This window comes from Haloarcula halophila, assembly GCF_029278565.1.
Lineage (GTDB): Archaea > Halobacteriota > Halobacteria > Halobacteriales > Haloarculaceae > Haloarcula > Haloarcula halophila.
Genome location: NZ_CP119559.1, coordinates 1,615,229 through 2,513,303, shown reverse-complemented (window position 1 = coordinate 2,513,303; position 898,075 = coordinate 1,615,229). Strand labels below are relative to the sequence as shown.

Sequence of the window (898,075 nt, the reverse complement as noted above, 5' to 3'; positions counted from 1 at the left end):
ACTGCCGGTTGCCAAGCCGGTCGCCCGCGGCGGCCCGGCAGGTTTGTGTTCGTGGCTCCCCTCGACCCGGCAATGCGAGTCCCTGCGGTCGTCTGCTGTCTCCTGCTCGTCGTCGCCGGCTGTAGCGGCCTCTCGACACCGGCCAGCCCAGCAGTCGATTCCACCACGACCGGCGAGCGAGCGACGGCGACGAGTTCGGCGACGGGGACGGCCGCCGACATCTCCGTCCCCGAGGCCGCCGTCAGGGTGTCCGTGACCGCCGTCGTCGACGGGGATACGATCCGGATCGAGTACGCGAACGGGACGACCGACACCGTCAGACTCGTCGGCGTCGACACCCCGGAAGTCCACGCCGAGAACGACCCGCCGGAGTTCGAGGGCGTCCCGGACACGACGGCGGGGGCGACCTGCCTCCGCGAGGCCGGCGTCGACGCCTCGAACCTGGCCAAGGACCGCCTCCTCGGCCGGACGGTGGGGCTGGCGTTCGACCCGAACCTCGACCGGCGGGGCTACTACGACCGGTTGCTCGCCTACGTCGTCGTCGAGGACCGCCTGTTCAACTACCGGCTGGTCCGGAGCGGGCACGCGCGGGTCTACGAGAGCGACTTCACCCGGAGAGCGGCCTTCGACCGGGCCGAAGCGAGCGCCAGAGGAGCGGGACGGGGGCTGTGGCAGTGTGCCGACGGCGGGACACCCGTCGCCGACGGGGGGACCGTCACCGCCGGCGAGTCGGAGCTGGCGATCACCGCCCTGGCGTACGACGCGCCCGGTAACGACAACGAGAACCTGAACGCCGAGTCGGTGACGGTCACCAACCGTGGGGACGAGTCGCTCTCGCTCGACGGCTGGACGGTCAGCGACGAGGCGGCCCACCGTTACACGTTCGCGGACCTGACGCTCGCGCCCGGCGCGTCGGTCACGCTCCACACCGGCAGCGGGACCGACACGGAGACCGACCGCTACTGGGGGCGTGACGGCGCGGTCTGGAACAACGGCGGCGATACGGTCACCGTGCGGGACGCGTCGGGGACGGTCGTGCTGGAACGGTCGTACTGAGCGAGGCGACGAGCCAGTGGTATCCTCTGGCGGGGAAGACAGGGGGACGCAGTACTGCGCGCTCGCCCGGCAGTATTTGTCCGTCCGGCGCCAACGACAGGTATGGACTACCGGCGGTTGACCCCCTCGCCGCGGGCCGTCGACTGGGGCCTGCTGGTCTCGGTCGCGACGTTGCTTGCGACCGGCGTCGCGACGATGTTCACCGGAACCCCCGCGACCGCCTGGGTCGTCGACCTCCACGCCGTCGCCGGCGTCGTCCTCGTCGTTCTCCTCCCGATGAAACTCTGGCGGGTCCGCCACCGCGTGACGCCCGACCGGCTGACCGCGCCGCGGGTACTCTCGGTACTGCTTGCGGTCGACGCCACGGCGGCCCTGGCCACGGGGGCCTGGTGGATCTTCGGCGGAACGCTGGATCTGGGTCCGTGGGGACTCTTCCACCTCCACGTCGGCCTGGGCCTGCTCGTCCCGCCGCTGTTGCTGTGGCACCTTCGCTACCGGTTCCACACCCCCACCCGACGGACCGTCGGCGGCCGGCGCAACGTCGTCGCCTACGCCGGCGTGCTCACCGCGGGGGCACTGACCTGGCGCGTCCAGCAGCCGATCAACGACCTGCTGGGGACCGCCGGCGCGGATCGGCGGTTCACCGGCTCCCGCGAGGACGGCAGCGGCGACGGCAACCAGTTCCCGGTGACCAGTTGGGTCGCCGACGACCCCGACCCAGTCGATCCACGGGAGTGGTCACTGGCGGTCACGGGTCGGGTCCGTACTCCGAGCGAGTACGCCGCCGACGAGGTCGGCCCCGCCGCCAGCGAGGACGCATTGCTGGACTGTACGAGCGGTTGGTACTCCGAACACGAGTGGCGCGGCGTCCGGGTGGGGGACCTGCTGGACGCCGCCGACGCCGACGAGGCCGCCGCCTGGGTGCAGTTCCGCTCGGTGACGGGCTACCGCTGGAGCCTCCCCATCGAGGAAGCCCGGGAGGCGCTGCTGGCCACCCACGTCGACGACGAACGCCTCTCCCACGGCCACGGCTTCCCACTGCGGCTCGTTGCGCCGGACCGCCGCGGGTTCCAGTGGGTGAAGTGGGTCACCGAGATCAGGGTGAGCAAGCGCCGCGAGGTCGGCGAGTGGCTGGCGATCTTCGTCAGCGGCCTCTAGACCATCGCCCGCAGCGTCGCCCAGAACGAGGGGCCGTCGGTTTCCTCGTAGTGGATCGGGACGAACCCGGCCCCGCGGGCGCCCACCACGTCGGCCTCGGAGTCGTCACCGACCATCACGTACTCGTCGGCGGGCAGCCGCTCGCGGAGAAGATCGAACGGGGCCGAGTCAGGCTTGTGGGCACCGGCCTCGTAAGACGTGACGACGGCGTCGAAGGACTCCGCCAGGCCGTGGTGGGCGAGTTTGCCGAGCTGCCAGTCCCGGGTCCCGTTGGTGACGAGACCCAGCGGGCCGTCGGCGGCGAGCGCGTCGAGGCAGTCGGCGGCGGCTTCGGGGACCGTCGTCGTCGCGTAGGCCCGTTCCCGGAGCGTCTCGACCATCGCCTCGGGGTCGCCGTCCCGCCCGGTCTCGTCGAGGACGGCCCGCATCGACCGTTCGAACGGGTTCGGTTCGAGGGCGTTCTGGGCCGCCCGGAACCGCTCCTGGGCTGTCGTCACGATCGCGTCGTCGGCCTCGATTCCGTGGTCCGCGAGGACGGCCCGGGTGACCGTCTCGTGGGGTGCTGTGCGATGGACCAGCGTCCCGTCGAGGTCGAAACAGACCGCGGTAGTCATTCAGTGTCGACAGGGGTGCCGTCCTCGGTCGGCGGCGCGACGTAGTCGATGTACGATTCCGCGTCTGGCTCCCGGACGATCACTTCGACGTGGATGTCGCCCAACTCGGAGGGGTCGCCGACGGCGAAGTTCACCCGGCCCTCGAAGGCCGCCTGCTTCTTCAGGTCGAAGGCGAAGCGATCCCCCGAAAGCGAGTCGAAGAACACGGAGCGGGCGGTGTCGAGGATCTCGTACTCGTGGAGTAACTGCGAGAAGCCGTCCATCGTGTGGACCTCGGCGGCCAACTCGCCGGGCCGTTGCTCGGGGTCGGCTTCGGGGAAGAGGGTCCGGACGGCGTCGGCGACCCGGTCAGTCACTTCGGTGTCGTTGACCGGGGCGGCGATGCGGACGTCGACGCTGTAGACGGCGCTCATGCCAGTCCCTCCGGCCCCTCACGTAAGAGCGTGCGGACCTTCCGCTGGAAGGCCGTCAGCGTCTCCGTGTTCTCGATGGTGAGATCGGCCATCTCGATCGCCTCGCCCATCCCGAAGCCCAGTTCCCGGTCGTCGCGCTCTTCCAAGGACTCGCCGCCGTCGTCGGCACCGGCGTCACGACCACGCAGGTCCAACCGCTCGGCGCGCAACTCGAAGGGGGCGTCGATCTCGACGAGGACGAACGCCTCGCCGAAGGCTTCCCGGAACGCCTCGACCTCGGTGTCCGACCGGATACCGTCGACCAGCACCGTCTCGGCGTCGTCGAGGTTGTCCTCTATGATCGGCAGGGAGCGTTCGGCGATGGCACCCGGGCCGTTCTCCTCGCGCAGGGCCTTCGCGACCGTCCCGTGTTCGGTGGCCGGGTCGAGGCCACGTTCGCGACACTCCGCACGGATCACGTCGCCCATAGTCACGACGGGGACCCCCCGGTCGGCGGCGACGTTTGCCGCCTCGCTCTTGCCGCTGCCCGGCAGCCCGACGATACCGATGACTGTCATTGGCGTGGGTTGGCCAGCGGCGGGCAAAAGCCCTACCGTTCGCGTACGACGACGAACTCCGCGAGGTCCTTCAGGTACTCCAGAGACTGGGAGTCGGGCGCGTCGACCGTCGCCAGAGCCTCCAGAGCCGCGTCGGATTCGTCGCGAGCCCGCTGGTTTGCCTCCTCGGGGGTGAGCTCCGTCACCTCGACGAGCGAGGGGCGTTCCATCTCAGCGTCGTGGCCCGTGGGCTTGCCCAGCGTCTCCGCGTCGGCGGTGGCGTCCAACACGTCGTCTCGCATCTGGAAGGCGACCCCGACACGCTCGGCGTAGGTCCCGACCGCCTCGACCGTGTACGGGTCGGCGTCGGCGGCGATCGCACCCAGTTCCGCGGCCGCCCGGAACAGCGCGCCGGTCTTGCGCCGGGCGAGTTCCATGTACTCGGTCTCGTTAGCGGGCTGGGCGATCAGTTCGGTCGCCTCCCCTTCGCCGAGTTCGACCATCGACTCCGCGACGGTCTGCATCGCCCGCTCGTCGGCCGAAAACAGGGCGAAGGCCTCCCCGAGTAGCCCGTCGGAGGCGATGATCGCCGGACCGTGGCCGTACTCGGCCCACGCGGCCGGGGTGCCACGCCGGAGTTCGGACTCGTCGATGATGTCGTCGATGACCAGCGAGGCGTTGTGGACGAGTTCGATGCCCACGGCGTAGTCGACGGCGTCGGCCGGATCACCACCCAGACTCTCACAGACCAGCACCGCGACCGTCGGTCGGACGCGCTTCCCGCCTGAGAGCGCGACGTGACGGATCTGCGCTGCTAGCTCCGTCGGCTCGACATCGTCGAGGACGTCTCGCAACCGCTCCTCGACGCGGTCACGTCGCTGCTCTAGATACTCCATCACCTCCCGGTTAGGACCACCCCGAAAAGTACCTGACGACACATGACGCCGGCGGCCTCCCCGAGGCCATCCGTGACCGGTCCGCGCTTCGCCGATCTCGCCTCGATGCTCACTATCGGCGTCTCGCCGAGCACCAGACGAGTGACGCGAGAGCGGGAGAGCGCGGTAACGACCGCTTACTCGTCGAAGTCGGTGATATCCTCGTCGGGGAACGAGATGAGGTTCTCGCGGCCGATCCGGAGCTTGTCGATCCGACCCTCCTCGTCCATCGACGAGAGGAGTTGGGAGACTTTCGCGTTCGACCAGCCGGTCTCCTTGACGATTCGGGCCTGTTTCATCCGGCCGCCGTTTTGCTCCAGCAGGCGCTCGACCCGTTCCTCGTCGCTCAGCAGTTCGGTGTCGATCCGCTCGGTCGAGTCCTCGCTCTCGTCGTCGGTATCGGCCGTCGGCGGCTGTCCATCGTCGTCGGGACCGGACGGCTCCGTAGCGGGTTCGTCGCCGGTCCCCTGCCGGGTCATGTATCCGACGACGGCCACGACACCGACGACGATGATCGCGATGCCGAGCCACAGCGGGACGCCGCCGGCGAAGGGGCCATCCGGATTCGCTGTCGGTGTTGCCGTCGGTGTCGCCTGATCGCCGGTGTAGACTATTCTGAGCGTCCCGGGGTCGAACGTCCGTGGCCCCTCGAACCGGAGCTGTCCGTTCTCGACTCCGACGGGGGCGCTGTCGACGCCGTAGCCCGTCGGCGGCGAGATGATGAACGTGTCGTTCTCCCCGAGACTGCGGAACCAGGTCCCTTCGGTCGTGTTGAACGCGTCGTCGATGACGAGCCGGTCGTTCTCACTGGTCGCGAAGTTCGTCCAGGTGAACGACAGCGTGAGCGTCCCCCGGTTCCCGTCGACGTCGTAGGATCGATCGACACCGGTGATGTTCATCTGCCGGCCGGTGGCGTCCGTCGCCGCGCGGTTCGCCCGACGAAACGCCACTAGTTGCCCGGTTCCGGTCTCGCCCGCGGCGTAGTCCTCACCGAGCGACCGGAAGGTCTCGACTTCCGTTGAACTCTCCAGGGCGTAGGTCTGCGTTACGGTCCACTGTGCGTCCCCGTTCGGTCTGAGCTGGAGTTCGATGACCGTCGACTCGGAGATCACCTCGTCCGTCGGTGTTGGCGTCGACTGTTGGGGGGCGATCGGCGCCGGGCTTGCAGCCATCGCTGTCGCCGCCGGTGCGAGCAACAGTGGCGCAAGCAGGAGGGCAAGGAGAGGACCGGATAGCCGCAGGGACATTTTCCAGACGTGAGTCCACAGCCCGTGGGGAAAACCCTTTCCATCCGGGAATAAAACATCAACGCCCCTTGTGAAACGTCTCGGCGCCTCTCAAGCACGGATATCCAGTATGTGAATGTGGGGAATTTTTGTATTCCGGCGCTCTATCCGGCACCGATGCGACGCCTCCCCGCTCTCCTGGGTATCCTCCTCGTGGTGGTCGCCCTCGCCGCCCCGACCACACAGGGAGTGGTACCCACACAGACGGCGACTGCTGCCGACGGAGACAGTCTGCCCCGTGTGACGACGGTCGACAACCTCACTAACCATCTCACGATCCCCGACGAAGACATCGAGCAATCCGAGTACGGGACGACCGGGATCGACGTCGGTGCGGCCGTCTCGCTCACCTCACAGCGGCTCCACCGTGAACATGATGCGCGCACGTTCGAGCAGCGGTTCTTCAGGGCCAACAACGAATCGGCTCGAACTCGGCTGGTCCGGTCGGAGCTAGACAGCATCGAACAGCGTCAACAGACGCTTCAACAACGCCAACAGCAGCAACTCCAGCAGTACGCTGACGGCTCGGCATCCGTCGAATCGGTCATGCGAACGCGTGCGCTGATCGACGCCGAAGCGCGAGAACTGGCCCGGACGCTCGATACGATCGACCGGGTCGAACGGACCGAACCGACCTTTACGATGACGAGCGGGCAACAGACCCGCCTGGAGAACATCAGAGGGGAGATCCGCGTCCTTCGGGGCCCGGTTGGCGAGCGGCTCGGCCAAACGTTCACCGGCGAAACCCAACCGAACGCCGTGTACGTGATGGCATCCACACAGGATTACATGTTTGCGACGACAACCGGCCAGTCGTACATCCGGGAGACACATCTGGCGAGCGCACGCGATCCGACGGCGGACGATCAGTTCGTCACGAGTAACTCCGATCCACTCCGAGCGGCTAACACCCGCGCTGAGGTCCTCTATCCGTGGCTCTACTCCCAGCAGCTCCCCAGCGTCAACACCTTCGGCACCAGCAGCATATATCGGTTGACCGCCAATCACCCCAGCGGCCAACTGACGACCTATATCGACGGCGGGACGACGGACGTGTTCCACGAGTCCCAGCAGTTGCAACTGTCGACGATCAGGACCAGCGAGACGCGGGTGACAGTCAACGAGTCGGTCCGCCTCGAAGTGACACGGACCTACGAGACCGGACCGATCCACGTCGCCGTCCAGAACAACGACACGGGCGAGCCAGTGACCGGAACGGTCGCCGTCGGCGACCACCAGGTCGGAACGACCGACAACAGCGGGACCCTATGGACAGTCGAACCTCGCGGCAGTTACTCCGTGACTGTACAGACCCAGAGCGGGACAAACGTCTCCGTCGCGGTCCTGCAGAACTGAGCCCCGACCTCGTGGCTTTTTGAGGCGGCCGGACGATACTCCGGATACCGGTGGGGCCGGATCACTCGTGGATCGACGGTGTCGGACGGGTACCCAGCAAGCGACAGCTCTCGGAGAACCACGCCGTCCTCTGGACGGTCGTCATCCTGGCCTCGCTGTTCGACGTGGTCACCACGATGGTCGGCCTGGGAGTGGGGCTGGCCGAGGGGAACGCCGTCGCCCGCGCGTTCATCGATACCTACGGAGCGCCGGGGATCGGCCTCCTGAAGTTCAGTGCGCTGGTGCTGGTCGTCACACTGTGGGCGCTCTTCGACGACAACCGGGCGACCGTCGTCCTCGCCGTCTTCGCCGTCGTCTCGCTGGTGGTCGTGGCGCTGAACGCGCTGACACTCGCCAGCGCGTAGCTACTCGGCGGCCGGGTTGGCGATGATGTCCCCGCCGCATTCGGGACAGAACGCCCGCAGTACGTCTGTTCCGTAGTCACACTTCCGGCAAACGAACGGGTGCTGGGCCGTCTGTGCCATATCGAACCTTGCTCCTCACTACTGTTAACTATTGTCACTATACCGGGTCGGTTTTAGCGGTCCCGAAACAAACCCATCGCATGGCTGCCACACACCAGTGTATCTGCGGGAAGGCCATCCGGTACCGGCAGGATCTCACCGTCGACCGGAGCGGGACCACACGGACCTGGGCGTGTGTCGACTGCGGGACGCCGGTGCCCAGCGGCGTTGCGGAACGGATCGGTCACCAATATCCGTCCTGAACGGGGCGATCCGCTGGGAGCGAGAGCGCGCCAGCAGTCGCAACCGAGTGCCGAGGGTAGCGCAGTGCTCTGTGGAGTCCGCGTACGCTGTTCACAGGGATGAGGAAAGGTGGGGTGCGAATGGAGCGGAGGGGACACCACGACGCCGTTTCCCCGCGAGTGCGGCGAAGCCAGGTCTCCCGGCCGATATCGCTCGATTCTTGCAGTTTCGGGTCGCACCGCGACCTCCGCAACAAAAAGGCGGAAGGGGAAGATACTTCCCTACCCTGCCCACACCAGAAGGTATGAGCACGTACACTGTTCGCGGCAGTTTCCCGGCCCGAGACGGGCCTCAGGAGTTCGAGAAGGAGGTCGAGGCACCCAACGAGGATGTCGCCCAGGAGCGCGTCTACAGCGACTTCGGCTCCCAGCACAACCTCAAGCGTACACAGATCACCATCGACGAGGTGGCAGCATGATGGGTGGCGGCGGCGGTGGCGGCGGCGGCGGCCAGATGCAGCAGCTCTCCCAGGAGATCGAGCAGATCGAACAGGAAGTCCAGGCCATCGACGACGAGATCGAGCGCCTGCGCGAGAAGCAGACCGACATCGACGACGCCGTCGAGGCCATCGAGACCCTCGAAACCGGCTCGACGGTCCAGGTCCCGGTCGGCGGCGACGCCTACATCCGCGCGACGGTCGACGACATCGACCAGATCGTCGTCTCCCTGGGTGGCGGCTACGCCGCCGAGCGCGACCAAGACGGCGCTATCAGCACGCTAGAGACTAAAAAGGAGACCCTGGACGACCAGATCGAGGAGCTCCAGTCCGACAAGGCCGAAGTCGAGACCGAGAAAGAGGAACTCGAACAGCAGGCCCAGCAGATGCAACAACAGCAGATGCAGCAGATGATGCAACAGCAACAACAGCAGGAAGGCGCCGACGACGAGTAAGGCCGCCATGTTCGACGGACTGAAAGACAAGCTCAGTAGCTTCACCGACGACGTCGAGGAAGACGTCGACGAGGAAGCCGACGAGGAGGGGCTCCCAGAGGAACCCTCCGACGCCGATGTCGAGGCAGAAACCGACAACGGAGTCCCTACTGCGGCCGACGAGACGGCGAGCGCGGACGCCGCCGCGACGACGGACACGGCAGAGACGGCAGCCGTCGAGGGGTCTGTAGCTGACTCCGACGAGGCGCCTCAGCCGACCGAGACAGCCGCAAGCGAGTCGTCAGTGCCCGAGTCCGAAGCAGCCGAGACTGCCGAGACTGACGAAGCTGATTCCGGGACCGGGGACGACGACAGCAGCCGAAGCCTCACGGAGAAGGCCAAGATCGTGGCCACCGGAAAGACGGTCATCGAGGAGGAGGACCTACAGGGCCACCTCGACGACCTGGAACTGGCGCTGCTGTCCAGCGACGTGGAGATGGGCGTCGCCAACGAGATTCTGGAAGGCGTCAAGTCGAACCTCACCGGCGAGACCCGACGACGCCTCTCCAGTACGGGCAACATGGTCCAGGACGCGGTGCGAGAGGCGCTGTACGACGTCATCAGCGTCGGTCAGTTCGACTTCGACGAGCGCGTGGCGGCGGCCGACAAGCCCGTCGTCATCGTCTTCACCGGCGTCAACGGTGTCGGCAAGACTACGACGATCGCCAAACTCGCCCAGTACTTCGAGGACCGCGGGCTCTCGGCGGTGCTGGCAAACGGCGACACGTACCGGGCCGGCGCCAACGAGCAACTCCAGAAACACGCCGAGAACTTGGACAAGAAGGTCATCGCCCACGAACAGGGCTCGGACCCGACGGCGGTCATCTACGACGCCGTCGAGTACGCCAACGCCAACGATATCGACGTGGTGCTTGGCGATACAGCGGGTCGGCTCCACACGTCCGACGACCTGATGGCCCAACTGGGGAAGATCGATCGGAACATCGACCCCGACATGACGCTGTTCGTCGACGAGGCCGTCGCCGGCCAGGACGCGGTCAACCGCGCCCGGGAGTTCGACGACGCCGCCGAGATCGACGGCGCCGTGTTGACGAAAGCCGACGCCGATCCACAGGGCGGAGCGGCGATCTCGATCGCCCACGTGACCGGGAAGCCGATCCTCTTTCTGGGGACCGGCCAGGACTACGACGACATCGAGCAGTTCGATCCCGAAGCGATCGTCGACCGACTGCTCGGAGAGTAAGAACGGTCCTGTCGGTAGCTATCGGTCACGTTCGATAGCCGGCGAAAACGACTTCGACAGGGGAAGCGGTCGGTTTTAGCTGTTGTACGTATCCGGGATCAGTACGACGCCGTGGGTTTCGAAGAGGTCGCTCACGACGGCTTCGATCCGGTCCAGGTTCGGGGGAACCGCGACCGCTGGGAGGTAGAAGTCGTGCTCGTCAAACTCGTCTTGGTTCGTCTCTGTGTGCTCTGTGACGCTCATCGTATCTCTCCGTTGTACCCGACCACGCATCACGGTTGGGGCGTACAACTGCGGGTATTTATTACGCAGAATTATACACGATCGTTAATGGATTTCGATGGGGCGACGGGCGGCGCCGTACCCGCCCGGACGGTACCGGCTCTGCCGATAATCGTTAAATGCGTACGTGGAAAATTCAACGTGTTTAACTTTGATCCGACTGACCAAACGGACACGATAGCTTCGCTGGGCCGATAGGTAGAAGACGCAACTGCGCGGCTCGCACCGAAACGCACTAGACGAGGACGATGACAGCAGTGTATTACTGTATTCTCCGCCAACACCGCTGCCCCGAGGAAGGCAAGCGGCCCGCTCCGAGAACTACTCCCAAGTGTGACACGCGACTACAACGATGACCGAACAGGAAATCGACCAAGTGTACGACACCGGAACCACACCACGATTGACGATTCGCAACGTCGGGGGAATCTCCGCGGCGACGGTCACGCTCGGACCGGGAATCACCCTGGTTGCCGGCCGGAACGCGACCAACAAGTCGTCGCTTCTCAGATCGCTCGCCGGCGTCCTCGGCGGTCCCGTGCCACCGGTCAAGAGCGACACTGACACCGGCTCCGTCGAGATGACGCTGGGGTCCGAGACGTACCATCTCGAACTGGCTCGCGACGGACGGGAGACGAGAGTGACCAGTGCGAAGCCGTACTCCGAGGCGGCCGACCGGTGTGAACTCTTCGTCACGCTGACCGAGACGAACCCGATCCGGCAGGCTGTCCTCGCCGGCGACGACCTCTACGACTTGCTCATGCGGCCTGTCGACACCGACGAGATAGCGGCCGAGATACGGCGGCTGCAGGCCGAGAAAGACCGGCTCGACGACAGATTGGACGAACTCGACGCCATGGAGGCCCGGCGCTCCGAGCTCCGCGAACGGCGGACCACACTCGAAGCCGACCTCGACGAGGTCGAAACCGTACTCGACCGGAAACGGGAGACCGTCGCCGACATCGAGACGGACCTCGGAGGGCAAAGCGACGGAACCGAGGAGTCGGACGAGCGACGCGCCGAACGGACCCAGATCAGGAACCGGCTGGAGACCACCGCCGACGCCATCACCTCCCTCGAAGCGGAACTGGAGACGGTGACGGCGGAGTTGGAGGAGATCGGACCGGACGACACGGACACCACGGTCGCGGAACTGGAAGCCGACCTCGAAACCCTCCACCAGCGGAAACAAGAACTCACGTCGACGGTCAACGCGCTAGCCCCGCTCGTGGAGCTGAACACCCGACTGCTCGACGACGGACAGCGGGTCCCCGAGGCTCTCCAGTCAGACGACATCACGGCCGATCTCGATCCATCGACGCGGACAGTGTCGTGTTGGACCTGCGGGAGTTCGGTCGAGCGGTCACAGATCGAAACGCAGGTCGAGACCGTTCGGGAACTCCTTCAGGACAAACGCAACCAGCGTGACACCGTCACGGAGCGCATCCAGCTACTGACAGAGCGGAAACGCGAGCTCGAACGGCAGCGAACGGAGCGCGAGGAGCTACGCGACCGGCGCGCAGAGCTACGCCAGGAACTCGCCGAGCGCCGGGAGACGCGGTCGGAACTGGAGACGGAACTCGCCGAACTCGAACAGGAGATCGAGGCGTCACGGACGGACGACCCCGCATCCGGTCGGGAGGCGAAACTGTCCGAGTACTACGACGAGATCACCGATCTGGAGTACGAACGTGGCCGGCTCACGACGGATCTCGACGACGTCGAGGCGGAACTCGACGACATCGAGAGGGCGCTCTCGGAGCGACCGACCGTCGAACCCCGGCGCGAGACGGTCGCGGCGGAGCTCACCGACCAGCGCGAGCGCATCGTGCGCCTCGAACGCGACCTCGTCGACAGGTTCAACGAGGAGATGCAGGCGGTTCTCGACACGCTCGGCTACGGGGCCGTAGAGCGGATCTGGTTGGAACGCCGTGGCGGTGACACGGACGAGGTGACGGCCGACGCGACGTTCGACCTCCACGTCGTGCGCTCGACCGACGAGGGGGCCGCCTACGACGACACGGTCGAGAACCTGAGCAAGAGCGAACGGGAAGTGATCGGACTGGTCGTCGGTCTCGCGGGGTATCTGGCCCACGACGTCGGCGAGGAAATCCCGTTCATCGTCGTCGACGCCGTCGAGATGTTCGACGCCGAGCGCATCCGCGGGCTGGTGGAACAGTTCAGCGACCACGCCGAGTACGTCGTCGCGACCGTCCTCCCGGAGGAACACGAGCGACTGAACGGGGCGTACGACAGCATCTCGACGGCCACACTCGACAACTAGTCCCGGCTCGGTTCGCCGCCACAGGAACAGCCACCGCGATCCAGCAGGCGGGTGAACGAGTACTCGTCGTTACACTCGGAACACGTGACCCGGAGGCTCACGGTGACGGAGGGAGCCGGGATCGTCAGCGCTCCCGAACGCACGAGGCGTTCGATCGTCCGGTGTGCGACCGACTCGGTGCGTGAGACGAGTTTGAGGACGGTGGTCCGGGCGTCGTCGACCGTGAGCGTCGTCTCGCGCTCGGTCGGCGTCTCCAGGCAGTCGTTGAAGTGGGTCCGGACCGTCTGGTAGCTCACGAAGTCGTCTGCGAGGGATTCCGGATCGATACCGTTGCGTCTGAGCTTCGACTCCGCGTCGACGCGCTTGCCGGCGCTCACGTCTGTCCCGGTCAACAACCGATAGAGGTTCGCCGCTTCGCCGTCGACCGTCTCGGCCTGTGCCCGGTCGAGGGCCGCGGCGACGACGGATTCGTTGAAGTAGGTTTCGAGGTCGCGGAGACTGTCACCGGCCGCCCGTCGCGCCCGCAGTCGTCGGTCGATCCCCTCCAGGTCCCACTTCGCCGCGACCCGGTCGATCTTACAGGTCGGCTCCGACTCCGCTGTCATCCCGGGCAGATAGCTGCGGTCTGGCATTATAGCTTTCGTGACAGGTGAGTGCGTCCGACCCGCCGACTGGATCGACGAATGCTTTTATGGGTCGGCTGTGACCATTTACCAACGACTCGATCGGGTTCCCACACGCGGAACGTACATTATCTCGAAACGCATAGGAACGAGACAACGACCCAGCCACACCGTATGTCGATCACAGCCAAAATACACATCCAGCACGAACGCCTCTCGCTCGTCCCGACGCTCCGGACACTCGACGACATAAGCATCAGGGTCATCACACAGGGGACGACGAACCCCGGCGTCCAGGTGTTCCCATACCTCATCGAACACGAGGACCGGACTCTCCTCGAACGGATGCTCGACGACGACCCGACCGTCGAGAGCTACGAACTTATCGACTGGACCGAAAACACGGGAATCTACTACATCGAGAACACGCCCGAGACGAAGCTGATCAGCTCCGTGGTCACGGACGTCAACGGGTTCCTCGCCCACACGGAGACGAAAGGTGAGGGATGGCTCGTCAGTCTGCTGTTGCCCGACAGGGACGCACTCAACACCATCTGGGAGTTCTCGAACGAGAACGGGATCTCTCTCGACATCATCGAGATCTACGGGAACAACGACACCGGCGGAACCTCGTCGTACGGGCTAACGGACGAACAGAAGGCGGCGCTGACACTCGCACACGAGAAGGGGTACTTCGGCGAGCCGCGCGAGGTTTCGCTGAACGAGGTGGCAGACGAACTCGGCTTGTCGTCGACCGCGATGAGCGGTCGCCTCCGGCGCGGGATGCGCAACCTCATCGGCGCGACGCTCGTCGAGGCCGAGACCGAAGACTGAGCCGTCGTTACTCCAACTTGTTGTTCCGGGTCACCCGACGCAGCGACGCCGGACCTTTGTCGTATCCCAGCCACACGCTGAGGAGACACGCGACGATCACCAGGTAGGTCGGGAAGAGCAGAACCAGCGTGTAGCCGAGCGAGAGCACCTGGAGGACACCGATCCAGTACAGTAAACCGATCACGGTGAGTCCAAGCAGTCCCCCGACGATCATTCCCAGCCGGAACGCGTGGGCGGCCGACGGCCCGGGCGAAACTCGAACTGTAGCCATACACACACTACGTGTCCGAATCGAATAAGTGACACGCGAGGTTCGGTACCGGGTCGTCCGGTAGCGTATCGCACTCACCCAGTCGTCGGATGCTGTCGTGACCGCGTAGCCAGGCATAAAAAATACTAGTAGAAAAGATACGATATGTTTTCGTACCTAGCTTTCGAAGTATTGGACATTCGAAAATACGCCAGCGTGTTTCCGTTTTCCTCTCAGATCGTCTCTTTCATCGTTTCAGCGGTTTTCGTCGTTTTTGCTCCCGCCTCGTTCCTTTCTTCGATATTGAGGTCGTATAAAAGTCTCCGGATAATCTGTATGAATGCGTTCTTTTGTGCCTGTCCTCGGCGTTTGTTCTGTGTCAGTTTTAGTCTACAATTCGGTAGCTACCATTTTGTATATATTTCAGAACCGCGGCTACCCGGCGGCGTCGACACAGGTCGGTACCTGCGTACCCACACGATTTATTCCGAGCAGACGCCGAACGTAGATGGTGAAACTCTCGCTCGTCGCTGCCGTCGCCGCCAACGGCGTCATCGGTGCCGACGGCACGGTCCCCTGGGAACACCCCGAGGATCTGCGACACTTCAGACGGACGACGACGGGACACCCCGTCATCGTGGGACGACGGACCTTCGAGGCTATTACGGAGGCGGTCGGCGGGCCGCTCCCGGACCGTGACAACATCGTCCTCACGCGCCGGCCCGAGACGATCACGGACCGCGTCACGGTCGTCGGGTCGGTCGACGGGGCCGTCGATGCCGCCGCACGTACGGGAGCCCGAACGGCCTACGTCGCCGGTGGTGGCACCGTCTACGAGCAGTTCCTCCCGCTGGCCGACGAACTACTGCTGACCGAACTCGACGCGGCTCACGCGGGCGACACGACGTTCCCGACGGTGACGTGGGACGACTGGACCGAGACAGCGCGGGAGCAATACGACGAGTTCGACATCGTCCGCTACGCCCGGGCCGAGAACATCCGGGAGTGAGGGTCGTCGTCGGCTCCCCCACCGGAGACGGTCTCGGCTGAAAACCCCCCGTAATATAAACGGATGGTGTGGTGAACGTTATCTTTTATTTGTATTTGCAATCTTGATCCACAGGCATGACCGAAGACCAAGAGCATCCAAACCATCCCAGTGTCGACCAGTCAGATCGGACGGTCCCGCGGAACCTCCGCCAGACGGGGGACCCGAACATCGAAATGCTGGTCTCGACCCGGGTTCGAAAGTCTCCGTTCTTCCACAAGTCGTTCAACGAAGAGGGGGCCTGGCGAGCTACCGTCTACAACCGCCTCTATCACCCTCGTGGCCTCATCGAACCGGAAGACGGCGGCGTGATGAAAGAGTACGACGCGCTGACCAACGCCGTGACGCTGTGGGACGTGGCCGTCGAGCGGCAGATCCGCGTCAAAGGCCCCGACGCCGAGGAGTTGACGAACTACGTTGTCACACGTGACGTGACGGGCATGGACGCCATGGACGGCAAGTACGTCATCCTCTGTAACGAGGACGGCGGCGTCCTGAACGACCCGGTCCTCCTGCGTCCCGAGGAGGACGAGTTCTGGTTCTCCATCTCCGACTCGACGCTCATGCAGTGGCTCCAGGGCGTCAACGTCGACAACGACTTCGACGTGGAGATCGACGAGATCGACGTCGCCCCGATGCAGATTCAGGGGCCCAAGTCCGAGGACGTCATGGTCGACGTCGTCGGTGACGAGGTCAAAGACGTGCCGTACTACGGCCTGATGGACGCCGAGATCAACGGTGCCGAAGTCCTCATCAGCCAGACCGGGTTCTCCGGTGAGGCTGGCTTCGAGATCTACGTCAAGGACGCCCACAAGAAAGCCGAGAAGGTCTGGGACCCCGTCATGGAGTCCGTCAAAGACCACGGCGGTCGTCAGATCGCGCCGGGCCACCACCGCCGCATCGCGGCCGGTATCATGTCCTGGGGCCAGGACCTCGACCACGAGACCTCGCCGTTCCAGGTCAACCTCGGCTACCACGTGCCCGACGACAAGGAGGCCGACTACATCGGCAAAGAGGTTCTCGAGGAGCAGAAAGAGCAGATCGAGAACGGCAACTACCCGTTCGAGCACAAGCTCATCGGTCTGAAGATGGCCGGCGAGCCGATCCGGGACTACGCGCCTGACTTCTGGCTCATCTCCGACCCCGAGACGGGCGAAGAGTGCGGGTACATCACCTCGCCGTGGTGGAACCCGGACCTCGAGACGAACATCGCCATGGGCTTCGTCCCGGCGGACAAGATCCAGGAAGTGACGGACACGCCGCTCAACGACGATATCTACGACGAGGATCTCGACCTAGAGTTCCAGGTTCACCTCCCCGACGAGTACGCAGAGGAGCCCGGTGAGCCGGTGTTCGCGACGACCGCGAAGGTTCCGTTCAAGGAGTCTGTCAACCCGAGCGCACGCGAGCAAGCCAAACTCAACGCTCGCAAGGAAGCGGAGAGCAGCGACGACTAACGACCCAAGGGCCTCATACCACCCTTTTTCGCTGCGTCGTGCTACCGATTGCGGCTGCTCCACAGCAGGCCACAGACGTTGCCGACGAAGAGCGCGCCCGCAGTCGCGGAGAGACCGACCCGGAACCCGACCGTACGGAGGACGACGGACCCGACGGTGAGCGCGACGATCAGGCCGCCGACCAGGAGCAGTCCCGCGATCAGTTCCGCTTTCATCTCGTCGGAGACGTGGTGTGGTCTCAGCTCGCGGTCCGGCTCCGACTCCTCCCGGCCGAGTAGCGTCTCGAACCGCTCCCGTACCGCGTCCCAGGCGTAGATGGAGAGCCCGTTCAGCGAGACGCCAGTGGCGACGACGACACAGACGGCGGCGAAGCCCCAGCGGTCGGCCAGCAGGAGCCCGCCGGCCGGGACGAGAAAGAGCGTGCTCACGACCGCGTGCCCGGTGGCCCCCTCCAGATAGTGGACGCTCTCGACGCGGGTTACCTCGTCCTCCATAGCGACCACGTGGAGACGTTCCGGAACTACCGAGATAAATGTTCGCTCGATCGACAGGTACGGAGTCGCGTTCGGGTAGCTCCTCGGCACGACCCGACCGTCGCCGTCGGAGGAAAGTAAGCCCGGCCCACGTCGCCTCAGGTGTCGAATATCTTCCGCTGGATCGTCCGGGCGACGCTCTGTTCGGTTTCCGACTCCCACTCCGTCTCGACGGACACCGACAGTTCCGAGCAGACCGCGGCGACGTCTTCGAGGACGGTGGCGAAGCGGCCGGCCTGTCCGACCGACTCCTCCCCTTTGAGCAGGCGTCGGGGCGAAAGCTCTTCGAGTTTGAACGGTCCCTCCCCGCCCCCGCCGACGAACACGACGACGGTCGCCGTCTCGTCGTCGACCTCCTCGACGAGCAGCGAGATGACGACCCACGAGCTTTCGTAGGCCGCCGCCCGTTCGTAGGTGATCTGTGTGAAGCCGTCTCCCCGGTAGCGATGGATGTTCCGAGCGCCGCGCTTGTTGAGCGACCGTCTCGCCGCTTCGGCCTTCGAGTCGAGGAACGCGTCGGCGAAGCGGTCGGCGTCCGGACCGTGGAGGGTCAGGTTAGCCGCTTCCATGGTCGTCACACGGCCACCGGAGACAAAAAATCCCGAGCCCCGGTCAGACCGAGCGTGGGCGACTCAGTCGTAGAGGGGGTAGTCGTCGGTGAGTTCGTCGACGCGGTCGCTGACTTCGGCGACGACGCTCTCGTCGTGGGGCGCGTCGACGACTTCGGCGATCAGGTCCGCGACCTCCCGGCAGGCGGCCTCGTCAAACCCACGCGTCGTCAGCGCGGGCGTGCCTGCTCGGATACCCGAGGGGTTGAACGCCGACCGCGTCTCTCCCGGGACGGTGTTCGCGTTCAGTACGATCCCGGCGTCTTCTAATGCTTCTTCGACCTCTTTGCCTGTCGTGTCCGGATGTGACGGCCGGAGGTCGATCAGGACGAGGTGGTTGTCCGTCCCCCCGGAGACCAGTTCGAGCCCGTGGTCCTGGAGTTGGTCGCCCAGCGCTTTCGCGTTCTGGACGGTCTGGTCGGCGTAGGCCTCGAACTCGGGGTTCAATGCCTCCCCGAAGCCCACTGCCTTGCCCGCCACGTTGTGCATCAGCGGCCCGCCTTGGGACCCGGGGAACACCGCGTTGTCGATGTCCTCGGCGTATTCCTCCTCGCACATGATGATCCCACCCCGGCCCGCCCGGATCGTCTTGTGGGTCGACCCCGTCACGAAGTCCGCGACGCCGACCGGCGACTCGTGCACTCCGGCGGCGACCAGCCCCGTGATGTGAGCGATGTCCGCGAGGTGGTACGCCCCGACGGAATCGGCTGCTTCCTGGATCCGCTCGAACTCGACCTCTCGCGGATACGCCGAGTAGCCCGAAACGATGATATCCGGCTCGAAAGACTCCGCCGTCGCGGCCAACGCCTCGTAGTCGACGTAGCCCGTCTCCTCGTCGACCTCGTACTGCTCGACCTCGTAGACCTGGCCCGCGAAGTTCGCTGGGTGGCCGTGCGAGAGGTGCCCCCCGTGGGTCAGATCCAGCGAGAGGATCTTGTCGCCCGGGTCCAACACGGCGAGGTAGACGCCCATGTTGGCCTGGGACCCCGAGTGGGGCTGGACGTTGACGTGCTCGGCACCCCACAGTTCCTTGGCGCGCTCGATCGCCAACTCCTCGACGTCGTCAGCGAACTCACAACCGCCGTAGTACCGCTCGCCCGGATAGCCCTCGGCGTACTTGTTCGTCAACTCGGAACGCTGGGCCTCCATGACCGCCTCCGAAACGTGGTTCTCGCTGGCGATCATCGCTAGCGTCTCGTTCTGCCGCTGTCGCTCGCCCTCCAGGGCGTCTGCGACTGCCGGGTCCGCCTCCCGTACTTTCTCGTAGGTCATACCATACCTCAGGGGCGGACCGTTGAATAATTCAGGGACCGGCACAACCTGTCCGGGAAATGAGGTGATATGTCTCCCGTAATCTGGCGGGGACGGACCCGTGTCGAGCGCACTGGCTCACGCCGGATCGGCGGGTTCGATAGAGACGGTAGTCGTCCCGGCGCGGACGAACGGGTCGGCGAGTACCGCGTGGAGGAAGGCCGTCCCCCGGCGAACGGACGGGTCGGGCGAAACGCGCGTCCGGACCGTCAGGTCGCCGTCCGAGACGGTCACGGCGTCGTCGGCCCCGACGCCGGCCTGGTCGGCCTCGCTCGGGTGGAGGCGTAGACGACTGTCGGCGTCCTCGTCACGCCCGCCGGTACGCCCGCCCACGACGAGTCGGAGGCCCGCCACGCAGTCGGTCCGACTCGCCGGGGCCGACGGCGGTCGGACGAACGGTACACGCCCGTCGGGCGTCCGGAACCGCTCGCGGTAGAGGGTCGAGCCGGTATCGGCCGGCCACCGCTGTCCGCCCGCGACGACCTGGTCGATCGAGAGGCCGGCATAGGGCGGCGCGACGCGGGTCAGTTCGACGAACGCCTCGGCCGGTCGGTCGTAGTCGAACCCCCCGCTCGCACACGAGAGCCGGCGGCCCAGTTCACTGATGACCTCGAAGTCTGTCCGAACGTCCCCGGGCGGCTGGGCGACCGGGCGCAGTGCCTGTACCTGACGGTCCAGATTCGTGACCGTCCCGCGCTTCTCGGTGCCGGCCGCCGCGGGCAACACGACGTCGGCGTGGGCCGTCGTCTCGCTCTCGGTGAGTTCGAGGACGACGAGATGGTCGAGTGCGTCGAGTTGCCGCCGGACCCAGTCGGGATCTCGCTTCGCTATCGCCGGGTTCTCGCCGACGACGACTGCGGCCCGGACCGTCTCGCCGAACGCCGACAGGAGGTCCGGCGCGGGGAGCCCCGGAGTCGCCGGCGGGTCGACGCCCCACTCGGCGGCGACCCGGGCGCGGGCCTCGGGATCGGTCACCGGTTGGTGGCCCGGCAGACGGTCGGGGACACAGCCGGCGTCGACCGCCCCCTGTTCGTTGGGCGGCCCGCGGAACACGTGGATGCCGGTCCCCGGCCGGCCGAGGTTCCCGGTGAGCGCCAGGAGGTTCAACAGCGCGTTCGGGGCCGCGGCCGTCCCCGCCGCCGGGTCCCCGTCGTCGCCTTCGAGCCCGGTGCCCACGACGGCAGCGACTCGGTCGGCGGAACCGACGAGCGCCGCGACGCGGTCAAGCGTAGTCGGGTCGACGCCGGCGGCGTCGACGCCCGCCCCGTCGTCGAGGTGTCTGGCGCTGGCGGCGAAGGAGGCGAACTCCCGGGTCCGGTCGGCGACGAACGCCCGGTCGGCGTCCCCGGCAGCGAGGACGCGCCGGCAGAGCAGGTCGAGGACCAGCGCGTCCCGGCCGGGGCGGGGAGCGACGTGGAGGTCGGCCAGTCGCGTCGTCCGGTTGCCGGCCGGGTCGACGTGGACGAGCGTCGCCCCGTCGTCGACGGCCGGCCGGACGAAGGAGTTGAACGCCACCGGCTGACGCGCCGCCGGGTTGGCGCCGACGACCAGGACGACGTCGGCCTCGGTCAGGTCGTCGAGCCCGTTCGTCGTCGCGGGCCACCCCAGGCGCGCGTCGAGCGCCCGGGCGGTCGAGACGTGGCAGTGGCGCGCCCGGTTGTCGACGTTGTTCGTCCCGACAGTCCGGGCGAGCTTTTCGAGCAGGTAGTTCTCCTCGGTGGTCGAGTGGGGCGCACCGAGGAACGCCAGCGCGTCCGGACCGTGGGCCTCGACCGTCGTCTCGACGGCGTCGACGACGCGACTGGTCGCCTCGGCCCACGACACCGGAACCAGCGTCCCGTCCTCGCGGACCTGCGGTTCGGTCAGCCGTCCGCTGATTCCTTCGAGGGCGTTTATTCCCTCCGGGCAGAGCCGTCCGTTCGGGTTCGCCGGTCCGGTCCGGCCGGTTGCGCGGCCGTCTGCGCCGGCCGGGGCGAGGCGACAGCCCACCCCACAGCGGGGGCAGACCGTCGATCGGTCGGGGTCGCCGTCGCTCATCGCACCACGGAGCTAGCGCCCCGTGAGCCGCCGGCCCAGTGCCCTGAGGACGCCGACGGCGTAGCCGAGTCCGGCCCGCCCTTCGCTGCTCCGGAGCGCGCCGACCGCACCAAACAGTGACACCGGTTCGCTCTCTCGCTGTGCCTCGCCGACCGCGCCAAGCACCGCGTTCAGCCCCGCGACGGCGTCGTCGTCGAGGTCGAGCGCCGCGGCAGTTCCCGCGAGGTCGACCAGCGCGTCCAGATCGCCCTCCCGCTGGAGCGCCAGCACGGTGTCCAGCGCGTCGATGAGGTCGGCACCGTCGGCCTCCAGCATCGACGCCAGTCGGTTGCGCTCCGCCTCGGAGAGCCCGTCGGTCAGCGCCGTCGCGATGTCGAGCAGGGCATCCAGATCACCCGACCGCTGGAGTTGGACGACCGCATCGAGCGTGTCGGCGAGGTCCTCGGCGTCGGTGCCGACCTGCTCGGCGAGGGCAGCCGTCTCCGCCGTCGAGAGCCCGTCGGCCGCGGCGACGAGGTTGGCAGTCGAGTCGGTGACGTGGTCGACCTCGTCGTCGTCGGCGCTCGCGAGGACGAGGATCGCTGTAACGAGCGCGTCTTCGAGTTCGTCGGTGCGGTCGAGCGCGGCGGCCAACGCCTCGCCCTGGTCGTCGAGGACTGCCCGGAGCGCAGCCTCGCCCTCGCCCGTCTGTCGGTCGGCGCTGCCGCCGTGGGTCGCCGCTTCGGGGACCGCCTCCTGTGGCTCGGCCATCTCAGTCGTCCCCCGTGCTCGTCCCGGTGTCGCCCGTCGGCATCCCCGAGTCGGCGTCCGCGGGTGCGATACGCACCGCCGACACCTTGAACTCCGGCGTCGCCGCCTGCGGATCGAGGTGTTCCTCGTCGGTCAGCCGGTTGATCGCGCTCTCCGCGAAGTGGATGGGCGCGAACACGGACTCCGGACCCACGCGGTCGGTCACCTGTGCCGGCACGGTCACCGACCCGCGCCGGGACTCGACGCGGACCATGTCGCCGGTCTCGATGCCGTACTCCGCGGCCGTCCGCGGGTTGATCTCCACGAAGTCGCTCGGGGTGTACTGCATGATCCCCTCCTCGCGGTGGGTCATCGTCCCCGTGTGGTACTGATACAGCACCCGTCCCGTCGTCAGGGTGAACGGGAACTCATCGTCTGGCGTCTCCGCCGGTTCGCTGAAGCCGACCCCCTGGAGGTGGGCCAGGCCGTCGTCGGTGTTGAACTCCTCCTCGTAGAGGCGTTCGGTGCCGGGATGATCCTCGTCCCAGCAGGGCCACTGGAGACCGCCCTCGCTCTCGACGCGTTCGTGCGTGACACCGCCGTACAGCGGCGTCAACGAGTTCACTTCCCGCATGATCTCGGCCGTCGAGTCGTAGTCCCAGTCCCACCCCATTCGGTTGGCGAGTGCCTGGAGGATCTCCCAGTCCGGCCGCGAATCGCCCTTGGGCTCCATCACCTCCTTGACCATCTGGACGGTCCGGTCGGTGTTGGTGAACGTGCCGGTCTTCTCGACGAACGAGCAGGCGGGCAACACCACGTCGGCGTACTCCGCAGTCTCGGTGACGAACAGGTCCTGAACGACGAGGAACTCCAACTCTTCGAGTACCTCCTCGGCGTGGTTGACGCCCGGTTCCGACAGCGCCGAGTTCTCGCCGATGATGTACATCCCGCGGAGGTCGCCCCGGTCGGCGGCCAGGAACATCTGGGTCGTGTAGTGGCCGTAGTCGGGCGAGATCTCGCAGTCCCAGGCGTCCTCGAACTTCGCGCGCACCTCGTCGTCGGCGATGTCCTGGTAGCCCGGGAAGTTGTCCGGCAGCGGCCCCATGTCGCCGCCCCCGCCCTGGACGTTGTTCTGGCCCCGGAACGGCGAAACGCCGGCCCCCGGCTTGCCGAGGTTGCCCGTCACCGCGGCGAGGTTCGCCATCGCCAGGACGTTCTCGGTGCCATGGGAGTGCTCCGTCAGTCCGAGCGTCCAGCCGAACACGCAACGGTCTGCGTCGGCGATAGTCTCGGCGGCCGAGACGATCTCCTCGTGAGGGACGCCGGTGACCTCTTCGACGCGCTCCGGCGTGAACTCCTGGAGGGACTCGGCCAGGTCCTCGAACCCCGAAGTGCGTTCGGCGACGAACGATTCGTCGTAGAGGTCGTTATCGATGATGTACCGCGTGATCCCGTTGATCCAGACAGCGTCGTACCCCGGTTGTACGCGGCTGTACTGGGTGGCGTACTCGGCGATCTGGATCTCCCGGGGATCGAAGACGAGCAGATCCGCACCGTCCCGGACGTTCTGTTTGATACGGGTCGCAAGCACCGGATGGGCTTCGGTCGTGTTCGACCCGGTCAGCAGGATACAGTCGGCCAGTTCGAGGTCTTCGGTGCTGATCGAGGCCGCGCCGTAGCCGTAGGTCTGTGCGAGGCCCGCGACCGTCGAGGAGTGACAGAGCCGGTTGCAGTTGTCGACGCTGTTGGTGCCAAGCACCTGCCGGGCGAACTTCCCCATCAGGTAGTTCTCCTCGTTCGTGGCCTTCGAGGAAGCGATCACGGAGAGGGCCTCGCCGCCGTGGTCGTCTTTGATGGCGCCCAACCCCTCGGCGACGCGGTCCAGTGCCTCGGACCAGCTAGCGGTACGGAACTCGCCGTTCTCGTCGCGGACCAGCGGCGTCGTCAGGCGATCGTCGGAGTTGACGAAGTCGTAGCCGAACTTCCCCTTGACACACGTCGAGATGCCGTTGACCGGGGCGTCCTCCTCGGCGGTCGGGCGGGCCGCCAGCACCTCTTCGCCGTCGGAGTAGAGGTCGAACCGACAGCCGACAGCACAGTAGCCACAGGTGGTGTCGGCGACGTTCAGTTCCTCCAGGCGCTTGTCGCCGATCGACTGAGCGATCTCGAACAGTTTCCCTTCCGGCAGCGTCTCGGCGGCGACGCCCTCGGCGACGTGTTCGACGTTCTGTAGCGCCTGTTCCTTGGCGTTGCGCATGTAGTCGGCGACGCCGCTGTCGTCGTCGCTCACGGCCACTCCCCCCCGTCGGCGTCGTCCGGGTCGTCCGCCGGCGAGTCCTCCGTAGCGGGACTGTCGACGCGTTTCTTCGGCGTCATCGGCCCCTTGGACTTCCCGTGGCGCTCGTGGCTCTTGCCGACGCTGTTCTTCTGAGTGAAGCCGGGCAGCGGGATGGTCGTAGCGTCCTCGATCCCCTTCTCGACGAGCGAGCCGGTCGGACAGACGGTCGCACAGTGACCACAGGAGACACACGCCGAGTCCTCCATCGTCTCGACGTCGCTCTGGAAGCCGATGCGAGTGTCCTGTCCGGACCCCTCGACGCGGAGGACACCCTCGACCTGGACGTCGTTGCAGGCCTCGACACAGCGGTTACAGAGGATGCACTTGTTGCGGTCGATCTGGATGAACGACGAGGTGTCGTCGAGCGGTTCGTAGGCGTCGCGGTCGTCCAGGACGCCGTAGCGCGGTTCGTCGACGTCCTGCTCGATGGCGGCGTCCTGGAGTTCACAGCGGCCGTTCTTCCCGCAGGTCGTACAGCGGAGGTTGTGGTCCGAGAGGACCAGATCGAGGTTCACGTCCCGGGCCTCCGCAGCGGGATCGGCGGCCGTCCGGACGGTCGCGCCGTCCTCGGCCGGGTGACTACAGGCGGGGACGACGCCGTTGGCGTCCGTCTCGACCATGCAGGTCCGACACTCGCTGCGGGGGCCGATCTCGTCCTCGCGGTCGTAGTGACAGAGCGCCGGCACGGTGTCGTCGGTGTCGGCGGCCTCGACGGCGTCGAGCAGGGTCGACCCGGACTCGACGGTGACGTCGGTACCGTCGACGGTGATCGTCGCGCGTTCGGTCCCGCTGACCGATGGATCACTGGCCGTCCCTGGCGCGATCGTCTCTGTCAGTGGCGGTGCATCCGTCTCGTGTGTGTGGTCAGAACTCATGGTGTTACCTCCGCTGTACAGGCCCCGGCCGGACACCGGCCGTCGGCGTGGGCCTCGAACTCCGACTCGAACGCCGCCATCGCGGTCCGAGCCGGGCGGCCGGCGTCGACGCCGAACGTGCAGATACTGCTGGTCCGCATGACACGGTCGAGTTCCTCGATACCGTCGCGGTCGTAGCGACCGTCGTAGAGGTCTCTGAGAAGCTCCGCGAGCTGTGTCGTCCCCTCGCGGCAGGGGACACAGCGCCCGCAGTTCTCGTCGGCGGCGAACTGCGCCCGCCGCCCGACGAACTCGACGACACAGCGACTCTCGGACAGTACTTCGACGACGCCCTCGGTTCCCAGCCCCGCGTCGATCAGCGACGCCGGGTCCGCGGTAACGTCGAGCGAGGCCGTGAGCCCACCGAACCGGCCGCCGACGCAGGCGGCCTTCAGCGACCCCTCGACGGTCGTCGCGTCGACCGCCGACGCGAGGCTGTCCCCCTCGGTCAGTTCGACCGTCACCGGGTCGGCCACGTCACCGGTCACCGTGACGAGTCGCGTCGTCGGCCCGTCCTGGCGGAGCGTGTGGGCCAACTGTGCGAGCGTCCGAGCGGTGTGGACCACCGTCGGCCGGCCGTCGATCCCCACCTCTGCCGGACCGGGCGGACGGAGCCGTGCCTCCAGCCGGTGGTTTCCTTCGACGGCTTCGATGGCCATCGTCGGTTCGGCCGCACGGTAGACCGACGGTCCGGTCACCACGTCGGCGGCGACCGGGAGATCCGGGTAGGCGTCGGCAGCCTCGCGGACGCTGGCAGCGGCGTCCTCGTCGGCCTCGGAGACGTAGACGACCACGCGGTCCGCGTCGACCGTTCGCGCGGTCGCGCAAGCGCCTTCGAGAACGTCGAACGGACTGCTCGCGAGCAACAGCGCGTCGGCGGTCGTCCCGTGGGCGTTGACGACCACGGTGGCCTCGCCGTCGGTGTGCCGAGCAGTCTCCCAGGTGTCCGCGAGCGGTTCGTCCTGGCACCAGTCCCCCCAGCCCCGCCCACGCAGGCTCTCGCCGGCCCGCTCCGTCTCCTCGGCCGTCGCGGTGACGAACCCGCCGGCGGCCTCGTGGTCGTCGGGATCGGTCGGTCGCCGCCACCCCCACCCACCGGTGACGCGCCGCGTCCCGGCGTCGAGTCCCGCCAGGTCCGGGACGGGCAGCGACGTTGCAGACGGGTCGTGGTCCACGACGGCGTCGGCCAGGTCCGTCGGGAGGCCGTCGTCGAGTCCCGCCGTCAACTCGCGCAGTTCGTCGGCTGAACACCGTGTGTGAAACGTCGTCTGTCCCCCTTGTGTCACCGAGACGAGTGGTTCGATCGCCGGGGCTCCAGACGGCCCGACGGCGGCCACCGTGACGCCGGCGTCGGCCGCCACCTCGGATAGTTCGGGCGGCCCGGTTGCCGAGTAGCGGAGAACCGTCTCGTCTCCGGATAGAATCGATGTCATTTGATAGCGTACCTGAATGGAGTTTCCGGTGGAGAATAATAAAGACCCGGCAACGGCGGTGGACACCCGTCACGAAACCGCCGTCAGCGGCGTCAGCAACCCACCATAGCTCCGCATGGCTCGGGTCGGCGGTGACCGTGGGTCATCTTCAAGCTATCGAGTGTCTATCACTTCTCGACGGCGTCGGCGCCGCTGGTACGCGGCGTTCATACCGGAAACGGCCCGCAGTGGGATGGCCACAGGGGCCGTCGAAAGGACCTCGAAGGGACTCGCTCACGGTACGGGTCCGTCGGGAACTGGGATACGACTGACACGCTTGCACCCCTGCTGGACCCATCTGAACTCTGTGGGGAAACCGGCTTAAAAACACGTCGCCAGTGTGGGCGGTGTTTAAGTAGCCACCCGAGATCGCGGTTCGAGGGCGACAGGGAGCCCTGATAAACTGACGTACAGGTCAACACACACGTTGATGCCGGGAGCGTGCCCGAATAATGACGTGAGCGAACGGATGCAACACGGACGACACAGCGGAAGTACCACACCCGGACACGCGTGTCCGGCCTGCGGAGCCGAACTCAAACAGCGGGGAGGAATGAGCGTTTGTCGGTCCTGTCGCTGGTACCAGCAGTCCCCGGCGGACTGAGCGGCCGGGCAACGGAGTGTCAGGGGCGAATACTTATTTTCCTACTCGTAGATAGGGCAGCGTATGAGCGGCGAGTGTCACTTCTGTCACGGCATCGTCTCGGCCGACGAGTCGAACCACATCCTGCTGGACGGGCACGGGGACCACGAGGTGTACCTCCACAGGCAGTGTGCGGCCGGTCACGACGTCCTCGAAGACGCGGACGGGTCGGCTGACACCGTCGCCATCACGTGTCCGGAGTGTGGAACCGTCGAGACACGCTGACGGAACAGTCAGTACTCGGAGGCTCAATCAGTCAGAAGAGTGACCCGATGAGTCCCGCTCAGGGCAGGTCGACAGCGACGCCGGACTGGAGGCTAGCCGCCTTGACCGTGTTGTACATGAGCATCGCGATGGTGAGCGGACCGACACCCCCGGGGACCGGCGTGATAACCTCCGCCTTCTCCCGGGCGCTCTCGAAGTCGACGTCGCCGACGAGTTCGTACCCTTTCTCCGTGTCGGCGTCGACGCGGTTGATCCCCACGTCGACGACGGTGACACCCTCCGAGAGCATCTCCCCGTCGATCATCTCCGGGACCCCCGCCGCGGCCACGACGATGTCGGCCGCTCGCGTCTTCGCGGCGAGGTCCTCGGTCCGGGAGTGACAGACCGTCGTGGTCGCGTTGCCGCCCTCGCCGTACTGGACGAGCAGGTTCGCCATCGGCTTGCCGACGATGTCCGACCGGCCGACGACCACGGCGTCTTTCCCCTCGGTGTCGACGCCGGCCGCCGCCAGGATCTTCTGGACGCCGTGTGGCGTACACGGCTTGTACCGGGCGTTACCGGCGACGAGTCGGCCGACGTTCTCCGGGTGGAAGCCGTCGACGTCCTTCTCGGGGTCGATACGCTCTAAGACAGTCCGTTTCGTGACGTGGTCGGGGACGGGCATCTGGACGAGGATCCCGTGGACGTCAGGGTCGTCGTTCAGCTCGTCGAGTTTCTCGAACAACGTCTCGGCCGGCGCGTCCGGATCGATCTCGTGGTGGAACCCCCGGATACCGACTTCTTCACAGGCCTGCTGTTTCATCGAGACGTACGTCTCGCTGGCCCCGTCGTCGCTCATCAGGACCGTCGCCAATCCGGGGACCACCCCCTCGTCGGCGAGTGTCTCCACGCAGTCGCTCACGTCCGCTCTGATACCGTCGGCGATCCCGTTACCGTCGATTACCGTTGTCATGCTTGAATCTCGCTGTGGCCGTCTCTCCCGTGCCGGAACGCTGCGGCTCCTCCCCGACACACCGCGTGAAACGGCTCTGCCCCTCACCAACCGACGCTCCGAAAATAACTGCCGACGCGGAATAGTCCACCCATTGAAATACTATCGGATGTCCGTCCAGAATCGGCCGCGACTACTCGGCAAACATCGACTGTACCGCCCGTATATGCACCCCACGCAAGGTTTTTTGTCCGAAGCCGTGGATAGCTCACAGTAACTACTCGCGGACCGATACGGCGTCCGCGGAGGCCGACATATCACATGGAAGAGACGACTGTCGTCACCGACCAGGCATCGTTCGTCGAGACAGCACGCGGGGCACCGCCCGGTGCCCGCGTTCCCGTCGAGGTCCGAGTCACCGCCTCGGACCCCTTCGAGGCGTACCGGCGGGCCAGGAGTCCCGACGCCCCGGGCGTGTTCTTCGAGACCACCGGCGGTCAGTCCGGCTGGGGCTACTTCGCGATCGACCCCGTCGAGCAGGTCAGGGTCGATCCGGACGCGGGGAGCGCGGGCGGGAGCCCCAGCATCGAAGCGATCGACGCGCTGCTCGACCGGGAGACGCTCGTCCGGGGCGACTGTGACGCCCCCTATCCCTGTGGCGCGTTCGGCTGGCTCTCCTACGACATCGCCCGCGAACTGGAGGACATCCCGGAAACGACGGCGTCGGACGGGCTTCCCCACCTCCAGTTGGGCGTGTTCGACCGGGTCGCCGCCTGGGAGGAACCACACCAGGGCGACGTTACCATCCGGGTGACGGCCTGTCCGCGGCTGGACGACCACGAGGACGCCGCGGCGGCCTACGAGACGGGCCACCGACGGGCGCTCGATCTCGCCCGGCGGGCGCTCGACGGCGAGCGCCACGTCCGGTCACACCCGACCGCGACCCGGCAGGCCACCTTCGAGAGCGAGTGCGGGGCCGCCGCCTTCGCCGACCGCGTCAGGACGATCAAGGAGTACGTCCGCGACGGCGACACGTTCCAGACGAACGTCTCCCACCGGCTCGTGGCCCCTGCAGCGGTCCACCCCGTCGAGACGTACGACGCCGTCCGGCGGGTCAATCCCGCGCCCTACTCGGGCCTGATCGAGTTCCCCGGGGTCGACCTCGTGAGCGCCAGCCCGGAACTCCTGCTGGACGTCGACGGCGACCGCCTGCTCACCGAACCCATCGCCGGGACGCGTCCCCGGGGCGACACGCCCGCCGAAGACGCCGACCTGGAGGCGGACCTGACGAGCGACGAGAAAGAGCGGGCCGAACACGCGATGCTCGTCGACTTAGAGCGCAACGACCTCGGGAAGGTCAGCGAGTACGGTACCGTCGACGTCACGGAGTACCGCCGTGTCGACCGCTACTCGGAGGTGATGCACCTCGTCTCGCTCGTTGAAGGACAACGGCGGGCGGACGCGAGCGTCGCCGACGCCGTGGCGGCGGTGTTCCCCGGCGGCACCATCACCGGCGCGCCCAAGCCCCGGACCATGGAGATCATCGACGAGGTCGAACGGACCCGGCGCGGACCCTACACCGGCTCGATGTGCGTCTTCGGGTTCGACGAGCGGGCGACGCTGAACATCACGATCCGGACGCTAGTCCACCGCGACGGGGAGTACCGCCTGCGCGTCGGAAGCGGGATCGTCCACGACTCGGTCCCCGAACAGGAGTACCAGGAGACCCTCGACAAGGCCCGCGCGCTCGTGACCGCCGTCGACGAGGCACTGGGCGAACAGGGCTCGTTCTCCGTCGAATCGACCGGGGAGGTCAGATGATACTCATCGTCGACAACTACGACTCCTTCGCGTACAACCTCGTCCAGTACGTCGGGGAGTTCGACGACGTGGTCGTCCGGCGCAACGACGCCATCGACGTTGCCGGCATCCGCGAACTGGACCCGGACGGTATCGTCGTCTCGCCCGGCCCCGGAACCCCCGAGGAGGCCGGCGTCTCCGTCGACGTCTTCGCCGAGACGACCTACCCCGCGCTCGGGGTCTGTCTTGGCCACCAGGCGTTGTGTGCCGCCCACGGCGTCCCGGTCGGGCACGCGCCCGAAGTCGTCCACGGGAAACCCTCGGCGGTCCACCACGAGGACACCCCGATATACGACGGCGTCGCCGATCCCTTCGAGGTCGGCCGCTACCACTCGCTGGCCGTCGAAGACACCGACCTCCCGGCGGCCCTGGTCGAGACGGCCCACACCGAGGACGAACAACACGTCGTGATGGGCGTCGAACACGTCGAGCGCCCACACGTCGGCGTCCAGTTCCACCCCGAGAGCATCCTCACCGACGCCGGCAAGCGCATCGTCGAGAACTTCTGTACGTCGGTGGCCGACGCCTGACCGCCAGTCACTCTTTTTCCGGCGGATCGATGTCGTGGTGGGTCTGGATCGCCGGGAGGCGGTCGACGGCCCGGCGGACGATGGAGGTGTGGCCCCGCTCCTGTCGATACCACGTCATCGTCAGCCCCCCGACGGCGACCAGCGAGACGACGGCGAACGGACCGCCGGTGAGGACCGCAAGCGCCTGTAGCGTCTCGGCACCGCCGCCGAGCAACACCGCGACGGCCACCGCCCCCTGGAAGGCGCCCCAGAAGACGATGCTCCCGTTCGAGGGGGACAGCCCGCGCCGGGTCGCCAGGATCGAGACCACCAGCGTCGACGTGTCCGCCGAGGTGGTGATGAACACCACGATGAGCGCCAGGAACAGGAACATCAGCAGTTCCCCCAGCGGGAGCGCCGCGAACAGCGGGAAGCCGGCCACGGACTCGGACCCGCCACGCCGAGCGATAGCGGCGAGGACGCTCGCCTGCCCGGTGTGCTGGACGAACAGCGACGTGCCGCCGAGCAACAGGAACCAGACGATGGTCGCGGCCGAGGTGGCGACGACGGTCGTGAACACGACGGTCCTGACCCTGCGGCCACGCGACAGCGCGGCGACGAACAGGCCGGCGAAAGGTGCCCACGAGAACCACCACGACCAGTTCCAGACGGTCCAGTTGGCGACCCACTCCCCGCCGGTGTAGAGACTCAGCGGGACGAAGTGGACGACGTACCGGCCCAGCGCCCGGGTGCCCCGTTCGAGGACGAACCCGTGGGGGCCGAGAACGGCTATCAGCAGGGCGAACAGGCCGAAGAGGACGACGTTGAGGGCGGCGATCCGCCGGATGCCGCGGTGGATACCGGTGACGCTGGAGAGGACGAATATCAGCGTCAACCCGCCCACGAACAGGAGCGGGCCGGTCGGCCCGATGGCGACGTTCCACTGGAAGGAGATGCCCGCGAGGAACTGCTGGCCGACCAGCGCCACCGAGGTAGCGATACCCCCGATGGTCGCGAAGACAGCCAGCGTATCGACCAGACGGCTCCACAGCGAATCGAGGCCGTCGACGCCCAGAAACGGCGCGAGAACCGTCGAGACCCGCAGCGGGGCACCGCGCGTGAACACGAAGTACGCGACGGGGACGCCGATGACGGCGTAGGCGCTCCAGGCCGAAACCCCCCAGTGGAACAGGACGTACACCAGCGAATCGGCCAGCGCGGCGCTAGACTCCGGGGCCGCCCCGAAGTACGGTGGCGGCGTCTGGTAGTGAAAGAGCGCCTCCGCAGGCCCCCAGAACACGAGGCCGGCCGCGATACCGGCGGTGAAGACGAGACTGAAGTAGGTCGGGTAGGTGTAGGTCGGTTCGGTGTCGGGGCCACCCAGTTTGATGTCACCCCACGGCCCCAACAGGAGGACGGCGCAGTAACACACCGCCAGCAGCATGGCGACGAGGAACAGGGGGCCGCCAGTCCGGAGGATGGTTCCGGAGACGGCGTCGACGGCCGCCGTCGTCCGTGCCGGAAACGCCGTCTGGAACGCGAAGAAGGCGGCGAACACCGTCACCGGCACGCCGAAGGCCAGCGGGTCCTGGTTCGCCAGGAACCCCCGGAGCGTGTGCCGGACCTGTCGTCGCCGGACGGCGAGCAGGTACGACTCGTCGGTGCCGGTGTCCCGCTGGTCGTCGGCGTACGGGAGCACCGCCAGATACCCCAGTCCCGACCCGAAAAACACCAGCGAGACGGCCAGCCATCCCTGCCCGGTCACCACCTCGCCGACGAGATCGCCGAAGAAAAAGCCCGCGAAGACGATGGCCCCGGAGAGCGCTGCCAGCGGGGCCAGGAGCTTCGCGAGCGACGACTCGACGCCCCCCTCAGAGGTTGCCATACGTTACCATACTCGGACGCGTCGTGTTAATTGTATCGAGGGGACAGTGGCACGAAACGGTCCCGGGCGGCTCAGTCCGGTGCATCGTCCCCGGCGACCGGGTCCAGGTCCTCGACGACCGACTCCGTGGCGGCCTCGTCCAGCACGGACCGCCCCAGCAGTTGGCCGCCGATGGTCCGGGGGTTGATGATCTCGTCCGCGCCGACCGACTCGAACTTCTCGACGTGTTTCTCCTCGGTCGCCGCCGCGACGACCCGGACTTCGGGGTTGACCCGCTTGGCCGCGAGCACGGCGAGTACGTCCCGGGCGTCGTCGTCGCTCCCGACGACGACACCCCGGGCAGCGTCGACGCGGGCGTCCGAGAGGACAGTCTCGTCGGTCGGATCCTCGGTGAGAACGTTCAGGTCCTCGTCGAGCGACGCCGCCACGTCTGCGTCGTCCGTGACGACCACGAGGTCCGTCTCGTCGGTCAGTTCGTCCAGGAGCGAGTCCGTCACGTCGCCGTAGCCGAGCACGACGACGTGGTCGTCCAACAGGGTGAGTTCTGATGCTGTCATGATTCCGAACGCGTTCGCCATCCGCGATTCGATGAGCGGGCCGACGAGCGCCCCCACGGCGACGGTGAACGCGCCCGTCCCGAAGAGGATGATCGAGAGCGAGAACAGCTTCGCCTCCGGTGTCGTCGGCGTGAAGTCGCCGTAGCCCACGGTCGCGATGGTGACCATCACGAAGTAGAAGGCGTCGGCCCAACTCATCGGTTCGCCGGTGAACTGGTCACGCAGGCCGTAGGCCCCGACGGTGCCGTACATAACCACCCCGACGATGGAGAGCAGCGAGGCGAGCTGGAGCGGCGAGAGATCGACCGACTGGTCGAACCGGTCGCGGTTCCGGACCAGTAGGGGGACCGCGAGCACGATTGCCGCCAGCAGGGGAACGTCGGTCGTCTGGAGCGTGAGCAGCGGGATCGCCGCCAGCGCGGGGACGAGGACGACCGCGACCCGCCAGGCGATCCGCTTGCGCCGCTGGAGGCCGACCGTGACGATCCCCAGGACGAACGCGAACAGCACGCCCCCGAACTGGACCACCGCCGGTGGGACGGCCAGCACGACCGTCAGCGGGCCGTCGAGCGTCGGCGTCGCCTCGCTCAAGTGTGACAGTCCCGTGAGGAACGAGACGAGCGTGACGACGCCGGTCGCGAGCACCGTCGACTTCCCACCGGAGAACGCCCCCCACTCGACGAACGGGACCCGCTCTGCCGGATAGAACACCTCTTCCAGTGCCGGCTCCTGACCGTCAGGTGGGGTACCCATTACCACGGTATTGTCGAACTCCGCATAAAAAAGCAGGCGGTGAGACACGCCGGGAGACTCAACACGGCGGGGCCACAACCGGTCGACCGATGGAACGACCGTGGGCGTGGATCGGGACGGAGCAGGTCGAACAATCAGTCCCCCGCTGGACGGGTGAGCATCGGTGAACTCGGGGATCCTCTTCGGTCTGGGGACGATGATCGCGTGGGGGTTCTGGATCACCTTCGGCGACGTGGCCTCGAACGCCATCGACCCGAAGACGGCGGCGTTCATCTCCTACGCCACCGCCGCGGTGGTCACCGGGGTCTACGTCCTCGTCTCGGACGCCTCGTTGGCGGTGACGAACCGCGGGGTAGCGTTCGCCGCCGTCGCGGGTGTCGCGGCCGCGATCGGCGTCGTCTCGACGTTCGTCGGCGTCAGCGTCGGGTCGGTCACCGTCGTCTCGACCATCGGCGGGATGTACTTCGTCGCCGCGGCACTCATCGCCACGGTCGCGTTCGGCGAACCGCTCTCGGCGGAGAAACTGGCGGCCATCGGGCTCGCCATCGCCGCGATCGTCGTCGTCAACCAGTGACCGCCGGGGGAGGCACGGCCTCTCCTGTGAGAGTACCGGCCGCCTCGCACAACTGGTCGGACTTCCGAGTGGATGTGTGCTGGCCCGCCGACGCGACCGGGATTTATGTCAGCCGGCGAGGTAGCCGTTCCCGTGAAACGAACCATCAGTACCGACGACGCACCGGCAGCGGTCGGCGCCTACAGTCAGGCGACGACGAACGGTGACCTGCTCATCACGGCCGGACAGCTCCCACTGACGACCGACGGCGAACTGCTCGACGACGAGTCCGTCGCCGAACAGACCAGACAGTGTCTGCGCAACGTCGAGGCGATCCTGGCGGCCGAGGACTGCTCGCTCGACGACGTACTCAAGACGACCGTCTTCCTCGACGACATCGACGACTTCGACGCGTTCAACGAGGCCTACGGCGAGTTCTTCGAGGACGAGCCACCCGCCCGGAGCGCCGTCGGCGCCGGCGCGGTGCCGAAAGGTGCTGCCGTCGAGATCGAGGCCATCGCGACGACGGAGTAGCGGACCGGAAAAAATCACACTTCTATCGCTGTTATCGAACTCGACCCCGAGGATAGCGGTTCGCGGGGAGTCCGCTCAGAACAGCCCGGAGATGTTGCCGTCCTCGTCGATGTCCATGTCCGCGGCGGCGGGCCGCTGGGGGAGGCCCGGCATCGTCAGCGCGTCGGCAGTCAGTGCGACGATGAAGCCGGCACCGGCCGATGGGTACACCTCGCTGATCTCCAGTTCCCACCCCTCCGGCGCGCCCTTCTTGCTGGCGTCGTCGCTGAACGAGTGGAACGTCTTCGACATGCAGACGGGGACGTCACCGAAGCCCAGTTCCTCCATGCGCTCGATGTCGTCGAGCGCGCTGCCGGTGAACTTCACGCCGTCGGCGCCGTAGATCTCGGTGGCGACGGTCTCGATCTTCTCCTCGATGGGAGCCTCCTCGTCGTAGAGGTAGCGGAACTCGTCCTCGTCGCTCTCGTCGACGGCGTCGATGACGTGCTCGCCGAGGTCGACACCGCCCTCGCTGCCCTTCTCGAAGACCTCCGACTCGGCCGCTCTGACGCCGAGGTCCTCCTGGCAGTGGTCCAGCACCGCCTGGACTTCCTCCTCGGTGTCGTCGGGGAAGCGATTGAGGGCGACGACGACCGGCACGCCGAACTTCTGGAGGTTCGAGACGTGGCGATCGAGGTTCTCGAAGCCGCGTTCGAGCGCGTCGATGCCGGACTCGTCGATCTCGTCGAAGTCGACCGGCCACTGGTCGAGCCCGTGGTACTGCAGTGCACGGACCGAGGAGACCAGCACGACTGCGTTGGGCGTCATATCGCCCAGCCGGCAGACGATGTTCATGAACTTCTCGGCACCCAGGTCGGAGCCGAAGCCGGCCTCGGTGACGAGGTAGTCGCCCATGCCGAAGGCGGCCTTGTCCGCGATGAGCGAGTTCGTCCCGTGGGCGATGTTGGCGAAGGGACCGCCGTGGACGAACGCGGGCGTTCCCTCGATCGTCTGGACGACGTTGGGCTTGATGGCGTCCCGAAGGAGCATCGTCGCCGGCCCGGTCGCCTCGATGTCGTCGACCGTGATGGGCTCGCCGTCCTCGCCGTAGGCGACGATGATGCGGGAGACCCGTTCCTTGAGGTCGCCGAGGTCCTCGGCCAGACAGAGCGCGGCCATCAGTTCCGAGGCCGCGGTCAGTTTGAACCCGTCCTCGCGGGGGGTCCCACCGGTCTCGCCACCCAGGCCGACGACGGTCTGGCGGAGCGCGCGGTCGTTCATGTCGAGCGCACGCTGCCAGGCCACGTCGTTGATGTTGATGTCGAGGTCGTTACCCTGGGAGAGGCGGGCGTCGAGCATCGCCGCGATGAGGTTGTGTGCCGCCGTCAGTGCGTGGAGGTCGCCGGTGAAGTGGAGGTTGATGTCCTCCATCGGCAGTACCTGCGAGCGGCCGCCGCCGGCCGCACCGCCCTTTACCCCGAACACCGGCCCCAGCGAGGGTTCGCGGATGGCGATCATCGCCTCCTCGCCGAGGTGGTTGAGCGTCTGCCCGAGGCCGACCGTCGTCACCGTCTTGCCCTCGCCTTTCGGCGTCGGCGTCATCCCGGTCACGAGGACGAGGTTCTGCTCGCGGTCCTCGGCCTGGTCCCGCAGGCGCTCGATGGCGTGGTGTTTGACCTTGGCTGTGTACTCCCCGAAGTACTGGAGGTCGTCGAGGCCGAGCCCCCAGGGCTCGACGAGTTCCCAGATCGGTTCCATGTCTGTCGACTGTGCGATATCGTAGTCGGTCGGGATCGGCTCCTGTGACTCGTCCTCTGATGACATCTCGTCATTGGGTTCCCTGTACCGGCGTATGAAAGTTCGTATAGCTGATAGAAGCCGGATACGATGTGTTCTCTTCGGCGTCGGACGACACCGATACTCCCATCCCGTCGGTTCGCTGTCGTGACGAGTTTCCCGAACCGACTCAGTCGGTGAGGTAGTCGACGACCGCCTCGGGCTCCGCCGAGAGACCGCCGCCCTGTGCGAGCGTCGGCTGACCGCCACCCCCACCGCCGAACTCGTCGGTGATCTCGCCGATCACGTCGTTGGCGTCCGTCTCGCCGTCGGTGCCGACGACCACGAACGTCGCGCCGTCGGTGCCGGTCAGGACGACGACATCGGCCGCCCCGTCGCGTGTTCTGAGGTGATCGGCGACGGCGTTGGAGTCGACGCCCTCGACGGTGCCGACGAGCCACTCCCGCCCGTCGCGCGTGTGCGTCTCGCTCGCGAGCGCCGACAGCCGTGCGTCCAGCAGGTCCCCGCGGAGCCGGGCACACTCTTCCTGGAGCGCCTTCTTCTCGTCGAGCAGCCCCTCGGCCCGCTCGCCGAGTCCCTCGACGCTCGTGTCCAGTGCGTCCGCCCCGCGGCGCGCGCTGCGTGTCTCCGCGACCTGCCGTTCGATCGCCGCCGGGCCGACGGCGTACTCGACCCGGACCAGGTCCGCGCCGGGGTTGGAGACGTCGAGAACCTTGATGGGACCGACCTCGACGGTCGAGGCCACGTGTGTCCCCCCACAGGCCGAGATATCCCAGTCCGCTATCTCGACGATCCGGACGCTCTCGGTCGGCGTCGTATCACCGAGGTTGAAGACGATGTCCTCGTGGTCGCGGGCCGCCTCGACGCCCATCTCGTACCAGTCGACGGCGCGGTCCTCCCAGACCACCTCGTTGACCATCTCCTGGACGGTCAGCGGGTCGACCCTCTCGGCGCTTGCCGCCGTCTCGAAGTCGAGCCGGACCGTCTCCTCGCCGATGTCGAAGCCGCCGTAGCCGTGCCCGTCGAACAGCCGCCGACCGGCACCGTAGACGATGTGGCTGGCGGTGTGTGCCCGCATACTGTAGGTCCGGAAAGACTCGTCGATGGCCCCCGTGACGGTGTCGCCGGCCGCGAAGTCGGGGGCCGACGCGAGGGTATGGACTGTCTCGCCGTCCAGAGACTGGACGTCGGCGACGTCGACGCCGTCGAGGGTTCCCCGGTCGGCGGGTTGGCCGCCGCCCTCGGCGTAGAAGTAGGTGTGTTCGAGCGTGACCGTGCGACCGTCGACCGAGTCGACCGTCGCCTCGAAGGACGTGACGTACGGCTCCCCCGAGGCGCGCGATGCATCGGCAGGCATACACGATATGTTACGGGACGCGGGCTTAAATCGCGCGTTCCGGTCCGAATCCCCGACGGCGATAGGTTAATCAGGCCACCGCCGACGATATGTGCTATGGAGTACCACGAAGCGGCCGACTACCTGCAGTCGCTACAGCGTCGGCGGCCGAAACTCGGGACCGAGACGACGGCGCGGATGCTCGCGCACCTCGGCGACCCACAGCGTGGCCCCGACTTCGTGCAGGTCGCCGGTTCCAACGGCAAAGGCAGCACCGCGTGCATGCTCGAGAGCGTCCTCCGGCACGCGGGCCTCGACGTCGGGCTGTTCACGTCTCCGAGTCTCACCGATTTTCGCGAGCAGATCACCGTCAACGGCCGACCGATCCCGAAATCGAGCGTCGTCGACCTCGTCGAACGAATCGATCCGTGCATCGAGCGATTAGACGCCGACGACGACCTGCCGACCCACTTCGAAGTGTTGACCGCGCTGGCGATCGCCCACTTCGGGGACGAGGACGTCGACGTCGCGGTCCTGGAGGTCGGCATCGGCGGACGCTACGACGCGACCAGCGCCGTCGATCCGGTTGCCAGCGCCGTCACGTCGGTCAGTCTCGAACACACGGACCTGCTGGGCGACACCGTCGCCGAGATCGCCCGCGACAAGGCCCAGGTCGCCCCGGAGTCGAACCCGCTGGTCACGGGGGCCGAGGGCGAGGCGCTGGACGCGATCCGTTCCGTCGCCGACACCGTGACCGTCGGTGCGACCGACGCCGACGTCGTGGCCGTCGAGACGGGGATGCGCTGTGCCGTCGAGAACAACGTCTCGATCACCGGCCCCGACTGGTCCACGGAGACCAACCTCAAACTGTTGGGTCAGCATCAGGCGAGCAACGCGGGGGTGGCCGCGACGCTCGCCCGGCAGGTCGCCGACGTCGACCCCGAGACCGTCGCAGGGGGCCTCCGAAGCGCGACCTGGCCCGGGCGGTTCGAGATCCGGTCGACCGAGCCGATGATCGTCCTCGACGGCTCACACAACCCCGGCGCGATGGCGACCGTGGAGCACCTGCTGGCCCGCTACGACTACGCGGACCTACACGTCGTCTTCGGCGCGATGGCCGACAAGGATCACGACCGGATGGTCGCGGCGCTCCCGCGGGTCGACACCGCCTACGTGAGCCGGCCGGACGTCGACCGTGCGGAATCCATCGAGACGCTCGCGGACGTCTTCGACGGCCAGGCCGACACGGTCCGCCGGATCGACTCCGTCCCGGAGGCCACCGAGCGCGCGATCGCGGCGGCCGGTCCCGACGACTTCGTGCTCGTGACCGGATCGCTGTACGCCGTCGCGGAGGCCCGCGAGCGCTGGACCCGCCTCGTTGTCCCCAAAGAGCGACACGTCCAGTCCGACGACGCCGTCCTCCCCCGTGCGGCGTTCGAGGACGGGGCAGCCGCCGAGATCTCCCAGCGACACCTGGCGACCCACCTCCGGACCACGCAGGCCGACCGGGTCACCGAGGGGCTCCAGTCGCTGGGCGGCGAGAGCGTCAGTACCGACGCCGGACAGCCCGAACACGTCGTCTCGACCGCGCTGTCGGGGACCGTCTCACAGCTCCAGGCGTTCGCAGATGGGGCTCCGAGCGAGGGACACGGCCTCGCCAGCGTCGGGCGGAAGCTCTCTCAGGCGCTCGACGGCCCCCCCGACGACTGGCCGGTCGACGGCTCGGAAACGGCCGTGATGGGCATCCTGAACGTCACACCGGACAGTTTCCACGACGGCGGCGAGTACGACACCGAGCGGGCCGCCGTCGAACGCGCCCGGGAGATGGTCGCAAACGGCGCGGACATCGTCGACGTGGGCGGCGAGAGTACCCGACCCGGGGCGGACCCGGTCCCCGTCGAGGAGGAGATCGCTCGCGTCGTCCCCGTCGTCGAGGCGCTCGCGGACCTGGACGCCCCCATTTCGGTCGACACGCGCAAGGCCGCCGTCGCCGACGCGGCGCTGTCGGCGGGCGCGGACATCGTCAACGACGTCTCCGGGCTCGACGACCCGGAGATGCGCTTCGTCGTCGCCGACCACGACGCCGGCCTGGTCCTGATGCACAGCCTCGCCGCTCCGGTCGACCCCGACCGCTCGGCCGACTACGACGACGTCGTCGAGTCGGTCCTCCGGGAGTTGACCGAGCGGGTCCTGCTCGCCGAGCAGGCCGGTATCGACCGCGAGCGTATCCTCGTCGACCCCGGCTGTGGGTTCGGCAAGGACGCCGCCGAGTCGTTCGAACTGCTGGACCGTCTGCGGGAGTTCCGGGCGCTGGGCTGTCCCGTCATGATCGGCCACTCCCGCAAGTCGATGTTCGCGGACGTCAAGGGAGCGACCGACGACCGCCTCGTCCCGACGCTGACGGCGACGGCGCTGGCAGCCGAACGCGGAGCGGACGTGGTCCGCGTCCACGACGTCGCGGCAAACGCCGCGGTGCTTGACACCGTCTCAGCGACCGCCGGGTCGGGCGGGCCCGCCGACAGCCGCCGAAAACACTGATACCGGTCCAGCACCGACAGCCAGTATGCTGCTCCAGATGCAGGTCGGCTCGGGGATCCTCGAATCGGTCAGTCAGGTGGCAGCCGCCGCTGGCGCCTTCGTCCTCCTGTTGATGCTGGTCGCTCTCGGGAGCTTCGCGTACAAGAGCCTCAGTGGCGACGGGATCCGCTGGCCCGACGAGACGGAGGAGACCGAGCAGGAGGACGGCGTCAGCCGCGGGGGCGACGACGACGAGTGGGAGTTCTACTGAGCGCGCCGACTAGTCGTAGGAGTGTTCGAACTCCCAGTGGTACCGACAGCTCGTGCAGGTCGCCCACTCGGGGATGTCGAAGCTGCCGGGGTGGCGCTGGCCGTGTTCCATGCGCCCGCGACAGACCGGACACGTGAGGTGCAACAGCTCCAGGTCGCCGAACGCCTCGGGATCGAACTCCCCGACACAGCGGGGACAGTCGAGATCGTCCCGGGCGTTGTGCTGGAAGATCTCGGCGTCACACTGGGGACAGCGAACGGTCGCCGGCGGCCGACTCGCCCAGCCGATGTCCCCGTCGTACGTGGTCGTCGCCGTGTCCACGCTCGACAGTCGGAACTTGTTCGGCCCGTCGCCGGTACGGAGCGGCGCGGCGACCCGTTCCGCGATCCAGCGGAGTTTCGAGAAGAGCGTGCGGAGTCGGCCAGTCACGGACAGTTTCAGGCGTTCCATCTGTATAAGCCCTGGGTGCGCTTGTCGGACGCGGACACTCACGGGGCGTAGGCGACAGGTTTTCCCGCCGCCTCTCGGAACGTGGTGCCATGGCAGTCGGGACCGCTGTTCGAGTCGTCGTGACGGCGTCGGGGGGCAACGGTGCAGTCGGGACGTTCGTCCCGGGACAGATGGACCCGAGTATCCTCACCGACGCGTCCGGACTCCTCCAGGGGGTGGTGTCGTTCCTGCTCGTCCTCGCGGCCGGGTGGCTCGTCCTCGTTCGCTCCCCCGGACGGGTCGACGAGGCAGTCGACACACTGTACGACGAACCGGTCCGTGCCGTCCTCTACGGAGCGATGTCGTACGCCGTCGTCCTGCTGTTGGGTCTCTACGGCGTCAACCAGGTCGTCCGGATCGGGATCGGCGGTGGGCGTCTGGTGCAGGCCGGTATCATCGGTATCGGGATCGCGATCCTGGTGCTCAGCGGCTTTGGCTTCCTCGTCCTCGGGACCCTGCTGACCGACATCCAGCGCGAACGCCGCCCGCAGTACGGCCTCCTCGTCGGGGCTACACTCAGTGCGGTCAGCTGGATACTGTTGCCGCTCCCGTGGAGCGCGGTAGTCTGGTTCGGGCTCGCGGCGTTCGGCATCGGCGGTTCGGCACGGGTGTGGCTCCACACCGACCGGACCGTCGAAACCGAACGTCAGCGTTGAGGGGACAGCCGCGGCTGTCGGGCAAAGGAGAGAGCGGGAAAACGAGACGACCGCCGTTCAGTCGCCGCTCGGCGTCTCGTCTCTGTCCGAAACGTCCGTTACCGTCGCGTCGCCGGCCGTCGTGATGTCGACGTCGCTCTCTTCGGTGAGGTCCTGTATCGTCTCGGCGAACTCCTCGGATTCGAGGATCTGGTACTCGTTGCTGAGCCCCAGATACACCGTGTAACACATCAGACACAGGATGACCGCGAACGGCAGTCCGGTCGTGATAGCGGCCGTCTGCAGCGCCGTCAGGCCGCCACCGATGAGCAGGATCGAGGCGACCAGCCCCTCGACCAGTGCCCAGAAGATCCGCTGGACCCTCGGCACGTCGTGTTTCCCGCCGGAGGTCAGGTGGTCGATGACCAGCGACCCGGAGTCAGAGGACGTGACGAAGAAGGTGATGACCAGCAGCGTCGCGAGCAGGCCCGAAACGGCTCCCAGCGGGAACTGTTCGAGCATGGCGAACATCGCGACGGTCTGGCCGAGTTCGTTGTAGGTCGCGAGCGCCGCACCGTTGCCCTGCAAGGAGTTGAACAGCGCGCTCCCGCCGAACACCGACAGCCACAGCGTCGAGAACAGCGCGGGCAGGAACAGCACGCCTAGGACGAACTCACGGACCGAACGGCCCTTCGAGATGCGCGCGATGAACATCCCGACGAACGGCGACCACGCGATCCACCAGCCCCAGTAGAACACCGTCCAGGCCGTCACCGTCCCGTTCTCGGCCGGTCCGAGCGTGCCAGTGAAGAAGCCCAGCGCGAGGATGTTCCCGAAGTACGCGCCCAGCCCCTCGACCCAGGACCCCAGGATGTACACCGTGGGTCCGACGATGAGGAGGAAGCCGAGCAGCGCGAACATCAGGTAGAGGTTGATGGTGCTGAGTCGCTTGACGCCGCCGTCGAGGCCGGCCGCGACCGACATCGTGGCGATCAGGGTGATCCCGGCGATGAGGGCGACCTGTGGCCAGGTCCCCGTCGGAATGCTGACGAGGCCGAGCATGTCACCGCCCACGTACGAGAGGCCGGTGTTGACCTGTGCGACGCCCAGACCGAGCGACGTCGACAGGCCGAACAGCGTCGCGAACACCGTCACGAGATCGATGATGTGTCCGGGCCAGCCGTAGATCCGCTCGCCGAGCAGGGGCCAGAAGATCGACCGGAACGTCAGCGGCAACCCGCGGTTGAACGAGAAGAACGCCAGCCCGAGGCCGACGAGTCCGTACACCGCCCACGGGTGAAAGCCCCAGTGGAAGAACGTCTGTGCCATCGCCGCGGAGGCCGCCGCGCCGGTTCCCGCCTCCGCGCCGAAGAAGCTCGGAACGTTCTGGAAGTAGTACAGCGGCTCGGAGACGCTGAAGAACATGAGGCCGATCCCCATCCCGGCACTGAACAGCATCGCCATCCACGAGAAGTCGCTGAACTCCTTCTCGGCTTCGACGCCACCGATCTTGATCTTCCCGTACTTGCTGAACGCGAAGAACAGCAATACGGCGATGAAGACGTTCACCGCCAGCAAGTAGAACCAGCCGAACGTGTCCCCGATGAAGTTGAACAGCCAGGTGTACGCCGACGAGGCGGTATCCCCGAGCAGGACAGTCACCGCGATGAACAACGCGATGATCACCAGAGCAACCGGGAAGACGATCGGGTGGATGTCGAACCCGAGCGCCTGGATGTTCGTGTCACCGGGTTCGCGGTCCGATTCCGGATGGAACAGCTCTACCTGAAGTCCATCCGACATCTCCCCAGCAGTATCGTCACTTTCTGACATGCGTTACCCCCATCTTCCGTAGCCGTTGTAATCGTCTGTGTCGTGTCATTGTCGTTGTTCGCAGTTCGGTCACGTCACGGTGCTGAGCCGGATCAACGACGAGTGTCGGTGCCATACTGACTCGCACCGCAGTTCGGTTCGTTCGTCTCGCTGTTCCGCGCGACGAGTATCCATGCACCCGTCAGACGGGTTGTCGCACTTGTACCAACCGCGTGTTACACAACCTCATGCGCATTCGCTGTTGAACTCTAATAAAACTTTATTCAAAACCCGTAGAATAGGGGTCGGGCCGCGGTTCTGATCGAAACCCGCCCCAATAGTAACAATTTTATTATATTTTGTGTTTCCGATCCGGGAGCGAACGGGTCGCCCGTCTTTATGCTCGTACCCGTTCAAGTGACTGCATGGGGAACACGATAGCGACCGGGGCAGCCCTCGTGGCGGCACTCCTGATGGGACTCGGAATAGTAGGGATGGTCGTCGGGAACCTCCGTCTCGGCGGCTTCAGTTTTCTCAGTGCGAGTCTCGTCATCTACCTCCGGGAGACGCGCCTGCTCGACGATTGACCGCGAAGCCACCGTAAGGCAGGCTGTCAGTGGCCCCGTGTCCTGCCGGAACGGCGTCGTTTCAGATTTCGTCCGCTTCCATCCGCTGGCTGATGACCGGAACGGTCGCCGAGCGAACCACCTTGTCGGTCGTCCCCCCGATCAGGTTGCCGAGTTTCCCCCGGTAGGCCGACCCGAGGACGATAGCGTCCATCCCCTCCTCCTCGGCGAACTCGACGATCTCCTCGCTCGCCTTCCCGGTCCGGATCGCGCGCTCGAAGGTCACGCCGTGTTCCTCGGCGATGTCGCCCAACTCCGACAGGGCCTGTTCGCCGTACTCGCGGTACTCCTCGCGCATCTCCTCCTCGTCGTCTCTCAGTGACAGTGCGCGCGGCGTCCCCGGGAGGCCGATCACGTAGAGCCCGTGGACTGTCGCACCGAGCACTGCTGCGAGTTCGATACCGTGTTTGGCCCCCTTCTGTGCCTCGTCACTCCCGTCGTACGGAACAAGTATGTGTTCGTACATATCTGACGACTCGTGTTGATTTCCATAACAGCGGTCATATAACTTTCCCCGGGCCAGTGCCTCACCGACTGGCCTGGGCGACGTTGTCGACAGGGTACCCCGCACCGCGGATGGCCTTGATGATGCTACCCGCGTGCTCGGCCCCGCTCGTCTCGACGTTGAACACGAGGTAGGCCTCACCGATCTCCAGGTCCTCGACGGAGCGTTCGTGGCGCACGTCGTGGATGTTCGCTCCTTGTCTGGCGATGATGCCGGAGATCTCCTCCATGACCCCCGGCTGGTCGTCGATACGGACCCGCAACTGGAGGAGCTGCTGGCGCTCCGTCAGTGCGTGGATGAGAACTTCTCGCATCTGTGTCATGTCGAGGTTCCCGCCACAGAGCAGCGGCATCACCGTCTCACCGCTGACGTCCAGGTCGTCGCTCAGGATGGCGGCGACGGATGCGGCCGCGGCCCCCTCGACGACCTGTTTGGCCCGCTCCATCAACAACAGGATGGCGCTGGCGATCTCGGTGTCGGTAACCGTGACCACCTCGTCGACGTTCGCCTTGATGATGCGAAGCGTCGTCTCGGAGATGCCGCCCGTGGCGATGCCGTCAGCGATGGTGTCGACCTCGTCCAGCGTCACCGGCATCCCCTTATCGAGGCTCTCGTGGACGGTCGAAGCGCCCGTCGCCTGGACGCCGACGACGCGGGTCTCCGGCGAGAGGTGTTTGATCGCCGTCGAGACGCCGCTGATGAGGCCGCCCCCGCCGATGGGGACGACGACGGTGTCGGTGTCGGGGTTGTCGTGGTACATCTCGGAGCCAAGCGTCCCCTGCCCGGCGATGATGTCGGTGTCGTCGTAGGCGTGGACGAACTCGGCGTCGGTCTCCTCGACGGCCGACTGGGCGCGGGTCATCGCCTCCTGGAAGTCCTTCCCGACGAGTTCTACCGTCGCACCGTAGTGGCGGGTGGCGTCGACTTTCGCCTGTGGCGCGGTCGTCGGCATGAAGATCGTCGACTCCGCGTCACACTTGGTCGCGGCGAGGGCGACTCCCTGGGCGTGGTTGCCCGCGCTCGCGGCGACGAACTCGTCGACGCCGCGGGCGACGGCCTGGGAGATCTTGTTGTACGCCCCTCTGGTCTTGAACGACCCTGTCCACTGGAGGTGTTCCATCTTGAGGTACACCTCGCCGCCGACGAGGTCGTCGAGCGACGAACTCCGCTCGACCGGCGTCTCCTTGACGACAGTGTCATCGTCCAGCCGCTCGCGGGCACGCTCGATGTCGGCGTACGTGACGGGGAGTTCCGCCGAGTCGATGTCTGACATGGCTTACCGGATGATCTTCTCCCGGCCCGGATCGAACAGGGGTTCGTCGCGAACGGTAGCGTCGTAGGTCTCGCCCTCGCAGTGGACCTGCACCGTGGTGCCGGCCTCGGCGTACTCGCTCGGGACGTACGTGTAGGCGATGGACTCGCCGAGGGTGTAGCCGTAGTCCCCCGCCTGGACGTACCCGAGCGTCTCGCCGTCTTTCGTGACCGGCCGCCCGCTCAACATGATGTCCGTCGAGTCGTCGAGCGTCAGCGGCGTGATGCGGTTGTCGATGCCGTCCTCGCGTGCCGCCTGGAGCGCCTCCTTCCCGACGAAGTCGGTGTCCATGTCGACGGCGAAGGGTAGGCCCGCCTCGAACGGGTTGGCGTCCGTGTCGATGTCGGTGCCCCACAGCCGGTACCCCTTCTCCAGCCGCATCGAACTGAGCGCGCCCCCGCCCATCGGCCGCACGCCCAGATCCTGGCCGGCCTCCCAGAGCGTCTCCCAGAGGCGCTGGCCGTACTCGGTCGGTGCCCACAGCTCCCAGCCGAGTTCGCCGACGTAGGAGACCCGCAACGCGACGACCGGCACCTCGCCGACGTAGATCTGCTTGGCCCGGAAGTACGGGAAGCCGCTGTTTGTCACGTCGGCGTCGGTACAGCGCTGGAGGAGCAGCCGGGCGTTCGGTCCCCACAGGCCGATGGTCGAGCGCGCGCCCTCTTCGACGTGGACACCCACCGTCTCCGGGGCGTGCTCTTCGAGCCACCCGCCGTGGATGCCCGGCGAGCTCCCGCCTCCGGTAGTGACCAAGTACTCCTCGTCGTCCAAGCGGACGACCGTCACGTCCGCGAGGATGCCCCCACCCTCGTTCAACAACAGCGAGTAGCGGACCTGTCCGATGTCGATGTCGATGTCGTTGCTACAGACCGACTGGAGGAACTCGCCGCTGCCCTCGCCCTCGACCACAATGGAGCTGAACGTGGTCATGTCGAACATCGACACCTTCTCGCGGGTGTGGAGGTGTTCGGCCGCCTCGATGGGCGAGCGGTTGATCGCCTGCCAGCCGTCCTGTTCGGGGATCTGGTCTTCGTAGCGGTCGACGAGGTCCGCGTTGGACTCGTAGTACTGGGGGGTCTCCCAGCCGCCGCTCTGGTAGAACTCCGCACCCAGGTCCTCCTGTTGGCTGTAGAACGGACTTCGCCGCAGCCCACGGTGGTCGTCGGGTTGCCACCGGGGCTCGACGATGCTGTAGACCTGTTCGTACCGTTTTGCCCCCCGGTCGACGAAGTACTCTTTCTCGCCCGCGTGGGGTTCGAACCGCCGGACGTGGATGCCGCCGGTGTCGACCGGCCCGGACGGGAGCCGCGGGACGCCGTTCTCCATCCACTCGGCGAGGATCTTGCCGTAGCCCCCCGAGTGCGTCCACCAGATCGCCAGCCCGCTCCAGAGCCCGTCGACGGCGGCGGTCGGGCCGACGGCGGGCATCCCGTCGGGCGTGAACACGAAGATGCCGTTCTCGGTGGCTTCGTATTCGACGTCCTGCGTTGCCGGCAGGAGTTCGTCGAAGGCCTGCTTGGCGGACTTGTCCCGGCCACGGTGGGTCGGCTTCTCCCAGTGCTCCTTCGTGAATCCCCTGACAGAGGCCTGGTGTTCGTCGGTGTTTTTCCCCATCGCCTCGGGGTCGACCGAGAGCGTCTCGTGGTTGTACGACCCCATCCCCAGGGCGTCGCCGTGGTTCCGGAAGTACAGCGAGTGGTCCTGGTCGCGCCCGACTGGCTGGGTCGGTCCCTCGCTCATGTACTCCGCGATGGAGCGGTCGCCGGGCACGTCCAGCCCGGTGGTGTTGTCGCCGACCGAACTCTCCTCGTCGGCCAGTTCGTCCAGCGGTTCGGTGACGACGTACTGGTGTTCGACGGGCGCGATCGGGAGGTCGAGGCCGGCCAACTGCCCGGTCTGGTACCCCCAGTTGTTCGTCGCCATCACACAGCGGTCACACTCGATGCGGCCGCGGTCGGTCACGACGGCCTGGACGGCGCCGTCCTCGACCTCGATGTCTTCGACCTCGGTGTTCCCGACGAAGTCGGCCGCCGACTCCTCCATGTACCACTGGAGGGCCCCGATCCCGTCGACGCGCCCGTCGGTCGGGGAGTAGTACCCGCCCAGGATCTCGTCCTCATCGACCATCGGGAGGTGGTCGGTCACCTCTTCGGGGTCGAGCAGTTGTGGCTCCGGCAGTCCGTACGAGGTCGCCCACTCCTTCCGGCGGCGCAGGAAGTCCATCCGGTCCTCGCTACGGGCGAGTTCGATCCCGCCGACCTCGTCGTAGACACCCGCCTCAGAGAGCAATCGGCTGGTGTAGTGGGCCGCCTTCGTCTGTATCTTCGACGGCGACGTTTGAAACATGATACCTGGCGCATGAACGGACGAACCGCCGGTGACCGGGAGCGGTCCCTGATCGACGACGGTGACGTCCGCCGCGCCGAGTTCCGACAGGTGGTAGGCGACGCTACAGCCGACAGCCCCGGCACCGATAATAACGGTATCCGCCCGTGATGGGGGAGTCTCTGTGCTCATATATCTCGTTTGAGACTGCTTCTGACACAAGTATAAAAACACCGATGGCGGGGATATCGAAATCGGGAATTTGGGATATAGAGGGATTCTATGGCCCACAGATACCAGAATAGGATTTCGGGCCGAGACAGTTTGCAACACGGGCCACGACGAACCACAGTATTATACGCAGCTAACATTTTCTGGGAGCGGACTGGATGGACAGGTGTTACGAAACAACGTGGCTGCCGCTGTGACTGGTGGGGCGACGCAAATAGCTCCCAGCAAGTGATCGTGACCGAAAGTACAGGTATCGATCCGTCAGACCGGCCGGACGTGATCCGACCGGGGTTCCCAGAGCGAACCGTCCATACGCAAGTCGTACACTTCGGCCAGCGTGTCCCCGACGGTCCAGCCCTGTTTACTCATCGCGGCGGCGAGAATCCCAAGCGGGACACCGTTCTCGAAGTCGTCGTCGAGCGCCCGCAGGACAGTTTCGATACCGCCCGAGTCCGAAACCGTCGTGACTGCCGGATGGTCCGCAAAGACCCATTCGAGATCCGTGTCCAGCAGTCCCTGCTGGCGTCGATAGAACGCGATCACCTCGTTCGCCGTCGACGCCTCGACACGGGCACCCGTCTCGGTGGATCGAGCGACGAACGGCACGTCCGCTCGCTGGTCTGTCCGGGACACCGGAGTCACGCGTCGTAGCCCTCCTGTGCGAGTCGGTGCAGTTTGTGGACGGTGTGTTCGTTCGGTCCCAGTTGTGCCTGGGCAAGCGCGCCGGACTGTAGCCCTTCGTACTGGCGTTCGACGAGTTCGAAGTCCTCTTCCTGCAGCTGGCGGCTCGTCTGGACGAACTCTCGCTCCGCGTCAGTCATCTCCGCGGAACTGAAGTAGTAGTCGGCAATCAACTGGAACCGGCCCTCGTCGATCGGGTCGATGATGTACGTCCCGTACCCGTCGGCCGTGCCGTACATGTTCACCGTGAAGTTCGGCCAGAAGTAGTAGAACTTCGCCTCTTTTTCCTCGTGGATGCGGAGTTCGTCGTCGACGTCCTCGTCGTGGGTGTAGTGGAGAATCCAGTGGTAGTCGTTGACTTCGAGGTTGGACTCGTCGAGTTCGATGTCGGTTATCCAGTCCTGGTGGTTCGCGTGACAGTGATCGCACTCCGAGTAGTTGCCGGCGAACGTCTTCCAGTTGCAGTCGACTTCCGACACGTACCGCGCCGCGTGTTCGTACTCTTCTAAGGGCATGGCTTCCAGCTCCGTTTTCAGCGTCCCTGCCTGCTCGGCCAGCGCCATCGGGTCGTCGGCGAAGTTGAGGAAGACGAACGGTCCGATCCGGTCGGTCCGGACCTCGTTGAGTCCGTTCTCGCTGGCGTCCAAACCACAGACTTCCTCGTCATCCAGGTCAGGGTTGAGCCCGGCCTCCTCGAAGCTCTTCGGCGTGCTTTCGAGGTCGCCGTCCAGGTCGTACGACCACATGTGATACGGGCAGCGGATACGACCCATGTTGCCGGGGTTGGTCATGGGCGTATCCTCGACCATCTTCGACCCGCGGTGTGCACAGACGTTGAAGAACGCGCGTATCTCGTCGTCGTGGTCACGGACGACGATCACTTGCTTGTCGCCGATGGTCCGCGTGAAGTACGCTCCGGTCTCCGGAATCGCGTTCGCGTGTCCGGCGTACACCCAGTATCGACCGAATATCTTCTCCTTTTCGAGTTCATGGATCTGTGGTTCTGTAAAGTATTTTGCGGGCAATGCGTTCGTTTCGTCAGTTATATCTGGACTAACAGCAGTAACACCGTCGTCAGACGCGTTCCATCTAGTCATACGTGTGGTTTTCTTCTCGTGGACTCTATCACCATTGGCCACCGATACTACACCCATTTAAAAGACGACGGGGGAAACCGAGGACTCGACAGGTCGTTCGATCGGCGGCAAGAAACGGTGGTCGGGGGTCCGGCTTAGGAGACCAGCGGTTCCTCGCGGACGGTCGCGGTGTAGCGGTCGCCCTCGTAGAGGATGTCGACCTCGGTACCGGGGTCGGTGTACTCCGGCGGGAGATAACTATAAGCGACACAGGCCCCGACGGTGTAGCCGTACTCGGCGCTGTGGACGTAGCCGATGGACTCCTCGCCGTCGAGGACCGGACGGTTGTCGAGGATGGTCGCGTCCTCGTCGTTCAGCGTGAGACAGGCCACTTCCTTGCGTCGGGCACCGCCGTCCGCCGCCGCCTCGGCGGTCTCCTGGAGCGCCTCCTTCCCGATGAAGTCGGTGTCCATATCGACGGCCCAGCCGAGGCCCGCTTCGTGTGGCGTGTGCTCGGTGTGGAGGTCCTTCCCCCACAGCCGGAACCCTTTCTCGATGCGCAGGGCGTTGAGCGCGCCGTTGCCGTAGGGGCGCAGACCGTACTCCTCGCCGGCCTCCAGCAGGTATTCCCAGAGGCGTTCCCCGTACTCCGAGGGGGTGTACAGCTCCCAGCCGAGTTCGCCGGCATACGAGACCCGCAGCGCCGTCACGGGGACGTTCTTGACGAAGAACTGCTGGCTCGTGAAGAACGGGAAGGCCTCGTCCGAGAGGTCGACGTCGGTGACCTTCGAGAGGACCTTCCGGGCGTTCGGGCCGGTACAGACCATCGCCGCCAGGCTGGAAGTGACGTCGTTGACGACGACGCCGTCGGGGGCCTGCTCGCGGACCCACGCGACGTGGTTGTTCCCCACCTCGCGGCCGGTCGTCAACAGGAGGTAGCGGTCCTCGTCGGTCCGGGTGACGGTGATGTCGGCCCGGACGCCGCCGCCCTCGTTACACATCAGCGTGTACTTCACGTCACCGACGCCGATGTCCATGTCGTTCGTACAGAGGTACTGGACGAACTCGCCGGCGTCGCTGCCGACGACCTCCATCTTGTTGAACGAGGTCATGTCGTGGAGGCCGACGTTCTCCCGGACGTTCAGCGCCTCGGCGCCCTCGATGGGCGAGTAGTAGACGCCCTCCCAGCCGTTCCGGTCGGGGATCTGGTCCTCGTAGCGGTCGACGAGGTCCGCGTTGGACTCGAACCACTGGGGTTCCTCCCAGCCGGCCTCGGCCCACAGTTCCGCGTCGTACTCCTTGTGGGTGTGATACATCGGCGTCCGCCGGATGTCGCGCTGTTTGTCCGTCCACACCCACTTGGGGTGCATGATGTTGTAGACGATGCGGTACTCCTCGCCGCCGATGTCGCGGGCGAAGTCCCAGCTTCCCTCGTGGTCGTCGAACCGGTTGACGTCACAGTGTGCCAGGTCGATGGGGCCGTCGTCGAGCCGCGGGACACCCGTCTCCATCCACTCGGCCAGCGCTTTCATCGCGCCGCCGGCGTGGGTGACCCAGATTGCCGCCGCGGTCCAGAGCCCGTCGTACTCCTGGACAGGCCCCATCACGGGCAGCCCGTTGGGGGACTCGGCGAACATCCCGTTGTACTTGTGTTCGAGTTCTTTCCCGGCCGTCGCCGGCAGGAGTTCGTCGCTGGCCTGGCGCGGGGCCTTGTGGGGCCGATCCGGATGGGTCGCGTTGTCCATGTGGAAGTCGGTGAACTCGTGGACAGAGCCCTGTTCGCCGTCCGGGTCGTTGCCGCCCAGGTCCCGTGGGTCCGGGACGATTGGCTCGTGGTTGTACGAGCCGATGCCGTAGGCGTCCCCGTGGGTCCGGTAGTACATCGCGTTGTCCTGGTCCCGGAGGATGGGGCGGTCCGGGTCGGCCAGGAGCCGTTTGGTCTTCTCGCCGGAGACGTTCTCGTAGTTCTCGAACAGCGGGTGGTCGGTGACGTCGATCGCGTTGTCCGCCAGTTCCTCCAGCGACTCGGTCATCGTGTACTGGTGTTCGACCGGCGTCACTGGGAGGTGGACGCCGAGTTTCTCGCCCAGTTGCCGCGCCCAGATGTTCGTCGCGACGACCACCTCGTCACACTCGATACTCCCGTTCTCGGTGACGACGCGCTGGACAGCGCCGCCCTCGACGTCGACGTCCTCGGTTCGGGTGTGGGGGACGAACTTCGCGCCCCGGTCCATCGCCTCCCTCGCGAGCGCGTCACAGGCGACGACGCCGGAGACCTGGCCGTCGGTCGGGGAGTAGTACCCGCCCAGGATCTCCTCCTCGTCGACCAGCGGGAGGTGGTCCGTCACCTCCGAGGGCGAGAGGATCTGTGGATCGGGGATCCCCCAGGCCTTGGCGTGTTCGACACGGCGCTGGAGGAACGCCATCCGTTCCTCGCTGCGTGCCACCTCGATACCGCCGGTCTCGCTGTAGGCCTGCTTGCCGTCTGCGCCCTCCAAGTCCGAGTAGAGCTTCCGGCTGTAGTTCGCGAACTGGCTGAGCGTCTTCGGCTCGGCCGTCTGGAACATGATCCCCGGCGCGTGCGTCGAGGAGCCACCCGTGGTGGGCATCGGCCCCTGGTCGACGACGACGACGTCCTCTCTCCCCATCTCGGTCAGTTGATACGCGAGGTTACACCCCACGATACCGGCGCCGACGATGACGGTGTCGGCCTGCTCCGGTAAGTTCTCGGTCGGTTGCATAAATCTAGTCTGAGGATGACGGTGGGGTCGGCAAATAGTTTCCGCTGGCCGGGGCGGGCTTTTCAAAAAGTAGGTGTACTGACCAGTAGTGGTTCGTAGTTCACAACGCCATCGTTGTGAAGGAGTGGGGTCCCGATCGCTGCCGGGTCCCGGGCGACGCCGGAGGGCCACGACAGCGGTGTCGGTTGACTGAAACCTGGGTTCTAAGATGGTACCCGGCGAAGCGGGGGATTGCATGGTCCAGTCTATTGCACTTGAGACGGCGACAGATGTTATCGAAGCAGCCGAACAGAAAGCCGAGGAGATCGACAACCCGATGGTCGTCACCGTCGCCAACAGCGAGGGGAACCTCGTCGCCCAGCACCGCATGGACGGGGCGTGGCTCGCGTCGGTGAGCATCTCGCGGAACAAGGCCTACACCGCCGCGGCGCTCGAGACACCGACCCACGAACTCGCCGAGCCGTCGGAACCGGGGAACTCGCTGTACGGACTCCAGTCGACCGACGAGGGCCGCATCGTCATCTTCGGCGGCGGCTACCCCCTGAAGCGGGACGGCGAGATCGTCGGGACGATCGGCGTCTCCGGCGGCGCGGTCTCCCAGGATCGCGAGGTCGCCGAGGCAGGCGTCGAGCGCTGGGACGAACTCCAGGCCTAGCGCTCGGGAAGTTCCCGGTCGGCGACGGTCTCCAGCAGGGCGACAAGCGACGCCGTGGCCGATTCGAGCAACTGTTCGCCCAGGTCGGCGCTCCCGTCGCGGGGGTCGCCGACGACGCCGTTCTCGGTGAACTCGTCGGAGTCGAACGCGAGGTTGACACGCCCCTGCCAGTCGCCCCAGCGGTCGGCCCCGCCCGAGGCGGCCTCCGCGAAGCGGTCCTCGTGGACCGTCTCGGGGTTCGCGTGCTGTAACAGTGCGGTCTCCATCGGTCCGCCGTGGCCCATGTCGACCTCCTGTTCGCCCACCTCGTCGAACCACGTGAACGGGACGGCGTAGGCGTCGTCGTGGCGCACGATCCGGCCGGCCACCTCCCGGAGGGCGGCGATGTTCCCGCCGTGGCCGTTGACCAGGACGACCCGGTCCCACCCGTGAGCGGCGAGGCTGTCGACGACGTCCCGGACGTACGCCCGGAACGTGGACTCGCTGGTCCAGAGCGTCCCGGTGAACGCCCGGTGTTCTTCGGCGACGCCGACCGGGATAGCCGGTGCGACGACGACGTCGCCGTCGTAGCGGTCGGCGGCCGCGTCGGCGACCGCCTCGGCGTTGAGCGTGTCCGTCCCCAGCGGGGCGTGCGGGCCGTGTTGCTCGGTGCTACCGACCGGGACCAGCGCCAGCTCCGTCTCGGTGTCGGCTAGATCGGTCCACGTCTCCGTCTCGATGTGCATATCCGGCCCCTCGGGGCCGGTGGAAATAAACTCCCGCCACGCTCGCCTTTTTTGTCCCCACAGTACCCTGACAGGGTATGGAACACCAACCCGTCACGCACACGCAGACCGACCGTCGCCTCGGCCGACTGCCCTCGGGCGCGGACCTGACCGTGACGGTCCACCGGTACACGGGCGGCCCGGGACCGACCGTCTACCTCCAGGCCGCACAGCACGGCATCGAACTGAACGGGCCGGCGGTCCTGCGCCGCCTCGACGAGCGACTCGACGGCGCCGAGATCGCCGGGACGGTGATCGCCGTCCCGGTGGCGAACCCGCCGGCGTTCGACCACCGCTCGTACACCACCCCGTCGGCCTACGACGTGGTGAACCCGAACCTGAACCGCGTCTGGCCCGGGGACGGCGAGGGAAGCCTCCAAGAGCGCCTGGCCGCCCGCCTGTGGGGCCTCGCCGGCAACGCCGACGCGGCCGTGGATCTCCACACCGGAACCGCCGACATGCTCGAACACGTGCGCTATCGCGCCGACGACGAGGCGGCCAGGGACCTGGCGACCGCCTTCGGGACCGAGTTCGTGCTGGCCGACACCGACAGTGAGGCGTCGGCCGAGGGCACTTTCCGGGAGGCCGCCGCGAACGCCGGGATTCCGGCCGTGACGGCCGAACTCGGCAACAGCCGCCAGGTCTCTCACGACGCCATCCGGACGGGTGTGGGCGGACTCGTGAACGTCCTCCGGTCGCTCTCGGTGCTCCCGGACACGCCGGCGTCGGCGCCCGACCGGACGACCCTCCGGGACGACGGCGAGACGGTCCGCGCACAGGCCTCGGGGCTGTTCGAACTCCGTCCCGGCGTCGACGTGGGCGACTACGTCCCCCCGGGTGCCGAACTGGGGACCGTCTACTGTCCGGCCACCTTCGAGTCACTCCAGACCGTCACCACCGACGACGGCGGAGTCCCGTACTCGCTCGCCCGGGAAGCGGTCGTCGCCGCCGGGGAACGCGTCGCCGCCATCGCGACCCGTGCTGAGTCGGACCGTCGGTGAGAGTGTCCCGATTATTTTGGGGGTATTTTAATGGGTTTGCTATTCCGCACATAGCGTTATCCACCATAACGTGTCATAGATAAACAATACCATGGGATTACAGAATTCGTTCGATATCCTTTCCGACATCATCGACGAGTACGAGTCACGCGGCCGTGAGATCCGGAACGTCGAGGCGACGGCCGACGACGGCTCGGGTGACGGACTGTCGGTCACGCTGGATGTCCCCGTGTCGCTGTGTCCCGCCGGGGCCGAGGGCGACTCGACACTCACCGCGGAGACGGCCACGCTGACCGACAACGGTGGGCTCCAGGTGGAGTTCGACAGGTCGACACCAGGCACGCTGCCCGACGACCTCCCGGGGGTCGCGGCCACCGAAGGTGCCGTCCGGGTTGCCGACGACGGCCTCCTGCTTACCGTCGAACTGACCATCGATCCCGACGACACCGACCCGACGACAGCGGACGAACCGCGTCGGACCGGGGAGCCGACGAGTGACCGAACCGACGATAGCGCCGCCGATTCGGTGGATAACGAGGACCACGGGGACGACGATCCGACAGTGACCGGCCCGCAGGCGGTCCGGGACGACTCCGTTCCACCCTACGAGGACACGGAGTACCTCCGAGCGCTGTACGACGCCTACGACACCTTCACCGAGATGAGCCGCGAGATAGAGATGGAGATCTCGGCGGAGACGGTCCGCCGGTACATGATCGAGGCCGGCGTCCACAAACCCGACACGTACGACACCGGGTCGGACGACGCGCGCGGGAGCACGGCGGATACGAGCGCCCACGACGCGAGCGCGGCCGACACGGAGACCGACCCGACGGCGGCGATGCCCGACGAGCAACTCGTCACCGACGGCATCGGGATGCCCGAGGGCGTCACGCTGGAGGGCGTCGTCGAGGCCGTCGTGGACGCCTCGGCGGTCTACGAGGTCCAACGTTCGCTGGGACTAGAGCGCCAGCAGACCCGTGACCTCCTGCGGGAACTCAATCTCATCGGCCTCGTCCTCCACCGCATCTCCGACGGCGACCAGCAGGAAACGTCCTACGAGCAGGCCGTGGCTCGCATCAGACAGTGTGCCCCGAGCGATCACTCTTAAATGGGTTCCCTGGCACACCCCTACTACAAAGTACTCAGCCCACTTTTCATAGCTAAACAATGTCCTTAGGAACCAGCCGTACGACGGACCGCCGTGGGGTCGAGACACTCCTCACGAACGCACGCTTCGAGTTGATGCCGTTCGAGAGCTTCGACGAGGAGATAACCCATCTCCCCGCGGACGCGACGATCGCGATCACGACGTCGCCCCAGTTGGGCATCGACACGACCGTCGAGAAGACCGAAGAGGCGGTCGCGCTGGGCTTCGACGTCGTCCCCCACGTCGCGGCCCGCTACGTCGAGGACCGGGAGCACCTCGAAGAGATCGCCCGGCGGCTGACCGAGGCCGGCGTCACCGACATCTTCGTCCCCGGCGGCGACCGCGAGGAGCCCGCCGGCGAGTTCGAATCGGCCCACGATCTGCTCGCGGCGCTGTCCGAGACACCCTACTCCTTCGAGGAAGTGGGGATCACCGGCTACCCGGAGGGCCACGACTTCCTCGACGAGGCCACGTTGGCCGAGGCGATGGAGAAGAAGGCCCCCTACGCGACGTACATCGTCACGCAGCTGTGTTACGATCCCGACGCCGTCATCGAGTGGATCGAAGCGGTCCGCGAGCGGGGCGTCGACCTCCCTGTCGAGGTCGGCATCCCCGGTGTCATGAAGTACCAGCGGCTGATGAAGATCTCACAGAAGGTCGGCGTGGGCGACTCGATCAAGTTCCTCCGGAAGACCACCGGCGTCCTCGGGTTCGTCCGACAACTCGTCGGCTCGCGAGGGACCTACGAGCCCGATTCACTCATCGACGGCCTCGCACCGTACGTCGACGACGAGGAGTACGGCATCCGGGGCGTCCACATCTACACGTTCAACCAGACGCCCGACACCGAGGAGTGGCGGCTGGGCAGACTCGACCAGTAGTCTCACGGGGAATCGCCTATGGCCGCTCGGTGAGTGGTGGCCCACATGGACTACGGCACCCGTTCGCTCGACCAGTTCCTCGACGACATCGCGTCGACAGCGGTGACGCCGGCCGGCGGGACGGCCGCGGCAGTCGTCGGCGCGACCGGCGCGGCCCTCTGTGAGATGGTCTGTCTCCACACGCTCGAACGGGGGGAGTGTCGCGCCGACGCCGCGGCCGAACTGCGCGACGCCCGTGCGGACTTACAGGAACTCCGGACCCGCCTCATGACACTGGGGGAGACGGACGCATCGGCCGTCGACGACCTGCTCGCCACACTGCCCGCGGACGACGCCACGGCCGAGCTGAAGCGGGCGACCGGCGTCCCGCTGACCATCGCCGAGGCGTGTCTGGCCGTCGTCGAGATCGGCGCGGTGGTTACGGCTCACGGGAACGAGAACGCCCGGCCCGACGCGGTGACCGGCCGCCTGCTCGCGCACGCGGCGATGCGGGCGACGGCGTTCACCGCACGGGGGAACCTGACGCGGATCGACGACCAGTCGTTCGTCGCGGACGTGACCGCCCGCCTCGACGAGATCGAACGGTCAGCGGCCGACCAGTCGTGGCCCGAAGGGGTGAGCGAAGCAAACGCGTGACCACAGATCGATCGCGAGTCTGCGAGGACGGTCGACGATCGAATAGGTCCGAGACACCTCGATAATGCGGGTATTTATCACTGTATTCACGCTCTTGGAACGTCTGCCGAGTTTTTCTGCCGGCTTCTGCCCGTGAACCGGGTAGGTGCGTGTATTTCTCCTCTATAGATCGTTATATACTGCCACGCGACTATGCAACCACCCACAGACGTGAACAGTGGGAGGAACATATTCGGATGGTCGACGTATCGGGACGACGATCGGCGTGCCATCGCGCAGACGGGACCGGAGCGTTCGATACCGGGTCGGGGCGACTGAGTCCCTGGCCCCTGTGTCTCGGATATACTCACCCGTCCGAGTCCGATGGCTGGACCGCTACGGGCGGGACAAGCTCCCGCAGTTCTGGACGTGGCCCCGGCGTCAGTCCAACTCGACTGGCTGTCCCGTCCGCGCGCTCTCGTAGAGCGCGTCGATGACGCGCATGATGGCGACGCTCTCGGTGCGGTCGACCCGCGGGGTCGCGCCGCTGTCGACGCAGTCGGCGAACTGTTCGATCTCACGGCGGTAGTGGTCGACCGGGTCGAACCGCTCGGTGACCTCGCGCCCGTCGACGGCGTAGGTCAGTTCGGTCGGGTTGTCGACGCCGACGTCGAACGTCGGTTCGGCCCGGAGCCAGCCGTCCGTCGTCTCGACGCGGTAGTACTGGGTCAGCGGCGTCTCGAAGCCCGACTGGAGCCGTGCGCTCGCCCCGTCGCCGTACGACATGACCGCGGCCATCTCCGTCTCGACGCCGCAGTCGCGCCGGTCGGTCGTCGTCGCGTACACCCGGTCGGGATCGCCGAGGAACAGCCGGGCGGCGCTGACGGCGTAACAGCCCACGTCCATCACGCTTCCACCGGCCAGGTCGGGATCGAGTCTGATGTCCTCGGCGCCGTCGGGCATCCGGAAGGTGAACGTCGACGTGACGTTCCTGACCGGGCCGAGTTCGTCGTCGACAACCTCGACGGCACGTTCGGTCAGCGGGTGGTAGCGGTACATGAACGCCTCCATCAACGTGACGCCGCGCTCCTCGCAGTAGTCGAAGACGGCCGCGGTCTCCTCGGCGCTCGCGGTGAGCGGCTTCTCACAGACGACGTGGAGACCGGCGTCGGCGGCCGCCCGGACCCACTCGGCGTGGAGACCGTTCGGGAGCGGGATGTAGACGGCGTCGAGCGTGTCGTCGTCGAGCAACTGCTCGTAGCCGCCGTAGCTCGTCGGGATATCCAGCCGGTCGGCCACCGCGGCCGCCCGGTCGCCGTCCCGCGAGGCGATCGCCGCGACCTCGTGTGGGCTCGCCTGGATGCCGGGGATGACCGAGTCGATACCGATAGCTGCCGTGCCGAGGACGCCAAAGCGCATACCCACAGGGCGGCCGAGAAGGGCATAAATGTTGCCGTCGCAGGGGTCGTCGGCGTCGACTGTCTACGAGTAGGTCACGTTGAGTTCGATGACGTTGGCGACCTCCAACACCTTCTGTGCTAGCTCCTCGCGGAACCGGTCGCCCTGGAGTCGGTTCGTCGGGCCGGAGGCGCTGATCGCGCCGATGACCTCGTCACCGTCGTCCCTGACCGGCGCGGCGACACAGCGCAGGCCGTCGATCCGCTCCTCGTCGTCGAAGGCGACGCCACGGTCGCGGATCTCCGCGAGCGCCTCGTCGAGTTCTTCTCGGCTGCTGATCGACTGCTCGGTCGGCGCGTCGAGCCCGTGACGGTCGACGATCTCGTCGACCTCTTCGGGGGAGAGAAAGGCGAGGATGGCCTTTCCGAGCGCGGTCGTGTGCAGCGGGACGCGAGTCCCGACGTGTGCTTTCACTCGGACCGCCTGGTCGCCGTACGTACGGTAGAGATACGATCCCCGGCCGTGTTCCTCGACGAGCAGGTTGGCGAGCTCTCCGGTCTCCTCGGCGAGGCGGTCGACCTCGGGCTTCGCGATCTCGAAGAGCTGCTGGACGTGTCGGGCGTACGCCCCGAGTTCGAGAAACCGGAGTCCGACCCGGTACTCGGTGTCCTCCCTGACGACGTACTCCTCCTGTTCGAGCGTACTGAGGTAGTTGTGCACGGTGCTTTTCGGAATGTCGAGATGTCGCGCCAACTCGGTCACGCCCGCCCCGTCGAGCGCCTTCAGCGCGTTGAGGATCTCGAACGTCGTCGTGACCGACTGGAGTGGGTTCTTTGCTGGTTTGGACATGCAGGAACTATCGTGATAAACCTACAAAACGGTTGGTGTCAGTCGAGGGTGACGATCTCGCCCGTGTCGGCGGCCTCGTGGATCGCCCGGATGATGCGCATGTCTTCGAGCCCGTGGCGCCCGTCGGCGACGATCTCCCCGCCGGTGAGGACGCGGTCTGCGAAGTAGTCGAACTCCTCGCGCATCTCCCGCTGTGAGTCGAAGGCCGTCTGTTCGACGGTGCCCGAGACCTCGCCCCGCGAGAGGTGGAGCCGGCACTCGCCGTGGAACGCCGGGTGCATGTCGATCTGCCCCGCCGTGCCGGTGATTTTGAGCTGGGTGTCCTCCTGGGCCCGCTGGCTGGAGGTGGTCACCATCGTCACGCCGTCTTCCAGCGTGAGCAGCGCGCCGGAGCGCTCGTCGGGGACGGCCGAGAACGCCTCGTGGTGGCTGCTCATTCGGGCCTGGACCGTGACCGGGTCCCGACCCAGCAGGAACCGGGCGGTGTTCAGCGAGTAGATACCCAGGTCCATGACGGACGTCCCGTAGCCCGAGAGCTCCGGGTCGACGCGCCACTGGTCGTGGTCGGGGATCATCTCCAGCAGCGGCTGGCTGTTGTTCCCGTAGACCGACACGGGCTCGCCGATGAACCCGTCCTCGATGAGCGCTCGCGCCTGCCGGACGGCCGGGTCGGTGTGCATCCGGTAGGCGATCATCAGGTCGACGCCGGCCTGCTCGCAGGTCTCGACGAGCCGTTCCGCGCGCTCGACGGTCGACTCCATGGGTTTCTCACAGAGCACTGCCTTGCCGAGGTCGGCCGCGGTCTCGACGTACTCCAGGTGGTAGGCGTTGGGCGTCCCGACGTAGACCGCGTCGTACGCGTCGGCCGCCTCGCCGTCGTGGAAGCCGTCGTAGCTGATGCCGTGTTCGACGCCGTTGTCGGCGGCCAGGCGTTGGGCTTTCTCCACCGAGGAACTGACCAGCGTCGTCACCTCGGCGAGTTCCGAGTTCGCGATGGCCGGAAGTGCCACGTCGATCGTCCACCAGCCCAGGCCGAGTAGCGCGAACCGGACGGTTCCCTCGGTGGTCGTCTGCCAGTCGCGGGCGTCGTAGTTGTCGAACCACTCTTTCATTGCGACGGGCTACCGACCGGGCGGTGTAAAACCTTCTGAAAGGTGTAAGCGATCGTGTATGTCAGCCGTGGAGTTCGCTGACATCGAACACCGGCTTGCAGGTCTCGCCCGCGAGGAACGCCTCGAACGCCTCGTCGGCCGCCGTCAGCGAGAACCGGTCGTCGACGAACGTCTCGCAGTCGACCGCACCGCTGTCGATCAGGCGGAGCGACCGCTCGAAGTCGTCGTACATCGAGGCGTACGAGCATTGGAGGTCGATCTCCGAGCGGACCAGCGGGGAGTACTCCATCGTCGTCTCGCCGGTCTGTCCGACGAGGACGATCTGGCCCCCTTTCCGGACCTCCTCGACGGCCGACGGCAGCCCCGACGGGTGACCCGTCGTGTCGAAGACGACGTCGTAGCCGACCCCGTCGGTGAGTTCCGTTCGCCGGGCGGCCGCGTCCTCCTCGGCGATGTTGATCGTCTCGAACCCCAGCTCCCGGGCCAGCGGGAGCCGGTACTCCGCGTCCTGGCCGACGCCGGAGACGACGACCGTCCCGCCCTGTGCGCGCGCGATCTGGGCGGTCAGGAGGCCGATCGGGCCGGGACCCTCGACGAGGACGCGGTCACCGGCGGTCACCCGGGAGTTCTCGATGACGGCCCGAGCGCCGATGCTCGTCGGTTCGACGACGGCGGCGTGCTGTTGGGGGACCGACTCCGGGACGGGGTGGAGCGCCCGTTCCGGGACGGCGACGAACTGCTCGTAGGCCCCGTCGTGGTCGACGCCGGTGATGACCGCGTCCTGGCAGACGTTCGATTCGCCGATCTCGCACTGATAGCAGTCCCCACAGCCCCGGATCGGTCGCTCGACGACGCGGTCGCCGACGGCGAACTTCGAGACCGCGTCGCCGGTTTCGACGATCCGGCCGGCGTACTCGTGACCGATGACCGTCGGCAGATCCATCCGCTCGAAGGCCGACTCGAACTCGTAGATCCCGGCGTCGCTGCCACAGAGGCCGGCGTAGTCGACCTCGACGAGTGCTTCGTCGGGCGCTGGTTCCGGACGGTCCCGGTCGACGAGTTCCATCGCGCCGTGGCTACGGCGCACTTTCGCTAACCCTCTCATACCCCGAACAACTTGGTCGCCCCTAATAATTCTATGGTTGGCGACCCGTCCGGGAGGCTCCACAAAGACCAAATACGGCCGCGACGACACCGCCTGTATGCCTTCCTACGAGCACACGCCAGTCTCGCTTGCGGGCAAACGCGCCGTCGTCGTCGGCGGCACGAGCGGGATCGGACAGGCCATCGCCCTCGGGTTCGCGAGCGAGGGTGCCGACGTCATCGCTACCAGCCGGAGCACGGACGCCGTCGCGGAGACGGCCGACGCGATCGAGGCCCGCGGCGTCGACACCGCCCGTCAGACCTGTGACGTGACCGAGCGGGAGACCCTCGACGACCTCCGGGAGACCGCCGTGTCGGAGTTGGGCGGGATCGACGTCGTCGTCGCCTCACAGGGCGCGATCTCCCGCGAATCGGTACTCGGGATCGGCGACGACGACTGGGACTTCGTCACCGACGTGGCTCTCGACGGGGTCCGGCGGGTGACCCAGGCGCTGGTCCCGGGCATGGACGGCGACGGCGCGGTCGTCAACATCTCGTCGCTGGCGGCCCGCCTCGCGATGGCCGACCTCCCGGCCTACGCCGCGGCCAAGGGCGGTGTGGAATCGTTCACACGCGCGTCGGCGAAAGAACTCGCCCCAGAGATACGGGTCAACGCCATCGCCCCCGGGTTCGTCATCACGCCGCAGAACGAGGACACCTACGCCGAGGGGACCGAAAAGCGAGTGGAGATCGACGAGCGAACCCCGCTGGGCCGGGTCGCGGAGCGCGAGGAGATCGTCGGCGCGGCCGTCTTCCTGGCCAGCGACGCCGCCTCGTTCGTCACGGGCGAGGTCCTCACCGTCGACGGCGGCTTCGCGGACAGCGCGTTCTGACCCGGCCGGAGAAGTCGTTCGGTGGAACGTAGCGATCCTTACAACATCGGTTCCTGCTCGGCGAACGCCATGTCACGGGTGTAGAGCGCCTCGCCGCTCTCGGCGTCGAAGACGTGGATCGCCTCGACGGGCACGTGAGCCGTCACCGTCGCGCCGCTCTCGATTCGCTGTCGGCCGTCCGTCGTCGCGACGAGGTCCTCGGTCCCCTCGGTCTCGCCGGGGAACGCGAGGTGGACGACGTTCTGGTTGCCCATCGGCTCGACGACCGTCGCCGTCATCTCGAACTCGTGAGCGCTATCGCCGTCGGCACCGTCGAGTTCGATGTCCTCTGGACGGATGCCCAACACGAGGTCTGTCGCTCCCCCGACGGCGTCGGCGACTGTCTCGGGGAACGGGTACTGGAGCCGGTCGGCGACGAAGGTGCTGTTCTCGTGGCGACCCGACAGGAAGTTCATCGAGGGCTCGCCGATGAACTGCGCCACGAAGAGGTTCGTCGGCTCGTGGTACAGCTCCAGTGGCCGGCCGACCTGCTGGAGGCGGCCGTCGTTCATCACGGCGATGCGGTCGGACATCGTCATCGCCTCGGTCTGGTCGTGGGTGACGTAGACCGTCGTGACGCCGAGTTGCTCCTGGAGTTGCTGGAGTTCGGTACGCATCTCGGCCCGGAGCTTCGCGTCGAGGTTCGAGAGTGGCTCGTCCATCAGGAACACCTCGGGATCCCGGACGATCGCCCGTCCAAGCGCCACCCGCTGTTGCTGGCCGCCCGAGAGCTCGCCGGGGTGGCGGTCCAGCAGGTCCTCGATGCCCATCATCGACGCGACCTCGGTGACCCGCTCGTCGATCTCGGCGTCCGAGAGGTCGGTCGCCTCCTCCAGCCCGAAGGACATGTTCCCCCGGGCAGTCTTGTGTGGATACAGCGCGTAGGACTGGAACACCATGGCGATGTCGCGGTCCTGTGTCCGCACGCCGTTCTGGACCGCGTCGTCGAGACGGATCTCGCCGTCCGTGACCGTCTCCAGCCCGGCGATCATCCGGAGCGTCGTGGATTTCCCACAGCCGGAGGGGCCGACCAGCACCAGGAACTCGCCGTCGGGGATCTCGACGGAGATATCCTCGACCGCGACGATCTCCTCGTCGCCGTCCTCGAACACCTTGGTCACGTCGTCAAGTACGAGTCGGGCCATCAGACGTTCGTCACCTCCGTGGCCTCGACCTCTCGGCGCGTGTGCAACGCCTCGCCGCTCTCGGCGTCGAAGACGTGGACGTCGTCGGGATCGAGGGTGGCGACGACCGACTGGCCGGCCTCGAAGATGTCGGTCCCGCCGGTCAGAGCGTGTAAGAGCTCCTCGGCCGCCGTATCTTCGGGGTGGTTCAGGTGGACGACGTTCTGGTCGCCGTGTGGCTCCACGACCGTCACCTCCATAGGGAACTCGTGGTCGCGGGGCGGGCCGGCGTGTCTGTCGGCCGGTTCGAGCCCGATGTCCTCCGGCCGGACGCCCAACACGACGTTCTCGACGCCGTCGACGGCTTCTCGGATGCCGCTGTCGAAGGGGTACTCGACGAACCGGCCGAGGAACGTCCCGCGCTCGACGCGCCCGTGGATGAAGTTCATCGATGGCTCGCCGATGAAGCCGGCGACGAAACGGTTCGCGGGCGCGTGGTACAGCTCCAGGGGCCGGCCGACCTGCTGGAGTTGCCCGTCGTTCATCACGGCGATGCGGTCTGACATCGTCATCGCCTCGGTCTGGTTGTGGGTGACGTAGACGGTGGTGACCCCGAACTGCTCCTGGAGTTGCTGGAGTTCGGTGCGCATCTCGGCCCGGAGTTTCGCGTCCAGGTTCGAGAGCGGTTCGTCCATCAGGAACACCTCGGGGTCCCGGACGATCGCCCGTCCCAGCGCCACCCGCTGTTGTTGGCCGCCCGAGAGTTCCTCGGGTTTGCGGTCGAGCAACTCCTCGATGCTGAGCATCGCGGCGATCTCCTCGACGCGTTCCTCGCGCTCGGCGGCGGTGTACCCCGCCTCCTCTTCGAGGCCAAAGCGCATGTTCTCCCGGACGGTCATGTGTGGATACAGCGCGTAGTCCTGGAACACCATGGCGATGTCACGGTTCTGTGGCACCCGGTAGTTCATGTGATCCTCGGCGATGTAGACGTCGCCGGACGTGGGCGTCTCCAGCCCCGCCAGACAGCGAAGCGTGGTCGACTTCCCACAGCCGGAGGGACCGACCAGCACGAGGAACTCGCCGTCCTCGATCGCGATCGAGAGGTCCTCGACCGCCGTCGTGTCGCCGAACTCCTTGGTCAGCCGGTCGATCGTGATCGCTCCCATCTCAGGCACCTCCCTCGGTCTGGAGCCCTTTGGCGAACTGTTCGGCGAAGGCGACGTAGATCAACAACGTCGGGATGGCCGCGAGGAACGACGCGGACATCCTGATGCCGAAGTCGACACCGGAGGTGGACGCTCCCACGGCCGGAAGGATGAGCGTCACGACAGCCTCGGGGGTGTCCGACCCCGTGATGAGCGTGAACGCGAAGAGGAACTCGTTGTAGATCTGCGTGAACTGGTAGATGAACACGACGCCGAACATCGGCTTCGAGATGGGGAGCAACACCCGGCGGTAGATCTTCGAGAGGGAGGCCCCGTCGATCTTCGCGGCCTCGACGAGCGAACCCGGGAGGCTCTGGTAGTACGACCGGAACAGGATGGTACAGATCGGAATCCCGTAGGCGATGTGGGTGATCATCAGCGGGACGAGGTTCGAGTGGTAGGGTTCGAGAACCGGGAGCGCACCGAACGCCGGGGCGAGCATGGACGCGAGCGGGAAGATGTTGTTCCAGAAGCGGGCCAGCGGGACCAGCACGGCCTGATAGGGCAGGAAGATGCCGACGAGGAACAGCATCAGGACCGCGGTCTGACCGCGCCAGCGGACCATCGTCAGCCCGTAGGCAGCCATGCTCCCGAACAGGACGCTCCCGATGGTCGCCGGGATGGCCATGAACAGCGAGTTGAAGAAGGCACCCGAGAGTTCGTTGAGCGCGAACTGGAGGTTGCCCAGCGTGAACCCGGAGGCGCTCGGCGGGACGAGCGGGATCGTCCGCGCGACCGCCTCGTTGGTCTTGAACGCGGTCATGAGACCGGTCTGTAGCGGCGAGAGGAAGAAGCCGATGAAGAGGATGACCAGCACGTACTGGCCGATGCGTTTCAGGCTCACGTCCTCGACGAGCGATGCGACGTCGAACGTCGAATCAGGTGTTGATTGTGACATGTCAGAGACTCCCCTGTCTGTACTGGTAGTAGAGGTACGGCGCGATGACCCCGAGCGCGAGAATCAGGAGGTACGTCGCGATACTCGCGGCGTAGGCCCACTTCCCGAACTTGAACGCCTCCCGGACCATCAGCGTCGCCAGGATGTCCGTCCCGTTGGGTGGCCGGTAGCGCCCGGTCAGCGAGTACAGGAAAGTAAAGGCCTTGAGGGCGAACACCATCAACACGACGGCCGCGCTGACCGAGGCCTCCTTCATCTGTGGGACGATGATGCGGAGGTAGGTCTTGATCGTGCTCGCGCCGTCGACGCGGGCGGCTTCGAACTGATCGTCCGGGAGGGAGCGCAGGCCGGCGAGGTAGACGACCATCGTGTAGCCGCTGAACTGCCAGATGAGCGCGAAGATGACCGACCCCAACGCGATGCCGGGGTTCCCGATCCACTGGACGGGCTGGAACCCCAGCGTCGTCACGATGATGTTCAACAGCCCGTTGTTGGTGTTGAACATCCAGAGCCACATCTGTGCCGTGATGACGAACGAGAGGCTCATCGGCAGCAGATAGATCGTCTGGACCGTGTTGTTGTAGCGGATCCCCTGGTCGAGCAGGATAGCGAGGAACAGCCCGAGGAACAGACAGATGGTGGTAAACACCACGAGCAGGACGAGGTTGTTCTGTGCCGCCGTGAGGAAGGCCTCGCTCCCCAGCACCTGTCCGTACATATCTAGGTCGAGGTTGCTGTAGTCCGGCGGCGTCAACCCCCGGGCGTCGGTCAGCGAGATGGCGATGTTGAACCCCATCCCGCCGTAGACGGCGATACCCATGATGACGAGCGGGATCCCCCAGAACGGCGACGACCGGACGAAGTCGCTGTTGAGGAAGTATCTGAGCTTCGTCTCCCAGCCGACTTCCTCCGACGACTGTGTGGTCGTCTCTTTGGTTTCGTGCGTACCCATAGCTGTAGTGGTTTCTCTCCTACGTAATAAAACGTGTAGGTACCGGCTCGGCTATCCGGAGACGGCGTCCAGCAGCGCGTCGGCCGCGGCTTCGACGTCGTACGGTCCCATCATGTTGTTGCTCAGCGCCGTCCGGCACGCACCGAGTTGCTCGGGCGGCACCGCCAGCCCGTGGGCGATGGTCGGCGGGTAGCGGTCCGAACTCGTCAGGTGTTCGTAGTTCATGGCGATGAAATCGCCCAGTTCGCCCGGATCGATGTCGGTCCGCAGCGGGACCGAACCCTTGAGATTGTTGAACGCGATCTGAGCCTGCTTGGTTCCGACGAACTTCTGCCAGGCGACGGTCTCGTCTCTCGTCGGGTTGTTCGCCGGAGCGACGATGGAGTCGATGTGGTAGGTGTAGGTGCCCTCGGTGCCCGGGAAGGGGACCCAGTCCCACTGCTCCTGGTAGTTGAACGAGTCGTCGACGCGGAACTGGCCCGCGAGCCAGTTACCCTGGTGCATACAGGCGACCTCGCCGTTGATCATCTTCCCGCCCATATCGGTGAAACTGGACGTGGAGGCGTCGTCGGTGATGTAGTTCTGCTGGATGTCCCGGACGATTTCCAGGGCCTCGATCATCGCCGCGCGGTCGCCGTTGCCCTCGATGAAGTCCATGTAGGCGTCGATGCCGGCCTGTCCCATGAGTACCTGCGCCCACAGCTGGAGGACCGTCCACGGCGCGACCATGGCCTGCCCCATCGGCACGATGTCGGTCTCCGATTGGAGCGTATCGAGCGCACTCATCAACGCCTCGATACTGTCGAGGCTGTCGGGGTCGATGCCGGCCTCTTCGAACGCCGAGATGTTGTAGAAGAGGTTGTTCATCCGGTGGGAGCCAAGCGGGACGGCGGGCATCTTCCCGTTGAACGTGTTGAGTTCGATCGCCCGCTGTTGCATCACGTCCTTGTACCCCTCGGCGTCCCAGACGTCCGCTTCGAGGTCCATGAGGTTCCCGCGGTACCGTTCGAGGTTCTGTCCCGGCCAGTTGGCGAAGGAACTCATCGGGTTGCCGTTGACCAGCCGCCGGAGGATCGTCGCGTTCAGGTTGACGTTCGCGCTCGCCCCGACCGCCTGGAAGTTCGTCGACATCTCGGGGAACTCCTCCTGGAATACCTCGATGAGGGCGTTGACCGCCGCCTCGCCGTCACCGCCGGCCCAGCCGTGGAGGACTTCGAGTTCACCGTCCCACTGTCCGCCCCCAGAACCGCTGGAGCTGTCGGTATCGCCCGAGCCACCCGAGCCACTCGATCCGTCCGAGCCACCGGAGCCACCGTCACCCGAACCACCGTCACCCGAACAGCCGGCCACGCTGGCCGCGGCACCGACGCCGAGTGCTGTGAGGTACTGTCGCCGCTTCATAACCGAGTCTAAACTGTCATGTTCGACCATACAGTATCGAGGTGTGAGCACTATCTGTTAAATTTATCGGTGGTCGAAGGTACGAGGAACCGGAAAGACGCGGTCAGGCCTCGTCGAACAGTTCCTGACCCGCTGCGAGGTGGGTCTCGACGGCATCGAGATCCAGCGTCAGTCCCAACCCGGGTTTCTCGGGGATCGCCATGTAGCCGTCCTCGATGAGGTCGTCTTCCTCGACGAGGTCCTCCCACCAGCCGAGTTCGTAGGAGTGGTACTCGACGGCCAGCGAGTTCGGGATGGCCGCCCCGACGTGTGCGGACGCCATCGTCCCGATGGGCGAGGAGACGTTGTGCATCGCCACCGGGATGTAGAACATGTCGGCGAGCGTGGCGATCTTCATGGTCTCACGCATCCCGCCGACCTTCGGAACGTCCGGGGCGACGATGTCGACGGCCTGCTCGGTGAGCAGGCGGCGCTGGCCGTGTGTCCGGTAGACGTTCTCGCCGACCGCGATCGGCGTGCCGGTCGATTGTGTCACCTCGCGCTGGACGTCGTGATTCTCCGGCGGAACGGGGTCTTCGAGCCACCAGACGTCGTACTGTTCGAGTTCCCGGGCGAGGCGTTTCGCGCTCCCGCTGGCGAACGCCCAGTGACAGTCGAAGGCGGCGTCGGCCTCGTCGCCGACCCGTTCGGTGACGCGTCTGACGATCTCGGCCTTGTGCTCGATCTCGGGCTGGCGGAGGTGACGGTTCGCCCGGTCCTTCTCGTGGCCGGAGGGCACGTCCAGATCGAATTTCAACGCGTCGTAGCCGAGTTCCTCGACCACGCGCTCGGCCTCGTCGGCACAGGCTTCGGGGTCGGCCTCGTCCTCGGTGTGACAGTCACAGTAGGTCCGGACCCGGTCGCGGTACTTCCCGCCCAGTAGCTGGTAGGCGGGTACGTCGAGGATCTTGCCGGCCGCGTCGTGGAGCGCCAGTTCGATCCCGGAGATGGCCGCGATGTCCTTCCCGCCGATGGACCCCTCGCCGGACATCTTCTGGACCATGTGCTCGTAGAGCCGATCGATATCCAGCGGGTTCTCGCCGACGATGAACGGCCGGAGACGGTCGATGATCTCCGGGAGCGCACCGCCCCAGTAGGCTTCGCCGTTACCGACGACGCCGGCGTCGGTGTAGAGTCGGACCAGCGTCCACGGGTAGTTCCCGTCGACGATGACCGTCTGTACGTCGGTGATCTCGACGTCGCGACCAGCGCCGCGGGATTCGGTGAGTCCCATCGTCTCGGCCGAGAGGTCGCGCATGGTATACTCCGCGTTAGGGTCTCGCAGGTCTCCGTAGTTCATGCGTCACTGACGAATTCGCATCGACCTTGAAAATACTTTCGAGAGTGCCCCCCGGACCCAGCCAGTGGCGACGTGCTCGGTGCGGGGAGACGCGACTGGTGGTCGGGCGTCGCGCCCGCCACTGCGGTTCAAACCGTCGTGACAGTGTTTTGAAGCCGTCCGATACCCTCGATCTCGATCTCGACGCGATCCCCGTCCTGGAGCGTGAACCCGTCTTCGGGGACGAGCGACGTGCCGGTGAGCAACACGGCCACTTCGGGGACGGCGTTGTGGTCCCGGAAGTACGAGACGAGTTCTTCGCAACTACGGACCATCTCCTGGGTCCCCGTCTCGCCGCTGTAGATACGGTCGCCGTCGCGGGAGATCGCCATCGTGAGGGTGAGCGCGTGCGGATCGTCGATGTCGGTCGCCACGCACGGTCCCAGCGAACAACACCGGTCGTAGACCTTCGCCTGCGGGAGATACAGCGGGTTTTCGCCCTCGATAGAGCGACTACTCATGTCGTTGCCGACGGTGTAGCCGACGATATCACCCTCGTAGAGAACGATGCCGAGTTCGGGCTCCGGGACGTCCCACTTCGAGTCGCCCCTGATCCCGACGTCCTCGTCCGGTCCGACCGTCCGGTTGGGGGTGGACTTGAAGAAGATCTCCGGTCTGTCGGCGTCGTAGACGTCGACGTACATGTCCGGCATGGAGCTCTCCTCCCGCCGGGCCTCCTCGCTGATCCGGTACGTCACGCCCGCCGCCCACACCTCGTCGACGTCGATCGGTATCCGGCGCCGTTGCTCGACGTGGGCCGGGGACAGTTCCGTCGCGGCATCGAGGTGCCGGGACGCGATGGCGTCCGGGGATTCGTCCGCGATACTCGCCGCCCGTAGCAGGGCCCGAAACGAGGACAACCGTGGTTTCGCCGTTGTCAGATCGTAGACGCCATCGTCGCTGGAGACGGCCAGTCGGCTCCCCGCTCCGTCGCGTAGCTGGTGATACCTCATGCCAGAAGTCTATCCGGCCTCGATAATAAAATGTGGTGCTGGCGGCTGTAACGCCCGATCTCCGACTGGCCCGTACGTATTGGACTATCTCGCCGTTCTGTTCCAAATGGTCAAACAGAGGGAATAACGGGTGTACCCGCGTTAGTTCGAAAAAGTCGTGAAAGCTGTTAACATGGGTCTCCAATCGTGAGCGGGACCGTACCGACACTCTCAGGAATCTGTCGTTAAGGTTGAATTTCTGACTGTCATCTCCCGTAATCACACACCGTTGTTCCACAGTGGTGAACAGAGTTGCGAGCATAGCATCGGGGGAGTGGACCTTCGTGAACAGATGGTCGACGATATCGGGCGGCCGAACGGTCATCACGCGACGTGTGCGGACCCGAGCGTGATACGGGACGGTCTCGATCGAGAGCCCCGGGGCTTCGGGGACGGGGTCCAGTCGAGAACGGTCGCCGATAGTGGGCCGACTCAGCCGCGGACGACACTCAGTAGTTGAGATAGACGGTCTTGCTGAGGGTGTAGAAATCGAGTCCCGCGTCGCCCTGCTCGCGGTAGGTCTCGCTGGAAGAGGCTTTCATCCCGCCGAAGGGGACGTGGAGTTCGAGCCCGGTCGTCTTCTCGTTTGTCTTCACGACGCCGGCTTCGGCCTCGTCGACGAACCGGTGGGCTTTCCGCAGGTCGTCGGTGACGATACTCGCCGACAGCCCCTGTTCGACGCCGTTGGCGACGTCCAACGCCGACTCGAAGCCGTCGACCGGGATGACGGAAAGCACCGGGCCGAACACTTCCTCCTGTGCGATCCGCATGTCCGGGTCTACGTCGGCGAACACCGTGGGCTCCACGAAGTAGCCGTCCTCGTATGGCTCCCCCGTCGGGCGTCCCCCGCCGGTGACCAGACGGGCACCCTCCGACTGTGCGATGTCGATGTACTCCAGGGTCCCGTCGAGTTCGGACTGGGTGACCTGGGGTCCCATGTCCGGGTCGGTCATGCCGGCCCCGATATCGAGCGCGTCGGCATACTCGGCGATACCCGCGACGAAGTCCTCGTAGACGGACTCGTGGACGACGGCACGCGAGCAGGCGGTACAGGCCTGGCCCGTCACACCGAACGCCCCGCTCCCCACGATGTCGACGGCCTCGTCGATATCCGCGTCGGCCGCCACCACCGTGGGGTTCTTCCCACCCATCTCCAGTTGGACGCGCTTCTGGTCTTCGGCGGCCGCCTGATAGACCGTGTCGCCGACCGATTCCGAACCGGTGAACGAGACGGCGTCGACGCGCTCGTCGGTGGTGAGTACCGAACCGACGACGCTTCCGGATCCCGTGACGAAATTGAGGACGCCGTCCGGGAGCCCCGCGTCGTCGAGCGCCTCGACGAGTTTCGCACCCGTGACTCCCGCCACGGTCGCCGGTTTGAGAACGACCGTGTTACCCGCCGCCAGCGCCGGCGCGACCTTCCAGGCCGGGATCGCGATGGGGTAGTTCCAGGGGGTGATCGCCGCGACGACACCGACGGGTTCCTGCCGGACCGACAGCGTCGCGTCCCGAGCACTGCTTTCCTTGCCCTCACCGCCGATATCGCTGGCTTTGCCGGCGTAGTAGTGGAAGATGTCGATGGCACGCTGGACCTCGCCACCGGCCTCGGACCGCGTTTTCCCCTCCTCGCGGACGAGCGTCTCGACGATCGACGCTTTCCTGTCGGCGAGGATCGTCCCCGTCTCCCGGAGGATCGCGCCCCGTTCCGGCCCCGGTGTGGCACCCCACTCCTCGGCCGCTTCGTCCGCGGCGGCGATCGCACGTCGGGTATCCGCCGCCGTCGAGGACTGCACCGTGCCGACGACTTCACTCGGGTCAGCAGGGTTGCGACTCTGAGCGGTCTCCCCGCTCTCGGATTCGATCCACTCTCCGCTAACGTAATTGTGCGTTTCCGCCATCGCCTAGGATCGGGTGATCGAGATATAGAATAGTTACGGTCGAGACAGTTCTCGCCGAGGCCGCCGTCTCACTGCGGGGATCGGTTGCTACCGATGGCGGGACACCTCTCCGGTCCCGGCGGGCGTCGTCACCCGAGTGGTTCGACATCTGTCGTATAAATATATATGTATTGTCGAACTTTATCGGTATACGATGCGGTGTCCCGACTGCAACACCAGCATGAGCGTCCAGACAGAGTACTACATACCGGCCGTCGTCTGTGAACACTGCGGCTACCACGCGCCGAAAGGAGCGGACTGATCCCGAGTCGTGGCCGACTGCGGTATCGGGGATCGACTACCGAACGAGACGAGATCGTCGCGTATTGGCTATCGTGACGAGAGTTCGCAGACACTACCAGATTCTCCCATAGTATCTCTTTTTACCCCTTTTGTTACTGAATATCCGGAATATGGTTCGATATATCTCAAATATATTCATGATACAGCTAGAAGCGTATTGATATCAGGATTTTCGACCGAGAAGAGGGGGAGAATTCTGACATACCGAGGAATCGAGAACTGTCGATCGCCCTGAGAGCTTTCGCCCGGATAAATACCACAGCGGGCGGGAGTACATCGGCCCACCTGCCCGGCCGTCATTACTTACGGACCGAGACCTAACGACGGGTAGATATGGGTTGGGTCGGAGAACTGACGGACGGGCGGTTCACCGGCCCCGGAGTCGCGGTGTTCGTCTCCGGGGTGGCGAGTATGGGGCTGGAGATCCTCGCCGGCCGGATCGTCGCCCCGCAGTTCGGCAGCAGCATCTACACCTGGGGGAGTATCATCGGCGTCTTCCTCGCGGCGTTGAGCCTGGGTTATCACTACGGCGGCAAGCGGGCCGCCGAGCGCGCCAGTCGACCGCGACTCGCCCGACTACTCCTCTGGACGGCCGCCTACGTCGCGCTGGTGATCTTCGCGAGCGACCTCCTGCTCTCGCTGGGCGGGTCGTTCCCGCTGCCCAGTCGGTTCGCCTCGCTTCCGGCGATCACCCTACTGTTCGGGCCGCCGACGTATCTGCTCGGGTTCATCAGTCCGTACGCGGCACAGCTCTCGGAGACCGAAGGGGTCGGCGAGGCGTCCGGCCAGGTGTACGCCGTCGGCACGATCGGCAGTATCATCGGCGCGTTCGGGACGACGTTCCTACTGATCCCGTCGTTTAGCATCGAAGTCATCGGGTTCGTCTTCGGTGCCCTGCTGGTCGCGACCGCCGCGGGACTCGTGCTCACCTCGACCCCACGCGAGCCGGTGTACTCGACCGTCGCCGTCGGCGTCCTCCTCCTCGCCGCGGTCTCCAGTGGTGCGATCGGCGTCTCGACGGGCGGCCAGGTCGTCTACCAGACCCAGACGCCGTACCAGGAGCTAGAGGTGACCGAACTCGGCGGGACGCGGACGCTGTACCTCGACGGCCAGCGCCACAGCGCGATGGACGTCGACGACCCCGACAGACACGTCTTCAGGTACACGCGGTACTTCCACCTGCCGTATCTCGTGGCCGAGGACCCCGACGACATCGATCGGGTGCTGTTCGTCGGCGGCGGGGGGTTCAGCGGTCCCAAGCGGTTCGTCTCGGAGTACGACGCGACCGTCGACGTCGTCGAGATCGATCCGACCGTCGTCCGCGTCGCCAAGGAGTACTTCGCCGTCGAGGAATCGGAGCAATTGAACATCCACACCGACGACGGCCGGCGGTTCCTCCGCCAGACGAACCACACCTACGACCTCATCGTCCTCGACGCCTACAAGAAGGACAAGGTCCCCTTCCAGTTGACGACAGTGGAGTTCATGCAACTGACCCGGGACCGCCTCTCCGAGGACGGCATCCTCGTCTCGAACCTCATCTCCGCACCCAGCGGGCCCGCCTCGCAGTTCTACCGCTCGGAGTATCGAACCGTGAACGAGGTCTACCCCCAGGTCTACAGTTTCTCGACGGCCTCGGGGTCGACCGTCGTGCAGAACATCGAACTCGTCGCGACGAAAGACACCGAGCGACTCTCCGAAGCCGACCTCCGACAGCGTAACGCCGAGCGCGACATCGGTATCGATCTCACGGACGAGGTCGGCAGCTATCAGGACCCACCCCCCACCGAAGACGTGCCGATCCTCCGGGACGACCGCGCTCCGATCGACAGCCTGCTCGATCCGATGGTCGGTCAGGAGTACGTCGTCGAGCAGGTGCCGGAAAACCGGAGTTCGGGATGATCGTCCTCGGCCGAGACTGCCGCGATGTCGACCGTCGTCTCACGCTCGTGCGTGTAGCCGGACCCGACGGCACACCGTCGATTTCCAGGACAGAACCCGGGCGGGCACTCAGGTCGTCTCGGCCACGGAGCGGGCGACGCGGCGGAGCGTGGCGTTGTCGACCTGGCCTGTCACGTGATACCGGTCACCGTCTGCGTTCCAGGTGATGCTCGTCCGGTCGTCGGTCCGGGTCTGTCTGGCTTCGTAGGGGCCGATCTGGACGGTCGTCCCGTTCGAAACAGTGCGTGGCTCGTCGACGATAGAGACAGTGATCTGGCCGTCACCGCGTGGCTGTTCGTACTGGAGCACAGCGAACTCCGGCTCGGTCGTCCGATGGGACGCCGACGCGAACTCGAACCCGGATGGGACCGTGGGATCGGGAATCGACAACTCGGTGGCGTTGGCCAACGCGGCCCGGGAGTCGTAGCTGCTGGAGCGTACCCGCTCGGCGTCGTCCGGAACCTCGTCGGCCTGGAGTTCGAACGTCTCCGGTTCGATCGTCGGATTGAACGACACGTTCCGGTACGTGATGGTGGATTCGTAGGTATTTCCGTTGTACGTCGAGACAGTCTGCCGTTTGATCGGGAACACGTACTCCCGGTCGAGCCAGAGCGTCTGTGATTCGAGCGCCATCGCGTCGGACGCGGGCGTCACCTCGAGTCGGTAGGTAGTCCGCCCGTCGACCGTCTCGGTCCCGGCGTACGTGACCGTGACGTTCCCCTGTCCGTAGGCTGTCGAGCTGTTCTGCTCGCCGTCCGTCCGCGGGACGGCCGGTAGCGGCGAGATCCCGGGCGTCACGGTCGGCTTCCCGACGGCCCGGCCGCTCCGGGCTGCGCCGAGGAGTTCGGGGTAGTCGGGCTTCACTGAGTCGTTGTCCGATGCGATCGACGCCCGATGGAGCCGCTCGGCTGCCGGGTCGTAGAACACCAGCGTCGATCCGTTGGCGATGACGAATCCGCCTTCGGCCACCAGCGGCGGGTTCGCGTCGGCGGACGCGTTCACCGACAGCACACGGTCGTGATACGCGTACGGGTCGAGGCGTTGCTGTTTCCGCGAAACGGTCGTTGTCGTTGCGTTGTCCCGCTCCTGGACGGTCGTCACCGTCGCGTTGATGGTCTCCAACTCCGCGTAACGGTCCGCCGCCTCGCGCTCGGTCGGGAGTTGCTCGGCTGTCCCGGACAGGCTACCGCTCCCGATCGCACTACAACCGCTCGCGAGGAGGACGACGACGACGAGCGAGAGCCGCGCGAGCCGCCGGAGCCGTACCGAACCGGTATTCGGGCGTGTGCGCATCGGTCGTTTGTGTTGGAAGGTTGTCTGGACTGGATATAAATGCAGGGTCCGTCTCGAACCCGTCGGGACTCGACATGGGAGGGTCACAGCGTCAGCGGACCGATGGGGGCGTCCGCGGGAAACAGCGTGGGACAGGGAGAGGGGTGGGGTGGGAGTACCGGCCACGTGCCCCGCGGACCGAGCCACGGACGGTGGTACAGTGTCGGGGGATGAGTGACCACCGCAGTTGGGTAGACGGACGACTACATCATATACGTCGGGAGTGAGTTTCTGGCCCAGAAACTGGCTTGGATAAAGCGACTGTAGCCGCCTTCGAGCCACCAGCAAACACACCCGAATGTGGAATCGACGCTCCACCGTGGTCCTGCGCGACTCGTCAGTGCAACCGGGACCACCGTTCTGGACGCCTACGAGGTCAGCACTGCGAAAAATCACGACCTGTACGGTTCGTTCGGCCGTGCCCTCGCGCGGGAATACGACGCCGATTACCTGATCACGACCGACAGCGGTTTCGACGACACAGGTAGCTCTCCGTAGTGTTTCACGGCGCGAGACGCTGTTCCGACCGTTATCCGGGTTCCACTAGTAGACTGCGTCGATGACAGACCAGCCACATGTCGAGGCTCCTGGACTCGGGGCGATCCCGCCGCTGACGATCTGTTGCCTGGCGCTGTCACTGTTCGGGCTCCCGCTGCTTGCACTGCTGACGGAGACGGGTGGGCTCTCGGTTTCCCCGCTGGCACAGATTGCGCTCCAGTGGCTAGTCGTCGCGCTCGTGGTCGGCGTCGCGGTCGGCTACAACGGCCGCTCGTTCGCCGAGATCGGCTGTCGACGGCCGGGCTGGCTCGACGTTGGCTACCTGCTGGGAACGGCAGTGGTCGCGCTCGTCGTCTTCGTCGCGACCGATCCACTGGTCGCTGCACTCGGCTTGCCAGTCGAGTCTGGTGCCGGCGCGATGTCCGCTGGCGTCGGGATCGGACTGGCGCTCGCGAGCGCGGTGACGACGGGTATCGTCGAGGAAGTGCTCTTCCGGGGGTACCCCATCGAGCGCCTGCTGGCGTATACGGGAAGCCCTCTCGTCGCCGGCGGCATCACGTGGGGCGCGTTCACCGTCGGCCACGCCGTGGTCTGGCCGCTCGGGAACCTCCTCCAGATCGCAGCCGTCTCGGCGGTGCTCACCGTGGTGTATCTGCGACGCCGGACGCTCGTCCCGGTCACCGGTGCGCACGTCCTCGTCTGGGTGCTCGCGGCACTCGGGCAGGTCTACGGATAGCGTGGTCCACGGGACGAAGCGGTTCGAGGGCTGTTGCAGCAGTCATCGCCACCCAAATCCACCGCTGAGACACACGATACCTCGACACGCTCTAAGTGTCTAGACTCTGAATTTACCCTCTGCTGCGCCGTTCGCCTTCACGATGGTCGAACGACCTGCCGATGTTCACGGCAAATCGGATCGACTGCCGACGCGACGCGAGGTACTCGGGATGCTCGGGACCGTGACCGGCCTCGGTCTCGCGGGGTGCAGTGGCGGTGGCGACGGTGTACAGACCGAATCCTCGACACCCGAGCCAACGCCCACGGAGACGACCGAAGCATCCACGGAAACGACTGAGGTGTCCACCGAAACGCCCACGGAAACGACTGAAGCGCCCAGTCGCGAGCAGACAACCACCAGTGGCTCCGGTAGCGAGTACACCAAAGAGAAGATCGGCGAGGTCGAGGAGAACACGACTGGCGGACTCGAAATCGCCGGCTGGACCTCGACGGTCAACAGCGGGGACAGCACGTTCTCCGTGGAGATGATCCTCAGGAACACGGGGGACCAGGCGACCGAACCCGCCGAGTACACCTACAGGATCACCCCCTACGACGACGACGGCTCGGAACTGGCGGTGACCGCGAGGTCGCTCAGGAGCGAGACATTGACGCTCGAACCCGGGGAAACCTCGTCGGTCACGGCGTCAATACAGGTCGACGACCCACGGGCCGTCGCAAGCTACGGAATCGTCCTCACCTGCGAGATGCTGGACACGGGGGTGTATTGCAATTGAAACGCCTCACTGCTACTAGAAGTCAGGGCTCATAAGGCACGATCACCAAACCGATAAGTCCCTATACTAAATATTCTCGTGGTCTAATGGTTTTTCTTGGATATAAAAAGTGAATATCGTCTTGAATTTCCGCAAGGTAGGATTCAACCTCGTCAGATTCATCCGTATTATAGAAAAAGTGGATCGAGCCGTGCAGTGGGGTCCGCTTACTACGGTGTGCGATAGTCGAGGGGACTCGGCGAAGTGTCGGTCGGGGAATTAGGGTGTCTGGACGGGTCGCGTCCAGTGGTCGACGTCGGTGACGGTATCCTGGCCGACGAGCTGCCACTCTCGGGTCCGCCAGACCTCCTCGAGACGCTGCCACCGATCACCGGTGTTGGACTGGGGGACGAACCGGATACGGCGTCGCGTCCCGGATTGGTCGGTAAACTCAACGATTTCCTCACAGCGAGTGGGTCGGGTCATTGGTTGCGTGGGTGTCGCAGTGCTCTGTGGCGTGGTACAACTGCTCGGAACGGATCGAGTCGTGGTCTCAGTTCTCTCAGTAGGCATTCTTTCACCGGGCGCTGTGTCTCACACGCCCTTCACCCAACCCGGGGGGTACAAACAAATCCAAGAACAGGCCCACCGCTACTGTCGGTGCAACACCACTATCGAATGTCACACGCGACAGACTTGGGGGGGCAGACTGATGCCGCGATCAGGAGAGTCCGAGGCTCTTTGACAGCAAAGGGAGACGAAATCACTCGGCCGACAGCGCTCACCCCTCGGGATTTCTACAGCCACAGCGTGGGGAGTGCTTCGGCATCGTTCGAAAAGCGGAGATTTCTGTGATGGGCGTTGTGTAGCGTTAACGGTCAGTTGATTCAGCTCGCTGGTACGTATTGAGCCGACCGCTCCGGTCGACGGTGATCTGTCCCTCCTCTTCGAGCTTCCGGAGTTTGTTGTAGATCTGGTGATCGGGGAACTCCAGCTCTTCTCGGAGATCTTCGATCGTTTTCGGGGCCTCCAGCGAGACGAGCAACGCGTTCTCGAGACAGTACGAGGCGAGCCGGTCCGTGATTGGCGTAACAATATTGTGCCGCTCGTCGAGGACATCGAGCGTATCGAGCACAGCAAACGAGAAGAATTGGCCAGTGCGATCTTCCTGGGTTGTGATCTCTTGGAAGATGCTCTCCCAGTCGAGGTCGGCTTGTCTGGCGATCAGTGCGACATCTTCGAGATCGCCTTCGCGTTCCGTGATCGATTTGAACACGAAGATGTCGGTCAGTGGGAGCAGATGTACGTGAAGATTGCCGTACTCGAATGATTGGTCGCACCGCTCGATCATCGCCGGCGTCAGCTGGAGCTGGCCGGCGACCGCCTCCACGAAAATATCCCAGCGCGGAAACCCGTCCTTCTCCAGCACAATACTGGGATCGAGCTGGTTGTATGCCGCTTCCAAATCACGACGCTCCTCGTATCCCAGGTCCTGGAGCGATTCGGCGATTGCAAAGAACGTCTGTCCGTCCGCAACGACGATGTCGACATCTTTCGTCGAATCTTTCAACCCACGCAGAATGAGGTTGCCGCCCCCGAGAAGATACACGTCGACAGGCGTCTCCAGATGGTCGCCAAGCTCTTCGAGCCCCCGTCGAAGGCTATCTTCCGGATGGTGACCGCGCGGATAGATCCCATAGTCGTTCGCGAGATCGATGAATTCCTCCCACGGGAGAAAGAGCTCATTGTGGTGGACCTCCCGCTGATCGAGGTATGCAAAGAGATCTGCCCATTTCTCGACGCACTCCCACCTGTTTGCGAGCCGCCACAGGTCACTGGCGTCGAGGGTCGCGCGGTGCGTCAGATAGAACACGCCAGCCATCGCCATCTGTTTCTTGGTCTCAACGACGGTCACCGCATGAATCAGCACCGCTTCGAGTCCCAGGGACCGATCACCGTGATAGACGTAGGTCTTCGCTGGGTGATAGTCAACACCGTAGCGAGTGAACGCCGAGAACGCAGTCGGCGTCCCATCAACGGTGTCCTTGCTCGTCGCGACGAGTCGGTCGCCGTTCGCGCGGTATTCGGTTTCGAACGGTGTCGTTCGGACTCTCGCTTCGAGGAACGACCGAAGCGTGTCATCGGTGATAGCATACCCGTCGTCCGTGTGTGCGATCGCGCCGGTCTCCTGAATCTCGTTCAAATGCTTGTAGAGCGTGGACTTGGCGAAGCCCTGTATTTGTAACTCCGAAATCGTCTTCGGATCACCGAGCAGCGCACCCAAAATGTCCTCTTTCGTCCCTGTTAGCACGTTCTCGAGTGCGTAGCGGTCGAGGAGCTCGGCAAGCAGTGATGCTTCGTATGTGGTTGCCAATTGGACGCCGTCGGTTCGGTCCACAAAATGGGCGTTTTCGAGGTCGCCAACGATCTCCGACGTCCAGCTCTGACTGTTATCGATTGCATCGGCTAATTCGCCAACCGAGTAGGACCGATCCCGCAAACAGTCGATGACCCGTAGCTCCGCTCCCCTCATATATTCCAATTTCACCGATGTATTGATACTTATATCGGTAAAAGTGGAATACAGACTCTGGAGACTCAGTGTGGGTCATCAAATGGTGAGGCGTTTGTACAAACGTATTTCGGAGAGACAGTTCGATCTACGAGTCGAACTACTCGAGAGGTGACCTGAACAGGCGCCGATACTCATCAAGCCACTCGATCTCGTGGTACGTTACGTCATTCTGAATGTCGTATTCAAGCGGGAGTGGATCCGAACGGTGGGTCGTGAACGTGAGGTTGATTTCGACACAGGGGCCGTGCTCTGAGACGCACTCGAAGCCATCGTCAAAGGGGTATACAACACTAAACCAGCGAATCTGGAAACCAAAGTGGTCACACACATCTCTGACGACTGCAGCATCGCAATAGGGCGTGTGTACCCACAGTTCCCCGCCAGCGTACGCCTGATCTTTGACACACCAGACTGCATCAAGGGAGCGCAGAAACTCGGCAGCGCGATTGTAGTGCGCTTCAGTAAGGCGATCCCACCAGTGGTACACCTCGACATCGTCAACGAGGAGCTGGAGGCAATCGCCACACACATCATACGCCCGCTCACCAAGGGAGACTTCGTGGAGTTTGTCGTACTGGATGGTGTCACATGCATCGCACGGCGGGGAAGCACCACTGCTCTGGCATCCGGAGAATGATCGCTGTTCGGCGTGGTTGGAACACCCGCTGTTTGCACTCCCTGGCTTCTGCGATTCGTTTGAGTCGGTATTCTCGGTCATTGGTATCTAACCGGGAACCGTCAGTCACGCCGTGTGACTGGGCTCCCGGCTAGAACCGGACCAACGGTCGGCCTCTCATCTATCGTCACAGAGAGCAGGTTGTTCTAAATAGTTTCTGTGGGTCCAACCGAGAACACCGGCCAGCGTCCGGCTATCGACGACAACCGATGCTAGGGCAATGAACGTCGTGTGCAACCGGATCGTCAACGGCCCACGCCACCGTGCGCGGGGCTTGTCAGTGAGAACGTGGTCGGTGTCGGCAGTGCCGTAGTAGCGCCGCTTGTGGAGATCGATGGCGGGATCGACACGGTCTGGCAGGAGTCCCCGTTTTCGGAGAATCGTAACTAGTCAATCGCAGACGCTATCGAACTGAGCGTCGATAGCGTCCGCTGAGAGGTTGCGAAGATGCTAGAGGAACGATTTCGCTGGGTGGTTGCGAGCCGTCGACGTGACGTCGACCGGCTCGCTCTGACCGAGTTGGTACGTTTTCCCGCCGGTGTTAACAAACTCTTGTTCGAACGCGAGTTGAGAGAGGAGATCAAGGAACCCCTCTCTTGTGTAGCTGCCACACGGTTTGATGCCGAAATCGAGTTCCGAGTACAACACTGCTGAGAATGGGGGTTATCGTAGCGTTCGTAGCTCTTGAGATACGCGGTGAAATGGTTTGAAAGAATGGATTCCAGACGTGGAATATCCGATCGTGTCGGCAAAGCGTGGTTCACAAAACATTCATCCTGATCCCAAGTATTCCCCCCGAATATCTGTAAATCGAAGCTGCAGCCACTGGTCACTCGGTGGGGACAACATCGACATCGGCTAGTTGCCTGACCGGCCCCTTGTCAAAGTCGTTGCTGTTGTGGGTGACAAAGGTCGCCCCTTGCTCGTGGGTCGCCGCCAGGTTCAGCAGGTTGGCGGCGTCGAGAGAAACACCGTGAGACTGTAGCTTTTCACCGAGATACGCCGCTTCGAGTGCTGTATCATCGGTAACGTTGAGAATCCGGTCGAAGTTCGACTGGAGAGTGTTTTGTGTCTCGATCATTTGACTTCTCGACGACTGGGCCTTGTACGATTCCCATGGGACAATCGCGAGAATCGTCCACTCTTCGCCACGGTATTGACCTGAACGGCCCATTGGTGACTGGTAGCATGACAGCAGGTCCCGATACTTTTTCGTCATTCTTCCCAGAAGCCAACGTACGGGATCATAGACGACGGTTCGATCTCATGGTGAGAACTCGTGAAAGTGTATCCGAAGATACCGCGATACGATCATCCGAGTGTTCCAGAGTCGTTCTTTGAGAGCGAAGGCCTCACGCTTGTCGAGAAGTTCGACGGGAGTAGCTTCCGGTTCACGCTGTACGACGAGCGGTTTTCGGACCGCTATCCGGAGCAAGTCGAATCCGCGGCGGCCGGCGACGGCAGCCTCGTCTTCGGCACTCGCAAAGCCATCAGAGGCAGTCACCGAGACGACCTCGAAGACATCGACGGTGCCCTCCACCGCGCGGTTCGCTGTCTACGCGAGAGTGTCGATACCGCGGCACTCCGAAGCCTGCATGCGGAATCCGACTCACCACTGGTCGTCTACGCCGAAAACCTCGTCTACTCGACGCTGGACTACGGCTACACCGAGCATGACCTGCCAGCACTCATCGGATTCGACATCCTGCCGTATGCTGAGATCGAGACGATGACGCCGCCTGGAAACCCCTACGATGAGACGTTCGAGGGCTTTCTCCCGACGGAGGCGGCCTGGGACTGTTTCGAACGGATCCGTGTCGAGACCGCCCCGACTGATCTCTCGTTCGTCCCGGCGACGATTCTCGAGACGCACAGTGGTGGATTCGACCCGGCAGCCTACACGTTCCCGTCCTCGTCGCTGACACCTGCCGTCACGGTGGAGGGAGTGGTCGCGAGGAGCGACGAGCACGCTCGGCGAGTCAAACTCGTCCGTGAGGCGTTCGAGGAGTTGAACCGCGAACAGTTCGGTCGGCAGCCCGAGGACGCCGAATCGGGGGCGGAGTACGTGGTCGCGTGCTACTGCACGCCGGCGCGAATCCGCAAACAGATTCGGACGATGGTCCTCGAAGACGGTCGCGAATTCGGCCTCCATCTGAACGACGACCTGTATCCTCGCGTCGTCGAGGACATGTGGGCCGAGAACTGGCCGGAACTGATGGGTCTCGACGTCTCGTTCACGCCCGCCGACGTGTATCCCCTCGTCGCCGAACGCTGTATCACCGAACTCCGCAAGATGAAGACAAACGCTGAACTAAACGAGACCGATCCGACGACTGTGTGGGAGCATCTTTCGTAAAAATGTGTCGGCAAAAATCGCCTACTACGAGATGTATCGCCTTCGAAGTTGGCTCACGTACTGTTGGTCCCATCCTTTCGTCTCGCTGTAGTAGGTGAGTACGGCATCGACGTACTCGGGCGCGAGAACATCCGCAGTAGCGAACGTACAGAGTATATGGGGTGTCGTGAACAGGATGTTCCGATCGTTGAGCGCGAGGTTGACAAAGAGGTAGTTCGTCGAGTTGAACTCGTCGGTGACGAACAGATCCGCGTCGAGGTCGTTGGCCAGCCAAATGCCCTCTGATTCACCCTGGTCGAGACCGTATTCGAGTGGGCCATCGATCTGGCCTTCGACGTCGTGAGTCGTCAAGTGACGTGATGCCTGTAAAACGAGGTCGGCCGCAGCAGACAGCAGATCACCACTCCCAGTCGCATCGGTGATCTCACCCAGGACACTCGCTGGGACGTGTACGTCGTACGTGACGAGCAGGACCTTCAGCGGGTCTGCACCCGATGGAGCGTTCGACCGATCATCGACGACGGGCGTCGCAAGATTCAATAAGACGTTCGCGTCGACGACACAGACAGCGTGTCCTCCCATCATTACATGAGCGACTCGCCGTCGTCGTTCGACTCCTCATCAGGTGCCCACTCCGAAACAGGGCCGTCGTAGAACGTCTCGTCGCTCGGGAGATCGTCCGCTAACGTCGGCTCTGGCGGTTCGCGGTCGATCGACTCCTTGAGCAGTTTCATCCGCATGGCCTCCTCGCGACCCAGGATCGATTCGACCGTCTCGAAGTCTACACGGTCATCGTAGTAGGCGTCACCGAGTCGGCGGCAGAACTCCTTGTCGTCGGTAATCTCCTCGAGTTCGTCTTCAAGCGCCTCGATGAGGAGACGCGTCCGGGAGATGTCAAGGACGTCAACGACCCGGTCTGCCCGCTCGACGAGCGTGGCTGGAGCGTTGAAATCAACGCGTGTTTTCTCTTCCGCCATGCTATGTATGTGTAGACTTTACACATACATAAGTTCACCGCCGTTTCCCAGACCCATCAGAACGCCCTCACCGATATTGTCGAGAAGGCGTCTCGGCTGTCCGTCGAATACGCTCAACAATTCGAGAAGCCGGTTCTGGTGATGAAAGACCTGTCGTACATCCGCGAGTCGCTTGACTGCGGCAAATTCATGAACCGGCGACTCCGCACATGGCAGTAGTTGAGACTGGCTGTCTCAATGCATACGGTCCTGCCACCGATTTGCCCAAAGGGTCTCCCGATCAGTCGAGTCCGAGGCTCAATTTGAGCGCCTCGTCGATCTTTCCCATTGTCGAGTCGTCGAGACTGCCAGCCACCGAATGGATACGCTTCTCGACAGACACGACTCGAATTTGATCGAGCCGCACCGAAGAATCTTTCTCGAACGGTGAGTCCGACGCTTCCAGGAGTACCTCGAAGGGATAGCCTCTGTACGTTCCCGTCGCCGGTGCCACGATAGTGGTGTTTGAGTTCTTGTTTCCGACATCGTTCTGGACTACCACCGCGGGCCGTATTTTCCGCATTTCGTGCCCCTCGGCAGGATCGAGCCGAACGATAACGACATCACCACGTCGAATCTCGGTATCCTCGCTCATTCATCAAGTCCCGACCACGCCTCGTCCGAAGCCCCTCCCCACTCGTCGGCAAGCTCACTGGCGCTTTCCGACGCCTCACGATACGCGGCAGCTAGTTCCTCCTCGTCAGGAGTCTCGGACTCAACCTCGACGACAGCCACTGTGACGCGCTTGTTCGCGTACTCAGTGCCGAGATACACCCGTCCCCGGTCATCGGTCTCGTTCGTCTGGAGTTTGTCGGCGTCAACTTTCATCTCATAACCCACTATTGCCCACGCCCATATTACTCTTGCCCACCATTACCCATTTTCCACAGGCGCCCATATCACTGACTGATGGCACCAACGGAGTCGTCCTGCCGAGCTATTTTTCCCGCTGTCGCCCAGACACCCCACAACGAGTGGCCGGCCTATGACTCGACACAATTGTACGATCGCAGTTCGCTTGCCGCACTCAGAGAGGATATTCACACCGTCGCAAGGGAATGGCTCGATCACGACGCTCACGAGTCGGTCGACCAGTTCGTCTGCCACTACCCGCTAGAGTACGTCGAGTTCGACCCCCACGACCGCTACACTGACTCAATGCAAGATGGAATAGTGGTAGTTTGCTGGGCGAGCCGAATCTGAATCCCCCCGTTAGTGGATGAGTCGCGCTGTCGCATAACCGGGATCGCTCTAACCTCGCTCAGAGGGCGCTATAGGAGCGTCAACCACCGCAACGTTAGCAGATTCTCCCGCTAGAGAAAGGAAAATCGGACTGTATCGAACCTAGACTGTCGTGGAATCGGGTTGCCTGGACGGTAATTGCAGAGACTGGGGCTGCTGGCCAGGTACCAGGGGGATACACAGAAAGACGATCGGCTATCGGGGGAACTACCATGACACTAGACTATTCCAAGGATAGCAAAACCCAAAGACGATGCCAAGGTTGGAGACGCTGTTTGCAACACATGTCTGGAAATCATCATACGAACGGAACGTGCTGTAGCCAGGACGATCTACCGAGACAGATGTATCGGGGCTGCGACGCTCTCTACGGAGGGATCCGGCCTCGACAGGGGTGTCGATCAGTAAGCACCGCGCAGCGCTACGCATACGTTCTAGTCACAGTCCAGATCCACTCGTTCCTCATTGGCGGGGATTCCATCCAAGGTTGGCTCACGCAGAGTATCTGCAGGGAGATTGCCACAATAGACTGACTCCGGGAGCCGTCCAAGGAAGCGACACCACGTGGCCCAACAACGGCACTCACGAGAATCCAGCTATGCGCGGTCGACCATGTCACGCACTTGCTCCAGGGTATACATCGCCGTACAGCCCGGTGTATCCAGACGGAACTCACTGGCTGGCGTGCTCTGGGCGTACGTCTTCTCGATACGGGGGGAACCGTCCAGGGGATCGTTGAGCGCATCGAGGACGCGGTGAGCTTCGGAGTGCGACATAGTCACCCAGATCGCGTCGTCGGGATCACAGGCAGCCATCTTGTCGAAGTCTTCGGGGACAGCACGCCGAAGGTCGTGGTTGACGCGCTCTGCTTCGAGGGTGACGACGATGCGACCGTCCTCGTCGAGACCGACGGCATCGATCCGGTGGCGGTCGTACTCGCTGGCAGCGTCTTTCAATTCACCGGAGTCGGTCCCCATGGCACTGGCAGCGGGGACGGCCGTCGTATCGCGTTCGTCGAGTTCGAAGTAAGGGACGACGGTCACGACCGGTGACTCCGGATCGTCCACATACGTCGTCTCCAGATAGCGGCGGCCGACTTCGACGGCGACGACGTGCTGGCTGGTCTCCTCAAGGTCGCCCTTGCCGTGGCCGTAATCGACGCCCTTGCGGTAGTGCTCGCCGATGGTGCCGCGACCCTCGGGCGTGACGGTGTAGAGTCGGTGGGGGCGGTCCGTGTCGTGTGAGAGCAGCCCTGCGTCCAAGAGGTCCTGTATCGCCTCGCTCTCGACGTCGAGGTACTCCTGCAGGCGGAGCATGCTGTCGTGGACGATGTCGTACTCGATGTCGTCGTAGCGGAGTTGCTGAGCGTTGTAGACCGCCTGGAGGAACAGGAGCTGTCTATCGGCGAATTCGGCGTCGGCACGCTCCTCGGCAGTAAGCTTCAGATTAACCTCACAGATGGGGATATCGTCACGGTCGACAGCCTCCAAGCTGGAACAACATTCGATTGCCCGCCGCATCCCCGAGTTGTCTGGGTCGTAGCGACTCTCACACTCTCGACAGGCCAGTCCGTGGATATCGTCGTCGTAGCTGACGGTCGGCGGCAGCCGGTTCGTATACGGTAGGGCGCTGTCGACGCGGTCGGGTGTCTCCTCGGCTTGCCCTTCCTCGTCAACTGAACTGGGTTCGATGAGGCCGAGTGCCGCCGTGGTTTCGAGCCGGCGCTGCCCTTGCTGGACGGCAGTACCGAATCCAGGTCGTCCTGGCGTCCGCGGCGCTGCAGGATGGCCTCGTGGTGGCGTGAGCGAGCGAACTAGAAAGGGGTGAGGTTCGTCGGTATCGAACGCTGCTGGGAGGGAGACGAGCCACTCGCCACGCCGGAGTGCACGCAAACGTGTCGCGACCGCGGCGGGGTCCATCTCGTCGGTGGAGAGCCGCTTCGCGAGGTGGTTGTCGACGGCGACGTTCCCCGAGACGATCGTCGAGACGTTGTTCAGGACCTCCAGGTAGGCCCGCTGGCTCCGTTCGCGGAGCTGTGCCGGGAACTGCATGGCAAGGGTGACGCCACAGCCGAAGCTGCGAGCCTGCGAGAGCAACTCCGAGAGTAGTGACGAGTCGGCGACGCTCGCTGCCTCTTCGATGTAGAGGTTGACCAGTGGCAGGGACTCCTCTTCAGAGGGTTCAGCCTGGGGCACTTCGGCCGAGGTATCTGGAATCATCTCTGCATTGGTCTGCGCTCGCCGTTTCAGCGCGGACCAGAGGTTCGAGAGGACGAGCAACGTCAGGGCTCGCTGGGACTCGCTGCGGAGGCCGCCCAGATCGAAGATGACGACGACGTCCTCATCCAGATAGTCCACGAGGTCGAACTGCGGCTCCTCGGTCGCTTCGCCGTCCGCTGTCGTCTCAGGAACGTGATTGAAGATCCGGGCAAGACGCGGGTTTACGGGGATCTTCTCGACGCGGTTTGCCACGCCCTGCATTATCTCGTCGAACGTGCGGGCACGGTTCGCGACGACGCCGGCGAGCATCCGTTCGAGGTCGCCATCCGAGACCGGCGGCGCGCTGGATCGGTCGTGCATCTCCTGGATCGCGCCATGCAGGTCGCGATGACTGAAGGCGTCCGAACCGCTGACCGGGTCGAACATGGCCTTGACCATGTAGCGGATGATGTCCGGCGAGCGGACTGCCTGCTCGAAGCGCTCACGGCCCATCAGCTGACTGAGTATCTCGACGTAGTGGTCGACTCGGTCCTCGACAGCCGCCGTCCGGTCGATACCTCGATCGAGTTCGTCGCGGATATCGAAAAACGAGAAGGCGGGAAGAAGCTCTGCACAGTCGAAGTACAGCACGTTCTCCAGCGTCCCGAAGCGCTCGTAGTGGATGCGCAGATACTCCAGGGGCATGCCGTCGCCTTTCCCGTCGATGAGGATGTCCGCGCCGTCGGTCCCGACGTGGTTTTCGAGGAGCGCGCTCTCCAGGGCGGTCGACTTTCCTGATCCGGTCTTGCCGAACCAGGCGACGTGGAGCGACTGGAGAGCGGGCGGCAACGAGATCGGCCGTGGTGTCGGGTTGCCGTCACTTGTCAGTGGCTGGCCGATGGGTAGTCCGGGGGAGTGGTACCGGCGAAGCGTCGTCGCCGGTGGGAGCGAGAGGGGCTGGCGTTCGACGGGCGTCGAGTCGACGAGGCGTCGCCCAGACGCGGTCAGGGCTGCCCCGTCGAGCAGGCAGAAGTTTCCGACCTCGCGGGCGTCGGCGACGAGGCACGGATGATTCCGTCTGGCTATCCCGAGACGGCTGGTGAGGCCTGTTTCATCGCGGAAAGAGGCGTCGCGGACGGCAACTTCCAGTCGATTCCGTGCGCTCCCGGTTCGGAGCTGTCCCCTGATCTCGTAGGTGGTATGCGAGACCCCCGTGAACGCCGTCGTGAGGTCATTAGCGATATCCGTCGACGTCTGGTGACTCGCCTGGGACGAGACCTCCCCAACGAGTGCCCGGGCGTTCACGTCGAAGGAGTAGCGTGGCTCTCGCTCGTCGAGTTCGGCGAGACGGTGCTCGTCCGGCCTGGGGAGTTCCAGGCCCTCCTCGTCGTCCGGTGGACCAAAGAGCGTGTTCACGATCTTTCCGCCCAGCGTGTCCGTCCGGGTTTCAAGGGCCAGGCGGCGTTCCTCGCGCTGGAGTGACCAGTCAGGCCGAGCACGGACGAGGACCTGAACGACGATCGGCGCAGTGCTGGTGGCGATCGTCTCGACGATGCCTGCGAGGGGGATACGGGCTGTCTCGGCGTCGTAGTGCGCTTCGAATGGAGTGAGCGTGGTCTGCCAGTCTTTCGGGTGGGCAGGACAGCGACGGACGTACTCGACGCCAACAGGCGGCTGCGTCTCTCCCTGTGCGGATGCAGTCCGAATCGGTTCGAGGAGGATCTCGCGTCGCAGCTGGACTCGTTCGAACCGGTAGCTGTCGGGAAAGAGCCCACGGAGGAGGCGTTCGAGTGGGTCGATCGTATCCGGTCGGTCCGTCCGAACGTAGTAGGTCAGCCGCTGGTCGGTCCCGACGAGCAGCCACTCGATCGTCGGGGTCGATGTCGTCTCGAAGAGCGATGTGAACCACGTCGTGTCGGACTGTGTGTCGAGACGGTGCAAGCGCCGGAGCTGTGTCTCGACCACCGATGGATCGAGCGGATCGAGTGCTGGCTGAATCCGGAGATACGTATCGGTGTCCTCGGCTGTGACCGGGAGGTCGGGTGCTGTCGGGGTGGCGGCGTCTCCCATCGATGAACGACTACACCACGTCAGGTGATGGCATAAATACTGCTGTGGATGGGGAGTTAGGTGGAGTGCTGGTGGCACCGGTGCGGGCGGAACATGTACCCGACAATAATACTTTGAAGTATCATACTTTGAAGTACGATTATCCAAAGTACTATAATTGCAGATCGGCTATGAGAACTATGACAGTCTTCGTTAACCGAACTGAAGAGCTCTCTCGGCTTCACGCGCTCTACGAGTCAGACGAAGCCGAGCTCGCGGTCGTATACGGTCGACGACGACTCGGCAAGACAGCCCTCATCAAACAGTCTCTCACTGAGTACGACGACGCCGTCGTCTATCAGGCAAAACAAAAAACGAGTGCCCTCCAGCTTGCGCAGTTCATCGATGTGGCTTCGGAGTCGTATCCCGGTGTGACTCGGATACGGGAAGACTGGGAAGAAGTGCTCGGGTATCTCGCCGAGCAGGACGCGCTTGTCGTCCTCGACGAGTTCCCGTATCTCGTCGAACAGGACGAAAGTCTCCCGTCCGTGCTTCAGGCGATGTTCGATTACGAACTCGACGAGTCTGCTGCGACGTTCGTCCTCGTCGGCTCGTCGATCAGTATGATGGAGGAGGCCGCACTGCTGGGCAACAGCCCGCTATACGGTCGGTCGTCGCTGAAACTCGATATCAGACAGCTCCCCTTCGACGCTGCCATGGCGTTCTTCGACGACGCGTACACCGCTGACGAGCAGGTCCTCACCTGGGGTGTGTTCGGTGGTGTCCCGTACTATCTCGAGGAAGTGTCACCCGAGGCAACGCTGGGGGAAAATATCCAGCGGACGATACTCTCACGTCACGGCACGCTGCACAACGAACCGGATTACGTCCTTCGAATGGAGTTGACGACGCCGACGCGGTACTTTTCGATCCTGGAAGCCATCGCCGGCGGAAGTACAAGTCGTAACGAAATCGCGGGGACGACGGGAATCGAGTATAACCAGCTCTCGAAATATCTCGATCGACTATCTCGCCTCCGGCTCGTCGACCAGCACGTCCCCATTACCGAGCAAAAAGAGCGGAGCAAGCGCAGTCGATACCGTATCCGGGATTCGTTCGTTCGGTTCTGGTTCCGCTTCGTCTACGGGACCGACGAACGATACGACGAACTCGGGGCAGAAGCCTATGAGACGCTCATCGAGCCCGAATTACCGGATTTCGTGAGTCGATCGTTCGAAGCGTTGTGTTGTTCGGCACTTCGAACCCTGTATCCCGAGTACACCATCACGCAGACTGGACAGTGGTGGTACGGCGAGCACGAAATCGACGTTGTCGGCTTCACCCACGAACGGACACTGATCGCCGGGGAATGCAAGTTCCAACAGTCACCGCTCGGATACGATGCGCTCTCGAAGCTCGAAGATCACGTCGAGGAGCTCCGCTGGACGCCATCGGACGGAGGAGACCGAACAGAGCGGTATGCACTCTTCTCTCGAAGCGGGTTCAACCCATCCGTCGAAGAGGCGGCCACAGACCGCGACGACCTTCGGCTCTTCTCCGTTGGGGATGTCGTCACCGCGCTGAGCGAGTGAACCATATATATTGGATAAAGAAGATATATGTGTGTGGCGGCCGGTAGTTCACCTATGACGGACAACGCGAGCCACGACGGCCCACCGCCGTTTGACACTCCGTTCGAAGGCGAAGATACGAAACAGCGGATATACGGTGCAGTGTTGCATGCTCGCGACTCGATGACGGCAGCCGAGATCGCCGAGCGGGCAGACTGTTCGGAGGAGGCAGCCCGGACACACCTCTCCTTCTACACTGATCTCGGCATCGTCATCCAGCACGACGGTCGGCCGGTCAGATACGAGCGCAATGATGACTACTTCGAGTGGCGGCGAGTGAACGAGTTAGCAAAGAGCCACACTGTTGAGGAGTTACAGACCAGAGTGTCGGAACTGACTGAGAAGATCGAGACATACCGTACGACCTACGGCGTTGACTCGCCCGCCGAAGTCGATGTCCTCGAATTCGACGCGGAGCAAGTCAACGAGGTATACGTTGATTTGGGTGACTGGGCCACCGCTATCGAGGAGCGTCGGCTCCACGAACGCGCCCGGAGGAAAGCAGCCAGTGCGGCCGCTTCCTCGCTGGGCTGACGATGGTGCCCGCAGGCGATGGTGCGAGTCCCGCGCCAATTGACCGGTCGGTGGTGGAGCGGATACGGTCTCGCTTCCGTGGCCATCGATTGTTCGAATCAGTAGCGGTTATCGAGGAGGGGAAGCTCTGTCTCCGTGCTGAATTCGCCAGTGAGTACTATCCAGGGGAGACAGCTGCCTGGGTGGAGATTCGCTGGTACCGCAACGATGATTTCAATTTCCAGTATCAAGAAGAGCGCGAGGACGGCGTCTGGAAGTGTCGGTGGGATCGCCATCCAAGCAGCCACAACTCACGCGATCACTTTCACCCCTCGCCAAACGCCAGCCGCTCCGACGCAACGGATGCACAGTGGCCGGTAGACCATCGCGACATGTGCCGACTCGTCCTTGGCCGGGTAGAGGAACGCATCGAATCGTTGTGGGAACGACAGTAGGTCGACGCAGCCGTCCTCGCCATCGTTCGGTGTGGAGACTCATCGCTATGTGCAAGATCATATTATCGACTGCATAACTCTCGTTTACCTGGAAGGTGGTGTTTAGGTGAGCTGATCGACGCTCAAACAGCCAGAAAGCCCCGGCTGGCTCCGGTCGAGGGCCTCGCTGCGGTCCTCACTACGTTGCGGTCCTTGCATCGGCCGTCTTCCCGGAGCCAGCCGCCCCTTTCATCCCCACCCATAGCCAGTTGTATGACCGGCAGTGAGCGTGGCTTCCTGTCCGTGCAGAATGGAATCCTCGTGGGTAGGCACTAGAAACAGAGAGTCCCAAAACAGACGTCACGGTCCGCCCCGCTCGCCCAGCCGACGCCCGGGTCACAGCGAACGCGTTCGCTGTGCTCCTCGCTCGCCCTTTCGGGACGCCAGTATCACGTGCGCTTTCGGTCCTCGCCCGGCCTCGCACCGGCTCGACCGGGCCTCAGACGCGAAAGCGGCGTGAAACTGGCCGCTCGGCCGGGCTGGCCGGGCGCGCGGTGCTGGTAGGGTAGTTCTCGACGGCGCGCGCTGGCCGCGCCCTCCGGGCGCATGAAGGCGCGGCCAGCACGCGAGAGCCTGTCGCGAGATGGAGAGCCACGGCTGGAGAGTCGTGGAAAGCAGTGAAGACGCTGAGTGGGCGCCTTCGAGGATTGCAATGAGTACTGAGAACTCGATTCGATATGAAGTTTCGCACGACGAACAAACGGCGGATGGGGAAGAGATCACCAGAGCGGAGCGGGTGGAACTCCGACCCTCAGTGATCCAGGAGCGACAGGCGACGGTGGACACGAACCACTTCGAAGCGTGTGGACGGGGACTGACCCTGGAGACGGAGGAACGACTGGCAGCACGCGAGGCGGAGATCGAGCGGACGCGACGCCGGTGGGACCACAGGCAGGACTCGGACAGAGAGGTTCGGACGCGAGAGCGTGTCGCGGCTGGACAGCAGGCACGACGGCGGGCGTTCGGCAAGCGTGCAGCGAGCGTGGACCCGTGGGTGGACCCAGAGAGGGTGGACCCCCGAGCAGAGATGGCACAAGCGGAGTTAGCAGCAGTGAACGAACAGGCAGCGAGAATCAGCAAACGAATCAGGACGGGAACGACCCCGGCGGCGCTCTCGAAGCGACTGGCTCGGCGGCTGGCAGACGGCGCGGATCTCGTGGATGCATCGGTAGCAGTCACCGAAGCTGAGTGGCTCGCACCGGGAACCATCGTTCCGATCGGGAAACTGGGCGACGTGAACCAACAGGAAGTGTGCATCGAGGGGCGAATCACGACGCTCTGGAAGCCGAGCACGCGAGCGATCGCTCAGGTGGGACTGATCGAAGACGAGTCCGGGACGACGAAGTTCACGGTCTGGCGGGCCTCGAAGCAGCCGCGGGTTCGAGACGGCGAGCGCGTCAGATTCCGGGCGGTCGCCATGAGTTGGTACGAAGGACGCCTCTCGGTGGCGCTGACGGGCTGGAGTCGCATCGAGTTCCCGGAGCGAGAGAACTCGGGGAGATAGGTACAGCGGTCTCTCTTTTTTATTCGCCAGTCCCTCCCCAGCCGTCGTCCTCGCTGCGCTCGGACGCCCCTCGCACGTGGTCACGGCCTACTGGCCGTTCCACACGCGCGCCACGAAGACATCAGGTCAGCTTCGTCATCTTTCTCAGTCGTCACCGTCTTTCGTCTCCTCCAGATCGTCTCGCCACGATCCCCATACCTCACGGTATTTGCCGAGTTCGCGGTACTCGGTTTTCCGCTTGAACGCATCGATAGCATAGAGAACCTCGTTTTCCTTATCCCAATCTATCAGAATTCGGAAGTCACCGACGCGGAGCTTGTACCCAGGATGGTTCTTCAGCCGGTCGAGAAAATAGTCCGGAAAGTCGCCGATCTCCTCCAGTTTGGTGATGATTCGATCGGTATCCGTCGGTTCGAACTGCTCCAGCGTTTCGACCACCGTCTCCGTCAGGACGACCTCGTGAGCCACTGGTCGGTCCTCACTCCTCGTCGAGACCGAGGCGGTCGCGAGCTTCATCCGTCGACATCGTCCGCCCCGCTGCAACGTCCGCGTAGCCCTTCGAGACGCCTTCCTGCGCGCCGGGCGTCAATATCGGTTCCGTGGTATCGCGCAACACCTCACGAACGAACTCCGAGCGGTTCGTGTAGTTCAGCTCGTCGGCCAGTTCGTCCAGTTCCTCTAACAGTCGCTTTGGGACCTTGACATTCAACTTGACCATATCGCCGTCGTCGCCTGCGTCCGTCCCCATGTGCTGTGGTACGCCAGTGGTACTCAAAGACCTGTCGCCGCATTCCATGCTTCCCATTCGAAAACCGCAGGATTTCCCCCACCGAAGGTCGAAGTCACGGAAACCGCAAGACTCGCAGGCTCATGCTCACGTTCGACAACAGGGATCCGAGCTGTGTTCGGTACCAATGTATATGTCAATTCCCACCGTAGTGGGAAATACAGGATGAGTTCAGAACACGACAAGCGTCGAATCGACAGGAAAGGCAGGATCACGATCCCCAAATCGATTCGAGACCGGCTCAACATCGATCCCGGCGAACAGGTCGATATCGACATCGAAGACGAGGCAGTGGTGATCCGTCCGCAGATTTCGCGTGAGGAGTTCATACAGACGATGCAGGGCTGCATCGACGACGAAACCAGGCGTGAATCGGCGGGAACACTCACTCCCGAAGATATCAAATCTGACTGGACATCTGATCTGCCCAACTCGTCCTGAGCGATGCACTGCCTCGACGCAAATATTTGGATCTACTATCTGGACGCAGAACTGGCCGAACACGAGATGGTTCGTGATCCCATTAGCTCTCTCCTCGCCGACGAACCACTGTTTATGACCACTGTCCTACAGATGGAGGTCGTTCACTACCTCCGGAAACAACTTGCCGAGAGCCAGACAGCGATCGACCGGTTTCTCAATATCGAGGATACCAAGGTGACAGACCTGACAGAGAAGGATGTCGCCGTTGCTGCGGACCTTCTCGACACTCACTCAGACACAGGAATCGGTGGTCGTGATGCGACAGTCGTCGCAGCGATGGATCGACACGGAATCTGTAAACTATGGACCCACGATACAGGTCTCAAACGACTTGGCGATCAGGTCGACTGGCTCACCGTCTCAGATCCGGTCGAGTGAATACCTCCGCGGTGTGCCGACGACGGCTGACGTTCGTCCCAGTCGTTGGTGCGCACGTCCTCGTCTGGACGCTCGCAGCACTCGGACAGGTCTATGGGTGAGGCTCACTTCGCGGAATAACTGGTAAAGAAGCCCGAGAGGAATCCCGTGATCGCGACAGCCAGTGCCATGTCACTCAGGTCGTAGGGGCCGTCGTCTTCGTCGGCCATCGCGACGGTGATGGCGACGCTGATGACCAGTGAGACGATGCCGTTGACGAGGTCGGTCGTGAGTCCCATACGCGTAGTTGGACTTCAGTACACAAATACGGTCATACTGAGGCGGCGAGTGGCTCATGGCCGTGGCGCTCCTATGGAGAGTGTGCTCTCGGACAGTGACCGATCCAAGCTCGATTCGGGCCCGGACGACGTCTTCTACGACAGCCCGCGGTTCGTGACTCACGCCGACGGTGCCTTCCTGGCTCGCCTCACCGACGTGTACGCATCGGTCCTCTCGCCCGGCGACCACGTCTTCGACGCGATGGGAAGCTGGGTGTCTCACCTCCCGGATATCCAGTTCGAACGCGTCGTCGGCCACGGACTCAACGAGGCCGAACTCGCCGCGAACGACGCACTCGACGAATGGTTCGTCCAGGATCTCAATACGGACCAGACGCTCCCCCTGACCGACGAGGCCTTCGATGCTGTCCTCTGTGCGCTGTCGGTCCAGTACCTCCAGTATCCCGCTGCCGTGTTCGCGGAGTTCGCCCGAGTCCTCACACCAGGCGGCGTCCTGGTAGTGAGTTTCACCAACCGGCTGTTCCCGACGAAAGCGATCCGGGCCTGGCGGGCTGCCAGCATGGACGAGCGTCGGTCACTGGTCGAATCCTACTGCGAGGCGGGCGGGTTGCCGGTCGTAGATGTCGTCAGCGAGACCCCAGGAAGCGACCCACTCATTGCCGTCATCGCGCGGAAGGAGAAAGATGGTGGTCGAGGCCGGTGATCCGCAAGCGGGCGTCGCGACAGGTCAGGAGATCATCACTACTAATGGCAGCCGTAGAGAACGCCCGAGACGATGCGTTGGTTCCCGCTTGCTCGCAAGGAGTGTCGCACGATCCTCACCTCCAAGGGGTCGTGGGCGCTGGTCGTCCTGATCGCTCTCTGGGGCTATCGCCCCTCGTACGTCGGTTGGGACGGGCTCGGCCCCGGCCTGACGATCGCGTTCGTCCAGTACGTCGCGCTGGCGATCCCACCACTTGGGATCTTACTGTTGAGTTTCCAGTCGATCGTCGGTGAGCGAACCACCGGCAGCCTCAAGTTCGTCCTCGGGTTGCCACTGACGCGGACGGACGTCCTCACCGGAAAGGTCGTCGGGCGGGCCGCCGGGATCGGCGGTGTCGTCCTGCTCGGTATCGGCGTACTGACCGCCGTCGGACTGTTCAGGTTCGGGCTGTTCGACGTCCTCACCTACGTCAGCGTCGTCCTCGTGACGCTGCTGTACGTCGCCGTCCTCGTCTCGGTAGCCGTGGCGCTCTCGGCTGTGAGCACCACTGCCGTCCGGGCGACGGGCGCGCTGATCGGCGGGTTCTTCCTCCCGTTTGTCCTGTTCTGGAGTCTGCTCGCTAACTCCCTCTACGGACAACTGACCGGACAGCCGGTCAATCCATATAATCCCCCCGCGAGTGGGCCACTGTTCTTGCTCCATCGGCTGTCGCCCACTGGCGCTTACAACGTCGTCAGCAACTGGCTGCTGGGTGTTGGCAACTCTGCGGCACCGTATTCCAGTGTCCTGACCAAGCGCGCGCCGGGATCGAATATCAACGCCCTCGTCGTCGAGACGGCGTTCGACCCAGGAGCGGTCCCGTTCTATCTCCAGGAGTGGGTCGCCCTCCTCGTGCTGGTTGCCTGGCTTCTCGGACCGCTCGGCCTGGCTCGCTACGCGTTCGAACGGGGTGATCTGGTGTGACCGCACCCGCGATCGAGTGTGCCGGCCTGACGAAGCGCTACGGCTCGACAGTCGCACTCGACAGCCTTGACCTCACCGTCGAGTCCGGGACCGTCTATGGCTTTCTCGGCCCGAACGGCGCAGGGAAGTCGACGACGATCAACCTCCTGATGAACTACCTCCGTCCGTCGGCCGGCGAAGCGACCGTCCTCGGCTACGATCCGTGGGACGAGGTCGTTTCGCTCCACCAGCGCGTCGGCATCCTCCCCGACCGCTTCGAGACGTACGATGGTCTCTCGGCACGCCGGCACGTCGCGCTCGTGACCGACACCAAGGGCGTCGAGACGGCACCAGAAACGTTGCTGGAGCGGGTCGGACTCGGCGATGTCGTCGACGACGCCGCCGGCAGCTTCTCACAGGGCATGGAGCAGCGACTCGCCCTCGCGATGGCGCTCGTCGGCGACCCGGAGCTGTTGATCCTCGACGAACCATTCACCGGGCTCGACCCCCACGGCGTCGAGATGGTCCGAGAGGTCGTCCACGCAAAGGCCGACCGCGGCGCGACGGTCTTTTTCTCCAGTCACGTGCTCGGCCAGGTCGAACTGGTCTGTGACCGACTCGGCATCCTCCATCAGGGTCACCTCGTCACCGAGGGGACACCCGAGGCGCTCAGGGCCGACGCCGGCCTCGAGGGCGACGCGACGGTCGAAGATATCTTCCTCGAACTGACTGACGACGCGATCGGGGCAAGGGGGGCAGAGTCGTGAACCGCAGAGCGTTCCTGGGGCTTGCGAGCGCGTCGGTGCTGGGGACGGCCGGCTGTCTGGGACGGACCGAATACAAGATAGAGTCGACATCGGTCGTCTCGATCGACGGCCCACTCGCTCTCGATATCGAGCGCACCGACCCGTCGGTCACCGTCGACAGCCCAGGCGAACTGGCGCTGACGATCGACAACGACGGCGACCGTGCCATACAGATCCGGAACACGGGGATCTGGCCCCTGGGACTGCTCGCGCTCTCGCCACAGGGGAGCGACTCGATGGCGCGCTCGTTGCTCCTCACCGACGCCTACGCTGAGACCGATCGCGTCGAAGTCACCCGCAATGGCACGGAGAGCAACAACGAGCCACTCGTCGACTCGCTCGACCCCGAGACGTCCCTGACAGTCACGTATCGCCTCGACGGCGACCGGGTGCGCCGGACCGGTATCCACGACCTGCGGGGGTACTTCGAGCCACCGCTCCTCTCGTTTCGAGTCCAGGGGGGTGCTGACTGGCGGACCGTCACGGACGCGGCAACAGTGACGATCGCCGAACTCTCAATGCTGCCGTAGCACCTGAGTGCCCTTATTGGATACGAACGCGCGAGAGTCGCCCGCTAGGGGGTTTTCGAATGAAGTCTCTGTAGAAGACTGCAGGTTCGTCCGATGAGATACGGGGGTAGATGCAGCACCGAGTCACGAAAGCGGATTTCGTCGAAACGACTATTGGTAAGACGAACGTGTTACCATGGTGTGTCTGAAACAACTACAGAAGGAAACGGTGAGGACGATATCGTGACGGTGAATTTCAAAGCCACTGAATCGTTCCTCGAACAGATCGACGACACCTGGCAAGGCCGTGGCTTCAACAGTCGAAGCGAATTCATTCGCTATACGCTCCGAGATGCCATCGAGTTTCCGACGTTCGACCGCGACGAACTTATCGCTCTCCTCGAAGCCGAAGGGGACATCCGCGAGGGGAAGACAATGAGCGCCGACGAGGCCCGCGAGCGGTTCGGGACGGACGATGAGTGACGAGGAGTGGACATGGGAACTCTCTTCGAAAGCACAGGCCGACCTTGACGCACTCTCAGCCGCAGAGCAAGACCGTATCCTCGACAAACTCGACGAAATCGTTACTTCCCCGTGGCGGGATCCGCCAGACTACGGCGAACCACTGGAAAACAGCCCCTACAAGAAGATCCGTATCGGCGAATTCCGGCTCTCTGTGATCTTTCGACAGAGCGACCAACAGCTCGTCGTCGCTCGAACCAAGCGACGCGGAGGGGCCTACACCGCTGATGACGATTAGTCTCTCTCCACGTGAGCAAAACGTACTGTGTATTCAGCAATACCCGCTCAATGCCTAGCAGCGCTACCGTGACCGATACAGCCAAATGCTTTATTTATCGACGCTGTCTTCCAGCTCTGCGAGTTCTGCGTCAAGTTCCTCGTCGGTGCGATCCTCACCGATTTTTGTTTCGGGTTCTTCGGGTTGGGCATCCGTATCGCGGTGGTGACCGAACATCCGGTGTGCTTGATTCAGATTTGCGACATACCGTCGGATGTCGTCTCGTTCACCGAGGGCATGGTAGTACCCGTCGTCAGTTTTTCCGATGTAGTCCTCATCATAGAGACGTTTGAGCGTGGTTGTAGCGGTCCCTCGGGGAATATCAAGCGCTTCTTTGATTTCTTGTGGCGAGTACCCCCACTCGGGGTTTTGATACAGGTACACCACGATGTCTGACTTCGTCGTGCCTGGTCGAAGGTCTATCTCTGCGTCGTAATCTTCGAGGAGGACTGGCATGTTGTAATCAAATGTAATCAATTGTGTCATAAAGCTGTTCCGGTGGGTCCGCATACCCACGGAAGCGACTGACTCGTTGCTATGCATCCCACAGCCCCCGGTAACGCACCGCCCGTATTTTTTGGCCCCTGACGGGTGCGGGGCCTGCACGAACAACACGGCCTTGCGTGAGTCCAATGAGTACCAGAAACGTCTACGAACGCGGCTTCGACGAAGGGACCGGGCAAACGATTACGGGGACAACCTGTCCAGAGTGTCCCGGCGAGCTAGAAACAGATGGCGGAGAGACAAGTTGTCAGGCATGTGGCCTCATCGTCGATAGCTATTATCTCGATCACGGTGCAACGGCGTGGACAGACTCGGAGGCTGACCGCTCGGGAAAGCGGACTGGGCCCCCGTCAACGGCAACGCGCCACGACAGAGGTATCTCCTCGGAGATCGGGCGGGCAGTTGATAGCCGTGGTACCCACCTGTCCGACAAGAAACGACGACAGCTCTCTCGGCTCCGGCGACAGCACAGCCGCGGGCGATGGGGATCGAAAGCCGAACGGAACCTCACTCACGGCTTGGTCGATATCGCCCGGCTGACTGCCGCACTTGATCTGCCCCGCTCACTCAGAGAACAGGCCAGTACGCTGTTCCGGCGTGCGCAGGGGGAAGACCTCCTCCGTGGGCGCTCGATCGAAGGAATGGCCGCCGGCTGTGTGTATGCCTGCTGTCGCCTCGCAGGTATCACCCGCTCGCTAGCGGAGCTAACCGAATGCGCGCACGTCTCCGAGCGCCGGGTGCTGAACTGCTATCGCACACTCAACGAGACACTCGGGTTGCCGATTCCACCCCGCTCTCCGAGTGAGTTCATTGGTCCCATCGCAGCCGATATCAAGCTACCCCAGGCAGTCGTCTCCCGAGCAACGGAGGTCGCTGTGCGTGCCCACGAAACGGGGGTGAGCGCGGGGAAACATCCCGCGGGATTCGCCGCAGCCTGTCTCCTCTCGGCGGCGACTGAGCATGGTGTGGCCGTCCAGCAAGCCGAGATTGCGGCTGCTGCGGGCGTCTGTGCGGTTACTGTGCGTAACAACCGTGAGTCAGTGCGCGAGCTGGCAGCGTCGATATAGGAGCCAAGAGGGCCACAGTCCCGTCCAGATACCCATTCGAGTGCGGGAGCTCCGCTGTAGGTGTGTGGGTTGGTCGAACCGGTTTCCGGACGTGAGGCGTGTTACGGCCGGATCGGAACCACTCCAGAACGCCAGCTCTGCTGATGCCGGATATCCCTCGGGCAGTATATCGAACGATACGGGTTTCATCACGGTCGGTCAGACAGGGGGTCGTACTGACTGCCTGCTACCCGAAGGGTTTACTAGTATGAATACGATATGAATACGTATGAGTGAGGCCGAACGTCGGAAGGTCGGGAAACGCGGCCAAGTGACGATCCCCAAGGAGCTCCGAGAACGGTTCGGAATCTCGGGCGGAGACGACATCGTGATCCACGAAGAGGCCGGAAAGATCGTTATCGAGCGACCGGTCACCCGTGAAGAGTTGGCTGAGGGATATCGTCAGCGTGCTCAACGGAGCCGAGAGCTCGCTGACGAACTTGCGGGGGTCTCGACGGAGGCTGACGACCACCTGGGCGATGCCCCAGAGTGGTAGCGGATGGCCACGTCTGTCCGTCGTGGAGACGTCGTTATCGTCGAACTCGACCCGACCCAGGGGTCCGAACAACGGGGAACACGTCCGTGTCTCGTCGTACAGAACGACGTCGGGAATGCAAACGCGCCAACAACGATCGTCGTTCCGTTTACCACCTCGTTCGGCGAGCAACGCTACCCGTTCGAAGTGCTCGTCCCAGCGGAGGAGTGTGCGCTCCAGGAAGACTCAGTTGCACTCTGTAGCCAGATTCGAACCATCTCTATCGAGCACCGAATCACCGAGAATCTCGGCTCGATTCCACAAGAGCGGCTGGACGAGGTCGATACCGCACTCGAGTACAGTCTCGGCCTCACCGAAATTTGACGACACAGAACATGACCCTGTTCCGAACCGATGTCCGTGAGTCGCTTGGTGAAGAATCTCCCAAATCTGACAAACGACCATCGCCAAACCCATGACGCTAGCCCCCAGACAACGACGGTCGGCGGAAATCTTTTGTGGCGAATCGGCACCATTCCACCTATGACCACCCACGGCGAGCGTTCCGGGGTTCTTGATGATCTCGCTGCGTCGCTCTGTCCGGACCCCGATATCGAGTACGTGATCGCCTTCGGTTCGCAGGTCTCGGGAGAGCCGACAGCAGCGTCCGATCTAGACCTCGCCGTCAAGTTCGTCGACGCTCTCTCCGATCAAGAGCGGTTCGAGAAGTGGTGTTTCCTCTCTGGAGATCTCCAACGTGAGGACGCCCCATTCGTCGATGTCGCCGACATTGAGACACTCCCGCTAGCGGTCGCCCATGACGCGGTCAACGGAGAGTTTGTTTGTGGTGATAAGAAAGCGTTCGAGCAATTCAGAGCCGAAATCGAGGCTGGGTTCAGCGAACACCGGAAGACGATTCACCGTCAGCAGCGAGAGACCATTGACCGTATCGCGGCGGACGGCCTGCGTGGCTGACGAACGGGTCGTATCGGTCACACTCGAACAAATCGAGCAGTACCACGGCGAGTCGAGTGAGAAACAAACGCCAGCACAGTTACTGAGAGAACCAGGGTGCCTCGGGTTCCCGAGGCTCGTCGGGAACCGTCTCTGGGTCGAGTCCCAAATCACGCAAATCGGCGTCCGTGACCGGCTCGCCGATCTCTCCAGTATGTAGTGCGACGGCCTCGTCTAAGTTTTCCAGCGCCTCAGACCGTGTGTCACCGTGACTTGCCACACCAACTCCCTCGTCGATAGCGGACCACCGGCCATCGTCCTCTTGTACCAGGCGAATTTCACGTTGCGGGGAGTCTGAATCGCCAGGGTCGGCCTGAGCCATACACTATCGTACACGAGAGCGCAGTAAAGCACTTCGGGGTGTCACCTGCTCTTTGGCTCAGTTTATTACGCGCCCACACAGGTGCGGGCGCTCTTTTCACAGCGTCCGAAACCCAATGCATCCACTCGAAGAACTACAGTTCAGCACGACCGTCGCAAAGCGCGCCCAGTACGAAGCACTCGCACTCTCGATTTTCGGGACGAATATACTAGTTCGAAACGAGAGCCATGCGACCCCCTCCGACCACGAATACCTCGTGACAGTCGAGGAGGGGGTGCCAGTGTCATGTACCTGTCCTGCCGACGCTCGATTCGGCGATGCCTGCAAACACCGCGTTGCCGTCGCCATCCAGCGACCACTGCTGGACGTGTTGCGATGCCAGCAGGCCGGAGAACCACCAGGCGCGGATAGAGGTCGGTCACGCACTGAATTTCTGGAGAGTACAACCGAACAACGGGCTGTCGAACGGATGTTCGAAAACGCCATTCGATGCTGGAACAGCCACTCGTTAACTGTGCGCATCGAGTGTGGTCGAATCGACCGCCAGAAAGATATAACCCACGAGAGTGTCTACCGAAGCATATGAATATCGCCCGGGATGACGATGTACTCGGTGGCGAGCCACGAATCGACGGTACGCGTATCGGCGTTCGTCACGTCGCTGCACGGGTGATTGATAGAGGACAATCTCCCGCTCATGTCGCGGATCAACTGGATGTTGCTCTTGCAGACGTGTACGAGTCCCTCTCCTACTACTACGCCCACATCGACGAGATACGCGAACTCGAAGCGGAGAACGAAGCAGCGTTCGAAAGAGTGCAGGAGTTATCACTCAAACCCAAAGAGACCGTGAAGTGATGGGGGCTCAAATCCTCCTTGACGAGCATGTCGGTCGAGTCTTCGAACGACTGCTCCGAGAGCGCAGTCACGACGTCGAACAGGCGAAAGATCGGTTCGGAGAACACACAAATGACGATGAACTGGTGATGCGGTGTGGTGAGTCTGGGACCGTCCTTGTGACCAACAATGCAAAGGATTTCGAACCATTGCACCACGAGTACGACCACGCAGGAATCTTTCTCTACCATGAGCAGACTCTTCCAGACACCGACCCGGAAGGACTTGCTCGAACCGTCGACGAGGTACTCACTCAGTATGGGATTGATGGAGTCGAAAACCAACTCGTGGATCTCGGTGAGTGGTACGAATGGCTCCACGAGTGACATTCGATCGTCGTTGCGTCACTCATCTATACTGATCGCCTAGCCACGCATTCTGATCGAAGAAGTAAACGACCACGGGTCGGGTGACCCGTGGCTTTTGTAATTCCCTCAGCCTATGCCGATAGCACTCCACGCGACGCGATGTCGCGGGATGAGGATGGGCGGTTTACAGAACGCCCCGACCCAGACAGGCTCACCTTCCGAACAAACGGTTGGGTTTTGCGAGTCCGGTAATTAACCGATTCAACGTCTACGCCAGCGTGTTTCGCCCACGCTCGCCACGCCACGTTCACGCTCGCGTTCCGGTCAGCATGGTCTTGCTGAACTTCACACGAATCATTCGTACAGCGGAACCGCCGACTCTGACGGTATCCCCGATGACCACAACACGAACAGGCCTTCGAGTTGTACGGCGACTCGACCCTCTCACACGGAATCTGGTTCCATGTCGCTTTATATCGAACCTGTTGCTCGAATTTGTGGAACGGCAGTTTGTGCAGACGGCGATTCATGTACGTGCCGTACTTGATGGCGTCTCGAATCCCACTCAAGTCCTCGAACACGAGAACTGGATTCGAGAACTGTTGGGCGAACTCCACCACAACTCGGGACATTCGGTGAAGAATCCACTCGGTGTAGCGTTCTTCTTTCTCCCCGAGTTGGTGGTGGATGGAGTGTTGGCCGTGTTCTTGACAGCGTTTCGTGATGGTGTGGTAGCGTTGGCGTTCGGCTTTCACAGAGCCGTAGTCAAGCACGAGTGTTCCAAGCGTGTCCATCGTCTCACGGTTAAGCGCAGTGAGGGCGATGTTTCGCTCGTTGATGTCCACGCCGACGAGCGTGTCACCGTCTTCCGGTTCAGGCACTTCGACTTCTGTTTTGACCGTGACGTGTAGGTAGTACACGCCATCTCGGTACAGAAGTTCAGCCTGCCCCAACGACCACTCATCTTCAGTCAAGGCCGACTCGATGAGGTTGAGGTCTTCCGGTCGTCCTCGAAGGTGTCCTTTCACCTTCCTGTACGGCTTCGGACTCACACGGAATCGGATACGGTCAGTCTCGTCGTTGTAGGTGAGTCGGTAGCCTTCGGTGTGCGCCATGACGAGCGGGTATGTTCCCTGCTTGTCCGTGGCCGGTGGCGACGGTTTCCCGACGTTGGTGTCGTCTTGGTCGTGCCACCAGTTGAGGAGTTCTTTGTAGGAGTCCCACGCTTGCAGAGCCTTGGCGACGACCGCACACTTGTTGTTCCGCAAGAAGTCGTCGCGGTCAACCTCGCGTTGAATCTCGGTCTTGGTGTACCCGTCTTGTTTGAGACGAAGCGTGTCATTGGCGATGTCTCGTGCGGTGTAACGGGCATCTTTGAGCCACGACCGCTCACCAGACTCTATGCAGAGTCGAGTACGTGCGGTCTTCGTGACTTCTTCGATACCCATACCTTGACTATCGAATCAAATGATAATAAACGTAGGGATTCGGATGGGTGAATACAGGAGTCATGCACATTCGATTAGTTTGTGTAAGTATCATTTCGTGTGGTGCCCGAAGTATCGACACGGGATGTTGGAGTTAGTTCGGGACGAACTTGCGGAGTTGTTCCGGGGGACTGCCGAGCGGATCGGTCACGAGATTGTGTCGATGGAGATCGCCACCGACCACGTTCACTTGTTCGTGGAGGCCGACCCGAAATGGGGTCCTGCCGAGATTGCTAAGCAATTCAAAGGCTATTCGGGCCGAATGATTCTGAAACGCCACCCTGAACTCAAACAGCGGTACTTCTGGGGAAGTGGCCTGTGGAAGGATGGCTACTACGTCCGGACGACTGGTGCTGTTTCCGAGGACGTGGTTCGTCGGTACATCGAGGAGACGGAACATTAGGCGAGCGTACGCGATTCACCCACGGGTCAGGTGACCCGTGGAACTCTCGCTGTTACCTGTAAACAGCCTCGGGCGCGGTGGCCCGAGGCTTTTGTTGGTTCCCTCAGCCGTGCGCTAGCACTCCCTGCTCGGCAAGCGAGCGGGATGAGGTTGGGCGGCTTACACGCCCCGACCCGGACAGACGCACCAACCGAACCTGTGGCTGGGTTTTGTGAGTCCGGTAATTCGTCGTATTACCGTCGAGTTTCGCCGTCTCGCGCCACGCGATGTTCACCGACGCGTTCCGGTCGGCGTGGTCTTGCGCCACATCACACTCGTCGTTCGTACAGCGGAACCGCCGCCCCTGCTGAGACCCACGCTCACCACAGCACGAACACATCTTCGAGTTATGATAGGCGTCCACCGTGTCCGTCGGAATCTCTCGCCACGTCGCCTTGTACGAGACGAACTTCTCGAACTTGTGGAACGGCAGTTTGTGCAATCGGCGGTTCATATACGTCCCGTACTTGATTTCGTCACGGATGCCGCCCATATCCTCGAACACGATAACCGGGTTCGTGAACTGCTCCGCGAACTCCACGGCAGCACGAGAGAGACGGTGCAGCATCCATTCGGTGAATCGCTCTTCCTTGTCACCGAGTTTCTGGTGGATGCTCGTCTTGCCGTATTCCTGACAGCGAGTGGTGATTGTGTGGTAGCGTTGGCGTTCTTGCTTCACTCGTCCGTAGTCGAGGACGAGCGTGCCTTTAGTCCGCATCGTCTCGCGGTCGAGGGCGGTGAGCGCGACGTTGCGCTCGTTGATGTCTACACCGACTACCGTATCGGCAGTATCGGGTTCGGGCACGTCGAACTCGCGTGTGACCGTGACGTGTAGGTAGTACACGCCATCGCGGTACAGGAGTTCAGCCTGCCCCACATCCACCTCATCCGACGTGATGGCATCTCGAAGTTCGTCCATCGCGTCCGGGTCGCCGCGCAGGTGTCCGTTCACCTTCTTGTAGGGTTTCGGGCTGATACGGAACTGGACGCGATTCGTGTCGTCCTCCACGGTGAGGCGGTAGCCCTCCGTGTGTGCCATTACGAGCGGGTACGCACCGGATTTGTCCGTACTCGGCGGCGTCGGCTTCCCGCCGTCAGGGTCGTCTTGGTTCTCCCACCAGTCTTTGAGCGATTGGTAGGAGTCCCACGTTTGGAGGGCTTTGCCGACGACCGCACACTTGTTGTTCCGCAAGAAGTCGTCGCGGTCAACCTCTCGCTGTATCTCGGTGCGATTGTACCCTTGCTGTTTGAGGTGGATGGTGTCGTTGAATATCTCGCGTGACGCGAGGCGGGCGTCGTGAAGCCACGACCGCTCACCAGACGCTACGTGGAGGCGCGTCTGAATGGTTTTCGTGGCTTCTTCGCCCATGCTTTGATGGTTGTTCCAATTGGTCATAAATGTAGGGTGTAGGAATGGAGGGGTACCGCAGTCATGCACATTCGGTTAGTTCCTGCAAGTATCATTTCGTGTGGTGTCCGAAGTACCGACACCCGGTTCTCGATGTAGTGGAGGACGATGTGCGAGAGTTGTTTGCGGAGACTGCCGACCACTTCGGGCATGAGATTCTGGCGCTGGAGATAGCGGACGACCACGTACACCTGTTTGTTCAGTCCGACCCGAATCACAGTCCTGCCGACATCGCTCGACAGTTCAAGTCGTACTCGGGCAAGCACTTGCTGGAGCGGTATCCTGAGATTCGGGAGTCGTATTTCTGGGGTGGTGGTTTCTGGAAGGTCGGGTACTACGTGGGGACGACGGGCGCAGTGTCGGAGGAAGTGGTTGAACGGTATATCGAAGAGACGGAACACTAGGCCGAGTGTCGGGCTTCACCCCCGACCCCGGTGGGTCGGGGAACTCGCCCTCGAAGATTTTAGAGGAGCAAATCCTGATAGAGTGTTTTACTAAGCGCCCACACTGGTGCGGGCGCTCTGTTCAGAGCGTCCGGAACCCATGCATCCACTCGAAGAACTACAGTTCAGTACGACCGTCGCAAAGCGCGCCCAGTACGAAGCACTCGCACTCTCGATTTTCGGGACGAATATACTAGTTCGAAACGAGAGCCATGCGACCCCCTCCGATCACGAATACCTCGTGACAGTCGAGGACGGCCTGCCAATGTCGTGTTCCTGTCCTGCCGACACTAGCTTCGATGGGGCCTGCAAGCACCGCGTTGCTGTCGCCATCCAGCGACCACTGCTGGACGTGTTGCGCTGCCAGCAGGCTGGAGAACCACCAGGCGCGGATGGAGGTCAGTCACAGACGCAACGGGACGAGGAACGAGCACCAAAGGCGGGTCTGCCGTGAGCAGATCCGGAGTGACCGATCCGCACCTGCGACAACGGGGACCAAACCCTCTTGATACATCCAGTACAAAAGATACATATGCCGATCAGCACCGATCGATTCGAAGAGATCGACGACGAGGGCGACGGGCCGACACCGGGGACAAACGCAGCGGAGATACTCACATTTCTCGACTCGCATGCCGATCAGGCGTTCACCCAGAGCGAAATTGCCGAAGCCACCAACGTCACCGGCGGCTCGGTCGGACCGACGCTCGTTCGGTTACGGGAAGCCGGGCGGGTCGACCACAAGGGCAAATATTGGCGCGTGAGCGATCACGTCCAGAGTGTAGACGAAGCTACGGCTCACGCGAGTGAAACTGCCGCGAGCTACGAAACCGAGCCGATGGCCTACAAAACGTGGCAGGAACACGCGTCTGATCCCCGCGACGACCGTGAGTGAAACATTCAAGAAGGGTGATGTGGTCTGGGCTCCAGATCCGTTCAGGGAGGGGCAGAATCCACGACTCTGGCTCGTCCTGAGTGCTGAGGGACTGCCGTATCAAGGTGAAGAGTATATTTGTGCTGTGCTCACTACGAGCGACCTTCCAGCCAACGACAGGGTCGGCGAGAACTGGGAAACTGGCCGGAATCCCGACAAGGAATCGTACTGCTCGCCGTGGGTCATTGATCGGATATTTTTGCTTCTGACTCCTGCAGGCACTGCTCGCAGCAAACAGATCGTCAATACCTTGCAAAACAGCCGCAGTTGGTTGCCTGTACCGGCAAAGACTGAAGTCCACTGCAATGGTAGTCTGCTTTATGTCTGAGCAGATGAACACCGTCATCTCAGGTGACGAGTCAGATATTCACGACGAGCCCCACATTCGAGGCCGGCGAATCACCGTGAGCCACATCCACGCACTGGTCGAAGAGCGTGGCCTCAATGCACAGACGGTTGCGGACCGGTTTGACCTTCCCATCTCAGACGTCTACCACGCACTGGCGTACTATCACGACCACCCCGAAGAGATGCGGGCAGTCAAAGAACGCCGTCAAGAGGTTCACGAAGCCGCAGAATCTGACCCAAGGACCATCACCGGGCCAGATGATCTGCCGGAAGCGTAAGTATGCAAGTCTCGTTTCTTCTCGATGAGAACATCGCGGCTCCGCTGGCTGACAAACTCGACAAAGCAGGCCACGATGTAGAGCGTGTCGTTGACGTGAGCGAGTTAGGCGAAGGCGTTGACGATACCGCGATTCGACTGTACGCAGTTGAGAACAATCAGATTATCGTCACCAGCGACGACGACTTCGTCCAGATGCCAGCCGACTCACACAGTGGGGTGTTCTACGTCCCAAACCAGTCGCTTCCCTCACACGAACTCTACCATATCATCCAGCGCGTTATCGAAGCGATTCCCAATCGAGAGGCAATGGATACAGTAACGTACGTTACGGCTGACTGGTTATGATATCGAAAAGTCCGAAGGGCACACGTTCGATTACCGGTGGGATCGACACCCGTCGGAGCACAATACACGAGACCATGTCCACCCAGATCCGGATGCACCAACGCCCGGCGACAACGAGTCACATCCAGCGGACTGGCGTGAGGTGCTGTCGATGGCCGTCAGTGAAAGAGAGGGTCGGCAGCGCGCGTTCTGGATCAAATAGCTGTGGCTGATTGAGTGCGAACAAAGGACACCACTCCCGAACCGGTAAGTCATTATCCAAGTAATCATTATTCAGAGTATGACCTTTCACGACCGGACGGAAGAGTTGGATGCGCTGGTGTCTGCGTTCGAGTCGACTGGGTCGGACGTGTTCGTCGTCTATGGGCGGCGGCGGGTCGGTAAGACGGAGTTGCTGAAGGAGTTTTGTGCTGACCGGCCACACATTTACTTCCTGGCGGCACAGGAGGCCGAGAATCGACAGCGCGAGAAATTCATCGATCAAGTCGCTGCGTATTTCGATGAACGCGTACCGCGAATCGATGGATGGGACGAGGCGTTCGAGTACCTCGGGGAGAAACTCCGCTCCGAAGAAGTCGTGGTTGTGATCGACGAGTTCCCGTATCTCGTCGAGGAGAATGACTCGGTTCCGTCCTACGTACAGGGGTTTGTTGACGAGCACCTCCAGCAGACCGAATCGATGTTGGTTCTCTGCGGATCGAGTGTCAGTACGATGGAGTCGGAAGTGCTTGGTCACGAGAGTCCGTTATATGGGCGTCGTACCGCACAACTCGACGTACAACCGTTCTCGTTTCAGGACGCCCGTGAAGTTATCACGTATGGGATAGCGGATGCAATTCGATCCTATTCGATCACCGGCGGGACGCCGATGTATCTCACGTTGTTCGACTACCAACAATCGCTTACGGAGAACATCAGAGATCAGGTGCTGTCGCCGTCGGCAGTGTTGTACAACGAGCCGGAGTTCTTGCTTCGGACGGAACTCCGGAATCCGGCTCGGTACATGAGCATTCTCGAAGCCGTTGCACTGGGGCACACGACACCGAACGAGATCGCTGGAGCGACTGGAATCGATGTCGGCCCGTTGTCGAAGTATCTGCAAACGCTTCGACGGCTCCGGCTGATCGACCGGGAAGTCCCAGTGACTGCCACAGACAAGAAGTCGAAACGGTCGCGGTACCGCGTCGCGGACGAGTTCCTCCGGTTCTGGTTCCGGTACGTCGAGCCGAATCGCTCCAGTATCGAGGAAGCGCCGGGTGTCGTCTACGACGGGACGATTGCCCCTGATCTGCCGACTCATGTTGCAACGACGTTCGAGGATATCTGCCAAGAAGCAATCTGGGAAGGTATTCGACGCGGTGACTTCGAGCCGTACTCGGAGGTCGGTCGGTGGTGGTACGGGGAAGACGAGATAGATATCGTCGGCCTCGCCCCGGCCGACGACCGGATACTGCTCGCCGAGTGCAAATGGACGACTGATCCCGTTGGGAAACCACTCGTCGAGAGTCTGCGAGCGAAAGCGCCGAACGTTCGGTGGGGGCCCGAGGACAGAGACGAACGGTTCGTACTGTTCTCGAAAAGCGGGTTTATCGATGGCCTCGAAGACGACCTCGGCGAGCACTGGTCACTCTATACTCTCTCGAAGATGGACGATCTCATCACATCCGGGTCGACCGTCGCTGACTGACCGGACGCTAGCGAGTCGTATACCAAGCCGAGTTATATTCTCAGCTCAATACAGGAGAACTCCTCCGTACCGCGTTTATTGGCGCCCTCCCGAGGGTGCGGGCGCACCAGAATGTGTGTCCGTGGAACCAACGATGCAACCACCAGAGACGACCACCCTGTTTGCAGGTGTCGACGGACGAACGAACGGCGGACTCCCGTCGTGGTACGCACGACGGACCGACGGTGGCGACCCGATTTCCTTCGCCGAGGCGATCCGGAGCCTCCCTAGAGCCATCGAGACGACAGTCGCATATAACGACCCACGGACGGGCGAGTGGGTGCCGACCGATCGGTTCAACGCGCTGGTCGACCCGGCGAAGACCCACAACCAGGAGCACCAGGAAACGACCGAAGAGCAGAGTGCGGACCCGCTGTATCACATCCCGACGACGTCGTATGCGGTCATCAACCCGGTCGACGTCTACGGTCCGCTCGAAGCGGTGCTTCGAGAGGAGTCGATCGATGGCCACCAGCTCGGCGACGTGGTCTTCGGCGAGATCAGACGGTATCGCGGCGGCGGCGAGGTACACATGGACATCCTCTTCGACGGGCTCTCCGTGACGCTGCCCGACCGGGCAGAGCCGATCACGATGGGCGTCTCCTCGGGCTACGACTTCTTCGGTGGGCACGCCGTCTACGTGGAAGGCCTGGCTCGTGACAGCTACTGTGCGAACTCGATTCGACAGCTGACCGCCCGCGAGACGGTCAAACACGTCGGCGAGGTCGGCGACTTCCGGGAGTGGTGGGAAGCCACGCTCGAACAGATCGGGCTCGTCGCGAACGACTTACTGGCGTTCATCGAGGACGCCGGCGAGATCACGATCGAGTTCCCGGCAGTGCCCTTCGGTGTCGAGGAGTTTTTCGAGTTATTGGACGTTCCCGCCTACCTGGCAGCACGGGCGGCCGAGGATGCGAGGGCAGAGGCGACCGATCTACACGAGATCGACATGTGGACGTTGCATTCGGGGGCGACGTACGCCCTGACGCACTTCTTCGACGGGAAGGAGGGGGCGGCGCTGGATCGCTACGTCCGCGTGGCGAACGACATCCTGTTCAATCCGGAGGCGACCATCGAGACGGTGGAACGAGCTTACGAGGAACAGGCAGCCGCCGACACCGAGGCTGACGGACAGACCGATCTGGCGAGTCAGGTCGCCTTAGCACAACTCGAACGCGTGAGTCAGGATGTGAAGGCGAAGGCTGCCCAGTTCGAGCGCCGCGAAGCCACACTGCGTGAGCGGTTCGCAGCGGCACGCGAGTAACGCTGGGAGCAGGTGAGAGATTCACCGCGATTCGTCGGTATCTCAGACAGCACCGTGCCTGTACTATCAATATTTCATACTTAATGACTATTCTACATCTGCAGCGACGCAGCGACTGGAGGCCGTGATCCCGTTATTATATCTAATTATATTTGATTAGTACCAATTACGTAAACGTTTATATGGGTTTACGTAGCTCTGTCAGGTGGATTACCTCGCCCTCAAACCACCGCTGTCGGGTTGTCCGGCTTCGGATGCGGTGTCTGGCGACGATCCAGAGAAACATGTCAACCGATGCCGACTCGGGGATTGCCCCGAAGAAACCAGACAGTACAGTTGTTCGCGTTGCCGACCTCCGACTCCCGTTGCTCACCGTTCTCGCCGTGACGTTGCTGGCGAGCCAACCTGCACTCGCACAGACCACCGGGACGGACTTCTGTGGGACCGACATCGCTCAGACGATCAAGAACCTCTTTACCCTCATCCAGTTCGGTGGGCCGCTTATCGGCGGCGTGATCGCGCTGGGGACTACCGTGGCGCTGCCAGCCGTGCGCCGGGCCGACCTGAAGAAAGAGCTGAAAGAGACGCGTAACCAGGCCGTCGTCTGGGGTATCATCGCCGCACCGCTCGGAACCGCGATCGTCGCGTTCCTGCTCGACAACGTCGTTGCCGGAGGCGCGAGTTGCGGCTTCTGAGGCCACAGAGTTACATGACTATCTGTATGGCAGCGCTTGCACTCGCCGTTGCGGTGACGGGGTACTCGGCGAGCCAGCCTCCCGACGGCGCCGACCACGGGGTCGACGAGACCACGTACTGCACCCTCTGGGCGGGCGACGAGGACGTCTCGAACCTGACTCGCTGGATGAACCAGACCGAGAACGCGACCGACGTGTGTACGCTGGCCGCTGCGACAGATATCCCACTCGACTCACCACCCGAAGCTGTCGAGCGGTGGAACCGTGGCGATCTCCGGGACGTTCCAGTGACCGACACGAACCGATCGGTCTACCGGGAGAACGCGACGTTAACCGACGAAAAATTCATCCGCGACGCCCACGTCTCGGTGTTCGCTATCCAGCCGTCGACGCGTGCTCGGCTCTCGCCGACGGACCAACCGCTCTACGTCGCGCCCAACGGAAGCGTTCTGGGGATGATTGACTATCGAATCGCCCTCCCACCGGCGACTACGACAACGAACCGGAGCGAATCCTGGAATCTGACCACGCACGAGATCCGACGCGTTCGGTTACTCGCCAACGAGACCGAGATTGCGAACGCCAGCGGGACCCGGTTGGTAGAACTGCCATACACCCTCGGCGGGTACGGTGGCCAGCCCTCCACCCTCCGATTGGAAGCCGATGTCGACGTTTCACTGACGAAACGTACCGAGACCTGTCTTGCCTGGGATCGAAACGGGACCTGCACGGCTGTGAATCGGACTCTCACGGAAGTGAACGAGACAGTCACCGTCTCCGACGAGGTCGAGGTCGTCCGCTACGAACTCTCGGTCTCTGGGTATCGAGCCACCTATCTCGATGGCGACCTCGGTCTCGTGGTCTACAAGAACCAGCCGTGGCTGGGCTACGCTGTTCCCGGTGGCTCGGTTCGAGGCGTCTGGCGGTTCTACGCCGCTCGTGATGGCGAATGGGACACGCTGGTGACGAGTACCGAGCGTGGCCAGACGAGCGCACCATCGCCGGCCGTCCCAGTACAGGCCGCAGCGTTTCCGGTCGAATCCGGGCCGACCCCGTCGAACCGGTCGACGATACAGCTCGTAGACACCTACGGCGTGCGGATGGACTCTCCGGAGCTTCCGGAACACATCCACCTCGACGTGCTCGAAGGACGGTACGTCGCCAGCTACGGGATCGCGACACGAACGCAGACGGATGGTACGACTCTGGAGAACGTCACCGCCTTCGGGCTCGTTCGGGGGACCGACACGACCGTCCCGAACACATCGTTTGCGCGAGTGCCGATTCGGCGAAGTAACCTCACGCTGACGGTCCAGAACGAGACAAGTCAGCGCGTCACCGTCCGAGTGTGGCTTCGGGACGCCCAGACCGGCGCACCGATCAACACCACCGGACGGGATGGATCAGTCTTCGTCCAGGGTCGCCAGATCCAAACGAACGGTGTAGGTATGGCGATTCTTACGATTACCCGACCAGTCGGTGGCATCACAGCCCGGTATGAACCCGGCCACTGGTGGGTCGATATCCCTGGTTACCGTGGTGATTCCGATGTGGTCGCTCTCGATAGTCCCACCATTGCCGTGCTCGCGATCCTCTTCGAGTTCGCGGTTCCGGTCTCGTTGTTCCTGTTCGCCGTCTTCATCGTCGACCGTGCCACTGGCTGGCGGCTGTGGCCACCCTGGAGGGGCCTCTGATGGCCTCGATTACCAGGCGAGCGTTACTCCGTTCGGGCTTGCTGGCGGGTGTCGCTGCCCTCGCTGGCTGTAGGGGTTCCGAGACTCCATCGGCAGTCACGACACCGACGCCAACCCCGACAACAACACCGCTTCCGTCCGTCTTCGAGGACATCGGGACAGAAGGGAACGCCCTCGTGGTTCGACTGGTTGACGATCACACTGTCTCACGGCTGAACCTGATCGCCCCCGACGGGACGCTCTTCGGGAGCGCGACGATCCCGACTGGTGCGACTACCGCCCGGATCGAGATTCTCGATATCGAGTGGGGACTCGCCTCTTACGACCACTACGAGCCCGGGCAGTACACCCTCGTTACGGTCCCCGAATCCGATGCCGATCCCGTGTCGGTTCCCGTTGATCTGGTCCCGGAACTCCGAATCCTCGATATCTCGCAGTATCGGGACGGTGAATGGACTGCGGATCTCGCACAGATCGTAGTTCGAATCGAGAACGTGGGAACCGGCCCGACGTGGGTATCAGACTTCACGTATCAAGACGCACCGAACTGGACAGTCAACAATGATTACTTACGTGGACCTGGGTTGCCATCCTTTGCTGAGCCGAGCAATCTTGATGACATACTCCTTCCCCCAGGAGGTCAACAGACCTACGTCGAAGGAATTGGTCCTCTCCTCTTTACGAGCAACGACTGGGATAGTTGCGATATCGAGAGGGATATGACGGTAATCGTCGGGACAGCCGTAGGTGAGCCCCTTGAACAAACAGTCCGAATCAAGGCCGGCGGGGAACAGACATCAGTTGGTCTGGTGAACGACTTTGTCTGCTCTAGGGTAGCAATCTCCCCGCAGCCCGAGAATGCGGAGACAGGATTATGAGCACTATCGGAGATGTCATTATCGAGTCACTGAAGGATCTCATCCGAATCCTTGTGATCCCGATTGAGAGTTTGATTGAGGACTATGTCGACCCGCTGTTGAAAATTGTCGTCGGCACACCGACCCCAGATACAGTATTCGGCCAGCCGACGAACGACCCCTGGCCCGCAGTGTATGACTTCTACTGGGACACCATGATCCCGCTCAGTCTGTTCCTCTGGGCACTGTCGATTGGCCTGGTCATCTTTCTGGAATCGACGAGTCACCTCTTCGGGAGCTATCACCAGGCGAAGCTCAAGCGGCGGGCGTTCGCCGGGCTCCTTGGCATTCTGATGTGGTGGTGGGTCGCTGCGCTCTCGCTGCAGTTCGTGAATGTACTTACTGGCTTTCTATTGCCCGACCTCTCGGACATCACGCTCTTCGAGACGCTCTCGTTCGGAGCGATGAGCGTCCTGGGAATCGCTATCGCACTCCTGACAGACCTGCTGTTGTTCGTCCTGATCGCACTGCTGTACTTCATCCGCCAAGTGGTTCTCTACCTCTTCGTCGTGTTGATGCCGCTGCTGATCGTCTTCTGGATTCCCGGCGTTGGTCCGTTCGTTCAGGTCTCGCGGTTGATGAGCCGATTAGCGGGCTTCTACACACCGTTCCTCTTCATGACTATACCCGTCGCGCTGTTGTTCCGGCTGGGGGAACTCATCGGCGGGAGCGTCGACCTCTCGATGCAGGGATTCGGGCAGTGGCTGATGGCGCTTGTCATCCCGATCGTCGCCATCGCCGCGCCGTTCGTCCTGTTCTGGCAGGCTGGCGCGATCTTCTTCATGGCTGACCGCGCCTCACAGCGCCTCTCGTCACAGCGTGCGAGCGATCGGTTAGCTCGCGGTAGTGAGGCGGGAAAGACCGGCGTCCAGGGCGGGCAGAACTTCGTCCGCGGCGCTCGGGGCCAGCCCGCAGTTCGATCTGACGGACAGACCGTCCTCCATTCTGGGAACTCCCGTGCCCACACCGCTGGCTCTCGACTGCATTCGGCGGCGACGAGCGTGACAGAGACGTTCGAACGGCGTGGCGGCGGTCGTGGTGGCGGTGGTGGCTCGCTCGCAGACAGCACCGACCGGTCGAGGGCGGAACGAGACGCGGACTTCTCGAATCTCCGTTCGCGACCGGACGGAACATCCCGAGGATCGGGCACGCGGACCGACTCCGATGGGACGGCGATCGACGACGCTCCGCGCTACATCCAGTGATTATGCACGATACCGATCCTTCCAAGCGGGTCCCGAAAGCACTCGGGACCGAAACCAAACTGTTCGGCAACTACACGCTGACCGACATCGCCGTTGCACTCGTTCCGGGTGTCGCGGTCGTCCTGTTGATCCAGGTCGTCTTCCCACCCTCGCTGATGGTGGCTGGCTACCGACTCCAGACGCTTACGCTGCCTGTCGTTCTCGTCGCCATCGTCTGTGGTGGCATATTCGTCTTCCTGACGCCAGCCTATACCACGAGTCTGGAGTGGATAGAGACGTTCGTCGGGTTCGCCCGACGAGAGAAGCGCCTCAACCACGACGCAGCGAAGCAACACACACAGGTCGAACGCGTCCACCCGGAACACGGCGCGATCGAACGGACCGACGGTGCGCTCGTCGGGCTGATCCAAGTCGGTCCACCGCCGATGGCGCTGGCGACTGACGCGGAGTGGGCGGCCAAGACCGACGCCTTCCGAGACTTCTGTAACACCGTCGTCGAGTTCCCGATCCAGATCTACTCGACGACCCAGCCCTTCCCCGTCGAGGAATATCTGGCGCAGTACCGGAGCCGACTCGACGATCCTGACGTGAAGGCGAATCCACGCCTGTCGACCCTCATCGAGGAGTATCTCTCGTGGTACGCGACGGATCTCGAAACTCGTCGGATGACGATCCGGGATCACTACGTCGTCGTCTCGGTCACACCCGAAGAGGTCCACTTCGAACGGGAGAGTCTCACCGAGAAACTGGCGACGCTTCCCGTCGTGGGGCTGTTCGTCGACGCGTGGCTCGCTCCACGGGCCGGCGACGAGCGGGCAGCCATGTTCGACGCGCTCGCCGAGCGCCTGCACCGCGTCGAGGCTGGCCTTCGCGATATCGAGGGCTGTACGGCACGCACCGTGGATGTCGAGGACGCGACCACCCTCGTCGCAGAGTTCTGGAACGGCGAACCACGCGAACGCGTGGCGGCGGACCAGCAGCTACGGACGCGCCCGCTCGTCGGAGGATCGCGATGATCCCTTCATGGTTAGCGTTCTGGCGACGAGAGACAGACGAGACAGCGGAGCAGTCGGAGGCCGACGACGCGATCGTCGCCTACGAGCCGACTGGGACCGCCCTCGACTCGACTGCGGACGTTCACCAGACGCTCGTGACACCGTCGAGTATCGAGGAGGTACCGAACGCCGTCCGGACCGGCGACACCTGGGCGCGGACGCTGTGGGTCGGTGGCTATCCCGACACACCACAGAACGGCCTCTTCGAGACGCTGTACTCGACGGCCGAGACCCGGACGACGGATATCTCGATCCACCTCGATCCGCGGGATACCCACCAGACGCTCGACTCGCTGGAGAACCGGATCGAGGACCTCGAAGCCGACTTCGAATACCTCTCGGAGAAACGCCGGGCTGGCGCCCGCGGCGTCGAGAAAGATCTACACGACTACCGTCAACTCTACGATACGCTACGGAACACGTCGATGCGAGCCTTCGATACGTCGATGTATCTCACCGTCCGCGGACCCGCTCGCGAGAAACTCGATACGGATGCCGTCGCTAACACCGCCCGTCGCTCACCGGCGAATCTCACTCCCGTAACGCCACGGTGGGCACAGATGGACACGCTGATCTCAGCAAGTCCGATGGGTGTCGACCGTCTCGATGAGTCACTACACGCGACGACACCGATGCTCGGCGGCGCCGTCGGCGCGATGTTCCCCTTCGTCGCCGGTGCACTGGCCGAACCCGGTATCGAGTACGGTACGTACGCGCTCAACGAGAGTCCACTCATCCTCGATCGCTTCGCCCGCGAGACGGGGTATTGTGCGATGGTCATCGGCAAACTCGGCGCAGGCAAATCCTTCTCGACAAAGTTGCAGTTGGTCCGTCGTGCGATGTACGACGCCGACACTATGCTTGTGATGCTCGATCCACTGGAAGGCTTTGCCAGCGTGAACGACGCGCTCGGTGGCGAACGCATCACCGTCGGTGGTTCTCGTGGCGTCAATCCACTGGAGTTGAAAGCGACCCCCCAGCACGTCCTCGATTCGGTGCCAGATATGGACCCTTGGGCCGAACAGATCGCCTGGGTGCTCACCTTCTTCGAGACGTTCTTCAAGACGGTTGCCAGTAGCCCGCTGGAGGCGCGCAAGCAGACGCTTCGGCGAGCCGTGCAGGAGGCCTATGAGCGACAGGGTATCACGCAGGATCCCGATACACACGAGAATCCCTCGCCGACGGTTCGCGATGTCATTGCGGTTCTCGAAGCGATGTTGGCTGACCCTGGGGACTTCGAGTACGTTACCGAGGGCGAGCAGGAACGGGTTCGCTCGGATGTCCAGTCGCTGCTCATCGATTTGCGCCCGTCGTTCCGCGACGGCGGCGACCTGGCGAATCTGGCAGAAGCGACTGCGTTCGACTTCGAGAGCGACGTCATCTACATTGACCTCCACCAAGACGAAGGGAGCCGCGGACGCCAGGAGACGAGTCTCATGATGCAGGTGCTGTTCAACCCCGTGTACGAACGCGCGAAACAGACCGACAAGCGTGTGCTATTCGTCATCGACGAAGCACACTATCTGATGAATGATTCTACGTCACTCGGCTTCTTGGAGACGGCCGTTCGTCACAGTCGGCACTACGATCTCTCGTTGCAATTCGTTACCCAGACTGGCGGCGAGTTCGCGTTAACACCGGAGGCTCAGACGATCGCGAATCTCTGTTCAATGACGCTTATTCATCGAGTGGACGAGGCGGCATCAGAACTGGCCGAGTGGTTCGGCCTAAGCGAGCGTGAGGCTAATTGGGTGCGATCGGCGAAGGCCGGGAACGACGACGATGGCTACTCGGAGGCCTTGCTGGGTGTCGACGAAGAAGGATGGTTCCCAGTACGGGTTCGCGCCAGCGAGTACGAGGCTGACCTGCTGGGCTGAGGCAATCTTTTCTAGTCAACTACCTCACCCTGAGAGGGTCGCTCGTTGAGGAGGGGGCTTGTCCGTGGACTCGGCCTCAAACCCGTCCGGGTGGGCAGTGAATCCGCCACTCGGCGTTCACGAGAGCTCCGCTCTCGTACAGCCCTCAACCTTCATCCTCCGCGTATCGTGGAGAAGGATGTCAAGAGGCGTGTGCTATTCTCACGGATGGTCCCCGAGACGTGCTGACCTCGGCATGATACGTTCCGAAATAATGGATAGGTGCGTTTTTCATGAGGGCCACACTGTATGCGATATAGATGCCTCGCCCTCCGTCACTCTACAATACGGTGTTGCGACCGGTGACGGAGCGACTTGGCCTCCACGCAGTCATTGAGGACCTGTATTGGCGAGTGCAATTTGCCAGACATTCGGGCGTTGAGTCCCACGAGATAGCGGGAACAACGGCCCACTTTACCGTCACAAACCCGACCGAGTGTAAGCGGGTGTCGGAACTGATGGGGGAAATGCCGATCATCGAGGACATGCTCACCGAACTGGTGGCTGATGACGTAGTGTACGATGTCGGTGCGAACATCGGGACGTACACGTGTTTCCTCGCCCAGCGACTCCCGCCTGAACAGGTAGTCGCCTTCGAACCGCACCCAAGTAATTCCGGTGCGCTCCGGCGGAACCTCGAGTACAACGGTCTGGAGGCAACCGTCCGGGAGCAAGCACTGGCTGCGAAAACAGGCACGACGGACCTCGCCGTTGCGTCGGAAGCGTCGGGCGAGGGCGCCCACGCGCTGGCGACTGGTGAGGAAAGCAAGACGATTACTGTCCCAGTCGAAACCGGTGACAGACTGATCGAAGACCGGGCCCCAGTGCCGACGATACTCAAAATCGACGTCGAAGGGGCGGAGCAACAGGTCCTAGAGGGGTTTACCGACACCCTCTCACGTCCGTCGTGTCGATGCTGTTACGTCGAACTACATCCCGACCGATTGCGTTCATTCGGCGACTCCGTCGCCGCCGTCGAAGCTACGCTCGAATCATACGGCTTCGAACTGAAGGCACTCAAAAACAGGGAGCGTGAGTCGTTTGTCAAGGCAGCAAAAAGACAATGAGTGGGATCGCTACCGTGTTGGCCTCGTTGAAACCCTCTCAACGTCTATGAGCTGATGAGCGAATTAAATCGGAACCTGCTTCGGGGGTTCATCTCCGTACTCTCGGGCGATGTCGGCGGGGTCCTCGTCGGCCTTATCGTGACACCATTGCTGGTCAGAGCACTCGGCAGCGGCCAGTACGGTGACTACGCGTTCATGCTGTCAGCACTCAGTGTCCTGGTGGTGCTCACTAACGCCGGTATCAGCGATGGCGTCCGCAAATTCATCGCCGAAGACCGTGGTACGGAATGGGCCGAGTACGTGTTCGGCTTCTATACCCGCGTGGCGATCGCGCTCGCCGGCGTGACCGGACTCTGTATTTTCGCCGCCGTCAAAGCGGGACTCGTCGACGCCGTTGCGGGCCCGGCGTTCCGGCAGTACTTCTACCTGCTCGCCATCCTTGTCGGGGCTCGACAGCTGTTCCTCACACTCCGGAGCACCCTGATGGGCCTGGGGTACGAACACTACAGCGAACCGCTCACTGTTCTCCGGAAGATGCTGTTCGGTATCTTTGGTGTCATGCTCGCGCTGTTGGGCTACGGCGTTACGGGCGTCCTCGTCGGACACATCCTCGCTAGCAGCCTCGGGACGATTGTCGCGGTCACGGTGCTGGGTCGCCGGCTTGACCTCCGTGCTCTCTGGCAACGGGCGCCAACGACACTGCAGACCGAACCACGGGAACTACTCTCGTTCAATGCGCTGAGTGTCGTGTTGACTCTGTTGATGATGTCGCTGTATCACGTCGATATTCTCCTGTTGCGCCCCCTCGAAGGCGGGGCGGCGACGGGTTACTACCGTGCAGCGCTGCTGGTCGCCGAGTTCGTCTGGTTTGCGCCCTTCGCCCTGCAGATGGCGCTACTACACTCCACGTCGGAGTTGTGGGCCGAGGGTCGTCTCGAGGAACTCTCAGCCCTCGCTGCGAAAGCCACCCGCTATACGCTGGCGCTGACGCTCATCGTGGCGCTGGGTATCGCTGCCCTCGTCGATGCATTCGTCCCGCTATACTTCGGGGCGGAGTTCGTCGCCACGGGCCCCATCGTGTTGTTACTGCTCCCCGGCGCGTTCGGGCTTGCGGTGGCACGTCCGATATTCGCAATCGGGCAGGGCAAGGGGGACCTGCGTATTCTAATTGTTGCGACCGGAACAGCTGCCGTTCTCAATCTCGTGTTGAACCTGCTCTTGATTCCTCCCTACGGGATGCGAGGGGCAGCCGTCGCGACCAGTATCGGGTACGGGTTGATGGTCGTTTTGCATGTAGTAAGTGCCAGACGCATCGGATTCAATCCGATTGCTGATCTGCGCCTCGTGAGACTCGGTCTGGTCGGTATCGGCGCCGGAGTGGCCGTCTTCGGGCTTGCGAGGCTCATCGACACGCCAATCCTCGCGCTCGGTGTCGTCCCGCCCGTCGGGGCAGTGCTGTATGCGGTTGGCCTCCTCCGACTGGGGGTCGTTCGGCCGGCAGAGCTCGAACCCATTTTTATGCGATTGCCATCGCGTGTCGCTGACCCACTCGAACGAATCGTAGGCCGTGTGAGTTCGTGAGTCGGGCCAATGGAATAGCTTTTATTTTCGACGGTCCTGCCAGATGGTAACCGCTCCATGGAACTCACGTGGGCATCCCAGCGAATCGGCCGTATCAGGGACTGGAATCGGCAACGACAGCTCTACTACGGAGCGCTCGGGGCCATCGTCCTAATCGCGGTGGCACTCCGATTCCGCCGGCTCGGCGTCGCGTCGCTATGGATCGACGAGGCCTTCTCCAGTTGGGCCGCCTGGAACTTCCTGACCGGGAACGGTTTTTCCGACCCAATTGGCCCCTCATCGCCGTATCGCCGCGCGTGGCTGACAACCTCGCTCCCGATTGCGGCGTCGTTCGAACTCTTCGGGCGCACCGAGTTCGCTGCACGGCTACCCAGTGTTCTCTACAGTTTGGGGACAGTTGGGGTCGGCTATTTCATCGCTGTTCGGTACAACCGTCTGGGTGGGCTGTTGACGGCCGGCTTCCTGGCCGTGGACCCCTTCTTCCTGATATGGGGCCGGGTCGCCCGCATGTACACGGCGCTTGGGTTCTTCTTTTTCGCATCTATTTATGTTATCCTACGATGGTACGACCAAGAGTTCCAGTTCCGTAGCCCGTATCCGTTTGTGCTCGTGGTGTTGGTGTATCTTGGCCAGAATGCCCAGCAGGCGTATCTGGCGCTGGGTGCGAGTACCGTGCTGTTTCTCGCTATGTTGCTTGCTGGCCGATTGTGGGTCCTGGAAACGCTGTCTGTGGACGCGGTGGATTCGACCTCGAAGCGGTTGGCGGTGCTGATTGTCGGTGGGGTTCTCGTCGCAGGGCTGTACGTCGTGCTCAGGGGTTTCCCTGGTATCGTAACGGCGTCGCCGCCGAGTACCTGGCCCGACCGGGACCTGATGTACTACTGGAAGCTGTTCGGGCAGGCCTATCCCGTGCTTCGCTACCTGTTTGTCGCCGGTGCGATGTACCTGTGGGTGCAACGGCCAGATGCGCGGTTGCTTGTGTTGGCCTTTGTGGTGTCGTTTGTCGTTGCCTCGGTGACGCCGCGGAAGGCACCCCGATACGTATACCATCTTCTGCCACTGGTGGCTATTCCCGGACTGTACGCGATTGCGGAGGTGTTGACCGTGCTGTGGCGGAAAGTCACGGAGGGTGATGACGAGCTAGGTATGATTTCGCAGGGTGTGGTGTATGCGGTTCCGGTGGTTGTATTGCTCATCGTGGCGTCGCCGCTGGCGGGGTTTGCCGCGACGGAGTCGGTGAACGACAGTCCGTATCATCCGGGCGTGTCTGAGTGGCGGGAAGCAAGTGCGTACGTTACCGAGCATGCAGATGAGGACGATGTGATTGTGTCGACCCGGCCCGAGTTGTCAATGTGGTACTACGGCGAGACGGACTACTTTTTCAGGCAGAACGGGCTTGGGCCTGTGGTGGAACGGGACGGGGAGTACGTGCATCCACGGACTGGGGCTGTGTATCTGAACGATACTGAGGATGTTCAGGTGTTGCTTGAAGGAGAGCAGGATGTGTGGTTGATTGCCGGAAAGAAGTTCGAATTGAATTTTACTGATTCTGAGGCGAGAGCGCTTGTACAAGAGGAGTTCGAACGGCGCGGGAGTGAGTCATGGAGAAATATAGAACTATATTATCAAAATGGGAACTCTACACAGGAATAAACGGAAGTATTGTGATAGTTAGTCAGTTTTTCACTCATATACTCGGGCGATAGAAATCATGTGGTATGTGGTATAAAAACATGGCTAAAGCGAAATTAGAGCACTTCAGAAACAATGTACCGAAACTTTCCGGAAGAAGAAGGGGAGATCTCTTCCTTGAATTCGACTTCTATCTCTACTTCTTCACCCATGACATTGCGTATCTCAGATTTAATCGCTTCCAAGTCAGCTCCGTCCTCTGGTTCTCTTTTTACAATCTTAATTACCAAGCTTTCCCGTGATATTTGATGCACTTGGAATTTTCGCACCCAATCTTTGTTATAAAATAAATGAGTGAAATATTCTCCGTGAATCAGTTCTCCGGTAGGAGTTACGAAATGATCGGATTCTCGCCCCGTCACTTTCTTTAATAGTGGGAAACCGCGGCCACAACTACAGGATTCGTCAGAGCCGACTGCCATATCACCAATCTTGTATCTTATAAGTGGCATTGTATAGTTCGTTAAATTAGTCACTGCCACGTACCCTTCTTCGCCGCTCGGAACCGGGTTTCCATCTTCATCAACTATTTCGACATAGTTGGAATGAGTGAAAATATGTAGTCCCTCTTGATGGGGACACTCACAGGCGATATCACCAACTTCCCGGGAGCCATATTGATTGTGGACCTTAGTGTCAAACACGTCCTCAATTGTTTCTCGAACAGGTTCGTGTAATGTACCTGCCGTCGTAACGATGCCTGCTGGTGAATATACCTTCAAATTGTTCTTTTTTGCATATTGGGAAAGTTGATGCATTGACTCGACATATGCCCAGATAGATTTAGGCTGGTGTTGATTTATTTCTCTGATATACTGCTCCATATCTTCTTCACTCATTTTAAAACTATTCAGTGCCTGTCGATTGTATAAGAAATTCCGGATGCGGGTCTTTAGCGACCGACTGCCCTTCTGTATATCACGTTCACTCCCCCAAAGTTTTATTTCCGGTTCACCGAGTCCTTTCCCAGCTAGCGAGTGATAGTATATTTTGTTTGCGACGTTCCATTGCCAGTACCGGTCATCTTGAAGGAATTCCACGGGCTCCCCAGTGGTACCACCGGAGGTATTAGAATATGGATTCGGTCCGGGAGCGCTCGAATGCAAGTCCCCATCCGCTGAACGGATGTCCTCTTTCGTTAATAGTGGTAACTTTTCAAAATTATCTAATTTTATGCCTCCATCAGAAACTACATCGTTTTCTTTCAGTAGGGCATTATAGTATGGTACGGTCTCTGAGGCATGTTCTAAAAGCGATTTGAGTTTTTGTTGCTGAAGTTCTCTAATTGCCTCTGAGGAGTTCTCTATTTGTCTAATTTTATATAGATTACTCGGAATGTTGTTGCCGGTTAAGTGAAGCCCCAACAGAAGTAAAGGTTTTCTCCAATTTAGCATATCTGTTTGTAGAGTGAATAATACTGATCTGCGACTGTTTCCCAGCTCATGTTTTCTGCGAGTTTCCTTGATCTTCGTCCATCTGATTCTCTTTTCTCTTCATTCCTCATATATTCTTGTAGAGCATCTTTGATTGCATCAGAACTTCGTTTTTCTACTATTACTCCATTTCCGTCCAGTAATTCTGCCGTTCCGCCGGTATTTGTTGTTACAATGGGGAGGCCAGCGGCCATTGCTTCGAGTACTGTATTACTCATTCCTTCGTTGAACGATGGTAGAACGAAGACATCTGCCCGTTCGTAATACTCATGGATTTCATCATGTGGGACGTAACCAGTAAAATTCACTCTATCAGTAATACCCAGTCGTTCGACACAGTTTTTTAGTTCACTCTCTCGCTCACCTTCACCTACTACAGTCAACTCTGTCTCAGATACACAACTGATAGCATCTATTAGATACTTAATCCCTTTACGCTCTACTAATCGAGCAACACAAAGCACTGATAGGCGTCCTGAACGCGGGTATTCTGGGGTAAACTCTGAGATTGCGACACCGTTTGGTATCACTTCGATACCAGGCGTGGCTGTTTCGCGAGCTAATTCTCGTAGCCCCTCTGAATTTGCGACGACTGCCTCCGCCTCTTGCCAGACATGACGTATTATTGGTCGAAGCAAAGTGTATTGTGCTGTGAACCGCTCATTGTATCCTGGTACGTCACTACCACGGAGGGCCACTAAGAATGGGATATCTATCACTCTCGCAAGTACACCACTTGGGACGCCGAACCACGCATGCACCACATCGTATTCATTTTTTTTGATCAACTTCCGAGCACGCTGGAATGCCTGCCAGCTGTAACGGAGGATTTCTATCTGAGTCCAATGGTGAATGTCTTGCTTTTCGACATCGAGCTTATGAATAGTGATATTCTCAGCAAATTGAATTATTTTTTCGTTTGAAGCCGAAGACGTAATAAGATCCACATAGAGATTATGTCGATTGGCAAATTTTTGTAGAAGATATTGGTTCGCGTTTGCTGCCCCTCCTCCTAGAGGGGGAAACTCGTAATTCAACATTAGAACTCGCATTGGCCATGACTTGTCGTTACTGTTGATAATAATGACGGTAAGAGACCATACATAAGCACCCCATCTGAACAATGCCTATCTTCGTCCTTTTTATATTTAAATACCACTATACAGCTCCTGTCGTCAAATACATATCCGTTCATAGCTTAATAAGAAAAAATGAAAAGTAATGATACTATCAAAGTCGGTATCGATGCAAGAACATTGTCTATACATGGTGGTTCACGAACATATGCGCAAAACCTCATAAATAAACTTGAGGAAAGTGAAGAGATAGAGGTGGTTTTATATGGTAAGGATGACAACGGCATTATTTCCATCCGGGACTCGATATTGAGAGTATTTTGGGAAAATGTCTATTTGCCTGTTAAATGTATTAGAGATGACATAGATATTCTGCATGGTGTCAAGGATGTTATCCCCTATATCTCTCAGATTCCCAAAGTTGTAACCTATCATGATGTTACAGGCGTCAAGTTAGGAGATCTGTACAACACAAAACAACGTGCATACAATTATGTCTTCAAGCGACAGTACGTGAACCAAGCAGACAGAATAATCGCTGTTTCGAAGTCAACTAAGAAGGATCTTGAAAACCAACTGGGGGTGAAATCTGAGCAGATTACAGTGATTTATGAAGGAGTGAATCAAGAACTTTTCAACCAGAGCTACGATGGGGATATGTTGAAGGAATATCTCCAATCCAGTGAAATAGAAATACAGTCAGACCAGCGTGTTATTCTTTCAGTTGGGACAATAAGTCCAAGAAAGAACTATACGACATTGATAGATTCGTTTGAGTCTATCAAAACCAACAGCAACGAGCACACAAAGTTGTTGATCGCTGGTAGAGAAGGTTGGAAAACAAATAGCATTATCGAAAAAACAAAAAAATCTGAATATCGTGATGATATACATTTACTTGGGTTTGTGCCGGAATATGTTCTACCCCACTTATATAAAAGAGCTGATGTTTTTGTCTATCCCTCTCTCTATGAAGGATTTGGCCTTCCGCCGTTGGAAGCGATGGCTTGTGGGACTCCAGTTATAACGTCCAATGTTTCAAGTTTACCAGAAGTCGTCGGAGATGCAGGTATCAAAATAGACCCAAATGATACAGACCAGCTGACTGAAGAAATACAGAGAGTACTAGAAAACGACACTCTACATGAGCAAATGCAAAAAAAAGGACTTGATAGAGCGCATAAATTTACCTGGGAGAAGGCAGCTAACGAAACGATACAACTGTACAAAAGTATACTCAATAGTGAGTGAGTTGAAATCTCGGTACGAATTCGGGGCGTTCCAGTCCGAGAAAGAGCATATCGTTCGAATACAGGTGTTGGCAGCTCTGCTGACCCTAGTGGTCAGCAGAGCCCTTTTGCGGGTGTTCGTCGACCAGACCAGTGAATGCCAAGATAGCGCGACGTTTCCACCAGAACGCTGGGCGACCGACCGGAAGGTCGTCGCCCAGCTTGTCCTCCTGGAAATCGCAGCCGGGTACGGGTATCTCCGGCCAAATCTATAGTACTAGTTAGAAGTAATTGCGTATCTCGGGTACCGAAAGTTGTTGGAGGGCGGTGTCGATCGCCGTTGTCAGTTCGTCGAGCGAGTCGAAAAAGCGGTTGCTCAGAGCGGTTTGGAGCTGTCTCCAGCACTCCTCGATAGGGTTTAATTCCGGTGAGTATGGTGGAAGCGTGACGAAGGCGAGGTCGTCACGGGCCACCAAGTCAGTGACGGCCGACGCCTGGAAGTACGGCGCTCTGTCCAGCACGACGAGCAAGTCATCTTCGAACTCTTCACATAATGCGAGAGTGAAATGTTTCGCGTCTTCAGCGGTCACGTACTCTTCGAATCGGGAAAGAGCGATCACCGTTCTCGGTGATCGCGCGCAGCAAAGACGTCCAATCGCGCTGTCAGGATAGTTCGACGGAGAGCTGCGTGCCGCGCGGAAACCACGCGGCACGCGGCTCAACTTGCACGGATTTCTTGGTTTGGTCGATACAGACTACGGTGGCATCCATCTCCCGCTGCTTTTTTTGAGGTCATCGTGAAACTCCTCTTGCTCGTCTTCATCAGCTTCAGCGGCTGAACAGCGTGGTTTCTGATAACTCAATCCTGCTTCTTTCAGCAACCGCCGGCAACTCGGGAGTGAGTACTCAACGCCGTACGTTTCTTCGAGAAACTGCCGGACGAGCGCCGGCGTCCACGCCGGCGCGTCGATCCCGACTTCTTTGGGTGGGTCGTGAACGGTTTCTTCGAACTCTTGTTGCTGTGATTCTGAAAGTTTTTGATTTCTTCCAGAACGATAAGTATTAGAGACGGCGTGCTCAAGCGACTCGTTGGTGTCGAGTCGCTTGAGCCAATTGTAGATTGTTTTCTGGTGAACGCCGTGCCACTCGGCTAGCTCATCTTGCGCGACACCGTTCTTGTACGCAATAGCCGCTAACAACCGTTCTGTTGGCTTCTTCTTCTCCACGTTGTCGAGAGCATCTTGCAGCTCTTCGATGGAGATCTCGTCGAGGTGTTCCACCAGCTACTATAATAATCTCCTAGCAAATAGTTCTAACGACTACTATAGCCGAGTTCTTGTATTGTGAGGCACAGCAACCAGCTCCATCTCGGTCTACGCTGCTTGGGGAGGTGACTGCAGAGCTATGCAGCGGTTTCTGAGCTTAACCGAATACAGATGGAAGCAATCCTGCATCCTTGACTTTGCGATGCGGACGCCGGCTACTATCTATATTCGATAGAAACATTCATATATAACGGTAGACGCGTACTGACAGGATAGATGCACACTCTACTCCGCTCCATTCTTTCCATCCTCGCCGGAAAGTCCTTTAGTATCCTCATAAAACTCATATTTACTCCAATACTCGTCCGAGTGATATCACAAGAGCAGTACGGGTTGTATGCGAGTATCCTAGCTGCATTTAGTTTAATTACACTTCTATCCAAAGGTGGTTTGTTTGATGCTTGCAGAAAGACAGTCGCAGAAGCAACTTCGGACTCTGCAGAGATACAGAAAGTAATCTCTCTCTCACTCGTTTTTAGTCTGCTCTACGGTGCCATTGGAACAGCTCTGGTGTCGGTTCTGCTATTCTCTGGAATACTTCCGCAAATCTATCGACCATACGTTCTGGTTCTGTTGGTTTCAATCATATTCACTAATGTATTCAGTGTGATTCGAGGTGTTTTCTTCGGTATTCAGCGTGAACTCTGGGGTGAATTTCTGGGAGTGTCACGGCAATTAGTTTACGTGATAACAGGACTGATTCTGGCCTACGTAGGCCACGGATTATCGGGTGTATTCGCTGGGTACACACTTTCGTTTATAATTATTACTTTTATAAGTAGTGCTCTAATTATGAGGGAATTTTCGTTCCAGCTTCCGACATCGGACGATTTCCGGACGCAAGGTAAACATATCGCCACTTACGGAGGGTACCAGCTCATCGGAGGCATGAGTGCGGCTTTTCTGTATAAAGCTGATATACTACTCGTTGAGTTATTCCAAGGTGCCTCATCAACTGCACTGTATAATAGCGCGATCGTTCCTGCAGAGATGATTTGGTTTATACCATCTGTTATCCAACTCTCATTTCTTCAACATACCGCAAATCTCTGGAGTGAAGGTGAAATTGAGAAAATAAATGAAACTGTTAAAACAGGTATCAAGTATGGAACCCTTTCACTTGCGCTGTTCGGTGTAGGACTGTTCGGCTTAGCAGAACCGTTGCTTAGTGTCTACTTCGGACAAGAGTACGTCGGTGCGGCTACTACTCTCCAGGTCTTAATATTAGGTACATTCTTTTTTGGATTGAGCCGGGTCACTATGCCGGTCTTCCAAGCGATTGGCTGGATACGGGCGACCGAATTCGCAACGCTAATAGCGCTAATTATCAACATCGCTCTGAACGTAGTGTTAATTCCTCGATATGGAATATTCGGTGCTGGAATCGGGACAATGATATCTTACACTTCGATATTCGTCGGGAACATAGTTATTTGGAACCGATCTTCTATTGACATAGTACCGATTGAATGGTTCGCAAAACTGATTGCAGCTCAAGCAATTTTTGCAGCGATATTCCTGGGTACCGTTTTCGTTTGCGATTCCTCACCGATAGTCTCGCTGCTCATATTCCCTCCGTTTGGGTTGTTAGTATTTCTTGGAACCAACGTCTTCGCCGGATATATTCGGTTATCCGATCTGAAAGCCGTCTTTATGGATCTAGTCGAGTAACACACTATAATTCAAAGAGAAATTTCTTCCGCAACCCGGCTGTGACCTAACACAGTACCACCCCATAGAATTTTTCATACGTACGCCCATCCGTATAAAATTATTGATTTCATAGCGTCGCTCGAACAGCGTGTTTAAGAGCGTCTCGGCCGGTTTTCCGAAACAGTTCCCAACGTAGTTGAAACGCTCTGAGATACTGTGTCAACTTGTCTTTGGAGATACCTCGGTGGCTCTCGCAAGTGTTGACGTGTACCTCATCGTCTGCGTATTCGCCGTCGCCGTGGACGACGTATTCGCGGTTGAATGCTTCGTCCTCTTCGAGCGGTTCGTATGTTCGAAAGCCGTCAGTATAGACAGTGAGCGACTCCTGCTGGCGGTCGGCCAGCAGGAGTCGAATCGTCGATTCATCTGCGGCTTTCGCTGGATTCACGTATCGCTGCCCGGTACCACAGTCAGCGATAATGAAGATTGGTGGTTTGTCACCGCTATTACGAACCACGCCCGCGCGTGGACAGGCCATGCGAGCTCGACTGCCAGCCGCGCTCGTGGCCTTTCTTTCCGGCAGAAATATACACTTCGTTGATTTCGACCGAGCTGACGAGTTCGAGGGAAAGTGCATCGAGTGCTCTGGCAAAGGGCTCAATAGGCTGGTGCATCGTTTTGTGTGTCACCTCAATTTCGCCCTGTAGTTGGCGAAGACTCGTATTAAACCGGAAGGACGCGGAAATTGAGAACAACTACCGTCGGAGCGCAATCTTCGAGTTAATGAGTGAGGAATCTTTTGTGGGGTCGGTTCGATGTGCTGGCAATGGGACGCGAGCGACGCAAAGAGATCAAGCGTTACCTCTCGGAGGAGAAGCTCGACGAGCTTCTCCGCGCCGCCGAAGATAAGCACAGAATTCGGCGTCTCAGGTTCGTGAAGAATCTCTACCAAGGCGATACGATTGCGGAAGCTGCCGACCGGGAAGCACGGTCGGCAGCGACCGGCTGCCGATGGGCAGATGCGTGGAACGAGGGCGGGATCGAAGAATTGATGCCGAGTTTCGGGGGCGGTCGGCCCCCGAAACTCGACGAAGATGAACAGGAAGAACTGCTCGAACTGCTCCAAGAGGGGCAGCCATGGAAATCACAAGGGATACGACATCTCTTGGCTGAGGAGTTCGGTGTCGAGTACCACCCAGATTACCTCGGGAAGTTTCTCCGAGATCTTGGTTGTCGTACGCGAAACCCCGGCCGAAACGGCCGAATAGACCGGAGAATCCCGAGGAACTCCTCCACGAGGCTGACGACGAACCCCACAACAAAGAGGACGGTGATCAAGAGGATGGCTGGGTTGTCGACGACGATACTTGTACAGACGGCGGGACAGTTATCGGCTTTTTAGATGCTTCACACCCGCAACCGTACGATAATTCGCGGCGGGTGTGGTACGTTGATGATCCTCACGTTGAACGGCCGCTAGTCAAGACCGAGGACTCAGCGGTCGGATTCTACGCATTGAACGGAGGAAGTCTGGTTCGCTGGACTGAAACAGAGGAGAAAGAAAAGATTTGCAGCGTCTTAGAGACGGTCCGCGAGCAGAATCTAGAGCAGCGGATTCTGCTCGTCTTGGACAAGCACGGATCGCACATCTGTGAATACACGCGCAGGCGTGCCCATCAACTCGGTGTTGACCTCATCTTTCTTCCGTCAGGCTCGCCCAATCTCAATCCAATCGAGCAAGTCTGGAAACAGCTGAAATGGACGATGTCGCCGATTATCGTCGATGACAAGGACAAATTTCACGAACTCGTCAAAGACGTGTTTCAACAAGTGACGCAGAGAGTCGGCAACGCAAAAAAGTGGTGTGAGAAGTTCCTTAGCTTTCAGAAGTTATCTTGACCATTAACGGTCAGAAACGGCAGCGAAGACAGGTAACACCGTCACACCAGCGAATCTGCTCAAATAGATCCGCTGCGACCGATTCCGACCCAAACACATCTAGCGGAATCATACGTGTTGGGCACCGCTACCGCGGTGCCCTTGTCCTATTCGACTCAGCAGCTACCGCTTAACAGTATCAACAATCTCCTACGCAAGAGCGTTTCATGTGTTTCTAATCAGAGAGGTGTATACTTCGAAGTGAGTCGATTTGTAATCATCCCATTGGTGGTCCTGATCAAATTTCTCCCAGCAAAACTCATCTGAATCGGAGAGTGCTTCGTCAATTGCAGCTCCTATATCAGATTCTGAAGTTGAGTCGGATACAATACCGATGTCGTATTCGGTAATCAAATACTCTTTTATCCCACCCGGAGCAGAAACGACGGGCGTGCGGCATGCTGCAGCTAAGTATGCTGTCGCAGGGACAGTCGATTGATCATTCAAAATGAGTACTACATCACTTTTGTCGACGTATTCTACCAGCCCAGCATCACTTATGAATTTTGGATGAGTTGTCACAGGTTTAGAAGTCGTTGTAATAGCGTCCTGCACCTCTGTATGGATTGAGGTATCCATTGGTTTTCCTGCGATGAGCATGTTAGTTGCCACGTTAGAATGGTCAAAAGCTTGGATACCCAACGGTACACGCTTGTATCGACGAATTAACCCAATCATTGAGACAACAGGACCAGCACTTGGGAATTTGGATGATGGGTCCCCTCCCCGCTGCCGCTCTTCATGTAATATTCTATAGTTGCCGAGTTCGGCGACGGAAATTGGAGCACGTACTGAATACTCCGATTCTATTTGCTGCCTGATAGGGGGCGATAATACGAAAATGTGGTCTGCGAGAATAAAAAGAGTTTGACGACCAATCCGGTCGAGGAGTTCTATTTCACTTTCATGGCCTGTAGTGTGGTGTGCAGTCCACACAATCCTTGTACGTGTGAGTTTCAATATGATTACATTCAAAATGAAAAGTATTGTCCGGAAAATTGACAGAATAGGATGGCCGTTGAAGAATAAATTTGTCTGAAGATATTGCAAATGCACTATATTGTAGCCCTTCCGAACGCAGTGAATCGACCAAAATTCCGACCACGGTAACGGTAAATCGCATGCTATAACTTGCTCACTATCCTTGAATGGATGAACAATATGATTATCGCTGGGAACTTTATGCCATACTTTCATACTTAATGGTGGAATTTCTACACTACGAAGTATAACCACGCATGAACCTATTTTTGTATTCTGTCTATCTGAACCTGAAGGCCGTTGGGAACACTAAAGCCATCCAATTTAAATATTTTGCCTATGCGGTCGGTCGCGTTAAGTTAGAGAATGAGGCGGACGAGTTCTGAGTGTCTATGTCCGAATTCGACCGCCTCAGTGGGTGTATCGAGTGGATCGACTTGTCATTTGTGGAGCGCCAGCGGACTCCCGAGTGGGCGATTCAAGTGGGCATCCGGTGTCATCTGGCAGGTATATCACTTCGGGATGCCAGTCAGTTTCTCGATGAGTTGGGAGCCCAGCGCAGTCATGTCTCGATCCACGAGTGGGTTCACAAGGCCGACCTACAGCCGATCTCGACGGTGACCGCGGATCACCTCGCGGTTGACGAAAAGATGATCCGCCTCCATGGCCAGAAATTTTGGCTGTACGGCGCTGTCGATCCCAAAACGAACGAAATTCTCCACCTCAGCCTCTTTCCGACAGCAACGAAACAGACGACGCGGTGGTTTCTGGCCGAGCTTCATCACCAGTATCAGCTTGACGACGTGCTGTTTCTCGTCGACGATGCTGATTATCTTGGTCCAGTTCTGGCTGAAGATGGCTACCGATTGCAGACTCTCGCACATGGAAATCGGAATGCTATCAAACGTGTTTTTTGGGAAATAGAACGGCGAACATCCTCATTTGCAAATAGTTTCAGCCATGTCGAGCTAGAGACAGCTCAAGAGTGGCTCGAAGCCTTCGCCGTCCATCACAACTCACGCCAAACTTAACGCGATGATGCGGTCTCAGGTCTTAGGTCAAATCGTGGGAGTTATTCTAACGGCGACTTTTTAACCTATCCGTGCGAACATCGAGGAAATGCCTAGTGCATTGATTACTGGAGTTACCGGGCAAGATGGGAGCTACCTAGCCGAATACTTATTACAACAAGACTATCAAGTATATGGGCTACAGCGATGGAATAGCACTAATAATCACATTCGAATTGACGATTTCATAGACGATGTCAATATACTTAATGGTGACCTGGCCGACCAATCCTCGCTCGACCGGGCAGTCAAAGAAGCCGAGCCGGACGAAGTCTACAACCTCGCAGCACTGTCGTTCGTCCCTGAGAGCTTCAACCAGCCGGTGAACACGGGTAACATCACGGGCCTGGGTGCCACCCGGGTGCTGGAAGCCGTCCGGAAGTACAAGATGGACGCGAAATTTTACCAGGCGAGCACCAGTGAAATATTCGGGAACGCGCCAGACGATACACAATCCCTGGATACGCCGTTCCAGCCACGGAGCCCTTACGGCGTCTCCAAACTATACGCGTACTGGTCCACAGTTAATTACAGGGAAGCCTACGATATGTACACGACGAACGGAATCCTGTTTAACCACGAATCGCCCCGCCGTGGAAAGAACTTCGTCACTCGGAAGATTACCCGTGGTGCGGCCAGAATAGCGGAAGGGCAACAGAACACGCTCGAGCTCGGCAATCTCGACGCGAAGCGTGATTGGGGCCATGCCAAAGACTACATCAAAGCCATGCACCTCATGCTCCAGCAGGATGAGCCCGGCGACTACATTATCGGGACCGGGGAGCACCACACGGTGCGGGAGTGCGCCCAGATTGCCTTCGACGAGGTGGGGTTAGACTGGAATGAGTATGTCGAAGTCAACGAGAAGTTCTTCCGCCCGGCGGAGGTCGACGCTCTTAGGGCAGATATCTCTGAAACAAAGAAGAAATTGGACTGGGAACCGGAAATCAGTTTTGAGGAACTGATTAGGGAGATGGTGCAAGTTGACCTCGAAGAAATCCGGAAAGATGCGTAATTCGATTCTGGTCACGGGCGGAACCGGGTTCGTCGGATCCAATCTCGTCCCAGCACTTGCAGATGCCGACTACGAGGTCGACGTTCTGGCACACTCTGTCCAAGGGGAGATTCCAGAGGATGTTGATGTCCACGTCGCCGATGTGACCGATCTCGAGTCGCTCCCGTCGTTCGGTAGCTACGACACCGTCGTCCACCTCGCCGGCGTTGTCTCGGTGCAGGGCTCGGTTGATAATCCAGTCGGAACATTTCGGACAAACGCCCTCGGAACGCAGCATGTCCTCGAGCAAGCGCGCGAAGACGGCGTCGACCGGTTTGTCTACCTCAGCAGCGGAGCAGTATACGGAACGCCCGACTATCTCCCAATAGATGAGTCTCACGCGACAGAGTGTCTCCACCCGTACGCATCGAGCAAACTCGCAGGTGAGAACCTCGCAGAGACATACGCCAACAGCTACGACCTGTCGGTCGTGACGCTACGCGGGTTCACTCTATACGGCCCCGGACAAGATACAGACAATCTGGTCCCGACAGTAATTGAACAGATTGAAGCTGAGACAGATACCGTTTCGCTCGGGAATCTCGAGCCGACACGAGATTTTACGTATGTCGAAGACCTGACATCAGCGGTACTGACAGTCCTCGACAAATCTTGGAACCAGTACGACGTGTTCAATGTCGGTAGCGGTCGCGAAACCAGCGTTCGTGACTTCGTTGACGAGATTATCGATCAAAGTGATAGCGATATTACGGTCAACTCAGACTCTACCGGGCGTGCGTCAAACATTGAAATCGAGCGGATGGTGGCTGATGTATCGAAGCTCCGGCAATTCGGATGGAAGCCGGAATACGATTTCAAACGCGGTATTGAAGCGACCCTGGAACGATTTGAGCATAACCATGACTGACTGTAACGACGTACCCAATTCAATCGAAGAGGAGATTCGAACTGTCTTCGAGAACCGTAGCGACGATGAATTCCAACCTGGCGAAACGCCTGTCCGGTTGAGCAGCCCAACTTATGGCACTGAAGAAGTAATCGAATCACTGGACTCACTTCTGTCGACGTGGGTCACTATGGGTGAGAAGGTCGAGACGTTTGAGGGCCAGTGGGCAGACTACATCGGCACTAATCACTCGACAATGGTAAACTCCGGCTCGTCGGCGAACCTGCTCGCATTAAAAGCCCTCGAGGGCGACATCATCAAGCCCGGTGATGAAGTGATTGTACCGGCCGTATCGTGGTCGACTAGTGTCTTTCCCATCGTGGACGTGAACGCCAAACCAGTGTTAGTTGACGTGGACCCATCAACATACACTATCGATGTGGAAGCGTTTAAAGAGGCGGTTACGGACGATACTGCGGCCGTTGTACTCGTCCATTTGCTCGGTAATCCCTGCGAGATGGGTCCGATTATGGACATTTGTAAAGAGCACGATATCGCAGTCATTGAGGACTCGTGTGAGGCTCACGGTGCGGAATACGACGGTCAGAAGGTGGGCTCATTCGGCGACATCGGCACGTTCAGTTTCTTCTTCTCGCATCACATCTCGACGATCGAAGGAGGAATGATTACTACAGACTCCGAAGAGTATTTGGACCGAAACAGGGCCGGACGGGCTCACGGGTGGGTTCGAGAGATGGAGAGTAAGGATGAGTATGTCCGAGAGTCACCCGAAATTGACGAGCGGTACCTGTTCGTCTCCCACGGCTACAACCTCCGGCCAACTGAGATTCAGGGAGCCTTCGGTATTCACCAGCTGAATCGCTTAGAGAAGTTCATTGATATTCGTCGGGCAAACGCACGCAAACTGAACGCTGAAATGGATCAGTTCGACGACCTGTTCGATATACTCCACGAGCGGCCGGATACCCGGTGTTCATGGTTCGCTTATCCAATACTTATCCGGGACGAAGCGCCATTTACCCAGGACGAGTTACGAGAACATCTTGAGTCGAAACTTATCGAGACCCGACCGATACTCGCCGGGAACCTGGCCCGTCAACCAGCACTCAAGCAGATAGACTACCGGCAGGTCGGGAAGCTTGAAGATGCAGATTTGATTCACGAGAACGGGCTGTTCGTCGGTAATCACCACAAGATGGGTGACGCCCAGATAGAGTATATCCTTGAGAGTATTGAAGAGTTCGTCTCCGAGTACGCGTGAACTGAGCGCATTGTTACACATAGTACTTCACGAAGGATGTAATCAGTAAGATTGAATCAACGAGTTGACCACGGGGCACTTTCTATGGTAATCCTTAGAACTTTTTCACCCGTAATTCGTTGAATATCATCCGTCTTTAGCTAAGAGAGAAACCGCGTGACAGCAGCGGCTTATCGAGGCTTCTTTTCGAGAGGAATGAAGAGGCGATAGCTGTGTCCAACAGAGCCACCTCATCGAGAATCATGCGTCGGCTCACTACACTGCTTCCCTCCGAGTTCCTCAAAGAGCACGCCGAGGAACTCGGGGTGGTCGAGCGAGAAGGCAAGCTTCAGATTCCTGTCCTCGTGTGGGCGCTCGTGTTCGGCTTCGCCATAGGCGAGAGCCGAACACTCGCTGGGTTCAGACGCTGCTACAACGCCACAGCTGACGAACCAATCTCTTCTGTCGGTTTCTATCACCGGTTGACACCGACGCTGGCAGAGTATCTCCGCGACCTCGTCGAGCGTGGACTCGACGAGGTCGCTGTTCCAGACGCTGTTGACGCTGATATCGGCCGATTCAGGGACATGATGATCGCTGATGGAACAGTGTTGCGGTTGCACGAGTTCCTCTCTGATGAGTTCCAACCCCGTTACGAGAAGCAGGCTGGAGCGAAGCTCCACCTGCTCCACAACGCCACCGACCAGACAATTGAACGGATCGATGTAACGGACGAGAAAACGCACGACAGCACGCTATTCAAAACGGGATCGTGGTTGCGAGGACGGCTAGTTCTGTTTGATCGAGCGTACATCAAGTACCGCCGCTTCGCGTTGATTGATGAGAACGACGGCTACTTCGTGAGTCGCTGAAAGAGAACGCGAATCCACTGATAATGGAGGAATTATGGGAATGGCGCGGCCGCGCCATTCCCTTGGAGGGCAAGCAGATCCACGATGTGGTCGATGACCTCTCGCGGAAGTAAATCCACGTAGAGGTCGAAGCAAAGTTCAAGCGGGGCCAGTACAAGGGAACACGGTCACTGGACACGAAGCGATTCCGTGTCGTCGGCGTCCGCAACGAGGACGCCGACGACTACCATCTCTACATAATGAATCTGTTGAGAGAGGAGTTCCTGCCGTCAGATCTAGCGACGCTGTACCGGTGTCGATGGGAAGTAGAAACGCTGTTCCGTGAGTTGAAGACGCAGTATGAACTGGACGAGTTCGATACGAGCAACCCAGATGTCGTGAAGATTCTACTGTACGCGGCGTTGCTGTCACTGCTGGTGAGTCTTGAGTTGTTGGATCTGGTCACCGAGCAGGCCGATGATGAGATCGTGTTTCCGCCGGAACGCTGGGCGGCGACCTTCCGGTCGCACGCCCAGCTCATCCTCCACGAACTCAGAAGGTACCCTGGCTACTCGCCACCGCCGTTGCTGTAGCGGCTGATCGAGGATGCTCAGAAGACCCACCAACAACGACCGATCTTACAAGAGACGCTCGCCACCGCTACACAACCGAGGTGTGAGTCTTAGCTAAAGACGAATGCCCGGTGGAAGGATGCTGGAGTCGACACAACGAATAGTTCAAGCATCGTCTCATCCCCGATCTTGCGACGCTGAAACAGCAAACCCAACGAGGCCATCGCGTTAATTTTGGCGTGAGTTGTGGTAGACGGCGAAGGCTTCGAGCCACTCTTGAGCTGTCTCTAGTTCGACATGGCTGAAACTATTTGCAAATGAGGATGTTCGCCGTTCTACTTTTCAAAATACACGTTCGATAGCATTCCGATTTCCATGTGCGAGTGTCTGCAATCGGTAGCCATCTTCAGCCTGAACTGGACCGAGATAATCAGCATCGTCGACAAGAAACAGTACGTCAATAAGCTGGTATCGGCGGTGAAGCCAGGTCAGAAACTACCGCATGGTCTGTTTCGTCGCCGTCTAAAAGAGGCTAACGTGCAGGATTTCGTTCCTTTGGGGGATCGACAGCACCGTACAACCAAAATTTCTGCCCGTGAAGGCGGATCATCTTTTCGTCAACCGCGAGGTGATCCGCGGTCACCGTCGAGATCGGCTGTAGGTCGGCCTTGTGAACCCACTCGTGGATCGAGACAGGACTACGTTGGACTCCCAACCCATCGAGAAATTGACTTGAATATCGAAGTGATATACCTGCCAAGTGACACCGGATGCCTACTTGAATCGCCCATTCAGGAGTCCGGCATCGCTCCACAAACGACAAGTCGATCCACTCGATACATCCACTGAGGCGGTCGAATTCGGACATAAGCACTCAGAACTCGTCCGCTTCATTCTCCAACTTAACGCGACCCTACAACCACGAATGACCTAATTAAGCAATCGACAGCAAGACGCCAGCTGAGGTCATTCAGAACTTGACAGTGTTTCTGTCAAAAAATCATTGCTTTACTGAAATATAGGAAACTCTGATATGTGATCTGTGGCTTTGCGCTTCTCCAGAATATGGGGTAATTTGTGAATGAACGATAGGATAGAAACTATATGGTTAATAAGTATCCAAATATCGCCTTCAGATACAGAATCTCTCATTGAAAAATATAATGATGAAAGAAAGAATAGTACAGAGACCTTAAATAACCGGAGAGTAGGAAGGTTCTTACAAAATATATATTGTCTAGAGTAATAGTAGGACCTATATCGACGAGCTAGATTTTCCGACATATCTCCAATATGGATCGCCTCTGTAGTAGAAATAATGTAATTTTTTTGCCCTCGTGAATAACTTCGAATGGAAATATCAAAGTCATCAAGATTGAACTTTGCAAATTCATCGAAACCACCTAATTCATCCCAGAACTTCTTAGATGTAAATAGGGTTGCACCCGTCACAAATGGAGCTTCTACCATCTCACAACTAGTTTCTAATTTGTTTTTCGAATAATTAGTAGTTGTGCCAAATTTGGTGAAGCAACCTCCAAGGTACTGATTTGTCTCTCTATCGTAAGTTTTTGGAGTTAATAATCCTGATTTTGGTTCTTTATTATAGTTATGAACTAGTTTTGTTAATACATCCCCATCAACGATAACATCATCATCTAGTAATAGAATATACTTGCCTGTTGCCAAGTTTCCACCCAGATTTTTTCCAGCAGAATATCCAATATTTGTTTTATTTTTAACAATATTATAACGGCAATCAGATTTGGTCAGGATCTGTTTACAAATGTCCGTAGTTCTATCTGATGAATTATTATCAACTATAATCACTTCAAGATCTATATTGTCAATAGATAATACACTGTTGAGTGTTTTATCAACTTTATTTTCACTATTCCAACAGAGAATAACAACTGAGACAAGAGGGTCTGGGTCACTCATCTGTTATTTTTTTTTCTTTCTTGGTTTAAGACAAATAAAACTGTTTTTATCAATATCGGAGGAAAAAATCTGATAGATTTGAAGAATAGTTTGCTTGCTGTACACTGCTCTTCAGCTAGATAGTATTTTTTTCCAACTGTATAGTAGTGTCTTGACTTAGTAGTTCTATCCGTGTCGACTAGAAGTTCAGAATGTTTGATCATTAGCATTCTATGTCCAATGAGGACATCAGATTGATTCTCTGAGATCCGATTGCTATTCTCTGCATGATATATAACCAAAGGCTCATTTATACATTTCCACTTGTATTCAGTGGCAACTCTAATCCATAGGTCCCAGTCTTGGCAGCTTGGAAGTTCGGTATCAAAATTTCCAACATCTTCAAACACTTCTGCCTTAATCAGTGCCACTGACGTTGTTCCTATGCAATTATATGCTAATAGATCACGCACTTGAACCTCCTGTTTTTGTTTAGACGATTCTAGTTTCCCACTTTCTCTCTTCGTTTTATAACCGCAGTAAATTGCTAAGCACTCTGTTGAGATAGCGGTTTTAATTTGTTTTTCCAACTTTTGTTCGCACCACTCATCATCATCATCAAGAAAAGCGATGTATTCACCTCCGGCATGTTTTATTCCACAATTTCTAGCGGCAGAGGCACCTTGGTTACTATTATGATTTATTATCTTATCAACAAAAGGGGGCAAGTTAGATCGTTTTAGTTTGTCCTCCGGGTAATCATTTACAACAATCAATTGGATGTTATTGTATGTTTGCTTTTCAACGCTCTCAATTGCTCTCTCCAATTTTTTAGGCCGATTATACGTGGGTATCACTACCGATATTTTCGGACTATTACTAAACGATTTACAGCTCATTTTGTGATTTTATATAATCGCCAAGCGCCGATTTTTTTCTCGAGTTCAAGATGCTGATCTACCATAGTTTTGTTTATACCAGTCTCTTGTCTGTCTGCAGTCCTTTGCCCAGTCTGTGATAATATCAGATCTTCACGTGTGGTTTGTGTTCCCGGTGTACGGTCCATTAAATCCATGAAGACTTGAAGATTTGGTTCACCATGGGAAAGGTAATAATACATATCCAATTTGTGGAATTCCTTACCCAGATTATCACGAGCGCCAGTCGGGCTTATTTCGTTTCCATAACCTATTGGGAATGAAATATCAGCGTAGAGTATCATAATCTTCGCTCTGAAATGAGTTCGGAGTAATCTTCGTTCATTATCCTGAAGATTTGTATCGATATATGTGGCCATCTCAGCTGTACCCTGAAACTCATTGTCAAGTTTATCGGTCGTGTTCGTAGCGGATATTGGAACAATAATCAGAGTCGAAATAACCAGCAGAATTAGGACTACCATCTTATTAATATCACCTTTCCTATTGTGGGTATAGCGCATAAGAGTATCAAACGAGTAAGCGACAGTGAGGATAGCCATGTAAACAAAAATCATCTTATAGTATTCATGAAAATAGATCACCTTGGATGCAACGACCAAATAAACGAAACATGCTACTAATATCCCGATTAGATATTCGCTCTTTTTGCCGAATATTATAGATAGTATAATCCCCACGGGGAAGAATAAGAATGCGAAATCTGGCATTAGCAAACCAGTATCGTCTATAATTTCCTGATACATTGGCAGATGAAATAATAGTTTTGGCGTTGTCAGGAATCCGCTGGCGAATTTTGATATCAATGGGTAAGTTAAGATCAGTGCTATACCAGGAATTGAACATACCAAAGCAAAAGTCTGTTGAGGGGAAAGTCCATCCTCCCAGGTTTCTACAAAATGTCTATACTTTTTGAACGAATAATATTGGAAAATAATTACTAACGCAGGGGTCGATACTAACAAGTAATCGGTTGGAAAACTGGTTGATGGTATCCTTGCAATAAATAATTCTTGTACAATCATTAGGAGGCCTATCGCTGAGCTCAGTTCTAAAAGTTCAGATATCTTATATTTTTTTGTGATTAGTATGAGTGTGGCTATAACAACCGGCGAAATCAGTATGAATGAATATTTAGATAGTACAGAGAGGCCACACGCAACATAACATAATTGGTGACGATCGACACTGTAAAAATACATCGATATTAGAAGGAAAAAGAAGGCAGGCAAGTCCAGAACGGTTACATATGTGATTAGGTTAAATAGCTGATTTACAGCTAACAATAGCGTTGCCAAAGCAGCTGTCCAGATCCCCAGTACCTTTCTAACAAACAAATAGTTTATTAAGAGGGCTACTAAGCCCCATACTGTCAGCATACCTCTAACCACAATTTCAAGCCCTACAGCGTCTCTGTACACCATTAGACCGGCTAGCATCCAGGTCAATAATGGGAAATGGCCAAAAGTGTCAAAGCTTTGTTGTGATATGCTACTTTCTGATGCCTGAATATATGCTAAGTTTCGATTTAGGAACGGGTCACCAGCTCGAAACATGTTCACAGCGTTCGGAACATATGTGACATATTTATCACTGTGAACAACTCCCCCGAACGTCTTTGATATGAGAGGTATGCGAATACTTAAGTAAATGAGCATAATTGCCATCACTGTGATTGCAGGGTAGACAACGAAATTCCTCAATGATCTCTCTTTATTTTCATAATCATTACTATTTAATGTGATCCCAGATTCTATCGCTTCATCCAATCGGGATCTTATATGTCCTATTTCGTTTAGAGTTTTTTCCTGGCCATTAATAATCAACATATATGGGAGGGAGAATACTAACAGTAATTCTTCCCACTTTGGTACAAAAATCGACTTGCTAATTATGGGAAAAATACCTACCGTGTTTAATAAGGTCCCAAGGAGTGAAATATAAAATAGACTGGATAACACTCGCTTCCCGACTGAGGTAGCGTTCGACTGAACATAAGTTGTGAGTAGAACGATGATAATAAACAATACACTATTCCTCAAAATAAACCCCACCCATCCGGGGGCTGGATTATTAAATAAGGCATATAAAATGGAGAATAGAATCAATAGCACAGAACTTACTGCATAGATTTTCTCGTTGTTCATCGTATTAGGAATCCGGTTTATGTTTGGTTTTTCGTTCATTTTACAACTTTGTCCTTATTTCAATATTTTGTCAATTCGATAAGGTTCTTCGTCTTTCGCATGTTGATATCCCTTAATTCCGATGTCTGCAAGAATTCCCGATATAAAAAATTGAACACCAATCATAATCATGAATACCGCAAACAATGGTAGCGCCGTTTCCGAAAGATTAGCATCTGAGAGTATTTTCAACCAAACAGAATAAACTCCACTGAGCATCCCAATACCAACTGAAAGTACCCCAAGCCCTCCAAAGATGTGTAGCGGTCGTCCGGAGAACTTCTGCCAGAACCAGACGTTCACAAGGTCAAGAAATCCTTTCGGTAACCGCTGCCACGAGTATTTTGTCTCACCGTTCTTCCGCGGCCGATGATTTACTTCCACCTCAGCGATCTGATAGCCACGCCAACTCAACAGCGCCGGTATGTATCGATGCATCTCGCCGTCAAGGTGGATATCCTTCGCAGCGGGTCGACGAAGCGCTTTCAGCGTACAGCCGTAGTCATGCAGATCCGTACCGAGGAACGCTTTACGAAGCCCGGAGGCAAGCCGGGAGGAGACACGCTTCATCAACGGATCGTCTCGCTGTTTACGCCAGCCCGAGACACAGTCATATCCCTCTTCGAGTTTCTCAACCAATTTTGGGATATCCGCAGGGTCGTTCTGCCCGTCCGAGTCCATCGGGACGACAACCTCGCCAGAGGCATAGTCCAGTCCTGCGTCGAGAGCTGCACTCTGACCGAAGTTGCCACGGAATCTGATGATTTTGAACCGCGGTTCGTCGTCGTGAATCCGCTTGAGCTCCTCGAAACTCCGATCTGTCGAGCCGTCATCGACGAACAGGACTTCCCAGTGGTCATACGCCCTGTCGAGGACTATCGATAATTCATCGGCGAGGGGCCGGAGGTTCTCTTGCTCATTGTACACCGGTAAAACGACAGATAACTCTAGTTGTTGAATTGGGGGGTCGGACTGAATGCCTGAGGCAAACGGAGCGATCACGCTATGGGTAGATACGTAACTTATAACTTATATCTGCTGGTATATACAGGTGGTGAGACGACCTGAAAAATCGAAGTCCGTCCGGGAGGTCTGAGAACCGGGGTCGTCGAGTAGCCGCGGCGATATTCCTGCTTAGCACCATTTTTGTTTGCCTCATCTGGTTTGGTGGCGCCCCGATAGAACCCAGTGCCGGCGTCTTTCCTGGGGACACAGAAAGTGTCCAGGATTACGAGGAGCATCTCGATAGCCGAGTCGTTATCTCCGGTCCTGTCGTCGAAACCGAACCACTCACAGTACGGGTGAGCACTGAAAGCGGCGAAATGATGGACATCCAAGTTACCAGTGTTAGGAGAACCCTCGCCGAGGGTGACGTGCTCTCCGTATACGGCACGCTGCACCCAGGCCAACGTATCGAAGCCATCGAGACGGTCCGAAAGCCCGCGGGGGGCTACTGGCGAACGCGGGCGCTCTCACTACTTGCGGGCCTGTGGGTCCTGTGTCGGGGTCTCAGACACTGGCGGCCAGATATCCGTACCATGCTAATCCAGCGGCGGGACTCACCGCTCTCGCTGTCTGATTCGGAGGATACCGATGCCTGATCTCCTTACACACGTCCTACTCGCCTACGGCGTCACGACCGCGCTGAGCTACCGGTATACCTGGATCGTCCCCGCTTATGTGACCCTCGCCATGGTGGGTACGCTTGTCCCGGACCTCGACCACGTCTCCACACTGATCCCGAGCCAGACCGTCGAAACTGCTCTCGGCGTCCCCTTCGACTGGGGCGGCCTCCAGACGGGTGGCGTCGTCCTTCTCATACTGCTCATCGGAACGGTGCTGGTCGAACGGGGCAAACGACGGCGCGCCTTCGTGATGCTCACGGTGGGTGCGGCTGCGCATCTGTTCACCGACGCACTCATTCGTGTCCCCGAGGGACGCTCACAGTCGGTGTTCTTTCCGGTGACGATGTACCAGCCGCCGACACCCGGACTGTACCTGAGTACGGACCTGTGGCCGCTCGTCGCCAGTGCCCTCTTCGCGCTTTTCGCGTGGTATGTCGTACGCCGACGTGCCGACGACTGAACGGCCGGTGTTTCGTGGGGAGAGTCAGTCGCCGCTGCTTATACCGACTTCTCAATCAACGAGGGCGGGACTGAAACGGGCGACGAAAGCACACGAACGAAGCGAGTGCGCACAGCGAGCCCCCCGACCCGGGCCTGTCGGGGTTTTCTGGCTGTTCTCATTCTTTTTCATTTAGTCAGAATATCGCCCGAATCTCCAACGGTGGTATCAGAACGCCTATACCCCGAAGCACCAATACATTGGACCACCCGGATGGCGACAGACACGCCGACGGCCGCGCCCACCGACAGCGAAGAGACCCCAACCCTCAGCGTCGTCCTTCCGACGATGAACGAGGAGGCGGGTATCGAGGAATGTCTGGATGCCATCGAAGACGCCGTCGCCGAACTGGGCGTCACCGCCGAGGTGATCGTCAGCGACAGCTCGACCGACGGTACACCCGAAATCGCCCGCGATCACGGCGCCATCGTCGTTGAACCCGACCGGCAGGGATACGGCTACGCCTACCGCTACGCTTTTGAGCGAGCACGCGGCGAGTACGTCGTCATGGGTGATGCTGACACCACCTACGACTTCCGAGAGCTCCCGAAACTATTCGAGCGAGCCAGCGAAGGTGCTGACCTCGTCTTGGGCAGTCGTTTCGCCGGCGACATCAAAACGGGTTCAATGCCCCGACTCCACCAGTACGTCGGTAACCCGGCACTGACGGCGTTCCTCAATCGATTCTACGGTGCTGGCGTCACTGACGCTCACAGCGGCTTTCGCGTGATCCGACGCGATGTCCTCGAAGAACTAGCATTGGAAACGGACGGCATGGAGTTCGCCAGCGAGATGATCATGGCCGCCAGCGCCCAAGGCTACGACATCGCGGAGGTCCCGATCACCTATCACGAGCGGGTCGGCGAGGCGACGCTGGACAGTTTCCGTGACGGCTGGGAACACCTCCGGTTCATGCTCGTCAACGCGCCGGGCTATCTCTTCTCGGTTCCCGGCGCAGTATTGGCGGCGGTCGGAATCGCCGTCATGCTCTTAGCGTTCGGCAACGCGACGTTCATCGGCATTGCTGCCGGGCCGATCATCTTCGGAACGCGGTCGATGGTCGCGGGCAGCCTGTTGACCATCGCTGGCTACCAAGTGGCGAGCCTGGGTGTGTTCGCGACGATGACGACCGACCCGATCCGACGGCCGGCCGACCCGCCCACAGAGTGGGTCCTGAAACATCTCAGGCTGGAACGGGGGCTAGCTGCAGGGTTGGCTCTCGTCGGTACGGGTACCGCGTACGCCGGAGCGATCGTTCTGCAGTGGCTCACTGACGGTTACGGAGCACTGCCGGCACTGACCCACGACATTCTCGCCTTCACGATCATCGTCCTGGGCATCCAGACGGTGTTCGGTTCCTTCTTCCTCGGATCGGTCCGGGACGAACAGTAAGTCAGTCCTGTCGGCCACAGACACGTTCGTAGACCGATTCGGCCTCGTCAGTGATCTGTTCCCAGTCGAAGGTCCTGGCACGCGCCTGTGGCGGCGTCTCGGGCTGCTGGCCGGCGAGCGCACGGTCGACTCCGTCGGCGAGTGAGTCGGTATCCGGTTCGACGAGAAAACCCGCACCGTCAACGACCTCGGCAGCGGCGGAGTTGGGGTGATCGGTCGCAACGACGGTACAGCCGGCGGCCATCGCTTCGACGAGCGTGATGCCGAAGCCTTCACGCGTCGAGGCAGTCACGAACACGTCGGCCGCCCGGAGCTGTGCGAGCACGTCGTCGTACTCCTCCAGAAACCCGGGGAATGTGACGCTGTCGGCCACACCGAGCGAGGCGGCGAGCGCTTCCAACCGGTCGCGTTCGGGGCCGTCGCCGACGATTCCGACTGTCGGCTCGCAGTCGAGTTGAGCGACCGCCCGCAGGAGCCGATCGACGTGCTTGGCCTCGACGAGTCGGCCGACAAACAGCGCGTCGAACCCCTCAGACACGGGCTCGATCGAGTTTATTCGGGTGGCGTCGACGCCGTTATGGACGACATCGACGGCGCTGCGCTCAGGCCCGAGACCGGCCAATCGGTCGGCAGTGACACTCGAGACCGCGACGGGGTGTTGTGGGACAGCGGCGGCCGCACGCTCGATCGCCATTCCACCCGGCCCGAGCGCGCCGAGGTACTCCCACCAGTACTCGCGCCAGACTTCGTGCCACGTCGTCACGAGCGGAACGTCCGTTCGCCAGGTGGCTGCCGCCGCCGCGAGCACCGGAAAGTAGGGGAACACCGACGCGTCGACGAGGTCGTGTTCGTCCAAGTGGGCCGCGAGCGGACGGTAGAGCCGCACCGCGAACTCGATTGCCTCGGTGATCGATCGCCGATCGTCGGCGTAGATATCGCGCTCGTCGGCGACCGCGCGCAACTGGAGCCCATCGTGTTCCATCTCCGCTGGGCCGTCCCAGAAATGCCGGCCGTACACCGTCACCGTGTGGCCTCGCTCGGCGAGTCGAGTCCCGATCTCGTAGATCCGTTTCTCGGCACCGCCGGTAACGAACGGGTAGACGACGTTCGAGACGAACGCGATGTTCATCGGTGGCCCATCGGCTGCGGACGACCGATCGAGAGGCGCTGCCAGCGACGGTATCTCATCGACGTGTCCGGTGGGTTCGTCCACAGAGTATAAATCAGTGACTGCAAAAGTCCCGACAGTCGAGTCAATGCACGTCCTCCAGACCCCGGTTCGGTTCGCGCCCGATATCGGCGGTGTGGAGTCGTATGTGCAGGATGTCTCGTCAGCTCTCGTCGAACGCGGGCACGAGGTCACTGTCGTCTGTGCGAACACCCGCGGCTACGAGCGCGTCGAACGCATCGACGGGATCACCGTCCGACGGCTGTCGAGCCCGTTCAGTATCGCGAATACGAACGTCACGCCGGCGTTACCGGTCGCGTTGGGCCGTCTGGCCCGTGAGGTAGACGTCATCCACACGCACCTCCCGACGCCGTGGTGTGCCGACATCAGCGCCGTCGTCGGGGCGCTCACCGGGACGCCGACGGTGCTGACCTACCACAACGACATCGTCGGGGACGGCCTGGCGAGCTACGTCGCGGAGGCGTACAACGCGACCGCGCTCCGGGCCACGCTCTCGCTGGTCGATCACGTACTCGTTACACGCGAGGCGTACCTCGACGAATCCGATCACCTTTCGGCCGCTCGGGAGGTCGATGTCGTCCGCAACGGCGTCGACACCAGCCAGTTCGCGCCCGTCGAGGTCGACGCCGGCGAGCGCAAGCGTCTCGGGTTCGCGACGGATCGGCCAAACGTCTTCTTCCTCTCGGTGCTCGACGCCTATCACGAGTACAAGGGCTTGGACGTACTGCTGGCTGCCGTCGAGCGACTCACCGAGTCCGGGACACCGCCACACCTCCTCGTCGGCGGCGATGGTCCGCTCCGCAAGCGATACGAGCGACAGGTCCGCGAGCGTGGTCTCGACGAACACGTCACGTTCGCCGGTCGCATTCCCGACGCCGATCTGGGTCCGACCTACAGCGCGGCAGACGCGTTCGTCCTCCCGTCGACCAGTACCGACCAGGAAGGGTTCGGCCTTGTCGCACTGGAAGCGCTGGCCTGTGGGACGCCCGTCGTCACGACCGACATCGTCGGCGTCGCCGAGGCAATCGAACGGGAAAGAGCGGGTATCGTCGTCGAGAAAGCTGATTCCACGGCACTGGCCGACGGGATCAGCACGCTACTGGCCGACGCGCCCGCTGACCAGGGCCATCGCGGGCGTCGGCTCTGTGAACGCGAGTACAGTTGGGCCGAGAGCGTCGATCAGTTGGTCGAGCTATATCGCGAAGTGGGGGCCGACAGGTGAGACGACGCCAGCCCGATGCGTTCCGAACGGAGGCCACCTGACCGTGCGCATCCTCGTCCTCACTCGCGAGTTCCCGCCCCACGTCGTCGGCGGAATGGCCTACCACCTCGGATACCTCTACTCGGAGATGGCCCAACGTGGTCACGAGGTGACCGTCCTGGCCGGCGTCTGCGAGCAGGCGCGTGAAGCCGCCGGCGACCTCGTCGACGACGCGATCAGCGTCCAACCGGTCCGGTACGGGAGCTTCCACGGGCATCACCTCCGCTATCCGCTGGCGCTGTGGCGACGGCTCAGGTCGGTCGATCTCTCGCGTTTCGACGTCGCGATAGCTCACACGCAACTCCCCTACGACCTTCCGTTGCCGACGATCACCAAGTACCACGACTGCCCGCGGGCCGAGCGACCGTTCTTCCGACGGGAGTTCTCGCTGTCGGTGAAACTCGCCGACTCGCTGTTGGACCCGACGCGGCGCGTCGTCGAACGGCGGTCGCTGACCCGCACCGACCACGCGATATTCAACAGCGAACGCTGTCGGCAGGCGTGGGCCGACCACTACACGTTCGAGACGCCGTCAACGGTGATCCACAACGGCGTCGACCGATCCATGTTCTACCCGCGAAATCCACAACGAGATGATCAATACGTCCTGTTCGTCGGCGACTCCGAGCGCAAGGGGCTCTCGGCTGTCCGGTCCTACGCTAGAATCGGATCACTCCCGGTCGTTCTCGTCGGCGATACCGAGGTTCCCGAACCGAACGTCGAGACGCTCGGACGCGTCTCACAGGAGCGACTGGCCTCGCTGTACAGCGACGCCGTCGCGACCATCCACCCGGCGAAGTTCGAGGCGTTCGGGAACGTGGTGCTGGAGTCCCTTTCGTGTGGAACACCCGTCGTAACGACGGCGGACTGTGGGGCCAGCGAACTGCTGACGCCGGCGACAGGCGTCGTCACCGACGACGTGGCCGCAGGTGTCGAGACCGCCCGTGACCTCGACAGCGAGGCCTGTGTGGCACTCGCGAGCGACCACACCTGGAAGCGGGTCGCCACGGAGACGCTCGAACGCACGAGATCGGTCCTCGACTGAAGAGTCACTCCTCCGTGTGCTCGTCGACCTGCTCACGTAGCGTCTCCAGTTCCCCGTCGACCGGCACTGTCGCTCCCTCGATCTCCTCCGGCGCGACCACCTGGATCGTCGCCTCCTCGTCGGCGTCGTCAGTCGACGTCCCCAGATTCGAGAGCAGCGACCACGTCAGCGCACCCGCCAGCAGTGAAACGACGGCGTAGGCAGCCAGCACCGCCTCCGGGCCGTAGACATCTCTGAGTGTCGGCAGCGCGAGTACGACGAAGACGACGACGGAGACGCTCACACCGTAGCCCAGCGCGCGTCGGCGGTCCATACCCGCGTTTCTCGTCCCGGGAGGTTCAGTGTACCGGCGGCTCAGCCGTTTTCGGTGACGTTCCCGCCATCGAGGACCGCCGACTCCGGAACGGTGACTTCGTTCCCGCCGACGCTGTAGGTCCCCGGATACGGCGTCGTGAACGTATATCGACCGTCCTCGCCGACATCGGCCTGTTGTGTGTAGGTCACTTCCTCGCCTGTCGGCGGAAGCATCACCGTCGTCTCGGCGGTGATCGTCGTCCCGGCCTCGGCGGTCCCGGTCACCGTCGCCCCCGGAACGACAGCGAAAGCCACGAGTTGCCCGCTCTCGTGTTCGTATATCGCGCGGTAGTGTTCCAGCGCGGGGCTCGATTCGGTCGCGCTGCCGTAGTCGGCCAGCAACTGGCTGTGGACGGACTCCTCCGGGGCTGGCGTCTCCGCCCTGACGACCACGAAGCCGACGTCATCCCCCGCGAACTGGTCGTACCAGCCGCTGGCGTCCGAGGATCCGATGAACCCGCCGTAGTTGTTCTGGGCGTATTCGTAGGACTCGGTCTCCCCGTTGACGAGGTAGTTGTCCGCTCGGTTGTTCCCCCAGCGGCTGATGACGTAGTTCTCGGGGTAGCCCATGTCGTGTTCGTCGGCGTACGCGTCGACAGCTATCCCTGTCTCGTAGGCGGCGTCGGTGACCGAGATCTGCTGTGTCTTCACGACTGTCTGGACCCCGCCGAGGGAACCGATGAGCAAGAAGAGGACGGCGAACTGGGCAACGGTTCGGCCATCAACTGCGTCAAGCCCGGGCAACGACGTAGTACCGCCGTCAGCCCGCGAGCGTGGGTCCGTCTCCCCTGTACCGAGATTCAGCGGCCGGGCCATATCGACCCAAACCGCGACGTGGAGGAAGCCGATCCCGGCGAAGACAGCAGTGAAGAGCGACAGTTCCCCGCTAAAGCGGTTCTGGACGATCGCCAACAGGAAGAACCACCAGGCGTACGCCGAGACGGCCAGCCAGTCGGGCCGACCGCGCTGGCCGCCCTGTACCCAGGCCGCCCACGCCATGTACGGCAGCGCCAGGAAGAGCACGAACCCGAACAGGAAGATGGGTGCGATTGTCGCACCGAGGTTCCCGCTGAACAGCGACTGAGTCTCGGCGATACCGCTCCCGCCGTAGGTCTGGAAGTAGCTGATGGCCTCGGTCGCCGCATCGGCGATCGGTGGAAACACAGCGGGGAGGACCACGAGGGCAGCGAGAACACCCGCAGCCTCGCCGGCAAGCGTCGTCCAGGCCGGGACGTCAAAGCGGCCCACGAGCGCTGCGAAGCCGACGACACCGACCGCCCCGACAAAGAGCAACAGCGGCGCGAACGCCCGGGCCGGTTGGAACCAGTCGAACGCCAGGTGCGGGACCAACGACAGCACCGCACCGACGCCAGTCAACGCGAGTAGCAGCGCGTTGGTCGCGAATGGGTCCACGTCGTCCCGGACATCGACGTAGGTCCGGGCGACGACGTAGAGTGCAATGGGCAAGACGAGCAGCGGACCACCACGCCAAGCGGCAGTCTGTGCCGCGATCCCGGCCCCACCGACGCCGACGGCGAGCCAACCAGTAGGCGAGACACCGAGTCGATCGTCCGTTCGGCTGACCCGTTCGGTCGCGACAACGGCCACCGCGAGGGCAGTGACCCCAAGCACGAGGTAGTCGAACGCGTGGTGATCGCCGAATCCAAGCGCAGTGCGGTACGCGTGAGCGGGCGTTATCGCCAACAGGAGGACCGCTGCAAGCCCACAGCGGATATCGTCGGTCAGCCGCACCGTCAGCAGATACACACAGATCGCGCAGCCGAGGGCGGCCAGGACCGGGTACCACGCGACGACGGTCCCCACCGCGCTCTCGCCGCCCAGCAACGCTGCCACCCACCACAAGACGACGATCAGCAGCGTATCGTGGGTTCGAACCTCGAACTGGAGGAAATCAATGTCCAACTGTCCGAGCGCGCTCGGGCTGAACGCCGCGGGGCCGCTCGTCGTCAGCTGTTCGACGATGTGATGGTACATGTAGGGATCGTTACCGGCCAGGACGATCCCCGTCGGACGGAAGACGGCCGGGGCCATCAGGAGGATACGAACCAACGCAAGCGCCAACAGCGCCGCGCCGAGCGCGAGCGTTCGTCGACGGTTCGGGAACGAAACGGACTCTAAGGACGACTGAACGCTGACCGACGCAGGGGCGTCGTCGCTGTCGTCGCCGGACGGCGGCTCGATAGCCGCCCGGATCGCCGCACGATCGCTGAGCCGGTAGCCATCGTCGGTCTCCTCGACTAAGCCGGAACCCACGATTTCGCCGAACGCACCCGAATCGACGGCGACCTCATCGAACGCCCAGACGCCGTCCCCGTCGCGTTCGAGCAGCGTTTCGATGTCGTCCCGGAGGGCGGGCTTGCGTTCGATCAGGGCCTCGGTCGCGTCCCGAACCTGGTCGTCCATCTGTCAGTGCCCGGCCGTACAGCACGGTAGCCTAATAGCTGTGCGGTTTGGGTGCTCGTTCCGGCTCTGGACCGTTCAAAGCAATAAAGGTTTTACCGGTCACCACAGCAGAGTATTGTATGAAAGCTGTTGTACTCGCCGCCGGTGAGGGCACCCGACTCCGCCCCCTCACCGAAGACAAGCCCAAGGGCATGGTCGAAGTCGCCGGGAAACCCATCCTCGCCCACTGTTTCGAGAAACTCATCGAACTCGGTGCCGACGAACTACTCGTCGTCGTCGGCTACAAGAAGCAGGTCATCATCAACCACTTCGAAGACGAGTTCGAAGGCGTCCCGATCACCTACACCCACCAGCGCGAACAGAAGGGGCTGGCCCACGCCCTCCTCACTGTCGAGGACGAGATCAGCGAGGACTTCATGCTGATGCTGGGGGACAACATCTTCGAGGCGAACCTCGCGGACGTCGTCAACCGACAGCGCGAGGACCGCGCCGACGCGGCCTTCCTCGTCGAGGAAGTCCCCTGGGAGAAGGCATCCCGGTACGGCGTCTGTGACACTAACAAGTACGGCGAAATCACCGAGGTCGTCGAGAAGCCCGAGGACCCGCCGTCGAACCTCGTCATGACCGGCTTCTACACGTTCACGCCAGCCATCTTCCACGCCTGTCATCTCGTCCAGCCTTCGAATCGCGGCGAGTACGAGATCAGCGACGCCGTCGACCTCTTGCTTCACTCGGGCCGGACCATCGACGCCATCCGCATGGACGGCTGGCGAAACGACATCGGCTACCCCGAGGACCGCGACCAGGCCGAGGAACGCCTCCAGGGCGAGGTCGATCCGGAACTGGCTGCGAAGAACCTCGCTGCGAGCGAGTAGGACGATCGGATCGGTAGTTCAGCCGTCGAGAACCTCGTTCAGTCCCAGAAACGGTTCGTCGGGAAGAGTCGTGTCCGTCTACACGACCGAGATCCTCGTCCGACAACAACGCTGAATTCACGTCTCGGCTATGGGCATATCCAATCCGCTGTTTTCACTCCGCCGAGCTGTCGTACATACGGTCGAACTCTCGCTCACCGCGGATCAGCTCGTCGACACCGTCAGTTAGCGTGACCTCTCCGAACACAGTCGCTCGATAGTAGGTGTGCAACCCTTCCTGTCCACACCCCGTACGCTGACGTTTCTCAATCAATCCGACGGCGACGAGTTTGTTCAGATGGTAGTGGAGCGTACTGTCGTCGATTTTCATAGTGTCTTCGAGTTCACTGGGGCTCATCTCGCCACTGTGAACGAGGCGATAGAGAATCTCGTATCGAGTGCGGTGGCCGACAGCAGCGTGCATGGCGAGATATTCGTCCAGTGAGAGGACGCTATCCGCTGGCAGGAGATCGGCTGGGTCGGACGGCATCTCCCGCTCAGAAGGATCTGGTTGATCTGTCGGCATTCGATATTAACGTCGGCCGTGCGGATACTTAGTCGGTTCCGAGCCAGGAATTCTCGAAAACTCGGTGCTTTATAAATACCATGAGTAGTGCCTCGTTATGTCGGATATCGCGTGCGAGGTGGTCGACACGCTCTGACGATTCGCAGGCGGCATCATGTACCGGAAACCCACGCTCGTTTGGGTAGCTGCAACGGGCAGTTCAATCTCGGCATAACGGACCCAACACTCGAACCCGACGGGTTTTTGTCGCTTCCCCGACCCGCTTGGGGTAATGAGAATCCTCGTGACTGGCGGTGCGGGCTTCATCGGTGGCCACCTCGCCGAACGGTTCGCCGGTGACGGCCACGACGTCGTCGTCCTGGACAACCGGGACCCGTTCTACGACCTGGACATCAAGTCCCACAACGTCGAGGCGGGCCGCGCGGCGGCCGACGCCAGCGACGGTAGCTACGAGTTCGTCGAGGGCGATGTCCGCGACGCCGAGTTGGTCACCGACCTCGTCGCCGACGCCGACTACGTCTACCACCAGGCTGCCCAGGCCGGCGTCCGCCCGAGCGTCGAGAACCCCCGAAAGTACGACGAGGTCAATGTCGGCGGCACGCTGAATCTGCTGGACGCCTGTCGCGACGAGGGCATCGAGCGGTTCGTCATGGCTTCCTCGTCGTCGGTGTACGGCGTCCCGCAGTACCTCCCGTACGACGAAGAACATCCGACGACGCCGGTCTCGCCCTACGGCGCTTCGAAACTCGCCGCCGAACGGTACGCCTGTGCCTACAGCGAGGTGTACGACTTCCCCGCCGTCGCGCTGCGGTACTTTACAGTATACGGTCCCCGGATGCGCCCGAACATGGCCATCTCCAATTTCGTCTCCCGGTGTATGAACGGCGACCCGCCGATCATCTACGGCGACGGCACACAGACGCGGGACTTCACGTACATCGATGACATCCTCGAAGCCAACGTCACGTTGCTGGAGGAGGACGCCGCCGACGGCCAGGCCATCAACATCGGCTCGACGGACAACATCGAGATCAAGACACTGGCCGAGGAGATCCGCGATCAGTTGGCGCCCGAGCTAGAGCTTGTCTACGAGGAGCGCCACGACGCCGACGCCGAGCACACCCACGCGAGTACGGAGCGTGCGAGCGAACTGCTGGGCTACGAGGCCTCGCATACGATCCGGGAGGGCGTCTCGAAGTTCATCGACTGGTACCGGGAGAACCGCGAGTGGTACGAGCCGCTGGTACGGAACTCTTGAGTGCTACTGGAACGCTTCTCGTACGATCTCGTTGGACCGTCGTTCGATCGTCAGCCGACTAAGTTACCATACTTGCTGGTATCTGTCCCAAACAGTCGTTGAGCGTCTCAATACTATAGTGTAATTAGTTATCTGAAAAAGAATAAATGTATCTCAAGATACATTTTCAGTTCTGATTGAGATGTCAGTATTTAATTCTCATTCATCGACAAGGACACTAGGGAGGAACCGGTCTTCGTAGGACTCGATGGTGTCGTCGTAGCGGGTCAGCGTCTCGAAGATGTCGCGGACACCCTCCTCGAAGGTCTGGTTCTGGCCGCCGATGAGGTCGGCGTAGCGGTCGTTCTCAATCTCCATCTTGTGGGTTTCGTCCTCGTCACGCGGGTTCTCGAAGTGCTTGACAGCCACGTCGAGGTCGAACTCCGAACCGACGTCCGCGATCGTCTCCGCGATCTCGACGATACTGATAGCGCGGGTGACCTGGTTGTAGACGGTCAGCCCCTCAGGCCGGTCGTCCGGGTCTTCGAGTGCGACCTGTGCCAGCCCCTCGACTGCGTCCTCCAGCGAAATGAACGGCTTGCGCTGCTCGCCCTTGCCGTAGACCGTGACCGGGTAGCCCGCGACCGCCTGTGCACAGAAACGATGTCCTACAGTCCCGAAGTAGTAATCGAAGTCGAATCGGGTCTTCAGTCGGTCGTCCTCGCGCGTCTCGGCGGTCTCGGTCCCGTAGACGATAGCGGTTCGGACGTCCGAGATCGGGATGTCGAACTGCTGGTGGGCCAACCGCAGGTTCGCTGCGTCGTGCGATTTCGTGAGGTGGTACCAGCTCCCAGCCATCGCCGGAAACGGCACATCGTCGGCCTCGCCCTGATTCTCCATCGTCGCCCCACCCTCCGGGATGGGGAATTCGGGTGCGCCGTAGACACCCGTCGTGGTCGTCTCGATGAAGTGGGTGTTGGTGAGGTCGTGTTCCTCCAGACCCCACAGGAGATTCCGCGTGGCCTGCATGTTGTTGTGCTGGGTGTAGTTGGCCCGCTCGCCATTGATCTGGGAGTACGGCGCGGAGGGCTGGGCCGCCGTGTGGACGACCACGTCCGGTTCGTGGACCACCAGGAGTTCGTCGACGAAGGACTTCTCGACGAGGTCGCCCTTGACGAACGAGAGGTTCGAGAGCCCGTGGACCTCCCGTGCGGCGTCGAGTCGCCGGTCGATACTGGAGACTGGCGTCGCGCTCGTAGCGCCGACCTCCTCAACCCACTCACGGCGGCCGAAGTTGTCGACGAGGATGACTCGATCGTCGGTCCGGTCGGCGATCCGCAGGGTCGCCGGCCACCCGAGGTAGCCGTCGGCACCGGTGATGAGGATAGACATCGGTTACTCAGTCTGTGAGTAACATTCTTGGTTTAAATATCTCCTCCAACCGACACGTGAGTTCGAGTCGATTGACTATGAGAAACAGGGGCCTCAATCAGGCTGTTCGGTGCTCTCGTACTCCCAGATGAGGTCGAAGTACCGCTGCAGTCCGGCGACGAACGAGCCGTTCTCGGTGACGGCGGCCTGGCGCATGTGGAGCGGGATATCTTTCTCTTCGACGAGGAGGATCGCCGTCCCCGTCTCGTTCCATACTCGGGTCCGCGAGCGTCCCTCGCCAGGGTAGTTGCTCCTCACTGAATCGGATTCCCACTACAGGGTACGACGACCGTATCCGGTCTACGATCCGTTCCTGGACGGCCCGGTTCTCCGGAGAGAGGTGGTCCGGATGGAGAAAGAGGACGTCGATGTCGACACCCTGGTCAAGTGCGTCCGCGAGCGCCGTCTCGACGGCGTCGAAGTACTCGAAGCTCTTGGTCAGGACGCTGACCGAGTTGTCTGCGTCCCGGTACACTGCCCGTGTCTCTGTTTCGCTGGGCTGTCCCACGTCGACGACGTAGAACAACTCCTCGGTCGGTGTGACATCCTTGGCAGCTTCCCGGTAGCGCGGTTCGAACGTCGCGAGGAACTCGTCGGCCATCGCCTCGATGTCCGACTGGTACTGCTCGAAGGACTGCCGACGGTGTTCGATCGCTTGGTCAAGAATCTATCACGCGTCTGTCGACGAGGAACTCGTTCCCTGCAACGACGAGCGCATCGACCAGCACGGTCGGGTCTGAGGAGACGCACAGACTTGGTGTCGATGGGCATCAGGTCGTAAACATATAGAGCCACACCGAAACACAGCCTTCGGCGTAGACGTGCAGTCCGTCAAGGACGAGCGAAATTAGGCCACTGAACACCACGTGGCCGTACAAGCGTCGCTAGTGGCGACGAGCGAATAGAAGGGTGATGAGTCCGGCGACCATCAAGACACCACCCAGCGTCGAGAGAGGGGCGTAGGAGAACGGGACGCCGAGAGCAGTCCGGACGAGGGTACTGTCGAGGACGATACCTACTTTCACGAGATCCGGGATCGCGGCCCCACCCATCACGAGGGCGATCAACCGCGTCTCGAGCCACTCGACGCGCCAGCCGACGACAGTCAACACGATGAGGGGGGCCAGCAGATGCGTGAGCAGATCAGCCATATCGTGCATCCCCAGCACCAGTATTGGAAGAACACGACCGGGAATCCAAGCACGCCGATAGCTGACGTTCCATACTTGTACAACTCGGCTCCGAAACTGCTGCTGACGACGGCGATCTGATCTGCCCTGAGGGCGTTGTTTACCTCGACGGTGTCGTACACCTGGACGACACCACCCGGTTCGATCGCAGTTGTGACGCCCGTCACGCTGAGTGTTAGGCTCTCTCCACGTGCCGGGCCCGGACGGTCAGTTCGCCGTCCGAGCGATCGGTCGCGGTACCGAACAGGAGTACACGTTCGCCAGTGTCGCCGCGTCGGGATATAGCGACCGGTCTTGGCTGGTCACGTCGGCGTGGACAAACAGTCCACCGAGCGCCGAGACCAGAGCAAATGCCACGAGGGAACGTTATTACAGTATTACATCTGTCAGTGCGTCGTTCGGTAATTATGTTTTTAGATTCGACGATGGGAGAAACATCCGAAATACCGACGACGTTTTTTGCGTGGACCGAGTGAGACAGGTGACGGATGCGAATCTTACGGGTGGCACAGAAACTCTATCCCGAGACCAAGGGGGGTGGCGCATATCATGTCCACGCGATGAGCCGTGATCAAGCGTCCTTGGGACACAACGTGACCGTTCTAACGGTTACACAGGGCGATGCGGAGCCCCACATCGAGCGACGCGATGGGTACGATGTCGTTCGGTTTCCATCAGTGACTGAACCAGTTGGTAACTCGATATCTCCCGGAGTGATGCAGTTCCTCCAACAACGCGCGAATCGGTTCGACATCGTTCACGCACACTCTCATCTCTACTTCTCCACGAACCTCGCAGCAGCGGTACGGCGGCTGGGTGGGCCACCGCTAGCAATCACTAACCACGGGCTGTACTCACAGACCGCGGCGAGGTGGCTCTTCGACGTGTATCTTCGGACCGTTGCACGCCTCACGTTTGACAGTGCAGACGTTGTATTCTGCTACACTGACGCCGACAGGGACCGCCTTCGTGAACGAGATGTATCGACCGAAATCGCGGTTGTTCCCAACGGAATCGACCGTGGGCGATTTTCTCCAGAAGGGCCACAGAGCGATTTACTCACTTCCGAGGGACCGACGCTGCTATTTGTCGGGCGATTCGTCGATGGAAAGCGGCCGACCGACGCACTTGTGGCATTCCGACGGGTGGTCAGACAGTACCCTGACTCTCACCTCTATTTTGTCGGCAAGGGGCCACTTCGTGCACAACTCGAGACTCAAATCGAGAAAGCCGGTCTCGAAGACCACGTGACTCTCACTGGAACACAACCGTATGACGCGATGCCAGAGATTTACAGGAGTGCAGACGTGCTCATCTTACCGAGCCGTGCGGAGGGGGTTCCTCGGACTGTTCTGGAGGCGATGGCGACCGACGTCCCTGTCGTCGTGTCTGACCTTCCGCAAATCCGCACAGTAGTTGCCGGCGGGGGCGAGTGTGTGCCTGTCGGCGAGCACACAGCACTGGCCCAAGCCCTCGTTCACGTGCTTGATAGCAGAGCCGACTACGAACCGATGGCGGCCACACGTGAGTACGAGTGGAAACGAACTGTACGAAAGACAACCGCGCACTTAGAACGGGTCAGTACAGGGTGATATCGTTAGACATGACTCGTCACAGAACGTGGATTGAGGAGAGTTGCCGTGACTGACCGTCCAGTGGCGGCACTCCAGGTCGGTGCCCTCGCGTTAGTCCTGCGCCTGCTTACCATCCCGCTCTCGGTACTTCGAATCAACCCATACTCGCAAGGCGACTCACGGTTGTTCGAAGCGGCCGCAGTCAGTGCGGCCCAGGCGTTTGCATCAGGAGAGCCACCAAAACTCGTGTCGAAACTATTTACCGGGTCAACGATAGATGCGTTCAGGAACGTCGACCAAGTCTGGGGCGTGCTACTGGCACCGTTCTGGTTGGTACCCGGGCCGAGTGAGATTTTTGCTCGTATCGTGCTTGCCGGGGTTGGGGCAGCGGCAGCCTATCAGGTCGTCGTAATTGGGCACAGATTACACTCACAGCAGGCGGGGGTGCTTGCCGCACTCCCAGTTGCTGTATTTCCAACGTTCGTCGCTATCCACGCGACGCTGCTCAGAGAGGGAATCATCCTCTTTGCATTAACTGGCGTCGTACGTCTTTACGTCGCTCCACCAGAGAACGTCCGAAGGAGTTTTGATCTCGTAGCCATCGTTGGACTCCTCACCGTGGCAACAGTACTTCGAATCGAGAACGTCCCACTGTACGCCCTCGCTGTCGGGACCGGTGTCGCGGGTTCACTCTACGCCAGAGACGTAGAGTACGCCGACCATGTCACGCTGAGTGCTATGGTGATAGGGGGAATCGTCTCTATCTGGCAACGGAGTCGAATAGTCGGGTTCCTGCGCGACATTCGAAAGCAACGCACCCGCGGTCGGGCGGTCTATCTACCGGATGTCCTGCCGGACAACATCTTCCAGATGGTGGCCTTCTCGTGGATCGCTGCCGCATATTTCTTGTTTACCCCGTTCCCGTGGATGGTCGTGCTTCCGCGGGACCTCGTCGCGTGTGTCGAAGCGATGATAACGCTCGTCTTCGGGGTCGCAAGTCTGGATGGGGTCCGCACCGTCGCTCGGAATGCGACCGCACTCACGATAACGCTGATCGTCGGGTTGCTCGCAGGTGCGACGTTGTACGGCCTCGCGAACGCGAACTACGGAACGGCGGTCCGACAACGGCAAATGTTCGTCTGGGTACTGTTTCTGTTCGGGGCCATCGGAATTTCGAACCGAATCCAGTTCCAGCACTATTTTTGAAGATATCCGAGTTCTTCAAGTCGCTGTCGGGTGCTTGCACCGATATCGGGGCCATCTCGATTGGTCGCGTGGTCGAACGAGTCGAGCCACGTCTCCAATTGCTGTTCCAGAGTGGAGGCAACACTCGGGTGAGTGTCCGAGACATCGGTGCATTCGTCAGGGTCGTCTGTGAGGTCGTAGAGCCACCGACTGCCGTCAGAGCCTCGAATCAGTTTGCGCCCGTCGACACTGATCGACCGAAGCGAACGGTTGTAGCGTCTGACCTCGGAAGGGACCGCGTCGACACGCTTTTCCAGTGCGTCCATCGAGGGTTGTGGAGCGAGGTACTCCGCGATTACGTAGTCACGTCGGTCGTCCGCGTCAGGGTGGAACGACAGTCCTTGTGTTTCAGTGCGAAGAGCAGGGGCGTCGACGCCAACGGTGTCGAGGATAGTCGGGGCCAGATCGACTAACTGGACCGGCCGACTCACCTCTCCCGTTCCCGTAAACGGCCCGCCAGACATGACGAGCGGAACGTGTAACAGTGTTTCGTGGAGTGAGTACTGATGGTCCATCAACCCGTGGTCGCCGATATTTTCCCCGTGGTCACTCGTCACGACGACAAACGTCTCCCGGTCAGTCGCCGTATCCAGTGTCGTCAGTAACTCCTGAAGGCGATCGTCAACGTAGGCTAGCTCGGCCTGATAAAGCCCCCGAAGAATGTCGAACTCGTGGGCGCTGAGTTCCACATCGCCGGCGAGATAGCCCCACGCGTCCTGAGGCACAGACATCGCCTCGTCGTGGGAGACGTCCGCCGGCAGGAACCGGTCCGTGTAGGATTTAGGCGGACGATACTCGAGATGCGGTTCGAGATAGTTAACAAAGAGGAAGAACGGGGCGTCGTCGGTTCGGTCACGCAACCAGCCACGGACAAATTCATTGGTCTGGGCTGCACCACTGTCGGTTCGTTTCCGTCCGAATCGACCATAGAGAGCATTCAAGACATTGACCGGAAGATTTCCAGAGAGCAGTTCGCGAGCGAGCGAACGATACATCTCCCAGCCGTGACGGGTTCGAGCGATCCGTCCAAGATCCGTCGGCGACTGGATATACTGCCAGGTCTGATAGAACGTGTCGAAGCCGATGTCGAAGCCGAACTCACCACTGATCCAGGTATTGTTCGACACAGCGACAGTCTCGTAGCCCGCCGTCTGGAGGACGGATGGGAGCCTCGGAAGGTCGTCGGTGAGTCGCTTGTGACCAGCATGTGCACCATGCTTCGAGGGATATGTCCCGGTAAACAGCGACGCGTGAGAGGGCAGCGTCCACGGTGCAGTCGCCGAGACCCGGATACACTCGGTGCCCTCGCTCGCCAGCCGGTCGAGTGCCGGCATAACTGGGGCCCCGCCCACGGTTCCACGCGCGTCGTCGAATCGTGCAGTGTCCAGGACCACGATAACAACGTTAGGTCTCATCAATTAGTTGTTTGAACCCAGTGACTCGAACGTATTGAGGCTATCTGCCTTTTAAGTATCACAAACGCTATGTGGACACTGTACCATCGAAGTCAGTATGTGGATACTCGGGATCAAGCCGTCCCTCGGCAAACTCTCTCCGTTTAACTATTGGGGGTATCACGACGGGGGTGCCTGTCTCTTACGCGACGACAAGATCCTCGCAATTGCGGAAGAAGAGCGGTTTACCAGAGATAAGCACGCGAATCACACGTTTCCGACCGAGAGTATCAGATACGTCCTACGAGAAGCCGGACTCAAGCTTGACGCCATAGACGTCGTCGCCATCGGGCGGGATCCACGTCTTCAGAAGAATGCCACTTTCGAGGAGTACAAGGAACGCAAATCCCCCCCAACTTCGCTCCGCGATCTATACGATCTCGCCACGGCGGGTGAGTCGGCACTCGCAGCGTACGGGAACGTCCATATTCGAGAGGTAGCGAGTCGGCTAGCAGATTTGGCTGACGGTACGTTCGATGTGGAGTATCTGACAGTCCCGCACCACAGATGCCACGCGGCGTCTGCGGCCTACTGTGCTTCCGAACCAGAGCCGGTCACACTGACCATTGACGGACGGGCTGAGTACGAAAGTACAGTCCTCTGGGACGAGAATCTGAACCGGATCGAGACGATTCCCCACACGAACTCCGTCGGAAAGCTCTACTCCTTGGGCGCAAAGTATCTCGGGTTTCGCGGCCGAGTGGACGCAGGAAAGGTTATGGGACTGTCTTCGTACGGCAGTCACAGAGAGTCATTCGAGACGGCCTTCGAAGAGTTCGTCGAGGTGGGTGAAGGGACATATAATGTGTCCACAGTCACACGTTCCGAGGATCCCGTCGCCCTGCTCGAATCGTACTTCGGAGAGCGTAGCCGCTATGGGGAACCATTCGAGCCACATCACCAAGATTTCGCCCACCATCTACAGATAGCGACGGAACAGATCGTCGTCGAGTTAGCGAGGTCACTTACCGTTCAGACAGGGAACCACGATCTCGCGATTGCGGGCGGTGTAGCCCTGAACTGCAAGGCTAATCGAGCGCTCAAAGACGCGACGTTCGTGGACTCGCTGTTCGCACAGCCCGCTGCCAACGATGCGGGAGTCTGCTTGGGAGCTGCACTTGATGCCTACAGACAAGTGACCGGCGAGGCCCCCGACCCGACGTTCGACGGAGTGTACTTTGGCCCATCCTACGGCAACGAAGAGATCGAACAGTTACTCGAAAACACGAAACTCGAGTCGAAGCGATTCGAAGACATCTGCTCTGAGACGGCGCGCTATCTCGCAGACGGCTATCTAGTCGGATGGTTTCAGGGACGGATGGAGTACGGCCCACGAGCCCTCGGCAACCGAAGTATTCTAGCTGACCCCCGCGACGAAGACTCGCTAGATTTAGTCAACGCAAACGTGAAGAACCGAGAAAAGTGGCGACCGTTCGCCCCGAGTCTGCTGGCCGAGCGTAGAGACGAATACCTCGAATCTGGAGATGAGTCTGGATATATGATCGTGCTAGATCGCATTAGTGAGACAAAGCAGGACGAAGTGCCCGCCATCGTTCATGTCGATGGTACGTGTCGGCCACAGACGGTCAAAGAGGAGACGAATCCCCGATACCACAGACTACTCCGCGAGTTCGAATCGATAACGGGGACGCCTGTCCTGCTAAATACGTCGTTCAACGTCGCCGGGGAGCCAATCGTGGAATCGCCAGAGCAGGCGCTCCGTGACTTCTATTCGACCGGTTTGGATGTCCTCGTGCTCGAGGAGTATCTCGTCACTAAACCCCATGTCACGCTGTAGTGTGTGTACCCAGGCGATGCGCCCTCGCGAGACAGGAACTCCGAGACTATCCAAAACGTGTATCGACCCACACCGTCGGCACGTGCTCAACGACAGATGAACGTTCTCGTCGTCTCTCATCTCTTTCCGACTCCGACTGATCTCTCATCCGGAATCTTTGTCCGCAACCAAGTAGAGGCGCTAGCTACGGCCGGTCACCAGGTGCGTGTCATCGCTCCTGTTCCGTACATCCCGGACAGTGTCGCTCATCTGACTGGCCGAACCCCCTCGGCGAAGCTCCCGGGCGAGCAGGAAATCAGCGGTATCTCTGTCGAACATCCTCGATACGTTTCGTTGCCCCGTCCTGAGACGCTCCCACTCGTCGCATTCTCGGTACGAGAGGCAGTCTCGCAATATCGCCAGTCGTTCAGCTGGGCCGATGTCGTCAACGCTCACGTCGCGGTTCCCGACGGCTTCGCCTGTTATCCAGTCGCACACAAAACCAATACGCCGCTCGTTACGACCATCCACGGTGCCGACCTCCAGAAGTCGATCCACCGCCCGTTCGTCCGGCCGTTGGTCAAACGGACGGTCAGAGCCTCCGACCGAATTATCGTCAATAGCACCAAAATTCAGCGTCTACTCGAAACGCACGTCGGCACCGACATCCAGTCACACGTCGTCCACAACGGTGTCCCAGTTGCAGCAATCGACCGGGCACAGCCATGCCTCGATACGGCTGACGGAACACGGATAGTCAGCGTCGGCAGCCTCACCGAAACGAAGGGGCATCGCTACGTACTGGACGCGTTGGCGAGACTTTCCCCTCCGTTCGAGTTCGTCGTCGTCGGGACCGGACCTCAAAGAGCAAACATCGAACGAAAAGCCACGGAACGAGATATCCGGGGTCAGGTTCGGTTCATGGGAGAACTCCCACAGGCGGATGTATTCTCGCATCTCAAATCGGCGGATATCTTCGTACTACCCAGCTACGTCGAAGCGTTCGGTATCGCATATCTCGAAGCGATGGCGTGTCGACTGCCGGTCGTCGCGTGCCGGGGAGAGGGGCCGGAAGATTTCGTCACTGACCGAAAAACCGGCTTTTTAGTCCCGCCGCGCGAGGTAGATCCGCTGGCCACCCTCCTGCAGGAACTTATCGAGGCACCCGAACTTCGGGACCGAGTCGGAGCGCGGGCAGAACGCGTGGCCCACTACGGGTTTACTTGGAAACGTAACGCCGAAGTAGTCGGCAGAATCTATGAAAGTGTCTGCGAGGAACGGACGGGTGGCCGTAGATGAGAGCGCCCGTCTCGGTGGACGTAATCAATGCGGAGAGACGGTCCCGGACCTCCTTCAAGAAGCGGTGGGAAAAGCATACGTAATTTCAGTACCCCTCTGGATATGACTCGTATGTCTCCGACGATGCGACACTATCAGATCCACGACTTTCTCCATATCTCGGTCTCGACGGCGCTTCCCGGTCCCCTTTTGGATCAGTTCGATTTTCAGTTCGACTACTTCGAAGTCGAGCGAGGGGCGGAGACTCCGTCCATCGAGGTGTATCCGTTCGACACGTTCGAGACCCGTCCCGGCGAGACGGTTCACTACGACACGTCGGGTCGATACGGGACCTACTGGTACGACACGGACCGAAAACTCGCGGTCGTACGAACCGACGACGGATTCACGGTCTACACTGCGAGCGGTGTCAATCTGTATCCGCTCTTGCAGTCACAACTACTCCATCAGGAGTGCGTGTTCGTCCACGCCGCTGGCTACGTCGACAGCGACGGGGGTGCAACGCTCCTCCCTGGCGCGGGCGGGGTCGGAAAAACCGCACTCTTGGGGCAACTAGTGACCTCACACGACGTGCAGGTGCTTGGCGACGACATTGTCTGTCTGGACGTGGCCGGTGACTGCTTTTCGTTCCCACGCTCGTTCGTTTTCAAAGCGTACCATCGCGACGTGTATCCAGCGGTTTTCGAGAAGTACGACATGGACACCAAGCGAGTGCGAGAGCGGATCGCCACGGTAGTCCTCAGGTCTCTCATCGACAACGCTCCGTTCGTCGGTCTCACGAAATCGCTACTGCACCGGTTCGGGTACTACGAGCAGACGTCGTTTGCACTGTCGAAGATTCGGGGCGGAGACTACCTCGCGACGGTACCGGCCGACGAGATTTACGGGCCCGAATCCATCGCGACGAGTGGGACTCTCGACCGGGTGGTCTTCCTTCGCCGCGTCGACGACACCGAGTTTAAATTGGCACCGCTGTCCCACGACGAACTTCGGAACCGGTTGTTTTCGATTATCCTCCGAGAGTGGCAGAGCGAGCTCCCAATCCTGTGTGAACTTGGCTCGCTCGGGATGCTGGAATTGTCGGCATACTTTGATGAATTAGCAACGGTGATGGCCCGAGGTATCGCCGATACCCCGTGTCACGAGTTTCTCGTTCCCGAAGACGCATCGCCCGACACCCTCCACGAACAGTTCGTCGCGGCGGTGAATGTTCGCTAATCGGCCCCGACAGGACATCGCGTCAACTCCCTCGGCCACTCCTCGGAACGAGGCTGTAACATCGAATATTAAACGCTATCGTATTCGATGGTTTTATACCTTTTCAAAGATGTGTCAAAATTGTGGAATTAAAATTCGTCCGGTCGGCTGCAGTTGTTGTCCGGAACAAAGGGACTGAAGTTCTGTGTGACCCGTGGATTCTCGATGGGGCTTACTATGGGTCGTGGGCCCATCACCCATCAGACGACATCAGCATCGAGGATTACACTGATGTCGACTACATATACGTAAGCCATATCCACCCGGACCACATTCATCGGCAGACGTTCGACAGACTCAGCACGGACGTACCAGTGTTGATCCACGACTTCCAGTTTGACTATCTAAAAGAGAACGTGCAGAGCATGGGATTCGACGCGGTCGAACTCCCACACGACGAACGAGTGCAGTTGGACGGTGACCTTCATATCAATATATTTGCCGCCGACAATTGCAACCCTGAGAACTGCGGTCGATGGTTTGGATGTGATTGGCTCGACGATTCGAGCGATGGATACGGTGGGTCACACATCGACACGATGTGCGTATTCGACAACGGCGAAACAACACTTGTCAATGTCAACGACTGCCCGTTTGAGCTATCCAAGCCCGCCGCGAGAATTGTCAAACAGCGATACCAAAACATCAACCATCTTCTAGTCGGCTACGCCGGTGCAGGGCCGTATCCCCAATGTTTTGCAAACCTCACTCGGACAGAGAAGCGGCGAGAGGCCCTAGCAAAGCGACAGCAATTCTACAAGCAAGGGGAACAGTTCGTCGACCTATTCGAGCCCGACACATACACGCCGTTTGCAGGAACGTACCTTCTCCAAGGACAACTTCACGAACTGAACGAGTACGGCGGGGTGCAAAGCCTCGTAGAGATGAACGAGTTCAGAGGGGTTCCTTCGCCGGCTGAGGCGGCTAAATATTTTAAACAAACTGCAGAAATCGACTCAGAGAGCCACAAATGTGTCCCGCTACAGCCCGGAAACGTCTTCCAAATCGAGGACCGACGCCGTCTAAACCAGTTTGCACCACCAACGAAAGCAGAACTCGAACACTACATCAGAACCGAACTGGCGGACCAAAGACTCGCATACGAGAGCGACGACTTCCCTGCAGTCGAAGCGTTGAAGACGAAGATACCAGACGCGTACGAAAAGATGGAAGAGATGCGGCGGCAGATCGGATTCAAGAGTGAAAAAGACGTGCTAATTCGGCTCTCGGATCAAGAGTGTGCGAAAATTAGCATGCGTGGCGATGGATACGAGTACTGTGAGCGATCGAACGCAAGAGAGCCACCATATGTCGAACTACGCGTTGATCCTCGTCTGCTATTGCGGTTGTTGAAAGGGCCGAAGTACGCACACTGGAACAACGCATCCGTCGGATCACACATCGCGTACCAACGGGACCCAAATGTGTACGAACGTGGGCTCTCGTATTGCCTGAATTTCTTCCACACCTAACGGCTAGTACACTGCTCACTTGACGACGTACTTGAGACCCTCGAACAAGAGGTGGCCGAGTCCTCCAGTCCTGTACTTCATCCGAGCCTTATCGAGCAGCGAGAACGGCGGCTTGCGTCCGTAGACCGGGTCGTGTGTATCCACCCACGTCGTCTTGTTCGAGACGAATCCGTCGAGGTTCCACTTGTCCAGAAAGTACCGCTCTGCCTCGTCGTACTTGTCGGCGTCGAAGCGGTGTGCCTCGTAAGTCTGAGTTCCGCCGGGGTGGTGTGGAAACTGAACCTCGGGACAGAGACCGAATCGCCAGTCGGTCTCTCGATAGTGTCCGAAGTAGAAGTCGATGTGTTCTCGCCCGATGACGTACTCGGGGTCCCACGCGTACGCCTCAAGACACTCTCGGCGGAACAGTGCCGCGTTCGCGACGAAGTCGAACTCCACGAACGGTGCTCCCGCGACCGACTCGATTCGCTTGCGTTCTCTGATGTCCTTGACCACCGTGTTCGACTCGACGAACAAATCCGAACACGGCGTGTAGAACCGGTCGTTCTCGAGAAACATTCCACAGATGCCCCCGACCGATGGCCGCTGGGCTATCTGCTCTCGTAACAGGTCGACGTTGTGTGGGACTTCCATATCGCTATCGACGAGCAGGAAGTACTCCTCGTCGAATGCCTCGACGATTCTGTTGCGTCCGGCCCCCAGACCTGCATCGAACGGGAGGTCGAAAACGGTGAGGGGAAACTCGTACTCGCGATGGTAAACCTCGCATTTCCTGTCGGTCATCTCACCGTCGTCGGCCACGTAGACGTGGGAGATAGTGTCGTGGTCGACCGACGCAAGGAGCGTCTCCAATTTCTCGATCCGCTTGAAGACAGTGACGCCCAGGGCAATCTCACCCATTAGTTCCCACTCGGAGTCGGGTCTGATAATCGACGCGGTTCGAGTCGGTTTGACGTCACGATTGAAACGTCTCGTGTGTCTTGGTGTAAAAATAAGACGTATTGTCGATGATGGCGGTACAGAGTTCGTCCAACACGTCGTTTCCTTCGGGTTTGAGTTGGTCGATGGAATGCAGGTCACGGAGGTGCCACTCGCCCTGGCGAGGTTCCTGCGTGACAAACGGGAAGTCGATTGGTCGCTCGAAGACGAAGTTGTAGAGATACCGGCACAACAGCGATTGCATCTCGTCGGTTACAGTCAGCGACTCACGCCCGGATTCGAGGTACTCGACGTATCGTTCCGTCGTCTCCGGGTCGTAGGTGAATCCGCGATGAGCGTAGTGGCCGTTGCTCGCCGTGATCACCGGGACTCCGAGATAAGTCGCCTCCATCCCCACTGTCGACCGGAAAACGAGGACCACGTCACTGGCTCGAATCAAGGTATAGGGGTTGACGTCGGTATCTGCCGGAAGGACGCGAACGTTGTCGGGAAGCGTGTCGAAACGGCTGTCGATGATTTCGCTCATGCTCTCGTTCGTCCCGTAGAGTTTCTCCCCAGGGTGGACCTTGACGACGAGTTCGCGCTCGGGAAACTCCCGAAAGGCCCGGATAGTCTCCGTGACCCACTCGTACTGGTCGCTGAACGGATGTGACCGCCCGGCTATCGCCGCGTCCCACGGCAGATGGGTGTACATCGAGTACAGTTCGGTGTCCGCGTCCGTCTCGATGGATTCGTCGGGATTCGAAAACCGTAGATGCCGATCGGTTTCCATTTTTTCGGTCATGTACGCGTCGACCTGTTCGACCTGCTCGGAAGAGAGCGGATCCGATTTGAGCCACTCCCACGCGTCGCCGGAGAGGTACTGAAGGCGTGGTCCGTCCATACGACCGACGAGAAACTCGTTGCCGCTGGTCCCGTTTGCCGGGTCGGAGAACGCGGTGATCGGGATATCGTTTCGACTGGCATATTCGATGGCGGCCCCGCGGGGCGCGTACACGGACCCGGTCGAGACCACGTAGTCGAAGTCGTACTCGGCGTCGAGTGCTTCGACTGCGTTCCACGCCTCGCTGGCTGTGTCGGTGAATCGAGACAACAGGTCCATCTGAGCGTCGTCGTCGGAGTCGAGCTGTGCGGTTTGAAGTTGATAAATCGTCGTCGCCCGTGCGTATTTTTCCAGTCCAGTCCGGACATCGGGAGAGACATCCCCCTCGTAATCGAATTCGTCGAGAAACACTACGGGTAGATTCATCGCCGACGTGAGCGCTTCGCTCTCTTTGACGCAGGTGACACACTTGTCCTCGTAATCGGTCAGGTTTCCCTTGCATGCCTCGAAATGCCCGTCTCCGAACACGAACACGGACCCGACGCCGCGGTAGTTGAGAGCGTGAGCCAGCAACCCGAATAGAATCGTCCGGTACCGGTGAGAGTGAAATATCGGGAAGAGCGCGACCTCGTCGGCTTCCCGGGCGTCGATCCGGTCGAACTCGGTATTCGACAGCCACTCCCGGATGTCCGTCGGAAGTGCTGGCGTGAACTGATAGTACAACTCCGCACCCCGCTTGTCGATTCCGAGGGATCGAATTAGGTTTCTCTTATTCATAGTCCGTTCTCCGTCAACCACCACTCATATACTCTGACAGGGTTGAACATACTGTGTATCATCCGTCGGAACAAATCTGAGCATTCGGGCCCTCCCTGTTACCAGTATTATTCCACTATCTAAATGCCTTGCTCACCATCCTACTAGACCAACAATATATTATCCCTCTTACCATGGATTCAATATGGCAGTTCTAGTAACTGGAGGACTAGGCTATCTTGGCTCACGACTGGTGCGCGAACTTGCGGATCATCCGGTATTTTCGAACCAGGAAATCAGGATACTGGACAATTTCCGACAGCCCCGTTTCAACACGCTGTGGAATCTTCCGTCCTATGCCGAGTACAGTTTTATTCAGGCCGATATTAGGAATAGGGAAGCCGTCGAAGCTGCTATCAAAGACGTCGACACTGTCTTTCACCTAGCGGCTGTTACGAACGCACCGGAATCATTCGACATCCCTGAAAAGACTCGTGAGGTGAACTACGAGAGCGCGGTAACTCTTTTCCAGATAGCACGACAGGCAGATGTTGAACAATTTGTAAATGTGTCGACGTGTTCTGTCTACGGGACAACCGAGCACGAAATTACGGAAGACTTCGATTGTGAGCCAGAGTCACCCTACGGAGAAGCGAAGTTACATGCTGAAAAGGAAATGCTCAGCAAAGATGATGGAACTATGGGACTAACTGCGTTGCGACTTGGAACAGTCTATGGGTGGACAACGGGAATGCGGTTCGACACTGTCGTCGACAAGTTTGCACTGCTGGCAGCAACAGGCCAGCCACTCACCGTCTATGAGGGTGCAGAAGAACAGAAACGCCCGTATTTACACGTAGGAGATGCTGTTAATTCGATGCTGTTCGCCGCGACGGAACTCGGAGACGGCCGACCGTACAACGTTGTGGGACAAAACGCCGAGCTTCAAGACGTGATCGACGCGATCGAACGCCACTTCCCCGAAGTAGAGATCGGATACACCGAAGCAGAACAACTCAATCAACTGTCTTATATTGTCAGCGATAAACGGATTTCGGAGGCCGGGTTCGACACGACGTATACGCTTGATCAGGGTGTAGCCGAACTGGCAGACAAATTCCGCGGTCTGTTATAGCTCTTCGCCTCCAGAACCGGGTCACGTTACGAAACTCACGCCAAAATTAACGCGACCGAATTATCTTCTTTAGACGGTCGATATCCACATTGATATACCCGTTTTTCTCCGTACACCTGACATAATCGTATTGGATTTTGCCGAGTGATTCGAAGTACTGGCCCCACGGATGAATCTTCTCTCCAAAAATAGTCACAACGTTAGCATTTTCGGCGAACATGAGGTTAGCCATCGCGGCACCAAGGGGTATCACGATCTCGTCCGCGCCAGCAAAAAGTGCTGCCTGTTCTGGTATCGTATACTCAGCTGGGAAGATTCGCTCAAATCCAAACTGGCTGAGTAGTGAAATGAGCTCTGATTCATTTCTGATTTGGCGTTCGTTCGAGAACTCAGGTTTATCACTCACATCGTTCCGTGATACGTATATTTTCCTTGGAGTTCTAACATTAGTATTAATTCCAAGTGCTCTTTTTTTTACCCAGTTTAGCCCTTCATTAGATTGTATCTTAACATCTGGGGCGTGGTCAACATCCGCTAGGATTTCCCGAATTGTGTGGCGTCTAGCCGGATATAGGATGTCGTGGTTGAGGATAGTTTGTCCGTTCCAGCGCGAAATCTTGCTTGGCTCGATTCCTACCATTATCAACGACTCAACTATCCAGTCGGGTGCATCCCCATTGAGAAGAACACGAACCGACCGATCGGTTTGCTCTTGATACTTGAGAATACCCTCAGCGCGGGGGAGAAATTCAGTCATCCAGTGGCCGTACCCACTCCCTTTCATGACGAGCGGACAGATGATGTCTTCCGAGTATCTCGAAGTTCCAGTGGACCCAATTTCTAACTCGTACAGCGTAGAGAGTGTTCCTAGCCAGTCTTGACAGAGACGCTCTAAGTAGTCACGCTGCCATTTAGCTTCTCTGTCTGATGTGATTGGAATCTGACCATGGACTGACACTGGCGTGCTTACGTATTTGTGGGTGGAGGAACCAAGAAGCGTCCCATTCGGAATAACCAGACAGAACGGACGTCCGATGTCAAACGTCTTCCCCTCATATTTGAGGAGAGGACCAGGGTGATCTATTCCCTCCAGAGAGTCGATAGTTAACGAACTCTTAGAACCGTAGTAGAATGTTTGGTAGCCAGCACCTGAATCTTCAGCGACTGGAAAAGAATATCGATTGAAAAGCTGTCTCCCAACAGGTTGATACAATTGTCTCCGGAAAATGTCGGTCGCCCGTGAGACAGTTTTTTTTAGACCGTTTCTTTGTATTGAGCTCGTACCTCTTCGTATGTATTGAAACAATAGCCACTCAGTTTGTTCATTAGACATTTTGATACTCACATACGTTTATTTTTCGAACTGACTGTCTGTTTCGGAATTTCTACCGGTTATTAAATCTTTCGTCAGACCGCCATGACTTGCTCAAACATCAGTCTTTAGTTAGTCGAGGAACCGCGTGACAGCAGCGTCTTATCGAGGGTTCTTTTCGAGAGGAATGAGGAGGTAACGGCTGTGCACACCAAAACCTCCTCATCGAGAATCATGCGTCGGCTCACTACACTGTTTCCCTCCGAATTCCTCGAAGAGCACGCCGAGGAACTCGGCGTGGTCGAACGTAACCGTGATCTGCAGGTTCCTGTCCTCGTGTGGGCGCTCGTGTTCGGCTTCGCCGCCGGCGAGAGCCGAACACTCGCTGGGTTCAGACGCAGCTACAACGCCACAGCCGACGAGCCACTCTCGCCCGATGGCTCCTACCATCGACTAACACCGACACTCGCAGAGTATCTCCGCGACCTCGTCGAGGCCGCGCTCGACGAGGTCGCTGTTCCCGACACTGTCGATGTTGATATCGACCGCTTCAGGGACGTGATGATCGCTGATGGAACCGTGTTGCGGTTGCACGAGTTTCTGTCTGAGGAGTACGAAGCTCGCCACGAGGAGCAGGCTGGAGCACGGCTCCACCTGCTCCACAACGCCACCGACCAGACAATTGAACGGATCGACGTAACTGACGAGAAAACGCATGACAGCACACTGTTCAAGACAGGATCGTGGCTGCACGGACGGCTGGTTCTGTTCGATCGCGCGTACTTCAAGTACCGCCGCTTCACGCTGATCGACGAGAACGACGGCTACTTCGTGAGTCGGCTGAAACAGAACGCGAATCCGGTGATAACGGCGGAATTACGGGAATGGCGCGGGCGCGCCATTCCCTTAGAGGGGGAGCAGATCCACGATGTGGTCGGTGACCTCTCGCGGAAATACGTTGATGTAGAAGTCGAAGCGGAGTTCAAGCGCGGGCAGTACGAGGGAACGCGGTCGCTGGATACGAAGCGGTTCCGCGTCGTCGGCGTCCGCGACGAGGACGCCGACGACTACCACCTGTACATCACGAATCTGCCTCGAGAAGAGTTCTTGCCGGCGGATCTAGCAACGTTGTATCGGTGTCGGTGGGAGGTAGAAACATTGTTCCGTGAGCTGAAGACGCAGTACGAACTGGACGAATGCGACACAAGCAACCCGGCTGTCGTGGAAATTCTGTTGTACACAGCGTTGCTGTCACTGCTGGTGAGCCGTGAGCTGTTGGACCTGGTCACTGAACAGGCTGACGATGAGATCGTGTTTCCGCCAGAACGCTGGGCGGCGACCTCCCGGTCGCACGCCCAGCTTGTCCTCCACGAACTCGGTGAGTATCTCGGCTACTCGCCACCGCCGCTGTTGGAGCGGCTGATCGAAGATGCACAGAAGATCCACCAGCAACGACCGATCTTACAAGAGACGCTCGCTACCGCGACGCAACCGAGGTGTGAGGGCTAACTAAAGACCAATGACCGCGGAGCATCGTATTCGGTTAAGCTCAGAAACCGCTGCATAGCTCTGCAGTCACCTCCCCAAGCAGCGTAGCCGAGATGGAGCTGGTTGCTGTGCCTCACGATACAAGAATTCGGCTAGATTTGGCCGGAGATACCCGTAGCTGGCTGCGATTTAGAGGAGTACAAGCTGGGCGACGACCTTCCGGTCGGTCGCCCAGCGTTCTGCTGGAAACGTCACACCATCTTGGCATTCACTGGCCTGGTTGATGAACACCCGCAGAAGGGCTCTGCTGACCACCAGTGTCAGCAGAGCCGCCAACACCTGTATTCGAACGATATGCTCTTTCTCAGACTGGAATGCCCCTAGTTCGTACCGAGACCTCAACTCACGAAACAGCAATTCAACGGACCACCGAGCACGGTACAACGCTTTCACTGCACCTAATCTGAACTCTTCACTAGGCGGATTCGTAATGTACAGGCGGTAGCCGTCGTCGGCGTCCTCGTCGCGGACGCCGACGACTCGAAACTCCTTGGGCGTCACCGATTGGTTCCCATCGTAGGGCCGCCGCTCGACGGATACTTCGACTGTAACATTGATTTCCTCCCGGTCAAGCCTGTCAACAACGTCGAATACTCGCTTTCCGACCAACGGAATGGCGTGGCCGCGCCATTCCTTCAGTTCCTCGGTAATTAGCGGATTAGCGCTTCGCTTGAGACGGCTCACGAAGAAGCCGTCATTTTCATCAATCAGCGCGAACCGTCGATATTTGAAAAAGCCCAAATCAAGCAGAAACAGCCGTCCACCCATCCATGCGCCGGTTTTGAACAGCGTACTCTTGTGGGTACGCTCGTCGGTGATCTCGGCCGAGATCACCGACTGCTCGGTCACGTGATGAACAAGATTGAGTTGGAGACCAGAGACGCCCTCGTGGGTTGCTGGAAACGCCGACAGGAACCGATGTAATCGGACGATAGTAGCGTCAACTGCGACAACATCACGGAATCGCTCGAAGGCTGGTGAGAGATGGTGTGGGACGGCGACCTCCTCGACAGCGTGTTCGAGGAGGTCGCCAAGAAGATCGGCAACGTCCTCGGTAAACCGGTCGTAGAAGATCGATGGACAGAGTCCGTGCCCAGTGACGATGTTATAGGATCGACGGTATGCAGCGATGGAGCGTGCTTCGCCGCCAGAGGCGAAGCCCGCGATGAGCGTCCAGACGAACATCGTAACGTCAAGTGTTCGATGCCGTTCGACGACCTCGCGCTCGCGGGCGAGGTCGTCGATAAGCTCTGCTGGAAACAGGGAAGTCAACCGCCGTCGTACAACATCTGGGGAGAAATCTGGTTTCACAACTTCTCCCCATGCGGTCTACAGCAATAACCACATCAACAGAGCGCTGTCACTCGGTTTCGTGTCTTAACCGAATGCGGATGGACCGCGGAGGTAGGATTTGCCGAATGTGAATAGTTGTCTAATCATCACGATGGCTTTATTTATCAGCCACCGCTAAAACGGAAAGCCATGTCTGGTGACGCGTATTCAACTAGAGATACCTGTCGCATCTGCTCCGAAAGTTCACTGTACGATTTTTTACATCTCGGTGATATTCCTCCAGTAAATTCATTTGCTGATTCACCAGATGAAGATATCGAGACATATCCACTTGTCACCACATTTTGTCAGAACTGTAACCACGTCCAACTACGACACACCGTCGATAGAACAAAATTATTCGAAGAATATTCATATTTTTCGTCAGCCTCCACACCGTTGGTGGAACATTTCACGGACTATGCATCAGTTGTAGCGGATAGATTCCTTGGTTCGGATGATCTAGTCGTTGAGATTGGATGCAACGATGGACTTCTACTCCGTCAATTCGATGACGATATTCGGACAATCGGTATCGAACCAGCAAAGAATGTCGCGGAAGTGGCCGAAACGGAACACGGTCTAAACATCCGAAATTCGTTCTTCAGTGCTGACGTAGCCTTGGATATCGTCGACTCACACGGGACGGCAGCAGCAGTTCTGGCAAACAATGTTGTCGGCCATCTTGACGACTTGCACGACCTTATGCTTGGGATAAAAACCCTGATTGGTGATAATGGGATATTCATCATGGAAGTTCCGTATCTTGTTGATCTCATCCATGATGTCACATTCGACACGATCTACCACGAACACCTCTCGTACTTTGCTGTCCGACCACTCCAACAGTTGGCTAACCAATTCGATATGGAAGTCTTTGACGTTGACCGGATCGATACGCAAGGTGGTTCGATCCGCCTATATCTTCAGCCTGAAACCGGCCCGTACCCAAAATGTAGGTATGTTGATGACCTCATGATTCTTGAACGAGCAATGGGCCTCAATGATTCAGACACCTTCGATGCGTTTGCAAATAATGTTGAATTTTTCCGGGTTCAATTACGATCAATTTTGACGGATATACGTGATATTGGGGGAAAAATAGTGGGATATGGTGCTCCTGCGAAAGGCAATGTTTTGTTAAATTACTGTAATTTGGGAGGGGAAATGATTGAATTTCTCGTTGACACGACACCGGCCAAACAGCAAAGATTCGCACCCGGGACAGGAATTCCGGTGCATCCTCCAGAAAGGTTCAATGAAGAACTTCCCGATTATGCTTTGCTCTTGGCATGGAATTACGCCGACACGATACTGAAAAATGAGCACGAGTTTCGGGGGCAAGGCGGTCGGTTCATCATCCCACAGCCGTCAGTTGATCTGGTGTAGCGTTATTAGTCTTATATTTCGTATTTTTCTCTGTTCTCTACCAGTTCGGTACGTTCTTCCTCAGATAGGTCATTGAACCGAAGAATCTCGTAGCAATCATACCGGGGACACTTCATCACACGGTGCTCCTCCAAGACATTTCCCGCGACGATCGTCTCACATACCGGGCAGGATAGTGTTACTATATTCATATTCCGAGTTGTGAACCCTTACCAACTACTAATCGGTTCCCATCTGGGAGTTTTTCCTCTCGACTCTCGATCACTGTCCGCCGTCCGATAATGCTGTCAACAATATTTTCGTTTGTCTCTATTTCCGATTCGCCGATTACAACGCTGTTCTCTATGTGGCTGTTCTTCACCATAGTATCCGGTCCGATGGACGTGTATGGTCCGATGTACGTGCCGTCTTTGATAAGCGAGCCCTGGTCGATCGATACCGGGCCTCTGACGACTGCACCGCTCTCAATTGTTGCACCCTTTTTAACTTCGACTATCCCAGAAACAGTTGCATGCTTCCCGATTGAGCCATCAAGACACGATTCGATCTGATCAAGGAGGAATCTGTTTGCTTCTAAAATATCCTCTGGCTTTCCAGTATCTTTCCACCAGCCTTCGACTATGTGAGGATCGATACTATGGCCGGTCTGCAATAACCAGTGGATGGCATCTGTTATCTCTAATTCGCCGCGATCCGATGGACTGATTGCCTTTATTGCCCCAAATATATCTGGTGAAAATACGAACGTTCCAATCAACGCAAGATTCGTCGGAGGGTTTTCTGGCTTTTCTACAAAAGATACCACCTCTCCGTTTTTATCAAGTTCGACAATACCGAATCGGCTCGGGTTATCTACCTCCTGAACCGCGACGGTCGCAGCATATGATCCCCTTTGAAACCGTTCTACGAGAGCATTGATACCAAATTTTGTTATATTGTCTCCTAGATAGACAACAAAATCATCGTCTCCCACAAAATCTCGTGCACAACCGACTGCGTGAGCGAGACCGAGAGGATTTCCTTGAACGATATATGTGATTGATACTCCGAGTTTTGATCCGTCGGCTATATGTTTTTGAATTTCCTCGCGGCCGACGTTACCCAGAACGATACCAATATCAGTTATACCGGCGTCCTTGAGATCCTCGATCGCGTATTCAAGGACAGGCTTGTTTGCAACTGGAATAAGTTGTTTAGGGCCTGTGTGAGTAATGGGCCGGAGTCGAGTTCCGCGCCCGCCCGAGAGAATCACACCCTTCATAATGACCGTATTAGTGGTACCTGCTCATATAGTCACTGTTTGAACAGCCCGTTGTACGGTTTCGATATTCGGTACTTCCTAAAATCATAGGGTTCAGTAGATGTATTCATAGATTCTCGGTGAGTTCAGCAGGCGATAGCTCTCAACTGTGACGGCGAAATCCGTTGGTTCAGCACATCGCTTCACTGCAGAAACAAGGTGGCGGTCACCAGCGAAGTTCACTGATTCAGCGACTTGCCAAGACGCTCTTGGGTAAGCGATTGTTGGTGACGTCATAGCGCAGTTTCAAGGATGGTCTTGAGCGCTTCGTCGCCGGGTCTGCGGCGGACTTACTTCCGTAGCTGGAGCGCTCTGAGGTAGGGTGTGAGCTTGTCTTTGGAGACGCCTTGATGGGGCGGGAGCCACCGTCGCGTGAGTGGTATGCGCAAGGACTGAATACAGTGCTGAGACGAGTGAGAGCCCCAGTGAAAGCATAGGGTTGTTTTCACCTGGAGCCAATGGCTGTAGCGCACTTCGCTGAATATTCAATAGTTCCAGTGATCACTCCAGCGACGCGTGGCTCTCGCAGGTGTTGACGTGGACGTCTCCAGCAGCGTATTCACCATCGCCGTGGACGACGTATTGCCGGTCGAAGGCGTCGTCGCCGTCGAGGGGGGTTCGTACGCTCGAAAGCCGTCAATATAGACGGTCAGCGACTCCTGCTGACGGTCGTCAAGCAGGAGTCGAATCGTCGATTCCTCGGCGGCTTTCGCCGGGTGAACGTACGTCTCTCCACTCCCGCGGTCAGCGAGGATGAACACCGGCGGCTTGTCTTCGTGATACGTTCTACGGCCGCACGTGGACAGGCCGCGCGAGCGCGACGGGCGGTCGCGCTCGCGGCCCTTCTTCCCGGCGGAAACATACAGCTCGTCGATCTCGACTGGGCCTTCGAGCGGTGGCCGAGGCGCGTCCAGCGCCCGCAGGAAGCGCTGGACGTGCCGGTAGACCGTCTTGTAGGTGACAGCGAGTTCAGCGTCCAGTTGTCTGATACTGACGTTCAGTCGGATATAGGTGTAGACGGCAAGATACCACTTCCTGAGCGGTATCGCCGAGTACTCGAAGACAGTGCCCGTCTTGTCGTTGAATGTGCGGCCGCAATCCTCACACAGATACCGTTGAAAACACTCGATAGCTGCCGTACCGAATCACAGATTCGCCACAGCAGCGCGGGCAATAGACGCCGTCACGCCAGAGAATCTGTGCCAGCAGATTCGCGGCCCGACGCTCCGAGACGGACACATTGATTGGCATCATCGTTCGTCGGGTGGCGCGGCTGCGCCACCCTTGCCCGCTGTGACTTCTAGCTACTGCTGAGAACTGACTAACAATCCTCTACAGAAGAGCGTGCCAAGATGTCGATTGGGATGGATCGAAGCTACGTCTTGCAAGACTGGACTTGGCTGGACGCACATCACACACCCTGCAGTCCCGCTGTGAGATTTTCTATGACACGTTTTTAGTAATTCACCGCAATCTGAAAATGGGTATGGTTTCAGACAGTGTCTATCGGTGCATATGCCCCTCGGTAGAGAGATTCTTGATCTGACGGCGGGATGCGAGCACAGAGAGCGCTTCCGAGATTGATCGAAACTCTACATTCAGAGAGCCCTTGATCCGTTCGTTGCTGAGGTTGACAGCAGGACGATCGGCAGGGAGGCCCGCTCCTTCCGAGTGTCCGCGTCGAATGAGGTCCGGATCATATCCAAGAGCGTTCGCTATCTGACGTGCCCATTCATATCGGGAGACAAACTCTGAACCGACAATATGGTACGTCCCTGTGGATCCCGTCCTAATCACCGTCATGACAGCATCGGTAAGATCGTCCATGAACACCGGAGTATTGTACCAGTCGGTGAACACGGGAAACGGGTTTTCCGCTAAGAGGTGGGTATAGGTCCACGATACGAATGTTCCGGTATGCCATTCCATTGGCCAGCAATACGGTTGATCGATTCTGATAACTGTCGAATCAACCGTCGTATCTCGGACGATGTCTTCACAAGCAACCTTCTGTTCGCCATACGTGGTTTTCGGACTTCGCGTATCGTCTTCGGTGTAGCTGTCCTCAGAACCATCAAATACCATACTCGTGGAGACGAACACTAGTGGGATTCCCTGTACCTCACAAGCGTCTGCAATATATGTAGTCCCGTCAACATTGATTTCATGCGATTGGTCCGGATAGCGCTCACACTGATCTGCATCAGATATCCCTGCAGTGTGAAAAACAATATCTGGATCTATATCCTTGATAACGGAGGCTGTCTCTTCGGCATTTCGGATATCTACCGTGTAGACTGGTACGCCCTTGTGTTCGACGGCATTCGTATGAACCGTATAGGCGACATCGAGTCCCTCTGCAACGCACGACTCAACGAAGAACCAGCCGACAAGACCTGATCCACCTATAACGAGTATCTTCATACTCGGTTATTAGTACAGGGATAACAAAAGGGGGGGGGGACTCTGGTGAATCGTTAGATGGTGTCGGTTTCGGCTGCTAATGCAATACGGATTCGCGTAGAAGGTGATAGATTCCAGAATGCTCTCAGCAATCGATTTTTCGACTCACTCGACGAGCTAACGACAGCGATCGATACAGCTCTTTGCCAGGTTTCTCTACCAGAAATAAGCAACTAGTTCTAATCACTACAACCATCCGTGTTCGGTTAGGCGGAGAAACCGACAGGCAGCGCTCTGGTGACGAAGCTATCGTTGTAGACCGCGTGGGGAGAGAATGTGTTCAAGCAACCCTCCCCGGATCTCATACGACGGCGGTTGACTTCCCTGTTTCCAGCCGAGCTAATCGAAGACATCGCGCGGAGTGGTATGCGCAAGAACTGAATACAGCGCTGAGACGAGTGAGAGCCCCAGTGAAAGCATAGAGTTGTTTTCACCTGGAGCCAATGGCTGTAGCGCATTTCGCTGAATATTCAATAGTTCCAGTGATCACTCGCGCGCCATTTCCTTGCCGGAGCGTCGTCTTCGGGACATTCTGGGAGATCTGACTCGGGAGATCATCCACGTAACCGTGGAGATCGAGTTCAAACGGCGGGCATACGCTGGGAAGCAGTCAATCGATTCGATGGAGTTTCGCGTCGTCGGTGTCCTCGTTGCGGACACCGACGACTACCTTCTGTACGTGACGAATCTGCCCGATGAGTTCACTCCGAGGCAGGTCGCGGCGCTGTACGGGTTGCGGTGGGAAGTGGAGTTGCTGTTTCGGGAACTGAAGTCGCTGTATGGGCTGGAGAAGTTCTAGACGAGTGATCCAGCGATCGTTCACCTGTTGGTGGTGGCGGCTCTGCTGACGTTGACGGTCAGCAGAGCCTTGCTCGGCGTGTTTCAAGAGCAGTTTCCAGAGACGGTGTTCCCGCTTGAGCGCTGGGCGAAGACCTTCCGGTCCCTCGCCCAGCTCATTCTCGAAGATCTAGCCCAGTCGTTCGGCCATCCACCGCCGAATCTGTCGGAACTGATGTTTCGTGACACCCGCCAACCAGAGAAATCGCGGCTCTTACTCAGCGAACGAGTAGCTGAGGCCTTCATGAGGCGATCCAGTGCTTAACCGAACACCAATGGTCTGCAATCCTTACACAGATACCGTTGGTACGCTCGATAGCTGCCGTTCCTAACCGGCTGGTCAGAACAACAGCGGGGGTAGTAGACTGCATCACGCCAGCGGACCTGTTGCAGCAGGTCCGCGGCAGCCGATTCCGACACAAATCGGTCTACCGGGAAAATATCTGGTCCTCTGGCGCGGTTTAGTTATGCCCTTCGGCTTTCACTGGCAGTTCTGGCCGTCAACAGTCTCCGTCACAAGACCGTATCGCGAATCACCCGAGAAGTGAGTTTCTCCCGTGCGATCTCGCAACAACCGACCGGTGTCGCTGGGAGAGTGGGGTGCTCTTTCGTGAGCTGAAGACACGGTATGAACTGATTATCGTTTGGATCACTATCATCTAACGGGAAGATGATCCAGATCGTGAGAAGCTCACGCAATGAGATTGGTTCTACGAGACGATATGGAGCAAAAAAACATATACTCAGTCAGCTTGTAAATTGATAAGATGAGAAATGTCATTCTCGTCTGTCTAGACGCCGTCCGAAAGGATTATTTTGAGGAATTCGCACCTCTGGTGAATAAACGCGCGGATACTGTCTACCACCAGGCTCGAGCCGCCAGCTGCTGGACAGTACCGAGCCATGGGAGTATGTTCACAGCGACTCTCCCACACGAACACGGGGTACACACCCATCCACCACAATTCTCGAAAATCAACCGTACTGAGACTTTTCTTGATAATTTCAGTAAACATACACGAATCGGTGTCAGTCCGAACGCCTATTTGAGTAGCACGTATGATTTTGATTCGCTATTCGACGAGTTCTTCGAAGTATCAACTAACGATTTTCAATTCGACGATGCTCTGTCGCCGGCCGATCTCAATCTCGCCGAAACAGGCACTTTCGGTTATATTACTGCAGCATTACGTGATGCTAATCCGGTTCGCAGTCTAGCGAATGGTATTCTTACGAAACTATCAATCTACGATCATTTATTTGTTGATCGTCCATGGCGGCAGATCAGAGACGCAGGGACGAAGACGACGCTCTCGGTCGCGCAAGACTATCTTGATACCCACGAATCATTGGATGAGCCAGTGTTTATGTATCTGAACTTGATGGAGGCCCACTCACCGACAGTCCAGCGGGGGTACGATACTAGCCTCTACTCGGTTCCACCATCTCGCCCTGGTGCCGAAGAAACTCCTGAATCAGGCAACTATGGGATTAGCCATAATACCGGAGAGTACAGACAGTTCTTACAGAATCAGCGTGAGCTGTATCGCGCCGCAATTGATTATCTCGACCGACATCTCACCGCCTGGATAGACGAAGTCCAGTCAGCGACCGACAATGAGACGACTATCGTCGTGACAGCTGATCATGGCGAGAATCTCGGGTTTGAGGAAGATAATGATATTATCGGACACATAACCAGTCTCACCGAAGGTGTACTCCACGTACCGCTCGTCATTGTCAATCCCCCCGACGGATACCCCAAAGAGGTCAGTACCTTGACGAGTAACATTGAAATTGGTTCGTTGATCACGGCACTTGCCAAGGACGAGCGGTACTGTTTCAGTGATGATCCAGTAGTTGCTGAAGTGATTGGGCGAGCGGGTTCAATACCTATTTCAGAGAACCTCACATACTGGGATCGCCTAATCCGATGTATTTATCATGACAACGAAAAAATTGTCTGGGACAGCATCGGGACAGTAAAACGGTATAATTTTAGCCCGACCGATGCGTGTAATCAGACGTTCGTTGAAACCGACGAGACGTTTCCCGATGCAGAAGAACACCGTTTTCAGACGAGTATTCTGGAAGCAAAACGGATGGCGGTAAAACAGGAACTTGAAAACACTACCGACAGTATCAAAGAGTTATCTAAACAACAACTTCGAAATTTAGGATATCTGTAATTTTGTGGCAGAATACTCATCTGTAAGCTCTCGTTCAGACGCGATGATTTTCTCGTAGCTGAAAAGTGACTCGAACCCTTCGCGGTCCATCACAATTCACACCAAAATTAACGCGGCTCACTCGACATCTGAGCAGTGCTCCGTGCCGTGGCGCCAACCTTTTTACCAACGCAGATTAGTTGCATACATAGATGTCGGTGATCGATCCGAAATATCATTTTCTTGCGTAAAAAGGAGTCTTGCAGTTCCTCACGAAAGCCTGGAGCGCGACAAACCTGACACCACGGTGGGTCCCAGAAACTTAGGACGGCGACTACGACCTGACGTACATTTCGGCCACATCCCACGTGTCCGAGTTCAGTGTGAACAGCGAAACACCAACTTCAGGCCACGCGAACACTTCGAGGAGATCGTTCACGTCTGGGAAACAGATTTCAACGACCAACTGTTCACCGTTCGTCCAGAAGCGGTCAACGAACACGTCTACGACTACTTACAGACGAGCGATACGACGAGGTCGGTCGTCCATTACCTCCAACCACACGAACCCTATATCGGTGAGACGCCGATCGAGACCTGGAAACCCAAGCGCGATGAACGGGAGCTAGACGATATTGAGGGGGCAGTCGCTCCAAAAACGCGGACCGAGCACAGTAAGTCGCTTCCGCACTATCATGTACCGGATCAGATCGCGAACGGCGAACCCACTGTTGACGAACTCCGACAGGCATACAAAGAAAATTTCCGACTAGTCCTCGAGCAGGTCACTGACCTCATCAAGTATCTAGATTGCACGGTCCTGCTGACTGCCGATCACGGCGAGCATCTCGGCGAAGACGGACGGTTCGGCCATCCCAACATCACACATCCGACACTGCGAGAACTCCCGTGGTTCGTCGTCGACGATTCGATGGTAGGGACGGCAGATGTCTCCTCGCTAACCGAGGATCAGACAGCGCCAGCCGAGAGTGATTCGACCGACGTCGAGCGACACATGCAACAATTCGGCTACTTGTAACAGGGACACCGACCCCTGCTCACTCTGTGACCGGTGTTCCGACGAACGTCCACTGAGCGCGTTGCTCCTGTTGAGGAATCTTGAGTTGTTCAGTGGTATGAGTCAAATGTAGTGGCTCGAACGCGTCGAAGGTCTCTTGCAGATGGTCCTCGTCGAAGAAGTGAATTTTACCCATGCCCTCGAACCGCCCGTCCTCGAATCCACGTCGCGTGTACTCGTCGGGACCGTTCCCGTCCGAGTCGTAGTTCAGGTCGTCCGTGGCGTAGAGATCGATACAGATGAGATGGCCATCGGATCGAAGGCGATCGGTGACCATCGAGAGACACTGTTCGATCCGTTCGGTCGAGTTCGCGGTGAGTGAGGCCCTGTCGAGTACCAGATCGAACGGGCCATCGAACGGGATCGACTCGGTGAAATCGGCAACAGCGATCTGGTCAGCGTACCTCGGAAACCGATTCCGGGCGATTCGAGCAGCGTGGTCACTTCCCTCGACGGCGTAGTAGTCGGCGTCGTGTGTCTGGAAAAATGGGATGTTAGTCCCCGGTCCACAACCAAGTTCGAGCACCCGCAACTCCCCGAGAGAGCAGTATTCGTTGACGAGCGCGACGACGTCCGTCCACGGCCACTTCCCGTAGGAGTGTGCCATTTCCCAGAGAGAGTCCCATTCCTCGGAAAATCCGTCACTGGCCATACGACGAGGTCTGCACCAATCCGATTAACCCTGTCGGCTCCGCGGACTAGCCGGGCGAGTGGCCGTCATGTTCCATACTCCTGAACGACCGAGACGACACGGGCGACCTCCTCGTCCGTAAGGCTCGGGTGATTCGGGAGTCCGATCATATTGCCGGCGACCTGTTCGACCGTCTCTAGCTCCAAGTCGTACGCGTGGTCGCGTGGATTCTCGCTCCAGGGAAAGTCGCTGTTGAAGCCGCGATGTTCCTGGAAGACCGGCTGTTTGTAGAGTGGTTCGGTGTATCGGTGGCGAGTCTCGACACCGCGCTCGTCAAGGTCACGCCAGACATCTTTTCCGGTCTTCCCGATGGCGTCGGTGTCGATTTCGAACGGTGCCCAGAAGTAGGCGTGTTCAACGTAAGGACGGACTGTTGCGGGAGTCAACCACTCTACATCCGCGAGTTCGTCGAACAGCCGTTCGGAGATTGCTCGCCGACGCTGATTGAAGCCGGAGAGACGGTCTATCTGTTCGGTCCCGATTGCCCCATTGAGTTCGCTCATTCGATAGTTATAGCCCAAATCGATGTGGTTATCCCGGGTCTCCATCCCGTGGCTACGAAGGAGACGAATTCGCTCGGCGAGATCAGTGTCGTCAGTCGTCACGATCCCCCCTTCGCCAGTGGTGATGTTCTTCGTCGCATAGAATGAGAAACAGCCGACATCACCGATACTACCCACGACCGAACCCCTGTATCGAGCGCCGTGTGCCTGTGCAGCGTCCTCGACAACAGCGAGATCGTGCTTCCTGGCGAACGAGACAATTTCATCCATCTCCGCAGGATGGCCATATAGATGCACCGGGAGGATGGCTTCAGTTCGGTCGGAGAGACACCGTTCCAGATCGGTGTGATCCAGGGTATACGTTTCGGCGTCGATATCGGCGAAGACAGGGACCCCTGCCTGATGGACGACGGCAGTCGCTGTCGACCCGAACGTGAGACTGGGGACGATCACCTCGTCCCCAGGTTGTAGACCCAGCGCGTTCAGCGCTAGCTGGATCGCCGTCGTGCCGTTGGTCACGGCGACCGCGTGGTCGACGCCGACGAAATCCGCCCACTTGTCTTCGAACGCCTTGACGTACGGCCCCTGTAGAAACCGTCCGCTGTCGAGAACGTGGTCAACGTTCTCGCGTTCTTCCTCGCCAATAATCGGTTCGGCGACAGTTACCCGTTCGTCCATGCACATCCATTATGAAACGGGGACAATGAAGCCACTGGAAATACACGTATTAACAGTTTGAACGGCAATCAATTTCCCTCCGACGGACAGTCGTCGACAGGTCTCGTTTGAGAATTCGGACAGTTATTTACATTATTCTCCCGGCACTAGACGGTTTATGGGAAATGAAGGCCATGTCTCCTTTTGGAAATCTCACTTCGATCAGCAGGTAGAACAATATACTGCTGAGCATGAGATACTGGACTTCTCGAACGAAAAGACGATGAAGCAGATCCATGACATCACCGTGAACATAGCCCAGTCGTGTCTCGAAGATGGAGATACAGTCGTCGACGTGGGCTGTGGGACAGGCAGAACTCTCGCTTTGCTCGTCGAAACATCTGATTTCTCCACCCTCCGAATTATTGCAGTGGATATCTCGGCAGGCTTGCTCCAGCAGGCACAGGACGCCCTCGAACGGGTCGTCCCAGAGACGACTGCGACGCGAGTTCTCCAATCAAGCATACTGTCACTTGGGATCAGGGATGAAGGTGCATCTGTGTTGATCTGTACCGAGGTATTACAATACGCGAATCCTCGCGAGGGGCTCAAACAACTGGTTGATGCGACGCAAGCGCACGGGACAGTCGTGTTTTCGCTCCCAAACGTCCACAACGAGACCATCCAGCGAGTCGTCGAGCGCAACAGTGGACGGTATAATTCGGACGATATTGGGAGCATCATCCGCGACCTGGAACAGTGCACTTCCATCGCTTCGTGCACACTGTTCCCGCTAGAATTTCAGGACGAGGGGTCCGAGCAACCATATTTCGACCCAATCCCACTCTCACTTGATGAGTATACACCCGATTCAGGACCGAACCGATACATCGTCAAACTTGAATTGTAGTTCGTCTCGCCGAACACAATGAGAGCGACAACGCACGGGGCGGTCTGGACTCAGTTGCTCAAATCCCGGCGGTATGCTGGAAAATAATTCGAATCTGTGTCGATACCCTGTTGCCTGGCTCGAGCAGAAAGATGGTCATACACCTCCTGATTGTGTGTTCTACGGCTGATATGGAACTCACCCCGGTCAGGGGAGAACGCTTTTTTGAATTTGAATACACCAGGTCTCCCACCCTGGAAATCGAACCGTGTTACACCTCGGTCACGCATCTCCATCATCGTCTCGTAACAAAGCAAATTGTTCACTCGCATATCCCAGTATTTGGGATCGGACGCACGCAGATAATCATGAGCGACACCGTCTTCGTAGACCACAATCGATCCGCCAATAACTTCACCCTCGTATAGCGCAATCATATATTCAGAGAGCTCAAGCTCGCGCAATTGGTCAAAAAATCTATCTGAGAACTCATAATGCTTCGAGGCACCTCTCGCTTCCATCGCCTCACGATAGATACGATAGAGTGATTCGTAGTGAAAAGTCTCTGTCGCGGGCATGATCTGTATTGGAGCCTCCTGTGCTTGACGGATCGCATTCCGATTTCGCTTTTCGAATTCGTCCCACAGCGTCTTGGTCGACTTGGTCAGGTCGACATAGACCGTTTGGCGATTACAAACTGACGAGAGGTCGTCGAACACCTCGTGATTACACAGATTTGGGTCGAACCGAACGAATTCACTGACGATGTTTTCTCGGTCACAATAGTCGGAAAACGAGTCTACAAATTCCTCAACCAGAGATTCACAGTTGTTCGACGAGAGGAGCGGGCCGCCATAGTACCACGAAGACACGATATCAGAGAAGTTGGACAAATCGTACTCGTCTGAGGTGACAGAAGCATAGGCTAACGACCGACGAAAGTATGGATAGTACACGTAATCATCACCGTCCTCTAGCACAAACAGTTCGATCTGTTCATCGGGGGATTCAAAATTCCCGGCGAGAAGGTCAAGATATGCTGGATTGTGATACGCTCCACCACTGGAAAGCGAATCATAATATTTGTACCATTCCTGAATAGAAGCACCCGAGAGTACACGGCTACGCATATAGAGAGTACGCCCCTCCCAACAAATATAAGCCTAGTCCTCCACTAACAAGACGGAAGAATAGAACTGCACCCGCAAGCGTCAGCATAGCTTTCGCAACTGGTTCTAACTATTATTCCAATGGACGTTCTCGCAATCATCCAGGCACGAATGGGATCGTCCCGTCTCCCGGGAAAGATGATGCTCCCATTGGCAGGGACGCCCGTCATCGAACGCGTCATAGCGCGGACGAAAGCGGCCGAGCGAGTCGACGAGGTGATCGTCGCCACGTCAGATCAGCCTGCAGACGACATCCTCGAACGATACGCCCAACGTGCGGGTGTCGACGTGTTCCGCGGGTCAGAAACGGACGTACTGGAGCGGCTCTACCGCGCCACCGAGACCGTCGAACCGGACACTATCGTCCGGATGTGCGGCGACCGGCCGCTCATCCCGCCCGAGGTGACCGACGGTGTGGTCGAATCACTCGAACGGGAGGCCGTCGACTACGTGTCAAACTCGATGCCGCGCACGTTCCCGCTGGGATGGGGATGTGAGGCATTCACACGAGAGAGCTTCAAACGGGTGCGAGCCAATGCCGAGACGACCTACCATCGCGAGCACGTCACACCGTACTACAGAGAGTTCCCCGAAGAGTTCGACCTGGAAAACGTTACGTCAACCGACGTATTCGACGACGAAAGTCTCCAGAACCGTGTCGAGCGACGGTTGACGCTCGACCACGCCGACGACTACGAACTCATCCGCGAAGTGTACGACCACTGCTCGGCGGGGAAAATTATCCCATCGGCGACGATTATGAACTGTGTCGATCAGCAGGAACTCTACCGCCTCAACGAGCATCTCGTCGAGTGACTCGGCGCGTTCAGGACTGCCGGACGGCCGACGGCGACTCCACGACCGCCCTGAAAAACGATTGGTAGTCGCCCCGGAGCGAGTCGATAGACCACTTTTCTGGATAGGTCGCCGGCCGCCACTGCTCAGGTTGCTCGAGATATCGGCACAGTTCGTCTAACTCCGAGAAGACGAAACTCGCAGTCTCGGCCGCGTTCTCGATGTCTCGCGTGACGACGGGGAGACGTGTCGCGGCCGCTTCGATCATCGACCACGAAATGCCGTCTTCCTCGGTGTAGGAGGGATGAAGCAGCAAATCTGCTGCCTTGTAGTATCGGTGGACATCATCTGGATGGACGAGTCCGTGTGCGACGGTGTTCTCGTGTTCCTCGAACTGTGCTCGGAAGGGACCGTCGCCGACCACGTGAAAGTTCAGTTCTGGGAGGCGTGATGCTGCATCCAGCAGCGTGTCCATGCCCTTGATATCTATCAATCGGCCGACGTAGACGACACACGTCGCTGTCTCGTCGAATCCCAACTCGCGTCGCAATTCCCGCTTTCGCTCGTCGGAAACGGGTGCGAACTGGTCGGTGTTCAGTGGAGAACGAAGGACCGTAATCTTCTCAGGCGGCACGCCGCGGTCGGTCAAGTTCTGTCGGTTGTTCTCGCTCAACACCTGTACTCGGTCCGAAAAGCGCAGGCCGCGCAACCCAACATTATTCAACAACAGACTTCTGACAGTCGCGCCGATGCCGGGACGCTCACGCCACTCCGAGAAGTTTTGGTTCGTGATTCGAGTGATAGTCGGCACCCCGAACTGTCGGCCCGCGGCGATCAGCGGGAGTGCGTGAATCTCTGGCGACTTGACCTGCCAGAGCGCGTCAGGCGTCTCGACATCTTCACCGAGGTATCGGCATAGGTCGCGGTACGCGAGTCGAAAACTGTCTGCTCCCCGAGTTCCCGGAGAGCGGGCGACATCGTAGCTATTGTACTGGTCGGTGAGGTCACCAACATCGAGGTCGTCCCCGACGAGCACGAACGTGATTCCGTCTGGCCGGACCCAAGACACCCCGGAAAGATACCGGACGATGCTTGTATGGGCCTCGCCACCGAGATAGATAGCGACCGTCGTCATTCGGTGATGTGAGGGATAGCCATCCTTGAGCTGTTTTAACGATGTCGGTTGTGAGGGGAGTCTGTGCTGTGTGTCCTGCTCTCGACGCGGCCGCGGGCGCTCAATCGGATAATTCCCCGTCGCGTTCGATAAGGTCTTCGGTGATTCCGTCACCCTCGGCCACGGGTTCGACAAGCGTAGCTCCGAGGACCGTGTCGATTTGCTTGGCGTCGACGCCACGTCGCTTTCCAACGGAGCGATGGACCCCGACATCGTCGGACGTGATAGTCTCGCCCGCCGAGAGATCACGCGTTGCTTGGACACTTCGGCGTGCGTCCTCGTACCAATCACGCTCGATGTCGGTGATAGTGACCGCTCCGGTGCCAAGCGCTCGTTCGGTCGCGCGAATCGCGTCGACCATCGTCTCAAACTCGTCCGGTTCGAGCGAGTGAGAGTGGTCGGGACCGTCCTGTGACCGGTCGAGCGTGAAGTGTTTCTCGACGATGGATGCTCCGAGCGCGACAGCAGCGGTCGGGGCTGTACCCGGATCGAGCGTGTGATCCGAGAAGCCAACTGGGTCGCCAAATTCCTCACGGAGTGTGGCGACTGCGCGGACGTTGATATCTTCCAGCGGGGTTGGATACGCTGACACACAGTGGAGAAACGCGAACTCCGAACAGCCAGCCGTGGTCAGTGTATCGCGTGCATCCCGTACGTCGTCGAGGTCTTGAGCACCCGTCGAGGCGAGAATCGGTTTCCCAGTCCCGGCCAAGTGTTGCATGAACTCGACGTGACTCAGTGAAGACGAGCCGACCTTGAACGCCGGAACGTACGGATCGAGCTCGTCAACCGACTCGGTGTCGAACGGCGTCGTGAGAAATGTCACATCCTGTTCTTCGGCGTGCGCGGCCAGTTCGGGAATCCAGTCGTAGGGGACTTCGATCTTGACGACGTGGTCGTAGACCTCTTGGTCGACGGCGTCAGTGTACATTTCGTCGGCGCGAAATAGCTGGAATTTGACGGCGTCCGCCCCGGCAGCAGCAGCAGCGTCGATCGACTTTTTGGCCCGCTCGAACTCGCCGTTGTGCGTCGAACCGATTTCGGCGATGATGTATGCGTCTGTGTACGGTTCAATAACACGCCCATCTATCTGCATACCCTGTGGTATACTGGGCGATACCTATACCCGTTCCGGCGGCGGCGATTGGCACAGTGGGACCTCGAGGCACTCAAATATCGAGAATCGGTGCGTCTTCGAGGGTCTTGTAGTTGCTGTACCGTTCCGTAGTGTAGTCCGCAAACTCACCTACTTCAAGGGTATCCCTTATCTCCCAGCACCCACTCTGAATCGTCTCTTCGACTTCGTACCCGAGAGTCTCGTGAATCTTTGAGAAGTCGACTTGGTAGCTTCGGTCATCTTCTTTATCGCGATGGAAGTCAATCTCTGCATCAGGGAATACATCGGCTATCTGCCTGCCGACCTCCGCGATGCGATAGTTTTGGGCGTTCGATCCGACGTTGAATATCTCACCACCGACGTCGTCTATCGGGGCCTCAATTGCGGCGATATAGGCTCTGGCAGCGTCTCGGACGTGGACGTTCGGGCGGTACTGGTCGCCACCGAAGATCGGGATGGTGTTCTCGAAGTGTGCCTTGGCACTGAGAATGTTAACGACGAGGTCGAACCGCATTCGTGGCGAGAGCCCGTAAATCGTCGCCATCCGAAAGACCGTTGGTGAGAAGTTCCCGTCGGCCATATCGAGCAACGCTTGCTCGGATTCGATCTTCGTCTTCGCGTAGAGTGAGACGGGATTGAGACTATCTTCTTCGGTCAGGAGTTTCGTAGCGTCGTGACTCTTTCCGTAGACGCTACAGGTAGACGCGAAGATGAACCGGTTGATCTGGTGGTACTTACAGATGTTCGCGATCATCCGGGTCGAGTGGTAGTTCATCTCCAGCGTCTTCTGGGGATCTATTTCGGAGGCAGGGTCACCGACGAGCGCCCCGAGATGAACGACTGCGTCGACGCCCGTGATCGCCTCGCTGACCGTCTCTATCGAGCGCATGTCGCCCTTGATGAAGGTAAATCGGTCGTTCGTACGGAGGTCGCTGATGCCCGCAGTCCCGTAGACGGCCTTGTCGAGGACGCGAACTCGGTAGCCGTCTTCGAGCAGACAGCGAGAGAGGACCGAGCCGATATACCCAGCACCGCCGATGACGAGGACGGTCGAGACACTTCCAGTGTAGGACTGTGGACGGCTGAGTATCTCGGTGTCTGCGGAGATGAACTCGAAGTCGACGACTCTCCGTTGGTCGTCGATAACGGGGACGACAAGGGAGCCATGGTGTCGGACTTTCGACTCGATGTCCCGTCTTCGAAGTTTCCGCCGTCGCTGTTGGTCCTCCCACGAGTTACGGAGTAAAATGGGATCGTCGTTGACGACCTGTTCGACCGGGTCGTCGATACTCATCCCTCGGAGAATCCCCGTCCTGATGTCCCCGTCCGTGACGACACCGACAAGTTCCGAATTCTCCGTGACGAACGCGATCCCAAGCCCGGTCTGGTCTATCGCCTGCATCGTTTCCCGGAGCGAGGACGAGATATCGACAATCAGTGAGGAGACCTCCACCGTCATTGGGTACAGTCACTGCATTCAGCTACTTATATCTGCAGATGTGTACGGTTGGAAAAGTGACGTTTAGTGGCCGTTCTCGTCACTAGGTGTCGTGAGTAGTCTGTGCATCGTACATATTGGCGTACGTCCCATCGTAATCCAGGAGGTCGTCGTGTTGGCCAACTTCGGTGATATGACCGTCTTCGAGCGTATAGATGCGGTCGGCGTTGATCACGGTCGACAATCTATGGGCGATAGCAATCATCGCGTAGTCTCGGTCCCTGTTTTCGATAGCGCGGTGAACCCGTCCCTCGATAGTGGAGTCAAGGTCACTCGTCGCTTCGTCTAGAACGAGGACATCACCGTCTTTCAACAGTGACCGAGCCAAGGCCACGCGCTGGCGTTGGCCGCCCGACAAACGGACGCCATCGTCTCCGAGCACGGTATCGAGGCCGTCCGGTAACTCATCGAGAAACTCCGACACCTGAGCGACCTCACACGCCTCCTGAATCGCAGTTCGACTCGCATTTCTATTACCGAGAGTGAGGTTGTAGCGGAGCGTGTCGTTGAAGATATACGGGTTCTGTTGGACGACTGCAAGACGGTCGCGCCAAGCCGCGATATCGTATTCGCTGATATCCGCATTATCGGCCCGTATCTCGCCCGAATCCGGGTCGTACAGCCTCGCGATGAGCGCGGCTATCGTCGATTTACCCGCCCCGGAGGGACCGACGAACGCGATGAACTCCCCTCGCTCGACGTCGAACGAGAGGTCGGAAAATATCCGCTCGTCGTCGTACGAAAAGTCGACTCCATCGAACGTAAGTCGGTCGACGGAGTCGGGAAGTGGCGTCGTCCCGCCGTCGAGTTCCTCTTTGTGCTGTAAGTCCGCGACGAACGCCTGAGTCCGAACGAGGTGTGGCAACTCTCCTTCCAGTCGGTAGACCGTATTATTCAAGGTACTCACTCGCGGCGCTAACCGGAACATTGCGAAGAGAAACATACCGAGTGACGCGAGTGACATCGACGCGAACTCTATCGCGACGTAAATAAGACCGAACACCGCAACCGAGGTACTCATCTGATAGACGTTTTCCAGCATCGCCTGGTTGCGTCGGAGTTTGATCTGTGAGCGCGCAAACTGCCCGAGAGCACTATCGAAATCACGGAAGATTTCGTCCCGCAGCCCGTACAATTTGACTTCTCTGATACCCTGTACGCCCGCTTGAACAGACTCCTGTATCCGTTCGTTCGCTTCTGCGACCCGGTCACCGACGTCGTATCCCGCTTCAAGCACGGAACGAAACCCGTACAGAATGCCGCCGAGGACAACGATAGTAAAGAGGGTCAACTGTGGCGCTAAATACACCGCCACCGCGGCGTACATCAAGACGAGCAGCCCTTGTTCGATAAGCTTGACGCTACGTTGAATCGTGGTTGCGGCGTGATGAGCCTGCGTGACGATGGCGTTCAACACTTCGTCAGATCCGTGGTCGTCGTAGTATGCGATTCGGGCGTCGAGCGCGTTCTCGAACCCGACTGTCTGCAAATGCCGGGCATAGTACGTCCGAAGGCTCGCCTGCAGCCACGAGACAGCAAAACTCGACGTGTATCGAAGTACCATCACGGCGGCGACACCGGCGATGACGGCTTCGAGGGAGAACGGAATGCCGACGAACTCGTATGCACGTACGAAAACCTCGCCGAAACGTCCCATGTCTGTGGTGTCACCGGCATCCTGTGCGAGCGAGATGACAGGAATCAAGAAGCTCAGTCCTACCCCTTCTAGAACCGCCGCAAAGAGACTCAAAACGATAATGCCCGCCGCGGTCAGCGGCCGGTACTGCGCGACGCCGTATATCGCCCGAAATTTCTCACCGAGAGAGATTTCGGTGTCCTCGCCCTCGTTAGTCACGATGTGTACATCACCGGAAGGCGCTACAAAAATGACCCGGTCGGATATATCGGGTAACGCTCTTGCAAAGTAGATTGTTGATTGCGAGAGCTGCGGCTGAAAGTCGAAGAGGGCAAGGGCACCGCGCCAGCAGTGCCCGATATGTTCCCAGTAAGCCGATTCGTGTCGGAATCGGCTGCAGCGGACCTGCTGGTACAGGTTCGCTGGCGTGACGGCGTTGAGTGCCCCCGCTGCCGTTCTGACCTGACGGTCAGAAACGGCAGCTATCGGGTGTATCAGCGATATTTGTGTAAGAATTGCGGTCGCACGTTCAACGACAAGACTGGCACGATCTTCGCTCACTCGAAGCTCTCGCTGAAAGAGTGGTTCTTCACGACCTACGTGTTCTTACGGTTTAACGCGAGTATCCGGCAGATCGAGGGGGGAACTCGATCTCTCCTACAGGACGGTGAGACGGCGCGTCGAGCGCTTCGCCAGAGCGCTCGACGCGCCTTCGATCACGCTGTCTGGACCGGTCGAAATCGACGAAGTGTACGTGTCTGCCGGTCTCAAAGGCCGCGAGCGCGACCAGGAGTCGCGCTCGCGTTGGCCTGTCTACGCGCGGGCGTGGATCGTACAACGGGGACAAACCGCCGGTGTTCACGCTGGTCGATCGGGGCTCGGACGATCGGTACGTCGTCCCAGCGAAATCCGCCAACGAATCGACCGTCCGACTCCTGCTTGCTGACCACGACGAAGAGTCGCTGACCGTCTATACGGACGGGTTTCGGGCCTACGAGCCGCTCGAAGAGGACGACGCATTCACCCGAAAATACGTCGTCCACGGCGACGGCGACATCCACGTCAACACTTGCGAGAGCCACGCGTTGCTGACGCGACGGTGGCTTTCGCCCCACCGAGGAGTGTCAAAAGACAAGCTAACACCGCATCTCAGAGCCTTTCAGCTCCGCTGCGAACTCTACAGAAAACCAAGTGACGAAGCACTCAAACATGCTCTCGACGCTGCCCTCTGAAAATCAACAACGTGCTTCACAAGAGCGTCGGGTAATCACATGTACCCAAGAGCTTCCAGCTGTGAGACTTGGGGGTCGTCAAGTTCCGTCGGGTCTGACAAGTGTCGAAGTCCGGAGAGCTGTTCGTGCGCACGCTCACGCAGGCGAGCGGGGGCAGCATCGAACGAACAGGATTCCCCATCTGCGACGGCCCAGCGGGCACCGGTCGTGTCGAGACCGACCCGCCAGTCAACCCCGTAGGCGACGACCGCGTGGTCGCTAACCCGATACTGGAGCGCAGCGTCCTGCACCGCCGGGTGTGCCTGATACAGGTGCTCCCCGCCGGCGGCAGGATACTGACAGGTCACAATCGGTTCGGAGGGGAGACTGTCGAGACGCCCGCCGGCGTCGAGAAATCGTTCTCTGTGCTGGGTGAAGATGTCGAACAGCCGACGAAGTGACACCGGCTTCTCGATGGTTCTCGCCGGTAGAGCTGGATGTGCGACGACGAGCGGTACTCTCGCAAGCGAGTCACTGACCGACGACTCGTGGCCCATCCTGCGTTCTCCGCGCTCGTCGGTTTCACCCAAGTTCTCCCCGTGGTCGCTCGTGACGACCACGAGTGTGTTCTCCCGCTGGCCCGTCTCGTCGAGCGTCTCCAGCAGGCGCTGTAGCTGTTCGTCCACGGTCTCGACCTCGCCCGCGTACAGGCCGCGTACAGCCTCAACGTCGTCGTCACTGACCATCTCGTTCTCCACTGCGGCGATGAACGCCCACGGGTCCGCCACGTCGTCGTTGAGTCGTTCCAGTTCCGAGCGCGAGAGTGTGCGGCCGAGATGCCGTCGCTGTGTCTCCTGGTTCGGTTTGTAGGGCCGATGCGTGTCCATGTAGTTCGCGAAGACGAAAAACGGAGTCTGCGTCTCGGCCTCACGCCGGATGATCGTCTCCAGTCGGGCCGTGTTCGCCCGCGAGGAGTACACGTAGCCGCTGTCAGCAGCACAGAGCGGATGTGGGATCCGCTGGAGAGGGCGCAATCGAACCGCGGCGGCCCCAAGTCCGACCGCGCCGGCGTTGACGAGGCTTTTCAACGGCTTTTCGTGGGCCAGAATAGAACGGGTCGTCCGAATCGCAACGCCGGGTTTGCTCCCGTCCGTCTCACGGAGGTGGCCCAACACCGCGCCAGAGACGGCGAGCGCGTCGTCGAACCGCTCTCTGCCCCGCGTGTAGTGGAACTCGTCGAATCCGTCGTGAAACCCGGTCCGCTGACAAGCGAACCCGTTTGCTGATACCCCGTAGCAGGTGTATCCCTCCTCAGACAGACATCGTGTAAGGGGCAATCCGTCGAGGTCGTCCCCCAGTTCTGTCCGCCCGTGTTCGTGTGGATACTGCCCACTGAACAGAGATGCATGGGCCGGGAGTGACCACGGGGCCGGCGTAACCGCTCGCTCGAACCAGAGATTCGACGACCCTAAATCACACAACGTCCGGGCATGTTCTCGGGCGTAGTCGAGCCGACAGGCGTCCCAGACGAGGAACACGATATTCGGCGGTCGGTCCATCTGTCCCCTGATTGGACGTTCGTTCGTTTGGCTCTTTCTGTGACTCCGGGACCACGGTTCAGGATTGGTTACCCAGTCGACCGGCAGTCGTGGACCGAGATCGTTCCGTTCGCCTTCTGGACGACGACGTGATCCGAGGCTTGCTGAGCCTCGCACGGAGTCACTGTTTCGAGGGTGGTGACGAGGTCGGGACCGCCAGGAGCGCCAACAATTCGCTGGCGAAAGAGAATTCCGCTGTAGACCGCGACCCGGCCAGTGTCTCTCGTGAAATCCTGTTCCCAAGACCCCACGAATAAGCTCGCCACATGTCGTGGGTCAAGCGTTCGAAGAGTTACACCCGCTTCCGTCGCGTCCGAACTCTTGTACTGCTCGCTATCAACGTGTTGGACGACCGGGAGTGTCGTGCCGCCGAGCGCACCAGCCTGAAAGACCAGCGCGTGAGTGAGCGCACCGACCACGAGTATCGCGACGACGGTACTGCGGATTCGATCCGGAGACTGGTCGGCTGTAGCCCCAATCCAGTCAATCGCGTCGTTCCCGACGAGAGCGACGGTGACAGCAAACGGGGCTAGCAGCGCCCAGAGATAGTAGTAGTGAATCAGATAGCCACGAGCGAGCATCAACGGAATCGCCAGCCCACTCGCGAGCCAAGCGGCCAAGACTGCGACCCGTAATTCACCAGTTCGGCGCGCGCGGATTGCCCAGTAGAGACACGCGCCAACCGAGAGAGGGAGCAACAGAGTGAGTCCTAGCCCGTACGGGGCGGGTAGCCCATAGTGCAGGTCGAGATGCGCGGTCCAGAACCGTGGCCTGAGAAAGATACCGAGGCCGGTCTGACGAGTACTGTGAACGAGGAGTGTACTCGCACCGGAGGGTTGAAGCTCGGTGACGAAACTCACGAGCGCCGCAGTCAAGGGAGCGAGTAGTGCCATCCACAGCGCCTCCCGTCGACGCCCCTCCCACAGTAACGCGACGACCAGTGGAAGCACAATCGTCGCTTCCCACATACGATTCGTGATACCAAGAACGAGCATGGCTGCAGAGCCGACAAACCAGCGACGATCTTCCGTGTCGAGATAGCGAAGGACACAGGCCACCGCACCAGTTGTCAGCGAGATACTCAGCGTGTCAGGCTCGAATACCCAAGCGTGGCGGACGAACACGGGCTGTGCCCACAGCACAGCCGGGGCGAGAAGCGCTGATCTCTGATCGGCCAGCTGTGACCCGACGTAGCCAGCGCCAGCAACGGAACCGATCGCCGCCAGTAGCGAGACGAGGCGTCCTCCTTCTACGTACCCCAACGCGACCAGCGGAGCAATCAGCAGGCTGTGAAGGTGGAGGGCACTGAAACTCTCTTGAGGCGTCAACAAAAAGTACGACTCCAGCCCAATCCGGGCGAGGGCGAGTGCTTGAAAGTACCCCGCAATCTCTCGTGGCCCGTGTATCGTAACCGGAACTGGAGTAGTCAAAAGCGGAAGGAGCGCCAGCGCAGGCACGATCCACACGACAAGTTCGACACGGCGCTGCATTGTTCAAGCGTTCCGATGACATTCAGTAAAAACGTTGTGTGTGTCTTGCTCAACGGGCGATTGAACCCGGATGGACGACGACACCACACTCTGTTGGTCGACTAATTTATATCTGGTGGCGGATACTGTACCGAACAAGACAATATGGTCACGGTCAGTGTGGTCATCCCGACGTACAATCGAGCGAGCGTGCTCCCACGCGCAATCGACTCCGCACTGAGCCAGACCGTCTCCGAAATTGAGGTCATCGTCGTCGATGACGCCTCGACCGACGACACCGAGGCCCTCGTCGACGAGTACGGGTCGGCCGTGACCTATCTATCACACAGTGAGAACCGTGGCGGAAGCGCCGCTCGGAACACGGGTATCGAAGCCGCGACCGGAGAGTACGTGGCGTTTCTCGACTCCGACGACGAGTGGCACCCAGAGAAAATCGAGCGACAGGTGGCCTGTCTCGAAAGCAGGTCCGCGAGGTGGGGTGGCGTCTACTGTGGTTTCCAGCACGAACGGCGGTCACGACTCACGACTACCGTGGACACGCTCGTCCCACGACCGACCGGATACGAAGGCGACGAACGGCTCCTTCGAGACCTGCTCTTACTTGAGTTCGCACACGGTGGCGCGTCGACACTGTTGATTAGAACCCCGGTGTTAGCGGAATTAGGTGGGTTCGACGAATCGTTCGAGCGCCATCAAGACTGGGAGTTCCTCGTTCGGTTTCTCCAACGATGGAAACTGGCGTTCGTTGATGAGTGTCTGGTCACAAAACACGACACCGGGTTTCCAGATATCGAGACGGCAGTCCGTGCCCGTCGAGCGTTTCTCAATAAGTTCTCCGAGGAGGTCGTCGACCTCGCCCTAGAGGGTTATCCAGTCATCGGTCGGCACCGCTTTTCGCTTGCAAAGCTAGCATTCGCAAGCGGTGAGTACCGGAGAGGCGTCAAGTATCTCCACAGAGCGTCGATTCCGACGATCAGAGATTTTCTCGGTATGTGCCGGGCTGTGATTTCGGGACTGCCGTAGCTCGTTGCTGGCGGTTAGAGGAGGTGAGGAATACTTTCAGCGACGGTGTGTTCTGGCAGCCAGTCGATTGTCACTCGAGCACACGTAGTATCGACTGCGAACTCCTCGACGAGTGTCTCGTCGTCGCCGCGAGGGTTCTCGACTAGTTCGATTTGTACTTCCGCACCGAGGAGCTCCGAAGCGGCCGCCTGTACCTGTTCAGCCACATCCATCACGCTCGGATCCTCGTCACTCGCAATCTCGTACTTTTCGACACCCGTCTCCCTAGTCTGTAACTGCTCCACCATCCGCTCCACACCCCGAAGATACGCCTGCGTTACGTCTTTCACCTGAACGAAATTCCGCGACGACGTCCCGGGTGCATACACGGTCAACGTCTTGCCCGCGAGCGCCCGGTCGATGAAGAAGTTGATCACGGTCCCCTTCGAAACCGTCCGCCCGTCGATCTCGCGGCTCCCGTAGAGATTCGATGTCATGAACTGGTGGGCCGGGAACGCCCCTCGGCGAAGTCCTCGATTGCACGCTCACGCAACAAATTCGTCCGGCCGTACCAGTTCATGGGTCGCGCGGGTGATCGACTGTAATCGGGAAATCCTGTAGGTCACCGAGCACAGCCATACTGGACGGGAAAATCGACCCCGCACCGGTCTTCCGGCAGAACCAGGCAACGTTGTTCGTGCCCTCAACGTTGACCCTGTAGGCCAAATCTTGATTCTCCTCACAGTTGTCGACGCCTGAAATCGCGGCCAGATCCATCACGATATCAGGACTCGCCAGGGCCAACTCCAGGCAATCCCGGTTCCGAATATCGACGTACTGAGCCTAAAAATCGCCGATCACTCTCACTTGTCCGAGATGGAAGTTGTCCAGCGCGGTTATCTCCCAGTCCGGATGCCCCTGCTGTAGTTGATGTGCGACGCGGCTACCGATGTAGCCCGCAGCGTCGGTGACGTCGATATGCGGGGTGGCGATTGGGCCAGGCATTGTTGGTAAATCGCTAAGCAGGATCACGGAGCGTCCACTCGGTTTCGAACTTGGTCCCTTCGAGGCGGCCGAAGTCGACGTGATACGACGGTCCAGAGTGTTCGTCTTCCAGACACGGTACGTCGACCGGGGCGACCCCCTCGGCACCGACGTCGGTGGTTTCGGCGACGTGATAGTTGCCGTCGTTCGACCCGACATGGTACATGAAGGCGTCCCATATATCGAGATGTCGCACGGAGTCGTAGTATGTCCGTGCCGCGTCTCGTACATGTACGAACGGCCGCCAGTTCGAGCCGTCGCCGTACACCGTGAACGGTCAGCCGGTCAGGGCGCGGAAGACGAAGTAGTTGACCAAGAGGTTGAATCGGACACCCGGAGAGCGGCCGTACTTGGTGGCCATCCGCAACGCCGTCCCGGTCATATCGACCCCCTCCCAGTACTCCACCAGGAGATCCTCCAACTGGGGTTTCGAATATGCGTAGGAGCTGATCGGTCCGAGTCAACCGTCTCGTCAATGTCGGTACTTAGCGCCCGCTCGTAGATGTTACACAAGGAGGTGAAGAGCATCCACTTGACGCCGGGTTCCGGCAGCGTTCAAGACGTTCTCGATCTTCTCGTAGTTGGCGGCTAGGGTCGCCTCACGGTGGTTGTGGGTACTCACTGCACTAATACTTGCCAAATCATACGGTTGACACCACGCCTCGCACTCTCAACGTCGCTGCACTCCCGAACGTCGCCGCGGCGAAAATCGAATATGCTGTCGAGAATCGCGAACAGGGCCCGTGGCAACCCTTTCGAGAGGTCGTCGAGAACGATCACAGGTCAACCCCATCATCGGCGGTGAGTAGCAGCAGGAGGCCACTCCTCATATAGTCACACGCACCAGTGACGAGGACGTCCATAGCTCAGTTCTCGTTCAGCACGACATGGAAGAACCGGTCCTCGTGGTTCTCAGTCGTTTCGGTGAATCATGCCAGCGTCTAGAATAGATCATAGACGCCAGCATTGAAATCCTGTAACTTCCCAGTGACGAGGGCGTCGTAGCGGACGGTCTCGATCTCCATCTAGTGGGTATCGCTCTCGTCGCAGATATTCTCAAAGTGCTCGACGGATACATTCAACTCGAACTCGTTGTCCACTGCGGCGATGAACTCGCCGACCACACCGATAGCGATAGTGCACGTGATCCGGTTGTAACAATTAGGTCGCCGGGGTTGATCAGGGCCAACTAGTCCGTCCCCTCGACAGTCTTTCAAGTGAAATGAAATGGGTTGCGCTGTTCGCCCTTGTCGTGGATGGTAACGGGGTAGCTTGAGTAATGCCGAAGCAAAAACAACTGAAAGCTAGCCATAGGTTGTTCTCGATTGCATAATGACCCAAATAAGCACTACCACGACAGCTCCCATAGACATTTTATACTCGACTTACTATCTTCTAGAAGATGATTTCCGGGTGGCGCTACCGACTCGCTGCTGTCGGCGGCGTCCTCTGTCTCACTACGCTCGCAGTCACAGTCTCGAATCTATCGATCGTCCAGCACGCAGTCACGTCACTGCCGGTGCTGAACAACCTGCAACCGGAGACCTACGGTAACGGCGACCTTCTCGACGAGATTGTCACCACCGCAGTCGTCGTCGTCGGGGCGCTGTGGCCGCTATTCAAGCCGCGTCCCCGTCGGATTCTCGACACCGTCGAACTATCACACAAGCGCGTCATGCTCGCTGCGACCGGGCTGGCGACGATCGGGTACTTCGACTGGTCGACACGGCTCCCACGGACGACGCTGGTGGCCAGCGTGCTGTGTCTCCTCGTGGTCATTCCAGGGTGGTTCGTCTTCATCCGGCAGCGGCCCCGGACGAGTCGTCGAGCGGTGATCGTCGGTGACGACGCGACGATCATGGCACGGCTTCAGGATGCAGCAACGATGGACGTGGTCGGATACGTCGCGCCACCGAACCCCGTCACTACGCCACCAGAACAAGCGACTCGGTACGTGACCGACGGCGGAAACGAACTGAATCTACGCCGTCTCGGGGGGCTCTCCGGGCTGACCGAGGTACTGGTCGAACACGATATCGACACCGTCTTGCTCGGCTTTCGCCATCCGGACCGCGAGGAATTCTTCGGGACGCTCGCCGCCTGTTACGAACACGGTATCCAGGCGATGGTCCACCGCCAGCACGCGGACGGCGTGCTGATCGCCGATACGGACGGTGGTGATCTCGTCCGGACGGATCTCGAACCGTGGGACCTGCAGGATTACATCCTCAAGCGTTCGTTCGATGTCCTCTTCGCGAGTAGTGCCCTCCTGGTTCTCTCCCCAGTCATCCTCGTGATTGTGGCCGCGATCAAAGTCGATTCAGCCGGCCCAGTCCTCTACGCACAGCGCCGAACTGCGTCGTTTGGTGATACGTTCACGATCTACAAGTTCCGGACTATGATCACGGGGGCGGAAGCGAAGACTGGCCCGCAGATCAGTGCCGAAGACGCCGGTGGTGTCGACCCACGGATCACCCGTGTCGGCCACGTCCTGCGAACGACCCATCTCGACGAGATTCCCCAGCTTCTGGCTGTCCTCCGGGGCGACATGAGCGTCGTCGGCCCGCGGCCCGAGCGCCCGGAACTCGACGCCGACATCGACTCGACCGTGACCGGGTGGCGGAGCCGCTGGTTCGTCAAGCCAGGACTGACTGGACTGGCACAGATCAACGACGTGACCGGCCACGACCCACAGGCGAAGCTCAGATACGACATCGAGTACATCCAGAGTCAGTCGCTCGCGTTCGACGCGAAGATCGTCGTTCGGCAACTGTATCAGGTCGCGATAGATTCTCTCAGATTTCTCCTGTCGCGTGATGATAGCGACGAGTAAGTCGGTCAGACGGGCTCGGGCGGACGCTGGAATCCGTGTTTCGGCCGTCCGTTCGTGAGTCGGGGTCTCGGATCGCGCTCTATTACCCTCGAAACACTCATACGGAGGAGGCCGGACAGTTGCCGTATGGCTGGATCGGGACGGTTGGGACCAGTTCTCGACGAAGACGGGTCGCTGTTCGGAATCGTAAATATCGTTGACGCGTTCGTCGTCGTCCTTCTGGTCACAGTCGTAGTGGCAGGCGTCGCACTCGTCATCAGCGAGTCGCCCGATACGACCGACCAATCGCAGCCACTACGGTACGCAACGGTCACTTATACAGTACCCATATCGAGCGACGCAGCATCGATAGACAAGGGTTCGACACTTGCGTTCGCTGAATCCGGAAGTTCATACGAAGTGACAACGACCGCGAAGGGGTTCACGTCCGACAGCAGAGTGCAAATCGTCGCCCGTGTTCGGTACCGGGGGAACTTCTCCGGGCCAGCGATCGATGAACAGGGAATACTGAGAAGAGAGCGGTCCCTGTACGGCGGTGACGAGAGCATCGTTCTCACGCGGGGGTACAGAACGCCGGTCACGGTTATGACTGTCAACCAGACCAGCAGTCGAATTCAGTCAAGTAGCGTACCTGTCGTCCTCGCTGTGAACGAGAGTGTCGGCCGTGTCGTCGAGACTGGCGATAACGTCCGTGTCGGATCGCAGACTGTCGGAACAATCCGAAATGTAGCACCGGAAACGGAAGGCAGCCATGCGCTCGTCGGCCTCGAACTCACTGCGTGGCTCCGCGACGACACGCCGTGGTACACCGATCGTCCGCTGCGGGTCGATACCGAACTGACCGTCGTGACAAATGACGCCGTCATCACCGGTCGAGTGACACGGATTGGAACGACGAACACCACTGAGAGGTAACCGTATTCGGTATGGACAGTTCCGAATTCGTCACTCGTATCGATACGACACTCAATACATCGAACGTAGCGCGCATGTATCGGTACGGTACATCCGTTTTCAATCGTTTCGCTGCGATGTATCAACAGTCGATTACGGGTCAGACTGAACAGACAGTCCTCGAATGGCTCGCCACTGTGGTCACCGCATCTGCCATCGTACAGTGGGTCACCCGCGAGCCGAACGCCGACCAGATCGTGATCGATCTCTCGGCAACTCGGAGGGTCGGTCCATTCGTCGCTCCGGTTCGTCGAGCCTGCTCGTATGCGGTCCACGTCTATCGCCAGTCGACGCTTCACACCGTACTTACAGTCGGGTGGCAATGGTCAGGGCCGCTTCGAACAGTCGTCACCAATAGCCACCTGTGGGCGTTTTGTCTCGCGCTGTTTGCTCCACCCGAAGCCCCACCCGACGAGGACGGTCAACGATAGCCTCAGTTCACTCCACCGTCACGCTCTTGGCCAGGTTCCGCGGCTTGTCGATCGGCCGACCCAACAACGCTGCGGTGTGATACGACACCAACTGCAGATGGATGTTCGCCAGCACGGCCGCGGCCCGCGGGTGGGTCTCGGGCAGTTCCAACACCTCGTCGGCGTACCGAGCAGCGTCGTTCTGGCCGTCGGTCACCGCGACCACAGGGGCGTCGCGGGCTTCGACCTCCTTGATGTTGCCGACGGTCTTCCGAGCGCGCTCGTCGTCGCCGGTCACGACCGCGAAGACCGGCGTCTTCTCGGTCACGAGCGCGAGCGGCCCGTGTTTGAGTTCGCCGGCCGCAAACCCTTCGGCGTGTTTGTAGGTAATCTCTTTCATCTTCAGGGCGCCCTCCAGCGCGACGGGGAACTGCTGGCCCCGGCCGATGAAGAAGTAGGCGTCGGCGTCCTGGTACAGTTCGGCGACCGCCTCGGCCGCCGAGCTGTCCAGGATCGACTGGACCTGTCCGGGCAAGTCCCGGAGCGCGGCGATGACCTCGCGGGTGTCGTCGGTCGAGGTCGTCCCCAACGCGAGCAGGTTCAGCGCGGCCAGTTGCGAGGCGAAGGTCTTGCTCGCGGCGACGCCGATCTCGGGGCCGGCACGGATGTACAGCGCGTGGTCACACTCGCGGGCGACCGTCGAGCCGACGACGTTGGTCACGGCCAGGGTACGCGCGCCGCGACTGCGGGCCTCCCGGAGCGCCGAGAGGGTGTCGGCCGTCTCGCCGCTCTGGGTGACGCCGACGACCAGCGCATCGCCGATCGGTGGGACACCGGTCGCGTACTCGCTGGCGAGGAACGCCTGGGCAGGGATGCCGGCGGCCTGGAACAGTTGGGCGCCGTACAGCGCCGCGTGATAGGATGTCCCACAGGCGACGAACTGGACGCCCGTCGGCGAGAGGTCACCCAGGTCGCCGATGTCCACGCTCGCGGATAGCTCGTCGACCCGGCCGCGGAGACACTGTCGGAGCGCCCGTGGCTGCTCGTGGATCTCCTTGAGCATGTAGTGGTCGTAACCGCTCTTGCCGGTCTCCTCGGGGTCCCACTCGACGGTGTTGACCTCCTTGTCGACGACGGTCCCCGCGGTGTCGGTGACCGTCCAGCCGTCGGCGTCGAGGCGGGCGAACTCCCCGTCGTCGAGATAGACGACCTGGTCGGTGAAATCACGGAAGGCAGGAACGTCGCTGGCGAGGAAGGTCGCCTCCTCGGTCAGGCCCAACACCAGCGGCGAGTCGTTGCGCGCGGCGAAGACGGATTCGGTGCCGGCGACGACCACCGCGACGGCGAAGCTCCCGTCGAGTTGCGCGACGGCGCTCCGGACGGCGGCTTCGGGATTGGCACCGTCTTCCAGTTCCCGCTCGATGAGGTGGGGGATCACCTCGGTGTCGGTGTCGGAGGTGAACGTGTGACCGGCCCCGACGAGTTCGTCACGGAGTTCCTGGTAGTTCTCGATGATGCCGTTGTGGACGACGGCGACCGAGCCGTGACAGTCCTGGTGAGGGTGGGCGTTCGCGTCGGTCGGCGGGCCGTGTGTGCTCCAGCGCGTGTGGCCGATCCCGACCTCGCCCGACAGCGAGACGCTCTCCAGCGCCTGTTTGAGCCCGTCGATGTCGCCGGCGTTCTTGCAGATACTGACCGGTTCGTCCGTACTCGTCAGGGCGACGCCAGCGGAGTCGTAGCCCCGGTACTCCAGTTTCGAGAGCCCGTGGACGAGCGTGTCGAGCGTCTCGTCGCCGCGGCCGACACAGCCGATGATGCCACACATCAGCGGGTCACCTCCACGCCCTCGCCGACGTTGCTGTCGACCGTGACGCCCGTGTGCAGCGTCGCGTCCGTGCCGATCAGCGTCCCCGGTGCGATACTTGCGGCACCGTCGACGGTCGTCCAGTCGCCGATGACGGCACCGAGACGCTGGTTCTCGAAGACGGTGGTCCCGACCTGGACGTCGGCGGTCCCACCCGGAACGACCGTGCTCGCGCCCAGATCCACGTCCTGTCCGGTGACCGTATCGAGCAGTGTCGACCCCGGGCCGACACGCGTGTCCGCGTCGAGTACCGACCGCTGGACGACCGCGTTGGCACCGATCGTCACGTTCGCGCCCGCGGCGGTGTGTGGACCGACGACGGCGTCCGGCCCGATCTCACAGTCCGGCCCGACGACGACCGGGCCACGCAGGACGGCTTCCTCGTGGACGTTGGCGTCGTCGTCGACCCAGACGCCGTCATCACGTTCGGTCTCGGTGACCTGCCCGCGCTCGAGGACTTCGCGGGCGACGGTCAACAGGTCCCACGGATAGGTCGCGTCGACCCACATCCCGTCGACCTCGACACCGCGGACCCGTTCGTGAGCGACCAAGCGCTCGATGGTGTCGGTGATCCCCAGTTCCCCGGCCGTGCGTGGCGTCTCCTCGATGGACTGGAAGATGCTCTCGGGGAACGCGTACACGCCGGCGTTGATCAGCCGGTAGCCGTCGTCGCTCGGTTTCTCGACGAAGTCCGCGATGTCGCCGTCGCGCAGTTCGACGGCCCCGTACCGGCTGGTGTCTCGCCGTTCGGTGACCGCAATACTCGGGTCACCGGTCTCGGCGAAGGATGTATCGACGGCCTCGATCGTCCCGGCGTCGATGAGACGATCGCCGTTCAGGACGAGTAAGGGACCGTCTACCTCGCTCCGAGCCTGTGCGAGGGCGTGCCCGCTCCCGAGTTGTTTCTCCTGGCGGACGTAGGTGATTGGAACGTCGCGGTAGGCGGGGCCGAAGTGGTTCTGGACGCGGTCGCGTTTGAACCCGACGACGACGACCAGCCGCTCGATACCGGCCTCGACCAGGGCGTCGAAGACGTGTTCGAGGATCGGCCGGTTCGCCGCCGGTAACATCGGCTTCGGCCGGTTCCGTGTCAACGGCTGGAGCCGGGTCCCCTCGCCGGCAGCGAGGATGACCGCGGTATCGATGTGCATACCTCACCCTGGACGCCGGCCCGCTTCAACCTTCTGGGCTCGGCGGGTTTCGCGCCGTGTGTGTGGGCTGCTGGTATCGCCGGGCCTACGGGTGTGGACAGGTCGTTTGTGTCCGCTTACCACTAGTTTCGAAGAGTAGATCGCCGTGGAGGATTCATTCATCCAGAGAGATAGCGGATACTCAAACACACGGAGTCCTATTTGACAACCACTGATTTATGACGTATCCAAGTGAAATCCGATCATGAGCGGAGTTGCGCTACGAGATGGCACTCTCGTGGTCGAACGTGAGCCCAACAAACTCGATACACTGGCGATCGAGTTCTCCGAGGTCCTCGGTCAGGTGGATATCGACCACGTCTACATCGCGGGGTACGTCTCGATCCTCTCTGGCCGAGCACGGTCCACAGAAGACGTGGACGTGCTGATCGAACCCGTCGATGCAACGACTGTCAATCAGCTCGTTTCGATACTCGATGAGCGAGAGTTCTGGGGGCCAGCGATGCCGCTTACGTCGATGTACGAGATGCTCGAAAACGGCGATAACATCTGGGTCGCCCCCGACGACGAAATTACACCCCACTTGGAAGTGAAGTTCGTCCGTGACGAATTCGACCACGCCTCTCTGGAGAACTCGATCACGGCTCGAATCGGAGGGGAAACAATCCCAATCGGCCCGCTCGAACTCCAGATCGCGTACAAGCTCTATCTTGGTACACAAAAAGACATCGAGGACGCGGTCCACCTGTATACGCTCTTCGAGGAAAGCCTTAGTGTCTCACGACTCGAAACGTGGGTTACACGGCTGGACGTGGAATCCGAATATGAGCGACTCGAACGTTCGTGAACGCCTCGATCGGAAGCACGAGCGAAACCGAGAGCAACGCATCGAGGGGATCAAGCGCTGGGTGGAGTACATCAAGTCGAACCCGCCGGAAGTGTGGGGTCCCCAACAGAACGCCATCGTCGACGGGCAACTCGACGCTGCACAGGGTGCCGGAACGACGGCCGAGCATCAGCAGCGAGTAACCGAGGTAGCAGCGGATATACTCGATATCAAAGGCGGCCCAGAGGACGCGTCAGAACAGGGTAGCGAATAGAATCCACTAATCGGTTCAGGAGTTCGCCGAACGTCTCGTCATCGCGTTGCACCGCCTCAAGCGTCCGTTTTGTTCCTCGGAGGTGCGAACGAATGGGCTCATTGCTCTCCCATCCGCTCGCCAGCGACCCGTCGCCCTTTCGTCGTCAGGTTCACTTCGGTCCGCTCGCGGACGACGCTGATCACGTCGAGTTCGATGAGCCGGTCGAAGATCGCCTCGGTCTTTTCGACGTCGATGCCGACGAAGTTCGGGATGTCGAACGGGGAGACGCCCGAGTGTAAGGCCATGATGACGCGTTTCTCCGTCGAGGAGAGGTCCAGATCGGCCCGGTTCTGCTCGGCGCTCTCCTCTAGCATGACCTGGAGGACGGTCGCGTGGAACTCGTCGCCGGCGAGGTGGGTCTCGACGCTGATCCCTTCCTCGGAGTGTTCGACCTCGATGACGGCCCGTTCCTCGCCGCCGATGTCCTTGTCCTCGACGGCCAGATCACCGATGTCGGCTCGGTCGATGGTGACTGCTTGCCCGTCGGCCATCGCGACCTGCAACGCCTCGTCGCTGACTTTCAGCCGGCCTTTCGTCCACTCGGCGTTCTGGACGACGCCGCCTTTCAGTGCGGGATGTTGGACCCGGATGACCGCGCCGTTCAGGCTCGCCCGATAGAAGTCCGTCTCGAACTCGGCGTGGTTCGACGCGGAGACGAGGATCACGTCCTCGCCGACGTGGAAGCCGACGTACTCGGAGACGCCGGCGCTCTGTTGGTTGACGTCGAAACGGTCGGCGATCCGGTCGATCTCGTCGAGCGCGATCTGGCGCTTGTCGTCGGCCATCAGCGCGATGCGTTCGGTGGTGAGGATGATCCGGCAGTTCTGCCACTCGGCGTCGGTCAGCCGCTGGCCTTGGGACACCGCGAGTAGGTACTTCCCCTGCGTGTCCGCGATCTTCTTCTCGGTGTTGCTCATCCCCGTAACTGCCTCAGTTGTGCCCTTATAGACAATCGAGAATATAAGTTCCGCCGCCAGTATCGCCTGCGACAATTGGCGGTGGGTCAACCCTGGGGAGAAGTGCAGGGCGGCCGCCCGGTCAGTCGTCAGACGGCACGGAGGCAGACACGCCGGGACGACCGAACAGCGGTCCTTCGGTTCCGGTCAGCCGATAGAGCGCGAACACGGCCGCGACGATGGCAGTGTACTCGACGAACGGGAGTAGGTAGTGGACCAAGCCCTCGGTGTGGACAGTCACGAGGAACGGCGGCTGGTTCATCGTCGCGTGGAACAGCGCCACCAGCCAGAGGTTCCCGCTCAGCGCGTAGACGAGTCCGAATGCGAGTCCGGCCGCGGTCAGTCCGAGTAGGCGGGCGGCCAGATCGACACCGACGCTGTGGCCGGACATGAGGAACCACCGCGGGAGGTGGAAGAGCGCGAACAGTACGGCCACGACGCTGATCCCGACGCCGGTTGCCCGACGGCTCCGCTCGCCGACCAAGGAGGCGACGCTCCCCTGGAGGTACCCCCGGAAGAGGAGTTCCTCCGGAAGGGCGGTAAACAGCAACGAGCTTCCGAACGCCGCGAGATACAGGAGCGGGTGGGCCGCGACTCGCGACGCGCCGGCGGAGAACCCGGGAACACCGCCGATCGCGAGCACGGCCGCGACGGCGTTGTAGAGCGCCCAGAACGCGGTGACGACGGCGAGTGCGACGCCGAGTGAGCGGACGGACGGGACGACCGAGCGCGGTTCGATCCCCTCGGCGAGGAAGGCACCGACCGCGAGGCCGACGAGGAAGACACCCCACGCGATCCCAGCAAGCGGGGATGGCGACCCGCCTGTGGAGACCAGCGCGAGCGCGGAGAGGACAAGGACCGTCAACACGTACGTTACGACAGGGATCAGCGGCCCGCCGTCGAACGACTGCGGACCGATGTCAGGGCGTGACATCCCGTCGACGTTCACGGGCTGGCGATAAAGTAATTCATATCGCGCGCCGGGGATCGGTCGTGGCATCGGCGTTGCGAACGGCCTCCGGTTCACTCAGTACGTCTGCGGTGGCCGTTCGAGGATCTCGAAGATCTCGCGGGCACGGTACTCCTTGTTGCGCTGGTTTCCTGTCACTTCCTCCAAGAGGCCCTCGTCAACCAGCGTGTCGATGGCGCGGGAGGCGGTCGACCGTTCGACGTCGAGCGAGTTTGCGGCCGACTGTATCGTCAGATAGGGCTGTTCGAAAAGGCGACACGCCAGACGGTTTTTCGAGTACTGGACGCCGCCGTACTCCGCCTGGTAGCGACGCCGCAGGTCGTCGAGAGCGAGCGTCCGCTCGACGGACTCCTCAGCCTGTCTCGCGACACCACGGATGAAAAATGACAGCCAGTCCTCCCAGTCGCCACGGGCCCGAACAGCCCCCATCCGGTCCACGTACGCCTCCTTGTTCCGATTGAAGTACTCGCTGAGATAGAGGTTCGGCCGTTCGAGCAGCCCACGGTCGTACAACTGGAGTGTAATGAGGAGGCGACCGAGCCGTCCGTTGCCATCACCGTACGGATGGATCGTTTCGAACTGGTAGTGAAACAATGCAATATCGACGAGCGTGTGGTAGCTCCCGCCGGTCCGGTAGTACGTCACCAGCGCGTCCATCAGGCCATCTATCTCGTTCGGTACCGGCGGGAAGAAATCGCCCAGGTGGTTCGGCGTCGTCTTGTAGCGACCGATGGTGTCGGTGTCGACGCGATCGTCGGGAACACCGGTCAGTAGCGTTTCATGGAGGCCATGGAACAGTTCGACGGAGAGTGATTCACCGTTATCAAGCGTGTCGAGTCCGTCTTCGACCGCCTGCTCGTAGTTGAGAACCTCCTGTGTGTCTTTCGTATCGCTGTCTCTCTCGTTATCGACAGTCTCGTCGAGTTGTCGCGTTTCGAGCCTGTAAAGAGCGTTGTAGTCGACATCGGCGCCTTCGATCTCGGCGGATTCCATCGCTTCTTTCCGGAGGAGTGACGTGTAGAGGACGGGTGGGAAATCCAGTTCCAGGCTGATGCCGCTGAGCTTTCCGAGCCAGAAGGTCGCATCGGCGAGGAGTTCGTAAAACTCCCTCGTCAGTTCGAGGTCACGAGCCGGCGGTAGTGGGTCAGGTCTGAAATACGACCGTCTCCCGTAGGGGACGAGTTCGCCAGGCGCTTCGCGTTCAATTTCAGTGTCGTCCATGCACGTTTGGAGGGTATTTCCCCCAGTTGCATGAATTTGGTGCCACTGAATGCACACACTGGCAGTCAAATTGTGCTATCGGTGCGTATGAGCGGGGAAAGACAACACCTTCCGGGACTGTCAGACGTAGCTAGAAGGAACGTTTTTCCCCGACGGCACAAAGGTTACACCGATGACACCGGGTAAGGGGTCGGGCCGGGACACGGCCCTCTCCGAACGGCCAGCCCTGGACCCGCCGTCGTGGTTCACCGAGCAGGCCAACGTCCAGGACCCCTCGATCACTGAGCGGTTCGAGGACGACTGGCCGGACTGCTGGGCGGCCGCGGCCGACCTGCTGGAGTGGGACCGCGAGTACGACGCCGTCTTCCGCGGCAGCGAGGAGCCACCCTTCGAGTGGTTCCCCGGCGGGCGGCTCAACGCCTCGTACAACTGCCTGGATCGACACCTCCCCGAACGTAAGAACCAGTTGGCGCTCATCTGGGAGGGCCACCTGGGCGAGTCCCGCAGCTACACCTACCGGGAGCTGTACCGCGAGGTCAACGCCTTCGCGGCGGCCCTGCGCGAACGGGGGGTCACCCAGGACGACGTGGTGACGGTCTACCTCCCGATGGTGCCCGAACTCCCGGTCACGATGCTTGCCTGTGCCCGCCTGGGCGTTCGCCACAACGTCGTCTTCGCCGGCTTCTCGGCGGACGCGCTGGCCGAGCGGATGGAGCGGACCGGCTCGGAGTATCTCGTCACGTGTGACGGCTACTACCGGCGTGGCAGCGCCGTCGCACAGAAGAACAAGGCCGACAACGCCCGCATCGCGGTCGAACAGGCCGTCGAGGTGGTCGTGGTCGACAGCCTGGGACTGGACGTCCACCTCGGCGAGGGGTACCACGACTACGACAGCCTGCTGGAGCGCCACCGCGGGACCGACGTGGAACCGGTCCCGCGGGCCGCCGACGACCCGCTCTTTCGGATCTACACCTCGGGGACGACGGGCGAACCCAAAGCCGTCGACCACACGACCGGCGGGTATCTCGCCCACGTCGCCTGGACGAGCCAGTCCGTCCTGGACATCAAGCCCGACGACACCTACTGGTGTTCGGCCGACATCGGCTGGATCACCGGCCACTCCTACATCGTCTACGGCCCGCTCGCGCTGGGGACGACGACGGTCCTATACAACGGGACGCCCGACCACCCCGAGAAAGACCGGCTGTGGGAGCTGATCGACCGCTACGCCGTCGACGTCTTCTATACAGCGCCGACGGCGATCCGGGCGTTCATGAAGTGGGGCGAGGAGTACCCCGCCGAACACGACCTCTCCAGCCTGCGCCTGCTGGGGACCGTCGGCGAACCCATCGACCGGCGCGCCTGGGAGTGGTACCGCGAGCACATCGGCGGCGGCGAGTGCCCGGTCGTCGACACCTGGTGGCAGACCGAGACCGGCGCGATCCTCGTCTCGACGCTGCCTGGCGTCGACGAGATGAAACCCGGGTCGGCGGGCAAGCCACTGCCCGGGATCGAGACGGCCGTCGTCGACCCTGCCGGCCAGGCGGTCGAGCAGGGGACCGCGGGCGAACTCGTCGTCACCCGTCCCTGGCCCGGGATGCCGAAGTCCCTGCTTGCCGGCGAGCGGTGGGGTGAAGCGGCCACCCGTGGCGACGAGTGGCGCTACTACCCCGAGGACGGCGTCGTCGAGGACGACGACGGCTATCTAACGTTCCTGGGACGGGTCGACGACGCGATCAACGTCGCGGGGCGGCGTTTCTCGACGATGGAACTAGAATCGACGGTCGCCGGCGTTCCCGGCGTCGCCGAGGCGGCCGTGGTCGGCGCTGACCACCCGACGACGGGGACGGCGATCTACGCCTACGTCTCGCCCGAGCGCGGTCGCTCCGAGGAGCACCTGCGCGAGGAGATCGAGGCCGCCGTCGCCGACGCCATCGGCGAGATGGCGACCCCCCGCGAGATCGTCTTCACCCCCGACCTCCCGAAGACCCGCTCGGGGAAGGTGATGCGACGGCTCCTGACGGCGGTCGCCAACGACGAGGAACTGGGCGACATCAGCGCCCTGCGGAACCCGGCGATCCTCGGCGAGTTGCGGACGACCACCTCGAACCGGTGACAGCGTTTCGGATATTCTCTAATAGTCGAAACAGCTATCGGCCAGTTCCACTACTTGAACAACAAATATCGACGAGAGCCCCGAGGATAGTCGGACGGCTGCGACAGGCTTATTTCGGCTGTCTCAAAATAACCGAAACAGATGACAGAGAGCCCGGACGTACTCGGCCGGCGCGGCTACCGGCGGCTCCGTCGAGCCGCCGACACGCACCGGGCCGATCTCGTCGTGCGGTTGGGCGCCGAAGTCGGGCTCCGGCCGGCCGAGATGTGTCGGCTCCGGACCGGGGACATCGAGCCGGACGGCGACGCGTACTTCCTCGCGGTCCGGGCCGACGACGGGATCGCCCGCGAGACCTACCTCCCGGCCGACGTGGAACACGACGTCCGGAAGTACGCCCGGTCGAACGGCCGGGACGCCGAGGAACCGCTGTTCGATGTCTCACCCCGCCGGCTCCAGATGCTGGTCGGCGAAGTCGCCACCCGCGCGGCCGAGGACCATCCGGAACTAGCCGACGTTTCCTCCCGGGACCTTCGCTGGCGGTTCGCCGCCGCGCTGCTAGACGACGGTGTCCCGCCCCACGTCGTCTGTGCGCTGGGCGGGTGGGAGCGACTTGACCGGTTGCAACCGCTCGTGAGCGAGCCCGATCGAACCGACGTGTTAGCGGCAGTCGGCGGGACCGGCGAGGGCGGGACATCCCCCACGCTCCGCCGGCTCGCCGCCGTCCTCGCCGATATCGGCGAGACGGTGGTCGGCGCCGGGACGGGGACGGAGATCGAACAGACGGTCTGTGATCGCGTCGCCGAGACCGAGGGGTTCGCGTTCGCGTGGGTCGCCGAACGGACCGGCGACGGGTTCACACGCCAGGCCACGGCGGGAACCGAGCCGGAGACCGCGACGGCGCAGCTCCAACGCCACGAGACACCGCTGACGGCCGTCGTCGACGACGGAACGGTGCGTGTCGTCGAGGACGGCGGGTTCGTCGCGGTCCCGATCGTCCGGGGCGACACCGTCGCCGGCGTGTTGGCCGTCGGGACCGACGCCGTCGACGACGCCACGCGGGACCTGCTTGCGGCGCTCGGCGCACAGATCGGCCACGGGCTGGCAGCCGTCCAGCGCAAGCGGCTCCTGCTTGCCGATACCGTGACCGAGTTGACCTTCGAGTGTACGGACAGCCACGCGGTGACCGTCGGCCTCTCGACCGCGCTCGGTTGTACGGTCGAACTCTCCGGACTAGTCCCCGTCGGCGGCGGGTCGTTACTGTACTATCTCACCGTCGAGGGAGCATCGGCCGGCCCGGTGCTGTCACACCTCACCGACGCCACGGACGTCTCCGACGCACGCCTCATCGAGGACTACGGCGAGGGTGCCCTGCTGGAGGTCGTCGTCACCGACGCGCCCGCGCTCGCGCTGATCGAACGTGGTGGACGGGTCCAGGAACTGACAGTCGCCGACGGAACCGCGACGCTGGTCACCGAACTGCCCGGCGACACCGACGTTCGTCCCGTCGTCGACGCCGTCGTCGCCGCGTACCCGGAGACGACCCTGGCCGCCAAACGCGAGACGGACCGGCCCGTCGAGAGCGAGACGGGCTTTCGCGACCGGCTGTCGGACCGGCTGACCGACCGCCAGGAGACGGTCCTGCGGGCGGCGTTCCACAGCGGCTACTTCGAGTGGCCGCGGGGCTCGACGGCCGAGGAGCTGGCCGACTCGCTGGACGTCTCTTCACCGACACTACACAACCACCTCAGACGGGCACAACAGAAGGTTCTGACCGCGTTCTTCACCGACGGTCCCGTCGAAGATTCGCCCTGAACCGGGCTACGCGTTAGCACAATTAGCTACCCCGTTTATATGCCGCCTGGGTATTGTTGGTTATAGACTATGTCAGAAGAAGATGTGCAACTGGAGGCCCGGCTCGAGGAACAGGCGGTCTTCGAACCGCCGGAATCGTTCGTCGAGCAGGCCAATATTTCCGACGAGGGTATCTACGACGAGTTCGAGGAGAACTGGCCCGCCTGCTGGGAACAGGCCGCCGACTTACTCGACTGGGAGGACTCCTACGACCAGGTACTGGACGACTCGAACCCCCCCTTCTACGAGTGGTTCACAGGTGGGTCACTGAACGCCTCGGCGAACTGTGTCGACCGGCATCTCGACGAGCGCGGCGACGAAGCCGCGATCGAGTGGGTCGGCGAACCCGTCGAGGAGGACAACGTCACCTACACCTACGAAGAACTCCACCGCGAGGTCAACGAGTTCGCGGCGGCACTGCGCGAGCAGGGAGTCGGCGAAGACGACGTCGTCACGATGTATATGCCGATGATCCCCCAGCTCCCCATCGCGATGCTGGCCTGTGCCCGCATCGGGGCGCCCCACTCGGTGGTCTTCGCCGGCTTCTCGGCGGACGCGCTGGCCACGCGGATGAACGCCGCCGACTCCGAGTATCTGGTCACCTGTGACGGCTACTATCGGCGCGGTGACCCGCTCGACCACCTGGAGAAGGCAAACGAGGGACTAGAGGGCGTCGACCACGAGGTCCAGACGGTCGCCGTCGCCGAACGGCTGCTGGACGGGGACGGCTTCGACCACGACTACGCCGACAACCAGGTCGCCTTCGACGAACTCTCCGCTGCCCACGAAGGCGAGAGCGTCGAGCCGGTCTCCCGGGACGCCGAGGACATGCTGTTCCTGATGTACACCTCCGGGACCACCGGCGAACCCAAAGGCGTCAAACACACGACGGGTGGGTATCTCTCGTATGCCGCCTGGACCAGCCAGGCCGTCCTGGACATCAAGCCCGACGACACGTACTTCTGCTCGGCCGATATCGGCTGGATCACGGGCCACTCCTACATTATCTACGGCCCGCTGGCGCTGGGGACGACGACGATGATGTACGAGGGGACGCCGGACTACCCGGACAAGGACCGCCTCTGGCAGATCATCGAGGACTACGAGGCGACCCAACTGTACACGGCACCGACGGCGATCCGGGCGTTCATGAAGTGGGGCGAGGAGTACCCCGACAGCCACGACCTCTCCAGCCTGCGCCTGCTGGGCACCGTCGGCGAGCCGATCAACCCCCGGGCCTGGAAATGGTACTACAAGCACATCGGCGACGAGTCCTGCCCGGTGGTCGACACCTGGTGGCAGACCGAAACCGGCGGGATGATGCTGACGACGTTGCCCGGCGTCGGGGACATGAAACCCGGCTCCGCCGGCCCGCCTCTGCCCGGCCTCAGCGCCGACATCGTCGACGTCAGCGGCAGCCCGGTCGAGGCCGGCAAGGCCGGCTACCTCGTGGTGAACAAGCCCTGGCCCGGGATGCTCCGGACCCTCTACAAGAACGACGAGCGGTTCATCGACGAGTACTGGCGCGAGTACTCCGATATCGACAGCGACGACCCCGAAGACTGGGTGTACTTCCCCGAAGACGGGGCCAAGATCGACCAGGACGGCTACATCACCGTCCTGGGTCGCGTCGACGACGTGTTGAACGTCTCGGGGCATCGCCTCGGGACCATGGAGATCGAGAGCGCCATCGTCGGCGTCGAGGGGGTCGCCGAGGCCGCCGTCGTCGGCGGGAACCACGAGATCAAAGGCGAGGCCGTCTACGCCTACGTCATCACCGAGGACGGTGCCGACGAGGACGAGGAGCTCCGGGAGCGGATCATCGAGGCGGTCGAGGACGCGATCGGCCCGATCGCCCGGCCCGAGCAGGTCATCTTCACGCCTGAGCTGCCGAAGACTCGGTCCGGGAAGATCATGCGGCGGTTGCTCGAAGACATCGCGAACGGGGAGGAACTGGGCGACACCAGTACGCTGCGCAACCCCGACGTCGTCAGCGATATCGCGACGAAGGTGCGCGGGGACTGAGCGAGCCCCGCACCTGTCGAATTGAGACGCGGATTCGGGACGGACAACAGACACACATGCAGTCGACAATCCATGACAGATAACGACACTCACGATAGCGTCGAGACCGACGGCGGTACCGCCACACAGCCAGCACAGGCACACCGAAACACGAACTACCTGGACGAGGAGGTGAACATCCTCAAACCGAGTACGGCGTTCATGCGGGACCACCTCCGGGTGGTCTGGACGAGTTTCGTCGTCTGGGCGTTGATCGTCTTCGGGCCGGTCACGCTCACCGCTATCGCACCCGGCCCGATGAGCCAGACGATGCCGGTACTCGGCTTCCCGTTGCACTACTTCCTCGTCGCCTTCTGTGCGCCGACGGGGGCGCTGATCCTGGCGGCGATCTACGCCCGGAAACGGGACAGCCTGGACGAGAAGTACGGGATCGATCACAGCACGCCCGACACCGGTGGTGACACCGGCGGCGGCCCGGACGACGCGGCCGCCACCGACGGAGGTGTCGAACAGTGATCCCGCTCCAGGCGGAGGCGCTCGACATCTCGTTCAAGCTCCTGCCGGCGATCATCGTCTTCCTGATGATGGCCTCCTTCCTCGTCATCGGCTACGTCTTCAAGGTGGCCGACACCGAGGGGATGTGGGTCGCCGGCCGGGGCATCGGGAACATCGAGAACGGGATGGCGATCGGCGCGAACTGGATGTCGGCCGCCTCCTATCTCGGACTGGCCGGGCTGGTCGCCCTCTCGGGCTTCTACGGGGTGGCTTTCATCGTCGGCTGGACCACGGGCTACTTCGTCCTGCTCATCTTCCTGGCCGCACAGATGCGCCGGTTCGGGAAGTACACCGCGCCGGACTTCGTCGCCGACCGGTTCAACTCGCCGATGGCCCGCGCGCTGGCGGCGTTTACCACGCTGTTGATCGCGTACGTCTACTCGGTGGGCCAGGCCCGCGGGATGGGCCTTGTCGGCCAGTACGTCTTCGGACTCGATATCATCCCGATGATCGTCGTGATGATGACGATCACCGTCGGCTACCTCGCGTTGTCGGGGATGTTGGGCGCGACCAAGAACATGGCCGTCCAGTACGTCATCCTCATCGTCGCGTTCCTGGCCGGCGTCTACGTGGTCGGGTTCAGCCAGGGCTACTCGACGATCCTCCCGCAGATCGAGTACGGCGCGCTGTTCAGCGAACTCAGCCGGCAGTTCTCCGAGCCGTTCCGGGCGAACTCCTACTACCTGTGGGTCGCGACGGCGTTCTCGCTGATCTTCGGGACCTGTGGCCTCCCACACGTCCTGGTGCGGTTCTACACGGTCCAGAACGAGCGGACGGCCCGCTGGTCGACCGTCTCGGGCCTGTTCTTCATCATGCTGCTGTACTGGGCGGCGCCCGCGATGGCCGCCTTCGGCGTCGACCTGTTCGCGGCGGTCAACAACATCTCCCCCGACGCGGTCTACAACGGCGAACAGGCGATGTCGGGCGCGGAAGGTGACGTCATCGTCGTCCTCGCGGCGCAGTTCGCCGACCTGCCGACGTGGTTCGTCGGGCTGGTCGCCGCCGGCGGGATGGCCGCGGCGATCGCGACCACCGCGGGGCTGTTCATCACGGCCTCCTCGGCGGTCGCCCACGACATCTACTCCGAACTGATCAACCCCGACGCGACCCAGCGCCAGCAGGTCCTCATCGGCCGGGCGACCATCGTCGCCATCGGCGCGCTGGTGACCGTCACCGCGTTCAACCCGCCGGCGCTGATCGGCGAACTGGTCGCCTACGCGTTCTCCCTCGCCGGAACCGTGCTGTTCCCGATGTTCTTCCTGGGTCTGTGGTGGGAGAACACCAACCGACAGGGTGCGCTGGCCGGTATGACGACCGGCCTGCTGCTGTGGATCGGCTCGGTCGTCAACAGCGTCCTGCCGGCCTACGTCGGCTTCCTCGCCGACATCGCCGGCGGCCCCGGACAGGCGATCATCCCCATCTACGCACAGTACGTCCCGCCGATCGGCGCGGCACTTATCGGGACCCCGCTGGTGTTCCTGGTCACGATTGCCGTCTCGCTGGTGACCCCCGAGCCACCACTGGAGACCAAGAAGATGGTCCGACAGTGTCACAGCCCCGAACCGATGGGTCAGCAACAGAGCGCGGAAGACATCGTCTCCAATAGCGGCGGCGAGACGCCCGCGGACGACTAACAATGTACGACCATATCCTCATTCCGACGGACGGAAGCGACACCGCGAACGCCGCGGTCGACCACGCGGTCGATCTGGCCGAGAAATACGGCGCCGAACTCCACGCGCTGTACGTCGTGGACGTCAACGCCGTGAACTTCGGCCTCGGTACCGAACAGGTCGACCGCATCAGACAGGGGAACTTCGGCGAGATGACCGAACTCAAAGAGAAGGCCGACGAGGCGACCGGCGCGGTCACCTCGGTCGCCGCCGACCACGGCGTCGAAGTCCGCGAGGAAGTCCGCGTGGGGACCCCCCACGACGTCATCGCCGGCTACGCCGACAGCAACGACATCGACCTCGTCGTGATGGGTAGTCACGGCCGATCCGGCGTCCGACGGGCACTGCTCGGGAGCGTCACCGAGCGCGTCCTCCGGTCGACCCACGTCCCGGTGCTCGTCGTCGACGAACACGAGGAGGACTGATCGTGCCGATGGCATCCGGCAAGGGGCTGCTCGAAACGATCGGCGAGCACGTCCAGGAGCACCGCTCCGGGATGGTCGTCGACTTCGTGTTCGCTCTGACCTGGGTGACCGTCGTCACCGTTATCTTCGACGTGCTCCTGGGCGCTCCCCAGTGGGTGTACTACCTCGCCCTGGCCGGCGGCGTCGTCGCCTACTACGGCTTCTTCTGGTCGCTGGACGCAGTGAGTACCGAGGCCGACTGAAAGGTCCGCCCCGGAACGTCCAGCGTTCGCCGGCAGTATATAAAGGTCTTATACCGATAAGCCGGACACCGATGCGGTACGGCCCCCTTCGTTTATCTGTATGACACAGAGACCCCGCATCCAGGACAGCCCCGAAACGGCCGAACCGAAGTTCTACCTCCCCGCCGGGTCCACTGCCCCGCTGGTAGTCGATCGGTTGGAGTCGGTCTGGGCGACGCTGTTCGACAACGGTGTCGCTCAATCGAGATAGCCGTAGACGAGTCCACAGGAGAGCCGGTTCACCCCTGCGGTTCTGAATCGACTCGGCAGTCCGAACGACACGCGCGAGGCATACGTATATCAGCACTCCCGTCGTATTTGAAGGTCATAGCCAACCGAGCGACGTGACCCGCCGAAGGGCCACCGATACGACGGCAATCGAACGTGTTCCAGTGTCGGTCTCCGCCGAGCGTCCGAAGGCCCGCCGATCGCGAAGTACCCCGAAGACGATTTCCCGACAGAACAATGGCCGATATCAAAGCAGTCGTCGAAGTCGAGCATCCCGACATCGTCCTCACGGGAGCGGTCCGTCACGACAGCAGTTCGACTGTCAGGTCGGTATCGGAGGCGGGAACTGACCCGACCTCCGGGAAGTTCTTCTATCGAGTGCAGTCGGCCGATCTCGGCCGGTTCGAGGACGGGCTACGGAACGATCACACCATCGGGGAGTTCGAACGGGTTCGTGAAACCGGAGAGGGGAAGGCGATCTACAGCGTGGAGTACTCGGACGAAGCGACGGTGCTCTCGCCGGTCATCTCGACCGCGGGCGGTGTCATCCTCGACATGGAGAACGCGGGTAGCGCCTGGCATCTGACAGTCTGGCTGTCCGAGCGGACGAATCTGGACCGCCTGTGGGAGTACGCCCGACAGAACGACATCGACATCGAACTGCTGCGCGTGAACGAGTACGCTAGCCTCGGGAGTACCGACGCTGGGTTGACCGACAGCCAGCGGGAGGCACTCCTCCTCGCGGTCGAATCGGGGTACTTCGAGGAGCCCCGGAACGCGACGCTCGGTGAGGTCGCCGCCGACCTGGATATCTCGCAACCAGCAGCCAGCGGTCTCCTTCGACGCGCGATCAAGCGGCTGGTGGTCTCCTCGCTGCTGGACGACAGCGAACAGCCGAGCAGGTGAACGCACGCCGTGAGTCCTCGGCGTCTCGCTGCTCGCGGGTCGTTCAGCTCGTCGCTGTGCGTTTCCGAGACCCGACCGAAGGGTGGAGTCTCGCTACTGCTCACGGCTCCTGCCGTCGCCGCTCGCTCTCGGAGATTCCGCACTGCGTTCGGAATCGCCCTACTCCCCGCTCATCGCTTCACTCGCCATGTTCCGCCCCTGGGCGTTCAACGCGACTTCCGTCCGGGTCCGGACCTCGTCGACGGCACCCATCTCCAGGAGCCGCTGGTAGATCTCCTCGACCTCGTCGGGGCTGATCCCGACGAAGTCGGACATCTCGAACGGCGAAACCCCGGAGTACAGCGCCATCAACACCTGACTCTCCATCTCGGAGAGTTCGTAGTCGTCCTCGCGGGCCTCGACGACGCGGGTGAACAGTGCCGCCAGCGCGTTCGTGTGGTGGGCCATCCCCGAGAAATGCGTCTCGACGCTGCGGTCCTGCTGGTCGGTGTGTTCGACCTCGATGACGCGTCTCGAATCCCCCATGACGGTGCTCTCGCTGCTCTCGATAGTCCCCACGTCTTCGATGTCGAACGTCGTCGTGTCGCCACCGGGAAACTGGAGGCGGACTTCGCCGTCGTCGAGGGAGAACCGGGCCTTGCTCCAGTCGGTGTCCTCCTGGACGACGCCGCCGACGACCGCCGGGGTCCGGGCGAGGATGACCTCCCCCTGGAGTGTCGCACGGCAGTACTCCCTCTCGAAGTCCTCGATCCCCGCGTCGACGAGCAGGACGTTGTCGCCGACACGAAGGGGCGTGACCGACCCGCCGACGTCGTCCGGGATCAGCGCCTCGGGATCGTCCGGGACCTCGATCTTCGAGTGGGCGATGGCCTGTCGGTTCCCGTTTGTCGCCAACACGAGGCGTTTGTTGGTGACGACGATCCGGCACGATTGCCACTGGCCGTCCACCGCCTGTCCGTCCCGAACGGCGTAGCGGAAATCGCCGGACGTGTCGACTACCTTTCGTTCGTCACCACTCATGCCCGCTATCGCCGGAAAATTGACCCCGAAGGGTATATAAGTTCCACACCGAAGCCCGGGAGAGCGGCCCCGTCAACCGCCGCCGTTGCCGCCGTACCCACCCGCCTCGGCTCGCATCTCTTTCTCCCGGCGGTCGGTGTCACCGCCGTCGCTGTCTCGGTACTGGCCCCACCGATACAGGAGAGCGAGGACGCCGACGGCGGCGACGCCCACGAGTCCGAGGGTGAGCCAGTCGAGGCTGTTCGGGAGGGCAGCAGCGGAGAGGACGGCAGCGAGGCCGCTCGCGGCCGTCCCCTTCCAGAGCCACAACGGCGCGATGTCCGCGGGATCAGGGTCGCTCATCGCCCCGGTGTTCGTCTCCGCTTGTGGAAAAGACTGGGGTCACAGCGCGACGGCGAGACCGCCGACGAGTCCCAGTCCTCCGAACAGGAAACAGACCGACCAGAACGGGACCCGCCGAACCAGGCGGACCAGCGCGCCGACGGTGAGGTAGCCGACGACAGCGCTGACCGCGAGCGCGACGACGGCGCTTGCGGGTTCGATCGCCGGGACCCCGTCGGTGGCGAGCACCAACCCGTTGGCGGCCAGCGAGGCGGGGATCGACAGCAGGAAGGAGAGCCGGAGCGAGGACTCGCCCTCGTGACCGCGGAGCAACAGCGCGCTGACGGTCGTCCCCGACCGGGAGATCCCGGGGAGTATCGCCAGTCCCTGGAGCCCGCCGACCAGGAGCGCGTCCACCCAGTCCGGCCGCGCCCGCTGGCCCAGCGACACCGCGACAGCGAACCGCTGGAGCACTCCCGTCAGGACGAGCAGGCCACCGATCAGCGCCAGAAAGAGCCCGCCTTCCAGCCCGGAGACGGCCGCGTCGAGCAGTAGATAGGCCGGCAGGCCGGTCACGGCCGTCGCCAGCGTCGCGAGCGCGAGAAAGGAGAGGTCGGCCGTCTCGTCCGCGAAGGGTCGTCGGGTCAGTGATCGGGCGTCGCCGGCCAACTCACGAATCTCGCCCCGGTAGTACGCGACAGCGGCCACGGCCGTCCCGGCGTGGAGGAACAGCGCCAGCCTGGTCGCGGCGTCGGGGTCGACGCCGGTCAGCACCGTCGACGCGATGGCTACCCCGCCCTCGCTGGAGACCGGAATCCACTCCAAGATCCCCTGGAGGAGGCCGAGGACGATCGCGACGAGAATCGGATTCACGTCATGCAGGGCGACGCCCGACGGCAAAACCGGTTCGGTTCCGCTACTCCGACGGTAGCAGTATTTATATTCCAGTCGCGTAGACGTGGCATGCAACTGGACCGTCCCGTCGTGGAACTACTCGCCGGGCTCGCCCCCTGGCAGGGTATCGTCGTCATCGTCGTCGGCTTTCTCGCCTTGGCCGCGCTCGTTCACACAGTCGGTGACCGGTTCGTCAGACAGGTCACCGCCCGGATCGACGGCGACGTCGACGACATCGTCCTCCGGAACCTGCACACGGCGGTGTACCTCTCGCTGGGACTCGTGGGGGCCTACGTCGCGACGGACTTCTACGAGGTCTCGCCGGGGATCGCGGTCCAGCTGGAGGCGGGGACGCTGTCGGCGATCATCGTCGTCTGGATGGTGACGTTGATCCGCTTGGGCCGGAAGGTCTCGACGGCAGTCACCGACAGCAAGTACGTCGACCGTCAGATGGTGCCGATCCTCCAGAACGTCTGGAGCGCGGTGATCTCCATCGTCGGGGTCTTCCTGTTGCTCGTCCTCTGGCAGATCGACGTCACGCCGCTGTTGGCCTCGGCCGGCATCGTCGGGATCATCGTCGGCCTGGCCGCACGGGACACGCTGGCGAACTTCTTCGGCTCGCTGTCGCTGTATCTCGACGGGACCTACCGCGTCGGCGACTACGTCGTCCTGGAGACCGGCGAGCGCGGTCGTGTGGAGGACATCTCCGTGCGCTCGACGGTCGTCCGGACCCGCGACGACATCCTCGTGACCGTCCCGAACGCGACGCTCAACAGCGCCGCAATCGTCAACGAATCGACTCCGAAACGCAAGCGCCGCATCCGGGTCCCCGTCGGCGTCGCCTACGGCACCGACATCGACGAGGTCGAGACGATCCTCCTGGAGATCGCCGAGGCCGAACGGTTGGTCCAGGAGCGTCCCAGTCCACGGGTGCGGTTCCGCGAGTTCGGCGACTCCGCACTGAACTTCGAACTGCTGTGCTGGGTCTCGAACCCCGCGGTGACCGCGCGTGCCATCCACCATCTCAACGGCGCCGTCTACCGTCGGTTCCAGGCCGACGGCATCGAGATCCCCTTCCCCAAGCGGGACATCTCGGTGCGGGCCGTCGACGCGGCCGCCCCGTTCGAGACGACACCCGACCCCAGTCCTGGCGAGGTGTCGACCGACGGCGGACACTGAGCGTCGTCGGGCGAGCCGACTGCCCGGCGGGCGGTCGAAACGCAGTTACGGAGCGCCCGCCACACCCAGACAATGACCGTACTGGAGGACGCTCGGGCGGCCGTCGACGCCGGCCCGCTGTGTGACCACTGTCTGGGTCGGCTGTTCGCGGACCGGAGTTTCGGGCTCTCGAACGCCGAGCGCGGCCGCTCGTTGCGAGTGACGCTCGCACTCGACGCCGACGAACCGTTCGAGGCCGGCGAGGACTGCTGGGTCTGCGAGCGGGAGACCGACCGGATCGACTGGTGGGCCGAGCAGGCCGTCACCGCCGCGCGCGGCTACGAGTTCGACACCTATCAGGTCGGGACGCGCGTCCCGCCGCTGCTCGAAGAGAACGACGCGCTCCTGCGCGAGGACCTCGGGATGGACGAGGACGCGGGCGAGGCGCTCAAGACCGAGTTCAACCGCGAGGTCGGGAAACAGATCGGCGATGCGACCGGCGCGGAAGTCGAGTTCGGCCGCCCGGACGTCCAGTTCACCATCGACCTGGCGACCGACGAGGTCGACGTCCAGGTCAACTCCGCGTTCGTCTACGGCCGCTACCGCAAACTCGAACGGGACATCCCCCAGACGAAGTGGCCCTGCAACGACTGCAACGGCACCGGGCGCTGGCAGGGCCAGCCCTGTGACGGCTGTGACGGGACCGGCTACCGCTACGACGAGAGCGTCGAACAACTGACTGCGCCGGTCGTCGTCGACGCGATGGACGGCGAGTCGGGCACCTTCCACGGCGCCGGCCGCGAGGACGTCGACGCCTTGATGCTCGACTCCGGTCGCCCGTTCGTCGTCGAGGTCGAGAACCCCCGGGTCCGCGACGTCGACACCGACGAACTCGAAGCCGCCGTCAACGCCTTCGCCGACGGGAAAGCCGAGGTCGAGAACCTCCATCTGGCCACCTACGAGATGGTCGAACGCGTCAAGGAACTGGACGCCTCGAAGACCTACCGGATGGACGTGGAGTTCGGCGCACCGGTGACCGACGAGGACCTGCAGGCCGCGCTCGACGAACTGGCGGGGACGACTATCGAACAGGAGACGCCCCAGCGGGTCTCACACCGCCGTGCCGACCTGACACGGACCCGCCAGGTGTACGAGGCGAGCGGCGACTTGGTCGACGAACGCCACGCCGACCTCCGCATCCACGGCGAGGGCGGCCTCTACGTGAAGGAACTGGTCTCCAGCGACGAGGGCCGGACGACACCGAGCCTGTCTGGACTGCTCGGTGTCGAGGCCGTCGTCACCGCGCTCGACGTCGTCGACGTGGAGGGCGAGGACGAACCGTTCCTCACCGAGGAGTACGTCCGGGAGTGAGTCACTTGGGAGGAGCCTATGTTGAGCGTTGGACAACAGTGGTTCTTTCAGCCGATGATTTATACCGATAGGCGGCAGATGGTACAGTATGTCGAGCGATTCCGACGATCCAACGCCCGCTGAAACCGAAGCTGAAATGCTTCCAGACGAGCGGGCAGCGATCGCTGAGCGTGGATCTGACCTCGATGAGATGGACGACGAGTTTCTCTCTATCGACGAGCTGGCAGAAAAGCTCGACTTCGAGCGCCAGTAAGCATGCCACACGCGCCGTCGAGTTTTCGGATACATCCCGCTGTTCTGCAGGACATCGAACAGATTAAGCAACACAACCCGGACCACGCTCGACGCTGTTTCGATGCAATCGAGGACTGGGAGCGACAGCTACGGTGGGGGCGAGTCCCCCAAGAGCAGATGACGTATCTCACTGGCTCGGAGCGATACAATTTCTATCGGGAGTGGGTGGGTAGAAGTGGCTACCGAGTCATCTACGAGATCTCAAACGACACGATGACAGCCCTCGCAGTCTTACCGAAAGGCGACGACACATATGACCTAGACGAACTGGACCAGCGGATGAGTCAACTCTGAGGGGAGCAAGCGTGGAAGTCGTTGCCACTGGAGTACCACTCGACTCACCACCCTGACCGACCACAACGGCTTTGCGCGCGGCCGATAAGGATCGGACCATGCCATTCGGCGTCGACGAAGCCGGCAAGGGGCCGGTATTAGGATCGATGTTCGCCGCCGCGGTCCGTGCCGACCCCGGGACCCTCCCCGACGGCGTGGGCGACTCGAAGGAGATCCCGCCGGCGCGACGTGAGGAGTTGGCAGCGACGATCCGCGAGCGGGCCGACGCGGTCGGCGTCGCCGAGATCCCCGTCGAGCGCATCGACGACCCCGAGACGGATATGAACACGCTGACGGTCGCCGCCCACGCGGAGGCGCTGTCGGCGGTCGCACGTGACGGCCTCTCGGGACGTGTCGACGCGGGCGACACCGACGCCGAGCGGTTCGGCCGACGGGTTGCCGACCGGGTCGACGCCGGCGTGACGATCGACGCGGAACACGGCGCCGACGAGACGGACCCGCTGGTGGGTGCGGCCTCGATCGTCGCCAAGGTCGAACGGGACGCCCACGTCGAGACGCTGGCTGCCGAGTACGGCGCGGTCGGCTCGGGATACCCGAGCGACCCCACGACACGGGAGTTTCTGGCGGCCTACGTCGCGGCCAACGGGCGACTGCCCGCGTGTGCGCGCTCTTCGTGGTCGACCTGCGAGGACGTGCTCGCGGCCGCCCAGCAGTCGACGCTGGGGGAGTTCTGAACGGTCGGTATCACGGAAGCGGAGAAAGGGAACTGTACTGCGGCGATCGAACACGAAACCGCCTGCGAAGCGGTTTCAGTCCTCGTCGAGGACGAAGCTCCGGAGGATGTCACCGTAGGCCGGCCGCGTGACGAGTACGCCCAGCAGGACGCCGACGATGGTGATGATGGCGAACCCGGAGAGGTCACCGAGTGAGAGTACCATCAGCGGACTCATCGCTACGATGGTGGTCGCCGCCGCCGCGCCGATGACCCAGAAGGCCTTCCGGAACCGGCTCTGGAACACCCGCCCGGTCTCGATGTTCCCCTGTTGGAGGATCTCGTCGGCGATGATGATGAGGTCGTCCACCCCCGTTCCGATGACCGCGATGAACCCGGCCAGGTGTGAGAGGTTCAGCGGATACTGGACGAACGCGACGAACCCGAGCAACAGGAACACCTCCGAGAGTGCCGTCACGACCATCGGCGCGGCGACTTCTTTCCGGCCGTAGCGGGCGTAGACGACGAGGCTCACGGCCAGGACCGCAAGCAGTCCCGTTATCAGCGAGTTCTGCTGGAACTGCTGGGCCAGCGCGGGGTCGAGCGAGATGCTCTGGGAGTTCTCGAAGTCAAGCGGTGCCGGCAGGCGGCCGGCCTTCAGGTTCAGTTCGATCTCGCGGGCCATGTCCATGCTCTCGGCCGGCAGGACGAACACCGGGTCGTTCTTGAACGTGTTCTCGCGGAACGACTGTGCCAGCCCCGGTGCGACACCGCGGGCGTAGAAGGGCTCGCCGTTCAGCGTCGCGACGAGACAGCTTCCCTGTGTCTGCTGGATGTCGCTGTGGTTGTAGTTGGTACAGCTCCGACGCTGGTCGAAGCCGGCGTCGACCATCTGCTGGCTGAACCGTTCGGCCGCCGTCTCCTCGACGGTGACCCGGGCGATCGGTCCCTCAGTCTGGGAGTTCTCCGACGCCACGCCGGCGAACTCGTCCTGGGAGAGGACCTGCTCGCGGACGTAGGTCCCGTTGTCCGCCTGGTGGACGGCGTACATCCGGACGATACCCCGCTCTTCCAGGATACGGACGAGGTCCTCGCGGTCACGGCCCGGTGCGGTGATGCTGATGAACTGTCCGCCGCCGGGTGCGCTGACCGTCTGGACCGAACCGCCACTGAGTGCGGAGGTCTGGATCTTGTCCTGGACGCTCGTCACCATCTGCTGGCGTGTCTCGCGAGTGACGCCATCGCGGATCGTGTCGGGCTGATACCCCTCGGCTTCCAGCGCTGCGCGGAACTCCTCGCGAGTGACGTTGTTGGTGAACACCTCGACAGCGCCGGTGTCCCGCTGTTGGTCGGGGGCTCTGACATCGACGTCGATCGGGTCGATCCCGAGCCGGTTCGCGACGTTCTGTGAGAGCTGTGCCGAGTCGTTCGGGTCCACGGCGACGCCTTCGGCCGTCTGGCCGACGACGGGTGCCCGGATGCGGGTCCCGCCGCTGAGCTGGATCCCGTACTGGAGGTTCGTCGGCGCGTCGCTCGTTGCGTTGCCCGTGTCACCGGCCGGAACGCCGGGGACGAACAGCGCAAGCGCGGCGCCGATCAGCAGGACCACCAGCAGGGCGATCCGCCAGTTCTCCTTGAGACTGCTCATCGGTTGACCCCCTCGTACTTGTACCAGCGAAGCAGCGTGACGTTGAGCATGTAGGTGTTCATCAGGTCGGCAGTCAGGCCGAGGACGAGGACGAGCCCGATCGAGGCCATCAGGTCGATGCCGAAGGCAGTGGCAGCGACCGCCATGACCGCCATCGCTGCGATCGAGGTCACCGTCATCGTCACACCGGTCTGCATCGCCCGGTAGGTCGACTCGTAGAAGCCACCCGAGCGCCGGAGGACGTGGTTGTTCAACAGGATGTCGGAGTCGACGCTATACCCGATCAGCATCAACAGCGCGGCGACGGTCCCCAGCGAGAGTTTGATCCCCACCAGATTCATGATGGCGATGGGGATCATGATGTCCGAGAACGCGGAGATGACGATCGCGATGCTCGGGACGAACGTCCGGAACAGCGCGAACGCGAGCAGACTCATCCCGAGGAAGGCGACGCCGACGCCGATGACGGCCAGGCGCTGGTTCTCCGACCCGAAGATGGGCGACGTCGATCCGCTTCGGAGGATCGTCAGCTCGCTGTTCGCCTCCGCCGTCGATCTGATCCCGTCGATGTCCGACGAGTCGAACGTGACGACGTAGCGGTTGTCACCCTGCTGGATCGCCTGGACGGAGACGACCGGTTCGTCGAAGATCTGTGATGCTTGCTGTTGTGTGAGAGACGATGACGACTCGACTGTCAGTTCCGACCCACCCGTGAAGTCGATCCCGGGTGTCACTGGCGACCCGGTCATGGCCCACCAGCCGGCGATGACCAGCAGGGCCAGCCCCAGTACGACCAGCGGAACCGCCACGAGTTGGCGGTTCGAATACTGGGTATAGTCGACTTCAGGGACCTCGAACGCGACCATGGGCGACGGTGTGAGAGCGGGCCGAATAAGCCTTCCTTTATTCGAGTGACGGTTCGGCCGATCAATCGGGGAGGTATCGGACGCTGACGACGCCGCTGGCGGTCCGGATCTCGACGCGGTCGACACCGAGTCGGGCCGCTCGCGAGACGGTCGCTTCGTCCTCGATAACCTCCGCAGCGGCCGCGTCGGCCCCGTCCTCTTCGACGGTCAACACGTGGAGTTCGCCCTCGCCGGCCCGCTCGCGGGTCGTCAGTTCGCCGACGGGCTGGTCGGCGGCCAGTTCCTTTGCCTGTGTGGTCGGTTCGAGGTCGGCTCGCTCGACCGGGATGGTCCGCTGGTCGCGCAGCGAGGCTACCTCGTAGGTCACCTCCATGGGCGGTTCGGGTTCGAGAACCCCCTCGACGACCTCGCCGGCCTCGACGCCGGGGTTCTTCGAGAGCGTGAACACCTGTGCGTTCGTGACGTCCCGCAGCGTCGCCGACCCCTCGTCGGCGTGGGTCACCAGAAAGGTTCCGTCGGTCGCTGTCATATCCCGGCGTAGCCGGTCAGGGCTCTTTCGGGTTTCGACCGCGGTTATGACCTCCCGGGAGAATCCGTTGTCCGTCAGTACGGGAGCGACCGGACGACAGCGTCCGGCTGGTCCGGAAGAACCATCGAGTCGGACGGGAGACGACATCCCGACGAGTCTCGTCGGCGCAGAACCGTTCCCGGTCAGTTGACCGCTTTCGACAGCTCCGCCCCTGCTTTGAACTTCACGTCGTTCCCGGCGTCCGCGGCCCCGGTGAGATGGAGGACTGGCGCGTCGAGCGCCGTCACGACCGACCACGCGGGGGCGTCGCGCTCGGCCTCGCTCGGACAGCCGCCGGTGTCGTGCCTGGCGAGCGCCTCCCGGGACTGGACGCCCCAGCACCAGACTTCCCCGTCGTCCCGACACACCGGACCCGCACCGGCGGGAAGGTAGTCGGCGTTCGGGTCGTACGGCGCACTGAGCGTCACGTTCGCGTACGTGGTCCGTCCGGGCCTTTTTCGGCCCGTGACGCGGGACTGGAGGTCGACGCCGCCGTCCTCGATGTCCGAGCGCGTGACCCCAGCGACGACGTTCGGACCGTCGGCGGTCAGGAGCGTCGCACTGTCCTCGTAGAGCGCGCCGTCGTCGATCTGCCAGCCGCCGACGTAGAGCAGTTGGTCGTCGTGACGAATCCGGCGCACGTACAACAGCGCGGGCAGCGGGAGCGGACTGTCCGGCGGCGTCGCCGCCACGGGAACGACGAACGTCTCGGACACGGCGGCCTCCCCCGAGGCCGTCTCCTCACTCCAAGTATCGTAATCGAAACAGCACTCGGGGTCCGGATCACAGCAGTCGCCCGAGATTCGCGCCATCGGCTCGGACCCGTCGAAATCCGGCGACGCCCCGGTGACGACGACACCGCCCGAGGTTCCGAAGGCGGCGACGCTCCGAGCGGTCATTCCCCGACGGATATCGTTCTTGTCGATGCCACGGAGCTGTGACCCGACAGCCTCACCGACTTCGAGCGTCGACGTGAGGAGGTTCCGGCACGCCAGCTCCCGATGGACCGCGACGTCCCGGTCGCTCTCGGCACACCCCTCTGCGTCCCGTTCGCCGACGAAGTACGAAAGTACCCGCTCGGGTGTGAGTTCCGCGGCCAGCGCTGGTCCGTCACCACGGACTTGTGCGTCGGGGAGGCTGACGACGAAGCGTTCGCCGATCGTCGGTTCCCCGTCAAGGTAGTCGTATAGGGATTCCGTGCCGTCCAGGACTCCGTCGTCGTCGCTGTCGAGGTCGTCAAAGATGTCGTCGACATCGCCCTGGACGGTACGGCGGGCCTCCTGGAGGGATCGCATCGCGGCGTCCCACTCGCCCGCGTCCACGGCATCGTCCGCGTCTCCCGCGCGCTGTCGTACCGTCTCCATGTGCTCCCGGATCGTCCCGCAAACGTCGGTGGAGCAGCGTTCGATCCGGTCGCCTTTTTTCAGCGCCTTCGTGGTCGCGTTGATGAACGCGTCGAGCGTGACCGTCGCGTCGTCGGTTGCCTGCTCGTCCACGGCCGCGATGGCTGCGTCGGCGTAGACGAGCAGCGATCGCTCGACGTCGAGCAGGTCGACGAGGTCGTCGATACCGTCGGCGTCGGAGTCCCCGTCGCCCGGGCCGGCCCACCAGATCGAGCTCGGTTTGTTCGAGCGCGAGGAGTTGTAGTCCTGGGCCTTCGTGGGCGTGCTGGTACTCCAGCCGTCGATCTCGATGTCCCGTGAGGCGGCCTGGAGTGCCGGCGGGACGTAGCGGACATCCACCGGGTCACTCCGGTAGAACGCGGTCCCCTCGTTTTCGCCACCACTCGAAGAGGTGCCTCCAGACCCGTCGTAGAAGGCGGCTGGCGACGCCTCCGTGGTCCCGACTGCCTCGGCACCGACGCGGTCTACCAGCCCATCGAGCGCTGTACAGCCAGCGAGGCCCCCCAGTGCAACCGCGCCACCGGCTGCGAGGACCGCTCTGCGCGTCACTCGGGAGGGGCTGCCCGTACTATCAGCCGCTTCGATAGTTGTTCCTGTTCTATCATTCATGTACACCATTACGCTGCGCGGTATATAATCTGTTCAGCGCATATGACAGTCTCCCGACCAGTATGGATCGCCTAGCAGAGAGGCTCACCTCGCGCTCAAGGACTGGATGCTCACCACGAAACCACAGAAGCGACTGCGGCAACCGTCGGCGCAGTGGTGCACCGGGGAATATCCGGTCAGATCGGGCGCGAGAACTGTGCGCTCGGGTTCTGTCTACGGGCCGCGCGAGACGGCGGAACGCTCCGCGAGTCGAAACCGAAGGTACAGGGGTTATTGGAATTCTCTGTAGATGATACATTCTGTCCCGATTCCGATCAGTACAGCTAGTATATTTATCATTTTAGAATCCGGAATTCTACCAACCTTATAAACCAACACGTTATTTACTTCCGAAAATGGAAAGCATTCTATGGAACTCCTCGGAATCCATCTCGGATTTATACGAAAACTGTACCTCGCTCTCGTGGCATTCTCGGTGAGTTTGGCCGTTATAAGTCGTGGGATATCGGTTTCTTCAGTAACAAACGGCATCATGTTCGGTGTAGTTGTCTTTTCACCAGTCGTGTTCTGGGATGTGGTGAGAGTAAAACGAAATACAGTTTGAATACTAACTCGTTCAGTTCGTAGTTCTCATCGATCGGCCGTTTCATTCGGGTATCTGTCTGTAAAACTTCAGTTCAACGGAGCCAAGCGACACTGTCGTTCACGAGGTTCGACTGCCACCTACCGCAACAGCCGATGGACGAGATACAACACGCCGACAGCGAGTAGCGGCGGCGCCAGGCCAGCGAGTTGCGGGAGCGCGTACAGCGTGGCGACCACGGCGCTCCCGGTCGGTTCCTGGAGCGCCGGCGGAACCGAGATGATCAACCCGACGTACAGCGACGCCACGAAGCCCAGCGCCGCCAGCCCCATCCCGCGGTCGTAGGCCGTCGAGGACCCCTGTCGGCGGTGGCGACGGGCGACGAGCAACACCGGCGCGAGCAGTGGGGCGACGACCAGCAGGCCGACGAACAGGAAGAACGCCCGCGAGAACGTGAACGTCCCGCCCCTGACCGACGCGCTCGCGCCCAGGAGGACGACGATGCCGAACACGAACATGAGCGCGATGCCGACCGTCAACAGGAGGGCGACCCCGACGTACATTTTGAACAGCAACGAGTCGCTGGCCCGGAAGGCGTAGGGGAACGCCCCCGGGAGGCCGTTGTACGACTCCGGTTCGTCGGCGGCGGCTGTCATTAGCCGTCGTAGGGACAGCACGCGGTTAAGCGCCGTGTTCTTGTGCGCCTACCCGCGCGGGAACGAGTTATATAGGCGGGCTTCGAGCGGGGAGGTATGTACGTCGATATCGGTGCAGCGCTGGCGTCGGTCGCCGATCCGGGGGTCGAGGAGAGCCGACTGGACGACCTCGACGACCGGGTTCGGGACGCACACGAACGCATCGCCGCGGGACGGGCCGACGACGAGTTCGGCTATGCCTCGCTGAACCTCCCCGAACGGACCGACCCCGGTGCGATCCGGGACGCCGTCGAACCGGTCGCGGACGCCGAGTACGTCATCACGGTCGGCATCGGCGGCTCCGCGCTGGGGGCACGGACGATCACATCGGCGCTGGCCGAAGCGCCCGAACGACACGTCGTGTTGGACAACGTCGACCCCGAGCACGTCGAGCGCACGCTTTCGGAGCTCCCGCTGTCCGAGACGGCGATCAACGTCGTCTCCCGGTCGGGGACCACCGCCGAGACGCTGGCGAACTTCCTGGTCGTCCGGGCGGCCTACGAGGAGGCCGGCGTCGACTGGACGGAGCTGACCGTCGTGACCACGGGCGAGGCGGGGCCGCTCCGGGAACTGGCCGACGCCGAGGGGCTGCCGACGCTGCCGGTCCCCGAGGGCGTCCCGGGGCGGTTCTCGGCGCTGTCGGCCGTCGGGCTGGTCCCGCCGGCGATCCTGGGGGTCGACGTCGAGGGCGTCGTCGCGGGTGCCGCCGCGGTCGCGGACGACCTCGGGCCGTCGCTACAGGACACGCCGGCCTACGCCTACGGCGCCGTCGCCCACCAACTCGAACGGGAGGGAGCCGCGGTCAACGCCGTGATGCCCTACGCCGAACGGTTGGAGTCGTTCGCCGAGTGGGTCGCACAGCTGTTCGCCGAGAGTCTCGGGAAAGACGGGCACGGCCAGACGCCCGTTCGAGCGCTGGGTGCGACCGACCAGCACTCCCAGCTACAACTGTATCGGGCCGGCCCCGCCGACAAGGTGGTCACGTTCGTCCGCCCCGGCGAACGGCCCGACCTGCCGATCCCGTCGGCCAGCCACGAGGCGCTGTCGTATCTCGACGGCGTCGACCTGGGCGAACTCATCGACGCCGAGTACGAGGCGACGGTCGCCAGCCTCCCCGCGGCCGACCGCCCGGCGATCGAACTGGAGATCGATCGGCTCGACCCGCAGGGCGTCGGGGAACTGCTGTACGCGATGGAGGCGGCGTGTGTCCTGATGGGCGAACTCGCCGGCGTCGAGACGTTTACCCAGCCCGCCGTCGAGTGGGGGAAACGGGCGACCCGGGCGCTCGTCCAGGGCGAGACGACCGAGGAGACCCGCGTCGTCGACGAGCGGCCGAGTCACGTCGTCGACTGAGTCGGTCGATGGGGTCTTGAACGTCCGTCGCGTACCACCGCCTACCAATCGATGGCACCGAACCGCCCGTACGTCGAGATCGCAGACGGCGAGACGATCCTGGTGAGTTCGATCCGCGCGGTCGCGGTCGTCGCGTCGGCGTTCGTCCTCGCAGCGCTGCTCGGTCAGGTCGGGATGAGCGCCGTCGGCGTCCAGTCGGTCGAAGCCCTCCAGGGAGACCCGCTGTTGAACGCGAGCGTCCAGGGCCTCTCGTTCGTGGGCTTTCTGGCCGCCTCGGCCGGCTACCTCTGGCTCCGCCGGGAGCCGGATCTCGTCCACGTCCGGTCGCCGACGCTGTCCGACGCCGGCTGGGCGCTGGTCGGCGTCGTCGGCATCCTCGTGGCCGCGCTCGTGATGGGTGCCGTCGTCGAGGCGCTCTCGGCGCTGGCCGAGGCGCTGTTCGGCACGGAGATCACGACCGGGCAGAACAGCATCATCACGCAGGGCCAGGAGAACCCGCAACTGTTCCTCTATATGATCCCCGTCGCGCTCTTCCTGGTCGGACCGGGCGAGGAACTGGTCTTTCGCGGCGTCGTCCAGGGGCTGTTCCGGCGCTCGTTCGGCGTCGTCCCGGGGCTGGTCGTCGCCAGCGGGCTGTTCGGGCTGGGTCACTACTTCGCGATCAGTAGCGGAAGCGCCTGGACGTACATCCTCGTCGCGGGCGCGCTCGGTATGGTGCTGGGTGCGATCTACGAGTACACCGAGAACATCGTCGTCCCCGCGGTCACGCACGGCCTCTGGAACGCCGGACTGTTCGCGATCCAGTACTATCTCGCGACGACCGGCGCGCAACTGCCTGCATGACGGCCGTCTGACGGGTGTTTATCCCGGCAAAGGGCAAACGTAGTGCCATGCCAACCCGGTATACGGTCGTGTGCAACGACGACCAGTCCCGGGCGATCGAGACGCTGGCGCGTCGTTACGGCATCACGACGGAGGAAGTGATCCAACAGCTCATCGAGTCGGGACTGGACGACATCGAGAATCAGCCGATGTGACGCCGGCGACTACGCGGGGTTCTTCCGCGAGAGCGAACTGCCACACACCGGACAGCGGTCGTGGTTCTCCTCGAACTCCCGGCCACAGCCAGCACACTGGAACAGCCAGTCACGGCGTTCGGTGATCCCCTCACGGGCGATGACTTCGACAGTCACGTCGAGTTTCTCCGCGACGTTTTGCATCGCGTAGTCGTCGGTGACAAGCGTCCCGTCGAGTTCGAACGCAGCGGCGATAAGTTGGATGTCGGTCCCGGAGAGTTCGGCGAGGTCGCCGGTCTCGCGGGCGGCGCGCTCGATGCGCTCGACGGTGTTTTCCTCCGGGATGTGGAGGTGCATCCCCGAGCCTTCCAGCGCGTCGAACCGATACGCGGCCTCGTCTTCGAGTTCCTCGCGGACCTCCGGCACTGCGGCTATCCGTTCTTCTGTGTGGTACTCGTTGATGAAAGCGGACGAATCGAGAACGTACATCTAGCGTTGGACGATCATGTGGTCTTTCACGGCCTTGACTCGTTCGACGGGAACGAGCAGGCGGCCCTGGTCGCTGTACTCGAACTCGCTGTCGCGGACGGTTTCGGCGGGATCGATGATGAGGTGTTCGAGCGATCCCGAGGTCAGATCCATCGTGATGTTGTAGAGGCTGCCGAGTTCGGCGCCGTCAGTACCCATCACGTCTTTTCCGGAGAGGTTCTCCGCGAGTATCTCTGCCATGTCCCCATGTTCCGAGTGGGGTTACATAAACGCCACGGGGATGTCTGACGCCCGGCACGGCACTTATCCGGATCAATCCCCGAATCTAGCCATGAAACGGACCAGACGGCGGTTCCTCGCGGTACTGGCTGCCGGTGTCACCGGAAGCGTCGCCGGCTGTGGGGGCGACGGTCGTTCCGAGACCCCGACCGAGACGGCGACCAGGACTTCGACAGCGACACCGACGGAGACGGCGACAGTGACAGAGACGGCGACACCCACGCCAACCGACACCGCGACTGCGACGGCCACGCCGACCGAGACGGCGACGGCCACTGCGACGCCGGCCACCGACCCCGACCAGGTCGTCGCCGTCGCACCGGACGGGTTCGTCTTCGCGCCGGAGACGTTCGAGGTACCAGTCGGCGCGACCGTCCAGTGGCGCTGGGAAGGGGATTTCCACAACGTCAAGCCCGAGGACGGCGGGGCTCCCGGGGCCAGCGAGTGGACCGGGACGCCCGGCAGCGAGAGCAAGACCTACCGGACCGGCTACGTCTACGACCACACCTTCGACGTGCCAGGGGAGTACAGCTACTACTGCCACCCCCACCAGAGCCTCGGGATGGTCGGGTCGTTCACCGTCACCGAGTAGAGCGGACACCGGTCGAGCGAATGACGACGAACTTAACTGGTGTGGCCGACTGGGTTCTGCCAACTTCTGGAGCCATCTATGTCTGACACGGACCCCCCAGAGACGGACGCTGACACGCTCAGAACGCCGATCGTGGCTGTCCTCGGCCACGTCGACCACGGGAAGACGAGCCTGCTCGATCGAATCCGCGGCTCCGCTGTCGCCGCCGGCGAGTCCGGCGCGATCACCCAGCACATCGGCGCGACCGCCGTCCCGCTTTCGGTGATCTCGGAGATCGCCGGCGAGCTGGTCGACCCGACGGACTTCGACCTCCCGGGCCTGTTGTTTATCGACACGCCGGGACACCACTCGTTCTCGACGCTTCGCTCGCGGGGCGGTGCGCTCGCGGATATCGCGATCCTCGTCGTCGACGTCAACGACGGGTTCCAGCCCCAGACCCTGGAGGCCATCGATATCCTCAAGCGGACCGAGACTCCCTTCATCGTCGCCGCGAACAAGATCGACACCGTCCCCGGGTGGCGACCGAACGAGAACAGCCCGGTCCAGCAGACGATGGAGAGTCAGTCCGAGCGCGTCCAGTCGGACCTCAACGAGAACCTCTACGAGATCATCGGTGAACTCTCCGACAACGGCTTCTCGGCGGACATGTACTGGCGTGTCCAGAACTTCCAGGCCAACATCGGCGTCGTCCCGGTCTCGGCCGAGACCGGCGAGGGCGTCCCGGACCTGCTGACGGTGATGATGGGCCTCTCCCAGCGGTACATGAAAGAGGAGATGGCCATCGACGCGGCCGGTCCGGGCGTCGGGACGGTCCTCGAAGTCAAGGACACCCAGGGCTTCGGGACGACACTGGACGCCATCATCTACGACGGGACGATCCGGGCCGACGATACGATCGTCGTCGGCGGACTCCAGGGGCCGATCGTCACGGACGTGCGCGCCCTGCTCCGCCCCCGTCCCCTCGAAGAGATCCGGACCGAACAGACGTTCGAGCAGGTCGACGCGGTCGCCGCCGCCGACGGGGTGAAGATCGCCGCGCCGGACCTCGACGGGGCGATGGCTGGCGCACCCATCCGCGTCATCCGGGACCGGAACCGCAGCGAGGTCATCGCGGAGGTCGAATCCGAACTGGCCGGTATCGAGGTGACCACCCAGGAGGAGGGAGTCGTCGTCAAAGCGGACACGCTGGGCTCGCTCGAAGCGATCTCCAGCACACTCGAAGAGGAGGAGATCCCGATCATGCGCGCGGAAGTCGGCGCCGTCGCTCCTCGCGACATCCGCGTCGCGGAGACGGCCAACGAGCCGACACACCGGGCGATCCTGGCGTTCTCCGTCGAGGTGCTCGACGACGCCCGCGATCTCGCCGAACAGGAGGAGGTCAAACTGTTCGAGAACGACGTCATCTACCAGCTCATCGAGGAGTACGACGACCACGTCACCGCTATCGAGGAAGCCCAGCAGGAACAGATCCTCGAAAACATCACCCGACCGGCGAAGTTCCGGGTCCTCAAAGACCACACCTTCCGACAGTCCGATCCCGCTGTCGTCGGCGTGGAGGTGCTCTCCGGACTGTTGCGGCGGAACGTCAACGTCGTCCGCTGGGAGGGCGGCGACCCCAAGCGTGTCGGCCGGCTCAAGACGATCCAGGACGAAGGCGAAGACGTCGACGAGGCACGGACCGGCGAGCGGATGGCTGTCTCCATCGACGGCCCGACCGTCGGCCGCCAGATCGAGGAAGGCGACGACCTCTGGGTGGAACTCCCGGAGAAACACGCGAAGATCCTCGAACAGGAACTACGGGAGGACATCTCGGTCGACGAACGCGAGGCGCTGTCGATGTATCTGGAGAAGCGCCGCGAGCAATCGCCGTTCTGGGGCAAGTAGGGAGACAAAGGGCATTTGAAACCGAAGGTCGAAATCACGGTATGGTCTCCCGTGAGAACGCAGTCATCCTCCTCTTCGCGACGGTCGGATTGGTGCTGGCCTACGGCGGACGCGTCGTGACGAACGTGGACGACAGCCTCCTGATCGGGATGCTGATCTGCATCGGCGTCGTAGCGCCACAACTGCTCAACAACTATCTGGACAGCACGGACCCGAACTGATCCCGGACCGTCCTGCTGTGCGTGACCGCTCCAGCGAGACAGTCTGTGGGGAGTGAGCCGCCGTTGACTCTTTATATCACAACACCGATAGTGCTGGCATGAGCGCTGCAGTGGGCGGACCGATACGCCTGCTCTGTGTCGACGATCAGCGGGAATTCGCCGAGATGACCGCCCAGCGACTCGAAACGATCGACGACCGGTATCGGGCGGCCGCTGTCGACAGCGCCGACGCCGCCGAAGAGTCTCTCGCCGCCGAACCCGTCGATTGTATCGTCAGCGACTACGACATGCCCGAACGGACCGGACTCGACCTGCTGGAGGCCGTCAGGGCGGAGGACGAGGAACTGCCGTTCATCCTCTTTACGGCGACGGGGTCCGAGGAGATCGCGAGCGCGGCGATCTCCGCCGGCGTCACCGACTACGTCGAGAAACAGATCACCGGCGATCACTACGCCCTCCTCGCGAACCGGATCGACCGTGCAGTCGAACAGTACCGGACGAACCGCGAACTGCGGTGGTACCGGACCGTCGTCGAGGCTGTCGACGACTTGGTGTACGCGGTCGATCCGGAGGGAACGGTCGTCTTCGCCGCAAACACCGTGGCACTGACCGGCTACCGGCCCGAGGAGCTAGTCGACCGGCACATCTCGGTGGTGATGAGCGAGTCGAGCAGACAGACGGCCCGCGAGGAGATCGACCGACTGCTCGGCGATCCCGACCGGACGTCGGCGACGTTCGAACGGACGCTCGAAGACGCCGACGGCAACACCGTCCACTGCGAGGATCACATGGCGTTGCTTCCGGCCGAAGACGGCTCGTTCCGTGGGACAGCCGGAATCGTCAGGCGACTCGACGAGACACTCCACGCGGACCCCGACTCGCTGGCGCGACTCCAGGCGGTGTTGAACGAGCGCCAGAGCGACGGCGACGACGCGCTCGTCGAGGCGGCCCGGGAACTCGTCGCGGAACTGGCTCCCGAGACGGAGTAATAATATTTAATTACCGCGCGAACGGCAGTTGAGATACGATGTCGGGTGAGTTCCCCGTCTCGACTGCCGATGCCGTCCTCGCGACCATCGCGCTCTCGATGGTGCTCGCGGGTCTGGGTGCGGTCGCGTCCTCGCTCAGTGTGGTCGCTGCGCTGGCTGCCGGGAGTCTCCCGGCTAGCGGATCGATCGGCTACGCACTGTTCTACAACCCCCCAGTCGAGTCAGGCGCAGGGTGAGCTACTGCGCGGTCGGCGTGTCGTCGTTACCCATCACCTGCTTGACCTGGAGCGCGGCGGAGGCGGCGATTCCGCGGGCGAGTTCGTCCCGTTCGGTGTCGCTGATCGCGACCTCGTCGGGGTTGTCAGGGGAGTAATCGGCGCTGACCACGGAGCCGACCGGCGGCTGGACGGCGATCCGTGCTCGTGGGCCGGCCTGTCCGTTGCTGATCTCGGAGCCGACGACGAACTCGCCGGGCAGCAGTTCGCGTGTTCGGGCGGCGACGTTAGCGAGGTCCTCCCGCAGCCGATGGCGCTGTTCGGTCGTCAGCGTCACCGTCTCGGTGTCCCCACCGAACGGCGTGTTGCCATACATGGACGTTCCTGCAGGGATAGGAGAGCAGGTGATAAAAACCTCCTGACTCTCACACGACTGGCCGGCTCTCGCCGTAGGTCGCCAGGACGACCGCGCTCGCGTGTGTCTCGGTCGGTTCGACCGAGCGGACGACGACCTCCTCCTCGACGAACTCCCAGTCCCGCAGGTCCCGCCCGGCGGCCAGTCCCTCGCGGATCTCCGAGCGGACCGCGTCGGGGTCCTCACCGTCGACCTCGTAGAAGATACCCGGGCCGTCGGCGGTACGTGCCCAGCCGATGCCGGCCGCGACGCGCTCGCCGGGAGCGGCCGTCGCCGCCGACTGGACGACCTCCAGTGCCTCCCCCGGGGGACCCAGCTCCGGTGTCTCACCGACGACCTCGATGGCCGGTCCCGCCGGGATGACCGACGAGAGCGTGACGAGGTTGTAGTTGTGGACACCGGCCTCGGCCAGAGCCGCGTCGTACGACGAGAGCGCCGTCGGCCCGGTCGCGGTCCCCCACACGACCCGGATGGTACTCATACCCGACGTTCGACCGGCCGAGCGGTAAGGGGTTTCGCTTCAGCCCATCGCTGTCAGTTTGTAACACATCCCCGGCCGGTCGGCCTCGCCGTCGACGGCCCGCTCGGCGTAGTAGACCGCCGAATCGGTCACCAGCGGCGCGCTCGTCACGTGGCCGCGGTTGCCGACCGTCCAGGCCACGTCGCCGGTCGCCCGCTCGACGGCGTAGAGGGTCGTGTCGTAGGACCCGACGAGGACGTGGTCCCTCGTGGCGACCGCACTGCCGATGAGCCAGCCGCCGGCGTCGAGTGCCCACTCCTGTTGGCCGCTCTGGAGGTCGATCGCGTAGAGGTGGTGGTCGTGGCTCCCGACGAAGACAGTGCTGTCCCGGATCGCCGGCGCACACATCACGTCCTGGTCGGTCTCGAACGTCCAGACCTCGCTCCCGTCCTCGACGTCCAGGCCCGTCACCGTCTCGGACCAGGAGGGGACGACGGCCACGCCGTCGGCGACGGCGACGGGCGCTTTGATCTCCGCGCCGGTGTCGTAGCTCCAGGCCCGTTCGAGCCCCGGGAACGTCCAGGCGTAGCAGTGGCCGTCGTTCGACCCGAAGAGCAGGCGCCCCCGCTCGCGGTCGATGGTGACCGTCGAGTGGGGGTGGTGGGTCGGCCGCGAGTCCCGCCAGTGAACGTCGCCGGTGGCGGCGTCGACCGCGGCGACGCTCCCGCTGGGAGCCGCGTGTTCGACCGCGACGTAGAGCGTCCCGTTGTAGTAGGTCGGACTCGCGCCGATGGCGTCGCCGAGGCTCGTGCGCCACTGCCGGCGACCGGTCGCGAGATCGATGGCCGACACCGCGCCGTCGTAGGCACCGATGTAGGCCGTTCCGTTGGCGATGGCCGGCGTCCCGTGGCTCCCGCGGCCGGCCTGCGTGAACGTCGTCGCCCACCGGACCTCGCCGTCGGGCGTCACCGAGCGAATCCGGCCGGTGTCGTCCGCGAGGACGACGTTGCCCGCCGGGTCGAACACCGGGCTCCCCTTCGCTGCGGTGTGGTCGCCGCGGTTGGCCGGCAGTTCCCACGCCTTCTCGACGGCACTCGGGAGGGCAACGTCGCGGTATCCCTGGTTCAACAGGCCCTGCCGGAACTGCGTCGAGGCGTGCTCGTCGAGTGCGGTCGAGGCCAGCGGGTCGAAGCTCCCCTGACAGCCCGCGAGCGACCCCGCGACGGCCGTTCCCACGCCCGCGAGGAACGCCCGCCGCGTCTGTCCGGTCTCGTCCATGCCGCGCGATACCGGACGGCGTGGCTTAAATTGCGCGGGGACGGACCGGAACGGGAGAAAGTCTCGCCGTGTGCCGGGAGAATTCGATGGGGCGGCCGGGAGTGGCGGCGGTATCCATCGCTTCTGGAATCAGCGTACGGTCAGCCGGAAGCAGCCACTGTGCCGCCTGCTGGGAGACCGGAAGTCCCCCGAGCCTCGCGGTGGAACCGTGAGGACCCATGGAAGAGCGGGGCTGTACGGGGCATACCGCGCCGAAGGTGCGGTTTCCCCGGACGCGAACGCAGTGAGCGTCCGGCTGTTTTTCCCCACGTTTTTGCAACGGGGGGTGCCCGCAGCGAGCAACGCGAGCGAGGACACCCCTCGAAGTAAAGAGTGGTTAGGCGAACGCGACGGGGCCGCTCCCGGTCTCTTCGTCCTGTGAGATCTTCTCTAAGGCCTCGTGGAAGTCGCGCTGTTCGACGGTCGTCCGGCCGTCGCGGATGGCGAACATCCCGGCCTCGGTGGCCAGGGAAGCGAGTTCCGCCCCAGAGAGACCGTCTGTCTCCTTGGCGAACGCGCCCAGATCGACGCTGTCGGCCAGGCTCATCTCCTGGGTGTGGATCTCTAAGATGCGTTCGCGGCCCTCGTGGTTCGGGTTGGGGACTTCGATGAGGCGGTCGAAGCGGCCGGGCCGGAGGATCGCCCGGTCGAGCATGTCGAAGCGGTTGGTGGCGGCGATGATACGGATCTCGCCGCGGTCGTCGAAGCCGTCCATTTCCGAGAGCAACTGCATCATCGTCCGCTGGACCTCCGCGTCGCCGGAGGTCTTCGACTCCGTCCGTTTGGCGGCGATGGCGTCGATCTCGTCGATGAAGATGATCGCTGGCTGGCGCTCGCTGGCGAGTTCGAACAGGTCCCGTACCAGGCGTGCGCCCTCGCCGATGAACTTCCGGACGAGTTCGGAGCCGGCCATCTTGATGAACGTCGCGTCGGTCTCGTTGGCCACTGCTTTCGCGAGCATCGTCTTCCCGGTCCCGGGCGGGCCGTGCAGCAGGACGCCGCTCGGCGGTTCGATGCCGATCTCGCGGAACTGTTCGGCGTTGATCAGCGGTTCCTCGACGGCCTCCCGGACCTCGCGGATCTGCTCTTCGAGGCCACCGATGTCGTCGTAGGAAACGTCGGGCGAGCCGTCGACCTCCATCGCTTGCGCGCGGGAGTCGGTCTCCGGATCGAGGATCTGCTTGACCGAGAAGGAGTCGTTGATGGCGACGCGGTCGCCGGCCTCCATCTCCTCACGGATCGAGGGGGAGACCTCCGTCAGTACCTCCTGGTTGTTGCCGTGTTGCTTGACGACGACGCCGTCGTCGAGCATCTCTTCGGCGGTCGCGATGTACAGTGAGGAGGTCTTGAGCGTCTCGTTTTCCCGTTCGAGCTGGTCGACCTGGCTCGTCAGGTCCTGCTGTCGCCCCCGAGCGCTTTCGAGTTGTTCGGTGAGCTGTTCGTTGACACGGACGATATCGACGAAGTGCTCCCTGAGCGCTGCCAACCGCTCGTCGGGAGTCATATCGGGGTCGAGGTCCAACCGTGGTCGTTCCGGAAGCGAAGGACTGCGCGACATTTGGATATCCGGTACTACGGCGCTGGTATACAAAGGGCCTTTGGGTCACTCATCGGACGAGAGGTCGGCGTACCCGTCCGGGTCGGCGCTCCACGGCACCCGAAACCGGTTCCCAGAACGGGCCTGTCCGGAGTCGGGACCATCACACGCGTCATTGATATACAGGGGCCAACTACTCGGACCTATGTGTGAACCCTCCGCGGCGGTTCGTCCGTCACTGGTTCGGGGGCGTCTCCGAACACGCCGACGCGTATCACGGAGAGAGGTGAGAGTCGATGCCCGAGTGTGACTACTGCGAGGAATCCTTCGAGGGAGAGGACGCGTATCTCGCCCACCTGGGGGATGCCCACCAGGGAGAACTCGGTCCGATCGACAGACGCCGCGTCGGGGGTGACGAGGGCGACGGCGGCCTCCCGACCGGCCAGCTCGCCGTCGCAGGTGTCGCGGTGGGAGTCGTCGCGCTCCTCGGCGGTGTCTTGCTCCTATCGGTCGGCGGCAGCGGCAGCGAGATCGGGCCGGCCGGCAGCGCCCACTACCACGGAACGATCCAGATGACCGTCCTCGGCGATCGCGTCGATTTCACACAGGAGCAGTACCAGCTCCAGGACAACCGGTTCCACTTCGAGGGTGACGGGCGCTGGCACGCCCACGCGACCGGCGTGACCCTCGACTACGGGATGGAGACGCTCGGGGTCGGCGTCACCGACTCCTCGGTCCGGTTCCAGGGGACCAACTACACCGAAGCCGACGGCTACGAGATCAGCGTGACCGTCGACAGCGAGGCCGTCTCGCCCGACTACGTCTTGGAGGACGGCGATACAGTACAGATCGTCGTCGCTGAGAGCTAACTCGGCAAGAGCGTGTCGTAGGGGTGGCCTCACAGACCCGTTTCATCGGGATGTGGTGGCATCGGGGAGTGATCCCTATCCGAAAGAGACTGGGATAACTGATAAGACAGACGACTGTGAGTATCGAATATGAGCAATTCCGCGGACGACGGGCGTGACGAGAACTCGCCACCGTCCACGGCTACATTCACTACCGAGCGCGTCATCTCGGTGTTCGAAGGGCGGCGGGACTTCGCCAAACCGCTGACCGCCAACGACGTGATGGAGGCCCTGGGCTGTTCCCGACGGACGGCCCACGACAAACTGGACGAACTCGTCGAACAGGGAACCTTGGAGACTCGGAAAGTCGGCGCACGGAGTCGCATCTGGTGGGTCCCGATCCCGCGGAGACGGGAGCCCGAAGGACCAGCGGAACTGCCGCGGGACCCGCTGGTCGAGATCAGTATCGCGAACGCGGACCTCCCGGGGAGCGGCGAACTGTTGGAACGGCGCCGCGACGCGCTCAGGGCGTCCTACGACTATCTCATGGAACATCCCGACACCGACCACGGGGCATTTCTCAACGACGTGTTCCCGGACCACCCCGCCGGGTACACCACGGCCGACGAGTGGTGGGACGCGATCGGTCCCGCGCTCGAATCGCTCCCGGACGTCGAGATAGCGAGCGACGGCGATCACGTCTGGCACTACAGCGGCGGGTGAGCGATGTCGGGAACGGGCGGGGCGGATGGGGAGTCGACCGACGTGTACGTCTCTGACGACGAGCAACGGTCCCTGATGTCCACGTACACCCCTGTCGCCTACGACAACCTCGAACCGGGGCCGGCCACCGACGATAGCCCGGACCCCGGAAGCGGGGGCCGGTTCAAGCAACTGGACCTCCCGAAGGTCCCGAAACTCCGACACATCGTCGGCCCCAGCGCGATCATGTTGGGGGCCTCGATCGGGAGCGGTGAGACGCTGTTCTGGCCACAACTGGTGGCTCGCTACGGCTGGGGGCTCTACTGGCTGTTCGTCGCGGCCGTCTGTATCCAGTTCGTCGTCAACACGGAGATACAGCGATGGACGCTCGCAACGGGGGAGAGTATCTTCCGTGCGTTCGAGCGGGTCCATCCGGTCGTCCCGCTGGCGATGTTGGTCGGCGGGTTCGTCAGCCTCGGCTGGCCCGGGTGGGCGGCGAGTGCCGCACAGATCGGCGCCGAGGGGCTCGCGCTCGGCACCTACGACGTCGGTGGGGTACAACTGGCCGGCTGGCGGCTGTTCGGTATCGTCCTGATGGTGTTCATCTGGATCACCTACCAGGTGACGCCGCTGATGTACAACGTGGTCGAACGGCTGCAGATCGTCCTCGTGAGCCTCTCGATCGTGTTCACGCTCCTCCTGTTCGCGCTCGTCGGCTCTGTCGATGTCCTGTTCAGTATCCCGACCAGTGTGACGGAGATCAGGAGAGGTGCCCCGACCGGGTCTATCGCCGTCCTCGTCGGGGCCTTGGCCTACGCCGGTGCCGGAGGGTATCTCAACCTCTCACAGAGCCTCTGGATCCGGGAGAAGGGGTACGGGATGGGGCGGTACCAGGGACGCATCAAGAACCCGTTCGCCGGTGACGACCCCGAGACGGTCCACGAGAACGGGTTCACGTTCCCGCCCGACAGGACGAACCTCGAACGGTGGCGTGGCTGGTGGCGGGTGACACAGCTCGAACACCTGTTGACGTTCTTCTCGGGCCTGCTCGTCGTCACCACGGCGCTGGTCGTCATCGCGGTGTCGCTGGCACCCGGGACGGCGCTGGGGGCCGTCGACATGTGGCTCGTCCAGATCGCGCCGGCGTCCGGCGGTATCACCACCGAGATCATCTACGTCACGCTGTTTCTGGCCCTCTTTACGACCGAGTACGCCATCGTCGAGTCGTTCGTCCGCAACAGCTCCGACATCATCTACGAGCTGTACGGGCGGGAGGCCGGCTGGAGTCTCCCCCGCCTGTTCTGGGGGCTGTTGACCGTCTTCTGTGGCTGGGGCGTCGTCATCCTCCTGTTCCCGATCGCTATCGACGACCCGTTCGGCCTGCTCGTCGTCGGGGCGGCGATGTCCGGGCTGATGATGTGGCCGTACATCGTCGTCGTCCAGCTGGTCAACACCGTCAGGCTCCCGGAACACACGATGCCGGGCTGGGGCCGCGTCGTCGCGATGTGGTTCGCAGCGGCGTTTTTCGGCTACTTCAGCGTCCGGCTGGTCGGGACGGGACTGGCGAGTCAGTTCGGCTTGCAGGTGTTCGCCGTCAGTCCCGGCGTGGTCGGGAGCGCCGCGGGCGGCTACGCTCTCTGGATCGGCTACGCGCTCGTCCAGTTGTACACGATCTACCGCGTCGGCCGCGCGAAAGTCGCCGCCAGCGGAACAGTCGAGCGGGCACGAGTCGCCGGAGGCTGGTTCAAGTGACCGACGAACTGCGGGTCCACCTCCATTTCGCGATGCGGGGGACCTACCCGCTCCGGCTGCTCGATCTCCTCTTCTGTACCGAGACGGTCAGATACGTCGAATACGGCTACCTGACGCCGTTCGATATCGCCGTCGGATCGGCGAGACGGCGGGCACGGGCTTTCGCAGACCGGGTCACCAGTGAGGGGATCGCCACGGCGATCGACGACGCCGAAGCCGTCGAGACACACGAGTACGGGAGTATCGAGGGTGTCGACGTCTACGAGGGCGGCTGGTTCGGCCGCCCCAAGGTCGTCGTCCGGTCCGCGGACGGGACGGCGACCGCCGTGCGAGTGCACGGGGAGTTCGACGCCGAGGCCTTCACCGCGGCGCTGGAGTCGACCCTCGATACACGGGATGTGCCCGTCCGACGACGGGCGGGGACCGGACTCGGCCGACTGCTCGGGTGGTGACTAGGCGAGCGCCGCCGCGACCATCTCGATGGGGTGGGGTGGCTCGCCGTCCTCGCCGAAGTCCTCGAGCTGTGACCGGCAGGAGGCTCCGGGTGCGACTACCTGCTGGGCGGGCGAGTCCCCGATCTGGTCCACCAACACGCCGGCGATGGCCTCGCTCATCGAGTAGTGTTCGGCCTCGTAACCGAAGGAGCCGGCCATGCCACAACAGCCCGAATCGAGCGGGTCGACGTCGTAGCCGGCCCGGCGCAACACCCCGACCGCGTGGTGGTCTTTCGTCGTGGCCTTCTGGTGACAGTGGCCGTGATAGGCCAGCGCTCTCTCGGTCGCTCCGAACTCGACGCCGTCGAGCAGGCGGTAGGTGTCGAGATACTCGCAGACGCCGTAGGTGTTCGTCGCAACCGTGTCGGCGTCGTCGGTCGAGAGCAGGTCGCGGTAGTCCAGTTGGTACATGACCGCGTCCGAGGGCTCGACGGCGACGACGTCCCACCCCTCCCGGATCCGCGGGGCGAGCGCGGCGACGTTCTCGCGGGCCGTCTCGCGGGCGTGATCGAGCATGCTCTTGGAGAAGGCGGGACGCCCGCTGTCGGTCACGGCGTCGGGGACCGAGACGTGGACGCCCGCCGCTTCGAGTACCCGGACCGTCGCTTTCCCCGCGTCGGGGTGGGAGTAGTCCGTGTACGGGTCCGCGAGGATCAGCGCCTTCCTGTCGGCATCGCGTTCGGCGACACGGGACCCGCCGCGCTCGGCCATCCAGTCGCGGAACGTCGTCCGGTGGAACCCCGGGAGGGTGCGCTCGCTGCTGATCCCGACGGTCCGTTCGGCGAGCCGTCCCGCGCCCGGAACGTCCATCAGCCAGTTCGAGACGGGGGCGAACGTACTCCCCAGCGAGAGCACCGTCTCCACGTTGGCGAACAGTCTGTCCCGCAGAGAGAGCCCCTCCCGCTGGTGGTGCTCGTGGACGACTTCGGCTTTCAGTTTCGCCATGTCGACCCCGCTCGGACAGTCCTTCTTGCAGCCCTTACAGCCGATACAGAGGTCCAGCACCTCCGTGACGAACGCCTCGTCGAACGGGTCGTCGGGCAGGTCGCCGTCCATCGCCGACCGGAGCATGTTCGCCCGGCCCCGGGTACTCGTCAACTCCTCCTCGCTGGCCCGGTAGGTCGGACACATGACGCCGCCGGTCGTCTCCTGATGGCCGGTACAGCCGGCACAGCCGTGACACAGTTCGACCATCCCCTGGAAACCGTTCTCGGTATCCCAGTTCAGCGTCGGTTCGAACCCCGCATCGAACGTGTACTCGGCGTCGTACCGGAGCGTCTCGGTCGGGTCGTGGTCGCCACAGACGTTGCCGGGGTTGAGGAGCCAGTCCGGGTCGAACGCCGTCTTCAGCTCCCGGAACGTCGCCCAGAGGTCCTCGCCGTAGAGTTTCCGGTTCCACTGAGTTCGGGCGCGGCCGTCGCCGTGTTCGCCCGACACGGAGCCCTCGTACTCGACGACGAGGTCGGTGATTCCCTCGGAGATGGCCTCCATCGTCCCGATACCGTCCTCGGATTTGAGGTTCAGCAACGGCCGGATGTGCAAGACGCCGGGGCCGGCGTGGGCGTAGTAGGAGGCGAACGTGTCGTGCTCGTCGAGGAGCGCCTGGATGTCGGCGACGTACTCCGGGAGGTTTCGGGCCGGCACCGCGGTGTCCTCGACGAACGGCCAGTGTTTGTCGTCGCCGGTCCGGGACAGCAGGATCGGGAGGCCGGCCTTGCGCATCTTCCAGAACTTCGCCTGGCGGTCGGCGTCGTAGGCCTCCAGCGCGTCGACGGCGTGGACGGGCTCGGTTGTCACGTCTCCCGCCCCCTGGGTCGGGGTGGCCCTCGCGTCGTGCCCGGGGAGGCGGTCGGCGAGCAGGTCGGCGATCTTTCGCTCCGCGTCCGCCGGGGAGTCGGCGTAGAACTCCACGAGGAGCGTCGAGTCGGTGCCGTCCGGCAACAGCGAGACCACGTCGGCGAACTCGGCGGTGTCCGCAGCGAGGTCCAAGAGCGTGTCGTCCATCACCTCGACGGCGGCGGGGTCGTGGTCGAGGATCGGGGCCACGTCACGCATCGCGTCGAGGATGTCGTCGTAGGTCAACAGCACGACGGCCGTCGACTGGGGGACTGGTTCGAGCGAGACCGTCGCCGCGGTGACGATCGCCAGCGTCCCCTCGCTGCCGGCCAGCAGCCGTGCGAGGTTGACCTCGCCGCGTTCCCTGGCGTTGTCGACGAGTTCGTCGAGGTTGTACCCCGAGACGTTGCGCTTGAGGTCGGGGTACTGCTCGTCGATCTCCTCGGCGTCTTCCGCGAGGATCCGCGCGACTGCGGCGTGGATTCGCCCCTCTAGATCGCTGTCCTCGTCTGCCGCTCTGGCCCGTCGCTGGAGTTCGTCGACGCTGACCCAGCCAAACGTCGTGTGTGTCCCGTCGGCGAGGACGGCCTCGCACTCCTCGATGTACGCGTCCGTCTTCCCGTATTTCAGGGAGTGAGCGCCCGTGGTGTTGTTACCGATCGCACCCCCGAGGACGCTCTTGTCCCCCCAGGCGGGGTCGGGCGCGAACTTCAGTCCGTGGGGGTCGAGACGGTCGTTGAGGCGGGCGATCGTGATGCCGGCCTCTGCTTTCGCGCGACCGTCGTCCGCGTCGACCGAGACGACCCGATCCATGTGCCGTTTGAAATCCAGGACGACCGCCTCGTTGACCGCCTGGCCGGCGAGGCTGGTGCCGCCGCCGCGGGGAAGCACGGGAACCCCGTGCTCGGCACAGTATTCGACGACGGCGACGACGTCCTCGACCGACCGCGGCGAGACGACGCCGATCGGACGCTGTTCGTACGCGCTGGCGTCGGTGGCAAACAGTTCGCGGGTGTACGTATCGAAGCGAACGTCGCCGTCGACGCGGGCGGTCAGGGCCGCGGTGAGGTCGGGTCGGTGTTCCTCCCCGCCGCGGTAGTCGTAGTTCGCACTCGGGTCGGTCGACGGATCGGGTCCGTCGGTGGGTCGTGAGTCGTATGCCATAAAAATGGAGTCGTGGTCGGTTAGAAGGCTCCCGGCGCGACGACGTAGGCGAGGAGCAGCGTCACGATCCCCGTGAACACGCCGTAGTACAGCACCGGAATCAGTTCGAGTCGGATGACACGTCCCTCCTCGCCGATGAGCCCGACCACGGTGAGCGCGGCGACCACGTTGTGGATGGAGATGAGGTTGCCGAACGCCCCGCCGACCGCCTGGGCCGCGACGACGACCTGGGTCGGCGCGCCGATCTGCTGTGCGGCCTGGAACTGGAAGAGTCCGAAGAGGATGTCACTGACCGTGTTCGAGCCGGCGATGAACGCGCCGAACGCGCCGATGAACCCGGAGAAGAACGGGAAGAGCTGTCCCGTCGTGTCCGCGGTTATCTCCGAGAGCAGGCCGAGCATGCCGGAGTCGACCGGGGCCGCCTCCAGAACCACTGCGCTGCCGGTCCGCTGCATGATCATCACAGTCGCGACCGCGAACCACAGCGCGATGACCGCCGGAGCGATGTTGCGGAGCGCTTCCGACCACGAATCCGTGATCTCCTCGCGGTTCATCCCGTGGAGCGCATACGTGACGACCGCCACCAGCACGAAGAGGCTCCCGGGGAGATACAGCAGTTCCACACCCTCCGAGAACGGTGTGCCCAGGATGTTGTTCCAGGCGAACACGCCGGTCGTCGAGAGGAACTCCTGGACCGGGCCGACGACGCGGGTCAGGACCAGCAGTGCGGCCACGAGGACGTACGGCAGCCACGCCATCCCCAGGGACATGTCCTGGGAGTGGGTGTCCTCGAACGTGGCCACGCCGCCGTCCGCGGCGACGGTCCCCTCACGGCTGGTGCCACCACCGGTGCCAACGCCCTGTCCGGGCTTGACGCTCCCGACCCAGTGGTCGGGCCACTGGTCTCGGGGACCGAAGTCCCACTCCTCGTCCGGGAGGAAATAGCCCGCCCGCAGCGTCGTCGTGACGACGAGCAGGCCGACCATCGAACCCAGCAGCGCCGGGAACGTCGGCCCGAGGAGGACCGCCGTCGCGACGTACGGGACTGCAAAGGCGGCCCACGCGAACAGCGTCAGCGGGAGCACCTCCAGCGCGGGTTTGATCGACCGGTCCTCGCCGAAAAAGCGGGTCATCATCGCGACGCCGATGAAGGGGACGGCGATCCCAACGATCGCGTGGATGACCGCCGCCCAGACGCCGATCTGGGCGACGTAGGCCCCAACGCTCTCGAAGCCGCCCTGCTGGACGACCTGCTGTGCTGTCCCCGTCCCCTCGGCGAAGACCACGTCCCGGAGACCGATGATCAGGGGCGTCCCGACTGCGCCGAAGGTGATCGCGAGCAGGTTCCCGGTCAGCGCGACGACCACTGCCGCCAGCGGCGGGAAGCCGAGCCCGACCAGCAGCGGACCGACGATGGCCGCCGGGGTCCCGAAGCCGGCCGCGCCCTCGATGAACGAGCCCATCAGGAAGCAGAGCAACACCACCTGGACGCGCCGATCGTCGCTGATCGAGGAGAACCCCGCGTTGATGACCTCGAACGCACCGGACTGTTTGAGCGTGTACAACAGGAGTATCGCCCCGAACACGATGACGAGTATCCGGGTCGCCGTCAGCGCGCCGCGTATCGACGCGGCGGCGATGAGCCGCGGCGCCATCTCCCACCCGACGAAGGCGACCACGGCCGCGATCACCCACGCAATCGGCATCGTCCGCGTGGCCGGCTGGTACAACCCGACCATCAACACGCCGATGACCGCCAGCGGGAGTACCGCCAGCAGTGCTAACGTGAGGTCTGCCACGCTAGGTCGCCTCCACGGACGGGACCCGACCGGTCACCGTCTCCCCGTGTGGTGAGCCGGGTTCGATCACGATCGGCGAGTTTCCCGTGTCGTCCGGTTCGAGTAGCTGTACCGCCTGGAATCCGTCGATGCCACGTCTGCTATGTCGAAGCATCGAACGTGTCATGTTATTAGGTGTATATATACCTGCCCACTGTTCAAACGCCGGTGACGTGTCGGTAATCCACGGACGGCTTTTAGAGGCCTTCAATAGACCATATTCGCGGGATACGGGAGCTGTCTCGAACCCCCTATCACAGTCGTGTGTACACCGCCCACACCGCACTCTACGGGGGTTCTTGTCGCGTGAGAACGGCCGTTTTACCCCCTACACTCGTGTGTAACTCCCGGTTTCGACGGTTCACTTCGGAATTCTCCCTTCGTGGTCCGTCCCGACCCCGGTTCGAGTGGCGTGGAACCGCTCTCTCGGGCGCGATCCGACAATAGGGCTCTTGGGGACCACTGACGACGGCCGAGCGTGTCTCGGAGCTAAAAGCCCCTGCCTCAACGAACGAAGCGAGTAGCGGGGGTCGTTCACGCACACTGGTGGCTGTACTGACTACCGCGGCGACGGATTCACAACAACGGCTACGAGCCCCTGGGTCCTACAGGAGTCGTTCGAACTCGTCGAGATACTCGCTGTAGGTGTCCAGCGCCGACTGGACCGGCTCGGGGCTAGCCATGTCGACGCCTGCTTCACCCAGCAGTTCGAGGGGATACTGTCGGGAGCCACTGCGGAGGAAGTCGAGATATCGCTGTGCGGCCGGTTCGCCCTCCTCTAAGATGCCGTCGACGAGAGCGACTGCCGCGGAGATACCGGTCGCGTACTGGTAGACGTAGAACGCCCGGTAGAAGTGGGGAATGCGCATCCACTCACGAGCGATGCGGTCGTCGAGCACCGCCGGCTCGTAGTAGTCGCCTTTCAGGTCGGCGTAGAGGTCGTCGAGCCGGTCGGGGGTCAGGGGCTCGCCGGCCTCGACCATCTCGTGGGTTCGGTGCTCGAACTCCGCGAACATCGTCTGTCGGTACAGCGTCGACCGGAACCGTTCGAGGTACTCGTTGAGGACGTGCCGGCGCAGGCGCTCGTCCTCGACGGTCTCCAGGAGGTGGTGGGTCAACAGGGTCTCGTTGACGGTGCTTGCGACTTCGGCGACGAAGATCTCGTAGCCCGAGTAGACGTACGGCTGCTCCTCGCTGGTGTACTCCGAATGCAGCGAGTGACCCAGTTCGTGCGCCAGCGTGTACATCGACTCGACGTCGTCCTGGTAGTTCATCAGGATGAACGGCTGTGAGTCGTAGGTCCCGCCGGAGTAAGCGCCGGACTGCTTGTGTTTGGTCTCGTAGACGTCGACCCACCGCGACTCCAGCCCCTCGGCGAGTCGGGACTGGTAGTCCTGGCCCAGCGGCGCGACGGCCTCGGTGACGTACTCGCAGGCCTGTTCGTACTCGATCTCGGGAGACTCTTCCTGGACCAGCGGGGTGTAGAGGTCCCACATCCGGAGTTCGTCGGCCCCGATCGCCGTGCGTTTGAGATCGGCGTGGTGATGGAGCGTATCGAGGTTCTCGTGGACGGTGTCGACGAGCGTGTCGTACACCTCCACGGGGACGTTCGGGCCGTCGAGCGCGGCCTCGCGTGCGGTGTCGTAGTCCCGTGCCTGGGCGAGTTTCACGTCGGCCTTGACGGCGTTCTTGTAGGCCGTCCCGACGGCGTTGCGCACCGTCTCCCACTCGTCGTAGAAGGCCTCGTAGACCCGCCGGCGGAACTCCCGATCGGGGTGTTTCTGCAGCGTCGTGAAGTTGTTGAGCGTGATCGGTTGCTGGTCGCCGTCGGGGTCCTCGACGGTCGGGAACTCCATATCGGCGTTGGCGAGCATGTTGTACACCTCGCCGGGCGCGCCGGTCACCTCCCCGAGTTCCGCGAGCAGGTTCTCGACCTCGGTCGACCGGGTGTGGTCGCGCATCCGGTGGACGTCGTCGAAGTAGTGTTCGTAGTCGGCAAGCGCCGGTTCTTCCTCGATCATCGCCTCGATCTCCGCCCAGTCCAGTGCCTGGAGTTCGGGTTCGAGGAAGGATGCGGCCGAACTGGCGTCCGACGACAGCGACTGCGACCGAGCCGTCAGCGCCTGGTAGGTGTCGTCGGTCGTGTCCTCGTCCCGACGCATCCGGGCGTAGGCGGAGACGTTCGAGACGGTCCGCATCAGCTCCTCGTACGTTTCCAGCGTCTCCCGGAGGGTAGCGGCGTCGTCGGTCGCCCGCCCCTCGTAGGCGGCCAGGTCTTCGATCAATTCCTCGGCCTCCTCGAAGGCGGCGTCCCACGCCTCGTCGTCGGCGTAGAGGGACGCCAGGTCCCACTTGTACTCCTCGTCGATGTCGCTCCGTGCGGGTACCGAACTCATGGGCCGGCGTAGGGACGGCCCCGAAGTAAGCCTTTCTCGGTCACGCCAGCCCGTCCCGGATCGTCCCGGCGACGCGGGCACCAGCGGCTCGCGTGGCACGCAAATCGGCGAACACCTCGCGGGCACTTTCCCGAGCGTCGGCGTCGACCGCGAACTCGACGCCCGGGTACAGTACGTCGGTCAACACGAGCGGGTGGGCTGGCGCAGGAGCGACGCCGTCCGGCCCTTCCAAGGACTCGGTTGAGCGGACCCGGTCGGCGAACGACAGGTCCCGTTGGCCGCGGGCGATCTCGGCGACAAGCCCGACGACGCGGCGGACGAGCTGCCGGCAGAACCCGCCGGCGGTCAGCGCCACGACCAGAAACTCCCCGTCCCGGGAGAGGTGGGTCGAGAGCTCCCTGACGGTCCCCTCGTCGTCGGGCGTGAGGTTGTGGAAGTCCTGTTCCCCGGAGAGAGCCGTGAGTGCGGCCCGAGCACGCTCGTCGTCGGCGTCGGGAGCGTGGAGGTGGTAGGTGTAGCGACGCTCGGTCGCGTCGTACTGGGCGTGGAACGACGCGGGGACGTTCGCGCTGGCCCACGCACGGACGCTCGCCGGGAGTTCGCTGTTGAACGCGGCCGGCGAGAGCCAGTCCGGTGCCTCGAAAGCGACGGTCTGTGCCAGCGCCGAGACCCCGGCGTCGGTGCGGCCGGCCGCCGCGTACCCCTCGGGGACCCGCTGGTCGGCGACACCGAGCCGGGAGAGTGCAGCCAGCAGTTCGTCTTCGACGGTCCGTACGTCGGGCTGGCGCTGGAAGCCGTGGAACGGCCGGCCGTCGTAGGCGATCCGGTAGGCACGCATCACCGGAGTTTGGCAGCCCGGTCACTTGGAGGCCTCGGCGCGTGAGTTCCGGCGGGCGCTCGTCGATTCCCGCAGGTACGACGACCCCCGACAGCGGTTCGCAGACGCTGGGAACCGACAGCCACACTTAGGACGGTGACTCCCCAACGTGGACGTGGATGCCCACAGCCGACGAGAGCCCCGAGTTTCCGTGCCCACCGGTCGCGTTCACGGATCGAGCCGAGCGGGACCTGGTGATCGACGCGTACGACGGGGACGCGGAGCCGCTCGTGGCGATGTACGCCGACTTCGACGCCGACTCCCGCGCTCAGGGACTCCCGCCCCGCCACGAGGACGAGATCCGCGAGTGGATCGGGAATCTGCTCGCGGAGGGGTACAACGTCGTCGTCTGGCACGGCGACCGGATCGTGGGCCACGCCGTGTTGGTCCCCTACGACGGGACCTCGGAGCTCGCGATCTTCGTCCACCCGGGCTACCAGTCGGTCGGGATCGGCTCACAGCTCATCCGGGCGCTGCTCGGCCACGGCCAACAGCAGGGGCTGGACAGCGTCTGGCTGGCCGTCGAGCGGACCAACCACATCGCGATGCGGCTGTACGACTCGGTCGGCTTCGAAACGACGACCCGGGACCGCGCCGAGAACGAGATGGAGCGATCGCTGTAGCTACTCGAACTCGCGGTCACGGGGCCGCTCCGTATCGACGTGTTCGGTCTCCAGCAACCGTTCGAGCCGCCGTTCGAACTCCTCTTCGCTGACTTCGCCGCGGGCGTAGCGTTCCCGGAGTTGTTCGAGTGGAGATCGGTCGCTCGAAGCCGTCCGGTCGTCGACGCCGTGGGAGTCTGTAGCCGGCGTTTCTGCGTCCTCCGGCTCCGCTGGCTCGGGTTCGACCAGCGGGAAATCGTCGCCGAGAATGCCGATCAGCGGCAGGAGGATGAACGCACAGAGGACGAACGTCGCCGGGACCAACGGGCCGAGATTCAGGATCGCAAACAGCGCCGGCAGGCCGAAAGAGAGCGTCCCGACGACGCCCATGAGCTTGTTCTTCGGGAGGGTGGGAACCATACCCGGGGGACTAGCCGGGACAGGCAAAAAAACTACGACAACAGTGTCACTCGGCGAAATCCGCGTAGGTCGGGCGGTCGTGCTCGCCGGGGAACGCGTCGACCGGGACACTCACCTGCTCACCCTCGTCCATCTCCTTGAGCGTCACCTCGTCGTTTTCGAGGTCCTGCTCGCCGACGATGACGACCGTCTCGGCGTTGATCCCGTCGGCGTAGCCCATCTGGGCACCGAACGAGCGGTCGACGACGTCCGTCTCGACGACGTGACCCAGTTCACGGAGGTCCCGGGCGATCCGGGCCGCTGTCGCCCGCGTGTCCCCGACCTGGAGGACGTAGTAGTCCGTCGACAGCGTCTCCTCGGGCCAGACGCCGGCCCGCTCACAGAGCAACTGGAGGGTCGCGTGACCGGGTGCGAAGCCGACCGCGGGCGTGGGCTGGCCGCCGAAGCCTTCGATGAGGTCGTCGTAGCGGCCGCCGCCGAAGACCGACCGGGAGACCGACCCCGTCGAGTCGAAACACTCGAAGACGACGCCGGTGTAGTAATCCAGCCCGCGAGCGGTCGACAGCGACAGCGTCAGGAACTCACGGACGCCGAAGTCCTCGGTCGCCGAGAGCACCGCGCGCAGGTTCTCGGTCGCCTCGCGGAGGGCCTCGCTCCGCTCGGCCAGTTCGTCCAGGTCGTCCTCGCCGGTCTGGAGCAACTCGTCGAACCGCTCGGCCTGGTCGTAACTCAGCCCGGTCCCGTAGAGGGCGTCCAGATACTCCTCGCGCTCGACCTTCGCGCGCTTGTCGACGGCCCGGATCGCCTCGCGAGTGTCGACCTCGGCGTCGAAACTCTCCAGCAGGCCCGAGAGGATGTCACGGTGGGAGACCCGGATCTCGAAGTCCTCGGCCGACAGCCCCAGGTCCGTGAGCATGTCGACGGCGACGGCCAGGATCTCGGCGTCGGCCGCGGGGTCCGCGGAGCCGAAGATGTCGACGTTGGTCTGGTAGAACTCCCGGAACCGACCCTGTTGGACCTGCTCGTAGCGCCAGAACGGCCGCGTCGAGACCCACTTGATCGGCTTCGAGAGGGCCTGCTGTTTGGCGACGACCATCCGCGCGACCGACGGCGTCAGCTCCGGCGTGAGCGCCACGTCGCGGCCACCCTTGTCCTCGAAACTGTACAGTTCCTCGACGATCTCCTCGCCGCTCTTGTCGGCGTACATCTCGGTCGGCTCCAGCGCCGGCGTCCCGATCTCGCGGAAGCCGTAGCGGGCGGCGACGTCCTCGATCGTATCCATCGCCCAGCGGCGCGCCTGCATCTCCTCGGGGTAGAAGTCGCGAAAGCCCTTGACCCGGTCGTACATACCGGCGGCTACAGCGAGGGCGCGCTTGAACCTGTCCGTTCACACCGAGACCGCTGCGATCGGCTCGACATCGGCCCGCTCTTCCTGAACGATATAGAGGTCGAGATCTAGTCTGGCAGCGACCCGGCCGCTCACCATGTCGGCGGGTGTGGCCGAACTCGCGATGTTCTCGCTTCCCATCACAACGAGATCGGCGTCGACATCACGGGCGATATCACGCAGACGTCTGGCGATAGCTCCCGACGTGGGGTGGCCGCCGACGTGTTCGATTCGATAGTCCGCCGTTGGCGTGATCCCCGCAACACGGCTCCGGAGTCGTTCCATGATCGTCCCGACGGCGAACGGTTCGTCCTCGGTGATCCACCCGTTTTCGAGAGCGATCCGATGATCGTCCGGCACGACCGTGGCGATCGTTAACTCTTCGTCGGTGGCTCTCGCCAGTTCGTGTGCCCGTTCGAGTGCGGCGCTCGACAGTGCAGACCCGTCGTACGGGACGAAGATTCCCATGTGTGCTCCCCCACACGAGGAGGGTCCCCTCCGGGACACTTAATCGGCCGGTGGCGTTACCGGACAGCGAGAACAGCGCTGGTTACTCCGCCAGTCCCCGCACCCGCGACTGGGTGTGTTCGGGGAACACCGCGTCGACAGCGCTCTCCCCGTACCGCTCGGCCAGCAGCGCCCGGAGTTCGACCTCGTAGTCGGCCTTCGGAACCTGGGCGCTCGGCCCGGTTTCGACGACGAGTGTCCGCTCGGCCATGTCGTCAATCGCGTCCCGGCCGACGCCCGCGAGCGGCGCGAGGTAGTCGACTCCGAAGCGGTCTTCGACGCTCTGAGCGAAGGGGCGCTCGATGGTCGGGACTCGGTCGTCACGACGGGTGCCGTCGGCGACGGCGTCGATGTCGATGTCGTCGGCCCGCCGGGCGACCGTCTCGACGGCGTGTTCGTGGACCTGCTGGATGGCGTTCCGCGGGAAGCCGTCCGCGTACATCTGTGCGACAGCCTCCTCGGCGACCGACGGGTCGAGGTCGACGGTCCGATGGTCGAAGCCGACGGCTGCGGCGGCCTCGCGGGCCGGTTCGGGCTCGACGACCCCGAAGGTCCCGCTGAGCAACACCACCTCGTAGAACGGGTCCAGCAGCACCGCCGCCAGCGTCGAGTCCTTCCCGGCGCTGTAACACAGCCCACAGCGCATCTACCGGCGCTTGATGTCGAAGCTCTTGGAGTCGGGTGTCAGCTCCTGGAGGAGCTGTTTCATCTTCTCCTCGTCGATCTGGCCCTGGATACGGCCGCTCTGGGCCAGCGCGACGACCTGTTGTTCGATCTGTTCACCCACGTCGGGTTTGGACATCTTGACGGTGTTGAGTCGCTTGCGCGCACCGTCCGAGAGGTGCTGTCGGAGGATCGCCTTCTTCTGGGCGTCGGCCTGTTGCTGGGCGGCCTGCTGGGCCTCGCCGTCTTCGCCCTCCTGTTGTTCCTTGAGCTGTTCCATCTTCTTCTTGCGGAGCTCGTCGAGCTCCTCCTCGCTCGGGTCGCCACTCATGACTACACCGAACTACTGGCGTCGCGCGGAAAATCATTTCGGAGCGGGCTGTCGAACCGTCGGTTCGGCACCGACGAATCGAAGAGAGGCGCGCTACGCGTACCGTTCCAGTTCCGGGCGGTCGAGGTCCTCGATGACCTCGCCGGCGGTGTCGTCGAGCAGGCTCTGCCCGTCACCGGTGATGCGGCGGCCGTCGTTCTGGCTGGTCTCGACGTAGCCGGCGTCTTCGAGCTGCTGGAGCGCGGTCCGGATGATGTTCCCCGAGCCCTTGGACTTCTGTTTGGGGCGGACGCGGTAGCGCGTGGTCCCCTGCTTGGAGCTGCCGTACTCGCTGCGGAGGCTGTTGACGCCGACCGGCCCGTCGACGGCGACCTTCCGGAGCAGGCTGGCCGCGCGTCGCTGCCAGAAGTCGTCCTGCTCGGGCGGGAGTTCGCGGTCGACGCCCGTCTTGGCGACGATCGCCCAGTCGGGCTGTTCGATGTCGTCCTCGTCGGCGAGTTTCTCCGTGAGCGCCTCGATGAGCTCCTCGGGCGGAGCGTCGTAGAGTGTCGTCATTGGGCCAGTTTTCCCGTTGCCGTCATTTAAGCGCATCGTTCGCGGCTCCGGGACGTGAACCGCTCTCATCCACGTGTCGTCGCGCGGTCGGCACCCAATGCCGTCGCCACGCCGGCCCCGACCAACGTCGGCAGCCAGTAGGTCGCGCCGCGATGGATCAACACCGCGGAGGTCGCGACCACCAGCGTCGCCGGGGTCGTCGAGACCAGCAGCGTCACCAGGACGGTTTCGATCGCGCCCGATCCGCCAGGTAACGGCGCGATACTGGCGATCGATCCGACGGGAACGACCAGCAGGACCGATGCCACCGGAACGGTGATGCCGACGGCGTACAGCGAGGTCCACAGCGAGGCGACCAGACAGGCCCACCCCAGCGCCGAGAATCCCAGGGTCTGGACGAGCGTCCAGCGGTCGGCCGCGACCCGGTCGATCGCGGCGAAAAACCCCTCGATACGGTGTTCGATCCCGCCCTTCGACGGCGGCGACCGACCGGGGACGACCCGGCCGAGAAACTGCAACAGCGGTGTGAGCAGGCGGACGACCGTCGCTTCGAGTTCGTACCGGTACCGCCAGCCCAGATACGCGCCGACCGGCAGCCCCACCGTCAGCACTGCGACCGCGACGGCCGCGAACATGAGGTTTCGCCCGAGCCGGACCGCGCCGGCCGCGACGAACGTGAACCCGACGACGGCGTACATCAGCGATGGGACGAAGTGGATCGTATCGACGCTGGCGATGGCGGCCAGTCCCGTCTCGTACTCGCTGTCGGCGGCCGTCGAGATGAGCAACGCGCTCAATGGCTCCCCGCCGGCCTGCCCGAACGGCGTGATGTTGTTCGAGAAGATGGCGCCGGCGAACACGAGGACAGCCATGTAGGCGGGGAGCGGAGCGTCCAGCGCGCGCAGGACCGTCCACAGCGCGAGCCCCCACGTGGTGAGCCAGAGGACGGCGATCCCGAAGACGAGCGCCAGCCCGCCCGGGTCCGCGCTGGTGAGCGCAGTGACCGTCTCGTCGACGCCGACGAGCCAGACGAGCGCCCCGAGGACGACGAGCGCGCCGGCGAACCCCAGTACCGTCGCCCACCGACTGTCGTCCATGTCGGTGGCGTGGAGCGTCCGGGGCTTGAACCCACCGACAGTGACCGGGAGCGTTTTCCACCCCGGCGCCGACCAATCGGTATGGACGAGCGGGCTGCACTCGGCGTACTCGGCGAGCGGCTGTCGGCCGCGGGCGACGACTGTGCCATCGTCGACGGGCAGGTGTTGACGACGGACATGCTCCACGAGACGACGGACTTCCCCGAGGGGACGACCCGCTACACGGCCGGCTGGCGGGCAGTCGGTGCCTCGCTGTCGGACGTGGCCGCGATGGGCGCCGAAGCGACCGCCGCGGTGGCCGTCTACGGCGCGCCAACGTTCGACGAGACGGAGCTGCTCGCGTTCGTCGACGGCGCCAGCGACGTCTGTTCGGCCGTCGACGCCGAGTACGTCGGTGGAGACTTAGACGACCACGCGGAGTTTACCACCGCGACGACGGCGCTGGGCCGGACTGACGACCCCGTCCGCCGCTCGGGGGCCAGCCCCGGTGAGGCGGTCTGTGTCACGGGGACGCTGGGCCGGTCGGGTGCCGCACTCGAACTGTTTGAGGCAGGCGAGACCGAGCGGGCGAACGAGCTGTTCAGGTTCGAGCCGCGGGTGCGTGCCGGAACCGGACTCGCGCCGCACGCGACCGCGATGATGGACTCAAGCGACGGGCTGGCCCGCTCGGTTCACCAGCTCTGTGCGGCCAGCGACTGCGGCGCGGCGATCGAGTCGCCGCTCCCGATCGACGACGCGGTCGATGCAGTCGCGAGCGACGAACGGGAACGGCGAGAACTCGGCGCGTTCTTCGGCGAGGACTTCGAGTTGGTCTGTACGGTCCCCGAGGCGGATCTCCCGGCCGCACGGGCGGCGGTATCGTGTCCGCTCACGCGGATCGGGACGACGACGGCCGACGGCGTGACCCTGGACGGGGAGCCACTGCCCGACCGCGGCTACTCACACTAGTCCCGGTCGAGCGCGGCGAGCGTCGTCGAGACCTGCCGGGCCGCCTCCGCGGCGGCGTCGGCCCGCTGGTCGTAACTCAACTCGCCGTCTGCTTCGGGAGGGGTCCCCAGGGGTGGGCGGGAGCACATCTGTACACGTCACTTACTCCCATCGGCGCATATAACCGGTCGACAGTTCCGTTCGATTCGCGTGGTTTCACTCGTTTCACGGCGAACGCCCGGGTTTCACGAGCGTCGCTATGGAGAACCGATACGACCGGTGGAACGTCGGTGACAGACGCCTTTCGGCGGATATCCAGGCGGTTCCGTTCACGCGGCCGCCGTGATCTCGAACGGGACCGGCGTGAAACAGGCTAGCCCGAGCACGAACGTGAGCACACCCAGCGCAGCCCGGCGCCGGTCGAGGGACTCGTCGATCGTCGGGCGGGCCGGCCCGGCGTAGGCAAAGCCCAACGACAGCAGGCCCCAGAACACCCACAGCGTCCACACGCCGAAGCCGATCGGCGGCGGGTCACGAGTGAGGTAGAGGAACCCAGCCAGTGCGAACAACCCACCGGGGACGGCCGCCGCGACGGTCTCCTGGCGCTGGCCGACGATCGCACGGACGATGTGACCGCCGTCGAGTTGCCCGACGGGCAGGAGATTGAGGAAGGTAAAGAACATCCCAGCCCAGCCGGCGAAGACGATTGGATGCAGGGACTCACCGGGACCGACCGTCGCCCGCAGGCCAGCGGCGGTGACCAGGGCGTCCAACCCCTGTAACAACAGTGGGTCGTGGAAGTCGATCGTGTACCCCGCGTCGCTTTCGAGGACGGCCTGTGGGATCGTGATCGGCTCCAAGGTGAGCCCGATCACGGTGACGACGGTCGTCGCGACGAGGCCCGCGAGCGGCCCTGCGACGCCGATGTCGAACAGCGCCCGCCGGCTCGGAATCCGCCCGCGGATGTTGATGACCGCGCCCATCGTCCCGAGCAGCGAGGGAAACGGGATGAAATACGGCAGCGTCACGTCGACGCCGTGGTACCGGGCAGCGACGTAGTGGCCGAGTTCGTGGATCCCGAGGACACCGAGCATCGCGACGACGAACGGCCAGGCCTCGAAGAGACGCAACGGGGCCTCGGCGACCGGAATGTAGTACCACTGTGTCGCACCGACGTACAGCGTCGAGACGATCGTCGCCAGCAAGAGCCCGACGTTCAGCCAGGGGATCGATCCCGTCGAGGTCGCCTCCGGTTCGGCGACGAGGACGTAGGCACTACCGCCGGTAGTCGGGACTCGGCGGCCGTCACCGGCGCCGGTCTCGTCGGTGGACTGCCGTTCGAGCCGCAGATCGTACCCGCGCTGGCCGAACGCCGTCCGTAGTTCGTCGACGACGGCGTCGGGGGGAACGAGCGGATCACCGACGTACCGTACCGTGTCCTCGACGCGCTCGACCGACCAGACCTGGAAGACGCCGGCCAACGCATCGGGCGGTGGCGGCCTCTCGTCGGACCGACTCATCGCTGCCGAGTAGCGGAGCCGAACACTAATACTCCGCGCTCACGGACGGGACGTTTCGGGTTGGGAGGCGAAACGACCACGGGAGAGAAATTGTTCAGAGCGGACTCAGTGAACTGTGGTCTCGGCGACAGACGCGCTCACGCTGGCTCGACGCGCCACGTCGTCGCACTCGTGTACGACCACTTCTCGACCTGGAGTTCGGATGCACTGTCTTTGAGCTTCACCATCAGGGCGCCGATCTCTTTTGGCGAGAGACCGACCTCCTCTGCGATGAACTTGCTCTTGAAGTACATCTCGCCGTCAGTTGCCTTCTCCGCGAGGAAGGACTTGAGACGCTCTTCTTTGGAGGGCTCTTCCTCGGTAGAGGACGTTAGGGTAGCGCTCATGTGTGTAACCTCGCTTGTCGCTTGTGCTGCCGGGAGTATATAAAGGAAGGAAGCTTCGCGTCGATTCGGCTCCATTTAGCAAAAATAGTGTGAAACGCACGTTTTATGATCGTTTTATAGCGCCTTAGATATTTTATAACGCTTTTTGAGAGAGTTACATCGGATGGGAATTTTACCTTTGTTTCTTATCCCCAGTCGGGAATATAGATCGTTCTCACCGGTAAAGAATGAAATCCTTGCCGGTAATTGTCGGACCGGAACGGATGCGTCTCGCGCATCCAGCACCCCAGGGTGGACCGAATCGGCTTGACAACCCTTATTAACGCCTCGAAGCTACGGCGGGGCAATGAAAGTCGTCGTCTCAGTCGGTGGGAGCGTCCTGGCTCCGGATCTGGAATCTGACCGGGTCGCTGCGTACGCCGAAGCGCTTCAGTCACTCGACGAACAGGGCCATACACTCGGAACTGTCGTGGGCGGCGGTCCGACAGCACGGAAGTACATCCGCGCCGCGAGAGATCTGGGTGCAAACGAGATCGAACTCGACCAGCTCGGGATCGCCGTCACGCGGCTGAACGGCCGGTTACTGATCGCCGCGCTTGACGACCGGGCCGCACCGACACCGGCGGAGAGCTACGACGAGGGTCGGGAGGCGATCCGTCGCGGGGATATCCCGGTACTCGGTGGCATCGTCGCGGCACAGACGACCGACGCCGTCGCTGCGGCCTTCGCGGAGTACGTCGAGGCCGACCTGCTGGTGTACGCGACCTCCGTCGCCGGCGTCTACGACGCCGATCCGAAGACGGACGCCGACGCGACGCGTTTCGACGAGATCGACGCGGGAGAGCTGGTCGATGTCATCGCGGACATGGAGATGGACGCCGGCAGCAACGCCCCCGTCGACCTGCTCGCGGCGAAGGTGATCCAGCGGTCGGGCATCCGGACGGTCGTTCTGGACGGCACCGATCCGGATCGCGTGGTCCGCGCAGTCTTGAACGGCGACTTCGACGGTACCGAAGTGCTCCCGGAGAGCTGAGATGGCCGAAGACCCATACGCAGTCGGTAGCGGCGGAAAAAAGGCATTCTGGGCCGATTCGGTCGCGGACGCGATCGAAGCGCGGGACCCGTCGGACCCGATCGTCATCAAGGGCGGCGTCTCGCCCTCGGGCGTGCCCCACATCGGACACTTCAACGAGATCATGCGGGGGTACTACGTCGCGGAGGCGCTCCGGGACCGTGGCCACGAGGTCCGGCAGGTGTTCACCGCAGACGACAAGGACCGGCTACGGAAAGTCCCCCGACAGTTGGCCGACCTGGAGTGGAACGTCGTCGGCCTGGGCGAGGTCGACGCCGGTGCGCTCGGCCGGAACCTCGGGAAGCCCTACACGGACATCCCGGACCCCTTCGGCTGCTGTGACTCCTACGGCGCACACTTCACGAACCTCCTGAAGAAGAGCGCCGAACTCGTCGACGTCGACGTCGAGTTCGTCTCGAACACCGAACTGTACGCCGACGGCGAGTTCGAGGCGGTGACGCGTCGCGTGCTCGAACGCGCAGACCGCGCCCGCGAGGTACTCGCGGAGTACCAGAACAAGGTCGACGACGACTATGTCCCCTTCCTCCCGCAGTGTTCCGAGTGTGGGAAGCTCACCGAGGGCGTCACCGAAGTCGATCTGGACGCCGGCGAGGTCAGCTACGTCTGTGAAGACGTCGAGGCCGGGGACCAGACCATCGAGGGCTGTGGCCACGAGGGAACCGCGACCCTCAGGGAGGGAAAGCTCCCATGGCGGTTCGAGTGGCCGGCCCAGTGGGAGATACTCGGTGTCGACTTCGAGCCGTTCGGCAAGGACCACGCCGAAGGGTCCTGGCCGTCGGGCGAAGACATCGCCGAGAACGTCCTGGACATCCAGCCGCCGGTCCCGATGGTCTACGAGTGGTTCACGCTGGAGGGCGAACCGCTCTCCTCCTCGTCGGGCAACGTCATCACGGTCGACGAAGTCCTGGAGATCCTCGAACCCGAGGTGTTCAAGTACTTCTTCGTGAAGACCCCGCGCAAGCAGCGTGACTTCTCCGTCGAGCACGTCGACCAGCTCGTCGACGAGTTCGACCGGTTCGAAGGGCTGTACTTCGACGAGGGAGAGCCCAGAGAGGAGGACGAGCAGGCGGTCGCCGACCGCGCGTACCCGATGGTCGTCCCCGACCCCGACCCCGATCGGGTCCGGATTCCCTACACCTTCGCCGCAGTGCTGGGGATGACCGACGACTCCGACCTGCGCGAGGAGATCGCCCGACGGGAGGGACACATCCCCGACGACGCCCCCGAGTGGGCCGTCGAAGACGCACTCGCCCGGGTCGAGCGAGCCCGCAACTGGGCACGACGGACGGGCAACGCCTTCGACTACGAACTCAAGCGCGCCGAACTGCCCGACCACGACTTCGACGCGGCCACCGAGGCCGCACTGGACGAACTTGCCGACTTCGTCGCCGAGGGCCACGACGGCGAGACCATCCAGGGCGAGATCTACGAGACGGCGAAACGCCACGACGTGCCCGTCGGTGACTTCTTCGCCGCCGGCTACCGCCTGCTGTTCGACGACACCGAAGGCCCGCAACTGGGAACGTTCATCGCCAAGCTCGACCAGGAGTTCGTCGTCAAGCGGTTGCGCCGCGAGGCGTAGGCGGCTGTAGCCGCTGGCGGTGCGGCCTGGGGAGCGGTCGCAGCGCGGTCGGCCGGGAGCGGCCTCCGTGCCGTGACCTGGGGAAAGGCAGGGTCCAAGCATACCGCGAGTGAAGCGAGCGGTTTCCCCGGACGCGAGGCATCGCCGAGCGTCCGGCTGTTTTTCCCCACGTTTTTGCGAGGAGGGTTGCCACAGCGGCGCAAAGCGCCGCGAGGAAACCCGACGAAGTAAAAAGTGGGTGCCGAAGGGTAACCCTCTTGCGTGGGTGGACCTACGTCTGGGACACATGGTACGCACGCTGACGTGGGTGCTCGCCGGCGTCGTCGCCTACACCCTGCTGGCGATGGCGTTGCGAGCCCGCGGGGTGATCCCCGAGTACATCCGGTTCAGCGGGCCGATCACCACGATCCACACCCAGAAAGGGAAAGCCGTCCTGGACTGGCTGGCTCGCCCCACGCGGTTCTGGCGGGCCTGGGGGAACCTCGGTGTCGGGATGGCGCTGGTCGTGATGGTCGGCTCGTTCGCGATGGTCGTGTTCGGGGCCTACCAGGCGATCGTGAACCCACAGCCCTCCGCGCTCAACGAACCACGGAACGCGCTGGCGATCCCCGGCGTCAACGACTTCCTCCCGCTCTCTGTCGCCCCGGAGATCGTCTTCGGACTCCTGTTGGGCCTGGTCGTCCACGAGGGCGGCCACGGCCTGTTCTGTCGGGTCGAGAACATAGACATCGAGTCGATGGGGCTGGCGCTGTTTACGCTCATCCCGATCGGCGCGTTCGTCCAGCCCGACGAGGACGAACTGATCCACTCCGACAGGGGTGCCCAGACACGGATGTTCGCGGCCGGCGTCACCAACAACTTCGCGCTCGCACTGGTCGCCTTGCTCCTGTTGTTCGGACCGATCTCGGGGGCGATCGCCGTCGTCGACGGCGTCCCGGTCGGCGGCACCTTGGAGGAGACCCCGGCCGCCCAGGCGGGGATCGAGTCCGGTGACGTGATCACTGCCGTCGAGGGCCAGCCGATCGCGAACGGCGACGAACTCGACGCGGTCTTGGCCGAGACCGAAGCCAGTTCCGTCGCCGTCTCGCTCGAAGGTGCCGAGTCCGTGACCGTCGATCGGGCAGTCGTCGTCGACAGCGCCGTCCAGTCGGCACCGGTCTCGACCGGGGAGACGATCACCGCGGTCAACGGGACGAACGTCTCGACGAGCGTGGCCTTCGAGCGGGAGGTCCGCAACACCACGGTCGCGACGCTGTCGACCGCCGAGGGCCGGTCGGTGACGATGCCGATCGGCGCCTACGTGTTGGTCCAACCCGACGGCCCACTGGACAACGCCAGCGCACCGGGCCGTGAGGCCGTCATCGTCACCTCGATCGACGGCCAGCGGACACACGACGCGAGCACGCTCGGGGCCGCCCTGGATGAGACTTCGCCCGGCCAGGAGGTCGAAGTCGTCGGCTACGTCGACGGCCAGCCACAGACCTATCAGGTCACGCTGGGCGGGAGCGACAGTCCCCGCCTCGGCGTCACGCCGCTTGCGGGTATCAGCGGCGTGACCACGAACGACTTCGGCATCGACGAGTACCCCGCCGCGACGTTCCTGGAGTTCCTCGGTGGCTCGCCCGAGAACCCCGACGCGGCACGGGAGTTCTCGTTCACCCAGCGGATCTTCGGGGCGATCATCCTGCCCTTTATCGGCGTCGCCGGCGGCTTCGGCTACAACTTCGCCGGCTTCACCGGGATCGCGACGAACTTCTACACCGTCGAGGGGCCACTGAGCGCACTGGGGACCGCGCCCGTGTTCCTGCTGGCGAACGCCCTGTTCTGGACGGGGTGGATCAACGTCGTCATTGGCCAGTTCAACTGCGTCCCGACGTTCCCGCTGGACGGCGGGCACATCCTTCGGACGAGCACGGAGTCGTTCGTCTCTCGACTCCCGGTTCCGGACCGGCGACAGCTCACGACGGCGGTCACGATCACGATCACCGTCTCGATGATCGGTGGGCTGCTGTTGATGATCTTCGGGCCGCGGCTGTTCGCCTGACGCCGCCTTTCGTTACCCATTTACTCCCCGCCGCGAAAGCCCGGCGTATGTTCCTGCAGCTTCGCGCGGAAGCCGCTGACGCGCTGGCGGCCGCGCTCACCGATCTTGACCTCCCGACCGACGACCTCGGGATCGAGGAGCCGCCGGAGGACGTCGACGCCGTCCTGGCGTCCAGCGCGGCCTTCCGGCTGGCCGGGGAGGTCGGCGCACCACCGCCGGCAGTCGCCGCCGACATCGCCGAGGCGATCGACACCACCGGACTGACCTACGTCAGCGACGTGACGACACAGGGGCCGTACGTCAACTTCCTGCCCAGCGAGGCCTACTTCGCCGAGACGCTCTCGGCCGCCGTCGACGACGACTACGGACGGCTGCCCGACCGGGAGACGAGCGTCGTCGTCGAACACACGTCGGCGAACCCGACCGGACCGGTCCACGTTGGCCGTGCTCGGAACCCGATCATCGGCGACGCGGTCGCTCGCGTGCTCGATTACGCCGGGTACGACGTGGATCGCCACTACTACGTCAACGACGCCGGCCGACAGATCGCGGTGTTCACCTGGGCCTATGAGACCATCGACGAGAGCGAACTGCCCGAGCCCGAACGGGACTCCCCGGAGTACGAGATGGTCCGGTACTACCGGGCGGGCAACTCGTATCTCGAAGACGAGGAGCCGGACGCCGTCGAGGAGGCCGAAGCCGAGATCGCGGCGATCCTCCAGGGGTTGGAGGAGGGCGACGAGGAGACCTACGAACGGGTCGCCGAGGTCGTCGACACGGTCCTCGGCGGGATGCAGACGACGCTCGAACGGCTCCCCGCCGAGTTCGACGAGTTCGTCAAGGAGACCCAGTTCATGCGTGACGGGTCGACGGACGAACTCGTCGACCGACTGCAAGCGCTGGACTGTGCGGTCTACGAGGACGACGCCTGGCAACTCGACCTGCCCGACTTCGAGAAGAACCTCGTGTTCCTGCGCTCGGACGGGACCTCGCTGTACACGACGCGTGACCTGGCCCACCACGAGTGGAAGTTCGAGAACTACGACCGTGCGGTGACGGTGCTGGGCGAGGACCACAAGCTCCAGGCCGACCAGCTGTCGGCTACCCTAGAACTGCTGGGCAACGACACCGAGCAACTCCGGCAAGTGTTTTACTCGTGGGTCAACCTCCCCGAGGGCGGGATGAGTACCCGCGAAGGGACCGGGATCGATCTGGACGACCTGCTCGACGAAGCGATCGATCGGGCACGGGATGAGGTCGAGGACCGCCTCGACGACCGGAGCCGGGGTGATCTCGACGAGGACGACATCGAGCGCATCGCCCACCAGGTCGGTATCGGCGCCGTCCGATACGACATCGTCTCGAAACAGCCCACGAAGGGGATCACCTTCGAGTGGGACCGCGCGCTGGACTTCGAGGCCCAGTCGGCACCCTACGTCCAGTACGTCCACGCGCGGTGCTGTGGCATCCTCGACGAAACCGGGGACCGCCCCACTGAACCCGACTTCGACGCGCTCACCGAGCCCGAGGAACTGGATCTCCTGCGTGTCGTCGCCCGCTTCCCGAGAGTCATCGAGGAAGCCGCCGAGGACCTCCAACCCCACAGCGTCGCGACGTACACCCGCGACATCGCCGAGACGTTCAACGCCTTCTATCGGGAGTGTCCGGTGCTGGACGCCGATCCGGAGACCCGGCGAGCGCGGCTGGCGCTCGTGGTCGCGGCACGGAACACGGTCGCGAACGCGCTCGATGCCGTCGGCGTCGAAGCCCCAACGTCGATGTGACGTGTGACACCACTGTGTCGGGGAATACGGACACGCTGACGTCCGGTCGAGCCACACTAAACGGCTAGACTGCGATTATATTCGATCCCCCACAGTATCGGCTCCCGTGCGACACGATATCCAGAGCGACCGAACCGAAACAGCCTACGACAGGCGACAAGTACTCGCCTCACTCGGGACAGCGGTCACGGTGGGACTGGCCGGCTGCTCGGGTGAACCGGGATCGGGCGGCGACGGTGGTAGTAGCACCAGCGACGGTGGCAGTGGCACCAGCGACGGTGGCAGTAGCACCAGCGACGGTGCCGGTGATACCACCAGCAACAGCAGCCAGACCTGCCTGGACATCGGATCAGGGGAGTACCTGCGGTTCGACCCGGGAGAACGCCCGTTCACATACACCTGCGACTACCCGGACGTGTTCGGCGAGCAGTCGGCTGCGACGCCGGGGTTCGACGAGAACCAGGAGGGAGTGTTCATCGTCAAGCTCCAGTCACCCGATCAAAACGGGGACTTCCTCCAGCTCAACCTCCAGCAGTTCGTGCGCGGGACGACCCGTGATCAGGCGACGTTCCCCGAGGGCTGGGAAGAGCTGACCCAGACCGAGTTCAACGGGGAGACGGTTACTGCCCGCCGAAGTACGACGGTCCGCCGAACCAAGGAGTTTTGGAGGGTCTACCTTCCCTACGAGATCGATGGGCGAACACTGTACTTCGAGTCCACGTTCAACCTCAGCACGAGCCCCAACGACGACGAGCCGGTGTCCGAGGAGTGTCTAGCACTCATGGAGGAGACGGCGATCCACATGACAGAGTCGCTCGCGCACAATCCGGACGCGACCGGTCTGAAAGTCGATCCCTTCGTTGGTACGCCAACGACGACCACCGATCCCGAGTGACAGCTCGCTGGAACTCCATCGTGAGCGGAGCGCCGATCAGTTGAACAACCCGAAGACCCCGCCCCCGGAGTCCTCGTCTTCGGCGTCGGTGTCGCTTTCCTCACCCTCGATGAACCAGTCGTCGTCGACGATCGTATCGATGTCTTCCTCGACGCTCTGGTCGTGGAACCACAGCCCCTCCAGGGCGGTCGTCAGTCGCCGGAACGCGTCCGCAGCCGAGCTCTCGGGGGCGTTGAGGACGAGCGGTTCCTCGGTCGTCGCCTGCGGGTCGTCTGGAATCACGGCGAGCAGCGGGAAGTCGAACTGCTCGGTGATGGCTGCAACGTCGGTGTGTCGGGTCACGCGGTTGATGATCGCGCCGATGACGTTGCCGTCGATCCGGTCGGCGAGTTCCGCGGTCTTGACGGTGTCCCCGACCGCGACGGTGTCCGGCGTCGTCACCAGCACGATCCCGTCGGCAAGCCCCAGCGGCACCGCCACTTCGTGGCTCAGCCCCGCGCCGGTGTCGATCAGGACAACGTCGTAGGCGTTCCGCAGCGTCTTGATGACCTTCCGGAGCTTGGCCGGATCGGCGTCGGCAAAGGCTTCCAGAGACTGCTCGCCGGGGATGACCGTCAGCCCACCCGGCGCGTCGGTCAATGCCTCACTGACGGCGCCGTCACCGGCCAGGATCTCGTGGAGGCTCCGTTCGGGTTCGACCGACAGCATCGCACCGAGGTTCGCCATCCCGAGGTCCGCGTCTACGACGGCGACATCGTACCCCATCTCCTGCAGGGCAGACCCGACGTTGACCGCTGTCGTCGTCTTCCCGACACCTCCCTTTCCGCCCGCAACCGTACACACGTACCCCGACATGATTTGGTTGCTTGTCCACAGGAATGACAGTCATATAAAACCGGCTGTCGTGTGGTCGGGTGACAAGGTGTAGCCGATACGGGAGGGACCGAACCGGCACCCGACAGCGTGGTGGAGTCGGTCGCCGCTCGGCGTTTCGGATCCTCGCTCCGCTCTGGCTCTCGCACGTTCTGTGGTTCCCCCGATGCTCGAATCGTCCGCCTCTTCCGCGGGCGTTCCGCCCCCGTGGCTTCGGGCGTCCCTTGCTCGCGGCTCACTGCGTTCACCGCTGCGCTTTCCCGCGGGTGTCGCGCCGCCCTGTCAACAGGTTCTTACACCACCTCGGCCAACACGTAGTAATGAGCGAGCAGGAACAGGATCAATCGGACAAACAGAAATACGAGTTCCGCAAGGTGATCGAGGAGCTCAAGGATTACCGGGGATCGGGAACACAACTCGTCTCTATCTACGTCCCCGAGGACAAGCTCCTCAGCGATGTCGTCGCCCACGTCACCCAGGAGCACTCCGAGGCCTCGAACATCAAGTCCAAGGACACGCGAACGGCCGTCCAGGACGCGTTGACCTCGATCAAGGACCGACTTCGCTACTACGACACCTCCCCCGAGAACGGCATGGTACTGTTCTCGGGTGCCATCGATCAGGGCGGCGGCCGGACGGATATGGTGACGAAAGTCCTCGAATCGCCGCCGGACCCGATCCAGTCGTTCCGATACCACTGTGACGCCGAGTTCCTCACCGAGCCACTGGAGGACATGCTGGCCGACAAGGGTCTCTTCGGCCTCATCGTGCTCGACCGACGCGAGGCCAACGTCGGCTGGCTCAAAGGAAAGCGGGTCGAACCCGTCAAATCCGCGTCGTCGCTGGTCCCGGGCAAACAGCGGAAAGGTGGCCAGTCGGCACAACGGTTCGCCCGGCTGCGCCTCGAAGCGATCGACAACTTCTACCAGGAAGTCGCCGGCATGGCGAACGACCTGATGGTCGACGACCGCCACGAGATGGACGGCGTACTCGTCGGTGGTCCCTCACCGACGAAAGACGAGTTCCTCGACGGAGATTACCTCCACCACGAACTCCAGGACATGGTCCTCGGGAAGTTCGACGTGGCCTACACCGACGAGTCGGGGCTGTACGATCTCGTCGACGCGGCCGACGAGGTCCTGGCTCAACACGAGATCCTCCAGGACAAACAGACCATGGAGGAGTTCTTCAAGCAACTCCACGACGGCAACAAGGCCACCTACGGCTTCGATCAGACCCGCCAGAACCTCAACATGGGCGCGGTCGATCAGCTCCTCATCTCCGAGGACCTCCGGAAAGACGTCGTCAGCTACACTTGCGAGAACGGTCACGACGAGTACGAACTGATAAACAGCACCGCCGATACCGATGACCACGACTGCACCCGGTGTTCGGCGACGGTCGATGCCGCGGACGCCGAGCGCGAGGACGCCATCGACCACCTGATGGAACTGGCCGACCAGCGGGGCTCGGAGACGGTCTTCGTCTCGACGGACTTCGAGAAGGGTGAACAGCTCCTGACCGCCTTCGGCGGGGTCGCCGGCCTCCTGCGGTACTCGACCGGCGTGTAAGCCGTTTTCTCACAGCAACTGTTCGAGCTGTCGACGGCGACTCGCCAAGTCGACGTGGGCGTCCGCGCCGAAACTGTCACCGAGCCGGTCGACGACCAGCAACGGGTCGGCGCCGGCCCGTTCGGCACGTTCGAGCAACGCGGTGATCTCGCTTCGGTTGACCGCGAGCGAGTCCAGCAACCCGACGAGTAACACGAGCGGGAGCGCCGCCTCCGGGTTCGACGGGAGGGCGTCGTCCAGACTCGTCAGATCGGGCAGTTCGGCCGGCGGGTCGTCCGCCGGACGCATCGCCAGGCAGGACCGACAGACGAGGACGCCCGGTGCGTCCCCCCGGAGGTGCTCCCGGAGGTCCACGGGAACCGGAATCACCAGTTGCTCGCCGCCACACTCGGGACAGGACATACATCTGCTGTGCGCGGCCACGACAAGAAAACTGTGACCTCGGATCGACGGTTTATCCCCTTCGCCAATCAGGAGCAACCGCTCGACGGGACGTTTCGCAGTCGAGACAACTGTGATCCTGGCGTGGATCGCCCGAGGCCGAGAAAGAGATGAGCGAGTGTATCGGCTGGTGTATCCGTCGTGTTTTTAATATGTTTCTCTCACGTGATTACGGACCATGAGTCCCGAGTATCGTGTTCTTCACGTCGACGACGAGCCCGATTTTTTGGCTCTGACAGCCGACTACCTCGAAGGAGAACATGAGGGATTCCGGGTCGAAACGGCGACTTCGGCAACGGAGGGGCTTGCCACGCTCGACCGGACCTGGATTGACTGTATCGTCAGCGATTACGAGATGCCAGAGACGACCGGGATCGAGTTACTCGAATCCGTCCGTTCGGACCACCCCGACCTCCCGGTTATCATCTTCACCGGCAGAGGGACCGAATCCGTCGCCAGTCGAGCGATCTCGGCCGGTGTGACGGACTACCTGCACAAGGACGGGGGACCGGAACAGTTCACCATCCTGGCCAACAGGATCGAGAACGCCGTCGACAAGTACCGGACCGAACAGCGACTAACCGAGACCCGCCGTCGGTACGAGCAGGTCACCGAACAGAACCTCGCCGGCATCTACCTCATCCAGAACGGGGAGTTCGTCTTCGTCAACCCGACGCTCGCGGAGATTCACGGCTACGAGCGGGAGACGGTCGTCGGAATGTCGCCCCTCGAACTCGTCGCACCGGCAGAGCGGGACCGGGTACAACGGCAGCTCCGGCGGCGGCTCGACGGGGACGTCGAAGACATCCACTACGAGACCGTCGGACTCACGAAGACCGGCGAGCATATCGATATCGAACTCCACGGGAGTCGGACCACATACGACGGGAGTCCGGCGATAATCGGGACCGAACTCGACATCACCGAACGGAAGGAACGCCAGCGCGAACTGCAACGGACCAAACAGCGCCTGGAGATGGCACTCCAGGAGGCACGCGCCGGACTCTGGAAGTGGGACCTCGACACCGACGACCTGTACTGGAGCGACGAGTTGCTGGACCTGCTTGGGCTCTCCCCGGACGAGTTCGACGGCGACATCGGCGCGTTCGAAGAGCGCCTCCATCCCGACGACGTCGACCGGGTGGAGGCTGCGATCGAGACCGCGATCGAGAACGAGACACACTATCAAGTCGAGGAACGTATCGAGGACGCCGACGGCGAGTACATCTGGCTCGACGCACGGGGGCGGGTCGCCGAGAACGGGGACTCCCGGTCGATGACCGGCATCGTCATCGACATCACGGAGCGAAAGGAACAGGAGGAACTGTTACGTCGCCAGCGCGACAGGCTGGACGAACTCACCAGGACCCTCAGTCACGACCTCCGGAACCCCTTACAGGTCGCGGACGGACAGTTGAAGCTCGCCCGACGAGAGTGCGATAGCGAGCACCTCGAGACGGTCGACCTCGCGCTCGATCGGATCGACACGCTGATTACCGACGTTCTCTCGCTGACGGAGAACGGCGAGACCGCGGCCGACAGCTCTCTCGTCGATCTGGCGGCACTGGCCCAAAACTGCTGGCGCACCGTCGACACGGCCGAGGCCACCCTCGTCACTGACATCGACCGAACGCTCCGTGCCCACGAGAGCCGGCTGCGCCAACTGTTCGAAAACCTGATCCGGAACGCTGTCGAACACGCGGGAACACACGTCACCGTAACCGTAGGCGAACTACCCGGCGGATTCTACGTCGAGGACGACGGACCGGGCATCCCGGCCGAGGAACGGGGCGGGGTTTTCGAGGTCGGATACTCGACGAGCGAGGACGGGACAGGGTTCGGACTGAACATCGTCAAGCGGGTCGTCGAGACACACGGCTGGGATGTACAGGTGACAGAGGGGACCGACGGTGGGGCGCGGTTCGAGGTGACGGGCGTCGAGTCCGCGACGGAGTAGTATGCCGGTTCGGTCCAGTCGCGGGCAAACTGTGCTTGCAACACCGGCCGCGATACTGTGGGGAGAGCGTGAGTGAAAAGCTCGGAAAAGCGAGTCAGTCGTCAGCGGTGACCGCTTCCAGTTCCTCGTCCGCTTCCTCGGCGGCTTCGAGTTCGTCCTCTTCTTCTTCCTTCTTGGCCTTGATCTTCTTCATGCGGAAAATCTCTTCACGCTCCTGTTCTTCGAGTTTCTGCTCGATGTACTCCTTGTTGTCGTGGAGGTCGGGCAGGAGCTTGAACTCCAGGGCGTTGACGCGGCGCTTGGTGGTCTCGATCTCTTCGAGCATCTTCTTCATCGCCGTCTCGACCTCGGCCGCGAGGATGATGTTCTCCAGCAGTTCCTCGTAGGCGTCGGCGGCCTCGTCGATGCGGGCGGAGGTCCCCATCACGCCGTAGCCACGCTCGTCGAGGGACTTCCTGACCTTGCTGGACTCGATCTGTGGGACGACCACGCCCATGATGTTCTTCGACTGGGTCGTCAGTTCGGGGTGTTCCTTGAGCGCCGCGGCAGCGCCCCGCACCGCGACGTCACCCTCCATCGCGCGGGCCATGTCGATCGCGTGCTGTGCGCGGTCGTAGGAGTCGTCGAGGTCGTCCCGGACGTCCTGTGCCTGATCCAGGATGTCCATGAACTCCATGATGAGCCCGTCACGCTTCTTCTCCAGCGTGTCGTGGCCACGCTCGGACAGCTCGATGCGGTCCTCGATCTGCATCAAGTTCTTGCGCGTGGGCTTGACGTCCTTAGCCATTACCGGTTCGTTTCGGGCCGAGGCAGTTAATCGTTTTCAGTCACTCCGGCGCTCGTGGACACGCACGCGAAAAAATCAGCACCGCAACCGCTCGTAGAACCGGCTACCGGGCCGGTCAGTCGTCCGCCGGCGTCGCCGCGCCCGTCGACTGTTTGGCGCCGTCGAGGACGCTGTGGCTCCGCAGCAGGATGAAGCCGAAGCCGACCTTGGCGACGAGGTCGATGACCATGAACCCGGCCGTCTCCGGGAAGATGCCGACGAGACCGAGCCCTTCGGTCCCGATGAGCCACCAGACCGGATAGACGAGCCAGACCACGGTCACGAGGTTCCGCAAGGTCTTGAACGTGCTCTGTGTGTCACTGGGTAAGTCGCTGACCCGACCGGACAGCGAACTGAACAGGAAGTACAGCAGGACCAGCAGGAAGGCCGTGCTGATACCCCACCAGACCAACCGCTCGGCGCCCGGTGACAGGACACCGCTGCCGGCCGACAGCGTCGCGAGGACGCCAGTCCCGATCATCAGGACGTCGAGACTGACGAGCGACGCGATGGTGTTGCGATCGGCCCCGGCCAACAGCCCGAGGTCGTACAGCAACAGCGGTGTCGTGAACAGCCAGTCCGTGTATCGCGCCCAGTAGATGGGTGCTTCCGGATCGTTCGGTAACTCGATGATCGTCAGTCCGAAGCCAAGCGCCATCGCGAGGTAGTTCACGAAGGCGATCGCCGTTATCAGTATGGTGGCGATGTAGAACTTCTGTCGTCGTTCGTCTGTCTCTCCCCAACCCCGGGCGATGAAATACACCATCCCGAGGAACATTCCGGCTGTACCGAGCCAGAGCCATATCGATTCCGAGCCTGGTTGTGGCATAGTGCAGGTAGAGTTTAGACTGGACAAGCAAAGTTACATATACCCAAATGGTTTGGGATGCACTGTCGTAGCGAAGCGAACGGAAAACGGCGTGGGCCGAGTGTGTCAGTCGGTCGTCAGGCTTCTGCTTCGACGGTCTCGGCGGGCTCGTCCTCGCGGTAGTGTTCCTCGATGAGTTCCTCGTCGATACGGTTGAGGGCGTCTTTCGGGAGCATCGAGAGCAGGTCCCAACCGAGTTCCAGCGTCTCGTCGATGTCCCGGTCGGTATCGATTCCCTGGTCGACGAACTCGTCCTCGAAGCGGTCCGCGAAGTCGAGGTACTTGTTGTCCAGGTCCGACAGCGCCTCGCGACCGACGATGTTCACGAGGTCGCGCAGGTCCTCACCCTCCGCGTAGGCGGCGAAGATCTGGTCTTTGACGTCGGCGTGGTCGCCACGGGTCAGGCCCTCGCCGATCCCGTCGTCCATCAGCCGTGAGAGGCTCGGCAGGACGTTGATCGGCGGCTGGACGCCCTGGCTGTTGAGGTCCCGGTCGATGTAGATCTGGCCCTCTGTAATGTATCCCGTCAGGTCCGGGATCGGGTGGGTGTCGTCGTCGCCCGGCATCGTCAGGATCGGGATCTGGGTCACCGAGCCCGAGCGGCCCTCGATACGGCCGGCCCGCTCGTAGAGCTGTGCGAGGTCGGTGTACATGTAGCCCGGGTAGCCACGGCGGCCCGGGACCTCCTCGCGTGCGGCACCGATCTCGCGCAGCGCCTCACAGTAGTTGGTCATGTCCGTCAGGATGACCAGCACGTGGTAGTCCTTCTCGAAGGCGAGATACTCGGCGGTCGTCAGCGCCAGCCGCGGCGTGATCGTCCGCTCGACGGCCGGGTCGTCCGCCAGGTTCATGAAGACGACCGAGCGTTCCAGCGCGCCGGTCCGCTCGAAGTCGTCCATGAACTCGTTTGCCTCTTCGGCGGTGATCCCCATCGCACCGAAGATCACTGCGAACTCCGACCCCTCGTCGTCTTCGCCGTCCTCCTCTTCCGGCACCGTCGCCTGCCGGGCGATCTGGAGCGCCAGATCGTTGTGGGGCAGGCCCGACGCCGAGAAGATCGGCAGTTTCTGGCCGCGGACGAGCGTGTTCATGCCGTCGATCGCGGAGACACCCGTCTGGATGAACTCCTCGGGATACTCACGCGAGAACGGGTTGATCGCCGCGCCGACAATGTCCTGGCGCTCGTCGGGGACGATCTCCGGCCCGCCGTCGATGGGCTGGCCAGTGCCGTCCATGACCCGTCCGAGCAGGTCCTCGGTGACGGGCATCTTCATCGTCTCGCCCAGGAAGCGGACCGACGCCTCGCGGTCGATCCCCTCGGTGCCTTCGAACACCTGGATGGCGACGTAGTCGCTCGCCGATTCGAGCACCTGGCCGCGGCGCATCTGGCCGTCGCTGGTCTCGATCTCGACGATCTCGTCGTAGCCGACCGGCTCGTCGGTCTCGACGAACACCAGCGGGCCGCTGATCTCTGTGATAGTCTGGTACTCTTTCATTGTTAGTACAGCTCCCGGAGTTCCGATGTGATGTCGTCTTCCAGGTCGTCGATGTACTCGTTGTAGTCCTCCTGGACGCCGATGCGGTTGAGTCGGGGCGCGCTCTCGATGTCGGTGATCTCCTCGACGGGGACACCGGCGTCGAGCGCCTCGAAGGCCGCGTCGTTGTACGTCTTGATGGCGTCCATGATGCGGTACGTCTTCTCGGGCTCGCAGTAGGTGTCGGTCGGGTGGAACGCGTTCTGCTGGAGCCACGCCTCACGCAGGTAGCGGGCGATCTCCAAGGTGAGCTGCTGGTCCTCGGGCAGCGCGTCCTTCCCGACGAGCTGGACGATCTCCTGGAGTTCGGCCTCCTCGTCCAGCGTGTCGATCGCCCACTGGCGTGTCTCGGGCCAGTCGTCCCGGACGTTGTCGACGAACCACGGGTCGAGTTGGTCCCGATACAGCGAGTAGGACTCGTTCCAGTTGATCGAAGGGAAGTGCCGACGTTCGGCGAGGTCGGCGTCCAGCGCCCAGAACGTCTTGACGATCCGCAGGGTGTTCTGTGTCACCGGCTCCGAGAAGTCCCCGCCGGGCGGGGAGACGGCCCCGATGACGCTGACCGAGCCCTCCGTGTCGTTGATGTTCTGGAAGTAGCCCGCACGCTCGTAGAACTCGCTCAGACGAGCGGAGAGATACGCGGGGTACCCCTCCTCGCCGGGCATCTCCTCCAGTCGCGAGGAGATCTCCCGCATGGCCTCGGCCCACCGGGAGGTGGAGTCGGCCATCAGCGCCACGTCGTAGCCCATGTCGCGGAAGTACTCCGCGATGGTGATACCCGTGTACACACAGGACTCACGCGCCGCGACGGGCATGTTCGACGTGTTCGCGATGAGGCAGGTCCGGTCCATCAGGGCGTTGCCCGTGATGGGGTCTTCCAGTTCCGGGAAGTCCTCGATCACTTCGGTCATCTCGTTGCCACGCTCGCCACAGCCGACATAGACGACGATGTCCGCGTCGGCCCACTTGGCGAGCTGGTGCTGGGTGACGGTCTTCCCGGAACCGAACGGACCGGGGATGGCGGCCGTCCCGCCTTTCGCGATCGGGAACAGGCCGTCGAGCACCCGCTGGCCGGAGATGAGCGGCTCGGTCGGCGTCTCCTTGTCCTCGGCCGGACGCTGGCTACGGACCGGCCACTCCTGGCGCATCTGGATCTCCTCGCCCGAGTCCAGTTCGACGACCGTCTCCTCGACGGTGAAGTTGCCGGACTCGATCGAGGTGACCTCGCCGCCTTCGGAGTTGGGCGGAACCATCACTTTGTGATCGATACTTGGGGTCTCCGGGACCGTCCCGACGATGTCACCGGCTTCGACCTCGTCGCCGGCCTCAACCTCGGGTTCGAACTCCCAGGTCTTCTCCAGGTCGATCCCCGGCGCGTCGACCCCGCGGTCGAGGTACGGCGATCCCATCTTCTCTTCGAGGACGTCGAGCGGGCGCTGGACGCCGTCGTAGATGGCGTCGAGCATGCCCGGCCCGAGATCCACGGAGAGGGGCGAGCCCGTCCCTTCGACGGGTTCGCCCGGGGAGACGCCGGAGGTCTCCTCGTACACCTGGATAGTAGTGATGTTGCCTTCGATCTCGATGACCTCGCCCATCAGCCCTTCCGAACCGACGTAGACGACGTCGTTCATCCGGGCGTCGAGGTCCCGAGCCGTTACGACCGGTCCGGAGACGCTTTCGATGATGCCGTCCTCACGGACGTCTGCTTCTGTTGCTTGACTCATTGTTAGTCCTCGTCCATCAGGTCGATACCGATGGCTCGTTTGATCTGCTCACGCAGCCCACCGCCGCCGGCGCCGCTGCCGAGCGTCACCACGACGGGTTCGACGCTCGTCTCGGCGTCCTTGCGGACCCCACGGGAGAGATGCTCCATGTCGTCGTCGTGCATCACGACGATACCGACGTTGTCGTCGGTGAGCATCTCCTCGACGGCGTCGTCGAGCTTCTCGTCTTTCTCTTCTGTCGGGACATCCGCGAACTTGCGGACGCCCGCCAGTCGGAAGCCCGTCGTGAACTCCGGGCTGCCGATGACAGCTATCTCCTGGCTCATAGTATCACCAGTTCCTGTTCGATCTCGTCGGGGCCGAGGCCGGCCTCGCGACCGCGGGCGATCGCCCGGATGTTGTCGACCTCGTTCTCCTTGGCGAGGATGTAGGACAACACCGGACAGACCGACAGCGGGTAGCGGTTCGAGAGCCGGTCGGCGTACTCCTGGAGCGCCACGTCGAGCGCGCGCTCGAAGTCGATCAGGTTCTCGGCGTCCTCCAGTGCCGACAGTGCCTGGTCCAGGTCGTCACCGTAGGTGCTCTCTCGCACCGTCGCGACCAGCTGGTCGAAGTTCGTCGACAGCTGTGCGATCTGTTGCTCGTCGAAGAGCTTCCCGCCCTCGATGTAATACTCGGCGGCCTCGATGTCGGCACCGCTACGGGCCAGCCGGAGCGCGTTCCGGAGGTTCCGGAAGTCGACCTCCGTCTGGAGGAACTCGACGTACAGCCCGGTCGGGCTGTCGATCTCCGGGTTCGACGGCAGCCCCGACAGCAGCGTCTCGTAGAACGCGCGGTCGGCCGCGTTCTCCAGTGGCACGAGCACGTCGGTCTCCTCGTAGACCGTGTAGGCCTCGGCCATCGAGTCGCCGAAGATGGTGCCGTCGAGGAGTTCGACGACCTCCTCGATCGAGGTGGCGTTGAGCAACTGATCGAGCAGTTCGTCGCCGAACTCGCCGGCGCGGATGAGGTCGTCCTCGACCTCCGTGCGCTCGGCGTCCGAGTAGAGCCCACGGACGACGGTCTTGATGTTCCAGACGTCGAACTTCCGCAGGTAGCGGGCGATGTAGTCGTACAGCGCGCCCTCGGACCACTCCAGCAGGTCGTCGAAATGCTTGGCGAGGTTCCGGTTCAGCGCGTACTCGATGAGGTCGACGCCGCTGTACCGGGAGCCGAGCGCGTTCATCTCCGTCTCGTACTCGGTCTCCTCCATGAAACGAGCGATCTCGCTCGTTCCCATACGAACCAGCTTTCGGTAGTCGTCGTCGTCGAACAGCACCGAACCACGGGAGCGAACACGAGCGATGACGTACTCGTAGTTGCTGCTTCGATCGCGCTTTGCCGTCGTTCGACTGCTCATTGTGCTTCGAAGAGTCGGTCGCTGATTTCCTTGAGGTTGTCCTCCCAAACCGTCTCAAGCAGGGAGTCAAACGTGTTGTTCACACGGACCCGGGAGTTCGTGCTCTCGACTACCACTCCGCCGAGACAGTCACGCTCCCCGGCGAACGTTACGTCTTCGTAGTCTGTGAGGATATCTTCGAGGAGGGCTTGGTCGGCCGCTCGACCGTAGACGCGCAGGGAGTCGCCGTCGTCGAACTCCGCGACGGCCGCCTCCAGCAACGCCGTGGTCAGCTCCTCGCGGCGGTCGCCGCTGAGGTCGGCGAGTGCGGCCTCGACGTCCTCATGGACGTCTTCGAGGACGTCTCGGCGTGCGCCGAGACGTGCCTGTTTGGCTTCGAGCTTCGCCGAGGAGAGCTTCTGTTCGCGCTCCTGGGAGATCTCGCGTTCGACCTCGGCCTCGCGGTCCTCGTGGATCTGCTCGGCGTCGGCCTCCGCCTCGGAGACGATCTCCTCGGCTCGGTTTTCGCCTTCGGCGCGAATTTCCTCTGCACGCGCGCGGGCCTCGTCTCGGATATCCTCTACGACTGTATCAAGACTCATTGTTGGAAAAGGGGGGTGTGGTTAACCGAGGATGAAGACGACGACCAGCGCGAGGATGACGAGTGTCTCGGGCAGGACCGTCAGAATCAGGCCACGACCGAACATGCTGTCGTCCTCGGCGATGGCGCCGACCGCGGCGGCACCGATACCACGTTCCGCGTACCCCGAACCGAGTGCGGCGAGCCCGACGGCCAGGGCCGCTGCGGCGCCTGCCGGGATGGCCGGTGCGGCGCTACCTTCCTGCAGTACAACGTTGGCGGCGAGTGCGATGGTGTCAATCATGTTGTTGAAGTCCTCTCTGGGGTTTCGTGTCCGAACAGGCGTATGTGACCGTACCGAGTTCATAAAGCTTCCCAAAACGGTTCGGCAAGACGCTGTTCTGGCGGTTTAGCCGCTCACGCCGGGTGGGATGTGAGCTGGTACCAGCCGTCGGTCCCGCCGGGATCGGGGAAAATAGCCCTCGAAGGCAACGAATCCGATGAACGGCCGGAGCGACACGGATCGAACGGCGAGCGAAGTCGAAAACGGGGTCGTTCAGCGGTCCGCAGTCAGTCGTCGGTCGTGTACTGGCGGTCGTAGCCGAAGGGAGTGTACTGCTTCCCGCCGCCCTCGAAGAACTTGCCGAAGAACTCGACGTACTCGAGACGGACACCCTGCAGTCCGGCGCTGGTGACACCGAGCACCAACACGAGAACGTGCCCGAGAACGAGGACGAGCAGGCCACCGATGACGCCGGCGACACCCGAGTGCATCAGGCCACCGAACATGACCTCGGTGACCTCGTGGCCGTGGTAGGTCCCCTGTTCGAGCATGTACGCCGGGGAGTGGTTGATACCGAAGTGCCACTCGGCACCGTGGCCGGTCTCGACGACGTAGACGCCGAAGAACAGGAGGTTGACCACGAAGGCCATCCCTGCCTTGGCGAGCAACACGGCGGCCAGCCGGGTGTACGACAGCACGTTCACGAAGACGTTGAGGAACTCGACGACCTCAATGGGGTCGGCAAGCGCCAACAGGACGAGCCCGACGGCGAACACGAGCAGCCACGCGGAGATGGGGAACCCGCCGACGCTGAACAGGTTGATCGCCGGGAGTCCGGTGAAGCCGAGTGCGAACGGGTGGCCGGCGAAGATGCCTTCCTCGGCCGTGTAGAGGAAGCCCGGTGCCGAGCCGTTCGCGCCCGAGAACACCCAGGCCCACAGGCCAAAGAGCATCAGCAGCCAGGAACCGCTCTCGGTGAGCGCGTCGTAGAAGCCGTGGCTCAGGTTCTCGACGAAGTCGAAGGTCCACCCGATCGCCAGGTGGAGCATGCCGGCGAGCAGGCTGATCGTCAGCCACGCGATGGCGTAGTCACCGAACGCGGGCTGGAGTCCCTTGTGGATCGGCGCCTCTTCGAAGCCGATCGCGGGCCAGACGACGTTCGATATCGTGTGTAGCCCGAAGACCTCGCCGTAGAGGATTCCGAACAGCGCGGTGAACCCACCGGCCCACATCGCGACGCCGCCGAGGCTCTTGAGCACGTCGCTGTCGACCTGCGTGTAGAGGCCGTAGCCGGCCAGGAAGTAGAGGATCCCGTAGCCCAGGTCCCCGATCATGAAGCCGTAGAAGGCCGGGAACGTCAGGAAGAACACGACTGTCGGGTCGAACTCGCCGTACTTCGGGCGGTTGACGACCTCGACCAGCGACTCGAAGGGCTTGACCGCGCCGGGGTTGTCCTGGATGACCGGCGGGTCCTCGTCGCCCATCGTGACGACGCCGCCGTCGGAACGTGGTTCCGCCGTGGCGCTCACCATGCCGCCGTCGGCGACGGCCTCGCTGGGTTCGCGTTGTTCTTCCTCGCTCTCGGCGGTCACGCCGGTGTCGACCTCGGAGCCGACCTCGCCGCCACCGCCGCCGTGATCGACCTCTTCGTGGGACTGGGCGTGTCCGTCGCTGTCGTACTCGGCGACTTCGAGCTTCTCGATAGCGACAGCCTCGCCGACATCGGCCATGACCTGGCTCTCGAAGGCCTCGTACTCCTCGTCGGGAATCCACCCCTCGGCGACGAAGGCGTTCTCCGTCGTCGCGAAGGTCAGCGGTGCTTCGGCCTTCTGGACCTCGATGGAGAGTTTCTCCTCGGCGGCCAGCAGGAAGCCGGCGTAGTCGAGCCGGAGATCGTCGAGTTCGTCCTCGACCGTCGAGAGCTTCGATTCGAGTTGCTGTTCCTCGTGGCGCAGTTCTTCCAGGTACGACGACGGATCGCCGTCGCCCTCCGGGACCGCGAGCTCCGAGAAGGTCGCGCCGACCAGGGCGTCCTGCAGGTCGCTGTCCTCACAGCGTGCGAAGACCGCGACGACGTCGTCCTCGTCGAAGACCTCGAAGGTCTCGACGTCGCTGTCGGCGAGTGCGGCCTCGACCTCGTCGGCGTCACCGGTCCCGACCGCGACCGACAGCGAGTCGTACCCCCGCAGTAGATCCAGGTCGATCCCGAGCGTGACGAACGGCTCCATCGTGTCGATGCGCTCGCGGACGTCACGCAGGTCGTCCTCGATGTCGCCGCGTCGGTCGTCTAGCTCGTTGACCTGGGTCCGGACGTCTTCGAGGTCCTCTTCGAGGGCCTCGTCGGTGACCAGTTGGGTCGGCCCCGCGTCCTCGGCGTCGACGTCGAGGATCGACTCCAGCGATCGGACGGTGACCAGTTTGTCCGACGCCTCGTCGGCCCCCTCGACGGGGTCGCCGGGTTCGAACCCGTCCCAGGTGCCGTCGTACTCGGTGACGTGGAGGATATCGAGCTCGTGAACGGACTCGATAGTGTCGTCCATGACGCGTTTCGACCCGGTCACCGAGACGCGGCACATCCGCTCAGGTCGAAGCATGTACCGCCTCCTCGAACAGGTCGATGACGTATTCGACCACCTCGTCCGTCTCCGCCTGGGCCGCCTCCTCCAGGTTCTCGCGAGCGGCCTCTCCCTCCTCAATGAGCTGCTCGCGTTCGGCCTCGATCTCCTCGCGGGCGTCTTCGAGGCGTTCCTGGGCTGCCGCGTCGGCCTCCTCGTGGGCCTGTTCGCGGATCTCCTCGGCCTCGGCGCGTGCCTCCTGGATGCGCTGTTCACGGTCCTCTTCGGCTTCGGCGACGATGTCGTCGGCCTCCTGCTCGGCCTCCTTTATCCTGTCGAGAACTTCTGGCCGTGGCATTCTCTAATCGTCCGACTGTTGCTTGAGCGCCTATTTGGTAGTTGCGAAGTTCGTATGGACCACCGACCGAGGAATCCGGGGAATTATGCCTGCCAAACGCCAAGGGAGAGCCAATGGGAGTCCTCGAGAACAAAGCCCGTGCGCGGACGTTCTACAAGTACCTCTCGAAGGTGTACGACCAGATCAACCCCTTCATCTGGGACGAGCGCATGCGCGACGAGGCCATCGAGATGCTGGAGATCGAGCCCGACGACCGCGTGCTCGACATCGGCTGTGGCACCGGCTTCGCCACGGAGGGATTGCTCCAGCAAGTCGAGACAGTCTACGGCCTCGACCAGAGTCCCCACCAGCTCTCGAAAGCCTACCAGAAGTTCGGCAAACACGGTAACGTCCGGTTTCACCTGGGCGACGCCGAGCGACTCCCCTTCAAGGACGAGAGCTTCGACGTGGTCTGGTCCTCGGGCTCGATCGAGTACTGGCCAAACCCCGTCGACGCCCTGGAGGAGTGTCGCCGACTCGCGAAACCCGGCGGCAAGGTCCTGATCGTCGGCCCGGACTACCCCAACTCGACGGTGTTCCAGAAGATGGCCGACGCGATCATGCTGTTCTACGACGAGGAGGAAGCCGACCGGATGTTCGAGGCCGCCGGTTTCGAGGAGTTCGAACACCACATCCAGCAATCGAGGCCGGGCAGTCCGCGGGCGATCACGACCATCGCACGGGTTCCCGAGTAAGCGAATCGGTGGCTGTTCTCGATATTCGAAACCCGACCAGCCACCGGGCCGGGAGCGAGTGGCGCGACGGCAGTCGCGCCGGAGCGAAGACGGGGAAAGGCAGGGCTCCGTCGAGCGCATACGGCGAGCGGAGCGAGCCGTTTCACGGGACCGAGCGAAGCGACGGTCCCGCCTTTTAGGATTTTGCGAGTCGAGCGGGACCGACGGTCCCGCTGACCGTGCGAACGGACGCGAAGCGTCCGTGAGCAGAGAGCGGTTCGAGCGCGCCGGAGACGCGACTCGAACCCGAGGAAGTAAAAAGTGGTTGCGGGAAGGGCTGTACCGAAAGCATACCGCGCCGCAGGCGCGGTTTCATCGGAATCGAGGCCGCAGGCCGAGATTCCGGCCGTTTTTCCCAGGTTTTTCCGAGGAGGGTTCCCGCAGGTCGCCGGAGGCGACCGAGGAAACCCGACGAAGTAAAAAGTGGTCTAGATGTAGCCGAGCGCCGCGTCGATCCGGCCCAGTTCCGGGCCGGAGGTGTCGGTCCCACAGACGTAGCCGTGGTCGTTGGCGACCAGGCCCGATCCGACGAGCGGGCCGCCGTAGTTGACCGTCCCGATGTCGGCGGGGACGTCCAGGATCTCCTCTAAGGCGTCGAGTTCACCGTCGGTGGCCTTGGGGTGACAGAGGACGCCGCGGTCGGTGGCGACGGCGGCGGTCCCGACGGTGGTGACGCCGGCGATGACGCCCCGTTCGACGGGAACGTCCAGGCCGTCGCGGATGGCCTGGACGGCCTCCCGGGAGAGGTCCGGATGGACGTACGCGCCCGAGTCGTTACAGCAGACGACGTTGCCGGCAGCGTTGATCCGGCCGGGCAGTTCCGTCACCGGGAGGTCGACGACCTCGCGGATGCGATCGATCTCGGTGTCTCGGACGCGAGCGGAGACGAGCAAGCCGTTGGTGTTGCCAGTCGCCAGCGCGCCGACAGTCCCGGACCCGCCGACGGTCGTCGGGACGATCGGAGCGTCCAGTTCCTCGGCGATGTCGTCGGTCAGCGACTCCTCTAGGTCCGGGCGAACCAGCACACAGTCGTCGGTCGCACGGGCGAAGACGCCGACGTACGACGACCCGGAGAACGCCGCGCGGAGCAACGTTATTCGGCCGTTTCGGCTTCGACGACCGCCTCGCCGTCCTCCTCGAAGCGGGCGGCGCGGACGCGGATCTTGCTCGGCGGCTTGCGCCGGCCGCGCGCCCAGGTCGTCTCGTTGATCGAGGGGTCGATACGCACGGCGCTCTCGTCGACCGAGAAGTGTTTGGCGAGGTGGGCTCGGATGAGCTTCATCGCCTTGTCGGCGCGCTCGTGTTTCGGTTCCTTCTTCGCGTCGCGGAGCGGGATCGTGACGACACGCTCCTCGAAGTCACTGGCGCTCATTATTCGTCAGTGTCGTTGCGCCGCCAGTGGCGTCGCTTGGGGTTTCGCTGGACCTCGCGGTCGGTCTTGAGCATGACCCACGCGGGGACCCGGCTGTTCTGGTTGTCGAGTTTGGCCAGACGCTTCTTCTTGGCCTTCGATTTCTTGCTCATGGTGTCCTGACCCTTCCGGACGGGTGCTTAAATTCCTTCCTTTTCCCCGGCGACCCCGCCGGTAGTTATCAGCGGCTATAATCGCGCGGATGCAACTAAGTACGAGAACTCCAGAGAGGCGAGTATGAGGCGACGGCGGATGTTACAGACGGTGGGAACGGGACTGGCAGCCGTGGGTAGCGGCTGTCTGGGTGGCGGCGGCGAGGTGATCCTGAACGTACAGAAGGACATCTCCGTCGATCCGAAAGACGGGTGGACGAAACGGCTCCCGGACGTCTCCGACACCGGCGGTGCGATCGAGTACACCATCAGGGCCGACAGGCCCTTCGACGTCTACTTCTTCGCCGAGAAAGAGCACTTCGAGATGTACGACAGCTACATCAAGGGGCAAGAACCGGCCGAGACCCCCAGTGGCGACCGGGCGTTCAGCCAGACAGCACTTCCCGCGGAAGACGGCGAGGTCTACGAGGCCGCGACCGAGGACCGCGCCCGGGAACCGCTGGAGGTCGACGGCCCCTCCTTTTTCGCCGTCGATCACTCGAACTACCGCATGGAGACACGCGTCGACGAGTTCGGCGAGCCACTGACCGCCTTCGTCGACCTCCAGGTCATCAAGCAGCGGTCGATCCTCTAGACGAACGCCAGCGGAACCATCGCCAGGACGCCCGTCACCGCGCCGGCCAGCAGTTCGCGCTTGCCGCCGCCGGGCAACCCGTCGCCCAGTTCCAGGGCTTCGGGGACGAACTCCGTCGCGACGAGATACACCATCGCGCCGGCGGCGAAGCCGAAGCCGAACGGGAGGAACTCCTTCGCCAGGGTCACGAAGTAATAGGCGATGACCGCTCCGACTGGCTGGGGCAGCGACGAGAAGACGGCCCACCAGACCATCTTCCACTCGCTGACCCCCAGCGAGCGCAGCGGGATGGCGATCGCGGTCCCCTCGGGGACGTTGTGGATGGAGATAGCGATGGTCATGAACACCGCCAACAGCGGGACCGCGGTCCCGGCGACGAGCAGCGAGTCGCCTGCGACCGCGCCGTCGAGGCCCAGTTCCGCGAACGAGACGCCGACGGCGACGCCCTCGGGGAAACTGTGGACCGTCAGGATACCCAGGATGAGCAGGAGCTTCTTGAAATCCGCCTGCTCGAACTTCTTGGGGCCGTGGTCGAACCCGTCCAGAACCTCGTGACTGACGACGACGAGGACGACGCCGGTCAGGAGACCCGGGACCAGCAACACCGGCGACCCGTAGGCTAGCCCCTCGCGGACGAGGCCGAACAGCGATGCCGCGACCATGATCCCCGAGGCAAGCCCCCACAGCGCGACGTTCCACCGGTCGGAGAACTCCTCGACCAGAAAGAACGGGATGGCGCCGAGTCCCGTGGCCAGTGCCGTCAACAGCCCGGCGACGAAGACGAACACGACGTGCTCCGCTGCGACCATACCGGCGCTAGACGGCTCGCCGGCATAAGAATTGTCACTAATCTGATTGTTTTCGGCCGGCCTAGAGCCGGCGGCGTGTTCAGCGAAGTGATACCGACTCGATAGTTCGGTACGCCGGACCGTCGGAGCCGAGGACGCTCTCTGTCAGTCGGATCTCGTCGACATCGAGCGTCCCTACCTCGGGGTCGGCCGATCGGACGACTTCCTGAACTCGGTCCTTCCCGCCGGCGTGATCCATCCGGGCGAGCGTGACGTGGGGGGTGAAGTCGTGGTCCTCCGGATCGAACCCCATCGCGACGGTCCGGTCTTCGATCGTCTCGTGGAGGGTCGTCAGTTCCGCCGCGCCGTAACCCTCCCGGACGCCGACCCAGACGACGCTGATGTACTCCATCGAGGGAAACACGCCGAGCCCGCCGAATCGGGCCTCGAACGGCGACACGCCGGCGTCCTCGACGGCACTCTCCAACTCCTGGACGATCTCGTCGATCCGGTCGGGGTCGGTATCCCCGAGGAACTTCAGGGTCACGTGGGCCTGTTCGGGGTCGGTGAACCGGAGTCCCCCGGCACCCTCGAACCGCTCTTGGACCGCGCCGACGGCGTCATCGAGGCCGTCGAGGTCGACGCTGACGAACAGCCGTTTCATACCGATCCGTAGCGACGGCCCACACTTGGCTGTTCCCGACACAAGGGCTTTCCTCGGGCCGATGTAACGACTCCAGTATGGACGATACCGAATCCCTCCGTCGGACCGTCCGTCGCTGTACTGCCGTCCTCGTCGCCGCGATCGGGGCGGGAACCGGCGCACCCGCCGGCCCGCCCGGGACGCTGGTCGCCGCCGTCCTGACCGGGGCCGCAGTGTTGTATCTGCTGGGCAGCGTCGTCTTCGGGCCGTCGCTCACGAGGGACGCCGACCGTGGAGACGGAGTCACCGACGGGTGAGCGCGTGACGCAGGCCTTAACCAGCCTGACCGCCAATTCCGTCGTATGACAGACCGCGAGCGCGACGACCACCAGTTCTCGGAGGGCCAGGGGTTCGACGACCCCTACGAGGCCTTCGACCTCGAACCGCCGGAGTTCGAGGTTGACCCGGACAAGGTCGACCCCGTCGACTCCCGGGTCGTCACGGACCTGCTCGACCGGCGCAACATCCCGGCCGACCAGATCGACACCGAGCAACTGCTCGACGTGGGCCTGGAGTACATGCAGATCAACCGCCACGAACAGGCCGCCGACACCTTCGAGCGGGTCGCCCAGTACGCCGACGACGACCGGATCGAACAGGAAGCCTGGACGAACAAGGGTGCGGCCCACGCCGAACTCGAAGAGTGGGACGCCGCCATCGGGGCCTACAAGGAGGCGCTGAACATCGGCGGGGAGAGCGAGGCACAACGCGCCTCGGGGGATTCGAGCGACGAAACCGCGAGAAGCGACCACGCCGCCACCGCCGAGACGAACCTCGCGTACGCGCTGTGGGAGTCCGGCCGGTCCGAGCAGGCCCTGGAACACGCCGAGCGCGCCGTCGAGATCGACACCCGCTTCGCCGAAGGGTGGTACAACCGCGGCTTCTTCCTCCTGGAACGTGGTCTCGCCGAGGACGCCGTCGAGGCCTTCGACAACGCGATCCGGCTAGGGTTCCGGAACGCCGATATCTTAGAGGAGAAGGCCCGCGCACTGGAGGAGTTGGGCAAGTACGAAGAGGCCGAGGAGCTGGCCGACGAGGTCAAGGAAATGCGCGAAGAGGCCGAAGAGCAGCTGCTCGAATAGATGCTCCTCAACGAGCGCGACACCGACGAGGGACTGCTCGTCTCGGTCTGTGATCCGGAGATCATGGGCGAGACGTTCGAGGACGGCTCCGTCTCGCTGACCGTCGACGAGGAGTTCTACGACGGCAAGCCCGCAAGCGAGGAGGAGGTCGTCCAGAGCCTCGCCCGCTGTAGCGTCGCCAACATCGTCGGCGAGACGGCCGTCGACGTGGCCATCGAACACGGTTTCGTCGACGAGGAGAACGTCTTAGACCTGGACGGAACCCTTCACGCACAACTGCTCTGGATGTAGCGCTACCGCGGCGACGGACTGTCGCCGGGACCGAGTTCTAGGTGAACCGAAGGAAAGTTGCCCGTCGAGCCCCACGTACGGGTAATGGGACACTCCGAATCCGAACTGCTCGACGTGGCGAGTATCCGCGAGGACTTCCCGATCCTCCAGCGGGAGTTCGACGGCGAGCAAGTGGTGTATCTCGACAACGCGGCGACGACCCAGACCCCCGAGCCGGTCGTCGAGACCATCGCGGACTACTACCGGACGACCAACGCCAACGTCCACCGCGGCCTCCACCAGTTGAGCCAGGAAGCCAGCGTCGCCTACGAGGACGCCCACGACCGCGTCGCGGAGTTCATCGGCGCCTCCGGCGAGCGCGAGGAGATCGTCTTCACCAAGAACACCACCGAGAGCGAGAACCTCGTCGCCTACGCCTGGGGACTGAACGAACTCGGCCCCGAGGACGAGGTCGTCCTCACGGAGATGGAACACCACGCTTCCCTTGTCACGTGGCAACAGATCGCCAAACGGACCGGCGCTACCTGCCGGTACATCAGCGTCCAGGAGGACGGGACTCTGGACATGGACCACGCTCGGGAACTCATCACCGACGACACGGCGATGGTCAGCGTCGTCCACGTCTCGAACACGCTCGGGACGGTCAACCCCGTCTCCGAGTTAGCCGACATCGCCCACGACCACGACGCCTACATCTTCGTCGACGGTGCCCAATCGGTCCCGAACCGCCCGGTCGACGTCGAGGCCATCGACGCCGACTTCCTGGCCTTTTCGGGCCACAAGATGGCCGGGCCGACCGGGATCGGCGTCCTCTACGGGAAGAAACACATCCTCGAAGAGATGGAACCGTACCTCTACGGCGGCGAGATGATCAAGAAGGTCACCTTCGAGGACGCGACCTGGAACGACCTCCCCTGGAAGTTCGAGGCCGGGACGCCGGTCATCTGCCAGGGGATCGCCCTGGCGGAGGCCTGTGACTACCTCGACGACATCGGGATGGAGCGGATCCAGCGCCACGAACAGCGACTGGCCGACTACGCGATGGAACGGCTGGTCGAACAGAACGACGTCGAGACCTACGGGCCCTCCGCGGGCGACGAGCGGGGCGGGCTGGTCGCGTTCAACCTCGATTCCGTCCACGCCCACGACCTCTCCTCGATCCTCAACGACTCGGCGGTCGCCATCCGGGCCGGCGACCACTGTACGCAGCCGCTGCACGACAAACTCGGCGTGGCCGCCTCCGCACGGGCCTCCTTCTACGTCTACAACACCCGCGAGGAGGTCGACAAACTCGTCGAGGCTATCGACGACGCCAGACAACTGTTCGCGTAGCGTGCGCGATTCGAGCGGGGCGAAAACCGCGGTTCGAGCGGCGTGATCACGCCGTGAGCGGCCCGCGGTCGGAGCCTACGGGTAGTTTCTTCACGGAGGTGCCACGAGAGCGGGCTATTCGGGCCGGGAACGGCGCCGTTGAGTTCGTCGGGTGGCTCGGGACCCGGTTCGGGAACGACGGCGAGCGTCGACGGCGGCGACGACCCGGGAGAGCGTGACCGTCCCGAGGGCGCCCAGCGCGACCCCGAGCGCGAACACGGGGTAGCTGACCGCGAGCAGTGTGGCGACGAGCAGACAGACCAGGCCGAGACTCCCGCGGACGGACGAGGCGGACCCCTCCGCTGCCGACCGGCCAGGCCGGGTCGCGTGTGGATGTTTCATCGTATCTCGACAGTGACCCCGTAGCCCCTTAACGATAATCTGAATGATATTTCTGTAAGCGAGTTTTCCGAAGCGTTCTTCTGTATTTTCGGCGACAGGACCGGTCCGTCCCGGGCTTTACAACTACACCGGCCGTACCGGAGCCCATGAGCGACGCGGACGGCAGCGACGCGCTCTCGCCGGACGAGGCCTTCGCCGTCCTGGGCGACGAGACCCGTCTCGGAATCCTCCGGACGCTGGGCGAGGCGACCGAGCCGCTTCCCTTCTCGGCGCTCCGCGAGCGGGTCGGTGTCCGGGACTCGGGGCAGTTCAACTACCACCTGGAGAAGGTGGTCGGACACTTCGTCGAGAAGACCGAGGCGGGCTACGTCCTCCGCCGGGCGGGCCGGCGGGTCGTCGAGGCGGTGCTGTCGGGTGCGGTCACCGGGACGCCGGAACTCGAACGGACGCGGATCGACCGGTCCTGTGGCAACTGCGGCGCACCCGTCGAGATCCGGTGGCGATCGGGGAGCGTCGAGTTGTTCTGTACGGAGTGTGCCGGCCGGTACGGGCAGTCCTACGGCGCGAACAAGCGCCCGGAAGCCGTCGAGCGGGGGTATCTCGGACGGATGCCGCTCCCGCCGGCGGGGTTGGGGAAACGGACGCCGACCGAGGCGGCTCGGGCCGCCTGGACCTGGGCACACCTGGAGATGTTCGCCATGGCGAGCGGCCTCTGTCCGCGCTGTTCGGCGACCGTCGAGTACGAGGTGTTCCCCTGTGAGGACCACGACGCTGACGGTGGGGTCTGTGAGCGCTGCGAGAGCGCCAACGCGGTGAATCTGGGGGTCGACTGCACGAACTGTCTCTTCCGTGGCGGCGGCGCGTTCGTCATCAAACTCGTCTCCGACCCCCACCTGCTGGCGTTTCTCACCGACCACGGACTGGACCCGATCGTCCCGTCCGACCCCCACCGTGTCGACCGCGTCCACACCGAGTACGAGGAGACGATCCACTCGACGGAGCCGTTCCGCGCCGAGTTCACGTTCGCCGTCGGCGAGGACTCCCTGACGCTGACCGTCGACGACGACCTGGCGGTCGTCGACGCCGAACGGGACCGGTAGCCAAACCGACACCCGGTCCGTCGGGGAGAGCTTTCATCACCCGGTCGGTCCAACCACAGCCATGGAGCTAGAGTACGTCCGCCTGGGCGAGACCGGACTGTCCGTCAGCGAACTGTCACTCGGGACGTGGCGATTCGGCCGCGAGACCGAGGACGGGAGCATCGAGATCGACGAACAACGAGCCCACGAACTGCTGGACGCCTACGAGGACGCCGGCGGGCGGTTTATCGATACTGCCGACGTCTACGGCGGCGGCGACAGCGAGCGCTGGATCGGCGACTGGCTGGCCGAGCGGGACCGCGAGGAGTACGTGCTGGCCTCGAAGATCTACTGGCCGACACGCGAGGACGACCCGAACGGTCGCGGCCTGGGCCGCAAGCACATCCGGCGCAACATCGACCTGATGCTCGACCGGCTCGGGACCGACTACCTCGACGTGCTCTACATTCACCGCTGGGACGAGGACACGCCCGCCCGAGAACTGATGCATACCCTGACCGGCTTGGTCGACGACGGGAAAGTGAACTACCTGGGCGCGTCGACGTTCCAACCCAACGCCTGGCGGGTCGCCCAGGCCAACGAACTGGCCGAGTGCGAGGGGCTGGAACCCTTCACGATCTCCCAGCCACGCTACAACCTCGTCAACCGCGAGGTCGAGGGCGACTACCTGGAGATGTGTGACCACTACGGGCTGGGGGTCTGTCCCTGGAGCCCGCTGGGACAGGGGGTCCTGACGGGCAAGTACGACCGCGAGGACCGCGCTGCCGACGCCTCGGCCGGCCGCAGCGAGGAGTGGAAGGACGCCTACCTCACCGAGGAGAACTTCGCCGTCGTCGACGAGGTCCAGGCCGTCGCCGACGAGGTCGGTGCCACGCCCGCACAGGTCGCGATCGCGTGGCTCATGCACCACGACAGCGTTGCGGTCCCGCTGCTTGGTGCCCGGACCGTCGACCAACTGACGGAGAACCTCGGGGCCGCGACCGTCGACCTCTCGGCCGAGCAGTTCGAACGCCTCGCGGAGGCCAAATCCGGCCCCTACGACAAGATCTGAACGGGGCCGGTGCGATCGACCGGGGCCTACGGCATCAGCACCGCGGCGGGACCTGGCTCGAAGGGTGGAGAGGAAGCCTTTTGCACGGCTGTGCCGTATACACTCTCAATTATGGGTATCGGCGGCTCCGACATGTACCGACAGCAGATTTTGGACCACTACAAGAGCCCACGTAACTACGGGGAGATCGACGATCCGACGTTTACACACGTCGGGGAGAACCCGATGTGTGGCGACGAGATCCGGATGGACGTGGTCCTCAGCGAGGACGAAGAGACAATCGAACACGTCGCGTTCCGGGGCGACGGCTGTGCTATCTCACAGGCGTCGGCGTCGATGCTCACCGAGCAACTCCAGGGCATGTCGATCGAAGAACTCCAGGCGATGGACAGAGACGACATCGTCGACATGCTGGGCGTGGACATTTCGCCGATGCGGATCAAGTGTGCGGTGCTGGCCGAGAAGGTCGCACAGGACGGCGCCGAGATCTACTTCGGCGAGAAAGAGATCGACCGGACGACGACGGAAGAAGACGACGACTGACCGCTGCAACGGCGATACAGCGTCGTCCGGCAGCGTGTGTCGTAGATCAGAGGGACAGCCCGTGTTACTGTCACTGCTCCCACCGTCACTGTTTTTTGGTGCCTTCGCGGTTGTGGAACCGTGACCGACGGAAACAGTTGGGACCCCGACGACTACGACGAGGGTCACGGTTTCGTCACCGAGTACGGGCGGGACTTGCTTGAGCTACTGTCGCCCGGACCGGGCGATCGGGTCCTAGACGTGGGCTGTGGCACCGGCCACCTGACGGCGGCGATCGCCGACAGCGGGGCCGACGTGGTGGGCATCGACGCCGCGGCCGAGATGGTCGACCAGGCTCGCGAGGCTCACCCGGACTGTGCGTTCCGACAGGCCGACATCCGCGAGTACGAACCCGACGGTGAGTTCGACGCCGTGTTCTCCAACGCAGTGTTGCACTGGATTCCCGGGCCGGACCACGACGCCGTGTTGTCGACCGTCGCCGACGCGCTGACTGCCGAGGGACGGTTCGTCGCCGAATTCGGCGGCCGCGGCAACGTGGCTGCGATCACCGACGCCCTGGCAGCGGAACTGAGCGAACGCGGCTACGACCGAACACAGCCGTGGTACTTCCCGAGCATCGGCGAGTACGCACCGCGTGTCGAGTCCCACGGGCTGGAACTGCGCTTCGCCCGGCTGTTCGACCGGCCGACGGGGCTGGACGACGGGGAGGCCGGCCTGCGTAACTGGATCGGGATGTTCGGCGACGAGTTCTTCGACGGTGTCGGGACGACCGAACGGGAGGCGATACTGGACGGCGTCGAGGAGCGTCTTCGGCCGCACCTGTTCGAGGATGGGTCCTGGACGGCCGACTACCGGCGGCTCCGGCTCCTGGCACGCCCCGAGCGCTGACGGCCGGACGCCGCGGGCACGTGACGACAGCCCCGTCGACGGCCTTCAGGCCAGGAACACGTGTCGCGGTCGGTCGGCGAGTACGTCACGTCCCCAGTCGACAGTCTCGGAGAACTCCTCGGAGCGGAAGAAGGCCATCGCGTCCTCCTTGCTGTCCCACTGGCTCGCGATGAACATGTCGTTCTCGTCGTCGTGGTTCGCGAGCAGCGACGTCTCCCGGTGGCCGTCCATCTCCGCGAGCAACCCCCCGACGGTGTCGAACTTCTCGACGAACTCCGTGCGGTACTCGGGTTTGACCGTGTAGAACATCCCCATCGTCCCGAAGCCGTCGCTCTCGCCCTGGCGACGGACGACGTCGGGGAGGTCAGTCAGATACTCGCTTGCGGTCCCGGCGGCGTCTTCGGTGTCCCACAGCGACGCGACGGCGGCTGTCTCCGCGTCCTCACTCCGGTAGACCGAGGTCCGGACGTGGGTGTCGTACCGGTCGAAGGCGTCCCGGAGGTCCGCGACCTCCGCGGCGAGTTCCTCGGGGTCGGCCTCGGAGTAGACGACCAGCGCGTAGACGTCCTCTCCGTGAGGCTGGCCGGCGTAGACGCCCTCGGCCGCTAGTTGTGTCCGGATCGACTCGGAGGAAGCGGCGGTCCGGCTGTCCTCGTCGTCTTCCCCCTCCCCGAGTTGGCCGCCGAACTGCTGTTCGATCCCGTCGAGATCGCTGAGGAAGCCGGCGGCGGTCTCTGCGGCCTCCTCGGCCGTCCAGATGCTCACGACGAACGTCTGGCCGCTCTGGGCCCGCACCGTCGTGGTGACGTGGCGGTCGTAGTGGTCGAAACTCTCCGCGAGGTCCTCGACGTCGTCGACGAGCGCCTCGGCGTCCGCGCTCGAATGGAAGATCAGCGCGAAGTCCCCCGCGTCGTAGGTCTCGCCTTCGGAGAGGCCGAGGCGACCGAGCCGCTGGACGGCGTCGTCGACGAGTTCGTAGTCGCCGGAGACGTCCGGTCGGCCGCCGCTCGTGTCGCTGTCCTCCTCGTCGCCCCCGTGCTCGCTCGTCGGGTGGTCGGCGTCGTCGGCCGCTTCCCCGTGTGGATGATCGCCCTCGCTCGCACTCCCGGGATGAGCGCCGCTGTGGCCCTCAGTGTCGCCGGTCGCCCCGTCGTCGGCGTGAACGCTCGAACCGTGGTCGTGGCCGGCGTGGGCGTCGGTCTCCGTATGGGCGTCCGGGACAGCGTCCTGATCTGTCGGAACGCGCTGGCCGGCCAGGACGGCCGGCAGGTCACCGGGTGCGAACTTCCGACCGACGTAGAAGGGGCCGAACTCGGCGAACTGCGAGGTCGAGGGATCGAACCGCATCTCGGTCAGCAGCTCCTTGATCGCCGTCATCTCCTCGCTCCAGAGCGTGATCCCCCACTCCCAGTCGTCGAAGCCGATCGAGCCACAGATCATCTGGTTGACGTTGCTCCCGTGGCTCCGGCCGATCTCGCCGTGGCGCTTGATGTGGGCGGCCCGCTCCTCGAAACTGGTGTCGTACCAGTTCTGATCGGGCTGGCGGCGCTTGCTCATCGGGTAGAAACAGACGAACTCCTCGTCGGGGACGCCGGGGTGGAGTCGCGCCTGGATGTACTGTGCCAGCCCGGAGTCGTCGTCGACCTCGCCGTCGAAGTACTCCCGGGACTTCTCGGTGTAGCCCGACGCTTCCGTCACCGAGACGTAGGAGAACTCTTGTTCGGTGAAGGCGGCGAACTCGGTCTGCTCGAAGTGGCGTTCGGCGGCGTCGAGATCGCCCATCGTCGGCCGCAGGTGGAGGATCATGAGGTCGGCCTTGTGGCCCATGACGGTGTAGACGGCCGTCTGTCCCTCTTCAGCGTCCTCGATGGCCTCGTAGGCCGACAGGAAGTCGATCCCCTCCGAGAGCGCCCGGTCCCGGACCCGCTGGGGGGCCTCGCGCCAGGCGTCCCAGTCGATACTGCGACAGTCGTGCAGGACGTACCAGCCCTCCTCTGTCGCCGGCGGCTTGCGTTGCTCCATGGCCGGCGGTTCGGCGTGGACGCTAACGAACCTTCCCATCTCCCAGCGGCCACGTGGGCCACTCCGAGAGCCGCCGTTCACCGATCGTCCACAAGATATTTTCCGCCCAGACGGCGATTAGCGGCCGTGAACCGACGACACTACCTCGCCCTGATCGGAACGAGCCTCGGTTCCCTGGGTGGCTGTGCCCAGTCGCCAGGTGACGGCTCGGCTACTCCGGCGACCGACGAGACGACGCCCTCCCCCACGCCGACCGACGGATCGACGCCAACCGTCGACCGACAGCGTGTCGGGATCGCCGAGACTGTCAGCGTCGACGGGACCAGCGTCACCGTCTCGAACCCCCGTGTCAGGCTCGCGATCCCTGTCCCCGGTATGCACGTCCTCCCGCTGACGACCGACGTGGGCCAGTTCGTCGTCGTGGACGTGACGATCGACGGGAGCCCGGCAGCCGAACTCGACGAGGCGTTCGGCGCTGCCGTCGGCGGCGATCGAGTGCAGGAGAGCACCCCCCAGTCGACCACGACGGCGGGGGCGTTCGGCGTCCCGTTCCCGGTCGGCGACCACGACACGGCGGCGGTCCGCTGGACGCCCGGGTCGACGACGGTCGTCGACTGGACGCTTCCCGACTCGGTCCGGGCCACCCTCGCCGAGACGCCCGCGTTCCACGTCACTACCTTCGAGAGCCGCGTCCGCGACGGCCAGCGCGTCGTCGAACTGGCGGTCCGCAACGACGGCGGCCGCGACGGACAGTTCCTCGGTCGGCTCTCCTTCGAGGGGTTCAGCGGCGGCGAACTCGTCTCGTTTGCGGTCCCGAACGACGGGTCGGAACGCTACAGCGGCCGCCCGGGCTCGGTGCTGACCTACTTCGAGAACAACGGCGGCGAGACGCTGACGCTCCAGTACCCCGGCGTCGACGGGATGGACTCGGTCGACCACACCGTGTCTGTCGATACCGAGACGGGGTCTCCGGCGTCGACGGCGACCGAGACGCCGACGGTGGTCGACCAGTAGCCGCTCACCACGGTTCGTTTTTCAGGCCGAGCAGGTAGGCGATACCGTTGGTCACGACGTGGAGCAACGGCGTCACGACGAGGATCGCCACCAGCACCGGGCGCGTAAACGTTGCCAGGAACCACCCTGGGGCGACGACCAGCGCGAGCAGGAGGGCACCGACGACGAAGTCCAGTTGGTCAAGCCCCGGGAAGGCAGCGCCCCGTTCCCGCCCGCTGCGGCGCTTGAGGAAGGACGCGCCGATGTCGCCGAGCATCGCCCCCAGCGCCAGGCCGACCCCGGCGAGAAGCGGGAACCGCGGGAGCGAGTAGCCGAGCACGTCGCCGACAGTCGGTGCGAGTTCGTTCATCGCCAGCGCCAGTGCCGTCCCGGCGACCGTCCCGGCGGCGGTGCCCCGCCAGGTCTTGCCGTCGCCCAGCAGTCGACTCCCGCCCATCGTCCGCCCGCCGTCGATCGGGCGGCCGCCACCGGCCAGGACAGCCGCGTTGTTGGGAACGTAGGCCGGTCCCATCGCCCACAGCGCCGTCACGACGACTCCGACGAGATCCATGTCGGACTGCTCTCACGCCCCGTTCTTAACTGCTGTGAGCCTGTCTCGGCCGGTCGGTGCCGAGCCTGTCGGCTGGGGACAACGTTGATACCGACTGGGCGGCAATATTTACTCATGCTTCCGCCAGTTGCGAGCCGTTTTATCGCCGGGGAGAGCGACGCAGAGGTGTTGGAACACGCACGGCAGCTCAACCAGGGCCAGGTCGGCGCCATCTGCAACAAGCTCGGCGAGCACTACCACACGAGAGAGCAGGCCACGGCCGACGCCGAAGCCTACGAACGGCTCGTCGCCGACATCGGCGACAGCGGCCTCCGGGCCTGCGTCTCTGTGAAGCCGTCGCAACTGGGCCTGTTCGTCGACGAGGGCGTCTTCCGGGCGAACCTTGCGCGGGTCGTCACAGCCGCCGAGGCGGCCGGCGTCTTCGTCTGGATCGACATGGAGGACCACACGACGACCGACGCGACGCTTGACGCCTTCGAACACCACGCCGTCGAACAGGGCGGTGGCGTCGGGGTCTGCCTCCAGGCGAACCTCCGGCGGACCCCCGAGGACCTCGAACGACTGGCGGCCCTCCCCGGGAAGGTCAGGCTCGTCAAAGGCGCGTACGACCCGCCGGCCGACGTGGCCTACCAGGACGGCAACGCCGTCAACGAGGCCTACGAGGACTGTCTGCGGTACATGTTCGAGGCGTTCGAGGACGGCATCGCCGTCGGGAGTCACGACCCACGGATGTTGACCCTGGCGGCGGACCTGCACACGAGACACGGGACCCCCTACGAGGTCCAGATGCTGATGGGCGTCCGGACCGACGACCAGTTCGAGCTGGCCGACACCGTCGACGTCTGGCAGTACGTCCCCTACGGCAGCCGGTGGCCGTCGTACTTCTGGCGGCGGGTACTCGAACGCAAGGAGAACGCGCTGTTCGCGTTGCGGGCGATCGCCGGGAGCTAGATACCGCCGCAGCCCGGTTCTCAGCGCCCCGATCGTGGCTGGAACAAAAGGGAAGGGCTGATATCCCGGGACACACTGGTAGACATATGGTCTCGTCCTCGTCCTGGAAGCGTGACTTCGCGAGCGGACTCATCGTCCTCTTGCCCTTCCTGGTGACGACCTACGTGATCCTCTATCTCTACAACATCCTCGCCTCCGCGGCGGTCATTCCGGCCATCGACTCGGAACTCCTGTTGTCGCTGGGCCTGGGACCCGGCATCGCCAACGACGCACGCGCGGTCGAACTGGCGCGGGTGATGACCGCGCTCGTCATCTTCATCCTCATCGTCTTCTCGACGGGCTATCTGATGCGGACCGCGGTCGGGGACATCCTGGAGGCGGCGCTTGACGACATGATGAACCAGGTTCCGGGACTGCGGGTGGTGTACAACGCCTCGAAGATGGCCATCGAGACGGCCGTCGGCGGCACCGAAGAACTCCAGAAGCCGGTGAAACTCGAAGTGTGGGAAGGGATGCGGATGACCGCGTTCAAGACCGGCAAGACGACCGACGACGGCCGTGAGGTCCTCTTCTTACCGACTGCGCCCAACATCACGACCGGGTTCGTGATGGAGGTCGATCCCGCGGACTTCGAACCGACCGACGAGCGCGTCGAGGACGCACTGACCCGTATTCTCAGTGCCGGCTTCGGCGACACGGACGACCAGGAGGAGACCGCCATCGCGATGCTCACCGAGGACGACTGACGGCGCTGTGCCGAGTGACTGTGCCGAGTGAACGTCTGCGCGCCGTCAGACGTACCGGAACCACTCCTCGCGGTCGCCCGACTCGACCAGATCGAAGAAAGCCGTCTGGACGTCGTCGGTGACCGGCCCCTTCGTCCCCTCGCCGATGACGTTGTCGTCGACGCTACGGATCGGCGTGACCTCCGCGGCCGTGCCGGTGAAGAACAGTTCGTCGGCGGTGTACAGTTCCCCGCGTGAGATAGTGGCGTCGTCGTGGACGGTGTAACCCATCTCCTCGGCGAGCGTGATCGCCGTCTGGCGCGTGATCCCGTCGAGGATCGACTCGGCCAGTCCGGTCGTGTAGATCTCGTCGTCCCGCACCAGGAAGATGTTCTCGCCCGGCCCCTCGGCGACGTTGCCCTCCTTGTTCAGGACGATCGCCTCGGTGTAGCCGTTGGCCTTCGCCTCCTGGGAGGCCAGCACGCTGTTGACGTAGGTCCCCGTCGTCTTGGCGTTGGTCGGAATCTGGCTGGAGGCGTACTTGCGCCACGAGGAGATCGCCACGTCGACGCCCTCTTCGAGGGCCTCCTCGCCGAGGTAGGCACCCCACGGCCAGACGCCGATGGCGGTCTTCACGGGCGATTTCTCGGGGCTCAGTCCCAGCGGGCCGTAGCCGTAGAAGGCGATGGGCCGGATGTAACACGAATCCAGCTCCTCCCGCCGGATGAGTTCCTCGGTGGCTTCGGTCAGTTCCTCGGGTTCGAACGGGATGTCGATGTCGTAGACCCGCCCGGAATCGTAGAGCCGTTCGAGGTGTTCCTCCCAGCGGAAGATCGCCGGGCCGTGGTCGGTGTCGTAACACCGCACACCCTCGAAGACCCCCGTCCCGTAGTGGAGGGCGTGGGTGAGCACGTGGACCTGTGCGTCCTCGAAGTCGACGAACTCGCCGTCCATCCAGATGGTGTCGACCCCTTCGAACATCTCGGGTCGGTCGCTCATCGGTCCCACCTCGGCGCCGTCGGCCGTCGGTCGCCGCAAGCGCTGTTCACAAGCGTCTCGTCGCGCGTCATATCCACGTCAAAGAAGCCCCTGGTTAAGAGTGTTGCCGGTTCACGTGTCGCTATCACACGCTCCGCGTACGCTCGACAGCGGGCCGATCAACCCAGGTGGTCGACGATGCTCGCGCCCTCGACGTAGGTCAGTCCCTCGCGGTCGGCGTAGGCCCGTGCGGCCGCCGGCGGGAGCGCCGCGCCCGTCTCGTCGTCGAGCATCTCACAGACGACGACGGCCGGTGGCTGATCGGCCGCCGCGGCCAGCGCGAGACCGAGTTCAGTGTGACCCATGCGGTCCGCGAGCAGTCCAGGCGCGGCCCGAAGGAGGTGGACGTGTCCGGGCGCGCGGAACTGCTCGGTGAAGACCGCGGGGTCGGGGTCGGCGGCCACCGCAGCCAGTTCCCGGATCGTCAGCGAGCGGTCCTCGTCGGTGATCCCGGTGAAGGTGTCGCGGTGGTTGACCGTCAGCGAGAACGACGACCGCTCGTCGTAGGCCAGGTCGTGGTCCGCCGACGTGGGGTGGTCCAGCGCCTCCTGCATGAACGGGAGGTCCAGCCGATCGGCCACGGCGTCCGAGAGCGCCACACAGACGAGCCCGCCGGCGTCGTTGCGCATGCGGGCGACGGCCTCGGGCATGACGGCCCCGGCCGGGTAGACGAGGTCGGTCTCGCCCTCGCGGTCGGCGGCGTCGTGGATCAACACGGGCTCGCCCCGCCCGAAGGCGGCGACGGCGTCGGCCACGCCCTCGGCGTCGGCAGTGTCGGGCTCACTCCGAGACATGGGCGATCACCTCGTCGCCGTCGGCCAGGCCGAGCACGTCCCGCAGTTTTTCCGGGGCGATGATCTCCAGTTGCTCCTCGCCGTGGTGGGTCCGCTCGGGCGCGATGATGTGGGCGGGTTCGTACTCGCCGTCACCGCTCTCGACGGAGGCCGGATAGCAGTACGCCGGCCCGTAGGTCCGTTCGTCGTCTTCCCAGCCCTCGATGGTGACGGGTTCGATACCGCTCAGCCGAGCCCGTTTGCGGACGCTCTCCTCGACGAGTTCGACGTTGAGCGTCCCGGCGAACGGTTCGTACCCCAGCCGGTCGATGAACTGCTCCATGTACCCCGGCAGCGTGATGTAGTGGCGGCCCTCGCCCATCCCGGAGGTGACGGTCCCGGTGAGGTCGACACTGGCATCGTTTTCGAAGATCTGCCGGTAGTCGGCGTACTCCGACTGGAGCCGGCGTGCCCCCGCGTCGGTGATCCGAACGTCCTGCCCCTCGCTGACCATGGTCCGTTCGATCAGCCCGGCGTCGTCGAGTCCCTGGAGCCGACGGGACGCCGTCTGGGTCGAGGCGTCGAGTTGCTCGGCCAGCGCCGCACAGGAGATCCTCGTCGCGCCGTCTAGCGCCCCGTCCAGTGCCAACACCTTCAGGGTCGCCAGCGCGTCGCGACCGACGGTCTGGCCCGTAGATTCAGCCATATCCCGACTTATGCATCACGCGCGGATAAGCATACCGGAAGTGAGATGCATTCCAGATATGGAAAAGTGGAGGACCGGCAGAGAACTGGCAGGGTACCACCCGCTCGACGGCACGACTTCGCACCGGCGGGTAATGAATGCGTTCCCAAACATGGACGGGGAATCATACCTCACCGCGTCCGGTGTCGTCCCCATGCCCGGTCCGGGCGGTCGACGGGCGTCCCCGCCGAGTCGACCGTCTTCGTGGGGAACACGAGGGGTCCGTCTCCGGTGGCCCTGGCACCGCTGATCGACTGGCCGCCGCCGTCGGCCGCGGGGACGGCAGTCACGGGCGCGCTCGTGTGGGTGCGCGTCGGTCCGAGGAGTCGTTCCCGTCGGGATATTAAAAGACCCAGACAGTTGGGTCGGCGATACACAGAGCTGTACACTAACTGTCGTGTACGCGCTGTGGCGGCCGGCGAGGGTCCCACACCGCGGGTGACTCGATCATGACTGCGAGCCTCCAGTCGACGACGCTCGAAACGCACCACCGACGGCCGGACTTCCTCCGGTTGGCTCAGCACCAGGAGCCGGGGACGGTCGTCACCGAGTACAGCGAGGAACTGCTCGCGGCGCTGAACCGCGGGCTCGACGGGACAACGGAGGTCGCTTGGATCCAGGGACAGAGCTGTTCGGGCTGTACGATGTCGTTCCTCCAGAGCGAAGCCCCCGGCGTCGAGGACGCCCTGAGCGACCTGCGAGAGCGGATGAGCTTCCACTCGACGCTCATGACGCCGTCGGGCGACGGCGCGATGGCCGGACTGGAGCGTTCGCCGGACGTCCTGATCATCGAAGGAGCGATCCCGACCCGGATCCCGCGGGCGGCGACTCTCGGGGTCGACGAGCGCGGCGAGCCGCGGCCGGTGCTGGACTGGGTGATCGAACTCGGCCAGCGGGCCGACGTCGTCATCGCGGCCGGGAGCTGTGCGGCCTTCGGCGGGCTGCCGGCCGCCGGTCGGTTCGACGGCGACACCGTCGGCGAGAGTCCGACCGGCGCGACGGGCCTCCAGTTCGACGGGCAGGAGGCCGGGGGAATCTTCGGCCCGGAGTTCCGGACCGACAGCGGACTCCCCGTCGTCAACGTCTCGGGGTGTCCGCTGTACGCCGACCACCTCCTGCTGACCCTGGCGACGGTCCTGAACGGCCACGAGCCGCGGCTCGACGAGTACAACCGACCGCTGCCGCTGTTCGGGCCGCTGGTCCACGACGACTGTTCGCTCCGGCCGGAGTACGAATGTGGCGACTTCGCCGCCGAGCCCGGCGACGACGGCTGTCTGTACGACGCCGGCTGTGCGGGCGTCTACGCCCACTGTGACGGCTCGATGCGGTTGCGAAACGGCGGGACCACCGTCTGCCGGCAGGTCGGTGCCCCCTGTATCGGCTGTGTCGAACCGGCCTTCTGGGACCGGTTTACGCCCTTCTACGAGGCCGGTCGGGACGACGCGAGAAGCGATCCTGACGCCGAGACCGAGGCCGAACAGCCCGGGACCGACGCCGTGGCGTCCCCGACTGACGCGGACACGGACGCCGGGATGGGGGTCGTCGGCGTCGTCGTCGCGCTCGGACTGTTGGTACTGGCGGTCCCGCTGGCCCCGGTCGTCGCCGCGCTGTGGGCGTACGACCGGCGGCGTCCGGACGGTGAACCGATCAGCTGGTCCGAACTCCCCATCTGAACACCGATGCCAGAGATCGAGATCGACCCCACGACGCGCATCGAAGGCCACCACAGCACGACCCTGACCGTCGAGGACGGAACCGTCACCCGGGTCGAGAGCGAGATGAACATGTTCCGAGGCATCGAGAACATCGTCCTCGACCGTCAGCCGTCCGACGTTCCGCAGGTGACACAGATGGTCTGTGGCGTCTGTTTCACCTGCCACCGCCAGGCGTCCCTGCTGGCGATCGAGGACGCGGCCCGCCGGGCCGGCGTCTTCGACGAGGTCCCCGAACAGGGCCGCCTGCTCCGGGACATCATGGAAGGGATGTTCCTGCTGTGGAACCACACCATCCACCTGTTCGCGCTTGCCGGGCCGGACTACAGCGACGCCGTCGCCGACAGCGGCTTCGACCGGCTCGACCCGGTCGAAGGAGCGGGCTACGAGCGGGCCCTGGAACAACAGCGCGCGCTATTGCAGGCGTTCTCGGAGTTCGGCGGCCGGGCCCCTCACCCGCTGACGTACGCACCCGGCGGCGTCACCGCCGATCCGGACGACGCGACCGTCGAGACAGTCCGGGAGACCGTCGAGGCAGTCAGCGACTGGCTCGGCCCGGCGGAGGAACTCCGGCCGGCACTGACGGCGGCCCGTGACCGCGGCCCGGTGCCCGACCACGCCGAAGGGTTGTACGACATGTGTTCGATCCTCGTCGGGGCGGCCGAGGCCGGCGCCGACGACTTCGGCGTCGGCCCCGGCCGGTTCTACGCAAACGGGCTGTTCTACGGCACTGGCGACGAGTCCCTCGTCCTCTCCCCCGGCGTCTACCGGGACGGGGAGCTTCACCGTCCCACCCGCGAGGAGCTGATCGCGGGGATCACCGAGGACGTCTCTCACGCGTGGTACAGCGACGACTCCGGCGGCAGCCCGGCCGACGCGCCGCCGCCGGCCCCCCAACCCGAGAAAGACGGCGCGTACTCCTGGGGGAAGGCCCCGCGATACGAGGGGCAGTCGATGGAGACCGGGCCGCTGGCCCGGCTGATTGCCGCCGAGCGGGACCCCGGTTCGCTCCGGGCGGAGATGGGCGGGGACCCGCGGAAATCGAGCACGTTCAACCGTCTGGCGGCCCGGCTCCAGGAGGTGTTGCTGGTCCGGGAACACCTGCTCGAGTGGCTCGACGTGCTCGACACCTCGGCACCGACGACCGCCGACTGGACCGACGACTTCTCCGGGCGCGGGGTCGGCTTCTGGGGGGCCTCGCGCGGGGCCCTCTCTCACTGGGTCGAGATCGAGGACGGCCGGGTCACGGGCTACCAGATCGTCACGCCGACGACCTGGAATCTCGGGCCCCGAGACGCCGACGGGGAACCGAGCGTCTTCGAGACGGCCGCAGAAGGGATCACCGTCGACGACGTCGCCGACCCGATCGACGTGATGCGGACCGTGAGGTCGTTCGACCCCTGTCTGGGCTGTGGCGTCCACGTCCACGGCCCAGAGGAGACTTTCGAGACCGAGATCGAACCACACGCACCCGGGGGGAGCCGATGACCGGCGTCGCAGTCGGCGTCGGCAACCCCACGATGGGCGACGACGGCCTCGGTCGGGCGGTCGTCCGTGCCCTGGCCGAACGCCGGCCCGGGCTCGACGCCACCTTCGCCGGGACGACGGCGATGCTCGCTCTGGAGGCGATGGACGGCCGTCCCCGCGGGGTCGTCGTCGACGCCGTCGACGCGGACTGTCCCCCGGGAACGGTCGTCCGGACGCGGCTCGAGGACGGGGAGGCGCCGACGGAGGTGGCGATGCACGACTTCACCTTCGCCGAGGCGGTCCGGACCTGCAGTGGTGTCTACGACCTCCCGCCGAGGGTGGTCGTCGTCGGGGTGGTCCCGGCCACCGTCGAGCCGACCGTCGGCCTGAGTCCGACGGTCGCGCCGGTCGTCCCGGACGCCGCCGCCGTCGCCGCCGCCGAACTCACCGACAACCGACACGACGGAACGGACCGATTCATGGACGCGACCTGGTACTGTGTCGACTGCGAGGCGGAGATCGACGCCGACGCGGTCGACGATCACGAACTCGACGGGCACAGCGTCAGAGGGCGGCTCAGACCCGAGCGGCTCCTCTCGCAGGACCCCTGGCAGGGGGAAGCGTCGGCCGACGGGGGTGAGCCCTGATGTGTCTGGGCGTCCCCGGCGAGGTCGTCGAACTCGACCCGCCCGAGGCCCGCGTCGACTTCGGCGGCGCACAGAAGTGGATCAGGGTCGAGATCGTCGGCGACGACGTCTGCGTCGGCGACCACGTACTCACCCACGCCGGCTTCGCCATCCGGAAGATCCCCGAGGAACAGGTCGAACGGACCGTCGAACTCTACGAGAGTGCCATCGACGGCGCGGCTCCGGGCGGGTCCTCCGGGTCCGCCGGCCAACCAGCCGGAGGTGAGGAGCCGTGACCGACGCCGTCGAGGAGGGGATCGAGGCCCTCTCCTTCCGGGACCCCGACCGGGCCGGTGCGCTCCGGGAACGGCTCGCCGACCTCGTCGAGACGGTCGACACGCCCGTCCGGGTCGTTCACGTCTGTGGGAGCCACGAGGAGGCGATCGCCGAGTACGGCCTCCGGGCCGTCCTGCCCGACGGGCTGACGGTGGCGATGGGACCGGGCTGTCCGGTCTGTGTCACCGACAGCGCCGAGGTCGACGAGGCGGTCGCGCTGGCCCGCTCCGGCGCGGTGGTCGCCACCTACGGCGACATGCTCCGTGTCCCGGGCAGCGACGGGAGCCTCGCCGACGCCCGCGACGAGGGCGCCGACGTCCGGGTCGTCTACAGCGCGGCCGAGGCGGCCGACATCGCCCGGGAAACCGACGACGAGGTCGTTTTCTTCGGTGTCGGCTTCGAGACGACGGCCGCGCCCACCGCGAGCGTCCTCCGCGAGGGCGTCCCGTCGAACTTCTCGGTCCTGTCGGCCCACAAGTATGTCCCGCCCGCGATGGAGTTGGTCGCGGACCACCCGGACACCCGCGTCGACGGGTTCCTTGCGGCCGGTCACGCGGCGACGATCACCGGCACCGAGGTGTACGAGCGTGTCGCCGCCGACTACGACCTCCCCGTCGTCGTCGGGGGATTCGAACCCGTCGACGTCCTCTACGGGCTGGTCGAACTGCTCGAACAGCTGGCCGACGGGACGGCGACCGTCGAGAACGCGTACCCCCGGTGTGTCAGCCGAGCAGGCAACGAGGCCGCCCAGGAGGCTCTCTGGACGGTGTTCGAGCGGGTCCCCGGCCAGTGGCGCGGGATCGCGGAGGTCCCCGACGCCACGCTACAGCTCCGGGCGGAGTACGCGGCCCACGACGCTCGCGAGCGGTTCGACATCGACGCCGGAGACGGCGACGACCGGGCGACAGACTGCATCTGCGGCGAGATCATGGCCGGGCGGGCAGAGCCGGCGGACTGCCCCCTGCTTGGCGAGGCCTGTACGCTGGCCGACCCGGTCGGGGCCTGTATGGTCAGCGACGAGGGACCCTGTCGCATCGACCAGGAGTACGGGGAGGTGCGCGGACGATGAGCGGCGACGCCGATCCGCAGTCGACCGCCAGTCGGCCGGACGACCAGACGGGACCGGAGACACTGACGACCGCCCACGGCGCCGGGACCGCGGAGATGCGGGACCTGTTGACGGAGACCGTCGTGCCGCGGCTCGCACTGGCCGGGGGAACGGACGGGCTCGGGCTGACTGCGCTGGACGACGGTGCGGTCCTCCCGACCGACGGTGACTCGCTGGTCGTGACGACCGACAGCCACGTCGTCGATCCACCGGAGTTCCCCGGCGGCGACATCGGCACGCTCGCGGTCGCCGGCACGGTCAACGACCTCGCTGCGATGGGCGTGACCGAGCCGCTCGCGCTGACCTGTGGCCTCGTCGTCGAGGCGGGGACGCCCGAACCCCTGATCGAACGGGTCCTCGACTCGATGGGGAGGCTCGCGGAGACGGTCGGGACGCGGATCGTCACCGGTGACACGAAGGTCGTGCCCGCCGGCGACGTGGACGGCGTCGTGGTCAACACCGCCGGCGTCGGGTTCGTTCCCCCGGGCGCACACCTGCCGACGGCCGGCCTCTCGCCGGGCGACAGACTGCTCGTGACCGGCCCCGTCGGCGACCACGGCGTCGCACTGCTGGCCGAGCGTGAGGGGTTCGAGTTCGCCACCGACATCGAGAGCGACGTGGCCCCTGTCGACGACCTCGTCGCTGCCGCCCGCGAGGCCGGGCAGGTCACCGCGGCGACGGACCCGACGCGTGGCGGACTGGCGACCGCGCTGATCGAACTCGCGACCGCCAGCGAGGTCGGCATCGACCTCGACGGCCGGGCGGTCCCGGTGGCCGATCCGACCGAGAGCGCCGCCGACGTGCTGGGACTGGACCCCCTCCGGGTCGCCTGTGAGGGGCGACTAGTACTCGGAGTCGCGCCCGAGGACGCGGCCGCCGTCAGGGACGCGGTGCGGGCCCGTTCCGCTGGCGACGAAGCGGCGCTGATCGGCCGGGCGGTCGACGACCACACCGGTCGGGTCGTCGTCGACACCGGCATCGGGGAGCGGTACCTCACGGAGGCCAGCGGCGAACAACTCCCGCGGATCTGTTGAGATGCACGAACTCAGCATCGCCCAGCGGCTCGTCGACCGGGCCGTCGCCGCCGCCGCCGAACGGGGGGCCGACCGGGTCCGGGCGATGACCGTCGCGCTGGGGACGGCGACACACCTCCACGCGCCCCAGGTCAGGTTCTGTATCGAGGCCGTCGCCGAGGACACCGCCGCGGCCGGCGCGACCGTCGCGTTCGAACACGTCGAACCCGCCGGCGAGTGTGACTGCGGATGGAGCGGTCGACTCCCCTCGCTCACAGAAACCGTGCCGGCGGCCCCGTCCCGGCGCTGTCCCGCGTGCGGCGATCCGGTCACGCTGACCGCGGGCCGGGAGTGTCGTCTCGAAACGATCGAGGTTCCCGAACGATGAACGACCGACACACCACTTCGATCGCACAGCGTCTCGACCGACTGCTTGCCCGTGGCGTGGGACCGGTCCACGCCCACCGGTTCGGACACGACGGCGTGAGCGACGGCGACGCCGGAGCTCCGATGGGCGACGTCCTCGAGGCCGTCCGTGACCGGGCGCGCGAGGTCCACCAGCGGCTGTCACACGACAACGACGTGTTCGCCGTCGAACTCATGGGCGCGACCGGTAGCGGCAAGACGGCCCTCGTCCAGCGGGTGGTCGAACGGCTCCCGGCGAGCGAGCGGACGGCGGTCGTCGCCGGCGACGTAGCGGGCGCGGACGACGCCGAACGGTACCGGGAGAGCGGGGTCCCGGCGGTCGACGTGACCACGGGCAAGGACTGCCACCTCGACCCAGAGCGGGTCGAGACGGCGCTGGCCGACCTTCCGGTGGCGGAACTGGACACGCTGTTCGTCGAGAACGTCGGGAACATGGTGTGTCCGGCCGATTTCCCGCTCGGGACGCACTGCCGAGTCGTCGTCGTCAGCGTCACCGAGGGCGAGGACGTCGTCCGGAAACACCCGCTGCTGTTCCAGGCGGCCGACCTGGCGGTGATCAACAAGGTGGACATCGCCGACGCCGTCGGGACCGACGTCGACCGGATGGTCGCCGACCTGGCCGAGGTCGCACCCTCGATCCCGGTCGTCCGGACCAGCGCTCGGACCAGGGCCGGGATCGAGCGCCTCGTCGGCGAACTCGACGCTCACCGCACCGACAGCCATGCCCACGAACACGAACACTGACGCCGACTGTCCAGCGGAACCGGGACGGTCCTCGGAAGAACCGACGGCCGTCCATCTCACCGTCACCGGGACGGTCCAGGGCGTCGGCTTCCGTCCGTTCGTCGCCCGTACGGCGGCCGAGTACGGCCTGAGCGGGACCGTCCGGAACACCGACGCGGGGGTCCGGATCCGGTTCGAGGGGGACGAGCAGGCCGTCGAGGCGGCCGTCGACGCCGTCCGGACCGACCCGCCTCGCCTGGCCCGCATCGAGGAGGTCACCGTCGAGTCCGTCCCGCTCCGCGGGGCCGACGAGTTCGTGATCGCCGACTCGGACAGCGACGGCGACCGGGCGGCTCTGGTTCCGCCCGACACGGCCGTCTGTGAGTCCTGTCTCGCCGATATCCGTGACGAGGACTCGCGGTTCACCGAGTACTGGGCGACCGGCTGTGTCGACTGTGGGCCGCGGTTCGCCGTCACGGACGGACTACCGTACGACCGCCGGCGGACTGCGTTCGCGCCGTTTCCGCCGTGTCCTGACTGCCGGGCAGACCTCACTGACCGGACCGACCGGCGCTACCACGCACAGACGATCGCCTGTCCGGCCTGTGGCCCGTCCCTCGCCATAGAGACCGACCCCGGCGACCGGGTGGAGGGGACGACCGCGCTGTCCCGGGCCGCCGATCTCCTCCGGGACGGGCAGGTCGTCGGGATCAAGGGGACCGGTGGCTGTCACCTGGCCTGTCTCGCGACCGACGCCGACGCTGTCGGGCGGCTCCGACGGGTGCTCGACCGGCCGGCCAAGCCCCTCGCGACGATGGCGCCGTCGCTGTCGACGGTGCGGGAGTTCGCGACGGTCACCGAGCGCGAGCGGGCGGCGCTCACCGGGCGTCGGCGTCCGATCGTCCTCCTCGACCACGACGGGCCGCTGTGGGCCGACCACGTCGCGCCCGGCCTCCACACCGTCGGCGTCATGCTGCCATACAGCGGCCTCCATCACCTGCTGTTCGACCGCCTGCCCCAGGTACCGCTCGTGGTGACGAGCGCGAACCGGCCCGGGCAGCCGATGGCGACCACCGCCGAGGAACTCCGAAGCCTCGACGCGTCGGACGCCGCGCTCGTCCACGACCGCGGGATCGAGAACCGGTGTGACGACAGCGTCCTCCGGGTCGTCGGCGGCGACCGCCGGCTGGTTCGGCGATCCCGCGGGTTCGTCCCGCGGGCGCTCCCCCGCCGCGTTCGTCCGCCCGACGGGAGTGAGGTGGTGGCGCTCGGGGCCCGTACCGACGTGACCGTCGCGCTCACGCGCGGCGACCGGGTCGTCCCCTCCCAGCACGTCGGCACCGTCGACGACCCAGCGACTGCGGCCTTCCACCGCTCGGCGACCGAGCGGCTCCGGGACCTGCTCGACGTCTCCCCGGACGTGGTCGCCCACGACGCACACCCCGATTTCGAGACGACCGCCATCGCGGCCGACCGCTCCGAGCGCGCCGTCCCGGTCCAGCACCACCACGCCCACGCCGCCTCGTTGCTCGGGGAAGGCGACCGTTCCCGTTCGATCGTCGTCGCCGCCGACGGGACCGGCTGGGGACCCGAGGGGGTCGTCCGCGGTGGCGAGGTTCTCGACGCTCGACTGGCGAACAGCGACCGCGTCGGCGGACTCGACCGGTTCCCGCTGCCCGGGGGGGACCGAGCGGTCGAGGAACCGGCACGGGTCGCCGCGGGGCTGTTGGCCGGGCGCGACCGGGAGCGGGCCCGGTCGCTCCTGCTGTCGTCCGGGACCGTCGACACGCCCCAGGCCGCGAGGGCCGTCCTCCGGCAGGCGACCCAGGGGACCAACAGCCCGCCGACGACGAGCGTCGGCCGGTTCCTGGACGGCGTGGCGGCGCTGCTGGGCTGTTGTACCCGGCGCCGCTACCAGGGCGAGCCGGCGATGCGGCTAGAGTCGCTCGCGCGCCGTGGCGAACCGGTCGCGATAGCGTCGGAGACGTTCGAACGGGACGGCCAGCGCCTGCTCGACACCTACGGACTCATGGCGCGACTGGCGGCGCTGACCGACGCCCGTCCCGACACCGACGTCGCGGCGACCGCACAGCGACTCGTGGCCGACGGGCTCGCCGAGATCGCACTGCACGCCGCTCGCGATCGCGGCGTCGACGCCGTCGGGTTCACCGGCGGTGTGGCCTACAACGAGGCGATCGACCGACGGTTCCGACAGCGGGTGCGGGCAGCGGGGTTTACCTATCTGAGCCACGACCGAGTGCCGCCTGGCGACGCCGGGATCGCCTACGGCCAGGCCCTCGCGGCGAGCGCGCGGCTGACCCGCTGAAGACAGGCGATCGGGTCAGGCGTCGACGACGTTCTCCAGAAGCTTCGCCTGTGCAACCCGGAGGTGTTCGGCGAACGTCGAGTCGTTGATCCCCAGTTCGTCGGCGACTGCGGACCCGTCCGCAGCGCGCGGGAACTCGAAGTATCCCATCCGAACGGCCGTCTCGAGGACCTCCCGCTGGCGGTCGGTCATCTCGCTCCGGTCGACCACGACGGGGTTCTCGCTGTCGTCGTCGGCCTCGTCGTGGACGAGGTAGTTCACCTCCACCCGATCGGCGAACTCGCTGAGGTCGGCGACGATTTCCCGGAGCGGTTCGAGGTCGGTCAGGTGAAACGTCAAGCGCAGTTCGCCGTCGACCGCTTTCACTTCGCGGACTGGATAGCCGAAGCTCTCGACACGGGCACAGATACAGTCCGCCGACTGCCCCCGTTCCAGCCTGAATATCCGGCGGTCGCCGACGTCTATGACCGGGTCCGCCGTATCGGGCACGTCGTCGGCCGCCGACTGCGGGATCTGAAACTCTTCGGCGACGGTGTCCCCGTCTCCGCGTGTCCGGGTGATGTCGGTGATCGGAGCGTCGCTTTCCCCGGCGGTCGTCACCAGCGGACAGTAGGACGGCGCCTCCACCGATAGCTGAACTCTGAGGCCGGCGGCCATACCGTCGAAACGGTCTCCGGAGTGAGAAAAGGGCAGAGGCGTTCCCAGCAAGCGACAACGGCCACAACACTCATACTCGGGTATAGAGAGACGAAGACCCGGCGACCGCACCCGGGAGACAGCGGGCCGTCACTGCGGTCCGCGACCGGGCCAGGGGTGGGTCTCGGTCGACGACGACGGAGGGTGTGGCGGCCGAACGCGACCCGGAAGGGGTCGGAAACGCGTTCGGGCGTCCTGCCGAGAGCCGACGCCTGGCCGCGCTCGTCGTCGGTACCCGCTCAGTACTCCACCAGCGCGTCCCCTTCCCAGAACTCGCTGCCTTTCTCCAGTTTCGGGACCCAGGTCTCCTGGTCGCGGGCGAGCATCGCCACGCGGGACTCCTCGACCTCCTTGATCACGTCGTGGGGGAGATACTCGCCGACCTGTTCGGTGAACTCCAGTACCTCGCCGTGTTCGGGCATCGAATCCCGGTCCAGCCGGCCCCGGGAGTGGCCGACGTGCATGTAGGCTTTCAGTTCGACGAAGTCGGCGTCGGCCCGGTCACACATCGCCGCGTACCACTCGGGATGGTGGGTGTTGTGCCCCTTGACGAGCGTCGTCCGGATGACCGTCCGGGTGTCGTCTTTCTCGGCCAGTACGTCCAGCGTCTCGATCAGCGAGTCCCAGGCGTCGTCCTCGACGGCCTTGACCGTCGAGTCGAAGGTCTTGCGGTCCGGGGCGTCGACGGAGACGTACAACTGCGTTGGGTCACACCGGGCGAGCATCTCCGGGTCGGTCCCGTTCGAGACGAGAAACGTGGTGATATCCCGGGCGTGGAACTCCTCGATGAGTTCGTCCAGATACGGGTACAGCGTCGGCTCGCCGTCCAGCGAGATAGCGACGTGGCGTGGCTCCATCGCCTGCTCGAACACCTCACGGGGTACCTCGTCGTTGCCGCCAAAACCCGAGAGTAGCTTGCGCTGGAGGTCGATGGAGGCCTCGGCGACGGCTGCCGGATCGTCCCACTCCACGTCGCCCAGTTCGTAGGCGTGGCCGGCGTGGTCCCGCCAGCAGAACACGCAGCGTTCGTTACACTTCACCACGGGCGTCATCTGGATACAGCGGTGGGACTCGATGCCGTAGAAGATGTACTTGTAACACTTCCCCTCGCCCCGCAGGGCGTTCTTCGTCCAGCCGCAGGTCTGGGCCGCCGTGTGGTTCTCGCTGTGGTAGGCGGGGTCCGAGACCTGCTTCGGACCGCCGTCTGCGTCGCTCATTGCCGAAGGGACGGTTCCCAAACGTAAAATAGCCGTTCTTCCGGACCGCGTATCCAGTCTCGCCGGTCGGTTCAGAGAGCGGGCTGGTCGACGACGACAGCGCCACAGCGGGGACAACACAGCCGTTCGCCGGGGGCGGAGTCGTCGGCGATCCAGTCGCCGTCGACGGGGCTCTCGTGGGGACAGGCCGGGCAGAACAGCCCGGTCTTTGCCGTTCGTTGCTCGGAGTCGTGGGAGGGCGGACAGAGGCTCATGCGTTCGGGGAGTAGTTGTGGCCGAGGGCGACACAGACGACGTTCAGGGCGACGAGCGCACCGACCAGCAGGGGGTCGGTCGCGACGATGTCGGTCGCGAGCGTCCCCGCGATGACCAGCGGGAGCGGGATCGTCGCCCAGAAGGCGACGCCACGGAAGACCGAGACGACGGTCGCGACGACCGTCGCCAGGAGTGCTTGGAGGCTCGATGCGACGGCGGGCGGGCGTGGGATGGAGGGGTCGGCAGTGGACATGACTGGGTCGCGTATCTCGACCATGTACTGGCAACCCCATATAAAGGGCAGACCGTCGGCTTCGATTCAGTTTCCTTCACCGGTCTCCGGTTCCTTTTACGACGTTTTGCGGCCGTTCTGTAGTCTCCCAGAACCGACTGAAAACGGTCGAGTAATTTTATAATCGGTTTTGAACCCGCGAAACCGGTTTCTATTGAGACGCATATATCCGTCCGTATGACACGGCGCAACGACCCACTCTCACAGCCAAAGCGAGCGTCGGGAGCGGCCGGTTGCGTCGCGGTTTTCCCGCCCGCGCTCGATAGCCGAGACGTGACCGATCTGCGTATCGCGGTCGACGACCACGAACTGGCGGCGAACTGGACGGGGACGAACCCGGCGGTTCGGTACGCGATCGCTTCGTCCCTTCCGATCGAGGGCGAGGCGACCCGTTGGGGCGAGGAGTTGTACGTCCGAACCGACGTGGACGTGACGCCCGAGGAGACACAGACGGAGGTTCCCGTCGGCGCGGTCGCCTACTGGCCCCAAGGGCCTGTACTCTGTCTGTTCTGGGGGCCGACCCCGGCGAGCCGCGACGGCGAACCGCGGGCGGCCAGCCCGGTCGCGGTCGTCGCCCGACTCGACGACGTTTCAGCGCTGGCGGGGATCACCGGCGACGCGACGCTTCGGTTCGAAGCGACGTAGGTCTCGGTCCACCGTCGAGGGGAAGTGATGTCCTTTTCACCCAGGCCCGCCGACGTTCGGGCATGACTACGGAGACACTCAAACTGGCGACACGGGGCTCCGATCTCGCGCTCCGACAGGCCGCGTCGGTCCGGGACCGGCTGTCGAGTCGCCGACTCGGGGTCGACCTCGTCGAGGTCGAGACGACGGGCGACCAGATCCGTGACGAACTCATCCACCGGCTGGGCAAAACCGGTGCGTTCGTCCGGAGTTTGGACGAGAAGGTGCTATCGGGCGAACTAGACGCCGCGGTCCACTCGATGAAGGACATGCCGACCGAACGCCCGGACCGGTTGATCGTCGCGGCCGTCCCCGACCGCGGGCCACCCGGCGACGTCCTGGTGACGCCGGACGGGGACACGCTGGCGGACCTCCCGGAAGGTGCGACCGTCGGGACCTCCAGTCTGCGCCGGCGGGCGCAGTTACTGGCCGAGCGGCCGGACCTGACCGTCGAACCGCTGCGGGGGAACGTCGACACACGTATCGAGAAGCTGCTGGCGCCGACCCTCCAGCGCGAACACCAGGAGCGCCACGAGGCCGAACAGGAGCGGAAAGAACACGCCGGCGAGGAGGACAGCGACGACGAGTTTCCCTACGACGAGGATGTCGAGGCGTGGTTCGACGGCCTCTCGGAACTTCAGCGCCGGGCGATGGAACGGGACCTCGACACCGAGTTCGACGCCATCGTCCTCGCCGAAGCCGGCATCCAGCGGGCGGGACTGGCCCACCACGTCGAGACAGTGTCGCTGGACCCCGGGCGATTCGTCCCCGCACCGGGCCAGGGTGCCCTCGCGGTGACGGCCGTCGACGGCGAGCTGGCGGGAGACATCAACGACCGGCTGGACGATCCACAGACCCGCACCGAGACGACCGTCGAACGGACGATACTGGCGGAGTTGGGCGGCGGCTGTGTCGCGCCGATCGGTGTCTACGCGCAACTGGAGGGCGCGGTCGTCCACACGAACGTCAGAGTGCTCTCGCAGGACGGTGACGAGGAGATTACTGTCTCCCGGGACCTGCCCGCACAGTCCCACATCTCGGCCGCCCAGGACCTCGCGGCCGAACTGGCCGAGCGCGGCGCCGACGACCTCATCGCGGCGGCGAAACGCGACTCGGGAACCGCCGACGACGACGCGGGGACCACACAGGGGGGCGAGGACGTATGAGCGACGGCGGGGAACGCGTCGGCAAGAGCGACGATACCGTCGGCAAGGTCTACCTGGTCGGCTCGGGACCGGGCGACCCGGACCTGCTGACGGTCAAGGCCAAGCGGCTGCTGGAGGAGGCCGACGTGGTCCTCCACGACAAGCTCCCCGGCCCGGAGATCCTGGGGACGATCCCCGAGGCGAAACGCGAGGACGTGGGCAAACGGGCCGGCGGCGAGTGGACGCCACAGGAGTACACCAACGCCCGGATGGTCGAACTCGCGCGCGAGGGGGAGACCGTCGTCCGCCTCAAGGGCGGCGATCCGACGGTCTTCGGCCGCGGCGGCGAGGAGATGGTCCACCTGGCCGAGGAGGGAGTCCCCTTCGAGCTGGTGCCGGGGATCACGAGCGCCGTCGCCGGACCGGCCGTCGCCGGCATCCCGGTCACCCACCGCGATCACACCTCGTCGGTCTCGTTCGTCACCGGCCACGAGGACCCGACGAAGGAGGAGTCGGCCGTCGACTGGGCGGCGCTTGCCGACACGGGCGGCACCATCGTCGTCCTGATGGGCGTCGGGAAGCTGCCCGACTACACCGCCGCGTTGCGCGAGGCGGGGATGGCCCCCGAGACGCCGGTCGCCCTGATCGAGCGGGCGACCTGGCCCGACCAGCGCGTCGCCACGGGAACCCTGGAGACGATCGTCGCGGTCCGGGACAGCGAGGGGATCGAACCGCCGGCGATCACCGTCATCGGCGACGTCGCCGGCCAGCGCGAACGGGTCCTGGAGTTTCTGGAGGGGGAGTGATGCGGGAGTCACCCCGGCTGCGCGTGGCCTTCTTCCGCCCCGACGACGAGCGTACCGAGGAGGCCGTCGAACTCGTCGAGTCCCTGGGTGCCGACCCGGTCCCGGACCCGATGCTCGCGGTCGAGCCGACCGACGCGGTCCCCCGATCGGACGCCGACTACGTCGTCCTGACGAGCAAGACCGGCGTGGAACAGGCCGCCGCGGCCGACTGGGACCCCGGCGAAGCGACGGTGTGTGCCATCGGCGACGCGACGGCGACAGCGCTGCGAGAGGCGGGCTACGCCGTCGACCACGTCCCCGATGAGTTCTCCTCCGCGGGGCTGGTCGAGTCGCTGAGCGAGGCGGTCGACGGCAAACGCGTCGAGGTGGCCCGCTCGGACCACGGCTCGGCGGTGTTGACCGACGGCCTCGAAGCCGCTGGCGCGTACGTCCACGAGACAGTACTGTACCGGCTCGTTCGCCCCGAGAGCGCCGGGGACTCCGCCGAACTGGCCGCCGCCGGCGAGCTCGACGCGGCGCTGTTTACCTCCTCGCTGACCGTCGAGCACTTCCTCTCGGCCGCCGAACAGCGGGGCGTCCGTGCGGACGCGCTCGCCGGCCTCGACGCGGCCACGGTCGGCGTGATCGGCGAGCCGACCCGTGAGACGGCCGAAGACCGCGGGATCGCCGTCGACGTGGTTCCCGACCGGGCCGACTTCGAGACGCTGGCCTGTGCGGTCGTCGAGGAAGCGGCCCCCAGCCACCACGAGTGATCGCAGTCCGCTCACAATACCACCGTCTCTATAGCGGTATCGAGACCTCTATGCCGGAATTACCGGATAATATCAGTACGGAATACAAATATAAACTGTCTTTCAATTCCTGGAGTTTGTGCCGCTTGTATGGAGTACTCACGTCGACGACTCCTCCAGGCGTCAGGTGCGGCGATCGCAACCGGGCTCGCGGGTTGTTCGGGCGGCAGCGGCTCGGAGGGCAGCGGTGGCTCCTCGGGCGGGAGTTCCTCCGGCAGCAGTAGCTCGGATGGCTCGGGCGGCGGGACGACCTACGAGGTCGGCCACGGCGACTTCCAGACGACGGTCAGCGAGAGTGCCTTCCCCGAGAAACTGTTCGTCTACGCCGTCCAGACCGGCTGGTCGAACTGGGGCGCGCTCATGAACGACTTCGAGCAGCAGTACGGCCTCCCGCTGAACGACGACCAGCGTTCCTCGGGCGAGGCGCTGTCGGACCTCCGCTCGCACGCACAGGACCCGACCCACTCGGCGTACAACGGCGGCTACACCTACGGCATCCTGGCGATGCAGGACGGACTCACCCAGGCCTACAAACCGAAGGGCTGGGGTAAGGTCCCCGAGAAGCTCAAGACCGACAACGGCCACATGACCGCGACCCGGCGGATGACCACGACGGTCACCTACCGGAAGGACATCTACGAGGAGGAGGGGATCGAACCCCCGGAGACCTGGGAGGACCTCAAGCGCGAGGAGATCGCCGCAAACACCCAGTTCCAGCCGCCCAACGCCGCCGTCGGGCTGGCCGGCGCCATCTCGATCAACAACGCCTACGGCGGGAGTCTCGACGACGTCCAGCCGGTCGTCGACTACTACACGGAGATGAAAGAGAAGGGCGCGGTCTTCGCCGGCAACGTCGAGCAGAAGTTCACCAAAGGCGAGATCACGACTTTCGTCGAGTACGACTACACCGGTCTGGACCTGAAGTACAACGCCGACTCCATCGCCGAAGACCAGGTCGGCGTCTCCCTGCTGACCGGCCCCAACGGCGAGAACGGGGCGTTCAACCAACCGTACGGCTACGGGATGCTCAAGGGCGCGCCCAACCCCGAGGCCTGTAAGCTGTTCATGGACTACGTCCTCTCGCTGGACGGTCAGCGGAAGTTCCTCGACGCCTACGTCCGGCCGATCCGAGCGCCCGAACTGGAGATGCCCGAGGAGTTCCCGGCCCAGTCGGCATACGAGGAGACGCAGTTCCAGGTCGACTACCAGAAACTCGTCGACAACCAGGAGAGCATCATCAACGATATCGGCCAGGGCGTCGGCCTGACGGGCTACTGAGATGGCGACGCGAGACGGATCTGCGCCGTTCGGACGGGTCGGAGACGGCCTCGTGAGCCTCATCGCGCCGGCGACCGAACGGGACCGGAGTCGCCGGCGCATCGTCGCGCTGGCGGCACCGTTTCTCGCGCTGGCTGCGTTCGGCGCGTTCGTCCCACTGGCGACGATGCTCCGGATGAGTACCTCCACGTCGAACTTCGCCGTCCAGGGGTTCACGCTGGCGGCCTACGAACGGTTGTTCACATCGATCCTGGCGGCCGTCCCGGGGGCCCGGATCGACGCCAACCCCGTCTACGGCCAGGTCATCTGGAACTCCCTGTGGTTCGGCGCGGCGACGACCGTCGCCAGCGTCGTCGTCGGCGTCGCTATCGCACACGGACTGGAGAAGTACGACCTGCCGAAGGAAGGGCTGCTCGTGACGCTCATCTCCTTCCCGATCAGCCTGCCCGGCATCGTCGCCGCGTTCATGATGATCGTCTGGTTCGGCAAGACCGGCGTATTGACGAAGGTCCTGTCCGTCTTCACCGGGGCCAGTCCCGACGCCCTCGCCCTGACAGGCCAGCCCTCGGGAACCCTGCTGGCGATCACCGGGCTCTTCTTCGGCTACCTCTACTCGATGATCCCCCGGGCGACCTTCCTGTTGCGCGGGAGCTACGCCGAGGTCAACACCGACGCCGAGGAGGCCGCCCGGGCGCTGGGCGCGACACCCTGGCAGACGTTCCGCTACGTCACCCTGCCACAGATCCAACCCGGCATCGTCGGTGCGCTCATCCTCACGTTCCGGACGGCGCTCGCGATCTTCGGCACCGTCCTCGTGTTGAAGGCGCTGTCGGTGATCACCTTCCGGTTCAACCAGGAGATCAGCGTCGGGTTCAACCTCCAGATGGCCTCGGCGCTGGCGACGGTGTTTTTCGTCTTCACCGTCGTCTTCACGTTCCTGAGCCTGCGCCTGACGAGCGCGGAGGTGGCCGGATGAGCACGCCCGGTGCCGACGACACCGGCACGGACGCCCGCCAGTCGGTTCCCGCCCGCGATCCCGGCCGGATCGGGCGGCTCTCGGCGGCCGTCGGCCGGCGGGCCATCACCGCGTTGATCCTGGTGACCGTCGTCTTCCTCATCGGCCCGGTGGTGATCACCTTCGTCGCCTCCTTCGCCGGCGAGTGGACGGGTGTCTTCCCCAGCGGCTTCGTCACGCTGGACAACTGGGAGCAGGCGCTGGGACTGTCCTCGACGCTGGGGGCCAGCCGTGGCCTCGGCGGATCAACGACGATCCCACTGATCGACGCGACGATCCCGCTGCCCGAGACCCTGAGTCTCAGCATGGCGCTGGCGCTTGGCGGGGTGTTCGTCAACCTCGTCGTCGGTATCCCGATCGCCTACGCCGTCACCCGGTACGACTTCTACGGGCAGGGCTGGCTGAACACCTTCGCCGTGCTCCCCGTGGTTCCGGGGATCATCCTCGGTATCGCGTTCCTGCGGACCTACCCGAACCTCCCCAGCGCCGTCGCGTTGATGATCGGCTACTCGCTGTTGAAAGCGCCGTACATGGTACTCGCGGTCCAGTCGTCGTTCGAGTCGATGGATCTCCGGCAGATCGAGGAGAGCGCCCGCTCGCTGGGGGCCTCCTGGCCGCGGACGTTCCTGACGGTGATCGTCCCGAACGCGAAACGGGGGATCCTCTCGGGTGCGATAATCTGCTGGACGCTCGCGGCCGCAGAGTTCAACTTCTCGTATATCGTCTACTCGCGCGGCCCGAAGCCGTTCTCGCTGTTCCTGTTCGAGAACATCTCGAACAACCCGTTCCTGCGGGCCGCCGCCGCGATCTCGATCTACTTCCTCATCGTCGTCGTCGTGACGGCGCTGTTGCGCGCAACCGGGGAACGGGGCTTCTCGATCGGAGGTGTCCGCTGATGGCAGAACAGATCAGACTCGACGCAGTCACGAAGACGTTCGGGGAAACGACCGCCGTCGACGGGGTCTCGCTGACCGTCGAGCCCGGCGAGACCGTCGGGCTCGTGGGACCGTCCGGCTGCGGGAAGACGACCACCCTGCGGACCGTCGCGGGGTTCGAGACGCCCACGGAGGGCGAGGTCCGGTTCGACGGCGAGGCGGTGACGAACGTCCCGCCCGAACAGCGGGACGTGGGGCTGGTCTTCCAGTCGTATGCCCTGTTCAACAACATGACCGTCCGGGAGAACGTCGAGTTCGGGCTGAAGATGCGGTCCTTGCCCGCACAGCAGCGGGCCGAACGCGCCCGCGAGGTGCTCTCACTGCTCGATATCGACGAGCTGGCCGATCGGGACCCACAGACCCTCTCGGGCGGCCAGCAACAGCGGGTGGGACTGGCCCGCGCGCTGGCGATCGAGCCCCGCGTGCTCCTGCTGGACGAGCCGATGACCGGTCTCGACGCGAAGCTCAAGACCCGGTTGCAGGAGGAGATGGGCGCGCTGCTGGAGGAGTTGGACGTGACGGCGATCTACGTCACCCACGACCAGGAGGAGGCGATGGTGATGTGTGACCGCATCGCCGTGATGAACGACGGGGAGATCGAGCAGGTCGGACCGCCCCGGTCGGTGTACCAGGAGCCCGAGACGCCCTTCGTCGCGGAGTTCGTCGGCACCTCGAACCGGATTCCCGCTACCGCCCGGAACGGGACCGTCGACGTGGGCTTTACCGACATCGAGAACCGCACCGGCGCCGAGGGCGACGTGACCGTCGTCGCTCGGCCGGAGGCGTTCACCGTCGGCGAGGGACCGATCACCGCGACGGTCCGGAACACGTTCTACCTGGGCGAACACGTCCGGACCGTCGCGGAACTGCCCGACGGGAGCGAGGTGACGCTGAACCTCGACGGGACGGTCACGCCACAGGCCGGCGAGGAGGTGTCGCTCTCGCTGGACCCGGAACGGGTCCACGTCATCGAGGAGGCGCCGGCGTGACGGCCGGGCCGGTGCTCGCACGGCTCGACCGCCCGGCCACCGACGAACGGGTCCGGATCGCCGTGATCGCGGACCCCCACGTCACCGAGCGTGAGCGCGGGACCTGGAAGTGTTACCACCGGACCGTCGAGCGGTTCCGGGCCGCACTGACAGCGGCCGACCGCCGCGGGGCCGACGCCGTGGTCCTCGCAGGGGACCTCACCGCCGACGGCCGCCCCGAGGAGTTCGACATCGTCGACGGAGTCCTCGGGGAGACCGCCGTCGATCCGCTCGTCGTTCCGGGGAACCACGACGTCCCCAAGACCTTCGACGATCACGACACGCCCGCCGTCGCGGCCTTCGAGGACCGGTACGGTTCACTGCCGGCCACCGAGACGGTCGGTCCCGTGACGCTGCTGGCCGTCGACAGCGCCAGCGACCCGGGCGGGCGGCTCCGTGACACCTGGGGTGGCGCCGTCGGACCCGCCCAGCGCGAGTGGCTGGCCGACAGAGCGGCCGACGCCGCGGTCCCGATCGTCCTCACCCACCACCCGCTGACGGCGCTGCCCGAACACGACGGCTACCCGTGGACGAACTTCCAGGCCGGGGACCGCGAGGCCGTCCGGTCGGTGTGTCGGCGCCACGGCGTCGAACTGGTCGTCAGCGCCCACCACCACGTCCCCGCGCTGGCGCGCCACAGCGGCGTCACCGAACTCCTCTCGCCGGCGGTCTGTTCGTTCCCGCAGGCCACGCTGGAGTTGGTCGTCGGCCCCGAGGGGACGACCGTCCGGCTGGTGCCCCTGGCAGACCGGGCCGGCGTCGAGGAGGCCTACCACCTCGCCCGCGGCGGGAAAGCCCTGGGCCGGGGAATCTGTACGATGACCGAAGCCCGCCTGGCACGGCTACCGCTATCGGCGTGAGAACCGGCACGGGGCGCCGGACTCGAAACGTTCAGGGGTGATCCAGGCAAACGTGGGGGTCCCCGTGACAGAGGACTCGCGGCCGACGCTCCACGTCGCGCTGGTCACCGGCTGGCAGGTCGTCGCCAGCACCTGCTTCTACGCGCTGTTTGCCGGCACCGCGCTGTTCCGCGAGTATCTGGGTCTCTCCGGGTTCCTCGTCGGCGTCGTCGTCACCGCGGCGACGCTCGGCTACACCGTCGCGCTGTTCCCCGTCGGCGCGGCCGTCGACGGCGCCGGCGAGCGCCCGGTCCTGATCGGTGGACTGGTCGCCCTGGCCGGTAGCGTCGTCGGTGTCGGCCTGGCCGACGGCGTCCTCGGTCTCGCGATCGCGGCGGTCTGTCTGGGCGGGGCCTACGCGACGGCGATGCCGGCGACCAACCGTGCGATCGTCACCGGCGTCCCCGAGGGGGTCCGCGGCCGGGCGATGGGGCTCAAACAGGTGGGCGTCACCGCCGGCAGTGGGCTCGCGGCCGTCCTCGTGGTGAGCGTCGCGCCGACGCTCGGCCCCTGGAACCTCGGGTTCTTCGCGGCCGGCGCCGTCGCAATGGTCGTCGCGGCCGGCTTCGCGGTCGGCTACCACGGTGCCCCCGGCGGTGAGTGGCGCTTGCCTGATCTCCGGGGACTCCGCGGGAACCGGGCCTACGTCGCGCTCGCTGCGGGCGGGTTCTTCCTCGGTGCCGCGCTGTTTACCACCGTCGGCTACACGACGCTGTATCTGACCGACTCCGTCGGCGTCTCCGTGGCCGTTGCGGGCCTGGGCTTCGCCGCGATGCAAGTGACCGGCAGTACCGGCCGGGTCGTCGGCGGCTGGCTCGCCGACAGACTCGAGACGGGTGAGGCGCGGGCGAACGCGACAGTCTTGCTGGGACAGGCACTGCTCGGAGCCGTGTTGCTGGCCGTCCTTGCGGTCTCGGGGCTGTCGCGGCCGGTGGTACTCGCGGTGGTCGCGCTGGTCGGTGCGACGGTTCTGGGGTTCACCGGGCTCTACTACGCCTGTATGACCGCACTGGTCCCGACGGAGGAGATCGGTGCGGCGACCGCCGGCGGCCAGACGGCGCTCAACGCCGGCGCCCTGCTCGTGCCCCCGGCCTTCGGCTGGCTGGCCGACACGACCTCCTACCGGGCTGGGTGGCTGTTGCTCGCTGTGGCGGCGCTGGCCGGGACTGCTGCCTTCGCCGTCGTCGTCAGGCAGACCCGGGACTGATCAGTCGGCCGCCTCCCGCTCGGCCTCGCTACCCAGTTCCGCCCGGAGCGACTCCAGTTCGTAGTCGACGGCCCGCTCGGTTGAGACCCGATCCAGTTCCCGGTCGATGTCGTCGCCCTTGTCGAGCACCGACTCCAGTTGCCCCGTCTCCTCCAGTTCTTCCAGGGCGGCGGCGCGGGCCTCCATGCGCTCGGTGCGCTCGGTCGCTCGCTCGATCGAACGGCTCACGTCGGCCATCGTATCGCCGACGCCGGTGAACGCCTCCGAGACGCGCGCCGACGCTTCGGCGGCCTCGTAGCGGGCCTTGACTGTCTCCTTGTGGGTCCGGAACTGTTCGACCCGGCTCGACAGTTCCGCGCGCTTGCCGACCAGGCGGTCCTGGGTCCCCTGTAAATCGTCGATCTGGTCCGTGAGGTCGGCGATCTGTGAGACGTGGGCCTGTTTCTTCTCCAGCGCGCGTCGCGCGAGGTCCTCGCGGCCCTGGCGCATCGCCTCGCGGGCCTGGCCGTCGTACTTCTCGACGTTCTCCCGGAGCCGCCGGCGGTGAATCTCCAGGCGCTTTTTCTGTGTGGTCACGTCGGCGATGCCACGTGTGACGTCCTGGAGTTGGTCACGCAGTTGCTCGTAGGAGTAATCCAGTTCCGCGCTGGGATCGGCGGCCCGGTTCAGCAGTGCGTTGAGCTTCGACCGGACGAGAAAGAGGAACCGACCGATCAGTCCCATCGGGGAGCCTCCGTCCCGAGACGGCCGCAGAGTGATTCGTTCATTGATAGGTACGCCTACGGTCGAGTCCGGGATAACCGTGTCGTCGCCGCCGAGTGAACGTTTTTAACCCGGGGCGCACCTACGCCCAGTCGATGACGACCGGTCCCGTCCCCGAACTCGGCGAGCGCGCCCGGGCCTGTGCCGACCGCCTGCGGGACGCCGACGGCGTGTTACTGGCCTCACACATCGACGCCGACGGCCTCACCAGCGCCGCTATCGCGACGACGGCACTACAGCGGGCCGGGATTCCGGTCGAGACGGTGTTCAAGAAACAGCTTGACGACGCGGAGATCGCGACGATCGCCGCCCGCGAGTACGACACAGTGTTGTTTACCGACTTCGGCTCGGGCCAACTCGCCGCGATCTCCGAACACGTCGCCGCCGGGGACTTCTCGGCCGTGATCGCCGACCACCACCAGCCCGCCGCCCCCGAGGACTGCCACCCCGACGCCGTCGGTGACACCGACGGCTATGCCGACTTCGAGTGTCACCTCAACCCCTTGCTGGAAGGGATCGACGGGGCGTCAGAACTCTCGGGTGCGGGGGCGGCGTACGTCCTCGCTCGCGCGCTCGAACCCGAGGGCGGCGACAACCGCGATCTGGCTGCGCTGGCGGTCGTCGGCGCCGTCGGCGACATGCAGGCCGTCGGCGGCGAACTCGTGGGGACGAACGCCGCTCTCGTCGAGGAGGGGGTCGACGCCGGGGTCCTGGTCGAGGGAACCGATCTCTCACTGTACGGGAAACAGACCCGGCCGCTCCCGAAACTGCTCGAATACGCTACCGAGGTACCGATCCCCGGCATCTCCAACGACGAGGCCGGTGCGACTCGCTTTCTGGAAGAGCTCGGACTGGAGTTGAAATCGGGCGGCGAGTGGCGGACCTGGGCCGACCTCTCGGACGAGGAACGCCAGACCGTCGCCAGCGCGCTGGTCCAGCGGGCCGTCAAGCGGGGCGTCCCCGCCGACAAGATCGACTCGCTGGTCGGGACGACCTACACGCTGACCGCCGAACCGACCGGGACGGAACTCAGGGACGCGAGCGAGTTCTCGACGCTGTTGAACGCGACCGCCCGCTACGAGCGCGCCGACGTGGGACTGGCCGTCTGTCTGGGCGAACGCGGCCCGCCGCTGGAGCGCGCCCGGAAACTGCTCGCGAACCACCGACGGAACCTCTCGGAGGGCCTGAATCTCGTCCAGGAACGCGGCGTCGAGCAGGCCGACCACGTCCAGTACTTCGACGCCGGCGACGCCGTCCGCGAGACTATCGTGGGCATCGTCGCCGGGATGGCACTGGGGACCGACGGCGTCGACTCGGAGAAGCCGATCATCGCCTTCGCGGACGCCGACGGCGAGACCAAAGTTTCCGCCCGCGCGACCGGCCCGCTGGTCGGCCGCGGCGTCGACCTCTCGGTCGTGATGAGGGAGGCCGCCCAGGCTGTCGGTGGTGACGGCGGCGGCCACGACATCGCTGCCGGCGCGACGGTCCCGGCCGGCGAGGAACAAGCGTTCGTCGAGGCCGCCGACGACATCGTCGCCGATCAGTTAGGCTAGGTCGGCGACTGCCCCGGATTTATGTCTCAGACCACCCAGTAGCACGTATGGAACGGGACCCGATCGACGACAAGGAACGGTTGCTCTTTGGCGCTGGGTTCGTCTTCGGTGCGGGGTTCATCCTGCTCGTGCTCGGGTTGGTCATCGCGACGATGGACGGGGGCGTCGGCGCGCTCGGCGTCGATGTCGGCGTGTTGATCCTGGCGAGCGTCTTCGCGACCGCGCTGGTCGGGACTGGGCTGTTCCTCCTGGCGTTCCCCGAGAACCGCGTGGAGGTGCCGGTCACACTGGCACCCGGAGCGGACGATCTCGACGAGGAGTGACCGCGAGTCCGGGTCACCTTTAGGCGCCGGTGTCCAACGCGGCTACAATGGCGACGTTCGATCCCGAGAAGTTCGAGGACAAGTACGCGAACTACTTCCCCGAACTCCAGAAGGCGTACAAACAGGCGTTCGAGTACATGAACGACACCTACGACTCGGAGCTGATCCACGCCATCGACCAACAGATCTTGAACGAGTCCGAACCCTTCTACGAGGGCGATCGGGAGTTCCGGATCGACCTCCCCGAGGACCCGATCGATCGCCTGACCGGCGTCCTCGTCGACGACGAGAAGGCCGAAACGGTCCTCGACGAGTACGTCGAGAGGATCGAGCGTGAACTCCAGCGTGCCTTCGAGTTCCCCGAGGAGTGAGCGGCGTCTCCACCTGAAAACTCCCCGCAGCCGACCGGGTCAGGGTCGGGGTCAACAGCCGTACGTGGGGGTTCCGGACCGGAACCGGCGAGTTCACACGAGCGGCCCCAGCCGGCACCTGTGGCTGCTGGCAGTCGAACCCACGCGATACGTCACGATCCCACGCCGAACCGAACCCGTCAGTCCAAAGGTCTAAGCCTCCCGGGGCCGGACCTAGATCCACTATGAGCACAGAGACTGAGGACGGAGACGACCTTCGCGAGCGCATCACGAACTTCCTGCGCCGGAACTTCCCGCAGATCCAGATGCACGGCGGTAGCGCCGCTATCGAAGAGATCGACCGCGAAGAGGGCAGCGTCACCATCCGTCTGGGCGGTGCCTGCTCGGGTTGTGGCATCTCCCCGATGACGATCCAGGCGATCAAGACCCGCATGACCAAGGAGATCCCCGAGATCACCGAAGTCGTCGCCCGAACCGGGATGGAACAGCAGGAAGGCATGGCCGGCGGCAGCGACGGCATGAGCCCCTCCTTCCCCGGGGAATCGCGTGGCGGCGACGTCACCGACGACGACGAAGGCCCCGAAGCGCCGTTCTGAGACCACTTTTTACTTCGTCGCCCTTCCTCGCGCGCTCGAAGAGCGCGCTGTGGGAGGGCTCCTCGCAAAAACCTGGGGAAAAACTGCCGAACTCGCGCCGACGGCGCGAGTTCGGTGAACCCGCTCGCTTCGCTCGCGGGATGCTCTCAGCGACCCTGCCCTTCCCCAGGTCGGCCAACGGAGTGGCCTCCCGGCCAACAGCAACCACACTAATTCGAAGCCGGCGGAACAGATCGCCGGAAGAACCGCCAGCTTACCCCTCGTCGACCGAGAGGTCAGCGGCCCCACCCTCGTAGACGCTTGCGCCGAAGGCGTCGACGGTGTCGTCGCCGACGACCCAGCGGGCGTCTTCCGGTGGGGTCACCGAGACGGGGTCGCTCGTGAAGTTCGTCACCCAGGTGTAGCCGTCGCGGTGGGCGGCCCGGACGCCGGTCGGGAACCGCTCGGAGTGGGCCACGTCGGCTCGGTCGAGCAGGTCCGAGACGACCGCGTCCGCGAGGTCGGCCTCGGGCCAGACACCACAGTAGGCGACGTGGCCCTCACCCACGTCGTGGTCGGTGATCGCGGCGTGGCCGTCGCCGACGCCGCCGACGTGTGAACCCGCGACGGTCGCTCCGTCGGCGTCGAGCCACTCGGCGAAGGTGCGGTAGCCGTAGGTCTCGCCGTCGTAGGTCACGCTCCGGTCCAGTTGCTCGGGGACCGACTCGTGTTGGTCGACGGTCGCGCCGACGATATCAGCGAGCGGGCCGGGTGCGGGTGCGTCGGGGAGCTTGTTGTGCGGGTCCTTCGTGCCCGAACGGACCGTCAACAGCAGTTCCGTCCCGTCAGCGACCTCCGCTCGGAGTTTCGACGCGAGGTCGTCGTCGACGAGATGTAGCGCGGGTGCGACGACGGCGTCGTAGCCCGAGAGGTCCCAGTCGGGGTGGACCACGTCGGCCTGGACCGAGCGCGCACGGAGCGCGCGGTAGTACTGGCGCATGTGGGTCCAGTACTCCCAGTCGGGGGCGTGGGGCTGGATGCTCGTCGCCCAGAGGTTGTCGTAGTCGTGCAACACGGCTACGTCGGCGTCGACCGGATCGAGGTCCAACTCGGCCAGTTCCGTCGCTGCCCGGTCGGCGTCGTGGTATCCCCGGTCGGGCGAGCCGTCCTGTTTTCGCAGGCCGGCGTGGTACTGCTCCTGGCCCTCCCGGCAGCGGCGCCACCGGAAGTAGACGACGGTGTCGGCACCGTGAGCGACCGCGTGGTGAGCCCACAACCGCATCGCGCCCTCGCCCGGCTGTGGGGCGTAGGGCGGCCAGTTGATGTCGCCGGGTTGCTGTTCCATCACCCAGAAGGGCTGCTGTTTGGCGCCCCGGTAGAGGTCGTGGTTCAGCCCGACCTGGTCGGGGTCGCCGGCCCGGAGTTCGTCGGCAGTGGCCGCGCCCTGCCGGCGATCCTGGGCGAAGCCGGTCGGGTAGGAATCCCACGTGATCAGGTCCAGATCGTCGGCGAAGCCGTAGACGTCACAGGAGTCGAAATCGCCCATGAAGTTGTGGGCGACGAACCACTCGTCGTTTGCTTCGCGCAGCAGTTCCGCGTGGAGTGCGTTGTAGTCGACCGCGCTCTCGGCGCTGAAGCGGTAGTAGTCCAGCAGCCGCGAGGGGTGGTGTTCGGCGGCCGTGTGTCGCGGCGGGTCGACCTCCTCGAAGGAACGAACCGTCTGGCTCCAGAAGCTCGTCCCCCAGGCCTCGTTGAGCGAGTCGACGTCGCCGTACTTCTCACGGAGCCACTCCCTGAACGCGGTCGCACAGTCGTCACACCAACAGCGGATGGTCTCGTGACAGCCGTACTCGTTGTCGGTCTGCCAGCCGGCGACGTGGGGGTTGTCCGCGAAGTGGTCGGCCATCGTCGAGACGATCCGGCGGGTCTCCTCGCGGTAGACCGGCGAGTTGAAACAGTAGTGCCGGCGGCTCCCGTAGTGGCGGACCGTCCCGTCGGGCTCTTCTTGCAGGATCGAGGGTCGCTGGTCGACGAGCCACTTCGGCGGTGTCGCCGTCGGCGTACACAGCACCGCCTCCATCCCGTGGTCGCCGATCAGCGAGACGGCCTCGTCGAGCCACGAGAGGTCGATCTCGCCGGGTTCGGGTTCGATCCGGGACCAGGAGAACTCCGCCATGCGGACGTACTCGATACCGGCCTCGGCCATCTGCTCGATGTCCTGCTCCCAGCGGTCGCGGGACCAGTGTTCCGGGAAGTAACAGACGCCGACGCTCATCGTTGCTCCCGGTAGTCCGGCAGGAAGTCGTCTTGCAGGACGGCCGTCCGCCCGCCGTCGACGGTGATCGTGCTCCCGGTCATGAACGCGGCGTCGTCGCTGGCGGCGAAGGCGACGGCACCGGCCACGTCCTCGGGCGTGCCGAGTCGGCCGGTGGGGTGGATCCCCTCCAGTTCCCGGCGGCGGTCCTCGTCCATGTCGCCGGTGGTCCGGTCGACCGCGACCCACCCCGGGGCGACGGTGTTGACACGGACTCGCGGCCCGAAGTCGACGGCCATCGCCCGCGTCATCCCGTTGATCCCCGCCTTGACGGCGTTGTACGGGAAGATGTCGGGCGTCGTCGCCATCGAGTGGTTCGAGGACATGTTGACGATTGCGCCCTCCTCGATCTGTTCGTAGGCGTGTTTCGCGGCCAGCCAGAACGCCCGGAAGTCCGTCTCGACGACGAACGACCAGTCGTCGACGGTCGCCTCGTCCGCGCCGGTGTAGGTCTCGACGCCGGCGTTGTTGACGAGTACGTCGAGTCCGCCGAACTCCGCGACGGTCGCCTCGACGAGCGTCTCGATGTCGGTGGGTTCGCGCATGTCTGCCCGGACGAACTGGGCGGTGCCGCCGGCCTCCCGGATGGACTCGACGGTTTCCTGACCGTCGTCTTCCGAGCGGCCGGAGACGACGACGCGTGCGCCCTCCTCGGCGAGGCGTTCGGCCACGCCCGCTCCGATTCCTCTGGTCGACCCCGTGACGATCGCCACGTCGTTCTCGAAGCGGTTCATCTTACCACTCCGCGACACTCCCGTCGTCGTGGCGCCAGACTGGATTGTGCCAGTCGACCTCGCCGGCCTGCATCCGGACGTAGCTGTGGTCGATATCGACACCCAGTCCCGGCCCTTCCGGCAGGTCGACGTAGCCGTCGCGGTACTGGAACACCGAGGGGTCTTTGAGATAGTCCAACACGTCGCTGGTCTCGTTGTAGTGGATGTCCAGACTCTGCTCCTGGATCAGCGCGTTGGGCGAGCAGGCGTCGACCTGGAGACAGGCCGCCAGCGCGATGGGACCGAGCGGGCAGTGGGGAGCCATCGCCACGTCGTAGGCTTCGGCCATCGACGCGATCTTCTTGACCTCCGTGATCCCGCCGGCGTGTGAGAGATCGGGCTGGATCACGTCGACAGAGCCGTCCTCGAAGACCTCCTTGAAGTCCCACCGGGAGAACATCCGTTCGCCGGTCGCGATCGGGTTCGTGGTGTGACTCGCCAGTTGTGGGAGCGCGTCGTTGTGTTCGGGAAGGACCGGTTCCTCGATGAACATCGGGTCGTACGGTTCGAGGGCTTTGGCCAGGCGCTTGGCCATGGACTTCGAGACCCGGCCGTGGAAATCGACGCCGATGTCGATCTCGTCGCCGACGGCCTCACGGACCGCTGCGATGCGGTCCTCGGCGGCCTGGACCGCCGACGGGGAGTCGATCCGGCGCAGTTCCGCGGTGGCGTTCATCTTCAGGGCCGTAAAGCCCTCCTCGACCTTCTCACGGGCCGCGTCGGCGACGCCTTCGGGCCGGTCGCCGCCGACCCACTGGTAGACCCGCATCCGGTCGCGGGCCTTCCCGCCGAGCAGTTCGTAGACCGGCACATCGTGGTGTTTCCCTTTGATGTCCCACAGCGCCTGGTCGATGCCGGCGATCGCGGACATCAGGACCGGCCCGCCGCGGTAGAACCCGCCGCGGTACATCGTCTGCCAGTGGTCCTCGATACGCATCGGGTCCTTGCCCAGCAGGTAGGTGTCGAGCAGTTCTTCGACGGCCGTCCGGACGGTGCGAGCGCGGCCCTCGACGACTGGTTCGCCCCAGCCAGCGATGCCCTCGCTCGTCTCCAGTCGCAGGAACAGCCATCGTGGCGGTACTTCGTAGAGATCGTAGTCAGTGATAATCATATTATTCAGGTCGTGTGACGTAGTCTTCGATAGAGACGTCAGTCTCGTCTGTCATCGTCTTTAGGGACTGGCCGGTCTCGGGGTCGAACAGATACAGTGCGGTCTCCTCGAACCCGAACTGGACCGTCTCGTCGGGACTGGGGCGCAGGCTGGAGTCGATGCGAGCGGTCAGGTCGACGTCGCCCATCTCCATGTAACAGAAGTTCTCGTTGCCCATCGGTTCGACGACGGTCACTGCGGCGGCGATACCGTCCTCGACGAGTGTCATGTCCTCGGGCCGGATACCCACGCGGACGCGGTCGTACCCCTCGACCGGCGACGGGTCCGAGAGTCGGTAGCTGAACCCGCCTGGGCCTTTCAGCGTGTCGCCTTCGACGGTCGCGGTCAGGAGGTTGATCGACGGCGAGCCGATGAAGTTCGCGACGAACTCGTTCGTGGGACTCCGGTAGACCTCCTCTGCGGTCCCGACCTGCTGGAGTTCCCCGTCGTTCATGATGGCGATGCGGTCGCCCATCGCCATCGCCTCCGTCTGGTCGTGCGTGACGTAGACGGTGGTGACGTCGAGTTCGTGTTGTAGTTCCTGGAGTTCCGTGCGCATCTGTGCGCGCAGTTTCGCGTCCAGGTTCGAGAGGGGTTCGTCCATCAGGAACACCTCGGGGTCCCGGATGATCGCCCGCCCCAGCGCGACACGCTGTTGCTGACCACCCGAGAGTGCCTTCGGTTTCTTCCCCAGAAGCTCCTGGATACCGAGCATCTCGGCGACCTCGTCGACGCGACGGTCGATCTCCTGGGAGGACATGTCCGTCGAGAGCCGGAGTCCGAAGCCGATGTTTCGCCGCACGTTCATGTGCGGGTACAGCGCGTAGTTCTGGAACACCATCGCAACGTTGCGGTCACGCGCCCGGAGGTCCGTGACGTCCTCGTCGTCGAACGTGATGGTGCCTGCCGTTACCTCTTCGAGTCCGGCGACGCTGCGCAGCGTCGTCGTCTTGCCACACCCCGAGGGACCGACCAGGACGAGGAACTCCCCGTCCCGGATAGTCAGATCGAGGTCGTTGACCGCGACGATGGTGCGGCCGTCGTCGTCGAACTCCTTTCGTACTGTGTCGAGATTGATCTGTGCCATGGGTTACTCCTTGACCGAGCCTGCGAGGATCCCGCTGACGAAGTGCCGCTGCAGGAACAGGAACACCAGGAACAGCGGGATGATGCTGAGCGCTGCCGCGACCATGATCTGGTCGTAGTAGACACGCTGGGCGCCGACCAGTTCGTTGATCGCCACCGGGATGGTGTACTTGCCCTGGTTCAACACGACCAGCGGGAACAGGAAGAGGTTCCACTGGAAGAGGAACAGGACGATAGCGAGCGCCGCCAGCGACGATTTCATGGTCGGGAGTGCGATGCGGTAGTACAGCTGGAACTCGGTCGCACCGTCGATGCGGGCCGACTCCAGCAAGGCGTCGGGGATCTGTTTCATGTTCTGGCGCATCAGGAAGATGCCCAGCGGGTTAGCCGCCCACGGCAGGATGATCGCCCAGTAGGAGTTGGTCAACCCCATCTGTGAGATCAGCAGGAACAGGGGGATGACCAGCAACTGGATGGGCAGGGTCAGCGTCGCCAGGATCGCGTAGAAGATCGGCTCCTTGAACGTGAACTCGTACTTCGCGAAGGCGAACCCGCCCATCGAGCACAGCACGAGCGACAGCAGCGTGTAGACGATAGCGATGAACACGGAGTTTCCGATGCTCTGGATGAAGTCGACGCTCTCCCGGGCCTGTAGGGCCTCTAAGTTCGCGAAGAAGTGCGACCCGGGGAGTAACTGGATGTCGGTCCCCGCGGTAAGGAACGCCTGCTCGGGCAGCGTCGAAGCGACGATGATCCAGTAGATCGGGACCACCATCAGCAACGTTACGAGCAGGACGAAGGTGTAGCCGAGGAACCGCCAGATCGCCTCGTCGCGCGTGGACTTACGCATCCGACTCACCTCCGATCCGGAGCTGGACGATCGAGAGGACCGCGACGATAGCGACCAGCACGACGGTCATCGCGCTGGCGTACCCCAGCTGGAACTGCTGGAAGGCGATGTTGTAGATGTACACCACGAGGGTGCGGGTCGCCGACAGCGACGCGCCGCCCTCCGAGATGATCAGCGGCTCGGAGAACAGCCGGAAGGTCCCGATGGTCGAGGTGACGACCACGAACAGCAGGACCGGACGCAGTTGCGGGAGCGTGACGTACCGGAACTTCTCCCAGCGGCTGGCCCCGTCGATCTCGGCGGCCTCGTACAGTTGCTGGGGGACACTCTGGAGTCCGGCCAGCAGGATGATCATGTTGTAACCGGTCCAGCGCCAGGTGACCGCGCCGACCAGCGAGATGCGCGGCCAGAACCCCGTTCCGAGAACCGACTTCAGCGGGCCGGGTATCAATGCTGTCCCGCCGCTGAGCCACGGGACCGTCGGGAACCCGAGCATCTGGAACAGCGTGTTCACGAGCCCGTTGTCCTGCAACAGCAACAGGAACACGGTCGCGTACGCGACCAGGTTGGCGGCGACAGGCAGGGCGATCGTCGTCCGGAACAGCCCCTTGAACCGCATCCAGGAGGCGTTCAGCGCCAGCGCGAGTGCTAAGCCGAGAACGATCATCAGCGGGACCTGCACGAGCAGGATGAAGGTCGTATTCGCCAGTGCGTTCTGGAACAGCGTGTCACCGAGCAACCGCTGGTAGTTCTGGATCCCGACGTACTCCAGTTGGGCGATGCGTGTCAGCTCGAACTGGATCGGACCGAGGTCGATCCACAGCAGCGTCGCGTTGCCGATCCCCTGGTAGGTGTGGAAAGAGAGGTACACCGTATAGAGGATCGGGAAGGCGAGAAAGGAGCTGAACAGGACGAAAAACGGTGCTAGGAAGAGATACGGCGCGCTCACCGAGAACGGGAGCCGGGCGGCGACCGACCGGGTCGCTCGGATCTGACGCTGTCGGACCGGCCGGACGACGTCGATGAACGCCTGCCAGACCGGTGCGACGGCCTCGCCCGCCCGTTCGCGGACCGCAGTGAGCTTGTCTCTAACCGGGTTTGAGGAGCTGGTCGACATGTGAAGAGAGGGAAAACGGTGTTACGCGAGCTCCCGACCCGTCCGGTCGGCGACCTGGTTGGCCGCGCTGTCGACGGCTTCCTTCGGCGTGAGATCGCCGGAGATCATCTTCTTGAACTCGCTGTTGATCGCCTTCGTGATCTCGGGCGTGTCGGTCGTGTAGGTGTAGCTCGGGATGTTCGGCGCGATCTCGGCGAACATCCGGCCGGCGGCCTGTCCGCCGAGGAACTCCGAGCCCTGGTCGAACGCGTCCGATTCGTAGGCCGGTTTGTACGCCGGGAAGAGCCCGTTCTCTCTGTACATCTTGAGCTGCATCTCCTTGTTCGCCAGCGCGAACTGCATGTAGTCGAAGGCACGGCGGGCCTTGGCGTCGCTGACCTGGTCGGCGATGACGAGGTTCGAGCCGCCCCAGTTAGTCGCGCGGTTGCCGCCGCTCTCGTAGGCCGGGGGCTTCATGACACGCCACTTGCCGGAAGTGTCACCGATCTCGGCTTTCAGCGTCCCTTCGATCCAGGCACCGCCGTACAGCCCGGTGATGGAGCCGTCGGCGAAGCGGTTGAACCACTCGCTGGACCAAGAGGCGACGCTTGAGGTGACCCCGGCGTCGTGAGCCCGCTTCATCTGGCGTGCGACCCGCAGGGACTTCTCGGAGTGGATGTTCACGGCGCCGCTGTCGGTGAACGGAAGCCCACCGAGCTGACGGAACATCATCCGCCAGACGCCGTCGTAGTCGTTGGGTGGGAGGTTCATCAGTGCGGTGTCGTCCGGGAGTTTCTCCCCCTCGGCGATGAACTGGTCCCAGGTCTCGACGCTTTCGAGATCGAGCCCGTGTTCGTTGGCGACGTCGTTGCGATAGAACATCCCGACCGGCCCGAGGTCCCACGGGAGCGCGTACGTGGCGCCGTCTTTCGTGAGCGGACCCCACTTCCCGGAGACGAACCCGTCCTTGATACCGGCGTCCTCGATCCAGCCGCTGATGTCGCGCAGTCCGCCCGTATCGACCCAGGCGGCCGCGTCGACGCTCTCCATCGTCGCGATGGCCGGCGCGCCCGACCCCGAGAGGATGCGCGATTTGAACTTGTCTTTCATGTTCGAGCGGCCGAACTGCTCGACGGTGACGTCGCCGCCGTTGGCTTCCTCGTAGGGCTCGTCGATGAGGTCGAGCGACTTGGCCGCAACGTCCCAGCTCCAGGCCGTTACCGAGGAAGCCATCTGCTGACCGGAGCTCCCGTCGGTGGCTGTCTCTGTCGAACTGCCACCGCTGCCGCCGTCACCGCTGCCGCCGTCACCGGAGCCACTGCTGTCCGTTGCTGGCTGGCTACCGGTTCCACAGCCGGCCAGGCCCGCGAGGCCGGCCGCGCTCAGTTGCAAGATGCGTCGTCGGTCGAGTCGTCGGTTGGAATCAGTCATCGGCGCTATGTCAATACATGAAAGTCCATTATTTAATGGTTTTGCCAATTGTCGGGTGGTCAGACAATACCGACTCCTTCTTGCGGTTTTCCCGAAATTTGGAGTCAGAATATCGCGTATAGATAATTTTTCTTATTATTGGTGTCGTTCACTATATCTAAACGCGCTCGCGGCCGAGATACCGTCAGTAAAGAATTATCCAGCGATAGAACGCTGTAGACGGCGCTTTCACGCATCCTCTCACAGAAATCGTTCCAAGCGCCACTCACAATTTGTTCACTCCTCACGAACAATATATACATCTCGGGGCCGATGGTCGAGTATGGACGAATCGTATCCGGTACAGGCCACTGCGACGACGATGCGAGTCGTCGAGGAGCTACTCGACCGTGGAACGGCGGGTGTGACGGAACTCGCGCGGGAACTCGACCTCTCGAAGGGAGCGGTACACAACCACCTCAAGACCCTCAATCAGTTGGAGTTCGTCGTCCGCGAGGGTCGCCAGTACCGCGTCGGATCGCGGTTCCTCGACTTGGGCGCGCGGGCGCGCGAGACGATGCCAGTGTACCAGGCTGCGCGGTCGGAAGTCGCCCGCCTCGCGCGCTCCAGCGGCGAGGTCGCGGCCCTCGTCGTCGAGGAACACGACGCGGCAGCGTACATCTTGGTGGAAGGCGACGAAGCGGGCGAAACCGCTGTCCGGGAGGGGATACGTCGGCCCTTGCCTGCCGACGCCGCGGGGCGAGCGATCCTGGCACACCGGCCGGAAGACGAGATCAGGTCACTGCTCACCGACAGCGAGTGGCCGACAGACGACGACCGCGTAGCGACCACCGAGACGGCGCTGCTGGACGACCTCCGAACCGTCCGCGAACAGAGCGTCGCCTTCGACCGCGAGGAGCAGGCCGACGGGACCAGAAGCGTCGCTGCACCCCTGACGACCGACGAGGGGCGTGCCGTCGGCGCGGTGTGTGTCACGGGCCCGGCCAACCGGATGACAGGGAAACGCTTGGAGGAGGATATCACCGGCCTTGTTGTCAGCAGTGCGAATAGTATTTCCGTTGATCTGTTCTGAACCGTAGTAGTGTGAAAAATTGCCGCTAAATGGCGATCGTTTCGAGGGTTGTTTAGTATGAATGAATATGTGCTTAAGACCGCTCTCATCCGTCAATAGTCGGCTTTTGCAACCTGTTCGATGAGCAACCGATAGCTTTTCGAACGTTTTGTTTTCCTATACTAAACAATATGAAGATAGGCCGGCGGATATTTTCATGTAAGGTTTAGCGTATTAGTTCCCTCTAGCGTCTACCAAACAGCTATTACGCTTGGCTGGGGCAGGTGTCGTATGGTTCGACTCGACGCGGGCGAGACGACCGTCCGGTTCGCGCCCGAGACGGCACGCCTGACAGTCCGACAGGGGAGCGACGAACTCGCCAGCGGGACCGTCCGTGCCGAACTCGGCGACGAGACGGTCCCGGCGACCGACAGCTACGCGCTCTCCAGCGACGGGGACAGTGTCCGGGTTCGGTACGACGGCGTCGGCGCGGAGACGACGGTCATGCTCACGACGGCCGACGGTGGCGTCCACGTGTCGGTGGCAGTTACGAACACGGACGGGGAACCCAAGCCGGTCGGTCGGCTCTGTCCGCTGGCGGCCGACGAACTGGCGTTCGGTCCCGAAACGGGGGTGTACCGCCACGGCTACCAGTCCTGGACGCCGACGGCGACACTCCCCGTGGGCGAGGCGTTCCCAGCGGTCGACCCGGTCGACGTACCGATGATGACCGACGTGGCCGCTCCGACGGCAACGAGTCACTGCCAGATCGGGCTGACCGAGGGGGACAGTCATCTGACCGCCGGCTTTCTCGACCACTCGGCGTTCGTCACCCGCTTCGACTACGAGCACGGCGACGGGATCGAGTCACTGTCGGCGGTCTGTCCCGGCGACGGGGTCGAACTCGCGCCGGGGGAGACAGCGACGAGCGCGCCCCTCCGACTCGACGCCGCTCGCCCGGTCGACGAGGCACTGACCGCGATCGCCGAGCGGACCGGAACCCGGATGGATGCCCGGATCGGTGAGTGGGTGCCGACCGGGTGGTGTTCGTGGTACCACTACTTCACCGGGGTCACCGCCGACGACGTGCGGACGAACCGCGCCGCCCTCGACGAGTGGGGGCTCCCAGTCGAGGTCGTCCAACTCGACGACGGCTACCAGACCGCCTTCGGCGACTGGCGGACGCTGGCCGAGGGGTTCGAGGACATGGCGTCGCTGGTCGCGGACATCGACGACGCCGACCACACGCCCGGACTGTGGCTCGCACCCTTCTTCGTCCAGGAGGACGCCGCCCTCGTCGACGACCATCCCGAATGGCTGCTGACCGACGGCGACGGGGAGTTCGTCCCCGCCGGCGAACGCCACGGCGAGATGTACGGGCTGGACCTGACCCATCCCGGGGTTCAGGCGTGGCTCCGGGAGACGTTCCGAACGATCACCGAGGAGTGGGGCTTCGACTACCTCAAGCTCGACTTCCTCTATGCGGGCGCGTTGCCCGGTGAACGGTTCGCCGACGTGACCCGAGCCGAGGCCTACAGGCAGGGCCTGGCGACGATCCGCCAGGCCGTCGGCGAGGAGACGTACATCCTGGGCTGTGGGGCGCCACAGGGCCAGAGTGTCGGCCTCGTCGACGCGATGCGGGTCGGCCCGGACACCGCCGAGTACTGGGTCAGGGAGGGCGAATCCGCCAGCGAGCCGGCCCACGAGAACGCCATCCGGAACGTCCTCAACCGTGACTACCTCCACCGCCGGTGGTGGGTCAACGACCCCGACTGTCAACTGGTCCGGGAGACGACGGAGCTCTCGATGGCCGAGCGGGAGACGTTCGCGGCTATCGTCGCGCTCACCGGCGGTTCGAACGTCTTCAGCGACAGGATCGACGAGATCGGTGCCGCCGGCCGCGACCTCCTCGAACGGTCGTTGCCGCCGGTCGAGAGCGGGACCGTCTCGGGCGTGGGACGGACGGAGTTCCCCGAGCGAGTGGTCTGTGAACGGCCCGCCGACGCCGGCCGGGCCGTCGCGCGGTTCAACTGGAGCGACGAACCCGACACGCTCTCGCTGTCCCTCGACGAAGACGAGCGCGGTTGGGACGCGCTGGAGTGCGAACCGATCGCCGCCGGCGGGACCGTCGAACGGACGGTGCCCGCACACGGCTGTCTGCTCGTCCACGTCGTCCCCGCACTCGATCGCCCCCATCTACTCGGGACCGACCACCTCGGTGGCCTCGGCGACCGCCTCGAACGGGTCGCCTGGGACGCCGACGAGGTTGGCGGGCGACTGACGCTGTCGGTCGACGTCGAGACGCCCCAGGAACTCATCCTGGCAGTTCCCGACGGATGGACCCACCCCGACGGAGCCACGGCGGACGGCACGGAAACGCTCGCGCTCACCGCCCGTCCGGGGACGACGACGGTGTCCTTCGAGCGGCACTGAGGCGGGCGGCCGGACTGGAGTCGAAAGCACGGTCTTTTAATCTCACGACGGAGTTAATCCGATCATGACCGACGCCGACGGGTCGAACGTGCTGTTCGTCGTCCTGGACACGGTCCGAAAGGACCGGCTGTCCGTCTACGACCCCGAGATGGAGACCACGCCGAACCTCGCCGCGTTCGCCGAGGAGGCCGCCGTCTTCGACAACGCCGTCGCACCGGCCCCCTGGACGCTGCCGGTCCACGCCTCGATGTTCACCGGGCTCTACCCCAGCGAACACGAGGCGACCCAGGAAGATCCCTACCTGGCGGGCGCGACCACGCTCGCGGAGTCGCTGTCGGCGGCCGGCTACGACACCGCCTGCTACTCCTCGAACGCCTGGATCACCAGCTACACCAATCTGACGGCGGGCTTCGACGACCACGACAACTTCTTCCAGATCATGCCCAGCGAACTGCTCTCGGGCCCGCTGGCGAGCGTCTGGAGGACGATGAACGACAACGACACCCTCCGGTCGGTCGCCGACCGCCTCGTCCAGATGGGCAACAAGATCCACGAACACCTCGCGGAGGGCGGTGGCGGCGACACCAAGACCCCGCAGGTCATCGACAAGACCATCGACTTTATCGACGACAGCGACGACTTCTTCGCCTTCATCAACCTGATGGACGCTCACCTCCCCTACCACCCGCCCGAGGAGTACGCCGAGGAGTTCGCGCCCGGGGTCGACTCGACCGAAGTGTGCCAGAACTCCAAGGAGTACAACTGCGGGGCTCGGGAAATCGACGACGAGGAGTGGGACGCGATCACGGGCCTGTACGACGCCGAACTGGCCCACATCGACGACCAACTCGACCGCCTGTTCTCGCATCTCAAGGAGACCGGCCAGTGGGAGGACACCACCATCGTCGTCTGTGCCGACCACGGTGAACTCCACGGGGAACACGGCCTCTACGGCCACGAGTTCGGCATCTACGACCCGCTCGTGAACGTCCCGCTCATGGTGAAACACCCCGAGATCGAACCCGGACACGACGCGGAGACCACGGTCGAACTCGTCGACCTCTATCACACCGTGTTGGACGCTGCCGGTGCGACCGGCCGTGGCGAACCCCTGGCGGCCACCCGGTCGCTCCTCTCGGCGGATTACCGGGAGTTCGCCGACGACGTGGGCGGCCACGACCGGGCCGACGTGGGCTTCGTCGAGTATCACCAGCCCGTCGTGGAACTGCGCCAACTGGAAGGGAAGGCCAGTGCGGCGGGGATCGAACTGGACGAACAGTCCCGCTTCTACTCCCGGATGGGGGCCGCACGCACCCCCGAGGACAAGTTCATCCACTGTACGCGCATCCCCGACGAGGCCTACCACCTCGATACCGATCCCGGCGAGACCGACAACGTCGCCGACGCGGACGACCCCGAGATCGACGCGCTGCGGGATGCACTCTGGGCGTTCGTCGAGGACGTGGACGCCGACTGGCCCGACGAGGCCGACGGTGCCGACGGCGACGTCTTGGACGAGATGGACGACGACACGAAAGACCGACTCCAGGACCTGGGGTACATCGACTGAAACGACCGTGACCGGAGAGAACGCCGGCTCCCTGGAGTTCGTCGACCGCCGCACCGTCGGACAGATACTGCTGGGCTTCGGCGTCGCGGCGGTCGTCCTCTACCTCCTCGTGGATTTCGTCGGGACGGCCGAGGTACAGGCGCGGCTGACCGGCTCCGAGTGGGGATGGCTGGCCGTGGGCTGTCTCTCGACCGCGCTCTGTCTGATCGCCTGGGGGAAAGCCTGGCAGATCGTCCTCTCGGTCGCGGGCATCAACGAGCGGTTCTCGCGGCTCGTGGTCACCTACTTCGCCGCGACCTTCGCCAACTACGTCACCCCGCTGGGCCAGGCCGGTGGCGAGCCGTTCATCGCGTACGTCCTCTCGCGGGACACCGACGCCAGCTACCAGGACAGCCTCGCGAGCGTCGTCACCGCGGACCTGCTGAACCTCTTTCCGTTCGTCACTTTCGCCGGCGTCGGTTTCGCCGCGTTGCTCTATCAGGCACAGCTCCCGGCCGCGATCGAACCACTGGCCGGCGGGCTGGTCGTCCTCTCGGTCGGCGTCCCGGTCGTCGCCGCCGTCGGGTGGCGGTTTCGCGCACCGCTGAAGCGGGGACTGCTCGGGCTCGCGGCGCCGGTCGCCCGCCGGACCCGATTGCTGACGCTTGACGGGCTCCGCGAGCGGCTCCACGAGACCGAGGCGGCGTTCCAGCGCATCGCCCGCGACCGTCGGGCGCTCGTCAAAGCGTTGTCGTTCTCCTACGTCGGCTGGGTCTTCTTCGCGCTCCCGCTGTACGCCGCCGCGATGGCCGTCGGCGAGTCGATCCCGCTGTTGCTCGTCTTCTTTATCGTCCCCGCCTCGACGCTCGCGGGGCTGGTCCCCTCGCCCGGCGGCTCGGGGGCCGTCGAGGCGACGCTGGGACTGCTCGTCTACACGCTGACGCCGATCGACCCCGTCGGCGCGACCGCCATCGCCATCCTCTATCGAGTCGCCAGCTACGTGTTCGCGCTGGTCGTCGGCGGCGGGGCAGCACTGTACGTCATCAAGCGGAACTAACGGCGGTCACGCCCCCGTTCCCAGGTCCGGAGTAGCCGGGCGAGCGTCTCGTTGACCGGGACCGGCTCGCTCGCCCGGTCGACGACGGCCCCGTTGATGGCGTCGATCTCGGTCCGCCGGCCGTCCTCGACGTCCTGTAACATCGACGAGCGGTTGGCCGCCGTCTCCCGGACCACCTGCTCGGTCAGCGACAGCGCCCGGTCCGTCGGGAGGTCGACGCCCACCTCACGGGCGACGCGGGCGGTCTCCCGGGCGGCAGCGGCGGCGAGACCGTCCCCCGGTGTCGCCGCGAGCGCGCCGTTCTCGACGCGGGCCAGCGCCGTCGTCGCGTTGACCGCGGCGTTGACCGCCAGCTTCTCCCAGAGCCGCGTCGGCATGTCCGCGACGGCGACCGATTCGACGCCGGCCGCCCGGAACGCCTCGGCCACGTCGTCGGCGACAGCGGAACGCCCGCCGTCCGGGTCACCGAGTGTCACCGTGCCTCGGCCGGTGAACTCGACGACGCCGGGATCAAGCAGTCGAGCGCCGTACGTGCAGGTCCCGGCGAGTACCGGACAGTCGACGGCCTCGGCCAGCGTCGTCTCGTTGCCCAGCCCGTTCTGGACCGAGAGACAGGCGTCGAAGGCACAGTCGGCAAGATCCGCTGCCACGTCGGCCGTGTCGTAGGCTTTGACCGCGACCAGTGCGAGGTCGCCGCCGGACGGGAGGTCGGTCCGGGCGGCCGGGTGGGCCTGGAACTGCTCGACGCCCCTCACCGCCAACCCTTCCCGGGTGACGGTCCCGACGTGTGGCTCGCGCCCGACGAGTGTCACGTCGTGTTCGCGGGCGAGCAACCCCCCGAGCAGGCTGCCGAGACTGCCGGCCCCGACGACGACGATGTCCATACGCGGGCAAGGAGCGGTCGGGTCAAAACAGTACGGCTCGCCGGCCGCGACCGTCAGTCACTTCGCCGGCGACGTCCAACGGCTCGTATGGACGAGGACGGCGCGGACGAGGCCGAGCGTCTGACCGAGGCTATCGACGGGCGATCGGCCTGGCCCGAAGCCGAGGGACGCTACCGCCTCGAACTGACTGAGCCGGACGAGCCCGTGGGTATGGACGTGTTCGCGACGGTGCTCGATCTGACGCCCAGATCACCCGAGACCGTCGTCGTCGATATCGAACTCGGTCGACGGGACACGTTGACGGGCGACCGACAGACGGCACTGGAGCGACTGGCAGCAAATCCGGGCGTGACCGCCGGCTCCGACCGGACGAGGGGGACGGCACCGGCAACGGTAGCGACCGTCGACGCGCTCGCGCGACTCCCCGGCGACGCGCTCACACACGCAGTCGCTCTCGACGGGAACCGTCGTGCGATCGTCGAGCGGCGGACCCGGACGACCGTCCGGTTCGCGCTCCCCGAGACGGGATACGAGGACGCCGCCGGACAGCTCGCACCCGCGGTCGTCGACCGGATCGTCCGCGAGCGCGGGTAACCGGGGCCAGACCCAGCCGAGCGACGACAGTCCGGCTCAGTCTTCCTGCCAGTAGTAGATCTCCTCTTTGGCCGCTCCGCAGGCGGGACAGGACTCGGGGAGTTCGTCGATCTGTCCCATCTCACCACACTTCCAGCAGCGCCACATCAGTTCGGCCTCCCCGGCCGATCCGGTCGTGATGTGCTCGCTGGAGAGGGCCTCGATCCCTTCGTCGGCCGTGACGTAGAACCCGTGTTCGTCGAACCCGCGGATCGTCCCCAGAGCCGTCCCGTCCTCGTCGTAGACCGTCTGGCCGAAGGAGACTTCGTCGGCCTCGGCGTTTGTTGACATGTCTGACATACAGTATCAGTGACAATCCGTGTGGTGATAAAGGCTTGTCCGAGCCTGTCGGCCGTCGATGCGACGACCGTCGGGGTCGGGACTCACCCGCTGACGACGAGGGCGACGCCGGCGACGAGGTCGGCGAGCGACCGGGTCCGCGCGCTGACGCGGACCGCGAGACTCTGGACCGCGAGCGCGACAGCGGCGAGCATCGCGAGTCCGATCCCCAGCGTCGGGTCGTCCATCGACTCTGCTCCGAGAGAGGCGGGTTCGGTCCTTGAAACTACTCCTCGGCTACTGCGAGAAGAGGCTGTTGTGGACCGGCGCGAAGTCGGACTCCTCGGTCTCGACCTCGACGGTGTCCGAGACGGCGTTGCCCCCGATGCCCTCCGCGAGGAAATCCGAAACCGGCGGGCCGACGCTGTCCGGTTCGACCAGGAAGGCGTCGTGGCCGTAGTCGGAGTCGACGACGTGGTGGGCAACGTCGGTGTCGGTCTCCCGGAGCGCGTCGGCCAGGGCCTCGGACTGCTGGGTCGTGAAGTGCCAGTCCCCGGTAAAGGACATCACGAGCGCGTCGCCGTCGAAGGCAGCCAAGGCGTCGGCGTCGGATTCGAAGCCGCTCGCGAGGTCGTAGTTGTCCATCGCCCGCGTCAGATAGAGGTAGCTGTTGGCGTCGAACCGCTCGACGAACTTCGAGGCGTTGTAGTCGAGATAGGATTCGACGTCCCGGTACGGGAAGAAGCGGCCGGCGGGGTCGACCGGGAACGCCCGCTCGGCCTCACGGGTCGCCGCCCGGCGGCCGAACCGGCGGTCCATGCTGGACTTCGAGAAATACATGACATGGCCGAGTTCGCGGGCCAGCGCCAGTCCCTCGTCGGGATGGTCCCCGTCGTAGTAGTCGCCGCCGTTCCAGTTCGGATCGGTGGTGATCGCTCGCCGGGCGATGCCGTCGAGGGCAAGACACTGGGAGTCGAGGCGGCCCGCCGCGGCGATTGGGACGATCTTCTCGACGTGGTCGGGGTGGCGTTTGGCCCACTCCAGAACGTTCATGCCGCCGACGCTACCGCCGACGACCGCGTAGAGGTGGGGGACGCCGAGTTCGTCCAGCAGTGTGCGCTGGGCCTCGGTCCAGTCGGCGACCGTCACGGGGGGAAACTCCGGCCCGTAGGGCTCGCCCGTCTCGGGGTTCGGACTCGGCGGGCCACTGGAGCCGTAACAGGAGCCGGGAACGTTGACGCAGACGACGAAGTACTCGGTGGTGTCGATGGCTTTGCCCGGCCCGACGATGTCGTCCCACCAGGCGTAGGCCTGGTCGCTGTCCTCGAAGCGGCCCTGGGAGGCGACGTGGGCGCTGCCGGTCAGGGCGTGACAGACCAACACGGCGTTGTCGCCCTCGAACTCGCCGTAGGTCTCGTAGGCCAGTTCCAGGTCCGGGATGGTCTCGCCACACTGGAACTCGAACGCCCCCAGCGAGACGGTCTCGTGGTCGACGGTCATCTCAGCTCACCTCGTCGATCGCGGTGTCGATGTCGGCGATCACGTCCGCGGGGTCCTCGATGCCGACGCTCATGCGGACCAGGTCCGGGCGGACGCCGCTCTCGCGCTGTTCGGCCTCGGAAAGCTGTGCGTGGGTCGTCGAGGCGGGGTGGATCACCAGCGTCTTCGCGTCGCCGATGTTCGCGAGGAACTTCGCCAGATCGGTCCGCTCACAGAACTGCCGGCTGGCGTCGTACCCGCCTTCGAGCCCGAACGTGACGACGCCGCCGAACCCGCCGGAGAGGTACTGGCTGGCGAGGTCGTGGGTCTCGTGGTCGTCCAGTCCCGGGTAGGTGACCCAGGCGACCTTGGGGTGGTCCTGGAGGTGTTCCGCGACGGCCATCGCGTTCTCGCAGTGCCGTTCCATCCGCAGGGCCAGCGTCTCCGTCCCCTGGAGGGTCGCCCAGGCGTCGAACGGTTTCTGGCCGTCACCCAGCGAGCGCAGTCCCCGCTGACGGGCGGCCATCGCGAACGCCCGGTCGCCGAACCGCTCGGCGAAGTTCACGTCGAAGGCGGGGTTGTCGCCACCCATCTCGGGGAACTTCTCGGGGTACTCCGCCCAAGGGAAGGAACCGCCGTCGACCAGGACGCCGCCGACCGTCGAGCCCGAGCCGTGGATCCACTTGGTCGTCGACTCCCAGATGACGTCGGCACCGTGGTCCAGGGGGTTACACAGCGCCGGCGTCCCGAACGTGTTGTCGACGAACAGCGGGACTCCGTGGTCGTGGGCCACGTCGGCGATCTCCTCGATCGGCGGGACGACGAGCGAGGGGTTGCCGATGGTCTCGACGTGGACGTAGGCGGTGTCGTCGTCGATCGCCGCTGCGTAGGCGTCGGGGTCGAGCGTGTCGACGAAGCGGGCCTCGATCCCGCGGCGACTGGCGGTGCTGGTCAGATAGCTGTGGGTGCCACCGTAGATCGACGAGGAAGAGACGACGTTGTCGCCGGCCGAGGCCAACACGAGCGTCCCGGCGTCCAGTGCGGCCATCCCGGAACCGGTGGCGACGGCGTCGACGCCGTTCTCCAGGGAGGCCAGGCGGTGTTCGAGCATCCGGACGGTCGGGTTGTCGAAGCGGGAGTAGACGTTGCCGTCGTCTTCGAGCGCGTACCGCTGGGCGGCGGTCTCGGCGTCCTCGAAGACGTACGAGGAGGTCTGGTAGATCGGGGGTGCACACGCGCCCGTCGCCGGGTCGGGCTCTTCCTGCCCGGCGTGTACACAGCGTGTCCCGAACGCGTACTGATCGGTCATGTGTGGTATGCATATATCCCTAGGCATCTATAACCACGAGTTACGGCAATACTCTCCCCGTGTGGGCCGGTAACACACGTTGGGGACTGACGCGTCCATTCGTCTCCGAGGATACAAACGCACCCGGGAACAACGAACGGGCAATGACAGCAGCCGAGACGGTCCAATGCTGGCTGGTCGAGCGCTCCAGCTACGGCGACGAACGGATGGTCACACTCGTCTACGCGACGCCGGACGGCGAGCGGTACCTCCAGAAGCAGTTCTCGACGAACCTCCTGATGAAAAAGCGGGTCACGGCCGCGATCGAGGCCGAGGCCGACCGACTGGAGACCGTCGACGACGAGGCGACCCGCGAGCGGTACGCGACCGAAGCGAGCCGGATGGCCGACGAGCACGGTCCCGACGAGGAGGTGTAGGTCGACTCGTCATACGAAAGACTATACCCGAGGCCGGTACAAGCCGGGCGTATGACAGCGATAGAACTGGACGGGGTCCGAAAGGAGTTCGGCTCCGTAACAGCCCTGAACGGGGTCGACCTCACCGTCGAGGAAGGGGAGATCTTCGGCTTCCTCGGTCCCAACGGCGCGGGGAAATCGACCGCGATCAACGTCCTCCTCGATTTCATCCGTCCGACCGACGGATCGGCGACGGTCCTCGGTCGGGACGCCCACGAGGAGTCCAAACGGATCCGTGACCGGACCGGTGTCCTCCCGGAGGGGTTCGACGTCTACGGCCGGCTCACCGGCCGGCAACACCTGAAGTTCGTGATCGAATCGAAAGACGCCGACGCCGACCCGGACACGCTGGCCGAACGGGTCGGCATCCCGGACGCCATCGACCGCAAGGCCGGCGGCTACTCCAAGGGGATGCAACAGCGACTCGTCCTGGCGATGGCACTGGTCGGCGAACCCGAACTGCTCATCCTCGACGAGCCGACCAGCGGGCTCGACCCCAACGGCGCGCGGCTGATGCGCGAGATCATCCGCGAGGAGAACGAGCGGGGCGCGACCGTCTTCTTCTCCAGTCACATCCTCGGCCAGGTCGACGCCGTCTGTGACACCGTCGGGATTCTCCAGGACGGCGAACTCATCGCGAAAGACACTATCGAGGGCCTGCGGGAGGCCGCTGCCGGCGACACGACCCTGGAAGTCACGTTCGGTGACGGCGCCGACATCGACGAGGCGGTCACGATCATCGAGGACGCCGGCATCGGAACCGGCGTCGCCGGGGCCGGAAACGGGATCAGAGTCACCTGTGACGCCAGCGAGAAGATGACGGTCCTGAATACCCTCGAAGAGGCAGGCTTCGCGGTCGACAACTTCGACACCGAGGAGGCGTCGCTGGACGACGTGTTCGCGGCCTACACCAGTCGGGAGGAGGTCGAGGCATGAGCGACCGCCAGGCCGACAGCGCCGGGCAGTTCGCGCTGAACCTCCTCTCGGGTGCCGACGACAAACTCCATGGCCTCGACTGGTACCCCATCGTCAAAAAGGAGTTTGCGGACACGGTCCGGACGCGTGCCCTCCTCCTGTTGACCGGGCTGTTCCTGACCCTTTTCGTCCTCCCGCTGGCCATTACGCTGTACACCGGCCTGGGCGGTGATGCGGCGGCAGCGGTGACCGCGCTGGTCCAGGGACTGGCCGTCCGACTGCTGTCGGTCATCGTTCCGATCTCGGCGATCGCGTTGACCTACGCCGCGATCTCGGGCGAACGGCAGCGGGGATCGCTGAAGATCCTCCTCTCGCTGCCCTACACTCGGCGGGATGTCGTCGTCGGGAAGCTGTTCGGACGGTTCTTCGCGCTCGCCGCACCGCTGGTCGGGACGCTGCTCCTCCAGGTGCTCGTCGTCCTGCCGGAGGCCGAATCCGGTTTCCAGGCACGGACTGTCGTCGTCCTGATCGGTCTGACGCTGCTGCTCGCGCTGTCGTTCGTCGGCTTCACGCTCGGCGCCTCGGCCGCGACGTCGACGACCCGGCGGTCGCTCATCACCGCCGGTGGGGTCTGGGTCTACCTCTTCGCGCTGTGGAACTCCGTCTCCAGCGGGGTCGGCGGGTTGCTGCGTGACCGGACCGGGCTCGACGAGGAGCTGACGCTGAAGATCGAACTGTTCGTCAAACTGTTGAACCCGACACAGGCCTACCAGACGCTGCTCCAGTCGCTCGGGAGCGCCGACGTGACCGTCGCACAGGCCAGGGCGTCGATGTTCGGGAGTATCTTCGGTGGCCAGTCCAGCCTCATCCGCCAGCAGGCTGCCGCACAGACGCTCTCGGAGTCCGTGCCGTGGTACCTCTCGGACCCCGTCGCGGTCGTCGTCCTGCTGGGCTGGTGTGTGGTCCCGGTCGTGATCGGCTACGGCCTGTTCGCCCGCGCAGATCTATAGGACACCGCGGGCGTCCAGCAGCGCCTCGAAGGCCGCTTCGTCCAGTTCGTCCACGTCGTTGTCGGCCGCATCCTCGCGTTTTCGCTGGCCGGGATTCGACCCGAGGACGAGGTAGTCCGTGTTCCCGGAGACGCTGCTGGTCGCCGAGCCGCCGTGGCGCTCGACGAGTTCCTGGGCGTCGCTCCGGGTGTAGCCGTCCAGCGAGCCCGTGAACACGAACGTGAGTCCCTCGAGTGCCTCGCCGCCGGTCGCCTCGGCGTCCTGCGGGTCGACGTGATCGAGGAGTCGGTCCAGCACGTCGCGGTTGCCCGCTCCCTGGAAGAACTCGACGATAGCGTCGGCGACGACCGGACCGACGTCGGGGACCGCCTCGAAGGCCTCGCGGTCGCCCTCGTCGGCCGCCTCGTGGATGGCCTCGAAACTGCCGAACTCCGTCGCGAGGTTGCGGGCCGTGACGCCGCCGACCTCGGGGATACCGAGCGCGACGAGAAAGTCCGCCAGTGCGGGCTCCCGTGTCCCCTCGACGGCCTCGACGAGGTTCCGGGCGCTGGTCTCGCCCCACCCCTCCAGGTCGGCCAGTGCTTCGACCGAGAGGTCGTAGAGGTCGGCAGGGTCGGAGACGAGTCCCGCGTCGAGCAGTTGCGCGACGGCCTTCTCGCCCAGTCCCTCGATGTCAAGCGCGTCGCGGCTGGCGTAGTGTTCGACGGCACGTTCACGCTGGGCGGGACAGGAGAGCCCGCCGGTGCAGAACGCCATCGGGCCGTCCCGCTCGACGACGCTATCACAGACGGGGCAGGTCTCCGGGAACTCGAAGTGGCCGTCGCCGGCGGACTCGACGACCTCGACGACCTCCGGGATCACGTCGCCGGCGCGCTTGATCCGGACGCGGTCGCCGACGCCGACGCCGAGTTCCGCGACCAGCGAGGGGTTGTGCAGCGAGGCCCGCGAGACGGTGACCCCGCCGACCTCGACGGGGTCCAGCAGCGCGACCGGTGTGAGCCGGCCGGTGCGGCCGACCTGGACGACGACGTCCCTGAGCGTCGTCTCCTCCTTGCGGGCGGGGAACTTGTAGGCGAACGCCCAGCGGGGGGCGCGGGCGGTGGTCCCGAGTCGGTCGCAGGCTCCGATATCGTCGACCTTGAGCACGACGCCGTCGATCTCGTAGTCTAAGTCGTCACGGGCGGCCAGTTGGTCGTCCCGGTAGTCGATCGCCGCCTCGATGTCGTCGACGACCCGGAGCCGGTCACAGACCCGCAGCCCCCACTCGGGCAGTCGCTCGTGGAGGTCGCTGTGGCTCGGGAAGTCGACCGACGCATCGAGCACGCCGAAAAAGAAGATCGAGAGCGGGCGCCGGGCGGTCACGCTCGGGTCGAGTTGCCGGAGGGTCCCGGCGGCGGCGTTGCGCGGGTTCGCGAAGGGGTCTTCGCCGGCCTCGACGCGCTCCCGGTTGAACGCGGTGAACGCGTCCCGGGGGATATACACCTCACCCCGGACGACCAGACGGTCGGGGTAGTCCCCCCGGAGTCGCTGGGGGACGCTGGCGATGGTCCGGACGTTCTCGGTGACGTCCTCGCCGACCTCGCCGTCGCCCCGGGTCGCCGCACGCTGGTACCGGCCGTCCTCGTAGACGATTTCGACGGAGAGCCCGTCGAACTTCGGTTCACAGAAGTACCGGACCTCGCCGTCGTAGCCGCTCTCCGCGAGCCGGTCCCGTACTCGCCGGTCGAACTCCCGGACCGCCTCGGCCTCGCCGCTCTGGTCGATCGAGCGCATGGGTGCGACGTGTTCGACCTCGCCGAGTTCCGTCAGCGGTTCGCCGCCGACCCGCTGTGTCGGACTGCCCGCCGTGTCGAGGTCGAAGGCCCCTTCGAGGTCCTGTAACCGAGAAAACAGGGCGTCGTAAGTCCGGTCGCCGATCACCGGGTCGGTCTCGACGTAGTAGCGGTGGTCGTGGTACCGGATCGCCTCGCGCAACTGCTCGGCCTGCTCGCGGGCGCTGTCCTCGTCGAGGTCCCCGACCGGATCGAACTCCGTCGGGGGGTCCTCGACGTAGGGGTTGTCCGCCAGGTCGTCCTCGGAGACGGCTGCCATTTGTCTGGCCTCAGGGGGCCGGCTACTAAGCCGCTATGGGATCCTCCGCACGCCGGTTCTCATGGGGTGGCTCGCGTCAGTCGGCGCCGCTCCCGGTGGGCTCGGCCGCAGGCCGATCGGCGGACGAACCGAACAGTTCGATCGCCGCCGGATCGATCGCGTCGACGTTGGCGAGCAGGAAGCCGGCGAACCCGACCCTGATCAACAGCCCCATATACTCACTGAGGACGGCGGTGACGAAGGTGTCGAATATCTGACCGACCGACAGGAGCGCAAAGACCACGAGCATCCCGATGAGGAACAACAGGAGGTTCCGGGACTTCCAGTGGAGGAGGCGCTGTCCGTCGGGCAGCGAGTCGGTCCGTTCCCAGATCGGACCCAGAAAGAGGTACGCGATCAGGACCTGCCCGACCACGAGGAGAGCCAACCCGACGAGGCCGACGAGACCGCCGACGACCGCCGCGACGTTGAACGCAACGACCTGGACCATCGGGATCACTGCGAGGAGCGCAAGCATTCGGCGGGATTCGCCGGCGATGGCGGCGGCAGCGACCCACAACACGGTGTAGGCGACGAAGTCGTCGATCACACCGGGGAGCGTCTGTCCCGTTCCGGCGATGTAGAACCCATCCAGCGCCACCAGTGCGGTTAGGACTGCCGAGAGGCCGACGACACCGACGACCGGATAGCAGTACGGACGCTTTCGAGCCGGGACCCGGCGGATCCAGACGAGAAAGGCGACCGTCGCGATCGCACTGACGGCGGCGGCTGATCCGTAGACCGTCGTTTCGCTAATCATCGGCATCACCAACTGCGGTCGCCGCTCCGGCAGTCCCTGCCGACTCGCCGCTCCCCGAACGTGTCTCGAACGCCGCGAGCCGGTCGATGAGTTCGGCCGTCCGGTCGGAGAGGTCGTCGGCCTGTCTCCGTACGTCGCTCATCGTCTCTGCCGTCTCGGCAGCGGTGTCGGCGAGACTGTGCGAACGGTCGGCCACGTCGGCCGCGGCCTCGCCGACGGTGTCGATCGTCGCAGCTACTTCTTCCGTCGCGGCCGCGGCGTCGTCGGTCGCCCGTGCGATCTCGCCCATCGCGTCGTCGACGTCGTCGACGGTATCGGTGAGTTGCGCGAGCGTCTCGCCCGCAGCGGTGATCGTCTCCACGCTGGCGTCGATGCGTTCGCTGGTCGCGTCCATCTCGTCGGTCACGTCGTCGACGTCGGCCCGTGCGCCGGCGATGATCGTCTCGATCTCGTCGATGGCGGCCTGGGTCTCCTCGGCGAGCTGTTTGACCTCGTCGGCGACGACGGCGAACCCGGACCCGGCCTCGCTCGCGTGTGACGCCTCGATGTTGGCGTTCAGCGCGAGGATGTTCGTCTGTTCGGCGATGTCGTCGACGAGTCCGGTCGTCGCCTCGACCTCACCCATCCGGTCGTCCAACTCCGCGACGAGCGCGTCTAGTTGTGCGACGGCGTCCTCGACGGTCTGGATGGCGTCGATCGCCTCCTCGACACGTTCGGCACCGGTCGTCCCGGCGTCGGCCGCCTCGCTGGACTGCTGTGCGACCTCGTCGGTCGTCGAGGCCACCTCCTCGATCGTCGCCGAGAGGTCGTTCGTCTCCGCGATCGCCGTTTCGAGTCGATCCGCCTGCTGTTCGATATCGGTGGCCAACTCCCGGATGTCGTCGGCGAGGGCCTGGTTCCGTCGCTCGACGTCGGCCGCGTCGGCCGCGACGGAGTCGCTCGCGGACTCGACGACGGCGGCGAACTCACGGATCTCCTCGACCGTCTCGGAGAGCCCGCCGCTCATCTCCTCGTAGGCCACGGCGATCCGTTCGACCGCGTCGACGTCGACGTCCGTCTCCAACCGGCGAGTGAAGTCACCGTCGGCGGCCGCGGTCATCGCGTCGCCGATCTCTGTCGCGTGCTCGATGAGCCGTTCGTTGAACGCTTCCGCCTCCCGCTGGGCGGTCTCGGCCTCTTCGCGGGCGGCTTCGGCGTCCTGGCGGGCGGCTTCCGACTCCTCTAAGGCCTCGCCGAGTGACTCACGCATGTTGTCGAACGCCGTTGCGAGATCGGCGAACTCGTCGCTGCGTTCGACCTCGGGACTGGCTTCGAGGTCGCCGTCTTCGATCGCCTCCGCGGCGTCGGTCAGCCGACGGAGCGCGACGGCGGCGTTCCCGCCGAGGACGATCCCGAGCAGGCCGATGTTCAGTACCACGACGAACAGTGTCCCGGCGACCGACGCCGTCCCCGCTCCCGTATTCGCCGCGTGGACTGCAAAGAGCGTCCCGAACGCGAGGGTCACGGCGAGCGTGACGAGCAACGCCGCGCCGATCCGCCTGCTGTAGTGGGCAGTGATCTGCCCGGAAAGCCGTGTCGTACTCATATACGGACGGAAATGGAAAAGCGGATTTATATCTGCGCCCCGCAGTTCAAATTCTGATAATTAATGTGATAGATCGTACACATCCGGTTACACCGCTGGAAAGCACACGGAGCCGTCGTCTCCCGAGAGACAACCAGGTGCCCTGCACGGACCCGGCACACACTAGTCAGATAGGTTACAGATCCGCGACGTCCTCGATAGCGTCGGTGAGTTCCGTGATCGACTCGACGGTGTGTTCGCCCATGTGCCCGATGCGGAACGACTCCTCGCTGAGGTCGCCGTACCCACTGGAGAAGACCATGTCGTACTCCTCGGAGACGGCCTCGACGGTCTCTGCCACGTCGATACCTCGGGTGTTCTCGATGCAGGTCACAGTCTGGGACTCGTACCCCTCCTCGGGGAAGAGGCCGAAGTGCTCGCGGGCCCACTCGCGGGTGTACTCGGCCATCTCGCGGTGGCGCTGGTCGCGGGCGTCGTGACCCTCGTCGAGCATGTGTTTCATCTGCTTGCGGTAGGCCAGCATGATCGGGATCGCCGGCGTCGAGTGGGTCTGGCCCTTCCGGTCGTAGTAGTCGAGCGTGCGCTGGAAGCCGCCGTACCACGACGCGGACTCCTTCTCCAGTTCCCGCTCGTAGGCGGCGTCGCTGACGGTACAGACGGCCAGCCCCGGCGGCATCGCGAACGCTTTCTGCGTAGAGGTAAACAGCGCGTCGATGTTGTGGGCCTCGATGTCGATCCGGTCGCCGCCCAGACAGGAGATGGCGTCGACGACGAAGTAGGTGTCCGGGTAGTCGGCCATGAGGTCGCCGATCTCTTCGACGGGGTTGCGCACGCCCGTGGAGGTCTCGTTCATGACGACACCGACGGCGTCGTAGCCGTCCTCGCTCGCTTCGAGGGCGTCCCGGATGTCCGCGGGCTTGACCGCCTGGCCCCAGGCGTACTCGACCCGATCGACGTTCTTTCCGAGGCGGTCGGCGACGTTGGCCTGGCGCTCGCTGAACGCGCCCGAGGTCGCCACGAGCATGTCGTCCTCGACGAGGTTCAGCGTCGTCGCCTCCCAGAACTCCGTTCCCGAGGCGGTGAGGATGATGACCTCGTTGTCGGTGCCCAGGAACTCCTTGGTGTCCTCGACGATCGTGGTGTAGAGGTCGGTCATCCGGTCCATCCGGTGGCCGAACATCGGCTGGGCCATCGCCTCGATCACGTCCTCGCGGACCTCGGTCGGGCCGGGGAGGTACAGTGTCTTTTCGGGATAGTCGTCCGTGTACTCCTGTTTCTCTCGCTGTGTGACCATCTGTTAGGCGGGTCTTCGAAACCGGGCGGCATGGTAGTTTTGATACGACCGCGTCACCCGACGAGAGAGCTGTCGATCCGGCGGGCGAGGAGGAGGACGAGCACGGCGTAGACGATCGGACCGAGCAGCGCAGTGATCGGGGGAACAGCGTACAGTGCGGCAGAGAGCAACCACAACAGGAGAGGGGTAAGCGCGAGCAGTTGCGCGCCACGGGAGAGCGCGTCGCTCGTACCCTGTTGCTGGGCGGCCAGGTAGCCGACGGCGACGACGGCCGCGAGGTAGAAGAAGGTCAGCCCCGGCGGGGCGACGGTCGGGAGCGTGACCAGCGCCACGATCGCCACCCCCACGCCGATCGCGCCCGGCCCGTGTTCGCTGTCGGTGAGGCGACCGGCGACGGCGTCGCTGTCACCACGTGCGAGCGCCTCCGTGAGTTCACCACTACCCGCCTCCCGTGGCTCGTCGAAATCCTGTCCGCAGTGCATACACCAGGAGGCCGTGGCGCTGACCTTCTCGTTACAGTGGGGACAGCGGGGATCAGTTCGCATCGTTCGAACTGAGGGGTGGCGTCGTGTTAGCCGTTGTGGGTGTCTGCGGGCGAGGGTTGAAATCGGTTGCCCGCTAAGCGTCCGTATGCGCTGGGTCGATCGCGCGGACGATCTCCTGTTCGACGGCGAGACGATCGAAACCCAGGTCGCCGTCGGCGACGGCGGCGTGGTCGTCACGACCCACCGTGTGCTGGCGTTTACCCCCGATCGGGACGGCCCCAACTACCGAACCGTCGACCGCCCGAACGTCGAGGGCGTCGACCACACCACCAGCGGAGACTGGGCGTTTCTCGAACAGGGGCTGAAGGCACTGGTGGCCGGGATCGTCCTGATCGTAGCCGGGCGGCTCATCAGCCTGGACAGTCTGGTCGGCGGTATCTCACTGGACAGCGCTGGAGCCTCGGGACAACTCGGTCTCGGCGGGATGATGGGGCTGCTCGGGTCGATGCTGACCCTGCTGGCACAGCTCGACGATCTCATGCAGCTGTTCGGCGGGCTCGCGCTGGCGTTTGCCGCCGTCGTGTTGGGCGTCTACGCCTGGTCGCGGGAGTCGCTGCTCGTCTTCTCGGTGGCCGGCGAGGACGATATCGAGTTGACAGCCCCGGAGGAGGACCACGCCCTCGATCAGCTTCGGACCGCACTGTTTCCCGGTGAGGGGCCACCGGACCCCGATCGGGAGCGAGTGCCGGAAGACTCGCCAGCGTGACGTTCAACTCCGCGCGGCGCTAACCGGGAGGCGATGGACACCGACGGGGTCCGAACACGTGCCGCCGACCTGCCGCGTGAGCCGGGAATCTATCAGTTCGAAGATACCGACGAGCGGGTACTGTATGTCGGCAAGGCCGTCGATCTCCGGGACCGTGTCAGATCCTACGCCGACCCGCGCAGTGACCGCATCGCTGCGATGGTCGAACGCGCCCGGACGATCGACTTCTCGGTGACCGACACGGAGACACAGGCGCTCTTGCTGGAGGCGAACCTCATCAAGCGCCACCGGCCCCCGTACAACGTCCGGCTGAAAGACGACAAGTCCTATCCGCTGGTCCAGTTGACCGACCACGCGGTTCCACGGATCGAGGTGACCCGCGATCCTGCCGAGGGAGCGACCGTCTACGGCCCCTTCACCGACAAGGGCCGCGTCGAGGTCGTCCTGAAGGCGCTCCGGGAGATCTACGGGCTCCGTGGCTGTTCGGACCACAAGTACCGGAACCGGGACCGTCCCTGTCTGGACTACGAGATGGGGATCTGTTCGGCCCCCTGTACCGGGGAGATATCGGCAGCCGACTACGGCGAAGACGTCGAGAACGTCGAGCGGTTCTTCGAGGGCGAGACCGGCGTCCTCACTGATCCGCTCCGGCGTGCTATGGAGGGGGCGGCGGCCGAGCAGGCCTTCGAGCGAGCGGCCAACCTCCGGGACAAACTCGACGCCGTCGAGGCGTTCGTCGGGGAGAGCGATACCGCGGTCAGCGACGCCAGCGCCCGCGCGACGACCGACGTACTTGGTGCTGCCTTCGAGGGAGAGACGGCCGTCGTCGCCCGACTTCACGCCGAGGGCGGGAAACTCGTCGAACGCGACCGGCACACGCTGGCCGTCCCCGACGGCGAGGGGACCGACGCCGTCTACCGCGCGTTCATCCCCCAGTACTACGCCGAGCGGGAATTCCCCGACAGGATCCTCTGTGCCGAGGACCCCGCCGACGCGGACATCGAGGCGTGGCTCGCCGCCGAGGGCGTCGACCTCCGGGTTCCCGGTGCCGGCCGGGAGGCGACACTCGTCGACCTCGCGCTCAAGAACGCACGCCGCCGCGGTGGCGCCGACGACGAACTCGGCGCACTCGCCGACGCGCTCGGTATCGACCGCCCCGACCGGATCGAGGGGTTCGACGTGAGCCACGCACAGGGGCGTGCCGTCGTCGGCTCGAACGTTTCCTTCGTGGATACGAAAGCGGAGAAGGCCGACTACCGACGAAAGAAGCTCAGTGAGCGAAACGACGACTACGCCAACATGCGCGAACTCGTCCGCTGGCGGGCCACACGCGCGGTCGAGGGACGGGACGACCGCCCGGACCCCGACCTGCTGGTGATCGACGGCGGGGACGGACAGTTGGGTGCTGCTCGTGACGCGCTGACCGAGGTCGGCTGGGACGTACCGGCGATCGCACTCGCCAAGGACGAAGAACTGGTCGTCACCCCCGACGGCGTCTACGACTGGCCCGACGACGCGCCCCAACTCCACCTCCTCCAGCGGATTCGCGACGAGGCCCACCGCTTTGCAGTTCAGTACCACCAGACCGTTCGGGACGAGGTGTCGACCGCGCTGGACGAGGTGCCGGGCATCGGCCCCGAGACGCGGAAGCGACTGCTCCGACGCTTCGGCAGCGTCGAGGGCGTTCGCTCGGCCTCGCTGACAGAGCTCCGGACTGTCGACGGCATCGGTGAACGAACCGCCGAGACGATCCGGACCCGGCTGAACTGATTCGATATAGCGGCCAGCGATATATTACCCGGAGGAGCGCGATCTGACGGTGATCAACTGCGGCGGGCTGTGACTCCCCTGTGTGTGCTCTGTACGGTGTCGGGTCCGTGAAACCGGCGGGGCGGACGCGGTGTCGTAACCCCCCGATAGCAGACCGACCGTCTGGAGAACAGGCGAACGATCGGCGGTCGAGTATCCACCGCCCGCCGAGACATCGAGGCTCGAAGGTCGTGGCCTGCCCGGTACGGTTCGCTCGGACGGTCCGCCGATTTCAGGTGCCCCCGCGGGTCGACTACCCCGGCGCGTGAGCGGACTGGGACCGAAACTCCCGGTACAGCCCCGGCAGAGCGGCCGTTCCCGTGGGTTCTCGTTCGATCTGTCCCGATCACCAGTCCCCCGCTGTAAACCGATAATCGCGATAGAGAACACTCGATCGCCCGTCAACCCGTTGGCGGCTGGTCCGTTCGGCCGACCGGCCGGGTTCGGGTTGTCTGAAACCAGAACCGTTTTAATTTATTAGGCATGCCTAAAAGTATGGGCAGCGCAACGACACCGGAACACGCAGTCGACAACTGATGACACAGGCACCGCAGTATCTGCTCGCGCTCTACATCGCCCAACACCGGGACGAACCGCCGATCTCGTCGGGAACCGTCGCGGAGATGCTCGGTCGATCAGGAGCGACAACCTCGGAGACGTTCCAGCGGTTGGCCGGACATGGTCTCGTCACCTACGAGCCCTACGAGGGCGCGACGCTCACCGAGGACGGATGGGAACGGGCCGCAGAGCTTCACGAGACGTACGTGACGCTGTCGTGGTTCTTCCGTGACGCGCTAGACCTGGAAGAGCACGAACTGAAAGCGATGCGACTCGCCAACGATGTCAGCACGGTCGTCAGCGAGCAGTTGGCGGCGACACTCCTCCAGGACGAACTCGACGACCGAGCGGGCGAGTAGCCCGGACAGGGGAATCGAGAACGGCGTGACCGAGTCCGTCGTCGCGGGTCAGTCGAGACGTCTCCGACTCAGAAGGGTGGACTGTAGTCCTCGTACTCGTCCATCCCTTCCATCTCGTCGGTCTTCGACGGCATCACGGCGGCACGCGGTCCGCCCGCACGGACGACCTCGACGTCTTCCAGTCCGTCGACGCTCTCGGGAAGCCGCTGTTTGATCGCCTTCATCGTCATCGGTGCGATGCCACAGCCAGAGCAGGCACCGCCGATCGCGACCGTCGCGGTCCCGGCCGCTTCGTCGACGTCCCGCACTTCGAAGGAGCCGCCGTGTTGCTGGATCTGTGGCACGTTGTTACTGAGGTAGTTCCGGGTCTGTCGTTCGAGTCCTTCTGCGCTCATGACGATCGGTACTTCGGCCCCAACTATAATAAAACTGATCGATTAGGATGTCCTAAATATGCGACTTTTGGGCACTCTAAACCGATTTTAGGTCGTGCTAACAACCTTTACCCTACCGAATCTGTTACTTTTCGCGTGGCCTAGATCTGGCTACGCAGACAGTCGACACCGTGCCGGTGATCGGACCCCGCCCCTGGGAAGCAACGCCAGCAGCGACCCACACCCACCGAAGCGGTTTCCACAGTCCGGATCGAACGACCGATATGAGCGTGGGTCGCCGTCTCGTGTTGTCCGTGGTCGGGCTCTCCACGCTCGTCGTCTACCTCCTGGCGGCATGGCTCGGCTACCGGTTGCTGGCTGCGCTCTGGAGCCTGCGGCCGTCACCGGCGGTCGCGGCGGCGGCCGTCGTCGGGACCGCGGTGGTCTTCGGGCTGGTGAGTTACTGGGCCGGGACCACACAGCTCAAGCGCTCGCTCGACGCCGTCGAGTTGCCACCCATACGCGCGCCGGGCGTGTACCGGCGGCTGGATCGGCTGCTCTCGGTGATGGATGTCGGTCGCCCACAGGTACTGATCGCCCGGCTCCCGGTCCCCAACGCCTTCGCCGTCGGCGGGGCCGGTGCCGCGATTGTCGTCGACCGGCGGCTCTTTGGCTACCTCTCCGGTGCGGAGCTCGAAGGGCTGCTCGCACACGAGCTCGCACATCTGGAGAGCCGCGACGCGCTCGTCCAGACGCTGGCCTACAGCCTCACCCGTAGTCTCGTCGGGTTGGTGAGTCTCGTCGTCTTGCCGGTCGTCGTCCTGACCGGCGGCATCGCTCGGGCGCTGGCGCTGCTCAGGGGTGCCCCGGAGAGCTGGTCGCGCTCGTGGTTCGCCCGGACCCAGCGGACCGCACTGTATCTCGTCGGCCTGCTGGGAATCGCAGTGACGCTGCTCGTCCTCGCCTACTCCCGGCACCGCGAGTGGGCTGCCGACGACCGGGCCGTCGAGGTGACCGGCGATCCGCTGGCGCTGGCCCGCGCGCTCCGGAAGATCGAGCGGGCCGCGAAACCCGACTTGGGGCCGCTGACGCCGCTGTACGTCCACGGCGACGACGAAAACGAGCTGTCCCGGCTGCTGTCGACGCACCCGCCGATGGACGAGCGGATCGAACGGTTGCGCGAGCAGGCCCGACACCGGGAGTCCAGGCCCCGGTGAGCCGCCGTGGGTCGAGCCCCGAAGCGCTCGGCCTGTTCCGCCTGTAGACGAACAGCCCCGCAAGCGATCCCCGTCGCTACTCCCGAAGCAGATCCGCCAGCGTTTCACGGAGATCGGTGCTGCCCGGACTCTGGGGGACCTGCCCGAGGATGTCTGCCCGGAACCGATCGAGCGCGGCCGACAGCGACAGCGTCTCCAGGTGACGGCCGTACTTCAGCGCGAGCCGCGGCGACACGTCGAACAGCAGGTCCCGTTTCCCGATCACCGAGTGGGTGATCGACAGCGCGTCGACGGCCGCACCGACGAACTGCTCACTGTCCGGGGCGTCAGGGATCGTCTCCAGCAGGAACGACTCCAGTTTCGCCTCCCGCTCGTGGATCGCCGGCGGCTCGGCCAGGTAGGTCGTCCCGTCGGGCTGTTCGGGGAGCATACTCCGTCGGGGCGCGTACGAGAGGACGGCCCCGGTGTACGGGGTCGTCGCGGCCGGCAGCGGCGACGCGAGCCGTTTCGAGGGCCGGGTGTCGGTGAACACGACGACAGTGTTCGCCGCCTCGCCGGCGACGGGGTCGCGTCCGTCGGGAACCTGCCGCTCGGGCTGTCGGAACCCACGGCGGAGGGCCTCCCGGAGCGTCCCGGGAACCTGTCCGGAGTCACCGCGCAGTTCTAGGTGGACGACGACCGGCCCGTCGGCGCTGGCCCGGAGGACCTCCCACAGCGTCGGGACCGCATCGCGGGCCATCGCCGAGAGTTGGTAGCACGGACAGTCCCGCTGTGCAGCCAGCAGCCGAGCGAGCGTCGCCCCGCGCCAGCCGGTCAGGTCCGCGACGTACAGCCAGGGGAGGGCGTCGATTGGCCCGACGGCGGCGTCACCGGTGTGGTCGACGCTATCGGGGACCAGATCCAGGTAGGCGTCGAGCGTCTCCCGCTCGGCCGCAAAGTAGTCGTCCGTGGCGGCCGGGAGTGCCGTCTCGACGCGACAGTGGTGCGGGATCTGACTCATCGTGGTGCCGTTCGGACCAGCCCGTAAAAACGGTGGCGAGGCTGTGTCAAGCGCCGACCAGACGGGCGATCGGCCGCCTGATTCTGTCGACGATGCGGTCGCCGCCGAGGAGATAGAGGAGCTTCCCCGCCCGCGAGCCGATCCGTTCCCAGCGGACCGTCGCGACCGGTTCGCCGCCGAAGTCGGACTTGAACGTATAGGTCCCGTCGTCGATGTCGGGGTGGGTGTCGCCGTAGTTGCAGGTGCTGAGTCCCTCGTCGATGCCCCACTGGATAGCACCCCGGTAGAGGACTTCCGACGGGTAGTACCGGAACAAGTCGGCGTCGTAGGCCGGAAAGAGGAGGTACAGACAGTCCCGTTCGTGCCCGACCACAGCGAGCAGTTGGCCCGCCGACTCCCCGTCGACCTGGGCCGAGAACAGTTTGATCCGGTCGCCTGCTGTCGAAAGGAGCGCCTGGAGGAACGACGGTGTCGTCCCCTGACCGCCGATCCGTTCCATATGTGTCTCGTGGTCCCGGGCGAAGGTTCGGATGGACGCGTCGGTGACGGGTAGCTCGGTAGCCGTGACGCCCATCTCGTCGGCCTTCCGGAGGTTCCGGCGTTTCTTCTGGGCCAGATCGGCCGCGACCGCGTCCCAGTCCCTGTCGATGTCGAGTTCGAACTGACAGTCTCGAACCGACGGGACGTATCCTCGCGCCTGGAGCCGGGTCGCGTATCGGAGCGATCGGGGAGAGGCCGGCTTGAGCAGGTGGCCGATGGTCCGTCCGCCGGTCGCGGCGGCCATCTCGTCGGCGATCGCGTCGAAGACGGCGGCCTCGTCGGTGGCGACGAGCGCGCCGTTCGAGCCGGGCATCGCCGGGCCAAGGAACCGAACCGGCGTCCCCGGCAGCGAGCGGACGAACGAGGGGTGGACTCCGACGAGCGTCCCGTTCTTGCGGACCTGGACGTGGTGGCCGACGGCGTCGGTCCCCCGCTCGTAGGCCAACAGCCACTCGTAGCGTTCGAAGACGCTCCCGGTACGGGACTGCTGGGCGACGATCGCGTTCCACTCCCCCTGTTTGACCTCGGTGATCGACCGGTGGACCGAGGTCGTGAGATCGGTCATCACGACCCCTTCACGGCCATGACTCCTAACTCTATCCCAGACTCGACCGGTGAACGGCATCCCTATGTTTATCTCCACGGCTGTCGACGGAGACAGCATGACGACACTGGCTGTCGGTGTGGTCGGCGCCGGCTGGATGGCGACCGACTACCACATCCCCGCCTTCGAGAGCCACCCCCGGACCCGGGTCGCCGCCGTCGCCGAACGCGACGACGAGCGACGCGCCGCGGCCGCCGAGGAGTTCTCGCTGCCGGGCTACCCGGACGTGACGACGATGCTCGCCGAGACTGAACTGGACGTGGTGTCGATCTGTACGCCGCCGGCGACCCACGAATCGATCTTCCTGTCGGCGGTCGAGGCCGGCTGTCACGTCCTCTGTGAGAAACCCCTGACGATCGACGCCGAGAGCGCGGTCCGGATGCGCGACGCCGCCCACGACCGCGGCGTCGTCACGCAGGTCGGCTACCTCAACCGGTACTACGAGAACTATCAGCGGGCGCTGGAACTCCTGTCGAACGCGTTGCTTGGCGACCTCGTCGAGGTGTCCGTCGCGAACCACTCGGCAGCGCCGGGACAGGGGTGGTACTACAACCCGTCCGTATCGGGCGGTGGCGTCGCCCGGGACCTCTTCCCGCATACGCTCGACGTGGTCCTCGATCTCTTCGAGAGCGCGCCGACCGTGACCGACGCGAGCGTCCGGCACCTCCAGGACCGGCCGGTCGAAGACGCCGCCCGGCTGTCGCTGTCGTTTGCCGGCGTCCCCGCCGAGTTCTCGGCGACCTGGACACAGACCGACGGCGTCTCTCGCTTCCTCGTCGTCGGCACCGAGGGCTGGCTGGAGATCACACCCGACCGGCTGTCGGGCGAGGTCCACGGCCGCCCGCTGGCCTTCGAACACGGGAACCTCCCGATCGTCGACGTCGGTGTCGCCGACCTCTACCCGGCCGGGACGGAGGACCCACACACTGCCCGAATCCACGACTTCGCCGACCACGCCGCCGCGGGCGACACCGACACGGCCGCCCCGGTCGATCGCGGGGTCGCGATCGCCGAGATACTCGATACGGCCTACGAGCAGGCGGGGGTGCAGCGATGACGGTGCTCGTCACCGGCGCGACGGGCTTTATCGGCCTGAACCTCCTGACCGAGATAGCCGAGGAGGAGGACGTCGCCGCGCTCGTCCGACCCGCGGCCTCGACCGCCCGGATTCCCGATGGCGTGACAGTCGTCGAGGGCACCCTCACCGACGATTCGCTGGACGCGGCCGTCGCGACCACGGAACCCGACGCCGTCGTCCATCTGGGGGCCGCGACCTACGCCGAGACCGAGATGCAGTCAACCAACGTCGGCGGGACCGAGCGGCTGGTCGCGGCGGCGGCCGAACACGGCGTCGAGCGGGTCGTGTTCCTCAGTACGATCGGTGCTCACCCCGAGGTACCGAGCGACCCGAACTCGACGTACCAGCAGTCGAAGGTCGCCGCGGAAGAACTACTGTTCCGGCGGGACCACCCCTTCGACGTCTCGGTGCTGTACCCGACGTACATCTTCGGCCCGCTGGACTACCGGCTGGCCCGCTACGATCTGGTGCGCCCGATCGCGTCCAATCGGGTGCTGGTGCCGCCGCTGTACACCTACGACAAGTACAACATCGTCCACGTCGACGACGTCGTCGGCAGCATCCAGCACTGTCTCTCGGCGGGCGCGGACGGGCGCCACCTCGTGACGGGACCGAACCTCACCAACGGCCAGGTGCTCGGGACCATCGCCCACCACACGCCCGGGCGTTGTCGGGTCATCGACGTCCCGTTCGGCCTCACCCGGTGGGGCATCAAGCCGACGCTAGACGTGCTCTACCGCGTCGGCGTCTCGCCGGTGCCCGGCGAAGGGTTCCTCGAACGCGGCGATTTCGGGACAGTTCGGCCCGAACTCACCGAACGCGCACCGGTCCGCCAGCGCTCCTGGCAGTCGGCCCTGACCGAGACCGTCGACTGGTACGAGTCGGTCGGCCTGTTGTAGTCAGGCCGGCGTCAGCCGGTAGACGACCCCCTGCTGTTTCGTCAGTGGCTGCTCGGAGAGCGACGCTGTCGTCCCCAGTACGTAGCTCTCGTCGCCGTCGACACCGAGGGAAAGTACCTGGATCCCCAGTTCCTCGCGGTCGGCGAACTGAACCTCGCGAACCGGCCAGCGGCCGGACGACTGGGGCGTCGCCACGAGTAACCGGCCCGCTGGCTCGGTGAACGAGCGGGTGAAGGCCCCGAAGAGGTACTCGTCCCGGATGGCGTCGATAGAGCCGGTGTGGACGTGACCGCCGATGACCGCGAAGCCGACCGCGTCACCGTCTTCGGTGAAGTGGGGGAACTCCAGGACGGGGTCGACGAGCGGTTCGCCGCGGTCGGACTGGGTGACACACTCGCCGTCGGAACTGGTCCCCAGTTGGGGGTCGTGACAGTGAAAGCCCTCTCTGAGCGGCCAGCCGTAGTTCGCGCCCTTCCGGACAACGTTGATTTCCTCCCAGGTCGCCTGGCCCACGTCGCCGACGATGAGGCGGTCACCGCTGAACGCCATCTTCCAGGGGTTTCGCAACCCCCAGGCGTAGTGTTCGTCCAACCCGTCGCTCCCGACGAGCGGGTTGTCGGCGGGGATGCCGTAGGGTTTGTCGTCGGTCCGGCTGTCGACGTCGATCCGGAGAACGCTTCCTTTGAAGTTGTTCGTGACGTCCTGTCCGTTGAACGGGTTCAGCCCGTCGCCAAGCGCCGCGTAGAGGTAGCCGTCGGGACCGAACTCCAGCGTCCCCGCCTGGTGGATCGGGCGGTGCCACGGCAGATCCAGCAGGATTCGCTCGGTCGAGCGGTCGACGGCGGTGCCGTCGGCGGTCGCGGTGAACTCGGAGAGCCGCTCCCGGTGGTCGAGTTCGTCGTCGTCGGCCGGCGCGCTGTACCGGACGTACAACCGGCGGTTCTGTGCGAACTCGGGGTGAAAGGCCAGCCCGAGCAGCCCGCGCTCGTCGTAGGCTACCCAGTTCGGGAGTCCCTGCCCGACGGCGACGAGTCGGTCGGTCAGGTCCAGAAAGGGCTCGGATGCCAGTCCGTCGGGACCGTGGACGTGGACCTGTCCTGCCTGGTCGACGATGAACCGCCTGTCGGTCCCGTCGTCCGCGGTCGCCATCGAACTCGGGGAGACCAGGCCGGTCGCGACCGTTTCGACGGCCACCGTCGGCCCGGGATCGAAGTACGGGTCGGGCTCGTCGACGGTCGTCGGCGGGGCCGTCGGCGTCTCCGTCGGCTGCTCGGTCGGCGTCTCGTCGCCGGGATCGACGCGGTTGCGCCGGTCGAACGAACAGCCGGCGACGGCACTAGTGAGGCCGACAGCGGCCAGCGACGCCAGAAACGAGCGGCGGGACCGCGACGAGTCGGGAGAAGTGGAGCTATCGTCGGGGGTGTCCATAGGTCCCGGACGGCGGGTAGGCAGTTAATCGTTCTTTCTCCCGTGGCGACGCGGTCGGCCCCGCGGAACGGTGTTCGACAGGTGAGCGACCCGATCTGAGCGTCGATTCGTCGGGTATCCTCGGCTGCGGTTCGGCTATCGCTGTCTATCGCCCGTGATATTGTGCCACGGTTTCGGCCGATAGATCGACGTACGTAGTAGAATCCGTCGGTAATTCCGGGTATTCGTGTTGATAATTCGGCAGAAAAGGTCATATTTGCTGCTAGCGAACAGAGACCACGATGGGCGGCGAACCACCACCAGCCGGCGAAGACACGGATCGTTCCGGACTGTCACGACGGACGGTCCTCAAGTTGACGGGACTGAGCGCGGCGGCACTGCCGTCGGTCGCGGGCTGTCTCGGGAGCGGTGACCCGACGACGGCGCGACTTGGCTACGGCGGCGTTCCGTTAGACGTGCCGGTGTCGATGATCGACACCGTCGTCGCGCCGGCAGTAGTCGGCCCCGAGGACGGGTTGGTCGCACACTGGCCCCTCGACGGGACGGGCGCGACCGCGACCGACGCAGTCGGCGGCAACGACGGCGCGCTCCGCGGGACACCGGTCCAGGGCGTCGACGGCGTCTACGACTCGACAGCGTACTCCTTCGGGACCGGCGACGACACCTACGTCGAAGTGGCCGACGCGTCGGTCCTTCGCCCGGCCGAACTCTCCGTCGCCGCGTGGTACCGGACCACCAGCGAGAAGACCGGGCAGACGATCGTCCAGAAAGCCGACGCCCGGTTCGGTGACACCGGCTACGCCGTCGAGGTCCAGACCGACAACAGCATCCGCGCTCACGTCGGCGTCGAGAGCGGCCAGGCCACGGTCAATCCCTGGGGCTACGCGACCCACGACGGCCAGTGGCACCACGTCTGTCTCACCTGGGACGGCGCGGTCCTGGTCTGTTATCTGGACGGGCAGGAGGTCGCTCGGGACAGTTCGCAGTCGGGTGCCGTCGTCGGCTCCGACCGCTCGCTGTTCATCGGCCGTGGGGACAACGGCTACACCTCCTACTACGCCATGGACGGCGGGATCGACGACGTCCGGGTGTACGACCGGGCACTCTCTGCCGGCGATGTGGGCGGGCTGTACGAGGGAGTGTCCGAGACACCGACAGCAACAGAGACGCCGACGCCGACTCCCACGGCGACTCCCACGGCGACACCAACCCCGACGCCTACTCCAACGCCAACTCCCACGGCCACCCCAACGCCGACCCCAACTCCCACGCCCACACCAACGCCTACTCCAACAGCCACCCCAACGCCAACGCCGACACCGACCGAGACGGTGACCCCAACGCTCCCGTCGCCGGTCGCCCACTGGCGGTTCGAGGAGACGGATGGCTCGGTCGTGGCCGACGACGTCGGCGGTAACGACGGAACGCTCCAGGGAACGCCCGACCTGGCCGTCGACGGGACGGTCGGTGCGTCGGCGATCGATTTCGGCGCCAGTGACGGCAACTACGTCGAGATAGCCGACGCGTCGACGCTGCGTCCGGCCGAACTCTCCATCGCCGGGTGGTACCGGACCACCAGCGGGAAGACGAGCCAGACGATCGTCCAGAAGGGGGTTCCACGGTTCGAAAATCCCGGCTACAGCCTCGACGTGCAGACGAACAACAGCCTGCGGGCGGCGGTCCACGTCGAGAGCGGCCACGCGACGGTCAACCCCTGGGGCTACGCGACCCACGACGGCCAGTGGCACCACGTCTGTCTCACCTGGGACGGGACCGACCTGGTGTTGTACCTCGACGGCGAGGAGATCGACCGCGACGCCAGCCAGGCGGGGTCGGTCGTCCACTCCTCGCGCCCGCTGACCGTCGGCCGCGGGGACAACGGGTTCGCCTCCTACTACGCCATGGACGGACGCGTCGACGATCTGCGGCTCTACGACGAGGCGCTGACACCGACTCAGGTGCAGTCGGTCGTCGAGGGTGAGACGGCAGCGCCGACGCCCACGCCGACACCGACGGCAACACCAACACCGACGCCGACACCCACGCCTACACCGACGCAAACGGCAACACCAACGCCTACCCCAACCCCGACGCCGACGGCAACACCTACGCCCACACCTACGTCCACGCCGACCGCAACGCCAACCCCCACACCGACTGCGACGCCGACATCCACACCGACTCCCACCGAGACAGCGACTCCGACACCGATCCCGAACGACGAGTTCGGCGAACGCGGCTACGGGGACTACGGCTACGGCGGGATCGATCCAGACCAATGACAGACAACCACCAATACGAGACGCCGTCAGCGGGGACGCTGGACTGGCACGAACCGTTGAACAGAAACTTCGAACGCATCGACACCGACGTCGAGATCCGCGATACCGACGACGCTCGCTCGAACTACGCCGCCAAGTCGGGGGCGAAGTTCCTGGCGACCGACACCGGCGCGGTCTACATCGGCGACGGCGGGAACTGGGTCCAACTCGGAACGATCGACAGCGGCGGTGCCAGCGGCGGGACCGACATCGAGGCGGAGCTGATCGCCGGGAACATCGTCGTCCTCGCCCGGGACCTCTCGTCGCCGGAGGTCGTCACGCCGTCGGGGACGAACACGCCGATCCAGGACGCCTACGACGTTCTGGGGGCCAACGACGGGGGCGAGATCCGCCTCCCGCCGGGCCGGATCTCGACCCCTGGGAACATCCGCCCCTACGAGAACACCACGATGACCGGCTTCGGGGCCGAGGTGACGGAACTCGATATCACCGAGCAGACGGCCGACGGGATCGTGTTCGACCGCGACAGCGGGACGCCCGACGTCAGCCTCGGCGGGTTCGCGCTCAACGGGCCGGGCGGGACCGATCCGACCGGCGTCGCCATCCACCACACCAACCGGGACACGATGAACCTCCGTATCGGGCGGTTGCTGTTCTGGGGCTGGAACAACTCGGTGTACCGCGTCGACCAGGGCGTCGGCCCCTTCCAGTGCCGCCACGAACAGATGATCGTCTACGACTGTGACGCCGGCGCCGAGGACGGCCTCTTCGAGTTCCGGTCGTACTACGGCCCGGCCAACTGGTTCGGGACCATCGCCGTCTATCCCATCCCGGATTCCAGCGGCGAGAACTCGACGGTGTTCTACTCCCGGGGCGGGACCCAGACCGTCGACTACCTCACGATGGGCGGGTCGACCGGCTACGCGATCGATCAGACCTGGGACAGCGTCATCGAGTTCGGCAACGTCCACTACGAACCGGTCGGTCAGGTCGCCGAGTCGTCGGCGATCGTCCGCCTGCGGGGCCACGGGACGGCGACCATCGACACGGTCAAACACGTCACCGGTGCGCCGGACTACGTCTACGAACTGGACTACGACTCCTACCTCGGGAACGCACCCAACAGGAAGATCCTGGGGCCGTACATCGAACTCGGCCAGGAGGCGTCGCTGGGCGAGACCATCGTCAACCTCGCCCACCCGACCGACCCCACGGCGCCCTCGTTGTACCAGGGATCGCCCGACGACGTGGCCGTCACGCACAGCCAGGGAAGCACCGGCGGGTTCCGGGCGCTCGGAACCGCCGGGACGGGATTCTAACCCGGTTCGCCGGCCCGGTAGTCCCGAAGCCGGGTCACCGGTCAGCCCGGGAGCGGCTCCCAGTCGTCGGCAGAGTCGGTGAGGCTATGACGGTGGCCACACAACGGCCGCTATGACGAACGACCCGACAGGTGACGGAGCCGGGGAACGTGGCGTCTCACGGCGGGACTACCTCCTCGGTGCCGGCGCCGTCGGGCTAGCTGCGGTAGCAGGTTGTGTCGGACTCGGTGGCGGCACCGACGACGTCACGACCGCGTTGCTGTCGGGGACAGTAGTCGTCCTGAGTGCCGACACCGACGAGCCGACCCTCGTCGATCCCGCTGAGACGACGACGCCAGTCGGGGACGCCATCGATTCCCTCGGTGCGGCTGGCGGGACGATCTGTCTCCCGCCGGGGCGGGTCCGGGACGAGGGACCGATCCGACTCCGGTCGAACACCTCGGTCGTCGGGTTCGGCCCCGACGTGTCCGAACTGGACATCACGACGCCCGAGACCGACGGGCTGGTCTTCGCCGATCCGGACGGTATCGATCGCGTACTCCTGGACCAGTTCGCGCTCAACGGGCCGGGACTGGACGCCGACTCCGGCGCCGCCATCCACCACCGCGAGGGCGACACCCAGGAGTTGATCGTCGGCCACCTGCTGTTGTGGGGCTGGAACAACTCGGTGTACCGCGTCGACCAGGGCGTCGGCCCCTTCCAGTGTCGCCACCGGCAGTTGACCGTCTACGAGTGCGACGCCGGCAGCGAGGACGGCCTCTTCGACTTCGGCTCCTACTACGGCCCGGCCAACTGGTTCGGGACCCTCGCTATCTACCCCCGATCGGGGTACAGCGGGACCGACTCGACGGTGTTTTTCTCCCGGGGCGGGAGCCAGCGGATCGAGTATCTCACGATGGGCGGGACCGCCGGAACCGCCGTCGAACAGACCGGTGACGCCAACCTCCAGATCGATCACGTCCACTGGGAGCCCCACGAAGCCGAGACCGTCCCGACCGCCATCGTCGATCTGAGCGGTGGCCGGCCGGCCCGCATCGGAACGGTCAAACACGTCACCGGGACCGCCGAGTTTGCCTACCGCCTCTCGGGCGACGAGGTCGTCGGGGCCGACCCGGCACAGAAGTTCCTCGGACCGTACGACCCCGCTGGCGATTCACCCACGCTGACCCGTGGCGTCGTCGAACTGGCCGCGGCCGGAGACAGTGCTCGGCCGTGTTTTTATCTCGGGACGGCCGGGGACGTCACCGTCTCACACGGTTCGGACACCACCGGCGGACTCAGGGCACTGGGCGACGCCGGGACGGGGCTGTGACCGGCCGACGCCGGAAAGGCTAAGCGTTCTGTGCTGCATTTGATACGCAGACAGATGTCAGTTGGTTCCCGAAGAGGCAGTTCTGAGGTCGGAGGTGACTCGGGACCCGTCCGGGTCGCGCTCGTCAGCCAGCAGTATCCGCCGGAGTTGGGTGGCAACGCGTCACGCGTCGGTGACACGGCCCGGCAGCTCGCACACGACGGGGTCGAGGTGAGTGTGGTCGCACCGCCCCTGTCGTATCCCCCGGAGACGTACGCCCGGAGCTGGCGGCGCCACGAGCGGACGACCGACGGCGATATCGACGTCCACCGGCTGTGGGCCTGGCAACCGAGCCGCGTCGACCCGAACGCGCTCGAACGGCTCGCGTACTACTTTCTGTTCGCACTGCACGCGACGCTGTGGCTGTTGTACCACCGCCGGAAGTTCGACGCCGTCGTCTGTACCACGCCGCCGGTGTTCACCGGGATTCCGGGGCTCGTCTTCGGCGAACTCACCCGCAAGCCCCTGGTCGTCGACGTGGGCGACCTCTGGATCGACGCCGCGGCGGGGCTCGGGTTCATCCGCGAGACGAGCCTCTCGACACGGTTGAGTCGGCGCTACGAACACCTGCTGCTGTTGCGGGCCGACCGGATTCTGACGACGACCGAGGAGATGAGTCGCCTGCTGGAACGCGCCCACGGCCCCGCGATCGCGCAACGGTTCCTCGTCGCACCCAACGCCGTCGACGTCCAGCGGTTCGGCCCGGATCGCGGGACCGGTGACGACGGCCGGACGATCATCTACACGGGGATCTTCGGTCACGCCCAGGACCTGGAAGCGTGTATCCGGGCGATGGCGCTGATCGAGCACGACGCGACGCTGAAACTCGTCGGCGACGGGGACACCAGATCGCGCCTGGAGGCGGTGGTCGCCGAACTCGGCGTCGAGGACCGCGTCGAGATCCACGGCCCCGTCGAACGCGACGCGGTGCCCGGGTTGCTCGCCTCGGCCTCGATCGGGGTCGCTCCGTTGAAAGACACGCCGGGACTGCGCTATGCCGTCCCGCTGAAGACCTACGAGTACATGGCGAGTGGCCTCCCGGTCGTCGGGACCGACATGGGGGCGTTCAGCGATCTCATCGACGCCTCGGAGGGGGGGCTCGCCGTCGGGAACTCCCCCGAGGCCCTGGCCGCCGCGTTCGACGAACTGCTCGCCGATCCCGACCAGCGCGAGCGACTGGGGAGACAGGCCCGCGAGCACGTCGAACAACACTACGACCGGCGCGTCCTCGGGGAGCGACTCGCCGGGATGTTGCGTGACCTCGTCGCGACCACGGGAGGGCACCGGTGACGGATCTCTCGTCGGTCCCCAGCTTCGAGTCGGCCAACGACGTACAGTACCGGGCGATGGTCTCCTCGGCCCACCACCAGAACCACGTCTTCCAGGTGCGGACGCCGTTCAACCACCGCTCGCTCGACGCGATCAACCGGACGGCCGCCGAGATCGACGTGGTGTCGCCGACCCCCTTCGCGCCGCCGATCGGTCCGAACTCCGAGTACGGGAACATCCCACAGACCGAACGCTGGGGGACCTACCGCGTCCACTATCCCCGGTTCCTGTACGCGATCCCGAAAAACCGGTTCTACCACTATTCCGGCCGGTCGATGCAGAAGCGGGTCCCCCGGTACGTCGAGCGGACCTTCGAGACACCCCACGACGTGGTCCACACCTGCGATATCTACCTCGACGGCTACGGGATGTTACCCTACTGCCGGCGCCACGACATCCCGCTCGTCGTGACCAGCCACGCCTCCGAACTGAAAAACTACGAGACGTTCACCGACGATGCGAAGGCTCACATCCGGGAGACCCTGAGCTACGCGTCGAAGGTCCTGACCGTCAGCGACGAGTTGAACGACATCGCGCGGAGGCTGACCGCCCCCGAGAAGATCGAGACGGTCCCGATCGGGGAAGACCCCCGGAAGTTCCCGACCGACCGCCGCGAACAGATCCGTTACGAACTCGGCATCGACGAGGACACCACACTCCTGCTGTTCGTCGGCGCCTACTACGAACAGAAGGGCCTCAGGGAGTTGATCGAGGCGATGCGACGGCTCGACAGGGACGACGTCTACCTCGTCACCGTCGGCCACGAGGGCGACATGCGGTGGTGGCTGCTCGACCAGTTGGGCGAGCTGACACACCCGGCCCACTCCTTCTGGCGGCTCGATCCGGTCGCGCTCCGCCGCTGGCAGGTCGCCGCCGACATGCTCGTCCACCCGAGTTGGACCGAGGCACGGCCGACGGTGATCTACGAGGCGATGGCCGCGAAGACCCCGTCGCTCGCGACGAACGTCGGCGGCATCCCGGAGATGGTCGAGGACGGCGTGACCGGGGAACTCATCCCGTCCAGAGACGTGGAGGCACTCCGGCGAGCCATCGATCGCATGGCCGACGACCCCGAACAGTTGCAGGAGATGGGCGAGGCGGCCCTCCAGCGGTTGCTCGACGAACAGTGGACCTGGCAACACCACGCTAAACAGGTCACGGACATCCACAAAGAGGCGTTCCGATGATCGCGTGCCAGGAGCGATGACCGGGGCCGACAGCCCGCCCCGCGTCAGCGTCGTCATCCCGACCTACAACCGCGCCGACACGGTCCGGCGCGCGATCGAGAGCGCGCTCGCACAGACGGTCACCGACATCGAAGTCGTCGTCGTCGACGACGGGAGCACCGATGACACCGCGGCAGTCGTGGCCGGGATCGACGACGAGCGGGTCCGATATATCGGCCACGAAGGAAACCGTGGTCGCAGTGTGGCACGAAACACCGGTATCGACGCCGCACGCGGCGAGTACGTCGCCTTCCTCGACTCTGACGACCACTGGCTTCCCGGGAAACTCGAACGGCAACTCGACGAACTATCGAGGCGCTCGCCGGAGTGGATCGGCGTCTACTGTGAGTTCCTGACCCCCAAGCCGTCGGCGCTCGGGCGGACCGTCGACTGGCTCTCCCGGGAGGTGTTCGCAGCCCCCAACGCGTTGGAGGGGGGGCGCGAACTGGCACGGGAGATCCTCACCGTCAACGTCCTCATGGGTCCGGGCTCGACGCTGCTGGTCGAGCGCGAGGCACTGTTGGCGACCGACGGCTTCGACGAGGAACTCGTCGACCACGAGGACTGGGATCTGGTCCTCCAGTTGCTCGCTCGTGGGAAGATCGCCCACGTCGACGAGGCGCTCGTGGTCGTTCCGTCTTCCGGCGGGGACCCGTCGCCGGAGGAACTCGTCGACAACAAACGCCGCTTTCTCTCCCGCCACGCCGACCTGATCCGGGAGTTCGAAGCCGAAGGTACCCACATCAACCGGGTCCACCGGCTCCACATCGTCGCCGTCTTCTTCCAGAACGGCCGGTTCCGCGACGGACTCGCGTATCTGCGACCGGACGCCCTGCTGGAGCCGAAAAACTGGGTCCGGCTGGCCTGGTGGGCAGTGATAGGCACCCGGAGCCGGCTGAAGCGGGCCGGTGCAGCGGGGGGTCGGTAACCCGTGCCGGGCGACGACTACCCGACTGTCTCCGTGGTCATCCCGTACGGACCGAAGTTTACCCCCGAGTCGATGCTGGCTGAAGCCCGCGAGACCGTCGCTGCCCAGTCGGTCCCCACGGAGTGTCTGGTCGTCGAGGACACCGACCACCGCGGGCCGGCGTGGGCGCGCAACCACGGGCTCGAACGGGCCGACACCCGGTACGTCGCGTTCTTGGACGCCGACGACCTCTGGGAACCGGAGAAGCTCACGCGGCAACTCGACCGGATGACCGAGACGGGTGCGGGCATCTGCGTCGAGGGGGACCCGATGTCGATGGACGACTTCGTCTATCGGGTGTTGCTCGGCGACATGGCGGCGCTGACGCCGTCGATCCTGCTCGATACGGAGCAGGTGTCGACTACCTTCGAGGAAGGACTGACGCGGGGGGAGGACCTGCTGTTCATCCTCGAAGCCGCGACGGAAGCGGGCGTCTGCCTCTGTCCGGACCTGTACACCCGGCGGTCCCACGACCGGAGCGTCACCGCGACCGAACTCCCCGTCACCGACTACGTCGCGGTCGACAAGCGGTTCGCCTATCTGGTGAGCCAGCGGGTCCCCGAGGCACAGCCGTACGTCGAGCCCTACTACGTCCAGTCGTTCACACAGGCCGGCGTCTCCTGCCACGAGGCCGGTGCCTACGACCGGGCGATCGATTACTACGTCCGAGCCCTGCGGCTCTCCCCGCATCCGTTCACCGCGGCGTACCTCTGTCGGAGTCTGGTCGCGAAGTATCTCCCCTGACAGCGTGTCGGTGAACACGACCGGTGCTTTCGGGACGGTCAGTACGAAGGAGACGAGACCATTCGCTACGGCGTAGATATCCGGAAGAACGAATCGCCGACCATCGCTACGAACGACGGGCAGGCTCAGTCGTTAGTTGCGGACGAGGTTCGTCGCGCGGGGTCCCTTCTGGGATGATTCGATGTCGAACTCGACTTCTTGCCCCTCTTCGAGGTCCGGACCGCCGACGTCCTCCATGTGGAAGAACACGTCTTCGTCGTCGTCGAGGTCGCCGTCGTCAGTCGAAATGAAACCGTAGCCGCCAGTGTCGTTGAAAAAGTCAACCTTACCGTTTGCCATTACAAACAAATGTAACCCCGCCCCGCGGATAACACTTCCGAGAGTCGGGGTACCACGGCGCTTCCGTTCCGACGCCTGTGGGATGGGCGTCGGGAGTTCGGTTCGTTCGAATCACAGGAGCCACCCCGTTTTCGGAGGCAAGTATTTACCCCGTGGTCGCGAGATGTAATCCGCATCGTCATGCAACCGTGTCACAGCTGCCAGACGGTTATCGACGAGTATCTCTTGAACAAACGACTCGAACCCCTGCGCGAGCTCACGGCCGACGACTTCAACGTCTGTGCTGACTGTGCGACCATCGTCGCGGATGCGTGCGTGAAATGCGGCGGCGCTGTGTACGTTCCTCGAAGCGGATCCGTCACCCCCGACTACTGCCCGGCGTGCCGTTCCGACGTGATAGACCGCACCGGCCACGACCCCGGTTGGACGCGTGGCCACGAATCCGCCTGAACGGCGCCCGCTCCCGGACTTTCTCTGATCGGTCGAGAAGGGGGCGTCCCCCCGGTAGTTCGGCCGTCCGTCGGTACACCGAAATTCGTGACGGACGGGACGTTTCGTCTACGGGAACCGTGGCAGGCGGTTCGAGAGCCCCTGCAGGACGATCCGAGCACGTCGGAGCGTGTGGTAGGTATCGACGACGGAATGGTAGCCGTCGATCACCGTGACGTCCTCGTTGGCCGCGAGCGTGTGCCGGCCGCCGGCGTAGGGACCGTCCGCATCGGGCACGAGTTCACCGACGACGGTCTCCTCGAAGGCCGTCGGCGTCAGCCGGTCGACCCGGTTGACGACGACGCGTTTCCCGTACCCGCCGGCACAGTACTGGCCGGGTCGATAGAGCGTCCCGTCCTCGGTCCAGGGCGTCCCCGCGGGCCGAACCGAGCGAACGTCGCTCTTGACGGGGTTGTTGGCGTGGGGGACCCAGTCGCCACGCAGCGACGGGGCGTGGTAGACGTGGAGGTTGGTCTCCGGAAGCTCGTCGAGCAGCGTGCAAAACAGCCACCAGCGCCCGTCGTGTTGAATCACGGTCGGGTCGATCCCCATCACGTCGGGGACGAGCGTCTCGACGTGTTCCCACTCGGCCGGGCCGTGGAGTTCGTAGAGGCTGATCTCGTTGCCCTCCGCCATCTCCGGCGTGACGTAGGTCGAGCCGTCGTGGACGAACGCGTACGGGTAGGAGAGATGGAACGGCTGTTCGAACACGACTTCGGTGTTGGCAAACGAGAGGTCGTCGTCGAGACTGAGCGCCGAGATGACTCCCTTCGAGGTGTCGAAGGGGAAGTCCTCGAAGAGGAGATACGGGTCGCCGTCGATCCGGACCGGGAACGGGTCCGCGACGAACCGCCGGCTGTCCGGGAGCGGGAACCACTCGAAGTCGGTCCCCGCCGGATCGGCGACGACGGCCTCGATCGGCGTGTCGGTGACCCCGATACTCCAGACGCCGCTGCCGCTCGTCATGAGGTCCCACGCTGCCCGGATCTGTGCGAACGCCAGTCCGGCGACGCCGCCGACGCCGGGTTCCCGACCCGCCTCACGGTCGATCGGGACCGACTCGCCGTCCAGGTAGTCCGCCTCGCCGATCGCGATGTCGACGGCGACGGCGGCGGGCCAGCGCGCGCTCCCCGCGAAGAGCCGGTCGACGGTCGCCGGCCAGGAGTGGCCGACCGTCGGGAACGTCCCACGGCGCAACGGAACGCCGGTGTTCGGGCCGGTCACTCGCCAGAGCGCGGCGTGTGTGACTGGATGGCCGGCACGGAGTTCGTCGACACAGGGGGGCCAGGTTCCACCCTGGCCGTCGCCGCCGTACCGGAACTCCCAGACCCCGTAGGTCGGGGCCGACAGAACCGCCTCGTCCTTGAGTGCGAGCCCACCGAGCCGGACCAACACGTCGAGGTCAGACAGCGAGACCGCCCGCCGTGCTCGCTCGCCCACCTCGACCGCGCCGTCATCGCGGCGGCCCTGGATCGGGACCCGCTCGACGCCACCCAGTTCGTCGGTCAGATCGACGATCGTGCTGGCACCGGGCCTGGGGGTAAGCCGCTGCCAGTTGTCCCACACCGACCAGGACGGATCAGTCGTCGCGTCCGGGACTGCCGACAGCCGCCGACCCGGATCGAGGTGGGCTGAGGCGGGCCGGCCCGTGGCCGGTGATTCGTCGAGGAGCAACACGAGCGCCACGGAGTCGACCGAACGCAACGACTGGATCACCCGTGCTTGCCAGGACGGGAGTTCGAGCCCCGAACAGGCAACGGCGACCCGGATCGGATCGCTGTCGTCCGGAGCGGAACCGTCCCGTTCGGTGGGTGTCACCGGGAATCACCGCCCTCGCCGAACAGGCCGTCGTAGCGCTCCCCGTCGTAGATGACACGAGTCTCGCCCGCCGAGTAGACGACGCTGTGACGCGCCGTCTCCGTTCGATACCGTGACTCCGAGACGGCAAAGAAGGCGACCTCCGACGAGAGCAGCCCCCGTCCGGACGCTACCGGGACGACAGAGTCGGCCCAACTGTCACGCACCACGAGGTACCCCGTCGGTGCCGAGAGCCCGTCCGGGCCGGCTCGTAACCCCTGTTGCTGTCTGACGAGCTGGTCGCTGCCGGCGAACGGGGCCGAAGCGAACGCCCGGGCGGTGATCTGATCCGACGCGGCCGGCTGGGTGCCGTATCGATCGATGAACGTCGCAGTTTCGACGGTGGCGGCGTACTCCCGGTCGGACATCGCCGTCTGGACGTCGCGATCGGGGACGTCGACCGCCTCGATGTCGTCCGCGGTCAGCGTCGTCAGCGCCCCAGCAGTGCCCAGTGTCGCGACCAGGACGAGCCCGACGACGGCGGCGGTCCGGCCGGCACGGGGTCCGAACCCGCCGAGCGTGCGGGCGATCCCGATCCCCAACGGGAGCACCGCGAACAGGACCACGACGACGGTGATCCGCTCGACCTGCGGGATCTGGACGGGCAACGGGAGGAACAGCGGGACCGTCCCGACGGCGACGGCCAGTAGGGGTCCACGGTGGGCGTACCGCCGGCCGGCGGCGAGCATCTCGTAGAGCCCGACCAACGCGACGGCACCGAAGAGACTGTAGTAGATGCCCGTCGGCCGAGCGAACCACGAGAGCGCGCGCTCGGCGGTGTCGGGCGGGACGGTCACGCCGTAGAGAAACGTCGAGAACGCGCCGCTACCGGCGACCTCCCGTCCGATGCCGAACGCGAGCCCGAAGATCCCGTAGACGATGATGCTGCCCGAGAAGACGAGATAGCTCACGACCGCGGCGGCGACGACGACGACCGGGAAGCTCCACCGGAAGCGGAGCCGACGCCGGGCGTCGGCCAGCGGCTGGAGTGCGGGGTGGTCGACGCGCCCGGCCACGAACGGGACCGCGTAGGTCACGGCCGCGACCGCACCGACGGGGACGAGCGCGACGACGTATGTCAGGTGGTGGACGGAGACGAGCACGACGACCAGTCCGAGCGTGTAGGCGCCGTAGCGGCGGTAGCGGCGGGTCGTTCCCGCCGTCGAGAGCGACGTCGCCACGTAGAACCCGACGCCGAGCAGGACGACCGCGAGCGTCTGCGGGAAGAAGTAGACGGCGTGGTAGCCGACCCACTCGACGGCAGTGACCGCCAGCGCCACCCCGAGGGCGAGCCGCGTCCCCTCGAAGAGACGGGTCGCGACGAGATACATCGTCGGGACCAGCAGCGCGGAGACGCCGATCCCGACCCAGACGAGGGCGTCGTACGGCGAGAGTCCCCCGAGTAACGAGGCCGCGCCGACGAAGAGGTGAAAGCCGGGGAAGAAGTCGTAGCCGTGGGGCAACACGGTCGTGTAGCCGGCCGCGAACAGCCGGTTGAGACTGTCGACGTGGGCGAACGTGTCGGTGCCGCCGAAGTAGAAGCCGGTCGTGAGATGCTTCGAGATCGGCGGCACCGCGAACAGGACGGTCGTCGCCACCAGCGTCGGGACCGGTGCCCCGTCGTGACGAACCTGTGTTCCAACCAAGAGATACCCGGCTGGGAGGACCACGAGCAACGCCGCGAGCCGGTTCCCGGTCCAGGCAGTCACGGCGACGGCCACTGCACCGAGGACGACGACGAGTTTGGCCGTCTGGGCCGCTGTGATCGGCGGCGAACCGGCTGGCGTCCCGTCGCCACGAGTCAACACGTAGAGGGCCAGCGCGACCACTGCCGCGATGACGGCGTAGCCGGCTCTGATCGCCGAAGCGACTTCGAGGACACCGAGCGCGACCACGCCGCCGAGCGCAGCGACCGTCAGTGCGACGGCTGCTCCCCCCACCAGGGTGACTCGATCGGTGGCTGTCATCGGCGCCCAGAGCGGGACGCGGCGACCAATCGGCGTCCGACGGGCTCGGTTCTCATCATATTCACACGCAGACGCCCGGTGGGCAAAACTGTACTGGACGGCGCCACGCTTTTGCCGGCCGCCGGCGGAGAGAGCATATGCCCACCCGCCGCCAGCGCCGCCTGATCCGCCTGCTCGTCGGGTGGTCCCTCGCCGTCGTGGTCGGTCTCGCCGCCGTGGGCGCACTCACCGGGACACACTGGTTCGTTCTGACGCTGTTGGGTGCGCTCGTCGCGATACAGCGGACGACCGCACTGTACGCGAGCCCTCCCTGGCGCCGGGGCATCCGTGTGTTGGTACTCGCCGGGATCTCCGTCTTCGTCGTCGTCGTCACCGTCGAGGTCTGGCGGACCGCGACGGAACTGTTTGCTCGCGGGCTGTGAGGGTCGGTAACCGCCGATTACGACTCCTGTTCGCCGGCCGGCCAGCGCAGTTCGACCGTGAACGCGTAGGCTTGCTCACCACCGTCATCCCGGACCTCGGTCAGTTCGACCGGTCGGTCCAGTGCCGCCGCGAGTCCGGTCGCGAGAAACGAGGGGACCGGGTGGTCGATCCGCTCGGGTTCCCCCAGCGGGCAGCCACGGACCGACACCGTCGCCTGCCGACCGTCGACGGTCCCGCTCGCGTCGGCTGCGAGGTCGTACACCGCCGTGACCCCGTCACAGAGCGCGTCGACGTGATGTGTCGCGTCGGTCGCCACGGCGTCGGTCCGGTGCTCCCGAAAGCGCGTGACCATCCCGGCCGCCGTCGGAGTGACGACGATCGCTGCAGTCTGGTCGTCGACAGCCCGTTCAGCGTGGGTTATCGGGTCACCCTCGCCGTCGGGGACGACCAACCGGGGACCCCGGTCGGCCGTCGGCGGGAGGTAGACACGCCTGTCGTCGAGGTCCCGCTGGGCGAGGAGTGACTCGACGGTCCGCCCGGCGGCAGCCGCAGTACTGGCTGTCACCGCGAGCGGTAGGTCACGACCGGCAGTGAGAACGTGGTTGGCGACGCCACCGACCAGCAGGGTCCCGGACAGCGCCAGTAACAGGTAGAGCCCGTCGTCGGTCGGTGTGATCGGGAGTACAGCGGTCTGGAACCGGACCGCGAGCCCGACGAGACCGAGTGCGAGCAACAGCGCCGTCGGGATCGACGGCCACCTTCGGAGTGAGCGCTCGGTTGCGGTCCTACGCATCGGGCCACACCACTGCGGTCGGACTCCGACTACTCCTGTCGTCCCAGTTCATTCGTCTGACGGGAGGCGACGGACCGACTTAGTACTGCTGTTGCGACCACCGATAGGGTTTTCATCGCCGCCGGAGCAAGGTTGGCCATGGATCGGGGATCACACCATGGGGACCTCCTCGCGGTCGGTTGCTGGCTGGGGCTTGTCAACGCGGCCGTCCTGCTCCCGGTACTGAGCGAGAGCGTCCTTCGGCCGATCCTCGTGGTCCCGTTCCTGCTCGTCGGCCCGGGCTACGCCGTCGTTGCGGCGCTGTTCCCCGAGCGGCTCTCGGCGGACCGGAGCCTCTCGGTTCTCGGCCGACTCGTCCTCGGATTCGGCGCGAGCGTCGGGGTCGTCCTCGTCGTGGGGATCGGGCTCGATTTCAGCGTCTTCGGCTTCGGGGAACTCCCCGTACTCGCCGGGACAACCGTACTCACGCTGGCCGCGATCGCGGTCGCCGTCGTCCGACGGCGTCGAGTCGCGTCGCCGGCCGGCGTCTCGCTCGGGGCAGCACGCGAGCAACTCCGGGGAGCGGTCGGCGAACGCCCGACCGACCTCGCACTGTCAGCGGCCGTCTGTCTCTCGCTCGTCCTCGCCGCCGGTGCCGTCTACGGCCTGCCGGCGGCCGACGGGACGCCCGCCGAGGCGTATCTGCTGACGCCCGGGGCGGACGGAGCGGTCGCCGACGACTACCCGAGTCGGCTCGAACAGGGCGAGCCGACGACACTGATACTCGGTGCCGAAAGCGGGACCGACCGCCAGACGCCGGTCACGGCGGTCGTCACGCTCCAACGACTCGACAACGGGACCGTCAGCGAGCAGACGGAACTTCGTCGGCTCACGTTCGACGACCCCGCGAGCGGGACTGCACAGGTCGAACACACGATCACCCCGACCGTGTCCGGGGAGCTGCGGCTGACGTATGCGGTGTATTTCGGTGGCGAGCCGGCGGGACCGCCCGACCGGCAGGTCCACCTTCAGGTGACCGTCACGGAGTCGTGACCGGCGGCGATCCGTACGTTTAAGTCGGTAATCGTCGACAACGAGGTATGTATCGTCCCGGTAGTGACAACGCGAACGGGTCGGGGGCGTAACTGCGGCGATGGAAGAAAAGCGCCGCGGTCCCGACCCCGTCCGGCCGGCGTCCCGGACAACGGTCCCGAGGCGGTTGAACTTCGCCCGGGCCGGTGGACTTCTCCTCGGGCTCGAACTGTTCGGGACCGTCGTCGGCTTCCTGAGTACCGTCTACTTCGCGACGGAACTCGGGGCGGCACGGCTGGGCGTGTTCTTCCTCTTCGAGGCCGTACTAAGTACGCTGGCGACGTTCGGCGACTTCGGTCTCCGGGGTGCCGTCGAGAAGCGCATCAGTGAGGGGGCCGCGCCGAGCCAGATACTCGGTGCCGCACTCGTCCTGAAACTCGCGCTCATCGGGACCCTCGGTGTCGTCGTCTTCCTGTTCCGGGACCTCGTCAACGGCTACGTCGGGGCCGACATCGCGCTCCTGTTGATCGTGACGACGGTGCTGTACGAACTGTCGACGCTGACCGTCCACGTCCTCCGTGCGGAACTCCGGACCGACGAGACCGCGCTGTTGTACTTCCTGCGGTTGGTCACCTACGTCGTCGTCGCCGTCTCCCTCTTGCAGTTCGGGTTCGGCGTCCGGGCGCTCCTGTACGGCGTCGTCGCGGGCTACGTCGTCCTGCTGGTGGCCGGCGTCTCGCGGGTCTCGATCCACCCGGCCCGGCCGGCCTGGGAGCACGTCCGGACGCTGGTCGACTACGCGAAGTTCAACGGGATCTGGGGGCTTGGCGGGCACGTCTACAACACGATGGACCTGCTGGTCATCGGCTTCTTCCTCTCGTCGGCCCACGTCGCGGGCTACGAACTGGCCTGGCGCGTGACCCTGATGACCGCGGTGGTCGGCGGGGTCGTCGCCAACACCGTCTTCGCCCAGTTGAGCGCCTGGAACGCCAGCGGCGAGTACGAGCAGATACGGACGACGCTGCGGGAGGGAACGACCGCCTCGCTGTTCCTCGTGATCCCGGCCTTCGCCGGCGTCGCGTTGCTCTCGGAGGAACTGCTCGGGCTCGTCTTCGGCCCGGAGTACGTCCTGGCGGCGGCCGCGTTCGTCGTCCTGATGGGCGAGAAAGTCGTCGCCGCCGTCAACATCGTGTTGGACGCGGCGGTCCGGGCGGTCGATCGGCCCGACATCGGCGCCGGCGCGACCGTCGTTTCGCTGACGCTGAACGTCGTGTTGAACCTGGTGCTCGTCCCCCGGTACGGTCTGGTGGGCGGGGCCGTCGCGACGGGGCTCTCGATGGCGATCCACACGGTCGCTCTCGGGGTGTTCCTCCGGCGGATTATCCCCCTCGAATTCGCGCTGGGCGACATCGGCTGGAGCGTCGGGGCCGCGGGGGCGATGGCCGGAACGCTCGTCGCCGTCGGGACGGTCCTCCCACCGACGACGCTCCCGCGTCTGCTGGGACAGGTGGTCCTCGGCGGGGTCGTCTATCTCGGCGTCGCCCTCCTCTCGCCGTCGCTGCGCCGGAAGGCCCGGGCGAACGTCGCGCGCTTCGGCGAGGAGTGAGTCGACGGCACGACCGAGCGGAGACAGCCTTAATCGCGCGGGGGTCCAGATAGCCGTATGCAACGACGGACACTGCTGCAACTCGTTGGTGCCGGCACCGTCGGTCTAGCGGGCTGTTCGGACGCCGATCCGGCCGCGACCGCCACCCCGACGACCGGCCCGGCCGAGGTGCTAGTGGAGATGACCGACTCGCTGAAGTTCGTCCCGGAGACAGTCGAGATCGGTGTCGGCGACACGGTCGTCTGGGAGACGGTCGGCTCGGTCGCTCATAGTGTCACCGCCTACGAGAGCGACCTCCCCGAGGGGGCCGCGTTCTTCGCCTCGGGCGAGTTCGACACGGAGTCGGCGGCCAGGGGGAGCTATCCCGATGGAAGCGTCGGCCCCGGCGAGACGTACGCCCACACCTTCGAGACTCCCGGAGAGTACCCGTACTTCTGTATCCCACACGAGTCCGGGATGGTCGGGACCGTCGTCGTCGAGTAGGCCGGCCCTACCCGGCGGGTCTGTCCGCTGGCGGGCGCCACCAGGGTGCCCGGAAGAACTGGACTGCCAGGACCGCGAGCCCGACGGCTGCGACCGCCGACTGGATCACGAGCCCGGTGGTCACTTCGGCCCGGAGCGCGAAGTCGAGGAAACCAGTGAAATCGTCGTAGGGGTAGGGTGGCAACACCGGCCATAACAGGAAGGTCAACTCCTCGGTCCGCCAGTACCACACCTCGACGTAGATATCGCCCAGGAGGTGGCTCGCGTACCCGAGCGCGAACGCCGGCCCCAGTTCCCCGTGGTCGTACCGGCGAGCGACGACAGCGACGAGCACGACGACCGGGACGGCAAACAACAGCGAGTGTGCCAGCGACCGCCCCGACGGGAGGAGGTGGACCCACCAGGCAAGGGGCTTGTCGACGATATCGGGGAGCTGTGTGCCCGCGAGCAGTGCGAGGAGTTCCGTCCGGGAGACCGCCCGCCGCGAGACGACGAGGACCGCCAGGAAGAGCACGTACCCGAACGCGAGGTGAGTCCAGGGGAGCATTGGTAGCAGGCGTGATCGCTGTAACTACGACGAGAACCGTCTGAACGTCGGATGGTTGTTGAGAACGTGCATCAGGATCGCGGCGAAACAGAGCAACACTCCCCCGAGTGCGAACAGGACGCTCGTCACCAGCGGGATGAAAGCCAACTGCCCGCCCTGGACGTACTGTGTCATCAGCAGAACCGTGACGAGGACGCCCGTGACCGTACTCACGACGCCCGGGAGCCCGACGATCAACAGCGGCCGGCCGTACTCGATCGTCCAGACGATGTTACGTACCAGATCGATCCCGTGGCTGAGTGAGTCCTGTGAGCTGCTGTTCTCGACGTCGTAGTAGATCGTCGTCCCGACCTCCGTGACGCTGAGGCGGTTCCGGTGAGCGTGATAGAGGATGTCGGTGCTTGCCCCCATGTTCTCGCCGATGGCGTCGTCGCCGGCCAGCGAGCGGATCGCCCGGTGGTTGTACGCTCGGTAGCCGCTCTGTGTGTCCCGAATCCAGCCGCTGGGGCGGAGGTTCCCGAGGCTGGCGTTCGTCAGGTTGTTGATGACGGCCAGCCCGATCGAGCGGGTGAACGGGATGGCTGTCTGCGAGCCAGCGGCATAGCGACTCCCGATCACGATATCGGCCGACTTGTCGTCCTGCGTGGCGACGAGCATCGGGATGTCGGCGGGGTTGTGCTGTCCGTCGGCGTCGATGACGACCAGATGGGCGGCGTTGCGAGCGTCGGCCTCCCGGAAGACCGTCTTGAGCGCGCCGCCGTACCCACGGTTTCGTTCGTGGACGACGACCGTCGCTCCCGCGGCTCTGGCGGCACCAGCCGTGTCGTCGCGACTCCCGTCGTCGACGACGACGACTTCGTCGGCGAACGCCGTGACCTGTTCGACGACTCGACCGATGCTGTTGGCGGCGTTGTAGGCCGGAATCCCGACGACGACGGCCGGCCCCTGAGAGGACTTCTGCCAGGATTCCGGGATCGCGATGGTCTCGAAATCGCTCCGTTCCAGCGCGTCGAGCGTCCGCTCGTAGTCGATGCGCGGACAGTCCCGCGTCTGGAGGACGAGTCCCGGGAATCCGCGCTCCCTGGCGGCTGTCGAGAGCGCTCTGTGAAGCGCCACGACGGTGCGCTCGTCGGACGACGGCTCGACGATGGTCACACCGAGGGAGTCGAGCGTCTCGACCGTCTCCGAACCGGCAAGTGTGACCGGGTAGGTCACCATGACCGGGTGGCCGCGCCGTTTCGCCCGCATGACCGTCCGGTAGACGGCGTCCTCGTTTCGCTCCGAGAGGACGATCCCGATCGCCGGGAGCGAGTGGCTCTCGGTGACGCCCTCGTCTAAGTGAACGAGCGGGAGGTCGCGTTCGATGCCCGTCGATGCCTCCTCGGGACGGGAGAGTCGAAGCGGGACCGTCGACCCGTCGGCGCGCTCCCACAGGACGACCGTCACCCCGGTCCGGTCGGTATTCGAAGTCACCTCCGTGACCCGTTCGGTGACCAGTTCGGGTAGTTCCGCGGCCTCCCCCGCGAGTAGATAGCCGATCGTCACTTCCTCGCCCGGACGGAGTACCCGCTCGACGACGAGCCGACCGTCGTCGTACCTCGTCCCGTCGGACCGGTTCGAGCCACGGGACGGGTCGACGAGAGAGTGCTGGGCCTGAATTCGGTCGGCGAGTCTGACGAACATCGTGTCGTCCCGCTCGGACCGGACCGTCAGCGTCACTAGCCGGGTGCCACCAGTGGCTGCGGCGAGTGACTTCGTCGTCGATATCCCCTCCGATTGATGTGTCTGTGTCTCGGCCATCCACCCTCCAACGTCTCTGATACTCCCCAAGACGACTCCGATCGGCAAGTAAGTATCTATTTTTCGTACCCGAAACCGAGTACGGTGATCGGACTGTCCGAGTGGCGGATCTGACGGCCCGTTCGGACGACCGTGTCCCCGAATCGGCCGATCACCGGCGGAGCCAAAGTGCCTTTGTCACGGACGCGTGACGTGTTCGTATGACAGACGAAGCCATCGACGACGTGGACCGGGCGATCCTCCACGCGCTCCAGGAAGACGCACGCAACATGTCTTCGGGGGACATCGCCGAGCGGACCGGGACGTCGGACAGTACCGTCCGGAAACGGATTCAGCGGCTGGAATCCGACGGGATGATCAAAGGCTACAGCGCCGACATCGACTACCAGCGGTCGGGCTACCCTCTGCGGATGTTGCTGTTCTGTACCGCCGCGATTCCCGACCGAGGCGACCTCATCCCGGACATTCTGGATATCGACGGCGTCGTCTCCGTGCAGGAACTGGTCACCGGCGAACAGAACCTGCTCGTCACCGTCGTCGGCGAGTCCGACAGCGACATCACCCCGGTGGCACAGGAACTGCTGGACATGGGCGTGACCGTCGCCGACGAAGTGCTCGTTCGGAGCCACGAGACCGAACCGTTCGGCGAGTTCGTCCCCGAGTGAGCGCCCGTCGGCAGTGCCGCCCCGGGGCCTGAGACATCCCTGATGCCCCCGGTTCCACGTTCTCGGCCAAACGCGAGACCGACTCTTGGCTTCTCTGCGATATCCGACCGGATCGTGAACGGGACGGAGCGACAGCAGTCTCGGTCCCGGACACGCGGAATTTCGCGTAGAACCGCTATCGAACGCAGTCCGACACTGTCCCGCGGCGAGTCGTAGCTTTGAGAACATAATGTTCTATAATACCAGATTATGCGAACAGATTGATCGAATAGAAATATTTAATGCACAGTTTGTTCGTACTAGCGGGTGAAGTCGACCGGATCCCCGTCTGTGGTGCGACACTGCTCCACACGGTCCGTCGACGACCCCCAACGATGACAGAACACGACCGCTCGACGACGATCGCACCGCTCCCGGAACCGACGGAATCGACCCAGACCATATCCCGGGCACTCACACGAGCGGTGTGGGTCCTGTGGGTAGCGAGTCTGTGCGTGTTGGCCGCCCGGCTCTTTACCGGCGCCTCCTGGGAGTTCGGCGGCGTCGTCGCCGTCGACGGACTGACGGTGCTGCTGTGGGTCGTCGTGACCTTCTTCAGCGGTATCGTCCACAGCTACTCCCGCCGCTACATGGCCGGTAGTCGGGACCTCGACCGGTTTTTCACGCGCGTGTTCGGGTTCACGATCGCAGTGCTGGTCCTGGTAGCCGCCGACCACGTCGCCCTGTTCGGGGCAGCCTGGCTGGCGATGGGACTGACGATGGCGGCGCTCATCGGCTACGCGAACGGGTGGCCCCAGGCAGAGGCCGCCGCGACGCTGGCCCGCCGGTACTTCCTGGCCAGTAGCGGCCTCCTAGCGATCGCACTGGCAGTATTGGCCTGGACGACGGGCGCGACTACCGTCTCGGGTATCGTCGCGGCCGTCGACACGATCCCGACCGGCCCCTGGCTCGTCGCGGTGCTGGGGCTCGTGGGTGCGGCGATGATCCAGTCGGCGCTGGTGCCGTTCCACTCCTGGCTCCTCTCGTCGATGACCGCGCCGACGCCCGCGTCGGCGCTGATGCACGCCGGGTTCGTCAACGCCGGCGGCGTCCTGCTGGTCCGGTTCGCCCCCGTCGTCGCCCTCGACTCCACGGTCATGCTCGCTATCGTGGTCGTGGGGGCGGCCAGCGCACTGCTCGGAAAGCTCCTGAAGACCGTCCAGACCGACGTCAAGCGGCAACTCGGCTGCTCGACGGTCGGGCAGATGGGTTTCATGATCCTCCAGGCCGGCCTCGGCTTCTTCGGGGCCGCGATCACCCACCTGCTCCTGCACGGCTTCTACAAGGCCTACCAGTTCCTCTCGGCGGGCGACCAGGTCGAACAGACCGCGCCGACGACAGCGAGCCACCCGACCGACTCCGGCGTCCTCGGCGTCGCGGTGACCGTCGTGACCGCCCTGGCCGGCGGCGCGGTGTTCGCGCTGCTGACCGGGAAGGGAACGAGCCTCGATAGCGGGCTGTTGCTGGCCGGCCTGGTCGCGCTGACGACCCTGCACGCGACGCGGACGGCCGTCGGACAGCGCGGGCTCCCGGCGACCGTCCGCTACGTGGTCGCCCCGCTGATCTTCCTGGCCGCTATCGCGGGCTACGCCGCGGTGTACACTGCCGTCACGGCGCTTCTAGCACCACTCCCGCTGGGGTCGCCCCCAACCGAGTTGACGCCCGTCCACGGTGTCGTCGCTGCTGCCTTCGCCGCCGCGTACCTCGCCGTCGAGACGGGCGTCTACGAGCGCAGCGAGCGCCTCTACGTGGCGCTGCTGAACGCCGCACAGCCCCCGTCCGGAACCCTGCTGACTGCAACGGAGGACTACAATGAGTACTGACCCAGCGATCCGCGAGAGTATCGAGCGCGCAGCAAAGCCGATCGGCCGCGTGTGGCCGCTGCACTCCTTCGTGACCGCGAACCCGCTCGCGGGCTTCGAGGACGACCCGTTCCCGGACGCCGTCCGGAAAGGAGCAGACCGCTTCGGCGGCGACGGCTATCCCAGCCCCGAGATGTTCGAGGCGGCCTGGGAGAACGGGCAGATCGACACGGCGGTCCTGACCGACACCCTGGCCGAACACGGCTGTCAAGCCGATCCCGAAGCCACCCTGGAGCGCATGAGCGCCGCCGAGTCCGAGACCCCGGCGACCGACGCTGAGACCCCGACTGACCGCGTCGACGCCGTGGTGACGAAGTGGCTCGCGGCGTTCGTCGACGAGGGGCAGGCGACGTGGTCGATGCCCAACCGCGAGGAGGGGTTCTACGCCGCCTTCCGCGCGGCCGCACAGTACGACGACCAGCTCCCCGACCCCAGTGCCGTGGCGGAACTCCCCGAAGACCCCATCGACGCGCTCCACCGCCTGCTCGGCGAGGTCCCGCCCGGCGAGTGGGAGGAGCTGTTCGAGTCCCACCTGACCGCGCTGCCGGGCTGGACCGGCTACATCAAACAGCGGGCCGCCGACGGCGGCGAGTGGCAGTCGACGTACCCGATCACGCTCGCGGGGTATCTCGCCGCCCGCCTGGCGGTTACCGACGCGTTCGGGGCACCGCTGACGCCACCGGCCGAGAGCGACGACGGCGACGACGGCGACGACGCCGTCGCGATCGCGGAGGCGTGGTTGAGCGCCTGGGAAGCGACGTACCGGGCGGAACTGGTCGACGCTGTCGCCGCGGAGAGTGCCATGCGCGAGACCGACGACGGCCGGCCCGACGCCCAGTTCGTCTTCTGTATCGACACCCGTTCGGAGGTCATCCGCCGCCACATCGAGGCGACGGGGGAGTACGAGACCCACGGCTACGCCGGCTTCTTCGGCGTCCCGATGCGCTACGAGGGGTACGACGACGACGTGGCCGTCGACGCGTGTCCGCCCATCGTCGACGCCCAGCACCGGATCGCCGACCGTCCGAGCACCGACGAGGACGCCAAACGGCGTGCACACGATCGCCACCACCACTCCGTCGGTACCGGGAAGAAGGTGCTCAAGGCGCTGAAATCGAACGCGGCGACCGCGTTCAGTTTCGTCGAGAGCGTCGGCGCGGGCTACGGGGCCGCGCTGGCGGCGCGGACCCTCCTGCCCGGTCGCGTCTCGGACGCGCTCACGGCCGCTGACGACGCACCCGCCGAGCGGGAGTTCTGTGAGCCGACGGTCGACTACAACCCGGACGCCGTCGGCGAACTCCGGGAGGGGCTCACCCACGAGGAGCAGGTCGAGTACGCCGAGACGGCCTTCGACCTGATGGGCTGGGAGCAGTTCGCCCGGGTGGTCGTCTTCGCCGGCCACGCCAGCGAGACGGCGAACAACCCCTACGACGCGAGCCTCGACTGTGGCGCCTGTGCCGGTAACCCCGGCGGTCCGAGCGCCCGCGTGCTCGCGGCGATCTGTAACGACGCGGCGGTCAAAGCCGACCTCCGCGAGCGCGGGTTCGACGTCCCCGAGGACACCGTCTTCGTCGCCGCCGAGCACAACACGACGACCGACGACGTGACCCTGTACGACGAGCACGTCCCCGAGAGTCACGCGGCCGACCTCGACCAACTCGAAGCGGACCTCGACACCGCACAGTCGCGTGCGACCGCCGAACGGACCGGCGCCGACGGCGACAGCGTCCGCGAGACCGAGCGCCGCGCGGCCGACTGGGCCGAGACCCGCCCCGAGTGGGGACTGGCCGGCAACGCCGGCTTCGTGATCGGCCCGCGGGAGCTCACCGAGGGCCTGGACCTGGACGGCCGCTCGTTCCTCCACTCCTACGACTGGGCGACCGACGCCGAGGGCGACGCCCTCGAAGCGATCATGACCGGGCCGATGGTCGTCACCCAGTGGATCAACACCCAGTACTACTTCTCGACGGTCGACCCCGCCGTCTACGGGAGCGGCTCGAAGGTCACGCAGAACCCGGTCGGGAACGTCGGCGTCTACCAGGGCAACGGCGGCGACCTGCTGACCGGCCTCCCGTTGCAGTCGGTCCACGCGGCCGACGACGAGCCGTACCACCAGCCGCTGCGGCTCTCGACGGTGATCCACGCGCCAGTCGACCGGGTGACCGACATCCTGACCGAGGCCGACCAACTCGCGCAGTTGCTCGACAACGGCTGGCTCTCGCTGACCGTCGTCGACCCCGAGCAGGACCACCGCGCGTTCCACTACGACGGCGACCTGGAGTGGGCGCCAGTCGACGAGCAGCCGCCGGTGACCGCGACGCCGGAGACGCCAGCGGTCGCCGACGACTGATCGGCTCGGAGCCGGCCACACCACGCTCACCGTGGTTCGATATAGCAGTTATCGGTTTATCACTGGCGTTCAACGGGAACTCTCCGATGCCACCGAATTAGCCGTTTCGGCCGCCTACACGCCTGCTACCGCCGATCTGATGTGGTCGGCGACCGCGTCGGGGTTCTCCCGGGGTGCCCAGTGGGCACAGTCGTCGAACACCCGGAGCGAGCCGTCCGGAACCCGGTCGGCCGCCCGCTGTGCCCACTCCACGGGGAACAACTCGTCGTGGGCACCGTGGGCGAACCGCGTCGGAACCGAGACCTCCCCGAACCGATCGACGAAGACCGTCCGGTAGCCCTCACGGGAGACTTCGGCCTCGCGGAAGCGCCGGAACGCGACCCCGGCGGTCGGCCGCTGGACCTCCTCGTAGACCGCATCGACCGCGTCCGCCGGGAGTGAGTCGAGATCGTGGACGATTCCGCCCAGGCTGGCCCTGGTGAACCGCCGACTCCGCCGGAACAGCGCGATCGAGAGCCGGTTGAACGTCTGGACCCGGGCGAGGAGATAGGAGAGCCCGCCGTTCGGGAGCGTGCTCCCGAGGCCGTAGGCGTCGATCGGGACGAGTGTCCCGACGAGGGCCGGCCGGTCCAGCGCGAGTTGGATCGCGATACCCCCGCCCATCGAGTGCCCGACCAGCGTGACGCCATCCAGGCCGAGTTCGGCGAGAAAGTCACCGACGACTGTCGCGTGTCGTTCGATCGAGCACGACCCGGGCGCCACGTCGCTCGCGCCGTACCCCAACAGATCAGGGGCGAGGACGTGGTAGTCGGTCGCGAGACGCTCGATGACCGGTGACCAGGTGACCCCCGCGGCGTCGATGATCCCGCCGTGGAGCAGGACGACCGTCGGGTCGGTCTCGGCGCCGGCTTCGAGATAGTGGATCCGGTTCGAATCGACGCTGACAACCGCGTCTGCGGTCATATTCGGGCGCTCGGAGGCCAGCTACAGAAGCGTTTGGGCGAGCGTGAGCGGTTCGGCCGTGAGACTGGATAAATCTCATATCGCGATATAGAATTGGGAATGATACCGAATCCCACAGCGACACAGACCCGACTCACCGCCCGGAAGTGCTCCCAGCGCGCCGAACCGTCGGGTCAGCGAGTCCCGAGCCAGTATGCGCCTCCCAGCGAGACCCCCCAGACGAGATGCCCGAACAGGGACATCATCGAAAGGGACGGCAGTGACGCCGTGAACCCTAGCAATCCGAGCCACAGCGGCATCACCAGGCCAGCGGCGAACAACCACAGGACCAGTGCCCAGGCGACGGCGACACCGACGTACCGGAGCGGGTCGTCTTCGACGGGGAGGGCGGTGACCAGTGCGCCGTAGACGAGTCCGAAGACGATGCTGTGGAACTCGTGGGTGATCCAGCCGACCCAGATGTCGGTGACGCCGTACAGCGCACCGATCACCGGGACCGATCCCGCCAGCAACTGGAGGGGGACTCCCATCACGACACCTGCCAACAGCGATGCGCCGACGGCGATGGCGAGCCGTCGGGGCGGGATCCCGTAGACGGTCTCCTCGACGAGATCGGGGTGGTCGTCGGCCTCGCTCACCCGCGGGAGTCGGAGTTCGATCGTCGTCTCGTCCTCGGAGACGGTCGCATCGGTCGTCCCGCCGTAGCTATCGGCGAGTAGCCGGACGAGGTCGAGACCGAAGCCGGTCGAACGGTCGTCGTACTGCCCGATCACGCCACGGTCGAGGAGGTCCCGCTGACGCTCGGGGAGTCCCGGGCCGTTGTCGGCGACCGTGAGGGTGACCGTCTCCGCTGTGGCCGACAGCGATACCGAGACGCGCGGGGTCGCTGCGTCGCTGTAGACGACGCCGTTCTCGATCAGGTGGGCGACGAGGTCCGTCAAGAGCGTGTTCGCGGCCACCGTCACGTCCGACGCGACGTCGAGCGACCGGTCGTAGGCGGCGTCGGGGTAGTCCGAGCGCACACGTTCGAGGGCGCGTTCGACGGCGGGTGCCACTGCGACCGGTTCCAGCGGCGACTCGGCCCGGCCGTGCCAGGTGATATGTTTCACGTTCTCGACGGTGGTCCGGACGGCGTCCGAGCGCTCGCTGATGACGCCGAAGGTCTGCTCGGGGGGCACGTCCTCGCGGTTCTTCGCGACCTCCGAGCGGCCCCTGATGACCGTCAGCGCGTTCAGCACCCGATCACGGAGGATACGGTTGACCATGTCGAGGCGGGCGGCCTGTTGCTGGAGGTCCCGCTGCTGTCTGTTGGCTCGCCCGGCGTAGACGCCGGTGAGCGCGCCGCCGACGCCCCCGCCGATGAGGAAGTTCGAGAGGTACGTCCGTGACTGGACGGATGCCATCTCAGCCATCCCGTCGTTGCCCACGAGGGTCAAAGCGACGAGGACGAACATCGAGGCCGTCCCCGCGAGACACCACAGCGTGACCGTACGGACGAACCGGGGTTCGAACTCACCGACTGTCAGGGCGATACCAAACGCCGACAGCCCGAGTCCCAGGAGCAGCGGTGCGATACCGGCCAGCACGAACTGCATCGGGGCGTCCGCGGCGGCTAACGTGACGGTGAACCTGGTCAGCAAGAATCCGAGCACTGCGACGACGAGCCCGGTCGGCGAGAGTCGGCGTGTCACGTCTGGATACATGAAATGTCACGGGTCCGCACCCGCGGCGTGAACAGTAGTTGTGACGGACGCTGAAAACAGTTGCCCGGGTTCGGACACCACACACGGCCGCTCAGAACTCGGGTCCGGGTGCCGGGACGCCGCCGTCGTCTTCTCCACCACCCGCCAGGTCGAACTCCTCGCGGAGTTCGCGAATCCGGTCCCGGATGTCGGCGGCCAGTTCGAACTCCAGGTTGTTGGCGGCTTCCTCCATGCGCGCCTCGAGGCGGTCGACCTGCCGGGCGGCCGCGTCGGCGTCGTCGGGGCCGTCCCCCGCAACGTCGCTGGTGTCGGTCTCGCTGCCCGGAAGGTTCGTCTCGCCGATCTCCTTCTCGATGGTCGTCGGTTCGAAGCCGTGGTCCTCGTTGTACTGCTGTTGGATCTCGCGACGGCGCTGGGTCTCCTCGATGGCCGATTCCATCGCCGCGCTAGTGTCGTCGGCGTACAACACCACCTCGCCGTTGACGTTGCGGGCGGCCCGCCCCATCGTCTGGACCAGCGTCGTCTCCGAACGCAAGAAGCCCTCCTGGTCGGCGTCGAGGATCGCGACGAGACTCACTTCGGGGATGTCCAGTCCCTCCCGGAGGAGGTTGATACCCACGAGCACGTCGATCTCGCCGAGTCGCAGCGAGCGGATGAGTTCGTGGCGTTCGAGCGTGTCCGTCTCGTCGTGCATGTAGGCCACGTCGACACCCGCTTCCTCCAGATACTCGGTGAGGTCCTCGGCCATTCGCTTCGTCAGCGTCGTCACCAGCACCCGCTCGTCACGGGCGACCCGTTCGTCGATGCGATCCATGAGGTCCTCGACCTGTCCAGTGGCGTCGGAGATATCGACCGAAGGATCGACGAGATGGGTCGGCCGGACGATCTGCTCGACGATCTGCTGGCTGTGCTCGCGCTCGTAGTCGCCCGGCGTCGCGGAGACGTACAGCGTCCGGTCGGTCTTCTCTTCGAACTCCTCGAAGGTCAGCGGTCGGTTGTCGAAGGCGGTCGGGAGCCGGAAGCCGTTCTCGACGAGGCTCTCCTTGCGGCTCTTGTCGCCCTCGAACTGGCCGCGGATCTGTGGCAACGTCTGGTGGGATTCGTCGACGACCGTCAGGAACTCCTCGGGGAAGTAATCCAGCAGCGTGTAGGGCGCTTCCCCGCTCTCGCGGTCCGAGAGGTGGACCGAGTAGTTCTCGATGCCCGAACAGTAGCCCGTCTCCTCCATCATCTCGATGTCGAAGGTGGTCCGCTCCTCGATGCGCTGTGCGGCGACGTGGTCGCCCTGGCGCTCGAAGTAGCTGATGCGTTCCTCCAGCAGCTCCTCGATCTCCTCGATGGCCCGTTCGAGCCGTTTCTCGGGGATCGAGTAGTGTTCGGCCGGGTGGATCAGGGCCGCGGGTTCCTCGCTTTTGACCTCGCCCTCCAGGGGATCGACTTTCAGCATCCGGTCGATCTCGTTACCCCAGAACTCCACGCGGATGGCGTAGCGGCCGTACATCGGATAGATTTCGAGGGTGTCTCCCCGAACGCGGAAGGTCCCTTGCGTGAAGTCGACGTCGTTGCGCTCGTAGTTCAGATCCACCAGCCGCGCCAACACCTCGTCGCGGTCGATCCCCTGACCGACCTCCAGCGAGAGGGACATGTCGACGTAGTTGCGCGGATCACCCAGCCCGTAGATCGCCGAGACCGAGGCGACGACGATCACGTCGTCCCTGGTCAGCAACGATCGCGTCGCGGAGTGGCGCAGGCGGTCGATCTCGTCGTTGATCGAGGCGTCCTTGTCGATGAACGTGTCCGTCTGTTCGACGTAGGCCTCCGGTTGGTAGTAGTCGTAGTAGGAGACGAAGTACTCGACTGCGTTGTCCGGGAAGAGGTTGCGAAACTCCTCGTACAACTGTGCTGCCAGCGTCTTGTTGTGTGCGATGACCAGTGTCGGCTGCTGGATCTCCTCGACGACCCAGGAGACGGTGTTGGTCTTGCCCGACCCAGTGACCCCCAGGAGCGTCTGTTCGTCCATCCCCTGGCGAAACCCCTCGGCCAGTTGCTCGATGGCCTCGGGCTGGTCGCCGGCGGGGTCGAAGGGGGCGTCGACCCGGAACTCGCGGTCTACGTCCGGCCGGTCTCTCGAAAGCGGGCCTCCGGCGTCGCTCATTGTCGGACAGTAGGCGTCCAGCGACTTGAGCGGCGCGGTCGCGCCAGTGACTCCCTACCGCCAACTGTCGAACGGCAGGGCTTCGGAGCCGTCGGTCACGGGGACGTCTCGGCAGCGGCCTCGCCGACCTCGAACTTCGCCAGCAGCGACTGGAGTTCCTGTGCCTGGTCGCTGAGTGTCTCGACGTTCTCGCTGACTTCCGAGACGGTCTCGGCCTGCTCGACGACGGCCGTCGACGCGCGGTCCGCCTCCTCGGCGGTCGTCCGGCTGATCTCCGCGACGGTATCGACCGTCGAGACGGCCTGTTCGGTGCTGTTGGCCTGTTCGTCGGCCGCATCGCTGATCTCCCTGATTCCGCGGTCGGTCGACTCCGCGTTCTCGGCGACACGGGTGAACGTCTCGACGGCCTCCTCGACGACCTCGACGGAGTCCTGCATGTACGCTTTCGCCTCGCGGGCCTCGCCGACGGTCGTCTCCGTCTGGGCCTGCGTCTCCTCGATGAGCTGTTCGATCTCCTGGGCCGACTGACGGGTCTCCTCGGCCAACTGCTTGACCTCGTCGGCGACGACGGCGAACCCGTCGCCGCCCTCACCGGTGCCCGCACGGGCCGCCTCGATGTTGGCGTTCAGCGCCAGCATGTTCGTCTGCTCGGCGATATCACCGATCAACTCGACGATCTCGCCGATCTCGGCCATCCGCTCGTCCAGCCGTTCGACGTTGTCGACAGTCGAATCGATCGCGCGCTGGCTCTCCCGAGCGTTCTCGATGGCCTGTTGGGCGGTCCGTTCACCGTCTTCGGCGATCTCGGCGGTCTCCTGTGAGGCCTCGGTGACCGACGCGGCGGAGGCGGCGACCTCCTCGACGGTCGCCGAGAGGTCACTCATCTCGTTGGAGACGTCCGCGAGCATCTCGCGCTGTTCGGTCGCACCCTCCGAGATCTCCTCGATCGACCCGCGCACCGCCTGGCTCGCCGCCGTGACCGAACCGGTCCGCCTCTCGGCCTCCGCACTGGCGGTCGTGACCTCGGCGGCGAACCGCTGGATCTCTTTCATCGTCGCTTCGGTCTCGCTCAGCATCACGTTGAACGACTCGGCGATCTGTGCCATCGCCTCGTTCTCGCTCTCGCTGTCGAGCCTGACCGTGAGGTCGCCGTCGGCAGCCTTCGCCATCGCGGCACTGTAGGCGTCCGCTTTCCGCTCGAGGTGTTCGTTGATCCGTTCGACCTCCTCCCGGCGTTGCTCTGCTTCCTGTGTCGCCCGCTCGGCCTCGGTCCGGGCCTGCTCGATCTCGGCGTTCTTGGCTTCAAGGTCCTCGACCTCAGCGGTCTTCTCACGGGCGGTTTCGAGGCGGTTCCGTGCCTCCTCTCGGGAGCGTTCGGTCGAGTACCAGTTCGTCATCAGCGCGCCAGCCAGCGCGAGGACGAAGACGGCGTGGATGACTGCCCACGCCCACGGGTTGTTGATCGCGGCGGCGTGGTTGTACACCCGGCTCGGGTCGATCATGCCGAAGTACCCGTGCTGGATAGTGACGTAGACGATCCCCAGCACGAACGGGAGCCAATCCTCGTAGACCGCCACGACGGCCATCACCACGAAGAAATGGAAGTGCGCCTCGATGTACCCGCCCGAGAAGTGGACGAGAATCGCCGATGAGGTCACCAGTCCCATCGTCGCCAGCCCCGTCCGGATCCGGCGTCCGAACCTGGACCACCGTGCGAGTACGGCCAGCGTCAGGATCACGCCGAGTTCCACGAAGACGTTCGTCAGCGGGATCGCCGGGAGTGTGGCCCCGGTAACGACCGACTCGGTCCCGTCGAAGGTCCCCAACAGAAACAGCACGGGGACGTGTGCGACCAACAGGCGGAGAACGTTCCGGTGTCGCCCCCGCCACGTCTTGTCGGGTATCGTGTCCCCGCTCGGCGTGTACTTCACGAAGTCCCGCAACGTTCGCTCCCACCGTTCGACCGGGAGAAGGCCCGCCCCGACCGATCCCGTGGCATCAGACATAGCGATAGACAGCCCTCAATAGACAAAAACGATGTGGCCGGCTATCACACGTGAGAAGCAGGTCGGTTCTCAACAGACCGGCTTCGGGTTGACACCTAACTCCTCGAGCGTCTCGAAGTACTCCTCGTAGGCCGCTTCGACGACATCGGCCGCCGCCGTTTCGGCGGCTCCCCAGTCGTCCTCGTCCGCACAGCGCGTCTCCAGCAGGTCGCCTGCCTCGGTCCGCAGTGCCGCGACATCCTTCCCGGCGCTCCGGTACGTACTGGCGGTCTGTGGGTCGGCCTGCCCGGTGAAGAAGCCGGTGAGCTGTTCTTTGACCTTCTGGTCGACGAGTGTCCAGCCCAGCAAGCCACCGAGTCGTTCGACGGTCCCGTCGAGTCCGGCCAGCACGGCGTCGACGGCGAACGACCGGTCGGCGGGCGCAACGTCGATGTCCGCGAGCCGGTCGGCGGCGTCGCCAGCGGCTTCGGCGAACAGCGCCGCGGCATCGTCGTCACTGTCGGCGCTCCAGGCGTCGAACGTCTCCTGGGCTGCCTGCTCGCGTGCGGCCGCGGCGGCGGTGACGGTTTCGGGTTCCATCTCGCCGCGAGTGTCGGCGTACAGCATCTTCGAGGAGCCAAGTCGCGAAAGCTCCGTCTGCTTGTCGTCACGGACTGCGTCGATGAGGTCCTCAGCGTTCATACAGGTAGCTGGACGCGGCGAGGGTTTGTACCCATCGACCGACAGTGATCGGGAGTGTTCACCCGGGGCTCTCCCCGTGCCACTGTCCCCGGCGCTGTTCGGGATCACGGGTCGTAAGCGGGGCTGACAGTTCGTCACGGGTGATTCCGAGCGCCTGTGCGAGCTGTCTGGCGACGTGCCAACTGATCGCGTCGGTGTCGGTCCCCTGGGTCTCGATCTCGACCCGTCTGTACGTCTCTAGGGCACCATCGTCGTCAGGGTCCTCGCCGCGGACCAACGAGCACGATCCCGGGGAGTTCCGACACTGGGAGTTCTCGACGGGCGTGACGACGACGTCCGCCGCGTCGGGGTCCTCGACGGTGCGGACAGAGAGGTTCGGCGGAACCGTCCCGTCGGCTCCCGAGCGGAAGTACGCGACCGCGTAGGCCACCTCTTCCCGGTAGGCAGCGCGCTCTTCGGCCGGTAGTGATCCGTTCCGGACTGCGACGGTGATCCTCGCCTCCTCCCAGGGGTTTGCGCGCTCGCTGGCGTTGGGCCGGTCACGCATCGAGAGATCACGTTCGTGGTACATCACCGACTGGGGCTCGTCGTCGTGGCGCAGCCCGAGCAGATGCCCGAACTCGTGTTTCGCCACCAGGACCGTCGATTCGTCGGATAAGCCGCGTTGCACCTCGATATCCGCGGGTCGTTCGAGTCCCGTCGACGCGTTCGGCCGCGGGGAACACCCCGCCGAGAGGTCGTCGTCCCCGCAGTCGGTCACCGACTCCGTGTACGTGACGACGACGTCCGGGTCCCGCTGGCTACCATCGCCGGCGACCACCCGGAACGTGACGTTGAAATCGACGTACTGCCCGGCGTTCTCGTTCCAATATCGGATGGCGCTGGTGGTCAGGCCCCGCTCCCGTGGCGTCCCGTCGACGGCGACCGTGACGGTCTCCTCGGCCAGCGGGTGCTCCCCGTCACCGACCACCCCCAACTGCTGGAGATCGCCCACACCACTGCAGCCCGCCAGCACCACCACGAGTGCCAGGACGGCACCCGCGACCGCTCTGTTCATGAGTCCACTACTTCGGCTGTTCGTATTTGTCGGTTATGAAAGACGGCTGAGGGGAGTAAGCCCCCTTCTGTTCGGGCCGGCATTCGGCTCAGCGGCCACGTCCAGCGCGTTCGCGCAGTGTCCAGCTACCTGTCGACGCGGCCTTGCACCGGTGAGGATTCGCCGTTCCATCGGTCCGTCGCTGGCGTTGGGCGCCGTCGGGCGGCCAACGTTGGCCCTCGGTGGGTTAACTCTCCCTCGCTTCCAGTGTGTGGGCGAGGCCCCACACTGTCGCTCGGGATTCGCACACCTCATCGGTCCGGCGACGACGTGTCGTTGCTGTTCCAGTGCCGACGGTCTCCCGCCCCGGACTTGTGCCCGGTCACCTGCTGGACGGGTGGGGGGACTTTCCTCATGCCTCGCGGCACGGGGGCCGGCCTCCCTCTGCCAGACGGTACTAACCGATAGCCGGCAATAACGCTTACCAACCACCTTTTTCCGTCGAGGGGTCGGCAAAGCCGACCCCTTGCGCAAAAACGTGGGCGAAAAAGGCGCGAATCGCGCAGCGATTCGCGTGAACCGACTCGCTTCGCTCGCCGGATGCTTGTGGTGGCCCTGCCCTTCCCCAGGTCGTGGCACAGCGGCCACTCCCGGCCAACCGAACCGCCAGCGAACGTGTCGCGACGGAGAACTCAGCGTGTCGCTGACCGGGGTCACGAACGGGAAAACCGAGACGCCGTCGAAAACCGACTGCCGAGCAGCGGGCTCTCAGTCGTCAGACGGCAGTGGCTCGCCATCGCCGTTGGTCGGCGCGGGCGAAGCGTCCATGTCGTCGTCCTCGGCGTAGGGGTACCACGTCATCTTCGTGTTGTGCATGTACGGGTCGTGGTAGTCGGTCTCCTCTGGTTTGACCAGTTCGGCGAGAGTGTCCTCGTCGCGGTCCGCGACGAACTCACGGAACGTCTCGCCGCCCTCGCGCAGGTCCTTGAAGTTGTTCACGAGGTTCCGGATCGCACCGGGCACCTCGTCGGCGGGGACGCGCATCTCCACCCAGTCGGCGAAGCGCGGGTCCTCGCCGAGGCCGCCGCCCAGACCGATATCCAGGGCTTCGACCGGTTCGCCGTCCTTGCGGGTCTTCATCCCGCGCAGGGAGACGTCGGCGATCTGGGGCTGGGCACAGGAGGCCGTACAGCCCGAGAGGTGGATGTGGAAGTCCTCGTGGTCCGCGGGCAGTTCGACGTTGTCCTTGAGCCAGCGTGCGTAGCGGACCTGGCGGTTCTTCGTCTCGACGATCGACAGCGAGCAGTACTCGGTGCCGGTACAGGCGATCGAACCGCGCATGAACGGCGAGGGGTTCGGCGAGTAGTCCGCCAGCAAGGACTCGCTTTTGAGGTCGTCGAGGTTCTCCTCGGGGACGTCCATGATGATGACGTTCTGGCGCTGGGTCAGCCGGACCTCGCCGGAGCCGTACTCCTCGGCGATCTCGGCCAGTTCCAGCGTGTCCTCGGCACCCATCCGGCCGACCAGGACGTTCAGGCCGACGTAGTAGTTGCCGTCGTCCTGCTCGTGGATCCCGACGTGGTCGTCGTGGCCCTCGTTGCCGCCGGAATTGTAGGTGTACTGGTCCCGCATGTCCTCGCCGGCGGTCTCCAGTTCGAAGTCGACGAACTCGTCCTGGAGCACCTGGCGCATCTTCTGGGGACCCCACTCGTCCATGAGGAACTTGATGCGGGCGTTGAAACGGTCCTCGCGGTCGCCGTACTCGCGGAACAGCGCGGACATGCCGTGGGCGAGGTCGGCGGCCTGCTCCGGTGGCACCCAGACGTCGATATCTCGCGCGAGGCGGGCCTCCTTCCGGGAGAGGCCGCCGCCGACACGGATGTTGAAGCCGAGTTCGCCGTCCTTCTCGGCGGGTTCGAAGGCGAGATCGTTGATGTCGCCCTGCCCACAACCCTCGTCACAGCCGGTCACGGAGACCTTCCACTTGCGCGGGAGGTTGGCGTAGTCGTCGTTGCCCTTGAACGTCTCGTGGAGGTCCTCGGCGACGGGCCAGGCGTCGATGTGCTCGTGTTTGTCCTTGCCGGCGACGGGACAGCCGACGATGTTCCGCCAGGAGTCACCACAGGCCTGCTGGGTCGAGAGCCCGACCGATTCGAGCTTCTCGAAGATCTCCGGGATGTCCTCCAGTTTGATCCAGTGGAGTTGGATCGACTGGCGGGTCGTCCAGTCACAGACCGCCGACCCGAACTCCGGGTTGTCGGCGGGGCCGGTCGCGTAGTCGCGGGCGATCTCGCCGATGACTTCCAGTTGCCCGGGTTCGATGACGCCGTTCGGTGTCCCGATGCGCATCATGAAATACGACTCCTGGCCGGAGCGTTGGTGGTACAGTCCCCACCATTTGAAGCGCTCGAACCAGGCGTCGTGTTCGTCTTCCGGGATGGATTCCCATCCCTCTTCCGCGAACTCTAGGAGATGTTCGCGGATCTCGGTACCGTAGACTTCGTCCTTCCAGTTCTCTACCTTGCTCGGCATGGCTGGTCGTGTATCTTCACTAGCGCTCCAGACTTATACACAGCGTCTTCTCGTCAACCGTCTCCCCCACTCGGTGAAATAAGAAATTATTGCCTATTCTTGCGGACGGGCAAGACGGGTCCGTTTCTCCGGGATATGTACGCTCTCGTGGACAACACCTGAGAAATCGCCGGTCTCGGGATCTATGACGCGGCCGACGACGAGCCAGTCCGTGACACCGCTTTCGCCACATGCGATACACTGGCCGGCGATTCGGGCCTCGATATTCGGGTGGTCGACGCCGACTTTCACGAACCCCTCTGCGAGGAAATCAGTCGTCTCACAGTCACAGAAGTCGCTTCGCGCCAGCAGCCACAGGTCCGAGACGTTCACTTCCCGGGAGTCGTTCACGGAAATCCAGGCCCCGTCGTCGAGCTGGTGAACGTCAGTCGTCATTACATCTCATTAGATCGCGCTCGTACCTGAGGGCATCGGCGCTCACAAGTTTCGCCGGGGCCGGGCTGATCCGCTTTCCGTCTGCGGGTGAGTGTGAATCGGCCACACGCCTCGCGTGGGGAGCCGAACTGTCGGAGGAACCAGAAATTTATGCCTATACACCGCAGCCAGGGAAGGGATTACAGGGGAGAGCGGGTTTAAGAGTATGGGTGTCCTATAGAAGGATAGCGACACGGGTAGATGGCCAAACCGGTCGTCACCCGCTCACAACGATGACGAAGGTAAATCAAACGACCGACGAGGCAGACGCCGAAAACGAACTCGAAGAACCGACGACCGACCACCTCGACGACGTCGAGGACGGATGCGGCTGCACCGAAATCTGGGAACACATGAGCGAACAGCGGGAAGCGGCAGCCGGCGACGACTAACCGGCCTACGAGATACTTTTGTGGCCCCAGGCCGAACTGGAAGACGATGCCAGAGCGGCCCGACCAACCATCGACCGACCGGGAATCCCCCGTCGGGAAGCCGGTCATCCGTGGCGACCCACAGTTCACCGGTCAGCACGCCCACGAGGCCGTCGAGTTCGATCCGGACGACCCCGGGAGTCTCGAACTCGCGGCCGACGTCGTCGGGCAGTTCGCACAGAACACCGCTGGTGCCGCCGACAACGTCTACATCCTCCGTGGCGCCGCCGCCTGTGCGGCGCTGGTCCGTGGTGAAGGATCGTACAAAGCGGCTGCCGAGCGCGCGGGCAACGGCGCGACCGTCTCGTTTATCCGGAAGTGGTCGCGGGTCCACGACCTCCCACGGTCGGTCCGCGTCCAGGTCGCGAAAGGGAAGATCGCGCCGACTGCCGCCAAACACATCGCACGGGTCTCCGGAAGAGCCCGTCTCCTCCTGGCCTGGGCCGCACTCGACCACGATCTGACCGTCCGCCAGATCCGGACGATCGCAAGCACCGTCAACGAGGGCGCGTCGGTCGCCGACGCGCTCGCTGCCGAAGGATACACGCTCGGGGAGCTAACGCTGGAAATCGACATCGACGCCTACTGTAAACTCCGCCGACAGGCCGCTATCGATGCGACCGAACCCGGGGAACTCGTCAACGAGGCGATCGAGGCGTTTCTCGACGACGGACCGTAAGCCCTTAGCCGACTCTCCCCTCACGTTCGTGCGAGGGCCGGTAGCTCAGTTAGGCAGAGCGTCTGGCTTTTAACCAGATGGTCGGGGGTTCAACTCCCTCCCGGCCCGTTTTCCTGCGAACGACAGTGAACAGTGAAAACGCCACCGAGGAGTCGAACCCGGGGAGTCACAGCGTCCGAACGGTGTGAGGACGACTATCTCTACTCGGTGCAACTCCCTCCCGACCCGTTTCTGTGACGACCCGACGAGCGACAGCGAGACGAGACCGGACCATTTAGGACCCACACTGTCCAGTACCAGAACATGAACGCGCTACAGGATACCTTCGACAGCCCGCTAGAGCCACTGGGCGCCGCGGTGGGCGCCTTTCTCGTTCTCGCCGCACTGGGAACCCTGATCGGCGCCCCGTGGGCGACGGCACAGACGATGCTGGTCGCGGTCATCCAGATCGTCGGCGCACTCCTGATGGGCGGTATCGGTGCCGGTATCCTCTACGTGAGCTTCGTCGTCGACGGATAGTGACGTGATCCGGGCGGTCCCGAATCAGTACCAGTCGAGCGAAACTGCTGGTTCAGCCCCGGACCGGGAGATACGCCATCCCGAGAACCAACACAGCGCCGATCCCCGAGAGGATCGAGATTCCCCAGAGACCGTTCTTGCGCTCGTGGAAGTAGTCCTGTCGCGCGAGGTCTTCCTCGTAGGCACCGTACTGATCTATCGGGACCAACTGGACCGTACTGTGGTCCGGGAAGTGAGCGAAGTACCGGCCGTCGTCGAGCGTGACGTTCCCGCCCTCGGAGAGTTCCGCGGAGCGGTCCCGCGGAGCGATCCATTCTAGGGTCGCCGTCCCCGAGTCGACCGTCGCGATGGTCGTCTGTTGGGACCCACTATCGGTCGTGTAGGGGTAGTTTTCGCCGGTCTGGAACTCGACTGTGTCTGGTTCAGGGAGCCACTCCGCGAGCGGACGGAGCGTGCTATTGTTCCGGTAGACGACGTAGTCGGTCCCGTTTTGGGTCGCCAGCGAGTCCTCGACAGCATCGTCCTCGTTGAGGAGCCGAGTGACGTTGAGTTGCTCGCGTAGCGTGACCGTCCCGGATTCGCCGTCCGTCAGGATCAGATACGAGTCGTTCTGATAGGTGGTCGTCGACCCGTTCTCTAACGTCGCAGTGTACTGACTGGACTCGTTCGTCCAGGCGAGGTCCGCGGCCATCGATCCGCCACCGCCGCCGTGACCGCCACCACCGCCACTCCCTTGTTGGATATTCGAGACGGTGTAGGTCGTCTCGCCGGCCGTGAACGTACTGTCGTTTGTCAATTCAGCCTCTGCATCGAGAGTCACCTCCGGCCGCTGGCTCTCCGCGACGCCAATGTACGCGTACGCCGCGACACTGACGACGAGGAAGAACACGAAGTATGCCGCCGCGGCTCGTCGTTGCATGTTCGGACGGTCGGATTGCGTGCCGTTTAACGATTACTTTTCTGTTGCCCATCGGTGGCTCTCGGAACGGTGTCACTCCAGCCCGTCGACGGCAATCTCACCTGTGATCGAGGTGACGGCCCGACTCGTCCAGACAGCGCGCCTTCGCGCGCGAACGGAACCAATTGTTATTTGCGACTCCTGCGCAAACAGAGAGCAAATGACTACCGAGGACGATCTGCCGGAAATCCCAGTCATCTGTGAGGAATGCGATACCCGAACACGCATCGCGTTCGAGGAGGTCGAAGAATCGGTCCGGAGCCACAACGAACAGTTTCACGACGGTGAGTCGGTCGCACAGGTCGATCCCGAGGTCCTCGATCACCTCGTCGACCGCGTCGCTGACGACCTCGGTCTCCTAGACTGAACGTCACCGGACCGTCGATAACGAACCCCGACTGGGGGATTTATCCGGACTGCGGGCGAACTAGTTGTCAATGCCAGAAGAAGTACTGTTCAAATCCGAGCAGACGCAATCTCGGTCGGAGATCGCCACGCTCCTCCGCCGTGTCGCAGACAACCTCGATTCCGGGGAGAGTATCACTCTTCGGGCGGGCGCCGAAGAGGTGACGATGGACCCCCCAGCGAACCCCACCTTCGAGGTCAAGGCCGAACGCGAGGGACCGGCCGGCCAGCCAGGCGAGTTGAGCGTCGAGTTCGAACTGGAGTGGGACGAAGATGCCAGTAGCGATGACGGTGGGTCGTTAGAGATCGAGTAGCGTTCCGGCGACGATATGCTCGGAACGAATGTCCCGTGTCTATACCGGCCGGGACGACCAGCCCGAGAACAGCGTTCGAAGGGGTCTCGTCCCGTTACCCGACCCCGTTCGACACTGCGAGCTCAGGGACGAACGTGAGTCCGACGGGAACAATCGAAGAGCTTACACACCGATCGGATCGCAGTCGTGCGATCGGGTGTGCATTGATTCTCCGATGATTACGCTAGTTGCTCGTGTTTCCGAGCCACTGGAGGGTGTGGCTACGGAGATCGTCTCCCGCGAGACCAATCAGCCAACAGCCACATCCCGATGCTGCCCGTGACGGACAGCCGCTGCCTACCGAACTGGCGGAGTTGGCACTCGTTACGCTGGCTGCTTCATATCGGGACACAGATCCTACGCAGCGGGAGCGACCGCGTGAATGTTTGGAAAAAGCCAAGGGCCGGATTTGAACCGGCGATGGGCGGCTCTGCAGGCCGCTGCGTTAGGCCAGACTCTGCCACCTTGGCGCAGTTGTCAGTACTGGAGTCCGCCGCTTAAGCGTAGCGGATTCGTCCAACGGCATCCATCCTGGTCTGTGGTGGTCTGTACTCTTTGTCAGAAGGAGCGTTGCCACTCCCCGAAAAACGACGAAAAACCCACCGTCGAGAGTGATCTCTCTCTTCGGTGGGTCATGAATAGGTATGAATGGTGGCGGCGAACCGCGTTTCCCAGAGGCTCGCGCACTCCAGTACTCCCCGGAACGCTGGTGAGCTTATCTTCCGTGTTCGGGATGGGTACGGGAGGCAACCTCACCGCTATGGCCGCCTAACGCCGACTCGTGGAGTCGAACCACGATGATGTACCATTGTCGGTCGGGGTCTATCGTGTGTGTCCGTGCGATCCAGATTGCGCCTGGACTCGTTCAGTCTACCAACGATTGGTGACTTTCGAGTCACAGTGCGTATGATTATGGCTTCGAGTTGTTAGTGCTCGCGGGCTCAACGTCTCGTTACCTCGACGCGTACACCCCGAGTCTATCTACCCCGTCTTCTACGGGGACTCTCTGCGGTGTCTCTTTTCCAGGTGGGTTTCGAGCTTAGATGCGTTCAGCTCTTACCCCGTGTGGCGTGGCTGCCCGGCGGTGCTCTCTCGAACAACCGGTACACCAGTGGCCACCAATCGTAGTTCCTCTCGTACTATACGATCGTTCCTGTCAGACACCATAACACACCCAGTAGATAGCAGCCGACCTGTCTCACGACGGTCTAAACCCAGCTCACGACCTCCTTTAATAGGCGAACAACCTCACCCTTGCCCGCTTCTGCACGGGCAGGATGGAGGGAACCGACATCGAGGTAGCAAGCCACTCGGTCGATATGTGCTCTTGCGAGTGACGACTCTGTTATCCCTAGGGTAGCTTTTCTGTCATCAATTGCCCGCATCAAGCAGGCTAATTGGTTCGCTAGACCACGCTTTCGCGTCAGCGTTCCTCGTTAGGAAGAACACTGTCAAATCATCTTTTGCTCTTGCACTCTTCGCCGGGTCTCTGTCCCGGCTGAGATGATCTTAGGGCGCGCTCGATATCTTTTCGAGCGCGTACCGCCCCAGTCAAACTGCCCGGCTACCGGTGTCCTCCTCCCGGAGTGAGGGTCGCAGTCACCGACGGGTAGTATTTCACTGATGTCTCGGTGGCTTGCTAGCGCAAGTACCTGTGTAGCGACTCCTACCTATGCTGCACATCGGCGACCACGTCCCAGCGACAGCCTGCAGTAAAGCTCCATAGGGTCTTCGCTTCCCCCTGGGTGTCTCCAGACTCCGCACTGGAATGTACAGTTCACCGGGCCCAACGTTGGGACAGTGAAGCTCTGGTTAATCCATTCATGCAAGCCGCTACTGATGCGGCAAGGTACTACGCTACCTTAAGAGGGTCATAGTTACCCCCGCCGTTGACGGGTCCTTCGTCCTCTTGTACGAGGTGTTCAGATACCCGCACTGGGCAGGATTCAGTGACTGTACGAGTCCTTGCGGATTTGCAGTCACCTGTGTTGTTACTAGACAGTCCGAGCTTCCGAGTCACTGCGACCTGCTCGTTTCCCGAGCAGGTATCCCTTATCGCGAACTTACGGGACTAACTTGCCGAATTCCCTAACGTCGGTTGATCCCGACAGGCCTTGGCTTTCGCCGCCATGGACACCTGTGTCGGTTCTCGGTACGGACACCACACTCCCTTTTCACGGGCCCCAGGTTGAACCACATTACTCTATCCCGCCGTTCGTCCGCTTCGTGCCGTTACGGCTTCCACGGAGTTTGACGGTTCGACTGGGCGAAAGCCCAGCGTGGTCGACCCCAGGGCGTCGGTTTCACTGTGTGGTGGCACGGGAATATTAACCCGTTTCCCATGTTGTCATCGTCGAATTACGGGATGACTTAGGACCGGCTAACCCTCAGCTGATCAGCAGTGCTGAGGAACCCTTATCCATTAGGCCGTCGGGGTTCACACCCGACTATCGCTGCTACTATGGCCAGGATTTTCGTCACTATTCGGTCCACAGGAGCTCTCGCCCCCGCTTCCATCCAAATAGAGCGCCAATCTACTCGATTGCCTTGTGAAAGGCACGGACAGGTCTCGGTGGTGGATTTGAGTCCCGATCATTTTGGGCGCCTCAAACCTCGGCCGGTAAGCTGTTACGCTTTTCTTAGAGGGTAGCTGCTTCTAAGCTCACCTCCCGGCTGTCTAGGGCTCGAGACCACCTTCAGAGGATTACACTTAATCCACACTTGGGGACCTTAACCTATCTCTGGGTTGTTCCCCTCCTGGTACACAGGCTTACCCCGCGCACCGGAATCCTCACGTCAACAGCGTCAGTGGGTTTGGAGTTTGACAGGCGCGTCCACTCCTCTCGGAGTGGAGCACGCCAATCGGTCGCTCTACCCCACCGACTACCTCGGTGAAGGTCATGCTTCGACATGTTTCGATTGGAACCAGCTGTTGCCGGACTCGATGGGCCTTTCACCCCTACACATAGATCACGAGAGGGTATTGTAGGACACCAACTCTAACAGGCTTCCACGTGCCTTTCGGCACGCTTCACCTTGTCCATGCGTAGATCGTCCGGATTCGGGTCGTGTCCGTGTGGCTCCCCGCCCTTGAAGACGGCGGCCCTCGCGTAAGCTGCGGCCATATCGGTTTCCCTATGCCTCCCCGGATACTCCGGTTAGACTCGCCATACAGACACACTCCCTGGCTCGTTTTTCAAAACGTACGATGGAACACCGGCTTCTTGTCCGTCTTACTGGTGGGTCGCCCCACGGTCATTCTGGACAGGACCTTGTATGCCCCATCGCTCGATCGCCAACTGGGTTCAAGCTCTATTTCACCTCCCTTCGGAGGATACTTTGCAGCGTTCGTTCACACTACTTGTCCGCTATCGGTCTTGAGGAGTGTTTAGCCTTCGCAGTCGATGCCTGCGAGATTCGCGAGGGATTTCCAACCCCCGCTACTCTGGAACCGACGCACACGGTACTGGTCTCACGTACGGGACTGTCACCCTGTATCGTGCCCTGTTCCAAGGGACTTCTGTAAGACGGTCGCGTGATGAGTGTCGGCCCACACACCACATTGCCCGTGAGGGCTTCGGTTTGGGCTGTATCGCGTTCACTCGCGGTTACTGACGACATCACGTTGCGTTTTCTGTTCCTCCCGATACTGAGATGTTTCAGTTCTCGGGGTTCCTCATTGCGCGAAGCAATTGTTGAAGAGATTCTCATTCGGAAATCCTAGGTTCTTCGCCTCCGTGCGGCTCCCCTAGGCTTATCGCAGCTTGGCACGTCCTTCTTCAGCTCTCAAGCCGAGCTATCCATCAGCTGGCATAGTAGCCAACGTCGTTGTGACTCGTTAGTTAGAACTGAACGAGTCCAGTGGACGCCTGGATCGCACGTACACACGGTTTCATACTCGCCCCCAAGGTGGAGATGGTAGGCGAATCGACCCTTCCCAATCGCGGTTTCACCCGGATTGGTGCATCAGTCGTCGTACCACGTTCGAACACTGTGTCCCACTTAAGGGGCACGGTTCGAACCCGGTACGTCGTATGGACCCACTGGGATTTGAACCCAGGGCCTCCGCCTTGCAAAGGCGGCGCTCTGCCGCTGAGCTATGGGCCCGACAGGTACTGCCAATCGTTAGCCCTGATAGTTCTTAGGTGCTCGGTCGCCGACGACCTCGAACAACCCGTTAGGTGGGCTGGGGCAGCGCCCCAGTCCCGATCAGTAGGAGGTGATCCAGCCGCAGATTCCCCTACGGCTACCTTGTTACGACTTAAGCCCCCTTGCGAAGCCCAGATTCGACCACCGCATGGTGGCCTCATCCGGACCTCACTCGGGTGCTTTGACGGGCGGTGTGTGCAAGGAGCAGGGACGTATTCACCGCGCGCTTATGACACGCGATTACTACCGAATCCAGCTTCATGCGGGCGAGTTTCAGCCCGCAATCCGAACTACGACCGGGTTTAGGTGATTAGCTCCGCCTCTCGGCGTGGCATCACATTGTCCCGGCCATTGTAGCCCGCGTGTTGCCCGGCCCATTCGGGGCATACTGACCTACCGTTGCCCGTTCCTTCCTCCGCTTTAGCAGCGGCAGTCCTCCTAGTGTACCCAACCACCACAAGGGTGTTGCTGGCAACTAGAAGTGCGGGTCTCGCTCGTTGCCTGACTTAACAGGACGCCTCACGGTACGAGCTGACGGCGGCCATGCACCTCCTCTCAGTAGCATCGGGTAAAGTCGTCAACCTGACCGTCATTACTACTGTCGGGGCCGGTGAGATTTCCGGCGTTGAGTCCAATTAAACCGCAGGCTCCTCCGGTTGTAGTGCTCCCCCGCCAATTCCTTTAAGTTTCATCCTTGCGGACGTACTTCCCAGGCGGCTCACTTCTCGGCTTCCCTAGGGCACAACGCAGGCTCGTAGCCTGCGTCACACCTAGTGAGCATTGTTTACGGCTAGGACTACCCGGGTATCTAATCCGGTTCGAGACCCTAGCTTTCGTCCCTCACCGTCGGGTCCATCTTTCTGAGGCGCTTTCGCCACCGGTGGTCCGTCCAGGATTACGGGATTTCACTCCTACCCCGGACGTACCCCTCAGATCTTCTGGCCCCAAGCCGGACAGTTTCCGCTGGACGCCGACGCGTTGAGCGCGTCGATTTCCCAACGGACTTGTCCGGCCGGCTACGGACGCTTTAGGCCCAATAATATCGGCCATCACTCGGACTGCCGGTATTACCGCGGCGGCTGGCACCGGTCTTGCCCAGTCCTTGTTCCTGAACCACCCTAGGGTTCAGAAAAGCGAGGGCTATATGCCCTCGCACTCGGAGTCCCCTTATCGCACTGTCGTGCAGTGTAAAGGTTTCGCGCCTGCTGCGCCCCGTAGGGCCCGGTATCTTGTCTCAGATACCGTCTCCGGGCTCTCACTCTCATGACCCGTACCGATTATAGGCATGGTGGGCCGTTACCCCACCATCTACCTAATCGGCCGCAGCCACATCCTATGGCGCCGGAACGTTTCCAGCTCTCTGTAACTCCAACATGAGAGCTGTATCAGGTATTAGCCTCAGTTTCCCGAGGTTATTCCTGTCCATAGGGTAGTTTGGCCACGTGTTACTGAGCTATATGCTGCGGGGCTAAACCCGCGCAACTAGCATGGCTAAGTCGGACTCCGATAGCAATGGCCTCCGGCAGGATCAACCGGAATGTATCCCGGCACGAGGCCGGGGGGTTAGGCGGGATCACACCCACAAAGGGTGTGGTCGCTATCGAAGGGTGTTCGAGGACACTCGACGACCGAGTGTCACCGAACTATCAGGGCTAACATCAGATCCCATCTTGACGGCGGACCGCAGGGGTGGAATCCTCATTTACTCCGGACCTGTATGTTTACTCGAAGCCTGCATAAAGGCTTCGAGTTCCGTCGGCGATTCGCTCGCCTCGGCCCGGGCCGGTCGGAACCTGTCGCGTCCGACCGGACCTCGTGTGCATCCATTCCGAGCACCCTGTTACACTTAAGCGCGTCGGATGGATGCTGGAGGCGTCGGGGCAGTGCCCCGCGCCACCATCGTATTTCTTCCGAGGACGGTGTTACACTTAACCCCGTCGAACTACACCCGCTACGTCATGCGATTCCATGGGCCGCCCTATCGAGACACGTGAACCGAGATCGGGGGCTTCAAAGGGAGACCTACGAGGACGGTGAACGAAGGGACAGGCCGGAAAAAGCCGGTCGTCGTGGCGTCAGATGTCGTCGAGGTGATCGACGCCCTGTTTCGAGACGTTACCCTTCGTGATGTCACCGGGCATCCAGTCGGGCTTGTCGTCCGGTGCCGCTTCTTCCCAAGCCCAGGCCTCGTAGATGTGGACCTTGTGAGTCCCTTTCTCCCGGAGTTTGATCTCTTTGCGGTCAGCATCGTCTTCACTATCGGCCGGTTCGAGCCGGCGGGCTGCCTTCAGTGCAGCCTGCCGGGGTGTTCCGCCCGAGAAGACGCTCGATTCGTCACCGTCCTCACGCAGCGCGAAGTTGCGCTTGTCACTGTCACGTGCCATGGTTTCGCCACTCCATGTCAACTCAGCACATGGCACAACATAAATATACCCCCGTATTCGGCCTCCGTCCGGGGGTGCGTTTATATACAAGCTCGATTTCAGGGCGTCGAACAGGACGGGAATAGCTGTCAGACGGAGCGAGTTGCTACCCGACATCGACCGCACGGTAGACTTAAGTGCATCCTGCGGTGATGCACGGAGTAGGATATCGCGATGGTGCGAAAGAAGAAGCTCAGTCCGAGTGGTGCCAAAGACGAAGACGGCGAATACCACAACGTCCACATCAACATCCACGAAGACGAACTCGCAGTCGCTGGAATGGAGATCGGCGACGAAGTGTTCGTCCGCGTGCGCGATAACAAGATAATCATCCAGAAGGCTGATCCCGAAGACGTTGAACACGATTTCTGACGCACTGTCGCGGACAGTCCGTTCCAAGACGGTGTCAGTACACCTCCAATGAGACTCTACGATATCGCGAAACCGCTACTGTTCTCGCTGCCCGCCGAGACGGCCAACACGGGCGTCCACCGACTGCTCGAAGCCGTCGACGGGACACCACTGGCGAACGCGCTCGCTCGGCACTACACCGTGACCGACAGTCGACTACAGGTCAACGCCTTCGGCGAGACGTTCGACAACCCAGTCGGCGTCGCCGCGGGGTTCGACAAGAACGCCACGATCCCGGCGGTCCTGGCCGCACTGGGCTTTGGCTTCGCGGAGGTCGGCGGCGTCACCGCCGACCCACAGACCGGGAACGCCCGCCCCAGGATGTTCCGTCTCCCGGAAGACGAGGGGATCATCAACAGGATGGGGCTAAACAACGACGGCGCGGACGTCATCGGCGACCGGCTAGCCCGGACCGACGCACCGTTCCCCGTCGGTGTCAACATCGCCAAGAGCGAACACGTCGGGACGGACGAGGCGCCGGCGGACTACCGCTACACCTACGAACGGGTCGCCGAGGGTGGCGACTTCTTCGTCGTCAACGTCTCCTGTCCCAACTCCGAGGGGTTCGAGGAACTCCAGAACCGCGACGCGATGGAGGCCATCCTCGGTGAACTCCAGGACGCCGGCGCCGGCCCGTTGCTGGTGAAACTCTCGCCGGACCTCCCGGACCCGGCCGTCGAAGACGCGCTGGATCTGGTCACCGAACTCGGACTGGACGGCGTCGTCGCGACCAACACCACGACCGAACGGCCGGCCAGCCTCCGCTCGGCGAACGCTGTCGAAGGGGGCGGACTCTCTGGCAAGCCCATCGAGGGGGAGTCGACCCGCATGGTCCGGTTCGTCGCCGAACGCGTCGACGTGCCGGTGATCGGCGTCGGCGGGGTCTCGACGGCCGACGGCGCCTACCGGAAGATCCGTGCCGGCGCCTCGCTCGTACAGTTGTACACCGGTCTCGTCTACCGCGGCCCGTCGATCGCCCGCGAGATCAACGACGGGCTACTGGAACTGCTTGAGGAAGACGGGTTCGACAGTGTCGGCGACGCGGTCGGGGCCGACCTCTAGCGGCGAACGCTAAAATACCGGGCAGGTGTTGCCCGTCACATGGAAGCTGACAGTCGTACCCTCCACATCGCGTCCTGGACGGATCGGTTCCTCGCATGGCTCGTCGATGTCGTCATCGTCGGCGCCGTTCTCGGCTCCCTGGGAGAACTCGCCAGCGCGTTCTCGGTGCTGGCCGGGGGCCTGGCCGCGTCGCCGCTGGCCGGCCTGAACGGCGTCGCCCTGTTCCTCTACTGGACGGCACTGGAGGGATCGCGCGGCCAGTCGGCCGGGAAGATGGTGATGAGCATCGCCGTCACGGACGAGCGGGGTGAGTCGATCGACTACGGCACTGCGGCCATCGAAAGCTTCGGGAAGGCGTTCGTCCTCCCGCTCGACTGCCTCATCGGCTGGCTTGCCTACGACGAGGAGGGACTGCGACTGTTCAACAGACTCTCCTCGACAATCGTCGTCGAGCAAGACGGGACGGACCGGCCGGAAGACGTCGAGTACGTCTATCCGGGCGACGAGTGAGTCCGTCGCTCGCGGGTTACTCCAGTCCGTCCAGCCGGAACTCGAAGGCCGCAACCGGCAGTTCCAGATCGTGTTGCTACCACCTTTTTCGTCGTCGGGTTCGCTCACTCCGTTCGCGAACCGGTCCTCGAAAAACGTGGGCGAAAAATCGCTCGCTCTCTTCGGTCGCTCGCGGACTTACTCCAGCCCGTCCAGCCGGAACTCGAAGGCCGCAACCGGCAGTTCCAGATCGTGTTCGACGAGCACCTTCGGGTGGATCTCGCCGAGGACACCGACCGACTCGCCGTCGAGGACGACTTCGGCGGCCCGACCGGAGATGAACGACGGGTGGCTGGTCGGGGGCGTCTCCAGCTCGGCGTCGAACGACTCCGCGAGTGTCTGCAGGCGGGCCTTCGCGTCCTCGTAGGAGGCGTCCGTACGCGCGAGGACACCGGCGACCGTCCGGCGTTCGGCGGCACCGGTGTTCACGTCGTCGTCGACGTGGGCCGCCAGACCGATCTCCGCGAGGTCCTGGGGATATCGCCGGTGGGTATTGTTCTCTAGGACCATCAGCAGCGATGGGAGCGCCCAGGTTCGGAGGATCGTGTAATCCTCACTGTAGGGTTCCTGGATCGTGACCGGAGCGGCGGCACCGAGGCAGTCGTCGTCGGACTGCTCGCGGTCGTCACCGCTCGCTCGTTCGTCGGCCCGTGGGGCCGACAGCCCCATCCGCTCGAAGTTCTCGGCCTCGTTGGTCATATGGAAGTTCAGCAGGTCCTCGAAGCCAAGTCCCACCAGCGCGTCCCGGGCGGCGTCCTCCAGTCGGGAGCGGTCGTGGCGGCCGCCGACCGTCGAGACGTCGGGATAGGTCGGTTCGAGGCTGTTGAATCCCAGCGCCCGGCCGATGTCGTCGATGACGTCCAGCGGGTGGAGTACGTCGACCCGGTAGGGAGGGATCTCCACGTCGTAGGCCAGGTCGTCGCCGCGGGTCTCTTCGGCGTCTAGTCCGGCCCGTTCGGCGTAGTCGATCACCTCACGCTCGTCCAGGGAGACCCCGAGGATGCTCTCGATGCGCTCGTGGGAGACCGTCTTCGTCCGCGTCGAGAAGTCCGGTCGATCGAGCGTGCGACCGACGTACTCGCCGGGGGCGTCGTCGGCGTACTCGACCGCGACGCGTTCGACGGTCCCGCCGCGGGCCTCCAGGGCGTAGCAGACGATGTTCAGCATGTGGTCGATGGTCCACTGGTCGGTCCCGGTCATCTCGATGAAGAGGTCCCGGGAGTTCTCGCTGACCTCCGTCCGCTGGCCGTTGATCACCGGCGGGAACGAGAACAGGCCGATCGAGTCGTAGATGGCGGGCACGCGATCGAAGTCGGCCACGAGATCGCCGTACGTCTGGCCGGTCTCGTGGTCGGCGATGACCTCGTTGGGCGTCATCTCCCGGTCGGCATCGAGCGGGACGAACGTCTCTTCGTCCGGATCGACGCTTGTGTAGGTGATCGACTTGCCGGTGCCCTCGGTGGCGGGCGCGCCTTTGAGCATCGTGAGATCGTGGACGCCGATCGCACCCTTCGCCCGTTTGCGGCCCATGGTCGCGTGGAGTTTCTCCTGGACCTGGATGAGTGACTCCAGGGCGTCCTCGCCCATGTCCAGCCCGCGGACGACGGCACCGGTGACGTAGGGTCGCTCCGCCGGCTGGTCCTCGACCTCGATGGTCCACTCGGCGCTGTTGGTCGAGGGGACGTACACCCCGCGGTCGTCGCCGTAGTGGTACCGCAGCGAACGGGCGACCCCCTCGACCGAGAGGCGGTCGAGCCGATCTGGCGCGAACTCCAACTGGAACTCGTCGTCCTCGGTCAGCCCCTCGAACTCCAGGCCCAGATCGAACAGGTCCGAGCGGAGTTCGTCGTCGTCTTTCTCGTCGTGGCCGGTCAACCGGCGCAGTTCGTCGGGGTCGACGTCGACGACAGGCATCAGTGCATCACCTCCGTCTCTCGCAGCAGTTCGAGATCACACAGCGTCCCGTGTACGTCCCGGATATCCTCGAAGCCGTAGATGAGCATCAAGAGTCGCTCTAGGGACAGGCCCCAGGCCATCACGTCACAGTCGACGCCAAGGGGCTCTAAGACCTCGTCCCGGAAGATGCCGGAGTTGCCGACCTCGACGATCTCGCCGGTCTCGGGATGGGTCCCGAACAGCTCGAAACTGGGCTCGGTGTAGGGGTTGTAGTGGGGTTTGAACTCCAGATCGGTGATGCCGAACTGCTCGTAGAACTCCGTGAACGTCCCCATCAGGTCACGCACCGAGAGGTCCTCGGCCATGACCCACCCCTCGATCTGGAAGAACTCCAGCAGGTGGGTCGGGTCGAGCGTATCGTTACGGTAGACCTTCTCGACGCTGAAGTACCGCTCGGGCGGCTCCAGTTCCCCGACTTCCTCGCCCGAGAGGTATCGCATCGACAGGGAGGTGGTGTGCCCACGCAGGTCCAGCCCGCGGGCGACGTCTTCCTCCCAAGGGGAGTGGTACCCCTCGCCGTCGGGACCGACGCCCTCCTTGTGGGCCGAGCGGACCCGATCGACTAACTCCTCGGGCAGGTCGCCGATCTCGTCGGGCTGTTCCAGGGCGAACTGGTCCCAGTGGGTCCGTGCGGGGTGGTCCTGGGGCATGAACAGGCAGTCGTTGATCCAGAACTGGGCGTCGACGTGGGGACCCTCCATCTCCTGAAAACCCATCCCGACCAGCGTGTCCTTGACGCGGTTTGCGGTCTGTCGGAGGATGTGTTCCTTGCCGTGGGGAGCGTCCTCGGCGTCGGCCTCGACGTTGTACTCGGTGAACTCCACCTCGTCCCACTCGCCGCTGGTGAGCAGTTCGGGGGTGAGTTGGTCGACCGTCTCGGCGACCTCGACGCCCTCCATCAGCGCGGTGACGCCGTCGTCGGTCAGCACCACCGAGCGGATCGTCTCCTCGTGGACCTCGACGAGCCCTCGGCGTTCCAGTTGGTCGAGCGCAGCCTCCTCGGCGTCGTCGACGCGACCGTCGGCGACGGCTTCCAGCGCGAGCATCTCCGGGTCCTGCCCGGGGGAGACATCGGGATCGGCGGTGATCTCGCCGCTGTCGATCTCGCCGTACCCCTTCCGGGCGTAGTTCGACAGCGCGATGTCGACGGCGCCGCCTTCGAGGCCCGAGGCCCCGATGACCTGGCCCATCTGGACGGGACCGTCGCCGGCACCGGCGTCCATCGCGGCGGCGTAGAGGTCCTGTTCGGGCAGGCTCTCGCGGACGTAGCGGTCGCCCTCCTCGGTGAGTTCGTAGTGGGCGACGGTCTCCTCGGAGACGGCGACCAGCCCGTCGGCTTCCAGTTCGAACGCGGCGCGGGCGGCCGCCTGCGGTTGCAGGTCGGCCTCGCTCGCCACGTCGTCGATACGTCGGTCCTCCTGTGCGTCGGCGGCCTGCAGGACGGCCACCTGTGCCTGTGGTCGTTTCATACGGGTGTCTCGGTCTTGTGGGGATAACCGCGGGTCGCTCAGTTAACGGTTCTCACTTCACGCGAGGGCGATCCTCGCTCGTCGAGCGGTTTCGTCCGGGAACGCCCCTGGGCGCGCCCGGAGTCCGCCACCCGTCAGGCGGCGAAGAAGAAGCCGAACCCCGGACGGCGAGGTGGCTGGCGAGCGGCGTCGGCACGGTGGGATTCGGATGCCATGTGGGACCGATCGTGACGGCCGGCCAAAAGGGTTGTGTCGAGGGTCGGGTCGACGGGCCAAACCATATAGGACAGCCGGTCAGATCCCGGAATATGGTCCCCGACGACGAGTCGGAACGGCGGGGCGCATCGACAGTCGAGCGCTGGGTCGGCACGGCCCTGGATCTCTCCCAGATACCCGGAAACGTCGTCGCCACGGTCGGCGAGGAACTCCAGCAGGGACTCGCCGGCGCGACGCCGGACCCGTCACAGATCGAAGCCGCGCTTGGCGACCTCTCGGTCCCCGAGAGCGACGATCTGAACCCGGATGCGACGGTCCGGGAGGGAGCGGCGCTGCCCACAGAGCAGGTCGATACCGTCGTCGAGACCGGCGAACGAGCGGCCGAAGTCGCCGTCGAGGGCAGCGGCGAGGCCGCGACGGTACTGGTCGACACCGGCGGAGAAGTCGTCGAGGTCGCCGTCGACGGGGGCGAAGCCGCGGCGGAAGTGACCGCGAAAGTCGTCGTCGCGGCGCTGGACGGCCTGTAGCCTCAGGCTCGCTTGCGGTCCGAGTCGAACTCGATGTCGAGGTCGTCGAGTTTCGCTTCCCACTCGGCGCGTTTCTCCTGGTGCTCTTCGAGGAACGACTCCATCAGTTCGGCGGCCTGCTCCTTACAGCCGCCACAGAGCCGTTCGCCGCCGACACACTCCTCGTAGACCTCCTCGGCGAACGCGTCGTCCTCGCCGGCCAGCAGATAGGCGTACAGTTCGTAGACCGGACACTCGTCGGCTTTCCCGCCCTTCTCGCGTTGCTCCTCGGCGGTCGAGCGGCCGCCGGTCGTCGCCGACTTGACCTTGTCGTAGCCGTCTTCAGGGTCGTCCAGCAGCGAGATGTGGGAGGCCGGAATCGAGGAGGACATCTTCCCGCCGGTGAGGCCGGTCATGAACCGGTGATAGATCGATGACGGCGGGACGAAACCGTGGCCGCCGTTGTCGAGTTCGACCTCGCGGGCCAGTCGTTCCGCCTCGGCAGCGTCCAGCTCGAAGGCGTCGACGTGTTCGTCGTAGACGCGTTTCTCGCCGTCGACGGCCTCGATCAGGGCCTCGAAGGCCGCGTCGGTCGCGTTGCGATCGTAGATTCGTGTTCGCGGGCGGAGCGGTTCCTTGCCGGCGTTGTCGAGTTTCTCGGCGACCGACTCGCGGGCGTCGTCGGGTGTGGGTTCGGCCTCGCGGAGCCAGTCGGCGGCCTCGACACAGCGTGGCCGCTCGGGGTCGTCGGCGTACTCCCCGCGTGCGTCGTAGGCCTGCCGGAGCAGCGCCCGCTCGGTCGGCCCGGTCTCGAAACTCGCGAAGGCCTCGGTGACGCCGAAGTAGCGCATCCGCGCGGCCAGGTCCCGGGCCAGACGCATGTGGGGGTCCTGGTCCGGGCCGACGGGGATGACCGTCGGCTTTGGTTCCTCCAGTTGTGGGTAGAGGATGTCGGCCATCTGGGTGACGACCGACTGCATGTAGGAGATGTTCGTCTCCCCGTCGAAGTCGTAGATGGCCTGTAGTTCGGAGGCGTTGGCTTCGGCTCCGAGTTCGAAGGCGAGGTCCTGTAACTGGCGGTTCTCGGACTGTCGGTACAGTTCCCCCTCCTCAGGGTCGAACCCGAGCGCGAGCAAGGAGAGGACGTAGCTGCGGGCGTGTTCGTCGATCTCCGCCCAGGTCAGCCCGCGAGCGGCGTGGGCCTCCAGATCCGCGATGAGGCCGTAGGCGTCCCCGCCCTGCTGTTGGTGCCAGACGATCTCGTCGAAGACCATCTTGTGACCGATGTGGGGGTCGCCGGTCGGCATGAACCCCGAGAGGGCCGCGAACGGTTCGCCCTCGCGCATGGCGTCGGCGACCGGCCGGTAGTCGCGGTGGCCGAAGATGACGCCCCGGCGCATCAGGTAGTGGGGGTTCGGGACCGCGGGCAACACCTCGTCGAACTCCTCGATGCCGAACTGCTCGAACAGTTTGTGGTAGTCGGCGATGGTCGAGGACCCCCACGGGTCGAGCCGTACGTCGTCCGCGCCCGCAGCGTCCGTCCCGCCGTCGGGGCGAAGCGACGACGGGGATCGGTTCGTGTCGTTCGTCGCGTCGTCCGGCCGGGGCTGGTCGTCCGTCGATCCGTCGTCGGTGTGTGTATCTCGCGTCATGTGTCGTGTGTCGTGTCGGTGTGCGCTCGAAGCCAGGCGAAAAGTGGAGGGAGCATCGTCGGCCTCGCCGGCGGATTAGGCCCGCCGTGCGGGGACCGCGAGACTGTCCACTTCCCGGTCGCGCCAGCGCCAGCCGTCGACGGAAGTGGACACCATATCGGTGACATGCGCGAACACGGTCTTATGCCTTCCGGGTCCGCCCCTTACGGTGTCAACCGCGCGACCGACAGCCACTCGACGCCGTCGCCGACCAGCGCGAACACCATCCGCTTGCGCACACCGTGGGCCAGCCGGACGTCCAGCGCGAGGTCCCGCGGATCGAAGGTATGGGTCGCCGGGAGCACCCGGACCAGGAGTTCGGAGTGGCCCAGATCATCGATGGAGTCGACGTCGGCGTAGGTCCGGAAGTCCGCGCCGAACTTGAACCCGGTCTTGGGGACGACACCGCGTTCCCGGAGCGTCGAGTACGCCGTCAGCCGCCGGTCGAACCGCTCGCCCTCGACCTCGCGGCCACGTTCGAGGACTGCCTCGGCCCCACCGTCGACGGTCAGGGACCCATCGCGAGCGAGGTAGGTGGCTTCGAGAAGCGAGAGCTGGACCGCCCCCTCGTCGTCGAGCCGCTGGCCGTAGAAGGCCCGTTCGTACAGTTCCGTGGGTGGGTCCCAGCACAGCACCCGCTCGGCGAGCAGATCGCCCTCGGCGGCCGGGACCGACGGGTCGCTGGTCCCCTCGACTGCGGGTCGGTCGGTCGCCAGATACGTGATCTCGCTCTCCTCGTCGACGACCGCCAGCACGCAGTCCCCGACCTCCCGGGCCGGAACAGTGTCGCGCTCGCCGACGACGCGGACGCGGTACTCGACGGTGTCGTCCCATGGCCCCTTCCCACGGGGGTAGACGACGAAGTCGATCCCCTCGGGGTCGTCGACCCACCCCTCGCGTGCGGGCGTGAGATAGAACCCGCGGTCACGCAGGTCCTTGTAGACGAAGAAGGCGACCTCCGAGACGACCGCCGAGGACAGCAGCGCCCGGACGTCCATCCCGTCGACGCTGTCGATGTCACCCCGGTACAGCAGGTGGGCAGCCTCGACCGGTGCCAGCGTGAGGGCACCGCCGTTCTCGACGTGGCCGTAGCCACTGGAGTCGTAGAACCGCTCGCGTGCGCGCTCGCCGGCCCGGACGAGGCCGCCGGAAAGCGTCAAGTCCATGCCCGAGATGACGGACGCCGGGACAAAGCCCCTGCGGGTTCGGCCGCCTCGATCACCTCACCGAGCACGCTCCTCGCAGGTGCTGTCCAGACAGCGCAGTCCGCCGGCCGTCTCGAACACCGGGAGCCCGCAGTCACAGGTGTCGACGACCAACCCGCTCGGGACCGAGAAGCCGGTGTCACAGTCCGGATACTGCTCACAACCGGCCAGCAAGCCGCCCTTCCGGAGGATGCGCAGGTCACTCCCGCAGTCCGGACAGTCCCACCGGCGGTCGAAGGCCTCGGTCACCCGGTCGTCGATGGCCTCACACTCCCGGTCGAGACACACCTCGAAGGCGTCGCCGCGTTCGACCCGGATCGTCGGAAGCCCGCAGTCCGCACAGCGGCCCTTCGTGACCGTGGCGTCGCTGGGGACGCCGTGGCTGCGCGAACACGCCGTGCAGGCGACGGTCCCGCGGGTCCGGACCAGCGTCCCGGGACAGTCCGGGCAGTCCGCGACCGGGACGCCGGCCTCCGAGGCGGGGAACCGGGCGCTGCCGTGTTCCTCGTGGGCGACGACACGGAGGAGATCGTCGCCATCCCGGGCCGTGACCGTCCCGTCTTCGACGGCGACACTCTCCGCGCGGGTCAACCAGGCGACCGGCTGGTACCCCCCGGCATCGTGGACCAACACGGTGTTGTCGGGCTTGACCACCACCAACACGTCGCCGCGCTGTTCGCGCTCGCGCGAACCCTCGAAGACGGTCGTACACTGGCCGGCCATGACACGCGTTCCGTCGTGCATGGCCCGGCCTGGTCGCGTACTAGTATTTGAAGGTTCCCACGGCGAGCGCGTTTGGTTGTGAATCTGATATTCAAAACTAGTGTCAGGGGCAGTAGTAAGTCGAGACGTGGTAGGCAACAACTAGCGTACTGTTGTTCAGAATTTAAACCTCGATATCAACCTACATTAGCGTTTTGGCCGTCGATTATCAATACAGAAAATTCGGAGACAAGGGTTAAGATGGGAATTATTCGAGCCATAGTATGGATCTGCAGATCAAGCTAATAGCCTTACTTCTTACAATTTCACTGGCACCGCTAGCCGGTGTCGGGTTGCTCTCAGCCAACAGTATGGGACAGCTGAACCAGGACGCCCAGACCCAGAGCGGGAACTACCTCCGGGGGGCGATGACCGACCAGTTGAACAACAGCGTCGAAGCCCGACAGGAAGGCATCCAGAACCAGGTCAACCAGCGCGAGGTCGACGTTCGGTCGCTGTCGGACTCCTCGACGATGGAGAACTACCTGGCCGCGCGGGACGGCGAGATGGAACTCGTTCAGGAGTCGAGTCAACGCCAGCTCGGGTACACGTCCCTCCAGATGCGGACCAGCATCGACAACGCGATGCAGATGGTGCTGGAAAAGCAGTACGACGGACAGGACTGGGAAGACCTCTCTCCCGCAGAGCAAGCGCAAGTCAAACGGGAAGTCGAGTCGATGATCGGCGGGACGGACGGGGACCAGACGCGCCCGGCCGGGACCATGTACGACTCGTTCCAGCCCGGCTACTTCGGTAACACGGGGTACGCGTACATCACCGACAGCGACTCCAACGTCGTCGTCCACCACAGCCTCGACGACGGGCACAACCTCGTCGAGGACAGCGGGGGCACGCTGGTCGTCTTCGAGGACATCGAGACCGAGGTCGAGTCCAACCAGGCGATCCGCAACGGCGAGGAATGGGGCATCGCCGAGTACGAGTGGGAGGACACGACCCAGGAGGGCAACCCCGAGATGACGAAGTTCATCGCCTACACGTACTACGAGCCCTTCGACTGGGTCATCGCCCCGAGCGTCTACTACTACGAACTCCAACAGACCGCAGTCGACGACGCCCAGAGCGAGATGGCGGACTCCTTCGAGCGGTACCTCCTGACACGGTCGGTCACCGTCGGTGACGAGGAACACCTGGCGTACGAACACCTCACGTTCGCCGGTCCGAACGGGGACGAGATCCTTCACGCCGACCGGACGGGCCAGGACGTGACCACCGGCTCGGACCGCTCACAGTCCTACGCCGACGCGGACTGGTTCACCAAGGCCAAGTCCGGCAGCGAGGGCGAGGCCTATTTCGGGCGGGTCCAGACCGCAGACGGACACGAAACGCAGTACGTCTCCACGCCGGTCTACAGAGACGGTGAGTTCCGTGGCGTCGTCGCGGCCCAGTTCAACTACTCCATCATCACGGAGACCACGAACCGTGTGACGGTCGGTGAGAGCGGCTACCTCTACATCCTCAACGACCGCGGCGAGACGGTCAGCCACCCGGACCGGAGCATGATCGAACAGCGGACGAACGTCGCGGACGGCGAGTACGGGACGGAACTCGGGACGATCGCACAGAACCGGATGCTCGCCGGCGAGTCGGGGATGACGACCCACACCAAACAGGTGGACGGTGAGGGGAACGCCACGAGGTACGTCGGCTTCGCGCCGCTCCAACTCGGCGACAAGCAGTACACCCTCGTCGCGACCGTCCCCGAACAGGACATCAACGAGCCGATCGCGGCACTCGGCGCACAGCTCCAGAGCACGACCGACTCCGCACGGAACCTCGTCATCGGGCTGTTCGTTCTCGCAGCCATCGTGGTCTCGGTGACGGGATACGCGGCGGCCCGGTACATCTCGAAGCCGATCGAGCAGGTCCGCGACCGGGCGATAGCACTGTCGAAGGGGCAGTTCGACCAGACGGACGATATCTCGACCGGTGACGACGAGATCGGCGAGATGGTGACTGCCTTCGAGGACATGCAAGCGAACCTGAACCGACAGGTCGAGCAGATCGAAGCCGTCAGCGACTCGCTCGGCGACGGACATCTCGACGACGAGATCGAGACCGACATGCCCGGGAAGTTCGGTGAGATCATGGTGGGGCTCGAAGACGGGATGACCCAGCTCAGCGCGAGCTTCACCGAGATCAGCCGGGCGAGCCAGAACGTCCGCGCCGGAGAGCTAGACCAGGATCTCGACACCGACCTGCCCGGCGACTACGGCGAGGTCATGCGCGAACTCAACTCCGGCCTCACACAGCTCTCGGAGAGCTTCGACCAGCTCGAGGCCGTGAGCGCGGACCTCCGGGAAGGGCACCTCGACCAGGATCTCGACACCGACCTGCCCGGGGCCTACGGCGAGGTCCTCAGGAACATCGACGAGGGCCTCGACGCAGTCGACGAGAGCATCGCGCAGGTCCAGTCGATCGCACAGGACGTGAACGAGGCGAGCCAGGAGGTCGCTGCGAGCACAACCGAGATCGAGGAGGCGAGCCAGGAGGTCGCCAAGTCGGTCCAGGAGATATCCAGCGGGGCCGACACCCAGTCCGGCAACCTCCAGGAAGTCGCCAGCGAGATGAACGACATGTCGGCGACCATCGAGGAGATAGCCTCCTCGTCGGTCGACGTAGCCGACACGGCACAGGAGGCGGCCGAGCGAGCACAGAAGGGGAGCGAGCAGGCTGCCGAGGCCTCCACCGAGATCGAGGAGATCGAAGACGGCGCCGACGACGCGGTCGACCAGGTCTCGGACCTCCAGACGGAGATGGAGGAGATCAGCGAGATCGTCGCGATGATCACCGACATCGCCGAGCAGACGAACATGCTGGCACTGAACGCCTCCATCGAAGCCGCACGAGCCGGCGAGGCGGGCGAGGGCTTCGCCGTCGTCGCCGACGAGATCAAATCCCTCGCGGCGGAGGCCGGCGAGGCGAGCGAGGAGGTCGAGTCACTCATCACCGAGGTCCAGGAATCGACGGACGAAACGGTCGACGACATCGAAGAGATGCGTGACCAGGTCGAAAGCGGCGTCAGGACCACCGAAAACGCCATCGACCTGTTCGACGAGATCGCCGAGGCCGTCAACGAGGCCGAGCGCGGCGTCACGGAGATCAGCGACGCCACGGACGACCAGGCGGCCACCACCGAGGAGGTCGTGGCGATGGTCGACGAAGTCAGCAGCGTCAGCGAGGAGACAGCCGCGGAGGCCAGCAACGTCTCGGCTGCCTCCGAGGAACAGTCCAGTTCGCTCACCAGCGTCTCCGAGAACGTCCGGTCGGTGGCCGGCCTCGCGGACGACCTGGAGGAGCTGGTCGACGAGTTCGAGGTCAGCGACGACACGGAGACGAACGAGCAGGATTCGCCGGACGTCGACGGGACCAGCCCGGCCGCCGGCGACGACTGATCGACCGCGAGCCACGCGCGGTCTGACCGACGGCTGGTTCCAGTCTGCACAGAGTTCAGCGAGCCGGCAGAGCGGGGCCAGAACAGCGAGAACGCGGTGTGTCGTGACCGAGAGCGGTCCACTGCCGGAGCCACAACAGCCAAAGCCGTCGCCGAGCGACTGGATGGTAATGAGCGAACCACCGTCAGCGATCTGTTTTGACATGGACGGCGTGTTGGTCCAGTCCGAAGACCACTGGGTCAGCGTCCAGCGCGATCACATCCTCCCGACGGCAGCCCCCGACGACGAGATCCCCGTCTCGGCGGTCACCGGCCGCAACTACAAGGAGGTGTACCCCGACCTCGCCGCCGAGTACGACGTCGTCGTCTCCCGGGAGGAGTTCGAAGGACTGTTCGAGGAGGCCGGTGAGCGGATCTACGGCGAGTACGCGACGCTGTTGCCGGGCGCACACGAGTTGTTGGCGGACCTGCGGTCGGCCGGCGTCGCGCTGGCGCTGACGACCTCGGCACCCCGGGACTGGATGGACGTCATCGACGAGCGGTTCGATCTCCTCTCGCGGTTCGACGCCACGATCAGCGCCGAGGAGATCGACGGTCCCGGCAAGCCAGAACCGGACATCTACGAGCGCGGAGCGGCCGAGTTGGGCGTCGATCCGACCGACAGTTGGGCCGTCGAGGACTCCACCGCGGGTGCGCGTGCGGCCGTCGCAGCCGGAATGACCACGGTCGGGTTCCAGGGCGACGGTGACGAAACCGATCTCTCGATGGTCGATCACGTCGCCAGCGATGCGGCTCAGTTGCGTGCCGTGTTGCTGGGCGAGTGAACGGACCGAGCACTCCGGTTGGTTTTTTCTCCGTCGTCTTCGGGCGACCGATGGGACGGGTTATCGGACGGAGACGGTCCGACTGTCGGTGATCGGCGCGAGCGGGAGGTCGGGAAACACGACCTCGACGGTGAACCGGAGTTCGTCCGTGTCCGCGCCGAAGACGGCGACGGGCAGGGTCGCCTCGCCGAGGTACGACGGTTTCGTCGTCATCTCGCGGCCGTTGACCGTCACGCGCAGCGTCGCACGGGCGTCCCCGCCCTCGTTGCTGACGGTCACCTCCCGCATCGCCCGGTCACCGGCGGCGATGCTGTCGGGGAAGGTTCCCCAGTCGACCGAGACGACCGGGAGTTTCCGAGCGTTGGCGACGACCTGCTCGGCGACGCCGGATGCGACGCCGGCCGCAGCGACCCCGTCGACACCCGCCTCGACCACGTCGGCGGGACTCCGGAGTCCCTCGGCGGCCAGCGAGCGGGCACGGCCCTGGCCGACGCCGTCGATCGCCGTCAACCCGACGGCGTCCTCGCTGATCCCGTTCTCGACGCGAGCCTCGACCCGGCACGCGAGGTTCGCGAACCGACCGGGCGCGAGCGCGTCGAGGAACGCCCGCAGCGCCGCCAGCAGGCGCAGGGCGTTCTGGCGGATGACCCAGGCGTCGCTTTTCAGTTCCGAGGGGGTCGTCCCGGTCATCCCCGACCGGAGGATCGCCAGGACCTTCCGCTGGCCGGCCGAGAGGTCCTCGGCGGTCGACCCGAGCACCGCGTGGACGGCGTCTTCCTCGTCGGATCGGGCGCTGACGCTGTCGAACTCCGTCGCGCCCGCGACCGCCCGGAGCAAGTCCTCGGCGTCGACCGGGTCCTCGTCGCCCCCGGCCTGTGCCTCGCAGCGCTCGGCCAGATCGGCAAAGCGCCGCGCGGTCGAGAGCCGGAGGTAGAACTTCGAGGCCAGTTGGCCCAGCCTGGTGGGTTCGACGGCCAGGCCGTCCTGCTCGACGAAGCCGTCGGCGACCAGTTCCGAGAGCGTGTCGCTGACCCGCTCGCGGAGAGCGCTCCCGGCGGCGTATTCGTCGGGGGCGGACTGCGCCCGGGCGTAATAGAAGGTCGTCCCGAGCCAGTCCATCACGTCGTCGACGTCGCGGATCGTCCCCAGCGCGATCTCGGCGTTGAGGTGAGCGTCCAGTTCCGCGGCCAACCGCGATTCGATCTCCTTGCCGTCCCGGAGCAGTTTCCGGTACTTGTCGGCGTCGCCCCGGTCACAGACGACCCAGGCGTAGCCGCGGTCGTCGTAGCCCGGCCGGCCCGCCCGCCCGAGCATCTGGAGGATGTCCAGCGGACTCATGTCGACCTCGCCCTCCAGGGGGTCGTGGAGCTTGGTGTCCCGGATGACGACACAGCGGGCCGGGAGGTTCACCCCCCAGGCCAGCGTCGACGTCGAGAACAGGAGCTGGACCTTCCCCTCCTTGAACCACTGCTCGACCCGGTTCTTGTCCTCGCGAGCGAGCCCGGCGTGGTGGAATCCCACGCCGTCCAGCACCGACTGGCGCAGCGTATCGTTCGAGAGGTCGGCGGCGTCGTTGTGGAAGTCGTAGTCCCCGCGGGCACCCATCGGCACGTCCCGCTCGGTGAGTTCGTCGCGGGCCTTCTTCGCGGCCTGGACGGTGTCCTGGCGCGAGGAGACGAACACCAGCGCCTGGCCCTCCTCGCGGATGTGGGGTTCGGCCAGGTCGAGCGCCCGGTAGAGCCGCCGATATTTGTCGGCGAAGGCGTTCTCGCCGTGGGTGTAGGTCTTGACGTCGGCGTTCAGCGGCACTGGACGGTACTCATCGCCGAAGGCGAAGGTCGTCGCCTCGCCGGCGTCGAGCCAGTCGGCGACGTCGTCGATGTTGGACATCGTCGCCGACAGCGCGACCACACGGGGGCTACAGAGCCGCCGGAGCCGCGAGACGGTCACCTCCAGGACGGCCCCGCGGCGGTCCGAGTCCAGCAGGTGGACCTCGTCGATGACACAGCAGTCCACGTCGGTGATGAACTGATACCGTCGGGAGTCGTGTTTCCGGGTCGCCGAGTCGGCCTTCTCGGGAGTCATCACGAGGATATCGGCCCGCTCGGCCCGGCGGGGGTTGAGGTCCCGCTCGCCGGTGACGACGTACACCGAGTAGCCAAGCTCCTCGAAGCGTTCCCACTCGCTCTCTTTCTCGTTGGTGAGCGCGCGCAGGGGGGCCAGGAAGAGGGCCGTCCCGCCCGCGTCGAGGGTCCGACAGATCGCGATCTCGGCCAACGCGGTCTTGCCGCTGGCGGTCGGCGCGCTGACGACCACGTTGTCGTCGTGGTTCAGCAGGGCCGGCAGCGCCGCCGACTGCATCTCGTTGAACCGCTCGAAGGGGAAGGCGTCGGCGAACTCCGGCAACACCTCCGCGACCGCGACCGTCGGCTCGCTGTCGGCTCGGCGTGACACGTCCACAGGGCGGGACCGCGACGGCAAAGGCGTTTCTATGGCCCGCGGGCAGCGCCACAGCAACGCCCCCGGGAGGGCGGCTCCGTCGGTCGGAGCGAGCCCCGCGTTTTTGTGGCTGGCCCCGCGTGCCTTCACCGTGACCGGAGATTGGGACCCGGAGACGATCTTCGACGTGCTCGGAAGCGAGGAGGTCCGACGGGTGCTCGCCGCGGCGAACCTCGAACCGGTGTCGGTCCAGCAGTTGGCCGACGGGCTGGACGCCTCCGAACCGACGATCTACCGGCGGGTCGACGTCTGTCAGGAGTACGACCTCCTGACCGAGGACACCCGCGTCGACGAGGACGGGAACCACTACAAGATCTACGAGACCAACCTCGAACGGGTCTGTCTGGAACCGGACGGGGCCGGCTTCGAGGTGACCCTCGAACTACATCGGGAGTTCGTCGACCGGGAGGCCGACGCCTGGGAGGAACCCGGCGATCGGTCCTGACTCCGCTATTCGCCGCACGAACCGCGACGCCATCGTGCGGTTCGTTCCGTCGACTGCTCGCGGCTTCACGGACTGAAGCGGCCGGCCTATCGACTGAACCTCCCGCTCGTGGCGAGCAACGGATAGTTTTCGAACGGGGAGTTCATGATAAACTACGGACCGCGTGATCGGCAGTTTCATGGCCTGAAGCGTCGGCTATACTTATAACATCGATCCTCGGCAACGTGTCGATGCAACAATGTCCGTGCTCGAATCCATCAAGGAGACGGTCGGTCTCACAGAGGAACAGCCAGAGTACGAGTGTGACGACTGCGGTCACCGCTTCGAGTCGGACGCAGACGAGGACTCGTACTGGTTCCAGTGTCCGGAGTGTAGCGCCGACTCCGCGACGCGGATCGAGACTGAGGGGTGACGCCGTCGCCACCGAACAGCACGTCGAGCCGTTGCAGCGCTTTTCTCAGGCGTTCACGTCTTCGAGGTGCCGGCTGGCGACGACCTTACCCTTGGGAGTGAGCGTCGGTCCGTCCTCGCCGTTCTGGACGAGGCCGTCGTTGTCCAGATCCTGAAGCACCATCGAGACCTGCGAGGAGTCCTTTCCGAGGATACTCGCCAGCGGCATCCCGCCCATGTCGCCGGTGGAGTACAGCGCGACCAGCACCTCCTTCTTGTCTTTCGTGAGTTCGACCTTCTGGAGTTCCTCCATGAGTTCGGAGTACTCCCGGCGGAGGTACCGGCCGAGGATCGACATCTTGCGTGCCGACGGGATGGCAGCGAGCGTGGTGATCGCCTGGCCGTCCTGCATGTGTCTGACCACCAGCACCGGGCGGGAGGAGCCGTTGATATCACGGGTCGTCCGGTCGAAGTCCGTCACCGTCCCCAGATCGATAGCGAAGGTCCCGCCGTCGCGGCGGAACTCGACGGTCCCGGGCGTCAGGAACAGCCGAGCGGTCCGGAACGGCTCGTCGGAGACACGCCCACCGACGCGGGCCCGCTCTTTGACCGTCGTCTCGGTGCCGTTGATGATCGCCTTGAACAGGACGGTGCCGAACTTCTCGATCTTGTCGTTGTCGGCCTCGATGGCGGCGACGAGTCGCTTCCCGTTGCGTTCGAACGCGACAGTCACCGTCGAGTCGAAGAAGTCGCCCAGGTCCGGCGGCACCTGGCCGATCGCGATATCGAACACCGAATCCAGCGAGATCGTTAGTTTGTCCTCCTCGCTGGCCGCCAGGACGAGACGCTTCTGCGAGAGGACGACCCGCCCCCTGATCGGGTCGTTCCGACTGGCGACCTCGGAGTTGAATTTGGCGACGAAGTCCGCAATAACTGATTCCGACATGTCAGTCGATGTCAAAGCTAACGGCCGGACGGATATTGAGCGTTACGTGCGAATATCAATATGGAGAATCAGATACGGGCAGCGATTAGCCGTCGAGGTCACTGGCGATATCCGAGAGGGAGTCCTCGGGACCGCCGGTGACAGTGTAGACGGTACGTGTCCCCGGCGTCCGCAGACCGTACTCCTGGCCGGCGGTTACGACATCCAGGTGGGCACTGCCGCCGTAGGAGACGGTCGTGTCGGCGATCCACTCGGCGAGGCGGTTCCGGCCGTCGCCCTCGCGTGCGACTCGGCGGTTGTCGCCGGCTCGCGTGAGGACGAGGTCCCCCTCGAAGGTCGTCTCGACCCGCGCGTAGTACTGGTCGCCGTCGAGAGCGAGTGCGATCACGTCGTCCTCCCGGAGGTCGACCGCGTCCGGCAGCGGGACCCGGGGTCGATCGGTCCGGCCGATGGACTCGACGGGGACGCGATGCGTCTCGACGGCGTCGTGATCGCTTGGAATCCGGTCCGGCACTCGTTACTCGTCGTCGCCCAGCAGCGCGTCGACGTCCTCGCTGCCGCGGGCGACGATCTTGGCGTTGATCTGTCGGGTCTCGTCGCTGACCTCGCGGCCGCGGACGGTGATGCGCTTGCGCTCGCCATCGGTGGTCGGCTCGAAACCGACCCCGCCGGCTGAGAGGATGGTTTTGGTGGCGGTGCCCCGAACGTCCGAACGCATCGGTCGCCCGGCCGTATCCGAGCCACCGGTCAGTTCCAGCGAGTAGCCGTCGAGACCGACCGCGGCACCGTCGACTTCCTCGCCGAGTTCGCGGCCGATGAATCGGTTGGCGTCCTGTTCGTCCACGTCGATCTGGTACGTGTGGCCGCTCTCCGGGTCGGAGACGGCGACAGTGAATTCAGCCATACCAGAGTCCAATCAATCGCGCTTCAAAAGCGCATCGAAGCGTGGCCCGGACCTGTGAGTCCCCCACACGCCGGCCGCTCGGATTTGGCCTTACAGGTAAGGTACCGGATCGAGGCGCGTGGGGCGTGTCCTACTAATCACGATGTCGACACGCGATGGCGCGGCCACCGACGAGAGGAGCGAGTTCGAGAACAGCATGGCTACACTCAGCGGTTCGATGGACACCTGGAGCGACGAACTCACGAGTCTCGACCGGGCGGTCCGCGATCTGGAAGCATCGACCCGGCGGCTGGGCGACAACCAGAAACGGGTCGCCGACGAACTCTACCGTGCGGCCGACGAGCTTTCCGGCGGGGACGGACCAGACGTCTCGGAGAGTCGGATCGGCGACGCCACGATCGCCGACGACTAGATCGTCGACGGGCGTGCTGGGCGCTCTCGTCCGGCCCAGCACCGCGACGGACAGCACCACTCCAGGCAGCATCCCGGCCCGCTCGCCGTCAACGTTTATGAGTCTTGAAATTTCGGAGAATATGAAAGTAACTGTCGTTACGTCACTTGATTCGATCCAGTTTTTTTATTTATTATAGATCGTGATTTCCCTGGGAGGGGTACACGGTGACACGGCCCGAGCCGGGTCGGTGACCCGACATCACCTCGACCGGAGAGAGAGAGATATGGCGATACGTGATTCGTTCGACAACTTCGTCGCGGAGATGGATCGTGTGGTAACCGGTGCGACGCTCGGGACACTGTTACTGTTCGTCGTGCTCTGGATCTTGCAGACCGAACTGCTCCGGGAGACCGTCATCCCCGGCGTCCGGACGACGATGCTCAGTACGCTGGGACCGGTCTTCCTGACGCTGATGGTCGGGTTCGTCCTGTTCGCGCTCGTCATCATCGTCGGTCCGTGGGGCGGGATCCGGCTGGGTGGCCCGGACGCGACCCCGACGTACTCCTACCGGGCGTATTTCACGATGTTTTTCTCCGCGGGTATCGCCGCCGGCATCGTGTTCTGGGCACCCTCCGAGGTGCTCTTTCACTACAGCTCGCCGCCGCCGTTCGTCGACGCCAGTGCGGGCTCTGCGGCCGCCGGAGCGGGGGCGCTCCGGACCGTGTTCTTCCACTGGGGCGTCTCGGCGTGGGCAGCCTACGTCGCTATCGGCCTCCCGATCGGCTACTACGCGTACAACAAGGGTGCCCCGCTCCGGGTGTCGACCCTGTTGCTTCCGTTCCTCGGGAAGGAGAACCTCTCGCACCCGCTCGCGAAACTCGTCGACGTGCTGGCCGTCTTCGCCACCATCGGCGGGCTCTCGACCTCCGTCGGGTTGGTGAGCAACCAATTCCTCTCGGGCGTCGAGTACCAGTGGGGCACGCAGGCGGCCAGCCTCGACGCCCTCCTGCTGGTCGGCGGCCTGACCACCGTGTTCACGATTTCGGTGATCACCGGCGTCAAGCGCGGTATCCGCCGGATCGCCGGCGTCAACGTGGTCCTGTTTGTCGCGGCGGGAGTGTTGACACTGGTGGTGGGGCCGACGGCGTACATCCTGACCGAGGGATCGCTGGCGCTCGGGAGCTACGTGGCGACGTTCGTGCAGTTGAGCTTCGCCGGCCTCGGCGGCGGCAGCTGGTTCCAGAGCTGGACACTGTTCTACTGGGTCTGGTGGTTCTCGTGGGCCCCCTTCGCCGGGCTCTTCCTCGCGGCCATCTCCCGCGGCCGGACGTTACGGACCGTCGCGGCGACCGGCGTGTTCGCCACCGGCGCGGCGACGCTCATGTGGTTCGCCATCATCAGCTCGACCGCGCTTCGGCTCCAGGAAACCGGGGCCGCCGACATCCTCAGCGTGGTCAACGACGTCGGCTACAACGTGGCCGGGTTCCCGCTGTTCGGCGCGTTGCCGCTGGGCGAGATACTCCTGTTCCTGTTCATGGCACTCATCGTCACCTGGATCGTCACGTCGGCCGACACCTCGACGCTGAGCGTCGCGATCCTGGCGACCAAACCCGGCGTTGCCCCCGGCACTGCCACCCGGCTGTTCTGGGGCGTGCTCCAGGGGACGGTCGGGCTCGTCATCATCCTGCTCGGGGCCAGCGATGGCCTCCAGTCAGCGGCCGTCATCACCGGCGGCCCGTTCGGACTCATCGCCCTGGTCGGCATCCTCGGGCTCGCCCTGGAGTTCTTCCGGACGGACACCGAGGGGCAAAGCATCGCCGTCGGCGCGTTCGGGGAGGGTGACGACTGATGGCCGACGCGGTGACTGCCATCGGCGCGACGACGCCGGGCCGCCAGGCCCTGCTGTTGTGTTGTCTGGTCAGTGGCCTCAGCCTGCTGTCGGCCCTGCTGTTCCCGCCCGTCGGTGCGGTGATGCCCGGGCGGTTGATCGTGCTTGTCGCCGTCGCCTTCCTCGTGTCGGGGCTGTCCTACTTCGCGCTGTTGCCGGCCCCTGACAGCTGAGCGGGCTACCGGTCCAGGACCGTACTGACCCGCGCGTTTTCCTTGAGCAACAGGCCGGCACCGCCGACCGACAGCGGTACCCGGGGCAGCGACTCGACGGTCAGCGTGGGATGGCTCCCGCCGCGTTCGACGACCTCGGTTCTGGGCTGGAGCGTCGCGGTCACGCCGTCTGCCAGTGACTCGTTGTACTCGATGAGGTACTGGCCCTCCCGGAGCCGCCACCACTCGTAGTCGTCGTCGGGGTCACGTTTGTGGCGCTTGTGTGGGGTCAGACCGGCGGGTTCCAGTTCGCCGCCACCGAAGTCGACGCGGCCGGGTTCGACCACGTCGTACACCTCGGCGACGGTCAGGTCGATGCCGGGGCTGTCGCTCTGGGTCGGTTCGTGGACGAGATCGGTCACGTAGTCGGCGTCCGCGGGCATATCGGGTGTGTCGGCCGCGTGGCTGAAAACTGTGTGGCCGATAGTGGGTCCGTGGTTCGTCGCCGCCCGGGAGAGCGGGGGGCTTTTGTCCCGCGGACGATTCGGACCCGGCATGAGCAAACGGACGGAGTTTCTCGCCGGCGAACGGCCCGAGGACGTCCTCTTTTACCTCCAGGAGGACGCGGTGTCGAACCCCGGTGCGCTGGCGGAGTACGCCGAACGCGTCGAAGACGGCCACGTGCTCGTCCTCCCGGGCGACGACGGCCGCAGCGCGTTCCAGTCGGCGACCGGTATCGACCCGATGGGGCTCGCACAGGCGGCGATGGGGACGGAAGGGACGATCCACGACGATCTGACCGGCGCTGTCTGTCCCGTCGCCGACGAGGAACCCGAGGAGAACCACACGACGAAGTTCGTCTTCGCCTTCGCGGAGGAACAGAACGAGGAGGTCGGCGGCCTCTACGCCGAGGGCGACGTGGTCCACGCGTACGCCGTCTGTGCCTGTGGCGAGCGCTACAGCGACAAGTGGGTCGTCGAGGAGTAGTCCCGTCAGAGCCTGATCGGTTCGAGGAGCCGAGCGACCAGCGCCCGCAGGAGTCCCGCCGCGAGACCCCCCTCGTGGCGGGACGGCGTGTGAACCGCCCCCCGTGAGACGCCGTGGCGGAGGTGCTGGACCCCGTCGAGGAGGAACCACCCACCAAGCGCCACGCCCGCGAGTGGGATCCACACCGGCGTCGTCAGCGTCCCCGCGTAGGCCGTCGCCGCGAGGACGAACAGCCCGAACAGCACGTTATCGGCGTAGTCACCGACGGCGGCCTCGGCGACGCCGGCCAGCAGTTGGAGCGCGAGGAAGGACAGTCCCACCACGGCGGCGAACCGAACGGACTCGCCGACCACGGCGAGCGTGGCGGCGACGAGGGCGGCCCGGCCGAGTTCGCCGGCGACGGTCGAACGATCGGGGAACCAGGAGGGGCGGGCGACGGACATGGAACCGGTCGGCCGTACCGGCCCCAACCTTATCAGCGTTTTCCGACGGACAGTCGCTGTGACCACGCTGTACGCGACAGGAGTGCCGGGCACGGACGCGCCGGCAGCGACAAACTGTCTAGTGTCAACAGTTACCTTCTCGGGCTGACAGCACCCACACAGGGATGAACGGAGAGCACGGTGTCGACGGCGCGGATAACCGGTGGCGTCGGCCCCGGCCCGGTGACCGCCGATGAGAGCACTGGCCCGCGGGGCGAGCGAAACCGCACGTGTGTTGCTCGGCCAGCCGCTGGTCGGCGTCGTCGTCGTGGCGATCGGTGTCCTCGCCGGCGCGGGTGCGGTGGTGGCGGGACAGTTCCCGGTGATCGGGGGCGTCGCGTACGTCCTCCTCCAGCCCGTGGTGTTCGCCGGTCTCCTCCACGTGGGAAACACCGCCGCCGACGGGAGCGTCAGCGGACGGGCGTACGTCGACGGCGTCCGGGGCTACACGATGGGGCTCCTGAGAGCGGGGCTCCTCACCGGCATCGTCTTCGCGCTGCTCGGTGGCCTGGCACTCTTCGTCGTGTTCATGGTGGGCTTTACCGGCGCGATCGGGCTGACGGCCGGCCTCGTCCTCGCGGCCGCACCGGTCGCCGTCATGGCGGTCGCGTTGCAGTTCGTCGACGCGTCGGTCGTCGTCGACGGCGACGGCGTACGCGGAGCGATCGAACACAGTTGGGAGGCGCTGGCCCACCACCCGGTGTCGGTGCTTGGCTACACGGCCGTCCGCGCGGTCTGTCTGGGGCTGCTCGCCGCCGTCGTCGCGCTGTCGTTCGGGGAGCAGGCCGTGCTCCCCAGCGTCGGATCGGGGACGGTCAGGGCGGCAGTACCCGCCGTGGCCTGCTGTCTGGCTGGCTACCTCGGCGTTGTCGCTCACGTCACCGTCTACCGACAGCTTCGCGGCTGACTCCCCCGGTGTGGCCGCCGCTGTCCCGGTCCCGGAGGGAGTTCGGCCGGACGGCTACCGGTTGATGCCGTTGCACTGGATCTCCTCGTGTTCGTCGCCGTGGTCTCTCTCCTCGGGGCGGAGGCGCACGTGGACGAACTCCGTCCCGGCCCGCGAGGTGGACGCCTCGGCCAGGTTCCCGGCGTTCCTGTAGGGTTCCATGTGGGTGTTGTAGCGATGCATGATCGCATCCGGGTAGCGGGCGTAGAGGTCCCGCTGGACCGTCTCGGAGAACGCCCCTCGTTGGCAGTCGTCGACGGTCCAGAACGGGAACGGCTGCCGGACGAGTGCCTGCCCGAACGGGCCGGCCAACCCCTCGGAGAGCAGTGCGCGAACGTCACCCTCGGTAGCCCGCTGCTGGGCGAGGAACTGCCCGATATCGTCGGTCACCTCGTCGAGATCCGTCTGGCTGTGTCCGCCGGGGTCCTTGCTGCCGTTACGGACCTGTTCGACCTGGTCGCGGAGGACGCCCCAGGCGCCGCTGTAGAGCCTGAATGCGTCTCTCACTTCCGGCTCTGGCACACCGCCCTCTCCCAGGTTTGCGAAGATATCCACGTGCCGGCCCTCGTGAGTCGTGTCGACGTTCTCTTTCGGTTCCTCGTCCTCGCAGGTCCACTCGATCTCCGAGTCCGTTCCGGGGACCCAGACGTCCGGCCAGAAACACTTGACGACGTTGTCCGTCGGGAGGATCGCCACGAAGGCGGTCGACTGCATCTCCGTGGGTGAAACCGTCCCGGACGCGCGAATCCGCCTCCCACCTTCCTCGCTCTCGTCCGAACAGAGGAGGTGGACAGGCTCGATGTATGCCAGTTCGAACAGCCCCGAGACGTTCCCTCCCCCCCGCCAGAGCAGCGGCGGCTGGCCGTCGCTGATCGGGTCGTCGCCGCCCCTGAGTGCGCCGACCGCCTCGGGGACGGTCGAGAAGAACGACTCCGCCGAGAGCTTCCCCCGCGCGTTCTCGATCCGGCGTCTGGTCTCCTGGACGGCTCTGGCACCTCCCATCAGCCGACGGATGGTGTCGGCCGGGACCTTCTCTAGCTCGAACGTGCCGTCGTAGCGGTTTCGCAGCCGTGTCCGGGCGGTGTCCCCCTGCGGGTCCGTCTCCTCCATCTCGACCCTGACCCCGACGCTGACGTCGAGGCGCCAGGTTTCGACGTCCTTGTACGTCCAGTTGGTGCCCGAGACCTCCCGGCAGTCCGCGCAGGATTCACAGTCCCAGCCGGTGCTAGTGCCGATCCGCTCGTGTGTCCAGGGGCCGCTGCCCCGCATGTACGAGCCGTCCTCGAGTGTGCGGCCGTCGTGGAACTCGACTGCGAGTTCCGCGAGCTGTCTCCCGACGGCAGTCCGGAACGACTCGTCGCCGGACCACGTGGTCGCCAGGAACTGCTGTCTGTTGCTGGCGACCCAGGACTCGAAGGCCTGCTTGAACTTCGGGACGTCTCTGACGTGGTGGATCTCGTGTTCGATCGCCCGGCGGAACATCTCACAGTAGGAGAGGCGACAGGCCTCGGTGAGTTCGTAGTCCGGCCGCCAGTCGAGCACCTCGATCCGGGGCTGTGCCCTGTACGTACAGCCCGTGATATCCGACACTTGGACACCAAGCGTCTGGCTCCCCCCGATCTCCCCGTCGGTCTCGATGTTCGCCTGCGGGACGAAGACCCCCTGGTTGTAGTGAGTGATACCCGGCGTCGGGAGGCGCGAACTGTTCTGTGGTTGGGTATCCGCCCAGGTGAGATACTCCGCACAGGACTCGACTTCGGCCGGCACGAGGTGGATGGTGTAACTCTCGCCGTCGTAGGGGTAGGTGATGGTGTCGGGCGTCTGGACGTCCGCCCAGGCGGGTGCCCCGGGGTCCCAGTCGTCCGGCCCGAGGTCGGTCACCCCGCCCCAGTCAGTCGTCGCCGTGGTCACCGCGCCGGCACCGACACCCAGTCGGTGGAGCACCGCCCGTCGACTCAGATCGCCGTCGGTCATCGGCACCCACCGACCCGTCTCGGTACCGTCGACCGACCCGCGATGTCACGAGTCATGTGAACGACTGCAGCACCGATCCGGATAAGTACTGACACTAAACGCCTAGATCCCGCCGGAAAGGACGCGTTCGGCGATCGGAAGCAGGCTATCACGACACCACCACGCGGTGGCACGTCTCGTGACGACCGAACCGATTGCCAGACCGATCGCACTGCCGTCGTGCGGTCGGGTGTGCGTTGCTTTTTAATAGGTGCGATAGGTGTCGGTGATTTTACAACCACGTGGTGTGTGCGCCCACCCGTGTCGACCGACGAACAGCCGGATCCGGACTCAACCACTGCGGACACACCCGTCGAAGAGGAGCCCGACGGAGACGAGACGGCCGCCGAGCCGGCAGACGGGGCCGACGAACCGCCCGCGCCCGACGGCGAGAGCGACGGAGGCAACGACGGGCCGGAGAGTCGAAAGAGCCGCCGCGCGGCCGCCGTGCTCGCGATCCTCCTGGGCGGGATCGGTGGGCACAAGTTCTACCTCGGCCGCGTCGAGCAGGGGCTGGTGTACCTCTGTCTCGCGTGGACGCTACTGCCCGCGCTGGCCGGTGTTCTCGAAGGTGTCCGGTATCTCAGACAGTCCGACGAGGCGTTCCAGCGCCAGTACGGCGGCTGAGAGAACGGTGACTACCGCTCCGTGTCCATCCCTTCGTCCGCATCCTCCGGCAGTCGCTTGAACGCGTCGACGATGGCCTGTTTCGCCACCGCACCGTGGGTCGTCCAGTGGTGGGCGTAGTCCATCATGTCGTCGTAGATGTCGGGCTTGCAGCCGGCGGCCTTGGGGTGGCCGCCGCCGTTGACCTGGGCGGCGACCTCGTGGGCGCGCTCGAAGGTGTCGGTCCCGCGGATGGACGCGGAGCCGGCGGGTTTGACGATGACGGCGGCGTCAGCGCCCTGTTCCCGCAGCGCCTCGGCGACCTCGTTCTGTGAACAGCGGCCGTAGGTCACCCCGACGGTCCACTCGCCGACCTCGCGCAGTTCCGCGCGGTCGACGGCCTTCTCGATCAGCGCCTCCTTCTCGACGCGCTTCTCGGCGAGGAACTCCTGAACCTCCGGCGAGAGGTCGGCGCCGTGTGCCTGGACCGCCTCGATGTACTCCTCGGGGTCGGACCAGTAGGAGAAGTCAGCGAGGTCGTCACTGCGTTCGTCCTCGCGGATCCAGAGGTCGTGATCGCGGGTGACCGCCGCCAGGTCCGCCCAGCGCTCGCCGAAGTCGTGGTCAAGTTCGGCCAGCGCCACGTCGGCGGTACAGACCTCGTCGCTGTCGCCGACGGTCCGCTCGACGCCGGCGCGGTCCACGAGCGCGCCGAGGTCCTCGTCCCACTGGTGGTGGTCGAACCAGACGACCCGCTCGACACGGGCAGTGAGATCGTCGATCGCCGCCAGATCCCGTTCGCTGTCGGGACAGAGATCGCAGACGAAGACGGTCGCGTCGGGTTCGGCGTACTCCGCGGTCCAGGCCAGTGCCTCGTCGAGTTCGTGCGGGCCGGCTGGCAGGAGCGCCCCCTCGCCGTGGGCCTCCCGAATCAACGCAGTACAGGCGAGTCCGTCGGCATCGGGGTCGGCGATGACGACGACGCCGGCGTCGGCGAGCGTCTCGGCGGCCTCGGCCTCGGCCTGTTCCTCCTCGAACGAGTCCGGGACGAAGAACCCCTCCCCGGGAAGGACGGATTTCCGCTCGATGGAGAGCCGGTCGTCGTCGATGAGCCAATCGTCCATGCTCGGTGATACCGCCCCCAGCCAATGAACCCCGCGATCCCGCGGCGATCAGACCTCGGCACGCTCAGGGTTGGCCTCGCCGTCCAGTTGGCGGACGGTGAGGACCGGCATCTCCGCCTGTCGGACGATGGCTTCGGCGACGCTGCCCAGCAGGAAGCCGTGTTCGCCGTGTCGGCCCCGGGTACCGGTCGCGATGACGTCGGCGTCGTGTTCGTCGGCGTACTGGCAGATCTCGGTCGCCGGGTCGCCCTGCCGGACTGCCGTGACGAGTTCCTCGTCGCTCTCGGCGGCCGCCGCCTCGCGGATGAACGCCAGCGCACGCCCGCCGGTCGTCGCCAGCGCCCGCTCTAGGGCGTCCCGGACCTCCTCGGGTGTGGCCTCGACTTCGGACTCGTCGACGACGTAGAGGCCGTGGACGGTCGCGTCGAAACGCGCGGCCAGATCCAGTGCGGCTTCGACGGCCCGCTCGGCGCTTCCTGACCCGTCGGTCGCGACGACCACCGTGTCGAACATACGGTTCCGTACCGCGGGCACGATCAAAAAGCCGCCCGTTCCTCGGTGGCTTTTTGCCACCACCACCCGACAGGAGAGCGTGATGGACATCGACCTCGTGCTCGTTCCGGTCGACGGGAGCGACCAGTCCGAGCGAGCGGCCGAGTACGCCGTCGCCGTCGCCGAGCGGTACGGCGCGGATCTCCACCTGTTGTTCGTCCTCGACGAGCGACTGCGCCGGGACATCGACACCGAGCGCATCGATCCGGAGGCTGTCGCAGCCGATCACCGGGAGTTTACCGACGGAATCCGCCGAACCTTCGACGAGAACCATCCCGAAGGCACCCTCGAAACCTCGACCGCGACGGCCTTCTCACAGACCCGTCTCATGCAGACACCCGGCAGTGTCGTCCTCGATGTCTCGGAAGACGTCGGCGCGGATTTCATCGTCGTCCCGCGCGAACAGGGCGAACAGGACGCGGTCGGGCGCGCGGCGCTGTACGTCATCGAGTACGCCAGCCAGCCCGTCCTGTCGGTTTAGGCCAGTCGGATCGACATCTCGATCTCGAAGCTCTCGGCGTTTTGCGTCTCGAAGCCGGTTTTCCGGTAGAGTGCGATCGCCGGATCGTTCCAGCGCTCGACGGTGAGCCAGACCTTCTCGATGCCCTCGGCCTGGCCCTGCCCGAGGAGCGTCTCCAGAAGCGCAGTCCCGATCCCCGTCCCCTGGAACGCCTGGAGGACGAAGATCGCGAGTTCGTAATCGCCCTCCTCGTCCGGGACAAACGTCGCGTGACCGGCCGCGACACCGTCGTGCAGGGCGACGACGTTGACACACTCGTCGCTGAGGATCGTATCGAGCCACCGCTCGATAGCGTGCTCCTTGACCGGCGGGATTCCCTGGGCCCGGTCGGCCGGATCGAAGTCGAGGTACATCTCCACCAGTCGCTCGCGATCGGCCTCCCCGGCGACACGGAGCTCGATCTCCCGGCCCTCCCGATCCGTAACTGTCCGTGGTGGCGCGGGGAACTCGCCCGCCGGTTCGTCGGGAAACTCCGTCGTCATCGAACCAGCGTGACCGGGGTCTGGGCGTTCAACAGGACGAACTCGACGATCGATCCCAACTGTATCTTCCCCAGCGTCGAGCGCTCGCCGCCGCCGAGGACGATCCGGTCGAACTCCTCGCGCTCGGCGGTGTGGACCAGCCAACTGCCCGGCGAGTCACCCTCGACGTGGCGGATCTCCGCCTCGAACGCGGCGTCCGCGAGCGTCTCCTCGACGCGCTGCTCGATCGCCGAGGCGTCGGTGTCGACCTCCTCGTTGTCGAAGATCGCGATCGTCAGATCGTCACCGACCGCTTTCGCTCGCTCGACTGTCTCGTCGAGCGCGTGGTACGACAGCTGACTGCCGCCGACGCCGAGCAGTACTTTCATATCCGCACATATCCGGCAGTGCTCAAAAAGGCACCTGACGCGGGCGACACGCTTTTTCGCCCCGACCACGCACACTCGCCCATGAAAGAGGGCGAACCGCCCGGCGAAGCCGGGCCGGGACCGACGGGCGACGAGGAGCCGACGACCGAGAGCGACGGTGCGGCGCCGGAGCCCGACCTCCCCCCGGACGTCCAGAAGTACGACCGGTTCAAGAAGATCGAGGGCGGGACCTACGACCGGGCGAACGACTTCCTGCGGGACCGGACCTACATCACGGCCCGGGAGTGGGCGATCGCCCGGCTGTGTGCGGATTTCCGGACCGAGACCGGGGTCGAGATGACCAAGATCGGCGAGAACCTCCCCGAACTGGTCCCGTTCATGACCGACACGTACACGCCACAGGCAGTCAACCAGGCCCGGGCGGCCTTCGAGGAGAAGGTCCGGAAGGCCGGCGCGACCTTCCTCTACGGGGCGATGTCGGATTTCTTCACCGCCGAGGAACTCGACGACGTGATGTACGAGGCCACGGAGGTCGCGAAGTTCCTGCTGGAGGTCGAGGGCGTCGACCTGGCCGTCGAGGAGGAACTGGAGGCCGAGGACCGGATCTCCGAGGTGATGCGGGAAGTCCAGGAACACTCGGCGGCGCTGCGCCACGACGAGGTGTGTTGCCCCGAGTGTGGGACGGAGTTCGAACCGGAGACGGACCAGTAACCGGTCGTCCCGAAACGGGTTTCGTGGCGCTCGGGTGTCCTCCGGCGGGGCGGTACTGGTCGCCGGCGTGGAGCCCGGGACGCTACAGCAGTTCGCCGGCGTGGAGCCCGGGGCGCTACAGCAGTTCGCCGTCGGCGTCCCGGACGTTCTGGCCGTCGTGGGCAGCGAACGGCTCGTCGCTGTCGCCGTCGTAGACGACCGTCCCGCGGACCATCGTCCACTCGGGGAAGATCCCCTCGAACCCTTCGAAGGGAGTCCAGCCACAGTCGGTCCGGAGCGTGTCGCCGCTGATCGCGGTCGTCTCCGTGGTGTCGACCAGGACGAGGTCGGCGTCGGCCCCGGGCTCGATCACCCCTTTCTGTGGCACGTCGAAGACAGCGGCGGGGTTCGTCGCCGTCAGGTCCCGGACGCGTTCGTATGACAGCGCCGTCTCCGGATCGCGGGCCTCGGCCAGCAGGAGCGGGAGCATCGTCTCGACGCCGGGGACGCCCGAGGGGGACTCCCAGATGCTCGCGTCCTTCTCCGCGCGGGTGTGGGGGGCGTGGTCGGTCGCGATCACGTCGACGGTGCCGTCGACGACCCGGTCGTACACCTTCCGACGCCGGGACTCGCGCCGCAGCGGCGGGTTCATCCGGCCGAGCGTGCCCAGCTCGTCGAGGTCCTTCCGGGACAGCAGGAGGTGATGGGGCGTGACCTCGGTGGTCATCCCGGCGTCGCTGGCGATGTCGATGCCCTCCGGGGTCGAGGTGTGGGCGATGTGGATACGGGCGTTCCGGTCGGCGGCGATCTCGCAGGCGCGTTCGACGGCGGCGGCCTCCGCCTCGGCGGTCCGGTAGGCGCTCCAGGCGTCGGCGTCGTCCCGGGCACGAGCGTCCTCGTTGAACCTGGTGGCGTCCTCGGCGTGGACGGTGACCGGCACCCCGGCGTCGGTAGCGGCGTCGACCGCGTCGGCGAACAGTTCGGTGTCGATCCCCATATCGCCCGTCGAGTCCGCGAGGAACACTTCCCCCAGTGCGAACAACCGCCGCGAGAGCAGCGAGTCGGGGTCCCAGTCGGCGGTGACCCCGCCGTTGATCCCCCAGTCGACCAGCGAGTCGGCGGCGAACTCGCGTTTCCGGTCGAAGGCGGCACCGTCGACGGTCGGCGGGTCGGTGTTTGGCTGGTCGACGACGGTGGTGACGCCGCCGGCCGCGGCCGCTCGGGAACCCGTCACCCAGGTCTCTTTGTGGGGATAGCCGGGTTGGCGGAAGTGGACGTGGACGTCGATCGCGCCGGGGAAGAGGCGTTTGCCGGAGGCGTCGACGACGCGCTCGTTACCGGCGTCCAGATCACGGGCCACCTCGGCGATCGACTCGCCGTCGACCCGGACGTCGCGCTGGCTGCCGTCGGGGAGCGTGGCGGTACGGATGAGCATACGCCCCTCTGGGCCGGGTGTCCCCGTAAGTGTCCCGTTGTCCGGGAGCCGTGGGAGCTATACTGTCGGGGCCGGACAGTCGGCTGTGTCCACACGACCCGGGCGGGTTCCGTGGAACTCGTCGGTACTGCGACTGGCGCTTGCGAGTACGCTCACCGCCGTCCTCGGCGTGACCCTCGTGAGTCCGCTGTTGCCGGCCATCGGCCGGGAGTTCGGCGTCCCCGACGCGCAGGCGAGTCTGATCATCACCGTCTACACGCTGCCCGGGATCGTCCTCGCGCCTGTCGCCGGCGCGCTGGCCGATCGGTACGGCCGCCGGCCGATCCTCTCGGGAAGTCTCCTGGTCACTGCGATCTGTGGTGTCGCCGTCGTCCGCGCCGGGAGCCTGCCCGCCGTGCTGGTGCTCCGGACTGCACAGGGCGTCGGGGCCAGTGGCGTCCTCAGCGTCGCGGTCACGCTGCTGGGTGACGCCTTCGAGGGGCCACAGCGCAACGCGGCGCTGGGAGTGAACGCGGCCGCGATCTCGGTCGGCGCGGCGGTCTACCCGCTGCTGGGCGGCGTCCTCGGTGAGGGCGTCTGGCGGCGGCCGTTCTGGCTGTACGCCGCCGGGGTCCCCATCGCGGTGTTCGCCTGGCGAGGGCTGGCCGCGCCGCCGTCGACGGCCGACCGCGAGAGCGGGCTGGCGTACCTCCGGAACGCGGTCGGGGCACTGCCGCGGACGGCATGGCTACTGTTCGGCGCCTCCGTCGCCGGCTACGCGCTGTTGTTCGGTGGCCTGTTGACGGCGGTCCCGTTTCTCCTGACGGACTCGTTCGGCCTCCCGGCGGCCCGGATCGGCGTGATTCTCAGCGCGGGTGCTGTCTCGACGGCCGTCGTCGCGGCGGTGAACGGCCGGCTCGTCCAGCGCAGTCCCCCACAGCGGCTCGTCGTCGCCGGGTTCGGCTGCTACGGGGTCGGGCTGATCGGGGTGTTCCTGGCCCCGACACCGCTCGCCGTCGCGATCGCGGCACTGGTCGTCGGTGCCGGCCAGGGGCTGACGCTCCCGTCGATCGACGGACTCGTCGGGACGCTGGCACCGGCCCGCTATCGCGCCGGCGTCTTCGGCGTCCGGACGAGTGTCATCGCGTTGGGCGCGACCGTCGGCCCGGCGGTGTTCGCCGCCGGCGGCGGCCATGCCGGCTACCGGCCGACACTGCTCGCTGGGGGAGTGTTCGCGCTCGCCTGTGCCGCCGTCGGGATCGGACTGGGAGCCGGAGAGCCGTCGTGATCACTCGAAGGCGGTCGCCGCCCGGTCGGTGACCTCGCCGAACAGCCAGTCGGCGTGATCGAGGGCGTACTCGCGGTGGTCGGGCTCGATGAAGCCGACGGCGTCCTCGACGAGCACCGGCCGGTAGTCCCGCAGGCCGGCGCTGGAGGCGGTATGCAGGACACAGACGTTCGCCAGCGTCCCACAGATCACCAGGTCGTCGATCCCGTGAGCGTCGAGCCAGCCGTCCAGTTGCGTCTCGTAGAAGGCGTCGTAGGTGTGTTTCTCGACGACCAGCTCCGCGGCCTCGGGGTCGAGTTCGTCGACGAGGTCGGCCTCCCAGGAGCCCTCGACGACGTGTTCGCCCCAGCGGTCGAATTCGTCGTAGTAGTGGGCGTCCTCGAACTGTTCGGGCGGGTGGACGTCACGGGTCAGGACCACGGCGGCACCGGCCTCGCCGGCCCGCTCGACCAGGTCGGTCACGGGATCGATCGCCGCCTCGCTGTCGGGAGCGTAGAGGCTCCCCTCGGGGTGACAGAAGCCGTTCTGCATGTCGACCACGACCAGTGCGGTGTCGGCTGGATCGAACTGCATACACGGCGATACGGACGGGACACCTACCAACGTTTGTGGTCGTGGTAGCGTGGAACTTTTCACCGTCCTGCCCGTTGAAACGGTAGATGCGACGCCTCGCCGTTCTCGCCCTCTGTGCGGCACTGGTCCTCACCGGCTGTCAGGCACCCGGTTCGACGGGTGGCCACGACGGCCTCGATGCAAGCAGCGGCGGGGAGACGGCGACGGTACAGCCGACGACCGCCGCCGACGCGCCGCCGGACCCACCGTCCGACCGCCTGGGGTGGGAGAACGGCTACTGGCACAACGAATCGATCCCGGTGACGACCGAGAACGGCCTCAACGAGAGCGAACGGGCGGCCGTCGTCGCCCGCTCGATGGCCCGCGTCGAGTACGTCCGGCGGTTGGAGTTCGACACCACCGTCCCGGTGAGCCTCGTCTCGCGGGCGGAGTACCGCAACCGCAGCGGCGGCGGCGCCGGCGACTCGCTCCGGCGGTTCGACAACGCGAAGTTCGAGGCCCTGTTGTTGGTCGGCGAGGACCGCGGGTCGACGGCCGCCCAGGACAGTACCCTCGGCGAGAGCGTCGTCGGGTTCTACAGCGGCGGCCGGGACGAGATCGTCCTCGTGACGGAGTCCGAGACGCCCACGATCGACGAGTCGACGCTAGCACACGAACTCGTCCACGCCCTCCAGGACCAGCGGTTCGGCCTGGGGAGTGACGCACGGACCCGCGACGGCGTCCAGGGGCGAAACGGCCTGATCGAAGGCGACGCGACGGCCACCCAGCAGGACTACGACGCCCGGTGTGGCGAGCAGTGGGACTGTCTGGCCGGTGGCGGCGGTAGCGGTGGCGGTGGCAACGGGGACCGCCACTTCGGGATCAACTTCATGCTGTATTTCCCGTACAGCGACGGTCCCGGGCTCGTGACCAACCTCCGCGACCAGGGCGGGTGGGCGGCGGTCGGCGACGCCTACGGCGACCGGCCCGACGGCGCTCGCGAGGTGATCTCCCCGAACGAGTACCCCGACTGGGAGCCCGAGACCGTCGACCTGCAGGACCGGACGAGCGACGACTGGGAGCGGGTCCGTCCCTCCGAGGACCGGAACCGACCGGACTACGCCGTGGTCGGCCCCTCGGCCATCGCGGCGTCGCTCGCCTACACGCTGACCGACGACTACAACGAGTCGAGCGTCGTCGCCGCAACCGAGGTCATCAACTTCGAGGACGGCGGGAGCGTCGATTCGTCGGACCCGTACAACTACGATCTGCCGGCGACGGACGGGTGGGCCGGCGGCCGAATGCACGTCTACAGCGACGGGTCGGAGACGGCCTACGTCTGGCGGACCGTCTGGGACAGCGAGCGGGACGCCGGTGAGTTCGCCGCCGCCTGGGAGGCCACGCTGGCCCACTGGGGCGGGACCGAGCGGGCCGACGGGACCTGGGTCATCGCCGACGACAGCCCCTTCACAGACGCCGTCGCGGTCCAGGTCGACGGGCGGACCGTGACCGTCGTGAACGCGCCGACGGCCGAGGAACTCGACGAGGTCCACGATGCGTAGGGAACTGCTCGTGGCGCTGGCGCTGGTCCTGGCCGGCTGTAGTGCCCCGGCGCTCCCCGGGCCGATCGGCGGGCCGTCCCACCCCGAGACGCCGACCGGGGAGGACGCCATCGGCTGGGAGGACGGCTACTGGTACGACGACCCGGTAGCGGTGACGACCGAGGACGGCCTCAACGAGAGCGAACTGGAGGCAGTCACGGCCAGAACGATGGCCCGCGTCGAACAGCTCCGCGGGCTGGAGTTCGAGTCGACGGTCCCGGTCGAGGTCATCTCCCGGGCGGAGTACCGCAACCGCAGCGGGTCCGGCGGGGGCGGCGCTGGGCCACCCCGGGACCCCTGGAACGACCAGGTCTGGGAGTCGCTGTTGCTCATCGGCGAGGACAGCGGGAGCAGCGAGGCGATCGACGACACCCTCTCGACCGCCGTCCAGGGCTTTTACTCGCCCAGCCGGGACGAGATCGTCGTCGTCGCCCCGACCGAGACGCCGGCCGTCGACCGGCGGACGCTGGCCCACGAACTCGTCCACGCCCTCCAGGACCAGCAGTTCGGGCTGAACGGATCGGCCGAGACACAGGACACGCAACTGGCACGGGACGGCATCGTCGAAGGTGACGCGAACTACGTGGAGGCGCTGTACGAACGCCGGTGTGGCAACGGCTGGCGCTGTCTCGACCGCCCCGAACGCGGGGGGTCCAGCGGTGGGGGTGGGGGAAGCAGTGTCAACGAGGGGCTGTTCACCGTCATCATCCAGCCCTACGCCACCGGCCCGCGGTTCGTCGACACGCGCCGCGAGAGCGGCGGCTGGGACGCCGTCGACACGGTCTACGAGGACTACCCGGACAGCACCGAACAGGTGCTCCACCCCGAGAAATACCCCGAGGAGGAGCCGGTGAACGTCACCGTCCGTGACCGCTCGAACGACGAGTGGCGGCGGTTCGACCACGACCCCGTCGCCGATACCGTCGGCGAGGCGTCGATCTTCGCGACGATGTACCACAACAACCAGACCGACGCCGACCGCTACAGCTACGACAGCGCGCCCTCGGTCGGCTGGGGCGGGGACACGGTCGTCCCGTACCACGACGGCGATGGCAACGGCGGCTACGTCTGGCGCAGTACCTGGGATACGGAGGAGGACGCCCGCGAGTTCGCCCGGGCATACCGGGCCGCGCTGGTCGATGAACACGGCGCGACCCAGCCCCGACAGAACGTCTACGTCGTCCCCGACTCCAGCCCGTTCGAGGACGCCTTCCACGTCGTCCGCCGGGGTGATACCGTCCGGATCGTCAACGGTCCGACCGTCGAGGACTTGGGCGAGATCCACGCGCCGGCCGGGTGACATCCGGATACGTCGGGCATACGGTTTTATCAATCCGTCCCCAAGCGTTCGCCATGGACACCTCCAAGAGTAGCGACACCGGCACGACGGGACGGGGCGCGTGAGCGGGGAGCCACGGCGTCTCGGGACCGCTGTCGTCGTCGGGGCCAGCGGCCTCGCTGTCGCGTCGCTGGGCGCCAGCGACGTCTACGTCGACGCGGTCCGGCAGGGCGACCCGCTGTGGACCACGCTGGTCGAGAACTCGCTGTCGCTGTCGATCGCGCTCGCGCTGTGTTGGGCGGCCGTCTGGCTGTGGCGGGCTGCCTCCGACCTTCAGGTCCGGCAGATGAGCCGGTGGTTCGGGGTCACAGCCGGGGCGATCGTCGTCGTGTTGGCGGTCGTCCTCGGGAGCCAGGCGCTGCAGTCACAGTTCAAACCCCTACTCGTCGCGGCCGCATCGGGCGGATTGACGCTGCTCGCGGGCCTGTGGATCGGGCGGTACGACGCCGATCGGATCGCCCAGCGGCGCGCGGTCGAACACGAGCGCGACAAGTTCGTGGCGCTGTTCGAGAACGTCCCGAACCCGGTCATCGCCGTCCAGTTCAAAGACGGGGAGCCACGGCTGGAGATGGCCAACCCGGCCTTCGAGGAGGTGTTCGGGTACACCGAAGCCGAGTTGGCCGGCCGTGACCTCCGCTCGAAACTGCGGCCGCCGGAAGAGGAGGCGGAACGGGTCGACGGGACCGAACGCTCCGTCGCGCCACAGACCAGCGACAGCGACCTCGACTGGACCGAGATGGAGGTCACGCTGGACACGGACTACGGCCAGCGGGAGTTCATCCGCGTGACAGCCCCCGCCGGCGACGACAGTCCCGAGGCGGAGTACGCCTACTACGTCGACGTGACCGAGCGAAACCAGCGCCGGGAACGGCTCCAGGTCCTCTCCCGGACGCTCCGACACGACATCCGCAACCGCATGGACGTCGCCTACGGCACCGCCGAAGTGCTCGAAGAGGACCTCGACGGCGATGTGGCGTCGCTCGCCGGCCAGATACAGACGGCGATCAGCGACCTCCAGCGGATCAGCGAGCAGACTCGCGAGATCGAACGCGTCGTCTCGGGGGAGTACGAGTCCTATTCGAGCCCGCTGTCGACGCTGGTCGCCGACGCCGTCGACGGGATCCGCGAGGAGTACCCGGCGGCGTCGGTACGCGTCGACCTGGACGAGGTCCCGTCCGTCAGGGCCAACGACGCGGTCCCGGTCGCGATCGAGAACGTCCTGGAAAACGCCGTCGTCCACAGCGACAGGACCGAACCGAGCGTCGAGATCACCGCGTCCACGACGGCGGACGGGAGGTACGTCGCGGTACGCATCGCCGACGACGGCCCCGGCATCCCACGACAGGAGTACGAACTGCTTCAGGACGACCGGGACCGCTCCCAGCTCGAACACACGAGCGGGCTCGGCCTGTGGGAAGTGAGCTGGATCCTCCGGAACCTCGGTGGCTCGCTGGACTTCGCGGAGAACGACCCCCGCGGGACCGTCGTGACGCTGACGCTACCGAAAGCTGACGAACCGCCGGCAGCCAGCAGGACGGAAAACGACGGCCGGGATATCTCGGTAGACACATGAGATCACGATAGCCGTCAGTACCACTCATATACACGTTCTTATAGATGGGGTGACACGTATCTCGTGGATGCCCTCACTGTCTGACCCCACAGCCACCGACCGTCCAGCGGCGACAACCAGGTGTCCGCTCTGTGACCACGACGGCGACGCGGAGACGGATATCTACGTGCATCTGCAGGTGAGCCACCGCAAGAGCGTGCTCAGCGAAGCCCTCATCGAGGCCGTCGACGATCAGCCGACTGCGATCGATCCGTAGCCGGCCGCCCCGGACCACGTACCGACCGTGGTTCTTTTTCCCAGGCCCGCCCGAAGGCGGGGTATGACCGACGAGTTCGACATCGTTCCGCCCGAGGCGATCCGGTCGGGACGGGCGACGGACGCGTACTTCGACCGGACGATGGAGGCCCTGGAACACGCGGGCCGGAACCCCGACGTGGTCGCGGAGGTGACCGCCAACCAGTTCGCGACCGGCGACTGGAAGCTCCTGGCGGGCGTCCCCGACGCGGCCAGACTCCTGGCTGGCCGGAGCGTCGACGTCGACGCGCTCCCGGAGGGACGGCTGTTCGACGGCGGCCCAGTCATGCGGATCGAAGGGTCCTATCGGGAGTTCTGTCGGCTGGAGACCGCGCTGTTGGGCTTGCTCTCGCATCCGACCGGCGTCGCGACCAGCGCACTAGCGGCCAGACACGCCGCTCCCGACTCGACGGTACTGTCGTTTGGCTCCCGGCACGTCCACCCGTCGCTGGGGGCGATGGTTGAGCGGGCGGCACTGCTGGGCGGCCTGGACGGCTTCTCGAACGTCGCGGCCGGGGACGTGCTGGGCCGGGAAGCCGGCGGGACGATGCCCCACGCGCTGGTCATCTGTTTCGGCCGCGGCAACCAGGAAGAGGCCTGGCGGGCCTTCGACGAGGCCGTCCCCGAGGAGACGCCCCGCATCGCCCTGACCGACACCTACAGCGACGAGGTCGACGAGGCGCTGCGGGCGGCCGAGGCCGTCGACGATCTCGACGGCGTCCGCCTCGACACGACCGGCTCCCGGCGGGGGGACTTCCGGCACATCGTCCGGGAGGTCCGCTGGTCGCTGGACGCACACGGCCACGAGGACGTGGATGTCTTCGTCTCGGGCGGACTGGGGCCGGCACAACTGCGGGAACTGCGCGACGTGGCCGACGGCTTCGGCGTCGGGAGCTACGTCTCGAACGCCGACCCGCTGGACTTCGCACTGGACATCGTCGAGGTCGACGGCGAACTGGCGGCGAAACGCGGGAAACTCACCGGGACGAAGAGCGTCTACCGCACGCCCGACGGCGGTCACCACGTGGGACTGGCCGACCGAGAGGGTCCCAGCGGGGCCGAATCGCTCATGGAGCCACTCGTCCGGGACGGCGAACTCGTCCGCGAGTTCGATCTGGACGACGCGATCGACCGCGCCCGCGAGGACGCCGCTGCCGTCGGGTTCTCCGACGGGGACTGACAGCCGACCGACGGCAGTCCAACACAGCAGTTTTGCCCGCCAGGCCCGAACGGATCGCTATGGTAGACCGCATCCTGAAGGTCAACGCGTACACGACCTTCGATCTGCTCGACGGTGCCGTCGAAGGCCACGGTTTCGACGAGGAGGCACTGGCAGTGTTGAACGTCACGGCACCGCGGAAGAACCCCGACCACGTCGAACTCCAGTTGGAGATGGACAACACCGACCTGGAGGCCGTCGAAGCACACGCCGACAAAGTGACGCTATCGGCGGCGCAGGCTCGGGAACTCGCCGGTGAACTGGAGCGATACGCCGGGAAAGTCGAGGACGCACAGGGCGAGTGAACGGTCGACAGTTCTTTGCTGTGGGGAGACATACCACGGATTATGTCGGCCGATACACCCGGCAACCCCGCGGCACGGGAACTGGGCTTTTGCCCGTGTTGTGGGTACAAGACACTGCCCGAAGGACAGCCGGGGTCCTACGAGGTCTGTCCGGTCTGTCACTGGCTCGACGACCCGTTGCAGTTCAGCGACGAGGAGTACGTCAGCGACACCAACCACGTCTCGCTTTCGGCTGCTCGGGAGAACTTCCGGGAGTACGGGGCGTCTACGCCCGAGGCCGTCGACGACTGCGAGGAGCCGGACGGCAAGGCACGGGACCCCAACTGGCCCTACGACACGGATCGATCAGGCCGCGAGTGAGATATCGAGATACAGCATGACGATCGTCCCAGCCATCAGCCCCAGCGTCGCCACCCGTTCGTGGCCGCTCCGGTGTGTCTCGGGGACGATCTCGTCGGAGATGACGAACAACATCGCACCGGCGGCAAACCCCATCGCGTAGGGAAGCAGCGGTTCGACGAGCGTGACCGCGACGGCGCCGAGTACGGCCAGAGGGATCTCAACGACGCCTGCCCGGACGCCGGCGAAGACAGCGTACGCCCGCCGGTCGAGGCCCGCGTTGATCGCCGCGACCGACACCGCCAGTCCCTCCGGGATGTTCTGGATGCCGATCGCGAGCATCAGCGAGAGCGCGGCCCCGAGCCTGGCCGGATCACCGGCGGCGGCACCGAAGCCGACGCCGACGGCCAGTCCCTCGGGCATGTTGTGGAGCGTGATCGCGAGGATGAACAGGATCACACCAGCCAGACGCTCGTCGACGACGGGGAGTGACTCACCGGGGCCGGCGGCGTCGCTCCGGCGTTTCCCGGTCAGGAGGTAGTGAGCGTGGGGGACGAGTTTGTCGCCCTGGTCGAGGAACAACGCCCCGAGAGCGACCCCCAGCAGGGTCGGGATGGGGTTCCCGCCCGAGTACTCCTCGATCCCGGGGATGATGAGGCTCGTGAACGCCGCGGCCAGCATCACGCCGGCGGCAAAGCCCAGCGCGACGTCCATCGAGCGCTGGGAGGGGTTCCGCCAGACCAACACCAGCGACGCTCCCAGGAGGTTCAGCGTCGCGATGACGACGCCGCCGACCAACCCCGAAACGAGCGGGTCCGTCCCGACGACGTCAACGAACAGATCGACAAGCCCGGATTGCACTCTTTCAGGGTGTGCGTCCGGAGGGCTTGTAGCTATCGGCGGTCGGTCTCGGAAGGCTTTTTTCCGCTGTCGGCGGAGAGTGGCGTGATGGACCGTGGCAGACGCAGTACCGCCCTGATCGTCGCTGGTATCCTCCTCGTCGTCGGCACGGTCGCAGTCGGCGCCGCGACCGCCCCCGAAACGAGTGTCGACGACGGCTCCCAGCAACGGACCCTCGTCGGTTCCCAAGGAGGCGACACCGGCTGGCACGCCGACGGGAGTGTCTACATGCTCACCGGCAGCGAGATCTCCTGGCGTATCGACGACGCCGACAGCTACTTCGACGTGACGCAGTTGCCCGACGGTCGGGTGATGGCCGGGTTCATGCATTCGGGCTACCAGGAAGGGTGTGCCCCCTACGACCCGCCCTGTACCAAGACCGGGTTCCGGATCATCGACCCCGACGCCGAGGGCGGTCCCGAGACCATCGAGGAATACGCCTTCCCCGTCCGGTACGCTACGAACAGCGAGACCCACGACGTCGAACGGCTCGACTCGGGCGAGTATCTGCTCTCCGACATGGAACACGAGCGGATCTTCACCGTCCGGGACGGCGAGGTGACCTGGCAGTGGAACGCCTCCTCCTTCTACGACGCGCCGCCGGACCCGACCAGACGCGACTGGCTCCACATCAACGACGTCGACGCCGTCAACGAGACCCACTATCTCGTCTCGGTCCGTAACGCGAACCAGTTGGTCCTCGTCGAGCGCGGCGCGGGCGTCGTCGAGGTCGTCAACGAGGACGACGGCGGTAGCGACGACAGCTGTACGGTCCGTGACTCACAGCTGAAAGACTTCGACGGCGACGGCGAGATCCGCTGTGGCGACCCGTCGGTGTTGGACCACCAGCACAACCCCCAGTGGCTCGGCCCCGACGCCGTCCTCGTCGCGGACTCGGACAACGACCGGGTCGTCGAACTCCACAAGGTCGACGGCGAGTGGGAACCGGCCTGGACGCTCTCGCGGGCCGGCAGCGTCCCCCTCCACTGGCCCCGTGACGCCGACCGACTCGACAACGGCAACACGCTCGTGACCGACACGCTGAACAAGCGTGTCTTCGAGGTGACTCCCAACGGCACCGTCGTCTGGAGCCGACAGACGCCCGACGACACGCCCATCGCGTACGAGGCCGAACGGCTACCCGAAGGCGAACGCGTCGGCGCACAGCGGTACACCGCCGACGGCGACGTCGAGGAAGCGTCCGGCGGCGTCCCCGGGCTCTCCCTGCTACTCGTGAGCCTCCAGTCGGTCGCTCCCTGGACGCCCTTCTGGTTCGCGGAACTGCACCTGGGGCTGACACTGGTCGGCGTCGTCACCGTCGTCGCCGGGGGCGTCGACCGGCTCCGGGAGTTGCGTCGCTAGCGACCGCCGGTCCCTATCGCGGTTCGTACGGGGTTACGGCCCGGTTCCGGACGAGCCACCGGGACCGACCTCGTCGCGCACGACGACGTAGAGGACCCAGACGACGACGCCGCCGAAGAACCCGCCGAGGAAGGCCCCGAAGAACGAGCCGGCGGCCCACGCGAGCGCGTGGCTACTGTTTCGGTCGGCGGCGTCCCGGTAGATGAACACGGAGACGACGAGCGGGACGACCAGCAAGACGCCGAAGATCAGGAGCAGGATGACGAGTTCGGCTGTACCCGGAAAGCCGACCTGGAGGGAGGGCAACATGCCTCGGGAATGTCACAGCGGGAACAAAAGCGTTCCTGTTAGCGAACGACGACGTGACCACCCGGTCGGAGGCGGCTTTTTATTGCCCGGCTGTGACATTCGGACGTGCGCCGGCAGCTCACCCTCCCGGACTGGTCCGTCTTCGAACCGTACAGCGAACTGTTCTGGGACGTGACAGTGTTCGTCGTCGTCGCAGCCGTGACCGTACTCCTGGCGCGAACCGTCGTCGTCCCGCTGGCCGTCCGGACGGTCCGGAACCGGAACCGGAACAACCCGACGCTGATCAACGCCACAAAGACCTATCTCACTGTCGCATCCGTCGGAGTCGCGGTCTTGCTCGGACTGATCGCCGCCGGTCAGGCGAGGTTCCTGTTGAACACCGACTCCGCGATCCTGGTCGCCGCGTTGACGTTCACGCTGGGTGTGGCTGGCCAGCAGGTGTTCGGCTCGCTGATCAGTGGCATCTTCCTGGTCGCCGATCCGGATTTCAACGTCGGCGACTGGATCAGTTGGCCCGGCGGCGAGGGTCACGTCGAGGCGGTCGACTTCCGCGTGACACGGATCAGGACCCCGGACAACGAGACCATCACCGTTCCGAACACGGAGTTGACGAACAACGCGCTGACCCGGCCGTTCGGTCGTGACAGCTACCGGATCACAGAGGACGTGTTCGTCGCCTACGGGGAGGACACCGAACACGCGCTGCTGGAACTCCAGCAGGTGGCGACGAACCACGACCGTGTCGCCGCGGAGCCCGCACCGGCCACCCGTATCGTCGAGATGGGACCGGACAACGTCACGATCAGGGCGGAGTTCTGGATCGACGACCCCGCGAGCGGGGACGCCGCCGAGGTGGCCTCGGCGTTCAGGCGGCGGGTGAAACGGCGGTTCGACGAGGAGGGGATCACCCTCGGCCCGCCCGCGGGACGGGAACTGTCGGGCTCGGTGACGGTCACCGAAGAGTCGGCGTAGTCAGAACGGCCCGGAGTTACCGATCAGCCGTCGCATCTCCATGGCCGAACTGAAGTCCTGCCGGGAGACGACGCGGGTCCCCGACGGACCGTCGACGAGGGCAGCGCCGGAGCCGCCGGTGTCCAGTTCGACCAGTGCGTCGAAGGCACCCACCGTCTCCTCGAACCGTGGGAGATCCGTCTCCATCAGGTCCGCCACGGAGTCGGCCTCGCGTTCGGCCTTCGAGAGCGCACGGAAGTCCTGGACGGTGACGACACCGACGACGTCGCCGCCGTCGGTGACGGTGAACTCGGTCGTTCGGTCAGCGAACATCCGGTCGACGAGTTCCTCGACGGTGGCACTGGCCTCGATAGTCGCGGTCGCCGGGCGGGCCACGTCACCGACGGTGAGTCCCTCCAGTAAGTCTGCCAGTGCGACGGTACGGGACTCGCCGGTCGCGGCCCCGTAGATGAACAGGGCGAGCAGGAGCAAGAGCGGGGAGAAAGAGAGCACCCCGACGACGGCAAAGAGGACGGCGAAGACCGTCCCGATGCGGGCGGCGATCCGGGTCGCCGAGGCGTACGGGCGGTTCCGGGCCAGCAGCGCCCGCAGGACCCGGCCGCCGTCCATCGGGAACGCCGGGAGCATGTTGAACACCGCTAAGACGATGTTCGTGACCGCCAGCCAGCCGACGACGAACAACACGACGGTAGCGTTGGCCGGTAAGAGCAGGAGGGCGGCGTAACAGACCGCCCCGACGAGGACGCTCGTGATCGGGCCGGCGACCGCGATCCAGAACTCGCGGTCCCACTCGCGGGGGATGGTCTTGAAACTGGCCAGCCCGCCGAGGATCCACAGCGTGATCGACTCCGTCTCCAGCCCGTAGCGCATCGCAGCGTAGGAGTGGCCCAGTTCGTGGAGCGCGACGCTGGCGAACAGGCCGATCGCCGCCGCACCGCCGACGAGCCACGGCGTCGACCCGGCCTGGAGCCGGGCCAGATCCAGTTGCGTCCCTGTGAGCACCGAGACGATTCCCGCGTACACCTCGATCTGTGCGGTACTGGAGATGAGCCAGGCCAGCACCGGCAGGAAGATCAGCAGCGAGAGGCTGACACGGATCGGGATCCCCCAGATCGTCGTGAGATGGAACTTTCGCACATCAGGTATCGGGAGCCGAGCGGGCTAATGGTTTCCCCTATACGCCGGGGACACCGACGATCCGGACCCCGAGCGAGAGAAACTGGAGGAGCGCCAGCACGAGCAGCGAGGTCAGCCACGCCACGAACGCGATCGCGCCGGCGTTCAGCCAGCCGCCATCGTACTGGACGTTGATGACGCCGACGTAGACCAGCAGACCCACGAGCGGGCCGAGCAGGGGAATCCAGCCGACCAGCAGTGAGACGACACCCCACGCGAACCAGGCGATCGCCGCCGTCACGAGGGCCTTGCCGTACGTGCTCGATCCGACGATCAGCGACGCACCGACGTGGATCGCCAGGCCGCCGACGAGCAAGCCGACGACGAACGAGAGGACGAGTCCGAGGACCATACCGTCGATAGGGACCCGGGACTTAGGAACGTTCGGGCCACGGTGGAAGTTTTATATCACCCCACAGCGATAGGATAACTGTCATGAATCGAACCCGGCTCCTCCCGGTCGGCCTCGCCGCCGCAGGTCTCGTGACGGTGCTGGTCGGGATCCATACCGAGTTGCTGCACGCCAGATCGATGTACGACTTTACGATCACGACAGGATGGGGCCGCGTTCCGGGACAGCCCCGCCTGCTCCACTCGCTCAACCACGAGGAGCGACTGCTGGCCCAGCTGGCCGGCGTCGGCCTGGTCGGATCGGTGCTCGCGACGCGGTGGCGGCAGGCGGCCGCGGTCCCGGTCCTGACCGGCGGTGTCGTCCTCTTCTATCCCGTCCGTGCCGTCCTCCACTATCTCGGGGACCCAGGAACCGGCGTCTACACCGGCGTCGTCCCGGTCGGTGACCCGGCGGGGCGGGTCGTCTTCGGCGCGGAACCGTACCTCCTCGTCCTCGGCGGCGTGCTGTTGCTCGCTGCGGGGGTGGCGGGCTGGCGGCTGTCGCCGACCGCCACGACCGACGGGGAGACGAACGGAGCGTTGGCGGGGTAAGCCTGCGTATCTTGTCCGGAGTGGGGTGCTTTCGAGGAGCGGAGTATACGGTAACTGGGTGAGAGCCGAATTTTCACGATTGAGAATTTCTCGGAAAGAGGTATTACTGGGTTTCCCACTGATCAATGTATGGCACAGTACGAATCAGCCTTCCTGACCATCGAATGGGACGGTTCGATCGAGGCAGTGATAATGAATTGGACCGACTTCGCGGAGGGCGAGGAGTACCGCGAGGGACTGGACAAAGGGCTGGAAGTGATCGAACAACACGGCGCGGAGAACTGGTTGGCCGATCTGCGGGAGATGGGGGCAGTGTCACAGGAGGATCAGGAGTGGACGCGAAACGAGTGGCACCCGCGGGCGTTCGAGACGTCGTTGACGAACATGGCCATCATCCAGCCCGAAAGCGTCGTCGCCGAGATGTCAGTCGACGATCTCGTACAGGAGATCGGGGAAGAGACCACGATACAGATCTTCGACAACAGGGAAGACGCGAAGAGCTGGCTCGACGAACAGTGAGGGCTTCCGGCGGAGATCGGGTTGAAGAACCCGCACCACACACCTGATAACACGTCGAGCGGACGGTCCAGCCGAGCGCGGCCGGCGGAGATGGCGTCGTCCGTGTTGCTCTGTCCGCGATATGAATCGTGCGAGAACCGTCAGCCCCTGCTGGCTGTAACTGATCGGGGGGATTCGTTGCCACGGCTGGCGACCGTATCGACGGGTCGGACAGCCAACAGGACGAGTCGAACGCAAGACTCAGCAGGGAGGCCCGCCGACACCCCGGTATGGTTGACTGGGGCGTGTACCTGGTGACACAGGCGTCGCTGTCGGAGGGTCGAACGACCGCGAAGATCGTCGAGCAGGCGATCGCGGGCGGTGTCGGGGTCGTCCAGTTGCGCGAGAAGGACCGGTCGGCCCGCGAGCGGTACGAACTGGGCCGACAGCTCCGGACACTGACCCGGGAGTCCGGCGTGACCTTCGTCGTCAACGACCGGATCGACCTCGCGCAGGCGGTCGACGCCGACGGGGTCCACCTGGGTGACGCGGACCTGCCCGTGCCGGTGGCCCGCGAGTTGCTCGGCGAGGACGCCGTCGTCGGCCGGTCGGTCTCGTTCGTCGAGGACGCTCGTGCGGCCGAGGCGGCGGGCGCGGACTATCTGGGCGTTGGCGCGGTGTACGCAACCGGCTCGAAAGCCGACATCGAGGACGACGAGTACGCCGTCGGAACCGACCGCCTCGGGGAGATCGCCGCCGCCGTCGACATCCCGGTGGTCGGGATCGGCGGTGTCACCGCCGACAACGCGACCGAGGTCGTCGCGGCCGGTGCCGACGGCGTGGCAGTCATCACCGCGATCACGGGTGCCGACGATCCCGAAGCGGCGACACGGGCGCTGAACGAGGCCGTCGAACGGGGTCGCAGCAAGCGGTAGGGACGTGGCCGAGACGTTCCGAACGGCCGGCGTCACCGAGTCGCCCGGCGAGTTCGAGATCGTCCGCACCGACGCCGACCGGCGCTACGACGTCTCGGACGGGCTGGCTGCGACCATCGGCGACGGTGAGTGGGACGGGCAACTCAGACTGACCGACGCGACCGAAGAGCGGGCGACGACGGCGCGGGAGCGACTCGTCGGCACCACGTGAGCGGTGCCGTCGGTCAGGCCAACCGCTCGCGCAGGTCGGCTTCCCGGACGACGTAGGTGAACGCGGGCGATCCGTCGACGAGGACGTGTGGGACCGTCTCGCCGTACTCCTCCTGTAACTGTGGGTCCTCGTCGACGTCGACCAGATCGAGGTCGACCGACGCCTCCGTCTCCGCGGCCACGCGTTCGATCGTCTCGATAGCCTCCGCACAGAGGTCACAGTTCTCGCGCGTGTAGACGGTGATCGACGTAGCACTCATAGCCGGTCGTAGACCCTCGACGGGTAAATGTACTGGCGATGCCCTTCTGTAGGTCGAGCCACTAACGGGGATAATGGGAGACTGGTCAGTCGCGGAGATGCCCGCACTCGACGGACAGACAGTCGTCGTGACGGGCGCGAACAGTGGACTCGGCTTCGAGGGAACGAAGGCATTCACGCGAAAGGGCGCGACGGTCGTGATGGCCTGCCGGAGCGTCGAGCGCGGTCAGCAGGCCGCCTCCGAGATCGAACGGGCCGTAGCCGACGCCGACCTCGACGTTCGACAGTGTGATCTGGCCTCGCTGGACAGCGTCGCGGCGTTCGCCGAGAGCGTCCGGGAGGACTACGCGGTCGATATCCTCTGTAACAACGCCGGCGTGATGGCGATCCCCCGCCAGGAGACGGAGGAGGGCTTCGAGAAACAGTTCGGCGTGAACCACCTGGGCCACTTCGCTCTGACAGGCCAGCTCTGGCCGGCACTGCGGGCCAGCGACGGGGAGGCGCGGGTCGTCACCCAGTCCAGCGGCGCCCACGAGATGGGCGAGATGGACTTCTCCGATCTGCTGTCGGAACGGTCCTACGGGAAGTGGGCGGCCTACGGCCGGAGCAAGCTCGCGAACCTCCACTTCGCCTACGAACTCCAGCGCCGGATCGACGACAACGGCGTCGACGACGTCCTCAGTGTGGCCTGTCACCCGGGCTATGCGGATACGAACCTCCAGTTCCGCGGCCCGGAGGAGATGGGGTCGAACCTCCGGCTGGCGGGGATGAAAGTCGCCAACGCACTGTTCGGACAGTCCGCCGAGCGGGGGGCGTTGCCGATGCTGTACGCCGCGACCGCCGAGACAGTCATCGGGGGTGAGTACGTCGGCCCCGACGGCCTGCTGGAGATGCGCGGCGATCCGGAGTTCCAGCAATCCAACGAGGCTTCCCGCGACGAGGGGGCCGCGGCGAAGCTCTGGGAGGTCTCCGAGGAGCTGACCGGCGTCGAGTTCGAGGTCGCGTAGCACCAGTTTTTCCAGCCACCGCCGAGTACGGCCGGCCACTCCATGCAAACAGCCACGGCCGTCCACTCCATGGAAACAGTCGAGGTCGTCGCCAGACTGCTGGCCGGAGTCGCACTCATCCTGGCCAACGGCTTCTTCGTCGCCATCGAGTTCGCCCTGACTCGTGCCCGGCAGTTCACCGAAGACGAGTTCGTCGGCGACGGGAACCCCGCCCTGGAACGCGCCTGGGAGATGACCAACGACCTGGAGATCTACCTGACGAGCTGTCAGGTCGGCATCACCGCCTCCTCGATCGCGGTCGGTATCGTCGCCGAACCCGCGCTGGCGGCGATCTTCGAACCGCTGTTCGCGGGGTCCCGCCTCGCGGGGATCGGCGTCGGTGCCAGCATCGCTTTCATCATCATCAACCTCGTCCACCTGACCCACGGCGAGCAGACCCCGACGTATCTTGGCGTCGAGCGCTCGCGGTTCGTCTGCCGGTACGGTGCAGCCCCGCTGTACTGGTTCGCGAAACTCATCTCGCCGCTGATCGCCATCGGCGACTCCGTCGCCAAGTGGACGCTGGGACTGTTCGGCGTGGAGATGTCCGGCGCCTGGCTGGAGGCGGAGGTCGAGAGCATCGAGTCCCGCGCTGAGTTGCGGACCGAACTCAGTTCCATCCTCGAACGCGGCGATCTCCCGGAGGAGCGTCGCGAGGAGATCCTGGCCGCGTTCCAGGTCGGCGACCAGGAGGTCCGCGACGTGATGATCCCCCGCGAGGAGATCGTCGCGCTGTCGACGAGCGACGACGACGAGACCAACGCCCGCCGACTCGCCGAGACCCCCCACACGCGGTTTCCGTTGATCGGCGAGGACTTCGAGGAGTTCCTGGGGATCGTCTACGTCCCGGCGCTGGTCCGCGAACGCGAGGAGTTGGCCGAGGACACCGGGCTGCTCGACGGCATCGATCTCGAATCGGTCGCCTCCCCGCCGATGACGATGTCGGCCGGAACGAGCGTCAGCGACGCGATCGACCGGTTCCAGGCCGAGCGCCAGGAACTGGCCCTGGTCATGGAGGACGGCGAGGTCGTCGGGATGGTCACCGTCACCGACACCCTAGAGGAACTCGTCGGCGACATCCAGGACCCCGAGGACGAACGGGCCGGCGTGGAGTAGGCTCGACGGTCGTTCCTCTCACCCCGCCAACCGTCTCACTCCCCGCCCCGGACCAGCACGCCGACACTGCCGACGAGTCGGTCCGCGATGCCCTCGAAGTGGGCACTGGCCAGGGACGCAGCCAGGACCGCGCCGACGGTGTTGAACACGAGATCGTTGACGATATCGGTCGTCCCGTACTGGGCCAGCACCGCCTCGCCGCCGATCAGCGTCGCCAGCCCACCGCTGGCGAACTCCAGGATCTCCCAGGCGACACCGACCGCGAGGACGAACAGGACGACGAAGGCGGCGCGGAACCCGCGCGTGAACGAGACCGCGTGGGTGTGGCGTTCGACGCTGCGGGCCAGCGCGTAGCCGACGCCGGCGACGATGCTGGCGGAGAAGGTGTGTGTCAGGCTGTCGTACCAACCAAGCGACCCGTAGAGCGCGAACGCACCGATCGCGTGGAGCGTCGCCGCCAGCGTGATCCACAGCACGAGGCCGGTGTCCATCGCGTAGTCGTACTCCCGGCGGAAGACAGCGGGGAGGAAGGTGATCGCCAGCGGACCGGCGCTGTTGACGACCAGCGTCGCGTTGCCACGGGCGAGCGCGACCACGGTGATACCGACCAACACCAGTTGTAACGCCCGAACGACGGCGGTATGTTGGTGGACAGCGCCGGGGAGGTCCGTGCCGGTCTCGACAGTGTCGTCGGCATCGTCGGTGTCGCCGCCGGCGGCCGACCGGAGCCGGTCGATCCGGTCGGAGACGTGGAAGTATCCGTCGAGGAGAACCCCGGCACCGATACCGACCGTAGTGGCGACGACCAAGTCCCACATGAGTTCGGTCTTCCCGCCGACGAAGGCTGTCCCGGCGACCGTGTCGACGAGCCACACTCCGACCGCCCACGCGCCCGCGGCGGCCATCGTGGTGACGACGACGAAGACCGCCGCGAACCGCGGTGTCATCGACAGCGAGGTGAAGGCGTCCAGGACGACGGCGACCAACAACGCGAGCGCGGCCGCGGCGACGAACGGCGTCGCCTGTGGGAGCGCACCGGCAGCCCGGACTGCGACCGGAAGCGCCACGACCGCGAGCAGTTCTGCCGGGATCGTGACAGTCGGGTCGCGTGTCGCGACCGGGACGACGACGGCGACGGCGACCAACAGTGCCGTAAACACCGCCCAGTCCGGTTCGCCGGCTCGCAGGAACTGCCCGACCGCGCCGACGAGACCGAGCGTGACCGCCCACGCGACGACCGCGTCGTACCGATGGGACGCCAGCAGTGACCGGAGCGATGACATCGCCAGCGGTAGCTCCCGGACGACAAAAATGGTTCCGTCCCGACCTCGATCGGGACGCGAGGGAGGCGACGAGGGCAACGTTCAACGGGGCGCGGGCCAGAGCGCCGACATGGACCTGACCGAGTACGTCCGGTCGGCGCTTGCCGACTACGCCGACACCCAGGGACTCGACCCCACCTGGCTCGAGGAGGTCGGTAAGACCTACCGCGAGCAGGGGTATCTCACCCGCGAGCAGTTGTACGACGTGGCCTACGCGAGTTCGACCCGCAGCGCCTACCACGTGGAGAACAACCCCGACCAGCGGTGCCGGGAGGTCACCGAGAACGTCGTCGCCGTCGACGGCGACTTCTCGAAGATACAGCTCGTCTCGGGCCTGCGTGGGTTCAAGGCCCCGACGGCCTCGGCAGTCCTGACGGCACTGGACCCCGAACGTCACGCCGTCGTCGACACGCGGGTGTGGGCCTCGCTGGACCGGCTAGACTATCTCGACGGGCGGAAAGAGCGCTTCGACGCCGCCGACTACGTGACGATGATCGAGCAGATCCGGGAGATCGCCGCCGAAACCGGCTTCCGGGTCGACGAGGTCGGCTACGCCCTGTTCGCGGCCGACGTAGAGGCCCGCGAGGGGACGCTCCACTGAGCCGTCACGCCGGCGGCCGACGCCCGTCTGACGAGGGTATAAACCGATCGGGGACCTCCCATCGACCCGATGAACGAGGCGCACATCGACCTCGAAGCGGTCGAACTCGAACTCGACGAGGAGTTGCTGGACGCGATCGACGAGAAAGCCTTCAAAGACCACCGCGAGAACCGCGACGCGGCGGTCAGGGACCTGCTCGACGAGTGGCTCAAAGCGCAGGACTAGAGCTCGACGGTTTCGCCGAGCGCGGGCGCACTGGCCGAGAAGCCGTCCTCGCGTAGCTCCGCAGCGAACCCCCCACAGCGATCGCCGTGGTTCACCAGGACCGGCGTGTCCCGGTAGGAATCCAGAAAGGACAGGAGTCCGTTTCGGTCGGCGTGTGCCGAGAAATCGTGTTGCTCGACCTGTGCGCTGACCGGCATCACGCGGCCGTCCAGTTCCGCGCTACCGGTCTCTAAGAGGTCCCGTCCGGGCGTCCCCTCGACCTGGTAGCCGGTCATCGCGACCTTGTTGGTCGGGTGCTGTCGGATCGCCGGAACGTAGGTCATCGCCGGTCCGCCCGAGAGCATCCCCGAAGTAGTGATGATGACGGTGTTTTGGTCGGCGATCCGCCGGCGTTGCCCGTCCCGGCCGTCGACGAAGCGTGCGCTGGAGGTAGCGCCCGCGAGCGCGTCGGCATCCCGCAGGAACGCCGGATGTCGTTTGAGCTGTTTCGTCACTCGCTGGCCCATCCCGTCGACGTAGCAGTCGATGTCGTGGGCGGCACAGACCAGCATGATCTCCTGGGTCCGGCCGATGGCGAAGGCGGGGACGACGACGGTTCCCCCCTGCCAGACGGTCTGTTTGACGGAGTCGACGAACCGTTTTTCTACCCTGTCGCGCGCGTCGTGAGTCACGTCGGAGTACGTCGACTCGCAGACGACGGCGTCGGCCTCGGGCCGGGCCGTCGAGGGAGCGACGAGCCGTTGGTCGCCGGTGTGGAAGTCACCCGAATAGAGCAGTCGCGTCTCGCCGTCGTCGACCACCACGTGTGCGCTTCCGGGGATGTGGCCCGCGTTGTAGAAGGTGACTTCGAAACCGGCCGCCTCGAAGGGGTCCTCGTAGCCGTGAGTCACCGAGGCCTGTGTGAGCCGGCGAACGTCGGTGTCGGTGAACGGACACCGTGGCGTCGAGCCGTGTAACTTGAGCGTGTCCTCGGCCAGCGTCGTCGCCAGCTCCCGCGTCGGCGGCGTCCAGTGGACCGGCGGGAGGTCGCCACTCGACATCAGCGCGGGAACGGCCCCAGCGTGGTCCAGGTGGCCGTGGCTCACGACGACGGCGTCGGGATCGACGTCGCCGACCGGGTACTGCGGTGGTGACTCGCTGGCCATCCCGTAGTCGAGTAGCAGACTGGCGTCGTCGGACCCCGCCCCGCTGTCCGAGGCGCGGTCGCCCCCGCTGACGAGGACAGCGCTACGGCCGATCTCGCCGGCACCACCGAGGAACTGGACCTCCATCAGGACGCTCTAGCACGGCCCCGGGTTTCCCTCCGTCGGTTCGTCACCGGAAGAGGACCGTCGGACGCCGGGCGGCCGCCTCGACGGTCTGGTCGTCGGTGATCGCTGGCAGCCGAAGGGTCGCAACGGTCCCGTCCTCGTCGGTGATCTGGAACGACCCACCGTATCGGGTCGCCGTCCAGTTGACGAGCCACAGGCCCAGCCCCTTCCCGTGCTGGAGTTCGGTCTCCTCGCCGGTCTCGACGACACGGGCCTCCATCGGCGGGATGCCCGGCCCGTCGTCCCGGACCTCGATCTCGACCCACTCACCCGCGTCCCTGGCGGTGATCTCGACCGTCGTCTCCGGCTTCGGGTCGTGTTCGAGGGCGTTGGTGACGAGTTCCTCGACGGCACGTTCGAGTTCCGCTCCGGCGCAGATATCGCGGTCGGTCCGGACGGTCACCTCTACCGTCGCCGCCGGATGTGCCTCCTGGAGGGGAGCCGTGGTCGCAGGAAGGAACAGCCCCGGATCGAGTCGGGTGGGACGGCGATCACGTCGCGCGTAGCTCTCCAGTTCACGGGCCTTCTCGCTCAGGTCGAGGAGCCGATCGACGGGGCGACGGATGCTGGCCGCGACATCGGTGTCCGGGGGCGGGTCGTCGATGAACTCGGCGTACCCCTGGATGATCGTCAGTTCGTTCCGGAGGTTGTGCCGGAGAACGCGGTTCAATAGCCCGATAAGTCGCTCGCTGCGTTTGCTGTCGGTAACGTCCTGCTGGAACCCGAGGTAGTGGGTGACGTCCCCGTCGTCGTTCTCGACCGGCGTGATCGTGACCCGGTTCCAGAACGGCGACCCGTCCTGACGGTAGTTGAGGATCTCCGTGGTGACCGCTCGTTGCTCCGCGATTCCGGCCGCGAGCCGGGCGACATCGTCGGGATCGGTCTCGGGTCCCTGCAGGATTCGGCAGTTCCGGCCAGTGATCTCGGCCGGGCTGTAGCCGGTGACAGTCTCGAAGGCGTCGTTTGCGTACGTGATCGGGTTGTTCGGGTCGGTGGCGTCGGCGATCGTGATCGGGACCTCGGCCTCGGCCATGGCGCGGGTTCGGATTCGGAGTTGCCGCTCGCGCTCGCGGCGCTCGGTGATGTCGCGACCGACGCCCTGAATCGCCGTGACGGTCCCGTCGTCGAAGATGGGCGTCGCGTTGACCTCGACGACGACCTCACTGCCGTCACGGTGTTCGAACGTCAGTTCGATGCCCTGGATCGACTCCCCGGCCAGGAGTGTATCGAACGATTCCAGAGCGTCGGCGGTAGCGGTCGGGGTCAGATACGCCGAGAACGTGTCGCCGACGAGCGTGTCGGGGTCGTACCCCAGTACCCGCTCGACGGCCTTGGAGACGTACGTAAGTCGGCCCTCCGTGTCGACTCGGAAGATGACGTCGAAACTGTTCTCGGCGATCCCCTCGAAGCGCCGTTTCTCCGCCGACAGCTGTGCGGTCCGTTCCGTTCGCTCGCGCTCGTAGGCCCGCTGCTCGATGCCCCGCCCGACGAGTCGTGCGACCAGTTCGACGAACAACTCGTCGGCCTCGGTGAAGGGCTCGTCACGCTGCTTCTCGTCGGCGAAACAGACGGTCCCGTACACCTCGTCGTCGGCGACGACTTTACTCCCGACGTAGGCTCCGAGTCCGAACCGGTCGTAGGCCGCGTCGGCGATCTCGGGTGCGGCCGCAGCGTCCTGAATGCTCAACTGTCCGTCGATTTCGACGGTCCGGCGACAGTATGCCTCACTCAGTGGACACTCCGTACCCGGCCGGATCTCGGGGTGGTCGCCGACCGCCTCCTCGATGTACTGTCTCCCGTCGTCGATCCCCGTCAGAAACCCGACTGAGAGATCCAGCCGCTCACAGCCGGCAGACAGCGCCGTCTTGACCGCGTCGCTGAGCGGACGACTCCGGTCGGCGAACGCTTCGTAAACACGTTCCCGGGCTGGTGCGGACGAGTTCGTTTCGGACGTACTGGAGGAGCTGATATCTAGCTGTAGTCAGGGTTCCACGGATATGACTCTATGGGTCCGCACTGCCACGTCGGTGGCGATATCGGCGCGGAAGAGCCCTCCACAGAGATCGATCGGCAATCGGGACCGGTGGGTCGCCACGCGAAACTGTGGGACTCGTCAACACGACGATTGTGTCTCGGTACCACATTACCATAAACAATTATTATAGTCCGGCATCTACACGTAACCGTCATGGCGACAAGCCAGCAGACACCGACGACCACGTATCACACGTGCAGCTGTGGTGAGGCGTTCGAGAGCACGGACGAGCTTCTCGAACACGCACGAGAATCGCACGGGCTCAACGTATTCTGAGCCGGCTGGCTGGCGCCGATTTTTTCGGTCGGGAGCCGTCGAGCTACGCTTGTCGCTCGATGTCCGGCCGAACACTGAACCGCGTGTACCCCCCGTGAGAGAGATCCAGCGCACCGAGCCACCAGTTCCACCGCTCGACCAGTGAGTACCCCTCGGGAGCGTCCGCGAGGTTGTCGACGACGGTTTCCGGTGTCAGTTCCGCATCGAAGTCGGCAGCGAACTGCCCACCCTCCGCCATATCGCGTGCCTGCCTGGCGACGACGGAGATAACCGCCTCCTCGGCGTCGAACGCACCCCGGAGTTCCCCTTCGAGTTCAGTTCTGTCCACGGGTGTCAGTTGGTCCCGAGAGCCTTGAATCCACGGCCGATTGCGTGGCTACGCGTCATCCACGTGCTGCCGAAAAAACGGCGAGAACGACCGGTCGTCCGCGTCGCCCTTCGCTGCGGGTCGGCTACGGTCCCGCTTCGATCCGAAGCTTCGTGCGCTAGCGCTTACTCAGCTTCGCCTGCTTCACGGGTCGCCCTGCGGGCTCCCCGTTCCGCTACGAGGCCGACTCCCTCGCTACGCTCAGTCGTCGGCCTCGCCCTTCTCGATGGGCGCACCGACCAGGTTGCCCCACTCGGTCCAGGAGCCGTCGTAGTTGATCGTGTCGTCGTACCCCAGCAGTTCGTGGAGCGCGAACCAGGCGACCGAGGAGCGCTCGCCGATGCGGCAGTAGGCGACCGTCGTGGAGTCGCCGTCGATGCCGTGTTCGGCGTAGAGCGCTTCGAGTTCGTCGTAGTCCTTGAACGTCCCGTCGTCGTTGGTGACGGCCGCCCAGGAGATGTTCTGTGCGCCGGGGACGTGGCCGCCACGCTGGGCGGTCTCCTGGAGTCCGGGGGGCGCGAGGATCTCGCCGGAGAACTCCTCGGGCGAGCGAACGTCGACGAGCGGTAGTTCACGCTCGATGGCGTTCTCGACGTCCTCGCGGTAGGCACGGATGGACTCACGCGGGCCGGAGGCCTCGTAGTCGACGGCGTCGAACTCGGGTACCTCGTCGGTCAGTTCGTAGTCGTTCTCGACCCAGTACTCGCGGCCGCCGTCGAGCAGCTTCACGTCGTCGTGGCCGTAGTACTTGAACTGCCAGTAGGTGTAGGCGGCGAACCAGTTGGAGTTGTCACCGTAGAGGACGACCGTCGAGTCCTCGCTGATGCCGTGGGCACCGAGCAGGTCCTCGAAGTCGTCCTTCGAGAGGATATCCCGCGTTGTCTGGTCCTGGAGGTCTGTCTCCCAGTTGAACCCGATGGCACCGGGGATGTGGCTCTCGTCGTACAGCTCCGTGTCGACGTCGACCTCGACCAGCCGGTGGGCCGAGTCGTCGCTCTGGAACTCGTCGAGGTGCTCGCTGACCCAGTCGGCCGAGACGAGCACGTCGTTGGCGTATTCAGTCATAATGCATTGAACCGTTAGTCCACCACACATATATTACCACGAGTGTCGGCAGGTACGTCCAGTCCTCCCTTGCACCGGCATATGTTGCCGTCATCTGCACGAGCCACTACGGCGTCGGCTCGCCGAAACCGGCGGTCGTCGGCGCGAACCACGAGCGGGCGGCCGGATATCGAGCTGTGGCGTGAGAGTGAATCACAGTGATAGTTTCGAGGCAGCTTTTGCTTCTACCTTCGACCGGGACCAATAGGAGTTTTCAAGCCGTCGGGGGCGATAACGGCCGATAATGACAGATATCGTCTCGGCCGACTGGGTCAACGACCGCCTCGGCGCGCTCAAGCTGGTAGACGTGCGGGACGCCTGGGAATACGACGGACTCGGCCACCTTCCGGGAGCGGTGAACGTGCCCTTCGAGACGTTTCGGACGGGCGAGGACGACAGCGACGGGATGCTCCCCACAGAAGAAACCTGGGCAGCCCTCCTCTCGGAGGCCGGCGTCGGCGGAGACGACGAGATCGTCGCCTACGACGACCACCACGGCGTTTTCGCCGCCCGGTTCCTCGTGACGGCGGAGCTGTTGGGCCACGATCCCGACCGACTCCACCTGCTCGACGGCGACTTCTCGGCCTGGCAACGCTCCTTCGGGACGACGAGCGAGCCGACGGCCGTCGAGCCGGCGGACTACGCCGTCGACCCGCCCGACGAGACGCCCCTCGTCGGTCCCGAAGCGGTGTCGGCGGCGGCCGAGGACCCCGAGGCCGTCGTCGTCGACACCCGCGAGCAAAGCGAGTACGCGGCGGGGCACATCCCGGGCGCGGTCCTCCTGGATTGGCGGGATCTGGTCGACACCGAGAGCCGCGGCCTGCTCCCCCGTGAGCGAGCCCTGGAACTGCTCGCAGCCGCCGGGATCGTCCCGGAGAAACGGATCGTCCTCTACTGTAACACGGCCCGGCGGATCAGCCACACCTACGTGGTCCTCCGGGAACTTGGCTTCCCGGAGATCGGGTTCTACGAGGGGAGCCTCACCGAGTGGGAGGCACAGGGGCGCCCGCTCGTGACCGAGTCCGAGTAGGCTACGAGAGCTGTTGTTGGGTCGGCGACCGGTCTTCGGTAAGCAGGTGGATCAACTCGATCAGGAGGGCGACGACCACGGGACCGGCGATGAAGCCCACGAGCCCCAGCGACAGCACGCCGCCGGTGAACCCGACGAAGTAGAGGCTCGCCGGCATCCCCGCGGTGTAGCGGGCCAGCCGTGGGCGGATGACCGCGTCCGGGAGGAACCCCACGAGGACGAGACCGACGACAGTCACCAGGACGGCCCCGACCACGTCCCCCGCGACCACGTCGGCGGCGGCGATCGCCAGGACGACGACGCTCGGACCGACCACCGGGACGAACTGGAGGATGCCAGCGACGACCGCCAGCGCGAAGGCGCTCTGATAGCCGAGCGTGGCGAACACCGCCCACGCCATCAGGAAGGTGCCGAAGGCGGTCGCGGCCTGGAGGACGTAGATGGCGTACAGCGTCGACCGGAGCCGTCTGTGGAGGCGGTCGAGGATGTCGTGATACCGGCGCGGGATCAGCTCGTAGATCTCGTGTTTCGGCGCCGCCGGACGCCAGAGGATCGCGTAGACCAGGATCGCGAACAACACCGCTTTCAGCGCCAGAATCGGCATCAGCGTCGCCAGCGTAACCGCGAACCCCTGGACGATTCCCCTGAGTGCCAGCAGGATGTCGGCGACGTTGATCGGGTAGGCGAACTCGCCGACCCGGAGCGTCAGCGTCTCTGGGAGTTGCTGGAGAAAGACGAAGAGGTCCCGGCGGCGGACGTACAACACGCCGACGAGCGGGAGCGTGATAGCCGTCCCAGCGAGGAACGCGACGACCGTCGAGAGCATCGCAGCCACACGCTTCGAGAGCCCACGGTCGACGAGCCGCTCCGAGAGCGGATAGAGGACATATGCGACCGTGATAGCGAAAAAGACCGTCGCCAGCACGCTCGACAGTAACCACGTCGCCAGTAGCACCGTCGCGACGAAGAGGCCGCCGAGGACGTACGTCCGCTGTCGGGATCTCACGCTCGGTGTTCGACAGGCAGGGGGAAAAGCATTCCCGGCCTCAACGGACGCCGACGGTGACCAGAGTCCCGTACTCCCGGTATCGTTCCACCATCGCCTCACGGCGTTCCCAGTCCTCGGTCGGGAACTCACTCGCGGGCGGAATCTCGATCTCTCGGTCCGGGATGTTGTCCTGGACGGCGACCGAGAAGCCGGCCTCCCGGAAGGCCGCTCTGTACTGACTGCGGTCCCAGCGGGTCATCGGAACGTCGATGAACGACTGCCACTCGTGGGAGTGGACGTTCTCCTCGTAGTAGTTGACCGCACAGTGGAAGGTGCCACCGGGGCGGATCACACGGGCGAGTTCGGCGAGTGCGGCGTGGGGGTCGCTCGCGTAGTAGAACGCCTCCATCGAGAAGCAGTGGTCGATGCTGTCGGTCTCGAAAGGCAGGTGCTCGAAGTCCCCGATCAGGTAGCCGATCTGTGGGTCGTCGGTGTAGTCGGCGGCGTTGTGGGCCATCTCGGGGGCGGCGTCGATCCCGTAGGCGCGGCCCGCGTCTTTGGTCTCTCTGAGCGCGCGGCCGGCGTAGCCGCTGCCACAGCCCAGGTCCAGTACCGTCTCGCCGGCCTCGACGGGCATCCGAGCCAGGACGTGTTTGGCGGTATGCCAGTGTCGGTCCTCCATCCCCCGGTCCTTCCCGGCGGCCGCCCACTCGTCGAACTCGTCGCTGACGCTCATATCCGGACCACCGCCCGCGAGCCAAAAACCGGTTGTGTTTCGGGAGATCGAGGCCGCCCGAAGCCGGGCGATTGGTGTCGGGTACCGAACCCAGTAGCGTTATCCGGGCCGATATCACAATGGGAGAGTATGGCTCGACGACGCTACCGGATCGCTGACACTGCCCAACAGGTCGTCGGGGGATTTCTGCTCGCCGGGCCGTTCGTCGTCACCGAGGAGGTGTGGGTGCTCGCCACGAACATGAGCAACTACCACGCGGCAGTCGTGACGGCCATCGTTTTCGCGATCGGCTACGGTGCGCTCTACCAGGCCGACGCCGGCCGTGACGTCGAGACCGAGGCGGAGGTCGCCGGCGTCCCGATCCGCTTTGTCTCCCTGATGATCGTCTCGTTCGGGTCGGTGGCGACCCTTGCGCTGGTGTTCACTGCGCCCGAGACGTTCCTCGTCAAAAACGAGATCCTCCCCGACCCGACAGCGGAGCGACTCGCGGTGACGACGCTGAAGGCGACCGCTGTGGGGGCGATCTTCAGCGTCGTCGGCGCCGCGACCGCCGACAGCGTGTTCTGAGCGACCACAGACCCGCAGACTTAATGCGGGTCCGTCCGCTTTCACCGGCATATGGAGTATACGTTGGCGATCGACAACGCGCCCGATACCGTCCCGGGCGGGACCGGTATCCTCCTCTTGCACCCGAGTACCGGTGAGACAGACCGGATCGACACCGACTTCCTCTCGACTGACACCGACGCGATGTTGGTTATCTCGACGCGGACGACAGCACGGGAAGTCAAGCAGAAACTGGAGTACTACGAGGTCGACGAGGAGACCGCGACGATCCTCGATACCCTGTCGGTCGAACGTGGCTACACTCGCCGCCAGTCCAGTAACGTCCAGTACGTCTCCGCTCCCGACGATCTGGAGGGTATCGTCGAACAGACCGAGCGGTTCCTGCAAGACCACGACGGGAAACTCCGCGTGAGTTTCGACTCGGTCACGGAACTGATCTACTACGCCGACGAACAGCGCGCGCTGGAGGCAGTCGGCGACATCCTGGCGTTGCTTGCCGAGTACGATGCAGTCGGGCTGTTCCACCTCGCGGAGGAAGTCCACGACGCGGAGACGGTCGCGGCCTTCCGGGAGCAGTTCGACGGCGTCGTCGAACTCGCCGAGGACGGTACCGTCACCAGCGAGTTCTGAACCGGTGTGGTAATTCCTACCAAAGCACCAACAATTAAGAGGGAATAGAACGTTCGTTCGGCTGTATGCCGGAATGCCAGAACTGCGGTAATTTTGTCACAGCCGCCTACGCGCGGGTATTCACACCGAATGGGGTCGAGAAGCCGCGAGTGTGCCCGCAGTGTGAAGACAAGATCCGGGACGGCGCCGACGTTCGCGAGGCGCGGTCGACGCGACGAGGATAGCGTCTGGGGCCACCTCCGACTGAGTCACCTCCAGCTGAGTCAGCTCCGACTGTTTCTGTGGCCGCGTGGCCACACCACTGTCCGCTCAGTACGGCGTGTGGCGACGCCGACTGAGCCGGGAGAACAAACGTTTTGTCGGCCAGCCACGACTCCGCGAGCATGAAACAAGGCGGTTCCGACGCGGCGAAACGAGCGGCCGGGGAGTCCGCAGCCGAGGCCGTCGAGGACGGGATGGTCGTCGGCCTCGGGACGGGAAGCACTGCGGCACACGCCATCCGGGCGCTCGGCCGACAGATCGACGACGGGCTGGACGTGACGGGAGTTCCGACCTCGTTTCAGTCCCGCCAGTTGGCCCGGGAGTGTGGCGTCCCGCTGGCGGAGGTCGACGAGGCCTCGATCGACCTGGCGATCGACGGCGCCGACGAGGTCGCCGGCGGCGATCTGATCAAAGGCGGCGGTGCAGCCCACGCCAGAGAGAAGATCGTCGACGCCAGCGCCGACCGGTTTCTGGTGGTCGCGGACCCGACGAAGGCGGCCGAGAGCCTCTCCGTGCCGGTGCCAGTCGAAGTCCTGCCGGCCGCCCGGACGACCGTCGCCGCGACCGTCGAGGAGCTGGGCGGGGACCCACAGCTTCGGGCCGCCGAACGCAAGGACGGCCCCGTGGTGACCGACAACGGCAACCTCGTCCTCGACTGTGCCTTCGGCCCCATCGAGGACCCGGAGCGGCTCGCCCGCCGGCTGGCCGACACCCCAGGTGTGGTCGAACACGGCCTGTTCGTCGGACTGGCCGACGAGATCCACGTCGGGACCGAGGACGGGGTCACTGTTCGCGAGCCGTAACTGACACACCCAGCGGCATCACTTGGCCAGAGCCATCGCTACCGGGGTAGCGAAAGAAAGAAATGGAGTCGACCTTACAGGTCGCGCGGCTGGACTGTCTTGCGGTCGTTTGCCTCTGCGCGTCGGGCGGCGTCGGCGAGGAGCTCCTCGACTTCCTCGTCGAGTGCGTCGTAGAAGTCAGAGGCAACGTTCATGTCGTCGAGCGATTCCTTCACGGCGGCTTTGACAATTAGGTCTGCCATACAGTGATCCCATCCGAAGGGGGCGCTTAAATACTTTCCCCAATTATCCCGCTCTGTCCCCTATTCGCGGGGGTCTGAGGCGATTTCGATAGTTCCCTCACTTATAAATCCGTGCCTGAGAACCGAGTATAAGAGACAATTGCCGGTAGTTTCGCCGACCGCCACGCTCGCGCGCCAGCGGGACGCTGTGGCCCGCTCGCGCGACGGCGACCGAACCGACGCATAGGAGTGCCCGGCACACCGATGTGACGTATGCGTGATCTACTCGAAGCGGTCGCGGCCGGCGAGGTGAGCCCAGCCGAGGCCCAAGCGGAACTGGCGGGGTACGCGACGAGCGGCGCCGGACGGTTCGACGCGACACGGGAGTCCCGCTCGGGGGTCCCCGAGGCGATTCTCGGGGACGGGAAGACGCCGGCAGAGGTCGCGGCGCTGGCCGAGACGGCCGTCGAGACGACCGGCCGGGCGATCGTGACCCGTATCGAAGCGCCAGCGGTCACGGCGGTCAGGGAGACGGTAGCCGATACGGCACCGGCGGCGACGCTCCGCTGGGACGAGCGCGCTCGCTGGCTCGTCGCGACCACGCCGTCGTTCGAGCGGCCGTCGCTCGATGCCACTGTCGGCGTCGTCACGGCCGGAACCTCCGACGCCGTCCCGGCCGGTGAAGCCGCGATGATCGTCGGCGAGATGGGTGCGGCGGTCACCCGGGTCGACGATGTCGGCGTCGCCAGCATGGCCCGGACCATCGACGCCGTCGACCGACTGCGCGACCAGGACGTCCTGATCGTCGCCGCCGGCCGAGAAGGTGCGCTCCCGACAGTCGTCGCGGGCCTGGTCGACGTTCCCGTCATCGGCCTCCCGGTCTCGACCGGCTACGGCCACGGCGGGAACGGCGAAGCCGCCCTCTCCGGAATGCTACAGTCCTGTACGGCTCTCTCTGTCGTCAACGTCGACGCGGGGTTCACCGCCGGTGTCCAGGCAGGGCTGATCGCCCGTCAGATCGATGCTACACGGTGATCTGGTCGGGTGGCAACACCCACCAAACTAGTTGGGCACACGTGATTCAGGGGGTGGGCGCTAAGGGAACATTGTCGGTGGTCGAACTGCCGACGAATACGATGACTGAATGTGACCACTGTGGCGCGCACGTCTCGGAACAGTTCGCCCGTGTGTTCGCTGACGAGCACGGACACATCCGGGCCTGCCCCAACTGTTCGGCGAACGCTGGGATCGCCGAAGTGTCGAGAGAGCGTGCCCGACAAGTGTAAGGCCCATCCATCCGCCGTATCGACCGATGACCAACTCGCAGCACACGCAACATTACACCTACGTAGTTCGGTGCAGCGACGGAACCTTCTACACCGGTTACACGACCGACGTCCAGCGCCGCGTGGCCGAACACGACGCCGGTGACGGCGCGAAGTACACGCGCGGACGGACCCCCGTCGAGTTGGTCCACGTCGAGGGTTTCGAGAGCCGGTCCGCCGCGATGAGCCGTGAGCACCAGATCAAACAGTTCTCACGGGACCGGAAAGAAGAGTTGGTCGACGAATCGACGACAGCGTGATCCGCGGCCGGAACGCGTGAGCCACAGCGACGGGAGCTTTTTGCCCACCCGGGGCGCACTGCGGTGTATGGTATCAGACGGTGCTGCGGAGAAGGCTGCGGCCATCGAGTTCGGGACGGACGGCTGGCGGGCGACACTGGATACGTTCACGACGCCCCGCGTCCGGATGGTCGGACAGGCCGTCGCGACGGTCCTCGACGCCCGAGGGGAGACCCGTCCCGTTGCCGTCGGCTACGACGCCCGGGAGAGTTCGCGTGGGTTCGCCGAGGAACTCGCGCGGGTCATCTGTGCGAACGGGTTCGACGTACTCCTCCCCGACCGTGACACGCCCACGCCCGTGGTCGCCTGGACGGTCCGTGACCGGGACCTGGCCGGGGGGCTCCAGATCACGGCCAGTCACAACCCGCCGGAGTACAACGGCGTGAAGTTCCTCTCCGACGAGGGCGCGCCCGCGCTCCCGGGACTCACCGAGGAGATCGAGGCCGCACTCGCCGAACCGGACCCGCTGCCCGAGGAGGAGTGGGGGGCCATCACCGAGGAGTCGCTGCTCGGAAACTACCGCGAACACGCACTCGACTACGCCGACGTCGATCTCTCGGGGCACGCCGTCGTCTACGACGCGATGCACGGCAGCGGGCGCGGCGTCACCGGCGACCTGCTCGCCCGGGCCGGCGCGGACGTGACCGCGCTGCGTGACGACCTCGACCCGGAGTTCGGCGGGAGTTCGCCGGAACCGACCGCCGGGAAGGTCGGTGAACTCATCGATCGGGTCGCCGACGGGGAGGGGGAGATCGGGATCGTCAACGACGGCGACGCCGACCGCATCGGCGTCGTCACGCCCGAACGCGGGTTCCTCGGGCCGAACCTCTTTTTCGCCGCGCTGTACGACTACCTCCTCGAATCGCGGGACGGCCCGGTCGTCCGGACCGTCTCCTCGTCGAGCATCATCGACCGCGTCGCCGAGGCTCACGACGAGCCCGTCTTCGAGACCGCTGTCGGGTTCAAGTGGGTCGCCGAAGCGATGGCCGACAACGACGCCCTGCTGGGCGGCGAGGAGTCGGGCGGGTTCGGCCTGACCGACCACCTCCGGAACAAGGACGGGGTCCTGATGGCGCTGCTCGCGGTCGCAGCCGACACGGCCGAACCGCTCGACGAGCGCGTCGACCGGTTGCTGGACGCGCACGGCGAGATCCACCAGAACCGCGTCAGCGTCGACTGCCTGGACGACCGGAAGGAGCCGGTACTCGCGGCACTGGAGGAGTCCCTGCCCGAGTCGGTCGCGGGCGTCGCCGTCGACGGGATCAACACCGTCGACGGGTTCAAGATCCGACTGGCGGACGGGACCTGGCTGCTCGTCCGCCCTTCGGGGACCGAGCCGAAGCTCCGCGTCTACGCCGAAGCGGGGAGCAAAGACCGGGTTCAGGAACTGCTCGCCGCCGGCCGCGAGATCGTCACCCCGCTGGTGTGACTTACTCCGCCGGTCGGTAGACGGCTCGACAGCGGCCGGGTTCCTCCAGGGAGTCGACGGCAAAGCCCAGCGACTCGTAGAACGGCCGGACCGCCACGTCGAACTCGGCGGTAAGGGACGCCCGGCCGTCGGCCGCAGTTGTTATCAGTGCCGTCCCGATCCCCTGCCCGCGTCGACGGCGGCGGACGGCGACGGCCTCGATGTGGCAACCGTCGAGGACGAGTGCGCCCAGTACCTGCCCCTCGTCGGAGATCGCGACGAGCGTCGCGTCACGGCCGATGCTCGCGCGGACGGTCTCGACATCGACGGCCAGTACTGCGCCGTCGAGGACGTTCATCACCGGGGTGAGGTCCTCGGCGGTCGCGTCACGAACGTGCACGGGTCAGCCCTCCCCCGCGGGTGTCGACATGGCCGTCTGTGGGACCTCGACGGGCAAAAACGGACGGTGAGCGACCGGCCCTGCTCCGTCGCCCGATCCGTCTCATGCGGTTTCTTGGTGCCCGGTGTGCAGGACAGGATATGAATGCGAAGCGATCGGTCCGCCTGTCGGCCGCCCTCGTCGCCGTCGGCGGGTTCCTCGCCCTGAGCGGGACCGTCGCGTCACAGACGGTCCCGGGACTGTCGCTGGACAGCGTCTGGTTTTACGCCCTCGTCGGTGTGCTCCAGTTCGGGGGCGGTATCGGGCTCCTCTGGACCATCGTCCGGGGAGACCTGGCCGAACGCAACGAGTGATGGCTCACCCGCCCTTGATGAGTCGGACGACCGTGACGTGGTCGCTGTCGACGGGCTGGTCGGTCGGGACCGTCCGATCCTCGACCATCACCGAGACGGCGTGTGGCGAGAGGTCCAGCGACTCCACCACCTCGGCGTAGGTGGCGTCCTCGCCGACGTCGACCTCGTGTGTCTCCTCGCCGGCCACCTCGACGGTGACGTGCATAGCCGTCCCTACTGGCATCGCGGGCTTGAGTGTGTCGGCTGGTGTCGATCCGGCGAGCGTCGTCGTGATCGGCAGCCGGCCGACTCGGCTGAACGGTTCGTTTAAGGGTAGCCCACGCCTCCCCGGAGACATGAGCGAGGCCGACTCCGAGTCGCGGGCGGGGCGTGAGGAAGTGTGGATCGAGAAGTACCGCCCGGAGACCCTCGACGACGTGATGGGCCACGAGAACATCGTCGGCCGCCTCCAGAGCTACGTCTCCCGGAACGATCTGAGCCACATGTTGTTCTCGGGGCCAGCAGGCACCGGGAAGACGAGCTGTGCGACCGCCATCGCCCGGGAACTGTACGGCGAGGACTGGCGCGAGCACTTCCTCGAACTCAACGCCTCCGACGAGCGGGGCATCGACGTGGTCCGGGACCGGATCAAGAACTTCGCCCGCACCAGTTTCGGCGGCCACGACTACCGCATCATCTTCCTCGACGAGGCAGACGCGCTCACGAGCGACGCTCAGTCAGCGCTCCGCCGCACCATGGAGCAGTTCTCGAACAACGTCCGGTTCATCCTCTCGTGTAACTACTCCAGCCAGATCATCGACCCGATCCAGTCGCGGTGTGCGGTCTTTCGGTTCTCACCGCTGTCGGACGAGGCCGTCGGGGCGGAGATCCGCCACATCGCCGCCGAGGAGGGGATCGAGTTGACAGACGATGGCCTGGACGCGCTGGTCTACGCTGCCGCCGGCGACATGCGCAAGGCGATCAACGGGCTCCAGGCAGCCTCGGTCAGCGGCGACGTGGTCGACGAGTCGGCGGTCTACACGATCACCGCCACCGCACGACCCGAGGAGATCCACGAGATGGTCCAGTCGGCGCTGGACGGCGATTTCACCGCGGCCCGGGCGACGCTCGACCGACTGCTCACGGAGGAGGGGATCGCCGGTGGCGACATCATCGACCAACTGCATCGCTCGATCTGGGAGTTCGACATCGACGACCGGGCGGCCGTCCGAGTCCTCGAACGGGTGGGCGAGACCGACTACCGGATCACCCAGGGGGCAAACGAGCGGGTGCAACTGGAGGCGATGCTCGCCTCGCTCGCACAGTCGGAGTGAGTGTCGGTCGGCCCCGGTTTCAGCGACTGAAATCCGGGAACTGAACCGGTGAAACGTCTTCTATCGCCGACAGTCCTGGACACACTGAACACGTCTGAAACGGTACGAGACGCCAGTTCTCACCGCTAATAATTGCGCACTGACCCTTATGACGATCGAGTAAGCAACTATCACACACTGAAATGAACGGGTCGACCAACCGGAGGGCAGGCGAGCGTGGCCAGGTCGGTATCGGGACGCTCATCGTCTTCATCTCGATGGTGCTGGTAGCGGCCATCGCGGCGGGTGTCCTCATCGATACGTCCGGCTACCTCCAGAGTTCCGCGGAGACGACCGGCGAACAGTCCAGTGACTCGACGACGAACCGAGTGGGGATCGTCAGCGCGACGGGGAATCACTTCACGAACAAACAGGTCGGCGTGGTGAACCTCACGGTCAGACGGACGCCGGGGTCGGGACCGGTCGACCTCGGCCAGGCGACGGTCCAGTGGATCGGTCCGAGCGGCTCGTACTACCAGCTCGCCGAGAGCGGCGCATCCGGGAGTCCCGACGGCCGGTTCCTCGTGACGACGATCCAGGACGACGACGACTCGCAGCCGGTTCTGGACGATTCGGAGGACAGGTTCAGGATCACGCTCGATCTCGGTGACTCCGACAACGTCGGTGCCACCGAGTTCGGCGAGGAACTGGACGAGGGCGAGACGGCGACGGTCCGGATCACCACCACCTCCGGAGCGACCACGACCGAACGCATCGTCGTCCCCCAGACCCTCTCGGGCGGGTCCGCAGTCGCGGTGTAGCCCCCTTCGGAACAGTTTTACGCGAACGTGGGCCAACTGTACCCCAATGAGCGACCTCGACGAGGCCTATCGACTGGAGTACTTCGAAGAGGCGGGGTTTAGCCGCCAGGAGTGCTCGTCTTGTGGGGCCAGGTTCTGGGCACGGACCCAGCGCGAGACCTGCGGCGAACCGCCGTGTGAGGAGTACGGGTTCATCGACGACCCCGGGTTCGACGAATCGTACACGCTCGAAGAGATGCGGGAGGTCTTCCTCTCTTTCTTCGAGGAACGGGACCACGAACGCATCGAGCCGTACCCGGTCGCGGCCAACCGCTGGCGCGACGACGTCTTGCTGACCCAGGCCTCTGTCTACGACTTCCAGCCGCTGGTCACCAGCGGGACGACGCCGCCACCGGCCAACCCGCTGTGTATCAGCCAGCCCTGTATCCGGATGCAGGACATCGACAACGTGGGCAAGACCGGCCGCCACACCATGGCCTTCGAGATGATGGCCCACCACGCGTTCAACGCCCGCGAGGACATCGAGGACCCCGAGCAGTACGCCTACGAGGGCGAGGTCTACTGGAAGGACGAGACCGTCCAGTACTGTGTCGAGTTGTTCGAGGAACTGGGCGCCGACCCCGCGGAACTGACCCTCATCGAGGACCCCTGGGTCGGGGGCGGCAACGCCGGCCCCGCCTTCGAGGTCATCTACAAGGGCGCGGAACTGGCGACGCTTGTGTTCATGTCCCTCGAACAGGACCCCGACGGCGAGTACGAGATGAAAGACGGGAACACGTACTCGGAGATGGACACCTACATCGTCGACACCGGGTACGGTCTCGAACGGTGGACCTGGATGAGCCAGGGAACGCCGACGGTGTACGAGGCGATCTACCCCGAGATGATCGCCTTCCTCAAGGACAACGCCGGGATCGACCTCACGGACGAGGAAGCCACCATCGTCCACGACGCCGCGAAGCTGGCGGGTCACATGGACATCGACGAGGCCGAGGACATCGAGGCCGCCCGCGACGAGATCGCCGCCGAGGTCGGCGTCTCCGTCACGGAACTCCGGGAACTGATCGAGCCCCTGGAGGAGATCTACGCCATCGCGGATCACTGCCGGACGCTGGCGTACATGCTCGGGGACGGCATCGTCCCCTCGAACGTCGGCACGGGCTATCTCGCACGGATGGTCCTCCGCCGGACGAAACGGCTGGTCGACAGCGTCGGCGTCGACGCGCCGCTGGACGAACTCGTCGACATGCAGGCCGAGCGCCTCGACTACGAGAACCGCGACACGATCCGGGATATCGTCCGTACCGAGGTCGAGAAGTACCGCGAGACCCTCGACCGCGGGGGCCGCCGGGTCCGCCAGCTCGCCGACGAGTACGCCGAGTCCGGCGAGCCGATCCCGACCGAGGAACTGGTCGAACTGTACGACTCACACGGCATCCAGCCCGATATGGTCGAGGAGATCGCCGCCGAACGCGGGGTCGCCGTCGACGTGCCCGACGACTTCTACTCGGTGGTCGCGAGCCGCCACGGCGGGGGCGAAGCGGCCGAGACGGGCGACGAGACGCCCTACGCCGACCGGCTGACAGAACTGCCCGACACCGACCGCCTCTACTACGAGGACCAGCAGCGCACGGAGTTCGAGGCCGTCGTCCTGGAGGTGTTCGATCGCGAGGATGGCGACTACGACGTGGTCCTCGACCAGACGATGTTCTACCCCGAAGGCGGTGGCCAACCCCCGGACCACGGGACGCTGTCGACCGACGACATCACCGTCGAGGTGACCGACGTCCAGCGTTACGACGACGTGGTCGTCCACACCTGTGACGACGATCCCGGGAAAGGCGAGTTCGTCCGCGGGCAACTGGACGGGAACCGGCGCAAGCGCCTGATGCAACACCACACCGCGACCCACATCGTCATCCACAGCGCCCGGCAGGTGCTGGGCGAGCATATCCGGCAGGCCGGTGCCCAGAAAGGGACCGACTCGGCCCGGATCGACGTTCGCCACTACGACTCGATCGACCGCGAACAGGTCAAACAGATCGAGTTGCTGGCCAACGAACTCGTCCAGGACAACGTCCCGGTCAACCAGCAGTGGCCCGACCGCCACGAGGCCGAGGAGGAACACGGCTTCGACCTCTATCAGGGCGGGATTCCCGCCGGCGAGCAGATCCGGCTGATCCAGATCGCCGAGGACGTCCAGGCCTGCGGCGGGACCCACGTCGCCCGGACCGGCGACATCGGGACGATCAAACTGCAAAACACCGAGCGCATCCAGGACGGGGTCATCAGGCTGACCTTCTCGGCCGGGAACGCGGCGATCGAAGCGACCCACGCCACCGAGGACGCGCTCGCTGAGGCCGCCGACGTGTTGGACGTGGCCCACGAGGAGGTCCCCGAGACGGCCGCCCGGTTCTTCGACGAGTGGAAGGCCCGCGGGAAAGAGATCGAGGACCTCAAAGAGCAACTGGCCGAGGCCCGCGCCTCCGGCGGCGCCGACGCAGAGGAGATCGACGTGGGCGAGACCACCGCGGTCGTCCAACGTATCGACGCGGACATGGAGGAACTCCGAGCACAGGCGAACGCCCTCGTCGAACAGGGACAAATCGCCGTCCTGGGCTCCGGGCGGGAGGGCGCACAGTTCGTCGTCGCCGTCCCAGAGGGCGTCGGTGTCGACGCCGGCGAGGTCGTCGGTGAACTCGCCGGCCGCGTCGGCGGCGGTGGCGGCGGTCCGCCGGACTTCGCACAGGGTGGCGGCCCCGACGGGGACCGCCTCGACGACGCTCTGGCGGACGCACCGGAGATCCTGCGGTCGGTCGCGGACGTCTGAGAGGGAGGGAAAGAACGAAACCCCTTCGTGTCGAACCACCGACTGTATGCCGTACTGTACGGCCTGCGGGGCCGCCGTCGACGACGCGGACACGTTCTGCCAGCAGTGTGGCCACGAACTGGGGAGCCCACTCTCCGAGACGAACGCGGTGGACGGTGACAGTGACTCGGGACCGGACGAGAGCGACGAGGACCCCTTCGAGCGCGGGGTCGCCGGGTTCGCGCTGGGGTATCCGGTCCAGGACCGGTACGACCCGTTCCTGCTGGGGAGTGTCGTGAGCCTGCTGGGTGCGATCCTGCCGCCCCTGCAGTTGTTCACCGTCGGCTACGCGGTCCAGTTGTGCCGCGGGGCCGCACGCGGGGACCGAACCCAGCCCCCCTTCGAAGGATGGCGGGACCTGCTCGTCGACGGGGGCCGGGCCACGGTCGCAGTCGTCGTGCTGTGGGCCGTCGTCGCCGCCCTGGGCGCGTCGTTGACCGCGCTCCTGGCGGAAGCCGGTCTGGGCGGCTGGGACCCGCTCGTGCTCACGGCCGTCGGGCTGGCCGGTCTCTACGTCACGCCAGCAGTGCTGACGACGTGTGCGGCGACCGGTCGGGTGGGCGCGTCGTTCTCCCAGCAGTTCGCCGGCGCAGTCGCCTTCCGGGGGGCGTATCTGAAAGGGTTCGTCCTCTGGCTGGGGCTGGCGCTCGTCGTCGGAGCGATCTGGCTCGCGTCCTGGTTCACCCTCGTCGGGCCGGCGTTCGTCTCGACGTACGGACTCTATCTCTCGGGGGCGTTCTGGGGGTATCACTACCGCGAGGCGGCCCGCGACGGCGTCGTCCCGGCGCTGGCTCCCGAGGCGGCGGAAGCTATCACGTCGCCCGACCACCGGGTGGAACTCGCCGACTCCCGCTGAGCCGGGCGACCGAAAGAGCCAGGCCCCTGTCCCGGGAACGGACCGACGATGCCGACAGCGACCAACCGCGGAGTCGACCTCTACTACGAGACCGACGGGGACGGACCCACCGTGGCCTTCGTCGGCGACGTGGGCTACGGCGCGTGGCTGTGGGGCTGGCACCACGACGCCGTCGCCGGCCCCTACGAGACGGTGGTGTTCGACCAGCGGGGGACCGGCCGGTCGGACGCTCCCACAGGCCCCTACGACGTGGGGACGCTCGCCGCCGATCTGGAAGCGGTGCTCGCCGACCACGGCGTCCGGTCGGCACACGTCGTCGGCGCCGGGCTCGGCGGGATGGTCGCGCTGCGGTACGCCCACGAGTACACCCGTGCGTCGACGCTGACGCTGTACTGTACGGCGGCCGACGGCGACGATATCGACGCGGACGCCCTCGCGGAGCTCTCGCTGGACGCCGGTCCCGAGGCGTCCCTCTCGGGTGCGTTCTCCGAGCAGTTCCGAACGGAAGCGGCCGATCTCCTCGACCGGGTCACGGGGTGGCGACGGGAGGAGGACGCGTCCGGCGACCCCTGGGAGGCTCAGGCGGCGGCGATGACGGGGTTCTCGGCGCCGCCGCTGTACGAGGTGACGCTTCCGACGACGGTGTACTACGGCCTCGACGATCCGGTGGTGGCCCCGGAGGCGGCGGAGTCGCTGGCCGCTGAGCTGCCGCGGGGGGACAGCGAGGCTGTCGAGGGGCGACACCTCTGTTTCGTCGAACACGCTCCCGCCGTCACCGACCGGTTGCTGGCGACGCTCGATACCCACACCGACCACGAGGTTTAACAGCCGGGCTGTCGAGTCTCCCTGGTATGTCCCCGGACGACGATCCCTCCGACGACAGCGACCCCACCGAGGCGGGGGACGCCCCCCTCGACGAGGACGACTGGGTCGAGTTCGACGACGACAGCAACGGGCCGATAGACACCGACACCGGCGGGACGGACGATAGCGGTGACCCGGACGACGCCACGGCCGAATCCGGGACAGTCGAGACGGCACCGGCCGGGGAGAAGTACTGTCAGAGCTGCGGGACGACACTCGACGCCGACGCGAAGTTCTGCTCGGCGTGTGGAACGGAGCAGGCAGACGCCACAGCCGCCGGAAGCACCGCCGAATCGCCGAAGGATCGCGTCACCGCGGGCGTCCTGGGGATCCTGCTCGGCGGGCTGGGTGCACACCACTTCTACCTGGGAAACATCGGTATCGGCGTGTTGTACCTCTGTTTCTTCTGGACCGGCATCCCGGCGGTCGTAGGGTTGATCGAGGGAATCCTCTATCTGTCCAAGACCGACCAAGAGTTCCAGCGCGCGTACGTCGACGACGAAGACGACGAGAGCGACGAAGACGACGAGAGCGACGAGGACGGAGCGGAGTCGGCACACGAGAGTACAGCAGCGTCCGCGACAGCCGAGGACACCGAGAGCACCCGCGTCGACGGTCCCGACGACATCGACGATGGCCACTCCGAGTGACCGGACCACGGAACTCCGGCGTGCGCTCGCAGCGATGGCGCCGTACCTCCTCTCACACCACCGGGCCGACGAGTACTATCGATGCCACCGGCTCCGGGTAGCCGACCGCGAGGTCGCGGTCTGTGCCCGCTGTTCCGGCGTTTACCCCGGAATCGTCCTCGGTTCCCTCGCCGTCCTGTTCGGTGTCGGGGGCGGGCTGTGGGCGCCGCTGGTCGCGTTCGGGCCGGCACCGGCACTGGCAGACTGGGCGGTAACGACGTTTACCGACCGTCGGGGCTACAACGCCGTCCGGACGGTGACCGGCGCAACCCTGGGACTGGCCTACGGCGTCGCCCTCCCGTGGGTCCTGACGACGGCGACGGTGTGGCCGGTGGCGGTCGCCGTCGGCTACGGCACGGCCGCGGCGGTCGGCCTCCGGCTGTCGGAGTGAGCGGCAAGTGCTGGGACGGATATGCAGGTTTTTACGCCTCGGGCGTCTGTCTTTCCGTGAATGAGTCTGCGTATCGCCCTGCTGAACGCGGCCCACGACGGCACGGCCAACCGCCGGAACTTCCGGCGGGAACTAGACGCCGACCTCGTGGAGTACGACGTCACCGAGCGCGAACTGCCCGAAGACTTCGCGTTCGACGGCTGTCTCGTCACCGGATCGCGGGCCTCAGTCTACTGGGACGAACCCTGGATCGCCGACCTGGAGTCGTGGGTCGGCTCGGCTATCGACCGCGGGCTGCCGTTCCTGGGCGTCTGTTTCGGCCACCAGCTCCTGGCACACACGCTCGGTGGCCGCGTCGAGCCGATGGACGACTACGAGATCGGCTACCGGACCGTCGAACACGACGGCGAGAACGAGCTTCTCGACGGGGTTTCTGATTCCTTTACCGTGTTTACGACCCACTCGGACCACGTCGCACAGCTCCCGCCGGGTGCCGAACAGTTCGCCGAGAACGACTACGGCGTCCACGGCTTCCGGAAAGGACACGTCTTCTCCGTGCAGTTCCACCCGGAGTACGACACCCAGACCGCCGAGACGGTCACCTCGGGGAAGGACGAACTAGCCGACGAGCGCGTCCAGCGGGTCATCGACGGCATCACCGAAGAGAACTACCGGGCGGCCTGTGAGGCCAAACAGCTGTTCGAGAACTTCACGGAGTACGTCCGGACGGTCCAGTCCGATGCCACGGCTCGGGGCGAAGTCGCCGCAGACGACGACTAACTCACTCGAGCAGTCGGCCGACGAGCGCGTGTTCGACGGCCAACACCGAGACCGCCACGAGGATGATTCCCCCCTCCCGGAGCGACGGGAGAATCCCCAGTCCGACGATGAGCGTCGTCGCACACGCCGGCGCGTGGTGCGTGTCGGTCACGAACATCCCGACGGTCGTCAACATCGCCGCGACGACACCGCTCGCTGCCAGTCGTAGCGTCCCCGGTGCGCCGGCGGTCATGGAGGCCGTGATGACGACACCGCCGGCCACGGTGTGATAGGCGACGAGCCCGGCGGCGACCCCGACGGCGTGACCACCCAGGACCCGCCGGACCCGACACGTCGGTGCAGACGGCTGCGTCGCGTAGAGGTACGCCGTCGGCCCGAGGCTTGGAAACAGGAACGGGAGCCCGCTGGCCCAGACGACGACGCCCAGCGCCGACAGGAGCGCACCGATCCGCCCCGTCTGTCTGGCCCACACTGCACGGTTCTGACGTGTCACTGTAGCCAGCGTCAGGATCGCCACACTAAACGCTGACGTTCGCCCACAGGGTTTTGCGGCTGCGAACCGACCGTCGGGTATGGACCGGCTGCCGCTCGTGGTGGCGCTGTGCTGTCTCTCGGCCGGCTGTCTCGGCTTCGGCGGCCAACCGACAGCGCCGGGTCAGCCGATCTCGCTGTCGGTCGACAACCAGGCAGCCGAGCCCTACGACGTGCGCGTCTCCATCGCACCCGAAGCGCCGACCGGCGTCGACGTCGTCTACGCCAACGGAACCGTCCAGCGGCGTTCGCCGACCGTGTTGACCGAGTCCGGCCCGTCGTCGCTGGGCTCGGTCGTCGACGTGCGTCTGGTCGGGGCGAACCTCACGAGCGAGGAGTTCCGAGTTCCGGCCAACAGCGGGATCGGGACGCAGCTTCGGGACGAGACCGGTGGTTCGATGCTCTGGCTCGTCGTCCGGCGGACGACCGGCGACGATCGGATGCAACTCTGGACCCGGTTCCAGTGTCACCCCGACGCGACCACAGTCGAGGCGCGGTTGACGATCGGTGCCAACGACTCGACGGCGCTCGCGACGAGCTGTCGCGGTTAGGTGAATCGACCGGTTTCGGCGCCACAGTCCGCACACAGCGTGACCAGCGCCTCCCGGTCGTCGGCGAACTCGATCCGGTTGGGTGTCCGCTCGCCACAGTCGGGACACTCGCGGCGCATCTCCGTCTCGCCGGCGTCGCGGGGTGCGCCCATCGCCAGCGCGACGACGCGTTCCTCGCCCTCGTTGCGGCCCACTTGCCACTCGCCCGGCCCGAAGCGAACCGCCTCGTCCGCGCTGACGGTGACCGACCCGGCTTCGGTCTCGAAGGTCACGGTCCCACGCTGGACGTAGAACACTTCCTCCTGGTCGGCGTGACGGTGGTACCCGAAGCCAAAGGCGTCGCCGGGTGCGAGTTCGTAGTAGTTCAGTGCCGCGTTCTCGATACCGAGCGGGTCTGTCAGCGGGCGTTTGATCGCTGCCGGTCCAATGCGCGTCTCGGCGTCGTCGAGAGAACACTTTCGCATACGCGGGGGTGTCGCCGCCGAAAGGAAAGCGTTGGCGGCCCGGTTACTCCCGCCGGTCGATGTCGAGTTGCTCGTCGAGTTCGTCCATCCAGTCGGCGTCTTCCAGTTCCGCCATCTGCTCGCGGAAGTGGGTCTTACAGACACCGACCTTCAGACCGTCTTTCTCGACGGCGATGTCGGCCTCGTCGTCACAGTAGTGACACTGCATACCCACCGGTAGTAGCCGGCCCACATTGAACCCTCGGATTCCGTGCGCCACCCGTCAGACACCGAGGGCACGCCGGACCCGCTGCCAGGCCCGGTCGTCGAGTCCCGCGCCCCCGACGGTCTCGCCGTGGGCGTCGCTACCGCCGGTCGGGACGAGGTCGTAGCGGTCGACGGCGCGCTCGATCCGCTCGGTGTCGACGGCGTCGTCGTAGGGGTACCACCGCTCGACGGCGTCGACGGACGCACAGCGGGCCAGTGCGGCCTCGGTGTCCTCGTAGCGGAACGGGTGAGCCAGCCCGACGAGCCCACAGGCATCCGCGAGCAGGTCCCGGCCGCGCTCGAACGACGGGATCTCGCGGGCGACGAAACAGGGGCAGTCGTTCCCGATGAGTTCCTCGAAGGCCTCCCCGTAGCCGTAGTCGCTGACCTCTGCGATGGCGCGTGCGATGTGTGGCCGACCGAGACCGTCACGTGGTTCGACCGGGAGTGGCACGCCCAGTCGGTCCTCGACGCACTCGATGATCTGTCGGCCACGCTCGCGGCGGTTCTGCTGGATGGTCGCACACGCCTCCCGGAGGTCGTCGGTCGGGTCGACACCGTACCCCAGCAGATCCAATCGCTGATCGCCGGCGTCGACGCGGAGTTCGATCCCGTGGACGATCGTCAGTCCGTCCCGATCGGTCACTGGACCGTCGAGATCGGGGTTGAGTCGGTCGTGGTCGGTGACGGCGACCGCCTCGACGCCGGCGGCCCGGGCAGCCTCCGGAAGCGTCGCCAGCGTGAGTGTCCCGTCGGAGCGCGTGGTATGGACGTGGAGATCCGCGACAACCATACAGACGACAGTTCCGCCGGGCAGGAAGACCCTTCGACATGCTCCGTGCGTGATCTGTCCACACACGACGTGCGTGCATTATACGCATTAAGGAGTATTATGATTATAAATGGTGAAGGTTTATTATCTTCCGTTAACTTCCGGGATGTATGCGGATGCTAGCCGAGGCGACCGAGTCGTACGATGCACAGACCTACCCGCTGACGACCGAGGAACTCATCGAAGCCGTCGGGGACACCACACTGGAGCTACCGAACGGGACCGAGACCTTGGCGGACGCGTTGGGTCGTCTCACCTCCGAGACCTACGAGACGCCCGAAGAGGCGCGGCTGGCGACGTACTCGGCGGTCTCCAGCAAGGCGATCGGGCGCAAGGGGTACTCGGACCGTGATCCCGTCGCGATGGGCGAAGACGGCCCCGATCAGGTCTCGTTCTGACGCCGCTGCGGCCCCAGCACTCGTTTTTCGTCGACGGTATCAGAACCCGTAGTCGTCGTCCTGCATGGCCGGGTCCTGCTGGTCGGCGGCAGTCTGGCCGAACATCTGATCGTCCAGTTCGGACTCCGTCGACTCCTCGGTCGTGTTGTAGGCCGAGACCCCACGCTTGAGGAGGTCTTCGATGGCCTGGTCCTGATTGATGAACTCTCCCTGTTCGACGAGCCGTTCGATGTCGGTCACAGTCTGGTCCGACAGTGACACCTTGACTTTGCTCACAGTGGCCGGCTTATCGACTCTGGTATATAACTCCTGTTCCCATCGGGGGCGGAACAGTCACAGGTGTTTCTCCGAGCCCACAGTATAAGTGCCTACTCGTGGAACAGACGATATGGTCCAGATCGAGTTGACCGGCAGTCAACAGCGCACGCTCACGACGCTGGTCAACAGGCACCAGTCAGCCGACGGGCCGGTGAAGGGCCGCGTCATCGCCGACGAGATCGACCGCAACCTCGGTACCGTCCAGAACCAGATGCAGAGCCTCGCAGCGCTGGGTCTGGTCGAGAGCGTCTCCGGACCCAGTGGCGGATACAAGCCGACCGAACTGGCTTACGAGGCGATCGGGCGCGATTCGATGGACGACGCCGAATCAGTGACGCTGGCCCACGACTTCGAGCGCGTCGACGTCACGGTCGAGGAGATCAACCTGACCGGGGTCCACCACCCCGAGAAGTGCCAGGCGCGGGTCCACCTGCAGGACCCCGTCTCGCAGTTCAGCGTCGGGCAGGCCGTCGCGCTCGGTCCGACCCCGGTCGCGGGACTCGTCGTCGCCGGGACGGTCGTCGCCGTCGACGCGACGAACAACCAACTCGTCGTGGATATCGCCCAGCTAGAAGCGCCGGTCGAACCCCCGGAGTGAACGGCCGTCCGTCTCAGCGGTCCAGAAAGTTGGGTTTGTCGACGCGCTCGGTGCTGTCGACCTCCTGCCTGTCGAGCAGTTCCGAGGGTTCGAGTGCTTCCGGAAGGCCGTCCCGGCCGCCGGTCGGCATCTCGTCCTCGGCGATATAGCTCTTCTCGCCGTTGACCAGATCCTCCCAGACGGCAGTCCCGTCGGCGTCGGTGGTCTCCGCGATCTCCGCTGCCTCGTTGCGGCCCTCGTCGTAGGCCAGTTCGACCAGACTCTTCTGGTAGGCCGATCCCATCTCGGCGTAGATGCGCTCGAGTTCCTCACGGTTGTACTCGCCGAGTCGCTCGGCGACACCGATAGCGTAGGCGCGCTCGGTCGCCTCGTCCTTGTCGATGGTCTCCCAGTCGGTGTCGAACTCGCGCGCATAGCGGCTCATGACTCGACCTTCTGGTCGGGCAGGACCCGCAGGCCCTCGTCCGAGAACTGGATCTGGCGGATGTCACAGTCGATGGCAGTCCCACGCATCTTGATCACCTGGAGGCCTCGTATCATGCTACCGCCTTCCAAGAAGTTGTGGAAGAAGATGACCCCGTGGGCGAGGTAGTGTTCGTCGCTGTACGAGGAGGGATCGGTCATCTCCGAGATGAGCAGCGTCGTCGCCTCGGTCTGTTTCAGCGCCGAGAGAAACCCGGTGATCTCGTCGCCGACGTCGTTCATGAAATGCTGGAGGAGCATCGTCGAGTCGATGACGACCCGTTCGATGTCGTTCTGTCTGATGTAGGCGACGAGTCGGTTGGTCAACCCACCCTCCGAGCCGAACTGTGTGATCGTCCGTTTACCGTTCTCGGTCACGAGGTTGAGAAACTGGACGGCGTCGGACTGGATCGCCCGGTCGAACCCGAACTCGTAGCCCGACATGTCCTGCATCAGTTCGGTCTTCGTCTCGTGCATCGTCACGTAGAGACAGGAGTCCCCTTCCTTCGCCCCTTGTGTGATAAACTGCGAGCAGAACGTCGTCTTTCCGCTCCCTGGAGGGCCGCTGACGACGTACAGGCGGTCGGTCAAGAGCCCCCCTTCGACGAGTTCGTCGAATCCGGGGACACCGCTGGAGATGCGCATACCTCCAGTCTGAGCACGTTTCGGCATATGCTTTCACGTTCTGTTCTCAGTGGTGATAACTCATTCGCCTGTTTCACCTGCTGCGCTCGCCGGCGGAGCAGTCGCCAGCGCCAACAGTCGCTCGGTGCCGGCTTCGTCGAACCGCATGGGACGACGCCACCACGGCCCCTTCCCCGAGTCCGAGGACAGGTCCGTGACGAGGTGGTTCGCCTCGGTGCCGCCGTCGGGTGTCGAGAGCGGGACGACCGTCTCGTAGAGTTGCGACGCCGCCGGGTCCCCCAACACGAGGACCCGGGCGTCGACGGACTCACGTTTGACGTGGGCGTTGGAGTCGAAGACGGCCTGTTCCTCGGCGGACAGCTCCCGGTAGCCCTCGCCGGTCACCGCGTCACGGGCCAGACAGAAGTGACCGACGACGTAAGCACCCCACTCGGGCGGTGCCCAGACCGCCCCCTCGCCGACCGTCGAGAGCGTCGCGTAGAAGAAGAGGTAGTCGCCGGCCGACAGTTCCGAGAGCGGCCCGGCTTTCACCCCGTGTTCGTCACCGTAGGTATAGCGGTCACCGCCGGCTTCGGGGAACTCCGGGTCGAAGTGGACCGGCCGGTCGGCGACCGCGGAGACGTCCGTCTCCAGGTCGAGGTCGGCGTAGGTCGGGACGGGTTCGGCCGTCGGCTCGGACTCGGGAATCGGGATATACTCGAAGGAGCCGTCGGGGAACACGGGACCGCGGAAGCCGGGTTCGTTGGTGTTGGCCCCGACGTTGATGGCGACGCTGCGCATGGGCGTAGTTCGGGACGGTCGAGCAAGTGCCTATTGGAGCGAGGCCGCACAGGACCGGCAGTACCGGATCATCCGGTGGCCGTCGTTGCGGGTCCCACACTCGGGGCAGGGCACAACCTCGCCCGACACCGATCCCCCCTCCGGTTCGACCGGGGCGCTTCCGTGACCGGCGCCGGCCGGCGTCGACTCGGGGGACTCACTCGACGTACCGCGGTGCTGGAAGTAGTGGTACAGGAGGAGTTGCACGAGCCCGAACGTGACCACGTACGCGATGAGCCAGCCCCACAGTTGCATACCACGATAGAACGGGCGGCGATCACTTCGGTGTTCGGCCCTGAATATCAGATATGATACTCAGACGGGGGACGGGTCACTCCGGCGGCGTCAGATCGCGCTGGAACTCGTCGAAGACGTCGAGGTTGTCCGGGAGGTCGTAGTCGAGTTCCCGGTCGCTGCGACGATCGACGTTGGCGTCGTCGAGGGGGGCTGCGACGGACTCCCACCCGTCTTTGACCGCAATCGACTTCGCGGGCGTGCCGGCGGCGATGTGGTGGGCGGGGATGTCCTTGCCGGCGATCGATTTGGCGGCCAGGATCGCGTTCTCGCCGACACGGACACCGGCCCGGACCATCGAGTCGTAGGTCAGGCGTACGTCGTCCTCGATGATCGTGTGGAAGTTGTCGATATGAGTCTGGTCGACCGCGTCGTGGTCGTGGCTGTAGACGTGTGTGTCGTCCGAAATCGAGACCCGATCGCCGATGGTGAGCTTTCCGCGGTCGTCGAGGTGGACGTCGTCGTGGATGACGACGTTGTCGCCGACCTCGATGTTGTGGCCGTAGGTGAAAGAGATCCCCTTGAAAAAGCGGCAGTCGTCGCCACAGGACTCGAAGAGGTGGTCGGCGAGCATCCGCCGGAACCGCAGGGCGAACTCGACGTTGTCGGCCATCGGGGTGGCGTCGAACTGGCGCCAGAGCCACTGGAGGTGTTTCGAGCGTTTGAACTTCTCCTCGTCTTTCTCCGCGTAGTACTCGCTCTCCAGTGTGGTGTTACACGGGTCGTATCCCTGGAGTCGAACGCGTTCGGCCGGCGAGACGTCGCCGCCGGACTGCCAGCGCTCGTAGGCGTCCCGATCACCGTGGAGATCGACCAGGACGTCGGTGACCACGTCGCAGGTATCCTCCTCGCTCGACAGTCGCTCGTCGACCTCCTGGATGAAACTCCGGAGCCCCTCCTCGGCGGCCGGCGGCAGCGAGACGTGGCGTTTCGTCATAGACGAGCAATCGGTACGGTCGCAGATATGGGTTTCCGTTACCAGTTCGGTACCCGGTGACACCGGTGTTACGACAGCGTCTCACACAGTTTCTCGGCGTTTCTGCCGACAGTATAAGAGCCGGGCGACCGACCACCCGGTATGGTCAGGTCGGATTTCATCATGGAGATCCGCGGCTACATGATCAACCCACGCGAGAAGCGCTTGCGGGCGCTCTGGCGGGTCGTCCTCTGGTTCTTCGTGGCCGCGTTCGGTGCGATCGTCTTCGCCGGCACCCTCTCACAGCTGGTGAATCCGGCTTCGTTCGGTCCGGGACTCCGGGCGACCTACGTCGCTGTCCGACAGATCGCCGTCTACGCCGGGCTCACCGCCATCGCGGTCGGTGTCGGCTATCTGCTCGACCGGCGCCACCTCTCGGACTACGGGCTGGGGTTCGACCGCCAGTGGTGGCGTGACGCCGCCTTCGGCCTCGGGCTGGGGATCGGACTCCCGACACTGTTTCTCCTCGGGCAACTCGCGACCGGCCTCCTGACGGTGACCGGTCTCCTCGTGACCGGCCCCTCCGACACCTTCGCGTTCGGGCCGCTGGGAGCGGTCGAGCGGCTCGCGCTCCTCGGGTTGTTTTTCATCGTCCAGGCCTCCGCCGAGGAGATCGTCGTCCGGGGCTACCTGCTGACCAACGCTGCCGAGGGACTGGCCGGGACCCTCGGGAAGTGGCGCGCGGTCGTCGTCACGACGGTCGCGACCGGCGTCCTGTTCGGGGTCCTGCACGCGGCCAACCCCAGTTCCTCGCTGCTCAGCGTCGCGAACATCACGCTGTACGGTGTCCTCCTGGGCGGGTGTTACGTCCTGACTGGGCGGCTGGGGATCGCCTGTGGGTTCCACGTCGCCTGGAACTTCACCCTCGGGCTGTACGGGTTCCCGGTCAGCGGCCTGCGGACGGGCGCGGCGCTGGTCGGGACGCGGGCGACCGGTTCGGCGGTCCTGACCGGCGGTTCGTTCGGCCCCGAGGGCGGGCTGATCGCGCTCGTCGGCCTCCTGCTCGGGACGCTTGCACTCGCCTGGTGGGTCGGCCGGGAGTACGGCGACGTCGCCGTCCGCGAGGCCATCGCGATCCCGACGCTGCGGTACGCGATCCGGGAGAACCACGAGCGATAAGTGTCCTGCGGCCCAACGCCCGGCTATGAAATACGACACGCTCGGGACGACTGACGTCGAGGTCTCCCAGGTCGGTTTCGGTGCCTGGGTCGTCGGAACCGACTGGTGGGGCGACCGGACACGCGAGGACGCCGTCGCGATGATCGACCACGCCGTCGAGCAGGGCGTGAGCTACTTCGATACTGGAGACGTCTACGGCCACGGTGACAGCGAGGAGATCGTCGGCGAGGCACTCGCCGACCGCCGGGACGAGGTGGCCGTCAGTACGAAGATCGGCTACGACTTCTACAACAACCCACAGGCCGGCCACGGCGAACTCCCCAAGAAGGTTACCCCCGAGTGGATCCACACGGCGACCGACCGCTCGCTGGAGCGCCTGGACATGGAGTACGTCGACCTGCTGATGCTCCACAACGCCAACGTCGAGGAGGTCGACGAGGACGTTCTCGAAGCCCTGGACGAACTCCGCGAACAGGGGAAAGTCGAGGCCATCGGCTGGGCGCTCGGCCCTTCGATCGGCTGGTTGGCCGAGGGCGACGCCGCCGTCGCCAACGAGTTCGACGCTCTCCAGACCGTCTTCAACCTCTTCGAGCAGACGCCGGGTCGACACTTCGTCGAGACGATCCGCGAACACGGGGCCGACACCTCGATCATCGCTCGGGTCCCCCACTCCTCGGGACTGTTGAACGAGCAGGTCACGCCCGAGACCGAACTGGGGAAGGGTGACCACCGCGCCCACCGGCCCGACGAGTGGTACGAGACCGGCTGGGAGAAAGTAGAGTCCATCCGGTTCTTGGAACGTGACGGCGAGCGCACGATGGGCCAGGCCGCCATCCAGTGGCTGCTGGCCCACGACGAGGTGGCCTCGGTCACGCCGACGTTCCGGACGACCGCCGACATCGACGAGTGGGCCGGCGCGCCCGATACCCCGCCGCTCAGCGACGCGGAGTTCGACCGGGTCCAGGAACTGTCCGCCGACAACTTCGGCATCGACCGCGACGACGGGATGGACGCCCTGCGGTCCTCTGTCGGCGGCGAAGACCTGGAGGGAACCGGGATGAAATCGGCGGGCGACTAACCGAGGACGGTCCATCGCCGGCCCGCGACACCCGGCAGGGAGTGGTGGCTGACACCCGAGCCGCTGTGCCCGCCGCGACCGGAATCTGCAGGCGAGACGCGACTCGCACTCAACTCGTCTGATCCCCGTCACGTCTCCCGGTTCTCGTCGATAACCCCCTTGTTTCGTCAGGAGATGTACCGCCGTCCTGCGGTTTCCTCCCATGATGACTACTTTCACTCCGGTGCGTCAGACGGACGAAAGACGCCGGACGGCGACCGGTTCGAGATGAAACGAAGGGGTTCGGGGACGGGTCACACGGTCACGTCTCTGTCGCCGGGACGCGCGCCACGCCAGTGAGGGAGAACGTCGCACCCCCATCGGGGCTCTGACCGACCTGGAGTTCCCAGCCATGGGCCTCCGCGACCTGTTGGACGATCGTGAGCCCCAGTCCGGTGCCACCGCCCTGTTTGTCCGTGGTGAACCCGTCTTCGAGGATCTGCTCGCGCTCGTCGGGTGGCACGCCGGGTCCGTCGTCGCTCACGGCGAAGCCGTCCTCGTGGTGGCTAAGCGTAACGGTCACGTCCGGGCCGGCGTGGTCGAGCGCGTTCCGGAAGAGGTTCTCCAGGAGTTGCGTCAGCAGTGACGCGTCGGCCATGATCGTCGCATCCGATTCGACCTGGAGCGTCCCGGCATCGGTCGTGACGTGGGACCAGGCGGCCCAGCCACAGGTTTCGAGGTCGACGGGTTCGAGCGTGTCGAGGTCGCTCTTGCGGGCAATCAGGAGCGCGTCGTCGATGATGTCTTTCATCCGTTCGAGCGAGCGCTCGATCACCGGCGCGTGCGCGTCGTCCTCGACCATCTCGGAACGGGCGAGCGCTACCGACAGCGGGTTCTGGAGGTCGTGGCTGAGGATACCCGCGACCAGCTCCAGCGTGTCGTTGCGGTCGCTGACCTCCTGTTCAGCCAGGTGACGGTCGGTGATATCAGTGTGACTGATGAGGACGCGTTCCTCCTCGTCGAAGGTAAAGGCCGTCACACGCATCCTGAACCACAGTTGTTTGTCCGGGGAGTGACAGGGATACTCGAAGGAGAACTCCGTCATCCCGCCGTCGACGACCGCCTCGATCCCCTCGACGGCGGCGGTCGCCGTCTCGTCGTCGGAGCGCCGGCAGACGTCGAGGTAGTCGACCCCGACCATGTCACCACCCACTTCGAGTCCGTTGTCGAGCCCGAACTCTCGCCAGGATCGGTTCGTCGCCAGGATCGTTCCGTCGGCGTCCAGGACCGCAAGCTGATCGGGTATCTCGTCGAACACTGCCGCTGCAAGCCGATCAGCTGTTCCCAGGTCGTCGCTCACACGTGCCCATACACACCAGAAGTAAAAATAGCACCTGGCTGCCGACGACCTTACTCGTTCATCAGGCCGCCTTCCTCGACGCGCATGACGCCCTCGCCGTCCGGGAGGTTCGGCGCGTCGACCAGTTTGACGATGCGTTTGTTCCCCTTGGACTTCCGGAGGTACATCCGGAACGTCGACGTGTGACCCAGGATGTTCCCGCCGATGGGCTGGGTCGGGTCACCGAAGAACGAGTCGGGGTTGGAGGCGACCTGGTTGGTGACGACGACGGCGGTGTTGTTGAGGTCACCGACGCGCATCAGGTCGTGGAGGTGTTTGTTGAGTTTCTGCTGGCGTTCGGCGAGTTCCCCGCGGCCGACGTACTCCGCTCGGAAGTGGGCCGTCAGAGAGTCGACGGCGAGCAGGCGCACCGGGAACTCGTCTTCCTGGGTCTCGCTGGCGATCTCCTGGGCCTTCTCGGCCAGCAGGATCTGGTGGTTGGAGTTGAACGCCTTCGCGACGTGGATCTTCTCGAGGACGGAGTCGACGAGCGCGTCGAACAGCGCCTCGTCCGTGGCGTCGGCCTCGCCTTCCTCGGCGATGCCGTGGAAGACCATCGTGTCCTCGATGACCGCGTCGTCCAGGCCGTCGACCATCTGTTCGATCCGTTCGGGGCGGAACGTATCCTCGGAGTCGATGAAGATGGCGCTGCCCTCCAACCCGCCGTGTTCGGCCGGGAGCTGGACGTTGACGGCCAGCTGGTGGGTCACCTGGGACTTGCCGGCCCCGAACTCGCCGTACACTTCGGTGATCGACTGGGTCTCGACGCCGCCACCAAGCAGGTCGTCGACCTCGTCGACGCCCCACGAGAGCTTGCCGATCTGTTCGCGCCGTTCCAGCACCGTCGAGCCGGTCTCGAACCCGCCGATATCGGCGGCCTCGCGGGCCGCGTTGATGATGTCGGCGGCCGACGACTCGCCGATGTCGGCCGTGTTCGACAGTTCGCCGGGGGAGGCGACGGCGATCCCCTGGTAGGAGTCGAAGCCGTTGTCTTTGAGTTTCTCTGCTGTCGCCGGGCCGACGCCGGGCAGGTCTTCGAGGTCCTCACTTGCGGACATGGACGTGGGTTGCGCCCGGTGGCACATAAACCCACGTTAACAGGGGAGTGAAAGTGAAACAGCCGGACGGAACCCCGATCGGTCGGATCGATATCGGGAGGTTTAGAAGGAAAGAGGAGTTCGACCGGCGGCCTCAGAGCCGACCGCTCCCGACGTAGATCAGGGCGAGGCCGCCGACGACGATGAGCGCGCCGGCCTGGAGCCCCGTCAGCGAGAGGAGGTCCTGTCCGAACTCGCCGGCGAGCAAGAGCGCGAGCGCGCCGGCCGACAGGAGCGGCTGCTTCGCCAGCGTCCGGACGAACGCCCGTGCCGACCAGTAGAGGTTGTCGAGCGACGACCGGACGATGGCGGTCGGTCGCCGGTCCCCGTCGGGATTCTCGGCCCGCTCGAAGCCCGCGAGCGAGTCGGCGGGGACGGTCACGACTGCGCCGGTGTTCGCCCGCCGCCCGTCGGCGTCGCTCACGCGCAGGAGCGTGACCTCGTCGCCGACACCGACGACTCGATAGATACCCGCCGGATAGTCGGCCGTCGTCGGGCGGAGGTGGTCGTAGACCGTGGGGCTCGCGTCGCTCATCTCACTCCCACGGGTGGTTCCCGACTCGGTCGGGCCACAGCGGATACCAGTACTCCTTGTCGGCCTCGACGGTGAGTTCCCCGTCGAGGTTGCTCTCCAGTTTGAACTCCGCGGTGGTATCCCGTTCGTGGTCACGGTCCGGGTCCGGGGCGAACGGGTAGTAGGCCCCGCGGCGGAACGAGTACACCCAGTAGACCGGGTCGAAGTTCCGGTCGCTCTCGAAGCCGAACAGCGCCGCGAGCAGCCGCGATCCGTAGCGGCGCTCGATGAGCGTGTCCGCGGCGAAGTGGATCGAGGTGACCAGATCCTCGAAGTCGTCGTCGTGGAGGACGACCCACTGGTAGCCGTGGTCGTCCGCCGTGAACTCGACCTCGGTGCCGGTCTCCCGGGCACCGGCGTCTAAGATCTCCCGGACCTCCTGTTTGGCGTCCCGGAAGTCCGTGCTGTCGACGTCACCGAAACAGAGCGCGGCGTCCCCGGTCGCCTCGTAGCCCAGGTCCGCCTCCATCGTGATGTAGGCCGTCGACATCCCGAACAGGTCGTCGGGATCGGCCTCGCGGGTGGCGTCGGCCTCGGCTTTCACGCCGAGGACGCTTTTGAGTCCGTCGAGCAGTCCCATACCGCTACCTCGGTTGCCGGGGATAAGGGGGTTTTCGTCCACATCGAACGCGGGACCCGGCTCTAGCGCCCTTCCAGTTCCCGTTCGAGGTCGCGCAGGCGGTCGATCCGCTTCTCGGTCGAGGGGTGGGTACTGAACAGTCGTCCCAGCCAGCCACTCCGGATCGGGATGATGAAGAAGGCGTTCATCTCGGCCTCACTGCGGAGGTCGTCCTTGGGGACTTTTTCCATGCCGCTGTCGATCTTCATGAGCGCGGTCGCCAGCGCCGAGGGCTTGCCCGTGATGACCGCAGCCCCGCGGTCGGCGGCGTACTCCCGGTACCGGGAGAGCGCCCGGATGAGCAGGAACGAGATCACCCAGACCACGAGCGAGGCCAGAATCGCGACGATCACCGGCGCGGCCTGCTGGCCGCCCCGGTCACGGCCGCCGGCGAACAGCCAGCCCCAGCGGACGATGAGGAAGGCGATCGTCGAGAGGAACGAGGCGATGGTCATCACCATCACGTCGCGGTTCTTGACGTGAGCGAGTTCGTGGGCGATGACTCCCTCCAGTTCCTCCTGATCGAGCGTGTTCATGATCCCCGTCGTCACGCAGACGGCCGCGCTCTTCTGTGAACGGCCCGTAGCGAAGGCGTTGGGGACCCGCGAGTCGGCGACGGCGACTTTCGGTTTCGGGAGGTCGGCCTGCTGGGAGAGGCGTTCGACCGCCCGGTGGAGTTCGGGGTACTCGTCGGGGTCGACCTCGCGGGCACCCATCGAGTACAGCGCCAGTTTGTCGCTGAAGAAGAACTGTGCGCCCATGAACAGCGCCATGACGAGGACGATCGAGGAGAGCCGCGTGAAGTAGAGACTGAGGAGCCCGATGAAGACGATGTACAGCACGAACAGCAAGAACATCGTCAGGACCATCCGTCCCCGGAGTCCCCAGTCCGTTTTCCACTGCATAGACGGGCGTAGGCGGTCGACACTCTAAAACCCCGCTATCGTGAGAGAAGCCAACACAGCCGGGGCCACAGGAATCTGTGTGCGACACCAACCCCGTCCACGACCGAAACCGTTCTCGTCACCGGTGCCGGCGTCTGTGTGGTACCACCGTCCCCACCACCGCTCGCATCGAGGTCACCGAAGGGTGTCGATGTCGAACGCCCGGCGAGCCCGGCCACCGACAGCGTGGCAGCGGTCCACAGGAGCGTCCGCCGGTTCACCGTCTTTGTGTCGTCGTCGGATACCATCGTCCCTGTCGACGACGGAGTGTCGACAAATACGTCGTCGCCAACTGTGTAGTGCCGACGATACTCGTCCGGGGAACCCCGATTTCGTCGTGGCGATCGACCGATTGACCGTCACTCCCGACGCTCTGGCTTCCGAGCGAAGAGGTCGGCAAACAGCGTCCGTTCGGCCTTCCGGAGGTGGGCGTGTACCGTCGGCGCAGTGATATCCAGCGTGTCGGCGACTTCCTCGGCCGTCGACTCCCGGGGCCAGTCGAAGTAGCCGGCGCGGTAGGCGGTCTCCAGTACCTCCCGCTGACGGTCAGTGAGATCCGCCACAGCCTCGCCGGAGAGGCCGGCCTCGGGGACGGTCGGACTGTCACGCCGCCGTTTCGCGTCCAGCCGTGTCGCCGGGAACGCCGACGTGAGTCGATCCACGAGGTCCCGGATGTCGGTGTCGGTCGCGACCTCGACGACGGCCTCGGTCGCCGCCTCCTCGACTGTGACCTCCAGAACGTGTGCACCGTCGTCGACGAGGGCGGCGACGAGTGTCCCCTCGGGAAGCGTGACTTCGAGCAGTCCGTCGTCGGCACTGACCGTCCGGGTCCGGGCGGCACCGAGATCAGCGAGCGCCGCCGCGACCGCGTCGGGGTCGCCGTCGGTGCGGAGATAGGCCAGATGGCCCGCAGTGACGTTCGGGACCAGTCCGTCGAGTTCGATCCGACACGCCGTCTGCCGAGCAGCCTGGAGCAACGTCCCGTCGGTGTCCTCGCTGTGGAAGGTCAGTTCGACGACCGAGTCGGCGCTCAGCAGGCGACGGTTCTCGGCGGCGTCGAGGGCGTACCCGATGAGTTCCCCCAGTTCCGACAGCACGTCCCGTTCCCGGTCGGTAATCGCCCCGTTAGCACGCGAGGACTGGAGGGCAAGCGCCCCGTAGACGGTCGAGCCGTAGACCAGTGGGACGACCGTCCAGGCGTCCCGCTGGCCGTCCGGGTCGGCGGCCGCAATCGTTCCCCCGCCGTCGGTCTCGGTCGGAATAGCATCGGGAAGTGTCGGTGGCTTCCCGTCCGTGCCGGCGACGGTCCAGCGGTCGGCGTCGCCGTTCCAGGTCGCGAGATCCGCGGCACACGCCGCCCGGTAGAGCCCCGTGTCGACGAGCCGTCGGCAGACTGCCCGCGTGATGTCGTCGTCCCCGTCAGCGTCGACCAGCGCCCGGTGGACTCCCCGGACCGCGGTATTGAGCTCGTCCAGCCGTTCGAGCCGTCGCTCGCGGCGCGTCCGGGCGGTGATGTCGTGGACGACGAGTGTGTGGCCGGTCAGCCGACCGTGTCGGTCCCGGATCGGCGAGGTCCGTACCTCGTAGACGCCGTCATCGAGTTCGACCTCCGCCAGCGCGTCCTCAGCCTCGAAGTCGATGGCCGCGTCGTCGACGAGCGAGCGGACCGGGCGGCCGAGGACCGCCGACGGCGTACAGTCGAACAGCTCCGCGGCGGTCGGGTTGAGATACAGCACCTGCCGCTCCGTGTCGACGATGACGACACCGTCCTCGAGGTGCTGGATGACCGCACTCCGCCCGAGTTGGCGGGTCGCCGGCACCAGGTCGAACAGCCGGTGACGAAACAGCGCGTAGCCGAAAGCCGCCCCGGTGACGACGAACGAATACGGCGTCATGTCCAGCGGCGGGTTCCGGATCGGCGTTACCGACAGCACGGAGAGGCCGCCGGCGACGATCGGCGCGGCCACCCCCAGGACAACCAGGATCGCCTGATCGGCGTAGAGATGGTTGGAGACCCACACGAGCCGCACCAGCAGGACCCCGCCGGCGACGGTGAGAGCGTACATCGAAACCGTGTAGACCCAGAACCACGGCCCGAAGGTCTGTTCGAGTATCGCCAGCCCGTCGACGACGACCAGGGCGTTCTCGGCCCACATGAGCCCGTGCCAGTGGTTCGTCCACGTCAGGACGATCGTCACCGCCGGGACGGCCGCGAGGACGGCGACGGTCCGTCGGTCGATCACCTCGTCGTAGCCGGTGTAGGTCAGTGCGAACAGGAACCAGAACACCGGGACCACCGCGGTCCCGGTCCACTGGAGGTACTCCCAGAACAGCCGCCACCCGAGGTCAGTCGTCAGGAGTCCGATCAGGTGCGTAGCGGAGGAGACGGAGAACCCGATCATCAACCCGAGAAACGCCGTCGCGCCGTGCTCGTACCGGTGTCGCCACGCGTAGCCCGCCAGGCCGGTCGTCGTCACCACCGAGAGCGCGAGCAAGCCGACGTGGACGACGGACGTGAGTATCATTGCCCACCACCGACACAGCCACCGAGAGACTGTGATCCCATGACACACACATGTGAGCTGAATGACTTAACCTATCCGGCCGGATCGCCTGGGGCCGCAAACGCACTGCTTAAACGACCCACGCGTCTACGAACGCACAATGAGTCGGTCGGGAGAGTTCTGTCCGCGCTGTGGCGACGAGATCCCGGAGCGGGCCGGTGAGCGGCCGAGCGCGGCCGACCAGCGCGATCCGGATAGCGTGCTGTGTGACGCCTGTTACTTCGAGGAGTTCGATCTCGTGGACGCGCCCGACCGCATCGAGGTGCGGGTCTGCTCGCGGTGTGGCGCGGTCCACAAGGGGAACCGCTGGGTCGACGTGGGTGCCGAGGACTACACCGACGTGGCCGTCGATCAGGTCAGCGAGGCGCTGGGCGTCCACATCGACGCCCAGTCGGTCGCCTGGCAGGTCGCCCCCGAACAGGTCGACAAGAACACGATCCGGATGCACGCGGAGTTCTCCGGTGTCATACGGGAGACACCGGTCACCGAGGAGGTGGTGGTCCCCGTCAAGATCTCCCGGCAGACCTGCGAGCGCTGCGGGAAGATCGCCGGCGGCTCCTTCGCCAGCGTCGTCCAGGTTCGAGGGGACGGCCGGAACCCGACCGACGAGGAACTCGAACGGGCCGAGACCATCGCCGAGGAGTACATCGCGGCCCGCGAGGACACCGGCGACCGCAACGCCTTCATCACGGAGACCAGCACCGTCGACGAGGGGCTGAACATGAAGATCTCGACGACGCAGATGGGTCACGGCATCGCCAAGCGCATCACCGCGCAACTGGGCGGGTCGTACACGGACTCGAAACGGCTCATCAGCGAGGACGAGGACGGCCAGCGCCTCTACCGGGTGACCTACGCCGTCCGCCTCCCCCGCTATCGCCAGGGGGAGGTCATCGACCCCGAGGACGGCGACGGCCCCGTCCTGGTGCGGTCGGTCCAGGGGAACCTCAAGGGCGTCCGCCTGGCGACCGGCGCGGCGTACGAGGCCAGTTTCGAGGACGGTGAAGCCCCCGACGCGACGCGGCTGGGCTTCCGCGAGGACGGTGAGGAGACGACCCTGGTCGCCGTCGAGGACGCCCACGCCGTCCAGGTGCTCGATCCGGAGACCTTCGAGAGTGTGACCGTCCCTCGACCGGAGTATCTCGATACCGACGCCGACACCGTCACCGTCCTCAAGAGCCGATCGGGGCTACACGTACTGCCCGAACGGGACGACGATGAGTGACGAGCAGGGCAGGACCGACAGCGCGGGCGAAGGGGCCGACGCACTGGCCGTCGTCGTCGCGAAGCCCCGGAGCCAGACAGTCATCGAGCAGTTGCGGGCGGAGGGCGTCTACGACGCCGACCGGAGCGTCCGGGAGTGGGAAGCCGACAGCGTCGCGATCCCGGTGACCGACCCGCCACAGTCGGTCACGTACCGCGAGGTGGTCCGGCAGGTCGGGGAGCCACGTGTACGGACGCTGGCCGACCACCTCCGGGAGCGGGGCTGGACCGACGCCGAGTGCGAACAGGCCCCGTCGTCGTGGGCGGTCATCGGCAGCGTCGTCCTCGTCGACATCGGCGACAGTCCCCGACCGGCGGAGGTCGGCGAGGCACTCCTGGCCCTCCACGGCGAGGCCGACACCGTCCTGGCCCGCCACGGCATCGACGGCGACCACCGCGAACCCGACGTGGAAGTCATCGCGGGCACGGGCGACACCGAGACGATCCACACTGAACACGGCACGCGGTATTCGATGGACCTCGCGGAAGTGATGTTCTCGCACGGAAACAAAGCCGAGCGCGCCCGGATGGGCGAGGTCGTCAGCGAGGGGCAGGCCAGCGGTGACGCCGCGAGCGACACCGACGAGCACGTGTTGGATATGTTCGCCGGCATCGGCTACTTCACGCTGCCGATGGCCCGGGCGGGGGCGACGGTGACGGCGGTCGAACGGAACCCGACCGCCTTCCGCTTTCTCGTCGAGAACACGATGCTCAACGACGTGAGCGAGCGGGTCCATCCCTACCGGGCGGACTGTCGGGAGGTCGTCTCCGGGTTCGCCACCGAACAGCGTGTCGACCGCGTCGTGATGGGCTACTACGAGGCCTGGGAGTATCTGGACAGCGCGCTGACGGCACTCGCACCCGGCGGTGTCCTCCACATGCACGAGGCGACGCCGGAGGCGCTTGTCTTCGACCGGCCCATCGAGCGCCTGGAATCGGCGGCCGCCGAGGCCGGCCGATCAGTCGAGGTGCTTGACACCCGCCGCGTGAAAGGCTACAGCGAGGGCGTCGCCCACGTCGTCGTGGACGCACGCATCGACTGATTCGGCCGTGTCGATCCGAACCTGCTCGGTCGATAGACGGTGCGTAACGCCTAATTGCCCCAGCAGTCAATGGGCCGTATGGATCGACAGCAGATCATGGCGATCTTCCTGACCCTGTTGATGGTCGGCTCGGGGATCGTCTACGGGATCTCGTTTGCCTTCTAGTCCCAGACGTCCGAGAGGGGATGGCTCCCGTCGCCCGACCGCGACTGTGAGCGATCGCGCCGCCGCTTCGTCCCCGCGCTGACACCCGACAACGCCCCGTCGGGATCGAACCGCGGGAGGTCCGGTGTCGACAGCCGGGAGACCTGTGCCGCGAACCAGTCGGGCGTGTCGTGGCTCGCCCGGTCGAACACGTCCACCAGCGACGAGTCCGCCAGATACGTCTCCCCGTAGTCGTCGGGCGCACGGACGACCCGGCCACACGCCTGGATGACCGTCCGGAGCGCGGTCCGGTAGTACCAGCCCCACTGGTCGTCCTCCAGCCGGCGGGCGACCCGCGAGTCCCGCGTGTTCGGGTACGGTGCCTTGCAGATGACTTGCCAGCGACACAGCTCGCCCTCCAGGTCGAGGGCCTCCTCCATCTTCACCGAGAGGAAACAGTCGGGGTTGTCGCTACGTTTCCAGGCCGAGAGGGCCGCGTCCCGCCCGTCCTTGTCGTGGTCGCGGACGCGAGCGCCGACGCCGAAGTCGTCGAGCAACTCGCGCAGACGCTCCTGGATGGCATAGGAGTGACAGTGGACCAACCCCTTCTCGTCGGGGTGGGCGGCCATGATCCGGACGATCGTCCGGGCGATGTCGGGCAGGGTCTCCTCGCGGTGTTCGTAGGTCATCTTCCCCTGGGTCACGTCGTACAGCGGCCGGTTCTCGACGGGGAACGTGTGGCCGACCTCGACGAGCGCGACGTTCTCGGGGTCGAGGCCGACGTTCGCACAGAAGGCCGCCTTGTTGAGGATCGTCGCCGACAGGAGGGCAAAGCGGTTGCCGCGGTCCCAGACGGTGTGTTTGAGGTACCGCTCGGGGTTCATCGGTTTGATCGTCACCGCGCCGCCCGCGCCGTCGGGCTGGTCGACGACCCAGGTGGTCGCGCTGTCCGTGTCCCGGTAGTCCTCCTGGAACCACTGGAGGTCCTGCCGGAGCGTGTTCAGCGAGTCCCGTTCGGCCACCTCGTCGGGCGAGAGTTCGGCGTTGCCCCGAAGTTCCTTCACGCGGCGTTCGGCGACGTGTTCGACGCGTTCGGCGAGGGAGACGGCCTCGTCCAGTCCGTCGAGGTCGGGAACCTCGATATCGTCCCACAACGGGATGGTCCCGGGCGAGAGATCGATCGTCGCGTACATCTCGGCCCAGTCGCCCAGCCCGTGGGCCTCGTCGACGACGACCACGTCGCGCTTGCCGAAGACGTCGCTGCCGGCGGTCTGCATGAAATACGCCAGCGTCATCGCGGCGATCCGGCGGTTCGAGGCGATGGCGCGGTCCGAGAAGTACGGACAGCGGTGTTTGACCTGGCAGTCGAACTCCCGTTCCCGAACGCAGGGGGCCTGGTTCACCGGGGTGTCGGTCTCCCCGGGGAGGATGCAGTCGTAGTTGTTCTTCCCGCGGATCACCGACAGATCCGACAGCAAGGGGTCCTCGGCCACGTCGTCCAGTTGGGAGACCTGTGGCGTCGTGTAGTAGGCGTCACAGACCTGTTCGGGAGCGGCCTCCCCGGCCGTGCGGGCACAGCCGGCGATCGCCCGGGCCAACAGGGACTTGCCGCTACCGGTCGGCGCGCGCACGAGGACGATGTCGTTGCCGGCTTCGAACGCCGCGCGGATGTCCGCGAGGGCCTGCTTCTGGTTCCCGCGGTAGCTGGGGGCGGGAAACTCGTCGTGAATCCGCGCGGGGTACACGACAGGAGTCAGGGTCAGGGTCGGCGTAAACCTTTCCTGTCGGTCGCCGGCGCACAGAGCCAGGAGCACGGCGTCCCGTGTGCCCGGATCGCCCGACTGATCGGCTCCGGAAGCGTCACCGCTCCGCTGTCGCCGCAGCCAGTGGGGCGTCTCCCCACCGTTCGTGGGCAGTGGTGACATACACACGGTCGTGTGAGCGGTACTCTCAGAACCCTTATCCCCCGTCCGGCTGTACAGTTATTTGAAATGGCGCAAGGAACTGTTGATTTCTTCAACGACACTGGCGGTTACGGTTTCATCGAGACTGAGGACGCGGACGAGGACGTTTTCTTCCACATGGAAGACGTTGGCGGCCCGGACCTCGAAGAGGGACAGGAGATCGAATTCGACATCGAACAGGCTGACAAAGGTCCGCGCGCGACCAACGTCGTCCGCAACTAAGCTGATTTCGGACCGCCAGCCGGCGGTCACGTCTGAAGCGTTTTCTTCGAAGCTACCCGACGAGCGACTGCGCTGTGGTCGCGTCGAGTTCCCGAACCGTCGGCAGCCACGCTACTCGTCAAGGGCGGCCACGTCGTCGGCCGTGACCTCGCGGTCGTCGGGTAGCCGGTCGATACAGTCGTAACACAGGAACTGTTCGGTGTCGTCGGCCAGTTCCAGGATGATCCCTTCGGTGGGCTGGCTCTTGCTGGCCCAGATGCCGGTGATACCGCCGCCGATCGACACCTCGGTGCCACAGCCGTCACAGGGCTGGGATGCCATACCCCCACTTGGGACGAGCCCCGTGAATGTCTTTCCCCGGGCAGTGCACCGGGACGTACTTCACCGACCCGCGCGAAGCCGCGTCCATGAAGAAGTCCATCGACGAACACGCCGAGCGGTTCTCTGATCACGCCGCCGACTACGACGAGAGCCAGGACTCCCCGGAGTACCGGGCCTGTGCGGACCTGGTCGTCGAACACGCCGCCCCCGACGGCGACGACGTGGTGCTGGATCTGGGAGCCGGCACCGGCGCCATCGCCTTCGGTCTCGCGCCCGACGCCCGGCGCGTGATCGGCCGTGACATCAGCGAGGGGATGCTCGAACAGGCCCGCGAGAAGGCCGACGAGCAGGGCGTCGAGACAGTCAGTTTCGGCGAGGGGCGGTTCCGCGAGCCAAACGTCGAGGCGTCGGTCGACGTCGTCACCTCGAACTTCGCGATGCACCATCTGAGTGACGACGAGAAACGCGAGGCCATCGACGTCATCGCCGGCCTGGAGCCCCGGCGGATCGTCCTCGGCGACGTGATGTTCTTCGGCGAACCGAACCCCGAAGACCCCTTCTACAGCCCCGAGGTCGACGACCCGGCGACGGTCGGCGTGTTGGCCGACGCGTTCACCGACGCGGGCTACGCGCTGACTGCCGTCGAGCTAGTCAGCGACCAGGTCGGCGTGTTGGTCGCCGAGCAGGGCTGAGACGGTCCGCCTGTGGCCGTGGCACACGACAGCCGACCTTTTAACCCGCTTCCGGCCCGTGTGGCTGTATGCACGTCCTGGTCACCGGTGCGACAGGCTTCGTCGGCGGACGCCTCGTCGACAGACTGCGTCGGGCCGGCCACGACGTCCGCGTGCTCGTCCGTGACCCCACGGGGTACGACCCACCGGCTGGGGTCGATGTCGCCACCGGCGATCTGCTGGAGCCGGGCAGTTTCGAGCAGGCGCTGGAGGGGGTCGAGGCCGCGTACTACCTGGTCCACTCGATGCGCGCCGGCGCGGACTACGCCGACCGGGACCGCCGAGCGGCCCGGAACTTCCGCTCGGCGGCCGAGGACGCCGGCGTCGATCGGGTCGTCTATCTCGGCGGGCTGGGCGGCGAGGACGGCCTCTCGGCGCATCTCGCCTCCCGACGGGAGGTCGAACGGCTACTGGCCGCCGGCGACTACGACCTGACGGTGTTGCGTGCGGCGATCGTCGTCGGCGAGGGCAGCGCCAGTTTCCGGATCATTCGCGCGCTTGCGACCCAATTCCCGGTACTGCTTGCACCCAAGTGGGTCCGGACCGACTGTCACCCCATCGCTATCGACGACGTAGTCGCCTATCTCGTCGGTGTCCTCGACGCGTCCGAAACGGCCGGGGAGACCTACGAGATCGGCGGGCCGGAGGTGATGAGTTACGCGGAGATCCTCCGACGGACCGGCGACCTCCTCGGCGGGACGGCTCCACGGATCGTCCCGGTACCGCTGTTCACCCCCGGTATCGCCGCCTACGTGGTCGGGTACCTGACGGATGTCCCGACAGCGGTCGCCCGACCGCTCGTCGACGGCCTGAAGACACCGGTCGTCGCCGACGAGACGCGGATCCACGACGCGGTCCCCGTCGATCTGACCCCCTTCGATGAGGCGGTCAGACGAGCGAACGCCGACTGGACGGGGGGGCCGACGCCACAGCGGACTGTCGCTGCCGGCGGTGAGAGTCGATGAGCCGTGGCGACCCGCGTCCAGTCTACGGCGAGACCTGGGTGTACGAAAGCATCGTCGGCGCGCTGCCGGGGATAGAAGTCCCTACGTGGGCAGCCGTGGCGATACAGCTCTCGATCTTCGAGGTCGGTATCGTCGCGTTGTCCTGGTACTACGACGTCTGGCCGGCGGCGATCGCGGGGACCGCGGTGGTCATCGTCGCCTCCATCGGCAGCGTCGAGATGCTCCGGATCAGTACGCTCGTCCGACGGATCGACGTCCCCGAGACCTACCAGGCGCTGTTGTTCTCCTCGAACGTCGAGGTAGTGTTGTCGGTACTCGCCTACATCGCGATGCTGACCCACCTGTTCGTGTTCGACCCACAGATGAGCCAGAACCCGATCGTCACCGACCTGTTCGGCGAGGAACCGCCGGTTCTGGTCGTCTACCTGATGTTGCTCATTCTCTGGGACGTGAGCTACCGCATCGGCACGGGTTGGTGGGCCAGCGTCACCGGCCTCTGGCGGTCGGCGCGCTACCAGTTCGACCCACAGACCGCGCGCGTCTTCCAGCGGGCGGACCTGGAGACGCTCGGGTTCGGCATCCTCCAACTCGTGTTGGTCCCGTTCGTGCTGAACTACCCCGTGTTACTGGCGGCGCTGCTCGCACACGTGACGGCAGTGACGGTCGTGACGGGCCTGTCGGTACTGCTGTTACGAGTCAGGTCCAGAACCGTAGACGCTAGTCCGAGTTGATCTGCTTGAACTGATCGAGGAGTTCCTCCGTCGACTCCCCGGAGTCGTACTCGACGGACCCGTGATACGCTGTCCGGTCGTCGTCCTCCGAGAGGTCGACCTCGTTGTTCTTGCGCTCACGGCGTTCGTGTTCGTCGTCGTCATACGCTCCCATCGACATAGCTTACCACACTCAACCTTGTGAACTAGTACCTATCAATGTAACGGTCAGCCGGATTTCCCGTTTCGTCCCGTCGAGCGCGTCCGATTCGCCCGATCCGACCCAGTACGGACAGACGGAACCCACAAGACACCAGCCGATCTAGAGGACGGTGTGGCTGGCCCGATCCGATTCCGTCACTCGAAGGAACGCTGGAGCGAGGACCGCGTCCGGCAGGACCTGCTGGCACCGCTCGCGGAGTCGTTTGGCGCCGACCTGAACTCGCCGTGGTTCGCGCCGCCCGAGGGGTGGGCAGCCAAACGGCTGGAGATGCACAACGGCGACCTGGCGCTCTTTTGCTGGAACGGCCAGGAGGCCTACTGGCTCGGGAACACGGAAACCCCCCGTGCTCTCTGGCAGACGACGAAGTACACCTTCGACGAGGCTCCCGACCCCGTCGCGGAGTGGGCACAACGGGAACTGTTCGCACAACTGGAGGTCGAAGACCCGTGGCTCACCGAGTACGAGTCCCTCGCGGAGTTCTTCCTGCCGGTGTTGCTCTCGAAGGACGGCCGGGAGTCGACCCGTGAGTTCTTCCGGGACCACGCCGCGGGCTTTCCCGACGCCGACCGCGAAACGGCGCTGTCCTTCTACGACGAGTTCCTGGGCAGTGGCGTCCTCGACGAGTTCCGGTACACGATGGCCAGCAAACTGGGGACCAGCGAGGGGTTCGACCGGACCCGGATGGCGGCGACGATGGGCGAGTTCAACGTCGCCAAACTCCTCGCGGACGCGGGCAACGACTTCGAACCGGAGGTCGAACTGGGGTCGGGCCACTCCGTCGACTTCCGGGTCGAGGACACGCTCGTCGAGGTGACTCGCCCCCGACCGCCGACCAGGCGGCAGGTCGACACCGCGATCGGCGCGCTGACGGCCTCGACGGACGCGAAGACCCGCGACCAACTCGCGGCCCATCCCGGGGCCGTCCTCGTGGTCGACTGCTCGTCGTTCCGCGACGACGAGTGGGGCCGCATCTTCGCCGAGAAGCCCGACCCCGGCTACCAGCCGACGGTGGTGTTCCGGTGTCGCCCCGACGGCAGTGTCGAGGGGTACGCCGTCGGTTCTGTCCCGTTCCCGCTGCCGTTCTGAGCGGGGTTTTTAGGCCACCGGACACCACCGACCCGTATGTACGATCAGGTGGCCGACCTACCGGTGACCGTCGAGGAGTGTTCCTTCGAGGTGCGCGAGCGAGCCACGTCCAGCGGGTTCGACCGGGCGACGACGACCATCGCGCTCTCCGGTGCCGGCCAAACGGGCCGCGGAGAAGACGTTACCTACACCAACGCGGCCCACGACGCACTGGCCGACCACACTGTCAAGGTGACCGGCGAGTACACGCTCGATTCGTTCTCTGACCGCCTCGATACCGCCGACCTCTGGCCCGAGCCACCCGACGAGGAACGGTTCCGTCACTACCGGCGGTGGGCCTTCGAGAGCGCCGCGCTGGACCTCGCCCTGAAGCAGGCCGACACGGACCTCGGTGCCGCGCTCGACCGGTCGTACGACCCGGTGACGTTCGTCGTCTCGACGCGGCTCTCGGACCCCGGCGACGACGCGCCGCCGTCGACCGACCGGCTCGACAGCCTCCTGGCGGTACACGACGACCTCGCGTTCAAGCTCGATCCGACCCCCGATTGGGACGAGGCGTTCGTGGCATCGGTCGACGACTACGACGTCCGCGTCGTCGACATGAAAGGGCTGTACGACGACGGCGAGGTCGCGGTCGACGCCGACGCCGACTTCTACCGCCGCGTGGTCGACGGGCTCCCGAACGCCCTGGTCGAGGACCCGGACCTGACCGACGAGACTCGATCGGTGTTCGACGGTCGCGAGGGGCGGGTGAGCTGGGACGTGCCGATCACCGGCGTCGAGAGCGTCGAGGATCTGCCGTTCGAGCCCGACTGGCTCAACATGAAACCGTCCCGGTGTGGCACCGTCGAGTCGGTGCTTGAGACGATCGCGTACTGCGAACGCGAGGGGATCCGGCTGTACGGCGGCGGCCAGTTTGAACTCGGGGTCGGCCGGGACCACATCCAGGCGCTGGCCTCGCTGTGTTACCCCGACGGCCCCAACGACGTCGCGCCGGGCGGATACAACGACCCCGACGCCGCGGGGGACCTCCCGGCGAGTCCGCTCTCACCACCTGCGGACTTCCGCGGGATCGGGACCGGCTTCGACTGACCGTCACTCCTCGGCGAGGTAGTCGTCCTGGACCGCGACCACGTCGCTGGAGTCCCCACAGTCGGCGTAGCGGGCCAGCGGTTCCTCGTTGAGTTCGAGGAAAGTATGCCCCCAGGAGAACTTCGAGAGGAGCCGCTCGGCGTGGTCACGTTCCCCGAGGATACAGAGCGCGCCGGCGAAGGCCTCGACGGTGTTCAACTGGAAGGCGGTCCCGTAGTTGACCGGGTTGCCGGCCACGAGGAAGGGGAGCGAGCGGTGGACCCCCTCCAGGTCGAACGCCTCCCGCTCGGCGGTCTCCCACGAACAGTCCAGCGCGACCAGGCGGTCGTGGCGGGCGCCGTCACCCGCCGTCGGCCGGTCGGCCGGCGAGAGCGCGCGATCCGCGAAGGGGTTGAGGACGATCCCCGGCGGCGTCGAACGGGTCGCCCGATGGAGTTCGGCGAGGTCGAACCGGGCGAGTTTCCGGGCGCTGCACTTCTCGGGGTCGTCGTCGCCCTCGTACCGGACGTGTAGTTCCACACCGCTGGCTACCGGGCCGACGGGCAAAAACCGCTCGTTCGTCGGGAGAGTGCCGGATCACGGCCGACAGACTGCCCTCGGGACGGCGGGCGGAGAAACACTGTTAAGTGACAGGACGGCAAGTACAGACTGTGATTTCAGAGGGGACGGTGGCCCCGTCGTTCGAGTTGCCCGCTCTCGCCGACGGCCAGCGCCGTCGGGTCGCGCTCGACGACTACGTCGGCGAGGACGTCGTCATCCTGGCGTTCTACCCGGCGGATTTCAACCCCGCCTGTGACGGGGAGTCCTGTGACCTCGACGAACTCGACCTCTTTACGATGCAGAAAGACGTCACGATCCTGGGGGTCAGCCCCGATTCCGTCTACAGCCACCGTGCCTTCGCCGAACAGTACAACCTGAACGTCCCGTTGCTCTCGGATACCGACCACGACGTGGCCGAGGAGTACGGGATCGACTTCGTCGACGACATCGGGCAACAACTGATCGAGCGCGGCGTCGTCGTCATCGACCACGACGGGGTCGTCCAGTACGCCTGGAGCACGGCCGATCTCACCGAGTTGCCCGCCGTCGAACCGATCAAAGACGCCATCGCCGAGACCGGCGGGGACGATACCGCGTTCGCCCGTTACCGGGTCGGCCACGCCCACTACACGGAGGGACGGCGGGCGTTCACCTCGGCGATGGGCGCGTTCCAGGACTCCGAGTGGATGATGGCTCAGGGGGACTTCCAGCAGGCTCGCAAGGAGTTCGCCGAGGCCGAAGACCGATTCGACACCGCGTTGCGGTTCGTCGACGACGACGGGACGGGTGCCATCTACGAGGGGGCCAAGACGAAGGCAAACGCCCTCTGGCAGGCCGCCGACTGGCTGGCCGAGTCCGCAAGCGACTACTCCAGTGGCAGCGGTGCCGCCGGCCAAGAGTGGCGCGACGACGCCGAACGGCCCCTCGAAACCGCCCGGAAGTACGAGGAGCCCCCCGATCCGGACGACTGGCCCCCGGAGATGGACGACCTGGAGAAAGACGAGAGCCAACAGGAGAGCATCCTCCCGAGGGCCGACGAGCCCGACGACGCGGCCCTAGACGTGGATATCGACGCCGAGGTCGAGGAGAGCGAGTCGGCCGAACCGAGCGGGGCCGAGACCACGCCGTCGACGGCCACAAGCAGTCCCGAGCCGGACGAGACCGAAGCGGAAAGCGGGACAGCGGTCGCGGCCGACAGCGACCAGGCGGCCGACTCCATCGACGACGCCGAACTCGAAGAGATCCAGGCCGAACTCGAAGCCACTCACCCCGAGTCCGAGCCCACTCCCGAGGAGATCACCGAAGAGCCGACGGCCATGGTCGAGGCCCCACCCGACAGCGTCGCTGACAGTGTCGACGCCGACACGCCAGCCGAAGACGAGGACTTGGCGGACCTCCAGGCGGAACTGGCCGGTCAGCCCGACAGCACCGACGAGAGCGTGCCCGAAGAGCCGACAGCCATGGTCGAGGCCCCACCCGGAGACCCGGCTGACGGCGGGACAGCCGGAACCGAGGACGCGGATTCGCCCGAGGACCCGACCGATACCCGGACCGACAGCGGCGAGGACGACACCGAAGTCGCCGACGACGATGGGAGCGCCCGGACGACCGACAGCGGGCCGGACGCCGACTCCGTGGCCGCCGACGAGGGAGTATCCGAGACAGGCGAAGACGTGTCACGAGCAGCACCCGACGACCGAGACCGTCCCGACGACGCGGCGACCCCCTCCGACGGGGAACCCGGTGGCTACGCCGCTCCGGACGACGAGTTCGGCGGCTACGTCACGCCCGACACGGGGCCAGTGACCGGGAGCGAGGACGAGGACGAGGACGACGAGGGGGAGGCGGAGGACTGATCCGTGGAACCGACCGACCTGGTTCGGGCGTACTACCGGGCCATCGACGCCGGCGAGTACGATGACCTGGTCGATCTGCTGGCCGAGGGGTTCGTCCACGACCGCCCCGATCGGACGCTCGACGGCCGTGATCGGTTCGTCCGGTTCATGCGCGAGGAGCGTCCGCAGACCGACACGACCCACGTGCTCGACCAGGTGTACGAGCCGGTCGACGGGGAGGGAGCGGTCGCCGTCCGCGGTCGGCTGGAAGGAGCCGACGGGGACGTGTTGTTCGGCTTCGTCGACGTGTTCACCACCGATGGCGAGATCACGCGGCTACACACCTATACGGACTGAGAGGCCCACCCGAGACACTCCCGCAGGTCCGACAGCTCTGTCGGTCGGTCGTCGACGGCGAGTGAGCCGCGTTACTCCTTCTCGCCGGCGCCGACCGCGCTCTCGCCGACGGGTTCGTGGCCCTTAATCCGTTCCTGGCCGCCCATGTAGGGCCGCAGCGGTTCCGGGACCGTGATCGTCCCGTCGTCGTTCTGGTAGTACTCCATGATGGCGACGAGGACGCGGGGGACCGCCAGCCCGGAGCCGTTCAGCGTGTGGAGGTAGTCGGCGGACTCGTGGCGCTCCGGACGGTACCGCAACCCGGCCCGGCGAGCCTGGAAGTCCTCGAAGTTCGAGACCGAGGAGACTTCGAGCCAGCGACCGCCGACCTCGGGACCGTCCGCCATGTCGTCGCCGGGCGCCCACACCTCGATGTCGTACTTCTTGGCCTGTGTAAAGCCCATGTCGCCGGTACACATGTCCAGCACGCGGTAGGGGAGCTCCAGGCGGTCGAGCACTTCCTCGGCCTCCCCCAGCAGGGCCTCTAAGCGGTCGTAGCTGTCCTCGGGCCGGACGAAGTTGACGAGTTCGACCTTGTGGAACTGGTGGACGCGGACGTATCCGCGGGTCTCGGTGCCGTGTTCGCCGGCCTCCCGGCGGAAGTTCGGCGAGAACGCCTGGTGTTTCACCGGGAGGTCGTCGTCCAGCAGGATCTCGTCGCGGTACATGTTCGTCACGGGGACCTCCGCCGTCGGGAGCAGCCAGAGGTCGTCGTCGTCGTAGTCGTCGTCCTGGCGAGCACTCACACGGTAGGCGTCCTCGTCGAACTTCGGGAGTTGGCCGGTGCCCTCCATCGAGGCGGAGTTGACGGGGATCGGCGGCAACACGTCGGTGTAGCCCTGCTCGCGGTGGATCTCCAGCATGAACTGGATCAGCGCGTGCTCCAGACGAGCGCCCTCGCCTTTGACGAACTGGTAGCCCCCGCCCGAGACTTTCGCGCCGCGCTCGAAGTCCAAGACGTCCAGTTCTTCGCCCAGGTCGTAATGGGGAACGACGTCCTCGGGGAGATCCCGCAGGTCCTCGAAGCCGCGGCGGTACCGCTCGACGTTGTCGGATTCGTCCTCGCCGGTCGGGACCGACTCGTGGGGGACGTTCGGCAGTTCCAGCAGCGCCGCCTCCAGGTTCGCCTCCAGTTCGTCGGCGCGCTCCTCGATCTCCTGGAGTTCGGCTTTCAGTTCCTGGGAGCGCTCGATGGCCTCCTGAGCGGCCTCCTCGTCGCCTTCCTGTTTGTACTGGCCGATCTTGCTGGAGATCTCGTTGCGTTCCTGGCGGAGCCCGTCGCCGTCGGCTTTCAGCCCGCGCCACTCCTCGTCGATTTCGAGGATCTCGTCGAGGTCGACGCCTGTCACGCCCTTGCGCTCGATGGCGTCACGGACCGTCTCGGGGTTCTCCCGGACGAACTGTCTCGATAACATGGGCGTCGGTTCTCGACGGCGGAAATTAGGCGTGTCGGTCCCGCGGCGGACTCTCACACGGCGGCGGATCGTGACTACCCCGAGGGAAGCGGTTTTGGCTGACCGGCAGTTAGGGACGGCTATGAGCACGCAGACCCTCTCGGTGACGGGGATGTCCTGTACCGGCTGTGAAGACGCCGTCGAGCAGGCGCTGGGGGAACTCTCCGGCGTCGTCTCGGTATCGGCCGACCACGGCGCGGGGACGGTGACCGTCGAGACAGACGGCGACGTCGACGAGGAAGCGATCGGGTCGGCAGTCGCCGACGCCGGCTACGAACTGGCTTAGTCGGCCGCCGCGGCCTCGTGAGCCCGTTCGACGCTGGCGAGCAACACGTCCCGGCGCTCGTGAGAGGTGAGGTGGGTCGGACAGTCACAGTCCGAACAGCCGAATCCGGTGACGCCCCCGAACCCGTCGGCCGTCGGATCGCCGATCCGGCCGGCGACCGCACACTCGACAGCGGCCTCGGTCGTCACGACGGTGTCGACGGTCGTCGCCGGATCGCCGAGGAGGTAGTCGACGTGCCAGTGGCGGGTGTCGTTCTCGCCGGCCGCGACCGCACGATGACGGTCGATCCGGCCGAACCCGCCCGAACCGAGCGCGCTCCCGGTGTAGGCGTACCATCCGGCCGGAAACTGCCGCCGGCCGAGCGCGCCGACCTCGATCGTCGCGCCCTCGCTCCGTTCGAGGACGAGCGTGTACGTCCCGCCGGCCATCGGGTCAGGCGCCCTGACTCGGATCGGCGGCCAACTCGCCGAAGCCGTCGAGCCGGTAGGTCCGTGAGTCCGTACAGTCCTCGGTCTCGGCGGCGAGTTCGCCGACGAGCCAGTCGTAGCGGTGGGGGAAGTCGTCGTAAGGGGCGTCCTCGAAGCGCTCCAGCAAGGCCTCGGCCGTGAGATCCCGCTCGTAGTCCTCGACGAAGGCCGCGAGCTGTTCGGCTGCCTCGGTGGCGGTCCCCTCGTCGGTCGATTCCGCGAACGCCTCGGCAAGCGACTCGCTGAGCGTGTCTGTCATACCCGATCGAACGCGGCCGGTCCACGTATGCGTTCTGGATTCGGGCCGACCTTTCTTGTGGGAGTGGTCGGAAGTACGGAGTATGCCCCGCCTCACGGACAGCCCCACGGTGGTCACCCTCGGGGCCATCGGCGCCGTCTTCGCCCTCCAGCAGGTCGTCGGCTTGCTCGTCCCACAGACGCTCGTGTTCGGGATGTCACACCCGTTCAGTCAGCCCTGGACGCTCGTGACCAGCGTCTACGCCCACGGCGGCCCCTCGCATCTGTTGTCGAACGCCATCGCGCTGGCGGTCCTCGGGTTCCTGCTCGAACGGGAGACCACCAGCCTCCGCTATCACACGTTTTTCCTCCTCACCGGAATGTTCGCCGGCCTGGCCGAGGTGTACGCCGCGCGACTGCTCGGCCCGATCGTCCCCTGGATGGTCAGCCAGGTCAACGTCCTGGGGGCGAGCGGCGCGATCTTCGCGTTCCTGGGGTATCTGCTCGCCTCGAACCGGCTGACCGAGACGGTCGTGGGCGGGATCTCGCTGTCACCACGGGCACAACTCGCGATCGGTGGGATCTGCGCCGCGGCGATCACCATCGCGACCGCGAATCCGGGCGTCGCACTGATCGCACACTTCACCGGCCTCCTGCTGGGTATTCTGGCCGGGCGAGCACACCTGCTGCGCCCCGGGAGCGTCCTCGGGGAACCGGCCCCCACAGAGCCCTAGACGAACAGTTCCTCGTCGAGGTCGCTGGTCACGCGGTCGGCCAGCGTCCGGAGGTTGACGGTGTCCTCGCGGTTGTACGAGATCAGTGTCTCCAGGGAGCCGTCGACGCCGCGTTCGTGTTCCCGCCAGAGCCGCACCGCGTCCCGCCCGGAGATGTCCGGCCGCTCGCGCTCGATGCCGATGTCCTGCTCGACCTGCTTGAGCCCGCCCGAGAGCCCGAGTTTCTTGCAGGTGTACATGAGGTCGAGGTGCGGGTCCCTGAGGTCGATGTCGAAGTTCGCCTCCAGGAAGGGGACGTCGAAGCGCTTGCCGTTGAACGTCACCAGGAGGCCGGCGTCGGCGAAGGCCGCCCGGAGGTTCTCGGCGGTGAGATCGTCGCCGGCCACGAGCGTCCGTGTCTCGCCGTCCTGGTGGAGACTGACGGTGGTCACCTGGTTGCGGTGTTCGTCCAGGCCCGTCGTCTCGATGTCGAAGAAACAGGCCCGGTCGCGGAACGTCTCGTAGAGACGCCACTGCTCGCTGTTGGGGAAGGCCCGGTCGAAGTAGTCGACGTCGGCCGCCGCGACACGGTCTCGGCCCTCCTCGATGAACGACCCGATCCGCTGGCCGCGTTTCCCGCCGACGACCGACGGCTCGAACTCGTCCCAGTGGGTGATCCCCTGCTCCCAGATGCTCCGTTCGGTCTTCTCGCCGACGCCGTCGACCCCGATGAAACTGTTCTCGACGCGCACGCTCTCCCGTAGGGGCGGCGGTCGACGTAAGTTCGTCGGAGCCGATCGGCGAAAGGGCGAAGCCACCGGCGTCCGCAGGGACACCTATGACCGAATATCTCGTCGCCACCTCGTCGGTCCACGTCACCGCCGCGGCGGCCGACTACCTCCGTGACCGACTGGACCCCAGCGATGACGGCGTGGTCGTCGTCGCGGTCCGTGATCCCTCGGCACCGGACCGTGACGCCGGCGACGCGGCCAACGTCGCCCGTTCGCGACTCGCGGCCGCGATGCCGACGACCGAGACCAGAGCGGGTGACCCGACCGAGGAGGTCCTGGCGGCGATCGACGACCACGACCCGGACACCGTCCTGATCGGCGCCAACCGCGGCACCGAGGGGGCGAGCGGGGTCGGGGAGACCGCCCGGGCGGTGCTGTCGGCGGCGACCCGGCCCGTCGTCGTGGTTCCGTTGCCGGATCTCTAGAGGAGTCCCCCGGAGTCGAACGAGAGCCCCAGCTCCACGTCCAGCAGCGCCTCGGTGGTGTCGGCGACGGCCGGCGCGAGCGTGCTCTCGGGGTCCAGTGCGGACGGACTCGTCGGGTTCGGGTCGCCGGCCGGAACCGTGTGGTCGGCGTCCTCGACGGCGACGGCCTCGGCGGCGTCGGTCCGGGTGGCGACGACGGCGTCGGCGGGCGCGTCGACGTCCCGTAACCGGCCACGCTGCTGGGGGAGGAGATCACGGCCCCGGGCGGTCGCTGGAACCACGAGCGCGCGGCGTTGTGCGGCGTCGACGGCCGCCAGCGCCTGGTTGGCGGCGACCGGCGGAACGTCGAGCAGGACGTGGTCGTACTGGCCGGCCGCCTCGGCGACGGCCCGTTCGAACGCCTGTGCGTGCTCGGACGTCTTCGCCCGGGCGATGCGTTCGAAGGGTGCGTGGGCCGGACAGAGCGCGACCTGACCGGGGACGCCGAAGTCGGCGTCGTAGGTCGCCTCGGCCAGGGACGCCTCCCCGGTCGCGACCGCCGTCAGGTCGCCCCGGATCTGTGCCGGGACCCGCGTGGCCAGTCCCTGGGTCGCGAAGGCCGCATCGAGGACCGCGACCGAACGGCCGTCCCTGGCCAGGGTCGCGGCCGTCTCGACGGCCAACCGCGTCGTTCCCGCACCACCCGTCGCACCGACGAACGCGAGCGTCGACACTCCCATACACTTCGTTGCACTCGCTCTACGGTAAAAAGATACGGCTTAAACGCCGTCCTCGATGGCCGCCGCGATGTCGTCGAGTTCGTCGTCGCTCAGGTCGGGTCGGTCGCTGACGAGCGCGTGGATCGGCCGGCCGCCGTCGTCCTCGAACCGTGGGACGATGTGGCCGTGGACGTGGGGAACTTCCTGGCCGGCGGCCTCGCCGTTGTTGAACGCCACCGTCGTCGCCGGCGCGTCGACCGCCGCCTCGACGGCGGGCGTGAGCGCGTGGACCGTGCTCATGACCTCGCTGGCGGCGTCGGCGGGAAGGTCGTTCAGCCGTTCGTGGTGGGCTTTCGGGATGACGAGCGTGTGCCCCGGCGAGAGCGGGTTGGCGTCCAGAAACGCCAGCACGGAGTCGTCCTCGTAGACGGTCCGGCTCGGGATGTCCCCGTCGACGATCTGACAGAAGATGCAGTCGCTCATGTCCGGGTCGTCGGCCGGCGATTACATGAAGGTTCGGCCCCGCTACGGGTGACAGCCGGCGACCGTCTCGCGGATCGCGTCGACGTACTCCGCGCGGTCGTAGCCCAGTCGCGCGAGCCACACCTCCTGGTAGCTCGGGTGGAGGAGTGGAACGACAGGCACGCCGAGTGTGTCGCTGTATCGGGGTTCCAGTACGTCGTCGAGGAAGCCGTCCAGCGAGTCGCCGTCGAGCGCGAGCACGGTTCGCGTCGCGTGGTTCCCGGTCGTCACGACCACCCGCGGGCCGACCGTCTCGATCTCCTCGATCAGGTAGGGCCGACAGTTCGCGAGTTCGTCGTCGGTCGGGTCGCGGTTCTCCGGTGGATGACACTTCACCGCGTTCGTGAAGTAACAGTCGTCGTGGTCGAATCCGGCGTCGGCCAGGAGCGAGCGGATCTTTCGGCCCGACGCCCGCGAGGTGTAGGCCATCCCGGTCAGGTTCCCGCCCCGCCAGCGGTCGGCGTCGGGGTCCCCCTCGGCCGGTGCCTCACCGACGACGACGAGATCGGCATCCAGCGGGCCGTTTCCCCAGGAGATGCACGTACGACTCTCGGTGAGGGCGGGACAGCGCCGGCAGTCCTCGGCGAGCGCGTTGCGACTGTCGTCGTCGGGGAACGGTGACATCGGGCTCGTCCGGTTTCGGGTGTGTTCGGTCGACACATGTAGTTTCTGTCCCGTCGCCTGACCAGTCGCCCCGCAGTCGCGATTGGGCGGTTCGCGGCCGCGAAATTCGCTTCCGTATTTATTACACCGCCACGAGAGCCTAGACCCACCGTGTCCGACCTTCCAGACTGGATCGAAACCCGGATCGACCGGGACCTCGACAAGACGCTGACACAGGACCACGTCGCCGAGGTCATGGTCGACGCCGAGCGGCCGTTCTTCTCGACGCGCCAGCTCCAGGCGCGCGTCAAACCGGACGTGAGCAAAGCGACCGTCAGGAACCGACTCGACGAGCTACGGGAGATCGACGTCGTCGCGACCGAGACCTACCCCGACTCGGTCACCCTGTACTACATCGACTACGACGAGTCGGACTGGCCGCTATCGCCGGAAGGAAAGCACGCCCTCAGAACCGCGACCCCGCTCGACCGGCTCTCCATCGGCTTTCTCGGCCTCTCGGACACGGTCGGCAGTCACCCCACCGTGGTCGCTGGTCTCCTGGTCAGCCTCGTGCTGTTCGGCCTCGGTGGCCTCGCGAGCCTCGTCGGCGCCACACTGCTGTTCGACATCGGTGGCCTCGCGCGGCCCGTCGGCACGCTGCTGGTCGGTGCCTGCGCAGTCGTCTGTACCAGCGCGCTCCAATCGGGCATCTTCTTTCTGGGGCTGGTCGCCACTGACCGCACGATGGGATAGCACCACCGTGTCGGCAGAGTGCCTCCCGACGACACCCCCGCGAGTCGGCCCACCGCCCGGTTACAGCACGTCGAAGACCTGCCCACAGCGCCGGCCGTCGGTTTTCCCGGCCGCGATTGCGTGGTTCACGGCCGCGAAATTCGCTCCGGGGCTTATGAGAGCGCTCCGGTAACGGGAAAGCATGACTGTGATCCTCCAGTCAGGCATCGCGGCCAGTCCGGAGTTGCTCCTCGTCTTCGTCGGGGCCGGGATACTGTTCGCGATACCGCTCGTCGTGTCGTTGTTGCTCTATCGGGACGCCAGGAGCCGGGGCAGTCCCCACGCGGTGGCGTGGGCGAGCGCCTCGTTCTTCTGTGCGGTGTTGGGCTCGCTGTTCGGGGGCGTCGTCTTCTGGGTGTTCTACCTGGTCGTCCGGGACGAGATCGGCTCCGGCGAGCCGGCTTCGAGCACCGTCGGGTGAATCACTCCCCGGCCAGGTGGCCGGGAGTCCACTCGCCGTCGAAGTCACGGTGAGTGAACGGGAGGGCGTCGTCGCCGGCGTAACTCGCGACCAGTTGGCCGTCACCCTCCAGGTAGTACTTGTAGGTCGTCAGCCCCTCCAGCCCGACCGGGCCGCGGGCGTGGATCTTGCCCGTGGAGATACCGACCTCCGCGCCCAGCCCGTAGCGGTAGCCGTCGGCGAAGCGCGTCGAGGCGTTGTGGAAGACGCTTGCGGCGTCGATGCCGGTCATGAACGTCTCGGCCACGTCGGCGTCTTCGGTGACGATCGATTCGGTGTGTTTCGAGCCGAAGGTGTTGGCGTGGTCGACGGCCGCGTAGACGTCCTCGACGACCTTGATCGACAGTTCGAGGTCGCCGTACTCACTCGACCAGTCGTCGTCGCTCGCGGGGTCGACGTCGACGATCTCCCGGGTCGGGGCGTCCCCGCGCAGTTCGACGCCGGCCTCGCGGTAGCGCTCGACCATCCCCGGGAGGAAGTCGGCGGCCACGTCGTCGTCGACGAGCAGCGTCTCGACGGCGTTACAGACGGCGGGGTACTGGACCTTCGCGTCGAAGGCGATCTCCTCGGCCATTTCGAGGTCGGCCGCCTCGTCGACGTAGACGTGACAGACCCCCTCGGTGTGCCCCAGAACGGGAATCTGGGTGTTGTCCTGGATGTAGGAGACGAACTCCGAGGAGCCACGGGGCATCACCAGATCGACCTTGTCGTCCAGTTCCAGCAGGCGGTCGACCTCCTCGTGGGCCTCGATGAGTTGTGCCCAGCCTTCGGGGAGGTCGGCGTCGGCCTCCGCGACGGCCTCGACGATCGTCTCGTAGAGGACGCGGTTGGATTCGCTGGCCTCGCTGCCGCCCTTGAGGATGACGGCGTTGCCCGACTTCAGCGCGAGCGCGGCGATCTGGACCAGGGCGTCGGGACGGGACTCGAAGATGGTCCCGACGACGCCGATGGGGACCGCGACCTTGTACAGCTCCAAGTCGTCGTCGAGTTCACGGGCGGCCAGCGTCTTGCCCAGCGGATCGGTCTGGTCGGCGACGGACTCGACCATCCCGGCGATCGATTCGAGTTTGCCCTCGTCGAGTTTCAGCCGGTCGACCAGCGCCTGCGTGTACTCGCCTTCCGCGAGCATCTCCTCTGCCTCGGCGACGTCCTCGGCGTTGGCTTCAAGGATCGCCTCGCTGTTCTCCCGGATCGCGTCGGCGATGGCACCGAGCGCGGCGTCGCGCTCGGCGGCGTCGACGTTCGCCAGCCGCAGGGCCGCGGACTGTGCCTGTTCGACCTGGCGTTCGGTGTCGTCAGTCATCTACCTCACCGTTGATCGGGACGAATATTGTGCCCACCGATTCGGCCCTGGCGACGTTCTCCAGCACGTCGGGCTCCGTCGACCGGGCGATGATCGCCGGGATACCGTGTTCGCTGACGTCCCGGGCGCCGCTGACCTTCGTCTGGATGCCGCCGAACCCGCCCGTCGAGCTCTCGGAGACCAGCTCTTCGACCTCGTCGTAGTTCTCGCCGACGACCGGGATGCGCTCGGCGTCGGGGTTCTCCTTGGGGTTGCCAGTGTAGACCCCGCCCACGTCGGTCAGGGTCACCAGCAGGTCCACGTCGACGCCGATAGCGATGGAGGACGAGATCATGTCGTTGTCGCCGATCTGGAGTTCCTCCGTCGCGACGGCGTCGTTCTCGTTGATGATCGGGACGACACCCCAATCGAGCAGCGTCTCGACGGTGTTGCGGAAGTTGGTGAACCGCTCGGGGTTCTCCAGGTCGTGTTCGGTGATGAGGATCTGGGCGACCGTCCGACCGTACCGTTCGAAGCTCTCGGTGTAGCGGCGCATCAGGTGGCTCTGGCCGACCGTCGAGAGCGCCTGGGACTCCTCGACGGTCCCGGTTGGATGGTCGACCCGGCCGATCCCGGCCCCCACAGCCCCCGAGGAAACCAGCAGGACCTCCTTGCCCCGCGAGAGCAGGTCCTCGATATCGTCGACGAGTTTGTCGAGTTTCTCGTCGTCCAAGTTCGACTCCTCGTCGGTCAGTGAGTTCGTGCCGGCCTTGACGATGACCCGCTGGGCGTCGGCGGCGAGTTGTCGGGTCGCCGAGACGGTCTCGGCGTCGACGGCCTCACGCATCGTCGAAGTCGGCCGCCAGTTCCTTCGAACGCCGCTCTGCGGCCGCGACCGCGTCGGCGACGGCCTCGTCGGCGTCGCTGTCCCAGAGGACCTCCATACCCTCGATCGTCGTCCCGTTCGGCGAGCAGACGGCGTCGATCAGTTCCTCGGCGCTTCGGTCGTCCCGCAGGATCGTCTCGGCGGCACCCTTGAACGTCTGTGCCGCGAGAGTCTCGGCCTCCTCGTGGTCCAGCCCGCCCGCGACGCCGGCCTGGGTCATGGCGTCGATGAGATAGAAGACGAAGGCCGGCCCGCTCCCGTTGACGGCGGTCGCGATGTCCATCTGTGCCTCCTGGATCTCGGCGAACTCGCCGACGTCGTCCAGCAGTTCCCGGATCGCCGGCGAGAGGTCGCCTGTGGCGGCCGCGGCCATATCGCGGGTCTCGGCGGCCAGGTTCGGCATGATCCGGACCACGTCGGCGTCGGTGTATGCCTCGACGAACTCCGTGGGGACGCCCGCGGCGATCGAGACCAGCGTCTGGTCGGCCGAGAGCTCCAGTTCGTCCAGTACCGCCTCGACGATGTCGGGTTTGACCGCGACGAACACGACGTCTGCCTCCGCGGCCCGCGAGATGTCCTCTGTCGTCTCCGTGCTGTAGTCGGCGACGGCCGCCAGCGCCTCGGAGTCCAAGTCACACGCGATGACCGTGTGGTTCCCGGACTTCCAGAGGCCCGTGACGAGGGCACTGCCCATGTTCCCGCAGCCGATGACGCTCGTGCGTACCATTGTCTCTACCACACCTCAGGAGACGCAGAGACTAACTGTGTTTTCATCCCGCGCTCGACACGGGAGCAGTGTTTAGTTACGGGAATTCGACCATACACAGCCAGAAAGCCCCACTCAGGCCGGTTGATCAGCCAGCTACGGAGTGGGGCTGAAAGGGGCGGCTGGCTCCGGGACCTCTTGACTGCTGAAGGAGACGCCACTATCGGGCGACCACAAGACTGGTACCGGTGGCACCGTTCCCGCCAGATGTATGCCCTCCTACGAGTACAAGATGTTCGAAGTCGAAACCGGCATGTTCGGCTCCAGCAGCGTCCCCGAAGAGCAGTTGAACGAACTCGGCGCTGACGGCTGGGAAGTCGTCGCGCCGATCACCCAGAACAGCGGGCAGACCGCCGCACTCCTCCTCCAGCGCGAGCGCTGACGCGCCGTTCGCCCCACAGACACGGGTTGTCGGGGCCGCTCGTCCCGTGACGGCGACACACACAATCGATTGTCCTTTAATGCCGGCGGCGAATGTGACCGGTATGGACCGATTCGCCGCGATCGACGACCAGTACGATCCGGAGGCCGTCGAGGAGACGGTCTTCGACTACTGGGACGACGTCGACGCCTACGAACGGACGAAGGCACATCGTGCCGACGGGGAGACGTACTTCTTCGTCGACGGGCCGCCGTACACCTCCGGCGCGGCCCACATGGGGACGACCTGGAACAAGACCCTGAAAGACCTCTACATCCGCTATCTCCGGATGCAGGGGTACGACGTCACCGACCGGCCGGGCTACGACATGCACGGCCTGCCCATCGAGACGAAAGTCGAGGAACGGCTGGACTTCGAGAACAAGAAAGACATCGAGCGCTTCGGCGAGGAGAACTTCATCGAGGAGTGCAAGGCCTTCGCCGAGGAGCAACTCGAAGGGCTCCAGACGGACTTCCAGGACTTCGGCGTCTGGATGGACTGGGACGACCCGTACAAGACCGTCGAGCCGGAGTACATGGAGGCCGCCTGGTGGGGGTTCCAGCAGGCCCACGAACGGGACCTCGTCGAGCAGGGCAAACGCTCGATCAACCAGTGTCCCCGGTGTGAGACCGCCATCGCCAACAACGAGGTCGAGTATCACGACGTTGGCAAGCCATCGATCTACGTCAAGTTCCCCCTGGCCGACCGGGAGGGCAGCGTCGTCATCTGGACCACCACCCCCTGGACCATCGTCGCCAACACCTTCGTCGCCGTCGACGGGGACCTGGAGTACGTCGGCGTCGACGCCACGAAAGAGGGCGAGACCGAACGGCTCTACGTCGCCGAACCCTGCGTCGAGGGCGTCCTGAAGGCCGGCCGGTACGAGGACTACGAGGTCGTCGAGGAACTGTCCGGCGAGGACCTCGTGGGCTGGGAGTACGACCACCCGCTGGCCGACGAGGTCCCGGACCACGCAAGCGCCGAGGGGTCCGGCCAGGTCTACACCGCCGACTACGTAGAGGCCGACCGCACCGGGCTGGTCCACTCCGCGCCCGGCCACGGTGAAGAGGACTTCGAGCGCGGCCAGGAGCTGGATCTGGAAGTGTTCTGTCCGGTCGGTAGCGACGGCGTCTACACCGCCGAGGCCGGCAAATACGAGGGGACCTTCGTCCGGGACGCCAACGACGACGTGATCGCCGACCTCGATTCGAAGGGGCTGTTGCTGGCTCACGAGGAGGGTCACTCCGTCCGGGAGGGGCAGTGTTGGCGCTGTGACACCGACATCGTCCGCATCGTCACCGACCAGTGGTTCATCACGGTCACCGACATCAAGGAGGAACTGCTGGACAACATCGAGGACAGCGAGTGGTACCCCTCGTGGGCGCGGGACAACCGCTTCCACGATTTCGTCGAGGACGCCCCGGACTGGAACGTCTCCCGCCAGCGCTACTGGGGTATCCCGATCCCGATCTGGCTCCCGGAAGACTGGAGCGGCGACATGGACGACGCCGTCGTCGTCGGCGACCGCGAGGAACTGGCCGAACTGGTCGACCAGGAGATCGATCCCGACGCCGTCGACCTCCACAAGGGGACCGTCGACGACCTGACGATCACCCGGGACGGGACGACCTACACCCGGGTCGGCGACGTCTTCGACGTGTGGCTCGACTCCTCGGTCGCGACGTGGGGGACGCTGGACTACCCCGAACAGACCGAGGCCTTCGAGGAGTTGTGGCCCGCCGACCTCATCATGGAGGCCCACGACCAGACCCGCGGGTGGTTCTGGTCGCAACTGGGCATGTCGACGGCCGCGACCGGCGAGATCCCCTACAAGCAGGTGCTGATGCACGGCTACGCCAACATGCCCGACGGCCGCGGGATGTCCAAATCGAAGGGCGTGCTGGTCGACCCTCACGAGGTCATCGAAGAGTACGGCCGGGACCCGATGCGGCTGTTCCTGCTGTCGGTGACCGCCCAGGGCGAGGACATGAACTTCTCCTGGGACGAGACCGCCGAGATGCAACGGCGGCTCAACATCCTCTGGAACGTCGCCCGCTTCCCGCTGCCGTACATGCGGGCCGACGGCTTCGATCCCGCGGAGACGACGGTTGCGGACGTCCGCGAGAACCTCGAGCTCGTCGACGAGTGGGTCCTCTCGCGGCTCCAGAGCGTCGAACAGGCCATGACCGAGCACATGGAGAACTTCGAGAACGACAAGGCCGCCGGCGAACTGCTCGATTTCGTCGTCGAAGACGTCTCCCGGTTCTACATCCAGGTCGTCCGCGAGCGGATGTGGGACGAGGCCGATTCGGCCTCCAAGCAGGCTGCATACGCGACGCTGTACCGCGTCCTGGAGGAGGTCGCCGCCCTCTTCGCGCCCTTCACCCCGTTCGTCGCCGAGGAGGTCTACGGCGCGCTGACCGGCGACGGCGGCCACCCGACGGTCCACATGTGTGACTGGCCCGAATCGGACGCGTCGCTGCGCGACCCCGAACTGGAAGACGAGATCGAGGTCGTCCGCGAGGTCGAGGAGGCCGGCTCGAACGCCCGCCAGCAGGCCGAGCGGAAACTCCGCTGGCCGGTCACGCGCGTGATCGTCGACGTCGACAGCGAGGCCGTCGCCGACGCCGTGGAGTCCCAGACGGCCATCGTCGCCGACCGGCTGAACGCCCGCGCGGTCGAGGTCGTCGGCGCCGACGAGGAGTGGGGCGAACTCCGCTACTCCGCCGAAGCCGACATGAGCGAACTCGGCCCCGCCTTCGGCGACGACGCCGGTCGCGTGATGAACGCGCTCAACGAGTCACGGGTCACCGAGCGGTCGATCGACGCGCTCGAAGCGGCCGTCGCCGACGAACTGGGCGAACCCGTCGATCTGACCGACGAGATGGTCGAGTTCCGCCGGGAGACGCCCGCCGGCGTCACCGGCACCGAGTTCGCGGCGCTTTCCGGCGGCGGCGTCGTCTACGTCGACACGAAACTCACCGAGGACATCGAGAGCGAGGGGTACGCCCGCGAGGTCATCCGCCGGGTCCAGGAGATGCGCAAGGACCTCGAACTGGACATCGAGGAGCGGATCGTCGTCGACCTCGACGTCGCCGACGACCGCGTGGCCGCGCTGGTCGACGACCACCGGGACCTGATCGCCGAGGAAGTCCGGGCCGACGAGTTCGGCGAAGTCGTCGACGGCCACCGTAAGACCTGGGCGGTCGAGGACGTGGAGATGGAGATCGCGGTTGCACCGGTCGCGGCCGCGGAAGCCTCCGACTGAGCGACGCAGCGGGCGGACCGACGCTCCCACGACCGATTTTTTCTGCGACGGCGATCGGATATCTTCGGCGGACCGTAACCGATTAGACGGCCACTCCGCTGTCCACACGCAGTGACCGCACGCCGTCAACTCCAGGCCCTGTTTCTCACCCGTTTCGCCACTGCCTTCGGCATCGTCACGCTGCTGACCCTGTTGCCGACCTACATCGACCTGCTGGACCCCCAGGGGTTCGTCCTGGGGATGTTCGCGACCGGACTGACCCTGGCCCAGGCGGGCACCGTCATCCCGGTGTCGTATCTGGGCGACCGCTTCGACAAACGGACGGTGTTGCTGGTGGGGCTGGGGCTCGCAGCGGCCGTCTACGGACTGTTTCCGCTCGTATCCTCCAGTTGGAGCTTTGTCTTCGTCCGAGGACTCCAGGGGGTCGCGGCGACGACCGCAGGCCTGGTCGGGTTGGCTCTGGTCGGCCAGCTAGCACGGGACAGCGCCCGCGGGACCACCATCGGAACCTCCAACGCCTGGCGGTTCGCGGCGGCGATCGGCGGCTCGCTGTCGGCCGGCCTGCTGTACGACCGGTTCGGCTTTGACGCCGTCTTCGGCCTGCTCGTGGCGATCACGCTCGTCGCCTTCCTGGCGGTCCTGGCGTTCGTCGATCCCGACGAGACGACGACGGAGGGGTTCGCGCTCGCCGATCTGGCCGTGAACCGGCGGATCCTCACCATCACGAGCTTTCGCGCCCAGTACGCCGTCGCGGTGACGCTGGTCCGGACGTGGGTGCCGATCTTCGCCGGCGTCGCCGCCGCTCGCGGCGGGCTGGGGTACAACGCGGCGATCAACGGCGCGACCGCCGTGGCCGTCGTCCTGGCCGCCGAGAAGTTCACCAACATGCTCTGTCAGCCCTACACCGGCGGGCTCTCGGACCGGCAGGGCCGTGCGCGGTTCGTCTTCGTCGGCGGGCTGGCCTACGGTGTGGTTGCCCTGGTCGTCCCGTTCACCCCCGCGATCGGCGCGGCGCTGGGGCTCCCCGCGGTGTTCCCGTACTTCGGCGACCTCTCGCCCGCGTTCCTGCCGCTCGTGGCACTGAACGGCCTGCTCGGTATCGCGGACTCGATCCGCGAACCCGCGAGCATGGCGCTGTTCGCCGACGAGGGCAGCGGGAAGGGCGTGGCGTCCAGCTTCGGCGTCCGCGATCTGGTCTGGCGGCCCGGTGCCGTGCTGGCACCGCTTGCCGGCGGCTGGCTGACGACCAACGTCGGCATGGAGTGGGTGTTCTACCTGGGTGCGGCGTCGGCGTTCACCGGCGTCGCAGCCTTCGCCGGCATCCTCACGTACCGCCACGGGCGATCGGGGCTGGGTGCGTGGTGACTCACTCCTCGAACTTCGACAGGAGATCGCGGTAGAAGCTCCCGGAGTCGTCGGCGGCGAGTTTCTCGACGATGAGTTCCGGCGTCGACCGGGCGAGTTTCCCCTTGACCGGCGAGCGCTCGACGACGAGTTCGCCGTCCTCCAGGCCGACGGCCTCGATGCCGTCGATGCCGATGTCGATGGTGGCGGCCTCGCGGATGTCCCGGGCCAGGTGGGAGACGAAGACGGCCGTCGCCCGGCGCTCGCTCAACGCTTCGAGGATGCCGGCCATGATCTTCGCGCTCGCGCCGGGTTCGGTGATCGATTCGAGTTCGTCCACGAGCACGAGCACGCGCCGTTCGTCGCCCCCCTCGCCGACGCTCCCGACCAGGTCGCCGAACTCCCGGATGGTGGCCTCGAACGCGCCGGCATCCAGCGTCCCCTGGGTCTTGGCGTGGTAGTGGAGTTCGGTCACGCGGCCGACCCGGGCCGACTCGGCGGGCACCGGCAGCCCCATGTGGGCCAGCGTGGTCACGAGCGCGACCAGATCCAGCGTCGAGGTCTTCCCGCCGCTGTTGACGCCCGACAGCACCGTCACGCCCTCGACGGCGTAGTCGACCGGCTCGACATCCTGAAAGGGGACATCGAGCAACGGCGAGCGCCCGCCCTCGATGGCGAAGCCGCTCTCCTCGGTGAGCTCCGGGAGCGTACAGTCGAAGTCGGCGGCGAAGCGGGCAATCGCCAGTTCCACGTCGACTTCCAGGGCCGCCGAGACCAGCGCCGCGGCGTCGTCCCGCAGTCCCGCCAGGTCGTCGGCCAGTTCGCGCTTGCGCCGCGTCGCCCGACGGTCCCGGGCGGCGGTCAGTTCCTCGCGGAGTCGGCTGACGACGTCCTCCTGGCGCTCGACGGGGTAGGTCGGCTCGTCGGGGAAGGCCCGGCGGGCCATCGCCTCCGTCTCCCGCAGGGAGAGCGTCTCGACGAGGTGATCGCGGGCCTTCGCGACGGCGGCAGCGTACTCGTCGGCCAGTTCCCGGGACAGCAGCGAGTCGACGCCCGCTCCCCGTTCGACCAGTGACAGCAGGTCGGTCCCCTCGATGGTGACGTCGCGCTCCTCGATAGCCTCCCGCAGGTGGTCGTTGGCGACGTTCTCGGCCATCCCGACCGCCGCGTCCAGATCGTCGACGGCCGTCGCCAGCCGATCGAGTTCCTCGTCGCCACGGACGGTACCGTCCTCGGCCAGTTGGTCCAGCGCCGACTCCAGCGTGTCCAGATCACAGGGCGGGTCCAGATCGGCGATCCGGTGGACCTCGGCGGCGGCTAGCACCCGATCGCGGTTCCGCGAGAAGAACGCGAGAACCCGCTCGGGGACGACAGCGGAGGGGTTCTCTAGCGCGTCGGGTTCGACCCGAACATCGCCCTCCACGTCGACGCCGGCGAAGGCCTCGTCCAGCGCGACGACCGTCGAGTACGAGCGGGCGAGTTCGGCCAGTTGCCGGGCGTCGTCGACCACCTCGACGCTCACTTCCGGAATGGCCTCCTGGGCCTGGGCGTAGCGCTCGGCGTCGCTCGTGGCCAGACAGCGGTCGCGGACCCGGACGCCGTCGGGCTCGGAGAGCGGCGCGACGTTCGAGAGGGGCTCCCGAACGTCCAGCTCGGGGTCCCGGGCCATCGCCGACTCGACGAACGCCCGGACCTCCTCGATCCGGCTCCGGGTCCCGCTGGGATACAGCGTCTCCAGGCGTTTCTCGGCGTAGTCGGTGACGGTCCGCTCCTGGACCAGGCCGAGCGCCTCCCGGAACAGTTCGCGGGCCCGCGCGGTCGCGGCGAACCCCCCCGGGTCGTCGTGGTCGGCGCGGATCGCTCCCCGGGCCACGCGGGCCGCTCGGCCCTCGCTGACGCCCGGTGCCTGTGACAGCGTGGCGACGTCTCCCTCCCGGAGCGCGCGCTCGGGGTCGTCGAGTTCCCGGAGCGCCGCGGCCGTCTTGGCCCCGACGCCCGGCACCGATTCCAGGTCCATCTATCGCTCCGTTCGGCGCCGGTCAGAAAAAACCCGTCGCCGGCTACTCCCCGGAGTCGTCGGTGGGAGCGTCATCGGAGGCCTCGACCGCCGCCGGGTCGCTCGCGGCCGCCGCGACCGACACCACCCCGGCCAACCCGCTGTAGGCGGCCGCGACCGCCGACGAGGGTGCGGTTCTGACGACCGGTTCGTCCCCGACCACGTCGGGGCGCTCGGGGATCCACGCCAGCAGGTCCGTCCCGAGTTCGTCCGCGACCGCCTCGGCCGCACGCTCGTCGGTCCGCGTGACGGCGACGCCCAGTACCGTCCCGTCGACCCTGTCCACGAGCGACGCCGTCCGGGACGTGTCCGAGACGGCGGTGTCGTCCGGCGTCGTCACCAGAACGGTCCCGTCGGCGACCCCGCACGGGACGACGACCTCGTGGCTGACGCCAGCGCCCGTATCCGCGAGGACGATATCGAACTCGGTTCGGAGCCGACGGAGGACCCGGCCCAGTCGGGACGGGTCGGCCTCGCGATACGTCTCAACGGACGCGTCGCCGGGGACGAGCGCGACCTCGCCGCTGGTGTCGACAGCGTCGGCCAGGTCGGCCGCGCCGGCCAACACGTCGTGTAACGTCGGTTCGTGGTCGACCCCGAGCAGTCGCCCGATATTCGTCATCGACAGGTCGGCGTCGACGACGGCCACGTCGTGACCCAGTGTGACCAGTTCGTACGCCGTGTTGACGACCGTCGTCGTCTTTCCGACCCCTCCTTTCCCACTCGCAACCGCGTAACACTGACCCAGCATCGAGTATAATTTCTCTCCTTATTTGTGAAAATAATGTGCGTATGTTAGATATCTGTAACTACCGAGAGGGCACCGGATCGTGTGCCGAACGCGACGCGCTTTTGAGCATCCAGACCAAACCGTTTACAATGTCCTCAGTCGCGACGAAGGCGTCTGCTGCACGGGACGACCTCGCCCAGCGCGACGGTGTGTTGATCGCGTTTTCCGGCGGCGTCGACTCCAGTGTCGTCGCCGCGCTGGCCCACGACGCCCTCGGTGACGACGCCGTCGCCTGTACGGCGAAGTCGGAGACCCTACCGGAAGCCGAACTCGGTGACGCGGTCCGGGTCGCCGAGGAGATCGGCATCCGTCACGAGATCGTCGAGTTCTCGGAACTCAGTAGTCAAGAGTTCCGGACCAACGACGAGATGCGCTGTTATCACTGCCGGTCGATGCGTCTGGGCGCGATGTACGACCGCGCCCGGGAGTTGGGGATCGGTATCGTCTGTGACGGAACCAACCTCTCGGACATCGGCGAGGGGCACCGTCCTGGCCTGCGAGCCGTCGAGGAACTGGACGCCTACTCCCCGCTGCTCGAACACGACATCGACAAATCCGAGGTGCGGGAGATCGCCCGCGAGTACGACCTCTCGGTCGCCGACAAACCGTCGATGGCCTGTCTCTCCTCGCGTATCCCGACCGGGCTCGAAGTGACCGAAGACCGGCTCTCCCGTGTCGAGAAGGCCGAACAGCTGCTCCGTACCTGGGGGTTCGAACAGTTCCGGGTCCGCGACCACGACGGCCTGGCCCGCATCGAGGTCGGCGAGGCCGAACTGGAGACCGCGCTCGATCCGGATTTCGTGCGGACCGCCCGTGACCACATCGAGGACTGTGGATTCGATCACGTGACCCTGGACCTGCACGGCTACCAGACCGGCAGTGTCAGCCCCGAAGACGAGGAGAGCGAGGACGACGTCGTCGCCGACGTCTTCGACGCCGACTATCCGAGCGTCGAGTAACTACTCCCCGTCGATCGGTCGGACCTCGGTCGCGCCACACTCCGGACAGTCGTCGTGGTCGGTGTGGAACCGCGACTCGCAGGCCGAACACTCGTACTCCGCCTGTTGGTCCGCGGCGTCGGTGGCCGTCTGTTTGAACCGTTCGACGTTCCGCCCGATCTTGTTGAAAAGGCCCATTTGTTCGACAGAGACACGCCAGGCCGATAAACGTTCGTCAGCGCCAGTCGGTCAGTGCCTCGGCGAGCAGCCGTGCCCCGCCGTCGTCGATCCTGATCTCGTTGATCGCGCAGTTGTCCTGGGAGTGTGTCGCGAGTGTCGCCGAAAGCGACCGGTCGTCGACTGTCGCCAGCAGGACCTTGATGACGCCGCCGTGGGTGACCAGCAGCGTCGTCTCGCCGGGCTCGACCGATCGAACCAGTCGCTCCCAGGCGTCCCGAACGCGGTCACAGAACGCCGCGACGGTCTCGCCGTTCTCCGGGGCGGCCGGCAGCGCCGAGACGCTGTCGCCGTCGTCGTGGGCGGGGTACCGTTCGAAGAGGTCCGCGGCGAGCAACCCCTGGAGGACGCCGAAGCCGCGTTCGCGCCAGTCGGCGTCGAAGGTCGGCTCCGGGAGTCCCTGCCCGGCGTCCCGGATACCCTCGGTCGTCTCACGAGTCCGCTGTAGATCCGAGGCGACCACGCGGTCGACGGCGTACCGCTGTGTGACCGCCTCGCCAAGCGCCGCGGCCTGGTCGCGGCCGCGGTCGGTCAGTCCGGTCGGTGCCCACCCCTGGACCCGACTCGTACGGTTCCAGTGAGTCTCCCCGTGGCGTGCGACGAGGACGGTCGCGGCGTCAGCCATCAGTCGACGCCCTCCGGCGTTTCCCGACGAGGATCGCGGCCTCGAAGGCGACCACGAGCGTCCCGCTGACGGCGACGGCCGCCGCCGGCGTCAGGCTCACCTGGTCGACCAGGCGGAACAGCGTCGGGTCGGCACTGGAGAGGTAGCCGACGACGATCGCCGCCCCCCAGACCGGGAGCCGAATACGGCGCAGTGCCCGCCAGAGCCGGATGTTGACGACGTAGTTCTTGTTGACGTAGGCCAGCGCCTCGAAGGCCACGATAGCGCTCCCGCCGACGAGCAGCGGCGGCGCGAGTCCGACGCTGTTGAGCGCGTCGGTGATCGCCGTCGGCAGTTGCTGGTAGTAGCCCGTCGGCACCGGTGCCGGGCTGAGGACGTAGCCGACGAGGCCGGCCCCGAGCCAAGCGATCGGGCGCTGGGCCGCGGCCTCCTCGGCCGTCGGGACCGGCGAACTCTCCTGGGTCCAGCGCAACAGCAGGAGCGTCCCCTCGAAGAGGCCGATCATCGTCACGGCGACCATCAACGGCGCCATCCCGGTCGGGTCCGGGCTGAAGACGAAGGCGATGGCCGCGAACCCGCCCCAGAAGTACAGCCGTCGGTCTTCGAGCCACTGGCGGGTCGTGACCCCCATCATGATCGCCAGCATCACGAACAGCGGGATCTGGAAGACGATCGCGAAGAAACCCAGCATCAGAATGATGAGGTTGAACGTCTCCCCCAGGCCAAAGGCGAGGTCCGCGGCGCGGTCGGAGTAGGTGATGAAGTAGTCGAACATCGCCCGCAGGACGAGGAAGTACGCGAAGGCGACGCCGACGGTCGCGAGCACGAGGCTGGTCGGGACCGCGGCGAGGTAGTACCGTCGCTCCTTGGGGTACAGCCCCGGCCGCATGAACAGATACGTCTCGTAGACGAACACCGGGAGCGCGACGATCAGGCCGACGAGCGAGGAGACCTTCAGTCGGGCGAGGATCAGCGCGAGCGGGCTGTAGACGTGTGGGCAGTCCGCCCCGGAGACGGTGCTCTCGCCGCCGGGCTGGGCGTCGGCCGCGAACTGGCCACAGGCCTCGGCGGGGCCGTCGAGGAAGGAGTACCACAGGAAGTTGATCAGTTGATCGGAGGAGGGTAACGCGAGGACGGTGACGACCGCCATCACGCCGACGACGACGAACAGCCGCATCGCCATCTCCTCGACGTGGTCGGCCAGGGGCATCTCCTGGTCGTCGGGCGCGCCCTCCTCGCCGTAGTCGAACTCCGCGTCGGGGTCGGGCACCGACGTGCTATCGCTCGGCGTCGAGACGGTCTCCCCGCCGTAGGACGTGTGTGCGGTCGGCGATCCCGGCATTCCCCAGTCGGAGGGAACGTCGGCCGGTGTCGCGGCGACCACGTCGTCGGGGTCCCGGTCGAACAGCGGCGTCGCCGGCTCGACGGGCGCTGCGTGTGTGCCCGCCGTCGATTCGTCCCCACCGGCGGGGGCGTCGGCCGGCGCGTCGATGTCATCGTCGGACGGCGGTGTCCCCTCGCCGTCGCTCTCGGCGGAGGTCCCAGCATCCTCGTCGGGCAGCAGTGGCTCTGTCGGGCCATGCTGTTCGTCGCTGTCGTCGCCGTCCGGCATCTGGATGGGCTTAGCGGGAGGTGATTGTAAACTTTCTTTTCGAGATGCCTCGCGCGGCCGTCTCGCGAGGGCTGGTTCCCGCCCGCCAGTGGGATGAATAAATTGATAACGCACAATAGGCTACACCCAGGAGAGATGGCGAGCGCGATCGACGAGGACACCGTCAAGACGGTCCAGAGTGGCCGTGCGACACTGGGTGCGATGCTCAGCAGTGCCCAGACGCACCTCCAGAAGGTGTTTATCGTCTTCGTCGTCGGGATGATCGGGACGATCATGGGACTCCAGTACGGCGTCTGGGACCGACTGCGCCAGGACCTCCTGTACTCCCAGATGGACCTGACCACCCAGGAGGCGACCAGTATCGTCGCCGTCACCCCGTTCGACGTGATCCTCCTGCAGGTCAAGATCGGTGCCGTCGTCGGCATCCTCATGTCGGTCCCGCTGCTCATTTATTTCGGCCGTGACGGACTTCGCCGCCGTGGCTGGTGGCCGGCCGAACACATCCCCGCCTGGAAGCTCCTGACGTTCGCGACGGTCAGCCTGGCGTTGTTCGTCGGCGGCGTCGCCTACGCCTACGAGCTGTTCTTCCCGATCATGTTCAACTTCCTGGCGGGCGACGCCTTCGACGCCGGGTTCACGCCACAGTACTCTATCGTCAAGTGGTTCCAGTTCGTCTTCATGCTGGCCGTCTCGTTCGGCCTGGCCGCACAACTGCCGCTGATGATGACGATCCTCTCGTATACGGAGATCGTCCCCTACGAGACGTTCCGGGACAAGTGGCGCTACGCGGTGATGGGGATCTTCGCCTTCGGCGCGCTGTTCTCGCCGCCGGACCCGTTCACGCAGATCATGTGGGCCGCGCCGCTGTGTGGTCTCTACGGCGTCAGTCTCGCGCTGGCGAAGGTCGCGGTGCTGTTCAAACGCTCCAGCGAACTGGTCAGCACACGGGAGGTCGCACTCTCGAACTGGAACACGATCCTGGGCGGGAGCCTCCTGTCGGGGGCAGCCGCCTACTACCTGCTGTCCTCGCCGGCCTTCCAGTACGTGCAAGCGGCCGAGGCGTTTGCCGCACAGTACTCCAGCCGGTTGACCGGGAACGTCCAGCCGCCGGCGCTGTTTGGCCTCTCCGTCGAGGGGACGGCACTACTGTTCGGCGCACTGTTCGCGCTCGTCGGCGGCGTCGTCGTCCTCTACGTCCACGTCCTGCGGGAGCTATCGGCCCACACGGCACCGGGCCAACACGGCGACCCGACCGCCATCGACGTCGACGAACTCAACGCGGAGGCGATCAAGGTCGCGCCGCCGGAGGTCTTCGAGGAGATGACCGAACAGGAGGCTCTGGCCCACGCCGACACGGCGCTGACCAAGGGCGAGGAGGAGAAGGCCGGGCTCGTCCTCGACCGGTGGGACATGGCAAACGAGGCCGACGAGAGCGACGGCGAAGAAGCCCCAGAGGCCGACGACACCGAGGACGACGACGTCGTCACCTCGACGACTGCAGGGGTCCTCAACGCCTTCACCGAGGACGAGACCACCGAGGACGACGTGGGCGGCTACTACTACGACATCCGTTTCATCTTCGACTCGATCGCCTCCAAGGCGTTCTGGATCCTGGGCATCTTCGGGGTCGTGATGGGCGCGGCCTTCCTGTTCCTCTATCAGGGCGGCATCGGCCGCATCCAGCGGACCTTCGTCAGCCGACTCCCGCCGGAGATGGCCAACGACGTCGGTATCGTCACGTTGCACCCGGTCGAGCACCTGGTGTTCATCGTGAAGTTCTCGACGGTCGTCGGGGCCGTCGCGGTGATCCCCGTCCTCATGTACTTCGCGTGGCCGGCGCTGCGCGAACGGGGCTTCGTCGTCGGGAACCGCAATATCCTGGCTGTCTGGGGTGGGACGATGTTCGCCGCGCTCATCGGCGGGAGCGTGCTCGGGTTCCTCTATTTCGCGCCGCTGACGATCTCGGCGATCGCCTACGACCAGCTCCAGGCCAACATGGTCATCGCCTACCGGGTCAGCAAGTTCGGCTGGCTCGTGTTCTTCCTCACCGTCGGGATCGGGCTGCTGGCGGAGATCCCGGTGACGATGTTCCTGTTCCACAAGGGCGGGATCGTCCCCTTCGAGACGATGTACACCCGCTGGCGGGAGGTCGTCATCGCCATCGTGGCCGTCTCGGCGATCTTCTCGCCCAACGGCATCTTCACGATGTTCATCGTCGGGATCCCGACGGCGCTGGCGTACCTCTTCGGGCTTGGCGTCCTCTGGGTGTACACGCTGGGCGGTCGGCGGACCTCCGAGCGCCGGAGCGAACCGGCCGACTGACTCACCGGTCTCCGAACACCGCTGTGTCCGCTTGTTGTCTCCGGGAGTGCCTGATCGAGACACCACGTGGGAAGCGCCGAGGACCGGCCATCGAACCGCAGTGGCTATGAGTCCGCTTACAGTATTCTCCAGGTATGCCCAAGATAAGCGTCGAGATGCCCGCAGAGTTGTTGGAGGATCTAGACGAACACGTCGGCGACGACGGGAAGTTCGTCAACCGGAGCGACGCGATCCGCGCCTCGGTCCGGAAGACACTGGACGTACTGGACGACATCGACGCCCGCCACGGTCGCTTAGACGATGACGAGTGACGACGGCTCGCCACAGCGGGTCGCGCTGATCGGCCTGTTCGTGACGGCACTGGTCGTCGCGCAGGTCACCGCCTCGAAACTGCTCGCGTTCGGCCTGCCCTTCGGGGTACCCCTGACGGGCGACACGCTGGTGTTACCCGGTGCGGCGCTCGCGTACGCGCTGACGTTCTTCGCGTCGGACTGCTACGCCGAACTGTACGGCCGGCGGGCGGCGACGGTGTTGGTCAACGTCGGGTTCGTCATGAACTTCGTCCTGCTGGGGCTGGTCTGGAGCACGATCTTCGCACCCGGGCTCCCGGCGGCCGCACAGCCGGTCGATCCGGCCGCGTTCCGGTCGGTACTGGGTGCCAGTACGGGCATCGTCGTCGCGAGCCTATCGGCCTACGTCGTCAGTCAGAACTGGGACGTCTTCGTCTTCCACGCGATCCGTCGGCGCACCGGCCCGACGAAACTCTGGCTCCGGAACATCGGGTCGACGGCCACGAGCCAACTGCTCGACACTGTCATCTTCATCACGATCGGGTTCGTGGTCTTCCAAGGCGTCCCGCCCAACGAGGCGCTGGCGCTGATCGTCGGCCAGTACCTGCTGAAACTCACTATCGCGGTGGTCGACACGCCCTTCGTCTACGCCGTCGTCGGCCTCGTCCGGCGCCGGGAGGTCGGCTCGTCGTCGGTCGTCCGGTAGCTACTCGGCTGGCTGGGCGAACGCGTAGCGCGGTTTCACGTCACCGATTCGGACGTCCAGGGTCTCGCCTTTCTCGACGCCGCCGACGAAGACCGTGAAGTTCTCGACTTTCGCGATGCCGTCGCCTTCCTCGCCGATGTCCTCGATGGTGACTTCGACGACGTCGCCCTCGCGGACTGGCGCCGTCAACCGGTGTTTCGCCACCAGATACAGCTCCGAGGACGAATCGCGGGATGCGTCCGGGCGGACCTCGCGGACGTACTCGAACTCCGGTTCGATGTCCGCCTTCAGGTCGTCCAGGTCCTGGCCGTCGAACACCTTCGCGGCGAAATCCCCGCCGGCGTCTAAGAGGTCGGTCGCGACCTCGAACGCCTGCCGGACGAGGTGGACCGAGCGGGCGTGGTCCAGGTCGTACTCGCCGGTCATGTTCGGCGCCATATCGGAGATGACCACGTCGACGGGGCCACCCTGGTCGCCGTCGCCGCCGACGATCTCGCGGATCTCGGCCTTCGTGCTGTCGTCGGTCATGTCCCCGCGGACGTACTCGACCGTCGGCTCCGGGTCCGCCAGTGGGTCGATGCGCTGGCGGTCGACGCCGACGACGGTCCCGCGTTCGCCGACCCGCTCGGCCGCGACCTGGAGCCACCCGCCGGGCGCGGCACCGAGGTCGACGACGGTCCGACCCTCGCCCAGCAGGCCGGCCGTCTCGTCGAGTTGCTGGAGTTTGTAGGCCGATCGGGCACGGTACCCCTCCTGTTTGGCTCTGTTGTAGTAGTCGTCTTTACCCGACATAGTTGCCTCCCGACGCGTATCGACCGCGAGAGACGGGTGAGATATCGATCATACCTGTACTGACGCCGTCGACGCTGAAAGGGGTGCCGGATCAGGTGGCGTGGCCGTCCTCTCAGATCACGTCCCCAGGGTCGTGAGCGCGCTCCATCCGCTGTGCTTCGGCAGCGTACTGCTCGCGCAGGTCGGGGTCTTCGACTGCCCCGAGATTTCCCGGGTCGGTCTCGACGGCCGCCGTCGTGTCCCGAACGTCGGTGAAGGAGGTGAGCGCACGCTCCTTGCGGAAGTACTGCTCGCCGTCCCGAGTCGCGTACGTGAGGATGATGAGGTTCTGCTCGTCGTCGGAGTAGGTGCGCTCGACCAGCCACACCTGGACACGGTCGTCGGTCCCGTCGGTCATACGTGGATAGTCGGGAGCGAGTGGCAAGTCGATAACGACCCGTCCCTCGCCGCGTGGACGAACAGTCGGCCATACGACGGCAGAAGCCGTCAACATTGAGATGGGAGCCGATGGACCAGGAAACGAGCAAAGCAGTGTGAGACGCGCTGTACTCCGCGTGCGTCTCAGCCACCGACCTCGAACGCCCCGGTCGAGCTGTTGTACTCGAACTTCGTGCCCGAGGAGTCGGCCGCGACGGCACAGGGGCTGGATATCAACTGACCGGCACCGCCGCGCGCACTGCCGATCGTAGTTCCCTGCCCGCTACGGAGGGTGCCGTCGTCGGTCGTGTTGTACACCGTCGGCCCGGCATTGTACACGACGGGACCGTCGCCGGTGTCGGTCCAGTCGACCGCGGTCGGGCCGTCACCGTCCGTCGCCGCGACCGCTGGTGGGGCAGCGGGCGGAGTCCCACAGAAGGCGATCCAGCTGATCGCGCGCCGGTCCCGGCAGTCCTCGGGGACGGACCGTTCCAGTTCGACCGCCAGCCCTCCGTCCTCGTTGTGTGCCCGGACGGTGACCGGAGTCCCCGGTTCGACACCCACGAACCGGAGCGTCCCCGACTCCGCGGGGCCGACAGTCACCTGTCGCTCGGTCCCGGAGACGGACACGGACAGTACCAGCTCCGCCCCGACAGCCCGGTTCGTGACCGTAGCGTGCAGATCGTCGCCCCGGCAGCGGGCGTCGTAGCCGAGCGCAGCGCGGTCGTCGGGGACGATACCGACGGTGGCCGTCCGTTCGACTTGGCCGGCGGTGAAGCCGCCGGTTCCGACCGAGAAGACCCCGACTACCAGCGCGCTTCCCACAAGCAAGACGAGGAGTCTACGCATGGCTCACTCCTCCGAGAACAGCGGGGGCACTCCTTCGGAGCCTAGAAGGTCGTCTTGCTGGCTGGACCAGAATACGAGCGAGGAGACGGTGAAGGCGATCGATTCGAGGACGACCAACCCCTGCGCCGATAGCGCGGTCAGCGGCCGGATACCGAGTATCGCCGCCCCCGTCGCGAGCGCCAGGACGGCCGAGAGCGAGACGAAGTACGTCGACCACCTGACCTCGTCTTCCGACACCGCCTCGACGTAGATGTCCATCCGGTCGGCCTCGTCGGTGAGCGCGACACTCGTTCCCTGGTCGTTGAACTCGATGATCCCACCGTCCTCCATCTTCGGGAGATGGAACTGCCGGAGCGACGTGTGGATCGAGTGGCGGTCGTCGTAGGAGACCTGTTCGGGCTCGATACCGCACTCCCAGGCGGCCAGTTCCCTGGAGAGTCTGCTGATCTCGACGTCGGTCCCGTCGCCCTGCTTGAGATAGTGAAATACCGCACGCCGGCGACTGTTGCTCATGATATCGAACAGTTCGTCGATCTCTTCTGTCCCTCTGTTCGACTCTGTCGCTCCGGTTGGCTGAATAACCTCTTGCATTGACCCCCACCCCGGTGTCCGACCAGTCTCCTCAGTATACATTAATACCCACTGAAACTTTACCTACAGGCGGGAACTCAATGGGTCGTTGAGGTGGCTGAGTCCGATCAACCGGATGGTTTCGTCCGCCGGTGTGGCGGGTCGGCCAGTCACTAACTACCTAGCGGCCGTGGAAAAGACGGGGGGAATACGACGTATCCCCGCCAGCAGAGTGACGAAATCCTCCGGTTGAGCCGCCGAATAGGCCTGTATAACGACACCCCTCCGGAATACAGGGACAGATACGCTCGCAGGGTGACTGCGGGCGGTGACAACAGATGGACCGACGAAAGTTCCTCATCGGACTCGGATCGCTCGCCGCCGGCGGGGCGGCCGCATCAGGTACAGGCGCGTTCACGGCTGCGACTGTCGGGAGAGACGGTGATATCGGCGTGGCAAACGACGATATGGCCTACATCAGCCTCAGTCCCGGAGGTGCTCGAGGCATCGGTGACAAGATCGGATACGAAAACGGTGACCTGTACATCGACTTCAGTGAAGATAGTGGTAGCGGGACCGGAGTCAACGACCAGGCTCGCTTCCAGTTGGGTGCGATGGACGACGACGCACAGGGCGATAGCGTCGCTTTCAGCAGCCTCTACGACGGAGACACGAACCCGGCGGCGGCCGGAGATGGATGGCCCTACGACGACGGGACCGACCAATCGGCGTTCGTCATCGAGAACCAGACAGACCAGGCCCTCGACATAGAGGTCGGCTTACAGGAAACGTCGGAAGCTTCGGGTGCAACAGTGTACCTGCAGGGCGTGGCGACGGAAATCCAGGGTGCGAGTTCCCCGGATCCGAGCCAGGTCGATTCGGCGACTTCGACCGAAACGACGGCACTGGATCTGGATGATCCCACCGATGGCCAGACGGACCCGGATCAGGCCCTGAGTTTCAACAACGCGAACGATCCAAACGAAGCGGTGCCGTCGGGAGAATCGGTGTACGTCTCGCTACAGGTCGATACGACCGATAGCGACACGACCGGTGAGTTCGATCTCACCAGTCAGTTCGTCGTCAACGCGAACGAGGCCGCCGATCCCGGACAAGAGTAATCGGATCGGGCGGCCACCCGACAATCACTCAGGGAACGGCTAGATGTCGATACGGGAGGGGATCACGAACGCGGTCGAGACGGTACTCGTACTCGTCGTCTTAGCCTTGCTTGTCGGACAACTGCTCGGACAGCCCGTCCTGCTCGGGTTCGTTCGGACCGGGAGCATGGACCCGGCGCTGGAACCCGACGACGGGTTCGTCGCGGTCCCCAGCCCGCTTACCGGCCCGCCGGAGCCGGGCGACGTGATCGTCTTCGAGGCCGAAGAGATCCAGGGTGGTGGGTTGACGACACACCGGGTGGTCGGCACCACGGAGAAGGGGTACGTCACCAAGGGGGACGCGAACGCGATTACCGATCAGACGGCCGGGGAGCCCCCGGTTCGCGACCACCAGATCGTCGCGGAAGTGCTCCAGATCAACGGCCGGATCGTCGCGATCCCCGCGCTGGGAAGCGGGATCAACGCTATCAAGAACACGGTCCAAGGTGCTCAGTTGACACTCGCCCGCTGGTCCGGCACCGAACTGTTTCTGGGGACAGAAGGGGTGTTGACGGTACTCGCAGTGGCGGCGTTCGGGTACCTCGGGTTCGACAGCGTGTTCGGGACACGCGACGAGCGGGACCGTGACACCGATCGGAGCCGCTCGCAGGGACTCGATCCCCGGGTGCTCGTCGCCGCCTGTGCGCTCGTCTTGGCGGCCGGGTTGGTGGCCCCGACAGTCGTCCAGGGCGGCACGACTGAAATGGCGATCGTCAGTTCGAGCTTCGACTCCGAACGGGCGGACGTCATCCCCGCCGGGGAGTCCAAGCCCCGGACACGGCAGCTCAGGAACCCGAGTTACCTCCCGAACGTCGTCTATCTCGTCCCCGGCGACGGAGTCGACGTGTCGGATCGGGTCGTCCGGGTTCCGCCACAGAGCCAGCGTGAGATCACCGTGACGCTGCATGCGCCCGCCGATACCGGCAGCTACCAGCGGTTGCTCACCACACACCGGTACGTCGCAGTCCTTCCAACGTCGCTGCTGACGGAACTCTACAGCAAGCACCCGTTGCTTCCGACGATCGGCACGCTGGGCTCGATCGTCGTCCCGTTCTATCTCGTCGGGAGCGCGATAGTCGGCAGGAGTCGCCTTCGTCACCGACGGCGGGAGGGATCGCGACCGACGGGTGGGCTGGTGAGCCGCCTCCGGTAGAACACATCCCAGAGCCGAACACGTTCGTTGCGGTTCTCGTCGCCTGAGAACCACTCTCACGCCCTGAGAGCAGGGTTCTCGGTATATGTGTCACGGCGACACATCCCTACGTGTACGGAGGTCCACACCGATGTCATCCATCCCGACGGCGACGCGACGCCGGGTGCTCCAGGCGCTCGGAGTCAGTACTGCAGCGGTCGCCGGCTGTGCACAGGCACCCGGCGCCGAGACCGAACAGACCGCCGAACGCACCACGCCCCAGGAACCAGCCATGACCCAAGCGAAATCGACCGACGTCGACCGTATCGCCGCCGACCCGACCGACATCCCCGGCCCCATCGACCGGTCGGAGCCGACGACTCACTCGATCGAGATGACGACCAAAGAGCAGGTCGCCGAGGTCGAACCGGGGGTCACGTACACGTACATGACCTTCGACGGGCAGGTGCCGGGGCCGATGATCCGGGTCCGCCGTGGCGACACCGTCGAGTTGACCGTCACCAACGAGGAGAGCAACTCGATGCCCCACAACATCGACCTCCACGCCGTGCGCGGGACCGGCGGCGGCGCGGAGGCGTCGATGGTCACGCCGGGCCAGACCAAGACCTTCCGGTTCAAGGCCACCTACCCCGGCGCGTTCATCTACCACTGTGCGGTCCCGAACATGGACATGCACATCTCCTCGGGGATGTTCGGCATGATCCTGGTCGAGCCAAAGGACGGGCTGCCCGAGGTCGACCACGAGTTCTACTTCGGCCAGCACGAACTGTACACCAAAGGCGAGGCCGGCGAGGAGGGCCACCACGACTTCGACATCGAGTCGATGAAAGCCGAGGACCCGACCTACGTCCTCATGAACGGCGAGAAGTACGCCATCACGCCCGACCGGTACGGCTCCCCGTCGATCAAGACTGGCGAGACCGCGCGGGTGTACTTCGTCACCGGCGGCCCGAACCTCGATTCGAGCTTCCACCCCATCGGCTCGGTGTGGGACGAAGTCTGGCAACAGGGGGCCATCGCCGGCCCGGCCAACAAGTTCGTCCAGACGACGCCGGTCAAGCCCGGTTCCTGTGCCATCGCGACGCTGCACGCGGAGGTCCCGGGACCGATCAAGCTGGTCGACCACGCGCTCTCGCGGGTCGCCCGCAAGGGGATGTTGGCGATCATCAACCGCGAAGGTCCCAAGAACCCAGGGGTGTTCGAACCGGAGGCCTGAGCGGTCGAACGCTTGCGCGCACGCGGGGACGATAGCCGGCTTTTTAATGGATGGGGGCGTAGCTCGCTCCAAGATGTTCAACGCCATCGTGAGCGCAGACACGCTCCAGGCGGCTCTCGATTCGGTGAGCGTGCTGGTGGACGAATGCAAGATCCACCTAGAAGACGACGGGTTGGAAATCCGGGCGGTCGACCCCGCGAACGTCGGGATGGTCGACCTCCGGCTGGACGCGGCGGCCTTCGAGTCCTACGAGGCGGACGGGGGAATCATCGGCGTGAACCTCTCGCGGCTCGAAGACATCGCGGGGATGGCCGACGCCGGCCAGCTCGTCCACCTGGAACTCGACGAGGAGACACGCAAACTCCACATCGCCATCGACGGGCTGGAGTACACCCTCGCGCTCATCGATCCCGACTCCATCCGCCAGGAGCCGGATCTGCCGGAACTGGACCTCTCGGCCCACATCGTCATCGAGGGCCGTGACATCGACCGCTCGGTGACGGCGGCGGACATGGTCAGCGACCACATCGCGCTGGGAGTCGACACGGCCGAGGAACTGTTCTACGTCGACGCCGAGGGCGACACCGACGACGTCCACCTGGAACTCACACAGGACGATCTCATCGACCTGACCGTCGGGGACGCTCACTCGCTGTTCTCGCTCGATTACCTGAAGAACATGAACAAGGCCATCCCCAAGGACGCCGAGGTGGAGATGGAACTGGGCGAGGAGTTCCCCGTCAAGATGCACTTCAACTTCGCAGAGGGCAACGGCCGGGTCACCTACATGCTCGCCCCACGCATCCAGAGCGAGTAGTCCCGTCTTGCGAGCGTCTGACGTACCGTTTTGTGGTGGGAGTGTCAAAGTGGGTCCATGGAGAATCTCGGGGATGCGTACGGAGGGCGCCGCTGGAACGGGCGGGACCCGCGGCGGATCGGCGCTGGTATCGTCCTCGGGGTCGCCGGCGTGCTGGCACTCGTGACTGCGATCCTCGTCGTGACGACGTCACTGTCGGCGATGCTGGGGGTCGACGACCTCCGGGCCGCCGAGAAGCTCGCCGGCGTGCTCGGCGGGCTGGGCATTCCGGCGCTGTTCCTCTCGGTCGTCGCCGTCCTCCCCTCGTCGCGCCGCCAGCAACTCGGGGTCGTCCTCGGGAACGCCGGCTGTCTGGTCGGCGTCGGGCTGTTCGTCCGGGCGTACCCGGCACGCTGGACCAACGGGGCCGAGACGCTGGCCTTCGAGACGACGATGGCGTACTTTTTGGGGAGTTGTATCGCGCTGTGGTTCGTCCTCACGGCGATGGCGAGCTTCCGGCTCCGTAACACGCCCGGCGGGACGGTCCGCCTGGAGCTGAAACACGAGGGCGGGACCGAGACGGTCCAGGTCTCCCCCGAGGAGTACGAGCGCTACGCCCGGGCCGTCCGGGGCGACGGCGGCGAGACGGAGGAAGTCATCCGGGAGCTACAGTCCCGGGCCGGCGACGACGAGCGCTGAGGCGAGCGCGAGCCCTTTTTATCGACGACGACCGAGGGTCGGACGATGGCAAACTCGAACGCGAAGGGCGACCGCCGCGAGCGCGAACTCGTCAACGAACTCGACGAGGCCGGCTTCGCGGTGATGCGGGCACCGGCGAGCGGTAGCGCCACCGAGCGGGAACTGCCCGACGTGTTGACCGGCGACGGCGAGACCTTCTACGCGATCGAGGCCAAATCCAGCGCCGGCGACCCGATCTACCTCACCGGCGAGGAGGTCGAGGCACTGCTCTTCTTCGCACGGAACTTCGGCGCGAAACCCCGGATCGGCGTCCGCTTCGACCGCGAGGACTGGTACTTCTTCCACCCTGGGGACCTCCACACGACCGACGGCGGGAACTACCGCGTCAAGAAGGAGACGGCGCTGGCCGACGGCACCGACTTCGAGGAGTTCGTCGGCCACTCCGAGAAGGTCACCCTCGACGAACTCGGCGGGGACGGCCCCGACCAGGCGACGCTGGACGTGCTCTCGGCGTTCGAACGGGGCGACCTCTCGAAGGAGGACGCCGCCGAGATGCTGGACTGATCCGGGAGGTGTCAGGCCAGCAGTTCAGCGTCGTCGACGCGCTCCAGCCGCGAGTGCGGGAAGGCGTACTCCCGCGGTGACTCGCTCCGGACGGCCGCCGGGAGGTAGACGGCGTCGACGACCGGGTCCCCGGCCGGATAGCCGTCGTTGGTCCGGTAGGCGGCCACGGACCGGCCGGTCGCCTCGACGGTCCGCTCGTCGGCGCGGTCGTCGGTGACGCGAACGACGACTAAGCGCTTGTCCGTCTCGCGGTCCCGGACCACGTCGCCCGGGTCGAACCGGCAGGGTTCACAGAGGTGTGGCGTCGACGCGTCCTCGTCGACGAACGTCTCGGTGCCACAGGCGTCACAGCGGGCGCGTCGGGTCCCGGGCGCCGGAACGCGGCGGGCAGTGATCTCGATAGCGACCCGGCGCAGGTGCTTGCAGCGTTCGCCGCGGATGCGGTGGTCGGGACAGGAACAGGATCGGTCGGGGACGTCGACGACGTACGTGTGGCCGCTCTCGGCGGTGACGGCGTACTCGCCGTCGTCCAGTTCGCGGACCGCCATGCGCTCGGTCCAGGCGCGGGCCGCCCGGTCGGCGAGCGTCCGGAGGTCCGGTGCGAGTGCAGTCCGATCGGTGTCGTCGGGGGGTGTGAGTACCGTCATAGGAGCCGGACACGGCTGTGTTCTGGAGTGTGTCCAGTCGAAACGTAGGTGCTCCAGGGTCGTAAGCCTCTCGGCGACTCGGACGCTTCGACACCCTTTTGCCCGGGCCAGTGAAACCGCAGGACATGGATATCGAGCGGGAGACCGTCGTGCAGATCGTCATCTCGGTTATCGCCCTCGCGCTCTTCGTCGCCGCGACGGTCTACGTCTCCAGCACGTACGGAACCAACGGCGGCCTCGGCCCGCAGGGCGGGGTCGGTATCGTCGCTGCGATCGGACTGTTCGTCGTCTTCATGCTCGGTGCCGGCCTCTGGCTGGAACGGCAGAACTTCTAGGCGTCGGCCTCGTCCGTTTCGTCGGCGTCGGTCTCGCGCCAGTCGGTCAACTCGTCTTCCTCGGAGTCGTCGATCTTCTTCTCGTAGTAGGCCATCGGATGGGCGATCGTCTCACAGAGGTCGTCTTTGTTCACACAGTCGCCGTAGGACTGCATCGTCGAACACGCCGGGGTCGAGTACTCCGTCGGACTGGTATCGCCGCGGATGTGGTTGACCTGGTAGCGGGTCGCCTCCTCGCCGAAGCCGGGGTTGACCTGGAACAGTTCGACGATCTCGTCGGTCGTCATCCCGATCCCAACCAGAAACGTCGCGATCGCGAATCGAGAGTGGTGTTCGAGGTGTTCCCCCTTCTGGACCTGATCGAGCAGCGCCTTCATGCAGGGCGGGAACAGTTCCGGGACGACGGTGTCGATCTCCCGGGTGAGATCGAGTTCCGAGAGCACCTCTCGGATCTGTTCGGCCTCCGCCTGGAGTTCCTGGCCGATAGCGTCGGGCACGTCGAAGGGCAACCCGTCTTCGATCCGGTGACGGATGGCCTGCTTGAGCAGGACGTGGAGTTCGGCCTGCGTGATCGCGACCCGTCCGTCCGCGAGCGTGCGGTTGACCAGGCGCCACTCGTCGCCTCGCTGGTCGGCCGCCATCTCCAGATACGCGCCGACCTCGATCCAGTAGCCGTCGCCGCGTTCGTCGACGACGCTCCCGAGGTCAAACTCCGCGAGCAGGTCACGCAGTTCGATCTGTGATCCCCGGGTGGATTTGAGCTCAGTCGTGCTCTCGAACTCCTCGACGAAGCGGTCGTAGGCCGTCTCGGCCTCGGCCGCGGCGTATTTCCGGGTACAGACGTGCTGATCGACGAGCGAGACGAGCACCCGCGCGACCGGATAGGAGAGTAGTTCGACCCGCGTCTGTCGGTGTGGCTTGCCGACGGTCCGGTTCGTGATCGCCGACTGGACCCGCTCCAGTGCGCGCTCGACGACCGCCTCGTCGGTCGCGACCACCTCCCCCAGATCGACCGCCGCGGCTTCGACGGCCTCCCGGGCGGCGGTCGTAAACGGATACCGTGCGTGGAGCGGTTGCATCTGTGGCCCCTTGCGGACGTGCCCGAATAAAATTGCCGTCACCGGCCGCGGACACACAGAGGTGAGTCAGCACACCGTGCGTACGTGGTCAGGAGACCGCCGTGAGCGACCTCGACCGTTCCGTCGACGCTGTTTATCCGTTCGAGTATTCCTGTATCTTCCACGGCTCCCTTCGCCGGTCCGGTTCGAAGGGGTCGCGTTGCTCGGGCCTCGCTACGGCTCACGGCGACACCGTTGGGCTGTTCGGGGAGCCGTCCCTACGGTCAGTCTCTCCTACTGCTCGCGAGTCACTGCGTTCCCCGCTGCGCTTTGCCGATATTCTCGCTGCGCTCGAATATCGCTACGTCCCGTGCTGCCAGGAATCCATATACTCGGCTTGCTCGTCGCTCAACGAGTCGAAGGCGACGCCCTCCGCGTCGAGTTTGATCTCGGCGACCTCCTTGTCCAGCCGATCGGGGACGTCGTGGACGCCGGCGTCGTAGGCGTCGCCGTTCTCGACGAGTTCCCGGACGACGACCGCCTGGATGCCGAAGCTCTGGTCCATCACCTCGACCGGGTGGCCCAGCGCGATGGGGGTCGCGAGGTTGACGAGTCGGCCCTCGGCCAGCACGTTCAGCCGGCGGCCGTCGGCCAGCTCGTAGGCCTGGACGCCGTCGCGAGCCTCGTAGGTGTCGACCGCCAGGTCCGAGAGGGCGTCCAGATCGATCTCCACGTCGAAGTGGCCGGCGTTGGCCAGCAGGACGCCGTCCTGCATCGCCTCGAAGTGGTCTTCGACGATGACGTCGCGGTTGCCCGTCGTCGTAATGAACACGTCGCCGATCGCTGCGGCCTCGGCCATCGGTAGCACGTCGTAGCCCTCCATGTGTGCTTCGAGCGCACGGCGGGGTTCGACCTCGGTGACGACCACGTCGGCGTTTTGTCCGCTGGCCTTCTTCGCGACACCTTTGCCACAGTGGCCGTAGCCGGCGACGACGACGGTCTTGCCGGCCCACGAGAGGTTCGTCGTCATGGCGATACTCGCCAGCGAGGACTCGCCGGTCCCGTGGACGTTGTCGAACAACCGCTTCATCGGCGTGTCGTTGACCGCGAACACCGGGTAGTCGAGTTCACCGTCCTCGTCCATCGCGCGCAGTCGGTGGACGCCGGTGGTCGTCTCCTCGGCCCCGCCGACGATAGTGTCGATCAGTTCAGGGTAGTCCTCGTGGACCATCGCCACCAGATCCATCCCGTCGTCGACGGTAATCGTCGGCTCGTGGGCCAGGACCGCCTCCATCGCGCCGTAGTAGGCCTCGTCGTCGACGCCGCGTTCGGCGTAGCAGGTGACGCCGTCGACGGCATCCAGCGCCGCCGAGACGTCGTCGTGGGTCGAGAGCGGGTTACACCCGGTCATCGCGACCTCGGCACCGCCGGCGGCCAGAACCTCCGCCAGGACAGCGGTCTTCGCTTCGACATGCATCGCCATCCCGATTCGCTCGTCGGCGAACGGCTGGTCGGTCTCGAACTGCTCGCGCAGCGCCGAGAGGATCGGCATATGCTGGGCGGCCCAGTCCATCTTCCGACGGCCGGATTCGCGGGCTGCCTCGACGTCGTCGAGGCGGGCTGAGATCGGCTCTGTCATGCTAGGTCGGTAGGCGACGGGACTCTAAACCCTACCGAACGAGTGGCGGCAGTGCCGCCCCGACCCGTCGAAGCGCGAAGAAAGGGATCGAAATGATCGACCGCCGGTACTACGGACCAGCGTCAGCCGGTGGGCCGGCGTCCTCGGGCGGCCCGGCGTCCTCGGGCGGGCCACGCTCGTCGTCGCTGTCGGTCTCGTCGTCGGCCTCTTCTTCGTCAGTGTCGTCGCTCTCGTCTGCGTCGTCACTGTCGTCGGCTTCCTCGCTGTCCTCGGACTCCTCCTGATCTGACTCGTCACTGTCCTCGGACGCTTCCTCGTCGGCATCGTCGCTCTCGTCCGATTCGTCGGCGTCGTCAGCTTCCTCGTCGTCCTCGGCTTCTTCGGCTTCTTCGCTGTCCTCGGATTCGTCGGCTTCTTCGCTGTCCTCGGAGTCTTCGGCTTCCTCGCCGTCCTCGGATTCGTCGGCTTCCTCACTATCTTCGGAGTCCTCCTCGTCTGCATCGTCACTATCCTCCGATTCGTCTTCGAACGTGTCCTCAGGCGGCCCAGCGTCCTCGGGGGGTCCGGCGTCCTCGGGCGGACCAGCGTCCTCAGGGGGTCCGGCGTCCTCGGGCGGACCAGCGTCCTCGGGTGGTCCGCGTTCGTCGTCTTCACTGTCCTCGGACGCTTCCTCGTCTGTGTCGTCGCTCTCGTCCGATTCGTCGGTGTCTTCTTCGTCAGCCTCCTCGCCGTCGTCCGAGTCGTCGTCGAACTTGTCTTCAGGCGGTCCCGCGTCCTCGGGCGGACCGGCGTCCGCAGGCGGCCCACGTTCGTCGTCAGTCTCGTTGTCGTCGAGCTCGGTTTCGTTATCCGCGGTCTCGTTGTCGTCGAGTTCGGTTTCGTTATCCGCACTCTCGTTGTCGCTGTCGTTGATCGTACTCGGGTTGTTCGCCGTCACGAACTCGGAGACCTCGTCACCGACACCAGGCGTGTCGGCGTTGGGGCCGGTGTAGTACCCGCTGGTCACGAGGTACGTGATGAACGAGGAGAACCCGTCCTGGAAGTCTTCGTTGTCCTCGATCTCGATGGCCTCGCTCAGCGTGTCCGTCGTCGTGGCCGTCCGGTTGTCAGCCGTCGCGGTCACGTCGACCGTGAGGGTCCGGTTCGGCGCCGACAGAGCAACCGTCCCGTTTTCGTCGGTGGTGAAGTTCCCTTCGTCCGCGTACGTGGCGTTCTCGTCACGCACCGTGACGTTGATCGAGGCGTTCGCGACAGCGGAATCGTTCGCCGTGACGGCCACGGTCACGTTCTGGTCTCCCGTTTGCGAGACATCGACGGCGAGGGAACCGCCGCCCTCGTCGGCCGATGCAGCGCCGACACTCCCGACTGCACCCGGTCCAACTGCGAACAGGACCAGGCCCAGTGCAGCGATCAGTGCTGGTAGTTTCGTGTTCATCTCGTCTCTCAGGTAGTACTGAATCCAGTGTAAACCCCCCAAGCCGTTCAGTTCGTTCACCGTCGTTCGGCCGATAGGGAAACCTCCTGAAAACCGTTCAGAGTGTTTAAAAACGAGCCTCGTCGTTTACTCGCCGTCGCCGGCCGCACGCTCGACGAGGTCACGGGCGTGTTCGCTGGCCCGCTCGCGGACCGCCGTCTCGTCGACGACCGTGACCTCGCGGTCCCGCATGAGAACCTGACCATCACAGACCGTGTGGCGGACGTCGCTCCCGCTGGCGGCGTAGGCCAGATGCGAGACGAGATCGTGGGCCGGGGTCAAGTGGGGACGCTCCAAGTCCAGTACGGCCAGGTCGGCGTTGGCGCCGGCTTCGATGCGACCGCTGTCGAATCCCAGCAGGTCGGCACCGTTGTGTGTCGCCATCTCGACGACGGTTCCGGCGTCGACCGCGCTAGCGTCGTCGGCCGCCAGTTTGCCCAGCATGGCCGCGTCGCGCATCTCGTCGAACATGTCCAGGTCGTTGTTCGAAGCGGCGCCGTCGGTCCCCAGGCCGACGGTGACGCCGGCGTCGAGCAACGCCTGGACGGGGGCCATCCCGCTCGCGAGTTTCATGTTCGAAGCCGGACAGTGGACGACGCCGGTATCGCGCTCGGCCAGCAGGTCGATCTCGGTGTCGTCGACGTGGACACAGTGAGCCAGGAAGGTGTCCGGCCCGAGCAGCCCGATGTCGTCGGCGTAGGAAAGCGGCCGGACGCCGTGTTCGTCGACGATGGGGTCGACCTCGTCGGTCGTCTCGTTGGCGTGGAGATGGACGGCCATACCGGCCTCGACGGCCTGTGGGACGTACTCCCGGAGGTAGGACTCGCCGACGGTCGTCAGCGAGTGGGGCTGGAAGGTCGTCCTGATACGGCCGTCGGCGGCGCCGTCTAGCTCCCGGGCCACGTCGAGACTCTCCTGGAGGTCGGCGTGGGCGCCCTCGTCGTCTTTGCCGACGGTCACCGCAGTGTAGCCGAGCACCGCCCGTAGCCCGGCCCGCTCGACGGCGTCGGCGATCTCCTCGACGTGGAAGTACATGTCCGACAGGGCCGTCGTCCCGGATTTGAGCATCTCGACCAGGCCGAGTTCGGCACCGACGCGGATGTCTTCGGCCGTGAGTTCGGCCTCGACCGGCCAGATGTCCTCCTGGAGCCACCGATCGAGGGGCTTGTCGTCGGCGTAACCCCGCAGCAGCGTCATCGAGACGTGCGTGTGGGCGTTGACGAGCCCCGGGATCACGAGTCCGCCGTCGGCGTCGAGATGGTCGTCGCCGTCCAGTTCGCCGGGGTCGTCGACCGACAGGATCTCGCCGCTGTCCCGGTCGACCAGAACGTCGGCGTGCTCGACTGTCCGATCCGGTCGGAGAACCTGTCCACCGCTGACGAGGAGGTCGCTCATGGTACCGGGTTCGAGTGGACCGTCCTTAGTTCGGCCGGGTCCGTCCGAGAGGGGAAAGACAGTTGCCCGCCCCCCTCCCAGGGCGAGTATGCGCATCGCCGTCCCCAACAAGGGCCGCTTGCACGACCCCGCAGAGGACCTGCTGGAACGGGCCGGACTCCACATCGTCGACGGCGCCGACCGGCAACTGTACGCCGACACGGTCGATCCCGACGTGACCGTCCTCTACGCCCGGGCCGCCGACATCCCCGAGTACGTCGCCGACGGCGCCGCCGACGTGGGTATCACTGGCCTCGATCAGGTCCGCGAGGCCGACCCGGAGAACCTAGAAGAGCTACTCGACCTAGAGTTTGGGAGCTGTCGGCTCGTCCTCGCGGCACCGGAAGACAGCGAGATCCAGACCGTCTACGACCTCGACGGCGGGCGGATCGCGACCGAGTTCCCCAACGTCACGCAGCACTACTTCGCCGAGTTGGACGTCGACGTCGATATCACCGAGGTCTCGGGCGCGACGGAGCTGACCCCACATGTCGACATCGCCGACGGGATCGTCGATATCACCTCGACGGGGACGACGCTGCGGATGAACCGCCTGGAGATCGTCGACGAAGTGTTACAGTCGTCGGTGCGGCTGTTCGCCCGCGCGGACGTCGCCGACGACGAGAAAGTTCAGCAGATCCAGACCGCACTCCAGTCGGTCCTCTCGGCGGAGGGCAAACGCTACCTGATGATGAACGTCCCACAGGACGCCCTCGACGAGGTGAAGGCGGTCCTGCCGGGCATGGGCGGCCCGACGGTGATGGACATCGCCGGCCGGGAGGACGTGGCCGTCCACGCCGTCGTCGACGACAGCGACGTCTTCGAGACGATCAACGACCTCAAGCAGGTCGGTGCCAGCGACGTGCTGGTGACCGAGATCGAGCGGCTCGTGGAATAGTACCTTTTTATTGCAAGGGGTGTCCTCGCTCGCTGCGGGCACCCTCCTTGCAAAAATCTACGTTAAAAACGTCCGTCACGCTCCCTCGCTGCGCTCGGTCGCGTGACGTGAAACTGCGTCTCGGTCTTCGGCGCAGTATGCTCCCCGCAACTGTGACCACTATCGCGACAGCGGCCACTACCGCGACGACGCCCGCCGCTCAGTACACGTCGACAGTCCCGTCTTTCCGCGGTTCCGTCGCTCCCGAAAGCGTCCCGTCGTTCCAGCGGGCGATCTGAGCGCCGCCGAAGCGCAGCGGGACGTCGACGGCCACGTCGTGGCCACGGCGGGCGAGTTTCGACGCCACGTCGGCGTCGAACCGGGCCTCGGTCGCCAGGGTTCCGTCCTCGCGGTAGCGCCAGCGTGGCTCGTCCAGCGCCGTCTGCAGTGGCATGTCACGGTCCAGCAGGTTCGAGAGCACCTGGACGTGGCCCTGGGGCTGCATGTACCCGCCCATGACGCCGAAGGCCGCCCAGTCGCGGTCGCCGAACCGCACGAGGCCGGGAATGAGCGTGTGGAACGGTCGTTTTCCTGGTTCGATACAGTTGGGATGGTCCGGGTCGAGTTCGAACGACGCCCCGCGGTTCTGGAGCGTGAGCCCGGTGTCGCCGGCGACGAGGCCGCTCCCGAAGCCCATGAACAGCGAGTTGATGAAGGAGACCACGTTCCCCTCGCCGTCGGCGACGGTCAGCAAGACGGTGTCGGCGTCCTCGGCCGGCGAATCGAGCAGCCCGATCTCCGGGGAGTCGATGGCCGTCTCGCCGATCTCTGCGGCCCGCTGTCGCGCCCACTCCCCCGAGTTCAGCGGCGGGATCGACTCGTACGCCGGGTCCGTGATGTAGCGGTGCCCGTCGGTGAACGCCAGTTTCGTCGACTCCGCGAGTAGGTGGGTCCGTTCGACGGGGTCCTCGGAATCGGGGACACCGACTTCCCGGGCGATGTTCAGCGCCTCCAGGGCGATGAGCCCCTGGTTGTTCGGCGGGAGTTCGAACACCTCCGTCCCGTCGTAGGTCGTCGAGACGGGGTCGGGGTACTCGACCTCGAACCCCGCGAGGTCGTCGTGTTCGAGGAGACCGCCGGCGTCTCGGACCGTCTCGACGATGCTGTCGGCGATCGTACCCTCGTAGAACGGGTCGGCACCGTCGGCGGCGAGTGTCTCCAGGGTCGTCCCCAGTTCGGGCAGCGTCATCCGTTCGCCGACCGCCGGGGCCTCGCCGTCGAGGAGGTACTGCTCGCGGGCGGCGTCGTTTCGGAGCGCGGGCTCACAGAGCTCCCAGGCCGAGGCGATGACCTCGCTGACCGGGAACCCCTCGGTCGCGTAGTGGACGGCGTCGTCCAACACGGCCGCCAGGTCCAGCCGTCCGAACCGCTCGACCGTCGCTTCCCAGCCACGGGGCGCGCCGGGGACGGTCACCGCGAGCGGGCCGCGTTCGGGCATCTCGGCGTCGCCGGGGTCACACCCTCGTGCGTCGGCGGCAGCCGCGCGGACCCGCTCCAGCGTCGCTGTCTCGGGTGCGCCGCCACAGGCCCGCATCGCGCCGACCTCGCCGTCGGCAGTCCGGTACAGCGCGAAGGCGTCACCGCCCAGGCCGGTGCTCATCGGTTCGACGACGTTGAGCGTCGCCGCCGTCGCGACGGCAGCGTCGAAGGCGTTGCCCCCCTCTCTGAGCACGTCGACGCCAGCCTGTGCCGCGAGTGGCTGGCTCGTCGCGACGACACCGCGGGTCCCGTAGGCCGTCGAGCGGCGGGACTCGAACCGGTCCAGGTTCGGCTCGTGATCCATGGCGGGAATGGCGGGAGCGGGCCGGAAAACGGTTTGGTCAGCAACAGGGAGAAGCGTCGCCCGCGGGTGGATCGCCGGTCGACGCGAACACCTGGTCGGTGATCCGGACCCAGAGCCCGTAGCGGTCCTGGCCGTCGGCGAGGTACGTCTCAACGCCGACGCGGTCGGCGACATCCGAGAACGCACCGGTTCGGTCGGTCTCGTCCCGCATGCAGGCTCTGACGACTCCGTCGTCGATGGCGGTCCGAAGCAGGTCCCGCTCGCGGTCGGGGAGGTCTGCGAGGTCGAGGAGGGGAGCGCCGTACGGCACCGAACCGACCGACGTGACGGCGATCGCCGCGTCGTGGGGCATCCCGCTGTCGGCGAACGGCAGACACCGTGTGAGACGGCCCGTACAGCCGGCGGTCAGGGCGGACGCCGCTCCCGCACCGGCCGCGAGGAACCGTCGGCGATCGAGTGACATACCAGCCTGTTCCGACGGTCCCGGTAAATGTCTCGTGGACGGTCAAACCGGCGCTGAGTGTCCTCAAGCGGCCGTGGCGTCCGTCCGGAGTCGGCGAGCCAGCCCCACGGCCAGCGCCACGCCGACGAGCGGGAACAGTGCGAGCCCGAGAAACGTCCCGCTCTCGCCGACGGCCGACAGCAGGAAGCCCGACACCGCCGCGCCCGCCGCACCGACGCCGAAGTTCGCCAGGTAGGTGTAGCCATACGAGAGCCCCCGGTCCCCGGGCGGGCTGACCTCCGCGATGGTCGCCTGATACAGCGGCTGGATGGCAAACAGGAGGAAGCCAAGCACCGCGCTGATCGCCAACAGCGGCCCGACGCCGGCTTCGGCCGCCGGGACGAACAGGACACTGACGACGGCGAGGCCGGCGAAGACGACGGCGAGGCCGGTCGTCACCGGGACCCTGTCGGTGAGCTTCCCGCCGGCGAACTGGCCCCCGATGCCGACCACCAACAGCCCCGTGTAGACGTAGGACGCCAGATCGAACTCCTGGGCCATCGCGCTACCGGGCTCGAACAGGCGCACGTACTCGGTGACGCTGGGGAGATACCCCGAGAGGACGTCCGGCAGGAAGGTGAGCGTGCCCCGGTAGAACAGGCCGTTCATCGCGACGATACTCAGCGCCAGCGTGAAGCCGGCGGTGAACAGCGCTCGGGAGTCCGTGAGAAACGCCGAGAGGGAAGTCGGCGCACCGTCGGTCTCGGTGCCGTCGTCGCCCGCACCGCCGTCGGTACTGACCGCCGCCGTCCCGTCGAACTCCGCGGTGAACGCGACCGCGACCGCGAGGACGGCCGGGACCGCCAGCAGGCCGGCGACCAGCCGCCAGTCGAAGGCCAGCAACAACAATGCGGTGAGCAGCGGCCCCAGCGCGATGCCGGCGTTACCGGCCATCCCGTGGTAGGCGAAACCGGTCCCGCGGTCGTGGACGCCCGTCGAGATGAGCGACAGCCCCGCCGGGTGATAGACGCTCGCAGCCAGTCCCCACACGGCCAGTGCCAGCGCGATCGTCGGGACGTTCGGTGCGAGACTCAACAGCAGGAACGACCCTCCCATCCCCAGGAGACAGCCGACGATAAGCCATTTGGGGCCGTAGCGATCCGCCAGGACCCCGCCGGGGAGCGCGCCGGCCCCGAACAGGCCGTAGCCGACGGCGACGACCGGACCGAGTATCGCCGTCGTCACGGGAAACTCGGTGAGCCAGACCAACACCAGGATCGGGATCGACAGTTCGTAGGTGTGAACGACGGCGTGTGACAGCCCGGTGAACGCGACGATCGCCCGGTCGTTCTCGCGCATTGGGTACGGGGAGGAAACGTGCGGACGCGGTTAACGGTTTCCAGACGGGTCAGACGAAGCCGAAGATGTTGTTCAGCGCGAACCCGACCACGGCGGCGAAAGCCAGGTGTAACACGACCAGCGGCGCGGTCGACCGCCCCGAGAGCCGGTAGACGGCGCTGATCGCGATGCCGTCGGCGACGAGCGTGATCACCAGGACGACCAGCACACCCAGACTCGGGGAGACGATCCCGCTCTCGACGCCGTAGCGCTGGAGCAACAACGAGACGACGGAGGGGACGATCGCTGCCTTCGCCGCGAGCTGGCTGGGGACCTCACCGATGAAGAACGTCGCCGCCAGGTGGAGCGTGACGGCGTAGAACACCCACGTGACACAGAGCGTGACGACCACCGCCAGCAGTCCACCGCCGAGCAGTCCCGCCGGGCCGGCCTGGAGAACCATGCCGGATGGTGGGGCCGCACGGCGCTTGGGCGTTGTGTTTCGGTGGGGTCGTGGGGAACGGTCCCGGGACGCCTGCGGTGCGATCCGGAGGGACGTCCCTCTCAGTCGGTCAGCAGTCCGAGGTCGTCGAGTCGGGAGACGATCTGATCGACCGCCTTCTCGGCGTCTTCGGGTTCCTTCCCGCCTGTGATGACCAGCTTCCCCGATCCGAACAGCAGCGCGACGACGTCGGGCTCGTCGAGACGGTAGACCAGCCCGGGGAACTGCTCGGGCTCGTACTCGATGTTCTCCAGTCCCAACCCGACCGCGATGGCGTTGAGGTTGAGGTTCTCGCCCAGGTCAGCGCTGGTGACGATGTTCTGGACGACGATCTCGGGTTCTTCGTCGACCTGGATGTTCAGCTCGCGCAGCTTGTCGAAGACGATACGTAGACTCTGGTGGACGTCCTCGGTGGACTTCGCGCCGGTACAGACGATCTTACCCGAACGGAAGATCAGCGCCGCGGACTTGGGATCTTGGGTGCGGTAGACCAGGCCAGGGAACTGCTCGGGGTCGTAATCCGCCCCTTCGAGGTCCATCGCCACACTCTGGAGGTCGAGCTCCTGACCGATTCCAGTCGAGGCGACGACGTTTTCGATGTTGATGGTCTCCTTGGGGTCAGCCATATCTCGACTTAAACCTCGTATTTAAGGCTTATAAAGGTTCATGCCATCGGTGACAGGTCGGCCAGTGGAAACGTCACCCAGTTGACTCCTGAGCCGGCGATCGGCACGCTCATACGCGCCGGGAGACAGCACACGGGCGTGTACGTCCTCGAACTCGGCGGCCAGGACGACGCCTTCGCGGCGCGGGAAGCGGGCAGTGCCGCGAGCGGCATCGACAGGCTGGGTCCCGGGCTGGTCACCGCGCGGGGGATCACCGATCGAGTCCGCCACCTCGCGTTGACCCATCGCGCCAGCGAACTGCTCGGGACCGGCGACCCCGACGTCGCCGGTGCGCGGGCCCTCCTGGAAGCGGCGACGCTGGAACGGACGGGGACCGTCGCGGTGCGTGCGGTCGACGTTCGTGGCAGCGCCGGCGTCGACACCCAACGCGCCGAGCGGGAACTGGGCGGCGTGCTCACCGACCGTGGCTTCGCCGTCGACCTGGACGACCCCGACAACGTCCTGTACGTCTACTTCACCGACCCCGCCGGTGACGAGGAGTCAGCCGACGGAGAGAGCGATGGCGCGGCCTATTCGGCCGTCGGATGGCTGGCCGTCGAGAGCCACCGGGATTTCGGCGACCGGCAGCCCACCGACAGACCGTTCTTCCAGCCCGGGAGCATGGCACCGCTGGAAGCCCGTGCGCTCGTCAACATCGCCGGCGCCCGACCAGGTGCGACGGTACTGGACCCGATGTGTGGCACCGGCGGCCTCCTGATGGAGGCCGGACTCGTCGGCGCTCGTGTCCTCGGTGGGGACGCACAGACGAAGATGATCACTGGGAGCCGCCGGAACCTCCAGCACGTCCTCGGCGGGGACGGGCATCCCGGGCGCAGCGACTACCCGGAGACAGGTCGTTGGGACCTCGTCCGGTCGGACGCGGCCTCGCTCCCACTCCCGGACGGCACCGCCGACGCCGTCGTCTTCGACGCGCCGTACGGCCGACAGTCCCGGATCGAGGGTGAGTTGGCCCCGCTCGTCTCGGGGGCGCTGACGGAAGCCCACCGGATCGCACCGCGGTGCGTGTTGGTCGCCGACCGCGACTGGTCCGACGCGGCGACGAGCGCCGGCTGGACCGTCACCGACCGCTTCGAACGGCGCGTCCACCGGTCGCTGGTCCGGCACGTCCACGTGCTCTCGCAGTCCACGAACGTCCAGTAATTGTTACACGATACCAAGGGTTAAGCGTCCGGCCCGTGGATCTACACGCAAAGATGCCACTCTGGTCAGACCCAGCACCGTGTGACGACGACGAACAACGCTACGAGTGCACGGAGTGTGGGACTCGCATCTGTAGCGAGACGGCGCCGACGGCCTGCGAGAAGTGTGGTGCCGAGATGCGCAACATCAGCGTTCCACGCCCCGAGTGACCTACACGTTGTCGAGAACGGCAAGCGCCCGGTCGCTGTCCCCCTCCATCCGTTCGAGCAGCGACCGCGCCCGGTCGCGTGCCGCGCCGTCGGGCGTGACCAACACCATCCCTTCCTCCGGTTGGCCGTAGACGACGCTACCGGTTGTTGGTATCGCGAGTACCGCCGGCAACGCCGCCAGGTCTTCCTCGCCGTCGACGACGATCAGTGTCGTCCCGCCGTCGTCGAGTCCGTCGCGAATTGCGGCGAGCAACGCTTCGGTCAGCGTCGCGGGCGGGTTCTCGACGGTCACCCGGCGGTCGAACCCGCCGACGGCGGCCTCGATCTCCTCGTCGACCGTGCTCCGGTGGGTCCGTCCGTCGACCAGCGCCAGTTCCGGTGTCCGACCGGCTTCGAGCAAGTGGTAGGTGACGATGTCGCCGACGGCGACGATCGGATCGCCTGCGTCGGCAAGCAGCGCCGCCGTGTCGGTGTATATCGGACCCAGGGGCTCTTTGAACGCCGCTCGGAGCGTCTCCGGGAGTTCGAGGGTCGCCACGTTAGCGGACCTTCAGCGCGTACTGGCCCGGCTTGTTCACTTCCATCTCCTTGGCGATGTCGGACTCCTCGGGGTGGGCGATGACCACGTAGCCCGCCCAGTCTTCCGTAAGTGAGGTCCCGCCACAGGCCTCACACTGGCTCTCGATGTCGGCACCCTGGACGCGGTGACAGTCCCGACAGACGAGTCGGTCCGCCATCAGCTCTCACCGGCTTCCGCTGTCGCTTCGCGTTGTTCTCGCTCTTCCTGGAGCCACCCGTGTTTGCCCAGACCGACCTGCTTCGCCGTCAGCCCGATCTTGGAGTCCCGTGGGTTGCGCTCGTCGATGCTCTTTGTGACGATGCGGGCCCGGACGGCGTCGCCCTCGGCCAGGATGCGGTTGGACTCGCGCGAGGCGAGTTGGTTGTTCTCCCCGTCGTAGGCGAGATACTCGTCGGAGATCTGTGAGACGTGCAGCAGGCCGTCGACTGGCCCGATGCCGACGAAGGCACCGAAGTTGACGACTTCGACGACCTCGCCGTCGACGACTTCCTGCATCTGTGGATCGAACGTCAGCGCGTCGAACTCGGCCGTGTAATAGACGCCGGGTTTGTTCGGCAACACCGCACCGTCGCCGATGTCGTGGACGTCGATGACCGAGACGACGCTGCCGACGTCTTCGTCCATCCGTCCTTCGAGTTTGTCCTGCAGGAGTTTCTTGACGAGATCCGGACTAACGTCTGCCAGATGCCGTGGCGGAACTTCGACCGTATCGCGGAGGCGTACCCGTTTGTACATGTGTTATGGTTGAGTGATACCCAGTTTGTTCTTGCCCCGTAAACTAATTACCGGAACGCCCGCGTCGAGCAGGCGGCGTTTCAGGGGGGTGTCGTTCGTGACTGCGTGTGTCGCGTCGTCGCTGCGTGCCAGTTCCAACACCGCGTCGTCCGCGTAGTCGGCGTCGGTCTGGCGGATCGAACACCGGTCGAGCAGGTCCTGTCCGACCGCCGCTGCGGTCGCCTCGGTGCCGGCACCGTCTGCGAGTTTGTCGAGTTCGGCCCGGACGGCCTCGGGGACGGCGTAGGTGACCGCGGTTCCGGCTCCGTCGCCGTTCGATCGGTCGATAGCGCCGCGTGCGACCCGGTCCAGTTCCTCGAACAGGCGGACTTCACACTCGACCGGCATCATGAGCGCGTTGGTGTCCAACACGATCATCAACGCAGCGTCCCGACGCCGATGAGCCGCCAGCGCGCGCCGACACGGCGGTTGATGGCGATCTTCGAACCGGATTCGGCACAGACCGGGCGTTTGAGTGCGACCTCACACTCGCCGTCCCGGGCGCTGGTGACCGAGCCGACGGTCGTCGCCGTGCCGATAGTCAGCATGAGCGGTTCCCCGGTCGAGATCTCTTCGACCTCGCCGCCCTCGTCGCCGACGATGCGTTCGAGCAGATCCACGTCCATCGTGAACTGCTCGTGGGTCGGCGGGAGCGTTCCCTCCGGACCGGCGACCTGGCCGGCCAGCGCGTCGCCCTTGGTGATCGCGGGATCGAGTCCGGTCCCGACGCCGAGCAGGCCGCCCGGCGTGACCGTGTCGACGAAGTCGCCGCCCGATTGCAGCGACCGAACGTCGGTCGTCACCGGCCGCCACTCGGTCTTGCCGCCCTCCTCGACCTCTCGGCCGGGCCGGAGTTCGATCTCGTCGTCGACCGCCAGTTCCCCCTGGACGAGCGAGCCGCCGAGCACGCCGCCCATCAGGTCCTCCCAGGTGGTGCCCGGGCGGTTGATGTCGAACGAGCGTGCGACCATCATGCGGGCGTCCGCGGATGGGTCGCGCTCGGGGGTGGGGATCTCCTCCTCGATAGCGTCGATGAGGAGGTCGATGTTGGCCTCCTGCTGGGCGCTGATCGGGACGATCGGGGCGTCCTCGGCGACGGTGCCCTCGACGAACTCCTGGATCTGTTCGTAGTTGCGCATCGCCTGTTCCTGGTCGACGAGGTCGACCTTGTTCTGGGCGACGACGATGTTGTCGATACCGATGATATCCAGGGCCATCAGGTGTTCTTCGGTCTGTGCCTGCGGGACGGGTTCGGTCGCGGAGACGACCAGTACCGCACCGTCCATGATCGCCGCGCCCGACAGCATCGTGGCCATCAGCGTCTCGTGGCCCGGGGCGTCGACGAACGACACCGTTCGGAGGTAGTCGGTGTCGACGTCGTGGTCCTCGCAGTGTTCCTCGACGGTGAATGCCTCGGGCTCCTCGGCCTCGGGACAGCGACGGAACGTCGCGTCCGCGTAGCCGAGCCGGATAGAGATACCGCGTTTCATCTCCTCGGAGTGTTGGTCGGTCCACTCACCTGACAGGGCCTGTACGAGCGTGGTCTTGCCGTGGTCGACGTGGCCGACGAGTCCGATGTTCACCTCCGGTTGTTTGTTCGATGTCATGTCGGGAGTAATCGTGGTGGGAAGTTCGCCGCCTGCGGGTGATAAACTTACTGTTCTGCGCGCGTGAGGGCTCCGACCGGCACACGCGGTGACAGCCCGCAGTGTGCCGTCAAGCGGCCAGCACCCACCGTCCGAGGCTGGTCAGATCAGTTCGGCAGTTCGGACGGCGCACCACTACGCCGTCGAGTTCCTCACCGCAGTGGGGGCAGAAATCGGAGGACCGGCGCATCGTCTGTCGGCGTCGGAACCCAGAAGCAACTGGTTTCGGTCCAGCGGGTCCGCCGGCCCGTCAGGTCACCTGCTCGCAGACGAGCGTCGCGAGTTCGTCGTACTGGTCAGTCCCAGCCCCCTTCGAGACGAAGATCGCCCCGCGGTCGCGAGCCTGCTGGGCCACGGACTCGTCGTCGACGCCCGAGAAGACGACGAACGCGGCGTCGGTCTCGGCTCGATCGATGAGCGTCAATCCGTCGAGTTGTGGCATCTCGTAGTCGGTCACGACGCAGTCGAACGACCCGTCGAGGCGTTCGAGCGCCGTCGTCGGTGCCGTCGTGTGGACCACCTCCAGTGCGTCGGCGACTGCTTCGAGGTACTCGGCGACAGCGGTCGCTACCATCGGCTCGTCGTCGACGACGAGGACGCGGCGCGTGCGTTCCCCGGCGCCGTTGTCGGCGTCGCAGGTAACCATCCCCATGTGCTGCTCACTCCGATCCCCCGTGTAATAAACTTCCAACAGCGGCTTCACGGGCTGAAAAAACCGCGGGAGAGGGAGAAACGATCTAGAGAACCGCGTTCTGTACGGGCTTTCCGGCGGCGGCCGAGGTGTCTCCCCCCGCGAGCGGCGCGACCGCAGGGACAGGCGGGCTGCTTTTGCCGGCAGCGCCCCTTCCTGTGGCTGTGCGGGAGTTCGACTTCGAACTGGCGCTGTGTGCCCACCTCGAACGCGAGGGACGCCTCGTCAGCCGACAACTGGGTGGCCACGTCCACGGTCGTCGAGTGCTCGATACGGTCGTGATCGATCCCGGCCCGGAGTTCCCGGAGCGGGCCGCGATCACGGCCGAGCGGCTCCCGACGGCCGCCGTCGAGTCCGACGTTGGACCGGGTGAGGCCCGCTACTGGAAATCGGCCTTCGACTGCCATCCGGATCGTGCCGAACGGGCCGTCGAACTGGCCGTCGAGCGGGGCTTCTTCGAGCGGGAGCGCCGCGGTGGCCGGACCTACGTCCGCCAGACGACCCGGTATCCCGACTGGATCGGCGGGATCACCGCGATCGAGAACAAACCCGACCTCGGCCGACCAGGCGATCTACAGCGACAGCTCCGAACCGACGTGTCGCTGGCACTGGCCGACGAAGTAGTGCTTGCGACGGCCTCGTATGTCACCCGCGCACACCTCAACCGTCTCCCGGACGCCGTCGGTGTCTGGCGGTTCGACCCGGAGACCGACGATCGGGAGGTGGTTCGGGAGCCGACCACGCTCCGGCCCGACGAACCCGGCGTCGAACCGCTCGACTCGCACGCCGGCCGGACGGACATCCGGATCGTCGACGCGGGGGCGAAAGCCAGGGCGCGTCGCCGGATCGCCGAACGGGCCTACGCGAAAGGGTGGCGCAGCTTCGACTATCCGGGCTGTACGCGGTGTAGGCCCGACGCCGACGGTCGGCCCTACTGTGCCTGGTTGGACCGAGCGGTCCGGGCGAGCGACGACTGTGGAGCCAGTTGCGATGGGTACGAACCCGCGGACCCGCCCGCCGTCGACGGTGACACGCTGCGCGCCGAGCGAACACCGTGGGACCCGACCCCCGCAGGCCGTGCCCGCCGTCAGTCCGGCCTCGACCGTTTCGGGTGAGCCGCGGGTTCAGTCGTCCCGTTCCGTGGCGCTCCGGTCGGCCGCCCTATCGAGTGGTTCACCGCCCTCACCCGCTCTGTCCGGCGCGTGTGCCTCGACGGCCTCCGCGGTCGCGTCGGGCGCCTCGGCGGCGACCTGTTCGGCGTGGCCGGTCCGACCACGGTAGTTCGCTGCGGCGGCCAGACTCACGCTCGCGACGAGACCGATCACGAGCAACCAGTTGATCTCCCCGGCGAACAGTCGGAGTCCCGCGACTGCGATCCCACCGCTGACCAGTGCCGCACCGACGACTTCGGCGATCCCGCGCCTGTCCATGCGTGTCGTTGTGTCCCCATCGCACAAAGGGGTACGGTCCGTGTAGCGGTGTCGTCTCTCAGGAATCGGTCGGAGACTCGACTACAGCGAGAACCGCTCGCCGTCGAGCGCGATGTCGTCGGCGAACGCCCGGTCGGCCGGAACGTAGTGGGCAGTGTGGACGATGCGGTACTCCTGGGCGCCGATGTCGGCGGCGAACTGTCGGGCACCGGGCAGTGTCATGTGTTTGGTTCCGAACGTCCGTGGCACGCCCTCGTCGTCGAAGTCAGCCCCGCCTTTCGGGTGGAACTCGCAGGCTTCGGGGTGGACGATCCCCTCGACCAGCGCCAGATCCGCCCCCGAGAGCAGTTCCCGGGACCGTTCGGGGACATCGTAACACGTGTCCCCGGAGATCGAGAGGACGGCTCCGGTCGCCGGCTCCTCGATACGCAGGCCGTAACAGACGAGCGGCGGGTGTTCGACGGGGACGAGAGTCACCTCCAGCCCAGCCACCGAGAACGGCTCGTAGGGCGTCTGTGGCCGGACGGTAACGGTGTCGAGGTAATCGTATCGGCTCCGGATCCCCCCGGCGACGCTTTCCCCGGTGACGGGATCGGTCTCGTCGGCGGCGTACACCGGCAGGTCGTCGAACAGCCGATACGCGTTGCCCAGCCCGTCGAGGTGATCGAAGTGGATATGCGTGACGAGGGCAGCGTCGGGCAGGCCCACGTCCGCGTCGAGGAACTGCTGGCGGAAGTCGGGGCTACAGTCGATCAGCAGCGACTCCCCCGACTCGCTCCGGACGAACACCGAGAACCGGGAGCGTTCGACGCCGTCGGTGGGATCGATACCGCGCTCGCGGACACGCTCGCGTAGCTCCGCGTCGGGCGCACGCGCTCGCTCACAGGTGTCACAGTCGCAGTCGACGGTCGGCGTCCCGGTCGTGTCGCCGGTCCCCAGCAGTGTGACCTCCATCACCTCCCCCTGTGTGAGCGACCGCCCTAAGCCCCCCGCTTCGGATCGGGACGGCGTCGCGGCTGTCGCTCCCCCGGAGCCGACTACTCCGTCCGGTCGGCGATCTCCTCGGGGTCGAGGTCCAGTCTATCGGCGGTCCTGGCGAGAACTGTCGCCGCCCGTTCCGCAGCAACATCCGTAAGGAGGCACTCGATGAACCCCGACAACAGCGCGGGGTCGATCCGCAGGTCCACGTACTCGACCCGGCCGCCCGCGACCACCGCGTCGATGTCCCACTCGCCCTGTTCGGGGTCGGTCATCCGCACGTCGACCCAGTCCTCGACCGTCTCGCCGGTGTCTGTGAACGCGTCGTCTGCCATAGCTGTCGGACGCGGGGCACGTAGATACGTGTTACTGCCGGTCAGTGGTCGTGATCGTGGCCGCCGTCCGCCTCGGAGAAGTCCCCACCGGCGACCAGCGCGTCGTGGTCGCCCTCGATCATGTCCATGTTCTTCAGGTTGTCACGCTCCTCGAAGTCGGTGACGGCGTCTTCGAGATCCTGCTGGGTCAGCGTCGTCCGTTCCTCGGTCAGCGCCTCCAAGACGGCCTCCCGGAGGACCAGACGGAGGTCGCTGCCGGTCAGTCCCTCCGTGAGATCCGCCAGTGTCGACGGGTCGAAATCGAGGATGTCCATCTCGCGGGTGATGATCCGCAGGATGTCGGCCCGCATGTCGTGGTCGGGTTTGGGGAAGTTGACGATTTCGTCGAACCGCCGCCAGGCGGCGGCGTCGAGTTGGTCGGGATGGTTGGTCGCACCGATGAGCAACACCTCGTCCTGGATGAGCGAGATCTCGTCGATGCTCTTGAGCAGCGTGTTGACCGCCCGCTTGATCGCGGCGTGTTCGTCCGACGAGCGGGTCTTCGCGACGAAGTCGAACTCGTCCATGAAGAGGATACACGGCGAGAGCCGTTTCGCTACCTCGAAGACTTTCTCGACGTTCTTGGCAGTCTCGCCGAGATACTGCGAGGTGATCATCGACAGCTTCACCTCGACGAACGGGAGGTCCAGGTCGTGGGCCAACGCGCGGGCGACGCTGGTCTTGCCGGTTCCGGGCGGGCCGACAAAGAGGAGTTTCCCGATCTCACGCAGCCCGATCTGTGCGAGATAGTCACGGTGTTCGATCGCCTTGACGATCTTCTGGATCTCACCCTCCTGGTCGGGAGTGAGGACGAGGTCGTTCATCGTCATCTCGACTTCCTCGGGCGCGCGGACATCGACGAGATCCAGCATCTCCTCGTCGTCCTCGTCCTCGGTGTCGAACGCCTCCTCCAGCATGGCGTCGATGAACGCCCGGTCGGCCCGTGCCGGACGGTTGTGCTCACGTGCCCGCTCGTAGTCGAGGTCGTCGACCTCGTGGTCGAACTCCGCCGCGAGGACGGGGTTCTTCGAGAGGTGGTCGGCGTCGACGCGGTCGAGGAACCACTCCTCCGCCATCTCGCGGTTCGTAAACGACATCGTCCCCGAGAAGTCGTCCCGGTCGGTGAACATCAGCCCCGAGACGGCGTTCCAGGGCTGGTCGACACCCGTCGCCTCGCTGGCCGTCGATTCCGTCGCAGACAGCGGTCGTTCGATCGTCCCGTCGCTCCAGAACACCGTCCGGTAGGCCGCCGGGAGGTCGTCCGGTTCGAGGTCCCGTCGGTCGGTGTAGACGGCCGTCGTCAACAGGAACTCGACGACGTCCAGTTCCGGGTTGCTCATTCCCACAGGTGTTGTGCCGCGACGGTCATAAGTGACACGAAGCGAGGTGGGCACACAAAGAGATATATATCCAGAATGAGAAGTCAATGATATGTCATCGGGGAGTCCCCTTGTCCGGATGTACCGTGGTCGAATCGGTGAGCCGACAACAGACGACGAAGCCTACGGATACTGGCTGTTCGTGGTCGGTATCCTCCTGGGTATCGCCGGCCTACTGCTGTTTTACTTCTCACCTGATAATTCACTCCCCCGACAGTTGGGCTACATCTCGGGGGCGATCGGACTAGTCGCTCTCATCGTCGGACCGACACTCCGACTCCAGTTGACGCGGCGAGCGCTGATCCTCTCGTATCTCGGGGCCGTCGTCTGTCTGGCCGGCGTCGTCTGGTTCACGACGGTCTACCCCTCGAACTGGGCGGGGCCGAGCGGTCACACCGGCGTGATATCGGTGTACCTGCTCGGACTGCTCCTGACCGCGGTCGGCGCCGTCGTCGCCCCGCTGTTGACCGGGCGCCGGGAGGAGTACGAACGGATGAAGGCGACCGCGGAAGCCGCGACGGAGGAGGCCGAGGAGGCCAGGCAGGCCGCCGAGGAGGCCACCGAAACCGCGACGCGGGCGACACGTGAACGCGATTCGCTGACCGAGAAGCTGGCGACCAGCGAGGCGACCCGTGAAGAGATGACGACGGTCCTAGACGCCACCGAGGCCGAACTGACCGCCGCACAGGAGACCATCGCCGCCGCGATGGATTCGAAGGCGACCTTCGAGGTGTACACCGACAAGGCCGGCAAACACCGCTGGCGGCTCCGCCACCGGAACTCCAACGTCATCGCCGACAGCGCGCAGGGATACGCCTCCCGGCAGAAGGCGATGCAGGGCCTGCGAAGCGTCCAGTCCAACGCCGTCGGCGGCGGGGTCGTCGTCCTGCCCGCGGCCACCGAGGACGACACCCCCGAGGACGTTCCCGAGATTCCGGCCGAGGAGAGCCAGGCGACCTACGAGGTCTACGAGGACGCCGGCGGGGACTACCGCTGGCGGCTGCGCCACAACAACGGGAACATCATCGCCGACGGGAGCGAGGGATACGCCTCGAAATCGAACGCACGGCGTGGCCTCGACGGGGTCCAGGCGTACGTGCCCGGCGCCCCCTACCTCACGCTCGATCCCGTCGGGTTCGAGGTCTACCCGGACGCTGCCGGCGAGTTCCGCTGGCGGTTGCTCCACCGCAACGGCAACATCCTCGCCGACAGCGGCGAGGGCTACAGGACCCGTGCTAGCGCCCGGGACGCGGCCGAGCGTGTCCAACGGACCGCGCCCGACGCCACCACCGACGACGGGTTCGAGGTCTACGAGGACAACGCCGGGAAGTGGCGCTGGCGGCTCAAAGCGGCCAACGGCGAGATCATCGCCGACAGCGGCCAGGGCTACAGCAACCGGAGCAAGGCCATGGACGGTCTCGAACGGGTCCAGAACTACGCGGCCGACGCGGCCCTGCTCCCGGTGGGAAGTACCGTCTTCGAACTGTTCGCGGACGCGGCCGACGAGTGGCGCTGGCGACTGCGCCACCGGAACGGCAACATCCTCGCCGACAGCGGCGAGGGCTACACCGAGCGCAACAAGGCCATCGACGCCATCCAGAGCGTGAAACGCCACGCACCGGGCGCCGAAACGGCCGAGTAACGGCCGTTCCCCGCTGGGGAGAATCCCCGGACTACTTAACCGGGATTTCGGCGAAGTTGCAGATATGACAGTCGATTCACTCGAAGCGGCCGGACTGGCACGGATGGACGACGAGGCCATCGGGGCGTTCGTCGCGAGCCAGCAAGTCGGGGTCCTCGGTCTGCCGGCCGAGGGGGCACCGTACATGGTTCCGATCTCGTATGGCTACGACGACGAGTCGCTGTATTTCACCTTCGTCGGCGGTCCCGACAGCCGGAAACGACGGCTCATCGAGGACACCGAGCAGGCGGGCTTTCTCGTCTACGACGTGCGGTCGATGTTCAACTGGGAGAGTGTCGTCCTGGCAGGACGCCCGGAACGAGTCCGCGAGTCGGCGGTCGAGGGCCTCGAAACGATCCTCGACGGAGCGTGGCGACCCGACCTGTTCGAGCGCCTCGCCGAGTCCGCGGAGATCGTCGTCTATCGGTTCCAGATCGAGGAACGCAGCGGCATAAAACACACCGGGTTGCCGCCGGGTTTCGCCGACGGCTGATCGTGAAGACGCCGCCGTCACGAGGCGGACAACTCTCCGCACCCGGTTGCGAGTTTGTCAGGGTTTAACACGAACGGGGGCGTTGATTCGGCCATGCCAACACCGGTTATCGTCGACGCGGTACGGACGCCACAGGGGAAAGAAGACGGCGCGTACGCGGAGGTTCGCAGCGAGGAGCTCTCGATCCCGCTCGTCAACCAGTTGCTCGCCAGTACCGGCGTCGAGTCCGACGAGGTCGACGACCTGCTGTGGGGCTGTGCCCAGCAGCGGGGCGAGCAGGGGAACAACCTTGCCCGCGTGATCTCGCTGCTGTCGGATCTGGGCGAGTCGGTCCCCGGATCGACGGTCAACCGCTGGTGTGCCTCCTCGGCGGAGGCGTTGATGCGGGCGGCCGACGCCGTCGCTGCGGGCCAGCGCGAAGTCCTGATCGCCGGCGGCGTCGAGTCGATGTCCCGCGTGAAGATGGGCGAGAACACCCACAACGTCCATCCGCGGCTGGCCGACCTGTACAACATCGGCGAACTCCAGATGGGGATGACCGCCGAGAAAGTCGCCGATGAGAAAGACGTCGCCCGCCAGGCACAGGACGAGTACGCCCTGCGGAGCCACGAGCGGGCCGCAGCGGCGACCGACGAAGGGCGCTTCGACGACGAGATCGTTCCCGTCGAGACCGACGAGGGCCGCATCGAGGAAGACGAGGGTATCCGCCGTGACACCTCCCTGGAGAAGCTCTCGGGCCTCCCGACGGTGTTCAAGTCCGACGGGACAGTCACGCCGGGCAACGCCTCGCAGGTCTCGGACGGGGCCGCGGGCCTCATGGTCACCTCCCGGGCGTTCGCCGAGGAGCGGGACCTGGAGATCTTAGCCGAGATCGGTGCCCACGAGGTCGCCGGCGTCGATCCGACGGTCATGGGGATCGGGCCGGTCCCTGCCGTCCGCAAACTGGGCGAGCGGATCGATCGGGACACCGACGAGTACGACCTGGTCGAACTGAACGAAGCCTTCGCCTCCCAGACGCTGTACTGCCAGCGCGAGCTGGGGTTCGACGACGAGATCTTCAACGTCAACGGTGGCGCCATCGCCATCGGCCACCCGCTGGGGGCAAGCGGCGCTCGCCTCCCGGTGACGCTCGTCCACGAGATGAACCGCCGGGACGCCGACCTGGGACTGGCGACCGAGTGTGTCGGCTTCGGCCAGGGTGCGGCGATCGAGTTCCACCGGCCCTGAGAGTCTCCCCGCGGGCCGCCTGTCCACCTACTCCCGTTCGCGTACCGAGAGGCGGTCGGCCGCGAACGCCTCGGTGTAGGCACCGCTGCCGCCGACGCTGTGATTGGTACCGTCGACGTCCAGCACCAGTCCGTTCTGCCCGGTGAACTCGGCGGTGACGGGGTCGACCAGCCCCTGTTTCGTCTCGACGACCCGCCCGGTCAGCGTCTCCCTGTCCTGTTCCGGGAGGAGGTGGGCGGTCACCGCCAGCGAGTGGGGGTCGTCGTGGGTCGCGATGGCGAACAGTCCGTGTCGGAACGAGACGGTCTCCAGTGGAAGCGAGGGGCAGTCGGCGCGGTAGATCTGCTGGCCGGCGGCCCAGAAATTCGACCACTGCGAGAGGATCGCAGTGGCGTTTTTGGGACTCTGTTCGATCGCTAGCCCGTACTCACCCTCGCGGTGTTGGCCGTGCAACAGCGAGGAGTCGCTGGTGATCGAGACGCGCCCGTCGGCGGCGGCCAAGCTGGCGACGGTCGCCTCCCACGTCCGGACGACGTGTGTTCCACCAGCGATCCGCTCGACATCGACCGGACCGTCGACACCGGCCGTCCCCAGCAGGACAGCCACGAACACGCCCCGACGGACGGCACGCTCCAGCGCGGGCGTGAGACGACCGATCGCCGGCGCGGGGACCGACAGGAACACCTCCTGGCTGGCGTTCTCGACGAGTCGCTCCAGTCGGTCGTACAGCGTCTCCCGCGTCCTGACGAGTTCGACCGCCGGGTAGTCCGGTTCGGCTTCGGTGTGGCGCTCGGCCAGATCCGTCGCTAACTCGGATAGCTCCTCGGTCATCGACTCGATGGCCGACTCCGGATCGACCGCCCGGACCCGTGTCGGCGTCCGGTGGTCGTCGACGACGACCAGCCCGCGGTCCTCGAGGCTCTCGACGAGATCGTAGACGTAGCCCGTCGAGATGTCGGTCGCCGTACTGAGTTCCGCGATGGTCGCACTGCCCCGTTCCAGCACTGCGACGTACGTCCGTGCTTCCGTCTCCGAGAGCCCGAACCGAGCCAACTGTGCTACCGTCTCGGCCATGCGCGCAATGTCGTGGCCGGCGCCTTCAGTCCATCGTCCGAGCCGGAGAGTCCGTATGCGAGACCACGATAGACACGTTGTGCCGGGTTCTCGTGGGCTTATGCCTCTCGCCGCCGTCGTGAACGTATGGACGTCGAGGGAATCTTCAACGAGTTGCCGTTCGTCGAGGAGTTAGGAATAGCGCTCACTGCCGCCGACGAGGGGCACGCCGAGGGCCGGCTTCCGTTGCAACCCGAACACTCGTCGAACCCGACCCAGATGATCGCACACGGCGGCGTCACGTACTCGCTCGTCGACACGGTCGGCGGCGCGGCCGTCGTCTCGCTGTCGGAGACGATCTCACCGACGGTGGACATGCGGATCGACTACCTCGCGCCGGCGACGGCGGATATACGCGCCGAGGCCGACGTGATTCGGATGGGCGGAAGCGTCGCCGTCGTCGATATCGACGTGTACGACGCCGACGACCATCACGTCGCGACGGCTCGTGGAACCTACAAGACGAGCGGCGAAGGCGACGGGTCGCCCTGGCAGCAAGACTAGCCGTCACCGACGAGTTTCATCCCGTCACGGACCGACTCGCGGCGACCGAGCAGTGTCACCATGTCACCCTCCTGAAGGACGTAGTCGGCGGTCGGGACCTGTGCGTCCTCGTAGTCTTTACCGCTGACCAGCGCGATGAGACAAGCATCGGGGAGCATCGGCCCGATCTCGCGGACGGATTTACCGATCAGCTCCTCGTTTTTGACTTCGACCTCCTGGACGTCGCCACTCCGGCCCACGTCGGTCATCCAGTGAGCGATGGCCGGCCGTTCGATCTGGTTGTCGATGGCCCAGGCGGTCGCCATCGCCGAGGAGATGGTCCGGACGCCGAGATCCTCGAAGGCCTCGACGTTGTTGGGGTTGTTCGCGCGGGCGATGATCCGCTCGACGCCGAACTTCGAACTGGCCAGCTGTGAGACCAGCAGGTTCGCGTCGTCGTCACCGGTCGCAGCGACGACTGTCTTTGCGTTCTCGGCACCGGCGGAGCGTAACACGTCCGTGTCGGTGCCGTCACCGATCTCGACCGCGTACCCCTCGTTCCGGGCGCGTTCGACGATCGATTCGTCCTGTTCGATGATGACGATGTTCTCCCCTCGGTCCTCCAGCCGTTCGGCGAGTGCGCGGCCGACCTTGCCGCCGCCGACGATGATGACTCGCATTGGTATCACATTCAGTTTCTCCGCGATCGTACGCGCGAGACCGCCCTCTAGCAGGGCAGTCACGAAGATGACGAGAAAGACGGTCCCCAGCAGTATCTCGGCCTGTGTCCCCAGCAGTTGGGCCTGCTGGAGAAGCGCGTCGGCCTCCGCACCGGTAAGTTCGGCCGCCTCGGCCCGCCGTTCCTCGGCGACAGTATTCAACTCGACTGCAAACAGCGTCGCGACCGATGCCGGAATGATCCCGCGTGGACCGACGAAGCTGACGAACAGTTTCTCGGCCCGGGTAAACCGATCACCGGTCATCGAAACGAACACGAGCAGCGGACGGATGAGCAAGGCGACGGCGGCGACGACGACGATCCCGGCCAGCCCGACATCGATAAGCGCGTCGAGGCTCAGCTGTGCCGCAAGCGCGATAAAGACGAACGAAAGGACGAGCAGCGTGATGTCGCCTTTGAACTCCTCGATGTCCTCCTCGTAGGGGTGGTCGATGTTCCCCAGTGCGACCCCGGCGGTCGCGGCCGCGGCGACGCCGGCCTCGGTGGCGATGGTGTTGGCTGCGGCGTAGGCGACCAGGGCGCCCGCGAGCGTCAACAGCCGGGCGTTTCTGGGCGCGTCGCTCGGCGAGAGATCGATATACTGTAGCAGGTAGTACAACAGGCCCGCAACGATCAATCCGACCAGTAGCCCGGTCCCCAGTCGGAACGCGAACGCCCGGACCAGCCCCTGGCTGTTCGCAGCGGGGTTGACCGTCTCGAAGACGACGACCGCGATGATCGCTGCGGTGACGTCGTTGACGATCCCCTCCGTCTCCAAGGCAGTCGCGACCCGATCCCGGACCGGGACGACGTTCAGGATCGGCGTGATGACCGTCGGTCCCGTCGCCACCAGCAGTGCGCCGATGAGAAAGGCGAGGTTCCAGGAGACCGCGGGTTCGCTGAAGGCGAACTTGACCGCGACGGCGGTCCCGATCAACGCGATAGCGGCACCGAGGGTCACGAGCCGAAACGTCGCCGCGGGCGCCTCTCTGATGCGTTCGAACCGCAAGTGGTAGGCCCCCTCGAAGACGATGATCGCGACAGCCAGGCCGACGATCGCCGACAGCGCACCGCCGAAGGTACCGCTGCCGATGATCCCCAGTCCCGGTTGCCCGATGATAACCCCGACGAGCAGGTAGAAGATGATACTCGGGATTCTGAGCCGAGCGGCCGCGAGTTGTGCGACCACACCGAGTCCGATGATACCGGCGACGAGAGGGATCAGTAGTGTAGAGCTACCAGCCACTGGTGTCCTCCATCAGTCCGGGAGAACGAACGGACCACTGATAAACGCGTCTACTCGTCCGGGCACCGGGCGGGATTCGTCTCACTCCGCTCGGCGATCCAGCGCGACCAGTACGCCCCGGACGTTCATCGCGACCTCGGCTCTGGACTTGTGGTCGCTCCAGACATCGTCGGTCTCGACAGTCTCGACGAAGTGGTCGACGACGGCGTCGTCGTCGCCGAGATCGGCACGGACTTCGGCCACCTCGGCGACCCACTCGGCGAGTTTGTCGGCGTACACCGCCAGCCGGTCGTCGGTCTGGGCCGGCCCGAAATGTCCGTACAGCAGCGTCTCCGGATCGAGCGCCTGGATGCGTTCGACGTCTTCGAGGGCCGTCTCCAGCTCGAAGTTCGCCGGCGGGCTCGTGACGTGGATCTCGTCGGTCGAGGGCGTGTAGATGCCGGCAGCGTCGGCCGTGAACACGCCGTCGATGGCCGGATCGGAGAAGACGACCTGGTGGGGAGCGTGCCCCGGCGCGTGGACGACCTCGAAGCTGTGATCGCCTAAGTCGATCTCGTCGCCGTCCTCGATCGTCTCGATGCGGTCCTCGGGGATCGGTTCCGGCTCGACGTAGTACTGGATCTGGTCGCCGACGGCCCGTTTGGTCCCTTCCCAGAGCCGCTCGGGATCGACCAGGTGGCGCGCACCGGAGCCGTGGACGTATACCGTGGCGTTCGGACACGCCGCGACGAGGTGACCGGCGCCGCCGGCGTGGTCCAGATGGACGTGTGTCAGCGCGATCACGTCGAGGTCAACGGGGGCGATCCCGACCTCGTCCATCGCGTCGAGGACGTTCTCGTACCGGGTCCCGATACCCGTATCCACGAGTGCGGGCCGCTCGGCGTCGACGATGTACACCGATCCGTACTCCTCGACGTCGAACATACCGGTGTCGACGTAGTAGACGTCCTCGCAGTGCTCGGCCTCGAACACGTCACCGATTGCCATAGTCCGGATGGCGACCGGCGACGAGAAAACGGTTGCGACCGCCGGCGGTCGCCGAGTCTGTCACACACGCCTCCCGGCGACAGCGAGGAGGACTGCTCCGCCTGCCAGGAACTGGCGGCGCATACGGCTCGTGACACCCGAAACGTTTGAAATCGTTCGGGATTCTCACGGTAGCTACCAACTATTAAGTTCACAGGGTTACGCCGAACTAGTGTGTGCCCTGATATGTCTTCCCTCCAGAACGCCTTGCGAACGGCCACCGCAGCCCTGATCGCTGCGATGGCATGGACGAGAGACGCTCTCCAGTCCGTGTATCGAACAGTTCGACGCGTGGTCGTCCGGTGTGTCCGGGTCGGGCAGGGACAGACCGTCGCTGCCTGGGAAACGATGACCAGGCTCCTCCGGGGGCCGGGCAGACGGTTCGTGACCGGACCGGTCCGTGTCTTCCTCCTCGGACGGCGGACCGACGTGTCGCTTCTCGTACTCCTGATCGCGCCGGTGCTGGCACTCGCCTCGGCGTGGTGGGTCGGCTCGACGGTGGGCTACGAGACGCTTGCGGCGTTGACCCGCGGGACCTGGACCGGAACGAACCCCTCGATGGCTATCTTCATCGCCGCCAGTGGACTGCTGCTCCTCGGCGGAATCAGCGCCGGCATCAACTCCGGGCTCCTCCCGACGTACGGCCTCGTCAGCGCCCCGATCTTCGGTGCTGCGGTCACCCGCTACGGGACGACCGTCACCTACTCGTGGGGGACTGAAGTCGTGTCCCTCCCCGATGCCGTGGGCATCGGCCTGCTGATCGCGTTCAGCCTGGGACTCCCGCTCGCGCTCGGTGGCTTCGTCCTGGGCCGTCTCCTCCGCCGGGTTGTCACCGTTCTGGGCGGTCGCTCCGGTCCCACTTCACCGGTCGATCACTCGTAACCGGCTCACTGGTCGAGCCAGCGCTCAGGAGATGTGGATCGCGGGCTTGTTCGGCCGGGCTTTCCGGGCGAGATCGTCGTCGCCGCCACGACGCACTGCCACGTCGGCCCCGAACTCGTCTTCGAACAGCCAGCGGGCCTGTTCCAGCACCGACAACTCGCGTTCCCCGTCGACGATCGGTTCCAGGCCGGCCCCGTCTTCGGCCAAGTCGGCGGCGTAGTCGGCCGCGTCGTCGCCGTGGTCCCGGATCGTCCCGTGGTCCATGATCGCACCGACGATGGCGTCGTCGGGATCGGCCGCGCGGGCGATCTCGTAGGCGTCGTACTTCCAGGCCGGTGCGACGACGAGTTCGATCGTATCGGGGTCGTCGATGTCGACGACCTCGGTGATCTCACGGACGTCGTCCAGCGTCCGGCGGACGAGTTGGCGTTCGATGCGGTAGTGGTCGACTTCGTGGAGCGGTTCAGGCCAGCTAGCGGCCGCGACCGGGCCGTCCTCGTCCAGGGCGAGCCACATCTCCTCGGCGAGGTAGGGGGCGATCGGTGCGACCAGTTTCGTCAGCACCCGCAGCGCCCGCCCGTAGGCAAAGCGGTAGGGCTCCTCGTAGCTCGCGTACCGTCGCAACAAGCGGGCGAACCGCTGGAGTTCGCTGACCACGCGGTGGAATCGGAACCGCTCGTACTCCTCGGTGACCGCGGCGATGGTGCGGTCGATCTCCCGTTCGAGGTAGGCGTCGTGATCGGCGGTGTCGGTCCGATCCGCTCCCTCGGCGAACGCCGTCGCCATCCCGTAGAGGGTCTGCTGGAACTCGTAGGCCGTCGAGACGTCCTTGACCGTCCACTCGAAGTCCTGGGCGGGGTGGGCCGCCGAGAGGACGAACAGCCGCGTTGTCTCGGCCCCGTACTCGTGGGGCGCGATGTCGTTGCCCTTCGATTTGGACATCTTCTCGCCGCCGTGGAGCACCGTCCCCTGGTTGATGAGCCGGTCGACCGGTTCCCGACGATCGAGCAGGCCCAGGTCGGCGAGCGCCCGCGTGAAAAACCGGATGTACAGCAGGTGGAGGACGGCGTGTTCCTCGCCCCCGACGTAGACGTCGACGGGGAGCCACTCGTCGGCGGTCGCCTGATCGAAGGGAGCCTCCTCGAAGTCCGGCGAGAGATAGCGCAGGAAGTACCACGAGGAGTCGACGAAAGTGTCCATCGTGTCGGTCTCCCGGACGGCGTCGGCCCCGCAGTCGGGACAGTCGACGTGTTTCCACTCCTCGGCGGCGTCGAGGGGGTTGCCGGTCGTCTGGACGTACTCGGGTAACTCGACCGGCAACTCGTCGTCGGGGACGGGGACGTGCCCGCAGTCGTCGCAGTGGACGATCGGGATGGGCGTTCCCCAGTACCGCTGCCGGGAGATCAGCCAGTCCCGCAGGCGGTAGGTCGTCGCCGCTTCGGCACCATCGTGGTCCAGCAGCCGGTCGCGGGCGGCCGTACTCGCCAGCCCGTCGTACGCCCCGCTGTCGGTGAGCATCCCGTCCTCGGTGTACGGTTTCCCGGGGAGGTTCGTCTCGGTGCCGTCGACGGGCTCGACGACTTGCTCGACCGGGAGGTCGTGTTCGTCGGCGAAGGCGTGATCCCGTTCGTTGTGGGCCGGGACACCCATCACGGCGCCGGTCCCCACGTCGTCCAGGACGTAGGCGGCGACGTACACCGGCAACTCCTCGCCGGTGTAGGGGTGGGTCGCCGTGAGATCGGTCTCGACCCCGCTCAGGCCGGCGTCGTCGGCGTCGGCGACCGACTCGACGTAGTCGGCGACGGCGTCGTCGTCCTCGGCCAGTTCCCGGGCCAGGTCGTGACCCGGCGAGACCGCGAGATAGGTCGCGCCGTAGACGGTGTCGAGTCGCGTCGTAAACGCCTCGATCGGTCCGGTGTCGGTCTCGAAGGCCACGCGGGCGCCCTCCTGGCGCCCGATCCAGTTGCGCTGGCTGTCCCTGACGCCCTCCGGCCACCCGTCCAGATCGTTCAGGCCGTCGTAGAGTTCGTCGGCGTAGTCGGTGATCGTGAAGAACCACTGGTCGAGGTCCCGCTGTTCGACATCGGTGCCACAGCGCCAGCAGACACCCCGGTCGTCACCGTGTCCCGGACCGTGGCGGTCGGTCCCCTCGGGGCGTTCGACCTGTGCGTCGGCAAGCACCGTCTCGCAGTCGGGGCACCAGTTGACCGTCGCGGCGTCGTACTCGACCAACCCCTCGTCGTAGAAACGGGTGAACAGCCACTGGTTCCAGCGGTAGTACGCCGGGTCGCAGGTGGTGATCTCCCGCGACCAGTCGTAGCCAAAGCCCATCTCTTCGAGATCGTCGCGCATCCGCTCGATACACGAGCGGGTCCAGGATTCGGGGTCGGTATCCCGCTGGTAGGCGGCGTTCTCGGCGGGCAGGCCGAAGGCGTCCCACCCCATCGGGTGGAGCACCTCGTCCCCGTCCATCCGCCGATACCGGGCATAGGCGTCGGTGATCGCGTAGTTGCGGATGTGTCCCATATGCAGCGAGCCGGAGGTGTAGGGGAACATCCCCAGCACGTAGGTCGGACCGTCGGCGTCCTCGGGAGCGTCACCGACCGAGGGCTCGCCGGAACTCGTTCCGACGGCGTCGTCGGGACAGTCGTAGACGCCCTCCCGTTCCCAGACGTGTTGCCAGTACTCCTGGACCCGCGTGTGGTCGTAGCGACGAGCCATTCGATATCGTAGGCTCCGCCGGCCGTCCACATCAGTGTTCGGCCGGCGAGGCGAACGGCTCCGTACCCCGTGAACCGAGCCGGTCGTCCACATCAGTGTTCGGCCGGCGAGGCGAACGGCTCCGTATCCCGTGAACCGAGCCGGGCGTCCACATCAGTGTCCGGCCCCAGTGCGACAGTTTAAATCGCGGCAGGACCCAATCGATCGGTAATGGACGTTGCGGACCTGCCGGGCGTGCCCGACTGGCTGCCCGACCATCTACGTGCCGACGGGATCGAGGAGTTGTACCCACCCCAGGCCGAGGCCGTCGAGGCCGGGGTCACCAGGGGTGAGAACCTCGTCGCTGCCATCCCGACGGCGAGCGGGAAGACGCTCGTGGCGGAACTGGCGATGCTGTCGTCGGTGGCTCGCGGCGGGACGGCGCTGTATATCGTCCCGTTGCGTGCGCTGGCCAGCGAGAAGCGCGCGGAGTTCGAACAGTTCGAGGAGTACGGGCTGGACGTGGGCGTCTCGACGGGTAACTACGAGTCCGACGGCGGCTGGCTGGCCGACAAGGACATCGTCGTCGCGACCAGCGAGAAGGTCGATTCCCTCGTGCGAAACGACGCGCCGTGGATCGCTGACCTGACCTGCGTGGTCAGCGACGAGGTCCACCTCGTCGACGACGGGAACCGAGGACCGACTCTGGAGGTGACCCTGGCGAAGCTCCGGCGGCTCAACCCCGATCTGCAGACGGTGGCGCTGTCGGCGACCATCGGCAACGCCGACGAACTGGCCGGGTGGCTCGACGCCGAACTCGTCGACTCGGACTGGCGCCCGATCGACCTCCAGAAGGGGGTCCACTACGGCCAGGCGCTGCATCTCGAAGACGGGAGCCAGCAACGGCTGGCCGTGCAGAACAACGAGAAGCCGACCGCCGCCATCGTCCGGGACACGCTGACCGACGACACCGACGAGGACGGCGACGTGGTCGAGGAGGGGGGTTCGACGCTGGTGTTCGTCAACTCCCGGCGCAACGCCGAGTCGGCCGCCGGGCGGTTGGGGAGTACGGTCCGGCCACACCTCTCCGACGAGGAACGCGACCAGTTGGCCGACGTGGCCGCCGAGATCCGGGACGTGAGCGACACCGAGACCAGCGATGACCTCGCCGACGCCGTCGCCGACGGGGCTGCGTTCCACCACGCCGGCCTCGCACGGGGCCACCGCGAACTCGTCGAGGACGCGTTTCGGGACCGTCTCGTGAAGGTCGTCTGTGCGACGCCGACGCTCGCGGCCGGGGTGAACACGCCCTCCCGGCGCGTCGTCGTCCGGGACTGGCGCCGCTACGACGGCGAGGCCGGCGGGATGCAACCGCTCTCGGTTCTCGAAGTCCACCAGATGATGGGACGGGCCGGGCGACCCGGCCTGGACCCCTACGGCGAGGCCGCGCTGATCGCCAACAGCCACGACGAACTGGACGAACTGTTCGAGCGGTACGTCTGGGCCGACCCCGAGCCGGTCCGGTCGAAACTCGCTGCCGAGCCGGCCCTGCGGACCCACATCCTCGCGACGGTCGCCTCCGGGTTCGCCCGCTCTCGTGGCGGGCTGCTGGAGTTCCTCGAACAGACGCTCTACGCCAGCCAGACCACGGAGAGCGGCCGGCTCGAACGGGTCGTCGACGACGTGCTCACGTATCTGGAGCGGAACGGGTTCGTCGAGCGGGACGGCGACGAACTCGACGCGACCTCACTGGGCCACACAGTCTCGCGGCTCTACCTCGATCCGATGAGCGCCGCCGAGATCGTCGACGGGCTCGAACACTGGGAGCGCCACGCCGGGACGGACGACACGGCGGAACCGTCCGGCGAAGGCGGCTTCACCACTGCGAGCGAACTCGCGGACGGCGAACGGGCCGGCGACACCGACCCCGACGATATCTCGGCGCTCGGCCTCTTCCATCTCGTCTCGCGCACGCCGGACATGTACGAACTGTACCTCCGGTCGGGCGACCGCGAGGAGTACGAGATGGCGGTGTACGAACGAGAGGGCGAACTCCTGGGATCGACCCCCTCCGAGTTCGAGGACGACCGCTTCGAGGACTGGTTGGCGGCGTTCAAGACCGCTCGCCTGCTCGAAGACTGGGCCTCGGAGGTCGACGAGGAGACGATCACCGAACGCTACGGCGTCGGTCCAGGGGACATCCGCGGGAAAGTCGAGACCGCCCAGTGGCTGCTCGGGGCCGCCGAGTCCCTAGCCAGCGAGGTCGGACTGGACGCCGCGCCGGCGATCAGCGAGGCCCGCCGCCGGGTCGAACACGGTGTCGGCGAGGAACTGATCGACCTCGCGGGCGTGCGCGGCGTGGGTCGGAAACGGGCGCGGCGGCTCTACGACGCCGGGATCACCGACCGTGCCCAGTTGCGTGACGCCCCGAAACCGACCGTCCTCGCGGCGCTCCGGGGCCGGCGAAAGACCGCCGAAAACGTCCTCGAAAGCGCCGGCCACCGCGATCCGTCGATGGACGGCGTCGACCCGGACCCGGACGTGGCAGTCGACGAGGACGGCGCCTCGGAACCGGACGAGACCGCCGAGGACCAGTCCAGCCTGGGGGATTTCTGATGGAGGTCGTCGAAGGCACCGCGACGGTCGACGACGTGGGGGTGTTCGTCGAACGGCTGGACGGGATCGGGACGGACCACGGCGCGACGATCCAGGCGTTCGACGCCCGCTACGTCGTCGATCGGGCACACATAGAGCGGGCAGTGAAACTCGCGACCCGCGCCCACGACCGCGGCGAGGGGATCGCCGACGACTTCGGCGTCGAGATCCTGCTGTACGCCGCCGGTCGTCGCCAGATCAGCCAAGCGCTGGAGATGGGCGTCAGCGAGGGGGAGTGCCCGGTCGTCGCCGTCGTCGTCGGCGGTGACGAGGCGGCCGCGGCGGCCGCCGTGGCCGACGTGCTCGACCCAGGCGAGACGCTGGGCCAGTACGACCGAGAGCGGGTCCGCTCGTTTTTCGACGTGAGCGACACCGAACTGGCCGCGACCGAGGGGACGCTGGCCGACGCCGTCCGCGAGCGGGTCGCCCTGTTGCCGGTCGAGAAGTAGCGACAGGGTTTTTCGCCGCTGTGTGTTACATTGGGCCATGGAGCGACGCGGAACCGTCCGAGCGCGTATCGACGCAGCCGTATCCCCCGTCAGCCGCCCGTGAGCGAACTGACCGAACCGGTCGACATCGGTGGGGTCTCGGTCCCGAACCGGCTCTACCGGGCACCGGTACTGGAGTGTGCTGGCAACGGCCCCGACGCCGTCGACACGCTCGTCGACGAACTCGAACCGACCGCGGAATCCGGCGTCGGTCTCGTCTTCCAGGGGGCGAGCATCGTCACCGACAGGGGCGGCTGTGCGGCCCCGAACATGACCCGGGTCCACGACCGGTCGTTCGTGGCGCGCCTCGAACGGCTGACCGACGCCGTCCACGATCACGGCGGCCGGATCTTCCTCCAGTTGGCCCACGGCGGCCTCCGGAGCATGGCGACCTGGCACGCTGGCTATCGGACCCGGCATCCGGACCAGCGCCAACTGGCCGTCTCCCGGCCGCCCTGGCAGCTCCGGCTGCTCGACCGTGCAGGTCTAATCTCGCTTCGACCGGACGTGCTCACGACCGAGGACGTGTGGGGCCTGGCCGAACAGTTCGGCCGCTGTGCCGGCTACGCCGCCGACGCCGGCTACGACGGGATCCACCTCTCGGCGGCGAACATGAGTCTGATCCAGCAGTTCCTCTCGCCGTTCTACAACCGCCGGGACGACGAGTTCGCGGACGGCGTTCGGTTCATGGAAGCGATCCACGACGCCGTCCGGGACCATGCCGGGTCGATTCCGCTCGTGACGAAAGTCCCTGCGGAGACCGACGCACCAAAATTCGTTCGAAGGCATCTTTCGAGAGCGGACGGGCTGGACATCGCCGAACGGGTCGCCGAGATCGGGTACGACGCCGTCGTCCCGGTGGAGGTGTCGACGTTCTGGGACATGAGTATCGTCCGCGGTGACTTCCCGGACCGTGCGTGGGACGCCAGCGACCTCCAAGCCGACTACGCGTCGGTCTTCGGGAGCCGTCTCCGGGCACGTGCGGTGGAACTGCTGAATCGGTGGCAGGCCCGCCGGTTCGACCACGAACCGGGCTGGAACGCGGAGTTCTGTCGGGCGGTCCGCGAACGAGTCGACGTGCCGGTGTTGCTCGAAGGCGGTCTCCGGACGCGGGCGGACTGTGACCGCTATCTGGCTGCCGATGGCGACACGCCCGCCGCCGATCTGGTGGGGATGGCCCGGCCGTTCTACGCCGAGCCACGACTGGGAGCGCGTCTGTTGGCCGGCGAGGACGCGCTGTGTGAGAGTTGTAACAACTGTACGATCCCACAGGTGACCGGCGAACCCGGCCGCTGTCGAACGCCGTCGATCGTCCGCGAGCAGGGACGGCTCGCCGAAGCCGGTGCCTACGAGAGAAATAGAGATGAGAAGTGACCGGAGTGGGTGGTCGACAGACAGTGAGAGAAAGGCTGATGCAGCTCCGACACTGAGCACCGGCGATGACCAGCGAGATCACGTCGGACTCCGTCGAGTTGACTGTCGACGGTGACGACGTCGACGTTCACTACCGGACCGGTGGCGAGGGACCGCCACTGGTGTTTCTCCACGGGATCGGACTAGACGCCGCGACGGTATCGTGGCGACACGCCTTGCCCGCACTCGCGGACGAGCGGACCGTCTACGCACCGGACCTGCCGGGTCACGGGGACAGCGACAAGCCCGACCGGGCGTACACGACGGAGTACTACCTGGAGACGGTCGCGGCGTTTCTCGACGCCGTCGAGGTCACCGAACCGGCGATGGCGGGGCTCTCGATGGGCGGCGCACTGGCGCTGGGACACGCCCTCGACGGCGGCGACGTGGAACGACTCGTCCTCGTCGACAGCTACGGGCTCGGGTCCGACGCCTACTGGCGGGTCGCCGCCACCGGTATCCTCCAGACACCCGTCGTAGGCAATATGCTCTGGCAGGGCGTCAGCACGTCGAAACCAGCGATCAGAGCCGGGTTGCGGAGTATGGGTGCGGCCGAACCGCCACAGGAACTGGTCGAGCAGGTCGCGTCGGTCGTCGACCGACGGACGGTCCGGGCGATGCGCCGCTGGCAGCGCAGCGAGTTCCGGGCTACCGGGTTCAAGACGGACTACTCCGGTCGGCTCGCTGAACTGGAGGTCCCGACACTGTTGGTCCACGGCGCCGCGGACCCGCTGCTCCCGAAGTCGTGGACCGAACGAGCGGCCGCGTCGCTCGCGGATAGTGAGCTAAAGATACTGGGGGAGTGCGGTCACTGTCCGCCCCGGGAGCAGCCGGAGCGGTTCAACCGGGCACTGCGAGCCTTCTGTTAGTTCGGGAGATCGTCGATCAGGACGACAGCCTCGCCGTCGATGGCGACTTCACCCTCGTCGACGACGCGGGTCGTGAGACGGTACTGATCGTCACCGAGGTCCTCGACGATCTCACACTCGGCTGTGAGACGGTCGCCGATCCGGACCGGGTTGTGGAACTCCAGGTCCTGTGAGAGATAGATCGTGAGTCCGGGCAGTCGTGCAAGCGCCGCGCTGATGAGGCTGCCGACCAGCGTCCCGTGGGCGATCCGCCCGCGGAAGCGGGTGTTCTCCGCGAACTCGTCGTCCAGATGCAGTGGGTTCGTGTCGCCGCTGGCGGCGGCGAACTGTCGGACGTCGCCCTCGGAGATCGTCTTCGTGAACTCCGCACGGTCGCCGACACCCAGGTAGTCGGGGTGGTCCTCCGAGAGCGAGACGTGCCACTCGGGGAGGTCTTCGTCGGGTTCGATACGATCTACGGGTTCGACGACGTCCTCTGTGTCCGCTCCGTCCTGTTGGACACCGAAGGCGGCGAACGCTGCCCGGTTGGCCGCGACAACGCTGTTGAACATGTGTGAGGACGTTTCCGTCCACGTGTCTAACAGCGGGTTCCGGTGAGATTCAGAACTCATCGATACTGATATCTAGTCGTCCGGGTATTAAACCTTGGCGTTGTTTCAGCGTCTACAGCCACGAGAAGCCGGCTACCGGCCGGGAACGGGATTTTACTATCATAGTTCCAATATATATCACCCGAAAGAGTGGGTTCGAAGGGGCGGACTATCGCTATCCACTCGTTACCATTGAATGGTAACAGATGGTATTCAGCGGAAGTTTTATATCGTTGAAGGGTGTAGATGGTAGTACCGATGGCCGACGAGGACGATGGCCTGCTGTGGCCCCCGATGTTCAAAGGGATGCAACAGGCAAGCGAGAACGCGATGGAACAACAGCAGGAGATGATGAAGCAGTTATTCGCCACTGGCGGTATGCCGAGTATGGATATGAACCAACTCGGCGCGATGAGTCAGATGGCGACGTTCAAGACCCGCGTGCAAAGCGGGGGTCGCATCAGCATCCCCGATGCCGAGCGCGAGGCGCTCGACATCGACGAAGGGGACATCGTCCAAGCAGTCGTCCTCCCGGTCAATAACAACACAGAGTGATTCCAATGGTAGACTACACAACCCCCGTCACGACAGCTTTCGAAATGCAGCGCGCGTCGATCGAACAGAGCCAGAAGGCCCTCGAACAGAGCTTCGAGTTCCAGAAGAACGTCAACGAGGCCGTCATCGACAGTCTCGATACCCAGGAGTCGGCACAGCGCCGCGGTGTCGAGCTCTCGAAGACCGCCTTCCACAGCTACCTTGACGCGATCGAGTCGACCGTCCCCGGCGTCGCCGGGAGCGTCGACGAGGTCCGCCAGGCGGTCGACGAGCAGTACGACTTCCTGCTGGAGAACCACGCAGAGGTCTTCGACAACGTCGAGAGCGAGATGGTCGAAGGCGCCGACGCCTACGACGAGATGACCCAGGAGTACCTCGACGCCGTCACCGAGCAGGTCGAGATGCTCGTCGACGCCCACGAGGAACTGGAGTCCCAGTCCATCGAAGCCGCCGAACAGTTCGGCGACCAGCTCGACGAGGTCCAGGAGCAGGTCGAGGAGATGCAGGCCCAGGTCGAGGAAGTGCAGGCGAAGGCCGCTGACGCCGTCGAGGCGTAACGAACCAGCCGTTTTTTGTGCGCGAACGCGCGAGCTATATACTATGAGCAACAACGAGATGCAACAAGAATGGGCGGAGATCGTCGAGGAGATGAACAACGCGGTCGCGGAGTCGATGGAGCAGAACATGAAGGCCCAGTCGGCCTTCGTCGAGTCCTGGGCCGACGCCGTCGAGGACTCGCTCCCCACCGGCGAGGAGATGGGCGAGGGGATGGAGGGGTACGGCGAGGCCTACGAGACCTGGCTCGACGCCACCGAGCAGATGATGGAACGGTCGGCCGACGCCGCCCAGGGCGAGGACGTCGACCCCGCCGAGTTCCGTGACATCTGGCTCCAGTCGGCCAACGAAGCGTTCAAGAACGTGATGAGCACGTCCGCCTTCGCCGCCGCGAACGGCCAGCTCGTCGAGTCGATGATGGAGATGCAACAGGAGGCCGACGAGATGAGCCAGGACGCCATCGCCCAGATGGGGTTCCCGACGCGGGACGACATCGACGAGGTCGGCGAGCGCCTGCTGGAAGTCGAGCGCCGCCAACACGCCGTCGAACAGAAGCTCGACCGCGTCCTCGAACACCTCGAAGAGAACGATGTCTAGCGAGCCCGTCAACCCGTTCGCGGCAGCACTGAACTTCCAGACGAAGACCCTGGAGTCGCTGAGCGAGGCCGCCGAACGGAGCCAGATCGCCGACGAACGCCTGGAGCGGATGGAGTCCGTCGAGGTCGGCCAGACGCCAAGCGAGGTCGTCTACGAGGAGAACAAGCTCGAACTGCTCCACTACGACGCCGAAGCCGCCGGGATCGAGATCGACGAGGCCGACAAGGAGTCGATCCCGATCCTCATCACGTACGCGCTGATCAACCGGCCGTACATCCTGGACCTCCAGGAGGAGCGGTCGGTCGTCCGGCGCCTGCTGGAGGCCGGTCACGATGTCTACCTCATCGACTGGAACGAGCCGTCGCGGCTCGACCAGCACCTGACGCTGAACGACTACGTCAACCGCTACATGGACAACTGCGTCGACGTCGTCCGCGAGCGCTCGGGCCAGGACGCGATCAACATCCTGGGCTACTGTATGGGCGGGACGATGTCGGTGATGTACGCCGCGCTCTACCCCGAGAAAGTCAACACGCTCGGGCTGATGGCTGCCGGGCTGTGTTTCGACCACACTGGCGGCATCCTCGAAGAGTGGGGCAGCGACGAGTACTACTCCCCCGAAGACGTCACCGAGACGTTCGGCAACGTCCCGGCGGACATGCTCGACATCGGCTTCGCGCTGATGGACCCCGTCGAGAACTACGTCTCGAAGTACATCCGCCTGGCCGAGAACATCGAGAGCGAGGGGTTCGTCGAGAACTTCGGCCGGATGGAGAAGTGGCTCGGAGACGGCATCGACGTCGCGGGCGAGGCCTACGTCCAGTTCCTCGAAGACATCTATCAGGACAACAAACTCTACAGGAACGAACTGGAACTCGACGGCGAGCACGTCGACCTGAACAACATCGACATGCCCGTGCTCCAGTTGATGGGCGAGTACGACCACCTCATCCCGCCGGAGGCCTCCAAGCCGTTCAACGAGGTCATCCCGAGCGAGGACACGAAGACCATCGAGTTCTCGACCGGCCACATCGGCCTGTCGGTGTCCTCCTCGACCCACGCCGACCTCTGGCCCGAGGTCGCACAGTGGTACAAGGACCGCAACGGCGGCGACGAGGTCGACATCGAGGTCGAGTCGCCCGATGAGACCGATGAAGACGCCGGCGACGACGCGGTTGCGGCCGAGGAAGGCGGCGTCGAACCCGCCGCCGACGTCGAGACCGTCTCGGGCATCGGCCCGACCTACGCCGACCGCCTCCACGCGGCGGGGATCGAGACCGTCGCGGAACTGGGCGAGTACGACGCGGCCGAGTTGGCCGAGATCGCCGAGACCACCGAGTCCCGCGCCCAGGACTGGCTCGACCAGCTGTAGGCCGGGAGTCCTTTTTGTCGTTGCCGACCGACCGACAGCCATGCGCATCTCCATCATCGGCGGTTCGACGGTCACCGAGGAACAGTACAGCCAGGCCCACGAGGTCGGACGGCTGCTGGGCGAACGCGGTCACGAAGTCGTCTGTGGCGGTCTGAGTGGCGTCATGGAAGCCGTCTGTAAGGGTGCGAGCGAGGCCGGCGGCCACACGATCGGAATCCTGCCGGGCGAGCACCGCGCGGCGGCAAACGACTACGTCGACACCGCCATCGCGACCGGGATGGGAAACGCACGGAACGTCCTGGTCGTGCTGAACGGCGTCGCAGCCGTCGCTGTCGACGGCAGTACTGGGACACTCTCGGAGATCGGCCACGCCCTGGACATGGACCGACCGGTCGCCGGGTTGGGAACGCACGACGTCGACGCCGTCGAACACGTCGACGATCCGCAGGCGGCCGTCGAGTACGTCGAGTCAGCGCTGTAACCGTCGGACGGCGGCCGCGAGCGCCAGCAACCCTACCCCCACCGCTCGGACCCGCTTGCGGGCACCGCTTCGGGGCCGGAACTCGACTGCGAGTCCCGTCCGGTAGCCGAACCGGGCGGTTCGCAACAGGAGACCGGGCACCAGCAGGTGGACGACCCCCGTCAGGACCGTCCCGAGCCAGAGCAGTCGGCGTTCGGTCGTCGAGAGACGCATACCGTCGGCTATGGACCGGAGCGGGATAAGCGGCCGACTGTTCTCTGTGTTACTTGTCCGTCTCGCCGGGCGAGTCGAACCAGTCGACGAAACACCCCGACAACAGCGTGTCCCGCTGGTTGCGGATATACTGGGCCTGCATCCCCCAGATCGCCTCCGCGAGCGGGACGTTCTCCTCGACGCGTCGGCGGACGAAGTCGTGTTTCCAGCGAGCGGGGGTCAGCCGGCGATCGACCCGCTCCCGGAGGGGTCGGATGTACTCGTGGGCCTCCTCCGTCGAGAGCCCCCGCTGTTCGAGGCCGTCCCGGGCGAGTTCGAACAACTCACCGTACAGCTCGTCGGTCGCAGTCGTGCTCGCCCCGTTTGCCGTGATCCACTTCATGTCGGCACGCAGCCCGTCTTCGACGGCGGCGTAGAAGTTGTCCCTGGCCGTCTCCCAGTCCAGCGACTGGATCGGGTGTTCGAACCGCGGGAGACTCGCCATCAGGCCGGCGAAGACCGCCTCGAAGCCGATGGCGTCGGCCAGCGTCGGCTGGGCGGGCAGCGGGCGGAACTCGATGCGAGCGTTGGCCGCAGAGCGGGTCGCACCCTCGAAGACCGGGCGGACCCAGCGCCAGTAGGAGCCGTGTTTGTGCCGGAAGTGGACGAAGTCGTCGTCGAACCGACCGCCCGACTGGAGGTCCATGGGGACGATGACATCGTCGGCGACGATGTCGTCGATGGCCTCCTCGACGGTCTCGAAGTCCGGCGGGAAACACACCTTCGGCGGCGTCGGGTCCTCGGCCGGCGGGTTCAGCACCGATTCGAAGACGCCGATCCGGTTCTCCATGTGGGCCTGGTCGACGATCTCGTGGTCGGGGGCGTCGTCGTAGAGGTCCGGCGGGAAAAACGGCGCGTTGACCCCGAGAGCGAGCAGCGGTCCGGCGACCCGGAGCGCGTAGCTGAAGTACTCCGGAAGGTCGGGCGCGTGGGGGATCTGATAGTGGGGCTGGATCGACGTGATGAGCGCCTCGGGCATCACCGTCGGCGCCGACAGCGAGACGTTGGGGGCATCGAGTTCGAACGCGGCGGGATACTCCGTGTTGGCCATCGTGTGGTACCGAACCGAGTCGGACATGTTGGTCCCGATGCGCACGCCGTCGTGTTCGACGGCGTCACAGAGGTAGCTCCCGGCCGTCTCGCCGTTGGGCGGGACCGTCCACATCCCGTCGGCGACCAGCCTGATCCCCTCGCTGCCGAGCCGTTGCTGGGCGGGCATCAACGACGCCTTCAATTCGTTGCGCTGTGCCGCCAACCCGTGGGAGTTCAGCGGCTGCGGGCTGGTCTGCATCTCGGCGTTGTGCAACCCGAGTTCCTTCTCGAAGCCGATGAGCTCCAGCAACTGGCGGGGGACCCGACGAAGCGCGTCGGTCCGGTCGTCGACGGCGTACAGCTCCAGTTCCATCCCCACGATGGCCTCGCTGTTGTCGAACGTTCCCGACCGGACGGCCGACTTCAGCTCCTCGGCCTCCGCCCGGGCACGCTCGTTGAACGCCTCGCCATCGACGTCGAGGGCCTGCCGAACCCGCGCTGCCAGTTCCGAAGCCGACATACAACGGGGTTGTCGGAGGGGGATAATAAGGGTGGTCCAGTGGCCAGCCCGGTCAGCCGGCACTCTCCTCGCGGCTCGACTCCTCGAGCCGCCAGCGTTTCTCGACCTCTCGGTTTGCCAGGACGACGAGCGATCCGTCCTCGACACGGAGTCTGGTCTTGCGCAGCCCGATTGCGGTGATCGTTCCCGTCACCGACGCCGTGTCGACGCGATACCCCTCGTTGAAGTCCGGATCGCGGAGCAGGTAGACGCCGGCGACCGTATCCGCGATCATGTCCTGGAGCGCGAAGGCGACCCCCAGGCCGATAAATCCACTCGCGGTCCCTAGGCTCGCGGCGACGTTCCCGAGCCCGACGATGTTCAACAAGACGAGTGCCGCACCGAACCACAGGAAGATCGCGATCACCGTCACCGTCAGGTCGACGACGAGCCGTTGGCTCGACGGGTAGAGCCGTTCGAACACCGACCGGGCGATCGTGAGGATAACCTTGATCGCCACGTAGGCAAGCGCGAGAAACAGGGTCCCGAGGACGATCTTCGGAACCGCGGCCATAATTCCGTCGACTAGCTCCGTCCCGATAGTGGCGAGTTGCTCGCGAAACGACGTAGCCTGGATCAGCATACGTCTCGGGTTGTCCGTCGAGTTAGTTAGTAACACGTGCTATGGCCCTCGGTGAGGCTGTTGCCAGGGCTCGGCGATATCGTGTGGCGTGTCAGTTACAACAGTTCGCCGACGTCGCTCATCGTCTCCCCGAGCGGGTCTTCACGCTGTGTCGAGAGCGCACCTTCGACGGCGTCCCGAGCCGCCGGCAGCGGGTCGTGACTCTCACAGTAGACCGCCAGCGCGAACTCGCGGTTCCCCAGTCCGGAGAGTGTCACTGCGTCGGTTCGCGAGAGGTCGCCCGACAGCCAGTCACGGACGACTTCGCGACCCTGTGGCCCGACCGGCGTGACCTGTTCACCGACCAGATGTAACGTCTTGGCGGCGGTGACCGGTGCGACGCCGGCCGCGTGGCCACTCGCCCCGACGCCCCGGCCGGCGGCGTAGGCCTCGACGATGGTCGCCGCAGTCTCGGGCGGACAGGGCAGCGCGTCCGCGACCGGCCCGAGCCGTTCGGCGAGTGACGTGTCGGTGTCGTCGACGGCGGCGACACCCTGCTCGTGCTGTCGCTCGGTGACTTCGATCCCCGCGGCGATGTCCGACAGCCCCATTTGTCTCAGATTCGTCCGTCTGGAATTTAACCCTGGCGGCTTCCCGCTCCCGGCCGATGGAATCCTGTCGAATCTACCTACCGGTTACCGGTCGGTAATTTCCGGGACGATCCGTCGGTTCCGGGGCAGTTGATCGGTTTTTTAACCCCCACACGGGCCGTAGGAAAAGACAGGATGAGCACGACAGTGTCGAGCTGCCCCGAGTGTGATAGCCCAGTCGAACGAACCGGTTCCGAGAGTGTCTGTTCACAGTGTGGGTTGGTCGTCGGCGAGGACGCCATCGACCGCGGCCCGGAGTGGCGTTCGTTCGACGACGACGATACCGAACGCGCCCGGACCGGCGCCCCGCTGACCCGTTCGCGCCACGACCGCGGGCTCTCGACCGAGATCGGTCGATCGACGCGACTCAAGGGTCGAAAACGCCGGCAACTGGCCCGGTTACGGCGAGAGCACACCCGGGCACAGGTCAGTTCGAAACGCGAGCGCAACCAGGTCTACTCCTTTACCGAGATCCGCCGCATCGTCTGTGCGCTCGGTCTCTCGGACGCGCTACGGGATCGGGCATGCGTGCTGTTCGAGTCCGCCCAGCAGGCGGACCTGTTACAGGGTCGGTCGCTGGAGGGCTTCGCTGCGGCGACGGTGTACGCGACCTGTCGGACCGAGGGCGTCGCACGGACCGTCGAGGAGCTGTGCCGTGTCGCCAAGGCCGACAGCGACGAGTTGCGTGCGGCCTACGACGCGTTGAACCGGGAGTTGGGACTGCCGACGGGGCCGATCGACCCCCGGGAGTACGTCCCACGGTTCGCGACCGAACTCGACGTGCCCGACGCCGTCCGACAGTGCGCGGAAGAACTGGTCTGTGAGGCCCGCGAGCGAAACCTCGTCAGCGGCCGGAACCCGGCCGGCGTCGCAGCCGCCTGCCTGTACACTGCCGCACGTAGACAGGACGTCGAACTCACGCAGGCAGAGGCAGCGGCTGTCGCAGACGTGACGCCGGTGACACTGCGTGGGACCTACAGTGATCTACAGCCGTAGGCAGCCGTCGCGAGCGTCTCGAACGCGTCTGCGGCCGGTGATTCCGGAGCGATCTGCCCGACAGGGCGCCCGTGCCGGTGAGCCGTCGCGAGCCGGTCGCTCTCCGGGACCGTGACGACGGGAGCGCCGAACTGATCGGCTAGCGCTTCGGTCCGATGGGCGTCTCGAACGCGGTTGAGGACGACCCGGCAGAGTCCCGTGTCGAGTTCCCTGGCCAGCGCCCGGACGCGGAGCGCGTCGGCGAGCGCCGCCCGGTCGGGGACTGTCACGACGAGTGCAGCGTCGGCGACCGACAGCGGGAGCCCCACGTCCGCCTGGAGCCCCGCCGGCGAATCGACGATCACCCACCGGTAGGTACGGTCGAGCGTCTCCAGGACGTCGGTGAGTGTCGCCGGGTCGGACGCCCGCGCGCCCGCCAGCGTTCGTCCACAGGGAACCAGCGTGACCGGGCCGCTCTCGTCGACGGCCGCCATCGGCGCCGCCCGGCCGGCCAACACGTCGTGGAGGTCCGGTCCGCGTCGCTCCGGGAGGTCCGCCATCGCGAGATCCCCGTCGACGACGACGCCGTCGAGTTCCGCCCCGAGGTTGTACGCCACCGTCGACTTCCCGACACCGCCTTTCCCGCCGGTGACGGTCAGGATCATCCCGATCGGTCCGCCGACTGGTCGATCGTTCCACGGCGGTCCGCGAGCCGGTCGGCTCGCCTAGCGAGTTGCCGGAGCGTCCGTTCGTCGGGGACCCCGTCGTCGCCACGCGGGAACTCAGCGTCGGCCGACTGCTCGACACTGTCGAGGCGCCGTGTAACGGTATCCAGCCAGTCAGTCACCGGTTGCGGAAGCCCTGCGGTTGTTGCCGGCTGCTCGTCGGTCGTGTCGGGACCAGCGTCGGTCCCGTCGTCGACAGTAGCCTCGGGGACGGCGTCGGCGGGTGGCGACGGGTCACCGAGATCACGGACGATCGCCGCCGGCGTGGTCCGCTCGTCGACGGACTCGGCGTTCGGTGCGGGCGTCACACTGTCGAGCCGTGCCGGTGGATCGGTCGGCGGTGCCTCGACGGCGTACCCCAGCGCGTGTCGACCCGGATCGAGGACGCCGGCGAACCCGTCGTCGGTCCAGCCCGGCGTCGGACGGCCCTCGCGCCGGGGCGGACAGACCGAGCCGTCGAGACAGTTCGTGACGGTGACGTGGGTCGGTTCCGCTGTGACGACGACAGTGGCAGTGACCAGAGTCACGCCCTCGTGGTGTTCCCACGAGCAGTCGATCGAAGCCATGGGTCCCCCTGGTCCCGGCTTCGCTTCTAAACGTTAGCATCGAACGACCGGTGCGTCGAGCCAGGCCGCGGCCGACTCCGGCGTGGCGAATCGATCGACCGCGACGACGACCGGGGCCGGTGTGTCGGCGAGCCGTAGAACCGCGAGAGCGGCGGTGATCGGATCGGCGTCGAACGGCTCGGTCGGCGTCGGGCCAGGCACCTCGGCGACGGCGGTCTCGAACGACGAACGCAGTCGCTCGACCAGCGTCTCCCGGGCCGCCCGTTGGCGGTTAGCGAGTCGGTCTTCGAGACGACGGCGTTCGGCTAGCCGCTCGCGGTAGGCCCGAAGCTCCTCGCGGCGGCGCTTCCGGCTCTGTTCGGCGGCAGTCCGCGCAGTTCGGCGCTCGGCCAACGTCGTCGCGGCCGCTCTGAGATCCGCCCGCGCGGCTGCCGCGTCGGCGTCGACTGCCTCGAGGGCCTGGACGCGACCGCGGTGGACGCCGACCGACTCCTGGAGCGCGGCGAGGTCGTTCTCGGTGACCCTGTCGGCGCGGGTCGTCCGGTCGGGGACCGACGGGTCGATCTCGGCGATCCGCTCCCGGAGCGCCTCGATCTCGGTGTCCTCGGGGGTGGTGTGACCAGTCGACCGTGCCGCAGCGGCCAGCGCCGTCCGCGTCCGGAGCCCGAGGTCGGGACGAACGTAGCCGGCGTAGTCGTAGACTGCGGTCGGTTCCGGTGCGTCGACGGCCGGTCGACGCGTCTGGCCACGGATTGCCGCGGCGACGGTCGAACCGTCGACCACGTGCGATCGGAGGTCGACGACGCGTCCCTCGTATGTCGTCGGCCCGAGCACGAGTTTCACAGCGGTTCCCCCCGCATCGAGGACGGGGCCGGCAGGTCTCTCCCCGACGCGAACCGCTCGTACGGAACGGCCGGCTCAGACCGGTCCTCGTAGCGCCGGGCAGCCGACCGGACGTGTTCGGGAACGTCGGTCGGTTCGAACGGACGGACTCGCTCTACTTGCACGTCTACCCTGTGTTTCGCCTGGAGACGGAGCGCCTGGAACGCAGCGAACTCGGTAGCTGAGAGCAGCGCAGCCCGGCCGAACCGCTGGACGACACAGGAGCCGTGTGTGCGACAAACGTTCCGGAGGTCTCGGCGAGCCACTCGCGAGTGGGCGACGACCAACAGCACAGCGGTTGTTTCTCGTTCTTCGGTAAAAAATTTGCTCCTCTAAAGTTACAATAATTGTCGAGTCCGGATCTCCCGGTCGCCGTCCCGAACGTGGACGACGGCATCGAACAGTGAGGTCAGCGCGTCGACGGTCTGCCTGTCGTGGGCTGTCGGATCGAGATGGAAGTGTGCCAGTGCGTCGGCGGCGTGGAGTTGGCCGACGACGGCGTGGAGGAACTCGTATAGCGTCTCACGTTCGACGTACTGGAGGACGGCCGTCAGCGAATCGAAACAGACGACGACATCTTCACGGCCCGAGAGCGTCTGGCTGAGCGTGATCCCCAGCCCGGTAAGGTCACTGGGTGTCGAGACGGTGTCGACCCTGACCGACGAGAGCGATTCGTCGTCTTCCATCGGGGTCTCGCCGACAGCGATGACCGACAGCGATGCCGGCTCGACCCCCGACCTGCGCACGGCCTCGACACACGCCGACGGCGAGCGGGTGTACGTAACCCACAGGACGCTCGCGGGCGTCTCTCCCGCGTTGAGTAGCTCGGTACAGTGGGTCCCGCCACCCGCGTGGCGGCTCATCGACGGCGCACAGATCAGCGTGTTGGTCGCTCCGGCGAGTTCCTCGGGAAGCTCACTCATCGACGATACACACCGATACACTCCCCGGGAGTAAAACCACTTTCACTGCACTCACTCGACAGGAGCGACCTCGAACCGCCCGGGTTCGTCGACCAGCGAGCGAACACGGTCACGTGCCGCCGTCGCGTCCGACGCGAGGACGACGAGTCCGTCGACGGGACCGTCACCCTGTGCCCGGTAGGCCCGTAGCTCGCCCTCGAAGTCCGTCGCGTACGTCCGCAGGACCCCCCTGACCTCCCGTTCGAGGTCGGCAAGCGAACACTCGCCCGCTTCGAACGTCGCCAGGGCCTCCTCGACGTTCCGCAGTGCGGAGATGCGGTCCATTATGTCGTCCGGAGATGGTCGGTGCGGGGCTCGTACACCTCGCCTTTCTGTTTGAGCTTCTCGATCTCGTGTTCGGCCTTGGACTCGTCGATGTCGACTTCTTCCGCGCGTTCGATGACCACGTCGACCGGCGCGCCCTCGTCGTACTCGTCCTCGATATCGGCGATGATCCCCCGGATGTTCTGGATGCGGTCACGCTGGCTCTTCGAGGTTCCCGTCTCGACCACGTCGGCGTCGAACTCGCCGGTCTCGGGATCGACGCCGATCTCCTTCAGACAGTAGTGGGCGATCTCGACGGCCCGGTCGGCGTCCTCCTCCTCGACGGTATCCGACAACCGGATTCGCGCGGAGGCCTCCGCCAGCCGGACGAGCGCCTCCAGTTTCCGGGCGGTGACCGGGACGGGAGCGTCCTCGTCCTGCCCTTTCAGCCGTAGATCGACGTAGAACTCCTCGATGACGGTCTTTGCTTCCTCGGTCATCGTCGGGAAGCAGTTGCGCTTGGCGTAGGCGATATACTTCCGGAGGAGGTTCGGCTCGATCGTCGGGGCGACCTCGTCGGTGACGGTCTCGACCTCCTCGGCGGAGTAGTTCGAGGTCGATGTCTCGACCCGATGGGTGTTCAACTCGCCGGCGTAGTTGGTCTGGATGATGTGCTTGGCGAGGTTGCGGTCCTTCTCCTCGTCAGGCTGGTCGGTGACCGTGAAGATGAGGTCGAACCGCGAGATCAGCGCCGGTTCAAGATCGATCTGCTCGCCGATGGACTCGTACTGGTCGAAGCGCCCGTACTTGGGGTTTGCCGCGCCGAGCAGCGAGCAGCGACTTTTCAGCGTGGCGTTAATACCAGCTTTACTGACACTGATCCGTTGTTGTTCTAACGCTTCGTGCATCGCCGAACGGTCCTCGGAGTTGTGGACGACCATGCCGTTGGCCACGAAGTTGTGTGTTCCCTCGACCGTCAGGTCGTAGACGCTCGGTGTCTGGCGTGCCTCGATCTCGTCGACAAGCCCCTCCAGTTTGGTTCGGAGACGGTCGACACGCTGGCGAACTGCGCCCCGAATCTCGTCGAACTGATCGGTGTCGACGACACCACGTAGCCAGCGCGAGACAGTCGACTGGTCGACACCGATGTCGTCCGCGACTGCTGCACCGGAGATGCCGTATCGCTCCATCACCGTTCGGACCGATTCCCAGTCGGTGAGCGCAGGGTCGGAAGCCAGGAGCGTGCGTGCCCGCTCGACAGCCTCGTCGGCCGAACATCCTAGGAGTTCGGCGATCTCCTCGGTGAGCAGGCGAATCTGATCGTCCTCCACTTTTGCCGGAACTGTCTCGACCGTCTCGACGCGTCGCCACTTCACGTCCCCGGTGACGAGTCCGCGGAGCGGATCCAGATCCGTGTCGGCGACGGCTCCGAGAATCGTCTCCAGCCTCGTGGCGACGACAGCACGGAGGTGTTCGTCCTCGTCCCACAGTCGGGATATCTGCTGTTGGGTGTAGTCCGTCCCGGTCGCCAGTTCCGACTGCGAGACGTGGTACCGCTCTCTGACAGCGGCCAACGTCTCCCAGTCGGCATCATCGAGCGTCCCGCGACGGTCGGCGGCGGCGTCGCGTTTCCGGGATTCGAACGCTTCCAGGATGGTCCTGGCGGCCCGGATCGAGACATCGGCGTCTTCGTTCTCGAAGCTACAGTATGTCGCATCGTTCAGCCCACACTCGGACTGGTGCAGACGGAGCGACTCACGGCAGTCGGCCAGTAGCGATCCACACTGCGGAACGACATCGAGGATCGTCCGGTCGCCAGAGACGGCGTCGACCACGTTGTCGAGCGCCCCCTGCTTCCGGTTGAGCGTGAACCCGACGTGACGGTCGAACGCGACCAGCGAGTCGGCGTCGGTGATCGCGAGGACGTAGACGTCACGACCCGCCGAACGTTTGCGCGTCTGGATCTGGCTCGACACGCCGAACTCCAGCAGGAGTTGCTTCGCGCCGAGGAGGAGGTCGTAACTCGACGAGTAGATCTTGACGTTCCGGTCGTCGACCGTGCCTTCACTGTCGGCAAGCGCGCGGAGGAACGCGCCTTTCGCCGTTCGTGAGGATCGAGTGACAGCCTCGGGCAATCGTTTGCCGTCGTAGACGTCGAGATTCATCCCCGCGTCGAGCACGGCGTCGGCGTACTGTTTCCCCGGCATGCGGACGGTTTCGACACCGTCGTCACGCTGTTCGCTCGGCGGTTGAACTGGCTCGCTATCGAACGCCTGTCGGCACGCCCGCTCGAAGTCAGCGAGCAGTTCCGCTTCCGCGTTGGTGAACCGGATGCCGTAGACCCCCTCGTCGCGCTCGTAGTAGACGTTGCCGTCGCCGGCAAGGTAGCCAAGTATCGACGCCAACGCCGGAGACACTGTGCTATCGGATCCGTTCGACTCTCTGTCAAGCGCCGGCGCGGCTGTCGTGCCAGCGTCGATGCCACCGTCGGCGGCCGTCTCACTCACCGACCGGGGGACGTAGACCCAGTCACCGGCTTCCAAATCGGCGGCTGGCCGTTCGACACGCTCGCCGTCGTCGCGGACGAAGAACGGGTGGTCCGCCGTCGCGGTGAGTCGTTCGCCCGTCTGGAGTGTCACCCGCGTCAGGTCCTCGGGCGCGTCGTACTCGTGGATGGCCGTCACCGGGCGGGTGACGAGCCGCCCGTCGTCGGTCATCGTCCAGACCTGCAGATCGCCGATATCGCGGATCATACGCCCGTTGGAGAGCGATTCAACCGCGCCGTCGTCGGCGTACTCGTGGGCGAGGTCACGGATCCTGTTGATCCCATCGGCCCCGTGGACGAGGGTATCCCCAGTCACGCAACTCATCTTGTCTAGCTCGTCGACAGCGGCGATGCCTTGATCGGCCAGAACGAGCGCGCCAGCCTCTAGCGTCCACTGTTGGCCGTCGCCGAAGTCGTCCCGCACAGCCGCCGCAGTAAGGCCGGCAGAGCTGGAGCCTTTCCCCGACGTGTAGACAGACCGAGGGGCTATCTCCCGGATATATGATAACATCTGCGATTTGCCAGTTCCGGGGTCACCGATCAGTAGCATGTGCAGGTCACCCCGGATGCGCGAGCCGTCGGGGAGTTCCTTCGTGACGCCCGAAAACAGCTGGAGCATCATCGCGAGCTTCTCCTTCTCGTAGCCGTAGATGGAGGGGGCGATGGCGCCGACCATCCGGTCGTAGATGTCGGGCTCGTTCGAGAGCTCGATGATCTCTTTCTTGTCGGCGTCGGTGATGTCCATGTCCTCGAACTGCTCGTCCTCAATGACGACGCTGACCCCGTCCATGTAGATGTCGAACATCGGTGACTTGTCCTGGTCCGACCCCTGCTGGTCGAGTTTGAGGACGCCGGTGACCCGGACGTGGTCACCCGCCGTCACCGTCCCCGTGATGTCGTCCTCGACGTTGATGTCGATCGACTGGGGCGTCTCACCGCCACGCAACCCCTCGGGGGACTCCTGGACGCGGATCTTCTGGGCGTCGATGAACTGGGACTGTTCGGTGTTGAGCCGGAACGGGCCCTGGCGTTCACAGCCCTGACACTCGTGGGGCTCCTGGAAGTCGCCGGTGTTCTGTGGGATGCGGGTGAGGGTCCCGCAGCGCTGGCACTCGAAGGCGGCTTCGACGACCTTCGGGCGAACGTCGGTCGCCTTCCGGACGATGCCCTGAACGGCGATGAGGTTGCCGTGGTGTTCGTGCCGAATCTCGCGGATGTCCTCGGAGTCGGGGAGGTTCTGGACCCGGACGTGGGCCTGGCCCAGCGAGACGTCGACGGGGAGGTCGTACAGCCGCAGCGCCTCCTCGGCGTACTCCTGGAGCTGTTCGGGCTTGGTGCGGTAGTCGTCGGCCAGGTCCGGATCGAACCGATAGAGGTCGTCCCAGTCGATATACAGCGACTTCTGGTCGTTGGGGTACTTCTGTGCGAGCTCACCGATCTCGTTGCGGTAGTAGTTGCGGTAGAACTCCTCGAAGCGATCGATGAGTTCGGTGTTGTCGGCGGTCGCCATCTGGTTGGACAACGATTGCGCCCGACGGGCTAAGAATGTTCGTGAACGGGGGTGAGCGTGAGACGGTGGCCGACACGACCGGGAGACGGTAGGTCGATCGCGCCCGAGATAACGGGGAAACGAGCCGCCGGGCGGCTACTCGCCGAGGCTCCGCAGGCTCTCGTAGCAGGCACCGATCGGGTGATAGCCCGGTTCGACCGCCGGCCCGTCGCCGGTCGGATACGGCTCGTTGTCCACGTCGACCCGTTCGTACCAGTTGCCGCTGGGCGCGACCATCGTCTCGACCGCGTACTCCCAGCAGCGGTCGTACCACTCCCGGTACCGATCCCGGCCGGTCCGCTCGATCAGCGCGGCGGCGGCACCGATCGCTTCGGCGACCTCCCAGCTGTACTTGTCGTCGACGACCGGCTCGCCCGCCCGGTCTAGCGAGTAGTAGAACCCGCCGCGGTCGTCGTCCCAGCCGGTCGTCGCCGCGTCGAACAGTTCCCTGGCGCGGTCGAGCAGCCAGTCGGCCTCGGCGTGGCGGTCCAGAATCGAGAGGAGTTTCGCCCACTCGGCGTGGTGACCGGGCTGGTACCCCCACGGGCGGAACTGGTGGGTCGGGTCGTCGCGGTTGTACGCGAAGTCGTGGCTCCAGTCGTCGGTGTAGTGTTCCCAGATCCGGCCCTCGGTCTCGCCGGCCAGGTCGACACAGAGCCGTTCGGCGACAGTCAGCGCGCGGTCGAGATACCGGGTCTCGCCGGTAACCTCGTAGGCGACGATGTTGGCCTCACAGGCGTGCATGTTGGCGTTCTGCCCGCGGTAGGCTTCGGCAGCGTCCCAGTCGGCGTCGAAGACGCTCCGGTAGAGTCCCTGGTCGGGCTCGTAGAACCGCTCGTCGAGCAGTGTCCAGGCCTCGTCGAGCCGGTCCGCTGCGCCGTCGACCCCGGCGTCGGTCGCCCGAGCGTACGCGAGGACGACGAACGCGTGCCCGTAGCAGACCCGCTGTGAGTCGGTCGGCGTCGTCCCGGAGAGCAGCCAGTGGTACCCCCCGTGTTCGGCGTCGCGAAAGTGCTCGTGGAGGAAGTCGGTACCACGCTGGGCCGCGCCCAGCCACGGGTCGGTACCGAACAGCTCGACAGCCAGCGCGAAGTTCCGGGTGAACCGTGCCGCCGCCACCAGGTGTTTGCTGTCCGGATCGTAGCTCTCGCCGGTCTCGGCGTCCAACTGTGCGACGAACCCACCGTTCCGTTCGTCGACACAGGCCGGGTAGTAGAACGCCAGCACGTCTCCGAGGTGGTCCCGAAGCCAGTCGGCGTCGGTGTACGCACTCATGCCACAGCGTGCACACCGGGACGCCAAGGGTCTGTCGCCGGCCGCCAGAATCGGGGAAATTAAGCCTCGACTGTGTGAACGGCCGCTGTGGACAGCCCAGCACTCATCGCCTTCTGTGGTCTCCCGGGCGTCGGGAAGTCGACGGCCTCCGGGTACGCCGCCCGGCAGTGCGGGGCACCGCGATACCGCAGCGACGAGGTGCGAAAGTCGCTGTTCGACGACCCCTCCTACACCGACGCCGAGATCGAACGGACCTACGAGGAACTGCTCTCGCGTGCCCGGAGGGAGTTGGAACAGGGAGAGTCCGTCGTCGTCGACGCGACGTTTAATTCGGTACGCTACCGGGAGATGGCCGCCGAGACGGCACGCGAAGCCGGGGCCGAGTTGCTGTTCGTCCGGGTGACCTGTTCCCCGGAGGTCGTCAGAGAGCGGATCGAGCGCCGCGAGGGAACCGTCAGCGACGCCGATTTCGCGGTCTACGAACAACACCGGGCCGCGTTCGACCCGTTCGAACGTGACCACGTCGTCGTCGACAACTCCGGCTCGGTCGAGGCGACACGCGACCGGGTCGAGGAAGCGGTCGTTCGGCCCGTCTGTCGGACGACCCAGCAGTGACTGGCTGTTCGGGTCGAGAGAACCGCGTTGAGTGGGATCGCCCAGATTTGAACTAGGGGCACGGGCACCCAAGGCCCGAAGGTTACCAAGCTACCCCACGATCCCGCAGGTGAGGATGCGTCCGTCACCGAGTAAAGGGTTTCGTTGCTCGCGTCCCCGTGCTACGGCGGCGCGAGACCCCAGAAGTACGCGATCCCCAGGGTCGTCACGACGGCAAACACCGCTTGCAGCGGCGCGCCGACTTTCAGATAGTCACTGAACCGATAGCCACCCGGCCCGTACACCAACAGGTTCGTCTGGTACCCCACGGGCGTCATGAACGCCGTCGACGCCGCGAACGTGACCGCCAGGACGAACGCGAAGGGGTAGGCACCCAGTTGCTGGGCGGCCTCGACGGCGACGGGGATCATCAAGACGACCGAGGCGTTGTTCGAGATGATGTTCGTCAGGACCGCCGTGACGACGTACATCAACCCGAGGACGACGATCGGTGTAAACCCCGGAGCGAACAGCACGAACAGGTCCGCGAGCAGGTCGGCGCCGCCGGTCTCCTGGAGCGCGATCCCGAGCGGGATCACGCCCGCAAGCAGGAAGATCACGTCCCACTGGACGGCGTCGTACAGTTCCTGGGGGCGGAGACAGCCGGTCAGGACCATTGCGACGGCGCCGGCGAGCGCCGAGACGACGATGTGAACTGGGGTGAGCGCCGCGGCCCCGACGACCGCCGCGACGATGCCGACGGCTACCGGGATCTTCGAGCGCCGGAAGTCCGGCCGTTGGATCTCCTGGGCGACGATGAAGTCGTTGTTGACGTTGAGTCGCTCGATGCTCTCGGAGGTGGCCTGCACCAGGAGCGTGTCACCGACTTTCAGCCTGATCCGATCCATCCGCTGGCGGAACAGTTCGCGCCCGCGCCGGAGCGCAAGCACCGTCGCGTCGTAGCGCTGTCGGAAGTTCGAGGAGACGAACGTCTCCCCGACCAGCGACGAGCCCGGAGCGATGACGACCTCGACGAGGTTCGTCCGTTCGCTCGCGCTCTCCAGTTCCGCGTCGTCGACCTCGACCTCGGGGATCAGATCCAGCCCCTCGGCGTCGAGGAGGTCGACCAGCGTGTCCCGATCGGTCCGGATCGCGAAGACGTCGCCAGCCCGGATCGTCTTCGGACCCAACGGTTCGAGGAACGTGCGGCCGCCGCGAACGAGTTGGACGATATCGACGTCGAACTCGGTCTCGGCCAGGGCCGTCTGGACGGTCTGGCCGACGATCGGCGAATCCTCGCGGACGACGACTTCCGTGAGGTACTCCGCCATTTCGAACTCTTCGGTGAGATCCTCGCGGGCCTCGATCCGGCTCGGGACGAGCCAGCGCCCGACGGTGAGCAGGTAGACGGTGCCGACGACCGAGACGATCAGCCCGAGTTGCGTGAACTCGAACATCCCGAAGGGGTGATCGAGCAGATCAGCGGATAGCTGGGAGGCGAGGATGTTCGTCGAGGTGCCGATCAGCGTGAGCATCCCGCCGAACATCGAGGCGTACGACAGCGGGAGGAGCAGTTTCGAGGGCGAGATCTTCCCCTTGTGGGCGATGTCGGTAACCATCGGCAGCAGGATCGCCACGGCGGCGGTGTTGTTGATGAACCCGGAGATCGGCGCGACCAGGCCGATCGTCGCACCCAGTTGCCGGGACTCGCTGTCGCCGGTCAGCGAAGCGATCTTCGCCCCCAACAACTGGACGATACCGGTCCGCTGGACGCCGTCCGAGAGGATGAACATCGCCAGGACGGTGATCGTCGCCGTCGAGGCAAACCCCGACAACCCCGCAGTCAGCGGCGACTCGCCGTCACCGGGCTGGTGGAGCGCGTACACCGGTTCGGCCAGCAGGTCGGCATCGACAGCGACGGTCGTCACCGGCTCGACGAGCATCAGCGCGACCATGACGCTGATCGCGGTCACGTCGACCGGGAGCGCCTCGGTGGCGAACAACACGAGCGCCACGAGGATCAACGCGAACACGAACGCCATCCCGGGCGTGACTGACTCCAGCACACCCCGACTGTGAGGGGAGCGGGGAAAAAGTGTGTGGAGTCAGCCGTCTTCGAGATCCGCGAGCAGGGCGCGATAGCTCCGTTCGAAGGCAGCGCCGCCGCGGAGCGACCCCATCGCCACGTCGTAGACCGGGACCGCCAGCCTGCCGTCGGGACCCGTCACGACGACGGCGGCCGGGTGGTCGGTCTCGTCGGTCCACTCGGCGTCGAGTTCCCTGACCAGTACCTCGCCGAAGTAACTGCCCAGTTCCTCGACGAGGCTGGTGAACGAGCGGTCCTCGAAGCGGTCGGTCTCGCCGTAGGTCGCGTCGGCGAACCGTTCCTCCTCCCACTCGGCATCGACGAGGTCGTCGAGGCGGGCCAGCGATGCCGGCGTGAAATCGAGGTCGTGCTCCCCCCAGAAGGACGCGAAGTCCGCCGCTCGCTCGGCGTAGTCGGCCCGGAGCCCCTCACCGGCGGCGGGGTCCGACGGCTCGTCTTCGTCCTGTGCCAGTTGATCGAGCAGCGATCCGTCTTCTGTGTCCGCCGACCTGGCGGTATCACCGCGATCGTCGGCCGCTGATGCCGACTCCGCGGCCAGCGACCAGGCGTCCGTGTGGCCCGACCCCTCCTCGCTTGTCTCGGTATCGGAAGCGGTCACGCCGTCGTCGTCGGTCGTCGTGTCGGTGCCACCCTCGGCCGCAACGCCCCCCTCGGCGTCCGGGATACGGAACCCGTCGTCCGACTCCGCCCCACTCTCACCCCCGTCATCCTCGTCGGGTTCGTCGGGCGTGTCGGCGACGCTACCGCCGTCGCTCTCGTCCGTCCCGTCGAAGCCGGCTTTCTCTGTCGCCGGTTGCCAGTCACCGGCGTCGGCCCAGTCCTCGACCGGCTCGGAGTCGGGAGTCCCGGTCTGGGATGTCGCCTGATCGGCCCGATCGGCTTCGCCGCCGTCGTCGGCATCGGCCTCGTCGGCGGGTTCGGCCGAAAGCATCAACTCGTCCTCCAGCCGGTCGACGACGGCGGCGAACGCCGGTTCCGCGGCGAACGAGCGAGCGGCGACGTCGAAGACCGCGACGGTGCGTTCGTCGTCGGCCCCGGTGACGGTGACGCCCCAGCCGTCGTCCTGGACCCACCTGCCGTCCAGCTCACGAACCAACACCTCGCCCAGATAACTCCCGAACCGGACGGTGTTGGTGGTGTAGGCCGTATCGTCGCCGTCCTCGACCGTCTCGCCGTCGAACTGCTCGGCGACGGCGGCGTCGAGCCGGGAGAGCGATCCGGTCGTGAGATCGAGCTGTTCGGACCGATCGGCGACCGTCTCGGCCCGCTGGCGGAACTCCGTCGGCGAGAGCGAGGCGCTGTCGGTCACCGTTGGACCGTCAGACGCCGTCTCGGTCGTGGGTTCGGCGCTCGCGGACTCCTCGCCGTCGGTGTCGTCGCCACCGCCGAGCGTCCGGCGGATGATGTCGAACAGCCCCATACCGACGGGATGGGGAGCCCGCTACAAGAATGTACGTCCCCTCGACGCCGCGTCGCCGACTAGTGCTCGTCGCGCAGTTCCATGCCCGCGACGATCTCGTAGGGGTCCTCGCCCTTCCGGATACCGTCGAGCAACTGGAACGACTCGTCGGGGGCCAGGAAGTGCCGGGTGACCGCCCGGCCCAGCGGCGTCGGCGAGAGCCCGTCGATGAACTCGTACTCCAGGAGCTTCCCCAGGGCGTGTTTGGTCGGGACCTCGCCGATCATCCGGTCGTTGAGCGCCTTCGCCCGCTTGCCCGCGACCGTGACGTTCGCCAGCGTCTCCTCGACGGCCGCGCTCTCGTCGTAGCGGGTGATGACCGGCTCCATCTCGCCTTTGAGGAGCTTGAACGCCACCTCGTCCTCGGTCATCTCCATACTGTTGTGGTACGTGCAGTCCGGTTCGACGAGCAGGTAGACGGTCCCCTTGTCGTGGTAATCGGGCCGCCCCGCGCGCCCGAGCATCTGGCTGAACTCCTGGACGGTGAGCCACTCGATACCCATCGCCAGCGAGTCGAAGATGACCTGTGAGGCCGGGAAATCGACCCCGGCGGCGAGTGCAGCGGTCGTGACCACGGCCGCCAGTTCCTGATCGGCGAACTGTTGTTCGACACGATGGCGACGCTTGTTGTCCAGCCCGGCGTGGTAGGGCGCCGAGTCGTAGGTCAGCTTCCGGGAGATCTCGTGACAGCGCCGCCGGGAGTTGGTGAAGACGATCGTCTGTCCCCGGTAGCCCTTGCTCGATTTCGTGTCGAAGGCCCGCTTGACGAGTTTCTTCTCGGTCTCGATCTTCTCCCGGCCGTCGGCGAAGGTGACGTGGCGTTCGATCGGTACCGGTCGCTCCTCGAACTCGATGAGTTGTGCGCGGAGTTTCTCGGCCAGTTGGCCGGGGTTGCCGACCGTCGCCGAGAGGTAGATCCACTGCGTGTCCCCCGACGCCGGCGCACCGCCCTGCTCGCGGGCGTCGCCCGCTCGCCTGTGCCGGGACGCCTCCGTCGTCCCGCGCTCGCAGTAGTGTTTCAGCCGCGAGATCAACCCGTCGAGCCGGTGGCCCCGCTCGTCTTCCCCGAGCGTGTGGACCTCGTCGATGACGACCGTCCCGATCGTCCCCAGGTCCTTTCCGGTCCGCAGGGCGTGGTCGATCCCCTCGTAGGTGCCGACGATGACATCGGCACCGGGGTCGAAGCGGCCCCCCTCGTCCGCGATCCGGCTGGCTCCGACCCGGAGCGAGACGTCGACCATGTCACCGTAGCGGTCCCGGAACGACTCGTATTTCTGGTTCGCCAACGCGACCAGTGGGACCAGAAACAACATCTTCCCCTTGTTGTTGAGGACGCGATCGAGGCCGGCCATCTCGCCGACCAGCGTCTTCCCGGTCGCCGTCGCCGAGACGATGAGCTGGTCCCGTCCGTCGGTCGCCCCGTGTTCGACGGCGAGGCTCTGGACCGGCAACAGCGTGTCGAACCGCGATTCGATGTGGTCCTGAATACCGGGGTGTAGCGACAGCGAGTCCGTCGGGACCAACTCGACGTCGTCGACGGTCGCGGAGATCTCGTCGAACTTCGTGAGGTCCGGGTCGAGGTTCCCCGACAGCAGGTTCGAGATTCGATCCAAGTCCTGGACCTCGAGCATGAGTTCTTCGAGGCGTTCGCGTGCCTCGCCGGTTATAGTACCCTCGAAGGCGAGTTCCCTGTCCAGCTCCTCGCGGGCGCAGTCCGGACAGATACTCTCCCCGTCGGTGTGGATCTCCGTCTCGCTCGTAATCGGGGAATAGCGGCCGGCGTTGGCACAGTACCGACACGTCCGGACGACTTTCGCCTCCAGTTGGTAGGCACCGAACATCCGACGGGCCTGCTCGCGCGCTCGTCTCGACGTCTGCTCGGAGATACGCAGTCGCGCCGCCCGACGGGCGAGTTCGACGAACTGATCGGGCGAGCGCAGGTCCTCGTCGGTGCCGTCCTTGATCCGGAGTCGGCGGGGACGAGGCCCCGCATCGGTCTCCTTGATTTCGAGGACACCGTGGAACAGCCGCTCCCCGTCACGTTGGGCGACGACAGTGTACTCTTCGCCGCGCTCGTGGAGGAACAGCGTATCGACCTGTGCAGCCTGCTGTGACACGGACGTGTGTACGACGCGGGACCTACTTCAGTCACTCGGGACGCCGCCACGGGGGGCTTAAGTCGGTCCCCCGACAAGACGACCGCATGCGCCGGTTCCGTATCGGCAGCGCGTTCGGTATCCCGATCCAGCTCGATCTGACCTTCCTGTTGGTCCTGCCGCTGTTCGCCTGGATCATCGGGACACAGATCGGCGAGACTACCGAGCTACTGAACGACGTGCTCGGTGCCGGACTGGAGCCGTCGGTGCTCACCGTCGGTTCGCTGGTCTGGGTGCTGGGCGTCGCTGCCGCCGTCGGACTGTTCACGGGTGTCGTGTTACACGAACTGGGTCACTCGCTGGTCGCGATGCGGTACGGTTTTCCGATCGACTCGATCACCCTCTGGCTCTTCGGCGGGATCGCACAGCTCACCGAGATGCCCGACGACTGGAAACAGGAACTGGCTATCGCCGTCGCCGGCCCGGTCGTCAGTGTCCTCCTCGGTGTCCTCTCGTACGCCGCGTTCGCAGTCCTGCCGGCGACCGAGTTGACGCTGCTGCAGTCGGCCAGGTTCGTGCTGGCGTATCTCGCGGTGATGAACCTCGCGCTGGCCGCGTTCAACATGCTCCCGGGGTTCCCGATGGACGGCGGCCGCGTCCTCCGGGCGCTGCTCGCACGGAACCGGAGCTACGCCCGGGCGACCGAGATCGCCGCCGAGGTGGGGAAGGTCTTCGCGATCTTCCTGGGGCTGTTCGGGCTGTTCGTCCTCGGGAACATCTTCCTGGCCGGTCTGGCCTTCTTCATCTACATCGGCGCGGCCGGCGAAGCCCGGCAGACCGCCATGGCGGCCGCCTTCGAAGGCGTCACCGTCGGCGACGTGATGACGCCCGCCGACCGCGTGACGACGGTCGGTCCGGACCAGTCTGTCCGGGAACTCATCCAGACGATGTTCGCCGAGCGCCACACCGGCTACCCGGTCGAACGCGACGGCGAGGTCGTCGGCCTGGTCGCACTGGAGGACGCCCGCGCCGTCCGGGAGGTCGAACGCGACGCCTACACCGTCGGCGACGTGATGACGACCGATCTCGTGACTGTCACGCCCGAGACCGACGTGATGGACGCGCTAACCCACCTCCAGGACAACTCTGTCGGTCGCCTCCTGGTCATCGACGAGGACGGCGGGTTCGAGGGACTGCTCACCCGTTCGGACATCATGACCGCGCTCTCGATCATCAAATCCAGCGGCGACTACGCGCCAGGCGCGGGCGACCGTGGAACGGCACGGCTTGAACCCTGACCGTCGAAGTCGGCAGGCCCGCAGGCGCTGGCCGCTCTCGGCTGCCGGAAAGCGATACCAGCCCGCCAGCGCAACTCCGCTCGCGAGAACTGTCCGAACTCCGCTCGCCGGTGGCAGGCCGGACACAGCGAGACCACGTTGTCGAGCGTGTGCGCGTCCCGAACCGCCAGCACCGGCGACGCGGCGAACAACCGGACCGGGACGACGTGGTGGACGTCGGGGTTCCGACCGATGTCGTCCGCGTCGTCACCACAGACGACACAGGCGTTCCCGTCCCGGTCGAGCGCCCGCTCACGGACAGCGTTCCAGCCCGGCCCGTAGTCGTCGATGCCACCGCCCCGCCAGTTCGGGTGTCCATCGCCGGTGAACCCGTCCGAGAGCCACTCGCTGTGGCAGTCACGGCTACAGAGGGTGACTTCGCCTTGAACCTGGCTTGGGTAGCGTTCCACGGGACTACGACAGACGTCACACGGCAGTGTCAGGGTACCACCCGTCCAAGAATGGTGGTCCGCTCCTGACTGCGATGGAGGGTCTCTCCACGCTGCGGTCTGGACACAGTCGGTACAGTAGAGTCCTTCCTTGGTAGATGGATAGTACTCGAAGGTCTGGTCACAGAGCTGGCATGTCGTCTGTGTTTTGCCGCCACTGTAGTTCGGGTTGTCTGCCCCCTCGTACGATACGGCCTCGTCCCGACAGTTCCCCGAACAGTATTGTTTCTCGGACTCACAGTAGAACTGCTCATCGCAGTGATCACACTCCCGATTCGGCAGCCGTTCGTCGTGTGATCGGCTATGGTGGACACCGAGACCCCGCTGGCTGTCGAACTCCTGTCCACACGTAGGGCACGTATGCGGCATACCCTCAGTTGATTCCGTGCCAGAATAAATGCAATCAAAACGAGGTGAAAGCGGAGCTACCCCTGATTAGTGCAATAGTTGTTAAGTATATGAAATGAGTCCGGGTGCGGGAATTGAACCCACGTCTCAGCCACCACAAGGCTGAAGGATACCACTACCCCAACCCGGACACGCGTGCTGAAGCAGTCGTAGTTATTCCGCTGTCACAGAAATACGTTACGACTCTGTGGCCGCTTCGAGACGCTTTTACACGGTCGCCCGCTACGGTTTCGTACGCGTGGCTATCACCGATAAGATCTACGTCAAGAACCACCAGCAGCTCGCCTCCCAACTGGAGACGAGCTTCCCGAAAGGGGCGTTCAGCGGTGCAACGCTGGACATCCTCTTCCAGGGGGAGGGGCTGGCCAAACTCGACGACGCCACCCGTGATCGGGTGCTGGAGTTCGCCGAGGACTTCATGGACTGTGAGTGCCAGGCTGCACCCCACTGTGGTTGCCCGGAGCGGAAGTTCGTCGCGTACCTACTGGAGTTGCGTGAACAGGGGATGGGTCCCGACGCCATCGTCGACGTGATGACAGACGACTACATGCTGTATGCCTATCCCGGCGACGTGCTCTCGTTTCTGGACGACTCGGTCAGGACCTTAGAGGCAGTCGAGACGCTGGCCGACGTCGACGGCGAAGAAGAGGTCGCAGCAGAGACGCGCAAGCGGCGCCAGCGGCTGTTATAGGTCCTCGAAGCTTCCGATCCGGTAGGACGCGTCGTCCTCTTCGTCTTCGTCGAGGTCTTCGAGGTGGATGACCTCGTCCTGGTCCATCTGGTCGAGTTGCTGGCGGAGCTTCGTGACGTAGCGTTTGTGCTCTTCCAGTTGCTCGCGGAGGTGTTCGGCTTCGAGTTCGAGTCGTTCGTGTTCCCGGACGAAGCTCTTCGGAACCTCGACTTTCGGCGGGAAGCTCTCCGTACTGGACTCCTCGGCGGCCTCTTCGAGTTCGTGCTCGGGGGCGACTTTCACCTGGCCGTCGTGGGCGACCAGCGTGTCGACGTAGTCCCGGAACACCGCGGAAAGCGAGATATCGCGCTCCTCGGCGATCTCGCGGAGCGTCTCGAACTTGTCCTCGCTCACGCGGAAGGAGATCGTCTTGTTTTTGTTGCCCATCGTTGTGTCCTATTCGTCCGTCCTCGTATTTAATCGTTTGTCAGACGCTCGCACGTCACCGGCTCGGCTGAAAGAAACGCGACCACAGCGGTTTAGCTGCCCCGCGGTCTTGCAGTCGGTATGGACGCGACAGCACACCACTACGCCGTCACCGTCGCCGATCTCGAAGGAGCCGTGGAGTTCTACCGGGACGTACTTGAACTGGATGTCGTCTCCCGGTTCTCCGTGAGCGGCGACGCCTTCGCGACCGGCGTGGGCGTCGACGGTGCCAGCGCCGAGTTCGTCCATCTGGACGCCGGGAGCACACGGGTGGAACTGGTCAGCTACGATCCCGAGGGCGACGAACGCCCCGAGCCACAGCTCAACGAGCCGGGCGCGACACACCTCGGACTGGAAGTCGACGATCTCGCTTCAGTCTACGAGGGGCTACCCGACGGTGTGGAGACGCTGAGCGAGCCACAGACGACCGAAAGCGGGACGACGATCCTCTTCGTCGTCGATCCCGACGGGAACCTCGTGGAGCTACTGGAACCCTGATCAGTCGGCGCTGGCCTCGGCCTGCTCGTCCTGCATGCTCTCTAGGGCACCGACGACGGACTGGCGGTACGGCTCGACGTCGTCGCCGTACTCCTCGTGGGCCATCGCGACGTACTCGTCGGTCCCTGGGTCGTCGGGGTCGGCTTCGGTGAACCGCTGGATGCGGTCGATCGTCCGCTGGGCGGTCTCAGCGACCCAGCGGTCCCGCGTGGCCTCGTCGACCTCGGAGATCGATTCGGGGCGAACGGAGACGTTTACGTCGCCCTCGTCGGTCTCGTAGGTCCGTGGCTTACCGACGACGGCGACGTAGGCAGGCGGTTCGAGTTCCCGGAGCATCGACGCGGCGTCGGGCTGGTACTGGCCGGCGTACATGAAGAACGTGTCGCCGTTGGGGTCGACGACCCGACCCTGCCAGTACTCGCTGTCCTCACCGACGTCCTCGGTCTCGGTCAGCGTCCCGACCAGGAACACGCGGTTGGCGCGCTGGCCGGTCGGCAAGAGGACGTACACCGGGGCACGGTCGTCGTCGGACTCCTTGAACGTGTAGCTCGCATCGTTGAACTCGCGGGCGAAGACGCGGCGGGCGACTTCGCGGGTGGGTGTACTCGCCATCTAGATCGACCTCGCTTTGATGAGGACTTCGTCCGCATCCACTGAGCCGGTGAGCCGTTCGTGGTCGTCGGCCAGGACGTAGCGGCCGAACGTCGGCCCGGTCACCCGGTAGTAGCGTCCGAGGATGCCCTCGCGCATCTCGTCGGCCACGACGGTGGTATCGAGCGCGTCCATGGCCATCTCCTTGGCTTCTTCGAGGGTGATGCCGGTGAGTTTCTCCGTGGCGTCCTCGTCGAAGATGACCTCGGTGACCTCCTCGCCGTCGTCTAAGACGCCCTTGATGCGGAGATCGAACTCGCCTTCGACTTCGCCGTGTTCGCTACAGCGGCCGTTCTGGAGGACGCGGGTACAGTCGTCCTCGGGGCAGCGTTTGATCAGCCCGGAGCCCGACTGGATGTCGACCAGCGCGCCCTCGACCTCGACACTGTCGTCGCCGACCTCGATCTCCTCGTCGAGTTCCTCGATCGTGGTCGTGCGGTTGAGCTTCACCGAGAACCGGCCCTGGTATTCGTCGGTGACGACGTTCCGCAGGGCGTAGGAGGTCCCTTCGGAGAGTTCGGGGAGGTCGGATTTCGACCACTTCGTGAACTTGATCGTGCCCGTCTCGTCGCCGAGCAACCCGACCTGGGCGACGGCGTCGGCACGGGGTTCCCACAGTTCGACGAGGGTGACACGCATGTCGACCCACTCCTCGGGGGCGTCGACGTCGGCCACCTGAACCTGTTCGTTGCCGCCGCCGCTGGCGAGTTGGTCCCGGTCCATGCCGGCCTCGTCCAAGTACGTGTTGACGACGCTCCGGCGGGCCTCACTGATCGGGACCTGGTAGTCGTTGACGAGCGTGTCGAGTCGCTCGACGATATCCTCGACGTCGAGGTCCAACTGGTCGGAGAACTGCTCGTGTATCTCTTCGGCTTGGGTACGCAAATCTGTTGCAGTCATTGGCGTTCACTGTCTCCGCCTGGTTTTCGATGGGAGACATTCCAGCGTTGGTCGGCTTCGGATATAAACACTCGCCCGGCGGAGTGAAAGTGAAACCGCCAGACCCCATCGTCGAGCGGTGAGCGCGGGAAGATTGATCCGTGCCCGGCCGCAACCGTCGCGTATGGCCGACAGTGACGACGACCGGATCGCGCGCTTTATCAGCAACACGCTCCGGTCGGCCGGCCAACAACTCTCGGAGGCCAAGCGGGCATACAGCGACGGGAAGCGGGCCGCACTGGCCGGGTTGCCCCGCGACGAGGACGGCCGGGCGCGGATCGTCTGTCGACGCCACGCCGACCGGCGGGCCGTCTCGCTGGACCCACAGGCCCGCCCGGACTGTTTCGACGCCGATCACCCCGACTGCCAGGGCTGTGTCGAGGACATCCGTGACGGGGCCGTCGAGACGTGGTGATCCCACAGGTTTGAGACGGCCGGACGCCAACGCCGTGCATGGACAGACCTCTCGTCGCGCTCGTTCTCGCGGGCGGGACCGGTACCAGGCTCTATCCGGCGAGTCGCAGCGACCGGCCCAAACAGTTCCAGTCGTTCGGTCACGAACAGTCTCTGTTGGCCCGAACAGTCGAGCGAGCCGGCTTCGCCGACGAGACCTACGTCCTCACCCGAGAGGACTACGTCGAGGGCGTACGCGAGCGGGCACCTGGGGCGGCCGTACTGACCGAACCCGAGCCGAAAGACACCGGGCCGGCGCTGGCGTACGCCGCCCACCGTATCCGCGAGCAGGTCGGCGACTGCGTGTTGCTCTGTCTGCCCAGCGACCACCACGTCGAGGGAGAGTTCCAGGCTGTCGCGGAGCGAGCGGCACGGACTGCAGCGGAAACAGGGGGGCTCGTGACGGTCGGCATCGAACCCAGCAGGGCCGCGACGGAGTACGGGTATATCAAGCCGGGCGCGTCCGTAGACGGCTACAGCAGCGTCGAGCGGTTCCACGAGAAACCGGACGAATCGACCGCCCGAGCGTACGTCGAGGAGGGGTTCTACTGGAACGCCGGGCTGTTCGCCTGGACACCGACGGCGTTTCTGGCGGCGGCCAGCGAGACACCGCTCGGACCGCTGATCGAACGCCTCGACGACGACCCAGCGGCGGCGTTCGACGCGGTCGAGTCGGTGAGCGTCGACCACGCGGTGCTCGAACGGGCCGAGGACGTCTACGTCGTCCCGGCCGACCTCGCGTGGGACGACCTGGGCTCGTGGGACGCGCTCGAACGGGTCCTCGATGACACCGACGGCAACGCCGTCCTCGGCGACGCGCTGTTGATCGACGCCGACGGCAACGTCGTCGCGACCGACGGCCACGTCAGCGTCGTCGGCGTCTCGGACCTCGTCGTCGCCTCGTTCGGCGACCGGACGCTCGTCGTCCCGAAGGCACAGGCCCAGCGGGTCCGGGAGGTCGTGGCACGACTCCGGGGCGAGGACGCGTTCTAACCGCCGAAACAGTCATTGTCGCGGGCGGTATCCGGCACAGTATGGACAGCGTCGCTCGGCGGTTTTGGCTGCTCGTGATCCCGTTTCTCGTGGGGTTCTCGGCCGTCGGACTACTCGTGATGGGCGCGCTGTTTCCCGATCAACTCTTCGAGGTCGGGAGTACGGGCTATATCGCCACAGCGGCGGTGGCGCTACTTTCGCTCGGGCTACTGGTCTGGCAGCTGGCGACGAGCAACACCGATTCGACCGAGCGGCTGGACCGCCCCTAGCTGCGCATCGCTCCGCCGTCGACCGGGAGGGCAGTCCCGGTAACGTACGAGGAGCGCGCGGAGGAGAGATACGCGACCACGTCGCCCAGTTCCTCCGGCTGGCCGACCCGTCCCAGCGGCGCATCGGACCACTCGGCGATGCCGTCCTCGTAGGAGTCGTACTCGCCGCGTTCGACGGCCGCCTCGACGAGTTCCTCGATACGCGGCGTCTCGTGAGCGCCGGGGAGAACGGCATTGACCCGTATCTCCGGGGCGAACTCGCGTGCCTGGGTCTTCACGAGGCCGATCACCGCCCGCCGGACCGCGTTCGAGAGGACCAGATCGTCGATGACCTCCCGGACCGACCGCGAGGTGATGGCGACGACGGTGCCGGCTGCCGACTCCCGGAGGTACGGAGCCCCGAAGCGGGTCGTCCAGACGTAGCTCATCACGAGCAGGTCGTAGGCGGAGTACCACTGGCGTTCGGTCGTCTCCAGGAACGGGCCGGGTGCGGGTCCGCCGGCACTCGTGACGACGTGGTCGAGCCCGCCCAGTTCGTCGACAGTCTCCTCGACGAACGCCTCGACTTCGGTGCGGTCGGTGATGTCGGCCTGGACTGCCAGGACATCCCCAGATCCGGCGTCCCGAAGCTCCTCGCGCGCCCGGTCGACGTGTTCGGGTGTGGTCCCACAGACGGCTACGTGGGCACCCTCGCTCGCGAGACGGCGGGCGCTTGCGAGGCCGAGGCCACTCGTTGCGGCGGTACAGAGCGCGACGTTGCCCTCCAGTTCAAGGTCCATACTGGAAGGGCGTTCGCGTCGGTAAAAAGAACCCCCGGTCGCGGGAGTTAACTGCCCCAGAAGTTGTCGCGGCTGCCCAGCCGTCGGTCGTCTTCGTCGTCTGCCTCGGTGTCGGCTTGCGTCTCCTCGTCGTCAGCCGGCTCGTCGTCTTCGGTCTCGTCCTCGTCGAGTTCCAGCCGTTCGAGTTCCTCCGCGCGGGCGTGGTTCGACCGGACCTTGGTGACTTTCACCTTCGATTTAGCCGGCGGGAGGACGCCGTCGACCATGATGATGAACCCGTCTTCGGTCCGCCCGACGCCGGCACCGCTCTCGTGGATATCTTCGACGGTCACGACGACTTCCTGTCCCGGCTTCACCGGCTGGCTCTTGAGGTCGGAGATGGGCTGGTTGTAGTGATTACACCACTCGGCGCCACCTCTGTCGCCGTAGTGTGTACACCCCATCCCCTCGATGCGTTCGGTGAAACTGGGGCAATCGTCGGCAAGCGGGCAGTCGGCCATGGACCTGCGTACAGGAGCCGCGGGCAAAACGCTTGCGACCTGTAGGGTAGCGAGCCGGCGGCTCGCGAGCCCTCGTGACGGGAATCGGGACTCCACGATATGTGAAGTCGCCCCTGTTGTCATAGAACGGCTTTTACATGATCAACCGGAAGGTAAGACGATACTGATGTCAGACAACGACTCGGACCGGAACCTATCGAGACGGAACGCGCTGCGAATCGCTGGTGCCGCTGGGGCTGCGTCCCTCGCCGGCTGTGGTGGCGACGGCGGCAGCGGTGACGGCGGCAGCGGTGACGGCGGCAGTGGCAGCGACGGCGGGAGCGGTGACGGCAGCAGTGGCGACGGCAGCGACGGCCAGACCGAGACAAACACCCTCGAAATCGCCCACTGGTGGGGCGAGGGCGACGGCCTGGAGGCGATCCAGTCAGTGATGGACGCCTTCCAGGAGGAGTATCCGTTCGTCGACTTCGACGAGAACCTCATCGCCGGCGGTGCCGGAACGAACCTCCAGTCCAACATCCGGACTCGAATCCAGAACGGCAACCACCCGAGTACCTGGCAGAACTGGCCCGGCAAGGCACTGATCCCATACACGGACGCGAACCTCCTCGAAGACATCGAGGAATCGGTCTGGGACCACAACAACATGAAAGAGGCCTACCTAGAGGGCGTCCGGAACGTCGCCCAGCCGTCGGGCAACTACGTGACGGTGCCGCTGAACATCCACCGACTCAACAATCTCTTCTACAACGTCAGCGTCGTTGAGGACGCCGGCGTGGACCCGTCGGACTTCAACACGCCCTCGGATGTCGTCGACGGGCTCGAAGCTGTCGCCGACGCCGGCTACACGGGGATGGCCCACCAGACCAACGCCCCCTGGTCGACGGTCCAACTGTTCGAGACCGTCTTCCTGGCCCAACAGGACGGCCAGACCTACTCCGAAGTGTTCGAGGACGGCGCCGTCGAGTCCTACCGTGACGAACTCGGGGCCGCACTGGACATCGTCCGGGACTACAGCGAGTTCTACCCAAGCGACGCCGGTTCGATCTCCTGGACGGAGGCCAACTCTCAGGTCATCAACGGCGACGCCGCCTTCATCCACCAGGGCGACTGGGCCGCAAGCACCTACTACGTCAACGACTTCACCTACGGTGAGGGGTGGGACTACGTCCCGTTCCCTGGCAGTGACAGCTACTACTCGCTCGTCATCGACTCGTTCCCGTACCCGATCGACAACCCCTCGCCCGAGGCGACGACGCTGTGGTGTCGCTTCGTCGGAACCACCCAGGCCCAAGAGATCTTCAACCCCGGCAAGGGTGCGATCCCGCCCCGGACCGACGTCTCGACGGACCCGTTCAACGACTTCTCGGCCGACCAGATCAACGACTTCCAGAACAGCAGCGGCCAGCCGGCGTCGGTCGCTCACGGTCTCGCCGCGCCGCCGGAAGCGGCTTCCGGCGTCAATTCCGCGATCTCCTCGTTCATCTCCGGCAACTCCAACGAGGAAGTGATCAACCAACTCGCCAGCGCCTACAGCGGGATGTAGCTCCGCGGCGCGCTCGGCGGCGTTACCACACAGTACGGTCGAGCTTTTTCGGGATCATCGTCCATCGGACGGTATGTTTGCGTGTCTGTCACGCCCTCGTCCAGTTTCCGTGTAGCTCTCGGCGCAGTTGGAACGTTTTGAACGACTGTATCGGCTGGTCTGTGCAGACGCCGCTGTGGTCCAGTTTCTACCGGCAGCGTTGTGTCAGGGGTCTGTTTCATCAGCGGTGTCAGTTACCGTCACCTCGTCGACGACAACACCGTCGGTATCGCGGTTGGCGTCGGCGCAACACCATCGTCGATTCTGTGCCCCTGAAGGGGGTCGCAGAATGACCGTTCGATTCCCAAACGAGATAGCTGTCTCCGCTTGTCACTCCCGGAAGTAAACTCGACACGGGGCTCGAAGATCACGTCGGACACCCCCTACGCCGTCGGGGAACAATGGAAATCGACAGATGGCGTCGGGGGCCGTTCAGGAGATGGACGAACTCCGAAATCTGAGTCTCAGATTTATTCTGAGATGCTGTCAGAGAGTGTCTGTACCCTTTGCTATCGGGGCTTGAGCGGGGAAGTAAGTAACCGACAGTCTCGGGACGGGCACGGTGGGATTCGAACCCACGACCGTCGGATCTCTTCCCCCCTCGCAGTCGCGACGGGGATAGAAGTCCGACGCTCTATCCGGACTGAGCTACGTGCCCTCACTGGAAGGTAGCCCGGCAGTCTCAAAAACAGTGCGAAAGTCAGTCGTCGAACTCGACGTCTTCGTCGGCGGCGTCCTCGTGGGTGATCGAGATGGCGTCAGTGGTCTGGACGGCGGCCAGCCCGTCGACGGTACAGATATCGTCGACAGCCATCTGGGGGACCGTCACGGCGAGATCGCCGAACTGGAGGTGTCGGTCGACGGTCGCGCCTGCGGCCTCGGCGGCCGCGGCGACGGCGTCGGGGTCGGCATCGGGAGCCGTTTCCAGTACCAACCCGATCGATTCCCCCTCGATCGGGTCCGAACGGATACTCTCGACGGCACGGGAGACGTACATCACTCCGAGGAGGGACCGCCAGGTCCTTGGTTCACTCGATCAGCCGTCTCCAGGCGGGATTCGGCAACGGCGAACGCGAGCGTGCTGGACAGGCCGAGCAGCGTCCCGCCGGTCAACACCGCGGCGAGATACTGGAGGTCCTGAAAGCCGAGGAAAAAGCCGCTGACGCCGTGGAGCACCGCCGAGATAGCGAGTACGTAGAACGGCGCGTTGAGGTAGCGCCACTCGAACTTCTCGCGGAGGTATTCGTCGGTGACCCGGCCCAGACTGGAGGTGACGCCCGCGACCGCGAACCACTGGATGGCACCGTAGACCAGCGCCGAAACCACCTCGACGGCCGAGACCGGGTCGGGCAACGACTCCAGCAGCTGGACGCCGTTGACACCACCGATAAACAGCAGAGCAGCGGCGACGACGTAGGTGATGATCGTCACTCGTCCGGCGTAGAGCCCGGCGGTCGTCTGCTGGACGAGGTCGTCGAGCAACTGCTCGACGCCGAGCCCGCGACCGAGCAGGTAGAGCCCGAAGAGCCCGGAGATGACACCCAGTGCCGATCCCGGCCAGCCGAGATAGTCCAGCAGGATCGTCACGGGGTAGATGAGCAGGAGGATGCCGAGCGGAACGAGAATCGTCCCGCGGGTCTCCGGGTCGTCCAGCACCTGCTTGATGGTGTAGTACATCGATTCGAGGTCCTGTGCCTGGCGGACGACGACCCGGCGGACGCCGTCGATGTGGACCCGCGAACGGATGACCGGGACGACCGACTCGTCCTGTGCGCCGTCGGTGACCACCAGCGCACGGACGTCCTCGCGTGCGGTCAGGGAGGCCAGCACCGTGTCGAGTTCCTCGCCGACGGCGCGGTTCGCGGCGACGTCGCTACCGTCGACACCGGTGACTGCGGCGACTTCGACGGGTTCGTCGGTGATCGCGTCGTGGATGTGGACCCCCTCGAAGAGGACGTTGACGTCAGAGTCCTCGGGATCGGTCTCTGCGAGCGCCACTGCGGCCTCCCCGACGGCGTCGCGGCCGACGACCGGCGTCTCCACGTCGGTCTTGCGACCGAGATCGTCGTCGAGGTCGACACACAGCACCAGCAGCATGCTCCGGGCTACGAGACCGGTCGTTAATTGCTTTCTGGCGTCGGCGCGGCGTCGTCGACGCGGGTCCGGCGCTCGACGAGGAGCAAGGCGACCAGCCCGAAGATGATGACGGTGTACGACACCGCAGCCAGCAAGGCCAGTCGCTCGTTGGCGTACTCCCCGGTCCGGAAGATGATCGCTTTCCGGACCATCGCGATGACGCCCGTATAGATGACCAACCGGACGATCCGGCGGGTCTCGCTCTCCTGGGTGTAGGCGACAACGGTCTGGTACACCTCGACGATGATGAACAGGAGCAACGCGGTGTCGATGAACCCGACGACGACCAGAGGGTCGGTGATGTCGCCTCTAGCCGCGCTCTGGAAGATCTGGAGGCCGAGATCGAAGACGCCGATCGCAAAGAGCACCACCAACACGAGCGCCGCGACGACCTCGACGTACCGGATGAGTGTCTCACTCACCGCGAGGAGTCGTTCGTCGATGGATTCGGCGGCCGGTAGGGGGCCACCTACGGGGTCCCGCTCCTCGTCATCCATACCGACAACTGTCACCCGAGATGTATGAAAGCCGTCCCTATCTGATGTGGCCCGGGTCAGCTGGCCGGGGTTCAGGTGGCTCGGGTGGGGCCGACTGACTCCGGAGTCGAATCACGAGCGCGGCCACGGGAACCAAGAGCAGGCTCCCGACGACGAACGGCGACCAGTAGCCGACGACGGCGTACAGGCCGCCCATCACGGGCGGGCCGACCGTCCGGGCGAGGCTACCCGCGCCCTGCGTGACGCCGAAGGCACTCCCCTGGAGGTCGGCGCTTGCACGCTGTGAGACGAGCGCCGTCAGCGTCACCGAGAGGATGCCGTTTCCGAGGGGCAGGAGCGTCAGGACGACGAGCAGCCCCAGCAGGTCCGGCGTGAGAAACGGGACTACCCCCGTCAGTGAGGGGAGAACGGCTCCCAGTCCCTTCGAGAACGGCAACGCGCCGACGCCGAGAGCGAGCACTCCGGTTCCGGCCAGCGAGAGCGTCGTGGGGCTGTAGCGGGCGGTCAGCGGCCCGACGAGGACACCCTGTGTCAGGACCGCGAGAGCGCCGATGTAGGTCAGCAGCAACGCGCTCTGTGCGGCAGTGTAGCCGTAGATGTCGGCGACGTAGGGGATAAACATGATCTGGACGCCCGAGAAGGCAAACGAGACCAGAAAGAACGCCGTCAGGAGCTCTCGGAGTCCGGCAGTGGCGAGCGCGCGTCTGAGCTGGGCGACCGAGGAGGTGCGCTCGGTCGTCTCATCGCCCGCCGAGCGGGATTCGGGGAGGAAGAGCACCGCGACGACGACGCCACCGAGGCTGGCGACGGCGGCGGCGAAACTCGGCAGCGAGAACCGGGTGATCGGGACCGCGGCGGGCACCGCGGCGTCGACGGCGGCGACGGTGGCGTCGAAGCTCAGCACGGCACCGATCCCGGGACCGAAGATGAACCCCAGGCCGAATGCGGCTCCGATGTACCCCAGTGCCGCGGCCCGGCGTTCCGGCGGGGTCACGTCGGCGACGTAGGCCTGTGCCGTCGAGAGGTTCCCGCCCATCGCCCCCGCGAGCATCCGCGAGACGAACAGCAGCCAGAGGGCCTCGGCGAGCCCGAACACCGTCCAGGCGATCACCGAGCCACAGAGCGAGAGGATCAGTACGGGCCGCCGGCCGACCCGATCGGACAGCGAGCCCAGGAAGGGAGCGAAGGCAAACTGCATCGCCGAGTACGACGCGGCCAGCAGCCCGATAACGAACTCGGTCCCGCCGGGAAACGACCGCGTGTAGTAGGGGAGAATGGGGATGATGATGCCAAAGCCCAGGAGATCAAGAAAGACAACGGCGAAGACAATCGCGAGCCCGCGTCGGCGGGCAGTGTCCTGCATACCGCTGCTGGGAGCGCCATCGGCCTAAAGGCATGGGCACGGGCCACACGGGCGAGCCGATGCGCACGCTTTTTCCCGCTGGGCGATCTGTCTCTGGACACGCAATGATCTCCGAGGGCTGCGAACAGTGTGCCAAAGGCGGCAAGATGGTACTGTTCGTCTACGGCTACTGTGACCAGCGGGACTGTTTCTACTGTCCGCTCGGGGAGAACCGAAAGAACGTCACCCAGATGTACGCCAACGAGCGGCCCGTCGAGTCCGACGAGGACGTCATCGAGGAGGCAAAACGGATGAGCGCGCTGGGGACCTCGATCACCGGCGGCGAACCCCAAGAGGCGCTCGGCCGGACCTGTCACTACCTCGAACTCTTGAAAGACGAGTTCGGCGAGGACCACCACACCCACCTCTATACTGGAATTCCGGGCGGCCGCGAGAACATGCGCCGCCTCTCCGAAGCCGGTCTCGACGAGATCCGGTTCCACCCACCGCTGGAACAGTGGGGTGACCTCCACGGCACCGAGTGGGAGGAGATCCTCTACATCGCCCGCGAAGAGGGGCTGACACCGGCCTTCGAGATTCCCGGCATCCGCGCCGAACCGGAGTTCTTGGAGTTCTTAGACGAAGGGGCCGCGGACTTCTGTAACATCAACGAGTTCGAGATGTCCGACGGGAACTACCGCCGGATGCAGGAGGAAGGGTTCGAACTCAAAGACGACCACATGAGCGCCGTCGAGGGGAGCCACGACATCCTCGAACAGATGGGCGACCACGAGAAGGTCTACTTCTGTACGAGCGTCTTCAAGGACGCCGCTCAGCACCGCTCGCGGCTGAAACGGATGGCCCGGAACATCCGCCGGCCCTTCGACGAGGTGACCGAGGACGGGACGCTCGTCTACGGGAAAGCCTGGGCCAGCGAGCAACGGTTCGTCGATCTGGGCGTCCCCGAGGAGTTCTACACGGTCAAGTCCGACCACGTCGAACTCGCCTGGTGGCTCCTCGAGGAGATGATCGGGGACGGCGACCTCGAAAAAGGGGAGATCGTCGAGCAGTACCCGACCTACGACGCGACTGTCGTCGAGCGGACGCCCGTTTCGAGTGGAACGGCCGGCGGGCAGGCTGCGGCAGGCGATTAATTCCAAGTCCTCATCTCGCGATAGATATATTTTTCCTGACGGTGTAGAAGCGACACGGAGCGAGGATGAAGCCCCGACATCTCTACGCCGCCGGCTCCGCGATAGGAATCGTCGGAAGCCTCGTCCTCGCGGCTGGAACGGTCCTCGCCGGGGATATCGGGATGAATATCGTATGGTCTCCGGTTGCGGTGATGTTCGTGTTCGTGATCTGCCTCGTCACGGCGCTCAGGCAAGAGGATGTCGAGTACGACCGGACGCTGGCCTATCGTGCCGGGAACTGGATCGGTGCCGTCTTGGTGGTCGGTCTCGGTCTGGTGATACTCGTCGTCGGAGTGTGGTTCTTCAGGTGGGTGAACACGCTCGGGTGACAGCGCCGGTGACGCGCTGTCGTGCGGGAGTCAGTCCACGCGCTCGACGTCGAGAACGTCCAGATCACCGTCGACGACCAGCGTCAGCGTCACATCGTCGACGGTGTACTGGACCCGCGCCCGGAACGGCTCCTCCTGCTCGATCCAGGCCTGGTCTGTGTTCCAGGCGCTGAACTCCCAGAACGGGTGTTCGCGGACGTCGACCCCGGCGTCGTAGTAGAAGGCGACGACCGCCGGATGGGTCACCAGCGCGACGCCCAGATCGCCGGTGATCTCCGACCCACAGCGCTCGCATTCATAACGGACCAGCGGGAGGTCCGCTCGGTCGGTCGGGCCGCGTTCGGGGTGAGCGTCGCTCGACCGCCGGATGTCCGTCCGGAGACGCCCCTCACAGTCCCAACAGAACCCGTTCGAGAGCTGATAGAAGATGGTCCGGAAGTAGCGACTGGTCACCTCGGGGAACTGCTCGCGGTCGTAGCCGGCGAACACGCCCGGCGGGACCATCGTCGTCGCGACCATCTCACAGCGATCGCACTCGATCCGGACGCGTTCGTCCTGATAGCTGAACGTCGGGGAGCGGCCACAGGACGGGCAGGCGTCGTCGAGATCGAAGGAGTCGGTGGAACCGTCCATCGTGAACGCGCCCGCGTGGATCGCGCCGTTGACCGCGATCCCGGCCAGTGTCAGTTCGTAGCCGTCGCCGGTCTTCGTGAGAAAGCGGTCCGTGAGTTTGTCGAGGTGGTAGTTGAACTGCCCGGAGTCGGCGACGCCGACGGCGTCGCGCAGCTCCGAGAACGTCAGCGTCTCTCCCTGGTGGTCCCACAGCGCACGGAGGATGTCGACGCGAGTGGCGTCGGCGAGGGCGGCGAACGCCTCGTCGGGGTCGGCCGTCTCGATGAGCCCTGAGTCGCTCATGGCTGGGGCATGGACCGACCGGAGCTTCAACGTGCCGGCGCTGCCCCGTCGTGGCGGCGTCTGGTCTGTCCCGCGGGGAGCCAAGCGCGTGCTACCCCGAAATATCGCTGAGACAGTCCCGACAGTACGTCACGTCCTCGCAGTTGTAAGTGCCGCAGTTGTCACAGGCGACCGTCTCGTCGGGGATCGGGTCGGCCCCCGTAGCCGCCGCCCGGACCGAGGCGGAGTCTCCGTTCCAGGCACTGCCGTCTGTGTCCATCGTTTCCGCCCGCTGTTTGGCCCGCTGGACCAACTCGTCGTCACGCATCGCTTCCAGCCCGTGCCACAGTCCCAGGAAGAGGACGGTGGGGGCAACGATGACGAACAGGCCGGCAGCGACCCGCAACGCCAACTCTACCTGTCCGACTGCCATAGCCACGTGTTGGGCTGGAGAGGGGAGTATCCTTCGTTCGCGCTAACAGGTACGGGTCAGTAGTCGTACAGAGAGACGACGAAGGGTAGTCTGGCGTGCATCCAGACGGCGACGGGGATACCGACGATCGTCAGCGTCACCGCGTACGCGGCCGCCGTCCAGAGGGCGCTCGCCCACCAGCCGATACAGACGAACCACACCGCACGAACCGGCCACGAGTACGACTCGGTCGTCCGTTCCGCAACCGGTGGGTCCCGGCGCTTGAGCGACACCACCAGCGGGACCCGGTTGATCAGAGCGATCCCCAGCGGGATGCCGACGAGGGTGAGGTTCAACAGCCAGGCGGCGGCGAGCCAGAGCCCGGTGAGCCACCAGCCGACGAACAGGAACCAGACGGCACGGACGAGGAGGGGTGGCTGGTCGCGCATACCCGTCTCTACCCCGGCAGCGGTCATAAGTCTCCTGTCCGTGGTCGGCTTCGTGGTACGGTACGACACATCTCGGCTACGGAACGTCTTTCGCCCCGTCGGCGACCTCCGCTCATGGACGATCTCGCCGAATCCGACACTTCGTCGGCGAGACTGGAGAAAGAGTGACTCTCGAACCTATCTCAGCTGCTCCCGCCGGTCGCCGTTCCGAGGCGAGGTCTTTCGGTGCTCTCAGTCCTCGAAGCCGTCCTCGAAAACGAAGGTCCCGTTCCGCTGGACCACCTCTCCGTCCACCTCGATGTATGAATCCTCGCTCATGTCGACGATCATGTCGACGTGGACGGCCGACTCGTTCTGTTCGTTTGCCTCGCCGACGTTCTCTTCGTAGGCACGCCCGATAGCCATGTGGACAGTGTCGCCCATCTTCTCGTCGAACAGCATGTTGTAGGTGAACCGGTCGATGTCGCGGTTCATCCCGATACCGAGTTCGCCCAGATAGCGGGCGCCCTCGTCGGTATCGAGCACTTCGGTCAGCAGGTCCTCGTTCTTCTCGGCGCTGTGGGAGACAACCTCGCCGTCTTCGAAGCGAAGGCGGACGCCGGTGACCTCCCGACCCTGGTGGTACAGCGGCTTGTCGAACAGCACTTCCCCCTCGACGCTGTCCCGAACCGGCGCGGTGAACACCTCGCCGCCGGGGAGGTTCTTCTCGCCGTAGTCGTTGAGCGTCTCGTTGCCGGCGACCGACATCGTCACGTCGGTCGTCTCGCCGGAGACGATACGGACCTCCTGGGCGGGGTCGAGGATCTCGACCATCTGGGACTGGTGTTCCCGGACCGCGTCCCAGTCTTTCAGGACGGCGTCCCAGACGAAGTTCTCGTAGCCTTCGGTAGACATCTGGGCCAGTTGGGCGTTGGCGGCGGCGGGGAACTGGGTGAGACACCAGGTCTTCGAGAGTCGCTCGTTCAACAGCGGTTGCTGGGCCTGCTGGTAGGCGCTTGTCACCTCGGGATCGACGTCGCTGGTCTCGGTGACGTTCGCGCTCCCGCGGATCGCGATGTAGGCGTCCATCTCCTCGTAGAGCGCCTGGACGTGACTCGGGGTCTCGAACTCCTCGCGGTTCCGGAGATACGCCCGACGGAACCGTTCGCCGAGTCGTTCCTGGACGACCAGCGGGTTCGCCCCGCGGTCGGCGGCGGCTTCGTGGAGCGCGACGACGAGGTCCTCCGAGACCGGGTGTGCGTCGATGACGATGTCGTCACCGGCGCTCAGATCGATGGAGTGGTCGACGATGACGTCTGCGTGTTCGCGGATACGCGGGTCCATATCGCTACTGTTAGCGACGGCCACAAACAGTTTTCGCCACTACTTCTCCTTGCTCTGTTGGAACCCCTCTTTGAACCCGAGGAAGGTCCGCCGGAGCATGAGATACATGAAGAAGAAAAACAGCAGCACGGCAGCCAGGATTCCCAGCGTGATGACGTCGACCATATCCGCAGTTGTCAGCGCGGCATCAAAGATGTTTCGCCACCAGCCGGAAGACGGCCCGAGACGGCCGATTTTCGAGAGTGAAATCCATATTTGAGCGATATGTGCAACGACTGTCTGACCTTGGCAAAGACTCATAACCCGATAGAACATACGTGATCGTATGTCGCTGCTTCCCTCTCGGGACCCGGCAACCCCCGACGCCGAACCTCGGGTCATCGGCGTGGACAGCGAGGACGCGGACGACGTGTTGTCCGCACTCTCGGCAGAGACCGCCCGGAACTTACTCGCGGAGCTCAACCGCGAGCCGGCCCCGCCGGGCGAGCTCGCGGACCGTGTCGACACGTCCCTCCAGAACGCCCAGTACCACCTCGACAAACTCGAAAACGCCGGTGCCGTCGAGGTGGTCGACACCGCGTACTCACAGAAGGGCCGCGAGATGGACGTGTTCGCCCCCGCGAACCAGCCGCTCGTCATCTGTGCCGGCGACGAGCAGGAGACCTCCGGGTTGCGCTCGATGCTCTCGAACCTGCTGGGTGGACTCGCCGTCGTCGGGCTCGCCAGCGCGTTCGTCCAGGAGGTGTTCGGGGACGGACTCTCGGCCCTGTTCGGGCCGACCGTCCGCAGTGGGAGCGCTGACACGACCGATCCACAGCCGAGTCTCTACGCCGAGAACGGGACCGTCGCCGACGGCGGGTTCACCGACACTGCGGTCGGCGCTATCGACGGGGCGACACAGGGTGGCGCCGAGGCGGCGACGGCGGTCCCGCCGGGAATCGCCTTCTTCGCCGGCGGCGCGGTTGTTCTCGCCGCGGTGACGGTCCTATGGTACTCCCAGCGCCGTGTGTAAAACGGGTCTTTGACTCTCCAGTAGCTCCTTTAGCGTGTGTGTCATATACCCACGTGCGCCGGCCCGTGGAATCCAGTCCAACACTCCACCACTGGTATTCCACCGGCACGATCCCGTGTCGTCACTGCTCCCACTGAACCGATTCGAGCGTCTCCCCGTCGGGCGAGCACAGACGGGCTCGGACGCCATCGGCAGTCACGTCGAGTTCGGCGTGGGCTGCCCGGTACCGCCGCGGGTCGGCGTAACTCCCGGGGTTGACGAGCAACCGTTCGTCACGTGCCCGCAACTCCGGCCGATGTGAGTGACCGACCACCACCACGTCGGCTCCCTCCTGTCGCGCGAGCATCGTGAGCCCCGTCTCCGTGTGTTCGTGTCCGTGAACGACCAGCACTGTCAGGCCCGCCCACGCACAGATCCCGACCGAGGGGAGACGCTCCCTGATCGCGGCCCCGTCGTTGTTCCCGACGACCGCCGTGAGCGAGGGTGCCACGCGCTCGACGTCGTCGAGGACCCGTTCGGTCGTGAAATCGCCCGCGTGGACCACGTGATCGGCCGACTGGACGGCTCTCAGGGTCGCGCCGTCCAGTCGGTGATCGTCGGTCCCGTGCGTATCAGAGATGGCGGTGAGCATACCGGGACGACGGGCGCCAGCTATAAATCCAGAACCACTTTGGGTGCGGGGCTGGAGAAGACACCTAATGGCCGGAAGCAGATCAGTCGTCCTCGCCGCCCTCGTCGCCAACGGCGCCATCGCGGTCCTGAAGTTCTTCGGGTTCCTCCTGACCGGGAGCGCCGCGATGCTGTCGGAGACGTATCACAGTATCTCCGACACGGGAAACCAGGTGTTCCTGCTCATCGGAATCCGTTACAGCGGCCGCGAACGCGACCGGAGACACCCCTTCGGCTACGGGAAGGCACAGTTCTTCTATAGCTTCCTCGTCTCGGTGTTCCTCTTCGGGATCGCGGGCTGGGAGAGCCTGAAACACGGGTACAACGAGATCGCGGCTGGTGGCCACGGTTCCGAGGCCGCCCAGGGCAGCGTCGACTTCCTGTTCATCCAGTACACGCCACCGGCGTGGCTCGATCCGCTGTGGGTCAACTACACCGTCTTGCTGGCTGCGTTCGCCTTCGAGACGTGGGCACTGTGGAAGGCCCGCGCGGAGATGCAACGCCAGATCGACGCGAACGACTGGAGCGGTTACAAGGAAGCGTTCCGCAAGACCAGCGACGTGACGACGCTGACGGCACTGACCGAGGACACCATCGCGCTGACCGGCATCGTCATCGCGCTCGTCGGACTCTTTCTCACCCAGCAGACGGGCAACGAGCTCTTCGATCAGCTCTCGGCGGTGTTGATCGGGATCATGCTGATGGGCTTTGCCCTGGCGCTGGCCTGGGAGAACAAACGGCTCCTGTTGGGCGAGAGTCTCCCCAGAGACGAAGAGCAGAAGCTCGAAGACATCATCCGGGCAAACGACGACGTAGCCGATATCATCGACTTTCGAACGGTCTACTTCGGACCGGGCCGGTTGCTGGTGTCGGCCGACGTGGCGTTCGGTCCCGACCTCGACACCGACGGGATAGATCGGGCGATCACCGAGATCGAGCGGGAACTGTCGGAGGCAAACGAGAGCGTCCGGAAGGTGTACATCGAGCCCGAGACGGACGATCAGCCGTCGTAGAGATCGACGTCGTCGAGCCACCAGGGAACGACGACCCGGTCGGTGCCGGTCGTGACACGCATCCGAACCGTCAGGTTCGTCGCGTCGGAGTCCCGCTGGTAGTGTTCGACGTATCTGACGATCCCGGCCCTGTCGACGTACACCCGTGAGCGGACCGTGACCGTCTGGTCCGGGTCGCCGGCGGTGATCGGGACGTCCGTGTCGTCGGTCGACAGTACCGCGAGCGATCGGCCGTTCCGGGTGACGGTCCCGGCTAGTTCGTACTCGTAGTCGGTCAGAACCGCCCGAAGCAGTGAGACACCCGAGAGCGTGCCGACATAGGGGACCGAGCCGTCGCTGGGCCTCGTGACGTAATCGCGGTCCGGATCGTCCGAAGCGGTTCGATACACCGTCCCGTTGGCGACGACGGCGTCGTCGGCTACTGGCCCGAATGTTCGCCGAACCCGAACGACATCGGCATCACGGTCGACCCAGATATCCCTGGTGTTCTGTGGCCCCTCACGGACCACCTGGCGGTGGAAGCTCCGGCCCTCCAGCGCGGCGTGATGGCGGGCGAGTACACGTCCGAGGTCGACCGAGCCGTTCGATCGTGGTATCGCGACCGGTTGGGCTGTGGATGTCTCCGGGACAGGGGCGGGGGTCACGACCCGGTCCGAGGCATCACCGTCGGTCGCGAGGAACCCCGAACAGCCCGCCAGCAGGAGCAAACAGACGACTGCGAGGAGCCGCCACATACCACGAGCAACGGAAGCACAGCGGAAGTAGCTGCCGGGGCGAACCCTTTTGCCCGAGAGCGGCCAATCACCCAGCGTGGCGACGACCGACGACGGCTACCTCCGGTTTTTCCCCTACGAGGAGCCCTACGACCACCAGCGGGAGGCGATGGCCACCATCTCCGAGGCCTTCGAAGACGGGCAGGACGTCCTCTTCGAGGGAGCCTGTGGCACCGGGAAGACGTTGGCCTCGCTGGTCCCGGCGCTCGAACACGCCCGCGAGACCAACAAGACCGTCGTCATCACGACGAACGTCCACCAGCAGATGCGCCAGTTCGTGGCCGACGCCCGGGCGATCACCGACGAGGAAGACCTGCGAGCGGTCGTCTTCCGCGGGAAGGGGTCGATGTGTCACATCGACGTCGACTACGAGGAGTGTCAGGCCCTGCGGGACACGACCCGCGATCTGGTCGAGACCGAACAGGACATCGCCGATCTCGAACAGCGCGAGAGCGAACTGCTGGAGGCCGGCCAGGAGGGCAGCAGCGAGGCGATGGAGGCACGCGACGCCGTCGTCGACGAACTCCGACAGCTCCAGGACGACCTGGCGGAACTGGAGTCCGAGCGGTCGACGTGTGACCACTACTACCGGAACCTCACGGTCGACACCGAGGCGTTCTACGCCTGGCTCTACGACGACGTGCGCACACCCGACGACGTCTACGAGTACGCCCACGAGCGGGGGATGTGTGGCTACGAACTGCTGAAAGAGGGGATGGACGGCGTCGACCTCGTGGTGTGTAACTACCACCACCTGCTGGACCCGACGATCCGCGAGCAGTTCTTCCGCTGGCTCGGCCGCGATCCCGAGGACATCATCGCCGTCTTCGACGAGGCCCACAACGTCGAGTCGGCCGCTCGCGATCACGCCCGTCGCACGCTGACCGAGAACACGCTCGACCAGGCCGTCGACGAACTCGACGGGGTCGACGACGACCGGGCCGGCGCGGCCGAGAACGTCCTGGCGGCGTTCCGGGACGCGTTGGTCGAGACCTACGAGGACTCCTTCGGTTTCGGTGAGCGCGAACGGGTCGACGACCACTGGGAGGACATCACCGTCGCCAACGACGAGAAACGCGACGATCTGACGCTGACCTTCCTCCAGGGGTACACCGGCCCCGGCTTCCACGAGGAACTGACGGCGGCGACAGAACTGGGGCGGGACCTGGATGCCCGCTACGAGGAGGAGTTCAAAGAGGGGAAACTCGACACCCGCAAGGAGTGTCAGACCCTCCAGGCGGCGGCCTTCCTCGACGCGTGGCTCTCCGAGAGCGACGAGGCCGGCCAGTACCCCGTCGTCAGCGTCCGCCGGGACGAGAGCACCGACGAGGTGTACGGGCGGGCGGAACTGTACACCTGTATCCCCGAGGAGGTGACCCGGGACCTGTTCGCGGAACTGCACGCGTCGGTGCTGATGAGCGCCACGTTGCGCCCCTTCGACGTGACCGAGGACGTCGTCGGCCTGGACGACCCGGTGACGATGGCCTACGGCGCGCAGTTCCCCGAGGAGCGCCGGCGAACCTACGCCGTCGACGGACCGGCGCTGTTTGCCAGCGAGCGCGACGACCCACAGACACAGCAGACGGTCGCCCGGACGCTCGAAGACGTGATCCGGTTCACGCCGGGCAACACGCTCGTGTTCTGTCCGTCCTACAGCGAGGCCCGGCGCTACTACGAGATGGTCGCGGTCAGCGGGACCCGCTATCTGGACGAACCCGGCACACAGGCCCGTGACCTCCGTGAGGCGTTCGTCGACGGCGACGACGGCGTCCTCTTTACCTCGCTGTGGGGGACCCTCGGCGAGGGGGTCAGCTACGACGGCGACGACGCCCGGACCGTCGTCGTCGTCGGCGTCCCCTATCCCCACCTCGACGACCGGATGGAGGCCGTCCAGGACGCCTACGGAACCGCGTTCGCCGACGGCGAGGACGACACCCCCTCGGCTGACGAGGCGGGCTGGCGGTACGCCGTCGAGATTCCGACCGTCCGGAAGACCCGACAAGCCCTGGGCCGGGTCGTCCGCTCGCCAGAGGACTTCGGGGCGCGTATCCTCCTGGACAAGCGCTACACCGAGGCCGCAGAGATGGAGATGCACGACTACGCCGTCCGGGGCACGTTCCCCCCGGAGGAGCGCCGGGAGATGGTCGACATCGACCCCGAGAAACTGAAGTTCGCGATGCTGAACTTCTATCAGGACAGGGACGCCTACGACGGGCCACCACCCAAGCCCTGAGTACGGGGTCGAGCACAGCGAAACCGCGCTTTCTCCCGCGTTTTTGCACAATCTGTCGGTGAAGTGAGTCCCGCGAACGAGCCGATCCACACGGCAGAAAGGTGGATGCCGACGCCTGCGGCGGGCCACTGTCGAAGCCGTATCTGTCGGGGCTGGAGCCGTACCGGACAGCAGGGTGGTTCCTCACGGTGTGTTGAGAGCGGTATCGTAGAAAACAGTTGCTGATAATACAGTTCTTGGATTCGAATATCGGAATCGATCGGAAGGAGTCACTCTCCACGTATTCCTCGAAGGAGTTTTCGATAATTCTGTTATCGGTATTCTTTTATATTGTCTTTCAAAGCCACAAATAAGATGGTCTTCGGACTCATCGGACTGTTGTTCAACATCGTGACGTTCCCGGGGATGTTCGTCAACGGCGTTATCCAGGACGTATTCGATCAGAAGTACGGCGTCCCGTCGGCCCGACTGGCGGTCGACGAGAACGTCGATCTCGACGAGATCGAACGGACACAGGAGGCGATGGCGAAGGTATCACGGGTTCTCGACGATGGCGAGGAGCCGGGGCCGGACGAGCGAGTCGAGTATTTCACGAACCACGCGGCTGTCGAGCAGTATCGGGACCTGTTCGGCGTCGTCGTCGGCCCGTTCGTCGTGACGACCGTCGTCGGGCTGGTCCTGTTTGCCGCGTTCGTCACTCTCGGGCTCGCCGGCGTGGTGGAGGGGACTGGCGGATTAGCGTGGTGGGCCGGCTTTTACCCCGGCTTCGCGATCTCGGCCCACGCGTTCCCGAACCGGGAGCCGACCACGGCGCTGTGGGAGCGATCCAAAGAGACAGGGAGTCTCCTGCGTTTCGTCGGTTACCCGCTCGTCGGCGTGTCGATGCTGTTCAACGCGCTGGAGTTCTTGTGGATCGACGCGATCTACGCGTTCGCGCTGTTCCTGTTGCTTGCGGTTCCGGCGGGCGTACTCGTCTGATCGGCGAGGAGGGACCCGATCACCTCTATCTCCCAGCGTCGTCCGAACCCGACCACCACGCCTTTGCCGTGTGCCTGCGAGAGACTGCTGATGCCAGACGACTCCCTCCGTGCGGTCGCGCGATCGTACTTCGCGGACTCGATGAGCCCCGCCCACGACTGGCACCACGTCCAGCGTGTCGAGGCGCTGACCGAGCGCCTGACCGCCGAGTACGCCGCCGACGAGCGGACGGTCGAACTCGCGGTGTGGTTCCACGATATCGGTCGTGCGAGAGAGGACGCCGGCGAGATCGACGATCACGCGACGTGGGGTGCTCGGGAGGCCGAGCGGGTGCTGGCCGAGCACGGGATCGCCGACGGACGGATCGAGACCGTGACCCAGGCCATCCGGGCACACCGCTACTCCAACGATACCGAGCCGGCGAGCCGCGAGGCCCAGATCCTCTGTGACGCCGACAACCTGGACGCCCTCGGTGCGGTCGGGATCGCTCGTTGTTTCACCTACGGCGGCGAACTGGGTGAGCCGATCCACGACCCGTCGACGCCGCCGGCGGAAGATCCGACGGCCGCGGGGCAGAGTCAGTACAACCACATCCACACGAAGATCCTGGATCTGCCCGAGCGGATGTACACCGACGCCGGCCGGGAACTCGCCGAGGACCGTCGGGCCTTCGTCGAGCGGTTCCTCGACCGCTTCGACACAGAGGTGGCCGGGCGCCGTTAGAGATCGGGTTCCAGTTCGGTCCCGCAGTCCGGACAGACGAGCAGGAACCCGTCCTCGGCCGGTTCGAGCGAGAGGACGTCGCTGTCACAGTCGGGACAGGGCTGTACGACCCGGCTCTCGGTGGTCGTTTTGGGTGCGCCGAGCGCCAGCGCGACGACCCGCTCGTCGCTCTCGTTGCGCCCCTGCTGGTAGTCGCCGGGCGCGAACCGGACCCCTTCGTCCGGCCCGACGGTGACCGTCTCGCTCTCGCCGGCGGGGTCGGTCCGGTACTCGAAGGTGGCCGTCCCCTCGATGACGTAGAACAGTTCCTCCTGATCGAGGTGTGCGTGGAGTCCACCCGAGAAGGCCTCGCCCGGGTCGAGGACGTAACGGTTGATCGCGACATCCGTCGCGCCCAGCGGTTCGGCGAGCGCTCGTCGGTCGATATCGGCACCCATCGACTGCGGCTCGATTTCGTCCGCGGAGACGTGCTTCATAGGTGACGGGAGGAACGGGAGGCGGAAAAGGCCGGTCCCAAACAGCCGGTGAGCCCGATCGGAAACCGGGTCCTTTGAAACCCTGCACGCGAAACGGGCGGGTAATGTTAGTCGCGTTCGACTTCGACGGGACGCTCTCGGATTCCGAGATGACGGTCCTACTGGGTAACCAGAACGGTACCGCCGCCGATATGGAGGCGATCACCGAGCGGGCGATGAACGACGAGATCGGGTACGCGGAGAGTCTCCGCCAACGGTGTGCGTTGCTGGAGGATCTACCCGACGAACAGGCCCGAGCGGCGTTCGACCAGGTCGAACTCCGTCCCGGCGCGGCCGACGTCATCGCAGCGCTGCGAGCGGCCGGCGTCCACGTGGTCATCCTCACCGGCGGCTTCGAGCGCGGTGTCCAGGCCGCCCTGGACCGGGAAGGCGTCGAGGTCGACGCCATCGTCGCCAACCGCCTGCCCGTCGCCGACGGGAAACTCACCGGCGCTGTCGAGGGGCCGCTCATCGAAGGGACCAAAGACGACGCCATGGAGGTCGCGACGGCGATCCTGGGCGAGGACCGCTCGGCGACCGTCGCGGTCGGCGACGGTGCCAACGACCTGCCGATGCTGGAAGTGGCGGGGCTCGCGATCGGCTTCGAGCCGAAGCCGGCCGTCGAACCGGCGTGTGACGAGGTCGTCTCGACGATGGCACAGCTTCAGGAGCTACTGGAAGCCGAGGGAATCCTGTAACTCGTCGGACTCAGCGGTCGGGCTCGATCGTGTTACAGCCACAGGCCGGGCAGTTCGTTCGCTGTTTCTCGAACGACAGGCGACAGAACCGGCAGACGTGAGTTCGACTCTTGCTGCGGACGGTGTTCGTGATGCGGTGGATGATGGACATGGCTGACTCCGTCGCTGGCGGCCCCTCGCCAGCCGACAGTGCAATTGTTGGCACTCTCCCCACATATTTCTTTGTCTTGTACAGCTATCCCATACCTAGTACAGTATATGGACAAATAGATGCCTAAATAGTGGATGTTTCGATCAGTGCGTCCCGGAGTTGCTGTGTCGTGCCCCCGTCGGTCCGGTAGCGAAAAGTACGCGCAGTCCCGAGCCCCGCGTATGGTGGTCGAGCCCGCAGCGTCGATCGGTGTCGCGCTCAGGATCGTGCTCGGTGTGGTCGCGGGGGTGGTCGCGACCCTGGGGATGGACGTCGCGATGGCGCGGCTCCCCGAGGGTGAGACGCCGCCGACGGTCGCGGCGGGCGTGCTCACCGAGCAGGCACCCGACACCGCCCCGGGACGGCTGGCCTCAGCCGTCCACTACGTCGCCGGCGGCGCGACCGGTCCGCTGTTCGTGACGCTCCTGTTTCTGGTCGAGGGACTGCTCGGCGGCGTCTCGGCGGCGAGCTACCTCCTGACGACTCTGCTGTTGTTCGGGCTGATGGTGGCGTTTTTCGTCGGCGTCGTGTTGCCCCGACCGGGGCTGGCACGCCAGCGCGTGAGCGCGATCGGCCGGGACTGGGCGCTGTCGGCGGCGGCGTATCTGCTGGTGTTGGTCCCGCTGGTGTGGATCGGGTCGGCGGCGCTGTAGCTCAGCGGGTCGCCTGCCCGATGGCCTGATCGAGATCCGCTTTGATGTCCCCGACGGACTCGGTCCCGACGGAGAGCCGGACCATGTCGTCGGTGACGCCCGCGGCGGCTTTCTCCTCGTCGGTGAGTTGCTGGTGGGTCGTCGACGCCGGGTGGATGATCAGCGTCTTCGCGTCGCCGACGTTCGCGAGCAGGCTGGCGATCTCGGTGGACTCGACGGTCGTCCGGGCGGCCTCGTAGCCGGCGTCGAGCCCGAACGTGATCATGCCGCCGTAGCCGCCGTCGAGATACTTCGACGCGAGATCGTGGGTCTCGTGGGCGTCGAGTCCGGGGTAGGTGACCCAGGAGACCTCGGGGTGGTCCTCGAGGAACTCCGCGACCGCCATCGCGTTCTCACAGTGCCGATCCATCCGCGCCGGCAGCGTCTCCAAGCCCTGCATCGTCTGCCAGGCGTCGAAGGGGGACTGCTGGCAGCCCAGATCACGCAGGCCACGAGCGATAGCGGCGTAGGTGAACGCGGCCTCGCCGAAGCGCTCCCGGAAGTTGACGCCGTGGTACGCGGGGTTGTCACCGGCGACCTCGGGGAACTTCTCGGCGTGTTCGTCCCAGGGGAACGAGCCACCGTCGACCAGAACCCCGCCGACGGTGGTACCGTGGCCGTGGATCCACTTCGTCGTGGAGTTCCAGACCAGGTCCGCGCCGTGGTCGAGCGGGTTGCAGAGGTACGGCGTCGCGAACGTGTTGTCGACGAAGAAGGGGACACCGTGGTCGTGGGCGATCTCGGCCAGTCGCTCGAAGTCCGGCGTGACAAGCGCCGGGTTGCCGATCGTCTCACAGTGGACGTAGGCGGTGTCCTCGTCGATTGCCTCGGCGTAGGCGTCGTAATCGAGCGTGTCGACGAACCGGGTCTCGACGCCGTTGCGCGGCGCCGTGTGGGTGTAGTAGGTGTAGGTCCCGCCGTACAGCGAGGAGGCGGTGACCACGTTGTCGCCGACGTCGGCTAGCAGGAAGGTCGCGAGGTTCAGCGACGCCATTCCGGAGGCGGTCGCGACGGCACCGACGCCCCCTTCGAGTTTCGCGAGTCGTTCCTGAAGCATCCCGACGGTGGGGTTCATCAGCCGGGAGTAGATGTGGCCGGGCTTCTCCAGAGCGAACTGCTGTGCCGCGTCCTCGGCGTCCTCGAAGACGTACGACGTCGTCTGGTACAGCGGCGGTGCCCGGGATCGGGTCTCCGCGTCCGGTTCCTCCTGGCCGACGTGTAACGCGTCGGTCTCGAATCCGCGCTCGGTCTCATCGTCGCTCATACGGCCGGCTACTCACGTGGAGGCGACTTAAACCCCGATTCCTCCGGTTACCCCGGCCACTGCTCCGAGATACCGGCGAATCTTCCGGGGCCGACCGAACCCGTTCGCCGTCGGAACGCCGGTTCCGGCGTGGGACCGCCGATCCGGTCACTCCGCGGACTCGACGCCGGTGATCTCGAACCGCGAGCCGCCGGCGTCGCTCTCGGTGATCGTGACCTCCCAGTCGTGTGCGTCGACCGCGCGACGGACGATCGCCAGTCCGAATCCGGTCCCGTCGTCGGTCGACGAGTAGCCAGTCTCGAAGACCGCCGTTCGCTCGTCCGGTGGGATGCCAGGGCCGTCGTCGGCGACGTAGAAGCCGTCCTCGAGGAACCCGACGGTGATCGTGACCCCCTCGCCGCCGTGTCGGACGCTGTTGTCGAACAGGTTCGCGAGGATCCGGTTCAGCCGCGAGGGGGCGGCGACGATCTGCCTGTCACCGTCGATCGAGAGGGTCGCGGCGTCCGCCGAGAGGGTCTTCCAGGTCCGTTCGGCGGCCTCGCGTACCGACACGGGCTCGGTCTTCCGTTCGGTCGTGTCCTGCCGGGCGAACGAGAGCAGATCGTCGATGAGCGTCTCCATCTTCGAAAGTGTGTCCGAGGCCTCGTCGACGTGGCTCTCGTCGCCGGTCTGTCGCCACAGTTCCAGCAGGCTGTCGGCCTTATGCAGCGGGCTCCGGAGGTCGTGGGCGACGACGCTCGCGAACTCGTCGAGTCGCCGGTTCTGTGCCGCGAGCGCGTTGGTCCGGGACCGCAGGAGCGACTCCCGCTCGATTCGGTCGAACGCGGTCGTCGCGTTGGCCGCGAGCAACCGGCCCAGCCAGAGGTCCGTCTCCCCGAAGTCGTCGGGCTGCTTCGAGTTCGCCAGGAGGACTCCGTGCCGGCCAAGCGGGAAGTACAGCCCGCTTCGCATGTCGGTCTCGGGATCGTAGAGTTCCGGGGCCTCCCTGATGTCCGCGTAGCTACGGACCGTCCCGCTCTCGTAGACCTCCCAGGCGATGCCCTGGTCGAAGGTCACGAGCGAGTCCGCGACCTGCTCGGTCCGTTCCGAGACCGCGACGGGCGCGAGGCCGCCGGCCTCCTCGTCGTAGAGGTGGACGCCGTTGAGTTCGAAATCGAGTATCTCCGCGGCCGCCTGGCTGGTGATATCGGCGATTTCCTCGGTCGTGTCGGCGTCGTAGAGGTCTCGGGAGGCCTCGTGTAGCCGTATCAGACGGTCTTCCCGGTAGCGGCGGTCGGTGATGTCGGTGAGCGAGAACACGACGCTGTCGACCGACTCCCCGTCGAACAGCGGCGCGCCGCTGACCGACAGGACCCGTTCGTCTCCCTCGGGCCACTGGATCTTGTGGACGAAGTCGAAGATCGGTTCCCCGGTGTCGACGACCCGTCGGAACGGGAGCTTCTCGTCGGGGATCTCGTCTCCCTCGAGGTCGCGGATCCGCCACTCCGGGTCGTTGTAGGTCCGGTCGGTCACCGCCTCGCGTTCGAGGCCCAGCACCTGTTCTGCTCGCTGGTTCGCGAAGACGAACCGGCCATCCGAATCGAGCTGGACGACGCAGCTGGGGACGGTCTTGAGGATCTGTTCGAGGCGGTGTCGCTGCTGGGAGACCGCCGTGGTCGCCTCGCGGGCCGTCACCGCGTCGTCGATCCGGTCGGCCAACAGTCCCCACGTCGACCGCACGTGGTCTCTCCGGTAGTAGTCGGTGACCCCCGCCGAGACCGCCTCTTCCCGGAGCGATTCATCGTCTCTGTCGACGAGCAGGACGAACGGCAGGTCGGGGTCTCGTGCCCGGAGGTCCTCGAGGAAGGCGAGCCCGTCGGTCCCGGGAGCGGCGTGCCCGGAGACGACACAGTCGTACGCTTCGTCTCGAAGCCGGGAGCGCGCGTCGTCGGGGCTCGACGCCGTGTCGACGCGGAGCCGATCGTTCGCGGATTCTAAGGACTCGGTCGCCGCGTGGCGGAACTCGGCGTCGTCGTCGACCAAGAGCAGACGGATGTCCCGGCCCATAGATCACTGTAGGTCCGGACAGTAACAACGTTTCCCCCAGGCGGTCGATCACGCGAACTTCCGGACAGTCATCTCCAGCGTATCCAGATCCAGGATCGGCGCGAAACCGGCGTCGGGGTCGATGTTGACGGACTTCTGGAAGTCGGTCTGGGCCTGCCAACACCCGGAGTTCAACGCCAGGACGTTGTGGTACTTCCCCCAGCCCAGCTTGTGGACGTGGCCGGTGTGGAACACGTCGGGAACCTCCTCCATGACCAGATAGTCCCGGTCTTCCGGCGCCAGACGGGTGTGACCGCCGTACTGGGGGGCGACGTGACGTTTCTTCAAGAGCTGGTACATCGCCTTGTGTGGCTCGTCGTAACTGGCTTCCTCGTCGGGGAGTTCGGCGATGACCTCGTCTAGAGAGACGCCGTGGTACATCAGGATGGTGACGCCCTCCACCGTCACCAGCGCCGGGTTCGAGTGGACCTGGGCGTCGTGGGCGGTCATGATCTCCCGGAGCTCCTCGTCGAAGCCCGGCTGTGGTTCGGCCAACCGGACCGCGTCGTGGTTGCCCGGGATCATTCGGATCTCCATGTCGCCCGGCACCTCCGTGAGGTACTCCGAGAACCGCTCGTACTGCTCGTAGACGTCGACGATGTCCAGTTCCTCGTCCTGGTCTGGGTAGACACCGACCCCCTCGACCATGTCGCCGGCGATCAGCAGGTACTCGACGTGTTCGGCCTCGGGGGTGTGGAGCCAGTCGGTAAACCGGTGCCAGGCGTCGGCCATGAACTCCTGGCTCCCGACGTGGACGTCCGAGATCAGCGCCGCTTGGACGTGCCGGTCCGCCGTCGACGGGCTGTGGGTTCGTGGGATATCCGGGAAGTACAGCGAGTCGACGAAGAGGATGCCACCGTCGTCGGCCAGAGTCCCCTCGACGGCGATGACCTCGTCGAAGAGGAGTTGCTGGACGAGATCGGCGATCGGCCGGTCTTTCATCACCAGACAGGGGAAGGTCCCGTTGGTGTCTTCCAGTTCGACGAGCCAGTGGCCGCTCGCGGTCGTCCGGATGTCCGAGACCATCCCGACGAGCGCGGCCTCGCTTCCCCCGCCCATCCGCTCGATGGCGTCGGTCGGTCGGTGGTTGACTCGGCCACGCAGGTGCGCGGAGAGTTTCTCGTAGCGGTCCCGGAACACCTTCACGAAGTCCTGGTACTCCCCGGTCCCCGTCGAGTGGCCGGTCATGTCGTTGGCGACCTCGATCGCACGGAGCGTGGGATCGACGTCGCGAGACCCCCTTGTTTCAGGTGGAGACTGTCCCCCCACGTCAGTCGATTTCGGCGGGTCGTTTCCAGTCGAAACGGAGGGGTCGTCGACACCGCCACCAGCCGGCCCCGGGCTTCCCCGGCTATCGGCGGGCTGTTCGTCGGTTCGGACCTGGTCGACGTGGTCGGCAGTGAGTTTCAACGCGTCCGACGGCATCGTTTCCAGTGCGCGATCGAGGGTCGCCTGTGGGTCGGCCGTGTCGGCGATCCGGGTGATCGCTTCGCGCTCGGCGTTGTAGCCGCGGCTGGCGAGTTCGCTGACGATGCGTGCCGGCGTCTCCAGAGGCACGGTCGACACTCCGTGTCCGAGAGCAAAAGGCTGCCGGACCCGACACAGTATTGATCGCTCGGTACCGAGAACACCCCACGAATGGGAGCTGACGACGGGACCGCCGCCCCTGCCGGCTCACGATCCCGGCGCTACCTGCGTGACATCCTCAGTAGCGTCACTGCCGTCGTTATGGTCGGACTCTTCCTGTTTGCGGTCAGTGGGCTCTGGCCGCCGCTGGTCGCCATCGAGAGCCCCAGTATGGAACCCAACATCGAGACCGGGGACATGGTGTTCGTCATGGCGGAGGATCGGTTCCCCACCGAGAACGCGAGCCACGGCGTCGTCACGGCGGCGACGGGAGCCAACACCGGATACGACCGCTTCGGGCGCGGCGGTGACGTCATCGTCTACGAGCCCAACGGCAACGAGCGCCGAACCCCCGTCATCCACCGGGCGATGCTGTGGGTCGACGCCGGCGAGAACTGGTACGACCGCGCCGACGAGGACGACCTCGGGACTGCCGACAGCTGTGCGGACCTCCGGTACTGTCCGGCTCCCCACGCCGGCTTCATCACGAAAGGGGACTACAACGGCGGGTACGATCAACTGGGGCAGCGTGCGATCAGCGAACCGGTCCGCCCGGAGTGGGTCATCGGCACCGCTGAAACGCGGGTCCCGAAACTCGGCTGGGTGAGCCTCAGGTCGAACGCGGGCGAGTGAGTCTCGGGTCACTCGGAGCGGAAACCGCACAGCGGAAAGTTGATAGCCCGTCTGTGTAAAGCCGCAACTCGATGGACGGCACCGACAGCCACCCCGTGTCGGCAGACACCGACGACCCCGAACGGATCGCCTACGTCCTGGATATCCTCAGTAGCGTGGGCAGCGTCCTGCTCGTCGGTGCGCTGTTGTTCGCGATCAGTGGCGTCTGGCCCCCGCTGGTCGCCGTCGAATCCTCCAGCATGGACCCGAACATCCAACAGAGCGATATGGTGTTCGTGATGTCAGAACAGCGGTTCGCCGGCGAACAGGCGACAAACGGCGTCGTCACCGCCCAGCAGGCCGAGGGCTACACCCGCTTTTCCGGAAGCGGCGACGTCATCGTCTACGAGCCCAACGGTAACGAACGCCGGACGCCGGTGATCCACCGCGCACGGTTGTGGGTCGAGGCCGACGAGAACTGGTACGACCGTGCCGACGAGGACGCCGTCGGGACCGCGGACAACTGCCGGGAACTCCGGAACTGCCCCGCCCCCCACGCCGGCTTCATCACGAAAGGCGACAACGAGCGGACGAACGGTGCCTACGATCAGGTCAGCGGGATCAGCGGCGTCGTTCGCCCCGAGTGGGTCGTCGGCACCGCCGAGATGCGTATCCCGCTGTTGGGGGAGATCCGTCTCCGGTGGAACCAGGCCGGTAGAGCCGTCGCGCTGACGTAGCGGTCAGTTGTCGAACCTGGCCTGGACGAACGGCTGGACGTCTTCGATATCACCCAGTCGCGAGTCCGACAGCAACACGGCTTCTGTCTCCTCAGTCGGAACCGACACCGAGATCTCCTTGGTCCGCCCGTACCGCCCCTTCGAGACGACGACCGCGTTGACGATCCCGAGCATGTCGAGTTCCGAGATGAGGTCAGTCACCCGCCGCTGTGTCAACACGTCGGCGTCGATCTCCTCACAGAGGTTCTTGTAGATGTTGAACACCTCGCCGGTGTTGATGCTGTGGACCCCGTTTTTCTCCAGGAGGATGATCGCAAAGAGGACGATCTTCGACTGGGTCGGCAGCGTCCGGACCACCTCGACCACGCGGTCGAGTTCGATCTTCTCCTGGGCCTGGCGGACGTGGGCCTCCTCGACCTGGTCGGTCTGCCCACGTTCGGCGAGTTCGCCGGCGGTCCGGAGGAGATCCAGCGCACGCCGGGCGTCGCCGTGCTCCTGAGCGGCGAAGGCCGCACACAGCGGGATGACGTCGTCCGAGAGCGCGTCGCCCTTGAACGCGACGTCCGAGCGGGCCTGGAGGATGTCCCGAAGCTGGTTCGCGTCGTACGGTGGGAAGACGATCTCCTCCTCGCCGAGGCTGGACTTGACACGGGGGTCGAGGAAGTCGGTGAACTTCAGATCGTTCGAGATCCCCATGATCGACACCCGGGAGTTCTCCAGTTCCGAGTTCATCCGCGAGAGATTGTAGAGCGTATCGTCGCCGGATTTCTCGACGAGTTTGTCGATCTCGTCGAGCATGATGACCACGACGCGTTCGTGGTAGTCAACGGCGTCGAAAAACGAACTGTAGACGCGGTCGGTCGGCCACCCGGTCATAGGGACCTCCTCGAATCCCGCTTTGTCTTCCTCTAAGGACTCGATCCGCTCGTCGATCCCCTCGACACCGGTGAACTCCGTCCCGTCGAGTGCTGTTTCGTCTTCGCGGGCACGCGAGCGCAAGTCGTCGAGTTCCGCGACCCGGTCGTCGATCACCTCGGTGTTCTTGTCGATGAACTTGTTCGCCAACTGAGCCAGTACCCGGTACTGTGTGTCAGTCACCTCACAGTTGATGTACTCGACCTCACAGGGGACCTCGTACTTCTGGGAGGTCGTCTCCAGTTCCTCGCTGACGAACTTCGCGCTGGCGGTCTTTCCCGTCCCGGTCTTCCCGTAGATGAGGATGTTCGACGGCGTATCCCCACGGAGTGCCGTGACCAGGATCGTCGCCATGTTGTTGATCTGCTCTTCCCGATGGGGGAGCTTGTGGGGAGTGTAGGAGGGGCGAAGGACCTCCTTGTTCTCGAATATCGGTTCACCCTCCAGGAGATCGTCGAACAGTCCACGGGAGGCCTCGTCGGAGCCGTCGGACCCGGTATCGAGATTGTCCAAGACGACATCGTCGAGATCAGGGGGGCTCGTCGGGGGCGTCTCCGTATCGGCGTCGGTGTCCTGGTCGGAATCGGCAGACCGGGCGCTGTCTGCCTCTGACGACGAGTCCTGGTCTCCAGTCGATCGATCGATTGGGTCGGTCATTGTGGTCGGTGAACCCCCCCGTTTCGGGTGGAAAGCGTTGTCCGCACCCAGCAAACGGGCAGCAGAGCCCTTGGTAAGCCAGTTTTGCCGATTTTCCACGCTCTCGGGTGCGTCCAGTTGAACCAGATGAAGTGGTGCGTGATTGGATATTAAATATTTCGGTCGATGGCACGGTTCGGGTGGGTGTATCTACCGAGTGGACGGGAAACAAGGGTGGGTCTGCGGTGAGCGGGGTAGGAGTGGGAAACCCGGCGGTTTTGGCGACTATCCCGGAGACAGGCGAGTGAGGGGCCTGAAGGTGCCGTACTCCGTCATAGACGAGGGAGACCAGGGAAGGGGACTAACCGACGATCCTAACCCCCCCCACCCCTTTGTTTCGAGTGGAACGGCGAAACTGACCGGGGGTTGGGGGGGAGGAGGCTGGCGATTACGCGTCTGGACTAGGAAGGATTTATATACTATACGTATAAACCAAAGCCGCACCAGAAAGAAAAGATACTCTTTTAGACTACTCCTGTGCTGTACTAGTGTTACAACCAGTCTACGCTAGATATACCTAGTTTCCCTCTAGCGCGCGGCCACTCCCACTCCGCTCTCTCCTCTCCGGCCCTGCTTTCACCGGCACCCATCCCACGGGGTGTTGCTGTTCCACTCGAAACGAAGGGGTGGGGGGGGGAGGCACGAACGATCACTGCTGGTCCGGAGCCGGCCCACAGAGGAATGGGACACGTTCCCAAACCTATCCGAATAGTTATGTTTGTCTGACGTAGGCTTAAGTAAATTCCACTGTCTTCTACAGCCAGAAGCCGCCATACCGGCACGTCCGGGCGGCGGGAGGATAGGATGGGACTGCTAACAAACCTCAAAGACAGCATCTCACGGGCAGCATCGACTCTGTTCTCGGAGGAGGACCCGAAGCGGATCGGTATCTACGGGCCGCCAAACGCCGGGAAGACGACACTCGCGAACCGGATCGCTCGGGACTGGACCGGCGACGCCGTCGGACCGGAGAGCCACGTCCCACACGAGACACGGCGGGCTCGCCGCAAGGAGGACATCGAAATCGAGCGCGACGGCAAAACCGTCACTATCGACATCGTCGACACGCCCGGCGTGACGACGAAAGTCGATTACACGGAGTTTCTCGAACACGACATGGAGAAAGACGACGCCGTCCGCCGGTCCAGAGAGGCTACGGAGGGCGTCGCCGAGGCGATGCACTGGCTCAGGGAAGACGTCGACGGGGTGATCTACGTGCTCGACTCGGCGACAGATCCGTTCACGCAGGTCAACACGATGCTTATCGGTATCATCGAGAGCCAGGACCTCCCGGTGCTGATCCTCGCGAACAAGATCGACCTGGAGGATTCGTCGGTTCAGCGGATCCGTAACGCCTACCCCCAACACGAGACGATCCCGCTCTCGGCGCTGGAAGGCGACAATATGGACGAAGTGTACGACAAGATCGCGGAGTACTTCTCGTGATACCATGCCCGAAATAAAAGACCCGGACGACGGCGTGCAGATCGACCTCGTCAGCGGGGAGCGAATGGAGGGGCTCACGACGATGGAGAAGATCCGGACGGTGCTCGACGGCGTCCGAGAGGGGAACATCGTCATCCTCGAAGAGGGGCTCTCGCCCGACGAGGAGTCACGCCTCATCGAGGTCACCATGACCGAGATCAGCCCCGACGAATTCAACGGCATCGAGATCGAGACCTACCCGAAGTCCGAGGCGGCCAATACGGGCCTGCTCGACCGGCTCATGGGGAACGAATCGACACAGAAACTCACGGTCATCGGCCCGGCCAACCAGATCGAGACGCTCCACAAGGACGAAAACCTCATCAGCGCACTCGTCTCCCGGAAATAATGCCTCACCAGTGTACGAACTGTGGCCGCGCGTTCGAGGACGGCTCCAAGGAGATGCTCTCGGGGTGTCCGGACTGTGGCGGCAACAAGTTCCAGTTCAGACCCGACGGCGTCGACTCTTCGACGCCACCCGAGACGGACGCGGAGCCACCCGAACCGCCGGACCCTCCCGGATCGGACAACACCGTCGCCCGCACCGTCGGGAAGACGGCGGCGACAGTTCGTGATTTCGTCGGCAGCGGACAGGGTGACACCCACGAGGCCGGCGTCGACACCACTGGTTCCAGTGGAAGCGACGGGGGAGCCCCGGGGTCGGAGGCGGAGGCCTCGGCACCTGCAACCGAAGACGCCGCGCAGGCGAGCGCACGTGGCGACGTGGTCGGGTCGGACGAACTTCCGGACGATCCGCCGGCCGAACCACCGGACGAGCCGGCCGTCGAAGCACAGTCCCCGGAGACACCGACTGATTCTACCGACGGGGGCGACGACCCGGACGAGCGGCCGGACCTCTCGGAGCTTCGGGAGGAACTCAACGAACAGTTCGAGTCGATCAAGGTTCTGGAACCCGGCCAGTACGAACTGAACCTGATGGAGTTGTACGACCGCGAGGAGTACATCGTCGCACTCGAAGAGGACGGCCGGTACTCGATCCAGGTCCCTGAAGCGATCCGGGACTGACGTAGCTAGACCGCGTGGAAACCCGCTATTCTCCGGGTCTGTCCGGGAAAACCATTATATTATCGCCACGAGAGTGTTCTCACATGTCCTCGAACGACCACTCACCGACCGACTCACATCTGGAGGAATGGGCGGCCCTCCTGGGGACCGAGGTCGAGTACGCCGAGTCCGAGGACCCGGAGCTCGACCGATTCGACGGGGAGCGAACCTGAGCCTCGATCGATTACACACCGGCGCGGGCGGGTCGAAAAATCGGTGCGGGCGTTACGCGATCTCGTCGTACTGCTCGGAGAGCTTGTCGGCGGCCTCGGCCATCAGCTCCGCCTCGTAGTCGTCGAGGTCCCACTCGACGATCTCCTCGACGCCGTTGCTCCCGAGACGGACCGGCACGCCGAAGGCGGTGTCTTCGTGGCCGAACTCGCCTTCTAGCTTGACCGACGCCGGCAGCACTTCGCCGGTGTCACGGACGATCGCTTCGACCATGTGGGCGACGCCGCGGGCGGGTCCCCACTCGGTCGCGCCCTTGCGCTCGATGACGTCCATCGCGGACTCCTGGAGGTCACCCAGAATCCGTTCGCGCTCGTCGGCGTCGAACTCGGGGTCGGTGCCGTCGACGCGAACCTTCGAGAAGACGGGGACCTGTGCGTCGCCGTGTTCGCCCAGGATCGTCGCCTCGACGTTCTGGGTCGGAGCGTCGAACTCCTCGGAGAGGACGTACCGGAACCGCGCGGAGTCCAGGCGGCCGCCGAAGCCGATGACCTGCTCGCGGGCGCGGTCGCCGGCCTCGTAGAGGTGGCGGTTCAGCAGGTCCACGGGGTTGGAGGTCGTCAGCGAGACGTAGTCGTCGTTGTGCTCGTCCAGCGAGGACTGGATGTCCTCCATGATCGGCGCGTTGTCGCCGGCGAGGTCGATCCGAGTCTGGCCGGGCTGGCGGGGGATCCCGGCCGTGATGACGACGACGTCCGAGCCGGCGGTGGCCTCGTAGCCGCCCTGTCGGACCGTCGTGTTCGAGTCGTAGGCGATGCCGTGGTTGGTGTCGGCCGCCTGCCCGATCGTGTCTTCTTCCTTGTCGGGAATGTCGACGAGGACGACCTCGTCGGCGATGTCTCGGAGTGCGATGTTGTACCCTGCGGCGGCGCCGACCGTTCCGGCCGCGCCGACTACGCTTACCTTTGTCATACCATCCGAAACGCCTCCCGCGCCGACGTTAAACGTGTCGAAACCCCTGTCTCGGGACAGGCATTCGGACCCGTAAAGGGTTTTCAGCGTGGTGGCGTTGTATCGGGTATGAGTGACTTCGATAAGGAAGCCGAACGCGAGAAACTCCGGGAGAAGTTCGAGAAAGAGGAGGACGAGCGCGAGGCGACCGAACAGATGAGCGAGCTACTGCTGAAGGGAGCGACGATGACGAACGCCCACTGCAGCACGTGTGGCGACCCCGTCTTCCGCTACGACGGCCAGGAGTTCTGCCCGACCTGTCAGAAACCGATCACACGTGGGGAGAACGAACAGGACGAAGACGGCGAGACGACCGACGGCGACCACATCGAGGTCGCGGACCCGGGTGACGAGGCTCGCGTCCAGTTCGGCGACCAGGAGGGCGAACCCGAACCGTCGGCGGACGCCGCGGGGACTGCAGGCGAGCAGACTCCGGATGCCCCCGGAGCGGAAGCCGTGGCCGGGAGCACGGACGGCGACACCCGCTCGAACGCCGACGTTACTCCATCCGAAACGGGGGGCGTGTCGAACCGCCAACCGACAGCCGATACCCAGAGTGCGGGGTCACGTTCCACACCGGTTAGCGGGACCGATCCCCACGACCGATCCCCCTCTGTTTCAACTCGAACTGCGGAACTTCCCGAGGAAGCCGCGACCGATCTGACCGAGGCAAAGCGCCTGCTCGCACAGACGGCCCGGCAGTTCGCACAGCGCGCTGCCGACAGTCAGGACCCACGGGACGCGCGAGAACACCTCCAGGCGGCCCGTGAAGCGGGGGCGGCGCTGGACGCGATGGACTTCTGAGAACCGCGATAGGCTGTCGGCCCACCGACCGCGATACCGACAACCCGGACCGTCAGTAGTTGAGGTTCACGAGCCCGCCGTCGGAGGTGATCTGTTCGGGCCGGTCGGGAGACTCGCCGTCGCGGTGGCGGTCGACCCGCTGTATGAGGTCGTCGATGGTCGGGATGTCCTGTGGGTTCGGCCCGCCGTGGCGTGAGACGATCCGGAGTTGCTCCCCCTCACACTCGAACAGTGCGACCCCTGGGAGCCGTGGGATCGTCCGCTGGAACGGGGCGAACGTGTCGAACTCGTCGGGCGCGTCGTCGTCGCCGACGATGTTCGTTTCCGGGTCGGCAAGCATCGGGAACGGAAGGTCGTAGCGCCGGTGCCACAACAGCGCCCGCTCCCTGATGTCCGGTAACACCGGGACGACGGCGACACCGCGGGTCGCGAACTCGTCGTAGCGGTCTGCCAGGTTCCGGACGAGTTCCCGGCACAACGGACAGTAGTGGTTCCGCAACAGCACTGCGAGAACGTAGTCGTGATCGGTCGCCAGCTCGTCGGACGCGAGTGTCTCGCTGCCGGCACCGATGTTGTGTAGCTCGAACTCGAAGTATCTCGTCTCAGACTGTGATTGTTTCACGTCGCTCTCTTCCCCCCAGCGGTTCTATATCTCCCTCTGATATGAACGTTTTTGTCGGAGCGAATCGTGCCCGAACAGCCCGATACGACTGTCGCGTACCGACACCGATGGATATGTCCCTGGGTTGGTATGAGTGGCCCCATCTCGGAGCCACCCGACGGCGCTCCGTGGGCGGTCGTCCCCGGCCTACCCGTCGTGGTAGTCGCCGCCGACGACCTCTCTGATCCGTTCTGCGGTCACCGAGCCGACTCCGTCGACCGCCTGTAGCTCCTCCTCGTCGGCAGTCAGGACGGATTCGACGCTCCCGAAGTGTTCGAGCAGCGACCGGGCGGTGACCGGGCCGACCTCGCCGATCGCGGCGACGACGTACTCCTGTTGTTCGGGCAGCGTCCGGGACTGTTTCTCGCCGTGGACGCTGACCTCGCGGTCGGCCTCTTCCTGCTCGCGCTGTGCGATGGTCTCTAAGAGGTCCGCAGTCTCGTCCTCGTCGGCGGTCTGGAGGACGCTGGCACCGAAATCGACCGACAACGACGAGAGCGCCCCCTGGATCGCCTTCCGGTGGACGTTCCGGGCGCCGTAGAGGTCCCCACCCTCGATGACGACGACGGGACGGGCGTAGTGGCGCGTAGCGTCGCCGACCTGCTCGAACATCGAGCGGTCGCCGCCGGTCAGCGTATCGAGGAAGTCCGAGACGGTCTTGCGTTCGACGATCACCCGATCCGAGAGGACGTAGTCGCCGACGGCCAGCGTCTCCAGGCGGGTCTTGATCCCCTCGCGGGTCGAGAGGTCCCTGGCGATCGTCGCGTCCAGTTCCCGCTGATCGGCGACGATCTCGACGGTCTCGTCGTCGCTGTCGGCCGTCGCGACCGTGCCGTCGTCCGCGGCGTCGTCGGCTCCAGCATCGTCGCCGCCGTCGTATCCACCTTCCGGCGTCGCTTCGCCGGCGAACGCGTCCAGGCCCGCCTGGCCGTTGCCCCCCGTTTCGGTTGGAGCGTCCGATTCGGAAGCGACCGCCTGCCCGCCGTTTCCACGCGACGCTCCGTCCCCGTCTCCATCCGAACCGTCGCCGTCACTGCCGGCTGACCCGGAACCGCCGCCGTCCTCGTAGTCGTCCAGCCCGGTCTGGTCGAGTTCGGCTTCGAGGTCGCCGGCGACGCTCTTGAGGTCCTGTAGCTCCTGTTGCATCCGTTTCTGGTCGTTACGGGCCTTCCAGAAGTAGGCCTCGTCGCGGGTGTCCTCGGCCAGCAAGACGACCACACGCCCCTCGGCCTGCCGGCCCGTCCGGCCCTTTCGCTGGATGGCCCGGATCGCCGTCGGGACCGGTTCGTAGAACAACACCAGGTCGACCTCGGGGACGTCCAGCCCCTCCTCGGCGACGGAGGTCGAGACGAGTACCTCGAACTCGCCGGCCCGGAACCGATCCAGCGTCTCCTGTTGCTGGGTCTGTGTCATTCCATCGCTCCCGTCGGTGTCGCTCTGGCCGACGAACTTCTCGGTCTCGAAGTGGTTCGAGAGGAAGTCCACGAGCGTCTCGGCGGTGTCCCGGGACTCGGTGAAGACGATGACCCGCTCGCCGTTCTCGATGCCCAACGTTTCGGCGAGCAACATCCGGGTCCGGCGGAACTTCGGATGGAGGTCGTCGTACTCCCGGGCCTTCCGGATGGCCTCGCGGATCTTTGGTTCGCTGACGAGTCGCTGGTCGGCCTTCGACGCACCGGAGGAACGGGCGGCCTCTTTCAACCGCTCGAAGTACCGCCGCAGGGACTCGACGCTCTGGGTCTCGATGTAGGTGACTGCGGTCCGAAGCTTCCGGATCTCGGCGAGCAGGCTCATCCCCTGGTAGCCCTCGCTCTGGTCGTTGTCCATCAACTGCCGGAGCTCTGCTTGCATCCCCTGGATCTCCCGCTCGGAGAGGTCCGGCGAGGACTTGTTGGTCACGCCCAGTTCCTTCAGTTGTTCGAGCCGGTCGGCGACGACCTCGTTGATCGCGTCCCGGATCTCGACGACCACCTCGGGGAGTTCGATCCGTTTCCACTCGACGCTGGTGTCGTGGGTGTAGTCGGCGACGTCGGCGTCGTCCTCGGTCATCACCGCGACCTCCGAGAGCCCGAGGTTCTCACACACTTCGAGGATCGCCTCCTCGTCGTCGCCCGGCGAGGCCGACATCCCGGTCACCAGCGGGTCGGTCGCGTCCGCGTGGTAGCGCTCGGCGATGTAGTTGTAGGCGTAGTTCCCGGTGGCGCGGTGACACTCGTCGAAGGTGCAGTGAGTCACGTCGGCAAGCGAGATACGGTTGCCGACCAGATCGTTCTCGACGACCTGTGGGGTCGCGATGACGACGCGGGCGTCCTCCCAGAGGGCGGCCCGGTCGTCGGGTCTGACCTCGCCGGTGAAGACGACGATCTCGTCGTCGGGGACGGTGAGCGCCTCGCGGTAGAACTCGGCGTGTTGCTGGACGAGCGGTTTCGTCGGTGCGAGCATCAGCGAGGTGCCGCCGACGCTGTGGAGTCGCTGGGCCGTGACGAGCAGCGAGACGGTCGTCTTCCCGAGGCCGGTCGGGAGACAGACGAGCGTGTGGCTTGAGCCGGCGGTCTCGGCCAGTTCGACCTGGTACCGACGGTTCTCCAGGAACCCCTGGGTCACCAGCGGCCGGTCGAGGTACTCCCCGCTTTCGGCGGTCGCCATTTGGCCGGAATAGTCCCCGATAGCGGTTAAGGGTTCAGGTACCGCGGTGAAAGTGAACGGGGAGACGACGGTCCCGGCAGCTACACCGGGAGGAGGGCCACGCCGACCCACATCGCGGCCGCGCCCAGCACCGGGATCGAGAAGTTGTCGTCGACGACGTAGCCGGCGATCGTCGGTTTGACCCCGTCGGCGAACGTCGCGGCAGCGCCGCCCAGTACTGCCGCCGCTGGCGGGACGAACGGGGAAGCGAGCAGCGTACAGACGCCGAACATCACGAGCAGGACCCAGGTCTGCTTGACCGCGCTCGCGCTGGCAGAGCCCAGGAGTCCGCTGATCGGGTCACCGATCGCGAGCATCAACATCGCCGGCACGGCGACGCTCGTGGTCATCCCGCCGATCCCGACGGCGAAGGCGACCAGGGCCATCCCGACGATGTACAGCGCGTACCCCGCAGGGTTGTCCTGTTCGTACTCGCGGGTGAGGCGGTCGTAGATGGCCCAGTCCAGGCCGACAGAGAGCCGCAGGTACTCCAGGACGACGACGACGAGTAGACAGCACGCCAGGAACCACTGGACGACCCGCCACGTGACGAGATCGGGGACCAGCAGGTGACAGAGCGGAACCGCCGACCCGGTGGCGTGGACCAGACGCCTGGCGACCTCGTCGGCCATCTTACAACGCGTCGAAACTCGCCTCGCCCTGGCTCAGCGCGACGAGGTGGTCGGTCAGGCTATCGATCGGAACCCGTTTCTGCTCGGTGGTGTCCCGCTCCCGGAGCGTGACCGTCCCTTCTTCGATCGATTCGTAGTCGACTGTCACACAGTAGGGGGTCCCGATCTCGTCCTGCCGGCGGTAGCGCCGGCCGATGGCACCGGCGTCGTCGTAGGTGACCGACAGGCCGGCACTCCGGAGGTCGCCGGCGATCTCGCTGGCGAGGTCGTCCATCCCGTCTTTGTCCATCAACGGGAAGACGCCGACGGTCGTCGGGGCCTGTTCGGCGGGGAGATCGAGGTAGGTCCGCTCTTCGCCGTCGACCTCGTCCCTGCTGTAGGCGTGGGCCAGCACCGTATAGACGAGTCGGCCGACGCCGAAGGAGGGTTCGACGACGTGGGGACGGACGTGTTCGCCGCTCTCGGTGATCTCCTCGACGCTGAAGCCGGTCTTTGCGACCGGGACTGTGTACTCCTCGCCGTCGGTTTCGACGGTGACCTCGTCGCCGTCGAAGGCGTCCGGATCACGCTCGGCGAGTGCCGCCAGTTCATCGGCGACCTGCTGGGCGGCGCCACCGAACTCCGGGCCGAGGTAGCTCATGTCCGGATCGACCGTCGGCCGCTCGACGGTGACCGGCTCGTCGTACTGCTTGAAGACGGTGTAGTCCTCGCCGGAGTGGTCGGCGTGTTTGTCGAGGTCGTAGCTGCCCCGGTAGGCGAAACCGGTGATCTCGATCCAGTCGCCGTCGACCTCGGCCTCGGCGTCCCAGCAATCGGATGCGTAGTGTGCCAGCTCCCCGGGCAGGTGCTGGCGGAACCGGAACCGGTCCATGTCGACGCCGATCCGTTCGTACCACTCCTTCGCGACGCCGAGATAGTAGGCGACCCAGTCGCTGGCGACGACGCCCTCGTCGACGGCCTCCCGGACGGTCAGGTCCCGCTGGCCGCCGTCCTCGGCTTGTTGGGCCGCCGCCGAGTACAGCGGCAGTTCCACGTCCGCAACTACCGACAGCGGTGGCTCGTCCTCCTCGGGATCGACGAAGTGTTCCAGTTCGGCCTGCGTGAACTCACGGACGCGGACGAGCGATTTCCGCGGAGAGATCTCGTTGCGGTAGGCCTTCCCGATCTGGGCGACGCCGAAGGGCAACTGGTTGCGGGCGTACTCCGAGAGCTGTGGGAACTCGACGAAGATGCCCTGTGCGGTCTCCGGGCGCAGATAGCCCGGCGAGGAACTCCCCGGGCCGATGTTCGTCTCGAACATCAGGTTGAAGTTCTCGACGGGTTCGCCGGCCAGGGCGGCCCCACAGGAGGGACACTCGATGTCGTGGTCGGCGATGAGGTCCATGATCTCCTCGTTGGGGAGGGACTCGGCCTCCTCGATGTCGGTGGCGTCCTCGACGACGTGGTCGGCCCGGTGGGTCGCGCCACACTCCGCACACTCGACGATCATGTCGTCGAAGCCGTCGAGGTGGCCCGACGCCTCGAAGACGGGTTCGGGCATCACGTCTGGGGCCGAGATCTCCTGGTGGCCCTCGCGGACGACGAAGCGGTCCCGCCAGGCGTCCTCGATGTTGTCTTTCAGCGCAGCGCCCTGTGGTCCGTAGGTCCAGAAGCCGGCGGCGCCGCCGTAGGAGCCGGCCGCGGGAAAGTAGAACCCGCGGCGTTTGGCCAGTTCGGTCAGACGCTCGCCCTCGTTCATAGGCCCTCCAGGAGGTCCACGTCCCGGACGATGCCCGCGAGTTCGTCGCCGGCGACGAGCGGGATCTGCTCGATGTCGTGTTCGATCATCAGCTGGGCCGCCTCCTCGGCCGTGCGGCGCTTGCTGACGGTGACGACGTCGGGGGTCATGAACTCCCGGACTGGTTCGGCCGGGATCTCGACGTTCCGGGTCGGCATGTAGCGGCCCCCGACGGCCTTGATCCCTTCCCAGGCCCACTCGTCGTCCTGGTTGGCGATCGAGTCGCCGGTGTCGTCCTCGCCTTCGACGACGCGGGCGACCTCGATGATGTCGACCTCGGTGAGCATCCCGGTCATGTCGCCGTGGTCGTCGAGGACGACGCCGTAGGGCACGTCGGCGTAGGAGAGTTCCCGCTCGGCGACCGTCAGCGGGGTTTCGACGTAGACACTGTTGACGTCCGCGCGGGCGAGGTCGCCGACGGTGGCGCTCCCGTCGACGTCTCCGTTGGCGATAGCGCGGATCACGTCGGTCATCGTGACGATCCCCTCCAGACCGTCACCGACGACCGGAACGCGGCGCTCGCCTTCCGTGAGCATCAACCGGGCTGCCGCCTGGAGGGTGGCGTCGGCGGTGATCGTCGGGACTTCCTCGACGAGCATCGCGAGCTGGTCTTCGTCGGGTCGATCGATGAGCGCCTCCCGGGTGACGAGTCCCCGGAACTCCTCCCCATCGTCGGTCGGTTTGATGACTGGAACCGAGGAGAAGCCTCGGTCTTGGAGGTACTCGAGGACGTCGTCACGGGTGCCCGGAATCTCCACCGTGACGACCTCCGAGCGCGGCGTCATCGCGTCTGCAACGTTCATACTGCCAGAACTTCCTGCCCGCACCTACTAAGTCCTTAACATCCGCCGGTTTTCCCCGCACGTCCGCCGGTCACCAGCGCCGCTGTGGCCGGCGCCGCGGTCGCCGGTCGTTCTCGTTTCCCCTCGTGGATCGTGTGGCGGGCACCCCGTCCACGCTCGGACCCCCCTCCTCCCGTTGCCGACGACGATGCTGTCGACGCTTCCGGTGACTGGGTCCGACAGCATCCTGACACTAACGAATGGACGATGGAACTCGGGTAAGGGAGGCGTTCTCACTCCGCGCCGGCCGACTATCCCTGAAACCCGCAGGGAGTACCGACGATCCGAGTATCCCTCCCGGTAGTGATACAAAACGAACATATGTCAGACAGAGGGATGACAGAAATACCGCCACCGTCCGTGGATTCCGCTATGTTTATATACTGGTGTTACATATTGTCATGCATGGAGCCGGACACGGTTGCCCCAGTGGAAGTTGCTGAGGACGCAGAAGTCATGGCTTCCGTCGAGGAAGGCACGACGGACACGCTCGTCATCGCGGATGTCTCGCAGGACGACGCCTATATGACACTTCCACTGGTAGACGCCGCGTCCCTTCCCGAGTGGCGGTAGCTCGGGCACACGCTGCTTCGATCGTCTTTCGGGGCGCTCGATCCAAGAGCCGTCAGTGGGTCTGGACCCACAGCCGCCCCATCTTCGTGAGTCTCGTCTCGTAGCTTCCGCCCACATCGACCCGTCGGAGGAACCCCTTCGCTTCCAGTTGACGGACGTTGTACTGGACCTTGCTCCGGAGTGACTCGTCGGCGTCCTCGCCGCGTCGGGTGGCCAGTTCCCGGGCGAGCGCCGACGTCGACTCCGTCGGGCCGGACTCACCGAGCACTCCGACCAGTTCCCGTTCGAACTCACGGAGTTCCGCCAGCGGAGCCGGGGGCAACTCGACGTAGCGCTGCCCGTCGATCTCGCGGGCGCCGGTGGTGACGCCCCGCTCCCGGACCGTCTCCAGCAGGTCTTCGATCTCGGCGATGCGGTCGTCTGTATCGCCGCCGTCCCTGAGGAAGGACAGTTCCGTCTCCAGTTCCCGCAGGAGGCTGGTCGTCAGATACGCCTCCGGGGGAACGTAGTAGACGTGGACCTGGTCGCGCAACTCGGGGCGTTCGTTGACCAGGGTGTTCGCCGCCGTCGCGAACCCGAACGAGACCGTTCTGGGCATCGAGGAGATGTTGATCCAGACATCGTTCTCGGGAACCCGCTCCCGGAGTGCCCGGTATGCGGTCTTGTACGCGTTCTCGTAGTCGTGGACGCTGTCGATGAAGGCCGTCTCGACGTCGGCGCCCAGCACCCGCTCGAAGGTGTACTCCAAGCGATGGAACATCCGCTCGGCGAGATCGGCGACCTCCCGGTCGTCGCTGTGGCGTCGCGCCCGGTAGAGGACGACGGCGTCGGCCGACAGTTCCCCCTGGGTGATGGGCAAAAACAGTCGCTCGACGTCGATCCCGACCGGGATCAGATGGATCGTCTCGCTCACTGGTCGAGTGCTGTGACCCCGCCCTGAAAGCGTTTCCTCATCTCCCGGTCCCGATCCCTGTGTACAAACAAATTTACACACAACAGCACTACGGTCCACAAATTTTAACCAGAACTACCCCGTTCTCACAGCCATGACTCCGACCCCTCGCTCGGAACCCCACGCGGCCGTGATGAACACGGTCAGCGGACGGGAGTTCAGACCGTTCGATCCACAGCCCGAGGATATCGCACTCGCCGACATCGCGCACGGCCTCTCGAACATCTGCCGGTGTTCGGGACAGACTCGGGAGTTCTACAGCGTCGGCCTCCACTCGCTGTACGTGAGCCGCGAACTGGCTGCGAGCGATGAGTCCGCCCGTATCCAGTTGTACGGCCTACTCCACGATGCCCCCGAGGCGTACGTCTCGGACCTCGTCTCTCCGGTCAAGCGCCACCTGGAGCGGTACCGAGAGATCGAAGGGGCGATCCTCGAGGCCGTCTGGACGGCCTTCGACCTCCCCGCGCCGACCGACGAGGTCTGGGAGCGAGTCCACGAAGCGGACGTACGGTTGCGCCGCTACGAGTTCGATACCTTGCTCCCGGAAGTCGTCGACGGTGAACCGCCGGACCGCTCCTACGACCTCGCGGCCGACAGCCATCGTGACGTCGCCGCGACCTTCGAGTCCCGGGCACGGGATCTGGTCGCCCGGACAGACGCCGAACTACCCTGACCTCCCGGGGCGACCGCGGTCGGATACGCGAGTACGCGCGCGACGAGAAAACAAGCGTTATTGCCCCCGGGGAAATCCACTCCGACATGAAGGTACTCGTCACGGACCCGATCGACGACGCTGGCCTCGAACGACTCCGCGAGGCCGGCCACGAGGTCGAGACAGCCTACGACGTCGAGGGCGACGCGCTGCTGGAAGCGGTCGCGGACGCGAACGCGCTGATCGTCCGCTCCGGCACCGAGGTCACCGAGGAGGTCTTCGCCGCAGCGCCCGACCTGATCATCGTCGGTCGCGCCGGCATCGGCGTTGACAACATCGATATCGACGCTGCTACCGACCACGGGGTCATCGTCGCGAACGCGCCCGACGGCAACGTCCGGGCCGCCGCCGAACACTCGGTCGCGATGGCGTTCGCTACCGCCCGGTCGATCCCGCAGGCCCACGACCGCCTCAAGAACGGCGAGTGGGCCAAAAGCGAGTTCCTGGGGACCGAACTCAACAACAAGACTCTGGGTGTCGTCGGCTTCGGCCGCGTCGGCCAGGAGGTCGCCAAACGCCTCGGCGGACTGGGGATGGACATCGTCACGTTCGACCCCTACATCAGCCAGGAGCGGGCCGACCAGTTCGGCGCCGAACTCGTCGACGAACTCGAAACGTGTCTGGAGGCCGCGGACTTCGTGACCATCCACACGCCGCTGACCCCCGAGACCGAGAACATGATCGGCGAGGGGGAACTGGAACGCATCGGGGAAGGCTACGTCGTCAACTGTGCTCGCGGTGGCATCATCGACGAACCGGAACTGGCCGAGGCCGTCGCGGACGGCCCGCTCAAGGGCGCAGCACTGGACGTCTTCGGCGAGGAACCGCTGTCGGCCGACAGCCCGCTGCTCGACGTCGAGGACATCATCGTCACCCCGCACCTGGGTGCTTCGACCGAGGCGGCCCAGGAGAACGTTGCGACCTCGACGGCCGACCAGGTCGTCGCCGCGTTCAACGAGGAACCGGTCGCCAACGCACTGAACGCCCCCTCGATCGACGAGACGACGTTCAAGCAAGTCCGGCCGTACCTCGACCTGGCCGACACCGCCGGCCGCATCGCCGTCCAGCTGTTCGACGGCCACATGTCCGAGGTTCGGGTCACCTACGCCGGTGACATCGCCGACCAGGACGTCGAGTACGTCACCGCCTCCGCACTGAAAGGCGTCTTCGCTCCGTCGGAACTCCAGGTCAACGCCGTCAACGCACCCCAGATCGCCGAGGAACGGGGCATCAACGTCACCGAATCCAAGACCAGCTCGGCCGAGGACTACCAGAGTCTGCTCACCGTCACCGTCTCGGACGGCGAGAACTCCGTCTCCGTCTGTGGGACCCAGTTCGCCGGCGAGGAGTCCCGGATCGTCCGTATCGACGATCACCGCATCGAGGCGGTCCCCCACGGGCACATGCTCGTCGTCCGTAACCGCGACGAACCCGGGACCATCGGCTTCATCGGGAGCGTGCTGGGTGGGGCCGACATCAACATCGCCGGCATGTTCAACGGTCGCGAGACCATCGGCGGCGAGGCCCTCTCCGTCTACAACCTGGACGAGAAGCCAACCGCCGAGGTGTTCGACCGACTGGAGGGCGACGACCGCATCATCGAGACGACTTACGTCGCGCTGGGCGACGAGTAAGGGGCGTTCCTGGGATTCTTTCGCCGTCTACCGCTCCTCCAACAGGCGCTCGTACCGGTCGACGACGGCCTGGCGCTGGCGCCGTTCGGCCTCGACGGTCGACTCTAGTTGCGCGATCCGCCGGTGCAGCAGGGCGATCTCCAGTTCGTACCGGGCGTTCGGCGCGGCGTCGGCGACGGTGGGCGTCGCCACTGCCGTGTCACGTGCTTCCATACCTCGGTTCTGGATGTCGACGGGCAAAAACACCCGTCGGACGGCCGTCACGCGAGCGTCACATGAAGTCGGCGATGCCAGACTGCTTGTTGTGATCGTTCTCGAAGACGGACTCGATCGACCGTTCGAGGATCCGCAACCGCTGTTTCGTGTAATCCCGGGCACCGAACTCCTCGGCGACCCGGATCGCGGTGTCGATGTACTTGTTGACCGACCCCTCGTGGACCGTGAGATTGACGCGGCCGCCACACTCCCGGCAGTCCCCGGTCAGGGGAACCCGCCGGAACGACTCCCCGCAGTCCAGACAGCGGGTCTCCTGTCGGGAGAACGCCCGCAGGTTCCCGATGAGATCGGGCAGGAAGTGGTACTCGATGATGCGCTCGGCGACGTCGCTCTCGACGACGGCCCGGAGTTTCCGCGAGATCTCCAGTTGGGCGTCCATCTTGTCCTCCATCGACCCCAGCGTCTTGTACGCCGAGAGGTCCGGCCCGGCGGCGATGTCGGTGGTGTCGTGAGTGTGCCGGAAGCCGGTGTACTCCCGGTCGGTCCCCAGCGTCTCCTCGGCGATGGTCATGATCTCCTCGACCTCCTCGGGGGGTGTCAGCTCCCGGGTGGCCTCGTAGAACTCGCGGGGATACGACTCCATGATGTCCATGTTGTGGGCCTCGTCGTCGATCTCGCTGGGGTCGATCCGGGAGGACATCACCAGGGGGGCGTCCATCCTGCCGCCCCGCTGGTTCGGGAGGTACTTCCGCGAGAAGTTCAGCAGGCCGTCCATCAACAGCATCACGCAGTCTTCGTCGCCGTCACACTGCGAGGTGTAGACGCCCTCGACGGCGAGACGGTGCGTATCGGCGACCGTGAGACAGTAGACGTGTTCGACGTCGCTCCCGACGTAGCTCACGTCGGTCACGGTGTCGGTCGGGACAGTGCTCCCGCCGTCGGCCGCTGCGGTCTCCCCAGTCCCGGCCATCGTCGTCTCGCCGCCGTCGTAGGCCGGCAGTTCGTCGCCGGCCTCGATCTCCGACGCGCGGACCTCCTCGATTCCGTCCCACCCGGTCCGGAGCATCGTGTGGTCCGGCGTCACCCGGAGCGTCCGCTCGCCGACCTCGATGCGGACGAGGTGGTCCGGGGCGGGGTGTTTCGAGACGGCCTCGACCTGCTTGCGACAGGGACCGTCCGGCCCCAGCGACGGGACCACCAGATCGGTCTCGACCTCGGAGACGAGCGTTCCGAACTCGTCCTCGCGGGGGTCAGTGAGGTGTCGCTCGACGAGGTCGGCGATGGACCCGTACGACCAATCGCCGCCCTCGCCGTGCCACAGGCGCGTCTCCGGGTGGAAGCAGTTCCGGCGCTTGGCGGCGTGGAAGTACGGGTGCGCGTAGCCGACCGCCGCCGAGGTGAAGCCGACCACGCGGCCCACCGTCGCCGCGCTTGTGTGTGGTGCCATCCCGAAGACCAGTTCCCCGACGAGGTCCTCGCGGTCGTCGAACTCGTAGTACCGCTCCAGGCCGTAGTACTGCTCCAGGAGGTCGTCGACGAACCGGGCGGTCTTGAGCATGTGCTCGGCAGCGCCGTCAGAGAGAACGATGTCCTGGACTTTCAGTTCGACAAGCTGGTCGTCGTGGGTCAGCGGGTCGCCGTGGATGTCCGTCTCGTAGCCCAGCGCCCGCAGGCGGTCGGCCTCGACGTCCAGTTCGGCGGGCCGGACCGCGGTCACCGGCAGGTCGGTCATGTCGTAGCGGACGGTGCCGTCCTTGAACGCCGAGACGTCGTGTTTCGCCCGGAGGATCCCTTTCTCCATCGGCTCGGGTAGTTTCTCCGCGGAGGTGAGTCCCTTGACGGCTTTCAGCGTCTCGAAGGCCGTCTCGCGCTCCCCGACCGATTCGAGCGCGTCACGGTAGGTCGCCTGGAGGTCGAGTTCGGTGTACTGGGTCGGCGAGGCGAGCGTCTCACACCGGGAACACTCCGCGCGGCCGGACTCGTCGGGCTCGACCTCGGCCTCGCAGTCGGGGCAGACGTACACCGTCTCGGCGACGGTGTCACAGTCCGGACAGCGGGCCTTGTGGGTCTCGGTTCCACAGGCGGGACAGCGCCGCCGGGCGACTTCGACCTCGACGCGGCCCGGCGTCTCGCTCATCGAGTCGGCGTGTTTCGTCGCCTTGGCCACGTCCCGCTGGGCGCCGCCAGCCTCGCCGATGGGCGAGAGAGTGTGGACCGCCGGCGAGAGGTCCCGCCGCTCGGACTTCTCCGGGCGACCCATCCGGTTACCGACGCGGGTCGGTGCCCGTTCCCGGACCTCGAAGGGAGCGACCTCGTTGACCGCCTCGACGGCGTTCGCCCCCTCGTCGAGGGTCTCGTCGGCGGCGCCGATGGCCTCGACGGACTCGCCGGTTCCGTAGCGCCGGGCGTGTTCCGAGAGGTCGTCGAGCGTCCAGTCACGCTCCAGCGAGCGCGAAAAGCCGAGCGTCCGGACAAGCGGGAGCCAGTCGGAGACGACGAGCCTGTCGGACTCCTGTGTGTGCTCGACGAGCAGGTGCTCCAGTGCGGTCCGGACGGTGTCGGTCCGCGGGAGGACGAGGTCGCCGTCGGCCGCCCGCACCCCGTCTTCGAGGACGGCGCCGTCGGTCTGTGCGACCTGTCCGTCCTCGATCGCGTCGGCCAGTGCCCCCATCTCGTCGACGCTCACGTCGTGCCAGAGGTAGGTGTAGGCCGGATGTAGCGGCGCGTCGTACTCCGTGGCCCAACGCAGCGCCTGGTCGGCGGTCGGGTCGGCGAGGTCGACCGTCGGGTCGTCCCGCATCGCCTGGACGTCCGCCCCCGCCGCGTCGAGGTCCTGCTCCCACCACTCGACGGTGTAGGAGGCCGGCGCGAGCGGGTGGTTGTTCTCGACGAACTCGCCGTAGTTGACCAGATACTCGCCCAGATCGAGGATCTTCTCGACGCCGTTTCGGACCGCCAGTGCCTCCTCGGCGTCGTCGATGCGGCGAACGTCGCCGTTGGCCAGGCGGACGGTCGGCCCCTCGATGGTGTCGACGGGGACGACCCCGGCGGCTTTCCCCGGCCGCTCGGTCTTGATCTGTGTCCCCGTCGCCAGGAAGTCGTCGACCAGGTGCATCGTCGCCGGGTGGACGCCGGCGGTCGCGAACCCGTGGTTGCGTGCCCGTCCGTACCGCAGCCGGAAGCCGCCGGGTTTGGAGGGATGGGAGAAGACCGGTCGGCCGGCGATGAGGTCCCGGAGGTACTTCGTGGCTGGGTCGACACGGGGTGGCCCGGCCGGTTCGTCGGCTCCCTCGCCCTCGTCCGTGTCGGCTCCCTCGCCCTCGTCCGCGTCGTCGCTCCCGTCGTCCGAGGTCTCTGCCTGGTCGTCGTCCGCTCCGATGGTCCCGTCGATGAGGTCCTGGAGCCACGGCCAGTCGACCTCGTCGAGATTACGGGTGTACCGTTGGATCTTCGGGGCCTTCAGCGCGATTCCCTCCGCGAGCACCAGACACATCCCGCCCCGCGGGGAGTTCGAGTCGACCCGTTCGAGGTCCCGGTAGCCCGAGACCTCCTCGTCGCCGGTGGCTTCCCCGTCGAGCATGATCGGCATGTGTTCGGCGATGAACTTCGTCTCCTTCTCCTTGGGCGAGTACTGGAGGCCGGTGTCCTTGTCGTAGAGGTCGATCTCCTCGGCGTAGCGACCGACCTCGTCGTCGCGGGCCTTGTACTGGTCGATGTCCAGCAGCGCGCGGGCGTAGTCGGCGACCAGCACCGACAGCGCTTGGGCGGTCCCGCCGGCCGAGCGGATCGGCCCGGCGTAGTAGACGTTGATGAACTCCGTCCCGTCGTCGTTCTCCAGCAGTTCGACGCGGTCGATCCCCTCGATCGGGGCGGCGACGACGCCCTCGGTCAGCAGGGCGACGGCGGTCCGGACCGCGCCCTCGACTTTCCCCTCGCGGGTGTCGTAGTCGCCGACGGTCCCCTCGACGAAATCCTCGACGAGTTCCAGGGCGGCCTCCTCGCGGGACATCTCCCCCTCCAGTTCGCGGACCCGCTCGGCGACCCCGTCGATGCCGAGGATGTTCTCGACCCGGTCGGCCATGTCCCTGGCGGTCGGGATCTCGACCTCGGGTTTCGGGTCACCGCCGCGCTCGCGGGCGCGCTCGGCGACGGCCATCGCCCGGTCGAGTTCGTCCTCCAGGGTTTCGAAGTACTGTTCGTCTGCCTCCCGCATCTCAGAGCTCCCAGAGGTCGAGGTCGGTCGGCTCGTCGTGGGCGCGTTCGAGGTGGGTGTCGAACGCCCGGACGTACAGTTCGCCGGCGAAGACGGTCGCGCTGTTGAGGTGGCCCGCAAGCGCCGTCCCGTCCGGCCGCGAGAGGACCGCGTGGGTGTGGGCGAACCGCTCCCCGTCGAGGTGCGATACGTTGCCCATACAGGCGGCCATCTCCAGGGGCTCGGGGAAGGTGACCGCGTCGTACTCCTGGCGCTGTTGGTCGTAGAACCAGATCTCGGCGTCCTGCACCGCTCCCAGTCCGTAGAAGAAGCCGGCGTCGATCGCTCGCTCGTCGGCGAAGGACTCGATCTCCTCCCGCCAGTCCGCGCCGTGGTCCAGTCGGCAGACGTACTCGGACGTGCTGTCGACTTCCCGGTAATCCATACCAGAACGGGAGGGCAGGCGACGGCAAAAACGTTGTCACCACAGCCCGGGACCGTGGATCACGCGACGGCGATGTCGGCGCGGACGCCGTCTCAGGCCGGCAGCGACACCGTCCTCGCGGACTGGCCCCGCTCGGCGTCGTAGAACGTCACGCTGTCGACGGTCCACTCGACGGGGTCGACGGCGCGTTCGGTCAGCCGGCGGGCGGCTGCGGCGTCGCCGCCGCGGGCGATCGTCACGTGTGGGACGTAGTCCGACCCTTCGACGCCCTCGACCGGCTCGAACCGCTCGCAGAGCCGTTCGTGGAGCGCGACCAGCCCGGGGCTCTCGACGGCGAGGTAGACGACGGGCGAGGGGCCGGTCGCGGCCGTCTCGAACTGTTCGACGCCGGTGATCCGGGCCTCGAACGCCGGGTGCCCGCGCAGGGCCTCGCGTGCCCGACTCTCCAGGCGGGCGTAGGCGCTGTGGTCGCCCTCGCCGAGGCGCTTGGCGACCAGCGTGTGTTCGCCCCGCGGCCGGGCTCGTGCTGTCGGCAGGTCCCGGGCTAGTCTCCCGGCCAGCGAGGTGACCGCCGACGGGAGCGTGACGTTGAGACTGTACACACCGTGGGGGAACGGCCCGAGTCGCTAAAACTGCGTGGTCCCCTACCGCTGCTTGTAGAGCCACAACACCGCCAGCGCGAGGACGGCCAGCCCGACCAGCGGCTGGAGCGGCCCGAGCAGCCAGCCCAAAAGACCCAGTATCTCTTCGACGATCGCCAGCCCGACCCAGACCACCAGCAGGACGAGCAGGAGCTGCAACAGGGTGTCGATATCGGGGAGGCGCATACGTGGTGGTTCCGGAGCCCGGACAAACGTCTTGTGGCCGCTGGGACGGCGGTGCTTCGACACGTGCCAACCCCTCACGCACTGGGGCGGACACGGAAGCTATTAGTACCAGACTTACAGTACCGTTACGTACATGACTCGGACCGCCACCGCTGGAACGCTCGTGGGCACCAGCGACGGGTCCGACGCTTTCTCCCAGCGACGACGACGGGGCCGTCTCTAGGCCCACTACTACTTCCACTCACACGGTTCGTCTCGTCGCAGATTCCCGCCGTCGACTGTCCGGCCGGTACCCGAACTCGACAGTCACACTATCAAACCAATGCCAGAAGGAAACGGAACCGTCGCGCTCGCCTTCTCCGGTGGGCTCGACACGACAGTCTGTGTATCGCTGCTGAAAGAGGAGTACGGCTACGACGAGGTCATCGGCGTCACCGTCGACGTCGGCCAGCCCGACTACGAGTTCGAGGAGGCCGAGGAGACCGCCGAGGCGCTGGGCGTCGAGCAGTACGTCGTCGACGCCCGCGAGGAGTTCGCCGACCTCTGTCTCCAGGCGGTCAAAGCAAACGCCGACTACCAGGGCTACCCGCTGGGCACCGCGCTCGCCCGCCCGGTCATCGCGAAAGCCATCCTCTCGGTCGCCGAGGAAGAGGGCTGTGACGGCATCGCCCACGGCTGTACCGGGAAGGGCAACGACCAACTGCGCTTCGAGGCCATCTGGCGCGACTCGGACCTGGAGGTCATCGCACCGGTCCGCGAACTCGGTCTGACCCGCGAGTGGGAAAACGAGTACGCACAGGAGAAGGGCCTGCCCGTCGAGGGCGGTGACGGCGGTCGCTACTCCATCGACACGAACCTCTGGAGCCGCTCGATCGAGGGCTCGGAGCTGGAAGACCCCTCGACGATCCCGGACGACGACATCTACAAGTGGACCGACAACCCCTCGGGCAAGGAGTCGGAACTCGTCGAGGTCAGCTTCGAGGAGGGGGTCCCGGTCGCCGTCGACGGCGAGGACCTGGGCTCGGTCGAACTCATCGAACAGCTCAACGAGCAAGCCGGTGCCCACGGCATCGGCCGCACGGACATGATGGAAGACCGCATGCTCGGGCTGAAGGTCCGCGAGAACTACGAACACCCCGCGGCGACGGTGCTGCTGACGGCCCACGACGCTCTGGAGGGGCTCGTCCTGACCCAGGAGGAACGCCAGTTCAAGGCTCAGGTCGACCAGGAGTGGTCCCAGAAGGCCTACCAGGGGCTCGTCGACGCGCCCCTGACCGGCGCGCTGGAGGCGTTCATCGAGGACACCAACGAACGCGCCACCGGGACCGTCACGGTGAAACTCGAAGGCGGGCACTGCCGCCCGGTCTCCCGTGAGTCGGAGTACGCCGTCTACAGCGAGTCCGCGGCCTCGTTCAACGAGGAGGACGTCACCGGCGGCATCACCCAGCAGGACGCGACCGGCGTCGCGAAGTACCACGGCTTCCAGTCGCGCCTGGCCAACAGGATCCTCGAAGACGCCAGGAAAGGCGCAACCGTAGCCGACGGGGGCAGCGGGACCGACGACGGGGAAGCCTCGACGCACGCGAACGGCGACGCCGTTAGCGACGGTTCGGAGGACTAGCCCGATGAGCGAGGAGGAGCGCGAGACCGGAGCGGCCTCGGGGAACGCGGACGGCGCCGACGAGGAGACGGTCGTCCGCCGCGACCGCTTCGCGGGCGGCCCCGCCCGGTCGTTCCTCTCCTCGCTTTCCGACGACGAGCGCATCTTCCCGGCCGACCTGGCTGTCGACCGCGCACACGTCGTGATGCTGACCGAACGGGGGATCGTCGACCGCGACACCGCCGGCGAGATCCTCTCGGCACTGGCGGAGATCGAATCGGCCGGCCACGCCGCTCTCCCCGACGGCGAGGACGTCCACGAGGCTATCGAGAGCGCGGTCATCGACCGCGTCGGTCCCGAAGGCGGGAAGATGCACACCGCCCGCTCGCGCAACGACGAGGTGGCGGCCTGCATCCGCTACCGGTTGCGCGAGGATCTGCTGGAACTGCTCTCGGCGGTCGTGGGTGCCCGCGAGCAACTGCTCGCCGTCGCCCGCGACCACGACGAGACGGTGATGCCGGGCTATACGCACCTCCAGCCCGCCCAGCCGACGACGGTCGCCCACTGGGTGTTGTCCTACGAACAGGCGCTCCAGCGCGACACCGGACGGTTGCTCGACGCATACGCACGCGTGAACCAAAATCCACTGGGGGCCGCAGCCTTCGCCGGGACGCCCTTCGACGTCGACCGTGACCGGACGGCGGCACTGCTCGGGTTCGAGGGCGTCGTGGAGAACTCGATGGACGCCGCCTCGGCGCGGGACTTCCTCGTCGAGGTGACCGGCGCGGTCGCGGGGCTGGCGACGACGCTCTCACAGTTGGCCGAAGATATCGTCGTGATGGCGAGCAAGGATCACGTCGAACTCGACGACGACTACGCCTCGACGAGTTCGATCATGCCCCAGAAGAAGAACCCCGACACGCTGGAACTGGTCCGGGGCCGCACCGGCGACGCCGTCGCGGGACTGAACGGCCTGTTGACCAACCTCAAGGGCCAGCCGCGTGCGTACAACCGCGACCTCCAGCGGGCCGGCCGGCACGCCTGGGACGCTATCGACAGCGTGACCGAGAGCGTCGAGGTCGCCGCGGGCGCCGTCGCGACGGCCGAGTGGCCCGCCGATCGGCTGGAAGCCGCCGCGACCGAGGGCTTCGCGACGGCGACGGGCGTCGCGGACCTGCTGGCGATGGCCGGGGTCCCGTTCCGGACCGCCCACGAGATCGTCGCCGAGGCCGCGGCCGGTCTCGATCCCGACGAGGACGCCCCGGACTACGACGCCATCGCGGCCGTCGCCGAAGACGTACTCGACGCGCCGCTGTCGGAGTACGTCGACCGCACGGCCGTCGAATCGGCCCTCGATCCGACGGAAAGCGTCGGGATGCGGGACTCCCGTGGGGGGCCAGCCCCGTCGGCAATCGCCGGCCAGCTCTCGACCGCCGAGGAGCAACTTGCCGTCGACACCGAGGCAGTCGGCGACCACCGGACGACAGTCGAACAGGCGACCGATCGCCTGCTGACGGAGGTCGAACGATATGCCTGAACGACGACCCCCGGCAGGGGAAATTATACCATAATTCTGATATAGGTATCAGTCACGTCGCGTATCACCGACCGAAACACCGTTAGCGCGTAGTGCAGTTACTATTTTTTGCTGACAGGTTCGAAGTGTTTAAGTGGGTCGCTGTCCGAGAGTGAGCTACAATGGCAGACTGCATCGAGTGTGGGGCGGAGGTCTCCCTGCACGACAACCTCGAAGTCGGAGAGATCGTCGACTGTGCTACCTGTGGTGCCGAGCTCGAAGTCATCGATACGGAGCCGGTCGAACTCGACAGCGCACCCGAACTCGAAGAGGACTGGGGCGAGTGATGACCGAGGCGGCGTGGCCCCCTGTCCCGTTCGCGACGCCGGCCGACGCCGCGAGCCGCGAACACACCGAGGACACACGATGAAGGTCGGACTCCTCTACTCGCGTATCCGCCGCGACGAGAAGCTCTTGCTGTCGGAACTGCGCGAGCGCGACCACGAAATCGAGAAGATCGACGTCCGCAAGCAGCGGTTCAACATCAGCGAGGCCCCCGAGGCCTTCGATGACCTGGATATCGTCGTCGACCGCTGTCTGGCGACCTCACGTAGCGTCTACGCGACGAAGTTCGTCGAGGCCTACGACGTCCCGGTCGTCAACGGTCCCGACGTGGCTGAGGTCTGTGCGGACAAGGTCAAGAACAGTCTGGCGCTCGTCGAGGCCGGCGTCCCGACGCCGAACACGGACGTGGCCTTCACCAAGGACGCCGCGCTGGAGTCCATCGAGGAGTTCGGCTATCCGTGCGTGCTCAAGCCCGTCGTGGGTTCGTGGGGCCGCCTGATGGCCAAGATCGACTCCCGGTCGGCCGCCGAGGCGATCCTCGAACACAAGGAGACGCTGGGTCACTACGAACACAAGATCTTCTACGTCCAGGAGTTCGTCGACAAGCCCGGCCGTGACATCCGCGTGTTGGCCGTCGACGGTGACCCGATCGCCGCGATGGTCCGCTCGTCGGACCACTGGCTCACTAACGCCGCCAAGGGCGCCGAGACCGACACCTTCGAACTGGACGACCGCGCGCTCGAACTCGTCGAGCAGGCCAGCGACGCCGTCGGCGGCGGACTGCTCGGGATCGACCTGATGGAGGTGGGGGTGTCACAAACCGACACCCAGGACGCGAGCGGCGACGAGCCGAGAGAACCCGAGGATTACACCGTCCACGAGGTCAACCACACCGTCGAGTTCAAGGCGCTGAACGAGGTCAGCGACGTCGACGTGCCTTCGGAGGTCGTCGACTGGCTGGAAACCAAAGCCCAGCAGGGCTCGGAGGTGACGGCATGAGCTACACGGCGAGTGTCGTCGGTGGCTCCGGCTTCACCGGCGGGGAACTGCTCCGTCTGCTCGACGGCCATCCCGAGTTCGAACTGACACAGGCGACCAGTCGCTCGAAGGAGAACAAGACGATCGGTCACCAGCACCCGAACCTCCGGCACTCGGAGCTGCGCTTCTCCTCGCCGGAGGAGTTGGCGTCGGTCGACGTGCTGTTCGCGGCGACGCCACACGGCGTCTCGATGGAACAGATCGACCGGTTCCAGGACGCGGCCGATACGGTCGTCGACCTCTCGGCGGACTTCCGGCTGGAGACGGAAGCGCAGTACGAGGAGTGGTACGACGGGCACACGCGCCCGGAACTGCTCGCCGACAGCGAGTACGCGCTGCCGGAACTCAACCGCGAGAACCTCGCGGGCGCGGACCTGATCGCCTCGGGTGGCTGTAACGCCACCGCGACGATCCTGGGCCTGCTCCCGCTGTTCGAGCACGGCGTGCTCTCGGGCGACGAGCGGATCGTCGTCGACGTGAAGGTCGGCTCCAGCGAGGGCGGTGCCGGCGGCGGCGAGGCGTCCTCACATCCCGAGCGCAGCGGCGTCGTCCGCCCGTACGCGCCCACCGGGCACCGCCACGAGGCCGAGATCCAGCAGTTCCTCGGCGTCGACGTCTCCTTTACGGTCCACGCGGTGGAGATGACCCGCGGCGCGAGCGCGACCTGCCACGTCTTCCCGGACGGCCCCGTCTCGAAGGGGGACCTCTGGGGGGCCTACCGGGGCAGCTACGAGGACGAACCGTTCGTCGAACTCGTCGCCGGCGGTGGCGGCGTCTACCGCTACCCGGAACCGAAGGCCGTCGCGGGCACCAACCGCGCGGAGGTCGGCTTCGAACTCGACCCCGGCAACAAGCGCCTGGTTGTGTTCTCGGCCATCGACAACATGATGAAGGGATCGGCCGGCCAGGCCGTCCACGCCGCGAACGTCGCGCTCGGCATCGAGGAGACGGCGGGCCTGGAGTTCCAGGGACTCCACCCCGTCGGCGCACCGTAACACCTGGAGTGATTTTCCATGACTGTCGTTATCAAAGTCGGTGGCGCTCGCGCGGTCGACCCCGCTGGAGCGCTCGCCGACGTCGCAACACTCGTTTCGGACGGAGAGCAGGTCGTCGTCGTCCACGGCGGCTCGACGAAGGTCGACGAGACGCTCGAACGACTCGGCATCGAGCCCGAGTACGTCGAGACGCCAAGCGGCGTCGTCGGCCGGTTCACGGACGAGGCCACGATGGAGGTCTTCGAGATGGCGTTCGGTCACCTCAACACCCAACTGGTCGCTGGCCTCCAGAGCGAGGGCGTCGACGCCGTCGGGCTCAACGGCGTGGACGGGAAACTCCTCTACGGCCCCCGAAAATCGGCGGTCCGGGTCGTCGAGGACGGGAGGAAGAAGATCAAGCGCGGCGACCACTCCGGGACGATCAAGCGGGTCAACGGCGACCTGCTGGAATCACTCCTTTCGGACGACTACACGCCGGTGGCCGCGCCGCCGATGGCCGGCGATGATGACGGTGACGTGATCCCCGTCAACACCGACGCCGACCGCTCGGCGGCCGCCATCGCCGCCGAACTCGACGCGACGCTCGTCCTGCTCACGGACGTCGCGGGCATCTACGAGGACCCGGACGACCCCGAGACGCTGATCGACTCCGTCGAGACCGGCGCGGAGTGGGCGGCACTGGAGGACGCCGCCGAGGGGTTCATGGGCCGGAAAGTGATGGCCGCCGAGGAGGCCCTGGCCGGGGGCGCCCCCGAAGTCGTGGTCGCCGACGCCAACGCCGACGAACCGACCTCATCTGCCCTCGAAGGAAGCGGCACACACCTCCACGCGAGCGCACTTTCAGACACTGAGGAGCAACAATGACTTCCGAGACACGCACGACGGGTTTCGACAGCACGGCTCTCACCGGAGGTGAGACGCTGTGACCGGATTCGTCTTCAACGAGAAACCGATCCAGATCGAACGCGGTGACGGCGCCTACGTCTACGACGACGACGGGACGGAGTACCTCGATATGGGCGCCTCCTACGCCTGTGTCCCGCTGGGACACGGGCACGAGGCGGTCCACGAGGCCGTCACCGAGCAGTTCGAGAAACTGACCTACGTCCAGGCGTCGTACCCCAACGCCCAGCGGACGGCGCTGTACGAACTGCTGGCCGACACCGCGCCCGACCCGATCGACAAGACCTGGCTCTGTAACTCCGGGACCGAGGCCAACGAAGCGGCACTGAAGTTCGCTCGCTCGGCCACCGGCGACTCGAAGATCGTCGCCACGATGCAGGGCTTCCACGGCCGCACGATGGGGTCGCTGGCCACGACCTGGAAGAACAAGTACAAGAAACCCTACGAGCCCCTGATGGGCGACGTGGAGTTCGTCCCCTACGACGACGCCGAGGCGCTCGACGAGGCCGTCGACGAGGACACCGCGGCGTTCATCGTCGAACCGGTCCAGGGAGAAGGTGGGATCAATCCCGCCTCGACCGACTACCTCGACGCGGCCCGCGAGATCACCGCGGACGCGGGCGCGGCGCTGACCTTCGACGAGGTCCAGACCGGGATGGGCCGGACCGGCGCGCTGTGGAACTCCCAGCGGGCCGCCGTCACGCCCGACATGATCACCTCGGCGAAGGGCCTGGGCAACGGCTTCCCGATCGGTGCGACGCTCTGTCGGGACTGGATCGCCGAGGACTACGGCTCCCACGCCTCGACGTTCTCGGGCGGCCCGGTCATCTCCGCGGCCGCCGGCGCGACCGTCTCGACGCTGATCGAGGACTCCGTGCCGGGCAACGCGGCGGTGATGGGCGAGTACCTCCAGACAGAACTGGAGGCGGCCATCGGCGACGAGGTCCGGGAGATCCGCGGCGAGGGCCTGATGATCGGCGTCGAGGTCGGCCGCGGGGCCAACAAGGCGCTGAAACAGTTGGCCCTGCACCACCAGGTGCTCGCGCTGCCGGCCGGCCGCACCGTCGTCCGCCTGCTCCCGCCCCTGACCATCGACGAGGACCACGCCGACGAAGTCGTCGAGGCCATGGCGGAGGTGATCGGATGAGCGAAGCGGCCACGCGCGAGGTCGACACCGAGGCCCGGGAACTGCTGGAAGCGGTCGTCCGTACTCCGTCGGTCTCCCGGAACGAGGAGGAGGCCGCCCAGCGACTCGTCGAGTTCTTCGAAGCCCACGACCGCGAGGTCTGGATCGACGACGTCGGCAACGTCCGCGCGCCGGCCGACGACGGCGTCCTGCTGACCTCACACATCGATACGGTGCCCGGCGATATCCCGGTCCGCGTCGAGGAATCGAGCGAGGGTGACGTCCTCTGGGGCCGAGGGAGCGTCGACGCGAAGGGACCGCTCTGTGCGATGGCTGTCACGGCCGTCCGGACCGGGGCCTCCTTCGCCGGCGTCGTCATGGAGGAAGTCGACTCCACGGGCGGCCGGCACCTCGTCGACGACCGCGACGCCGCGCCCGACGCCGTCGTCAACGGCGAACCCTCCGGCTGGGAGGGGATCACGCTGGGCTACCGCGGCCTGCTCGGCGGGACCTACGTCGCAACCAGCGAGTCCGGCCACTCCTCGCGCCCGGAGAACAACGCCATCCAAGACGCGATGGACTGGTGGTCGGCCGTCGAAGACGAGTTCGCCAAAGACGAGTGGCACCCGGTCTTCGAGCGGGTCACCTGCAAGCCCGTCGACTTCGACGGTGGCATCTCCACGGACGGCCTCTCGGTCGAGGCGACCATGCAGGTCCAGTTGCGCGTCCCGCCCGAATACGCCACCGACGAGATCCGCGAGATCGCCGACGGCTACCTGGAAAACGGCACCGTCAACTGGGACGACTGGGTCGAACCGGTGATGGAGAGTCCCCGGACCAGCGTCGCCCGGGCGTTCCGGGCCGCGATCCGGGACCACGGCGGCGAACCCCACCTCCTGCGCAAGACCGGCACCAGCGACATGAACATCTACGCCCAGGCCTGGGACTGTCCGATGGTCACCTACGGGCCGGGGGACTCGGACCTCGATCACGCGCCAAACGAACACCTCCACCTCACGGAGTACGACCGCTCGGTCGCCGTCCTCGAAGACGTGACCGAACGCCTGCTGTAACCATGCCCACGCACCTGCTCGACGTCGACGACCTGACGACCGAGGAACTGACCGCGGTGCTCGACCGCGCCGCCGAGATCAAAGCCGACGGGGCCGACAGCCCCCTCGACCAGCAGACGCTGGGGATGATCTTCGAGAAACCGTCGACACGGACCCGCGTCTCCTTCGAGACCGGGATGACCCAACTGGGCGGTCACGCCGTCTTCCTCGGCCCGGACGACATCCACCTGGGCCACGGCGAACCGGTCAAAGACACCTCCCGGGCGCTCTCGCGCTACGTCGACTTCGTGATGGCCCGCGTCTTCGATCACGCGGACGTCGAGGAACTGGCCGCGTACGCCGACGTGCCGGTGATCAACGCGTTGACCGACGAGGCCCACCCCTGCCAGACGCTGGCGGACCTGCTGACGATCCGCGAGCAGTTCGGCGACTTCGACGTCTCTGTCGCCTGGGTCGGCGACGGCAACAACGTCTGCCAGTCGTTCGTCCTGGGCGCGGCCATGACCGGGATCGACCTCACCGTCGCCACCCCCGAGGGGTACGAGGTCGACGACGACGTGCTGGAGCGTGCCGCCGACTTCGACAACGCCCCCGAGACGACCCACGACCCGGGGGCGGCCGTCGCCGACGCCGACCTCGTCTACACCGACGTCTTCGTCAGCATGGGCCAGGAAGACCGCCGCGAGGCGAAACTCGCCGACTTCGAGGGGTTCCAGGTCACGGCGGACCTGCTTGGCGACCGCCCGCTCATGCACTGTCTGCCCGCCCACCGCGGCGAGGAGGTCACCGACGAGGTCGTCGAGTCGGACAACGCAATCGTCTGGGACCAGGCGGAGAACCGGCTCCACGCTCAGAAGGGGCTGTTGGTGTGGTTGGCCGACCAGTAGCGGTCTGTTTCCCCACGTTCGGTAGAGCGAAGCTCTACCGCAGCCCATCAGAAATCTCCGATTTCTGAGGACGTTTTTGCACCACGAGGGGGCGTAGTTCCACCCGAAACGCTGCCCTTTTCGATACGTTCGTGAACCGTTGACAATCTATCTCGGCGTGGGGAGGCGACTACCTCCACCTGAAACACCACCCTTTTTCCTCGGGATGTGAACGTTCCCCATCCGATATCTGGCCAGTGAAGCGCTGGATCGACCGATCTCCAGCTGAAACGACACCCTTTTCGATACGTTCGTGAACTGTTGGCACAGCAACCGATCGTCAGCGGCGGAGCGCAACGGTCGCCCCGGGCGTCGGTTTCACCCGGTCGTGGCGTCCGGGGCCGTTCCCTATCGCTGCGCGTGTCCGATACGCCTCTCCCCCTGGCTGTTTCCGTCCCGGAGCCAACACTGATAGGGGAGACGGGTGAACGGTCCGACGATGGCCCCACTCGTGGTCGAGGCCGGCGAGTACACCGTCGAGGAACTCCTCGATACTCTCGAAGACGGGCGCCGTGTCGTCGTCCGGACGGAGTTTCTGGGTTCCGCGCACGAGGTGACGCTACGATACGACGACGTCTGGTACTGTGATACGCCGACCCGACTCCACAAACACGAGAGCCGGGCGGAGATGCGGACCTGTCTGGAGCGACAGGGCTACGCACAGCCGACCCGGTAACACTTCGTTCACCGGGTGACCTCCGGGTAACGACCTCGTTTATGCGTCTCGCGGTGGTACGGCCCACACATGGCAGTCAATTCCTCCAGGAACCAGTTCCGCGAGTTGATGGTCGACGACGAACCGACTCTCGAAGAGGTGATGGCCTGCGTCTTCGGGGTCCAGGAACACGAGGTCCGGACCTATCGGGCGCTGCGTTCGGCTCCCGACAGTACCGTCGAGGAACTCGCTTCCGACCTCGACCGGGACCGGTCGAACGTCAACCGCTCGCTGTCGACGCTCCGGGAGAAAGGGCTCGCGAGCCGCGAACGACGGCTGCTCGACAGCGGCGGCCACATCTACCAGTACACCGCGACGCCGTTGCCCGAGGCACGCGAACTGATGCACGAGACCTTGGAGCAGTGGACGGCGGCCGTCCACGACCGGATCGACGAGTTCGAGGCCGGCGCGGAGTAACACAGCGGTCAACCGTCCGACTTTTGCCTGCCGGGGTCCTGCGCTTGCACAATGGCCGATCTGCAACTCACCGACCACGTTCCCCGGGAAGCCGACGACGGCGTCTGGCTCGCGTGTATCGAGTGTGGCGAGTCGTTCGCTCCTTTCGACACCGTCCGCTACACCTGTGACGACTGTGACGGGCTGTTAGAGGTCCGCTACGCTGACCTCCCGACCTGGGAGGATTTCGAAGACGAAGGGCGCGGCGTCTGGCGCTACCACGAGACGCTCCCCTTCGAGGAGGGCGTCACTCTGCCGGAGGGCGACACGCAACTGCACACCGCCCCCCGACTGCGAGACGACATCGGCGTCGCCAACCTCCGGATCAAACACGAGGGGATGAACCCCACCGGCTCGTTCAAGGACCGCGGGATGACCGTCGGGGTCCGGGTCGCCCAGGAGGTCGGCGTCGACCGACTGGCCTGTGCCTCGACGGGTAACACGTCGGCGGCGCTGGCCGCCTACGGCGCCCGTGCCGGGCTGGAGACGCTCGTCCTGTTGCCAGCGGGGAAGGTCGCGGCCGGCAAGATCGCACAGGCCGCGCTCCACGACGCGCGTATCCTCGAGGTCGACGGCAACTTCGACCAGTGTCTCGACATCGTCCAGGACCTGGCCGCCCGTGGGGAGGTCTACCTCCTGAACTCGCTGAACCCCTTCCGCCTGGAGGGTCAGAAGACCATCGGCCTGGAGATCATGGAGGAACACTACGCGGACCACGGCGAGTACCCCGACCGGATCGTCCTCCCCGTGGGCAACGCCGGCAACACCGCGGCGCTGTACAAGTGCTTCCGCGAACTCGTCAAGGCCGGCGCTATCACCGAGGACCAGGTCCCGAAACTCACCGGCGTCCAGGCCGAAGGGGCGGCCCCGATGGTCGAGGCCATCCAGGAAGGCAATGACGAGACCCGTCGCTGGGACGAGGTCGAGACGATCGCGACGGCCATCCGCATCGGTAACCCGGTCAACGCACCGAAGGCGCTGCCCGGCATCCGTGAGACCGGCGGTACCGCCGTCGCCGTCTCCGACGAGCAGATCACCGCGGCCCAGCGAGACGTCGCCCGCCAGGGTATCGGCGTCGAACCCGCGTCGGCCGCGTCGGTCGCCGGCCTGCGGAAACTCCGCCGCCAGGGCGAGATCGACGCCGACGAGTCGGTCGTCTGCCTGACCACCGGCCACCTGCTCAAAGACCCCGACGCCGCCGCCGAGGCCGGCAGAAAGCCTGAACCGGTGCCCAACGACACCGACGCCATCTTGGAACACATCGACGATCGGTCGTCGGTCGTCGAGACGGTCCGGCGACAGGCGTCGAAGGCCGCCGACTCGCCGCTGATCCCGCTGGTCGCCGGCGGCCTCGGCGCCGCGTACCTCTACCGGAAGCTCCGCTCGAAGAAGTAACGCTGGCAGAGCGGCCGACAGGGAGTCCGTCGTGGTCGGCGGGCACCCCTTTTTATCGTGGCTGCTCGAAAACGCGAACCGCTCCCAGTCCCTACTGTTCCGCTCGGCCGGGTTCGAGCCGGTACCGTGTCGTGGGTTGGCCCTCGAACTGGGGGCCGGAACCGGTCTCGGCGAACCCGCTGGCCTCGACGGCCGTCTGTACCCCCGGCTCGTCGTCGGGGACGAGCAGTTCGACGGCCATGTGCTCGCGTTTGGCGAACTCGATCGGCTCGGCCAGCAGTCGCTCACAGACCGACTGCTCCCCCGCCAGTTGCGTGACGTGGACGGTTCCCCGTTCGGCGTCGTAACTGACGAACCCGACGATCTCCTCGTCGTCCTCGGCGACCCGGACCGTCCGATCGTGGACGAGGTTTCGCATCACGTCCGGCGGCCCCGTTGCGAGGTCGGCGAGCGCCTCGGCGTCGGCCTCGATGGCGTCACGTACCTCCATAGCCCTGTGTGTGTTCCCCACGTAGATAAACCGTGTGTCGGGCTCGCCCTGCCCACACAGATGAACACAGTTATCCCGGGTGACGGCTAAGCCGACGGCAATGATTCACGCACACGTAGCGCAGGTGGTCGTATGCGCGTAGTCGCCAAGTTCGGCGGGACGAGCCTCGGGAACGGGGACCGAATCAACCGTGCTGCGGATTCGATCGCTGCCGCGGTCCAGCAGGGCCACGAGGTCGCTGTGGTCGCGAGCGCGATGGGGAACACGACCGACGAACTGCTCGACGGGATCGAGTACGAGGCCGCCGACGAGGACCGCGCCGAGATCGTCTCGATGGGCGAGCGGACCTCCGTCCGGATGCTCAAGGGCGCACTCGCGGCCCGCGGGATCGAGTCGGTCTTCCTCGAACCGGGCAGCGAGGACTGGCCGATCATCACCGACGAGTACGGCGAGGTCGACGTCGAGGAGACCCGCAAGCGCGCCCACGCGCTGGCCGGCCAGCTCAAAGACGTCGTCCCCGTGATGACGGGCTTTCTCGCGGAGGACCACCACGGCAACGTGACGACGCTCGGACGCGGCGGCTCGGACACCTCGGCGGTGATGATGGGCAACTACATGGACGCCGACGAGGTCGTCATCGTCACCGACGTCGAGGGCGTCATGACCGGCGACCCCCGCGTCGTCGAGGGTGCCCGCAACGTCGGCGAGATCAGCGTCGACGAACTCCGCTCGCTGTCGTTCCGGGGTGCGGAGGTCGTCGCGCCGTCGGCGCTTTCCTACAAGGACGCCGCCCTGGGGGTCCGTGTCGTCCACTACCAGCACGGCGATCTGCTGACCGGTGGCACCTCCATCGAAGGGGAGTTCCAGAACCTCATCGACCTCCAAGAGAACCCCGTGGCCTGTGTCACCGTCGCCGGACGAGCCATCCGGAACAGCCCCGGTATCCTCGCCGAGCTTTCCGGTGCCATCGCCGAGGAGGACATCAACATCGAGGCCAACTCCTCTGGGATGGACTCGCTGACCTTCTACGTCGACGCCGACGACGCCGACGACGCCGAGGCGTTGCTCCACAGCAGGGTCGTCGACGACGAGACCCTCTCGTCGGTCACCGTCGAGGACGGCATCGCCGTCATCCGCGTCACCGGTGGCGATCCGAGCCAGTCCGATCTGGCTCGCCGCGTCGTCGACCCGGTTTCGGAGGCTCACATCCATCTCTACGACGTCATCACGTCGGCTACGTCGGTCTCGGTGTTCGTCCCCTGGGAGGACCGCGAACAGGCGCTCGAACTCATCCAAGAGGTCTTCTGATCGCCGGCCGTCGCCCGCTAATCGGTCGAGGCCTGTTCGAACCGGCTGGCCGGCAGGAGCAAGTCGCTGACCTCGGGCATGTGTTTGACGTTGTAGACGATCTTGACGTCGGTCGTCGGCGCGGTGAGACAGGAGAGTCGAATGCCCCGGTCGAGTAAGTCCGACGGCAGAATGTGGCTCTTCGGGGAGGGCATCTCCCCTTCGACGACCGCGACCGCACAGTTCGTACAGGCACCGCCACGACAGGCGAACGGCCAGGCGTAGCCACGCTCCTCGGCGGCCTCCAGCAGCGATCCGTTGCCGTCGGCGTCGAGTTCGAACTCCCCGTAGTCGGCCCGCGAGAGGGCCAGCCGATCGGCCTTCTCGAAGAGGTCCTCGTCGTCGATCGACCAGCCGTGGTCCTCGATCACTTCGTAGTTGAGGTACTCGACGGTCGGACCGGCTGGTTCGGGCGGCTCGGGCTCCGGCGTCGGGTCGGGTACGGGCTCGCCGGGTTCCCAGCCGTTCTGGATCCGCTCGTACGCCGTCTTGACCTCCTGAAACGCCTCGACAGACCCGCCCTGGTCGGGGTGGACTTCCTTGACGCGCCGGCGGTAGGCGTCGACGATCGCTCGCTCGTCGGCGTCCTCGTCGAGACCCAGGACGTCGTATGGGGACTCCACGCTCCCACTAGCGACGAGAGACATATATTCGCTCCCATCGCCGCAGGATTCTCACCGACCCTGGGTCAGGCGGAAGCCGATCTCGCGGGGGAGACCGGCGTCGGAGACGGCGTGGATGACGGCGTCGGTGTCGTACCCGACCCGGTGTTCGTCGACCGACAGCGTCTCCAGATCGAGGACGGCGTAGGCCGCCCGGTGGTCGCCGTCGCGTGGCTGGCCGACACTGCCGGGGTTCATCACCACGCCGTCCTCGTAGCGTTCGTGGTACTGCCGGTGGGTGTGTCCCATGACGAGGACGTCCTCCTCGCCCAGCAGGTCCGGGCCGAACTCGTCGGGATACGTGTAGTGGTCCGGATCGTCGGGGTGGCCATGAACCAGTTTCACCCGGTCGTCACAGACGTGTGTCTCGTCGGGCAGGGCCGAGAGCCAGTCGAGTTGGTCGTCGTCGAGCTGTTCGGTCGCGTGCTCGACGCCCGCTTTGGCCATCCCGTTGAACGCGAACGGTGTCGTCCCGGCGACCGCGCGGTCGTGGTTGCCCATCACTGTCGGTACTTCCTCGTCCGGATAGCCGTCGGCCTCGCCGACCCCACGCATCGCGTCGACACAGTCGGCGTGCCAGGGGTTGTACCCCACCACGTCGCCGGCACAGACGAGCATATCGACCGCTGGCATGTCGGCCAACACCGCCCGGAGCGCCACCCGATTCCCGTGGATATCAGAGAGAACGCCGAGTTTCATCGTGTGCGCATTGTCACCGGGGGGACTTGAGTCTCGCCACTGATTCGTCGACCTACTCGCCGTTGTAGACTGCCACGTCGAACTCGTCGGCTTCGCCCGCGACACCGGCCGCACAGACTGCGTGCTCGAACTCGTGGTCGTACACTTCTCGGGCCGCACTCTCGGCGTCGGTCGCCGCCAACTCGAACGGCGTCGGGCTGTCCTCCTCGTAGGTAGCGACCAGGGTCGGCTCGGTCACTTCCTCGACGAGCAGGGCGTCCCGGCGGACGGTCCCGATGACCGCGCCCGGTCCGTCGGCCGCCGTCGTCGGGTCCGCGGCGTCGACGCCGACGATACCCGCGATCCGGGGCGTGTCGTAGTCGTCTTTCTCGAAATCGAGCGCAAGCAGTGGCTCGGCCAGGGCGTCCCGGGCCGGATAACCCAGTTCGAGTTTCTCGGCGATGGGGTCGACGTGGGAGCCGTTGCCGACGACCGCGCCACGCTCGGTGACTCGCACCCCGTTGTAGGAGATGTAGGGGTTGTCCGTCTCCGGCGCGTCCGGGGTCGGCTCGACGGTGACGGTGCCGTCCCGCTCGACGGCCTGGCGGTTCGGGAACGACCGCGAGGAGACGCGGTAGGCGCCACACTCGGGACCGACGACGACGAAGCGTCCGACGTACATACGCGAGGGTGGCGCGGGACCGGGCAAATCGGTGTCGATGTCCGCCTGCCGACGGAGACGCCTGCCAGCGGCGTGCTGCCCTCTCACACAGCCGGCCGTATCGCGCAACGCTTACAAGGGACCACCCGGTACAGACGGATGCACGCAGTCCATTGGGGTAGTGGCCAATCCTGAAGCCTTCTGGGGGCTTCGACCCTGGTTCGAATCCAGGATGGACTACTTCTCCGACGAACGACTTCACGAGCCACGGCGTCGCGTCGACGCCGTCACACCCGTTCGATGACCTGTTCGGCGAACCGCGTCAGTTCCCGTTCGGGGTCGTCGCCGGGCGTCGAGACGAGCAGGTGGTCGACACCCAGCGCGTCGAGATCCCGGAGGTACTGAACGAACCACTCGCTGCCGGCACGATACCCCTGGTGGACCGGCGTCGGGTCGGCCGTCGGATCGTCGGCGAGTGCCACCTGCATCGCCATCGCGTAGGGTTTCTCGCCCGCCGCGTCGCGCCAGTCGGCCAGATACGACTCCAGGGTGTCCATCGGCAGGTGGTAGAACAGCCAGCCGTCGCCGTGCTCGCCGAGCCACTCGACGGACTGGCGGGCGTTGCCAGTCGGGAGCAGCGGGACCGTCTCCGCGGTGGGTTTCGGCACCACGTCGAGCTCCCCGTCGAGGTGGCCCCACGAGCCGGAGTGGTCCGGGTACTCCTCGCGCCAGCAGGCCCGCAGCGCGTCGACGGACTCCCGGAACAGTTCGCCCCGGTCGTCGTTGTCGACGCCGAAGGCGGGAAACTCCGGGTCACGGTCGCCGGTCGCGACGCCCATGACGAACCGGCCCTCCGAGAGCCGGTCCAGCGAGGCGGCCTGTTTGGCGACGTGAAGCGGATGCCGGAGCGGGAGCACGACGCTGGCCGTCCCGAGTGCGATGTCGGTGCTGTGGGCGGCAGCGTGGCTGAGCCAGGTCCACGGGTCGAACGTCTGGCCCGCGTCGCCAAAGCGGGGCCAGTACAGGGGAACGTCTCTGGCCCACAGGCCGGCGTAGCCCAGCGATTCGGCGTGTTCGATCAGTTCCGTCTCTCGCTCGACCGGGGGGCGTGACTCGGCGTCGCCGGTCAGGGGGAACCCCGTGCCCACGGTGAGTTCGTCCCCGCCGAACAGGCGACGGAAGCCCGCGTTCTCGTGCGAGTCGGTCACGAGTCCATTCGGGGGCTCAGCGGTTTGTGCGCTCCGGTCGGTGTCCGGTCTCAGTACCCCAGCGACTCGCGGACGAGTACGAGCGTCGTCCGGTCGTCCTCGGTCTCGTGGCGGTAGATCAGCTGTTTCGCGATGAGGCTGCCCTGACCGTAGGCCTCCTGTGCGCGGGCGTCTTCCAGAGGATAGGCGACCTCTTCGAGTCGGTCCAGCGCGGCGTCGAGGTCGTCGACGATCTTGTTGGTGCCGGCGACGAGCAGGAGCTTCTCGGCCGCGAACGGGTACGCGCCGATCCGACTGCCGGAGGCGTCGGCGGCGACGAGTTCGCCGGTGGCGGCGATGGCGTTGACGCTACCGACGAAGTAGTCGCTGGCCTGGGCTTCCCGGCGGGCGCGCAGGCGTTCGGCGTCGTCGTCGATGCCGTACACCTCGGCGTGGCGGTTCTCCCAGTCGTGGTCGCCCTCCATGAGGTGGTCCATGAACCCGATCTCCTCCAGCGTCGTCGAGTGGCCGTCCATCACCGACGCGCCGGTCGGAATCCGCGACTGGAGTTCGGCGAGTGCCGCGTCGCTGTCCTCGACGACGACCACGTCGAACCCGTGGTCTTCGAGGCTCTCGACTGCCTCGTCCAGTTCGTCGTCTGTGGGATGGTCGTCAAGCGATTCGTCGTAGGAGACCTGCTCGGCGTAGCCGTCTTTGTTCTGAGACACGTCACTAGGCTGGGACCTGACGGTGAAAAGCCCTCGCGGACACCGCTGTCACCCGGTTACAGCCGTGTTACCGGGAGATCTCCGAGACAATCCCCAACAGTCATGTCACTCTGGATCGAACCTCGATCCGATTGTGACAGCGGATTCTGCGGTCCAGTTCTCGCTGGTCCAACTCGACGACTACGGCCCGTGGACGGTGACGCCGGAACCCCGGCGCGAGACGTCGCTCCAGGCGCTGCAATCGCGCCTGTACGCCGACCTCGCGGACTTCGTGGGCGACCGTGACGGCTACGTCTTCCCCGGGCGGTTCGACAACATGGTCGCGGCGACCAACGGGATCGATCCGGTAGCCCACCGCCGGTTCCAGGAACGGGTCCGGAACCACTACCCGGTCACCGCCAGCATCGGCGTCGGGACCGGCGAGACGCCGGCCGCCGCGCTGGGCGCGGCGAGCGAACAGCTCCAGACGACCGGCAGCGCACAGGACGCCGACCGACGGGAGCGACTGGCCGCACCGCACGAGCGATCCCCCACGGGACCGCTCTCGGTGGCTCACTTCGACGTCGTCGACGCGACCGGTACCTACACCGACCGGGTCAACGCCGTCGATGCCGAACTGATCGTCAGGCGGGCGACGGCGACGCTCGCGGAGTACATGCGCCGAGACCACGACGCCGTGACGAGTTTCGTCGGCGGCGACAACGTCATCGCGATCTGCCCGGTCCTCTCCGATTCGGCCTACGACGAGGCCGTCGAACACGTCCGGGCGGCGACCGACGTCGACCTCCGGGTCGGGGTCGGGACGGCCCGCTCGCCCTTCGCCGCGGGACAGGCGGCCAAACACGCGCTGGAGACCGGCCGGGAGACGGGCGCGAGCGTCACGACACCCGACTCCGCGCCCGTCAACGCCGACGACTGAGTCCACCGGCGCCCCCAACGGATATATCGACTGGGGCCAAAGCGTCTGCTACATGGGAGGGGCCGGTAATCCCGATGGACCGACTCTGGGTGGCGACGACGTTCGTATACTGCTCGTCGACGACGAGATCGATCTCGCAGATGTCGTCTCGCTGCACCTCGAACAGCGCCGTGAGTCGTTTTCGGTAACGACTGCGATCGGTGGCAACGACGCGCTGTCGACGTTCGAGTCGACGGAGATCGACTGTGTCGTCAGCGACTACGAGATGCCGGGGATGGACGGACTCGCCCTCCTTCGGGAGCTCCACCAGCGCGACCAGTCGGTCCCGTTCATCCTCTATACCGGCCGCGGGAGCGAGGAGATCGCGAGCGAGGCGATCTCGGCCGGTGTCACCGACTACCTCCAGAAGCGCGCGACCAGCGACCAGTACGCCGTCCTCGCCAACCGCATCGAGAACGCCGTGGCACGACACCGCTCCGAACGGGCCCGCCAGGAGACGGAACTGCGCTACCAGAACCTCGTCGAGGCGTCGCCACACGCGATCTTCGTCCACCGCGGACCGAACATCCTCTATGCGAACGACTCGGTCGTCGATCTGCTTGATATCGACGACCGCACCGAGATCTACGGTACCGACCCGCTCTCGTACGTCCACCCCGACGACCGCGATCGGATCGACCGTCGGATGCGGAAGGCCTTCGACGAGCGCGAGACGGCCGACTGGGCCGGCTGGCGACTGCGCCGTGACGACGGCGAGATCCGCCACGTCGAGAGCCGTGGCGCTCCGGTCTCCTACGACGGCCAGCCGGCAGTCCAGGTCGTGCTCCGGGACGTGACCGACCAGCGCCGACGGGAACAGCGCCTCGAAGCGCTCAACGACGCGACACGGGAGCTACTGACGGCGGAGACGCCGGAGGCGGTCGCACAGGTCGCGGTCGAGGTCGTCGAATCGGTGTTCGACGAGCCCTTCGTCGCGATCTGGTCCTACCGGCCCGAGACCGACCAACTGACGACGCTGGCGGTCACTGAGGCCGCTACCGAGCGTGCAGCGGCCGAGAGGAACGAGCCCCGTCCTGTCGACACGGTGGGCGGCGATCTGGAGATGGACGTGTTCGCGGCCGGCGAACCCCGCGTGATCGAGGGCTACGCCGACCACGACGACGCGATGACGGAGGCGTTCGAGACGGTGTTCATGCTCCCGCTCGACGAGCACGGGCTGCTCAGCGTCGCCTCTGTCGAACCGCGCACGTTCTCGGCCGCCGAGCGGGACCTGTTGGGTATCCTGGCCCGGTCGGTCGTCGCGGCGTTCGACAGACTGGCGGCGTAGCCGAGGGGAACGCCTTTGCCCGTCAACGGCCAACGCCTGGTATGCGCATCGAGTACGACCGGGACACCTGTATCGGGATGTTCCAGTGTGTCGCCGAGTGGGACGCCTTCGAACGTGACGAGGACGCGGGGAAGGCGGTACTGGCCGACAGCGAGGAGCGCTCCGACGATATCTTCGTCCGCGAGGTCCCCGACGACGCCGAACTAGACGCGAAGTTCGCCGCGCGTGCCTGCCCGGTCGACGCCATCGAGGTATACGACGACGGCGAGCAGATCGTCTGAGCGTGAGCGCTCCCCTGAGACGGTCCGCCGGAGCGAAACCGACAGGGCTGTCCCGTCCGCAGAGCCGGTAGATGGTCCGTGACATCCTCCGTCGGTTCGTCCGGGCGGTTCCGGCTCTCCTCGCCCGCACGGGTCTCGTCGACCGGGAGAAGGCTACCGAGGCGACCGATCTGGCCGCGCCGGTGATGGTCACCGGTGGGTTACGCATCCTCCTTCGCCTGGCGGACTTCCTGATGGTCGGGATCGCACTGGGCGATGCGGCCATCGCGGGGTTGGAGTTGGGATTTCAGTACTACTTCGTCGGTTTCGGCCTCTCGCTCGCGGTCTCCTCGGGGACGATCAGCGTCGTCTCGCGGCTCCAGGGTGGGGACCAGCCCGGACGCGCGAACCTGGCGGTCAAACAGTCGCTGTGGTTGGCCCTGGGAATTTCGGCACCGTTGACCGTCGTCTCCTGGCTCTACCCCGAGTTCCTCGTCGGCGTCCTGATCGACGACGCCGAGACGGTCCGGTACGGCGCGACGTATCTCTCGATCGTGATGCTGTCGATGGCCCCCCGCTTCTGGAGTATGGTCGCCGCCCGCGCGCTGGCCGGCAGTGCCGACACGAAGACGCCGATGTACGTCCGGCTGTTGACGCTGCCGACCAACGTCGTCCTCAACGCCGTCCTCATCTTCGGATTGGGACCGTTCCCGCGGCTCGACATCGCCGGTGCCGCCTGGGGGACCGCCGTCGCGAACACGCTCGCGGCGACGATCTTCATGGGGCTGCTCGTCTCGGGCCGGTACGCCGTCCGGTTGCCGCTTCGTGGCCCGCAGTTCGACGTCGGCCTGCTCGCCGAGATCGTCCGCGTCGCGCTGCCGCTTTCGGGCATGCGCCTGCTCCAGACGTTCGCGCGGTTCCCCTTCCTGTTCGTGTTGGGCGTGCTCTCGACGACGCTCGGGCTGCCGGTGGTCGCGGCCTACGCGATCGGCCGGCGGGTGATGTTGCTGGCGCTGATGCCCGCCTGGGGGTACGCGACGGCCGCCTCGACGCTGGTCGGCCAACAGCTGGGTGCGGGTGACGAGGCCGCCGCGACCGCCTACGGCTGGCAGACGTTGCGGGTCGCCCTGGCGATCCAACTGGCCGTCGGCGCGGTTCTCGTCGTCTTCGCTCGCCCCGTCGTCGGGCTGTTCGGGACCGCCCATCCGGAACTGGCCGCGCAGTTCGTCCGGGTGTTCGGGCTCGGCGTCGCGGGCTTCTCGGTCTCGCGGACGATGCGAGGGAGCCTGCGGGGGGCGGGCGACACCCGCTGGCCGTTGTACGGGACGATCCTCGGCTCCTTCGGCTTCCGGATTCCCGTCGCCGTCCTGGCGCTGCCGACGACCTACGCGCTGACGGTCCCGCTGGTCGGGTTCTCCGTCTCCCCCGGCCTGGGACTGGGGCTGCCGGCGATCTTCGTCGCGCTCGTCGGGGACTTCTACCTGAAGGCGGCGGTCAACACCGGCCGCTTCTGGACCGGGAAGTGGCGCGACGTGGCCCGGAAGGCGCGCGTCGCAGGGGACTGACACTACCCCGACTGCTCGGCACTCCCACGTAGTTGTACATACGTTCGGAAACCGACTGCGGCAAGTGGCAGCGTACACAGCGTGGCCCAGAGGACGCCGAACACGACGAACGCCAGGAAGAACGTCGGCGGGCGCGAACTCGGTGGGACCAGGACACTGCCGGTAACTCCTGCAGTGACCAGCATCCCGGCGAACGGGGCAGCGAGCCCGCAATCTGTCGCCGACGCCCGGGCGACGGCGAGCCCGTAGGCGGGACCGAGCGCGACGGGAAGCGTCGTCGCGACCGTAGCCCAGTGAGCCCCGGCCCCGCTCGACAGACCGGTAGCCGCCGCGAGCAAGGCTGTAGCGACACCGAGCGCGACGGCTCGGGTCCGGGAACGGAACGCGGACGGTCGGACCGCGGCCACCGACCCGACGATAGCGAAGACCACCGCGAAGCTCAGGTACCACTGTGGGCCGGGCGATAGGAGGCTACTGACCGTCCCGAGCCACCCGAGGAGCCCGACACCGAGTGCAAGCCGGTCCGGGGAACGGGTGGCTGTGCCGAGGGTCCGCGTGAGCATCGTGACGACGACCAACAGCAGCGCGTAGCCGACCAGGCCGGGGAGAACGTACCCCGTCACGTTGTCAACCCAGATTGGTCCCGTCGCGAGCGCCACTGCCGCACTGACTCGCCACTGTGCTGGCTCGTCGCCGAACACGACGTAGAAGTCTTCGGAGAACCAGCCCGGATGGGCGGCATCACCTTCGAGTGTGAGTGCCCGACCGGTTTCGAGGCCGATCCCGGTGTTCGACGGTGCATCGGGGTCGTTCACCGCTGTCGTCCCTGCCGGGCCGACCACCCGAATGGTGTCCGCGGTCATTCGCCATCCGCCCCGGTGGGCGGTCTGGAAGTAGTCGACGACGAGCAGACCGGCCCGGCGCTGGGCACCGTCGGCGTCACGAAGCCGGAGGATGACCGTCCGGTTATCGACGCGAACGTCCCTTACGGTGACGGTGCCGTCGCCACTGTGCGGGACGCCCCAGCCGTCGGTTACCGTCGCCTGAGCCGTCGCGGCCAGTTCTCTCGCTGTGGGCTGGGACCCGTTCGCGGCGAGCGTATTCGTCACCGTCCACGTTGCTGACTCGTTCTCGTGGACCCGGATCGTCGCTTCGCTCCGGGTCACGTTTACGTCCAGCCCCCGGTCCTCGGCGACGCGTTCAAACACCATCCCACAGGAGCCACAGGCGGTCTCCGGTTGCGGACTCGCGGCTCCGACCGCTGTCAAGGCCAGCACCGCGACGACGAGGAGAGCGACAGGGCGAGCAGTCGACACGGCGAACGCCACGCTGTCTCCCGACAAATGTCTTCTGGATGACTTGTCCGCCGTCCCCGGATCCTACCCGACGACGGCCTCGACCTCGACTTCGACGACCGCGTCCTCGGCCGCAAGTTCCGACACCTCGACCATCGTCGCCGCCGGTCGCACGTCCGCGAACACCTCGCCGTGAGCCCGTCCGACGGCGTCCATCTCCTCGATGTCCGTGACGTACATACGCGTCCGGACGACGTCGTCGACGCTCGTCCCCACCTCGTCTAGCGCGTTGGCGACGATATCGAGCGCGTGGCGGGTCTGTTCGTAGGGGTCGCCCGGTGCGACCACCGCCCCCTCGTCGTCGGTGGCGATGGTCCCGGCCACGCGGACGGTGTCGCCGGCACGGATCGCTCGCGGGTAGCCCACTGTCGATTCCCAGTCGGTCCCGGTCGAGACGCGTCGTCGCTCCATACCGGGATCGGTGCCGGCGAACGGATAGTCGTTTCTCAAGATTTAATGCCGGGCCTGCGATACGGTGACGTATGAGCACGGAAACGAAGGTCGTCCTGGGAACCATCGGTGCATCGACGCTACTGTCGCTGCTCATCATCGCGAACCTAATCCTGTTCTCGGCGTAGATGTTCTCCGAGCGCGAGCTATCCGGGGAGTTGTCGGCGCTCCGGGACCAGCGGGGACCGGACACGCTCGTCCTGGACTGTGCGGAGGACTTCGAGTCGCTCGACCCGGCGGTCGCCGAGCAACTTCTGCTCGTGACCGACGGGGTCGACCCGCTGTCGTTCCCGAGCGAGTGGCTTCCGCCTGACGCTCCGGAACTGCTCGCACGCTACGCCGGCGCGGAACTCACCGTCGGGATGCCCGGCGACGGCGGTGTCGCCTGGACCCGCCAGACCGACCCGCCCTGCGTGTTCGTCAAGCCGCGCCTGGCGGGGTCGCCCGACGACTTCGTCGACTTCCTGATCGCCGAGGCCCTCGTGGAGGCGAGTTTGGAGGAACCCGAGCAGTTCCTCGGGTTCTTCGGCGAGCGGTACCCCGAGTTCGCCGACGCCACCGGCGGGATGGGGCCGGCCGACACCTACCAACTGGCGGCCGCGCTGTACGACGCCTACCTCGGCTTGCGGACTCGCGAGCGCTTCGCCGGCTGGGCCGAGGAGTACCCGGCGCTTCACGCCGCCTGGGTCGACGCGGGCGAGCGGCTCGAACCCCGGCTGGCCGACCTCCCGACGGAGGTCGCCCGCGGGCAGACGGCCTTCCCTGCCGCGGCGGAACTGGCCTGTAACGCCGTCAAACACGGACTGGACCTGCCGGCACCGTTCGACGCGCTGGCGACGGAGGCGTACCGCGACCACGGTGCCGACTACGCCGTCCAGTGGGCGCAGAAGGTGCTCGGCTCGGCGTGACGCCGGACCGGCGGTTCAGAGCCGTTCGAGGACGGCGTCGGCCTCGTAGTTCAGCGTCAGGTCACGCGAGCGCCCGCGGCCGTCGACGTTCGTGTACTCGGCGTCGATCAGCCCGAGCTGGTCGAGCTTGTTGATGATCTCCGAGTAGCGGGTGTAGCCCAGGCCGGTCTCTTCGTGGAACGTCTCGTAGACATCGCCGGCGGTGCCGCTCGCGCCTCCGGCGATGACTTCGACGAGCGCCGCCTCAGAATCCGAGAGCCCCTGGAGTCGCCGCGAGAGGTGGACGTACTTCGACTTGTCGTAGGCGTCCTCGACGTCCTGGCGCTCGACGACCCGCGAGGCGCGCATCTCGGCGTTGAGGCCGGCCCGGCGCAACAGGTCGATGCCGACCCGGAGATCCCCGCCCTGTTCCTCGGTGAGTGCCGCGACCCGGTCTAGCACACCGGGGCCGACGGCGTCCTCGTGGAAGCCGCGGTCGACCCGCTCGTCGAGGATGTCGACGATCTCGCTCTGTCCGTACTTGTTGAAATACACTTCCTCGGGGCGAAACACCGACTGGACGCGGGTGTCCAGAGCGTCGATGACGTCTAAGTCCAGGTCCGAGGAGATGCAGGTGACGCCGATCCTGGCCCCGGAGTGGGCCTCGTGGGCGCGCAACAGCGAGTACAGCGTGTCGCTGGCCTCGCTCTCGTAGAAGAGGTAGTTCACGTCGTCCAGCGCGACGACGAGCACCTGGTCCCGTTCGACGAGCCGGTCGGTGATCTGTGAGAACAGTTTCTTGAAGGAGATCCCCGACGAGGGGGGTTCGTACTCGAAGATCTCGGCGAACAGCCGGGAGAAGACGGCGTAGCGGGTCGAGTCGACCTGGCAGTTGACCCGGACCGCCTGGACGTCGGTCTGGGCGGTGAGTTCGTCGAAGAGGATCTGGACCGCCGTGGTCTTCCCGGTGCCGGGCGGGCCGCGTGCGATGACGTTCAGCGGTCGGGAGCCACGCACCGCCGGGCGCAGCGCGTATTTCAGCGTCTCCATCTGGCTCTCGCGGTGTTTGAACGTCTCGGGGAGCCAGTCGATCTCGAAGACGTGCTCGTCGCGGAACACGGATTCGTCCCAGCCGAGCATCCCCTCGTCGGGGTCGTCGTCCATCACTTTCACCGAGCTTCCCGGACCACTTAACCATTTGCCACGCCGGGCTCGATCCCTCCGGAGAACGTCCCTCCGTGCCGAACGCGACTACAGCTCCCGGGCGACCGCCGGGGCCGCGCTGACCTCGCTGACGGCCCGTTCGAGCGTGTCGGTGCCGTAGACGGCTTCGACGCCGGCCGCCGAGAGCGTCGTCAGGGCGTTGCCCGCGAGCATCGGATGGACACAGGTGACGAAGATCCGGCTGGCCGCCCGCTCGTCGAGGACGGCGACGGACTCGCTCATCGTCGACCCGGTGGCGATGATGTCGTCGACCAGGACCACGTCCCGCCCCTCGACGGCGGCGTCGCTGGGCGTGATCGTCACGTCGCCGCTGTCGTAGTCCCGGTCCTTCTCGAAGTAGTCGGTCTCGCCGGTCCCGTAGGCGTCCCGGGCGGTCGCCGCCAACTCGATGGCACCCTCGTCGGGTGAGAGAAAGAGCGGGTCCGTGAGGGCTCCGGGAAGGGGGTCGGCCAGCACACCGGCCGCGTCGACGGCGCTCGCCGGCACGTCGAAGAACTCACAGACGCTGGGTTCGTGGGGGTTGACCGTCAGGACGCGGTCGGTCCCCGAGGAGACGGCTCGCGCCATCGCCCGCGAGGAGACCGGCTCGCCGGGCTTGAACGCCTCGTCCTGGCGGGCATACCCCATGTAGGGGAGGACCGTCACGACCTCGCTGGCGCCGGCTTCGCGGGCGGCGTCCTGCAACTGGAGCACCTGGACGTGGGCGTCGCTGTCGACGGTCGAGGCGACGACGACGGCCCGCTCGCCGGCGACGGTCTCGGGGACGCGGACGACGTGCTCCCCGTCGGCGAACTGTTCGTACTCGACACGCCCCAGTCGGTCGCCGGTGGCGTCGGCGAGTGCCGCCGCGAACGACTGTGTGGCTTCCCCGGGGATAATCATGTGCGAGGGGTGGCCGGCCGGGCTAAACCCTGTTTCGGTTCTCAGCAACTGCCTGCCCGTTCACGCGGGACGTGTGTCACCGAGATACTGCTGGACTCCTCGGCCAGTCGGTGTGTGGTGGGTGGGGACGGCGGGTGGCCGCCGGTTCCTGAGCGCGGGGCGTGACCGAGCGCTCGGTCTTCTCCACCCACGATTCTGCCGGACAGGCCCTCACGGTGAAGAACCCCGACCGGAAAACGGTGGTCGGACGACCCACAGTACCCGACTCCCTCGAATTTATGTACTGACACCTCGCTAGTTGGATGGCATGGCTGATTCGGAGTCTCCGATAGACGACTTAGACCGACAGATCATTCACGCCCTGCAAGGCGACGCGCGCCACACGTCCGCCAGCGAAATCGCCGAGTCGCTCGACGTTTCGGCCCGTACCGTTCGGAACCGTATCAACAATCTGGAGGAGGCTGGCATCATCCGCGGCTACAACGTGGACGTTGACTACGAGGCCGCGGGCTACCAGCTTCACACGCTCATCGTCTGTACGGCCCCGATACACGAGCGCGAGGAGATCGCCCAGCACGCGCTGGAGGTCGACGGCGTCGTGGCTATCCGGGAAGTGATGACTGGCGCTGAGAACGTCCATATCGAGGTCGTCGGCGTCGATAGCAACGATCTCAGCCGGATCGGGCGTGATCTCAACGACGTCGGTCTCACGGTCGTCGACGAGGACCTCATCCGCAACGAATACACACGACCGTTCCACCAGTTTAGCGCCAGAGCGGCGACTGACGACAATTGATACTATAATTCCGACAATACACTATATACGAAATTATATTTCTGAATCGGAACTCTATACTAGGTACTTATCCGGTCTCGGAACATAGCTGTGGGTGACAACCGAGCGATCCGGGCGGAACCTCGCCGGCCCGGCAGCGCTCTCACCCACAATGACAATTCGAACCCGCCTGGAAGACCGGATCGTCCACTCGTCCGCAGAGACGTCGTTGCTCGTCGTCAGCGATAGTCACATCGGATCGATGCTCGCTACCGAGATCGACACCGTTCGGACCCATCTCGTCACCGACAGTTCCGCAGTCGCCGCACAGACGCCCGACAGCGTTCGAACGACAGTCGGTGACGTGACTGTGGCCGAGACGCTCGCTTCCGGTGCTGACGCCACCGCCGCCGTGGTTGCGCTCCAGCGCGACCGGCAGGCGCTACTGGTGGCCCAACTGCTTCGCACAAAGGTCGACACCGACACACTCGTGGTCCTGCTCAACGACCCCTCTCGGCGCGATCTCTTCGACGACATCGCAACCTTCGTCGTCTGCGTGTCCACCTGTCTCTCGGCGGAACTGCGTACCACTCTCGAACAGACGCTATCGGAACCTCTCTAACTAATGACCAAAGACCTCGAACGGGATCTTGGACTCCCGTCTGTACTCGCCATCAGTATCGGCGCGATGATCGGCAGCGGCATCTTCATCCTCCCGGCGCTGGCGCTGGGTATCGCCGGCCCAGCCGTCATCGTCGCGTACGCGCTGGCCGGCGTACTCGTCGTTCCCGCCGCCCTCTCGAAGTCGGAGATGGCGACCGCGATGCCCGAAGCGGGCGGGACCTACATCTACATCGAGCGCGGGATGGGGCCGCTGCTTGGCACCGTCGCCGGCGTCGGGACGTGGTTCTCGCTGTCGTTCAAAGGCGCGCTCGCCCTGGTCGGTGGCGTCCCCTACCTCGTCTTGCTCTTCGATCTCCCCCTGAAACCGGTCGCCTTGGTGCTGGCTGCCGTGCTCATCCTCATCAACGTCGTCGGCGCCAAACAGACGGGCCGGCTCCAGGTCGGGATCGTCGTCGTGATGCTCGCGGCGCTTGGCTGGTTCGCCGCCGGCAGCGCTCCCAGCGTCCAGTCGGCTAACTACGCGAACTTCTTCGCCGACGGTATCGGTGGGCTGCTTGCGGCGACTGGCCTCGTGTTCGTCTCGTATGCCGGCGTCACCAAGGTCGCCAGCGTCGCCGAAGAGGTCGAGGACCCGGGCAAGAACATCCCGCTCGGTATCCTGGGCTCACTCGCCTTTACCACGGTACTGTACGTCGCTATCGTCGCGGTGCTGGTCGGTGTGACCGACCCCGGAAGTGTCGCCGGCTCGCTGACCCCGGTCGCCGTCGCCGCCGAGGTCACCATGGGACGGGCCGGTGTCGTGGCAGTTATCATCGCGGCGATCCTCGCGCTGATCTCGACGGCCAACGCGGGCATCCTCTCCTCGTCGCGGTACCCCTTCGCGATGAGCCGGGACAAGCTCGCCCCGCCGTCGCTCTCGGAAGTCAGCGAACGGTTCGGGACGCCGCTGAACTCCATCACGCTCACCGGTGGGGTGTTACTGGTGCTTATCGCGTTTGTCCCCATCCTCGACATCGCGAAGCTCGCGAGCGCGTTCCAGATCATGGTGTTTGCCCTCATCAACGTCGCCGTTGTCGCCTTCCGCGAGGGGAGCGTCGAGTACGAGCCGGAGTTTACCTCGCCGCTGTATCCGTGGATACAGGTGTTCGGTGCGGTGACCGGTGCCCTCCTGTTGACCCAGATGGGGCTGGTCGCCCTCGTCGGTGCCCTCGTCATCACCGTCGGCAGTATCGCGTGGTACTTCCTCTACGTCCGCTCGCGGGTCGACCGGGAGGGCGCGGCGACCGACGCCATCCGCCGACAGGTCGGTCGGGAGTCGCTCACCGAGGTCGAATCCGCTATCGACGAGAACCACAACGAGGTGCTCGTCGCCCTGACGAAAAACGACGGCAGCGCGCGCGAACGGGCGCTCATCGAGCTGGCAGCCGATCTCGTCAGGGCCGACGACGGCCGTGTCGTCGCCGTCCGGTTTCAGGAGGTACCCGACCAAGCCCCACTCACCGACGAAATGACGGCCCAGTCCTCGGCGGATATCTCCTTCGAGACCCGGACCGAGGCGCTGGCGGACGACCTCGGCGTCGCCATCGAGGCCGACGAGATCGTCAGTCACGACACGAAACACGCGATCGTCAACTTCGCCGAGGATCGCGGTGTCGACACGATCGTCACCGAACACGAGCCGCTCCGGCTTCGGTCCCGGCTCGTCGGGGACCCAATCGACTGGGTCGTCAGACACGCGCCCTGTGACGTGCTCCTCGTCGACAACCTCGGCTACGAGAAACCAACACACGTCGTCCTCTCGGGCGAACGCGGGCCGTACCCCCCACTCGCCGTGAACGTCGCCGGGAGCATCGCGACGGCCAACGACGGGACGGTCTCGCTGTGGCACCCAGTCAACGAGGAGACGGCCGAGACACAGCGTGAGACCGTAGCCGAGTACCAGGCTGAGCTGTCGGAGATGCTCTCGATCCCGGTCCACTCAGAAACGCTCAGAACCGACGGTGGGCAACCCTCCCAGCCCGATCTGCTAGTGCGACGCGGGGTCGACGACAGTCTCCGGGGAGCGCTGTTCGACGCACGGCCGACGTTCCCGAACCCCGGCTGCACGACCGTCACGATTTACCCGCACGGCTCGCGTCAGCCGGGGTTCGTCCGGCGGTTGCTCGAACGGGTCACCTTCTGATCGGGGCCTTTCCGACGCTCGGCGTCGCATCGGTCTGAACGGCAGCGCGTGTGTGGCTACGGGGCCGAAACCCGATCGTCACGGACACCTGCGCTCGGGTGGCTTCGGCCGTTCGACGGGTCGCTCCCACAGTGGTTCTCGGCGACTGTGTCACCGGCAGACAGTTCCCCGATTCACGCCACCGCGACGCCGACGACTTCAGGGACGCCAAGCGAGCGCTGTCGCCACCCGCCCTGGCCGTCGGCGGTCGCCGCGTCTTCGGTGTCGACGAGGAAGGTCCCGTCCTCGGTGATGGCGTAGGTGTCGTCGCCGTAGGTCACGTCGACGACCCGTTCCTCGACCGGAAGCGAGCAGGGTTCCCACCGGCCCGCGACCAGTTCGAAGAGCCCGTCGTCGGCCGCTGCGTGGGCGTGCTCCCCGTCGCTTTCGACCGCCTGATGCCCGCCCGAGCGGCGTTCGGTCCATTCGTCTCCGTCGCGCCCGTAGAGGCCGTCGGCGGTCGCCGCGTAGCCGGGGGCCACGTCGGTGACATCCGCGAGGCCGAGTCGCTCCAGGGAGGGCAGGGCGTAGACGCCGTCTTCGGCCGCCAACAAGCCGCCGTCGATGGCCCGCACCGCCCGGATCTCGCCGAGTCGCACCCAGTCGCCGTCGACGTATCGCGCGACTCGCCCGTCACCGGCCGCCAGCAGTCCGTCGGTGTCGTAGCCGACGGCGGTCGCCGGCCCGAACCCGGTCGGGGTGAACCCGTCGTCGGTCACCACGAGGACGGATTCGTCGGTCGCGACCGCGATCTCGCCGTCGCTGCCGGCTACGTCCCGGGCCTTGCAGCGCTGGGCGAGGCTGAACCGGCCGATCTGACCGCCGGCGGTCTCGACCCGCGTGACGCCGAGGCCGGACGCCACGTAGGCGTGGGTCTCGGGCCGCTTTTCGCCGTACATCCGCTTCTCGGAGAGTGCGATGTCGTCGTCGGACACGTCATATCGCCTCTTTGTACGCTTCGAGGGCATCGTCTATGTCTTCGTCTGTGTGCCCGTCACAGATGAACTGTGACTCGAACTGGTTCGCCGTCAGGAACACGCCCTGGTCTTTCATCGCCGGCCAGAACAGTCGCTCCCAGCGTTCGGTCTCGGCCTGCGTGATATCGTGGCCGTTCTTCGGACAGCTCTCGAACCGCGGACAGGACTCGCGCTGCTGGCAGCCCGCCTCGCAGTGTCCGTCGAAGGTATCCGGAGCATCTCGCGTGAACACGACCTTGAACATCGAGTCGGTCCCGACGACGGTGTACTCGGGCGCCTGGTCTTCGAGGATCTCCTGCAGGCCCGCCCGCAGTCGCTCCCCCAGGCCGTTGACGTGGTCGTAGACGTCGTTCTCGGCGGCGTAGCGCAGCGTCTCCAGGCCTGCGGCCATCGTCACCGGATGCCCCGAGAAGGTGCCCGACTGGAACACGTCGCCGGCGGGGGTGAACTGCTCGATAATCTCGCTCTTGCCGCCGATGGCACCGACCGGGAAGCCGCCGCCGACGATCTTCCCGAAGGTGGTGATGTCGGGGTCGATACCGAACTTCCCCTGTGCGCACTGGAGGCCGCCGACCCGGAAGCCGGTGATGACCTCGTCGAAGATCAGCAACGAGCCGTGGTCGTCACACAGTTCCCGGAGGGTCTCGTGGTAGCCGTCGACCGGGTGGACGATGCCGTAGTTGCCCAGGATCGGCTCCGTGAGGACGGCGGCGATGTCCTCGCCGTGTTCCTCGAACAATTCGCGGGCGGCGTCGGGGTCGTTGAACGGGACCGTCAGCGTGTGCTCGGCGAAGCTCTCGGGGATGCCCGGGCTGGACGGGTGGGTGTGGTTGCCCTCACCCTCGACCAGCGTCGACTCCTGGGCACCGTGGTAGCCGCCTTGCATGACGACGATCTTGTCCCGGCCGGTGTAGCCCCGGGCCAGCCGGACCGCCGAGACGGTCGCCTCGGTCCCACTGTTGACGAACCGCACCATCTCGACGCTGGGGACGTGTCGCGTGACGAACTCCGCGAGTTCGACCTCGACTTCGGTGGGGGCACCGTACATCGGCCCTTCGGTACTGTACTGCTGGACGGCCGCCTGAACTGACTCGGGCAGGTCGTGGCCCAACAGGAGCGGTCCGTAGCCCATCACGAAGTCGATGTACCGGTTCCCGTCGGTATCGACAACGTGGCCGCCATCGCCGTTCTCGATGAAAAAGGGGTACGGGCGGACCGCTCGCACGGAGGAGTTGACACCGCCCGGCATGACCGACAGCGCACGGTCGTACAACGCTCGCGACTGCTCGTGGTTCATACCTCCGCGTTCGACCGCTCGTCGAAAGAAGTTGTTGCTCGCGGCGGTGGACGAACGGTCAGCCGTCCCCGCTGGTGCCTCTCTCGCACCCTCGGCTGTACGAACGTCCGCATCGAACCCACGGTAACGAGGCTTCGTAAAGAGATACTGTTTTACACTGCCTTTTCGTGTATCTACACACCGAAATGCTATCGGGATATGTCATTATCGATCGCTTCGATGGGCTGTCGGGCGCCATGTCGGCGCGTGATCGGCCGTGAGCGACTGGGTCCCGACGACCTGTATGCGGTGTGCCGTCGGTTGTGGGCACATGCACCGTGGGGCCGATGTCGGCTACGGGATCGACGTAGCCCGCGGGGACGCGGCCCACCCGGTCAACCAGGGACTGGCCTGCGCTCGGGGACTCCGCGAGAGCAAGGACCCCGACGGCGAGTGGCTCACTCGACCGATGGTCCGCAGCGACGGCGACCTCCGCCAGACCACCTGGGACGTGGCGATCGCCCACGCTATCGAGGGACTGCGCGAGGCCCACGAAGCCGACTCCGACTCGGTGGCGGTGCTGGGTAGCGGGCAACAGACCAACGAGGCGGCCTACGCGCTGGGGAAACTGGCCCGTGGCGGGTTCGGCACCCGCCACTACGACGCCAACACGACGCTGTGTATGGCCAGCGCCGTCACCGCTTACTACCAGGCGTTCGGCAGCGACGCCCCGCCCTGTACGTATGGGGACATCGACGAGGCGGACCGACACGTCGTCTGGGGGGCGAACCCGGCGGTCGCCCATCCGGTCATGTTCCGCTGGATCCGCCAGGCGGCCGACGAGGACGGTGTCGAGATCGTCGTCGTCGATCCCGTCCGTTCGGAGACCGCCGAGAACGCGGAGCGCCACGTCGCGCCCGACCCCGGGAAGGACCTCGCGCTGGCCCGTGCGATCCTGGCACGGATCGTCGAGACCGACCGCGTCGACACGGCGTTCGTCGAGTCGGCCACCGACGGGTTCGAGGATCTCCTGGCGTCGCTCCCCTCGGCCGCCGAGGCGGCCGCCGACGCCGGCGTCGAGATGGACGCCGTCGACCTGCTCGCCGACGCGCTCGACCAACAGGCGCTGGTCTACTGGGGGATGGGCGTCAACCAGCACGTCCAGGGTACCGAGACCGCCCGGGCGCTGATCGATCTGACGCTGGCGACCGGGAACCTCCGGCCCGGCGGCGGTCCGTTCTCGCTGACGGGACAGGCCAACTCGATGGGGACCAGGATCTGCTCCTCGAAGGGGTCCTGGCCCGGTCAGCGGCCCTTCGCGGACCCCGACCACCGCCGTACCGTCGCCGAGGCGTGGGACGTGCCCGTCGACCGACTCCCGGACGATCCCGGTCCGGGGCCAGTCGGGATGCTGGAGGACGGTCCAGACGCGGTCTGGACGGTCGCGACTAACCCCGTCGCCGGGATGCCAGAGGCCGACAGCGCCCGGCAGGCCCTGGAAGACGCCTTCGTCGTCGCCCAGGACGCCTTCCACACGGAGACGACTGCCGTCGCCGACGTGGTCCTCCCGGCGGCGACCTGGGGGGAGAGCGAGGGGACGACGACCAACATGGAGCGGACCATCTCCCGGGTCCGTCCCGCGATGGAGGTCCCGAGCGGCGTCCGGCCGGACATCGACATCATCGCCACGATCGGCAACCGCCTGTTCCCCGGCCTGTTCGGGTCGACCTCGCCCGACCCCGAGGCCGTCTTCGACGAGTTCACCGCGCTCACCGAGGGAACCGTCGCCGACTGCTCGGGGATCACCTACGACCGCCTAGAGGCCGAACACGCCGTCCGCTGGCCCGCGTCCGACACCGACAGTTCCGGCTCGTACCGGTACTACGACGACGAGTCCTGGGCGTTTCCGACGGCCTCGGGCCGGGCACAGTTCTCGACCGGCCGCCAGGAACCGCTCCCCGAACCGGCCGGCGAGGAGTACCCACTGACCCTGACCACGGCACGGGAGGCCGACGGCTACAACACCGGCGTCCGCTCTCGCGACGGAGCGGCCGGTGTGCTCGTCGCCCGCATCCACCCCGACACCGTCGCGGCCCATAGCGAGCGGGTGGTCGACGACCACATCGAGATCGCCTCCCGCCGCGGGACCGTCACCGCCAGGATCGACGCCGACGAGGGCGTCCCGACGGGGATGATCTGGCTGCCGATCCACCATCCCGCGACCAACCGGCTGACCCTCTCCGATCGGGACCCACAGTCGAAGGAACCCCACTTCAAACAGTGTGCGGTCAAACTCGCCGCGCCCGAGGCGGACCTGCCGCCCGCCACCGCCGACTGACGCCCGTCCAGTTTTCGGTTCCGCTGACACCGCACAGCGGTGCGTCTCCCGCATCCATGCTCCGGGAGACCGCGGTGGACGAACGTCCCCCAACCGACCGATTGTTGGACGAACCCAAATTCGGGGGCCGAACGCCCCCCTCGCTCAACACTGTATCGACCGATTGCTAGTTCGGGAAGTTTTTCGTGGGGATATTTTAACGAATAGGCTTATCAGGTCGTGGAATGATTAGCTGATACGAGAAATACTTCACATGAACGCAGATACGAGGACGGAAACCAAACAAAACGAAGGTTCTGTATTTGATAGCTATGGCGCATAAGAAAGAGGACATCAAGGGCGAGCTGTACGGCGACGAGGTCAGGGAGAAACTCGAGGAGTTCGCGGAGCGGGGCTGGGAGTCGATCCCCGAGGACGAGCGCGAGGAGTGGTTCTCCCGCTTCAAGTTCTGGGGCGTGTTCCACCACCGGGGTGGCCAGGAGTCGTATTTCATGATGCGACTGACCAACTGTGGCGGGATCCTCGAACCGAACCAGTTGCGAGCGATCGGCGAGGTCGCGCGGGAGTACGCACAGGGGCCGGCCGAGAACCCCGAGTTCGGCAACGGCTGGATCGACTTCACGACCCGCCAGTCGATCCAACTACACTGGCTCAAACTCGAAGACATCCCCGAGATCTGGGAGAAACTCGAAGCGGTCGGCGTCTCCTCGCGCTCCGCCGGCGGGGACACGATGCGGAACATCTCGGGCTGTCCGGTCGCAGGCAAGGGCGAGGAGTACGTCGACTCCCGACCGATCTTAGACGAGATTCAGGAGACGATCCGGGACGACAACGACCTGGCGAACATGCCCCGGAAGTTCAACATCTCGGTCTCCGGATGCAAGCAGGGCTGTGCCCAGGACGCGATCAACGACATCGGGCTGGAACCGGCTCACAAGTTCATCGACGGGGACGAGGTCGAAGGGTTCAACGTCCGTGTCGGCGGTGGCCTGGGCGGCCGTGAACCGCGCAACGCCCGCCCGCTCGATCTGTTCGTCCGCCCCGAACACGCCGTCGAGACGGTCCGGGCGTTCGTCGAGTTCTACCACGAGGCCGGCAACCGCCAGAACCGCTCGAAGAACCGCGCCCGGTTCTTCGTCGACGAACACGGGACCGACGCCATCCGGGAGGAACTGGACGAACGGCTGGACTTCGAGTTCGAGACCGCCGGGACCGACTTCCGCGGGGAGTACACGTACAACGCGGGCAAGCCCACCGAGTACGGCGCCCACGACCACGTCGGTGTCTACGACCAGAAAGACGACAAGAACTACGTCGGCCTCTCGGTGCCGGTCGGCCGCCTGTCGGCCGAGGACGCGATCGAGCTCGCGGACCTCGCGGACGCGTACGGCTCCGGTGAAGTGCGGTTGACCCGCCGGCAGAACCCCCTCATCATGGACGTGCCCGACGGGAACCTGTCGAACCTGCTCAACGAGCCGCTGCTGGAGAAACACTCGCCCGAGCCCAACCCGTTCGTCCAGGGCGCGATGGCCTGTACCGGGACGGAGTTCTGTTCGCTGGCGCTCACCGAGACGAAAGCCCGGATGGCCCGCCTGCTGCGGTGGCTGGGCGACAACGTCGACGTCCCCGACGACGTGGACCGCATCAAGATGCACTTCTCGGGCTGTACGGCCGACTGCGGCCAGGCGATGACTGCCGACATCGGCCTCCAGGGGATGCGTGCCCGCAAGGACGGCCAGATGGTCGAGGCGGTAGACGTCGGCGTCGGCGGCGGTGTCGGCGAGGAACCGACGTTCATCGAGTGGGTCCGCCAGCGGGTCCCGGCCGACGAGTTGCCCGGGATGATCAAGAACATCGTCGAGGCCTACTCCGCGCTCCGTTCGGAGGGCCAGACCTTCCGCGAGTGGGTCGACGCCACCGGTCACGAGACCATCGTCGAGCTGGCCGAACCAGCGGAGGTCGAGGGGTACACCGACCCCTGCCTGGCCGACGGGAAACAGTCGTGGTATCCGTTCGACGACGGCGAGAGCCCGGCACCGACAGACGCCAGCGGCCAACCGCTCTCGGCGGACGACTGACCATGCACGAGGACCGGAACGAGGAGGTGCTCCCGGATTCGTCGGACCCGCCGACGGCACAACGGGCGGCCGTCGCCTACGACGTCGCACCGGAACTGCTGGAGTAGCCGGTTATCGTCTGACGACCGTTCCCGTGTGGACGCCGCCGCGAGTGACCGGTGAGGACCTGTCCGGCGCCGCCAGACGGACCGCACACTGTTTGTAGTTGGGCTCGTTGGAGTCGGGATCGATCGCCGGGAGCGTCAGGTCGTTGACCGACGGGTGGTGGAGATCCATCCAGATCGCTCCGGGCGGGATGCTGTCGTCCGGGACGAGCGTGACGGTGACGTTCGCCCGGCGGGACTCGACGACGGTCCGGCCCCGATCCAGCAACTCGACGTACTGGCCCGCGGTCTCGGGATTGATGCGCGCGCTCGGTACGTCCTCGGCGGTTTCGCGGTTGCGAACGCCGGTGTTGTAGGCCCCGGCACGCCGGCCGGTCGTCAGCAACAGCGGGTACTCGGGATCGGTCGGTTCCGGGACGCCCTCGTAGGTCGTCGGCGTGGAGAAGCGGGCACGTCCGGAGTCGGTCGGGAAGGTCCAGTCCTCGCCGTCGACGTAGCGATAGCCGCCTTCGCTGGTGGCGTCGGGCGCGGGCCAGCGGACCGCCAGTTCCTCCGCCAGGCGGTCGTAGGTGATCCCCGAACAGTCCGCGGGCGTCCCGGCGGTGAGGTCGCGGATCTCGTCGAAGACCGACTCGGGGGAAAGCGGTGGGTCGTCGAACAGTCCCGGTTCGATCCGGTTCCCGATCTCGGCGATGATGTCGAGGTCGTGTCTGACGGTGTCGATGACGTCGCTGACGGCGGTGACCCTGGAGATACGCCGTTCCATGTTCATCACCGTCCCCTCGCTCTCCCCCCAGGTCGCCGCCGGCAGGACTACGTCGGCGTGTTCGACGGTCTCCGAGCGGAAGGCGTCCTGGACGACGAGGAACACGTCGTCGAGCGCGCGCTTGACGTTCGTCGCGTGGGGCATCCCCGCGGCCGGGTTCGTCGCGACGACCCAGCAGGCGTCGACGTGGCCGCGGTTGATCCTGTCGACGATGCCGACCGGACCTGGACCCGGATCGGCGGGCAGCCGATCGACGGGCACGTCCCACGCCTCGGCGATCAGCGCCCGGTTGTCCGGGTCCTCGAAGGATCGGTGGCCGGGCCAGGTCCCCTTCGAGGAGCAGACCCGCGTCCCCATCGAGTTGGCCTGCCCCGTCAACGAGAACGGGCCACTGCCCGGCCCCAGGTTCCCGGTCGCCAGACAGAGGTTGATGAGCATCCGTGCGGTGGCGGTGCCGTGGGTGCTCTGGTTGACGCCCATCCCCCAGTACAGCAGCGTCGGATCGGCGAAGGCCTCGGCGAGATCGGCGACAGTCTCGGTGGTGACTCCCGCGGTCTCCGCGGCGGTCGCTACGTCCGGCAGGTCGGCCACGAGCTGTTCGTACCCCTCGGTGTACTCCTCGACGAACTCCCGGTCGATCCCGCCGGTCTCGACCAGCTGAGCGAGGACTGCGCGCGCGAGGACGAGATCAGTGCCGGGTTCGAGCGCCACGTGGCGGTCGGCGTCGGCGGCGGTCTCGCTGGCGACCGGATCGACGACGACCAACCGTCCGTCCGTCTCGTTGGCGCTATCGAGGAGCCACCGGTACAACACCGGATGGGCGACCGCCGGGTTCGCCCCCCAGACGAGGTGGGTATCGGCGGCCGGGATATCGTCGTAGGTACAGGGTGGCGCGTCACTGGCGAAGGCGTCGTAGTAGGCGGTGACAGCACTGGCCATACACAGCGTCGTGTTGGCGTCGAAGTGTCTGGTCCCGATTCCCCCTCGGGCCAGTTTCCCCAGCGCGTAGGCCGCCTCGTTGGTCTGTTGCCCGCTGCCCAGCACCGCCACCGAGTCGCGCCCGTCGCCGATCGCCCGGAGGAACTCCGCGGCGACGGTTCCGAGCGCCGTATCCCAGGTCGTCGGTCGGAGGGTGTCCCCACGCCTGATCAGTGGCTCGGTCAACCACTCCCCGTCGGGGTTTTTCGTCTCCCGGATACCCCGCTCGCAGGCGAGGCCGTTGGCCGTGGGATGTCTGTGGTTGCCCTGGACCTCGTCGACACCGTATCCCTCGTCGACGCCACGCTGGAGCTGTCCACAGCCGACCGCACACCGCATACAGGTCGTCGGTTTCCACTGGGTCATCCTCGGGTCACCTCCGGACACCCGTTGTCCATCGACGCCGCTCGCGTGCGGGTACTGAACCGCGTCCACGTCCGGTGTTCGACTGTTCGACACCGGAGTGGAGTGATATGATGTTCGGCCATTTCCACGGTTTATACTTAGGGTATTGTTATCTAAACTACCAAATAGGCCTTCTGATTGGTGAAAATATCACGATACAGGAAACAAACATACACAATTTTTCCACCCGCTACCGATCGATGCCTCCTCGTCGCCGAACAGCGGGGGGAACTCCCGATTGACGATTCCACAGATACCCCATCGACTATTTGACGTTGGGAAATCCGGCCGGCAAAACCGGTGTAGCGACACCCACATTTGCCGCTCGTCCGCCAACTCCGAGCTAATTGCAGTTTTGTAAACGGATACCGTTATAGGATATTGCTTCATTGGGTAATACAGCTACAATGTGCTCGAACGTAGTGGAAAATTGGGATAAAGTTCGTGAAATACAATCGAGAACTATCGTTCGCCCACGGCCGTCCACGCCCGCGGAGGTGGTAGCATGGGTCTGATCAAGATGACGAAGTACCGGACCCTGCTGCTGGCGACGATCGGGTTCAACTTCTCGTTCCTGATCTGGTTCTCGTTCGCGCCGTTTACGGGACCGATGGCCGAGGAGTTCGGCCTGTCGACGGCCGAGATCGGGATTCTCGCCAGTTCGGCCATCTGGATGGCACCGTTCGGCCGGATGCTGACCGGGTGGCTCTCCGATAAGTTCGGCGCGCCGGCCATCTTCGCCATCGTGCTGGCCTACGTCGGGCTGTTCTCGATGGCGAGTGCGTTCATGCGGGACTACTCGCTGTTTTTCGTGACCCGGATCATCGTCGCGACGGCCGGGATCACGTTCGTCATCGGCATCCAGCACGTCGCCGAGTGGTTCGAGGAGGAGAACCTCGGGCTGGCAGAGGGCATCTACGCCGGCGTGGGCAACGCCGGTGCCGCGGGCGGCGCGCTCATCCTCCCGCGGGTGTTCGGCAGCGGGTGGAGCGGACCGCTGTTCTCGACGAACTGGCGAGCGGCCTTCTTCTACACCGGTGTCGTCTCCGTCGGACTGGCGGTCGCCTACTACACGCTGGGTGAGGCCGCAAAGAGCGAGGAGAAGCGCCAGGCGACCAAGGACAACGCGAGCTTCAAAGACTGGCTCCACACCGCCACCCGCTACGGGACGGTCGTCCTCGCGCTGGCGTACGTGATGACCTTCGGCCTCGAACTGTCGATGAACGGCTGGCTCGCGACCTACTACCGTGAGGCGTTCAACCAGGACAACCTCGTCATCGCGAGTACGTTCGCGGCGACGTTCTCCGTGGCCGCGGGGCTCCTGCGGCCCATCGGTGGCTACGTCAGCGACGTGCTCGCCCGCACGGAACGGAACATCCTCCCCTTCTTCACCGGGCGCTACCGCGAGCAGTGGACGTTCGTCACGCTGTGTTTCGTCGTCCTGACCATGTTCGGGATGACGCTGGCCGGCCTCTCGGGGGTTCTGATGGGTGCCGTGGCCGTCGGCTTCCTCGTCGGCACGGCCTGTGCGTTCGCCGAGGGGTCGATCTTCGCGATGGTCCCCTCGATGTTCCCCAACAGCTCCGGGGCGGTCGCGGGCGTCGTCGGCGGCGTCGGTACCGTCGGCGGCATCGTCTACCCGCTGATCTACTCCGCGCCGTGGCTGGCGAACCTCCACCTGGGCTACTCCGTCGTCGCGGCCTCGATGATCCCCATCGTGTTGCTGTCGGCGTGGGTGTTCCGCCCCGAGGTCGCGAAGGTCGCCAACACCGCCGGGTTCGTCGGGAGCGCGGGCGGAACGGACGCGGCCGTCTCCGGGGACGACTGATGCGGTCCGCGGTCGTCCTGGCCGGGGGGCACTCCACCCGCTTCGGCCAGCAAGACGAGGCGGTCGCCGAACTCGACGGCGACCCGCTGATCCGGCAGGTCGTCGACAGCGTCTCGGAGGGAGTCGACGAGGTCGTCGTCAACTGCCGCGACGAGCAACGGGCAGCCATCGACGAGGCTGTGGGCGACCACGACCTGCGCTACGCGATCGATCCGGTTCCCGACGGCGGTCCGGTCGCCGGCATCCGGACCGGCTGTCGGGTCGCCCGCGGCGCGTGGACGGTCGTCGCCGCCTGTGACACGCCGTTCGTCGACCCCTCGCTCGTCGAAACGCTGTTCGAGCAGTGTCGCGGTGACGGAGCCGTCCCGCGGATCGCCGGGCGGTGCCGGCCGCTGATGGCCGTCTACGACACCGACGCGGCTATCGAGGCGTGTGAGACGACGCTCGGCACGGGGTCGCGGGCCGCCACGGACTTCCTCGATCGGCTCTCGCCGGCCGTGGTTTCAGAGCCCGCCCCGCCGGAGACCGTCGCGGAGATCGACACACGGGCGACCCTGCGGTTGCTGTGTTCGCGGTCGACCTGAGCGGTTCAGAGCACGTCGTCCGCGTCGGTGTCCTCGGCGACGTCCGTTTCGAGGTCGATGTTCTGGATGAGATCGACCAGCGCCGCCAGTTCCGGGAAGGTGTAGACGGTCATCCCGAGATCGCCGTCGTCGACGGTGATCCGGGAGTTGATAACGAAGACGAGTTCCGAGTCGGGCCACCCGCCCATCTCGTCGACGATGCCGTTTGCCGGCCCGTAAACGAAGTTCGGCGTCCCCATGTCGATGGTCGTCCGGAGGACGTTCGCCCACCCGTCGATGAAACCCGAGGTCATGATGTTGCCGATCTCCTGCATCGCCGACCGTTCCATCTCGCTGAACCCCTCTCCCTCGCTCGGGTCGCCCATCCCGCCCATCATCGCGCCGGCCAGACGCTTGCTGTCTGCCGGTTCGAGCATGAACAACACGTAGCCGTGTGGGGCCTCTTCCAGCGTGACGTAGATCCCGACGCGACGGTCGGTCCCGATGTGTGTCTTGACGTCCTCGATGTCGAGGAAGTTGATCTGTGAGGTCCGGACTCCGGCGTCGAGCCCAGTCAGTTGCCCGAGGTGATCGGCGACGGTGCTCGATCCCTCCTTGGCCATCTGGTTGAACAGGTCGAGCTTTCTGACATCGACTTCCAGACTCATAGCTACGTATTTGGTCGATCGTGTATACGTCTTCCCCGCCGTCACTCCACCTCTGTCGTCGGCTCGTACGGCCCCAGCTCCCGACAGTCGTCGGCCGGGTCCTCGTTACAGGCGTAGCCGACGTTCCGAGCGATCGTCACGGAGTCGTAGTACCGACTCTCGGCCTGCTCGGCGGCCGGGAGCCCTTCGACGACCGGGACCGGGCGGATCGCCTGGTGGTCACAGGCTCGCATCGTCTCCTGGCCGATCCCCATCGCGTACTGGTGGCCTTCGAGTTCCCTGATGACCGACGGGGGTTCGAACGTGCCGGCGCGTTCGACCGCTGCCGCGTACTGGAGCGTCTGCCCGTAAGCGAGGTGGGCCTGATCGGACCCGAGCCGCCAGTTGGGCCGGTCCTCCGGCGATCCGAACTCCTGTTGGAACGAGTCACGGAACGTCTTCGACAGCGGCGTGTCGATGCTTGGGTCCCACGAGATCGTCCCGAGGACGCCCTCGATGGCCTCGCCAGCCAGCTCCGCGGTCGTCGGACTCAACAGCGGCGCGACGATCTCGATGTCGTCGAACACCTCGCTCGCCTGTCGGATCGCGTTCGCGCCGTCGATCCCACGGTAGGAGAGGGCCAACACGTCCGGGTTCGCGGCTTTTGCCTCTTCGAGCTGCGGGCCGTAGTCGGAGGTTCCGACGGTCGTCTGCGTATCCCCTTGGTAATCCCAGTTGTTGTCGAGCATCGCCCGCCGCAGTTCGTTCGCCTGCGTGAAGCCGAAATCCGAGTTCGCGTGCAGCCCGTAGACGCTCGCACGCTCACCGAACCGGTCGAGCAACACCGGCATGAGTGCTTGTGCCGCCATCTTCGGGTTGAACATCTCCTGGAACCCGTACCGTGAACAGTCGGCTCCGGTGACGTTTGTCCCCGGTGCGAACCCGATCATGTGGACGACGCCACGGGGATGACAGAGATCGAGGAGCTTCACTGCGGTGTTGGCCGAGGACCCCCCGGCGATCATCACCGCGCCCTCCGAGCCGACGAGATCCCGGGCGACACTGACGGCGGTATCGGGCGAGGACTCCGTATTACCGGTTACCATCTCGACGGTCCGCCCGAGCACGCCGTCCCCACTCAGGGCAGCGAACCTCTCGCTGTCGACCCAGCCGCCACCCTCGTTGAGATGTTTGACCGCGAGTCTGAACCCCCGTTCCTGGCGCTCTCCGTCCGAGCCGAACGGTCCCGACAGGGCGACCGGAAAGCCGAACGTGACACTGTCTTCGCCGACGGGCTGGTTGGCGTAGCGGCTCGGTGTCGCCGTCGACCCGCTCTCGCCGCCGCCACCCATACAGCCGGCCCCGCCAACTGTTGCGGTCCCGGCTGCGACGGCCCGAAGGACCGCACGCCTAGATGATTGTTCACTATCCATCGTGGGAGACAATTCGGTTCGGGTTATATAGGACTACACCTGTTGGTAATACTTTCCTGGGAACCGACACCGAGGAAAAAAACGGGACGTTACTGGTCGTCCTCGTCGACCGGGAACTGTTCGTGCTCGCGGACCGCGTTCAGGACGATCGACGTCGAGACCGATCGGACGTGTTCGTCTGTCACCAGCCGTTTGATGTAGGCGTTCATCTCGTCGGTGTCCTGGAACTTCCCGACCGCGACGATGTCGTGGCTGCCCGTGACCTCGTAGACGGCCAGCAGGTTGTGCTGATCGCCCATCGACTCGGTGACCTCGACGAGTCCGTCACCGTCGACTGAGAGCTGGAACACCGCCGTCACGTCGTAGCCGAGGGCACCGTAGTCGACGCGGGCCGTGTACTTCTCGATGACACCGGCCGACTCCAGTTCGTCCATCCGTCGTGAGACGGTCGTCGCCGCGACGCCGGTCTCGGTGGCGACATCGCGTGCGCTGGCTCTGCCGTCCTCCAACAGCGCGTTCACGACCGCCCTGTCGATCTCGTCGACCATCCCCGGCGCTTTACACCGCGTCCGGCCCGCTTTCGCCTGTCCGGACCTGGTGGGCCTCCTCGACGGGCAGGACGAATACCTTCCCGTCGCCTTTCTCGCCAGTGTGGGCACCCTCCTTGATCGCCTCGACGACATCCCCGGCCGGGGTATCGGCGACGACACACTCGATCTTGACCTTCTGGTGGAGGTCGACGACGTACTCCTCACCGCGCCACTGCCCTTTCTTGGCGGGCTGTGAGCCCCGCCCGGAGACGTTGGTGACTGTCAGCGACGGTGCGCCGACCTCCGCGAGGGCTTTCTTGACGTCACCGAGTTTGTCCGGTCGAACCATTGCGACGATCATCTTGATTTCGCGTTCGTCAGTTTCACTCATCCTTGGAACCTCCGTCGCTGCGGATCATTTCACTCACGTTGCCACCGTCCGCGACGACACCGTCACTACCGAACTCGGGGTAGGTCTCGACGCCGTGTTCGCTGACGTCCAGCCCTTCCTGTTCGTGTTCGGGCGTGACGCGTGCCTGCCCGACCGACTTCAGGACGAACCAGATCACGGCCGTCGCGGTCAGCGTCCAGCCACCGATGATGACGACACCGACGAACTGTGCGATGAACGCGGGGACGATCGCGACACTACCGGCGGCCACGAACGGGTACAGCAGCGTCCCGAGCACGCCCGCACTGCCGTGGACTGGGAAGACCGCACACACGTCGTCGATGTTGAGCGTCCGTTCGACGAAGTTGAAGACGATCGGGAGCTGAGCGCCCGAGAGGATACCGACGACGAACGCGCCCCACCACGCCGTGGTGTGGGGGATCGCCGTGATACCGACGAGGCCGGCCAGCAGGCCGTTTGCGACGTACAGCGTGTCGACTTTGCCCGTCTTGAACCACGCGACGCCCGCGGCGCCGATGGCACCCATCGCCATCGAGATGGTTGTCGTCATCGCGACGCGACCGAGCTGTTCGCCCAGGAACGCGTCACCGATGATCGCCGAGGTACCGACGTTGAAGCCGTACCAGCCGAAGGCCAGGATCAACGTCCCGAGCACGGCGAAGGTCATCGAGTGACCGGGGATGACGTTCGCGGAGCCGTCCTCGTTGAACCGTCCCATCCGGGGGCCGAGGATGGCCGCCGCGGTCAGGCCGGCGATGCCGCCCATCCCGTGGACGATCATCCCGCCCGCGAAGTCAGTGAAGGCGGTGCCGGTGATGACTTCGACCAGTCCCGGGCCAGTCGAACTCCAGGTCATCGCGATGACGACCGGGTAGATGACTGCGGCCAGCAGGAAGGTGTAGGTCATGTACGCACGGAGTTTCGCGCGACCGGCCACGGCCCCGGAGACGATGGTCGCGGCGGTCATCGCGAACACTGCGCCGTAGAGCCAGTCGATCCAGCCCGTTCCGGTGGTCATGAAGGCGGCCGAGAAGCCGCCGCCACCGGCCAGTGAGGCGATGCCGGAGCCGATCGCGAAGAACACTGTCACCCCGACCGACCAGGTCAGGAGGTTCTTCGTCAGCTGGTTCGCGACGTTCTTCGAGCGCACCTGCCCCGCCTCGAGCATGGCGAAGCCGGCGTGCATGAAGAAGATCAGGAACGATACCACGAGGATCCACGTGTAATTGAGTGCGTCAGCCGTTACCTGGAGTGGTGCAAGTACCATTGTTTGTGTTCACCTGTTTCAGTTTGGTTCGCAGTTTAGTTTGAACGTCCAACTCTATCGCCATCTGGCCCAACTTTATCCACTTCGTTCACGGAGAAGTCTCTTGTGAGTCGACTACATAAGGGTTTGGTTTATGAACGTGGGTATTTGGGGGATACAGTAGACGATCGTCCGAATTGCAGAACAATATTATCGATATAAGGTTGTTCTCCGTCAAGAAATAACGCATTCGTCTGCGAGCATTCTGGACGAATGTCGACTGTCGAATCGTCCGGTCGGGCCGATACCACCCCGAAATGCTTGCGCGCGCGCCGCTGTGGCGGGTGTTGTCACCGACACCAAGGTTATGAGGACTCGTTCGAACAAGTCTACTGTACCAACGGACCTATCGGACGATCGTCGTGGAACTACCTGAATACCTGCCTATATGTTACCTCATTCTGTGACCATGCCCGTAGACAACGAACCAGCAGTTCCGGAGGTGACGACCGGAGACCGGCGTATCGCGAACGCCCGGGGAGCACTCGCCGTCGTCCAGGCGACATCGGCCGCCGTCGGCGAGCGGACCGCCCGGGAAGTTCGCTACGAGAACGACGACGGGGTCTTCGACGCTCGGGAGACAGGACGCAACACCGTCGCCGACACGACCGCCGAACTCCTCGCGTCACCGACGGGGACGACCGGTGTCCGGCGGCCGATACCCGAACTATCGGAAGCGCCGCTCCTTCGGGTCACGGCCCGCTGATGTTCGGAATCGACCGGGACGGACGGCTCTCGTTCGTCACCGAGGAGTTCGCGACGCTGCTGTCGATGGCACCCGGTGCCCTCCAAGGAAGGCAACTCACGTCGCTGCTCCCGGCCGACGACGCCGAGACGGTCATGCGCGAACTCCGTGCCGTCCAAGAGACCGACGACCGACAGACCGGGCGTTGTCAAGTCGTGTTCGATCTCGGCGACCGGCAGGTCCCGGCGACGATCGAGCTTACCGCCGCCGACGGCGCGGTCGTCTGCTCGGTCCACCGGTCGACGAGCGTCCACGACCGGTTCGACCGCCTGTTCGACCTCATCCAGGACCCGGCGGTCGCCTTCGAGATCGTCGATCGGGAGCCCCTCGTCCACGCGGTCAACACGCCGTTTGCGGAGACGTTCGGGTACGATCCGGCCGATATCGTCGGCGAATCGCTCAACGAGTTCATCGTCCCCGAACAGAAAGACGAGGAGGCGATGGACTACGACCAGCGAACCGCCGACGGGAAGGCCAACCACGCCATCGTCGCCCGGAAGACCGTCGACGGGTGGCGCGAGTTCGACTACCACAGTGTCCCCTATCAGGCCGACGACGGTCGGCAGTACGGCTTTGCCATCTACACCGACGTCACCGAGGACCGTCGTCGCCAGCAGCGCCTTCGGGTCCTCCACCGTGTGTTACGACACAACCTCCGGAACGACCTCTCTGTGGTCATCGGCGCGGCACAACATCTCAACTCGGCCGCCACGGACTCGTACACGATCACGATGACAGAGCGGATTCTGGACGCTGCGGGTCGTCTCGACGCGGTCAGCCAGCAGGCCAAGGAGGTCGAGTCGGCCCTGGAGAACACGACGGAACGGCCGATCGATCCGGGTTCGCTGGCCCGGAGTGTGACAGAGGACTACCCGGAGACGGTCACCGTCCACCCGTCGATACGGCCGTCGGTGGCGGTCCCTGGCGGACCGGGGCTGTACGACGCGCTCGACAACCTCGTCGAGAACGCTGTCGAACACACGCCCGAGGGAACCGCCGTCCGGCTGGTCGTCGAGGAGGAGGGCGACGAGGTCCTTCTCAAAGTCACCGACGACGGCCCGGGCATCCCCGCCATCGAACGCGCGGCGGTGTTCGACGGTGAGACGATCACGACCCTCCAGCACGGCAGCGGACTGGGGATCTGGCTCGCACGCTGGGTCGCCGAATCGGCCGGCGGCGCTCTCAGCTACGACCGGACGGCGGGCTGGACGGTCGTCACGATCAGGCTGCCGGCCGTGGCCGCCGACAGTGCGGACATCCTCGATCTCGATGCCGGTGAGTCCGAGTCCGAGACGCTGCCGGAGTAGCCGTCACCGCCTGAGCGCTGCCGTCAGGGCCACACCTGCGAGAACGAGCGCGGCCAGGGCCAGCGGCGGCAACTCGAAGGAACTCGCCCGGAACAACACCGCAGCGACGATCGCGGCACCGGCCACGAGTGCCGTCGTCCCGGCGGTGTGGCTCAACTCCAGGCGTCGACTCCGCGCTTCGCCCAGGTCGTCCCGGAGTTCGAGCGCGGAGTGGGCGAACGTCCAGGCCAGTACCGTCCCCACACCGGCGGCCAGTACCGTCGTCGTCGAGGCACCCTGGACGCCCGCGAGCAGGACTTCGGCGAACAGCGCCGCACCGGTCAGGTTCGCCAGCGACCCGCTGTCGGCGATCCAGCTCCCGGCCAGCACGACGAGCGCGACGACGCCGGCGCCCGTCGAAAGCGGGCCGATTCCCGCGGTAAACAGCGTCCCGACGGTCGCGATGCCCGCCGCCAGCGCACACCACTGTCCCGTTTCGGACGCCATCACCGACCCCCTCCGGCCTGCCCGAGCAGTCCCTGCAGGGAGGTGCCCTGGTCCCAGTCGTACACCTCGACGCCGGCCGCCCGCAGTTCCCGGAGCCGGTCGCCCCGCTCTAGGTGGGCTAGCCGGTGGCCGGCGGTGTCGGTCGCCGTCGCGTCGGGGCTGACCACCGTCACCGGGTGGCCTCTGGCGGCCAGCCGGCGAGCGACGGTGGCGCTCTCGTCGTCACACAGCGGGCTCAGGAAGATGACGTTCGCGGCTTCCGGGAGCTGTGCGAACAGCCGGTCGACGTCGGGAGACTCGGTCACCGGCGTCGCGGTGAACGCGCGGTCCTCCCGGATTCGGTCCCGGGCCTGCCGGCGGTGGGCCTCGCTCTGTCCCGGGGGGAGCCAGCTCTCCTGGGGGGAGAGTGCGGCTAGCCCGACCGCGTGGCCGTCCTCGGGAAGCCCCTCGACGAGCGCGAGCGCGGCCGTCGTCGACCGCTCGACGGCGGTCTGGGCCGTCTCGCCGGGCGCGACGGCGGCGGCCTGCCGTGTATCGACGACGACGATCACCGTCGCCGCCTGTTCGCGCTGGAACTCGACGGTCGTCAGCTCGCCGGTGCGGGCGTAGCGGTTCCAGTCCACCCGCGAGAGCGGATCGTTGGGCCGGCGCTCCCGGACGGCGTAGAACGACTGGCCCGAGCCGCCGTCGTCGACCGGGACCTGTCCGGGCCGGCGGTACACCGCCGGGATCAGCGGCAACATCGCCTTCCCGCTGGGGCGCTTCCAGGTGACCGAATCCGGGCTGACCGCGACCCGGTCGTGGCGTGCGACCACGCCGACCACGTCCCGGACGACGACCGTCGCCGGGTCGAACACACAGCGGTCGTTCCCGCCGGTCATTTCGTAGGTCACGGTCGTGCTCGCGCCCGGCCGGAGGCTGGTCCCGACCGACGCGGTGCCGTCGACGACCCGGACCGTCTCGGGGACGCCGTCGGCCACGCGGACGTCCGGCAGAGTCCGGTCGCCCTCGTTGCGCACCGTCAGCCGGACGGTGACCGACTCGCCGACGCCGGGGTCCGTCGGCTCGATGGATCGCTCGATGGCGACGCTGGTTGCCGGCGGGACCGCGACCCGGTCGTAGGCACCCAGTGCCGCCCCGACACCGCCAAGCAGGACGAGCGAGGGCGTCTGTGCGACCAGTCCGACCGCCGCGGCCAGCAGCGCGGCCCCGGTCAGCCCGAGCCAGCGACCGGTCTGGTGGACGCTTCCGCCGTCGGCGCTCATCGCTCCTCCTCGCGGGCGAGCAGTTCCGTGGTCGCCGCGCCGATCCACCGGTGGAACGGCCGGACGCCGGAGAGCAACCCCTCGATGCGGGCACGGAGCGACGGCCGGATCTCGTCTCGGGACAGCACCGCCGCCGCCCGCGGATCGTCGGTCCAGGTACCCTCGGCCAGTTGCTGTTCGGCCGCCGAGCGGGTCAGCCCGCGCCGTTCCAGCACCGACAGCGCGACCGACTGGAGCCGGTCCCGGATGGCCTTTCCGTCCCGGCCGGCCGACAGCGCCGCGTCGACCTCGTCGCCGGGGACCGTGGCGGTTCGGCTGTCGGTGTCGGGTAGGCCCGGCCGCTCGTCACCCTCAAGCGAGTGGACGAGCAGGGCGAGCAGGGCGAAACTACCGGCGACGACCGCGACGGCGATCAACAGCAGGTTCCGCGCGTCGTCGGGGACGACGGCGACGCCGACCGCTCCGAGTCCGACGGCGATCACCGTCGCGCCGAGCCCGATGGCAAGCGGCACCGGGCGCAGCCCGCTCATCGCTCGTCCTCCGGTCCGACGGTCGCTTGTTCCAGCGCTTCCCGCGCAGTCCGTTCGAGTTCGGCCGTCGGTTGCTCACCGCCGTATCGTACCCGCTCGAACGTCTCCCGGAGCCGGTCGAGCGCGGCGGGGTCTTCGCTCGCACCCGCTAGCCGCCGTGCGTACTCCCTGGGCGTCGTCGCGCCGTCGGCCGGCCCCAGCCGTTCGGTCAGGTCGGCCCAGGCCCGGTAGACGTCGTTCGAGAGCGGGACGTCGATGCTGTCGGTCGAGTACGTCGGCGTGTCCGTCGACTCGCCGGGCGTCACGAACGCTTTTTCCGTGCCGTCGTCGGGGCTCTCCCCGCCGCCGGCGAAGCGCCAGACGGCGACGACCACGACGGCGAAGGCGGCCACGAGCGCGCCGAGGGCCGGCGAGGAGAGGGTCGGGATCAGCGAGCGTGCACCGCCGTCCTCGGCGGGAGGCGAGGCGTCGCTGGGGTCCTCCGGCCCGGAGTAGTCCGCGCCGGGGTTGTCGATCTCTCTGTCGTCCATCTGTGGATCGACTCGATCCTCGCCGGTGCTCGCGTCGAGGCTGGCAGCACCGACGCTGAACGACAGCAGGGCGACCGCGGCCACGACGGCCACGAGGAGGGTCTGTCGTCGCATATGCCTGTGTGTGGTTCTGGCAGGTGAATAGGTTGCGGGGTCTGTCTCAGAGGCGGTCGGCCACGTCCTCGGCGAAGTACGTGAGGATCAGGTCCGCGCCGGCGCGCTTGATCGACAGCAGCGACTCGGAGGCGACCGATTCGAGGTCTAGCCACCCCTTCTCGGCAGCCGCGTGCAACATGGCGTACTCGCCGGAGACGTTGTACGCGGCGACGGGGTGGTCGTGGCGCTCCCGGACCTGGGCGACGATGTCGAGATACGGCAGCGCGGGCTTGACCATCAGCACGTCCGCACCCTGCTCGACGTCCAGTGAAACCTCCCGGCGGGCTTCGCGGGCGTTCGCGGGGTCCATCTGGTAGTGCCGGCGATCGCCGAAAGAGGGTGCGCCGTCGGCGGCGTCCCGGAACGGGCCGTAGAACGCCGACTCGAACTTCGCGGCGTAGCTCATGATCGGCACCTCCGTGTGACCGTCCTCGTCGAGCGCCCCGCGGATGGCCCCGACCATGCCGTCGATCATCCCCGAGGGTGCGACCATGTCGGCCCCGGCCCGGGCGTGGCTGACGGCGATATCCCCCAGTAGCTCCAGCGTCTCGTCGTTGCGAACCGTCAGCGTCGGGTCTTCGGCGGCGTCGTCCTCCAGGACGCCACAGTGGCCGTGGTCGGTGTACTCACAGAGACAGACGTCGGTGACGACGTAGGCGTCGGTCTCGGCGGTGATTTGTCGGGCCGCTTCCTGGACGACGCCGTCCTCGGCCCAGGCCCGGGAGCCCCGCTCGTCTTTGGACTCGGGGACGCCGAAGAGCATGACGGCCTCGACGCCGGTCTCGCGGATCTCCTCGACGCGGGCGACGGCCTCGGAGACGGGGACCCGCTCGTGGCCCGGCATCGTCTCGATGGGGACCCGCTCGTCGGTCGTCGCGTCGACGAACACGGGGGCGATCAGGTCCGACGCGGCCAGGTCGGTCTCGCGGACGAGCGGCCGGACCCCGTCGGTCCGGAGCCGTCGCGGGCGACGTGTCATGTCCATACCTCCGGGTCGGACGCTCGGAGCCATGAACCCACCGCTTGGGACACAGGACAGAAACGATTTACCGGCAGCCCCACCAGACAGCGGTAGATGGCGACCGACACGAGCCGTGGCCCGGTCCGCACCTTCGCGGAGGACTACGGCCTGCTCGTGGTCGCCGCCGGGTTCGCTCTGCTGGGGGTGGCCGGGATCGCCCTCTACGTCTTCGGCGATACGGCGTACGCCGAGCGGTTGCTCGAACGGTACGGGCTGGCCGCGCTCTTTCTCGTCTTCGTCCTGGAGGGGGCGATGTTGCTGTATTTCGCGCCCAGCGAGGCGCTGGTGCCGGCGGCCGTGGCGATCCTCGCACGGACCGGCGGCGGCTACGACCTCCCGAGCGTCGCCGCGATCCTGGCCGTCGCGGTCGCGGGTGCGACCGTCGGCCAGACCGTGCTCTTCCTGCTGGCCAAACGCGGCGGCCGCGAGTGGCTGTTGGACCGGCCCTGGTTCCGCGTCAGCGAGGACCGACTGGACCGATTCGGTCACATGTTCGACCGCTTCGGCGTCCTCGCTGTTCCGCTGAGCAACACGCTGTTGTTCACCCGCGGGATGTTGACGGTGCCGGCCGGCGTCGCGGGGATGGAGACCCGCCGGTTCGTCGCGCTCTCGGCGCTCGGGACGCTCTCGTTCGAGGTTCTGCTGGCGGCCACGGCGATGGGCGTGCTGGAACTGGTCTGAGTTGGCCGTGGGAGGGTTTACACCGGAGAAGGGACTACCGTGTCGTATGGCAACTTCGGTGGAGGTCGACGAGGAGACGAAAGACCGCCTCGAACGGCTCCAAGCGGAGATTCGACTCGAAACGGGGACGACCGTCACTCAGCAAGAACTGCTGGACCGGATCGTTGCACGGGAGTTTGCGTCGAAGGACGCGCTCGTCGACTCGTTCCGGGACGACTGGGAGGGGCTGACCGACGCCGAGACCGAACAGTGGCTCGCAGGTACCGCGGAGTCGGGCGATCCAGCCGCCGAGGCAGATATCGACAAGACACTGTCTGACGAGGCTGTCGAAGAGTGACCGTCTTCGTCGACACCGGCGTGTTCTACGCACAGCAGGACGAAGACACAGAGCGCCACGACGCCGCAACCCGAGCGATGCGGGCCATCGCCGGCGGCCGGTTCGGGCGCCCTGTGACGAGTGACTACGTCTACGACGAGACCGTCACGCTCACCCTGTCCCGCTCGAACGATCCGGCGCAGGCCGCAGCGGTCGGGGATCGCATCCGCGGTCACGGGAGCTTTCCCGAAGCCGTGCGAATGCTGTTCGTCGGTCACGAGCAGTTCCACGACGCCATCGAGATCAGACGAGCGTACGACGACCAGGCGCTGTCGTTCACCGACGCGACGACGGTCGCCGTTATGAGGGATCGCGGCATCGACCACGTGCTGTCGTTCGACGACGACTTCGATGGGATCCTCGACCGACTCGATCCGACGACGCTCTAATCGACCGTCTCGATCCGCTCGCGCAGCCAGTCGGTCGCCGCCCGAACCGCGTCGGGGTCGTCGCCGGTGACGGTCACCCGTCCCGGCGTGTCCGCTTTCCGGGGGTAGCTCCCGACGGCGACGCCGAAACGTTCGCGGGCCTCGGTAATCTGGGTGACGACGGCGCCCTCGGGGGCCGGCGTGTGGATCGTCTCGATCGTCCGGTCGCCCCCGAAGTCGTCGGCGACCGTCGCGAACATCGCCCGGAGTTCCTCGGGGATTCCCGGCAGGACGTACACCCCGTCGACGACACAGCCGGCGGCGAAGCTCTCGTCGGTCAGCAACGGCTCGCCTCCCTCCGGGATGGCGGCCCACGCGTCCAGGTCCAGCTCCATCTCGTAGCGGTCGACCAGCTCGGGGTTGTCGGTGGCGAACCGCTCGGCCTTCGCTTCGAGGTGATCCCGCACGTCCTCGGGGACGACGAGGTCGCGGTCGAACGCCCGAGCGACGGCGGCCTTGGTCACGTCGTCGGGGGTCCCGCCGATGCCGCCGGTCACGACGACGGCGTCAAACGCCGTACGGTACCGCTGGACAGCATCGGCGATGACGCTCTCGTCGTCCGGGACCGTGAGAATCCGGGTGACTCGTGCCCCTGCCCCGGAGAGTCGCTTTGCGAGCCACGTCGCGTTCGTGTTCTCGGTCTCGCCGGCGAGCAACTCGTCGCCGACGGTCACCAGTGCCACGTCCATACTTGGGTCTCGGGGTCGGCGGCGGTAAGGATGGCGACGACTGGTTGCTTCCCCGACAGATACTTACCGCTCGGACCGCAGGTTCCACGCCAATGGACGAGAAGACCGAGGACCTCCGCGATCTCTTCATCGACGTCTCCGGCGAGGAGCGCGTCACGGAGTCCCAGGAGGACACCCGGGGATCACTGGCAGACGCGGACGAAACGTCGGTGTCGGAGCGACTCAGCGCTGTCGTCTCCCGGATGCGCGAGCGCTACGAGTTCCGGACCGACCTGGACGACGAGCAACTGGTGGCGGTGGTCCGCGGGTTCTACGAGGGGGAGAGCGACGCGGCGCTTGCCGACCGGCTCGACGCCGACGAGGAGACGGCCGTCCGCGCCCGGCTCGACCTCCACCTGCTACGGGAGGCCGACGACGACGTGCCCTTCGACGTGTCCGCGTTCCGCAAGCGGGTCGTCAACGACGACGCGACCGACGCCGATCTGGCCGCCGAGTTCGGAGTCGAGGAGTCGACTGCGACCCACTACCGCGCGGTCGTCGAGGCCCAGGCCGCCGCCCGGCGGGTGAGCCACCGCTTCCAGAGCGAGTTCGAGGACGTGCTGACGGAGGCGGGCCTCTCGACACAGCACACCGCCGCGATCCGGGAGAGCGGGCTGGAGGAGGCCACCGAGGACATCGACTCGCTGGACTCCGACGCCGACATCTCGATGTGAACCCTTTTGCCGGAAGCCGGGACCAGACCCGCCGTGTCACCCACCGACACCCACACGTTCCGTGAGTTGGAGACCGCAGCCTACTGCCCGCGCAAGCTCTACTACCGCCGGCGCGACGGGCCGCCCGACATTCCCGACGAGGTGGGCCGAGTCCGTGACCTCGCTTTCGACTACGAGCGACTGCTGGCCGACGACGCCGCGTTGCTTGCCGCACCGATCGAGGTCGATCCTGCGACGGTCCGAGAGCGCCTCCGGCGGGCACGCGACCGGCTAGACGCCTGGGACGAACTGGTCGATCCGTTCGACCGGGACGTCCGTCTCGACGGCAAAGACGCCCGTGGCGTCGCACACAAACTGGTCGACGGGTCCGAGGGGCCGGCTCCCTCGCTCGTCTTCGCCGGCTCGCCGCCCGACCAGGGGGTCTGGGAGCCCCAGACCGTCAGGCTCGTCGCGGCGGCGAAGGCGCTCGCTTGGGAGCGTGAACGGCCGGTCGAACACGCCTACGCCGAGTACCCGGCCCACGGCGTCGTCCGTCGGGTCGAGGTGACGGCGCGACGTGCCGGCGTCTACCGGGCGGCGCTACGGACCGCCGAATCGATCGATGGCCCGCCCGCCAGAGCCGACAGCGACGCGAAGTGTTCGCCCTGCGAGTACCGGGAGCAGTGCGGTGTCAGGACCCGCTCGCTGCGGTCGCTGCTCTAGCGGTCGGCGAGCCAGGTCTCGACGGCGTCGGCCCGAGCGCCCCGCCGGTGGATCGTCCCCGTCTCCACGTCGACGACCGTCGAGCCGGTACCGCCGGTTTCACCGCCGTCGAGCACCGTGGCGGCCCGCTCACGGATGGCATCCAGCTCCCTGGCGGACGTGGCGCTGGGGTTGCCCGAGACGTTGGCGCTCGTCGCCGTCAGCGGCGCGACCGCGTCCAGCAGGTTCAGCGCCACCGGATGGTCCGGTATCCGGATCCCGACCCGATCACCGCCGTCGACGAGCACGTCCGGGACGATCTCCCGGCGCTCGACGACCACCGTGACCGGCCCCGGCAGGAACTCGCGCATGAACGCCAGCTCCCGTTCCGTGAGCCGGGTGTACTCCCCGGCGGCCTCGACGTCGGGCACGGCAAGCGAGACGGGCTTGTCCCTGGCCCGACCTTTTGCCTCGAAGACCCGCTCGACGGCGTCGGGATCGAGGGCGTCGGCGGCCAGGCCGTACACCGTCTCCGTCGGATAGACGACCAGCTCCCCGTCCCGAATAGCCGCGGCGGCGGTCTCGATCTCGCTCATCTCACAGCTGGGCTTCGACGACATCGTAGTCGGGGAAGGAGGGCCACTCCTCGCCGACCCAGGCGTACTCGATCCTCCGGTCGTCGCCGAGAACGAACACGGCCGGTCGGGGTTCTTCGATGCCGGCCATCCCGTCGGTCTCCATCGCGATACCGTACTGTTCGGCGACGCCGTTTCCGGGGTCCGAGTACAGCCGGTAGTCGTCCGCGATCCCGCGCTCGTCGAGCAGGTCCGTGTGGGCGTACGGCGTCGAGATCGAGAGGCCGACGACGGTCGCGGACTCGTGCCACGCCCGGTCCCGGATCTCGTTCCAGACGTAGGTCGCCGGGAAGGCGCCGTCCATCGGATGGAAGACGAGAACCACGGGGTCGTCGCTCGCTTCGCACACGTCCGAGAGCGCCACGTCCTCCCAGTACTCGTCGTTCACGAGCGGTCGGGTGAAATCCGGTGCCTGCTCGCCCTCGGCCGGCGCGTCGGCGGGACCGAGATCGATGACATCGAACTCCAACTCCATCAGGCCTCACCTCCCTGCTCGGCCGCGGTCGCTTCGCTCCCGTACGTCCGCTCGATGTACTCGACGATGTTGGCCGACTCGCTCATGGTGATCCCGGTGGTCTCGTCGACGATGGCCGGGACGGTCCGCTTGCCGGTCAGGCGCTTGACGATGTCCCGCTCGGAGTGCATCGGTTCGACGAACCGCGAGCGGTAGTCCAGGCCGTGCTCGTCGAGCGTCCGGACGACACGCTCACAGAAGGGACAGGCCTGCAGTCGGTACAGGGTGATCGCTGGCTCGCTCATACGGGGGGACGTAGGACCGAGCCGAGGGTAAGGGCTTCGCCACTGTCCGACCATGACAAGTCTTAATCCCCATCCATTACAACTCGAACCGTTGATGGCCCTGGACCCACCTGCGTCGTTCGCGCTGTTGCTCCAGTCTGTCCCCGTATTCGGCGTGGAGATCCCACAGAGCGTCATCGTCTGGACCGGTATCGTCACGATCGTCGTGCTCATCGGGCTCTCGGCGTTTTTCTCCTCCTCGGAGATCGCGATGTTCTCCCTGCCGGCCCACCGGACCGAGGCACTCGTCGAGGACGGGGTCAAGGGCGCCAAGACGCTCCGGCAACTCAAGTCCGATCCCCACCGACTGCTCGTGACGATCCTGGTCGGCAACAACCTCGTCAACATCGCGATGTCCTCGATCGCGACGGGGCTGCTGGGCTTCTATCTCTCCCGTGGCGAGGCGGTGCTGGCCGCGACCTTCGGGATCACTGCGATCGTCCTGCTGTTCGGCGAAAGCGCCCCCAAGAGCTACGCCGTCGAGAACACCGAATCCTGGGCGCTGCGCATCTCCAAACCGCTGAAGCTCGCCGAGAAGGTCCTCATCCCGCTCATCCTGCTGTTCGACTATCTCACCCGGATCGTCAACAAGATCACGGGCGGTCGGTCGGCGATCGAGACCTCCTACGTCACCCGCGAGGAGATCCAGGACATCATCGAGACGGGCGAACGCGAGGGCGTCCTGGACGAGGAGGAACGCGAGATGCTCCAGCGGACGTTGCGGTTCAACAACACCATCGCCAAGGAGGTCATGACCCCGCGACTCGATATGACCGCTGTCGATAAGGACGACTCCGTTCAGGAGGCCCTCGAAACGTGTATCCAGAGCGGCCACGCGCGGGTCCCGGTCTACGAGGGGAGTCTGGACAACGTCATCGGCATCGCCCACATTCGCGATCTCGTCCGCGATCTGAACTACGGCGAGGCCATCGCGAAAGACATCCAACTCGAAGACATCATCGAACCTACGCTGCACGTCCCCGAGTCCAAGAACGTCGACGACCTCCTGACGGAGATGCGGAAAGAGCGCATGCACATGGTCATCGTGATCGACGAGTTCGGGACCACCGAGGGGCTGGTGACGATGGAGGACCTCACCGAGGAGATCGTCGGCGAGATCCTCGAAGGCGAGGAGGAAGAACCGATCGAGTACCTCGACGACGACACCGTCGTCGTCAAAGGCGAGGTCAACATCGAGCAGGTCAACGAAGCGCTCGAACTGGAACTCCCCGAGGGCGAGGAGTTCGAGACCATCGCCGGCTTCATCTTCAACCGCGCGGGCCGGCTCGTCGAGGAGGGCGAGACGATCACCTACGAGGGCGTCGAGATCCGGGTCGAACAGGTCGAGAACACCCGGATCATGAAAGCCCGCGTCGCCCGCCTCGACCGGGGCGAGGACGAACCCGTCGAAACCGAGGAAGCCTCGACCGAGTAAACTCCTCACGGTCGCTCTCGGCGTTTCTGTCCGGTTCGAGAGTCAGTACTATGTGGCTCTGTCCCGACTGGGACGGCATGACACTGGAGGCGCCCGATCTCTCGGGCAGTACCGCGTTCATCACCGGGACGACCCGCGGTATCGGGAAGCGGATCGCGCTCGCGCTGGCCGATCAGGGCTGTAACGTCGTCTCGACGGGCAAGACCAGCGAGGAGGGTGACTACGGCGAGGACCGCGACCTGGAGGGATCGATCGAACAGACCGCCCGCGAGGTTCGCGAGCGGGGAGCCGAATCGCTGCCGATCCAACTGGACGTACGTGACCCCGAGGCCGTCCAGGCTGCGGCCGACCGGGCGATCGATCGCTTCGGCACCGTCGACATCGTCATCAACAACGCCAGCGCGATCCAACTCGCGACCGTCGAGGACCTGCCGCCCAACCGCTTCGACCTCCTGACGGAGGTGAACGTCAGGGGGACGTATCTGGTCTCACGGGCCTTCATCGATCATCTGAAAGGCCTCGACGAAGCGTGGATTCTGACGAACGCGCCGCCGGTGACCGTCGATCGAAGCCCGGGATCGGGGCCGTATCTCTGGTCGAAACTCGGGATGTCGTTCATCACGCTCTCGCTGGCCGGTGAGTTGCGCGGCCACGACATCGGCTGTAACACCTTCTGGCCGGTCACCGCGATCGACACCCGGGCGACCCGACACTTCGGGCTGGGCACCGAGGACGACTGGCGCACGCCCGAGGTCGTCTCGGACGCCGTCCTCCAGATACTGCGTCACGACCCCGCGGAGTTCACCGGCGAGTCGCTGTACGACGAGGACGTGCTCCGGGCGGCCGGGGTCACCGACTTCTCGGGGTACAACCTCACGCCCGGTGATCCGGCGCCGACCTCGGCACAGATGATCGATCCCGACTACAGCCGCCCGGAGTAGTCACAGCGCGTCGACGAGCAGAAAGAGCCCGTAGCTCGCCGCGAACGCCACCGCGAGCGAGCCGATCCAGGCCAGGACCGTCTTGCCCATCTTCGAGCGGCTCACCTCGCCGCCGCCGGCGGCCGCCCCGGAGCCGACGATCGCCGAGACGATGATCTCGTTGAACGAGACCGGCACGCCCAGGAAGACCGCCGCCTGCGCGATGATGAAACTCGGGATCAGCGCCGCGATCGAGCGCCGTGGCCCCAGCGAGGAGTAGTCCTGTGCGATCGCTTTGATCATCCGTGGTGCGCCGGTCCAAGAGCCCACGAGCAGGCCGATCCCGCCGAAGAGCAGGACGCCGGTGATCGGGACGGCGGCGGTCGGTCCCTCGCCCAACAGCGGGAGGAGCGGGCCAAGCGCCAACCCGACCTGGCTCCCGCCGGCCGAGAACGCGACCAGGCCGCCCAGTACGAGCAGGAAGTGTCGCTGGCCCGCGGCCGGGTCGGCCCGCACGTCCCGGTACAACAGCCCGCCGGCTAGCAGCGCGGCCACGACCGTCACACCGACGACCGTCGGTAGCTCGGGTGTTCCTGCCGCGGTAGCCAGTGCCTGCGCCACGGAGGCCTGCTCGGCACCCGGCGCCAGCAGGACGAACCGGACGTTCGCCATGATCGCACCGACGAGGGCGGCCAGCGCCGGCACCAGCAGTTCCTCGCTGGTCCCCTCGTGGCGCAGGAGCCACGCCGTCGCGAAGGCGATCCCGCCGCCGACGAACGGCACCGCGACCCACAGCGAGACGATCTCGACGTACTTCGCGGTCGCGGGCTGGCCACCCATCGCCAGGCCGACGCCGACGACGGCCCCCGTGACGGTAAACGCCGTCGCGATAGGGTAGCCGGTGAAGATGCCGACCGCGACCAGCGCGGCCGCCGTCAGTAACGCGACGATGGCGGCCGCCGCAGAGAGTCCGCCGCCGTCGGGGAAGAGGATCAGCCCGCCCCCGACTGTCTCGGTGACGTTCGCGCCCTGTAACACGGCACCGGCGAGTCCGAGGATCCCGACGAAAAAACCCGCTCGCATCACCGAGATCGCGTTCGCCCCGACGGCCGGCGCGAACGGTGTCGACCCCGAGGAGCCGGCGCCGATCGTCCAGGCCATGAACAGACTCGCCGCTGCCGCGACCACTAGCGTCGCCAGCACACTCGTCGCGACCATCTACCCCGGCGTTTGCCCTACCGTGCAATGAGCCTACCGCTCGGTGTGGGGAATCTCTACCTGAAACGAAGGGGTTGTCAAATGCTAGCGCACTACATATCGTCGACGACTGCGTCGGCGGCGTGCTGGCCGCTGATGAGACACATCGGCACGCCGATACCGGGCGTGGTGAACGATCCTGTGTAGTAGAGGCCGTCGACGGCCGAGGAGCGATGGCCCGGTCGGAGGGGGCCGGTCTGGCGCAGCGTGTGTGCGAGTCCGAGTGCGGTCCCCTCGGGGTCGTCGTACCGGCGAGCGAACTCCGAGACGCAGGCCTCGTGCTCGACGACGATGCGGTCTCGCAGATCGACTCCGGCGTGCCGTGCCAAGTCCGAGAGGACCTGCTCGCGGAACTGCTCACGGGCGGGTTCGTCGTCGTCCAGCCCGGGTGCGATAGGGACCAGGACGACGACGGCGTGGTGGCCGTCGGGTGCCACGCTGTCGTCGGTGACGGAGGGGACGTTGACGTAGTAGGCGGGGTCGGTCGGCCAGCGTGGCTCCTCGAAGATGCTCCGGAAGTGTGGCTCCCAGTCCTCGGGCAACACCAGCGTGTGGTGTTCCAGCGGGGAAACGTCGCCCTCGACGCCCAGGTAGAGCATGTACGCCGACGGTGCGTAGGTACGGTTCTCCCAGTAGCCCCGGCGGGTCTCCCGGGTCCCGTCGGGCAACAGGTCCCGGTCGACGTGGGCGAGGTTCGCGTTCGCCACCGCGAGATCAGTCGCCGCCGTCCCGTCCGCCGTCGTCACCGCCACGCCGTCGGGTTCGCCCGCCAGGCCGGTTACTTCCAGCCCAGTCCTGATCTCGACGCCCAGTTCCTCGGCCAGTTCGACCATCCCCTCGACGACGCTGTAGACGCCCCCGTCGGGGTAGTAGACGCCCAACTCGAAGTCGACGTGGCTCATCAGGTTGTACAGCGCCGGCGTGTTGTACGGCGATCCGCCCAGGAAGACCAGCGTGTACTGCATCAGTTGCCGCAGTTTCGGGTGCTCGAAGTAGTCGGCGACGTGGTCCTGCATCGAGCCCAGGAACGTGAGTCCGCGGGCCGAGCGGACCACCTCGGGGTCCAGGAAGTCCCGGAGTCGCTGGCGGTCCTCGTAGACGAACCGCTCCATCCCGACCTCGTAGGTGTGTTCGGCTTCAGCGAGGTACTCGTCCAGCGCGTCGTCGGCACCGGCCTCGTAGGACCGGAACACCCGCCGGTTGTGGTCCATATCCGGGCGCATGTCGACGCTGTCGGCGATCTCACCGTCGGCTCCCCCCTTCCAGAGGACCCGGTAATGAGGGTCCAGACGGACCAGGTCGTAGTAGTCGCCCGGGTCCCGATCGAAGTGGCCGAAGAAGCGCTCGAAGACGTCGGGCATCAGGTACCACGAGGGGCCGGTGTCGAACGTGAATCCGCCGTCCTCGATGCGGTTCGCGTGGCCGCCGGGGCGGTCGTGGCGTTCCAGCACCGTCACGTCGGCCCCGGCGTCGGCCAGATAGCAGGCCGTCGCCAGCCCACCGAAGCCCGCACCCACGACCGTCGCCGACTGGCCCGCGAGCGGTTCCGTCGTCGCTGTCACGTTGGGTCCCATCACCGCCGGCTAGGGACAGGAGTGGGGTAGGTCACGACCCGTCGTTCTGTGGGTCGGGATACCGCGGCCTCCTGACACCACGCAGCCATGCCGGCCGGTCGTCCGCGGACGGTGACGCGACTGCCGGGACCGGGCCGCCTAAACCGCTCGGGCGGCGACCTTCGATCGTGACCGCACGCACCGAGCGGCTGTTCTCGGGGTACGGCGGGCGGATGCTCGTGACCCTGAGCGTCGCCTGGGCCACGCTCCAGTTGGGACGGTTCCTCCTGCCGCCGCTGTTACCGTCGATCATCGCCGACCTGGGGACGACGACGGTCGTCGCCGGCCTCGCCCTGGGCACGCTCCAGGCGGTCTACGCCGTCACCCAGTTCCCCAGCGGTCGGCTCTCGGATCGGTTCACCCGTCCGTCGCTGGTGGTGCCCGGGCTTGTCGTTCTCACCGCCGGCTTCCTGGTGGTCTCGGGGACGACGACCGTGTGGCTGTTCGTCGCCGCGGCGCTCCTGCTCGGCGTCGGGAAGGGGCTGTTCGCGGTCCCCTCGCGTGCGCAACTGTCGGACCTGTTCGTCCGGCGTCGCGGGCAGGCGCTCGGGTTGTACGCCGCCGGGACCGACGTCGGGGGGATTCTCGCCTCGGTCGGAGGCGTGGTCGTCACCGGCGGCGGCGCGACCATGGCGGTGGTCGGCCTCGAACCGGTCCCGGGACTTGACTGGCGGACGCCGTTCGTCCCTGTGGCGGCCGTCCTGGGGCTGGTCTGTCTGGCCTACGTCGCCTGGAACCGCGACTCCTACCGGATCGGTCGGACGAACGTGGAACTCCTCGCGACGATCCGACGGCTGGCGACCACTCGCCGGCAGCGGGAGGCGCTTGTCGCGTTCGCGCTCTTTTATTTCGTCGTCGGCGCGTGGGTGAACTTCCTCCCGACGTATCTCACCAACGGGAAGGGTTTTGCCGAACCCGTCGCCGCGGGGCTGTACGCCGTGGTGTTCGTCGTCGGCGTCGTCGTCAAACCCACGGCCGGGGCGCTCTCCGACCGGGTTCCCCGCCGGGCGGTCGGGGCAGGCGGCCTCCTGCTCGGCGTCGTCGCGCTGGCGGCCGTCGTCACGACCGACTCGCTGATCGCCGTCGGCCTCGCCATCGCCGCCTACGCCCTCGGCTACAAGGCGGTGTTCCCCGTCGCCGACGCCACGCTGCTGGACGCCGCGCCCGCCGACAATCTGGGTGCGGACCTGGGGGCCGCGCGGGCACTGTTCCTCGGCGTCGGCGCGCTCGGACCGGTGTATATGGGCTGGATCGCGGCCGTCGCGAGCTACCGGCTGGCCTTCACCGGGCTCGCCGGCTGTCTGGTGGTCGCAGCGGCGCTCCTGCTCCGTGGCGTGGTCGGAAGCAAGCCGGCTTGAGGCGTCACGCGGGCGTCGCTCGGTTCGTTCTGTCGTCTGCGACAGGCTGTCATCGAACCGTTCATGCCGTCGTTCTCGGAACGCATCAACCGCGCAGTCGGTCGGTAGCTCGATCACAAACGGATCTCGAACTGCGCGCCGCCGCTCTCGCTGTCAGTGACGCTGATCCCCCACCCGTGTGCCTCGACGATCTCGTGGACGATACTCAGTCCAAAACCGGTGCCGTCAGTGGCTGTCGAGTAGCCAGCATCGAACACGTCGCCGTGTTCCTCGACGGGGATGCCCGGGCCGTCGTCGGCAACGTAGAACCCGTCGTCTAGTTCTCCCACCGTTACAGTCACGCGCTCGCCACCGTGTTCGACCGCGTTCCGAAACAGGTTCTCTAGCAGCTCTTCGACCCGGGACGAGTCGGCACGGATCGTCTGCTCGGTCTCGATAGCAAGTACCGCTTCCGCCGTCGCCACGTTCTGCCAGGTGGTCTCTGCGAGCGTGGCCAGATCGACAGCGTCCGTCTCCTCGATCACGTCCCCTTGGCGAGCGAGCGTCAGGAGGTCCTCGATCAGGACTTCCATCCGCGTGTGAGCTCTCTCCACGGCGGTGAGATGCTCATTTTCCGTTTCGGCGAGTTCGAGATGCCCCTGGGCGACGTAGAGCGGGTTCCGAAGGTCGTGAGACACCGTACTGGCGAACCGGTCGAGTCGCTCGTTCGACTGTTCGAGGGACTGTTTCGTCTCTTCGAGTTCCCGCTCTCGTCTCTTCTGCGGTGTGATGTCGTGAAGCAAGACTACCCGCCCTTGTTCAGGGGAGTCACCGATCGGCGAACTAGACACGGAAAAGTGTCGCTGCTGGCCGTCGGCCGCGATTGTGAGTTCGGCTTCCTCACCGGCCTCTTTGCTGATCCCTGAGAGCATCTCGTCGGGGCCAGAACCGAAGAACTCGCTTCCGGGCATCCCGACGTATTCCGGTCCGCAGTCGAACAGTTCCCGGGCGCGCTTGTTCGCGTCGACGACCCGGTCCTGGCTGTCGAGCGTGATCATCGCGGCCTCCATCTCGTCCATCGCGGTCCGTCTGGCTACCGGAACGATATCCAGAAACCGGGAGCGAAACAGGACCACAGCCAGGACCGGAACTGCGAGTAAAAACCCGGCGGAGGAGACGTTGTACTGCAGATCGAATAGCTGAAAGGTGGACACAGTGCTTGCGAGAATAACGGGGACTGCGGCGAGCGAGAGCCACCCGAACTGTTTCCGGCGGATTCCACTCGATGTGAGGGCACCCCTCACGAGTAGTAGTTCACCGGTCAACCCGCACAGGTAGCTCGCTGCAGTGTGGACCCACCACCACTCTAACGTCGTCATAATCGCCGCATCGATACCACGGGCGAGTCCGGACTCGTCGAGTCCCAGACCCGGTTCGTACAGCAGATGGTGAAGGGGGTTCGTCCAGAGCAGCAACTGCAGAAGCAAAATACCGCCGCCCAGGGCAATCGCGGTCCGCCGTATGAGATGCGTGCGGTCGGTGATCGATAAGGCCAGCAACAACCATCCTGTAACCGCAAGCTCGGTTCCTAGTATGAGGACGTGAAAGCTACTCACTGTCAGCGCATAGTCTACGGTGAACTTCGGGACACTCAGCCCGAACATCCACAACCCGACCCCGACGGTGCACACGGCATACCCCCGACTGCCGGGTTTGTCTGGGTTATCGACAGCTGGTTTCAGCAGGAGCAGAGCCGCCAACCCGGCGACGATCTGAACACCCCCGACCAGCTGTGGGCTGAGCACCATCAGATTCTGCTGGACAATAGGCTACGGAACATAAAAAACCGATGCGGCCGCACAGAGGCGGCCTCAGTTCGTTTTGGCACCTGCGATGGTGGAAGCCGACGGCGCTCGCACGGCGGCGAGCTTAGTTCGTCTTCGCGTCGGTCTCCTCGCCCGGTTCGACCGCGTCCACCCCTTCGGCGGCCTCGACGGCCTCGGTCACTTTCTCGGTGTCGACGTGCCAGCGGTCGACGTCCTGATCGTAGTCGGCGAGTTGGTTCGAGACCCGGAGCTTGAGGTCGTCGTCGTTGACGTTGACCTCGAAGACGTATTCGGGGTTGTCCTCGCCGTTGATCCGCTGGAGGTTCGCACTGACGAGTTCGTTGTCGAAATAGTAGGGCGCAATCTGTGTCATCACGTTCCGGTAGACGGCGTCCTCGACCTTCCGCAGCGCCTTCCGGCCGGCCGAGTCGGCTGCCCGGGCGACGTAGTCGACGGACTCGCCCCACTTGTCGATCGCCTCGTCGGGTTCGTCCAGGTTCTCGTAGGACTCGCTCAGCTTCTCACCCGCGGTCTGGAGGTCCTCGTCGGGGTCTTTGCCGGCCTGCTCGCCTTTCCCCTCGTCGACGCTCGCCTGCTCTGCGGTCTTCTCGTTGACGTCCTCGTCGAGCCGTTCGTGGCTCTTGGGACGCCAGTCGTCGAACTCCGCGAGCGCCTCCTCGTCGACAGCCAGTTCCTCGTCGCCCGCGAGGTCCTTCAGCGCCCGGGTGATCCGCTCGCCGTGTTCGACGACGGCGACCCAGCCCCCTCGCGTCTTGAAGCCTGAAACGCTCTCTTCCATGTCAGCCATTGTCGAATCGGGTACTGATGGGTCGGGCAGTCACGGCTGCTGTACGCTCCATCGTGTTCTATCCAAGTATTCGCTCCGACTGGTTAAGCGTTTCCGCCTACCCGCCGACCGGCGGCTTATCCACGTCGGACTCGTACGACCGACGATGTCATCCGCACTGTTCGTCGTCAGCGAACACGGCTACTGGGGAGAGGAGTGTATCGAGCCGCTCACCACGCTCACCGACGCCGGCCTGGAGATCACCGTCGCCACACCGTCCGGTGATCCACCGGTGCTGGACGAACGCTCCGTCGACCCTGCGGAGGTCGGTGAGGAGACCGCCGAACACGTCCGCGCGGTCCACGACTCCGACGAGCGACTCAACGACCCGACACCGATCGCTCGGGTCGAGGCGGCCGATTACGATGCCGTCGTCTTCCCGGGCGGTCACGGGACCGAGTGGGACGTCACCCAGGACAGCGACGCTCGCCGACTGCTCCGGGACGCCGTCGAGGGCGAGGACGGGACAGCCCTCGTCGTCTGTCACGCCGTCGGTATCCTCGCGTTCACCAGGGACAGCGACGGGGACATGCTCGTCGCCGGCCGGTCGGTCACCGGCTTCCCCAACGCCTGGGAGGAGGGGATCGTCGACGAGGACGACCTGATGCCCGACGGTCGAAAACTCCCCTACTGGGTCGAAGACGAGGTCAAAGCCGCCGGGGCTGCGTGGGACGCGGAACTCGACGCCGACACGAGCGTCACTGTCGACGGCGATCTGGTCACCGCCCGCGGGCCGCCGTCCTCGGCCCGGGCCGCACGGACCCTTCTCGAAGAACTCGGGATCGAGGTACCGGCCTGAGTGAAAACGACCCCTGGCTGATACTACCGTTCGAGCGTCAGTCACTCGTCTCTAGAACGAAACCGCGAATACGGGGGACGGAGGAACCGCATAACCCATACAGCTATTTTAAATACAGATATATTAATATGTCCACCCTCCGATAGAGCAGTTGGTATGTCTAAAGAGCACACGCGCAGACGGTTCATACAGACAGCGGGCGTCGCGGGCGTCGTCGCACTCGCGGGCTGTGGCGGCGACGGTGGGTCCGGAGATGGCGGTTCCGGTGACGGTGGATCGGGTGACGGCGGCTCCGGAGATGGCGGCTCCGGCGACGGTGGCTCGGGTGACGGCGACTCCGGCGGCAACGGCGGCGACACGCGCCTCTCGTGGCACGCCGGCGGGACCGGCGGGACCTACTTCCCGCTCTCGAATGAGTTCAAGACGATCGTCGAGGACAACACGGACTTCACGCTGAACGTCCAGTCGACGGGAGCGAGCGTCGAGAACGTCGGCAACCTCTCCAGCGGTGACGCCGACTTCGCGCTCATCCAGAACGACATCGCCTCCTTCGCCAAGAACGGGACCGGGATCGACGCCTTCCAGGACAACCCCGTCGAGAACCTGATGGGCGTCGCGACGCTGTACCCCGAGACGATCACCGTGGTAACGCTTGCGGACACGGAGATCACGAGCCTCTCGGACCTCTCGGGGGCGACGATCAACACCGGTGACCTCGGCTCCGGGACACAGGTCAACGCCCTCCAGATCCTCGAAGCCGTCGGTATCACCGACTTCAACGAGCAGAACGCGTCCTTCTCACAGGCGGCCGACCAGCTCCGGAACGGCGACATCGACGCGGCGTTCGTCGTCGGCGGCTGGCCGGTCGGCGCCATCGAGGACCTCGCGACGACCAACGACATCGTCATCGTCCCGATCGAAGGCGACAACCGCCAGGCGGTCAAGGACGCCGCCTCCTGGTTCGCCGACGACACCATCCCCGCCGGTACCTACTCCGGCGTCGATCAGGCCGTCGAGACCGTCGCCGTCCAGGCGATGATCGCGACCCGGTCGGGAGTGGACGAGAGTACCGTCGAGACGGTCACCGCGGCCATCTTCGACAACGTCGACGACCTCACGATCAAGACCGACTTCATCAGCAGGGAGTCGGCTCAGGACGGGATGTCCATCGAACTCCACCCCGGCGCGGCGTCGTACTTCGAGATGTAAGCCGTCCCGCTTGCTCACCGCTTCACGTTCCATGCGCCGAGGACACGTCGCTATCGTCGTCGCCGCCGCGCTCGTCGTCGCGGGCAGCGCCGCGGCGATCCCCGACGGACGGACCCTCGTCGTCGAGGACGTCGAGACCGGAGAACGGTACCTGCAGGTCCCCGTCAGCAACGGCACCGTCGTCGCCCTGGAGTACACACACAGCGTCGAGAAGACCCGTGTCTACGACGAGTACACCGTCCGCGGCGACCGACTGGAGATGACGCGGATGGAGTTCGAATCCTACGGCTGGGGGCTCCCGAGCGGGGCCAACGTCACCCGCGAGAACGGGACGTTCGTCTACGATCCCCCCGGCGTCTACGAGGGCGTGACGGTCGCACCCGGCGAGGTCGCGGGGCACAAACTTCACGTCGCCGGGGAGACCTACGACTTGGTAGCACGCACCAACGAACAGTCGGTCCGTCTCCATCTGACCGGACGGTCGACAGTCGCTGGCACCACGGATATACTCACAACCAATGGCACAACACCAATCGTCTGAGATCTCCGACGAGGAAGTCGACGAGGTGCTCCAGGAGATCGAACGCAAGCGTTCGTTACAGGGGCCGGCCGCCGTCGCGGTGGCGATCATCGGCGTCTCGTTTTCGGTCTTCCAGATGTGGCTGGCGGCGAAAGGGTTCGTCCTCTCGCTCGACGTTCCGGTCGTCGGGACCGTCGAGTTCGCGGCGCTGCAGTTGCTCCAGATCAACGCGATCCACGTCGCCTTCGGACTGGTGCTCGCGTTCCTGTTGTATCCGTCAAGCACCGGCGACGGGCCGATCGCGACCCGGTGTCTCCGGTTCGGGAGGTGGGTCGAGGACCGACTCGGCGCCGACCACCCGCTCGCGCGAGCGATCCACGGAGTCGGCGCCGCGCTGGCGTGGCTGTTCGTCGATCCCGACTTCGACCGGGTGACTCCCTTCGACGTGGTCCTGATGGCCATCTCCGTGCTGGCGGCGGCGTATTTCGTCACGGACTTCAGCGAGATCCAGCGGATGCGCGCGCTCGGGCTGGAGAGCGGCCGGCCGATCCAGGCGGTGTTCACGTTCCTCGAACCGGTCGCGGGTCTGCTCGGACCGCTGACCGAGACGTCCTACGCGATGGTCCTGGGGGCCATCGGCGTCTTGCTCGTTCTGGAGGCGACCAGGCGCGCGATCAGTCTCTACCTGATGTTCATCGTCGCGGCCTTCGTCGTCTACGCCCGTTTTGGCTTCATGATCCCCCAGAACGCCGCCTACGTCGGGGTCCTCTCGATCCCGCCGCTGGGGTGGGACTCGATCATCCAGAACCTCTGGTACAACACCGAAAACGGCGTCTTCGGCATCCCGGTGACGGTCTCCGTGCAGTTCATCTACATCTTCATCCTCTTCGGCGCGTTCCTGGAGATGTCTGGGGCGGGCCAGTGGTTCATCGACCTGGCCTACGCCGCGACGGGGACCCGTCGGGGCGGCCCGGCGAAAGCGAGCATCCTCGCTAGCGGTTTCATGGGGACCATCTCCGGGTCGTCGATCGCAAACACCGTGACGACCGGTGCCTTCACGATCCCGCTGATGAAGCGGTCGGGCTACCGCCCGGAGTTCGCCGGCGGCGTCGAGGCCTCGGCGTCTTCGGGTGGACAGATCCTCCCTCCGGTGATGGGTGCCGCCGCCTTCCTGATCGTCCAGTACACGGCGACGCCGTTCCGTGAGGTCATCGTCGCGGCGACGATCCCGGCGATCGTCTTCTTCTTCGGCGTGTGGGTGATGGTCCACTTCGAGGCCGTCAAGCAGAACATCGGCGGACTGGACCCCTCGGAGCTGGTCGACATCCGGAGCCACCTCCGGACCGGCTGGTTCTATCTGGTCCCGATCGGGCTCCTCCTGTACTACCTCATCGTCGAGCGACTCTCGGTCGCCCGGTCGGCGTGGTTCACGCTCATCGCGATCGGGGCGCTCATCACGCTCGTGGCGGCCTACAGCGACGAGACGCGTGCACGTCTGGGAGCGATCTTCGGCGTCCTGTTCGCCGCCGAGTTCCTCGCGCAGTTCCTCGCGGGTGCGGGGATTGTCGCCGCGGCTACCGGTCAGGGGGCCGGCGGCCAGTCGGCACAGGCAGCGTTCGCCGCCACCGTCGGTGGCCTCGGGTCGCTCGCGATTCTCGCCGGCGTGCTGACGCTCGTGACCCGGCCGGAACTGGACTCGCCGATCCTCTCGTTCGACGAGGCGGTCGACGAGGCGTCCGTCTCGACGGCGAACGTGCTCGGTCGCTCCGAGTTGGCGAGCAACGGGCTCTACCGGCTCGGCGTCTTCCTCGGGAAATCGATGGAGGGGGGTGCCAGGACGGCCGTCCCGGTCGTCATCGCCGTCGCGGCGGCGGGGATCATCCCCGGCGTCATCAGCGTCTCCGGACTGGGACCGAACCTCGTCGCGCTCATCCGGGCGGTCGCCGGCGGGTCGCTGGTCCTCCTGCTGTTGGTGACCGCGGTCGCCTCGATCATCCTCGGGATGGGGATGCCCACGACGGTCACCTACATCATCCTCGTCTCGCTGCTGGCGCCGGCGCTGACCAGTTTCGGCGTCCCGCTGCTGGCGGCGCACCTCTTCATCCTCTATTTCGGGGTGATCGCCGACATCACACCGCCGGTCGCGGTGGCGGCCTACGCCGCCGCGGGGGTGGCCAAGTCCGACGCGTTCCAGACGGGGATCGACGCGTTCTCGCTGTCGTTGAACAAGGCCATCGTCCCGTTCGCCTTCGTCCTCTCGCCGGGGATCGTCCTCCTGCGCCGGAAGGCAAACGCCGACGAGTTACCGGTCCGCGAGCAGTACCGGGTCGTCCAGTTGTCGGACTTCGCCGACCCCGGCTTCGCGATCTTCGAGGTCCTGATCCCGGTCCTGGGCGTGTTCGTCGGCGTCGTCGCGCTGGCGGCGACGGTGATCGGCTTCGTCTACGGCCCGCTCTCCCGGACGGAACGGGCCGCGTTCGCGGTCAGTTCGCTGCTGTTGATGGCACCCGGCCTGGCCGTCTCCGGCCTGTTCGACGTCACCGGCCTGTTGGGTCTGGGCGGCGGCGAGGTCACGCTCGCGATGGATCTGGGACTCCGTGCGGTCGGTGTGGTCCTCTTTGCCATGCTGTTGTTCACGAACCGACAGCGCGGGGGCGTCCCGACCGAGCAGTCCGGCGGTGCCGAACCCACCTAAGTAGAAACTGTTTACCACCAGCCTACTGTAGCCTCGATATATGGCCATAGAACAGCGTGGCGACGCCTCCGTCGTCACCCACGCTCTCGCGCAGGACGAACTCTCGAAGCTCCGTGACGTTGGAACCGAACAGGTCGAATTCCGAAAAGGATTGGTCCGTCTCGGACGGCTCTGTGGGTACGAGATCGTCGACGGACGGATGGAGACCGAGTACATCGAGATCGAGACGCCGCTGACAACGACGATGGGTGAGCGCGTCAAAGGGCTGGACGACGTCGTCATCATCAACGTCCTCCGTGCGGCGACACCGTTCGTCGAGGGGCTGTTGAAGGCGTTTCCCCGTGCCCGACAGGGAGTCATCTCCGCCAGCCGCGACGAGGAGGCCGGGATGAACACCGACGGCGAGTTCCCCATCTCGGTCGACTACGTCAAACTGCCCGAGATCGGCCCGGAGGATACCGTCATCGTCGCCGATCCGATGCTCGCGACGGGGTCGACGATGTGTGCGGTTCTGGAGCATATCACCGGGACGCAGACCGAACCGGAGACGCTGCTCACGCTCTCGGCGGTGGCAGCCCCGCCGGGGATCGTCCGCGTCTCCAGTGCCTTCCCCGATATCGACGTGTTGACCGTCGCTATCGACGAGGAACTGGACGACGACGGGTTCATCGTGCCGGGACTGGGCGACGCTGGCGACCGTGCGTTCCGGACCGACTGATCGCGCGGACCGAAACGTCTTTTACCGGCGTGCGAGAACGACGGGCACTGCGGTTTCTCGCCGCGATCCCGCGGGAAGACCCCTTCGTTTCAACTGGAGACAGCTGTACACCGTCTGTTGTTCGTTCCAGACGAACCGCTGGCTTCTTTGTGTGGTGTGTCCACACTCCTCTCCCGATTACCACCCGTCAGAGTCGAAGCTGTCGGTGACGCGGTCCTCGATGGTCGGTCGCCGACAGCGCCGACGGTTCAATACCCCTCGATGTCGGCGCGCCCGCTCGTCGCGCTGCGTATCTCGTCGCGCAGGGCCGCCCCCTCGGCGACGGTCACCCGTACTTCGAACCGCACGTCCGCTTCGTAGGCGGCGTCGAACTCCACGCCGGCGGATTCGAGCAGGCCGCGGACGCTGCCCGAATCGTCGTACTCGACCGTGACCGAGAACGTCTCGTGGGGGACCTCCTCGACGACGCCGGCGGCGTCGACGCCGTCCTTGACCGCTCGTGAGTAGGCCCGGGCGAGTCCGCCGACCCCGAGGTTCGTCCCGCCGTAGTAGCGGGTGACGACGGCGACGACGTTCTCGATCTCCCGTTGCTGGAGGACGTTCAACGCGGGCTTGCCGGCGCTGCCGCTGGGCTCGCCGTCGTCGCTGGAGTACTCCCGGAACGGGTCCGATCGCACGCGATAGGCCGGGACGTTGTGGGTCGCGTCGTCGTAGGCCCCCTCGATCTCCGTGACGAACGCTTCCGCCGCTTCGGTCGTCGTCGCCGGGGCGACGTGGCCGATGAACTCCGACCCTCGGACCTCGAAGCGCGCCTCGCCCCGCTCGGCGACGGTCCGGTAGCTGTCTGTCACGGCCGACGGTACCGGCGGCGGGCGAATAGCGCTTACCCTTCCGAGGACCCGTCTCGGTCACGCCCGCTCTTCCGGCCGCCCCAGACCCGCTTGTCGAGCAGGCGGACGACCATCCCGTCCCGAACCCGGAGCTGACAGGACAGGCGGGGATAGCCGAAGCGGTCGGCCAGGTCGTCGTGCCAGTGTTCGGGGGTCGGCTCCCCGCCCAGGCGAACGCCACAGGTCGCACAGATCCCCCGGCCGCCACAGTTGACGGTGCGGGCGTACCGCCCGTGCGGTGAGAGCTCCGCCGCCAGCAACACGTCCCGGAGGACGGCACCGGGATCGGCGGTCAGTTCTCGGCGGTCGCCCTCGGGCGTGACGACGGTGATCGTCGCGGTCATAGCCGCTGGACGTGCGTGTCGCCGAACTCCCGGTCGGCGTACTTCAGTCCGTAGCCGAACAGGCGATCGGCCCCGATGTGAGCGGTCCAGATCAGCGCGATGCCGACGGCCAGCCCGGTCCCGGTCAGGACCCCGACGGCCGCCAGCACGACCGGACCGACGTAGGTGTGGACGGCGTTGTACGTGATCGCACCGACCCGACGGCTGTGGAGGTAACCGGCCATCGACGCGTCGGGCAGGAGGATCACCGCGAGAAAGACGAGCAGTGATCGGCCGTCGAGCGCGTAGGTCACCGTCGCGGCGGCGGCGACGACCGCTCCCTCGGCGCGGACGAGCGTCCGTGGGTTCATACGCCGACCGAGGGAGCGCCCGCACAAAGCCGTGGCGGGCCGGTCACGCCAACTCGATCGTCCGGACGAACGCCATCCCGGTGATCTCGTTGAGCAGGTCCCCGGGGAGTTCCTCGTCGGTGATGACGTAGAGAACGGCCTCGTCGGTGAACTCCGGGTCCTCGGTGAGCACCTGCCGGATGGGGATGTCACGGTCGGCGATGGCACCGGTGACGGTGGCGACGATCCCCGACTCGTCGGCGTCCCGGACGTGGACGGTGATGGCGGTCAGATCCAGGACCGGTGCCAGATCCAGCAGACTCGGGACCGCCGAGATGTTCCGGAAGATGCGTCGCAGTTCGTCGTCGGCCAGGATGGCATCGGTCGTCGCGTTGACCACCCGCCGGTCGACGCCGGCCTCGCGGGCGATCCCCGTGTTGGGGATCTCGATCCCGCCGGAGACGACCCGCCCGTCCTCGTTGACTGAGAACCCCCGTTCGAGCAACAGGCGGATGACGGCCTGCTGGCCCGGTGAGTCCTCGAACTTCTCCATGATCTCGTCGAACATCTATAGCTCGCCTTTCGTGCTGGCGACGTCGCTGCGGCGCTCGTCGATCCGCGTCGCGTCGTCCAAGGCCCGGGCCAGTCCCTTGAACAGCGCCTCGATCTCGTGGTGCGCGTTCTCGCCCTCGACGCCACAGTGTAGCGTCAGCCCCGCGTTCATCGCGAGCGAGCGCCCGAAGTGCTTCGCCATGTGGCTGGTCATCCCGCCGACTTCGGCCTGTGAGAACGCGCCGTCGAACGCGAAGTAGGGCCGCCCGGAGACGTCGACGACGACGCTGGCGACCGCCTCGTCGAGCGGGACCCGCCGGTCGGCGAAGCGCTGGATACCGCGTTTCTCACCCAGCGCCGCTTCGAAGGCCTCGCCCAGCGTGATCGCCACGTCCTCGACGGTGTGGTGGTCGTCGATCTCCAGGTCGCCGTCACACTGGACGGTCAGGTCGAACAGCCCGTGGGTCGCGAAGGCGGTCAGCATGTGGTCGAAAAAGCCCACGCCCGTCTCGACGGTCGATTCGCCGTCACCGTCGACGTCCAGTGTCACCTCGATCTCCGTCTCGGCCGTCTCGCGCGTGAGGGCCGCCGTACGATCGGTCATACTCGGACGGTGTCGGGCCGGCTATTTGGACCTCACGGCTCTGTCACCCGGCCGATGACGAGCCAGGTCACCAGCGTCACCGCAAGCAACACTGCGATCGGCGCCCACAGCAACCGCATCGTCTGGAGGATCCCCTCGCCGCCGATGAGAACGCCCATCACCGCCGGGACGGCCGCGATCCCCGCCGCGGAGGTGACCGCGGCGATGGCGTTGACCGGCGCGCTGTGTTCGGGGACGGCCTCGGTCCCGTAGGCCAACATCGTCGGGTATAGCCCCGACAGCACCAGCCCGATGGCGAAAAAGCCCACGAGCAGCGCCAGCCCCTCCGCGAGGAAGAACGTGTAGAGGAACGCGGGGACGAGCAACCCGGCCTGTACGAGGCCGAGACGGGCGTAGCCGAACCGCTCGGAGAGCCGTCCGGAGACGAACCGTCCGGGGATGTACGCGACGAGCATGATACTCAGCGACGCCGTCGCGAGCGCCCCGGGCACCCGACCCTGTGCGAACGTCGTCAGCCAGGTGAACAGGCCGCCCTCGATGCCCGCCGAGAGAAACAGCGTGACGGCGGTCGCCACTACCTCCGGTTGGCGGCCGATCCGGCGCAACTCCGCCAGATCGAGGGTGTCGTCGCCGCCCGCGATGTCGGGCGTCGGGAGGAACCACACTAGCCCGATCAGCGGGACGAAGGCCAGCCCCAGCGTGTAGTACGCCAGCCGCCAGTCGCCCAGCCAGACCGCCGCCGCGACCAGCGCCGGCCCGGTGGTCGCACCGACCGCCCACATCATGTCGTAGTAGCTGAACAGCCGCCCTCGCTGGGTCGGGTAGAGGTGGCTCAACAGCGGTCGGTCGGTTCCGCGGCCGACGCCGGTGAACAGTCCCCGGCCCACCAGCGCCGACAGGAACAGCAGGAACGACGGTGCGACACCCATAAAGAAGATGCCGACCCCGGTCCCGACGAACCCCACCAGGAGCAACCGGCGCGTGTCGAACCGGCTCGCGACCACGCCGACGACCATCACGACCAACAGGTACCCCAGGGTCCCGGCCGGCGCGACCAGTCCCAACTGCCAGTCGGGCGCACCGAAGGTCGCCCGCAACTCCGGGATGACGGCCCCGCGCATCTGGAGTCCGGCTCCCTCCAGGGCGACGTACGCGAAGACGGCCAGCGTCCACCACCTTCTGGTGTCACGCTGTGTTTCCGTCTCGTGTGTCCCGGCCGTCTCGTTCATACTCCACCCTGGACGCCCCCTGTGGAAAAATATTTTGTATATAGTAGTACAATCCTCTTCCATGTCTGCCGACGCGCTCCGGGATCACCTCGCTGCGTTCGGACTCTCGGAGAAGGAGATCGAGGCCTATCTGGCCGTCCTCAGGGCGGGAACGGCCACCACGGGGGAGGTATCACGAGCCGCGGACGTCTCACAGGGGTACGTCTACGACATCGCCGCCGCACTGGCCGACCGGGGACTGGTGACCGTCGACGAGACACGGAGCCCGACCGTCTTACGCGCCCGTCGGCCCGAGGACGCAATCGGCGCGCTCTCGACGCGGGTCGAGGAACTGGGCGATACCATCGACGACCTCTACGAGCAACCGGCCGACGAGGGGGTACCCGTCGAGGTCGTCCACTCGCGGGCGACCGTCCGCAAGCGGGCACGCAGCGCACTGGAGGCCGCTCGCCACGAGGCGCTGCTGGTCGTTCCGGAACCGGAGATCGACCACCTCCGAGAGGCACTGCTGGAGGCACAGGACCGGGGCGTGTTCGTCTATCTGCTCGTGGTCTCGCCGCTGTCTGCCGACCCACTGGACGTCGAGTGGGGGCGGATCGCCGACGTGGTCCGGACCTGGGAGGCGGCGGCACCGGTCTACGTCCTCGTCGACGAGACGCGAGGGTTGATGGGCTCTCACGGCGTCCTCTCAGGGCGACACGGCGAGGAGTACGCGCTGGCGTTCTCACAGCGGGAGGTCGGCAGCGGCTTCTTCGGCAACGTCGTCGCGAACTTCTGGCCGATGGGTGAGGACCGCTACGTCACCGAGCCGGACCCGCTGCCGGCGACCTACGACCACCTCCGGACGGCGGCGACCAACGCCGCGCTCCATCGGGCGGCCGGCCGCGATCTGCTCGCGGACGTGACACTCAGTGACCTCGACGGCAGCGAGCAGAGCTACGAGCGGGTCCCCGTCGTCGAGGTCCGTCAGGGACTCGTCGGCGACCCGACCAACGATTTCCCGATGGAGAACAGCCTCGTCTTCGAGACGCCCGACGGGCGTGTCTCGGCCGGCAACACGCAGGGTGGGATCAGACCGTTCTACGAGGGCTACGGGGCAACGGCGGTGACGCTGTACTCGGGGTAAGCCCCGCAGCGTTCGCGACCACCGCTCGCAGTCACGCGTCCTCGACCGCCGCCATCGCTTCCGAGAGCGTGAACTCGCCCTCGTAGAGCGCGCTGCCGACGACGACGGCGGCCGCACCGGCTTCTTCCAGCGCGACCACGTCCTCGACGGTCGCGACGCCCCCGCTAGCGATCACGGGGACGTCGACGGATTCGACCAGCCGCCGGACGGGGTCGGTCCGGACGCCCGCCAGTCGCCCTTCGACGTCGACGTCGGTAAAGAGGATGCCGCCGGCACCGAGGTCGGCGTACCGCTGTGCGGCCTCGGTCGGGTCGAGCCCGGTTCCCTCGGTCCAGCCCGAGACGACGACCTCGCCGTCTTTCGCGTCGAGACTCACGAGGACGCTGCCGGGGTGGCGTTCGCTGATCTCGCCGACGATCTCGGGGGTCTCGACGGCAGCGGTCCCGAGGATCACCCGGTCGACGCCGCGGTCCAGCAGCGAGACGGCGTCGCTCCCGGTCCGGATGCCACCGCCCAGTTGGACCCCGATATCGTCGTCGACGGCGTCCAGGACGGCGTCGATCGCCTCGGCGTTCTGTCGCTCGCCCTCGAAGGCACCGTCGAGGTCGACCAGGTGGAGCGTCCGCGCGCCCGCCTCGACCCACCGCTGGGCTGCCTCGACCGGGTCGCCGTACGTCTTCTCGGTCCCGCGTTCGCCGCCGACCAGTTGGACGACCTGTCCGTCCTGCATGTCTACGGCCGGGACGACCTCGAACTCGGGGAACATGCGAACGGCTGGGGCACCAGCTGTCGAAAGCGTGTCGGTCCCGCCGTCACGGGCGGTTCCTCAGCCGGACCGGTCGCCGTCGATCAGCGCCGCGGGTTCGTCCTCGGCCCCGACGCCGGTGGTGACGACGAGCCGGAGCGCCCGCCGCACGCTCATATCGAGTTCCCGGACCTGGTCTTCGGGGAGCAACACGAGGCGGCCACCGGTCGGGTTCGGACTGTTCGGCAGGAAGACGTTGTACACCTCTTGATCCGCGACCTCTTCGACCTCTCGCGGGCTCTCGCCGGTGACCAGGCCCAGCGAGTAGATCCCCTCCCGCGGGTACTCGACGAGGACGACGCTCTCGTAGGCCGTGCTCCGGTCGACCAGGGAGTTGGCGACCTGCCGGACGGTCAGATAGATCGTGCTAAACAGGGGGATGACGTTCACGATCCGGCCGATACCGCCGAACAGCTGGCGGCCGACGTTCTTCTGTGCCAGATAGCCAAGCACCGTGACCACGACCAGTATCAGGACGACTGCGACGAGCTGTGCGACTGCCTCGACGTTCCCGGTGTACTGTGTCAATCTGGTCCCCTGGACGACCGGGTCGACGAACTGGAGCGACCACGAGACCAGCAGTCTGAGGACGTACAGCGTGATGACCAGCGGAGTGAGCAACAACAGCCCCGCGACGAAACTGCGTTTGAGTGCGCCCGTGAGATCCATACTGGACACCGACAGGTCACTGGCACGTAGTTGTGGTGTCCTGGAGGCTCGCCCGACGGATGAGTCCCAGCCGAACCCACCGGCCGCTCTCGACGCTACGTGACAGTCGTCTACCCCGGGTTTTTCCCGCTGTGTCCGGAACAGTTCCGTATGTCCTCGCGTGTTCCACTGCTCACACCGCTCGCTCGCACCCTCGAATCCGCCATGTTCGGCCGGTACGAGAAACAGTACCGGCTGTTCGCACAGGCGGTTCTGGTCGTCGCCGTTGCGCTGTCGCTGGCGTGGGCACTTGTCGTCGCGGGGGTCGTCGAGACGACGCCGGCCTGGCGCGAGATACTCGCGACGGCCGCGAGCATCGCCGTCTCGGCGTTCGTCGTCGTCGGTCTCCTCCAGTTTCTCGTGTTGGCGAACGTGCTCGAACGGACCAACGAGGACGTCGCGGCACAGGCCGCCGAACTCGAACAGGCGGCCGAGCAACTGGAACAGACCGCCGACGAACTGGAGACGACCGTCGACTCCGTCGAGGACGCCGCCGAGACGGTCGACGAGGCCGCCGCCGAGGTCGAGGAGACGGCCGACAAAGTCGAACAGACCGCAGCGGAGACCGGTGCAGACGACGCTGCCGAGACGGTGACCGAAGTCAAGGACAAGGCGACGGACGCCCAGACCAAGACGAGCGACGCGAAGAAGACCGCCGAGTCCGTCACCGAGGAAGTCGAGGCCGCGAAAGAGACCGTCTCCGAGGTCGAGGAGACGGCCGCCGAGAAACGCAAGCGGCTCGCTAACGCCGAGAGCGACACCGACGAAGACGCTGCCGACGCGGACGATACCGACGCGGACGATACCGACGAGGACGCTACCGACACCGACGATACCTGATCGACCGGGCACCCTCTCGTCCCGGCCCCAGTTCGACCGGCCGGCTCCGAAGACGGTACCCTTTACCGCCGCCGGAATCTGGCAGACGTATGGTCGAGGTTCTCTTCGCGCTGGGGGTCGTCGTCGCGGTCTTCGTCGGGTTCAACATCGGTGGCTCCTCGACGGGCGTCGCCTTCGGACCCGCGGTGGGATCGAACACCCTCACGAAGTTCTCCGCGGCGGTCCTGATGACGGTGTTTGCCCTCGCCGGCGGGCTGCTCGTCGGTCCGGCGGTCGTCAAGAGCCTGGGGAGTGATCTGGTCGCCACGCAGTTCTCGCCGCTCATCAGCATCGTCGTCCTCTTTTTCATCGGGACGGCGCTGTTCCTCTCGAACGTCGCCGGCGTCCCTGCGTCGACGTCGATGACGGCGGTCGGTGCGATCGCCGGGCTCGGACTGGCTCGTGGCACGCTGAACTCGGGACTGATGCTCGAAATCGTCTCCTGGTGGCTCGTCTCGCCGATCATCGCGTTCTGGGTCAGCGGCGTCATCGGGCGGTACTTCTACCCGAAACTGGTCGAGTGGTTCGCCGTCTCCCAGAGCGAGGGGTCGCTCGTCGACGTGGACTCCTCGGCCGGCTTCCCCTGGGTCCGACTGGGCCAGAACACGACACCCCGGGAGTTCGTCGGGACCGTCGTCGTCATCGGCATCGGCTGTTACATGGGCTTCTCGGCGGGGGCCTCGAACGTCGCAAACGCCGTCGCACCCCTGGTTGGCAACGGCTCGCTGGATCTGTATCCGGCGATCCTGCTGGGCGGGGCTGCAATCGGGCTCGGTGCCTTTACGATCGCTCGCCGGACGATGGATACGGTCGGCAACGACCTCACGGATCTCCCGCTGGTGGCGGCCATCGTCGTCGCGGCGGTCGCTTCGACGATCGTCACGTTCCTCTCGGCGCTCGGTATCCCGGCCAGTTTCGTCATCATCGCGACGATGAGCATCGTCGGTCTCGGCTGGGGCCGGGCGACCCGGACGACGCGGCTCTCCGAGACGGTCCAGGGCGAGGCACCCGAGGTCTCGGTCGGCGCGCTGACCGCCGACGCCGACGACGCCCCCACCGTCGGCGGCCAGAAGGGGACCCCAGAACCGAAAGAGACCGAACCGATCGGCGAGGAGTCGGGGGAGGACCTCCCGAAGGCCTCGGACCTGTTCGAACCGGCGACGACCGCTCGCGTCATCTTCCTCCAGAACATCGTCCCCTCGATCGCGACGGTGGCCGCCTACCTCGTCTTCCGGTTTCTGCCGGTCGCGTAACCCTCATCATTGTTCGTTTCCCGCTACTGAAGGGCAAAGTCTAACAAGTCGGCGTCCGAACCCGGCAGTGATGCCCACGGTAGAGTACCTTAACTACGAAGTAGTGGACGACAACGGCTGGGACATTTACGACGACGACCTCTTCGAGAAGGCCGGCGACGAAGGCCTCGACGAAGAGGACCACGGCACGATCGACGTCAACGAGGGCGAGTACATCCTCGAAGCCGCCGAGGCACAGGGCTACGACTGGCCCTTCTCGTGCCGTGCCGGCGCCTGTGCGAACTGTGCCGCCATCGTCGTCGAGGGCGACATCGACATGGACATGCAGCAGATCCTCAGCGACGAGGAAGTCGAGGAGAAGAACGTCCGACTGACCTGTATCGGCAGCCCCGACGCCGACGAGGTCAAGATCGTCTACAACGCGAAGCATCTCGACTACCTGCAGAACCGCGTCATCTGACGCTCCCTGCAGTTCTTACCGTCTTCTCCCCCCGTAGCCGCGGCTTCACTGACCGGAACCATTAGGACGCCCCATCCAGTGGTGACAGTCGTGCTCGGGTCGATACCGGACCTGTTGCGACTGGTGGCCGTCCCCGTCTTCGGGTGGGCGGCCTACCGTGACGTGAAGACGCGTCGGATTCCCAACCGGATCTGGGGGCCGCTCGCGCTGTTTGCGGTCGCCCTCCTGGCCTGGGACACCTACACGGTGGTGAACGGGGCCGGCGGCCGGTTGTTCTTCCTCCGGGTCGCGATCAGCCTCGGGTTCGTCATGCCGCTGTCGTACCTGTTCTGGCGGATCGGCGGGTTCGGCGGCGCCGACGCGAAGGCGTTCATGCTGATCGCCGTCCTCTTTCCCGTCTATCCGACGTACCTGCTGTCCTCGCCGTCGGTCGCCCTGCCGCTGGAACCGACGACGCTGGGCGTGTTCTCGCTGACCATCCTCTCGAACACCGTGCTGGCCGGCGTCGTCTATCCGCTGGGTGTGGCAGCCAGCAACGTCGCACGGGGGGAGTTCGGCCTCGCGATGTTCATCGGGCGACCGGTCGCCGTCGACGAGGTCACCGAGGAGTACGGCCGGCTGCTGGAATCGCCCGACGGGTTCACCCGGAGTGGCCTGGATCTCGATGCCCTCCGGATGTATCTCCAGTACCGCGGGCTCTCGCTCTCGGAACTGCGGGAACACCCCAATCAGTACCGCGACCCGGCCTCGCTCCCTGCGGACCCGAACCCGCCCGGTGACGGCTCCCTGGCGACCGACGGCGGCGAACCCGCCTCCAGCGTCGCTGGAGACACAGATACCGCGGGTGAACCGGCCGATCCCTGGGGTGCCGAGCAGTTCCTCGCAGAGATCGACCACTCGGCCTACGGCGCGACACCCGTCCAACTTCGAGAAGGACTGGACGTGTTGGTCGAGGCCGAAGACGTGTGGATCTCGCCGGGCATCCCGTTCATCGTCCCGATGTTCGCCGGCTTGCTCGTCTCGCTGACCTACGGGGACGTGCTCTTCGCGATCATGCAGGCGGTCGGACTGGCCTAGTACCGGTCGCTGCGTGCGTCCGAGGGTGCCAGCGAAGCGTCGGACTGCGGCCCCGTCTCCTCGCCCGGAGTACCGGCGGTAGCTTCCCACCGCTCACGGCTGGGTCCGCCCCGTCTCGGTAGCTCGGTGCGTACATCCACCCGCCGGTCAGTACTGCGTTACCGCAGCGACGATCCCGGCAGTCTGCCCGACGCCGGTCAGTCCCAGTCCGGCGGCGACGAGTCCGAGGCCGACGCCGCTCGTCGCTCCGATGGCGACACCCGCCGTGTAGACGACGGCACCGACGACGCCGAACGCGGCCCCGACGGTGTACACCGACGCCAGCGCGTCGACGTGACGGCCCGTATAGATCAGTCCGGCGGCCGGGACGAGCATCCAGCCGACCACTGTCGCGGTCAGCAGCGGTCGGAGCGGCGGTGTGACGAGCAGGCCGGCGGTCCCGAGAAGCGTCACGGCGAGGCCCGCAAGCAGGACGAGTTTCCAGGCGCGCAACACCCCGGTGGTCATCTCCCGCCAGGAGAGGGCGGTGAACACGACGATGACGGTAGCCATCACCAGATGGGCGATCAGTACCGTCCGGAGCGTGATGGCGCCGACGTGTGCAGCCAGTGCGAACGTCCAGGCGAGGGGCACCAATACGATAGGTCCGTTCTCGCGGAGGCCACGGAGCATACCGATGGGTGTCCGCCGACGACTATAGCGACTGTGCTAGTCGTGACGGTTCGTGTCCAGCCCGACGAGGTGTGTAGCGGTAGCATACACCAGCGAACTGCTGTCCCGTGGTTCGGCTGTCTCACCCGGAGTACGCATACCGGAACTGTTATCCGTGGTCTCGGCGTTCGTTCGGATGCAATGGCGAAAGGAACGGTTGATTTCTTCAACGACACTGGCGGTTACGGTTTCATCGATACTGAGGACGAGGACGAGGACGTTTTCTTCCACATGGAAGACGTTGGCGGCCCGGACCTCGAAGAGGGACAGGAAGTCGAATTCGACATCGAACAAGCTGACAAGGGTCCGCGAGCGACCAACGTCACCCGACTGTAAGGCGCCTTCTGCCTGCAGTCTTTTCACTGACCGGCCAGCGACTGCTGTCGCCGGTCCCGCTCACTCACCCGACAGCGACGCCTGTCCCCGGTAGACCAGTTCCATCGGCAGTCCCTTCGCGTCCGTCGGCGGCTCCAGCGGGAGCGTCCGCAGCGCCCCTTCGCCCGGCGCGGCCGTGTACGCGAGCACCACGGCGTCGAGCACGTCGGCGACGGTGACCGCGTGGCCCGCAGTCTCGTCGGCCGCCCGCTGGACGGTCGGGGCCGCGTCCCGGTCGTAGTGGGCCAACACGCGCATCCGTTCGGCGTAGCCCGCTGCCGTCCCGCGGGGTTGTTCGAGTGGTTCGCCGGCTAGCGCCCGGAAACACAGTTCCGGATGGGACGACCGGATCACCGCGGCGGCCTCGGGGACCTCCTGGAGCAGTTCGTCGAGCATCGCGATCCCCTCGCGGGCCTCGAAGGCCGCTTCGGACAGCGCCGCCCCGCTCTTTCGCTCGTGGACGCGACCCGCTGCCGAGTAGCGCCGCTTGCGGGTCGCCTCCCGGACCGGCGGCGTGTAGACCGTCTCGGCCTGTGGCCCCAGCACCTGGCGAGCGAGTTCGTCACACCGCCGCTCCGGGTCGCCCGACTCGACGAGTCCGATCGGCAGGTCCACCAGGACCCGCCGTGCCGTCTCCTCGTAGCGGGCCCAACAGTCACCGATCCCGTCACACACCGCGACGTGGTCGAACCCGTCCGCCGAGAACGCCACCGCCAGCCACGACTCCCCACACCAGGCGATCCCGACGTCTGTCTCGACCGCTTCGTCGGCCATTGTCGGATATCGTCGGCGACGGAAGAAAAATCTGACCCGACTGTGTCGGGTGATTGGGAGTGGCGGTGGACTCGTCCGGCTTTCGACGCCCTCCGGACCTGTCGCTCCCTTCGGGTCAGTCGTTCGCGTGAAAAGCCTGGGCCGGAATTTGAACCAGAGGAAGACTCGCTACGCTCGTCTTCCAGGGATTCAAATCCCGCTACCGGTTTGCCGACTTCAGCAGTCGCTCGGCGACGGAGCGCCTCGCAGAAATGAAGTCGGCAAAAGCCTAGGCCGGAATTTGAATCCGGGGTCTCGTCCTTACCAAGGACGCGCTTTACCGCTAAGCTACCCAGGCACGCATGCCTTTCTTCCCGGCAATTGTCTTTAGGCGTTTCGATTCCACTCGAGTATGGCGGTCGTTCTCAGTGGTCGGCTGCCGCTTCGGTCCCGTCGGTCGCCGGCGGGTCGACGCCGACGCGAGCCGCGACAGTCGCCCGCACCTCCTCGCCCAGCAGGGCCGCGTTCTCCGGGAACCCGCCGTCTGCCAGCGTTGCAGCGTACTCCCGGAGGCCCGCGGTCGGCGTCACTCCGGCCGCGGTCACGCCGGCGACGGCGGCCAGTTCCAGGACATCGGTCTCCAAGTTGGCGTCGAGCCCCTCGTCGCCGGTCGAGCGCAACACGGTCTGGTCGGAGCCGAACGAACGGACGACCTGGACGGCGTCGTCGGCGGCTTCGGTTCTGGCGAGCAGATAGAACCCGCGGGAGACCAGGATATCGGCGATGAGGATATCGAGATCGCCGGCGTCACGGTCCCCGTGTTCCCAGGGATCGTCGTGGGCGAGCGTCCGGGTCAGCGACAGCCCCTCGTAGATGAGTTGGACGCCCGCTGCACGGTCGGTGAGACCGTCGCCTGGCTCTGCCGTCCGATCCCGGGCAGCGTCGGCACTGGCGAGGGTCAACACGCCAGGTGCGAACGCGGCGTCGTCGAGGCGCGAAGTGATCCGGTCTCGGAGCTGTCCAGGCTCGATGTCGTCGACCGCTGCCACCGCGGCTCGGCGGACCGCCGCCACTTCCTCCATTGGCAAAACCTAGGCCCGCGAAGGGCAAAGACCTTTGGAAACACCGGTGTGAGGGAGGACATGGTGCGGACGACGGTCGACGGCGATGTCTGTACCGTCACGCTCGACCGGCCCGAAAAACGCAACGCGCTCACCTGGGAAGCCCTGGACGATCTCGAAACCGCGGTCGCCGGCACATCGGCGCCGGTCGTCGTCCTCCGGGGGGCCGGTGAGGCGTTCTGTGCCGGTGCCGACCTGGCCATCGTCGACGAGCTCGACGCCGACACTGCCGCCGAGTTCGCCGCGTTGGGCCAGCGGGTCGCTCGGACGATCGAGACCTACGACGGGGCGGTGGTGGCTGCCGTCGACGGGGCCGCCAGGGGTGGCGGCGTCGAACTGGCACTGGCCTGTGATCTCCGGGTGGCGACGCCGGCGGCGACGTTCGCCGAGACCGGCGTCAGACTGGGCCTGTTCGGTGCCTGGGGCGGGACGGTACGGCTCCCGCGGATCGTCGGCGAGAGCGCGGCGCTGGACCTGGCGTTGACCGGGCGGACCGTCGACGCTACGGAGGCGCTCCGACTCGGACTGGTCTCGCGAGTCACCGACGAGCCACGGCAGGTCGCGACGGAGTTGGCTGCGGTCGACCACGCGGCACTCAGAACGCTGAACGAACTCCTCCGTGGGGGCGGCGACCGAGAACAGCGAGAAGCGCGCGAGCGGACGGCGTTCGCGGAGCTGATCGCGGCCCGCGAGTAACTCAGTACAGTGGCTCCGGACCCGGCGGCATCGCCCGCTTGTGGGCGCTGCGTTCGTACATCCCGCGGACCTGCTCGACGGCCGACTCGGGAACGCCGATGTGGTCGGCGGTCGCGGCCGCCGGGACGCCGCCGTCGACGTGTAACGCGAGGATCGAGTCCAGCGTGTCGTAGTCCATCCCCATCTCGCCGGCGTCGGTCTGGCCCGACCACATCTCGGCGCTCGCGGTCTTCTCGGCGAGGTCCTCGGGGACGCCGACGTGTCTCGCCAGTTGGCGGACCTGTTGCTTGTACAGCGGCGCGATGGGGTGGCAGTCGACGGCGCCGTCGCCGTACTTCGTGTAGTAGCCCACCAGCGCCTCGCTGCGGTTTCCGGTGCCCAACACCAGCGCGTCCTCGTGGTTGGCGACGAGGTAGTTCAGGACGGCCCGACAGCGGACCCGGAGGTTCCCGACTGCGAGCTGGTCGCCGTCGGCGGCCGGGAACGCCTCCAGGAACGCGTCGACCAGCGGGTTGATCTCGACGACGTCGTAGTCGATGCCCAGCAGCTCCTCGGCCACTCGTTCCGCGTCGCTCATGTTCTCCGCGCGGTTGACCTCGCTTGGCATCACGAGCCCGTGGACGGAATCCGCACCCAGCGCCTCCACGGCGAGATGCGAGGTCAGCGTGCTGTCGATCCCGCCCGAGAGGCCGATGACGGCCCGATCGACGCCGGCGGCGTCGAGTTGGTCACGGACGAAGGTGGTACAGTGCTCGCGGTACGCCTCCAGTTCCGCCTCGGAGAACGTCAGATCCAGGGGCTCCTCGGCGCGAACGATCGCTTCGGCTTCGGCCATACCGACATGTAGGTCGGTGATGACTAATACCCACCTATCGATGCGTGATTTCCGTACGTCCGTCCAGTCACGGCGGTGGTGGCGCTACGCTCGTCACCTGTCCGGGCCACGAAGCGGCGCCAGCCGAAACGCTACGTTCAAGTGCGACGACCGTTCACCCACGAGTGCGAGCAGTCGTCCGCGCTTCGCGTGGACCGACGACCCGTCGCGCGTCGGGCTTTCCCGACGCTCTGCCGTGCGCGCCGGTGGTCCAGTGGTAGGACATTGCCTTCCCAAGGCAATAGCCCGGGTTCAATTCCCGGCCGGCGCACTCCCGGTCGTCACACGCCGCCCGACGTTCACCCCGCCGCTGTCAGTGTTTGCCTGATTACGACCGAGTTCGTCGGCGTGTGGACCACCCGAACGGTAATCGTATCACCACTACTGAGTTGGCATGGCGTCCCGGCGATTCGGAATATTGCCGTCTCGCCCGCCTGCCATTGCCCACCCGCTTCGCCGATCGGCCCGTCCACTGAGTTATACGAGTTGTCGAAAATATCGTCACCTCGGACGTACTCGCTCGTCGGTACCGGATCGCCCCCACTCGCTGGTAGGTTCACCAACCGACCGGATTTCCCACAGGCGTCCTGTGCGTCGACAGCAATTTCGAGGGTAGAAGCCGACAGCGTATCACCTGCAACATGGGTAATATTGACCGTCCCACCCTCGTACCCATCTTGCGTCAGAAGTTCACCGCTCGATTGACCAACTATCGGGCCGGGTTGGCTGGCGTCGCCGGCAACTCCAAGCGCGAACACCGAAACCGTCGCGGTAAGTACCACTACGATAGCGACCAGTAGGATATTTGCTATAACTGGTGAGACAGCGCGTGACGGCGAGTGAGTCTTCACCCTGTTTGCTCCAATAGTGCAGTGACACAAATTCGTTCTCATCGATCTCTCAGTGAACCTGATGGGGGTCCATCCGTACTCGATTCGGTCACAAACGCCAACTTTGCGTTCGTCAGTTCACCTTTCCGGAACGATACCGATGTCTGCGAGCCGAGAGAGCAGCGTGAAGTGGTCCGTGCTCCGTCGTTGCGGAACGAGTATATTTCCACACCCTCTCACATGCACTGTGTGGACGTGATGGAACGGTTTATACGTCGTACTCCGCCGTGGTATCTCTCGAACCAAATCGGTATCTGGGAGGTTCAAGACGCCACCCTTTCTGGACAAGAAAGACCTCGACATCGGTCGCCGACCACTAAGTTGTTATACCTGGGTGGCTAACCAGTTAGGTATGGCAAGCGGAGTCAACGCCCTCGTCTGTGGCGGGGACGAGACCACCGTCGCGGAGACGGCGGCAGCACTCGAAGAGCGGGACGGGATGACCGTTCAGACGGCGACTGGGGCAGTGGCCGCCGACGAAGTCGGCTCGGTCGACTGTGTCGTGAGCGTCGGCAGCGACCTGCCCGTGGTCGCCACGGAGTTGCGCGCCCGGTCCCCGTCGATACCGATCGTGGTCTTCGACAGCGGGGGGCCGGAAACGGTCCAGCACGCGCTCGCCGGTGGGGCGACCGACTACGTCCAGCGGGGGACCGACGAACAGTACGCCGTCCTTGGCCACCGTGTCGAACGGGCCGCCGACGCGTATACGAGCTACGACGCCGATACCGAGTTCGACCGGTACGAGGAGGTCATCAGCGCGCTCGACGACGGGGTCTACGCGCTCGACGACCAGGGACAGTTCGTCTTCGCCAACGAGGCGATGGCGAACCTGACTGGCTATCCGACCGAGGAACTGCTGGGCGAGCACACGGAGATCATCAAGGACCGCGGGACCGTCGAACTCGCGGAGTCGAAACTCGCCTCGCTGCTGTCGAGTTCCGGCCCCGAGGACGTCGAGACGACGTTCGAACTGGAGATCCGACCCAAGGACGGCCAGCCGTTCCCGTGTGAGGACCACATGACGGTCTTGTACGGCCCGAACGGGCGGTTCCGTGGGACCGCCGGGGTCATCCGTGACATCACCGAGCGAAAGCGCCGCGAGGAGATGCTCTCGGAACTCCAGGAGACCTCGCGGGCGCTGATGCAGGCGCCGAGTCGCGAGGCCGTCGCCGACATCGTCTCCAGTGCGGCCGAGACCGTGCTGGGGATGGATCTCAACGTCGTCAGGCTGTACGATGCCGACACACAGACGCTGTGGCCGGCCGCGACGTCGGGCCGGGCCGACGACCTGCTCGGGGACCGTCCGGTCTACGGTATCGACGAGGGCCGGCCCGGCGAGGTGTTCGCCACCGGCGAGCCGGCCACCTACGACGACATCGTCGAGGACGGGACGGAGTTCCGCTCGGCGATGTACTTCCCGATCGGCGTCCACGGGGTCCTCAGCGTGATGTCGACGGAGGCGGACGCCTTCGACGACATCGATCACATGGTCGTGGACCTGCTGACGACCAACGCCGCGGCGGCGTGTAACCGGGCGAAACGCGAACAGGAGGTACGGGAGACCCGCGAGCGTATCGCCGCCATCCTCGAACGGATCAACGGCCTCGTGGAGGACACTATCGGGGTGCTCGTGGAGGCGACGACCCGTGAGGAGGTCGAGACCGGCGTCTGCGAGCAGGTCGCGGCGACCGATCCGTACGTCTTTAGCTGGATCGCCCGGCCGAACGTCCGGAGCGACCGACTGGAAACCCGTGCCTGGGCCGGCGACGCCGCCGTCGAGGTCGACGGTAGCTCGGTGTCGATGGACGCGGACGAACCCGGCATCCGAGCCCTAGCGTCCCAGGAGCCGGAGATCCTCACGAACCTGGACTCCGTCGACGCCGAGTGGGGGCCACGCGCCCGTGCGGCCGGTATCGAGTCCGTGATGGCGATCCCGCTGTCCTACACCGACTCGAACTACGGTGTCCTCTACGTCTGCTCGGACCAGGCCGACGCCTTCGACGAGCGCGAACGGGTCGTCCTGGAGGCGCTGGGACAGGCGGTCGCCAACGCGATCAACGCCATCGAGAGCGGGAAGATCCTCTCGGCGGATCGGGTCGTCGAACTGGAGTTCACCGTCGACGACCGGGACCTGTTGTTGAGTCGGCTCTCGGCCTCGACCGGTGCCGCCCTCGAATCCGAGGGGACCGTCATCAACGACGACGGGACGCTCCGGATGTATCTCACCGTCGAGGGGGCCGACACCGACGCGGTCCTCGACGCCTTAGAGGCCGACGAGTCTGTCCGGAGCGTCAAACGGATCGTCGAACACGAGGGCGACGCCTTGTTCGACATCACGCTCGCGGAGTCGCTCGTCGCACGGCTGGCCGACCACGGCGCGGTGACGACCGGCGTGACCGCCGCCGACGGCGTCGCCCGCTACACGATCGAACTCCCCTACGAGACCGAGGCCCGCGAGGTGTTCGGACTCGTCGAGGACAGCTACGACAGGACCGATCTGGTCGGCTACCACGAACACGAACGTCCGGTCCAGACCCGCCAGGAGTTCCGTGCGTCGCTGTCCGAGCGGTTCACCGACCGCCAGGAGACCGCCCTCAGGACGGCCTACCTCGGGGGCTTTTTCGACTGGCCGCGCGAGATCGACGGCGACGAACTCGCGACTGCGATGGACATCTCCCGGCCGACCTACCACCAGCACCTGCGGGCTGCACAGCAGAAGGTGTTCGAGGAGCTGTTCGAGTAGCGCGAGGGGCCGACCGCAGGGAGGGGCCTCGACGGAACGGTGAGCGAAGCGAACCGTGGAGTAGCGGGCGGCGCCGCCCGCAGGACGGGGCTCCCGGACGGAACGGCGATCATCGGGAGCCGTGGAGCAACGAGCCGCCGAGCAGAGCGAGGCCCTCGAACTGCGAGCGGTGACCGCAGGGACCCGCGAGCGGAGCGAGGGATACTTGTCCCGGCCACGCCAATCGACAGTCGACAGATGGACGCTCCGCTGTGGACCGAAACCTACGCGCCGGACCTCGACGAGATTCCCCAGCCGCAGGCCCGCGAGCATCTCCAGGGGGCGATCGAGGAGCCGATGAACCTCTTCGTCCACGGTCCCAAGGGAGCCGGCAAGACCGCCGCGGTCCGGGCGTTCGCCCGCGAGGTCCACGACAACCCGGACGCCGACTTCACCGAACTCAACGTCGCCGACGTCTTCGATCTGACCAAGAAGGAGGTCGCCAACGACCCCCGCTTTTCCTCGTTCATCGACAGCAAGCGCCGGCGGGAGTCCTCGAAGGCCGACCTCATCAACCACGTCCTCAAGGAGTCGGCCAGCTACTCGCCCGTCTCGGGCAGCTACAAGACGATCCTGCTGGACAACGCAGAGGCGATGCGCGAGGACTTCCAGCAGGCGCTGCGCCGCGTGATGGAACAGTACTACGAGGCAACGCAGTTCGTCATCGCCACCCGGCAGCCGTCGGCGCTGATCCCGCCGATCCGGTCGCGGTGTTTCCCGGTCGTGATGCGGGCGCCGACCCACGAGGAGACGGTGTCGGTCCTGGAGGGCGTGGCGACGGCGGCCGGGGCCGACTACGACGACGACGGCCTGGAGTACGTCGCCGGCTACGCCGACGGCGACCTTCGGACGGCCATCCTCGCGGCCCAGACCACCTACGAGGCCGAGGGCGCGGTGACGATGGACACCGCCTACGAGACGCTCAACGATCTGGAGGCCGACGACCAGGTCGAGTCGATGGTCGTCGCCGCCGAGGAGGGGCGGTTCACCGACGCGCGCTCGACGCTCGACGACCTGTTGGTCGACGAGGGCTACGGAGCCGAGGACGTCCTCGACGACCTGTTGGCGGTCGCTCGCTCCCGACACTCGGGCGACCGACTGGCCGAGATCCACCGGCTGGCCGGCGAGACGGATATGGCGCTGACCGAGGCGGCGAACGAGCGAATCCACCTCTCGCAGTTGCTGGCGGAGTTGGGTGACCTCCAGCCGTCGGAACCGGGACAGTGAGCCCAGCCGTCCGGGTCCATCGGCGGCGCCACGTTCGGCGGAGCGACGGCGGTGACACGAGGGGACCGTCGGCGTTCCACCCGCCCAGGACACCACACAGGACTCTTCAGACGGGGGTCCGATAGAACACCCATGTCACAGTCGGACCAGCGGAACAATCTCAAGCTCCTGCTCGTCGGATTGTTCCTCCTTTTCGCGCCTGCCCTGTTCGTGGTCGTCACGCTGGAGTTTCTCATCCTCACCGGAGATCTCGTCCTGAGCGACATCTCCCTGCTGGACTTCATCGAGTTGTACCTCATCGACCTCGTCCTGTTCGCGGTCGTCGGCTACGGTATCTATCGGCTGACCCTGTGGGTCGTCGCAAACCGGCTCCCCGAGACACTCGACGGACAGGAGCTTCGGGGGGCGGATTCCGAGCCGGCCGACGGCCGTGATTCGTCCGGTGACGAGAGCCGGTGACGGCACACACTGGAAACGGCGGGGTAGCGGCTTCGAAATCCTTTTAGGCGCTTCGGGGGGAAGTAAGGCCAACGAACTATGGACATCGATATCATCAACGAAGACGAGAATCCGATGTTGCACAGGACGGACGTCCGGTTCGAGGTCGTCCACGACGAGGCCACGCCGTCCCGACTCTCCGTGCGTGACTCCCTCGCCGCGATGCTGAACAAAGACGCGGCCGAGGTCGTCATCCACGAACTCGACACCAAGTTCGGGATGCGCAAGACCGTCGGCTACGCCAAAGTCTACGAGAGTCCCGAACACGCCCGCGACGTCGAGCAGGACTACATGCTCGAACGCAACAAGATCGTCGCCGACGGCGAAGAGGGTGAGGAAGCATAATGGCGCACAACGAGTACTACTCCGACGACGGCGAACTCGACCGCGAACAGTGTCCGCGTTGCGGTGACACGGTGCTTGCCGACCACGAGGACCGCAAGCACTGCGGGAAGTGCGGCTACACCGAGTGGAAGTAACGGGCCGTATGCGCGTTCTCGGTATCGAAGGGACCGCCTGGGCAGCCAGTGCTTCGGTCTTCGAGACGGACGACCCCACCGTCGCGGCCAGCGACGACGACCACGTCTTCATCGAGACCGACGCTTACCAGCCCGACAGCGGCGGCATCCACCCACGCGAGGCCGCCGAACACATGGGCGAGGCGATCCCAGAGGTGGTTCAGACAGCACTCCACCACGCTCGCGAGCGAGCCGAGACTGCCGGCGAGGACGGGCCGCCGGTCGACGCAGTCGCCTTTTCTCGCGGTCCCGGCCTCGGTCCCTGTCTCCGCATCGTCGCGACGGCCGCCCGCGCCGTCGCACAGCGACTCGACGTTCCGCTCGTCGGTGTCAACCACATGGTCGCCCACCTGGAGGTCGGCCGCTACCGCTCGGGGTTCGAGTCCCCGGTCTGTCTGAACGCCTCCGGCGCGAACGCCCACGTCTTGGGCTACCGGGGTGGCCGCTACCGCGTGTTGGGCGAGACGATGGACACTGGCGTCGGCAACGCGATCGACAAGTTCACCCGCCACGTCGGCTGGCAACACCCCGGCGGCCCGAAGGTCGAGCGCCGCGCCCGTGACGGCGAGTACCACCCGCTACCGTACGTCGTCAAGGGGATGGACTTCTCCTTCTCGGGGATCATGTCCGCCGCGAAGCAGGCCGTCGACGACGGTCGCCCGGTCGAAAACGTCTGCCGGGGACTGGAGGAGACCATCTTCGCGATGCTGACCGAGGTCTCCGAGCGTGCGCTGTCACTGACCGGTGCCGACGAACTCGTCTTGGGCGGGGGCGTCGGCCAGAACGAGCGCCTCCAGGGGATGCTCCGGGAGATGTGCGAGCAGCGGGGTGCCGACTTCCACGCCCCCGAGGACCGGTTCCTGCGGGACAACGCCGGCATGATCGCGATGCTGGGCGCGCGGATGGCCGCCGTCGGGGATACCACCGCGGTCGCGGACTCACGCATCGACTCGAACTTCCGGCCCGACGAGGTGCCGGTCACCTGGCGGGCCGACGAGGCCGTCGGGACCGACGCCGATCGGCGGGTCGACGGCGCGGCCGACGACGCGACGGCCGTCACCGGCGCGGAGGCGACCGTCTCGATCGAACCCGACCGCGTCGTCAAAGAGCGGGTTCCCCGGAGCTATCGCCACCCGACGCTGGACGACCGACTCCGGACCGAACGGACCCGCCAGGAGGTCCGCCTGACCAGCGACGCGCGCCGCCACGGCGTCCCGACGCCGCTGGTGCGTGACGTCGACCTCCGGGAGTCCCGGATCGTCTTCCAGCGGGTCGGCGACGACGACCTGCGTGGCGTGCTGACCGAACCGCACGTCCGAGACGTCGGCCGGTCGCTGGCCCGCATCCACGACGCTGGCTTCGTCCACGGCGACCCGACGACGCGGAACGTCCGTGTCGCCCCCGACGCCGAGAGCCGCCGGACGTACCTCATCGACTTCGGCCTGGGCTACTACACCGACGAACCAGAGGACTACGCGATGGATCTCCACGTCTTCGCCCAGTCGCTCGCCGGTACCGCCGACGACCCGGACACGCTGTTCGACGCGGCGCTGTCGGCCTACCGAACCGAGGCGAGCGATCCCGGTCCGGTGCGCTCGTCGCTCTCGGACATCGAGGGACGCGGCCGGTATCAGTGAGACGGTCGGTCCGACGTACCCGCCCGGCCGCAACACTGCCGAGGTGACAACTGACTTAATGCCCGGGACAGTATCAGAGGGTATGGACGACAAGCCACAGTCCGGGACCCTCTTCGGCGTGCCGTACAACTTCGAGCGACCGAGCCTCAAGCGCCTCGTGTCCTCGTACTGGAAGCCCGGCGACGGGATGCTCGTCGAGAAACCGTTCGGCATCGGCTACACGCTGAACCTGGCGAACTGGCGCGCGTGGGTCGTGCTGCTGGTCGCCGGCGTGATGCTGTACCTCGAACGCGGCGGGGAGGAAGCGCCGTTCGACGAGGACGACGAGGACGAACCCGTCGAAGTCGTCGTCGACTGACGAGGGCGACTGTTTTCGGCGGTCGATAGCGGCGGTTTCGACGGCTCTTTTGCCGTCGACCCACCGGTTCCGGTATGCTCAATTTCGTGACGACCAACCCCGGGAAGGTCCGGGAGGCGACCGCCTATCTCGACGACGCCGTCGAACAGTTCGACTTCGACTACCCGGAGATCCAGGCCGACGACCTGGCGGCGGTGGCCGCCCACGGCGCTCGGTCGGCCTACCGGGCGGCGGACGGCCCCGTCGTCGTCGACGACGCCGGCCTCTTCGTCGACGCCTTCGACGGCTTCCCCGGCCCGTACTCCTCGTACGTTGAGGACACCGTCGGCGTCGAGCGGGTCTGGCGCATGACCGAACCCGAGTCCGACCGCTCGGCGGCGTTCAAGACCGTCCTCGCCTACTGTGACGGCGATCCGCTCTCGACCGACCGGGTCCACGAAGGGGGCGACGACGAGCCACCCGTGGCGCTGTTCGAGGGGCGGGTCGACGGGACCATCGTCGCGCCCCGCGGCGACGGCGGCTTCGGCTTCGACCCGATCTTCGAGCACGACGGGGCCACCTTCGCGGAGATGAGCACCGACGAGAAAAACGCCGTCTCCCACCGTGGCCGCGCCCTCGAATCGTTCGCCGGATGGTACGCCGACCGATGACCGTCGCGGGACCGGCGCTGATCACGGGCGCGTCGGCCGGTATCGGCGCGGCGCTGGCCCGCGAGTTCGCCGCGAACGGCCACGACGTGGTGTTGGTCGCCCGCCGCGAGGATCGACTCCAGTCGCTGGCGACCGAGATCGAACGGGCTCACGGCGTGACCGCGACGCCGATCACGATGGATCTGGACGATCCGCGGGCAGCGATCGCCCTCCACGAGACGGTCACCGATCGGGGGCTGGAGATCGGCGTGCTCGTCAACAACGTCGGCGTCGGCACCTACGGCCCCTTCGCCGACAGCGACCTCGACGCCGAGCGCACCCAGTTACGGCTCAACGTCGTCCTTCCGGTGGAGCTGACCCGCCTTTTCCTCGACGAGTTCGAGGACGGCGGCGCGGTGCTGTCGGTCGGCTCGATGGCCGGCTTCCAGCCCGGCCCGTTCCTCCCGGGCTACTACGCCAGCAAGGCCTACGTCAACAGTTTCACGCAGGCCGTCGCCGAGGAACTGCGCGACGACCCGGTCGACGTGACGGTCGTCTGTCCCGGCCCGGTCGCCACGGAGTTCCAGGAGCGTGCCGGGATGGGCGACTCGACGGTCGGCTCGCTGACGACTAACTCCCCCGAAGCGGTCGCCGAGGCCGCCTACGAGGGCCTCGTCGCGGGCGAGACCGTCGTGATCCCGAGCCGGCTGATGCGCGCGGTCGATCTCCTCGGGCGAATCGCGCCCCGCTCGGCGACCCGGCGGATCGCCCGGCTGGTCAACGAGGGGCGTTAGTTGACGGGCTGTTCGAGCAGGCGCTCGCCGGTCCCCTCACAGAGGACCGTGACGACCTCGTAGTTCGAACAGCAGGACTCGACGGTCTCGGTCGTAAAGGTCGCCGCGCTGCCGTCGGGACATTCCCGGACGAACACGCGCAGGCCGGCCAGGGTCTCCCCCCGGGCACCGGGCGAGAGCTTCCCCCACTCGTCGGTCCACTCGGCCAGCGTCCGGGCGGCTGCGACGTCGACACGCAGTGCCGTCTTCGATGGCCACTGCCCCAGACGGCTACCGTCACGGTGGATCGTGACTGCGTCGTCGAACTGCTGGATGCCGACCTCGGCGGCTTCCAGCCCGAGCAGTTCGACGACACGACGGGGGTCGATATCCTCGGGGACCTGCCGGAGTTCGCGGGTCCAGGCCTCGTCGAAGGAGTCGGTCAGACAGAGGTCGTCGACGTCGTCACAGGGTTCCAGGACATCGAGTTCCAGCAGCATCGTCTCCAGTTCGACGTCCTCTTGCTCGAAGTGGCTGGTGCCCGTCTCGGCCGCCGGCCCCTTCCCGAACCAGGCCAACAGCCAGGGCGGCATGTATCGTTTCGTCAGTTCCGGAGTCCCCGGAACCAGATATCCCCGGAGCCAGATCGACAGCGCCGATCCGGCCAGCACAAGCAGGGCGGCGACGCCACCGGCGACGGGCGTCGCGACCGTCGCGACCCCGACACCGACCGCACCCGCCAGCGTGACGGCGATGGCGCTGTTGACGACCGTACAGGGAAGACAGCGGTTCGCTCCGGTGTACTCGGGGTTGCGGAGACGGGACAACATATCGATGTCCGGTCGTTCGTGGCTCGTGGAGAAAAATTCGACGGGGCGAAACCGGTCAGGCACGCGGGTCCCGGTCGGGGCCGGGGTACTCCCCGCCCTCGACGGCAGCGTACAGCGATTCCGGATCGAACAGCCCCGCGAAGGCGTCCGGTGGTCTGATGCTCACCCGCATGTGCGACTGGAGGGCAGCGCCGGTCTGTGCGCTGCCAAGCCGCTCGTCGAATGACAGCAGGTGTGCGGCCCCGCCCCGATAGGCCGAGGCCAGCGCCGGGTGGTCCCCCGACGGGTGTTCGACCCGCTCGCGTTCGCCCTCGATCCGTTCGCGCCAGTCGGTCGCCAGCGGCGGATCGCTCAGCCGCTCGATCACCGCCTGTGCGTCGTCCAGCAGGGGATCGCTGGCGACGAGGGTCATCCAGGCGTGGCACCGCACGTGGTCCAGCGCGGCCCGGGCGGGGCCGTCGCCACACAGGAGGTCCGCCGCCAGCACGTCGGCGTCGGCGACGACGCGGGCCGGCGACGACTCAGCCATCGTCGCGGCGTTCCGAGAGCGTTTCGCGGACGTGCTCGACGCTCGTCCCGTACTCGCTGGCTCGTTCGAACAGGTCGCCCCAGGTCATACAACAACGAACGGACGGGAGCGCAAAAGCCGTACCGTCTGCCGCATGTCTGACGGGTGTTTATCTCCCGAGGAACCCTCGCCTTATCCGGGCGCGCACCGGCGACCAATCCTATCCTATCCTCCCACAGCGCGCCCGGATACCCCTCTTCGCCGCTCTCAGGCAGAGGCCTCGCCGCCGAACGCCGCCCGGACTTCGTCGAGCCCCTCGGGCGCAGCCATCACGGCGACGCTGTCACCGGCCTCGATCTCCGTCTGTGGGAGCGGGATCGTCATCGACTCGTGGGCGCGGCCGTGTGCGTACACCCGGGCCTCGCCGGGCAGGTCCAGTTCGACGACACGCGTGCCGATCACCGGCGATCCCTCGGGGACCCGGACGCTGGCGATCGAGAGCTTCTCGGTCAGGTCCGCGAAGACGTTGAAGTCCCCGCCCAGGAGTGCCGTCTTCGCGCCGGCGGCTCCGAGCCGTTCGGGGTAGATGATCTCGTCGACGTCGGCGGCGTACTTCTCGTAGATCTCCTCGCGGTAGTCGGCGTCGATCCGCAGGACGGTCCGACAGTCGAACTCCTTGCCGATCATACAGGCGGTGAAGTTGGTGTTGAGGTCGCCGGTCAGCCCGCCGATGGCGTCTGCCGTCTCGATGCCGGCGTCTTCGAGGACGCTCTCGTCGGTGCCGTCGCCCTCGAAGACGGTAAACCCGGCGTCGCGGGCCCGATCGGCCTTCTCGAGATTGTTCTCGACGATGCTGACTTCGTGGCCCTCGCTCTGGAGGATACGCGCGGTCCGCGAGCCGACGCGACCGTAGCCGACGATGACGAACTTCATGGGGACCGATACGACAGCCTCCGGTATAAATGTGAACGGGTGACAGGGTGTGCGGTCGGTGGTTTTCGACACGCGTTTACCCGTCGGCGGCCGACGGTGCGACGAGATGCGCGTGACGTTCCTCGGGACGAGTGGGGCCGTGCCGACGACACAGCGAAACACGAGCGGACTGTTCGTCAACAAGGACGGCGATTACCTCCTGTTCGACTGCGGCGAAGGGACCCAGCGCCAGATGATGCGTTTCGGAACCGGGTTCTCCGTCGATCACCTGTTCGTGACCCACCTCCACGGCGACCACGTCCTGGGGATTCCGGGGCTGCTCCAGACGTTCGACTTCAACGACCGAGACGCCCCCATCGCGATCCACACGCCCGCCGGAACCCGCGGGAACGTTCGGCAACTCATCGAGGCAAACGGGACGAAACCGTCCTTTCCGGTCCGGATCAACGAACTGTCGGCCGGTGACGTCGCGCTGGACGGCGAGGAGTACACCGTCAGGGCGATCGCGACGACCCATCGGTGCGCGTCGGTCGGCTACGTCCTCGCGGAGGACGACCGCAAGGGTCGGTTCGACCGCGAGAAAGCAGAGGAAGAACTGGGTATCCCCCCGGGACCGAAGTACTCGAAGCTCCACCGGGGCGACCCGATCGAACACGACGGGCGGACCGTCCAGCCCGAGGAGGTAGTCGGCCCCCCTCGTCCCGGGCGGACGTTCGTCTACACCGGTGACACCCGGCCGACCGACGCCGTCGTCGAGGCGAGCGCCGACGCCGACCTGCTCGTCCACGACGCGACCTTCGCACAGGACCGGGCCGACCGCGCGCAGGCGACGGCCCACTCGACGGCCCGCGAAGCCGGCCAGGTCGCGGCCGACGCCGGCGTCCGCGCGCTGGCGCTGACCCACATCTCGACGCGCTACGCCGGGCAGACCGACCGACTGGCGGCGGAGGCCGGCGAGGTCTTCGACGGCGAGGTGTTCGTCCCCGAGGACGGCCGCGAACGCGAGGTCGCCTTCCCCGACGGCGAATAGTGGTACCTTTACGGACGGATGCGGTAGCCGCGGTATGACCTATCGGATGGTACACGTCGGTCTCGGTGGCCGTGGACGCCACTGGGTCGAACAGTCGATCCCGCCGAACGTCGCGGCCGACCGCATCGAGGTCGTCGCCGCCGTCGATACCGACGCCGACCGGCTCACGCTCGCCCAGTCGGAGCTGAACCTCGGTTCAGAGCAGTGTTATACGGACCTTGAGACGGCGCTGAGCGAACGCGAGGCGGATTTCGTCTCGATCGTAACCCCACCGGCCGCCCACGAACCGGTCGTCGACATCGCCCTCGACCACGACTGTCACATCCTCTCGGAAAAACCGATCGCGGACACGCTAGAGGGGTCGGTCCGGATCGCGAAGAAGGTCAGGGAGGCCGACAAGAAGATGGGGATCACGATGAGCCACCGCTTCGATCAGGACAAGACGACGTTTCGCCGTGCGGTTCAGGAGGCGAGCCCGATCGACTATCTCACGGCCCGGTACACCGGCAACGTCCGCGAGCGGGGGGTCTACTCCGACTACGTCCACGAGATGGACGACCTGCTGTTGCTCGACGGCGCGGTCCACCATCTGGACATCCTGGCGTCGCTTGTCGACGCGCCCTGTGAGACGGTCTATGCTGATACGTGGGTCCCCGACGCCGCCGACTACGAGGGGGACTGTAGCGGCTTCGTGACGATGTACTTCGCCGACGGCACCCGCGTCCAGTACGAAGGGAGTTACGCCAACGCTACGGCGATGAACGGCTGGAGCCACGAACAGTTCCGCGCGGAGTGTCGCGACGAGACGATCGTCCTGGACCACCGTGAACTGACCCGATACCCCTTCGACGCTGACGACGTCGGCAACTGGGGACGGAAACCCGAGGGCGAACAGCTCCCGCTGGACGAACGCCCCACCTGGGAGAACACCTGGCTCATCGAGCAGTTCTGTGACTGGCTCGACGGGACCGCCCGGATGGAGACCAACGTCGACGCCGTTCTCGAATCGATGGCTATCGTCTTCGCGGCCATCGAGAGCAGCAAGCGCGACGAAGTGGTCAACGTCCAGGACCTGCTCAACGAGGCCCACGCCAACGCCTGAATCAGGCGGCCTGGGGGCGAGAAGACGGGTTCACACGAGTCGAGCCACTACCGCTGTCCACTCCCGGATTCACGGTAGACGCTCCCGCGGCGTTCGTACTCCATCTCGCGGGCGACCCGTTCAGCCACGTCCTCACCCCACTCACGTGCGACCAGATGGACGGCGAGATCTAGCCCCGAGGTAACGCCGCCGGCGGTCAGCACGTCGCCGTCGTCGACCACGCGGGCGTCGATCACCTCGGCACCAGTCGCCCGGAGGTCGTCGATCGCGCCCCGATGGGTGACGGCCGGCCGCCCGTCGAGCAGTCCCGCCCGAGCCAGGAGCATCCCGCCGGTACAGACGCCGGCGACGGTCGCGCCGCGGTCGTGGGCCGCGGCCAGCGCTTCGGGTAACTCGCCCCGTTCGGCTTCCGCCCACGCGCCCTTGTCCCCGCGCGTGTTCCACTCGCCACCGGCGACGACCAGGAGGTCAGCGTCGGCGGCAGCTAACGGTCCGTCCGGTTCGACGCGGAGGCCGTGGCTGGCGGTCACCCTCTCGGTCTCTCGGACCGATCGGAGTGTCACGTCCCACCCGGCACCGGCGCGGGCAGCGTTCTCGAACACCTCGTAGGGACCGACGGCGTCCAGTTCGTCGAATCCCTCGTAACAGACCACTGCGACAGCGTCCATGCCTCGAACAGCGTCGCCACCGGCAAAGCCATAGCGATGTGGTACCACGGCTCCCACACGCTCTTTGTCGGCGCCGTCTACCCCGTGGATATGTCCCGCCCGCTCCACCTCGTCGACGTGTTCGCCCGCCAGCGCTACGCCGGCAACCAACTCGCCGTCGTCTGTGACGCCGGCGGTCTCGACGCGACGGAGATGCAGGCAATCGCTGCCGAGATGGGCTTCTCGGAGACGACCTTCGTCACCGGCCCGCCCGAGGACGGCGCGTGGCCGGTCCGGATCTTCACGCCCGCCGAGGAGGTGCCCTTCGCCGGCCACCCGACGCTCGGAACCGCGGCGGTGATCCGTGAGCACCTCGCGGACGGCCGGCCGGAGACGGTGGTGCTGGATCTCCCGGTCGGGGACGTCCCTGTCGAGACGGTCGCGGACGGCGACGGCGAGTCGCTGTGGATGACCCAACAGCCCCCCGCGTTCGGTGACCGCCTCGCCCACGAGGATCTCGCGGCGGTCTTGGGACTCCCGACCGACGCACTCGACACCGACTGGCCGGTTCAGGTCGTCTCGACCGGGCTTCCGACCATCGTCGTTCCGCTCGCCGATCGCGAGGCGCTGACGAGTGTCGACCTCGATCGGGCGGCCTACGACCGCGTGACCGGCGAGCGCGAGGCGAAGAACGTCCTGGCGTTCTGTCCGGACCCGCGGGACGACGCCAACGACGTCGCCGACCGCGTGTTCGCGCCCTTCTACGACGTCCCCGAGGACCCGGCGACCGGCTCCTCGAACGGCTGTCTCGCGGCGTATCTGGCCCGCCACGAGTTTTTCGGCGGCGACACCGTTGACGTCCGGGTCGAACAGGGGTTCGAGATGGGACGGCCGTCGCTGCTGGAACTGTCGGCCGACGCCAGCGGCGACCCGGTCGACGTTCGCGTCGGGGGCCGTGTCGTCCCGGTCGCTCGCGGCGAGTTGCTGTAGCGGTTCGATCTCGGTGCTCGCGGCTCGCTCCGCTCACCGCCCGCTATACGGGGCTTCGGTCCCGCTCTGCTCAGACCCTCGCTACTCCGCGGCTCGCTTCGCTCACCGCTCCGCCGAGACTCCTCACTCCGTTCGGAGTCTCGCTACTCGCGGCTCCCGCTGGTCGCCGCTGCGCCGCTTCGAGGGACCTCCCTCCGGTCGGTCCCTCGCTACTCCACGGCTCACTCCGTTCGCCGTTCCGTCGAGACTCCTCGCTGTGCTCGGAGTCTCGCTATTCGTGCCCGTACACCGGAACCGGCTCGTACGGCTCCTCCAGATATGCCATATCAGACGCCGAGAGGTCGATCTCCAGGGCCTCGACGGCCTCCTCTAAGTGCTCGACGCTGGAGGTCCCGAGGATCGGCGCGGTGGTGTACTCGTTCTCGAAGTGCCAGGCCATCCCGATCTGGGCCATCGTCACGCCGTAGTCGGCGGCCAGTTCCTGGACGCGCTCGTTGATCTCCTGGCTGCCCGCCCCCTCGTCGTAGGGGACCTCCGCGTTCTCGTTCTCGTGGACGCCCCGGGTCGTCGACGTGAACTCCTCGTGGGGGCGGGCGAGATAGCCCGCTCCCAGCGGACTCCACGGGATGACGCCCACGTCCTCCCGATCACAGAGGGGCAGCATCTCGCGCTCCTCCTCGCGGTACGTCAGGTGATAGAGGTTCTGCATCGTCTCGAAGCGGGCCAGCCCCTCGCGGTCGCTGATCGCCAGGGCACGCTGGAACTGGTAGGCCCACATCGAGGAGGCACCGACGTGTCGGACCTGCCCGCGCCGGACGGCGTCGTCGAGCGCCCGCAGCGTCGTCTCGATGGGCGTGTCGTAATCCCAGCGGTGGATCTGGTAGAGGTCGACGGTCTCCATCCCGAGTCGGTCCAGGGAGTTCGCCAGTTCCTGCTCGACGGTCTTCCGCGAGAGTCCGCGTGCGTTCCGGTGGTCGTCGGCGCCGGGGAACCGGACCTTGGTCGCGACGACCTGCTCGTCGCGGTCGTACTCCGCCAGCACGTCGCCCAGGATCGACTCGCTCTCGCCGGCGGAGTAGACGTTGGCGGTGTCGAAGAAGTTCACGCCCAGCTCGATCGCCCGCTCGATGAGGTCGTGACTCTCCCCTTCGTCTAACATCCACTCGCGGTCGCTGCCGAAGCTCATACAGCCCAGACAGATCTTGCTGACTTCCATCCCGGTCGAACCGAGTGTGGTGTACTCCATAGCCGGAGGTCGGACGCGGCGAATAAATTCCCGTCGCCGTCACCCTCCGGACCCCGATGCCCGGGGCAGGGACAGCGTCACCGTGTTCCCCCGCTCGCCCGTTGTGTGCTCGATAGCGCCCCCTGCCAGGTCGACGGTCCAGTAGACGAGCCAGAGCCCACAGCCGCGGCTGTGGTTGACTGCCGACATCTCGTGGTCGCCCAGCAGGACGTTCCGGTCGTACTCCGGGATCGGGGCCGCGGTGTCGTCGACGGTGATCTCGACGTGGTCTCCGACCGATTCGACGGCGATCCGGACCCACGGCGTCCCCCGATCGTTGTGGCGGATGGCGTTCTCGACGAGTTCCGCTATCGCACACTCCAGTTCCCCGGGGCCGTCGACGACTGCCGTCTCGGGGAGTCTCGTCTCGATGTCCGCCTCTGGGTACTGGTCGCGGAGGCGTCCGGTGACCGTCTGGATCGCCCCGACCATGTCGGTCGTCGCGGTCCGGGGTTTCTCGGTGAGCATCTCGACGATGTCGCGTTGCTTCTCCGCAGTCTCTAGGAGTCCCTCGCCGGCACGGCGGATCATCGCTGCGTGGGTCTTGACGTCCGCAGTCGGGTCGGACTCCAGGGTATCGGCGCTGCCGATGACCACGGTCAACTGGTTGCGGATGTTGTGCCGCAGGAAGTTATCGAGCACCGAAAGCTGGCGCTCCCGGCGGCGACGGTACGTGACATCGCGGCTGAACCCCGCGATACGGACGACCTCGCCGTCCCTGACGATGGGTTCGCCCTGGACCCAGACCCACCGGTTATATCCCGTCGTGGGGTTCACGCGGTACTCCATATCGACCTGATCACCGGCCGAAAGCTGTTCTAAGGCCTCTCTGACGCTCTCCCGATCCGGTGGATAGATACACTCGAAGAAGTTCTGTGGGTCCGCTTCGAGTTCCTCGACAGACCTGCCGTACACCGCCTCGTAGGCCGGGTTGCAGAACAGTAGTTCCTCCCAGTCCCCGTCAAACACCCACAGGACATCGTCGGTGGTATCGGCCAGTTCGGCGAGCCGCTCCTGGCTCTCGATACGCTCCCGTTCGGCCTCGACGCGGTCGGTGACGACCCGGGAACTGACGACGTACCCCTCTAGCTCGGTGTCGGTCACGTTCGACATCCGGCTTTCGAGCCAGACCCACGACCCGTCGCTGGCACGGTGGCGGTACGTCGACGTTGTCGCCTGGAACGCCTCGGACTCGACGACGGAGCCGAAGGCGTCCTGTACTGTCTCCCGTTCCTCGGGATGGATGTACTCGAAGGCGTTCGTCCCGACCAGCGCCGCGGGTTCGTAGCCGAGGATCGGCTCCGCGGCCGCGTTGACGTATGTGTAGGTCCCCGACTCGTCCAGTACTGCGATCTTGTCTTGCGTGTACTCAAGCAGGAGCGTCGAGGGACCCGAATCACTCATGCGGCCCGACGTTGTGTCTGTAGCCTGAAAACACCGATGGCGGTCCCACATCGGTACAGTCATCTCCGGGGCTCTCGAACCAACCGGGCATGGACTTGGCACACGTCGCGCTCTGTGTCTCGGATCTCGACCGCTCGATGGCGTTCTACGAGGCGTTGGGGTTCGAGGAGACGAACCGATTCACGCTCAACGGCGTCGAGAACGTCTACCTGGGACGGCCGGGCTCGGACGGCGACATCCAGCTCCGCTACGACCCCGACCGGACGACCCCGATCGCACCGAGCCGTGCCGACACCGACCACGTCGCCTTTACCGTCGACGACGTGGACGAACAGTTCGAGACGGCCATCGAGGCCGGCGGTGTGGCGGTCCTGGAACCGACGACGATCCCCGAAGCCGACGCCTACGCGGCCTTCGTCGAGGATCCCGAAGGGTACACGCTCGAACTGTTCCAGTGGGACTGATCCGGCACAGCGCCCGGTTCCACGCCGACGCTGGAACCGACGAAACACCGGAAATAAATGCCGAAAACCACGTATACGTCGATGGCCGACGGACATGTCGGACATAGTTCGCTGGAACCTGGTCGGGTTGCTCGGTTGCTGCATCCTGTTGGGAACAGCGGCGGCTGCGGCACCCGGGGGCGCTCCCCTCCACGTGCTCGCGATCCAGAGCAGTCTCCCGGTCGTGCTCGGTCTCGGACTGGTCGTGTACGGCTGGTGGCTGGACGGCGGCGCACTCGACGGACACGGGTGGACCGTCGTCCGCTGGACCGCGCTGGGTGTGGTGGTCTTCTTCGGTATCGGTGCGTTCTTCGGTCAGATCAGCAGACGGTTCGACACCTCGTTTCTCCTCGCGGTGGTCGCCTCGCTGGGGTTCGGGGCCACGCTCGGCGCGGTCGTCGGCGTCTACTCCGCACGGCTCCAACGGACCAACGACCAGCTCGTCCGGCAACGCGAGCGGATGGAACAGTTCACCAACATGGTCAGTCACGACCTGCGGAACCCGCTAAACGTCGCGTCCGGTCAGCTCGAACTCGCCCGCCGCGACCACGAGAGCGAACACCTCGACGCCGTCGCCGAGTCCCACGACCGGATGGAGTCGCTGATCGACGACGTCCTGACGCTAGCCCGGGAGCGCGACCCCGACCTGCGGGTCGAATCGGTCGCACTCCCGGCTGTCGTCGACCGGGCCTGGCGGACCGTCGAGACCGACACCGCCACGCTCCGAACCGAGACCGACGCCACGGTCCTGGCCGACCCCGACCGCCTCCAGCAGTTGCTGGAGAACCTCTTTCGGAACGCCGCCGAACACGGCGGCGAGGCGGTCACCGTCGGCGCCCTCGATTCGGGAACCGGGATCTACGTCGAGGACGACGGTCCCGGCTTCGACGACGTGGACCGGGTGTTCGAGAGCGGCTACACCACCGCGGAATCCGGGACGGGGCTCGGACTCGCCATCGTCTGGGAACTCGCGGCGTCACACGACTGGCGGGTCACGGCGACGACCGGACGCGACGGCGGCGCTCGGATCGAACTCCACGACGTTGAGTTCGCCGACGAACACTCCGGGACGACCGATTGACAACCGTTGGCGATCGGCGGGAACCACGGCTCTCCGGGGAGTTTCCGTGAGAAGCACGCCAGAGCTGGGATTTGAACCCAGAATCCCAAAGGGAACACGCTTTCCAGGCGTGCGCCTTACCAGGTTCGGCCACTCTGGCTCGCAACCGACTGTGTGGCGGCCGCCGATTAAGGGCTTTCGTTTCCGAGCAGTCGTCCGCGGGCGGTATGCGTGAGGGCGGTGGCGCCGACACCGACAGCCAGTGCCACGCCGACCTTGATCGTCGCGGCGATGGGGCGGGCCGCGAGCAGTTCGTACCCCTGGACGAGTACGAGGAAGCTCAGTGCGCCGACGACGCCCCACAGGAGGCTGGATTTCGTCGTCCGATCCATCAGTTTGCGGCGACCGCCTCGATCCCGACGGCAGCGCCGCCGAGCAGGTCGCCGTCGCGTGTCGGCGGGAGCTGGCCGGCAGTACACACCAACTCGTCGGTGGTCGTCGCCTGGTTGTACGCGCCGACGGCCGCGGGAGCCCCGTCGGTGTGGAGCGTCTCTCTCATACCGGAGTCGGTGACCGCCAGCGGCTTAAAAACCGCCGCTCAGACGAGAACTTCGACGGGGTAGCCCTCCTCGCGTAGCGCCGCGAGGACGGCCTCGACGTGATCGGGACCACGGGTCTCTAAGTCCAGTTCGACCTCGGCGTCGTCCATCGCCACGTCGCGGCTGGTCCGGTCGTGCTCGATGGCGTAGATGTTGACCTCTTGGGCCGAGAGTACCGAGACCAGGTGTTCGAGCGCGCCGGGATGGTCGGTTAGCACCGTCCTGATCTTGATGTACCGCCCCGTCTCGACCAGGCCGCGCACGATGACGTTCGTCAGCGTGTTCAGGTCGATGTTGCCCCCACACAGCGCCGGGACGATCGTCTCGTCCTCGGCGTAGTCGAACCGCTCTTCGAGGACCGCCGCCAGCGCGACCGCGCCGGCACCCTCGACCATGATCTTCGACCGTTCGAGCAGTGTCGTCAGCGCGACGGCGATCTCCGAGTCGTCGACGGTCACCACCTCGTCGACGCGTTCCTCGATGATCTCGAAGGTCTTCTCGCCTACCGTCCGCGTGGCGATCCCGTCCGCGATGGTCCGGACCTCGTCCCGGACGACCCGCTCGCCACGTTCCAGCGACTCGGGGACGCTCGCTGCGCCCTCGGCCTGGACGCCGACGACGCGGATCTCCGGGTCCTTCCCTTTCAACGCGGTGGCGATACCGCTGATGAGTCCGCCGCCGCCGATGGGGACCACCACCGTCTCGACGCCGGGGAGGTCCTCGTAGATCTCCAGTCCGACGGTGCCCTGGCCGGCCATCACCGTCTCGTCGTCGAACGCGTGGATGTAGGTCCGATCCTCCTCGCGTTCGATCTCGTGGGCGCGCTCGGCGGCCTCGTCGTAGTCCTGGCCGGCGAGGACGACCTCGCCGCCGTAGTTCCGTGTGGCCTTGACTTTCGAGATGGGGGCGTGTTCGGGCATCACGATCTTCGAGTCGACGCCGGCCCGCGTCGCCGCCAGTGCGACCCCCTGGGCGTGGTTGCCCGCGCTCGCGGTCACGACGCCGGCCGCTCGCTCCGCCTCCGAGAGCGTCGCGATACGGTTGGTCGCTCCCCGGATCTTGAACGCACCGGTACGCTGGAACAGTTCGAGTTTGAGATGCACGTCGGCGCCGGTCATCGACGAGAACGTGTGTGAGTAGTCCAGCGGCGTGTGCCGGGCGGTCTCGGCGACCCGGTCACGCGCCGCCAGCACGTCGTCTACGGAGAGCATGGCACGGGCTACTCGCTGTGGGGTGTTAGACCTGCGGGAAAACGTAGGGGGAGAGCGTGTGACTGCATCCGAGGTATGAACACCCGATGATATAAAACCAGTCGAACCGGAGTGAAAGTGAAACTGCAAGACACGGTGGCGGTGTTTGTGGTGTCTGCCCGGCGTCGGCCCCACGTCTGACTGCCAATCTATCACAAATTTAGAGTATCTGTCCCGTCGATCGTCGGTACCAACACTGGTATGGCTCCGTCCAGTAACGGGGAGTGGATGGACACCTGGCAACGCCGGACGGTGCTGTACGTCGTTGGACTGATCGGCGTCATTCTGGCGTACGCAGTCGCCTACGATTACGGGATGACGGCCTTCGAGAACCGGCCTCGCGAGTTCCTCCACTCGCTACAGGTCGTCGTCGAGACGTTCACGACGACCGGGTACGGTTCCGACGCGCCCTGGGACACCGACGTGATGCGCGTGTTCGTCATCCTGATGGACGTCACGGGCGTGGTCCTCATCTTCCTCGCGTTGCCCGTCCTCCTCTTTCCGCTGTTCGAGGAGGCCATGGAGACGACTGCTCCGACTGCTGTCGAGGAGGACCTCAGCAGCCACATCGTCATCTGTACGTTCACACCGCGGGGCGAGACGCTCGTCACGGAACTGGAGTCCTGGGACGTCGACTACGTGATCGTCGAACCCGACCGGGAGACGGCAAACACCCTCCACGGCGAGGGATACCACGTTATCCACGCCGATCCCCAGTCCGTCGAAGGGCTGGAACACGCTGGGCTCCCGTCGGCCCGCGCGCTCGTGGCCGACGACTCCGACCAGGTCAACACCAGCATCGTCCTCACGGCTCGCGAGGTCGACGAGACGGTACGGACCATCAGCGTCGTCGAGGAACCCGACCGCGAGCGCTACCACGAACTCGCCGGTGCCGACGTGGTCCTCTCGCCGCGTGGCATCCTCGGGCGGAGCCTCGCGGGGAAAGTGACGACCGGCGTCTCGACGACGCTGGGGGACTCGATCGAACTCGGCGAGGACTTCGACATCGCCGAACTACCGGTCCACCGCGGGAGCGCCCTCGTCGGGACGACCCTGGCCGACAGCGGTATCCGCGAGGAAACTGGCGTCAACGTCATCGGGGCGTGGTTCCGCGGCCAGTTCCAGAGTCCCCCCTCCCCCGACGCCGAACTCGACGGGAGCACTGTCCTGCTCGTCTCGGGCACCGAGTCCCAACTGGAGCAACTCAAGACGATGACCCTCTCGAACGTCCGGCAGTACCGCGCGGGCGAGACTGTCGTCGTCGGCTACGGCGAGGTCGGCCAGACGATCTGTCGTGAGTTCGCCTCGGGGGGTGTTCCCTACACTGTCCTTGACCGCCAGGAGAAACCGTCCGTCGATGTCGTCGGTGACGCCACCGAACCGGACGACCTCCGAGCCGTCGGCGTCGAGGACGCCCGGACGGTCATCCTCGCGCTCTCGAACGACACCGACACCGAGTTCGCGACGCTGGTCGTCCGGGATCTGAACCCCAACGTGGAGATCATCGCCCGAGCCGAGGGAACGGAGAACGTCCAGAAGATCTACCGCGCGGGGGCCGACTACGTCCTCTCGCTGGCGACGGTCAGCGGCCGGATGCTCGCCTCGACGATCCTCCGTGAGGAAGACGTCATCTCGATGGACCAGCAGGTCGAGGTGGTCCGGACGACTGCTGACGGCCTGGCCGGGACGACGCTTGGCGAGGCCGACATCCGCTCGCGGACCGGCTGTACGGTCATCGCCGTCGAACGCAACGGAGACGTCCTCACCGATCTGGGGCCGGACGTGGACATCCGCCGGGGCGACGAACTCGTCGTCGCCGGCACTGACGCCGGGGTGACGCGGTTCCGCGAGTTGTTCTCGTGATCACTTTTAAGCGGGGTTGCCTCGGGCCTGCGGCGCTATGGGAACCACTCGCTGCTCACGGCCACAGTACCGCCGGGAAACGCCCGCAGGTGCCCCTCGCTCTCTTCTCCGAGATACCGAACCAGGAGCTACCGACTAGCTGAAAACCGTAACAACCGAAGCCGTCTACCGCTCGCCGATCGGGACGAACTCGGTCTCGTCGGGGTCGGCGCCGGTGTAGCGGGCACGGGGCCGGATGAGGCGGTTGTCTTCGATGTATTCTAGGACGTGGGCGACCCAGCCACCGACGCGGGACATCGCGAAGATAGGGGTGTAGATGTCGATGGGGATCCCCATCTGGTAGTACGTCGACGCCGAGTAGAAGTCGACGTTCGGGGCCAGCCCCTTCTCTTCCATGAGGTAGTCCTCGATGGTCGTGGACATCTCGTACCAGTTCAGGGAGCCGGCGGCCTCGCCGAGTTCCTTCGAGCGCTCGCCGAGGATCTTCGCACGCGGGTCCTTGACGTTGTAGACGCGGTGGCCGAACCCGGAGACGCGACGACCTTCGTCGAGGGCGTTCTTGACCCAGTCCAGCGGGTCGGAGTCGGCGTCGTCGACCTCCTTGAGCATCTCCATGACGTCCTGGTTGGCGCCGCCGTGGAGCGGGCCTTTCAGGGTGCCGATGGCCGACGTGACGGCGCTGTGGACGTCCGACAGCGTCGACGCCGTGACGATCGCCGAGAACGTCGAGGCGTTGAATCCGTGGTCGGCGTGGAGGACGAGCGCCTGGTCGAAAACGTCGGCCAGCACGTCGTCGGGTTCCTCGCCGTTGAGCATGTAGAGGAAGTTCGCTGCGTGATCCAGGTCCTCGCGGGGTTCGACCGGCTCTTCGCCGTCCCGGATACGGGTAAACGCCGCGACGATCGTCGGCATCTTCGCGGTGATGCGACGGCCCTTGGCGAGGTTGACTTCCTCGTCGGTCGGCTCGGCGTCCTCGGGCGCGGGGTCGTACCCGGACAGCATCGAGACGGCGGTTCGCAGCGCGGCCATCGGGTTCTCGTCCGCTTCGGCCAACTGGCGGACGGTATCGAGTACGTCGTCGTCGACCTCGCGTTCCTCGGCCATCGCGTCCTCGAAGGCCGCGAGTTGCTCGGCGTTCGGGAGGTGACCGTGCCAGAGCAGGTACAGCACCTCTTCGTAGCTGGCGCCGTTCGCGAGATCCTCGATGGTGTAGCCCCGGTAGACCAGTCTGCCAGCATCGCCGTCGATCATGCTGAGACTGGACTCGGCGACAAGGACACCTTCGAGCCCCTTCTTGAGGTCGTCAGACATACGCTGTGGGTTCCCGACCTGCCGGGAAAAACATTTTCTTTCTAGCCGCCAATGTCACACATCTGACTGTTGGTGAGTTGGAGAACGTCCAGGATACTCGGTGATATATTGAACACCACAACTCTTCCGGCCAGTAATTGTCCGACCGGCCACAGCGGTGGGCGACAGCGCCTCACAGGACCGGCTGTTCACCGCTCGGTATCGGTGTGGTCAACGCTTTTAGCCGGTGGTGCCGAACCGCCGGGCATGGACCCGACAGTGTCGGTCGAGTACGAGCCGGTCAGCGTCAAGTCGGTGCTGTCCGAGATGAAAGACACCGCGGAGTTGCTCATCGACCTCTCGTACTCGGCGGTGCTGCTGGGCAGCGACGACGTCGCCGCGGAGGTCTTGGAACTCGAAGAGAAGATGGACGTCCTCCAGTTGCGGGCGCGGATGAGCCTTCTGATGGCCTGTCGGTCGACCGAGGACGCGGAGGCACTGGCGCCGGTTCTGGGGATGGTCGGTGCCGCCGAGAAGATCAGCGACGCCGCCGGCGACATCGCGAAGATCGTCCTCGAAGATATCGGCCTCCCCGACACGATGCGGGCGGCGCTCCCCGAGGCCTTAGAAACGCTCGTCCGTGCGACGGTCGCGGCCGACTCCCCGCTGGCCGGCGAGACGCTGGGTACGTTGAACTTAGAGACCGAGACCGGCGTCCGCGCGCTGGCGATCCGCCGACAGGGCGACTGGCTCCTCAACCCCGATCGAGAGACGGCGATCGAGGCCGGTGATGTCGTGTTGTTCCGCGGTCCCGAGTCCGGCGTCACCGAGGTGTACCGGGACGCCACGGGCGAGGAGTACGAACCGCCCGAGCCACCGGAGCGGGCGGCCCAGGATCTCGACCGGGCTGTCTCCTCGATCGTCCTGATGAAAGACATGGCGGAACTGGCGGTCGATCTGGCCTACGGGGCGGTGCTGTTCGACAGCGAGGCCGTCGCCGAGGAGGTCGTCGAACTCGAAGCCGAGGTCGACGCCCTCCAGTCCCGGTTCGAAGCCTGGGTCCTCCGGGCAGCAGGGGACAGCGACGACCCGGTCTCGCTACGCGGGCTGGTCCACCTGGCCCGCTCGACGGAGGTCATCTCCGACGCCGCCTTGGAGATGAGCGAAGGCGTCCTCCGGGGGCTCTCGACCCATCCGGTCGTCGCCGAGGCGGTCCAGGAATCCGACGAGATCATCACGCAGGCGACCATCGCCGCATCGAGCGACTTCGCCGGCGACACTATCGGCGAGCAGGCGATCAAGACGGCGACGGGGATGCGGATCATCGCCATTCGACGGCCGAGCAACCAGAGCGACCGGACCGGCCGCGAGGGCGGCGACTGGGTCGTCTCGCCCGGCCCGGAGACGCCGCTCCAGGCCGGCGATGTCGTCATCGCGAAGGGGACCCGTACCGGCGCCGAGCGGTTCGCGGAGTTAGCCGGCGGCTAGGACTCAGCGGTCGACGTTCACTACGCCGGGTTCGACGGCCAGGACGGCTGCGAGCGTGTACATGAACCCGATGATACCGAAGACGGCGACGACCACTTCGGGTGCGATCTGCCCGCTCCCGCCGGCCGCGTGGCCGATCGCCAGTGCCGTGATACTGAGCCCGAAGACGCCCGCCGCGTAGCCGAGACTGTCGGCACGCCGGTCGAACGAGAACACGCTCGCACGGAGCGTGTCGGGGTAGCTGACCGCGAAGTAACTCCATCCGACGTACAACGGGATCGTCCCGAGGGCGAGGTACCATCCGGCGTCGAGTACCTGTGTGACGACGGTACCGACTGCGAGGCCGACGAGGACCGCGAGCGGGAGGGCTCTGTCCATACCGCGTGCTGTCGGCGCTGGGGAGTAAAATCCCGGGTCGATCGCCGGCTCCACCGTTTACTCCGGACTGTCCCGCCGTGCCAACCGGACCGCCGAACCGATCGTGAGCACGGCCGTCGTCAGCCCGCCCAGCGACATCGCCAGGACGAACGCCAGGGCGAGATAGAGGTACGCCGGCCGACCGGTCCCCGGCAGGACGAACGTCGCGAAGACGAGCCCGGTCACCACGAGTGCGAACCCGAACCCGAGTTTCGCGTTCCGCGGGACGTTCAGCGCCTGTACCATCGCGGCCCGGCCGCTGGGTTGCTCGCGGTCTGCCACGCCCGCCGGTAGGGTCGCTCCGTTCAAGACGGCGTCGGTCCGAGCCGGCCGGAATCCGAACCAGTAAAGGCACACAGGCCGAACGAATCGGACAATGGTACGTTTCGGTACGGCGAGTGCCGTCCCCGGTGAGATGGATACGGGACGGCTGGAGGTGGGCGAGACTCGCGACGGGAGTTCCGTCGGACTCCCGGTCGCCGTGGTCAACGGCGCCGCCGGCGGGAAGACACTCTACATCCAGGCTGCGAGCGACGGCGACGAACTCAACGGCGTCGGCGTCGTCCAGCGGGTGCTCCCCCGGCTGGACCCCTCGGAGATCGCCGGCACGATCCTGGTCTGTGGCATCGTCAACTACCACGCCTTCCAGGTCGCCGAGCACCGCAACCCTATCGACGACACGAAGATGAACCGGGCCTACCCCGGTGACGACACCGGCACCTCCAGCGAGCGAATCGCCGCCGCGACCTTCGACGCCGCGATCAGCGCCGATTACGTGGTCGACCTCCATCAGGGATCGACCTCGCGGATGATCGAGGAATGTCGCGTCCGGTGTGGCACCCGCCATCGGCTCCACAGCGAGTGTCTCGAACTCGCGAAAGTATTCGGCTGTGGCCACATCCTCGACCAGAAAGGACCCGACGGCCAACTCGCTCGCGCGGCCCCCGACGAGGGCGTCCCGACGATCGATCCGGAACTGGGCGGCTGTGTCGGCTGGGACGAGGACTCGATCCGGAAAGGCGTCGACGGCGTCTTCAACGTCCTCACCTACTACGACTTCCTGGACGGCCACTACAGCCCCACGCCACAGACCCGCGCCAGCGGCTTCGAACAGTACGGTGCCCCCTCCGGCGGCCTCGTCGACTTCCAGGCCGACCTGGGCGAGCGTGTCTCCCGTGGCGAGCCGCTGTTCGAGATCACCGACGTCTTCGGCCAGGAGAAGGCGACGATCACCGCCGACTCCTCGGGGATCTTCTGGCGGTCGCGCCGCCTCCCACAGGTCGCGACCGGGGAGTACGTCTGTTCGGTCGGGACCGACATCGATACTTACTGACCCACTTTTTCCTTCGGGGGGTGTCCTCGCTCGCGCTGCTCGCTGCGGGCACCCCCCATTGCGAAAACGTGGGGAAAAAGGCGCGAATCGCGGCGCGATTCGCGTGAAACCGCTCGCGGTATGCTCCCGATTCATCCCTGGCCTTCTTCGCCTTCGCTCGGGCGCGACTGTCGTCGCGCCACTCGCTCACGGCCACGGGAGCGCCGTCGTGACCACCACCTTTTGATGACTCGCCGCCCCACTGCCGCTATGCGACACTGCGAGGCCTGTGGTCGGGAGTACCCCCGCGACCGGCCCTGGCGCTGTGACTGTGGCCACGCACTGGACTACGCCGACCCGCCAGCCTCCGATGGCGAACCCACCGACTTCGACCGCGACGCGGGCATCTGGGCCTTCGAGGACCTCCTGCCGATGGACGAACGGGTGACGCTGGGCGAGGGGTGGACGCCGCTCGTCGACGCCCCCGACTGGGACGCGACGTTCAAACTGGAGTTCCTCCACCCGACGGGGAGTTTCAAGGACCGCGGCGCGGCGACGGTGGTCGCCGAGGCACAGGCTGTCGGCGCAGACCGTGTCCTGGAGGATTCTTCCGGGAACGCCGGGCTTGCCGTCGCCAGCTACGCTGCACGTGCCGGTATCGACGCCGAGATCTACGTTCCCGCCGACGCGAAAGCGGGGAAGCGCCGGCGGATCGAACGCACCGGCGCCGAGGTCGTCGCCGTCGAGGGCGACCGGCAGGCCGTCACCGACGCCTGTCTCGAGGCCGTCGAGGCCGGGGACGGCTACTACGCCAGCCACGCCTGGAACCCCGCCTTTTTCGCCGGGACCGCGACCGTCGCCTACGAACTGGCCGCTCAGCGCGACTGGTCGGCCCCGGCCGCCGTCGTGACGCCTCTGGGTCACGGGACGCTGTTTCTGGGCGCGTATCAGGGGTTCCGGGCGCTGGAAGGAGCCGGCTGGATCGACGAGATCCCGAAACTGCTGGGCGCACAGGCGGCGGGTGCCAGCCCCATCGCCGACGCTCGCCACGGGGGGAGCGCGAGCCACAACGACCTGGCCGACGGCATCCAGATCAGCGAGCCAGCACGCGCCGACCAGATCCGGGCGGCCATCGAGGACACGGGCGGTGACGCTGTCGCGGTCGACGAGCGGGCGACCCGGGCCGCACACGACCGACTGGCTGCCGAGGGGCTCCACGTCGAGCCGACCTGTGCGACGGCGACGGCGGCGCTGCGATCGTTCAGGGACCGCGGCGTCGTCGCTCCGGACGACGACGTGGTGGTCCCGCTCACGGGCCGCAACGCCTGAGCAGCGCCACAGGAGCACGGGGACGGGGGTGTCGACCCGCCGAACCCACACCGGACCAGCGGCTCCGCTACCACGGCTCTCGCACTCGGGTGGTCCGTGGCCGCCGCTCGCGGAAACACGTGGGCGAAAACCGGGTCACAGCGCTCGTGGCCACCGGCCTACCGCTCCGGATGCGTCGCCCCGCCGAACCCACCCCGGACCAGCGGCTTCGCCACGTGTCGGCGCGCCACCGGCGGGACCTCGTACCAGCCCGGTTCGATCTCCCGGTCGATCGGGCGCTCGACCTTCCCGGGGGCACTGGTCCCACAGTCCCGACAGCGATACCCCTGGTCGCGGCCGGCCGAGGACATCGATCGGTCGCAGTCGGGACAGTTCGGAGTCACTCGCTCGGTCTCGACTACCGCATCGACGCGGAACTTCTCCAGTTTGAGGGTCCCACCGCTGACTTCCCCACAGACGGTCACGCAGTCGCCGACACGGAGCGATCGGACCCGGTCACGGAACCCCTTGGTTGGCTCGAAGGCTGCACACGGGAGTGTCCCGCCGTCGTCGGCGATCGTCAGGAACACGTGGCCGCCGGCGCGGGTCTCGGGCGGATCGACTACCTCGCCGGACACTCGGTAGGCGCTGTCGTCCTCGACCGCTGCCAGCGGGGCCGTCTGGAGATGCACGTCGGTCCCCTGGTTCGTCAGAAACGTCGCCCGCTCGGCGACCGGTTCGCCCTCGATGGCGTCGGCGACGGCCCGGCAGGCCGCCGGGTCGTCGCCGCGGATGCCGTACAGCACCGGACAGGGGGTCCGCGGCACACAGACCGGATAGTTCGAGCTCCGATCGACGGTGTCCCAGACGGCGGGGTAGTGGGACTCGGCGGCGGCGAAGACACTTTCCGTATCGACGTCGCGCTCGGTTCCCCACCGCTCTCGCCCGCGGTAGGCGATGTGCTCGTAGGTCCACTCGTCGAAGGATGCCCACGCGCCGACGGCGGCGAGCGCGCCGATCAGCCCGCGGCCGTTCCCGCGTTCCAGGCGCGCGAAGCCGGCGTGATCGGCTAACGTCGTCGCCGTCACGCGGTCCTGGATCGATCGAACGGCGTCCGTGGTGAACTCCGCGAGCGCCGATGGGACCGCCTCGGGAGCACAGTCAGCGACGACCGCGCCGGGGTTCGTCCGGGGGTCGTCGATCTCTGCCAGATCGAGGGTCGACTCGGCGAGCTCGGTCGCCCGGCCGGCGTCGAGATCGGTGTGGACCGCGAGCGCCGCGTTCCCGCGGGTCTTGTGCTCGACGGCGGGGTTCAGCCGGACCAGGAGCAGTCGCTCGACGGTCCCGCCGGCCGCACGGATGTCGTCGGCGAGTTCGCTGGCCGCGTAGGTCGTACACATCCCGCCTTCCCGGGAATCGGTGTCGTCGAGACCGACGATAGTCACTGACGGTGGTAGTATCCCGACTGTCTTCGGCGTTTCGTACCGACGCGTATCCGACGGTGTCGAATCGATCGGACCCGCGGCGGTCACTTCTCCAGCCCGTATCCCGACCCGTCGTCGCTGTTCAGTCCGAACGAGCCACGTTACCGTAGTAGACGAACCCAGCGGCAAACAGTCCGAGACCGAGGACGTAGACGACTCGTGGGTCGAGCGCCACCAGCCCCGCGACGAGCAGCCCGCCCACTCCTGAAAACGCCGTGTTGAACCGTCTCGATCGGATCGTCCCCGTAGCACTCCCGATCAGCAACGCGACCGCGAGATACGTGTAGATGACCTGGTCAGTGATCGCACCGGGACCACCGCGCTGGTACGCCTGGTAAGTCAGGGAGAACTGAAAGAGCGCGACGGCGGCGGCGACCGCTGTCAGGCCCGCTCGCTTTGTCCAGGGGGAGTCCTCACCTGCCTCTACGACGGACATGGACGCTTGGTTCTCGGCGCAGACGGTTATTTTTTCCTCTCAGACCCCTGGACTGTAACTGCGACTCGTGGTTACCCGTTCCGTCCGACCCGGTTTCGTCACGCGAATCGTCCCGGATGCCGCCACAAATCATATATACGACGATTGGTTACCTTTGGTAGAGGTACGGAGGACTATGTCACGGTCGGCACTGGTCGGCAACGTCACGGCGATGCTAGAGGACGCGGGGTTTCTCGTCAGCGACCGCTGTGCGATCAGGCCCAAGAGTTTCGATATCGCGGCCCGGCGCGGAGAGGACGTCCTGTTGGTGAAGATCCTGGGCAACATCGACGCCTTCGACGGCGTCACGGGTGCAGAGATGCGCCGTCTGGGAACCTATCTGAACGCGACGCCGATCGTCGTCGGGTTGCGGACCCGCGACGAGGACCTGAAACCCGGCGTCGTCTACTTCCGGCACGGCGTCCCGGTGTTGTCGCCCGACACCGCCATGGACCTGTTCATCGAGGAGGTCCCGCCGCTCATCTACGCGGCCCCGGGTGGGCTCTACGTCAACATCGACTCCGAGGTGCTGGCCGACGCGCGCGAGGACAGGGAGTGGTCGCTGGGACGCTTGGCCACGGAACTGGGCGTCTCCCGGCGAACCGTCTCGAAGTACGAGGACGGCATGGACGCCTCCGTCGAGGTGGCAGCCGAACTCGAAGATCTGTTCGACGCGCCGCTGACCTCGCCGGTCAGCGTCCTCGACGGGGCCGAGGAGGTTCGGGACGACGAACCGACGCCCGAGGACCCCGACGCCAACCCCGAAGACGAGTCGATCGTCACCGTCTTCACCCGCATCGGCTTCGAGGTCCACCCGACCGACCGAGCGCCGTTCAAGGCGGTCAACGAGAACGGCCGGCGCCGCGAGCAGGTCCTGACCGGGCACTCGCCGTTTACCGAGGCCGCCGAGAAACGGGCGCGGATCATGTCCTCGGTCGGCGAGGTCACTCGGACGCGGTCGGTGTACGTCGTCGACGAACTCAAACGCGAGTCCGTCGAAGGGACCGCGATCATCGAGGAAGACGAGATGGAGGAGATCGAAGACGCCGTCGATCTCCGTGATCTCATCATGGAACGCGGCGAAGACCACGAAGAGACCGCTTAGCCTACGTTTTGGTTCGTCGTCCTACGCCTGCGGCGCTGAGTCCCCTCAAGCAGCGCCGCTGCCGTAGGTCTCTTCGAGGTACTCGACGATGTCGTCGGACTCGGGCATCCCGTCGATGCCGTTGTCGTGGTCGATCAGCACTGGAACGCCGGTCTGGCCCGAGACCTCCTTCACTTCGGTCCGCTCGTCGTGCGAGCGCGGGACCATGTGGGACTTGTACTCCAGGCCGAGTTCGTCGAGTTTCTTGATTACCTTCGCACAGTACGGACAGCCTTCCAGCTCGTAGAGTTCGAGGTTGGCCATTACGGAGTCGGCTACGGACGCCAGCGACAAGAGGACACCGGTGGTGTGTCCGCCGGACACAGATGCGCCCTGTGTCTCAGAGTGCGCCACCGAGGAGGCCGCTGGTCCGGACGAAGAAGTAGAGCACGAACGCGCCCGCAAGCACCCACTGACCCGGATGGACCTCACTCGCCTCACCCTGTGCGGCCTTCACGATCGGGTAGGCGATGATCCCGGCGGCGATCCCGTACGAGATCGAGTAGGTAAACGGCATGATGAACATCGTCAGCCCCGCGGGGACGGCGTGGCTCAGGTCGTCCCAGTCGATGTCGACGATGTTCTGGAGCATCAACACGGCGACGACGACGAGCGCGATGTGTGAGGCGTGCAGCGGGACGGCCGCAGCCAAGGGCACGAGCGCCAGCGACGCGAGAAACAGCACCGCGACGACCAGCGCGGTCAGGCCCGTCCGGCCACCCTCTTCGACGCCGGTCGCGGACTCGATGTATGTGGTGACCGTCGACGTGCCGATGATCCCGCCGACGGTGGTCCCGACGGCGTCGGCCATCAGCGGTCGGTCGATGTCGGGGAGGTTCCCCTCCTCGTCGAGGAAGCCCGCGATCTGTCCGACGCCGGTCAGCGTCCCGGCGGTGTCGAAGAAGTCGACGAAGAAGAACGTGAAGACGATGAGCGAGAAGCCCAGCGCGTCAACGTTCGAGAAGCCCTCGATGAACGCGCCGACCAGCGGCGTGATGTTGTAGCCGGCGACCGAGTAGACGACCGCGGTCTGGCCGGTCAGCGACGCCGGCGTGTAGAGGAACACGCCCTCGGCGATCTGTGGGTCGATGGGGGTGATCCCCAGTGCACTCGCCGCGTAGGAGATCGCCGTCGTGATGACGATCCCGAGGATGATCGATCCCGGGACGTCGGCGGCGTACAGCGCGAAGGTGAGAAAGAGACCGACGACGGAGATGATGGCGATGGGGTCGTTGGCGAACGACGGGTTGAACTGCAGGAACGTGGCCGGGTCGGCGGCGACGACGTGCATGGCCTCCAGCCCGATGATCGCGAGAAACAGGCCGATACCGGCCCCGACGGCCATCTTGACCGGTTCGGGGAACAGCTTGATGATGTACTCGCGGGCGCCGACGGCGGTCAGGAGGATGAAGAGGAGCCCTTCGACGACGACGGCGGACAGCGCCGTCTGCCAGGGGACCCCCAACCCGAGGACGACGGTGAACGCGAAGAAGGCGTTCAGCCCCAGTCCGGGTGCCTGTGCGAACGGCCTGTTCGCGTAGAAGGCCATGATCAGCGTCGCCACGGCCGCGGAGATGATCGTGACGACGGCCAGCATCTGGACGGTCTGGCCCGGGGTTCGGTTCTCGACGGAGATGGCCGCGCTCAGGATGGCCGGGTTCACGATGACGATATAACTCATCGTCAGGAACGTCGTCAACCCCGCGACCAACTCCGTTCGGACGTCGGTGTCGTGTGCCTCCAACTCGAATAACCGCTCCAGCGTACCCATTGATGGCTCTCTCAGGACAGACGGGCTTAAGCGTGGCGAGAACGGCCAAAATTGGTAGCCCGACCGAGACATCCGGTGGCGTCCCCGGACTCGCTCAGTCGTCGATGTTCCCGGGAGCGTCCGCCAGCAGGTCCGAGGCGGTCACGAGCGCTTCCAGCTCTAGGCCGTGGTCGGCGAGGTTCTCGCGGGCGCCCTCTTCCCGGTCGACGACGACGAGGACCCGCTCGACGACGGCGCCGGCCTCGCGAAGCGCCTCCGCGGCGTCGATGGCGCTCTGGCCGGTCGTCGCGATGTCCTCGATGACGACGACCTCCTCGCCGTCTTCGAGTTCGCCCTCGATACGGTTGCCGGTGCCGTACTCCTTTGCCTGCTTGCGGGCGATGACGTAGGGGAGCCCGGTCTCGACGCTGGTGACCGCGACCATCGGCACGCCCCCCAGCGCGACGCCGGCCAGCTTCGTCTCCGCGACCCGTTCGGCGAACGCCCGTGCGATCAGTTCCAGACAGCGGGGATCGGTCTCGAAGACGTACTTGTCGACGTAGTAGTTCGAGGTCCCGCCGTGTGAGAGTTCGAACTCGCCGTATTTGACCGCGTCCCGGAGCGCGTCGATGAGTTCCTGGTTGGCCATACGACTGCTCCGCCGTCGGGGTGCTAATGGCTGTTGGAATCGCTCGCGGCCACGTCGACATCCCTAAGCCACTCGGTACCACACTCCCGTTCGAATGCAAGTGTTCGGGTCGAGTGGCGTCCGGGATGTCGCTGGCGAGGGACTGACACCGCGGTACGTCCTGCGGATCGCACAGGCGGCCGGCAGCGTCTGGACCGGGGACCACGACCGCGTCGCGATCGCACGTGACACGCGGACCACCGGGCGGACCTTCGGTAACGCCGCAGTGAGCGGGCTGACCGGGCTGGGGTTCGACGTGGACCGGCTCGGGATCGTCCCGACACCCGGACTGCAGGCCTACTGCGAGCGCGAGAGCGTCCCCGGGGTGATGATCACCGCCAGCCACAACCCGCCTGCCTACAACGGCGTCAAACTGGTCGGCGCCGACGGCGTCGAACTGCGCCGGGAGACGCTCGACGAGATCGCCGCCGCCGTCGGGGCCGACGACCCGGCGTTGGCCGGCTGGGAGCGGGTCGGAACCGATCGGTGTATCGAGACCGCTCGCGAGCGCTACCGGGAACAGCTCCGGGATGCCGTCGACAGCGAGCGCATCGCGGCGGCCGATCTCACCGTCGTCGTCGACCCCGGTCACGGCGCCGGCTCGCTCACCAGCCCGGACCTGTTCCGGGAACTGGGCTGTACCGTCCACACGATCAACGCCCAGCCCGACGGTCACTTCCCCGGGCGGGACCCCGAACCGGTCGAAGCCAACCTCGCGGACCTGCGGGCGTACGTCCGGGCGACCGACGCCGACCTGGGCATCGCCCACGACGGCGACGGCGACCGGGCGATCTTCGTCGACGAACGCGGCGACCACGTCGAGGGCGACGCCGCGCTGGCGGCCCTGGCGGCCGCGGAACTCGACGCCGGCGACGCGGTCGTCTCCGCGGTCAACGCCTCACAACGGTTGGTCGACGTCGTCGAGGACGCCGGTGCGGACCTCTCGTTGACCCCAATCGGCTCGACGTACATCGTCAGTCGTATCGCCGAACTCCGGGCCGAGGGGACCCGCGTCCCCGTCGCCGGCGAGGGCAACGGCGGCATCATCTTCCCCGCCTATCGGATCGCACGGGACGGGGCCTACACCGCCGCGCGGTTCTGTGAACTCGCCGCCGAAACGCCGGTCAGCGAACTCGTCGCTCCCTTCGACGACTACGCGAACGTCCGCCGGAACCTCCGCTACGACGACGACGACGGGCGCGAGGCGATGCTCGACGGGGTCGAGGCGTACGCACAGGAGGTCGACGCGGCCGTCGACCGGACCGACGGCTGGCGGCTGAACTACGACGACGCGTGGGTGCTGGCCCGGCCCTCGGGGACCGAGCCGGTCGTCCGCGTCTACGCCGAGGCCCGCAGTCTGGACCGGGCGACGGAACTGGCCGAGGCGATGGTCTCGGCGGCGGAGTGAGTCAGGGCGGGTCGTCCAGTTCACCGAGAGTCGAGAGCGCCGTCTCGATAGCGTCCCGCTCGTCACGAGCGGCGGCCAGGTCCCGCTCGACGGCCCCGCTGGCGATCCGTTCGCGCTCCGCCTCGGTGAGTTCCGAGCGAGCCAGCGCGCTCTCCCGGAGCCGCTTGTAGTCGTCCCGACCGGCCAGTTGCCGGACCTCGCGTAGCCGTGCCACGACGCTCTCGTCGGCGAACCTGGCGACGATCGAGCGGTACTCCCGACAGAGCCACGGGAGTTCCGAGGCCGGTGGCGGCGGCCACCCGACGGTCAGGGGATCGGCGTCGACGTTCCGGAGGTACGTCCGCCGGGTCGAGACGGCGGATCGGAGCGCCGCGGGGTCCTCGACGTAGTGGTCCAGTTTCGACCCCGAGTAGTCGGCGTACTCGAGCAGCGTCGGCAGCGGTTCGGTCCCGGCCTCGTGTTCACGGACGTACCGCAGCAATTCCTCGGGTGGGGCGCGGAACTCGACGAGGGGGAACGCCTCGGTCCGCTCGATCAACCCGAGGACCTCGCGGGCGGGGGCGTCGTTCCGGAACGCGGCAAAGGCCTCTCTGACGGCCTCGTCGTAGGCCCGGATGGGAGCACGGATGTGCTCGACCGGGGCGTCGAGGTCGGCGTCGCCGAGCCGTTCGAGACGCTCCAGCTCCTCGATCTGCTCGTCCAGTTCCCCGAGACGTCGCCGTGCCTCCCGCCGGGCCTGGACGTAGGCCTCCCGGGCGCTCTCTAACTCGTCCAGGCGGTCGACGAGGTCACTGACCGGGGCCAGCATCTCCCTCGCTTGCTCGAAGTCGCTCTCCGAGAGGCGGCGCTGCTGGAGGTGGTCGTCGACGGCTTCGAAGGTGTCGTACTCGGGGATGTCCTCGTCGAGGTTCCCGACCACCGTCGCCACGGCGCCCTCGAACTGGGTGTAGGCCTGGAAGTCACCGCTGCCGGTCGCCCGGCCGTCGTAGTCCTCCAGCAGACGTATCAGATCCCGGTAGGCGTCCCGGCAGGTCCGGAGCCGGTCGGCACCGATCTCCTCGACCCGTTCCCGTGCCCGCTCGCGTTCCCGTTCGGTTTGCTCCAGTTGGTCGACGAACTCGGACATCAGTAGACTGTGTCCGGATCGAACACCTGTTCACCGACTTCCTCGCCGTCGACGGTCCGGTAGAAACAGGACTCGTAGCCCGTGTGGCAGGCCCCGCCCGCCTGGTCGACGACGTACAGCAGGGCGTCGCCGTCACAATCGACGCGGACCGCCTCGATCTCCTGGGTGTGGCCGCTCGTCCCGCCTTTCTTCCAGAGTTCGTCGCGGCTGCGCGAGTAGTAGTGGGCGTAGCCCGTCTCGCGGGTCCGTTCGAGCGCTTCCTCGGTGACGTACGCGAGCATGAGGACCTCGCCGGTCTCGGCGTCCTGGGCGACCGCCGGGAGATACTCCTGTTCGTCGAACGCGAGGTCGACGGCTGTCATACTCCGACGGATGTCTGTCTGGAAAATAGGTCTTGTGTCACACGTAGGGCCGGCCCGTACGGTCCAGTCGGGCGGTCGACGTTCCCCCGGAACCGGCTACCGCTCGCCGCCGTCGCCGTCGGTGGCGACTCGCCGCTGTGTCCGGGTTAGCTGTGCCTCGAAGGAGCGCTCGGCTGAGCGATCCCCGTCAGCGAGCGCGCGCTGTTTCTCGACCTCCGCGTGGACGGCGTCGGTGATCCGGGGGTGTGCCCCCAGCGGATCGGCGTACTCGATACCACCCCGGTCGAGTTCGAGTTTGGCGGGGATCTCCTGTTCGGTGGCCTCGGTCCGCGTCAGGAACAGTGGAACGGCGATCGCCCGGTCGGTCGTGGTGTTGTACCGGACACACTCGACCGTCGGGTTCTGGAGGAGATAGCAGGTCAGGACTTCGCCGTAGCCCGAGTGTTCGCGCAGCCGTGTGGCGTGGTAGTCGGTCGTCTGTCGATGGTACGGTTTCGAGCTACTGCCGAAGCCGACGAGAACGAGCGAGACGTCGTCCGCGGCCGGGACCAGCTGTGTGCCGCGGTCTTCGATCACCTCGGTGACTGCTGGACTCCGGCCCAGGGGTTCACAGTAGTGGACTTCGCCGGGCAGCGCCGACAGTGCGGCGGGGATACCGGTCGTCGTGTCGTGGCCGTGGGCGGCACACATCGGGACGGCGTACACCGTCTCGGCAGTGAGCCGCTCGAACTGGGGCGTGAGTTCGCGGATCGGCTCGGAATCGTAGGTCGCGACGTCGACGTCGTCGACGCCGGTCCGCCGGGCGAGGCGGTCGGCGTGTGTCTCGAGCACTTCGTGGGCGTTTCTCGTGGCACGGCTGATGAGCAGGATGGATTCGGTTGTCATGGATCGTCGGGCCAGTAAATCTTATTTTAGTTATCCCAATTCGGCTTGTCTTACGCGTTGCGACGGATTCGCAAATAAGTTGTGGTCGGTACAGGCCGGTAGGTGAGAGAGACCGACGGCGTCCCGGTCTTCAGTCGGCCCGGACGGCCAGTACGGAGAGATCGGAGAACGGTGAGGTGGACGCGTCCGAGTCCGCGGTGCGTGCCCCGAGTTCGCCGAGTGTCGTCGTCGTCACCGCTTCGTCGTCGTGTGTGAGCCGCTCGAAGACGAGCGCCTCCAGCGACGGCGACGCTCCTGCATCGAGCACGTCGGCGGCGATGTCCTCGGGCATCCAGTCGTAGGGGCGCGGGAGCACGAGCAGGTGTCGCTCGCCGACCGCCTCTCTGAGCCGGTCGAGATCCGGCGTGATCTCCCCGCTCTTGTGCAGGGTGACGAAGGTCGTCGCCTCCATCGGGGTCCGCGCCCGACTTGCAGCCACCTGTAGCGAGGAGATTCCCGGGACGATCCGGACCGGCCGGTCGACGGCGGCCTGGACCTTCCCGACGAACTGATACCCCGAGTGGTTCGGGTCGCCCATCAACACGGCCGTTCCGGTCGCCCCGTCGGCCACGCGGTCGGCGAAGGTCGCCAGTGTCTCGCCCTCGTCGCGGTACCCGCAGGTGAGACAGTCGGCCTCGGTCCGCTCGCGGACGTAGTCGACGACGGTCTCGAACCCGACGACGACCTCGGCCTCGTGGATCGCCCGCTCGCCGCGCGGGGTCAGGTACTCCGGGTTACCCGGGCCGATCCCGACCGCGTCCACTGGCGCTTCGGACCGATCGGACGCCGATTCCGAAGCCGCCGCCGCCAGATCGGCGGGGTCCGGGCCGGAGTCCAGGTCGTAGTCGTCGCTCACGGCAGCGTGACCTCGTCGTTTCGAGCGTCGCTTGCCACGTGGACGAGTTCGTTCGTCAGGCCGGCCGCCAGCCCGCTCCCGCCGCGGCGGCCGACGGTCGTGATCGCCGGGACGCCGTGTGCCTCGGCGACCGCCCGGAGGCGGTCACGGCTCTCGGCGGCCTTGACGAAACCCACCGGCGTGGCGACGACGACGGCGGGCCGGGTCCCGTCATCGATGCAGTCCGCCAGCGCGAGCGCCGCGGTCGGCGCGTTCCCGACGGTGGCGATGGCACCGTCGTAGACGCCCTCCCGGTCGAGTTCGAGGACCGACGCCGCCGTCCGGGTCATCCCCGTCTCCGCCGCGAGGTCGGCACCGTTGCCGATGGCCTTCCGGACGGGACAGTCGTGGCCCCGGCCGGTGATCCCCGACTTCACCATCGTGATGTCGGTGACGATGGGGCGCTCGTCGAGCACGGCGCGCGCGCCGGCGACCACCGGTTCCTCGTCGGTCGCGCCGGTGAACCGCACGAGGTGCTGGAACTCCGGGTCACCGGTCGCGTGGACGCTCTTCTGGCGAATCCGGTCCGCCAGCGTCTCGTCCGGGACCAACTCCCGCACCCGATCCATGCTCGTCTCGGCGATGTCCATCGCGTTCTCGGTCGTCGCACCGAGGTCGGCGTAGGCCTCGAACTCGTCGGTCTCCGCCTCTCGCTCCTCAGTCGTCATCGCTCGTCACCTCCGGCCGGTCGCTCCCGGCACGGGCTTCGAGGTCGCCGTCGACCCGGAGGTTGAGGTCCCGGAGCCGGTCGGCGGTCTCCTCGTCGGCGTCCCAAAGACCGCGGTCGATGGCCTCCAGCAGCGTGTCGGTGATGCTCTCTAAGGCCCACGGGTTCACGTCCCGCAGCCACTCCTGGCGGTCCTCGTCGAAGGCGTACTTCCCGGCGAGATCCGCCCAGAGGGTATCGCTGACGACGCCGGTGGTCGCGTCCCAGCCCAGCACCACGTCGACCGTCGTCGAGAGGTCGCCGGCCCCCTTGTAGTCGTGGTCCTCCATGCTGTCGAGCCACTCGGGGTTGAGCACGCGGGCCCGCATCGCCTTCCGGACTTTCTCCTCGTTGGTGTAGACCGAGACGTTGTCGGGGTCGCTGGAGTCGCCGACGTAGGAGGCCGGTTCCTCGCCCGCGATCTCGGAGACGGCGGTGATGAAGCCGCCGTGGAAGGCGTACCAGTCGGAGCTGTCGAACTCGTCCTGTTCGGCGGTGTCTTCGATCTTGACGGTGGCGTCGACGCTGCCCAGCCGCCGCTCGAAGGCGTCGTGGGCCTCGGTCACGCCGCCGCGACTCCCGAGCGCGTAGCCGCCCCACTGGACGTAGACGTCCGCGAGGTCCGAGCGGTCGTCCCAGTTGCCCTCGTCGACAGCCTTGTTCGTGCCGGCGCCGTAGCCGCCCGGCCGGGTCGTGAACACGCGGTGTTTCGCCGCGGCGTCGGGGTCCTCGATCCCCTGCTCGTCGAGCCGGTCGGCCTCTTCCTCGACGTGCTTTTTCACGTAGTTCATCTCGTGGGGTTCGTCGAGGGCGACGACAGCGTCGACGGCGTCGTGGATCACGCCCGCTGCCTGCGGGAAGGCGTCGCGAAAGAGCCCCGACACCCGCGTGGTGACGTCGATCCGGGGCCGATCCAGTTCGTCGAGGGGGATCGGCGTCACGTCGTCGACACGGCCGGCGTCGGTCCACTCGGGTTCGACGCCCATCAGTGCGAGCACCTGCGCGATCGTCTCGCCGCGGGTCCGAACCGTGGGGGTCCCCCAGGCGACGACGCCGATCTCCTCGGGATACTCGCCGTGCTCGTCGGCGTGCCGTTGGGCGATCCCGTCGGCGACCTCCCGGCCGACGCGCCAGGCGCTCTTGGCCGGGACCTTCCGCGGATCGAGCGTGTAGAAGTTCCGCCCCGTCGGGAGCAGATCGACCCCGCCGCGGGTGGGTGCGCCGCTGCCGCCGGGCGGGACGTACTCGCCGGCCAGCGCCTCGGCCGTCCGCGGGATCTCGTCGGTCGCACCACGGACACGTGGCGCGACCTCCGAACAGATGAACGACAGCGCCTTCCGGAGGTCGTCGTGGGCACCGGACTTCGCGCGGGCGTCCCCGATCGGGTCGATGTCCACGACGAGGAGGTTCATGTTCAGTTCGTCGTCCGGCCCCGCGTCCACCTCGGACGCCGGGAGGTCGAAGCCGTGTCCGGCCAGCGTCTCGACGAGGTCGAGGCTGGTCTCGTAGACCTCGTCGGCCGCCTCCGAGAACGTCATCCCCAGGTCCTCGTCGTAGGCACCCGGTTCGTCGAGCATCCGCTCGTAGTCGACGCCGAGGACGCCGGCGACGCTCTCCCGGAGGCTCGGCCCGCCGGGGTTCTCCAACCGGGTGAGCGCGACGAGGTACTCGACGAGGCGGTCGGATTCGGGGGGTTCGCCCATCGTGTGCAGCCCCAGCCTGATCTGGGTCGTCTTCACGTCGGTGAGATACTCGTGGACCCGTTCGACGAGTTCGTCGATCGAGAGTTCGTCGCCGGACACCGAACCCTCGGCCAGCGTGGTGCCGGCGGCCTCCGGGCCACGGACGTCGACCGTCTCGTCGATCTCGCCGCTGATCCCCAACTCCACCGCGAGGTCCAACTCCGCGATCGTCTCGCGCAGCAGCGCTTCGAGGTGGTCGCCGTCGTCGGTCCGTGCGTCCTCCATGCCCGCCTCGCGGTACTGGTCGGCCAGCTCCTCCAGCTCGGCCAACTCGTCGTAGGTCCCGGCGTTGGACATCACGGGCGTCAGGTAGTCGACGATGGCGGCGTAGGAGCGCCGCTTGGCCTGTGTCCCCTCGCCGGGGTTGTTGATGATGTAGGGGTAGACGTTCGGGACGTCGTCGATCAGTTGGTCCGGGGCGCTCTCGCCGTCGAGTCCGACCGTCTTCCCGGGGAGCCACTCCAGGCTCCCGTGGGTACCCAGATGGACGACCGCGTCGGCCTCGAAGGTGTTCCGGAGCCAGCCGTAGAAGGCCACGTAGTCGTGGGGCGGCTGGAGGTCCGAGTCGTGGTACACCTTCGATGGGTCCATCCCGAACCCACGGGGTGGCTGGACGGTGACGAGGACGTTCCCGAACTCGACGCCGGGGATGGCGAACGGGCGGTCGGGTACCGAGCCCCACTCCTCGCGGACGTTCGCCTGGAACCGCTCGTCCAGGGTCTGGAACCACTCGCCGTACTGCTCGGTCGGGACGACGTCGACGCTGCGCTCGCGGACGTCGTCGGGGGCGACCCAGCGGTCGTCGAGGGTCAACTGGTCGGTCAGTCGTTCGACGAGGGCCTGGCCGCTCTCCGGTGTGCGGTTCCCGAGGTCGTACCCCCGCTCGCGGAGCTCTTCGAGGAGGTTGACGGTGCTCTCGGGGCTGTCGAGTCCGAAGGCGGTGCCGATGCCGTCGTCGCTGGGCGGGTAGTTGTGCAGGACCACCGCGACCTGTTTCTCCCGGTTCGGGGTGTGTCGGAGCCGCGCCCAGTTGACCGCGAGGCGGGCGGCGTGGTCGACCCGGTCGTCCATCGGGAAGTGCTGTTTCGGGGCGGTACCGATGTCGGCCTCGTCGTCGATCCGTTCCTTGCCGCTGATCGGGTGGGTGACGACGTTGCCGTCGAACTCCGGGAGCGCGACCGACAGCGCGAGTTCGAAGCCCATGACGCCGGTGTCACTGGACTCGTACCGGGACCGGGACCGCATCGTCGTCACCGTCTGGACGACGGGGACGCCCAGGCGGTCGAGGAACACGTCGGCCGCGCCGTCGCCCTCGTCGTCGGCTGCCCGCCCCCGCTCGTCCATCGAGAGCGAGAACATGAACGACGAGAGGACGGCGTCGACGACCGGCTCCCCCGCTTCGAGGAGCCACTCGTCGGTCACGCGCTCGGCGTCCCACTGCTCGTCGCTGTCGGTCGCCGGGTTACAGAAGATCGGCAGCGCGTCCGCACCCTGTGCCTCGACGGCCCGGACCTGCGCGTCGACGTACCGTGTGTTCTCGTGTGTCCAGTGGGACTCGTAGAACCAGATCGCCACCGTCGGCGTCTCCGGATCGAACGTCGCCCGCAGTTCCTCGTAGGACGCTCCCGGGTGATCGGGGTGGTAGACCCCCTCGGTCGGGAGCGATACGGGGTCGTCGTACGCGCGGGACTCGTCGCCGTATTCGTCGACGAGAAAACGGACGCAGTTGGCGACGTTGCCGGTTCCGCCCTTCTCTAAGTACTCGTACACCCGATCGCGATCCTCGGCGGCGATCGACGTGTCTTCGAGTGCGTAGGCGTCACCGGTCGATTTGACGACCAGCGGGACGCCGGCGTCGGCCAGCCGACCGACGGCGTGGTCGTAGCCCGGCATGCTCTCCTCGGCACCGTGGAGCCAGCAGATCACCGCCGTCGCGTCGTCGAGTTCGTCGAGGAAGGCGTCGACGTCCGCCCGGTCGTCGAGGTCGCTCTCCGAGCGAACGACCAGGTCGGCGTCCGTCCGTTGTGCCGCCCGCTGGACGGCGCCGAGCTCGTTTTCGGTCGCTGTGTATAGGCCGATTGTTGGCATAACGTTATTAAATCTCCGTTGTGCTAAGACAACTATGGTTGATTATGCTGGGGACAAAAAAGCTTCGCAGGACCGGGGTGGGTCGCTCTCGCTGGCGGAGATCGTCGGACAGGCCGAACTCAAGCGGGCGTTGGTGGCTGTCGGCGCGAACGACGAACTGAACGGGCTGCTCGTCCAGGGCGAGAAGGGGACGGCCAAATCCACGGCGGTGCGGGCGCTGGCCGACCTCCTTCCCGACCAGACCGTCGTCGCGGACTGTCCGTACGGCTGTCCCCCGGATAGGCCCGACCAACAGTGTGAGGACTGTCGCGAGCGGGCCGATCCGCCGACGACCGAGCGGTCGGTCCCGCTGGTGACGCTCCCGCTCGGTGCGACCCGCGAACGGGTCGTCGGCACCCTCTCGGTGGCCGACGCACTCGACGGCCAGGCCGAGTTCGACCCCGGACTGTTGGCCCGTGCGAACCGCGGGATTCTCTACGTCGACGAGGTGAACCTCCTCGACGACCACCTCGTCGACGTACTGCTGGATGCGGCGGCGAGCGGGGTCAACAGGGTCGAGCGCGACGGCGTCAGCGTCACCCACCCGGCCCGGTTCACTCTCGTCGGGACGATGAACCCCGAGGAGGGAGAGCTCAGGCCACAGCTTCGGGACCGGTTCGCGCTCCAGGCGACGGTCACCGCCTGTGACGACCTCGACCAGCGGGTCCGCATCGTCGACCAGGCTATCGGCCGATCGGACGGCTGGGGTTCGGGAGACGCCGCGGAGGACGGCGAGGACGACGACGCGTTCGAGGAACAGTTACGACGCGCCCGCGAGCGCCTCCCCGACGTCGAGCTTCCGGCCGAGTTCACCAGAGAGATCGCCGAACTGTGTCGCGACGCCGGGATCGACGGACACCGGGGCGACATCGCGACGGCCCGGACGGCGATGACGCTCGCCGCGCTCGACGACCGCCCGAGGGTCATCGAACCGGACGTACGAGAGGCGGCGGAACTGGCGCTCCCCCATCGGCTCCGCTCCCGACCGTTCGAGGAGACGCCGGACTTGGACGATCTCGTTGACGACCGGTTCGACGATTCGACCGGCGACGGTGAGAGCGAGTCCGACGACGACGGCGAGGAGCCGGCCGACGGCGAGGAAGCGACGGACGGCGACGCCGATCCCGGGGACGACGGTGAGTCGGAGACGCCGCCGCCAGAGTCCGACCAGTCCGACGGCGGTGAGAACGACGAGCGCGACTCCCCGTCCCCGGAACAGGGTGGCGACGGCGAGTCCGGCGACGACGAACCAGCGACGATGGACGACGAGGGCGAGACGGAGGACAACGACGACGGGACACCCATGGTCCCGGGACAGTCCCGGGCCGACATCGGTTCCGGGGGCGCACCGGACCTCTCTGCGCCCGAAGCGGTCGAGGACGGCCGGGCGAACGGGGGGTCCCGGTCGGAGACGCGGCCACACGCCGACACCGACGGGGCCAGAGTCCGGAGTCGACCGGCGGAGTCGGACCGGCACGTCGACGCCGCGGCCTCGGTCCGGGCGGCGTCGGCCCGCGGCGCGTCGACGGTCGAATCACGGGACCTCCGACAGTCCGTCCGTCGGGGTGACACCTCGGCGCTGGTTGTGTTCGTCGTGGACGCCAGCGCGTCGATGCGGCCCGCGATGCGGGCGGCGAAGGGGACCGTCCTCGAACTGCTGAAAGACGCGTACCAGCAGCGCGACGAGGTGGCGTTCGTCACCTTCGCCGGCGACGGGGCGGACGTGTTGCTCCCGCCGACCGACAGCGTCAGCCTCGCCGCTCGCCACCTCAAGGAGATCCCGACCGGGGACCGGACACCGCTGCCCGCCGGCCTCCGGACCGCCGCGGACGTCCTCGACCGTGCCGATCCGGACGCCGGCGTCGTGGTGGTAGTCACCGACGGTCGCGCCAACGTCGCGGCGGGGAGTCCGGTCGCCGAGACCCGCGAAGCCGCGAGACAGTTGAGCGAGACTGGCCCACACGTCGTCGTCGTCGACGCGGGCGAGGGTGGCCGGTCCGGCCTGACCGAGACCGTCGCGGCGGAGACCGACGGCGACCACGTCCCGCTGTCGGCGCTGTCGGCCGAACGGATCGACGCGGCCGTCGGCACCGCTCGTGAAAGCGAGCTTTCGCTCGGTCGGTAGATTTACAATCTAGCTTGGTTTTGTTCAACTGTAGTTTAGAATGGCGACTGCCAACGACAGCGTTCACGGTCGAATCGCACAGGCTCGCGGGGAACTGACGCCGATGCAGATGGCGCTCGGGGGAGTACTCGTCGTCGCGCTCGGGTTCGCACTGCTTTTCGTCCAGGACCCGATGGTCCACGACTCGCTGCACAACTTCCGACACGCCGCGGGCGTCACCTGCCACTGAGGATGTTCTTCGCGTATCTCCGTCGAGGCGTGAAAGCAGGCGTCGTCGCGGGACTGGTGTTTGGCCTTCTCGTGGCGCTGGTCGCGAACCCCCTCGTCGCCTTCGCGGACGAACTGGCTCACGGGGGTGACCAGGCCGGCGAACACGGGCACGAGCACGCAGCCGAAACCGAGGGCCACGCTGGGGGTAGCCACCACGACAGCGCCGTCTCGATGGCGATGACGAACTCCGTGAGCGTGGTGTCGGGCGTGCTCTGGGGCGTCCTCCTGGGCGTCGTCGTCTTCGGGGTCGCGTACTACTTCCTCGAACCGCTGCTTCCGGGCACCGGGGCCACGAAGAGCGTCCTCCTCGCTGCCGCGGGCTTTCTCACCGTCTCCGGCGGGCCGTGGCTCGTCCTGCCGCCACAGCCGCCCGGTGTCGAACAGTCACTGCCGACGGACACCCGGCTCCTGCTCTACGGCGGGATGATGGCCGCAACTGCGCTGGTCAGTCTGTCGGCGTTCGTCGCGTACGACCGACTCCGGGCGACACGGTCGCGAGCCCGTAGCGCCGTCGTCGCAGTGGTACCGTACTCTCTGCTCGCGGTCCCGGTCGCTCTCGTGCCGACAAACGGCGTCGCGAACACGGTGCCCGCCGAGGTCGCGACGGGACTGACCGGGCTGATCGTCTTCGGCCAGGTGTTGCTCTGGCTCACCCTCGCCGGGACCCACGCCTGGCTCAGTGGTCGATCCGACGACCAGCCGGTCGGGGATGTCGGGACGGAACTGCCCGACGGACCACCCGCCGCGGACTGATGCGCGAGCGCACAGCGGCGATCAACGAGAACGGCTTCACGGACCACGTGCTGGTCTGTACGAACGCGAGAGACGGGGAACACGCCGCCTGTGGGGCGGCACACGGTGACGAAGTCTACGAGGCGGTCCAGTCGTGGCTCCGCGAGCGTGGGGTCTTCTGGTCGCGGGTCCACGTCGCCGAAACGAGCTGTCTCGGTCTCTGTAGCGCCGAGGGGACCGCGGTCGCGATCCACCCGCGGGGCCGGTGGTACTCCGACGTGGTCCCCGGAGACGTGCCGGCGCTACTGGAAGCGGAGTTCGGTGCCGACGCGACACACCTCGGGAGCAGGTCCGACGATAGTCGGTGAGAAGCGGTAGGTGGGTGACGGGCTTACTCTTCGACGGGGAACGTCTCGTGGAGGACGTCGTGTGCCTCCCCGAGACCGTCGAGGACGCTCTCGCCCTGTGCGGTCAGTCGGTGGACGGCCCGCTCGGCGTCGCGGACCGCCACCAGACGGCCCCGGAGGTAGTCGTACTCCGGGTCGTCCGGATCGGTCGACGCGATCTCCGATTCGAGATCGACCAGCGCCGCGTCCAGATGGCGTTCGACGGCCGACAGCGACTCCGCGTTCGCGAGGGCCTCGATGGGGCCGTCGAGGTGGCCCTCCAGTTCGTTTTTCGCGTGTTCTCGTGCGCTCTGGTCGTCCGTGCCGAGCACGTTCAACAGTCCGAGTCGTAGGGCTTCGAGTTCGTAGCAGCTCATAGTGTCTGATCGACGAGGTCCGAGACGATGCGGTCCCGATCGAGGTGGGACGAGACGATCCGTTCCGCGTCGCTCTCCTCGACGCCGCCGTACCAGACGCCGTCTGGGTAGACGGCGACCATCGGGCCGTCCCCACAGCGGCCGAGACAGGACGATCGGGTGATCCGGGCGTCACACGCCTCCGAATCCCGGGCGGCCTGTCGAAGCCGTTCGAGGACGGCCGGCGCGCCGTCGGTGGCGCAGGTCTGGTTCGTACAGACGGCGACGTGGGACTCCGGCGCGTCGTGGGTGTGGGGCTGGTCGTCGACGTCGTCCCGGTCCGCGTGGGTCTCCTGGTGTGTCATCGCCCGCAGCAGCGCCTTGGCTCCACCCACGTCCTCCTCGTAACCGTCGAGTTCGACCTTGTACTTGCAGGTGTCACAGGACATGTCGACGCTGTCGGTCCGGGCCTCCTGCCAGCGGTCGCCCAGCACGTCCAGCAGCCGGCCGTCGGTCCCGAGCGGGTCGCCGGCGCCCGCCTCGACGTAGGGGTACTCCTCGTCGAACTCGGCGGCACCATCGCGGATACGGCCGGTGAGGACGCCGTCGCCCAGCATGTACGGGAGGACGACCACGGCGTCCGGGCGGTCTTTCGCGACGGTGTGGAGTCGTTCGTCAAGCAGCGGTTCGGTGACGCCGATGAAGGCCGTCTCGACCCTGTCGAAGGCACGCCCCTCGTACAGCAGGCGGGCGAGCTTGTGGGCGTCGCTGTTCGCGTCCGGGTCGCTCGACCCGCGCGCACAGAGGACGACCGCGACGTCGTCGGTCTCGCGGTCGACGCCCAGTTCCGCCTCGACGGCCGCCGCACGGTCGTCGAGCAGGTCCACCAGCGCCGGGTGGACCCCGAGATGCGCACCGTTGTGGACGGTGAGATCGTCGTGCGTCTCGCGGGCCTGCTGGACCGCCAACGGCACGTCGTTCTTGACGTGGCTGGCGGCAAACAGCGAGAGCTGGACGGTCGTCACGGCCGAGACGGCCCCGGCCAGGCCGGCGATGGCGTCGTCGATGGCCGGCTCCGCGAGTTCGAGAAAGCCCGCGTCGACGGGGATACCCAGCCGCTCCTCTAGGTCGGCCGCCAGCGTCCGGACCTGTTCGTTGGATTTCTCGCGGCGGGAGCCGTGGCCGACCAGCAGGACGGCCTCGTCGTCGAGACTCGCCGGCGCGGACTGGGTGGTGGTCACGACAGCTCACCCACCTCGGCGTCGGTCGCGCGTTCGACGCTCCGGCGGAGCTTTTGCCGCCGGTCGGCCGAGTACAGCCCCGACTCGTCGCTGTCGGCGTACACACACTGCGCGAACGCGTCCGTGTCCGCGTCGTCGGCCAGCCCGAACCAGTGTCCGCCGGAGGACGCTTCCGAGAGGCTGTCGGCCGGGACATGCGGCTCGGCGGCGTCCAGGAGTGCCCGAACCGTCCGGAGCAACCCTTCCTCGTCGTGGACGAACGAGATCCCGACCGACCCGGACGACTCGCGGAAACAGACGGTCCCACAGGCTTCGAGCAGTCCCCGGAGGAGTTGCGGGCGGTACTCCGCGAAGGTGTCGAACCGGTAGCCGCCCGGCTGACCGTCGATCGGCAACCCGAGGGCGGCGCTCGCCCGGTCGGCCAGCGGTCCGAACACTTGGAGCTCGAACTCCTCCTCGAACCGGACGATCGAGGCGTCGTGTGCGGACTCCCGGGCGGCCACCCGGTGGGCCTGGTCGGTCCGGTCGGCACCGGCGACGGCTGCCAGCGCCTCGGCGGCCGTCTCGTCTTCCGTCCGGACGGTGACACAGTTCTCGGAGAGGGCACCGTCACCGGCGACACGGCCCCAGAAGTACGCCGTCTCGGGGGTCGACGCCAGGAGGTCCCCGACGGGTTCGATCGTCGTCGACCGCCGGTCCGTGTCACTCATCGGCGCCCTCCAGCACCACGTCGATCGCGTCGACCGGGCAGGCACTCGCGGCCTGCTGGGCCGCTTCCAGACGGTCGTCGTCGAAGGTCACGAGCTGACTGCCGTCGTCGTGGTCCCCGAGCGTGTCCTCGCCGCCTTCGATCGCCGCCAGTCCGTCCTCGGCCTCTACGAATCGGTCGTCCCGGACGAGACAGGCGAAGATCCCGTCACAGGCGGCCCGATCCAGCCGGACCTGGTACTCAGTAGTCATACTTCGACTCGTACCCCCGCGGAGTCACCATCCGATCGTCCCAGACGTAGGTCTCCTCGTTGCCCACGAGGATCGTCGTCGTCATGTCGATCAGCTCCGTCTCGCCCAGCTCCGCCAGTTCGCCGAGTTCGATGATCTCGACACGCTCGTCCTCGCGGCCGGCGCCGTGGACGATGCCCACCGGCGTGTCGGGCGCGCGATGTTCCAGCAGGATCTCACAGCAGGTCTGGAAGTTCTCCCGGCGCTTGCGGCTCCAGGGGTTGTAGATGGCGATTGTAAAGCCCTCGCCGGCCGCGGCGTGGAGCCGCGACTCGATCTCCGGCATGTCGGTGAGGTGGTCCGACAGCGAGATGCTGACGGTGTCGTTGACGAGTGGCGCACCCAGCCGCGCGCCACAGGATTGGGCGGCCGGGACCCCGGGAACGACCTCGAAATCGACCATGCTCGCGGTCGCGCCCTTCGATTCGAGGATCTCCAGTGCCAGACCCGCCAGCGCGTAGACGTTCGGGTCACCGCTGCCGATGATCGCCACGTCGTTGCCGGCCAGTGCGCGGTCGATCGCCTCCTCGGTGCGTGAGACCTCCCCACACATCGGCGTGTCGTACAGCTCCTCGGCCGACTCCGTGACCTCGTCCGGCAGGAGGTCGACGTAGGTCGTGTAGCCGACGATGTGGTCCGTCGACAACAGCGCCTCGCGAGCGCGGGCGGTCATCCCCTCGGGTTGTCCCGGTCCGAGTCCCACAGCCGTCAGCCGGCCGGGGTCGGCCTCGAAGTCGTCGACAGTGGACTCGACGGTCTCGTCGGTCGTTGACCCCGTCGAACTCCCACAGCTCGACTCGGACGACGAACTCGACGCGCCACAGGCCGAACTCGTCTCGGCGTCCGTCGCGTCTGCCGTTTCGCTCGCGGTGCAACTCGTTTCGGTCTCTGTACTCCGTTCGGTGGTGTCGTCAGTGCTCATTGTCAGAAATCGTCGACGTCACGCCCGCCGCGCGGGGTGACGAGGTGGTTGCCGTAGTCGTTCTCCCAGACCGTCGTCTCGTGGGTGCCGATCAGGATGGAGGTGCCCATCCCGCCGACCTCCTCGTCGTGGTCGGTCGCCGCACCCAGCGTGGTGATCGTCTGTGTCTCGTCGTCGCGGTTCCGGCCCGCGTCGCCGCGACCGGCGTCGTTGATGATGCCGACCGGGACGTCGTCGGCCCGCTCCTCGCGGACCACCTCGATGGCCCGCTCGTAGTCCCGCCAGCAGTTGTAGAGGACGATGACGAAGCCGCTGATCGCCGCTGCGCGGAGTTTCTCCTCGATCTCCTCCCAGCCACGCCACTTGTCGGACAGCGAGACGGTACAGAAATCGTTCGACAGCGGAGCGCCGAGGTTCGCGGCGCCGCCCAGTGCCGCTGTCACGCCGGGGACGATCTCGATCGGAACGTCGTACGCCTCGTCCTCCTCGGCCATCGTGTACAGGAGGTCGCTCTTCCCGTAGACGTTCGGGTCGCCGCCGGAGACGTGGGCGACGTCCTCGCCGGCCCGGACCCGCTCGAAGGCCTCGCGGGCGAGTTCGACCTGCCGACCCATCGTCGAACGGACGAGCGTCTGGCGATCGCCGGTCGGCCGTTCGAGGACGGTCCCGGCCTCGTCTCCGGCCGTCGCCCCGCCGTCTGGGGCCGCCTCGACTTCGGCGGCCTCCGGGGGGAGCGTCCCGTCCCGCCGGAGGAACTCCTGGTACAGCGTCGAGGCGATGACGCAGTCGGCGGTAGCGATCACGTCCTTGGCCCGCTGGGTCATCGCATGCGGCAGGCCGGGGCCGATACCGACCACGTAGAGCGTTCCCAGCCCGTCAGCTCCGTCCGATACGTCGGACCCCGCCATACTACTGCCCCACCGCGACGGTCACGGCGTCGTCGAACCGTTCTTTCTCCCGGAGGAGTTCGTGCTCGCGGCCGCCGGCGATGGCCGACGCCTCCGCGATCCCCGGCCAGCCGATGAGTTCCTTCGACCGCGAAGGGGAGGGTCCCTCGAACTCCGCGAGCGTCTCCTTCTCGAAGAGGACCACGCCCGCCCCGATCTCCTGTGCCGCCTCGTAGATGCCGTCCTCGCCCTCTTTCCGGGTCCCGGTCGCGACGAACTCCACGTCCGAGGTGTCCAGCCCGAGATCCGCGAGCGCGGCGTCCCAGGCGTTGAGGACCTGCGCCTTCTCGACGCCGGAGACGGTGCCGGTCCCGAGCACGACGCCGTCGTCGGTGTTGCGCTTGAGCACCGTCACGTCGTCGCCGACCAGCACCGCACGCGGCCCGTCGAGGCGAGCGACGGGGCCGAGTTCGTCGTTCAGGACGGCCAGATTGGTCGCGACCGTCGAGTCGCCGTTGACGACGTGTGTGTCCAGGGCCTTCGCCTTGCTCTCGACGCCCTGTTCGCCGGCGGCCTCGCTCGCGGTCGTCATCGCCGGGACCGCACCCAGTTGCGAGAGGTCGTGTGCCACCTGGTTCGCACCGTGGTGGCCGCCGGTGATCGGGATCGCCCACGTGAGTTGTTCGTCGACGACGACGATAGCGGGGTCGTCCCACTTGTCGTCCAGGAGCGGTGCAGTCTTGCGCATCGCGATGCCCGAGGCCATCAGGCCGAGGAAACAGTCGTACTCGCCCCAGTGGTCCTCGAAGACGTCGCCGTGGTACTCGACGACGTCGATCCGCTCGTACTCGTCGGCGAGTTCCGACGCGATCTCTTCGGCGGTGTCGAGCTTCCGCTCGAAGGAAATTATCGCGATCTCCTCGGCCACCTCGCCGTCCGAATCCGGGGTCGAACAGTGGCCGCCCGATTCCTCGTCTGTCGTGTCGTCGTTCGTGTCCGTGCTCATGGATTAGTCGTCCGCCTCGCTGTCGGTCGCGTCCCGGTTCGCCCAGCCGTCGTAGAGGTAGGAGCGCTCGTAGCCTGCTTTTCGTGCGGCGTCGCCGATGACGACCATCGCGGACGCGCGGTAGCCGGCCGACGCCACGCGCTCGCCGATGGTCTCGATCGTCCCCTCGATGACGTCCTCGTCGGGCCAGGACGCGTGGTAGACGACCGCGACGGGGGTCTCGGGGTCGTGGCCCGCTTCGAGGAGCCGGTCCATCGTCTCGTCGACCGCGTGGGTCCCGAGATAGATGCAGGTCGTCACGTCGCCCATCTCGACGAACTCGCCGATATGGTCGTCTTCGGCGTCCAGCGTCTTGCCCTGTGGTCGAGTGAACGCGACGTGGTTGGCGACGCCGTTCAACGTGAGCTGTGTCCGTAGCGTCGCGCTGGCGGCAAACGCCGAGGTCACGCCGGGAACGATGTAGGTGGGGACGCCCTCGTGTTCCAGGGCGTCCATCTGCTCGACGGCCGCGCCGTAGATCGCCGGGTCGCCGCTGTGAAGCCGAACGACATCCCGTCCGCCCTCGTAGGCATCGCGCATCAGCGGCACCAGCTCTTCGAGGTCCTTGCCGATACTGGACACCTGTTCGGCGTCGTCACAGTAGGTATCGAGGAGTTCGCTGTTGACCAGCGAGCCGGCGTGGACCACGAGGTCGGCGGCCTCGACCAGTTCCTTGCCGGTAACGGTAAGTAACCCGGGGTCGCCGGGGCCGGCACCGATAAACGGAATCCCGGGCTGGGTCTCGCCGGCCGTTCGCTGATCGACCCGTGGGTCCCGCTCGACGCCGGCCGCGTCCGTCTCGGCGTCGATAGCCTCCTGTGGATCAGTCATCGCGACTCCCCCGAGACGGCGTCGCCACACGCCTCGCCCTCGGCCCGCTCCAGTGTGGCGGCGTCGAGGCTGTCTCCTGCCCGAGCGGGCGTCCCGCCGTCGGTCTCTGTTTGGACGCCGCTGCCGGAGTCGGGATTCGGGTCCGCCGCTTCGAAGGTCGCGGTCGCGGGCTCGGCGTCGAGGCCGCGTTTCTCGGCGTAGGCCAGCGTGTAGTAGTCCCGGTCGCTGAGGGCGTCGGGGTCGTCGGTCACGACGGTCTCGCCCTGGTCCATGTACAGCCGGCGGCCGTACACCACGTCGTAGCCCGCTTCGACGAGGCCGTCGTGGGTCGCCGGCACGTCGGTGACTTTGAACAGGATCATCCGGTCCGGACCGGTCGGGGACACACCCCGAGCGGCTTCGTGCAGCGCGATACTCGCCCCGGCGGCGATCTCGACACCAAGCGCCGTCGTGAACGCGGTCACGGCACTCACGCCGGGAACGACCTCCACGTCGACGCCCGAATGGAACGCCGAGAGGGTCCGCCGCAGATGGCCGAACGTCGAGTAGACGTTCGGATCCCCGAGCGTGACGAACGCCGCTGTCCCGTTCCGGGCGCGGGGTGCGATCTCTTCGGCGGCGTCTTTCCACGCTCGCCGGAGTTCGTCCTCGTCGCGGGTCATCGGGAAATCGAGATCGCCGATCCGGTCTTCGGGGACGTGTTCGGTCGCGACCGACCGGGAGAGCCGGCCGGGCGAGTAGACGACATCGGCCGATTCGAGGACGCGACGGCCGCGGACGGTCACGAGGTCGGCGTCACCGGGACCGAGGCCGACGCCGTAGAGGGTCATCGCTGGCTCCCGTCGGCGTCCTCGCGTTCGGTTCCGGTCGCTTTTTCGCCGCCGTCCGTCGCGACCGTGTCGGTCCCACCGACAAGCATGTACACCGGGTTCTCCGAATCGAAACTCGTCGCTCCGGCGAGTTCGTAGCCGTGACTCACCTGGAACTGGAGGACCGCTTCGAGCAGTCCCCGGTCGCGAAACGCCTCGGTCGCAGCCCCAGCGACTTCCAGCCGGGAGACGTTCATGACGACGCGATCGATACCGGCCTCGACCGCGTGGTCGAGGACCGCCTCGTAGTTCCGACTGCCGCCGAGAAACAGGGTGTCTGCGTCCTCGGGGAGCCCTTCGGGCGCCTCGGCGTGTCGGAGGTCAACGTCGCCGTCGACGTCGTTCGCAGCGAGGTTCTGCCTGGTGGTTTCGAGCCGTTCGGGCTTTCGTTCGAGGGCTGTCACCCGATCGGCGCGCCGTGCCGCCTCGATCGTGACGGCGCCGGTACAGGAGCCGACCTCCACGAAGTGATCTGTCGGCCCGAGGGCCAGTTTCTGCAACAGGACGGCCCTGACCTCCGGTTTGGTCGGCCCGGCCTTCGCGTCGTGTGGGAGCGAGACGTGTGCCATCGACCAATACAACTGTCGTAGCGCGTAAAACAATTTTGGTTGTTTTAGATATACTGGGGTTGTTCTATACGCCACGAAACGCTCCGATCGCCAATCTCAGACGAGCTAAGGCAAAATTACTTTAGTTCGCAGTGCAGAAAGCCGACAATGCCGACGAACGCGGACGATGCCGACGAGTTCGGTGTCCTCCAGAGCAAGCGTAACGCGACGCGGTACCAGATCCTCGTCCAGATCGCGGAACGACAGCCCGCGGTCAACCAACAGGAGATCGCGGACGCCATCGGCATCACCGCACAGGCCGTCAGCGACTACCTCCAGGACCTGATCGAACAGTCGTACGTCGACAAGCACGGCCGTGGCCGATACGAGGTGACGAAGGAGGGCGTCGACTGGCTGATCTCACAGACCGACGAACTACGCGGGTTCGTCCAACACGTCTCCGAGGACGTGATCGGCCAGGTCGAGATCGAGACGGCGATCGCGACGACGGCGATCGAAGAGGGCGAAACCGTCTCGTTGACGATGCGGGACGGCGTGTTGCGTGCGATGGCCGGCAACACCGGGGACGCAACCGCAGTTGCGGTGACTGACGCGGCGGCCGGCCAGGACGTCGGCGTGACGAACTTCGAAGGAGTGGTCGACTACGAGCTTGGTTCGGTGACGATCGTCTCGATTCCACCGGTCCAAAACGGCGGGAGTTCGGCGGTGGACCCGGACCGGATCGCGGAGTTGGCCGCTGGCCACGACCTGTTGGCGGTGGGTGGCGTCGAGGCTGTCGCCGCCGCCGAAACAGTCGGTCTCGATCCCGACATTCGGTTCGGCAGTGCCGCTGCTGTTCGCGAGGCGGCCGCGAAGGGGCTGGACATACTGCTGTTGGCTTCGACGGATACGCTGTCGAAACACACCGACACGCTTCGGGACCAGAACCTCAGTTACGAGGTCGTCGACGTTGCCGACACGTCCTGAGTCTGCCCTGTCTGGCTGTCGTTTCTCCGCTGCTGGATTCACCGGCCCAGCACGGCTTCCCGCTCAACTCAGCGAAACGAGAATCGTACGGTAAGCGGATGCCGCTTCCCTGATCGTGAACTACGCCCGGAACTGCTTGCTACGCCTTTCTGGTCTACTTCAAGTCGCGGTCGGGGGCGTTTTCACTGCTCACTTCGTTCGCAGGAAAATGCCGCCTCCCGGATTGTGAACCGAGTCGAGACGTTCCGGGTCGCTCACTGCGTTCGCTTCCCCGGCGTGCGACTCGCCGGGTTCAAATCCGTTCGGGAGCAGTTTCGTGGCCGACGGCTCACTCGCGCTGCTCGTTCGCGTAGTCGACCACAGAAACATGCCGCCTCCCGGATTTGAACCGGGGACAGCTCGATCTTCAGTCGAGTGCTCTCCCAGTCTGAGCTAAGGCGGCGCGCACTTCGACGGATGGCCAGTGTATAAAAAAGGATTTCGAAAGCGGGTAGTCCCAGTCAGGGAAGGAACAGGTCCGCACTGTCGTAGCTGGCCCCACAGTCGTCACACTCGTACTCCGTGCCGTTTGTCGTCGAGACGTCGCCATCACACTGGGGACACGTCGATCCGCCGATCATGACTCTCGGTATCATAGAACGGAATAAATGGTTTTCGGCACGTGTTGCTACAGCGACAGCACCCGTTCTGCAATTTACGGTGTCCACACAGACACCGCTGGCTCCTCACTACGTTCGTCGCAGTCGGCGTCAGAAGTGGGTCCGGGCGTCCTGCGCACACGGTGCGCAGGGATCGGGAGAGCCTCGCTCTCCCGGCGGATTCGAACCACGGTCACTCCGCGCTGCTCCGTTCCCTGATTCGAATCCGCCCGTCATCTCGGTCCAGTCACTCGCGGACTGCTCGCGACAGAAACAGTGGGTCCGGGCGGATTCGAACCACCGGCCTCGGCCTTGTAAAGGCCGCGTCATAACCAACTAGACCACGGACCCGCATCCCTCAGTTTTCCATCGGCAGGAATAACGCTTTCTCTCTCGGTCGGAACGCTTAGGCCCGCGCTGGCCTACCCCTGGGTATGGAGCGACGCGCCGGGATGGTGGTTCTGGCCACTGTCGGGGTGTTGGTCGGTGGAGCGCTAGTCCTCCAGTCGGGACTGTGGGTCGACCTCGTCGGGACCGGCGAGTACGAGCGCGGGACGGTCACAGTCACGGAGGGCGAAGACACGGCCGACCGCACGGAGACGCCGGTGGGGACCGCGACTACTGGGACGACTGTCGCAGTCAGGGAGAACGACGCGGGGGCGACGCTGGCGACCGTCGAAGTCCGGATCGCGGACACGGGGACGAAACGGTACGTCGGCCTGAGCGAGACCGACTCGCTGGCGCCCGACGAGGGGATGTTGTTCGTCCACGAGGAAGTCGGGACCCACGCCTACGTCATGCGGAACATGTCGTTCCCGCTCGATATCGTCTTCGTCGACGCCGACGGCACCATCACGACGATCCACCACGCGTCGCTACCCGAACCCGGCGACGAGACGCTCCACCGGTACGAGGGCCGCGGGAAGTACGTCCTCGAAGTGAACCGCGGGTGGGCCAACCGGACCGGCGTCTCCGTCGGGGACCGGGCCGAACTGCCGGAACGCGTCGCGTAGCCCGACGGTCTTTTGCGCGTCCGGACCCTTCCCTCGGCCAATGGACATCGACTCGGCGTCGGACGACGACGCCTTCGAAGACGCCCGCGAGCGAGTCGAACGCCCGATGTGGCGGCTGTTCACCGAGTACGGTCGCGGGCAGCGCCTGGCGTTCGTCGCCGGACTCATCAGTTCGATCGCCGCCCGGATGCTCGATCTGTTGCCCCCGTTGTTGCTCGCGCTCGCGCTCGATACCGTCATCCAGCAGACCGACAGCACCTACGGCCTCCTGCTGGTCCCCGACGCCTGGATTCCGCCCGGCGAGGCCGCCAAGCTGTGGCTGACCGCGGGGTTGATCGCGGCTTCCTTCGGCCTGGGTGCCGTTTTCCACTATTCACGGAACTGGGGGTGGAATAAGTTCGCCCAGCACGTCCAACACGCCGTCCGGACAGACACCTACGAGACGATGCAGCGGCTGAACATGGACTTCTTCGCCGACAAGCAGACCGGCGAGATGATGTCGGTGCTCTCGAACGACGTCAACCGACTGCAGAAGTTCCTCAACGACGGGCTCAACTCCTCCTCGCGGCTGATCATCATGGTCGTCGGCATCGCCGCCTACCTCTTCTACATGAACTGGCAGCTCGCGCTGGTCGCCCTGCTACCGGTCCCGATCATCGCCGTGTTCACCAAGCGGTTCATCGAGACCATCCAGCCGAAGTACGCCGACGTCCGCTCCTCGGTCGGGAAGCTCAACTCCCGGCTGGAGAACAACCTCAGCGGCATCCAGATCATCAAGACGGCGAACACCGAGGAGTACGAGTCCGACCGCGTCGAGGACAGCTCACAGGAGTACCTGGACGCCAACTGGGACGCCATCGAGACGCGGATCACCTTCTTCCCGGGGCTGCGACTGGTCTCGGGACTGGGCTTCGTCGCCACGTTCATCGTCGGCGGGCTGATGGTCATCGGCCAGCCGCCGGGGCCGCTGACGGCGTCGCTGTCCCCGGGTGAGTTCGTCGCCTTCATCATCTACACCCAGCGGTTCGTCTGGCCGATGGCGCAGTTCGGACAGATCATCAACATGTACCAGCGGGCCTACGCCTCCGCCGAGCGGGTCTTCGGCCTGATGGAGACGCCCGGACGACTCGAAGAGCGGACCGACGCACCGCCGCTGTCGGTGACCGAGGGGGCCGTCGAGTACGACGACGTCTCCTTTGGCTACGGGGAAGACGAACCCGTCCTCTCGGATGTCTCTTTTTCGGTCGAGGGCGGTGAGACGGTCGCGCTCGTCGGCCCGACCGGCGCGGGGAAGTCGACGGTGATGAAACTGCTCCTCCGGATGTACGACGTCGACGAGGGCGCGATCCGCATCGACGACCAGGACCTCCGCGAGGTCCAGATCCCGAGTATCCGGCAGTCGATCGGCTACGTCAGCCAGGAGACGTTCCTCTTCTACGGGACGGTGCGTGACAACATCGCCTACGGCACCTTCGACGCCAGCGACGAGGCGATCCGGGAGGCCGCCGAGGCCGCCGAGGCCCACCAGTTCATCCGGAACCTCCCCGACGGTTACGACACGATGGTCGGCGAACGCGGGGTCAAACTCTCGGGCGGCCAGCGCCAGCGGATCGCCATCGCCCGCGCGATGCTGAAAGACCCGGAGATCCTCGTGTTGGACGAGGCCACCAGCGACGTGGACACGGAGACGGAGATGCTCATCCAGCGCTCCCTGGACGAACTCACTGCCGACCGGACGACCTTCGCTATCGCGCACCGACTCTCCACTATCAAAGACGCCGACATCATCGTCGTCTTCGAAGACGGGGAGATCGTCGAGCGTGGGACCCACGACGACCTGCTGGCCGCCGACGGCCTGTACGCCAACCTCTGGGCGGTCCAGGCCGGCGAGATCGACGAGCTACCCGAGGAGTTCGTCCAGCGCGCGGTCCGCCGTCGCGCACAGACCGACGCCGACGACTGATCGCCTGGATCGCCAACTATCGGAGTCCGGCAGATCCCTGGCAAGAGTGCTCAGAGGCGATTCCACGTCCCTCTTCCGTCGCGAAACGTGTGGTATCCAGACGATCTACGCTTTCCATCCTCGTGTTCGACGACCCGAGGACGGCCTCTACTCGATGATTACGGAAGGTCCGCTGGTCATCCTGCTGACGGTCAGTGTGTGTGTGAAAGTAAGGAAGCGACGAGTGGACAGTTCGACACGAACTAACTGCTCGGGACTATCTGGTGTTGTAAGCCTCGACCACTTCGAGGACCTCTATAAAGCTAACATCTCTACCATTGAACTCCGAATCGCTGTTGAATGCTTCAATTACTTGCAGCACTTCCGTGAATTCCGGCTCACCAGGCTCGGTCGGTAAGCTACCTGAGTCTTCGATCTCGAGGGTAGTGTTGCGTGTGCCTATTTGCTCTGCCCCGGTAGCAGTGGCTTCGACATGGACCGCTTCAGATGAGATCTCGTCCGAAACTGCGTATGTGACCGTTACTTCTTGGCGTACCACTGTCGGAACTCCATTCAGGAAGTAGACTGCTTCACTGGATTTCACCCCGCGCCCGTCTCCCTCGAACTTGCTGATCGAGACGCCGTCTGGTGTGTTGAAATCGATTCCAGCGGAATCGAGATCAGTGTCTCCAGTATTATCTAACGAATACGTTACACTAACGTCTCCCCCGGCACGCACGCTGACACTATCTTCTGCGGTGAAATTAATATTGTCTCCGGGGGTCGCTGGTGGATCGGACGAGTCTTCGAGAATATCGACAGTGCTAGTAACTGTATCCGTCTCGGGCGTGCCGAGGTGGGCTCTCGCGAATATCTCTTTTTCTCCGACCGCGATGTTGTCACTAGCCTCAAACGAAACGGTCGTAGTGCGGGACTCTCCAGGCTCGATTGGGTCACTGAAGAACACGGCTCTAGTTTCCTCATCTCCGGTAATCGAGACTGGGTCCACTCCTGACGGAACAGTGAGTTCGATGGCTCCCGTTGATGCTTCTCCACCGGTGTTCGAGACCTCATACGTTATTTCGAACCGGTCACCAGGGACGACCCTCTCTAGGTTGTCAGAGGCGACTACCGACACCTCGGGACTTGGTGGAGCAATCGGGGGCTGTGAAGGCGAAACGCCGGTAATTTCGACGTTTGCAGTGGACGTTCGGCCAGACTCCACCACTGTCGGTACTGTCTGGCCCGACTCACCGCTATATGTTGCTTCCACGACAACCCTCTCTCCGGAGCCGATGTCGATCGCAGTTTCGTACGTCCCGTCGTTATCGGCCGTCGTGCTCGCGATTATCTCACCCGATCCCTCGGGTCGTATTCTGACGTTTGCGTTCGGAAGCCGTTCGTTGTTCTCGTTAGTTACGATTCCACTAACCACTGCGGGCTCGTCGGACACCGGTGAAAATGTGATCGTGTCCTCCGTTGAGACAGGTGCAACCTGACCGGCCGTGAACTTGACCCCAGCGTCCTGTGCGGTGGACGACCTGAATTCGAACTGTGCCTGTCCGTCCGGTCCGGTCGACTCGACAGTACTGCCGTCTACCGTGCTGGGTGTTTCAGCTCTGACGGTGGTTCCCTCGAGCGGATCTCCGTTTTGATCGCGAACTAAGACCGTGTACGTTGCATCTGTCGACCCATCCGCAGGGACAGTGTTATCGGACGAGATAACGATGATCTCATCCGGTAACAGCAGTTGACCTAGTAACAAATCTTGGGTGGTTGTTCGTTCCGCCTCGATTGTCACAGCTTGAGACCCGCTGTTCATATATCCCGACTTCTCTGCGATCACTTCGTAACTTCCAGTCGGTAATTCCACGGTGTAATCGCCACGCTCGTCTGTCTGGACTTGTGACACGATCTCGCCAGTGGCGGGATCTCTTACTTTGACCGTCGCATCAGTGATATTGTTGTTATACCTATCTGTAACTCTCCCGGATAAAAATCCGTATTCTTGAATAGACGATAGAACGATATCGGCCTCAGAAGTCAACTGAGATTCGACTGTAATCGAGCGGGCGGTCCCGGTTTCGTATGCGGATGAAGCGGATCCGGCTACGATCGAGTAACTTCCCGGTGTGACTTCCATCGTATAGCGCCCAGTACTGTCCGTCCGCTTGGTCGCTACCGTCTCGCCTGTCGACGGGTCGATAACCTCAACCAGGATATCCGAGAGAGGATCGTTACTGGTGTCTACTACTTGGCCGGATACGAAACCATACGATTCCTGTCCATCACCAACGGTCAGACTCCCACTTTCGATCGTTTCTGACGTATGGGCCTCTCCGGTTTCAGAGAGTCCTTCTGTAGGTTCTGTCGCTGTTACCGTGCCAGCGGACATGACGAACGCACCCCCAACCGCTGAAACGGTCAACGCTATTGTCAGTCCAACTACCACACTACGCTTGAGCGACGCAAACCGAGTTTCCGTCTTCATTTTTGCACGTGTTTAGTTATGTCTGCCTAAATAATACTTTTGTACCGGAAACATTTATGCTGGCACAACTGTGCAATCCCGAGACGTTACTCTCACTTGGAGCGTAGCCTTCTCGGCCGGGTCGGTCTCTTGACCTATGCCCCTCCAAGTGGTCGCGTTAGATATCGTAGCCGTCGAAAATCACTGTACACCCGATCGCACGACGGCAGTACGGTCTGAATATCAAAAATTTTACCATCGCTTGATGACGCGCTGGTCCTCGTCGATATAACAAACTGTTATATACTGTGCTTCGTTGACGGTGGTCACTTTTAGATACAAACAATCGGAAACCGGCTCAGAGCGTTTCGCTCCATATGGGCTCAGTTTCTCCGAACAGGATCGGTCGAGTGGGTAAACTGTTATTACGCCCTGTCATGTAACAACGTAGCATGGCGACCGCATACCTCGTGAGTACGGCGTTGATGGCGGTGCTCGCGGTCGCGGTGGTGGCATGGCTGATGAACGGGCGGACGTGGTACCACTACTCGCCGCCGGCACAGGGTGCCGCAGGGTTGCCGGAGCCGGTCGATGCCGAGAGCGGTGGCCCGATCGGGCGACTGGCGAGTCAGCCGGCGGTTCAACTCGCCGGCTTCGTCACGCTCGTCGTCGCCGTGTTGGTCGTCCCGATCGTCTACATTTCCGCACCCAGTGGAAGTCAGCCGATGGTCGGAACGGCCATCGCCGGCGGCGGTGGTGCCCTGGTCGTGGGCTATCTCCTCTACGGGGTCTACGTCGCTGCTAGTGGTCGGGGACATCCTCGTTCACTGGCCGTCGCCGAGTCCGCGACGGTCGCTGGCGTGCTCTTCCTGGTCGCCATCGTCGCCCGCCTGGTGATGTAAGACAGACCCGACGGCACGGTCCGCGATCCGGGTGGCCGCCCCGGTTGCGACACCGAGCACACCGGTGTGATCTCCGCTGCGGCCGACAACGTGGGAGTACGGCAGTGCCGTCTGTTTTCGCTGTTGATATTCGGGCCAGTAGTAATTTTTACCGACAGGCGTTTCCTTCCTCCGGATGCAAGCATCAGACTTTCAACTGGAGGCGGACCTCGAATACGGTACCAGAGACGGGGTCAACGCATTCAAAAACAACCGGATGGTGACGTTCAACGCCGACGCGATCGGGCTGTTGCGACAACAGCTCATCGACGCCGTCGGTGTCGATACCGCGCGTGACCTGCTCCTGCGGTTCGGTTTTCAATCTGGACTCGCCGATTTCCTCCAGATGAAAACCGCCTACGATTTCGAGACCCCAGACGACCTTCTGGAGGTCGGTCCGGCGTTACACACCCAGGAGGGGATCGTCGCGGTCGAGCCGGTCGAGATGGAGTACGATCGAGCCGAGGGCCACTTCTATTTCAACGGCCTCTGGCACAACTCATACGAGGCGGAACAACACGTCATACACAACGGTGAGAGCGACCACCCTGTCTGCTGGAGCCTCATGGGGTACGGCTCGGCGTGGTGTAGCGGGTTCATGGGCGAACCGGTTCTGGAACTGGAGACACGCTGTGTCGGAATGGGTGACGACGTCTGTGAGTGGGTTATCAAACCGATCGACGAGTGGGGTCCGGACGCAGAACCGTACATCGCGGCGCTAGAAGATCTCTACGCGGAGGTGTGACCGATGGGAGAGCAACTCATGGAGTACTACGCGATCGTCGAAGACGAACAGGGACTCTCGGGAAAGATGGAACTCGCGAAGAAAACGAACCTTCCGGGGACGAAAGCGTCGACCGCCCCCGACTCGGAGGAGAACATCGAGCTGTTCCGCGAGGCCGTCACGGAGATACTCGGTGAGCAACCTCCCCACGTGTGACGACCGACGACGATCGACTCCCGTCCGGGTACGGGTCGCCCGGTGTTGCCCCGCGGCTCTCCGGCCGCTTGGACACCGAGCGAGAGCGCCCTGCTGGGCGGCGCACCACTACTCGGCCCCGATGCCTGCCGGTCCGTTCTCGCTCACGAGGTAGGGCGGGGTCCGGCCGGTCGAACCGCTCCCGGTCAGACGATCGAGTAGGCCGCCGCGGCGGTCAGTGCCAGCGCGGCGGTCGTGCCGCCGAGGACCAGGTACGTCACCGCACGTGGCTCCCAGCGCAGATGCTGGTAGTAGGCGGCGACGCCGACGGCCTTGACGACCGACAGCACCATGATGACCGCGAAGGCCAGCCAGTAGGCGCTGTCGACGAGGCCGGTGAACTCGACGACGGCCTGGGCAGTCGCGAAGACGAACAGTACGACGTATATCAGGGTGTATCCTTTCCAGTCCATTGTTCTAGAGGATGTAAAACAGCGGGAACAGGAACAGCCAGACGATGTCCACGAAGTGCCAGTACAACCCGAAGTACTCGATGGGCTTGTCGTCGCCCTGGTAGGCCCCGTTCCAGGCCCTGACAGCCATGTACGCACAGATTATCAGGCCGATGATGACGTGAGCGCCGTGGAGCCCCGTCGTCAGGTAGAACGTCGAGGACCCGATGTTCGTCGAGAGGGTCCAGCCGTTGGGGAACGCCTCGCTGTGGATGTGGAATAGGTGCTGCCACTCGATCCCCTTGTTGATGAGGAACCCGACACCGAGCGCGAAGGTCCCGACCAGCGCGGCGACGGTACCGCGACGGTTCTCCCGCTCTGCGGCGACCATCGCGATGACGACGAGGAAACTCGACGTGAGCAACAGGTAGGTGTTGATCAGCCCCGGCATCGTGACGTGTGCGGCCGGGATCAGGTCGTGGTGCCAGTCCGTCCAGCCGTAGGCGACTCGGACGAAGGCATACGAACCGATGAACGCGCCAAAGAGGACGATATCACTCGCGAGGAACGTCCACATCCCGAGTTTCACCTTCTCGACGCCTTCGAAGGGCCAGCGCTCGGCGATGGCCATCTCGGGGGCGTGGAACGGTTCGCGGGTCATCCCGAACAGCGAGCCAAAGGTCGCCAGGCCGCCGGCGACCGCCATCCCGAGGTAGACGACGCTGCCGGTCCGGACGCCGGAGAGTCCGAGGAACATGACGAACCCGCCCAGGCTGATCAGGAACGGCCAGAAACTCGCGTGGCTCGCGTGGTCCTCGCCGGCAGTCTCCTGGGTGGTCCCTAACACGGTCGCCCCCGTCGCGGTCACGGGCGTGGCCGTCCCGCCGTCGGTTGCTGTCCCGCCGTCGGCGGCGACCGATCCGGTGCGCTCCGCGACTTCCTCGTCCGAGAGGAAGGAGAGCGAGCCGTCGGCGTAACTGGGCAGCCCCGGGAAGTTCTCCAGGGGCGGCGGCGAGGAGACCGCCCACTCGGCGGAGGTGGCGTACTCCCAGGGGTTGTCGTCGGCGTCGGCCCCCCGCCACAGCGAGACGAACAGGTTGTAGAACATGATGAGGAAACTCGCGCCGAGGATGAACCCGCCGACGGTAGCCATCGAGTGCCAGATCTGGAGGTCCTGGGAGTACTCGAAGACGCGCCGGGGGGTCTCCCAGGCGACGAACATCGGGAAGTACAGCAGATTGAACCCAACGAAGTACACCGCGAAGTGGAGTTTCCCGAGGAACTCGTCGTACATCTTCCCGGTGATCTTCGGGTACCAGTAGTAGAGCCCGCCGAAGAGTGCCGTCGCGCCCGCGACCATCACGTAGTGGAAGTGCGCGACGACCCAGTAGGTCCCCCGGAACTGATAGTCCAACACGATCGCGCCGAGGAAGACGCCGGTGATGCCGCCGACGATAAAGAGGATCAGCGCGCCCAGCGAGAACAGGAACGGCGTCTTGAACCTGACCCGCCCCTTCGCCATCGTGTAGATCAGCGAGAAGACCATCAGGTCAAAGGGTAAGGAGATACCGATGGTCGTCGCCATGAAGACGGTCTTGATGGGGAGGTTGATCCCGGTCAGGAACATGTGGTGCATCCAGACAACGAAACTCTGGATCGCCACCAGCACCATCGAGATGATGAACCACTTGCGCCCCACCAGCCGGCGGCCGGTAAAGGTCTGGAAACACTCGGCCATCACGCCCAGTGCCGGGAAGAAGACGATGTACACCTCCGGATGGCCGAAGAACCAGAACAGGTGTGCCCACAACAGCGAGGCACCGGGGTTCTCGGCGCTGGTCGCCATCGTCGAGCCGTCGTTGGCGAACTGGAAGTAGGTCGTCCCGATGATGTGATCGGAGGCGAGGATCATCAGCGCCGCGAGCAACGCGGCGAAGGCGAAGAGCATCATCCAGACGGTGAGGTTGATCGTCAGCGAGAAGATGGGGATGTCCCGCATCCGCAGGCCCTCGGCGCGCATCCGGTACATCGTCGTCAGGAAGTTCACCGATCCCAGCGTCACCGCGGCCGTGAACATGATCAGCGCCAGCACGACCGACGTGGCCCCCAGGCCCTCGCCGGGGATGTACGCGGGCGTGTTCAAGGGCGCGTACATCGTCCACCCGCCGGCGAAGGTCGTCCCCTGGAAGAAGGAGACGCCCATCAGGATTCCCGAGAAGAGATAGAGCCAGTACGACAGCGCGTTCAGCCGGGGGAACGCGAGGTCGTCGGCCCCGATCTGGAGCGGGACGATGTAGTTGGCGAAGCCGAAGGCGAAGGGAGAGATGAACCAGAACACCATCAACAGGCCGTGTGTCGAGACCGCCTGGTTGTATCCGATCTGACCCAACAGATCGGCACCGGGGCTGATCAGTTCCAGGCGAAAGAGAAGCGCCAGCATGCCCCCGAAGACGAGGAAGAAGAGCGCGGTGATGAGATAGAGGATACCGATGTCCTTGTGGTTGGTCGTCAGGAACCACCGACTGACGGAGGATTTCGGCGGGAGGCCGTGTTCGTGGTCGTGGCTCATGCCGGCACCTCCTGGGGTGGAATCACAGTTGCGGACGCCGCCCCTGCGGGTGCGACCGGGGCCACGCTCGCGGACTGGCCCGCCTCAATACTGGTCGTCTCGTTGGCTGCAGACGTGTTCGCGTACCAGGCGTCGTACTCGTCACCGGGCATCACGTGAACGGGGGCGGTCATGACGGAGTGGCCGCTCCCACAGAGTTCGTAACACTTGGCCTCGTAGGTCCCGGTCTCTGGCGCGGTGAACCACGCCGTGGTCGTCTGGCCGGGGACGGCGTCGGTCTTGACCCGTAACTCCGGGATGCCGAAGTTGTGGAACACGTCCCGCGAGGTGACGTTCAACTTGACCACCCGGTCCTTCGGGACTCGCAGCGTCGCGGACTCGTGCCCGTTGGGGTACCGGAACGTCCAGCCGAACCGGTATCCCTCGACGTCGATCTCCATGGCGTCGATGTTGTCGCCCTCCGGCGCGGTCTCGACGTACAGCAACGTCGTGTAGGTCCAGGCGATCAGCGAGACGACGATGATCGCGCTGATGCCGAAGGAGTAGAACACTTTCCGGCCGCCCGACCCGCCCGTCGGCAACTCCCCCATCGAGGGCCGTTCGACCTTCTCGGCGTAGGGGTCCTCGTCGCTCGCGGACTCCCGGTACTTGAGCGCGTGGTACATCGTGTAGGCGATCACGACGATACCGACCAGCGTTCCCAGGCCGAGGAACACCTCGAAGATGCTGTTGAACACGTCGCTGGGCGCCCTGACGCTCCCACCGTGTAACGGACTCCCAACCACGATGCGTGGTAGCACATATCCCTCCATTTCGTTGATGATATTTCACACCGTGTAATAGGTATTATGGACAGCTAAGTTACATAATTGGGCCGTTCACTGTATATGTGCGGGAACCTTTTTATTCGCTGGTACGTTATTCCATACCATGGGAGATACCACACCGAGCATCGAGGACCCGATGGCCGAGGAATCGGTGACCGACGCAGAGGAGTTCGATAGCCTCGCCGGGATCGTCGCCGACGGCGTCGTCGGCGCCGCTGGCGGGCTGGTCGGGACTGCCATGATGAGTGTCGTCTTCCTCATCGCGCAGTCGCTGGGAGTGTTCAGTATCTCCGACTTCGCTATCCTGACCGAGCTGGTCGGTCTGTCCGGCTACGTCCCCGAGGTGCTGGTCGGATTCATCATCTTCCTGGGCGGGGGGATGTTCCCGTGGCCGCTACTGTTTGCCTCGTTGAAGGCGTATCTCCCCGGCCAGTCCTCCGATGCTGTCAGCGGTACGTTCTTCGGCGGGGCGATGTGGACCGGCTTCGTCCTGGCGTTCTACACCGGACAGAGCGGGATCGCACTGGGACTCTACGCTGTCCTGACGCTGCTTGCCCACGTCGTCTACGGCGTCGGTCTCGGGATGGTCTTCGACTACTTCGCGACCCGGCCGGACTCGATCGTGTAGGGACGGCGGTCAGTGGCTGACTCGCTGTGCTGGCCAGTCTGACGGCTTGGCCGAGTCGTCGATCCGGCCGACGACACCGGCGAGCTCAGCGAAAACGGGATGCCTAGTGGATTCCGGTCGAGATGCTCCTGAACGGCGCAAACGAGGCGCCGGCGGCGCTGCGAAAGCGTATCGGTACTTAGGCTTCGGCCTCTCCGGCGTCGCTGTCCGCGTCGGCCTCGGGACCGTCCTCGTCGGCCTCGAACTCTTCGAGAGTCCCACGGAGCTGTGGGATCGTCGCCGTGAGGTCGCCGACCTGCTCGCGGGCGTCCTCCACGTCCTCGATGAGGGCTTCGACGTCTTCGATGGCCGCCGCGAGGTCGTCGGCGTCCTCGAAGGCGTCGGCGCGTTCGCCCATCGTGTACCACTTCTTGGCGTCACGGAGGTGGTCCTCGGCGTCACCGACGTCCAGGGCCGTCTTCAACGCGTTGAGGACACCGAGCGTGTTGTCCGCTTCGACCTCCCAGATCGCATCGGCGTCGGGGAGCGCCGCGCGGGCGTCCGCAAGTGACGCTTCCACATCCGAGCGCATCTCGTCTGCCGCCTCGCCGAACAGGTCGTCGTCGTCCAGACTTGTCTGTCCCATACCGATCCGTTCGACCGGCGGGGGATTAAAAGCCCGCCTGAAAGTGAAAGTGTAACCGCACGACGGGGTCGGACCACTACTGACGAAACCGAAACTAGTACCGATCGAGGGCGCTCTCAGACGCTCTCCTCGCTGCGGAGTTCCCGGCGGACCTCGGGGATCGGATCGAGCGCGTCGTCGATGTCACCCAGTACGAGCATCGCGTAGTACCGCAGGAACGTCTGCAGCGGTGCTTTGATCATGTTCGCGACGACGAGCATCACGAGCAGATAGAGAAGGAAGACGATGGCACCGCCGGCGAACCCGGCGGTCTGGCTGACGGTCGACAGCCCGAATCCGACGATCAGTCCCACGATGCCGAACGGGATCGCGACGATCAGCGCGGCGACGAGAGCGGCGATGGTCCCGACGATACTCACGCCGATCCCCAGCACGACCGAGAAGAAGACGTACGCGAGGTACTGTTTCGGTTCGGCCCGGAGCGATCCGCCGAGCTGTCTCCAACCGGCCACGAGCCCGTCGCCGCGCTGGATCATCATCGGGACGACGAAGACGTTCGTAAAGCCGTTGATCAGTCCGTAGACCACGACGAGTCCGATCAGCGAGACGGCGACGATACCGAGCGAGCCGATGAGCACCGACGCACTCGGGTTCTGGAGGTTCCCGCCGGCGACGACGAACACCGCGGCGAGGGCCGCGACCACCAGCGTCAGAAACACCAACCCCAGGACGAACCGGAAGCCGAACAGCCACAGGCCGTTGCCCTTGTGACGGCCCAGATACTGGCGGACGTGGATCTCCTGGCTGATCAGCGACTGGGTGAAGGAAAACTCCATGACGGCCCCGAGATACGCGAACAGGAGCGCGACCACGAGGAATCCGACGACCGCCGCGATCACCACTGCCGAACCGATCTCGTTCGCGAGTGAACTCGGCTCCGCGGGCACCGGTGCGCCGACCTGGAACGCCGGGTTCGGAACCGCCGGCAGCGACTCCAGTGGTGCCGTCAGCGAGAACTCACCGGCCGATGGGCTCCCGGTCCCGTCCCCGCCGACGTTGCTGAGTTGGCCGACGTTCTGGACACCACCGGTACCACTGCCACCACCGATGAAGAAGACGACGAGTGCCATCCGGAGCCACTGTCGTAACTCGAAGGGAAACAGGAACGACTTGGTGGCGTCGATCGCCTCGTCGATGTCGTCAACCGCGTGGAGGGTCATAACGTTCGCTGTTGTGACAGCACGGACAGTAAACGTTTGGAACTGTCTCAGTCCCTGAGATCGTCGACTTCCATCAGCGGGTAGTCGCCGTCCATCGACATGCTCGTCTCGACGGTGACGCCGTCGTATTCGATCACCATCTCGACCTCCAGGAAGCGGCCGGTCAGTTCGGTGTACTCGGCGTCGGCGTCCTCGATCGCCGCCTGTAGCGCTTCGGTTCGGACCGAGACCGTGACCGACTCACAGTAGGGCTGGTTCTCGATGGCTTCCTCCATCGCCCGGGCCAGCGAACCGGCGCTGTCGGGACTGACCGGCGTCCCCGCGAACTGGTGATACAGCGAGCCGAACTTGATCCCGGCTTCGAAACACGCGACCTGTGGCGGCGTCGGGTCCATGGCTGACCCTTCATTCGCCCGGCACATAACCGAACCGCAAGCTACCTATTGTGTGGTACCTATTCCACTGATAACATGGACGAGACGGTTCTGCTCACCGGCGCCGGCGGGGCAGTAGGGGAGGCGATCCTCGAAGGGATCGGGGACGCCTACGACTGGCGACTGCTGTTTCACAACCCCCCGGCTGAGGAGCCAGACCACGAGTACCTTGTCGGCGATGTCGACGACGAAGCGGACGTAAAAACGGCGATGGACGGTGTCGGTGCGGCCATCCACCTCGCCGGCGACCCCCGCCCCGAGGCCCCGTGGCCGTCGGTACTGACCAACAACATCGACGGGACCCAGAAGATGTACGAGGCAGCCGTCGCCGAAGGGGTCGAACGGTTCGTCTTCGCGTCCTCGAACCACGCCGTCGGCGCGTTCGAGACCGACCGCCGCACCCCGGAGATGTACCGTCCGGAGGACGACTTCCTGCTCGACGGGACGGAACTCCCCCGCCCGGGGAACCTCTACGGCGTCTCGAAGGCCACCGGCGAAGTGCTCGGTCGGTACTACCACGACGAGTACGGCCTCGACGTCTGTAACATCCGGATCGGCAACCTCACGCGTGGCCATCCGCCGATCGATTACGAGCGCGGCCAGGCGATGTGGCTCTCCTACCGTGACTGTGCGCACATCCACGACTGTGCGCTGCGGGCCGACTACGACTACGAGATCGTCTACGGCATCTCCGACAACGACCGCAAGTACTACTCCATCGAGCGCGCGAAAGAGGTCCTCGGGTACGAGCCACGGGACAACTCCGCACATTTCGAGGATGGCGAGCGGGTCGTCGAACCCGATCTCTGATCAGTCGAACAGCCCCGCCACGTCGTCGTCTTTCTGTCGCTCCCGTCGGACGTGATCACCAAGCCGCTGGAAGACCACCGGCCGCTGCTCGCGCTCGCGAACGAACGAGAACACCAGTCCGACGAACCGGCCGTCTTCTCGATCGTCGAGTTCGTCCCGTGCGTACTCGACGGCCTGTTCGAGGAGTCCCTCGTCGTAGCCGTCGGCCGCTGCAAGCACCGTCGCGGCGATCGCCGTCGCCTCGAAGTCGAGGTCGTCGTACCCGATGACGGCGCCTTCGTGAGTCAGTCGCGGTGGCTCGGCCCAGTCGACGGCTTCCGGGTCGGCGGCCACACGGGCGAGGAACCGACGGACCGGTTCCAGATCGACGCCTCGGTAGACGGCCGGTAGTTCAGCCAAGTACTCGCCGGCGCTCTCGGCGAGGCCACCCGCGCCCGACCAGTTCTCGGTTCGACCGTGGTGGACGACGGCGGTGAACTGGATGAGTCCGTGGAGGTATCGTTCGTCCTCGCCCGCCGGGAGCGCCAGCCACCGGTCCTCCCAGGCGTCGTGGGCGGCGTGGTACCGGCCGGCGTTGTAGACGGCGATGCCGGCACGGAGGTGGGGACGCATAGCGGCCTTTGGCGGCCATCGGGCAAAAGGCTCCGGCTCTCTCCGCCTGTCATGTATCTGCTCGAACGTCGGCAGTCCTCTCACGGCCGACAGCGTCAGCGCCGCTCGGCGAATCCGACGCCGCCGAACTGTCGAGCCCAGGTTCGGTCCGGCGCCTTCCAGAGGAGCCCCGCTTCGTTGTCGGCCGGCCGCGGAAACGTCGCCAACGAGCCGTCCGGAACGGACTGGTCGGCCGACACCTCGTCGGCGAGTTCGTGCCAGGGGTCCGCTCGCTCGCCGTGCAATACGAAGAGGTTCCGCGCTGTCGGCGCACGCTCGTCACTCCCCTCGTATCGCACGCCGACTGTCCCTTCGGCTACCGGATTCGACTCGTCGTACGAGTTGTACGAGACCGGTTCGCCGTTGACGTAGGGAGCGTCCGGAACCTCCTGAACGTCGCCGTCCGTCTCGCCGATCTTCGAGAAGGAGTCGGCTGTGACGGCCATCACGGGCATCCGGTTCCGGGCCGACGAGTTGAGCGCCAGGGGGGCCTCCGCTTCGACACAATCACCGATCTCGATCACGTCCTGATTGATCTGCTCGTCGGCATAGCGGGCGATCAACTCCAGCTTCTGGCCGCTCCCGTCGCTGACGAGGACGCCCAGTCCCAGATGTTTCACGACGGTTCCCCGGACGGCATAGCTCGTCTCACCGATCCGCCAGCCACCGTCCTGTGGTGTTCCGAAGTCGCTCGGGAGACTGGCGATCTCGTCCGCGCCGGGATTGCACGCGGTTCCGCCCCCCAGGCAGCCACTCGCCGCCGCGATACCGGCCGAAACAGCCGTCAGCGCGTCACGTCGTTTCATGCTCTTTCGGGTGCTACGACTACTGTGGGTATAATACCTATATATTTATGCCGGAATAAAAAGCTCCGTTAGCAGCGATACACCGTGGCGTTCGATCGGTCGACACCGACCTCACGGACCGCTCGCTGTCGCTCGTGGTGTGATGTCGACAGAAACGTCCGGCCGGAGTTCCACGCGAGCGTGGAGCACGGCCGGTCGTGAACGCAATGAACGTCCGGACGGAGATTTGAACTCCGGTCCCTGGCTCCGCAAGCCAAGAGGATAGTCCACTACCCTACCCGGACTCGTATGAGAGGACGGTGGTGGTACTCAAAAGGGTGACGGTTCGCTTAGGCCCACGAGACGGGGACACACGACGCTGCAACACGAGTTTCAGCGAACACAAGGGCCTTTATTTCGTGCGTGCTCTGAGAGTATATGGATCGCCGCACGATGCTCCGGTGTCTCGGAACCGCGGGTGTCTCCCTTTTGGGTGGCTGTCTCGGCGGTGGGCCGGCCGACGACACGCCGACAGCGACGACCGACCGCTCGGTCGTCGTCGAGACCGTCGACTTCGCCGTTCTGGGCCGGATCGATGGCCAGCAACGGGACACGGCGACGGTCTCGACCGACGACTCGACCGTCAGCGTTACCGGAACCATCTGGGGCCGAAACGGCTGCCGGACGGCAGCACTCTCGGGGGCGACCTACGACCAGGGCTCGGGGGAGCTGACCGTCGCCGTCGAGACGGCAGACAGAACCGCCGAGACGGACGTCGCCTGCACCCAGGCCATCGCCGAGATCGAGTACCGGGCAGTCGTCTCGCTGTCTCACGGACTCCCCGACACCGTCGTGGTCACCCACGACCACGGCGACGGACCACAGGAAGTCACGCGTACGAGCGGCCAGTAACAGCCTGCCCACCGACCGCTTCCGACGCCGACGTTTATATGCGGTGCCGGGACCAACCCCGACGATGCGCTCGAACGCGACAGAACCGACAGAGAACGGTACGATGGCCGGCCAACGACAACGCTTAAGCGCGGTCCATCCCTGCCTCCCATAGATACGATGGGCGCGATAGAGGAGATCTACGCGGACGTCGAGGCCGACGTTTCCGAGGAGAAGTTCCGGGAGGCCGTCGAGCAGAAGGTCGAGCAGATGGGGGGGCTCGCCGACGAGGAGACGGCCGCGATGCTCATCGCTCACGAACTCAGCGAGGGCGAGGTCAACTCCGTCGCCGACATCGAACCCGGTATGGAGGAAGTGAAGTTCCTCGCGAAGGTCATGTCGGTCGGCGAGTTGCGCACGTTCGAACGAGACGGTGAGGACGAGGACGGACGCGTGATCAACGTCGACGTCGCCGACGAGACCGACAGCGTCCGCCTGGCCTTCTGGGACGAACAGGCCGTCTCGATCGACGAGGGACAACTGACGGTCGGCGAGGTCCTCCGGATCAAGGGTCGACCGAAGGACGGCTACAACGGCCTGGAGGTCTCGGTCGACAAGGCCGAACCCGACGACGAAGCCACCATCGACGTCGACCCCGCCGGCGGGTCGACCATCGACTCGCTGACGCTCGGGCAGGGCGATGTCACGCTCCGCGGGCTGGTGCTGGATACGGACTCGATCAGGACCTTCGACCGGGACGACGGCAGCGAGGGCCGCGTCGCGAACCTCACGCTGGGTGACGAGACCGGACGGGTCCGGGTGACGCTGTGGGACGACCGCGCGGACCGCGCCGAGGAGCTTTCCGCGGGGACCGCCGTCGAAGTCGTCGACGGCTACGTCCGCGAGCGCGAGGGCTCGCTCGAACTCCACGTCGGGGACGGTGGTGCGGTCGACGAGATCGACGAGTCGGTCGCGTTCGAGCCCGACGCCGACGATATTACCGCCGTCCAGATCGGCGAGACGGTCGACATCGCCGGCGTCGTCCGATCGGCGGACCCGAAACGGACTTTCGATCGGGACGACGGCGGTGAGGGACAGGTCCGGAACATCCGCGTCCAGGACGGTACGGGCGATATCCGAATCGCACTGTGGGGTGAGAAAGCCGACAAGGAGATCGGGCCGGGTGACGAGGTGCTCGCCGCCGATGTCGAGATCCAGGACGGCTGGAAAGACGACAAGGAAGCCTCCGCGAACTGGGCGTCGACGGTCGTCGTCCTCGAAGACACGGTCGACGTGACCAGCTCCGCGGGTGGCGACGAGGAGAACGCGGGACTGGGACAGTTCGCCGATGGCGAGGCGGGCAAAGACACCCCAGCGTCGGGGACCGAGGCCGAGGCCGATTCCGGGTCCGTGGCCGATGCGTCGGCCGACGGTGGCTCGGTCACCGGCCAGCAGGTCGAGTTCACCGGCACGGTCGTCCAGACCGGCAATCCGATCATCTTGGACGACGGGACCGAGACCCGGACCGTCGAGACCGACGAGCGTGTCCAACTCGGCCAGGAAGTCACCGTCCGGGGACACTCGACCGACGAGGACCGCATCGACGCCGACGACGTGTTCTGACAGCCCGTTCACGCCACCTGATAGCCCGGTCTCCACTCGACGGCTCTGCGCCGACCAACGCCGCTACGGAAACCCTTAAGACCGCAACACTCCCGAATGTGGGTATGAGTGTCGAGCTACCGTTCGCGCCGGTCGACGCCGTTATCCGGCGAAACGCGGACGGGCTGCGAGTGAGCGCCGAGGCGGCCGAGGAACTGGCGCGCAGGATCCAGACACGTGGGTCGTCGCTTGCGGTCGATGCGGCCACCGAGGCGACCACGGACGGGCGAAAAACGTTGATGCCCGAGGACTTCGGCGTCGATCAGATCCCCGACAAGGACGCGCTCGAACTACCAGTGGCACCGGTCGACCGTATCGCTCGGCTCGATATCGACGACGATTACCGGGTGTCGATGGACGCACGCGTCGCGTTGGCCGAGCTTCTGGAGGCGTTCGCCGACGACACGGCGACCGCCGCCGCGACGCTCGCCCGACACGCCGGCCGACGGACGATCAAAGGCGAGGACATCGAGGCGTACTTCGAACTCGCGCAGTACTACTGACTCTGAATGAACTTCGGCTACCGCGAGGTCTGTCTCGACCACGACACCGGCCCGCGCCATCCCGAGAGTCCCGACCGACTCCGGGCGGTACGCCGTGCGCTCAAGGACCGCCACGGCGTCGAGTACGTCGCTGCCAACGACGCGGACACGGACCTCGTCAGGAGCGTCCACGACAGCGATTACATCGACGAGTTCCGGGTCTTCTGTGACGACGGTGGGGGAAACTGGGACGCCGACACTGTCGCCGTCGAGGCGACCTGGAGCGCGGCGCTGGCGTCGGCCGGCACCGCGGTGTGGGCCGCCGAGGCCGCACTCGGTGGGCTCGACGGCCGTGACACCCCCTTCGGGCTCGGTCGGCCACCGGGCCACCACGCGGTCGAAGACGACGCGATGGGGTTCTGCTTCATCAACAACGCCGCCGTCGCCGCACAGGCCGCCCTGGAACGCGAGGCCGACCGGGTCGCGATCTTCGACTGGGACGTCCATCACGGCAACGGTACCCAGGACATCTTTTACGACCGTGGGGACGTCTTCTACGCTTCGATCCACGAGGACGGGCTCTATCCCGGCACCGGTGCTATCGAGGAGACCGGAGCCGGTGACGGCGAGGGGACGACCCTCAACGTCAAGTACGAACCCGGTGCCGACACGACGGATTACCTGGCGGCGATCGACGACTGTATCGCGCCGGCGATCGCCGACTACGATCCCGATCTGTTGCTCATCAGCGCCGGCTTCGACGCCCACGAACACGACCCCATCTCGCGGATGCGGGTCACGACGGAGGGGTACGGCGCGATGACCCAGCGGATGCGGACCTTGGCCGACGACTGCGGTGCCGGTCTCGGGTTCGTGCTGGAAGGCGGCTACGGGCTGGACACGCTCGCGGACTCGATCACGACCGTCCACGAGGTGTTCGACGGGTACGAACCCGTCACCCCAGACGGCGAGGTCGACGAGGACGCCCGCGCTGTCCTGGACGAACTGGCCGCTCAGGGCTTCGGATCGAAGTAACGAGCCAGGTCGACGCCGAAGGCCGGGACGAGCGTCGTGAGTTCTTGGCCGACAAGACAGTCGTAGCCGTCGTCGAGTGCCGACTCGATATGTGGACCCAAGCGCACGTCGAAGACGGCGTCGCTGTCGAGGAAGTCGGCGGCAGTCGTAAACTCCCGCTCACGTTCGACGACGTATCGGTCGCCGTCGACGAACGGGCCGGCAACGTCGGCGTCGGCGTAGGACTCGTAGAACCCCGCTGCGTGCTGGCGGACGTGGACCGGCGGCCCCTCGTGGCGCTCGACTGCCGGCCGCTCGGCAACGGCCAGTTCAACGAGTAGCACCGACCGGTCGTCGGCAAAGGCCGCCGACCGGAACACGTCGAATCCCCGCCGTTCCAGTTCTTCCGTCAGTCCGGTCAGGGACTTCTCCAGTTGTGGCCAGAGTTGGTCCGCGACGACGTCGGGCGTCTCGAACCGGAGGGCGACCGGCGTCGTCCCGCGGCGCTCGATGGCTGTCCGAACGTCGTCGATATCGTAGGGCTCGGGTTCGCTGGCGGTGAACAGCGACTCGCGTGGGTCCCCGAGCAGGTCCCGAGCGTAGTGCTGAAGCCGCGCGACGTTCCGCGCCGAGCAGACCGCCGCGACGTTGCGTTCGGGATCGGTCGGGTCGACGACCACGAGCGGGTCGTCGAACGCCGCCTCGGCGTGGTCCTCGGGGTCGAACTCGACCGGCGGCTGCCAGTCGGCTGCCGCTTCCACGAACGTCCGGAAGCCACCGTACTCGACGATCAAGAGCTCCGTCAGGTACCCCGAGAAGCCACGCGTCCGGAGGTCGCTCCCGTAGACGCCGATGCCTTTCAGGAACTGCTTTGTGACCCGGACTTCGCCGGCCAGACGGTCGTCGAGTCGGCTCTCCAGATACCGGGTGTGGAAGGGTGTGCGGTCGACGGCCGACTGGATCGCGGTCGCGTCGGTCACGTCGTAACAGGGGACCAGATCGACGGCGTATCCGTCGACCTCGCCGACGACGTAGGGATGTTCGGCGTACTCCTCGCGACCCTCGGGCACCACTGCGTGACCGACCTCCAGGCCGTACGCCTCCAGCGTCTCGCGGTCCAGTTCCGGCGGGAAACAGACGAAGACGTCGATATCTCTGTCCCCAGCGGTCCAGGTCCCGCGGGCGGTCGAACCGACCTGGACGATCTCGGCCGTCACCGGGAGGTCCGCGACGGCATCGGCTGCCCGTCGCCGGACTTCGCTGGCGACCCGCTGGAGGCGGGTGCGCTCGTCGTCGTCGGGCGAGACCCGCTCGCGGACCCGCTCGACGACGGCGTCGAACTCGTCGCTCATGTCCCGCGGTACTCACAGAGTGCGTGAAAGCGTGTCGATGCGCGCCGGAAGCGAAAGTCCTAATTACCAACTCCAGCAAATCACGGATGCAGCAAGCCGCCGTAGCTCAGTTGGTAGAGCACCTGGTTGTTACCCAGGTTGTCCCAGGTTCGAGCCCTGGCGGTGGCGCTTCTCTCGATTCGACGCCCGACGAGCGACGCCAGGGAGGTCCCTCGCCTGCTACGGAGCCTCGCACAGGCTACCCGGGCGGACCTCCAGTGACCGGCCGTCCGATCTAAGTTGGCACTCGGGGGAAAAACCATTACCGTTCGCCAGAACCGTCTAGTGTGACCCAGGATGCCACGTAGACTCCGCTGGCTCGCGGTCGGCGTGCTTCTGTTGGGCATCGTGCTGATCGGCGTCGGCGGCATGCTGACGACTGCACAGTTCATCCAACTGGCTCCCATCCCCGATGGCGAGTTGGCGGCCGTGTTCCTGATGGCGCTCGTGAGTGTCGTGGGCGGGTTCATCGTTTACCGACGCGTTCTCGATTGATCCGCTTGCCGAGGCTTTCGTCTCACTGTTGTTTCTCATGGCTGTTTCCCCAGAACGCGGAGCATGGGGGACGGTCGCCTCGCTCGGCGCTGCGGCTCCTCGGGTTCAAATCATCGCTGTCGGTTCGCTCACCGCTCGTAAAACTCGGGTTCGCTGTACGGGCGGCGAGGGATTTGAACTGGAGGAAGGCGGTCGCCTCGCTCCGCTCGGCGCTGCGACTTCCAGAGTTCAAATCCCTCGGTCCCGTTGCTGCCGCTCACGAATTGTTCGCGACAAGCAACGGGCGGCGAGGGATTTGAACCCCCGACCATCTGGTCCGGAACCAGGCGTTCTGTCCGCTGAACTAGCCGCCCTCGATACGCCGTACTGGATAGCTCGTCTTAACGGTTGTGAACGTCGGTAGTCAGGGGGACTCGCCGGTCTCGATGCTGAACTCCGCGGTGGGGTAGGCGACACAGGTCAGGCAGTAACCCTCGTCCATGTCGTCGTCCATCAGCGAGTCGTTCTGACTGTGCCGGATGTACTCCTCGGCGGGGCCGTCCTGGATCTGACCGGAACAGGAGATACACTGGCCCTGCCGGCAGGCGTAGGGGAGGTCCCAGCCCTCCTCTTCGCCGGCGTCGAGGATGGTCTCGTTGTTGGCGACCTCGATGGTCTCGCCCTCCTTCTCGAACTCGATTTCGTAGTACTCGACCTCGTCGTCGGCGATGTCGTCCGGGTCGAAACCGGCGTCTTCCTCTTCTTCCTCGCCTTCACCGAGTTCGCCGGCCTCGCCGGCGGGGATCGCTGCGGCACCGCCGCCGCCGATCGACCGGTTGTACGGTTCGGGGAAGTCCGTCTCCGGAACTGTGGCAGCGCGCTGTTCGAGGACCTCTTGGGAGATGTCCTCCGGGGCCTCCCACCCAGTCCCTTTCGCGTAGTGAAGGGCCACTACGATGAGGGTGAGAGCGGCCCCCGCGCCGATACCTACGAGTTCAACCATGTGCGCGCCTATGGAGTACTGATTTAATTAGCTGTTGTTTCAGTGCCCGTACCGACACCGCAGAATGACGGGCGGTTCTACCACGTCCGGGGTGCCGCGGGGGGACCGACGACCGGAGTCCACCCGCGGATCGCGGTCATCACGGCGCTGGGAGTACTACCGCCGCGGCACGTCGTGGCGACCGAAGCCGTACCGGAGCCGACTCGCCAGCCGCCGCGAGAACCGGCCGTCGTCGGCCCGCGAGCCGAACCGCTCGGCCAGCGCCTGGTAGAGCAACGGGACCGGGATCTCCTGTTCGAGGGCTTCCTGGACGGTCCAGGTGCCTGTCGAGCCACCCTCGACACGGTCGGCGACGTCGCCCAGATCGTTCCCCTCCTCGCGGAACGCTTCCTCACACAGTTCCAGGAGCCACGAGCGGATGACGGCGCCGTTGTTCCAGGTGCGCGCGACGGCCTCCAGGTCGAGGTCGTAGCGACCGTTCGCGAGCAGTTCGAACCCTTCGCCGTAGGTCTGCATCAGCGCGTACTCGACGCCGTTGTGGACCATCTTGACGTAGTGACCGGAGCCGGCCGGTCCCATCCGGTCGTGGCCGTCGGGGCCGGTGGCGACGGCGTCGAAGACCGGCGTGAGTTCCTCGTAGGCCCACTCGGGGCCGCCGACCATCAGCGAAAAGCCCAGTTCGGCCCCTGCGGGGCCACCGGAGGTTCCACAGTCCAGGTACGCGGCGTCGGTCGACTCCGCACGGCGAACCGAGTCCTCGAAGTAGGAGTTGCCGCCGTCGACGATCACGTCCGCGTCGTCGACCACGCCGTCGAGTTCGTCGAGTGCGGCGTCGACCGGGTCGCCGGCCGGCACCATCAGCCAGATGCGTTTCTCCTCGCCGAGGCTGTCCGCGAGGTCGGCGATACTGTCGGCCGGGCGTGCCCCGGCGTCGGCGGCGTCCGCGACTGCTTCCTCGTCGATATCGAAGACGACCACGTCGTGACCGTCGTCGAGGACACGGTCGACGACGATCCGGCCCATCCGTCCGAGTCCGATGACGCCAAGTTCCATACCGGCAGGTCTACGAGCGGGCAGGTAGGGGTTCCGGTTCCGACCGTGATCAGGGGACGAACCAGATCCCCTGCTCGCGGTCGAACCAGGCGCCGACGACGACGTGTGGCAGGGCGATGATCGAGACGAAGACGCTCCAGAAGGCGACCCCACCCACCAGCGGCGAGGCCGTCCCCAGCGGGTTCGGCGCGAACCGGTACAGCAGGCCCGCGATGGCGAAAGTCAGGACGGCCCCGGCCAGCAGCAGTCCCCAGGTGACCAGCGCGATCCGCTGTGGCTCCTCGAACTCCAGCAAGTCCGGGCCGCCGGTCCCGCGTCGGTCGTCGACCGCGATGTCGCGGCCCACCTGCCGTGTCGAGTACCACAGCGGGAAGTAGAGCCCGACGGCGACGACGACCGGTACGACGGCGAAGTACGCGCCCAACAGGACCGTCTCGCCCGCGTCGGCTACCCAGGACCGTCCGCCACCGCGGACGTAGCCGAGTCCGACGTGTGTCATCGCCACCAGTGCCCACCCGCCGCCGACGAGCCAGCGAGTCGTCCCGAAGTAGGCGGCGTAGTCGGCCAGCGCACCGGGATCGAAGATCGCGACCATGTAGTGGCTGAAGGCCTCGAAGACGCCGGGCCAGCAAAACAGCGGTACCGCCATCACCGCACCGCCCCGGACAGCGACGGCGAGCGCCCGCTGGAACCGTGTGTCGAGGTGATCGGTCCCGGTCGTCGCATCGAGCACCCGGAGCCCGCCGTGACCCCCTTTCGCGACCGCGACGCCGATCGCCAGCGCGAGCCCCGCGACCGGGGCGAGGACGAACAGGCCGGCGAACGCGGCGACGAGCGCGAGATACAGCCCGAGATAGTGCCACCGGAAGGTGAGTCGACGGCGCCGGAGGTTCGCGAAGTGTTCGTAGCCCCCGTGGGGGAGATTCAACGCGACCATCCCGAACAGATAGATCCCGGCCTGTGTCGGCAGCGACAGCGAGACGCCGGCCAGCCGCAGGGCACCGAAAGCGAGTGCCACCGCCACCAGCGCCAGCCGCGAGATAGTCAGCGGACGGTTCGTCGACTCGAAGACGTCCAGGACCGGACGGACTCGGGTCGGGACGGCCGTACTCATATCCGACCGTTAGGACTGGATCGGGGTCAGACAGGGGCCGCGAAACTGTGGTGGTTTTTGTCGACCCGATTAGTGAGTACTCACTCAGTTTTATGTTGCTCCAGCCAGTACCCCGTCGTATGGAGACGAACGACGACATCGCGACCGGCGGTCTGGTCACTGGCACCATCTCCCTGCTGATTCTACTGGTCGGACTCGGCAGCCTCGCGCTCGGGGTCTCCTGGGCGTGGATCGCTTTCCCGATCGGGTACGGCGGGGTACTCCCGCTGACGCTGGGCGTGTTGCGAACGCGGTCGGCGGCCGGCGACCGATCCGCCGAGACGCAACCGACTGAGTCGACCCCGGTCGCGACGCTTCGTGAGCGATACGCCCGGGGTGAGATCGACGAATCGGAGTTCGAACGCCGCGTCGAAGGGTTGTTGGAGACCGAATCGTGAGCGGCCGGCTCGGACCCCCGACGAACCGGGCGTGGACGCCCCGGTTTCGGGTGGAACCGACTGCCGGGACGGTACGTTTTCCACGGCAGGGCGCGTGGACGTTGGCATGGACGAACGCATCCGTGAACACGCACGGGTTCTGGTCGACTGGAGCGCCCGCATCGACCCCGGCGACGACGTCGTCGTCCGGGTCGACGAGGGTGCCCACGATCTGGCAGTCGCCGTCGCCGAACGACTGGGTGAGTGCGGCGCGAACCTGCTCTCGGTCTACGACAGCGACGAGATCACTCGCGCGTATCTGCGGGCCTCCGACGGCGAGTTCACGACCGACCCGGAGTACGCGCTGGCACTGTACGAACGGGCCGACAGCGTCCTGTCGCTGTCGGGGTCGAACAACACCGCCGGCAGCGCAGACGTTCCCGGGGACCGACGGCAGGCCTACGCCAAGGCCCGCGCGGGCATCCGAGAGGCCCGACTGGACACCGACTGGGTATCGACCCAGCACCCCACGCGGGCCATGGCCCAGCAGGCCGGCATGGCCTACGAAGCCTACGAGGACTTCGTCTACGACGCGACCCTTCGTGACTGGGAAGCTCTGGCCGAGGAACAGGCCCGCCTCAAAGAGATCCTCGACGACGGCAGCGAGGTCCAACTGGTCGCCGACGGAACCGACCTCACCATGTCCATCGCCGACCGGATCGCGGTCAATTCGGCGGCGAGCGTCGCCTACGACTCGCATAACCTCCCCTCCGGTGAGGTGTTCACCGCACCCGAGGCCACCGAGGGCGTCGTCACCTTTGACGTCCCCATGACCGTCCAGGGCAGGCGCGTCCGGGACGTCGAACTGACCTTCGAGGACGGCGTCGTCGTCGACTGGGACGCCGAACAGGGGGCGGCCGTGATCGAGGAGGTGCTCTCGACGGACGAGGGGGCCCGCAGACTCGGCGAACTGGGGATCGGCATGAACCGCGGCGTCGACCGCGTCACCGACAACATCCTCTTCGACGAGAAGATGGGAGGGACCGTCCATCTGGCGCTGGGGCGGGCCTACGACGCCTGTCTCCCCGACGGTGTGGCCGGCAACGACAGCGCGGTCCACGAGGATCTCATCACGACCATGGGCGATGGGTCCCGACTGGAAGTCGACGGTGCGGTCGTCCAGCGTGACGGGCTGTTCCGGTGGGAAGACGGGTTCGAGAGGTGACCCGCCGGCGACGGCTCAGATCTGGAGGAACTGGGTCACCAGCCACTTCGTGAACGTCCCCGTGATGGCGCCGATCCAGCTGAGGATGACGAAGTGCATGAAGGTGTTCGCCTTGTGGCCGCCGTCGACGGTCCGGATCATCAGACTGGACAGCATCGCCGAGAACATGATGATGATGACCAGTAGGAACTCGATCAGCGGGATGTTGTAGACGCTGGTGTTGATGAGCGAGTTGACGTCCAGCCGGCTCCCGGCGTTGAGATCCAGCGACATCTGTGCCAGGATGTTGACGACCTGTAAGCCGATGAAGAAGGCGAACGTCGAGGCCGCCGTGATCCCGTACAGTAGCCCGATCAGCGTCGTCGCGGCCTGCTTTCGCTTCTGGCGCAACTGGAGCACTTCGTTCATGTTCTCGGCGATGAGCTCACCGAGCTGTTTGGGCGAGCCACCCATCTCACGACCGATGAGGTACATCTCCGAGAACGTCTGGATGAGATACGAGCGACAGTCGGCGGTGAAGTACCGCCAGGCCGCCGTCGGCTCGATGCGCATGTTCAGCCGCTTGTAGAGGTCGTTGATGTTCTGGGTCAGCGGGCCGAAGTCCTTCTTGCGCAGCGTCCGCAACACCTGCCCGGTCGTCGACTGCTTGGCTCCCTCGGTGGCTCCGAGCGCCCGGATGAAACTGGGGAACTCCTGGTCGCGGGCCTTGATCTTCTGCTCTTCCTGCCGGAAGACGATCCCGGGAATGATCATCGGCGTGATCGGGACGGCCGCGTAGAACGGCAGCGGGACCTGTGGGAACATGAAGAGGAGGTCGTTGAGTCCGACCGGCGAGAGACCGGTCATCCCGCCCAACGAGAGACAGAGCAACAGCATCGATAGCCCGACGCCGACGTACATCGACCGGTCGAGTTTCGCTTTGATCGGCGAGGGGTATTCGACTGGGTGGAACCACACCGGGTCGTAGGGTGCCATCGACCGGATCGCCAGGAAGAAGCCCGACTGGACGAACACGAACATCACGATGACGGCGCTGACGGTCATCGTCGGGTTCGTTCCGGTCAACACGGGCAGAACGACCGCGAACACCAGCGCGAACGTCATCGAGAGGATCATCGACAGGTAGAGGTCTTTCATGACCTCCAGGCTGTCCAGCGAACTCCGGTAGACGGTGGTGTAGTGCTGGATGATCTGTCCCTGCTCGGAGAGGAGGTAGTCCTCCAGGGACTGGCCGGCCCCGAGCGTGTAGGCCAACCGATCCAGGAAATCGGCGACGGCGTCGCTTGGCACTTCCTTGGCCCGGCGCCGACAGGCGTCGTCGAGGCTCTGGTTCCAGGTGTCGACCAACTGGACGATGCGGTGCATCTCCATGGCGAGTTCGCCGTACTCGTCTTCCTCGGCCAGGGTGCGAAACACCTCCATCCGGTCGATCTTCGTCGTCGCCAGCACGGTCATGTGCGTGACCATCAGGTGAAACCGGTTGTTGAGTTCGCTTTTCCGCTGGCTCAGCAGTATCTTCGGGTAAAACACCGCCGACGCGAGCACGAGAAGGCCAAGCAGCGGGATCGGCGCGCGGATGGTAAGCGGGACCGGCAACAGGAGTCCCGCACCGATCGTGATGAGAAAGAACACGATCGACGGGACGAGGATGTAGGTGAGATACCGTTCCAGGGGGATCTCCATCTGGCGGTAGGACTCCGCCAATCCCTGGACGAATTCGGTGATCGTGAGGTCTAATCCCTCGGCTTCGCTCTGGGCCATGTCAGTCGGGTCGGGTCATGTTGAAGGGAATCCCCTCGATGCCGTCGCGCTGGAAGTCACTGATGAAGTCGTTGACCTCGTGGTAGCCGGTGATCCCCTCCTGGATCGCACGCCTGATGATGTCGGCCCGGAACTCCAGGTCGTCGTAGATGTCACGCGTGTCCTCGTACCCGAGCAGCGTCGCGATCTGCTCTTCCAGTACGAAGGAGTTGTTCATCCCCTGGAAGACGATCTCGTCCTCGACGGGGTCCCAGTTGAACACCTGCCGGGTGACGACACCGTCCATCTCCTTTGAGTACCCCTCGATCTCCTGGACGGAGGTGACACGGCGGAGGACGTCGTCGCCCTGCTTGACGCGGTTCTGGAACAGCGCCACGTCGGCCACGTCCATGAACGTCTCGGGGACGTTGATGGGTTCGCCGGTAAAGCGCTGGATCATCGAGACGATGTCGCTGGCGTGGAAGGTCAGCATGACTGGGTGACCGGTCTGGGCGGCCTGGAAGGCCATCCGCCCCTCCTCGCCACGGACCTCGCCAACGATGATGTAGTCGGGGCGCGAACGGAGGGCGGCCGCGACCAGGTCGAACATGTCGATGCTGGTCCCCTCGTCTTCACCCTCACGGGTGAGCAGTTGCTGCCAGGTGTTGTGTGGCGGGAGCACCTCGGCGGTGTCCTCCGCGGTGTAGATCTTGGCGTCGTCGGGGATGAACGAGGTGATGGCGTTCAGCGTCGTCGTCTTCCCGGACGCGGTCTCCCCGACCACGAAGACGGTCTGTTCGTTCTCCAGACAGAGCCAGAGATACGCCGCCAGTTCCGGCGAGAGGGTCATCCACTTCGTGATCTGGAAGATCGACAGGGGCACCTCGTCGCCCTGGCGGATGGTCAGCGAGGGGCCTTTCAGCGAGACGTCGTCGGAGTAGATGAGGTTCAGACGCGAGCCGTCGGGCAGCGTCGAGTCGACGATCGGGTCGGAGTCGGAGACGGGATCGCCCATCCGCTCGCCCATGTTTCTGAGCCACTGGTCGAAGGCCTCCTCTGACTCCCACTCGACGGTCGTCTCCAGCATGCCGTAGACGCCGTGGTCGACGTGACACTCGCTGCGGCCGATGACGTGGATATCCTCGTTGGCCGGGTCGCGCATCACCGGTTCGAGCGGTCCGAGGCCGACGATGTCGCGGTTGAGCCGGTAGAGGATGTTCTCGTAGGTCGACTGGGTGACCTCGACGCTGCCGACGCTCGTGAGGTTCGACAGCCGCGTGAGCACCCCGTCGTTCCCGTCCTCGTTTTTGACCGTCGTCGTCTCCTGGAGCAGTTCCTCGATCCGGTCGTCGTACTGGGCCTCGCTCTCGGGGGCAGGCTTGTTGACGCTTTTCTCCAGCAGGCGGTTGCGGACCTTCCCGAAGACGACCTGTTCCTCCTCGTCGAGTTCCGGTTCGATGGCGTAGTATTTCTTGTCCTGACCCACGTCACCGTACACGTGACAGAAGATGGGGCCACCGACGGGATAGAGGACGTTCGGCCGGTCGGACTCGTAGTCGCCGTCGGCCTCGTCGATGAGCATAGGGAACTCCCCGGTGATCTGTTTGAACTTCTTCAGGTGGTCACGCAGGTGTGGTCGTCGCGCGGCCATCTGTCGCAGTTCGTCGGATGGTTTGGCTCGTCCGTGGTCTGTCATTATGCAACACTCCTGGATTCGATGACGATGCCGGTTCCCGACCGTACCGAGAACCCGATGGTGTCACCGACCTGTTCGCCCATCCCCGCGAACCGGAGGACGTTGATCTGTCGGCGCACGTCGTTGCCGACCTCGATCATCTCCAGCTCGATGAACACGTCGGCGATGGCCCGGAACGGGCCGATCGCTTCCTCGTCCAGCGTCGAGGGGTCGACGGTCAACATCACACACTTGCCCTGGGAGATCACGTCCCGGAAGTAGGAGATGACCTCCAGAGCGGCCTGGCGTTCCTCGTTCTGCCGGACCAGCGCCTCGAACTTGGGGTCGTTCCGGAGGATGGCGTCGAACGTGTCGATGATGATGACGTCGCTGTTCCACATCACGTCGGCCTCCATCAGTCGCTTGAGCAGCTCCTTGCGGTCCTCTTCCTCCTGGTTGTTGCCGGTCAGGGCGTTCGATTCCCCGATATCGGCGTGGAGGAAGAGGATGTTCTCGTCTAAGATGTGATCGACCATCCCGTAGGACAGCGAGTGCATCTGATCGAGGAAGCTCCCGACGGTCAGCTCCGTCGAGAGGTAGGTCACGTCGATCCCTTCCTCGCAGAGGCCGTAGGCGAACCGCTGGCTCATCGCCGATTTCCCGGCCCCGTAGTCACCCTCGACGAGGATGATACTCCCGGGCGGGATGCCACCGCCCAGTTCCTTGTTCAGTCGGTCGTGATCGTCCAGTCCGAGCGAGAACAGATCGTTGCTTGCGAGACTCATGAGCGGAACTCGAACACCTCCTCGTCGCCGTTGACTATGACCTTGACGCGGTGGTCACCGCTGGCCTGCCAGTTGGCCAGTGCCGCGGTCGAGATCTCCAGGCGGACCACGTCCCCTTGGTTCCAGGAGAGCCCGCCGTCCGGCAGCAGAGTCACCGTGTAGACGGTCGCGAACTCCCCGTCGACGAACACGTCGAGTTCGCCCGGATCAGCCGCTAATCCCTCCGAACCGGTGTTTTTGACGTGGAGCGTGATGTTCTGGTTGCCGTCGCTGTTGTAGACCGCGTCGGAACCGCTATCCGAGATGATCTCGATGTCGGTCCGGACGTCGCTGCTGACGTCTAACCCCTGTTCGGAGACGGCACTACTCAACTGTCCGACGGTATTGGTGAACACGCCGGCGACGCTGGCGGCGATCATCATCGAGGCGATGAAGATGATCAGATGCGAGACCGACACGCTCGCCATCTCAGCTCACCACCGTCGTCTGTCCGGTCGCGGCCACGCCCGGTCCGGTGACGAGTTTGACCCGCCCCGGGTCGGACGAGACCCCGGTCGCGCTGATCGTCAGCGTCTCGCCGGGGAGCCAGAGGTCCGTCGTGGTCGAGCCGTCGACCTCCGTCCCGTAGCCGCTCAGATACTGGTTGTCGGCCAGTACGTCGACGGCTTCGACCGACAGTTCCGTCGATCCGGTGTTGTCGACCGTGATCTCCAGTGACGCTGCGGTGCTGTTGTACACCACTGTCTGGATCTCGATGGCGGTGTTTTGTTGTTCGAGGGTCTGGTCGGCGCTGGCCTCCCGCGCGTCGTTGACGGTCTCGAAACTGTTGGCCGACGCAGTGTAGAACATCCCGAAGCCGATGAACGCGGCCACGAAGATGAGCGCCGCCGAGCCACTAACGCTGAAGCCCATCGGAACCACCTCCACGGACGAGCTTCGAGAGCGCGACGCCCTCGGCCCCGCTGTCACCGTCGAGCTGTGCGATGTAGGTCAGGCTCTCGGTGTGGTGGTCGATCGTCAGTGGCTCGCCGCTGTCGTCGACGTCGTCGAACCCTTGGAGGTAGGTTCGCAGGTCCGCTGCGACGGCGGCGTCGATCCAGTCGATGGTCTCGTAGTACTCGATCGCTCTGGTCGCCTCGCGGTATCCCGATTCGCTGACCAGGAACTCCAACCACTCGACGATGATGAGCTCCGACCCGAAGCCGTCGGGGAGGGTCGACAGGTACGGCTTTCCGCTCCCGTCGGCCGAATCGTCCTCGCTTCGGGTCTCCGTCTCGGATTCGGTCGAGGCCGTCTCCGCCTGGGCCGGCTCAGACTCGGGGTCGGGCTCCGGTTCGGGATCTGGTTCGGTGGCAGGCTCCGGCTCAGGCTCGGTGGCGGGCTCGGACTCGGTCGTCGGTTCGGCCGACTCCGCTGCCGTCGTCTCTTCCGGCTCGTCGTCGATGACCTCGTCGAAGAGGTCGTCGTCTTCGAGGCTCTCCTCGTCTACCTCCATGCCGTCGTCATCCGCTTCGAGCATACCGTCGTCCATCGAATCGTCGGTCAGCATCTCGTCGTCCATCCCGTCGTCGAACAGCTCCTCGCCGTCGTCGTCGGCGTCCGGCTCCTCACCCTCTGCCCAGTCGGCGTCACCGGACTCGTACTCGTCTTTCAACTCGGCGAAGGACTTGCCGCCGTCACCGCCGTCGTCCCCGTCGTCCGCTTCCATGCTGTCGTCTGCCTCTAGTCCGTCGTCCATGCTCATATCCTCGTCCATCTCCATACCGTCGTCGAACTCCTCGTCGAACGCGCCGCCGTCGTCATCGAAGTCGTCCCCACCCTCTTCGGGAAACATATCGTCGACGTCGTCGCCGCCACCCATCCCCATATCGCCGCCGTCGTCCTCGACGAGGTCCTCGTCGAAGAACCCCTCGGCGTCGGCGTTGGCGATGTCGTCGTCGAGTTCAGCCTCGTCCTCTCCGCCGTCGTCGTCGAACAGGCCGAACGAGCCGTCACCGTCCATTCCGCCGCCCATCCCGGCGTCGACGTCGTCGGCGAAGGGATTGACGCCACGCGTGACCATCTCGTAGATATCGAGCAGTTTCCGGACGTTTTCTTCGACCTCCTCGACGGATTCGGAGATGCTCTCGTTCTCGGTCCGGACGGTGTTGACCGTCGAAGAGAGGCTCCCGACCTCGTTTTCGAGTTCGTCCAACCGGTGTTCGAGTTCGTCGGTATCCGGGCCGGTGGCGTCTTCCATATCGCCGAACTCGTCGTCACCGAACCCACCCATCTCGTCGTCCTCGTCCTCGAAACCACCTAGCCCGCCGAGGTCGTCGTCGCCGCCGCCCTCCTCGGCCATCAGCCCGCCGCCGTCGGCCATCCCGTCACCGTCGTCGCCGTCGTCGTCGTCGCTCCCGTCGTCCGACAGGATCGAGTCGAACATGTTCTTGATGCTCATGCCGACCAGCCCGCCGGACAGAAGCACCACCAGCGCTGGCGCGGCGAGATCCGCGAGCGCCGCGACGAGAGCGGGACTGTTCATTCTCTCTGAGAGATGGCCTCAGATACCCTTCAATATTCCGTCTAGCCTATCACAAGTGATAACTCTGGAGTTACTAGGGCGAGAATAACCTAAATTCAATATACTGGGGGGTGGATAAATCAACACACCTCCGTTTCTGTTGGAGATATCTGCGTTTCGAGCGGTTTCCGAGCGCGCTTCCGTCTGCCGGTTGGCTGCCACCTGTCAGACACGAATCCGACAGAAAACGCGGAACCCATTCGACAGTTCTCAAAACTTACAGCGTCGTCGACTCCGTGTTCGCGCTCTTGACCACGAGGTCGCCGCTGTCGGCTTTCAACTGGATCGATCGGCCGTGGTCACCGCCGATGTCTTCACCGATGATCGGGATGTCGTACTCGTCGAGAGTCGCCCGTACCTGCTTTGCGTTCCGAGAGCCGATCGAGGAGCCGTTCTCCGAGAAGTCGAGCATATCGCTCCCGCCGGCGATCTTCGCTTGTACCGAAGCGATGTCCGCGCCGGCCTGTTCCAGCGCGTCGACGAGGGTTTCCACCCCGGTATCGGCGAACTTCGCACTGGCCCCTCCCTCGACGTCCTCCGCGGTCGGGAGCATGACATGGACAAGCCCGGCGGCACCCGAACTCTCGTCGTACAGCGCCACCCCGATACACGAGCCGAGGCCACTGGTCGTCAGTATTGCGGCGTCTGTCGTCACTTTGTACTCCGCGATGCCGACTTTGATCCGTTCCGGCGCACTCTTCTTCGTTCCGTTCGTCTGGCTCCCGTCGTAGACTTTCATTATTCGAATATCTGTTCCACGCTTGCGTCCGTTTTGTCGGCTCTCTCGACGTCCAGGTCCTCCAGTGCTTCCCGTAGTTCTTTCTCGTTGGGGAGTGCGTGAATCTCCGCAGCGAAGTCGACGTCGGGCGTGTGCATCTCCGAATCGATGATGAACGCGTGTTCCTGGTGCTGGCCGACCTGTGCTGCCAGGGGATCGACGATCGCCTGCCCCATGTCGTGGACGAGACGGGGTGGCGTGTGGTCGACGGAGGTCTGGAGAACGTTCGCCCAGCCATCGACGAACCCGCTGGTCATGATGTTCCCCAGTTCCTCGATAGCGGCCTTGTGTTGGTCGGTCAGTTCGTCGCTGTCCATCTCGACCGGCATCATCGCCTCCGCGACGGTGACCGCCGACGCCTCGTCGAACAACACCAGCAAGTAGCCGCTGGGGACCCCGGTGAACTCGACGACCGTCCCGACGTAGGTGTCGGTCCCGATCTGTTTGGGCACGTCGGTGATCGGGGCGAAACTGATCTGTGTCACTTCCGCCTCGGTCTCGATCCCGGTCATCATCTCGACGTTACTGGCGGCCTGTTCGGTGCCGCTCTCGGTCATCTCGTTGAACGTCTCCAACTTGTCGATCGGAATGGCGTCGCCGTCGGTGTCGGCGTTCGACATCATCGTCTCCGTGAGCGACTCGTACTCGGGGAGCATGTAGATGTAGAAATTCACCGACTCGCTGACCCACTCGATCTCGGACTTGAAGACGAACACCTGGTCGTGGGCGTCGTGCTCGGGCGCTTCCGGCAACACGTCGGCCCCCGATTTCTCGATGTAGACGGGCGGCGAGTGATCGATCGTCGCACCGAGATAGTCGGCCCAGCCGTCGATAAACCCGCTCATCATGATGTTGCCGATCTCCTCGACGCCGCTCTGTGCCATCGCGTCGTCGCTTGCGCCACCGGGAACGAGCGCCTCGACCATGGTGTCGGCGGAGTCGGCGTCGAACGCGAGGACCGTCTCTCCCTGCATGACACCGTCGAAGTCGAACTGAACGCCCACGAAATCCGTTCCTTTCAGCTCCTCGCCCACGTCGGCCCGCGGGACGAGCGTGATCTTCGTCACGTCGACGCTCGCGTCGATACCCGTCATCTGTGCCATCGACGCCGTCGCTTGCTGCGCCCCCTCGTGTGCGAGTTGGTTGAACGTACCGAGCGACTGGATATCGACGTTCATCTATGACGGGACGACGTCCTCGATTGCCTCCATCACGCTCGGTTTCTGGAACGGTTTGGTGATGTAGCCGTCGGCGCCAGCCTTGACGGCCTCTTTCATCTTCTCTTCCTGGCCGACGCTCGTACACATGATCACGTTGGCCTCGGGGTTCGACGTCTTGATCTCGTCGGTGGCTTCGATCCCGTCCCGGATCGGCATGACGATGTCCATCATCACCAGATCCGGGGTCTCCTCTTTGTACACTTCGACAGCCTCGACACCGTTCTCGACCTCGCCAACGATGTCGTGGTCTTCCTCCAGAATCTCACGCAGGAGGTTACGCATAAATTCCGAGTCGTCGGCTATCAGTACGTCTGGCATGACTTATCGAACCGTAGATACCGGAATGAGCTAAATAAAGGTGTCCCGTAAATTATCGCGTCTGATACCGCACTACGACACGGTGATCAGACTGTCGGTAGGCCGGCTGCGACGGCCCGAACCACGGCCAGTGCGTACTGCCCGTATCGGAAGTAGACGAGTGCCGACAGGACCACGTACGAGGCACCGACGCCGACGGCCGACGCCCCACAGACCGCGACGAGCCGTCTGTCGACCCGTCGCGGTGTGAGCGTCCGGGCGACGACCGCCGCCGCCCAGCCGATCGCCGACAGGAACGCGAGGAGCGCGTGTAACTGCACTGCCTCTCCGAGTGCGAGCGACAGCGTCGTGATCGCGCCGAGCATCCCGGCTGTGGTCAGAGCGAACCAGCCCAGCGAACCGCCCGCCTGCAGCCGCCAGTCGCTCTCGATCCCGGCACGGACTGCCGGTAGTCGGACGACACCGTAGCCCAGCAGCGGGACCACTGGATGGAGATACCGGACGGTGAGCTGGCTGAAAAGCGGGAGTCGTGGGAGATAGACGATCGCCAACACCGCCGCGAGCGCACAGACGAGCAGGTCGGTCTGTCGAACAGGGGAGAGCGTCCACGGGCGGGCCGACCGCCGGATGCGTTCGGTTCCGTCCCGAACCCGGCGGGCTGCGGCCACCGGAAGCGCAGCTACGGCACCGGCGATCGGCATCGCCTCCAGCAACGCCAGTTCGACCACTTCGTAGCCGTTGATCCGGTATTTCACCCCGGCGATCCGCCCGCTCCGGAGGAAGATATCGATCAGCCGCTCGGGCTGGCCGAGCACACCGAGGCCGCCAACGAACGACCGGCCCGCGAACTCGTAGACGAGGCCGAAGAGCGTCACGACTAGCGGCAGGAGACGATCCACTGTCGACGGCTGCTCCCCACTGTCACTCCCACCGTCTGGATCGGCCACCGGTTCGGATTCGCCCACGTCCTGTTCGGGCGGCGTCTGCCCGTCGGTCTGGCCGGTTTCAGCGTTCGGTAACACCCGAGGCGGTTCTGCGGGGTTCCCGGAGATGGCGTAGTTCGTCGCCAGCATCGGCGTCAGCGCCAACAGGAGGACGACACCGATCACCAGGAGCCGGCGGGGACGGGGCCGACCCCCGGTCAAGAGGTCGACGGTCCCCAGGACGACGACCAGAAAGAACCCCTCGAAGGCGTGTATCCACGTGACTAACCCGGCCAGCGCGTACGCACCGGCCCGAGCCCGCATCGCCGCTTTGCCCTCGCTGTGACGGCTCACTGCGAACGCGTAGACGACACCGACGACCATCGCAGCCACCAAGGTGTGTCGCTTCGGGATGGTCGCCCAGAAGCCGACGGGCGTCGCGAACCCGGTAGCCAGTCCCGCCGCCAGCCCGGTCCGTCTGCCGTGGACGAGCGTCACCAGCCGATACACCAGGAGGCCGAGCGTCGCGGCTGCAAGCAGCGTCGACAGTTGATACCCCACCAGTGCGAGCTGGTCCGGGCCCAGATCCGTCGCCGTACGGAGCGACGCGACGAACCACGCGAGGACCGCAACTGACCCGAGCGTGATCGTCCAGTCGCGGTCGAACCGCTCCAGTCCAGCCACGGTCCGAACGAACGCGAGCCCACAGAGCGCCCACAGCCCCGGGAGAACTAGCCCAGGATCGACGACGGCCGTACTCGCTTCCAGCAGCCAGACGAACGGGACGGCGAGCGCGAGCTGTCCGTAGTTGCGGCCGTACAGCCTCCCGTCGACCTCGTACATCCCCGGTAACGATCCCAGCGACAGCGAGTATCGAACCTCCGTGACGTGGAGCTGTCCGTTCGCTAGCGCCACGAGGGCGTTGGCCGTGGCGTACGTATCCTGGATGAAAAAGCCCACGCGCCAGGTCAGCCCGAACGCGAGCACGAGCCCCAGCCAGAGCGCCAGTCCGTACCGATCGTGGAACACCCACCGCTTGCTCCGACGGACCCGGTCGGCCAGTTGGTGACTGGTGTTGCCACCCGATCTCGCGTCGGACTCCCCTGTCATGCCTGCACCTCTACGGTGACGTTCTGTCGCGTGACCGTTCGATCGACCGAGAAACTCTGGACACGAACCGTTACAGTCGCTGTGATCGTCCCCCGTTCGAGACTCCCCGACTCGATTCCCTGGTCGCCCGGATCGACCGCGTAGGTTCGTGCGGACTCGGTCACCAGGGCCGTCGAGACAAGGTCGATGCCTGCCGACGGAACCGCCACCAGATAGACTAGGCGCGGTCGCCCGGTCACCTCACCGACAGTCACCCTCGCAGTCGGCACTCGAAGGTACGACACGTCGGTTCCGAAACGACCGGCCGTCACCCGGAGCTCGCTGTCCTCGATGTCGACGGCAGCGACTGTCGCGTCCCCTTCGCCGAACGAGTCCGGCGAGCTACGGGTCACGTCGAGTCCGATCAACGGACCGGTAACGACGAGCGCGAGCGCGACCATTGCGGCAACGAGTGACGGGAGCGACCGGGGTGTCATCGCCTGCCGAGACAACTATCGGGGCCGGGAATAAATCCCTCGGCGTCAGAGTTCGATCCCGTCGTCGTCGACTGCTTCGATGAGGTCGGCGATCGTATCGTCGGGCGAGAGTTGGGTCGACCGTAACAGCGTCTTGATGCTCTCGGGCGGGTATCGAACCGGCACGTTCGACTCCGAGAGCAGAATACCCAGTACGTCTTCGACCGGGGTCGAACCGTCCATCTGCCGCCCGTACCAGAGCATAAAGCTCTCGAAAACGGTCACGATGTCGTTCGAGACCAACTGCTGTTGGTCGACTTCGCCGTCGAACTTCGCGGTCACGTCGAAGCCGTACCGGGCGTTGGAGTCGTCCATCTGCTCGGCCAGCCACTCGTGGACGTTCGCGTCGGTGAACTCCGGCGTCGGGTCGGGTTCCGGCTCCGGGGTGGGTTCCGGTTGGGGGTCAGCTGTGTTCGCGGCGTTCCCGTACTTCTCGTCGGTCCGCACGTCCGAGGAGACGACGTACCGCCCGTCGTCGATCTGTGTGACGTGTTCGTCCTCCGCGATGTCGAGCTCCTCGGGGGAGAGAATCTTCCCGTCCTCAGGGTTCGTGTCGTCTGACCCCTGTGCCATACACTACACTGTGGCAAGGAGCGGTATAACTCCGTCGGCGGGAACGAAACGAAAAGAGCCGGGCGCAGATTACAGGGTGACCGCGGAGTTACCGGACAGGGTCTCCGGAGCGACGAGGCGGACGGTCGAGGTCCCACCGGACTGGGTGTTCATTTGGATGGTCGCAGTTTCACCTTCACCGAGGCCGTCGCCGTCGTAACTGGCGTCGTTACTGTCCGTACGGATGTCGTCCACGTCGAAGGTAATCGTCGCTCGGTCGGCCGGGTCGTTGAGGACCTGGCTGTCTGAGATCGACGAGTCGTCGTCCTGCACCCCGTCGACGCTGAACGCCGTCGAGTTCGGCGCATCGGTATTGCCCGTGTTGTCGCCATAGGTGAGATCGTACGAGCCGGTCGTGTCGACCCACTGAGCGATGGTACTCCCGAGGTCGATGTTGGCCGCACCAGGCGCTTTCTTGACCGTCACCTCGACCAGGTCGACCGTCTTCGCGTCACCGTTGATTTCGGTACCGACGGTGTTGACGACTTCGAGGCGGTTGGTGACTTGGTCGCTACTCTGCTGTCCGGTTTCCTCGGCGCTGCTCTGGAGGAAGCCGGCGGTGTTGATGAGGACGCCTGCGGCGATAGCGGCGACCAGCACCATCGCGATGAACACGATGAGGGTACCGATCCCGACCTGCCCGCGGTCGTCGTCATCTGAAGATTGCATGAACATTGGTTTGTCCGGGTCTGTCTGACCCTACTGAATACAGTTTTCTCACTGGTAATAATAGCTCTCCCGCAAATTTCCATCTTGATAATGGCATTCTCAGGAGACGAACCGCTGGATATCGGCATCTCTGACTGATCTGAGGATACTGGGTAGGGCTTACGCTCTCTGGCGTGACGTGCTGAAGACAGAAACGAAAAGAGCGGCGCGCAGATTACAGGGTGACCGCGGAGTTACCGGACAAGGTCTCCGGAGTGACGAGGCGGACCGTCGTGGTCCCGCCGGACTGGGTGTTCAGTTGGATGGTTGCAGTTTCACCCTCACCGAGTCCATCAGTATTGGTCCCGCCACGAATACTTTGCGCACTGAACTTGAGCGTCGCACGATCCGATGGGTCGTTCAGCACCTGGCTGTCCGTGATCGACGAATCGTCGTCTTGAACAGTACTAATGGAGAAGTACGAGGCATTTGCAGACTCTCCGTAGGTAAGGTCGTAGGAGCCACTGGTGTCGACCCACTGGGCGATAGTGCTACCCATATCGATATTGGCCGCACCGGGTGCCTTCTTGACCGTCACCTCGACCGTGTGGATCACTTTATCGTCCTGGTTGATGTCGTCACCGACGGTGTTGACGACTTCGAGGCGGTTGGTGACTTGGTCGCTACTCTGCTGTCCGGTTTCCTCGGCGCTGCTCTGGAGGAAGCCGGCGGTGTTGATGAGGACGCCTGCGGCGATAGCGGCGACCAGCACCATCGCGATGAACACGATGAGGGTGCCGATCCCGACTTGCCCGCGGTCCTCGTCTGATTCCATGAACATTGGTTGGTCCGGGTCTCTCTGACCCTATCAGTTCGTCTGTTTCACTGGTTATAATACCTCTCCCGAAAATATCTCTCCTGATAACGAGGGCTTGAGTGGGGTAAGGCCGATAAATTGCGCACGGAACCGGACACTGACACGTCCGTTTCCATTCGAGATCGAGACTACGGTAGCACCCGAATGCAGGGTGGATCAACGGAAAACCGTGACCGGTGTAGCGCCGCATCGCGCGCGGGCACGTCTACTACTACTCGTAGGTAACCAAGCTATACATCACGAAGAGGTACCCGAAGGTCGTGAGGCCGCTGTTGACGAGCAACAACGATTTGACGCCGGTGAAATCGTTGACGAACGCGCTGATCATCGTCGCGGCTGCGCCCGCGACAGCGAGGGAAAACCCCACCGACAGGTGCAGCATTGCTCGCCGTGATGTCTGGACGTACGCCCGCATCGCCATTCCGACCATGGTGAGGCCCGCGACGACGAACACCAGGGTCGAAACCGTATAGAGGAGCTCTATCATCGGCATTACCGATCACTAGCACGGAACTACGCATAAATCCACCCTCTAAAATATCTCTGCTGATAACGTCGAAAATTCGTGAGAACTTAGCCGTCCGAGAGGGTTCGCCACGCCTCGTCGAGTTTGTTCGTCACTTCCGACCGCTCTTCGATGTGGATCGTCATCTCGTCCTCGAAGTCGACCCGGAGTTCGTCGACGTTTCGGCGGTACACTTTGATGCGCCGCCGGTCGTCGGAGAGAATGTTGTCGTGTAGTTCGAGCAGATCGTGCTCGGTGAGCTCGTCGATCCGCCGATAACATGTCGCGATCGGAATGCCCAGCTCGTCGCTCAGATCTTGGGCCGACACGGGTTCGTCGGTGGCATCGAGAATCTCGGCGCTGTATTTGTTCCCCAGCGTCTGTAGGATCTCCGCCGAAGCCATCGTTATCAGATTATGAATTCAGTATTTCATAAAGCTATCGCCTTTGATAGCTACTGAGTCGGGCATCCGTCCCTCGACTGGGTAGAATCGGCGGTATTCGGTGTAAAGACTCTATACCACTCGTTTTTCCGGATAATAATGAGGAAAACCCCCGGTTTAGAGCGGCGAATCCTCTTCGCTCATCATCGAGAACGCGCTCGCGTTTTCGTGGACTTGAATCCCACCCCACTCGATCTCCATCGGGAAGATATCCGTCTCGATGTCCTGCTTGCGCATCTTCGCCACCCAGACGTATCGGCTGACGCCGGAGTCGGTCGGCGTCTGGATCAGGTAGATGTTCCCGTCGGTGAGGTAGTTCTCTAGCCCGATCTCGGTGTCCGGAAAGACCGCCCCCTGCTCGTTGGTCATCAGCGTGGTGAGTCCGTTACTCCGCAGGATATCGGTGAACTTCAGGAGATACGTCCGTTTCTCGGCTTCGTCGTCGAAGAAGAGGTTGAACATCGCAAGCGAGTCGAGGACGAGCCGATCGTACTCTTCGTCTTCGAGGTCGTCGAGGAGGAGATCGAGCGACGAGGAGAAGTCGTTTTCCCGCAGCAGTACCTGTTTGTCGTACACCTTGATGTCGCCGTTCTCGACGAACTCCGGCCACTTGTCGAAGCCGATCGACTCCGCTGCCTCCCGGAGATCCGCTTCGTTTTCCTCGAAAGAGAGGTAGATCCCCTTCTCGTCGAACTGGTCGACGCCGTTGTAGATGTACTGAAGGCAGAGGATCGACTTCCCGGCGCCCGGGTTTCCGCTCACCAGCGTCGTCGAATCGGTGACAATGCCGCCGTTTAGAATGGAATCGAGCCCCTCGATGCCTGTTTTCGTTATTTCTATCATTTTTCGTGTCTTTTCTCCGGGGAAGTTAGGTATCTCTGCGTTACGGGCGGTAAAAAGTCTTGTTCACGAACCGTCAGACGACGGTCAACCAGCGGCGTGGACGACCGCCGGATCGACCCAGATGACGAACTCGTCGTCGCGTTTCACGACACCGCGGATCGATCCGTTGTCGTTGGCCGGGGACCGATCGACCTGCTCCGGCGAGACCTGGACGACCTGATACACCTCGTCGACCAGCCAGCCGGCCGCGCTCTGTGTCTGGACGATCTCTGGATCGTAGACGATGATCCGCTTCTCCTCGCCCGCTTCGTCGATCCCGAACACCGCTTTCGGGTTCACGATCGATGTCGTTCGCCCGCGGAGGTCCATGACGCCCTCGACGTGCGGGGGCGCGTTCGGGACCTTCGTCAACTCGCCGATGTCGACGATCTCTGTCACGTAGTCGATACTCACACAGTAGGTTTCGTCTCCAAGCTTGAACTCGAGCACTTGGCCGGTCGTGGCTGACTGGGCTGACATAGCTGTTCCTGGGAGTATCAGAAGATAGGGCCACAGGTTGGCATAAAACTGCCTGCTGGGATATCAACTTTGATTACACGGTCGGAGTATTTATTTCGGGGCCGAACCCGACTTCGTGGTAGGTATGATGTGGCGCTCGCGAACTACCCGAGTTCCGGAGCCGTCGTGACAATGGTCGGCCGCGCGCCGCGTGCGGTGGTCGCCGACGACTCCCATTTCATGCGGAGTGTCATCTCCGATATCCTGGACGAAGGGGGTATCGAGGTCATCGCACAGGCACGCAACGGCGTCGAAGCCGTCGAGGCGGTTCGGGAACACGACCCCGACGTCGTGACGATGGACGTGGAGATGCCCGAGATGAACGGCATCGACGCGACCGCGCGGATCATGGACGTGCATCCGACGCCGGTGTTGATGCTCTCCGCCCACACCGACGAGAACGCCGACGTGACCTTCGAGGCCCTGGACAAGGGGGCGGTTGACTTCTTCACGAAACCCGGCGGCGAGGTCTCGATGGAGATGTCCCGGCTGAAAGACCAGCTTGTCGAGATGGTGACCTCGGTCGCCGAGGTCGACGTCGCCGGGAGCGGTCGGCAGTCTACCGCCCAGTCGGGCAGTGGCGGGCAGCGATCCGACACGCAACGATCCGACGGGACCCACGAGGACGGCCGGAGCTACGTCGACAACCCGACGCTCGTCGTCGGCTCCTCGACCGGCGGCCCGAAGATGGTCGAGAAGACACTCGCCTCTCTCCCGTTGGCCGCTGATCTCCGTGTGTTGGTCATCCAGCACATGCCAGAGGGGTTTACCGGTCGGTTCGCCGAGCGAATCGACGCCCGGAGTGACTACGAGGTCCGCGAAGCGACCGACGGCGGCCGCCTCGGCGGCGGTGAAGCCATGATCGCGGCCGGCGACCGCCACATGGTCGTCAAGAACTACCGGAACGGCCGGCTCCGCGTGAAGCTGAACCAGGACCCGCCGGTCAACAGCGTCCGTCCAGCCGTCGACGTGACCATGGAATCGGCGGCGTCGACCATCGACGATCCCCTCGTCGGCGTGATCCTCACCGGAATGGGCGAGGACGGCGCTGAGGGGATCAGGGCGATCAAAGCTGCGGGCGGACACACGATCGCGCAGGACGAGGCAACGTCAGCCGTCTACGGCATGCCCAAGCGGGCTGTCGAGACGGGCTGTGTCGACTCGGTGTTACCGATCGACGATATCGCGAGCGGCATTCTCGACACGATCACGACTCAGGTGACCTAACAATGGACGACCAATATCTCGACGCATTCATCCGCGAGAGCGAGGAGGCGATCACTGAACTGAACAATTCGCTGCTCGATCTGGAATCGGATCCCTCGGACACCGAGGCGATGGACTCGATCTTCCGAACTGCCCACACGCTGAAGGGGAACTTCGGCGCGATGGGCTTCGACGACGCGGCGAACCTCGCACACGCCGTCGAGGACCTCCTCGACCAGATGCGACAGGGCGAGATGGAAGTCACGCCCGAGGTGATGGACCTCGTCTTCGCCGGCGTCGATCAGATCGAGGTGATCGTCAACGAGATCGAGGAACACGGCGAGTCACAGACACAGACAGACGAGATGGTCGCGGAACTCCGAACCGTCCTCGAAGAAGGGGCCGACGCAGCCGGTGGTGACCCCACAGGGGATGCCGGCGGCACCGACGACGGCGGTGGTAGTGGCGACGACAGCGTCTCCGTCGGGGCCGACATCGACGCGAGCGAGGCCGACGACCGGATCGTCCACGTCGATATCGACGTCGGCGAGTCGGACATGCTCGGCGTCGACTCGATGCTGGCACTGGAAGCCGTCGAGGACGTCTTCGATGTCCTGGCGATGGAACCGGAGCGGGCAGCTATCGAGGACGGCGAGTTCGAGGACACGTTCGTCCTGTATCTGGACGCTTCCGACGCGGCGACCGTCGACGCGGAACTGAACTCGGTCGGGAAGATCGATTCGTTCGACGCCACCGACGTGACCGACGAACTGACCACAGGGGTGGCCGACTCCGGGTCGATGACGGCCGGCGCGACCGAGAGCGAGGACTCCGAGGAACACAGCGTCGACGAGATCAAATCCGTCCGTGTCGACGTCGACCAGCTCGACGACCTCCACGGGCTCGTCGAGCAACTGGTCACGAGCCGGATCAAGTTGCGCCGTGGCGTCGAACAGAACGATCTGGATTCGGCGGGAGAGACGCTCAACGAACTGGACAAGATCACCGCGAACCTCCAGAACACCGTGATGGACATGCGGCTCATCCCGCTGAAGAAGGTCGTCGGGAAGTTCCCGCGGCTGGTCCGTGACCTGGCCCGCGAACTCGACAAAGACATCGAGTTCACCATCGAGGGCGAGGACATCGAACTCGACCGGACGATCCTCACCGAGATCTCCGATCCACTGATGCACATCCTGCGTAACTCGGTCGACCACGGGATCGAGTCGCCCGACGAACGGGAGCAGGCGGGCAAACCCCGGACCGGTCAGATCGAACTCCGGGCCTCCCGGGAACGGGACCACGTCATCATCACTGTCGAGGACGACGGGGCCGGCTTGGACGTCCAAGGGATCAAGCAGAAGGCCATCGAGAAAGGCGTCCGCTCGCCGGAGGAACTGGAGGCGATGGACGACTCCGCGATCTACGACCTGATCTTCCACCCCGGCTTCTCGACGGCCGACGAGGTGACCGATACCAGCGGCCGCGGGGTCGGGATGGACGTCGTCCACGACACCGTCACCCAACTGGACGGCTCTGTCAGCGTCGAATCCGACCAGGGGGAGGGGACGACCGTCTCCCTGCGACTGCCGGTGACGATGGCCATCGTGAAGGTACTGTTCGTCGAAGTCGGCGACGAGGAGTACGGCGTCCCGATCAAGAACGTCGACGAGATCACTTCCACCGACGCGATCAAGCAGGTCAACGGGACGGAAGTCATCAAGCACAACGACGACATCTACCCCGTCATCCAACTGGCGGACACCTTCGACGTCGAGGACGCCCACACCAACGGCGACGGGATGCTCGTCCGCATCCGCGAGTCCGAGCGCCAGGTGGCGCTGTACTGTGACTCGGTCAATAGCCAGGAGGAGGTCGTCGTCAAACCCCTGGAGGGAATCCTCTCGGGGACGCCCGGGCTCTCCGGGACCGCCGTGTTGGGCGACGGGAACATCGTCCACATCCTCGACGTGGTGACGCTATGAACAAAGGGAGCGACAGACAGTTCAGCCAGTTGTTGGCGTTCATCGGCGACGAGATGGAGTTCGAGTCGGGCTTCTACAACGACGCGTATCTCGACCGGCGGATCACCGCCCGGATGCGCCGGACCGACACCGAGACCTACCGGGCCTACAAGCAACTGCTCCAGCGTGACGAGGGCGAACGCGAACAGTTGCTGGACTCGCTGTCGATCAACGTCACGGGCTTCTTCCGCAACCCCGAGGCCTGGGAAGCGCTGCGCCCGGTCCTGCGGGAACTGACCGAGGAGAACCGCCGGGTCAGACTGTGGTCGGCCCCCAGTGCCGACGGCAGGGAGCCGTACTCGGCGGCGATGCTGGCGCTCGACGATCCCGAGATCGACGCCCGGCGCGTCGAGATCACCGGGACCGACATCAACGCCGACATCCTCCGTGAGGCCCGCCGGGCGACCTACGAGACCTCACAGACGACCGATATCGCGGAGGAACTGGAACCGCTCGAAGACTACGCCGAGTACATCGAACAGGACGCCAACACGTTTCGGGTCCGCGATCACGTCACCGACATGGTCACCTTCGAGCAACACGACCTCATCCGCGGGGACCCCAAGCGGGACTTCGATCTGGTCTTCTGTCGGAACCTCCTCATCTACATCGACTCCGAGTACAAGGTCCCCATCTTCGAGACGATCCGTGGCTCGCTCCGGGAGGGGGGGTACCTGATGATCGGGATGACCGAGACCCTCCCCACCGAATGTCGGGACTCCTTCGAACCGGTCGACAAGCAACACCGCATCTACCGACGGGTATGAGCCTCTACGAACTGGAACGGGACGGCGAGGTACAGGAACTCATCCGGGTGCTTCGCGAGAGCGACAACGAGCGCGTCCAGACCCGCGCGGCCGAACTGCTGGGGAACTTCCCCGACCACGACGACCGGCGGGACGTGGTCAACGCCCTGGTCACGGCTGTACAGCGGGACAGCGACGCCGTCACGGCCGCGGCGATCGACTCGCTGGACGAACTGGGTGGGGACGCGATCGAACAGCTCATCGGTACCATGGCCGGCGTCGATCTGGACGAGGACTCGGCCGACTGGGTGAAAGCAAAGGCCTACACGCAGGCGCTGGACGCGGAGGTCCCGGAACTGCGGATGGCCGCGGCCAACGCCCTCGGTGGACTCGACCAGGCCGACGCCGTCCCGAAACTCACCCAGCGGTTCGACGATCCGGACCCGCGGGTCCGGGCGCGAGCGGCCCGTTCGGCCGGAAAGATCGGTGACTCGCGGGCGACGGACCCGCTCGAATCGTTGCTGACCGATTCATCGTCGGCGGTCCGCCGCGAAGCCGCGCGGGCGCTCGGGAACATCGGCAACCGGCAGGCGCTGCGAGCCCTCCTCCCGCTGTACGAGGACGACCACGAGGAGGTCCGACGGATCGCGGTCGACGCCTTCGGCAACTTCGACAACGACCAGCCCGTCGACTATCTCACCGAGGCCCTTTCCGACGACTCGCCGGGCGTTCGCCGGACTGCGGTGTACTCGCTGATCGAACTGCTCTCGAACGTCCCGACCGATCAGAGCCACGAGATCCGCGAGACCGTCGTCGAGAAGCTCTCGAACACGGACGACCGAAGCGTCGTCGTCCCGTTGGTCGAGATCCTCGAAGAGAGCACCCAGGCCGCACAGCGGCGCAACACCGCCTGGCTCCTCGGTCGCGTGACGACCCAGGCAGAACGGAGTCGGGTCATCGACGCCCTGGTCGACGCGCTCTCCGACGACGGGCAGATGATCCGCCAGTTCGCCGCGACGAGCCTGGCGGAACTGGACGACGACGACGGGATGGTCGAGCGGCGCCTGCTCCCGATCGTCGAGGACACCGGCGTCGATCCGGCCGTCCGTGGGCAAGCGATCTTCACGCTCGGGAAAGTCGGCGGCGAGCGCTCCCGGAAGGTACTGGACAAACTCATCGACGAGACCGAAAACGAGACCGTCCGGAAGAAGGCCTTCTCGGCCATCTCGAAACTGGGAGGCCGGGGATGACCGTCCCCGCCACTTCGCCCGTCGCCCTGGCCGGTCGGCTCAAGTACCGCCCGCCCCTACCGGCGGGTGAGCGACCAGAGCGATGAGCGACGGAGAGCGCAAACTCCTCGATACGCAAGGCAAGTTCGTCCAGGTCGTCAAGGACGGGCGAAAACGCAACGACATCGAGTGGGTCCCCGGACGTATCCTGCTGTCGAACAAACGGCTGGTACTGGCCACGAACGAGGGCAAGCGGACGATCCCGCTGTCGTCGCTGACCGCCGTCACCGCCAGCCAGATGAACCAGCCCCTCGCACAGGTCGACAGCTACGTGAAACTCCGGTCGGGCAGGGACGTGACACTCGTCGCGCCCCGGGCCGACGAGGAGTTCGAGGACCAGCTCTACAGCACCTTACTCGACCAGATCGTCGTCCTCACCAAACACCCCGCCGTCGAGGGCGGCGTCGTCCAGGAGATCGGCTGGGAGAAGGCCCGCGTCAAACTCGACGGCGACTGCATCAACCTCGCGATCACGTCGGGGACGTTCGTCGAACTCGACATCGACGACGTCGGGACCGTCGACGCGAAAGAGAAGACGGTCAGTGGCGAGGAGCGCCCGGTGCTCGAAGTCGAACACACTGTCGACGGAACCAGCGTCGAGACCCACATCTCCGGTGGTGCCCGACACGTCTCACTGCTGGAGGGGTTGGTCCGGCAGGGCGAACAGCGGAACGTCGCCGACGACATCGAACTCTCCGACGAGGAGACACAGGTGTTGATGGCGTTGTACTCCGGCATCTCGCCGTTCAAGATCCCGGAGTTCGTCGACATGGAGATCGAGACGGTCGAGGAGGTGTACGACCGCCTGCTGGAGGCCGACATTCTGGAGCCGGTCCGGACCCGACGCGAGGTCCAACTGGAGGCCCGCGGGCGGTCGATCGCCAGCGAGGCGATGTCCGATCAGTAGTCAGAACGGCGGCGAACTGCCGTAGAGTCGAGTGTAGTGGACAGCGTCGCTGAGAACCCGCGATCCCGGCAGGAGGAACTCCCCGGAGACGGGAAACAGCGAAAGCCCGCTGACCAGTAGGTACGCCGCCATCGACCCGGCGGCGACCCCGAGGACGACCGCGCCGGCACGATCGACTCCGGAGCGTGTCGTCGCCAGGACCGCCCACGCGAGGGCGACGACGGCGACCGCCAGCGCCCACAGTGCGTACACCTGAACGGACTCGTCCAGGACGAGGTCGCCGCCGGCGATCGCAGCCAGATACACGCCAGTCCCGGCTACTGCGGTGGTCGCCGTCGTCGCCGCGAGCACGCGACCCTGCGAGTCGACGACACGCCGGACTGCCGGCAGTCGGGCCAGCCAGTAGACGCCGACGACGTACAGCGGGTGGAGGTACCGGACGGTGAACATGTGATGGACCGGGAGCGAGCCCAAGAAGACGCCCAGTAGCAACACGACGTAGCCGACCGAGAAGGCGTCGAGGACCCGGATAGCGGACCACTCGTTCGGGGACCGGACCGCCGACAGGTGCCGCTTCCCGGCCAACATCGGGGCCGCGACGAGTGCTCCCAACAGCGGCATCGACGCCAGCACGCTCAGGTTGACCGCGGCGTCCTCGGAGGACGTGAGCCCGCCGAGATAGCCAGTCCGGACGAAGATCGCAGCGATCCGCCCGGGGTCGGTGAGGAACAGTCCGTACGATCCCATGAACAGCCCCGGTAGTCGCCGGCCGAACAGCCCGACGGCGGTCGCGACGACGGCGCTGAGACCGCTCCCGGACCCGTCGCCGGTCGACTCGGCCGACGCCGTATCTCCCCCTGTGGTTCCCCCGCCCGCCCCTCCCTGCGTAGCCGATCCGCCCTCGGTCGCTCCCGGACTGAGCACGTCGCCGCCGTAGTTCGGCAGGAGCCGGGGAGGCTCCACTGGGTTGCCCGCGATCAGCCAGTTCGTCAGGAAGAACGGGACCAGCGAGAGGAACAGGGCGACCCCAACGACGGCGAGGTCACGGGCGCGGTTCGACCGTGCCGTCGGCAGATCGACCGCCGCGACCGCGAGCAACAGGATGAACCCCTCCGCCGCGTGAACCCAGGCCGCGGCCCCGACCCAGGCGTAGGTCAGCGCTCGGAACCGCCTCGCGCGCCGGCGGGTCGTCGCCGCTCGGCTCCGGTAGAGGGTGTACATCGCCAGGACGACCAACAGGGCGGTGACGCTGTGGCGTTTCGGGACGGTCGCCCAGAACCCGACCGGCGTCCCGACGGCGGCGACCACACCCATCGCGAGCCCGACGCGACGCGTGTACGCTGCGTTCCCCAGTCGATAGCAGACGACGGCGACGAACGCGGCAGCGAGTGCGGTGGTCGTCTGGAGGGCCAACACCGGTAGCCACCGCGGCGGGAGCGGCGTCGCGACCGCGAGGTTCCCCACGAAGACGGCTGCCCCGATCCCCGCTCCGAGCAGTGTCCCCGCCCGTTCCCGGCCGATCACGGTCCCGATCCCGTAGCTCAGGACGGCGACGGCCAGCGACCACAGGCCGACCAGGAGTACCCGGAGGTCGAGGAGTACTGAGAGGAGCCGATAGACGACGAGCCACACCGCCGAGACGACGACGACGCCGTAGTTCCGGCCGTAGACCCGACCGTCGACGAGGGAGGTCCCCGGTGTCGAGCCCGATGGCGGCCCGTAGACGGCCTCGTCGATGGAGAGGTGTCCCTCGACGACGCCGACGAGCGTGTTCGCGAACGTGTACTGGTCGCTGGAGAAGAAGTTCAGCTCCCAGTAGAGCGCGAACCAGACGATCGCGGCGAGCCCGACAAGCGCCCCGATCCGGTCCCCGAAGACCGAGCGAACCACCGCTGTCCGCAACTCCGAGACAGTGACTGTCTCGCCGGCGAGCAACCGGTCGAGGACGCCCTCGCTCATCGCTCGACCTCGATCGTGATGCGGCGCTGGACCAGGTCACGCTCCCTGTCGCCGGTCCGCAGCCAGACGGCGACGGTCGCCTCGTAGCTCTCCCGCTCGATCCGGTCCGGACTGATTCCTAACGGGTTCGGTCGGAGCTGGACTCGTTCGCCGCCGCGGCCGGCCAGCGCGTATCTGCTTGTCGCCGTCGTCCACAGTTCCGGGATGTCGATCGTGTACCGGACGACAGGGTTTCCTTCGACGGAATCGACTGAGACGACCGCGGGGGGCGCGGACAGGTGGTATCGCCCGGCACCGAACCGACCCCGTTCGAGGACGATCCCCCCGTCGGGGACCGACTCGACGGAGACGTCCGCCTGGCCGGCTCCCGGCGGGGGAGTCGCCCGCGTGAGGTCGACGGCACCGACCAGCGGGCCGGAGACGAACGCGAGGACAGCGACCGCAACGGCCAGCGCCGCCAGCGGGCGCGGGAGCGACATGATACCGGTCGTTGACCGTGGCCGCATATGACTCTACTGGGGCGATTATCGGACCGGATAACGACGCCGACGACATTTACGTCTCGACGGCCAACGGGACGACGATGGTCACAAACGAGAGCGACACCTTCGACATCGGTGGCGAACTGACGGTCAACCGACTCGGGTTCGGTGCGATGCGGATCACCGGCGACGACGTCATCGGCGAACCGGACGACGCCGAGAACGCCCGCCGGGTACTGGAGCGAGCGGTCGAACTCGGCGTCGACTTCATCGACACCGCCGACTCCTACGGCCCGGGCGTCTCCGAGCGACTGATCGGCGAGGCCCTCGATACCGAGCGCGATGATCTCGTGATCGCGACCAAAGGCGGACTGCTCCGCAATACCGACGCCGACTGGCTCCCCCACGGCGACCCCGACTACCTCCGGAACGCACAGCTGTGCTCGCGGGACCGGCTGCGGATGGACCCGATCGACCTCTATCAGTTCCACCGCCCGGACCCGGACACACCGTTCGAGGAGTCGGTCCACACCCTCGCGGAGCTGAAAGACGAGGGGCTGGTCCGCCACGTCGGCCTCTCGAACGTCTCGGTCGACCAGCTCGACCGGGCACGCGAGATCGTCGAGATCGCGACGGTCCAGAACCAGTACAACATCGCTAACCGTGAGGACGAGGCTGTCCTGGAGGCCTGTGAGGACGCGGGGATCGGGTTCATCCCGTGGTACCCGCTGGCAGCCGGTGAGCTCGACGACGTCGAGGGGATCGAGGAGATCGCTCGACGCCACGACGCGACACCCTACCAGATCGCACTGGCGTGGCTGCTCGGTCATTCGGACGTGACGCTGCCGATCCCTGGGACGTCGAGTATCGAGCACCTCGAACAGAACGTCGCCGCCAGCGCGATCGATCTCAGCGACGACGAACTCGCACGGCTCTCCTGATAGCGGCGCACCGACGGCGCTGTTTCTCCGACTCCGGGTTCCCCGCTGTTGGGAACGGCACCCCTCATTTTTGTCGCTGGCAGACGGACGTTCGCCTAGAGGACCATGCCTGTTCCACCCTGGCAACTCGGTGCGCTCGTAGCCGCGCTCGCGTTCAACTGTCTGGGTGTCTACGTCGCGGTCCGACTGGGTCGGGCCGAACGGACGGCGACCGCAGATATCGGGGAGGACACCCACGTCGACGACGAACGCGATGACGACGGGCCGGCTGTCCTGGCGTGTCCGGCCTGCGGGACCGAGAACGAGTCCGGTTATCGGTACTGTCGGGAGTGTGTCGCCGAGCTTCCGGCGGCGATCGCCGCTGGGGACGACTGGGCCGACGCCCACGGACGGTTGACCCGGTGAGGTAGTGTCTCCCGACACCGGGGTGTTTTTCAGCCACTGCGCTGTACCCGGAGCCATGACCACGATCACGCTCGGTCCGTCGGGCACCTACTCTCATCGGGCCGCACAGGCGGTCGCCGACGACGACATCACGTTCACCGAGTCGGTTACCGCGATCGTCGAAGCCGTCGCCGACGGCGAGGCCGACCGCGGTGTCGTCCCGGTCGAGAACAGCATCGAGGGATCGGTGACAGAATCCCTCGACGCTTTCAGTACCTACGATATCGCCGTCGTCAGGGAGATCATCACCCCGATCCGGCACGCCCTGCTGGCCCAGCACGACTCGTTCGACCTCGTCGCGAGCCACGCCCAGGCACTGGCGCAGTGTCGGGGCTGGCTCGACGAGCATTACCCGGGGATCGACGTGGAAGCGGTCACCTCGACCGCCCGCGGCGTCGAGCGCGCACGCGATGATCCGTCCGTCGCCGCGATCGGCCACCCCGCGAACGCCGCCAACGGGACCGAACTGGACGTGTTGGCCGAGGACATCCAGGACCGCTCCTCGAACGCCACCCGGTTCGTCGTCGTCGCGCCGGCCGACGAACGCAGCGACGCCGGCAGCAAGACCTCCTTCATCGTCTACCCGAACGCCGACTATCCCGGGCTCCTGCTGGAACTGCTGGAGCCGTTCGCCGACCGGGACATCAACCTCACCCGCGTCGAGTCCCGGCCCAGCGGCGAGCGCCTGGGCGACTACGTCTTCCACATCGACATCGCCGCCGGCCTCTACGAGGACCGGACCCAGGCTGCCCTCGAAGACATCGAGGCCATCGCAGAGAACGGCTGGGTCCGCCGGCTGGGTTCCTACGACTCCGAGACGGTCATCAACTGAGACGTCGTCTCTGACCGGTATCGACGAACAACGGTCGGACGACCACCGGTACACAGCGACAGTAACCCGTCCGACTCCCGACAGTGCGACAACCTGTCATGTGAAAGTTAAGTCGGGGGCGCGCGTAGGGTCGAATATGACCGATACCGATCCGTTCAGCGAGATCGAGCGCGCGTTCGACGTACTGACCGACCAGTTCGGGGCCAACCTCGGTGCGGTCCCGACGGATCTGGTCGAAACCGGCGACGAGTTCGTCGTCCGCATGGATCTGCCCGGGTTCGACACCGACGATATCGACGTCACACTCGCCGAGGACCGGAAGCTCTCGGTCACCGCCGAGCGCGACGAGTCGGCCGAGTCCGTCGACGGGCAGTATCTCACACGCGAACGGCGCAGGCAGTCCCTGAGCCGGACCGTCCGACTGCCCGGTCCCGTCGAGGACGACGCGGCGGCCAGCTACGACGACGGCGTCCTGACCGTCCACCTGCCCAAGATCGTCGAGGACGAGGACGACGAAGGGACCGACATCCCGGTGAACTGACGATGGTACTCGAACCCGGGACGCAGCCGCCGTCGATCAGCGCCCACAACCAGTGGGGGGAACGCGTCACGCCGGACTTTCGAACACCGACGGTGCTGTATTTCTACCCGCGTGACGACACGCCGGGCTGTACGACCGAGGCGAAGGCGTTCAACGACCGCTACGAGGAGTACCACGAGGCGGGCGTCGAGGTGTACGGCGTCTCGACCGACGACGTCGACAGCCACTGTGAGTTCGCCGAAGAACACGACCTCTCCTTCGACCTGCTGGCCGATCCCGACGGCACCATCGCCGACGCCTTCGACGTCGAGATCAGCGAGCGCGACCGGGCCAGCCGGACGACCTACGTCCTCGCGAAGGGACGGATCGTCGGCGTCTACGAGGGTGTCAGGCCCGAGGGCCACGCCGCGGAGGTCCTCCGGGATCTGATGGAGGCCGGACTCGTCCCGATGGAATGACATCCTCCGCGCCGTAAACGGCGCGGTTTCCTCCGTGGGAGTCTCAACCAGTCTAAGACTCACTGGAGACAATATTCCCGTTACAGTGGACGGTACTCGGGTCTGTGCGCTGTTCTTTGGGACTTTCGTGAGGGTGTGATATCCCCGACCAGTTGTGGTCGTCCCACTCGAACCGCACGGGCCGTGCCATCGGCCTGGCTGACTGCTCTGTCTGCCGCTCTAGGAACGTCTCTGAGGCTGTGAGGTCGGCGTGGCCTTTGAATCCACATGGACAGGTGAGTGTGTCCTGATGCCGTGTTGTTCGGTCTGTCGAACCGCATTGCGGGCACTCTTGGCTGGTCCATGCCTCCGACCGGACTTCCACGGAAATACCGTATTCCTCGGTGGTACACGCCAGTCGCTCGGTGAATTTCTTGAACGACCAGAAGTTGTGGGTCTTGGCGTTGGTTTCGACCGACCAGTGTGTCTCCAACACATCAGTCAACCCGCCAATATACACCGTGTCAACGCCCTCCTCGTACAGTTGTTCCAGCAGGTCACGACACAACGCTTCTTGGGCGTGGTCACGGCGGCGGGTTCGCTTGTGGTACAGTCGCCGGATATGCTCACTACTGTATCGGCCGTCCGGTAGTTTGGACTGCAACCGGGCGATTTCTCGTGTCGTCTCACGGAATCGATGGAACAGTTCACGGCCTTCGTACAGGTATTGTTCGCCGGTTGTGGTGGTACAGGCGACGAGATTGTTTGCACCAATGTCCAGAGCGGCCTTCTCTGAGGCCAGTGGAGTCGCCCGTGTCTCGTCAGAAACAGTCACGGGTTGCGAAGCCCGGAAGGTGCTGTCAGTCTCGTCATACCACAGGTCTAACCGGCCCTGTTTCTCGTAGTCGGGCCAATTCGGGTTGCCAGCTATTTCCAAGCGGAGACGCCCGGTGTGGTCGTATCGGTCTTTCAACTCGCTGCCGACCAGTATCTCAAGCCGGGAGCGATCTCCCCATTCGACGGTGTACGACGTGTTGCGAATGACGGTCTTGAGTTGCCGTCCGTCGTCCTCGTTGCCACGAAACCCCGGTGGTTCGGGGTGTTCTGTGACCGATGCATTCGAGGCGTCGTGACACGCTTTCTTGCTCTCGAAGAACCCGCGCCACGCTTCGCTGTTCTTCCGTATCACCTGTTGGGCCGTGGACGCGCCGAGAACGCCTTTGTACTTCCCTTCGAGCCTGCCGGTGTCGGCGTCCCACACATCGCCCTCGAAGCCGTCCTCGTCGTTGTACCGCATGAGGCGCTGATAGTTAACCTCGTTCCAGAGAGCGGCGGAAGCGTCCAACAGGTCCCGTAGCAGTTGCTCTCCAGTCTCGGAGAGCGGTCGTACAGCGAACGTGTTGGTACGCTTCATCTGCCAACTACCAGTAGGAGTTGTGGGAACGTAAATACCAGTCAACCAAAGTGAAAGTGAAAACTGCTGGTGATCGTTGGAGACTCACGGCCAGTTGTATCATGACGGTTCCTCACAGGAGTGTACGCGATTCACGCCCGCCGTGAACGGCGGGACTCTCTCGATGTCGAAAGGTAGCTACTCCGCGATGTCGATCGCCGGGCGACCGGGCTCGGCGTTCCCCATCAGCCCCTCGTCGGCCGCCTCGGGCGACTGGACGACGACCTCGGCACCGAACTCGCGTTCGAGCAGCCACGCCGCACGCCGGAGGGTCGCGACCTCCTGTTCGGGAGTGAGCAGGGTCGGGAACGTCGCGCGGCCGGCCAGTTCCTTCGCGAAGTCCGCGGCGGCCTCGCCGTGTCGCTGGAGGTCCTCGTTTTGCATCACCGCGGGGACGACGTTGTCGGCCTCGCGAGCGATGTCGACGACCCGGTGTTTCCAGTCGGGTGCGACCGCCAGCGTGATCCGCTGGGGGTCCTCGATGCCGACCGTGTCGACGATGTCCCGGACGTCTTCACGGGTGTCCTCGACCAGACGGCGTTCGACCTCGTAGTCCTCGGGGGCCTCGCCGGCCGGCCAGTCGGCCTCGGCGACGAGCCCGTCGTTGTCCAGTTCCTGCCAGATCTCCTCGGAGACGTGGGGCGCGACCGGGGCCAGTAGCTTCGTCACCGTCACCAGCCCGCGCTCGAAGGTCTCCGGGGCGGGATCGGTCGCTTCCTCGTACCGGCGGAGCAGCGAGACCAGTTCCCGGACCGCCTGGAGAGCGTGGTTGAACCGGAACTCCTCGTACTCCTCGGTCGCGCGGGCGGCCGTGGCGTCGATCTCGCGGGCGACGTACTCGGCGATGTCGTCGCGCTCGCCGGTCTCGACGTCGCCGGCCACGTAGTCGGCGGTCAGTTCGTAGACGTTCTGGAGGAAACTGTGGGCCGACTGGACGCCCTCGGCGCTCCAGGCGAACTCCTTCTCGGGCTGGGCGGCCTCCATGATGAACAGCCGGGCGGTGTCGGCGCCGTACTCCTCGATGATGCGCTGGGGCGAGACACCGTTGCCCAGGCTCTTGGACATCTTGTTGCCGTCGGCACCCAGGACCATCCCCTGGTTCGTCAGGTTGGTGAAGGGCTCGCGGACGCCGCCGGAGAGCAGGTCGAGGTCGTCGACGACCTTCGTGAAGAAGCGGGCGTACAGCAGGTGCATCACGGCGTGTTCGATGCCGCCGACGTACTGGTCGACGGGCATCCAGTCGGTCGCCCGCTCGGTGTCGAAGGGGGCGTCGTCGAGGGCCGGCGAGGTGTACCGCAGGAAGTACCACGAGGAGTCGACGAAGGTGTCCATCGTGTCGGTCTCCCGGACCGCGTCGGCCCCGCAGTCGGGACAGTCGACGTGTTTCCACTCCTCGGCCGCGTCCAGGGGGTTCCCGGTGGTGTGGACGAACTCCGGTAGTTCGACCGGCAGGTCCTCGTCGGGGACGGGAACGTAGCCACAGTCCGGACAGTCGATCATCGGGATCGGCGTCCCCCAGTACCGTTGCCGGGAGATCCCCCAGTCCCGGAGGTTGTACTCCGTGCGGTGTTCGCCGTCGAAGACCTCGACGAACCGCTCGCGGGCCTGTTCGCTCGTCAGGCCGTTGTACTCGCCGCTGTTGACGAGGACGCCGTCTTCGGTGTAGGCCGTTTCCTGAACGTCGATGTCCTCGGGGTCGACCGCGGCGTCCTCGGTCGGCTCGACGACCTGCTCGATGGGGATGTCGTGGTGGGTAGCGAACTCGTGGTCACGGTCGTCGTGGGCCGGCACCGCGTAGAGCGCGCCGGTGCCCACGTCGGTCAGGACGTAGTCGGCGACGTAGACCGGGATCTCCTCGCCGGTCGCGGGGTTCGTGGCGTACTCGCCGGTGAACACCCCCGAGGTCACCTCCAGGTCGTCCTCGTCGGCGTGTTCGACCTCGCGGATGTAGTCGGCGACCTCGTCGTTGTCTTCGGCGATCTCCTGGGCGACCGGGTGGCCCGGTGCCAGCGAGAAGTAGGTCGCGCCGTAGATCGTGTCCAGTCGGGTGGTGAAGATGTCGACCGCGCCGTAGTCGCCGACCTCGAAGGCGACACTCGCGCCCTCCTGCTTGCCGATCCAGTTGCGCTGCATCTCCCGGACGTTGTTCGGCCACCCGTCCAGGTCGTCGAGCGAGTCGAGCAGTTCCTCGGCGTAGTCCGTGATGGTGAGGAACCACTGGTCCATCTCGCGGTGTTCGATGGGGGTGTCACAGCGCCAGCACAGTTCCGCCTCGCCTTCGACCTGTTCGTCCGCGAGGACGGTTTCACACGAGGGACACCAGTTCAGTTCCGCGCCCTGGCGTTCGACCAGGCCGGCCTCGTCGAAGCGCTTGAACAGCCACTGGTTCCAGCGGTAGTAGTCGGGATCACAGGTGGTGACTTCCCGCTCCCAGTCGTAGCCAAAGCCCATCTCGGTCAGCTGTTCTTTCATCGAGTCGATACAGCCCAGCGTCCAGTCGCGGGGGTTGGTGTCCCGCTCCTCGGCGGCGTTCTCCGCGGGTAGGCCGAAGGAGTCCCATCCCATCGGATGGAGGACGCTCTCCCCACGCATCCGCTCGAAGCGAGCGAAGGCGTCGGTGATCGTGTAGTTGCGGACGTGGCCCATGTGCAGCGAACCCGACGTGTAGGGGAACATCGCAAGGACGTACTCGGGATCGGTGGCGTCGTCCTCGATGCGGAACACGTCCGCCTCGTCCCACACCTCTTGCCAGTGGGGCTCGATCGCCGTGTGGTCGAACCCGCGTTCGCGTTCGTCACCGGTCGTGGTCATGGTAGTCGGTCGGACACCGACGTTGCTATAGCTTTCCCTTCAGCCGACCGGGTCGACAGTGTGACACCCAACGACGTGGTGGCACAGGCTTATTGTCACTTCGAGCGAACGTCGGGGCATGGCAGACGATGCGTCCACCGACGCGGAGGCGACAGAGTCGATCCTTCCGGCACCGATCCGGAGCGTGACGCCGCTGACCGGCACCCATCACGACTGGGAGATGGATGTTTTCGGCTGGGGGATGTTCCTGGGGCTCGCGGTCCTGCTGGTCCCGCTGTTGCCTTTCCTCGTCATCGTCTGGCTGATCTCGAAGGTGACCGAGGCGCTGACGCCGAGCTAGCTCGCCGGCGTCCGTTCACGTGGTGTCGGTACCGACGAGTACGAAGTCGGTTCCCTCGCCGGCCTCGCGGGCGTTCTCGTAGGCGACGTGGGCCGCCGCCACGTCCTGGATCGCCAGGCCGGTCGAGTCAAAGAGGGTGATGCCGTCCGCCGACTCCCGGCCCGGGAGGTCGCCGGCGACGATCGAGCCGAGTTCGCCGTAGATGTCCCCGTCGTCGAGGACGCCCTCGCTCCAGGGGACGTTGATCTCGCCGGAGTGGGTACACTGCTCGTAGTCGTCGATGACGAGTTTCGCGTCCAGTAACGTCCGGTCGTCGTGTTCGTGTTTCCCGGCGGCGTCGGCACCGATGGCGTTGACGTGGGTGTGTTCGCCCAGCCACTCCCGGTCGACGATGGGCGACTCCACGGGCGTGATCGTCGAGAGCACGTCACAGCCAGCCGCCTCCTCGATGGGTCCGGCGCGGACGTCGAAGCGGTCGCCGAAGTGATCGACGACGGCCCGCTGGCGTTGTTCGTCCCGGTCGGCGACGACGACCGTCTCGATGTCACGAACGGTCGCGATGGCCTCCAGTTGCGTGTACGCCTGCGTCCCGGCACCGACCAACCCCAGCGAGTCGGCGTCGGGGACCGCGAGGTGGTCGGTCGCCACGGCCGCGGCCGCGCCGGTGCGGAGCCGCGTCAGGACGGTCCCGTCCATCACGGCGAGGGGGAACGCCGTCTCCGGGTCCGAGTAGATGAGCGTCCCCAGCACCGTCGGGAGGTCGTGGTCGGTCGGGTTGTCCGTGTGGACGTTGACCCACTTGACCGCCGCGGCGTCCCAGTCGCCGGCGTTGACGTAGGCCGGCATCGACCGGAAGTCGCCGTTGTACTCGGGCAGGTCGATGTAGGACTTCGCGGGCATGATCGTGTCGCCACGCGCGTCGGCGGCGAACGCGGCCGACACCGCGTCGACGATCGCGGGGAGGTCGGCGTGTCTCTCGACTGCGTCCGGACCGAGCAACAGGGTCTGCATGTCCGATGGTGGGACCCGCTGGAACTTATAGGTGGAACAGGCGCTTCGCCCCACGGCCTCCGTCGACCGAGCCGTTATGCCGCTCGGCACCGACGTTCCCGTATGCACGGTGGGCTCCGGGTACTGGGTGTCGTGCTCTGTCTCACCCTCGCGGGCTGTGGCGGGTTCGTCGGCGGGACCGGCCCGACAGAGGCCGTCACGCCCGCACCGGTTCCGGCGCCCGATCCCGAGACCGTCAGGATCGCACCGGGACTCACCGAAGCCGGGATCGACGACGCCGACGCGCTGGCACGTGCCCACGTCACGCGCCTCTCGAACCGGTCGTACACGGTCGACCGTCGGCGCCTGGTCGAGACGACCGAGGGGACCGTCCGGTTGCGCCAGCACACGCGAGCCGAGATCGCCGCGGGCTACGACAGCTACCGCGCGGTCAGAACCGTCACCGGGAGTACTGTCACCGATCGGACCGCCCGCATTCGCTGGGCGGACGGGCGCGCGGTCCAGTGGGTGACCGAGAACGGGACGACAGATCGACGCATCGTCGCCGACAGCCGCGGTATCGGCGGTCCACCGCTCCCGCCACGGGCGGCGCTGTCGTTCGATCCCACCTACAATCAGCGGTTCCGGATACTGTTCGGCGCCGTCAACGTCACCGACGTTTCGCTCACCAACGAGGAAGTCATGCAGATCAACCGGGCGCCACTGTACCGCGTCTCGACTGACGGCGCGACCGACCGCGGCCGAGTGCCCCTCGTTGGCGGGGACCGGGTCGGCGGCGTGAGTTTCACGGCGACGGTGACCCCCAAGGGGATCGTCCGCTCGTACGCCCTCCAGTACACGGTCGTCCGCGACGGGACGCGACTCCGGGTGACCGAATCGGTCCGGTACAGCGACGTCGGGACGACGACGGTCCCGAGCGAGGAGTCGTTCCCCCGTCGGTCACAGACGGGGAAGCCGCCGCGGTCCGACTAACCGGCTCGGTCCGTCTCGTTTGTAGAAGCAGACGGCGAGCGAGCCGTTTCACTCGACCGAGCGAAGCGTAGTCGAGCAGCGTTCCCATCGAAGGGGTTCAGCAGGTCCCCGGATGCGGCCGAGGAAGTCCGCCGCAGCAAAAAGTGGTGTTACGCGATCAGCAGTTCTTCGCCACGCTCGACGTTGATGCGGCAGGACGGCGTGATCTTGTTGTAGGCACGGCGGAACGCTTCCTTGACGTGGGGGGCGTCCTCGACCTGGCAGTAGGCCGTAAAGAGGCGCTCGCCGGACTGGACGCGGGCTGCGGTGCCGACGATCTTCCCGAACGCCTGGCGCATCCCGTCGGAGACACGGTCGGCCCCGGCACCGGTCGCCTGCTTGTTCTCCCGCAGGACCTGGTGGGGGAACTTCCGGAGGGTCATCTTGTAGTCGCCGTCCTCGCCGAGTTCCTTGATCAGGTGGCGGTTGGCCGAGAGGCGGGAGGCCTCCAGGGAGCCGTGGCGCAACTGGACGGACTCCTCGACGACGAGGCTGATCTGGACGGGGTACTCGTCCCGATCGGTCTGCTTCTGGCCCATCTCGTGCTGTGCGATCTTCGATCCGGGGATGCCCGTGATGTACTCGCGTCGGGTGTACGAGGGCTTGTCGATGTCCCGGTACATTGAAGCGGGTTTCTCCGACATAGATACTCTTGGCGGATACGTAGCCGAGCGGGGGGATAAGCGCTTCGAAGCCGAGACGACGCCGTGTGGGTAACTGACAGCAGTCGCTACAGCAACGGGGTGCGGGTGGCACTGGTGTTACCTCGCTGGGGTGTTTATGGTCGTCGACGCCTTCAGATACGGTACAATGAACATGCTCGTCGACGGCGAGTGGCGGACAGACGCCTACAAGACAACCAACGAGGACGGTGAGTTCGACCGGCAGGAGACGTCGTTCCGTGACCGTATCGAGGACGACCCGGACGCGCGGTTCCAGCCCGAAGCGGGGCGGTACCACCTCTACGTCTCGCTGGCCTGTCCGTGGGCACACCGGACGCTGCTGGTCCGGAAACTCAAAGGGTTGGAGGACGCGATCAGCGTCGACGTCGTCGACCCCTACCGCGGCGACGACGGCTGGCAGTTCACCCCCGAGAAAGCCGGCTGTACCGAAGACTCGGTCAACGGGGCCGACTACCTCCGGGAGGTCTACGTCGCGGCCGACCCGGAGATGACCGGTCGGGTGACGGTACCGGTCCTCTGGGACAAACAGGAGGAGACCATCGTCAACAACGAGTCCAAGGAGGTCCTGCGGATGCTCGACACCGAGTTCGGCGGCGTCGCCGAACACGACGTCGACCTCTACCCCGAGGGCTATCAGGACGAAATCGACCGGATCATCGACGAGATCTACGAGCCGATCAACAACGGCGTCTACCGGGCCGGCTTCGCGGACACGCAGGCCGCCTACGACGACGCCGTCACGGAACTGTTCGACGCCCTGGAGCACTGGGACGACGTGCTCGCAGATCAGCGGTACCTCGCCGGTGACCGGCTGACAGAGGCGGACATCTGCATGTTCACCACGCTGGTCCGGTTCGACGAGGTCTACCACACCCACTTCATGTGCAACCACAAGCTCGTCCGCGAGTACGACAACCTCTGGCCGTATCTGCGGGACCTCTACCAGACGCCGGGCGTCGCAGAGACGGTCAACGTCGACCACATCAAGGAACACTACTACACGACCCATCCGGATGTCAGTCCGAAACGGATCGTGCCGATGGGTCCCGCCCCCGACTTCGAGGCCACTCACGACCGGGACGAACTGCCGGGTGAACTCCCCGACGATCTCCTCGCGACGGCCTGACCGGGCCGATCGGGTTCTCCGGCCGACATATCGCACGCTGAGTGGACGGCAGCGTTTTTACGTCCTACCCCCAGATACTGGTGCAATGAGGGATGACGCTGGGAACGAGCGGGGGGTAAGCACCGTCATCGGTGTGGTACTGATGGTCGCTATCGTCGTGATTCTCGCGGCCGTGGTCGGGACGTTCGTCCTCAATATCGGCCAACAGCAGCCGCAAAACGCGCCACAGACGGCGATCGTCGCCGACTACAGTAAAGAGACCAGCCCGAACGGCGAGTATCTCAACCTGACTGTCGGGAGCGGTGAGACGCTCCAGCGAAACGAGCTCTCGGTGACGGTGAGCGACGCGAAAGACTCCAGCGGGAACGACGTCTCGCTGACCGGGAATCCGATACAGGCACAGGCCCCGACCGAGATCAGTTCGGGCACGGAGATCAGTATCAACGCGAAGCAGTTCAGCGGCGTCGGGTCGGGCGAACATCTCGACCTGAGCGAGGCGACACTCCGGATCGTCTGGGAACCGGCCACCAGCGAGGAGACGAATACGTACGTCATCTATCGTTGGCCGGACCCGAGTACCCGTTAGCTGAGACGGGCCTCGTTGGCCTCGTAGTCTTCGAGGAACGAGCCCGGCCCACCGACGGTCACCGTCTCGTCGCCCAGTTCGACGACGAGCGTGTGTTCGATCGGATAGGCGTTGGTCTGTGGTTCGACCATCCCCTGGCGCGTATCGACGACCTGTCCCTCGATGTGTCCGGGGTCGTCGGTGGCCTGGACGGGAGCAACGTCGGCAACGAACGTCACCGGTTCGTCGGCCCGGAGTCGGAGCGTGGCCTGTAACACGAGATGACGGAAGCTCCGGTACGTCTCGGGGAGCGGGTGTGGCTCGCCGACGTGGAGTTCGGTCGCCATCGGCCAGTAGTTCCCGAGGAACGACCCCGAGAGGATCGGGACGATCTGTCTCTGGACGAACGCGATCGCCCGCTGGTCGGAGTTCGTCCGGAGCACCATGTCCGCCGGGGCGACCAGCCCGTACTGGCCATCGACCGTGAGCATGATCGGCATCTCCTGCTCCCAGGCGCGAGCGACAGCGGCCTTCCCCTCGACGTCGGTCGGATCGATCCGGGTGGTGCTGTTGACGACCAGCATGACGAGTACGCCGCGATCGACTGCAGCGGCGAGGTCGTCGCCGATCTCCGAGAGGTACTGCTGGGGGACCGAGAGCATAATCTCGCTTTCGGCGTCGGCGATGTACTCGCTGAGGCGCTTGACCACCGTCACGCGGGACTTGATGACGTCGAACTGCTGGGGTTCCCGATCCGTGTCGGCGAACCGATCGGCCAGCGCCGTCTCCATCTCCGTCAACTGGTCGGTCAGGGCGTCGATGACCTCCCCGGGCGGGCGGGCCCGGATCGTCGTCGGGACGACGTGGTCGTTGACCTCGACGAACCCGCGGTCTTCGAGCGATTCGCTGATGCTATAGACGTATCGCTTCGAGACGCCGGTGTCGTCGGCGATCTCGCTGGCCTTGGCCTCGCCGGTCCGGAGGATCGACAGGTACGTATCGACCTCCTTCTCGGAGAGGCCCAGTTGTTCGAGTCGCGCTGCGAGCGTTGCGTCGTCCATCTGTTGTCAGAACCTCCGTAGTCACGACTAATTGTGTTTCGGTCGTATTCGGGTCGGTGCCGGTCCACTCAGCATTTTCGTTGCGGTCTGTCACTACTGATCGAAAACGGGTTAAGCTACTGGTCGTTCAGGTCGGGGACAGCCGAACCGACGACTGGGAACTGGCCGCTGACCACGTCGCCCGCCCCGACCGGTGATCTCCCCGACGTAGCGACGACGGCTCACCGGGGCCAGTCCGAGACGCGGATAGAACGTCTCCCACGCCCTGTTCTAACTACGAAAAATTATTACACCATAATTTATAGTGTCGGGGGTGCTGACTGGTGACCATGACGCTCCGGACATCGTTGAACGATTTCAAACGGAACCGGGACCACGATCGGCGGTTCCCGGGGGAGTTGCGCTCTACCGCCGGCATGTTCTCCGGCTTCGCCGACCGGCTCGTCTACGTCGACGGCGACGGCTCGCTACGGGATTACTCCTATCCGCTCTGCGGCCTCTCGGGCATCGACCAGTCGCGGTTCGGCGTCGAGACCGACGACGTGCGCTGGTTCGACGACGGCGGCGAACAGCGCTACCGGGGTGAGACCGGCGTCGTCGAGACCGTCCACGAGCAGCCGGGCTGGTCGATCGCCCAGTACGACTGTACGTTCGGTCGGGCACACGTCACGCGGTTCGAACTCCGGGGCGACGCGCCCCCGAACCCGACGCTGCGGGCGTTCGTCGGCTTCGCCCCCGACGGCCGGGAGGGGCGGACGAGCCTGCTCGTCCACGACGACGCAGTCGAGGCGTACCACCGCGACGAACACGACTACGTCGGCGTTTCGACCGGTATCGAGGCCGTCCACGGGCAGATCCCCGAGCGGTTCGACGAACTGGTCGCCGAAGGCCCGGTCGAGTTCCCCCGGGAGACGACACAGGACCGCTACGAGGACGCGGTCCTGACCGGTGGTGCCGTCGTGACTGCCCCCTTCGACGATCACGCGGTCACGCTCGTGACACTGGTGACCGACATCAGCGAGACGACCCGCGGGGACGCTCTCTCGGAGGTGGCCGCCCTCGCGAGTAGTCACGACAGCGTCGGCACGCTGTGTGCGGCAAGCGAGGGGTGCCGACCCTGGTCGGTTCCGGAGTCGACGCCACACCGGGAGTCGATCGTCGACGATCTGCGCGTGGTCTCGTTGTTGTCGGCGAGTAACGGCGCTCGGATGGCCGGTCCGGACTTCGATCCGTTCTTCGTCACCTCCGGGGGCTACGGCTACACGTGGTTCCGCGACGACGCCGAGATCGCCGGCTTCCTGCTGTCGGGCGATCAGCTCCTCGGTCTGGGGCTGGCCGACTGGCACGAGCGGTCGGCGGCCCTCTACTGTCGGACACAGCTCCCCGACGGGAGCTGGCCACACCGCGTCTGGCCCGGCGACGAGACGCTGGCACCCGGCTGGGCCAACGCCCGCATCGAGAGCGGGAGCGACACCGACTACCAGGCCGACCAGACCGGGAGCGTCCTGGGCTTTCTTGCGACTTTCCTCCGGGCCGGTTCCCCCGACGATCCCGGGCGGATCGAGACGGCGATTGCACGTGGTATCGAGAGCCTGGACGAGACGCTCGTCGACGACGGGCTGCCGATCGACTGCCAGAACGCCTGGGAGAACATGCAGGGGCGCTTTACTCACACCGCCGCGACGTTCCTGCACGCCTACGCCGCCGTCGCCCGCGCGCCGGTCAACGAACCGCTCCGGAACCACGCCCGCGAGCAGGCCCGCGCCGTCCACGACGGCCTCGACGCGCTCTGGACCGGCGACTACTACGCCCTCCGGGGCCACGACGGCGAACTCGACGAGCGACTCGACTCTGGGACGCTCGCGCTGGTCGGTGCCCTCCGGGAGTACGCCGCGCTCGTCGCCCTCCCCGAGCGGACGCTGGACCGACTGGACACCCACGTCCGGACGACCCTCGACGGCCTGGAACGCGAGACCGACGCGATCCGCGGGCTCGTCCGGTTCGAGGGCGACGAGTGGCGACGGAACTCCCAGGCCGACGAGAAAGTCTGGACGGTCTCGACCGCGTGGGGAGCCAACGCCGCCGCGCAGTTGGGGTCACTGCTCGACAACCGGGACGAGGACGTTCGGGCGGCGACCGCCTACGCCCGCTCGCGGGACCTGCTGGCCGAGATCCTCCCCGGCGGCTCGCTCGTCCAGCCCAGTGGCTACCTCTCCGAGCAGTTGTACGACGACGGGACCCCCGACTGTGCGACCCCGCTGGGATGGCCACACGCGCTCCGACTGGCGACGGTCGCACACCTCAGTTCGATCGGCGAGTTACGGGCGGAGGAGGCGGCCGGAGCGACCGAGTAGTCACTCGCCGATCGGTCCTGTGTCGAAGAGACGAGAAACGACGAGGGCCGGTTACTTCGCCGGAACGGGTTCTTCCTCGACGGCGGTGACCGCTTCGCCGGTCCGGTCGTCGAAGAGGTGGACCGACGATTCGTCGAAGGAGACGTGGATCGTCTCGCCGACCTCGGGTTCGATGTCGGCGGCGACACGCGCGATGAACTCCGGCGCGCCCTCGGTGTCGAACGCCCGGGCGTCGGTCCCCAGGTCCAGATAGAGGTAGTTGTCGCTCCCGACGGGTTCGACGACGTCGACGACGGCCGGGACGGCCGACTGCGCCCCCTCGTTGCCGACGGAGACGTGTTCCGGGCGGACGCCCAGCACGTACGTCCCCCCGCTGATGTCGCCGAAGGCGTCGGCCCGTCCGCTCGTCAGGTCGTAGGTGAACGCGCCGTCGGCGCCGGTCAGCCGGACGCCGCCGTCGATCGGTTCGGCGGTCACGTCGACGAAGTTCATCGACGGCGAGCCGACGAACCCGCCGACGAACTGATTGGTCGGGTTGTTGTAGACGTGGGTGGGCTCGCCGGTCTGCTGGAGCTTCCCGTCGTTGAGGATGACGATGCGGTCGCCCATCGTCATCGCCTCCTCCTGGTCGTGGGTGACGTAGACCGCCGTGATGCCCAGTTCCGCCTGGAGGCGCTGGATCTCGGTCCGCATCGTCGTCCGGAGCTTCGCGTCGAGGTTGCTGAGCGGTTCGTCGAACAGGAACACCTCGGGTTCGCGGACGATCGCACGGCCGAGTGCGACGCGCTGTTTCTGCCCGCCGGAGAGTTCGTCGGGCGTGTCGTCGAGCAACTCGGCGATCCCCATCATCTCGGCGGCCTCGGAGACGCGTTTCTCGCGCTCCTCGGCGGACAGATCCGTACTCATCCGGAGCCCGAAGGCCATGTTCTGCTCGATGGTCTTGTGTGGGTACAGCGCGTAGTTCTGGAACACCATCGCCACGTCGCGGTGGCGCGCGTGAACGTCGGTGATGTCCGTGCCGCCGAGGCGGATACGGCCCTTCGACGGTCGTTCGAGCCCGGCGATCATCCGTAGTGTCGTCGACTTCCCGCACCCCGACGGCCCGACGACGGTGACGAACTCGCCGTCGTCGATCGAGAGGTCCAGGTCGTCGACAGCGACGATGGACCCACCGTCGAACTCCTTCCGAAGCGTTTCAAGTTCGAGACTCGCCATTACTCCGATGTTTGGTTCCTCAATGATAAATCTTCCCCGAATTTTGAAATTTGTGATGGGAAACTTCGTAGTTAATTTACGCGATCGCTTCGACGAGCCGACAATGATTCACGGTCGGGGGTCAAACGGGGGGAGCAGATGACGCGACGACGGGAGTTCGTGCGGTTCGCGACCGGGATCGGGATGGCCGGTCTCGCCGGCTGTCCGGGCCGGTTCGGCGGGGGCGAGTCCACTGCGACCGACACAGGGACGGCGACCGAGACGGCCATCGAGGCACCTTCGCCGACCTGGACGACGGGGCGGAAGTTCGGCGTGGCGACGGTCCCCGATCACGGGGACGACGCGCCATCGCGGGTGTGGGCGACGTTCACCGAGGGAGCGGTCACAGAGGTCCGGTATCCACGGGTTGACCTGCTGAACCTCCGGACCCTGGAGTTCGTCGTCGTCGACACCGAGGACCGACGGGCCTGGCGGAGTCACCGGACCGATCGAACGACGACCGACAGCGTCGAGCGGTCGACAACGCTGGCGACCGACCGGGCGCTCGTCTACGAACAGACGTTCGCCCCCACCGAGAGCGACGCGTGGGAACTCACCGCGGAGTGGGTGACGGACCCTCAGCGGGACGCGTTGCTGGGACGGGTCGATTTCGACGGAGCCGGGCGACACGAGGTGTACGCCGTCGCCCGGACTGCCTGCTCCCAGAGCGCCGGCGCCGACTTCGGCCGGCGTGTGCCGACCGCCGACGGCTACCAACTCGCTGCCTGGGACACCGACGGAAACGACGGCCAGCACGTCGTCCGCGACGACGGCGACAGCTACGAGGTCGCGCTGGGGATGGTCGCCGAAAGCGGGTTTAGCCGCGCCGGCGCGCTCGAACCCGACGACGGCCAGGCGCTCCTGGAAGCCGGCGAGTGGACGAACAACGCCTCGGTCGAGGGCGTCGTCGACCTCGCCGGCCGCCTCCTGACCGGCAGCGGCCGGGCCACCCTCGCGCTCGGGTTCGCGACCGACCGGGACCAGGAGGCCGCCCGCGAGACCGCACGGGCGGCCGTCGATGCGGGCTACGAGCGGGCCCGCGAGGCGTACGTCTCGGCCTGGGAGGCGTACCTCGGGGAGCTGTCGGTCCCCGACAGCGTCGCCGGGGACGACGAGTTGGCGATCCAGTACCGTGTCGCCGCGATGGTGCTCGCCGCCGTCGAGGACAAGACCTACGTCGGGGCGGGTATCGCCAGCCCGTCGGTCCCGTGGGGGACGGCCGTCGGCGCGTCGACGCCCAGCGACTACGGCTACAACTTCGTCTGGGCGCGGGACCTCTACCAGTCCTTTACCGCCCTGCGGGCGATGGGCGACGTCGACGGCGCTCGCCGTGCCGTCGAGTACGTCTTCGAGTACCAGCAACGCGAGGACGGCGCTATCCCACAGAACACGTTCGTCGACGGCCGCCTGCGCTGGGGCGGCGAGCAACTGGACGAAGTCGCCCTCCCGCTGGTGATGGCCTCCCAGTTGGCCGACCGCCACGGCCTGGGATTCGACGCCGTCGAGTACAGTTACGACCAGGTCAAAGCCGCCGCCGACTACGTGGCCGGCAGCGGTCCGGCGACGGGCCAGGAGCGCTGGGAGGAGGAGAGCGGCTACTCCCCGTCGACGATCGCCGCCGAGATCGCCGGGCTGACTTGCGCCGCGGCGCTGGCCGCCGCCGAGGACGAGCGTGCCGACGCGCTGGTCTGGCTGGCGACCGCCGACGAGTGGGCCCGCTCGGTCGAGGCGTGGTGTGCGACGACGACTGGTGCCGACGGCAACGAACCGCCCTACTACATGCGGGTCGACGACGACACCGACCCCGACGACGGGGCCGACCTCGCCCTCGCAAACGGCGGCCCGACACTGGACGAACGGGCCGTGATCGACGCCGGCTTCCTCGAACTCGTCCGGCTAGGGATCGTGTCGGCCGACGACCCGGTGATCCGAAACTCCGTCTCGGTCGTCGACGGGACGATCCGCCGGGACACGCCCAACGGCCCGGCGTGGTACCGCTACAACGGGGACGGCTACGGGGAAGCGGCGGACGGATCGCCCTGGCAGAGCGAGGGGCAGGGACGGCTCTGGCCGATCCTCACCGGCGAACGCGGCGAGTACGAACTCCGCCGCGGGACCGACTCGGGCGAACTCTCCCCCCGGACCCTCCTGTCGACGATGGCGGGCTTCGCCAACGAGGGGCGGATGATCCCCGAGCAGGTCTGGGACCGGGACGAACCCACCGAGTACGGCTGGGCGTTCGGCGAGGGGACCGGGTCGGCGACGCCGCTGTCGTGGTCGATGGCCCAGTACGTCCGCCTGGCTCACGGGATCGACGCGGGCGAACCGGTCGAGACGCCCGCCATCGTCGCCGAGCGATTCGGGACCGAACGGAGCCGTCCCTCGCTGACCGTCGGGGAGTTTCCGACGACGACGGAGGAGTCGACGCTGTCCGTCGCGGTGACCACCGACGCCGCCGAACTGATCGTCCGGCACGGCCAGGAGACCCGGCGGATCGAACCCGACGGCGAGCGCCTGACCGTCGAGGTTCCCCTCTCTGGCATCCGCAACACGGTCACGTTCGTCGCCGCAGACGACACCGAGGACATCGTCGACGCCGCGGTCGCGCTGGAACGGCGGACGGTGACCTACCGAGGCGAGTAGGCGTCGGAGGTCAGGGTCGCCAGCCACGCAGGAAGGCCACGGCGACGCCACCGACCGAGAGCGCGAACGGGATCGAGAGTGCCCGGACGACCAACACCGGTGCCGCCGTCGTCGCCGCCGGAACGCCGACGACGAGAGCCAGTGCCCCGCTCAGCAGCACGTCGTAGGCGCCCAGACTCGCCGGGATAGGGACTGCGCTGGCTGCCTGGGGCAGCGGGACGAGCGCGACGATCGGCAACAGCGGTACGGTCGTCTCCGTCCCGGACAGCGCCACCCAGAGCGCAGTCGCGGTCAGGACCTGTTCGAGGAGGCCGCCGACCGCGATCAGCGCGAGCAACCCCGGCCGGTCACGAAAGCGGACGACGCGCGCCCAGAACCGGTCGACGGCAGCGGCGACGGCCGAGCGGTCGTGTGCGTTCTCGCGGTACCGTGCCGAGAGGAAGCCGACGAGCGGTGCGAGCAGCGTCACGATCGCCCGCGAGAGCCGTTGCCGGCTCCACAGCAGGGCCGCACCCACGGCCAGCAGTCCGAGCAGCGCGACGCCGAAGATACCGACGACGACGCGGGCGTCCGGGGTCCCGACCAGCAACAGGAGCGCGAGCACCGTCGAGAGGAGCAACTGGGTGCCGGATTTGACGTACTTGGCGACGCCGCGGACGCCCAGGGCCTCGCTGTAGCCGGTGTCGGTGGTGACGCTGATGAACCGCGCCATGATCGGCTCGGAACTGACCGGCCCGGCGGGACTGAGCGTATCGAAGAAGTCGCCGGCGAGCGCGAACTGGACGCTCTGGCTGCCGGAGAGTCCCTCACCCAGCGGCCGGATCGACGCCCAGACGCCGACGGCGTCGGCCAGTCCCTCGGCGACGACGAGCACGGCGACGGCGGCGACGGCCCAGGGGGCGATGGTACTCGCTCGGGCAAGAACGGAGTCGGAGCCGGCGAACGCGAGGTAGGCAGCGAGTGCGATGCTCCCCAGTGTCACACCGAGAACGAACCGTAGAACGGGGCGTCGGGGAGCGGCCATACTCCGGACACCTGGCGACGGTCGGTTGACGGTTTCTATGAGGCATCCGTATGTCTACGTTCGACACAGTAGCCGGCCCCGGACGTTACTCGGCTGGCGTGACCACGACATCTTCGACCCGGAGGCCGGCGTCGGTCGTCGCGTCGGTCGCTGCGAGCAGGTCCCGGCCGGTAACGCCGACAGCCGGGGCGACAGTGGCCGGGTCGGCCCCGAAGTTCAGGACCACGACCAGCGACTCCTCGCCGTCCGATCGGTGGTAGGCGACCACGTCCTCGGGGTCGCCTTCGTGGACGGTCACTTCGACCGGCTCGACGCCCGGTGCGCGCAACGCGGGATGGTCCTGACGGAGTGCGACGAGGCGGCGGTGGAAGTCGGTCAACTCGCTGTCGCCGTCGTGCCAGCGCATCGTCCCGCGCTGGTCCTCGACGCCGCGTTCCTGGCCGTAGTAGATCATCGGCACGCCGGGGACCGTGAAGGTCGCGCCGACGGCCGCCCGCAGCGGGGCGACGCCACACTGGTCGCGGTAGCGGTCCTCGTCGTGGTTCTCGACGTAGCGCATGTGGACCGCCCGATCGGGGTAGCCCCGGACCTGGGAGGAGTCGAGCGCGTCGAAGACGGCGGCGGCGGGCTCCTCGCCGCGACCGATATCCAGCAGCGTCTGATAGAAGTCGGTGTCGTAGTGCACGTCGAACTCGTTCTCCCGGAAGTCGGCCTCCCGTGGGACCGTCTCGTCCAGCAGGAGAAACTCGCCGTTCTCGGCTTTCACGCGCTCACGAACCTCCTTCCAGAAGCCGTGGGGGACGCCCCAGGCCACGTCACAGCGGAAGCCGTCGACGACGCCGGCCCACTCGTCGACCACGTCGAGCATCCACGCCCGGACGGCCAGGGAGTCGTAGTTGACGTTCGGAATCCGGGTCCAGTTGAAATACAGGCCCGGCGCGTCGTCGCCGGCCCAGTCGACGTTGGAGGTGTCGTCCTCGGCCGGGACTCGCTCGTAGTGGTCCTCGTAGCCGGGGACCCCCGAGCGGTGGAACTGGAAGGCCGGGTGATCCCGGGAGGTGTGGTTGATCACCAGGTCGAACAGCACCGAGATGCCGGCCTCGTGGAGGCGGTCGACGAGCGATTCGAACTCCGCCCGGGTCCCCAGGTCGTCGGCGGTATCGAACAGATCGGTGATATGGTAGCCGTGCCGGGTCGGACTCTGTGCGACGGGCGTGAACCACACCACGTCGACCCCGAGCGACTCGATGTAGGGGACCCGCCGTTCGATCTCGGCGAAGGAGGTCTCGGCGATGTCGCCGACGAACTCCCGGACGAAGATCTCGTAGACCGTGGCGTCGCCTGCCCACTCGGGGGCGTCGGCCGGTCGGTGGACCGTCCCGTCCCCGCCGATTTCGAGCGTGTCGGCGATGCTGTGGTGTTCGGCGACGGCGACCGCGTGGACGCGTGCGCCCTCGGGGACGGCGTCGAGCGGGACGTGGAGTTCGTCGCCCTCGACGGTCACGTCCGCCGCCGCGAGTGCGTCCCGGTCGTCCAGGTGGAACTCGACCTCGGGGTCGTCGCCGTTCGGGGCCGCCTTCGCGTCGGCAGTGACGACCAGTTCCTCGTCCGCGACGCTGCCGTCGAGTTCGATCCGGGGACGGCCCGGCCCTTCGACGGTCACTTCGTCGGTGGCGTGAGGGTCGAACTCCCCGTCGAACGCGAAGATCACGCTGTGGGTCCCCGGCGGGAGATCGGTCTCGAAGACCCACTCCGTCCCTTCCCTGCGGGCCCGGTGTTCGCCCATCGTGAAGTCGTTGAACTTCCCGATGACGACCGTCTCCTCGATGTCCGAGCGGTCCGTATCTCCATCCACGATGTCGTCCTCGGTGACGCTGAACCGGACGCGTTCGGTCACGGCTTCGGGGAAGGCTCGGACCGTCTGGCTGTGTGTCCCGTCGGGTGCGGTCAGTTCGGCGCGGTAACTCCCCGGCCGATCGGGTTCGAGGTGGACGACGGGGCCGTCACCGAGCGTCGCGTCGCTGTCGTCGGGCGTCTCGGTGAGCGTCCAGTGGTACGACGCGTCGGGGTCGGGTTCCCGCGGCGCGAGTTCGACGGACTCGGTGACGTGACAGAACCGTGGTGGGCCGGGATGGTGCATACGCCCACGGTACACAGTGGGGTAATTGGGTCTTTCGCCGCCGGCGCTACTGGCTGGAAAGTATGAGGTACGATTTCGTAGAATTTTTATGGACGTGGATCGTCGTCCGTCTCAGAGCCTGCAGCGGCCGGCGACGGGAAATTCTGTTCTCGCGGAGCCGATGGTGTCTCGGTATATATCATGAACGTGTCTGAACAATCGAATGGCTTAAGTTGTGAACGACTATTTCATCCATTATCCATCCATGACAATGGATCGCAGAACAATCCTCGAACGGATCGGTGGCGTCGGCGCGGCAGCAGCCCTCGCCGGATGTAGCGTTCAACAACAAGACGACGGTTCTGGGGACGGTGGCTCCGGAAGTAGCGCAACTGACGAAGGATCGAGCGACGGCGGGTCCTCGACTGACAGCGGGGGTCCCGCGGGCACCGCGACCGCCTGGTGGTCGCTGAGCGACAGCGAGAAAGCGACCCGAGAAGAGATCGTCGGTACGTTCAACGACCGGAGCCAGCACACCATCGAAGGCTCCGATATCTCGGACCTCCAGAAGAAGACGTCGAGTGCCATCCCGGCCGGTCAGGGTCCCCAGATCTTCGACTGGGCACACGACTGGGCCGGCAACACCTACGAACAGGGCTTCACCGTCGATCAGCGCGACCAGATCTCGATCAGCCTCGACCAGTTCACCGAGACGGCACAGAACGCCGTCCAGTACGAGGGGAACCTCGTCGGCCTCCCGTTCGGTGCCGAGACGGTCACGCCGATCGCGAACATGGACATCGTCGACTCGGTGCCCGAGACCATGGACGAGATGGTCTCGATGATGGACGAGCACCACGACCCCGACAACGGTCAGTACGGACTCTCCTACCCGTTCGACCCGTACTTCTCCAGTGGGTTCCTGCAAGCGTTCGGCGGCCACTACTACGACCCCCAGGCCGACGAGCCCCTGGGTGTCAACTCCGAGGAGGTCGTCCAGGGACTGGAGTACGCCCTGGAGAACCTCCGGCCGTACATGCCCAACGACCCGAGCTACGAACCCCAGGCCGCGGCGTTCAACGAGGGCAACGCCGCCTTCGCGATCAACGGGC

Annotated in this window: 897 protein-coding genes, 15 tRNA genes, 3 rRNA genes, 1 other RNA gene and 19 pseudogenes (1 of these 935 only partly in view); 455 read left to right on the top strand and 480 right to left on the bottom strand. The window is 65.1% G+C overall.

Features of this window, described 5'->3' with window-relative positions:
- Positions 1-72 precede the first annotated feature (72 nt).
- Together P0204_RS13205 and P0204_RS13200 are read left to right on the top strand one after the other, a co-directional pair.
- Complete coding sequence (locus P0204_RS13205; protein WP_276179951.1) at positions 73-1,056, top strand: lamin tail domain-containing protein; 984 nt, start codon at positions 73-75, stop codon at positions 1,054-1,056.
- Positions 1,057-1,158: 102 nt separating this feature from the next.
- Complete coding sequence (locus P0204_RS13200; RefSeq protein ID WP_276179949.1) at positions 1,159-2,214, top strand: molybdopterin-dependent oxidoreductase; 1,056 nt, start codon at positions 1,159-1,161, stop codon at positions 2,212-2,214.
- Here P0204_RS13200 and P0204_RS13195 read toward each other — a convergent pair.
- The 5 genes from P0204_RS13195 to P0204_RS13175 all read right to left on the bottom strand — a co-directional run bounded on the left by P0204_RS13195 (position 2,211) and on the right by P0204_RS13175 (position 5,959).
- Complete coding sequence (locus P0204_RS13195; protein WP_276179947.1) at positions 2,211-2,828, bottom strand: HAD family hydrolase; 618 nt, start codon at positions 2,826-2,828, stop codon at positions 2,211-2,213. The two genes, P0204_RS13200 and P0204_RS13195, sit on opposite strands and share 4 nt — an antisense overlap.
- Positions 2,825-3,241, bottom strand: a complete 417-nt coding sequence (locus tag P0204_RS13190) for an RNA-binding domain-containing protein (protein ID WP_276179945.1) — start codon at positions 3,239-3,241, stop codon at positions 2,825-2,827. The genes P0204_RS13195 and P0204_RS13190 overlap by 4 nt, the downstream gene beginning before the upstream one ends.
- Positions 3,238-3,798, bottom strand: coding sequence for an AAA family ATPase (locus tag P0204_RS13185; protein ID WP_276179943.1), 561 nt, complete (start codon positions 3,796-3,798; stop codon positions 3,238-3,240). The genes P0204_RS13190 and P0204_RS13185 overlap by 4 nt, the downstream gene beginning before the upstream one ends.
- Before the next feature lie 32 nt (positions 3,799-3,830).
- Positions 3,831-4,673 carry a polyprenyl synthetase family protein gene (locus P0204_RS13180; protein WP_276179941.1) on the bottom strand — a complete coding sequence of 281 codons (843 nt, stop codon included), beginning with the start codon at positions 4,671-4,673 and terminating at the stop codon, positions 3,831-3,833.
- Between the two features lie 176 nt (positions 4,674-4,849).
- Positions 4,850-5,959 (bottom strand): helix-turn-helix transcriptional regulator, encoded by a 1,110-nt coding sequence (locus tag P0204_RS13175; RefSeq protein ID WP_276179939.1) that lies wholly within the window; start codon positions 5,957-5,959, stop codon positions 4,850-4,852.
- Between the two features lie 156 nt (positions 5,960-6,115).
- On the opposite strand from P0204_RS13175, the gene P0204_RS13170 reads away from it, so the two are divergent.
- From P0204_RS13170 to ftsY, 6 genes are all read left to right on the top strand, one after another.
- Positions 6,116-7,354, top strand: a complete 1,239-nt coding sequence (locus P0204_RS13170; RefSeq protein ID WP_276179937.1) for a DUF7096 domain-containing protein — start codon at positions 6,116-6,118, stop codon at positions 7,352-7,354.
- Between the two features lie 50 nt (positions 7,355-7,404).
- Positions 7,405-7,758 carry a DUF5658 family protein gene (locus P0204_RS13165; RefSeq protein ID WP_276179935.1) on the top strand — a complete coding sequence of 118 codons (354 nt, stop codon included), beginning with the start codon at positions 7,405-7,407 and terminating at the stop codon, positions 7,756-7,758.
- Positions 7,759-7,958: 200 nt separating this feature from the next.
- Positions 7,959-8,120: a hypothetical protein gene (locus P0204_RS13160; protein WP_276179933.1), complete on the top strand. Its 162-nt coding sequence runs from the start codon at positions 7,959-7,961 to the stop codon at positions 8,118-8,120.
- Between the two features lie 284 nt (positions 8,121-8,404).
- Positions 8,405-8,578, top strand: coding sequence for a 50S ribosomal protein L18Ae (gene rpl18a / locus P0204_RS13155; RefSeq protein ID WP_276179931.1), 174 nt, complete (start codon positions 8,405-8,407; stop codon positions 8,576-8,578).
- A complete protein-coding gene (pfdA, locus tag P0204_RS13150; protein WP_276223282.1) occupies positions 8,578-9,051 on the top strand; it encodes a prefoldin subunit alpha in 474 nt (157 codons plus the stop codon). The genes rpl18a and pfdA overlap by 1 nt, the downstream gene beginning before the upstream one ends.
- 7 nt (positions 9,052-9,058) lie before the next feature.
- Positions 9,059-10,294 (top strand): signal recognition particle-docking protein FtsY, encoded by a 1,236-nt coding sequence (gene ftsY, locus P0204_RS13145; protein WP_276179929.1) that lies wholly within the window; start codon positions 9,059-9,061, stop codon positions 10,292-10,294.
- Between the two features lie 75 nt (positions 10,295-10,369).
- On the opposite strand, the gene P0204_RS13140 is transcribed toward ftsY, so the two are convergent.
- On the bottom strand, positions 10,370-10,537 hold the full coding sequence (locus tag P0204_RS13140) for a hypothetical protein (protein WP_276179927.1): 168 nt from the start codon (positions 10,535-10,537) through the stop codon (positions 10,370-10,372).
- A 391-nt stretch (positions 10,538-10,928) separates the two neighbouring features.
- Between P0204_RS13140 and P0204_RS13135 the strand changes: the two genes are divergently transcribed.
- On the top strand, positions 10,929-12,860 hold the full coding sequence (locus tag P0204_RS13135; protein WP_276179925.1) for an archaea-specific SMC-related protein: 1,932 nt from the start codon (positions 10,929-10,931) through the stop codon (positions 12,858-12,860).
- On the opposite strand, the gene rdfA is transcribed toward P0204_RS13135, so the two are convergent.
- Positions 12,857-13,465, bottom strand: a complete 609-nt coding sequence (rdfA, locus tag P0204_RS13130; RefSeq protein ID WP_276179923.1) for a rod-determining factor RdfA — start codon at positions 13,463-13,465, stop codon at positions 12,857-12,859. The two genes, P0204_RS13135 and rdfA, sit on opposite strands and share 4 nt — an antisense overlap.
- Before the next feature lie 192 nt (positions 13,466-13,657).
- Here rdfA and P0204_RS13125 point away from each other — a divergent pair, with 192 nt between their 5' ends.
- A complete protein-coding gene (locus P0204_RS13125; protein ID WP_276179921.1) occupies positions 13,658-14,317 on the top strand; it encodes a helix-turn-helix domain-containing protein in 660 nt (219 codons plus the stop codon).
- Positions 14,318-14,324: 7 nt separating this feature from the next.
- On the opposite strand, the gene P0204_RS13120 is transcribed toward P0204_RS13125, so the two are convergent.
- Positions 14,325-14,588: a hypothetical protein gene (locus P0204_RS13120; protein ID WP_276179919.1), complete on the bottom strand. Its 264-nt coding sequence runs from the start codon at positions 14,586-14,588 to the stop codon at positions 14,325-14,327.
- A gap of 490 nt (positions 14,589-15,078) precedes the next feature.
- Between P0204_RS13120 and P0204_RS13115 the strand changes: the two genes are divergently transcribed.
- Both P0204_RS13115 and P0204_RS13110 read left to right on the top strand, forming a co-directional pair.
- The gene (locus P0204_RS13115; RefSeq protein ID WP_276179917.1) at positions 15,079-15,576 is read left to right on the top strand and encodes a dihydrofolate reductase; all 498 of its coding nucleotides are present in this window, start codon (positions 15,079-15,081) and stop codon (positions 15,574-15,576) included.
- 116 nt (positions 15,577-15,692) lie between these two features.
- Positions 15,693-17,072, top strand: a complete 1,380-nt coding sequence (locus P0204_RS13110) for an aminomethyltransferase family protein (protein ID WP_276179915.1) — start codon at positions 15,693-15,695, stop codon at positions 17,070-17,072.
- A gap of 41 nt (positions 17,073-17,113) precedes the next feature.
- On the opposite strand, the gene P0204_RS13105 is transcribed toward P0204_RS13110, so the two are convergent.
- The 8 genes from P0204_RS13105 to P0204_RS13070 all read right to left on the bottom strand — a co-directional run bounded on the left by P0204_RS13105 (position 17,114) and on the right by P0204_RS13070 (position 26,975).
- Complete coding sequence (locus P0204_RS13105; RefSeq protein ID WP_276179913.1) at positions 17,114-17,575, bottom strand: hypothetical protein; 462 nt, start codon at positions 17,573-17,575, stop codon at positions 17,114-17,116.
- Between the two features lie 128 nt (positions 17,576-17,703).
- Complete coding sequence (locus tag P0204_RS13100; protein ID WP_276179911.1) at positions 17,704-18,174, bottom strand: hypothetical protein; 471 nt, start codon at positions 18,172-18,174, stop codon at positions 17,704-17,706.
- Positions 18,175-18,237: 63 nt separating this feature from the next.
- Complete coding sequence (gene glyA / locus P0204_RS13095; protein ID WP_276179909.1) at positions 18,238-19,485, bottom strand: serine hydroxymethyltransferase; 1,248 nt, start codon at positions 19,483-19,485, stop codon at positions 18,238-18,240.
- 117 nt (positions 19,486-19,602) lie between these two features.
- A complete protein-coding gene (locus tag P0204_RS13090) occupies positions 19,603-21,561 on the bottom strand; it encodes a molybdopterin oxidoreductase family protein (RefSeq protein ID WP_276179907.1) in 1,959 nt (652 codons plus the stop codon).
- A 12-nt stretch (positions 21,562-21,573) separates the two neighbouring features.
- Positions 21,574-22,311, bottom strand: coding sequence for a helical membrane plugin domain-containing protein (locus tag P0204_RS13085; protein WP_276179905.1), 738 nt, complete (start codon positions 22,309-22,311; stop codon positions 21,574-21,576).
- A 1-nt stretch (position 22,312) separates the two neighbouring features.
- A complete protein-coding gene (gene fdhF / locus P0204_RS13080) occupies positions 22,313-24,547 on the bottom strand; it encodes a formate dehydrogenase subunit alpha (protein ID WP_276223280.1) in 2,235 nt (744 codons plus the stop codon).
- A gap of 29 nt (positions 24,548-24,576) precedes the next feature.
- Positions 24,577-25,503 carry a 2Fe-2S iron-sulfur cluster-binding protein gene (locus P0204_RS13075; RefSeq protein ID WP_276179903.1) on the bottom strand — a complete coding sequence of 309 codons (927 nt, stop codon included), beginning with the start codon at positions 25,501-25,503 and terminating at the stop codon, positions 24,577-24,579.
- The gene (locus P0204_RS13070; protein ID WP_276179901.1) at positions 25,500-26,975 is read right to left on the bottom strand and encodes an NADH-ubiquinone oxidoreductase-F iron-sulfur binding region domain-containing protein; all 1,476 of its coding nucleotides are present in this window, start codon (positions 26,973-26,975) and stop codon (positions 25,500-25,502) included. The genes P0204_RS13075 and P0204_RS13070 overlap by 4 nt, the downstream gene beginning before the upstream one ends.
- 706 nt (positions 26,976-27,681) lie before the next feature.
- Here P0204_RS13070 and P0204_RS13065 point away from each other — a divergent pair.
- Entirely contained in the window at positions 27,682-27,882 is a 201-nt protein-coding gene (locus tag P0204_RS13065; RefSeq protein ID WP_276179899.1) for a hypothetical protein, read from the top strand.
- A gap of 58 nt (positions 27,883-27,940) precedes the next feature.
- Here P0204_RS13065 and P0204_RS13060 read toward each other — a convergent pair whose 3' ends face one another.
- On the bottom strand, positions 27,941-28,834 hold the full coding sequence (locus P0204_RS13060) for a bifunctional methylenetetrahydrofolate dehydrogenase/methenyltetrahydrofolate cyclohydrolase (RefSeq protein ID WP_276179897.1): 894 nt from the start codon (positions 28,832-28,834) through the stop codon (positions 27,941-27,943).
- Positions 28,835-29,134: 300 nt separating this feature from the next.
- Here P0204_RS13060 and P0204_RS13055 point away from each other — a divergent pair, with 300 nt between their 5' ends.
- Together P0204_RS13055 and P0204_RS13050 are read left to right on the top strand one after the other, a co-directional pair.
- Positions 29,135-30,634, top strand: a complete 1,500-nt coding sequence (locus tag P0204_RS13055; RefSeq protein WP_276179895.1) for an anthranilate synthase component I family protein — start codon at positions 29,135-29,137, stop codon at positions 30,632-30,634.
- Positions 30,631-31,203 carry an anthranilate synthase component II gene (locus P0204_RS13050; protein WP_276179893.1) on the top strand — a complete coding sequence of 191 codons (573 nt, stop codon included), beginning with the start codon at positions 30,631-30,633 and terminating at the stop codon, positions 31,201-31,203. Before P0204_RS13055 ends, P0204_RS13050 begins: the two co-directional genes overlap by 4 nt.
- A 7-nt stretch (positions 31,204-31,210) precedes the next feature.
- Here P0204_RS13050 and P0204_RS13045 read toward each other — a convergent pair whose 3' ends face one another.
- Both P0204_RS13045 and P0204_RS13040 read right to left on the bottom strand, forming a co-directional pair.
- Entirely contained in the window at positions 31,211-33,067 is a 1,857-nt protein-coding gene (locus tag P0204_RS13045) for a BCCT family transporter (RefSeq protein ID WP_276179891.1), read from the bottom strand.
- Positions 33,068-33,138: 71 nt separating this feature from the next.
- The gene (locus P0204_RS13040; RefSeq protein WP_276179889.1) at positions 33,139-34,377 is read right to left on the bottom strand and encodes an NAD-binding protein; all 1,239 of its coding nucleotides are present in this window, start codon (positions 34,375-34,377) and stop codon (positions 33,139-33,141) included.
- Between the two features lie 163 nt (positions 34,378-34,540).
- Between P0204_RS13040 and P0204_RS13035 the strand changes: the two genes are divergently transcribed.
- Complete coding sequence (locus P0204_RS13035; RefSeq protein WP_276179886.1) at positions 34,541-34,951, top strand: EamA family transporter; 411 nt, start codon at positions 34,541-34,543, stop codon at positions 34,949-34,951.
- A 132-nt stretch (positions 34,952-35,083) separates the two neighbouring features.
- Positions 35,084-35,464: a Rid family detoxifying hydrolase gene (locus P0204_RS13030; RefSeq protein WP_276179883.1), complete on the top strand. Its 381-nt coding sequence runs from the start codon at positions 35,084-35,086 to the stop codon at positions 35,462-35,464.
- A gap of 75 nt (positions 35,465-35,539) precedes the next feature.
- Here the strand turns inward: P0204_RS13030 and P0204_RS13025 are convergent, their stop codons facing one another.
- On the bottom strand, positions 35,540-37,267 hold the full coding sequence (locus tag P0204_RS13025) for a formate--tetrahydrofolate ligase (protein WP_276179881.1): 1,728 nt from the start codon (positions 37,265-37,267) through the stop codon (positions 35,540-35,542).
- A 142-nt stretch (positions 37,268-37,409) separates the two neighbouring features.
- Positions 37,410-38,597: an alanyl-tRNA editing protein gene (locus P0204_RS13020; RefSeq protein WP_276179879.1), complete on the bottom strand. Its 1,188-nt coding sequence runs from the start codon at positions 38,595-38,597 to the stop codon at positions 37,410-37,412.
- Positions 38,598-38,693: 96 nt separating this feature from the next.
- Here P0204_RS13020 and folP point away from each other — a divergent pair, with 96 nt between their 5' ends.
- Entirely contained in the window at positions 38,694-41,114 is a 2,421-nt protein-coding gene (gene folP / locus P0204_RS13015) for a dihydropteroate synthase (RefSeq protein WP_276179877.1), read from the top strand.
- A gap of 25 nt (positions 41,115-41,139) precedes the next feature.
- Positions 41,140-41,364 (top strand): hypothetical protein, encoded by a 225-nt coding sequence (locus P0204_RS13010; protein WP_276179875.1) that lies wholly within the window; start codon positions 41,140-41,142, stop codon positions 41,362-41,364.
- A gap of 9 nt (positions 41,365-41,373) precedes the next feature.
- Here P0204_RS13010 and P0204_RS13005 read toward each other — a convergent pair whose 3' ends face one another.
- Positions 41,374-41,793: a hypothetical protein gene (locus tag P0204_RS13005; protein ID WP_276179873.1), complete on the bottom strand. Its 420-nt coding sequence runs from the start codon at positions 41,791-41,793 to the stop codon at positions 41,374-41,376.
- A 110-nt stretch (positions 41,794-41,903) separates the two neighbouring features.
- On the opposite strand from P0204_RS13005, the gene P0204_RS13000 reads away from it, so the two are divergent.
- Positions 41,904-42,509: a hypothetical protein gene (locus P0204_RS13000; RefSeq protein ID WP_276179871.1), complete on the top strand. Its 606-nt coding sequence runs from the start codon at positions 41,904-41,906 to the stop codon at positions 42,507-42,509.
- Positions 42,510-42,566: 57 nt separating this feature from the next.
- Here the strand turns inward: P0204_RS13000 and P0204_RS12995 are convergent, their stop codons facing one another.
- Positions 42,567-44,321 (bottom strand): BCCT family transporter, encoded by a 1,755-nt coding sequence (locus P0204_RS12995; protein ID WP_276179869.1) that lies wholly within the window; start codon positions 44,319-44,321, stop codon positions 42,567-42,569.
- Positions 44,322-44,725: 404 nt separating this feature from the next.
- Between P0204_RS12995 and P0204_RS12990 the strand changes: the two genes are divergently transcribed.
- The gene (locus P0204_RS12990) at positions 44,726-44,887 is read left to right on the top strand and encodes a hypothetical protein (protein ID WP_276179867.1); all 162 of its coding nucleotides are present in this window, start codon (positions 44,726-44,728) and stop codon (positions 44,885-44,887) included.
- 61 nt (positions 44,888-44,948) lie between these two features.
- Here the strand turns inward: P0204_RS12990 and P0204_RS12985 are convergent, their stop codons facing one another.
- The 6 genes from P0204_RS12985 to P0204_RS12960 form a co-directional block, all read right to left on the bottom strand.
- Complete coding sequence (locus P0204_RS12985) at positions 44,949-45,392, bottom strand: universal stress protein (protein ID WP_276179865.1); 444 nt, start codon at positions 45,390-45,392, stop codon at positions 44,949-44,951.
- A gap of 61 nt (positions 45,393-45,453) precedes the next feature.
- Positions 45,454-46,704 carry a threonine ammonia-lyase gene (gene ilvA, locus P0204_RS12980; protein WP_276179863.1) on the bottom strand — a complete coding sequence of 417 codons (1,251 nt, stop codon included), beginning with the start codon at positions 46,702-46,704 and terminating at the stop codon, positions 45,454-45,456.
- Between the two features lie 3 nt (positions 46,705-46,707).
- Positions 46,708-49,260 carry a GcvT family protein gene (locus P0204_RS12975; RefSeq protein ID WP_276179861.1) on the bottom strand — a complete coding sequence of 851 codons (2,553 nt, stop codon included), beginning with the start codon at positions 49,258-49,260 and terminating at the stop codon, positions 46,708-46,710.
- Between the two features lie 300 nt (positions 49,261-49,560).
- Complete coding sequence (locus tag P0204_RS12970; RefSeq protein WP_276179859.1) at positions 49,561-49,932, bottom strand: hypothetical protein; 372 nt, start codon at positions 49,930-49,932, stop codon at positions 49,561-49,563.
- 5 nt (positions 49,933-49,937) lie between these two features.
- Positions 49,938-51,077 (bottom strand): aromatic ring-hydroxylating oxygenase subunit alpha, encoded by a 1,140-nt coding sequence (locus P0204_RS12965; RefSeq protein ID WP_336406455.1) that lies wholly within the window; start codon positions 51,075-51,077, stop codon positions 49,938-49,940.
- A 134-nt stretch (positions 51,078-51,211) separates the two neighbouring features.
- Positions 51,212-53,797, bottom strand: coding sequence for a GcvT family protein (locus P0204_RS12960; RefSeq protein ID WP_276179855.1), 2,586 nt, complete (start codon positions 53,795-53,797; stop codon positions 51,212-51,214).
- 235 nt (positions 53,798-54,032) lie between these two features.
- On the opposite strand from P0204_RS12960, the gene P0204_RS12955 reads away from it, so the two are divergent.
- A complete protein-coding gene (locus P0204_RS12955) occupies positions 54,033-54,452 on the top strand; it encodes a GlcG/HbpS family heme-binding protein (protein WP_276179853.1) in 420 nt (139 codons plus the stop codon).
- On the opposite strand, the gene P0204_RS12950 is transcribed toward P0204_RS12955, so the two are convergent.
- On the bottom strand, positions 54,449-55,177 hold the full coding sequence (locus P0204_RS12950; protein ID WP_276179851.1) for a creatininase family protein: 729 nt from the start codon (positions 55,175-55,177) through the stop codon (positions 54,449-54,451). The genes P0204_RS12955 and P0204_RS12950 overlap by 4 nt on opposite strands.
- Positions 55,178-55,254: 77 nt before the next feature.
- On the opposite strand from P0204_RS12950, the gene P0204_RS12945 reads away from it, so the two are divergent.
- The 4 genes from P0204_RS12945 to P0204_RS12930 all read left to right on the top strand — a co-directional run bounded on the left by P0204_RS12945 (position 55,255) and on the right by P0204_RS12930 (position 58,884).
- Positions 55,255-56,217 (top strand): succinylglutamate desuccinylase/aspartoacylase family protein, encoded by a 963-nt coding sequence (locus P0204_RS12945; protein WP_276179848.1) that lies wholly within the window; start codon positions 55,255-55,257, stop codon positions 56,215-56,217.
- A gap of 91 nt (positions 56,218-56,308) precedes the next feature.
- Entirely contained in the window at positions 56,309-57,328 is a 1,020-nt protein-coding gene (locus P0204_RS12940) for a DUF8073 domain-containing protein (RefSeq protein ID WP_276179846.1), read from the top strand.
- 59 nt (positions 57,329-57,387) lie between these two features.
- A complete protein-coding gene (locus P0204_RS12935) occupies positions 57,388-58,248 on the top strand; it encodes a methylenetetrahydrofolate reductase (protein WP_276179844.1) in 861 nt (286 codons plus the stop codon).
- Positions 58,249-58,293: 45 nt separating this feature from the next.
- Positions 58,294-58,884, top strand: a complete 591-nt coding sequence (locus P0204_RS12930; protein WP_276179842.1) for a cyclodeaminase/cyclohydrolase family protein — start codon at positions 58,294-58,296, stop codon at positions 58,882-58,884.
- A gap of 420 nt (positions 58,885-59,304) precedes the next feature.
- Here the strand turns inward: P0204_RS12930 and P0204_RS12925 are convergent, their stop codons facing one another.
- The 4 genes from P0204_RS12925 to P0204_RS12910 all read right to left on the bottom strand — a co-directional run bounded on the left by P0204_RS12925 (position 59,305) and on the right by P0204_RS12910 (position 63,327).
- Positions 59,305-60,282 (bottom strand): Gfo/Idh/MocA family protein, encoded by a 978-nt coding sequence (locus tag P0204_RS12925; RefSeq protein ID WP_276179840.1) that lies wholly within the window; start codon positions 60,280-60,282, stop codon positions 59,305-59,307.
- 63 nt (positions 60,283-60,345) lie between these two features.
- The gene (locus P0204_RS12920) at positions 60,346-61,110 is read right to left on the bottom strand and encodes an IclR family transcriptional regulator (protein WP_276179838.1); all 765 of its coding nucleotides are present in this window, start codon (positions 61,108-61,110) and stop codon (positions 60,346-60,348) included.
- Positions 61,111-61,148: 38 nt separating this feature from the next.
- Positions 61,149-62,222, bottom strand: coding sequence for a D-xylose 1-dehydrogenase Gfo6 (gene gfo6, locus P0204_RS12915; protein WP_276179836.1), 1,074 nt, complete (start codon positions 62,220-62,222; stop codon positions 61,149-61,151).
- A 61-nt stretch (positions 62,223-62,283) separates the two neighbouring features.
- Entirely contained in the window at positions 62,284-63,327 is a 1,044-nt protein-coding gene (locus P0204_RS12910) for a zinc-dependent alcohol dehydrogenase (protein ID WP_276179833.1), read from the bottom strand.
- Between the two features lie 97 nt (positions 63,328-63,424).
- Between P0204_RS12910 and P0204_RS12905 the strand changes: the two genes are divergently transcribed.
- Complete coding sequence (locus P0204_RS12905; RefSeq protein WP_276179831.1) at positions 63,425-64,198, top strand: SDR family NAD(P)-dependent oxidoreductase; 774 nt, start codon at positions 63,425-63,427, stop codon at positions 64,196-64,198.
- 38 nt (positions 64,199-64,236) lie between these two features.
- Here the strand turns inward: P0204_RS12905 and P0204_RS12900 are convergent, their stop codons facing one another.
- The 8 genes from P0204_RS12900 to xacF form a co-directional block, all read right to left on the bottom strand.
- Positions 64,237-65,382 carry an ABC transporter ATP-binding protein gene (locus tag P0204_RS12900; RefSeq protein WP_276179829.1) on the bottom strand — a complete coding sequence of 382 codons (1,146 nt, stop codon included), beginning with the start codon at positions 65,380-65,382 and terminating at the stop codon, positions 64,237-64,239.
- Positions 65,382-66,527, bottom strand: a complete 1,146-nt coding sequence (locus P0204_RS12895) for an ABC transporter ATP-binding protein (RefSeq protein ID WP_276179827.1) — start codon at positions 66,525-66,527, stop codon at positions 65,382-65,384. Before P0204_RS12895 ends, P0204_RS12900 begins: the two co-directional genes overlap by 1 nt.
- Before the next feature lies 1 nt (position 66,528).
- Positions 66,529-67,464, bottom strand: coding sequence for a carbohydrate ABC transporter permease (locus tag P0204_RS12890; protein ID WP_276179825.1), 936 nt, complete (start codon positions 67,462-67,464; stop codon positions 66,529-66,531).
- A 1-nt stretch (position 67,465) separates the two neighbouring features.
- On the bottom strand, positions 67,466-68,416 hold the full coding sequence (locus P0204_RS12885; protein ID WP_276179823.1) for a carbohydrate ABC transporter permease: 951 nt from the start codon (positions 68,414-68,416) through the stop codon (positions 67,466-67,468).
- Between the two features lie 51 nt (positions 68,417-68,467).
- Positions 68,468-69,817, bottom strand: a complete 1,350-nt coding sequence (locus P0204_RS12880) for an ABC transporter substrate-binding protein (RefSeq protein WP_276179821.1) — start codon at positions 69,815-69,817, stop codon at positions 68,468-68,470.
- Between the two features lie 103 nt (positions 69,818-69,920).
- Entirely contained in the window at positions 69,921-71,156 is a 1,236-nt protein-coding gene (locus P0204_RS12875) for a mandelate racemase/muconate lactonizing enzyme family protein (RefSeq protein ID WP_276179819.1), read from the bottom strand.
- Positions 71,157-71,284: 128 nt separating this feature from the next.
- Entirely contained in the window at positions 71,285-72,148 is an 864-nt protein-coding gene (locus P0204_RS12870; RefSeq protein WP_276179816.1) for a fumarylacetoacetate hydrolase family protein, read from the bottom strand.
- Positions 72,149-72,636: 488 nt separating this feature from the next.
- Entirely contained in the window at positions 72,637-74,085 is a 1,449-nt protein-coding gene (gene xacF, locus P0204_RS12865) for a 2,5-dioxovalerate dehydrogenase (RefSeq protein ID WP_276179814.1), read from the bottom strand.
- 675 nt (positions 74,086-74,760) lie between these two features.
- On the opposite strand from xacF, the gene P0204_RS12860 reads away from it, so the two are divergent.
- A complete protein-coding gene (locus P0204_RS12860) occupies positions 74,761-76,329 on the top strand; it encodes a spermidine synthase (RefSeq protein WP_276179811.1) in 1,569 nt (522 codons plus the stop codon).
- Between the two features lie 108 nt (positions 76,330-76,437).
- Here P0204_RS12860 and P0204_RS12855 read toward each other — a convergent pair whose 3' ends face one another.
- Positions 76,438-77,661 (bottom strand): hypothetical protein, encoded by a 1,224-nt coding sequence (locus tag P0204_RS12855; protein WP_276179809.1) that lies wholly within the window; start codon positions 77,659-77,661, stop codon positions 76,438-76,440.
- Positions 77,662-78,000: 339 nt separating this feature from the next.
- On the opposite strand from P0204_RS12855, the gene P0204_RS12850 reads away from it, so the two are divergent.
- The 3 genes from P0204_RS12850 (at position 78,001) to P0204_RS12840 (ending at position 79,712) form a co-directional block, all read left to right on the top strand.
- On the top strand, positions 78,001-78,198 hold the full coding sequence (locus tag P0204_RS12850) for a hypothetical protein (RefSeq protein WP_276179807.1): 198 nt from the start codon (positions 78,001-78,003) through the stop codon (positions 78,196-78,198).
- A 61-nt stretch (positions 78,199-78,259) separates the two neighbouring features.
- Positions 78,260-78,934 (top strand): CPBP family intramembrane glutamic endopeptidase, encoded by a 675-nt coding sequence (locus P0204_RS12845; RefSeq protein WP_276179805.1) that lies wholly within the window; start codon positions 78,260-78,262, stop codon positions 78,932-78,934.
- A gap of 142 nt (positions 78,935-79,076) precedes the next feature.
- Positions 79,077-79,712 (top strand): hypothetical protein, encoded by a 636-nt coding sequence (locus tag P0204_RS12840; protein WP_276179803.1) that lies wholly within the window; start codon positions 79,077-79,079, stop codon positions 79,710-79,712.
- 258 nt (positions 79,713-79,970) lie between these two features.
- Here the strand turns inward: P0204_RS12840 and P0204_RS12835 are convergent, their stop codons facing one another.
- The 4 genes from P0204_RS12835 to P0204_RS12820 form a co-directional block, all read right to left on the bottom strand.
- Entirely contained in the window at positions 79,971-80,177 is a 207-nt protein-coding gene (locus P0204_RS12835) for a hypothetical protein (RefSeq protein ID WP_276179800.1), read from the bottom strand.
- 385 nt (positions 80,178-80,562) lie between these two features.
- Positions 80,563-82,089 (bottom strand): DUF6036 family nucleotidyltransferase, encoded by a 1,527-nt coding sequence (locus P0204_RS12830; protein WP_276179798.1) that lies wholly within the window; start codon positions 82,087-82,089, stop codon positions 80,563-80,565.
- Positions 82,090-82,363: 274 nt separating this feature from the next.
- Entirely contained in the window at positions 82,364-82,984 is a 621-nt protein-coding gene (locus tag P0204_RS12825) for a hypothetical protein (RefSeq protein ID WP_276179796.1), read from the bottom strand.
- Positions 82,985-83,771: 787 nt separating this feature from the next.
- The gene (locus P0204_RS12820) at positions 83,772-84,023 is read right to left on the bottom strand and encodes a type II toxin-antitoxin system VapC family toxin (RefSeq protein WP_276179794.1); all 252 of its coding nucleotides are present in this window, start codon (positions 84,021-84,023) and stop codon (positions 83,772-83,774) included.
- A 198-nt stretch (positions 84,024-84,221) separates the two neighbouring features.
- On the opposite strand from P0204_RS12820, the gene P0204_RS12815 reads away from it, so the two are divergent.
- On the top strand, positions 84,222-85,298 hold the full coding sequence (locus tag P0204_RS12815; protein ID WP_276179792.1) for a hypothetical protein: 1,077 nt from the start codon (positions 84,222-84,224) through the stop codon (positions 85,296-85,298).
- A gap of 24 nt (positions 85,299-85,322) precedes the next feature.
- Here the strand turns inward: P0204_RS12815 and P0204_RS12810 are convergent, their stop codons facing one another.
- Together P0204_RS12810 and P0204_RS12805 are read right to left on the bottom strand one after the other, a co-directional pair.
- Complete coding sequence (locus tag P0204_RS12810; protein WP_276179789.1) at positions 85,323-85,883, bottom strand: hypothetical protein; 561 nt, start codon at positions 85,881-85,883, stop codon at positions 85,323-85,325.
- Positions 85,883-86,275 (bottom strand): hypothetical protein, encoded by a 393-nt coding sequence (locus P0204_RS12805; RefSeq protein WP_276179787.1) that lies wholly within the window; start codon positions 86,273-86,275, stop codon positions 85,883-85,885. The genes P0204_RS12810 and P0204_RS12805 overlap by 1 nt, the downstream gene beginning before the upstream one ends.
- A gap of 54 nt (positions 86,276-86,329) precedes the next feature.
- Here P0204_RS12805 and P0204_RS12800 point away from each other — a divergent pair.
- A pseudogene (locus P0204_RS12800) lies at positions 86,330-86,488 on the top strand (RNA-guided endonuclease TnpB family protein); the annotation flags it as partial.
- A gap of 67 nt (positions 86,489-86,555) precedes the next feature.
- On the opposite strand, the gene P0204_RS12795 reads toward P0204_RS12800, so the two are convergent.
- Entirely contained in the window at positions 86,556-86,909 is a 354-nt protein-coding gene (locus tag P0204_RS12795; RefSeq protein WP_276179785.1) for a type II toxin-antitoxin system PemK/MazF family toxin, read from the bottom strand.
- Positions 86,906-87,142, bottom strand: coding sequence for a hypothetical protein (locus P0204_RS12790; protein ID WP_276179783.1), 237 nt, complete (start codon positions 87,140-87,142; stop codon positions 86,906-86,908). Before P0204_RS12790 ends, P0204_RS12795 begins: the two co-directional genes overlap by 4 nt.
- 81 nt (positions 87,143-87,223) lie before the next feature.
- On the opposite strand from P0204_RS12790, the gene P0204_RS12785 reads away from it, so the two are divergent.
- Complete coding sequence (locus tag P0204_RS12785; protein WP_276179781.1) at positions 87,224-87,517, top strand: hypothetical protein; 294 nt, start codon at positions 87,224-87,226, stop codon at positions 87,515-87,517.
- 635 nt (positions 87,518-88,152) lie between these two features.
- Here P0204_RS12785 and P0204_RS12780 read toward each other — a convergent pair.
- Positions 88,153-91,824 carry an ATP-binding protein gene (locus P0204_RS12780; RefSeq protein WP_276179779.1) on the bottom strand — a complete coding sequence of 1,224 codons (3,672 nt, stop codon included), beginning with the start codon at positions 91,822-91,824 and terminating at the stop codon, positions 88,153-88,155.
- Between the two features lie 179 nt (positions 91,825-92,003).
- On the opposite strand from P0204_RS12780, the gene P0204_RS12775 reads away from it, so the two are divergent.
- From P0204_RS12775 to P0204_RS12760, 4 genes are all read left to right on the top strand, one after another.
- Positions 92,004-93,395, top strand: coding sequence for an ATP-binding protein (locus P0204_RS12775; protein WP_276223279.1), 1,392 nt, complete (start codon positions 92,004-92,006; stop codon positions 93,393-93,395).
- A gap of 54 nt (positions 93,396-93,449) precedes the next feature.
- Positions 93,450-93,968, top strand: coding sequence for a DUF7342 family protein (locus P0204_RS12770; protein WP_276179777.1), 519 nt, complete (start codon positions 93,450-93,452; stop codon positions 93,966-93,968).
- A gap of 89 nt (positions 93,969-94,057) precedes the next feature.
- Positions 94,058-94,402, top strand: coding sequence for a toxin-antitoxin system TumE family protein (locus P0204_RS21125; RefSeq protein WP_379801837.1), 345 nt, complete (start codon positions 94,058-94,060; stop codon positions 94,400-94,402).
- A gap of 691 nt (positions 94,403-95,093) precedes the next feature.
- A complete protein-coding gene (locus P0204_RS12760) occupies positions 95,094-95,945 on the top strand; it encodes a DNA-binding protein (RefSeq protein ID WP_276179773.1) in 852 nt (283 codons plus the stop codon).
- Positions 95,946-96,089: 144 nt separating this feature from the next.
- Here the strand turns inward: P0204_RS12760 and P0204_RS12755 are convergent, their stop codons facing one another.
- Positions 96,090-96,413 (bottom strand): type II toxin-antitoxin system RelE family toxin, encoded by a 324-nt coding sequence (locus P0204_RS12755; RefSeq protein WP_379801887.1) that lies wholly within the window; start codon positions 96,411-96,413, stop codon positions 96,090-96,092.
- A gap of 10 nt (positions 96,414-96,423) precedes the next feature.
- On the bottom strand, positions 96,424-96,693 hold the full coding sequence (locus P0204_RS12750; protein ID WP_276179769.1) for a ribbon-helix-helix domain-containing protein: 270 nt from the start codon (positions 96,691-96,693) through the stop codon (positions 96,424-96,426).
- Between the two features lie 204 nt (positions 96,694-96,897).
- On the opposite strand from P0204_RS12750, the gene P0204_RS12745 reads away from it, so the two are divergent.
- Together P0204_RS12745 and P0204_RS12740 are read left to right on the top strand one after the other, a co-directional pair.
- Positions 96,898-97,173, top strand: a complete 276-nt coding sequence (locus P0204_RS12745) for an AbrB/MazE/SpoVT family DNA-binding domain-containing protein (RefSeq protein WP_276179767.1) — start codon at positions 96,898-96,900, stop codon at positions 97,171-97,173.
- 3 nt (positions 97,174-97,176) lie between these two features.
- Entirely contained in the window at positions 97,177-97,593 is a 417-nt protein-coding gene (locus P0204_RS12740; RefSeq protein WP_276179765.1) for a type II toxin-antitoxin system VapC family toxin, read from the top strand.
- 104 nt (positions 97,594-97,697) lie between these two features.
- Here the strand turns inward: P0204_RS12740 and P0204_RS12735 are convergent, their stop codons facing one another.
- A complete protein-coding gene (locus P0204_RS12735) occupies positions 97,698-97,871 on the bottom strand; it encodes a hypothetical protein (protein WP_276179763.1) in 174 nt (57 codons plus the stop codon).
- A gap of 73 nt (positions 97,872-97,944) precedes the next feature.
- On the opposite strand from P0204_RS12735, the gene P0204_RS12730 reads away from it, so the two are divergent.
- The 6 genes from P0204_RS12730 to P0204_RS12705 all read left to right on the top strand — a co-directional run bounded on the left by P0204_RS12730 (position 97,945) and on the right by P0204_RS12705 (position 101,591).
- The gene (locus P0204_RS12730; protein WP_276179761.1) at positions 97,945-98,574 is read left to right on the top strand and encodes a class I SAM-dependent methyltransferase; all 630 of its coding nucleotides are present in this window, start codon (positions 97,945-97,947) and stop codon (positions 98,572-98,574) included.
- 72 nt (positions 98,575-98,646) lie between these two features.
- Positions 98,647-99,537, top strand: coding sequence for an ABC transporter permease subunit (locus P0204_RS12725; RefSeq protein ID WP_276179759.1), 891 nt, complete (start codon positions 98,647-98,649; stop codon positions 99,535-99,537).
- The gene (locus tag P0204_RS12720) at positions 99,534-100,283 is read left to right on the top strand and encodes an ABC transporter ATP-binding protein (protein WP_276179757.1); all 750 of its coding nucleotides are present in this window, start codon (positions 99,534-99,536) and stop codon (positions 100,281-100,283) included. The genes P0204_RS12725 and P0204_RS12720 overlap by 4 nt, the downstream gene beginning before the upstream one ends.
- Entirely contained in the window at positions 100,280-100,852 is a 573-nt protein-coding gene (locus P0204_RS12715) for a DUF8130 domain-containing protein (protein ID WP_276179755.1), read from the top strand. The genes P0204_RS12720 and P0204_RS12715 overlap by 4 nt, the downstream gene beginning before the upstream one ends.
- A 180-nt stretch (positions 100,853-101,032) precedes the next feature.
- Positions 101,033-101,314 (top strand): ribbon-helix-helix domain-containing protein, encoded by a 282-nt coding sequence (locus tag P0204_RS12710; RefSeq protein WP_276179752.1) that lies wholly within the window; start codon positions 101,033-101,035, stop codon positions 101,312-101,314.
- Positions 101,307-101,591, top strand: a complete 285-nt coding sequence (locus tag P0204_RS12705; protein WP_276179750.1) for a type II toxin-antitoxin system RelE family toxin — start codon at positions 101,307-101,309, stop codon at positions 101,589-101,591. The genes P0204_RS12710 and P0204_RS12705 overlap by 8 nt, the downstream gene beginning before the upstream one ends.
- Positions 101,592-101,681: 90 nt before the next feature.
- Here the strand turns inward: P0204_RS12705 and P0204_RS12700 are convergent, their stop codons facing one another.
- A complete protein-coding gene (locus P0204_RS12700) occupies positions 101,682-102,086 on the bottom strand; it encodes a MarR family transcriptional regulator (protein ID WP_276179747.1) in 405 nt (134 codons plus the stop codon).
- A gap of 176 nt (positions 102,087-102,262) precedes the next feature.
- On the opposite strand from P0204_RS12700, the gene P0204_RS21120 reads away from it, so the two are divergent.
- The 4 genes from P0204_RS21120 to P0204_RS12680 all read left to right on the top strand — a co-directional run bounded on the left by P0204_RS21120 (position 102,263) and on the right by P0204_RS12680 (position 104,690).
- The gene (locus tag P0204_RS21120; RefSeq protein WP_379801835.1) at positions 102,263-103,201 is read left to right on the top strand and encodes a transcription initiation factor IIB; all 939 of its coding nucleotides are present in this window, start codon (positions 102,263-102,265) and stop codon (positions 103,199-103,201) included.
- A 268-nt stretch (positions 103,202-103,469) separates the two neighbouring features.
- Positions 103,470-103,736: an AbrB/MazE/SpoVT family DNA-binding domain-containing protein gene (locus P0204_RS12690; RefSeq protein WP_276179744.1), complete on the top strand. Its 267-nt coding sequence runs from the start codon at positions 103,470-103,472 to the stop codon at positions 103,734-103,736.
- A gap of 3 nt (positions 103,737-103,739) precedes the next feature.
- Positions 103,740-104,099, top strand: a complete 360-nt coding sequence (locus P0204_RS12685) for a type II toxin-antitoxin system PemK/MazF family toxin (protein ID WP_276179742.1) — start codon at positions 103,740-103,742, stop codon at positions 104,097-104,099.
- Between the two features lie 159 nt (positions 104,100-104,258).
- Complete coding sequence (locus P0204_RS12680) at positions 104,259-104,690, top strand: nucleotidyltransferase family protein (RefSeq protein ID WP_276179740.1); 432 nt, start codon at positions 104,259-104,261, stop codon at positions 104,688-104,690.
- Positions 104,691-104,769: 79 nt separating this feature from the next.
- Here the strand turns inward: P0204_RS12680 and P0204_RS21115 are convergent, their stop codons facing one another.
- The gene (locus P0204_RS21115) at positions 104,770-105,051 is read right to left on the bottom strand and encodes a type II toxin-antitoxin system HicB family antitoxin (RefSeq protein WP_419181154.1); all 282 of its coding nucleotides are present in this window, start codon (positions 105,049-105,051) and stop codon (positions 104,770-104,772) included.
- Positions 105,052-105,166: 115 nt separating this feature from the next.
- Between P0204_RS21115 and P0204_RS12670 the strand changes: the two genes are divergently transcribed.
- The 3 genes from P0204_RS12670 to P0204_RS12660 are packed head-to-tail and all read left to right on the top strand — an operon-like array spanning position 105,167 to position 106,274.
- Positions 105,167-105,637: an SWIM zinc finger family protein gene (locus tag P0204_RS12670; RefSeq protein WP_276223277.1), complete on the top strand. Its 471-nt coding sequence runs from the start codon at positions 105,167-105,169 to the stop codon at positions 105,635-105,637.
- Entirely contained in the window at positions 105,634-105,909 is a 276-nt protein-coding gene (locus tag P0204_RS12665) for a DUF433 domain-containing protein (RefSeq protein WP_276179736.1), read from the top strand. The genes P0204_RS12670 and P0204_RS12665 overlap by 4 nt, the downstream gene beginning before the upstream one ends.
- Entirely contained in the window at positions 105,909-106,274 is a 366-nt protein-coding gene (locus P0204_RS12660) for a DUF5615 family PIN-like protein (protein WP_276179734.1), read from the top strand. The genes P0204_RS12665 and P0204_RS12660 overlap by 1 nt, the downstream gene beginning before the upstream one ends.
- A 113-nt stretch (positions 106,275-106,387) precedes the next feature.
- Here the strand turns inward: P0204_RS12660 and P0204_RS12655 are convergent, their stop codons facing one another.
- The gene (locus P0204_RS12655; protein WP_276179732.1) at positions 106,388-107,704 is read right to left on the bottom strand and encodes a transposase; all 1,317 of its coding nucleotides are present in this window, start codon (positions 107,702-107,704) and stop codon (positions 106,388-106,390) included.
- A gap of 43 nt (positions 107,705-107,747) precedes the next feature.
- Between P0204_RS12655 and tnpA (P0204_RS12650) the strand changes: the two genes are divergently transcribed.
- Complete coding sequence (gene tnpA / locus P0204_RS12650; protein WP_276223275.1) at positions 107,748-108,146, top strand: IS200/IS605 family transposase; 399 nt, start codon at positions 107,748-107,750, stop codon at positions 108,144-108,146.
- Positions 108,147-108,249: 103 nt separating this feature from the next.
- On the opposite strand, the gene P0204_RS12645 is transcribed toward tnpA (P0204_RS12650), so the two are convergent.
- Positions 108,250-109,554 (bottom strand): transposase, encoded by a 1,305-nt coding sequence (locus tag P0204_RS12645; protein ID WP_276179730.1) that lies wholly within the window; start codon positions 109,552-109,554, stop codon positions 108,250-108,252.
- A gap of 44 nt (positions 109,555-109,598) precedes the next feature.
- Here P0204_RS12645 and tnpA (P0204_RS12640) point away from each other — a divergent pair, with 44 nt between their 5' ends.
- From tnpA (P0204_RS12640) to P0204_RS12575, 15 genes and pseudogenes are all read left to right on the top strand, one after another.
- Entirely contained in the window at positions 109,599-109,997 is a 399-nt protein-coding gene (gene tnpA, locus P0204_RS12640) for an IS200/IS605 family transposase (protein WP_276179728.1), read from the top strand.
- A gap of 139 nt (positions 109,998-110,136) precedes the next feature.
- On the top strand, positions 110,137-110,490 hold the full coding sequence (locus P0204_RS12635; RefSeq protein WP_276179725.1) for an SWIM zinc finger family protein: 354 nt from the start codon (positions 110,137-110,139) through the stop codon (positions 110,488-110,490).
- Between the two features lie 78 nt (positions 110,491-110,568).
- Positions 110,569-110,931, top strand: a complete 363-nt coding sequence (locus P0204_RS12630) for a helix-turn-helix domain-containing protein (protein ID WP_276179723.1) — start codon at positions 110,569-110,571, stop codon at positions 110,929-110,931.
- Positions 110,924-111,298: a hypothetical protein gene (locus P0204_RS12625; protein ID WP_276179722.1), complete on the top strand. Its 375-nt coding sequence runs from the start codon at positions 110,924-110,926 to the stop codon at positions 111,296-111,298. Before P0204_RS12630 ends, P0204_RS12625 begins: the two co-directional genes overlap by 8 nt.
- A complete protein-coding gene (locus P0204_RS12620) occupies positions 111,291-111,596 on the top strand; it encodes a DUF433 domain-containing protein (protein ID WP_276179720.1) in 306 nt (101 codons plus the stop codon). The genes P0204_RS12625 and P0204_RS12620 overlap by 8 nt, the downstream gene beginning before the upstream one ends.
- Positions 111,597-111,598: 2 nt before the next feature.
- Positions 111,599-111,943: a DUF5615 family PIN-like protein gene (locus tag P0204_RS12615; protein ID WP_276179718.1), complete on the top strand. Its 345-nt coding sequence runs from the start codon at positions 111,599-111,601 to the stop codon at positions 111,941-111,943.
- A gap of 22 nt (positions 111,944-111,965) precedes the next feature.
- Positions 111,966-112,145: pseudogene (locus P0204_RS21110) on the top strand (toxin-antitoxin system TumE family protein); the annotation flags it as partial.
- A 78-nt stretch (positions 112,146-112,223) separates the two neighbouring features.
- The gene (locus tag P0204_RS12610) at positions 112,224-113,630 is read left to right on the top strand and encodes an ATP-binding protein (protein WP_276179716.1); all 1,407 of its coding nucleotides are present in this window, start codon (positions 112,224-112,226) and stop codon (positions 113,628-113,630) included.
- 133 nt (positions 113,631-113,763) lie between these two features.
- A complete protein-coding gene (locus P0204_RS12605) occupies positions 113,764-114,933 on the top strand; it encodes a hypothetical protein (protein WP_276179714.1) in 1,170 nt (389 codons plus the stop codon).
- Between the two features lie 284 nt (positions 114,934-115,217).
- Entirely contained in the window at positions 115,218-115,628 is a 411-nt protein-coding gene (locus tag P0204_RS12600; protein ID WP_276179712.1) for a hypothetical protein, read from the top strand.
- 26 nt (positions 115,629-115,654) lie between these two features.
- Positions 115,655-117,322 carry a DUF8186 domain-containing protein gene (locus P0204_RS12595; protein ID WP_276179710.1) on the top strand — a complete coding sequence of 556 codons (1,668 nt, stop codon included), beginning with the start codon at positions 115,655-115,657 and terminating at the stop codon, positions 117,320-117,322.
- Positions 117,322-118,200, top strand: coding sequence for a hypothetical protein (locus tag P0204_RS12590; RefSeq protein ID WP_276179708.1), 879 nt, complete (start codon positions 117,322-117,324; stop codon positions 118,198-118,200). Before P0204_RS12595 ends, P0204_RS12590 begins: the two co-directional genes overlap by 1 nt.
- Positions 118,197-119,444 (top strand): TrbL/VirB6 family protein, encoded by a 1,248-nt coding sequence (locus tag P0204_RS12585; protein WP_276179706.1) that lies wholly within the window; start codon positions 118,197-118,199, stop codon positions 119,442-119,444. The genes P0204_RS12590 and P0204_RS12585 overlap by 4 nt, the downstream gene beginning before the upstream one ends.
- A 2-nt stretch (positions 119,445-119,446) precedes the next feature.
- Complete coding sequence (locus P0204_RS12580; protein ID WP_276179704.1) at positions 119,447-120,460, top strand: TraC-like domain-containing protein; 1,014 nt, start codon at positions 119,447-119,449, stop codon at positions 120,458-120,460.
- On the top strand, positions 120,457-122,376 hold the full coding sequence (locus tag P0204_RS12575; RefSeq protein WP_276179702.1) for a VirB4 family type IV secretion system protein: 1,920 nt from the start codon (positions 120,457-120,459) through the stop codon (positions 122,374-122,376). Before P0204_RS12580 ends, P0204_RS12575 begins: the two co-directional genes overlap by 4 nt.
- Positions 122,377-122,400: 24 nt before the next feature.
- Here the strand turns inward: P0204_RS12575 and P0204_RS21105 are convergent.
- Positions 122,401-122,493 (bottom strand): annotated as a pseudogene (locus tag P0204_RS21105) (zinc ribbon domain-containing protein); the annotation flags it as partial.
- A 380-nt stretch (positions 122,494-122,873) separates the two neighbouring features.
- On the opposite strand from P0204_RS21105, the gene P0204_RS12570 reads away from it, so the two are divergent.
- From P0204_RS12570 to P0204_RS12560, 3 genes are read left to right on the top strand one after another with little or no spacing between them, the layout of a single operon-like run.
- Positions 122,874-123,482, top strand: a complete 609-nt coding sequence (locus P0204_RS12570) for an FkbM family methyltransferase (RefSeq protein WP_276179700.1) — start codon at positions 122,874-122,876, stop codon at positions 123,480-123,482.
- 54 nt (positions 123,483-123,536) lie between these two features.
- Positions 123,537-125,063, top strand: a complete 1,527-nt coding sequence (locus P0204_RS12565) for an oligosaccharide flippase family protein (RefSeq protein WP_276179698.1) — start codon at positions 123,537-123,539, stop codon at positions 125,061-125,063.
- 57 nt (positions 125,064-125,120) lie between these two features.
- Complete coding sequence (locus P0204_RS12560) at positions 125,121-126,716, top strand: glycosyltransferase family 39 protein (RefSeq protein ID WP_276179696.1); 1,596 nt, start codon at positions 125,121-125,123, stop codon at positions 126,714-126,716.
- A gap of 95 nt (positions 126,717-126,811) precedes the next feature.
- Here the strand turns inward: P0204_RS12560 and P0204_RS12555 are convergent, their stop codons facing one another.
- Positions 126,812-128,119: a phenylacetate--CoA ligase family protein gene (locus tag P0204_RS12555; protein WP_276179693.1), complete on the bottom strand. Its 1,308-nt coding sequence runs from the start codon at positions 128,117-128,119 to the stop codon at positions 126,812-126,814.
- A 23-nt stretch (positions 128,120-128,142) separates the two neighbouring features.
- The gene (locus tag P0204_RS12550; protein ID WP_276179691.1) at positions 128,143-129,228 is read right to left on the bottom strand and encodes a glycosyltransferase; all 1,086 of its coding nucleotides are present in this window, start codon (positions 129,226-129,228) and stop codon (positions 128,143-128,145) included.
- A gap of 171 nt (positions 129,229-129,399) precedes the next feature.
- Here P0204_RS12550 and P0204_RS12545 point away from each other — a divergent pair, with 171 nt between their 5' ends.
- Positions 129,400-130,515 carry a glycosyltransferase family 4 protein gene (locus tag P0204_RS12545; RefSeq protein ID WP_276179689.1) on the top strand — a complete coding sequence of 372 codons (1,116 nt, stop codon included), beginning with the start codon at positions 129,400-129,402 and terminating at the stop codon, positions 130,513-130,515.
- Between the two features lie 259 nt (positions 130,516-130,774).
- On the opposite strand, the gene P0204_RS21100 is transcribed toward P0204_RS12545, so the two are convergent.
- Both P0204_RS21100 and P0204_RS21095 read right to left on the bottom strand, forming a co-directional pair.
- On the bottom strand, positions 130,775-131,206 hold the full coding sequence (locus P0204_RS21100) for a transposase (protein ID WP_379801885.1): 432 nt from the start codon (positions 131,204-131,206) through the stop codon (positions 130,775-130,777).
- Between the two features lie 42 nt (positions 131,207-131,248).
- Positions 131,249-131,773 carry an IS630 family transposase gene (locus P0204_RS21095; protein WP_379801833.1) on the bottom strand — a complete coding sequence of 175 codons (525 nt, stop codon included), beginning with the start codon at positions 131,771-131,773 and terminating at the stop codon, positions 131,249-131,251.
- Positions 131,774-132,034: 261 nt separating this feature from the next.
- On the opposite strand from P0204_RS21095, the gene P0204_RS12535 reads away from it, so the two are divergent.
- Positions 132,035-133,489, top strand: a complete 1,455-nt coding sequence (locus tag P0204_RS12535; RefSeq protein WP_276179687.1) for a flippase — start codon at positions 132,035-132,037, stop codon at positions 133,487-133,489.
- A gap of 109 nt (positions 133,490-133,598) precedes the next feature.
- Here P0204_RS12535 and P0204_RS12530 read toward each other — a convergent pair.
- Positions 133,599-134,253, bottom strand: a pseudogene (locus P0204_RS12530) (IS1595 family transposase); the annotation flags it as partial.
- A gap of 152 nt (positions 134,254-134,405) precedes the next feature.
- On the opposite strand from P0204_RS12530, the pseudogene P0204_RS12525 reads away from it, so the two are divergent.
- A pseudogene (locus P0204_RS12525) lies at positions 134,406-135,370 on the top strand (IS630 family transposase).
- Between the two features lie 16 nt (positions 135,371-135,386).
- Here the strand turns inward: P0204_RS12525 and P0204_RS12520 are convergent.
- Together P0204_RS12520 and P0204_RS21090 are read right to left on the bottom strand one after the other, a co-directional pair.
- Positions 135,387-135,482, bottom strand: a pseudogene (locus P0204_RS12520) (IS1595 family transposase); the annotation flags it as partial.
- Positions 135,483-135,574: 92 nt separating this feature from the next.
- Positions 135,575-136,606, bottom strand: a complete 1,032-nt coding sequence (locus tag P0204_RS21090; RefSeq protein WP_379801832.1) for a glycosyltransferase — start codon at positions 136,604-136,606, stop codon at positions 135,575-135,577.
- A 176-nt stretch (positions 136,607-136,782) separates the two neighbouring features.
- Here P0204_RS21090 and P0204_RS12510 point away from each other — a divergent pair, with 176 nt between their 5' ends.
- The 5 genes and pseudogenes from P0204_RS12510 (at position 136,783) to P0204_RS12490 (ending at position 142,159) form a co-directional block, all read left to right on the top strand.
- Positions 136,783-137,421 carry an IS6 family transposase gene (locus P0204_RS12510; protein ID WP_276179685.1) on the top strand — a complete coding sequence of 213 codons (639 nt, stop codon included), beginning with the start codon at positions 136,783-136,785 and terminating at the stop codon, positions 137,419-137,421.
- An 88-nt stretch (positions 137,422-137,509) separates the two neighbouring features.
- Entirely contained in the window at positions 137,510-138,475 is a 966-nt protein-coding gene (gene gmd, locus P0204_RS12505) for a GDP-mannose 4,6-dehydratase (protein ID WP_276179683.1), read from the top strand.
- A complete protein-coding gene (locus tag P0204_RS12500) occupies positions 138,444-139,382 on the top strand; it encodes an NAD-dependent epimerase/dehydratase family protein (protein WP_276179681.1) in 939 nt (312 codons plus the stop codon). The genes gmd and P0204_RS12500 overlap by 32 nt, the downstream gene beginning before the upstream one ends.
- Positions 139,375-140,643, top strand: coding sequence for a DegT/DnrJ/EryC1/StrS family aminotransferase (locus P0204_RS12495; protein ID WP_379801831.1), 1,269 nt, complete (start codon positions 139,375-139,377; stop codon positions 140,641-140,643). Before P0204_RS12500 ends, P0204_RS12495 begins: the two co-directional genes overlap by 8 nt.
- Before the next feature lie 242 nt (positions 140,644-140,885).
- Positions 140,886-142,159, top strand: a pseudogene (locus P0204_RS12490) (IS4 family transposase).
- Positions 142,160-142,273: 114 nt separating this feature from the next.
- Here P0204_RS12490 and P0204_RS12485 read toward each other — a convergent pair.
- From P0204_RS12485 to P0204_RS12465, 5 genes and pseudogenes are all read right to left on the bottom strand, one after another.
- Positions 142,274-142,913: pseudogene (locus P0204_RS12485) on the bottom strand (IS6 family transposase).
- 140 nt (positions 142,914-143,053) lie between these two features.
- Positions 143,054-143,986 (bottom strand): glycosyltransferase, encoded by a 933-nt coding sequence (locus P0204_RS12480; protein WP_276179677.1) that lies wholly within the window; start codon positions 143,984-143,986, stop codon positions 143,054-143,056.
- Positions 143,983-144,864 (bottom strand): glycosyltransferase family 2 protein, encoded by an 882-nt coding sequence (locus tag P0204_RS12475; RefSeq protein ID WP_379801830.1) that lies wholly within the window; start codon positions 144,862-144,864, stop codon positions 143,983-143,985. The genes P0204_RS12480 and P0204_RS12475 overlap by 4 nt, the downstream gene beginning before the upstream one ends.
- Entirely contained in the window at positions 144,861-147,089 is a 2,229-nt protein-coding gene (locus P0204_RS12470; protein ID WP_276179673.1) for a glycosyltransferase family 39 protein, read from the bottom strand. Before P0204_RS12470 ends, P0204_RS12475 begins: the two co-directional genes overlap by 4 nt.
- Positions 147,090-147,104: 15 nt before the next feature.
- Positions 147,105-148,091, bottom strand: coding sequence for a glycosyltransferase family 2 protein (locus P0204_RS12465; protein ID WP_276179671.1), 987 nt, complete (start codon positions 148,089-148,091; stop codon positions 147,105-147,107).
- 62 nt (positions 148,092-148,153) lie between these two features.
- On the opposite strand from P0204_RS12465, the gene P0204_RS21255 reads away from it, so the two are divergent.
- From P0204_RS21255 to P0204_RS12455, 3 genes are all read left to right on the top strand, one after another.
- Positions 148,154-148,690 carry an OB-like fold-containing membrane protein gene (locus tag P0204_RS21255; RefSeq protein ID WP_465260844.1) on the top strand — a complete coding sequence of 179 codons (537 nt, stop codon included), beginning with the start codon at positions 148,154-148,156 and terminating at the stop codon, positions 148,688-148,690.
- Positions 148,683-149,174: a metal-dependent hydrolase gene (locus tag P0204_RS12460; RefSeq protein WP_276179669.1), complete on the top strand. Its 492-nt coding sequence runs from the start codon at positions 148,683-148,685 to the stop codon at positions 149,172-149,174. The genes P0204_RS21255 and P0204_RS12460 overlap by 8 nt, the downstream gene beginning before the upstream one ends.
- Before the next feature lie 252 nt (positions 149,175-149,426).
- Positions 149,427-150,605: a glycosyltransferase family 2 protein gene (locus P0204_RS12455; RefSeq protein WP_276179667.1), complete on the top strand. Its 1,179-nt coding sequence runs from the start codon at positions 149,427-149,429 to the stop codon at positions 150,603-150,605.
- A 1-nt stretch (position 150,606) separates the two neighbouring features.
- On the opposite strand, the gene P0204_RS12450 is transcribed toward P0204_RS12455, so the two are convergent.
- Complete coding sequence (locus P0204_RS12450; protein ID WP_276223272.1) at positions 150,607-151,734, bottom strand: glycosyltransferase family 4 protein; 1,128 nt, start codon at positions 151,732-151,734, stop codon at positions 150,607-150,609.
- A 97-nt stretch (positions 151,735-151,831) separates the two neighbouring features.
- On the opposite strand from P0204_RS12450, the gene P0204_RS12445 reads away from it, so the two are divergent.
- Together P0204_RS12445 and P0204_RS12440 are read left to right on the top strand one after the other, a co-directional pair.
- Positions 151,832-153,016, top strand: coding sequence for a glycosyltransferase family 4 protein (locus P0204_RS12445; RefSeq protein WP_276179665.1), 1,185 nt, complete (start codon positions 151,832-151,834; stop codon positions 153,014-153,016).
- 43 nt (positions 153,017-153,059) lie between these two features.
- Positions 153,060-154,100 carry a glycosyltransferase family 4 protein gene (locus P0204_RS12440; protein WP_276179663.1) on the top strand — a complete coding sequence of 347 codons (1,041 nt, stop codon included), beginning with the start codon at positions 153,060-153,062 and terminating at the stop codon, positions 154,098-154,100.
- Positions 154,101-154,104: 4 nt separating this feature from the next.
- Here the strand turns inward: P0204_RS12440 and P0204_RS12435 are convergent, their stop codons facing one another.
- On the bottom strand, positions 154,105-154,413 hold the full coding sequence (locus P0204_RS12435; RefSeq protein WP_276179661.1) for a hypothetical protein: 309 nt from the start codon (positions 154,411-154,413) through the stop codon (positions 154,105-154,107).
- A 41-nt stretch (positions 154,414-154,454) separates the two neighbouring features.
- Positions 154,455-156,878: an STT3 domain-containing protein gene (locus tag P0204_RS12430; RefSeq protein ID WP_276179659.1), complete on the bottom strand. Its 2,424-nt coding sequence runs from the start codon at positions 156,876-156,878 to the stop codon at positions 154,455-154,457.
- 119 nt (positions 156,879-156,997) lie between these two features.
- Between P0204_RS12430 and aglF the strand changes: the two genes are divergently transcribed.
- The gene (gene aglF, locus P0204_RS12425; RefSeq protein ID WP_276179657.1) at positions 156,998-157,753 is read left to right on the top strand and encodes a UTP--glucose-1-phosphate uridylyltransferase AglF; all 756 of its coding nucleotides are present in this window, start codon (positions 156,998-157,000) and stop codon (positions 157,751-157,753) included.
- Positions 157,754-157,907: 154 nt separating this feature from the next.
- On the opposite strand, the gene P0204_RS12420 is transcribed toward aglF, so the two are convergent.
- Entirely contained in the window at positions 157,908-158,318 is a 411-nt protein-coding gene (locus tag P0204_RS12420) for a winged helix-turn-helix domain-containing protein (protein WP_276179655.1), read from the bottom strand.
- 271 nt (positions 158,319-158,589) lie between these two features.
- Between P0204_RS12420 and P0204_RS12415 the strand changes: the two genes are divergently transcribed.
- Positions 158,590-159,576, top strand: coding sequence for an SDR family oxidoreductase (locus P0204_RS12415; protein WP_276179653.1), 987 nt, complete (start codon positions 158,590-158,592; stop codon positions 159,574-159,576).
- A gap of 198 nt (positions 159,577-159,774) precedes the next feature.
- Here P0204_RS12415 and P0204_RS12410 read toward each other — a convergent pair whose 3' ends face one another.
- The 3 genes and pseudogenes from P0204_RS12410 to P0204_RS12400 all read right to left on the bottom strand — a co-directional run bounded on the left by P0204_RS12410 (position 159,775) and on the right by P0204_RS12400 (position 162,137).
- Positions 159,775-160,947: an NAD-dependent epimerase/dehydratase family protein gene (locus P0204_RS12410; protein WP_276179651.1), complete on the bottom strand. Its 1,173-nt coding sequence runs from the start codon at positions 160,945-160,947 to the stop codon at positions 159,775-159,777.
- A 93-nt stretch (positions 160,948-161,040) separates the two neighbouring features.
- A pseudogene (locus tag P0204_RS12405) lies at positions 161,041-161,653 on the bottom strand (TrmB family transcriptional regulator); the annotation flags it as partial.
- A gap of 217 nt (positions 161,654-161,870) precedes the next feature.
- On the bottom strand, positions 161,871-162,137 hold the full coding sequence (locus P0204_RS12400; RefSeq protein WP_276179649.1) for a hypothetical protein: 267 nt from the start codon (positions 162,135-162,137) through the stop codon (positions 161,871-161,873).
- A 527-nt stretch (positions 162,138-162,664) separates the two neighbouring features.
- Between P0204_RS12400 and P0204_RS12395 the strand changes: the two genes are divergently transcribed.
- Positions 162,665-163,768, top strand: a complete 1,104-nt coding sequence (locus P0204_RS12395; RefSeq protein WP_276179647.1) for a glycosyltransferase family 4 protein — start codon at positions 162,665-162,667, stop codon at positions 163,766-163,768.
- A 48-nt stretch (positions 163,769-163,816) separates the two neighbouring features.
- The gene (locus P0204_RS12390) at positions 163,817-164,956 is read left to right on the top strand and encodes a hypothetical protein (RefSeq protein ID WP_276179644.1); all 1,140 of its coding nucleotides are present in this window, start codon (positions 163,817-163,819) and stop codon (positions 164,954-164,956) included.
- Here the strand turns inward: P0204_RS12390 and P0204_RS12385 are convergent.
- A complete protein-coding gene (locus tag P0204_RS12385; protein WP_276179643.1) occupies positions 164,947-166,410 on the bottom strand; it encodes a sulfatase in 1,464 nt (487 codons plus the stop codon). The two genes, P0204_RS12390 and P0204_RS12385, sit on opposite strands and share 10 nt — an antisense overlap.
- 97 nt (positions 166,411-166,507) lie before the next feature.
- Between P0204_RS12385 and P0204_RS12380 the strand changes: the two genes are divergently transcribed.
- The 4 genes from P0204_RS12380 (at position 166,508) to P0204_RS12365 (ending at position 172,254) form a co-directional block, all read left to right on the top strand.
- Positions 166,508-168,247, top strand: coding sequence for a carbamoyltransferase family protein (locus P0204_RS12380; RefSeq protein WP_276179641.1), 1,740 nt, complete (start codon positions 166,508-166,510; stop codon positions 168,245-168,247).
- A gap of 96 nt (positions 168,248-168,343) precedes the next feature.
- The gene (locus tag P0204_RS12375) at positions 168,344-169,525 is read left to right on the top strand and encodes a glycosyltransferase (RefSeq protein WP_276179639.1); all 1,182 of its coding nucleotides are present in this window, start codon (positions 168,344-168,346) and stop codon (positions 169,523-169,525) included.
- A gap of 111 nt (positions 169,526-169,636) precedes the next feature.
- Complete coding sequence (locus P0204_RS12370) at positions 169,637-170,743, top strand: hypothetical protein (protein ID WP_276179636.1); 1,107 nt, start codon at positions 169,637-169,639, stop codon at positions 170,741-170,743.
- 122 nt (positions 170,744-170,865) lie between these two features.
- Complete coding sequence (locus P0204_RS12365; protein WP_276179634.1) at positions 170,866-172,254, top strand: MBL fold metallo-hydrolase; 1,389 nt, start codon at positions 170,866-170,868, stop codon at positions 172,252-172,254.
- A 15-nt stretch (positions 172,255-172,269) separates the two neighbouring features.
- Here P0204_RS12365 and P0204_RS12360 read toward each other — a convergent pair whose 3' ends face one another.
- Both P0204_RS12360 and P0204_RS12355 read right to left on the bottom strand, forming a co-directional pair.
- Positions 172,270-173,154 (bottom strand): glycosyltransferase family 2 protein, encoded by an 885-nt coding sequence (locus P0204_RS12360; protein ID WP_276179633.1) that lies wholly within the window; start codon positions 173,152-173,154, stop codon positions 172,270-172,272.
- A gap of 55 nt (positions 173,155-173,209) precedes the next feature.
- A complete protein-coding gene (locus P0204_RS12355; RefSeq protein ID WP_276179631.1) occupies positions 173,210-174,793 on the bottom strand; it encodes a capsular polysaccharide export protein, LipB/KpsS family in 1,584 nt (527 codons plus the stop codon).
- A gap of 184 nt (positions 174,794-174,977) precedes the next feature.
- Here P0204_RS12355 and P0204_RS12350 point away from each other — a divergent pair, with 184 nt between their 5' ends.
- Positions 174,978-175,907, top strand: coding sequence for an NAD-dependent epimerase/dehydratase family protein (locus tag P0204_RS12350; protein ID WP_276179629.1), 930 nt, complete (start codon positions 174,978-174,980; stop codon positions 175,905-175,907).
- Between the two features lie 46 nt (positions 175,908-175,953).
- On the opposite strand, the gene P0204_RS12345 is transcribed toward P0204_RS12350, so the two are convergent.
- The gene (locus P0204_RS12345; RefSeq protein WP_276179627.1) at positions 175,954-177,120 is read right to left on the bottom strand and encodes a glycosyltransferase family 61 protein; all 1,167 of its coding nucleotides are present in this window, start codon (positions 177,118-177,120) and stop codon (positions 175,954-175,956) included.
- 333 nt (positions 177,121-177,453) lie between these two features.
- Between P0204_RS12345 and P0204_RS12340 the strand changes: the two genes are divergently transcribed.
- A complete protein-coding gene (locus tag P0204_RS12340; RefSeq protein WP_276179625.1) occupies positions 177,454-178,728 on the top strand; it encodes an IS4 family transposase in 1,275 nt (424 codons plus the stop codon).
- 66 nt (positions 178,729-178,794) lie between these two features.
- Here the strand turns inward: P0204_RS12340 and P0204_RS12335 are convergent.
- Positions 178,795-180,078 (bottom strand): annotated as a pseudogene (locus P0204_RS12335) (IS4 family transposase).
- 171 nt (positions 180,079-180,249) lie between these two features.
- Here P0204_RS12335 and P0204_RS21085 point away from each other — a divergent pair.
- Positions 180,250-180,450 (top strand): annotated as a pseudogene (locus P0204_RS21085) (class I SAM-dependent methyltransferase); the annotation flags it as partial.
- A gap of 51 nt (positions 180,451-180,501) precedes the next feature.
- A complete protein-coding gene (locus tag P0204_RS12330; protein WP_276179623.1) occupies positions 180,502-181,488 on the top strand; it encodes a class I SAM-dependent methyltransferase in 987 nt (328 codons plus the stop codon).
- A gap of 187 nt (positions 181,489-181,675) precedes the next feature.
- Here the strand turns inward: P0204_RS12330 and P0204_RS12325 are convergent, their stop codons facing one another.
- The 3 genes and pseudogenes from P0204_RS12325 to P0204_RS12315 all read right to left on the bottom strand — a co-directional run bounded on the left by P0204_RS12325 (position 181,676) and on the right by P0204_RS12315 (position 185,212).
- Entirely contained in the window at positions 181,676-182,749 is a 1,074-nt protein-coding gene (locus tag P0204_RS12325; RefSeq protein WP_276179620.1) for a glucose-1-phosphate thymidylyltransferase, read from the bottom strand.
- A gap of 542 nt (positions 182,750-183,291) precedes the next feature.
- Positions 183,292-184,042: pseudogene (locus P0204_RS12320) on the bottom strand (IS1595 family transposase); the annotation flags it as partial.
- A gap of 249 nt (positions 184,043-184,291) precedes the next feature.
- Entirely contained in the window at positions 184,292-185,212 is a 921-nt protein-coding gene (locus P0204_RS12315) for an SDR family oxidoreductase (protein ID WP_276179618.1), read from the bottom strand.
- A gap of 108 nt (positions 185,213-185,320) precedes the next feature.
- Here P0204_RS12315 and P0204_RS12310 point away from each other — a divergent pair.
- A pseudogene (locus P0204_RS12310) lies at positions 185,321-185,428 on the top strand (IS630 family transposase); the annotation flags it as partial.
- 316 nt (positions 185,429-185,744) lie between these two features.
- Positions 185,745-186,353 (top strand): annotated as a pseudogene (locus P0204_RS12305) (transposase); the annotation flags it as partial.
- Between the two features lie 17 nt (positions 186,354-186,370).
- Here P0204_RS12305 and P0204_RS12300 read toward each other — a convergent pair.
- Positions 186,371-186,529 (bottom strand): annotated as a pseudogene (locus tag P0204_RS12300) (transposase-like zinc-binding domain-containing protein); the annotation flags it as partial.
- Positions 186,530-186,855: 326 nt separating this feature from the next.
- Between P0204_RS12300 and P0204_RS12295 the strand changes: the two are divergent.
- On the top strand, positions 186,856-188,277 hold the full coding sequence (locus P0204_RS12295; protein WP_276179616.1) for a sulfatase-like hydrolase/transferase: 1,422 nt from the start codon (positions 186,856-186,858) through the stop codon (positions 188,275-188,277).
- A gap of 286 nt (positions 188,278-188,563) precedes the next feature.
- Positions 188,564-189,295 (top strand): alkaline phosphatase family protein, encoded by a 732-nt coding sequence (locus tag P0204_RS12290; RefSeq protein ID WP_276179614.1) that lies wholly within the window; start codon positions 188,564-188,566, stop codon positions 189,293-189,295.
- Positions 189,296-189,314: 19 nt separating this feature from the next.
- Here P0204_RS12290 and P0204_RS12285 read toward each other — a convergent pair whose 3' ends face one another.
- Together P0204_RS12285 and P0204_RS12280 are read right to left on the bottom strand one after the other, a co-directional pair.
- Positions 189,315-189,986: a class I SAM-dependent methyltransferase gene (locus P0204_RS12285; RefSeq protein WP_276179612.1), complete on the bottom strand. Its 672-nt coding sequence runs from the start codon at positions 189,984-189,986 to the stop codon at positions 189,315-189,317.
- Between the two features lie 65 nt (positions 189,987-190,051).
- The gene (locus P0204_RS12280) at positions 190,052-191,206 is read right to left on the bottom strand and encodes a DegT/DnrJ/EryC1/StrS family aminotransferase (RefSeq protein ID WP_276179610.1); all 1,155 of its coding nucleotides are present in this window, start codon (positions 191,204-191,206) and stop codon (positions 190,052-190,054) included.
- 157 nt (positions 191,207-191,363) lie between these two features.
- Here P0204_RS12280 and P0204_RS12275 point away from each other — a divergent pair, with 157 nt between their 5' ends.
- The gene (locus P0204_RS12275) at positions 191,364-192,095 is read left to right on the top strand and encodes a class I SAM-dependent methyltransferase (protein ID WP_276179608.1); all 732 of its coding nucleotides are present in this window, start codon (positions 191,364-191,366) and stop codon (positions 192,093-192,095) included.
- Positions 192,096-192,145: 50 nt separating this feature from the next.
- Here P0204_RS12275 and P0204_RS12270 read toward each other — a convergent pair whose 3' ends face one another.
- Positions 192,146-193,204 carry a GNAT family N-acetyltransferase gene (locus P0204_RS12270; protein ID WP_276179606.1) on the bottom strand — a complete coding sequence of 353 codons (1,059 nt, stop codon included), beginning with the start codon at positions 193,202-193,204 and terminating at the stop codon, positions 192,146-192,148.
- Positions 193,205-193,324: 120 nt separating this feature from the next.
- On the opposite strand from P0204_RS12270, the gene P0204_RS12265 reads away from it, so the two are divergent.
- The gene (locus P0204_RS12265) at positions 193,325-194,059 is read left to right on the top strand and encodes a glycosyltransferase family protein (RefSeq protein WP_276179604.1); all 735 of its coding nucleotides are present in this window, start codon (positions 193,325-193,327) and stop codon (positions 194,057-194,059) included.
- A 10-nt stretch (positions 194,060-194,069) separates the two neighbouring features.
- On the opposite strand, the gene P0204_RS12260 is transcribed toward P0204_RS12265, so the two are convergent.
- The 4 genes from P0204_RS12260 to P0204_RS12245 all read right to left on the bottom strand — a co-directional run bounded on the left by P0204_RS12260 (position 194,070) and on the right by P0204_RS12245 (position 199,682).
- A complete protein-coding gene (locus P0204_RS12260; RefSeq protein ID WP_276179602.1) occupies positions 194,070-195,173 on the bottom strand; it encodes a glycosyltransferase family 4 protein in 1,104 nt (367 codons plus the stop codon).
- A gap of 100 nt (positions 195,174-195,273) precedes the next feature.
- Positions 195,274-196,308: an N-acetylneuraminate synthase family protein gene (locus tag P0204_RS12255; RefSeq protein WP_276179600.1), complete on the bottom strand. Its 1,035-nt coding sequence runs from the start codon at positions 196,306-196,308 to the stop codon at positions 195,274-195,276.
- A gap of 73 nt (positions 196,309-196,381) precedes the next feature.
- Entirely contained in the window at positions 196,382-197,788 is a 1,407-nt protein-coding gene (locus P0204_RS12250; protein ID WP_276179598.1) for an NAD-dependent epimerase/dehydratase family protein, read from the bottom strand.
- 82 nt (positions 197,789-197,870) lie between these two features.
- The gene (locus tag P0204_RS12245; protein WP_276179596.1) at positions 197,871-199,682 is read right to left on the bottom strand and encodes an ABC transporter ATP-binding protein; all 1,812 of its coding nucleotides are present in this window, start codon (positions 199,680-199,682) and stop codon (positions 197,871-197,873) included.
- A gap of 141 nt (positions 199,683-199,823) precedes the next feature.
- Between P0204_RS12245 and P0204_RS12240 the strand changes: the two are divergent.
- Positions 199,824-200,695 (top strand): annotated as a pseudogene (locus P0204_RS12240) (IS1595 family transposase).
- Positions 200,696-200,730: 35 nt separating this feature from the next.
- Here the strand turns inward: P0204_RS12240 and P0204_RS12235 are convergent.
- A complete protein-coding gene (locus P0204_RS12235) occupies positions 200,731-202,233 on the bottom strand; it encodes a sulfatase-like hydrolase/transferase (RefSeq protein ID WP_276179594.1) in 1,503 nt (500 codons plus the stop codon).
- Between the two features lie 68 nt (positions 202,234-202,301).
- The gene (locus tag P0204_RS12230; protein WP_276179592.1) at positions 202,302-203,762 is read right to left on the bottom strand and encodes an ArnT family glycosyltransferase; all 1,461 of its coding nucleotides are present in this window, start codon (positions 203,760-203,762) and stop codon (positions 202,302-202,304) included.
- Between the two features lie 144 nt (positions 203,763-203,906).
- Here P0204_RS12230 and P0204_RS12225 point away from each other — a divergent pair, with 144 nt between their 5' ends.
- Positions 203,907-204,785, top strand: a complete 879-nt coding sequence (locus tag P0204_RS12225) for a glycosyltransferase family 2 protein (RefSeq protein ID WP_276179590.1) — start codon at positions 203,907-203,909, stop codon at positions 204,783-204,785.
- Positions 204,786-204,799: 14 nt separating this feature from the next.
- Here the strand turns inward: P0204_RS12225 and P0204_RS12220 are convergent.
- Together P0204_RS12220 and P0204_RS12215 are read right to left on the bottom strand one after the other, a co-directional pair.
- Positions 204,800-205,769, bottom strand: a pseudogene (locus P0204_RS12220) (NAD-dependent epimerase/dehydratase family protein).
- A 13-nt stretch (positions 205,770-205,782) separates the two neighbouring features.
- Positions 205,783-206,671: pseudogene (locus P0204_RS12215) on the bottom strand (NAD-dependent epimerase/dehydratase family protein).
- A gap of 539 nt (positions 206,672-207,210) precedes the next feature.
- Here P0204_RS12215 and P0204_RS12210 point away from each other — a divergent pair.
- Together P0204_RS12210 and P0204_RS12205 are read left to right on the top strand one after the other, a co-directional pair.
- Positions 207,211-208,641, top strand: a complete 1,431-nt coding sequence (locus P0204_RS12210; RefSeq protein ID WP_276179588.1) for a sugar transferase — start codon at positions 207,211-207,213, stop codon at positions 208,639-208,641.
- A 126-nt stretch (positions 208,642-208,767) separates the two neighbouring features.
- Positions 208,768-209,556 (top strand): DUF4330 family protein, encoded by a 789-nt coding sequence (locus P0204_RS12205; RefSeq protein ID WP_276179586.1) that lies wholly within the window; start codon positions 208,768-208,770, stop codon positions 209,554-209,556.
- Positions 209,557-210,033: 477 nt separating this feature from the next.
- Here P0204_RS12205 and glmS read toward each other — a convergent pair whose 3' ends face one another.
- Both glmS and glmU read right to left on the bottom strand, forming a co-directional pair.
- A complete protein-coding gene (gene glmS / locus P0204_RS12200) occupies positions 210,034-211,830 on the bottom strand; it encodes a glutamine--fructose-6-phosphate transaminase (isomerizing) (RefSeq protein ID WP_276179583.1) in 1,797 nt (598 codons plus the stop codon).
- Positions 211,830-213,020, bottom strand: a complete 1,191-nt coding sequence (gene glmU, locus P0204_RS12195) for a bifunctional sugar-1-phosphate nucleotidylyltransferase/acetyltransferase (protein WP_276179581.1) — start codon at positions 213,018-213,020, stop codon at positions 211,830-211,832. The genes glmS and glmU overlap by 1 nt, the downstream gene beginning before the upstream one ends.
- 244 nt (positions 213,021-213,264) lie before the next feature.
- Here glmU and P0204_RS12190 point away from each other — a divergent pair, with 244 nt between their 5' ends.
- Both P0204_RS12190 and P0204_RS12185 read left to right on the top strand, forming a co-directional pair.
- Complete coding sequence (locus P0204_RS12190; RefSeq protein WP_276179579.1) at positions 213,265-213,867, top strand: hypothetical protein; 603 nt, start codon at positions 213,265-213,267, stop codon at positions 213,865-213,867.
- Positions 213,845-214,120 carry a DUF8150 family protein gene (locus P0204_RS12185; RefSeq protein WP_276179577.1) on the top strand — a complete coding sequence of 92 codons (276 nt, stop codon included), beginning with the start codon at positions 213,845-213,847 and terminating at the stop codon, positions 214,118-214,120. The genes P0204_RS12190 and P0204_RS12185 overlap by 23 nt, the downstream gene beginning before the upstream one ends.
- A 98-nt stretch (positions 214,121-214,218) precedes the next feature.
- On the opposite strand, the gene P0204_RS12180 is transcribed toward P0204_RS12185, so the two are convergent.
- From P0204_RS12180 to P0204_RS12170, 3 genes are all read right to left on the bottom strand, one after another.
- The gene (locus tag P0204_RS12180; RefSeq protein ID WP_276179575.1) at positions 214,219-215,079 is read right to left on the bottom strand and encodes a CheF family chemotaxis protein; all 861 of its coding nucleotides are present in this window, start codon (positions 215,077-215,079) and stop codon (positions 214,219-214,221) included.
- A 121-nt stretch (positions 215,080-215,200) separates the two neighbouring features.
- Positions 215,201-216,052: a CPBP family glutamic-type intramembrane protease gene (locus tag P0204_RS12175; protein WP_276179573.1), complete on the bottom strand. Its 852-nt coding sequence runs from the start codon at positions 216,050-216,052 to the stop codon at positions 215,201-215,203.
- Between the two features lie 93 nt (positions 216,053-216,145).
- Positions 216,146-217,309: a Fic family protein gene (locus P0204_RS12170; protein ID WP_276179571.1), complete on the bottom strand. Its 1,164-nt coding sequence runs from the start codon at positions 217,307-217,309 to the stop codon at positions 216,146-216,148.
- 172 nt (positions 217,310-217,481) lie between these two features.
- Between P0204_RS12170 and acs (P0204_RS12165) the strand changes: the two genes are divergently transcribed.
- The 9 genes from acs (P0204_RS12165) to P0204_RS12125 all read left to right on the top strand — a co-directional run bounded on the left by acs (P0204_RS12165) (position 217,482) and on the right by P0204_RS12125 (position 227,369).
- Positions 217,482-219,425 carry an acetate--CoA ligase gene (gene acs, locus P0204_RS12165; protein WP_276179569.1) on the top strand — a complete coding sequence of 648 codons (1,944 nt, stop codon included), beginning with the start codon at positions 217,482-217,484 and terminating at the stop codon, positions 219,423-219,425.
- 141 nt (positions 219,426-219,566) lie between these two features.
- Positions 219,567-221,237 (top strand): bacterio-opsin activator domain-containing protein, encoded by a 1,671-nt coding sequence (locus P0204_RS12160; protein ID WP_276179567.1) that lies wholly within the window; start codon positions 219,567-219,569, stop codon positions 221,235-221,237.
- A 69-nt stretch (positions 221,238-221,306) separates the two neighbouring features.
- The gene (acs, locus tag P0204_RS12155) at positions 221,307-223,301 is read left to right on the top strand and encodes an acetate--CoA ligase (RefSeq protein WP_276179565.1); all 1,995 of its coding nucleotides are present in this window, start codon (positions 221,307-221,309) and stop codon (positions 223,299-223,301) included.
- A 72-nt stretch (positions 223,302-223,373) separates the two neighbouring features.
- Positions 223,374-223,817, top strand: a complete 444-nt coding sequence (locus P0204_RS12150) for a DUF4212 domain-containing protein (RefSeq protein WP_276179563.1) — start codon at positions 223,374-223,376, stop codon at positions 223,815-223,817.
- Positions 223,818-223,882: 65 nt separating this feature from the next.
- Positions 223,883-225,490 (top strand): VC_2705 family sodium/solute symporter, encoded by a 1,608-nt coding sequence (locus P0204_RS12145; protein ID WP_276223271.1) that lies wholly within the window; start codon positions 223,883-223,885, stop codon positions 225,488-225,490.
- 2 nt (positions 225,491-225,492) lie between these two features.
- Positions 225,493-225,954 carry a universal stress protein gene (locus P0204_RS12140; RefSeq protein WP_276179561.1) on the top strand — a complete coding sequence of 154 codons (462 nt, stop codon included), beginning with the start codon at positions 225,493-225,495 and terminating at the stop codon, positions 225,952-225,954.
- Positions 225,955-225,962: 8 nt separating this feature from the next.
- The gene (locus P0204_RS12135; RefSeq protein ID WP_276179559.1) at positions 225,963-226,196 is read left to right on the top strand and encodes a DUF8119 family protein; all 234 of its coding nucleotides are present in this window, start codon (positions 225,963-225,965) and stop codon (positions 226,194-226,196) included.
- A 100-nt stretch (positions 226,197-226,296) separates the two neighbouring features.
- On the top strand, positions 226,297-226,446 hold the full coding sequence (locus P0204_RS12130; RefSeq protein WP_276179557.1) for a hypothetical protein: 150 nt from the start codon (positions 226,297-226,299) through the stop codon (positions 226,444-226,446).
- Between the two features lie 254 nt (positions 226,447-226,700).
- A complete protein-coding gene (locus tag P0204_RS12125; RefSeq protein WP_276179555.1) occupies positions 226,701-227,369 on the top strand; it encodes a helix-turn-helix domain-containing protein in 669 nt (222 codons plus the stop codon).
- Between the two features lie 159 nt (positions 227,370-227,528).
- Here P0204_RS12125 and P0204_RS12120 read toward each other — a convergent pair whose 3' ends face one another.
- The 3 genes from P0204_RS12120 to P0204_RS12110 all read right to left on the bottom strand — a co-directional run bounded on the left by P0204_RS12120 (position 227,529) and on the right by P0204_RS12110 (position 229,583).
- Complete coding sequence (locus P0204_RS12120) at positions 227,529-228,389, bottom strand: CheF family chemotaxis protein (RefSeq protein WP_276179552.1); 861 nt, start codon at positions 228,387-228,389, stop codon at positions 227,529-227,531.
- Positions 228,390-228,461: 72 nt separating this feature from the next.
- Complete coding sequence (locus P0204_RS12115) at positions 228,462-228,731, bottom strand: hypothetical protein (RefSeq protein WP_276179550.1); 270 nt, start codon at positions 228,729-228,731, stop codon at positions 228,462-228,464.
- A gap of 39 nt (positions 228,732-228,770) precedes the next feature.
- Entirely contained in the window at positions 228,771-229,583 is an 813-nt protein-coding gene (locus P0204_RS12110) for an undecaprenyl-diphosphate phosphatase (protein ID WP_276179548.1), read from the bottom strand.
- Positions 229,584-229,673: 90 nt separating this feature from the next.
- Here P0204_RS12110 and P0204_RS12105 point away from each other — a divergent pair, with 90 nt between their 5' ends.
- The 5 genes from P0204_RS12105 (at position 229,674) to rnhB (ending at position 233,455) form a co-directional block, all read left to right on the top strand.
- Positions 229,674-230,783: a mechanosensitive ion channel family protein gene (locus tag P0204_RS12105; RefSeq protein WP_276179546.1), complete on the top strand. Its 1,110-nt coding sequence runs from the start codon at positions 229,674-229,676 to the stop codon at positions 230,781-230,783.
- 72 nt (positions 230,784-230,855) lie between these two features.
- Positions 230,856-232,133: a tRNA pseudouridine(54/55) synthase Pus10 gene (locus P0204_RS12100; RefSeq protein ID WP_276179544.1), complete on the top strand. Its 1,278-nt coding sequence runs from the start codon at positions 230,856-230,858 to the stop codon at positions 232,131-232,133.
- 88 nt (positions 232,134-232,221) lie between these two features.
- Complete coding sequence (locus P0204_RS12095; RefSeq protein WP_276179542.1) at positions 232,222-232,386, top strand: hypothetical protein; 165 nt, start codon at positions 232,222-232,224, stop codon at positions 232,384-232,386.
- A 2-nt stretch (positions 232,387-232,388) separates the two neighbouring features.
- Positions 232,389-232,721 (top strand): type II toxin-antitoxin system RelE family toxin, encoded by a 333-nt coding sequence (locus P0204_RS21080; RefSeq protein WP_379801829.1) that lies wholly within the window; start codon positions 232,389-232,391, stop codon positions 232,719-232,721.
- 98 nt (positions 232,722-232,819) lie between these two features.
- On the top strand, positions 232,820-233,455 hold the full coding sequence (rnhB, locus tag P0204_RS12090; RefSeq protein WP_276179540.1) for a ribonuclease HII: 636 nt from the start codon (positions 232,820-232,822) through the stop codon (positions 233,453-233,455).
- A gap of 75 nt (positions 233,456-233,530) precedes the next feature.
- On the opposite strand, the gene P0204_RS12085 is transcribed toward rnhB, so the two are convergent.
- From P0204_RS12085 to P0204_RS12070, 4 genes are all read right to left on the bottom strand, one after another.
- On the bottom strand, positions 233,531-235,081 hold the full coding sequence (locus P0204_RS12085) for a preprotein translocase subunit SecD (RefSeq protein WP_276179538.1): 1,551 nt from the start codon (positions 235,079-235,081) through the stop codon (positions 233,531-233,533).
- On the bottom strand, positions 235,078-235,947 hold the full coding sequence (gene secF / locus P0204_RS12080; protein ID WP_276179536.1) for a protein translocase subunit SecF: 870 nt from the start codon (positions 235,945-235,947) through the stop codon (positions 235,078-235,080). The genes P0204_RS12085 and secF overlap by 4 nt, the downstream gene beginning before the upstream one ends.
- A gap of 61 nt (positions 235,948-236,008) precedes the next feature.
- Positions 236,009-236,476 carry a DUF5812 family protein gene (locus tag P0204_RS12075; protein ID WP_276179534.1) on the bottom strand — a complete coding sequence of 156 codons (468 nt, stop codon included), beginning with the start codon at positions 236,474-236,476 and terminating at the stop codon, positions 236,009-236,011.
- Between the two features lie 182 nt (positions 236,477-236,658).
- Entirely contained in the window at positions 236,659-238,527 is a 1,869-nt protein-coding gene (locus P0204_RS12070) for a hypothetical protein (protein ID WP_276179532.1), read from the bottom strand.
- A gap of 409 nt (positions 238,528-238,936) precedes the next feature.
- Between P0204_RS12070 and P0204_RS12065 the strand changes: the two genes are divergently transcribed.
- Entirely contained in the window at positions 238,937-239,131 is a 195-nt protein-coding gene (locus P0204_RS12065; RefSeq protein ID WP_276179530.1) for a hypothetical protein, read from the top strand.
- Between the two features lie 119 nt (positions 239,132-239,250).
- Here P0204_RS12065 and P0204_RS12060 read toward each other — a convergent pair whose 3' ends face one another.
- Positions 239,251-239,766: a DUF8056 family protein gene (locus P0204_RS12060; protein ID WP_276179528.1), complete on the bottom strand. Its 516-nt coding sequence runs from the start codon at positions 239,764-239,766 to the stop codon at positions 239,251-239,253.
- A 96-nt stretch (positions 239,767-239,862) separates the two neighbouring features.
- Between P0204_RS12060 and P0204_RS12055 the strand changes: the two genes are divergently transcribed.
- From P0204_RS12055 to P0204_RS12045, 3 genes are read left to right on the top strand one after another with little or no spacing between them, the layout of a single operon-like run.
- Positions 239,863-241,158 carry a glucose-6-phosphate isomerase gene (locus P0204_RS12055; RefSeq protein ID WP_276179526.1) on the top strand — a complete coding sequence of 432 codons (1,296 nt, stop codon included), beginning with the start codon at positions 239,863-239,865 and terminating at the stop codon, positions 241,156-241,158.
- Positions 241,159-241,209: 51 nt separating this feature from the next.
- Positions 241,210-242,001: a CPBP family intramembrane glutamic endopeptidase gene (locus P0204_RS12050; protein WP_276179524.1), complete on the top strand. Its 792-nt coding sequence runs from the start codon at positions 241,210-241,212 to the stop codon at positions 241,999-242,001.
- A 47-nt stretch (positions 242,002-242,048) separates the two neighbouring features.
- Positions 242,049-242,195 (top strand): CopG family transcriptional regulator, encoded by a 147-nt coding sequence (locus P0204_RS12045; RefSeq protein WP_276179522.1) that lies wholly within the window; start codon positions 242,049-242,051, stop codon positions 242,193-242,195.
- 9 nt (positions 242,196-242,204) lie between these two features.
- Here the strand turns inward: P0204_RS12045 and P0204_RS12040 are convergent, their stop codons facing one another.
- A complete protein-coding gene (locus P0204_RS12040) occupies positions 242,205-242,663 on the bottom strand; it encodes an NOB1 family endonuclease (protein WP_276179520.1) in 459 nt (152 codons plus the stop codon).
- Entirely contained in the window at positions 242,664-242,903 is a 240-nt protein-coding gene (locus tag P0204_RS12035) for a PRC-barrel domain-containing protein (protein WP_276179518.1), read from the bottom strand.
- A gap of 91 nt (positions 242,904-242,994) precedes the next feature.
- Between P0204_RS12035 and P0204_RS12030 the strand changes: the two genes are divergently transcribed.
- The 5 genes from P0204_RS12030 (at position 242,995) to P0204_RS12010 (ending at position 246,864) form a co-directional block, all read left to right on the top strand.
- Complete coding sequence (locus tag P0204_RS12030) at positions 242,995-243,534, top strand: plastocyanin/azurin family copper-binding protein (RefSeq protein ID WP_276179516.1); 540 nt, start codon at positions 242,995-242,997, stop codon at positions 243,532-243,534.
- Positions 243,535-243,612: 78 nt separating this feature from the next.
- Positions 243,613-245,418 (top strand): translation initiation factor IF-2, encoded by a 1,806-nt coding sequence (gene infB / locus P0204_RS12025; RefSeq protein WP_276179514.1) that lies wholly within the window; start codon positions 243,613-243,615, stop codon positions 245,416-245,418.
- 41 nt (positions 245,419-245,459) lie between these two features.
- Entirely contained in the window at positions 245,460-245,639 is a 180-nt protein-coding gene (locus tag P0204_RS12020; RefSeq protein WP_276179512.1) for a DUF7987 family protein, read from the top strand.
- Positions 245,640-245,737: 98 nt separating this feature from the next.
- Positions 245,738-246,628 (top strand): response regulator, encoded by an 891-nt coding sequence (locus P0204_RS12015; RefSeq protein ID WP_276179510.1) that lies wholly within the window; start codon positions 245,738-245,740, stop codon positions 246,626-246,628.
- A gap of 38 nt (positions 246,629-246,666) precedes the next feature.
- Complete coding sequence (locus P0204_RS12010) at positions 246,667-246,864, top strand: DUF8015 family protein (RefSeq protein WP_276179508.1); 198 nt, start codon at positions 246,667-246,669, stop codon at positions 246,862-246,864.
- A gap of 1 nt (position 246,865) precedes the next feature.
- Here the strand turns inward: P0204_RS12010 and P0204_RS12005 are convergent, their stop codons facing one another.
- The 4 genes from P0204_RS12005 to pan2 all read right to left on the bottom strand — a co-directional run bounded on the left by P0204_RS12005 (position 246,866) and on the right by pan2 (position 250,593).
- Positions 246,866-247,219, bottom strand: a complete 354-nt coding sequence (locus P0204_RS12005) for a DUF5811 family protein (RefSeq protein WP_276179506.1) — start codon at positions 247,217-247,219, stop codon at positions 246,866-246,868.
- A gap of 49 nt (positions 247,220-247,268) precedes the next feature.
- The gene (locus P0204_RS12000; RefSeq protein ID WP_276179504.1) at positions 247,269-247,739 is read right to left on the bottom strand and encodes a pyruvoyl-dependent arginine decarboxylase; all 471 of its coding nucleotides are present in this window, start codon (positions 247,737-247,739) and stop codon (positions 247,269-247,271) included.
- A gap of 39 nt (positions 247,740-247,778) precedes the next feature.
- Positions 247,779-248,996 carry a PQQ-binding-like beta-propeller repeat protein gene (locus P0204_RS11995; protein ID WP_276179502.1) on the bottom strand — a complete coding sequence of 406 codons (1,218 nt, stop codon included), beginning with the start codon at positions 248,994-248,996 and terminating at the stop codon, positions 247,779-247,781.
- 376 nt (positions 248,997-249,372) lie between these two features.
- A complete protein-coding gene (gene pan2 / locus P0204_RS11990; protein WP_276179500.1) occupies positions 249,373-250,593 on the bottom strand; it encodes a proteasome-activating nucleotidase Pan2 in 1,221 nt (406 codons plus the stop codon).
- Positions 250,594-250,868: 275 nt separating this feature from the next.
- Here pan2 and P0204_RS11985 point away from each other — a divergent pair, with 275 nt between their 5' ends.
- From P0204_RS11985 to P0204_RS11970, 4 genes are all read left to right on the top strand, one after another.
- Positions 250,869-251,441 (top strand): hypothetical protein, encoded by a 573-nt coding sequence (locus P0204_RS11985; protein WP_276179498.1) that lies wholly within the window; start codon positions 250,869-250,871, stop codon positions 251,439-251,441.
- Positions 251,442-251,570: 129 nt separating this feature from the next.
- The gene (locus P0204_RS11980; protein WP_276179496.1) at positions 251,571-252,143 is read left to right on the top strand and encodes a helix-turn-helix domain-containing protein; all 573 of its coding nucleotides are present in this window, start codon (positions 251,571-251,573) and stop codon (positions 252,141-252,143) included.
- Positions 252,144-252,146: 3 nt separating this feature from the next.
- Positions 252,147-253,874 (top strand): Nramp family divalent metal transporter, encoded by a 1,728-nt coding sequence (locus tag P0204_RS11975; protein WP_336406452.1) that lies wholly within the window; start codon positions 252,147-252,149, stop codon positions 253,872-253,874.
- The gene (locus P0204_RS11970; RefSeq protein WP_276179492.1) at positions 253,871-254,326 is read left to right on the top strand and encodes a hypothetical protein; all 456 of its coding nucleotides are present in this window, start codon (positions 253,871-253,873) and stop codon (positions 254,324-254,326) included. Before P0204_RS11975 ends, P0204_RS11970 begins: the two co-directional genes overlap by 4 nt.
- Here the strand turns inward: P0204_RS11970 and P0204_RS11965 are convergent, their stop codons facing one another.
- The 5 genes from P0204_RS11965 to truA form a co-directional block, all read right to left on the bottom strand.
- Entirely contained in the window at positions 254,327-257,368 is a 3,042-nt protein-coding gene (locus tag P0204_RS11965) for an FAD-binding and (Fe-S)-binding domain-containing protein (protein WP_276179490.1), read from the bottom strand.
- A gap of 20 nt (positions 257,369-257,388) precedes the next feature.
- Positions 257,389-259,167, bottom strand: a complete 1,779-nt coding sequence (locus P0204_RS11960) for an L-lactate permease (RefSeq protein WP_276179488.1) — start codon at positions 259,165-259,167, stop codon at positions 257,389-257,391.
- Position 259,168: 1 nt separating this feature from the next.
- The gene (locus tag P0204_RS11955; RefSeq protein WP_276179486.1) at positions 259,169-259,321 is read right to left on the bottom strand and encodes a hypothetical protein; all 153 of its coding nucleotides are present in this window, start codon (positions 259,319-259,321) and stop codon (positions 259,169-259,171) included.
- 490 nt (positions 259,322-259,811) lie between these two features.
- Positions 259,812-261,602, bottom strand: coding sequence for an oligoendopeptidase F (pepF, locus tag P0204_RS11950; RefSeq protein WP_276179484.1), 1,791 nt, complete (start codon positions 261,600-261,602; stop codon positions 259,812-259,814).
- Between the two features lie 40 nt (positions 261,603-261,642).
- Positions 261,643-262,440 carry a tRNA pseudouridine(38-40) synthase TruA gene (gene truA / locus P0204_RS11945; RefSeq protein ID WP_276179482.1) on the bottom strand — a complete coding sequence of 266 codons (798 nt, stop codon included), beginning with the start codon at positions 262,438-262,440 and terminating at the stop codon, positions 261,643-261,645.
- Positions 262,441-262,598: 158 nt separating this feature from the next.
- Here truA and P0204_RS11940 point away from each other — a divergent pair, with 158 nt between their 5' ends.
- Positions 262,599-263,102: a GNAT family N-acetyltransferase gene (locus tag P0204_RS11940; protein ID WP_276179480.1), complete on the top strand. Its 504-nt coding sequence runs from the start codon at positions 262,599-262,601 to the stop codon at positions 263,100-263,102.
- On the opposite strand, the gene P0204_RS11935 is transcribed toward P0204_RS11940, so the two are convergent.
- From P0204_RS11935 to P0204_RS11905, 7 genes are all read right to left on the bottom strand, one after another.
- On the bottom strand, positions 263,103-263,501 hold the full coding sequence (locus tag P0204_RS11935; RefSeq protein WP_276179478.1) for an SHOCT domain-containing protein: 399 nt from the start codon (positions 263,499-263,501) through the stop codon (positions 263,103-263,105). It abuts the gene before it with no gap.
- A 46-nt stretch (positions 263,502-263,547) separates the two neighbouring features.
- Complete coding sequence (hisS, locus tag P0204_RS11930; RefSeq protein ID WP_276179476.1) at positions 263,548-264,849, bottom strand: histidine--tRNA ligase; 1,302 nt, start codon at positions 264,847-264,849, stop codon at positions 263,548-263,550.
- A gap of 39 nt (positions 264,850-264,888) precedes the next feature.
- The gene (locus tag P0204_RS11925) at positions 264,889-265,356 is read right to left on the bottom strand and encodes a universal stress protein (RefSeq protein ID WP_276179474.1); all 468 of its coding nucleotides are present in this window, start codon (positions 265,354-265,356) and stop codon (positions 264,889-264,891) included.
- Between the two features lie 82 nt (positions 265,357-265,438).
- The gene (locus P0204_RS11920) at positions 265,439-266,041 is read right to left on the bottom strand and encodes a DUF7411 family protein (protein ID WP_276179472.1); all 603 of its coding nucleotides are present in this window, start codon (positions 266,039-266,041) and stop codon (positions 265,439-265,441) included.
- Entirely contained in the window at positions 266,042-266,389 is a 348-nt protein-coding gene (locus tag P0204_RS11915) for a DNA-binding protein (RefSeq protein WP_276179470.1), read from the bottom strand.
- A gap of 93 nt (positions 266,390-266,482) precedes the next feature.
- Complete coding sequence (locus tag P0204_RS11910; protein WP_276179468.1) at positions 266,483-266,944, bottom strand: 30S ribosomal protein S19e; 462 nt, start codon at positions 266,942-266,944, stop codon at positions 266,483-266,485.
- A gap of 65 nt (positions 266,945-267,009) precedes the next feature.
- Entirely contained in the window at positions 267,010-268,041 is a 1,032-nt protein-coding gene (locus tag P0204_RS11905) for a lysylphosphatidylglycerol synthase transmembrane domain-containing protein (protein WP_276179466.1), read from the bottom strand.
- 81 nt (positions 268,042-268,122) lie between these two features.
- Here P0204_RS11905 and thiL point away from each other — a divergent pair, with 81 nt between their 5' ends.
- Positions 268,123-268,989 (top strand): thiamine-phosphate kinase, encoded by an 867-nt coding sequence (thiL, locus tag P0204_RS11900; RefSeq protein ID WP_276179464.1) that lies wholly within the window; start codon positions 268,123-268,125, stop codon positions 268,987-268,989.
- Here the strand turns inward: thiL and P0204_RS11895 are convergent.
- The 3 genes from P0204_RS11895 to P0204_RS11885 all read right to left on the bottom strand — a co-directional run bounded on the left by P0204_RS11895 (position 268,986) and on the right by P0204_RS11885 (position 270,874).
- The gene (locus P0204_RS11895; protein ID WP_276179462.1) at positions 268,986-269,117 is read right to left on the bottom strand and encodes a hypothetical protein; all 132 of its coding nucleotides are present in this window, start codon (positions 269,115-269,117) and stop codon (positions 268,986-268,988) included. The genes thiL and P0204_RS11895 overlap by 4 nt on opposite strands.
- 180 nt (positions 269,118-269,297) lie before the next feature.
- On the bottom strand, positions 269,298-270,488 hold the full coding sequence (locus P0204_RS11890) for a site-2 protease family protein (RefSeq protein WP_276179460.1): 1,191 nt from the start codon (positions 270,486-270,488) through the stop codon (positions 269,298-269,300).
- A 137-nt stretch (positions 270,489-270,625) separates the two neighbouring features.
- The gene (locus tag P0204_RS11885) at positions 270,626-270,874 is read right to left on the bottom strand and encodes a DUF7123 family protein (protein WP_276179458.1); all 249 of its coding nucleotides are present in this window, start codon (positions 270,872-270,874) and stop codon (positions 270,626-270,628) included.
- A 346-nt stretch (positions 270,875-271,220) separates the two neighbouring features.
- Here P0204_RS11885 and pyrH point away from each other — a divergent pair, with 346 nt between their 5' ends.
- The 5 genes from pyrH to P0204_RS11860 all read left to right on the top strand — a co-directional run bounded on the left by pyrH (position 271,221) and on the right by P0204_RS11860 (position 278,272).
- Complete coding sequence (pyrH, locus tag P0204_RS11880) at positions 271,221-271,907, top strand: UMP kinase (protein ID WP_276179456.1); 687 nt, start codon at positions 271,221-271,223, stop codon at positions 271,905-271,907.
- 1 nt (position 271,908) lies between these two features.
- Positions 271,909-273,549, top strand: coding sequence for a lysine--tRNA ligase (gene lysS, locus P0204_RS11875; protein ID WP_276179455.1), 1,641 nt, complete (start codon positions 271,909-271,911; stop codon positions 273,547-273,549).
- Positions 273,550-273,835: 286 nt separating this feature from the next.
- The gene (locus P0204_RS11870; protein ID WP_276179453.1) at positions 273,836-275,593 is read left to right on the top strand and encodes a site-2 protease family protein; all 1,758 of its coding nucleotides are present in this window, start codon (positions 273,836-273,838) and stop codon (positions 275,591-275,593) included.
- A 47-nt stretch (positions 275,594-275,640) separates the two neighbouring features.
- Positions 275,641-277,377, top strand: a complete 1,737-nt coding sequence (gene argS, locus P0204_RS11865; RefSeq protein ID WP_276179451.1) for an arginine--tRNA ligase — start codon at positions 275,641-275,643, stop codon at positions 277,375-277,377.
- Between the two features lie 106 nt (positions 277,378-277,483).
- The gene (locus P0204_RS11860) at positions 277,484-278,272 is read left to right on the top strand and encodes a hypothetical protein (protein WP_276179449.1); all 789 of its coding nucleotides are present in this window, start codon (positions 277,484-277,486) and stop codon (positions 278,270-278,272) included.
- Positions 278,273-278,308: 36 nt separating this feature from the next.
- Here the strand turns inward: P0204_RS11860 and P0204_RS11855 are convergent, their stop codons facing one another.
- The gene (locus tag P0204_RS11855; protein ID WP_276179447.1) at positions 278,309-279,127 is read right to left on the bottom strand and encodes a MinD/ParA family ATP-binding protein; all 819 of its coding nucleotides are present in this window, start codon (positions 279,125-279,127) and stop codon (positions 278,309-278,311) included.
- 338 nt (positions 279,128-279,465) lie between these two features.
- Here P0204_RS11855 and prf1 point away from each other — a divergent pair, with 338 nt between their 5' ends.
- On the top strand, positions 279,466-280,716 hold the full coding sequence (prf1, locus tag P0204_RS11850; protein WP_276179445.1) for a peptide chain release factor aRF-1: 1,251 nt from the start codon (positions 279,466-279,468) through the stop codon (positions 280,714-280,716).
- Between the two features lie 9 nt (positions 280,717-280,725).
- Here prf1 and P0204_RS11845 read toward each other — a convergent pair whose 3' ends face one another.
- Positions 280,726-281,118 (bottom strand): DUF6276 family protein, encoded by a 393-nt coding sequence (locus tag P0204_RS11845; protein WP_276179443.1) that lies wholly within the window; start codon positions 281,116-281,118, stop codon positions 280,726-280,728.
- A 217-nt stretch (positions 281,119-281,335) separates the two neighbouring features.
- Here P0204_RS11845 and P0204_RS11840 point away from each other — a divergent pair, with 217 nt between their 5' ends.
- Positions 281,336-283,114: a PAS domain S-box protein gene (locus P0204_RS11840; RefSeq protein WP_379801828.1), complete on the top strand. Its 1,779-nt coding sequence runs from the start codon at positions 281,336-281,338 to the stop codon at positions 283,112-283,114.
- A 94-nt stretch (positions 283,115-283,208) separates the two neighbouring features.
- Here P0204_RS11840 and P0204_RS11835 read toward each other — a convergent pair whose 3' ends face one another.
- From P0204_RS11835 to ahaH, 10 genes are all read right to left on the bottom strand, one after another.
- Positions 283,209-283,901, bottom strand: coding sequence for a V-type ATP synthase subunit D (locus P0204_RS11835; RefSeq protein ID WP_276179438.1), 693 nt, complete (start codon positions 283,899-283,901; stop codon positions 283,209-283,211).
- Positions 283,902-284,016: 115 nt separating this feature from the next.
- A complete protein-coding gene (locus P0204_RS11830; RefSeq protein ID WP_276179436.1) occupies positions 284,017-284,769 on the bottom strand; it encodes a bacteriorhodopsin in 753 nt (250 codons plus the stop codon).
- A gap of 116 nt (positions 284,770-284,885) precedes the next feature.
- Positions 284,886-286,304 (bottom strand): ATP synthase subunit B, encoded by a 1,419-nt coding sequence (locus P0204_RS11825; RefSeq protein WP_276179434.1) that lies wholly within the window; start codon positions 286,302-286,304, stop codon positions 284,886-284,888.
- A 2-nt stretch (positions 286,305-286,306) separates the two neighbouring features.
- Positions 286,307-288,067 carry an ATP synthase subunit A gene (locus tag P0204_RS11820; RefSeq protein WP_276179432.1) on the bottom strand — a complete coding sequence of 587 codons (1,761 nt, stop codon included), beginning with the start codon at positions 288,065-288,067 and terminating at the stop codon, positions 286,307-286,309.
- 2 nt (positions 288,068-288,069) lie between these two features.
- On the bottom strand, positions 288,070-288,393 hold the full coding sequence (locus tag P0204_RS11815; RefSeq protein ID WP_276179430.1) for a V-type ATP synthase subunit F: 324 nt from the start codon (positions 288,391-288,393) through the stop codon (positions 288,070-288,072).
- A complete protein-coding gene (locus P0204_RS11810; protein WP_276179428.1) occupies positions 288,390-289,466 on the bottom strand; it encodes a V-type ATP synthase subunit C in 1,077 nt (358 codons plus the stop codon). The genes P0204_RS11815 and P0204_RS11810 overlap by 4 nt, the downstream gene beginning before the upstream one ends.
- Entirely contained in the window at positions 289,463-290,047 is a 585-nt protein-coding gene (locus P0204_RS11805) for a V-type ATP synthase subunit E (protein ID WP_276179426.1), read from the bottom strand. Before P0204_RS11805 ends, P0204_RS11810 begins: the two co-directional genes overlap by 4 nt.
- A gap of 21 nt (positions 290,048-290,068) precedes the next feature.
- Positions 290,069-290,329: a F0F1 ATP synthase subunit C gene (locus tag P0204_RS11800; protein ID WP_276179424.1), complete on the bottom strand. Its 261-nt coding sequence runs from the start codon at positions 290,327-290,329 to the stop codon at positions 290,069-290,071.
- 266 nt (positions 290,330-290,595) lie between these two features.
- Positions 290,596-292,902 (bottom strand): V-type ATP synthase subunit I, encoded by a 2,307-nt coding sequence (locus P0204_RS11795; RefSeq protein ID WP_276179422.1) that lies wholly within the window; start codon positions 292,900-292,902, stop codon positions 290,596-290,598.
- Positions 292,889-293,221, bottom strand: a complete 333-nt coding sequence (gene ahaH, locus P0204_RS11790; protein WP_276179420.1) for an ATP synthase archaeal subunit H — start codon at positions 293,219-293,221, stop codon at positions 292,889-292,891. The genes P0204_RS11795 and ahaH overlap by 14 nt, the downstream gene beginning before the upstream one ends.
- 113 nt (positions 293,222-293,334) lie before the next feature.
- On the opposite strand from ahaH, the gene P0204_RS11785 reads away from it, so the two are divergent.
- A complete protein-coding gene (locus P0204_RS11785; RefSeq protein ID WP_276179418.1) occupies positions 293,335-293,955 on the top strand; it encodes a methyltransferase domain-containing protein in 621 nt (206 codons plus the stop codon).
- 467 nt (positions 293,956-294,422) lie between these two features.
- On the opposite strand, the gene P0204_RS11780 is transcribed toward P0204_RS11785, so the two are convergent.
- Genes P0204_RS11780 through P0204_RS11770 form a run of 3 tightly spaced genes read right to left on the bottom strand, consistent with a single transcriptional unit; the run spans position 294,423 to position 295,518 of the window.
- Positions 294,423-295,085 (bottom strand): translation initiation factor IF-6, encoded by a 663-nt coding sequence (locus P0204_RS11780; RefSeq protein ID WP_276179416.1) that lies wholly within the window; start codon positions 295,083-295,085, stop codon positions 294,423-294,425.
- A 2-nt stretch (positions 295,086-295,087) separates the two neighbouring features.
- A complete protein-coding gene (locus P0204_RS11775; protein ID WP_276179414.1) occupies positions 295,088-295,366 on the bottom strand; it encodes a 50S ribosomal protein L31e in 279 nt (92 codons plus the stop codon).
- Positions 295,366-295,518, bottom strand: a complete 153-nt coding sequence (locus P0204_RS11770) for a 50S ribosomal protein L39e (protein WP_135303897.1) — start codon at positions 295,516-295,518, stop codon at positions 295,366-295,368. The genes P0204_RS11775 and P0204_RS11770 overlap by 1 nt, the downstream gene beginning before the upstream one ends.
- 124 nt (positions 295,519-295,642) lie before the next feature.
- Between P0204_RS11770 and P0204_RS11765 the strand changes: the two genes are divergently transcribed.
- Entirely contained in the window at positions 295,643-296,152 is a 510-nt protein-coding gene (locus P0204_RS11765; RefSeq protein WP_276179412.1) for a hypothetical protein, read from the top strand.
- On the opposite strand, the gene P0204_RS11760 is transcribed toward P0204_RS11765, so the two are convergent.
- Together P0204_RS11760 and thpR are read right to left on the bottom strand one after the other, a co-directional pair.
- Positions 296,149-296,961: a ZIP family metal transporter gene (locus P0204_RS11760; RefSeq protein WP_276179410.1), complete on the bottom strand. Its 813-nt coding sequence runs from the start codon at positions 296,959-296,961 to the stop codon at positions 296,149-296,151. The genes P0204_RS11765 and P0204_RS11760 overlap by 4 nt on opposite strands.
- A gap of 79 nt (positions 296,962-297,040) precedes the next feature.
- Positions 297,041-297,604, bottom strand: coding sequence for an RNA 2',3'-cyclic phosphodiesterase (thpR, locus tag P0204_RS11755; protein WP_276179408.1), 564 nt, complete (start codon positions 297,602-297,604; stop codon positions 297,041-297,043).
- Positions 297,605-297,681: 77 nt separating this feature from the next.
- Here thpR and P0204_RS11750 point away from each other — a divergent pair, with 77 nt between their 5' ends.
- From P0204_RS11750 to P0204_RS11735, 4 genes are all read left to right on the top strand, one after another.
- A complete protein-coding gene (locus tag P0204_RS11750; protein ID WP_276179406.1) occupies positions 297,682-297,900 on the top strand; it encodes a hypothetical protein in 219 nt (72 codons plus the stop codon).
- Between the two features lie 45 nt (positions 297,901-297,945).
- Complete coding sequence (locus tag P0204_RS11745; RefSeq protein WP_276179404.1) at positions 297,946-298,725, top strand: tetratricopeptide repeat protein; 780 nt, start codon at positions 297,946-297,948, stop codon at positions 298,723-298,725.
- Positions 298,726-299,016 carry a DUF424 domain-containing protein gene (locus P0204_RS11740; protein WP_276179402.1) on the top strand — a complete coding sequence of 97 codons (291 nt, stop codon included), beginning with the start codon at positions 298,726-298,728 and terminating at the stop codon, positions 299,014-299,016. It abuts the gene before it with no gap.
- An 84-nt stretch (positions 299,017-299,100) separates the two neighbouring features.
- The gene (locus P0204_RS11735; RefSeq protein WP_276179400.1) at positions 299,101-300,348 is read left to right on the top strand and encodes an aminotransferase class V-fold PLP-dependent enzyme; all 1,248 of its coding nucleotides are present in this window, start codon (positions 299,101-299,103) and stop codon (positions 300,346-300,348) included.
- Between the two features lie 114 nt (positions 300,349-300,462).
- Here P0204_RS11735 and P0204_RS11730 read toward each other — a convergent pair whose 3' ends face one another.
- Positions 300,463-300,729, bottom strand: coding sequence for a hypothetical protein (locus P0204_RS11730; RefSeq protein WP_276179398.1), 267 nt, complete (start codon positions 300,727-300,729; stop codon positions 300,463-300,465).
- 146 nt (positions 300,730-300,875) lie between these two features.
- Between P0204_RS11730 and P0204_RS11725 the strand changes: the two genes are divergently transcribed.
- The 4 genes from P0204_RS11725 to P0204_RS11710 all read left to right on the top strand — a co-directional run bounded on the left by P0204_RS11725 (position 300,876) and on the right by P0204_RS11710 (position 304,311).
- Positions 300,876-301,829, top strand: a complete 954-nt coding sequence (locus tag P0204_RS11725) for a winged helix-turn-helix domain-containing protein (RefSeq protein ID WP_276179396.1) — start codon at positions 300,876-300,878, stop codon at positions 301,827-301,829.
- Positions 301,830-301,890: 61 nt separating this feature from the next.
- Positions 301,891-302,880, top strand: coding sequence for an aldo/keto reductase (locus P0204_RS11720; RefSeq protein ID WP_276179394.1), 990 nt, complete (start codon positions 301,891-301,893; stop codon positions 302,878-302,880).
- A 111-nt stretch (positions 302,881-302,991) separates the two neighbouring features.
- Positions 302,992-303,423, top strand: a complete 432-nt coding sequence (sufU, locus tag P0204_RS11715) for a Fe-S cluster assembly sulfur transfer protein SufU (RefSeq protein ID WP_276179392.1) — start codon at positions 302,992-302,994, stop codon at positions 303,421-303,423.
- Between the two features lie 120 nt (positions 303,424-303,543).
- Entirely contained in the window at positions 303,544-304,311 is a 768-nt protein-coding gene (locus tag P0204_RS11710) for a class I SAM-dependent methyltransferase (protein ID WP_276179390.1), read from the top strand.
- A gap of 45 nt (positions 304,312-304,356) precedes the next feature.
- Here the strand turns inward: P0204_RS11710 and P0204_RS11705 are convergent, their stop codons facing one another.
- Positions 304,357-306,333 (bottom strand): heme-binding protein, encoded by a 1,977-nt coding sequence (locus P0204_RS11705; RefSeq protein ID WP_276223270.1) that lies wholly within the window; start codon positions 306,331-306,333, stop codon positions 304,357-304,359.
- A 126-nt stretch (positions 306,334-306,459) separates the two neighbouring features.
- Between P0204_RS11705 and P0204_RS11700 the strand changes: the two genes are divergently transcribed.
- Positions 306,460-307,347, top strand: a complete 888-nt coding sequence (locus tag P0204_RS11700; protein ID WP_276179388.1) for a hypothetical protein — start codon at positions 306,460-306,462, stop codon at positions 307,345-307,347.
- Positions 307,348-307,351: 4 nt separating this feature from the next.
- Here P0204_RS11700 and P0204_RS11695 read toward each other — a convergent pair whose 3' ends face one another.
- Positions 307,352-307,897, bottom strand: coding sequence for a CDP-2,3-bis-(O-geranylgeranyl)-sn-glycerol synthase (locus P0204_RS11695; RefSeq protein ID WP_276179386.1), 546 nt, complete (start codon positions 307,895-307,897; stop codon positions 307,352-307,354).
- Positions 307,898-308,011: 114 nt separating this feature from the next.
- Between P0204_RS11695 and P0204_RS11690 the strand changes: the two genes are divergently transcribed.
- Positions 308,012-308,848 carry a proline dehydrogenase family protein gene (locus P0204_RS11690; RefSeq protein WP_276179384.1) on the top strand — a complete coding sequence of 279 codons (837 nt, stop codon included), beginning with the start codon at positions 308,012-308,014 and terminating at the stop codon, positions 308,846-308,848.
- An 86-nt stretch (positions 308,849-308,934) separates the two neighbouring features.
- A complete protein-coding gene (locus P0204_RS11685; protein WP_276179382.1) occupies positions 308,935-309,594 on the top strand; it encodes a DUF502 domain-containing protein in 660 nt (219 codons plus the stop codon).
- Between the two features lie 45 nt (positions 309,595-309,639).
- Here the strand turns inward: P0204_RS11685 and P0204_RS11680 are convergent, their stop codons facing one another.
- From P0204_RS11680 to P0204_RS11665, 4 genes are all read right to left on the bottom strand, one after another.
- Positions 309,640-310,572 (bottom strand): branched-chain amino acid transaminase, encoded by a 933-nt coding sequence (locus tag P0204_RS11680; RefSeq protein WP_276179380.1) that lies wholly within the window; start codon positions 310,570-310,572, stop codon positions 309,640-309,642.
- Between the two features lie 158 nt (positions 310,573-310,730).
- Positions 310,731-311,405: a 3,4-dihydroxy-2-butanone-4-phosphate synthase gene (gene ribB / locus P0204_RS11675; RefSeq protein ID WP_276179378.1), complete on the bottom strand. Its 675-nt coding sequence runs from the start codon at positions 311,403-311,405 to the stop codon at positions 310,731-310,733.
- Positions 311,392-312,090: a CTP-dependent riboflavin kinase gene (locus P0204_RS11670; RefSeq protein ID WP_276179376.1), complete on the bottom strand. Its 699-nt coding sequence runs from the start codon at positions 312,088-312,090 to the stop codon at positions 311,392-311,394. The genes ribB and P0204_RS11670 overlap by 14 nt, the downstream gene beginning before the upstream one ends.
- Positions 312,091-312,260: 170 nt before the next feature.
- Positions 312,261-312,419, bottom strand: coding sequence for a hypothetical protein (locus P0204_RS11665; RefSeq protein WP_276179374.1), 159 nt, complete (start codon positions 312,417-312,419; stop codon positions 312,261-312,263).
- A 159-nt stretch (positions 312,420-312,578) separates the two neighbouring features.
- Between P0204_RS11665 and P0204_RS11660 the strand changes: the two genes are divergently transcribed.
- The 9 genes from P0204_RS11660 to hypF are packed head-to-tail and all read left to right on the top strand — an operon-like array spanning position 312,579 to position 321,866.
- Positions 312,579-313,802 carry a DUF7535 family protein gene (locus P0204_RS11660; protein WP_276179372.1) on the top strand — a complete coding sequence of 408 codons (1,224 nt, stop codon included), beginning with the start codon at positions 312,579-312,581 and terminating at the stop codon, positions 313,800-313,802.
- Between the two features lie 6 nt (positions 313,803-313,808).
- The gene (locus P0204_RS11655; RefSeq protein WP_276179370.1) at positions 313,809-315,329 is read left to right on the top strand and encodes a nickel-dependent hydrogenase large subunit; all 1,521 of its coding nucleotides are present in this window, start codon (positions 313,809-313,811) and stop codon (positions 315,327-315,329) included.
- Complete coding sequence (locus P0204_RS11650) at positions 315,326-315,955, top strand: hydrogenase maturation protease (RefSeq protein ID WP_276179368.1); 630 nt, start codon at positions 315,326-315,328, stop codon at positions 315,953-315,955. The genes P0204_RS11655 and P0204_RS11650 overlap by 4 nt, the downstream gene beginning before the upstream one ends.
- On the top strand, positions 315,955-316,230 hold the full coding sequence (locus P0204_RS11645) for a HypC/HybG/HupF family hydrogenase formation chaperone (RefSeq protein WP_276179366.1): 276 nt from the start codon (positions 315,955-315,957) through the stop codon (positions 316,228-316,230). The genes P0204_RS11650 and P0204_RS11645 overlap by 1 nt, the downstream gene beginning before the upstream one ends.
- Positions 316,227-317,339, top strand: coding sequence for a hydrogenase formation protein HypD (gene hypD / locus P0204_RS11640; protein WP_276179364.1), 1,113 nt, complete (start codon positions 316,227-316,229; stop codon positions 317,337-317,339). The genes P0204_RS11645 and hypD overlap by 4 nt, the downstream gene beginning before the upstream one ends.
- Positions 317,336-318,412, top strand: coding sequence for a hydrogenase expression/formation protein HypE (gene hypE, locus P0204_RS11635; protein WP_276179362.1), 1,077 nt, complete (start codon positions 317,336-317,338; stop codon positions 318,410-318,412). The genes hypD and hypE overlap by 4 nt, the downstream gene beginning before the upstream one ends.
- 1 nt (position 318,413) lies before the next feature.
- Complete coding sequence (locus P0204_RS11630) at positions 318,414-318,779, top strand: hydrogenase maturation nickel metallochaperone HypA/HybF (RefSeq protein WP_276179360.1); 366 nt, start codon at positions 318,414-318,416, stop codon at positions 318,777-318,779.
- Positions 318,776-319,561, top strand: a complete 786-nt coding sequence (hypB, locus tag P0204_RS11625) for a hydrogenase nickel incorporation protein HypB (RefSeq protein WP_276179358.1) — start codon at positions 318,776-318,778, stop codon at positions 319,559-319,561. The genes P0204_RS11630 and hypB overlap by 4 nt, the downstream gene beginning before the upstream one ends.
- A complete protein-coding gene (gene hypF / locus P0204_RS11620; RefSeq protein ID WP_276179356.1) occupies positions 319,539-321,866 on the top strand; it encodes a carbamoyltransferase HypF in 2,328 nt (775 codons plus the stop codon). Before hypB ends, hypF begins: the two co-directional genes overlap by 23 nt.
- Before the next feature lie 15 nt (positions 321,867-321,881).
- Here the strand turns inward: hypF and P0204_RS11615 are convergent, their stop codons facing one another.
- From P0204_RS11615 to P0204_RS11600, 4 genes are all read right to left on the bottom strand, one after another.
- Positions 321,882-322,523: a helix-turn-helix domain-containing protein gene (locus P0204_RS11615; protein ID WP_276179354.1), complete on the bottom strand. Its 642-nt coding sequence runs from the start codon at positions 322,521-322,523 to the stop codon at positions 321,882-321,884.
- Between the two features lie 278 nt (positions 322,524-322,801).
- Positions 322,802-323,779 carry a 4-demethylwyosine synthase TYW1 gene (gene twy1, locus P0204_RS11610; RefSeq protein ID WP_276179352.1) on the bottom strand — a complete coding sequence of 326 codons (978 nt, stop codon included), beginning with the start codon at positions 323,777-323,779 and terminating at the stop codon, positions 322,802-322,804.
- 71 nt (positions 323,780-323,850) lie between these two features.
- Positions 323,851-324,033, bottom strand: coding sequence for a DUF8106 domain-containing protein (locus P0204_RS11605; RefSeq protein WP_276179350.1), 183 nt, complete (start codon positions 324,031-324,033; stop codon positions 323,851-323,853).
- A complete protein-coding gene (locus P0204_RS11600; protein ID WP_276179348.1) occupies positions 324,030-324,311 on the bottom strand; it encodes a DUF8028 family protein in 282 nt (93 codons plus the stop codon). Before P0204_RS11600 ends, P0204_RS11605 begins: the two co-directional genes overlap by 4 nt.
- A gap of 288 nt (positions 324,312-324,599) precedes the next feature.
- On the opposite strand from P0204_RS11600, the gene P0204_RS11595 reads away from it, so the two are divergent.
- The 10 genes from P0204_RS11595 (at position 324,600) to P0204_RS11550 (ending at position 334,114) form a co-directional block, all read left to right on the top strand.
- The gene (locus P0204_RS11595; protein WP_276179346.1) at positions 324,600-324,971 is read left to right on the top strand and encodes a cyclophilin-like family protein; all 372 of its coding nucleotides are present in this window, start codon (positions 324,600-324,602) and stop codon (positions 324,969-324,971) included.
- 62 nt (positions 324,972-325,033) lie between these two features.
- On the top strand, positions 325,034-326,176 hold the full coding sequence (hemC, locus tag P0204_RS11590) for a hydroxymethylbilane synthase (RefSeq protein ID WP_276179344.1): 1,143 nt from the start codon (positions 325,034-325,036) through the stop codon (positions 326,174-326,176).
- Positions 326,173-326,961, top strand: a complete 789-nt coding sequence (cobA, locus tag P0204_RS11585; RefSeq protein ID WP_276179342.1) for a uroporphyrinogen-III C-methyltransferase — start codon at positions 326,173-326,175, stop codon at positions 326,959-326,961. Before hemC ends, cobA begins: the two co-directional genes overlap by 4 nt.
- A complete protein-coding gene (locus tag P0204_RS11580) occupies positions 326,961-327,713 on the top strand; it encodes a uroporphyrinogen-III synthase (protein ID WP_276179340.1) in 753 nt (250 codons plus the stop codon). Before cobA ends, P0204_RS11580 begins: the two co-directional genes overlap by 1 nt.
- Before the next feature lie 129 nt (positions 327,714-327,842).
- Positions 327,843-329,030 (top strand): extracellular solute-binding protein, encoded by a 1,188-nt coding sequence (locus tag P0204_RS11575; RefSeq protein ID WP_276179338.1) that lies wholly within the window; start codon positions 327,843-327,845, stop codon positions 329,028-329,030.
- A 1-nt stretch (position 329,031) separates the two neighbouring features.
- Positions 329,032-330,006, top strand: a complete 975-nt coding sequence (locus P0204_RS11570; RefSeq protein WP_276179336.1) for an ABC transporter permease — start codon at positions 329,032-329,034, stop codon at positions 330,004-330,006.
- Positions 330,003-330,941, top strand: a complete 939-nt coding sequence (locus P0204_RS11565; RefSeq protein ID WP_276179334.1) for an ABC transporter permease — start codon at positions 330,003-330,005, stop codon at positions 330,939-330,941. The genes P0204_RS11570 and P0204_RS11565 overlap by 4 nt, the downstream gene beginning before the upstream one ends.
- Positions 330,941-331,969: an ABC transporter ATP-binding protein gene (locus P0204_RS11560; protein ID WP_276179332.1), complete on the top strand. Its 1,029-nt coding sequence runs from the start codon at positions 330,941-330,943 to the stop codon at positions 331,967-331,969. Before P0204_RS11565 ends, P0204_RS11560 begins: the two co-directional genes overlap by 1 nt.
- Positions 331,966-332,868, top strand: a complete 903-nt coding sequence (locus P0204_RS11555) for a metallophosphoesterase family protein (protein ID WP_276179330.1) — start codon at positions 331,966-331,968, stop codon at positions 332,866-332,868. The genes P0204_RS11560 and P0204_RS11555 overlap by 4 nt, the downstream gene beginning before the upstream one ends.
- Positions 332,869-332,932: 64 nt before the next feature.
- Entirely contained in the window at positions 332,933-334,114 is a 1,182-nt protein-coding gene (locus P0204_RS11550; RefSeq protein WP_276179328.1) for an MFS transporter, read from the top strand.
- Here the strand turns inward: P0204_RS11550 and P0204_RS11545 are convergent, their stop codons facing one another.
- Positions 334,115-334,837, bottom strand: a complete 723-nt coding sequence (locus P0204_RS11545; protein ID WP_276179327.1) for a PspA/IM30 family protein — start codon at positions 334,835-334,837, stop codon at positions 334,115-334,117.
- A 134-nt stretch (positions 334,838-334,971) separates the two neighbouring features.
- Here P0204_RS11545 and P0204_RS11540 point away from each other — a divergent pair, with 134 nt between their 5' ends.
- From P0204_RS11540 to P0204_RS11525, 4 genes are all read left to right on the top strand, one after another.
- Complete coding sequence (locus tag P0204_RS11540; RefSeq protein ID WP_276179325.1) at positions 334,972-336,429, top strand: RecJ family nuclease; 1,458 nt, start codon at positions 334,972-334,974, stop codon at positions 336,427-336,429.
- A 47-nt stretch (positions 336,430-336,476) separates the two neighbouring features.
- Entirely contained in the window at positions 336,477-336,752 is a 276-nt protein-coding gene (locus P0204_RS11535) for a hypothetical protein (protein WP_276179323.1), read from the top strand.
- A 47-nt stretch (positions 336,753-336,799) separates the two neighbouring features.
- Positions 336,800-337,123 carry a DUF5783 family protein gene (locus tag P0204_RS11530; RefSeq protein WP_276179321.1) on the top strand — a complete coding sequence of 108 codons (324 nt, stop codon included), beginning with the start codon at positions 336,800-336,802 and terminating at the stop codon, positions 337,121-337,123.
- Positions 337,124-337,347: 224 nt separating this feature from the next.
- Entirely contained in the window at positions 337,348-337,719 is a 372-nt protein-coding gene (locus P0204_RS11525; RefSeq protein ID WP_276179319.1) for a NifU family protein, read from the top strand.
- 253 nt (positions 337,720-337,972) lie between these two features.
- Here the strand turns inward: P0204_RS11525 and P0204_RS11520 are convergent, their stop codons facing one another.
- The 7 genes from P0204_RS11520 to P0204_RS11490 are packed head-to-tail and all read right to left on the bottom strand — an operon-like array spanning position 337,973 to position 346,398.
- Positions 337,973-339,973 carry a beta-galactosidase gene (locus tag P0204_RS11520; RefSeq protein WP_276179317.1) on the bottom strand — a complete coding sequence of 667 codons (2,001 nt, stop codon included), beginning with the start codon at positions 339,971-339,973 and terminating at the stop codon, positions 337,973-337,975.
- On the bottom strand, positions 339,970-340,746 hold the full coding sequence (locus P0204_RS11515; protein WP_276179315.1) for an SDR family NAD(P)-dependent oxidoreductase: 777 nt from the start codon (positions 340,744-340,746) through the stop codon (positions 339,970-339,972). Before P0204_RS11515 ends, P0204_RS11520 begins: the two co-directional genes overlap by 4 nt.
- 1 nt (position 340,747) lies before the next feature.
- The gene (dgoD, locus tag P0204_RS11510) at positions 340,748-341,896 is read right to left on the bottom strand and encodes a galactonate dehydratase (RefSeq protein WP_276179313.1); all 1,149 of its coding nucleotides are present in this window, start codon (positions 341,894-341,896) and stop codon (positions 340,748-340,750) included.
- A gap of 1 nt (position 341,897) precedes the next feature.
- The gene (locus tag P0204_RS11505) at positions 341,898-343,022 is read right to left on the bottom strand and encodes an ABC transporter ATP-binding protein (RefSeq protein WP_276179311.1); all 1,125 of its coding nucleotides are present in this window, start codon (positions 343,020-343,022) and stop codon (positions 341,898-341,900) included.
- A gap of 3 nt (positions 343,023-343,025) precedes the next feature.
- Positions 343,026-343,871 carry a carbohydrate ABC transporter permease gene (locus P0204_RS11500; protein WP_276179309.1) on the bottom strand — a complete coding sequence of 282 codons (846 nt, stop codon included), beginning with the start codon at positions 343,869-343,871 and terminating at the stop codon, positions 343,026-343,028.
- The gene (locus P0204_RS11495; RefSeq protein ID WP_276179307.1) at positions 343,864-344,988 is read right to left on the bottom strand and encodes a carbohydrate ABC transporter permease; all 1,125 of its coding nucleotides are present in this window, start codon (positions 344,986-344,988) and stop codon (positions 343,864-343,866) included. Before P0204_RS11495 ends, P0204_RS11500 begins: the two co-directional genes overlap by 8 nt.
- A gap of 21 nt (positions 344,989-345,009) precedes the next feature.
- Positions 345,010-346,398 carry an extracellular solute-binding protein gene (locus P0204_RS11490; protein ID WP_276179305.1) on the bottom strand — a complete coding sequence of 463 codons (1,389 nt, stop codon included), beginning with the start codon at positions 346,396-346,398 and terminating at the stop codon, positions 345,010-345,012.
- A 322-nt stretch (positions 346,399-346,720) separates the two neighbouring features.
- Here P0204_RS11490 and P0204_RS11485 point away from each other — a divergent pair, with 322 nt between their 5' ends.
- The 4 genes from P0204_RS11485 (at position 346,721) to P0204_RS11470 (ending at position 352,488) form a co-directional block, all read left to right on the top strand.
- Positions 346,721-347,470: an IclR family transcriptional regulator gene (locus tag P0204_RS11485; RefSeq protein WP_276179303.1), complete on the top strand. Its 750-nt coding sequence runs from the start codon at positions 346,721-346,723 to the stop codon at positions 347,468-347,470.
- A gap of 270 nt (positions 347,471-347,740) precedes the next feature.
- The gene (locus P0204_RS11480) at positions 347,741-349,882 is read left to right on the top strand and encodes a glycoside hydrolase family 36 protein (protein WP_276179301.1); all 2,142 of its coding nucleotides are present in this window, start codon (positions 347,741-347,743) and stop codon (positions 349,880-349,882) included.
- A gap of 64 nt (positions 349,883-349,946) precedes the next feature.
- Positions 349,947-351,452 carry a sulfatase family protein gene (locus tag P0204_RS11475; protein WP_276179299.1) on the top strand — a complete coding sequence of 502 codons (1,506 nt, stop codon included), beginning with the start codon at positions 349,947-349,949 and terminating at the stop codon, positions 351,450-351,452.
- Between the two features lie 7 nt (positions 351,453-351,459).
- Complete coding sequence (locus tag P0204_RS11470) at positions 351,460-352,488, top strand: lysylphosphatidylglycerol synthase transmembrane domain-containing protein (protein ID WP_276179297.1); 1,029 nt, start codon at positions 351,460-351,462, stop codon at positions 352,486-352,488.
- On the opposite strand, the gene P0204_RS11465 is transcribed toward P0204_RS11470, so the two are convergent.
- Complete coding sequence (locus tag P0204_RS11465) at positions 352,485-353,372, bottom strand: ketopantoate reductase family protein (RefSeq protein ID WP_276179295.1); 888 nt, start codon at positions 353,370-353,372, stop codon at positions 352,485-352,487. The genes P0204_RS11470 and P0204_RS11465 overlap by 4 nt on opposite strands.
- A gap of 87 nt (positions 353,373-353,459) precedes the next feature.
- Here P0204_RS11465 and P0204_RS11460 point away from each other — a divergent pair, with 87 nt between their 5' ends.
- Positions 353,460-353,966 carry a hypothetical protein gene (locus P0204_RS11460; protein ID WP_276179293.1) on the top strand — a complete coding sequence of 169 codons (507 nt, stop codon included), beginning with the start codon at positions 353,460-353,462 and terminating at the stop codon, positions 353,964-353,966.
- Between the two features lie 36 nt (positions 353,967-354,002).
- Here the strand turns inward: P0204_RS11460 and P0204_RS11455 are convergent, their stop codons facing one another.
- From P0204_RS11455 to P0204_RS11440, 4 genes are all read right to left on the bottom strand, one after another.
- A complete protein-coding gene (locus P0204_RS11455) occupies positions 354,003-354,305 on the bottom strand; it encodes a DUF7130 family rubredoxin-like protein (protein ID WP_276179291.1) in 303 nt (100 codons plus the stop codon).
- A gap of 83 nt (positions 354,306-354,388) precedes the next feature.
- Positions 354,389-354,532, bottom strand: coding sequence for a hypothetical protein (locus P0204_RS11450; RefSeq protein ID WP_276179289.1), 144 nt, complete (start codon positions 354,530-354,532; stop codon positions 354,389-354,391).
- Positions 354,533-354,581: 49 nt separating this feature from the next.
- Positions 354,582-355,784 (bottom strand): homoserine O-acetyltransferase MetX, encoded by a 1,203-nt coding sequence (gene metX, locus P0204_RS11445; protein WP_276179287.1) that lies wholly within the window; start codon positions 355,782-355,784, stop codon positions 354,582-354,584.
- Position 355,785: 1 nt separating this feature from the next.
- Complete coding sequence (locus tag P0204_RS11440) at positions 355,786-357,072, bottom strand: O-acetylhomoserine aminocarboxypropyltransferase/cysteine synthase family protein (protein WP_276179285.1); 1,287 nt, start codon at positions 357,070-357,072, stop codon at positions 355,786-355,788.
- A gap of 143 nt (positions 357,073-357,215) precedes the next feature.
- Between P0204_RS11440 and P0204_RS11435 the strand changes: the two genes are divergently transcribed.
- Genes P0204_RS11435 through P0204_RS11425 form a run of 3 tightly spaced genes read left to right on the top strand, consistent with a single transcriptional unit; the run spans position 357,216 to position 359,452 of the window.
- Positions 357,216-357,488, top strand: coding sequence for a DUF7967 family protein (locus tag P0204_RS11435; RefSeq protein WP_276179283.1), 273 nt, complete (start codon positions 357,216-357,218; stop codon positions 357,486-357,488).
- A 51-nt stretch (positions 357,489-357,539) separates the two neighbouring features.
- Positions 357,540-358,463 carry an ABC transporter ATP-binding protein gene (locus tag P0204_RS11430; protein WP_276179281.1) on the top strand — a complete coding sequence of 308 codons (924 nt, stop codon included), beginning with the start codon at positions 357,540-357,542 and terminating at the stop codon, positions 358,461-358,463.
- Positions 358,460-359,452 (top strand): ABC transporter permease subunit, encoded by a 993-nt coding sequence (locus tag P0204_RS11425; RefSeq protein WP_276179279.1) that lies wholly within the window; start codon positions 358,460-358,462, stop codon positions 359,450-359,452. The genes P0204_RS11430 and P0204_RS11425 overlap by 4 nt, the downstream gene beginning before the upstream one ends.
- Here the strand turns inward: P0204_RS11425 and ligA are convergent.
- From ligA to P0204_RS11400, 5 genes are all read right to left on the bottom strand, one after another.
- The gene (gene ligA / locus P0204_RS11420) at positions 359,447-361,543 is read right to left on the bottom strand and encodes an NAD-dependent DNA ligase LigA (protein ID WP_276179277.1); all 2,097 of its coding nucleotides are present in this window, start codon (positions 361,541-361,543) and stop codon (positions 359,447-359,449) included. The genes P0204_RS11425 and ligA overlap by 6 nt on opposite strands.
- 76 nt (positions 361,544-361,619) lie before the next feature.
- Positions 361,620-362,342, bottom strand: a complete 723-nt coding sequence (locus P0204_RS11415) for a G protein-coupled receptor family protein (RefSeq protein WP_276179275.1) — start codon at positions 362,340-362,342, stop codon at positions 361,620-361,622.
- Complete coding sequence (locus P0204_RS11410; protein ID WP_276179273.1) at positions 362,335-363,927, bottom strand: methyl-accepting chemotaxis protein; 1,593 nt, start codon at positions 363,925-363,927, stop codon at positions 362,335-362,337. The genes P0204_RS11415 and P0204_RS11410 overlap by 8 nt, the downstream gene beginning before the upstream one ends.
- Positions 363,928-364,102: 175 nt before the next feature.
- Positions 364,103-365,221, bottom strand: coding sequence for a pyridoxal-phosphate-dependent aminotransferase family protein (locus P0204_RS11405; protein ID WP_276179271.1), 1,119 nt, complete (start codon positions 365,219-365,221; stop codon positions 364,103-364,105).
- A gap of 53 nt (positions 365,222-365,274) precedes the next feature.
- The gene (locus P0204_RS11400; RefSeq protein WP_276179269.1) at positions 365,275-365,766 is read right to left on the bottom strand and encodes a zinc ribbon domain-containing protein; all 492 of its coding nucleotides are present in this window, start codon (positions 365,764-365,766) and stop codon (positions 365,275-365,277) included.
- Between the two features lie 85 nt (positions 365,767-365,851).
- Between P0204_RS11400 and P0204_RS11395 the strand changes: the two genes are divergently transcribed.
- The 3 genes from P0204_RS11395 (at position 365,852) to P0204_RS11385 (ending at position 369,198) form a co-directional block, all read left to right on the top strand.
- Positions 365,852-366,472, top strand: coding sequence for a hypothetical protein (locus tag P0204_RS11395; RefSeq protein WP_276179267.1), 621 nt, complete (start codon positions 365,852-365,854; stop codon positions 366,470-366,472).
- A 33-nt stretch (positions 366,473-366,505) separates the two neighbouring features.
- Positions 366,506-368,242 (top strand): excinuclease ABC subunit C, encoded by a 1,737-nt coding sequence (locus tag P0204_RS11390; protein WP_276179265.1) that lies wholly within the window; start codon positions 366,506-366,508, stop codon positions 368,240-368,242.
- 575 nt (positions 368,243-368,817) lie between these two features.
- Positions 368,818-369,198 carry a metal-dependent transcriptional regulator gene (locus P0204_RS11385; protein ID WP_276179263.1) on the top strand — a complete coding sequence of 127 codons (381 nt, stop codon included), beginning with the start codon at positions 368,818-368,820 and terminating at the stop codon, positions 369,196-369,198.
- 68 nt (positions 369,199-369,266) lie between these two features.
- Here the strand turns inward: P0204_RS11385 and P0204_RS11380 are convergent, their stop codons facing one another.
- A complete protein-coding gene (locus P0204_RS11380; protein ID WP_276179261.1) occupies positions 369,267-369,593 on the bottom strand; it encodes a NifU family protein in 327 nt (108 codons plus the stop codon).
- 263 nt (positions 369,594-369,856) lie between these two features.
- On the opposite strand from P0204_RS11380, the gene P0204_RS11375 reads away from it, so the two are divergent.
- The gene (locus P0204_RS11375) at positions 369,857-370,789 is read left to right on the top strand and encodes a M48 family metallopeptidase (protein WP_276179259.1); all 933 of its coding nucleotides are present in this window, start codon (positions 369,857-369,859) and stop codon (positions 370,787-370,789) included.
- A 76-nt stretch (positions 370,790-370,865) separates the two neighbouring features.
- On the opposite strand, the gene P0204_RS11370 is transcribed toward P0204_RS11375, so the two are convergent.
- Together P0204_RS11370 and P0204_RS11365 are read right to left on the bottom strand one after the other, a co-directional pair.
- The gene (locus tag P0204_RS11370; RefSeq protein WP_276179257.1) at positions 370,866-371,789 is read right to left on the bottom strand and encodes a hypothetical protein; all 924 of its coding nucleotides are present in this window, start codon (positions 371,787-371,789) and stop codon (positions 370,866-370,868) included.
- Between the two features lie 46 nt (positions 371,790-371,835).
- Positions 371,836-372,894, bottom strand: coding sequence for a GNAT family N-acetyltransferase (locus P0204_RS11365; RefSeq protein ID WP_276179255.1), 1,059 nt, complete (start codon positions 372,892-372,894; stop codon positions 371,836-371,838).
- 97 nt (positions 372,895-372,991) lie between these two features.
- On the opposite strand from P0204_RS11365, the gene P0204_RS11360 reads away from it, so the two are divergent.
- Together P0204_RS11360 and P0204_RS11355 are read left to right on the top strand one after the other, a co-directional pair.
- Positions 372,992-373,990, top strand: a complete 999-nt coding sequence (locus P0204_RS11360; RefSeq protein ID WP_276179253.1) for a Gfo/Idh/MocA family protein — start codon at positions 372,992-372,994, stop codon at positions 373,988-373,990.
- The gene (locus P0204_RS11355; protein WP_276179251.1) at positions 373,987-374,910 is read left to right on the top strand and encodes an NAD-dependent epimerase/dehydratase family protein; all 924 of its coding nucleotides are present in this window, start codon (positions 373,987-373,989) and stop codon (positions 374,908-374,910) included. Before P0204_RS11360 ends, P0204_RS11355 begins: the two co-directional genes overlap by 4 nt.
- Here P0204_RS11355 and P0204_RS11350 read toward each other — a convergent pair whose 3' ends face one another.
- Positions 374,911-376,338 (bottom strand): PQQ-dependent sugar dehydrogenase, encoded by a 1,428-nt coding sequence (locus P0204_RS11350; protein ID WP_276179248.1) that lies wholly within the window; start codon positions 376,336-376,338, stop codon positions 374,911-374,913. It lies immediately after the preceding gene.
- A gap of 281 nt (positions 376,339-376,619) precedes the next feature.
- On the opposite strand from P0204_RS11350, the gene P0204_RS11345 reads away from it, so the two are divergent.
- The 7 genes from P0204_RS11345 to P0204_RS11315 all read left to right on the top strand — a co-directional run bounded on the left by P0204_RS11345 (position 376,620) and on the right by P0204_RS11315 (position 385,556).
- Positions 376,620-378,620 (top strand): LamG domain-containing protein, encoded by a 2,001-nt coding sequence (locus P0204_RS11345; RefSeq protein ID WP_276179246.1) that lies wholly within the window; start codon positions 376,620-376,622, stop codon positions 378,618-378,620.
- Positions 378,617-379,939, top strand: a complete 1,323-nt coding sequence (locus P0204_RS11340; protein ID WP_276179244.1) for a hypothetical protein — start codon at positions 378,617-378,619, stop codon at positions 379,937-379,939. The genes P0204_RS11345 and P0204_RS11340 overlap by 4 nt, the downstream gene beginning before the upstream one ends.
- A 112-nt stretch (positions 379,940-380,051) precedes the next feature.
- Entirely contained in the window at positions 380,052-381,251 is a 1,200-nt protein-coding gene (locus tag P0204_RS11335) for a hypothetical protein (RefSeq protein WP_276179242.1), read from the top strand.
- 54 nt (positions 381,252-381,305) lie between these two features.
- The gene (locus P0204_RS11330; protein ID WP_276179240.1) at positions 381,306-382,580 is read left to right on the top strand and encodes a glycosyltransferase family 4 protein; all 1,275 of its coding nucleotides are present in this window, start codon (positions 381,306-381,308) and stop codon (positions 382,578-382,580) included.
- Positions 382,577-383,806 (top strand): glycosyltransferase family 4 protein, encoded by a 1,230-nt coding sequence (locus tag P0204_RS11325; protein WP_276179238.1) that lies wholly within the window; start codon positions 382,577-382,579, stop codon positions 383,804-383,806. Before P0204_RS11330 ends, P0204_RS11325 begins: the two co-directional genes overlap by 4 nt.
- Before the next feature lie 16 nt (positions 383,807-383,822).
- Positions 383,823-384,773, top strand: coding sequence for a glycosyltransferase family 2 protein (locus P0204_RS11320; protein WP_276179236.1), 951 nt, complete (start codon positions 383,823-383,825; stop codon positions 384,771-384,773).
- A 3-nt stretch (positions 384,774-384,776) separates the two neighbouring features.
- The gene (locus P0204_RS11315; protein WP_276179234.1) at positions 384,777-385,556 is read left to right on the top strand and encodes a glycosyltransferase; all 780 of its coding nucleotides are present in this window, start codon (positions 384,777-384,779) and stop codon (positions 385,554-385,556) included.
- A 132-nt stretch (positions 385,557-385,688) separates the two neighbouring features.
- Here the strand turns inward: P0204_RS11315 and P0204_RS11310 are convergent, their stop codons facing one another.
- Entirely contained in the window at positions 385,689-385,895 is a 207-nt protein-coding gene (locus P0204_RS11310; RefSeq protein WP_276179232.1) for a cold-shock protein, read from the bottom strand.
- Between the two features lie 180 nt (positions 385,896-386,075).
- On the opposite strand from P0204_RS11310, the gene P0204_RS11305 reads away from it, so the two are divergent.
- Entirely contained in the window at positions 386,076-386,345 is a 270-nt protein-coding gene (locus P0204_RS11305; RefSeq protein WP_276179230.1) for a DUF7571 family protein, read from the top strand.
- Positions 386,346-386,453: 108 nt separating this feature from the next.
- On the opposite strand, the gene P0204_RS11300 is transcribed toward P0204_RS11305, so the two are convergent.
- Together P0204_RS11300 and P0204_RS11295 are read right to left on the bottom strand one after the other, a co-directional pair.
- Positions 386,454-388,202 carry a glucosamine inositolphosphorylceramide transferase family protein gene (locus P0204_RS11300; protein ID WP_276179228.1) on the bottom strand — a complete coding sequence of 583 codons (1,749 nt, stop codon included), beginning with the start codon at positions 388,200-388,202 and terminating at the stop codon, positions 386,454-386,456.
- A complete protein-coding gene (locus tag P0204_RS11295) occupies positions 388,199-390,208 on the bottom strand; it encodes a hypothetical protein (RefSeq protein ID WP_276179226.1) in 2,010 nt (669 codons plus the stop codon). The genes P0204_RS11300 and P0204_RS11295 overlap by 4 nt, the downstream gene beginning before the upstream one ends.
- Before the next feature lie 137 nt (positions 390,209-390,345).
- Here P0204_RS11295 and P0204_RS11290 point away from each other — a divergent pair, with 137 nt between their 5' ends.
- Positions 390,346-390,630, top strand: coding sequence for a DUF8044 family membrane protein (locus P0204_RS11290; RefSeq protein ID WP_276179224.1), 285 nt, complete (start codon positions 390,346-390,348; stop codon positions 390,628-390,630).
- Between the two features lie 17 nt (positions 390,631-390,647).
- Here the strand turns inward: P0204_RS11290 and P0204_RS11285 are convergent, their stop codons facing one another.
- Positions 390,648-391,424 carry a DUF7982 domain-containing protein gene (locus P0204_RS11285; RefSeq protein ID WP_276179222.1) on the bottom strand — a complete coding sequence of 259 codons (777 nt, stop codon included), beginning with the start codon at positions 391,422-391,424 and terminating at the stop codon, positions 390,648-390,650.
- A 138-nt stretch (positions 391,425-391,562) separates the two neighbouring features.
- Between P0204_RS11285 and P0204_RS11280 the strand changes: the two genes are divergently transcribed.
- The 3 genes from P0204_RS11280 (at position 391,563) to P0204_RS11270 (ending at position 394,524) form a co-directional block, all read left to right on the top strand.
- Positions 391,563-392,456, top strand: a complete 894-nt coding sequence (locus P0204_RS11280; RefSeq protein ID WP_276179220.1) for a DUF1616 domain-containing protein — start codon at positions 391,563-391,565, stop codon at positions 392,454-392,456.
- A 100-nt stretch (positions 392,457-392,556) separates the two neighbouring features.
- Complete coding sequence (locus P0204_RS11275) at positions 392,557-394,041, top strand: oligosaccharide flippase family protein (RefSeq protein WP_276179218.1); 1,485 nt, start codon at positions 392,557-392,559, stop codon at positions 394,039-394,041.
- 57 nt (positions 394,042-394,098) lie between these two features.
- Positions 394,099-394,524, top strand: coding sequence for a cupredoxin domain-containing protein (locus tag P0204_RS11270; protein WP_276179216.1), 426 nt, complete (start codon positions 394,099-394,101; stop codon positions 394,522-394,524).
- A gap of 7 nt (positions 394,525-394,531) precedes the next feature.
- On the opposite strand, the gene P0204_RS11265 is transcribed toward P0204_RS11270, so the two are convergent.
- The gene (locus P0204_RS11265; RefSeq protein ID WP_276179214.1) at positions 394,532-395,071 is read right to left on the bottom strand and encodes a metal-dependent hydrolase; all 540 of its coding nucleotides are present in this window, start codon (positions 395,069-395,071) and stop codon (positions 394,532-394,534) included.
- A gap of 24 nt (positions 395,072-395,095) precedes the next feature.
- The gene (locus tag P0204_RS11260; protein WP_276179212.1) at positions 395,096-396,871 is read right to left on the bottom strand and encodes a glycosyltransferase family 2 protein; all 1,776 of its coding nucleotides are present in this window, start codon (positions 396,869-396,871) and stop codon (positions 395,096-395,098) included.
- Between the two features lie 200 nt (positions 396,872-397,071).
- On the opposite strand from P0204_RS11260, the gene P0204_RS11255 reads away from it, so the two are divergent.
- From P0204_RS11255 to P0204_RS11245, 3 genes are all read left to right on the top strand, one after another.
- Positions 397,072-397,536, top strand: coding sequence for an Lrp/AsnC family transcriptional regulator (locus P0204_RS11255; protein ID WP_276179210.1), 465 nt, complete (start codon positions 397,072-397,074; stop codon positions 397,534-397,536).
- 374 nt (positions 397,537-397,910) lie between these two features.
- Complete coding sequence (locus tag P0204_RS11250; protein ID WP_276179208.1) at positions 397,911-399,398, top strand: proton-conducting transporter transmembrane domain-containing protein; 1,488 nt, start codon at positions 397,911-397,913, stop codon at positions 399,396-399,398.
- Positions 399,388-401,787 (top strand): DUF2309 domain-containing protein, encoded by a 2,400-nt coding sequence (locus P0204_RS11245; RefSeq protein WP_276179206.1) that lies wholly within the window; start codon positions 399,388-399,390, stop codon positions 401,785-401,787. The genes P0204_RS11250 and P0204_RS11245 overlap by 11 nt, the downstream gene beginning before the upstream one ends.
- A gap of 114 nt (positions 401,788-401,901) precedes the next feature.
- Here the strand turns inward: P0204_RS11245 and P0204_RS11240 are convergent, their stop codons facing one another.
- The 9 genes from P0204_RS11240 to P0204_RS11200 form a co-directional block, all read right to left on the bottom strand.
- A complete protein-coding gene (locus tag P0204_RS11240) occupies positions 401,902-402,750 on the bottom strand; it encodes an alpha/beta fold hydrolase (RefSeq protein WP_276179204.1) in 849 nt (282 codons plus the stop codon).
- 173 nt (positions 402,751-402,923) lie between these two features.
- Complete coding sequence (locus P0204_RS11235; RefSeq protein ID WP_276179202.1) at positions 402,924-404,453, bottom strand: ATP-binding protein; 1,530 nt, start codon at positions 404,451-404,453, stop codon at positions 402,924-402,926.
- A gap of 91 nt (positions 404,454-404,544) precedes the next feature.
- Positions 404,545-406,608, bottom strand: a complete 2,064-nt coding sequence (gene uvrB, locus P0204_RS11230; RefSeq protein ID WP_276179200.1) for an excinuclease ABC subunit UvrB — start codon at positions 406,606-406,608, stop codon at positions 404,545-404,547.
- A gap of 95 nt (positions 406,609-406,703) precedes the next feature.
- On the bottom strand, positions 406,704-408,614 hold the full coding sequence (locus P0204_RS11225; RefSeq protein WP_276179198.1) for a methyl-accepting chemotaxis protein: 1,911 nt from the start codon (positions 408,612-408,614) through the stop codon (positions 406,704-406,706).
- 69 nt (positions 408,615-408,683) lie between these two features.
- The gene (locus tag P0204_RS11220; RefSeq protein WP_276179196.1) at positions 408,684-409,295 is read right to left on the bottom strand and encodes a rubrerythrin family protein; all 612 of its coding nucleotides are present in this window, start codon (positions 409,293-409,295) and stop codon (positions 408,684-408,686) included.
- A gap of 58 nt (positions 409,296-409,353) precedes the next feature.
- Entirely contained in the window at positions 409,354-410,352 is a 999-nt protein-coding gene (locus tag P0204_RS11215) for a matrixin family metalloprotease (RefSeq protein WP_276179194.1), read from the bottom strand.
- Positions 410,353-410,396: 44 nt separating this feature from the next.
- Positions 410,397-410,780: RNase P RNA component (gene rnpB / locus P0204_RS11210), an RNA gene on the bottom strand.
- A gap of 319 nt (positions 410,781-411,099) precedes the next feature.
- The gene (locus P0204_RS11205; RefSeq protein WP_276179192.1) at positions 411,100-412,863 is read right to left on the bottom strand and encodes a nitrite/sulfite reductase; all 1,764 of its coding nucleotides are present in this window, start codon (positions 412,861-412,863) and stop codon (positions 411,100-411,102) included.
- Positions 412,864-412,956: 93 nt separating this feature from the next.
- Complete coding sequence (locus P0204_RS11200; RefSeq protein WP_276179190.1) at positions 412,957-413,298, bottom strand: DUF8134 family protein; 342 nt, start codon at positions 413,296-413,298, stop codon at positions 412,957-412,959.
- A gap of 272 nt (positions 413,299-413,570) precedes the next feature.
- Between P0204_RS11200 and P0204_RS11195 the strand changes: the two genes are divergently transcribed.
- From P0204_RS11195 to P0204_RS11180, 4 genes are all read left to right on the top strand, one after another.
- Positions 413,571-413,729 (top strand): hypothetical protein, encoded by a 159-nt coding sequence (locus tag P0204_RS11195; protein WP_276179188.1) that lies wholly within the window; start codon positions 413,571-413,573, stop codon positions 413,727-413,729.
- A gap of 46 nt (positions 413,730-413,775) precedes the next feature.
- Entirely contained in the window at positions 413,776-414,447 is a 672-nt protein-coding gene (locus P0204_RS11190) for a DUF7119 family protein (protein ID WP_276179186.1), read from the top strand.
- Between the two features lie 34 nt (positions 414,448-414,481).
- Positions 414,482-414,555 (top strand) — tRNA-Lys (locus tag P0204_RS11185).
- 195 nt (positions 414,556-414,750) lie between these two features.
- The gene (locus P0204_RS11180; protein WP_276179184.1) at positions 414,751-414,966 is read left to right on the top strand and encodes a DUF8123 family protein; all 216 of its coding nucleotides are present in this window, start codon (positions 414,751-414,753) and stop codon (positions 414,964-414,966) included.
- A gap of 52 nt (positions 414,967-415,018) precedes the next feature.
- On the opposite strand, the gene P0204_RS11175 is transcribed toward P0204_RS11180, so the two are convergent.
- Positions 415,019-415,885, bottom strand: a complete 867-nt coding sequence (locus tag P0204_RS11175) for a hypothetical protein (protein WP_276179182.1) — start codon at positions 415,883-415,885, stop codon at positions 415,019-415,021.
- Between the two features lie 199 nt (positions 415,886-416,084).
- On the opposite strand from P0204_RS11175, the gene P0204_RS11170 reads away from it, so the two are divergent.
- Positions 416,085-416,291 carry a DUF8149 family protein gene (locus P0204_RS11170; protein ID WP_276179180.1) on the top strand — a complete coding sequence of 69 codons (207 nt, stop codon included), beginning with the start codon at positions 416,085-416,087 and terminating at the stop codon, positions 416,289-416,291.
- A gap of 70 nt (positions 416,292-416,361) precedes the next feature.
- Positions 416,362-416,643 carry an amphi-Trp domain-containing protein gene (locus tag P0204_RS11165; RefSeq protein ID WP_276179178.1) on the top strand — a complete coding sequence of 94 codons (282 nt, stop codon included), beginning with the start codon at positions 416,362-416,364 and terminating at the stop codon, positions 416,641-416,643.
- A 433-nt stretch (positions 416,644-417,076) separates the two neighbouring features.
- On the opposite strand, the gene P0204_RS11160 is transcribed toward P0204_RS11165, so the two are convergent.
- From P0204_RS11160 to P0204_RS11135, 6 genes are all read right to left on the bottom strand, one after another.
- Positions 417,077-417,152 (bottom strand) — tRNA-Cys (locus P0204_RS11160).
- A 179-nt stretch (positions 417,153-417,331) separates the two neighbouring features.
- Positions 417,332-417,454: ribosomal RNA gene (gene rrf / locus P0204_RS11155) — 5S ribosomal RNA — on the bottom strand.
- Positions 417,455-417,589: 135 nt separating this feature from the next.
- Positions 417,590-420,510, bottom strand: a 23S ribosomal RNA gene (locus P0204_RS11150).
- A 207-nt stretch (positions 420,511-420,717) separates the two neighbouring features.
- Positions 420,718-420,789, bottom strand: a tRNA-Ala gene (locus tag P0204_RS11145).
- Between the two features lie 107 nt (positions 420,790-420,896).
- Positions 420,897-422,370, bottom strand: a 16S ribosomal RNA gene (locus P0204_RS11140).
- The 16S, 23S and 5S rRNA genes sit together here with 2 tRNA genes alongside, the layout of an rRNA operon.
- A gap of 536 nt (positions 422,371-422,906) precedes the next feature.
- A complete protein-coding gene (locus P0204_RS11135) occupies positions 422,907-423,215 on the bottom strand; it encodes a non-histone chromosomal MC1 family protein (protein WP_276179176.1) in 309 nt (102 codons plus the stop codon).
- A gap of 213 nt (positions 423,216-423,428) precedes the next feature.
- Between P0204_RS11135 and P0204_RS11130 the strand changes: the two genes are divergently transcribed.
- Genes P0204_RS11130 through P0204_RS11120 form a run of 3 tightly spaced genes read left to right on the top strand, consistent with a single transcriptional unit; the run spans position 423,429 to position 425,237 of the window.
- Positions 423,429-423,626: a hypothetical protein gene (locus P0204_RS11130; protein WP_276179174.1), complete on the top strand. Its 198-nt coding sequence runs from the start codon at positions 423,429-423,431 to the stop codon at positions 423,624-423,626.
- 48 nt (positions 423,627-423,674) lie between these two features.
- Positions 423,675-424,727 (top strand): quinone-dependent dihydroorotate dehydrogenase, encoded by a 1,053-nt coding sequence (locus tag P0204_RS11125; RefSeq protein WP_276179172.1) that lies wholly within the window; start codon positions 423,675-423,677, stop codon positions 424,725-424,727.
- A 39-nt stretch (positions 424,728-424,766) separates the two neighbouring features.
- A complete protein-coding gene (locus P0204_RS11120; protein ID WP_276179170.1) occupies positions 424,767-425,237 on the top strand; it encodes an RDD family protein in 471 nt (156 codons plus the stop codon).
- Positions 425,238-425,414: 177 nt separating this feature from the next.
- Here the strand turns inward: P0204_RS11120 and pheT are convergent, their stop codons facing one another.
- Both pheT and pheS read right to left on the bottom strand, forming a co-directional pair.
- Positions 425,415-427,190, bottom strand: a complete 1,776-nt coding sequence (gene pheT / locus P0204_RS11115) for a phenylalanine--tRNA ligase subunit beta (RefSeq protein ID WP_276179168.1) — start codon at positions 427,188-427,190, stop codon at positions 425,415-425,417.
- Positions 427,190-428,701 (bottom strand): phenylalanine--tRNA ligase subunit alpha, encoded by a 1,512-nt coding sequence (gene pheS / locus P0204_RS11110; RefSeq protein ID WP_276179166.1) that lies wholly within the window; start codon positions 428,699-428,701, stop codon positions 427,190-427,192. The genes pheT and pheS overlap by 1 nt, the downstream gene beginning before the upstream one ends.
- A gap of 308 nt (positions 428,702-429,009) precedes the next feature.
- Here pheS and P0204_RS11105 point away from each other — a divergent pair, with 308 nt between their 5' ends.
- Positions 429,010-429,444 carry a hypothetical protein gene (locus P0204_RS11105; protein ID WP_276179164.1) on the top strand — a complete coding sequence of 145 codons (435 nt, stop codon included), beginning with the start codon at positions 429,010-429,012 and terminating at the stop codon, positions 429,442-429,444.
- A gap of 2 nt (positions 429,445-429,446) precedes the next feature.
- On the opposite strand, the gene P0204_RS11100 is transcribed toward P0204_RS11105, so the two are convergent.
- The 3 genes from P0204_RS11100 to P0204_RS11090 form a co-directional block, all read right to left on the bottom strand.
- Positions 429,447-431,075 (bottom strand): tryptophan--tRNA ligase, encoded by a 1,629-nt coding sequence (locus tag P0204_RS11100; RefSeq protein WP_276179162.1) that lies wholly within the window; start codon positions 431,073-431,075, stop codon positions 429,447-429,449.
- A 203-nt stretch (positions 431,076-431,278) separates the two neighbouring features.
- Positions 431,279-432,280 (bottom strand): tRNA-intron lyase, encoded by a 1,002-nt coding sequence (endA, locus tag P0204_RS11095; RefSeq protein WP_276179160.1) that lies wholly within the window; start codon positions 432,278-432,280, stop codon positions 431,279-431,281.
- A 57-nt stretch (positions 432,281-432,337) separates the two neighbouring features.
- Entirely contained in the window at positions 432,338-433,063 is a 726-nt protein-coding gene (locus tag P0204_RS11090) for a PDDEXK family nuclease (RefSeq protein ID WP_276179158.1), read from the bottom strand.
- Between the two features lie 329 nt (positions 433,064-433,392).
- Here P0204_RS11090 and P0204_RS11085 point away from each other — a divergent pair, with 329 nt between their 5' ends.
- Together P0204_RS11085 and P0204_RS11080 are read left to right on the top strand one after the other, a co-directional pair.
- Positions 433,393-436,494: a methyl-accepting chemotaxis protein gene (locus P0204_RS11085; RefSeq protein WP_276179156.1), complete on the top strand. Its 3,102-nt coding sequence runs from the start codon at positions 433,393-433,395 to the stop codon at positions 436,492-436,494.
- Positions 436,495-436,663: 169 nt separating this feature from the next.
- Complete coding sequence (locus P0204_RS11080; RefSeq protein ID WP_276179154.1) at positions 436,664-437,317, top strand: HAD family hydrolase; 654 nt, start codon at positions 436,664-436,666, stop codon at positions 437,315-437,317.
- A 60-nt stretch (positions 437,318-437,377) separates the two neighbouring features.
- Here the strand turns inward: P0204_RS11080 and P0204_RS11075 are convergent, their stop codons facing one another.
- Positions 437,378-439,771, bottom strand: coding sequence for a DEAD/DEAH box helicase (locus P0204_RS11075; RefSeq protein ID WP_276179152.1), 2,394 nt, complete (start codon positions 439,769-439,771; stop codon positions 437,378-437,380).
- A 136-nt stretch (positions 439,772-439,907) separates the two neighbouring features.
- Between P0204_RS11075 and P0204_RS11070 the strand changes: the two genes are divergently transcribed.
- Positions 439,908-440,261: an ArsR/SmtB family transcription factor gene (locus P0204_RS11070; RefSeq protein ID WP_276179150.1), complete on the top strand. Its 354-nt coding sequence runs from the start codon at positions 439,908-439,910 to the stop codon at positions 440,259-440,261.
- A gap of 238 nt (positions 440,262-440,499) precedes the next feature.
- Complete coding sequence (locus tag P0204_RS11065) at positions 440,500-440,673, top strand: FmdB family zinc ribbon protein (protein ID WP_276179148.1); 174 nt, start codon at positions 440,500-440,502, stop codon at positions 440,671-440,673.
- 45 nt (positions 440,674-440,718) lie between these two features.
- On the opposite strand, the gene P0204_RS11060 is transcribed toward P0204_RS11065, so the two are convergent.
- The 3 genes from P0204_RS11060 to P0204_RS11050 form a co-directional block, all read right to left on the bottom strand.
- Positions 440,719-441,597, bottom strand: a complete 879-nt coding sequence (locus P0204_RS11060) for a CheF family chemotaxis protein (protein ID WP_276179146.1) — start codon at positions 441,595-441,597, stop codon at positions 440,719-440,721.
- A gap of 85 nt (positions 441,598-441,682) precedes the next feature.
- Positions 441,683-442,111, bottom strand: coding sequence for a DUF7112 family protein (locus P0204_RS11055; protein WP_276179144.1), 429 nt, complete (start codon positions 442,109-442,111; stop codon positions 441,683-441,685).
- Between the two features lie 3 nt (positions 442,112-442,114).
- A complete protein-coding gene (locus P0204_RS11050) occupies positions 442,115-442,501 on the bottom strand; it encodes a 30S ribosomal protein S6e (protein WP_276179142.1) in 387 nt (128 codons plus the stop codon).
- A gap of 142 nt (positions 442,502-442,643) precedes the next feature.
- Here P0204_RS11050 and P0204_RS11045 point away from each other — a divergent pair, with 142 nt between their 5' ends.
- From P0204_RS11045 to P0204_RS11035, 3 genes are all read left to right on the top strand, one after another.
- The gene (locus P0204_RS11045; RefSeq protein ID WP_276179140.1) at positions 442,644-442,913 is read left to right on the top strand and encodes a hypothetical protein; all 270 of its coding nucleotides are present in this window, start codon (positions 442,644-442,646) and stop codon (positions 442,911-442,913) included.
- Between the two features lie 265 nt (positions 442,914-443,178).
- Positions 443,179-444,744: a BCCT family transporter gene (locus tag P0204_RS11040; protein WP_276179138.1), complete on the top strand. Its 1,566-nt coding sequence runs from the start codon at positions 443,179-443,181 to the stop codon at positions 444,742-444,744.
- Positions 444,744-444,956, top strand: coding sequence for a hypothetical protein (locus tag P0204_RS11035; protein ID WP_276179136.1), 213 nt, complete (start codon positions 444,744-444,746; stop codon positions 444,954-444,956). Before P0204_RS11040 ends, P0204_RS11035 begins: the two co-directional genes overlap by 1 nt.
- A 5-nt stretch (positions 444,957-444,961) precedes the next feature.
- On the opposite strand, the gene P0204_RS11030 is transcribed toward P0204_RS11035, so the two are convergent.
- Entirely contained in the window at positions 444,962-445,378 is a 417-nt protein-coding gene (locus P0204_RS11030) for a dCTP deaminase/dUTPase family protein (RefSeq protein WP_276179134.1), read from the bottom strand.
- A 112-nt stretch (positions 445,379-445,490) separates the two neighbouring features.
- On the opposite strand from P0204_RS11030, the gene P0204_RS11025 reads away from it, so the two are divergent.
- Positions 445,491-445,922, top strand: a complete 432-nt coding sequence (locus P0204_RS11025) for a DUF5807 family protein (protein ID WP_276179132.1) — start codon at positions 445,491-445,493, stop codon at positions 445,920-445,922.
- Between the two features lie 5 nt (positions 445,923-445,927).
- On the opposite strand, the gene P0204_RS11020 is transcribed toward P0204_RS11025, so the two are convergent.
- Positions 445,928-446,365: a hypothetical protein gene (locus P0204_RS11020; protein WP_276179130.1), complete on the bottom strand. Its 438-nt coding sequence runs from the start codon at positions 446,363-446,365 to the stop codon at positions 445,928-445,930.
- A 232-nt stretch (positions 446,366-446,597) separates the two neighbouring features.
- Here P0204_RS11020 and P0204_RS11015 point away from each other — a divergent pair, with 232 nt between their 5' ends.
- Positions 446,598-447,311, top strand: coding sequence for a DUF7847 domain-containing protein (locus P0204_RS11015; RefSeq protein ID WP_276179128.1), 714 nt, complete (start codon positions 446,598-446,600; stop codon positions 447,309-447,311).
- Between the two features lie 54 nt (positions 447,312-447,365).
- Here the strand turns inward: P0204_RS11015 and P0204_RS11010 are convergent, their stop codons facing one another.
- Positions 447,366-449,324 (bottom strand): hypothetical protein, encoded by a 1,959-nt coding sequence (locus P0204_RS11010; protein ID WP_276179126.1) that lies wholly within the window; start codon positions 449,322-449,324, stop codon positions 447,366-447,368.
- Positions 449,325-449,624: 300 nt separating this feature from the next.
- Between P0204_RS11010 and P0204_RS11005 the strand changes: the two genes are divergently transcribed.
- On the top strand, positions 449,625-449,990 hold the full coding sequence (locus tag P0204_RS11005; protein ID WP_276179124.1) for a TM2 domain-containing protein: 366 nt from the start codon (positions 449,625-449,627) through the stop codon (positions 449,988-449,990).
- A gap of 11 nt (positions 449,991-450,001) precedes the next feature.
- On the opposite strand, the gene P0204_RS11000 is transcribed toward P0204_RS11005, so the two are convergent.
- Together P0204_RS11000 and P0204_RS10995 are read right to left on the bottom strand one after the other, a co-directional pair.
- Entirely contained in the window at positions 450,002-451,093 is a 1,092-nt protein-coding gene (locus tag P0204_RS11000; RefSeq protein WP_276179122.1) for a DHH family phosphoesterase, read from the bottom strand.
- A 48-nt stretch (positions 451,094-451,141) separates the two neighbouring features.
- Positions 451,142-451,606, bottom strand: coding sequence for a universal stress protein (locus P0204_RS10995; RefSeq protein ID WP_276179120.1), 465 nt, complete (start codon positions 451,604-451,606; stop codon positions 451,142-451,144).
- Positions 451,607-451,688: 82 nt separating this feature from the next.
- On the opposite strand from P0204_RS10995, the gene P0204_RS10990 reads away from it, so the two are divergent.
- Positions 451,689-452,126, top strand: coding sequence for a universal stress protein (locus P0204_RS10990; protein WP_276179119.1), 438 nt, complete (start codon positions 451,689-451,691; stop codon positions 452,124-452,126).
- On the opposite strand, the gene P0204_RS10985 is transcribed toward P0204_RS10990, so the two are convergent.
- Both P0204_RS10985 and P0204_RS10980 read right to left on the bottom strand, forming a co-directional pair.
- Complete coding sequence (locus P0204_RS10985) at positions 452,123-452,647, bottom strand: GNAT family N-acetyltransferase (protein WP_276179118.1); 525 nt, start codon at positions 452,645-452,647, stop codon at positions 452,123-452,125. The genes P0204_RS10990 and P0204_RS10985 overlap by 4 nt on opposite strands.
- Positions 452,644-453,015 (bottom strand): universal stress protein, encoded by a 372-nt coding sequence (locus P0204_RS10980; RefSeq protein ID WP_276179117.1) that lies wholly within the window; start codon positions 453,013-453,015, stop codon positions 452,644-452,646. The genes P0204_RS10985 and P0204_RS10980 overlap by 4 nt, the downstream gene beginning before the upstream one ends.
- 81 nt (positions 453,016-453,096) lie before the next feature.
- On the opposite strand from P0204_RS10980, the gene P0204_RS10975 reads away from it, so the two are divergent.
- Positions 453,097-453,726 carry a DUF5806 family protein gene (locus P0204_RS10975; RefSeq protein ID WP_276179116.1) on the top strand — a complete coding sequence of 210 codons (630 nt, stop codon included), beginning with the start codon at positions 453,097-453,099 and terminating at the stop codon, positions 453,724-453,726.
- Between the two features lie 115 nt (positions 453,727-453,841).
- On the opposite strand, the gene P0204_RS10970 is transcribed toward P0204_RS10975, so the two are convergent.
- Positions 453,842-455,140 carry a dihydroorotase gene (locus tag P0204_RS10970; RefSeq protein WP_276179115.1) on the bottom strand — a complete coding sequence of 433 codons (1,299 nt, stop codon included), beginning with the start codon at positions 455,138-455,140 and terminating at the stop codon, positions 453,842-453,844.
- Between the two features lie 85 nt (positions 455,141-455,225).
- Between P0204_RS10970 and P0204_RS10965 the strand changes: the two genes are divergently transcribed.
- Positions 455,226-456,407 carry an MFS transporter gene (locus tag P0204_RS10965; RefSeq protein ID WP_276179114.1) on the top strand — a complete coding sequence of 394 codons (1,182 nt, stop codon included), beginning with the start codon at positions 455,226-455,228 and terminating at the stop codon, positions 456,405-456,407.
- On the opposite strand, the gene P0204_RS10960 is transcribed toward P0204_RS10965, so the two are convergent.
- Complete coding sequence (locus tag P0204_RS10960; RefSeq protein WP_276179113.1) at positions 456,408-456,980, bottom strand: cysteine hydrolase family protein; 573 nt, start codon at positions 456,978-456,980, stop codon at positions 456,408-456,410. It lies immediately after the preceding gene.
- Between the two features lie 86 nt (positions 456,981-457,066).
- On the opposite strand from P0204_RS10960, the gene P0204_RS10955 reads away from it, so the two are divergent.
- The 7 genes from P0204_RS10955 to P0204_RS10925 all read left to right on the top strand — a co-directional run bounded on the left by P0204_RS10955 (position 457,067) and on the right by P0204_RS10925 (position 463,650).
- Positions 457,067-458,521, top strand: coding sequence for an Hvo_1808 family surface protein (locus tag P0204_RS10955; protein WP_276179112.1), 1,455 nt, complete (start codon positions 457,067-457,069; stop codon positions 458,519-458,521).
- A complete protein-coding gene (locus P0204_RS10950; protein ID WP_276179111.1) occupies positions 458,514-459,860 on the top strand; it encodes an Hvo_1808 family surface protein in 1,347 nt (448 codons plus the stop codon). Before P0204_RS10955 ends, P0204_RS10950 begins: the two co-directional genes overlap by 8 nt.
- Positions 459,861-459,960: 100 nt before the next feature.
- On the top strand, positions 459,961-461,472 hold the full coding sequence (locus P0204_RS10945; RefSeq protein ID WP_276179110.1) for a sensor histidine kinase: 1,512 nt from the start codon (positions 459,961-459,963) through the stop codon (positions 461,470-461,472).
- A gap of 67 nt (positions 461,473-461,539) precedes the next feature.
- Positions 461,540-461,728 (top strand): hypothetical protein, encoded by a 189-nt coding sequence (locus P0204_RS10940; RefSeq protein ID WP_276179109.1) that lies wholly within the window; start codon positions 461,540-461,542, stop codon positions 461,726-461,728.
- A 63-nt stretch (positions 461,729-461,791) separates the two neighbouring features.
- Positions 461,792-462,946, top strand: coding sequence for a nicotinate phosphoribosyltransferase (locus P0204_RS10935; protein ID WP_276179108.1), 1,155 nt, complete (start codon positions 461,792-461,794; stop codon positions 462,944-462,946).
- Positions 462,947-463,005: 59 nt separating this feature from the next.
- Positions 463,006-463,290, top strand: coding sequence for a DUF6360 family protein (locus P0204_RS10930; protein WP_276179106.1), 285 nt, complete (start codon positions 463,006-463,008; stop codon positions 463,288-463,290).
- Between the two features lie 42 nt (positions 463,291-463,332).
- Positions 463,333-463,650 carry a CPCC family cysteine-rich protein gene (locus P0204_RS10925; RefSeq protein ID WP_276179104.1) on the top strand — a complete coding sequence of 106 codons (318 nt, stop codon included), beginning with the start codon at positions 463,333-463,335 and terminating at the stop codon, positions 463,648-463,650.
- Here the strand turns inward: P0204_RS10925 and P0204_RS10920 are convergent.
- Positions 463,636-464,490 (bottom strand): ZIP family metal transporter, encoded by an 855-nt coding sequence (locus P0204_RS10920; RefSeq protein WP_276179102.1) that lies wholly within the window; start codon positions 464,488-464,490, stop codon positions 463,636-463,638. The two genes, P0204_RS10925 and P0204_RS10920, sit on opposite strands and share 15 nt — an antisense overlap.
- Positions 464,491-464,577: 87 nt before the next feature.
- Between P0204_RS10920 and P0204_RS10915 the strand changes: the two genes are divergently transcribed.
- Positions 464,578-465,891 (top strand): aryl-sulfate sulfotransferase, encoded by a 1,314-nt coding sequence (locus P0204_RS10915; protein WP_276179100.1) that lies wholly within the window; start codon positions 464,578-464,580, stop codon positions 465,889-465,891.
- Between the two features lie 33 nt (positions 465,892-465,924).
- Here the strand turns inward: P0204_RS10915 and P0204_RS10910 are convergent, their stop codons facing one another.
- Positions 465,925-466,200 carry a hypothetical protein gene (locus tag P0204_RS10910; protein ID WP_276179098.1) on the bottom strand — a complete coding sequence of 92 codons (276 nt, stop codon included), beginning with the start codon at positions 466,198-466,200 and terminating at the stop codon, positions 465,925-465,927.
- Between the two features lie 105 nt (positions 466,201-466,305).
- Here P0204_RS10910 and P0204_RS10905 point away from each other — a divergent pair, with 105 nt between their 5' ends.
- Complete coding sequence (locus P0204_RS10905; protein WP_276179096.1) at positions 466,306-467,172, top strand: mechanosensitive ion channel family protein; 867 nt, start codon at positions 466,306-466,308, stop codon at positions 467,170-467,172.
- On the opposite strand, the gene P0204_RS10900 is transcribed toward P0204_RS10905, so the two are convergent.
- Together P0204_RS10900 and P0204_RS10895 are read right to left on the bottom strand one after the other, a co-directional pair.
- Positions 467,173-468,309, bottom strand: a complete 1,137-nt coding sequence (locus P0204_RS10900) for a site-2 protease family protein (RefSeq protein ID WP_276179094.1) — start codon at positions 468,307-468,309, stop codon at positions 467,173-467,175.
- Between the two features lie 37 nt (positions 468,310-468,346).
- Positions 468,347-468,700 (bottom strand): hypothetical protein, encoded by a 354-nt coding sequence (locus P0204_RS10895; RefSeq protein WP_276179092.1) that lies wholly within the window; start codon positions 468,698-468,700, stop codon positions 468,347-468,349.
- Positions 468,701-468,783: 83 nt separating this feature from the next.
- On the opposite strand from P0204_RS10895, the gene P0204_RS10890 reads away from it, so the two are divergent.
- From P0204_RS10890 to P0204_RS10875, 4 genes are all read left to right on the top strand, one after another.
- The gene (locus P0204_RS10890) at positions 468,784-469,290 is read left to right on the top strand and encodes a hypothetical protein (RefSeq protein WP_276179090.1); all 507 of its coding nucleotides are present in this window, start codon (positions 468,784-468,786) and stop codon (positions 469,288-469,290) included.
- A gap of 129 nt (positions 469,291-469,419) precedes the next feature.
- Positions 469,420-469,809 (top strand): STAS/SEC14 domain-containing protein, encoded by a 390-nt coding sequence (locus P0204_RS10885; RefSeq protein WP_276179088.1) that lies wholly within the window; start codon positions 469,420-469,422, stop codon positions 469,807-469,809.
- Between the two features lie 269 nt (positions 469,810-470,078).
- Positions 470,079-470,723 carry a thiamine phosphate synthase gene (gene thiE, locus P0204_RS10880; protein ID WP_276179087.1) on the top strand — a complete coding sequence of 215 codons (645 nt, stop codon included), beginning with the start codon at positions 470,079-470,081 and terminating at the stop codon, positions 470,721-470,723.
- Between the two features lie 4 nt (positions 470,724-470,727).
- A complete protein-coding gene (locus tag P0204_RS10875; protein WP_276179085.1) occupies positions 470,728-470,934 on the top strand; it encodes a hypothetical protein in 207 nt (68 codons plus the stop codon).
- Positions 470,935-470,947: 13 nt separating this feature from the next.
- Here P0204_RS10875 and P0204_RS10870 read toward each other — a convergent pair whose 3' ends face one another.
- On the bottom strand, positions 470,948-471,193 hold the full coding sequence (locus P0204_RS10870; protein ID WP_276179083.1) for a glutaredoxin family protein: 246 nt from the start codon (positions 471,191-471,193) through the stop codon (positions 470,948-470,950).
- 73 nt (positions 471,194-471,266) lie between these two features.
- On the opposite strand from P0204_RS10870, the gene P0204_RS10865 reads away from it, so the two are divergent.
- Together P0204_RS10865 and P0204_RS10860 are read left to right on the top strand one after the other, a co-directional pair.
- Complete coding sequence (locus tag P0204_RS10865) at positions 471,267-472,199, top strand: oxidoreductase (protein ID WP_276179081.1); 933 nt, start codon at positions 471,267-471,269, stop codon at positions 472,197-472,199.
- A 69-nt stretch (positions 472,200-472,268) separates the two neighbouring features.
- Positions 472,269-473,354 (top strand): hemolysin family protein, encoded by a 1,086-nt coding sequence (locus tag P0204_RS10860; RefSeq protein WP_276223269.1) that lies wholly within the window; start codon positions 472,269-472,271, stop codon positions 473,352-473,354.
- A 35-nt stretch (positions 473,355-473,389) separates the two neighbouring features.
- Here P0204_RS10860 and P0204_RS10855 read toward each other — a convergent pair whose 3' ends face one another.
- Positions 473,390-474,637 (bottom strand): DUF2238 domain-containing protein, encoded by a 1,248-nt coding sequence (locus P0204_RS10855; RefSeq protein ID WP_276179079.1) that lies wholly within the window; start codon positions 474,635-474,637, stop codon positions 473,390-473,392.
- 109 nt (positions 474,638-474,746) lie between these two features.
- Between P0204_RS10855 and P0204_RS10850 the strand changes: the two genes are divergently transcribed.
- Together P0204_RS10850 and P0204_RS10845 are read left to right on the top strand one after the other, a co-directional pair.
- Positions 474,747-475,277 carry a hypothetical protein gene (locus P0204_RS10850; protein WP_276223268.1) on the top strand — a complete coding sequence of 177 codons (531 nt, stop codon included), beginning with the start codon at positions 474,747-474,749 and terminating at the stop codon, positions 475,275-475,277.
- Positions 475,278-475,346: 69 nt separating this feature from the next.
- Entirely contained in the window at positions 475,347-475,502 is a 156-nt protein-coding gene (locus P0204_RS10845) for a ribbon-helix-helix protein, CopG family (RefSeq protein ID WP_276179077.1), read from the top strand.
- Here the strand turns inward: P0204_RS10845 and P0204_RS10840 are convergent.
- The 4 genes from P0204_RS10840 to P0204_RS10825 form a co-directional block, all read right to left on the bottom strand.
- On the bottom strand, positions 475,499-476,773 hold the full coding sequence (locus P0204_RS10840) for an MBL fold metallo-hydrolase (RefSeq protein WP_276179076.1): 1,275 nt from the start codon (positions 476,771-476,773) through the stop codon (positions 475,499-475,501). The two genes, P0204_RS10845 and P0204_RS10840, sit on opposite strands and share 4 nt — an antisense overlap.
- Positions 476,774-476,816: 43 nt before the next feature.
- Positions 476,817-478,781, bottom strand: coding sequence for a PAS domain S-box protein (locus tag P0204_RS10835; RefSeq protein WP_276223267.1), 1,965 nt, complete (start codon positions 478,779-478,781; stop codon positions 476,817-476,819).
- 385 nt (positions 478,782-479,166) lie between these two features.
- Complete coding sequence (locus P0204_RS10830; RefSeq protein ID WP_465260841.1) at positions 479,167-479,481, bottom strand: WNWW family protein; 315 nt, start codon at positions 479,479-479,481, stop codon at positions 479,167-479,169.
- A 210-nt stretch (positions 479,482-479,691) separates the two neighbouring features.
- Positions 479,692-480,555, bottom strand: a complete 864-nt coding sequence (locus P0204_RS10825; protein ID WP_276179072.1) for a sulfurtransferase — start codon at positions 480,553-480,555, stop codon at positions 479,692-479,694.
- A 283-nt stretch (positions 480,556-480,838) separates the two neighbouring features.
- On the opposite strand from P0204_RS10825, the gene P0204_RS10820 reads away from it, so the two are divergent.
- Positions 480,839-481,624 (top strand): sulfurtransferase, encoded by a 786-nt coding sequence (locus tag P0204_RS10820; protein ID WP_276179070.1) that lies wholly within the window; start codon positions 480,839-480,841, stop codon positions 481,622-481,624.
- Between the two features lies 1 nt (position 481,625).
- Here P0204_RS10820 and P0204_RS10815 read toward each other — a convergent pair whose 3' ends face one another.
- The gene (locus P0204_RS10815) at positions 481,626-482,630 is read right to left on the bottom strand and encodes an AI-2E family transporter (protein ID WP_276179068.1); all 1,005 of its coding nucleotides are present in this window, start codon (positions 482,628-482,630) and stop codon (positions 481,626-481,628) included.
- A gap of 40 nt (positions 482,631-482,670) precedes the next feature.
- Complete coding sequence (locus tag P0204_RS10810) at positions 482,671-483,348, bottom strand: class I SAM-dependent methyltransferase (protein ID WP_276179066.1); 678 nt, start codon at positions 483,346-483,348, stop codon at positions 482,671-482,673.
- Between the two features lie 129 nt (positions 483,349-483,477).
- Between P0204_RS10810 and P0204_RS10805 the strand changes: the two genes are divergently transcribed.
- The 4 genes from P0204_RS10805 to rpiA all read left to right on the top strand — a co-directional run bounded on the left by P0204_RS10805 (position 483,478) and on the right by rpiA (position 485,609).
- Positions 483,478-483,915, top strand: coding sequence for a DUF2391 domain-containing protein (locus P0204_RS10805; RefSeq protein WP_276179064.1), 438 nt, complete (start codon positions 483,478-483,480; stop codon positions 483,913-483,915).
- A 51-nt stretch (positions 483,916-483,966) separates the two neighbouring features.
- The gene (locus P0204_RS10800) at positions 483,967-484,545 is read left to right on the top strand and encodes a DUF7090 family protein (RefSeq protein WP_276179062.1); all 579 of its coding nucleotides are present in this window, start codon (positions 483,967-483,969) and stop codon (positions 484,543-484,545) included.
- A gap of 65 nt (positions 484,546-484,610) precedes the next feature.
- A complete protein-coding gene (locus P0204_RS21075) occupies positions 484,611-484,769 on the top strand; it encodes a DUF7563 family protein (RefSeq protein ID WP_419181080.1) in 159 nt (52 codons plus the stop codon).
- Positions 484,770-484,928: 159 nt separating this feature from the next.
- The gene (gene rpiA / locus P0204_RS10795; protein ID WP_276179060.1) at positions 484,929-485,609 is read left to right on the top strand and encodes a ribose-5-phosphate isomerase RpiA; all 681 of its coding nucleotides are present in this window, start codon (positions 484,929-484,931) and stop codon (positions 485,607-485,609) included.
- Positions 485,610-485,683: 74 nt separating this feature from the next.
- Here rpiA and P0204_RS10790 read toward each other — a convergent pair whose 3' ends face one another.
- Entirely contained in the window at positions 485,684-485,851 is a 168-nt protein-coding gene (locus P0204_RS10790; RefSeq protein WP_276179058.1) for a DUF1931 family protein, read from the bottom strand.
- 252 nt (positions 485,852-486,103) lie between these two features.
- Between P0204_RS10790 and larB the strand changes: the two genes are divergently transcribed.
- The 4 genes from larB to P0204_RS10775 all read left to right on the top strand — a co-directional run bounded on the left by larB (position 486,104) and on the right by P0204_RS10775 (position 488,883).
- Positions 486,104-486,865 carry a nickel pincer cofactor biosynthesis protein LarB gene (gene larB, locus P0204_RS10785; protein WP_276179055.1) on the top strand — a complete coding sequence of 254 codons (762 nt, stop codon included), beginning with the start codon at positions 486,104-486,106 and terminating at the stop codon, positions 486,863-486,865.
- A 101-nt stretch (positions 486,866-486,966) separates the two neighbouring features.
- Positions 486,967-487,116, top strand: coding sequence for a DUF7563 family protein (locus P0204_RS21070; protein WP_324760068.1), 150 nt, complete (start codon positions 486,967-486,969; stop codon positions 487,114-487,116).
- A gap of 26 nt (positions 487,117-487,142) precedes the next feature.
- Positions 487,143-487,415: a GIY-YIG nuclease family protein gene (locus tag P0204_RS10780; RefSeq protein ID WP_276179053.1), complete on the top strand. Its 273-nt coding sequence runs from the start codon at positions 487,143-487,145 to the stop codon at positions 487,413-487,415.
- Positions 487,416-487,482: 67 nt separating this feature from the next.
- Positions 487,483-488,883 carry a phosphoglucomutase/phosphomannomutase family protein gene (locus P0204_RS10775; RefSeq protein ID WP_276179051.1) on the top strand — a complete coding sequence of 467 codons (1,401 nt, stop codon included), beginning with the start codon at positions 487,483-487,485 and terminating at the stop codon, positions 488,881-488,883.
- Between the two features lies 1 nt (position 488,884).
- On the opposite strand, the gene P0204_RS10770 is transcribed toward P0204_RS10775, so the two are convergent.
- Positions 488,885-489,262, bottom strand: coding sequence for a GNAT family N-acetyltransferase (locus P0204_RS10770; protein WP_276179049.1), 378 nt, complete (start codon positions 489,260-489,262; stop codon positions 488,885-488,887).
- Between the two features lie 140 nt (positions 489,263-489,402).
- Here P0204_RS10770 and P0204_RS10765 point away from each other — a divergent pair, with 140 nt between their 5' ends.
- A complete protein-coding gene (locus P0204_RS10765) occupies positions 489,403-489,615 on the top strand; it encodes a hypothetical protein (protein WP_276179047.1) in 213 nt (70 codons plus the stop codon).
- Between the two features lie 4 nt (positions 489,616-489,619).
- Here the strand turns inward: P0204_RS10765 and samp2 are convergent, their stop codons facing one another.
- On the bottom strand, positions 489,620-489,820 hold the full coding sequence (gene samp2 / locus P0204_RS10760) for a ubiquitin-like small modifier protein SAMP2 (protein ID WP_276179045.1): 201 nt from the start codon (positions 489,818-489,820) through the stop codon (positions 489,620-489,622).
- A gap of 130 nt (positions 489,821-489,950) precedes the next feature.
- Here samp2 and P0204_RS10755 point away from each other — a divergent pair, with 130 nt between their 5' ends.
- The 8 genes from P0204_RS10755 to P0204_RS10720 all read left to right on the top strand — a co-directional run bounded on the left by P0204_RS10755 (position 489,951) and on the right by P0204_RS10720 (position 498,177).
- Positions 489,951-490,928 carry a replication factor C small subunit gene (locus P0204_RS10755; protein ID WP_276179043.1) on the top strand — a complete coding sequence of 326 codons (978 nt, stop codon included), beginning with the start codon at positions 489,951-489,953 and terminating at the stop codon, positions 490,926-490,928.
- A 182-nt stretch (positions 490,929-491,110) separates the two neighbouring features.
- A complete protein-coding gene (locus P0204_RS10750) occupies positions 491,111-491,728 on the top strand; it encodes an archaellin/type IV pilin N-terminal domain-containing protein (RefSeq protein WP_276179041.1) in 618 nt (205 codons plus the stop codon).
- 46 nt (positions 491,729-491,774) lie between these two features.
- A complete protein-coding gene (alaS, locus tag P0204_RS10745; RefSeq protein WP_276179039.1) occupies positions 491,775-494,558 on the top strand; it encodes an alanine--tRNA ligase in 2,784 nt (927 codons plus the stop codon).
- A gap of 46 nt (positions 494,559-494,604) precedes the next feature.
- Positions 494,605-495,453, top strand: coding sequence for a DUF4013 domain-containing protein (locus P0204_RS10740; RefSeq protein WP_276179037.1), 849 nt, complete (start codon positions 494,605-494,607; stop codon positions 495,451-495,453).
- A 48-nt stretch (positions 495,454-495,501) separates the two neighbouring features.
- Positions 495,502-496,278, top strand: coding sequence for an alpha/beta fold hydrolase (locus tag P0204_RS10735; protein ID WP_276179035.1), 777 nt, complete (start codon positions 495,502-495,504; stop codon positions 496,276-496,278).
- A gap of 26 nt (positions 496,279-496,304) precedes the next feature.
- Positions 496,305-496,967, top strand: coding sequence for a zinc-ribbon domain and TM2 domain-containing protein (locus P0204_RS10730; protein ID WP_276179033.1), 663 nt, complete (start codon positions 496,305-496,307; stop codon positions 496,965-496,967).
- Positions 496,951-497,397 carry a DUF2085 domain-containing protein gene (locus P0204_RS10725; protein ID WP_276179031.1) on the top strand — a complete coding sequence of 149 codons (447 nt, stop codon included), beginning with the start codon at positions 496,951-496,953 and terminating at the stop codon, positions 497,395-497,397. Before P0204_RS10730 ends, P0204_RS10725 begins: the two co-directional genes overlap by 17 nt.
- 60 nt (positions 497,398-497,457) lie before the next feature.
- Positions 497,458-498,177, top strand: a complete 720-nt coding sequence (locus tag P0204_RS10720; RefSeq protein WP_276179029.1) for a type 1 glutamine amidotransferase — start codon at positions 497,458-497,460, stop codon at positions 498,175-498,177.
- A 1-nt stretch (position 498,178) separates the two neighbouring features.
- On the opposite strand, the gene P0204_RS10715 is transcribed toward P0204_RS10720, so the two are convergent.
- A complete protein-coding gene (locus tag P0204_RS10715; RefSeq protein WP_276179027.1) occupies positions 498,179-498,670 on the bottom strand; it encodes an HPP family protein in 492 nt (163 codons plus the stop codon).
- Between the two features lie 79 nt (positions 498,671-498,749).
- Here P0204_RS10715 and P0204_RS10710 point away from each other — a divergent pair, with 79 nt between their 5' ends.
- Entirely contained in the window at positions 498,750-499,259 is a 510-nt protein-coding gene (locus tag P0204_RS10710; protein ID WP_276179025.1) for a hypothetical protein, read from the top strand.
- On the opposite strand, the gene P0204_RS10705 is transcribed toward P0204_RS10710, so the two are convergent.
- Genes P0204_RS10705 through P0204_RS10695 form a run of 3 tightly spaced genes read right to left on the bottom strand, consistent with a single transcriptional unit; the run spans position 499,256 to position 500,762 of the window.
- Positions 499,256-499,723, bottom strand: coding sequence for a cupin domain-containing protein (locus P0204_RS10705; RefSeq protein WP_276179023.1), 468 nt, complete (start codon positions 499,721-499,723; stop codon positions 499,256-499,258). The genes P0204_RS10710 and P0204_RS10705 overlap by 4 nt on opposite strands.
- 43 nt (positions 499,724-499,766) lie before the next feature.
- On the bottom strand, positions 499,767-499,931 hold the full coding sequence (locus P0204_RS10700) for a DUF6757 family protein (RefSeq protein WP_276179021.1): 165 nt from the start codon (positions 499,929-499,931) through the stop codon (positions 499,767-499,769).
- A gap of 54 nt (positions 499,932-499,985) precedes the next feature.
- Positions 499,986-500,762: a PHP domain-containing protein gene (locus P0204_RS10695; protein ID WP_276179019.1), complete on the bottom strand. Its 777-nt coding sequence runs from the start codon at positions 500,760-500,762 to the stop codon at positions 499,986-499,988.
- A gap of 149 nt (positions 500,763-500,911) precedes the next feature.
- On the opposite strand from P0204_RS10695, the gene P0204_RS10690 reads away from it, so the two are divergent.
- Positions 500,912-501,199, top strand: coding sequence for a DUF5789 family protein (locus tag P0204_RS10690; RefSeq protein ID WP_276179017.1), 288 nt, complete (start codon positions 500,912-500,914; stop codon positions 501,197-501,199).
- A 39-nt stretch (positions 501,200-501,238) separates the two neighbouring features.
- Here P0204_RS10690 and P0204_RS10685 read toward each other — a convergent pair whose 3' ends face one another.
- Positions 501,239-501,475 (bottom strand): DUF7120 family protein, encoded by a 237-nt coding sequence (locus P0204_RS10685; RefSeq protein WP_276179015.1) that lies wholly within the window; start codon positions 501,473-501,475, stop codon positions 501,239-501,241.
- Between the two features lie 112 nt (positions 501,476-501,587).
- On the opposite strand from P0204_RS10685, the gene P0204_RS10680 reads away from it, so the two are divergent.
- A complete protein-coding gene (locus tag P0204_RS10680; protein WP_276179013.1) occupies positions 501,588-502,115 on the top strand; it encodes an HTH domain-containing protein in 528 nt (175 codons plus the stop codon).
- A gap of 13 nt (positions 502,116-502,128) precedes the next feature.
- Here the strand turns inward: P0204_RS10680 and P0204_RS10675 are convergent, their stop codons facing one another.
- The 5 genes from P0204_RS10675 to P0204_RS10655 all read right to left on the bottom strand — a co-directional run bounded on the left by P0204_RS10675 (position 502,129) and on the right by P0204_RS10655 (position 505,272).
- Positions 502,129-502,539: a DUF8057 family protein gene (locus P0204_RS10675; protein WP_276179011.1), complete on the bottom strand. Its 411-nt coding sequence runs from the start codon at positions 502,537-502,539 to the stop codon at positions 502,129-502,131.
- Positions 502,536-503,222: an RAD55 family ATPase gene (locus P0204_RS10670; RefSeq protein WP_276179009.1), complete on the bottom strand. Its 687-nt coding sequence runs from the start codon at positions 503,220-503,222 to the stop codon at positions 502,536-502,538. Before P0204_RS10670 ends, P0204_RS10675 begins: the two co-directional genes overlap by 4 nt.
- A gap of 60 nt (positions 503,223-503,282) precedes the next feature.
- Complete coding sequence (locus P0204_RS10665; RefSeq protein ID WP_276179007.1) at positions 503,283-504,002, bottom strand: Nmad3 family putative nucleotide modification protein; 720 nt, start codon at positions 504,000-504,002, stop codon at positions 503,283-503,285.
- 30 nt (positions 504,003-504,032) lie between these two features.
- The gene (locus P0204_RS10660) at positions 504,033-504,296 is read right to left on the bottom strand and encodes a DUF7577 domain-containing protein (protein ID WP_276179005.1); all 264 of its coding nucleotides are present in this window, start codon (positions 504,294-504,296) and stop codon (positions 504,033-504,035) included.
- 76 nt (positions 504,297-504,372) lie between these two features.
- Positions 504,373-505,272 (bottom strand): acyltransferase, encoded by a 900-nt coding sequence (locus tag P0204_RS10655; RefSeq protein ID WP_276179003.1) that lies wholly within the window; start codon positions 505,270-505,272, stop codon positions 504,373-504,375.
- 141 nt (positions 505,273-505,413) lie between these two features.
- On the opposite strand from P0204_RS10655, the gene P0204_RS10650 reads away from it, so the two are divergent.
- Both P0204_RS10650 and P0204_RS10645 read left to right on the top strand, forming a co-directional pair.
- Positions 505,414-506,430 (top strand): CPBP family intramembrane glutamic endopeptidase, encoded by a 1,017-nt coding sequence (locus tag P0204_RS10650; RefSeq protein WP_276179001.1) that lies wholly within the window; start codon positions 505,414-505,416, stop codon positions 506,428-506,430.
- A gap of 25 nt (positions 506,431-506,455) precedes the next feature.
- A complete protein-coding gene (locus tag P0204_RS10645) occupies positions 506,456-507,508 on the top strand; it encodes an aldo/keto reductase (protein ID WP_276178999.1) in 1,053 nt (350 codons plus the stop codon).
- 301 nt (positions 507,509-507,809) lie between these two features.
- Here P0204_RS10645 and P0204_RS10640 read toward each other — a convergent pair whose 3' ends face one another.
- From P0204_RS10640 to P0204_RS10610, 7 genes are all read right to left on the bottom strand, one after another.
- The gene (locus tag P0204_RS10640) at positions 507,810-508,847 is read right to left on the bottom strand and encodes a PAS domain-containing sensor histidine kinase (protein ID WP_276178997.1); all 1,038 of its coding nucleotides are present in this window, start codon (positions 508,845-508,847) and stop codon (positions 507,810-507,812) included.
- Positions 508,848-508,897: 50 nt separating this feature from the next.
- Positions 508,898-509,944 carry a DNA repair and recombination protein RadA gene (radA, locus tag P0204_RS10635; RefSeq protein ID WP_276178995.1) on the bottom strand — a complete coding sequence of 349 codons (1,047 nt, stop codon included), beginning with the start codon at positions 509,942-509,944 and terminating at the stop codon, positions 508,898-508,900.
- Positions 509,945-510,077: 133 nt separating this feature from the next.
- Complete coding sequence (locus P0204_RS10630; protein ID WP_276178992.1) at positions 510,078-510,518, bottom strand: hypothetical protein; 441 nt, start codon at positions 510,516-510,518, stop codon at positions 510,078-510,080.
- Between the two features lies 1 nt (position 510,519).
- Positions 510,520-511,137 carry a PspA-associated protein PspAB gene (pspAB, locus tag P0204_RS10625; RefSeq protein WP_276178989.1) on the bottom strand — a complete coding sequence of 206 codons (618 nt, stop codon included), beginning with the start codon at positions 511,135-511,137 and terminating at the stop codon, positions 510,520-510,522.
- Positions 511,138-511,199: 62 nt separating this feature from the next.
- Complete coding sequence (gene htpX, locus P0204_RS10620; protein WP_276178987.1) at positions 511,200-512,081, bottom strand: zinc metalloprotease HtpX; 882 nt, start codon at positions 512,079-512,081, stop codon at positions 511,200-511,202.
- A 35-nt stretch (positions 512,082-512,116) separates the two neighbouring features.
- Complete coding sequence (locus P0204_RS10615; protein WP_276178985.1) at positions 512,117-512,368, bottom strand: hypothetical protein; 252 nt, start codon at positions 512,366-512,368, stop codon at positions 512,117-512,119.
- A 111-nt stretch (positions 512,369-512,479) separates the two neighbouring features.
- Complete coding sequence (locus P0204_RS10610; protein WP_276178983.1) at positions 512,480-514,645, bottom strand: histidine kinase N-terminal 7TM domain-containing protein; 2,166 nt, start codon at positions 514,643-514,645, stop codon at positions 512,480-512,482.
- A 139-nt stretch (positions 514,646-514,784) separates the two neighbouring features.
- On the opposite strand from P0204_RS10610, the gene P0204_RS10605 reads away from it, so the two are divergent.
- Both P0204_RS10605 and P0204_RS10600 read left to right on the top strand, forming a co-directional pair.
- Complete coding sequence (locus P0204_RS10605) at positions 514,785-515,909, top strand: 60S ribosomal export protein NMD3 (RefSeq protein ID WP_276178981.1); 1,125 nt, start codon at positions 514,785-514,787, stop codon at positions 515,907-515,909.
- Complete coding sequence (locus P0204_RS10600; RefSeq protein ID WP_276178978.1) at positions 515,902-516,990, top strand: class I SAM-dependent methyltransferase; 1,089 nt, start codon at positions 515,902-515,904, stop codon at positions 516,988-516,990. The genes P0204_RS10605 and P0204_RS10600 overlap by 8 nt, the downstream gene beginning before the upstream one ends.
- 161 nt (positions 516,991-517,151) lie before the next feature.
- On the opposite strand, the gene P0204_RS10595 is transcribed toward P0204_RS10600, so the two are convergent.
- Positions 517,152-518,879 carry a helicase C-terminal domain-containing protein gene (locus P0204_RS10595; RefSeq protein WP_276178976.1) on the bottom strand — a complete coding sequence of 576 codons (1,728 nt, stop codon included), beginning with the start codon at positions 518,877-518,879 and terminating at the stop codon, positions 517,152-517,154.
- A 246-nt stretch (positions 518,880-519,125) separates the two neighbouring features.
- On the opposite strand from P0204_RS10595, the gene P0204_RS10590 reads away from it, so the two are divergent.
- Positions 519,126-519,320, top strand: a complete 195-nt coding sequence (locus P0204_RS10590; protein WP_276178974.1) for a cold-shock protein — start codon at positions 519,126-519,128, stop codon at positions 519,318-519,320.
- Positions 519,321-519,431: 111 nt separating this feature from the next.
- Here P0204_RS10590 and P0204_RS10585 read toward each other — a convergent pair whose 3' ends face one another.
- A complete protein-coding gene (locus P0204_RS10585; RefSeq protein ID WP_276178972.1) occupies positions 519,432-519,641 on the bottom strand; it encodes a DUF7561 family protein in 210 nt (69 codons plus the stop codon).
- An 86-nt stretch (positions 519,642-519,727) separates the two neighbouring features.
- Here P0204_RS10585 and P0204_RS10580 point away from each other — a divergent pair, with 86 nt between their 5' ends.
- The 3 genes from P0204_RS10580 (at position 519,728) to P0204_RS10570 (ending at position 522,068) form a co-directional block, all read left to right on the top strand.
- On the top strand, positions 519,728-520,333 hold the full coding sequence (locus tag P0204_RS10580; protein WP_276178970.1) for a class I SAM-dependent methyltransferase: 606 nt from the start codon (positions 519,728-519,730) through the stop codon (positions 520,331-520,333).
- Between the two features lie 68 nt (positions 520,334-520,401).
- Positions 520,402-521,337, top strand: a complete 936-nt coding sequence (locus tag P0204_RS10575; RefSeq protein WP_276178968.1) for an NAD(P)H-binding protein — start codon at positions 520,402-520,404, stop codon at positions 521,335-521,337.
- Positions 521,334-522,068 (top strand): DUF7530 family protein, encoded by a 735-nt coding sequence (locus tag P0204_RS10570; RefSeq protein ID WP_276178966.1) that lies wholly within the window; start codon positions 521,334-521,336, stop codon positions 522,066-522,068. Before P0204_RS10575 ends, P0204_RS10570 begins: the two co-directional genes overlap by 4 nt.
- On the opposite strand, the gene P0204_RS10565 is transcribed toward P0204_RS10570, so the two are convergent.
- On the bottom strand, positions 522,055-522,228 hold the full coding sequence (locus P0204_RS10565; protein ID WP_276178964.1) for a DUF5786 family protein: 174 nt from the start codon (positions 522,226-522,228) through the stop codon (positions 522,055-522,057). The two genes, P0204_RS10570 and P0204_RS10565, sit on opposite strands and share 14 nt — an antisense overlap.
- A 153-nt stretch (positions 522,229-522,381) precedes the next feature.
- Between P0204_RS10565 and P0204_RS10560 the strand changes: the two genes are divergently transcribed.
- Together P0204_RS10560 and P0204_RS10555 are read left to right on the top strand one after the other, a co-directional pair.
- Positions 522,382-523,356, top strand: a complete 975-nt coding sequence (locus P0204_RS10560; protein ID WP_276178962.1) for a DUF5784 family protein — start codon at positions 522,382-522,384, stop codon at positions 523,354-523,356.
- 36 nt (positions 523,357-523,392) lie between these two features.
- Positions 523,393-524,448, top strand: a complete 1,056-nt coding sequence (locus P0204_RS10555) for an enolase-like domain-containing protein (protein WP_276178960.1) — start codon at positions 523,393-523,395, stop codon at positions 524,446-524,448.
- Between the two features lie 3 nt (positions 524,449-524,451).
- On the opposite strand, the gene P0204_RS10550 is transcribed toward P0204_RS10555, so the two are convergent.
- The gene (locus tag P0204_RS10550) at positions 524,452-524,967 is read right to left on the bottom strand and encodes a DUF367 family protein (protein ID WP_276178958.1); all 516 of its coding nucleotides are present in this window, start codon (positions 524,965-524,967) and stop codon (positions 524,452-524,454) included.
- Between the two features lie 131 nt (positions 524,968-525,098).
- Between P0204_RS10550 and P0204_RS10545 the strand changes: the two genes are divergently transcribed.
- Together P0204_RS10545 and P0204_RS10540 are read left to right on the top strand one after the other, a co-directional pair.
- Positions 525,099-526,844: a redoxin domain-containing protein gene (locus tag P0204_RS10545; RefSeq protein WP_276178956.1), complete on the top strand. Its 1,746-nt coding sequence runs from the start codon at positions 525,099-525,101 to the stop codon at positions 526,842-526,844.
- Positions 526,845-526,847: 3 nt separating this feature from the next.
- Positions 526,848-527,180 carry a nuclear transport factor 2 family protein gene (locus P0204_RS10540; protein WP_276178954.1) on the top strand — a complete coding sequence of 111 codons (333 nt, stop codon included), beginning with the start codon at positions 526,848-526,850 and terminating at the stop codon, positions 527,178-527,180.
- 71 nt (positions 527,181-527,251) lie between these two features.
- Here P0204_RS10540 and serS read toward each other — a convergent pair whose 3' ends face one another.
- A complete protein-coding gene (gene serS, locus P0204_RS10535) occupies positions 527,252-528,634 on the bottom strand; it encodes a serine--tRNA ligase (protein WP_276178952.1) in 1,383 nt (460 codons plus the stop codon).
- 121 nt (positions 528,635-528,755) lie between these two features.
- On the opposite strand from serS, the gene P0204_RS10530 reads away from it, so the two are divergent.
- The gene (locus P0204_RS10530) at positions 528,756-528,959 is read left to right on the top strand and encodes a heavy-metal-associated domain-containing protein (RefSeq protein WP_276178949.1); all 204 of its coding nucleotides are present in this window, start codon (positions 528,756-528,758) and stop codon (positions 528,957-528,959) included.
- On the opposite strand, the gene P0204_RS10525 is transcribed toward P0204_RS10530, so the two are convergent.
- Entirely contained in the window at positions 528,956-529,387 is a 432-nt protein-coding gene (locus P0204_RS10525) for a GIY-YIG nuclease family protein (RefSeq protein WP_276178947.1), read from the bottom strand. The two genes, P0204_RS10530 and P0204_RS10525, sit on opposite strands and share 4 nt — an antisense overlap.
- 4 nt (positions 529,388-529,391) lie before the next feature.
- The gene (locus P0204_RS10520) at positions 529,392-529,685 is read right to left on the bottom strand and encodes a hypothetical protein (protein ID WP_276178945.1); all 294 of its coding nucleotides are present in this window, start codon (positions 529,683-529,685) and stop codon (positions 529,392-529,394) included.
- An 82-nt stretch (positions 529,686-529,767) separates the two neighbouring features.
- On the opposite strand from P0204_RS10520, the gene P0204_RS10515 reads away from it, so the two are divergent.
- Positions 529,768-530,397, top strand: a complete 630-nt coding sequence (locus P0204_RS10515) for a rhomboid family intramembrane serine protease (RefSeq protein WP_276178943.1) — start codon at positions 529,768-529,770, stop codon at positions 530,395-530,397.
- Here the strand turns inward: P0204_RS10515 and P0204_RS10510 are convergent.
- Positions 530,394-531,128 (bottom strand): ribonuclease H-like domain-containing protein, encoded by a 735-nt coding sequence (locus tag P0204_RS10510; protein ID WP_276178941.1) that lies wholly within the window; start codon positions 531,126-531,128, stop codon positions 530,394-530,396. The genes P0204_RS10515 and P0204_RS10510 overlap by 4 nt on opposite strands.
- Positions 531,129-531,214: 86 nt before the next feature.
- Here P0204_RS10510 and P0204_RS10505 point away from each other — a divergent pair, with 86 nt between their 5' ends.
- The gene (locus tag P0204_RS10505) at positions 531,215-531,592 is read left to right on the top strand and encodes a universal stress protein (protein ID WP_276178939.1); all 378 of its coding nucleotides are present in this window, start codon (positions 531,215-531,217) and stop codon (positions 531,590-531,592) included.
- On the opposite strand, the gene P0204_RS10500 is transcribed toward P0204_RS10505, so the two are convergent.
- From P0204_RS10500 to P0204_RS10490, 3 genes are read right to left on the bottom strand one after another with little or no spacing between them, the layout of a single operon-like run.
- Complete coding sequence (locus tag P0204_RS10500) at positions 531,589-532,311, bottom strand: MinD/ParA family ATP-binding protein (protein ID WP_276178937.1); 723 nt, start codon at positions 532,309-532,311, stop codon at positions 531,589-531,591. The two genes, P0204_RS10505 and P0204_RS10500, sit on opposite strands and share 4 nt — an antisense overlap.
- Positions 532,312-532,350: 39 nt before the next feature.
- The gene (locus P0204_RS10495; RefSeq protein ID WP_276178935.1) at positions 532,351-532,773 is read right to left on the bottom strand and encodes an HIT family protein; all 423 of its coding nucleotides are present in this window, start codon (positions 532,771-532,773) and stop codon (positions 532,351-532,353) included.
- Positions 532,774-532,815: 42 nt separating this feature from the next.
- Positions 532,816-533,436 carry a uracil-DNA glycosylase gene (locus tag P0204_RS10490; protein ID WP_276178933.1) on the bottom strand — a complete coding sequence of 207 codons (621 nt, stop codon included), beginning with the start codon at positions 533,434-533,436 and terminating at the stop codon, positions 532,816-532,818.
- Positions 533,437-533,586: 150 nt separating this feature from the next.
- Here P0204_RS10490 and P0204_RS10485 point away from each other — a divergent pair, with 150 nt between their 5' ends.
- Positions 533,587-534,168, top strand: a complete 582-nt coding sequence (locus P0204_RS10485) for a helix-turn-helix domain-containing protein (protein WP_276178931.1) — start codon at positions 533,587-533,589, stop codon at positions 534,166-534,168.
- A gap of 181 nt (positions 534,169-534,349) precedes the next feature.
- Positions 534,350-534,628: a hypothetical protein gene (locus tag P0204_RS10480; RefSeq protein ID WP_276178929.1), complete on the top strand. Its 279-nt coding sequence runs from the start codon at positions 534,350-534,352 to the stop codon at positions 534,626-534,628.
- A 1-nt stretch (position 534,629) separates the two neighbouring features.
- Here P0204_RS10480 and P0204_RS10475 read toward each other — a convergent pair whose 3' ends face one another.
- The 3 genes from P0204_RS10475 to proC are packed head-to-tail and all read right to left on the bottom strand — an operon-like array spanning position 534,630 to position 537,562.
- Positions 534,630-535,970 carry a glutamate-5-semialdehyde dehydrogenase gene (locus P0204_RS10475; protein ID WP_276178927.1) on the bottom strand — a complete coding sequence of 447 codons (1,341 nt, stop codon included), beginning with the start codon at positions 535,968-535,970 and terminating at the stop codon, positions 534,630-534,632.
- Entirely contained in the window at positions 535,963-536,796 is an 834-nt protein-coding gene (proB, locus tag P0204_RS10470) for a glutamate 5-kinase (RefSeq protein ID WP_276178925.1), read from the bottom strand. The genes P0204_RS10475 and proB overlap by 8 nt, the downstream gene beginning before the upstream one ends.
- On the bottom strand, positions 536,789-537,562 hold the full coding sequence (gene proC / locus P0204_RS10465; protein WP_276178923.1) for a pyrroline-5-carboxylate reductase: 774 nt from the start codon (positions 537,560-537,562) through the stop codon (positions 536,789-536,791). Before proC ends, proB begins: the two co-directional genes overlap by 8 nt.
- Positions 537,563-537,812: 250 nt before the next feature.
- Between proC and P0204_RS10460 the strand changes: the two genes are divergently transcribed.
- From P0204_RS10460 to P0204_RS10450, 3 genes are all read left to right on the top strand, one after another.
- Positions 537,813-537,983, top strand: a complete 171-nt coding sequence (locus P0204_RS10460) for a DUF4177 domain-containing protein (protein WP_276178921.1) — start codon at positions 537,813-537,815, stop codon at positions 537,981-537,983.
- Positions 537,984-538,086: 103 nt separating this feature from the next.
- A complete protein-coding gene (gene ileS / locus P0204_RS10455) occupies positions 538,087-541,290 on the top strand; it encodes an isoleucine--tRNA ligase (RefSeq protein WP_276178919.1) in 3,204 nt (1,067 codons plus the stop codon).
- Between the two features lie 111 nt (positions 541,291-541,401).
- Complete coding sequence (locus P0204_RS10450; RefSeq protein ID WP_276178917.1) at positions 541,402-542,655, top strand: MFS transporter; 1,254 nt, start codon at positions 541,402-541,404, stop codon at positions 542,653-542,655.
- Between the two features lies 1 nt (position 542,656).
- On the opposite strand, the gene P0204_RS10445 is transcribed toward P0204_RS10450, so the two are convergent.
- Both P0204_RS10445 and P0204_RS10440 read right to left on the bottom strand, forming a co-directional pair.
- The gene (locus P0204_RS10445) at positions 542,657-544,651 is read right to left on the bottom strand and encodes a helix-hairpin-helix domain-containing protein (RefSeq protein WP_276178915.1); all 1,995 of its coding nucleotides are present in this window, start codon (positions 544,649-544,651) and stop codon (positions 542,657-542,659) included.
- A gap of 43 nt (positions 544,652-544,694) precedes the next feature.
- Positions 544,695-545,441 (bottom strand): P-loop NTPase, encoded by a 747-nt coding sequence (locus P0204_RS10440; RefSeq protein WP_276178913.1) that lies wholly within the window; start codon positions 545,439-545,441, stop codon positions 544,695-544,697.
- Between the two features lie 128 nt (positions 545,442-545,569).
- Here P0204_RS10440 and larE point away from each other — a divergent pair, with 128 nt between their 5' ends.
- A complete protein-coding gene (gene larE, locus P0204_RS10435; protein ID WP_276178911.1) occupies positions 545,570-546,439 on the top strand; it encodes an ATP-dependent sacrificial sulfur transferase LarE in 870 nt (289 codons plus the stop codon).
- On the opposite strand, the gene P0204_RS10430 is transcribed toward larE, so the two are convergent.
- Genes P0204_RS10430 through tatC form a run of 3 tightly spaced genes read right to left on the bottom strand, consistent with a single transcriptional unit; the run spans position 546,440 to position 548,892 of the window.
- Positions 546,440-546,616, bottom strand: a complete 177-nt coding sequence (locus P0204_RS10430) for an FmdB family zinc ribbon protein (protein ID WP_276178909.1) — start codon at positions 546,614-546,616, stop codon at positions 546,440-546,442.
- Between the two features lie 37 nt (positions 546,617-546,653).
- Positions 546,654-547,280 carry a histidine phosphatase family protein gene (locus P0204_RS10425; protein ID WP_276178907.1) on the bottom strand — a complete coding sequence of 209 codons (627 nt, stop codon included), beginning with the start codon at positions 547,278-547,280 and terminating at the stop codon, positions 546,654-546,656.
- On the bottom strand, positions 547,273-548,892 hold the full coding sequence (gene tatC, locus P0204_RS10420; RefSeq protein WP_276178905.1) for a twin-arginine translocase subunit TatC: 1,620 nt from the start codon (positions 548,890-548,892) through the stop codon (positions 547,273-547,275). Before tatC ends, P0204_RS10425 begins: the two co-directional genes overlap by 8 nt.
- A 135-nt stretch (positions 548,893-549,027) precedes the next feature.
- Here tatC and P0204_RS10415 point away from each other — a divergent pair, with 135 nt between their 5' ends.
- The 3 genes from P0204_RS10415 (at position 549,028) to P0204_RS10405 (ending at position 552,210) form a co-directional block, all read left to right on the top strand.
- Positions 549,028-551,214 carry a twin-arginine translocase subunit TatC gene (locus P0204_RS10415; protein WP_276178903.1) on the top strand — a complete coding sequence of 729 codons (2,187 nt, stop codon included), beginning with the start codon at positions 549,028-549,030 and terminating at the stop codon, positions 551,212-551,214.
- Between the two features lie 134 nt (positions 551,215-551,348).
- On the top strand, positions 551,349-551,525 hold the full coding sequence (locus P0204_RS10410) for a ribbon-helix-helix domain-containing protein (RefSeq protein WP_276178901.1): 177 nt from the start codon (positions 551,349-551,351) through the stop codon (positions 551,523-551,525).
- Positions 551,515-552,210 (top strand): queuosine precursor transporter, encoded by a 696-nt coding sequence (locus P0204_RS10405; RefSeq protein WP_276178899.1) that lies wholly within the window; start codon positions 551,515-551,517, stop codon positions 552,208-552,210. Before P0204_RS10410 ends, P0204_RS10405 begins: the two co-directional genes overlap by 11 nt.
- Here the strand turns inward: P0204_RS10405 and P0204_RS10400 are convergent, their stop codons facing one another.
- From P0204_RS10400 to P0204_RS10385, 4 genes are all read right to left on the bottom strand, one after another.
- On the bottom strand, positions 552,211-553,002 hold the full coding sequence (locus P0204_RS10400) for a 23S rRNA (uridine(2552)-2'-O)-methyltransferase (RefSeq protein ID WP_276178897.1): 792 nt from the start codon (positions 553,000-553,002) through the stop codon (positions 552,211-552,213).
- 112 nt (positions 553,003-553,114) lie between these two features.
- The gene (locus tag P0204_RS10395; RefSeq protein WP_276178895.1) at positions 553,115-553,399 is read right to left on the bottom strand and encodes a DUF7967 family protein; all 285 of its coding nucleotides are present in this window, start codon (positions 553,397-553,399) and stop codon (positions 553,115-553,117) included.
- A gap of 164 nt (positions 553,400-553,563) precedes the next feature.
- Positions 553,564-554,268, bottom strand: coding sequence for a hypothetical protein (locus P0204_RS10390; RefSeq protein ID WP_276178893.1), 705 nt, complete (start codon positions 554,266-554,268; stop codon positions 553,564-553,566).
- A 3-nt stretch (positions 554,269-554,271) separates the two neighbouring features.
- Complete coding sequence (locus tag P0204_RS10385; protein ID WP_276178891.1) at positions 554,272-554,859, bottom strand: DUF7344 domain-containing protein; 588 nt, start codon at positions 554,857-554,859, stop codon at positions 554,272-554,274.
- Positions 554,860-555,176: 317 nt separating this feature from the next.
- On the opposite strand from P0204_RS10385, the gene P0204_RS10380 reads away from it, so the two are divergent.
- The 6 genes from P0204_RS10380 to hjc all read left to right on the top strand — a co-directional run bounded on the left by P0204_RS10380 (position 555,177) and on the right by hjc (position 560,426).
- Positions 555,177-555,959 carry a hypothetical protein gene (locus P0204_RS10380; protein ID WP_276178889.1) on the top strand — a complete coding sequence of 261 codons (783 nt, stop codon included), beginning with the start codon at positions 555,177-555,179 and terminating at the stop codon, positions 555,957-555,959.
- 43 nt (positions 555,960-556,002) lie between these two features.
- On the top strand, positions 556,003-557,151 hold the full coding sequence (locus P0204_RS10375) for a S26 family signal peptidase (protein WP_276178887.1): 1,149 nt from the start codon (positions 556,003-556,005) through the stop codon (positions 557,149-557,151).
- Positions 557,152-557,281: 130 nt separating this feature from the next.
- Positions 557,282-558,367: a copper-containing nitrite reductase gene (gene nirK, locus P0204_RS10370; protein ID WP_276178885.1), complete on the top strand. Its 1,086-nt coding sequence runs from the start codon at positions 557,282-557,284 to the stop codon at positions 558,365-558,367.
- A gap of 73 nt (positions 558,368-558,440) precedes the next feature.
- The gene (locus P0204_RS10365) at positions 558,441-559,184 is read left to right on the top strand and encodes a DNA polymerase sliding clamp (RefSeq protein WP_276178883.1); all 744 of its coding nucleotides are present in this window, start codon (positions 558,441-558,443) and stop codon (positions 559,182-559,184) included.
- A gap of 57 nt (positions 559,185-559,241) precedes the next feature.
- On the top strand, positions 559,242-559,862 hold the full coding sequence (locus P0204_RS10360) for a cell division protein CdpA domain-containing protein (protein ID WP_276178881.1): 621 nt from the start codon (positions 559,242-559,244) through the stop codon (positions 559,860-559,862).
- A 45-nt stretch (positions 559,863-559,907) separates the two neighbouring features.
- Positions 559,908-560,426, top strand: a complete 519-nt coding sequence (gene hjc / locus P0204_RS10355) for a Holliday junction resolvase Hjc (RefSeq protein WP_276178879.1) — start codon at positions 559,908-559,910, stop codon at positions 560,424-560,426.
- Between the two features lie 11 nt (positions 560,427-560,437).
- Here the strand turns inward: hjc and P0204_RS10350 are convergent, their stop codons facing one another.
- Positions 560,438-561,073, bottom strand: a complete 636-nt coding sequence (locus P0204_RS10350; RefSeq protein WP_276178877.1) for an SWIM zinc finger family protein — start codon at positions 561,071-561,073, stop codon at positions 560,438-560,440.
- A 125-nt stretch (positions 561,074-561,198) separates the two neighbouring features.
- On the opposite strand from P0204_RS10350, the gene P0204_RS10345 reads away from it, so the two are divergent.
- On the top strand, positions 561,199-561,408 hold the full coding sequence (locus tag P0204_RS10345) for a DUF7472 family protein (RefSeq protein ID WP_276178875.1): 210 nt from the start codon (positions 561,199-561,201) through the stop codon (positions 561,406-561,408).
- Here P0204_RS10345 and priL read toward each other — a convergent pair.
- From priL to P0204_RS10325, 4 genes are all read right to left on the bottom strand, one after another.
- On the bottom strand, positions 561,405-562,487 hold the full coding sequence (gene priL, locus P0204_RS10340) for a DNA primase regulatory subunit PriL (RefSeq protein ID WP_276178873.1): 1,083 nt from the start codon (positions 562,485-562,487) through the stop codon (positions 561,405-561,407). The genes P0204_RS10345 and priL overlap by 4 nt on opposite strands.
- 340 nt (positions 562,488-562,827) lie before the next feature.
- Positions 562,828-564,105: an adenosylhomocysteinase gene (locus P0204_RS10335; protein WP_276178871.1), complete on the bottom strand. Its 1,278-nt coding sequence runs from the start codon at positions 564,103-564,105 to the stop codon at positions 562,828-562,830.
- 109 nt (positions 564,106-564,214) lie between these two features.
- Positions 564,215-565,540: a hypothetical protein gene (locus P0204_RS10330; RefSeq protein WP_276178869.1), complete on the bottom strand. Its 1,326-nt coding sequence runs from the start codon at positions 565,538-565,540 to the stop codon at positions 564,215-564,217.
- 126 nt (positions 565,541-565,666) lie between these two features.
- Positions 565,667-566,974, bottom strand: coding sequence for an amidohydrolase (locus P0204_RS10325; protein WP_276178867.1), 1,308 nt, complete (start codon positions 566,972-566,974; stop codon positions 565,667-565,669).
- A gap of 88 nt (positions 566,975-567,062) precedes the next feature.
- Here P0204_RS10325 and hisG point away from each other — a divergent pair, with 88 nt between their 5' ends.
- Positions 567,063-567,911 (top strand): ATP phosphoribosyltransferase, encoded by an 849-nt coding sequence (hisG, locus tag P0204_RS10320; RefSeq protein ID WP_276178865.1) that lies wholly within the window; start codon positions 567,063-567,065, stop codon positions 567,909-567,911.
- A gap of 199 nt (positions 567,912-568,110) precedes the next feature.
- On the opposite strand, the gene P0204_RS10315 is transcribed toward hisG, so the two are convergent.
- From P0204_RS10315 to P0204_RS10295, 5 genes are all read right to left on the bottom strand, one after another.
- Entirely contained in the window at positions 568,111-569,733 is a 1,623-nt protein-coding gene (locus tag P0204_RS10315; RefSeq protein ID WP_276178863.1) for a gamma-glutamyltransferase family protein, read from the bottom strand.
- A 37-nt stretch (positions 569,734-569,770) separates the two neighbouring features.
- Positions 569,771-570,196, bottom strand: a complete 426-nt coding sequence (locus P0204_RS10310) for a hypothetical protein (protein WP_276178861.1) — start codon at positions 570,194-570,196, stop codon at positions 569,771-569,773.
- A 63-nt stretch (positions 570,197-570,259) separates the two neighbouring features.
- The gene (locus P0204_RS10305; RefSeq protein ID WP_276178859.1) at positions 570,260-571,534 is read right to left on the bottom strand and encodes an MFS transporter; all 1,275 of its coding nucleotides are present in this window, start codon (positions 571,532-571,534) and stop codon (positions 570,260-570,262) included.
- A 49-nt stretch (positions 571,535-571,583) separates the two neighbouring features.
- Complete coding sequence (locus P0204_RS10300; RefSeq protein ID WP_276178857.1) at positions 571,584-571,976, bottom strand: DUF7473 family protein; 393 nt, start codon at positions 571,974-571,976, stop codon at positions 571,584-571,586.
- 101 nt (positions 571,977-572,077) lie between these two features.
- Positions 572,078-572,641 carry a TATA-box-binding protein gene (locus tag P0204_RS10295; RefSeq protein WP_276178855.1) on the bottom strand — a complete coding sequence of 188 codons (564 nt, stop codon included), beginning with the start codon at positions 572,639-572,641 and terminating at the stop codon, positions 572,078-572,080.
- Positions 572,642-572,779: 138 nt separating this feature from the next.
- On the opposite strand from P0204_RS10295, the gene P0204_RS10290 reads away from it, so the two are divergent.
- Both P0204_RS10290 and P0204_RS10285 read left to right on the top strand, forming a co-directional pair.
- Positions 572,780-573,841 (top strand): methyltransferase domain-containing protein, encoded by a 1,062-nt coding sequence (locus tag P0204_RS10290; RefSeq protein WP_276178853.1) that lies wholly within the window; start codon positions 572,780-572,782, stop codon positions 573,839-573,841.
- 53 nt (positions 573,842-573,894) lie between these two features.
- The gene (locus P0204_RS10285) at positions 573,895-574,050 is read left to right on the top strand and encodes a rubrerythrin-like domain-containing protein (RefSeq protein ID WP_276178851.1); all 156 of its coding nucleotides are present in this window, start codon (positions 573,895-573,897) and stop codon (positions 574,048-574,050) included.
- Between the two features lies 1 nt (position 574,051).
- Here the strand turns inward: P0204_RS10285 and P0204_RS10280 are convergent, their stop codons facing one another.
- The 6 genes from P0204_RS10280 to P0204_RS10255 all read right to left on the bottom strand — a co-directional run bounded on the left by P0204_RS10280 (position 574,052) and on the right by P0204_RS10255 (position 577,702).
- Positions 574,052-574,588 (bottom strand): GTP-dependent dephospho-CoA kinase family protein, encoded by a 537-nt coding sequence (locus P0204_RS10280; protein ID WP_276178849.1) that lies wholly within the window; start codon positions 574,586-574,588, stop codon positions 574,052-574,054.
- 1 nt (position 574,589) lies between these two features.
- Positions 574,590-574,787 (bottom strand): transcription elongation factor subunit Spt4, encoded by a 198-nt coding sequence (gene spt4 / locus P0204_RS10275; RefSeq protein ID WP_276178847.1) that lies wholly within the window; start codon positions 574,785-574,787, stop codon positions 574,590-574,592.
- Positions 574,787-575,365, bottom strand: a complete 579-nt coding sequence (locus P0204_RS10270; RefSeq protein WP_276178845.1) for a DNA-directed RNA polymerase — start codon at positions 575,363-575,365, stop codon at positions 574,787-574,789. Before P0204_RS10270 ends, spt4 begins: the two co-directional genes overlap by 1 nt.
- Positions 575,366-575,368: 3 nt before the next feature.
- Positions 575,369-575,782: a PIN domain-containing protein gene (locus P0204_RS10265; protein WP_276178843.1), complete on the bottom strand. Its 414-nt coding sequence runs from the start codon at positions 575,780-575,782 to the stop codon at positions 575,369-575,371.
- Complete coding sequence (locus tag P0204_RS10260) at positions 575,782-577,011, bottom strand: translation initiation factor IF-2 subunit gamma (protein WP_276178841.1); 1,230 nt, start codon at positions 577,009-577,011, stop codon at positions 575,782-575,784. The genes P0204_RS10265 and P0204_RS10260 overlap by 1 nt, the downstream gene beginning before the upstream one ends.
- 289 nt (positions 577,012-577,300) lie before the next feature.
- Positions 577,301-577,702, bottom strand: coding sequence for a response regulator (locus P0204_RS10255; RefSeq protein ID WP_276178840.1), 402 nt, complete (start codon positions 577,700-577,702; stop codon positions 577,301-577,303).
- 203 nt (positions 577,703-577,905) lie between these two features.
- Between P0204_RS10255 and P0204_RS10250 the strand changes: the two genes are divergently transcribed.
- A complete protein-coding gene (locus tag P0204_RS10250; protein WP_276178839.1) occupies positions 577,906-578,856 on the top strand; it encodes a DUF5787 family protein in 951 nt (316 codons plus the stop codon).
- 9 nt (positions 578,857-578,865) lie between these two features.
- Here the strand turns inward: P0204_RS10250 and P0204_RS10245 are convergent, their stop codons facing one another.
- The 4 genes from P0204_RS10245 to P0204_RS10230 all read right to left on the bottom strand — a co-directional run bounded on the left by P0204_RS10245 (position 578,866) and on the right by P0204_RS10230 (position 581,863).
- The gene (locus P0204_RS10245; RefSeq protein WP_276178837.1) at positions 578,866-579,171 is read right to left on the bottom strand and encodes a hypothetical protein; all 306 of its coding nucleotides are present in this window, start codon (positions 579,169-579,171) and stop codon (positions 578,866-578,868) included.
- A gap of 81 nt (positions 579,172-579,252) precedes the next feature.
- The gene (locus P0204_RS10240; RefSeq protein ID WP_276178835.1) at positions 579,253-580,125 is read right to left on the bottom strand and encodes an MBL fold metallo-hydrolase; all 873 of its coding nucleotides are present in this window, start codon (positions 580,123-580,125) and stop codon (positions 579,253-579,255) included.
- A gap of 83 nt (positions 580,126-580,208) precedes the next feature.
- A complete protein-coding gene (locus P0204_RS10235; RefSeq protein WP_276178833.1) occupies positions 580,209-580,484 on the bottom strand; it encodes a hypothetical protein in 276 nt (91 codons plus the stop codon).
- A gap of 41 nt (positions 580,485-580,525) precedes the next feature.
- Positions 580,526-581,863: an ATP-binding protein gene (locus P0204_RS10230; protein ID WP_276178831.1), complete on the bottom strand. Its 1,338-nt coding sequence runs from the start codon at positions 581,861-581,863 to the stop codon at positions 580,526-580,528.
- A 118-nt stretch (positions 581,864-581,981) separates the two neighbouring features.
- Between P0204_RS10230 and P0204_RS10225 the strand changes: the two genes are divergently transcribed.
- The 3 genes from P0204_RS10225 (at position 581,982) to P0204_RS10215 (ending at position 585,303) form a co-directional block, all read left to right on the top strand.
- On the top strand, positions 581,982-583,544 hold the full coding sequence (locus tag P0204_RS10225) for a YegP family protein (RefSeq protein WP_276223266.1): 1,563 nt from the start codon (positions 581,982-581,984) through the stop codon (positions 583,542-583,544).
- Between the two features lie 64 nt (positions 583,545-583,608).
- Positions 583,609-584,076 (top strand): pyridoxamine 5'-phosphate oxidase family protein, encoded by a 468-nt coding sequence (locus tag P0204_RS10220; protein ID WP_276178829.1) that lies wholly within the window; start codon positions 583,609-583,611, stop codon positions 584,074-584,076.
- Positions 584,077-584,169: 93 nt separating this feature from the next.
- Positions 584,170-585,303 carry a thiolase family protein gene (locus P0204_RS10215; protein WP_276178827.1) on the top strand — a complete coding sequence of 378 codons (1,134 nt, stop codon included), beginning with the start codon at positions 584,170-584,172 and terminating at the stop codon, positions 585,301-585,303.
- 27 nt (positions 585,304-585,330) lie between these two features.
- Here the strand turns inward: P0204_RS10215 and P0204_RS10210 are convergent, their stop codons facing one another.
- Positions 585,331-586,377, bottom strand: a complete 1,047-nt coding sequence (locus P0204_RS10210) for a TrmB family transcriptional regulator sugar-binding domain-containing protein (RefSeq protein ID WP_276178825.1) — start codon at positions 586,375-586,377, stop codon at positions 585,331-585,333.
- Positions 586,378-586,503: 126 nt separating this feature from the next.
- On the opposite strand from P0204_RS10210, the gene P0204_RS10205 reads away from it, so the two are divergent.
- Entirely contained in the window at positions 586,504-586,920 is a 417-nt protein-coding gene (locus tag P0204_RS10205; RefSeq protein ID WP_276178823.1) for a PaaI family thioesterase, read from the top strand.
- Here P0204_RS10205 and P0204_RS10200 read toward each other — a convergent pair.
- Together P0204_RS10200 and P0204_RS10195 are read right to left on the bottom strand one after the other, a co-directional pair.
- Positions 586,917-588,863 (bottom strand): cation:proton antiporter domain-containing protein, encoded by a 1,947-nt coding sequence (locus P0204_RS10200; RefSeq protein WP_276178820.1) that lies wholly within the window; start codon positions 588,861-588,863, stop codon positions 586,917-586,919. The genes P0204_RS10205 and P0204_RS10200 overlap by 4 nt on opposite strands.
- An 81-nt stretch (positions 588,864-588,944) precedes the next feature.
- Positions 588,945-589,850 (bottom strand): MBL fold metallo-hydrolase, encoded by a 906-nt coding sequence (locus P0204_RS10195; protein WP_276178818.1) that lies wholly within the window; start codon positions 589,848-589,850, stop codon positions 588,945-588,947.
- Between the two features lie 225 nt (positions 589,851-590,075).
- Between P0204_RS10195 and P0204_RS10190 the strand changes: the two genes are divergently transcribed.
- Positions 590,076-590,771, top strand: coding sequence for a DUF8071 domain-containing protein (locus P0204_RS10190; RefSeq protein ID WP_276178816.1), 696 nt, complete (start codon positions 590,076-590,078; stop codon positions 590,769-590,771).
- Positions 590,772-590,795: 24 nt separating this feature from the next.
- Here P0204_RS10190 and leuS (P0204_RS10185) read toward each other — a convergent pair whose 3' ends face one another.
- Positions 590,796-593,492, bottom strand: coding sequence for a leucine--tRNA ligase (leuS, locus tag P0204_RS10185; RefSeq protein ID WP_276178814.1), 2,697 nt, complete (start codon positions 593,490-593,492; stop codon positions 590,796-590,798).
- A gap of 210 nt (positions 593,493-593,702) precedes the next feature.
- Between leuS (P0204_RS10185) and P0204_RS10180 the strand changes: the two genes are divergently transcribed.
- The 4 genes from P0204_RS10180 (at position 593,703) to P0204_RS10165 (ending at position 598,896) form a co-directional block, all read left to right on the top strand.
- Positions 593,703-596,087 (top strand): ATP-dependent DNA helicase, encoded by a 2,385-nt coding sequence (locus P0204_RS10180; protein WP_276178812.1) that lies wholly within the window; start codon positions 593,703-593,705, stop codon positions 596,085-596,087.
- Positions 596,087-596,575 (top strand): KEOPS complex subunit Cgi121, encoded by a 489-nt coding sequence (cgi121, locus tag P0204_RS10175; RefSeq protein WP_276178810.1) that lies wholly within the window; start codon positions 596,087-596,089, stop codon positions 596,573-596,575. Before P0204_RS10180 ends, cgi121 begins: the two co-directional genes overlap by 1 nt.
- Before the next feature lie 99 nt (positions 596,576-596,674).
- Positions 596,675-597,988, top strand: a complete 1,314-nt coding sequence (locus P0204_RS10170; protein WP_276178808.1) for an oxidoreductase — start codon at positions 596,675-596,677, stop codon at positions 597,986-597,988.
- A gap of 65 nt (positions 597,989-598,053) precedes the next feature.
- Positions 598,054-598,896 carry an alpha/beta fold hydrolase gene (locus tag P0204_RS10165; protein WP_276178806.1) on the top strand — a complete coding sequence of 281 codons (843 nt, stop codon included), beginning with the start codon at positions 598,054-598,056 and terminating at the stop codon, positions 598,894-598,896.
- On the opposite strand, the gene P0204_RS10160 is transcribed toward P0204_RS10165, so the two are convergent.
- Positions 598,893-599,447, bottom strand: a complete 555-nt coding sequence (locus tag P0204_RS10160) for a MaoC family dehydratase (RefSeq protein WP_276223265.1) — start codon at positions 599,445-599,447, stop codon at positions 598,893-598,895. The genes P0204_RS10165 and P0204_RS10160 overlap by 4 nt on opposite strands.
- Positions 599,448-599,744: 297 nt before the next feature.
- On the opposite strand from P0204_RS10160, the gene P0204_RS10155 reads away from it, so the two are divergent.
- Genes P0204_RS10155 through P0204_RS10135 form a run of 5 tightly spaced genes read left to right on the top strand, consistent with a single transcriptional unit; the run spans position 599,745 to position 603,046 of the window.
- Positions 599,745-600,041 (top strand): AbrB/MazE/SpoVT family DNA-binding domain-containing protein, encoded by a 297-nt coding sequence (locus P0204_RS10155; RefSeq protein ID WP_276178804.1) that lies wholly within the window; start codon positions 599,745-599,747, stop codon positions 600,039-600,041.
- 5 nt (positions 600,042-600,046) lie between these two features.
- The gene (locus tag P0204_RS10150; protein ID WP_276178802.1) at positions 600,047-600,598 is read left to right on the top strand and encodes a prolipoprotein diacylglyceryl transferase; all 552 of its coding nucleotides are present in this window, start codon (positions 600,047-600,049) and stop codon (positions 600,596-600,598) included.
- A gap of 43 nt (positions 600,599-600,641) precedes the next feature.
- Positions 600,642-601,193: a poly(R)-hydroxyalkanoic acid synthase subunit PhaE gene (locus P0204_RS10145; RefSeq protein ID WP_276178800.1), complete on the top strand. Its 552-nt coding sequence runs from the start codon at positions 600,642-600,644 to the stop codon at positions 601,191-601,193.
- The gene (gene phaC, locus P0204_RS10140) at positions 601,186-602,565 is read left to right on the top strand and encodes a poly(3-hydroxyalkanoate) polymerase subunit PhaC (protein ID WP_379801645.1); all 1,380 of its coding nucleotides are present in this window, start codon (positions 601,186-601,188) and stop codon (positions 602,563-602,565) included. Before P0204_RS10145 ends, phaC begins: the two co-directional genes overlap by 8 nt.
- Before the next feature lie 40 nt (positions 602,566-602,605).
- Positions 602,606-603,046: a TIGR00725 family protein gene (locus P0204_RS10135; RefSeq protein WP_276178798.1), complete on the top strand. Its 441-nt coding sequence runs from the start codon at positions 602,606-602,608 to the stop codon at positions 603,044-603,046.
- On the opposite strand, the gene P0204_RS10130 is transcribed toward P0204_RS10135, so the two are convergent.
- The 4 genes from P0204_RS10130 to P0204_RS10115 form a co-directional block, all read right to left on the bottom strand.
- The gene (locus P0204_RS10130) at positions 603,035-603,259 is read right to left on the bottom strand and encodes a hypothetical protein (RefSeq protein WP_276178796.1); all 225 of its coding nucleotides are present in this window, start codon (positions 603,257-603,259) and stop codon (positions 603,035-603,037) included. The genes P0204_RS10135 and P0204_RS10130 overlap by 12 nt on opposite strands.
- Positions 603,260-603,308: 49 nt before the next feature.
- The gene (locus P0204_RS10125; protein ID WP_276178794.1) at positions 603,309-604,850 is read right to left on the bottom strand and encodes a glutamate-cysteine ligase family protein; all 1,542 of its coding nucleotides are present in this window, start codon (positions 604,848-604,850) and stop codon (positions 603,309-603,311) included.
- 52 nt (positions 604,851-604,902) lie between these two features.
- Positions 604,903-605,472, bottom strand: coding sequence for a mechanosensitive ion channel family protein (locus P0204_RS10120; RefSeq protein WP_276178792.1), 570 nt, complete (start codon positions 605,470-605,472; stop codon positions 604,903-604,905).
- 95 nt (positions 605,473-605,567) lie between these two features.
- Complete coding sequence (locus P0204_RS10115) at positions 605,568-606,062, bottom strand: DUF7858 family protein (RefSeq protein ID WP_276178790.1); 495 nt, start codon at positions 606,060-606,062, stop codon at positions 605,568-605,570.
- A gap of 174 nt (positions 606,063-606,236) precedes the next feature.
- On the opposite strand from P0204_RS10115, the gene P0204_RS10110 reads away from it, so the two are divergent.
- Positions 606,237-607,097, top strand: coding sequence for a transcription initiation factor IIB (locus tag P0204_RS10110; protein ID WP_276178788.1), 861 nt, complete (start codon positions 606,237-606,239; stop codon positions 607,095-607,097).
- On the opposite strand, the gene P0204_RS10105 is transcribed toward P0204_RS10110, so the two are convergent.
- From P0204_RS10105 to P0204_RS10070, 8 genes are all read right to left on the bottom strand, one after another.
- Positions 607,076-607,741 (bottom strand): MinD/ParA family ATP-binding protein, encoded by a 666-nt coding sequence (locus P0204_RS10105; RefSeq protein ID WP_276178786.1) that lies wholly within the window; start codon positions 607,739-607,741, stop codon positions 607,076-607,078. The two genes, P0204_RS10110 and P0204_RS10105, sit on opposite strands and share 22 nt — an antisense overlap.
- A complete protein-coding gene (locus P0204_RS10100; RefSeq protein WP_276178784.1) occupies positions 607,738-608,367 on the bottom strand; it encodes a DUF7857 domain-containing protein in 630 nt (209 codons plus the stop codon). Before P0204_RS10100 ends, P0204_RS10105 begins: the two co-directional genes overlap by 4 nt.
- Before the next feature lie 33 nt (positions 608,368-608,400).
- On the bottom strand, positions 608,401-609,210 hold the full coding sequence (locus tag P0204_RS10095) for a DUF7856 family protein (RefSeq protein WP_276178782.1): 810 nt from the start codon (positions 609,208-609,210) through the stop codon (positions 608,401-608,403).
- A complete protein-coding gene (locus P0204_RS10090; RefSeq protein WP_276178780.1) occupies positions 609,207-609,542 on the bottom strand; it encodes a DUF7855 family protein in 336 nt (111 codons plus the stop codon). Before P0204_RS10090 ends, P0204_RS10095 begins: the two co-directional genes overlap by 4 nt.
- A 45-nt stretch (positions 609,543-609,587) precedes the next feature.
- The gene (locus P0204_RS10085) at positions 609,588-610,172 is read right to left on the bottom strand and encodes a DUF7504 family protein (RefSeq protein WP_276178778.1); all 585 of its coding nucleotides are present in this window, start codon (positions 610,170-610,172) and stop codon (positions 609,588-609,590) included.
- A gap of 51 nt (positions 610,173-610,223) precedes the next feature.
- The gene (locus tag P0204_RS10080; RefSeq protein ID WP_276178776.1) at positions 610,224-610,496 is read right to left on the bottom strand and encodes a DUF7854 family protein; all 273 of its coding nucleotides are present in this window, start codon (positions 610,494-610,496) and stop codon (positions 610,224-610,226) included.
- Complete coding sequence (locus P0204_RS10075; RefSeq protein ID WP_276178774.1) at positions 610,496-614,530, bottom strand: LAGLIDADG family homing endonuclease; 4,035 nt, start codon at positions 614,528-614,530, stop codon at positions 610,496-610,498. The genes P0204_RS10080 and P0204_RS10075 overlap by 1 nt, the downstream gene beginning before the upstream one ends.
- Before the next feature lie 135 nt (positions 614,531-614,665).
- Positions 614,666-615,844: an AGE family epimerase/isomerase gene (locus tag P0204_RS10070; RefSeq protein WP_276178772.1), complete on the bottom strand. Its 1,179-nt coding sequence runs from the start codon at positions 615,842-615,844 to the stop codon at positions 614,666-614,668.
- A gap of 87 nt (positions 615,845-615,931) precedes the next feature.
- On the opposite strand from P0204_RS10070, the gene P0204_RS10065 reads away from it, so the two are divergent.
- The gene (locus P0204_RS10065; RefSeq protein ID WP_276178770.1) at positions 615,932-616,459 is read left to right on the top strand and encodes a P-loop nucleotide/nucleoside kinase family protein; all 528 of its coding nucleotides are present in this window, start codon (positions 615,932-615,934) and stop codon (positions 616,457-616,459) included.
- Between the two features lie 32 nt (positions 616,460-616,491).
- On the opposite strand, the gene P0204_RS10060 is transcribed toward P0204_RS10065, so the two are convergent.
- The 4 genes from P0204_RS10060 to P0204_RS10045 all read right to left on the bottom strand — a co-directional run bounded on the left by P0204_RS10060 (position 616,492) and on the right by P0204_RS10045 (position 622,121).
- Positions 616,492-616,564, bottom strand: a tRNA-Pro gene (locus P0204_RS10060).
- Positions 616,565-616,620: 56 nt separating this feature from the next.
- Positions 616,621-618,480 (bottom strand): SLC13 family permease, encoded by a 1,860-nt coding sequence (locus P0204_RS10055; RefSeq protein WP_276223264.1) that lies wholly within the window; start codon positions 618,478-618,480, stop codon positions 616,621-616,623.
- 63 nt (positions 618,481-618,543) lie between these two features.
- A complete protein-coding gene (locus P0204_RS10050) occupies positions 618,544-619,965 on the bottom strand; it encodes a hypothetical protein (protein WP_276178768.1) in 1,422 nt (473 codons plus the stop codon).
- A 59-nt stretch (positions 619,966-620,024) separates the two neighbouring features.
- Positions 620,025-622,121 carry a DEAD/DEAH box helicase gene (locus P0204_RS10045; RefSeq protein WP_276178766.1) on the bottom strand — a complete coding sequence of 699 codons (2,097 nt, stop codon included), beginning with the start codon at positions 622,119-622,121 and terminating at the stop codon, positions 620,025-620,027.
- A gap of 86 nt (positions 622,122-622,207) precedes the next feature.
- Between P0204_RS10045 and P0204_RS10040 the strand changes: the two genes are divergently transcribed.
- Positions 622,208-623,398, top strand: coding sequence for a CBS domain-containing protein (locus P0204_RS10040; protein WP_276178764.1), 1,191 nt, complete (start codon positions 622,208-622,210; stop codon positions 623,396-623,398).
- On the opposite strand, the gene P0204_RS20980 is transcribed toward P0204_RS10040, so the two are convergent.
- Complete coding sequence (locus P0204_RS20980; RefSeq protein WP_336406448.1) at positions 623,350-623,847, bottom strand: HNH endonuclease; 498 nt, start codon at positions 623,845-623,847, stop codon at positions 623,350-623,352. The two genes, P0204_RS10040 and P0204_RS20980, sit on opposite strands and share 49 nt — an antisense overlap.
- Before the next feature lie 506 nt (positions 623,848-624,353).
- Positions 624,354-624,424: transfer RNA gene (locus P0204_RS10030), tRNA-His, on the bottom strand.
- A 108-nt stretch (positions 624,425-624,532) separates the two neighbouring features.
- Between P0204_RS10030 and P0204_RS10025 the strand changes: the two genes are divergently transcribed.
- On the top strand, positions 624,533-624,985 hold the full coding sequence (locus P0204_RS10025; RefSeq protein WP_276178760.1) for a DUF5814 domain-containing protein: 453 nt from the start codon (positions 624,533-624,535) through the stop codon (positions 624,983-624,985).
- On the opposite strand, the gene P0204_RS10020 is transcribed toward P0204_RS10025, so the two are convergent.
- Complete coding sequence (locus tag P0204_RS10020; protein WP_276178758.1) at positions 624,980-625,411, bottom strand: DUF8146 domain-containing protein; 432 nt, start codon at positions 625,409-625,411, stop codon at positions 624,980-624,982. The two genes, P0204_RS10025 and P0204_RS10020, sit on opposite strands and share 6 nt — an antisense overlap.
- A gap of 120 nt (positions 625,412-625,531) precedes the next feature.
- Here P0204_RS10020 and P0204_RS10015 point away from each other — a divergent pair, with 120 nt between their 5' ends.
- Positions 625,532-625,948 carry a VOC family protein gene (locus tag P0204_RS10015; RefSeq protein WP_276178756.1) on the top strand — a complete coding sequence of 139 codons (417 nt, stop codon included), beginning with the start codon at positions 625,532-625,534 and terminating at the stop codon, positions 625,946-625,948.
- Here the strand turns inward: P0204_RS10015 and P0204_RS10010 are convergent, their stop codons facing one another.
- Both P0204_RS10010 and P0204_RS10005 read right to left on the bottom strand, forming a co-directional pair.
- A complete protein-coding gene (locus P0204_RS10010) occupies positions 625,949-626,560 on the bottom strand; it encodes an RPA family protein (protein ID WP_276178754.1) in 612 nt (203 codons plus the stop codon).
- Positions 626,561-627,499 carry a replication factor A gene (locus P0204_RS10005; RefSeq protein ID WP_276178752.1) on the bottom strand — a complete coding sequence of 313 codons (939 nt, stop codon included), beginning with the start codon at positions 627,497-627,499 and terminating at the stop codon, positions 626,561-626,563.
- Positions 627,500-627,662: 163 nt separating this feature from the next.
- Here P0204_RS10005 and P0204_RS10000 point away from each other — a divergent pair, with 163 nt between their 5' ends.
- Genes P0204_RS10000 through P0204_RS09990 form a run of 3 tightly spaced genes read left to right on the top strand, consistent with a single transcriptional unit; the run spans position 627,663 to position 629,253 of the window.
- Positions 627,663-627,953: a DUF7091 family protein gene (locus P0204_RS10000; protein WP_276178750.1), complete on the top strand. Its 291-nt coding sequence runs from the start codon at positions 627,663-627,665 to the stop codon at positions 627,951-627,953.
- A gap of 38 nt (positions 627,954-627,991) precedes the next feature.
- Positions 627,992-628,984: a mannose-1-phosphate guanylyltransferase gene (locus P0204_RS09995; protein WP_276178748.1), complete on the top strand. Its 993-nt coding sequence runs from the start codon at positions 627,992-627,994 to the stop codon at positions 628,982-628,984.
- A gap of 41 nt (positions 628,985-629,025) precedes the next feature.
- On the top strand, positions 629,026-629,253 hold the full coding sequence (locus tag P0204_RS09990) for a hypothetical protein (protein WP_276178746.1): 228 nt from the start codon (positions 629,026-629,028) through the stop codon (positions 629,251-629,253).
- Here P0204_RS09990 and P0204_RS09985 read toward each other — a convergent pair.
- Positions 629,250-630,032 (bottom strand): SDR family oxidoreductase, encoded by a 783-nt coding sequence (locus tag P0204_RS09985; RefSeq protein ID WP_276178744.1) that lies wholly within the window; start codon positions 630,030-630,032, stop codon positions 629,250-629,252. The genes P0204_RS09990 and P0204_RS09985 overlap by 4 nt on opposite strands.
- Before the next feature lie 47 nt (positions 630,033-630,079).
- The gene (locus P0204_RS09980; RefSeq protein ID WP_276178742.1) at positions 630,080-630,532 is read right to left on the bottom strand and encodes a TRAM domain-containing protein; all 453 of its coding nucleotides are present in this window, start codon (positions 630,530-630,532) and stop codon (positions 630,080-630,082) included.
- A gap of 166 nt (positions 630,533-630,698) precedes the next feature.
- Between P0204_RS09980 and P0204_RS09975 the strand changes: the two genes are divergently transcribed.
- Entirely contained in the window at positions 630,699-632,078 is a 1,380-nt protein-coding gene (locus tag P0204_RS09975; protein ID WP_276178740.1) for an ABC transporter substrate-binding protein, read from the top strand.
- A gap of 593 nt (positions 632,079-632,671) precedes the next feature.
- Here the strand turns inward: P0204_RS09975 and P0204_RS09970 are convergent.
- From P0204_RS09970 to P0204_RS09950, 5 genes are all read right to left on the bottom strand, one after another.
- Positions 632,672-632,775, bottom strand: a tRNA-Arg gene (locus tag P0204_RS09970).
- A gap of 42 nt (positions 632,776-632,817) precedes the next feature.
- Positions 632,818-633,114 (bottom strand): hypothetical protein, encoded by a 297-nt coding sequence (locus P0204_RS09965; RefSeq protein ID WP_276178738.1) that lies wholly within the window; start codon positions 633,112-633,114, stop codon positions 632,818-632,820.
- Positions 633,114-634,214, bottom strand: coding sequence for a DUF373 family protein (locus tag P0204_RS09960; protein ID WP_276178736.1), 1,101 nt, complete (start codon positions 634,212-634,214; stop codon positions 633,114-633,116). The genes P0204_RS09965 and P0204_RS09960 overlap by 1 nt, the downstream gene beginning before the upstream one ends.
- A 23-nt stretch (positions 634,215-634,237) precedes the next feature.
- The gene (locus tag P0204_RS09955; protein WP_276178733.1) at positions 634,238-634,750 is read right to left on the bottom strand and encodes a phosphate-starvation-inducible PsiE family protein; all 513 of its coding nucleotides are present in this window, start codon (positions 634,748-634,750) and stop codon (positions 634,238-634,240) included.
- A 37-nt stretch (positions 634,751-634,787) separates the two neighbouring features.
- Entirely contained in the window at positions 634,788-636,113 is a 1,326-nt protein-coding gene (locus P0204_RS09950; protein WP_276178731.1) for an MFS transporter, read from the bottom strand.
- Between the two features lie 104 nt (positions 636,114-636,217).
- On the opposite strand from P0204_RS09950, the gene P0204_RS09945 reads away from it, so the two are divergent.
- Both P0204_RS09945 and P0204_RS09940 read left to right on the top strand, forming a co-directional pair.
- Positions 636,218-637,246 carry a radical SAM protein gene (locus tag P0204_RS09945; protein ID WP_276178729.1) on the top strand — a complete coding sequence of 343 codons (1,029 nt, stop codon included), beginning with the start codon at positions 636,218-636,220 and terminating at the stop codon, positions 637,244-637,246.
- Between the two features lie 65 nt (positions 637,247-637,311).
- On the top strand, positions 637,312-637,614 hold the full coding sequence (locus P0204_RS09940; protein WP_276178727.1) for a hypothetical protein: 303 nt from the start codon (positions 637,312-637,314) through the stop codon (positions 637,612-637,614).
- A 30-nt stretch (positions 637,615-637,644) separates the two neighbouring features.
- Here the strand turns inward: P0204_RS09940 and P0204_RS09935 are convergent, their stop codons facing one another.
- The 5 genes from P0204_RS09935 to P0204_RS09915 form a co-directional block, all read right to left on the bottom strand.
- Complete coding sequence (locus P0204_RS09935) at positions 637,645-638,529, bottom strand: winged helix-turn-helix domain-containing protein (protein ID WP_276178725.1); 885 nt, start codon at positions 638,527-638,529, stop codon at positions 637,645-637,647.
- 91 nt (positions 638,530-638,620) lie between these two features.
- Positions 638,621-638,941 carry a zinc ribbon domain-containing protein gene (locus tag P0204_RS09930; protein WP_276178723.1) on the bottom strand — a complete coding sequence of 107 codons (321 nt, stop codon included), beginning with the start codon at positions 638,939-638,941 and terminating at the stop codon, positions 638,621-638,623.
- A gap of 56 nt (positions 638,942-638,997) precedes the next feature.
- A complete protein-coding gene (locus P0204_RS09925) occupies positions 638,998-639,369 on the bottom strand; it encodes a YccF domain-containing protein (protein WP_276178721.1) in 372 nt (123 codons plus the stop codon).
- Between the two features lie 231 nt (positions 639,370-639,600).
- Positions 639,601-640,692, bottom strand: a complete 1,092-nt coding sequence (locus P0204_RS09920; RefSeq protein ID WP_276178719.1) for an aminopeptidase — start codon at positions 640,690-640,692, stop codon at positions 639,601-639,603.
- A 39-nt stretch (positions 640,693-640,731) separates the two neighbouring features.
- A complete protein-coding gene (locus P0204_RS09915; RefSeq protein ID WP_276178717.1) occupies positions 640,732-640,857 on the bottom strand; it encodes a DUF7859 family protein in 126 nt (41 codons plus the stop codon).
- 160 nt (positions 640,858-641,017) lie between these two features.
- Between P0204_RS09915 and P0204_RS09910 the strand changes: the two genes are divergently transcribed.
- Positions 641,018-641,704 carry an ArsR/SmtB family transcription factor gene (locus tag P0204_RS09910; RefSeq protein WP_276178715.1) on the top strand — a complete coding sequence of 229 codons (687 nt, stop codon included), beginning with the start codon at positions 641,018-641,020 and terminating at the stop codon, positions 641,702-641,704.
- Between the two features lie 121 nt (positions 641,705-641,825).
- Here P0204_RS09910 and P0204_RS09905 read toward each other — a convergent pair whose 3' ends face one another.
- Positions 641,826-642,335 carry a metallophosphoesterase gene (locus P0204_RS09905; RefSeq protein ID WP_276178713.1) on the bottom strand — a complete coding sequence of 170 codons (510 nt, stop codon included), beginning with the start codon at positions 642,333-642,335 and terminating at the stop codon, positions 641,826-641,828.
- 67 nt (positions 642,336-642,402) lie between these two features.
- Here P0204_RS09905 and P0204_RS09900 point away from each other — a divergent pair, with 67 nt between their 5' ends.
- A complete protein-coding gene (locus P0204_RS09900) occupies positions 642,403-643,386 on the top strand; it encodes a cation diffusion facilitator family transporter (protein WP_276178711.1) in 984 nt (327 codons plus the stop codon).
- Here the strand turns inward: P0204_RS09900 and P0204_RS09895 are convergent.
- Positions 643,374-644,120 (bottom strand): hypothetical protein, encoded by a 747-nt coding sequence (locus tag P0204_RS09895; protein ID WP_276178709.1) that lies wholly within the window; start codon positions 644,118-644,120, stop codon positions 643,374-643,376. The two genes, P0204_RS09900 and P0204_RS09895, sit on opposite strands and share 13 nt — an antisense overlap.
- A gap of 76 nt (positions 644,121-644,196) precedes the next feature.
- On the opposite strand from P0204_RS09895, the gene P0204_RS09890 reads away from it, so the two are divergent.
- From P0204_RS09890 to P0204_RS09880, 3 genes are all read left to right on the top strand, one after another.
- A complete protein-coding gene (locus P0204_RS09890) occupies positions 644,197-646,392 on the top strand; it encodes an ATP-dependent DNA helicase (RefSeq protein WP_276178707.1) in 2,196 nt (731 codons plus the stop codon).
- Between the two features lie 354 nt (positions 646,393-646,746).
- Entirely contained in the window at positions 646,747-647,370 is a 624-nt protein-coding gene (locus tag P0204_RS09885; protein WP_276178705.1) for a hypothetical protein, read from the top strand.
- A gap of 90 nt (positions 647,371-647,460) precedes the next feature.
- Positions 647,461-648,093 (top strand): HD domain-containing protein, encoded by a 633-nt coding sequence (locus P0204_RS09880; RefSeq protein ID WP_276178703.1) that lies wholly within the window; start codon positions 647,461-647,463, stop codon positions 648,091-648,093.
- On the opposite strand, the gene P0204_RS09875 is transcribed toward P0204_RS09880, so the two are convergent.
- Positions 648,090-648,569, bottom strand: coding sequence for a cupin domain-containing protein (locus tag P0204_RS09875; RefSeq protein WP_276178701.1), 480 nt, complete (start codon positions 648,567-648,569; stop codon positions 648,090-648,092). The two genes, P0204_RS09880 and P0204_RS09875, sit on opposite strands and share 4 nt — an antisense overlap.
- 104 nt (positions 648,570-648,673) lie before the next feature.
- Between P0204_RS09875 and serB the strand changes: the two genes are divergently transcribed.
- Positions 648,674-649,306, top strand: a complete 633-nt coding sequence (gene serB / locus P0204_RS09870; protein WP_276178699.1) for a phosphoserine phosphatase SerB — start codon at positions 648,674-648,676, stop codon at positions 649,304-649,306.
- A gap of 10 nt (positions 649,307-649,316) precedes the next feature.
- Here serB and P0204_RS09865 read toward each other — a convergent pair whose 3' ends face one another.
- Positions 649,317-649,457, bottom strand: coding sequence for a hypothetical protein (locus P0204_RS09865; protein WP_276178698.1), 141 nt, complete (start codon positions 649,455-649,457; stop codon positions 649,317-649,319).
- Between the two features lie 221 nt (positions 649,458-649,678).
- Between P0204_RS09865 and P0204_RS09860 the strand changes: the two genes are divergently transcribed.
- A complete protein-coding gene (locus P0204_RS09860) occupies positions 649,679-650,149 on the top strand; it encodes a hypothetical protein (RefSeq protein ID WP_276178696.1) in 471 nt (156 codons plus the stop codon).
- 1 nt (position 650,150) lies between these two features.
- Here the strand turns inward: P0204_RS09860 and P0204_RS09855 are convergent, their stop codons facing one another.
- From P0204_RS09855 to P0204_RS09845, 3 genes are all read right to left on the bottom strand, one after another.
- The gene (locus tag P0204_RS09855; protein WP_276178694.1) at positions 650,151-651,452 is read right to left on the bottom strand and encodes an O-acetylhomoserine aminocarboxypropyltransferase/cysteine synthase family protein; all 1,302 of its coding nucleotides are present in this window, start codon (positions 651,450-651,452) and stop codon (positions 650,151-650,153) included.
- 147 nt (positions 651,453-651,599) lie between these two features.
- The gene (locus P0204_RS09850; protein ID WP_276178692.1) at positions 651,600-653,498 is read right to left on the bottom strand and encodes an ATP-binding protein; all 1,899 of its coding nucleotides are present in this window, start codon (positions 653,496-653,498) and stop codon (positions 651,600-651,602) included.
- A gap of 48 nt (positions 653,499-653,546) precedes the next feature.
- Positions 653,547-655,094 (bottom strand): DNA-directed DNA polymerase II small subunit, encoded by a 1,548-nt coding sequence (locus P0204_RS09845; RefSeq protein WP_276178690.1) that lies wholly within the window; start codon positions 655,092-655,094, stop codon positions 653,547-653,549.
- Positions 655,095-655,175: 81 nt separating this feature from the next.
- Between P0204_RS09845 and P0204_RS09840 the strand changes: the two genes are divergently transcribed.
- On the top strand, positions 655,176-655,796 hold the full coding sequence (locus tag P0204_RS09840) for a S26 family signal peptidase (protein WP_276178688.1): 621 nt from the start codon (positions 655,176-655,178) through the stop codon (positions 655,794-655,796).
- Positions 655,797-655,867: 71 nt separating this feature from the next.
- Positions 655,868-656,512, top strand: coding sequence for a S26 family signal peptidase (locus tag P0204_RS09835; RefSeq protein ID WP_276178686.1), 645 nt, complete (start codon positions 655,868-655,870; stop codon positions 656,510-656,512).
- A gap of 3 nt (positions 656,513-656,515) precedes the next feature.
- Here the strand turns inward: P0204_RS09835 and P0204_RS09830 are convergent, their stop codons facing one another.
- A complete protein-coding gene (locus P0204_RS09830; protein ID WP_276178684.1) occupies positions 656,516-658,084 on the bottom strand; it encodes a Cdc6/Cdc18 family protein in 1,569 nt (522 codons plus the stop codon).
- A gap of 843 nt (positions 658,085-658,927) precedes the next feature.
- On the opposite strand from P0204_RS09830, the gene P0204_RS09825 reads away from it, so the two are divergent.
- From P0204_RS09825 to P0204_RS09810, 4 genes are all read left to right on the top strand, one after another.
- On the top strand, positions 658,928-659,569 hold the full coding sequence (locus P0204_RS09825; RefSeq protein ID WP_276178682.1) for an Era-like GTP-binding protein: 642 nt from the start codon (positions 658,928-658,930) through the stop codon (positions 659,567-659,569).
- Positions 659,570-659,573: 4 nt separating this feature from the next.
- Positions 659,574-659,957 (top strand): DUF2073 domain-containing protein, encoded by a 384-nt coding sequence (locus tag P0204_RS09820; RefSeq protein WP_276178680.1) that lies wholly within the window; start codon positions 659,574-659,576, stop codon positions 659,955-659,957.
- Positions 659,957-660,634 (top strand): OapC/ArvC family zinc-ribbon domain-containing protein, encoded by a 678-nt coding sequence (locus P0204_RS09815; protein WP_276178678.1) that lies wholly within the window; start codon positions 659,957-659,959, stop codon positions 660,632-660,634. The genes P0204_RS09820 and P0204_RS09815 overlap by 1 nt, the downstream gene beginning before the upstream one ends.
- An 83-nt stretch (positions 660,635-660,717) precedes the next feature.
- The gene (locus P0204_RS09810; RefSeq protein WP_276178676.1) at positions 660,718-660,846 is read left to right on the top strand and encodes a hypothetical protein; all 129 of its coding nucleotides are present in this window, start codon (positions 660,718-660,720) and stop codon (positions 660,844-660,846) included.
- Between the two features lie 52 nt (positions 660,847-660,898).
- Here P0204_RS09810 and mdh read toward each other — a convergent pair whose 3' ends face one another.
- On the bottom strand, positions 660,899-661,813 hold the full coding sequence (mdh, locus tag P0204_RS09805; RefSeq protein WP_276178674.1) for a malate dehydrogenase: 915 nt from the start codon (positions 661,811-661,813) through the stop codon (positions 660,899-660,901).
- A gap of 108 nt (positions 661,814-661,921) precedes the next feature.
- Between mdh and P0204_RS09800 the strand changes: the two genes are divergently transcribed.
- Complete coding sequence (locus P0204_RS09800; protein ID WP_276178672.1) at positions 661,922-662,656, top strand: Sjogren's syndrome/scleroderma autoantigen 1 family protein; 735 nt, start codon at positions 661,922-661,924, stop codon at positions 662,654-662,656.
- Positions 662,657-662,708: 52 nt separating this feature from the next.
- Here the strand turns inward: P0204_RS09800 and P0204_RS09795 are convergent, their stop codons facing one another.
- The 5 genes from P0204_RS09795 to P0204_RS09775 all read right to left on the bottom strand — a co-directional run bounded on the left by P0204_RS09795 (position 662,709) and on the right by P0204_RS09775 (position 669,214).
- Positions 662,709-663,278, bottom strand: a complete 570-nt coding sequence (locus tag P0204_RS09795) for a redoxin domain-containing protein (RefSeq protein WP_276178670.1) — start codon at positions 663,276-663,278, stop codon at positions 662,709-662,711.
- A 186-nt stretch (positions 663,279-663,464) separates the two neighbouring features.
- Positions 663,465-665,963, bottom strand: a complete 2,499-nt coding sequence (locus P0204_RS09790) for a DEAD/DEAH box helicase (RefSeq protein WP_276178668.1) — start codon at positions 665,961-665,963, stop codon at positions 663,465-663,467.
- Positions 665,964-666,043: 80 nt separating this feature from the next.
- Entirely contained in the window at positions 666,044-666,634 is a 591-nt protein-coding gene (locus P0204_RS09785; protein WP_276178666.1) for a dolichol kinase, read from the bottom strand.
- Position 666,635: 1 nt separating this feature from the next.
- Positions 666,636-668,372, bottom strand: a complete 1,737-nt coding sequence (glyS, locus tag P0204_RS09780) for a glycine--tRNA ligase (RefSeq protein WP_276178664.1) — start codon at positions 668,370-668,372, stop codon at positions 666,636-666,638.
- Positions 668,369-669,214, bottom strand: a complete 846-nt coding sequence (locus P0204_RS09775) for a CBS domain-containing protein (protein WP_276178662.1) — start codon at positions 669,212-669,214, stop codon at positions 668,369-668,371. Before P0204_RS09775 ends, glyS begins: the two co-directional genes overlap by 4 nt.
- Before the next feature lie 444 nt (positions 669,215-669,658).
- On the opposite strand from P0204_RS09775, the gene P0204_RS09770 reads away from it, so the two are divergent.
- The gene (locus tag P0204_RS09770) at positions 669,659-669,826 is read left to right on the top strand and encodes a DUF7556 family protein (RefSeq protein WP_276178660.1); all 168 of its coding nucleotides are present in this window, start codon (positions 669,659-669,661) and stop codon (positions 669,824-669,826) included.
- 52 nt (positions 669,827-669,878) lie between these two features.
- On the opposite strand, the gene P0204_RS09765 is transcribed toward P0204_RS09770, so the two are convergent.
- Positions 669,879-670,739 (bottom strand): HFX_2341 family transcriptional regulator domain-containing protein, encoded by an 861-nt coding sequence (locus tag P0204_RS09765; protein WP_276178658.1) that lies wholly within the window; start codon positions 670,737-670,739, stop codon positions 669,879-669,881.
- 133 nt (positions 670,740-670,872) lie between these two features.
- Here P0204_RS09765 and P0204_RS09760 point away from each other — a divergent pair, with 133 nt between their 5' ends.
- Positions 670,873-671,451, top strand: coding sequence for a hypothetical protein (locus P0204_RS09760; protein WP_276178656.1), 579 nt, complete (start codon positions 670,873-670,875; stop codon positions 671,449-671,451).
- Between the two features lie 86 nt (positions 671,452-671,537).
- The gene (gene serA, locus P0204_RS09755; RefSeq protein ID WP_276178654.1) at positions 671,538-673,124 is read left to right on the top strand and encodes a phosphoglycerate dehydrogenase; all 1,587 of its coding nucleotides are present in this window, start codon (positions 671,538-671,540) and stop codon (positions 673,122-673,124) included.
- Between the two features lie 27 nt (positions 673,125-673,151).
- On the opposite strand, the gene P0204_RS09750 is transcribed toward serA, so the two are convergent.
- The 5 genes from P0204_RS09750 to P0204_RS09730 form a co-directional block, all read right to left on the bottom strand.
- Entirely contained in the window at positions 673,152-673,337 is a 186-nt protein-coding gene (locus P0204_RS09750) for a hypothetical protein (RefSeq protein ID WP_276178652.1), read from the bottom strand.
- 58 nt (positions 673,338-673,395) lie between these two features.
- On the bottom strand, positions 673,396-677,553 hold the full coding sequence (locus tag P0204_RS09745; protein WP_276178650.1) for a DNA-directed DNA polymerase II large subunit: 4,158 nt from the start codon (positions 677,551-677,553) through the stop codon (positions 673,396-673,398).
- Between the two features lies 1 nt (position 677,554).
- Positions 677,555-677,977, bottom strand: coding sequence for a PPC domain-containing DNA-binding protein (locus P0204_RS09740; protein WP_276178648.1), 423 nt, complete (start codon positions 677,975-677,977; stop codon positions 677,555-677,557).
- A 92-nt stretch (positions 677,978-678,069) separates the two neighbouring features.
- On the bottom strand, positions 678,070-678,579 hold the full coding sequence (locus P0204_RS09735) for a 2'-5' RNA ligase family protein (protein WP_276178645.1): 510 nt from the start codon (positions 678,577-678,579) through the stop codon (positions 678,070-678,072).
- A 42-nt stretch (positions 678,580-678,621) separates the two neighbouring features.
- The gene (locus P0204_RS09730) at positions 678,622-678,804 is read right to left on the bottom strand and encodes a DUF7554 family protein (protein WP_276178643.1); all 183 of its coding nucleotides are present in this window, start codon (positions 678,802-678,804) and stop codon (positions 678,622-678,624) included.
- A 322-nt stretch (positions 678,805-679,126) separates the two neighbouring features.
- On the opposite strand from P0204_RS09730, the gene P0204_RS09725 reads away from it, so the two are divergent.
- From P0204_RS09725 to thrC, 12 genes are all read left to right on the top strand, one after another.
- Positions 679,127-680,425: an argininosuccinate synthase gene (locus tag P0204_RS09725; RefSeq protein ID WP_276178641.1), complete on the top strand. Its 1,299-nt coding sequence runs from the start codon at positions 679,127-679,129 to the stop codon at positions 680,423-680,425.
- A 4-nt stretch (positions 680,426-680,429) separates the two neighbouring features.
- Entirely contained in the window at positions 680,430-681,941 is a 1,512-nt protein-coding gene (gene argH, locus P0204_RS09720) for an argininosuccinate lyase (RefSeq protein WP_276178639.1), read from the top strand.
- Positions 681,942-682,102: 161 nt separating this feature from the next.
- Complete coding sequence (lysW, locus tag P0204_RS09715) at positions 682,103-682,267, top strand: lysine biosynthesis protein LysW (protein WP_276178637.1); 165 nt, start codon at positions 682,103-682,105, stop codon at positions 682,265-682,267.
- Between the two features lie 79 nt (positions 682,268-682,346).
- Positions 682,347-683,264, top strand: coding sequence for a lysine biosynthesis protein LysX (gene lysX, locus P0204_RS09710; protein ID WP_276178635.1), 918 nt, complete (start codon positions 682,347-682,349; stop codon positions 683,262-683,264).
- The gene (gene argC / locus P0204_RS09705; RefSeq protein WP_276178633.1) at positions 683,261-684,298 is read left to right on the top strand and encodes an N-acetyl-gamma-glutamyl-phosphate reductase; all 1,038 of its coding nucleotides are present in this window, start codon (positions 683,261-683,263) and stop codon (positions 684,296-684,298) included. Before lysX ends, argC begins: the two co-directional genes overlap by 4 nt.
- A gap of 18 nt (positions 684,299-684,316) precedes the next feature.
- Entirely contained in the window at positions 684,317-685,162 is an 846-nt protein-coding gene (locus tag P0204_RS09700; protein WP_276178631.1) for an acetylglutamate/acetylaminoadipate kinase, read from the top strand.
- Positions 685,163-685,220: 58 nt separating this feature from the next.
- Positions 685,221-686,348 carry an aspartate aminotransferase family protein gene (locus tag P0204_RS09695; RefSeq protein ID WP_276178629.1) on the top strand — a complete coding sequence of 376 codons (1,128 nt, stop codon included), beginning with the start codon at positions 685,221-685,223 and terminating at the stop codon, positions 686,346-686,348.
- Positions 686,345-687,400 carry a [LysW]-lysine hydrolase gene (locus P0204_RS09690; protein ID WP_276178627.1) on the top strand — a complete coding sequence of 352 codons (1,056 nt, stop codon included), beginning with the start codon at positions 686,345-686,347 and terminating at the stop codon, positions 687,398-687,400. Before P0204_RS09695 ends, P0204_RS09690 begins: the two co-directional genes overlap by 4 nt.
- A 2-nt stretch (positions 687,401-687,402) precedes the next feature.
- A complete protein-coding gene (gene argF, locus P0204_RS09685; RefSeq protein WP_276178625.1) occupies positions 687,403-688,287 on the top strand; it encodes an ornithine carbamoyltransferase in 885 nt (294 codons plus the stop codon).
- A gap of 478 nt (positions 688,288-688,765) precedes the next feature.
- A complete protein-coding gene (locus P0204_RS09680; protein ID WP_276178623.1) occupies positions 688,766-689,002 on the top strand; it encodes a DUF8001 family protein in 237 nt (78 codons plus the stop codon).
- Positions 689,003-689,071: 69 nt separating this feature from the next.
- On the top strand, positions 689,072-689,458 hold the full coding sequence (locus P0204_RS09675; protein ID WP_276178621.1) for a helix-turn-helix domain-containing protein: 387 nt from the start codon (positions 689,072-689,074) through the stop codon (positions 689,456-689,458).
- A gap of 51 nt (positions 689,459-689,509) precedes the next feature.
- Positions 689,510-690,892: a threonine synthase gene (gene thrC / locus P0204_RS09670; protein WP_276178619.1), complete on the top strand. Its 1,383-nt coding sequence runs from the start codon at positions 689,510-689,512 to the stop codon at positions 690,890-690,892.
- 91 nt (positions 690,893-690,983) lie between these two features.
- Here the strand turns inward: thrC and P0204_RS09665 are convergent, their stop codons facing one another.
- The gene (locus P0204_RS09665) at positions 690,984-691,382 is read right to left on the bottom strand and encodes a hypothetical protein (RefSeq protein WP_276178617.1); all 399 of its coding nucleotides are present in this window, start codon (positions 691,380-691,382) and stop codon (positions 690,984-690,986) included.
- Positions 691,383-691,514: 132 nt separating this feature from the next.
- Here P0204_RS09665 and P0204_RS09660 point away from each other — a divergent pair, with 132 nt between their 5' ends.
- The gene (locus P0204_RS09660) at positions 691,515-692,690 is read left to right on the top strand and encodes an aspartate kinase (protein ID WP_276178615.1); all 1,176 of its coding nucleotides are present in this window, start codon (positions 691,515-691,517) and stop codon (positions 692,688-692,690) included.
- Between the two features lie 17 nt (positions 692,691-692,707).
- On the opposite strand, the gene fer (P0204_RS09655) is transcribed toward P0204_RS09660, so the two are convergent.
- The 3 genes from fer (P0204_RS09655) to P0204_RS09645 are packed head-to-tail and all read right to left on the bottom strand — an operon-like array spanning position 692,708 to position 694,751.
- A complete protein-coding gene (gene fer, locus P0204_RS09655) occupies positions 692,708-693,352 on the bottom strand; it encodes a ferredoxin Fer (RefSeq protein ID WP_276178613.1) in 645 nt (214 codons plus the stop codon).
- Positions 693,353-693,403: 51 nt separating this feature from the next.
- Complete coding sequence (locus tag P0204_RS09650; RefSeq protein ID WP_276178611.1) at positions 693,404-694,090, bottom strand: metallophosphoesterase family protein; 687 nt, start codon at positions 694,088-694,090, stop codon at positions 693,404-693,406.
- A 52-nt stretch (positions 694,091-694,142) separates the two neighbouring features.
- A complete protein-coding gene (locus P0204_RS09645; protein WP_276178609.1) occupies positions 694,143-694,751 on the bottom strand; it encodes an IMP cyclohydrolase in 609 nt (202 codons plus the stop codon).
- A gap of 146 nt (positions 694,752-694,897) precedes the next feature.
- Here P0204_RS09645 and P0204_RS09640 point away from each other — a divergent pair.
- A tRNA-Gln gene (locus P0204_RS09640) sits at positions 694,898-694,970 on the top strand.
- Positions 694,971-695,017: 47 nt separating this feature from the next.
- Here the strand turns inward: P0204_RS09640 and P0204_RS09635 are convergent.
- Positions 695,018-695,938 carry a TIGR03571 family LLM class oxidoreductase gene (locus P0204_RS09635; protein WP_276178607.1) on the bottom strand — a complete coding sequence of 307 codons (921 nt, stop codon included), beginning with the start codon at positions 695,936-695,938 and terminating at the stop codon, positions 695,018-695,020.
- A 50-nt stretch (positions 695,939-695,988) separates the two neighbouring features.
- The gene (locus P0204_RS09630) at positions 695,989-696,645 is read right to left on the bottom strand and encodes a lactate utilization protein (RefSeq protein ID WP_276178605.1); all 657 of its coding nucleotides are present in this window, start codon (positions 696,643-696,645) and stop codon (positions 695,989-695,991) included.
- Between the two features lie 133 nt (positions 696,646-696,778).
- On the opposite strand from P0204_RS09630, the gene P0204_RS09625 reads away from it, so the two are divergent.
- The 4 genes from P0204_RS09625 (at position 696,779) to P0204_RS09610 (ending at position 700,716) form a co-directional block, all read left to right on the top strand.
- Positions 696,779-697,564: a GTP cyclohydrolase IIa gene (locus P0204_RS09625; protein ID WP_276178603.1), complete on the top strand. Its 786-nt coding sequence runs from the start codon at positions 696,779-696,781 to the stop codon at positions 697,562-697,564.
- Between the two features lie 52 nt (positions 697,565-697,616).
- The gene (locus P0204_RS09620) at positions 697,617-698,891 is read left to right on the top strand and encodes a response regulator (protein ID WP_276178601.1); all 1,275 of its coding nucleotides are present in this window, start codon (positions 697,617-697,619) and stop codon (positions 698,889-698,891) included.
- A 41-nt stretch (positions 698,892-698,932) separates the two neighbouring features.
- Positions 698,933-699,172 carry a ferredoxin gene (locus P0204_RS09615; RefSeq protein ID WP_276178599.1) on the top strand — a complete coding sequence of 80 codons (240 nt, stop codon included), beginning with the start codon at positions 698,933-698,935 and terminating at the stop codon, positions 699,170-699,172.
- 71 nt (positions 699,173-699,243) lie between these two features.
- Complete coding sequence (locus P0204_RS09610) at positions 699,244-700,716, top strand: MATE family efflux transporter (protein ID WP_276178597.1); 1,473 nt, start codon at positions 699,244-699,246, stop codon at positions 700,714-700,716.
- A 2-nt stretch (positions 700,717-700,718) separates the two neighbouring features.
- Here P0204_RS09610 and P0204_RS09605 read toward each other — a convergent pair whose 3' ends face one another.
- Positions 700,719-702,032 carry a hypothetical protein gene (locus P0204_RS09605; protein ID WP_276178594.1) on the bottom strand — a complete coding sequence of 438 codons (1,314 nt, stop codon included), beginning with the start codon at positions 702,030-702,032 and terminating at the stop codon, positions 700,719-700,721.
- 63 nt (positions 702,033-702,095) lie between these two features.
- Complete coding sequence (locus tag P0204_RS09600) at positions 702,096-702,482, bottom strand: RidA family protein (protein ID WP_276178592.1); 387 nt, start codon at positions 702,480-702,482, stop codon at positions 702,096-702,098.
- Positions 702,483-702,553: 71 nt separating this feature from the next.
- On the opposite strand from P0204_RS09600, the gene P0204_RS21065 reads away from it, so the two are divergent.
- Together P0204_RS21065 and P0204_RS09595 are read left to right on the top strand one after the other, a co-directional pair.
- On the top strand, positions 702,554-702,649 hold the full coding sequence (locus tag P0204_RS21065; RefSeq protein WP_419181153.1) for a hypothetical protein: 96 nt from the start codon (positions 702,554-702,556) through the stop codon (positions 702,647-702,649).
- On the top strand, positions 702,650-703,429 hold the full coding sequence (locus tag P0204_RS09595) for a DUF7089 family protein (RefSeq protein ID WP_276178590.1): 780 nt from the start codon (positions 702,650-702,652) through the stop codon (positions 703,427-703,429). It begins immediately after the preceding gene.
- A gap of 15 nt (positions 703,430-703,444) precedes the next feature.
- Here the strand turns inward: P0204_RS09595 and P0204_RS09590 are convergent, their stop codons facing one another.
- Together P0204_RS09590 and prs are read right to left on the bottom strand one after the other, a co-directional pair.
- Positions 703,445-704,572: an ORC1-type DNA replication protein gene (locus P0204_RS09590; RefSeq protein ID WP_276178588.1), complete on the bottom strand. Its 1,128-nt coding sequence runs from the start codon at positions 704,570-704,572 to the stop codon at positions 703,445-703,447.
- A gap of 87 nt (positions 704,573-704,659) precedes the next feature.
- Entirely contained in the window at positions 704,660-705,514 is an 855-nt protein-coding gene (gene prs, locus P0204_RS09585; protein ID WP_276178586.1) for a ribose-phosphate diphosphokinase, read from the bottom strand.
- 307 nt (positions 705,515-705,821) lie between these two features.
- Between prs and P0204_RS09580 the strand changes: the two genes are divergently transcribed.
- From P0204_RS09580 to P0204_RS09570, 3 genes are all read left to right on the top strand, one after another.
- Positions 705,822-706,310 carry an Lrp/AsnC family transcriptional regulator gene (locus P0204_RS09580; RefSeq protein WP_276178584.1) on the top strand — a complete coding sequence of 163 codons (489 nt, stop codon included), beginning with the start codon at positions 705,822-705,824 and terminating at the stop codon, positions 706,308-706,310.
- Between the two features lie 94 nt (positions 706,311-706,404).
- A complete protein-coding gene (locus P0204_RS09575; protein WP_276178582.1) occupies positions 706,405-706,911 on the top strand; it encodes a potassium transporter in 507 nt (168 codons plus the stop codon).
- A gap of 3 nt (positions 706,912-706,914) precedes the next feature.
- Positions 706,915-709,095 (top strand): universal stress protein, encoded by a 2,181-nt coding sequence (locus tag P0204_RS09570; RefSeq protein WP_276178580.1) that lies wholly within the window; start codon positions 706,915-706,917, stop codon positions 709,093-709,095.
- A 173-nt stretch (positions 709,096-709,268) separates the two neighbouring features.
- On the opposite strand, the gene P0204_RS09565 is transcribed toward P0204_RS09570, so the two are convergent.
- Together P0204_RS09565 and hemL are read right to left on the bottom strand one after the other, a co-directional pair.
- Positions 709,269-710,069, bottom strand: a complete 801-nt coding sequence (locus tag P0204_RS09565) for an HVO_0234 family beta-propeller protein (RefSeq protein ID WP_276178578.1) — start codon at positions 710,067-710,069, stop codon at positions 709,269-709,271.
- 1 nt (position 710,070) lies between these two features.
- Positions 710,071-711,408 (bottom strand): glutamate-1-semialdehyde 2,1-aminomutase, encoded by a 1,338-nt coding sequence (hemL, locus tag P0204_RS09560; RefSeq protein WP_276178576.1) that lies wholly within the window; start codon positions 711,406-711,408, stop codon positions 710,071-710,073.
- A 256-nt stretch (positions 711,409-711,664) separates the two neighbouring features.
- Between hemL and nasA (P0204_RS09555) the strand changes: the two genes are divergently transcribed.
- Both nasA (P0204_RS09555) and P0204_RS09550 read left to right on the top strand, forming a co-directional pair.
- Entirely contained in the window at positions 711,665-713,725 is a 2,061-nt protein-coding gene (gene nasA, locus P0204_RS09555; RefSeq protein WP_379801648.1) for an assimilatory nitrate reductase NasA, read from the top strand.
- Positions 713,726-714,036: 311 nt separating this feature from the next.
- Complete coding sequence (locus P0204_RS09550; protein WP_276178571.1) at positions 714,037-715,803, top strand: nitrite/sulfite reductase; 1,767 nt, start codon at positions 714,037-714,039, stop codon at positions 715,801-715,803.
- Between the two features lie 111 nt (positions 715,804-715,914).
- Here the strand turns inward: P0204_RS09550 and nasA (P0204_RS09545) are convergent, their stop codons facing one another.
- On the bottom strand, positions 715,915-718,017 hold the full coding sequence (gene nasA, locus P0204_RS09545) for an assimilatory nitrate reductase NasA (RefSeq protein WP_276178569.1): 2,103 nt from the start codon (positions 718,015-718,017) through the stop codon (positions 715,915-715,917).
- Between the two features lie 544 nt (positions 718,018-718,561).
- Between nasA (P0204_RS09545) and P0204_RS09540 the strand changes: the two genes are divergently transcribed.
- Both P0204_RS09540 and mobA read left to right on the top strand, forming a co-directional pair.
- On the top strand, positions 718,562-719,884 hold the full coding sequence (locus P0204_RS09540) for an MFS transporter (protein ID WP_276178567.1): 1,323 nt from the start codon (positions 718,562-718,564) through the stop codon (positions 719,882-719,884).
- The gene (gene mobA, locus P0204_RS09535; protein ID WP_276178565.1) at positions 719,884-720,468 is read left to right on the top strand and encodes a molybdenum cofactor guanylyltransferase; all 585 of its coding nucleotides are present in this window, start codon (positions 719,884-719,886) and stop codon (positions 720,466-720,468) included. Before P0204_RS09540 ends, mobA begins: the two co-directional genes overlap by 1 nt.
- Positions 720,469-720,473: 5 nt before the next feature.
- Here the strand turns inward: mobA and P0204_RS09530 are convergent, their stop codons facing one another.
- The 5 genes from P0204_RS09530 to P0204_RS09510 all read right to left on the bottom strand — a co-directional run bounded on the left by P0204_RS09530 (position 720,474) and on the right by P0204_RS09510 (position 724,736).
- The gene (locus P0204_RS09530) at positions 720,474-721,115 is read right to left on the bottom strand and encodes a chemotaxis protein CheC (RefSeq protein WP_276178563.1); all 642 of its coding nucleotides are present in this window, start codon (positions 721,113-721,115) and stop codon (positions 720,474-720,476) included.
- Positions 721,116-721,156: 41 nt separating this feature from the next.
- Positions 721,157-722,527 (bottom strand): ABC transporter substrate-binding protein, encoded by a 1,371-nt coding sequence (locus P0204_RS09525; protein WP_276178561.1) that lies wholly within the window; start codon positions 722,525-722,527, stop codon positions 721,157-721,159.
- 89 nt (positions 722,528-722,616) lie between these two features.
- Positions 722,617-723,075, bottom strand: coding sequence for an HTH-type transcriptional regulator Lrp (gene lrp / locus P0204_RS09520; protein ID WP_276178559.1), 459 nt, complete (start codon positions 723,073-723,075; stop codon positions 722,617-722,619).
- 10 nt (positions 723,076-723,085) lie between these two features.
- On the bottom strand, positions 723,086-723,448 hold the full coding sequence (locus P0204_RS09515; RefSeq protein WP_276178557.1) for a nitrogen regulatory protein GlnK1: 363 nt from the start codon (positions 723,446-723,448) through the stop codon (positions 723,086-723,088).
- Entirely contained in the window at positions 723,441-724,736 is a 1,296-nt protein-coding gene (locus P0204_RS09510; protein WP_276178555.1) for an ammonium transporter, read from the bottom strand. The genes P0204_RS09515 and P0204_RS09510 overlap by 8 nt, the downstream gene beginning before the upstream one ends.
- A gap of 448 nt (positions 724,737-725,184) precedes the next feature.
- Here P0204_RS09510 and P0204_RS09505 point away from each other — a divergent pair, with 448 nt between their 5' ends.
- Positions 725,185-725,481 (top strand): hypothetical protein, encoded by a 297-nt coding sequence (locus tag P0204_RS09505; protein WP_276178553.1) that lies wholly within the window; start codon positions 725,185-725,187, stop codon positions 725,479-725,481.
- A complete protein-coding gene (locus tag P0204_RS09500) occupies positions 725,481-726,827 on the top strand; it encodes a PAS domain-containing sensor histidine kinase (RefSeq protein ID WP_276178551.1) in 1,347 nt (448 codons plus the stop codon). Before P0204_RS09505 ends, P0204_RS09500 begins: the two co-directional genes overlap by 1 nt.
- Positions 726,828-726,830: 3 nt before the next feature.
- On the opposite strand, the gene P0204_RS09495 is transcribed toward P0204_RS09500, so the two are convergent.
- Genes P0204_RS09495 through hemB form a run of 5 tightly spaced genes read right to left on the bottom strand, consistent with a single transcriptional unit; the run spans position 726,831 to position 730,779 of the window.
- Positions 726,831-727,313: a DUF7519 family protein gene (locus tag P0204_RS09495; protein WP_276178549.1), complete on the bottom strand. Its 483-nt coding sequence runs from the start codon at positions 727,311-727,313 to the stop codon at positions 726,831-726,833.
- Complete coding sequence (locus P0204_RS09490) at positions 727,313-728,578, bottom strand: DUF58 domain-containing protein (protein ID WP_276178548.1); 1,266 nt, start codon at positions 728,576-728,578, stop codon at positions 727,313-727,315. Before P0204_RS09490 ends, P0204_RS09495 begins: the two co-directional genes overlap by 1 nt.
- A complete protein-coding gene (locus P0204_RS09485; RefSeq protein ID WP_276178546.1) occupies positions 728,575-729,108 on the bottom strand; it encodes a DUF7269 family protein in 534 nt (177 codons plus the stop codon). The genes P0204_RS09490 and P0204_RS09485 overlap by 4 nt, the downstream gene beginning before the upstream one ends.
- On the bottom strand, positions 729,105-729,752 hold the full coding sequence (locus tag P0204_RS09480; protein WP_276178544.1) for a DUF4129 domain-containing protein: 648 nt from the start codon (positions 729,750-729,752) through the stop codon (positions 729,105-729,107). Before P0204_RS09480 ends, P0204_RS09485 begins: the two co-directional genes overlap by 4 nt.
- A gap of 46 nt (positions 729,753-729,798) precedes the next feature.
- Positions 729,799-730,779: a porphobilinogen synthase gene (gene hemB / locus P0204_RS09475; RefSeq protein ID WP_276178541.1), complete on the bottom strand. Its 981-nt coding sequence runs from the start codon at positions 730,777-730,779 to the stop codon at positions 729,799-729,801.
- Positions 730,780-730,869: 90 nt separating this feature from the next.
- Between hemB and P0204_RS09470 the strand changes: the two genes are divergently transcribed.
- The 3 genes from P0204_RS09470 to P0204_RS09460 are packed head-to-tail and all read left to right on the top strand — an operon-like array spanning position 730,870 to position 732,261.
- A complete protein-coding gene (locus tag P0204_RS09470; protein WP_276178539.1) occupies positions 730,870-731,496 on the top strand; it encodes a DedA family protein in 627 nt (208 codons plus the stop codon).
- A 46-nt stretch (positions 731,497-731,542) separates the two neighbouring features.
- Positions 731,543-731,833, top strand: a complete 291-nt coding sequence (locus P0204_RS09465; RefSeq protein ID WP_276178537.1) for an SDR family oxidoreductase — start codon at positions 731,543-731,545, stop codon at positions 731,831-731,833.
- A complete protein-coding gene (locus P0204_RS09460; protein ID WP_276178535.1) occupies positions 731,830-732,261 on the top strand; it encodes a type II toxin-antitoxin system VapC family toxin in 432 nt (143 codons plus the stop codon). The genes P0204_RS09465 and P0204_RS09460 overlap by 4 nt, the downstream gene beginning before the upstream one ends.
- Here the strand turns inward: P0204_RS09460 and P0204_RS09455 are convergent.
- The gene (locus tag P0204_RS09455; protein ID WP_276178533.1) at positions 732,258-732,989 is read right to left on the bottom strand and encodes a competence/damage-inducible protein A; all 732 of its coding nucleotides are present in this window, start codon (positions 732,987-732,989) and stop codon (positions 732,258-732,260) included. The two genes, P0204_RS09460 and P0204_RS09455, sit on opposite strands and share 4 nt — an antisense overlap.
- Positions 732,990-733,081: 92 nt before the next feature.
- Here P0204_RS09455 and P0204_RS09450 point away from each other — a divergent pair, with 92 nt between their 5' ends.
- A complete protein-coding gene (locus P0204_RS09450; protein WP_276178531.1) occupies positions 733,082-733,702 on the top strand; it encodes a conditioned medium-induced protein 4 in 621 nt (206 codons plus the stop codon).
- A gap of 33 nt (positions 733,703-733,735) precedes the next feature.
- Complete coding sequence (locus P0204_RS09445) at positions 733,736-734,404, top strand: CRISPR-associated protein Cas4 (RefSeq protein ID WP_276178529.1); 669 nt, start codon at positions 733,736-733,738, stop codon at positions 734,402-734,404.
- Here the strand turns inward: P0204_RS09445 and P0204_RS09440 are convergent.
- From P0204_RS09440 to P0204_RS09430, 3 genes are read right to left on the bottom strand one after another with little or no spacing between them, the layout of a single operon-like run.
- Positions 734,401-734,979 carry an L-threonylcarbamoyladenylate synthase gene (locus P0204_RS09440; protein WP_276178527.1) on the bottom strand — a complete coding sequence of 193 codons (579 nt, stop codon included), beginning with the start codon at positions 734,977-734,979 and terminating at the stop codon, positions 734,401-734,403. The genes P0204_RS09445 and P0204_RS09440 overlap by 4 nt on opposite strands.
- A 1-nt stretch (position 734,980) precedes the next feature.
- Entirely contained in the window at positions 734,981-735,493 is a 513-nt protein-coding gene (locus P0204_RS09435) for a redoxin domain-containing protein (protein WP_276178525.1), read from the bottom strand.
- Positions 735,493-735,777, bottom strand: a complete 285-nt coding sequence (locus P0204_RS09430; protein WP_276178523.1) for a glutaredoxin family protein — start codon at positions 735,775-735,777, stop codon at positions 735,493-735,495. Before P0204_RS09430 ends, P0204_RS09435 begins: the two co-directional genes overlap by 1 nt.
- Before the next feature lie 94 nt (positions 735,778-735,871).
- On the opposite strand from P0204_RS09430, the gene P0204_RS09425 reads away from it, so the two are divergent.
- Positions 735,872-737,251 carry a hemolysin family protein gene (locus tag P0204_RS09425; RefSeq protein ID WP_276178521.1) on the top strand — a complete coding sequence of 460 codons (1,380 nt, stop codon included), beginning with the start codon at positions 735,872-735,874 and terminating at the stop codon, positions 737,249-737,251.
- Between the two features lie 77 nt (positions 737,252-737,328).
- Positions 737,329-738,192 (top strand): SDR family oxidoreductase, encoded by an 864-nt coding sequence (locus P0204_RS09420; protein WP_276178519.1) that lies wholly within the window; start codon positions 737,329-737,331, stop codon positions 738,190-738,192.
- Here the strand turns inward: P0204_RS09420 and P0204_RS09415 are convergent, their stop codons facing one another.
- Positions 738,193-739,389, bottom strand: a complete 1,197-nt coding sequence (locus P0204_RS09415) for an inorganic phosphate transporter (protein WP_276178517.1) — start codon at positions 739,387-739,389, stop codon at positions 738,193-738,195.
- Between the two features lie 92 nt (positions 739,390-739,481).
- The gene (locus P0204_RS09410; protein WP_379801650.1) at positions 739,482-741,002 is read right to left on the bottom strand and encodes a phytoene desaturase family protein; all 1,521 of its coding nucleotides are present in this window, start codon (positions 741,000-741,002) and stop codon (positions 739,482-739,484) included.
- A gap of 167 nt (positions 741,003-741,169) precedes the next feature.
- On the opposite strand from P0204_RS09410, the gene P0204_RS09405 reads away from it, so the two are divergent.
- Positions 741,170-742,399, top strand: a complete 1,230-nt coding sequence (locus P0204_RS09405; RefSeq protein WP_276178513.1) for an MFS transporter — start codon at positions 741,170-741,172, stop codon at positions 742,397-742,399.
- A 113-nt stretch (positions 742,400-742,512) separates the two neighbouring features.
- Here the strand turns inward: P0204_RS09405 and P0204_RS09400 are convergent, their stop codons facing one another.
- Positions 742,513-744,186, bottom strand: a complete 1,674-nt coding sequence (locus tag P0204_RS09400; protein ID WP_276178511.1) for a sensor histidine kinase — start codon at positions 744,184-744,186, stop codon at positions 742,513-742,515.
- A gap of 121 nt (positions 744,187-744,307) precedes the next feature.
- Complete coding sequence (locus P0204_RS09395; protein WP_276178509.1) at positions 744,308-745,012, bottom strand: DUF5828 family protein; 705 nt, start codon at positions 745,010-745,012, stop codon at positions 744,308-744,310.
- Between the two features lie 145 nt (positions 745,013-745,157).
- Between P0204_RS09395 and P0204_RS09390 the strand changes: the two genes are divergently transcribed.
- The 5 genes from P0204_RS09390 to upp all read left to right on the top strand — a co-directional run bounded on the left by P0204_RS09390 (position 745,158) and on the right by upp (position 750,992).
- The gene (locus tag P0204_RS09390; RefSeq protein ID WP_276178507.1) at positions 745,158-745,850 is read left to right on the top strand and encodes a type 1 glutamine amidotransferase domain-containing protein; all 693 of its coding nucleotides are present in this window, start codon (positions 745,158-745,160) and stop codon (positions 745,848-745,850) included.
- 156 nt (positions 745,851-746,006) lie between these two features.
- The gene (locus P0204_RS09385; protein ID WP_276178505.1) at positions 746,007-747,059 is read left to right on the top strand and encodes a TAXI family TRAP transporter solute-binding subunit; all 1,053 of its coding nucleotides are present in this window, start codon (positions 746,007-746,009) and stop codon (positions 747,057-747,059) included.
- Between the two features lie 31 nt (positions 747,060-747,090).
- Complete coding sequence (locus P0204_RS09380) at positions 747,091-747,600, top strand: DUF1850 domain-containing protein (RefSeq protein ID WP_276178503.1); 510 nt, start codon at positions 747,091-747,093, stop codon at positions 747,598-747,600.
- Positions 747,578-750,274 (top strand): TRAP transporter permease, encoded by a 2,697-nt coding sequence (locus tag P0204_RS09375; RefSeq protein WP_276178501.1) that lies wholly within the window; start codon positions 747,578-747,580, stop codon positions 750,272-750,274. The genes P0204_RS09380 and P0204_RS09375 overlap by 23 nt, the downstream gene beginning before the upstream one ends.
- A gap of 40 nt (positions 750,275-750,314) precedes the next feature.
- Entirely contained in the window at positions 750,315-750,992 is a 678-nt protein-coding gene (upp, locus tag P0204_RS09370) for a uracil phosphoribosyltransferase (RefSeq protein ID WP_276178499.1), read from the top strand.
- Between the two features lie 248 nt (positions 750,993-751,240).
- Here upp and P0204_RS09365 read toward each other — a convergent pair whose 3' ends face one another.
- Genes P0204_RS09365 through P0204_RS09340 form a run of 6 tightly spaced genes read right to left on the bottom strand, consistent with a single transcriptional unit; the run spans position 751,241 to position 754,940 of the window.
- On the bottom strand, positions 751,241-751,843 hold the full coding sequence (locus tag P0204_RS09365) for an IMPACT family protein (RefSeq protein ID WP_276178497.1): 603 nt from the start codon (positions 751,841-751,843) through the stop codon (positions 751,241-751,243).
- 32 nt (positions 751,844-751,875) lie between these two features.
- The gene (locus tag P0204_RS09360) at positions 751,876-752,226 is read right to left on the bottom strand and encodes a 2Fe-2S iron-sulfur cluster binding domain-containing protein (protein WP_276178494.1); all 351 of its coding nucleotides are present in this window, start codon (positions 752,224-752,226) and stop codon (positions 751,876-751,878) included.
- Positions 752,223-752,576, bottom strand: coding sequence for a DUF4260 domain-containing protein (locus P0204_RS09355; protein WP_276178492.1), 354 nt, complete (start codon positions 752,574-752,576; stop codon positions 752,223-752,225). Before P0204_RS09355 ends, P0204_RS09360 begins: the two co-directional genes overlap by 4 nt.
- A gap of 43 nt (positions 752,577-752,619) precedes the next feature.
- Positions 752,620-753,123 carry a TrpY family transcription regulator gene (locus tag P0204_RS09350; RefSeq protein ID WP_276178490.1) on the bottom strand — a complete coding sequence of 168 codons (504 nt, stop codon included), beginning with the start codon at positions 753,121-753,123 and terminating at the stop codon, positions 752,620-752,622.
- The gene (gene hisB / locus P0204_RS09345; protein ID WP_276178489.1) at positions 753,124-753,711 is read right to left on the bottom strand and encodes an imidazoleglycerol-phosphate dehydratase HisB; all 588 of its coding nucleotides are present in this window, start codon (positions 753,709-753,711) and stop codon (positions 753,124-753,126) included.
- 32 nt (positions 753,712-753,743) lie between these two features.
- On the bottom strand, positions 753,744-754,940 hold the full coding sequence (locus P0204_RS09340) for an MFS transporter (RefSeq protein WP_276178487.1): 1,197 nt from the start codon (positions 754,938-754,940) through the stop codon (positions 753,744-753,746).
- A 61-nt stretch (positions 754,941-755,001) separates the two neighbouring features.
- Here P0204_RS09340 and P0204_RS09335 point away from each other — a divergent pair, with 61 nt between their 5' ends.
- Positions 755,002-756,066 (top strand): TrmB family transcriptional regulator, encoded by a 1,065-nt coding sequence (locus tag P0204_RS09335; RefSeq protein ID WP_276178486.1) that lies wholly within the window; start codon positions 755,002-755,004, stop codon positions 756,064-756,066.
- Positions 756,067-756,097: 31 nt separating this feature from the next.
- Here the strand turns inward: P0204_RS09335 and hisA are convergent, their stop codons facing one another.
- Entirely contained in the window at positions 756,098-756,832 is a 735-nt protein-coding gene (hisA, locus tag P0204_RS09330) for a 1-(5-phosphoribosyl)-5-[(5-phosphoribosylamino)methylideneamino]imidazole-4-carboxamide isomerase (protein ID WP_276178485.1), read from the bottom strand.
- 60 nt (positions 756,833-756,892) lie between these two features.
- Positions 756,893-757,540, bottom strand: a complete 648-nt coding sequence (locus tag P0204_RS09325; protein WP_276178483.1) for a DUF502 domain-containing protein — start codon at positions 757,538-757,540, stop codon at positions 756,893-756,895.
- Positions 757,541-757,690: 150 nt separating this feature from the next.
- Here P0204_RS09325 and P0204_RS09320 point away from each other — a divergent pair, with 150 nt between their 5' ends.
- The 4 genes from P0204_RS09320 (at position 757,691) to P0204_RS09305 (ending at position 761,248) form a co-directional block, all read left to right on the top strand.
- Positions 757,691-758,419, top strand: a complete 729-nt coding sequence (locus tag P0204_RS09320; protein ID WP_276178481.1) for a hypothetical protein — start codon at positions 757,691-757,693, stop codon at positions 758,417-758,419.
- 89 nt (positions 758,420-758,508) lie between these two features.
- A complete protein-coding gene (locus P0204_RS09315) occupies positions 758,509-759,711 on the top strand; it encodes an inorganic phosphate transporter (RefSeq protein WP_276178479.1) in 1,203 nt (400 codons plus the stop codon).
- A 70-nt stretch (positions 759,712-759,781) separates the two neighbouring features.
- The gene (fer, locus tag P0204_RS09310) at positions 759,782-760,171 is read left to right on the top strand and encodes a ferredoxin Fer (RefSeq protein WP_276178477.1); all 390 of its coding nucleotides are present in this window, start codon (positions 759,782-759,784) and stop codon (positions 760,169-760,171) included.
- 90 nt (positions 760,172-760,261) lie between these two features.
- On the top strand, positions 760,262-761,248 hold the full coding sequence (locus tag P0204_RS09305) for an A24 family peptidase (RefSeq protein ID WP_276223263.1): 987 nt from the start codon (positions 760,262-760,264) through the stop codon (positions 761,246-761,248).
- Positions 761,249-761,395: 147 nt separating this feature from the next.
- Here P0204_RS09305 and P0204_RS09300 read toward each other — a convergent pair whose 3' ends face one another.
- The gene (locus P0204_RS09300; protein ID WP_276178475.1) at positions 761,396-761,920 is read right to left on the bottom strand and encodes a hypothetical protein; all 525 of its coding nucleotides are present in this window, start codon (positions 761,918-761,920) and stop codon (positions 761,396-761,398) included.
- Between the two features lie 180 nt (positions 761,921-762,100).
- Between P0204_RS09300 and P0204_RS09295 the strand changes: the two genes are divergently transcribed.
- Positions 762,101-762,295: a cold-shock protein gene (locus P0204_RS09295; RefSeq protein WP_115864742.1), complete on the top strand. Its 195-nt coding sequence runs from the start codon at positions 762,101-762,103 to the stop codon at positions 762,293-762,295.
- A gap of 60 nt (positions 762,296-762,355) precedes the next feature.
- Here the strand turns inward: P0204_RS09295 and P0204_RS09290 are convergent, their stop codons facing one another.
- From P0204_RS09290 to P0204_RS09280, 3 genes are all read right to left on the bottom strand, one after another.
- On the bottom strand, positions 762,356-763,108 hold the full coding sequence (locus P0204_RS09290; RefSeq protein ID WP_276178472.1) for a DUF429 domain-containing protein: 753 nt from the start codon (positions 763,106-763,108) through the stop codon (positions 762,356-762,358).
- Between the two features lie 265 nt (positions 763,109-763,373).
- Positions 763,374-763,445: transfer RNA gene (locus P0204_RS09285), tRNA-Thr, on the bottom strand.
- Positions 763,446-763,512: 67 nt separating this feature from the next.
- Entirely contained in the window at positions 763,513-764,169 is a 657-nt protein-coding gene (locus P0204_RS09280) for a DUF7114 family protein (RefSeq protein WP_276178470.1), read from the bottom strand.
- A 60-nt stretch (positions 764,170-764,229) separates the two neighbouring features.
- Here P0204_RS09280 and P0204_RS09275 point away from each other — a divergent pair, with 60 nt between their 5' ends.
- Positions 764,230-764,904, top strand: coding sequence for an enoyl-CoA hydratase/isomerase family protein (locus P0204_RS09275; RefSeq protein ID WP_276178469.1), 675 nt, complete (start codon positions 764,230-764,232; stop codon positions 764,902-764,904).
- Position 764,905: 1 nt separating this feature from the next.
- Here P0204_RS09275 and P0204_RS09270 read toward each other — a convergent pair whose 3' ends face one another.
- The gene (locus tag P0204_RS09270) at positions 764,906-765,739 is read right to left on the bottom strand and encodes an NAD+ synthase (protein ID WP_276178467.1); all 834 of its coding nucleotides are present in this window, start codon (positions 765,737-765,739) and stop codon (positions 764,906-764,908) included.
- Positions 765,740-765,978: 239 nt separating this feature from the next.
- On the opposite strand from P0204_RS09270, the gene P0204_RS09265 reads away from it, so the two are divergent.
- A tRNA-Gly gene (locus P0204_RS09265) sits at positions 765,979-766,049 on the top strand.
- A 28-nt stretch (positions 766,050-766,077) separates the two neighbouring features.
- On the opposite strand, the gene P0204_RS09260 is transcribed toward P0204_RS09265, so the two are convergent.
- Entirely contained in the window at positions 766,078-766,629 is a 552-nt protein-coding gene (locus tag P0204_RS09260; protein WP_276178465.1) for a type IV pilin domain-containing protein, read from the bottom strand.
- Between the two features lie 391 nt (positions 766,630-767,020).
- Here P0204_RS09260 and P0204_RS09255 point away from each other — a divergent pair, with 391 nt between their 5' ends.
- From P0204_RS09255 to P0204_RS09215, 9 genes are all read left to right on the top strand, one after another.
- On the top strand, positions 767,021-769,411 hold the full coding sequence (locus P0204_RS09255) for a bacterio-opsin activator domain-containing protein (RefSeq protein WP_276178463.1): 2,391 nt from the start codon (positions 767,021-767,023) through the stop codon (positions 769,409-769,411).
- A gap of 237 nt (positions 769,412-769,648) precedes the next feature.
- Complete coding sequence (locus tag P0204_RS09250) at positions 769,649-770,677, top strand: AAA family ATPase (protein ID WP_276178461.1); 1,029 nt, start codon at positions 769,649-769,651, stop codon at positions 770,675-770,677.
- 132 nt (positions 770,678-770,809) lie between these two features.
- Entirely contained in the window at positions 770,810-771,136 is a 327-nt protein-coding gene (locus P0204_RS09245) for a hypothetical protein (protein WP_276178459.1), read from the top strand.
- A gap of 78 nt (positions 771,137-771,214) precedes the next feature.
- The gene (locus P0204_RS09240) at positions 771,215-771,520 is read left to right on the top strand and encodes a 30S ribosomal protein S24e (protein ID WP_276178457.1); all 306 of its coding nucleotides are present in this window, start codon (positions 771,215-771,217) and stop codon (positions 771,518-771,520) included.
- On the top strand, positions 771,520-771,654 hold the full coding sequence (locus P0204_RS09235; protein ID WP_276178455.1) for a 30S ribosomal protein S27ae: 135 nt from the start codon (positions 771,520-771,522) through the stop codon (positions 771,652-771,654). Before P0204_RS09240 ends, P0204_RS09235 begins: the two co-directional genes overlap by 1 nt.
- 8 nt (positions 771,655-771,662) lie before the next feature.
- The gene (locus P0204_RS09230; RefSeq protein WP_276178453.1) at positions 771,663-773,330 is read left to right on the top strand and encodes a bifunctional N(6)-L-threonylcarbamoyladenine synthase/serine/threonine protein kinase; all 1,668 of its coding nucleotides are present in this window, start codon (positions 771,663-771,665) and stop codon (positions 773,328-773,330) included.
- An 82-nt stretch (positions 773,331-773,412) separates the two neighbouring features.
- Positions 773,413-773,688, top strand: coding sequence for a DUF5808 domain-containing protein (locus tag P0204_RS09225; RefSeq protein WP_276178451.1), 276 nt, complete (start codon positions 773,413-773,415; stop codon positions 773,686-773,688).
- A 74-nt stretch (positions 773,689-773,762) separates the two neighbouring features.
- Positions 773,763-774,338, top strand: coding sequence for an RdgB/HAM1 family non-canonical purine NTP pyrophosphatase (gene rdgB / locus P0204_RS09220; RefSeq protein ID WP_276178449.1), 576 nt, complete (start codon positions 773,763-773,765; stop codon positions 774,336-774,338).
- Positions 774,320-775,111: an SDR family NAD(P)-dependent oxidoreductase gene (locus P0204_RS09215; protein ID WP_276178447.1), complete on the top strand. Its 792-nt coding sequence runs from the start codon at positions 774,320-774,322 to the stop codon at positions 775,109-775,111. Before rdgB ends, P0204_RS09215 begins: the two co-directional genes overlap by 19 nt.
- On the opposite strand, the gene P0204_RS09210 is transcribed toward P0204_RS09215, so the two are convergent.
- The 3 genes from P0204_RS09210 to P0204_RS09200 form a co-directional block, all read right to left on the bottom strand.
- Positions 775,108-775,920 (bottom strand): DUF8054 domain-containing protein, encoded by an 813-nt coding sequence (locus tag P0204_RS09210; RefSeq protein WP_276178445.1) that lies wholly within the window; start codon positions 775,918-775,920, stop codon positions 775,108-775,110. The genes P0204_RS09215 and P0204_RS09210 overlap by 4 nt on opposite strands.
- A 55-nt stretch (positions 775,921-775,975) precedes the next feature.
- A complete protein-coding gene (locus P0204_RS09205) occupies positions 775,976-776,449 on the bottom strand; it encodes a DUF7384 family protein (RefSeq protein WP_276178443.1) in 474 nt (157 codons plus the stop codon).
- 246 nt (positions 776,450-776,695) lie between these two features.
- Entirely contained in the window at positions 776,696-777,361 is a 666-nt protein-coding gene (locus P0204_RS09200; RefSeq protein ID WP_276178441.1) for a potassium channel family protein, read from the bottom strand.
- A 106-nt stretch (positions 777,362-777,467) separates the two neighbouring features.
- On the opposite strand from P0204_RS09200, the gene rnz reads away from it, so the two are divergent.
- Together rnz and P0204_RS09190 are read left to right on the top strand one after the other, a co-directional pair.
- Positions 777,468-778,391 (top strand): ribonuclease Z, encoded by a 924-nt coding sequence (gene rnz, locus P0204_RS09195; RefSeq protein ID WP_276178438.1) that lies wholly within the window; start codon positions 777,468-777,470, stop codon positions 778,389-778,391.
- Between the two features lie 34 nt (positions 778,392-778,425).
- Entirely contained in the window at positions 778,426-779,493 is a 1,068-nt protein-coding gene (locus P0204_RS09190) for a Gfo/Idh/MocA family protein (protein ID WP_276178436.1), read from the top strand.
- A gap of 47 nt (positions 779,494-779,540) precedes the next feature.
- On the opposite strand, the gene P0204_RS09185 is transcribed toward P0204_RS09190, so the two are convergent.
- A complete protein-coding gene (locus P0204_RS09185; protein WP_276178434.1) occupies positions 779,541-780,161 on the bottom strand; it encodes a DJ-1/PfpI family protein in 621 nt (206 codons plus the stop codon).
- A 90-nt stretch (positions 780,162-780,251) separates the two neighbouring features.
- Here P0204_RS09185 and P0204_RS09180 point away from each other — a divergent pair, with 90 nt between their 5' ends.
- Complete coding sequence (locus tag P0204_RS09180; protein WP_276178432.1) at positions 780,252-781,130, top strand: PhzF family phenazine biosynthesis protein; 879 nt, start codon at positions 780,252-780,254, stop codon at positions 781,128-781,130.
- A gap of 271 nt (positions 781,131-781,401) precedes the next feature.
- Here P0204_RS09180 and P0204_RS09175 read toward each other — a convergent pair whose 3' ends face one another.
- Both P0204_RS09175 and P0204_RS09170 read right to left on the bottom strand, forming a co-directional pair.
- Entirely contained in the window at positions 781,402-782,376 is a 975-nt protein-coding gene (locus P0204_RS09175) for an aldo/keto reductase (RefSeq protein ID WP_276178430.1), read from the bottom strand.
- Between the two features lie 39 nt (positions 782,377-782,415).
- Positions 782,416-783,819, bottom strand: coding sequence for a PAS domain-containing sensor histidine kinase (locus tag P0204_RS09170; protein WP_276178428.1), 1,404 nt, complete (start codon positions 783,817-783,819; stop codon positions 782,416-782,418).
- 89 nt (positions 783,820-783,908) lie between these two features.
- Between P0204_RS09170 and P0204_RS09165 the strand changes: the two genes are divergently transcribed.
- Both P0204_RS09165 and P0204_RS09160 read left to right on the top strand, forming a co-directional pair.
- Positions 783,909-784,283, top strand: coding sequence for a VOC family protein (locus P0204_RS09165; protein WP_276178426.1), 375 nt, complete (start codon positions 783,909-783,911; stop codon positions 784,281-784,283).
- Positions 784,284-784,377: 94 nt separating this feature from the next.
- The gene (locus P0204_RS09160) at positions 784,378-785,403 is read left to right on the top strand and encodes a sensor histidine kinase (RefSeq protein WP_276178424.1); all 1,026 of its coding nucleotides are present in this window, start codon (positions 784,378-784,380) and stop codon (positions 785,401-785,403) included.
- A 56-nt stretch (positions 785,404-785,459) separates the two neighbouring features.
- Here the strand turns inward: P0204_RS09160 and P0204_RS09155 are convergent.
- The 4 genes and pseudogenes from P0204_RS09155 to ilvA (P0204_RS09140) all read right to left on the bottom strand — a co-directional run bounded on the left by P0204_RS09155 (position 785,460) and on the right by ilvA (P0204_RS09140) (position 787,192).
- Positions 785,460-785,542, bottom strand: a tRNA-Ser gene (locus P0204_RS09155).
- A 28-nt stretch (positions 785,543-785,570) separates the two neighbouring features.
- Entirely contained in the window at positions 785,571-785,774 is a 204-nt protein-coding gene (locus P0204_RS09150) for a DUF7981 family protein (protein ID WP_276178422.1), read from the bottom strand.
- Positions 785,775-785,779: 5 nt separating this feature from the next.
- A pseudogene (locus P0204_RS09145) lies at positions 785,780-785,941 on the bottom strand (RidA family protein); the annotation flags it as partial.
- Positions 785,942-785,980: 39 nt separating this feature from the next.
- Entirely contained in the window at positions 785,981-787,192 is a 1,212-nt protein-coding gene (ilvA, locus tag P0204_RS09140) for a threonine ammonia-lyase (RefSeq protein ID WP_276178420.1), read from the bottom strand.
- 267 nt (positions 787,193-787,459) lie between these two features.
- On the opposite strand from ilvA (P0204_RS09140), the gene P0204_RS09135 reads away from it, so the two are divergent.
- The gene (locus tag P0204_RS09135; RefSeq protein ID WP_276223262.1) at positions 787,460-789,094 is read left to right on the top strand and encodes a potassium channel family protein; all 1,635 of its coding nucleotides are present in this window, start codon (positions 787,460-787,462) and stop codon (positions 789,092-789,094) included.
- A 165-nt stretch (positions 789,095-789,259) separates the two neighbouring features.
- Here the strand turns inward: P0204_RS09135 and citZ are convergent, their stop codons facing one another.
- On the bottom strand, positions 789,260-790,405 hold the full coding sequence (citZ, locus tag P0204_RS09130) for a citrate synthase (protein WP_276178418.1): 1,146 nt from the start codon (positions 790,403-790,405) through the stop codon (positions 789,260-789,262).
- Between the two features lie 246 nt (positions 790,406-790,651).
- Between citZ and P0204_RS09125 the strand changes: the two genes are divergently transcribed.
- The gene (locus tag P0204_RS09125) at positions 790,652-791,872 is read left to right on the top strand and encodes a potassium channel family protein (RefSeq protein ID WP_276178416.1); all 1,221 of its coding nucleotides are present in this window, start codon (positions 790,652-790,654) and stop codon (positions 791,870-791,872) included.
- Positions 791,873-791,875: 3 nt separating this feature from the next.
- Here the strand turns inward: P0204_RS09125 and P0204_RS09120 are convergent, their stop codons facing one another.
- Together P0204_RS09120 and P0204_RS09115 are read right to left on the bottom strand one after the other, a co-directional pair.
- Positions 791,876-792,250: a hypothetical protein gene (locus P0204_RS09120; RefSeq protein ID WP_276178414.1), complete on the bottom strand. Its 375-nt coding sequence runs from the start codon at positions 792,248-792,250 to the stop codon at positions 791,876-791,878.
- Positions 792,251-792,307: 57 nt separating this feature from the next.
- Positions 792,308-792,571, bottom strand: a complete 264-nt coding sequence (locus tag P0204_RS09115; protein WP_379801664.1) for a DUF7536 family protein — start codon at positions 792,569-792,571, stop codon at positions 792,308-792,310.
- A gap of 94 nt (positions 792,572-792,665) precedes the next feature.
- On the opposite strand from P0204_RS09115, the gene P0204_RS09110 reads away from it, so the two are divergent.
- Positions 792,666-793,622, top strand: coding sequence for a succinylglutamate desuccinylase/aspartoacylase family protein (locus tag P0204_RS09110; protein WP_276178412.1), 957 nt, complete (start codon positions 792,666-792,668; stop codon positions 793,620-793,622).
- Between the two features lie 249 nt (positions 793,623-793,871).
- Positions 793,872-794,930: a pyridoxal-phosphate dependent enzyme gene (locus P0204_RS09105; RefSeq protein WP_276178410.1), complete on the top strand. Its 1,059-nt coding sequence runs from the start codon at positions 793,872-793,874 to the stop codon at positions 794,928-794,930.
- Between the two features lie 158 nt (positions 794,931-795,088).
- Here the strand turns inward: P0204_RS09105 and P0204_RS09100 are convergent, their stop codons facing one another.
- A complete protein-coding gene (locus P0204_RS09100) occupies positions 795,089-796,354 on the bottom strand; it encodes a tRNA(Ile)(2)-agmatinylcytidine synthase (protein ID WP_276178408.1) in 1,266 nt (421 codons plus the stop codon).
- A gap of 121 nt (positions 796,355-796,475) precedes the next feature.
- Positions 796,476-796,829, bottom strand: coding sequence for a hypothetical protein (locus tag P0204_RS09095; RefSeq protein ID WP_276178406.1), 354 nt, complete (start codon positions 796,827-796,829; stop codon positions 796,476-796,478).
- Positions 796,830-797,004: 175 nt separating this feature from the next.
- On the opposite strand from P0204_RS09095, the gene P0204_RS09090 reads away from it, so the two are divergent.
- Positions 797,005-797,973: a transcriptional regulator gene (locus P0204_RS09090; protein WP_276178404.1), complete on the top strand. Its 969-nt coding sequence runs from the start codon at positions 797,005-797,007 to the stop codon at positions 797,971-797,973.
- 45 nt (positions 797,974-798,018) lie between these two features.
- Here P0204_RS09090 and P0204_RS09085 read toward each other — a convergent pair whose 3' ends face one another.
- The 3 genes from P0204_RS09085 to pyrE all read right to left on the bottom strand — a co-directional run bounded on the left by P0204_RS09085 (position 798,019) and on the right by pyrE (position 800,411).
- The gene (locus tag P0204_RS09085) at positions 798,019-798,276 is read right to left on the bottom strand and encodes a glutathione S-transferase N-terminal domain-containing protein (RefSeq protein ID WP_276178402.1); all 258 of its coding nucleotides are present in this window, start codon (positions 798,274-798,276) and stop codon (positions 798,019-798,021) included.
- A gap of 76 nt (positions 798,277-798,352) precedes the next feature.
- Complete coding sequence (locus P0204_RS09080) at positions 798,353-799,783, bottom strand: NCS2 family permease (protein WP_276178400.1); 1,431 nt, start codon at positions 799,781-799,783, stop codon at positions 798,353-798,355.
- 94 nt (positions 799,784-799,877) lie between these two features.
- Positions 799,878-800,411 carry an orotate phosphoribosyltransferase gene (gene pyrE / locus P0204_RS09075; protein ID WP_276178398.1) on the bottom strand — a complete coding sequence of 178 codons (534 nt, stop codon included), beginning with the start codon at positions 800,409-800,411 and terminating at the stop codon, positions 799,878-799,880.
- 94 nt (positions 800,412-800,505) lie between these two features.
- Between pyrE and glmM the strand changes: the two genes are divergently transcribed.
- Positions 800,506-801,858 (top strand): phosphoglucosamine mutase, encoded by a 1,353-nt coding sequence (gene glmM, locus P0204_RS09070; protein WP_276178396.1) that lies wholly within the window; start codon positions 800,506-800,508, stop codon positions 801,856-801,858.
- Between the two features lies 1 nt (position 801,859).
- Here the strand turns inward: glmM and P0204_RS09065 are convergent, their stop codons facing one another.
- The 6 genes from P0204_RS09065 to cobN all read right to left on the bottom strand — a co-directional run bounded on the left by P0204_RS09065 (position 801,860) and on the right by cobN (position 809,701).
- Positions 801,860-802,984: a DUF7118 family protein gene (locus tag P0204_RS09065; protein WP_276178393.1), complete on the bottom strand. Its 1,125-nt coding sequence runs from the start codon at positions 802,982-802,984 to the stop codon at positions 801,860-801,862.
- Positions 802,984-803,346: a phosphoribosyl-AMP cyclohydrolase gene (hisI, locus tag P0204_RS09060; RefSeq protein WP_276178391.1), complete on the bottom strand. Its 363-nt coding sequence runs from the start codon at positions 803,344-803,346 to the stop codon at positions 802,984-802,986. The genes P0204_RS09065 and hisI overlap by 1 nt, the downstream gene beginning before the upstream one ends.
- A gap of 96 nt (positions 803,347-803,442) precedes the next feature.
- On the bottom strand, positions 803,443-804,231 hold the full coding sequence (locus tag P0204_RS09055; protein ID WP_276178389.1) for a CbiX/SirB N-terminal domain-containing protein: 789 nt from the start codon (positions 804,229-804,231) through the stop codon (positions 803,443-803,445).
- 130 nt (positions 804,232-804,361) lie between these two features.
- On the bottom strand, positions 804,362-805,126 hold the full coding sequence (locus P0204_RS09050) for a cobalt-precorrin-7 (C(5))-methyltransferase (RefSeq protein ID WP_276178387.1): 765 nt from the start codon (positions 805,124-805,126) through the stop codon (positions 804,362-804,364).
- Complete coding sequence (locus P0204_RS09045; RefSeq protein ID WP_276178385.1) at positions 805,123-805,833, bottom strand: precorrin-8X methylmutase; 711 nt, start codon at positions 805,831-805,833, stop codon at positions 805,123-805,125. Before P0204_RS09045 ends, P0204_RS09050 begins: the two co-directional genes overlap by 4 nt.
- Positions 805,823-809,701 carry a cobaltochelatase subunit CobN gene (cobN, locus tag P0204_RS09040; protein ID WP_276178383.1) on the bottom strand — a complete coding sequence of 1,293 codons (3,879 nt, stop codon included), beginning with the start codon at positions 809,699-809,701 and terminating at the stop codon, positions 805,823-805,825. Before cobN ends, P0204_RS09045 begins: the two co-directional genes overlap by 11 nt.
- Positions 809,702-809,735: 34 nt before the next feature.
- Here cobN and P0204_RS09035 point away from each other — a divergent pair, with 34 nt between their 5' ends.
- From P0204_RS09035 to P0204_RS09020, 4 genes are read left to right on the top strand one after another with little or no spacing between them, the layout of a single operon-like run.
- Positions 809,736-811,865, top strand: a complete 2,130-nt coding sequence (locus P0204_RS09035) for a VWA domain-containing protein (protein WP_276178381.1) — start codon at positions 809,736-809,738, stop codon at positions 811,863-811,865.
- A gap of 40 nt (positions 811,866-811,905) precedes the next feature.
- Entirely contained in the window at positions 811,906-812,094 is a 189-nt protein-coding gene (locus tag P0204_RS09030; protein WP_276178379.1) for a CbtB domain-containing protein, read from the top strand.
- Positions 812,095-812,096: 2 nt separating this feature from the next.
- Entirely contained in the window at positions 812,097-812,888 is a 792-nt protein-coding gene (locus P0204_RS09025) for a CbtA family protein (RefSeq protein WP_379801666.1), read from the top strand.
- A complete protein-coding gene (locus P0204_RS09020) occupies positions 812,888-813,235 on the top strand; it encodes a (2Fe-2S) ferredoxin domain-containing protein (protein ID WP_276178375.1) in 348 nt (115 codons plus the stop codon). Before P0204_RS09025 ends, P0204_RS09020 begins: the two co-directional genes overlap by 1 nt.
- Before the next feature lie 23 nt (positions 813,236-813,258).
- Here P0204_RS09020 and P0204_RS09015 read toward each other — a convergent pair whose 3' ends face one another.
- The 10 genes from P0204_RS09015 to cbiT are packed head-to-tail and all read right to left on the bottom strand — an operon-like array spanning position 813,259 to position 820,972.
- Positions 813,259-813,630: a DUF3209 family protein gene (locus P0204_RS09015; protein ID WP_276178373.1), complete on the bottom strand. Its 372-nt coding sequence runs from the start codon at positions 813,628-813,630 to the stop codon at positions 813,259-813,261.
- Positions 813,627-814,850, bottom strand: coding sequence for a CbiX/SirB N-terminal domain-containing protein (locus P0204_RS09010; RefSeq protein WP_276178371.1), 1,224 nt, complete (start codon positions 814,848-814,850; stop codon positions 813,627-813,629). The genes P0204_RS09015 and P0204_RS09010 overlap by 4 nt, the downstream gene beginning before the upstream one ends.
- A complete protein-coding gene (locus tag P0204_RS09005; protein ID WP_276178369.1) occupies positions 814,847-815,560 on the bottom strand; it encodes a cobalamin biosynthesis protein in 714 nt (237 codons plus the stop codon). The genes P0204_RS09010 and P0204_RS09005 overlap by 4 nt, the downstream gene beginning before the upstream one ends.
- The gene (locus P0204_RS09000) at positions 815,553-815,810 is read right to left on the bottom strand and encodes a ferredoxin (protein WP_276178367.1); all 258 of its coding nucleotides are present in this window, start codon (positions 815,808-815,810) and stop codon (positions 815,553-815,555) included. Before P0204_RS09000 ends, P0204_RS09005 begins: the two co-directional genes overlap by 8 nt.
- The gene (cobJ, locus tag P0204_RS08995; protein ID WP_276178365.1) at positions 815,800-816,771 is read right to left on the bottom strand and encodes a precorrin-3B C(17)-methyltransferase; all 972 of its coding nucleotides are present in this window, start codon (positions 816,769-816,771) and stop codon (positions 815,800-815,802) included. Before cobJ ends, P0204_RS09000 begins: the two co-directional genes overlap by 11 nt.
- 2 nt (positions 816,772-816,773) lie before the next feature.
- A complete protein-coding gene (locus P0204_RS08990; protein WP_276178363.1) occupies positions 816,774-817,679 on the bottom strand; it encodes a precorrin-3B C(17)-methyltransferase in 906 nt (301 codons plus the stop codon).
- Position 817,680: 1 nt separating this feature from the next.
- On the bottom strand, positions 817,681-818,664 hold the full coding sequence (gene cbiG, locus P0204_RS08985) for a cobalt-precorrin 5A hydrolase (RefSeq protein ID WP_276178361.1): 984 nt from the start codon (positions 818,662-818,664) through the stop codon (positions 817,681-817,683).
- Between the two features lie 3 nt (positions 818,665-818,667).
- Positions 818,668-819,534, bottom strand: coding sequence for a cobalt-precorrin-4/precorrin-4 C(11)-methyltransferase (locus tag P0204_RS08980; protein WP_276178359.1), 867 nt, complete (start codon positions 819,532-819,534; stop codon positions 818,668-818,670).
- Positions 819,531-820,364, bottom strand: a complete 834-nt coding sequence (locus P0204_RS08975) for a cobalt-factor II C(20)-methyltransferase (protein ID WP_276178357.1) — start codon at positions 820,362-820,364, stop codon at positions 819,531-819,533. Before P0204_RS08975 ends, P0204_RS08980 begins: the two co-directional genes overlap by 4 nt.
- Positions 820,361-820,972, bottom strand: a complete 612-nt coding sequence (cbiT, locus tag P0204_RS08970; RefSeq protein WP_276178355.1) for a precorrin-6Y C5,15-methyltransferase (decarboxylating) subunit CbiT — start codon at positions 820,970-820,972, stop codon at positions 820,361-820,363. Before cbiT ends, P0204_RS08975 begins: the two co-directional genes overlap by 4 nt.
- Positions 820,973-821,119: 147 nt before the next feature.
- Between cbiT and P0204_RS08965 the strand changes: the two genes are divergently transcribed.
- Positions 821,120-821,938: a DUF7839 domain-containing protein gene (locus tag P0204_RS08965; protein WP_276178353.1), complete on the top strand. Its 819-nt coding sequence runs from the start codon at positions 821,120-821,122 to the stop codon at positions 821,936-821,938.
- Between the two features lie 368 nt (positions 821,939-822,306).
- On the opposite strand, the gene P0204_RS08960 is transcribed toward P0204_RS08965, so the two are convergent.
- Positions 822,307-822,380: transfer RNA gene (locus P0204_RS08960), tRNA-Phe, on the bottom strand.
- A 473-nt stretch (positions 822,381-822,853) separates the two neighbouring features.
- Positions 822,854-822,927 (bottom strand) — tRNA-Val (locus P0204_RS08955).
- A gap of 83 nt (positions 822,928-823,010) precedes the next feature.
- Between P0204_RS08955 and P0204_RS08950 the strand changes: the two genes are divergently transcribed.
- Positions 823,011-823,589: a DUF192 domain-containing protein gene (locus P0204_RS08950; protein WP_276178351.1), complete on the top strand. Its 579-nt coding sequence runs from the start codon at positions 823,011-823,013 to the stop codon at positions 823,587-823,589.
- Positions 823,590-823,629: 40 nt separating this feature from the next.
- Positions 823,630-825,552 carry an ABC transporter ATP-binding protein gene (locus tag P0204_RS08945; protein WP_276178349.1) on the top strand — a complete coding sequence of 641 codons (1,923 nt, stop codon included), beginning with the start codon at positions 823,630-823,632 and terminating at the stop codon, positions 825,550-825,552.
- Between the two features lie 256 nt (positions 825,553-825,808).
- On the opposite strand, the gene P0204_RS08940 is transcribed toward P0204_RS08945, so the two are convergent.
- On the bottom strand, positions 825,809-828,022 hold the full coding sequence (locus P0204_RS08940) for a carboxypeptidase regulatory-like domain-containing protein (RefSeq protein WP_276178347.1): 2,214 nt from the start codon (positions 828,020-828,022) through the stop codon (positions 825,809-825,811).
- A gap of 431 nt (positions 828,023-828,453) precedes the next feature.
- Between P0204_RS08940 and P0204_RS08935 the strand changes: the two genes are divergently transcribed.
- The 3 genes from P0204_RS08935 (at position 828,454) to P0204_RS08925 (ending at position 829,882) form a co-directional block, all read left to right on the top strand.
- Positions 828,454-828,903 carry a hypothetical protein gene (locus P0204_RS08935; protein WP_276178346.1) on the top strand — a complete coding sequence of 150 codons (450 nt, stop codon included), beginning with the start codon at positions 828,454-828,456 and terminating at the stop codon, positions 828,901-828,903.
- A 175-nt stretch (positions 828,904-829,078) separates the two neighbouring features.
- Positions 829,079-829,687 (top strand): XylR N-terminal domain-containing protein, encoded by a 609-nt coding sequence (locus tag P0204_RS08930; RefSeq protein ID WP_276178344.1) that lies wholly within the window; start codon positions 829,079-829,081, stop codon positions 829,685-829,687.
- 3 nt (positions 829,688-829,690) lie between these two features.
- A complete protein-coding gene (locus P0204_RS08925; protein WP_276178342.1) occupies positions 829,691-829,882 on the top strand; it encodes a hypothetical protein in 192 nt (63 codons plus the stop codon).
- Between the two features lie 185 nt (positions 829,883-830,067).
- Here the strand turns inward: P0204_RS08925 and P0204_RS08920 are convergent, their stop codons facing one another.
- From P0204_RS08920 to coxB, 3 genes are read right to left on the bottom strand one after another with little or no spacing between them, the layout of a single operon-like run.
- Positions 830,068-830,334, bottom strand: a complete 267-nt coding sequence (locus P0204_RS08920) for a cytochrome C oxidase subunit IV family protein (protein ID WP_276178340.1) — start codon at positions 830,332-830,334, stop codon at positions 830,068-830,070.
- A gap of 4 nt (positions 830,335-830,338) precedes the next feature.
- Positions 830,339-832,882 carry a cbb3-type cytochrome c oxidase subunit I gene (locus P0204_RS08915; RefSeq protein ID WP_276178338.1) on the bottom strand — a complete coding sequence of 848 codons (2,544 nt, stop codon included), beginning with the start codon at positions 832,880-832,882 and terminating at the stop codon, positions 830,339-830,341.
- Positions 832,879-833,694, bottom strand: coding sequence for a cytochrome c oxidase subunit II (gene coxB, locus P0204_RS08910; RefSeq protein WP_276178336.1), 816 nt, complete (start codon positions 833,692-833,694; stop codon positions 832,879-832,881). The genes P0204_RS08915 and coxB overlap by 4 nt, the downstream gene beginning before the upstream one ends.
- A gap of 118 nt (positions 833,695-833,812) precedes the next feature.
- Between coxB and P0204_RS08905 the strand changes: the two genes are divergently transcribed.
- Complete coding sequence (locus P0204_RS08905) at positions 833,813-834,337, top strand: DUF6789 family protein (RefSeq protein ID WP_276178334.1); 525 nt, start codon at positions 833,813-833,815, stop codon at positions 834,335-834,337.
- Positions 834,338-834,515: 178 nt separating this feature from the next.
- Here P0204_RS08905 and P0204_RS08900 read toward each other — a convergent pair whose 3' ends face one another.
- The 3 genes from P0204_RS08900 to P0204_RS08890 form a co-directional block, all read right to left on the bottom strand.
- Complete coding sequence (locus P0204_RS08900; RefSeq protein ID WP_276178331.1) at positions 834,516-834,962, bottom strand: DUF5790 family protein; 447 nt, start codon at positions 834,960-834,962, stop codon at positions 834,516-834,518.
- A 116-nt stretch (positions 834,963-835,078) separates the two neighbouring features.
- Positions 835,079-836,182: a DUF7544 domain-containing protein gene (locus P0204_RS08895; protein ID WP_276178329.1), complete on the bottom strand. Its 1,104-nt coding sequence runs from the start codon at positions 836,180-836,182 to the stop codon at positions 835,079-835,081.
- A gap of 47 nt (positions 836,183-836,229) precedes the next feature.
- On the bottom strand, positions 836,230-836,577 hold the full coding sequence (locus P0204_RS08890) for a dihydroneopterin aldolase family protein (protein ID WP_276178327.1): 348 nt from the start codon (positions 836,575-836,577) through the stop codon (positions 836,230-836,232).
- A gap of 75 nt (positions 836,578-836,652) precedes the next feature.
- Here P0204_RS08890 and azf point away from each other — a divergent pair, with 75 nt between their 5' ends.
- Positions 836,653-837,426 carry an NAD-dependent glucose-6-phosphate dehydrogenase Azf gene (gene azf, locus P0204_RS08885; protein WP_276178325.1) on the top strand — a complete coding sequence of 258 codons (774 nt, stop codon included), beginning with the start codon at positions 836,653-836,655 and terminating at the stop codon, positions 837,424-837,426.
- Here azf and P0204_RS08880 read toward each other — a convergent pair whose 3' ends face one another.
- The 3 genes from P0204_RS08880 to P0204_RS08870 form a co-directional block, all read right to left on the bottom strand.
- Positions 837,427-838,038, bottom strand: coding sequence for a DUF309 domain-containing protein (locus tag P0204_RS08880; protein ID WP_276178323.1), 612 nt, complete (start codon positions 838,036-838,038; stop codon positions 837,427-837,429).
- Positions 838,039-838,133: 95 nt separating this feature from the next.
- Positions 838,134-838,883 (bottom strand): hypothetical protein, encoded by a 750-nt coding sequence (locus tag P0204_RS08875; RefSeq protein ID WP_276178321.1) that lies wholly within the window; start codon positions 838,881-838,883, stop codon positions 838,134-838,136.
- A gap of 211 nt (positions 838,884-839,094) precedes the next feature.
- Positions 839,095-839,167 (bottom strand) — tRNA-Arg (locus tag P0204_RS08870).
- Positions 839,168-839,300: 133 nt separating this feature from the next.
- On the opposite strand from P0204_RS08870, the gene P0204_RS08865 reads away from it, so the two are divergent.
- From P0204_RS08865 to P0204_RS08850, 4 genes are all read left to right on the top strand, one after another.
- On the top strand, positions 839,301-839,774 hold the full coding sequence (locus P0204_RS08865; RefSeq protein ID WP_276178319.1) for a hypothetical protein: 474 nt from the start codon (positions 839,301-839,303) through the stop codon (positions 839,772-839,774).
- Positions 839,775-839,933: 159 nt separating this feature from the next.
- Positions 839,934-841,376: a single-stranded DNA binding protein gene (locus P0204_RS08860; RefSeq protein WP_276178317.1), complete on the top strand. Its 1,443-nt coding sequence runs from the start codon at positions 839,934-839,936 to the stop codon at positions 841,374-841,376.
- Positions 841,377-841,480: 104 nt separating this feature from the next.
- Positions 841,481-841,918, top strand: coding sequence for a histone (locus P0204_RS08855; protein WP_276178315.1), 438 nt, complete (start codon positions 841,481-841,483; stop codon positions 841,916-841,918).
- Between the two features lie 6 nt (positions 841,919-841,924).
- Positions 841,925-842,932 carry a histone deacetylase family protein gene (locus tag P0204_RS08850; RefSeq protein ID WP_276178313.1) on the top strand — a complete coding sequence of 336 codons (1,008 nt, stop codon included), beginning with the start codon at positions 841,925-841,927 and terminating at the stop codon, positions 842,930-842,932.
- Here the strand turns inward: P0204_RS08850 and cca are convergent.
- Complete coding sequence (gene cca / locus P0204_RS08845; protein WP_276178311.1) at positions 842,911-844,263, bottom strand: CCA tRNA nucleotidyltransferase; 1,353 nt, start codon at positions 844,261-844,263, stop codon at positions 842,911-842,913. The two genes, P0204_RS08850 and cca, sit on opposite strands and share 22 nt — an antisense overlap.
- A gap of 95 nt (positions 844,264-844,358) precedes the next feature.
- Between cca and P0204_RS08840 the strand changes: the two genes are divergently transcribed.
- Together P0204_RS08840 and P0204_RS08835 are read left to right on the top strand one after the other, a co-directional pair.
- Positions 844,359-844,431 (top strand) — tRNA-Asn (locus P0204_RS08840).
- Positions 844,432-844,599: 168 nt separating this feature from the next.
- Positions 844,600-844,797, top strand: a complete 198-nt coding sequence (locus P0204_RS08835) for a hypothetical protein (protein WP_276178309.1) — start codon at positions 844,600-844,602, stop codon at positions 844,795-844,797.
- Positions 844,798-845,077: 280 nt separating this feature from the next.
- Here P0204_RS08835 and P0204_RS08830 read toward each other — a convergent pair.
- The 4 genes from P0204_RS08830 to P0204_RS08815 form a co-directional block, all read right to left on the bottom strand.
- Positions 845,078-845,150 (bottom strand) — tRNA-Arg (locus P0204_RS08830).
- A 50-nt stretch (positions 845,151-845,200) separates the two neighbouring features.
- Entirely contained in the window at positions 845,201-845,779 is a 579-nt protein-coding gene (locus P0204_RS08825; RefSeq protein ID WP_276178307.1) for a 2Fe-2S iron-sulfur cluster-binding protein, read from the bottom strand.
- A 156-nt stretch (positions 845,780-845,935) separates the two neighbouring features.
- Positions 845,936-846,832, bottom strand: a complete 897-nt coding sequence (gnd, locus tag P0204_RS08820) for a phosphogluconate dehydrogenase (NAD(+)-dependent, decarboxylating) (protein WP_276178305.1) — start codon at positions 846,830-846,832, stop codon at positions 845,936-845,938.
- Positions 846,833-846,881: 49 nt separating this feature from the next.
- Entirely contained in the window at positions 846,882-847,946 is a 1,065-nt protein-coding gene (locus P0204_RS08815; protein ID WP_276178303.1) for a Brp/Blh family beta-carotene 15,15'-dioxygenase, read from the bottom strand.
- Positions 847,947-848,065: 119 nt separating this feature from the next.
- On the opposite strand from P0204_RS08815, the gene P0204_RS08810 reads away from it, so the two are divergent.
- Both P0204_RS08810 and P0204_RS08805 read left to right on the top strand, forming a co-directional pair.
- On the top strand, positions 848,066-848,383 hold the full coding sequence (locus P0204_RS08810) for an SHOCT domain-containing protein (protein ID WP_276178301.1): 318 nt from the start codon (positions 848,066-848,068) through the stop codon (positions 848,381-848,383).
- 106 nt (positions 848,384-848,489) lie between these two features.
- On the top strand, positions 848,490-849,587 hold the full coding sequence (locus tag P0204_RS08805; RefSeq protein WP_276178299.1) for an aminopeptidase: 1,098 nt from the start codon (positions 848,490-848,492) through the stop codon (positions 849,585-849,587).
- Positions 849,588-849,602: 15 nt separating this feature from the next.
- Here the strand turns inward: P0204_RS08805 and flaJ are convergent, their stop codons facing one another.
- The 18 genes from flaJ to P0204_RS08715 all read right to left on the bottom strand — a co-directional run bounded on the left by flaJ (position 849,603) and on the right by P0204_RS08715 (position 865,661).
- Positions 849,603-851,348: an archaellar assembly protein FlaJ gene (gene flaJ, locus P0204_RS08800; RefSeq protein ID WP_276178297.1), complete on the bottom strand. Its 1,746-nt coding sequence runs from the start codon at positions 851,346-851,348 to the stop codon at positions 849,603-849,605.
- Position 851,349: 1 nt separating this feature from the next.
- Positions 851,350-853,023 carry a type II/IV secretion system ATPase subunit gene (locus tag P0204_RS08795; protein ID WP_276178295.1) on the bottom strand — a complete coding sequence of 558 codons (1,674 nt, stop codon included), beginning with the start codon at positions 853,021-853,023 and terminating at the stop codon, positions 851,350-851,352.
- Positions 853,023-853,787 carry an archaellum protein ArlH gene (gene arlH / locus P0204_RS08790; RefSeq protein WP_276178293.1) on the bottom strand — a complete coding sequence of 255 codons (765 nt, stop codon included), beginning with the start codon at positions 853,785-853,787 and terminating at the stop codon, positions 853,023-853,025. Before arlH ends, P0204_RS08795 begins: the two co-directional genes overlap by 1 nt.
- Positions 853,784-854,254, bottom strand: coding sequence for an archaellum stator protein ArlG (arlG, locus tag P0204_RS08785; protein ID WP_276178291.1), 471 nt, complete (start codon positions 854,252-854,254; stop codon positions 853,784-853,786). Before arlG ends, arlH begins: the two co-directional genes overlap by 4 nt.
- A 1-nt stretch (position 854,255) precedes the next feature.
- On the bottom strand, positions 854,256-854,699 hold the full coding sequence (gene arlF, locus P0204_RS08780) for an archaellum stator protein ArlF (RefSeq protein ID WP_276178289.1): 444 nt from the start codon (positions 854,697-854,699) through the stop codon (positions 854,256-854,258).
- Positions 854,683-856,311 (bottom strand): FlaD/FlaE family flagellar protein, encoded by a 1,629-nt coding sequence (locus P0204_RS08775; protein ID WP_276178287.1) that lies wholly within the window; start codon positions 856,309-856,311, stop codon positions 854,683-854,685. The genes arlF and P0204_RS08775 overlap by 17 nt, the downstream gene beginning before the upstream one ends.
- Positions 856,312-856,567: 256 nt before the next feature.
- The gene (locus tag P0204_RS08770) at positions 856,568-857,089 is read right to left on the bottom strand and encodes a chemotaxis protein CheD (RefSeq protein WP_276178285.1); all 522 of its coding nucleotides are present in this window, start codon (positions 857,087-857,089) and stop codon (positions 856,568-856,570) included.
- Positions 857,089-858,306 carry a chemotaxis protein CheC gene (locus P0204_RS08765; protein WP_276178283.1) on the bottom strand — a complete coding sequence of 406 codons (1,218 nt, stop codon included), beginning with the start codon at positions 858,304-858,306 and terminating at the stop codon, positions 857,089-857,091. The genes P0204_RS08770 and P0204_RS08765 overlap by 1 nt, the downstream gene beginning before the upstream one ends.
- A complete protein-coding gene (gene cheY, locus P0204_RS08760; protein ID WP_276178281.1) occupies positions 858,307-858,666 on the bottom strand; it encodes a chemotaxis protein CheY in 360 nt (119 codons plus the stop codon).
- A gap of 86 nt (positions 858,667-858,752) precedes the next feature.
- Positions 858,753-860,699, bottom strand: coding sequence for a hypothetical protein (locus tag P0204_RS08755; protein WP_276178279.1), 1,947 nt, complete (start codon positions 860,697-860,699; stop codon positions 858,753-858,755).
- Complete coding sequence (locus P0204_RS08750; protein ID WP_276178277.1) at positions 860,696-861,175, bottom strand: hypothetical protein; 480 nt, start codon at positions 861,173-861,175, stop codon at positions 860,696-860,698. Before P0204_RS08750 ends, P0204_RS08755 begins: the two co-directional genes overlap by 4 nt.
- Before the next feature lie 45 nt (positions 861,176-861,220).
- Positions 861,221-861,787, bottom strand: a complete 567-nt coding sequence (locus tag P0204_RS08745; RefSeq protein ID WP_276178275.1) for a DUF7500 family protein — start codon at positions 861,785-861,787, stop codon at positions 861,221-861,223.
- Positions 861,788-861,856: 69 nt separating this feature from the next.
- Positions 861,857-862,501, bottom strand: a complete 645-nt coding sequence (locus P0204_RS08740; protein WP_276178273.1) for an archaellin/type IV pilin N-terminal domain-containing protein — start codon at positions 862,499-862,501, stop codon at positions 861,857-861,859.
- A gap of 208 nt (positions 862,502-862,709) precedes the next feature.
- Complete coding sequence (locus tag P0204_RS08735; RefSeq protein ID WP_276178271.1) at positions 862,710-863,315, bottom strand: archaellin/type IV pilin N-terminal domain-containing protein; 606 nt, start codon at positions 863,313-863,315, stop codon at positions 862,710-862,712.
- Between the two features lie 247 nt (positions 863,316-863,562).
- Positions 863,563-863,838, bottom strand: a complete 276-nt coding sequence (locus tag P0204_RS08730; protein ID WP_276223260.1) for a DUF7521 family protein — start codon at positions 863,836-863,838, stop codon at positions 863,563-863,565.
- Positions 863,839-863,924: 86 nt separating this feature from the next.
- Positions 863,925-864,260: a winged helix-turn-helix domain-containing protein gene (locus P0204_RS08725; RefSeq protein WP_276178269.1), complete on the bottom strand. Its 336-nt coding sequence runs from the start codon at positions 864,258-864,260 to the stop codon at positions 863,925-863,927.
- 156 nt (positions 864,261-864,416) lie between these two features.
- Positions 864,417-865,142, bottom strand: coding sequence for an RAD55 family ATPase (locus P0204_RS08720; RefSeq protein ID WP_276178267.1), 726 nt, complete (start codon positions 865,140-865,142; stop codon positions 864,417-864,419).
- A gap of 84 nt (positions 865,143-865,226) precedes the next feature.
- Positions 865,227-865,661, bottom strand: coding sequence for a chemotaxis protein CheW (locus P0204_RS08715; protein WP_276178265.1), 435 nt, complete (start codon positions 865,659-865,661; stop codon positions 865,227-865,229).
- Between the two features lie 171 nt (positions 865,662-865,832).
- On the opposite strand from P0204_RS08715, the gene P0204_RS08710 reads away from it, so the two are divergent.
- From P0204_RS08710 to P0204_RS08690, 5 genes are all read left to right on the top strand, one after another.
- Entirely contained in the window at positions 865,833-866,927 is a 1,095-nt protein-coding gene (locus tag P0204_RS08710; protein ID WP_276178263.1) for a protein-glutamate methylesterase/protein-glutamine glutaminase, read from the top strand.
- A gap of 2 nt (positions 866,928-866,929) precedes the next feature.
- A complete protein-coding gene (gene cheA, locus P0204_RS08705; protein ID WP_276178261.1) occupies positions 866,930-868,891 on the top strand; it encodes a chemotaxis protein CheA in 1,962 nt (653 codons plus the stop codon).
- Positions 868,888-869,697: a CheR family methyltransferase gene (locus P0204_RS08700; RefSeq protein WP_276178259.1), complete on the top strand. Its 810-nt coding sequence runs from the start codon at positions 868,888-868,890 to the stop codon at positions 869,695-869,697. The genes cheA and P0204_RS08700 overlap by 4 nt, the downstream gene beginning before the upstream one ends.
- The gene (locus P0204_RS08695; protein WP_276178257.1) at positions 869,694-870,926 is read left to right on the top strand and encodes a HEAT repeat domain-containing protein; all 1,233 of its coding nucleotides are present in this window, start codon (positions 869,694-869,696) and stop codon (positions 870,924-870,926) included. Before P0204_RS08700 ends, P0204_RS08695 begins: the two co-directional genes overlap by 4 nt.
- A gap of 82 nt (positions 870,927-871,008) precedes the next feature.
- The gene (locus tag P0204_RS08690) at positions 871,009-871,872 is read left to right on the top strand and encodes a CheF family chemotaxis protein (RefSeq protein ID WP_276178255.1); all 864 of its coding nucleotides are present in this window, start codon (positions 871,009-871,011) and stop codon (positions 871,870-871,872) included.
- Here P0204_RS08690 and P0204_RS08685 read toward each other — a convergent pair whose 3' ends face one another.
- Together P0204_RS08685 and P0204_RS08680 are read right to left on the bottom strand one after the other, a co-directional pair.
- The gene (locus tag P0204_RS08685; protein WP_276178253.1) at positions 871,873-873,831 is read right to left on the bottom strand and encodes a hypothetical protein; all 1,959 of its coding nucleotides are present in this window, start codon (positions 873,829-873,831) and stop codon (positions 871,873-871,875) included.
- Positions 873,828-874,310: a hypothetical protein gene (locus tag P0204_RS08680; protein ID WP_276178251.1), complete on the bottom strand. Its 483-nt coding sequence runs from the start codon at positions 874,308-874,310 to the stop codon at positions 873,828-873,830. Before P0204_RS08680 ends, P0204_RS08685 begins: the two co-directional genes overlap by 4 nt.
- 104 nt (positions 874,311-874,414) lie before the next feature.
- Between P0204_RS08680 and P0204_RS08675 the strand changes: the two genes are divergently transcribed.
- The 5 genes from P0204_RS08675 (at position 874,415) to P0204_RS08655 (ending at position 877,529) form a co-directional block, all read left to right on the top strand.
- A complete protein-coding gene (locus P0204_RS08675) occupies positions 874,415-875,254 on the top strand; it encodes an aldo/keto reductase (protein ID WP_276178249.1) in 840 nt (279 codons plus the stop codon).
- Positions 875,255-875,359: 105 nt separating this feature from the next.
- On the top strand, positions 875,360-875,659 hold the full coding sequence (locus P0204_RS08670) for a zinc ribbon domain-containing protein (RefSeq protein ID WP_276178247.1): 300 nt from the start codon (positions 875,360-875,362) through the stop codon (positions 875,657-875,659).
- 55 nt (positions 875,660-875,714) lie between these two features.
- Entirely contained in the window at positions 875,715-876,530 is an 816-nt protein-coding gene (gene pheA, locus P0204_RS08665; protein ID WP_276178245.1) for a prephenate dehydratase, read from the top strand.
- A gap of 136 nt (positions 876,531-876,666) precedes the next feature.
- Positions 876,667-877,071 carry an Hsp20/alpha crystallin family protein gene (locus tag P0204_RS08660; RefSeq protein ID WP_276178243.1) on the top strand — a complete coding sequence of 135 codons (405 nt, stop codon included), beginning with the start codon at positions 876,667-876,669 and terminating at the stop codon, positions 877,069-877,071.
- 2 nt (positions 877,072-877,073) lie between these two features.
- Entirely contained in the window at positions 877,074-877,529 is a 456-nt protein-coding gene (locus P0204_RS08655) for a peroxiredoxin (RefSeq protein WP_276178241.1), read from the top strand.
- 52 nt (positions 877,530-877,581) lie between these two features.
- Here the strand turns inward: P0204_RS08655 and P0204_RS08650 are convergent, their stop codons facing one another.
- Together P0204_RS08650 and leuS (P0204_RS08645) are read right to left on the bottom strand one after the other, a co-directional pair.
- On the bottom strand, positions 877,582-878,922 hold the full coding sequence (locus P0204_RS08650; RefSeq protein ID WP_276178239.1) for an RNA-guided endonuclease InsQ/TnpB family protein: 1,341 nt from the start codon (positions 878,920-878,922) through the stop codon (positions 877,582-877,584).
- Between the two features lie 177 nt (positions 878,923-879,099).
- Positions 879,100-881,772 (bottom strand): leucine--tRNA ligase, encoded by a 2,673-nt coding sequence (gene leuS / locus P0204_RS08645; RefSeq protein WP_276178237.1) that lies wholly within the window; start codon positions 881,770-881,772, stop codon positions 879,100-879,102.
- Between the two features lie 118 nt (positions 881,773-881,890).
- Between leuS (P0204_RS08645) and P0204_RS08640 the strand changes: the two genes are divergently transcribed.
- Positions 881,891-882,112, top strand: coding sequence for a DUF7535 family protein (locus P0204_RS08640; protein ID WP_276178235.1), 222 nt, complete (start codon positions 881,891-881,893; stop codon positions 882,110-882,112).
- Between the two features lie 15 nt (positions 882,113-882,127).
- Here P0204_RS08640 and P0204_RS08635 read toward each other — a convergent pair whose 3' ends face one another.
- The gene (locus tag P0204_RS08635; protein ID WP_276178233.1) at positions 882,128-883,123 is read right to left on the bottom strand and encodes an ornithine cyclodeaminase family protein; all 996 of its coding nucleotides are present in this window, start codon (positions 883,121-883,123) and stop codon (positions 882,128-882,130) included.
- A 102-nt stretch (positions 883,124-883,225) separates the two neighbouring features.
- Between P0204_RS08635 and P0204_RS08630 the strand changes: the two genes are divergently transcribed.
- A complete protein-coding gene (locus P0204_RS08630) occupies positions 883,226-884,095 on the top strand; it encodes a hypothetical protein (protein WP_276178231.1) in 870 nt (289 codons plus the stop codon).
- 149 nt (positions 884,096-884,244) lie between these two features.
- On the opposite strand, the gene P0204_RS08625 is transcribed toward P0204_RS08630, so the two are convergent.
- Positions 884,245-884,778: a 50S ribosomal protein L16 gene (locus P0204_RS08625; protein WP_276178229.1), complete on the bottom strand. Its 534-nt coding sequence runs from the start codon at positions 884,776-884,778 to the stop codon at positions 884,245-884,247.
- A 166-nt stretch (positions 884,779-884,944) separates the two neighbouring features.
- Between P0204_RS08625 and P0204_RS08620 the strand changes: the two genes are divergently transcribed.
- Positions 884,945-885,943 carry a glutathione S-transferase family protein gene (locus P0204_RS08620; protein WP_276178227.1) on the top strand — a complete coding sequence of 333 codons (999 nt, stop codon included), beginning with the start codon at positions 884,945-884,947 and terminating at the stop codon, positions 885,941-885,943.
- Between the two features lie 85 nt (positions 885,944-886,028).
- Complete coding sequence (locus tag P0204_RS08615; protein WP_276178225.1) at positions 886,029-886,529, top strand: type IV pilin N-terminal domain-containing protein; 501 nt, start codon at positions 886,029-886,031, stop codon at positions 886,527-886,529.
- Here P0204_RS08615 and P0204_RS08610 read toward each other — a convergent pair.
- A complete protein-coding gene (locus tag P0204_RS08610) occupies positions 886,526-887,569 on the bottom strand; it encodes a TrmB family transcriptional regulator (RefSeq protein WP_276178223.1) in 1,044 nt (347 codons plus the stop codon). The genes P0204_RS08615 and P0204_RS08610 overlap by 4 nt on opposite strands.
- 329 nt (positions 887,570-887,898) lie before the next feature.
- Here P0204_RS08610 and P0204_RS08605 point away from each other — a divergent pair, with 329 nt between their 5' ends.
- Complete coding sequence (locus P0204_RS08605; RefSeq protein WP_276178221.1) at positions 887,899-889,923, top strand: DUF7997 domain-containing protein; 2,025 nt, start codon at positions 887,899-887,901, stop codon at positions 889,921-889,923.
- Positions 889,924-889,974: 51 nt separating this feature from the next.
- Here the strand turns inward: P0204_RS08605 and P0204_RS08600 are convergent, their stop codons facing one another.
- Complete coding sequence (locus tag P0204_RS08600) at positions 889,975-891,138, bottom strand: ABC transporter ATP-binding protein (RefSeq protein ID WP_276178219.1); 1,164 nt, start codon at positions 891,136-891,138, stop codon at positions 889,975-889,977.
- Between the two features lie 138 nt (positions 891,139-891,276).
- On the opposite strand from P0204_RS08600, the gene P0204_RS08595 reads away from it, so the two are divergent.
- Entirely contained in the window at positions 891,277-893,820 is a 2,544-nt protein-coding gene (locus tag P0204_RS08595; protein ID WP_276178217.1) for a glycoside hydrolase family 15 protein, read from the top strand.
- 10 nt (positions 893,821-893,830) lie between these two features.
- On the opposite strand, the gene P0204_RS08590 is transcribed toward P0204_RS08595, so the two are convergent.
- Together P0204_RS08590 and P0204_RS08585 are read right to left on the bottom strand one after the other, a co-directional pair.
- Positions 893,831-894,844, bottom strand: coding sequence for a lysylphosphatidylglycerol synthase domain-containing protein (locus P0204_RS08590; protein ID WP_276178215.1), 1,014 nt, complete (start codon positions 894,842-894,844; stop codon positions 893,831-893,833).
- 85 nt (positions 894,845-894,929) lie between these two features.
- Positions 894,930-896,984, bottom strand: coding sequence for an alpha-amylase family glycosyl hydrolase (locus P0204_RS08585; RefSeq protein ID WP_276178212.1), 2,055 nt, complete (start codon positions 896,982-896,984; stop codon positions 894,930-894,932).
- 244 nt (positions 896,985-897,228) lie between these two features.
- On the opposite strand from P0204_RS08585, the gene P0204_RS08580 reads away from it, so the two are divergent.
- Positions 897,229-898,075 carry the 5' portion of an extracellular solute-binding protein gene (locus P0204_RS08580; RefSeq protein ID WP_276178210.1) on the top strand. 449 nt of this gene lie beyond the right edge of the window, so only the first 847 of its 1,296 coding nucleotides appear in the window; its start codon is at positions 897,229-897,231; its stop codon lies beyond the right edge, outside the window.

Excerpts from the sequence above, each read along its gene's own strand:
- P0204_RS13205 (WP_276179951.1), top strand. The coding sequence starts at position 73 with ATGCGAGTCCCTGCGGTCGTCTGCTGTCTCCTGCTCGTCGTCGCCGGC.
- P0204_RS13200 (WP_276179949.1), top strand. The coding sequence starts at position 1,159 with ATGGACTACCGGCGGTTGACCCCCTCGCCGCGGGCCGTCGACTGGGGC.
- P0204_RS13195 (WP_276179947.1), bottom strand. The coding sequence starts at position 2,828 with ATGACTACCGCGGTCTGTTTCGACCTCGACGGGACGCTGGTCCATCGC.
- P0204_RS13190 (WP_276179945.1), bottom strand. The coding sequence starts at position 3,241 with ATGAGCGCCGTCTACAGCGTCGACGTCCGCATCGCCGCCCCGGTCAAC.
- P0204_RS13185 (WP_276179943.1), bottom strand. The coding sequence starts at position 3,798 with ATGACAGTCATCGGTATCGTCGGGCTGCCGGGCAGCGGCAAGAGCGAG.
- P0204_RS13180 (WP_276179941.1), bottom strand. The coding sequence starts at position 4,673 with ATGGAGTATCTAGAGCAGCGACGTGACCGCGTCGAGGAGCGGTTGCGA.
- P0204_RS13175 (WP_276179939.1), bottom strand. The coding sequence starts at position 5,959 with ATGTCCCTGCGGCTATCCGGTCCTCTCCTTGCCCTCCTGCTTGCGCCA.
- P0204_RS13170 (WP_276179937.1), top strand. The coding sequence starts at position 6,116 with ATGCGACGCCTCCCCGCTCTCCTGGGTATCCTCCTCGTGGTGGTCGCC.
- P0204_RS13160 (WP_276179933.1), top strand. The coding sequence starts at position 7,959 with ATGGCTGCCACACACCAGTGTATCTGCGGGAAGGCCATCCGGTACCGG.
- rpl18a (WP_276179931.1), top strand. The coding sequence starts at position 8,405 with ATGAGCACGTACACTGTTCGCGGCAGTTTCCCGGCCCGAGACGGGCCT.
- pfdA (WP_276223282.1), top strand. The coding sequence starts at position 8,578 with ATGGGTGGCGGCGGCGGTGGCGGCGGCGGCGGCCAGATGCAGCAGCTC.
- ftsY (WP_276179929.1), top strand. The coding sequence starts at position 9,059 with ATGTTCGACGGACTGAAAGACAAGCTCAGTAGCTTCACCGACGACGTC.
- P0204_RS13140 (WP_276179927.1), bottom strand. The coding sequence starts at position 10,537 with ATGAGCGTCACAGAGCACACAGAGACGAACCAAGACGAGTTTGACGAG.
- P0204_RS13135 (WP_276179925.1), top strand. The coding sequence starts at position 10,929 with ATGACCGAACAGGAAATCGACCAAGTGTACGACACCGGAACCACACCA.
- rdfA (WP_276179923.1), bottom strand. The coding sequence starts at position 13,465 with ATGACAGCGGAGTCGGAGCCGACCTGTAAGATCGACCGGGTCGCGGCG.
- P0204_RS13125 (WP_276179921.1), top strand. The coding sequence starts at position 13,658 with ATGTCGATCACAGCCAAAATACACATCCAGCACGAACGCCTCTCGCTC.
- P0204_RS13120 (WP_276179919.1), bottom strand. The coding sequence starts at position 14,588 with ATGGCTACAGTTCGAGTTTCGCCCGGGCCGTCGGCCGCCCACGCGTTC.
- P0204_RS13110 (WP_276179915.1), top strand. The coding sequence starts at position 15,693 with ATGACCGAAGACCAAGAGCATCCAAACCATCCCAGTGTCGACCAGTCA.
- P0204_RS13100 (WP_276179911.1), bottom strand. The coding sequence starts at position 18,174 with ATGGAAGCGGCTAACCTGACCCTCCACGGTCCGGACGCCGACCGCTTC.
- glyA (WP_276179909.1), bottom strand. The coding sequence starts at position 19,485 with ATGACCTACGAGAAAGTACGGGAGGCGGACCCGGCAGTCGCAGACGCC.
- P0204_RS13090 (WP_276179907.1), bottom strand. The coding sequence starts at position 21,561 with ATGAGCGACGGCGACCCCGACCGATCGACGGTCTGCCCCCGCTGTGGG.
- P0204_RS13085 (WP_276179905.1), bottom strand. The coding sequence starts at position 22,311 with ATGGCCGAGCCACAGGAGGCGGTCCCCGAAGCGGCGACCCACGGCGGC.
- fdhF (WP_276223280.1), bottom strand. The coding sequence starts at position 24,547 with ATGCGCAACGCCAAGGAACAGGCGCTACAGAACGTCGAACACGTCGCC.
- P0204_RS13075 (WP_276179903.1), bottom strand. The coding sequence starts at position 25,503 with ATGAGTTCTGACCACACACACGAGACGGATGCACCGCCACTGACAGAG.
- P0204_RS13070 (WP_276179901.1), bottom strand. The coding sequence starts at position 26,975 with ATGACATCGATTCTATCCGGAGACGAGACGGTTCTCCGCTACTCGGCA.
- P0204_RS13065 (WP_276179899.1), top strand. The coding sequence starts at position 27,682 with ATGAGCGGCGAGTGTCACTTCTGTCACGGCATCGTCTCGGCCGACGAG.
- P0204_RS13060 (WP_276179897.1), bottom strand. The coding sequence starts at position 28,834 with ATGACAACGGTAATCGACGGTAACGGGATCGCCGACGGTATCAGAGCG.
- P0204_RS13055 (WP_276179895.1), top strand. The coding sequence starts at position 29,135 with ATGGAAGAGACGACTGTCGTCACCGACCAGGCATCGTTCGTCGAGACA.
- P0204_RS13050 (WP_276179893.1), top strand. The coding sequence starts at position 30,631 with ATGATACTCATCGTCGACAACTACGACTCCTTCGCGTACAACCTCGTC.
- P0204_RS13045 (WP_276179891.1), bottom strand. The coding sequence starts at position 33,067 with ATGGCAACCTCTGAGGGGGGCGTCGAGTCGTCGCTCGCGAAGCTCCTG.
- P0204_RS13040 (WP_276179889.1), bottom strand. The coding sequence starts at position 34,377 with ATGGGTACCCCACCTGACGGTCAGGAGCCGGCACTGGAAGAGGTGTTC.
- P0204_RS13025 (WP_276179881.1), bottom strand. The coding sequence starts at position 37,267 with ATGTCATCAGAGGACGAGTCACAGGAGCCGATCCCGACCGACTACGAT.
- P0204_RS13020 (WP_276179879.1), bottom strand. The coding sequence starts at position 38,597 with ATGCCTGCCGATGCATCGCGCGCCTCGGGGGAGCCGTACGTCACGTCC.
- folP (WP_276179877.1), top strand. The coding sequence starts at position 38,694 with ATGGAGTACCACGAAGCGGCCGACTACCTGCAGTCGCTACAGCGTCGG.
- P0204_RS13010 (WP_276179875.1), top strand. The coding sequence starts at position 41,140 with ATGCTGCTCCAGATGCAGGTCGGCTCGGGGATCCTCGAATCGGTCAGT.
- P0204_RS13000 (WP_276179871.1), top strand. The coding sequence starts at position 41,904 with ATGGCAGTCGGGACCGCTGTTCGAGTCGTCGTGACGGCGTCGGGGGGC.
- P0204_RS12995 (WP_276179869.1), bottom strand. The coding sequence starts at position 44,321 with ATGTCAGAAAGTGACGATACTGCTGGGGAGATGTCGGATGGACTTCAG.
- P0204_RS12990 (WP_276179867.1), top strand. The coding sequence starts at position 44,726 with ATGGGGAACACGATAGCGACCGGGGCAGCCCTCGTGGCGGCACTCCTG.
- P0204_RS12985 (WP_276179865.1), bottom strand. The coding sequence starts at position 45,392 with ATGTACGAACACATACTTGTTCCGTACGACGGGAGTGACGAGGCACAG.
- ilvA (WP_276179863.1), bottom strand. The coding sequence starts at position 46,704 with ATGTCAGACATCGACTCGGCGGAACTCCCCGTCACGTACGCCGACATC.
- P0204_RS12975 (WP_276179861.1), bottom strand. The coding sequence starts at position 49,260 with ATGAGCACAGAGACTCCCCCATCACGGGCGGATACCGTTATTATCGGT.
- P0204_RS12965 (WP_336406455.1), bottom strand. The coding sequence starts at position 51,077 with ATGACTAGATGGAACGCGTCTGACGACGGTGTTACTGCTGTTAGTCCA.
- P0204_RS12960 (WP_276179855.1), bottom strand. The coding sequence starts at position 53,797 with ATGCAACCGACCGAGAACTTACCGGAGCAGGCCGACACCGTCATCGTC.
- P0204_RS12955 (WP_276179853.1), top strand. The coding sequence starts at position 54,033 with ATGGTCCAGTCTATTGCACTTGAGACGGCGACAGATGTTATCGAAGCA.
- P0204_RS12950 (WP_276179851.1), bottom strand. The coding sequence starts at position 55,177 with ATGCACATCGAGACGGAGACGTGGACCGATCTAGCCGACACCGAGACG.
- P0204_RS12945 (WP_276179848.1), top strand. The coding sequence starts at position 55,255 with ATGGAACACCAACCCGTCACGCACACGCAGACCGACCGTCGCCTCGGC.
- P0204_RS12940 (WP_276179846.1), top strand. The coding sequence starts at position 56,309 with ATGGGATTACAGAATTCGTTCGATATCCTTTCCGACATCATCGACGAG.
- P0204_RS12935 (WP_276179844.1), top strand. The coding sequence starts at position 57,388 with ATGTCCTTAGGAACCAGCCGTACGACGGACCGCCGTGGGGTCGAGACA.
- P0204_RS12930 (WP_276179842.1), top strand. The coding sequence starts at position 58,294 with ATGGACTACGGCACCCGTTCGCTCGACCAGTTCCTCGACGACATCGCG.
- P0204_RS12925 (WP_276179840.1), bottom strand. The coding sequence starts at position 60,282 with ATGCGCTTTGGCGTCCTCGGCACGGCAGCTATCGGTATCGACTCGGTC.
- P0204_RS12920 (WP_276179838.1), bottom strand. The coding sequence starts at position 61,110 with ATGTCCAAACCAGCAAAGAACCCACTCCAGTCGGTCACGACGACGTTC.
- gfo6 (WP_276179836.1), bottom strand. The coding sequence starts at position 62,222 with ATGAAAGAGTGGTTCGACAACTACGACGCCCGCGACTGGCAGACGACC.
- P0204_RS12910 (WP_276179833.1), bottom strand. The coding sequence starts at position 63,327 with ATGAGAGGGTTAGCGAAAGTGCGCCGTAGCCACGGCGCGATGGAACTC.
- P0204_RS12905 (WP_276179831.1), top strand. The coding sequence starts at position 63,425 with ATGCCTTCCTACGAGCACACGCCAGTCTCGCTTGCGGGCAAACGCGCC.
- P0204_RS12900 (WP_276179829.1), bottom strand. The coding sequence starts at position 65,382 with ATGGCCCGACTCGTACTTGACGACGTGACCAAGGTGTTCGAGGACGGC.
- P0204_RS12895 (WP_276179827.1), bottom strand. The coding sequence starts at position 66,527 with ATGGGAGCGATCACGATCGACCGGCTGACCAAGGAGTTCGGCGACACG.
- P0204_RS12890 (WP_276179825.1), bottom strand. The coding sequence starts at position 67,464 with ATGTCACAATCAACACCTGATTCGACGTTCGACGTCGCATCGCTCGTC.
- P0204_RS12885 (WP_276179823.1), bottom strand. The coding sequence starts at position 68,416 with ATGGGTACGCACGAAACCAAAGAGACGACCACACAGTCGTCGGAGGAA.
- P0204_RS12880 (WP_276179821.1), bottom strand. The coding sequence starts at position 69,817 with ATGAAGCGGCGACAGTACCTCACAGCACTCGGCGTCGGTGCCGCGGCC.
- P0204_RS12875 (WP_276179819.1), bottom strand. The coding sequence starts at position 71,156 with ATGAACTACGGAGACCTGCGAGACCCTAACGCGGAGTATACCATGCGC.
- P0204_RS12870 (WP_276179816.1), bottom strand. The coding sequence starts at position 72,148 with ATGAGGTATCACCAGCTACGCGACGGAGCGGGGAGCCGACTGGCCGTC.
- xacF (WP_276179814.1), bottom strand. The coding sequence starts at position 74,085 with ATGGCGGAAACGCACAATTACGTTAGCGGAGAGTGGATCGAATCCGAG.
- P0204_RS12860 (WP_276179811.1), top strand. The coding sequence starts at position 74,761 with ATGGGTTGGGTCGGAGAACTGACGGACGGGCGGTTCACCGGCCCCGGA.
- P0204_RS12855 (WP_276179809.1), bottom strand. The coding sequence starts at position 77,661 with ATGCGCACACGCCCGAATACCGGTTCGGTACGGCTCCGGCGGCTCGCG.
- P0204_RS12845 (WP_276179805.1), top strand. The coding sequence starts at position 78,260 with ATGACAGACCAGCCACATGTCGAGGCTCCTGGACTCGGGGCGATCCCG.
- P0204_RS12840 (WP_276179803.1), top strand. The coding sequence starts at position 79,077 with ATGGTCGAACGACCTGCCGATGTTCACGGCAAATCGGATCGACTGCCG.
- P0204_RS12835 (WP_276179800.1), bottom strand. The coding sequence starts at position 80,177 with ATGACCCGACCCACTCGCTGTGAGGAAATCGTTGAGTTTACCGACCAA.
- P0204_RS12825 (WP_276179796.1), bottom strand. The coding sequence starts at position 82,984 with ATGACCGAGAATACCGACTCAAACGAATCGCAGAAGCCAGGGAGTGCA.
- P0204_RS12820 (WP_276179794.1), bottom strand. The coding sequence starts at position 84,023 with ATGATCGAGACACAAAACACTCTCCAGTCGAACTTCGACCGGATTCTC.
- P0204_RS12810 (WP_276179789.1), bottom strand. The coding sequence starts at position 85,883 with ATGATGGGAGGACACGCTGTCTGTGTCGTCGACGCGAACGTCTTATTG.
- P0204_RS12805 (WP_276179787.1), bottom strand. The coding sequence starts at position 86,275 with ATGGCGGAAGAGAAAACACGCGTTGATTTCAACGCTCCAGCCACGCTC.
- P0204_RS12795 (WP_276179785.1), bottom strand. The coding sequence starts at position 86,909 with ATGAGCGAGGATACCGAGATTCGACGTGGTGATGTCGTTATCGTTCGG.
- P0204_RS12790 (WP_276179783.1), bottom strand. The coding sequence starts at position 87,142 with ATGAAAGTTGACGCCGACAAACTCCAGACGAACGAGACCGATGACCGG.
- P0204_RS12785 (WP_276179781.1), top strand. The coding sequence starts at position 87,224 with ATGGCACCAACGGAGTCGTCCTGCCGAGCTATTTTTCCCGCTGTCGCC.
- P0204_RS12780 (WP_276179779.1), bottom strand. The coding sequence starts at position 91,824 with ATGGGAGACGCCGCCACCCCGACAGCACCCGACCTCCCGGTCACAGCC.
- P0204_RS12775 (WP_276223279.1), top strand. The coding sequence starts at position 92,004 with ATGACAGTCTTCGTTAACCGAACTGAAGAGCTCTCTCGGCTTCACGCG.
- P0204_RS12770 (WP_276179777.1), top strand. The coding sequence starts at position 93,450 with ATGACGGACAACGCGAGCCACGACGGCCCACCGCCGTTTGACACTCCG.
- P0204_RS12760 (WP_276179773.1), top strand. The coding sequence starts at position 95,094 with ATGAGTACTGAGAACTCGATTCGATATGAAGTTTCGCACGACGAACAA.
- P0204_RS12750 (WP_276179769.1), bottom strand. The coding sequence starts at position 96,693 with ATGGGGACGGACGCAGGCGACGACGGCGATATGGTCAAGTTGAATGTC.
- P0204_RS12745 (WP_276179767.1), top strand. The coding sequence starts at position 96,898 with ATGAGTTCAGAACACGACAAGCGTCGAATCGACAGGAAAGGCAGGATC.
- P0204_RS12740 (WP_276179765.1), top strand. The coding sequence starts at position 97,177 with ATGCACTGCCTCGACGCAAATATTTGGATCTACTATCTGGACGCAGAA.
- P0204_RS12735 (WP_276179763.1), bottom strand. The coding sequence starts at position 97,871 with ATGGGACTCACGACCGACCTCGTCAACGGCATCGTCTCACTGGTCATC.
- P0204_RS12730 (WP_276179761.1), top strand. The coding sequence starts at position 97,945 with ATGGAGAGTGTGCTCTCGGACAGTGACCGATCCAAGCTCGATTCGGGC.
- P0204_RS12725 (WP_276179759.1), top strand. The coding sequence starts at position 98,647 with ATGCGTTGGTTCCCGCTTGCTCGCAAGGAGTGTCGCACGATCCTCACC.
- P0204_RS12705 (WP_276179750.1), top strand. The coding sequence starts at position 101,307 with ATGAGTGACGAGGAGTGGACATGGGAACTCTCTTCGAAAGCACAGGCC.
- P0204_RS12700 (WP_276179747.1), bottom strand. The coding sequence starts at position 102,086 with ATGCCAGTCCTCCTCGAAGATTACGACGCAGAGATAGACCTTCGACCA.
- P0204_RS21120 (WP_379801835.1), top strand. The coding sequence starts at position 102,263 with ATGAGTACCAGAAACGTCTACGAACGCGGCTTCGACGAAGGGACCGGG.
- P0204_RS12690 (WP_276179744.1), top strand. The coding sequence starts at position 103,470 with ATGAGTGAGGCCGAACGTCGGAAGGTCGGGAAACGCGGCCAAGTGACG.
- P0204_RS12685 (WP_276179742.1), top strand. The coding sequence starts at position 103,740 with ATGGCCACGTCTGTCCGTCGTGGAGACGTCGTTATCGTCGAACTCGAC.
- P0204_RS12680 (WP_276179740.1), top strand. The coding sequence starts at position 104,259 with ATGACCACCCACGGCGAGCGTTCCGGGGTTCTTGATGATCTCGCTGCG.
- P0204_RS21115 (WP_419181154.1), bottom strand. The coding sequence starts at position 105,051 with ATGGCTCAGGCCGACCCTGGCGATTCAGACTCCCCGCAACGTGAAATT.
- P0204_RS12670 (WP_276223277.1), top strand. The coding sequence starts at position 105,167 with ATGCATCCACTCGAAGAACTACAGTTCAGCACGACCGTCGCAAAGCGC.
- P0204_RS12665 (WP_276179736.1), top strand. The coding sequence starts at position 105,634 with ATGAATATCGCCCGGGATGACGATGTACTCGGTGGCGAGCCACGAATC.
- P0204_RS12660 (WP_276179734.1), top strand. The coding sequence starts at position 105,909 with ATGGGGGCTCAAATCCTCCTTGACGAGCATGTCGGTCGAGTCTTCGAA.
- P0204_RS12655 (WP_276179732.1), bottom strand. The coding sequence starts at position 107,704 with ATGGGTATCGAAGAAGTCACGAAGACCGCACGTACTCGACTCTGCATA.
- tnpA (WP_276223275.1), top strand. The coding sequence starts at position 107,748 with ATGGGTGAATACAGGAGTCATGCACATTCGATTAGTTTGTGTAAGTAT.
- P0204_RS12645 (WP_276179730.1), bottom strand. The coding sequence starts at position 109,554 with ATGGGCGAAGAAGCCACGAAAACCATTCAGACGCGCCTCCACGTAGCG.
- tnpA (WP_276179728.1), top strand. The coding sequence starts at position 109,599 with ATGGAGGGGTACCGCAGTCATGCACATTCGGTTAGTTCCTGCAAGTAT.
- P0204_RS12635 (WP_276179725.1), top strand. The coding sequence starts at position 110,137 with ATGCATCCACTCGAAGAACTACAGTTCAGTACGACCGTCGCAAAGCGC.
- P0204_RS12630 (WP_276179723.1), top strand. The coding sequence starts at position 110,569 with ATGCCGATCAGCACCGATCGATTCGAAGAGATCGACGACGAGGGCGAC.
- P0204_RS12620 (WP_276179720.1), top strand. The coding sequence starts at position 111,291 with ATGTCTGAGCAGATGAACACCGTCATCTCAGGTGACGAGTCAGATATT.
- P0204_RS12615 (WP_276179718.1), top strand. The coding sequence starts at position 111,599 with ATGCAAGTCTCGTTTCTTCTCGATGAGAACATCGCGGCTCCGCTGGCT.
- P0204_RS12610 (WP_276179716.1), top strand. The coding sequence starts at position 112,224 with ATGACCTTTCACGACCGGACGGAAGAGTTGGATGCGCTGGTGTCTGCG.
- P0204_RS12605 (WP_276179714.1), top strand. The coding sequence starts at position 113,764 with ATGCAACCACCAGAGACGACCACCCTGTTTGCAGGTGTCGACGGACGA.
- P0204_RS12600 (WP_276179712.1), top strand. The coding sequence starts at position 115,218 with ATGTCAACCGATGCCGACTCGGGGATTGCCCCGAAGAAACCAGACAGT.
- P0204_RS12595 (WP_276179710.1), top strand. The coding sequence starts at position 115,655 with ATGGCAGCGCTTGCACTCGCCGTTGCGGTGACGGGGTACTCGGCGAGC.
- P0204_RS12590 (WP_276179708.1), top strand. The coding sequence starts at position 117,322 with ATGGCCTCGATTACCAGGCGAGCGTTACTCCGTTCGGGCTTGCTGGCG.
- P0204_RS12585 (WP_276179706.1), top strand. The coding sequence starts at position 118,197 with ATGAGCACTATCGGAGATGTCATTATCGAGTCACTGAAGGATCTCATC.
- P0204_RS12580 (WP_276179704.1), top strand. The coding sequence starts at position 119,447 with ATGCACGATACCGATCCTTCCAAGCGGGTCCCGAAAGCACTCGGGACC.
- P0204_RS12575 (WP_276179702.1), top strand. The coding sequence starts at position 120,457 with ATGATCCCTTCATGGTTAGCGTTCTGGCGACGAGAGACAGACGAGACA.
- P0204_RS12570 (WP_276179700.1), top strand. The coding sequence starts at position 122,874 with ATGGGGGAAATGCCGATCATCGAGGACATGCTCACCGAACTGGTGGCT.
- P0204_RS12565 (WP_276179698.1), top strand. The coding sequence starts at position 123,537 with ATGAGCGAATTAAATCGGAACCTGCTTCGGGGGTTCATCTCCGTACTC.
- P0204_RS12560 (WP_276179696.1), top strand. The coding sequence starts at position 125,121 with ATGGAACTCACGTGGGCATCCCAGCGAATCGGCCGTATCAGGGACTGG.
- P0204_RS12550 (WP_276179691.1), bottom strand. The coding sequence starts at position 129,228 with ATGTTGAATTACGAGTTTCCCCCTCTAGGAGGAGGGGCAGCAAACGCG.
- P0204_RS12545 (WP_276179689.1), top strand. The coding sequence starts at position 129,400 with ATGAAAAGTAATGATACTATCAAAGTCGGTATCGATGCAAGAACATTG.
- P0204_RS12535 (WP_276179687.1), top strand. The coding sequence starts at position 132,035 with ATGCACACTCTACTCCGCTCCATTCTTTCCATCCTCGCCGGAAAGTCC.
- P0204_RS21090 (WP_379801832.1), bottom strand. The coding sequence starts at position 136,606 with ATGAAAGTATGGCATAAAGTTCCCAGCGATAATCATATTGTTCATCCA.
- P0204_RS12510 (WP_276179685.1), top strand. The coding sequence starts at position 136,783 with ATGTCCGAATTCGACCGCCTCAGTGGGTGTATCGAGTGGATCGACTTG.
- gmd (WP_276179683.1), top strand. The coding sequence starts at position 137,510 with ATGCCTAGTGCATTGATTACTGGAGTTACCGGGCAAGATGGGAGCTAC.
- P0204_RS12495 (WP_379801831.1), top strand. The coding sequence starts at position 139,375 with ATGACTGACTGTAACGACGTACCCAATTCAATCGAAGAGGAGATTCGA.
- P0204_RS12480 (WP_276179677.1), bottom strand. The coding sequence starts at position 143,986 with ATGAGTGACCCAGACCCTCTTGTCTCAGTTGTTATTCTCTGTTGGAAT.
- P0204_RS12475 (WP_379801830.1), bottom strand. The coding sequence starts at position 144,864 with ATGAGCTGTAAATCGTTTAGTAATAGTCCGAAAATATCGGTAGTGATA.
- P0204_RS12470 (WP_276179673.1), bottom strand. The coding sequence starts at position 147,089 with ATGAACGAAAAACCAAACATAAACCGGATTCCTAATACGATGAACAAC.
- P0204_RS12460 (WP_276179669.1), top strand. The coding sequence starts at position 148,683 with ATGCCTGATCTCCTTACACACGTCCTACTCGCCTACGGCGTCACGACC.
- P0204_RS12455 (WP_276179667.1), top strand. The coding sequence starts at position 149,427 with ATGGCGACAGACACGCCGACGGCCGCGCCCACCGACAGCGAAGAGACC.
- P0204_RS12450 (WP_276223272.1), bottom strand. The coding sequence starts at position 151,734 with ATGAACATCGCGTTCGTCTCGAACGTCGTCTACCCGTTCGTTACCGGC.
- P0204_RS12435 (WP_276179661.1), bottom strand. The coding sequence starts at position 154,413 with ATGGACCGCCGACGCGCGCTGGGCTACGGTGTGAGCGTCTCCGTCGTC.
- P0204_RS12430 (WP_276179659.1), bottom strand. The coding sequence starts at position 156,878 with ATGGACGACCAGGTTCGGGACGCGACCGAGGCCCTGATCGAACGCAAG.
- aglF (WP_276179657.1), top strand. The coding sequence starts at position 156,998 with ATGAAAGCTGTTGTACTCGCCGCCGGTGAGGGCACCCGACTCCGCCCC.
- P0204_RS12420 (WP_276179655.1), bottom strand. The coding sequence starts at position 158,318 with ATGCCGACAGATCAACCAGATCCTTCTGAGCGGGAGATGCCGTCCGAC.
- P0204_RS12415 (WP_276179653.1), top strand. The coding sequence starts at position 158,590 with ATGAGAATCCTCGTGACTGGCGGTGCGGGCTTCATCGGTGGCCACCTC.
- P0204_RS12410 (WP_276179651.1), bottom strand. The coding sequence starts at position 160,947 with ATGTCTATCCTCATCACCGGTGCCGACGGCTACCTCGGGTGGCCGGCG.
- P0204_RS12400 (WP_276179649.1), bottom strand. The coding sequence starts at position 162,137 with ATGGCTGATCTGCTCACGCATCTGCTGGCCCCCCTCATCGTGTTGACT.
- P0204_RS12395 (WP_276179647.1), top strand. The coding sequence starts at position 162,665 with ATGCGAATCTTACGGGTGGCACAGAAACTCTATCCCGAGACCAAGGGG.
- P0204_RS12385 (WP_276179643.1), bottom strand. The coding sequence starts at position 166,410 with ATGAGACCTAACGTTGTTATCGTGGTCCTGGACACTGCACGATTCGAC.
- P0204_RS12380 (WP_276179641.1), top strand. The coding sequence starts at position 166,508 with ATGTGGATACTCGGGATCAAGCCGTCCCTCGGCAAACTCTCTCCGTTT.
- P0204_RS12375 (WP_276179639.1), top strand. The coding sequence starts at position 168,344 with ATGAACGTTCTCGTCGTCTCTCATCTCTTTCCGACTCCGACTGATCTC.
- P0204_RS12370 (WP_276179636.1), top strand. The coding sequence starts at position 169,637 with ATGTCTCCGACGATGCGACACTATCAGATCCACGACTTTCTCCATATC.
- P0204_RS12360 (WP_276179633.1), bottom strand. The coding sequence starts at position 173,154 with ATGGGTGAGATTGCCCTGGGCGTCACTGTCTTCAAGCGGATCGAGAAA.
- P0204_RS12355 (WP_276179631.1), bottom strand. The coding sequence starts at position 174,793 with ATGAATAAGAGAAACCTAATTCGATCCCTCGGAATCGACAAGCGGGGT.
- P0204_RS12350 (WP_276179629.1), top strand. The coding sequence starts at position 174,978 with ATGGCAGTTCTAGTAACTGGAGGACTAGGCTATCTTGGCTCACGACTG.
- P0204_RS12340 (WP_276179625.1), top strand. The coding sequence starts at position 177,454 with ATGCGTCGGCTCACTACACTGTTTCCCTCCGAATTCCTCGAAGAGCAC.
- P0204_RS12325 (WP_276179620.1), bottom strand. The coding sequence starts at position 182,749 with ATGAAGGGTGTGATTCTCTCGGGCGGGCGCGGAACTCGACTCCGGCCC.
- P0204_RS12315 (WP_276179618.1), bottom strand. The coding sequence starts at position 185,212 with ATGAAGATACTCGTTATAGGTGGATCAGGTCTTGTCGGCTGGTTCTTC.
- P0204_RS12295 (WP_276179616.1), top strand. The coding sequence starts at position 186,856 with ATGAGAAATGTCATTCTCGTCTGTCTAGACGCCGTCCGAAAGGATTAT.
- P0204_RS12285 (WP_276179612.1), bottom strand. The coding sequence starts at position 189,986 with ATGGCCAGTGACGGATTTTCCGAGGAATGGGACTCTCTCTGGGAAATG.
- P0204_RS12280 (WP_276179610.1), bottom strand. The coding sequence starts at position 191,206 with ATGGACGAACGGGTAACTGTCGCCGAACCGATTATTGGCGAGGAAGAA.
- P0204_RS12275 (WP_276179608.1), top strand. The coding sequence starts at position 191,364 with ATGGGAAATGAAGGCCATGTCTCCTTTTGGAAATCTCACTTCGATCAG.
- P0204_RS12270 (WP_276179606.1), bottom strand. The coding sequence starts at position 193,204 with ATGCGTAGCCGTGTACTCTCGGGTGCTTCTATTCAGGAATGGTACAAA.
- P0204_RS12265 (WP_276179604.1), top strand. The coding sequence starts at position 193,325 with ATGGACGTTCTCGCAATCATCCAGGCACGAATGGGATCGTCCCGTCTC.
- P0204_RS12260 (WP_276179602.1), bottom strand. The coding sequence starts at position 195,173 with ATGACGACGGTCGCTATCTATCTCGGTGGCGAGGCCCATACAAGCATC.
- P0204_RS12255 (WP_276179600.1), bottom strand. The coding sequence starts at position 196,308 with ATGCAGATAGATGGGCGTGTTATTGAACCGTACACAGACGCATACATC.
- P0204_RS12250 (WP_276179598.1), bottom strand. The coding sequence starts at position 197,788 with ATGACGGTGGAGGTCTCCTCACTGATTGTCGATATCTCGTCCTCGCTC.
- P0204_RS12235 (WP_276179594.1), bottom strand. The coding sequence starts at position 202,233 with ATGGACCGACCGCCGAATATCGTGTTCCTCGTCTGGGACGCCTGTCGG.
- P0204_RS12230 (WP_276179592.1), bottom strand. The coding sequence starts at position 203,762 with ATGCAGCGCCGTGTCGAACTTGTCGTGTGGATCGTGCCTGCGCTGGCG.
- P0204_RS12225 (WP_276179590.1), top strand. The coding sequence starts at position 203,907 with ATGGTCACGGTCAGTGTGGTCATCCCGACGTACAATCGAGCGAGCGTG.
- P0204_RS12210 (WP_276179588.1), top strand. The coding sequence starts at position 207,211 with ATGATTTCCGGGTGGCGCTACCGACTCGCTGCTGTCGGCGGCGTCCTC.
- P0204_RS12205 (WP_276179586.1), top strand. The coding sequence starts at position 208,768 with ATGGCTGGATCGGGACGGTTGGGACCAGTTCTCGACGAAGACGGGTCG.
- glmS (WP_276179583.1), bottom strand. The coding sequence starts at position 211,830 with ATGTGTGGCATCATCGGCTGTGTCGGCCGCGGCGACGAGACGCTCGAC.
- glmU (WP_276179581.1), bottom strand. The coding sequence starts at position 213,020 with ATGCACATCGATACCGCGGTCATCCTCGCTGCCGGCGAGGGGACCCGG.
- P0204_RS12190 (WP_276179579.1), top strand. The coding sequence starts at position 213,265 with ATGAGCGGAGTTGCGCTACGAGATGGCACTCTCGTGGTCGAACGTGAG.
- P0204_RS12185 (WP_276179577.1), top strand. The coding sequence starts at position 213,845 with ATGAGCGACTCGAACGTTCGTGAACGCCTCGATCGGAAGCACGAGCGA.
- P0204_RS12180 (WP_276179575.1), bottom strand. The coding sequence starts at position 215,079 with ATGAGCAACACCGAGAAGAAGATCGCGGACACGCAGGGGAAGTACCTA.
- P0204_RS12175 (WP_276179573.1), bottom strand. The coding sequence starts at position 216,052 with ATGTCACGCCCTGACATCGGTCCGCAGTCGTTCGACGGCGGGCCGCTG.
- P0204_RS12170 (WP_276179571.1), bottom strand. The coding sequence starts at position 217,309 with ATGGACGACACTGAAATTGAACGCGAAGCGCCTGGCGAACTCGTCCCC.
- acs (WP_276179569.1), top strand. The coding sequence starts at position 217,482 with ATGACACCGGGTAAGGGGTCGGGCCGGGACACGGCCCTCTCCGAACGG.
- P0204_RS12160 (WP_276179567.1), top strand. The coding sequence starts at position 219,567 with ATGACAGAGAGCCCGGACGTACTCGGCCGGCGCGGCTACCGGCGGCTC.
- acs (WP_276179565.1), top strand. The coding sequence starts at position 221,307 with ATGTCAGAAGAAGATGTGCAACTGGAGGCCCGGCTCGAGGAACAGGCG.
- P0204_RS12150 (WP_276179563.1), top strand. The coding sequence starts at position 223,374 with ATGACAGATAACGACACTCACGATAGCGTCGAGACCGACGGCGGTACC.
- P0204_RS12145 (WP_276223271.1), top strand. The coding sequence starts at position 223,883 with ATGATGGCCTCCTTCCTCGTCATCGGCTACGTCTTCAAGGTGGCCGAC.
- P0204_RS12140 (WP_276179561.1), top strand. The coding sequence starts at position 225,493 with ATGTACGACCATATCCTCATTCCGACGGACGGAAGCGACACCGCGAAC.
- P0204_RS12135 (WP_276179559.1), top strand. The coding sequence starts at position 225,963 with ATGGCATCCGGCAAGGGGCTGCTCGAAACGATCGGCGAGCACGTCCAG.
- P0204_RS12130 (WP_276179557.1), top strand. The coding sequence starts at position 226,297 with ATGACACAGAGACCCCGCATCCAGGACAGCCCCGAAACGGCCGAACCG.
- P0204_RS12125 (WP_276179555.1), top strand. The coding sequence starts at position 226,701 with ATGGCCGATATCAAAGCAGTCGTCGAAGTCGAGCATCCCGACATCGTC.
- P0204_RS12120 (WP_276179552.1), bottom strand. The coding sequence starts at position 228,389 with ATGAGTGGTGACGAACGAAAGGTAGTCGACACGTCCGGCGATTTCCGC.
- P0204_RS12115 (WP_276179550.1), bottom strand. The coding sequence starts at position 228,731 with ATGAGCGACCCTGATCCCGCGGACATCGCGCCGTTGTGGCTCTGGAAG.
- P0204_RS12105 (WP_276179546.1), top strand. The coding sequence starts at position 229,674 with ATGCAACTGGACCGTCCCGTCGTGGAACTACTCGCCGGGCTCGCCCCC.
- P0204_RS12100 (WP_276179544.1), top strand. The coding sequence starts at position 230,856 with ATGACCGTACTGGAGGACGCTCGGGCGGCCGTCGACGCCGGCCCGCTG.
- P0204_RS12095 (WP_276179542.1), top strand. The coding sequence starts at position 232,222 with ATGTCGAGCGATTCCGACGATCCAACGCCCGCTGAAACCGAAGCTGAA.
- P0204_RS21080 (WP_379801829.1), top strand. The coding sequence starts at position 232,389 with ATGCCACACGCGCCGTCGAGTTTTCGGATACATCCCGCTGTTCTGCAG.
- rnhB (WP_276179540.1), top strand. The coding sequence starts at position 232,820 with ATGCCATTCGGCGTCGACGAAGCCGGCAAGGGGCCGGTATTAGGATCG.
- P0204_RS12085 (WP_276179538.1), bottom strand. The coding sequence starts at position 235,081 with ATGAGCAGTCTCAAGGAGAACTGGCGGATCGCCCTGCTGGTGGTCCTG.
- secF (WP_276179536.1), bottom strand. The coding sequence starts at position 235,947 with ATGGTCGCGTTCGAGGTCCCTGAAGTCGACTATACCCAGTATTCGAAC.
- P0204_RS12075 (WP_276179534.1), bottom strand. The coding sequence starts at position 236,476 with ATGACAGCGACCGACGGAACCTTTCTGGTGACCCACGCCGACGAGGGG.
- P0204_RS12070 (WP_276179532.1), bottom strand. The coding sequence starts at position 238,527 with ATGAATGATAGAACAGGAACAACTATCGAAGCGGCTGATAGTACGGGC.
- P0204_RS12065 (WP_276179530.1), top strand. The coding sequence starts at position 238,937 with ATGGAACTCCTCGGAATCCATCTCGGATTTATACGAAAACTGTACCTC.
- P0204_RS12060 (WP_276179528.1), bottom strand. The coding sequence starts at position 239,766 with ATGACAGCCGCCGCCGACGAACCGGAGTCGTACAACGGCCTCCCGGGG.
- P0204_RS12055 (WP_276179526.1), top strand. The coding sequence starts at position 239,863 with ATGTACGTCGATATCGGTGCAGCGCTGGCGTCGGTCGCCGATCCGGGG.
- P0204_RS12050 (WP_276179524.1), top strand. The coding sequence starts at position 241,210 with ATGGCACCGAACCGCCCGTACGTCGAGATCGCAGACGGCGAGACGATC.
- P0204_RS12045 (WP_276179522.1), top strand. The coding sequence starts at position 242,049 with ATGCCAACCCGGTATACGGTCGTGTGCAACGACGACCAGTCCCGGGCG.
- P0204_RS12040 (WP_276179520.1), bottom strand. The coding sequence starts at position 242,663 with ATGTACGTTCTCGATTCGTCCGCTTTCATCAACGAGTACCACACAGAA.
- P0204_RS12035 (WP_276179518.1), bottom strand. The coding sequence starts at position 242,903 with ATGGCAGAGATACTCGCGGAGAACCTCTCCGGAAAAGACGTGATGGGT.
- P0204_RS12030 (WP_276179516.1), top strand. The coding sequence starts at position 242,995 with ATGAAACGGACCAGACGGCGGTTCCTCGCGGTACTGGCTGCCGGTGTC.
- infB (WP_276179514.1), top strand. The coding sequence starts at position 243,613 with ATGTCTGACACGGACCCCCCAGAGACGGACGCTGACACGCTCAGAACG.
- P0204_RS12020 (WP_276179512.1), top strand. The coding sequence starts at position 245,460 with ATGGTCTCCCGTGAGAACGCAGTCATCCTCCTCTTCGCGACGGTCGGA.
- P0204_RS12015 (WP_276179510.1), top strand. The coding sequence starts at position 245,738 with ATGAGCGCTGCAGTGGGCGGACCGATACGCCTGCTCTGTGTCGACGAT.
- P0204_RS12010 (WP_276179508.1), top strand. The coding sequence starts at position 246,667 with ATGTCGGGTGAGTTCCCCGTCTCGACTGCCGATGCCGTCCTCGCGACC.
- P0204_RS12005 (WP_276179506.1), bottom strand. The coding sequence starts at position 247,219 with ATGTATGGCAACACGCCGTTCGGTGGGGACACCGAGACGGTGACGCTG.
- P0204_RS12000 (WP_276179504.1), bottom strand. The coding sequence starts at position 247,739 with ATGAGTACCATCCGGGTCGTGTGGGGGACCGCGACCGGGCCGACGGCG.
- P0204_RS11995 (WP_276179502.1), bottom strand. The coding sequence starts at position 248,996 with ATGGACGAGACCGGACAGACGCGGCGGGCGTTCCTCGCGGGCGTGGGA.
- pan2 (WP_276179500.1), bottom strand. The coding sequence starts at position 250,593 with ATGTCGCGCAGTCCTTCGCTTCCGGAACGACCACGGTTGGACCTCGAC.
- P0204_RS11985 (WP_276179498.1), top strand. The coding sequence starts at position 250,869 with ATGCCCGAGTGTGACTACTGCGAGGAATCCTTCGAGGGAGAGGACGCG.
- P0204_RS11980 (WP_276179496.1), top strand. The coding sequence starts at position 251,571 with ATGAGCAATTCCGCGGACGACGGGCGTGACGAGAACTCGCCACCGTCC.
- P0204_RS11975 (WP_336406452.1), top strand. The coding sequence starts at position 252,147 with ATGTCGGGAACGGGCGGGGCGGATGGGGAGTCGACCGACGTGTACGTC.
- P0204_RS11965 (WP_276179490.1), bottom strand. The coding sequence starts at position 257,368 with ATGGCATACGACTCACGACCCACCGACGGACCCGATCCGTCGACCGAC.
- P0204_RS11955 (WP_276179486.1), bottom strand. The coding sequence starts at position 259,321 with ATGCTTCGACATAGCAGACGTGGCATCGACGGATTCCAGGCGGTACAG.
- pepF (WP_276179484.1), bottom strand. The coding sequence starts at position 261,602 with ATGAGTTCGGTACCCGCACGGAGCGACATCGACGAGGAGTACAAGTGG.
- truA (WP_276179482.1), bottom strand. The coding sequence starts at position 262,440 with ATGCGTGCCTACCGGATCGCCTACGACGGCCGGCCGTTCCACGGCTTC.
- P0204_RS11940 (WP_276179480.1), top strand. The coding sequence starts at position 262,599 with ATGCCCACAGCCGACGAGAGCCCCGAGTTTCCGTGCCCACCGGTCGCG.
- P0204_RS11935 (WP_276179478.1), bottom strand. The coding sequence starts at position 263,501 with ATGGTTCCCACCCTCCCGAAGAACAAGCTCATGGGCGTCGTCGGGACG.
- hisS (WP_276179476.1), bottom strand. The coding sequence starts at position 264,849 with ATGTACGACCGGGTCAAGGGCTTTCGCGACTTCTACCCCGAGGAGATG.
- P0204_RS11925 (WP_276179474.1), bottom strand. The coding sequence starts at position 265,356 with ATGGGAATCTTCGTCCCGTACGACGGGTCTGCACTGTCGAGCGCCGCA.
- P0204_RS11920 (WP_276179472.1), bottom strand. The coding sequence starts at position 266,041 with ATGCGCTGTGGGCTGTGTTACAGCGCCGGGAAGGACTCGACGCTGGCG.
- P0204_RS11915 (WP_276179470.1), bottom strand. The coding sequence starts at position 266,389 with ATGAGTGGCGACCCGAGCGAGGAGGAGCTCGACGAGCTCCGCAAGAAG.
- P0204_RS11910 (WP_276179468.1), bottom strand. The coding sequence starts at position 266,944 with ATGACGACACTCTACGACGCTCCGCCCGAGGAGCTCATCGAGGCGCTC.
- P0204_RS11905 (WP_276179466.1), bottom strand. The coding sequence starts at position 268,041 with ATGGACGACAGTCGGTGGGCGACGGTACTGGGGTTCGCCGGCGCGCTC.
- thiL (WP_276179464.1), top strand. The coding sequence starts at position 268,123 with ATGGACGAGCGGGCTGCACTCGGCGTACTCGGCGAGCGGCTGTCGGCC.
- P0204_RS11895 (WP_276179462.1), bottom strand. The coding sequence starts at position 269,117 with ATGTGCTCCCGCCCACCCCTGGGGACCCCTCCCGAAGCAGACGGCGAG.
- P0204_RS11890 (WP_276179460.1), bottom strand. The coding sequence starts at position 270,488 with ATGAGTCGGTCCGACGAGAGGCCGCCACCGCCCGATGCGTTGGCCGGC.
- P0204_RS11885 (WP_276179458.1), bottom strand. The coding sequence starts at position 270,874 with ATGAGCGCTACCCTAACGTCCTCTACCGAGGAAGAGCCCTCCAAAGAA.
- pyrH (WP_276179456.1), top strand. The coding sequence starts at position 271,221 with ATGAAAGTCGTCGTCTCAGTCGGTGGGAGCGTCCTGGCTCCGGATCTG.
- lysS (WP_276179455.1), top strand. The coding sequence starts at position 271,909 with ATGGCCGAAGACCCATACGCAGTCGGTAGCGGCGGAAAAAAGGCATTC.
- P0204_RS11870 (WP_276179453.1), top strand. The coding sequence starts at position 273,836 with ATGGTACGCACGCTGACGTGGGTGCTCGCCGGCGTCGTCGCCTACACC.
- argS (WP_276179451.1), top strand. The coding sequence starts at position 275,641 with ATGTTCCTGCAGCTTCGCGCGGAAGCCGCTGACGCGCTGGCGGCCGCG.
- P0204_RS11855 (WP_276179447.1), bottom strand. The coding sequence starts at position 279,127 with ATGTCGGGGTACGTGTGTACGGTTGCGGGCGGAAAGGGAGGTGTCGGG.
- prf1 (WP_276179445.1), top strand. The coding sequence starts at position 279,466 with ATGAGCGAGCAGGAACAGGATCAATCGGACAAACAGAAATACGAGTTC.
- P0204_RS11845 (WP_276179443.1), bottom strand. The coding sequence starts at position 281,118 with ATGTCCTGTCCCGAGTGTGGCGGCGAGCAACTGGTGATTCCGGTTCCC.
- P0204_RS11840 (WP_379801828.1), top strand. The coding sequence starts at position 281,336 with ATGAGTCCCGAGTATCGTGTTCTTCACGTCGACGACGAGCCCGATTTT.
- P0204_RS11835 (WP_276179438.1), bottom strand. The coding sequence starts at position 283,901 with ATGGCTAAGGACGTCAAGCCCACGCGCAAGAACTTGATGCAGATCGAG.
- P0204_RS11830 (WP_276179436.1), bottom strand. The coding sequence starts at position 284,769 with ATGCCACAACCAGGCTCGGAATCGATATGGCTCTGGCTCGGTACAGCC.
- P0204_RS11825 (WP_276179434.1), bottom strand. The coding sequence starts at position 286,304 with ATGAAAGAGTACCAGACTATCACAGAGATCAGCGGCCCGCTGGTGTTC.
- P0204_RS11820 (WP_276179432.1), bottom strand. The coding sequence starts at position 288,067 with ATGAGTCAAGCAACAGAAGCAGACGTCCGTGAGGACGGCATCATCGAA.
- P0204_RS11815 (WP_276179430.1), bottom strand. The coding sequence starts at position 288,393 with ATGAGCCAGGAGATAGCTGTCATCGGCAGCCCGGAGTTCACGACGGGC.
- P0204_RS11810 (WP_276179428.1), bottom strand. The coding sequence starts at position 289,466 with ATGAGCAGTCGAACGACGGCAAAGCGCGATCGAAGCAGCAACTACGAG.
- P0204_RS11805 (WP_276179426.1), bottom strand. The coding sequence starts at position 290,047 with ATGAGTCTTGATACAGTCGTAGAGGATATCCGAGACGAGGCCCGCGCG.
- P0204_RS11800 (WP_276179424.1), bottom strand. The coding sequence starts at position 290,329 with ATGATTGACACCATCGCACTCGCCGCCAACGTTGTACTGCAGGAAGGT.
- P0204_RS11795 (WP_276179422.1), bottom strand. The coding sequence starts at position 292,902 with ATGCTTCGACCTGAGCGGATGTGCCGCGTCTCGGTGACCGGGTCGAAA.
- ahaH (WP_276179420.1), bottom strand. The coding sequence starts at position 293,221 with ATGCCACGGCCAGAAGTTCTCGACAGGATAAAGGAGGCCGAGCAGGAG.
- P0204_RS11785 (WP_276179418.1), top strand. The coding sequence starts at position 293,335 with ATGGGAGTCCTCGAGAACAAAGCCCGTGCGCGGACGTTCTACAAGTAC.
- P0204_RS11775 (WP_276179414.1), bottom strand. The coding sequence starts at position 295,366 with ATGAGCGCCAGTGACTTCGAGGAGCGTGTCGTCACGATCCCGCTCCGC.
- P0204_RS11770 (WP_135303897.1), bottom strand. The coding sequence starts at position 295,518 with ATGAGCAAGAAATCGAAGGCCAAGAAGAAGCGTCTGGCCAAACTCGAC.
- P0204_RS11765 (WP_276179412.1), top strand. The coding sequence starts at position 295,643 with ATGAGGCGACGGCGGATGTTACAGACGGTGGGAACGGGACTGGCAGCC.
- P0204_RS11760 (WP_276179410.1), bottom strand. The coding sequence starts at position 296,961 with ATGGTCGCAGCGGAGCACGTCGTGTTCGTCTTCGTCGCCGGGCTGTTG.
- thpR (WP_276179408.1), bottom strand. The coding sequence starts at position 297,604 with ATGAAACGGCTGTTCGTCAGCGTCGACCTCGACGGCCTCGATGACGCC.
- P0204_RS11750 (WP_276179406.1), top strand. The coding sequence starts at position 297,682 with ATGGACGATACCGAATCCCTCCGTCGGACCGTCCGTCGCTGTACTGCC.
- P0204_RS11745 (WP_276179404.1), top strand. The coding sequence starts at position 297,946 with ATGACAGACCGCGAGCGCGACGACCACCAGTTCTCGGAGGGCCAGGGG.
- P0204_RS11740 (WP_276179402.1), top strand. The coding sequence starts at position 298,726 with ATGCTCCTCAACGAGCGCGACACCGACGAGGGACTGCTCGTCTCGGTC.
- P0204_RS11735 (WP_276179400.1), top strand. The coding sequence starts at position 299,101 with ATGGGACACTCCGAATCCGAACTGCTCGACGTGGCGAGTATCCGCGAG.
- P0204_RS11730 (WP_276179398.1), bottom strand. The coding sequence starts at position 300,729 with ATGAAACATCCACACGCGACCCGGCCTGGCCGGTCGGCAGCGGAGGGG.
- P0204_RS11725 (WP_276179396.1), top strand. The coding sequence starts at position 300,876 with ATGAGCGACGCGGACGGCAGCGACGCGCTCTCGCCGGACGAGGCCTTC.
- P0204_RS11720 (WP_276179394.1), top strand. The coding sequence starts at position 301,891 with ATGGAGCTAGAGTACGTCCGCCTGGGCGAGACCGGACTGTCCGTCAGC.
- sufU (WP_276179392.1), top strand. The coding sequence starts at position 302,992 with ATGGGTATCGGCGGCTCCGACATGTACCGACAGCAGATTTTGGACCAC.
- P0204_RS11705 (WP_276223270.1), bottom strand. The coding sequence starts at position 306,333 with ATGGAGCAACGCAAGCCGCCGGCGACAGAGGAGGGCTGGTACGTCCTG.
- P0204_RS11695 (WP_276179386.1), bottom strand. The coding sequence starts at position 307,897 with ATGGATCTCGTCGGAGTCGTCGTGACGGCGCTGTGGGCGATGGGACCG.
- P0204_RS11690 (WP_276179384.1), top strand. The coding sequence starts at position 308,012 with ATGCTTCCGCCAGTTGCGAGCCGTTTTATCGCCGGGGAGAGCGACGCA.
- P0204_RS11685 (WP_276179382.1), top strand. The coding sequence starts at position 308,935 with ATGGTCTCGTCCTCGTCCTGGAAGCGTGACTTCGCGAGCGGACTCATC.
- P0204_RS11680 (WP_276179380.1), bottom strand. The coding sequence starts at position 310,572 with ATGAGCGACCGACCCGAGATGTTCGAAGGGGTCGACACCATCTGGATG.
- ribB (WP_276179378.1), bottom strand. The coding sequence starts at position 311,405 with ATGTCTCGGAGTGAGCCCGACACTGCCGACGCCGAGGGCGTGGCCGAC.
- P0204_RS11670 (WP_276179376.1), bottom strand. The coding sequence starts at position 312,090 with ATGGCTGAATCTACGGGCCAGACCGTCGGTCGCGACGCGCTGGCGACC.
- P0204_RS11660 (WP_276179372.1), top strand. The coding sequence starts at position 312,579 with ATGACTGCGAGCCTCCAGTCGACGACGCTCGAAACGCACCACCGACGG.
- P0204_RS11655 (WP_276179370.1), top strand. The coding sequence starts at position 313,809 with ATGCCAGAGATCGAGATCGACCCCACGACGCGCATCGAAGGCCACCAC.
- P0204_RS11650 (WP_276179368.1), top strand. The coding sequence starts at position 315,326 with ATGACCGGCGTCGCAGTCGGCGTCGGCAACCCCACGATGGGCGACGAC.
- P0204_RS11645 (WP_276179366.1), top strand. The coding sequence starts at position 315,955 with ATGTGTCTGGGCGTCCCCGGCGAGGTCGTCGAACTCGACCCGCCCGAG.
- hypE (WP_276179362.1), top strand. The coding sequence starts at position 317,336 with ATGAGCGGCGACGCCGATCCGCAGTCGACCGCCAGTCGGCCGGACGAC.
- P0204_RS11630 (WP_276179360.1), top strand. The coding sequence starts at position 318,414 with ATGCACGAACTCAGCATCGCCCAGCGGCTCGTCGACCGGGCCGTCGCC.
- hypB (WP_276179358.1), top strand. The coding sequence starts at position 318,776 with ATGAACGACCGACACACCACTTCGATCGCACAGCGTCTCGACCGACTG.
- hypF (WP_276179356.1), top strand. The coding sequence starts at position 319,539 with ATGCCCACGAACACGAACACTGACGCCGACTGTCCAGCGGAACCGGGA.
- P0204_RS11615 (WP_276179354.1), bottom strand. The coding sequence starts at position 322,523 with ATGGCCGCCGGCCTCAGAGTTCAGCTATCGGTGGAGGCGCCGTCCTAC.
- twy1 (WP_276179352.1), bottom strand. The coding sequence starts at position 323,779 with ATGAGCGACGCAGACGGCGGTCCGAAGCAGGTCTCGGACCCCGCCTAC.
- P0204_RS11605 (WP_276179350.1), bottom strand. The coding sequence starts at position 324,033 with ATGAGCCTCTGTCCGCCCTCCCACGACTCCGAGCAACGAACGGCAAAG.
- P0204_RS11600 (WP_276179348.1), bottom strand. The coding sequence starts at position 324,311 with ATGGTCGAGATACGCGACCCAGTCATGTCCACTGCCGACCCCTCCATC.
- hemC (WP_276179344.1), top strand. The coding sequence starts at position 325,034 with ATGACTACGGAGACACTCAAACTGGCGACACGGGGCTCCGATCTCGCG.
- cobA (WP_276179342.1), top strand. The coding sequence starts at position 326,173 with ATGAGCGACGGCGGGGAACGCGTCGGCAAGAGCGACGATACCGTCGGC.
- P0204_RS11580 (WP_276179340.1), top strand. The coding sequence starts at position 326,961 with ATGCGGGAGTCACCCCGGCTGCGCGTGGCCTTCTTCCGCCCCGACGAC.
- P0204_RS11575 (WP_276179338.1), top strand. The coding sequence starts at position 327,843 with ATGGAGTACTCACGTCGACGACTCCTCCAGGCGTCAGGTGCGGCGATC.
- P0204_RS11570 (WP_276179336.1), top strand. The coding sequence starts at position 329,032 with ATGGCGACGCGAGACGGATCTGCGCCGTTCGGACGGGTCGGAGACGGC.
- P0204_RS11565 (WP_276179334.1), top strand. The coding sequence starts at position 330,003 with ATGAGCACGCCCGGTGCCGACGACACCGGCACGGACGCCCGCCAGTCG.
- P0204_RS11560 (WP_276179332.1), top strand. The coding sequence starts at position 330,941 with ATGGCAGAACAGATCAGACTCGACGCAGTCACGAAGACGTTCGGGGAA.
- P0204_RS11545 (WP_276179327.1), bottom strand. The coding sequence starts at position 334,837 with ATGGGACTGATCGGTCGGTTCCTCTTTCTCGTCCGGTCGAAGCTCAAC.
- P0204_RS11540 (WP_276179325.1), top strand. The coding sequence starts at position 334,972 with ATGACGACCGGTCCCGTCCCCGAACTCGGCGAGCGCGCCCGGGCCTGT.
- P0204_RS11535 (WP_276179323.1), top strand. The coding sequence starts at position 336,477 with ATGGAACGGGACCCGATCGACGACAAGGAACGGTTGCTCTTTGGCGCT.
- P0204_RS11530 (WP_276179321.1), top strand. The coding sequence starts at position 336,800 with ATGGCGACGTTCGATCCCGAGAAGTTCGAGGACAAGTACGCGAACTAC.
- P0204_RS11525 (WP_276179319.1), top strand. The coding sequence starts at position 337,348 with ATGAGCACAGAGACTGAGGACGGAGACGACCTTCGCGAGCGCATCACG.
- P0204_RS11520 (WP_276179317.1), bottom strand. The coding sequence starts at position 339,973 with ATGAGCGTCGGCGTCTGTTACTTCCCGGAACACTGGTCCCGCGACCGC.
- P0204_RS11515 (WP_276179315.1), bottom strand. The coding sequence starts at position 340,746 with ATGAACCGCTTCGAGAACGACGTGGCGATCGTCACGGGGTCGACCAGA.
- dgoD (WP_276179313.1), bottom strand. The coding sequence starts at position 341,896 with ATGATTATCACTGACTACGATCTCTACGAAGTACCGCCACGATGGCTG.
- P0204_RS11505 (WP_276179311.1), bottom strand. The coding sequence starts at position 343,022 with ATGGCACAGATCAATCTCGACACAGTACGAAAGGAGTTCGACGACGAC.
- P0204_RS11500 (WP_276179309.1), bottom strand. The coding sequence starts at position 343,871 with ATGCGTAAGTCCACGCGCGACGAGGCGATCTGGCGGTTCCTCGGCTAC.
- P0204_RS11495 (WP_276179307.1), bottom strand. The coding sequence starts at position 344,988 with ATGTCGACCAGCTCCTCAAACCCGGTTAGAGACAAGCTCACTGCGGTC.
- P0204_RS11490 (WP_276179305.1), bottom strand. The coding sequence starts at position 346,398 with ATGACTGATTCCAACCGACGACTCGACCGACGACGCATCTTGCAACTG.
- P0204_RS11485 (WP_276179303.1), top strand. The coding sequence starts at position 346,721 with ATGGACGAATCGTATCCGGTACAGGCCACTGCGACGACGATGCGAGTC.
- P0204_RS11480 (WP_276179301.1), top strand. The coding sequence starts at position 347,741 with ATGGTTCGACTCGACGCGGGCGAGACGACCGTCCGGTTCGCGCCCGAG.
- P0204_RS11475 (WP_276179299.1), top strand. The coding sequence starts at position 349,947 with ATGACCGACGCCGACGGGTCGAACGTGCTGTTCGTCGTCCTGGACACG.
- P0204_RS11465 (WP_276179295.1), bottom strand. The coding sequence starts at position 353,372 with ATGGACATCGTCGTCGTCGGGGCCGGCAGTCTCGGCAGCCTGCTCGGG.
- P0204_RS11460 (WP_276179293.1), top strand. The coding sequence starts at position 353,460 with ATGGACGAGGACGGCGCGGACGAGGCCGAGCGTCTGACCGAGGCTATC.
- P0204_RS11455 (WP_276179291.1), bottom strand. The coding sequence starts at position 354,305 with ATGTCAGACATGTCAACAAACGCCGAGGCCGACGAAGTCTCCTTCGGC.
- P0204_RS11450 (WP_276179289.1), bottom strand. The coding sequence starts at position 354,532 with ATGGACGACCCGACGCTGGGGATCGGACTCGCGATGCTCGCCGCTGTC.
- metX (WP_276179287.1), bottom strand. The coding sequence starts at position 355,784 with ATGACCGTCGACCACGAGACCGTCTCGCTGGGGGCGTTCGAGTTCCAG.
- P0204_RS11440 (WP_276179285.1), bottom strand. The coding sequence starts at position 357,072 with ATGACCGATCAGTACGCGTTCGGGACACGCTGTGTACACGCCGGGCAG.
- P0204_RS11435 (WP_276179283.1), top strand. The coding sequence starts at position 357,216 with ATGACAGCAGCCGAGACGGTCCAATGCTGGCTGGTCGAGCGCTCCAGC.
- P0204_RS11430 (WP_276179281.1), top strand. The coding sequence starts at position 357,540 with ATGACAGCGATAGAACTGGACGGGGTCCGAAAGGAGTTCGGCTCCGTA.
- P0204_RS11425 (WP_276179279.1), top strand. The coding sequence starts at position 358,460 with ATGAGCGACCGCCAGGCCGACAGCGCCGGGCAGTTCGCGCTGAACCTC.
- ligA (WP_276179277.1), bottom strand. The coding sequence starts at position 361,543 with ATGGCAGCCGTCTCCGAGGACGACCTGGCGGACAACCCCTACGTCGAG.
- P0204_RS11415 (WP_276179275.1), bottom strand. The coding sequence starts at position 362,342 with ATGATTAGCGAAACGACGGTCTACGGATCAGCCGCCGCCGTCAGTGCG.
- P0204_RS11410 (WP_276179273.1), bottom strand. The coding sequence starts at position 363,927 with ATGAGTACGACACGGCTTTCCGGGCAGATCACTGCCCACTACAGCAGG.
- P0204_RS11405 (WP_276179271.1), bottom strand. The coding sequence starts at position 365,221 with ATGGTCACACAGCGAGAGAAACAGGAGTACACGGACGACTATCCCGAA.
- P0204_RS11400 (WP_276179269.1), bottom strand. The coding sequence starts at position 365,766 with ATGCGAACTGATCCCCGCTGTCCCCACTGTAACGAGAAGGTCAGCGCC.
- P0204_RS11395 (WP_276179267.1), top strand. The coding sequence starts at position 365,852 with ATGCGCTGGGTCGATCGCGCGGACGATCTCCTGTTCGACGGCGAGACG.
- P0204_RS11390 (WP_276179265.1), top strand. The coding sequence starts at position 366,506 with ATGGACACCGACGGGGTCCGAACACGTGCCGCCGACCTGCCGCGTGAG.
- P0204_RS11385 (WP_276179263.1), top strand. The coding sequence starts at position 368,818 with ATGACACAGGCACCGCAGTATCTGCTCGCGCTCTACATCGCCCAACAC.
- P0204_RS11380 (WP_276179261.1), bottom strand. The coding sequence starts at position 369,593 with ATGAGCGCAGAAGGACTCGAACGACAGACCCGGAACTACCTCAGTAAC.
- P0204_RS11375 (WP_276179259.1), top strand. The coding sequence starts at position 369,857 with ATGAGCGTGGGTCGCCGTCTCGTGTTGTCCGTGGTCGGGCTCTCCACG.
- P0204_RS11370 (WP_276179257.1), bottom strand. The coding sequence starts at position 371,789 with ATGAGTCAGATCCCGCACCACTGTCGCGTCGAGACGGCACTCCCGGCC.
- P0204_RS11365 (WP_276179255.1), bottom strand. The coding sequence starts at position 372,894 with ATGACCGATCTCACGACCTCGGTCCACCGGTCGATCACCGAGGTCAAA.
- P0204_RS11360 (WP_276179253.1), top strand. The coding sequence starts at position 372,992 with ATGACGACACTGGCTGTCGGTGTGGTCGGCGCCGGCTGGATGGCGACC.
- P0204_RS11355 (WP_276179251.1), top strand. The coding sequence starts at position 373,987 with ATGACGGTGCTCGTCACCGGCGCGACGGGCTTTATCGGCCTGAACCTC.
- P0204_RS11350 (WP_276179248.1), bottom strand. The coding sequence starts at position 376,338 with ATGGACACCCCCGACGATAGCTCCACTTCTCCCGACTCGTCGCGGTCC.
- P0204_RS11345 (WP_276179246.1), top strand. The coding sequence starts at position 376,620 with ATGGGCGGCGAACCACCACCAGCCGGCGAAGACACGGATCGTTCCGGA.
- P0204_RS11340 (WP_276179244.1), top strand. The coding sequence starts at position 378,617 with ATGACAGACAACCACCAATACGAGACGCCGTCAGCGGGGACGCTGGAC.
- P0204_RS11335 (WP_276179242.1), top strand. The coding sequence starts at position 380,052 with ATGACGAACGACCCGACAGGTGACGGAGCCGGGGAACGTGGCGTCTCA.
- P0204_RS11330 (WP_276179240.1), top strand. The coding sequence starts at position 381,306 with ATGTCAGTTGGTTCCCGAAGAGGCAGTTCTGAGGTCGGAGGTGACTCG.
- P0204_RS11320 (WP_276179236.1), top strand. The coding sequence starts at position 383,823 with ATGACCGGGGCCGACAGCCCGCCCCGCGTCAGCGTCGTCATCCCGACC.
- P0204_RS11310 (WP_276179232.1), bottom strand. The coding sequence starts at position 385,895 with ATGGCAAACGGTAAGGTTGACTTTTTCAACGACACTGGCGGCTACGGT.
- P0204_RS11305 (WP_276179230.1), top strand. The coding sequence starts at position 386,076 with ATGCAACCGTGTCACAGCTGCCAGACGGTTATCGACGAGTATCTCTTG.
- P0204_RS11295 (WP_276179226.1), bottom strand. The coding sequence starts at position 390,208 with ATGACAGCCACCGATCGAGTCACCCTGGTGGGGGGAGCAGCCGTCGCA.
- P0204_RS11290 (WP_276179224.1), top strand. The coding sequence starts at position 390,346 with ATGCCCACCCGCCGCCAGCGCCGCCTGATCCGCCTGCTCGTCGGGTGG.
- P0204_RS11285 (WP_276179222.1), bottom strand. The coding sequence starts at position 391,424 with ATGCGTAGGACCGCAACCGAGCGCTCACTCCGAAGGTGGCCGTCGATC.
- P0204_RS11280 (WP_276179220.1), top strand. The coding sequence starts at position 391,563 with ATGGATCGGGGATCACACCATGGGGACCTCCTCGCGGTCGGTTGCTGG.
- P0204_RS11275 (WP_276179218.1), top strand. The coding sequence starts at position 392,557 with ATGGAAGAAAAGCGCCGCGGTCCCGACCCCGTCCGGCCGGCGTCCCGG.
- P0204_RS11270 (WP_276179216.1), top strand. The coding sequence starts at position 394,099 with ATGCAACGACGGACACTGCTGCAACTCGTTGGTGCCGGCACCGTCGGT.
- P0204_RS11265 (WP_276179214.1), bottom strand. The coding sequence starts at position 395,071 with ATGCTCCCCTGGACTCACCTCGCGTTCGGGTACGTGCTCTTCCTGGCG.
- P0204_RS11260 (WP_276179212.1), bottom strand. The coding sequence starts at position 396,871 with ATGGCCGAGACACAGACACATCAATCGGAGGGGATATCGACGACGAAG.
- P0204_RS11255 (WP_276179210.1), top strand. The coding sequence starts at position 397,072 with ATGACAGACGAAGCCATCGACGACGTGGACCGGGCGATCCTCCACGCG.
- P0204_RS11250 (WP_276179208.1), top strand. The coding sequence starts at position 397,911 with ATGACAGAACACGACCGCTCGACGACGATCGCACCGCTCCCGGAACCG.
- P0204_RS11245 (WP_276179206.1), top strand. The coding sequence starts at position 399,388 with ATGAGTACTGACCCAGCGATCCGCGAGAGTATCGAGCGCGCAGCAAAG.
- P0204_RS11240 (WP_276179204.1), bottom strand. The coding sequence starts at position 402,750 with ATGACCGCAGACGCGGTTGTCAGCGTCGATTCGAACCGGATCCACTAT.
- P0204_RS11235 (WP_276179202.1), bottom strand. The coding sequence starts at position 404,453 with ATGTATCCAGACGTGACACGCCGACTCTCGCCGACCGGGCTCGTCGTC.
- uvrB (WP_276179200.1), bottom strand. The coding sequence starts at position 406,608 with ATGAGCGACGCCGGAGGCCCGCTTTCGAGAGACCGGCCGGACGTAGAC.
- P0204_RS11225 (WP_276179198.1), bottom strand. The coding sequence starts at position 408,614 with ATGTCTGATGCCACGGGATCGGTCGGGGCGGGCCTTCTCCCGGTCGAA.
- P0204_RS11220 (WP_276179196.1), bottom strand. The coding sequence starts at position 409,295 with ATGAACGCTGAGGACCTCATCGACGCAGTCCGTGACGACAAGCAGACG.
- P0204_RS11215 (WP_276179194.1), bottom strand. The coding sequence starts at position 410,352 with ATGAACAGAGCGGTCGCGGGTGCCGTCCTGGCACTCGTGGTGGTGCTG.
- P0204_RS11205 (WP_276179192.1), bottom strand. The coding sequence starts at position 412,863 with ATGCCGAGCAAGGTAGAGAACTGGAAGGACGAAGTCTACGGTACCGAG.
- P0204_RS11200 (WP_276179190.1), bottom strand. The coding sequence starts at position 413,298 with ATGACGACTGACGTTCACCAGCTCGACGACGGGGCCTGGATTTCCGTG.
- P0204_RS11195 (WP_276179188.1), top strand. The coding sequence starts at position 413,571 with ATGACGAAGGTAAATCAAACGACCGACGAGGCAGACGCCGAAAACGAA.
- P0204_RS11190 (WP_276179186.1), top strand. The coding sequence starts at position 413,776 with ATGCCAGAGCGGCCCGACCAACCATCGACCGACCGGGAATCCCCCGTC.
- P0204_RS11180 (WP_276179184.1), top strand. The coding sequence starts at position 414,751 with ATGAACGCGCTACAGGATACCTTCGACAGCCCGCTAGAGCCACTGGGC.
- P0204_RS11175 (WP_276179182.1), bottom strand. The coding sequence starts at position 415,885 with ATGCAACGACGAGCCGCGGCGGCATACTTCGTGTTCTTCCTCGTCGTC.
- P0204_RS11170 (WP_276179180.1), top strand. The coding sequence starts at position 416,085 with ATGACTACCGAGGACGATCTGCCGGAAATCCCAGTCATCTGTGAGGAA.
- P0204_RS11165 (WP_276179178.1), top strand. The coding sequence starts at position 416,362 with ATGCCAGAAGAAGTACTGTTCAAATCCGAGCAGACGCAATCTCGGTCG.
- P0204_RS11135 (WP_276179176.1), bottom strand. The coding sequence starts at position 423,215 with ATGGCACGTGACAGTGACAAGCGCAACTTCGCGCTGCGTGAGGACGGT.
- P0204_RS11130 (WP_276179174.1), top strand. The coding sequence starts at position 423,429 with ATGGTGCGAAAGAAGAAGCTCAGTCCGAGTGGTGCCAAAGACGAAGAC.
- P0204_RS11125 (WP_276179172.1), top strand. The coding sequence starts at position 423,675 with ATGAGACTCTACGATATCGCGAAACCGCTACTGTTCTCGCTGCCCGCC.
- P0204_RS11120 (WP_276179170.1), top strand. The coding sequence starts at position 424,767 with ATGGAAGCTGACAGTCGTACCCTCCACATCGCGTCCTGGACGGATCGG.
- pheT (WP_276179168.1), bottom strand. The coding sequence starts at position 427,190 with ATGCCTGTCGTCGACGTCGACCCCGACGAACTGCGCCGGTTGACCGGC.
- pheS (WP_276179166.1), bottom strand. The coding sequence starts at position 428,701 with ATGAAACGACCACAGGCACAGGTGGCCGTCCTGCAGGCCGCCGACGCA.
- P0204_RS11105 (WP_276179164.1), top strand. The coding sequence starts at position 429,010 with ATGGTCCCCGACGACGAGTCGGAACGGCGGGGCGCATCGACAGTCGAG.
- P0204_RS11100 (WP_276179162.1), bottom strand. The coding sequence starts at position 431,075 with ATGACGCGAGATACACACACCGACGACGGATCGACGGACGACCAGCCC.
- endA (WP_276179160.1), bottom strand. The coding sequence starts at position 432,280 with ATGGACTTGACGCTTTCCGGCGGCCTCGTCCGGGCCGGCGAGCGCGCA.
- P0204_RS11090 (WP_276179158.1), bottom strand. The coding sequence starts at position 433,063 with ATGCACGACGGAACGCGTGTCATGGCCGGCCAGTGTACGACCGTCTTC.
- P0204_RS11085 (WP_276179156.1), top strand. The coding sequence starts at position 433,393 with ATGGGACAGCTGAACCAGGACGCCCAGACCCAGAGCGGGAACTACCTC.
- P0204_RS11080 (WP_276179154.1), top strand. The coding sequence starts at position 436,664 with ATGAGCGAACCACCGTCAGCGATCTGTTTTGACATGGACGGCGTGTTG.
- P0204_RS11065 (WP_276179148.1), top strand. The coding sequence starts at position 440,500 with ATGTCCGTGCTCGAATCCATCAAGGAGACGGTCGGTCTCACAGAGGAA.
- P0204_RS11060 (WP_276179146.1), bottom strand. The coding sequence starts at position 441,597 with ATGTCGGAATCAGTTATTGCGGACTTCGTCGCCAAATTCAACTCCGAG.
- P0204_RS11050 (WP_276179142.1), bottom strand. The coding sequence starts at position 442,501 with ATGGCTGAATTCACTGTCGCCGTCTCCGACCCGGAGAGCGGCCACACG.
- P0204_RS11045 (WP_276179140.1), top strand. The coding sequence starts at position 442,644 with ATGTCGACACGCGATGGCGCGGCCACCGACGAGAGGAGCGAGTTCGAG.
- P0204_RS11040 (WP_276179138.1), top strand. The coding sequence starts at position 443,179 with ATGGCGATACGTGATTCGTTCGACAACTTCGTCGCGGAGATGGATCGT.
- P0204_RS11035 (WP_276179136.1), top strand. The coding sequence starts at position 444,744 with ATGGCCGACGCGGTGACTGCCATCGGCGCGACGACGCCGGGCCGCCAG.
- P0204_RS11030 (WP_276179134.1), bottom strand. The coding sequence starts at position 445,378 with ATGCCCGCGGACGCCGACTACGTGACCGATCTCGTCCACGAACCGACC.
- P0204_RS11025 (WP_276179132.1), top strand. The coding sequence starts at position 445,491 with ATGAGCAAACGGACGGAGTTTCTCGCCGGCGAACGGCCCGAGGACGTC.
- P0204_RS11020 (WP_276179130.1), bottom strand. The coding sequence starts at position 446,365 with ATGTCCGTCGCCCGCCCCTCCTGGTTCCCCGATCGTTCGACCGTCGCC.
- P0204_RS11015 (WP_276179128.1), top strand. The coding sequence starts at position 446,598 with ATGAGAGCACTGGCCCGCGGGGCGAGCGAAACCGCACGTGTGTTGCTC.
- P0204_RS11010 (WP_276179126.1), bottom strand. The coding sequence starts at position 449,324 with ATGACCGACGGCGATCTGAGTCGACGGGCGGTGCTCCACCGACTGGGT.
- P0204_RS11000 (WP_276179122.1), bottom strand. The coding sequence starts at position 451,093 with ATGGACGATTGGCTCATCGACGACGACCGGCTCTCCATCGAGCGGAAA.
- P0204_RS10995 (WP_276179120.1), bottom strand. The coding sequence starts at position 451,606 with ATGTTCGACACGGTGGTCGTCGCGACCGACGGGTCAGGAAGCGCCGAG.
- P0204_RS10990 (WP_276179119.1), top strand. The coding sequence starts at position 451,689 with ATGGACATCGACCTCGTGCTCGTTCCGGTCGACGGGAGCGACCAGTCC.
- P0204_RS10985 (WP_276179118.1), bottom strand. The coding sequence starts at position 452,647 with ATGACGACGGAGTTTCCCGACGAACCGGCGGGCGAGTTCCCCGCGCCA.
- P0204_RS10980 (WP_276179117.1), bottom strand. The coding sequence starts at position 453,015 with ATGAAAGTACTGCTCGGCGTCGGCGGCAGTCAGCTGTCGTACCACGCG.
- P0204_RS10975 (WP_276179116.1), top strand. The coding sequence starts at position 453,097 with ATGAAAGAGGGCGAACCGCCCGGCGAAGCCGGGCCGGGACCGACGGGC.
- P0204_RS10970 (WP_276179115.1), bottom strand. The coding sequence starts at position 455,140 with ATGCTCATCCGTACCGCCACGCTCCCCGACGGCAGCCAGCGCGACGTC.
- P0204_RS10960 (WP_276179113.1), bottom strand. The coding sequence starts at position 456,980 with ATGCAGTTCGATCCAGCCGACACCGCACTGGTCGTGGTCGACATGCAG.
- P0204_RS10955 (WP_276179112.1), top strand. The coding sequence starts at position 457,067 with ATGCGACGCCTCGCCGTTCTCGCCCTCTGTGCGGCACTGGTCCTCACC.
- P0204_RS10950 (WP_276179111.1), top strand. The coding sequence starts at position 458,514 with ATGCGTAGGGAACTGCTCGTGGCGCTGGCGCTGGTCCTGGCCGGCTGT.
- P0204_RS10940 (WP_276179109.1), top strand. The coding sequence starts at position 461,540 with ATGCCCTCACTGTCTGACCCCACAGCCACCGACCGTCCAGCGGCGACA.
- P0204_RS10935 (WP_276179108.1), top strand. The coding sequence starts at position 461,792 with ATGACCGACGAGTTCGACATCGTTCCGCCCGAGGCGATCCGGTCGGGA.
- P0204_RS10930 (WP_276179106.1), top strand. The coding sequence starts at position 463,006 with ATGGTAGACCGCATCCTGAAGGTCAACGCGTACACGACCTTCGATCTG.
- P0204_RS10925 (WP_276179104.1), top strand. The coding sequence starts at position 463,333 with ATGTCGGCCGATACACCCGGCAACCCCGCGGCACGGGAACTGGGCTTT.
- P0204_RS10915 (WP_276179100.1), top strand. The coding sequence starts at position 464,578 with ATGGACCGTGGCAGACGCAGTACCGCCCTGATCGTCGCTGGTATCCTC.
- P0204_RS10910 (WP_276179098.1), bottom strand. The coding sequence starts at position 466,200 with ATGTTGCCCTCCCTCCAGGTCGGCTTTCCGGGTACAGCCGAACTCGTC.
- P0204_RS10895 (WP_276179092.1), bottom strand. The coding sequence starts at position 468,700 with ATGGTCCTCGGACTCGTCCTCTCGTTCGTCGTCGGCTTGCTCGTCGGC.
- P0204_RS10890 (WP_276179090.1), top strand. The coding sequence starts at position 468,784 with ATGAATCGAACCCGGCTCCTCCCGGTCGGCCTCGCCGCCGCAGGTCTC.
- P0204_RS10885 (WP_276179088.1), top strand. The coding sequence starts at position 469,420 with ATGGCACAGTACGAATCAGCCTTCCTGACCATCGAATGGGACGGTTCG.
- thiE (WP_276179087.1), top strand. The coding sequence starts at position 470,079 with ATGGTTGACTGGGGCGTGTACCTGGTGACACAGGCGTCGCTGTCGGAG.
- P0204_RS10870 (WP_276179083.1), bottom strand. The coding sequence starts at position 471,193 with ATGAGTGCTACGTCGATCACCGTCTACACGCGCGAGAACTGTGACCTC.
- P0204_RS10865 (WP_276179081.1), top strand. The coding sequence starts at position 471,267 with ATGGGAGACTGGTCAGTCGCGGAGATGCCCGCACTCGACGGACAGACA.
- P0204_RS10860 (WP_276223269.1), top strand. The coding sequence starts at position 472,269 with ATGGAAACAGTCGAGGTCGTCGCCAGACTGCTGGCCGGAGTCGCACTC.
- P0204_RS10855 (WP_276179079.1), bottom strand. The coding sequence starts at position 474,637 with ATGTCATCGCTCCGGTCACTGCTGGCGTCCCATCGGTACGACGCGGTC.
- P0204_RS10850 (WP_276223268.1), top strand. The coding sequence starts at position 474,747 with ATGGACCTGACCGAGTACGTCCGGTCGGCGCTTGCCGACTACGCCGAC.
- P0204_RS10845 (WP_276179077.1), top strand. The coding sequence starts at position 475,347 with ATGAACGAGGCGCACATCGACCTCGAAGCGGTCGAACTCGAACTCGAC.
- P0204_RS10840 (WP_276179076.1), bottom strand. The coding sequence starts at position 476,773 with ATGGAGGTCCAGTTCCTCGGTGGTGCCGGCGAGATCGGCCGTAGCGCT.
- P0204_RS10825 (WP_276179072.1), bottom strand. The coding sequence starts at position 480,555 with ATGACTGAATACGCCAACGACGTGCTCGTCTCGGCCGACTGGGTCAGC.
- P0204_RS10820 (WP_276179070.1), top strand. The coding sequence starts at position 480,839 with ATGACAGATATCGTCTCGGCCGACTGGGTCAACGACCGCCTCGGCGCG.
- P0204_RS10810 (WP_276179066.1), bottom strand. The coding sequence starts at position 483,348 with ATGAGCGTCAGCGACGAGTTCGACGAGTGGGCGGCCGCCGGGAAGGAC.
- P0204_RS10805 (WP_276179064.1), top strand. The coding sequence starts at position 483,478 with ATGGCTCGACGACGCTACCGGATCGCTGACACTGCCCAACAGGTCGTC.
- P0204_RS10800 (WP_276179062.1), top strand. The coding sequence starts at position 483,967 with ATGGAGTATACGTTGGCGATCGACAACGCGCCCGATACCGTCCCGGGC.
- P0204_RS21075 (WP_419181080.1), top strand. The coding sequence starts at position 484,611 with ATGCCGGAATGCCAGAACTGCGGTAATTTTGTCACAGCCGCCTACGCG.
- rpiA (WP_276179060.1), top strand. The coding sequence starts at position 484,929 with ATGAAACAAGGCGGTTCCGACGCGGCGAAACGAGCGGCCGGGGAGTCC.
- P0204_RS10790 (WP_276179058.1), bottom strand. The coding sequence starts at position 485,851 with ATGGCAGACCTAATTGTCAAAGCCGCCGTGAAGGAATCGCTCGACGAC.
- larB (WP_276179055.1), top strand. The coding sequence starts at position 486,104 with ATGCGTGATCTACTCGAAGCGGTCGCGGCCGGCGAGGTGAGCCCAGCC.
- P0204_RS21070 (WP_324760068.1), top strand. The coding sequence starts at position 486,967 with ATGACTGAATGTGACCACTGTGGCGCGCACGTCTCGGAACAGTTCGCC.
- P0204_RS10780 (WP_276179053.1), top strand. The coding sequence starts at position 487,143 with ATGACCAACTCGCAGCACACGCAACATTACACCTACGTAGTTCGGTGC.
- P0204_RS10775 (WP_276179051.1), top strand. The coding sequence starts at position 487,483 with ATGGTATCAGACGGTGCTGCGGAGAAGGCTGCGGCCATCGAGTTCGGG.
- P0204_RS10765 (WP_276179047.1), top strand. The coding sequence starts at position 489,403 with ATGAATGCGAAGCGATCGGTCCGCCTGTCGGCCGCCCTCGTCGCCGTC.
- samp2 (WP_276179045.1), bottom strand. The coding sequence starts at position 489,820 with ATGCACGTCACCGTCGAGGTGGCCGGCGAGGAGACACACGAGGTCGAC.
- P0204_RS10755 (WP_276179043.1), top strand. The coding sequence starts at position 489,951 with ATGAGCGAGGCCGACTCCGAGTCGCGGGCGGGGCGTGAGGAAGTGTGG.
- P0204_RS10750 (WP_276179041.1), top strand. The coding sequence starts at position 491,111 with ATGAACGGGTCGACCAACCGGAGGGCAGGCGAGCGTGGCCAGGTCGGT.
- alaS (WP_276179039.1), top strand. The coding sequence starts at position 491,775 with ATGAGCGACCTCGACGAGGCCTATCGACTGGAGTACTTCGAAGAGGCG.
- P0204_RS10740 (WP_276179037.1), top strand. The coding sequence starts at position 494,605 with ATGCCGTACTGTACGGCCTGCGGGGCCGCCGTCGACGACGCGGACACG.
- P0204_RS10735 (WP_276179035.1), top strand. The coding sequence starts at position 495,502 with ATGCCGACAGCGACCAACCGCGGAGTCGACCTCTACTACGAGACCGAC.
- P0204_RS10730 (WP_276179033.1), top strand. The coding sequence starts at position 496,305 with ATGTCCCCGGACGACGATCCCTCCGACGACAGCGACCCCACCGAGGCG.
- P0204_RS10725 (WP_276179031.1), top strand. The coding sequence starts at position 496,951 with ATGGCCACTCCGAGTGACCGGACCACGGAACTCCGGCGTGCGCTCGCA.
- P0204_RS10720 (WP_276179029.1), top strand. The coding sequence starts at position 497,458 with ATGAGTCTGCGTATCGCCCTGCTGAACGCGGCCCACGACGGCACGGCC.
- P0204_RS10710 (WP_276179025.1), top strand. The coding sequence starts at position 498,750 with ATGGACCGGCTGCCGCTCGTGGTGGCGCTGTGCTGTCTCTCGGCCGGC.
- P0204_RS10705 (WP_276179023.1), bottom strand. The coding sequence starts at position 499,723 with ATGCGAAAGTGTTCTCTCGACGACGCCGAGACGCGCATTGGACCGGCA.
- P0204_RS10700 (WP_276179021.1), bottom strand. The coding sequence starts at position 499,931 with ATGCAGTGTCACTACTGTGACGACGAGGCCGACATCGCCGTCGAGAAA.
- P0204_RS10695 (WP_276179019.1), bottom strand. The coding sequence starts at position 500,762 with ATGGTTGTCGCGGATCTCCACGTCCATACCACGCGCTCCGACGGGACA.
- P0204_RS10690 (WP_276179017.1), top strand. The coding sequence starts at position 500,912 with ATGCGGATGCTAGCCGAGGCGACCGAGTCGTACGATGCACAGACCTAC.
- P0204_RS10680 (WP_276179013.1), top strand. The coding sequence starts at position 501,588 with ATGGTCCAGATCGAGTTGACCGGCAGTCAACAGCGCACGCTCACGACG.
- P0204_RS10675 (WP_276179011.1), bottom strand. The coding sequence starts at position 502,539 with ATGAGCCGCTATGCGCGCGAGTTCGACACCGACTGGGAGACCATCGAC.
- P0204_RS10670 (WP_276179009.1), bottom strand. The coding sequence starts at position 503,222 with ATGCGCATCTCCAGCGGTGTCCCCGGATTCGACGAACTCGTCGAAGGG.
- P0204_RS10665 (WP_276179007.1), bottom strand. The coding sequence starts at position 504,002 with ATGCGCAGCGTCGCCATCAACGTCGGGGCCAACACCAACGAACCCGGC.
- P0204_RS10660 (WP_276179005.1), bottom strand. The coding sequence starts at position 504,296 with ATGCAACTGTGGGGCTGGCTCATCGCGTACGTGGTCACGTTCGGGCTC.
- P0204_RS10655 (WP_276179003.1), bottom strand. The coding sequence starts at position 505,272 with ATGACGAAACGCCACGTCTCGCTGCCGCCGGCCGCCGAGGAGGGGCTC.
- P0204_RS10650 (WP_276179001.1), top strand. The coding sequence starts at position 505,414 with ATGGTCAGGTCGGATTTCATCATGGAGATCCGCGGCTACATGATCAAC.
- P0204_RS10645 (WP_276178999.1), top strand. The coding sequence starts at position 506,456 with ATGAAATACGACACGCTCGGGACGACTGACGTCGAGGTCTCCCAGGTC.
- radA (WP_276178995.1), bottom strand. The coding sequence starts at position 509,944 with ATGTCCGCAAGTGAGGACCTCGAAGACCTGCCCGGCGTCGGCCCGGCG.
- P0204_RS10630 (WP_276178992.1), bottom strand. The coding sequence starts at position 510,518 with ATGAGCGACGCGAGCCCCACGGTCTACGACCACCTCCGCCCGACGACG.
- pspAB (WP_276178989.1), bottom strand. The coding sequence starts at position 511,137 with ATGGGACTGCTCGACGGACTCAAAAGCGTCCTCGGCGTGAAAGCCGAG.
- htpX (WP_276178987.1), bottom strand. The coding sequence starts at position 512,081 with ATGCAGTGGAAAACGGACTGGGGACTCCGGGGACGGATGGTCCTGACG.
- P0204_RS10615 (WP_276178985.1), bottom strand. The coding sequence starts at position 512,368 with ATGGTATCCGACGACGACACAAAGACGGTGAACCGGCGGACGCTCCTG.
- P0204_RS10610 (WP_276178983.1), bottom strand. The coding sequence starts at position 514,645 with ATGATACTCACGTCCGTCGTCCACGTCGGCTTGCTCGCGCTCTCGGTG.
- P0204_RS10605 (WP_276178981.1), top strand. The coding sequence starts at position 514,785 with ATGAGTCGGTCGGGAGAGTTCTGTCCGCGCTGTGGCGACGAGATCCCG.
- P0204_RS10600 (WP_276178978.1), top strand. The coding sequence starts at position 515,902 with ATGAGTGACGAGCAGGGCAGGACCGACAGCGCGGGCGAAGGGGCCGAC.
- P0204_RS10590 (WP_276178974.1), top strand. The coding sequence starts at position 519,126 with ATGGCGCAAGGAACTGTTGATTTCTTCAACGACACTGGCGGTTACGGT.
- P0204_RS10585 (WP_276178972.1), bottom strand. The coding sequence starts at position 519,641 with ATGGCATCCCAGCCCTGTGACGGCTGTGGCACCGAGGTGTCGATCGGC.
- P0204_RS10580 (WP_276178970.1), top strand. The coding sequence starts at position 519,728 with ATGAAGAAGTCCATCGACGAACACGCCGAGCGGTTCTCTGATCACGCC.
- P0204_RS10575 (WP_276178968.1), top strand. The coding sequence starts at position 520,402 with ATGCACGTCCTGGTCACCGGTGCGACAGGCTTCGTCGGCGGACGCCTC.
- P0204_RS10570 (WP_276178966.1), top strand. The coding sequence starts at position 521,334 with ATGAGCCGTGGCGACCCGCGTCCAGTCTACGGCGAGACCTGGGTGTAC.
- P0204_RS10565 (WP_276178964.1), bottom strand. The coding sequence starts at position 522,228 with ATGTCGATGGGAGCGTATGACGACGACGAACACGAACGCCGTGAGCGC.
- P0204_RS10555 (WP_276178960.1), top strand. The coding sequence starts at position 523,393 with ATGTACGATCAGGTGGCCGACCTACCGGTGACCGTCGAGGAGTGTTCC.
- serS (WP_276178952.1), bottom strand. The coding sequence starts at position 528,634 with ATGTTATCGAGACAGTTCGTCCGGGAGAACCCCGAGACGGTCCGTGAC.
- P0204_RS10530 (WP_276178949.1), top strand. The coding sequence starts at position 528,756 with ATGAGCACGCAGACCCTCTCGGTGACGGGGATGTCCTGTACCGGCTGT.
- P0204_RS10525 (WP_276178947.1), bottom strand. The coding sequence starts at position 529,387 with ATGGCCGGCGGGACGTACACGCTCGTCCTCGAACGGAGCGAGGGCGCG.
- P0204_RS10520 (WP_276178945.1), bottom strand. The coding sequence starts at position 529,685 with ATGACAGACACGCTCAGCGAGTCGCTTGCCGAGGCGTTCGCGGAATCG.
- P0204_RS10515 (WP_276178943.1), top strand. The coding sequence starts at position 529,768 with ATGCCCCGCCTCACGGACAGCCCCACGGTGGTCACCCTCGGGGCCATC.
- P0204_RS10505 (WP_276178939.1), top strand. The coding sequence starts at position 531,215 with ATGACCGAATATCTCGTCGCCACCTCGTCGGTCCACGTCACCGCCGCG.
- P0204_RS10500 (WP_276178937.1), bottom strand. The coding sequence starts at position 532,311 with ATGGGAGTGTCGACGCTCGCGTTCGTCGGTGCGACGGGTGGTGCGGGA.
- P0204_RS10495 (WP_276178935.1), bottom strand. The coding sequence starts at position 532,773 with ATGAGCGACTGCATCTTCTGTCAGATCGTCGACGGGGACATCCCGAGC.
- P0204_RS10490 (WP_276178933.1), bottom strand. The coding sequence starts at position 533,436 with ATGTCACCGTTCCCCGACGACGACAGTCGCAACGCGCTCGCCGAGGAC.
- P0204_RS10480 (WP_276178929.1), top strand. The coding sequence starts at position 534,350 with ATGACTGTGATCCTCCAGTCAGGCATCGCGGCCAGTCCGGAGTTGCTC.
- P0204_RS10475 (WP_276178927.1), bottom strand. The coding sequence starts at position 535,970 with ATGACTGACGACACCGAACGCCAGGTCGAACAGGCACAGTCCGCGGCC.
- proB (WP_276178925.1), bottom strand. The coding sequence starts at position 536,796 with ATGCGTGAGGCCGTCGACGCCGAGACCGTCTCGGCGACCCGACAACTC.
- proC (WP_276178923.1), bottom strand. The coding sequence starts at position 537,562 with ATGGTACGCACGAGCGTCATCGGCTGCGGGAACATGGGCAGTGCCCTC.
- P0204_RS10460 (WP_276178921.1), top strand. The coding sequence starts at position 537,813 with ATGCCCTCCTACGAGTACAAGATGTTCGAAGTCGAAACCGGCATGTTC.
- ileS (WP_276178919.1), top strand. The coding sequence starts at position 538,087 with ATGGACCGATTCGCCGCGATCGACGACCAGTACGATCCGGAGGCCGTC.
- P0204_RS10445 (WP_276178915.1), bottom strand. The coding sequence starts at position 544,651 with ATGGACCTGGAATCGGTGCCGGGCGTCGGGGCCAAGACGGCCGCGGCG.
- P0204_RS10440 (WP_276178913.1), bottom strand. The coding sequence starts at position 545,441 with ATGCTGGGTCAGTGTTACGCGGTTGCGAGTGGGAAAGGAGGGGTCGGA.
- larE (WP_276178911.1), top strand. The coding sequence starts at position 545,570 with ATGTCCTCAGTCGCGACGAAGGCGTCTGCTGCACGGGACGACCTCGCC.
- P0204_RS10430 (WP_276178909.1), bottom strand. The coding sequence starts at position 546,616 with ATGGGCCTTTTCAACAAGATCGGGCGGAACGTCGAACGGTTCAAACAG.
- P0204_RS10425 (WP_276178907.1), bottom strand. The coding sequence starts at position 547,280 with ATGGCTGACGCCGCGACCGTCCTCGTCGCACGCCACGGGGAGACTCAC.
- tatC (WP_276178905.1), bottom strand. The coding sequence starts at position 548,892 with ATGCCGGACGGCGACGACAGCGACGAACAGCATGGCCCGACAGAGCCA.
- P0204_RS10415 (WP_276178903.1), top strand. The coding sequence starts at position 549,028 with ATGGCGAGCGCGATCGACGAGGACACCGTCAAGACGGTCCAGAGTGGC.
- P0204_RS10410 (WP_276178901.1), top strand. The coding sequence starts at position 551,349 with ATGCCCAAGATAAGCGTCGAGATGCCCGCAGAGTTGTTGGAGGATCTA.
- P0204_RS10405 (WP_276178899.1), top strand. The coding sequence starts at position 551,515 with ATGACGAGTGACGACGGCTCGCCACAGCGGGTCGCGCTGATCGGCCTG.
- P0204_RS10400 (WP_276178897.1), bottom strand. The coding sequence starts at position 553,002 with ATGTCGGGTAAAGACGACTACTACAACAGAGCCAAACAGGAGGGGTAC.
- P0204_RS10395 (WP_276178895.1), bottom strand. The coding sequence starts at position 553,399 with ATGACCGACGGGACCGACGACCGTGTCCAGGTGTGGCTGGTCGAGCGC.
- P0204_RS10390 (WP_276178893.1), bottom strand. The coding sequence starts at position 554,268 with ATGCGTAGACTCCTCGTCTTGCTTGTGGGAAGCGCGCTGGTAGTCGGG.
- P0204_RS10385 (WP_276178891.1), bottom strand. The coding sequence starts at position 554,859 with ATGCAAGAGGTTATTCAGCCAACCGGAGCGACAGAGTCGAACAGAGGG.
- P0204_RS10380 (WP_276178889.1), top strand. The coding sequence starts at position 555,177 with ATGGACCGACGAAAGTTCCTCATCGGACTCGGATCGCTCGCCGCCGGC.
- P0204_RS10375 (WP_276178887.1), top strand. The coding sequence starts at position 556,003 with ATGTCGATACGGGAGGGGATCACGAACGCGGTCGAGACGGTACTCGTA.
- nirK (WP_276178885.1), top strand. The coding sequence starts at position 557,282 with ATGTCATCCATCCCGACGGCGACGCGACGCCGGGTGCTCCAGGCGCTC.
- P0204_RS10365 (WP_276178883.1), top strand. The coding sequence starts at position 558,441 with ATGTTCAACGCCATCGTGAGCGCAGACACGCTCCAGGCGGCTCTCGAT.
- P0204_RS10360 (WP_276178881.1), top strand. The coding sequence starts at position 559,242 with ATGGAGAATCTCGGGGATGCGTACGGAGGGCGCCGCTGGAACGGGCGG.
- hjc (WP_276178879.1), top strand. The coding sequence starts at position 559,908 with ATGGCAAACTCGAACGCGAAGGGCGACCGCCGCGAGCGCGAACTCGTC.
- P0204_RS10350 (WP_276178877.1), bottom strand. The coding sequence starts at position 561,073 with ATGACGGTACTCACACCCCCCGACGACACCGATCGGACTGCACTCGCA.
- P0204_RS10345 (WP_276178875.1), top strand. The coding sequence starts at position 561,199 with ATGGATATCGAGCGGGAGACCGTCGTGCAGATCGTCATCTCGGTTATC.
- priL (WP_276178873.1), bottom strand. The coding sequence starts at position 562,487 with ATGCAACCGCTCCACGCACGGTATCCGTTTACGACCGCCGCCCGGGAG.
- P0204_RS10335 (WP_276178871.1), bottom strand. The coding sequence starts at position 564,105 with ATGACAGAGCCGATCTCAGCCCGCCTCGACGACGTCGAGGCAGCCCGC.
- P0204_RS10330 (WP_276178869.1), bottom strand. The coding sequence starts at position 565,540 with ATGAACACGAAACTACCAGCACTGATCGCTGCACTGGGCCTGGTCCTG.
- P0204_RS10325 (WP_276178867.1), bottom strand. The coding sequence starts at position 566,974 with ATGAGCGACCTCCTCGTCAGCGGTGGACAGGTTCTCCGACCGGATCGG.
- hisG (WP_276178865.1), top strand. The coding sequence starts at position 567,063 with ATGCGCATCGCCGTCCCCAACAAGGGCCGCTTGCACGACCCCGCAGAG.
- P0204_RS10315 (WP_276178863.1), bottom strand. The coding sequence starts at position 569,733 with ATGGATCACGAGCCGAACCTGGACCGGTTCGAGTCCCGCCGCTCGACG.
- P0204_RS10310 (WP_276178861.1), bottom strand. The coding sequence starts at position 570,196 with ATGTCACTCGATCGCCGACGGTTCCTCGCGGCCGGTGCGGGAGCGGCG.
- P0204_RS10305 (WP_276178859.1), bottom strand. The coding sequence starts at position 571,534 with ATGCGCGAGAACGACCGGGCGATCGTCGCGTTCACCGGGCTGTCACAC.
- P0204_RS10300 (WP_276178857.1), bottom strand. The coding sequence starts at position 571,976 with ATGGTTCTCCAGGCCGGCCCGGCGGGACTGCTCGGCGGTGGACTGCTG.
- P0204_RS10295 (WP_276178855.1), bottom strand. The coding sequence starts at position 572,641 with ATGGCTGACCCCAAGGAGACCATCAACATCGAAAACGTCGTCGCCTCG.
- P0204_RS10285 (WP_276178851.1), top strand. The coding sequence starts at position 573,895 with ATGCCACTCTGGTCAGACCCAGCACCGTGTGACGACGACGAACAACGC.
- spt4 (WP_276178847.1), bottom strand. The coding sequence starts at position 574,787 with ATGGCGGACCGACTCGTCTGTCGGGACTGTCACCGCGTCCAGGGTGCC.
- P0204_RS10270 (WP_276178845.1), bottom strand. The coding sequence starts at position 575,365 with ATGTACAAACGGGTACGCCTCCGCGATACGGTCGAAGTTCCGCCACGG.
- P0204_RS10265 (WP_276178843.1), bottom strand. The coding sequence starts at position 575,782 with ATGATCGTGTTGGACACCAACGCGCTCATGATGCCGGTCGAGTGTGAA.
- P0204_RS10260 (WP_276178841.1), bottom strand. The coding sequence starts at position 577,011 with ATGACATCGAACAAACAACCGGAGGTGAACATCGGACTCGTCGGCCAC.
- P0204_RS10255 (WP_276178840.1), bottom strand. The coding sequence starts at position 577,702 with ATGGGGATGGTTACCTGCGACGCCGACAACGGCGCCGGGGAACGCACG.
- P0204_RS10245 (WP_276178837.1), bottom strand. The coding sequence starts at position 579,171 with ATGGACAGGCGCGGGATCGCCGAAGTCGTCGGTGCGGCACTGGTCAGC.
- P0204_RS10240 (WP_276178835.1), bottom strand. The coding sequence starts at position 580,125 with ATGGAGGTCACACTGCTGGGGACCGGCGACACGACCGGGACGCCGACC.
- P0204_RS10235 (WP_276178833.1), bottom strand. The coding sequence starts at position 580,484 with ATGGCAGACGACGCGTTCACAGACACCGGCGAGACGGTCGAGGACTGG.
- P0204_RS10230 (WP_276178831.1), bottom strand. The coding sequence starts at position 581,863 with ATGAGCAACCCGGAACTGGACGTCGTCGAGTTCCTGTTGACGACGGCC.
- P0204_RS10225 (WP_276223266.1), top strand. The coding sequence starts at position 581,982 with ATGTACCGTGGTCGAATCGGTGAGCCGACAACAGACGACGAAGCCTAC.
- P0204_RS10220 (WP_276178829.1), top strand. The coding sequence starts at position 583,609 with ATGACAGTCGATTCACTCGAAGCGGCCGGACTGGCACGGATGGACGAC.
- P0204_RS10215 (WP_276178827.1), top strand. The coding sequence starts at position 584,170 with ATGCCAACACCGGTTATCGTCGACGCGGTACGGACGCCACAGGGGAAA.
- P0204_RS10210 (WP_276178825.1), bottom strand. The coding sequence starts at position 586,377 with ATGGCCGAGACGGTAGCACAGTTGGCTCGGTTCGGGCTCTCGGAGACG.
- P0204_RS10205 (WP_276178823.1), top strand. The coding sequence starts at position 586,504 with ATGGACGTCGAGGGAATCTTCAACGAGTTGCCGTTCGTCGAGGAGTTA.
- P0204_RS10195 (WP_276178818.1), bottom strand. The coding sequence starts at position 589,850 with ATGGCAATCGGTGACGTGTTCGAGGCCGAGCACTGCGAGGACGTCTAC.
- P0204_RS10190 (WP_276178816.1), top strand. The coding sequence starts at position 590,076 with ATGTCTTCCCTCCAGAACGCCTTGCGAACGGCCACCGCAGCCCTGATC.
- leuS (WP_276178814.1), bottom strand. The coding sequence starts at position 593,492 with ATGGCTCGTCGCTACGACCACACGCGGGTCCAGGAGTACTGGCAACAC.
- P0204_RS10180 (WP_276178812.1), top strand. The coding sequence starts at position 593,703 with ATGGACGTTGCGGACCTGCCGGGCGTGCCCGACTGGCTGCCCGACCAT.
- cgi121 (WP_276178810.1), top strand. The coding sequence starts at position 596,087 with ATGGAGGTCGTCGAAGGCACCGCGACGGTCGACGACGTGGGGGTGTTC.
- P0204_RS10165 (WP_276178806.1), top strand. The coding sequence starts at position 598,054 with ATGACCAGCGAGATCACGTCGGACTCCGTCGAGTTGACTGTCGACGGT.
- P0204_RS10160 (WP_276223265.1), bottom strand. The coding sequence starts at position 599,447 with ATGTTCAACAGCGTTGTCGCGGCCAACCGGGCAGCGTTCGCCGCCTTC.
- P0204_RS10155 (WP_276178804.1), top strand. The coding sequence starts at position 599,745 with ATGGCCGACGAGGACGATGGCCTGCTGTGGCCCCCGATGTTCAAAGGG.
- P0204_RS10150 (WP_276178802.1), top strand. The coding sequence starts at position 600,047 with ATGGTAGACTACACAACCCCCGTCACGACAGCTTTCGAAATGCAGCGC.
- P0204_RS10145 (WP_276178800.1), top strand. The coding sequence starts at position 600,642 with ATGAGCAACAACGAGATGCAACAAGAATGGGCGGAGATCGTCGAGGAG.
- phaC (WP_379801645.1), top strand. The coding sequence starts at position 601,186 with ATGTCTAGCGAGCCCGTCAACCCGTTCGCGGCAGCACTGAACTTCCAG.
- P0204_RS10135 (WP_276178798.1), top strand. The coding sequence starts at position 602,606 with ATGCGCATCTCCATCATCGGCGGTTCGACGGTCACCGAGGAACAGTAC.
- P0204_RS10130 (WP_276178796.1), bottom strand. The coding sequence starts at position 603,259 with ATGCGTCTCTCGACGACCGAACGCCGACTGCTCTGGCTCGGGACGGTC.
- P0204_RS10125 (WP_276178794.1), bottom strand. The coding sequence starts at position 604,850 with ATGTCGGCTTCGGAACTGGCAGCGCGGGTTCGGCAGGCCCTCGACGTC.
- P0204_RS10120 (WP_276178792.1), bottom strand. The coding sequence starts at position 605,472 with ATGCTGATCCAGGCTACGTCGTTTCGCGAGCAACTCGCCACTATCGGG.
- P0204_RS10115 (WP_276178790.1), bottom strand. The coding sequence starts at position 606,062 with ATGGGGCTGTCGGACATCGCCGCGGGGATCGAAGTCACCGAGCGACAG.
- P0204_RS10110 (WP_276178788.1), top strand. The coding sequence starts at position 606,237 with ATGAGCACGACAGTGTCGAGCTGCCCCGAGTGTGATAGCCCAGTCGAA.
- P0204_RS10105 (WP_276178786.1), bottom strand. The coding sequence starts at position 607,741 with ATGATCCTGACCGTCACCGGCGGGAAAGGCGGTGTCGGGAAGTCGACG.
- P0204_RS10100 (WP_276178784.1), bottom strand. The coding sequence starts at position 608,367 with ATGGCTTCGATCGACTGCTCGTGGGAACACCACGAGGGCGTGACTCTG.
- P0204_RS10085 (WP_276178778.1), bottom strand. The coding sequence starts at position 610,172 with ATGAGTGAGCTTCCCGAGGAACTCGCCGGAGCGACCAACACGCTGATC.
- P0204_RS10080 (WP_276178776.1), bottom strand. The coding sequence starts at position 610,496 with ATGGACCGCATCTCCGCACTGCGGAACGTCGAGGAGGCCCTGGCGACG.
- P0204_RS10075 (WP_276178774.1), bottom strand. The coding sequence starts at position 614,530 with ATGGCGACCGCCGACAACACCGAACTCATCGATCGCTTCGAGGAGTTC.
- P0204_RS10070 (WP_276178772.1), bottom strand. The coding sequence starts at position 615,844 with ATGAGTGCGTACACCGACGCCGACTGGCTTCGGGACCACCTCGGAGAC.
- P0204_RS10055 (WP_276223264.1), bottom strand. The coding sequence starts at position 618,480 with ATGGCGTTCGTGTTCGCGTTGATCCTCGTGGCGCTCGTGTTGTTCGCC.
- P0204_RS10050 (WP_276178768.1), bottom strand. The coding sequence starts at position 619,965 with ATGGGGCTGTTCGACATCATCCGCCGGACGCTCGGCGGTGGCGACGAC.
- P0204_RS10040 (WP_276178764.1), top strand. The coding sequence starts at position 622,208 with ATGCGCCGGTTCCGTATCGGCAGCGCGTTCGGTATCCCGATCCAGCTC.
- P0204_RS10020 (WP_276178758.1), bottom strand. The coding sequence starts at position 625,411 with ATGGGCAACAAAAACAAGACGATCTCCTTCCGCGTGAGCGAGGACAAG.
- P0204_RS10015 (WP_276178756.1), top strand. The coding sequence starts at position 625,532 with ATGGACGCGACAGCACACCACTACGCCGTCACCGTCGCCGATCTCGAA.
- P0204_RS10010 (WP_276178754.1), bottom strand. The coding sequence starts at position 626,560 with ATGGCGAGTACACCCACCCGCGAAGTCGCCCGCCGCGTCTTCGCCCGC.
- P0204_RS10005 (WP_276178752.1), bottom strand. The coding sequence starts at position 627,499 with ATGACTGCAACAGATTTGCGTACCCAAGCCGAAGAGATACACGAGCAG.
- P0204_RS10000 (WP_276178750.1), top strand. The coding sequence starts at position 627,663 with ATGGCCGACAGTGACGACGACCGGATCGCGCGCTTTATCAGCAACACG.
- P0204_RS09995 (WP_276178748.1), top strand. The coding sequence starts at position 627,992 with ATGGACAGACCTCTCGTCGCGCTCGTTCTCGCGGGCGGGACCGGTACC.
- P0204_RS09990 (WP_276178746.1), top strand. The coding sequence starts at position 629,026 with ATGGACAGCGTCGCTCGGCGGTTTTGGCTGCTCGTGATCCCGTTTCTC.
- P0204_RS09985 (WP_276178744.1), bottom strand. The coding sequence starts at position 630,032 with ATGGACCTTGAACTGGAGGGCAACGTCGCGCTCTGTACCGCCGCAACG.
- P0204_RS09980 (WP_276178742.1), bottom strand. The coding sequence starts at position 630,532 with ATGGCCGACTGCCCGCTTGCCGACGATTGCCCCAGTTTCACCGAACGC.
- P0204_RS09975 (WP_276178740.1), top strand. The coding sequence starts at position 630,699 with ATGTCAGACAACGACTCGGACCGGAACCTATCGAGACGGAACGCGCTG.
- P0204_RS09965 (WP_276178738.1), bottom strand. The coding sequence starts at position 633,114 with ATGTACGTCTCCCGTGCCGTCGAGAGTATCCGTTCGGACCCGATCGAG.
- P0204_RS09960 (WP_276178736.1), bottom strand. The coding sequence starts at position 634,214 with ATGCTGCTGGTGCTGTGTGTCGACCTCGACGACGATCTCGGTCGCAAG.
- P0204_RS09955 (WP_276178733.1), bottom strand. The coding sequence starts at position 634,750 with ATGGATGACGAGGAGCGGGACCCCGTAGGTGGCCCCCTACCGGCCGCC.
- P0204_RS09950 (WP_276178731.1), bottom strand. The coding sequence starts at position 636,113 with ATGCAGGACACTGCCCGCCGACGCGGGCTCGCGATTGTCTTCGCCGTT.
- P0204_RS09945 (WP_276178729.1), top strand. The coding sequence starts at position 636,218 with ATGATCTCCGAGGGCTGCGAACAGTGTGCCAAAGGCGGCAAGATGGTA.
- P0204_RS09940 (WP_276178727.1), top strand. The coding sequence starts at position 637,312 with ATGAAGCCCCGACATCTCTACGCCGCCGGCTCCGCGATAGGAATCGTC.
- P0204_RS09935 (WP_276178725.1), bottom strand. The coding sequence starts at position 638,529 with ATGAGCGACTCAGGGCTCATCGAGACGGCCGACCCCGACGAGGCGTTC.
- P0204_RS09930 (WP_276178723.1), bottom strand. The coding sequence starts at position 638,941 with ATGGCAGTCGGACAGGTAGAGTTGGCGTTGCGGGTCGCTGCCGGCCTG.
- P0204_RS09925 (WP_276178721.1), bottom strand. The coding sequence starts at position 639,369 with ATGCGCGACCAGCCACCCCTCCTCGTCCGTGCCGTCTGGTTCCTGTTC.
- P0204_RS09920 (WP_276178719.1), bottom strand. The coding sequence starts at position 640,692 with ATGGACCCGCGTATCCGCGAACACGCAGACGTCATCGTCGACCACTCC.
- P0204_RS09915 (WP_276178717.1), bottom strand. The coding sequence starts at position 640,857 with ATGGTCGACGTCATCACGCTGGGAATCCTGGCTGCCGTGCTGCTGTTT.
- P0204_RS09910 (WP_276178715.1), top strand. The coding sequence starts at position 641,018 with ATGTCGCTGCTTCCCTCTCGGGACCCGGCAACCCCCGACGCCGAACCT.
- P0204_RS09905 (WP_276178713.1), bottom strand. The coding sequence starts at position 642,335 with ATGCTCACCGCCATCTCTGATACGCACGGGACCGACGATCACCGACTG.
- P0204_RS09900 (WP_276178711.1), top strand. The coding sequence starts at position 642,403 with ATGGCCGGAAGCAGATCAGTCGTCCTCGCCGCCCTCGTCGCCAACGGC.
- P0204_RS09895 (WP_276178709.1), bottom strand. The coding sequence starts at position 644,120 with ATGTGGCGGCTCCTCGCAGTCGTCTGTTTGCTCCTGCTGGCGGGCTGT.
- P0204_RS09885 (WP_276178705.1), top strand. The coding sequence starts at position 646,747 with ATGGTCTTCGGACTCATCGGACTGTTGTTCAACATCGTGACGTTCCCG.
- P0204_RS09880 (WP_276178703.1), top strand. The coding sequence starts at position 647,461 with ATGCCAGACGACTCCCTCCGTGCGGTCGCGCGATCGTACTTCGCGGAC.
- P0204_RS09875 (WP_276178701.1), bottom strand. The coding sequence starts at position 648,569 with ATGAAGCACGTCTCCGCGGACGAAATCGAGCCGCAGTCGATGGGTGCC.
- serB (WP_276178699.1), top strand. The coding sequence starts at position 648,674 with ATGTTAGTCGCGTTCGACTTCGACGGGACGCTCTCGGATTCCGAGATG.
- P0204_RS09865 (WP_276178698.1), bottom strand. The coding sequence starts at position 649,457 with ATGTCCATCATCCACCGCATCACGAACACCGTCCGCAGCAAGAGTCGA.
- P0204_RS09860 (WP_276178696.1), top strand. The coding sequence starts at position 649,679 with ATGGTGGTCGAGCCCGCAGCGTCGATCGGTGTCGCGCTCAGGATCGTG.
- P0204_RS09855 (WP_276178694.1), bottom strand. The coding sequence starts at position 651,452 with ATGAGCGACGATGAGACCGAGCGCGGATTCGAGACCGACGCGTTACAC.
- P0204_RS09850 (WP_276178692.1), bottom strand. The coding sequence starts at position 653,498 with ATGGGCCGGGACATCCGTCTGCTCTTGGTCGACGACGACGCCGAGTTC.
- P0204_RS09840 (WP_276178688.1), top strand. The coding sequence starts at position 655,176 with ATGGGAGCTGACGACGGGACCGCCGCCCCTGCCGGCTCACGATCCCGG.
- P0204_RS09835 (WP_276178686.1), top strand. The coding sequence starts at position 655,868 with ATGGACGGCACCGACAGCCACCCCGTGTCGGCAGACACCGACGACCCC.
- P0204_RS09830 (WP_276178684.1), bottom strand. The coding sequence starts at position 658,084 with ATGACCGACCCAATCGATCGATCGACTGGAGACCAGGACTCGTCGTCA.
- P0204_RS09825 (WP_276178682.1), top strand. The coding sequence starts at position 658,928 with ATGGGACTGCTAACAAACCTCAAAGACAGCATCTCACGGGCAGCATCG.
- P0204_RS09820 (WP_276178680.1), top strand. The coding sequence starts at position 659,574 with ATGCCCGAAATAAAAGACCCGGACGACGGCGTGCAGATCGACCTCGTC.
- P0204_RS09815 (WP_276178678.1), top strand. The coding sequence starts at position 659,957 with ATGCCTCACCAGTGTACGAACTGTGGCCGCGCGTTCGAGGACGGCTCC.
- P0204_RS09810 (WP_276178676.1), top strand. The coding sequence starts at position 660,718 with ATGTCCTCGAACGACCACTCACCGACCGACTCACATCTGGAGGAATGG.
- mdh (WP_276178674.1), bottom strand. The coding sequence starts at position 661,813 with ATGACAAAGGTAAGCGTAGTCGGCGCGGCCGGAACGGTCGGCGCCGCC.
- P0204_RS09800 (WP_276178672.1), top strand. The coding sequence starts at position 661,922 with ATGAGTGACTTCGATAAGGAAGCCGAACGCGAGAAACTCCGGGAGAAG.
- P0204_RS09790 (WP_276178668.1), bottom strand. The coding sequence starts at position 665,963 with ATGGCGACCGCCGAAAGCGGGGAGTACCTCGACCGGCCGCTGGTGACC.
- P0204_RS09785 (WP_276178666.1), bottom strand. The coding sequence starts at position 666,634 with ATGGCCGACGAGGTCGCCAGGCGTCTGGTCCACGCCACCGGGTCGGCG.
- glyS (WP_276178664.1), bottom strand. The coding sequence starts at position 668,372 with ATGAACGAGGGCGAGCGTCTGACCGAACTGGCCAAACGCCGCGGGTTC.
- P0204_RS09775 (WP_276178662.1), bottom strand. The coding sequence starts at position 669,214 with ATGAACGTTGCAGACGCGATGACGCCGCGCTCGGAGGTCGTCACGGTG.
- P0204_RS09770 (WP_276178660.1), top strand. The coding sequence starts at position 669,659 with ATGGAGCCGGACACGGTTGCCCCAGTGGAAGTTGCTGAGGACGCAGAA.
- P0204_RS09760 (WP_276178656.1), top strand. The coding sequence starts at position 670,873 with ATGACTCCGACCCCTCGCTCGGAACCCCACGCGGCCGTGATGAACACG.
- serA (WP_276178654.1), top strand. The coding sequence starts at position 671,538 with ATGAAGGTACTCGTCACGGACCCGATCGACGACGCTGGCCTCGAACGA.
- P0204_RS09750 (WP_276178652.1), bottom strand. The coding sequence starts at position 673,337 with ATGGAAGCACGTGACACGGCAGTGGCGACGCCCACCGTCGCCGACGCC.
- P0204_RS09745 (WP_276178650.1), bottom strand. The coding sequence starts at position 677,553 with ATGCGGGAGGCAGACGAACAGTACTTCGAAACCCTGGAGGACGAACTC.
- P0204_RS09740 (WP_276178648.1), bottom strand. The coding sequence starts at position 677,977 with ATGGATTACCGGGAAGTCGACAGCACGTCCGAGTACGTCTGCCGACTG.
- P0204_RS09730 (WP_276178643.1), bottom strand. The coding sequence starts at position 678,804 with ATGCGCCTCCCCGATATCGACACCCTGTTGCAGCTCCTGCTCGTCCTG.
- P0204_RS09725 (WP_276178641.1), top strand. The coding sequence starts at position 679,127 with ATGCCAGAAGGAAACGGAACCGTCGCGCTCGCCTTCTCCGGTGGGCTC.
- argH (WP_276178639.1), top strand. The coding sequence starts at position 680,430 with ATGAGCGAGGAGGAGCGCGAGACCGGAGCGGCCTCGGGGAACGCGGAC.
- lysW (WP_276178637.1), top strand. The coding sequence starts at position 682,103 with ATGGCAGACTGCATCGAGTGTGGGGCGGAGGTCTCCCTGCACGACAAC.
- lysX (WP_276178635.1), top strand. The coding sequence starts at position 682,347 with ATGAAGGTCGGACTCCTCTACTCGCGTATCCGCCGCGACGAGAAGCTC.
- argC (WP_276178633.1), top strand. The coding sequence starts at position 683,261 with ATGAGCTACACGGCGAGTGTCGTCGGTGGCTCCGGCTTCACCGGCGGG.
- P0204_RS09700 (WP_276178631.1), top strand. The coding sequence starts at position 684,317 with ATGACTGTCGTTATCAAAGTCGGTGGCGCTCGCGCGGTCGACCCCGCT.
- P0204_RS09690 (WP_276178627.1), top strand. The coding sequence starts at position 686,345 with ATGAGCGAAGCGGCCACGCGCGAGGTCGACACCGAGGCCCGGGAACTG.
- argF (WP_276178625.1), top strand. The coding sequence starts at position 687,403 with ATGCCCACGCACCTGCTCGACGTCGACGACCTGACGACCGAGGAACTG.
- P0204_RS09680 (WP_276178623.1), top strand. The coding sequence starts at position 688,766 with ATGGCCCCACTCGTGGTCGAGGCCGGCGAGTACACCGTCGAGGAACTC.
- P0204_RS09675 (WP_276178621.1), top strand. The coding sequence starts at position 689,072 with ATGGCAGTCAATTCCTCCAGGAACCAGTTCCGCGAGTTGATGGTCGAC.
- thrC (WP_276178619.1), top strand. The coding sequence starts at position 689,510 with ATGGCCGATCTGCAACTCACCGACCACGTTCCCCGGGAAGCCGACGAC.
- P0204_RS09665 (WP_276178617.1), bottom strand. The coding sequence starts at position 691,382 with ATGGAGGTACGTGACGCCATCGAGGCCGACGCCGAGGCGCTCGCCGAC.
- P0204_RS09660 (WP_276178615.1), top strand. The coding sequence starts at position 691,515 with ATGCGCGTAGTCGCCAAGTTCGGCGGGACGAGCCTCGGGAACGGGGAC.
- P0204_RS09650 (WP_276178611.1), bottom strand. The coding sequence starts at position 694,090 with ATGAAACTCGGCGTTCTCTCTGATATCCACGGGAATCGGGTGGCGCTC.
- P0204_RS09645 (WP_276178609.1), bottom strand. The coding sequence starts at position 694,751 with ATGTACGTCGGACGCTTCGTCGTCGTCGGTCCCGAGTGTGGCGCCTAC.
- P0204_RS09620 (WP_276178601.1), top strand. The coding sequence starts at position 697,617 with ATGGGAGGGGCCGGTAATCCCGATGGACCGACTCTGGGTGGCGACGAC.
- P0204_RS09615 (WP_276178599.1), top strand. The coding sequence starts at position 698,933 with ATGCGCATCGAGTACGACCGGGACACCTGTATCGGGATGTTCCAGTGT.
- P0204_RS09610 (WP_276178597.1), top strand. The coding sequence starts at position 699,244 with ATGGTCCGTGACATCCTCCGTCGGTTCGTCCGGGCGGTTCCGGCTCTC.
- P0204_RS09600 (WP_276178592.1), bottom strand. The coding sequence starts at position 702,482 with ATGGAGCGACGACGCGTCTCGACCGGGACCGACTGGGAATCGACAGTG.
- P0204_RS21065 (WP_419181153.1), top strand. The coding sequence starts at position 702,554 with ATGAGCACGGAAACGAAGGTCGTCCTGGGAACCATCGGTGCATCGACG.
- P0204_RS09595 (WP_276178590.1), top strand. The coding sequence starts at position 702,650 with ATGTTCTCCGAGCGCGAGCTATCCGGGGAGTTGTCGGCGCTCCGGGAC.
- P0204_RS09590 (WP_276178588.1), bottom strand. The coding sequence starts at position 704,572 with ATGGACGACGACCCCGACGAGGGGATGCTCGGCTGGGACGAATCCGTG.
- prs (WP_276178586.1), bottom strand. The coding sequence starts at position 705,514 with ATGATTATCCCCGGGGAAGCCACACAGTCGTTCGCGGCGGCACTCGCC.
- P0204_RS09580 (WP_276178584.1), top strand. The coding sequence starts at position 705,822 with ATGGCTGATTCGGAGTCTCCGATAGACGACTTAGACCGACAGATCATT.
- P0204_RS09570 (WP_276178580.1), top strand. The coding sequence starts at position 706,915 with ATGACCAAAGACCTCGAACGGGATCTTGGACTCCCGTCTGTACTCGCC.
- hemL (WP_276178576.1), bottom strand. The coding sequence starts at position 711,408 with ATGAACCACGAGCAGTCGCGAGCGTTGTACGACCGTGCGCTGTCGGTC.
- P0204_RS09550 (WP_276178571.1), top strand. The coding sequence starts at position 714,037 with ATGGCGCATAAGAAAGAGGACATCAAGGGCGAGCTGTACGGCGACGAG.
- nasA (WP_276178569.1), bottom strand. The coding sequence starts at position 718,017 with ATGACCCAGTGGAAACCGACGACCTGTATGCGGTGTGCGGTCGGCTGT.
- P0204_RS09540 (WP_276178567.1), top strand. The coding sequence starts at position 718,562 with ATGGGTCTGATCAAGATGACGAAGTACCGGACCCTGCTGCTGGCGACG.
- mobA (WP_276178565.1), top strand. The coding sequence starts at position 719,884 with ATGCGGTCCGCGGTCGTCCTGGCCGGGGGGCACTCCACCCGCTTCGGC.
- P0204_RS09530 (WP_276178563.1), bottom strand. The coding sequence starts at position 721,115 with ATGAGTCTGGAAGTCGATGTCAGAAAGCTCGACCTGTTCAACCAGATG.
- P0204_RS09525 (WP_276178561.1), bottom strand. The coding sequence starts at position 722,527 with ATGGATAGTGAACAATCATCTAGGCGTGCGGTCCTTCGGGCCGTCGCA.
- lrp (WP_276178559.1), bottom strand. The coding sequence starts at position 723,075 with ATGGTCGACGAGATCGACAGGGCGGTCGTGAACGCGCTGTTGGAGGAC.
- P0204_RS09515 (WP_276178557.1), bottom strand. The coding sequence starts at position 723,448 with ATGAGTGAAACTGACGAACGCGAAATCAAGATGATCGTCGCAATGGTT.
- P0204_RS09510 (WP_276178555.1), bottom strand. The coding sequence starts at position 724,736 with ATGGTACTTGCACCACTCCAGGTAACGGCTGACGCACTCAATTACACG.
- P0204_RS09505 (WP_276178553.1), top strand. The coding sequence starts at position 725,185 with ATGCCCGTAGACAACGAACCAGCAGTTCCGGAGGTGACGACCGGAGAC.
- P0204_RS09500 (WP_276178551.1), top strand. The coding sequence starts at position 725,481 with ATGTTCGGAATCGACCGGGACGGACGGCTCTCGTTCGTCACCGAGGAG.
- P0204_RS09495 (WP_276178549.1), bottom strand. The coding sequence starts at position 727,313 with ATGGCGTCCGAAACGGGACAGTGGTGTGCGCTGGCGGCGGGCATCGCG.
- P0204_RS09490 (WP_276178548.1), bottom strand. The coding sequence starts at position 728,578 with ATGAGCGCCGACGGCGGAAGCGTCCACCAGACCGGTCGCTGGCTCGGG.
- P0204_RS09485 (WP_276178546.1), bottom strand. The coding sequence starts at position 729,108 with ATGAGCGGGCTGCGCCCGGTGCCGCTTGCCATCGGGCTCGGCGCGACG.
- P0204_RS09480 (WP_276178544.1), bottom strand. The coding sequence starts at position 729,752 with ATGCGACGACAGACCCTCCTCGTGGCCGTCGTGGCCGCGGTCGCCCTG.
- hemB (WP_276178541.1), bottom strand. The coding sequence starts at position 730,779 with ATGGACATGACACGTCGCCCGCGACGGCTCCGGACCGACGGGGTCCGG.
- P0204_RS09470 (WP_276178539.1), top strand. The coding sequence starts at position 730,870 with ATGGCGACCGACACGAGCCGTGGCCCGGTCCGCACCTTCGCGGAGGAC.
- P0204_RS09465 (WP_276178537.1), top strand. The coding sequence starts at position 731,543 with ATGGCAACTTCGGTGGAGGTCGACGAGGAGACGAAAGACCGCCTCGAA.
- P0204_RS09455 (WP_276178533.1), bottom strand. The coding sequence starts at position 732,989 with ATGGACGTGGCACTGGTGACCGTCGGCGACGAGTTGCTCGCCGGCGAG.
- P0204_RS09450 (WP_276178531.1), top strand. The coding sequence starts at position 733,082 with ATGGACGAGAAGACCGAGGACCTCCGCGATCTCTTCATCGACGTCTCC.
- P0204_RS09440 (WP_276178527.1), bottom strand. The coding sequence starts at position 734,979 with ATGAGCGAGATCGAGACCGCCGCCGCGGCTATTCGGGACGGGGAGCTG.
- P0204_RS09435 (WP_276178525.1), bottom strand. The coding sequence starts at position 735,493 with ATGGAGTTGGAGTTCGATGTCATCGATCTCGGTCCCGCCGACGCGCCG.
- P0204_RS09430 (WP_276178523.1), bottom strand. The coding sequence starts at position 735,777 with ATGAGCGAGCCAGCGATCACCCTGTACCGACTGCAGGCCTGTCCCTTC.
- P0204_RS09425 (WP_276178521.1), top strand. The coding sequence starts at position 735,872 with ATGGCCCTGGACCCACCTGCGTCGTTCGCGCTGTTGCTCCAGTCTGTC.
- P0204_RS09420 (WP_276178519.1), top strand. The coding sequence starts at position 737,329 with ATGACACTGGAGGCGCCCGATCTCTCGGGCAGTACCGCGTTCATCACC.
- P0204_RS09415 (WP_276178517.1), bottom strand. The coding sequence starts at position 739,389 with ATGGTCGCGACGAGTGTGCTGGCGACGCTAGTGGTCGCGGCAGCGGCG.
- P0204_RS09410 (WP_379801650.1), bottom strand. The coding sequence starts at position 741,002 with ATGGGACCCAACGTGACAGCGACGACGGAACCGCTCGCGGGCCAGTCG.
- P0204_RS09400 (WP_276178511.1), bottom strand. The coding sequence starts at position 744,186 with ATGGTGCTCAGCCCACAGCTGGTCGGGGGTGTTCAGATCGTCGCCGGG.
- P0204_RS09395 (WP_276178509.1), bottom strand. The coding sequence starts at position 745,012 with ATGGCTGACATGGAAGAGAGCGTTTCAGGCTTCAAGACGCGAGGGGGC.
- P0204_RS09390 (WP_276178507.1), top strand. The coding sequence starts at position 745,158 with ATGTCATCCGCACTGTTCGTCGTCAGCGAACACGGCTACTGGGGAGAG.
- P0204_RS09385 (WP_276178505.1), top strand. The coding sequence starts at position 746,007 with ATGTCTAAAGAGCACACGCGCAGACGGTTCATACAGACAGCGGGCGTC.
- P0204_RS09380 (WP_276178503.1), top strand. The coding sequence starts at position 747,091 with ATGCGCCGAGGACACGTCGCTATCGTCGTCGCCGCCGCGCTCGTCGTC.
- P0204_RS09375 (WP_276178501.1), top strand. The coding sequence starts at position 747,578 with ATGGCACAACACCAATCGTCTGAGATCTCCGACGAGGAAGTCGACGAG.
- upp (WP_276178499.1), top strand. The coding sequence starts at position 750,315 with ATGGCCATAGAACAGCGTGGCGACGCCTCCGTCGTCACCCACGCTCTC.
- P0204_RS09360 (WP_276178494.1), bottom strand. The coding sequence starts at position 752,226 with ATGACCGCGACGATCACCGTCGTCACGCCCGAGGGCGACCGCCGAGAA.
- P0204_RS09355 (WP_276178492.1), bottom strand. The coding sequence starts at position 752,576 with ATGAACCCACGGACGCTCGTCCGCGCCGAGGGAGCGGTCGTCGCCGCC.
- P0204_RS09350 (WP_276178490.1), bottom strand. The coding sequence starts at position 753,123 with ATGTTCGACGAGATCATGGAGAAGTTCGAGGACTCACCGGGCCAGCAG.
- hisB (WP_276178489.1), bottom strand. The coding sequence starts at position 753,711 with ATGACCGATCGTACGGCGGCCCTCACGCGCGAGACGGCCGAGACGGAG.
- P0204_RS09340 (WP_276178487.1), bottom strand. The coding sequence starts at position 754,940 with ATGAACGAGACGGCCGGGACACACGAGACGGAAACACAGCGTGACACC.
- P0204_RS09335 (WP_276178486.1), top strand. The coding sequence starts at position 755,002 with ATGTCTGCCGACGCGCTCCGGGATCACCTCGCTGCGTTCGGACTCTCG.
- hisA (WP_276178485.1), bottom strand. The coding sequence starts at position 756,832 with ATGTTCCCCGAGTTCGAGGTCGTCCCGGCCGTAGACATGCAGGACGGA.
- P0204_RS09325 (WP_276178483.1), bottom strand. The coding sequence starts at position 757,540 with ATGGATCTCACGGGCGCACTCAAACGCAGTTTCGTCGCGGGGCTGTTG.
- P0204_RS09320 (WP_276178481.1), top strand. The coding sequence starts at position 757,691 with ATGTCCTCGCGTGTTCCACTGCTCACACCGCTCGCTCGCACCCTCGAA.
- P0204_RS09315 (WP_276178479.1), top strand. The coding sequence starts at position 758,509 with ATGGTCGAGGTTCTCTTCGCGCTGGGGGTCGTCGTCGCGGTCTTCGTC.
- fer (WP_276178477.1), top strand. The coding sequence starts at position 759,782 with ATGCCCACGGTAGAGTACCTTAACTACGAAGTAGTGGACGACAACGGC.
- P0204_RS09300 (WP_276178475.1), bottom strand. The coding sequence starts at position 761,920 with ATGCTCCGTGGCCTCCGCGAGAACGGACCTATCGTATTGGTGCCCCTC.
- P0204_RS09295 (WP_115864742.1), top strand. The coding sequence starts at position 762,101 with ATGGCGAAAGGAACGGTTGATTTCTTCAACGACACTGGCGGTTACGGT.
- P0204_RS09290 (WP_276178472.1), bottom strand. The coding sequence starts at position 763,108 with ATGGCCGACGAAGCGGTCGAGACAGACGTCGGGATCGCCTGGTGTGGG.
- P0204_RS09280 (WP_276178470.1), bottom strand. The coding sequence starts at position 764,169 with ATGGAGGAAGTGGCGGCGGTCCGCCGAGCCGCGGTGGCAGCGGTCGAC.
- P0204_RS09275 (WP_276178469.1), top strand. The coding sequence starts at position 764,230 with ATGGTGCGGACGACGGTCGACGGCGATGTCTGTACCGTCACGCTCGAC.
- P0204_RS09270 (WP_276178467.1), bottom strand. The coding sequence starts at position 765,739 with ATGGCCGAAGCCGAAGCGATCGTTCGCGCCGAGGAGCCCCTGGATCTG.
- P0204_RS09255 (WP_276178463.1), top strand. The coding sequence starts at position 767,021 with ATGGCAAGCGGAGTCAACGCCCTCGTCTGTGGCGGGGACGAGACCACC.
- P0204_RS09250 (WP_276178461.1), top strand. The coding sequence starts at position 769,649 with ATGGACGCTCCGCTGTGGACCGAAACCTACGCGCCGGACCTCGACGAG.
- P0204_RS09245 (WP_276178459.1), top strand. The coding sequence starts at position 770,810 with ATGTCACAGTCGGACCAGCGGAACAATCTCAAGCTCCTGCTCGTCGGA.
- P0204_RS09240 (WP_276178457.1), top strand. The coding sequence starts at position 771,215 with ATGGACATCGATATCATCAACGAAGACGAGAATCCGATGTTGCACAGG.
- P0204_RS09235 (WP_276178455.1), top strand. The coding sequence starts at position 771,520 with ATGGCGCACAACGAGTACTACTCCGACGACGGCGAACTCGACCGCGAA.
- P0204_RS09230 (WP_276178453.1), top strand. The coding sequence starts at position 771,663 with ATGCGCGTTCTCGGTATCGAAGGGACCGCCTGGGCAGCCAGTGCTTCG.
- P0204_RS09225 (WP_276178451.1), top strand. The coding sequence starts at position 773,413 with ATGGACGACAAGCCACAGTCCGGGACCCTCTTCGGCGTGCCGTACAAC.
- rdgB (WP_276178449.1), top strand. The coding sequence starts at position 773,763 with ATGCTCAATTTCGTGACGACCAACCCCGGGAAGGTCCGGGAGGCGACC.
- P0204_RS09215 (WP_276178447.1), top strand. The coding sequence starts at position 774,320 with ATGGTACGCCGACCGATGACCGTCGCGGGACCGGCGCTGATCACGGGC.
- P0204_RS09210 (WP_276178445.1), bottom strand. The coding sequence starts at position 775,920 with ATGTTGTCCCGTCTCCGCAACCCCGAGTACACCGGAGCGAACCGCTGT.
- P0204_RS09205 (WP_276178443.1), bottom strand. The coding sequence starts at position 776,449 with ATGGCTGAGTCGTCGCCGGCCCGCGTCGTCGCCGACGCCGACGTGCTG.
- P0204_RS09200 (WP_276178441.1), bottom strand. The coding sequence starts at position 777,361 with ATGAAGTTCGTCATCGTCGGCTACGGTCGCGTCGGCTCGCGGACCGCG.
- rnz (WP_276178438.1), top strand. The coding sequence starts at position 777,468 with ATGCGCGTGACGTTCCTCGGGACGAGTGGGGCCGTGCCGACGACACAG.
- P0204_RS09190 (WP_276178436.1), top strand. The coding sequence starts at position 778,426 with ATGACCTATCGGATGGTACACGTCGGTCTCGGTGGCCGTGGACGCCAC.
- P0204_RS09185 (WP_276178434.1), bottom strand. The coding sequence starts at position 780,161 with ATGGACGCTGTCGCAGTGGTCTGTTACGAGGGATTCGACGAACTGGAC.
- P0204_RS09180 (WP_276178432.1), top strand. The coding sequence starts at position 780,252 with ATGTCCCGCCCGCTCCACCTCGTCGACGTGTTCGCCCGCCAGCGCTAC.
- P0204_RS09175 (WP_276178430.1), bottom strand. The coding sequence starts at position 782,376 with ATGGAGTACACCACACTCGGTTCGACCGGGATGGAAGTCAGCAAGATC.
- P0204_RS09170 (WP_276178428.1), bottom strand. The coding sequence starts at position 783,819 with ATGAGTGATTCGGGTCCCTCGACGCTCCTGCTTGAGTACACGCAAGAC.
- P0204_RS09165 (WP_276178426.1), top strand. The coding sequence starts at position 783,909 with ATGGACTTGGCACACGTCGCGCTCTGTGTCTCGGATCTCGACCGCTCG.
- P0204_RS09160 (WP_276178424.1), top strand. The coding sequence starts at position 784,378 with ATGTCGGACATAGTTCGCTGGAACCTGGTCGGGTTGCTCGGTTGCTGC.
- P0204_RS09150 (WP_276178422.1), bottom strand. The coding sequence starts at position 785,774 with ATGGATCGGACGACGAAATCCAGCCTCCTGTGGGGCGTCGTCGGCGCA.
- ilvA (WP_276178420.1), bottom strand. The coding sequence starts at position 787,192 with ATGCTCTCCGTAGACGACGTGCTGGCGGCGCGTGACCGGGTCGCCGAG.
- P0204_RS09135 (WP_276223262.1), top strand. The coding sequence starts at position 787,460 with ATGGACACCTGGCAACGCCGGACGGTGCTGTACGTCGTTGGACTGATC.
- citZ (WP_276178418.1), bottom strand. The coding sequence starts at position 790,405 with ATGTCTGACGACCTCAAGAAGGGGCTCGAAGGTGTCCTTGTCGCCGAG.
- P0204_RS09125 (WP_276178416.1), top strand. The coding sequence starts at position 790,652 with ATGGACCCGACAGTGTCGGTCGAGTACGAGCCGGTCAGCGTCAAGTCG.
- P0204_RS09120 (WP_276178414.1), bottom strand. The coding sequence starts at position 792,250 with ATGGACAGAGCCCTCCCGCTCGCGGTCCTCGTCGGCCTCGCAGTCGGT.
- P0204_RS09110 (WP_276178412.1), top strand. The coding sequence starts at position 792,666 with ATGGTACGTTTCGGTACGGCGAGTGCCGTCCCCGGTGAGATGGATACG.
- P0204_RS09105 (WP_276178410.1), top strand. The coding sequence starts at position 793,872 with ATGCGACACTGCGAGGCCTGTGGTCGGGAGTACCCCCGCGACCGGCCC.
- P0204_RS09095 (WP_276178406.1), bottom strand. The coding sequence starts at position 796,829 with ATGTCCGTCGTAGAGGCAGGTGAGGACTCCCCCTGGACAAAGCGAGCG.
- P0204_RS09090 (WP_276178404.1), top strand. The coding sequence starts at position 797,005 with ATGTCACGGTCGGCACTGGTCGGCAACGTCACGGCGATGCTAGAGGAC.
- P0204_RS09085 (WP_276178402.1), bottom strand. The coding sequence starts at position 798,276 with ATGGCCAACCTCGAACTCTACGAGCTGGAAGGCTGTCCGTACTGTGCG.
- P0204_RS09080 (WP_276178400.1), bottom strand. The coding sequence starts at position 799,783 with ATGGGTACGCTGGAGCGGTTATTCGAGTTGGAGGCACACGACACCGAC.
- pyrE (WP_276178398.1), bottom strand. The coding sequence starts at position 800,411 with ATGGCCAACCAGGAACTCATCGACGCGCTCCGGGACGCGGTCAAATAC.
- glmM (WP_276178396.1), top strand. The coding sequence starts at position 800,506 with ATGCAAGTGTTCGGGTCGAGTGGCGTCCGGGATGTCGCTGGCGAGGGA.
- P0204_RS09065 (WP_276178393.1), bottom strand. The coding sequence starts at position 802,984 with ATGTCCGAGTTCGTCGACCAACTGGAGCAAACCGAACGGGAACGCGAG.
- hisI (WP_276178391.1), bottom strand. The coding sequence starts at position 803,346 with ATGACAGCCGTCGACCTCGCGTTCGACGAACAGGAGTATCTCCCGGCG.
- P0204_RS09055 (WP_276178389.1), bottom strand. The coding sequence starts at position 804,231 with ATGACAACCGAATCCATCCTGCTCATCAGCCGTGCCACGAGAAACGCC.
- P0204_RS09045 (WP_276178385.1), bottom strand. The coding sequence starts at position 805,833 with ATGACGACTGAGGAGCGAGAGGCGGAGACCGACGAGTTCGAGGCCTAC.
- cobN (WP_276178383.1), bottom strand. The coding sequence starts at position 809,701 with ATGCCAACAATCGGCCTATACACAGCGACCGAAAACGAGCTCGGCGCC.
- P0204_RS09035 (WP_276178381.1), top strand. The coding sequence starts at position 809,736 with ATGGTTGATTATGCTGGGGACAAAAAAGCTTCGCAGGACCGGGGTGGG.
- P0204_RS09030 (WP_276178379.1), top strand. The coding sequence starts at position 811,906 with ATGGCGACTGCCAACGACAGCGTTCACGGTCGAATCGCACAGGCTCGC.
- P0204_RS09025 (WP_379801666.1), top strand. The coding sequence starts at position 812,097 with ATGTTCTTCGCGTATCTCCGTCGAGGCGTGAAAGCAGGCGTCGTCGCG.
- P0204_RS09020 (WP_276178375.1), top strand. The coding sequence starts at position 812,888 with ATGCGCGAGCGCACAGCGGCGATCAACGAGAACGGCTTCACGGACCAC.
- P0204_RS09015 (WP_276178373.1), bottom strand. The coding sequence starts at position 813,630 with ATGAGCTGCTACGAACTCGAAGCCCTACGACTCGGACTGTTGAACGTG.
- P0204_RS09005 (WP_276178369.1), bottom strand. The coding sequence starts at position 815,560 with ATGAGTGACACGGACCGGCGGTCGACGACGATCGAACCCGTCGGGGAC.
- P0204_RS09000 (WP_276178367.1), bottom strand. The coding sequence starts at position 815,810 with ATGACTACTGAGTACCAGGTCCGGCTGGATCGGGCCGCCTGTGACGGG.
- cobJ (WP_276178365.1), bottom strand. The coding sequence starts at position 816,771 with ATGAGCACTGACGACACCACCGAACGGAGTACAGAGACCGAAACGAGT.
- P0204_RS08990 (WP_276178363.1), bottom strand. The coding sequence starts at position 817,679 with ATGGCGGGGTCCGACGTATCGGACGGAGCTGACGGGCTGGGAACGCTC.
- cbiG (WP_276178361.1), bottom strand. The coding sequence starts at position 818,664 with ATGAGCACGGACACGAACGACGACACGACAGACGAGGAATCGGGCGGC.
- P0204_RS08980 (WP_276178359.1), bottom strand. The coding sequence starts at position 819,534 with ATGACTGATCCACAGGAGGCTATCGACGCCGAGACGGACGCGGCCGGC.
- P0204_RS08975 (WP_276178357.1), bottom strand. The coding sequence starts at position 820,364 with ATGACCCTCTACGGCGTCGGCCTCGGTCCCGGTGACGCCGACCTCGTG.
- cbiT (WP_276178355.1), bottom strand. The coding sequence starts at position 820,972 with ATGGCACACGTCTCGCTCCCACACGACGCGAAGGCCGGGCCGACCAAA.
- P0204_RS08965 (WP_276178353.1), top strand. The coding sequence starts at position 821,120 with ATGCCGACGAACGCGGACGATGCCGACGAGTTCGGTGTCCTCCAGAGC.
- P0204_RS08950 (WP_276178351.1), top strand. The coding sequence starts at position 823,011 with ATGGAGCGACGCGCCGGGATGGTGGTTCTGGCCACTGTCGGGGTGTTG.
- P0204_RS08945 (WP_276178349.1), top strand. The coding sequence starts at position 823,630 with ATGGACATCGACTCGGCGTCGGACGACGACGCCTTCGAAGACGCCCGC.
- P0204_RS08940 (WP_276178347.1), bottom strand. The coding sequence starts at position 828,022 with ATGAAGACGGAAACTCGGTTTGCGTCGCTCAAGCGTAGTGTGGTAGTT.
- P0204_RS08935 (WP_276178346.1), top strand. The coding sequence starts at position 828,454 with ATGGCGACCGCATACCTCGTGAGTACGGCGTTGATGGCGGTGCTCGCG.
- P0204_RS08930 (WP_276178344.1), top strand. The coding sequence starts at position 829,079 with ATGCAAGCATCAGACTTTCAACTGGAGGCGGACCTCGAATACGGTACC.
- P0204_RS08925 (WP_276178342.1), top strand. The coding sequence starts at position 829,691 with ATGGGAGAGCAACTCATGGAGTACTACGCGATCGTCGAAGACGAACAG.
- P0204_RS08920 (WP_276178340.1), bottom strand. The coding sequence starts at position 830,334 with ATGGACTGGAAAGGATACACCCTGATATACGTCGTACTGTTCGTCTTC.
- P0204_RS08915 (WP_276178338.1), bottom strand. The coding sequence starts at position 832,882 with ATGAGCCACGACCACGAACACGGCCTCCCGCCGAAATCCTCCGTCAGT.
- coxB (WP_276178336.1), bottom strand. The coding sequence starts at position 833,694 with ATGGAGGGATATGTGCTACCACGCATCGTGGTTGGGAGTCCGTTACAC.
- P0204_RS08905 (WP_276178334.1), top strand. The coding sequence starts at position 833,813 with ATGGGAGATACCACACCGAGCATCGAGGACCCGATGGCCGAGGAATCG.
- P0204_RS08900 (WP_276178331.1), bottom strand. The coding sequence starts at position 834,962 with ATGGGACAGACAAGTCTGGACGACGACGACCTGTTCGGCGAGGCGGCA.
- P0204_RS08895 (WP_276178329.1), bottom strand. The coding sequence starts at position 836,182 with ATGACCCTCCACGCGGTTGACGACATCGACGAGGCGATCGACGCCACC.
- P0204_RS08890 (WP_276178327.1), bottom strand. The coding sequence starts at position 836,577 with ATGGACCCGACGCCGCCACAGGTCGCGTGTTTCGAAGCCGGGATCAAG.
- azf (WP_276178325.1), top strand. The coding sequence starts at position 836,653 with ATGGACGAGACGGTTCTGCTCACCGGCGCCGGCGGGGCAGTAGGGGAG.
- P0204_RS08880 (WP_276178323.1), bottom strand. The coding sequence starts at position 838,038 with ATGCGTCCCCACCTCCGTGCCGGCATCGCCGTCTACAACGCCGGCCGG.
- P0204_RS08875 (WP_276178321.1), bottom strand. The coding sequence starts at position 838,883 with ATGAAACGACGTGACGCGCTGACGGCTGTTTCGGCCGGTATCGCGGCG.
- P0204_RS08865 (WP_276178319.1), top strand. The coding sequence starts at position 839,301 with ATGGATCGCCGCACGATGCTCCGGTGTCTCGGAACCGCGGGTGTCTCC.
- P0204_RS08860 (WP_276178317.1), top strand. The coding sequence starts at position 839,934 with ATGGGCGCGATAGAGGAGATCTACGCGGACGTCGAGGCCGACGTTTCC.
- P0204_RS08855 (WP_276178315.1), top strand. The coding sequence starts at position 841,481 with ATGAGTGTCGAGCTACCGTTCGCGCCGGTCGACGCCGTTATCCGGCGA.
- P0204_RS08850 (WP_276178313.1), top strand. The coding sequence starts at position 841,925 with ATGAACTTCGGCTACCGCGAGGTCTGTCTCGACCACGACACCGGCCCG.
- cca (WP_276178311.1), bottom strand. The coding sequence starts at position 844,263 with ATGAGCGACGAGTTCGACGCCGTCGTCGAGCGGGTCCGCGAGCGGGTC.
- P0204_RS08835 (WP_276178309.1), top strand. The coding sequence starts at position 844,600 with ATGCCACGTAGACTCCGCTGGCTCGCGGTCGGCGTGCTTCTGTTGGGC.
- P0204_RS08825 (WP_276178307.1), bottom strand. The coding sequence starts at position 845,779 with ATGGTTGAACTCGTAGGTATCGGCGCGGGGGCCGCTCTCACCCTCATC.
- gnd (WP_276178305.1), bottom strand. The coding sequence starts at position 846,832 with ATGGAACTTGGCGTCATCGGACTCGGACGGATGGGCCGGATCGTCGTC.
- P0204_RS08815 (WP_276178303.1), bottom strand. The coding sequence starts at position 847,946 with ATGAGTACGGCCGTCCCGACCCGAGTCCGTCCGGTCCTGGACGTCTTC.
- P0204_RS08810 (WP_276178301.1), top strand. The coding sequence starts at position 848,066 with ATGGAGACGAACGACGACATCGCGACCGGCGGTCTGGTCACTGGCACC.
- P0204_RS08805 (WP_276178299.1), top strand. The coding sequence starts at position 848,490 with ATGGACGAACGCATCCGTGAACACGCACGGGTTCTGGTCGACTGGAGC.
- flaJ (WP_276178297.1), bottom strand. The coding sequence starts at position 851,348 with ATGGCCCAGAGCGAAGCCGAGGGATTAGACCTCACGATCACCGAATTC.
- P0204_RS08795 (WP_276178295.1), bottom strand. The coding sequence starts at position 853,023 with ATGACAGACCACGGACGAGCCAAACCATCCGACGAACTGCGACAGATG.
- arlH (WP_276178293.1), bottom strand. The coding sequence starts at position 853,787 with ATGAGTCTCGCAAGCAACGATCTGTTCTCGCTCGGACTGGACGATCAC.
- arlG (WP_276178291.1), bottom strand. The coding sequence starts at position 854,254 with ATGGCGAGCGTGTCGGTCTCGCATCTGATCATCTTCATCGCCTCGATG.
- arlF (WP_276178289.1), bottom strand. The coding sequence starts at position 854,699 with ATGGGCTTCAGCGTTAGTGGCTCGGCGGCGCTCATCTTCGTGGCCGCG.
- P0204_RS08775 (WP_276178287.1), bottom strand. The coding sequence starts at position 856,311 with ATGAACAGTCCCGCTCTCGTCGCGGCGCTCGCGGATCTCGCCGCGCCA.
- P0204_RS08770 (WP_276178285.1), bottom strand. The coding sequence starts at position 857,089 with ATGAAAGTCTACGACGGGAGCCAGACGAACGGAACGAAGAAGAGTGCG.
- P0204_RS08765 (WP_276178283.1), bottom strand. The coding sequence starts at position 858,306 with ATGAACGTCGATATCCAGTCGCTCGGTACGTTCAACCAACTCGCACAC.
- cheY (WP_276178281.1), bottom strand. The coding sequence starts at position 858,666 with ATGCCAGACGTACTGATAGCCGACGACTCGGAATTTATGCGTAACCTC.
- P0204_RS08755 (WP_276178279.1), bottom strand. The coding sequence starts at position 860,699 with ATGACAGGGGAGTCCGACGCGAGATCGGGTGGCAACACCAGTCACCAA.
- P0204_RS08750 (WP_276178277.1), bottom strand. The coding sequence starts at position 861,175 with ATGACACCCCGGTCGCTCCCGTCACTCGTTGCCGCAATGGTCGCGCTC.
- P0204_RS08745 (WP_276178275.1), bottom strand. The coding sequence starts at position 861,787 with ATGGCACAGGGGTCAGACGACACGAACCCTGAGGACGGGAAGATTCTC.
- P0204_RS08740 (WP_276178273.1), bottom strand. The coding sequence starts at position 862,501 with ATGTTCATGCAATCTTCAGATGACGACGACCGCGGGCAGGTCGGGATC.
- P0204_RS08735 (WP_276178271.1), bottom strand. The coding sequence starts at position 863,315 with ATGTTCATGGAATCAGACGAGGACCGCGGGCAAGTCGGGATCGGCACC.
- P0204_RS08730 (WP_276223260.1), bottom strand. The coding sequence starts at position 863,838 with ATGATAGAGCTCCTCTATACGGTTTCGACCCTGGTGTTCGTCGTCGCG.
- P0204_RS08725 (WP_276178269.1), bottom strand. The coding sequence starts at position 864,260 with ATGGCTTCGGCGGAGATCCTACAGACGCTGGGGAACAAATACAGCGCC.
- P0204_RS08720 (WP_276178267.1), bottom strand. The coding sequence starts at position 865,142 with ATGATAGAAATAACGAAAACAGGCATCGAGGGGCTCGATTCCATTCTA.
- P0204_RS08715 (WP_276178265.1), bottom strand. The coding sequence starts at position 865,661 with ATGTCAGCCCAGTCAGCCACGACCGGCCAAGTGCTCGAGTTCAAGCTT.
- P0204_RS08710 (WP_276178263.1), top strand. The coding sequence starts at position 865,833 with ATGGTCGGCCGCGCGCCGCGTGCGGTGGTCGCCGACGACTCCCATTTC.
- cheA (WP_276178261.1), top strand. The coding sequence starts at position 866,930 with ATGGACGACCAATATCTCGACGCATTCATCCGCGAGAGCGAGGAGGCG.
- P0204_RS08700 (WP_276178259.1), top strand. The coding sequence starts at position 868,888 with ATGAACAAAGGGAGCGACAGACAGTTCAGCCAGTTGTTGGCGTTCATC.
- P0204_RS08695 (WP_276178257.1), top strand. The coding sequence starts at position 869,694 with ATGAGCCTCTACGAACTGGAACGGGACGGCGAGGTACAGGAACTCATC.
- P0204_RS08690 (WP_276178255.1), top strand. The coding sequence starts at position 871,009 with ATGAGCGACGGAGAGCGCAAACTCCTCGATACGCAAGGCAAGTTCGTC.
- P0204_RS08685 (WP_276178253.1), bottom strand. The coding sequence starts at position 873,831 with ATGAGCGAGGGCGTCCTCGACCGGTTGCTCGCCGGCGAGACAGTCACT.
- P0204_RS08680 (WP_276178251.1), bottom strand. The coding sequence starts at position 874,310 with ATGTCGCTCCCGCGCCCGCTGGCGGCGCTGGCCGTTGCGGTCGCTGTC.
- P0204_RS08675 (WP_276178249.1), top strand. The coding sequence starts at position 874,415 with ATGGTCACAAACGAGAGCGACACCTTCGACATCGGTGGCGAACTGACG.
- P0204_RS08670 (WP_276178247.1), top strand. The coding sequence starts at position 875,360 with ATGCCTGTTCCACCCTGGCAACTCGGTGCGCTCGTAGCCGCGCTCGCG.
- pheA (WP_276178245.1), top strand. The coding sequence starts at position 875,715 with ATGACCACGATCACGCTCGGTCCGTCGGGCACCTACTCTCATCGGGCC.
- P0204_RS08660 (WP_276178243.1), top strand. The coding sequence starts at position 876,667 with ATGACCGATACCGATCCGTTCAGCGAGATCGAGCGCGCGTTCGACGTA.
- P0204_RS08655 (WP_276178241.1), top strand. The coding sequence starts at position 877,074 with ATGGTACTCGAACCCGGGACGCAGCCGCCGTCGATCAGCGCCCACAAC.
- P0204_RS08650 (WP_276178239.1), bottom strand. The coding sequence starts at position 878,922 with ATGAAGCGTACCAACACGTTCGCTGTACGACCGCTCTCCGAGACTGGA.
- leuS (WP_276178237.1), bottom strand. The coding sequence starts at position 881,772 with ATGACCACGACCGGTGACGAACGCGAACGCGGGTTCGACCACACGGCG.
- P0204_RS08640 (WP_276178235.1), top strand. The coding sequence starts at position 881,891 with ATGGCAGACGATGCGTCCACCGACGCGGAGGCGACAGAGTCGATCCTT.
- P0204_RS08635 (WP_276178233.1), bottom strand. The coding sequence starts at position 883,123 with ATGCAGACCCTGTTGCTCGGTCCGGACGCAGTCGAGAGACACGCCGAC.
- P0204_RS08630 (WP_276178231.1), top strand. The coding sequence starts at position 883,226 with ATGCACGGTGGGCTCCGGGTACTGGGTGTCGTGCTCTGTCTCACCCTC.
- P0204_RS08625 (WP_276178229.1), bottom strand. The coding sequence starts at position 884,778 with ATGTCGGAGAAACCCGCTTCAATGTACCGGGACATCGACAAGCCCTCG.
- P0204_RS08620 (WP_276178227.1), top strand. The coding sequence starts at position 884,945 with ATGAACATGCTCGTCGACGGCGAGTGGCGGACAGACGCCTACAAGACA.
- P0204_RS08615 (WP_276178225.1), top strand. The coding sequence starts at position 886,029 with ATGAGGGATGACGCTGGGAACGAGCGGGGGGTAAGCACCGTCATCGGT.
- P0204_RS08610 (WP_276178223.1), bottom strand. The coding sequence starts at position 887,569 with ATGGACGACGCAACGCTCGCAGCGCGACTCGAACAACTGGGCCTCTCC.
- P0204_RS08605 (WP_276178221.1), top strand. The coding sequence starts at position 887,899 with ATGACGCTCCGGACATCGTTGAACGATTTCAAACGGAACCGGGACCAC.
- P0204_RS08600 (WP_276178219.1), bottom strand. The coding sequence starts at position 891,138 with ATGGCGAGTCTCGAACTTGAAACGCTTCGGAAGGAGTTCGACGGTGGG.
- P0204_RS08595 (WP_276178217.1), top strand. The coding sequence starts at position 891,277 with ATGACGCGACGACGGGAGTTCGTGCGGTTCGCGACCGGGATCGGGATG.
- P0204_RS08590 (WP_276178215.1), bottom strand. The coding sequence starts at position 894,844 with ATGGCCGCTCCCCGACGCCCCGTTCTACGGTTCGTTCTCGGTGTGACA.
- P0204_RS08585 (WP_276178212.1), bottom strand. The coding sequence starts at position 896,984 with ATGCACCATCCCGGCCCACCACGGTTCTGTCACGTCACCGAGTCCGTC.